The following is an 893,968-nucleotide window of genomic DNA, read 5'->3' on the forward strand; positions in this document are numbered from 1 at the left end:
GTCGACGTGGGGTTCCGGGAGCAGTAGTCCCCTCGCGGTCTACGCGGTCGCGTCCGTCTCGGCCGTGGTGTCGGCGTCCACGTCGTAGCCCGCGGTGTGGAACGAGCCGAGGCAGTTGTAGAGGCCGCGCTCGTAGATGTCGGGCACCTTGCTGATGCCGATGTGGGACCCGATCTTCGCGTCCGCCCAGTAGGCGCTGTGCGGTCCCTCGAACAGCCGGCGCAGCAGGCGGGGGTCGACGTCCATCTTCACCCAGCCGTCGTAGTCGTCCGTGTCGACGTCGTGGACGACCCTGTAGCCCTCGCCGTCCATCGACAGTTCGAGGCAGGCGTCGTCGACGAGCGGCAGGAGCACGGTCGTGTCGCTGCTGAAGCCGATCTTCTCGCGTTTGGACTCCAGGCTCTCGTAGGCGTGGGGGAGGTAGGCTTTCAGTTCGTCGAGGGTGGGCATCGGGTCCGCCTCGTAGTCGAAGCTGCGCTCGGCGAGCACCTCGTCGATGTACTCCTGTTTGGCCTCCTTGTCGAGGGGTTCGAACGGCGCGGACACCTCCCTCGCGTCGAGGTCGACGTACTCGCCGGTGTTCAGGAAGACACACTCGTGGTCGTCGCTCGTGTGCTCGTCGAAGAACGCCTTCGCCTGCTCGCGTGGCGGGTTCGCGGTGTACTGGTTCAGGTCCGCGAGGTCGCCCGCGAGGACGTACTCGCCCGCGAACGGCATGTAGTAGTCCGGTTCGAAGAGGTCGACGAAGTTGAGCGCGAGTTCGTGTTTCTCCTGGATGACGCGGTCGCGCTCGGAGATCATCTCCTCGTGGGTGTAGTTCGTCACCGCCTGTGGGTAGAACTGCGCGGCGCTGTACTGGTGGCACAGCAGGTCGACACTCCCGTAGTCCTCCTTCACCTGCTCGCAGGTCGGCTCCACGAGCGGGTACGGGCAGTCGTTCGTGTTCACGACGACGTGGTCGCCGTCGTCGATGACCGCCATCGAGTCGACCTGTGTCGACCCCGTCTTGTCGGCCTCCGTGTCGTACCAGGTGCAGCCGAAGAAGTTCCCGCAGAGTTCGGGGTCGCAGCCGTCCGCCGCGAGCACGTTGATGTGAACGTCGCCTTTCAGCTGCGTGCGGTCGTCGTGGGCGAGCTCGATGACCTCGAAGCCGAGGTCCTCGATTGCGTCCCGGAGGTAGTCCCAGCGGTAGTCGTGGATGAGCACGGGGATGTCCGTGTCCATCCGCCGGAGCGTCGCGGGGTCGAAGTGGTCCGGGTGGATGTGCGAGATGTAGATGTAGTCGAGGTCGTCGAAGTCCTCCGGCCCCTTCGCCGGTTCCGGGTAGTGGCACCACGATCCGTAGTACGCGCCGTCGACGAGCCACGGGTCACACAGGATGTCCGCGTCCTCGGCCTCGATGTGGATGGCGGCTGACGACAGGTACGTTACTTGCATACGTCCCGCTGAGGTGGTGTCGGGGCTTTGTTATCACTCGAGTACCGCCCGGAAGGCGGAGGCAGAACAGCCGTTACCGTGGGGCTTCAGCCGGGTAACGCCCCGCTACGAGCGCGCTCCCAGTAGGCGCTCCTTACCGCGAGCTATCGGGAGTACGGGCCGGCTCAGACGAACTCGACGTCCGTCCGCTGCGCGCCCTCGCCGAACAGCCAGGTGGCGTGCTCGACGGCGTACTCGTGGTGTTCGTCCTCGATGTAGCCGATCGCGTCCTCGACGACGACGGGACGGTAGTCGCGGAGGCCGGCGGAGCTAGCGGTGTGGAGCACGCAGACGTTCGCCAGCGTGCCACAGAGCAGCAGGTCGTCGATCGCGTGGGCGTCGAGGTACCCCTCGAGTTCGGTCTGGTAGAACGCGTCGTACGTGTGCTTCTCGACGACGTGGTCGTCCTCGCGGACGTCGAGGTCCTCGTGGAGTTCGGCGTCCCACGTCCCCTCGACGACGTGCTCGCCCCAGCGCTCGAACTCGTCGTAGTAGTGGTTCCCCTCGAACTGCTCGGGCGGGTGGACGTCACGCGTGTAGACGACGCTCGCACCGGCGTCCCGCACACGCGAGACGAGGTCGGTGACCGGGTCGAGGGCGTCCTCGCTGGCGGGCGCGTAGAGGCTGCCGTCCGGGTGACAGAAGCCGTTCTGCATGTCCACGACGACGACTGCAGTGGTGTCTGGGTCGAGGTTCATGTTCGAGCCTACGTCGTGCCCGCCAAAAAACGGTGTGCGAGTGGCCCACGTGGGAACCCAGTGGTCACGAGTCCGGTTACGTGACGTACTCCTTGACGCTCCACGCGCCACCGCTGGCCATCGCCGCGGCGAGCACGCCGAACACCACGCTGTTGATCAGCGCCTGCCCCGTGTCCAGCGAGAAGCCACTCTGGTTCTCGAAGGTCGGCATCTGCTGGGCGGCGAGGAACTCCGCGAAGAAGACGAGTGCGACGGTCCCGACGAGTGCGCCGGCGCCCGCCGCGACCATCGCCTTCCGGGACCCGCCGCCGATGCGTGCGCCGACGAGCAGTCCCGCGACGGCCGCGATACCGAACGCGACGAACGGCGCGTTCTGGAACACGGAGTTCACGAGGTTCGCCGTGTACTGCTTGTCCTGGTAGGCCCGTTCCTCGGCAGAGAGGTCCTGCTGGAAGCCGTCCTGCGTGAGTTCCATCCCGCCGACCGACCCCATCAGGAACACCAGCAGTCCGAGTGCGACGCCGACGACGGCCATCGTGACGGCGATGGCCTTGACGTGTTCTTTCGTCTCCGGTTCCTCGAGCAGGTCGGTCACCGACTTCGAGCCGTGCCGTGGCTGCTGCGGTTCGTTCGGCGACGATCGAACGCCCCCTTCGTTGCCATTCCCTGACATACAGGCCACGATTCGAGTGGGGGTACTTAATCCCTCGCGTCATCTCGGCTCTGCGTCTCACACCGACTGCGACCGTGCGCAGCCTTTTACCCCCCGAGACCCACAGTTTTGGTAATGGCACGCCGCACTCTGGCCGTCGGACTGGTTCTCCTCGTGGTACTCGCGGGCTGTCAGTCGGTGTCGTTCTCCGGCGACACCACGGAACCGGAGACCACCCAGCCGACCACCACCGCGACCAACACGACCAGCGAGTCGGAGTTCGACTTCGCGGACCCCGACTCGGACGTACTGGGGTGGGAGAACGGCTACTGGTACAACGAATCGATACCGGTCGACGTTGGTGACGGGCTGAACGAGACCGAGCGCAACGCGACCGTCGACCGCGCGATGGCGCGCGTCGAGCAGATCCGGGGCATTGAGTTCGAGGAGCGAGTGCAGGTCGAGGTCATCTCCCGGGACACGTACCGCCAGGAGTACGCGGACTCCACCAACGCGACCGAGGCGCTGCGGACGTTCGACGACACGAAGTTCGAGGCGCTGTTCCTCGTCGGTGAGGACGAGAACTCCATCGACGTTCAGGAGTCCAACCGCGGCGAGAACGTCCTCGGGTTCTACACCCCGAAGGACGACCGCATCGTGATCATCTCCGAGTCGGAGACGCCGACCATCGAGGAGACCACGCTCGGCCACGAACTGGTCCACGCCCTCCAGTTCCGGAACTTCGACGCCAACTTCTCCTCGCAGACCCGTGACGCGTCGAACGCCCGTAACGGCCTCATCGAGGGCGAAGCGCGCTTCGTCGACAGACAGTACGGCGACAACTGCGGGACGAACTGGAGCTGTGTCTCCCCCGAGGCGGGTGGTGGTGGCGGCGGTGACCTCCACCTCGGCATCTACATCATGAAGTACTTCCCGTACAGCGACGGGCCGGGCTTCGTCGAGCACTTCTACGCCGAGGACGGCTGGTCGGGCGTCGCGGACCTCTACGAGGACCCCGCGGAGTCCTCCGAGCAGGTCGCCCTGCCCGAGAAGTACGGCTCCGACCGCCCCGGGAACCCCACGCTGCGGGACCGCTCGTCGGCCGACTGGGAGCGGGTCACCGTCGACGGCCGGGCGCCGTACGGCGAAGTCGGGGTCGGTGGACTCACGGCGATGTTCGCCTACCCCGCCTACCACGAGGACCGCCAGGGGTTCGTGCTCAGCCCCCAGGAGTTCCTGAACACCGACGGCGGGGCGGTCGACCGGAACGACCCGTTCAACTACACCACCACGCCCGTCGAGGGCTGGGACGGTGAGCGGATGTGGGTCTACGAGAACGGCGACGGCGAGACGGCGTACACGTGGCGCATCGCGTGGGACTCCGAGGCCGACGCCCGGGAGTTCGCCGAGACGTACCGCAGCCTCCTCGAGTACTGGGGCGCCGAACAGCGCGACGACGGCGTCTGGCGCATCCCCGAGGGCGAGAGCGAGTTCGCCGACGCGTTCCGCGTCACCGTCTCCGGCGATCGGGTCACCATCGTGAACGCGCCGACCGTCGACCAGCTGGGCGACGTCCACGCGAGACAGTAGGCGAGCCTTTTTCGCCCGGGGCGCAGTACCCCCAGCTATGTACACGCACAGGGAGGTCGCGTCGTGACCTTCGACATCGTCGGCGCCGACGCCATCGCCGACGGCCGCGCGACCGACGCCTACTTCGAACGGACGGAGGCCACCCTCGACCACGCCGGGAAGAACCCTCGCGTGGTCGCGGAGGTGACCGCAGACCAGTTCCCGACCGGCGAGTTCGAACTGTTCGCCGGCGCGAAGGACGCCGCCCACCTCCTCGAGGGACTCCCGGTGGACGTCGAGGCGCTCCCCGAGGGGACGCTGTTCGACGGCGGACCAGTGATGCGAATCGAGGGCCAGTACCGCGACTTCGCGCGCTACGAGACGTCGCTGCTGGGGTTCCTCTCGCACGCCTCCGGCGTCGCCACCGCCGCTCTCGAAGTCCGGCGCGCCGCTCCGGACTCGCAGGTGTTGAGCTTCGGCGCGCGCCACGTCCACCCCGCTATCGCCGCGATGGTCGAGCGCTCCGCGCTCGTCGGCGGCCTCGACGGCTTCTCGCACGTCGCTGCCGGGGACGTCCTCGGCCGGGAGGCCGGCGGCACGATGCCCCACTCGCTGCTCATCTGCTTCGGGCGCGGCAACCAGGAGGCGGCGTGGCGGGCCTTCGACGAGGCCGTCTCCCCGGATGTCCCGCGCGTCGCGCTCTGTGACACGTACTCCGACGAGAAGGACGAGGTGTTGCGGGCCGTCGACGAACTCGGCGAGAATCTCGACGCCGTCCGCCTCGATACCACCTCGTCGCGACGCGGGAACTTCCGGCACATCGTCCGGGAGATACAGTGGGAACTCGACGTCCGCGGCCGCGGCGACGTCGACGTCTTCCTCAGCGGTGGCCTCGGCCCGGAGGAACTCCGGGACCTGCGGGACGTCGCGGACGGCTTCGGCGTCGGCGGCCACGTGTCGAACGCCGACCCCGTGGACTTCGCACTCGACATCGTCGAACTCGACGGCGAACCCGCCGCCAAGCGGGGGAAGCTCTCCGGGAAGAAGGACGTCTACCGGACGCGGGACGGCGGCCACCACATCGCGCTCGCGGGTCGCCCCGGTCCGACGGACGGCTCGACGCTGATGGAACCGCTCGTCCGCGACGGCGAGATCGTCCAGGCGTTCGACGTGGACGCCGCTGCGGCGCGCGCGGTCGACGACGCAGAAACTGTCGACTTCTAGGCGGTCAGCTCTTCGACCGGCTCCTCGCTGTCCTCGTCGGTCTCCCGGAACACCTGGCCCTCGAACAGCGTCACCATCACGTCGTCGTCCTCCCACGCGCCGTTCGGCAGCCCGGCCTTCCGGCAGGTGCGGTCGAGGTACTCGAAGACGCTCCAGTCGTTCTCGACGGGGAGCGTCGGATACATCCAGCCGTGCTGGCCGTCGCCGTCGATGGCGACGCCGTGGACGCCGAGTTCGATGTCCTCGACCGGGTCGTCCGTCAGCACGAGGTTCGACACCGTGCAGACGGAGACGCGGAGGTTCGGGAGTTCGGCGGCCTCTACTTCTGAGCCACACGACGCCTCGCTGGCGGCCTTGATGGACGCCTCGACGATGGCGTGGCCGAGCTGCTGGGAGCCGTTCCCGAGTTCGCGCGCCGAGTCCTGGGCCCCGGCGCAGCCACGGAGGCGGCCACGACCCTGCGTCGACTCGAGGCGGACGAACGCACTCGTGCGGTTGTAGAACGCGTCCCGCATGCTGCCTGGCTGCTCTCGCTGTCCGTTCCGGACGAACGCCTCGACCGATTCTCGTGCTAGTTCGACGGTCCGAGCGCCATCCTCGAAGGAGAGTGTTACTGACTGGGCCTCGGCCATTATGCAACGTATTACGGTAAGGATTAACTTGAACTCTTCCCTTGTCAGTGACCCACGCGGACGGGTACGATTGTGCTACCCGGCGGTCCCTGCGCCGAAAGAGAACGCAGTACGGGGTGGCGAAAGTCCAGCTTACCGACCGCCCGGCGGGATGATTTCGGGTTAATTGACGTGAACGTTTCCCCGGGGCGTCGAACGGCACCTTCGACAGACCACGAACTCCCGGCGACCGAACCGCTTAACGCCGTCCCGCAGCTAGAGACAGTGGGCAGAGGGAGCCCGGCTCCCGTGCCGCGAGGCATGAGGAAAGTCCCCCCACCAGTCGGGCGGGCGGCCGGACGCAAGTCCGGGACGGGAGACCGTCGGCACTGGAACAGAGACGACACGTCCCTCCCCGACCGATGAGGCGTGCGACCCGACCCGGAAGGGAAGGAAGCTAACCCGCCTAGGGCGCGTGGTCGGCTGACGCCGACCACGTTAGGGGTTAACGGCGTAGCCGTGAACCCGAAGGGAGGGGACCGATGGAACGGCCAATCCCCGCCGGTGCAAGTCCGTGCGTGCGAGGTAGCCCGACCGACCCGAGAGGGGCCGCGCGGACGCTGAGCCGAATGCCGGGCCGAACAGAAGGGGGCTTACTCCCCTCAGCCACACTTCCACCGCCGAGCGACGCTCACCGACAGTATTCTGCGAAAAGACCGCCAGCGACCGCTATCGCGCCGTCGTTCCCGCGGTGTCCGCGGTCGCGATGGCCGACAGCGGCGACGCGCCGCCGACGATGGCGCCGGCGGTCAGCACCGCCGCCGACAGCGTCACGAAGTCCGAGCCCGGGTCGAGGCCAGCGAGCGCCGCGCCCGCGTCCACAATGAAGATGGTGATGAAGAAACTCACCACCGCGAGCACGAGCAGGAGTACGACCGCGATGATGCTACTTGCGAGCTGACCGAACGAATCGAGAAATCCCATTGTATCTACCCTCGAACGTTGCAAGCCACGCCACCCGGATAAAACGACGTGTGGTCGACACGAGAAATCGCTGCCCTCGCTCCGGACTGCGCGGGTCCCCACTCCGTTCGCTGGAGTTACGCGTCGGCGTCGAACCCGTCCTCCCACCGGAACGTCCCGTCGCGCTGCACCACTTCGCCGTCTACCTCCAGGAACGAGTCCTCGCTCACGTCCGTGATCATGTCCACGTGGACCGCGGAGTCGTTGGCCTCGTCCTCGTGGCCCTCCGGAAAGTTCGACCCGTACGCGCGGCCGAGCGCGAGGTGGATGGTGTCGCCCATCTTCTCGTCGAAGAGGATGGAGTCCGTGAACTGGTCGATGCCGCGGTTCATCCCGATGCCGAGTTCGCCGAGTCGCTTCGCGCCGTCGTCGGTGTCCAGGATGTCGCCGATCACGCTCTCGTTCTCGGCCGCCGAGTAGTCGACGACCTCGCCGTCCTCGAACGTCAGGTGGACGTCCTGGACGCGCTCGCCGCGGATGGTCATCGGCACGTCGAAGAACACCTCGCCCTCCGTGGCCGCAGGCGCGGTGAACACCTCACCGGAGGGGAGGTTGTGGGAGTCGTAGGCGACCGAGGCCGCGGAGTTCACCGCGACGCGGTTCTCGATGCTCATCGTGAGGTCGGTGTCCTCCTTGACGATGCGAACCTCGCTGCCCGCGTCGAGGACGTCCTTCATCTTCGCCATCTCGTCGGCGAGGGACTCCCAATCGCGGAGGATGGCGTCGTAAGCGAACTCCCGGTACTCCTCGTAGGACATGTTCGCCTGCTGGGCGAGCGACCGCGTCGGGTGGACGGTGCCCACCCAGTCGGTGTCCATGTACGCCTCCCGGATGCCCTGACGGGCCTTCGACTGGGCCTGCTGGACCTCCGGCGGGACGTCCGACCCCTCGCTCGCGTTCCGGCCGCCGCCGATGGAGAGCACGACGTCGGCGTTCTCCATGAGCGCGAGCACGTGGTCGGGGTCCTCCTCGAAGTCGCCGTCGTGGGCCAGCGCGTACGCGCGACCCACCTCGCCCGACGAGTAGGCGGTGTGGAGGTTCGCGCCGCGCTCGCCGACCTTCTCGGCTACGGCGACGGCGAGCTCGTGGGCGTCCGGGCCGACGTTCAGGACGACGTTGTCGCCCTCCTCGACGCGCGCGCTCCACTCTACCAGTACCTCGGCGTGTTCCTCGACGCGGGGGTCCATGTCTCACCGGTCGCACCTGCCCGGTCAAAAGGTGTCGGATGCCGGTCGGTTACGGGGGTTACTCGCCGCCGGTCACTCGTAGACGAGGACGGTGCCGAACGACGTCTCGACGACGGCGACCTCCTCGCCGGAGGCCGCGCGGTACTCCTCGTCGACGGTGAGCCACTCGCTGTCCAGGTCGAACGCCTGGCCGTCGGACTCGACGGTGACGGTGTCACCGGAGTGGATCTGGGCCTGTATCTCCGCGGGGTCGGCGGCGTCGAGGGCCGCCATCACGGCGCCCGCGTCGCTCCGGAACTCGGGGCCGATCTTCGAGTCGTCGCCGTCGACGTCGACGGGGACGAGTTCGATGTCCGGTCGGCCGGAGGCGAGTTTGATGGGGGCGTTGACCGTCTCGCTGAGGTCGTACGTGTCGAGGTGGTTGTCGTCGCCGTCGAAGTACAGTTCGACGCGGTCGAGGTCGGCGTTCAGCGGCATCCCCTGCTCGGACTTCCAGGCGCGGATCTCGCTGGCGGTCTCCGCGATGCGGCGACCCGCGACCTCCGCGTCCTCGTCGAGCAGGTCGACGTCCGGCCAGTCGGCCTGGTGGACGCTCCCCTCGGTCCCGGGGAGGGACCGCCAGATCTCCTCGGTGGCGTGGGGGCTGAACGGCGAGAGCAGCCGCACGACTGCGGTGACGGCTGTGTAGAGGGTCTTTTCGGCGGCGTCGCGCTCGCCCGGCCGGCCGTTGTACAGCCGCCCCTTCACGAGTTCGACGTAGTCGTCGGCGAGGTCCTCCCAGACGAACTCCCGGAGGCGGCGGAGCGCGGCGTCGAAGCGGTAGTTCTCCATCTCGCGCTCCACGTCGTCGCTCACGCGCGTCAGCTCCGAGAGCAGCCAGCGGTCGGCGTCGCGGTAGGCGGGGTCCGCGATGTCGGGGGTGCCCTCGTCGAAGTGGCTCTCGGCGAACTTCACGATGTTCCACAGTTTGGTGAGGAACCGGGAGGCGGACTTGGCCTCCTTCCACTGGAACTGGACGTCGCTGCCGGGCTGGCCGCCCAGCGCCATCGCCTGGCGGAACGCGTCCGCGGAGTGCTCCTCGACGACCTCGCTGGGCGCGACGACGTTCCCGCGGGACTTGCTCATCTTGTTCCCGTCGGCGCCGAACACCATGCCGTTGATGAGCGCGTCCTCCCAGGGCTTCTCGTCGGTGAGCGCGCCCGTCCGGAGGAGCGTGTAGAACGCCCACGTCCGGATGATGTCGTGGCCCTGCGGGCGCAGTGAGACCGGTTCGAACTCGTCGAGGTCGATCTCCTCGGGCCACCCGGAGATGTGCAGTGGCGTGATCGAGGAGTCCATCCACGTGTCCATCACGTCGCGCTCGCCGGTCCACTCTGTCCCACCACACTCGGGACAGGCGCCGACGGCTGGCCCCTCCTCGGTCGGGTCGACGGGGGTCTTCTCCGGGCTGGCGATGTGCCAGTGGCCGCAGTCCGCACACTCCCACGCCGGGATCGGCGTGGCGAACACGCGTTGCCGGGAGACGACCCAGTCCCACTCCATGCCCTCCGTCCAGTCGACGAGGCGGTCGTGCATGTGGTCGGGGATCCAGTCGACCTCCGCGGCCTTCTCCAGGACGAGGTCCTGGTCGACCTCCACGAACCACTGCTCCTTCGAGAGGATCTCGATGGGCGTGTCGCAGCGCCAGCACGCGCCGACGCTCTGCTCGGTGGGTTCGGAGTCGCCGAGGTACCCCTCGTCGTCGAGGGCGTCGGCGATCTCGTCTTTCGCCTCGTCGATGCCGAGGCCCGCGAACTCGCCGGCCTGGTCGTTCAGGTGGCCGTCCTCGGTGAACACCGAGCGCAGGTCGAGGTCGTACTCCGCCCACCAGTCGACGTCCTGCTTGTCGCCGAACGTACAGATCATCACGGCGCCCGTCCCGAACTCGGGGTCGACGTCGGCGTCCGCAACGAGTTCGACCTCCTGGCCGAACAGCGGCACCTCGAAGGTGTCACCGACCCGGTCGGTGTAGCGTTCGTCGTCCGGACTGACGGCCATGCCGACACAGGCCGCGAGTAGTTCCGGGCGCGTGGTCGCGATTTCGATGTCGTCGTTGCCGACGCCGTCGAAGGTGACGTAGTACAGCGTCCCCTCGCGGTCGACGTTCTCGACCTCCGCGTCCGCGATGGCGGTCTCGCAGCGCGGACACCAGTTGACCGGGTGTTCGTCCCGGTAGACCATCTCCTGGTCTGCCATCCGGACGAACGACTCCTGGGTCTTCCCCCAGTACTCGGGGTCCATCGTCCGGAACTCGGCGTCCCAGTCCTGGGAGTAGCCGAGTTCGCGCATCGTCTCCTTCATCGCGGCGATCTGCTCGTCGGTGTGCTCGATGCACATCTCGCGGAACTCCTGTCTGGAGACGTCCGTGCGGTGGATGTCGTGGTTCTCCTCGACTTTCACCTCGGTCGGGAGGCCGTGGCAGTCCCACCCCTGCGGGAAGAGGACGGCGTCGCCCTGGAGGCGGTGGAACCGCGCGACGAAGTCCATGTAACACCAGCCGAGCGCGTTCCCGATGTGGAGGTTCCCCGTCGGGTACGGCGGCGGCGTGTCGACGATGTAGCTGGTGTCGGCGTCAGCGGGGTCGTACTCGTAGACGTTGCTGTCCTGCCACTCGTCCTGCCACTTCGGTTCGATACGGTCGGGGTCGTAGCTGTCCGGGAGTTCTGTCATAGCTGTCTGGGTCGTCGGTCGCCTGGCTGCGTGTGAGAGCCACGTCGCTCGCGAGAAAGGAGGTTACACACGTACTACGGCGGTACCGACGCTCATACTAGCCGAGAGCGGCGGGCCGCTGATAAAGGTTCCCGTCCCGGGGCGCGTCGCCCGCCCGAGACTGCCGCTACGCCGGGGGTGTGCTACCCATCCACGTTTTAGGCCTGCCGAAAAATCGACGCACTTTTGTTCTTTAGGTTGGCCTAAACGAGTATGCGACGACGCAGGTTCATCAAGACGACCGGTGCTGCGACGGTCGCCGGACTGCTCGCGGGTTGTGCCAGCCCCGTGGAGGGCGGCGACGGGAACAACTCCGAATCTGACTCCTACACCGTCTCCATGACGCCCGTCGGCGAAGTCACGTTCGACGGCGTCCCGGAGACGGCCGCCGTCTACATGCCCGGCTACGCCGACATGGCTGTCGCGCTCGGCCACGGCGACGCCGTCGCGTCCGTCGGCCAGAAGGGCCGGTTCAACACCAACTACTACGACGAACTCGACGGCGTCGACGTCGACGAGTCTGGGATGGTCGACCTCGTCGAGAGCGGCGTCACCCGCGAGACGCTGCTCTCCCTCGACGCCGACGTCCACCTGATCGACCCGAACTGGCTGCTCAACGTCTTCGACAGCGTCGACCAGGACGACGTCGACGTCCTCGAGGAGCGCAACGGCCCGTTCTTCGGCAACACCATCTTCCGGCGCACCGACGAGTGGCACGACTACGACTACTACACCCTCTACGGCGCCTTCGAGAAGGTCTCCGAGGTCTTCCGAGAGACCGAGCGCTTCGAGGCGTTCCAGTCGTTCCACGACGACTTCGTCGCCGGTCTCGACGCCGACCTCCCGAGCGAGGGGCCCCGCGCCGCGCTCGTCTGGGGCGGGGAGGACGAACCGTCGTCGTTCTCGCCGTACCACCTCAGCGGCCAGGGGTCGAACAAGAAACCGTTCCACGACCTCGGCGTCCGGGACGCCCTGAAGGAGGCCGGCGTGGGCGCGCTCTCGACGGGCAACCGCTCGAAGGTCGACTACGAGACGCTGCTCGACGTCGACCCCGAGGTGCTGTTCGTGCGCGGGCACGAGGACAAGACCAGCGACGAGTTCGAGGACACCGTCGTCTCGTTCATGCAGGACCACGACACCGCCAGCCGCATCACCGCCGTCGAGAACGGCGACGTGTTCCGTGGCGGCCCCATCTACCTCGGCCCCATCGAACACCTCTTCGTCACCGAACGCTTCGCTACCGACCTCTACCCCGACAGCTTCGAGGGCGACCTCTTCGACCGCGATGAACTCGCCAGTATCGTCACCTCGTAACCCGGCCACCCACATGTCACGACGCCACCGCCTCCGAGACACCCTCGTCCCAGAGTTCGACGCCACGCTCGCCTCGATCGTCGTCGGGAGCGTCCTGCTCGTGGCCGTCGCCAGCGTCCTCCAGGTGCGCTACGGCACCTACGAGATGCCACTCGAGACGGCCGTCCGCGCGCTGCTCGACCGGGCCGTCTGGACGGACCTCCACGTCCTCGCGACGCTGGTGCTCGGCGAGGACGCCGCGCGCACGGTCGGCCTCTACAGCGACCTCCGCCACCTCACCGACCCCACCATCGTCGTCTGGACGGTCCGCCTGCCCCGTGTCGTCGTCGCCGCGTTCGTCGGCCTCAACCTCGCCGTCTCCGGCGCCGTCTTCCAGGCCATCACGCGCAACGAACTCGCCAGCCCGTACATCCTCGGCGTCTCCTCGGGGGCCGGCCTCGCCGTCGTCTTCACGCTCGTCTTCTCCGTCGGCGCGTACCTGCTCCCGCTGGCCGCCGTCGCCGGCGGCACCGCCGCGTTCCTGCTCGTCTACGCCGTCGCGTGGCGCGGCGGCACCACCCCCGTGCGCCTCGTCCTCGCGGGCGTGGTCGTCGGCACCATCTTCAACAGCCTCCAGACCGGGCTGTTCTACTTCATCGACAGCAACGGCGTGATGCGCCTCGCGGTCGCGTGGCTCGCGGGGTCGCTGACCGGGGTCGACTGGACGGAGGTCCGCACCGTCGCCGTCCCCACCCTCGTCGTCGTGCCCGCCGCGCTCGTGAGCGCGCGGCAACTGGACGTCCTCCTGCTCGGCGAGCGCACCGCGCGCTCGCTTGGGATGCCCGTCGAACGGATGCGCTTCCTGCTGTCGGCGCTCGCTATCGTCGCGGCGTCTGCGGCCGTCGCCGTCGCGGGCCTCGTCGGCTTCGTGGGGCTCGTCGTCCCCCACGCCGTGCGCACGCTCGTCGGCAGCGACTACCGGCGGCTGATGGTCGGCTGTCTGTTCGCCGGCCCGGCGCTCGTGGTCGTCGCCGACGTCGTCGGCCGCCTGGCGCTCGGCGGGACGCAGGTCCCGGTCGGCGTCGTCACCGGCCTCATCGGCGGCCCGTACTTCCTGCTGTTGCTGCGGCGCACCGACTCGTTCACGGAGTTCTGACCAATGCCAGACATCCCACTCGTCTCGACCGGCGCGGAATCGACGACCGAATTCGACCGCGAGGAGCCGGTCGACGACGCCGCGCTGCTCGCCTCCGAGATCGAATTCGGCTACGGCGACGGCACCGTCGTCGACTGCGAGGACCTCGTCGTCCCCGCCGGCGAGGTCACCGCGCTCGTCGGACCGAATGGCTCCGGGAAGTCGACGCTGCTGAAGGGGCTCTCCGCGGAACTCGACCCCGCGGCGGGCATCGTCCTGCTGAACGGTCGCGCCGTCCAGGAGCGCTCCCCGAAGGAACTCGCTCGCGAACTCGGCCTCCTCGACCAGGAGAACGACGCGCCCGGCGGTCTCACGGTCGCCGACCTCGTCACGCACGGCCGCTACCCACACCGCGGCTTCCTCGATCCGATCACCGACGCGGACCGGGCGGCAATCGACCGCGCCATCGACCTGGCGGGCGTCGACCACCTCCGCGACACGCCGCTCTCGCGGCTCTCCGGCGGGCAGAAGCAGCTCGCGTTCGTCGCGATGACGCTCGCCCAGGACACCGACGTCCTGCTGCTGGACGAACCCACGACGTACCTCGACCTCCACCACCAGCTCCGCGTGATGGAGGTCGTCCGCACGCTCAACGAGGAACGCGACGTCACGGTCTGTGTGGTCCTCCACGACCTCCAGCAGGCGGCGCGGTTCGCCGACTACCTGGTCGCGCTCCACAACGGCAGCGTCTACGACTGGGGGCCGCCCCAGGACGTCGTCACCGAACGGCTGCTCGCGGACGTCTTCGACGTCGACGCCGCCGTCAGCTACGACGACGAACCGCGCATCGTGCCGCGGCGCGCCATCGACTGACCGTCGCCTCGGGTAGCCGCGACCGTAACCGACTTCGGCGACGCCCCTGTTTCGAATCGTAATGGGAGCGACGGAGGACAGCGTCTTCGACCAGTACAGGGACCGCGTCGAGCGCCCGCTCGGCAGGCTGTTCCGCGAGTACGGCGTCCCCGAGTGGGAGTACTTCGCGCTCGGGATGGTGGCGAACGTGATCGCGCGGGTCGCCAGCCTCCTGCCGCCGGTCGTGCTCGGCGCCGCCATCGACAGCGTGTTCACCGGGGACTCCCCGTACGACCTGCCGCTCGCGCCCGCGGGCTGGTTCCCGACGACGGACGCCGCGCAGTTCGAACTGTCGGCGTTGCTCATCGCGGGGTCGTTCGTCGTCACCGCCGTCTTCACCTACGCCTACGGCGTCGCCGCGAACCTCTTCGCCCACCGCGTGATGCACGAGGTGCGCACCGACTCCTTCGAGAAGATGCAGAACCTCGACATGACGTTCTTCGACGACAAGCAGACCGGCGAGGTGATGTCGGTGTTGAACAACGACGCCTCCAACCTCGAGGTGTTCCTCGACAACGCGCTCCAGAACTCCGCGCGCCTCGTCGTGATGCTCGCTGGCATCACCGCCATCCTGCTGTACGAGAACGCACAGCTGGCGGTCGTCACGCTCACCGCCATCCCGCTGATGGTCGTGCTCACGTCGTGGTTCATGAAGCGCGCCGAACCCCGGTACGAGCGCCAGCGCGCCGCCGTCGGCAACCTCAACACGCGCCTGGAGAACAGCCTCGCGGGCGTCGAACTCGTGAAGACCAGCGCCGCCGAGGAGTACGAGACAGAGCGCGTCACGGACGCCTCCTACCGGTTCTTCCAGGACACGATGGACGTCCTCCGGTTGAGCTACGTCTACCGCCCGGGGATGGAACTCCTGGCCGGTATCTCCTTCGCGGTGACGTTCGGCGTCGGCGGTTACTGGCTGCTGTACGGCGCGCCCGCCCCGCTCACCGGGACGCTCTCGCCGGGCGCGTTCGTCACGTTCATCTTCCTCACGCAGCGGTTCGTCACGCCGCTCGCGGAGGTGTCGAACATCGTCGACCAGTACGAGAACGCGAAGGCCTCCTCGGCCCGCGTCTTCGGCCTGATGGACGTGCCCGCGAGCGTCACCACCGCACCCGACGCCACCGAACTCGCGGACGTCGCGGGCCGCGTCGAGTACGACCACGTCACCTTCGGCTACGGGGACGACGAGGACGTGATCCGGGACGTCTCCTTCGACGCCGACCCCGGGGACACCGTCGCGCTCGTCGGCCCGACGGGTGCCGGGAAGTCGACGCTCTGCAAACTCCTGCTCCGGATGTACGACGTGGACGACGGCGCGATTCGCGTCGACGGCCACGACGTCCGCGACGTCACGCTCGACAGCCTCCGCGAGCACATCGGCTACGTCAGCCAGGACACGTTCCTCTTCGACGGCACCATCGCGGAGAACGTGAAGTACGGCCGCTTCGACGCCGACCGGGACGCGGTCGTCGCGGCCGCGGAGGCCGCCGACGCCCACGAGTTCATCGAGGACCTCCCGGACGGCTACGACACCGAGGTGGGTGAACGCGGCGTCAAACTCTCGGGCGGCCAGCGCCAGCGAATCTCCATCGCCCGCGCGGTGCTCCAGGACCCCGAGATCCTGGTCTTCGACGAGGCCACCAGCGACGTCGACACGGAGACCGAACTGCGCATCCAGGAGAGCCTCGACGAACTCGCCGCCGACCGCACCGCCGTCGTCATCGCCCACCGACTCTCCACGGTCCGGGACGCCGACCGCATCCTCGTCGTCGAAGGTGGGGAAGTCGTCGAACGGGGCACCCACGACGAACTGCTCGATTCGGGCGGTCGCTACGCCGACCTGTGGGGCGTGCAGGCAGGCACACTCGACCGCTGACGGGTGTTCCGGGTCGTATCGGGTTTGCGACGGGTCGTGGTACCGCGACCCTCGGAAGCGTTATCCCTGGAACGGCCCTACGATAGGTTGTAATGGCAGAAGGCAAGGTTGACTTCTTCAACGACACTGGCGGCTACGGTTTCATTTCGACTGACGACGACGACGTCGACGACGACGAAGACGTGTTCTTCCACATGGAGGACGTTGGCGGTCCGGACCTCGAAGAGGGTCAGGAGGTCGAGTTCGACATCGAATCGTCCCCGAAGGGACCGCGCGCGACGAACCTCGTTCGTAACTAATCGGATTTCCCCCGTCGCCTAGCGACGGACATATCTCCGTTCTTTCACAGTAACAGCCCCGTAGCACTCGCTACAGCTGTTCACTGCACCCACGACTGCTCCGAGCGACAGCACCGCAGGATTCGCCCGGCGGACAGCACTCGTTGGCGGGTCACTCCGCTCACGGCTGGCGCCGTTCGCCTCTCGTGGCCTCCCGTCGGTCGGCCACGCGCTCCGAACCACACAACCGCAACCACTACCTACTGCGCCCGGCAGTTCACGGTATGGAACTGGGAGTCGTCGGCCTCGGCCGCATGGGACGCATCGTCGTCGACCGGTGTCTCGACGCCGGCCACGACGTGGTCGCCTTCGACATCGACGCGGACGCCCGCGCGGACGCCGCGAGCGCCGGCGCGACAACCGTGGACTCGCTGGCCGGGCTCGCCGACGAACTCGGCGACGAGAAGCGCATCTGGCTGATGGTCCCGGCGGGCGACCCCGTCGACGCCGCGCTGGAGGAACTCGCGCCGGAACTCGAGAGCGACGACGTCGTCGTCGACGGCGGGAACAGCCACTTCGAGGACTCCACGCGTCGCGCCGCATCCCACGAGTTCGCCTACCTCGACTGTGGCACCTCCGGCGGCCCGGCGGGCGCGGACCTCGGGTTCTCGCTGATGGTCGGCGGCCCCGAGTGGGCCTACGACGAACTCGTCCCCGTCTTCGACGCCGTCGCCACCGGCCCCGAGGGCCACGACCGCATGGGGCCGGCCGGCTCTGGCCACTACGTGAAGATGGTCCACAACGGCGTCGAGTACGCGCTCATGCAGACGTACGGCGAAGGGTTCGAACTGCTCCACGAGGGCCGTTACGACCTCGACCTCGAGGCCGTCGCGCGGACCTGGAACAACGGCGCCGTCATCCGGTCGTGGCTCCTCGAACTCTGTGAGGAGGCGTTCCGCGAGGAGGGCGGTGACCTCGGCGACGTCGCCGACCACGTCGCCGGCGGGTCGACGGGCACGTGGACGGTCCAGGAGGGCCTCGAACAGGAGGTCCCGCTCCCGCTCATCTACCAGGCGCTGTCTGAGCGCTTCGGGTCGCGTGCGCCCGAGGAGGGCCGGTTCTCGCGGCGGCTCGCGAACCGGCTGCGGTACGGGTTCGGGAGGCACGAAGTGGAACGCCGAGACTGACGATAGACAAGGCGGCTACCGCTCGTACTCGATTTCCTCGGCGACCTTCTCCGCGACGTCCTCGCCGCACTCCTCGCTCACGACGTGGAGCGCGAGGTCGATGCCCGACGTGACGCCGCCGGCGGTGAGCACGTCGCCGTCGTCGACGAACCGTTCGTCCCGGACCGTCACGTCGTACGTCGCGAGATCGTCCTTTGCCGACTCGTGAGTGGTCGCGGGCCGCCCCTCTAGCAGTCCCGCCTCGGCGGCGAGCATCGCACCCGTACAGACGGTGGCGATTCGAGCGCCCGCGTCGTGGAGCGTGCCGAGTCGCTCCGGGAACGTGCCGTCCTGGACCTCGGCCCACGCCCCGTGCTCTCCTCGATCGTTCCACCCGCCGCCAGGGACGAGCACGAGGTCGGGCGTGCCCAGCAGCACGTCGTCGGGTTCCACGCGGAGGCCGTGGCTGGCAGTCACCTGCTCGCTCGGCACGAGCGTCCGTAGCGACGCGTCGACGTCGCCGCCGAACTCGGCGGCGGTCCGGAACACCTCGTAGGGAGCGACGGCGTCGAGTTCGTCGAAGCCCTCGTACAGCAGGATCGCGACGTCCATGCGAACGCGTTCGACACGCCCCCACAAAACTCGCCCGAAGGCGCCGTAGCGCAATCACAATACTGTTAAACACCGCTTCCGTACCGCCGAACATGGTTGACACACTGGGGCTGGCCCTCGGGCTGGGGACGGCGCTCACGCTCGTCGTGCTCCACTTCTTCAAGGGCACGTCGAAGCCCATCCCGGAGGACATCGCACAGGAGGTCCTCGAACGGCGCGCCTCCACCGTCCCGGAGACCGACTTCCCGGAGCCGTACAACCGCTCCATCGGCGGCGGTGGCGGTGCGGGCGCGGTCGCTGGCGCCGGCGCGGAGGGCGAACTCGAGGAGACCGAGGAGGAAGACGCGGGCTTCGACCCGGCGTCCATCGCCGAGGACGAAGTCGAGTACTACGAGATCGAGTTCGCCAAGGAGGGCGAGACCATCGAGGTCGCGAACAACGAGAACCTCCTCGAGGCCGGCGAGGACGAGGGCTGGGACCTCCCGTACGCCTGCCGGGAGGGCCAGTGTCTCTCCTGTGGTGGCCGCGTCGCCAGCGGCGAGGACGCCAGCGAGTACATCCGCCACTCCAACAACGAGACGCTCGGCGACGACGAGATCGAGAAGGGGTACATGCTCACCTGCACCGCGTACCCGACCGCCGCGTTCTCACTCGAGACCGACGAGACGCCGTAACCGGCAACCCACGCAGTTTGCCGCCTAACTCGAAGTCGGAGTTTTCAAATCCTCCCGCCGTCTGAGCGCCTCTAGTGACCGACTCCCGCTCGAAATCCTCCATCACCGACGGTGACCTCCTCGGGCCCATGGTCCGGCTCGCGTGGCCCATCGTCGTGATCCAGCTCCTCCAGGTTGCGTACAACCTCGCGGACACGTTCTGGCTCGGCCAGCTCTCGGGCAACGCCGTCGCCGCCATCAGCATCGCGTTCCCGCTCGTCTTCTTCCTCATCTCCGTCGGCGGCGGGTTCACCACCTCCGGGTCCATCCTCGTCGCACAGTACACGGGCGCCGACAGCGAGACCTCCGCCGGGAAGGTCGCCGCCCAGACGCTCGGCTTCGTCGTCACCATCTCGACGCTGCTCGGCCTCGTCGGCCACTTCGTCACCGGCGACATGCTCGCGCTCCTCCCCGCGGACGAGGAGACCGCACGCGTCGTCATCCCGATGGCGGCCGACTACATGCGCGTGTTCTTCCTCGGGATGCCCGCGCTGTTCGGCTTCTTCGTCTTCTCCTCGCTGATGCGCGGCTACGGCAACACGCGCACGCCGATGATCGTCATGCTCGTCAGCGTCGTCGTGAACGTGGTCCTCGACCCCATCCTCATCTTCGGGTTCGCGGACAACCCGCTGTTCTCGATGCTCGGCGCCGGCGGCCTCGAGTCCTCGCTGTACGCAGCGAGTGGCTTCGGCGGCATGGGTATCGAGGGCGCCGCCATCGCGACCATCTTCTCGCGCTCGGTCGCCGCCGTCCTCGGCATCTACGTCCTCTTCTTCACGACCGCCGGCCCCGTCATCGAACTCGCTCACTTCGTCCCTGACCTCTCGATGGTGTCGAAGATCGTTCGCGTCGGCACGCCCAGCGCCGCCGAGCAGTCCACCACGGCGCTCGCGATGATCACGCTCACCGCGATGGTCGCCTCGTTCCCGCCGGCTGTCGTCGGCGCATTCGGCCTCGGTAACCGCCTCATCTCGCTCGTGTTCCTGCCCGCGATGGGGCTCGGCCGCGCCACCAACACGATGGTGGGCCAGAACCTCGGCGCCGAACAGACCGAGCGCGCCGAACGCGCCGTCTGGCTCGCCGCGAAGTTCGCCGCCGCGGTCCTCTTCGGCATCGCCGTCGTCGCCGCCATCTTCCCCCGGCCGATCGTCGCGGTGTTCCTCGGCCCGAACACGGAACACGCCGCCGCGATCATCGAGTACGGCAGCACCTACGTGCGGATCCGTGCCGTCGAGTTCGTCTTCATCGGCGTCCTCCAGGTATTGCTCGGCGCGTTCCGCGGTGCCGGCAACACCAAGATCGCGATGGCCATCTCGATGGTGACGCTGTGGCTCGGCCGCGTCCCCACCGTCTACTTCTTCGCGTTCACCCTCGGCTGGGGCGCCACGGGAATCTGGGTCGGGATGGCCCTCGGGAACATCGTCGGCGCCGCCGTCGCCGCGCTCTGGTTCACCCGCGGCACATGGAAGAAGTCTCTCGTCGACACCTCGCCCGACCCGGTCTGACCACCCCGACTCACAATCGTTATACGGTCGCTCGCACTACGTGGCCCCGAGGGCGCGTAGCTCAGCGGACAGAGCACTTGGTTCCGGACCAAGATGTCGAGGGTTCAAATCCCTTCGCGCCCGCTTCTGCGACGAACGCACGAACAGAGACGCCCTCGTTCACGTCAGAGAACGGCCGAAACAGAAGCCTGAAGTACAGTCGCCGATTGGAATCGTGTGCGGGCTCGTAGATCAGCGGTAGATCGCTTCCTTCGCAAGGAAGAGGCCCTGGGTTCAAATCCCAGCGAGTCCATGGTTCTCCGAATCCTACGCGGCGAGCGGCGGCTACGGCGTCGTGAACGTGAACGTGTCGCGGGCGCCCGTGGGGTTGACGACGACGCGGGTGTGCGCGCCGTCGGCGAGCGTGACGTTCACGCGGACGCGCAGGAGCCCCCCGGGCCGCCACTGGTCGTCGTCGAGGACGGTCGTCCGGACGTCGGACTCGTGGTGGCCGTTCACGAGGACGGTGACGCCACTGGGGGTTCCGGGGAGGGTGCTGGCGCCGACGTTCTTCACGTAGAGCGTGAGCGTGTCGGTGTCGTTGTCGTACACCGCGGCCGGGCTGTCGGGGTCGCTGACGATGACGATCTCGGCGTCGGTCTGGGCGCTCTCGACGTCGCTGCGCTCCTCGATGGCGTTGCCGAGACGGCTCGCGCTCTCGGTCATGGTGCCCGCGAGCACCGCGGCGACGAGGATGGCAGCGATGAACAGCACGAGGTGTGCGGACGACACCGAGGCCATCAGGCCCACCTCGTGGTCGGAGCGCGCGCCATTGTCGTACGCTTCCGCGGGAGACGTTTCAATGTTCGTTCCGTCGGTCGGGACACGAGGCCCCTCGATAGCACGTGTCAAGATTTATGGTGGTGGGGCGAAACGTGATTGCAAGCAGTCATGCGAGGGGAGGGAATCGAGGGGGAGTCGACGCACGTTCTCGTCGCGGGGACCGGGGATTCGGTCGCGACACCGGCCGTTACGGACGAGTGTAGCGTGCTCGGCGTGACGTACGAGACGGACGCGGAGACGTGGCTCGGGCGCTGGGCCGGGGACGTCGAACGGGCGGCGGTCGTGAGCGTCGGGGAGCGCTCGCGGTCCGCGGCGAGTACGAGCGCCAGTGGGCGCCCGCTCACCGCGGTGACGGGTATCGTCGAGACAGTCCCCGACGAGACCGACGTGGGGACCGTCGGGTCGCTCGTCCACGACTACCTGTCGGCGTGGGCGGACGACGGCGAGACAACGGTGTTCGTGGACGACCTGGCGGCCGTCATCGACCGCACGTCCACGGAGACGGCGTTCCGGTTCGTCCACGCCGTCCTGTCGTGTGCGGACGCGACGGGTGCGCGGGTGGTCGTGACCCTCGACCCCGACGCGTACCCGCCACACGTCGTCGGGACGTTCGCCGAACTGTTCGACGACGTGCGACGCTAGAGCCAGTTCTCCCGGCGGAAGTAGCCGACGAGTATCGCCGCCATCAGCGCCATGCCGAGCATCACCGCTGGGTAGCCGAACTCCCAGCCGAGTTCGGGCATGCTCGTCGGGGTCCCCTCGAAGTTCATCCCGTAGATGCCGGCGACGAACGTCAACGGCAGGATGATGGTCGCGACGACGGTGAGCGTCTTCATCACCTCGTTGGTGGACATCGACAGCGCGTTCAGGTAGATGTCCCGCGCGCCGTTCGTGAGGTCGCGGTACGTCTCCGCGAGGTCGACGAGCTGGACCAGGTGGTCGTAGACGTCCCGGTAGAACTTCTCGGTGTTCTCCTCGATCTGTTCGGGGTCGCCACGGGCGAGCGCACCGACCGCGTCCCGGGTTGGCCACAGCAGGCGCCGCACCGACAGCAGGTCCCGTCGGAGGCTGTTGATGCGTTCGAGGACGTCGTCGCCGGTGGCGTCCATCACGTCGTTCTCGACGGCCTCGATGTCGTCCTCGATCTCGTCGAGGATCTCGTAGTAGTCGTCGACGATGCGGTCGATGCCGCGGTAGGCGGTGAAGTCCGGGCCGAAGGACAGCAGCCGGGGGTCGTCGCGGTCGACGCGCTCCCAGACGGCGTCGAGGGCGGGCAGGCGCTCGGGTTCGATGGTCACCAGCCAGTCGTCGCCGAGGAAGAAGGCGATCTGCTGGTCGCGGAGTTCGTCGGCGAACGCGACGTCGCCGCGGCGCAGCGTCGCGGCCTTCAGGAGGACGAACGTGTGGCCGTCGAACTCCTCGACCTTCGGCCGGACGTCCCCGAAGACGTCCTCTATCTCGAGGTGGTGGAGCCCGTAGCCGTCGGTGACGTCCCGGAGTTCCTCCTCCGCCGGGTCGACGACCCGGACCCACGTCGTGCCGGCCTCGTCCCGCGCCGCCGCCGCGTCGTCGTACTCGGCGTGGATCCCGTCCGCGTAGACGACGGTGTGGACGGTCACGTCGCTACCTCCGAGTTCCCGCCGATGCTCGCGAGCGTGACGCCGACGATGACGGCGGTCACGCTGAACGCGCGCCCGGGGTACGGAGTGGCGATTCCCAGGAGGTAGCCCGCGACACCCACTCCTGTGAGCCCCAGGCCGAACGCCCGCAGTCGATCCATACCCCTCCCTCTTCGCGGACCGTCAAAAAAGGCGACCCCGTGCTACTCGAGCCGTTCTTCCTGGTAGCTCCCGTCGTAGGCTCCCTCGTGTGCCGCCTCGGAGAGCACTAGCTGGGCGACGCGGGCGCCTCGCTCCAGTTCGACGTCGTGGTGGACCTCCAGCAGGCCCTCTCCCTTCCCCGTGTAGCCGGCGTCCCAGACGGCCGTGTTCAGCATGCAGGAGTTCCGCATGAGCGACGACCGCGGGTAGAGGAAGCCGACGTGGCCCTCGGGGATGGAGATGGTCTCGGCGTACTGGAGGATGTAGCCGCCCGGCGGGAGGTCGAAGGTGTCGTCGTCTCCCTCTGGCTGTCTGGCCTCCCGGTCGCCGATGGACTTCCCGTCCCGGCCGATGCGTCCGGCTTCGACCTGTTCGAGGACGGCCTCGACGGTCAGGTCCACGCCGTTGGGCTGTATCTGCGCCTCGTCGACAGGGTCGACGTGCTCGGCGACGAACGCTCCGCTCTTGAACATACGCTCACTGTACGTGCTGCCCGGTTAGCGGTTGCGTTGTGGGCCGAACGTGTGTCTCGTCCACACGCCTCAATTAAGGAATGAGGGGCTGTATTAGGCGAATCCCCGAATCCTGAAACACGCGGGATTTATAATCGTAGAAGGTCCATCTTCGCACGCTATGGGACAGACGCTCACGGAAAAAATTCTCGATGACCATCTCGTCGAGGGCGAACTGACGCCCGGCGAAGAAATCGGCATCGAGATCGATCAGACGCTCTCCCAGGACACCACTGGGACGATGGTCTGGCTGCAGTTCGAGGCGCTGGAGATGGACGAGGTCCAGACGGAGCTCGCGGCGCAGTACTGCGACCACCAGACGTACCAGTTCGACTTCAAGAACACCGACGACCACCGATTCCTGCGGTCTGCGGCCGGCACGTACGGCGCGTACTTCTCCCGACCGGGCAACGGCATCTGCCACAACGTCCACAAGGAGAACTTCGCGGCGCCCGGCAAGACCCTGCTCGGCTCGGACAGCCACACGCCGACGCCCGGCGGCCTCGGCCAGCTGGCGATCGGCGCGGGCGGCATCGACATCGCGGTCGCCATGGGTGGCGGCCCCTACTACGTCGAGATGCCCGATGTCGTCAACGTCCGTCTGGAGGGTGAGCTCCCCGAGTGGGCCACCGCGAAGGACGTCATCCTCGAGATGCTCCGTCGCCTCTCGGTGAAAGGCGGCGTCGGCAAGGTGCTGGAGTACACGGGGCCGGGCGTGGAGACGCTCTCGGTGCCCGAGCGCACCACCATCACGAACATGGGGACGGAACTCGGTGCGACCTCCTCCATCTTCCCGACCGACGAGACCACGAAGGAGTGGATGGCGAACTTCGACCGCGAGGACGAGTTCGTCGAGCTCACGCCGGACGAGGACGCCGAGTACGCCGACGAGATCGTCGTCGACCTCTCGGACCTCGAACCCCTCATCTCGACGCCGTCGATGCCCGACAACGTCGTTCCCGTCCGCGAGGTCGCGGGCGAGAAGGTCGAGCAGGTCGTCGTCGGCTCCTGTACGAACGGCGGCTACGAGGACATCCTCCCGGCCGCGAAGATGCTCGAGGGCCGGCAGATCAACCCCGGCACCGAGATGATCGTCGCGCCCGGCTCCAAGCAGGCCTCCGAGATGCTCGCCCGCCAGGGCTGGACCGCGGAGATGATGGCGGCCGGCGTCAACTTCTCCGAGGCGACGTGTGGCGCGTGTATCGGTATCGGTCACGTGCCCGCCTCCGACTCCGTCTCGCTGCGGACGTTCAACCGCAACTTCGAGGGTCGCTCCGGCATCGAGGACGACTCCGTCTACCTCTGCTCGCCGGAAGTCGCCGCCGCGGCCGCCCTCAAGGGCGAAATCGTCGACCCGCGTGACCTCGCCGACGAACTCGGCGACCTCGAGGACCCCGGCTTCGAGATGGGGACCACGTACACCGCGGGCTACGGCGAAGGCGACGCCGACATCATCACGCCCGAGGAGGCCATCGACGACGACCTCATCAAGGGCCCGAACATCTCCAGTGTGCCCGTGAAGGACCCCATCGACGCGGACGTCTCCGGTGAGACGCTCCTGAAGATGGGCGACAACATCACCACGGACCACATCATCCCGGCGACCTCCGACATCCTCAAGTTCCGCTCGAACATCGAGCGGCTCTCGGAGTTCACGCTCTCGCGCATCGACGACACGTTCGCCGAGCGCGCGAAGGCCACCGACAGCGGCGTCATCGTCGCCGGCGAGAACTACGGCCAGGGGTCGTCCCGCGAACACGCGGCGATGTGCCCGATGTTCCTCGGCGTCGAGGCGGTGCTCGCACAGAGCTTCGCCCGCATCCACAAGGCCAACCTGTTCAACTTCGGTCTCATCCCCCTCGCCATCGACGAGGAGACCTACGACCGCATCGAGCAGGGCGACGACATCGAGATCGTCGACGACGCCCGTGCGGGCGTCGAGTCCGGCCAGGAGGAGTTCACCATCCGCGTGAACGACGACTGGGAGGCGACCGCCCACCTCGACGCCTCCGAGCGCGAGCGGCGCACGCTCGCCGCCGGTGGCAAGCTCTCGCTGACGAAGCAGCGCCACGGCGAGGACAGCGGCGCGGCGCCCGCCGACGACTAACGCTCCGTTCTTTCTTTCTTTCGCCGCGACTCCCAGCCGCTGCCACAGACACTTTATCCGCGGTCCGCTTAGCGGGGAGCGTGACGACAGCTGAGTCCGCGGACGCCACGTCGTCGATCCGACAGGCGACCCGCGCGGACCTGCTGGAGGTGTTCCGCATCGAGCAGTCCGTGTTCCCCCAGCCGTGGCCGTACTCCGGGTTCGAGCGCCAGCTACAGACGCCGGGGTTCCTCGTCAGCGAAGCGAGCGGCGACGGGGAGCCACCAACCATCGTCGGCTACGTGGTCGCGGACACCGTCTCGAACCACGGCCGGCCGCTCGGCCATGTGAAGAACCTCGCCGTCCACCCCGAGCGACGCGGCGAGGGCATGGGGCAGGCGCTGCTGGAACGGGGGCTCGCGGTGCTCTCGTCGCTCGGCGTGGAGCGCGTGAAACTCGAGGTCCGGGAGAGCAACGAGGCGGCCCGCGGCCTCTACGAAAAGTACGGGTTCGAGTACCTGCGGACCATCTCGGCGTACTACGCCGACGGTGAGGACGCCCACGTGCTGGTGGCGGACGTCGGCGACCGTGACGCGTTTTAGGAGGTAGCCCCACGCTGTGGGTATGGGCTACGAGTGTCCGGTCTGTACCACCGAGGAGGCCGACGGCGAGCACCTGGCGAACCACCTGGCGTTCACGGCGCTCGTCCGCGGCGGCGAGCACGAGGCGTGGCTCGACGACCACGTTGCGGACTGGGCGGACCGCGACCCCGAATCGCTGGCGCCCGAGGTGACCCCGCACGCGACGGAGACGGAGACCGAGCCGTCGAGTGAACCACACGGCCACGACCACGAGATGCCGGCCGTCGAACGGACCGGGAACGCGAACGTGTCGGGGGATGCCGCGGAGATTCTCGAGGAGGCACAGCGGCTGACAGAGGAGATGCGTGGCGAGGACAGCGAGGACGAGCGAAGCGAGTCCTCGGAGTGAGTGAACGGTGAGCGAAGCGAACCGTGAGCCGTACGGACAACGATGCGGCTTGACCCGTCAGCGTCCGAAAGTGAGTAGGGCGTGGCGGACGCCTCCAGAACTATGACCGAGACACGCGGCCTGCTCGCGCCAGAGACGGCGGCCGAGGTCCGCGAGCGCTTCGAGGCGGTCGGGACGCCGGCACAGACGGTCACCCGCGAGATTGCACGCGCGATGGAGTTCCCGAAGGAGGAGTACGACGAGCGCGTCACCGGCGAGGTGGTGGCGACGGCCCGCGACGCGCTGTTCGCGTCGCTGCTCCGGGTCGAGGTGGGCGACCGCGAGGAGTTCGCGGACGCCAAACGCGACTACCCTGACGCGGAGGTCCTCGAGAACGGGAGCCCGGACGTCGACGGCGTCGCCTGGCACTACGTCCCGTTCGCGGACGTGCTGGTGGCGACGACGTTCCAGAACGAACCGGACGCCGCGGTGGCGACGCTGCGGCGCATCGCGTTCGGGAAGTTCTACCGCGACGTGCTGTAGTCCGCACAGCACTCCTCGAAGTCGGCGTCCGGCGCGCGGCACTCGCCCGTGCAGGGGTGGTCGATGTATTGTTTGAGCGCCATCGCCGTCTCCTCGGTGAGCGCCTGGCCGATCTGTTCGGCGTCGGCATCCGGGAGCTGGAGGTCGTCGGTCGCGAAGTTCTCCACGAGACAGCGCTTCCACATCAGTTCGCGGGTGACCGACTCGCCCGCTTCGGTGAGGGTCGCGCCCTCGTAGCGCTCGTAGTCGACGAGACCCTCCTTGGCGAGCATGCCGAGGCGTTCGGTGACGGTCGCGGGGTTGACGTCGAGGCGGTCGGCGACCTCGCCGGTCTTCGCCGGTCGGCCGGACGTCGCGCTGGCGAGCAGGATGGCACTCAGGTACCGTCCAGCGCTCTCCGTGACCTCTGCGCCACTCATCGCCTGAGTCTCCGCCACTCGGAGGGATAAGGCTGTTCCCCGCCGAGCCGTGGGACGTTTTGCGCCAGGTGCCCAACGGGACCCATGGACGACCACGAGTGGCCCGTGCTCGCCTCGGAGACGGAGTACGAGACCTGCTGGTACGACGGCGGTTACGACCGCGTCGAACAGCCCGACGGCACCGAGAAGACCTACTACTGGGCGTCGCTCCCGCCGGCCGTCGTGGTGGTGGCCGTCCACGACGGCGACGTGCTGTTCGTCGACCAGTACCGGCCGACCATCCGCGAGCAGTGCATCGAGTTGGTGGCAGGTGTAGTCGAAGAGTCCGAGGAGGAGACAGACGAGGCGTCACCCGAGGAGGGCCGGGAGTCCTACGTCGCGGCGGCCGCCCGCGAACTCCGGGAGGAGACCGGCTACGTGGCCGACGACGTCCACTTCCTCCAGGAGTTCTACGCGGCGACCGGCGTGCTCCGGCACAAGCGCGGCATCGTCTACGCGGAGGGGTTGACGGAGGTGGGCCAGGAACTGGACGACAACGAGTTCCTCACCGTCGAGCGCATCCCCGTCGAGGACGCGTTGCACGCGGCCCGCGAGCTACCGGCTAACGACGCGACCATCGAGGGGCTGTTGCTCGCGAAGGCGGACGGCTACCTGTAGCCCAGCGCGGCCGCGAGCATCGGGTCGCGGTGGTCGGGGTCGACGTCCGCCGCTTCGTCGTCTTCGAGGAGGTAGGTCGGTACGTAGCGCGTCTCCCGTTCCATGGTACTCTGTACCACGCCGACTGCCTTCGGTGTTACGGCGACCGAAAGCCGTAACGCCGCGGGCCACCACACTCGGGGCATGGACGGCGAGCTCTCCGTGGACGAACTCGAGGCACTCCTCGAAGACGGCGACGTTCGCGTCGTCGACATCCGCCGCCGCGCGGCGTTCGAGCGCGGTCACATCCCCGGCAGCGAGTGCATCCCGTTCCACGAACTCCCGCAGTCGGTGGACCGACTGGACGGCGCCGAACGCGTCGTCACCGTCTGCCCGCACGGCGAGTCCAGCGTGCAGGCCGCCCGCCTCGTCGCGTCCTACGAGGGGCTGGCCGACGACGCGCGCGTCGAGAGCCTGGCCGAGGGACTGGTCGGCTGGTCGGGCGACCTGGAGACGGCCGACGCCGACGGAGAGTCGACTCCCGACGCGCCCTTCTGAGAACGACGGTCCGACCGCTCGGCCGCGACGTACCGACGCGATTCCACAGAGAAGTGTGCCGCCGACGTGCGATTCAGGCGACGTTGAAGCCCTTGTCGCGGAGGAAGTCCTCCACGCGTCCCGAGTGGTTGCCCTGGAGTTCGATCTCGCCCTCCTCGACGGTGCCCCCGCAAGCGAACTTGCTCTTCAAGTCCGAGGACAGGCTGTCGAGGTCGACGTCCTTCGGATCGAATCCTTCGATCACGGTAACCTCCTTCCCGTAGCGGCGCTCGTCGATGCGGATTTTGATTTGCTGGGACTCTTTGGCGACGTCCTCGCAGACGCAGAGTTCCTCGGGCAACCCGCACGTCGAGCAGACTTCCGACATTACACGTGGGCGTACGAAATCCGTCTATTAAACACTATCGCCAGGGTGCGGGGAGGCGGCTGTATTCGGCTGCCAGCGACCGCGCGAGGCGTTTCGCCTCCGCGGCGTCCTCGCCGTCGACCCGGCCCGCGTAGCGAGCGCGTTCCCGCAGGTTCGCGACGCGTTCGGCGCGCTCGCCGGCGCGGACGTCGACGACGTACTCCCGGACCGTCTCCCCGGCGTTGCGCGGCCGGTAGCGCTTCCCGAGCACGTACTCCACGCGCTCGAAGGCAGCCTCGACCTCCTCGGCGGGGTCACCCGTGTCCGGGAGCCACCGCAGCCACAGCGCGCGGTACACCCGGTCGGCCAGCCCCGTGAACTGGAGGACCGCGGCCGCACCGAGGAGGAGGACGGCCCAGATGGCTAGCGTCGTCAGCGGCGGCAGCGTGGGACCGTCGTCGCCGCTCCCCGCTCCGCTACCGCCGTCCAGCGCCGGCGGCGCCGTGACGTTCGACACGTTCGAGCCGTTCCCCTGGGTGGCGCCGGACTGGAACGCCTGTGGGCCGTCTGGCGCCTGCAGGGGTTCGTCCGCCGACAGGTCGCTGCCGTTGTCCGTCGGCGTCTGTGTCGTGGTCGGCGTCCACGTGCCGTTCTCGCTCCCGGCGGCGTCGACGCCGTCGACGCCACTCTCGCGGGCCTCCTCGACGCGCTCGTCCTCCGCGGACGTGCGCTCGCTGGCGGGCGTCGGGTCGAACTGGATCCAGCCGCGGTCGGGGACGTACACCTCGACCCACGCGTGGGAGTCCACGCCGCGGACGACCCACTCGTCCTCGCCGACGCGCTGGCCCTCCGTGTAGCCGGTGACGAACCGGGCGGGGACGCCCTGGGAGCGCAACATCACGACCATCGAACTCGCGTAGTACGTGCAGTAGCCGACCTCCCGATCCAACACGAAGTCGTTGACGAGGTTCCCCCTGGAGCCCCGGGCGTCCAGGGAGTACTCCTTGTTCGCCTCCAGCCACTGCTCGATGGCCTCCGCCTGCCGGTAGTTCGACGCCTCGTCGCCCGTGATGCGGTCCGCGAGGTCGACGACGCGGTCGCTCGTGCTGTCCGGCAACTGGAGGTAGGTGTTCCGGACCCCCTCGGGCGCCTCGCCGGTCGCGTCCGCGAGTTCGGACTGGTCCGGGACGGGCGCCCGACTCGACACCCGGTAGCTGTCGCCCGGACCGAGCGTCGGCCCGGAGAGCAGCAGTCCGGACTCGGTGATCGTCGCGTCGACCCCGCTGACCGACTGGGGGACCGGTGCGGACGGCAGCAGGTCGAGCGTCCGCTCTGCCGTGATTCGCTGCTCGATGCGCTCCCCGGTCGGCGGGGGTGTCCCCTTGTCGGTACCGACGTCGCCGGTCTGCACCCAGCCGTTGCCCGTGAACCGGTCGTAGACGGCGGCGCGGTAGTACGATGGTTTCTCGGACTCGACGACGAACTGCACCTTCGGGTCGAGGCGGAGGCTCCCGCCGACGCCGACGTAGCCGTCCGCGCTCACGAGACTCCCCGCGGTCGCCGTCGTCGACGACGGGACGAGCGGCGTCCGGCCGCCCGGCACCGCCGTCACCGTCGCGGAGCCGACGATCATCAGCGCGAGCACTGCGGCCAGCACCTGCGTCTGCCGGGCGCTCGCGCCGTGTGCGGCGAGCGTACCGAAGCCGACCGCACCGGCCGCCGCGAGCACGCCGACGAGCGTGATCGTCGTGGTGCTGTCGCCGGTCAGCACGAAGAACCCGAGCGCGAGCGACGCGACGCCGGCCGCCCGGGCGTACTCGGTGCGGGCCGCGAAGTACGTCGCCAGGAACGTCGGTGCGGGAGCGACCGCGACGGCCCACACGCCCGCGGCGGGCATCCGCATCACGGAGTAGCCCGTGAGCAGCGCGACGGTGTCCTGGACCACCCGCGCCGGCGAGAGCACCGCGAAGTACGCCGGCGGCACCGCGAGCAGGTAGAACGCCAGGCCGCCGACGAGCAGCGTCGACGCGAGGGCGAAGGCGTACTTCGACGGGAGCGCACGCAGGACGCCGGCGAGCAGCACCGAGGCGGCGACCACGGCGAGGAACGTCGACGCGTCGCCGACCACCGTGACCACGTCGTACAGCACGGAGAGGTAGGCGCCCACGGTGATAGCGACGCACGCCGTCGCCGCGGCGCTGCGGACGGAGACGTCCGAGAGGTCCGGGTCGAACCCCCGGAGCCAAGCGGTGCTCACGCGGACACCTCCGGGGCCGCCGAGGTGCGGCCGCCGACGAACTCCTCGTAGCGGTGGTCGTCGTCGCCGACGGTGACCGAGACGTGTTCGCCGCTCTCAGGCGCGTGGACGACGATCTCGGCCTCGGTCTTGTGTCGCTGGCGGAGTTTCCCCCGTCCGAACGCCGCGAGGACGCCGAGCACGCGGCGGCGGTGCGGGTCGCCGTTCGCGGGGTCGAGGTTCCCGGTCGACGTGACGATGCCGACGCTGATGCCGGCGTCGAGCAGGTGGGCGGCGATGCTCGCGGCGGCCTCGGCGACGGAGTCCTCGCGGGGGCCGAGGGCCTCTGCCGCGATGGTGACGCGGTCGGTCGCCCCCTCCCCGGCGTACTCCGTGACCGCGAGACTGGTGGGGTGTTTCGCGCTCACCTTCCAGTTGACGTCCCGGAGCGGGTCGCCGCGCTCGTACTCGCGGACGCCCGCGAACTCCTCGCGCTCGTCGGTCATGCCGACGTAGCCGGTGAGCAGCGTCGCGGTGTCCGAGAGCGCGTGGACCCGCGGGAACACCGTGACGAGCTGTGCGTCCCCACCCCTGAACTCGACGGTCCAGAGACCGAACGGGTCGGTCGCCTCGACGAAACACGGCCCGACGGCGTGGACGCCGCGGGACGCGAGTTCGATCTCGTAGGTGAGCCGTCGGCCGTCGGTCTCCGTGGTGAGTCTGCTGTCGCCCCGGAGGCCGTCGCCGAGCGCGTCGGTGACGGTGGCCGGGTACGACCGGCCGGCGTCGACGGACAGCTCGACGCGACGGCGGTCGCCCTGGTGGCCTTCTCTGGGTGTGACGCGTTCGATCTCGGGTTCCTGGAACGACCACACGTACAGCCGCGTCGCGAGGAGGAGCGCGGCGGCCGGGACGACGACGGCGTTCAGGCTGCGACCGCCGAACGCGTAGCCGAAGGCGGCGCCGAGGAGGACTGCCGCGAGCACGGCCTGCCCGCGGCGGGTGAGTGCGGTCGCCATCTCACTCCGGATCGATGGTGTCCAGCGCTCGCTGGACGAGCGTGCGCGCGGGCTCTCCGCCGAGCGTGCTGCCCGACTCCGCGCGGATGCGGTGGGAGAGCACCGACGGCGCCTCGGACTGTACGTCGTCGGGCACCACGTAGTCGCGGTCGTCGAGGATAGCCCGTCCCTGCGCGGCCTGCAGCAGAGCGATGGAGCCGCGGGGGCTGACGCCGAGTGCGGCGTGGTCCCGGGTGTACCGGGCGAGTTCTGTGACGTACTCCTTGACTGGGCGACTCACCGCCACGGTGGCGGTGACGGCCCGGGCCTGCTGGAGGTCCTCGACGGTCGCGACGGCCTCGATGTCGTCGATCGGGTGGCCGCCGACGACGCGGTCGAGCACCTCGACCTCGTTGTCGCGGTCCGGGTAGCCCAGTCGCAGTTTCTTCATGAACCGGTCGAGTTCCGCGACCGGCAGTTCGTACGTCCGGTCGCGCTCGACGGAGTTCTGCGTCGCGATGACGAGGAAGGGGTCGGGGAGGGCGCGAGTGTCGCCGTCGGCGGTCACCTGCTCTTCCTCCATCGCCTCGAGGAGCGCCGACTGCGTCTTCGGTGGGGCGCGGTTGATCTCGTCGGCGAGGAGGACGTTCGTGAAGACGGGGCCGGCCTGGAACTCGAACTCCCGGCTCTTCTCGTTGAAGACGTTGACGCCGGTGACGTCCGTCGGGAGGAGGTCCGGCGTGAACTGGACGCGACGGAACTCGCCGTCGAAGGACCGAGCGACCGAGCGCGCGAGCATCGTCTTCCCGACGCCGGGGACGTCCTCGAGGAGGACGTGACCGCCGCCGAGGACGGCGGTCAGTACCTGTTCGACGGCGTCGTGTTTGTCGACGATGACGGTCTCGATGTTCTCGACGACGCGATGGGCGAGGTCGCTCGCCTCCGAGACCGACATCGACGCGGCCGCGTCGGACTGGGTCCGTGGGTCCGCGACAGCGTGGGTATCGTGTGCATCTGTCATAGTGTGTGGGAACCTACCGCAACTGGTCGGCTGTGAAACGGTAGGGGATGAGATACTTGTATGTCTATTGGTCGCGCGTGCCACTGCCGCTTGTCCACGGCTTGCAGGCCGCACAGACGCGCTCGTCGCCGTTCTGCCAGAGACGTGTGGCCGACTCGCCACATGCCGAACAGTGGCCGTCCCCGGACCAGGAACTCGTCACGGTGACCGGGTCGACGGCGGTGTCCTGTTCGCCGGCGAACGAATTGAGGGTCGAATCCTCCGACACGACCACGTGTACGACCGCCACGGCCATAACGCTCCCGGAGCATCTAAGGCGTCGGCCCGACGAGTTCGCCGTATGGTCTGGGTCATCGACAACGTCGTCTCGCTCGCCGAGAACTTCGCGACTGCCGCCGGCGTCGACCCGCTGTCGACGGTACTCATCCTGGTCGGCGTCCTCCTGATACTCGCCAGTTCCGCCGTCTTCGGCGGGCTCGCGACCGCGGGACTCCTCGAGGGGTTCGTCCCCGACACCGCCTTCGAGCGTCAGCGTCGCGAGCGCGACCGGACGTAATCCCGCTTCTCAGACGCCGGCCTCGTCGAACGCGTCTGCCAGCAACCCGACCGCAGTCTCGCGGTCGGGGCCGAGTGGCGACCCGGCGACGACGCTGTCGACGTGCTCGGTGACGGCCCCCAGCTGGTCGGCGACGTCCCCGGGGTCGCCAGCCAGACTGAACGCCGCGAGCATCTCCTCGGTCACCAGTTCGAACGCCTCGGAGAACGCGCCCGCTTCTATCTTCTCGCCGATCTCCGCAGCGCGCTCGCTGTCGATGCCGTGCCGGTCGAGCACGGGCGGCGCCGCACCCGCAGCGATGAACGCCACGGGCGGGCGAGCCGCCGCCAGCGCTTCGTCGGCGTCCTCGGCGATCGACACCGAGGCGAACGCCGCCACGTCCACGTCGCCCGAGACGACGCGGTCGGCCGCGCCCTCCGCGACCCGGTCGGCGGACCACGCCAGGTCCGCGGGGTGGCTCGCGTTCACCAGCACGCCGTCGGCGTGCTTCCCCGCCATCCGTAGCATGTGCGGGCCCTGTGCGCCGACGTAGACGGGAATCTCGCCGACCTCGTAGTTCAGGCCGGCGTCCCGCGCGAGGAACGTCCCGTCGTGGTCGACGCGTTCGCCCGCCCACAGCGACTGGGCGACCTTGAACGTCTCCAGCACCCGACGGAGCGGTCGGTCGCGCTCGACGCCCAGGTTCGACATCGTGGAGGCGTCGCCCGCGCCGACGCCCAGCACCGCGCGGCCGTCGCTGACCTCGTCGAGGGTCGCCACCTGCGAGGCGAGTTTCACGGGGTGGGTGTCGTATGGGTTCGCCACGCCCGGCCCGACGAGCACGTCCTCGGTCGCCGCCGCCACCCGGTCCAGCGCGACGAACGGGTCGCGGTTGTTGTAGTGACACGACGCGAACACGGCGTCGAAGCCCGCTCGCTCCGCGCGCTCCCCCAGTTCTGCGACGTCGGCGACGGGAACCTCGGGCGTGAGTTCAATCCCGCGCATACTCCCACCCCCGGAGCGCCTGCCGCACGAAGTCCCCCTCGACCTCGCGGAAGAGCGCCTCGCTCCCGTCGTGGTCGCCGAACTCGAACTCCCGAACGACGACCACGGGCGTGCCACCGTCGCCCTCGCCTGAGACGAGGTTCGCGGTCGCCGCGAGTTCGTCCACGACGCTCTCGACGGTCACGGCCAACTTGTGGCCGTCACGGTCGGTCTCCCCCCGCCAGTCCCGGGAGGCGGGCATCCCCGCCCACCCGAGTGCGACGCCGCGCTGTCCGTGGCGGAACGGCCGCCCGGAGGTGTCCGTCACGACGACCGCGACGTCCGCGTCCAGTCCCGACCGGATGCGCTCGGCGCTCTCCGACGGCCGCATCGGGAGGAGGAGCAGGTCGGCGTCGCCCGTGTTCGAACGGTCGATACCGGCGTTCACGCCGACGTGGCCGAACCGCGTCTCCGTCAGTAGGAACGGCGCCTCCATCAGCACCTCCGTCGACTCCTCGAGGACGGCCTGCGCGAACCGGGGGTCTTTCTCCTCGCCCGTGACGTCGGCGAGGCGGTCGGCGATCTCCCGGGCGCGAGGTCCCGGGGGGAACGCCGACAGCGAGGCGGTCCGCCCCTCGGCCTTCGAGACGACGGTGCTGGCGACGCAGACGACGTCGCCGTCGCTCAGTTCCGCTCGCTCGGTGATCAGCGAGGCGAGGTCGTCGCCCGGCCGCACCTCCGGCAGTCCCGGCACCGCGAACGCGTGCATACTCCGGCTTCGACGCCCCTCACAAAAGTCCCGACGGTACCGGAGCCACCTCAGTCCCAGCGCGCCGTCGCGTCGACCGAGTCCCCGTCGACGTCCACGAGTAGCAGCGACGGCTGGTCGGCGGGGTCTACGCCGGTCGCGCTCCCGGGGTTCAACAGCCGAACGTCGTCGGTCGTCCAGTCGCGCAGTTCGTGGGTGTGCCCGGAGATGCCGACGGCGTTCGGGTCGTCGCGCTCCTCGCGCACGATATCACGGACGCGCTCCTCGTAGTCGTCCAGTGGACCGGTGCCGTGGACGACGACGAACTGGACGTCCTCGACCCACAGCGTCTCCGTCTTGGGGAGGCCGAGGCTGCGCGGGTCCATGTTCCCGCGGACCGCCACGAGGTCGTCCGCGAGGTCGCGGATCTCGTCGTAGGCTTCCTCGCTGTCGAAGTCCCCGGCGTGGACCACGAGGTTCGCGTCCTCGATCTCGTTGGCGACGAAGTCCGGCAGTTCGTCCGCGCGGGACGGGATGTGGGTGTCGCTCACGACGACTACTTGTCTCATGGTAGACCGTTCGGCGTCCACGGGCAAATAGATTCAAGCGACTCGCGACCCACACTCCGGACGTGGGAACCCACGTCGTCACGGTGTTCCTCCGCCACGGTCCCGACGTCCTCCTCCTCCAGCGCAGCGACGCCGTCGACTCCTACCCCGGACGGTGGGGTGCGGTCTCCGGCCACGCCGAGGGCGACCCCGACGCGCTCGCTCGCCGGGAAATCGCGGAGGAGACGGGGCTCGCCAACGAGGCGACGCTGGTCCGGCGTGGTGACGCCTTCGCGGTCGAGGACCCCGACCACGGCACGTGGGTCGTCCACCCGTTCCTCTTCGACGCGGCGTCCCGCGACGTCGACCCGAACTGGGAGACCGCACAGTTCGAGTGGGTGCCGCCGACGGAGCTACGGCGTCGCGACACCGTCCCCGGCCTCTGGCAGTCCTACGACGCCGTCAGGCCGACCGTGGAGTCGGTCGCAGCCGACGACGAGCACGGCTCGTCATACCTCTCGTTGCGCGCGCTCGACGTGCTGCGCGACGAGGCCGCGCTCGCCGACGACTGGGACGCCGTCGCGGCGGTGGCGCGTTCACTCCGCGACGCGAAGGCGGAGATGGCGGCAGTCCGCAACCGCGTGAACCACGCGATGGACGACGCAGACCGGACGCCAGGGAGCGTCGAGGCGAGCGCGCGAGCGGTCGCCCGGACCGCCGCGGACGCAGACGGCGAGGCTGCCAGCGCGGCCGCCGCCGAACTCGTCGACGTGGCCACCGTGTTCACGCTCTCGCGGTCGGGGACAGTCACCGCGGCGCTCCGCGAAGCGACCCCGGACCGCGTGGTCGTCGCCGAATCCCGGCCCGGCGGCGAGGGCGTCGGCGTCGCGGAGTCCCTCGCCGACGAACTCGCGGTGACGCTCACCACGGACGCGAACGCTCCCGCCGCCGTCGAGGAGTGCGACGCAGTGCTGGTCGGCGCGGACGCGGTGTTCCCGGACGGTCGCGTCGTCAACAAGGTCGGGACGCGAGCGGCCGCGCTCGCCGCGAGAGACGTGGCCGTCCCCGTGTTCGTCGTGTGCGCTGCGGACAAGGTCGCGCCCGAACCGCTTCCCGTGGCGGACGGCGACCCGGGGGAACTCTACGACGGTGACGCGCCAGTCGACGTCCGGAACCCGGTGTTCGAGGTGGTGCCCGCGCGACTCGTCGACCGCGTACTCACGGAGCACGGCGTCCTCGACGACGAGGGGGTCGCGACCGCTGCGGACGAACGCCGAGCGTGGGCGGACTGGGAGTGAAAGGCTCTTTTCGGGAGGCCCCCTACGGACTCGCGGGCGACGGTGACGAGGAGTTACCCCCTCCGAGCCCCTTGTGACGAGGCCTTTCTCCCGAGTCGCCCGCTCTCACGTCTCCCAGCGGCGCGTTCAGCCGTCTACTCCGCACGCGGCCGGGTCGCCGGCGCGCGCGAGGAACCACAGCAACACGGCGACCCCGGCGAGCCGGACCAGGTTCCCGTGGAACGGCAGCGCCGCCAGCACGCCCGCGAACCCGAGCGCACCGAGGAGTCCCGCACCACAGCTCGCACACCCCGACACCACCACCCCCGGGACGACGCCGGCGATGCTCCCCACGCCCGACCGGTCGGTCACCCGGAGCCGGCCCACCACGGTCACTGCGACGACGCCCGTGACCAGCGCGTACAGGACGACGAGCGCGAGGCCGAGCGCGCCCGCCGTCGACACCGTGTTCTCGGTGAGCGCCAGCAGCGCGTCGTCGGCGTACCCGACGCCCGCACCGAGCATCTGTGCGGTGTACGACGGGAACGCACTCAACACGAGCACCACGTACGTCACGGCCGCCACCACGCCGACGCCGAGAACCCGCCAGCCGGTCGCGAACGCGTAGCCGAACGCCGCGAACAGGTCGGTCACCGTCGCCCGCGTCATTCGTCTCGAACCCGCTCGATTCCCTCCTGGAACCGCGAGTACGGCTGGGCGCCGACGATCCGTCCCGCCCGCTCCGTACCGCGTCTGGCCACGACGAACGACGGCGACGCTCTCACGCCGAACTCCGCGCCCTCCGCCACGTCGTCGCCGACCTCGTCGCGGAGTTCGTCGGCGTGGTCGTCCGCGTACGACTCGACGGCGTTCGCATCGACGCCGTCGACGTCCTCGGCGACGGCGAGCAGGTTCTCCCGGGAGGCCCACCCCGAGTTCGGCTCCCCCTGCTCGTCGAACAGCGTCTCGTGCCACCGCCACCACGCCTGTGGGTCCGACTCCCTGACCTGTCGCCACACGGCGCGGTCCAGCACCGCCGCCATCGTCGACGCCTGACCGATGTAGGGGTACTGGACGAACACCAGTCGCACGTCTCCCGACTGGACGTCGTTCGACACCAGTTTCGGGAGCGTGTTCTGCTCGAACTGACCGCAGAACGGACACTGGTAGTCCGAGTAGTAGTAGATGTCCACGGGGGCGTCCATCGACCCCATGATCGGGTGGTCGGTCAGGTCGAGGCCGATGCTGGTCGTCTCGGTGCTGCTGTGGAGGGCGGCACTCGCACTGTCGCTCGACCCAGGCGAGTGCGTCGTCGCGGCGTAGGCCACGCCACCGGTGATGGCGATGACGCCACCCGCGGCGACGAACCCGCGCCGCGTCGTCTCGTCGAACCGACTCATGTCACTCCACCAGTTGTCGGACTATCGTGGTAAACACACTGGCTCCGGTGGGACGGGTCTCAGGAGAAGAACTGCTTCAGGTCGTCCCGATTGGCCGCTTCCAGGTGGGTGTTCACCGCCGTCTCGAGGGCGCTTATCTGCCCCTTCTTCGCGGTGATGGGGGCGATGGTGTCCTGCCACTGCTTCCACGGCGGGAGGAGGCCGAGGCGGTCGGCGATGTCGTCGAGTCGCTCGTCGCGGTCGTCGACCTTGTCCATCTTGTTGACCGCGACCACGGGGTGGATGCCGAGTTCCTCGAGCAGGTAGAACAGCTCGACGACGTGGGGAATCTCGTCCTCGCCGGAGTGGCGGTCGATGATGTCGACGGCGGCCTTCCCGTCGAGGACGAGCACGCCGACCAGGATGTCGTCGGCGTGGGCCTCGAGGTAGCGGACGATGTCGGTCTTGATCTGCTCGCGGTGGTCGTCCTCGACGCCGGACATGAACCCGAAGCCGGGGAGGTCGGTGACCATGAAGTCCTCGCTCGCCCAGTCGAAGTGGTTCGGCTGGCGGGTGACGCCGGGTTTCTGCCCCGTCGGTACCTTGTGCCCCGTGATCTCGCGCATCAGCGTCGACTTCCCGACGTTCGACCGGCCGACGAGCACGACCTCGTCGCTCCGGTCCGGTCGATTCTCGAACATACCCAGGGTAGCCAGCGGGCGGGGTTAAACCTCGCGTCCGAGCGCGCTCTGCTCGCTCGGGCCGGGACGCTTCACTGCGTTCAGCGTCTCGCGGCTCACGGGTCGTTTCACTACCCCGTTCGCCCGTTCCGAGGACTCCCTGCAGTCGTCCTCGTGGACGCTCAAACGCTGCTTTGAGTCCGGGGGAGCTTAAAGAAGTAAGCTGTCGTAGGGGTTCGTGTATGCGACAGAAAACACTCCTGCTAGCCGTCCTCGGCTCCGCGCTGCTCGTCAGCGCCGGTGTCGCGGGTGCGCTCATGCTCGGTAGTGGTTCAGCCTCCGCCAGTCAGCCAGACCGGTCCCAGAAGTCGATCAGCGTCTCCGCCGACGGAGAGATCGAGGCGACGCCCGACCAGGCGGTCGTGCGAGTCGCCATCCTCGCGACTGGCGAGGACTCGACGACGGTCCGCGAGGAACTCGCGACCGACGCCGAGTCGATGCGGACCGCCCTCGAAGAGTACGGCCTCGACAGCGAGGACGTTCGCACGGCCCACTACGACATCCGACAGGAACGCGAGCGGACGCCCGAGGGCACCGAGATGGGTGACTACCGCGGCGTCCACGCCTTCGAGATCACCCTCGACGACACCGACGCCGCCGGCGAAGTCGTCGACGTCGCGGTCGAGAACGGCGCCGATCAGGTGAACGGCGTCTCCTTCACCCTCTCCGACGACACCCGCGAGGAACTCCACAACGAGGCGCTCACCGAGGCGATGAGCAACGCCCGCGACCGCGCCGACACGCTCGCGGCCGCCGGCGACCTCTCCGTGACCGAGGTCCACACCATCGTCTCCACCGAGACGCGCTACCACGACTACCGCGTCGAGACGGCGTACGCGAGCGCTGCCGGCGACAGTACGTCCATCGAGGCCGGTGCAGTGACCGTCACCGCGAACGTCCGCGTGACGTACAACGCGACCACCGCGTAACGGACTCCGGACCGCCGCGGTCCACACCGGGGCTGGAACACGCTCCCTGAACGCTTTTCCCCCGTCCCGCTCAATCGACTGTCGTGCGACTCGTACAGGTGACGATTCCGACGGGCAAGCGGGACGCCGTCCTCGATACGCTCGAAGACGAGGGTATCGACTACGTCGTGACAGAGGAGACCAGCGGCCGCGAGTACACCGCGGTCGCCCACTTCCCGCTCCCGACGGAGGCCGTCGAGGACGTCCTCGAGTCGCTCCACGAGGTGGGGCTCTCCGAGGACGCCTACACGGTCGTGCTCAACGCCGAGACCGTCGTCTCCCGGCAGTTCGACGCACTCTCCAAGCGCTACGAGGAGAGCGGGGAGAACGGCGGCACCATCGCCAGACAGGAACTGGTCGCTCGCGCCCAGGACCTCGCGCCGAAGTGGCGGACGTACGTCGTGTTGACGCTCGTCAGCACCATCATCGCGACGGCCGGCCTCCTACTGAACTCGCCGGCGACCGTCGTCGGCTCGATGGTCATCGCGCCACTGCTCGGCCCCGCGATGTCCGCGAGCGTCGGCACCGTCGTCGACGACGACGAACTGTTCCGGCGCGGCGTCCGCCTCCAGCTACTCGGCGTCCTGTTGTCGGTCGGCGGCGCGGCGCTGTTCGCCATCTTCGTCAAGGAGTCCCACGTCGTCCCACCCGGCCTCGACGTCGTCGAACTGTCCGAGGTCCGCGAGCGCCTGCGGCCGGACTTCCTCTCGCTGGTGGTCGCGCTCGGTGCCGGCGTCGCTGGCGTGGTTAGTCTGATGACGGGCGTCTCCTCGGCGCTCGTCGGCGTCGCGATCGCCGTGGCGCTCATCCCGCCGGCAGCCGCCGTCGGCATCGGCATCGCGTGGGGGATCCCGGCGCTCGCGATCGGGTCCTCCATCCTGGTGCTGGTGAACGTACTCTCCATCAACCTCGCCGCGCTCGTGGTGCTGTGGTACTCCGGCTACCGCCCCGAGCGCTTCTTCCGGGTGGGGCAGGCCCGTTCGGCGCTCGTCAAGCGCGCGGCGGTGCTCGTCCTCGCCATCGCGGTGCTGTCGGCGTTCCTCGGCGGGGTCACCTACGCCTCCTTCCAGTCCGCCTCGACGGAGCAGGCGGTCAAGGCCGGCGTCGAAGACCTCACACAGACGCCACAGTACGAGGACGTCACGCTGCTGAACATGCGCTACGAGTACGAGACGGGGCTGGTGGGCCAGCAACCGAAGGAGGTGGTGGTCACACTCGGGGTGCCGCCCGGCAGCGACTACCCCGGACTCCCGGCGACGCTGAACGAGCGCATCGACGACCGCGCCGGCCGCAACCTCACCGTCGAGGTCCGCTACGTGCAGGTCGCGCGCGTCGAGTGACGTAGGGGTCGTCCGCGTTCACTCCTCGAAGGGGAGTCTGGGCTCGTACCCGACCGCCTCGACGGCCGCCTCGAGCGCCTCCGCGACGCCTTCGCCGGTTTCCACGCTCATGTAGCAGTCGGCCTCCACCTCGTCGGAGAGGTCGATCTTGTTGCAGACGGTGACCAGCGGCACGTCCGGGAACTGCGCGGCGACCTCCGCGCGGAGCGCGCGCTGGTCCTCGAGGGGGTAGCCACACGTCCCGCTCGGGTCGAGGAAGAAGAGGATGACGTCGCCGGCGTGCGCGAGCGCGGAGACCGCCTGGTTCTCGATCTCGTTGCGTTCGTCGGCCGGGCGGTCGAGCAGCCCCGGGGTGTCGACGAGCTGCCAGCGCACGCGGTCGTGCTCGAAGTGGCCCACGCGGATGCCCTTCGTCGTGAACGGGTACTCCGCGGTCTCGATCTTCGCGCTGGACACCTCGTTGGCGAACGACGACTTCCCGACGTTCGGGTAGCCCGCGACGACGACGGTCGGGTCGTCGGGTTCGATGGTGGGGAGGTTCTTCAGCGCGTCCCGCGCTCGCCCGACCGCCTCGAGGTCGTCGGCGATCTGGTTCATCACCGACCCCATGCGTGCGAACGCCTGCTTGCGGATCTTCCGGGCGCCGTCCGTGTCGTGGGGGAGTTTCCCCATGTACTCGCGGCCGAGGTCGTGGGTCTTCGAGGCCGCCCACGAAATCTCCGAGAGGTGCTGGCGGAGTCGGTCGACACCCGAGTCGCTGTCAAACTCCTTGCGGAGGATGGCGTCGGCGAGTTCGTAGTAGAACGGGTCCACCTGGTCGAAGTCCGGCCACTCCGTCACCACGTTGTGGAGGTTGTCCCCGAGGATGTTCGAGGACGTCTGCAGCATCGACTCCTGGGCCTCCCGGCCCCCCTTGGCCCGCCCCGAACGCGCCGCCCGGGAGAACGCCTTGTCGAGGAGTTCCTCCGACGTGGGCGTCGTCGGCAGGTTCTCGAAAATCATGGTCGCGAGTAGGCAGGCGACACGTAAAAGGTCACGTATCGGCGGCTGTGGGGTCTGTTCGGAGTTCCTGCAGGGTCGTCTCGTAAAACCAAGTCGTCGAAAGCCCCGGTGGGCTCGCGTCCGCTCGCTCGCTGCGCTCCCTGGCCACTTCGTGGCCTGCGGTGCTTACGTCCCGAGCGAACAGACACGCGCGAGCCCACCGCCCCGTTCAGTCCACCCGGTACCGGTCGTCGAACGGACTGAGCGTGGTGGAAGACCAGACGGCTCGTACACGGCGCTTTTGAGCCTAGAGCTCCTCTACTCGGGTATGACAAACTGGCGTGCGGTGCTCGTCGGCTTCGCCGTCGAGTTCGTGTTCGGCGTGTTCGCGTTCGCACTCCCCGGCGTCGGTCACGCCGCAGCGGGCCTCGTGGGCGGGTTCGTCGCCGGCTGGATGGCGGGCGGCGGCCTCGGACGTGGGGCGTGGCACGGCCTGCTCGCCGGCGCGCTCGGCGGCGTCGTCGTGGCCGTCCTCATAGTGTTGTTCGGCCTCGTGCTCGGCGCGACGGGGCTCATTCCCGCGGGCTTCCTGGGCCTCGGCATCGGCGTCATCGCGCTGATCGTCGGCCTCCTGCTCGCCATCGACAGCGCCATCGCGGGCGCAGTCGGCGGGTGGCTCGCGGCGCGCTAGTCGACGAACTGCCGGGCCTCGTCTTCGAGACGCCCGGGCGCCGTCTCCAGTCCGTGGTGGCCGGTGTCCGGGAGCGTAGTCACCTCGGCGTCCAGTCGCTCGGCAACCGCGTCGACCGCGCGGTGGACGTGGTTGGCACTGGTCTCGCCGACGAGCACCCGCGCCGGCGCGTCCACGGCGGCGTCGAACTCGCCGACGCCGCACTCGACGACCACGTCGTGCTCGCGGACGACGGTGTCCGCGATGGACGCAATCTGTTCGATGGGCATCCGGTCGACCAGCTCCTGCCCGCCGTACCCACGGAACAGCAACTCGACGGCGCCCTCGCGGTCCCCCGCGTCGAGCAGGTCCCGCATCCGGGCCGCGCGCTGCACGCCGCCCGGGTGATCGCCCGCGACGACGGCTGGCTCGTACACGAGCAGGCCCGCGAGGTCCTCGCCGGCGGCCGCCGCGAGCGCGACCAGGCCGCCGTAAGAGTGCCCGAACAGGACGGGGTCGCCGGCGTCCGCGTCCGCTTCGGCCGCGTCCAGGACCGCGTGGACGTCCTCGACCTCGCGTTCGAGCGCGTACGATTCGCCGTCCCCACTGTCGCCGCGACCCCGCCGGTCCATCGCGACGACGCGGTAGTCGTCGGCAAGGCGGCTGGGGACCGTCCGCCAACTCCTCTTGCTACCCGCGATTCCGTGTACGAGCACGACCGGCCGGCCGTCGCCCCGAGCCTCGTACGCGATTTCCGTGCCGTCGGCGGAGACGACTGATTCCATCGACTGTATCGGTCTCGCGCCACCACGTGAAAAGCAATCGGTTCGGTATCGGTGCGCCGCGCTACCGCCGCGCCCGGAGTTCGTCCAGCAGGTCCTCGACGTCCATCTCGTGTTCGGCGAGCACGACCAGCATGTGGTAGACGACGTCCGCGCCCTCGTGGGCGAGTTCGTCGGTGTCGCCGTCCTTCGCGGCGAGCAGGAACTCCGTGGTCTCCTCGCCGAGTTTCTCCAGAGCGGCGTTCTCGCCCTTCTCGTGGGTGAAGAGGCTCGCCGTGTAGGAGTCCTCCGGGAGCGTCTCCTTGCGGTCCTCGACGACCGCGAACAGTTCGCGGAGCACGTCGTCGGCGTCCTCGCCGCTCACCGCTCCAGCACCTCGCGGATGTCGTCGAGTTCGTCGAACGTCTCGGGGTCCCGGCGCCCCTCCTCGAAGACGTCCTCGGCGACCTCGATGGGGGCGTCGGTGCGCGCGACCAGCGCCAGCGAGTCGCTCGGGCGCGCGTCCACGACCTCGTCGCCCCGAGGCGTCTGGACGTGGAGGTCCGCGTAGTAGGTGCCGTCCTCGACGTGCGTGACGACGACGCGGTCGATGCGACCGCCGAGTTCCTCCACGAGGTCGAGCGTGAGGTCGTGGGTGAGTGGACGCCCGATGTCCCGCGCGTCGAGGCCGCGGGCGATGCTCGTCGCCTCGTCGAACCCGATGAAGATGGGGAGGACGTCGTCGGTGTCCTCGACGCCGACGAGCACGACCGGGAGCGCGCCGTCCGGCGTGCCCGCAACGCGGACGCCCTCGATGTGTGCGTTCATGACGGGACCACCACGAGCAGCGTCAAAAGACTGCCTCCTCCGCCTCCTGCTGTTCCTCCGGGAAGAATGCGAGGTCGTGGATTCGCGAGTCGTCGGTCAACTCGGGGTGGAAGGAGGTGCCGACGACGGGGCCGTCCCGGACCGCGACCGGGTCGCCGTCCCAGGACGCGAGCACCTCGACGCCGTCGCCGACCTCGGCGATGAGGGGCGCGCGGATGAACACCGCGGGGAACGGGTCGTCGAGGCCGTCCACGTCGAGGGGCGCCTCGAAGGAGTCGACCTGCCGGCCGAACGCGTTCCGGTCGACCGTGGCGTCGATCAGGTCGAGGGTGTCTACGCGGTCGTCGTTCGCGTCCGCGGAGGCGACGATGAGGCCCGCGCAGGTCGCCAGCACGGGCTTGCCGGCGGCGACGTGGTCGCGTATCTCCTCGTCGATCCCCTCGCGGGCGAGCAGCCGGGAGATGGCCGTCGACTCGCCGCCCGGGAGCAGGAGGATGTCGCAGTCGGGTACTACTCCGCTCGTCCGGATCTCCACGACCTCGGCGTCCTCGCCGTGGGCTCTGGCCGCACGGCGGATGGCGTCTGCGTGCTCGGAGACGTCGCCCTGTACGGCGACGACGCCAGCGCTGACAGTCATGACTACCGGTAGGAGTCTGCGGGGAAAAAGCCTCTCGCTACACGAAGAACTGAAGGAGCAACACGAAGACGCCGAAGAACGCGCCCGTGGCCACCACGGAGCGCGGGTCGATCTGGATGGCGTTGGGGTCCTCGGAGTCGAAGTAGCGGACGAGGCCCGCACTGGACATCAGTCCGCCGGAGTTCTGGCCACTGCTCATACAGTCGTATGCTCACCGCGACGGCCTAAACCTTTCGTGTCGTCGTACTCGCGGCAAGGGGCGAGCCGTGAGTAACCCTTATGCGCGGGGCGCGGCAAGCCCCACTAGACCGATGACAGTCACACTCAAGGACTTCTACGCGGACTGGTGTGGACCCTGCAAGACCCAGGACCCGATCCTGGACGACCTCGAGGAGGACTACGACAGCGTCACCTTCGAGAAGATCGACGTCGACGAGGCCGAGGACGTCGCCAACGAGTACCAGGTACGTTCGATCCCGACCATCGTCGTGGAGAACGACGACGGCGTCGTCGAGCGGTTCGTCGGCGTCACGCAGCGCGAACAGCTCGAGGACGCCCTCGAAGACGCGGGCGCCTGACCGGCGCGTCCCTCCTCCGGTAGCCGCGAGCGTCGCCCAGCGGCCGCGCTCACACTGCGGCTGACGACTCGCCGAGTGACTGCCACGAACCGGTGCGGTCGTCGGGTTCCGGTAGGCTATTGTACGGTACGCGTCTCCGCGAGGATATGTCGTGGCTGCCCCTCGCGGCCACCGGAGCGACCCAGGCGTTGACGCCCCAGATGCTGGTCGTCTTCGCCGTCGTGCTCGGGGCCCTCGTGCTGTTCGTCACCGAGTGGCTCCCCATCGACGTCACCGCCATCCTCGTGATGGTCGTGCTCATCGTCCTGGGCCCGTGGACGCAGGTGTCCACCCAGGAGGGTATCTCCGGGTTCTCGAACAAGGCGACGGTCGCCGTGCTGGCGATGCTCATCCTGAGCGCCGGCGTGAGCAGGACCGGCCTCGTCCAGATCCTCGGCCGGCGAATGGCCTCGTTCGCGGGGACGAGCAAGCGCCGCCAGCTGCTCGCGACCATCGGCGCGGGTGGCCCCGTCTCCGGGTTCATCAACAACACGCCGGTCGTCGCCATCCTCGTCCCGGTCGTCTCGGACCTCGCGCACAAGGGGAAGACGAGTCCGTCGAAGTTGCTCATCCCGCTGTCGTTCGCCTCGATGCTTGGCGGGATGTTGACGCTCATCGGCACGTCGACGAACCTGCTCGCCAGCGAGACGGCCGCGCGACTCGGCGAGTCCCAGGGTATCGAGGCGCTCCACGCGTTCTCGATGTTCGAGTTCACGCAGCTCGGCGTCGTCGTCCTGGCCGTCGGCTCGCTCTACCTGTTCACGGTCGGCTACCGGCTGCTCCCCGAGCGCGTCCCGCCCGAGGACGACTACCTCACGGAGTACGAGATGAGCGACTACCTCTCGGAGGTCGTCGTCGGGGAGTCCTCGCCGCTCGTCGGGAAGACCGTTAGCGAGGCCATCGACGTGGACCGCTTCGACGCCGACGTCCTCCAGCTCGTCCGCGGCGACGAACGGTTCATCAGGCCCATCGGCCAGAAGGTCATCCGCCCGGGCGACGTCCTCGCCATCCGCACGGACCGGGACACCCTGGGCGCCATCTCCGCTGTCGACGACCTCTCGTTGACGGGCACGCCGGAGACGGAGGACGAACTCGAACCGACGACCCAGGAGGAACAGGCGCTCGTGGAGGTCGTCATCCAGTCCGGGTCGTCGCTCGTCGGTGAGACGCTGGCCTCGGCGTCGTTCCGCAACCGCTACGACGCGAACGTGCTGGCGTTCCGTTCGCGCGGCGAGACGTTCCACGAGCGCATGGAACGCGTCGAGATGCGCGTCGGGGACACGCTGCTCGTGCAGGCACCCCGGGACAGCATCGACCGTCTCTCGACGAGCCAGGACTTCATCGTCGCCCACGAACCCGCCGAGCCCGACTACCGCAGCGAGAAGATCCCCCACGCCGTCGCCGTCATCGTCGGCGTCGTCCTCGCGGCGACGGTGACGCCGCTACACATCGTCACGACCGCGCTCGGCGGCGTCGTGGCGATGGTAGCCCTCGGCGTCCTCCGCCCTTCGGAGGTGTACGAGTCCGTCGACTGGAACGTTATCTTCCTGCTGGCGGGCGTCATCCCGCTGGGCATCGCGCTCGAACAGACCGGCGCCGCCGCCCTGCTCGGGTCGCTGGTCGCGGCCACGGGCACCGTGCTCCCCGCGGTCGGCGTCCTGTGGGTGTTCTACGTGTTCACCGGCCTCATCACGGGCGTCATCAGCAACAACGCGAGCGTCGTGTTGATGATCCCGGTGGCCGTGGAGGCGGCCGTCGACATCGGCGCGAACCCGTTCGCGTTCGTGCTCGCGGTGACGTTCGCGGCGTCGACGTCGTTCATGACGCCCGTCGGCTACCAGACGAACCTCTTCGTCTACGGCCCCGGCGACTACCAGTTCAGGGACTTCTTCCGGGTCGGCTTCCCGCTCCAGTTGCTGCTGTCGTTCGTCACCGTCGCGGGCATCGTCGCCTTCTGGGGGCTCTGACCGGGACGTCCGCCGTTAGAACTGTCTGCAGGCCTACTCGAACGTGACGCCGACGTCGTGCATGCCGTCGTTGTGGATGGCGATGTTGATGAGCAGCGGCGTCAGCGACTCGACCTCAGCGGCGTTCGCCAGCGGCCCCGCGTCGAGCGCCCGCAGGCCCTCGATGCCCGCCGCGAGGTCGGACACGTTCCGCTTCGCGTCGCCGTCGTCCCCGACCACGAGCGTGTCGAGGTCGAGTTCCACGTCGAGGTTCGCGATGCGGTCCGCCGAGAGGTTGTGGAACGCGCCGACGACGGCCACCTCGTTGGGTGCGGCGTCCGCGACCAGTCGGGTGACACTGCCCGCGTCCGGGGGGTTGTACTGGAAGCCGCCCTCGCCCTTCCGCATCCCGACCGCGGGCGAGACGAGCAGCGTGTCGTCGTCGAGTCTGTCCGCGATCTCGTGGACGAGGTCGGCGGCGTGGTAGGCCGGCACCGCCAGCACCACCACGTCCGCGCGGTCGGCGGCCATCGCGTTCTCGAACCCCGTGATCTTCACGTCGAGCCCGCGGCTGTCGAGTTCCGTCTCGTACTCCTCGGCCTTCGTGCGGGCCTTTTCCGGGTCTCGCGAGCCGATGACGACCTCGTGGTCGGTGTGGTACGCCCACCGGAGCGCCAGCCCTTCGCCGATGTCGCCGGTTCCGCCGAGTAACGCGATTCGCATACTCGTGAGTCGCCCGGCATGCGAATAAGGGTTGGTGGTACCGGCGGCTGTCGACCACCGGGCCGACGCGCCAGTCAGTCCGAGAGAATCGCGGGCAGGTCGTTCACGGAGTCGAGCACGCGGTCCGCGCCCGTCGCCTCGTACTTCTCCCGGCCCGCCTCGCCGGTGAGTCCACCCGTCAGCACGCCGACCCCGTAGTACGCCCGCTCGGGGTTGGCATCGCGGGCGTTCAGCGCCGTCTGCACGTCGTCCAGGGTGTCCCCGACGAACACCACGCTGTCGGCGTCCGTGCGTTCGGCCAACTCGACGAGCGCCCGGGGGTCGGGTTTCCCCTCGTCCCAGTCGTCCATCGTGAATCGGCGGTTCTCGGGGACGTCGAGGCCGACGCGGTCGAGCGCGATGGTCGCCTCGTCGGCCGGCCGCCCGGTCAGCACGCAGACCGGGTAGCGCTCGGTCAACGCCGCCACAGTCTCGGGCGCGACCAGCACCGACTCGTCGTTGATGTAGCCCCCGGCGTCCAGTTCGGCCTCGCCGCCCTCCAGGCGCTCGTACAGCGACGACCCGAGGTACAGTTGCTGGAACACATCGCGCAGTCGCTTGGGGTCCCACGCCTCGAAGACGCGCTCGGCGGCGTCCGGGTCCAGGCTCGAGCGAACGACGTCCTTCGCGCCGTCGAGGCCGCCGCCGCGCTTGGCTACCTCGTCCGTGAACGCGGCGACGTCGCCGTCGTACGCTTCCCGACCGGCAAGCATGAACAACGCCGCCGCGTCCGTCAGCGTCCAGTCGTTGTTGAACCCGCCCGCGTCCTTGAACTGCTGGACGGCGGCCTTCTCGATGGTGTCCCCGTAGACGTGCTCGACGGACTCGACGATGGCGCGGCGGTAGGAGTCCGCCACGTCGACGAGCACGCCGTCGATGTCGAGGACGACTGCATCGACTTGCATGCCCCCACCGAGGCCGCCCGCCGAGAAGTCAGTTACGCGTCCGGGCGACGAACAGCGTTCCCGTCTCGACGGTCCGGCGCTCGACGGGCACCTCCGGCTGGTCGCCGCCCAGCGTCGTGAACAGGCACGCCGCGTCCGCGTCCTCGGCGACGGCGAGGAGTGCGCGGTGGAGTTCGGGTGGACAGTTCAGCGCGTACACGGCGTCGGCGTCCGCGTACACTGCCGGGTCCGGGTTGGTCACGTCGTCGACGACGAACCGAACTCTCTCGGGCACCTCGCGCTCGTGGACGTCCGTCGCCGTCACCGCCCGCCCGCTCGCCGCGAGCGCCGCCGCCACGTCGGTGTGCCGACCGACGCCGACCTCGACCAGTCGGTCGAAGGCGGCGAGGACGTCGGCGACGTTGGGTGGTTTCCCCACGCCGGGATGTTTATGTCTCGCGGCGTTTAACGTCACCTCATGCGCGTAGACATCGTCCCCGTCGGCGACGTGCCCGCGCAGGTCAAGCGCGAGGCCTCCTCGAGCCTCCGCTCGGTCTACGACTGCGACGTGGTCGTCGCCAGCGAACAGGACGTTCCACAGGGGGCGTACGACGACGCGCGAAGCCAGTACCGCGCCGCCGAACTCATCGACCTCGCGACCCGCGTCAGCGACGGCGACAAGACCCTCGCCATCACGCCCGAGGACCTCTTCTACCGCCGCCGCAACTACGTCTTCGGGCTCGCGTACCTCGACGGCCGCGGCTGCGTCGTCTCCACCTACCGACTCCAGACGTCCAGCGACGGCGGGTTCTCCGAACGCCCCGCCTCCGACGTCTTCGACGACCGCGTCCGCAAGGAGGTGGTCCACGAACTCGGCCACACGCTCGGCCTCGAACACTGCGACAACAACCGCTGTGCGATGAACTTCTCCCCCACGGTCCGGGAAGTCGACCGCAAGGAGGAGAACCTCTGCGGGAGCTGTCAGCGCACGGTCTTCTGAGGGACCTTTTGCTGCACTCGTTCGAGCGCTTCGCGCTCTCACTCGCTGGCAAAAGCTACGCTAAAAGCCTCCTCGCTCCTGTGCGCCTTCGGCGCGTAGTCGCTCGTCGGCCTCCGCTCACTGCGTTCGCGGAGTGAACTGCTCGCCTCGGGCTCTTCGAGCCGCTCACGGGTCGCGAATGCTCGCAGTTGGTTCGTCAGTTCTGACTCAGCTTCTCGGCCCGTCCTTCGGCTTTCGCGGTGACCTCCGGACGCGCCTCGAAGTCGAACTCGACGGAGTCGCCGTAGGCGACATCGTGGACGGCGCCGTGGTCGTGGCACCACGAGACGAACGCGTTGCCGTCGTCGGAGTTCGGGACGGCGAGCGAGACGCGTTTGCGGTCGGGGAGCGCGTCGAGGAGCGAGTCCCGGAGGTCGTCGATGCCGTCGTCTTCCGTGGCGCTCGTGACCACAGGGTCGTCCACGAGGTTCGCGACGAGGCGGCGCTTCGCGTCGAGATCGTCCGCGACGTCGCGTTTGTTCAACACCGGAACGAGCGTGCCGTCCCGATCCTCGAGTTCGTCCAGGCTCGTCTCGACCTTCTCTCGAACTGTCTCGGGTGGGTCGCTGGCGTCGACGACGAGCAGGACCGCGTCGGCCTCGCGTGCCGCGGCGAGCGTCGTGCGGAACGACGAGACGAGCCAGTGCGGGAGGTCGCTGACGAACCCCACGGTGTCCGTGAGGAGGACGCGCCGGTCGACGAGCGTGGCGCGCCGCGTCGTCGTGTCCAGCGTCTCGAACAGGCGGTCGCGGGCTGCCGCCGTCTCGCCCAGGTCGTCGTGGGCGTCCTCGTCGACGGAGAGGTCGTCGGCGAGCCGCTGCAGGAGCGTGGACTTCCCGGCGTTCGTGTAGCCAGCCAGCGCCACGAGGTCGAAGCCTGACTCGTGGCGGGCCCCGCGGACCTCGTCGTCCGCGTCGTCCAGCTTGTCGAGTCGCTCCCGAAGGTGTTTGATGCGCTGCTTGTAGTCCGCGCGCATCTGGGCTGCCTGGGGCTCCTCGCCGCCGCTCTTGAACCCGCGACGGCCGGAACTCTCGCCGCGGCTGGCCTTCGCCTGCGCCCGCGGGAGTTCGTACCGGAGTTCCGCTAGCTGGACCTCCAGGCGGGCGCGCTTGGTCTCCGCGCGCTCCGCGAAGATGTCGAGGACGAGGCGCGTCCGGTCGACGACTTCGGCGCCGACCTCGTCCTCGAGGTTGTACGCTCGGCCGGGGTCGAGTTCGTCGTCCACGACCACCACGTCGATGTCGTCGCGTTCGACGCGCCCGGCGACGTCCGCCACGGCGCCCTCCCCGAGGTCGTACGTCGGGTCGGGTGGGCGGACCTGCGTGCGCTCGCCGACCACCTCGAGGCCGGCGGAGTCGCAGAGGGCGCGGATTTCGGTCGTGTCTATCGGGTGCGATGCTGCGCGTTTCGCTACGAGTGCTGTGTTGCCGCGTCGTGACATGCGTGCGTGTGAGGGGGAGTCGAACGTCGGTGCACGTCGTGACGTCCGCGCGGGCGAGTCGTGCCAGCCCGCGGAACGAGCGAGCGGCACAGCCGCGAGCCGCACGCGGCGAATCCGAGAACGGCCGGAACTCCGGCCCGCCGGGACGGACGCCCGGCTAGTAGTCGAGGAGCATCGTCTGTGCCGACCGACGAGGACACGCGACAAAACAGTACTGGGGCCGTGCTACAGAGTCACGAAGTACGATTCGGCGAGCGAATCCAGGTACGTGCCGTCGAGCGGGCCGTTGCCGGGACTGCCGGTTCCGTTCCCGGGCACGCCCGTGCCGTTGCCGGGCGGCGTCACCGCGGGCCCGTCACCGAGCCCGTCACTCGCGTTTCCCGTCGTCACCGTCGTGTTGTCGTCGGTCGTGTTCGTGGCCGGACCGTCGGCCGTCGGGCCGTTCCCCGCTCCCGGGGTGCCGGTCGACGGTCCGCCACCGTTCCCCGGTCGGCCGGTCGACCGGTTCGCCGGCGGGCCGGCGATGTCGCGAGCGATCGCAGCCATCTCCGGGCCGGTGAGCTTCCCGGCGTCCTCCTGGAGGCGGCCGAGGGCCGCCGTGTCGACGTTCTTCGACGCCAGCGCGTCGGCGGGGAGGCCGCGGGCCGTCTCGGCTGTCCGGTTCGAGAGCCGCTCTACCGTCGAGATCTCGGTGGCGAGCTGCGCCATCTCACCGCGGAACCGCGACTGGGAGATGTCGCCGTCCTGTCTCGCGTCGAGGAGGTCCTGCTTGCGCTCACGCAGTTCGGCGAGCCGGGTCTCCAGGGCCTCGCTCTCCTCGGCGACTACCGACGCCTTCGAGGCGTTCGACTTCGCCGCGGCGACGCGGAGGCCGAACGACCGCTCGGCCACCTCGCCGGCGACTTCGGCGCCCTGCACGTTGACGACGCCGGCCAGCCGGGCGCCGGGCGCCGTCTCGTTCTCGCTCTCGTTGTTGTCGTCCTCCTGGACGTCGAACGTCGTTGCCGTGGTCGACGCCGCCGACGACTCGGCGGGTGACCCGGCGGCCAGCGGTGCGCCGGCCCCGACGACGACGAGTACAGCCACCAGCAGTACGGTCGCTCTCATCTTGTCCGTCCGTTGTGGCCTCCGGCCCTTATACCCGGGCGACCGTGCGCACGACTTGTGTGGGATTAACGCCGATTAACTCGGGTTAAGGAGTGGGAGTAGAGCGCGTCAGTCGGCCACTAACGCCGAATTCGCGCTGGGGTGTCAGTTCGTGTAGTAGTACTCGCCGTCGCGCTTCTGCTGTTTGTCCAGCTGGCTGCCGGGCTTGTTGATGCGCGGGCGACCGAGGTTCTCGTCGCGGCGGAACGTCACGTCGAGGTTCGCGAGGAACTCGTTCATCCCCGAGCGCATCGCCTGTGGCGTCGAGGCGCGGCCGTGCTGGGCGGGTTCGCCGTCGAACACCATCAGGCGGTCGGCGGCGAGGTCGACCATGTAGATGTCGTGGTCGATGACCATCACGGTGGTCTCGCGGTTCTCAGCGAACCGCCGGATGGCGCGCGTGGCGAGCACGCGCTGCTCGACGTCGAGGTGCGCCGATGGCTCGTCGAGGAGGTAGAGGTCGGCGTCCTTCGACAGCGTCGCGGCGATGGCGACGCGCTGGCGCTCCCCGCCCGAGAGGTCCGTGAGGTTCTGTTCCAGGATGCGCTCCAGCTGGAGCGGGTCGCCGATCTCCGTGTTCCAGTACGACGTGCCGAAGTCGTCGGTGATCGAGGAGAGGAACGCGTCGACGCGGATGTGCTGGTCGGCCTCCACGTACTGCGGTTTGTACGCGATGTCGAGGCCGACGTCGAGGCTGTCGGCGGCCTCCCCGCCGACGGTGGTGGGGTCGATGTCGCCGGCGAGCAGTTTCGCGAACGTCGACTTCCCGATGCCGTTCGGCCCGACGACGCCGAGCACCTCGTTGCGGTGGATGTCGCCGCCGTCGACGGTGAGCGTGAACTCGCCCTCGCCGTAGGACTTCTCCATGTCCGGGTAGGAGATGAGCGTCTCCTCGCGGGAGGCCGCCCGCGGCGCGTGCTCCTCGAACGTGATCGCCTCCGGGCGGATGCGCATGTTCTCGTTGTCGAGGTAGCCCCGGAGGTACTCGTTGATGCCGTTGCGCACGCTCTTCGGCGTCGTGACGACGCCGTAGACGGAGGGTTCACCGTAGGCGACGTGGATGGAGTCCGCGAGCATGTCGAGGACGGCGAGGTCGTGTTCGACGACGAGCACCGCGCGGTCCTCCTCCTCGGCGAGTTCGCGGACGATGCGCGCCGCGGTGACGCGCTGGCCGATGTCGAGGTACGGCGTGAGTTCGTCCACGAAGTAGAAGTCCGCGTCGCGGGCGAGCGCCGCCGCGAGCGCGACCCGCTGGAGTTCGCCGCCGGACAGCGAGTCGATGGACTGGTCCATCACCGGGCGGATGGAGAGGCGGTCGACGAGGTCGTCGAGGACGCCGCGCTCGTCCGTGCGTTCGAGCAGTTCGCGAGTCGTCCCGCCGAACTGCTCGGGGATCTGGTCGACGTACTGTGGCTTCTTCGCGACGCTGATCTCGTCGTCGCGGACCGCCACGAGGTAGTCCTGGAGTTCGGTGCCGCGGTAGGCGTCGATGACCTCCTCCCAGTCGGGCGCGTCCTCGTGGCGTCCGAGGTTCGGGGTGATCTCGCCGGCGAGCACGTTCACCGCAGTCGACTTCCCGATGCCGTTCGGCCCGAGCAGGCCGGTCACCTTCCCGGACTCGGGGACGGGGAGGCCGTACAGCGAGAAGGCGTTCTCGCCGTAGCGGTGGGTCGGGTCGTCCTCGAGTTCCTGCGGGAGGTTGATGATCTCGATGGCGTCGAACGGGCACTTCTCGACGCAGATGCCACACGTCTCCCCGAGGCAGATCTCCTCGGAGATGCGTATCTGGTCGGGGTCGCCCTCGTCGGCGTCGTCGCCGCGGAGTGTGATGCACTCCTTGCCCGTCCGGTTCGGGGGGCAGTAGTTCGCACACTCGTAGTTGCAGCGGTCGGGCTGACACCTGTCGAGGTCCACGACCGCGATGCTGTCCTCAGCCATCGCTACAGGCTGACGCCCTCGGAGAGGAGCACGCCCCACGTGATGAACCAGAGCGCGAAGGTCATGAAGAGGACGTAGACGTGGTCTTTCGTGGAGAAGTCCGCGATGTCGACGCCGAACAGCCGCATCAGGCCGAGTTCGACGGCGACCACGCCGAACATGACGAGCAGCCCCGTCCTGCTCGAGGGGTCGGTGACGACGGCCTCCGAGAGGAAGGCCGCCGCGACACCGCCCAGCGTGGCGATGGTGGTCACCTTCAGGCTCCGCCGGTGGGAGGCCTTCGGGTCCACAGTCTCTGTCATACAGGTTCCTCCGGGAGCCTCTGTCAAAAGGCGTTCGCTTGCCGTACGCGAGGGTCCGGACGTCGCTCTCACCGTGGGAGAGACTCCCGCAGTTTTAAGCGCCTGGGGTGTTTCGATTCGTAACGATGGCTGGAGACGATAGCGTCCTCGAGGACCTCCCGCCGAGCGCGAAGCTCGTCTTCAAGGTACTCGAATACGACGGCCCCCTCACCCAGAAACGAATCGTCGAAGAAACCATGCTCTCGGCGCGCACCGTCCGCTACGCGCTCGAGCGACTGGAGGACCGCGGCGTCGTCGACGAGGACATCTACTTCGCCGACGCCCGACAGAGCCTCTACCAGCTCACCTGCGAGACCGACGAGACCGGCGCGGAAGCCGACGCCGAAGCCGCCTAACTCTCGACTGCGACCGTCTGTTCTTCGCTACTGCTCCCCCAGTCGACAGTGACACGCTCCTCGTCCTCGCCGTAGACGGGCACCGAAATATCGACTGCCTCCCGTTCGCCGGGCGCGACGGCGACCGACCCGACGCCGAAGGCGCTGATCGATTCGGAGGTCGCTGCCGCGCGGAACGTCCCGCTGGCCCCACCGCTGTTCTCCACGGTCACGCTGACGGTCGCTTCGCTCCCCGTCTGGACGGTGTCGGATACCGAGACGTCCGTCACCGCGAACTCGGCCGGGTCGGCGAGGAACGCTAGCTGAGACTCGTCGAGTTCGACGTCTCCGACGGCACCACTCGGGGCGTCCACAGGGCCCGGCAACGAGTACGAAAGGACTCGCCGGTCCTCGGTGTCCCGGCGGTAGAAGACGGCGTTCGCACCCGTGCTCCCGGGGAGTTCGTCGGCGGGCCGGTGCGTCTCGCCGGCGAGCGAGAGCGCCGGCCGTTCGCCGTCGGCGACGAGCGCGAACACGAACTGCGGACCACTCCCCGTGACCGTGTACGCGTTGACGTGGGCGCCGGCGTAGAGGTAGGTGAACGACCGGCCGACCCAGACGTCGCCGACGACTGGATTCGGCGTGGTCGTCGTTCGCGTCGTCGACTCGTCTATTGTCGTGGAGGGTTCTGTCGTCGTCTGGTCCGTCGACGGGGTCGCCGAGTTGCCCGCGCTCGTACACCCCGCGAGCGCCCCGGTGGAGAGCCCGACGGCGGCAGCGAGGAACCTTCGTCGTCGCATTGTTCCAGTCGACTCGGCCGTCCGGTAAGTGCTTTCGGCCCCGCCGGACCGTCTCGTGGACTCTCTACTCGTTGGGGACGACGGAGACCATCTCCTCGCGGTCGATGGCGCGTTCGAGTTCCTCCGCGATGGCCGAGCCGCGGGACACCTTGATGTCGCCGCCGCGGCCGACCGTCGCCGTGAACAGGTAGTCGCCGTCGGCCTGCACTTCCACCGTCTCGCCGGAGCGACCGCCGTCCAGCGGGAGGATGATGTGCCGCGAGGTGATCTCGGGCGTGACGATCTGGCCCGCGGGCTCGGGGTTGTCACCGCCGCCGCCGCTGCCGCCGGCCACCTGGCCGGGGCGCTCGTCGAGGGTCCGCACGTCGATGTTGATGCCGAGGCGGTTCTCGATGTCCGAGATGCGGCCGCCGCCCTTCCCGATGACGTGGCTGATCTCGTCGTCGGAGACGTACACCACGGCGTCGTTCGGGCCGCGGATGTCGACCTCGACGGGGCCGCGGGTGGCGGCCTGGATCTCCCGCTCGACCTCCTGTTTCGCGAGGCGGTCGACGCCGGAGTCAGACCCGCTGCCGCCGTTCTCGTCGAGGGGCACCGTGACGACCTGGCGGTTGAACGTGTAGATCTCGTAGGCGGGGGTCTGCGTGGCGAAGTCCCGGACCTGGATGACCGGGCGCGCGAGGTCCTCCTCCATCAGGCCCTCGGGCACCTTCACCTCCGTCGTCACGTCGTAGACGGTCTCCACGTCGCCCTCCTCTATGTAGACGACGGTGTCGACGATCTGGGGGATCATCCCGAGTTCGACGCGGCCGACGAGACGCTGGAGCGCGTCGATCGGGCGGGTGGCGTGGACGACCCCGACCATCCCGACGCCCGCCAGTCGCATGTCCGCGAACACCTCGAAGTCGTCGGTCTTGCGGACCTCGTCGTAGATGGTGTAGTCCGGGCGCACCATCAGCAGCGAGTCGGCGGTCTTCGCCATGTCACCGCCGAGTTCCGTGTACTGGGTCACCTCGTTGCCGACCTGGAGGTCCCGCGGTTTCTCCATGGTCTTCACGACGTTGCCGGCGTCGGAGAGGAACTCCGCGACGGCCGTCGCGAACGTCGACTTCCCGGCGCCCGGCGCGCCCGCGATGAGCACGCCGCGGTCCCGTTCGAGCAGGCGCTCGCGGAGGTCGTCGGCGTGCTCGTAGTCGTCCATCGTCGTCTTCACGATGGGGCGGACGGCAGTGATCTCGATGCGCTCGGAGAACGGCGGTTCGGAGACGGCGATGCGCATGTCCCGCACCTGTGCGATGGTCATGCCCTCCTCGGACAGTTCGACGAACGCGTCGTCGGCGCGCTTGGCGGTGCTGATGATCTCGTTGGCGTGCTCTTTCAGCGTGTCCGTGTCCAGCACCTCGTCGGCGACCTCCTGGTAGGTGATCTCGCCGACCTCGCCCCGCTTGGCCATCGGCACCAGGCCGTCCTTCAGGTGGACGCTCATCGTGAGGTCGTCGAAGTACTGCTCGATGGCGAGTTCCCCGAGGTCGTACTCGAGCGGTTCGAGGTACTCCACCTCGATGCCCTTCCCCTTCGCGACCTCGGCCTGCACGATGTCGCTGGTGACGAAGACCGCGTCGTACTCGGCGGCGACGTCCCGGATGATGGCGTCGATGGCACCCGCGGAAGCGCGCTTGATGTCCTCCTCGGTGGCCCGTTCGCCGACGTACACGACCTCGACGTCGCCGTCCTCTGCCAGTTCGACGAGTCGCTGGAGCTCCTCCAGTCCGTCCCAGCCGGTCTGCCGGCCACTGTTCGCCTGCGCTTCGATCTCGCCGACGACCGCCTCCGGTACGTACACCGTGGCGCCCGCGTAGTCCCCGTCGACGACCCGCTCTGAGATGCGGCCGTCGACGACGACGCTCGTGTCGGGAACGACGTTCATTGGCTGGTGGTAGTCCCGGCGCACAGATAAGGGTGTGTGACATCCTCCCCGCCGTGAGCGGCAGGGCTTCCCGTACCGCGTTGGGATATTTACGGTTTGCAGATGCTCGCTTGTTCAGCGAACGTCCCCTGTCCACTACTCGGGTCGTGTTCTCCACGACGGAACAGGTTGACCACAGGGCGTGCCACACGCCCGCTACTCCTATCCACAGAGGGATTCAGAGTTACCTTTTCTGCTTGGTCTAACCGACGGCGAATGTTCTCTGCGCCATTCGAGTCGGCGTTCATCACGGCGTCACACCCACGACAGATGTACAACCCACGCTCGACGCGATTCGCCTCGCGTTTCTGCCCGCAACACGAACACGTCTTCGACGTGTCTCGCTCGCTCACCGTGACCACGGCGATGCCTTCGGCTTTCGCCTTGTACGTGAGCAGGTTCGTGAAGCGGTCGAACGCCCACCCGTGCAGGCCTTCGTTGCCACGGTCGCCCCAGTTCCGAGCCTCGCCAGTCTCGTCGTCTTCACGGATGCCCTCGAGGTTGCCGACGGCAATCGTTCCGACACCTCGTTCGACGCACTCTGTGAGGATGTGTCTGGTGACGGCGTGCAGGTAGTGCGACCGGCGCTCCGAACGCTTCCGGCGAAGCCGGAGTGCTTTGTTCGACCGAGGTGAGTTGCACTTCGCTATCTCCTTGGCGAAGTACCGTTCGTCGGTCTTGAGAGCGTTCCCCGGATACAACTCGTGGTCGTCCGTGGAATACGAGACGGCGGCAAAGTTCTTGATACCGAGGTCAATACCAGCGGTTTCGTCGCCGGGAGACCGGGCCTCGATTTCGTGTTTACACACGATGTGGAGTTCCCATTCGTCACCATTCCAAACGGCTCGAACTTGGGGGATGTTCTCAACGACCACGTCTGGTCGGGTTTCGATGTCGCAGAGGATGAAGTCCGACCAGTGGTCTTTCAGGTTCCGGCCTTTGGAGAGTCGAATTCGGTTGTTCTTCGCGTCGTGTTTGAAGCCGTCTTCTTTGAACGTGACCGTAGAGCGCGGGTGGTCGTCGCCGTTCTTTCTGTACTTTGGTGGGTTTGCGCGGTCGTCCCCGTTTCGGCGCTTGGCGTACCAACCACGGAATGCTTCAGCGAGTTCTTCGATGACTCGCTGACTCGACTGAGAATTGAGGTCGGCGTAGCGTTCGTGGGTCTTCAGGTATGCCTTGAGCGGGCCATCATCGGGGATTGTCCCTGTTTCGTTCCAGATACGGTCGCACGTCCAGCGAGCGATGTTCCAGAGTTTCGAGGCGGCAAACCCGAGCGAGTCCAAGTCACCCTTGACCAGTTGCTGGTTCTGTATGGAAGCAACATAGGTGCGAGCGACATGAATCGCCATACATAGTCCGTGTAATTAATCTTACTTAATGCTGTGGATTGTGTAGGCAGTGTCGGATTCACTCCCGCCGTGAACGGCAGGATTCTCTCCTCGAATCAAGATAGACGGGGGCGGCCCCCCGCCGGACGACGCCGGGGGCTAAGTTCCTCCGTCCCGTCGCTCCGGTGTGAACGTCCGCACGCTGACCGAACGTCTGGTCTCGATTCCGAGCCACGAGGACGAGACGGCCGCCGGCGACGCCGTCGAGTCGTGGCTCCGCGAGCAGACGGACGCCGACGTGACCCGGGACGGCGCGGGCAACGTCCTGGCGTGGCGCGAACGGGACGCCGACGGCCCGTCGCTCGCGCTCGTCGGCCACCACGACGTCGTGCCGCCGGACGAGAGCCAGACCACTGACGGTGGCTACGTGTTCGAGGGGCGCGACGGCCGCCTCTACGGCCGCGGCACCGCGGACATGAAGGGCGCCGTCGCCGCGATGCTGCTCGCGTTCCGGGACGCCGACCCGGAGTGCCCGCTCGCGTTCGCGTCGTTCGTCGGCGAGGAGACCGGCGGCGAGGGCGCGCGGTACGCCATCGACGACGGCTTCGCGCCCGACCGGGCGCTCGTCGCCGAGGGGTCGACGGGCTACTCCGCGCCGGGCGTCCTCGACGTCGCGGTGGCGCACAAGGGGCGGCGCGCGAGCACCGTCACCGCGGAGGGCGCGGCCGCTCACGCCAGCGAACCCGAGGCGGGAGAGAACGCCATCTACCGGGCCTGCGACGCCGTCGACGTGATCCGCGACCTCGACGCCCCGAGCGCCGAGGTGTTCGGGGAGACGCTGTCGGGGAGCGTCGCCGTCACCGAGATCGAGGGCGGGTCGGCGTGGAACGTGATTCCCGAGGCCTGCGAGGTGACCGTCGACGAGCGCACTGTCCCCGGCGAGCGCGCGGCACTCGACGAGGTGGAGGGCGTCGAGGGCGTGACCTGGAGCGTCGACCAGGACCTCCCGCCGATGGCCTGCGACGACGAGGCGTTCGTGGAGCGCGCGCTCGACGCCGTCCGCGAGGTTCAGGACGGTGCCGGCGAGCGCGTGAGCAAGCCCCACGCGACGGACGCGGGGTGGCTCGCCGACGCCGGCGTGTCGTGTCTCGTCTGCGGGCCTGCCGAACCCGGGGAGGCCCACACCGCCACGGAGAGCGTCTCTCTCGACGTGCTCGACCGGTGTCGTCGCGTCTACCGGCGACTCGCGAGCGCGTGAGCCGGGTAACTCGTGGTCCGGCGGTAGCGACGGACGGCAACCCTCTTGGGGCCACGGGGTGACGTGGGCATATGGCGACAGAGGTTACGACGGAAGCCCCGGAAGCGTACGACGCCCTCCTCGACCACTACGAGCAGTTGTCGAACGTCAACAGCGCGAACATGCTGCTCTCCTGGGACCAGGAGGTCATGATGCCCGAGGGCGGGACGCCCGCCCGCTCCCAGCAGAAGTCCGCGCTCTCCTCGCTCTCCCACGACCTCCTCACCGAGGACCAGGTCGGCGAGTGGCTCGACGAACTCGACGACGCCGACCTGACCGGCGAGCAGGAGGCGGTCGTCCGAGAGATCCGCCGCGAGTACGAGCGCGCCGACCGCGTCCCCAGCGACCTGGTGGCCGAGATATCCGAGACGACCTCCGAGGCGCTCCCGAAGTGGAAGGAGGCCAAAGAGGAGGACGACTTCTCCATCTTCGCGCCCGTCCTCGAGGAGCTCGTCGAACTGAAGCGGGAGTACGCCGCGCACATCGACGACGAGGCCGACCCCTACGAGGTGCTGTTCGCGGACTACGAGCCGTACCTCGACCTGGAGACGGCCGAGCGCGTGCTCGAACGCCTCCGCGAGGAGCTCGTCCCGCTCGTCGAGGACATCCGCGACAGTGACGTCGAACTCGCCGACCCCTTCACCGGGGAGTTCGACGTGGACACCCAGGAGGAACTCGCGCGGGACACCCTGGACACGCTCGGCTACGACTGGGACCACGGCCGCCTCGACACGGCACCCCACCCGTTCTCGACGGGGAACCAGTTCGACGCCCGTGTCACCACGCGGTTCGCCGCGGACGACCCCCTCGGCGCGCTCACTTCGACCATCCACGAGTTCGGCCACGCGCGCTACACGCTCGGCCTCCCTCGCGAGCAGTACGGCAACCCGCTGGGCGAGTCACGTGACCTCACCGTCCACGAGTCCCAGAGCCGCCTCTGGGAGAACCACGTCGGGCGCTCCCGGGTCTTCTGGGAGAAGTTCCTGCCCGCGATGCAGGAGCGCTTCCCGCAGGTCGCCGAGGCCACGCCGGAGGACGCCTACGAGGCCGCCAACGAGGTGTACGAGGACAACCTCATCCGCGTCGAGGCGGACGAACTCACCTACCACATGCACATCGTCGTCCGCTTCGAGATCGAGCGCGAACTCATCGAGGGCGACCTCGACGTCGCGGACGTCCCCGAGCGCTGGAACGACAAGTACGAGGAGTACCTCGGCATCCGCCCCGACACCGACAGTGAGGGCTGTCTCCAGGACATCCACTGGAGCCACGGCTCGTTCGGCTACTTCCCGACGTACTCGCTGGGCAGCGTGCTCGCCGCCCAGATCTACGACGCCCTCGAAGCCGACGTCGGCGACGTCGAGGCGAAGGTCCGTGAGGGTGACTTCGACGTCATCGCGGAGTGGCTCGAGGAGCACGTCCACCGCCACGGCGCCCGCTACACCACGCCCGAACTCGTCGAGGAGGCGACTGGCGAGGCGTACAACGCCGACCACTTCGTCGACTACGTCACCGAGAAGTACACGGAACTGTACGACCTGTAACTCGACCTCGTAGTAGCTCTCTCACGCGCTTCCTTCTCGTCTGACGACGCCTGAAAGCCCTCGGCTGGGTACGCTCCCGCCGCTCGCTGCGCCCTTCGCTCGCGGTGCTCGCTTCGGTACTTGCGTCGCGGGGGTTCGCGTACCCAGCCTCGCCCTTTCAATCCGTCAGGAGGCTGACTGTGTCACCGGCCGCGTCACTTCCTCGCACGGTCACCGAAAACTTATGCCCGACTCGGCGGCGAGTGCTCGTATGCCTGGACCAGTCTTCCTCTCCGGCGACGAGGTAACTCTCCGACCGCCCGAGCGCGAAGACCTCGACGCGATTCACGAGTGGATGAACGACCCGCGCGTCTGGCGGCCGGCGCTCGACTCGAAGCCGATGAACGCAGAACTCGGCGAGGAGTTCTTCAAGAACGTGCTCACCACCGAGGACGGCGTGCAACTGCTCGCGTGCGTGGACGAGGACCCCATCGGCCACGTCTCGCTGACGGGCACTCAGTACGGCCCGACGGCGACCGACCGCGCTCGCGGCAGGGAACTGGCCTACCACCTCGACCCCGAGTTCCACGGTCGGGGATACGGGACGGACGCGACGAGCACCCTGCTCCAGTACGCCTTCGAGGACCTGAACCTCCGGCGCGTCGAGGCGAACGTCGGCGCGTTCAACGACGCCTCCATCGCCCTCCTCGAATCGCTGGGCTTCGAGCGCGAGGGCGCCCGGCGCGAGGCCGCGTACTACCGCGGCGACTACTACGACATGCTCACGTACGGCCTGCTCCGCGAGGAGTGGGACGGTAGCGACTGACCGCCCACCTGAGAACCACCGGTGTCGGACGTCTTTTCCTGCTGCCGGACCCACACGTGAGTATGCGCGCAGCCATCTACCAGGGGCCGGGCGAGATAACCGTCGAGGAGGTACCGAAACCGGAGGTCGAGGCGCCGACGGACGCCGTCGTGCGCGTCACGCACACCGCCGTCTGTGGCTCCGACCTCTGGTTCTACCGCGGGGACAGCGACCGCGAAGCCGGGTCGCCGGTCGGGCACGAACCGATGGGCATCGTCGAGGACGTCGGCGACGACGTCACCTCCGTCGAACCCGGCGACCGCGTGCTCGCGCCGTTCGCCATCAGCTGCGGGGAGTGCGAGTTCTGCCGGAAGGGCCTGTACACCTCCTGCGTGGAGGACGAGTCCTGGGGCGGGGACAACGGCGGCGCGCAGGGCGAGTACGTGCGCTGTCCGTTCGCCGACGGCACGCTCGTCCGGGTGCCCGACCGGCACGCCGACGACGAGGACACGCTCGAGGCGCTCCTGCCGCTGACGGACGTGATGGCGACCGGCCACCACGCCGCCGTGAGCGCGGGCGTCAGCGAGGGTGACACCGCGGTCGTCGTTGGCGACGGAGCGGTAGGGCTCTGTGGCGTGCTCGCCGCCCAGCGCCTCGGCGCGGAGCGCGTCGTCGCGATGGGTCACCACGAGGACCGCCTCGAACTCGCCGAGGAGTTCGGCGCGACGGAGACCGTCGCCGCCCGGGGCGACGAGGCTGTCGAGCGAGCGCTGGAACTCACGTACGGCGGTGCGAACCACGTGATGGAGTGCGTCGGCGCGGCCACCGCGATGGACACCGCCATCTCCGTCGCGCGGCCAGGCGGCACCGTCGGCTACGTCGGCGTCCCCCACGGCGTCCAGGCGGGCGGCGGACTCGACGTGTTCTCGCTGTTCACCGACAACATCGCGCTGAACGGCGGCGTCGCTCCCGTTCGGGCGTACGTCGAGGACCTGCTGGCCGACGTGCTCCAGGGCACACTCGACCCCTCGCCCATCTTCACGAAGACGGTGGACCTCGAGGGCGTCCCGGAGGGCTACCGCGCGATGGACGAACGCGACGCCATCAAGGTCATGGTGAAGCTCTGAGCGGTCGGTCGGTGCCGCGCAGTCCCAGTTTTCCGGTGGGCGAGCTTTGACGTACTGACAGGACACAGTGGGGGCGTATGGCGACAGAACCCCCCGAGGCGTCCGAAACGGACGCCTACGAGGCCCTCGAAGAGCGGACGAAACGACTCTCCTACCTCGGCGACGCTCGCGGCGTCCTCGCGTGGGACCAGCGCGTGATGATGCCGGAGGGTGGCGCGCCCGCCCGCGGCAAACAGCTGTCGGCGCTGTCGACGGTGAGCCACGACCTGCTCACGGACGACGAGGTCGGCGAGTGGCTGGACGAACTCTACGGCCGCGACCTCGACGCCGACCAGCAGGTGCTCGTCCGGGAACTGCGCCGGCGCTACGATCGCTCGGACCGCGTGCCCAGCGACCTCGTCGCTGAGTTGACCGAGACGCAGTCCGACGCCCAGCAGGTGTGGGAGGACGCGAAGGCCGACGCCGACTTCTCGCAGTTCGCGCCGACGCTCGACGACCTCCGCGAACTCCACGTCGAGCGCGCCCGCCACATCGACGACACCGCCGACCCCTACGCGGTCATGTTCGAGGACGGCGAACCGTACCTCCCCCTGGAGCGCGTCGAGGAGATCTTCGACACGCTCCGCGCGGAACTCGTCCCGCTCATCGCGGGCATCAAAGATAGCGACGCCGAGTTCACGTCCCCCTTCGCAGGTGACTACGACGACGACACCCAGATGGAACTCTGCCGCGAGATCGTCGACCGACTGGGCTACGACTGGGACCGGGGCCGCCTCGACACGGCGCCCCACCCGTTCATGGTCGGCCCGCAGTTCGACGCCCGCATCACGACCCGGTTCAAGTCCGACGACCCCGTGGACGCGATGCTCTCGACCATCCACGAGTTCGGCCACGCGAGCTACCAGCACGGCCTCCGCGACGACGCCTACGGCCTGCCGCTCGGGCAGTCCCGCTCCTCGGGCGTCCACGAGTCCCAGTCGCGGTTCTGGGAGAACCACGTCGGGCGCACGGAGGCGTTCTGGGAGTACGCCGCGCCGTTCGTCAACGAGCACCTCGGGACGGACGCCGCCCCCCGGGAGGCCTACGAGGCGGTCAACCGCATCTACCCGGACAACTGCATCCGGGTGGAGGCGGACGAACTCACCTACCACATGCACATCATCCTCCGGTCGGACGTCGAGAAGGCATTCGTCGGCGGCGACCTGGCTGTCGAGGACGTCCCCGAGCGGTGGAACGACCTGATGGAGGAGTACCTGGGTGTCCGCCCCGCGGACGACGCGGCGGGCTGCCTGCAGGACATCCACTGGACTGGTGGCTTCGCGTCGTTCCAGAACTACACGGTCGGCAGCGTGCTCGCCGCCCAGCTCGACGCGACGATGCGCGAGGACCTCGACGTCGACGGCCTCGTCTGCGAGGGCGAGTTCGCGCCCATCCGCGAGTGGCTCACCGAGCACGTCCACAGCCACGGCCAGCGGTACACGACCGACGAACTGATCGAGGTGGCCACGGGCGAACCGCTGACTGCGGACTACTTCGTCGACTACGCACGCGAGAAGTTCGGGGACATCTACGACCTCTAGGTCCCCGGCCAGCCCGGCCCGCATCTGTCACCCCGGTAGTTTCAAGTAGTGGTGTGGCATAGCATACCACGTATGTCGAGCGCATCGACTCCGGACGACGACTCCCTTCTGGACGACTTCCTCGAACAGCGCGGTCACGAGACGGCGACCTGGGAGCGAAACTACAACAAGAAGCAGTGTCCGGAGTGCAGTGGTCTCCACGACGTAGACGCGACAGACTGTGGCGTCTGTGGGTGGTCGCCGTAACGCGGCACACCCCGACTCGCTCTCCGAACGCACCGACACCGACCGCTTTTCGCGTCCGTCGACGCCCGCCAGCGCCTGCTATGGCGGTCAGTCCGTCTCCCCCTCGCCGACCTGCTCGCAGCGTGCGAGCCAGACCTCCTCGAACGTCCCGGGTTCGACGACGCGGCCCGCGAGGTCCCCGATCTCCCGGACGCCTTCCTCCTCGCACCACTCGATAGCGGCCTCGTAGACGTCGAAGTCGTACGCCTCGCGGACTGCATCGTCCCGCTCGACGCGGAGTTCGTCGACCCCGGCGAGGTGCGCGAGGAACGCTCGCGGCATTGCCGCTCGCGCGAAACGTGACCTCGCTGTGCTCGGTCACGCGGCCCTCGTGTGGCCGTCGGAGAGGTACCACTCGCCGTCGTACTCGAAGGCGGGGAGCGTGCCGTAGTTCGGCTCGTCGAAGTCGAACCACGTCGCGACGTCCGCGAGTTTCTCGCTCGAGAGGTAGAGCTACGTCGGGTGGAGGCCCGAAACCGGAACACTTCGCGTCATCCCAGGCTGGCGGTACTCAGTGGCGCGTGTAGACTCTTCGGGAGGTGTGCGATGGTTCCTCACGAGGCCGACTACGCGGCGCTCGCGCCGCTGCCGAGGACGACGACGGCGGCGCCTACGACGACGAGGAGCGCCCCCACCACCACACCACGCGTGACGCGCTCGAGGTCCCGCAGGAGCACCGCCGCGAACACCGTCGTGAACAGCGGCGCCGTCGCCGCCAGCGGGTCGACGACGGCGACCCGGCCGAGTTCCAGCGCCCCGAACAGTGCCAGCAGCGCCACCGCCGTCAGCGTCCCGCTGCCCGCGAAGTAGGCGTACGTCCGCCGCGGTGCCGAGAAGACGTCGCCACGCGCCGCGTACACCCCGTAGCCGACGAGGGCCACGAGCGCACCCACCTCGTTGAGTGCGACAGCCTCCAGCAGCGTCACGTCACCGAACGTCCTGAGGCCGTAGGCGCGAGCGACGTTCCCCACGCCGAAGAAGAACGCCGCCGCCAGCGGGAAGACGAGGTCCCGCGGGTCCCACCCCGAGAGGTCGCCGCCCTTTGACAGTGCGAGCACGACCAGTCCCGCGACCAGCACGAGGATGCCGACGCCGACGACTGGCTCGACGGCCTGCCCGAGGAAGGCGGCGGCGAGGACGGTGGCGAACAGCGGCCGCGAACTGATCCCCGCGGAGTTGATGCTGGCGCCGACCCGGTCGACGCCCGTGAACGTCGCGAGCCGACCCAGTGCGGTGCCGACGAGGCCCGCGCCGAGGAACACGGCAGCAGCCTCGGGCGTGACGGCGGCGAACGCATTCGTGCCCTGCAGGGCGAGCAGGGCGCCGGCGAAGAGGCTCGTGTCGACGACCACGACGGTCAGTGACGCCTGCAGGCTGGATCCGCCGGCCGCCATCCCTCGCTTCGACAGGACGGGGCTGAACCCCCACAGCACCGCCGGCACGAGTGCGAGTGCGACCACCGCCGTTTCGACCATCTGTCTCGGACCATGTGACTGCCGCCAAGAACGCTTGTGGTCGCGGCAGGGCCCCGCAGACCGCTGCCACGGCCAGCACGCATAAGTTCCGCGACGAGTAACGTGAGGCGGATCCATGCCGGAGTGCCAGAACTGCGATTCCTTCGTGACAGACGCCTACGCGCGAGTGTTCACGCCGACCGGCCAGGGCGAACCTCGCGTCTGCCCGAACTGCGAGGACAAGATCCGGGACGGTGCGGACGTCCGCGAGGCGCGGTCGACGCGCCGGACCTGACGAGCGCGACGAACAACCGGCGACTTCCTCCGTTCTCCGCGTCGATACTGCGGGCTAGTCAGTGGTTACGTCGGTCCTGGTGGGTGGACGACGCGGCGACGCGTTCCCGGGAGAAACCGCGGTCTACGGCCGACGCTGCCGCGTAGGGTCGGCCTGTTCGGGAGTTACCGAGCGGCGAACTCGTCCGGCCCTGCCGCCGACCTGTCGCCCGAATTTAGTTTCCTCGGACAGTATCAGGCCAGTAGAATTTCAAGCGGTTTATACCAGTTCGGCTCCTTTAGAACAACAATGACGGACTCGGAGCCGGAAGTCACGCGGCTGTTCGGTGGTCCGGGGAGCGGGAAGACGACCGCGCTCCTCGACCACGTCGAGGAACTTCTTGAGGAGGACGACGTAACGGTCCGGGACATCCTCGTCGTGTCGTACACACGTGCCGCCGCGGCAGAGGTCCGCGACCGACTCGCGGAGCGACTCGACGTGAACCCGCGGTCGCTGCGGGGCAACGTCGCCACGATGCACGCGAAGGCCTACGAACTGCTCGGGCTCTCGCGTGGCGACGTCGTCGGCGAGGACGACAAGGAGGACTTCTGCGAGGAGTACGGGATCCCCTTCGAGGACGAGTACGCGTCGGGCTCCCGGCGGACCGCTCGTTCGACGACGCTCGGCAACAAGGTCATCGCCACGTCCCAGTGGCTCCAGCGAACCCGACGCGACGTCTCGGACTGGTACGACGTGCCGTTCCGCTGGAACGACGAGGAGGTCCGCCTCCCGCCGGAGATCGACGACAACGCACAGACCGGCAACAAGTACACGCCGACGTGGCCCTCCACGGACGAGCGCTACGACATCCCGGAGGCCATCCGGGCGTGGCGCGCGTACAAGGGCGAGAACGAACTCGTCGGCTTCGCGGACATGCTCGAACGCGTCAAGCAGCGCTCGCTACTCCCGGACGTCGACTACCTCGTCATCGACGAGTTTCAGGACATCACGAGCCTGCAGTACGACGTCTACGAGGAGTGGCGTCCGCACATGGAGAAGGTGCTCATCGCGGGCGACGACGACCAGGTCGTCTACGCGTGGCAGGGTGCGGACCCGGAACTCCTGCTCAACACCCACGTCACCGACGACGTGGTGCTGCCGAACTCCTACCGCCTGCCGTCCCAGGTGCTCCAGGTCGTCCAGCAGGAGATCAGCCACATCGAGACGCGCCAGGAGAAGGACCTCAAACCCCGCAAGGAGGGCGGGAGCGTCGAGGCAATCGACAGCCCGTCGATGCTCGACCTCGTGCGGAACGTCCGCTCGACCGTCCAGCAGTCCGACGACGAGACGGTGATGGTGCTGTTCCGCGCTCGCTACCAGCTGTTCGACTTCGTCGACGAGTTCATCGGCGAGGGCATCCCGTTCAAGGCGCTCACCGACCAGCGCATGTGGACCGACCGGCTCCAGCAGTACATCTCCGCCGTGGAGGCCCTGGAGAACGACGACCCCATCGACGGCCTGCAGGCCCGCCGCCTGATGGACATGCTCCAGGACTCGGCGTTCGGCACCCGCGAGCGCAACGACCTCCGGGAGGCCATCGACGAGGCCCAGGGCGAGGACACTGACCTCACCGACCTCACGTTCACCGCGGAGTTCATCCGCGACTACGTCCCGTTCGTCCCCGGCCCGTCGGCCGCCGCGGACATGCTCCGGAAGGTCACGCGCTACCAGCGCCGCAGCATCGACGCCTACTTCCAGGGCGAGTACCGCGGCATGGACCCCGAGCGCGTACGCGTCGGCACCATCCACTCCGCGAAGGGTCGCGAGGCCGACCACGTCTTCCTCTCGACGGACCTCACGGAGAAGGTCGTCGAGCAGATGGCGGCGACCGCCGACCCCGAGGACATCCCGGAGGGCGTGGAGTTCACGAGCAAGACCAGCCCGGTCCCGATCCTGACGGACAACGAGCGCCGCGTCTTCTACGTCGGCATGAGCCGTGCCCGCGAGCGCCTCGTCATCCTCCAGAACCTCATCGGCGGCGCGCCGACGCTGCCCATCGACGTGCTGCTCTACGGCGAGCAGACCGGCCAGACTCTCGAGGACGCCCTCGAAGCCGACACCCCGGTCCAGCTCCCGTGAATGCGGACGGCGCCCCTCGACGACGCGCTCGCCGACGCGGGCGCTGACGCCTTCGTCTTCGTCGGTCCACCCGGCGACCCGCTCGTCCACTACCTGAGCGGCGCCTCCCTCCCGTGTCGCGCGGCGGTCGTCTACGCGGGCCGCGTCGCCGTAGTTCCCGAGCAACTGCTCCCCGACCACGTCTCCGTCAGCGCGGACGCGACCGTCCTCGACGCCGAACCGACGCCCGCCACGCGTCTCCCCGGCCTCGTCGGCGACTCCGTACTCGCACCGCGGACGCTCCCCCACGACGCCGCGCTCTACCTGGAGGGGGACGGCGTCGACGTGGCGTCGACCACCGCCCACCGGCGCGCGAGAGCCCGGAAGACGGACGCCGAACTGACCGCTATTCGAGACGCGCAGGCCGCCGCCGAGACGGGGATGGCTGCCGTCGCGGCGCTACTCGCCGGCGCGGACGGCGACCCGCTGGTCGATGAGGAGGGCGAGGTGACTGCCGAGCGCGTGCGCCGCACCGCCAACGCCGCGATGGCCCGGGACGGTGCGGCGCCGGAGACGGTCGTCGGCGGAGACGGCGCGCTCTCGGCGACGGAACCGGTCCCGGTTCGCGTGACGCCGCGCTCCGGCGGCTACCACGGTCTGCTCGCGCGGACGTTCGTCGCGGACAGCGACGGCGGGTGGGAGCGCCGCGCAACGCTCGCCTGCGAGTACGCCGTCGACGCGGGAATCGACATCGTCGAACCGGGCGAGACGACCGTCGCGGCCGCGGAGAGCGAGGTGCTCGCGGAACTCGGGTCGTACGGCTTCCCGCCGGAAGCCGGGAGCGCGAGCGTCCACGGCGTCGGCCTCGACGCGCACGAGGCGCCGACCGGCGACGCCACGCTCGAAGCGGGGGCGGTGCTCGGAGTCGCGGCAGAACTCGACGACGAGGGAGCGGTGTGGATCGCTGACCTCGGCGTCGTCACCGAGTCGGGCGTCGAGCGCGTTGGCGAGTTCCCGCGGTCGGTGGTGCCGCGAGCGGACTACTGACCGTCGTCCTCGGGGTCCTCGGCGACGGCGTCGACGGTCTTCTGGACGGCGAGAATCGGGACGTCCGTCGGTGTCGTGACGTACCGCTCGAAGAGGAGGATGCCGGCGGCGAACCCGAGGAACACCAGGCCGGTGAGGTCGCCCGCGAGCAGCGTCTCGACGCCGAACAGCGCGGCCGGGGCGGCGAACGCCAGCGCGACGGCGAGGGTCACCATGTCGAGGATGCGCACGTCAGACAGTGGGCGCTCGGGACGGATAAGCGTCTCTCACCACGTGCGAACGGGAAGCAGGTCCGCAGCGCGTGCGACGCCGACGTCGCCCGCCTCCGTCCGGACCACGACGCGGATGTCGTCGCCGTAGTCCGCGAGCAGTTCCCGGCAGACGCCGCAGGGCGGGACGACGCGGAACGACTCGTCGACACCGCGGGGGTGTTCGACGGCGACGACGCGCTCGAACGAGTGGGCGCCGTCCGCGACGGCGCTCCCGAGCGCGCCCGGTTCCGCACACGTCGACGCGCGCCCGACGCTCGCGGGGAGGCTGGCGGCCGTGTAGACGTCGCCGTCGCTGGCTTCCACGGCGGCCGAGACGATGTGCGCGGGGCCGTCGAACCGACCCGCTCCGTCGGGAGAGAAGGCGGCTTCCGCGGCGGCGACGGCGTGGTCGACGAGTCGGTCGTCGGCGTCGGTGAGGGGAGCGAGGTCCATGTCTGCCGCTCTGTTCGCGACGGCAAGTACTTTCGGCAGAAACCGGTACGTTTTCGTTACGCGTCTCGAATCTGGAGGCGTGTTCACCGGAATTGTCGAAGAGGCGGGCACCGTCGAGGAGATCGTCGACAGCGAGGGCGGCCGCCGCCTGCGTATCCGCACCGACGGTCTCTCCGACTTCGCGCACGGCGAGAGCATCAGCGTCGGCGGCGTCTGTCTCACGGTCGAGGAATTCGGCTCTGACTGGTTCACCGCGTTCACCGCCACCGAGACCCTCGAGAAGACCACGCTCGACGAAGTGCGGGAGGGCGACCGCGTGAACCTCGAACGCGCGCTCCCGGCGGACGGCCGCCTCGACGGCCACATCGTGCAGGGCCACGTCGACACCACCACCGAAGTCCGGGACGTGGAGGCCGTCGGCGAGGACTGGACGTACACGTTCGCGCTCCCCGAGGACCACGAGCAGTATGTCGCCCAGAAGGGGTCGATCACCCTCGACGGCGTCAGTCTCACCGTCGCGGCCGTCGACGACTCGGCGGGCGAGTTCTCCGTCGCCGTCGTCCCGACGACCTACGACCTCACGACGCTCGGCGAGCGCGAACCCGGCGACAGCGTCAACGTCGAGGTGGACGTGCTGGCGAAGTACGTCGAGCGACTGAACGACTACTGACCGTCACCGGACCTGTCGGTGGCCGTCGACTTCTCGCCGGGGTGTTCCCCGTCCGGGTCGTCGGCTCGGGCGTCGCTGGCCCCGGTGCGGACGTAGGCGGCCTGGTACGCCGACAGCTTCCGGTAGAGGAAGTAGAACAGCGCCCCGTCGTAGAGGACGACGAACGCGATGAACCCGAGTCCCGCCGAGACGTCGAGGGTGCCCGTGATGTCCGCGAGATTCGTCACCGTCGTGTTGTAGATGGCGTGGACGACGGCGGCGATGAGCAACCCCTTCACCACGATGGGCCCGCGGTTCTCCTGGTTGAACTTCGCCAGTCCGAGGTAGTAGCCCGCGATCGCCGAGTAGATGACGTGGCCCGGGCCCGCGAGCGTCCGCACGGCCGCCGTCTCGATGGCGACGCTCTCGAGGACGACGCCGCTGGCGGCCTGCGACGTCGTGAGCACCTCGCGGCCGATGTACAGTGCGTTCTCGACGGTGGCGAACCCGAGGCCCGCCATCGCCCCGTACACTGCGCCGTCGACGACTGCGTCGAAGCGGGGGCTCCGGTAGGCGTACAGGCGGATCGCGAGCCACTTCACCGTCTCCTCGACGGGTCCGACGACGAGGAAGAAGAACAGCGCGGGTGCGAGCACGACCAGCCACCCCGGCGACCCCTCGCCCGCGAGTCCGAAGAAGAACCCCGAGCCGATGGTGTTCACCACGGCGGCGAAGCCGGCGAATAGGAACCCCAGCGCGAACGTGACGACGAGCAGTTCGAGTGGCTCGCGTCTCGTCACGTCGGCCCTCCAGATGAACGCGGCCAGCCCCAGCGCGGGCACCACCGACAGCAAGACGTAGAGGGCGACGACGGGGCGGTCGACGAACACGAGACCGACGGCGGCCGCGAACTGTGCGATGATGATGAGCGCGCTCAGGGCGACCACGATCGCCCGCGCCGTCGTCGCGAGCGCGCCGTACAGCCACGCCGACGCGCGGTCCAGCGTCGTCCGCTGTTCCCACGTCGCCACGTCGTAGAGGTCCTCCCCGTCGGTCCCCGCGCGCTGGACGGGGTCCTTCTCGTCTGCCATGCTCGACTGTTCGGCCTCCCGACCCTTCTGTGTTCCCGCACCACGTCCTTATATGCCATTGATTACCTATAGGGCCAACCTTATGCGTGTCTTCGAGTCCCCTCCGTGCATGGCATTCAGTCCCAGCCGCGGTCTGCTGTACTCCGGGCCGCCCGAACCGAACCGACGAGACGACCGCACCGCCGCCGACGACGAACGAACCGAAGCGTCGACCGACGCCCCCGCGCCTGCCGACGACTGAGGCGGCAACGCTGAAACCCCCACGTCCCGAAGCAGGCGTATGCTCTTCGACCAGCGAACCCGGGCGAAGCTCCGGGTCGCCGGCCTCTCGCGGGACGACGTCAGCGACATCGAGCGGGCGGTCGCCGACGAGGCCGCCGCCGAAGCCGACCGCGTGGAGGCCTTCTTCGACGGTCTCGACACCGTCTACTCCGACATGGACCAGACGCACTCCACGGCCGAGTTCCCCGAACACGACCTCGACTACGTCGACCTGTTCACGCACAGCCAGGACATCAGGGGGTTCGTCCGGTTCGACACGTGGGGCGCCTACGTGGAGGGCGCACGCGTGCTGACCGAGGCGGACGGCGACCCCGCGGTCGTCGAACTCACGCTCGGGCCGACCGTCCACGGCCGGGTACGATTCGCCCGCGACCGGGCGGCGCTCGAATGACCCGCGTCCGCGTCCGTGGCATCTACGCGACGGCGCTCACACATCTGTTCCGCGAGGCGGGCCTCGACGTGGTGGCGGCGTCGCCACCCATCCGCGAGCGCTTCGACGCGGACTTCGAGACGGCCGAACACGACGCCGTCGTCTGGATGACGTCTGACCGGCAGGGCGTCGGCGTCGCCGCCACTCCCGACGCCGCCGAGGCCGTGCTCGCCGTCCTCCGTGACGTGGGTCTCGACACGTTCGTCTGGGCGGACCGCGCGGCCCGCGGCGCGGTGTTCGACGCCGTCGTCGAGCGGACGGTCGGCGGCGGCGCGGTCGTCGACCTAGGAGAGGGCCGGGAGGCGTACCTGCCCTTCGACGCCGCCGACAGCCACGTCGAGGAGGGCGACACGGTCCGCGTGCAGGTCCATGAACCGAACCCCCCGTGGGGCCGCGACCGGCCCGTCGTCGGCACCCGGATCGACGCACCCGGCGGGGTGGCGACGCTCGAACGCGGCGTCGACGCGCTCGTCGCGGGGACGCCCGGGGGTGGCGCGGACCACGAACTCGCGCGGACCACGGAACTACTCGACCCCGACCTCCCGGAGAACTGGGGCGTCCGCTGGGAGTGCGACGCCGAGGATGCGGACATGACCGCGCTCGGCGACGCCCTCGACACCGTGGCAGCGGTCGCCGGCGACCTGGAGGCCGCACTCGAGGCGGCCACTGACCCCGGGGACGACGCGCCCCGTCTGGTGGTCGCCTCCGAGGAGACAGCGTGGGCGTGGTTCGGGCGCGACTCGCGGTTCGCCCTCGACGACGTCCGCCGCGAGGTGACCGCGACGATGGACGGCCACCACCGCGTCAAGGCCGGCAGCGAGACGGCCAGCGGCGCCGTCGACTTCGCGGAGGCGCTCGGCGTCGACACCGGGGCGTTCCCGTTCGACGCGGTGACCGACCAGTTCGGGCCGCGAGAGGGCGACACGGTGGCGCTCCGGCACGGCAAACCCGACGGCCGACGCATCACACTCGGCCGGGGTGAGGTCACCGACCGCGACGTCGAGAACGGGCGACTCACGGTGGAGCGAGCGATGACGGCGGGCGGCGTCTACGACGAACTCGACGTCGAACGCGAGGCGGGCGACGTCGCCACCACCCGGTTCACGGAGGGGAACTGGTGGTACCCGACCGTCTACCGCGCCGACGACGGCACCGTCAAGGGGACCTACCTGAACGTCTCGACGCCCGTCGAGGTGTTCCCGGACGCCGTGCGGTACGTCGACCTCCACGTGGACGTGGTGAAACACGCCGACGGCACGGTCGAGGTCGTCGACGAGGACGAACTGCAGGACTGCGTCGACGCCGGCACGGTCTCCCCGGACCTCGCGGAGCGCGCGCTGGACGTCGCCGAGCGCGTGCGACGCGCCGTCGAGAACTAGAAGTGGTTGTCGGAGTTCGGACTGCCCTCGCCGCGGCCGCCGCGGCCGCCATCGTTGCGGTCGACGCCCATGAAGCTCTCCGGCTGGTCGCCGCCCCACCCGCCGCCGTCACCGTCCGTGAACCGCACGACGACGTCGTCGACCTCGTCGAACTCCGCGGCGAGGTCCATCTTGATCCGCTGGGCGGTGCGGGGGCTGATACCGCACCCCGAGCAGGCGCCGCCGAGTTCGACGATCACCTCGCCGTCCTCGGGGTCGGCCTTCCGCACCGCGCTGGTCCCGCCGTGGCTCCGGATGATCGGCATCTGGGCCGTGAGCCACGTCTCGACGCGCTCGTGGAGGTCCCCCGCACCCGCTGTCTCGCTCATGAGCGAGGTTACGCGCCCGAGGTGTGGTATACCTTCGGTTAGTCGAGACGCCGCCACGCCGCCAGCGCGGCCGCCGACGCCGCCGACAGCCCGGCGACTACACCGAATCCGGGTACGTCGGCGCCGGACTCGCCAGTGCTGTCGGGTTCGGCGGTGAGTTCGGTCGTCGTGGTGCCGCTGGTCGTCGTCGTGCTCTGGGTGGTGGTGGTGGTCGTAGTCCCCTCGTTCGTCGTCGTTGTGGTCGTCTGCGGGGCCAGCGACGGCGGGTTCGCCTGCTCGCCCGCGCGGTTCGGGAACGTGTAGACGCCCGAGGGGTAGTCGCCGCTGCCGGCCCGGTTGCTCGCGACGAACGCCTCCTCGGAGAGGTACTGGGCGGCCCAGAAACTCGCCTGCTCGGGCTGGCGCCACCACGTCATCTCCTCGGGGTTAGCGGGGTCGCTGACGTCGAACAGCTTCACGCCGCCCCGGTACCACGACGTGTAGAGGCGGTCGCCGCGGAGTTCGAAGTTGTGACTCGTCGTCCACGTCCCCTGCTGGGTCGGGTCCGGCGTCGCCGGTGCCTCGATGAACGCCACCTTCTCGGGGTTCTGGGGGTCCGAGATGTCCCAGAGGTTGATGCCGCCCGGGCCGCCCGTGGTCTCCGTCTCGGGGACGTCCCAGGCCTCCGCGCCGGAGCCCAGCAGCGTCGCGTCGTCGTTGACCGTGACGTAGTGGGAGTTCCCCGGCGTCTCGACGCCCTCGACGTACGGCTGTTCGAGCGTCTGGAGCTCCGAGAGCTCGTAGTGACCGAAGTGGTTGACGTACTCCGGGTTCGCGGGGTCGCTGACGTCGACGAGCCACGTGCCGGCGTCCCAGTGGGCGATGTACAGCGTGCCGTCCTGGACGTAGAGGTCGTGGTTCGACCGCACAAACCAGTTGACGGTCCGCCACGCCTCGTCGTGGTCGACGATGGACCAGCGCCCGATCTCCGCGGGGTCCCCGCTCACGTCGACCATCACGACCGGGTTGTCACGCTGGTCGTTGGCGGTGAGGTACGCCACGCCGTCCTCGAGGTAGGCGTTGTGGATGGGGTAGTCGGTCTCGTGGAACCCCATGCGCTCCGGACTGGCTGGGTCGCCGACGTCGTACACCGCCACCCCCTGCAGGGTCTCCTCGACGGTCCCGTTCGCCGGGCCGACGACGATCAACGTGTCGCCGTCGACTTTCACGTCGTAGATCTGGGTGAGGGGGCCGTTCTCCCGGTCGGAGAGCAGGAACGACGCCTCCGAGAGCACCTCGGGGTTCGCGGGGTCGCCGACGTCCACAGTCGCGAAGCCGTCGGTCGTGGCGACGTACGCCGTCTCGTCGTCGACCACGACCTCCTTCGTCGCCTCGATGGCGACGTGGCCAAGGGGTTCGTAGGACTCCTGGCTGTCGGCGGTCACCGCGCTACTCACCAGCGGGAGGGCTGCTGCGCCCAGGGCGCCGCGCAGCACGTCGCGTCGTCGCATGGCACTCCCTCTGGGTGGGCCGGGCAAAAGTCCTGCGACGAGTCACGCGCCCTGCGAGCCACTCCTACCGGGGCCTGCGCCGGGTTCCCACCCAGACGGTGCCCGGCCCGCCGATGCGGCAGGTGGCCGTCGCGTCCTCGAGCGCGCTGATTCGCTCCACGCTCACGTCCGCACGGCTGTCGAACGCGACGACGTGGTCGGCCGAGACGACGCGGCCCTCGCCGTCCGCGACGTCGACGCGCTCGACGCGCCCGCGGCTCGCGAGGAACACTGTGCCCGCACCCGACAACGTCGTCAGGAACAGCCCGTGACCGCGGTCCGGCGCGTTGCCCACCCGGTCGGCGCCGACGCGCACGCCGTCGGTCGCCGCCAGGAACGCGGTGCGGGCCGCCGCCACGCGCCGCTCGCCGACCTCGCAGGCGACCAGTTCGCCGTGGTGTTCCGGTGCGAAGCGGGCGGTCGTCTCCCGCTCGGCCGTGACGCGGACCGGCGTCTGCTCCCGCTTGCGGGCCGCGTTCGCCACCGTCCGGAGGACGCCCTCCCTGGCGCGCTCGACCCGGAGGCCGCCGGTGTGGTCGACGAGCGCCCCGGCGGCCGCGAGCAGCGACTCTCCCGCGTCGAGGGTCGCGATCAGCACGCCGTCCACGCCATCCTCGACAGCCGTCTCCATCAGTGGTCTTCGCGGACGAACATCACCGGACACGGCGCCGACAGCAACACCGTCTGCGCGGTACTCCCGAAGACGGCCTTCCCGGTCGGCGAGCGCCTCCGGCCGCCGACGATGACGAGGTCCGCGTTCACGTCATCGGCGAGAGTGACGATGGACTCGCCGTGTGGTCCCACGCGGCCCCGAACATCGACGTGGATGCTTTCATCGGTCAGTCGGTCAGTGAGGCCGCGAACCGTCGCATGCTGACGTGCGACGGTGTCGACAGTCACGTCGTCGCCAGAGTCTATGTCGAGGTCCGACCGTGCTTGGTCGTACTCTTCCTCAGTGAACACGTGTGCGAATGTCACTGTTGCTCCAGCAGGTCCCGCAATGTCGATTGTCGTCCTCGCGAGCGCATCGATACGTTCCGCGTCGCCCGGGCCGACTGCTAGCAGTACGTTTTTCAGTGTCATACAACGGCGGTGTTCGGGAAAGCCCATAAGCATATGCCCGTGTCAGAAGTGTATTCGGACGTGCTCGAACCCGACCTCGACGGTCATACCGCACTCGTCACCGGGAGCTCGCGGGGTCTCGGCAGCGCGCTCGCGCGCTCGCTCGCCGCCTGCGGCGCCAGCGTCGCCGTCCACTACCACAGCAGCGCCGAGGCCGCCCGCGAGACGGCCGACGCCGCCCGGGACGCCGGCGCACCCGCGGTCGCTACTGTGCAGGGCGACGTCACCGACCCCGACGGCGTCGACGCCCTGTTCGCGGCCGCCGAGGACGAACTCGGCACCGTCGACGTGCTCGTGAACAACGTCGGCGACTTCGCGCCCGACCACTGGGCGGACATCGCCTTCGCGGACTGGAACCGCGTCCTCGACACGAACCTCACCGGCACCTACCTCTGTTCGAAGCGCGCGCTCGACGGGATGCGCGACCAGGGGTGGGGCCGCATCGTCAACGTCGGCTACGCGTCCTCCGAGAAGGGGCTGGTCTCCCCGAAGAACTTCCCGTACTTCGTCGCCAAACAGGGCGTCCTGATGTTCACGCGGATGCTCGCCGCCGACACCCAGGACGACGGCGTCACCGTCAACGCCGTCTCTCCGTACGTCCTCGAGAACTCCGACGAGTTCCCCGAGGACGCTCCTCGCGGCCGCTGGGCCTCCTTCGGCGACGTCGCGCAGGCAGTGCGGTTCTTCTGCGACGAGGACTCGGCGTACATCTCCGGGGAGAACGTCGAGGTGGACGGCGGGTGGCTACCCGAGTCCGTCTGAGCAGCGCTTTTTGGTGCAGATTTTTACGGCCGAGCAGTGCGAGCGGCGAGCGCCGCGAGCGATGTGAGGCCGGGAAAAGGTGCGTGCAGAACGTCGAGGTCGACGGCGGTTGGCTGCCCGAGTCCGTCTGATTCTCTCTTCGGTCGCGCTTCACTCGGCCTTGTCGGGCGCCCACGGGCCGATTCCCGCGACGTTCCCGAGCAGCCACCCGCCGACGAACGGGACGAGGATCGCCAGACAGCCGAGGCCGACCCACCGGGCCGGCGGCGGCTGCGTTGCGAGCCAGACGAGGTAGGCGGTCCCGGCCACCGGGAGCAAGCGGGCGAGCACCGACCCTGACTCCGAACTCATGCCCGGGCTTGCACCCCGGGACGGAAGTATTCACCTCTGTTCGTCGGACGTGCGGCGATCCGCGGGCGCCGGAGTTCGACCGCGTGACCTCCCGGATTACGCCGAACGACACACCTTTTTCGCCGGGCCGTGTGACCGACGAGCATGCACGAGCGCGCCGCCGAGTTCGCCGAGCTGGCTCGCGAGGAGCACGGTCTCGACGTGGACGTCCACGAGTTCGACGAGGGGACGAAGACCGCCGCCGACGCCGCCGACGCCATCGGCTGCGACGTCGCACAGATCGCCTCCAGCATCGTCGTAGTGGCCGACGACGACGACCCAGTAGTGGTCGTGACCAGCGGCGCCAACCGCGTCGACCTCGACAAAGTAGCCGTCTACCAGGACGCCAGCGACGCGCGGATGGCAGAGGCCGACGAGGTGAAGGAGGCGACCGGCTGGAGCATCGGCGGCGTGCCGCCCATCTGCCACGAGAACGGCGTCCCCGTCCTGCTCGACGACACGCTGCTCGCCCACGACGAGGTGTGGGCGGCCGCCGGGACGCCGACCGCCGTGTGGCCGATAGCGCCCGAGCGACTGCAGGAACTCTCGGGTGCGGAAGCGGCCGACGTCGCGGAGTAGGACGACTGCCGCTGGGGGACGCGGTGGCGCCCGATAGTTCTCGGCGACTGGGAACCGCGTCGGCGGTATAAGCCGCCGCGGAACCGACTCCCACGTGAGGATGTACGACACCGTGTTGCTGCCGACGGACGGAGCGTCGTCCACGAACGCCGTCGTCGAGCACGCGCTCGACGTGGCCGCCAGACGGGACGCGTCGGTGCACGTGCTCTACGTCGTCGACGACCGGCCGTTCACGCTGCTCCCCGACGACCGCGTCGAGTCGGTCGCCGACGGACTCCGCCGGGAGGGCGAGGACGCGCTCGCCGACGCTGCGTCCGCGCTCGCCGAGGAGGGGGTCGACGTGACGACCGGGATGCGGACGGGGACGCCCACCCAGGAGATCCTGGCCGCCGTCGAGGACCGCGGCGCGGACCTCGTGGTCATGGGAACGCGAGGCGACGACCCGACGCAGAACCTGCTCGGCAGCACCGCCCAGAAGGTGGTCACGCTGTCTCCGGTCCCCGTGCTCACGGTCGGCATCGAGGACGCCGCCGACGCCACGACTGCAGCGGGTGCGGCCGCGCCGAACACCGACTGAGACCGACACACCACTCGCCATGACTCCGACGCCACCGTCGAACGACGACGCGCTGCCGGACGGCGGCCGCGGGCCGGAAGGGCGCCCGCGGGGCGTCATCGCGGTCGTCGAGGAGCACGACGACGCCCCCGACGAGTGCACCATCTACCCGGACAGCGACAGCCGACGACTCCTCACGGAGTGGGTCTCCGCCGAGGCGGGGTCGTTCGTCTCGCTCGACGAGATGCGCTGACCACCGACGGTATCCGGCTATCCACCGGCCAGAGAGCACCGCGAACCGCCGGGCAGTGGCCGTGCCGGGACCGACAAACCTTCACCCCCGCACGCGGTAAGAGACTCCTAATGAGAGACGAGTACATCGAGGTCCGCGGGGCCGAGGAGCACAACCTCAAGGACCTCGACGTGAAGCTGCCACGCGAGTCGTTCAACGTGGTGACCGGCCTCTCCGGGTCGGGGAAATCGTCGCTCGCGTTCCAGACCATCTACGCCGAGGGCCAGCGCCGCTACATCGAGAGCCTGTCGGCGTACGCCCGGAACTTCCTCGGGCAGATGGACAAGCCCCAGGTGGAGTCCGTCGAGGGACTCTCCCCCGCCATCTCCATCGACCAGAAGAACGCCGCGAACAACCCTCGCTCGACGGTCGGCACCGTCACCGAACTCCACGACTACCTCCGCCTGCTGTACGCCCGCGTCGGCGTCCCGCACTGCCCGGAGTGTGGCCGCGAGGTCGGCGAGCAGTCCGCCCAGCAGATGGTGCGACGCATCCTCGAACTACCCGAGGGGACGAAGCTGAAGGTGCTCGCACCGGTCGTGCGCGACCAGAAGGGCGCCTTCGAGGACCGCTTCGACGAACTCGTCAGCGAGGGGTACTCCCGCGTCGAGGTCGACGGCGAGGAGTTCGACCTCGCCTACGACCGCCCGGAGCTCGACGAGAACTACGACCACACCATCGACGTCGTCGTCGACCGCGTGAAGGTCAGCGACGACGCCCGTTCGCGCATCACGGACAGCGTCGAGACCGCCCTCGAGGAGGCCGACGGCGTGTTGAAGGTCGTCGTCCCCGACCCGGACGACGACCTCGAACTCGGCGGCGCGACCGCCCGGTCGACGGGCGACCTCGCGGACGACGAGGTCGACGACCGGCTGGTCGTCGAGTTCTCCGAGGCACTGGCGTGCACGCACTGCGGCATCGACATCAGCGAGATCGAGACCCGGAGCTTCTCGTTCAACAGCCCGCACGGCGCCTGCCCCGAGTGCGAGGGTATCGGGAACACGAAGGAGGTCAGCGAGGACCTCGTCGTCGTCGACCGCTCGAAGCCGCTGAAGGACGTCTTCGAGGCGTGGAGCTACAACCGGTCGTACTACCGGACGCGCCTGGACGCCGTCGCCGACCACTTCGGCGTCTCCGTCCGCACGCCGTTCGAGGACCTCGACGAGGACGTCCAGGACGCGTTCCTCTACGGCACGACCGAGCAGGTCGTCTTCGAGCGGAACACGAAGAACGGCACCCGCCGGAAGCGCAAGCGCTTCGAGGGCGTCATCCCGAACCTCGAGCGCCGCTACGTGGAGACCGACTCCGAGTCCACCCGGGACCACATCGAGAAGTACATGAGCGTCACCACCTGCCCGGCGTGTGACGGCACGCGCCTGAAGCCCGCGTCTCGCGCGGTGCTCGTCCAGGGGACCTCGATCACCGAGGTCAACCGGATGAGCATCGGTGACGCCCTCGACCACTTCGAGGGGATGGAGGACGGGATGGACGAGCGGGACACGAAGATCGCCGAGGAGATCCTCAAGGAGATCCGCGCCCGCCTCGGGTTCATGCAGGAGGTCGGCCTGGAGTACCTCACGCTCGACCGCGAGGCCTCGACGCTGTCGGGCGGGGAGAGCCAGCGCATCCGCCTCGCGACGCAGATCGGTGCCGGCCTCGTGGGCGTGCTGTACGTCCTCGACGAGCCGAGCATCGGTCTCCACCAGCGCGACAACGACCGCCTGCTGAACACCCTCGAGGAGCTCCGGGACCTCGGCAACACGCTCGTCGTCGTCGAGCACGACGAGGAGACGATGCGGCGCGCGGACAACGTCGTCGACATGGGGCCGGGGCCGGGCCGCCACGGCGGCGAGGTCGTGGCCAACGGCACCGTCGCGGACCTGATGGACGCCGAGGAGTCCGTCACGGGCGACTACCTCGCGGGCCGCGAGCAGATCCCCGTCCCCGAGGAGCGCCGCGACTGGGAGGAGAGCCTCACCATCACCGGCGCCCGCCAGCACAACCTCCGCGACGTCGACGTGGACGTTCCCGTGGGTGCGTTCACCGCCATCACGGGCGTCTCCGGGTCCGGGAAGTCGACGCTGATGCACGACATCCTCTACAAGGGCCTCGCCCGCGAGATGAACGACAACACGAGCGTCGACCCCGGCGAGCACGACACCATCGAGGGCATCGAGAACGTCGAGAAGGTGCGGCTCATCGACCAGTCGCCCATCGGCCGCACGCCGCGGTCGAACCCCGCGACGTACACCGGCGTCTTCGACTACATCCGAGAGAAGTTCGCCCAGACGAAACTCGCCAAACAGCGCGGCTACGAGAAGGGCCGGTTCTCCTTCAACGTGAAGGGCGGGCGCTGTGAGGCCTGCGGCGGGCAGGGCACCCAGAAGATCGAGATGAACTTCCTCTCGGACGTCCACGTCCCCTGCGAGGAGTGTGGGGGCGACCGCTACAACGACGAGACCCTCGAGGTGACGTTCAAGGACAAGACCATCGCCGACGTCCTCCAGATGTCCGTCGAGGAGGCCCACGAGTTCTTCGAGGCGGACTCCCGGCTCGGCCGCCGGCTGAAGCTGCTGATGGACGTCGGTCTCGACTACATGCGCCTCGGCCAGCCCTCGACCACCCTCAGCGGCGGGGAGGCCCAGCGCGTCAAACTCGCCGAGGAACTCGGGAAGAAGGACTCCGGCGACACGCTCTACCTGCTCGACGAACCGACGACGGGCCTCCACAGCGCGGACGAACGCAAACTCATCGAGGTGCTCCAGCGCCTCACCGACCGCGGCAACAGCGTCGTCGTCATCGAGCACGAACTCGACCTCGTGAAGAACGCCGACCACATCGTCGACCTTGGTCCCGAGGGTGGCGAACACGGTGGCGACGTCGTCGCGACCGGGACGCCCGAGGAGGTCGCACGCGACGACGACAGCCACACGGGTCGCTACCTCCGGGACAAACTCCCAGACGTCGACCTCGAGGGGCCGCGCTCCGACCGCGAGAAACCCGCCCAAGACGAGGGGAAGGCCGCGCCGACGATGGACGACGACTAGCCGTTCACGTCGAGTGGGCTGGTGGTGCCCGTTCCCTCCGGTACAGTTCGAGAGTCCGAATGGTTTTTCGCAGTGCGCTCGGACCTGGGCGTATGCCCTCCCCTGGACCGGTCCTCCGCTACTTCAACGACACCGAGCGTGCGTACGACGACCCGTCGCGGATTGGGTGGCTCGCGGCCGCTCTCCGCGAGGGGACTCGCTCCGACTGCCTCGTGATCGACGGCGGCGACTCGACCGCCCTCGGTGCACTGTCTCTGGAGGCGACTGCAGAGACGGACCACGCCCTCCCCTTCTTCGAGGCAGTGTCGCCGGCGGTCCACGTTCCGGGAAACCACGACTTCGACGACGGTGACGACCAGCTTGCCGCCGTCCAGGCCCAGACGGCCGGTCGCTGGCTCGCTGCCAACGTTCGCGGGGGCGGGGCGACCTTCGAGTCCCACGCGGTCTTCGAACGTGCGGGCCGCCGTATCGGAGTCGTCGGTGTCGCGCATCCGGACACCGTCCAGATGGCGAGGCTGGTCTCCAGGTTCACCGCGGCGTCTGCCGACCTGTCCGCGGACCTGGCGGTCGGCGACCCGGTTGCTGCCGCGCGACGCGGACTCGCACGGCTGCGGGACTGCGGCGTCGACCACACCGTGGTCGCCTCCCACTGTGGGCCGACGAGCGAGACGATAGCAGCGGAGACGGACGCGGACGTCGTCCTCGGCGGCCACGACCACCGCCGCGTGGTTCGCACCGTCGACGGGACGGTTGTGGCGCGGACCGAGGGGCACGGGCGGGCCATCCTGGACGTCCACCTCGACGACCGGTCGGTTACAGTTCGAGACGCCAGCACGACGAACAACGACGTTGCAGCGCACTACCGGGAGCGCCTGGCCGATGCCGGGCTGGACGGCACCGTGACGACGTTCGAGGACGAACTCGGGTCGACTGACGTTCGCGAACTGGCCGCGCGTGCGCTACGTGAGACGACCGGCGCCGACGTCGCGGCAGTGCCGTACGCCTCGATACGTGGCGAGCTAACTGGCGAATCTACTGCTGGCGATGTCGCCGGGGTCGTGCCGTTCCGGCTGCCGACGGTGACTTTTCGCGTTCCGGGAGCCACACTCCACTCGCTGCTCGCTGCCGCCGACGAGGCAACCGACCTCTTCGAGCGGACCGTGTGGTCTGGCGCCGACCCCAACACTGGTGGAATTGATGCCAAACCTGCTGACGCCACCGAATACCGGCTCGCAACGGTACGCGGGTTGCTACGGTCGCGGCTGTTCCCCGAGGGTCCCGCGACAGCGGTCGAGTCGGAACATTCACTGCTCCACAGGGTACTCGTCGAATACCTCCAGCAGTCTACCGCCGGGTGACGTCCAGGTTCGCTGGTCGACGCGGCCCGGTTCACGCTTCGAACGGCCGTGCCACCGGAGGGCCTACTATCGCGGGGAGACGTAACAGTCCGAGACGACGTTCCGCGACGGGTCGTACTCCAGTGCGCCCCGCTCCTCCAGAACTGGGAGGTGGACGTGGTGGAGCCGCACCCGGAGGGTGTCGGCGTCGGAGTCGGCCGACTGGTCGGCGACCGCTTCGGCGAGTTCGGTCAGCGACAGCGGCAGTTCCCGGTTCTCGACGGTGGTCAGGACCAGTTCACGGCGGCGTCCAAGGCGAAGTTCTCGGTTCGACCCGAGGTGGGCGGGCTCGGGGTTCTCCTCCATCTTCATTTTCTATTCGTTAGTACGAGACCCACACAAAAAGGGTTGTGGCCGCTGCCGTCGCTGGAGGGGTGTCGGAGGGGGGCTGTGCTCCCGGCCCGGACGGCCACCGAAGGCTTTAGATCGGGCGATCCGAAGCGCGGCTATGTCGCGCTGGCGCCGCGTCGTCCGCCGGGAACTCGCTCGCTACCGCGAGGAGGCCGGCACCGACGTACTCGAACGACAGGAGTTCTTGGCGTTCGCGCTCCCGGTGTTCCGCGAGGAGTTCCCGGACGCGAACACGCCCGGTCAGACGTTCAGCCGGGAGATGCAACAGCTCCGCGACGCCGAGGAGGTAGAGTTTCTCGGGAACGGCACCTACCGACTCGTCGCCCTCGACACCGAGCACGGAGACACCACTGACGCGGTGGACGCCGCACGAGAGTGGCCCTACGAGGCCAGCGAGTACGAGACGACCGTCGGCGCCCGTTCGCTGCCGGCGGCGTTCCGCGAGGCGGTGCTGGCGCGCTACGATAGCCAGTGTCCGGTGTCGGGCGTCGACCACCCCCGACTGCTCGACGTCGCACACGTGCTGTCCTGGAGCGACCACGAGTCGCTGCGCACCGACCCCGGGAACGTCGTCGCGCTCGACAGGACCCACCACGCGGCGTTCGACGCGGGACTGTACACGCTCGACGGGGACTTCCGCCTCCACGTCTCCCCGGCCTTCGAGACGGAGAGCGCGCTGCTCCGGCGGACGCTACTGGACCGGGACGGCGAGCGCGTCGACGTTCCGGAGGGTGCGCTCGACCCGGCGAACCTCCGCCGACGCAACCAGTCTCTGGACTGGTGGTGAGTGCGTCGGCACACCGCCCCGAGGGGAAGACATTTGCTCGCGGCCGGGCAAGTCGTACACAATGTACGACTTCGCGGTCGTCGGCGTCGGTCCCGCCGGGGCGCGGTTCGCGCGGCGGGCCGCCGAGCGAGGGTACGACGTGGTGGCCTTCGAGTCGGGCGAACTCGGCAAACCCCTGGCCTGCTCGGGCCACGTCAGCCTCGACGTCTGGGAGTACGTCCCGGAGGATGCCCGCGAGGACCTGTTCCAGAACGCCATCCGCGGTGCGCGCTTCCACCTCGGCGGCGCGGACTCCGCGGCCTACCCGTTCTACAAGGACAGCGCCATCTCGAACGCGGTCGACCGCGTGCAACTGGACGGCGTGCTCGCCGACGCGGCGCGGGACGCGGGCGCCGACGTCCGCGAACACCACACCGTCACCGACGTCACCGAGGGTCGCGAGTCGGTCGAACTCACCGTCCGCGGCCCCGAGGAGACGTTCGACGTCGAAGCCAGGATGGTCGCGGGCAGCGACGGTCCGCGCTCGCGGGTGCGGGACGCACTCGACCTCCCGGAGCCCAGTGAGTTCCTCCACGGCGCGCTCGCGTTCGACCCCGAACCGGACCACGAGGACTTCGTGGACGTCCACCTCACGGTCCCCGAGTTCTTCGCGTGGCGTATTCCCCGGGGGGAGGGCGGCGTCGAGTACGGCCTCGCGGCCGCACCCGGCGCGGACGTTCCGGCCCTCTTCGACGAACTCGTCGCGGACTACGGCGTCGACGTCGAGCACCGCTGCTCGGGGCTGATCCCCATCGGCCCGCCGGACACCGTCACCAGCCACCGCGGGTTCCTGCTCGGCGACGCCGCCGGCCAGACGAAACCGTTCACGGGCGGCGGCATCCTCTACGGAATGACCGCCGCGGACTGCGCGGCCCGCGAAATCGACCCCAACCGGCCGTCGACGCTGGCGGGCTACGAGCGAGCGTGGCGCGACGAACTCGAACGCGACATCGCACTCGGCCACCTCGTCCGCCGGGGCTACTCCGCACCCGAACCGCTCCAGCGCGCCGGGATGGGACTGTTCGAGGGCGAGATCGGCGTCCACATGGACCGGCCGACGAGCCTGTTCTCGGCGGCACAGATACGCGCACTGCTGCGCTAGCGAGGAGCGCGCTCCGTCAGTCGTCGTACACGGGGAGGCGAGCGGAACGCTGCCCTCCCTCGACGAACGGAAGGTCCGCGAGCGCCGCGTCCACCGTTCCCTCCGCGGTGTCCACCGTCAGGCCGCCGCTCACGTCGTAGTCGACGACGGCGAGCGCGATTGGCTCCTCGCGCATCGGGCTGACCGCGGCCCGGGTCACCGCGCCGACCTCGCTCCCGTCGGCGTGGACGGCGGCGCCCGCATCGGGGAGCGCGTCGGGTTCGAGGCCGACCAGCCGGGAACTCGGGCGGCCACGGTTCTCGACCTTCGAGACGACCTCCTGGCCGACGAAACACCCCTTCTCGAAGTCGACGGCGTTCCGGAGGCCGAGCACGTTCGGTACTCTGTCCCTGAGTTCGGTCTCGAACAGTGGCGTGCCGGCCTCCAGAGTGAGCGTCTCCCAGGTCCGCCGGCCGAACGGCGTCGCGTTCAACCCCCGGACGAGCAGCGTCTCGAAGACGTCGCTGGCGCCGTCGGCGTCGCAGACGACGAGGTAGCCCTCCTCGCCCGCGAGGTCGTCGTCGCGGACGACGGTGACGCCGGCCTCCATCTCGCCGCGGACGAACCGGAGGTGTTCCTCGGGCGGGCTAGCGTGGTGGAGCACGCTCGCGACCTTCTCGGTCGCGTTCGGTCCGTGGACGCCGAAGGTGCCGAAGTCGTCGGTCGCGAGCGCCACGTCGACGTCCTGGACGAACGTCCGTTCGCTCCACTCCTCGGCGACCGTCTCGCCCTCGCCGACCGGGAGGAACAGCAGGAGGCTTTCCCCCGTGGCGAACACGTAGCAGTCGACGCGGATCCTGCCCTGCGGGTCGAGCAGGAGCGCGTAACAGCCCTCGCCGTCGCTCGTGGGCACGCGGTTCGTGACGGTGTCGTCGACGAACGCGTGGCGGTCCTCGCCGGAGACGACGAGCACGTCGAAGGCGTGCTCGGTGACGCCGACGACGTTCCGCACCGCGCGGTGCGTGCGCTCGGGACGGCCGTACTCCTCGGGGACCGCCGTACCGCCCACGTCGCGGAACGTCGCACCGTGGGCCTCGTGGCTCTCCCTGACGACAGTCATTGCCCGAACGTGGGGCGCTCGGCGGGGTAAAGCCACCGCATCGACGCCCGCTTTCAGAGTCCGATCTTGCGGCGAATCTCGTCCAGCCACGACGGTTCGTCCTGGGGTTCGTCGCGCTCGGGGACGACGCGCTCGTCGACGGTGATGACGGTGCGGTCGCCGTCGTCCTCGGCGGCGATGAGGCCGTCATCCTTCAGCGATCCGAGGGCCTCCTCGAGGTCGTCGATGCCGGCCTCGACGTGCGAGCGCAGCTCGAAGACGGTCATCCCGCCGTTCGTGCGGTCGACGAGCGCGTCGAGCACCGCCACCTCCGTCTCGTCGCGGTCGCGATACTCGCGCTTGGCCTGCATACGTCCACGAACACGCGCCGGCGTCTTATCGGTATCCCCGAACGGTAGTCTTTTGCCGTTGGCCCGGATACGACCCTGCCAATGGGTCTCAGGTGCTCCCTGCTCGGACACGATTACGGCGAGTCGTTCGTCGAGCGGGACCGCGAGGAGCGGGGCAACGAGGTGGTCGTCACGGAGCGCGAACTGCGTGAGTGCGCGCGCTGCGGCGCGGAGAACGTCACGACCGAGAACACCGAGGTACGGACCCTCCAACCCGAACGCTCCACCGACGCGGACACCAGCCAGTCGAGCGACCCCGACCCGACACCGTCCGAACAGACGCCGCCGGAACCGACCGAACCGACGACGGACGCGCCGGGCGAGGAGTTCACGTCGCCGACCGACGCCATCGAGCAGGCCGAGACGGGCCCCGTGACCACCCCCGACGAAGTCGAGGGCGACGACGCAGTCATCCTGGAAGCGGATGCCGACGACACCGACCCGCGCAGCGAGCAGTGGGACGAACCGGCCGACCCCGCTGACGCCGACGCGGTCCCGGAGCCGAGCCCCGACCCCGCCGACGAGGACGTGGAGTTCGTCGAGTCCAGCCCCAGCGAGGTCGACGACGACCCGGCCACCCAGCCCGACCCCGAACCGGACCACCAGCCCGCGACGGACGCGGGTGCGGGAACGGCTGCCGCCGACGCGGGCACGACGAGCCAGTCCGCGGGACCGGCCGAGCGTGCCCGCGGCGAGTGGCCCGAACCGGAGGGCGAGGACGTGGGGTTCGACGCCGGGACGGCCGCCGAGACGGAGCAGACGGCGGAGTTCCAGTTCGGCGACGAGGACGACGAGGAGGAGTTCGTGGCGACCGACACCGGGTTCACGAGCGCGGGCCCCATCGACCAGTCGGACGCCGACGACCTGGACTTCGCGCTGTTCTGCCCGGAGTGTGGTTTCGAGCGGTACGCGGCGGGGTCGAGCCTGCGCGCCGGGGACATTTGCCCGGAGTGCAAGCGCGGCTATCTCGCCGAGGAGCGCTGACGAAGGGATTAAACCCCTCGCTGTCTTTTTCGCGTCCATGAAGGAGTACAAGATGCGGAGAGGGGAGTACCTCGAAGAGCGAATGCCCGACCTCGAAGCCGAAATCGAGGAGTTCTTCGGTCCGATCACGACCACCGAGGAGTACAAGGGCAGCGACCTCTACGTCGTCGAGGACCCCAAGAACCCCGTCTTCGAGCGCGTCGTCGCCGGCGCGGTCGAGTACTCCGGGAAGAAGGACAAACTCGGCGTGGACTTCGAGGAGCGTCCCGCCGAGGACGTCATCGCCGAGGGGAACGCCGACGCCGCCGCGGACGCCGTCGACGCGAAGAACGACTTCCTCTACGACGCGACCGGCCGCGACGCGAAGTCCCGCCGCGACTCAATGAAGCGCTCCGTCGAGGACGAGGCGGAGAAGCCCGACAACGTCTCGTAGCCGGTCGACACGAGAGCGTACTGCTTCTGTGAACGTCCGCGGAGAACTGTGCAGCGACGGCCGGGTGGAGCGGTCAGTGGCGGTTGAGCTTCGACCGGCTGATGGCGATGCCGTTCGGCGTGACGATGAGCTGGTCGTCGCCCTTCTGGACGATGTCGCCGCCGACCTCCTGGGCGACCTGCCGGAGTTCGTCGACGACGTGTTCGACGGTGCGGTCCTCCGTGCGCAGTCGCGTGATGTCCGCGATGACCATGTCGCCGTCGTAGACGGCGTCCTTGATGGCGATGACGTCCTCCTGGCCGTCGATCTCCGCGACGTGTACTTTCACACCGACTTCGCTCGCGTCCGTGTCGAAGTCGTCGATGTCCAGTTCGACGTAATCCTCGGTGGAACTCCCGCTCCCGCCGAGAATCTTCTCCATGAAGCCCATAGACGTATGACCCGCCCGCCGCCCGCATAGTTCTTGCGTCAGACGCGCCCGAGTCGTGGCGGGTCGGGCTAGTCCGCTCCGCCGAGCGAGTCGTCGTCCACCCAGGCTTCGTAGCCGCCCTCCATGCTGGCGACCGTCTCCGCGTCCCCGTACTCGGCGACGAACCGGGCGGCCTGCACGGACGTCTCGCCGACGTAACAGTAGACGACGACCTTGTCGTTCCAGTCCCGCTCGACGACCACGTCCTCCAGCTCCTCGATGGTGAGGTGGTCGGCGCCGGGGAGGTGGTCGTCGACGTACGCGTCCGTGTCCCGGATGTCGACGAGGTCGAAGTCGTCCCCGGCAGCGATGCGCTCGCGTACCGTCTCTGGGGGGACGGTGTCGACGTCCTCGGTCATTGTTTCCGGAGGTAGATGCGGTACGTCCCGTCATCGCTCCGCCAGACGCGGGCGGTGGCGTCGTCGCCGACGGCTCTCGGCACGTTCTCCGTGCAGGGGACGTGGTCGGTCTCCTGGACGAGCAGTTCGCCCGCGTCCAGCGACTGGAGCCCCTTCTGGGCCTCGACCTGCGGGTACGGACAGACCTCGCCCATCATGTCCTGCACTTCGTCGGCTTCCGACAGCAGGCTGTCGGCTTCTTCGTCGGACAGTTCCTCGGGTGCGTCGGTGACGTCGTCGATTGATGGCATGGTGAGTGTGTGGAGTCGGTTCGTTCGCGATTCAGATGGCGCAGCCGACGTCGCGGTATATCCAGTGGGTCATCACGTAGACGCCGGCGACGATGCCGACGGCCGCGACGAACGAGTGGACCGAGAGCTCGGCGATGCCCGAGTAGATGTTCCCGATGTTGCAGCCGGGGGCGAGCCGCGAGCCCGCCCCCATCATGAGCCCGCCGACGACGGCGTTCGGGAGTCGCCGGCGCTTAGGCACGCGCAACGAGAAGTCCCCGCTCCAGAGCGCGGCGAGTCCGGCGCCGACGATGACGAATCCGATCATCAGCATGTCGACGGTGACGCCGACGCCCTCGCCGCGGAACAGGATGGCTCCCCAGTACTCGTATCCTCCGGCGTCGACGCCGACCTGTTCGAGCAGGTAGCCCGTCCAGCGCGCCTCCGGACCGGTGACGCCGACGATGGACACCTGCGTGAACCAGAGGACGGCGACTGCGGTGATGCCGAGTGCGGCGGTCCGCGGGTCCCACGGCCGCTTGCTGGACGCGACGGGCGTCCGCCACGCACGCACCAGTCCGCGGGCGTACGAACGGGTGCCGCGGCCGAACTGTCGGAGACCGACGACCGGTGCGAGCAGGCCCGATAGCTCGACCGACGCGACAGTCGCCCGCTCGCCCGGGTCGCTGCTCGTCTTCGCCCGGCCGATGACCGTAGCGTAGACGAGCGTGACGCCGGCAGCGACCAGCAGCGCCAGCAGTCCGGCCGGCACCGGCGAGACGCTGAAGAGACTCACGCCCTCGCCGAACGTCAGCGGCTGGAAGTACGTCGACTGGAGCGTCGGGAACGCGACCGTGAACACGGCGTAGCCGACGCCCATGAACAACAGCGTGAGCCAGAACTGGAGGTATCCCTCTCCGGCCCGGTAGAGCGTACCGCTCGCACAGCCGCCGGCGTACGTCATCCCGATACCGAAGACGAATCCACCGAGGAGCCCGGTCAGTCCCCAGCCGGGAGTCCAGAACCCCTGGTAGTAGCCCAGTTGGTAGGCAGTGCCCCAGAACACCATTGTGAGCAGCGTCGCCGCGATGACCCCCTTCGTCACCCGGGAGTCCTTGTACGCGAAGAGGTCCCGGAAGGCGTTCACGAAGCAGAACCGCCCCTTCTGCAGGAACACCCCGAGTCCGAGTCCGACGGCCGCTGCGATCAGTAGACTGTTCACTGTAGTACCGTCAACACTCTCGTGACGGTTAACCGGTCTCGAAGGGGGAAGCACTGCCCACGTGTGTGACGCCACGAATCCCCTCGTTACCCGCTAGACGGGCGACGCTCCCGTTCTCCGGGCGAGTACCAGCTCCGCAACGGTATCTCGAACACCGGCAAGAATGGCGGCGTTCCGGTGTTCCACTCCTCGTAGCGGGGTGCCCCAGCGCGCCTCTGCGGCACCGCGACCCTCGATATCCATGCTCCGGAGCAGTGGTCCTTATCTCCCCGGAGCGGCTCGGTTTGGCCGTGACCTTCAGCATCTGCGTCCGCGAACCGTACGAGGACGAGGCGGGCGACCAGCAGTACCGCTTCGGTGTCGCGGTGACCACCCGCCTCCCTGGCGTCGGCGTCCCGTGCCCGCACGTCAACGAGTACGGCGCCGTGTCGACACAGAGCCTCACGAACGTCGACCTCGGTCGCAGAGGCGTCGCGTACCTCGCCGACGGTCTCGCTATCGAGGACGCGCTCCAGGCGCTGTTGAACGCCGACGACGGGAGCGCGGACCGACAGCTCCACGGCGTCTCCCGCGAGGGGTCGTTCACGTTCTCCGGCGAGGGGTGCAACGACTGGTACGGCGAGACGAGCGGCGAGAACTACACCGTCGCGGGCAACCTCCTCACGGGCGAGGCCGTCGTCGAGCGCACCGCCGAGCAGTACGAGGACGCCGCGTTCGGGGACGCGCCGCTCGCGAAGCGACTCATCGACGCGCTCGGCGCGGGGCAGGCCGCCGGCGGCGACAAGCGCGAGGACCTCACCGTCCAGAGCGCCGCCGTGAAGGTCGTCGACACCGCTGACGACGACCGCCCGTACTACGACGACCTGCGCGTCGACGCGACCGAGGACCCCATCGTCGACCTGCGCGAGACGTTCCGGCTGGCCAAGCAGGGCTACGAGGACGCGCTCGAACGCTACGAGGACGAGATGGACGACGAGAACGAGGCGGGCGAGGAGGCGGTGAGCGAGGACGGCGAGTAACTAGACGGAGAACTCGTACAGTTCGTCGCCGACGTGGTGGAGACTCTCGACGACCTTCCCCGACGAGCCGACCATGTCGTCGCCGCTCGTGAGTGCGCGCCCGATGGCGAGCGCCTTCCCGTGGGACTCCTCCTGGATCACGACGAGGTCGCCGGACTCGATGTCGTCGTCGGCCTCGGTGATGCCGGGTCGCATCACGTCCGCGCCGTCGCTCACGAACGAGATGGCGCCCGCGTCGACGGTGACCACGCCCGTCGTCGGCGCCGTCGCGTTCGCGCCGCGGACGGTGACGAACGGTTCGCCCTCCGGGTACCAGACGAGCGGGTCGCCGTCGACGAGCACGACGTCGAACGGTTCGTCGGTGAGTTCGACGAGTTCGAAGGAGTCTGCGTCGAGTTCGACGTCTAGTCCCTCCCGGAGCGCGTCGGCGATGGCGCCGATTTCGTCGCTCCGCAGGTGGTGTCGAGAGGACACGTTCATACCGTCAGTGCGTCGCCTCGACGCTTAAAACACCCGCTCCGACCCAACCGCTAAGTGAACCGACGGCGAAGCTCTAGGCGATGTGGGGGTCCGAGAACGACCCGGTGACCTGTATCTCGTGTGGCGTCTCCGTCGAGCGCAGCAACGCCCGAGAGTACGACAAGCACGGGGACCGCTGGGACCGCGAGGGCAAGGAGTTCGAGTACCTCTGCAAGCCGTGCTTCCGCGGCCTCACGAAACACGCGCGGATCGGACTCGAGGACGCTCTCGAGGACGCGGGGGCGGGCCGGGTCACCGACGAGGAGTTCGTCGCGCGGTTCCTCGCCGACTGCGAGGAACACCCCGGCAGAGAGTGACGGCGATACGACTAACTAGGGGAGTCGGTTACTGGGAGGTATGTCGAACGACGCAGAGGCGGCGCCGGGAACCGCCGAAGCCCAGGGTCCCGTCGAAATCTCGCCCGAACTCGACCGCCAGATAGCGAACAAACGCGAGGACCTCTTCGAGAAGTTCGAGCTCCACGACGAGTTCCCGCCCGAGGTCCTCGAGGAGGCCGAGGCCCGCACCGAGGGCGTCCAGGAGGAGATCCAGGACGAGATCGAGGACCGTGCGGACATGCGTCGTCTCCCCACGTGGACGACCGACCCCGTGGACGCCCAGGACTTCGACGACGCGGTCAGCGTAATGGAACGCGACCACGAGTACGTCGTCTGGGTCCACATCGCGGACGTCACCCACTACGTCCACCCCGAGTCGGCGATGTGGGACGCGGCCGTCGACCGCGGGAACACCATCTACCTCCCCGCCTACACCGTCCACATGCTCCCGCCGGTGCTCGCGGAGACGGTCTGCTCGCTGGTCCCCCAGGAGGACCGCCTCGCCCACACCGTCGAGATGCACCTCGACAAGGACGACCTCTCCTACCGGAACATCGAGATCTACAAGTCCGTCATCCACTCGAACGAACGGCTCACGTACACGCAGACCGAGGACCGCCTCGACGAACCGGACGCGCCGCTGCACGAGGAGATATCGCTGCTGTACGAACTCGCCGACCAGATGCACGAACAGCGCAAGGAGGAGGGGAGCCTCGTCCTCAATCCCCGCCGTGACCGCGCGCACACCATCATCGAGGAGTGCATGCTGAAGGCGAACAAGGCAGTCACGCACGAACTCATGTGGGACCGGGGCGTCGAGGCCGTCTACCGCGTCCACCCCCAGCCGTCGCCCAACGAGTGGGACGACGCGCTCCGCGAGATCCAGGAGCTCGACGGCGTCTCCATCCCCGGGGACTCCTGGGACGACCCCCGGAAGGCGGTCAACGCCACCCTCGAGCAGGCGCCCGAACGCCAGCTCGGGAAGATCCAGTGGGCGGTGATGAAGGTGATGCCCCGCGCGAAGTACATGAACGACCCGTTCGGCGGCCACCACGCGCTCAACTTCGAGATCTACGGCCACTTCACCAGCCCCATCCGCCGGATGAGCGACCTCGTCAACCACTGGATCGTCTACCAGAACGACGTCCCCGAGAACCTCGTCGAACTGTGCGACCACGCCAGCGACAAGCAGAAGGCCGCCGAGTCCGCCGAACGCGAGTACCGGAACTTCCTCCAGGAGGTCGGTCTCGACCCCGACGCGGTCAACAACCGCGGCCTCAGCGTGGTCGAGGACGAAGAGGCAGCGGACGCGGCGTAACCGTCTCGGTCACCACGTGGTCGCGGGCGGTCGTTCGTCCGTCTGGAACGGCTTCGGGACGCCGTTCGTCCACAGCGAGTCACCGAGCCAGTAGCCGACGTGCCAGCCCGGTCGCTGGCGTGCCTCGCCACTCACCACGATGTGCACCTGCGTGTAGTACTCGGGGTCGGGGTCCTCGTCGACGTCCGGGCCGTCCCAGTACGCACACGACTCCTCGGGCCCGGTAGTCGGACAGTCCTCGACCGACTCGCGCAGCGAGACGACGACGTGGGCCTCCGCCGGGTCCTCGACCAGCTCGAACGACGGCGGCGGCGCCACTGTCCCCTTCGCGCCGCGCTCGTAGTACTCGAAGGCGTTCTGGAGGCGCGCCCCCTGGCTCGCGGAGAGGTCGCGGTCGGACTCGACGGCGACCCGGAGCGTCTCCGACGACCACGGGTACGTGCGGTCCTCGGCGTCGGTGACGTTCGCGGGCGCTCTCGCCGTCAGGTTCTTGGCCATCGCATCGCTCGGTCCCTCGCCGTGCCGGTAGCCCAGCGTGTGACCGAACTCGTGTTTCAGGATGGCGAGTGTCGTCTCCGGGGTGTGGCCCGCCCGCACCCGCACCGTCACCGTCTCGTTCGCCGTCTCGTTCCTGGAGAGGACCGGTGCACAGCCGAGCGCGACGCTGTCCTCGTGGACGCCACAGCCGTCGACGGTCCGGACGACTTGCACCCGAATCTCGGGGGAGTCGGTCTGGCTGACGAGCCGGAACTCGGGGTTGTACGGACTCCCCTGTCCGGTCTTGTCCTCCCAGTAGGAGAGTGTCTTCATCACCTCCGGGTGGATGTTCCGCTCCATCCCCGCCGGGTTCTCGACGACCACCTCCACCCGCTCGGTTCCCCACGGGTTGTCGTACTGGTTCCACGTCGGCTTGGCGGGGCTCTGGTTGTCGTACTGGTTCCACGTCGGCTTGGCGGGGCTCTGGTCGTCGTAGGGGACCTTCGGGGTCGGCGTGTCGACCGGTTCTGGCGACGCTGGCTCCGCCGTCAGACAGCCCGACGCGACGACGATCGCGACGAGGCTCAGAGCCAGCACGGGCCGTGACATCGTTCCACAAATCGACCGTGTCTCGTATTAACGTGTTGCTTGATAGACGTACTGCGGTCTCACAGGAACTGTACCCCGAGTCAGACGGACCGCTCGCTACGCTCGCGGTTGCGACTTCCAGGGCTTCAAATCCACGCGCTCGCTGCGCGAGCGCTCAGCTCGCCATTTCTTCACTGCGTTCAGAAATGGACTCGCTGGGATTTGAACCCAGGGCCTCTTCCTTGCGAAGGAAGCGATCTACCGCTGATCTACGAGCCCGATAAGTGGGGGAACGCGTGTGACGCGCCGTCGGTTCGAGGAACGGCGTCAGTCTTCGAGGACGATCTCGATGCTAACGTCGTTGGGAACCTGAATCCGCATCAGCTGGCGGAGCGCGCGTTCGTCGGCGTCGATGTCGATGAGACGCTTGTGGACGCGCATTTCCCAGTGCTCCCACGTGGCAGTCCCTTCGCCGTCGGGGGACTTCCGCGAGGGGACTTCCAGCGTCTTCGTCGGGAGCGGGACCGGACCGCTGAGCTTCACACCGGTCTTGTCCGCAATCTCCCGCACGTCGTCGCAGATGTTGTCGAGGTCGTCGGGATCGACGCCGGCGAGACGAACGCGTGCCTGCTGCATGGATTAGGCTTGCTCGACCTCGAGGACCTTGCCGGCCGCGATGGTCTGACCCATGTCGCGCACGGCGAAGGAGCCGAGCTCCGGGATCTCGGAGGACGGCTCGATGCTGAGGGGCTTCTGCGGTCGCACGGTGACGACCGCGGCGTCGCCGGACTGGATGAAGTCCGGGTTCTCCTCCTCGGTCTCGCCCGACGAGGGGTCCATCTTCCGGTCGATGGACTCGATGGTACACGCGACCTGCGCCGTGTGGGCGTGGAAGACCGGCGTGTAGCCAGCCGTGATGACCGACGGGTGCTGCATCACGACGATCTGCGCGGTGAAGGTCTCGGCGACCTTCGGCGGGTCGTCGGCCGGACCACAGACGTCGCCGCGACGGATGTCGTCCTTGCCGATGCCGCGGACGTTGAAGCCGACGTTGTCACCGGGCTCGGCCTTCGGCACCTCTTCGTGGTGCATCTCGATGGTCTTGACCTCGCCACCGACGTCCGAGGGCTGGAAGCTGACGTTGTCGCCCGTGTTCATGATGCCGGTCTCGATACGTCCGACGGGGACGGTACCGATGCCGGAGATGGTGTAGACGTCCTGGATCGGGAGGCGCAGCGGCGCGTCCGTCGGCGGCTGCGGCTCCGGCAGGCTGTTGAGGGCCTCGAGGAGCGTCTCGCCATCGTACCACGGGGTGTTCTCCGAGGTCTCGGAGACGTTGTCGCCCTCGAAGGCGGACGTCGGGATGAACGACGCGTTGTCCGTGTTGAAGCCGACCTGACCGAACAGGTTCTTCACGTCCTCGACGACGCCGTCGTACTTGTCCTGGTCGTAGTCGACCAGGTCCATCTTGTTGACGGCGACGATGAGTTCGTCGATACCGAGGGTGCGCGAGAGGAACACGTGCTCGCGGGTCTGGGGCGCCACACCGTCGTCTGCGGCGACGACGAGGACGGCGTTGTCCGCCTGGGACGCGCCCGTGATCATGTTCTTCACGAAGTCACGGTGACCCGGACAGTCGACGATCGTGAAGTAGTAGGCGTCCGTGTCGAACTCCTGGTGGGCGATGTCGATGGTGACACCACGCTCTCGCTCCTCGGCGAGGTTGTCCATGACGTAGGCGAACTCGAAGCCACCCTTGCCCTTCTCCTCGGCTTCTTCCTTGTGCTGTTCGATGACGTGCTCGGGTACGCTCCCCGTCTCGTAGAGGAGGCGCCCGACCATCGTGCTCTTCCCGTGGTCGACGTGGCCGATGACGGCCAGGTTCTGGTGCGGTTTGTCGCTCATGGTCTAATATCGCGCGAACGGCGCGCTCTGTGGGATTTATTCGCCACTTCGCATTAAAACCATTTCGGTACGGCCTCAGCTCCATCGGCCCGCCTTCGGGTGGTTTGTGGGAACCAACCACACGGTCCGGCCTCAGTCGAGGCGACCGACGTCCGCGAGCACGGCGGTCGCCGTCTCGGGCCCGCCGGCCCCCCGCCCGGAGATGTTCAACCGACCCGCGTGTTCGGTCTCCAGCTGGACGATGTTCATCGTCCCCGACACCGCCAGCGCGTCGTTCTCCGGGACGAGTCGCGGCCCGACGCGGGCGCCGTCGGCGGTCACCTCGCCGATGAGCCGCACCGTCCGGCCGTCCTCGGCGGCGAGTTCCAGCGCCGACGGCGGCACGTTGGTGATGCCCTCGACGTCGACGTCCGCCAGGGTGTAGCCGCCGCCGTGGATGACGTTCGCGAGGATGGCGCACTTCAGCGCGGCGTCGGTGCCCTCGACGTCGAACGTGGGGTCGGCCTCCGCGACGCCGAGGTCCTGTGCCTCCGCGAGCACGTGCTCGTAGGAGGGGCCCTCGGCGGCCATCCGCGTGAGGATGAAGTTCGCCGTCCCGTTGAGCACGCCGCGGGCCGCGCTCACGCGCTCCGCGCCGACGCCCTCGATGGTGGAGAGCGCCGGGATGGCGCCGGCCACCGTCGCCTCGAAGCGCACTTCGCCGTCGCTGGCGCGTTCGAGTTCGCGCACGTCGTCGTAACGCTCGGCGACTGGCCCCTTGTTCGCGAGCACGACGTGGCGGTCGGCTTCGAGCGCCGCCCGGACGTGACCGAACCCGGGCTCCGCGTCCCCGAGCGTCGTCGGCGTCGCCTCCACGAGCACGTCGTAGTCGGCGACCAGCGCGTCCTCGGGGGCGGCGTCACCGACGGTCCCCGTCTCGTCCTTCCGTTCGAGTGCGGCCGCGACGTCGATTCCCGCCGCGTCGACCACGGCGCTCGTCGAGTCCGCCAGCGCCACGACCGAGTGACCGTACTCTCCCGCCAGTTCCGCCACGGAGCGACCGACGTCGCCCACACCGACGATGGCGAGTCTCACAGTTCACCCACGAGCGGTTCGACGACCGAGAGGTCCTTCTCCGCGGCGATGCCCCGAACCGTCTCCAGGGTCTGTTCGGCGCTCCCGGACTGGACGGCCAGACGGAGTCGCGCGCTCGAGACCCCGTCTGTCCCCTCCTCGTCGGTGAGCGAGAAGTCCGCGACCGACGCGCTCGAACAGGACTCCAGTCGCGAGAGCGTGTCCGAGAGGTCGGTGTCCACGAGGTCGCCGACCAGGATGACGGTGATGGCCTCGCCGTACCGCTCGGAGTCGGCGGCGATGACCGCCACGCCGGCGTCCCGTAGTGCTTCTACGATCTGCTCGAAGCGGTGGGGCGCACACTCCAGGTCGACCTCTACGGGGATGTGCCCGCGGGGCGTAAGCGACCCGCGCTCGTGGAATATCGACAGCAGGTTGCCGCCGTTGTTCGCGATGGGTTCGAGCGCCCGTAACAGCTCGCCGGGCTCGTCGACGAGTTCGAGGCGGAGCGTGTGGGCGCGGTTGGCCGTCTCGCTCACGGCGACCACCCGGGTGCAGGCGACGCGCGGATTGTTGTCGGCTGCGAGCGGAAACGCCGTCGCTCCGTGCCGATTCCACGCGTGACGCGTCTGCCTGCGTGCATGCTACTTCGTGGGGCGTCTCGCCGGTATAAGCCTTCGGCCCGGACAATTCCTACCGCTGTTCGACCGACAGACGCGCCTGTACGACCGAAACACAAACGAGCATCCTCGCGCGGAGCGCGAGGTTCGCCGCGAACGTTCCGCGTTCGCGGGAGCGTTTTTAGCGTAGCTTTTTGCGAGGCGGGTTCCCGCAGCGAACGTAGTGAGCGAGGAAACCCGTCGAAGTAAAAAGGTCCGACTTTAGAAGTAGTCGATGCTCGGGGGCAGCTCCGTCTTCATCCCCTTGCGGACGCGGATCTCGTCGATGATCTCCGGCTGGAGGTTGTCGGCCATGACGCGGAAGCCGGCGTTCTCCGTGTTCCAGGAGGCACGGCCCTCGGTGGCCGAGCGGATGTCACTGGAGAAGCCGATCATCTCTTCGACGGGCGCGATGCCCTCGACGACCATGAGGTCACCCTCCTGGTACATGTCGTCGACGCGGCCGCGGCGTCCCTGGATCTCGCCGGACGCGGCGCCCATGTGCTCGGAGGGGACGTCGATGCGGACGTCCTGGATCGGTTCGAGCAGACGGATCTCGGCGTCGATGAGCGCGCGGTGGGCGGCGTCGCGGACCGCCGGGATGATCTGGGCGGGACCGCGGTGGATGGCGTCCTCGTGGAGGCGCGCGTCGTGGAGACGGACGAGCGCACCCTCGACGGGTTCGGCGGCGAGCGGGCCGTCCTCGAGGGAGTCCTCGAGACCCTCGACGACGAGTTCCATCGTCTCGTTGAGGTGCTGGATACCCTTCGTGTCGTCGATGAAGATGTTGCGGCCGATGATGTTCTCGACGTTCTGGGAGGTGTCCTTGTCCATGCCGGCGTCCTGCAGGACCTCGCGGCGCTCCTGCTCGGGCATGTCCATCGACACTTCGCCGAGGCGGAGCTGCTCGAGCACCTCGTCGCTGAGCGGCGTGACCGTGATGTAGAACTTGTTGTGGCGGTTCGGGGAGACGCCCTCGACCTCGCGGGACTCCTGGGTGGGCATCTCGCGGTAGACGACGATGGGCTCACCCGTGGTGACGGGGATGCCCTGGTTGCGCTCGATGCGCTGGGTCTGGACTTCGAGGTGGAGTTCGCCCTGCCCGGAGATGAGGTGCTCGCCCGTGTCCTCGTTGATCTCGATGGAGATGGTGGGGTCCTCCTTGGAGACTTGTCGGAGCGTCTCGATGAGCTTCGGCAGGTCGTCCATGTTCTGTGCCTCGATGGACTTCGTGATGACCGGCTCCGAAATGTGCTCGATGGACTCGAACGGCGTCATCTCGATGCTGGAGACGGTGGAGCCGGCGATGGCGTCCTTCAGGCCGGTGACGGCGGCGATGTTCCCTGCGGGGACGTGTTCGACCTCCTCGCGCTCGCCACCCATGTAGATGCCGACGCTCTGTACGCGGTTCTTCCCCGCGGTGCCGGAGACGTACAGCTCCTGGCCCTTCTCGATGGTGCCGGAGAACACGCGGCCCGCGGCGATCTCGCCGGCGTGCGGGTCGATGCCGATGTCGGTGACCATCAGGACAACCTCGCCGTCCTCGTCGACGAGACGCATCGTGTCGGCGAGTTCGGAGTCCGCGTCGCCGCGCCAGATGCGCGGGATACGGCGGGGCTGGGCGTCGATGGGGTTCGGGAAGTGCTCACAGACCATGTCGAGGACGACGTCCGACAGTGGCGTGCGCTCGTGGAGTTCCTGGCGCTTGTCGTTGCGCTCGAGGTCCATGATGTCGCCGAAGTCCATGCCCGTGCGCTGCATCGACGGCATCGAGACGCCCCACTTGTAGAGCGCGGAGCCGAACCCGACGGTGCCGTCCTCGACGGAGACCGTCCAGTCGTCGATGTCGTCCATCTCCTCGGTCATGCCGCGGATGAGCTCGTTGACCTCGTTGATGACCGACAGGAGTCGCTCCTGCATCTCCTCGGGCCCCTCCTGGAGCTCGGAGATGAGGCGGTCGACCTTGTTGATGAACAGCGCGGGCTTGACGCCCTCGCGGAGCGCCTGCCGCACGACCGTCTCCGTCTGGGGCATCGCGCCCTCGACGGCGTCCACGACGACGAGCGCGCCGTCGACGGCGCGCATCGCACGGGTCACGTCGCCGCCGAAGTCGACGTGGCCCGGCGTGTCGATGAGGTTGATGAGGTGGTCGTCGTCCTGGTACTCGTGGGTCATCGAGACGTTCGCGGCGTCGATGGTGATGCCGCGTTCCTGCTCGTCCTCCTCGGTGTCCATGGCGAGCTGCTCGCCGGCGGTGTCCTCGGAGATCATGCCGGCACCGGCCAGCAGGTTGTCCGTGAGCGTCGTCTTGCCGTGGTCGACGTGCGCGGCGATGGCGATGTTCCGAATCTGCTCGGGTTCGTCCATCAGCCGTTCGCACTGTTCGACAATCTTCTTGCGTCGGCCCATTGGGAATTCTTACTGCCAGCGGGTTCAAAAGGGTAGTGTTTTGCTCGGACCACGGTACGGCGGGACACGGCCCGTAGCCGGTGATTCGTCGGGTTCGAACTGTCCGCTCTGGTCGTCGGTTCGGCGTCGTCTCGCTCCGCTCGGCGCGCAGACGGGCGTAAGAGTCTTTGCCGCGAGCGACCTGCCAGATAGTATCATGGAGTTGCGAGTCACCGGTAGCGGCCCGGCCGCGCCCTTTCTCGGCGCCCGGGACGTCTTCGAGACCGCCCACGACCTCGAGAAGCCGGTCACCGTTCGCGTGCGCGAGAACCCCGACGAGCGGACGTGGGCGGGCCACTACGACGACCACCACGTCCTGAACATCTCCCGGCAGGCGGCGACCAGCGCGATGGCTCGCGAACTCGCCCTCCACGAGTTCGCCCACATGCACTGTTACGAGCACGAACACCCGAGCCACGTGCTCTCGATGGACGAGGTGCTGTTCCTCGCGCTCACGGGTCGGGAGGTCGAACGGCGGGTGCTCACCCACTGCTACCAGATCGCCAACCACGTGAAGGACATCTACGCCGACGACATCACCCTCTCGGTCGGGCCGACGGACAAACTCGTCTCGTTCCTCGAGTCCGAACTCGCGGCCGCCGTCGCGGACCGCCCCGTCGCCGGCCCCCAGATGGGACAGCGGCTCACCGCGGGCGCAGACCCCTCGATGACGGCGGTGAACGCGGCGTTCGCGCTCGCGCTCCTCGAACGCAACGGCGCCGTCGACGACGGCCACCGCATCTACGACCTCGCGCACGCGGCCGCCGAGGACGCGCCCGAGATCGAGTTCGACGCGTTCCGCGAGCGCTTCGCGGCGCTCGGTGACGACCCCGACGAGAGCGAGTGCCGTCGCGGCCTCGTGGACACGATCCGAACCTACGTCGACGCACAGGAGACGACCGCCGGCCCCGCGGCCGACTAGGCGACGATGCGGACGAGCCTGTCGTCGCCCTCCTTCGGGTACCCCTCCTTCGCGCGGCCGTCCCGGTTCGACGTCGTCGCGTAGAGCGCGCCGTCCGGCCCTTCGACGACGCAGCGCACCCGACCGAGCGAGCCGAGCGTCTGCCACGCCGTCGCGCCGTAGTCGTCGTCCAGCCAGTCGCCCTCGAAGCGCTGTCCGTCCCCGGTCGGCGGTCGCGGCGCCCCTTCCGGCGTGAGCGAGACGACGCCGACTCGCTGGGCGATGAGCTGGCCGAAGACGAGGCAGTGCTGCCAGGCGGGGATCGCGTCGCCGGTGTAGAGGGTGCCGCCGGTCGGCGCCCAGGAGTTGTCGACCCCGGTGTTCAGCGCTGGCCTGCTCACCTCGGGGTTCGCGCGGTACTCCTCGGGGTGGCGTACGTCCGGCCAGCCGTAGTTCTCGCCCGCGTCGAGGACGGTCACCTCGTCGAGGCCGCTCGGCCCGTGTTCGGTGACGACCGGCGTGGCGTCGGGGAGCCACGTGATACACTGCGGGTTGCGGTGGCCGAGCGTGTAGACGCGGTCGTCCCAGCCGTCGTGGCGCGGATTGTCGGCGGCCGGGGCGCCCGTCGCCTGCACGCGGAGGACCTTCCCTGCGAGCGACTTCGGGTCCTGTGCGTCCGCCTTCGTCCCCGCGTCCCCGGTCGTGACCCAGAGGTGGTTGTCCGGCCCGAACGCGATGCGGCCGCCGTTGTGGACCTCGTCCGCGGGGATGCCGCCGACGACGACCTCCCGCGTGCTTGCCGGGTCCTCGGCGGTGGCGTCGAAGCGTACCACCTGGTTCTCCCAGTCACCCTCCTCGCCGGCGGTGTAGTAGACGTACAGCCACCCCGGGTCGGGGTAGTTCGGGTGGACGGCGACGCCGAGCGTGCCGCCCTCGCCGCCCGCGACCCACCACGTCTCCCAGTACGGTTTGTCGTCGGGTTCGTCGTCGACGGCCGTGACGTCGATGGCGTCCTCGGGCGCCGCGACCGTCGAGAGTGTGTCGCCGTCGAAACGCCGGACGCGCCCGACGCGCTCCGTGACGAACAGCGTGCCGTCGGGTGCGAACGAGACGTCCCAGGGCACTTCCAGGCCCGTGAGCACGTCCTCGGTGCGGACGTTCGTCTCGGGGGTATTGGTCGGCGTCGCCCAGTCGAGGTCGTAGTTCGCCCACGCGGTGGCGTCGTGAGTCAGGTCGTCGTCGGGGCGGCTCCCGCCGGCGATACAGCCGGCGAGTCCGGTCGCGGCGATGGCGGCGGTGGTGGCGAGGAACCGCCGGCGCGAATCGTCCATGCGGCCAAGATTTTAGGCAGGCCTAAAATCTCTATCGGAACGGTGCCAGCGCTCCCGCTGGTCACCCGGAGAACGACAGAGAGTAGAAACCGGATTAGCGCGCTGCCGCGGCGACGCGTTCCTTCTCCTCTTTCTGACCCACTGCGTACGTCTGCACGTCGTAGTCGGCCGCGCCGATGAGCTGCTGGGCGAGCGCCTCGGCGGCGTCCGTCGGCGTCTTGAACGCCGAGGAGTGCGCGCCGTCGGTGATGAACTTCAGCGCCTGGTCGACGCGGCGCTGGGGCGCGACGTCGACGGCCTGGGGGACCGAGATGCCGCCGTACTTCAGGCGGACGGTCTCCTCGCGGGGCGCCGCGTTCTCCACCGCGCGCACGAGCACCTGCACCGGGTTCTCGTCGGTACGCTCGTGGACGATGTCGAAAGCGTCGCGGACGATCTGCAGGGCCTGCTGCTTCTTGCCCGCGTTCTGTCCGGTCTTCATCAGGCGGTTCGCGAGCCGCTCGACGACGCTGATCTCGCTCTTCTTGAACTGCTTTGAGGAGTGTCGGCCCATCGTGTGGGCGACCGGCGTCGCGGCGAGGTACCGTCGCGTGCTCGGGTCCTCGTAGGTGATGCCCGTCACGTCCCACTTGCCGAAGAGCTTCGCGTCGACGTCTTCGTCGTCGGTGCCGGCGGGTGCGTCGGGTTCTGGGGCTGCGTCCTCGCTCATGTTATCGGACCGGTTTCTCCGCGTTCCCGCGGACGAGTTCGATCATGCTCACGCCGTTGACCTTCTCGACTTTGTAGTTCACGCCCGAGATGTCGCCCATCGCACGACCCTTCGCACCGCCGATGCCGGCGATGGTGACTTCGTCGTGCTCGTCGATGAACGAGATGGCGCCGTCACCGGGACAGAACGCCGTGACCTGCTTCCCGTTCTTGATGAGCTGGACCCGGACGCACTTCCGGATCGCGGAGTTGGGCTGTTTCGCTTCGATGCCAATCTTCTCGAGGACGATGCCGCGACCCTGCGGCGCACCCTCGAGGGGGTCGGACTTCTTGCCGAGACCCCGCTCTCGCCGCGCGTACTCGGAGTCGGACCACCGGTGCTTCTGGCGGTCCTTCTTGAGTTTCCGAGCGGCGTACTTGCCGTTCGACATACAGCCGATTACCCAGTGGAGGTACTTAAGCCCGACCTTTTGCGCTGCGGCGCGGCTGCGCCGCGCCTCGGCAAAAGCTCGACCAAAAGCACTCCTCCCTCACTCCGCGCCTCCGGCGCTCCGTTCGGTCGTCGGCCCGCGCTCCCGTTAGTCGCGCGGTGAACGGCTTCGCTCGGGTTCTTCGAACCGCTCGCTCGCCGATGCTCGACAGTCGGTTTCACAACCTATCGGCTACGTTCGCGACCCGAGCGGCTCGAAGAGCCCGGAAGGGTCGCGATTCACCGAGCGCGAACGAAGTGAGCGCTCGGACCGACGACTGAGGGACGCGAAGCGGACCGAAGGAGGAGTGCTTTTTCCGCAAGTTTTTGCCGAGCGGGGGTCGCCGCAGGCGACCCCCCGCAGCGCAAAAAGTGCGCTTACGTGAGCTGGATATCGTCGACGTCGTAGTGGCGGGCGGCGAGTTCCTTGGCGGCCTCGATGTTCTGGCCGTCTGCGCCGATTGCGACGCCCTTGTCGTCGTGGGCGACCTCGGCGTACGCCACCGTCGTGTCGTTCTCGCTGATGGTGACGTTGTACACCGCCGCGGGGGAGAGCGCGTTGGCGACGAACCCCTCCGGCGTCGGCGCGTCCTCGACCAGCATCACGTCCCGGCCGAGTTTCTCTTCGAGGGCTTCGACGCGGCTCCCGCCGGGGCCGATGGCCGACCCCATCTCGCCCGCGGTCACCACGAAGATGACGCGGTCGCGGTCGTCGTCGACGACGCAGTCGACGGCTGTCGCCTCCGTCTCGTCCTCGAAGGCCGCCAGCAGGCGGCGCGCCTCGTCCGAGAGCCGGACTGTCATCAGTCCGACTTGCCGGCGCCCATGCGCAGGTTGACGTCGCCCGTGCCGAGGCGGACCGGCTTCCCGACGATGACGTTCTCGATGACGCCGTCGAGGTCGTCCGCCTCGCCGTAGATGGCGGCGTCGAGGAGGTGGTTGACCGTCACCTCGAACGCCGCCCGCGCGAGCACCGAGTCCTTGTTGCCGGAGATGCCGTGCCGGCCGATGGACTGGATGGTGCCGTCGTTGGTCATGATGTCCGCGACCAGCATCAGGTGGCGGATGTTCACGTCGCCCAGCCCCTGCTCTTCGAGGGTGGACATCGTCTCGTCGATTATGGCCTCGCGGGCCGCCTCGATGCCGAGGGTCTTGTGGACCTCGTGGATGTTGTTACACTTCGTCCGGGAGGCGTCGACGCCCTCGATTTTGAGCGCCTTCTTGAACGCCGAGCCCTCCGTGTAGAGGACGAACTCCTCGCCGCGGTCGGTCTCCTCGCGGCGGATGACGACGCGGCTGACGTCCTCGATGCCCTTGAACACGATGTCCCGGAGCTGTTCGACGAGCTGGAGCAGCTCGCGGTACGAGGGTTCGCTCGGACCGAACTCGAGGACGGTACCCTGCTGGGTCACGTCCACGCCGAGGCTCCCCTCGATGGTCTCGGCGATCTCGGCGGCGACCTCGGTCGTGTCGTCCTCGAGCGGCCAGCGCTCCAGGAGCGTGTCCTCGTTGAGGTCGATGCGGACGACCATGTCGGCGACGTTCGTCGAGATGTCGCCGAGCGCGAGGATCTTCGTCGCCTCGATCTTCCAGACGACCTCGTGGGCGCGTTCGCGCTCCGCGGCGTACTCGTCCTCGAGGAACACGTTCATCACCGGCGTGTCCGGTGTCTTCCGGGCGTCCACCAGCTCGATGAGCCGGGGGAGGCCCTGCGTGACGTCCATCTCCGCGACGCCCGCGTAGTGGAACGTGTTCATCGTCATCTGCGTCCCCGGCTCCCCGATTGACTGCGCGGAGACGGTCCCCACCGGGTCGAGGGGGTCGATGCGGGTCTCGAGGTAGCTGGACTCGACGGCGGTCGCGATCTCCTCGACCTGCTCGTCGGTGACGCCGTCGCGGTCCTCGATGGTGTCGTAGACGCGCTCCTTCAGCCGTCGGGGAAGCTCCGTGGCCTCGACAGTGTCGCGCACGCTCTCGGTGACTTCAGTCATCGGATTCCACCTCCCAGGACGCACCGTGTTCGGAGAGATTCGTCGGTGGCTCCTGGACGCCCAGGAACTCCGCCTTCTCCTCGTCGCTGGCGAACTCGGAGTCGATGACACGGTCCGCGATGTTCTCGACCTCGATGTCGACCTCCTGGTTGGAGGCGACCTCGACCGGCGAGGTGCCGTCCTCGCCGAACTCGAACTGGACGATGGTGTCGCTGGTGTCCCGGACGGTGCCGTCGTACTGCGTCTCCAGTTCGGAGAGCGCGTTGATGAGCCGACGCTGGAGGTAGCCGGACTTCGAGGTGCGGACTGCCGTGTCCACCAGCCCCTCGCGGCCACCCATCGCGTGGAAGAAGAACTCCTTGGGCGTCAGCCCGCTCGTGTAGGAGTTCTCCACGAAGCCGTGGGCCTCACTGGAGAGGTCGTTCGGCGCGAAGTGGCTCAGCGTGCGGTCCTCGTAGCCGCGGTTGATGCGCTCGCCCCGGACTGCCTGCTGGCCGACGCAGCCGGCCATCTGCGTGAGGTTCAGCATCGACCCACGCGCGCCGGAGTTGGCCATCACGACTGCCGGGTTGTCCGCCGCGAAGTTCTCCTCGGCGACGTCGCCCGCGGAGTCGCGGGCCTTCCCGAGGGTCTGCATGATCTTCATCTCGAGGGTCTCGTCGACAGTGCGGCCGGGGAGGCTCTCGAGGTCGCCGTTCTCGTACGTCTCGATGAGTTCCTGGACGCGCTCGTAGGCGGAGCCGATGGCCTCGTCGATGCGTTCGCGGGCCTCCTCGGAGACGGTCTCGTCGTCGATGCCGATGGAGAACCCGAAGTGCATGATCGACCGCATCGCCAGCGAGGCGACCTCGTTGATGAAGATGCGGGCGCGGGTCTTCCCGTGGACCTTCGCGATGGTGTCGACGATCTCGCCGCCGAACCCACCGACCTCGTCCTCGGCGATGGTGCCCTCCTCGAGGTAGCCGTCCTCGATGACGACGGGTTCGCCGACGGTGCCGAGGAACTCGAGGTCGAGGTCCTCGGGCAGCAGTTCGGAGAAGATCTGGCGACCCTCCCAGTACGGTTCGCCGGCCTCGGTGCCCGCGGGCTCCGGCAGTTCGTCGATGCGGGTCTGCCGGAGCAGGTCGGAGGCCTGCGTCTCGTTGAACCGCGGGTTGGTGTGGGTCAGCAGGTACGTCCCGCTGATGTGGTCCTGGATGGCGCCGATGATGTTCTCACCGAACCGCGGGGAGAGGATCTGCTCCTGGACCCGCATCAGCACGCGGGCCTCCGCACGGGCCTCCTCGTTCTGGAGGGCGTGCATGTTCATCTCGTCGCCGTCGAAGTCGGCGTTGTACGGCGGACAGACGACCGTGTTCAGGCGGAACGTCTTGTACGGCATCACCACGACCTCGTGGGCCATGATGGACATGCGGTGGAGCGACGGCTGGCGGTTGAAGATGATGATGTCGCCGTCGATGAGGTGTCGCTGGACCTCCCAGCCGGGCTCGACGCGCTCGGCGAGTTCCTCGCAGACCTTCTCCGTGACGCGCACGCGTCGCCCGTCGGGTCGGGTGACGTAGTTCGCGCCCGGGTGGCCCTCGGGGCCGTTGCGCACGTAGCGCTTCGCCCGCTCGAGGTTCTGGTCGTTGACGACCATCGTCTGGGTCATCTCGGTCGCCACGCGGTCGGGGACGCCGACCTCGTTCAGCGACAGCGTCGGGTCCGGCGAGATGACGGTCCGCGCCGAGAAGTTCACGCGCTTCCCGGACAGCGAGCCGCGGAACCGGCCCTCCTTGCCCTTGAGGCGCTGGGAGAGCGTCTTCAGCGGTCGGCCGGAGCGGTGGCGCGCCGGTGGCGTCCCGCTGATCTCGTTGTCCATGAACGTCGTGACGTGGTACTGCAGCAGCTCCCAGAGGTCCTCGATGATGAGCTGGGGTGCACCGGCCTCGCGGTTCTCCATGAACCGCTGGTTGATGCGGATGATGTCGACGAGCTTGTGGGTGAGGTCGTCCTCGCTGCGCTGGCCGTTGTCCAGCGTGATGGAGGGACGGGCCGTCACCGGCGGCACCGGCAGCACGGTCAGGATCATCCACTCGGGTCGCGAGCGTTCGGCGTCGATGCCGAGCGCCTCGAGGTCCTCGCCGGGGATGTCCTCGAACCAGTCGCGGATGTCCGAGGGCATCAGCTTGTTCATGTCCTCGGTGGTGAGGTCGGCGCCGAGCGCGGCCTCGATGGCCTCGCGGTCGTCGCGTCGGGGGCGGAACTCGCCCGAGAGGATCTCGTTGATGCGGCTGATCTCGATGTCCGTCTGCTCGGCGAGTTCCTGGGGGCTGATCCCCTGGTCCTCGTCGTCGTCGCGGTCGGGCTGCATCGACGCCGCGATGCGCTCGCTGTAGTCCGACGCGAGCACCTGCTGGACCTCGTAGTACGTCGTCGGCTTCTCGTGTTTGACGTCGTACTGGCCCTCGCCGCAGTGCGGGCAGTGGTCCTTCTTCCGGGCCTCCCGGATGGCCGCCGTCATCACGTCGGAGACGTCCTGGCGGAGGCTCCGCGTGCGGTCGAGGTCGGCACGGTACTCGTCTTTCTCCTCCTCGGTGAGCAGGAGTCGCGAGCACTCCCGGCACGTGCCGCGGAGCAGCCGACGGATGAGCTTCGAGAAGCCGACGTGGATGACCGGCGCCGCGAGCTCGATGTGGCCGAAGTGGCCGTTACAGCTCCCGGAGCGCTGGCCGCACGTCTTGCACTCCAGTCCGGGGTCGATGACGCCCAGCCGCGGGTCCATCAGCCCCATGTCGATGGGGAAGCCGTCGTCGTCGTACGTGTCCGCGGTGATGACCTTCGTCGCGGACATGTCCCGGTACTCCTCCGGGTCCATCAGCCCGAAGCTGATCTCCCCGATTTCCATTGGTGATTGTCCTGCACTCATACTGCGTCCTCCAGTTCCAGTCGCGGCGCGATACCGAGCGCCTTCATCTCGTCGAGCAGTAGCTTGAACGCGTAACTCATCTCGATGCTGTGGACGTCCGTCTCCTCCCCGCAGTTCGGACAGTAGACGCGTCGTTGCTCGTAGTTCTCGACGGCGGTCATGCCGCAGTTGCCACAGACGTGGACCTCCTCGCGGTCTGAGGAGTCCAGTAGTCGCTCTTTGAGCACCATCGCGGCCCCGTGGCCGATGACGGTGTCACGCTCCATCTCCCCGACACGGAGGCCACCCTCGCGGGCGCGCCCCTCGGTCGGCTGCCGCGTCAGGACCTGGACCGGTCCCTTCGAGCGGGCGTGGAGCTTGTTCGACACCATGTGGTAGAGCTTGTGGTAGAAGATGGTGCCGACGAAGATCTCGGCCTCGATCTTCTCGCCGGAGACGCCGGAGTACAGCACCTCCTTCCCGGAGGACTTGAACCCGCGGTCCTGTAGCGTGCCGCGGATCTCCTCTTCGTCCTCGCCGGTGAACGCCGTCCCGTCGACGGAGCGCCCGTCCATCGAGCCGGCTTTCCCACCGAGCATCTCCAGCACGTGGCCGACCGTCATCCGCGACGGCAGCGCGTGGGGGTTCAGCACGAGGTCAGGCACGACGCCCTCGCCCGTGAACGGCATGTCCTCGTGGGGCGCCAGGTGACCGACGACGCCCTTCTGGCCGTGACGGGACGCGAACTTGTCGCCGAGTTCGGGGATGCGCTCGTCGCGCACGCTCACCTTCGCGAGCTTCGAGCCGTCCTCGCCCTCCATCAGCGTCACCGTGTCGACGACGCCGTCCTCGCCGGAGCGCATCGTGACGGACGTCTCGCGGCGCTTCTGCGGGCTGAGCCCGCCCATGTCCTCGGGTTCCTCTAGGAACCGCGGCGGACTCGTCTTCCCGAGCAGGACCGAGGACTCGTCGACCTGGGTCTCGGGGTTGACGAGGCCGTCCTCGTCGAGGTGGCGGTAGGCGTCCTCGCCGCGAGCCCCGCGCACGTCGTCGCCGGGGATCTCGAAGCGGTCCTCCTGGCCGCCGGGGTAGCGTCGCTCTTCGCCCTCGTAGGTGCGGAAGAAGTGCGAGCGGGCGAGCGCGCGCTCGACCGACCCCTTGTTCATGACGAGCGCGTCCTCGATGTTGAACCCCTCGTAGGACATCACGGCGACGACGAAGTTCTGGCCCGCGGGCCGGTCGTCGTAGCCGATCTGCTCGGTGGTCTGGGTGTTCACCATCGCCTTCTGCGGGTAGTGCAGGAGGTGCTGGCGGGTGTCTGGCCGGATGCGGTAGTTCGCCGCCGGCAGGCCCAGACTCTGTTTCATCATCCCTGCCCCCATCGTGATACGGGGGCTGGCGTTGTGCTCGGGGTACGGGATCATCCCGGAGCCGATGCCGAAGATGAGCTGCGGGTCGATCTCGAGGTGGGTGTGGTCCTCGGTGAGGTCGTCCTCCTCGACCCCGACGAGGATGTCCTCTTCCTCCTCGGCGTCGATGAACTCCACCTTCCCCGCGCGCACGAGGTCCTCGAAGTCGATGTCGCCCGTCTGGATGGCCTCCATCTCCTCGTCGGAGACGAGGGTCTCCCCGCCCTCGACGACGAGCAGCGGACGGCGGGCGCGTCCCGCGTCCGCGTTGACGATGACCTCGTTGGTGCGGTCTTTCACGGAGACGTTCACCATCTCGGAGACCTCTCCCCGGCGACGCGCCTCCCGAATCTGTGCTGCCAGCTCCTCGGGACTCTCGTGGGTCCCGACGAGGCTGCCGTTGACGTAGACTTTGGCTTCTCGTTCCGTGCTCATGTTAGTCGTCCGCTGATGTCGCTTCCGTGTTGATTCCGGGGATGCCCTCGACGCCCATCGACGAGAGCTCTCGTTTGAGCTCCCGTTCGTCGTCGACGTTCTGGGAGAGCTCCATCGACTGCGCGAAGTTCTTCACCAGGCCACAGTTCGGTCCTTCGGGGGTCTCGGAGGGACAGATCCGCCCCCACTGGGTCGCGTGCAGGTCGCGCGCCTCGAAGTGGGGCTGCGAGCGGGACAGCGGACTCCGCAGGCGGCGTAGGTGCGAGAGCACGCCCATGAAGTCCGTGCGGTCGACGAGCTGACTGACGCCGGAGCGTCCGCCCACCCAGTTCCCCGTCGCGATAGGGTGTTCGAGGCGCTCGGTCAGCACGTCGGAGCGAACCACCGTGTTCACGGTGAGCTGTCGGTTCCGCATGTTCGCGCGCTCGAGCTGGTACTTCACGTCGCGTGCCAGCTTGTTCAGCGCGGTCCGGAACAGGTCCTTCATCAGGTCACCGGAGACCTTCAGGCGCTTGTTCGCGTAGTGGTCCTTGTCGTCGGCCTCGCGGCGCCCGAGCGCGAGTTCGAAACACGCCTCGGCCATCCGGCAGAGGTAGTAGGACTTGTTGATGCGCGTCTCCTCGTCCTCGATGCCCTCCTCGTGGAGGTGCGGGAGGAGGTAGCGGTCGATGACGTAGTTCGCGCGCTTCAGCTGGTAGTTCTTCCCCTGCCCGGAGGCGACTCGCTGGCCGAGCTTCTCGATGGCCTCCTCCTGGGTCTGGACGTCGGCCTCCTCCAGGTTCTCCAGCATGAACTTCACGATCTCGGGGTCCTCGCTGACGCGGTGGACGATCTCCTCGTCGGACTCGAGGCCGAGCGCCCGAACCAGCGTCACGAAGTCGATGGAGCCCGAGACCGAGGGGAACGACACCTCGAGCAGTCCCTCGCGGTTCCGCTCGACGAGCACCAGCGCGCGGTAACCCCGGCGCTGGCTGAACGTCTTCGCGACCTGGATCTCGTCGCCGTACTTCGAGTCGTACTCGGCGAGGATCTTGTTCGGTGCGAGGTCCTCGCTGGTCATCAGCACGCGCTCGCTGCCGTTGATGATGAAGTAGCCGCCGGGGTCGGCGGGGTCCTCGCCGATCTCGATGAGTTCCTCCTCGGAGAAGCCCGCGATGTTGCACTTCTCGGAGCCGACCATGATTGGCATCCGGCCGACCTTCGTCTCGGTGGTGTCGAGGACGCGCTCCTCCTCCTCTTCGCCGCCGCGCACGATGCTCATCTCCATGAACACCGGGGCGGAGTACGTGATGTTGCGGAGGCGCGCCTCCTGGGGGTACAGCAGTTCCTCGGAGCCGTCCGCTTCGCGCACGCGTGGCGTGACGATGCGGACGTCACCGAGTTCGACCCACACCGGTTCTTCCTCCTCCTTGTCGCCGATGTCGGTCTCGATGCGTTCCTTCTCGGTCACGACGTCCTGCATGCCGCGCTCGAGGAAGGCGTTGAACGAGCGGTAGTGGTGTTCGGCGAGTCGTTCCTTCGAGAAGTACGACCTCGACAGTTCGCGTCGGTCTTCCTGTTGCATTTATTCTATCACCAGTCGGTATACGACGGCTTTGTCTGTGGTTCGGGAGTCGCGGACGATCTGGACGACGTCGCCGAGCTCGGCGTCGTCGGGCAGCGCCGGGTCCTTGCGTCTGATCTTGGGCAACTCCGTGCGCTCGATGTCGTAGTCCTCGAGCACCTCCTCGACGTCCGCTTCGTCGAGGACGGTGTGCTCCGGGACGAGTTCGTGTTGGCTTACGTCTACCATGGGTGCACCTGCATGGGGGGAGAATCAACTCTCACGAGATACTACAGGCCAATTACCGGCCGTGGAATTTAAGTCTTGCTAACTACAATTCATCGGGTTGCGCACGCCAGCACGGCCCACACGCCACCCGATTGGAAAGCCTTAAGAATGAATGCCGGCTACGAACGAGTGCAGCGTGCCCGGGTGGTGTAGTGGCCCATCATACGACCCTGTCACGGTCGTGACGCGGGTTCAAATCCCGCCTCGGGCGCTTTCTCTCTGACGCAACGTTTCGAGAGCACTCGCTGTGCTCCGTCCTCGCCAACAGCAGCGGTTTTTAGACCTTCGCCGCCAACCACGAGGTATGCTCGGACTGGCCGTCGCCAACGACACGGAGACGTTCGAGCGGATGCGCGGCCCGCTCGCCGACCGCGGCATCCGCGCGGAACACGTCTCCGTCCGGGAGTCGGTGACGCCGCTGTCGGACCCGCCGTTCGACCCAGAGGCGTTCGACGTGGGGTTCGTCTTCCCGGGGCGACTGATGGAGGGCGGCGTGGTGGACGCGCTGCTCGACGTGCCGTGGGTGAACGACCGCGCGGCAATCCTGCGCTCGCGGAACAAGGCGGGGGCGCTCGCGACGCTCGCGGACGCCGGCGTCCCCGTCCCAGACACCGTCTACGTCTCGAACCCCGCCGACGAGGACGCGGTCCGTGGGGCGTTCGAACGCTTCGACGCGCCCGTGGTGGTGAAACCGAACTCCACGACGCGCGGCGTCGGCGTCGCGAAGGTCCACGACGCGGACTCGCTGGCCGGCGTGACCGACTACCTCGAACTCGTCCACGACTACCGCGCGACCGGTGACAAGTCCTACCTCGTCCAGGAGTTCCTCCCGGACGCCGCGGACTACCGCGCGATGGTGCTCGACGGCGAGGTGGTGGGCGCGGTCCAGCGGGAGGCTCCCGACGGCTGGAAGCACAACGTCCACCGCGGCGCGTCCGCGGAGGGCGTCGAACTCCCCCCCGAACTCCGGGAACTCGCGCTCGACGCGGCCGCGGCGCTGGACGTCGCGTTCCTCGGCGTCGACCTGCTCGTCACCGACGAGCGCGCAGTCGTCAACGAGACGAACGCGCGCCCGACCATCGACGACGAGTCGAAGTACGAGTCGGGGTTCTACGACCGGCTCGCGGCGCTCGTCGAGCGGACGGCCGACTCGTAACTGGCGGGGCTGGGACTACTCATTCGGGGCTGGCGCGTACGAAGCAGACCGCAGAACGGGGTGACGACTGGGGTCGGGGGTTACTGGACGTCGATGTTCGTCGAGTCGCTGGTGCGCTCGAAGGCGATCTCGAGGACGCCGTTGTTGTAAGTGGCGTCACCCGAGCGCGCGTCGACGCGGCCGGGGAGGCTGACGCGTTCGTCGTACTCCCGGGAGTCCGTGTGGGCGCTGATGGTGACCTGTTTGCCGTCGCACTGGATGGAGATGTCGTCCTTCTCGACGCCCGGGAGGTCGGCGATGACCCGGATGGTGTCGTCGCTCTCGTGGACGTCGACGTGCGTGCCAGTGGAGAAGCCGGACTGGTCGCCACGGAGTCCCTGTGCACCGCCGATCATCTCGTCCATCATCCGCTCTATCTCCCGAAAAATGTCGTCGAAGGGGTCGTCCCGGTCGTCCCGTCTCATGTGCCGGCGTAGGCAGGCACCGTGGAAAAGCGTTCGGGCTGCGACAGTCAGATGCCGAGCGCGTCGTTCGTCGTCGCGACGGACTCCTCGGCGGTCGCGGCGTCCGTGATGGCGCGGACGGCGTCGACGTTCTCGGGCACCACGTCGGACTCCTGGTGGATGGCCTGGAAGCAGTAGAAGTCGCTTCCCTCGGTGGTGACGGACTCGCCCCAGAGGCAGTTCTCCCAGAGGTCACCGCGCGGGCGACCCATGTCGAGGGCGTACTCCTTGAGGTCGCCGGAGCCGCCGATGTCGAGGGCGGGGTCGACGACGAAGATGCGGGACTGCTCAGCGAGCAGGTCACGAACCTCGTCGGCGTCGGGTTCGGCCTCGAGGGTGACGTTGACGCTGTGCATGTGCATCAGCGTCGCGGGCACCTTCATGCCGAGCGTGTCGATGTCGAGGTCCGGGAAGATGGTCTCGACGTCCGGCCCGTGGTGGCTCGGAATCGAGATTGGGTCGGGGAGGATGTCGTTGATGGGGCCCCGGTCGGACTGGGAGGGGTCGCCGCCGCGCCGGACGAGCGTGGCGCGCACCTTCTCGACGCCGTAGGCCTCCCGGAGCGGCGCGACGAGCCGGGAGAGCCCGGTCGTGTTGCAGGAGACGACGCGCACGTGGTCGGCGCCGACGGACTCCTCGAAGTTCGAGCGCGCGTTGAACGAGACGTCCGCCACGTCGGCGTCCTCGCCGCCCTGGTAGATGGCGGGCGTGTTCTCTGCCTCGTAGAGCTCGCGGTTCTGCGCGCCGATCCCGGAGGGCGTCGCGTCGACGACGACGTCGCTCTCCGCGACGAGTTCGTCGACCATTCCCGCCGTCTCGATGCCGGCCTCGTCGAACTGGCCGGCACGGTCCTCGACGGCGGCGTAGAGGTCGTAGCCGAGCCGTCGGGCCTGTTCGGCCTCGAAGTTCGGGCGGGTCTTGGCGACGCCGACGACCTCCATGTCGGGCTGGGCCCGGACCGCGTCCGCGACGCGTTTCCCGATGGTGCCGTAGCCGTTGATACCGACGCGAATCATGAGAGAACGTCGGCCGAGAAGGGGGAAAACAGTTTCGGGGTTACCCGGGCGCTACAGGACCAGAGCCAGGATGTCGACCAGGACCCCCGGGACGATGTCGGCCAGGTCGAGGCGGACGCCGCGGGCGAGTCGGTCGATGCGGTCGGCGGTGACCACGGGGAGGAACCGCGGGAAGTGGACGACGAGCGCGGCTACGGCCAGGTCGAACGCCGTGACGACGAGCGTGACCGGCGTCGCCCACCTGCTGCTCACGGTGACGCCGAACGGGACGTCGTACTCCTTCGGGTGCGGGTAGAGGAACGCCAGGCCGCGGACGTTCCCGAGCAGGTCCAGGGTGTAGTGCGTGTAGACGCCGAGCCACACCCAGTGGAGGTTGTCGAGGAACAGCGGGAACGCCGCGACGACGCCCAGCGTCAGGAAGTTGTGCAGCGTCTTGCGGTGCGTGCCGAAGGAGGTGTCCAGGTCGGGCAGGAGCGCGCCGAGTACGACCGGGCCCGTGACGACGACGACCGATACGAGGGTCCCGAAGGTCATGCTCGGGTCGAGGATGACGCCGACGCCGACGCCGAGCAGCACCGCGTTGATGACGTGGTCTCGCTCGTTCATCTACCTCGAACTCCCACCCCGGGCGGTTAACTCCACGTCAGACGCGAACCGGCGGAATACCCGACCGAAGCGCGGCGATCGGTCGGGCAGCACACGTTTTTCCGGCTCCCAGCCCTCAATGTCCCGTATGAGCGACCAGCCAGGGACGTGGTTCGGCCTCCAGCGACGGGCGAAGCCACTCGTCCAGGCCGGGGTGGTCCTCGGCGTGGGCCTGGGCGGCTTCTTCGACGGCATCGTCCTCCACCAGTTGCTCCAGTGGCACCACATGCTCTCCGCGTCCGTCGCCCCGACCACCGTAGCCAACCTGCGCACGAACGTGGTGGCCGACGGCCTGTTCCACGCCGCGACGTACGTCTTCACGGTCGCTGGAACCGTACTACTCCTCCGAGCATGGCGCGACCCCGCGGTCCCGCCGTCGGGTCAGACGCTGCTCGGGTCGACGGTGCTCGGCTGGGGGCTGTTCAACGTCGTCGAGGGCACCGTGAACCACCAGTTGCTCGGCATCCACCACGTCTGGCCGGACGGTCCCGGGTCCGTCCTCCTCTGGGACGTCGCCTTCCTCGTCTGGGGTGTGCTGTTCGTCCTCGGCGGCTACGCCGTCGTCCGCGGCGACGGTGCCGCTGCACCCCCAGAGTGACGAATCGGCTCGACGCCCCCGTCGTCTCCGTATCGGTAACACCTTTCTCCCGGCGACTGAACACGGAGGTATGACAGACCTGCGAACGGCGGCGGAGACCGCGGTCGAACAGTGTCTCGCCCTCGGCGCCGACGAGTCCTGTGTGGTAGTCACAGACGACAAGCGCCAGCCCATCGGCGAAGCACTCTACGAGGTGGCCAGCGAGGTCAGCGAGGACACCACGATTCTCCGCTACCCGCCCCTCGACCAGCACGGCGAGGAGCCGCCGGCACCGGTCGCAGCGGCGATGGAGGCCGCGGACGTCTTCCTCGCGCCGACCACGAAGAGTCTGAGTCACACGCGCGCTCGCGGCGCGGCCTGCGACGCGGGCGCCCGCGGCGCGACGCTCCCGGGCATCACCGAGGACGTGTTCACGACGGGCCTGGACGCCGACTACGAGACCATCCGCCAGCACTGCGAGGACGTGCTCGCGCAGGTCGCGGGCGCCGACGAGGTCCGCGTCACCACGGACGCCGGCACGGACATCACGTTCGAACCGGGCGCCCGCGAGTGGCACGACGACACGGGCATCGTCCACGACGCCGGCGACTTCTCGAACCTCCCCGCGGGCGAGGTGTTCGTCTCCCCCGAGGACGCCAACGGGACCTACGTCGTCGATGGCACGATGCGCCCCCACGGCCGCCTCGACGGAGAGGAGCTCCGTTTCGAGGTCGAGGACGGCTTCGTCACCCACATCTCCGACGACGAGATCCGCGGGCAGGTCGAGACCGCGAGCGAAGAGGTCGGCCGGGACGCCTACAACCTCGCGGAGCTCGGCATCGGGACGAACGTCGCGGTCACGGAACTCGTCGGCAGCGTCCTCCTCGACGAGAAGGCCGCGGGCACCGTCCACATCGCCATCGGCGACGACGCCGGCATCGGCGGCGACACCGACGCCCCGCTCCACCTCGACGGCATCCTCAAGGACCCGACTGTGTTCGCCGACGGCGAGGAAATCGACCTCCCGACTGCGTAACGCCCTACTGGTCAACCACCGACGAGAACCCCTGCGGAACAGTTCGAGGACGAGCAAATCGGGACTCCGCGCGCTTTTACGTTCGGGGCGGCTACACGCCAGTATGAGCGAGAACGCCGGGGAGCACGTCCCCTTCGAGTGTCCGTCCTGTTCGCCGGACCTCGAGACCGTCCACGAAGTCCTGACGACCGGTGGGGGCAACGCCACCGTGCAGTGTACCGAGTGCGGGCACGTCCACAAGGAACCGACCACCGAAGACCGGACCGTCGAGCGCGAGGTCGTCGTCTCCCAGGACGGCGAGTCCTTCACGGGGAGCGCGGAGTTCGACCCCGGGGAGACCGTCTACGAGGGCGACGAGTTCATCGTGGAGACCGAGGAGACCATCGCGCAGGTGCGCGTGACGAGCATCGAGGTCGGGCCGGAGGACCGCACCACCCGGGCGGACGCCGCGGACATCGATACGGTGTGGACGCGCGCGGTGGACAACGTCTCCGTCGACGTGACCGTCCACCCGAAGGACGGCGACGAGGGGAGTCGGAGCCTGACGGTCCACGTGCCCGGCGACTACGAGTTCGTCGTCGGGGAGACCCAGGAGTTCGGCGACGAGACGGTGTCGGTGACGGGTATCCACGTCCGGGAGAGCGCCATCGAGTCGTACAAGTTCCCGAAACTCGGCGAGGACGGCGACACGGTGTTCGCCAAGGACGTCAAGCGAGTGTACGGGGACGACGAGTCGAGCACCGCGTGGTCGGCCTGGTAGGATGACGAGGGAGCGCGAGCGGGAGCGACTCGCGGACGCGCTCGCCTCGCGGCCGAACGTCAGCGACAGCGCCGCCGCCGCGATCCGCGCGGTGCCTCGCCACGAGTTCATCCCGGAGGGGCGACGCGAGCACGCCTACGACGACCGCCCGCTCCCCATCGGCGAGGGCCAGACCATCAGCGCGCCACACATGGTCGCGATCATGGCGACGGAACTCGACCTCCAGTCCGGCGAGCGCGTCCTGGAGGTCGGGACGGGGTGTGGCTACCACGCCGCGGTGACCGCGGAACTCGTCGGTCCTGCGAACGTCTACTCCGTCGAGTTCGTCGCGGACCTCGCCGACCGAGCGACAGAGACGCTCGCGGACGCGGGCTACAGCGACGTCTCCGTGCGCGTGGGCGACGGCCGCGAGGGCTGGCCCGAGCACGCACCCTACGACGCCGCGTACCTGACGTGTGCGGCCCCGGAGTTCCCGCCGGCGGTCGTCGAGCAAGTCCGGGCGGGAGGTCGGCTGGTCGCGCCCATCGGGGACGCCCGCCAGCGCCTCGTCCACGCGGTGAAACGCGAGGACGGCAGCCTCGACCGCACCGACAGGGGTGGGGTGCGGTTCGTGCGGATGCAGGGCGACTGACGGACTCGCGTCCAGTCGGCGACTGATTTTATCCGCCCGGCGACACACCGGTGGGGTATGGACTATCGGGAACTGCTGTTGCTGCGCGCCGCCCGTGAGACCGGCGTGCTCGACGCGCTCGTCTCCACAGCGGACACGCCCGCGGAGGTCGCGGAGACGGCCGGGGTCACGGAGCGGGCCGCGGAACTGACCGTCGACGCGCTGCTGGAGATGGGGCTGCTGGAGCAGGTCGGAGACGCGGTGGAGCCGACCAACCGGATGCTTGGGTTCATCACCAAGACGGACGTGCGCTCGGTCGGGACGCTCCCCCACGAACTCGACCGCGTGGAGGCCCTGGTGGCGCTCCCGGAGACGATGCGCACGGGCGACCCGCCGGTTCCCCGGGGAAACGCCCTCCGGAACCGGCTGGGGGCGCGCGCCGCGGAGGACGACGCGAGCGTCCGCGCCGCGGTCACCGCCGCCGTCCGCGAGCAGCCTGACGCCGAGTCCGTGCTCGTGGTCGACGACGGGCCCGGGCGGCACGCCGTGGAGTTCGCGCGCCGGGGGTTCGACGTGACGATGCTCGCCGAGCAGCGCGTCGTCGACGCCGTTCGCCCGTTGCTGGGCACCGAGCGCGTCGACCTTCTGGCTGGCGACCCGCTGGCGGGCGCGGACGGGAGCTTCGACGTCGTCTTCCACGCGCGAGTCGCCCACGGCTACGGGCCCGAGGAGAACCGCCAGTTGCTCGCGGCTGCACGGGAGGCGCTCGTCGACGGTGGTCTCGCCGTCCACGTCGACGTGCTCCGTGACGGCACGCCGGACGCCGGGCTGACGGCGGAGCTGCTGGCGGGTACCGGGGCGGGGGAGTGTCACGCCGCCGAGACGGTCGGGGAGTGGTTCACCGACGCGGGCTTCGAGGCGGTTCGAGAGGGGGACGTTCCGGGGACGGAGTACGGATTCGTGGCGGGTCGCAGGCGCGCAGTTGAATAGGGTCCACGCGAAAACCGTCACATGGAGTTCGCGGCGCTGCGGGACGAGATGGTCGACAGCCTCGAACACGACACGAAGGCTGTCGTCGAGGCCCACCCGACGGGCCGCGCGATGCGGGCGGTGCCCCGCCACGAGTTCGTCGACGAGGAGCACCGCGCGTACACCGACCAGTCGTTCCGGCACCGGGACACGGCGATTCTCTCGCCGTCGATGGCCGGTCGGCTGCTGAGCGCGCTCGCCCCGGAGGCGGGCGACGACGTGCTCGTCGTGGGCGTCGGCGTCGGCTACACGGCGGCGGTGCTCGCGGAGATCGTCGGCGGCGAGCACGTCCACGCGGTGGACATCGACCGGCGACTCGTGTACGACGCGCGGGCGAACCTCGCGAGCGCCGGCTACGGCGACGTGCTGGTCGACTGCCGGGACGGCGCGGAAGGGTTGCCGGAGTACGCGCCGTTCGACCGCATCGTCGTCGAGGCCGCGGCCGTAGACGCGCCCGCCGCGCTGCTCGAGCAGCTCGCACCCGGCGGCCGACTTGTGTTCCCCCGGGGGAGTGGCGACCAGACGCTGGTCGCGGTGGAGGACGGGGAGACCGTGGGCGTCCACGGCCCCGTCGCGTTCGCGCCGCTGCTGGTCGACGGCGAGCAGGGGAGCGCCGTCGAACGCAACCGGACCGTGCGGGAGGACCACGAGCGCGCGGTGCGCGCGGCGGAGTCCCGCGGCGGCTGGGAGCACGAGTGGATCGACTGGGAGAACCGCTAGTCGCGGACGACGAGGACGGCGGTGTTCTCGCGGCGGTCGACGTAGTCGGAGCCGGCGGGCGGCTTCAGCGAGATCTCCAGGGATCCCTCCGCCTGGTTCGGGCCGAGCCGGGGGTCGACGCGAAGCGTAGCCGTCCCGGCGTCGGCGGTGGTCGCCGTCGCGACGCTGTCGAGGTCCGCGGTGCCAGCCTTCACGACGACCGTCGCGCCGGAAACGGGGTTGCCTTCGGCGTCGACGGCGGTGACCGACAGTGTCTGTTCGCCGGGCGTCACGACGTCCGGGCTGGGTTTCGCGTCGAGTTCACTGACGGCGAGCGTGTTCACCCCCGAGACCATGCTGAGCAGCACGCTGAGCGTGGCGACGCCGACGACGGTGGCGACACGGGCGGTGACACCGGCGGTGACGACGGTGGCGACGACGGCGGCTCGGACGGCGGGATCCCCGGCTTCGGCATGGGTATCGCGCTGGTCGCCATCCTCGGCGCTGCGCTCCTCGCACTGCGCGAGTAACGCACGCTGAGACAACTGAATAACACCATTTTCTTTCGCGCGCTACAATCCGACAGCGACAGCGTTCTCTCGTGCGCCACGCCCGACAGCGGCGTCGTCGTCTCCCGGCGAGCGCGTGGTCGACCGACACGCATATTGTCGCGTCGTTCGTCTACCCGGCAACGATGACCGCCCTGACCGATACGCTCGCGTGGTTCGTCGTCGCGACCTTCGGTGCGAGCGCGATCCTCCAGGGGGAGTCACGACGGACGAGTCGCTACGCGGCCGTTCTCGCGTGGGTACTGTTCGCCGCGTTCTGGGGACTGCTCACGCCGCACTTCGCGTTCGTCCAGCGCAGCATCGTCGAGGGCGTGCTGAGCGCGGCCGCGGTCCCGGCGTGTCTGTACACCGCCTACCTCGTCGGTAGCGGTCGGAAGGACCTCGAGACGCTGACGCGCGCGGTCGCCATCATGGGGCTGCTCTACCTCCCGTTCCAGACGATCGAGCCGCTGCGGCAGTTCGCCATCGAGTCCGTCGCCCAGCAGGCCAAGTGGGTGATGGCCCAGCTCGGCTACCACCCGCCCATCGTGGACGGCGACCACGGCTACCACTCGCGGTTCGTATTCACCGGGGAGAACCGCATGACGGGTGAGGCCGGCCACCGGTTCACGACGACGGTGCTGCTGGCGTGTACGGGCGTCGGGAGCATGTCCATCGTCGGCGGCCTCGCGCTCGCGGTGAAGGCGCCGCTGCGCCGCCGCCTGCTCGCGCTCGCCATCACGCTCCCCGTCATCTACGGGCTGAACATCGTGCGCGTCGTCTTCATCGCCATCGCGCACGGCGAACAGTGGTTCGCCGGCCAGACCGTCCAGAACCTCGTGTTCACGATGTTCGCCACCGGCGACGCAAACATGGTGTCGTACCTCTTCGCCGACCGCGTGCTCGCCCAGTCGCTGTCCGTCGTCGTGCTCGTGGCGCTGACGCTCGCCCTCCTCCGCGTCGTCCCGGAACTCGGCGGCGTCGTCGAGGACGTCGCGTACATCGCCACCGGTAACGAGTACGACGTCACCGAGCGGTTCGCGCAGTAGGCTCCGCAGTTCTCACGGCCACTCGTCGAACGTCACACAGCGACGACTACGCATCCAGTAGTACGGAACGAGAGTCACGGCGCCGCGGCTACGCGCGAGAAATCCGGAGAAGTGGTGTGGGAAGCCGGCCTACCGGACGAGCAGTTCCTCGCCGCGCTCGACGACGATTTTGCACGGCGGCGTAATCTTGTTGTACGCGCGGCGGAACGCCTCCTTGACGGTCTCGGCCTGGTCGACCTCGCACCACGCAGTGAACAGGCGCTCGCCGGGGTAGATGCGGGCGGCGGTGCCGACCGGGACGCCGAACGCCTGGCGCATCCCGTCGGAGACACGGTCCGCACCCGCGCCGGTCGCCTGCTTGTTCTCGCGGATGATCTGGTGGGGGAACTTGCGGAGGCTCATCTTGTAGTTGCCCTCGCCGAGTTCCTTGATGAGGTGGCGGTTCGCAGAGAGGCGGGAGGCCTCGAGGCTCCCGTGGCGGAGCTGGCACTCCTCCTCGGGGACGAGGCTGATCTGGACGGGGTAGTCGTCCTTGTCTGCCTGCAGGTCGCCCATCTGGTGCTGTGCGATCTTCGAGCCCGGAATCCCCGTGACGTAGTCGCGACGGGTGTACGACGGCTTGTCGATCTTCCGGTACATGGAGGCCGGCTTCTCGGACATAGTTACTACTGTTGGCTCAGGGTCAGCGCGCGAATAAAGGCTTCGAACCCGTTTCGTCGGCTCGGCGCCCGCTACCCCCGCGAGCGCGGCGTGTCATCCTCCTCCCTCCGGCCACCCCGTCACGCGCTCCACGTTCCCGTCACTCCGGTCCGTCACGGGTAGCGGCGGAACACGTCCAGAACCCGGTCGCTTTACCCCCGCGGACGGCAACACGCTCGCATGACCTTCCGGGACTTCGACGCGCTCCGCGACGCGCTCGCGGGCGCCGACTTCGACCGCCCGCCCGCGTTCGTCGCCAACGCCCACGTTACGGGACTCTCGGTGGCTCGCGCGCTCGCCGCCCACGACGTCCCCGTGGTCGCGCTCGACCGCTCCGGGGACGGCGCCGCACCGCCCTCGAACGCCGTCGACTACGCGGGCCAGGTGACCTACCCGCTCGACGACCAGGCCGGCTTCCGCGAGGACGTCGAGGCGCTCGCCGCCGAACTCGCCCACGACCCCGTCGCCTTCGGCTGCATGGACGAGTGGGCGCTCGCGTTCGCGGAGGCCGACCCCGACGGCGTCCGCCTGCCGTTCGCGGACATCGACACGCTCGACTCCGTGCTCGACAAGACCGCGCTGTACGACCGCTGCGAGGAACTCGGCGTCCCCTACCCCGAGACCTACCAGCTCTCCGAGACCGACCCCGAGGAGGCCGCCGACGAACTCGGCTTCCCGCTCGTCGTCAAACCCGCTCGCAAGCGCGAGTTCGAGGAGGCCGTCGGCACGAACGTCATCGAGGTGGCCGACCGCGAGGAGTACCGCGACGTCGTGGAGATGGCACGGGAGACCGGTATCGAGGTCATGGCCCAGGAGAAGGTCCCGGTCGCGCGCGGCGAGGACCACTCGCTGGCCTCCTACGTCCCCGAAGACGGCGACCCGCTCGCCGTCGTGGGCAACGCCCGCGTCCGCGCACCGCTCGGCTACGGCACGTCTTGCGTCGTCGAGCGCGTGGAACGGCCCGAGATCGAGGAACGCGCGCTCGCCGTCGTCGAGGACGCTGGCTACCACGGCATCAGCGAGGCGGAGTTCGTCTACGACAGCGCGCGCGAGGACTTCGTGCTCCTCGACGTGAACACGCGCCCGTGGAAGTGGATCAGCATGCCCGTCGCCGCCGGCGCGAACCTCCCGGTGGCGGCCTACGCCGACGCCACCGGCACCGACTACGACCCCGGCCCACTCACCGACGCTCGCTGGGTCTCCCTCGAGGACTACCTCCCGCTGGTCGCCGGCGGCGAATTCGCGGACGTCCTCTCGCCTGCAGACTGGCAGGCCCTCGTCTCGGGCGAGTTCGAGACCACTGGCGACCTGACGACGGCAGTGTACCGGCCCAGCGACCCCGCGCCCGTCGCCCACCGCCTCGAAGTAGAGTTCGGCGGCCGCGACTACTACTGCTCCTGCTAACGTTCAAGTGCGAAGCCGGGACCAGCCCGGCCCGTGACCTGACCGTCGACCGGCGCGGCTCCGCGGGAGTGCGACACACCGCGCCGGACCAGCTGTCGCCTGCAAGCCCCTTCCAGGCGAGCGTTGCCGTCGTCGGTGACAACGCCACGCCCCCGCCGGTGTCGCCCCGGCTAAACCCCGGCCGCGCGAACGCCGGGTAATGAGCGACCGGCTCCACCTCAACCTCTTCACGATGAACGCCGTGGAGCACGTCTCCGTCGGGTCCTGGCGACTCCCTGGCGACCAGTCTCACCGCTACAGCGACCTGGAGTACTGGACCGACGTGGCACGGACCGCCGAACGCGGCGGCTTCGACGCCGTGTTCTTCGCGGACGTCCGCGGCATCTACGACGTCTACGGCGACGACAGGGACACCGCCGTCGAGAAGGCCGTGCAGACGCCCTCGAACGACCCCGCGTACCTCGTGCCCGCGATGGCCGAGGTCACCGACGACCTCGGGTTCGCCATCACGAAGTCCACCTCCTACAACCACCCCTACCAGCTCGCCCGCGAGTTCTCCACGCTCGACCACCTCACGGACGGCCGCGTCGCGTTCAACGTCGTCACCTCCTACCTGGAGTCCGCGGCGGCGAACCTCGGCTTCGAGGAGCGCATGGACCACGACGAGCGCTACGACCGCGCCGACGAGTTCATGGACGTCGCGTACGCGCTCTGGGAGCACTCCTGGGACGACGACGCCGTCCGCAGAGACCGGGAGAACGCAACCTACGCGGACCCCGAGAGGGTCCACGCTGTCGACCACGAGGGCGAGCACTTCGACGTGCCCGGCCCCCACGGGGCCGAGCCGTCGCCCCAGCGCACGCCCGTCCTCTACCAGGCTGGCTCCTCCGACCGCGGCCGCGAGTTCGCCGCGAAGCACGCCGAGGCGGTGTTCGTCAGCCAGCCCTCCGCGGACGCCGTCCGCGACTACGTCGACGACCTCCGCGAACGCGCGACTGCCCACGGTCGCGACCCCGAGGACCTCGCGTTCTTCCCCGGCATCGTCCCCATCGTCGGCGAGACGGCGGCGATCGCCGAGGCGAAACACGACGCCTACCGCGACGCAATCGACACGGAGGGCGTGCTCGCGCTCCTGTCCGGGTTCGTCGACGTGGACCTCTCGGCACTCGACGCTGACCAGAAGCTTGAGCACATCGAGACGGAGGCCATCCAGGGCGTCGTCAACGCGTTCACCGCGAACGACGACCGCGACTGGACCGTCCGCGAGGTCGCGGAGTTCGCCGGCCTCGGTACGACGTCGCCGGTCGTCGTCGGGACGCCCGAGCAGGTCGCCGACGAGTTCGAGCAGTGGTTCGACGAGGTGGGAGTCGACGGCTTCAACGTCAAGGAGGTCGCCCGCCCGGGCAGCCTCCGGGACTTCGTCGACCTCGTCGTCCCCGAGTTGCGCGAACGCGACCTGCTGGCCGACTCGCCCGCGGGGGAGACGCTGCGGGAGCGGACGTTCGGTCGGCGCGGCCTCCCCGGGGGCCACCCCGGGCGCGAGTAGTTCCACCGGCGGTCAGTCCGGCGAGGGCAACGGTTTTCCCCCCTGATTGCGTGGCCGCAAGCGATGGCAGACACCGCAGCGGACGGCGACCAGCGGATTCACGTGGGTGAAACGGCCGACGGCGAGCGCCTGGCGTTCCCCATCGTGGAGATGCTCACCGGCCGCGGGTTCGTCACGGGCAAGTCCGGGTCCGGGAAGTCGAACACCACCAGCGTCGTGGTCGAGGAACTGCTGGAGGCCGGCTACCCGGTGCTCATCGTGGACACGGACGGCGAGTACTACGGCCTGAAAGAGGAGTACGAACTCCTGCACGCGGGCGCCGACGAGGAGTGCGACATCCAGGTGAACGTCGAGCACGCCCAGAAGCTCGCGAACCTCGCCCTGGAGGAGAACGTCCCCATCATCCTCGACGTCTCCGGCTACCTCGACGACGACGAGGCCGACGAACTCCTTCGGGAGACGGTCAGACACCTCTTCGCGAAGGAGAAGAAACTGAAGAAGCCGTTCCTGCTCGTCGTCGAGGAGTGCCACGAGTACATCCCCGAGGGCGGCGGCGTCGGCGAGACGGGCAACCTCCTCATCAAGGTGGGCAAGCGCGGCCGCAAGCACGGCCTCGGCGTCGTCGGCATCAGCCAGCGCCCCGCGGACGTGAAGAAGGACTTCATCACGCAGGCGAACTGGCTGGTCTGGCACCGTCTCACCTGGGAGAACGACACGAAGGTCGTCGGCCGCATCGTCGGCACCGAGTACGCCGATGACGTCGTCGACCTGGGCGACGGCGAGGCGTTCATCCAGACGGACTGGAGCGACGAGATGGTGCGTCGCGTCCAGTTCAAACGCAAGCGCACGTTCGACGCGGGTGCGACCCCCGGTCTCGACGACTTCGAGCGCCCGGACCTGAAGTCCGTCAGCGGGTCGCTGATGGACGAACTCGGCGACATCACCGACCGGCGGGAGCAGGAGCGCGACCGGGTCGCCGAACTGGAGTCGAAAGTGGAGAACCGCGAGGAGCGCATCGCGGAACTCGAATCCGAACTGGAGACCGCACGCGACGTCTCGGCGGCCGCCCGGAAGATGGCGAACGCGCTCGCTCACGGCGACGGCGCGCCACCCGACAGCTACCAGTCGACGCTCCAGACGAAGAACGAGCAGATCGACCGCCTGGAGTCACGCCTCGCGGAACTCGAGGCGAAAGTCGGGGACGCCGAGGCGACGGCTGGGGAGAGCGACGCCGAGGTCACGGACGGTTCGACGGACGCCGACGGGTCCGCCGTCGACGCTACTGAGTCGGTGACCGACTCCCCGGCGGAGTCCACGGCGGACGAGGACGGCGCGTTCGTCTTCGAGGAGACGGACTCGGAGGGGGGCCGGGACGCGCTCGTCGAGGCTGTCCAGGACCGTCTCCGTCGTCGCGGCGAGCGCCTGCAGTTACAGGAGGGGATCGGTGACGACCAGCCGGCACCCGAGGCCGTCGTCGACCTCCTCCAGGCGCCGCCGGTCGTCACCCGCGTGAACGCCTCCCGCCGGGAGTCGAAGTGCAACGACGACGCCGCGTGGGACGTCGTCTCCGACCTCGCGACGAACCCGGGCGCGACCGCCCACGACCTCGCCGACGCCGCAGACGTCGACATCGAGGCGGTGCACACGCTGCTCACCGAACTCCGCGCCCGCGACCTCGTCGTCCGCGACGACCGCGAGTACGCGTTCAACGCTGAGCGCATGCGGACGCTCGTGGAGCGCGACGACCCGACGAAACCCCGCACGGAACTGCGCGACCAGTGGAAGCCGTAGGGTTCCGCTGCACCAACACCTATCCTGATCGCGGCCGGACGTCCCGTATGGCGATGGACAACGACAGCGACACGTTCGATGTCGGCGGCGACCTGACGGTCCACCGACTCGGGTTCGGCGCGATGCGCGTCACCGGCGAGAACATCATCGGGCGGCCCGACGACGAGGACGCGGCGCACGACGTCCTCCGGCGTGCGGTCGAACTGGGCGTCGACTTCGTGGACACTGCGGACTCCTACGGACCGGGCGTCAGCGAGCGCCTCATCCGGGAGGCAGGCATCACCGACGACGCCGTCGTCGCGACGAAGGCCGGCCTCCTGCGGAACCACTCGGGGGACTGGCTCCCCCACGGGGACCCGGACTACATCCGGAACCAGGCGCTGGCCTCCATCGACCGCCTTGGAGTGGACTCTATCGACCTCTACCAGTTCCACCGCCCGGACCCGGAGACGCCGTTCGAGGACTCCGTCCACGCGTTCGCCGAACTGAGAGACGAGGGGCTGGTCGACCACGTCGGCCTCAGCAACGTCTCCGTCGACCAGCTGGAGACCGCCCGCGACGTCGTCGACGTGGCGACCGTCCAGAACTCCTACAACGTCGCGGACCGCGAACACGAGGACGTGCTCTCGGCCTGCGAGGAGTACGGCATCGGGTTCGTCCCGTACTTCCCGATGGGTGGCGGCGACCTCGGTGGGAAGCGCGAGGCCCTCGAGGCCGTCGCCGACGACCACGACGCGACGGTCCGGAAGGTCGCGCTCGCGTGGCTACTCGACCACTCGGACGTGACGCTCCCGATTCCCGGCACCTCCAGCGTCGACCACCTCGAGGCGAACGTCGCCGCGAGCCACCTCGAACTCACCGACGAGGACCGCGCGCGCCTGGAGTAACGAAGCGACCGTTACTGGAACTGGCACTCTCGCAGAACTGTCGGACCCGTCGCTGGTGGGTCGTGAACGTTCGAAAATCGATGCCTCCTGGCCAGCGTCAGAGACGCCGGCGGGTTCCCGAGTTACAGGCGGGTGACGTTCGTTGCGCGCGGGCCCTTGTCGGCCTGCTCGATGTCGAACTCCACTTCCTGTCCCTCCTCGAGGTCCGGACCGCCGACGTCTTCCATGTGGAAGAAAACGTCCTCGTCCGCGTCGTCAGTCTCGATGAAACCGTAGCCGCCCGTGTCGTTGAAGAAGTCAACCGTGCCTTCTGCCATTGCAAACTATGGTGAGGCGTTTCTCACTCATAATACTTGTGGGGGCCGGCGCAGGTACAGAGAACGGACTACAGGCGGTATAACTGCCGCTCGCCCGTCAGAATGCGGAAACCGACCGGTCCGGGACCGTGTCGACTCAGCCCTCGCAGATGTCGTGGAGGTCGTCGAGACAGTCGATGTCCCAGGTCGGCCAGACGTTCAGGTCCCAGCTCCGCCGGTGGGGGCGCCGGATGAACGCCGAGTCGATGCCGGCGTTCTCCGCGGCGCGCACGTCGGACTCGTTGTCGCCGACGAACAGCGCCGAGTCGGCGTCGAGGTCGGCGAGTGCGAGGTCGATGTAGTGGGAGTTCGGCTTCCGGTGGCGCAGGCTCTCGACGGTCGGCGCGCGCCCGTACGCGGTGCCGAACATGTCCCGGACGTCGAAGTGGTCGAGGACGAAGTCGACGGTCGCCTGCTGGTTCGAACTGACGATTCCCATCGAGACGTCGAGGTCGTCGAGGGTGTCGAGGTCGTCGTAGAGCGTCTTCCGGCCCGCGCGGACCTCCTCGTACTGCGCCTCGGCGGTCGTTCGGTCTCGCGTGCGCCAGAACTCGTCTGGGTCGATGTCGTACTCCTCGCAGACGTCGCTGACAGTCTCTGGCGTCGCTCCGATCGTCATCTGCTCCACGTCCTCGGGGTCGGGGTCGGTAACGTCGAACTGCTCGAAGGTCGCTTCCGCAGCCTCCTGCAAGACGTCGTACCGGGTACGGCCGACGAGGACGCCGTCGTTGTCGAACACGACGGTGTCGTATGTCATGGAGCCCCCTACGTCGGTCGCACTGATAAGCGTTTCATCGGTTCCGCGCACGCGAGCGCCCGCGGTACGCACAGGCTAGCACCGCCGCCACCCCACGAGAACTGCTAGCACCGCCACAATTGGGTGCGAATGGTTCGCCTACCTCACCCACGGGCCTCGAAAGACCCCGTTACCGCCTCACATGCAACTACCGTGTCCGAATTGGGTCGCCACGCTCGCGGAACCAAACGTGGAGATCGCCGGAGCGCTTCGTTCGACCGTTCTCCTCGAAAACCGGCGTTAATGGGTCTCAGACTACAATAACCGAGCCATACTTACCCGTCAGGACCAACCTAGAGCTATGAACCAGACAACCTACCGAACCTCGACCGAGCGCGGTGAGCAGCGATGATGTGGCAGGACCTCGTCTTCCTCGTCGGCAGTCTGACGTCGGTAATGTTCCTCTACCCGACGCTCCGGGACACCGCCTCGCGGGTGCCCCGCGCCACGAGTGTCCCGTCGATGCTCATCGGCGCCGTCTACTCGATGACGTTCTTCACGCTCGGCATGACGTTCTCCGCCGTCGGCTCGTTCGCCGCCTGCACCATGTGGTCGCTCATCGCCGCCTTCCGCGCCCCCGACGACGGAGCGATCACTGACGGCACGCCGGTCCCGCGCGTCTCCGAGTGGCGCCCGCGACTCACCGCACAGGTCCAGCGAGTCGTCGAAGCCGCCCTCCCGCACACGACCGGCGACGAGGAGTTCGACGTCGCCCCCAACTCCGACTAGAAGCGCCGACGAGGCGCGCTGTTCTGCGAGCGAATTTCGTCGCCACGCCACCCAGCTCTCGCTCCCGTAGACAGCGGAGCAACGGCCGGTAGGACGCCCTTACTGGAGGTAGCCGAGCTGTTCCAGGCGGTCCTTCCGGTCCTCGGAGATGGTGACCGACTCGTCGACGTCCGCGTGCTCGAAGGACGCGAGCCACTCGTCGAGTGTCGCCTCCAGGTCCTCGGCCACTGCCGATTCGGCGTCCGCCACGTCCGTCGTCTCCCCGGCGTCGGCGTCGAGGTCGTACAGTTCCCGCAGGCCGTCGGAGCCGCGGACGAACTTGTACTCCCGCGTCCGGATCGCCTGCAGCGACCGGTCGTACTGGTAGAGGTGCTCGGGCAGGTCCTCGACGTTGCGTTCGAGCGCGTCCATCGAGGGCTGGGGTTCCACGTACTCGCTGACGACGAACTCGCGGGGCTCGGCGTCGGCGTCCGGGTGGAAGGAGACGCCCTGGAACGACTCGCGTGCGTCGGGCGCGTCGATGCCCGCCTCATCGAGCAGCGTCGGCGCGAGGTCCACGTGACTGACCAGGTCCGTCAGCTCACCCTCTCCGCTGAAGGCGCCGCCGTCGAGCACGAGCGGCACGTTGACCAGCGTGTCGTAGAGACAGTACTGGTGGTCCATCATGCCGTGGTCGCCGATGTTCTCCCCGTGGTCTGACGTCACGACGAAGATGGTGTCCTCCAGCTCCCCGGCCTCCTCGAGTGCGGTTCTGAGCGCCGCGAGCTGTTCGTCGACGTACGCGACCTCCGCGCGGTAGAGCCCGCGGAGCAACTGGAGCTCGGAGTCCGAGAGCGTCAGGTTGCCCGCGAGGTACTCCCAGGGCTCCTGGGGGACGTCCATCGCCTCCTCGTAGGTCGCGTTCGCGGGGAGGTACTGCTCGGCGAGCCGTCGCGGCGGCCGGTACTCGAGGTGGGGTTCGAGGTAGTTCACGAACAGGAAGAACGGGTCGGTCGCGTCGCGGTCGCCGAGCCAGTTCTCGATCCACTCCGTGCTGCGGGCCGCACCGTCGTCCGCCCGGTCGCGGACGAGGTAGCGGTAGAGGACGTTCGCGACGTTCGCGAACGGGTTCCCGTCGAACAGCTCCCGGGCGACCGCGCGGAGTCGACTCTCCTCGGTCTCCTCGACGAGTCCGCCCAGCGCGTTCCCGGACTGGACGACCTGCCACGTCTGCTGGAAGGAGTCGAACCCGCGGTCGAAGCCGGATTCGGCGCTCAACCACGTGTTGCTCGAGACGCAGACCGTCTCGTAGCCGGCGTCCCGGAAACACTCCGACAGCATCGGGAGTCGGTCGTCGAGCTGTTCGTGCCCGGCGTGCGCACCGTGTTTCGACGTGTGCGTTCCGGTGAGCATCGACGCGTGGGACGGGAGCGTCCACGGCGCCGTGGAGAACGCCCGCGTCGCCCGCGTCCCGGCGTCGGCGAGGTCGGCGAGCGTCGGCGCGACCTGTGCGTCGTAGGCGTCGTCGACACGCGTCGTGTCCGCCACTACGACCACGACGTTTGGCTGTGCGGCCATCGTCTCTGCTCCTTGGGGTTCGATACCGATAGTAAGTCCCCGCTTGTCGGCGTCGACCGGCGGCGAAACGTCGCGCTGTGGCTACACAGTCGGTGTTTTCCGTAGAACGCCCGGCCAAATCGGGGCCGGGCGAGCCGTTCGCGGTCGAGGGCGCCGTCGAAGAGCGAGCGCGCCCGGTTACTGCTCTTTGACCATCCGCTGGACGCGACTCACGATGTCGCTGGAGTCCCGTTCCATCAGCTCGTTCATCCGGATCTGTCGGAAGTGGCTCCCGAGGGCGAGGAACGTCGGTGCCCAGAGACCCACGAAGATCCCGCGTTCCTGGTCCTGCTTCATGAAGAAGTAGTACCACGACATCGGGATCGACAGTATCGCGGCGAGGAAGAATGGGTCTCTCCCCGTTCGTTCGGCCGCCTGTTTCGATCGTTGCTGCTGCATTCTGTCGGCCATGCAGGAGAGTGTACCTGCCCAGCGGTGTTTGTTAATTGGACCCGTGTCCGGCGAAACGAGAGCCATCTCTGGGTAAGACGACCGTACTACGTCGGAGAGCCCTCCTGCTTCCCGCGTCGTCTGGCGTCGGCACCGTCGAGACCCGGGAGACGGGGCTGCATTGGACGGAGGCGTCCATCGACGACGCTGCTCGCACATTGGTGGGCCACCGGCGGCGGCCGTTGGGGCCCCGAACGAGACGCGAGTAGTATTGTTGTGATGATTCGGGTGAAAAACGCCACGGGTTTCACCCGCCCGCTCCTACCAGTGGCGTGGAATACAACATCGGGGTGGACGAGTCGGTGAGTACGGCCGTAGTGCGTGCAGTGAGCGCCGTCAACGGCCGTCGACCCGGTTCGCTTCGATCCCTGGACCACGTCCTCGACCCGGAGGCCCTCGACGCGCTGTTCGTCCCGGCAGCGGACGGCAAGACGCGAATCGGCGGCCGGCTCTCCTTCGTCTTCGGTAACTGTCGGGTCACCGTCGACAACGGCGAGTACCTGACGGTCAGGCCGCTCACGATTCCGTCGCGGGTGCCCGACTTCCAGGAGAACCGCTAGCGCGAATCGCCTTCGTAGCGGTCGACGAACGACACGCGCTCGCTCACTGCCCGGGGTCGCGAGCAGTTATCAGTCCCTGGGCCATGAGACGGCGCGCTACCACGACCAGGCCGTTCCCGAACCCCTCGCCGAATATCGCCTGCTCCTCCTTTGTGTCGGGCATGATCGAACTCACGAGGATTGTCGACCGGTCGACCAGCAGCAGTCGACCGATCGCGGTGTCGTCCTCCGTGTCCATCGAACCGTGCAACCACTCCAGGCCGGAGATGAACGTCGTGGCACCGGGGACTGCCTCCTGGATCTGGTCTTCGAGTGAGGCAGTCAACGCGCCGACGACCAGCTCGACGCCGTTCTCGACGTCGTTGAGTGTGTCGACGAGGTCGTCGGTGAGCAGCGTCTCGTCGCCGAGCACTAACACGATCTCTTCGGACGCGTTCCGAACGAGCTCGTTCGTCCGGTTCTCGATGCCGTCCCGCCCCTGCATCGCCCACACCTCCTGGACGGTCGACTCGTCGTCGTCCGCGACGACGTCGATGGTCGCGAGGGCGTCGTGGAGTCGGTCGACGCGGGACTCGTACTGGTCCCTGAGCGTCTCCTCGGCCTCGTCGAGCGGGACAGCCCGGAACTGCTGGGGGCTCGAGTGTTGCACCTCGACGAGACCCTGTGCCTCGAGCACTCGGACTGCGTCGTACACCCGCGTTCGCGGCACCTCTGTCATCTCGCTGAGTTGCTTCGCTGTTCCCGCGTGGATGCGGGACAGTCCGACGAAACATCGCGCCTCGTACTCCTTCAGGCCGAGTTGCTGGAGAACCTCGACGGCCTCTCCAACGCTTTCAGATTTGTCCATGTGTCCCAACCTCCCGGTTACGCCGGGATTCCCCGGTTTTTGGCACCCACCACGGATAGGCATTGCCACTCTACTGACGACGCCGAGCGAGCCGAACAGCCAGGAAATGGCGGCTACGTCCGCCCGAGGCCGCTTGCACGGACTGGCGGCTGTTGTGACTACGTCTGTCACAACCGAATTGAATCGAGGTACACGGTGTACAGCACTCGCTCGTAACTGGTAGCAACTGTCACCCGGTTGCTCACAAAAGGGATATACACGCGGGGGCGCAAGCGGTTACCGGCACGCAGCTCAGTACTGTGTCCCAACCACCTTACTACTGCGTGCCATCCCGTTCACTGGAGGCGCCCTGGAAAACCCACGACTGCCCAGTGGTAGCTCCGAACGGACCAGGAGAAATGACGGCTACGGACCGACTCGGGAGTCCCGCTCGTTCAGAGTTCCGCGTGCGCGAGTTGCGTCGGGAGCGCGTCCAGCACCGCCTCGACCTGTTCGTGGGACAGGTAGCTGAGCGTCCCGCTCTCCTGGTCGTAGTCGACCACGCCGTGGCTGGCGAGCTTCGGCAGGTGCGTGTGGCGTAACTGGATGGAAAGTTCGCTCCGTTCCATGGCGCCGCCGTCGGCCTGAATCGGCTCGGTGCTGTGCAGTTCGTCGACGAGGCTGTCGACCGTCGTCTCGTCGTCCGCCGTCTCACGCAATCGTCGGATGACTCTACGTCGCTGTCTGTCGGAGACGAGCCTGATGTGCGCGTCGAGGCGGTTGTCGGTCACGATACGTGTCTAGAACGGCCCAGGCTGTTTCAATGAGTGGCATTTTCACACTCGCGGGATTATTAATTAAGTGAGTCACAGGGCCGTCGATGCGGTAACGCCCCGCTCCCCACCGCTCGACTCCGGCCCCAGTAGGGCTCCCCTCCGCGGGACGACGTTCGGGAACGGCACTCCGGGAGGCACCGCGTTCGACTCCAGTGACGGCTCCCGGGACGAACGCCCGGTCAAGCGTCGAGTGGCTCACTCGTTTCTCTCGAGGTCACCGCGGTCGATCTTGTCGTCCGTCTCCGAGACGGCCTGCATCCCCGGCCAGAACGCCAGGACGAACAGGAAGAGGTAGACTGCGCCGACGAGACCGAGAACGAACCAGCCGGGCGCCGTGGACATTCCCGCAGCCGCCACCAGTGGTTCGTCCGCGCCGGTCAGGCGGAACAGCCACACGAACAGGAGTCCGACCAGCAGTGGCAGATACACCCGCCGGAGCCGGTGGGCGAGTGCCTGTCGGAGCGGCATCTTCGTCTTCGGTCGCCTGTAGTCCTCGCTCAACTGACGACGCCAGTCCCGTTGCTCGACGCCCTGGGAGGGATCGAGCGCGTTCGCGAAGAGGTTCTCCTGCATCGAACGCACCCGCGATCGCCAGACGTCGTACTGCTGGAACCGGCGGGCCTCGATCAGCAGAAACACGACGCCGACGCCCATCCCGACGAGCAGGATCGAGTGGGAGACGTCGTCACTGGAGAACGCGTACGCGAGGATGCCCGCGATGACTGTCACCGCCCAGTTGGTCGTCGCGTCTAGCCGCTCCCGCCACGAGACCTCGCGCGCGACCTCACCGCGGTAGAAGTGCGCGACGACCGACCCGAGGCCGGTGCTCTGGTCGACCATCTCTCGACCGATCTCTGCCTCTTCTGGTTCTTCCGGGTCGAACTCGTCTTCGGTCATCGTCTCTAGTCTAGAGAACGGAAACGCGAGGGTTAGGTCTGACGTGGCCGAGGAAGGTGACGGCCGGCGCGGCGTCGGTTCTCCGAGCGCTCGCTTTGCTCGCGGGGAGGTGGACAGCTTGATCTTCAGTCGTCGCTGTCGAATGTGATTCGCGTGGAAAAGGTATGCCGCCTCCCCGATTTGAACGGGGGACAGCTCGATCTTCAGTCGAGTGCTCTCCCAGTCTGAGCTAAGGCGGCTCGCAGTCGATGGGACGGCAGTCGGGGGAAAAAGGGTTTCGAATCCCCACGGCAGCCCGGCGCCGTCGTGGAACTCGCCCTCGACGCCTCCTCGGGACGTCTCGGCCGTCCGACCGGTCGAGTGCTGGGACGACGACGAGACGACCGGCGCGCAGTGGAGACCGAGCGCTCACGCCTCGCTCGACTCCCGTGAGTAGGGCCACGAATCTACCCGCCGTCTGACGGAACGATGACGCTGGGGCTGGTAGGTCCGCGCTACCTCGAGGGGAAACTTAAGTGCACGCGGTCGGAACGCGGCTGTGAGCACGACGCGGAATCGTAACCGGAGGGGTGAGCTCCGCCGCGAGTCGAGGGGGCAGCGCCGACAGTTCCGCAGCAGTGCACGACCACTACCATGAAGGAAATCAGCTTGTTCGACGTTCCGGACGCGGACGAACGCGGCGTATCGCCGGTCATCGGGGTCATCCTGATGGTCGCCATCACGGTCATCCTGGCCGCCGTCATCGCGACGTTCGTCCTCGGGTTCCCCGACCAGGTGAGCGAGAGCGTCAACGCCGGCGCCGACATCAGCAAGAGCAGCGACGGAAACGCGACTGTGACGTGGATCAGTCAGGGGAACGCGGAGTACCTGAACGTCACTGCGAAAAACACCGACGCCTCGAATCCAGTCCAACTAAAGCAAGTTGGTGAATCAGTGAAGGTTACTGGGAATACGGCTGGCGTGTCGACGAACATCGTCGTCACGGCGTACGGCGAGAGTGGGACCGGGACCGTCGTCGCACAGAAGGAACTGGTCCTCAACGAATCGTCGTAGACCCGCCGCTCCGATCCCGTTTCTCGTATTTCGTACCGCTGTCAGGGCGGATGTTGTTCTCGCCTGTAGTCCCCGATCGGCCAACTCTGGAGTGGCGAGACGTAGACTCTGAGGCGGTCCGCGAGCCCCCATCTCCGCCTCGACCACGGACCGGCCCTATACTGATAGCCTCTCTGTCTGACGCCAGCCTATCTAGGTAGCCGCCGAAGAGATGCCCTATGCACTGTTAGGAACTGGTGATGCAAACCGCAACGAGTGAAATAGGTATTATCGACGACGAAATCACGAGCCAGGCCGTCGTCACTGCAGTCGCCGAAGAGACTGGCGCCGACCCGATGGAACTCGACCCGCTGTACAACGTCGTCGACTCCGACGCCCTGAACACGCTGCTCCGATCCCACGACCCGGGAGCCGACGGTACACTCCTCGAAGTCGAATTCGTCTACGCGGGGTGTGAAGTCCGCGTGGCCAGCGACGGGACGGCACAGGCGACCGCCCTCTCGGAGTAACCCTTGTGCCAGCCAGCACTCACGGAATGAACAACACCCAGGGCACGGAGAACACATCGAACGGGACCGAGAGAACGTACAAGCTCGACTGCACGGCCTGCTCGTTCGAGACAGTCGTCGAGGGCGACCTGGACGACGCGTACGACCTCATCGAGGAACACGAAGAGAAGTACGAGACGACCAAGCGGAATCACTTCGTGGACCTGGTGACGAAGGAGTACGACGCGTAACACCGCACGAGGTTCTGTTCTACTACTCGGCGTCGCGACGACCGAACTGGGTCACCGAGTCAATGCTTCGAGTCTCGACGCTCGCGGCTCGACGCGGTTGGTCTCCGGGTCGTAGTCGAGGACGCCGGCGTCCGCCAGCATCGGCAGGTGGACGTGGTGAAGTCGGACTTCGAGCACTCGCTGCCGCTCGCTCCCGAGGTCGTTCTCCCGGGCGTCGACCGCTGTCGCCAGCTCTCCGAGTGTCAACGGGGACGACTGGTCGGCGAGGACGTCGACGGTGACGCGACGCCGCTCGTTAGCGAGCAGTCGGTACTGGTCGTGTTCGGAGAGCTCTGCGGCTGCCGGTGGTTTCTCAGGGTCGCCCGCTGTTGTGTTGGTCATGGTGGGTGTAGCAGCCCTCGCGCCCTGCTATCTACCCGGACGTCATTGTTCCCCATAAGACCAAGCTGTAAGTAATTAGGTCCGGCCTGGTTCGCGGCCCCGCCGGACGTCCCCGGCTGGTTCTTCTGGGCCCGGAACGAACCGCGCTCGCGTCCTCAGCTACTCAGGCACACCTCGACAGTCCGGTCCTCGTGCACGACGACAGTCTGGCCGGCGTACTCGAACTGGACGTTCGCCGTGTTCTGTGTGTGCCGACAGATGGCGTTCAGACTGTCCGGGTCGATGGCCTCCGAGAGCGGCGGGAGCTCCAGAACTGGCACCCCGGAGTTGAGGCTGACTGCTTCGAGTACGGCAGTGGTCGCTGCCTCGTCGTCTGCGGGCGTGTACGACCGAACTATCGTATCGCGGGGTGGCTCGCTACGGGACATCGTACAATACACACACGGGGCGATGGATGATAAAGGGGTGTCAGACGGCGGTATGACGGGTTCTCGCGGGAATCGCGACACGTGGGTCCCCACGGGTGTCTGACGCGAGTATGACGAACTCCGGCGGGCACTCCCGAAAGGTCTACTACCTCCTCGTCGACCGCCTCGGCGCCGCTCGCGCCCGATGCTTGCCGTCGCAAGCAGATAGCGTTAGGCGTCGGAGTCCGACAACACAGTTGATGCAGTCCGTCATCCACCTCGTCTCCGGCGACGAAACCGAACAGCGAACCGCACTCAACATCGCCCGGAACCTCCTGGACGACGAGAGCGGGAGCATCGACGACATCGCGATCGTCGCACAGGCCGGCGGCATCCACGCGGTGACGACCGACGGGGAGCACGCGGAGGACGTCCAGTCGCTGCTCGACGACGGCGTCCCGTTCAAGGGGTGTTCCAACACGCTCGCGGCGTTCGACCTCGAGGAGTCGGACCTCCTCGACGGCGTCGAGACGGTCCCCGAGGGCGCCGTCGAGGTGACCCGCCTGCAGGACGAGGGGTACGCCTACCTGCGGCCGTAACCCGACATCGACGGGGGCGACGACTATCACTGTGGCCGTCCTCGTGCTAGCCATGACGTTCGACGCAGCGCGCGTGAGCACGGTCACGTTCGACTCCTACAGCACGCTCGTCGACGTGGACGCGGCCGAGGCCGCGCTCGCGGACAGCGTTCCCGACCCCGAACCAGTCTCCGAACGCTGGCGAGCGCGGTCGCTGGAGTACACGTTCGTCGCGAACCAGATCGACGCCTACCAGTCGTTCTACGAGATGAACCGGGACGCACTCCAGTCCGCCCTCGACGCCTACGACGTGGCGCTCTCGACGGACGAACGCGACGAGATACTCGCCGTCTACCACGAACTCGACGTCTTCGACGACGTCCGCGGCGCCGTCGAACGACTCCGTGACGGCGGCTACGACTGCTACGTCGTCTCCAACGGGAACCCCGAGATGCTGGCGTCGATGGTCGAGCACGCCGACATCGCCGACCTCGTCGAGGACACTGTCAGCGCCGACGAGGTTCGCACGTTCAAACCCGCTCGGGAGCTGTACCGCCACGCCGCCGCCCGGACGGGGACGCCCATCGACGAGATAGCGCACGCGACCGCCGGCTGGTTCGACGTCGTGGGCGCCAGCCACGCCGGCATGCAGAGCGTCTGGGTGAACCGGAGCGGGGCGCCGTGGGAGCCCTTCGACGGCGAACCGGACCTGACCGTCGAGGGCCTCGAGGAACTGGCCGACGCGCTGGGTGTCTGACAGCCCACTCTGCTCGCGAGCGTCGCTCCCAGCGCTACATCATCTCCTTTCGCTGGGTCATGATGACGCCGCTGGCGAGCATCAGCACCGCGATCGCCACCATCCCGGCGTCGGCGCCCATCGCGGCGTCCATGCCGCTGCGCATCGAGCCGTCGTTCATCGTCCCGCCGCCCGTCATGCCGCCACCCCAGGCGGTCGCCAGCCACGCCTGGTTGACCAGCATAAGTACTGCGTAGACGACCATCAGCGGGCCACTGGCTCGCCCGAGGGACGATGCGGCCGGCGTGAGTAACACGGCGCCGTGAACGAGCACGACGACGCCGAGCGCGGCCATGAACCACGCACTCCCCGTCATCCCCGTGCCCATCATCCCTGTGCCCGACGTCGCCATCCCCGTCGTCGCCTGGTACAGGGAGTACCCGCCCGAGACGAGGGCGACGCTCGCGCCGTACAGCCGCATCGTCGAGACGCGTCTCGCGTTCCCCATCTGGTCGTTCATCGACACGACGTACGCGGCGCACCGACTTGAAACCGGGTTTCGGCCTCGCTTGCGCCGCTACTGCAGCAGTATCTGGGCGTCACCGATACCCCGCCGCCCTGCCGACCGTCGCTCACGCTCGGTGAGGGAGGAGCAGCCACCCGGACGAGTAGTTATTTCGGGTGTCGAAATCGAGAGCAGAGGGCGATTCGGGGGTCGCGTGTGACGATTCGACCGATAACTACACCTCCCCGGGGAGCGAACCCGTTGCCATATGGCTCCCCAGGCGACCACCAGCGACGAGTGGGTCGACAACGAGAAGGTCAAGCGAATTCTCAAAGAGCACCTCGACGAGACCGACTACCGCATCTACAAGGCGCTCAACGAGGACGGCCGGATGTCCGACACCGAAATCGGTGAACGCGTCGGGTTGTCGCGGACGGCCGCGCGACGGCGCCGGAAGAAACTGCAGGACGAGGGACTCGTCGACATCATCGGCGTCCTCGTCATGCAGGAGGCCGAACTCGCGTACGCCGACGTCTTCGTCACACTCGACTCGAGCGTCGTCGTCGAGGAACTGGACGCGTTCGTCGAGGAGGTCAAAGACGAGGAACTCATCTACGAGATCGAGGAGTACATGGGGAAGTACGACCTGCTCCTGCGGGTGTGGCACGCGTCGCTCTCGGACGTGAAGACGTACCTCCGGTCGAAGCTCCAGGACCACGAGGCGGTCGACAGCTACGAGACGATTCCGGTGACGAAGACCCACAAGGCCTGGCACAAGACGTTCTCGAACGGCACTGACTGACTGCCCCGTAGACGGCCGAGGCCCCGCGTGGGCCTACAACCCGCCGATGGCGGTGTAGACGAGCCTCGTAGGCGTCTCCGTCTCGTTGACGCTGTAGTGCTCGACGCCCGCCGGTATGACCGACAGCGTGCCGGCGGAGACGGTGTACTCGTTGTCCGGCGTGACGAGCGTCACCTCGCCGTCGAGGATCACCGAGAGTTCGTCGCCCTCGTGGCTCGTCCACCCCTCCTCCGGCACGCGTTCTCCCGGCTGGATGACGTACGAACCGGCTTCGGACTCGGGGTCTTCGGACTCGAACAGCGTGAGTGGACTCCCAGTGCTCTCCGCCCAGACGTCGTCCAGAACGGTGAGCTCGACACCCTCGTCGCTCACTGGCCTCCACCTCCGCTCTGGCTACCGTCGTCAGCGTGAGCGTCGTCGCCCCCGGTCGCCCGATGTTCCGCGGTCGCGGCTTCGTCCACTTCGCCGTCCTCGGTGAGCACCACACCGTAGACCGCTCGTGCAGTCTCCCGCGTGACGTAGTCGTCGTGGTAGTCCTCGCGGACGCGCTCCGGGTCGCGGTCGTGGGGGTCTCCCCAGCCGCCGCCCGAACTGGTCACGAGCCGTGCCACGTCGCCGGGGTCCAGTTCGTGGTTCGTGAGGTTGCTGTGCCGTTCGACGCTGCCGTCCCCGTCTCGGACGATCTCGATGTGGTTCCCGTCGCCGTCCTGGCCGCCCTCGACGCCCCACGGTGGGAACTTCGACCGACCGAACCCGGCAGTGATGAAGCCGCCCGAGTCGTTGTACATCCGGTAGTCCTGGACGAGTCCGGTGCCGCCGCGGTACTCACCGTGGCCGGCCTCCTGTGGCGTGTCGAGTTCGAAGGCGTCGAACAGCAGGGGGAACCGCGTCTCCATCACCTCCACGGGCATCTCGAGGGTGTCGCCGTCGCCCGAGCAGACGAGGACGTCCGCGCCGTCCTTCCCGGGACTCCCACCCCACCCGCCGGGCTGCGGTTCGACGACGAGGAAGTCCTCGTCGTTGCGGTCGTCGTAGCCGCCGACGATTGTCGCACAGACGCTGAGGAAGTGGCCCGCCGACAGTCGCTCCGGGAGGTGTGGCGCCAGCGCCTTCCACGGGAGGTCGGCGGCCATCGCCGACCCCTCCCAGTCGGTGCCGATGGGTGCGGGTTTCGTCGCGTTCAGCACCGTCCCTTCTGGGATGGTGACCTCGAGCGGCCGGAAGAACCCCTCGTTGGTGTCCGCGTGGGGGAGTGTGATGGCCTGGAAGAACGCCCGGATGTCGGAGACGGAGGCAGCGTACGGCGCGTTGATGGGGCCCTCGGTCTCTGGGTCGGTCCCCGTGTAGTCGAGTTCGACGGACTCCTCGCGGATGGTGACCTCCACCTCCACGTGGACCGGGTCGTCCGTGATGCCGTCGTCGTCGAGGTAGTCCTCGGCGGTGTACGTCCCGTTCGGCAGGTCCCGTATCTCCTCCCGGACGAGGCGCTCGCCGGCGTCGAAGTCGTCGGCGACGGCCTGCTCGACGGTGTCGACGCCGTAGCGCTCGAACACTTCGACGACGCGCTCGGCACCGACCTCCATGGAGGACTTCTGTGCCTGCATGTCGCCGCGAGTGACCGCCGGCATGCGCGTGTTCGCGATGACGATGTCGAAGACGGCGTCGTTGCGCTCGCCGCCCTCGTACAGTTTCACCATCGGGTACTGGATGCCCTCCTGGAACACGCTGGTCGCGTCGGTCGTCCACGACCCCGGGTCCTTCCCGCCGACGTCGGTCCAGTGGGCCTTCGACGCGGTGAACCCGACGAGTTCGTCGTCGACGAAGATGGGTGCGACCATCGCGACGTCGTTGAGGTGGGTGCCGCCGTGGTAGTCGTTGAGCACGACGACGTCGCCGGGTTCGAACGTCTCTCTCCCGAACTTCTCGACCACGTCGGCGACGCAGAACTTCAGCGTGCCGAGGAAGCCGGGGACGCCGTTGGCCTGCGCGATGACGTTCGCCTCGGCGTCCGTGACGCCGCAGGCGTAGTCGAGTGTCTCGTAGATGACGCTCGACTTGGCGGTGCGGCCGAGGTTGAGGAACATCTCCTCGGCGGCGCTCTGCAGTGCGTTCGTGACGACTTCCCGCGTGAACGGGTCGACGCCGTCGGTCTCGTCGTCGGTGTGTGCGTTCGCTCTCATTGGTCAGGAGATGTGGAGGTTGCCGAGCACGTCGACGTCCACCGTCTGTCCGGGGTGGACGAGCGTCGTGCAGGCCGGTTCCTCGACGACCGCGGGCCCCTCGATGGGTTCGGTCGTCGGGAGTGCGCCGCGTTCGTAGACGCGGGTGTCGTGGACGCCCTCGGCGCCGAAGTCGACCTCGCGGGTCTCCTTCACGGCGGCCGCGACGTCGCCGTCCCGCTCGACGACGTCCAAGTCGGGTTCCGGCATCGGCGCCGACGCCGTCAGGCGGAGGTTCACGACCTCCACGGGGTCGTCCATGCGGAAGTTGTACGCCCGCTCGTGGCGCTCGTGGAAGCGCTCGATGGTCGCCGCGACGGCGGCGCCGTCGACGTCGCCGTGCGGGCCGGGCGTGTTCACGGTGTGCTCCTGGCCCGCGTACCGGAGGTCGACGCTGCGTTCGAGGACGATGTCCTCGTCGGCGACGTCCTCGCCAGCGTAGGCGTCGTACGCCTCTCGCTCCATCTCCGCGAAGATGGCCGCGACGTCGGGGGCGGCCGTCCCGTCGAAGTCGGTGACGTGCGTCCGCGCGAAGTCCTTCCGGAGGTCGGTGAGCAACATTCCCCACGCGGAGAACTGGCCCGGCGCCCGCGGGACCACCGTCTCCTTCACGCCGAGTTCCCGCCCTAGCGTCGCCGCGTGCAGCGGTCCCGCGCCGCCACTGGCCACCATCACGAAGTCCCGGGGGTCGTGGCCGCGCCGGATGCTCACCTGCTTGAGCGCGTTCGCCATGTTCGAGTTCACAACCTGGAGGACGCCGTGGGCGGCCTCGCGTACGCTCGTGCCGAACTCGTCGGCCAGTGGTTCGAGCGCGCTGCGGGCCGCCTCGGTGTCGAGCCTCATCTCACCGCCGAGGAAGTAGTCGGGGTTGAGTCGGCCGGTGAGCAGGTCGGCGTCAGTGACCGTCGGTTCGGTGCCGCCCCGCCCGTAGCACGCCGGTCCCGGTGCGGCACCGGCGCTCTTCGGGCCGACGTTAATGGAGCCACCCTTGTCGACCCACGCGATGGAGCCCCCGCCGGCGCCGATTTCGACGATGTCGACGACGGGGATCTTCAGGGGGTACCCCTCCTCGTTGGCCGAGGACTCGAGCCAGTAGTCCGTGTCGATGGTGACCTCCCCGTCCTGGACGAGGGAGGTCTTCGCAGTGGTGCCGCCCATGTCGAAACTGACGACGTCCGGTTCGTCGATCCGTTCGCCGACGCGGGCCGCGCCGTAGACGCCGCCGACCGGCCCGCTCTCCACCATCTCGACGGGTCTGCGCCGCGCCTGTGCGAAACTCGCAGTTCCGGCGTTGGACTTCATCGCGTACGTGTTCCCCACGAAGGACTGGTCGGTGAGGCGTCCCTCCAGGGTGTCGAGGTACTCGTCGGCGATGGGGCGGACGTAGGAGTTCAGGACCGCGGTGTTGGTGCGTTCGTACTCGCGGTACTCCTTGGTGAGTTCGTGGGAGAGCGTGACGTACGCGTCCGGGTGGACGTCCGCGATGAGCTCACGGGTCCGGCGCTCGTGCTCGGGGTTCTGGTAGCTGTGGAGGTAGCTCACCGCGATGGTGTCGAGGCCCTCCTCCCGCAGTTCCCTGGCGGCTGCTCGCACAGCTTCCTCGTCGAGCGGGTCGAGGACCGCGCCGGTCTGGTCTACTCGTTCGGGTATCTCCCGGCGGTGTCGCCGGGGGACGAACGGTTCGGGTTTCTGGTACTGGTAGTTGTACATGTCCGGGCGGTTCGCACGCGTGATGTCCAGGACGTCACGGAACCCCTCCGTGGTGAGCAGTGCGGTGTCCTCGCCCTCTCGCTCCGTGATGGCGTTGATGACGACGGTGGTTCCGTGGACGAACTGGTCCAGTGTCCCGGGGGCAAGTTCGCTCTTCGCGAGCGCGTCGACGACGCCGTCCGCGAAGTTCGAGGGCGTCGTCGACGCCTTCTCGAGAGAGAGCGCCCCGTCCTCGACGGCGACGAGGTCTGTGAACGTCCCCCCGATGTCGACCGCGACCCGGGTGGTATTCTCTGCCATAGATGGTACCAAAACGCCACTCCTAATAAACTTATTGTGGTGGAATTCTCACTATAGTCGAACGAAACGCACGGCTATTGAAACATTTTGTTCAAACAGTCCGAGTTCGGTGCGAATGGAGGTCGGTGGGCGGGGCGCGGACGACTGGCGTGGCGGCGGGGATGACAGACACTGGTGCCACCACGCGATCCCTCGAGTGACTTACTTCCCGCTCCCGCGCCGTTCGGCGAAGGAGACGCCGTCGGGCAACGCTGCGATCACCTCCTCGCGCTTCTCCCCCGGGTCGTGGAGACACCGCGTCAGGTGGCCGGGCTCCACCTCGACCAGCTCGGGCTCCACGACGTCACAGGCCTCGAACCGCCGATGACACCGCGGATTGAACGGACAGCCACTCGGCGGATTCTGCGGGTCCGGCGTCTCCCCCTGGACCTCCACGGCCGTCGGCTTCAGCTCCCGTTCGTGGCTCTCGACGACCGGAATCGCGGAGAGCAACTGCTCCGTGTACGGGTTCAATGGGTTCTCGAACAGCACCTCGCTGTCGGCCACCTCCATGAAGTTCCCGAGGTACATCACGCCGATGCGGTCCGCGACGTTCTTTACGAGGCTGAGGTCGTGGCTGATGAGCAGGTACGTCAGCCCCAGTTCGTCCTGCAGGTCGTCGAGCAGCGAGATGACCTTCGCCTGCACGCTCACGTCGAGCGCGCTCGTCGGCTCGTCGAGCACGACGAACTTCGGTTCGACAGCGAGCGCGCGAGCGATGGCGACCCGCTGCTTCTGGCCGCCCGAGAGCGCGCTCGGGTAGCGGTGCCGGAACTCCACCGGGAGGTCGACCTTCCGGAGGAGTTCCGCGACCCGGTCGCGGCGCTCGGCCTTCGTGCCGACCCCGTGGACGTCCAGCGGCTCTTTCACGATGTTCCCGATGCGCCGTCGGGGGTTCAGCGACGACGACGGGTCCTGGTAGACCACCTGGACGTCCCGCCGGAGGCGCCGTAGCGCCTTGCCCTCCAGGTCGGTCACGTCCCGGCCGTCGAAGGTCACCGTCCCGCTCGTCGCGCCGTACAGGCGCGCGACGGTCTTCCCGAGCGTCGTCTTCCCGCAGCCGGACTCCCCGACGACGGCGAACGTCTCGCCCGGGAAGACGTCGAAGCTCACGCCGTCGACGGCCTTCACGTGCGACGTCGACCGCCTGAGAACCCCCTCGCTGACGGGGTAGTACTTCCGCAGGTCCCGGACCGAGACGAGCGGGTCGGCCGCCGATTCGTCGGCACGGTGGACCGCGCCACGGGCGGCCGTCGTCGCGTCGCTGTCCCCCTCGGTCTTGTCTGGCGTTTCGGCGCTCATTGGTTCCCTCCCGGGCCGGCCTCCGCCGGCACCGTATCGTCGTCACCGCCGTCGTCGTGGTACGTCGCCTCGTCGGACGCGATCGCCGCGGCCGTCTCGAAGTCCATCCCGTCCTCGTAGAGGTGGCAGGCGACCGTCCGGCCGTCGCCGATCTCGTAGTCCTCGACCGGCTCGACGTCACAGGTCCCTGCCATCGCCGCCGGACACCGGGGGTGGAACCGACAGCCCGAGGGCGGGTCCGTGTAGTCCGGAATCTGGCCGTCGATGCCGGTGCCGTCGAAGCCAGTGAGCTTCGGGATGCTGTCGAGCAGTCCGCGCGTGTACGGGTGGAGCGGCGCGTCGAAGATCTCCTCCGTGCGGCCGACCTCCACGATCTCGCCGGCGTACATGATGCAGATGCGGTCGGCAATCTCCCGGGCGACCCCGAGGTTGTGCGTGATGTACAGCATCGAGAGGTTCCGCTCCTCGACGCGCTCGCGGAGCAGGTCCAGGATCTGGTTCTGGACGGTGACGTCGAGGGCCGTCGTCGGTTCGTCCGCGATGAGGAACTTGGGGTCGTTGATGAGCGCCATCGCGACGATGACGCGCTGGCGCATCCCGCCCGACAGCTCCACGGGATAGCGGTCGAGGGTCCCCTCGGGGTCGGGGATCCGCATGCGCTCGAGCAGCTCGGCGCTCCGCTCGCGGATCTCCCCGCGGTTGTCGCGGCGGCCCAGCAGGTTCTTCAGAACGTCCCACCAGGACGCCTCCTTCCCGCCGCTGTACGTGGCCACGTCGGCCATCATCGAGCCGACGGGGTACACCGGGGAGAGGTACGTCATCGGGTCCTGGAAGATCATGCTCATCTCCTCGCCCTTCACGCGCTCGTGAGCCTCGGCGTCCGCGAGCAGGTCGGTCCCCCTGTAGCGTATCTCCCCGGCCGTGATGTCGCCGGGTGGCCGGGGGAGCGTCCCCATGATGGAGCGGGCGGTCACCGACTTCCCACACCCCGTCTCGCCGACGAGTGCGACCGTCTCGCCCTCGCCGACCGTGAGGTCGACGCCGTTCAGGACGTGGTGGCGTCCCTCGTACGTGTCGAAGGACACCGTGAGGTCGTCGACGTCGAGGATGGGCCCCGACATCACTGCACCTCCACGTCGAACATGTCCCGGAGGCCGTCACCGAGGAAGTTGAACCCGAGCACGATGAGGAAGATGGCGAGCCCCGGGAACGTCGAGTACCACCACTGGCCGGGCATGTAGTCCCGTCCCTGGCTGACCATCGTCCCCCACTCTGGCGTCGGTGGCTGTGCCCCCAGACCGAGGAACCCGAGCGCGGACGCCACGAGGATGGCGTACCCCATGTCGAGGCTCATCTTCACCGTGATGGGGGCGAGCACGTTCGGGAGGATGTCCCGGAAGATGGTGCGCGCCGACGTCGCCCCGATGCCGCGGCTGGCCTCCACGTACGTCTCCTTCTTCACCGACAGCACCTCGCCGTACGTGAGGCGGGCGTACCACGGCCACCAGACGGCGGCGATGGCGAGCATCGAGTTCGTCAGACTGGCCTCCAGGGCGACGCTTACCGAGAGGGCGAGCACGAGTGGTGGCACCGACAGGAACACGTCGGTCACCCGCATCAGCGTCATACCGATGCCCCCGCCGAGGTAGCCGGCGACGAGTCCCACTGGGACGCCGATGGAGACGGCTGCTGCGAGCACGACCACCCCGATCTTCAGCGACAGTCGGGCGCCGAAGAGGACGCGGCTGAAGATGTCCCGGCCGGCCTGGTCAGTGCCGAAGAGGTGTTCGGCACTCGGGGACTCGAACTTCTGGTCGAAGTGGACCGCAGGCTCGCCGCCGTAGCCGGCGTCGTACGGGAACGGCGCTATCCAGGGCGCGAACACGGCGATGAAGACGAACGCCAGGATGAGGCCGAGTCCGAGGACGGACATCGGGTTCTGGCGGAAGCGGTACACGATCCGGTCGAGGTCGCCCAACCGGCGCTCGAACGTACTCTGGGTCGCCTCGCTGGACGTGGTTTCTGTATCACTCATTCTGCATCACCTTCGTGCCACACCCGCGGGTCGAAGAACCCGTAGAGGATGTCCACCGCGAAGTTCACGATCAGGAACGCCGCCCCGACGACGAGCGTCACACCGACCATGGCGTTGATGTCCTTCTGGAGGATGGCCTCGACGCCGTACGACGCCATCCCCGGCCACGAGAACACGATCTCGACGACGAACGCGGAGCCCAGCAGGAAGCCGTAGTCCAGTCCGATGATGGTGAGCGTCGACGCGAACGACTTCCGGAGCACGTACTTGTACGCGATGAGCCGGTTCGGGATGCCGTGCGTGCGGAGTCCCTCGACGTAGTCCTTGTCGTACTCCTCGATGAAGCTCGAGCGGGTCATCCGTGCGATGTCCGCTATCGGTGCGAGCGACAGGGTGATCGCGGGCAGCAGCAGGTGCTGGGCGGCACTCACGAACGCCGCACCGTTCGCCGCGAGCAGGCTGTCGACGAGCAGCAGTCCCGTCGTCTCGACGGGCATCGGACTGACGTCGCCGATGCGACCCGTCGCCGGCAGCAGCCCGAGCTGGAACGCGATGAGCAGCTGCAGCAGGATGCCTGCCCAGAACGGTGGCAGGGAGACGTTGAAGAACGAGAACAGCCGGCTGGCGTTGTCCGGCCACTTGTCCTTGTGCTGGCCCGCGACGACGCCCAGCGGCACGCCGACGCCGATCGCGATGAGCATGGCTAGCGTCGTCAGCTCGAAGGTCGCCGGGAAGTAGTCGAGCAGGTCGGTGGCGACGTTCCGCTCGGAGATGAGGGACTGACCGAGGTCGCCCTGCACGAGCCCGGCCATGTAGTCGAAGTACTGGACCCACAGCGGGTCGTTCAGCCCCATCTGCTCGCGGAGCCGCTGGACGGCCTCGTCGGTCGCACGCGGGCCGAGTGCGAGCCTGGCTGGCCGCCCCGGAATCACGCGGGCGAGTGTGAAGATGAGCACCGACAGCCCGACGAACATCGGGATGGTCGACAGCCCGCGTTTGATCAGGTAGTCTCTGTAGCCCATACGGCGGTTCAGCCCTGGTGGTAGCGGTGGAAGGTCTGGCGGTAGCCCGTGATGCCGTTGTCCTTGAACCCCTGGACGTCGGTGCCGATCGCGTTACGGGTCGCCTGGTTCATCACGAACAGCGCGGGGGCGTCCTCGGCGATGAGTCGCTGGGCCTCCTCGTAGATGGGGATGCGTTCCTCCTGGGTGACCGTCTGGCGACCCTGGGTGAGGAGTTGGTCGACCTCGTCGTTCTGGTACCACGCGGCGCTGGTCCAGGAGCCGTGGGAGTCACTGTGCCACGCGGGGTAGAGGAACGTGTCCGGGTCAGCGTAGCTGAAGGACAGGTAGATCGCGAGCATGTCCGGCGTGGACTCCTGGCTCGAGGCCATCTCGGTGATCTTCGACCACGGAGCCTTCTCGACGGTCAGCGACCCGCCGAGTTCCTGGAGGTTCGACTGGAGCAACAGTCCCATGTTCTGCTCGACGGTGAGCCCGGAGACGTACGTGTAGTTCAGGTCCAGGTCGCTCGCCGAGTAGTCGGACTGGTCGAGTTCGGCCTGGGCCGCCTCGAGGTCCTTGCCGTACGTCGGGAGGTCCTCGGTGTGGCTCCACATCGCGTCCGGGAGCGGTCCCCTGAGGTGGTCGGAGTCGCCCGCCATGACGTCGTTGAGCGCGGCCTCGTAGTCGAAGGCGTACGAGATGGCGCGCCGGACGTGGACGTCGTCGAGTGGCTCCCGCTGGGTGTGCATGTAGACGTAGAACGGGTTGAACGTCGCCTTCGCGTGCACCCGGACGCCGTCGGAGCCCGCGAGGTCGTTGTACGTCTGGAGCGGGAGCCACTGGTCGGACATCTGGGCGCCCTCGCGCATGCGGCCCGCCGCGGTCGCGGCCTCCTGGACCATCTCCGTCGTGACGACCTCGTAGCCGTCGCCGTCGTGGGGGAACGTTCCCCACCAGTCGTCGTTGCTCTCGATGACGATCTCCCGCTTGCGGTCGCGCTTCGTCAGCTCGTAGGGGCCACTCCCGGCGTCGTTGTCCTCGAGCCACGCGGTGCCGTAGTCGCCGTTGTCGCCGTACTGGCCGTCGCTGTTGGTGTTGGCCTCGATCTGGTCCTGGTTGACGATGTAGAGGAACGGCAGCGTGTAGAGGAACGGTGCGAACACGTCGTTCGTGGTCATCTTCACCGTGGTTTCGTCGACGACTTCGACGTTCTCCGGGGAGAGGACGCCCGACCACATCCACGAGAAGCCGTTGCCCATGTCCATCATGCGCTGGACGGAGTACTTCACGTCCGACGCGGTGACCTGGTCGCCGTTGTGGAACGTCGCGTCGCCGTTGAGCTGGAACGTGTACGTCCGACCGTCCTCGGAGACGGAGTACTCCTCGGCGAGCCAGCTCTGGAGTTCGGGCGGGGTCGTGTCCGTGTAGTACAGCAGCGGGTCGTAGACGTTGTGGAGCAGGATGGTCTCCAGGTTGTCCGACCCCTTCATCGGGTCGAGCGAACTCGGGGTGACCGTGGTGACGTAGTCGAACTCGGTCCCCGGCTGGTTCCCGGTGTCGGTCTGGTCGCCGGCTGTCGTTTCGGTCGTATTATCGCCTGAATCGTTCGTCGTCGTGTCTGTCTCTTGGTTCCCGGTGCAACCCGCGAATATTGCACTCACACTGGCTGCACTGCCATATTTCAGGAATGTGCGCCGGCTGAATCCGTCTTTGTTACTGCTACCCATGCTACCCACCTCCAACCTACCGTGACTTAGTTCTATTGCATAGATGTACCTATTCGCGGTCTAAAAATTACTTTATGCGCCTGTGTCTGTCGATTCGCACCCGAATCGGTTGCTTAGACAAACGATTTAGAGCCAACCGGGGAAAGCAATTTATACAATTACACGAAACGAGTAGTCGTGACACGAGATACCAACACACAGCGCGTCGCGGTCGACATCGGTGGCACGTTCGTCGACGCCATCACGTTCGACCGCGAGACCGGCGCTGTCGAACTCGAGAAAGCCGCGACGACACCCAGCCAACCGTCGAACGGCGTCCTCGACTCCGTCGACAAAGTCGGGGCAGACCTCCCTGCGACGGAGGCATTCGTCCACGGTACCACGCTCGGCCTCAACGCCGTTCTCGAACGAGACGGCGCGCGCACGGGCGTCATCACGAACGAGGGGTTCACCGACGTCCACGAGATCGGGCGCACGAACCTCGAACGCGACGCGATGTACGACATCAACTACCAGAAACCGGAGTCGATGGTGCCGCGGCGACGACGCCTCGGCGTCCCCGGTCGCCTCGACGCCGACGGGGCCGTCGTCGAGGAACTCGACGAGGACGCAGTACGGGACGCCGCCGCGGAACTCGTCGAGGAACACGACGTCGACGCTATCGCCATCTGCTTTCTCCACTCCTACCAGAACGGTCAGCACGAACGAGCGGCCGCCGACATCGTGCGGGACGCCCACCCCGACGTCAGCGTCTCCGTCTCCAGTGACATCACCGGCGAGTACCGCGAGTACGAGCGCACGAGTACCGCGGTGCTCGACAGCTACATCAAACCCATCTTCGAGAACTACGTCGACACGCTCGGCGGTGCGCTCGCCGACGCCGGCTTCGAGGAGTCGTTCTTCATCACGCGCTCGGGCGGCGGCACGCTCACCGCCGAGAGCGCGAAGACCGCACCGGTCCACACCATCCTCTCCGGGCCCGCGGGCGGACTCATCGGCGCCTCCCAGGTCGGCTCCATCACCAACCGCGACAACCTCATCACGGTCGACATGGGAGGGACGAGCCTCGACGCGGCGGTCGTCGAGGATGGGTCGCCGGTCGTCAAGTACGACTCCACGCTCGAACACCAGCCGATGCTCATCCCCGTCTACGACATCCGCACCATCGGCGCGGGTGGTGGCTCCATCGCGTGGCTGGACGGCGACCTGCTCAAGGTCGGCCCGGAGAGCGCCGGCGCCGACCCCGGCCCCATCTGCTACGACAACGGCGGCACCGACCCCACGGTCACCGACGCGGCGCTCGCGCTCGGCTTCCTCGACCCCGGCGACTTCCTCGGCGGCGAGATGGACACCGCGGCCGAGGCCGCCATCGACGGCATCCAGGAGACGCTCGCCGACCCACTCGACACGACCGTCGAGGACGCGAGCCGGGGCGTCTTCGACGTCGCACTCGCGACCACGGTCGGCGCCATCCGGGAGATAACCGTCGAGAAGGGCCTCGACCCGCGGGACTTCTCGATGATGGCCTACGGCGGCGCCGGCCCGATGTTCGTCCCGCTCGTCGCACGGGAACTCGGTGTCAAGGAGGTCGTCGTGCCGCAGGCACCCTCCGTGTTCTCCGCGTGGGGGATGCTGATGGCGGACGTCGTCTACGACTTCTCCCAGACGCAGATCGCGGTCCTCGACGACGTCTACCTCGACACCCTCGAGGCGGCGTTCGACGACCTGGAGGCGGAGGGCAGCGAGACGCTCAGTGAGGAAGGTATCGGCGAGGCCCGCCAGCGCCTCGAACGCACCATCGAGATGCGCTACCTCGGGCAGGAGCACACCGTCGAGGTGGACGCCGACGGCGTCGCGGACCTCGACGAACTCGCGGACCGGTTCGAGGCCCAGCACGAGACGCGGTACGGCCACACGATGAACGACCCCGTCCAGGTCGTCCACCTGCGGGTGCGCGCCATCGGCGAGAACGACAAACCGACGCTCGACCCGCAGCCACCCCGGGACGGTGCTCTCGAGGCGGCCGGGAGCCGGGACGCGTACTGTTTCGCCGCGGGCGAGTTCCGCGACTTCGACGTCTACGAACGCGGGGACCTCACGCCCGGCGACGAACTCGACGGCCCCGCGGTCGTCACGGAACCCACGACGTCGCTGGTCTTCCACTCCGACCAGTCGGCGACCGTCGACGACTACGGACACATCGTCGTCACCACGGAGGACGAACAATGAGCACACAGGACATCGACGCGGCCACCGTCGAGGTCGTCCGGAACTACCTCACGTCGGCCGCCACCGAGATGCAGCGCACGCTGATCAGGACCGCCTACAACACCATCATCTACGAGATCCTCGACTTCGGGATCTCCGTCTTCGACAGGGACCTGAACCTCATCGCCGACTCGCCCGGTCTCGCGCTGTTCCTCGGCGCGAACGACTACGGCATCGAGAAGGCCGTCGACCACGTCGGCGAGGAGAACATGGACCCCGGGGACGTGTTCATCATGAACTACCCGTACTGGAGCGGCACGCACACCCTCGACGTGCTGCTGTTCGCGCCGGTGTTCCACGACGAGGAACTCATCGGGTACACGACGTGTCGCGCCCACTGGCTCGACCTCGGCGCGAAGGACTCCGGCTACGTCCTCGACTCCACGGACGTCCACCAGGAGGGCGTCCTCTTCCCCGGCACGAAGGTGTACAAGGGCGGCGAACCGGACCCGGAGATCATGGACATCATCCGGTTCAACTCCCGGATGCCCGAGAAGGTCGTCGGCGACCTGAACGCGCAGGTCGCGGCCGTCCGCACGGGCGAACAGCGCCTCCAGGAACTGTACGAGAAGTACGGCGCCGACACCGTCGAGACCGCCGTCGAGCGGATTCTCGACCACGGCGAGCGCACGGCACGGGCGGCCGTCGAGGAACTGCCCGACGGGACGTGGTCCGCGACTGGGTACGCCGACGGCGTCTACCGCGACGACGACGACCTCATCAAACTCAGCGCCGAGGTCACCATCGACGGCGACGAGTTCGCCGTCGACTTCTCGGGGTCCTCGGGCGAAGTGGACGAACCCCTGAACATCCCGCCCGGGATGAGCGAGACCATCTGCAAGCTCTGCTTCAAGACGCTCACCACGCCCGAAGAGGACTCCAACGGCGGCCAGTACGCGCCGCTGACGATGCACGTCCCCGAGGACAACATCTTCAACGCGAGCTACCCCGCGCCGACGTTCACCGTCTGGACGGGCATCGTCGGCATCGACGTCGTCTACAAGGCGCTCGCGAAGGGGATGCCAGACCGCGTGCCCGCGAGTTCGGGCGGCGACCTCGCGGACATCATGCTGTACGGTGAGAACCCGGAGACCGGCCGCCCGTTCGTGGAGGCGAACAACGAGGGCGTGGGCTGGGGTGCGGGCGTCGGCCACGACGGCGCGAACGCGCTCATGCACATCAGCGAGACGATGGTCCGCAACATCCCCATCGAGGTGTTCGAGAACAAGGCGCCCATCCGCTTCGACCAGCTGTCGCTGCGCGAGGACTCCGGCGGCCCCGGCAAACACCGCGGCGGCCTCGGCATCCGTCGGGACTTCCGCGTGCTCGAACCCGTCGGCGCGCTCTCGATCATCCAGAAGACCCGCACCGACAACTGGGGGATGGACGGCGGGCAGCCTGGCAAAAAGAACGTGGTCGTCCTGGACTCCGAGGCGGAGGACTTCGACGAGCGCGTCGAGGTGCTCGTCGACAACGACCACCTCCACGAGGGCGAGGGGCGACACGTCGGGATGTTCCGCGGGAACTTCACGCCCGGCGAGGTCATCTCCAACCGCACCGCCGGCGGCGGTGGGTACGGCGAACCGTACGACCGCGACCCCGAGCGCGTGCTCGAGGACTACCGCGACGACTACGTCTCGCGTGAGGCCGCACGCGAACAGTACGGCGTCGCCATCACCGAGGACGGGGAGATCGACGACGAGACGACGGCCGAACTCCGGGGGAGCCGATGACCGACGTCCTCTGGATCGACCCGGTCGGCCACGACGACTTCTCGGGCGACATCGGGGCGATTCTCGATGCGGCCAGTCGCCCCGACACGACCGTCGACGTGACGTCCCTCGACCGCGGCCCCCACCACGTCGAGTACCACTACTTCGAGGCGCTCGTGACGCCGGACGTCCTCCACCTGGTGAAACGCGCGGAGAACGACGGCTACGACGCCGTCGTCATCGGCTGCTTCTACGACCTCGCCCTGGAGGAAGCCCGCGAGGTGAGCGACACGATGCCGGTCGCCGCGCCCGCGGAGGCCACGACCCACCTCGCGACCACACTCGGAGACTCGTTCTCCGTCGTCGTCGGCCGCCAGAAGTGGGTGCCCCAGATGCGCGACCGCGTCCGCAAGTACGGCTTCGGCGACCACCTCGCCTCGTTCCGCCCCGCCGACCTGGGCGTCCTCGACTTCCAGGCGGACCCGGAGACGACCCAGCGCCGCCTCCGCGAGGCCGCGACGGCAGCCGTCGAGGAGGACGACGCGGAGGTCGTTATCCTCGGCTGCACCGCGGAGTACGGCTTCTTCGAGGACCTCCAGGCCGACCTCGGCGTGCCCGTCCTCGACGCGGTGACGGCGCCGTTCAAGTACGCCGAACTGCTCGCCGAACTCGCCGACTTCGGGTGGACGCACAGCAAGGTCGGCGGCTACGAGTCGCCGCCCGTCTCGGAGATCGCCGAGTGGGGCATCGAGGACGACTACGAGAACGCCGACGTGTGGACGCGAGGTGACGGAGAGTGACCGACCGGGAGCGCGTCGCGGCCTGCCAGGACCGCCTCGACAGCGTCGACGCCGACGCCGTCGTGCTGTTCCCGAGCACCGACATGCAGTACCTCTCGGGGTTCACGGACGAACCGATGGAGCGCCACCTGTTCCTCTTCGTCGGTCGGACCGACGGCCCCCTGTTCGTCGCGCCCGAGATGTACGACAACCACATTCGCCACGACTCGTGGGTTGAGGACGTCCGGACGTACGCTGACGGCGAGGACCCGCTCGTCCTGCTGGAGCACGCCGCCGACGAACTCGGCTTCAGGGGTGGCCGCGTCCTCCTTGACGACCGCATGTGGGCGCGGTTCACGCAGGACTTCCGCGACCTGTTCCCGACCACCGAGTTCGGCCTCGCCAGCGAGGTGCTCGAACCCCTCCGTCTGCGCAAGGACAACGCGGAACTCGACGCGCTCCGTCGCGCAGGGGAGGCAGCGGACGCCGCGATGGACGACGTCCGTGACCTCGGCGAGGACGCGGTCGGAATGACGGAGGCGGAACTCGCTCAGTTCGTCGAGGAGCGTCTCGCCGCTCACGGCGGAGACGCCCCGTCGTTCGCTATCATCGCGGGCAGCGGGCCGAACGGCGCGAAACCCCACCACCGCCACGGCGACCGCGAAGTCCAGAGTGGTGACCCCGTCGTCTTCGACTTCGGGACGCGCGTCGACGGCTACCCCAGCGACCAGACCCGGACGGTCGTGTTCGACGGTGATCCCCCGGAGGAGTTCGAGACGGTCCACGACGTCGTCCGCGAGGCACAGCAGGCCGCCGTCGAGGCTGTCGAACCCGGAGTACCGGCGGAAGCGGTGGACGCCGCCGCTCGCGACGTCATCGCGGACGCGGGCTACGGCGACGAGTTCGTCCACCGGACCGGCCACGGCGTCGGCCTCGACGTCCACGAGGAACCCTACATCGTCGAGGGCAACGACCAGCCGCTGGAACCCGGGATGGTGTTCTCTGTAGAGCCAGGCGTCTACCTCGAAGGCGAGTTCGGCGTGCGCATCGAGGACCTTGTCGTGGTGACGGAGGACGGTTGCGAGCGGCTGAACCACACCGACCGCGGCTGGAGAGCGTAAGAGAGGGCGTCAGTCCGGTTCTCGCCGGTGTTTCTTCAGAGTCAGGACGCTCGCTGGGAGCAGGGAACGCTGCCCGGAGACGACCAGCGTTCAGTAGTTGTAGAGGGAGACGACGAACGGGAGCCGGTCGTACATCCAGACGGCGAGCGGGAGTCCGACGATGGTGATGGAGGCCACCCACGCGAAGAACATCCAGACGCCACTCGCCCACCAGCCGACGAGGAGGAAGTACGCCGCTCGCAGGGGCAGCGAGTACTGCTCGCTGGTGCCCTGCGTGATGGTCACGTTGCCGTCCTCGTCCACAGTGCGCTCCGTCTCGATCGTCCGGTCTTTCAGTGAGACGATCTTCGGGACGAAGTTGATCATCTTGATCCCGAGGGGCATCCCGATTATCGTGAGATTGAGGAACCAAGCGATACTTAGCCAGACACCGCTCGCCCACCAACCGACTAGCAGGAAATAGACCCCCCGAACGACGATTGAAGGACTCGTATCTTCCTGCTCGATAGACACGTTCACGTTCTGCGTGACGGACTGCCCGCTCGACTCGTCCGGTCCAGTGTCAGTTGTGTTTCCCATTAGCAGCCTGGAAACAGCACGGGGCTCTCGACTGATTAAACCTTTCTCTGACCGCCACAGTCGAGAGGAGTACTGGGGGTAGCTGTGATGCCTCCGCGTTCTGCCGACGAGGTCACTCTGGGTTCGGGCGGATTCTCACCGATGGAAGACTCGCTGATGCTCGTCTTCCAGAATTCGAATCCTTCCTCGCCCCATTTACGACGCCACGACGCGCTCAGCGACTGCTGTGTCGCTGAGGGGCGTCGGTTTGCTGAAAATGGGTTCGGGCGGATTCGAACCACCGACCTCGGCCTTGTAAAGGCCGCGTCATAACCAACTAGACCACGAACCCGTACCCGAGAGGAACTGTCGCGCGGCAAAAACGGTTTCCCTTCGTCGGAACGACCAAACCGTCGGAAACCGTACGTGTGGACATGGCTCGGCGCTTGTTTGCTGTGCTCGTCCTCGCACTCCTCGCGGCGGTCGCCCTCGTCTACGTCGGATTCTCGCCGGACACGCAGGCGGAGGTGACCGTCAGGGACGGCGGCAACCAGACGACCCACGACGGGACCACCACCCAGAACGCCAGCGACGAGGGGAACGCCTCGGTGCAGGTGGCCGACGACGGCGGGCAGACCCTCGGTAACGTCTCCGTCCGGATCGCCGACGACCCACAGGAGCGCTACACCGGACTGAGCGAGACGGAGTCACTCGGCCCGAACGAGGGGATGCTGTTCGTCTACGCCCAGGCGGGCGAGCGCACGTACGTGATGCGGTCGATGGACTTCCCCATCGACATCGTGTTCGTCGACGCGAACGGCACTATCACCGAGATCTACCACGCGCCCGTCGAGGCGGACAACCAGAACCTCACGGAGTACACCGGCTACGGGAAGTGGGTGCTGGAGGTGCCGTACAACTGGACGGTCGAGCACAACGTGACGGTCGGCGACCGGATCGCCGTCGAGCGCTGACGGTGTTTCGGTTCGTAGGAAAGTCTTTTTGCAGACGGTTACTTCTCCTCAGAGGATGAGTACCGCCACAGAAGACGACGACCCCTTCGAAGACCAGCGGGAGAAGGTCGACAACGCGATGTACCGCCTGTTCGACGAGTACGGGCGGGACAACTGGTTCGCGGCGCTCGTCGGCGTCCTGGCCAGCATCCTCGCTCGCGTGCTCGACCTCGTCCCCGCGATCATGCTGGGGTACGCCGTCGACGCCCTGACCGGGGGCCAGACGTTCCTCCCGTTCCTCCCGGAATCTATCCGTCCCCCGACGCGCGAGATGGAGCTCTACTGGACCGTCGCCATCATCTCCGGTGCGTTCCTCGTCGGTGCGGGCTTCCACTGGCTGCGCAACTGGGGCTGGAACTCCTTCTCCCAGCACATCCAGCACGCCGTCCGGACGGACACGTACAACAAGATGCAGCGCCTGAACATGGACTTCTTCGCCACGAAGCAGACCGGCGAGATGATGTCCATCCTCTCGAACGACGTCAACCGCCTCGAGCGCTTCCTCAACGACGGGATGAACTCCGTCTTCCGGCTCTCCGTGATGGTGGTGGCCATCGGTGTCGTACTGTTCTACTACAACTGGCAGCTCGCACTGATCACGATGCTGCCGGTGCCGGTCATCGCGTGGTTCACGTACAAGTTCGTGAAGGCCATCCAGCCGCAGTACGCCGACGTCCGCTCCTCCGTGGGTCGCCTGAACTCCCGCCTGGAGAACAACCTCGGCGGCATCCAGGTCATCAAGACCTCGAACACGGAGTCCTACGAGACCGACCGCGTCGACGACGTCTCCCAGGGCTACTTCGACGCGAACTGGGGCGCCATCACCATCCGCATCAAGTTCTTCCCGGCGCTGCGCATCATCTCCGGCGTCGGCTTCGTCCTCACCTTCCTAGCCGGCGGCTACTGGGTGCTCGTCGGCCCGCCGCCGTTCATGTCCGGGTCGCTGTCGGCAGGTGAGTTCGTCGTGTTCATCCAGTTGAGCCAGCAGTTCGTCTGGCCGATGGCGCAGTTTGGCCAGATCATCAACATGTACCAGCGAGCGCGCGCCTCCAGCGAGCGCATCTTCGGGCTGATGAACGAGCCCTCGCGCATCGAGGAGAACCCGGGCGCCGACGAACTCACCGTCACCGACGGCGACGTGGTGTACGACGACGTCACCTTCGGCTACGACGAGGAGGCCATCGTCGAGGACGTCGACTTCGCCGTCGAGGGTGGCGAGACGCTCGCGCTCGTCGGGCCGACGGGCGCCGGGAAGTCCACGGTGCTCAAACTCCTGCTCCGGATGTACGACGTCGACGAGGGGGAGATCCGCATCGACGGCGAGGACATCTCCGACGTGACGCTGCCGAGTCTCCGCCAGCACATCGGCTACGTCAGCCAGGACACGTTCCTGTTCTACGGCACCGTCATGGAGAACATCAAGTACGGCACGTTCGACGCCGACGACGAGGACGTCGTCGCGGCCGCGAAGGCCGCCGAGGCCCACGAGTTCATCCAGAACCTCCCGGAGGGCTACGACACGAAGGTCGGCGAGCGCGGCGTGAAACTCTCGGGCGGCCAACGCCAGCGCATCGACATCGCGCGAGCCATCCTCAAGGACCCCGAGATCCTCATCCTCGACGAGGCCACCAGCGACGTCGACACGGAGACGGAGATGCTCATCCAGCGCTCTCTCGACCGCCTCACCGAGGACCGCACGACGTTCGCCATCGCCCACCGCCTCTCGACCATCAAGGACGCCGAACAGATCGTCGTCCTCGAGGACGGCCGAGTCGTCGAGCGCGGCACCCACGAGGACCTCCTCGCCGAGCAGGGCCTCTACGCGAACCTCTGGGGCGTGCAGGCCGGCGAGATCGAGGAACTCCCCGACGAGTTCATCGAGCGCGCCGCCGAACGCCAGGCCCACGTCGAGGAAGAAGTCGACGACTGACGCGGTCTACTTTTACCGTTCCTCTCGCGTTCGCGCATGACAGCCTACTTGCCGGTGGCCTGCGTACGCCGACGCATGCGACTCGCGGACGCGACGTGGACTGACGCCGACGCGGCGGCGACGGACCTCGCGGTCCTCCCGGTCGGCAGCACCGAACAGCACGGCCCGCACGCACCCCTGGGTACCGACGCGATCACCGCCGAGACCGTCGCCGAGGCTGCCGCAGACGCCTACGACGGCGAGGTCGTGGTCGCGCCCGCTCTTCCAGTGGGCGTCTCCGAGGAGCACCGCCAGTTCACGGGCACGCTGTGGCTCCAGCCTGACACCTTCCGCGCGAACGTCCGCGAGGTCGTCGCCAGCCTCGCGAGCCACGGCTGGGACCGCGTCGTCGTCGTCAACGGCCACGGCGGGAACGTCCCGGCGCTCGGCGAGGTCACGTCGACCATCACGCGCCACGACGACGCGTACGCGGTGCCGTTCACGTGGTTCGACGCAGTCGGCGACCACGCCGCGGACATGGGGCACGCCGGCCCCCTCGAGACGGCGTTCCTCCGGCACACCGACCCCGAACTCGTGCGCGAGGGCCGCGTCGAGGCGGCCCGCGAGGGCGCCAGCGACGGCTGGGGGGACTGGGTATCGTACGCGAACCTCGCTCACGACGTCGCGGAGTTCACGGAGAACGGCGTGGTCGGCGACCCCGCCGGGGGCGACGCTGCTCGCGGCGAGGAACTGCTCTCGCTGGCGACCGCAGCGCTCTGTGAACTACTCGCCGCGGTCGCGGACCGGGACGTCACGCGGCCACCCCACAGATAGCGGTTAGTTCGGCTCGACGATCGCGTCCTCGCGCAGCGCCTCGTCTAGGTTCGCCAGGCCTTCCCCGGCGAACCAGTTCAGCAGGTCTGTCACCTCCCTGGGCCCGCTCACGACGTACGGCGCGGCCGTGGCGTCCCGGTCGGACCCGACGGCGACCGCGACGCCGTCACCGCCGAGCACCTCGAAGGCGGCCTCGTCGGTCGTGTCGTCACCGATGTACACCGTCAGCCACTGCTCGTCCTCGGGGGTGTACCGCTCGCGCAGCAGTTCGACGGTGGCACCCTTCCCCCAGTCGACGTCCGGGCGGAGTTCCACGATCTGCTTGCCCTCCGTGACTCGAAGCGCGTCGTCGGGGTCGTGGTCCGCGAGCGCGGTCTCGACGACCTCCCGGACCGCCTCGCCGTCGCAGTCGGCCTGCCGGTAGTGTACCGTCGCGGTCACCTCCTTGTCCTCGACGAAGACGCCGTCGTCGTCGCCGAACGCCTCCTCGACGGCCTCGCAGACCGCCGGGAGCACCTCCTGGACCTGGTGTGCGACGGAGTGCACGGACCGCTCGTCGCCGTCGTGGAGTTCGAGGCCGTGGTTGCCCGCGTAGTAGGCGTCCTCGACGGCCGCCCGCTCGCGGACGTCCTCGACCGCGCGCCCGCTGACCACCGCCACCGCCGCACGCGGGTGGGCCGCGAGCGACTCCAGTGCCTCCTGCGCCCGGTCGCGGATCGCCGCGGCGTCCGGGTCGTCGACGATGTCGGCGACCGTCCCGTCGAAGTCCGTCATCACGAACAGGCCGTCCGCTAGCCGGAGATTGTCCGCCAGCCACTGCTTGCGGCCCCAGACGGACACCGGCGAGGACTGCCAACTCGGCGTCCCCTCCTCGGGCTGCTCGTCGCGGTCGACCGGGATGCCCGTGAACTGGTCGTCCACCCAGGCGTCGTTGTCCTCGCTGTGGACGCGCCGGCGGAGCGCCCGCATCCGCCGCTTCCGCGTCCGCTCGGGCATCGAGAGCGCGGCCTCGATGGTCGTCGCGAACTCCTCGGTGTCGTTGGGGTTGACGACGAGCGCGGCGTCGCCCAGCGACTCGACGGCGCCCGCGAACTCCGAGAGCACGAGCACGCCGTCGTCGTCCAGCTGGGAGGCGACGTACTCCTTGGCGACGAGGTTCATCCCGTCGCGGAGCGGGCTCACGAGCGCGACGTCAGCGTGGCGGTACAGCGCCGTCAGCCCCGCCCGCGAGTAGTGGTCCTTGGTGTACACCACGGGCGTCCACGACTCTGTAGCGAAGCGGTCGTTGATCTCGCGGACGCGGCGCTCGACCTCGTCCTGGAGCTGCTGGTACTCGTCGATCTGCGTCCGGGACTCGCTGCCCTTCTGGACGTACGTGAGTTCGCCGCGGCGGTCCGGACGGTGCTCCCAGAGCCACTCCAGAGCGTCGAGGCGCTGGAGGATGCCCTTCGTGTAGTCGAGGCGGTCGACGCCGACGGCGACCTGCTCGCCGAGGTCGTACTCCGCGGAGAACCTCTCCCAGAGCTCCTCGATCTCCTCGGCGCCCGCGCGCTCGGCGTGCACGTCCGCGTCGACGCCCAGCGGGTGGCTCTGCACCCGCGTCGTGTGGCCCTCGTACGTGACCAGCCCGGCGTCCACGTCGACGGTCGCGTCGTCGAACACCTCGGCGACGCACTCGCAGAACGACTCGCAGTACGTCTCGCTGTGGAAGCCGAGCAGGTCGTTCGCGAGCAGTCCCTCGAGTATCTCGCGGTGCTCGGGACACGAACGGAACGTCTCCCACGCTGGCCACGGGATGTGCCAGAACTGCGTGAGGAACGCGTTCGGGAGCTGTTCGCGAACCAGACGGGGCGCCAGCGCGAGGTGGTAGTCCTGGAACCAGACGACCGGGTCGTCGTCCTCGGCGCACGTGACGATGGCGTCCGCGAACGTCTCGTTGACCTGCCGGTAGTAGTCCCAGAACTCGTTGTCGAAGGACGCCCGCGTCGGCATGCCGTGACAGAGCGGCCACAGCACCTGGTTGCTGTAGCCGTAGTAGTAGCCGTCGAGCTCCCGGTCGCTGAGGTGGAGACGCTGGATCGTGTACGACGGGTCCTCGGGCGGGACCCGGACGCGGCCGCGGTCGTCGGCCACGTCGAAGTCGGCGTCACCGCTCCCCCACGCGACCCACGTGCCCGAGAGTTCCTGCATGATGGGGTCGAGCGCCGCGGTGAGGCCGCCCGCCGGCTGGGACACCGTCACCTCGTCGCCGTCGTAGCTGTGCGTGTACGGCTCGCGATTCGACGCGACAAGTAGTTCTCGGCCCTCGAGTGCGTCCACGACGGGGCTCTCGCTGTCCGACTCCTGGCGTTCGGTCACAGTGCATCGACCCCGTTAGGGGCCCGCTCGAGTACGGTTCCGCTGCAGTCGATTCCCTGCCAATCGACGGGGCTCCACGCCCGTATGTTGCCTGCCATGGGCTTCGGCGATGTAGACGGGCGTGAGCCGGATAAGATGACGAGTCCATTTCACCGAATTCACTGCCGTAAGCCCCTGATATCGGCGTTTAAGCTCAGGCTACGTCGCGTAGTTTAGCCGCCGACTACCGCTCGACACGCATCCCCCGGAGCGCTCGGACCCGGACGGTCGTTCGTCGCGCTCGGGACGGGTGTCGACGCGCTACCCGCTCGACGGCGGAGCGAAAGGAGAGCCTAGGTCAGTCGTCGCCGTCCTCCTCGGCGCCCGCGTGGGCCTCGTCGAGTGCGGAGCGGAGTTCGGGCACCGTCGCTGCGAGTTCGCCAACCTGGTCGCGGGCCGTCTCCAGGTCCGCGAGCACGTCCTCGACGGCCGCCAGGTCGGCCTCCAGGTCGTCGGCGTCCTCGAACGCGTCGGCGCGCTCGCCGACGACGAACGCCTTCTTCGCGTCCCGCAAGTGGCCCTCGACGTCGTCGACGGCGAGCGCCGAGCGGAGCGCGTTCAGCACGCCGAGGGTGTTGTCCGCCTCCACGTCCCAGATGTCGTCCCCGGCGGGCAGTTCCGCGCGGGCGGCATCGAGGTGTTCCTCCACGTCGGCCCGCATCTCCTCGGCCGCCTCCCCGAACAGTTCGTCGTCGTCGAGTGATGACTGGCTCATGGCTTCGAGTTCGCCTGCACGGAATTTAAAGGCCCGCCCCAGACTGAAGGTGAAATCCGCCTACGAGACGCTCGCGAGTTCCATCAGCGGGTAGCCGTCGACCATCGCCATCTCCGCGACCACCTCGCGGCCCTCGTAGGCGACGACGATCTCGACCTCCATGTACTCGCCCGTCAGTTCCGTGTAGCCGTGTTCGGTGTCGAGTCGCTCCGCTACGATGTCGACGGTGACGGACTCGCAGAACGGCTGGTTCTCGATGGACTCCTCGATGGCCGTCTCGAGACTCGAGGCGCTCGCCGGACTCACCGGCGTCCCCGCGAACTGATGGTAGAGCGTCCCGAACTTGATGCCCGCCTCGAAACACGCCTGCTCCGCGTCGGTTGCCATACCGACTCCTGCGTGCGGCCGGGGCTAAGAACTGTCGTCTGCCGCGGTGTCGGTGACGGGTGGGAGCCGGCGAGCCAGCGAATCGCGCACGCTGGCGTCGGTTCGCTGGCCGTGGACCCGCCGGTCGAGTCGTGTGGCACTAGTGAGTGCGTAGACAGGTGTACGCGGCGAACCGCACGATTCATTGCCCGGTGGCCGCGACCCTCAAACGAATGGACGACCCGGTCCTCCTCACTGGCGCCTCGGGCCGCGTCGGGCAGGCCATCCTCGGCGGCATCGGCGACGACTACGACTGGCGGCTGCTCGACCGGGAGCCGCCGACGGGCGACCCCGGACACGACTACGTCGTCGCCGACGTCACCGACGAGGACGCCGTTCGCGACGCCGTCGAGGGCGTCGGCGCCGTAGTTCACCTCGCGGGCGACCCCCGACCGGAGGCGCCCTGGGAGAGCGTGCTCCGGAACAACATCGACGGCACGAAGACCATCCTCGACGCGGCCGTCGACGCCGGCGTCGAGAAGTTCGTGTTCGCGTCCTCGAACCACGCCGTCGGCCACTACGAGACCGCCCGGAAGCCCGACCTCTACCGTCGCGACGACGACTTCCGCCTCGACGGCACCGAACTCCCGCGTCCGAGCAACCTCTACGGCGTCTCGAAGGCGACCGGCGAGACGCTGGGCCGGTTCTACTTCGACGAGTACGACCTCTCGTTCGTCGCGGTCCGCATCGGCAACCTCACCGAGGGCCACCCGCCGATCAACTACGAGCGCGGGCAGGCGATGTGGCTCTCCTACCGGGACTGCGCGCACCTCTTCGAGTGCTGTATCACCGCGGACTACGACTACGAGGTGGTGTACGGCATCTCGGACAACGACCGCAAGTACTACAGCCTGGAGCGCGCTCGCGAGGTGCTGGACTACGACCCCCAGGACAACTCCGCGGAGTGGAACGACGACGAGCTGGTCTCCGAAGACGACTGAGGCCGCTCCCGAACCAGGAGGTGACTGGTTCCAACGGGACGCGACGTATCGCCGAGACGAACTATTTTTGTCTCTGCTCTCGACTCCTGGACTGTATGGACGACGCTGCCCTCCAGCACCGACTCTCCGGCATCGAGCGGCGCCAGCGCCTGATACTCGTCCTGCTCGTCGTCCCCTACCTCGTCGGTTTCGCCTACCTCGTCGGCGTCTGGGTCGCGGGCGCGCTCTACACCGTGGTTGGTCTCCTCCTGTTCGCAGCGGCCGTCGTCCTTCGCAGACGGCGGCCGGACACGACGGCCCAGTAGGTGGACCTCGGTAGTCGTCCTCCACGGACTTGCCTCCGTCTCGCATCCCCAGAGGCCACCGACAAACTGTCCGGGAGGAAACACGTGTCTCTCGGTCGTCCCCACTGGGTGCGACGCAGTCGCGGAATCCGTGACGCGAGCGCGAATAGACTGCGCGAGACGCGATACCACGGAGATGGATTTATAAGACCGAGACCGTAACCCTCACCCATGAAACATCCCGGATTGAAGCTACGGATGGTACTCGTCGGTTCCATCCTCTTCGCGTTCTACTCGCTGGCGATCGCGGTGGCGTGGGCCATGTTCGGCCAGAACAACACCATCCTCGCCATCGCCATCCTCGGCAGCGTCGTGCTCGTCGGCTTCCAGTACAAGGTCGGCAAGTGGGCCGCGTTACGGAGCGTCGGCGCCGAAGACATGCCCGAACAGCAGTACGCCCAGATCCACCAGTTCGTCGAGGGCGTCTCCCGCGACATGGGCATGGAGAAGCCGCGGCTGATGATCGCCAACATGGGCGTGCCGAACGCGTTCGCGGTCGGCCGCCGCGGTAACGGCACCGTCGTCGTCTCCCGCGAACTCATCCAGATTCTCGACCGCGAGGAACTCAATGGCGTGCTCGCCCACGAACTCGCGCACATCGACAACCGCGACGTCGTCATGATGGTGCTCGGCCAGGGTATCGCGTCCGTCGTCGGTATCATCGCTCAGTACGTCGTGCTGTTCACGGGCGACAACGACCTGGCGGACTTCTTCCTCGCCATCGTCGTCGGTAACCTCGTGCAGTTCTTCGTGATGCTGTTCGTGCTCGCCATCTCCCGCTACCGCGAGTACGTCGCCGACTCCGACGCCAAGGGCGTCATCGGCCGTGGCGACCCGCTCGCCCGCGCCCTCGAGAAGATCCAGCAGGGCAACCAGCGCTCCCAGAACGACCGCCTCGACGAGAACGTGAGCGCACTCTGCATCTTCGGCAGCAGCAAGGGCGTGCTCGCGAAACTCGTCTCCACGCACCCGCCCGTCGAGGAGCGCATCCGCCGCCTCCGCTCGTAGATGGCGGGCGTCCGCGAACTCCTCGCGGTCGCGCTGGGGGTCGTCCTCGGGGTCGGCCTACTCGCCGCCCCCAAGGCAGCGATTCGACTCTCCGTGTTCATGGGTCCGCACCGACGGCGCCGCCACGGCGAGTACGGCGGCGAAGACGACATCCCCACGACGTGGGTGTACGTCGTCCGCGCGCTCGGCGTCGCCTGCATCGCCATCGCCGGCGTCATCGCCTACCAGACGTTCGCGTAGTCCGCGAAGAACTCAGTCGAACAGTCCCGAGACGTCTGCTTCTCGACGCCGCCTGCGCTGGACGTGCTGGCCAAGTCGCGTCGCGATCAGCGCGCGCTGGGCGTCCTCGGTGAGGAAGTCACAGAGCAGCACGCCGAACTCGTTCAACTCGCCGTCTGCGAGTCCGCGCTCGGCGTACCGCGCGGCGTCCTCGAACGTCGCCTCGTCGTAACCCAGTTCCTCGCCGAGTACGGCCGCTGCGGCGACCGCGGACGGCGCGCCGAGGGAATCGAGTTCGAGCGCGGCGCCGTCGAGTTCGAGGCGCTGGACGGGCGCGCGTTCGACGAGTTCCGGGTCCGCTCCGAGCGCGTCGAGGTACTCCCGAACGGCGTCGACGTTGACGCCGCGGTAGTCCCCCGGCAGGTCCGCGAGGTAGCCCGCGCTGCTCTCACAGAGACCGACGGCGCCCGCCCAGTTCCGCTCGCGAGCGTGGTGGACGGCCGCCGTGAACTGGATGAGGCCGTGGAGCAGTCGCTCGTCCGGGCCGTCCTCGAGTTCCAGCCACTCGTCCTCCCAGGCGTCGTGGGCGGCGTGGTAGTAGCCCGCGTTGTGAATCGCGATTCCCGCGCGGAGCGCCGCGTCCATGGGCAGGGTTGCGCGTCGACCCGCAAAAGCGTCCCGTCCGACAACTCGTCAGTACCGGACGCTCGGGAGGAAGCTCCCGGTCTCCCGGTGGACGCCCGCGACGAGGATCAGCGCCGCGACGACCGGGAGCGCGGCACAGGCGAGGTAGACGGGCCAGAAGCCGATTGCGTCGACGAGGGGGAGTGAGACGACCGGGCCGAACCCGCCGCCGATGTCGCCGAACGCGTTGTTCGTGCCGACGGCGCGCCCCATCTGCTCGTCCGGGACGAGGTCGGCCAGCAGCGCCATCAGCGGGCCACTGGTCCCGCCCTGGCCGGTGCCGACGAGCGCGCAGGCGAGTGCGAGACTCGCCACCGAGTCCGCGAGCGCCATCAGGACGAACCCGAGGGAGGTGGCGCCGAGGAAGAACAGCAGGGTGGGAACGCGGGACTGCAGGCGGTCGCTCGCGTAGCCGCCGAGGAACATGAACGTCCCCGCGGCGACGACGGTGATGGCCATGAAGATGCCCGAGGAGCCCTGGGGGCCCAGGCCGAAGACGCCGAGGTCCTTCTGGTTCAGGAAGAGGACGAGCGTGGCGAACAGCGCGCCGATGTAGACGAACAGCACGGCGAAGTTCACCAGTCCCACCGTCACCGCCGGGAGACCGGTGTTGACGTCCCACGGCTTCACCGACTTGCTCGAGGACCCCTCGACGTGCGTCTCCGGGACCGTCGCGTACGCGATGCCGCTGGCGACGAACGCGAAGACGGTCGCGACGACGAACGCTGTGATGGTCCCCGCGACTTCGCTGACGATGCCGCCGACGACGACGCCCGTCGGGAAGCCGAACAGGACGCCGCCGCGGATGAGCCCCATGTTCGCGCCGCGGGACCCGCCGTCGCTGACGTCCGCGGCGATGGTGTACGCCGTCGCGAAGACGAGCGCGCTCCCGACGCCCCAGAGGATGCGGGCGCCCATGAACCAGCCCTCGGGGAACGGCGCGATCATCGCGACGACGTAGCCGAACGTCGCGAACCCCTGGACGAACATCCCGACGACGAACGGTGTCCGGGTTCCGACGCGGTCGACGAGCACGCCCGCCGGCGCGTTCGCGAACAGTCGCGAGAACCGGTTCGCGCTCAGGATGACGCCGACGAGGAACGGCGAGATGCCTAGGACTGCGCCGAGGTTCGGGAGGATCGGGAAGATGACGCCGCCGCCGAAGCCGATGAAGAACGTGGAGACGATGACCGCGCCGATGACCAGGTAGTCGTCGGTGAGGTTGCGGACGCGCCCGACGAGTCGACTGACGGCGCTCACGGCTGTCTGGCCTCGCTCGGTCTCCGCCGAAGCGGGCGTCCCACGGCCCCGTCGTTGGCGTCCATCTACGCTCTGGTAGGCGAAAATTTCCCAAAAGGGTTGGGAAACCCTCCGGGATTGCAGCATACTTCGAGTGCAGGAGGGCGATACAGCGGTCGCCCGCGGGCTCGGTACGGCGATAATGTAGCGTCCGGACGGAGTCCGCGCGAGCGGCGTAGCCGTGAGCGGTAAGCGACCGCGGGCACGTCCGGTCGTTTCGGAGCGAGCGCTAGCGAGTGTAGAAACGTCCGGACGGAGATTTGAACTCCGGTCCCTGGCTCCGCAAGCCAAGAGGATAGTCCACTACCCTACCCGGACTCACTCACCAGTACCCCGGGATTACGTAAAGCGGTTACGATTGGGGTTCGCAGTGGTGGCGCCTCGCACGACCTGTCTGCGGACGGGACACCCCGCTGGGCGAACACGAAGCAAATCGGTTATATCCCGGGCTGCCGTCGGTCGGTCGCACATGAGGGCAGGCGTACTCGCTGTCGTCGATGGAACGTTCAAGATGGTGGACTCGTTCACCGAGACCGTCACCGAGGACGAGCAGGAACTGACGCGGCGCCTGGAGATCGACCGCGTGTTCTCCCTGCCGGACAACAGCATGGCGTTCGCGGGTCGCGCGGCCGCCGAGCGACTGGCGAACCAGCGTGACGCGGCCATCGAGGACGACGAAATCCGCGTCACCGAGGGGACCGAGGTCGTCACGGACTACACGGAGTTCGTCGGCGTCACCGGCGAGTTCGTCGTGGCGAGCAGCGGGAGCGGCGCGTTCGCGTTCGACCTGATCGGCGCGGAGACGAACACGGACCTCGAGCGCGCGACCCTCGACCTCGACGGCTTCTTCGCGAACCACGGGTCGGCGACGCCGTGGCGCGCGGGGTTCTCGGGGAACGACGAGTCGGGGATGAACGGCGTCTTCCACGGCGTCGACCTCCGCCAGAGCCACGACTTCGATAGCCTGCTCGCGGACTCCAGTCTGAACCAGCTCGGGCTCTCCTACGGTTACGACGGCGACGAGGTGAAGATGACCGCCTCTCGGAGCGGCTACGTGGAGGTCTACCAGCCGTCGTCGTACGACGCTGCGGCGTTCCTGACGTACCTGCGCGAGGAGATGCTCGACCACGTCGTCTGAGCACTCCGAGAGTTCATATCGGAGGGCGACACACCCTTCCGCGTGCGACCGAAAACCGCCGGACGGAACCGACCTTATTGCCCAAGGACAACGCTTATGCGCGGTGTCTCCCTGTGGTGAACTACGATTATGGGCGACACTGAGGACATCTACGAGGACCTCGACACCGACGTCAGCCTGGAGGAGTTCCGGGAGGCCGTCGAGTCGAAGGTCGAGCAGATGGGCGGGCTCGCCGACGAGGAGACGGCGGCCATGCTCATCGCCCACGAACTCGACGACGGCGAGGTCAACGGCATCGCCGACATCGAGGTGGAGATGGACGAGGTGAAGTTCCTCGCGAAGGTGACGAGCGTCGGCGACGTGCGGACCTTCGAGCGCGACGACGAGGACAACCCCGAGGGCCGCGTGGTGAACGTCGAGGTGGCGGACGAGACGGGGAGCGTCCGCATCTCGCTGTGGGACGAGCAGGCCGTCGCCGCCGAGGACGAACTCGACGTCGGGCAGGTCCTCCGCATCAAGGGCCGACCGAAGGACGGCTACAACGGCGTCGAGGTGAGTGTCGACCAGATGGAGGTCGACGACGACGAGGAGATCGACGTCCAGGTGCAGGACGAGTACGCCGTCGCGGACCTCTCGCTGGGTATCTCGGACGTGAACCTGACGGGCGAGATTCTCGCGACCGAGAGCGTGCGGACGTTCGACCGCGACGACGGCAGCGAGGGGAAGGTGTCGAACCTCGTGGTAGGCGACGAGACCGGCCGCGTCCGCGTCACGCTGTGGGACGACCAGGCCGACCGCGCGACCGAACTCGACGCGGGCGAGGTCGTGGAGGTCGTCGACGGCTACGTGCGGGAACGCGACGGCAGCCTCGAACTCCACGTCGGCGACCGAGGCGCCGTCGAAGTAGTCGAGGCGGACGTCGCCTACGAACCTGACTCGACGCCCATCGACGCGCTCGAACTCGACGACTCCGCGGACATCGCGGGCGTCGTCCGCTCGGCGGACCCGAAGCGGACGTTCGACCGCGACGACGGCAGCGAGGGCCAGGTCCGGAACGTCCGCCTGCAGGACGACTCTGGGGACATTCGGGTCGCGCTGTGGGGCGAGAAGGCGGACCTCGACATCGGTCCCGGCGACGAGGTGGCGTTCGTCGACGTCGACGTCCAGGACGGCTGGCAGGACGACCTCGAGGCGTCCGCTGGCTGGGGGTCGACCGTCATCCCGCTCGCCGACGGCGCCGCCACGTCCACCGACGACGGTGACGACGAGGCTACCGGGCTGTCGGCGTTCGGCAGCGACGACTCAGGCAGAAGTAGTGGCGACGAAGAACCCAGTTCGACGGCGAGCGCGGCGAGCGACGGCGGTGCGGTCGCCGAGGGCGAGGAAGTGGAGTTCACGGGCGTCGTCGTGCAGGCCCAGGACCCGGTGATCCTGGACGACGGCGAGGAGACGATGAGCGTGGAGACCGACGCCGACGTGACCCTCGGCCAGGAACTGACGGTCCGCGGGTCGCTGCAGGACGGCCGCCTCCGCGCCGAAGAACTGCGGTAGCCCGGGACCTGCAGAAGTCCGGACCTCTTGCGGCAGCCCGGGCCTCTAGTTGTGGGCTTCGCTGTCCGGGTTCCCGGTCTCGGCGGCGTCCTGACGGCGCTTCTCGTCCTGTTTGTCAATCTCTCCGCGTTCCTCGGCTTCTTCCTCTCGGGCCTCCTCGATGTTCTCCTCGGCGTCCTCCTCGTTCGCGTCGACCTCCTGTTCGGCGGCCTCGCTGGCGTCGGTCTGGTGGTCGTCGGACATAGCGTCCGAATCTTCGTGCCTGACGTCGAAATGTGTGTTGGCCCCCCTACACCCGCCTGGCCTAACGGAAACAGTTAAGCGTGCGACAGCCACGCATTGACGCATGAGCGTCGAACTCCCGTTCGCGCCCGTCGACAGTATCATCCGGGAGCACGCTGGCGACTTGCGGGTAAGCGCGGACGCGGCGGAGGAACTCGCGCGCCGCATCCAGCGCCGGGGGGCGACACTGGCAGCGGACGCCGCCGAACGCGCGGCCGCGGACGGCCGGAAGACACTGATGGCGGCCGACTTCGGCGCCGAATCGGTGGCCGACGGCGACGACCTGACGCTCCCGGTCGCGCCGGTCGACCGCATCGCGCGCCTCGACATCGACGACAGGTTCCGCGTGGCCAAGGACGCGCGCGTCGCACTCGCCGAACTACTCGAAGTATACGCGACGGACGCCGCGCGCGGCGCCGTCGTCCTCGCCGAACACGCCGGTCGACGCACCGTACAGGCCGAGGACGTCGAGACGTACTTCGCGCTCGTGGAATGAGATTCGGGTTCGACGATACGTGTCTCGAACACGACCCAGGGGCGCGCCACCCCGAGAGCCCGGACCGCCTGGTCGCGATCAAGCGCGGTCTCTCGAAGCGCCACGGCGTCACCTACGAGGGCGCGACCCCCGCGACCGAGGCCAACGCGACAGCCGTCCACGACGCCGGCTACATCGAGGAGATCCAGTCGTTCTGTGAGTCCGGCGGTGGCAACTGGGACCCCGACACCATCGCGTGCCCAGAGACGTGGCCCGCCGCGCTCGCGAGCGCCGGGCTCTCGATGGACGCCGTGCGCGCCGCGCTGAACGGTGCGGACGGCCGCAACACGCCGTTCGCGCTCGGGCGGCCGCCCGGCCACCACGCCGTCGAGGCCGACGCGATGGGGTTCTGTTTCCTGAACAACGCCGCCATCGCCGCCCAGTACGCCCTCGACGACCTCGACGCGGAACGGGTCGCCATCTTCGACTGGGACGTCCACCACGGCAACGGCACGCAGGACATCTTCTACGACCGCGGTGACGTCTTCTACGCCTCCATCCACGAGGACGGTCTCTACCCGGGAACTGGCGACCTCGACGAGACGGGGGAAGGCGACGGCGTGGGCACGACGCTGAACGTGCCGTTCCCCCGCGGGTTCGGTGACGCGGAGTACTGCGCGGCCGTCGAGGAACTGCTCGCGCCCGCGCTCGCCGAGTTCGACCCGGACCTGTTCGTCGTGAGCGCGGGCTTCGACGCCCACCGCCACGACCCGATCTCCCGGATGCACGTCTCCGACGAGGGGTACGCCCTGCTCACCGACCGCGTCCGCGACATCGCCGTGGAGACGGACGCCGCGCTCGCGTTCGTCCTCGAGGGCGGCTACAGTCTGGACGCGCTCGCCGACGGCATCGGCATGGTCCACGAGACGTTCGACGGCCGCGAACCGTTCGAACCAGCGGAGGACGTCGACGACGACGCCCGCGTGCTACTCGAGGAGATCCGCGACGTCAATCAGGCGCTCGGGTCGAAGTAGCCCGCCAGTTCCGCGCCGAACTCCGCCGCGAGTGAGGCGACGTCGGTACCCGTGAGTACTTCGTAGTCGCCACGCTCGACGATGGATTCGACGTGCGCGCCGAGAGCGACGTCCGTCAGGTGGTCTTCGGCGAACTCGCGGGCGGTCCGCACGTCGCGTTTGCGCTCGACGACGTACCGGTCGCCGTCGACGAACGGCCCGTAGGCGTCAGTGTTGGCGTACTTCTCGTAGAACCCCGCCGCGTGCCCGGAGACGTACACCGGTGGTCCCTCGTGGCGTTCGACCGCCGAGAGTTCCGCGACTTCGAGCTCCGCGAACAGTACCGCGCGCTCGTCTGCCCACGTCGCCGCACGCAGCACCTCGAACCCGCGTTTCTCCAGGCCGCGCACGAGGCCGTTACGCGAGCGGTAGAGCTGGGGGTAGAGCTGGTCGTCGACGAGGTCCGGCGCGTCGAAGACCACCGCGAGCGGCGTCGTCCCGCGTCGCTCGACGTGCCCGCGGACGCCCGCGGCGTCGAGTGGGTCCGGTGAGTCCGGCTCGAACACTGCCTCGCTGGGGTCGGCGAGGAACGCCCGGGCGTGGTGGATGACCCGCGCGACGTTCGTCGCGGAGACGACGGCCGCGACGTTCCGCTCGGGGTCCGTCGGGTCCACGACCACGAGCGCGTCGTCGAACGTCGCCGCAGCGTGGTCCTCGGGGTCGACGTGAACCTGGGGCCGCCACTCCCGGATGCCCTCCAGCATCTCCCGGAAGCCCCCGTACTCCACGACCAGGAGCTCCGTGAGGTAGCCCGAAAACCCTCGCGTCCGCAGGTCGCTGCCGTACGCGCCGACGCCCTTCAGGAACTGCTTGAACAGTCGCACGTCGCCCGCCAGGTCGTCGTCCAGCCGTTCTTCGAGGTAGGCGTTGTGGAACGGCGTCCGGTCGACCGCCGACTGAATCTCCGTCGCCGAATCCGTGCGGTAGCACGGCACGAGGTCGACGTCGTACCCCTCGAAGACACCCTTCACGTAGGGGTGTTCGGCGTACTCCTCGCGGCCCCCCGGCAGCACCGCGTTCCCCACCTGGAGCCCGTACGCCTCGAGGTCCTCCCGTGAGAGGTCGGGTGGGAATCGGACGAACAGGTCGATGTCGCGGTCGCCAGCGACCCACGTCCCGCGGGCCGTGCTCCCGACCTGCAGGACGTCAGCGTCGACGTCCAGTTCGGCGACGGCCTCGCGCGCCCGGTCTGCGAGCCGCTCTGCGGTCGCCGCGAGCGCGGCCTGCTCGTCGGGCGTCGGGTCCACGCGCTCGCGGACGACGTCGAGGACCGCCTCGAACTCGCTCATACCGCGGTTTCACACGGCGGCGCCTAAGCCGTGTCGATGGTCTGCCTGCTGGCGAAACGAAAGCCATATCAAATCCCGCCGGATAGCAACGGTTGCAAGCCGCCGTAGCTCAGTTGGTAGAGCACCTGGTTGTTACCCAGGTTGTCCCAGGTTCGAGCCCTGGCGGCGGCGTGGTTCTTCCCGCGACAACGTACGAAGCGACGGCTGTTCGACGTCAGTACTCCCAGTGTTTTACGTTGTCCACGTCGATGCGGACGGGCGTGTTCTCCGACCACGCGTCCTCGTCGACGCCGTACTTCCGATTGATCCGGTGTAAGGCCTCCCGTCCCTCCTCGTCGTCCTCGATGACCTCCGCGGTCCCCTGGAGGGTCACGCCCCACTGCGGCCGTCCGTCCTCGTCCTTCTGGACGGAGAGCGCGACCCGTGGGTTCCGCTGGATGTTCTCCAGTTTGCGGCCCGTCGTCACGATCTCGATGCTGCCGTCGCGGTAGGTGTACCAGAGCGGCGCGACGTGCGGCCGGTTCTCGTGGCTCGTTCCCAGGTGCGCGACCAGCGGCTCACTGGTGAGCAGTGCTTCGACCTCCTCGGGGACGGGCTGGCTCATACGAGACGATTCGGGAGCCAGTCCCCTCAACCTGGCTCCGCTCGGAGGGTTCGAACCCCGCGCCCGCACCTGCGCCCTCCTCCACAGTCCCAGGGGCACTCCAACTCGGACCCCGGGTTCGAGGACGCGGTCTAGACGGGGTCCAGTTCGTAGGTCTCGATGATGGCCTGACGGTCGATCTTCCCGAGCGCCGTCATCGGTAGCTCGGATTCGACGGTGAACGCGACGGGCTGCTTGTAGTCCGCGAGCTCCTCGTCGGCGTACGCCTCGAGCGTGGCTTCGTCGAGGTCGCTCCCCGGGCGCCCAAGGACGAATGCGTGGCCGGCCTCGCCCCACGAGTCGTCTTCGACGCCGATGACCATCGCCTGCTCGACGTCGGGGTGGTCAGCCAGAGTCTCCTCGATTTCGGGGGGATAGACGTTGTACCCCCCGGAGATGTACATGTTCTTCTTCCGGCCGCGCAGGCGAACGTCGCCGTCACTGTCGACGAATCCGAGGTCGCCCGTGTGGACCCACTCGTCGTCGACGAACGCGCCCTCGTTGTGCTCGGGGCTGAGGAACTCCCGCATGACGCCGTCGCCCCGCACGACGAGTTCGCCCGTCTCGCCCGCCGGGAGGAACGCGTCGTCCTCGTCGACCGTGCGCACCTCGAAGCCCGGGAACGCCCGCCCGACGGTATCGAGAAGCTCCGAGACTGGCGCCTCCGGGTCGGTGAGCGTCACGAACCCCCCGGTTTCGGTGAGCCCCCAGCCGGTGACCGCGTGCGTCGCGGCCTGCGCCATACCCGCGAGAACGTCCTCGGAGGGCGCCTGCCCAGCGACGACCGCGACCTCCAGGGAGGAGAGGTCGGTGTCGGCGTAGTCGTCGTGGTTGAACAGCATCCCCCACATCGCGGGGACGTTCCCGACCATCGAGACCTCCTGGGACTCGATCAACTGGAGGGCGACTCCGGGGTCGAAGGCGTCGAGGAACACGACGTCCGCGCCCCCGACGACCGCGCTCCCCATGAGTTCGGTCGCGCCCCCGACGTGGTCGGTCGGCAGGTGGACCAGGACCGTGTCGTCCGCGTCGATCCCCCAGCTCGCGGAGATTGCGGTGCCCTGGAAGACGACGTTGCGGTGCGTGAGAACTGCGCCCTTCGGGTCGCCAGTCGTCCCGCTCGTGAACACGACCAGCAAACCAGCGTCCGGGTCCGTGCATCCGGGAGTGTCCCCCGTGTTCGGTGTGCCGTCGGGGTTCGCGACCGTCCACTCGTACTCCCCTGCTTCGGGGAGGTCGTCCGCGTACCCCTCGCTCAACCAGTGCGTGGACTGGATGTCACCGAACGCGGGGACTTCCTCGAGGATCGCCTGGAAGTCGGTGTCGCGGTACTGGCTGGCGCCCACGAACGCGACCGGATTCGTCGCCTCGAGGACGTGCTGGTGGTCGCTCGGCGTCCCCCTAAGGTCGAGAGGTACGAGCGTCGCGCCGAGTTTCGCGGCCGCGAAGTAGACGCCTGCGAACTGCGGTGACGGTGGGAACAGCGTCGCCACGAACTCACCCGGCTCGACGCCCTCCTCGGCGAGCAGTGCGGCGAGTCGACTCGCTTCCTCGTTCAGTTCACTCCACGTCACGGCCGCTTCACTCGCGTTCACGAGTCCGAGCGGCGAGTACGTGTACGCCCGCTCGTCGGGTCTACTCGCCGCACGACGCTCGAGATACCACTGGAAGACGCCCGTATGTGGTTCCTCGCGGTCGTACTCGTAGTCCTCTGTAGCTATGCCCCCGGGTCCGGTCGCTGTTTCTGCGTCAGTCATCGTTCTCGAATGCCCCAGTAGTGATCATCAGGAGGTTCGTCCGGTACTCCACTACCGTCTCCCCGCGCTGGTTCTTCCCCTCCACGCCGAGCGTGACGACCCCGCTCTCCTCGTCGCGCGGCGTCTTCTCTAGGACCTCCACCTCGAAGTGCACGGTGTCGTCGATGTACACCGGCCGCCTGAACTCGACGTCGTTCATCCCCGCGTTCGCCCGGATCCCAGTCGGCTCGTTCGAGTATAGCAAGCCCTCCGCGAGCCCGAGCAGGAACGTCCCCTGGACGACTCGCTCCCCGAAGTCCGTCTCCGCGGCGAACTCGCGGTCAGTGTGAATCGGCAACCAGCACCCCGTCGTGTTCGCGTACTCGACGACGTCACTCTCCGTGATCGTCCGCCCAATCGTCTCCACCGCCTCGCCGACCACCACCTCGTCGTAGAAACCCCCGAGCATTCCACCCCCAGATTCGACACCCACCGATTTCACTCTAGGGAATGCGCATGTATCCGCGGCCACGAGTACTCCGGGGACCCTCGACGCCCCGGACCGGTCCGGGGGGTTCCCATCTGCCTCTGACCGAGGTTATGAACAGTTAATGCCTCCTCTGGTGTTACTCGACGTGACATGGTCCTCGGTGACCTCCTCCCGGACACGCCGCTCGTGAACGTCCTCGTCATCGTTAGTGCCACAGCCCTCACCTGGCTCGGGAGCGGCTGGCTCGAGGAGTCGGCCGATGTCGATAACTGGCGCCGAGGCGCACACGCTACTACTCGCGTACGGACTGTTCGTCGCGTGGATCATTGGGGATGCCCTTGGTCTCACACACCTCATCAAGGCCGCCTAACGGAACGGCCGCGATTCCCCCTTCAGCTCTAAGGGGGATGCCTCGAACCCGTTGAGCACAGGCAGTTTATTGTCGGAACGCTGATGTGGGTCCCGCGACCAGGCTCGGTAATGGTGGTGACCGTTAGTGAGGGAGTCTGGTGTATCGATTGCCAGACGCTCGACCAGCCAAACGCCTTCATAGTTGAGGACGACGAACTCACGCTCGTCGATGCGGGGTGGCCCGGCGATGTAGCAACGGTCGAACGCGGGCTCCAGGCCGCGGGGTTCGAACCCGCTGACATCGACAGAGTCCTCCTTACGCACTACGACGCCGACCACGTCGGCACACTGTCGAAGCTAGCAGGATTGGATGCTCCACTCCACATCCACGGAGCAGAAGCCCCGATTCTCGCTGGCGAGGAACTCCCACCGTGGCGTGCACGACACGGCATCGAGGTCCTCCACCGACTCTACTACCGGCGCCTTACACTTCCAGACCTCCCTATCCGCGCCCTCGATGATGGGGACACGATAGGGGGATTCACCGCAATCCACACACCCGGACACACCCCTGGGCATACGGCGTACATCCACGAGGGCCTCTCGGCGGTCTTCCTCGGCGATCTCGCATACGGACTCAACGATGACCTCCACGCCTCGGGCTGGCTCACGAGCTTTAACACACGGGAAGTTCAGGAAAGCATCCACGCACTCCTCGAGCACACACTGCCACATTACGTACGCGTGCCCAGGCCACGGTCCGGTTCTCAAGGACGCACACGCTCGCCTCCAGGCACTCCTCGCAGACTGAACCGATAAAAGCGAGAATAATCCACGCACCATGTCCTCGATCGATGAAGCACAAAACTACCCTGTAGCGACTCCTGAATCGAGAAGCAAGTCCTAGTCAACGAGACGCAGCATCCCATACCGATAACGAACCTGCTCAATCAAGCGAAAGACACTCTCGAAACTCCTAGAGCGCTCTTTTCGAACTCATACTCCATTATTTCGGCCGCAAGAGTTCGCGTGGGTTGGTGTTTGGTGGGGTGTATGGGGGTTATTTTGGGGTGGTTGGTGGGGTTCTGTGTTTGGTAGTGTGAGGTCCGGGGCCCTGTGTTCTGGGTGTCTGTGCGTGTGAGGTAGGGGGTTGGGGGAGTCTGGGTGTAGGGTCTTGATTCTGGGTTCTGTGTTGTTTCGGGGGTGGGTTCGTCTTCTGGGGGTTCTCCGGGGGTTCTAGAGGGGGTTTTGTTGGGTGGTTGTGTTTGCTGGGGGTCGTTGGTGTCTTGGGCGGTCTGCTCTGTGTTAGTTTGGTCGGGGGAGTGAGCCGAGTGTGTTCCTCTTCGTGTTCAGTGGGTTCGATTAGAATGGGTTTGTGTTCATAATGGGCTTCCGTCTGGTGGTTTCACTCCCTCACCGGGGTGGTGTTCGACTACTATTCCGGGGCTTCTCGGGGTGATTTCATGGTTTTCTGGGCATCCCCGGGGGGTTTCTGGTGGGTTCTGTGATACGACGGGGTGTATTCTGGGTGTGTTTCTCTGTATTGTGGTGTGTTTGCGGGGGTTTGGGGTGATTATGAGGATGGTGTGGGTATTGGTGGTTCCTAGAGGGGTGCTCTACTGGTTTCTCCGTGGGTTTCACCGAGTATGGTAGTGGGGTGAGTAGCGGCTAGTTGGCATGGTTGGTATGGCTAGCCGTGTGGGGTTTGAGTCCCTGGGGGACTCCCTCGATTGGGTGTTCTCTTGGGGTGGTTCTCAGTATAGGGGAGACGCTGATTCTTTGGCTTCACTAGCGTGGCTGTGTGAACATTTATCGTCCGAGGGTTCAATGTGGATACATATGGTCCTCAGCGTTTGGGAGGTGTTTCTCGCCCTGTTCGGACGGGGCGAGGATCCCGAAGATGAAGGTGGTGAGGAGGATGATGAGGGTCGTTTCGTTCCTTCCCCGTTGGATTTGTCTGTTCGCATCGGTCATGGGGGGTCGGACAGCCAGAGAGTCCGTGAACTCGCCAAATTAAGCGAACAAGCAGGAGAAATCGAAGAAGAACAGCGCGGTGACTGAGCAGATTGCTTAGTCAATACCGTTTACCAATTGCGCTGTCGAATAATCGGTGTTCTCCGACATCCCGCTGGATTGCTAAGTACAATAGATGTTGTTAGCGATTATCCGATTTACAGCCTCCGAGTAAGACGAGCAGCGGGGTTTCTGGCCAGTCACCAGTGACAACAGTGACGCTATAGCATTCGTTTTTTGAACCAATGGCAGCGTCAATTGTGGCGTCTCTCCACTTGCTTTTGGGTATCTTGGCCCGAACAGTCCAGTGGCGTGCATCTGGCTTCTCTTTCCACTCGTTAATGGTGTACTGTGGCAGTTCTTGTTCTGACCCCGGGGCGAGTTGATACGATGCCTGGTGAACTAGAGTGCCGTTACGGAGGACTTCGAGCGAGACTTCGAAAGGGTCTGCAACACTGTTCGCGAGTGTAACTGCTCCTAGTGTATCGGCTCGCATCCCAAGTTCGGCTTTGAGAGTCGCACAGCCTGTTACCGACGTGAGGGCTGTAGAACCGAGGACTGTGAGGGCCTGACGGCGATTCATGCTGTTACTAAGCCAAAATAGCGGTAAGTGCCTTATGCAAAACTGATTCATCCGCAATTCTGCTACTGGCGGTTTCGGGAAATGCTCAGTCGAATAATCGGTGGTTCTCCAATACTGAGGGGGGAGGACTAGCTCAGTATAGTAGTTTAGTTGGTTCACACATTCCGTGTGACTCGAATTCTTCGCCCGTCTTGCTGGTGGGGTAGTCTTCAGTGTCGGCGGTCCGCTTTTAGGTTTGGGGGCCAATGTGTGGGCATGATTAGCGAGGGGGATACTGTCACGGATTTTTCGCTCCCGGGGACTGCTGGTGAAGAGATTAATGAGTACGAATTATCCGAGTACACGGACAGTGGCGCGGTGATTTTGGTGCTTTATCCGTTTGATTTCAGTCCGGTCTGTACGACGGAACTCTGTGAATTCCGGGACGCCAACTGGCTCTCCTTCACGGAGAACGTGGACGTATTCGGCATCTCTCATGACGCTTGCTACGCCCACAAGCGATTCATCCAGGAGTACGACCTCCCCTTCCCCCTGCTTAGTGACACCCGTGGACGCCTCACCGATCGGCTAGGACTCTCATACGATGAGTGGGAACACCACGAAGGCGTCCCCAAGCGCGCTCTTGTCACCATTGATGACACAAATACTGTTCGCTATACCTGGGTAACCGAATCCGCCTACGAATCCCCAAGCCTTGACGAGCTCCACGAGACTGTTAAAGTCATTGTCAACTGAGGGATTCGTAATCCTGCTTAGCAGCTATTTCTCGAAGTGAGCCTGTCGAATTAGCCAGTGTTCTTTCCTCCTAATTTGGGGGGATTTCGCTCAGAACAGCAGAGCGACTCACTAAATGATTCACCAAGTACGTCTATGGAGGGTGGTGTTTCAACAGGGCAAAGTGTGCTCAATTAGAGGAGCGAATGCATGGGTCGTGACCTCTCTCTCAAGAACTTCCTAAAGGACTTAGGAATGCGGATTGGGGCTGCAGCCGTTGTTGTCGGTATATTCTTTAGTCTCGGATATGCTAACCGAACCGATTTCTTCGGTCTTTCCAGCCTCCTTGGCAACCAGCTCGTTTTCTTTGCTGTAGCTTTCCTACTGGTCGGAATTGCTTCCATATGCTGGATCGTGTTCCAGCGGCACGGGAGTTAGCTGCCTAAACCCACGTAGCACTCTAGTGTTTCAATTCCGATCTTCAAAACCAAACTCGAGAACGATTTCCCGCTAGCAACTACTGCCAGGTTGGCCATTAGAACTGAGGATCACTCCTCGTGGAACGCTTCCGCTTGACGCTGTTTCTTGTTTTGTTTGTGCAGCCATTCTGCGGGATAGACCGCGGTGAGGCCTGGCTCGTTGATACGGAATTGGTGTGGTGGCGTCGTCGGAGCATACGTTTTTTCGACCCGGGGTTCGCCCTCGAGAGGATCATTGAGGGCTTGGAGGACATCATGGCCTGCGGATTGACTCATGACCACCCAGATAGCCTCCTCGGGGTTGCAGGCGGCCATCTTATCGTAATCACTGGGCACGGCGCGCGCTACGTCGTGATTGATGCGTTCGACTTCGCCGGTGACTACAATGTTTCCGTCGGCATCGAGGCCGACGACATCGAGGCGGCGTTGGTCGTATTCCGTGCTGGCTTCACGCGGGGTTTCCTCGCTAGTACTCATGAAGGCCTCGACGGGGAACGCAGGCTCGTCCCTTTCGTCGAGTTCATAATACCGAAGCACCTCCACAACTGTGGAGTCGGGGTTGTTCTTGAATTCGAGGACGATGTGTTCCCAGAGGATTTCAACGCCGAGGACGTGTTCAGTGGACTCATCGAGGTCGCCCTTTGTGTGGCCGAAATCGATGCCCTGGCGGTACTGCTCACCGATGGCGTGGCGACCACTCGCGGGCACAGAATACAATCGATGCGGGTGGTCCCTATCATGTCTTAGTACGTCCGCGTCGAGAAGGCCCTGAATCTCCTCACTACTGATGCCCGTGTATTCTTGGAGGCGTAACATGGAGTCCTCTTTCAGATCGTACTCCGGGGGTTCATACCGGAGTTGCTGAGCATTATATACGGCTTGAAGGAATGCGAGCTGGCGCGCACTCCACTTACTCTCCTCGAATTCTTTCGGGGTGAGTTTGAGGTGGAGGCTCGTAATCGGAATATCATCCTCATCAACGTCATCGAGCCTAGAGCAACACTCGATCGCGCGCTCCATACCCTCCATGCTCGGGTTGTATCGCGAGTCGCACTCCCGGCACGTGAGGGCGTGAGTTTCCCCATGGTACTCCACAGTACGTGGAAGGCGTTTTGTGAGCGCGAGCGGACTCAACACACCACCCACACCCATTCCTAATTCCTCCTCACCCTCTTCTTCTTCCTTGGCGTCCGTGTGGGCGTTCTCTGGGATAGTACTGGGTTCGCGAACCACCACGCCCGATTCTTTCTCCGTGCGTTCCTGAGTCGATCTGAGCGCGCTCACAAAGCCCTCGCCCTCCCCCTCAGTCAGTGGCTGGGGGCCATCCCGAATACCAGGAGGTTGCGGGAGTGATTGAACGAGGAATGGCCGGGGCTCGACTGAATTGAATCCCGAAGGAAGCCGGACCATCCACTCCCCACGCCTGAGCGCACGCAACCGATTCCCAACCTCCCTCCTCGAAGTATCCTCGGTACTGAGGCGCTCAGATAGGCGACGATCCAATGCGACATTCCCCGTCACAATCGTCGAGACATTATTCAAGACCTCACTATACGCCCGAGGGCTCGCATCCTCGAGTTGCTGGGGGAACTGCATCGCAAGCGTCACCGAACACCCAAACCCACGCGACTGCGCAAGAAACTCCGAAAGCAACCCAGAAACTGCAACACTCGCAGCCTCCTCAACATACACATTCACCAACCCCCCAGAACTACCGCTAGTCTTACTACTACCGCGACTACCACTCATCGCAGTACTAGGAATAGAACTAGCACCCCCCGGATCAGAAGAATCCCCGATTCCAAGGCTTGCACCCTCATCTTCAGGACTCCTCCCCAGAGAACTCCCCTCCTCGTGTGCCCGATTGGGTTCCATTTCTATTCCGGAGTCAACTCTGGGTTGGGTTGCTTGTTCGTGTTGGCTGCGGCGTTTGAGTGCACTCCAGAGATTCGACAGTACAACCAGCGTAAGCACACGCTGGAACTCTGAGCGTAGTCCACCCGTATCGAAGATGATGACTTCGTCCTCACTGATGTGCTCGAACAAATCAAAATACGCATCTACGCTCCCAGAACCCTCCTCATCAGTACTTGAGGATAATCCCCCACCACTCAACTCGCCTTCCTCATCATCACCAACTCCTCCTGTATCTGAGTCCTCCTGTTCGGGGTCTCCACCGGTACTGGATTCTACACCCACTCCGAGTGATTGTGCATCCTGTGTTCTCGTCTCGTGCCCCGCGATGGTGGTCTCATCCGGGACGTGATTGAAGATGCGTGCGAGGCGTCGATCAACGGGGATCTTCTCTACGCGAGTAGCCACCCCGCCCATGAGTTCGTTAAACGAGCGTGCTTGATTCGCGGTGACGCCAGCCAGCATCCCCTCGAGGTCCGGGTCCGAGACTGCGGGCGGGGTCTGGTCTTCATGCATCTTCTGAATAGTAGTAAGAAATTCGCGGTGCGTGAATGCGTCCTGGCCATGCACGGGATCAAACATCGCCTTCAACACATACCGAATAATATCTGGGGAGCGTACGGCGCGCTCGAAGCGCTCCGGGCCCATGATCTGGGTTAGAATCTCGATGTAGTGCTCGACCTTGTCCTCGACCGCGCTTGTCCGCGCAATACCCATCCTGAGTTCTGGCCGGATATCGAAGAACGAGAACGCGGGAAGCACGCGAGCGCAATCAAAGTACGTCACGCCCTCGAGATCCCCGTGCTTCGCGTAATGAGCCCTGAGGTACTCGGTGGCCATCCCATCACCCTTCGGATCAATCAAAATATCCGCGCCTCCTGTGGATTCCTGGTTCTCGAGGATTCCATTGATCAGGCTCGTGGATTTCCCTGAGCCAGTCCGCCCAAACCACGCCACATGCAACGACTGAAGGCTCGGAGGAAGCACAATAGATTCCGACTCGGTGCTCCCGTCCTCGGTGAGCGCACGACCCAGAGGGAGACCACTACCTCGATAGGTTTCGAGCTCACTCGGTGGTGGCCGCTTGAGGCGAGTTCGCTCACCCGGTGTTGGGGCGACTCCGCGCACGCCTTGATTCGTGAGCGCACTCCCATCGAGAACGAAGAAACTCGGGGCTTCCCTGGCATCCACCACAAACCCCCGACTACCCCTCCGAGTGAAACGCGACCGAAGCCCCCCGAAGGACGCCCCCTCGAACTCCCTAGTACTAATCCTATCCCGGAGTCTTCTCGCGTTCTTCCCTCTCTGTAGGCGGCCCTGAATCTCGTATTTCGGACCCGCGAGTCCTCCAAACAACCCCTCTAATCCACTCCCACTGAATGCATGCTTGGTCGCTTTATCGGTCTTCGCGGCGGCCGTATCCTCGTATTCGCCCTGGTCATCGCTGTCTTGGTATTCTTCACCTTGGGGGTCGGTGGTGAGGAGGCGTGCGTTCATCAGGAATGACCGATGCGTCTCTCTCGCCCGGATGCTCTCGATGCGCTCACGATCACTGTGAGGGATTGGCGTGCCCTCGGGCGCACTCCCGAAAATCGTGCTCGTGAGTTGTGCACCTATGCCGTCCTGGTAGGATTCGATATCCCCAATTCGGGCGTCGGCCTCACTCGACCAATCCGGCTTCGGACGCAGAAGTACCTGATATACTCCCGGGCGCCCATGGCTCGTGAGGAACTCGAGTACTCCAGAGAGTGGGGTTCGAGAGTGTTCGCTAGCTCGGAATGACTCGAAGTCCTGGAGGCGAGTCTGCCAATCCTTCGAGCGCCCAACCACGCCCTCAAAGACAACCCCAACCAACTCTCCTGTACCCTGCCCGCCAACAGTACTCAGGCTCTCCTCAGTACCCCGCCCCTCGAGAACCTCTTCAGTGTTCTCGCCTGGAGTTTCCTGGTTGAGTCGAGAAACCAGGATCTCCCGGGGGTAGGGTTCTGGTTTCGTAATCCTCTCGAGCTCGTAGGAGTCCGGGAACAACCCCTGAAGCACTCGCTCAAGCCCACCAAGGAGCTCCGGGGGATTCACACCGAAGAGGTACTCAGTGGATCCGTCCCCCGGTGAAACAATGAGGCACTCGAACACCGGTCGCCTCATAGACTCTCGGCCTAGTTCTTCTAGAAGTTTCCTGAGGGGGTTTCGACCCAGAGTGGTGTTCGCCTTGCTTGTGAGCTGGTGGAGGCGACGAACATGCGAAAGCACAGTTTCGACCTCCACGTCATCACGAGATGGACGCACCCGCAGAAACACCCGCCCATCTTCATCCCCAGCGGATTCTCCACTATGTGTCTCAGAGTTCTCTTGCTCTACGCCCGGAGCACTCCTATTGGTATAGGAAGTGTCTCCTGCGTTCTTTGTTCCCTGTGTTGATTCTACATATCCGCCTGGATTCCTCCTATTGGGCTTGCTCGGATTCGACATAGACGCAACCCACCCCACTCACCCAATGGGGGTGTGGGGATTGAGTACCCGACTCCAGCGGCCCAGAGCGCATAAACTAGATTTCTCCCCCACTGATACCTCCCAAGAAGTGACCAATCCCGGCCTCAATCTAGGAAGCAGCTCATTGGATAGCGCTTTGAGTACCAACCTTGGAGTCGTAATTACTGCTAACAATGATTCTAGTGCGGTTGCTCTATTCGGTTTGACGTCTAAGTTCGAGCCACTAGGTTACTACGTGATGTGCGAAGGGAGAATTCTACTCTTCTGAGAATACAGCGGCGAGTTCAGCTAGTAGTGGCGCGGCGTCTTTGGCTCCGTGATAGTGTATCACGCCCTCTCGAGCGTCATAGTCGAGCCAACCCCATTCTTCGAGCTTCGGGAGATGTCTGTGGTGCAGAGCCATTTCTAGTTCAGGAGGGCTCGTTGACGGCAGCCGATCATTGATGTGGGAGACGACTGCGTCAACCGACTCCGTGTCGGCCCGAGCACTCGTCTCGAAGTACTGAATTAGTCCCCGGCGGTGGGGGTGTGCTAACGTCTTCAGAAGCCGGTTTAGCTTTGGTATCTTATCCGGGTTGAACTCGCCGTCAGCCATTCGTCATACATTATTCCTCCACACGGATAATTCTTCCAGTGCTACCCCTACATCTGGCAGAATAATCCACCTGAGTACTGAATATTCCCTCTGCTCGACTCACGCGCTTCTGTGCCCGGAATCACCTACACTACTTCCTTTTGTGTCCACAGGAAACCTCCGTACTTCGCCAGAATATACACTAGTGGAATAGGTGGCCTGCATAGGGTCAAGGGCATTCGTACGCTGACCTTCTGTAGGAGGGGAGGGACTCAGTGCCGTCGGAAAACGCTTTGACTTCCTGCTCACTGACGGCCGGAGAGAACGTGGGAAGAACTCGCAAGGTTAGCAATTTCTCACTTTGTGGGCGTATACGTTTCTAGTAGTTTATTTTTCCCTGCATCAGTTATCCACCAGGCTCTTGCCCGCCCGATCTTCTTTGTATCTAACAGTCCTTCTTCTGCCATTGATTGTAACCGAGAGTGCATACCTTGGTAGGTCAAATTAAACGCCCTCACAATCTCCGTAGTTGACACTACGGGGCCTGATGAAATCACCACTCTATATAATATGTCCTCGTCGTCTATTGTGGGTTTCCGGCCGGCCATGTACAAATAATGGGCAAACAATCCTAAAAATCATAGGTATAGACACGGCTTCTATGGAGGATTCAATTTCACTAGACAGTTACGAGGTAGCCGGTATATGATTGCCGAGCAGGCTCAAGGTGAGCGCGAGAGAGGCGATCTGTGGCTTATTGGGGTCCTGGGCGAGACTCATGGGGCCCGTGAAGTCGCACGTGTGGAGGTAGGTGGCCACCCTGAATGATGGAATCGCGATCAATGTATACGCGAGTAAGCGAATACCTCAAATCCAGCTACTATTCTTCGTGAGGGCGGCGATGAAGCCAAAAACAACCCCAGGGAGGCAGGCAATGGCGATGCCTGGAAGGACGTACTCCATGGTCGTGGTGATGCGGCCGTCGAGGACACGACAGAGTGGGGCCTAGAATGCCGTTGAGTACCCTCAATCAAGCGTGAGGAGATTAATCCAGTGTGCCAGGAATCGCTCTATTAGTGTTGGATCAAGGTTGTGGGGGTCAGTGATTCGCGCCTGCATCTCTGGCGGCGGCGGCAGATTACTTCTCGGGCACGGATGGTTGAGACAGTATCTGGGGAACGCGACCCGCGCGTAGAGTTTCCGATACGCCATCACCGTTGTGAGACCGAATAAGATGGTGACACCCAGGACCACCTCACCGACCGATAGGGCGATTCGGCGTGCGAGATACCGTGGATAACTCTTCGCCATCGTAAGTCCGAAAAACACTGAGTTAGTCTGTTAGGAACCTTGGCTACCTGCCGATACCGGCCGAACCACTATTACTGATTTCCCTGGCAGTTGCTCGACGGGGACTGACATTTATTGCCGCGTACACGTCTTATATCCTATAAAATTCCCTCCGACGATATGCAGCCCAGTCTTCGAGTCCCTTACTGGGGAATACGTAGCTTAGTCGGACTGAATTCTCGGATCAAGGTACCCGTAGAGAATGTCCTGAATCAGATTCCCAGCAATCCCAATGAAGACGAGGACCATGGTCGTCCAGATTGCGAGCCTGATATCCGGCAACCGGACAGCCCGGAGGCTAGCCTCTGCCAACCCAGATATCCCAAGGACCGATTCGACGATGTAAATATTCAGCATCAACACTCCAAGGATTTCGGCTACGGACAGAGATACAATGGGTATCGCTGCGTTCCGTAGCAAGTGCCGGGCCATATTCAGTCGCGGCGAACCCTTCGCGCGGAGTAATTTGACGAAGTCTTTCCCAACTTCGTCAAGAACTGCACTCCGAGCAAATCGTACTTGCCCGGCAAGCAAGCCAAACGCCACAGCGAGCGTCGCGATAGTCTGAGTGTCCAGTACAGGAAACACGATTATCACCCCTTCGACAGCGACGAGTGTTGTTCCAGCTAAAAACTCTAGGTAATAGATGGTCATGAATGCGGGAATGCCGAGCAACACGTAGGATCCAACGCGACTCGACCAATCCAGGGGGCGGTCCCTAGAGAGCGCTGCAATCAATCCAAGAGTAACCCCTAGAAGGATTGCGATTGCGACACCGGGAATAACGTACTCGAGGGTGGTTTGTACTCGCCCATTCAGGACATCGATGACGGGCTTCTCGTACGCGCGCGAGTACCCCCAGTCGAGCGTCGTGACATCCACAATCCAGTTGATATACCGTTCGTGAAGCGGGTTGTCGAGGCCCCGGGCCTCGACGAAGCCCTGTCGGATTCGAGCGATTTCCTCTGGCCCAGCCCCGCCATAGCGTGCACTGGCAAGGATTCCATCTAGTCGCTTATACACCATGAGATTAACCAGAAAGAACGTGGCAGAGACTACGAGGTACGCGGAGACGAGCGATAGGCCTACGCGACGGATGATTAATCGGGGGTAGCTCATCGTTGGAGGCTCCCAGGATTGGCCTCGTTCGTGATGGCTGTCGGGACTTTTCTGGAGGGCATCTCTGCCGGAGGATTGTCTCAGACGAACTAATAAATCTATCCCGGAGTGAACTACGCAGTGAGGCCAAGAACGCAGAACTTGGATGACTCGCAGGAACGCTTATAGTAATGTGCTATTGATGAGTAAAGCGATGCGAGATGCCCTCCAATGAGCCATCGCCGCCCGAGTTCACAAAAATATCGTGGGAGGACGTCGATCAATCACGGTATCGCTTAAACGCAAAAACCATCGGGCTACTTCTCGCACTTAGCACGCTCGCAGCACTGTTCATCTACGATTACGTCGTCACTCCGGACGAACTATTCTGGTTCCTGCACTGGGACGTCGGCCGAATGGACTGGCTCTTCCTCATCTCCCTCGTACTGTTCACCCGATACGCCCTCGTTCCACTCGCGGAAAACAGACACCATACCCTCCGGTATCTTCGGAAGTTCCGGTCCAAGCCGGCCGGTATTCTGAGCCTCGCGTTCCTCATTCTCTTCGGCGTGCTTGGCCTCCTCGGCCCCGAAATTGTCCTCAATAAGTCGTATCCACGACTAGCGCACAAGCTGCAGCCACCAGTGTTCACCTCCGTCTATGTCGGCGACGTCTACTACTACAACTGCGTTGGTGAGCTCACGAATGGCTACTGCCATGGGACATGGGAGTACCCACTCGGGGCAACCCAGTACGGGGAAAACATCGCGGGCCTCCTCATAGAAGGCATGCACGTCGGCTTGAAACTCGGACTCTCCACGGCGATGATTATGGCGGTCATCGCCACCGCCGTCGGGACCACTGCAGGCTACTTCGGTGGCTTGATCGATGACATCCTCATGCGTTACGTGGATTTCCAGCAGACGATTCCCGCAATCGTCGTGTATATCGTCCTCGCGACGATGTTCTTCGGGCACCACGAAGGCGTTTCAGACGGCGGCCTCTTCTCGCTCGCGCTCGTCTTCGGGCTTCTCGACTGGGGCGGCATGGCACGACTTATCCGAGGGGAAGTCCTCAAACGCCGCTCAAAGCCATACATTCGGGCTGCAGAAGTCGCCGGCGCTAGTCACCTGCAGATTATTCGCCGACACGTCATCCCGAACTCCACGGCAACGATTGTTACGTCGCTTACAAGGCTGATACCCGTACTCATCCTAGTGCAGGCCGCGCTCGCATTCTTAGAGCTCAACCGAGTCGGCTCAGACTCGCTGGGGCGAGTCCTCCGAATCGGGCTCTCTGCGGATGCCATGACCTGGACGCAAAAATGGTGGGTGAGTACATCCGCAGTCGTCCTCCTCATCGTCGTCATGGTCGCGTTCAACGTGTTCGGTGACACCGTCCGGGATTTCCTCGACACAAACGAAACAGGATAACCGGTAAGCCAGCAACACACCAGCGCACTCGCATTCGAACGCCATTAACCGTGAGTGGCTTGGAGTGCCACAGAACACGTACTATAGAACGCCTGGACTTCAATCTACCCAGATGTCCCTACTGTGATACTACCCACTACACAGGCCAAGAACCAGCCCACGACTCACTCAGATGTGCATTTCGTAGTGGTCTTGTTGGGGGGACTAGCAATCGCGTGCGAACATCTATCATGAGGGCGGGTTAGACAATAGTAGACAGCGAAGATGCCGGACTCATTCTATAAACAGGTCTTCGAGACGGCCTCAGCTAGCATCGCGATTCATGAACCGGGTACAGCGCGGTTTGAAGCAGTGAATCAAGCGTATGCGAGCGCGCTCAATTATACTCAATCAGCGCTTGAGGGGCGATCACTTTGCGACCTTGCCGGGCAGGAAGCGTCGTCACTCGGTGTTGCGATCGAACGGGCGCTTGACGGCGACTCCCATACATTCGAGACCGCGCTGACAGATGGTGATGGCGTTAAACGGTGGGTGGCGCTTGATCTGGATACAATCACCGTCGACGACCAGCTACAGCTGGTTTCGACGCTTCGGTCTGATCCGGTAGACGACGGGGAAGCGACTGATAGTCTCTCGGAGCGTCGCCTTGAGATGGCGCTCACGGGGACGAACACTGGTGTCTGGGAATGGGATGTTGGAACGGATGAGGTGATTTGGACGGAGAGTATGGAACGATTATTCGGTCTCGCCCCTAGTACGTTCGATGGTACGTTCGAGGCCTTCTCTAAACGCGTTCATCCTGAGGACCGGTCTACGGTCGAATCGGCGATTGAGGCTGCACTCGAGGATGGCGAAATGTTCGAATCAGAGTACCGGATTACTCGTGAGGATGGAGAGCAGCGCTGGGTGCATGCACGCGCTGAACTGCAAGACACTGTGAGTGGACCGGGTCGGATGATTGGCATGGTAACAGATATCACTGGGAGAAAGCAAAACGAGCAGGCGCTTCGCCAGCAGGAGCAACATTACGGAGAACTCGTTGAGCGGTTGCCGGATGCACACTACACGATCGATAGCCAGTGGAGAGTCACCTTCTGTAACGAGGCGCTGGCGGAGCGCCTTGAACAGCCTGTCAGTGAAATCCAGGGCGAACTCCTCTGGGACTTATTCCCAGAGTCAAAGGGTGGTATTCTGGAACAGAAGTTCAACCAGGTCATGGAGACTGGTGAGCCGGTGGATTTCGAGTTCCACTACCCATTCGGGGACAAGTTGGTTAGTATACAAGCGTACCCGTATAACGACGGGATTGCCGCGGTCTCCACGGATGTCTCGGACCAGCAAGAGGCGTTATTGAGCATTCTCGACGCAACGCCAGTCATCCTCTACCGATTCGACAGTGATGGCGTGTTCCAGGAAGTACGGGGTGAGATGCTGTCGAAAGTCGGTATTGACCCCGACGATCTTATCGGTGAACGCATATTCGAGGCCTATGCTGGCAACGAGGAAGTCATTACCGCGGCCGAACGCGCACTCGAGGGGGAGTCCTTCCGGTACAATCTCACACTAGGCGATATCACGCTCGAAACGCATTATAAGCCGGTCTACACGGATGGCAAGGTGACGAGTGTGATCGGCGTCTCGATGGACGTCACGGAACTTCAGCGCCAGCGTGAGCGGATGGAGTTCTTCAATTCGATTCTCCGCCATGACGTCCTCAATGGGATGACCGTTATCAAGATGCGTGCGGAACTATTAGCTGATGAACTTGAGGACGATCATGCGCAGTACGCACAGACGATTGTAGACTGGTGTGACACGACGACTGAAGTCACAAAGCGCGTCCGTCGAGTCGTCGAGACGCTCGCAACACCTAGTAAAGAACATCAACTCGAGCCGATTGATGTCTCGGCGATTCTCCACCGAAAGCTCCGAGAACTGGGAACGGCTTTTCCCGAGGTAGCATTTGAAACAGCAGTACCCGACGGTACTCGGGTACAAGCCGACGAGTTACTCGCTGACGTCCTCGGCAACGTCCTGTCTAACAGTATTGAACATAACGAAACAACTGGCCTCAGGGTCGAGACAGCTCTCGAGATAACCGGGGATACTGTCCAGATACGAATCGCTGACAACGGTTCCGGAGTCCCCGATGAGCGGAAGGAATCGGTTTTCCGTCGCGGTGAAACCTCACACGCTAAGGAAACGGGCTCGGGATTCGGCCTCTTTTTCGTTGATGTGATGATCGAGAAATACGGTGGCAACGTACGGGTTGAGGACAGCGATACTGGTGGTGCTTGTTTCGTTATCGAATTGGTCAATGAAGGTGGATACTGATGATGCGAACTATATTCAATCGAGAGGTCGAAGAAGGGTGGAACGAATGACGGATCACGACCGCCCGGTCATTCTCATCGCCGAGGACGAACCGTCTGTTGCAGAGGGATATGGACTATGGCTCGGCGACCAGTACGAAATCAGGCTAGCAACTAATGGACAGGAGGCTCTGGAAATCGTTGATGAGACGGTCGATGTCGTGTTACTGGATCGAATGATGCCTCATCGGTCTGGAGTCCAGGTGTTAGCGGGAATCCGTGAGCGAGGAATCGACTGTCGTGTTGCGATGGTGACGGCGGTTGAACCTGACTTCGATGTGATTGAGATGGGGTTCGACGCTTACATCACCAAACCGCCGGACCGCCAGGAGTTACTCGATACCATCGAGCAGCTGCTCGATCGGGCGACACTCAATAGCGCGCTACAGGAGTATCATTCGTTGATGGCGCGTAAAGGCGCCCTTCAGGCTCAGAAAACCGAAGAAGAACTCCATGAGAGTGCAGAGTACCAGGAACTGCTCGAACGGATTGAGGTGAAACGCGCGGAAGTCGACGAGGACCTCGGGGATATGGGCGCGGACATCGATTTCGTCAGTTCAGTCCGTGAGATCGAAGGCGCGAATGATAGCGTCGATGATATTGGACTAGGTGATAGTGACGCGTTTGAGACGACGGGTGAAGATCAATGAATGAACCGTACGATGCGAGTGGATTCCTACCGGGTAATACTCTAGATGAGCTTCCCGCAGGGACGAACATCGCCATCGTGGGCCCGTCCATGACTGGGAAACGAGAGTTAGCGCTACAGCTGCTAGCAACCGGGTACGAGAGTGGAGAAGGCGTCCTCTGTATCACGACGGACAGCGCAGCGACCGTTAACAGTGATCTCGAACGCTACGTTGGCTCACTAGATGAGGGTCGCGTCGGCATTATAGATACCTCTGGCAGTGAAGGCCAGGAGTTACTCAATGTGACCACGGAGAGCGTTTCGTCGCCTAGTGACCTCACGGGGATTAGTATCGGGACGGCAAAATTATTCCAACAATTCGAGAACAACGGGATTACCGATATTCGATACGGCCTGATCTCAGTGTCCACGCTCTTGCAGTACTTGGATAATCAGACGGTCTTCAAATTCATTCATATCTACACGAAACGAATCGGGGCAACTGGTGGCCTCGGAATCTACACCCTCGACAGCGATGCTCATGAGCCACAGCTAGTTAATACAATCACTGGACAATTCGACGGCGTGATTGAACTCCGGGAACCCGCTAATGGCGACCTCGAGTTCCGCATCCGCGGATTCGGAAAGCGACCCACCCCCTGGGGAAGCCTCCAGGAAGAGGAGTAAGAAAATGGTCAATGATTGCTGCGTGCAGTAGCACTGATTTGCCACCCGTCCTCGCGCTCCATCGAGCGCCTACTATTTGAGGCCTGCAATGGCAACCAGGAACAGTACCCGATTGAATCGAAGCAATGAGCGCTCAACTACTGATTCAGTGCCCGAGTATCCGGGAATCCCTGGCGTCGGTGACCGCTCGATACGTCCTTCCCCGTGTTTCGCCCGCTGAGACGACTTGATTATAGGACTCTAACTTACTCAGGTAGTCACCAACACGGCGTGGCGTCCGCGCCTCCTCCTCGCCGACCCGTTGTTCGTATTCCTCGTAGATCCTACTCTTCGCCGACTCACCAAGCTCCTCGAGGACCTCAAGGACGATGCGTTCATGCCGCTGTAATCGACTCCGTGCCTTCTGGCGGATACGATTTATCGCAGTCTCCCGGCCAGCCTCGATTACGCCTGACGTCAATTCCTCTTGGTCGCTCGCGCGAGCTGCATCCACGGCCGCCCGTAGGGTTTGAATCGCCTCCCGTGCATTCCCATTGGCGAGCGCTGCGACCTCCTCGAGATCCCTGGTGGTGTACGCCCAGGATTCGAGGCCACGGACAGCGCGTGGCTGGAGAATCCCTACGAGGGCATCCTGGGAATATGGTCCGTATGGGATATTCTCCGTCCACTCGATACTGACTGATTCGCGTCGAAGTCGGTCCCGGAAGCGGTCCTCGTCGTTCACGATGGTGACGACGCCAACCCCGTCCATGGCGTTAAGGTCGGCAATGAGGTGTGGGTCGTCGAGTTGGTCGGCTTCGTCGAGTACGATCACGCACCCGGAGTCTGGAAGTGCCGATCGGACTCGTGAGCGGAGGGCGGTCTGTGGCGTCTTCGGTTGCACGACGCCCGGGCGGCCGAGGCCCTGGAGGATGGCAGTGTACGCCTGATAGGGCCGATGGTTCGTCCAGCAATCCACTAGAGCTGTTCTGACTGCGGTCTCCTCATCGAGTTCCTGGAGCACCCAGCGCGAGGTCGCCGTCTTCCCCGCACCTGGTGGCCCTGAGAGGAGGACTGGATTGGGGGCTTCACCGTTCGTGATTGGGGAGAATGCGGAGGCGAGCGCGGTGGTTTCACCGTCTCGCGCATGAAGGTCCTCGGGCACCCAGCCCTCGTCGAAGACGTGTGGATGGGTGATCATATCCAGGGAGTGCGTCGACAGGCCGGATAAGGATATAGGGCATATTTCCGAATACAATACGGTAACTACTGGGATGGCAGCGTCCCGAATTCGCTAATCGGACGCAGAAAACTCGTCCAGGCCACTCTGCTCCCCAATGTCGATTTGCTCGTACAAGTCTGGCGTCTCCGTATCCGGATTATTCACCTGCTTCGACACGGGGTACGCCTCAAGGACGTCCTCGGGATAGGTGTCAAGGACACCCATCGCGTCCGTGGTGTCACCCGTCAACCACGCGGTTTCCTCGGTGGGTTCGAGCATCACTGGCATTCGGTCATGGATCGGTTCCAGAACCGCATTCGGCTCCGTCGTCAGAATCGTCACCGTCTCTCTAAGACTGTTCCCGGACGCGGGTTCCCACTGGCTCCAGAGTCCAGCGAACGCGAACGGTTCTCGGTCCTCGCGGACGATCCGGTAGGGTTGTTTCCTCCCACGAGCGCCCTGCCACTCGTAGAATCCGTCGGCGATGACGAGACATCGCTTGTTCTTGAGTGCACTCCGGAACATTCCGGAGTCCTGGACGCCCTCCGCTCGTGCATTGATCGGGTTCGGGACGTCATCAGGGTCGTCGGCCCACTCAGGAACGAATCCCCACTCCAAGACGTCGGCGGTGTCGGGGTTCTCGTTGGTGATGGTGACTAGGCCGTCACTGGGGTCGATGTTGTACTTCGGGACGTACGCCTCGACTGCGTCCGTGGTGGCAACGTCAAAGCGTTGCCGGAGGACGCTGATGTCGACGGCAAGGCTGGTCCGACCACACATATACTCCTCTACACCGCCAAGAGAGGTTAACCCCCCGGGCCAAGTGCTCGGCATAGAGATTGTTTGTGATTGAGGGGGTCCTAACTCGGTATACTGGGTTAGCCTGTGGGTGGTCATGCCCGGTATGCTTGAGACGCCTTCCGCATCAGCTAGAGCCTCCCGAAGAAGTATGTATTAGAAATGTTACCTGAAGATATGGATCTTGAAGCGGACAGTCCGATCGAGGCAGGCGAGGGGGAGGTCAACCTCTCGGTTATCCAGTTGGTAGAAACATCCCCCGACTTCAGGCAATGGTTCGTTTCACAGGCAGTGCCTCATCTGGAGATTGAAGAATACATTGGCGGCATCATACAGGAGCACTACGCTGGTTTAGGCGAGTCAGACATCGAATTCGGCTTCCGCACTACCTCAGGCGCACGCCACCTCGTGCTGGTCGAGAACAAGATCGACGCCTCCTTCCAACCAAATCAGATCGAGCGCTACTACAACCGCGGTCAGTTTCGCGTCGATCGAGAGAACTGGGATTCGTTTACAATTTGTTTGTTGGCCCCGGAACGCTACGTCTCGCAGGAAACGAGGGCCGAATTTGATTCGGTCATTCATTATGAGGCCGTCCTCAACTACCTAGACGATCTACCTCACGATAGTGTAGAGTTCTTCCAAGCACTGATAAAGTCGACAGAGCAGAAATCAAGTACAACTGACGCCTCCAGTGTCCTGCGGTCAATTGGAGATACGTTTCAACGCAGAACTGACCTAACGAACCTCCATCAATCGGTTAGTTACAAAAAACGGATTGCGTTCCGCTCGAGCCACCCAGAACATCCAGCCGCTGTTCAATACGATGTGGACATCAGAGATACCGGCGACGACGGCCGGACACAGGTCAGATTACAGCTGTTGAACGAAGAGGACTTGACCGGGGAAAAACGCGAGAAGCTCGAGTCGGTCGTCTCCCAGCACATCGATTCACTCCCAGATTACAAACCCAAGTTGGGGGACGAAAAGAAGAACATTGCAGTCAAGCAGATTCACCATGACGAAGTCGTACAGGATTCACCGTACGATTCCTATATCGTTGCTATCGCCGACGAATTACGGAATTTGAGTGAGACTTTCCACCCGGTGTTCGTCAGAAGCCCCGTTTGCTAACATCCACCAATGTACTAGCTATCCAATCATACCGTCTTCGGCTGTACTGAAATATCACGTGCGGGTAACGACTACTGGAAACTAGGTGCTGATTACGAGCCGTACTCGCCGAGTGTAGCGTCACGGGTGTCGTCAAGGAACGCTCGGATATCTTCCTCGCGGTACTCCATTGGCGCCAACACTGACTCTGCAGCCCGAATGAGTTCGTCGACGTAGAACCCACCATCGTACGTCTTAGGGTCCTCTGCGAGGAGTTGCACGCGGTCGCGACCCCGCTTAGAATTGTCGACGACGACGTACTCGACGTTCTCCCCAGCGTGCTTCTCAAGGCCGACATCTGTGGCGCGCTCGAGGGCAGCGACGTTCCGCGTTGATTGAGAGTACTCCGCGAGGGGCTTCGACACCCGGTTCGTAATCGCCAACGCAGACGCCTCGACCTCCTGAGCCTGTAGTCGAGAAATCTCGGCTTGAACCTCTTGACATACAGCCTCCGGGTCCCGCGTCCGTGAGTACGTCTGAATGAACGACTTCTGGACGTCCTTGATGTACGGGGGCGTGGAGTGCTGGCGGGCCTCGATGCCCCTGTGCTTGTACGCCTCTGAGTTACTGGGATTGCTGTCGGCTTCGAAGCCGAAATACCGCGTGAGGGCGCCCGCGTCATCGTTCCGCCTGGGGCAGAACGCAATCCACTCATACTCAGCCTCATGCTCGAGACGAATCCCCGTCTCGTCGGTGATCTCCCTGGCGACCTCCTTGATCGGGGTTTGCTCGCGGTCAGGCATCGCTTGGACCCAGACGGAGTCGACGATGCCGTGGACGACGCGCCAGCCGTGTCGTTCGAAGTACTGCTTCGCGTCAAGGAGGATCTCACGGGCGTACGCGTTGATAGCTTCGTGGCACTCGATGCGCCCGAACTTGGCGTTCGCGAACCCCTGGTAGCCGAAACAGGAGACGAGAATCCACTTCAACGCCGCAGAAGCCCCCTCCAGAGCCTCGACCTCCCCAGGGTCGTCGGTCTCACGGATTTGGCGCTTGATGTCATCGCGGTCATCGATAATCGGGCCCAGGACCTCCGGGAGATACCCATCCTCAGGGCAGACTGCGTAGTTCAGGCCAGGGACGTCTTTGCGGTCGGGGTGACAGTCGCAGCGAACGGTCTCCGGACTGAGGTTGTGCTCGCGAATGATATTCGGATACAGAGAGCTAAAATCGAGCTCGTGTACGTCCTCGTGGACGCCGACGTCGGGCGCAAACGTGTAGCCACCACGGTCAGCAGTGTCGAGTGTTCGCGCGGTCTTGAAGCGTTCGTGCCTCCAGGAGCGCCACGGCACCAGTACACCCCGGTTGTCGGCGTACCGGATCTGGATGGCCGTCAAGATGTTCCCGATGGATGCCCACGCAGTCTCCTGGAGTGGCTTCCAACTCCGACGAACCAGGTCGAGCATCCCCTCGACGTTCGCTTCCTTCAGCCAGAACGTATTGCTCTCGTCGACAATGACGCGTCCCGGGAGATTATGCCTCGGAGGAGAGTGCCCGACCTGGCCGTAGGACTCGTACGTCGACGCCCCAGCGAGTTGCTGGTAACCCGGCTCCCGGCCTAACTGGTAGTCGTTCTCTTGGGCGGCATCGAAGAGCAGTGGAATCACGCGACTACTCGATACTTGCAGAATATCCGGGTCTACAGCTTGAACGCGAGCTCCAACCTCGCCAGCAACCTCCCGGGGAGTGCCAGTGATTGTGTCCTCACCTATGGTCGCTTCCTCGAGGCCGGTTTCGTAACTCGTCGGCGGAACCGTGAGCCGTACCACCGACGGTGTCCGAGTCGGTTCTGGGTTGGTTCCAGTTTCGAGGCAGTAGCGGAACTCCCGGGAGAGATCTACATTGTAGAGGCGGATCGCGCCCGGGCGTCCGAGTTGACTCGCAGTACGCGCCAGCTCGTCGACGGCGTCCAGCCTCACCGCATCTACTCGAAGGACCTCAGTGGGGTTTTGACGCCACCCTGGACGCCGCGTAACCACCTCCAGATGGTGGACGCGGGGATGGCCGTCGAAGACGCTCACGACCTCACTCCGGAGGTCCTCGCTGTTGGTCTCCACGTACAGCGTCGGATGGTAGGTATGGGTCTCACGTTCAATCCCATTCTTGGTGAGCGTCCATGTGACGGCTGTCCCAGGCTCAGGGTGGTCGACCTTGTAGACCATCCTATTCGTTGAGGCGGGCTTCGAGCTCGGTGATACGGCGCTCCTGAGCGACCAGGATCGAGAGGTAGATTGAGTCGAGATCGCGGGGGAGATTCGCGTATCCCGCGGCATCGGCGTACCCGCGGGCGTGCTCCCAGAGGCGGTCGTAGTGCGCCTGATCGCGGTATCGAAGCGCTCGCCGAAAATCACCCAAGTCGCTGTGTGTGGACTCGAGGCGGTCACGGTAGGTGCGGTTCGTTCGCCCCATCTATACGCCACCCCAGGCTTCGCGGGCGGCCCGCCCCTCATAGAGACTCTTGCGCTCCTGGAGGACTTCCTGCCAGAACGCCCACGTGGTCTGCACCCAGCCATCACTGAGGTCGTACATCAACGTCTCCATGCCCTCGCCCTCGAAGCGCGGCCCGAACTTCGTCCGCCGATACTCCAATGAATGCTCAGCGATAGCCGCAATGGGTTCACTAAACTCGTCGGCACCATGGCGAGTAAGGAGGACGGGGATATCGTGGTCGCGAGCGATTCGCGCGAGTTCAGCTAAACCCCGGGTCAGCATCGCCTGGGGGTCGTACCCGCGGACGTCGTCGTCGCGGTAGTGGTAATCGACGACGGGCACAATGAGCATGGACACCTCGTCTTGGAGGCTGGTGCGCAGGCGCCTGATGAGGCTGGTATGCTGATAGGGAGTGAACCCGCGAGCGACCTGCACGCGGTCGAGGACACGATCACTCGGCGCAAGCTCGCGGAGGCGACTCGTGACGGCGTGATGCCCGGAGTCCACCCAGTACGCGGGCCCGGAGTTGAGGAGAACGTGATCAATCACCAGGGTATGGATGGCGTCGATTCCATGGGAGTCCGGCGTTTCGAGGAGAGTCAACCCCGACTCAAGACTCGGAAGATCGGGCATATCGTGGTCCGGTGTTGGCATACCCAGTAGTGGCTTCGAGACGCCAGATAAGCCAGCCGGCATATTTCGAGAACTCCCCGTCTACCCGCCCCGGACTCAGTGAACTCAAGCTTAGACCACTCCTGAATACCACATTGCCCTCACTCCCAAGCCTAGTTCGCCCACAATACCTATCATCGCCTGTGGAGTGCATACGACCATCCCAGTGCTTTCCAGGGTACTCTCATGATTCGGAAACGCTCCTTCGGCGTCCTTGCTGTGGTTCTTCTCGTCATGCTCGCTGGGTGCACAGGCGTACTCAGTGACCAAACAACACCACAGAACACACCCGGCATAACGTCTGAACCCACTACGACAGAACTGACGGGGACATCAACATCACCAACTGGACCCGATGGGGAGCTTTCGATTCACTTTATCAACGTCGGGCAAGGATCGAGCACCCTCATCATTGGGCCGAGTAATGAGACGATGCTCATCGACTCCGGGGACTGGTCCGATGACGGCGAAGACGTCCTCAAGTACCTCCAAGAACGCAATATCGAGCGCATTGATTATCTCGTCAGTACGCATGCTGATGCTGATCACATCGGGGGCCATGAAGCCGTTATCAACTACTTCGAAACTCAGGGTGAGGGAGTTGGTGCGGTGTATGATTCGGGGATTGCATCGAGTTCCCAGACCTACCAGGGGTACCTCGACACCATTGAGGAGCACGATGTGACGCTCTATGAGACGCGGGCCGGCGACACCATCCCCTTCGAGGGTGTCGATACTCGCGTGCTCGCACCACCAGAGGGGTATCTCGCGGATGGCGACCGAAACGAGAACAGTATCGTTCTTAGACTCGGCTACGGGCAATCGAGCTTTCTACTTCCTGGTGATGGTGAGACCGCGTGCGAAGAATATCTTGTTGAGGAGTATGGTTCGGGGCTGAACGTGACCGCGATGAGTGCCGGCCATCACGGCAGTCAGTCGAGTTCCAGTAGTGAATTCCTCGATGCAACAACACCCCGGGTCGCCGTTATCTCCAGTGCCTACGACTCCCAGTACGGCCACCCACACGAATCCGTTCTCGAACGATTCCATGAACAATCAATCCGGGCCTATTGGACGGCTACACACGGGAATATTCGAATACGGAGTACAGGCTCCACAATAACGGTTGCAACGCAGCGCCAAGCGCCAACCAGTCCCCTCGAAATCCGTGACAGCGACCCAGTCGAACCCGGCCTCGAGGATGAGCTGGTCGTCCGAACTACCATCCAAGTCAGTGGTTCAGTGACAGAGGAGACGACCACAACATCGGGAACGAAGACGACGGAGGAGACACTAGATCAGGATGGGGAGCTGTCTATTGCTGGGTTTCACGCGGACGCAGAGGGGGATGATGCTGAGAATCTGAATGATGAGTACGTCGTTTTCGAGAACACTGGGAGCGAATCACTCGAGTTGGGGGGTTGGACGGTCAGTGATTCCGCGGACCACACCTACACATTCCCATCCGGATTCACACTCGATCCTGGTGCCCAGGTAACTCTGCATACAGGTAGTGGAACAGACTCGACGAGCGACCTGTACTGGGGTGCTGGAAGTGCTATCTGGAACAACGCCGGCGACACCATTATCGTAGAGAGTGATGAGGGTAGTCTCGTGCTCGAGGAGGATTACGAGTGATTCCTGATGGGACGTACACGGGTGTCGTGGACCGATTCGAGGACAACCACGCAGTAGTCCTGCTCGACGGCGATGTAGAGACGGTCGGCGAAATCATCCTCGAGAAAGACCAGTTGCCTGAGGACGCCCAGCACGTCGACGCCGTCCTCCATATCGAACTCAAGAACGAGGACCTACTCAATATCGAGTACGGAGAAGAGGAGACAAGGGTCCGTCGAGAGCACGCTCAGAAGCGATTTGATGACCTGGCTAAACGCCCGCCGTCCAGAGATTGAGAAGATGAACCGGACTAGGTACTTCTCTGACGACTGGCTCGGAATCGAGTGGAGTGATTGGGTGAACCTCGATCCTTCTGCCGGCTATATCTCTGAACTTCCAACCGGTGAGGGGCTCTACCGCGTTCGTCACCTCGACCGGGACGGGCTCACCTACATTGGGGAGACAGGGCGAAGCGTTCGCGGCCGCGTTCGCTCACTCGCTCGCGGGACCTACAACGATGAGATGCCTTACCGGGACCCACACACTGCTGCTCCGTGCATGTGGGCCATCCGTGACCAGGACGGTCCAGCACTCGAGGTCTCTGTTGCCGTCCCGGACGAGGCGACAGGCAAGCAGCAGCGGAAGGCGATAGAGGACGCGCTCATCGCTCTTTACCGGCGAGGGGCGGGCGAGAGCCCCACCGCCAACTTCGGGCGCATCATTCCAGGCTACCGCCAGTCGAGCTACCGAAGTGACGGTCTGACTGGCGGCCCCCTGCCGGAGGGCGAGACGGAAGCGAACGCGGCCCCGGGTGTCGGTCCGCTTCCCTGGACCGATGCGGACTCCCCAACCACGGAGGACTGGATGGGAGTGGATTGGACATCGCCGTGTCCACTGACCGAAGCCGATAGCTCGATTCCCGATAGCGACGGCCTCTATCGGATCTGGCACCGGGGAGAGGAGGCGCCACTCGAGTACGTCGGGCAAAGTTCAAACCTCCGCTCCCGGCTGTACCGTCACCGCCGAAACCGTGGTGAGAGCCTGCTATTCTCCTACTCAACTCTCCTCGAGCACGACGCGCTCCACATGCGTGAGGAGGTCGAGACGGACCTCCTCGGCGCCCACTGGCTAGCCTGTCGGGAGTCCCCGAGAGACCAGTATTGAGTGTTCGACTGTTCGGGGGGAGACTAACTCTAGTCGAGAGCGTCGAGAGAAGGACCTGTGAGTCCGCCATCCCACCAGAGCACGGCGATTCCGTACTCGGTCTCGAGGTGTGAGAGGTAATCCATCATTGGTTGAGGGGGTTCACTACTCAGGAACAGCCCAGGGGTGGATTCTCCAGCGAATTCTTCTCGCTGGATTACGTCCGAGTACCTGTACTCTACTACCTGTCCTACGGCCTTGCGAATACGCCCCCACAGGTCGCCCGTGCTGGTTGATTTCACCTCGAATACGAACACTGGACCACCCGTTTTGTAGGCGATGAGGTCACTGTGTCTCGTCTTCTTACAGGTGAATCCACGCTCCTCAAAGATCGACCGAAGCCGGCCGACTGCCTGCTCATGCTCCGTAGTCGCTGCTCGCTGGCTCTCCTTGTTCGACTCATAGAAGATAGTCTCCTCTTCGGTCACTTCCCCAGTTGTCTCGGGGACAGGATTGTCAGCAATATCCTGTAAGGGCGACGTAGCGAGTTCGCTCGTCTCCTCCTCGGATTCGATGGGCGTGATGAGCCCATCCTCGTAGGCCTCCCACAGTTCGTACCCCGCTTCGGTTAGCCCCGTTCTGGTTGGCCCTCCTCCCTGACTGTCACGCTCCGCGTATCCGAGCGCCTGCAGCCATTCTCGGTGCCGGATTGCGACTCCCGCCCCCTCCATGTCGTGGCCGTAGGGGCCGCTATTGAGGATTAATCGAAGTTCCTCGTCGGAGAGCGGCCCCATCGACGCGAGGGCATCCAGCAAGAGATCAAAGCCAGCCACCGCCCCGTCGAGAAGCGCGAACAGGGTTTCAGAGTCCGGGTCGGCAAGGTAGCGTTTGCCGGCAGGGCCCAAACGATACTCACCATTGGTCGAGTCAACCAGGTTGAGGCTCCGGAGAAAGTTCAGATATTGGCTTCTGGTCGTCTCGCTGTCCGCATCGAATTCTTCTCGGAGCCACTCGTTTGCGGCGTCCTCTGTCGGGGACTCCGCTTCTACGTACTGAATGAACGTGTGAAGGTTCTCGATTCGGTTGCTGACGCCCCCAAAGAACCGATCGCAGGTCAGGCGTTTGTCTGTGGACTGTGTCATCGACTCCCCTCCGTTCCCTCTGTGAGCCTCCCAGCTTCCGATACCCAACTCACGCATGTGGAACCGGTAGACCATCCGGGTTCCATCGGTCACGTATTCGTGGTCCTCAACGTTCGCGAGGCCGCGGTACTCGTACTCATCAACGCCATCCTCACTGGTAAACAGATAGATGGGGATTGGCTCATCAGCGGCATCAATGAGCGCCTTGTTCGCGGGCGTCTCAATCTGATCTCCCTTCTCCTCAACGTCCTCCCCGGTGTAGGTGAACTCGCTCCCGCTCCCGAACTCGTCCGCGTAGATGGCGCCCTCGTTCGCAAGGAGAATGACGTATTTCCCTTCGTCAGGGTGGCGGTAGGTGATTCCCTTGAACTGATATCCGAAATCGGTCCCAAATACCTCCTCCACCTCGTTCTGTGAAAGCGTCTCGCCGATACTGAGGTTTCGAGTGAGAGGGAAATCAGCCATGCCTCTCCATCCAAGGTGACACTAATCAATTCACGGGGTTACTTCCCTTCAGACTTCGGGAAACTTGCTCAGGGGTCTACCCAACATCTGAATTCTCTATACCGATCGCTATCGTGTGTCGGAGAATGTTGGATTGTTTGACACTCGATTCAACGAGACTGCTGGACCCCCGGTAGAAGTTCAGTTATTTCTGGCAGGCTGACCCGGGAAGCCACCACCACAGCCGGTTTCTTGTCAGCATATATCTGACCGTCCGTTTGACGTACCCCATCATGGACGCAGCAGCTGCGCGGGAGAGACAACAGGTGGGAGACTGGACGTACTCCCCCTCCCGAGCATGTGTGATCGGTACATCCCCTGTTGCCAAGAAAATCTCCTCGAGCGATTTCTCCGGTGAGTCTCAACGAGGCCTCCAGTTTCAGTTTCACCATGTTTGGCGAAGGTAAAGGCATCACCTTGCCATCATGGCGGACATGGCCGAGTTCGATTGCGCAGACTGGACTGACGGTGTGGTGATTCATGAACCCTGGTTTGAGGAGGGGCTCGACCGGACGTGCGAGAACGAGCTGCCAGGGCTCTGGGTAGGGAACATGGATGGCTTGGAGGAGATCGACACCCTCGAACTCGTCAACTTCCATGACCGCGATGATCTCCACTCAGCGGTTGTCATGGAGCGCGACCACGTGCCTACACTCGTTGAGGCCCTAGAAGCGTGGTATGAGTCTAGCGAGTGATGTCGGCCACGTATTTCTTAATCGCACTCGGCGAAGATCGAGTTTATCGCCCTTCCCCAGATTCAAAATGGCTGTGAGAGCGTGTTTTTATATAAATAAGTTACTCGAATAACACTATAAGGGTTGAAAATATAGCATCATTGGCCAAGCATGCGTCTGCCAAGAAGGAGGAGGGGGGTACGGAGAGCGATTGAAGAAGACGTAGTTCCCCAAGTCCCCCGGAATTCGTATCACGACCTTCCTGATGAGGCCCTCCCTCTAAAGTTCGATATTAGTCCCTGGACAATCGCCTTATCTTGTCTCCCACATGCGACTGGGTCTCCTCGGACGGATGCAGTATATGTCCTTGAATGCATGTGGACGTCGCAGTACAGGGAGAGGGTAGCCATCCATTCTGGGAACCCAAGCCCAAGCTGGGCTGGAGAGGTTGATGGCGCAAACCGCATTTTGTACGTTGGAGTTACCGTGAATCTGCTCAAGAGACTCGATGAGCACCTCAATAATAGTGGTAGTGGCCCAGCAGACTTCACTAAGGTTTTCCCACCGATAAGGATCCTCAACGTGAACTGGTATCCATCCTACCAAATCGCGTGTCAGGCAGAACGGATCACAGCTGACCTCTTAGCGGAGGAGTTTCCTGAAGACTTTGTTGCCCAGCCTGGGTAATGATTCAGTCATGATTACGGGAAAGAGTAAAATCGGTTGAGTGTGAGTGGGTAGACAGAATGGTTCGTCGCCAGTGGAGGTTTATCCAGGAGATTGACTCTGCTCTCTCTACCGATTCAGAGTCACTGACGACGAAAGAGGCTACCCCTGAGATTCTTCAGTTTCTGAAGAGAAATGCTGTGGGTGAATTATCCCCTCTGGATGTTCAGGCATTACGCTGTAACGCCTTTATATATGCAGATATGCTCAAAAACAATCGGAATGTTATAACTCCCTTCGACGTTGCAAACTCCATTGAGTTCGCTCTTCGGCATGCTGACGGTGTCCAGAAAGTCCAACTAAAAAATAGGATCCCTGATTGGTTCGGAACCGGGAATCTTCGAAAGACGCCTGGCTCATATTGTCGGTCGGACTATGGTCGACATGATTTACTGCGAGTTGCACCGGTCATCAAGGATACCGAGGCAATCCTCAATTCACTCAATAATCCACCGTGCCTCTCAAGCAAACGAATCGACCATCTCCTGTATCAAGAGATCCTCCTAGAGGAGAAATACATCGACCTTGGCAAACGAACTGGGTTCCGGGAGATCCAGCGTCACGAAATTGACGTGCTAGCTGCCAGGATCAAATTCCAGCTCGAAGAAATGGGATGGAAGTTAGTGCATACTACTAACCCCGAAATCGATGTCTGGGCGGATCCTGGCCGTCTTGTAGATCTAATCGCTGGTAATGGGGACGTGTTATCTGGACGGGAAATTGAACAGTTGATAGTCGGCTCTTTGCTTCGGTACCTCCCAGAAGTCTCTCCTTCAACAGAATTCGTCATTGATGGGATCTATGACGTCCTGGAAGCACAGTTGGAGAGAAGGCATGGCTGGCGTCCGATCACTACCGCTGACAGGACGACGTGGTTTAATGACATAGACCGTCACCTAGTGATGCTCTGTAATCAGTTCAACCATCACTACGAGGTAATCCAATCCGCGGGAGAAATGTCGAATGAGGAATTAGAGCAAACTAAAAGCTTCCTCGGAGAGAATGAGGAATGGATTGCGAAGCTCATCCGGGTAAAACGGGCAGATCTCAAGGACCTCCAAGTCTGGTTGGGGGCCAAGATTGACGCTAACGGTACTTGGGATGCACTTTCACAGGCAACGAACGTAACGGCAGATGAGGATATCCCAACCGGAATAGAGTCTAAAGGCGGGGCAACGACGTATGATATTGTTCGGGAGCTAGAAGAGAAGCTTGAGGAAGCGAGGAAAGAAGACGAGGAGGAAGAGGAAGATAGTGGCCTAGGCGGGCTACGATTTTAGCAATGTACACGGTCGTCGTTTGCTCTAACTGTAAGCACGTCTGGATCGCAAAAGACCGTCCAAAAACAAGTGAATGTAGAAAATGTGGTCGGACTCGGAAGTTCTCCAAGCTGAAAAAGTATTACCAGGATGAGGATCTTGCGGCTGCGAAACTTGCCCGAGCGCAAGTTCAAGCGAGAGTGCATGGCCAAGAAGATAGATTCGAGGAGGCCCTTGAGAGGGGAGTTCTTCACGAGGAAATTGACTCTGTCTTCACCCAAGACCAGTATATCTCTGGTCAAGGTGTCGATGCTGAAGAGGTACGAAAAGCTGTAGGCCGAATGCTCTCCTCCCCTGACGCATCAAAGCCACGGCGGGAGATTGTTCGAAAGGGGATTCGGAACCAGGAGAAACCCACACTAGAGGGTTTCATAGAGTACGCTGAATCGAATGGGTTGGACGCAAGTGATGCTGTTCTCCGGCTGGAAAAATTGGCGCGTTCAGGCCGGATTTCACTCCCCGCAGGAATTTCACTTTCTGAGGTGGAGGCGACAAGCCAAGAGCTGTTAGAGTCAGAGATCGACGATACTCGGGGTGATTTGGAGAGCGAGTCTGATTCGGGCTCTACGAGCTATAAGAGCAAGCAAAAAGCGATTTTGATGAATGCGATTGGGGAGGTCGGCTCCAACCCAGAAGCCGTAGTTGAGTACGCAGTGAATCAGGGGATGTCGCGGGAAAACGCTGCGTTACGTTTAGAGAAGTTCGTTCGAACGGGGGAGTCCGTAGAGATTGAGCTATCCGATGTTGAAGGAGTAGTTGCTGGTATCCTCGGGGAAGAACCCCATGAAACGTCTGGACAGAAGGAGGATTCTGATCCCGCCGAGGGTACGAAGGAGAGCAATTCTAACCCCACCCGGGGCCGTCGAAACCAGCGCGAAATAATGATTGACGCCATCCGAGAGACTAACAACCCTAATCGCACTGATGTTATCAACTATGCTTCTGAGAACGGAATCTCCCGTAAGAAGGCCGAACGATTCCTAGAGAAAATGCTACAAGTCGGAGATGTTACCGAAAGTACGAGCGGTGAACTCCGATTATTGTAAATCGAGGCAGGTCTATGTTGGCAATTCATTGTGGTGTTTCAGAAGCTTAGCGAAGAATTTGCCGTCGATGATTTTTATGGGGAGGTCAAGGCGGCTGCGGAGGATTTTGACGGTTTCATTTACTGGGGCAGTATGGCCAGCGATAATCACTGGGAAAACAGCACACTTTTCGAACCGAAGGAACGGACGCAAAATCTGGTTAAGATGTTGCTCACTCATCTTCTCTACGCTTTTTCCACCTGCTTCGACAGCGGATTTGATTGGGAGTGAAACAAAGACTGCATTCTTGTTTCCTCGATCCAGTTCGATGTCGAAGTCTGATATCTCCCACGGACCGTGTGACTTTCTAGTTTCCTGTGAGAGAGTCCTCCGGCTCGTCGGAGCTATAGCAGAATTATCTGCAAAAATGGCTTTGAGTCTTTCTTGGATTTCGCCATCATCCATCGAATTAACTGCTTCTTCCTCCGTAGAGGTGAGATGTATTGCCTCGAGCTTCGATTCCCTCACACTCCAAATCTCCTGAAAGACGGAATCAGTGTTAACACGGAGGAAAAATGGGATGACTCCAGTCGGCTCCTTCTCGATAGCCCTGATCCAAGCGCGTGCGAGTGCCCACAAGTGAGGTTTCTTCGAAGGCATAGAACCTGGGAGGCTACTCTTGTTCACTGCATTCCCTCGGTTCAGACCCCCTAAGGCATGAAAGACCTTTGATCGGTCCGGGAGATTGCCAACATCAATGTCCGGTGCGTCGATTGACAAAAGACCCCTCTTTGAAAGATCGTAGGCGTACACCTGGAGACCCGAAGAAGACTCCATCGCCTCATTCAGGTGGGTTTCTAATCCCTCAACCATATTATTGAATCTCTCTCTCAATTCATCTGAGGTAGGAGCAGAGTGCTCACTCTCTGAATCTGCGTCATGGCCTTCCCCCTCTATAACTGAATTTAGAACTTCTATCGCATTGAGTACTAGGAACCAGGTGAAACCATGGTGGTCATCTAAACTGTCATCAGTAAGAACATAGGAAGCCCCATCCGCTAACCCGTCCAGTGACTCCAACGTTTCACGCCATAAAGAACTTCCCCGGCCGATTTTCGCTTCTCCAGCCTCAATCCCACCAAGAGACAGTATGAGGGCCATTGCCCTTTTCGTCGCTCGCCACGGATTCTCCCGTAGATTGCTACCGTACTTTCTCAGAGCAAGCGTCTCGTTAATGGTAAAGGAGCGCTGGAGTACGTGTTTCCCACGATCAATCCAGGTTTGAAGGTGGTTGACTTCAATATCTGAAAACGCTTGACTTCGTTTCGCTCTTGCACAAAAACGAACTAGTTCACCGATTATTTGCTTCTCGTCGTAGTTCGGGTCGATCTTCCCCAGAGCGGTTCGAGCATCCTCCATTCCCTCACCGAATTCCTTACGCTGATCGTGCATTACTAATCCTCAATGAATCGATGTAAATCAAGTTTTGTTTCCTCGAATTCCTCTCGAAAACGAGAACCCTCTGGATATAGTTCCTCGAATTCCTCTTGGGTGTACAACCAAGTATCCACGTACGGTTCCTCAGGGAGTGCAAGTAGAGAACGTCGTAAATCAAACCGAACCCCGTTAAACGCCTCGGCCAACACGAAGAGATCGACATCGTCAGCCTCGATACCCTGTTCAACGGCCGAACCAAAGAGGAATAGTCTGTCTGGTTGAATTGGAAGGATACCTTCAATGAGTTCCCTCAACAATTGCCTCGGAAGTGGAGACTGCAGACTACCATCGTCGCAAAGTTTCACAGTATCTTCGTTGGTTGGGTCCATAATTTAACAGCTCCCCAATAATGTATGGCCACTATCTCCTTGAAGGAGACACGGTAAATTCGGTACAGTCATTCGAAGCTGATTTTCACGGCTGCGTTATTACGTATGGTTGGGTTTTCCGAAGGAATGGTAGCTAAGCCAAGAGCGTATTCTGTATCGATGTCATCGTATGAGCCATACGCACAGTAGAGAGGGTGTTCTGGAAGTTCTCTATTTAGATCAAGGGTCCTCGCCGGCAGCCAGTTCGATTGATCTAACGGAAGACGGGTGCATTGGTTCATATGAATCCTGTCACTACAAATGGCGTAGCACGCTTTCTCAGCGCCATTCCGGTCATTGGCGTGCAATGAGACACATTCGAGGTTGTCAAAGGCGGATACGGCGGTATTAATCGCTTCTCGTGCTTCTACGCTAAGGAATGGGTCTGACTGGGGAATGTAGATGTGGGTTGGATTGAAGACTTCGGATAATCCCTCCAAGAGGTTGTTGTGAGTGACCTTTGAGAACTGCAAATCCGGGACCTTTTCTGATGAGTCGAGTTGCTCAAGTAGGAACCATCGCTCTGCTTGGTGGAAACCAGCAATAACCGAAGATAAGTTGATTCTTGAGATGGCAGGGATTGAATCCCCCCTCAACCACTCGGAGGGAATAGGCACTCGTTGGTGGAGCACCTTGAATGATTCTTGACCACGTTTTTCCGTACTCTCTCCTCGGACTTCTTCTCCGATTACCGCACCTTCCTCGTACTCATCACGCAATTCTCGAAGAAGTTCCAGAGCGAGGTCATTATTCATGGATATTTACCCGCAGCTTGGGCACTTTACTATATCCCCTACGCCAGTGTTCATAGACAAGAGATTGGTTGATGCCATTGCTCCTCAATCATCCCCAACTTCTCTGTACTGGCCCAGCCTCAGGCCGTTGTTGGAGAAGGTTGGAACATTCGATGTTTCATTGGTGGTGAAGTTCATTCTATGGGGTTCCTCCATTTGAGGACACGCCAGAACCGGCAGAAACTATGGCCGCATACGTACGGGGACCCAGTGTGTGAGTAGGATTTCCGGGAACGACCTGGACATAATCTACAGGCGAGGAGATGGAGAATCACAGGCCAGTGATCTCCCCGATCTCCACCTCATCTAAGTACTGACAGTCTCCCTTGTAGATCGGCTTTCCCTCGTAGACCACCAGTGCATGCTGGAGTTCATCGATAGCAGTGGCGGCATCCTCTAAGACACGAGCTGCCTCTTTAGCAATATCAGCCAGGAGTCAAACGGGTAACTCTCGTCGACGACGCTCTCATTCTACGGCTGGAACCCGTTTCCGTCCTCCTGTGGAGGACGTCGTCCCGCAGATGCGAGAGATGGCACTCTAAGTTGCCTTCCTATCTGTGTGGGTAGGCCCTTGATTCAGGAAGGTCTGGTCACAGAGGACACGATGACCTGCGGTGAGAGAGCCTGTCTTGAAAACTGAGAGGCGATGACTCGTCGCGGGGTGGGTGCACCCGTGATTGTGCCACGATCCCCCAGAAGCCGAGCGAGAAACCCTCGTGGTTGACGTTTCTGGCGTATTTGGATCGTAACCCGTTCACATCCTCCTGTGGAGGATATCGTTCCGTCTCGGGACGTGGGATATCACTCCGGGCATGCGGCCCCTCCTCGACTAGATGGAGTTCGGACGGCACGCACCGCTCGCCGCATTCCGCCCTCCGCGTCGCTCGCGACCGACCATTCCGGGCTGTCGCGGTCTCGTTCCTTCGTCACTCGACCGCGTTCCGGGCTAAAATGTATGTGCCCTCGACGCCAGCGGGTATCCCCGTCGGTTGCGCCCCTTGCGGGCTTTCGCGTTCCAGCGCTTTGAGCCGCCTGCGCTGTCGCGCGCCACACGGCGGCGCGCGTTCTCGACGACAGTCGCTCTGGACACGGTCCCGCACATCGGGCCGAACGCGAACGGGCATATCCCGCTGGCCGCTCGCTCCGGGCGGGTCGACGCGCGCCACTGGCTGCGTATTTCCTCCTTGGGTGTGCGCCACTCGCGCCCCCGTGGGGCGCTCGTGAAGGCGCGAGCGGCGCACACACTAATTGATGTAATGGTTGGACTCGGTGTCGTCGAAGAAACCACGAGTGATAGTCGTGGTTGTCGGGCGTCGCGATAACGCCTTCAGGTCCAGTAGACCAATGAGTAGTAAGAATCCACGTGGTAGTAACGGTGTTGGACAGGCAGTTGAAACAACCAAACTCGGAGAAACAAGCGAGCGAGAAGCAGACTCGGAGTCGGACATAGCGGAGATTGAGGCTGTCGACGAGGTTCGGGTGCGTGAGGAGCGTCTGCGGGCGACGGTGGACATGGAGATTCGAGCGAGAATAGATTCAAACCACCCTGAAGCGATGGGGGCTGGGTTGACGCTTGCGGAGGAGGAGCGGGCGTTAGCGCGGGAGTGGGAGATTAAGCGCACACACCACCGGTTTGACCGCCGAGAAAGTTCTGACAGAGAGGCTCGTACTCGGGAGTACGTGAGTAAGCGGACGCCGAGTGAACTCTACGAAGCCCGGCCGGTTGACCCTCGGGAGGAGCTTGGGTGTGAGATGTTGGGTGAGGTGAATCGGGAAGCGATGCGCTTGGAATCGAAGTGCCGTGGATTCTCACGGGCAGCAACATCGAGAGTGCTTGCTGGGCGCGTCCAGCAGAATGGGGATGTGACGACGGGCGTGCTTGAGACTCTCGAGAAACTCGCATTAGGGCCCGGGCAGATCATTCCATTCGGTGACCTCGAGCGGGTTGAACGTGATGAGGTGACGGTGGAGGGTTGGGTTGAGCGGTTGTTCGAGCCTTCGCATCCAGCGATCGCTCAAGTGGGTTTGCTGGAAGATGAGAGCGGTCGTTGCAAAGTGACGATTTGGAAACGGAGTAATCAGTCACTGGTTCGTGAGGGTGAACGAGTTCGTGTGAGTGGTGCGGCATTGAGCTTCTATGAGGGGCGACCGAGCCTGGCAGTCACGGGCTGGAGCACTCTCAGGTTCACTGAGCGAGAACGGTACTGGGAGGCCTAGGGTCTCTCCTCGGCTTTTTCTTTCTGCCAGCTTCCTCCCCAGCCGTCGTCCTCACGCTGGGTTCGGACGCCCCTCGCGCGTTCTCACTCCGTGATTCATCGCACGCCATGGCCAAGGTGTCCTTCTCAACTTCTACACCAATATTCAGCCTGTGTCTTGTTGGTTGTCTGTCCTTGTCGGGGATTTCATTAACCCCCGCCCCACACAGGTAGGTATCATTGGAGTGGTGTTTCTTTAATGGATCAACAAACCCGTCTCACTGAAGACGATCTGAGCGAGGGTGAGCCCCAGGTCTTCATGATGCCTGTCAACCGGAGTCGATGGCTCGATGAATTCAAGCGTACCGTCGACAATCGGATAACTTTCAACGACAGCCGTGACCTCCCTCGTGCTCTCGAGGAATTGGATTCAACGAGGATCTGGGGGACGCAGAGTGGGGAACGCAACGAATCGATGTGGGGGAAACTCACGCCGGGGGATATCATGTTGTTCTACTCTGAGGGCTGGTTTTTCGCTGCCGGCCGAATCAAGGATACCATCCGAAGCCCGGAAGCAGGCGACTATATCTGGGATAACGAGGATAGCGAATTCATCTATACGCTCACGGATTACACGCATCTCGCAATTACAAAGCCAACTGTCTGGGACTGGTTTGGTTACAAGGAAAACTTCACTCGCCGCGGCCTCGCACGGGTTTCCTCAGATCGCGTGGAATCCCTCCGGAGAGAAGTCGGTGATATTTGGGAACACATTCTGGGATTCGAGGTCGATGAGCCAATAGAGTCGATCCTCTCTGCAGAACCCGGTTCCGCTACGTCGAATGGAGGGACGGATTCGTATTTCATCCTAAGAACTGGTGGTGGCGAGTACGAAGACAAACCTAGTGAAGAATACCACTTCAAGGAAGGTATCCCCGGTTCAAGACAGCTCCGTGAGGCTGTAGGGTCCGCGAAATTCGTCTGCCTCGAGGATGAGGAATTCTACGCAAAAGGTGCGATCACGGACATCGCCTCAGAAACCCGCGACGGTACCACACACTACTTCGCCACCATTTCGGGTCACAACGAGATCAACCCCGTTTCCTTCGATGCAGTTCGGGACGACCTTGAACCCAACTTCCCCATCCAGTATGGCATCATCAAAATCCCAGAATCGGACTACAATCGAATCGTCTCCCCAGAGGTTCCCCCATCAGTCACGTCGTATGACTCTGTGAGTGAGGCGACAGAAGATATTACGACTCGACTCACCCAGGTAAGTGAAAACCGAACTCAGTGGTTCACTGAGCAACTAGCCCGCTCGATTATTGAGGACTGGACAACGGCCTTCCGGAACTTCGGTCCTAATACCACTGTTGGGCCAGCTCAGGAAGCCGCCTTCGAACAAATTCGCGACCTCTTCGAGGAGTGCAAAACTGACCTGGAGGCCATTTCGGATGAGATCGGGAACGGCCGCCTTGACTCGCTCTCACCAGCTCAAACCCTCTTCATGGTGCTCTTGCGTCACCTTCAAACCCAGCATGGACTCCGAGCGAACGCAAATCACGTTAAACTCTCCTTGCTCTTCGAGCACAACTACGACCTCCGAACCGAATCTGGTCGAACCGCGTCTGTGGATCACGCGCTCTTCACGCATCTGAGTAAGCACGAGCACGCTGGTGTGTACCGGTTTTCTGCGCCGCCTGAGTACTGGCTCACCAGCATTGCTAGTGGCGCGATCTCCTTCGAAGCAGAGGACGAAGACGACTGGAGTCGCCTCAACCCCGATGACGTTGTACTCTTCTACTGCCAGCAAACCGACCTCGATACGACCGGGGAATACGCGAGCGGATTCATCGGTGCCGGTGTCGTTGGCAATCTAACTCGGAAGCCCTCGACTGATCCGTGGTGGTGGGATGAACACCACAATAACGAGTCTTTCCCCCTTATCGCTAGCTTCAACGCGGTCTATCTCACGGGGAATGATGACGCTTTGCCCGATTCGAATCCAATAACGGAGTCGACGACGCCTAAGTCCCTGGAGTCTGCTTTCGAGGCGCTCACTGCGAACCTGCTTCAATACGATACTGCTGTTGACCTTTGTGAATCCAGGACTGGGCGTGGTCTGGCGGTCTCAGGGCGATTCTCACCGTTTCTCGACGAACAAAGCGAGCCTGATCATGAGCGGCCCCGTATTCTACTCGAAGCGATGGCCAAGAGCGGAACACTCACTCCTGTTCCCCCGATAGACCTGGTTCGAGATTTCGAAGGGGCCTTAGATCAGGCGACAATTCTCGATGGCCTGCATTTTGAGGGAGACCGGGGCCAAGAGTTAGTTTCACAAGTTGGTCAAGCCCTTCGGGCTGGAAAACACGTGATCTTTACTGGTCCACCTGGGACTGGGAAGACAGAGGTAGCTCGTCGAGTTGCGTCCTATCTTGTGGATTCAAGCCCGGATCTGTACACGGATTCACAGCTGACAACGGCAACGGCGGATTGGTCGACGTTCGATACCGTCGGAGGATACATGCCGGACGGCTCAGACTCGGATTCGGATGAACTAGAGTTCTCACCGGGCGTCGTTCTGAACCGATTCAAGGGTCGTCGTCCGGAGATGCAGCGCAACGAGCCGCTCATTATTGACGAGCTGAATCGCGCAGATATCGACAAAGCATTCGGGCAACTCTTCACTGTTCTCTCGGGTCAGTCTGTCCAGCTTCCATACCTGAAGGATGGGCAGGAAGTTGAATTACAGAACGCGACTGGCCTCTCAGGGAAGCCAGCGTCCCATCAGTATGTGGTCCCGGAGTCCTGGCGGATCTTCGCGACGATGAACACGTACGATAAGACATCATTGTACGAGATGAGTTACGCCTTCATGCGGCGCTTCGCGTTCATCCGCGTCGAAGTCCCTGACCTCCCCGCCGACCCCGAGGAGTTAGATGCTCTGATTGCGCGGTACACGTCCGTTTGGGATGACCTGGACCCGGACGAGAATGAGCGGACTGCGGTCGGGCAAGTCTGGCGTGCAACCAACACAGCAGTCGAGAACCGCTCGATAGGGCCCGCAATCATTGAAGATATGCTCCGGTACGTGGCCCAAGGGAACGATCGCCTCACAACCCATCTAACGCAGGCCGTCATCAGCTTCGTGTTCCCCCAGCTAGAGGGCGTCCCTGAGCGCCGGGATATCCTCAACGCGATTGCTCAAGTGAACACCATTGATGGGAGTGAGATTGAGCGTGCGGCCCAGGATATGCTGCAGGTCGACTCCCTCGAGCATGCATAAAGACGACCTTCTCGATAGCCTCACCGAGGACATCCTTGCGTACGCGATGCAGGGCGCATTTCCAGAGCGAGAAATTGCGGCTACACTCAAGCCAGATGAGTTAGATGACCGCTTTAAGGAATACGAATTGCTCCTGGATCTGCATTTCATCCTGCAGGACGATGTGACGTCATTCGTTCGTGAACTCCCGAAACACGTGCGCTCAATTCGGACGGAAACCCAGAATGTCTCACACACTACACGAGGTGCTGTGAATGGTCGAATCGACTGGTCGGCCACGACGAAAAAGCGGTATTCGGAGTACCCGAATGACCGCAGCATCTTCGTATGCGAGAACCGCTCTAAGAACTATGATATCCCTGAGAATCTTGTTCTGAAGCGTTTGCTTGCGGTAATTTATGAGACGCTTTCAGCGGCTGAGTCCTACCTCCGGTCCGACTATACATGGGTGGAGGAAACTTGGCGCGGTGACGAGGAACTCATTGATGAGCTCACGAACCTCGTCGAGCGGAACGTCCACGTGCGCCGTATTCGCGAGCCAGCCTCATATGAGCCAACCGAGCGAATGCTCACGCAGGCTGAAAGCTCACGGCAACCGGTCTATCGCCAGGCTGCACGCCTTCTTCGGAAGCGTCAACGCCTATTCGATGGCGATGAAGCACTACTCCGGGAGTTGCTAGCTGAGACAGCGGTAACACCGGATGACGAGGACGTGCTGTTCGAGCTATTCGTTCTCTTCCGGTTCATCTCAACGATCGATGCAATGCGGGAGGGTTCATTCACGCTCGAAACTATTGCGTCAGATCACCAGGAGGTCGCGCACTTTACCGGGGAAACGGAAGCAGAAACAGAAATCGCCATCTATCACGATAACTCTGCGCGAGACAGAGACCTCTCGTTTCGGGCTGGCGTTGACCGCGACTCAGATTCACTGTCTCGAACTGACCGCGTCCAACTTGTAGCTCAGGAGGTTGCCGATTCGTACTTTACGGACAGAGAGTTCCAGAATCATACTGGTCGTCCGGACATCATTGTGCTTGAGATCATCTCCGGGAATGGAACGTATGAGTACCTGATTACGGAGGTGAAGAACAGTACTCGCACGAAGACGATCAGGCAGGGGATCAAAGAGACGCTCGAATACGTCGCGTTCCTCCGATTAGACGATGAATTCGTGTTCACCGACGAATCTGAAGATGTATTCGGAGACGGCTGGAACGGCCTGCTCGTCATTCAGGACCTAGACTCTGAGACGGCTTCCTTTGAAGCACAAAAAGACAATGAGATCACGATCCTCCAAGCCTCAGAAATCGATGAACAACTCCAGCACGTCCTCGAGAACATTCTTTGATCTCTCGGCCTTGAACCACTTCTAGGGGACCAAACGGATGCTCACTGGCTCCCGAGGCCATACTTCTTTATGCGTGCTGGGTAACCCAATCCGTGCCAATTTTTCTTGGAGGGATTGGCTTTCTGGCGTGACGACTGATGGTGGACTTCACCTATTGTTGAGGAATAGGATGGAACCTATGTCAGGTATTAAGGCGGTCTCCCTCCTGTTCTTCGAGTATCTATGGCTGATATTGGCCTCGTCAGTTGTGTGAAGACGAAACGAAGTGAGCCGGCCATACCTAAGGACCTCTATACCTCCGATTACTTCCGTAAAATGCGAGCGTATGCCGAAAGATTCCACGATGACTGGTGGATACTTTCGGCGGAACACGGCCTTCTGAATCCGGATGGGGCACAAATAGAGCCCTATGAAGAGACACTCACGGGCGCATCAGTGGCAAAGAAACGTGAGTGGAGCAACCGTGTAGCCGAGCAATTAACCGAAGCTGGATTACTATCCGAAGATACTACTCTTGTCCTTCACGCCGGGAAGAATTACTACGAAGAGTTGCTACCTCTCATCAAGGACTCAGGAGTCGCAGTTGAGATCCCTACAGAGGGACTATACATTGGGGAGAAGAAAGCCTGGTACAAGGAGCGACTCTGACGGGGCTCGAAAATGTGTAGAACGGGGAATCACCCTACACCACTCAATCGAAGTAAGGCACCTGCATCCCGATCTACCCTGCTCTAATTGAGGGGTGTCCTCTGTTCCTGGTACACTTGCCGTATCTAGTAAAGTTTCGAGTGCAGCATTGTCGGAACTGAACTCCTCCTCAATCTCATCAGTCGTTCCTGAAGATGAGAGTGAGCCCCAGTCGAGTGGGTAGAAGCACACGAAGTCAAAGGTACTCTAGAGGGATCAACCACAATAGCATCCTCTCAACGATATGTAAATATCGTCTGAAACCTAAGTGGCTGGTTTTATCTAACATACGACCAACTGGTCACGATGATGACCGGGTCTTACTTCATTCATACTAATCGACAACATGGCCATATAATTGATTTCGGTCGATTATTCGAGGATGTCAGCGTGGCCGCAACGTTTGACGATAGGTCGGACTACGGTGAACAGCTTCAGCCCTTGAGCGAGGGTGATCGGGTCCTGATGTACGATCAACCATCAGGCACCTACATTGGCGTTGGGACTATTTCGAAGCCGTGGAGTGGAGACGGTGTCACCGATCCTGAAAAGAAGGTGGCCCCAGAGGACGATGTTGAAGAGTTCCACGTTGGCGTCGATTGGGAGCATTGGCGTCACCCCAACAATGGCTACAATCGGGCGAAAGTCAACCGCATCCTAGAATATCCCGAGGCGCATGCACCTCGACAGTCAGTAATGCCGATTAGTAACCCCGACGAACAGGCGATTAACCGGGTGTACGGCATTATTAGCGATGGTAGTGAGTTACCCACGGTGTTGACTAACGAACAGCAGGAGGTTCTCGAAGAGTGGCGGGAAGTCGCGGTTAACCACACCGCTGGCGAGGAGTTTGATTTCGAGAAGCACGACCGGACGAAAGATATTCGAGAGCGAGCAAGCACTTTCATCGACGACCCCACACCGGAACGATTCAAGTTGATGTGGGACCGGATGCATGCCGCCATCCAACGTGGTAATGCCGAGAACATACTGTCCAAGTGGGACAGTTCGATTGATGATCTTGCAGACCTCATCAAAGAAATTCGCGATACTGACCACTACGACGATCGGTGGGAGTCCAAACTGGGTGGGAAGACGACGGTTCGGGAGCTCTTCGGAAACTTTCACATCGAGGAGTATCCGATTATCAACGCCGCGACCGAGAGCGGACTAGCCTTCTTTGGCTACGAACAACCAGGTTCCTACGCAGAAGGCGTCGAGGAGTTCGAAGATTTCCTTCAAACGTACGAGCAAGTAGTTGGTCATGCGACAGCCAAAGCCGATCATGAACTGAAAGTGCCGATCCATCTCGAGGTAGACCAACTCTTCAACGTCATCGACAAGGTTGACGAGTCGAGTATCAGGAACGAATCGTCTGATGCTGCAATCCGCCTCTACCGGACAGTCCTCGACGCCAAGACCGACACCGGTACTGATGGTGGCGAATCAGCAACGACGTTAAAGGAACTCGCTGGAACGGATGCCAACCCGTTCTGGGTCAATCAAGGCAACCAAGATGAAATCCGAGATGAATATCTGCGAGCCAAGGTCGACAACACCTGGCACCATGACCTCGAGCGAGTAGTAGAAGGAGATGTCATCTTCCATAATTTCGATGATGAACTACTCGGCTACTCAATCGCTACGGGAGCTCACGAAACCTACTCATTCCACAACCAAGAGTACCAACGAAGCGACGTTGACTTCCACTGGTTCGACGAGCCACTGCCGGTCGACACCGAGCTGAAGGAAATGCTCGGCCAAGAAAAGTACCGAACAGAGGAATACTACCCGATAAATTCGAACGACCACCTCGCACAAGCATATCTTGCAGATCTATCGGAGTCAGCCGCGAACTTCCTCCTCAGCAGAGTCGATGTCGATCCAGGTCAGGATACATCGACCGATACCGTTGAACTCCCGGCCAAACCGGATAGTTCTGCAGAGATTGAACGCCAACTCATCCAGAACAAACAGGTGGTGTTCTATGGGCCTCCCGGAACCGGGAAGACCTTCGATGCGACGCGCTTCGCGAAACGGTGGGTTCACGAGAAAACTAAAGGTAAGCCCGAAGCGAACCAGATCAGGTCGGTCACGTTCCATCCCTCCTTCTCCTACGAGGACTTCATCGAGGGACTGACCGCCAACGCGACGACGTCAGGAAATGTTACATACGACATCGAAGACGGCGTGTTGAAAGAAATCGTCGAGGACGCGACCGATGCTTTGGAGGCAACGCCAACGGGTGAGCGTCCACCACCGTTCATTCTAATTATCGACGAGATCAACCGTGGGAATCTCGCCCAGATCCTCGGGGAAATCATCACCCTCCTCGAGGCGGACAAACGAGGGAGCTACAAGGTCGATCTTGCTCATTCTGGCGATCCGTTCACACTTCCCTCGAACCTATACATTATCGGAACGATGAATACTGCCGACCAGTCGATCTCGCTGGTCGATACCGCCCTCCGCCGCCGATTCCGGTTCATTGACTTTTCACCGAACCTCGACGTCGTCTTCGAACAATCCGACACTATCGACGCCAGTGCCGATCCTGAAGAATTGCTCAAAGCACCGCAGGGAACTATCTCTGACCGGGACCGCCTCCTTGCAGCGAGTGTGCTGGCGGTGGACGAGCTAAACGAGCGTATTCTGGATGCACCACAGCTCGGGAAGGGCAAACAGCTCGGCCACACATATCTCCTTGAACACGAGTCGCGGGCCGCAGTCGTCGACGCGTGGCGCTTCGACATTCTTCCCCAACTGGAGGAATACTACTTCGGGCAGTTCAATCGGCTGCGAGAGAACCTCCTCCACGGAACTGGCGAGACACTAGTCGAGTGGGATACTGAGCGTATTCAGCCATTCACTGCTGACGACCTCTATAGAGCGCTTTGTACGCTCAGTGGCATCGAGAACCCGGTTGGACTCTCCGGGTACGAGCATGAATTAACTGGAGGGCCGAGTGCTGACTCCGACGACGACGCATGGGGGAAGGGGGAACGAACACCTGAGGCGTTTCGTGAGCGGATTTTGTCAACACTTGATCCGGCGAACGCTGAAAAACTCGGTCAACTCATCGATGTCGGTGACGAGATCGCCCGGCTTGATCCCGGCGATGGTGACTACGCGAGTCTGATGGTGAAAGCGGAGGAAGTGAATCCTTCCGTCGGGATAGTCCAGATTGAGCAAGACGGAACGATTGGCTTCCGGTGGGACTGGCTCCTCTCGAACGACGACAGCGAGGTCTCGCCGGCGTTCGTCGACGAGGCTGCACCGGTCTTCGAGTCGGTTACTGGCTATCAACACGAGAGGAACCCAGCGGATGGGGAAGATGGTGACTTCGAAAGTCCTGAACTCGTTGTCCAAGATCTTTCCCAAGCAGATGTCGACGACCTCATCGAGGGTCTTCGTGAGTTCGTTGATCGGGCACGCGAACACCAGCATGACTGAGCTCCTCCCACTCGGTGGGCTTGGTCCACGTATCGACGAGGCCGCAGGCACCGAGACTGAGCCTCCATCCGAGCCAATCTCGCTTGGGGAACATGAGACGACAGAGTCTTTCCCGGTCTCAGAGGCCGACGCCGAGTTTCTGGAGAGCATGGAGCAGCGGTTCGGGGCCGCGCCACTCGGGGTGTCCTTCGGGAGCGACGGACAGGTAACTCTATCTAGTGACTCGTTCGTGGGGGTGCTCACGCTCCCGAGTGGGGTTCGCGTTGAAGTCACCCCGAAACGGACGGTTACCCGATTACTGTGGGCGCTCCAGTATGCGTTCGACACGCCGGTTGATTCGACTGACCTGGAGACTGACTTCACGAGCGCATCGTCGTTTTTCGACGCGATTGGCATCCTATTTCGGACTGAACTCCGCTCGGTGTTGTCCCAGGGCCTCCACCGGGATTATGTCCCCACGAGCAGTGTTGAGGAACGCGTAAAGGGTCGCATCGACGTCCAGCGACAACTCCAGCGCCCCTCACCCGTCACGACCGACTTCGCAGTCAATTACGAGGCGTTTACGGAAGATAACGACCTGAATCAGGCAGTATTAGCGGCACTTCGAGTGCTCATCAAGCTCGTGGGCGATGATGGCCTTACAAGCCAACTCCGGGCACAGGAGCGACAACTCCGGGAGTTCGTTAGCGTGGCGTCAGTCCAGCCCGCGGCCGTTCGTCGTATTGAACTCTCGCGGCTGAACAACCACTATGCGGCACTCCTCGAACTGGTGACGCTGGTGTTAGAGCGTGAGTTCTTCGAGGATATTCGTGCTGGAAACCAGCGCTCTCTGGCGTTGTTCGTGAATATGAACACTGTCTTTGAACGGATTATTGAACGAGCCTTTCGATCGGTCGCACGAGACCGAAGGGATCTTCGTGTCTACGGTCAGGCCGCGATTCCAGATCTTGTCGACGGGCCACATGCTGTTTCGATGCAGCCGGACGTGCTCGTCCGAACAACGGACGAGCGGCCGGTATTCGTCGCTGATGCGAAGTGGAAAACGAACCCGCACTCGCCGTCGTCCAGAGACGTGTACCAACTGACGTCCTACATTCTCTCCCTCGAAGTTCCTGGCGTACTCGTCTACCCCGGTGGACGAGTGGGAATACCCCCCTCCACAGTCGGAGGGTATTCGCTGCACTCCTTCGCAGTGGCGACTGACTCGGATGCCAGTTCCTACGACGACTACGTTCAGGCTCTCGAAGGAAGTGTGGAAGAGCTGTTCGAGCAATTCCTTGTAGGGGGTTCCGGAACCGCTCTACGATAGTTGAAGCTCCTGCAGGATGCTACGTTACCGCTCCTCGCGGCTCTTGGATACGATTCCTTCACCGTCGTCGTTGAGCACAATGAGGCCGTTCTCATTTCGCTCGAAATACTCGAGCAGGGACTGGCGGAGATAGCTGTAGAGATCTGATCCAGAACTGTATCCCCAGAGTGAGCATAGTTCTGCGTTTTTCGTCGGCTGGACCTCATGAATGTCGTGGAGGCGCTGGAGGTCTTGCATCGATAGATCGTACTCTGCCCGGAGCTCGGCGTTTGGACGTTCCACCGCTGTCTCAGCAGTATCCTCCTCTTCGTCTGTATCATCATCTCTACTCAGCGCCCCGCCTGTCGTGTACTTCGCACCTGAGTCCGGGTCTTTCGAGATCGGGCCGTTGTCGTCAGTATCCGTTGAATCTGTGCTTGGCGAGGTAGATGATTCTAAACCGGTCGTCTGTGAGGTGGTTATTTCGATCTCCTCTAAATCCGTCTGTTTCTCTCGAGCCGCTGTGAGAAGACGTTTCAGAGTTATCGGCTCGTCTTGGTAGATCGGATAGAGCCACCAGAGCTGTTGGAGGTCACTAGGTGAGAGAACCGACTGCTCGCGGACATACTGCATTGCTGTCTCCCACTGGCGTTCCGAGAGCCCACCGTCTTCGAAGTCGATGTACTCGAGGAATGCGTTGGCAACCGGGACCGTTACGGTATCGATGATCTCTTGGAGGTTAAGTGGCCCGTCGATTGTTTCGACGGATTCCTCGTCGACGAGTTCCTCGGCCCAGAGTTCATTCCCTCGCCGCTTTGCACGAGCAACGACGGCCGGGTCGATTGCTGCCGACTCGAAATCGGGCTGCTGGCCGATTCGTTCCCCGAGCTCTCGGACCCAGTGAAGTTCCTGAGCGAATGCCTTCCCGTCGACGCCATCAAGATGCTGCTCGTCAGGAACGGCGACGTAGTGATGGAAGTGCGGTCGTTGATCGCCGTGTCGCCGGAGAATCCGCCCCATCCGTTGGATGAGTTGGAGCTCCGTTTTCGTTCCGGCGACGTTGATTCCGACTTCCGCATCCGGAACGTCGATACCCTCATCGAGTAGCTTCGGTGCGACCAACACGCCGTTATCGGCATCTTTGAAGCGGTCGATGCGATTCCGGACGATCTGGTCTTTCTTCTTGGTAGACGATGCGACCTGACTGTGGACTGCGTACACGTCGTCACAGACACTGGAGAGTTGATCTTCGATCTCGTCCACCATCGCGATGTTCATTGTGAACATTACGATTTTGATGCCCTCTCCCTCCGCAGTAAGGTAGTTCTCCGCAAGCCTGATTGCGGCGTCAAGTTTAGGGCGGGAGCGATGTCGAATCATGTTTCTGTCCATGATTGCGGCGTGGAGATTCTGCCACGAGTCCGGGACGGTGGCTTGCTCGATGTTCGCAGCCTTGTGTGCGCGGATGAAATCCCCCATGTCCTGGAACTCATTGAACGGTACATCGAGACGGCGCACGAGCGCCGTTGACTTATCGGAGTAGCGAACGGTCTTGAAGAGGTTCGTGATGCGGTTGGTCTTCTGTTCCCACTCATCGGCTTCAGAGGTTTCGAGGGCGGTTGGATGAACAGTCCACTCAAAGTCCGGAATGACGCCATCCTGCTGGGCATCTTCGACAGAGTACGTGTAGACGACCTCGCCGAGAAGAGATTCAAGCTCAGATCGCTTCTTCCCTCCTTCACGACCGAGCGTCGCTGAGAGCCCCAGCATCGCCTCGGTATCGACGTCGTCAAGGGCAGCTCCGAACCCACCCTCACCCGTGTTCGAGTAGTGATGGGCCTCGTCACAGATGACGAGGTCATACGTCCTCTCGGGTGCGCCACCGTATCGAGGCTGTATTGAATGGATTGTATGGAAATCGACGGACCCAGTCGAGAATTCTAACGTCTCGGGTTGGCCACTGCGATCCGCACCGGAAATGTTCAGACCTAGGAGATCCCGGATTTCTCGCTCCCACTGGCTCAGAATCGCGTTCGAGTGCGCGATGACGGCGATGGACGCGTCTTCTGTCCGTTCGGCTTGTTCCCAAACGTCGAAATTGTGGTTCGGGAGAACGCCACAGAGCTGCGCGATTGCCCCGATACCGGCGACCGTTTTTCCTGTAGCCGTCGCCATCTCCAAAACGCCGTGTCGGCCTGTAGACAGCCATGCTTCAAGGCCTTCGCGCTGGTTCTTCCAGAGTGAGACCATCAACACCGGGTACCGGAGGGAATCGACAAGCTCCTCGTGGTCTAACTCGTTGTACTTGTCGACCGCGCTCTGGAGTTTGGTTAGGAGATCCGCATCGCCGTGTACCTCCTGTTGGAGTGCCGTCGCATAGAGCTCTAACAGATAGAGCGTTCCATCCCGGTTCATGTGGTCGAGCTCCATCTGGCTCGGGTCGAGGCCATTCCGTCGGAGATACTTGGTTAGGAGTCGCTCTGCCGATTCCGCAAGAACATCGAGCTCTCCGCTGTGATGGGTTCTCAGGGTCCGATTCAGGTCCGCGATTCCTTCTCTGAACTCGGCGAATCCCGCCCCATCGTCGGCTGCTTGCTCTCCTGTACCGAGTCGTTCACCGATGAACTCAGAGAAGAGTTCGTCGTACGCGTCCCGCATGAACTGTAGATCCGCCGGGTGTAATGGGCCAATATACCGGTCGAGATGAGCGTAGTTCGCGAGCTCACTATCCATCAGCAGCAGCTGTTCTAACGTATCTTTCCCCGAGAGACGGTCTTCCTCGTACTCCTCGAAGTCCCGGTACTCCGAGCCCCTTGGTGCCATCTCTCAAGAACGAATACATACAACCAGATAACACTTTTTACGCACTATACCATTACCTGGATGCTACGAGCATGAGAACCGTCCCGGTCTTAATTCATTTAAGACAATACTGATAGGATGGCTGCATTTCACTTTGGGCGGCTTCTGGAATGTCTCGGTGGCGACGAGTACTCTCGTGCATGACGTTACTTGCGACTAATATACCCCTTTTACAACCGGGCGTCTAGATGGCTCTCTCCTGATTCGGAAGCACGCAAGGAACGTGTGTCGTCCGTCCCTAGAGGGCGATTGGGGTGTCTACGATGCATGTTCCCTCCGGTGCCAGCGGTTCTCCTCTTTGGTCCCGGATTCCATAGACGCTCCCCTGTCTCCGCCCCGAGAGACAGCTTACCTCACCACTATACGAACGTTGGATAGCTTCGTCCGCCTTGCCGGGAGTAGGCCTCCTCAACGATGTCGTCGATTTCCGTTGTGGTGAAGACGTCTTGCATTGCGGTCTGCTTGAACAGCCGTCGAACCTGGCTGAACCGATAGTCGGCGTAGAAGCTCAGGTCGAAGACGAGCGCCCGGGCTGCGTCTTCAGATGTCTTGTACGAGCGGGTTGATGACTCCCAGTCTCCCTCCACGATCGGCATGATTCGGGCGCTGTTTGCGGCCGTCTGGAGCATCGTCCAGATCTGGTTGTCACTGAGTGGTTGTTCAAACCGGGGCGTCGGGCCGGTCGTCTGTTCATCGGTCGTGTCCGTCGTGTGGACGTTGCGTTGCGATCTCATTGTCGGTGGCCGCGCGCCCCGTCGCAACCTCGCGACGGGCGCGCTCCACCTTCGGTGAGGCGCGCCCCCGCGCCGGCCCGCCTCGCGATAGTCCGATGACCCCGGGAAATTCACCGACGGAATAGATATCGATTACAACGATGGAAGCCCAAGTGCCGTTTAGAAAGGGACAGGGAGAAGTCATAGTGAATCGTTTAGAGACTAGTTCTGCTGGAAAAGAGGGGGAAAGTAAGGGAGTCTGAGGTAGGACGTATAGAGTTCTATACGGAGTGGCTCAGTTTGGAGGAGGGGAACCAGCGCTGTCCGGACGTAGAGGGGTAGGTTCAGCGTTTGAGATGGGAAATACGGATAGTGTGAAACAGACGCGAGGCGGGCCGTCGCGAGCTGCTCGTGAATCCACGGAAAACCAACCGGTAGCAGACTGGGGGATTGATAAGAATTTCGCCCACTATTCGGATTCAAGAAGGCGTACGCAGGCCGTATGCGGAGCGTCGGCCAGACCGTCGGGACCCCAGGTGTATGGTTGTGAATCATCACGGGAAACATATCCTTCGGACTGGAGTCGCTTCAGCCAATCCCGGGTTTGCTTCTCACCGATTGAAACCTCCTCTCGATTCGCGATCTCGGCAGCTGTCCCCGGACCATCATCTAGGAGCGCTCGAATTACGCCGCGCTGTCCCTCGGAGCGTTCTTCGATCACGGCCGTCTCCGGTCCGTCCGTGACCATCTCGGCTAACCACTCCGGAAGGACGCTTGTGTGGATGTAGACCGTTGCAGCCGTCGTTCGACCGAACCGGAGGATGGCTTGGGCAATCTTGTGTTCGCGATAGTGCCGGAGAAACGGTCGCTCAGGAATCCCGTAGTCGAGGTCTGTCCCTTTCCTCTCGTCGTCTCTTACTGCCGTATAGCCTTCTAGTGCGGCAGTGATCTGGAGTGGTCTGTCGCCTGGATGTGGGGAGCCGAGTACGATCCCAACCTCTGTTCCCGTGAAGTCGTTGCTACTCCGGAGCGCGCCGTAATGTTTGACTTCCCGGATTCGGTCAGTCACTCGCTCGATGTTGATGAACGGCTCACTCGGTGGTTCCTCGAAGAGGCGTTTAGCTGCACTCTTGGTTGTGATGACGCCTGGTGTTGTCCCGTGCCGATTTGCAACCGCCTCGATCACCCCGAAGTCAGCCCGCCGATTGACGTATTCACCACTACTGTATGGCTTGACGTGCGAGGTCGTCTGTACGAATTTGTAGCCGATGACGTCGCGGAGATACTTGGCCCGGCAATCGTCGCAGAGAATTCGCCAACTCTCGATTTTGTCGACGCCGAGCCGTCCGCGCCAGAGCTCTTCGACGGGCGTTCCGTCGAGTCCAACTACCGCGTGGGCATCGTCAAGAGCTGGCGGTCGTCGTATGACGACCCGTGATTCGGCGTGATCGTAGACTACCTGTGATCCGTCTGGAAGGTCGACATAATCAAGTCCTGCTTCTTCCCGAAGCTGATCGTCCCAATCATACTCCGCTGGTGTTGTGTCGCCAATAATCGGTCCGCCGAGTTCGAGCATCGCGAGTGCCGCAGTCGGCGCCTCGGCATGGCCATCAGTATCGTCGACTGCCTCCGTTGGGCGTGCAATAGAGGTGTTATCTGAGAGTCCGTCACGAATCCTGTCTCTTATCGCTTCCATCCCCTCATTTGTTGCAGCTGCGATCAACCCGAAGTGGTTGTCAATGGGTAAGTCGTCGTTCTTGTTGAGGAATGTTGAAACCGCTGCTGAGAGCTCATTCGCGTCGAATTCTGTACGGTAGGCATCCCCTGGATCTTCATCGAAAATGACAACGCGATCCTCGATCACACGTTCCAGGGCGGCGTGGGCTGGACCGCCGACGATGACGTCGGCCGCCTCGACCGCGTCCCAGCGTCTGAGGTACGGACAGTCCCCGTCCTGCATACACGGCAGCGTATCCTGCAGATAGTAGTGAAGGTACGTCGGTGAGGCACCTCGCGACCTATAGTCGTTGATTCGCTCGGCCCACTCAGATCCGTGCTCTCCTTTTCGGGTTGGACAGCTTCGGTCGAGCGTCGGGACCTCAACAACCACTTTATCATGCTCGGCAGCGAGATCAAGGTGTTCGTCCCTCGTCTCGTACCGGTGAGTGAGGATTGCAGCCGGGACGTCTAGATCGAACGCGATCTCTGTCGCGTGTCGTGTTTTCCCAATCGTGGGCAGGCCGTCGATGATTACTGGCGGTGCCTGCTCGTCGTCGAGTTGTGCCTTGATTGCATCGTGAATTCCGTCTCGGCATGCCTCCCAGACAGTCGATTGAGCGAATTCGCCCTGTTGAGCTGCTACGCGGGAGCCCCGACAGCATTCATCTATATCAGCACCAACCATCTATTCAATTGTAGAGTGATGGGAAGTTAATCATCACGCTTATTCGACCCGTAAGCAACGAAGCACCTCATTCAAGGGATTGGCCGGGTTTGGCGTTCCACGAAAGCAGTCAGGCGACAATGCCCACTATCACGTTGTTCAGGATTCATCGAACCGTACTGCAGTAGCTTGTGACCCGCTATTCGAAGATTACCTCACCAGATAGTACGACTCACCCTCGCTGGAACTCCGTAGGGATGCCCAACAACTTGGGATGCCTATCGGAGGTAGCGATTCGAACGTGACCACACTCCTTCAACTAGTGCCCCGTCATTCTCATTCTCATTCTCGTTCTCGGAGCTCCTCCATTCGCTCGTATACGTCTTTCTCGAGCTCAACGAGCCACTTCTCGAAAGGGGTGTCCTCCTCTCCAGTGCTGAAGAACCGTTCAAAGAATCCCTCATCAGTATCTGTCGACGCCAGGTTAACGGTCCGAACCGAGATATTTTGGCCCTCTGGCTGTTTGCCTGCCTTCAGAAGTTCGAATGCCCTGTCGACGATGGCTGGATCGTAGTCTAGTCTGAGTCGAGCAAGGTTGCTGGTCCACATCCCAAGGCGACCGTCCTCGAGCTGGTCGACACGGTAAGCAAGCTGAATCGTCGTAATGCAGCATAGGGTTGCCAGATCATCGATTCCACTGTTGGCAGCACGCTTTGCAAACTGTCGCCAGCCATCATCGATCGAGCCTTCAACAAACGGGTACTCCTCTTCTGAGACGCGATACCGCAGAACTGTTTCTGTGAAGCTGGCATATTCCCGCCAGAAGTGTCTGAGGGGCTTCGCCTCATCAGGAAGAGTCCACTTTCGCTCTTTGGTAGGGGAAATCCAATTGATTTCCTGGTCTCGCACAGCAGGCCCGTACCGGTCGACGAGAACCTCGAATATCTCGACTATTTCTCGGCTATAATAGTCTCCGACGAGACTGTGCGTGACGTTTGTATCTGGTCTGCGTCGCAAGAGAACCGTCATTTGCATATCCAACGGATGGAAGACGTCTCGAAACGCCGGGTAGTTGGCATCTCTCGCTGCGGCTTTTGTTAGCTCAAGTAGCGACTCTTTGACCGGGTCTCGAAGCCGATTCCCCTCCCACGTCAAGGGCGCCGTATCAAATGCATCTCCGAGCCCCTCAGCAGCATCCTTAGTGACGTTAGTGAAGCCGCGGTCAAGCCCGTCGAGAGCGACCGCCTCCACATTGCCGACTGCGCCTGAAACCAGGTCGTATTGTTCGTGGGTGTATGACTGCTCCAAGATCGGCGGGATATACTCCGTGAGGACCTCGGTCGAAACGACCGTAGCATACTGGGCAGCCTCCTCCTTTGAGCACTCGCTCTCGAGGTACCCGTAGGTCCGAAGGAGTACCGCCTGAAGCCCGTCGATTCCCTGTTCTGCGGTTTGATATTCCCCTAGCTCAATTGCCCGAGTAATAGTTCGGTGCAGGGGGCGGATCGGATGTACCTCGATTTCGTGGAACTCCGCAACGGTCTCTGGGAGGTATTCATGGGGTGCAAGCTCTCGTTCAACTAATACGGAAATGAGGTCATCTGGCGAGCTGCGCTGGATCATCAACAGGATGAATCGGTAGAGTGCAAACGTCGAAACGGCAGCCAGCGCAAAGGCGATCCCAACGGACGCGTTCACTAGGCGGCTATTCTGTATCGGGAGTAGATAGACAGCGAGCAGGTTGAACGCTATTGCGCCAACGAAGAGCGCGAATGTTGTGCGGAACAGAGGCTCCTTGACGAAGAGTGAGGTGAGACGGGCGGAATACCGCGTCACAACAAGTTGCAGGGCGACGACGGTCACGGAGAATACGATCGCCAGAACCGAGGCTTCTGCCGTAGCCAAGGTTGTCAGCAACGCTGTGATATTCTCGTTCTCGACAGCTGGATTTAGAAGAACGGTTAGCGTCGCGAAGACCATAGCCGTGGAAATGGATAGGGCAACATATCGGACGATTAGAGGTTCGAATCGCCCCCGAAGTAGTCGCCGCCAGTTTAGTTCACTCATGCACAGTCCTCATATGGACTTCTTCACCACCACCACATAATTGTATGATATGAAGATAACCGCGGAACTCCCTATTACTGCGTGAAAATTCATAAATCAAATACTGGTGGTAACGTTCCCAACCGCCTTGGTGATCTGGCGGGGCAAATGGCGGCGTTCTCGCCCACTTACTAGAGTCGATTAGACCGGGAGAGCAAAGCAAACGTTCTCTACCTCTGGCGCAAGTGAGATGACCTGAGCCTTCCGCTGCAGTTCTTGGCGACGGTCTTCGATACGCTGCTCAAGTTTGTTGAGCCGTTCTTGTTGACCCCGGATCGCGATGTCCATATTCGACCCAGCCTCTGCTTTCCGCTCATAGTTCTCGATGAACTCCTCGATCCGCTGTCGTTCAGCCTCCGCATACTCCTCAAGGTCATCCAGTTCTTGCTGGGTCTCCTCTCGGCGGCGTTCGTGTAGTTCCTCTCTTAAGGAAGTGACCTGCTGGCTGATGTACCGGTCCGCGGCTTCTCGTAGCTGGTCCTGGCTCTGTATCAGCGATCGCACACGGTCCGCATCGGGCGACCCTTTGATACTGTCACCCTGAACAACACGCTGACCCATCCGCTGCCGGGGGTCTTGATGGCGGGCATCGACATACACAGGGATCATATCTTCCCGGATGACCTCGCCCGTCCCGTCCTCGAACGTCACGCGGTAGTTGTATGCAATCCCCGGTTCGTCGACGAACGGGAGGAGCTTTAGCCCAACATCTCCGTGCTCACTATCCAGGATTTGCTGCATTAGCCGCTGGACCAGATCATCATCGGGTGAGACGTAGTCGATACCATCGTGGTCCATCGCGAAGTCTCGGCTGAACGTGAACGGCCCGTACTCCTCGTCCGTTCCTTGCCGTAGAGAGCGTGGCAGCTGGGCCCTGTAGAGATTGCTCCCGGCTTTCTCGACGTCGCCACCGAGCGCCTCGACGCCGCGTTCGACGAACTCGTGGATGTCGGCCTCCGTCCCGTAGACATCCTCAGACTCGTCCATCACCTCCTGGATCTTCTCCCGGCTCTCCTGGTCAAACGTGCTCGTGTCGATGAGGCTGCGTTCGTACCACTCCTGGAGCGTGCGTTGACGCTCGTCGATGAGCTCCTCGAGTTCCTCCTTGGTTGCACTCGCCGGTTCGTCGTTCTGGATGGACTCCATGATGAGCGAGTCGACGTTGATGTCGTCGAGCATCCCCAACACGTCAGCCGTGTTGCCGAGTTTGCCGCGGATGTTCTCGACCTTGTTCTGGAGCATGTCGAAGATCTCGCCCTCGCGCGTATCCTCGAACGTGAAGTTCCAGACTTTGACCTCCTTGTCCTGGCCGTAGCGGTGGAGCCGGCCGATGCGCTGCTCGAGGCGGTTCGGGTTCCACGGCAGCTCGTAGTTCACCATGATGTGGCAGCTGTGCTGGAGGTCGATGCCCTCGCTGGCTGCGTCGGTCGCAAACAGCAATCGGGACTGGCCGTGGTTGAACTCCTCCTCGATGCGGGCACGTTCCTCCTTGTCGACGTTACCGTGGATGACGAGGATCTCGTCGGCCCAGGGTTCGTCCTTGACGAGGTCGAGGAGGTAGTCCAGTGTGTCGCGATACTCGGTGAACAGCAGGAGTTTCTCGTCGGGTTGCTCCTCTAGCAGCTGCTGGATGTACCGACGCACCTTCTGGGCCTTCGAGTCGACGGAGATGCCCTCAGCGAGCGAGACGAGGTCGCGGAGCGTTTCAATCTCTTCTTCGAGTTGCGCATCGCTCTCGGTGACGGTCAGCGCGGAGAGTTCTTCCTCAGCTCGTTGTTTGTCCTCTTCGTCGAGGTCCTCGCCGTCGAGATACGCGGACGCCTCCTCCGAGAGGCTCGTGGAGGTCGACTGCTCATCGACGAGGTCGCCCAAGCGACGCCTCAGCGTCGCTTGGATGGCGCCGATGCTGCTGACAAGGCGTTTCTGCATCAGTGCCATAGCGAACCCGACCGCTGGCTCATTCAGCTTCTCGGAGCGGTTGTAGACGTTCTGGACGTAGTCAGTAACCGCGCGGTAGAACTGTCGCTCGTCGTGAGTCATCTCCACGGAAACGGTGTTGACCTCACGGTCGGGGAAAATGCGTTCGCCGTCATCGTCGTACAGCGCTTGCTTCCCGCGACGAATCATTACGCGGTCGACGGCCTCCTTCGAGAGACCCTGGTCCTCGGAGACGAGGAACGGGTCGATGTACTCGACGAGCGAACGGAACGCCTCACCCTTGCCGTCGTGTGGCGTCGCGCTGAGGAGCAGCAGGGAGTCAGAGTTACCAGTTACCCGTTCGACCATCTTCGACGTCTCGCTTGGCGACTCACCACGCTTGGCGGCCTTGTGGGCCTCGTCGACTATTACGACGTCCCAGAACGCTTCCTCGAGGGCAGGCTGGAACTCGTCCTGTCGGAGGAAGGCCTGACTCGTGACCATCTGCTGGTGGTCTTGGTCCCAGATGTTGGCCTCGTCGCCGAGTCGGCGGCGTTCGCCTTCAACCCACTGTCGGTCGGCCGGCGTGAGGTCGATGTCGAAGAAGCGGTCCATATCACGAATCCACTTCTTCTGGAGATGGGCAGGGACGACGAACATGACGCGGTCGGCACGATTCCGGGCGGTGAGCTCTTTGAGGATGAGCCCCGCCTCGATGGTCTTCCCAAGGCCGACGTCGTCGGCGATGAGCGCACGTTGGCGCAGCTTCTGCATCACCCAGTTGACTGCGGCGAGCTGATACGGTTCGAGGCGGACCAGCGAATTCGAGATACTCAGCAGCTGCCCCTGCTCGTGGGCGATTTGAAGTTGGAGCGCCTGCGAACGTAGGTCGAACCACTCGGCCGAGACCGACTCGTGGTCGGGATGTAGCTGTTCGGCTGACGCCGAGCGCAGTTCCCCAAGCTGACCGCGTTTGGGTTCGACCTTGACGTCGTCGATACAGACGGTTTTCACGCCGGCGTCTTCGACGTAGGCCCGGAGATAGTCGAGATCGCCGACGGAGTAGGTCTTAATGACCTCGGCGGCACTATCGTTGAGGAGGATCGTGTCGCCAGGGGCGAGGTCAATAGACATTAATGCTTTAGTCTTGATAGGGATAGTTACAAATGCTTCGCGGTCAGCGGATCGAATCCTTGGATTCTGCACTGAATAGGGTCCTCCCTTATCATTTATATGTCATCGTTTAAAGTAAACGAACAGGAGCTGTCGTCGGCTGGAATCGAGATTACGAATATAGTGGCAAAGCTGGATCTTGATATAGAATTTGACTTGTCCTATTTATCGACACAAATACCTAATTCAACGTATGAACCTGAACAATACCCTAGTCTAATATTCCGGCCAGAAAAACTCCCAACTGTATTAGTCACCCGTTCAGGAATACTCCTGTTTACTGGTGGAAATTCAATTGATGGCCTGAAAGATTCATATCAGTGTATTTCGGATGAGTTGGAGGAGATTGGCGTGAGTGATGTTGGGGAAACAGAAAACATCGAGATTGTGAATATTGTCTCATCCTTCGAACTAAGTTCAGAGGTCGACTTGAACTATCTCTCAGTCAGTCTTGGACTGGAAAATATAGAGTATGAGCCTGAACAATTCCCAGGATTAGTTTATAGAATCGAGAAAGGACCAGTCGTACTTATTTTCGCCTCTGGTAAGATAGTGATTACTGGTGCAGAAACCACAGCAGAAATTTTGAACGCAGCCGATACAATACGCGAGCTAATCCCGAACTGACCTCTACTCTCGGGTTACTGTCACAAAGTTCAATATGAACTCCTGAGGTAGGACACCACCATGGTAGAAGCGTGCGTCCGGTAGTCCTTGGTTGCGGAAGCGTTGAATCGGATCCGCGAGGACACTGATTTTCGTGTCGTCGTCGAGATAGCCGAGATGAGTGTTCTCGTCGAGGAGGACGCCAGGTGCATCCTCGTCGATGTCTGTTCCGGCTACCCAACGGCGCGTCACTTGCTTCGCCTCGTCCGGTGGATAGATGCCATCAAGGTCGATGTTCTGGGGAAGGGAGACAAAGCCGTGGTCGGCGAGTATGTATGCGCGGTCCCACTCCCCTTGGTCGAGCTTCTCACAGATGATGTCCGAGATTTTCTCGATGCGGTCGCTGAATAGCGCCTCGAAGTCGGTCAGTTCTTCTTCACCAGCTTTGTCGAGGTCGTTCCAGTAGTACGCGACGCGGGTGTTGCTCCACCCCGACTCGTCGTCCTCGCTCTGCATGATGTAACTCCAGCCATCGTCCTTCAGCATCTTCTCGCGCTGGTAGTTAGTGATCACGCGGCCGTTGCGTTCCGGAACGAGTTCCCCGTCGTCGAGTTCGATGTTGAAGCTGAACTTACTGCCGGGCGTGAGCGCTGCTTTTCCGAACTCGGTGTCCGAGGGAAGTGTTCCGACCCAAGCAGTCTCGTCAACTTCGAGGCTGGGAAGTTCACGACGGACGGACTCCGCAAGTTCATGGGCAAGGTCGAAGCGCAGCGCGTCGATGATGAACAACGCGACGCTCTGGCCACTCTGGAGGTGTTCTTGCTCTTGGTCGAAGAACTGGTGGGCGTAGTTTTCGCCGACAAACGGTGAGCCTGCCTCGATCTGGTCGACGACCAGGTTGCCGAGATCGCAGAGGTAGTCGAGGTAGCGTGACTCAGTCAGCGACGTGCGCAGGTCGTCGAGACTCGCCGTCGCGGGATGCTCCTCGGGGAGCACGCGCTCGGGCTCGCCCGAGATGATGAGGTTGAAGACGGCGTTGTCGATCTGCCAGGTCCCATTGTCGACGTCACCGTAGAGGTCGACGACATCGGTCGTATCGCCACGCTCCTCCCACGTTTCGAGTTCGTGTGCGAGTTTGGCAACCTCGACGGCCTGGTTCCAGACGCTCGTCCACGGGACATCGCCGTAGGTCGTTTCGAGACGCTGGTAGCGTGTGGCCGCTCGGGTTGTACACGTCTCGTACTCGCCGTCGTGAAATGCTTGTAGCCACTCGTTCCAGAGCTCGTGTTCGAGCGAGGCGTCGACAGGACAGTCGGCCAATTCCCACGGTTCGTCGTAGGACCGAAGGATGTCGTGCCAGAACTGGGCGTCCGGATCGAGGTACACGTGCGCCAGCTCTTCGGCACGTTCTGGGTCGACTTTGCTCAGTAGCGACTGGAGTTCAGGTCGGGAGATCCCGAGTCCCGAACTGGACTCGGGTCGGTATTCGGCGTCGAGCAGCGACGTATCGAGCCCCGCCTCGACGAGCCACTCGGCGACCGCCCAACGCCGTGTACGCGTCACGAGCACGTCCTCGTCGGTGACGCCGTCGACAGCTGCGACGCCGTTGTCGACCAACAGATCGCGAATCTGTAGCAGATCGCCGGTCTCGTCGGGAAGATTCTCGGCGCCGTGTTCGAGAACGAACTGAACCGGGTCCTCGTGGCCATCGAGGACGATCTTCGTCTGGAGGCCCTGGAGCGTCGGGAGGCCACCCTCGCCGTTGAGCTCCTGGAAGAGCGTCTTGGCGACCTGTTCGCGGTCACTTTCGCCGACGTCCTCGTAGGCCGTGCGGATCGAAGCCGCCTGGATACGGTCGTTCTCGAAGCAGCGTGCGGCGAGCTTACCGATATGCGCTTCAACGACGCCACCGGTGTTCTCGACATCCTTGAACCAGTCCACGTCGTCGCTGTGGGCCTGTGGTACGTACCAGACGGTTCGGTCGCGGGGTGCGTCGGCACGCAACTCGAGTGGTGTCTGCTCGGCCGCGTGGAATTCACAGCCCAGAGAGTGACTCACACTTTCGATAATATCGTAAAGGTAACCACCGTCGTCCCACCAGAGTACGACCGGATCGTCATCGGCCGCCTCATCGGTGGCAGTCTCGATGGCGTCTTCAGCGCATCGTGGAAGGGTTTTCGTGGCGGGCATGGTTATTGTGAACCTTTCCGTTTCACGGCTTCAAGTAGTTCCTCACGTGTGTCAGAACCAATCCGCGCGACACCAACACGCTGATAGGTGAGGACAGTACAGCCCTTCGCCTCCAACTCTTCAAAGTCAAGTCCATCGAGCGAACTTCGAGCGGCGCCGAGACACCAGATTGATTCCGGCTTGGCTGCCTCAACGAGTTCATCCCATACCTCTTCAACTGTCTTTTGAAAAACGCCAGCTGACAGGAGAATCACCATTACATCTGCATCGGGCGTGGCATCAAGAAGTTCGGCTCTCGCTTGCTCGGCCATACCGTCACTCCCAACAAGCCCTTGCTCACCTGTATACACAACAGACATTCTTTCTTCGCCTCTGGCCACACCATATTCTTCCGACAGAACGTGTAGGCGGGCATCTGTCATCTCTACAAGCTCGTCGTACAGGCCTGCGACCATGCCGAAGAGCCCTTCATAGTACTCCTTGACCGGCTGGTCGCGATCCTCGCCTGTCGTATTTGATCCTTCTGCGAAGATGTGTGCCTGCATTAGATCACCTTGTTATCAACTGTTTCTGGGACAATCTCAGCTTCGACGAGTGGGGTGATGTTGATTACTACACCGTGTTTTCGATTCGGTTGATAACCGACGGTCGTGATTTCCGAAAGCGCACGGTCGGACCAGTTCGAGGATGTGCGTTTATCGAGCTCTTGGCAGCGGTCATCGATCTCCTTAGCCAGCGCCTTGAATTCGGCTAGAGGCGGGAGGTCTTCAATCTCTTCGACCCCCTCGTCCTCAGCTATCTCTCCTAGGTATTTCTCGTCGACAATTGAGGAGTCATCGATCCCTGTCGCGAGCGAGGCAAGGAGGCGTTCATCTTCGGCCAGATTTTTGAACGGGCGGCCGTCATCATTGAGTAGGTCGGCACCTTCGCGTTCAAAGTAGTAGGTCATGAACAGAATTCCCGTACTAGAGTAGTGGTCTGATCCTTTGAGCCGCCGTGTAAAGTACCCAAACAAATCAGCTAGGTGAGCATCGACGGGTTCGTCCACTGGCTTGGCGTACTCCTCGCAGGCGTGTTCGAGTTCTTCGAGCGTTTCGATCCACTCATTGTGCCACTCCTCGATGGTGTTCCAGAAGTTGTCCGAGAAGGTGTCTTGGAACCACTCCTCGCTGTTGCGGTCGCGCAGCTTTGCCAGCGTCTCGACGCGCTGACGGGTCTCCTTACGGAAAGCTGTAACCTTCGGAGCTAATACCTCGACGCGCTCGCGTCCCTCATCGCTGAAGTCTCTCGTATCGGTGCTTCCAAGGTCCTGAAGTATGTCCTCGAAAATACTGATTTGGTCGAGCCCGTTCGCGCAACGCTCGTACTCTTCGGCGGCCTCAGCCTGCTCGCTAGCGGAGAGTGAATCCTCATTCCGGCGACGGTTTGCAGCACTACGGTTCTCTCGCAATTCGGCTTTTCGGGGTTCGAGATATTGGTTTGCGAGCCGGTCAAACAGACCTGCGTCCAGGCTTTGGTAATCGACAAAGCATGCGAAGCCCTCACCTTTCGAATCAGCGATCAGGCGATCCGTGGTGAACCGCCAGATGATTGGCGTGTTCTCCATCGTGTCAACATGATAGTCAAATAGATCCTCCTCTATGAACGACCGGAGATTGGGATATGCCTCCTCCGATGCAGATTTGGAGCCTAGGATGTCGTTGATTTCGATCAGCCGTTCTTTGGCGTACTCTCCGTAAGTATCCTCAAAGCGCTCAATGATGCGGTCGAGCATCGTGGCCTGGTTGGCGCCCCCGTGTAGGGGTATAATCCCATCTGATTCCTCGCGGACAGCCATCATCGCAAAATGGTGAACAAGGTCTAAACAGTGGTCACGTATCTCGTTTTTCGGGAACAAGTCGCCCGACGATTTAGAGCCCCGCACCTGGATCTCTGTCTCAATTGCGTTCTTAGTTTCTTCAGAGACATCGAACAGATCGTAAACGAGCTCGTCGGATGCCTCGGCGGACGAACTAATTTCGGTCTCCCGGGATCTGGTTCGCTCGTTGGTTATATCGACAGCCTGTGAGATTGAAGTTTCGGGTGAGATATTCCCTTCACCGATGTTCGCCTTTCCAGTCGGCGCCTGAGATATGTGTGGATGCTGACCATACACGAACGAATCAGTTTGTTCGTCTGGGAGGATGCGTGGTCCTACGTAGTAGGGGCTGGTGGGATCTCCCTGCCTTTGAGATACAAATATTTCATACTGGGATTTCGCTTGCTCTTCCAATTGCTTGGTCTCGATTTTCGATGGGTCGTACGGAATCCGACCGACATCTCCCGGATTCCACTCCCGATCTGGAGTCAAGGAGAGAAACAGTCCATGATAGAGTTCGGAATTGAGCACAATTTGCATTGCCCAAGCCGAATGTGTATGGGGAAATACCATCGGGCCTTTCTGATCGAAAATGCCGCCTTCGGGATAGTAGCCGAATCGGCGCCCGGTTTCTTTGATATAAGTCCAAGTCAGCCCCTCACGAAAGTAGTAGTCGGTGTTCTGTGGTCGGGATGAGGAGAGCCGCTTAATTTCGGCCCCGTCGTTGTCCCACCAGACCGTCTTGACGGTCTTTGGAAGCGTCCAGGCGTCGGTACCCCCTTTCGCGAAGGGATAGAACGGCTCATCGAACGAGACTTCCCAATGGTCCCGAACGAATCGTGGGTTGTTCCCTGTTTGAAGGCCTGTTTTCACGTCAGCGACCGAATCACCGTCGATCTGTGCGACATCCGCATCGACGAATGGCGAACCTTCGAACAGCGCCCTCGCTTCGTCCATCGTCCAGTAACTCATCGGCGACTTCGGGAGACGACTGAATTCCGAGAGTTCGACGCGATAGAGCCGCCGGACATCTCCCGATGTGCCGCCTAACACCTCAGTCGTGAACACGCTCTCCTTCAAATCCGCACTCGGATCTTCGAGGCGAATAAAGGTCCCATGCTCCTGCGTGTGTTCTCCGGATCGGAGCACTGTCCCAACTGTTCGAACGGTAGCGTTATCGAGTATCCCCAGCCCGAACTCTGCGAGAAAGTCGAACGAACCAATCTTCCCTAGGAAGTCCTTCCTGAAGTCTTCAAAACTCCGCTTGAACATAAAGGAACGTGGGATAAGCATCCCGATTCTTCCGTTTGAAGTGCAGAGGTTGTTACAGACCTCCACAAAATTGACGTAGAATTCTGGATAGTACGTGTATGTTTTCTCAACGTATTCCTGCACGGGATTCGGCATTCGACCTTTGGCACCGTATGGTGGATTCATCAACGCCACATCGTAATCCTGCGCCAGAATATCCAGCAGCCGAACGAAGCTTCGCAGGTCCTGTGCGAGAAACGAATCCGTTTCTCGGTGTTCCTCCACGGCCTCGCGCAGACTGTGGAGGACTTGTCCGAGCGTGTGGCTTTCTCGGGGGTCATCACCTAAGGTGATCTGCACACCCCCAACTTCGCTATCATCCTCGAACAGGTCGCCGAGTGTCCCGCGTACGTCGAGTAGGCTCCCGAGGCCATGGACTTCCTCGAAGGCGTCCAGAATTTGCCGCAATGCATTCTCGACCTCTTCGTCGTCGCCAGCGACCTCTTCGAACACAGCCTCAACGCCATCGACCTCAGCGATTGTCGCGTCAGCACAGACGATGCCGACTTCTGGCATATCGAAACCATCGGCGCCCTCGGCCTCGGCTCGAGTTCGGCCTTTCAGGTAGAGATTAAACGTAGCGAGCTGACAGGCCCGCATATCCAGATCGACACCGTAGAGGTTGTACTGGAGGATCTTCTGTGGGATCTCTTCATAAGGCAGGTCTGTCTCGGCGCGCCAGATACGCTCCAACACGTCGAAGGCATATAGAAGGAAGTGGCCGCTTCCACAAGCGGGGTCGATGACCCGAAGCTCTTCAGGGTGATCGAAGTCGGTGGGTTCACCCTCGTCTTCCGAAGGGACCAGATAGGTACAGAAGTCAGCAATATTGGGAGTCTCGTCGGGTGAAAGGGGTCGGTTTTTCCTTTCATCGGGGGAGAACTCCTCCTGCGCTTCGACAACATCCTCTAACTCCCCGGTATGTTCGAGATAGAGTTTTCCGAGCGAGTTGTCAGTGAGCATCCTGACGACCCAGTGGGGGGTGTAGAACTGGTTTGCCGGGGGGACGTCCTCGGGTTCGAGCCCTTCGCGGTCTCCTTTGCGACGCAGATCGTCGAGTAGTTTGACGTTGTAGTATTCATAGACCCACCCAAGGACATCATCGGCGCGCCAGACTTCGTCGTCGACGCTGTCGAGCATCCGGCAGAGTTCCTCTAAGGTGTCGTCGTCGGGATCGATGAGGCTGTACGCCGAGGAGCGATCGAATAGGATCTCGATTTCTTCGGCGAGATCGTCACAGGCGTTGTGATACGCCTCTAGAATGGCTTCGTCCTCCAGCAGGAACTCTTCACGGACGAGGGTCTCGGCGGCGGGCGTCAGGCCGTTATCCTTGAAGACGGTGACCTCCTCGTCGATGAACCCTCGCACTTCCATGCAGCGCAGCGCGGCCAGACGATTGACGATCGTATAGCCCACGCCAGTCACATACTGATCGACGGCTTCCGACCAAGTTTCGCCGTCGACAGCTTCGAGTTCGATCGCCTCTACGAGCTGTTGGGTATCCTCGTCCAGCGAGTCGATGTCCTCAGGCTCGTCGTCGAGCCCTCTTTGCGTAAGCTGGAATTCGACGTTGTCCTCGACGCGATCCCGCATCTCGGTGACGATGTCTTCGAGGTGTTCACGTTCTTTTTTGTCCAATTGAGCCTTCCGCTGGGAGAGAGAATCGGTTTCCATAGGAGGTAATGTGTATGCTATGTCCGAATCACACGACCACCTTTAATGTTGCTGGGATGGTTGCTCAGTCCGCTCCATTCGGACATCACTCACTTTCGATCTTGTAGAAGGCGTAAAGAGCCTCGTCTAGCAATTTCGTTGGGGCATCTTTTTCTCCTGAACTACAGGGCACGGCCTGATGTCTTCCAACATCTGTTTGCAGTATCTGGGGAAAATAACGTAGTCTTCGGCATTCTTTCCGTAGTCTATACTATTACTACTCAATGAGTACCCAGACTCTTTCAAGTAGAAGTAGACGCCACGATCCGGACGTTTAGTCCCCTTTGGGTTATCCTGCTTTCGCCGCTGCCGGGTGCGAATATCTTCGTCCCACATGACGAAGAGGTCGGGGTTCAGCAGACTGAGAACCTTCGATGCACCCGTTTGTCCGAAATGGTCCTTCAGGTCTCCCCAGACCTCCTGAATGACCTGTCGAGTGTCACCGGTCTCGGATATATCCACGTCGTCTAAGGATCGGTCCTGAACGCTTTCGATAGTTTCGTGATACCTTTCGAGAATACGTTTTACCTCTTCGCCGTCCATCGATTTGGTTTCTCGAGCTGCGAAATTCCAAGTGTACATCAGGAGCATCAAACCTCCAAAGACGAGATCGTCAGAATGGTACCAATCAGGGCGTTCAGATTCTCTTTCTACCGTCTCCAGCGCTTCGTGATAGTAGTAATTACGCTGCTCTTCGTCCTCGAACAACTCAATTAGTTCTCGGAACCGATCACAGTCTTCGATTCCACCAGGATACGTTGACGACACAGATGAACCACTGACAGCAGTTAGTTAGGTGGGATAGATTAAACCCCGGCCACTATCGGAGGCAGGGAGGGCACCCAGTGCTCAGTTCAGTCCTCGAGTAGTACGATACTCCCTTCCTCCAACCCGTCAAGTCGCTCTTTCACAGCTTGGATACGCTCCAGCACCTTCTTCGACTCTGAAAGTAGCTCGTTCACACGTTCTTCACTCGGCCGACTTTCGGCATCAACAGCTGACGTAACTTCATCGGTCACGTCGGCGTTCGGAAGCTCCTGGCGCAACTCTTCAGCGACCATCTGAAGTTCGCCCCACGCATCGTCGTCCGCACTTGGCGGCCTCGGGTCCTTTGCACGCTCGATGAGCTGGCGCACACGTCGCTTCGAGGATGGACGTGAAGCGGCGAGCGTAGTCTCGACGGACTCTGTCGTCGGTGAACCTGGGTGCTCCTCACGCAGGTCTTCGCCTACTGCCCGTAGCTGCGACCAAAGAGCCGAACCGTCAGTGTCGTCGAGGAGGTCACGAACCTGCTCGTACGTTTCGGCCTGCTGGACCACGGTGGAGTCAACGATATCAGTCTCCGATAGTTCTCCACCGCTCCAGGCAGTCTCGAACACGTCCTCCAGGTCGCCGAGTACGACATCGTCGAACTCATCAGTAGCACTATCGACAATTCCTCGAACGTCGTCCTCGTTCGACCGTAGCCACGCGCTCAGATCGGCACAGATGGCTTCCGGGCCAGAGTCAGCGGCGGTCTCCCCTGTGATCCGCCGGTACTGAGCCGACGTTTCGTCGACGCGATGTCCTTTCGCGTCCTCGAGCCGTGACTTGACCGTCGAAACGCTGGGGACAGTATCGCCTTCCGCTGTCGCTCGCATACTGGCAGTGATCGACGCGTTCGGATAGAGCGAGGTCATCGTGTCGAGCTCGTCGCTGAAGCGTTCCCAGAGTGTCGTTTCGTCTTCTCTGGCGCCGAAGAGTTCACGAGCGTTCGTGAAGGTTTTCGCCTCCTCAAGTACTGTTTCGAGGTCATCCTCACTTCCGAGGTCGGACGTGGAAAGCTCGCCCCCGCCGAGGGCTGGGTCGACCGTTGCCTCGAAGGCGCTGAGCGGCACATCGAATTCACGGCTGGCGCCTTTCAGCGTCCGCTTGACAGTCGCACTGTTCTCGTTGACCCATTGGCCGAGCTCGCCCAGCCATTCGTCTGGTCCGTCACCAGACGGCTGTTCGCCGAGGACCGTCGTAACGAGCTCTCGTACTGTCTTCGGGTCGATAATCTCGACGCCGAAGCGGACCTGGAGTGAGGTCAGTCCCCCTTTAGTCCGCACTTGTCGGCCGATAGCGACGGGATCAGACACGTACTCCGTATTCTGCTTGAGCGCGACCGACTCGTTGGAGGTCGCAAGTGTGATGAGCAGCGCCGCAATCGACTCCTGTGGCGTCCCGCGGTAGTCCCCGTTGGCAGTCTGTGTTTGTTGCAGCAGTGTCTCGACGTCGACGGATTTCTGTGCCTCGTACGTATCGATAAACTCGCGACACCAGCCCGTCTCGGCGACTTCCGAGGTGGCGGTGTCGACGCCAAGCATTGCGGCGTCCGCGTCCGAAAGGGGCCAGTCACCGCTCCCGCGGAAGAACTTCGCTATCGCCTTTGCGTCGTCGACCTCGACGAGCGGCCGTGAGAGCGTCTTTCGAGACGAGCCGAAGACAGCGTTGACCTGGTCTTCGACGACGCTGTCAAGCACGCTCGAGCGCGCACCACGGTGTTCGTGTACCGTGTACACCGACGCATCTTCGAGTATCTCCGTCACCGATGATTCGAGGCGGCGTTTGTCGGCACGGTGTTCGCGTTCGAGTTCCTCGTGAGATTCTGTCTCTTCGTCCAACACCTGTCCCATCCCGATGACGTTCCGAATCCGCTCCAGCATCGTCTCCGGAACGTCGACAGTGATCAGGATGTGCTCGCCACCATCCCGGCCGTTGTTCACGTCCTGCCACATCTCGATCTGCTCCGAGACAGTATTGTGATCATCGGCCAGCACACGAACGCGAAGCGCGTCATACTCGGGCGACGGCGCTCGGTCGACCGGTTCGAGGATGGAGTACTCGTACCGCAGTGGGACGAGGCGCACGTCGCCGACATCGACCTCGTGGCGGCTGCCGTCACTCCTGAAGAACGCGTCGTTCTCCCGCAGCCGCGTTTCCACCCACGCCGACAGCTGATGCGGCGAGATCTTCGCGGCCTTGTCCTGGGCGCGACTGAGGATGCTCTCCTGTTCCTCGGAGACGAGCGTGTAGACCTCGTCGCCTTGGTCGTTCGTCTCGGTGAGTGCCTTCTGCTTGTCGACGAGCGTCTCCAGTCCCGATTCGGTTCGCTCGACGACGTCGTCGACGGACGCCGTGACGTCGTCGACCATCAACCGCCCGAGGTTCTCTGGCGTCGACGGGACAGCGGGCGTCTGGTTCAGAAGGTAGAGTCCTTTCGCGAGGCGGACTTCCCACGCATCCTCGTCACCGTCGAACGTCGGGACGAGCGTGTTGTCGATCATCTCCTGGACCCACAGCGGGAGGTACGTGGTCTCCTCGACCAACAGGTCGAACAGAACGTCCCACGTGACGAGCGAGCCCTCCTCCTTCGACGCCCACCCGAACTTCGTGAACAGGGACCGAACGAGGACGAGCAGTGCTCGACCCTGAATGTAGTCGCGATCGGTCGACCGACCCTGCGTGATGAGCTCCTGCATCACTGCCCGCAGGAGCGACAGGTCGTACTCGCGGAACGGATAGGACTCGACTGGGTCCGGATCCGCGCTCGTCACCGACGAGTACGTGTCGAGTGAGAGACCGGGCATCGACGCCACTAGCGACTCGACACGTTCGCGTCCCTCGGGGTCCGACTTCTGGAGCCACCGCTTCCGGACGATGATCTCGGTGTCCGCTCCTTCAAGCCGTACCTGTTGATGCGTCCAGTGATCTTCGGGCGGCTCACCGATGAGACTCTCCCGTGTATCCGGGAGGGAGTACTGCCCGGTGGTGACCACGACCGGGTTCGGCCCACGCTGCAGTGCCTCCATCGTCTCCTCGAACTCACGATAGCGATGGCGACTGTCGCCGACGAAGAGCGCCACCTCGTCTAAGCCGAGCAGCAATTCGGTCCGTTTGCTGCCGTCGTTGAGAGCCTCCGTTGCAGTCTCGACCCGTGAGACGAGGTCCTCGGGATCGAATTCTTCTGGATCGACATCCGCTTCTGCGGTCTCGATGGAGGCTTTCACGCCCGAACGACTGTTGAGTTCCGTACCGGATGTCTCTTCCATCGCCGGTAACACCTCGTAGAGCCAGCTGCGGAGGGACGCCCGTTCAGCGAGTACGTCATCGAATGTCTTCCCGTCATGCTCGAACGCTTGGAGGGCTTCCCAGACCCCATCGTACTCCATGTCTAGCGTCCAAGCCCACTCGAGCAGCCAATTCGGGTCGGTCGGATATCCGAGATCCCGACCAATCGCCTCGAAGATGAGGAACGGCAGCGGCGGCTCTTTCGACGCATCGCGGTCAAGCAGGTTGAGGAAAACTGGCTTGAGGCGGTTGACGTGAGAGTCCGTGATTGACTGTTGGAGTTCATCGAACCCCGGCCACTGCTCGGCCAGCCGGTCACCCAGGTAGGCGAACTCGGATTCGTCGTCGGCGAGGAGACCGACCAGCTTCAGGAGGTGGGTCTTCCCCGACCCGAACGTCGCGTGGATGTAGAGGAACCGCGCGGCTTCATCGGGATAGGTCTGGATAGCTTCGCCGAGCGTTTCGAGGACCTGCTCGGCACTGTCGGTTTCGTAGAACTCTCTCACGTCGGTCTCGGCTCGTTCGCGAGCGTTGACTTTCTGTACTTCTTCGAGCTGTCGCGTCGGATCGCTGTGGAAGAGTTCGTCGATAGTCATTGGAGATGCACCCCCTGGATCTGCCCGTCAATCTGGTGGGCGGGGTAGTAATGTCGCGATTCCCCCCCGAAGAAGCTCAGCTTCCCGCCGACGACGTCCCCCGGGAACGGGATTCCGATCGTGGACTTCATGTTCCGACGGTCAAGCTCGTCCAGTAGTTCCGATGCACGTGTGAACGGATACAGACTGCCGAGATTGAGCAGGAGGACCACATGGCTCTGTGTCTCCAGCTGGGCTTCGCTGAGCTCGTGTTCGATCATTTGCTGAACGAGTTCTTCGGCGAGCCGGTCCTGCATCGTCTCCTCGATACGCTCACCTGGCGACGTATCGCCCTCGAGTTCAGCCAGGGGTTCGCCCAGGTCAACGAGGAGTTTGTACACATCGGTCCGTGGAAGGAGTTCGTCAAGCCAGATCGGCTGTACGGTTACGTTGTCTGGGATCGCTGGGGCTTCCTTTCGTCCATCGGTCCAGGTTGCAAGCCTATCTGCGACCCGATGCTCGACTGCTGGGTCGACAGCAGCGATGACAAACGGGTTACGAATCCCGTGTTGCCCCTGCGCGAACATCCGTAATTTTTCCTTGAATTCACGATACGGCGACGAACTCGTCTGGCTCATCGAATAATCACCCCTTCGTCAGTCTCCTCGATCTCAAGATCGTGCTGTTCCACGAGACGCTCCAACCGGCGATTCAGTTTCTGCCGATCGTCAGGAACGATGCCGATTTGATCGACGTCGTCCGGTGTTCGATCGCCAACGATTGACGACAGTTCATCGAGCTGGCTATCCAGTTCACTCGGGCTGTACTCGATGGCATCGGCTAGTGGCTCTAACTGCGCTAGGTCGTCCGTTACCTCGACGATCTCATCTGTATCCACATCACTCGATAGCGTTGTGATCGCGTTCTCGATCGTTTCGTACCACTGCTGGAGCTGACGCATCGGCGTGATGTATCTGCGCTCGAAGGCGGCGTGGAGAACGCCTGTCGGGAGGTCAGTTGCGGAGCGTACCCATAGATGCTCCTCAATCTGAGTGACCAGTTCAGGTAGGCCACGCTCTTCAACGAACGCGTTCCACGATCTCTCAAGTTCGGGTGTGAGGTTGGGAACTAATTCTCCGGAGAGTGTACTCCACCCGTCGGTCGTCCACCACTCGCCGTCAAACGCTGAGGCCGCAGATGAGCGGGACTCGATGGAAGCTTGAGCGTCCTTGTCAACCCAGTCGAACTGGCGGTTTCGAACCGTTAGTACCGCGTCGAGCTGTTGTAGTGTCGAAAGACGCCGGTTCCAGACGTCGGTTACCTCTTCGACCCACTCTTGGGCCTCGTTGGTCTCGTCGATGACATCCTCGATGCCGTCATCTTGTGACTTGACGGTTGAGATGCGATTTTTGGTAGTATTGATTCGTTCCGCCAGCTCATCAGTAAACGCATTGAGTAAGCCAGCGACTTCGTCGGTTCGCACGTCGGTGTCGACGACTAGCGTAACGTCTTCGCGAAGTCCGGTCAGCTTCGAGCGAATCTGCTGGTTCGCTTCTTGGAGATGGATGAGACCATCCGCGACCGTTTCAGTCGTCTCCTTGAATCCACCCTCTCCCAGCAGCTTGCTCAAGTTTGTGCGTGGAAGGAGTTTCAACCTCGTCGTCGAGAAGCTGTCGAGGTCGAGGACAGCTTCATCCTCCAGCGTGTTCCCGTCTTCGTCGATTGGCAGTAGTCTTCCCTCCCGACAGAATCCCCAGATGATCGCACAGAGAGCAGGCCGGGCGTCGTCGTAGAATGGCTTCTCCTCGACGATCCCGTCGAGAACGGTGTTCATATTGAGTCCCTCGTCGCGGCCTTTTAGCTGCCGGCCGGTGAGGGACATTACGTTTCGTTGAATCGTCTGTTTACCCTGCCCACTATTCTGGTTCGACGAGGGGACTTGGATTGTTCGTGCCCACGGCGGGAGCGGTGCATCGCTGTCGAGTTCGCGTAGTTCTCGCAGTCGACTTTCGTCGACCTGGAGCATCATCGGGTGGAAGTCGTCGGGATAGGCGACATCGACAGTGGCTTGGATCGCCTTCGAGAGACCGCCGATGTCCGTCCGATCTTTCACGGTATAGGCGCCACTCATCATTGCGCTCGTCAGCTTACTTCGGACGGCGTTGGCACGCTGTTCGAGGTCACGCTCGACGGCTGGTGGGGCGTCACGCGTCGCAATTGCGTCGCGAAGCGCCCACCACTCAATCATTCGTTTGCGAAGATCTTGGAGGCCATCTGTGTCGATCTCCCAGTAGAGCGTGTCCTCGTCGGTTTGCTCTGGTTCTATGTCTGGGCGGACGCCCTGCACATCGACGTCGATGTTCAGCCCACCTTCGGCTTCAATACTGCTCTCGAATGTTGTCCCGTCGAGTCCGAAGTGATACGAAACAGGGTACTCGTCACTAGATTCTCCGTACGGGACTGACTCTGGTAGTGACAGGTCCTGGGTGATGCGATTCCAGAGATGTTCATCCAAGGTGTCAACGACATCGTCCCAGTCGGGGTTGGCTTCATTCTCTTCGGTCTCGTCGTAGATGAGGCGTTCTTCCTGTGTCGCAAACCGGTAGCGAGGCCCACTTTCGTCCTGCGTCGGTCGAATGAACTTCTGTAGTCGATCCAGTGATTCCTCGACGCGATTGGTCGTGCTAATCCACGATTGGCCGTTCAGGTCGTCCATGACGGCGACCGCGATGTTCCCTTCGTTCAGGGGAACGATTTCGTGGACGTGCTGGAGCAGGAGTACGGCCTTCGCAACGTCGAGGTCGAACTCTTGAAGCTCACTTTCGTCGTCGGCTACCTCGTCAGCGATGCCGGTCGTCTCTTCGGCGCCCTCGACGACCCGCATATCCTGCGGTAAGATCTCACGGAGTTCAGGCTCAATCAACTCGAAGAAGTCGACCAGCGAGACGATATGGTCTTCCTTGCCCTCGTCGACCCAGTCGTCGAGCAACCCGTGCATTAATGCGAGGATGGCACGGGCAGTCCCCGAGAAGATCGATTTGGCCGGGTCGTTCGCCTCCCGACGGAGGTTGAACAGGATTTCGAGGAACAGCGGCGCGTGATACGGCAAGAAGGGGTAGAACTCCACGAGTTCCTCATCATCAATCGCATCGAGTGGCGGCTTCGTGTTCTGTTTGATTTCGTTGTACACAAGCGACTCAGCCGGTTTCACGTCGGCGTCGTCAAGGACTCGCCGAACCGCGTCATCGCCCGTCTCCGACTTCTGGAAGAGCCGGCGTTTGGCGATGTCCCCGACGTGCTTGCTCGGGAGCTGATACCGGTGCGGGAACCGGTCTTTGACGATACTGAAATCGGCCCCGTGGGCCGCGAATTTGGGTTGGACGTCTTCGATTTTTGCCTGCGCCGTCGCGACGAGCTGAATATCGCCGTCTCCGATGTCGTCGACGTTTTCCGCGAGTGTCTGCAGTTCGGTGAGCCGCTCGAAGTCGGTCCCGATGAAGAGGCTCACCTCGTCGAGCAGGAGGACGAGCTTGACTGGTTGCTCAAGCTCCGCTTCACGTTCCTGGCGCAGTGATTCCAGTCGACTGACAACCTCTTCCGGGTCAATATCCGAGGGTTGGAGGTCGGTGTAGCCATCGCGTGTCCCCGTGACGCCCTCGAACAGCTTCGGAAGCACAACATCAGACAGCGCACTATACTCTTGGACGTCGGTCCAGAGGCCGTCAGTTCCCCACTCGTATCGCGGTTGGTCCGGTGTCACCCCCTCGACGACTGATGCAGCTCGATCCTCTCGTTCTGGCCAGGCGTCGGTCGTTTGATACCAGTCTTCGAAGTATGCGACGTCAAGCTGGGAGGACAATCCAGTCGAGACCCCGTTATTGACGCCCGTGAGAATCGGATTCTGGTGGGCGTGCCGGAGAACGATTTCACTAAAGCTGCGTTGCTTCTGACCCTGATACTTCAGCAGGTTCACTGAGACAGGGATAACGTGATATTCGGAATGAACGGATTCCCACTGGGTCCGGAGCGTATCGAGGTCCCCGCTCGCTGACGCATCCGGGACGAGGTTTCTCCAAACCTCGTCGGAGCGGTCTTGGAGCCACTGAGTATCCATCAGCCCATCCAGAACTGTTAGGAGGTGGCTCTTTCCGCTCCCGTAGTAACCGTAGAGCCAGTAGTTCGACCCAGTACGCATATCCTCTGCTTCGCCGAGCAGTCGTTTGACGAAGTCTTCGAGGAACCGCTGGGAGTCAGCTGTAACGTGATATGACTCGATCGCTTGTTTCCGGTGGCGTTTCTCGTCTGCAGATTGGTCCTCGCGGTCGATGCGTACCGATTCCTCGAAGTCCTCCGGTAGGTCCTCAAACCACGTTGTGTCAACCATTATTCGGCTCCCTCACTCGTAATCGATGAGTACGGCTCGTCGGTCGGCCGCAGTTGAAGACTTCCATGGAGTTCGACAAACTCCCACGCCTCCGTCTCTGCTGCTCGATTGTAGAGTTCCTCCCAACGCGTACCCGGCTGGAATAGGTACTGGAGCCCAGTTGGTGATTCGAACCACTCTTCGTCGCCTTCCTCATACGAGTAGCCCATTGCGGCGAGGAGTGGCGTATCTCCTAGTGATGGTGGATCACCGACGACCGTTTGCTGATTCTCCAGGACGCCGATTTCGCGCATAACCGAACGCAGCCCTTCGCACCATCTCTCTGTCGTTGAGTCCGCATAGTCGAACGGTGTCTCGTCAGTGTATTCGAACTGATTCAGGACAGATGTGAGTGTCTCGTTAGAGAAGTCAAGGGGTTCGGGAACGTCCTCAGCAAGGCGCCGGGCATATTCATGGACGGCATATCGAACGAGTGCGTCATCGGTGACCAGATAGAGGTAGAGCACTTGGGCTTTGTCTCGCGATGACGAACAGGCATCTAAAACGGCGGGAAGATCACTTGGATTAGGGAGAGTTGCAGGTGCGTTTTTGAATCGAGATGAGAGAACGCGGTATATCTTCTGGGAACTCCCTTTCGTACTGCGGTTCGCACGTCGTTCCTCAAACCAGATATCCTTGACCTGGTTCCAGTTCCCGTGTTCACGGTACAACCGAGCGACCTCTTCTGCTCGATCAGGTAAGAGGCCGCACATGGTCAAATCCATGTTGACCTCGTCGGGAGAGAATGTACGGGAAAGAGACGGCGGTCCGTTATCGCCGTCCGGTAGAGTATTCATACGATGGTGGAGTCAACCAACCCACTTTACTATTTGTCATTGCTGGATATCTATCCCGTCGAGGTCAGAAAAGCCGAAAGAACCGATAATATCGTCCTTCAGGCCGCTGTTCAACAGTGTCGCGAGTGGAAAACCGGGACGTCACACCACGTTTCACATCGATTGCGTGGTCGAGTATGTCGATTATCATGAGTATGGGGAATAGTGTACTTCCTTCTCAAGCTCTGAAATATTATATCGGCTCCTTCTTCATTCACCTACGAAGGCTGGCCAGCTTCCGCAACAACATTCTCGAGTATTGCTATCGATAGCGGTTCGATCGACTGTCGCTTCCCCTCCTCGGTGTAGAAGATACTAGTCGTGACCTGGCGGTCCGAATACACCGCTTTGACAACGTGATAGTAGACACTCAGTTGCTTGCGGTATTCGGGTTCCCCATGGCGGCCGCGGTCGGTCTTGTAGTCGACAATCTCCACAGCATCCGGCGTGACGTGAATGAGGTCCACGATACCCGAGACCGTCACCTGCGTGCCGTCGACAGTCAGTGGAAGCGAAGCGTCCTCCTCGACCAATAGCTCCCCATCCAGACTATCCAGGAATGTCGCGACTCGGCGTTCGTCGTCGTTCGACGGCATTACCTCCTCGCCAAGTGCGTATGCTTCGGCGAAGTCGTGGACCTGATTGCCGAATTCGGTTCCACGGCCACCGTCGACGCCTTCGAAGACATCGTCACGCATCAGCGTGTGCGGCGTGTGGCCTACTGGGCCGTCGGGCGTCGGGACAGTGACGTCGAGGGTCGTCTGCTCCGTCTCGGTCGCCGTAATCTCGCCGAGATCAGGCGTGACCGAGTCGATGTCCACGGGAAGCCCCTCTAGGAACGTATTCGGGTCTTCGCCGGCGGTGAAGACAACGTGGCTCTCGGCGCGCGTGATAGCAACGTACAGCAGGCGGCGTTCCTCGTGGTAGTTCCGGGGGAGACACGCTTGGAGGACATCCGTTCGCCAGTTGTCGTAGATGTGGGGGTGGCCGTGGGCGTCCGCAGAGTACACCTCGTGTTGGCGCAGTCCAACCGGATCGTCGTACGTGATGGTACTCCCGCCACCGCTAGATGGCGGGAAGCGACCACTGTTCATGTTCGCGAGAACCACGATAGGATACTCAAGCCCCTTCGTGGCGTGGATGGTCTGGACGGTCACCGAATTCGTCCCTGTCCCAGTATGAACCTCGTGGGTGCTCCCGGCCTCGATACTCCGTTCGATGAACCGGATTAGGTCGCCCCGCGTCAGGGTAGTCGTATCGTGGATGGATTGGATGGTGTGGAGGACGACGTCGGCGGTCGCACCGTCGTAGCCGTACCGCTGGAAGACACACCGGGCAACACCACCGAGCGTCTCCATCCCCCGGAGGCTCTCGCGGAACGAACGCATGCTCCCGGGACAGTCGCCGGTCTCGAGGATGTCGTTGACCTCGTCATAGGTGTAGCCGGCGTCTTCGAGGACGACCGCCCAGCCACGATCGGCATCGTCCTCGAGGATACGGAGCCACGCCAGGAGGAGTTTCGCCTGGTCGGTACGGAACAACTCGATACCGCCCTCGTACGCCATCGGGAGGCCGTACTCCTCGGCGGTCTGGAGGAGATCACGACCAAAGTCACGCGTCCGAGTGACGACCGCGATATCCTCATAACGGGGCGCCCGGAGCCCACCACCCTCAGCATCATCGTCTGCTCCGGCCTCGATCTGGTAGTCGTCGTTGCCGGCGATCTCTTCGATCTTCGCGAGAACTGCCTCGTGCTCGTCCTCGCTCTGAAGCGCCTCAATCCTCGTGTTCTCGTGGGCCGCGTTCGAATCCAGTGAGACGACCCGGTCCTGGACCTCGCCCTTATCAACGGTGTCACTGCTCGCCGCGGGCGTTACAAGAGCTTGCTCGGAGAAGTCGAGAATCGCTTGCGTGGACCGGTAGTTCTCGGTCAACTCGATAGGCGTGACCGAGTCGGTCGAGAAGCCAACTCGCTCGTGGTCTGTGTTGAGCTCCTGGGCGAACTGTTTGAGGCGTTCGTTGAAGTGTACGATGTTGTCGACGTCGGCGTACTGGAAGCTGTAGATGCTCTGTTTCCAGTCGCCAACGACGCAGATGTTGTCGGTGTCGGCGAGCAGGAGCGCGAGCTTGAATTGGATCTCACTGGAGTCCTGGAACTCATCAATCATCACGTACTCGAACGCCACCTCGTCCCTGAGACGGTGGTTCTCGCACAGCAGGACGTACGCGAACAACTGGAGGAATCCGAAATTCAGGTAGTTACGCTGCAGAGCAAACACCAAGTACTCGTAGTAGACGTCGTGGACGAACGCTTTGAGCCCTGATCGGTCTTCCTCGAAGACGGAGTGCGCGAGCACCTCAGGAACCTGTTTACCTTCCCCACGGATTTCGTGCTTCTCAGGGGCCTCGGGGAGATAGCACGCGTTCCGCCCGTACCGATTAAGCTTCGACCGGAGCTTGGACTGCTTGCGACCATCGTTCCTTGGCTCGTTCTCCTCCTCGAACAGCGCCTCAAACACTTCGAAATCGCCGTCAAGGTGGCGCTCACCATCCCGGTACCACCCCTCCGCATCCGGGAAGACGCCCTTTGCTGCCAGTTGTTTCACGAGGCCCAGTAACTCGACGGGGCCCGAAACTGCACGGAGAATGTCGTCGTACTCCGGGTGGTTGTCGCTGAACCGGTTGATGAACTGCTGGAACAACGCCTCCTCGACGAGCTCGTCCTCAACCAGTCTCGTCGACCCTGTGATGCGGTCGTCGATACCGAGATGGGTTGGCGCAGCGTGGCCGTGCTCTTCGAGGAGGTCATGGCACAGCGAATGGAACGTCTGAATGGGGGCGTCCCCGAGTTCGCGCATCCCGTAGTGGCAGTGCTCGACGATGCGCTCACGCATCTCCGCAGCGGCGTTGTTAGTGAACGTCACCAATAACACGTCCTCAGGGGTGACATCGTCTTGCTGGACGATGTTGGCGTACCGCCGTGTGACCGTGAACGTCTTGCCTGTGCCTGCGCCGGCGTCGACGCGGTAGATGCCGTCCGTGCTGTCGATGAGTTCCTGCTGTCGCGGGTTCGGTTCGTGGTCAGTCATGGCGGCCCTCCAGGAGGAGGTCGCGGTTGTCCACGTAGCGGTAGTTCGGCTCTCCACCGAGGCCGTCGACGGGGAAGCGTTCCTCGCCAGCGCGGCGCCGGTTCATCTCCGAGATGCGCTCGTTAACGAACTCCTCGAAGGCGTCGACTTCGTCCTTGAAGAAGTTCCGTCCTGCAGTGCGTGCGAGTTGCCGGAGCGCTTGCTCGCATCCAGAGGTGACGTACTTGTACTCGCCGACTACCGACTGCATCTCGTTGATGAGACAGTCGGCGAACACGGAGTCCAATAGCGCGCTTTTGTCTGTCGTATCCGGGAATGGTGCTGATTCGAAGACCCCGCGGTAGTCTTCATAGGTGGCCTTCGAGAAGGTCTTCTGGCAGTTGTTCGCGCCCTCCTCAATGAGTCGGTCGTACGCCTGCCTGGACTGCGCGAACGTCGCGAATGACTTGGGGTAGTAGGTAACGGTCGTCAGGGCGTCCTCGATGGCGGCTTCACTGGTGACGGCGTCATCCAACGGTTCGAGGAAGTGGAAGAACGTGAATGTCAATTCCTCACCAGGGTTGGTCGAGCGCCAGTGTGCGAGGTACGCAAGCGCCTGGAAGTTCGGGCGGTCGCTCGGCGGATCAATAGCCGCTCCATTCACTACTTGGGCGGCACGCTTGCGGCTACTGCTCTTGTGGTCGACGAGCGAGGTCGGCCCACTTACAAGGTCGATTTTCCCTTTTAGGCCGAGGTCGTGGTTTTCGAACCACCGCTCGGTGAATGAAGAGTCGACTGGTCGACCGAAATGCTCGGCGACCGTGTTCGTCCCCCACCCACTGGTCGCTGTCAGGAACGAGTCGTTCTCAGGAAGCGCCTCATCGAGGTACTCGGTGATGGTTTCAAGTCCGAAGCGATATCTCGTACGCCTCGTTGGTTCGTCGACAGACCGAGTGAACGGCCGTGTTTCTTCGATCATCAGGTCGACCGTTGCTTCGATCGTGTCCTCGTTGACGGCGTCGGGGTGGTTGACGTAGTATTCGGCGAAGTCGTGGAAGAGATTGCCCTGCCGGAAGTACTCCTTATCGGGCGAGTCCACGAGTCGGGAGAAGAAGTGGTCCCGGGGACTGTTGACGTACGTGCTCAGGCTAGACTGACTGACCGTCCGGACGGTCGTTGGCTCAACATCCCGAGTTTCTCTATTGAAACCGTTCTCACTCTGACTCCGTGAGGTCGTGTGGTGGACGGCATCTAAATCGCTGAACTGGTCGAAATTCTCCTCGAGGAGTTCTTCGAAGTACAGACATGGCGTGACCGGGGAACCCCCCTTTGCGTCCTGGACGAGGTAGTACTGGGTAGCGCCACTCTGCAGGAGGAGTTGGAATTGCTGGATATTCCGCGTGTACTGCGCGTCTTCGTCCACCCACGGGCGCTGTGGCGCGCTGTGAGTCCAGCCCTCATCGAGACCAAGGTGGAAGACAAGTGGCCGGTCGACGTACGCGGCGGACTTCGCGTCTGCGAGGAGTACGCCCTCGTTCTCGCGGTCGACCGGCACCTCATAGGTCTGTAAGTAGAACTCCAAGCGGTCAACGCCAGCCTCAGTAACCTGGTCCTCAGCGATGCCGAGCGCGTCCAGTTCGTCTTGGAAGGATTCCAGTTCACAGTCCGCTTCCGTCTCGAAGGCACCCAGCGCTTCCGCAAACGTGTAGTCGGTGATACTGGTGCAGAACTCGACTACCCACGAGACCGCGTCATGGTCGAGGTCGTGAAGGCGCTTCTCGTCGTGTTCGATACCCGGTGCACAATCGAGGCGGGTAAGCACTGACCGAACTTCTTCGACACAGGTGTCGGTTCCCGCGTGAGCAGTGCGGAGCAGGCGGAGGAAGGCGCGGTGGTCGGGGTGGTCTGCGAATCCGGGGCCGCCGTAGAAGGGGATATCAGCGGCTTCCAGACCGGATTCGATAAGGGGGGAGTACTCGCTGGCGCTGTCCAGAACTATCGCGATGTCATCGGCGTTCTCAGCTGTGACCGTATCGAGGACAGTATTGATGATCTCGTTAGCAGACTCGAAGATGTGGAAGTCGGGGTGGTCGAATGCGTCGGTAGTGAACGGACTGTAGGTATCGTAGTCGGCGGGGAGAATCGACCGTTCCAGGGCGGTTAATTGGTCGTATCCAACTACCGCGACGTCCTGGTCAGTGTTGATCTCAAAGTCAGTAATTGCTCTTGAGGTGATGTCCAGTTCGCGGATGGTCTGGACAGCCTGCTGGGTGGTTTTGCCGGCGTAATCGTCGTAGTCGAGTATGCTGTCGGCGCTGGCTTGGTGCTCCCAACACTGCAGGATGTTCCCGATAGCGTAGGCAGCTGCCTTCCAGTCTAACTCGGTGTGTTTTACGAGTTCTAGGAAGGCGAGTCGGTCCTCGGCTTCCTCGCGGCGCCCGGCCGCGAGTCGCCGGGGCGTCATGGCGAATGAACCGAGATGAGGCCGGTGGAGTCGGCGGTTCAGGGCGCTGGCGAGTGGTGCGTCGGGGACGACGACAAGGTCGTAGTCGGCGACGTCCTCGTAGAGGGTATCGATTGGCTTTGCCAGCTGGAATGACACGTCTCCCCCAATTGGAAGTCGTCACCAAAAGCTCGGGGGTAACCGAGTAGGGAATCGCGTTGGTTTTTTCGCCCCCTTCTGGGGTGCGGGGGCATCCAAGAACGGTGTTCCCGTACTCTAGTATGGGACATCGAGCACTCATCGCCTACGAGCGACCAGACGAGTTGTACAACCTCCACTACACGCACTGGGGTGGGTTGAAACTCCGCCTCAAAACCACACTCTCCCCACAAACATCCTACGGTGAGACTGAACCAATCACGGGGAATCGACAAGTCTTCGGACGATTCCTCGAAGAATCGAACCCGGAGTCAGTCCCCCTTGAGGAGACGGACTCTCAGTATACTGACGTGGATATCACGCCACTCGATACCCGAGTAACCCTAGAGGTAATCCTCAGTGAGCATCTCGACTATGAGGTGCATGAAGCCCTCTACGTAGTCAACCTCGACTTCGAGGTGGAAGCATACCGGACGTTCGCGCTGGGATTCGGAGATTTCGCCACGAGCGTAGACAGTAGTTCCCGGCGTGGACATGGGGTTGTGAGTACGGTGCGGTGGTATGATGGTGAGCCAGTCGGGGACGCGTACATTCGGGGGTGGTTCGCTGGCGCCCGCGAACTCACTGGCGTAATGATCGATCGCGACGTCTTCACTGAGCGGCAAGCCACGACGTTCCTGGTTCAACGACTACTCTCGAAACTCCGGGATCAGACCACACACGTGCGTCGGGCGGACCAACCCACCCACGCCTAACCCAGTCCTCCACTCCGAGCGCCAGCTCAAGCGTGTAACTAGACAGTCTCGCTGAGAATACTGTAAGTACCCGCAGACTATTGTAGTCTACTGGATTGGAGGGTACTGTATGAAGTTCCGGTACTACGTGACGCGCCGACTGCTGTTAACGGTAGTCGTCCTCTGGGGAGTCTCTATCATTACCTTCCTACTGACACACGCGGTGCCGAGCGACCCAGCCGCGCTCTGGGCGGGATCGCACGCGACTGCGGAACAAATCGAACAGGCCCGCCAGACACTCGGACTCAACAGGCCACTGCACATTCAGTACGTCGACTTCCTGACGGGCCTGTTCCGGGGCGACCTCGGTATGAGCATTCGGACGGAGCAGCCGGTGATGCGGGACCTCGTGGCGTTTTTCCCAGCAACCGTCGAGCTGGTCTTCGCCAGTATGTTCTTCGCGATCGGGTTCGGCATCCCACTCGGCATCATCTCCGCGAAGTACCACAACACCGCGCCCGACCACGCCTCACGCGTCATCTCCATGAGCGGCGTGAGCCTCCCGGTGTTCTGGCTCGGGATGCTCCTCCAGCTACTACTGTACGGGTGGCTCGGTGTCCTCCCACTCGAGGGCCGGGTCGCGACGGAGGTCGTTCAGGCGAATCCGCTGAGCGAAATCTCCGGGATGTTACTGTTCGACTCGCTGGTCCAGTTGAACGTCCCGGTGTTTCTCAGCGCGGTCGAACATATCGTCCTGCCGGCCTTCACGCTCTCGTTCGCGTCGATGGCCATCATCACTCGAATGACGCGCTCGTCGATGCTCGAAACCATGCAAGAGGAGTACGTCGACGTCCACGAGGGCTTCGGATTGAGCGAGCGGACCATCGTCTACAAGTACGCGCTGAAGAACTCGATGAACAGCGTCCTCACGGTCATCGGCCTGTCGTTCGGCTACCTCCTGGGCGGTAGCATCCTGGTCGAGAGTATCTTCTCGTGGCCTGGCCTCGGCAGGTACATCGTCAACTCCATCTACGCCACCGACTACCCCGCCGTGATGGGGGTCACGCTCCTGTTCGCGACGTCATACATCCTCATCAACCTCCTCGTTGACCTCACCTACGCCTACCTGAATCCGAAGCTGCGGGCCTCCGGGGGTGGGAGCTGATGGCCGAACGCCAGGAGTCAATCGGGACCAGTCTCCGCGAAACGTACGATGGTTGGCGGACCGAACACGCCGCCCAGATTAGTGAGGTGAAGCTTCGTGCCTCCCAGATTCGAAGTAATCCGGTGAGTCTGGCGGGATTGGGCATCATCTGTCTGTTCTTGCTGGTCGCCGCGCTCGCGCCATATATCGCGCCCTACAGTCCAATGGCGACGGACATCGCAAACACGTACGCGCAGCCGTCCCTCGAACACCCCTTTGGCACCGACAGCCTCGGACGCGACGTGTTTTCCCGAGTCATCTTCGGGACTCAATCGTCGCTCCGGGTCGCAGCGATTGTCCTTGCGGTGTCCTTCTCGATCGGCGTCCCGACGGGGCTCGTCGCTGGGTACCTCGGCGGCAAGGTCGAAGAGGCCATCATGCGCATCACCGACATGTTCCTCGGATTCCCACCACTTCTGTTACCCCTCGCAGTGAGCCTCTCGCTCGGAGGCGGACTCGACATGGCGGCGATCGCCATCGGCCTCACGTGGTGGCCGTGGTACGCTCGCATCGGGCGAAGCCAGGCGATCAACGTGCGCGAGGAGGAGTACGTCACGGCCGCCGAGAGTATCGGCGTCACCTCGCCGCGAATCGTGGCTCGCCACGTATTCCCGAACAGTCTCTCGCCGATTCTCGTGCAGGCGAGCATGGACGTGGGGTACGCCATCCTGATGACGAGCTCGCTGTCATTCATCGGGGCCGGCGCGAACCCGCCGGCCGCCGAGTGGGGTCTGATGATCGCAACCGCCCGAGAGGGCTTCATCACCTACTGGTGGACCGTCACGTTCCCCGGGATCGCCATCTTCGTCACCGTCATCGGGTTCAACCTGTTCGGCGACGGGCTGCGCGACATTCTCGACCCGAAGCTCTCACGGAGGTAATCATGACTGGAACTCACTCTTCGACCGGCGAACCGACCCCGACCGACGACGACGTCCTGCTTTCGATGCGGGACCTGCACGTCGAGTTCGAGACCTACGATGGGACGGTGTACGCTCTCGACGGCGTCGACCTCGACGTCAAGCGCGGACGCACGACCGGCCTCGTAGGCGAGACCGGGTGCGGGAAGACCGTGACCGCACGGAGCATACTCCAGCTCGTCGACGACCCCGGCCGGATCTCGGCCGGAGAGATACTCTACAAGGGACGGAACCTGCTCGACCTCTCGCCGGAGGAGATGCGGAACGTCCGCGGGAACGAGATCGCGATGATCTTCCAGGAGCCGATGAAGTCGCTCAACCCGAGCTTCACGATACGCGACCAGCTGACGACGGTCATCCAGCATCACACCGACCGCGACTCCAAGGCGGCCGCCGACCGCGCGCTATCGATACTGGAGGAACTCGAGTTCCCGGACCCCGAGGCAGTGCTGTCGTCGTACCCCCACGAACTCTCTGGGGGTATGGCTCAGCGAGTGCTCATCGCCCTCGCGCTCTCATGCGAGCCGGACCTGCTGCTCGCGGACGAACCGACCACGGCACTGGACGTGACCATCCAGGCACAGATCCTCGAACTGCTCGACCGAATCCAGGAGGAGTTCGGAACGAGTATCCTCCTTATCACCCACAATCTGGGCGTCGTGGACCGGGTTGCAGACGACGTAAACGTGATGTACGCCGGGAAGGTTGTCGAGACGGGACCGACTGACCGAGTGTTCGAAGACCCGAAGCACCCCTACACGCTCGGACTATTGCGGTCGCTCCCCGAACGGGACGTCGAGGAGATGTACGCGATGGAGGGCGACGTGCCGGACCTGCGGAACCCGCCCGAAGGCTGCCGGTTCGCCCCACGCTGTCCAGTGGCAAAACCAGAGTGCGAGACGTACGACCCACCGGAGACATCCGTCGGGTCGGAGCGGACGGTCCGGTGTCTCCACTACGAACCGGACGCGCCGGGCTCGCCCGAAGAGGTGCACGATGGCGTCTAAGGAGACCCTCGACGCGATGGGAGAGAGCAACGAGGAACCCCTGCTGTCAGTCCGGAACCTCAAGACGTACTACCCGGTCACCGGCGGACTGCTAAACCGGAAACAGGACGACGTGAAGGCCGTCGACGGCGTCTCCTTCGACATCAACCGTGGAGAAACCGTCGGGCTGGCCGGCGAGTCCGGGTGCGGGAAGACCACGGTCGCGAAGACGATACTGGGGCTCGTCGAGGAGACGGCAGGCGAGGTAGTCTACGACGGACAGGACCTGACGGAACTCAATGACGGCGAACTCCGGGAGGTCAGGGAGGACATCGGCGTCGTGTTCCAGGACCCATTCAGTAGCCTCAATCCCCGAATGACTGTCCGAAAGCTCGTCGCCGAGCCGCTCGTCACACACCGGGACATGACCGACAGGGAACGCAACGAGAGGGTCGCCCACCTGCTCGAACGCGTCGGACTGAGTGAAGAGCACATGCGTCGGTACCCTCACGAGTTCTCGGGCGGCCAGCGTCAGCGCATCGCTATCGCGCGGGCACTGGCGCTGGAGCCGTCGTTCGTCATCCTCGACGAACCGACCAGCGCACTCGACGTCTCCGTGCAGGCCCGCACCCTCAAACTACTGGACGAACTTCAGGAGGAACTCGACCTGACGTACCTGCTCATCACTCACGACCTGAACGTGATGCGTCGCATCGCGGACCGGCTACTCGTCATGTACCTCGGACGCGTCATGGAGCACGGGCCCGCGAATACGCTGTTCGAGGCCCCCCACCACCCCTACACGGAGGCGCTGCTGTCGGCGGTACCCCGCGTCGGGATTGAGAGCGACCCGATCCTACTAGAGGGCGATGTGCCGTCCCCTCGTAACCCGCCCACCGGGTGTCGGTTCCACACGAGGTGTCCCTACGCGACCGAGGACTGCGAGGGAGAGGAACCCGCGCTCAACGCCGTCAGGGAAGCGGGACGAGCGGCGGCGGGACTGGGCGAGCAGGGGTGGAACAGTGACGTCGTCGATGCAGTGCAGGAGTCGCGCTGTCGGTACCGCGACCCCCGGTCTGATCCTCCAGAGGATTTCGACCAGTAGGCCGGGGTGAGCTACCCAATATTGCCAGTTAGACGAATGTTTTGTAGGGCATACTCCTTGCATACGAAAGAATCCAAATGGCTGAAGAAAGGCGGCTAAAATCGGGCAGGCGGCGGTTCCTGTACGCACTCGGATCGGGTGCGGCGGTCACAGGACTAGCGGGATGTACCGACGGTGGCGGCGACGGTGGTGACGGCTACGGCGGTGACGACGACGACAATGGCAGCGACGACAGCGGCAACGACGACAGCGGTAGTGACGACGATAACAGTGGTGATGGTTCAAACGATCTCGGGACAGTCATCTACACGGTCAACGCGGAACTGACCGAGTACGACCCGAGCACCAACTTCGACGTGACCAGCCTCGCGCTCTCGAACGTGTACGAACCGCTCGTCTGGCACAACCTCGACGGGAACCAGGAGACCCACCCCGGTCTGGCGAAGGACTGGTCCGTCTCCGAGGACGGCCTGGACTGGACGTTCGACCTGCGCGAGGGCGTTACATTCCACAACGGCGGCGAGATGACCGCAGAGGACGTGAAGTTCTCCCTCGAGCGCACGATGGAGATGGGGCAGGGCCCAGCGTTCATCTGGGGGCCGGTCGACAAGATTGAAGTCGACGACGACTACACGGTCTCGATCTCCCTCTCCTCGAAGGCACCACTCGACCTGATCGCCTCCAGCCAGTACGGCGCATGGATCTTCTCCAAAGAGGAGGTCGAATCTCACGGCGACACCCCCGAGGCGCAGGCTGAGTGGTTCCAGCAGGGTAACGAGGCTGGAACCGGACCCTACACTATTGGAAACTGGGAACGCTCCTCGCAGCTCGAACTCTCGAAGTTCGACGACTACTGGGGCGGCTGGGAGGGCGACCACTACTCGGGAGCCCAGCTGAAGATCGTCAACGAGGCCAGCACCAACATCCAGTTGCTGCAAAACGGTGACGTCGACATTCTCCGCAATGCGCCCTACTCGCAGCTGTCGTCGCTGGAGAACGACGACGCCATCGATATCACCCAGGACACGTCGTTCATGCAGCTGTACGGGCTGATGCACGTCGAGAAGGAGCCGACGGACGACATCCACGTCCGGAAGGCGATTCGTCACGCGTTCCCCTACGAGCAGGGCGTCGAGAACATCCTCGCGGGGTACGGCGAGACCAACGGCTCGGTCATCCCGAACAACATGTGGGGGGACAACACCGATCTGGAGGTTCCGGAATTCGACCTCGACGTGGCGCGGGACCACCTCGAACAGTCGAAGTACGACCCGAGCGAGATGTCGCTCCAGTTCAACTTCTCGTCCGGCCACAACACGTGGCGGCGCGCCCTCCTGTTCCTCCAGGAGAACCTCAAGGAGATCGGCGTGGGCGAAGTCAACGTCGACAGCCTCCCGTCGAGCACCTACTTCGAGCAGGCGCGGAACATCGACACGGCTCCGAACATGACGCTGTTCTGGTGGTGGCCGACGTACGTCACCCCCTACGACTACCTCTACAGCATGTTCCACTGTGCCGGCGAGAACCCGATCTACTCCCTCTCGTACTGGTGTAACGAGGACTTCGACGCGAAGATCAACGAGGGACGGCAGCTCTCCGCGACCGACCGGGACCAGGCGATCGAGCTGTTCCAGGAGGCACAGGCGACGATCGAGGAGGAGGCCCTCGCGGTCAACTTCTGGCAGCTCCAGACGGTCAAGCCCCACCTCGCGGACCTCTCGGGGTACGACCCGAACCCGTCGTACACTGACGTCGTGTTCTTCCGGGACCTCGACGCTTAGGGCTCGACGACCACTTTTCCGACAACCGCTCGCTCCTCTAGGAGTCGGTGTCCCTCGGCGACGTCCTCGAGCGGGAGCGTCGCGTGGATGAGGGGCTCGACGGCACCCTCGAACACCAGACGTCCGACGGCACGGAAGTCACTCTTTGAACCCATGGGGGCCCCGACGATCCGTCTGTGGGACTGATAGACCGAGCGGACGTCTACCTCCGCGTCGCTGCCGCTGGTCGCGCCGCAGATCGTCATTCTGCCGCCGGGCGCGAGGCTGTCGACGCTCGACTGCCAGGTCTCCTTGCCCACGTGGTCGACCACCAAGTCGACACCGCGGCCGTCGGTGTGGTCCCGGACTGCTTCGGCGAAGTCCACTTCGGTGTAGTCGATGACGTGGTCGGCCCACGGGTCCAATTGGCGCGCCTTCTCGTCGCTGGAGGTCGCCGCGAAGGTGGTTGCCCCTACGTGGTCGGCGAGCTGGAGCGCGGCGTTGCCCACGCCGCCTGAGGCTCCTAGAACGAGTGCTCGTTCCCCGGGGCCGAGGTCGCCGGCGCTGACCACCAGTCGCCACGCCGTTGTGAACGCGATGGGCCAGGCGGCCGCCCGCGTCGCCGGGAATCCCTCGGGGACGGGTAGGCAGTTCTTCGCGGGGACCACGACCGCCTCGGCGAGGCCACCCGGTCGTCCTTCGCCGATGGCGTCTGCTCGCGGACACATCGTTGCCTCCCCTCGGTCGCACCACTCGCATTCGTCGCAGCCGATCTCGGGGTAGACGACGACCCGTTGGCCGACTTCGATGGTCGCGTCTGGCCCGACGGCCTCGACTCGGCCAGCGACGTCGCCTCCGGTGATCACTGGGTAGTCGGGCGTCCAGTCGCCCTCGGGGCGCCTGGCGAATACGTCGAAGTGGTTGAGGGCGCAGGCCTCGACGGCTAATCGGACCTCGCCGCGACCCGGGACGGGGCGGTCTACGTCAGTCAGTTCGATGACCTCGTCGGGTGGCCCCGGCCGGGTGATTCGTGCAGCACGCATACCGACCTCTGGAGGTGGGGTTCCGTAACTGTCTCGGTGAGGCAATGAGGGGGTTGTCGGGGTGGACTGCGAGTGGCGCGCTGCGATTCTGGGGTTTGGGAGTACAAAAAAGAGCTCGCCGTGAGCTTGGAATTCCAAGGCGGTCGCGGGCGAAAGTGACCTGCTACCAAAGCCTTTTGCGCGTACTCGCTGAGGGAAGAGCCATGTCGATGAGTGACTATCCTCTCTACGAGTTCGATCGAAGCGACCCTAATCTCGACGGCGTTGAGCGCGGCCTCTACGACGAGATATCGGCTGAGGAACCCTGGGACCTCGTCGAGGAGTTCTCCCGTCTCGAACGTGTCTCCGGCTCCGAGGACGAGAAACGAGCGGCGGAGTACCTCGTCGAGCGACTGGACGCGCTCGGCGTCTCCCACGAGCGCTACGACCCCGAACTCTGGATCAGCATCCCGAACGACGCATCGCTGCGGACCGTCGCCCCCGAGGGCGAGTCCTTCGAGTCGGCCAAGACTGTCTCTTTCTCCGCCGACGAGACGATCACGGGCGAAGTCGTTCACGTCGAGGGCGATGGCCCCCAGGACGTCGACGAGGTGCTCCAAGGTGCACTGGACAGCGTGGACGTCGACGTCGAGGGGAAGATCGTCGCGATGGAGGGATTGCTCCCCATCGAGGCGGTGTCCCAACTCGAGGACGAGGGCGCAATCGGCTTCGTCGGCGTCCACCCCCACGAGACCGAACCCCACGAGGGCATCGCGACCCCCGTGTGGGGCGGCATCCCGGCCCCCGGCGAGGAGGACCGTGTCCCCGACGTCCCGATAGTCAATCTCTCGAAGCGTGACGGCGAGCGATTGCTGGGACTGCTCGAGGATGGGTCCGTAGAGGTGGAACTGACCGCCGACGTGACCACCGACTGGTTCGAGTGTCCCGTCGTCGTCGCTGACGTCCCTGGTAAGGCTGACCCTGAGGACGACGACTTCGTGCTGTTGCACGGCCACTACGACTCCTGGCACTTCGGCGTCACCGACAACGCGACCGGTGACGCGGGACTACTCGAGTGTGCACGAGTATTCAATGAGTTCAGTGAGGACCTGTCCCGGGACCTCCGGGTCGCGTGGTGGCCGGCTCACTCGACCGGCCGGTACGGCGGGAGTACGTGGTTCGCCGACGAATTCGCGAACGAGTTGGCTGAGAACTGCGTCGCACAGGTCGACATGGACTCGCCGGGCACCGAGGACGCCACCGAGTTCGAGTACATGGTAGAGTGGATGCCGGAGGCGAACGACCTCGCGAAGGGCGCCATCGCCGACGTCTGCGGTAAGGAGGCGACCGAAACCCGGCCGGCGCGGGCCGGCGACTACTCGTTCAACAACCTCGGCGTCACCGGCGTGTACATGCTCTCCTCGAACATCCCGCGAGCGGTCCAGGAAGAGCGCGGCTACCACCCCGTCGGGGGATGCGGGGGTAACTCGAACGCCTGGCACCTGACGACCGACACGCTCGACACGGCCGATCCAGACGTGCTGGTGCGAGACATCCGCGTGTACGCCATCACGGTCGCACGACTGCTGCGGGAGACGGTCGTCCCCCTTGACCACGAACGGAACGTCCGTCGTCACCGAGAAATCATCGACGAATACGACGCGGCTGCTGGTGACCACTTCGACCTCGAGCCGGTTGATGAGGAACTCGCGGCGCTCGAGGAACGAGTGGCAGCGTTCTACAACGCCGTTGACCAGGGCGACGTCGACCCCGCGACGGCCAACGACGTCGTATTGCGTCTCTCGCGCCGACTCACCCGCCTAAACTTCTGTACGGAAGGACAGTTCGAGCACGACCCGGCGACCGACCGTCCACCGTACCCGGGGCTCGAACCGGCGGCCGACCTGCCCGAGCGCTCCGGCGACGCCTACGGCTTCCTGAAGACCGACCTCCGACGGAAGCGCAGCGCCGCAATCAACGAACTCCGCAGGGCGAGGGCCACCGTCGAGCAGGCACTGGACTGACTAATGGAGATCACGGACGTCGACGTCGTCGGACGACGCATCCCGTTCAGTCGGTCGTTCCCCGTCAGCTACGAGGCCCACACTCACACCGAACACGCGTTCGTCCGAGTTCAGGGCGATAACGGAACCGAAGGGTTCGGCGAGGGAACTGCCCTCCCCTGGTTCACCGGCGAGACCACCGCCGGGATGGTAGAGACCCTGCGCGAACGCATCGCGCCAACGCTCGTCGGCGCGTCGCTCCCTGACGCGGCGGCGGCCCTCGACGAGTTCGCGAACGCGTTCACCGGGAGCCCCGGTGCGACCTCGGCCGCGGAGACGGCGTTACTGGACCTCCGAGCGAAGGAGGCCGGAGTCTCGGTCCGGGAGTTACTCGGGCCAACGTTCCGGACTGAGGCCGCCGAAGTGTATCCAATCCCAGGGCTCGCACCGGAGGAGGCGGCGACCGTCGCCGGCGAGGCAGCGAACGAGGGATATCGACGGTTCAAGGTGAAAGCGACCGGCGACGTCAACGCCGACGTCAACCGTATCAACGCCGTCCTGGACGCCATTCCGGGCGATGCCACCGCTCGCGTAGACCCCAACACCTCCTGGGAAACGGCTGCCACAGCCGTCGACGCCGTCGGACGCCTCGACGACCCGGATCGCATCGAGTACCTCGAACAACCGGTCGCTCCGGACCGCGAGGACGGACTTCGCCGAGTCTGGGAGGAGACGGGAATCCCCACCTTCGCGGACGAGGCGGTCCACACCCCTGACGACGTCGAACGCCTGGGCCGGAAGGGGACCGTCGCAGGGGTGTGCCTGAAGCTCGCGAAGCTCGGCACCCCGTCACGCCTCTATCGAGCGGGCCGGCGCGCTGCCGACCACGGACTCGACGTCACCGTCGTCAGCGCGTTCGGAACGTCACTCGAGGCCGCAGTAAACCTCCACTTGCTCGCGGCGCTCCCATCGCTGTCGTCCGGCTGTGAGGTCGCGCCGATGTTCCTCGAATCAGACCCCGTCGCGGAGTCGCTGCCGCCCGCACCAACAATGACCGTCCCCGATGGGCCAGGGCTCGGCGTCTCGCTCGCTGCCGAACTCTTCGAGTGAGGGTGCCGGCGCAATTTCGTGCAACCCGCGGGTTTTAGATAGCACGTGCGGTATCGACTCACATGGTTTCCATAGCCTACCTCGTTCCGGGGACGGGACTCCCCGACGAGGAGAAGCAACGCCGTGAGACGGTCGCGAACGACCTCGTTCCAGCGGACGTCTCCGTCATCGCGGCCGAGGACGGACCGAAATCAATCGAGAGCACAATCGAAGAGGAGTGGGCGGTCACCGGTCTCGCTCGCCTCGTCGACCGCCATGAGGACGAATTCGACGGGTTCGTCATCGGGTGTTTCGGCGACCCGGGTCTGGCCTCGCTTCGAGAACTGACTCGGACGCCAGTCGTCGGCCCGGCCGAGACGGCGTTCCATACAGCCGCCCAGGTCGCAGACACGTTCGCCTGCCTAGACATCCTCGATGCGACCGAACCCCAGACCCACAGGATGCTCCGCGAGTACGGCCTGAGCGACCGCGCCAGCGTCCGAGTCGTCGACGCGCCCGTCGGCGACATCGATCACGACTCCTCGGATCTCATCGACCGCATGATTCGCATCGGGCGGGTCGCCGTCGAAGAGGACGGTGCCGACGCTCTCGTCCCGGGGTGCATGAGTCTCGCGTTCATGCAGGCAGGCGACGAGATCGGTGAGGAACTTGGCGTGCCGTTCGTGGACCCGGTCGCCATCTCGCTAGAGACGGCAACCACGTGGGCCAGACACGGCCTGACTCACAGTCCGACGACCTACCACCCGGCCCCGCGGGAGAAGTTGGGCGGGTTACTGGACCGGTCGCCCCCCGTCGACGCCGACGACTGATGAGCGACCCTGGCGCAGGCCTCGTGGACGAGTTATCGGCCCTCGCAGCACAATTCGGGTTCACCCTCGACGACCCCAAGGGTGCCGCACGGGCGGCGCAGGACAGCGAGTCATTACTGGAGCGTCTCGACGACGTCGACGACCCGGACCCGCCCGAGCGCGACCACTGGGACCCAGAATCGGACCCGCTCGGTGCGTGGCTCACGAGATGCGAGGTGAGGCGGTCGTCGGAGGGCCGCCTCGCGGGCTGTGACGTTGGGATCAAGGACAACATCGCGGTCGCTGGCGTCCCGCTGACCTGTGGGTCGAGGCTGCTGGAGACGCACGTCGCACACCGGGACGCGACCGTCGTCGAGCGGTTGCTCGACGCGGGTGCGACCGTCACTGGGAAGACGAACATGGACGAGTTCGCGGTAGGCGAGGACGAACGCGCGATGCGATTCACGCTCGCGCGGAATCCGCACGACCCCGACCGCCAGCCGGGCGGGTCCTCGTCGGGGAGCGGGGTCGCGGTCGCGACCGGCGCTGTCGACGCCGCACTCGGGAGCGATACCGCAGGATCGGTCCGGTATCCAGCGTCGTGGTCCGGCGTCGTCGGGTTGAAACCGACGCGTGGACTGGTCCCGACTAGTGGATTCGTCCACTTCGCGCCGACGCTGGACACTATCGGAGTGCTGGCCGACAATATCGAGACGGTTGCCGATGTCCTCGTGAGTATCGCCAACGACGAATGGGGAACAGCGGACGTCAGTCCGGATGACGTAATCGCTGCTGCCGACGGTGCGACGACCCCTGACCCATCGGCATTGACCGTTGGAGTCCCTGACGCCCTGTTCGGGCGCGGTGGCGAGGTCGACGACGTCGTTCGTGCGGCCCTCGAGGAACTGGCGGACGCGGGCGCGGTCGTCCAATCGGTGTCGATTCCCGACTTCGACCTCGCGATTCCAGCCTGGCACGCTATCGGGACGGTCGAGTTCGGCGCGTACATCGGCGGAGCTGCCACGGGGTGCGGCCTCGATGTCGACCCGATGCCGGCGCTCTGGGACGCGCTGGCGACGGCGCTCGATGAGCGACCGAATGACCTCGGACCGGTCGTCCGCGAGCAACTGATGGGGGCAGCGTACCATCGGAGCGAGCACCGCGGTCGGTACTACGCGAAGGCACAGCTGGCGCGCCGACGCGTCGCCGAGGGCGTGGCGGCGACGCTGTCCGACGTGGACGTACTGGCAGGTCCAACCGTTCCGAACCTGCCTCCCAAGTGGGGCGAGGACGTGGCACCACTGACCGAGGCGGTGGTCAACACTGCCCCGTTCAATCTCACCGGACACCCCGCAGTCAGCGTCCCGTGTGGTGCGGTCGATGGTCTCCCCGTCGGACTCCAGTTCATCGCCCCGCGATTCCGGGAAGACGTCGCACTCACCGCGGCCGGCGCGTGGACCAGCGTCCGAGACACGTAATAAGGCGCCCGCGACCGCCTGCTCCACTCGCCGCCCACCGCATCGTCCTCGACGTGGCGTCGCTACCGGTCTCCCAATAACAGCGAGGATACCTGCTGACGCCTGGAGCGCATGCATTTCCCGGCAGCCTGCTCGCTACTGCAGGCAGGCAGACCGGAATGATTGGTCGCGAGCGCCGCGGAGGAAGCATACGAGGAACGTGGTGTCCAGCGAGTCCTTGAGACCGATGATGGGTGCCGTATCGCTGTCTTCAATCAGCAAGTGATCGATGACTGGTTCTCTCTGAGGGGATTCGCCAGCGGAGCGAATGGTATCTCGATTCGGGGAATCCTGTGGTCGAACTCGTGAGCCCAGAAGATATCTTCCTGTTCTGAGCGGTTGCCGAACTAGACCGTATCTGATTGTCGGGGGTTCCTAGGATTCCGGGAGTTCGCCTCTGCGTCCACGGTGGGTTTTTCTCGCCCCTACGGGGTGCGGGGCGCACTGTTGTGTGTCGCGTTGAATGAAATGACTATAGGAGACGAACTCCAGAGGCTTGGAATCACTGCATCGAATCGCGTGCTGAAGCGGGCTCAATACGAGGCCTTCGAATTCTCCCTCTTCGAAGGCGATATCATCGTTCGGAATGCGAGCCACGCGAACCCGAGCGAGCACGAATACCGCATCACCATCCAGGATGGCCGTCCGATTCGGTGTTCATGCCCAGCTGATGCGCACTACAAGGGCGCGTGCAAGCACCGAGTAGGAGTGGCGCTCCGGCGTCCAATCCTTGAGGCTGCGAGCGAAATGCGCGTACTCACGGATGGCGGACAACCCCCAGTCTCTCAATTCGATGCACCCGAACTCGATAATGAAGAGTGTGCGTGCGCTGACCTCCACGAGGACATCCCGTGCTGGGAGTGCGTGCGCACTGGCAAGCGCAGCCTCCCCGAGTGACACCGAAACTGGGTAGGACTGTCCTGCTTCGTGCGATTTGTCGTCGCGGGATTGAGTAGCAAGTGGTCCACAGGTGGTTCGTATCGCCTCACATCTGGTAGCTACATTTAATCTGGACTGCCGGAAGGTGGACGTGATAATCTGGCCGGTCTCGCCCTCAGTGGTCTATCTGGCAGGGGCCGAGAACCAGCAGCCAGCAAGCACTACCGATCACATGGATTCCGCCAACAACACACCAACCACTCAGGACGACTCAAACCCAGTCCCGCTCTCGAATCAACTACTGCTCTCGAATCAACTCACGCGCTCACTCGGCTTCACCGCCCTCGGAATCATCGTATTCTCTCAGCCGGTGCTCGCCCAGGATGTCGGGGCGGCGTTCTGTCAGACGAGTCTCGCTCAAACCATCAAGAACGTCTTCACACTCATCCAGTTCGGCGGCCCACTCGTCGGCGGCGTCGTCGCACTCGGCGCAGCCGTCCTGACACCAGTCGTGAGTCGGGTTGACCTGAAGAAGGAACTCAAGGAAACGCGTAACCAAGCTCTCGTCTGGGGTGTTCTAGTTGCACCACTGGGCACGGCACTCCTGCAATTCCTCCTGAATAACGTCGTCGCGGGTGGCGCAAGTTGCACCTTCTAACCCATCGCATAGTCATACTCCTCGTCCTCGCCCTCACCGTCATCTCGACGACAGCCAGCGCTACAACCATCCGAGTAAGTCCTCACAACCCGGAGGCAACCAACGCGGACGCCTCTGGGTTGGATACTTTCGGTCAGTCCCCTACTCCGCGAGAACTGGATTCACTAGGACCTCCGGTTCCGGATCCGGAGTACGGGATCGAGAACGAGACGTTCTACGCGCTCTGGTCAGGGGACACCGACAACACTGAGAATGAGGATGTGAGTGGACTGGGTTTTGATTTCGAGGAGAACATGCGGGAGCTCGCGTCACGGACGGACATTCCATTCGATGCGCCACCCCCTGCTGTCGAGGTCTGGAATACTGGTGAACACCAAGCCTTCGATGGCCGGGACCCCACGCAGTCACTGTACCCCCGGGGAGTCGAACGCGAGCACGGCCAGTACGTTCGCGACGCCTACGTCGAACTCTTCACGATTACGCCATCGACACGCGTCATCGAAGGTACCGAACAAACACTCCTCGTCCCTCTATCGGGGAGTGTTCGGGGAATCATCGATTACCGAGTTCGCTTACCTTCACGAGTTTCGACGAACACGACCAGACGGAGGGCACGCCTCCTCGGCCACGAAATCAACTCGACACAACTGCTCGTCGACGGCACCCCAGTCGCGAATACAACGAGAACACATCGACCCAGCTTCTCCTACACAGGCCTCGACGACCCAACCAGACAATCAAATCGGCATGTCATCGGGCTGAGCGCGCGTATCTCGGCGCTCGTTGAAGTCCGTGAGTCGACATGCATAGCGTCGAATTCGAGTGGAGCCTGTACTAGCTGGGCGACGAATACGAGCACGAAACGCGAATCCATCATCGTCAGCACTAGCAAGGAGGTCGAAGTTTCAACACCCCGTGTAGTCGGTGAGCGTGCTCGCTTCCCGGACGACACGCAGGGTTTCAGTCTCGAAATCAGTGAGCCGTGGGCGGCGATCGAATCACCAACGGGCGTGATTCGGAGTCGCTGGAAATTCTTCACCATGCGTCCACCCAACTGGACGTCGTTCACGCAAGCAACCACGAGTGGACGCGAGCACATTGACGCACCCGTCCAGCCACTCAACACGTACGCGTACCCGAGTACACGAGGCGCACGCTCAACAGAGGAATGGAGTGGGCCAAGCCTCGAAGCGATTAGTGGCCCAGAACTCAACTCACCGAGTCTCCCTGTGAATGCCGCGTTTGGAGTGCCAACAGAGGCCTATACGCGCGCCGACCACGTCGTACTCAACTCGGAGTCACCCAGAGAATTCGAGGGCAGTATCCGGACGCTCATCGCGAACGAATCACTCCCCATTCACACCGAGGACCTCCCAGTACGCGAGATCCAGGAGACGACCCTCCAAATACATGTAGTGGAGCACACGGCCACAGAGACAATCCTTGACGTCACACTCACTGAGACACTCACCGGGGAGCCTCTTCCAAGCCGTGCGGGGACGCTCACAATCGAGGACACTCCCGTAGGGATTCCACGGTCGGGAGACGCCCGAGTGCGGATTCCCCGTGAGGACGGCGTGATAACCGCGCGCTTCGAACCAACTGAGTGGTGGGACACCACAGCCACCACAGACCGCAAAGAGACCACAGAGAGAACCGAGGATCCTCCAGCATTTGGCGCGAGTGCGGACCGCGTCTACGCTGAGGCAACCAGCCTCGACGTCCTCGGTGTCGCTTCTGGCGTGGTCCTCCCAGTGAGCGTGTTCCTCCTGGGCGTGTTCGTCATTGATCGAATCACGGGATGGCGTATCTGGCCGCCCTGGCGAGGCCTCTAATGCGCACCCAACACCACGCAGTAAGCGAGAACGAGATTCCCGATCTAGGCCTGGCGTTCTGGGTGTCCCATTGGAGTCCCGTGACGGGATTCGGTCTGGGGGTGCTCTGATTGCCGTCGATTCGTGACGCGATTGTTGGCGCGCTCACGGAATTACTGCGCGTGCTCTTCGAGCCGATCACGGGCATCATCGAGGAGTACGCCAATGACCTCCTGGACGTCGTTGTATCGACGCCGCGTCCAGACACTGTTCTTGGGGCACCGGGGAACGAGCCGTGGCCTGAACTCCACGCGTACTACTGGGATGCGATCATTCCGATTTCACTGTTGGTATGGGCGCTCTCCGTCGGACTCGTGATCATGTTGGAGGCGACGGGCCACCTCTTCAGTGGATACCATCAGACGCGATTGAAGAAGCGCGTCTTCGCCGGCCTTTTGGGGATTCTATCGTGGTGGTGGCTCGCCGCGTTCTCCCTACGATTCGTCAGCGCACTCACTGGGATTCTCCTCCCGGACCTCTCCTCGGTCACACTCTTCGAGACACTATCGTTCTCGGGGATGGGCGTACTCGGCCTCGCCATCTCCCTGACGGTGGATTTCGTGTTGTTCGCGCTGATCGCGGTCATCTACTTCGTGCGCCGAGTCACCCTCTACCTCTTCGTGTTGATGATGCCACTCCTCATCGCCCTCTGGGTACCAGGCGTCGGACCATTCGCGCTCGTCTCCCGATTCATGACCCGGCTCGCAGGATTCTACATCCCGTTCTTATTCATGACCCTCCCAATCGCCCTCCTGTTCCGACTCGGCGGTATCCTTGGAGGGAGTTTCTCACTCTCAATGGGCGGTATTGGAGCGTGGCTGACCGCGCTCGTCATTCCACTGGTTGCGGTGCTCTCACCGTTCGTGTTGGTGTGGCAGGCGAGCGCGCTCTTCTTCGTCGGTGGCCGCATGGCCCAGCACACCTCACGCCAGACCGCCGGTCGACGCGTCGATGGTGCGCGAACCCTTGGCGCAACCACTCACCGGGGCGTTCGGAATGCTCGGGCCGGGGTTCGCGGTGAGCCCGCAGTCGGCGGGAGTGGCCAATACTTGCTGGATTCGAGTCAGTCACGCGCGCACTCATTCGGCTCTGCGGTAAGCGAATCGAGTTCTAGCCTCAGAGACTCGCTTCGAGGCAGTGCTTCGAGAGCCCGTGGTGGGAGCTCGGGGAGTTCGAGTGGGGATGGTCAGGCTGAGATTTCGTTTCCAGCGATGGATGCGCGCCGAGACCCAGCTCAAACGAGACGGAGTAGGGCAGAGAGCGAATCGGGTTCTGAGCATGATGCGGGCGGGCGGAATACCTAGGTGATTGAGATTATGACACCAACTACTGACCCGGGCAAGCGCATTCCGAAGTCACTGAACACCGAAGCAAACCTGATCGGGTCCTACACACTCACGGACGCCGCAGTAGCACTCACACCCGGCGTTATTGTCGTGCTCGGCTTCCAATGGCTAATCCCACCAGGCCTAGGATTCTCACTCGCAGGCTACTCGTTCACGCTGAGTATGCTCACACTCCCCCTCGCGGCTGTCGGAGTTCTCCTCGGTGGTGTGTTCGTGCTTTTGACGCCGTCGTATACGTCGAGTCTCGGGTGGCTACAGGCCGCACTCGGATTCCACCGCGGAGAGCGCGAACTCGACTTCGAGATGGCATGCGGGGAGACGCGCTTCGAACGCGCGCACCTGCACCGGAACGCCATAGAACGCCAGGACGGCGCCCTCATCGGGCTCGTCGAGGTGAGTGCGCCATTGCTCGCGTTGGCAACCCCGAGCGAGTGGGCGGCCCACACGAGGGCGTTCGCGGACTTCTGCAACACCACCCTCGAATATCCCATCCAAATCTACTCCACGACACGCGCATTCGATGTAGATTCGTATCTTTCGACGTACGAGGATAGACTCAGTGACCCTGACGTACTCGCGAATCCACGCCTGAGTTCGCTCATTGAGGGGTATATCGAGTGGTATGAGACCGAGCTCGCTTCCCGTGAGATGACGATACGCGAGCACTACGTCATCGTATCCGTTCACCCGGACTCACTCACGTTCGAATCGAATTCCATCCTACAGAAAGCGATCACACTCCCCCTCATTGGGGTGTTCGCTCGCGTACTCACCGGGGCGCGCGAACGAAACCGGAGTAAGGAGACCGCATTCGACGTGCTCGACGAACGCTGCCGAACCATTGCGTCCGGATTACGAGGAATCGAGGGTACGCACACTAAGCGAGTCGACGCCGAAACCGCAGTCGGCCTCCTCAGCGAATTCTGGGGAACCCACAACCACCCACGCACAGAGGATGGCGTTCTCCGAGAAACGCCACTAGTAACGCCACGAGGTCGTCAATGAGCCTTCGAGACAAGCTCGCAAACTGGCGTACCACCACCGCGAACACAACCACTCCAGAAGCAACCGATACCGAGACAGACGACCCCCGGGGAGACTCTACTCCAAGTCACTCCCCCACCAGCGAAGACTCCACGCGAATCCCGGAATGTGACGAGGATAGTTCAAGCTCAGAATCGGACTCAGAAGGCCTCGAGTATACGGTTGAACCGAGTCTCTCTAAGGAGTCTCTGGATTTCAGTGGCAGTCGCCACCAGCGGACGATCGTGCCGGGTGGCATCGAGGTCAACCCAACGAGTGTCCGAGTGGGGGAGTCTTGGGCGCGAACGCTCTGGATAGGAGAGTTCCCGGATGAACCACAGGACGGCCTCTTCGAAGCGCTGTACGCGAGCCCAGAATCGCGAACAACAGACATCTCACTCCACATCCAACCGCGTGAAACCGAGGCGACACTGAGCGCGCTCGAAAACCAACTCGAGGACCTCGAAGCCGATCTCGAATATCTCGATGAGAAGCGCCGTGCGAGCGCACGGGGTGTCCAGGCTGACTTCGAGGACTACCGCGAGCTCTACGACGTCCTCCGGAACACGCCAACCCGCGCCTTCGGCGTCTCGATGTACCTGGGCGTCCGCGAAGCTGACTCCGCGCATCTTCGGGGTGTGACGGACGCTGTCTCGAGTACAGCGCGGCGTGCCCCAACGAACCTTCTACCAATTATGCCGCGCTGGCAGCAACTCCCCGCGCTCCAGTCAGTGAGCCCGCTCGGCGTCGATGCACTCGCTGAGTCCATGGATACGACGACGCCGATGCTCGGTGGCGCCTTCGGCGCGATGTACCCCTTCGTTTCTGGTGCGTTCTCCGAGCCCGGAATCGAATACGGCACCTATGCATTGAATGAGAGTCCTCTGGTTGTGGATCGCATCGAGCGCGAAACCGGGTATTGCATGCTCGTCATCGGGCAACTCGGCGCGGGGAAATCCTTCTCGACGAAACTCCAACTCGTACGCCGAGCCATGTACGACTCTGATACGATTCTCGTGATGCTCGACCCCCTCGAGGGATTCGCGAGCGTCAATGAGGCGCTCGGTGGCGAACGAATCACTGTCGGGGGAACACGCGGATTCAATCCACTCGAAATCAAGGCTACACCCCCGCACATCATTCAGGATGTTCCAGACCTCGACCCCTGGGCTGAACAGGTCGCGTGGGTCCTCGGATTCTTCGAGACATTCTTCCGAGACGTCGCAATGAACCCACTGAATGGTCGCACCCAAACTCTGCGGCGGGCTATCCAGGAGACTTACGAGGCTGCTGGCATCACTCGCGACCCTAGTACGCACGACGGAGCATCCCCGACAATCCGCGACCTCATCAACGTCCTCGAGGACTTACTTGAGGACCCTCGTCGATTCGGGTACGTAACCGAAGGAGAACAAGAAAACGTCCTGGAGGACGCCCAATCCTTACTGACTGACCTACGGCCGTCCTTCCGCGAAGGCGGGGACCTCAGTCATCTCGCACAACCAACGGAGTTCGACCTCGATGCACCCGTTTTGTACCTGGATTTGCATCAAGAAGAAGGCGCGCGAAGCCGTGGGGAGACGAGTCTCTTGATGCAGGTGTTGTTCAACGCGGTGTATGAGCGCGCGAAACAGACGAGTAAACGCGTCGTGTTTGTCATCGACGAAGCCCACTACCTCCTCAGCGAGGACGGCGCACGCTCATTCCTCGAAACAGCCGTAAGACACAGTCGCCACTACGACCTCTCCCTACAATTCCTCACACAAACCGGCGGAGAATTCGCACTCACCCCCGAGGCGAAGACGATCGGGCGGTTGTGTTCGATGACGCTCATTCACCGCGTCAACGAGGAAGCCAGCGAACTCGCCGAGTGGTTCGACCTGAATACTCGTGAAATCGAATGGGTCCAATCGGCGAAAGCCGGGAACGACGAAGACGGCTACTCCGAAGCACTCCTCGGTATCGACGGCGAAGGCTGGTTCCCACTCCGAGTCCGTGCAAGCGAGTATGAAACAACCGTTATCTCGAACCCGGATGCCCTCAAAGAGCACTCTGATTAACCCCCTTACCAGCCAGGGGGGATTCTCGCCCCGTTTGGGGATGGACTTGGTTTCAAGGCCTTGTTGAAACCCTCAAGGCGTGATATGTTTCTACATTCGCGTTAAATACGCAGCGCATATTCAGCAAACGGAGCTAGTTTACCGTTCCTCGATCAGTCCTCCCTCTCGGTCCACTTTTGGACGGCGTATACGAGAGCGGTGAGGGTGCCGATGAGGGTGGAGGTGATTCCGAATCCGGGCGTTGTTGTGCTGGTCGTCTGTGTGGCCGTCGACCCAGTGGATTTGGTCGCGGTGGGTGATGTCGTCTCTGTGTCGGCGTTGCTACCAGTGGGTGTTGTGGTCGTTTTCGGGGATATGAGGTCGGCAGCGCGGGGAGTTGTCTTTGTGTTGCCGATGAATCTGAGGATGTTCCGGGCTTGGACTTCGAAGTTGAACCGGAGTTCGGTGAGAAGCTTCTCACTGGTGTGAACGACCACCGCGCCGTCTCCGCGTCGACTGACCGCGGAGACCGGGTAGGCGTTCGGGTCTTCGTCGGCGTCGCGCACCGTGTTCGGTTTGGACTGGATCTGGACGGTGACGTCGTCCCCGAGATTCGTGAGCGTGCAAGCGTGGGACATCCAGCCCTCGTCGAGAATCTGGTAGGTGATGGGGGTCCGGTAGGCGGCGGGTTCGGTTCGGATCGAGTTGTCGTCCCACATATCGAGCGTGTAGATCTTCCGTGGATCGACGGTGATTTCGAAGCGCTCCGTGACACGATTGATGGACTCGTCCACCGATTCACTCACCACGACACCGAGACGACCCCCGGCTTCGACGAACCGCTCCAAGGTCGCCAGCTCACCCTCGGTAAACGTATAGTACTGGTCTTTATACGGGAATGCCGGACCGATGAGAACGCCGTCCAGCCCGTCGAGTTGCTCGGGTGTGAAGGCGGTGATTTCGGCGAAGGACAGCTCGTATTTGGCGCCGTACTTCTCCCGGAACTCACGTAACCCATCGTAGGTTCCCACCGGGTCCTGACCGTTACCACTATAAATTCCGATATGTAGTGTCTTTTGGGCCGGGGTGATCTGAGATTCGGCGCGCTCGGCGTTCTCGATTGCGCGATCGAACTGGCCAGCGCCATGGGCGAGGTTTGCTTCGTATATCGCCGCCTCCCCGATGGCGAGGGGGATAGATCGGCCATTCGCCGAGACGTCCTCCAGGGCGTCCGAGGCACGATCAATCGCCGTCTGCGCCTCCGACTCCGTGGCGTCCGTCGTCCGTGTCGCGGTTTTGAACCGGACGACCCCCCAGACATCGACCTCCGGGACGGTCACCGAGACGTACTCGCCATCGCGGTGGCTTGTTAACGGTACAGGGTCGGCGGTCGGTGCTATCAGGTCGACAGCATGGACTGCACCCTCCGTGTCGTGGAGTGAGAGATCGATATCGGTGACCGGGTCGATGGCGTCGGTGTCCGAGTCGTAGTCGTAGTTCACCAGATGGACGTTCAGCCACCCATCGTCGGTCTCGATTACTTCACAGCTCAATGTCGGCGGCCCATCAACCGTGACGAGTGGTGATTCCAGGGAGGTTTCGAGGGCGTCCCCTGCTGTCGCGGTCTCTCCGTCCGCTGCCCGGCTGCCCGCCTCGGTCAAGTCTCGTACGCCGTCCAAACCTGCGAGGTCGTCGTCCCGGGGCCGGTAGTACTCGTCGTGTGTCCCCAGATTGCCCTCAATGAGCGCGGTTCCACCCTGTTCCACGAACGTCCGAACCGCGTCGATCTGCGCGTCTGTCAACGCATCGGCAAATGGGAGGACCAGCGTCTGATATGAGGAAAGCCGTTCGAGGGTGTCTGTGTCGTCCCAGAGCTCAGGGTGACCGAAGATTACCATGTCAGTCGGAATCTGGCGTTCACGTGCAGCGCGAACCCACCCATCTACACGTTTTGCCTCCTGGTCGCCGCGGCACCCGATGAATGGCCGCAGTTGACCTAATAAGGTTGGAATACTATACACGACCGCGACGTCACTGTTGGGGGCCCCACGGAGATCTTGTCTGTGAAGCCAGAGGAAATCCGCGAGAGGGCGGAGGGCTGTCGGGACCGATCCGGAGTCAGGATTCATCCACATGAGCGCAACACTGTCCGGGGGGAGGCCATTCCAGCCGTCGAGGTCGAGTTGACGCGTGGAGCCATTGGCATATACTTCGGCGAAGTTGAGCGTCTGCAGGGTCGGATACTGTTTCCCGGGGTCAAGTGTCCCGGTCCATCCGCCGGTGCCGTAGAATCCGTGTTCAACGGCGGGTTTCTCGACTGTCTGCGCCATCGCTGCGACCAGCTTGTGCGTGGCCGTTCGAATGGAGGCGAGATACGCGTTGCCGGTGGCTGGAGTACGCCCGGGAATCGTAATTGGATTCTCTACTTCAATTAGGTCGTAGACCTGACTCAGGAGTATGGCTGCGTTCGATTTTGTGGAGATGACGCGAGTTTGTTGATTGCCGAGAGTGGTTAGTGGCGATTCGACCTGGTCGGCGGATTTGTGACCCCGCGCGCGGTAGGATTTGTAGTACTCCAAGATACGGCGGTTCTCCATGAGTCGGAACTCGTATAGAACCGGGTCGTGAACGACGTCTTCCTCTGTTTTCGTGCCGGTTTCAACGTCCCGTTGGATGGCTTGGGTATAGGTCTGGATGTCGAATTGATCGATGTTATCGACGTCTAGACGTGCCAGTCTAGCGGGTGGTAATTTTCGTAGATATTCCCGGAATGCGCGTTGTGCCCAGACTGAAAAGTCGCCGGTCATGAGGTTGCTGGCATCAGATGCTAGATCCATTTCGGTGGCGTTCGCCCCGTATAGGGGTGCGTGTTCGTGATTTGTGAGGTGGTATGTGGTTGGGCCCGGGGCATAGAGTGAGACGGAGTACGCGGCGGTATTCCCGATTTGCATGTACCGTCTGGTATTGTTGGTGAAATCTCGAGCTGTAGATACATGGAGGGGGTGTTCGGCGGGTGAGCCATCTGGAGCCGGCCATTGTTTGGTTGCGGGGAGATCGTAGAGGTAGCCAGACATTTGATTGTCTGCTGGCCGCTGGTCGAGTGGCACGTCGTAGGGCATCCAACCGAATCCAAGGGAGGCAGGAAGTGCGAGGGACGCAGCGATATCCATACCATCTCTGGCGGTTTGGGGGACACTCGTTTCAAAGAAAAACGGGTCACCGCTCATCGCGGTCGTGTATCGCTGATTCCAGAAATCGGGATGGAGCTTCAGGATTTCAGTCGCCAACTCCGTGCGACTAAGGTCTGGGACGCCCGCGTCTGTCCCGTATGTATAGCTCATTCCATGGCCGATGGTGATATGCGGGTCATCGACGGCCACCCGCGTCGAACCGGTTGGGACAGGTTCTTCCCGCCAATGTTCGGTGGGGTCTGTCGCAGCCACCGAGCCCGACGAGAGTGTAGTTAGTGATACGCCAGGTAGAACCCCCAGTGTGCGAAGAATATCGCGTCGTGAGAACTTCACACCCCGACCACGAAATCCAATTATATATACATTATCCCACAGTCACTATCCGAGTCGTAGAAACCATCACGGCACGGGCTGGGTCCAGTCGATACGCTCACTTTCGAAGGGATTGGCAAATACCGATGGTGGGCCCCACTGCCCGGTTGAAGGTTATATCCGACAATCCAATATAGCCGGTTTTCAGATGTTCCCATCGAGGTTGCTGAATACACGCTCTATACTCAGCAGCTCGTTTCTCGCGGATCTTTGACGGTGCGTTTCCGAGAGTGGACCACTCTCGGAAGCCACCTCGAGAGACTGCTTCCAGACTGTTCGAGGACTGTCTGCTGAATACATCGCGCGTATCTAGCACCGGGATCACACAGAACCCTGCTGAGCAAATGGGTCAAGTAGTGTGTCGATTAATCCCGCGCGAAACGGCCTCCTTCCATCCAGAATAGGTTCTCATCACTCACCTGAATACTGCAGTCAATGCTCGCTGCTCTCCCTCTAAAGGAAACAGCGAGAGTTCAACGGGTCACCTGACCCGTGGGTGAATCGCGTACGCTCGCCTAATGTTCATTCTGTTGCACGAATGATTCGTGTGAGGTTCAGCAAGACCACGCTGACCGGAACGCGAGTGTGAACGTGGCGTGGCGAGCGTGGGCAAAACACGCTGGTGTAGATGTTGAATCGGTTAATTACCGGACTCGCAAAACCCAACCATTTGTTCGGAAGGTGAGCCTGTCTGGGTCGGGGCGCTCTGTAAACCGCCCATCCTCATCCCGCGAAGTCGCTTCGCGTGGAGTGCTATCGACGTAGGCTGAGGGAACTACAAAAGCCACGTGTCACCCTACCCGTGGTTGTTTACCCGGTCTATTACTTTGCCCGTCAGCACAAACATCGAACAGATATGGACGGGAGTAACGGAGACGAAGGCGAATCGGAACCGCCCAACGACCACGACGAGACGACGAGAACAACGACGAAAGTTCTCACGGCGCCAACAGCCGAAGATGCAAGTGGATTCGGCTTATCGATGGTACTCCTCACGGGAGTATTGCTCGCACTCGCATACTACGGAACCCAAGCGGTGGCCGACGAGGGGTTAGGGCAGGCGATTCCTCCACCGTTTTATCTACTCGCGCTTGCGCTCGTATTCGTGCTCGAACTGTCGCGGAGCCGGTCCACGAACGCGCAAGGGCTAGCTCGCGCAGTCGGAACGACTGCGGTTTACGGAACGCTGGTCATCCTCGCGCTCGAAGGTGGCGCGTATCTCTGGGAGAACCCTGAGGTCGCACTAGACGAATGGGCTGGAATAGCCGTACTGGCTGTTTCGCTAGTCGTGGTCGCGCTTGTATACGTCGTCTACTTGTCCGCTCTTCAGACGGAGTAATGGTGCACAGGAGGGGCGCGTATACGCCGTACCCCTTCCACTGGCGACCTTCCTAGATACTTCCCGCACTGGGAACTCTAAGTAGAGTCCCTCAGACCCGCGCTCGTCTCCCTAATTGATTCCGCCCGGATTTTATCGCGCCCAGAATGGCCTGGCGGCGCGCTCACAACACCACGAATGAGCCACGCCAGAACTAGAATAATGACCAACAATCGACCATCGCACTCGAAATACACCTACCAAGGACTCCTCGAAGCAGCACGAGAACTCGGAGACGAACTCGGTCGCTCTCCAACCACCCAGGAAGCGGCCAACGACGACCGGTTTCCGAGTATCGCGACAATCTACAAAATTGCAGACAATGGCTGGCTCGCCATCCTCGAAGATGCTGGCCTCAAACCAACCCAAGTCCGAGAATACGGCAGCGAGGAAGCCCCTCGGATCTGTGCTGACCTCCACCGTGTTCTCGAACGCGTGGACACGCCGTACCTTACGCATCGACAATACGACGACCACGGAACATACCCCACGAGCGTCGTCAAGGAATACTTCGGCTCCTGGCGGAACGCCTGCAACGAAGCAGGCATCTCACCCGGCGAAAAACACGGCACGCACTGTGAAGGCCCCAATGGAGAGATACTCGAAAGTCGGCACGAATTCGGAGTTGCAAGTCTTCTCACTAACGTCGGAGTGGATTACCGAGCACACCCCAAGGTCGAGGACACTCCCTGGACTGCAGACTTCTACCTCCCCGCATCTGATGTCTGGATCGAAGTCGATGGCTACCACGAGGACTCCCGGCCAAACAAAGCCGGATTCGCTGAGAAACTCGACTACCTCAAACAACACAACAACACGGTCCTAATCGTCAAGAACGCGAACGAACTCCGCATCGCTCTCAAAGAGTACGGTATCACTCGCTAGGATACCGACCACCTCTATTTGGACTATAGTAACCCGACACGCTAAAGGCCATCCCGCGGAAAACTCCATTTACAGGGCCCTTAGCTTAGTCTGGTTGAAAGCCCCCGGCTCATAACATGTCATCGCCCTGTCGTGTGGCGGGACTGTGGGTCACCGGGTGAGCGGTGGTTCAAATCCGCCAGGGCCCATCCACCCCCTCGGCGGTTCTTACTTATGCCGAAACACGGGAAGAGAAAACTCTAACTGCCGAGAACGCCACTCACGGGATTCTCGGAAACACGCCTCTGAGCGGTACTTCAACTATCGACTGGTCGGGGGTCGCCGCAGTCTTGCGAATACCCCAATCGAAACTACGGGGTGGGCCGCGTGACGCTCGACGTCCGCGAGGTTCCGAGTCAGGACTTCACCACCCTGACTGCGTGCCCGGCCTGCGCTCTACGCGCTATGGCGGGAGGCGGGAGTCACGTACGACATCCGGAAGGAGGACTCGCACGCCTCCCGGTTCCTAAGTCGTATTCATGACGTCGAGGGACAGGTTCTCGCCATCATCGACGAAGTGCACGTCCTAGAGGACTACGACACCCTGCAAGCTCTCTGAGTGGCGTCAAACGTAACGTTGGTCCTGGTGTGCCTGGACGAGGAACGGCTTTTTGCCGGGTCCGACCAACAGCTTCAGAGTCGATTCGGTCCCGCGCCGAAAGTCCATCTCAGTCGGTTCAACACGGACGAGATGATGTCGATTCTCCACGGCCGCGTCGACGTAGGGCTCCGTCCAGACCTCGTCGAAGACGACGTTTTAGCGCATATCGCGGACCTCGCTGCCGGCGACGCCCGGGCAGGCATCGCGTTGCTCCGGAATGCAGCCGAACGGGCCAGCGCGAGAGCCTCGGGACTATCACGACTCGGATTGTCGACGAGGTAGAGACCGAGGCCTACGACGACATGCACGCGAACCGCATCCAGGAACTTTCAGACTCGGGTGAATCGCACGCCAGAGTTAGTCTAAATATTCTTCTTGTCTGGATTTCTTGAGGAGTGCTTGAGTAGCCCTCACTTCGTACTCCCTCAGCATCGAATCGACTTTGTTTCCTGTGAACACCCCGCCCTTTCTTAGTGAGTAAACTTCCGCATCATCGTCGTATCCGTCAGGATCTGAAACTTGACGGATTACGCCGATGTAGTCCCACCAACCGATTAGCTCACCGGCACGCTCTGATGCATTGTTTCGGTTGATGCTACCTTGACGCCCTTTGAGGAACTGGAGTAACTCCTCGTTACTGAAATGGAACGTCTTCTTGTCACCATCCTCGTCACGCTGATTGTGCAGATAGGGCGGTAAATACTGGTAGATTCGCTGGTGGTGGGAATCGTAGAACAGATCGATTCCGAGATGTTTGGTGTCGGCTAGCTCAACGCCCTCAGAGAGGAGTGTGGTTAAATCCCCATCTGGACTGTGACCAGTCCAATCGACCCCCTGAAAATCACTCACGAGCGAAACCGTTTCACGGTCGCCACTCACCAGCTCCCAAATAGAAACCGGCCAGTGGTTGCTACTTTCATCAAATTCTTCGACTAGATTCTCCGGAGTGACCTTCGAAATTGCCACCGCACCTTCGATTTCGTCCTGATTGATTACTATTGAGAACTCTCGTTCGATGCTTCTCAACTCGGATTCGACGTAATCACAGAGGTTCTGGATTCGCTCGTAGGTCCTACTGGCGTTCTCGTGCTGGACGACCGCCAGTACGACTTTAGTACCGTCAGACTGGCTGTGGGCTATGAATAGGTCTGCGGGGCCGTCTTCATGCTGATCGAACGAGAGAGAGCCCGCCAGGTCCCACTGAGACTCCAAGCTCAGAGCTCCTCTGACTTGGAATGCTGATGTTAGAGTTGCTCGGAGAACGAAACGACGATTGTGTAATTCAACCTCGTTACGATAATCGGTTATCGCAGATTCAAACTCCTCGTCGTCTTCGCCCAGTTCTTTGATGCCGTCGAGTACTTGTTCTTGTTCCGCATCGGTTGCCTCCTCTTCAAACTCGTCTCGCCGATTCTTCCAATCCCTCGCCTTACCACGTAGTGTCATTGTTCACCCTCCACGTCAGAAACAGATGCTACCATCGCTGCACTGTTGGCGTTTTCATGTACTGCGGTGAGTACGCCGAAGAAGGTCTCTAGTTCCTCTTGTTCTGCCCGTGGAAAAATGCGTAACGCGTCAGCATCACCCCTTATATCGAAATAGAGCTGTTCTTGTTGGTGATACGCAGTTGCTGAGTAGTAAAGTGGGTCAGCTTCAAGGTACGTGTCAACCGGAATGTAGCCTTGCCGTGTGAACGCATCGAAGGCTGCCCTAATCTCTTCGATAGTGAACTCACTGTCGCCCTCGTTCTCTTCACCTCCCGGTATAATCAGCGCCGGTGTCGATTGCGAAACCCTCGTGTCACTGTGTCCAACGGTGACTAAGGTGGCCTCAGTTTCATCGTATGCCCGTTTAACGTCTAGCGTTTCTTCGATAATCGGCTGGACTACATCTAGCATCTTGGTTAGTTTTCCCTTCTTGAGCTTCAGAACCCCATTCCGGTCGATTTTAAATGCTAAAACGTTCCCATCACCAGAACGATACGGATACTTGACTCTGACCGAACTGATTAGAACGCCAAATTCGTCTCTCAGATCGGAGAGTGCGGATGCCGCATCACGTCCCCAATATGAGATTGTGCGTTTGTTGTCTGACTCCCTATTCGACCCGACCCTTGAACCACTCGTCCGCTTGAGAATTAATTCGTCAACATAAGGCGCCCCCGAATTTGTGAGTGTACTGTCTGAACTTCCGTCGGTGATATTATTGACCAGGTTTTCAATCCGGTAGGGCGAGACGTGCAGCCTATTCGTTTGAGGAGTCCGTCGCAAACCCTTCATTATCACATCGTCAACATACTTGCTCTTAGCCTCATCAGTATAGAAAATGAAGTAACCGGATTCGTCATCAGAATCCTCCTTTGACAAATATGCCCCAGAAGGGTCTTTGGGGCCTTCCGTTTCGTGATTCAGTTTTAATATCTCACCATACTCTTGTTCTATATACCAATCCGTCTCCCGACCAGATAGATTCTCAATAAGCTCAGAACGAGTTAGGTCGGTTACTCCTGGTATGATATGTAGGTCTCCGTGACAGATTTTGGGAAAATAGGAATTCAGGTATTGGTTAAAGTCATCCATACCCTCAAACGATGTCCTAATCGCCCCATCGGGGAATTCATTGTCATCATCTGGCTGTTCTCGGGGGACCTCAAAAACCGCCATACCACCAATCAGCAAGTATCCTATATTAAACTTGTTAGTAAAGACTTTGAATCATCTTATGAGGACAAGGTTTTGTAGATGGGGTCTCTTGATTCGGTAACATATGTCCTCCCCGGCTCAGTGTGCTTTTGATCCGGCTGATGAGGACACACCACGGGGGTATAGTCTGGACTGCCAGCTGGATGCATGGGCAGGTTCGTCTGAGGGCCTTTGTATCCTCCACGCGCATGAAAACCCTAAACCCCATGATATACTCCAGCAGGCGATTTCCGAGCAAACTCAGCCGGTAGTGAACGCCTCACTGAACGATATCAAGGACGGGTCCGACTTGGATTTCTCCGGGGCAGAGTTACCCGGCGCAGATTTCTCTAATTCCTCTCTTCGGGGTGTGAGCTTTGAAGATGCATTCTTGAAGAGCGCGAATTTTGTCAATTCAGATTTAAGCAGCGCTAAATTTATTGAAGATGCGGATTTGACCGGGGCAGATTTTACCGATGCATATTGTATTCAAACCAAGTTCTCTAAGAGTACTATTTCGTATGCCAATTTTGTAGACTCGACAATCATCGGCGGCCACCTGTCGTACACCAAGGCAAGACGAGCGGACTTTACTGATGCTGAAATAACGGATACCAGTCTTTTCCAGAGTGATTTACGGAATGTCGATTTTATAGACGCTGAGATTGGTGATTGTGCGTTTCAAGCCTCAAATTTAAGCAAGGCAGATTTCTCCGGTGCGACTGTAAGCCAGTGTAGTTTGGTAGATGCCAAGCTGACTGAAACTCGGTTAGCCAACGCTACACTCGATCAACGGAACGAGTACGGACGCCGCTTGTTATCTGAATATCAAGCAGACAGGCTGGCAGAGCCCAACTTCCTCGTAGATCTCTTCGAGCTACCACGAGTAGATGAACTCGGCTTTGGAGTAGAATCTAAACGACCACCGGGGGAGAATCAATCAGATCGGGGTATCACAGATTCCCCTCCTGATTCGCCATTTGAGCGGGTTAGTGAGCAAGACTACTGGTGGTGGAAAAGTAAGTCACTCGCCATCTCACGTTTCTTCCCTAGGCTTTTTGGGCAATTCAAGAGTTATGCATCTATTGTACGCAGTGGCTCCCGTCTGGATTCTTCTGACCAGCAGGATTTGCTTTCTGCGGCTGAAAATACCTACTCAGAAATTAAATCAGCTTATCGAGGGAGTGCATGGTCAAACCTCGCGCGGAATTTTAATATTAGGGAGAAAGAGGCAAGGAAAAAGAAGCTCTCCCCTCTTCGATCTTGGTTCCAGGACGCTCTGCTCTATCGAAGTATGCGACATGGAGAAAGTCCCGGCCAAGTCTTTAAGATTGGTTTGCTACTCTGGATTTTAGCGACATTCCTATTCCTCCATCTTGGAATCAGTACGGGAACCCAGACTACAATCCATCTGAGTCTTTCGTGGGACCTCAATATCGGCTTATTGGGTCGCTCTTTGCTATTCTCTCTGAGGAGATTATTTACTTTCTCAAACGGAGGATACGAACTCCTTCGGGGTCAATACTGGGCAACGGCGCTCTCAATTGTCGGTGCCTTGTTGGAAGCCGCGCTTGTGTTCACTCTTGGCCGACGTGCGGTGGCGTGAGACGGACTCGAAACCACCTTCGACGTATTTAGCGGCCGTTTGAATGATGATTTCGATTTCGTCGTCGGACAGCCCATAAGTCCGTAGATGATTTCTGACAGGGACGCGCGTTGATTACAAAACTAGCAAGCTCCTCTTCCGTTATCTCGTAGGTGTTCGCTCCGCCCGACTCCGCATTATTGTAAGAACATAGTTAGATATTTGCCCGTCCGCTTGACGTGGCCTATCATGGACGCAGCTGCTGCTCGAGAGAGCACAGGGGAAATTCTAGAGACGGTTCGAGCGGCGGTGATCGCGGAGGACCGGTTCCTAGAGGACGTGATGACCGCGTTGCTCGCCGACGGTCACGCACTCCTAGAGGACGTCCCGGGGACGGGGAAAACGTTGACCGCGCAGAGCTTCGCGACCGCACTCGGCCTTGAGTTCTCTCGAATTCAGTTCACGCCGGACCTGCTGCCAGCGGATATCACCGGGTCGAACATCTATAATGAAGCCGAGGGGACCTTCGAGTTCCAGCGCGGCCCGATTTTCTCGAACGTGGTGCTCGCCGACGAGATCAATCGCGCGCCGCCGAAGACGCAAGCTGCGCTCCTGGAAGCGATGGGTGAGGGCCAGGTAAGTGTGAACGGGACGACCCACCAGCTCCCGGAGCCGTTTTTCGTGATTGCGACGCAGAACCCCGTCGAACAGGAAGGCACGTTCGGGCTGCCCGAGGCCCAACGCGACCGCTTCATGGTCAAGACCAGTATGGGTTATCCGGAAATGGACGGTGAGCTGGAGCTCATCGACCGGCGCGCGAACCGCTTCGAACACGTCCCGAGCGTCGACCCCGTGTTATCTGGCGCAGGAACGGTTGCGGACCTGCAGCACGTCCCGGAGACCGTTGACGTCGAGGACCGCTTGCGCGAGTACCTGGTGCGGGTTGGGCGGTTGACCCGGAAGGATGGTCGCGTGGATGTGGGCGTCAGTCCACGCGGCATCCAGAAGCTCTTCGAATGCACGCGCGCCCGGGCCGCCTTCAGAGGCCGCGACTACGCGGTTCCCGATGACGTGAAGGAGGTCGCGGTGCCGGCGCTCCAGCACCGGTTGGTGCTCAGCGCCGAGGCGCAGGCCCAGGGTGTCGAATCCCGCCAGGTCGTCGTGGACGTCCTCGACGAACTCGAGGTGCCAGCCGTCGGCGAGGCACAGTGACCACACGCGCGAAATTCCCGGAACGAGAACGAGGTGTCCGTGAATGATGTACGTCACGCAGGCCAGTAGGATACAGTCAGCGAGGGTTGGTGGATACCATGGCTGACTCGGAAGGCACGGCACTCACCGAGAGTTCGGGCTCCCGGCAATGGGGGCGGACAGTCCTCGTTGTGCTGATTGCCGTTGCAGTGGTGTTCGCTACCGGCTTGACGCCCGCCCTGGGCTCACTGACCGGTGGAACGCCGGCCAGCCAGTTCGTGCCCGTCCCGGAAAACCCCCAATCACAGGCACAGGCTGGAGGAGGCCAAGGGTCCGGCGCGTATAATTTGTCTGGGCAGCCCGGATCGACGCCAGAATCATCGAGCCAACAGTCTGGCGACCCGGCCAAGATGGGCGCGCTGTCGGCTGGAAAGCAGGCCTCCGTTGGGGGGAGCCTCGCTGCCGGGAACGACACTTACTTCCGGTCGTTGAACGACGAGGTGCACTTCGTCGCGACCAGCGAGAAACCGAGGTACTGGCGAACCAACGCCTACGACCAGTACACTGGGGGTGGCTGGGAACAATCCGGTTCTCCGGAGCCGTACTCACCACCGATACAGGAGTCGCCCCGTGGTGACCGGATCAGTTACGCGATTGAGTTACAGCAGGCAGCGACGTCACTTCCGACGGTCTGGACGCCCCAGTACGTCGAATCGGGCGCGGAACTCTTCGTGACGCCAACGACGTCGATTGTCACCGGGAATGCCGTCCCGGCCGGCACGCGCTATCAGGGCGTGAGCTATCGGCCACCACGTGACCCAGACATTCTGAAGACCGCAGACGGGTCGACCCCGTCGCAGATCGAGCGCCAGTACACGCAACTCCCGAACGAATCGCGAGCGGCGCTCCAGCCGCTCGCGTCGAATCTGACAGCGAACACGACGTCGCGTTACGAGGCAGCGAAGCGCATCGAGACGTGGCTGGAATCCTCGAAATCGTATTCGCTGTCCGTGTCCGCGCCACCATCTGACGGGGTTGCTCGCCAGTTCGTCTACGAGATGGACGAAGGCTACTGCGAGTACTTCGCGACCAGCATGACCACCATGCTGCGGTCGGAAGGCATCCCCGCTCGCTACGTTGTCGGGTACGCGCCTGGCGAACGAACGGGCCAGGACGAGTACACCGTCCGTGCGATGCACGCTCACGCCTGGGTGGAGGTGTACTTCGACGGTGTCGGGTGGGTGCGATTCGACCCGACGCCAGCGAGTGAGCGCCAGTCACAGGAAGCCCAGGCCGCGATGAACCAGGGCAGCAGCAGTTACCAGGCGGCATCCACCGACGGCTCACCAACGAACTCCTCCTCTTCGTCAGAGACGAGCAAGCCCGGCGAGAATGACTCCCAGTCCGGGGAACAGACTACCTCGGGGTCGACGACCACGACGGCCCCGACCGCGACAACCACCACGACCACCACTGAGACGACTGGGACGACCTCGACGACAGCAACCACGACGACCACTACAACGACGACGACGACGTCGTCGGATGAGACGGAGCAATCGGAGTCGTCACAGAACGAGACGAAGACGGAATCGGAGGGTCCGGCTCCGCTGAATGTGAGCCTGAATCGGGAGCCAGTTCCGGGAGCACGCGTGGTTGTCACGGTGACGCGTAACAACTCGGCGGTGGCAGATGCCAGCGTCTTGTTCAACGGTGAGCCAGTTGGGCGGACCGGAGAAAATGGGACTGTCGAGGGAATCGTCCCGTACACCGAGCAGCTCGACATCTCCGTCCGGACGCTAGAGAATCCCCCGGAGCTGATCGGCGGGATGGGAACCAATCCGGGATTCGCCTCGGTACAGCCAGCGCGGAACAATTCCTCGGAGAGCTACTCGCTCGATACTGATGCCACGGTTGCGGTGCTTGGGCGAACAGTGACCGCCAACGAGGTCCGCCTGCTGGCCACGATCGATGGCGTGCCAGTCAGGAACGCGACGGTTACTATGGACGGTGAGGCCGTGGCGAGGACCAACGCGTCGGGCGCAACCCGCGTTACACTGCCATCGGAACCTGGCGAAGCGATGATTCGCGTGCAGCGAGGCGCGGTCAACGGAACTCACACCGTCGACTTGCCGAGGTTGAATATCTCGGCGAACAGTACGGCGCCACTCGCGCTGCCGTTCACCGAAGTCACGATCAGAGCCGACATGAACGGGAGTGGCGTGACTGGGGTGCCTATCCGGGTCAACGGAGAAAAGGTTGGCACCACCGGCCCCGACGGGACGCTCACGACGCGCCTCCCACTCGCCGCCACGGCCGTCTTCGAACTCCAGCAGTTCGGCCAACAGCGGAGCACTCGCATCACTGGCCTCTACAAGAACACAGGACTCGTCGGCGGAGCACTCGCTCTCGTTGGGATACTCGTGTTATATGGGCGCCGACGCACCGGGGTGACGGGTAAATCCCTACTCGAGACTATCGTTAGTGCTGCCGTCAGGACTCTGCGGTGGCTCGTCGATACCATTCTGGTCGTCGCTGTCGGCCTCGCCGGCTGGGTCTCCCGGAGTCTCGTCCGCCTCAAGGACGCGCTGCTCGCACTGGTGGCGACACTACAGGGGAAGCTCTCCCCGCGCGTCTTGGCCGCTCGCTTCGTCGCCTGGCTCCGAGGTGTTCGCCGTCAGATAGTCACGGCGACGGAATCGGTCAAATCGAGCTTCCAGAACGTCCAGCACTCACTGCAGACGGATAGTGATGGGACCAGGCAGTCTGATTACCGGACGTTCCGAGATGCCTGGGCGACCTTCCTGGCGTATCTCTCGGTGCGCACCCCGGACCGCTACACGCCGGGTGAGTTGGCCGAGTATGCTGTCCGGGAGGATGGGTTGCCGGCCGATGCCGTGGAGACGCTCCGGGACGAGTTCCGGGCGGTAGAGTACGGGCGCCGCGAGCCGTCAGCCCGACTCGAACGCGTCGAAGCCGCGAGCCAGGCGATCGAGGCAGCCAAACGGCCCGATGACGAGGTCGACGCCGACGAGGGGGGTGAGGACTGATGCGGTTCCGAACGTTCGTCGGTATCCTGGGTGTCGCCTCGCTCGGGACGGGACTCCTGTTCATGTACGAGCCCGCGCTCGCCGCAGAGCTCCCACCCCTGGAGCAAGCCAAGGCGACATTCCAGGGGATACCCCCGAGCAAGCTGCTCGTCGGCCTCGGCGGCGCGCTCTCACTGTATGCCGGAGTGGCCGCCTGGACCGCAGGTGGCCACCCAGACGAATCGCCACTGGACGCGGACACCACGCGATTCGGCGCCGCACATCAGGCACCCCCAGAGATGGTAGTCGACGACGACCGAGTGCCGGTTAACGCACTATCTGGGAAGGCCTTCGAGCAGGTCGGGGAGAGCCGGTCCAACGTGGCGACCGTCCAGCACCAGTTACGGGCCACGGTTCGCACAGCCCTCGTCCTCGACGGTCGTGATCCAGAACCCGTCATCGAGGAGGGAACCTGGACGGACAGCCGACTCGCAGCAGCATACCTCTCTGAGTCCGAGGACCTCCGGCCGTCCGTCTGGAGTCGGCTCCGAATGTGGCTCGATCTCGAGCAAGAGCGTGAACGCCGATTCCGCGTGACGCTGCACGAAGTTGAGCAATTCGTCGGGAAGCAGACTGGAGGTGACCAATGAGCGAGACCTATCAACGGATTTCGCGGTGGCAGGCCACAGGCATCGCAGCGTTACTCCTGGTCGCTGTGGGATTCCTCTACGCGTCCCCAGTCGTTGTCGCTGCCGCGGCGATACCCGTCGCGTTCACGGCCTACGAGTCGTTGTCGACTGTGTCCGCGAGCGCAGAGCTGCAGGCTGAACGAGAAATTAGTGCAACTGGCGCTCGCCCCGGCGAACACGTCGAAGTGAAGGTTTCTTTGACGAATACCGGCTCTGCGGCCATCCCCGACCTCCGCGTCATCGACGACGTCCCCGACGAACTGGCTGTCGTGTCGGGCTCCCCCCGACTGGGAGCGACACTCCGATCGGGGGACACGGAATCACTGACCTACGAAGTTGTAGCGAAGCGCGGCAGCTACGAGTTCGCCGACCCGGTCGTTCGGGGACGATCGTTCGCTGCGAGTGAGCACAGTACTGTCTCAGTCGCAACGACGGGCGATTCGACTCTGGAGGGCTTACGGGCGATCGACGCGCCACCAGTGGATAACACGGCCATCCTGCGGGCGGGCACGCAGACGACCGACCAGGGTGGGCCAGGCGTCGAGTTCTACCGGACTCGCGAGTACCAGCCTGGTGACCCGTTGAATCGCTTGAACTGGCGGCAGTACGCGAAGACCGGGGAGTTGTCCACCGTCGAATTCCGCGAAGAGCACGCCACGCGGACGGCCCTCATCGTCGACGCTCGCCAGCCGACTCGCGTGACGCCACAGCCCGGACACCCGACTGCGACGGAACTCTCCGCGTACGTGAGTGCGCGGCTGTACAGCGCGCTCACGAATGCGGACGTCGAGACGATCGTTACGGCTATTGGATTACCAGACGATGTGGATGTTCGACTTGGCCCCCATGGACTTCCGTGGTCGACCGAGGAGTCCGCGACGACCGCGGAAGCAGTGCTGGACGCCGTCGACCAAGTCGCTACGCGGGGGCCAACCCGAACTACGGCTGGCTTATCGACGCCACCTGCGGGCGACGAACTGAGCGGTAGCAAGCCAGCTGTTGCGAACGGGTTACTCGCGCGATTGCCACCACGCGCGACAGTCGTTATTGCGACACCCCTCGTTGATAACTGGCCGCTCAAATTGGCTGGCGCATTGCGCCCCCATGGTTATCCGGTCACGATTGTCAGTCCAGATGTAACGACACACGGAGAGGCGCTGGAGGCTCCGGTTGGCCTTCACCGTGATCTCCGCCAGCAAACTCTCTCGCAGGCCGGCTTCACCGTCGTGGATTGGCAACTGGATACCCCACTCGATACCACCCTCGAGAGCGCCCTCGCGCACATCATCCAATGAGTTCCTCGATAACACCTGAAACGACCACGGTTGACAACGCGACGTGGCGACCGACGAGAGCTGGGACTACCGTCACCGTCCTGCTTACCGCGGTTCTCACCGCGCTCGTGGCGGTCTCGCTCGACCTGACGCTCGCGCTCGGCTCCGCGTGGGTGACGGCGCTGTCGCTTGGCGGCGCGATCTGGTTCGCCACGACGCTTCGCTGGAAACTGGTGGGGCGGTTCATCGCAGGCCTGCTCGTCGGCCTGTTCGGCCTTGGCACGACTGTCGCGCTCATCTACACCGGGGTCACGCTGGCGGGGAGCCTGTTCCCGCAGCCGACCGCGGCGCAGAGTGCGACTGCTATTCTCGCCATGGCCGCCCAACTGTTCGTCGTCTTCGGTGTGACCATCGCAGTCGTCGGAGCCGTCTCTACTGTAGGCGGACTGATCGACCGCTCTGCACTCCAGTTCCTGTGGGGAGTCACACTCCAGAGCGCTGTGCCATCCTCGGTGGGTGCAGCCGTACTCACCGCTGTCGCTATCGTCGGAAAGGTACAGCTCCAGAGCCTGAACCAGACGGTCGAATCCACGGTCCGCACAGGCATTCACGAGGCCGTGTCGATGCTCCTTTCGCCAGCGACCAGCCATCCGAATCTCACTTCGTTAGCGGGGCTCGTGCTCGTCACGATGTGGCTGCTAAACCGCGTGATTCGAACGCTCCCGCTCGCCGAACTCCTCGGCCCGCACCGAGTGGAGCCACTCCAGACGGCCCAACAGTCGATCAGCTACGTCTTGTTCGCGAGTGCTGTCGGAATCCTGGTCGGCCTCTGTACCGACTATCTCATTCCCGGAGCCACAATCCGTCAAGAGCTGAGTCCGTCCGCGTACCGCCTGCTGGTCGACGTGACGGCCTTCGAAGCAATCCGCGTCGTCCTCCTCGGGCTGTCCGTGCTCGGTTTGCTCCTGATTATCGTGACCACGACGGTCAAGTGGGTGGCGACGACGTCCCCGGGGAACGCGACGACGCGGTTCGCGCCCCTCGGTAGCGGGGTCGCAATCGGTGGTATCGCCCTCGTTCTCCACGGCCAGCTGGTCTGGAGTGCCCAGGACTTCGTCGCGCGGAATCTGCCACGGACCGTCTCAGGCACGTACCAGCGCCTCTCGGAGGGCGTCATCCAGTACTACGGGACGCTGACGCTGACGCTGGCGGTCTTCGCGCTCCTCTTGGTCGTCGCCGCGAGCGTGGTTCTCCTGCTCCGGGTCAGTATCTGGACACGGATTATTCCGAACACGACCACCGGGCCGGCCCTGGCTGGGTCGGGGCTGTTCTTGGCGACCGCCTTCGGGGGGACGCAGTCACTCCCGCCGACTTTCGTCTTCGTGGGGATTCTCGGTAGCTTCGTGGTCTGGGATGCTGGGCGGTTCGCGTGGACGCTCGGCAGGGAGATCGGGAGACAGGCACCAACGCACAAGGTCGAGGCAGTGCACGTGAGTGGCACGCTCCTCGTCGGCGGTATCGCGGCCGTCCTGGCGACGACGACGCTCACGTACGCGACCGAGGTGACCATCATCAATCCCTCCACGGTCCAGGTAGCGGCCGTCGGCGTCGCTGGCTCCCTCTTCCTGCTGGTATTCGCATCCCGGTAGCTGGGGCGTGTGAGCGACCCAACTCACGTATCACGACTCCCGGATTTAGATACCGTCAACGACGTCGGTGAAACACCAAACAATCACCGTGCGACTTGCTGAATCCCTATGGCGCCGTCCTGTAGCGGTATCTACGACTCATTTTCGTGGCCTGGTGGGTATCGGCGATGTTGCTCGAGCTTCTCTCGCTTCTCGTACTTCCGATCGAGGGCGGTCTGTCCGACATCCGTCCGGTCACTCACCACCTGGGCAGGCGAGTTCTCTTAGACACGTACCATCGGCTGAATCCGACTCTCACTGCTTATTGACGACCCAGGAGTTTCTCGGGGACGACTCGCCAGGCCCCATCCACTCACTCTGCGATTCTCACTTCAACTCAGAGTCCGGGTAGAGACAACTCTACCACTCGAATACTGGGTTTCGAAACTAGCTTCAACGACGTCGAGTCACTCGGATAGCCAATCATCTGGATTGTAGCGCTAACTCATTCTTTATCAACGGGGCCACTCAACAACTGACAGTACCAGTCGCAAATATGCGAGGCGAGATCAGCGTCTTCCGACCGGTCGAAGCGTACGCGGAGGCCGCCTCCTCTAGAACTCACGGTGTCGTCGCGTTCATCTCGTTCTGTGTGTTCGTCGGAACCATCGTCTTCGGCTTCGTGCCGGTCACGAGGGAGATCGAGACGTCCGGATATTCGACCGCAGAGCTACAGGAGGCAACAACTCGGAGTGAAGTGGACACCATCCTCCAGGCTTTCGAGCCGGTCATGGATTCGGTTGTACTCCTCTCTGTCCTGGATTACGTCTTCATCGTCGCTGGGTTCTTCCTCTTCTTCTCGCTTCACTCGCTGGCGATGAAGCGACTGGCGTTCGACGCCCGCCTGGTGGTGGTTCCGAAGCTCGGGATGGTGCTGACCGTCTGTTCACGGCTCCTCGATGCACTGGAGAATCTCTGGGTTATCCTGATCTACTCGAACCCCGATAGCTATCCCAGCGCTCTCATCAGCTTGATGAACACGACTCAATCGGCGAAATGGCTGGTGGTCGCCGTCGAATATCCCGTCCTCGGAGTGGCGATCGTTCTGGTCCTTCTGGCCCGATTCACCGCTCTCTTCGATAGCAAGACGCCCCGGTTGTAATCTACTGTCCATAATCGCCCACGGACGGCTCTATTGAGGCCTGTTCTTCAATATTCTATTGTCGGGAACAGTTGGTTGCTGAACGCTGCAAATCGAGGGTCGTAGGGTCTACCAGTTCGAAGGGGTGTTCGAATACTCGTGCGGGATACGCGTCGAGTAGTGATGCGTATTAGCGGACGACGGTAACCGGTGCAGGTGACCGTCTGGCAACGAATTCTGCGACACTTCCGAGGAGAATCCTCGACGTGCCGGACCGACCGTGACTACCCATGATCACGTGGTCGACGTTCCCGTCGTCGACGTACTCGAGAATCGCGTTCACTGGCCGATTCGGTTTCTGTCCGGCAAACACCGTCGTCGATACGTCGACGTCGTACTCGCGAGCGAGGTCTTCTGCGTCTGCCAGTAGTTGCTCTGCTTCCGCTTCGATCTGCTCGTACTGTGCTGGGGTGTGAACAAATTGTCCCTCACCGTAGTGGGTTTCCAGCGGATCGATTGCATGGAGTACTGTTGCTTCGACGTCTGGGAAGACCGTGAACGCGTATTCGAGGGCTTTTCTCGACTGTTCTGAGCCGTCGATTGGAACGAGATGATGCTTCTCACCCGTTCGTTGATTGGGGCGAACAATCGTGACGGGGACGGGCGCTCGCCGCAGTACGCGCTCGGCGACGCTCCCCATCAGGATCCGTGAGGCTCTCTCTCTCTGCCGTGGCTCCCCATCACGATCTCGTCGATGTCGTTTTCCTCGCTGTAGGTGACGATTTCACGACTCGGGCGGCCGGCTCGAATCTCGGTCTCTACCTCGATATCGTGGCGTTCTGCAAGGTCTACTAACTCGGTGAGTTTCTCCTCGGGGTTCAGGTTGTCGTCGTTCAGTACGATATATCGGAGGCCAGTGACGTGAATGAGCGTGAAGTGTCCGTCCGGGAACGTATCTATGGCGTGCTCGAACGCTTCTTTCGAGAGTGGCGACCCGTCTGTCGGTACCAGTACGTTCCGGGGCATGGTAGATTATACGGCTCCAACTGTGTTAGATGTTCTCGGCCGGGGGACATTGGCGGGACTCTGAGCAAGACTGGGGAAATTTCGAGAAATGATTCGATTTCTGCTGTCGTCTGCTTCTGCTCGCATGGAGGAGATCTACGGGGGTACGAGGTAGTTCACGCGCCCGCCTCTGCTCAGACTTCGAACTTTCGAGTACCCGCCGAACGCGGGCGAGGGCTCGCGATCCTGCCCGGCTGTTCGTGAGCTCATGGCCTGAAATTCGATTCCCTCTCCCACAGTCCTTGAGGCAAATGGCTGCTCATCTCGTACAAGATCTGATGGAGCAGGGACGTCCGGCTCGACGATGGTTGGATCCTTGCCCTTTCGATCGACCGCTGATCGGAGTGCTGCGAGGTCGACCACGGCAGGTACACCGGTGAGGTCCTGCAGGACGACTCGGGAGGGCGTGAATGGGAGTTCGACGTTTGGTACCTCGGGTTCCCACGAGGCAGCATTGCGAACGTCTTCGGCGGTTACCGTCTCTCCGTCGACGTTGCGGAGAACGGACTCGAGGAGCACGCGGATACTGACGGGGACCCGATCGAGTTCACAGAGACCCTCGTCTCCGAGGACTGTGAGGTCGGCCATCTTCTATGGGGTGCCGTCGAACTCGAATTCGCGAATTGCGTCGAATGGAGACGGTTCGTTCATACCTATTCCTACGGTGACGTGGCCCTTGAATCGTCTCCCCATGGACGGGATGACGATGTGGACGGTCACTTCTATCGGGTGGAATGAGAATGGCAGTGTACATGATTCGGTTTAGGACTGATTCTGCTACGAACTCGTCCCCGGTGGCTTCGGTTTCTCAGGTGCCGCCGATTCGATGCGGTCCTTGAAGAAGACGAGTTCCTTGTTCGTGTGGTCGTAGAGTTTCGCCTTCCCATTGAGAGCGGTCGTGAACACCCATTTCAGCGCCCGTCCCCGTCGGTTGTTCGGGAAGTCCATCCAGACGGCGTGTGACATCCGAGTCCCGTCTGCAGTCTCTTCGAGTCGAATGGTCCCTCCTTCGGGAATCCGAACAGTGACGAGTCCGCGAAGGAGCGGATAGTACGCCGTCCCCGTCCAGACCGCCACGTTGGGATGGTCGATATACTGGAATCGGCCATGCAGGTCGGCGTACATCCCGGCGACCTCTTCGGCCTGGTGGAACGTTGCGCCCTCTCGGGGACGGTTATCGGGCGTGTCGTATTCGAGCCCATAGTGTTCCTCGGGGTTCGACGCCGTCCAGTGGACGGGGTCGGTCACGTACTTCCAGATTTCCTCGGGAGTGGCCTCGATGGTGATTTCGGCTTTATCGGTGACGTACATATGTGTCTCTGTCTCCCCCTACCTCGCGAAGACGTTGTACAGCCACGCGAAGGGATACACGAGCACGAAGCTGATCACCGCTGCTTCGATCATGCCCGCCACGGTTCCGATAACGGTCGGTTCGAAGAACAGGTGCCACTGTTCCATCATCGCGACCGCACCCTCGTAGATGCCGATCGCGCCGAACACGCCGAGCAGGAGCATCCCGACCGCAGAGACGACTGCTGCTGCACCCGCGAGTGCCAGTGCATCGAGGTGCATCACCTCATAAGCGGCTTCTGTCTGGTACTCCCCACGATCTGTGGTAGTGGTGCCCATACGTGAAGATACGGCGTGTGCGTTCAAGCAGATTCCTCCTTATAATCGAAGGTGTACTCGATCTTATCGCTCACTTGCTACCATCCTTTCACGGAGGATTGTGTCTCGAATTCTGACTCCGTCGAAGCCCCCCACTGCGTGGAACAGGGAGTAGCCACTATTGTATGGCTCGTTGCGTGGCCGATATTGGAAGCCCAGTTGTTGATGCCAAATCCTCTCCAGCTTACGTCGAGAGATAGTGAAAGAAGAAGTAACCAAGGATGAGAAGACTGCCGACGATGACGCTCACAAGCACGTAGTTCGCCCACCGCCGGTCGTCGAATTGACGCTGTGGCGTGACCGCCACGATGAGGCCGAACACGACGAGCGTCAGGATGCTCTTTCCGAGCCAATGATGTGCGAATACGCTCGCAATGAGGTCCTTGAGGCCAGGGGAGAGTTCCGTCGCGATTGAGACGGCAGTGACGAACCAGATGGATCCGACCGTCGCGACGTAGTACCGGAACTGGGAGCCGGCCGCCATCTCAAAAGCCACCCCCGAGGAGTGTTGTCGGGCCCGTCGCCGCCCTGAATCCACTCGAAATCAGGTAACCCATCCCCGCCATAAGGAATACGAGGATGACGAGAAGTCCCGTGATTACGAGTAACGCGTACCGCGAATCACCGGTGATCTCGTCTTGGGCTTGTAACGTCATCGTTTGGAGAACGGCGAGGATTGGGAGAAAGAGAAAGATGTGTTCTTTGGCTTCCATGAAGACGAGATGACTCCACGGTTGCGGGCCTTGAACGATCGTGTCCTTGATCTGCTGGTAGCCGGTTAAGTAGTAGTTCCCGCCGACGATCCACGCCAACGCGAGCGAGAGTAGCGCCACGAGAGAGATGCGTCTGACTCGAACCACGTTCGTCCGGTCAACGCCCCGATACAACTCGACGAACGTCCAGAGGAACAGAATCGCCGATACCTCGCCAAACAGGGCGTGAACCCCAATTCCTGGGTGTGGCATGTGAAGATATTCGATGAGCTACCACATAGCATTGACCTCCCTGAACTGTTGACAGAGAGGGAGTGGGCCTCGATCTTCCCAGGAATCACTGCTAATACCGATGACTTCGATAGCCTTTACTCTCCAGTTACTATCGTCGATGCCTTCAGCAAGTACGAACCTGGACCAATGGCGCCACCTGGTTCGTCGATACGCTAACGATGGACGAACGCGAAGTAGTACTTCGGATGCGAAACCATGGTCCAAGCTATTCGTCCAGAGAAACGGACGTTCGCCAGAAGGTATGAAGAGAGTGCAGTAATCGACGCGAGTGCTGCAGACATCTTTGCCGTTGTTGACGATCACGCCGCACTTTCCGCGCACATGAGCCAGTCGTCTTGGATGATGGGTGGTGGGCGCATGGAAACGACAGTTGACGAGGGGCACGGCCAGAAAGTCGGCTCCCACATCCGTATGAGCGGCAACGCGTTCGGAATTCCACTGTCTTTAGACGAAGTCATCACCGAGTACGAGCCGCCGTACAGAAAGGTGTGGGAGACCGTTGGAGACGTGAAGCTCGTCGTCATCGGTCATTACCGATGGAGCAACATCATAGAGTCGGAAGATGATCGTTCGCTGCTTCGCGTATCACTCGAGTACGATTTACCCTCCAGGAACGTTTGGCTGGGCCGTTTGTTAGGCAGAATGTACGCAAAATGGTGTGTACACCAGATGATCGAAAGCGTGCGCGATGCGTTCGAGAGATAATGCGGAGGAACTGTTCAACACTCTCGGCATCGTCCTGAACCTCACCGGTGGGCGGACGGCGTTCGAACAGATGTACTTCGAACTTAACTACACGTTCTACCTCAATATCATCGCCTTCGCGCTCACGGGATTCCTCTACTACGTCTACCGCCGAGGACTCGGCGCGCCTGGCCAGTACCGCGACCCCGTCTGTGGGATGCGAACCGACGACAGCGGGCCGACCCTCACCCACGCTGGCGAGACGTACTACTTCTGCTCGAAGCGATGCAAGCAATCGTTCGAGAAGCACCCCTCCGAATTCGCACATCAGCACCCCCAAGTCTCAGAAGTGGGGGTTCCCAGAGCCATGAGCATCACTGAACGCCACGGCGTGATATTAACGGTCGTGGCCAGGCAGTCCCGAGTCTTGTCTCGACCAATCAAGACTGGTGCACGGATGTCTCGCCAACTCTCAGGCATGAATGGAGATACTGGCAGATCGAGGTGGGATGGATGAATCGACGGAGAGGCGATACAGGAGTCGGTGGCTTGCTCGTTGCTATCCTCATTGCGGACGCACTGCTCGGCGACTCGCGATACTCTCTGTCCCGCTGCTGGTCGCGGCGACTGGAACGGCTGCTGCCCACGGTGACGGGAGCTACGGCGGCGGCATGATGGGCGAGAGCAGCTGGGGCCTTTTCGGCGGAGCGATGGGGCTCTGGGGGCTCCTCTGGATGGGTCTCCTCATCGCCGTCCCGCTATACCTCGTCTATGCGCTACTCAACCGAGGGTCCGGCGGGAACAATGAGAAGCCGCTGTCGGTTCTCCGCGAGCGCTACGCCCGCGGTGAGCTCTCGGACGATGAATTCGATCGACGGCGAGAACAACTCTAACGCACCGGATGACTGGAACAGTTGCTGTTCCAGCCGATACATCACACTCCCAACGCCCGCCGTTGCGGCACCCAACCGTTAACCCCGTGGACGGGGTATAATATTACATGGAATACACAATACAGACTTCAGTCACTGGCGATTTCGACGACGTCGTCGACACGACGATCGCAGCGCTCGAAGACGAAGAATTCGGCGTCCTCTGTGACATCGACATCCAGGCGACGCTCAAGGAGAAACTCGGCGAAGAATTCCGCCAGTACCGCATTCTCGGTGCATGCAATCCACCTCTGGCATACGAAGGACTGACCGAAGAAATCGAACTCGGCGCACTCCTCCCGTGTAACGTCATCGTCTACGAAACCGATAACGGCGAGGTCATGGTGAGTGCAGTCGATCCGCAACAGCTGGTTGGCATCGCGGACAACGCCGCGCTCGATTCCATCGGCACTGAAGTCCACGACAGATTCGAGCGAGTCCTCGACGCTGTCTCCCAGGAACTTGAAACTACTTCGGGGGCTGAGAACCGATGAGTTCGTCGAACCAACTCGACACCACGACTATCATCCTCCTGATTCTGGGGGCGATCATCGTCCTCCCGTTGCTCACGATGGGGATGGGTTTCGGCGGAATGATGGGGTACGGCGGTATGATGGGTGAGTCCGGGCCGACGAGCGGCTGGTGGCCATTCGTCGGAATGCTTGTTCCCCTCGGATTCCTCCTCGTTTTGCTCGGTGGTGGATACCTCGTCTTCCGCCGCGTAGCGGAATCAGAGTCATCCCGGGATCCTGCAATAGAGGAGTTGCGCACGGCGTACGCTCGTGGTGACATTACCGACGAAGAGTTCGAGGCTCGTCGAGATAAACTCGAACGCTCGGAGTAGAGCAATCACAGCCCGGATATCTACGATTTCAGAATAACCGACGCGAACATCTACCCCGGGGATCGGTTCTATCGGTCCCCTTCGAATCTGGATTCTAGAACTCCACCGGCTTTTGGATGTTAATAGGAATGTGCAAAAGGCACAAGACCATAGTGGGGGTGTGACCGAAGTAATCCTCTTCACCCAGGAAACGTGCGGGGCGTGCACAACACAACGAGAGAAAAACGAGGGCATCGAGGACGCGAATCCGGACGTCGAATTCCGGGAGGTCGACATTCAGAACGACCTGGAGACGGCAGAAGAGTACGGAGTCCGAAAGACACCCACGACACTCGTCTACGCGAACGGGGAACGGACTGACGAGTTCATCGGAATCGTCGAGCGCGACGAGACGGAGGCGGCTATCGAACGGGCAGCCCAGCAATCGACCGGACTCGCAGAACGCCTCGCGAGCATCGTACGAGGATACCGGAAACCGACTAATTCAGACAATGAACTACAGTAGACGCCAGTTTCTAGGAGCGCTCGGGACTAGCACGGCCGTGATGGCGGGACTCACCCAGTCAGTTAGTGCACAGGAGACGCCCGTCGTCAGGATGGGGAACAACTACTTCGACCCGGTCGGGCTACACGTCGAACCCGGCACGACCGTTCGCTTCGAGATCGCTGCCGGGGCGCACTCGGCGACCGCCTACGAAAACCGGATTCCAGCTAACGCCACCGCATTCGATAGTGGGGTCATCTCCTCAGGAGGGTTCGAGCATACATTCGAGGAACCGGGCACATACGACTACTACTGCATCCCGCACAAGTCGGTCGGGATGGTCGGTCGCATCGTCGTCGGCAGCCCCGGCGGGCCAGCCGAAGAGCGCCCGATTCCGGACGGCAACGTGCCAGAGAGCGATACGATCGTCGAACAGGGCGCAATAGCGTACGGATCTAACACCGGAGGTGCCGGGAACTCTGGTGGGGGGCGGAGAGGGCCTGGGATGGGGTCTGGGCCAGGAATGATGAACGACCGGAACGGCGGGTTGCCGTTCGTCGGTGGGATACTCGGAATGCTCGGGCTGGCCGGCGGACTACTCTACTGGGTACTAGGCCGCGGTGACGTTCCTTCTCGGAGTGACAATTCCGCGCTGGAAATCCTCGAACGCCGATACGATCGAGGCGAGATCGACGAAGCGGAGTTCCAGCGACGCCGTGAGCAGTTGGAGACAATTGGTGAGAACGAGTCTCAGTGAGGTGCAGTGTCGCCGGCCATCGCTACACGTGTGACGTCACTCGCTCGGGAGTCCGTTGAGGATCTGCGTCTACGCCGAGGTACTCCCCTACGGTCAGTAAGTCCGACGGCTCCAGTCCGAACGCGTCGATGTCGTTGTGGTCCGTGACGTTCGACATCTCCAGTGCCCTCGCCTGGTCGATGCCGAATGGAATTGCAGGGATGGGGTCGAGCGCGTACAGGCCAATCTCCGCGAGTTGCATCGGGACGGGGAGTATCTTGACCGACTTCCCCTCTGCACGATAGAGCATCCGGGTGACCTCACCGAACGTCAGGACCTCCGGGCCACCGAGATCGTAGGTTTGGCCGACATGCTCGTCGTCCTCGAGCGCGTCTGCGGTGATCTGAGCCATGTCCTCGACCCAGATCGGCTGGAACGCCGGGTACCGACCGCCGTCAGGGAGGACCGTCACGTACGGGGTCGTGTAGTTCTTGATGAACGCGAACGTCTCGCTGCCCTCACCGAAGATGAACGATGGCCGGAGGACGACCCAGTCGAGGTCGGAGTACTGGACGACCATGTCGCCGATCCCCTGCGTGCGCCAGTAAGCAACCGGGCTGTCCATGCCAGCGCCCAGCGAACTCATCTCGACGTACTGACCGACGTCGTGTTCGCTCGCGGCGTGCGCGGCGTTCATCGCCCCGCCGATACAGACGGTGTCGTGGAACGTCCCTGAACGCGGTTGGTGAAGCGGCGGTAGCGCCGTGAGGTTGACGGCGGCGTCTTTCCCGTCGAACGCCCCCGCAATCGAGTCGTAGTCGGTCACGTCGCCGCTCAGCGTGTCGACCTCGCTGGGCAACACCTCGGGGTCGGGGGAGCGTGAAAGCGACGTTACTTCGTGACCTCGCTCGACGAGCTCTGCACACAGGTAGCGCCCGACGAACCCGTCACCGCCGACGACCAGTGTTTCCATACGATAGACTACGCCGCGAGCGTCCGTAAACCCTCAGTACCATTCGGATTCCTGCGACCAGTAGGAGCCGTAGCGTCAGATGATCGAGTACTCGGCGATGGTGTCCCAGGTGCCGTACCGATCACGTATCGACCCGCGGGGGATGCTGACGATGATGAGGAGGACTCCGACAGCGACGCTGTTCCAGGTTGCTACCGTCGAAGCGCCGGTGAGTATCCACGGTGCGACGACGATCCATACCCCCAGTGGGACGTTGACGAAGCGGACGACGCGCGCGGGTTCCCCCATGGCAATCACGGAGAACGTCACGACGAGTGCACCGACGAGCTGACTGCTGTCCGCGGCCCCACCGGTGGTCCCGAAAACCGCAGGGGACGCCATCAACCAGAGCCCGAGCCCCGTGGCGACGATGAGATACCTCGGAATCGACATCCCCCAGAACATCGACCAGAACGAGGCGGCGTCGGACCGCGTGTCCCCTTCTACGCCCGCTTCGGTCTCGGGGAACGTCCCGCCCATCCAGAACGCGTGCCACAGCGACTCGCCCTCCTGGGTCCGCCGGTAGAGGAACTGCCCCATCGCCAGGACCTCGTCGACGGTCAGCGCGATCATGAACAGCATGGCCAGCGCCGAGAGTAGACAGAGCGTACACCACGAGCCGACGGCCAGCGGCTGGAGGATGATGAGCATGATACTGACGAACCCGAGGGGGATGACGACGATGCCGAAGAACGTGACCATCCACGGCATCGTCCGCCACCGGCGCTTGTCGCCCATGAATCCCATCAGAACTTCAACGGCGTACGCAACGGCGCCGAGCCCGGCGTCCGAGATCGGGAACATCTCCGAGACATCGGAGGTGAGCACGTTCACCGTTCCCTGCCCGAAGAACGGCTCGAAGACGAATTCGGTGTAGCCGAGCTGGAATGCGGCCATATGCGTCGAGAAGAAGAACCCGATGAGCCCGGCGACGATGATCGGCGCCCGCTGGGCCGCGCTCGAAGGATTGTACGTCCACCCGCGCGGGACGCCTGGACCCGACATCTCCATGCGCATCACGACGAGTACCGAGAACGAGATGACGAATACACCGACGAGCGTGTCGTTCAGGAAGGCGGCACTCGTCGGTGCCCAGAACACGAGGGGCGCGAGCAGCAACCAGAGTCCGACGAATCCGTTCGCGTAGTTCGCCCACCCGTTCCGCCGAACGAGCACGGTCGCGGCGAGGACAACCAGGAGTGACCCGCTGACGATGTCGCTGGCTGTCATCGCGACGCTCTCGTACCCGAAGGTGAACGGGCTCGCGATGAGCCAGAGGCCGAGGATAACGATGGGATACTGCGGCCATAGCTCCATCGTCGGGTGCTCGAGCATCATACTCCCCGGCTCTTGGGACTCGTGCTCGTGGCTGGCCATCCCGTCGGACGTGGCGCTGTGGCGCTCACTCATGGCGTATTCAGCCGACAATCGAACTACGGGTGCACGAGTGAAAGTATCTCCGGCGGACGCAGGACTAGTGAGGAGGGAATTGGGTAGTCCGGTCGGACGGTGGCGTTCATCGACGAGGCCGGGCTAACTTGGTCTATACACTTTTCGAGTTCGCTGTCGTACTCGTAGTGTGATGTCCGACGAGCGCTCTGATGTCAACCTCCGAGTGGGGCGAATTGCGCGAACGGACGTGGTGAGCGTATCCACCGACACGACAGTCGGTGAGGCTGCACAGACGATGGCCGACGAGAACGTGGGTGACGTCATTGTCATGGAAGACGACGAGCTCGCCGGGATCGTCACGGATCGCGATCTCGCGATGCACCTCCTGACGGACGACCACGGCACGAACGTCCTCGGGGGAGGGTCAGGGGCGGACCTCACTGTTAATGACGTGATGACCGCCGACCCCCTGACAATCGAATCGCAGGCACGCGTCCCGCGGTTACTCCACCACATGAATCAGGCGGAAATCCGCCGAGTGCCAGTGGTGGACGATGGGGACGTGGTCGGGGTCATCACGTTTGACGATCTCGTCGTTCACTTGGCGGGCGAGAGTGCACACGTGGCCGCGCAACTCGAAAGTCTCGCCGACGTCGTCCACGCTGGGTCACCCCAGAGGAGCTGAACAAGACTGTAGACCCGTTACAGGGGCGTTTACAGTCGGGATAGTGCCGAAGACGAACTGGTAGCCGTGGCAACGATTTGAACCGAAGAGGGCCTGCTTCGCAGCATCCTCATCGTACTGGGTGTCACCGTGTTCATTCCAGTACTGATGGTGGTGTTTGCGATGCCGATGATTGGGGGAATGAGCTAATGGTGGGGCGGCGGTATGGTCGGAAATCCCATCTCATCACTGTGGGGTGTAGGGATGATGCTCGTTTGACTCGTCGTCTTCGTCTCGATGACGCAACGCTTGGAGAACGTTTGGAGTGGGTATCGTAAACCCCTCGGGGTCTCCCTTTGAACGCTTAGCAGAAGGGCCACCTAAACGCTCGAATCAAAAGGAGTATCGGCGTAGTGCTTTAGTAATTCGCCCGCATTGGTCAACCATGCGCGACCTCGACGAAACTGACCTCGAGATCCTCCAGCTACTGGTCTCAGACGCTCGTCGGCCGTACAGTGACATCGCGGACGTAGTCGGTCTCTCGGCACCGGCCGTGTCGGACCGAGTAGCGAGATTACAGGAGATGGGAGTCATCAACCGTTTCACGCTCGATGTCGATCGCTCACAACTCTGGGGCGGAATTCCAGTGTTGATCACACTCGACGTCTCCTCAACGGGTTCCTCTGTTGGGTCGATCAAAGAGCAACTCTTGGACGACGGCGCAGTCGAGCACGTGTTCACAACGGCCGAAGCCGACCTCGTCATCTACGCCAGAGTCCAGGACAACGACATCGCAGGCTGGCTTACAGATACCCTCGACGAAGGCGCGTTCGACGACTTCGAGGTGAAGCTCCTGGCAGGGGTGGACTGGTCGCCTAACTTGGGCGGAACGGAGTTTGCCCTCACCTGTGCACAGTGCGGGAATACGGTCGACAGCGAGGGAACATCGACCCGTATCGACGGAGAGTTGTACCAGTTCTGTTGTCCATCGTGCGAGAGTCGATTCACAGAGAAGTACAATCGACTTCAGCAGGAAGCTGAGTGAGTGGCGTCCGGCACACCACACTTTGTATTCGAAACTCTGGCCTCACGATAGCTGAATGTCTGAAAGCGAAACTACACTGTATAGGGAGCCCGTATGTATAGATAATGAGTCAGCGAACCAGCCACATCAATATCCAGGGGATGAGTTGTGCGAACTGCTCACAATCCATCTCCGAGGCCGTCACCTCACTCGACGGAGTCTCGGAGGCGAACATCAACTTCGCCACTGACGAGGGGTCGGTTACGTACGACCCCGAGGAGGTCTCACTCGGGGAGCTATTCGACGCGATAGAAGACGCCGGGTATTCGCCAGTGACCGACTCGGTCACGATCGCGGTCACCGACATGTCGTGTGCGAACTGTTCGGAGACGATCCAGGACGCACTCGAAAAGACGCCGGGCGTCGTCGCCGCTGACGCCAACTTCGCGACCGACGAGGCACAGATCACGTACAATCCGGCCGAGGCGGACCTGGGAGGCTTCTACGAAGCCATCGAGAACGCCGGCTACTCGCCCGTTCGAGAGGACGCCAAAGCCGACGACGGCTCGGGAGGCGATGCCCGAGAGGCCGCCCGACAAGAAGAAATCCGTCGGCAACTCCAGCTGACGCTGTTCGGCGCAGCACTGTCCCTCCCCCTGCTGGTGTTCATGGCCGACCACCTCCTGGGACTCGGACTCGTGGGAGACGAGCTCTTCGGCCTTCCGGCCGGATGGGTCGCGTTCGCGCTGGCGACGCCTGTCCAGGTGGTGCTCGGTAAGCCGTTCTACGAGAACTCCTACAAGGCACTCGTCACGAACGGCCGCGCCAACATGGACGTGCTGATCGCGCTGGGCTCGACGACCGCCTACGTCTACTCCGTGGCAGTCCTGCTCGGAGTGATCTCTGGCGGGCTGTACTTCGACACGGCAGCGTTCATCCTCGTATTCATCACGCTCGGCAACTACCTCGAGGCCCGCTCGAAGGGCCAGGCCGGCGAAGCGCTCCGGAAACTCCTCGAGATGGAGGCCGACACCGCCACCGTCATCGACGAGGATGGAACCGAGGCGGAGATCCCCCTCGACGAGGTCGACGTCGGCGACCGGATGAAGGTCAAGCCCGGCGAGCAGATTCCCACCGACGGCGTCGTCGTCGACGGCCAGTCGGCAGTCGACGAGTCGATGGTGACCGGCGAGTCCGTCCCCGTCGAGAAATCCAAGGGCGACGAAGTGGTCGGCTCCACCATCAACGAGAACGGCGTCCTCGTCGTCGAAGCGACGAAGGTCGGCGAAGACACGGCGCTCCAGCAGATCGTGCAAACGGTGAAGGAAGCGCAGTCCCGCCAGCCCGACATCCAGAACCTCGCGGACCGCATCTCCGCGTACTTCGTCCCCGCAGTCATCGCGAACGCCGTCCTCTGGGGCGTCGTCTGGTCCCTGTTCCCCGAGGCCCTCGCAGGCTTCGTCGCCGCGCTCCCGCTGTGGGGCCTCGTTGCAGGTGGTCCCGTCGCCGCTGGAGGCGTCTCGGTCTTCGAGTTCGCAACAATCGTATTCGCATCGTCGGTGCTCATCGCCTGCCCCTGCGCGCTGGGCCTGGCAACGCCCGCCGCCACGATGGTCGGGACGACCCTCGGTGCACAGAACGGCGTCCTGTTCAAAGGCGGCGACGTCCTCGAACGGGCGAAGGACGTCGATACCGTCGTCTTCGACAAGACCGGGACGCTCACGAAAGGCGAGATGGAACTGACCGACATCGTCGTCTTCGACAGCGACGGCCAGCCTGTCGCAGACGGTGGGAATCCCGCTACTGACGGCGGGCAATTCGCTGCTGCTGAGGGGCTTAGCGAGGACGACGTACTTCGGTTCGCGGCGATCGCCGAGAGTGCGAGCGAACACCCGCTCGCCCGGGCAATCGTCGATGGAGCCAGAGACCGCGGTATCGATGTGGCCGACCCCGATGACTTCGAGAACGTCCCCGGCCACGGCATCAAAGCAACCGTGAACAACAGTGAGGTCCTGGTCGGCAACCGGAAGCTCCTCCGGGACCACGGTATCGACCCCGCGCCTGCTCAAGAGACGATGGAGCGCCTCGAGAACGAGGGCAAGACGGCGATGTTGGTCGCCTACGAGGGTGAACTCGTGGGCGTCGTCGCGGACGCCGACACAGTCAAGGAGAGTGCAAAAGACGCCGTGAGCCAGCTCGAAGCGCGCGGCGTCGACGTGATGATGATCACCGGCGACAACGAGCGCACCGCTCGCGCTGTCGCCAAGCAGGTCGGAATCGACCCCGAGAACGTCCGCGCGGAGGTCCTCCCCGAGGACAAGTCGGACGCCGTGGAATCCATCCAGGACGGCGGTCGAAAAGCGATGATGGTCGGCGACGGCGTCAACGACGCGCCCGCACTCGCGGTCGCGTACGTCGGCACGGCCATCGGGTCGGGGACGGACGTCGCCATCGAGGCTGCGGACGTGACGCTGATGCGCGACGATCCGGTCGACGTCGTGAAGGCGATCCGCATTTCGGACGCGACGCTGGCGAAGATCAAGCAGAACCTCGTGTGGGCACTGGGCTACAACACGGCGATGATTCCGCTGGCCTCGCTCGGCCTGCTCCAGCCCGTGCTTGCCGCTGTCGCGATGGCGTTCTCGAGCGTATCCGTACTGTCGAATAGCCTGCTGTTCCGCCGGTACACCCCCGATCACGACTACAAGCTGCTCGGCCGTTTCCGCTGAACGTCTGGCCTTTCGAGGGTGTCCACTCTTTTCCGCTGAACGACACATACGTATCTCGTTGAGACGGTGAGCGCTGAGGACGGAGGTTCACGCGACCGAGAGTCTGTGGAAGGACCAGGAGGGAGAAATTCCCGCGCTACAGAAGTACTGTCTACACCGTGTGAACTACCCCGCCCTACTCGCCGCCTTCGGCGGCTCCTTGAGGAAGGGAGCTTAGCGCCCTCTCTTTAAGCTAATTGCCCTTTATTGTCTAGTCATCTGCATATGAGGGGGGCGAATCGATTGACGTCTACGGACTCTGCGTCTCCCCAGTTTGGTGTCGAGGACGGCCGGCTTCCTAGCCTGCGCTGGAGTACACTGAACGGGGAGTAATGGGTCGCCGCGAAGGAAGATACTGACGTAGTGGTCCCCTCCGTCAGGCGGTAGTGGACCACACCTGGCTGCCTGCGCTGGATGAGGGCGCGTTACGCCGACGCGTCGTAGCCCGCGTCGTCGACGGCAGCGACGAGGGCGTCGGTGTCCGACGTACCCTCTACGGTCACGGAGTCGGATTCGCGGTCTGCGTCCGCACTCGTCACGCCATCTACGTCACTGAGCGCCTCTTCGACGGTCTGCTCACAGTGTCCACACGTCATTCCCTCGACAGTGATTGTTTCCGACATACAGTCTACGTGTAGGACGCGACGGTCTTTATCAGTTGCTGCTTCGAATCCATTGTAACTCGCGCCGGTGAGATTAGATTCTTAGAACAGGCCGGGGTTCGTGGTAGGTTCGAAAACCGTTGGGCTGTCATCGAGCCAGTTCGCCGTCTTCGGAGTTGGCAACGACCTCACTGAAAGGACAGTCCACAACCACACTGCTGGTCGGCGTTTGGGTTGTCGATGCTGAGTCCGGTCCCGTGGGCAGTGTCCTCGATGGCGACCTCAGACCCGTTGAGGTACTGCTGGCTCGGACGGTCGACGAACACGGTGATGTGATTCGTCTCGCAGACGACGTCGTCCACTGCCGGGTCGTCTGTCAGATCGAACTGGTAGGAGAGTCCTGCACAGCCGCCTCGTTCAACGGCCACGCGGAGTCCGGCGGTTTCGGAGTCGAACCCCTGGATGTGGAGCATGGACTCGATCTGCTCCGCAGCGTCGCTGGTGAGCGTGATTACTCCGCTGGGGTTGTCGTCCTTAGGCATGCTTATCAATGGCGTTATCCTCCCTTGGTAGTAAGGGTGACGCTGTCAGGGGGGTGGCCGTGTCGGTGAACGAGCGAGGCGCGAGTAGGCCTGTCTTCCCGGGAGTCTGGCCACCTGCGTCCACGGTTCACCTTGGCGCCGACTGGCAGGGGCGCGCACCGGGGATTTATTCCGCGGCGATAACTTGTATATAAGACTATTGGCTTACTACTTATAAATGAGCCGCCATATGATGGCGTAACATTGTTCTATGTGAGCCTCTTGCACACGAGTGGAATGAAAGAGAAACTGTCACGGAGACAACTACTATCCGGCGTTGCCGCCGGAACCACCGTCACTCTCGCAGGGTGTACGGGGGGTGATTCCGACGACGACACTACGTCGGCGGACGGTACTTCGACGGACGGAGAGACGACGACCAAGACGTACGACGAGAACCAGCTCGAGGACCAATTGACGGTCGCGCTGCCGACCGACCCCACTGCCGGCGTGTGGTCAGTGTACGGTGGCGTCATGCCGTACTACACGAACACACTCGAGCCCCTCATCTGGGTCACCGACGACATGGAACTACAACCGTGGCTGGCGAGCGACTGGGAATCCACGGGCGAGAAGTCCTGGGAGTTCACCATCCGCGACGGCGTCAAGTTCCACAACGGCGAGACACTGACCGCCGAACACGTCGTCTGGTCGTTCGAAACCGTCCTCAACGAGTGGTCGTACGCGCCAGGCTGGCTCCACATCAAACCGGAGAACGTCACCGCACTCGACGACCGGACCGTCGAGTTCGTGACGACGGACGTCTTCCCGACGTTCCCGGGCACCATTGCGCACAACATGGTGGCCATCCAGCACCCCGACCGGAGCCGCGAGAACAAAGATGTCATCGGCACGGGCCCGTACCAGGTGGCCAACCGCAAGAAGGGCCAGCGCGTGGAGACAGAGGCATTCGACGACTACTGGAACGGCGATGTCCAGATGCAGAACCTCGACTTCCGCGTCATCACCGACCCGACCACCCGTTCGCTCGCACTCGAGAACAACGAGGTGGACGTCGCCTACGCGCCGCCCAGTTCGAAGATCGATTCGCTGTCGCAGAACAGCAACACGCAGGTCACCAAGCAGACCTCGCCGGGGGCGATGTACGTGGGCCTCCACAACTACAAGGAGCCGACGAACGACGTCAAACTCCGCAAGGCGCTCAACCTGGCGACGTCCCAGAAGACCCTCGTGGACACCATCCTCAACAACGTCGGCCTGCCCGCTCGCGGACCGGTCGCCAAGTCCATCTACTGGTCTGGCCACGAGAAGCTGCCAGAGTACAAGCGGGACGTCGAGAAGGCGACGTCGCTGGTCGAGGAGTCCGCCTACGACGGACAGACGCTGCAGTTCCTCGTCAGCACCGAGACGCCCAGCGGCAGGACCATTGCGTCCGCGCTCCAGGAGTGGTACAGCGAGATCGGTGTGGACGTCGCAATCAACCAGGTCGAGGAGTCGGCGTTCGAGGACACCGTCCGGAACGGTGAGGGCCACCTGGTGCTCGAGGGTTCGGGTTCCAACAGCGGCGCTGCCGACTACCTCATCTACGAGACGTTCCACTCCGAGGGGGACGTCAACGAGCGCCTGTACGGGGAGAACGGCACCGGCGTGTACAACCCCGGCGAGGAGGTCGACACACTCATCGAGGAAGGGTTCCAGACCGGGGACAAGGAGCTCAAAGAAGAGAAGTACGAAGAGGCGCTCCGGATCATCATGGAGGATGAAGCCAGCGTCGTGCCGCTGACGTACCAGCAGTACGTCGTCGGGTCGTACAAGGACGTCGAGAACCTTGACCTCCGTCCGATCAACGAGATGGTCCGCTGGCCCGGCGCGAAGCACCTCAAATAACCACGCATCCAGCGTCCCTCTAAATGTTACAGTTCCTCATCCGTCGCTCTGCAACCGTGTTACTGGTCCTGTTCGGCGTCTCAGTCATCACGTTCGGTCTGATGTTCGTGACGCCGGGTGACCCCGCGGAGACGATCATGCGCCAACAGATGGGCGGTCGTGCACCCTCAGAGGAGGCCATCGACCAGTTCCGAGAAGAGCACGGCCTCGACAAACCGATCCCGGTGCAGTACGTCGACTGGGCGGCGGACGTCGTCCAGGGCGATTTCAGACAGTCGTACTTCCAGGAGACGAAGGTGAGTAAGATGATACTCAACAGGGTGGTGCCGACGACGGAACTCGCGCTCGCCGCGATAGCCATCGCGGTGGCAATCGCCATCCCTGCTGGCATCATCAGTGCCATCCACCAGGGGCAGCCACCCGACTACCTCAGTCAGTTCGGTGCGTTGCTCGGCATCTCGATGCCGAATTTTTGGCTCGGTTACCTACTCATCATCGTGTTCTCCGTTCAACTCGACATATTCCCCATCGCCGGTGTCGGCGGACTGGACCATCTCGTACTCCCCGCGATTACGCTGGGGACGGGAATGGCGGCCATCATCACGCGGCTCGTCCGCTCGTCGATGCTAGAGGTGCTCGACGAGGGGTACATCCAGACGGCCCACTCGAAGGGGCTGAAGGAGAAGATTGTCGTCTACAAGCACGCGCTGCGCAACGCGCTCATCCCGGTGGTCACCATCATCGGGTTGCAGTTCGGGTACGTGCTTAACGGCGCCGTCGTGGTCGAGATCGTCTTCCAGCGCCCTGGCCTCGGGAATCTGCTCATCCAGTCCATATTCAGCCGTGATTACCCCGTCGTGCAGGGCCTGGTGCTGGTCATCGGCGCCATCTTCGTGTTGACGAACTTCGCGGTCGACATCGCGTACAGGCTCATCGACCCACGGATCTCCTTCCAGGGTGGTGACCAATGAGCAATCGACGCAAACGGTCCCGGTGGAGTCCGAGCGGGATCTCGAGAGCGGTGAAGTCGTTCTGGAACTCCCGGAAGACCCAGCAGTTCGTCTCCAACAGACTGAACCTCGTCGGACTGTTCTTCGTCTCGCTGGTGGTCTTCGCCGCGGTGTTCGCCGCGCCGATCAAGATATTCGGTATCCCGGTCCAGCCGTTCTCGATAGCACCGTACTCGCCGACCGATCAGAATCTGTTCAACCGACTCGCAGCCCCGTCGCTACAACACCCGATGGGGACAGACCAGCTCGGGCGAGACATCTTCAGCCGCATCCTGCACGGCGCACGGATCTCGATGCGGATCGCCCTGACGGTGGTCAGTATCACGCTCGTCATCGGGACGACTATCGGCGTCATCGCTGGCTACGTCGGCGGCTGGGTCGACGAGGCACTGATGCGCCTCGTCGACATCCTCCTCGCGTTCCCGGGGCTGCTACTCGCACTGGTCGTCGCAGGCATCCTCGGACCGAGCCTCACCAACATCATGATCGCGCTCGCCGTGGTCGGCTGGACGCAGTACGCACGCGTCATCCGCGGAGAGACGCTCTCAGTGAAACAGAAGGAATACATGAAATCCGCAGAGCTAATGGGCGTCTCGACACCACGACTACTGATGCGCCACGCCCTGCCGAACGTCATCACTCCGGTCATTGTGCTCGCGACGATGGACCTCGCGTACGTCATCCTCGGCACAGCCGGGCTCTCGTTCCTCGGCCTCGGTGCACAGCCACCGACGCCCGAGTGGGGAACGATGCTGGCAAGCGGCCGCGACTTCGTCACGACCGCGTGGTGGATCGTCAACTTCCCCGGGCTAGCGATCATGATACTCGTACTCGGGTTCAACCTGCTCGGTGACGGGCTTCGAGACGTACTCGACCCGCGCGACGTTGGCAACGTGGAGGGCAAGGGCCTATGACGGGTGACGAACCCCTGCTCGAGGTCGAGAACCTCCACACGCAGTTCGACACCCGCGAGGGAACGGTCCACGCCGTCGACGGCGTCTCGTTCACGGTGGAAGAAGAGGAGATCGTCGGCATCGTCGGGGAGAGCGGTAGCGGCAAGTCCGTCAACGCGCTCTCACTCGTTCGCTTGGAGGACCCCGGTAGAATCACGGAGGGGTCCATCCGGTTCAAGGGAATCGAGATGACGGATGCCGACGACAGGACCATCCGGAGAGTCCGCGGCGACGGGATGGCGATGGTGTTCCAGGACCCGATGGAGACGCTCAACCCCGTCTTCCCCGTGGGCGAACAGATCGAGGAGTCGCTGAAGGTCCACGAGGAACCGGACGACCAGCGACTGCTCGACTACCTCAACGTCCCGCTGTTCAGCAACCGGTCGGAGCGCAAACAACGCCGCGGCCGCGTCGTCGAGTTGATGGAACAGGTCGGAATCCCGCACCCCGCCGAGCGCCTGGACGACTATCCACACGAGTTCTCAGGCGGGATGCGCCAGCGCGCGATGCTCGCCATCGCGCTCGCCAGGGAGCCGGACCTGCTCATCGCCGACGAACCCACCACGGCGCTGGACGTAACCATCCAGGCAGCCATCCTCGACCGCCTCGAGGAACTCAACGAGGAACGTGGGATGTCGATCGTGCTCATCTCCCACGACTTCGGCACCATCGCCGAGATCTGTGACAAGGTGATCGTTATGTACGGCGGCGAGATCATGGAAGCCGGCCGCACCGAGCAAGTGATGACCAACCCCCAGCACCCGTACACTCGCGCGCTCCTGGACTGCATGCCTCAGAACACACCCCGGAAAGAACCGCTCCGCATCATCGACGGCCAGGTCCCGAACCTGCTCGACCCCGAACCGGGGTGCATGTTCGCGGACCGGTGCTCGTACGCCACCGACGAATGCCGCGGGCACGACATCGATCACGCCGAGTGCGGTGACGAACACTCCGCCGCGTGCTGTCACCTCGACGAGATCGAGGGCGACGCGGGCGTCGTGATGGAGCCTGATAACCAATGAGTTCGGAACGACCACTCGTCGAGGTGGACGGTATCTCGAAGGAGTTCGTGACAGACGACTCCCTGCTCGCCGGCATCCTGGGCACGCGGAAGTACCTGAAGGCCGTCCGGGACGTCTCGTTGTCCATCGAGAAGGGCGAGACGCTGGCACTGGTCGGCGAGTCGGGGAGTGGGAAGTCCACGCTCGCGAACCTCGTGACGGGGCTGCACGCCCCGACAGCTGGCGAGGTCCGGTTCGAGGGCGAACCCGTGGGGACGACTACGAGCCGTGACCAGGAGACCCTCGCCGACATCGGCATGGTGTTCCAGAACCCGCGGGGGAGTCTCGACCCGCGGCTGACTATCCGGAAGGCGATTAAGGAGCCGATGCACGCCGCCGGCTGGGGCAAGCAGCGGCGCGAGGAGCGCGCCGACGAACTGATGGATATCGTCGACCTGCAGCCGGCCTTCGGGAGCCGGTACCCCTACGAACTGTCCGGCGGTCAGGCCCAGCGCGTCGCTATCGCGCGCGCCGTCGCACTCGACCCCAAACTGCTCGTGCTCGACGAACCGGTGTCCGCCCTGGACGTGAGCGTTCAGGCGAAGATCCTGAACCTCCTGATGGACCTCCAGGAGGAACTGGACCTGACGTACATGTTCATCGCGCACGACCTGAACGTCGTAGAGCACATCGCTGACCGGGTGGCCGTAATGTACCTCGGCGAGATCATGGAACGGGCACCGACCGACCAGCTCTTCGAGACGCCGAGTCACCCCTACACCGAGTCACTGCTCTCCGCGATTCCGAGCGTGGTACCGGGCGGCCACAGCGACCGCATCGTCCTCAAGGAGGACCCACCGAGCCCAGTGAATCCGCCCTCCGGGTGCGTCTTCCACACGCGCTGTCCAGCCGCAGAGGACCGCTGCGGCGAGGAGGTCCCGGACGTACAGAAGGTCGGTGAGAGCCACTCGCGGTGCCACTTCGCGGAAGAGGTGTACTCGCGTGAGTGATGACGACTGCTGTGGGGGCGACGACACACCGGTCGCCGGTGACGACGACATCGCAGAAGGCGACGACCCCGGTCACGCGCTTCCCGAGGCCGACCTCAACTACCCGACGCTCTCGTTCGACGAGGGAGCCGTCGCGGAAGACGGCTCGTTCGACCTCTCCAGGGAGGTGGACTACGACGAGATGATCGCGTGGGCCGAGGACCTCGCGGGTGCACTCGCGAGCCACGACCTCGCCGTCTCTGCTCCCGAAGGCTACGTCTCGTTCGGCGTCGGGCCGAAGGAGGTCGACGTTTCCTTCGACGCCGACGAGAACCACCGGGGGGAACTGGAACTGACGTTCCGCCTCTCCGCGAAGGCGATGCTCGTCGACGACGAGGACAGCGAGCTGGTCGGTTCCCGGGGTGACCGGGGTTTCGTCCCACTCTCGATGCTCGAGGGCGACCGGGAACACTACCGGTGTTACAACTGGATCGACGACCCGGAGAACCCCGACTGACGACCGACGCACGGACACCTCCTCTTCCTCGATGCGGCAGCGGTTCTACGGGGTCAGCGCGGGTGCTCTGGCTCGCACGTGTCACGTAGTAGCGCAGGTTGGTGCAGTGGTCGCTGTGCGATTCGACAGACGGGCCCCGTCCGTCAACGAGTAACGTGAGAGCGAGTGCCCGCGCCAAGCGGGTGGCGGAACGGCAGCGGACCGTGCCTCAGAAGACGCCCAGGATGAAGCCGAACCCCATGACGACGAGGACCACCGCGGAGAAGAGCGGGAGGTAGGGCGTGTACTCCTCCACGCGTTCCTCGTGGTGCGTGTAGCCGGCGATGAGCAGCATCGTGAACCCGACGATGGCGACGACGACGGTCAGTGCGTAGACCAGCATCAACTCCAGGCAGTACTGGGACCCCGTGCAGAGCGCGATGATTTCGAACTCCTCCTCGTGGGCGAACCCGAGGACGAACGCGAACCCCGCGATGCCGAGTAGCCCGCGGTCGGTCGCCGACTCTAGCTCCTCCGTGTCGTGGTCGTGGGTGTGCCCGCCGACGAACGGGACGTAGTTCTTGACGGTGGCCCAGACGCCGTCGTCAGCGTGGTCGTGGTCGTGGCCGTGATTGTGCTCGTGGTTGTGGCCGTGCTCGTGGTCATGGTCGTGGCCATGGCCGTGGTCGTGGCTGGCGTGAGCGTCGTGGTGGCCGTCCCCGTCTCCGTTGCCGTGGTCGTGACCGTGTCCACCGTGGCTCCTGCCGTGGTAGTACTCGCGGATGCCCAGTGCGATGAGCAACACGCCGGCGACGTAGTTCATCCAGCCGATCTGTGTCAGGTTGAAGTATGACTTCGCCCAGAAGAACACCAGCACCATCGCGATAGAGCTGACGAGGTGCCCCACGCCGAGCAGCGTCGAGGCCGCGAGGCCGTGGAACACCGTGCGTTTCTGGTCAATGGCGTAGCTGGCGGCGACGGGCCAGCCGTGCCCGGGTTCGATGCCGTGAACGAACCCGATGGCGATGGCGGCCACGAAGACGCCCCACTCCGTCGAGACCAGGGTCGTCAGTGGGTCGAACATAGTTGCCGTTCGGCGGCTGTGCTGTATAGAGATTGTTATTATCCCAACCCGGATCGTGTAATACTCGTCCGGCCCGACCGCAGTACGAGGGTCCGACAACCCCGCCGCGGCGCCTCGGCGTCGCCCGTCGCCTCACTCGAAGTCGTAGGGCCAGTCACCGACCAGTTTCATCCCCTCGACGCGCCCCTCTTCGCGGAAGGACTCGGCGACCTCGCGCTCGGAGCGGTGGGGAATCTCCGTCTCCTCACGCGCGAGGTCAACGGCCAGTTCCGTGAGCAGGATTGCCTGCTCGTTGACGTTGCGGCGGTCTAGTTTGTCCAGGGTGTCGGCAGCCGTGTGGCCGTACCCACGGCCTTCGGCCTCGCGCACGCCCGAGACGAAGTACCCTGGGACGCCCCAGCGCACGAGCGGCCACTGGTCCCCGCGGTACCCCTCCTTCGGGATGACCCTCGCGGGGTGGTTGAAGTGGCCAGTCGCACGCTCGACGGCCGCCTCGAGTTCGTCGAAGGTGTGCGTGAAGAACTGGAGCGTGCGACCCTGGACGACCCCGTCGAGGTTGACGATGGCTCGCACCGCGGATTCGTCCGTCTGGGCAGCGTGGTAGTCTGACCCGCAGAGGCCGACCTCTTCGGCGCCGTACGCCACGAACTCCACTCGCGAGTCGAGGTCGTCCGCGCGACGCGAGAGGGCTTCAGCGACGGCGACGAGCATCGCCGTGCCGCTGGCGTTGTCGGCCGCCCCCTCGCTCACGTCGTGACCGTCGACGTGGCTCGTGACCAGCACGCGCTCGTCGGTGTCCGGGCCGACCGATGCGTGGACGTTCTGGCTCGTCGCCGGACCGATATCAGCCGACACGGAGACGGTCACCTGCTCGCCGCAGTGACGCCGACCAAGACGGTGGCCGACCTCCTTCGAGACGCCGACCGCCGGAATCTCACCGATGGGTTGGTCGGTTCGACCGACGCTCCCCGTAGGCGGGAGACAGCCATCGACGTGGTTCCGGAAGACGAACCCCGCGGCCCCACCTTCGACGGCGAGGTAGTACTTCTCTGTGCGGTGTAGCAACCGGTCGGCGTGACTGGGCATGTTCGACGCGACCTGCACCACCTTCCCGTCGACGTCGGTCGTCTCGAAGTCCTCCGGCGTCCCATACCCGAGGTCCACGAGTTCCCCCGCGGCGGTCGCCGCCGGACTCCGCGGGAGCGCGATGCAGTCCAGGTCCTCGTCCGATGTGGTGAGCGTGCTGTCGCCGCGCTCCCACCCCTGCAAGTCGAACTCGTCGAGGCGGACGTTCCGGACGCCGACTCGCTCGAAGGCGTCACGGGTCGCCTCCGCACCCACTCGCTCCCCCTCGGATCCGGCCATGCGACTACCGATGTCCGTCAGCCGGACGAGGTGGTCCCACCCCGCGTCGCTCGCGAACGTCTCGCCGATCCACTGAGCCATACGCCGGTGATGCACTCACCCGGCAAGAATGTCGTTATTACGCTCACCCCGATTCAGTCCTAACAAGCTATTTCACTGCGCTGCAGCGTCGAGTACGCATGGCAGAGAACACCGACCGGCTACTCCCGGACGTGACGAACCTGACCGACGGCGTCGACGTCGTCCACGACGTCTACGACCAACCCGGCGTCGACACGGCGGAAGGGAGGGTGGGGATGTTGTTGCAGGGCGAGGACGTTCAGAGCCAGTTCATCGAGATGCCGGGCGGAATGTACATGGACGAGCACGCCCACGAGACCGAATCGATCATCGTCACGCTGCGCGGCGAGTGGGTGCTCTGTGCACGCGGGGAGCGCGAGCATATGACCGCCGGCGACGTGTTCTGGTTCGGCCCCGGCGTCCCCACGGGGTACGAGGTTCCCTTCGACGACGACGCGTTCATCCTCATCTTCAAGGGGACGAAGACGGACGACAGCCCCGAGGAGTTCGTCTCCTACCTCCAGAACGAGGTTCCAGACCTCCTCGACGAGGAACGGGAAGACGGTGCGGTGTTCAGCTTCGACGAACTCGACGACGACCACGCCGCCGTCGAGTTCGCCCGCAGGTTAGACGGCGCCACGTACCCGGAATGAGCGGAACGTTCGCCGACTTCTAGCGCCGCAGCGAGAGCACCTTCACCCGGCCTACGGCGTCGAAGTCCCGGAGCCCGTAGACCAACTGCCGCACTCGCTCCGCGTCCCCGTGGCAGAACACCATCTCGAGACACCACTCCCCTTGGTGCGTGTGGCTCGTCGTCTCGACGACGTCCTGGAAGTCGTGCTGGACGTCGTGGAGGTCGCGGATGACCTCGTGGTGTTCGTAGTCGAACGCGACGATGGCGCTCACAGTCCCCTCTGTCTCTTCCAGCGTCGCGTGTGCCTCGACGTACTCGAGCATCGCCTCCCTGATTGCGCGCGACCGCGAATCGATTCCCTCCGCCTGCCACGTCTCGTCGAACGCCTCGAGGATGTCGTCTGGAACGTTAAGGCTCGTTCGCATGCGTGGTAGGTGACACAGTAGGAGTAAAAACCGCGCGGTCGGGGCCACCTATACGGCGTCCGGATGATCTCTGGAGATGGCAGTACGGCAGGAGTTCCGGCCCGGATTATTATGATTCGCCGAACGCGAAATAACGGAACGCAGATAACGACCCCTCCTCGAAGCAGAGCCAATGGAGGCACGTTCCGGGACCCGTCAGGAAGATTCGGCTGGCGGCCTCGTACTGAAGTACTACCTCTACAAGGCCACCAAGGCGGTCGAGTTCTACCGGCCGATCATGTACCTCTTCTTCCTCGCACAGGGACTCGACTTCACCCAGATTGCCATCCTCGAGGTGGTGTACAACCTGACCACGCTGGTCGGTGAGATCCCGACGGGGTACGTCGGCGACCGAATCGGCCGCAGGAACAGCCTGCTCATCGGGACCGCCCTGATAGCCGCCTCACTGCTCGGCATCGGCCTCGCGGAGTCGTTCCCCGCGCTGGCAGTCCTCTACGTCCTCTGGTCTGCGGGGTACAACTTCCGGTCGGGGAGCGAGGACGCGTGGCTCTACGACACGCTCACCGACGACCTCTCGGAGAACGAGTTCGCCCACGTCCGCGGCCGGGGGGAGTCCACCGCCCTCGCGGTCGGCGCCGGCGCAGCCATCGTCGGCGGCTACCTCGGCAGCATCGACCTCTCGTACCCGTGGTTTGTGGCGTCGGCCGTCACCGGACTCGGCGTCGTGGTGTTGCTCACGTTGGACGAGCCAGAGACGTACAAGAACACGGACGCCGACGAGTTGAGCTTCCAGAAGACCGTCGGAATCGTCAAAGACGCGCTCTCGCGTCGAAACATTCGGGCTTTCATCCTCTACTACTACGTGCTGTACGCTGCCGCCACCTACCTCGTGTTCGTGTTCCTCCAGCCAATATTCCAAACCGTCGTCACCGACCTTGGCGTCGCTACGGCGCAGGTAGAGTCCCTACTCGGCTGGTTCTACGCGGCGTACAGCATCGTCGGCGCCGTACTCAGCTACTACACGGGCGCCATCAAGGACCAATTCGGCATCCGGACGTGGTTCCTCGCGCTGCCGTTCATCGTCGGCGCGGCGCTAGTCGGGATGTACTTCGTTCCGATTCTCGCGCTCCCCACGTTTCTGGTTGCCCGGGGGCTCTCTGACGTCACGCGGTCGTTCGCCGGGCAGTACATCAACGACCGCATCGGCACGCTCGGCCGTGCCACCGTCCTGAGTTCGATGGCGATGGTCAGCGGCCTGGCCGTTATCCCGTTCCAGCTCGGCAGCGGCATCATCTCCGACCTCGTCTCACCGTTGTTCGCACTGGCTGTCGTCGGCGTAGTCCTCGTTGTCGGTTCGTACGCGATTATCTTCTGGGAAGCACCGATTGCCGAGTGACCTCACGAACGCCCCTCACTCCTCTCGGTCATACGTTGGGAGAATCCGTTTCCGAGGTCTGCAATCGAAACCGCGAACACCGTGTACAGATTCCGCCGGCCACCGGGCTCCGATGGTGGTTGCCAGCTGGGGAGCGCGGTGTTCGAGGCGAATCTCCCCGTCGAGTGAGCCCAATTCAACGGGTTAAGCGGGGTCGTGTGTACGAGGCGAGTGTACGAATCCGCACCGACGGCGACGACTCTCACGGGAAGGACACGACCGAGAGTGCGATGGCTCCCTCGACGGCAGTTTCCTGGCGCTCTCGCGTCGCCGGCAGCCGAGTCCGGTTCTCTACCGTGTCACTCGACGTATTCGACGACGCGCGCCATCCCGGCGTCGAGGTGGTAGAGGTTGTGACAGTGGAATAGCCAGCGACCGGGGTTGTCCGCGTGGAAGTCCAGTGTCACCTGTCCCCGGTGACCGGGGACGATGACGGTGTCTTTGATCGCGTTGCCGACCTGGAAGAAGTGGCCGTGGAGGTGCATCGGGTGGACGACTGGGCTCAGATTGGTCATCCGAATCCGGACGTGTTCGTCGGGCCGAATCTGGAGCGGGTCGGCGTCCGGGTAGGCCTGTCCGTCTATCGTCCACGTGTAGGACTGGCCCCTGCTGCGGGAGAGCGTCAGGTCGAACGTTCGATCCGGCTCTCCACTCACCCCGTCGAGCGAGGAGACCGCCCGCAAGTCTTCGTACTGCAACTGGTTACTCGCGGACGACGGTGGCTGTGGACTTCGTCCGTCCGCTGACTCGTACTCGACGACGGCTCTGGCTGGTGGTTCGTCTCCATCGAGTGCGTTCGCTTGCACGAACCAGCTCCCCGGATTCGTCGCTTCGACGACCACGTCGTAGCGTTCGCCGGCTCCGAAGGCGAAAGAGTCAGTGTCGACGGGTTCGACGGGTCGTCCGTCGGCGTGGGTCACGGTCATCTCGTGGCCGGCGATCTGTACTCCGAAGACTGTCGCGCTGGCGGCGTTCACGAACCGGAAGCGAATCCGCTCGCCCTCTGTGACGTCGAACCTCTCTGGATCCTCGGGGAGTCGACCGTTGACGAGGAGGCCTTCGTATGGCGGTCGAGTGTCCCCCATCATCCCGCCACCCCTGCCGCCGCCGGAAGGGAGTTCGGGCTCACGGGGGAGGTAGTCGTCGAGGACGACGACGTACTCGCGGTCGTACTCGACGTGCGGGTCGCGTTCTTCGACAATCAATGGGCCGAACAATCCACAGTCGAGCTGGAGTCCGACGTGACTGTGATAGAAGTACGTCCCCGGGGGTTCGGCACGGAACGTGTACGTGAACGTATCGCCGGACGCGACCGGGTCCTGGGTCACGTTCGGGACGCCGTCGACCGGGTTCGGGACGGGAATCCCGTGCCAGTGAATCGTCGTCTCCTCCTGGAGGTCGTTGGTCACTTCGACGCTGAGCACGTCGTCCTCCTGTACGCGTAGCTCCGGTCCCGGGAACTGGCCCTCGTACAGCCAGTTGGTCGTCGACGCATCGGGGCCTGGTTGAATAGTCCCGGACGCCGCGGTGAGGCTGAGGGACGTATCTGGCTCGGCCGTGACTGTCGAGCGGGGCGTCACCTCACGACCCCCACCATCATCGTCGGTGTCCGGTTGCTGACCGGCACAGCCCGCGAGCGCGCCGAGAGTGGTCGCTCCCGTCAGCTGGAGGAGTCTGCGACGGGAGAACCAGTGCTGTTTACGCGGCACAGTTGTTCGGCCCCAGTTCGAGTTCCGTCGCCTCGGCTTCGTCCTCGACGGTCTCTCTGCCGGTGTTGATCGCGATCACTGTCTCGTAGTTCGGTGGCTTCTCCGGGGCCTCCTCGGTCAATCGCTCGACGAACGCGTCGCGGTCGAGTTCGAGGAAGTCGAGTTCCTCGCGGAGGTCCCCGAGTCGGGCCTCGAGGGGTTCGCCGGGCGAGCCGTTCTCGTAGCGTCCGTCGCTCGTGACGGTGAGGTGGCCCGGCAGAATCGTCGTGTCGTCAGAGAGCTCGAGGATCGTCTCGTGGAGGGAGTCGTACAGCAGGTCTGCTCCACGCGAGGCGTCGTCCTCGCCGAACTGGAGTTCCGTCCGTCCGACGGAGTCGACGAACAGCGTATCGCCCGTCAACAGGAGTTCGCCGTCGACGAGGTAGTTCATCATCTCGGAGGTGTGACCTGGCGTGTGGAGCGCCTCGATCTCGACGTCGCCGACTTCGAGTACGTCTCCATCACCTAGCGGTTCGTACTTGTACTCGACACCGCGTTCGCTGGCTGCGTCGCCGAGGTGGTAGGGCACGCCGACCTCCTCGGCGAGTTCTGAGCTGCCCGAGATGTGGTCGGCGTGGACGTGCGTATCCAGGACGCGCGTGATGGAGAACCCAGCGTCCTGGGCTGCAACCTTGAACTGGTCGGTCTGTCTGGTCGCATCGACCACGACGGCCTCTTCCGTCGCTTTCGAGCCGACGATGTAGCCGAGACAGCCCTTCGCTCGGCGCTGGACCTGTCGAACGACCAGGTCGTCGCTGGACGTCTCGATAGGGGCGACCTCGTAGTGTTTGCTCCACTCCTCCATACCGCCGGTGACGACCGAGACGTCGTCGTAGCCGTGCTCGTCGAGGTCGAACGCGAACGGCGTCGACGTCAGACCCTTCCCGCAGATAGCGACGACCGGCCGGGCGTCGGCCAGTGCGTTCACCTCGTCGAGTTGGTCCTCGCTCAACCCCTCGTCGGGGTCGTATGGAACGTTCGCTGCGTCGCGCACGTGCCAGGCCTCGAAGCTGTCTTCGGGACGCGTGTCGATGAGCGTGAACTGTTCGTCGGCGTCGATCTTCTCCGCGAGTTGTGCTGCAGTGATGGTCTTGACCATGGTATCTCACCTGTGTCGTGCCGAGTCTGCCGTTCGCCGGATCTGTCGCGTGCGCCGCCGCCGTCTAGCGTGTTAGTTTACGTCCTGCTTGGGGGAAAGCGTTCCCGCGCGGAATCGTGGACACCTCGCAGCACGCTTCGCCGACCTGGTAGTCGACGCCGGGCTGGATAAACGAATACGGGCCGTCTGCGGGCATGTCCTGGGCTCGACCGCCATCGTCGGCGGTCTGCATCGCGTCGAACACCTCACGCGGCGTCCCGCTCCCGGCGACGTTGCCCTCGGTCAATACACAGACGCGGTCGACGACCTCGGCGGCGAACTCGAGGTCGTGCGTCGAGAGGACGACGCTGATGCCCTCCTCGTGGATCCCCTGGATGCGGTCGGCGACCAGCCGGGACCGCTCGGGGTCGAGCCCTGCGAGCGGTGGGCGCGACTCAGACCGAGTCCATGGTTCGGCGGCGTTCCGCGGCGAGCAACTCGACGATGTCTTTCGACAGCCCGAGCAGTACGGGGCCGACGAAGAGGCCGATGAACCCGAACAGAGAGACACCACCGAAGATGCCGAGGACGAGGAGCCCGGAGTTGAGTTTCGCGCCCCGCTGCATCGCGAGCGGCCGGATGAAGTTGTCCGACCCGCTGATGACGACCGAGCCGTAGACGAACAACCCCACCGCCGCCGGAATCGACCCCACGAGGGCGAGATAGGCGACCGCCGGAATCCAGACGATGGACGCACCGATCAACGGGAGCAGCGACAGCACGAACGTGGTCATGGCCCAGAAGACGAGGTCGTCGAAACCCAGGACGGCGAAGGCGAGGACCGTCAGTGCCGCCTGTATCGCAGCGACGATGACGTTCCCGACCACGGCGGCCCACAGGAGGTCGTCGGTGCGCTCGAGCAGTTCGTCCATCGTCGCCGGGTCGAGCGGGGCGACCGAGCGAAGCCAGCCGACGAGTCGGTCGCCGTCTCGGAGGAGGGCGAAGAGCGTGAACAGGAACACCACGGCGCTGATGACCAGCGACGTGAGCCCGCCGAGAATCCCGACGCTGCGTCCGAGGACGCCCCGAACACCAGTCTCGACCGCACCGGTGAGCGGCTCTGCCAGACTCGCCATGTCGACGTCCATGCCGATGTAGGCCTCGAGGACTGATTCGGCGGTCACGCCCTGGGGTATCTCGACGCCGCGGACGAGCGATATCGCCTGGTCCGCCGCGACGCCGACGAGTATCACGACCGGGACGAGGACGACGAGCACGGTGACTACCATCGTGGTGAGCGCGCCGAGGTTGCCCCCCAGTCTCTCCGAGAGCCGGTCGCTCAGTGGGACGGCCAGGTAGGCGGCCAGGCCAGCCGCGAGGATGGCCTGGAGGTACGGTAACACGAGGAGGACCGACAGCCCCCCGACGAAGATCAACAGGAGGCGGAGGAAGGTGATCGAGAACTCGTCTTCGTCGCGACTCATGGCGAGTGAGTGCGTGCTGGCCCCGACGATTCACAGCCAAGACGTCGCTGCGCCCGTTCCGGCTGGGAGTGCGACCGAGCTAGCGCTGGCTGGCCGAGTGGCCCCGAGCACTGTCGCTCGTGTCCCTCCGAGGTCAGAACCTGGAGTCGTCCCATGGTGTGTGCGGAACTGTGTGGTCGCTCGCTGTGGCGTCCTCGAGTGGTCTGGCGGTCGGTGGGCCGAAGCAGTCTCGACCCGCGTCGACCGGCGGTGAGGCGATCACGTGACTCAGCCTGCAACTTCCTCGGCGGCGAACGTCTCCCGGAGTTTCGTCTCGTCGTCCGGCGAGAGGTTCGTCTGGATGATCGAGAACGACAGCTCCTCGGTCTCCTGCTGGATGCGCTCGACCTGCGCGTCGCGTGCGAGGAGGAACAGCGCCGACTGTCCGGGTTCGATGGTCTCGCCGACCTCCTTGATGAACTCGTCGTCGACGCCGATGTCCCCCAGTTTCCCCGATAGTGCACCGCCGGCAGCGCCAGCGACCAGCCCGAGCCACGGCGCCAGAAACAGGAGGCCGACGAGCATCCCCCAGAACGCTCCGCCGAGTGCGCCCGCACCGACTAGGCTGTGGGCCTGCTTGACCTTCGCCCGGCCGTTCTCCTTGCGGACGACGACGGCGGCGTCCTCGAGGGTGATTAGCTCTCGTTTCTGGAAGTCGTACATCAGCTCCCGCATCTTCTCGGCGCCGTCCATGTCGTCGAACGCGAGTACCACGAGTGAACTCATTACGACCCGACAGTTCGGCGAACTCGGGTTTTGTTATAGACACCTCGGTCACGAACAACCTGGCGTTACCCCAGTAAAGCCGACCTTGCTCGGAACTCCGACCTCGACGACCTCGTGTCGGTCCTCCCGAGGAGTACGTACGCTAGCAGGAGTCGGGGCGACGCTATCCTGTCGACCGTGTACAGTTCCGTACTGGCACTGTGGCGTAGTGTGTCTCGCTGCGGTACTCGAGAGGCGGATAGGTCCACAGAGCCACCCTCCCCCGCTGCGGTAGTTACTACCTATCACGGTGCCGCGTGTAGCACTCATCTCTTGCGTGGTAGCGGCGCCCCTCGACAGCTCGGAGACCCGTTTCGTCGACCCGTGACCGCCGTCGAGGCGTGAGGCCAGGCTAACTGGGCAGCACTCCCGTCTCGCACGGAGTGCGCGCTGGCGACGATCAGCTCGCCCAGCTGTAGCGAACGACCACCGAGGGCCACTAGTCAGTCGTCGTACGTGTGGAACGAGACGGCCTGTTCGAGGAGTTCGTCCGGGATTCCCGGGACCTCCTCACAGCGGACTGGCCCGGCCTCCTCGATGGCTTCGGGCTCACGCGGGAAATCCCGGAGCGCGTAGTGGATGTCGATGCCGGCCTTCGCGCCTTCGGCGAGCGCGACCGGCACCTGCTTGTGGCCCGGCGTGAGGTCGCCCACCGCGTAGACGCCGTCGACGGACGTCTGGCCGTGGTCGCCGACGTCGACTGTGCCGTCGTCGTTGACGCCACAGCCGAGTTCGCGGGCGAGACTGTTGTTGTACTCGGCGCCGTACATCGCGAAGCCACCTCTGTACTCGCGGACGGTGTCGTCCTCGAACTCAAGGCTCTTCAGCCAGCCGTTCTCGCCGTTGTTCACGCCCGTGACGTCCTCGTGGACGACGTCGATTGGGTGGTTCACTAGCATCGTGGCTGTCTCCTCGCTCCACTCGGGGTCGTCGCCGCGCGTGAGCAGGTCGACCTGGTCGGTGAAGTTCAGCATGATGGCGGCGACGTGCGCGGCGCTCTCCGAGTGCCCCATCACGTAGACGGACTCGTCGACGAACATGTGCGCGTCGCAGTGCAGACAGTAGTGGAGGCCGCGGCCCGTCCGCGGGAGCGGCGGCTCCGGGCGCACGTCGTTCATCCCGGTCGCGAGCACGACGCGCTCCGCGCGGTAGGTCGCGTCGCCGCCCGACAGTTCGAAGCGGCCGTCCTCGGTGCGCGAACACGACGTGAGGGCGTCCCGGTGGAGGTCACAGCCGTACTCCTCGAGTTGCTCTCTGCCGACGCCGAGGTACTCGTTGCCGCTGGTCTCCTCGCGTACGCCGAGGACGTTGTGGACGTTCCGCATCATCGCCGCGCGTCCGCCGCCGCGGTCGACGAGTGCGGTGTCGTGACTGAGTCGCGTGCTGTACAGCGCGGCGCTCTGGCCAGCGGGGCCGCCACCGACGACGACCACCTCGTACTCCTCGACGGGGAGTTCGTCTGCCATGTGCTAGCAGACTACAGCTCGCACAAAAAGCGTGACTCTGACGGGGGTTTGGGCCGGCTCCTCGACGGCGACGTGGTCGACGGCCCGCATCTCGTCGGCGGTCACCGACGGGACGCGCTCACCGGACGGCGTATGGAACGCTGGCTGCGTTCCGTCCTCGTCTGGTGTTCCGGCTGTCACAGTTCTACGTTCGTCGTCCGGGCTGTATAAAACGGTCTCACGCGAGCAGTTCGACGGCGAGGACGAGCATGCCGAATTCCGTTCGGTTCACTCACCGGTTCTAGGGTCGCTCTCGGCTGTTCGCGCTTCGATGATGCGCTGGGAGCTCTCCTGGACTCTCACGAGGTGACAGAGCGGATTCCCCGGATAGACGACCGGGTTCTCGAGGACGCCGACGAGGACGCCCGTGAAGGGCGCTGTCACCTCGGTGGCCTCGGTCTTGAACGGGTTCGTGATGCGGCAGATCACCCCTCCCTCGTGGACGAGGTCGCCGTGTCCGCAATGCATGTCGACGATGCCGCCCTCGTCGGCCCGCAGCCAAGTCTTCTCGTCTCGCCCCGAGATGACGGTCCGCCAGCCCGGCCAGCGAACGGTCTGCTGTGGGTGGACGCCGTACTCGGCGAAGACGCTCCGCACGCCAGCGAGCGCCTCGTCGATGAGCGACCGCTGGAAGCGGTGGGCCTCCCCCATCTCGACGGTGATCGTCGGGATACCAGCCCTCGTGGCCTCGGTGCGCAACATCCCCGACGAGCCCTCGCTGTCCATGATGACGCTCGCGCCGAACGCGCGAGCCAGTCGGTCGACCTCGCCGTCGTCCATGTCTGCGCGGACGTGGAACATGTTGGTGCGCCCGCGGGTGGACGTGTGGAAGTCGATGCCGAGGTCACAGGGCTCGACGAAGTTCTCGAAGATGGTCGCGGCGACCCGCCGGGCGCTCGTCGACCCCTCTTCTCCGGGGAATGCGCGGTTGAGGTCGCGGTCGTACACCGGGAAGTACCGCTGCTGGGTGAGGAATCCCAGGACGTTGAGCACGGGCAGGCAGACGAGTGTCCCGTGGATGTGCTCGTGCTCCCACTCCTGGGCGACCTCGCGGACGACCTCGATGCCGTTGAGTTCGTCGCCGTGGCTCGCCGCAGAGAGCAGGACTGTCGGCCCACCGTGGTTGCTATTGATGATCGTGACCGGGATTCGGACCGGGTCACCGAGGTACGTCTCGCTCACGGGGTGTCGGAACTGTCGCGTCTCGCCCGGCGCTACCTCTCCACCGTCGTACGTGAATGGCTCGGCGGTGTTGTCGTTCATCGGTGTGTACATCAACGCTCTGACTCGTATTAAGCCGACAACAGGGTCGGGACTGACCCCCGGAGCGTGGTAAATCGGCGCCCGGGGAGTTACACCTCACCGAACCGTCAGACTAGTAGAACGCGTCGTCGCGACGGAATCCGTTCGAGGGTTCGGCCGTCCGCATTCTCTCCGGTGGCGCCGTCCCACTTGACGCCGTCCGCCTCGATTCCGTCGGCGGTCGCTGCGAACTCGTAGCCAGGGTTCTCGAACGCGTGCATACCGTCGTCCGCCGGGGAGAACTGTGGGTCGTCGATCGCCGGGATGCCATCCTTCACGACGCCGCCAGTGACGACGTTGTCGCGGAGCGTCTCGGGGTCGTACGGGACGTGTCGAGCCTCGCTCGCGGTAGGTGGTGGCACCGGCTCGCTGTCGGTCGACGCGCTCGCCGTCGTACCCGGCGTCGACGGCACCGGTCTACCAGCGCCGCCCCCACCGAGACAGCCGGCGAGCACTGCTGCACCGCCAGCAGCGAAACCCCGGAGGACGTGGCGGCGAGTGTGGTTCATGGTAACAGGTTACGCCTCTACACTGATGAGTTGAGCAGTGAGCCGCAGGTAACCCGCGACTCGGTGGGAGACGGTGGTAGTTCCAGGCTGTAGACAGTACGAGCTCCCCGTGGAGGCTCCACCAGGGGTGCTGGCGTCACCGAGCGTAGCTCTGCGCGTGCCGGGGATAGACGCGAGGGTAGAACCTGGCTGAGCGTCGATTACGAGTTCAGCGGTGCTCACTCTCGGCCTACGGCTTATCCACGCGGACGCCGAACACCGAGTATGGCTACGATCGCAGAGTTCACCATCCCCGCGACGTCGTTCCCGCTCGGGAGTCTCACCGAAGATTATCCCGAAGCGACGGTCGAACTCGAGCGGGTCATCCCGACGAACCAGGCCATCATCCCCTACTTCTGGGTGCGTGGACTCGGAGACGCCAGGGAGGAAGAACTCGAAGCCTCGTTCCGGGACCACCCGGACGTCCACCGCGTCGAACTCGTCGACGATCTCGACGGCGAGTACCTGTTACGCGTCGAGTGGCGCCTCGACTACCAGGGGGTGATGCAGGCGATCACGGAGACGGACGTCGTGTTGCTCTCCGGGTTCGGCACCTCGGAGAAGTGGACGTTCGAACTCCGAGCGGACGAACGCCACGCGATCGCCGACTTCCAGCAACGCTGCAGTGAGTACGGTATCCCCGCCGAACTGACGGCGCTCCACAACCTCTCGGAGATGCAAGCGGGGGCGCAGTACGACCTCACCGGGCCGCAGCGAGAGGCACTCCTCCTCGCCTACGAACGGGGGTACTATCAGACGCCACGCGAGGCCACGCTGGAGGAGCTGGCGGGGGAGGTCGGTATCACCGGTCAGTCACTGGGGTCACGGCTCCGCAGAGGGACGAATCGTCTCATCGGGAGCACGCTCTCCGAGTCGCCCGACACCCCCTCATAAGCAGGCTTCACACGAAGAGGGAACCGTGAATTACTGTCGTGTTGTCAGTACACTCATCGATGACCCGTGACCGCGTCCTATCGGACCCAGACTCCTCGCCCGACCCCGGCCTCTCCGGTATCGAGTGCCACCCAGAGAACGAATCGGTGCGGTGTACCGTGGATACGTCGATCCACTCTGTGAGCGAGGGAATCGTCGTCGCAGTAGCGAGCGCGACCGAACGCGACCCGTTAGCGCTACCGCCGCTCTACTCGGTGGTCGACCCCGACGCGCTCGACGCGCTCCTGGCCACGACGTCCGCCCGGAATGCCACCAGAGGAATCACCGCGACCTTCGAGTACGCCGGCTGTACGGTGACCGTCGAGGACCCCGGACGTATCCACGTCGAACGATTCGCAGAGACGTAGCACGCGATGCCGGAGAACATCCGCTGTACGGGTTGTGACCTGAGCCGCTACGGACTCGTACTCGGGGGCGACGAACCGAGTCCGATCGGTAACGCGGAGTGCCCCCGTTGTGACGGGACGGAGTTCGAGCGGATACTGTAGGAGTCTCGGGTAGTCCGACCGGGCCCTGTCGTCTGTGAGACTGCCGTCAATTCCATCGAGACCGAGGTAGCGGGCTCCCCGGGTGAGTGGTAGGTTAGTGCCGATTTTATGGTCCGACGACTCGACGTCTACACCATGTCCACGTTCGTCGTCGTCGGCGGTGATGCTGCCGGCATGTCCGCGGCCAGTAAAGCGAAACGCGACAATCCCGACGTCGACGTCGTCGTCTTCGAGAAGGGGGAGTGGGTGTCCTACGGCGCCTGTGGGCTGCCCTACTACATCAAGGGCGAGATCCAGTCCCTCGACGACCTCGTGTCGGTCACCCCCGAGGAGTTCCGCCAGGAGCGGGACATCGACCTCCGAACCGGCCACGAGGTCGTCGACATCGACCCCGCGAATCGGGTCGTCACGGCGCGCAGCGCCGACGGTGAAGTGACCCAGGCGTACGACCACCTGCTCGTCGCGACAGGCGCGGAAGCGGTCCTGCCACCGATCGTGGGGTTGGAACGGGAGGGTGTCTACACGCTCGGGTCGATGTCGGAGGGCAAAGACCTCCGGGAGTACGTCGGCCGAGCGCGGTCCGAACGAGAGCTCCAGCAACCCGACCGGGGGCCTGCGTGCCAGTTCCTCGAGACGTGTCACGGACCCGTCGGCATCGTCGGGGGTGGGTACATTGGTGTGGAGATGGCGGAGGCGCTCGCGGCCAACGGCTTCGAGGTCCACCTCTTCCAGCGCGGCGACCGCATCCTGAAACAGTTCAGCGAGGAGACGAGCGAATCCATCCTCGACCACCTCGGCGACCAGAACGTCGAGGTATACCTCGGCGCAGCGGTCGAAGAACTCGCGGGCGGTGACCGGGTGGAAGCGGTCGTCACGGACGACCTCCGGGTTCCGGTCGAGATGGTGCTCGTCGGGACGGGCGTCCGTCCACGGACGGCTCTCGCCGCGGACGCCGGTATCGAAGTCGGCGAGACGGGCGCGATCGCGACCGACGCGTACCGGGAGACGAACGTCCCGGACGTGTACGCGGCGGGTGACTGTGCGGAGGCCGAGCACGTCGTCACCGGCGAGCCAGCGTACGTGCCCCTGGCGCTGACGGCGAACCGCCACGGGCGGGCGATCGGACAGACCGTCGCGGGCACACCGACGAAGGGCGGCGGTATCGCGGGGACGGCGGCCGTCAAGGCCTTCGAGATGGAGGCCGCCCGCACGGGAGTACTCGACGACGCGCTCGCTCGCGAGGTCGGGTTCGACCCGATGACCGCGACTATCGAGGCGAAGTCCCGCGCCGGCTACTATCCTGGCGGCGGCACCGTACAGGTGACGCTCACTGTCGACCGGCCGACCGGTCGCGTGCTGGGTGGCAGTCTCGCCTCAGAGTTCGGGGAAGGCGCCGTCCACCGGAGTCACGCGCTCGTCGGGGCGGTGACCGAGGGCATCACCGTCGAGGAGCTCTCGAACTACGATCTCGCGTACGCACCGCCGTTCAACACGACGTGGGACCCCGTGCTGACCGCCGCGAAAGTCGTCGAAGGCAAGCGCTGAGTCGTTCGGAGTGCGCTGTGACGTCGACGACCCGCGGACCGACTGTTCTCCTCCTGCGGTGGCTCACTGGGACCGACGTCCACGTCGGACTGGACCTCGCTCAGTCGGCGACCTCGGTCTTCACGACGGTCGCCGGCCGTGTCGTCAACCGCAGGACGCGGTCGGTTACACTGCCGAGGAGCGCCCGGTACTCCTCCGGTCGTCGTTTCGTCCCGAGCACGAGCAGGTCGACGCCCTGCTCGTCGGCGTAGTCGACGATCGTCTCCGCGGGTTCCCCCTGTCGGATGGTCTCGACGACGTCCACCCCGGCCTCAGTCGCCGCTTCCCGGACCTCGGCGAGCGTGTGCTGCCCGTGTTCCTCGAGGCCGTGTTCCGGTCCTTCGGCCTCGTCGACGTACTCGTCGCCACTGTAGGCGGACACGACGTCCGCGTCGACGACGAACAGTACGTGGAGCGCGGCGTCGTGCGCCGCTGCGAGCGCGACTGCGTGTGCCTCGGCCTCCCTGGACGCGACGGTACCGTCCGTCGACAGCAAGATTCGGTCGTACATATACCTCGAATTCGAAGAAGCGTGGGATAAACCCGGCCTCTCGTTCCCACCGAACGGGAGGCGACTCGTCCCGTCTGCTCATTCTGTGGCGGGCGCACCGTCGGTCGGGACGACGCCGAGGCGCCCCTCGACGAACGCGGCGACGTCGTTCGCGAAGTCGGCGACCGCCTGCCAGTCCGTGAACTCGGCGTCAGCCGAGCGGTCCACGTCGGGGAACTCCTTCTTCGCGACCTGTTTCACCAGGAATCGCTTGAGGAAGCCGTACTCCGAGAAGCGCAGCGCGCCGCCGAACGTCGCGATGCGGTCCGGGTGCCAGTCGGTCGCTTCGAGGAACGACTCGACGTAGCCCGCGGCCTGCTCGCGGCCCTGCTCGGTGGCCGAGGACATCGACACCTGGAAGAACGCCGTCGGTGTCCCGGCCAGCGCCTCGTGGTTGGCCTCCACGAACTCCGTGACTGCCGCCTGGTGTTTGCCGGCGTGGATCGACGCGCCCACGACGACCGCGTCGAAGTCCGCGAGCGAGCGGTCTCCGAGCCCGTGGGCGGCGTCGACCGCCGTCGCGTCGTGGCCCCGTTCGATGAGGGTCTCGACGATGCGGTCGGCGACCTTCGCGGTCTGTCCCTCTCCGGTCCCGTAGTAGACGAGGAAGGAAGCCATGCAGACGAGTTGGGCTCGCGACTCAATAAATGGCGGCTGGCGGCCGAACGGCGGGCGTCAACCGTCGGCATGTTCGACGCGCTGGAGTCGCCGTGGCCCCCACCACCCGATGACCGCGAGGGCGAAGCCCACCGTCAGGATGGTCTGGAAGGACTCCGCCCGTGGGGAGAGTTCGAGGAGCTGTCCGGTCGCGTTCTGGAGGAAGTGGAACAGGACGACGGCGAGCACGCTGCGGCGGGCGTTGTTGTACACCCACGTGTAGAGGACGGCGGCGACGACGATGTTGAACGCGAACGGCAGCGGCGCCGGCGAGAACTCCCAGCTACTGAAGTATCCGACCATCACGAACAGCGGCGCGTGCCAGACCGCCCACGCGACGCCGAGCACGAGGCTGGCGGTGAGCGCGCTCCAGCGGCGCTGGAGGCGGTCGAGCCAGTAGCCGCGCCACCCGATCTCCTCGGGGAGTGGCCCGAGCAGGAAGATGCCGAGCAGCGTCGCGAACAGCGCGAGCGGGTCCACCGATAGTTCGACCAGCGGCTCGACGGAGAGTGCTCGCGTTTCCCCCGTGACGTTGGCGAGGAGTGCGCCGCCAACCGCGAGCGCCGGCCACACGAACAGGACTGCGAGGTACCACCGCGACGGCACGAGTCCGGGGTCGACGAGGCGACGCCACAACTCCCGGAGTCCCCGTCGCCCGCCGACCAGCCAGGTCATGCCGACGCCGCCGAGCGTGACGCCGAGGCCGCCGACGACGAGGAAGACGACGCCGGGGAACCGGAACGCGTGCCAGCCAGCGAGGACCGGGACGCTCCACCAGAGCCACGTCCAGCCGTGAGAGAACAGGAGGAACGCCCAGACGTCGAACCAGCCGTCGGTGGTCGCGGTTGCGTCGGGCACGGCTCTCGTCGACTGTTCGGTCGCCACGAGCAAATAGGACGGGGCGTCGGCGTAACGCCAGCCTACGGTCGTCGGTGCCGTCCCTGTCAGGCGGCGTAGCGCGCGCATACTTTTCCGGGGTCGCGTCGACCCTCCCAGCACACCGATGCGCCAGGACGAACCGGACGCCACCACCGCCAGAGGCGCTTCTCGTGACGCCGAGGCCGCCGCGGGCGCGCTGCTGTTCCTCGTCGGCGGCGTCGCGCTGCTCGGCATCATCACCGCCGAGGTGCTCTACCCGGGCTACACGACACTCCAGGAGATCAGCGACCTCGGAGCGTCGCGCCCACCGAACAGCGTGATCTACCAGCCCTCGGCGTCCATCTTCAACGCGACCATGCTCGTCTCCGGCGCGCTCGTCCTCGCCGGCACGTTCTTCGCCCACCGGTCGCTCGAGCGACGTGCGGTCACCGTGCCGCTCGCACTGTTCGGCGCGGGCATCTTCGGCGTCGGCTTCTTCCCCGGGAACGTGGTGCCCTGGCACGGCCTGTTCGCGTTGCTCACGTTCGTCAGCGGCGGGTTCTCCGCCGTGCTCTCGGCGCGCGTCGTCGAGGGTCCGTTCCAGTACCTCTGCGTCGCGTTCGGCGCGTTCTCCCTCGCTGTGCTGGCCAGCGTCTTCGTCCTGGGGGAGTCGAACCCGCTGCTCGTACTCGGCCTGGGCGGCGTCGAACGCCTGGTCGTCTACCCGATCCTAGTGTGGGTGACGGGGTTCGGCGGCTACCTGCTCGGCCAGGCCAGCGCACCCGCACAGCCCTAGACGTCTCACAATAGACGCCAGAGGTCGTCGTTCGCCGACTACCTCACCTCGGAGGCTGGTACTGTTCGTCGTCCTCGCTGCGCTACCGCGGTGCGACGGGCGGACGGTGGCTGGACGTCAGCCGACAACCGGCCAGACGACGGTGAACAGCCCGTAGGCCAGCAGGGCGGTGACGACGGCCATCGCGACGTCGAGGACGAGGCCCGGGCGCAGCATGTCGTCTTTCGTCATCTCGCCCGTCCCGAACGCGATGGCGTTCGGCGGCGTCGCCACCGGGAGCGCGAACCCGAAACTCGCCGCGAGGCCGCCGGTGACCGCCAGGAAGATGCTGGCCGTGGCCGGGTCCGAGCCGAGCGTCCCCGCGTACTGCGGTCCCATGGCGATGAGCACCGGAATCGAGATGGCCGCCATCGCGGTGTTCGAGGCGATCTCCGAGACGGCGATGGTCGCGGCGGCGACGGCGAGTGCGACCACCAGGAGCGGTGCACCGGCGACCGAGCCGACGGCGCCCTCGGCGAGCCACCGTGTCGCGTTCGTCGCCGCCAGGGCGTTCGCCAGCGTGATGCCGCCGCCGAGCAGGACGATGGTCCCCCAGTCGATCCGCTGGACGTCCTCCCACTCGAGCACGTCGGCGATGGAGAGTGCGGGAATCGCCGCGAGTCCGACGACCACGTAGTAGAGCGCGCCCTGGTGGCCACCACTCCCGAACAGGTGGCCCCCGGAGCCGCCGAACAGCGTCGCGTGCCACTCTGCCGGGAGCACGCCCTCGAAGAGGAAGGCGAGGCCGCCGAGCAGCCACAGGCCGGCTGTCGCAGCGGTCACCAGGATGACGCGGCGCTCGGCGGTCGACGGCGCGCCGGTCTCGCGCAGGTACCGTCGCGCCTCCACCCGTGCGGAACTCGCGTCGGTGACCTCGGGCGGGTAGACGGTGACGAGGACGTACCACGTCACCGGGAGTCCGACGACGACGAACGGCACGCCGATTACCAGCCACTCGACGAACGTGATGGTGTACGCGAGCTGTTCGGCCAGCTGCGAGACGAGGATGGCGTTCGGCGGCGTACCGATGAGCGTGCCGACGCCGCCGATGGTGGCCGCGTAGGGCACGCCCAGCACCAGCGCGAGCCGGAAGTTCGAGCGCGAAGCGGTGGTCGGCTCGCCAGCCTCGACGTCGGCGACGACGCGGTCGGCGATGCTGACGGCGACGGGTACCATCATCGCCGTCGTCGCCGAGTTGGAGACGACCATCGACAGGACGGCCGTCGCGAGCATCACGGCGAAGACGATGCGGTGTGGCGAGGTCCCGACGGCGGCGAGGACGTGGTAGGCGATGCGCCGGTCCGTGCCGTGTTTCTGGAGCGCTTCGGCGAGGACGAACCCCGCAAGCAGGAGGAACAGGATGGGGTCCGCGAAGCCGGCGACGGCGGCGTCGACGGTCGGGAAGACGCCGAACGCCGTCAGCAACACGGGGATCGTCAGCGCAGTGACCGGCAGCGGGAGTCCGCCGGTCACCCAGAGGGTGCCCGCGAACGCGGCCGTCGCGAGCGCGTACTGGCCGGCCGTCGCGAGCCCGGAGAGCGGGGCCGTGGCGACGGCGACGAACGCGACGGCGGCCGCCAGTAGCGAGCGTCGGTCGGTCATCCGTTCCGGCTCTCGAAGCCCGGTCGCTTAAGGGTACCTGGGTGAGGACGCCGGCTCACGCCTGGTACCACAGGAGGTTCCAGTAGGCGAGCACGAGCGCGGTGGCGACCCCCGCGAGCGCGATCAGCGAGTAGTGGAGGCGGCGCCAGCGCCCCCAGTAGCCGTTCCACCACGCGAGGACGGCGACCCCCGCGCTCGCGACGCTCGCGACGGCGCCCAGGAGCGCGACCAGCAGGAGCACCCGGAACGTGAACGGGTCGCCGGCGAACAGCACCAGCGGGTCCGTCACGAGGAGCGCACCGAACACCACGACGAAGCCCACGTAACTCCCGGCGGCCGTACCGGCCACCCAGCGACCCCACCGGGCGAGCGACGCCGACGGCGGACCGGAACGCCCGTGGGCGCGTCGCCAGACTGCGGCCGTGGGCCAGCCGACCAGCGCGGAGAGAAACACCAGCAGCGAGACGGCCAGTACGGTAGCGTGGAACAGCGGCTCCTCCCACCTCGCGATGCGGCTGTACGCCGTGGGTGGGCGACTGTCGAAGAACAGGTGAGTCACCTCGCCGTCGGTCTCGCCGAACGCCAGCGCGTCTGGACCACCGACCTCCTCGAAGTACAGCGGCCCCTGCTGCACCCACTGCTGCGTGCCGGTCCGCGTCGACACGGTGCGGAGTCGGCCGCGGTCGTCGACGGAGACCAGGACGGTGTCGGTCGCGCCGATGAGCTTCTCGGAGGTCGTGTACGGCATCCGTAGCGAGCGGTAGGTGCCCGTCAGTTCCGAGGCACGCTCCGGGCGCCCGTCGGGGACCAGCGGTGGCTGGTCGTCGCCGGAGTAGTACTGCTCCACGAACGCGTCAAGGAAGTCGCGTCTCGCCTCGACGCCGCCGGGGCTGTTGTAGGAGACGAACAGGCCGACGTCGTGTTCGGGGAGGAGCACGAGGAGGCTGTGGAACAGCTCCGTGTCGCCCTCGTGGCCGACGATCCGAACGCCGTCGCGACTCAGCTCGTAGAAGCCGAAGCACATCCCGTTCAGCCGCTCGTCGGTGCCGAAGCGGCGTCGGTGCATCGCCGCGACGGACTCGGGGTCGAGGATGCGGCCGTCGTCGGTCGCGCCGCCCTGGAGGTGGGCGCGCACGAACTTCGCCATGTCCGTCGCCGTCGCGGCCATCGAACCGGTCGGTGGCAGCCCGACGTACTCGAAGTCGCCCACGCGGAAGCCGTCGCCGGCCGGGACGAACCCCTCGGAGAGGCCGTCCTGGAGTCGCTCGGGGACCGGCTGGGCGAACGTACTCCGGGTCATGTCCAGCGGTTCGAGGACGGACTGCTCGATGCAGGACTCGAAGGTCGTGCCGTCGGCTGTCGCGGCGAGGTGGCCCGCGAGCGCGGCGCCGTAGTTCGAGTACGCGGGGAGTCGGCCCGGCGGGCGGACGCGCGCCGGCTGTTCCTCGCGCAACACCGTCTCCAGGGGCGCTATCGCGCCCGGGCCGGCCGCGAACGTCCCCCGGGCGCGGTCTTCGAAGCCGGCCGTGTGAGTGGCGAGATGGTCGAGCGTGACCGGCTCCGGGTACGTCTCGGGGATCGGTATCGCGTCGAGGTACTGGTTCACGTCGACGTCGACGTCGAGGTCTCCGCGCTCGACTGCCTGCATCGCCGCGGTCCACGTGAACAGCTTCGAGACGGAGCCGATGCGGAACAGCGTCTCCTCGGCGTCGACGGGTTCACTGGCGGCCACGTCGCGGTAGCCGTACCCCTTCGCGAACGACGTCTCGCCGTCCACCACCGAGACGGTCGCTCCCGCGATGTCGTGGGTCGACAGTTGCGCCTGCACCACGTCGTCCAGGAACGACTCGAACGCCACGGGGTCGGACAGGGGGCCGTCCTCAGCCTGGGCTCCCCGGTTCGGCTGGCGAGCGGCGGCGCCGACTGGTGTCGCCGTCGCGAGGCCGGCACCAGCGAGACCGCCGAGCACCGCGCGTCGCGAACAGGTCCGCAGCCCAGACGCGGCCGACGGCCCACCGGAGTTCGTTCCGTGTGGGGGACTCACGAAGAACGTACGCGTCGTTGTCAGATAAGGTGTCGGTGGGTAGGAGAACTACAACGGCAGTGGCCAGCGCAGTTCCGCACTCGGAGGGGCGAGTGGAACGGACGTTCCTGCCGGGAGATACGTTCAGTACGCCAGCGTCGTTCCCGACCCGTCGGCGCCTCCCCGATTGTCGCTCGGTGTGGACTGTCGCTATCAGCTAGTGGGTGGGAGCCAGTCGGTGACGGCAGCCCACAGCACGACGAGGTCGAGGACCATCGGTAGCAGCTTCGTCGCTCCGAAGAACCCTATCATCAGGACGAGCGACAGGACGGCTCCGCCTCCAGCCAGCACCCGCCACCAGCCGACGGGCACCCAGATATCGACGACCGCCAGGGCTGCGAGGAAGAACAGCGTCCCCGCGATTATCGCGAGGAAGATCCCCGAGAGCGGTACGCCCGACGATACGGTGACCTGACCCAGCAGCCCACTGTCGCCACCGCTCCAGGGCCAGGCCCACCGCAACAGGCCACCGAACTCTCCCTGCGCCTCCTCGTCCAGAGGAACGAGGTACGAAGCCGCGAAGTGGGCCTGTAACACCAGGAGCGCCGTGAAGAGCCACCGAGTCACCGCCATACGATCGTATTGGGCGCCTGAACTATTAAGTGCTGTAGCCACTCGCCGAGCGGCACCGACTCGTGACCGACCCGCTGGCCACGACTGGTCGCGGGCGGACTTCAGTTCCTCACCGAGGAGGGAGCAGCGCGCTCACTGCAGCCACGTGCCGTCCGCTACGCGAACCCGCCCAGTGCGGCGCCAGTGCTGTAGGCGACGCCGGCGGCGAGCATGCCGACGACGAACATCTCGCCGCCCGCGACGTACCAGCGGCGGTTCGTCACGAGACTCCGGCTGGCGCCGACCGCGAAGAACGCCGCGCCCGTGACGAACACGGAGAGCCGGAATGTCGCCTCGATGCCCACCGCGTACGGTAGCAGCGGTGCCCAGCCGGCGACGACGAACGCGAGGAACGTCACGCCGGCCGTGTACACCGCCGGCCGGCCGTTCCCACCAGCTTCGCCGCGTGCGGCCCGATAGTCCTGCTCGGAGCGCTGGCTGAGGTAGTTGCTCATCCCCATTGAGAAGCCGTCGGCGAGCAGGTTGGCGACGCCGAGGACGAGGACGATCCCGGGGTCGAGTGCCGCGCCTGCGACCCCCGCGACGACCGCGAACGTCGTGACGATGCCGTCGTTCGCGCCGTAGATGACCTCGGCGATGTACCCGCCCGCGTCGTCGACTTCGTCCCCGAGTAGCCGTTCGAGCATCGCCTAGACGGTCGGGCCGGGCGACCAAAACCGTAGGTCACGCGGGCTGGTCGGTCAGTCGGCTGCGGTCTGCGGGGTGACCGTCACCTCGCGGTAGTAGCCGGCAGCGGTCGCCAGGCCGAGGACGGCACCGAGGCCGAGTGCGGCGACCACACCGAGGCCGAACACCGCAGCGGCGAGGACGAGGACGCCGAGGAAGACGACGCCGAACCCGGCGACGGCAAGGGCTACCCGCCGTCGCTTCGCGGGCGCACCGTCGGCGAAACCGAGGTAGACGACGCTGGCCGCGAGCGCTCCGGCGACCACGCCCGCGGGGAGGCCGACGAACAGCGAGAACTCGATCCACGGGGCGACGAGTTCGGTCGTCGCTGCCCCGACGGCGACGAACGCGGCGACGCCAGCGACCACAGATAGCACGACGGGCTTCGAACGCATAGCAGGCCCTACGACCGTGGCTGGTAAAGATACACGTGGTCCGAGCGCCGTGTTCGCGCTCCTCGCACTACGAGCGCGTTCGGGCGACGCACACTGCCGGGGACGGCCTCCAGCACTCCGGAGAACCGTCCAGTGGGCCACGTCGTCGACACCCCATATACGTCCGCTGAGGAGGCTTCAGCGGGGCTGGTGACGGTGAAGCGGAAGAACGGTACTATTTCATCGGCCCGTCTGTAACACTGCGTCGAATGTACATCGTCATCGTCGGTGCCGGTGACATCGGAACCCCGCTCATCGAGATCGCCACGAAGTCTGGCAACGAGGTCGTCGTCATCGAGCGCGACGACGAACGCGCCGAACGAGCGTCGGCCCAGTACGACTGCCTCGTCCTCAACGACGACGCGACGTCGAAGGAGACGCTGCGAGACGCCGGTGTCGACCGTGCCGACGCCCTCATCTCGACGACGGACCAGGACGCGACCAACATCATGGTCTGTCTGCTGGCACAGGAACTGGAAGTGCCAGCGGTCGTCTCGGTCGTCCACAACCCCGAACACATGGGGCTGTTCCGGCAGATCGGCGTGAACACGATCGAGAACCCCCAGCGGCTCATCGCCGAGTACCTCTACCGGGCCGTCAAGCGCCCCTCGATCATCGACTTCATGCGCATCGGCGACGAGGCGGAGGTCTTCGAGATCACGGTCAACCCGAACGCAGCCATCGCCGGGAAGACGTTACAGGAGGCCAACGAGTCGGGCCTGCTGAAGGGGGAGACGCTCATCGTCGCCATCGAGCGCGACACCGAGAGCGAACCGATCACCCCACGCGGGGACACCCTCGTCCGGGAGGGCGACCTGCTCACGGTCTACTCGGCGAAGGGCGCGACACCCAGCGTGACCGACATCTTCGGCCACGCAGAGGACCAGCACTGACATGTCTCGACGGCACGACGGCCGGGTCCCGACCGACCTGGCGATCATCGCCCGGGACATCGGTTCGCTCCTGTCGATGGAGGCCGGGCTGATGGTCGTCACCGCGGCCGTCGCCGTCGGGTTCCAGGAGTTCTACGCCGTACTGGCGTTCCTGCTCGCTGGAGGAGTTACGGCCGTCGTCGGTGGACTGGCCCGAACCACGTTCGCCGACGCGCCGAACCCCAGGATGAAACACGGCATGGTGATCGCCGCAGGCGGCTGGCTGATGGTGGCCGCCTTCGGCGCACTCCCCTTCCTGCTGACCGCGTGGGTGACACCGCCAGCAGTCATGGACACGTTCGTTCCGGCGGGCATGGACACGGGCGCCTGGGAGCCGATCGGAGTCAGCGGCACCACGACGCTCTCCAGTCTCGCGTACTTCCGGAACCCACTGCACGCCTTCTTCGAGAGTATGAGCGGCTGGACGGGGAGCGGCCTGACGATGGCGATCCACGAGCCCTCCCTCCCCCGTGCGATCCAGTGGTGGCGGTCGTTCATCCAGTGGGTCGGCGGCGTCGGCGTCATCGTCCTCACCGTCTCCATCCTCTCCCGACCGGGAAGTGGGAGTTACGCGCTCTACCGGAGCGAGGCCCGCGAGGAGAAGATCCACCCGAGCGTCGTCTCCACCGTCCGGACGGTGTGGAAGCTCGTCGTCGGCTACACGCTCCTCTCGTTCGTGCTGCTGTTCGCGGCGATCCGCGCCAGCGAGTTCGGCAGCACCCTCCCGCTGTGGGAGGTCGCCTGGCAGGCGCTCAACCACGCGATGACCGGCCTCACGACCGGGGGGTTCTCCGTCACCGACAACTCCATCGCGACGTACGACTCGCCACTCGTCGAGGTCGTCCTCCTGCCGATCATGATCCTGGGCGCTATCGCGTTCCCCGTCCACTACGTCGTCCTGCGGGACCGGACGCTGGGTGAACTCGTCTCGGACCTCCAGACGCGCTGGCTGTTCGTCCTGCTCACACTGGGCGTCGTCGTGCTCTCGATACAGAACGTCCTGTCCGTCCCGGCAGCGGCCGACGCGTTCGCCACGCAGTCGTTCCTGCCGTTCTCGGTCCCGACCCTCGACGGGGCGGCACTCGACGCGATCCGGGACTCGACGTTCCAGTGGGTGAGCGCGATGAGTGCGACGGGCTTCCAGTCGGCGCCGATCGGACGCTGGTTCGCCGGCGGCAAGGTGTTGCTCGTCGGAGCGATGATACTGGGTGGCGCTGCAGGGTCGACCGTCGGCGGCATCAAGATCATCCGCGGGTACACCGTCGCCCGCGGCATCGTCTGGCAGTTCTCCCGCGTCTTCCTCCCGGAGAGCGCCGTCATCACCGCGAACATCGGTGACCGCACGCTCGACCGCGAGGCGATGGAGCGGGAGTTCAGCGAAGCGGCGATCGTCACGCTCCTCTGGGTGCTCGTCCTCGTCGCCAGCAGCCTCGTACTCGTTAACGTCGCCGGCCCGACGTTCACCTACGTCGACGCGCTATTCGAGGTCGCCAGTGCACAGGGCAACGTCGGCCTCTCCTCGGGCATCACTGGCCCGACGATGCACCCGCTCGCCGAGGGGATGTTCGTCCTCAACATGTGGGTGGGCCGCCTCGAGATCATCCCCGTGCTCGTGTTCGTCCGGGCCGCACTGTACGGACTGGACCCGTGACGCGCTCCGGGTGACTCGCGGACCATCGTGCCGGCTGGAGCGGTCGGGTCGCCACAGGGTCCAACAGTTATGGTCACAGGCGCAAACTCCAGCGTATGGACGACCGAGACGACAACTCCTCGGAGTCACTGTTGGGGAATCTCGTGGTGCCGGTCGCGGACGAAGACGACGCGGCGGCCACGGCACGAGCCCTGGACGCGTTCGACCCGGACCGGGTGACTGCCATCTACGTCGTCGAGAAGGGCGAGGGCGTCCCGGACAAGACGCCCGTCGAGCAGTCAGAGCACGCCGCCCGCGCCGCGTTCGCGAGCTTCCAGGAGTGGTTCCCGGAGGCAGACAGTGAAATCCGGTACGACCGAGACGTCGTCGAGGCGGTCGTCGAGTTCGCTGGCGACGTCGACGCCACCGCCATCGCGTTCCGGCCGCGCGGCGGCAGTCGAATCACGCAGTTCCTCGCTGGCGACAGGGCCCTCCGGTTGATAACCGAGGCCGACCGCCCGGTCATCTCGCTCCCGCTCGCGGACGAGTGACCCGGCCGACGACCCTACTGCTGGAGGCGCCTGACGAGCGCTTCACGGATCGACATCGGGGCGTTCTCGGAGCCCCGGACCATCGCGACCGTCCCGTCGGTACGCTCGCCGATGGTCTCGGGGATCGACCCGAACAGCGCCTGTGAGACGGCACTGGAGCGAGTCGCACCGACGCAGACCGTATCGAAGTCGTCGGCGACTGCCAGGATCGCGTCTTCGACGTCGCCGTCGACGACCACCCGCGAGGCGTACTCCACGTCGTCGAGTGCCGCCCGTTCGACGAGTGAGTCGATGACCTCCTGCCCTCGTTCCTCCGGGTCGGACTCCTCGTCGTCGGACTGCTGGACGTTCAGGAACGTCAGGGAACTGTCGGGGGACATCGACGCGAACTCGGCTGCACGCTGTGCAGCGACCGGCGCGTGCGGTCCCTCACCGGCGAGGGCGAGGATGTCGCCTTCGCCGCGCGTTCCCTCGGGGCCCAGTTTGACGAGGGTCACCTCGCAGGGCGCTCTCACGACGACCGGGTCGATGGTCGACCCCAGGATGTGCTCGCGCCTGCTCCGCGCGCCCTTCCAGCCGAGGAGGACGTGGTCGGCGTTCTCCTCCGCGACGACGTCGAGGATCACCTCGCCGGCGTCGCGACCGACGATGGCACGCGTCCGCAGTCCGATGTCCAGTTCCTCGGCGATGGTTCTGGCCTCGTCCAGCAGTTCCTGCTGTCGCTTCACACGCGTCTCCTCGAACTCCACGTCCTGGGAGAGCGAGGTCTGCTGGGGGACCTCGATGACGTTCACCGCGACGACCTCCGCGTTCTCGTCCTCGTGGACGTGCGCGTTCGCCGCGGCCATCCGGAGCAGGTCGCGCTCGGTCGTGGGGTTCGCGACCGGGACGACGACCCGGTAGCGGCCCTCCCCGTCGGTGACAGCACTGGGTTCGGGCGCGATCGCCTCCCCGACGAACCCCTCGCCGGGGGCGCGGTCGCGGGCGTAGCCGACGTACCAGAGCACGCCGACGACGACGATGACGCCGCCGATAGCCTGCACGATAGTGTCCATCTGGACGAGGATCGCGATGCAGGCGAGGAACCCGAGGATCGGAACGACCGGGTAGAGCAGCGACGGAATCCGGAACGACGGCTCGTAGTCGGCCGGCTCCGCACGACGCAGGACCACGACCGCGACGTGAACCAGGGCGTACGTGATGAGGTACATGAAACTCGCGACCTCCGCGAGCGTCCCGACGCCGACGCCGACTGCGATGAGGACCAGCGTGATGATGCCCGTCGCCGTGATCGACCGGTAGGGCGTCCGGAAGCGGTCGTGGACCTCGTTGAGCCAGTTGACGAAGATGCGGTCACGGCCCATGGCGAAGTTGACCCGGGCGGCCGACAGGATGCTCGCGTTCGCGCTGGAGACGGTCGCCAGCACCGCACCGATGATCATGAGGAGTGCGCCGAGCGGCCCGAAGAACGCCTCCGCGACGTCCGCGACCGGTATCTTCGAATCCGCGAGCGCGTCGATCGACAGCGTCCCGGTGGAGACGAACATCACGCCGACGTACATCAGGGTCGGCGTCACGACAGCGGCGATCATCGACAGCGGGAGGTTCCGACTCGGGTTCTTGATCTCCTCCGCGCTCGTCGCGATGACTTCGAACCCGATGAACGTCACGTACACCGTCCCGATGGTGGCGGCGACACTCGCCCACCCGAAGGGGTTGAACTCCCCGATGGTCGGGTCGCTGAGGAACCCGAGGCCGAGGAACGCGATGATGAGGCCGACGAGCGTGAGGACGATGACGTTCTGCAGCGCGCCGGTCTCCTTGACGCCGTAGTAGTTGACGCCCGTGAGGATCGCGGCCATCACCAGCGCCGCGACAGTGATGCCCAGCTGGCCCCAGCCGGCGAGGAACCCGACGTACTGGCCGAGACCGGGGAGGAGGTACTGGCCGAAGCCGATCATGTAGAACGCCGAGGCGAAGGTCAGTCCCGCCCACATCCCCCAGCCGACGATGCTCCCGAAGAAGGGGCCGAGCGCACGGTTGACGTAGTAGTAACTGCCGCCGGCTTTCGGCATCCCCGTGGCGAGCTCGGACAGCGAGAGTGCGGCCAGCAGGGAGATCAGGCCGCCTGCGAAGAAGGAGACCATGCTCGCGGGGCCGGCGTTCTCCGCGGCGATGCTCGGCAGGACGAAGATACCCGCTCCGATCATGGTCCCGAGACCGATCGTGTAGGCCTCGAGGAGGCCCAGATCCCGGGCTAACTCCTGGTCTTCCTCACTCATTATTCGTCCACCCGGTCGAATGCATCCCTGATGAGGGTGGCGAAATTCCCGTAGCGGCTGGCTCTGTCGGTACTCGGCTTTGTGCTTCCGCTCGCGACAGAACGCCACTCGTTGTCGAGTGGGTGAACGGCGGGCGTCCCCCAGAGTTCGGGCAGGACTCGCGTAGCGTCGGCGTCGACATACCGGGCCAGATGGAGCCGAGTGGCTTAATCAGTTCGGCGGTCTCGGAGCAGTACGACCCCGAACGCTCCCCACCTCACCGGTGGCTCCCTAAATCCAGCGGGAGAGGACGGAGTCGTTCGTGTTGCGGTGGGCCGTCAGTATCGGCCCCGCCTCGGGGTTCTCCTTGACCTCGTCGGTCGTGTACCCGAAGAGGAACCGTCGGAGTTTCCCCTTCTCCGGCGCTCCGAGGATCGTCGTATCGTGGTACTGGGAGTGTTCGATGATCTTCTCAGCGGGGTCTGGCGCCCGGGTGACGTGGTGGTCGACCCTGACGTCGTCGGCCATCCGGTACTCGTAGGCGTCGAGCAGTCTGTCGGCGTCGGCCGCCTCGCGTTCGGGAGCGTCCTCGGCGATGACGTGGAAGAGCTCGACCCAGCAGTCGTAGGACCTCGCGATCGCCTCGGCGACTCTCGTCGCGAGTCCCGAGTGTGGCCCTTTCGCGACTGGTACGAGGATGCTCGACGGCGAGTCGAACCTGTCCATCCTCGTCCCGACGACGGTGTGGCAGTCCTTCGCGACCGTCTTCTCGTCGCGACCCAGGGAGAAGAAACTCGTCTCTTCGCGGTCGACGACCGTCGCCGTGATCGAGCGGGAGGCGACGAACGAGTCGAGGAGCCTCGACGAGTACGGTTTCTCGGCCTGGACGACCGGGACGGGGAACTCGTCGCGGATCTCCATCTTCAGCTCCGCGTCGTGGCGAATCGCACTGGAGTCCGCGGTCTCGCCGGGGTCGACGGCGTGCAGGAGGTAGAGGTCGCCGTCCGACCCGAACGCGATACTCGCCCCGAGCATACTCGTCTCGGCTTGGTTCACGGCCTCGCGGAACGGAACGAGGACCCGTTGGTCCTCCGACGGCCACTCCAGGTCTTCGTGGCCGAGCGCCTGTGGCCACGGCCGGTCGTCCGAATTGATGCTCATAACCATCAGTTCGGTACACAGTGGTATAAAGAACCACCCGAACCGGAGCAGCCCCGGCTCCCGGCTCCAGTCGTGCCCACGAGCTGATATCCGTCGGAGCCCGAGTAGACGTATGAGCGAGCGGGAGGCGGACCCCGGGTCGCGGTCCGGCAACGTCGTCTGGCAGCTGTACACCGACTACGCCGACGGCAGCCGTCGCTACGCCGTGATCGGGACGGTCGCGACCCTGGTCGGCAGGGCGATGGGGCTGGTGCCGGCGCTCGTGATCGGGCTCGCCGTCGACGCCATCTTCCTGGCCGAGCGGCCGTACGCGCTCCCGTTCGTCCCGGCCGGGCTGGTTCCCGAGGACCCCACCGGGCAGCTCTACTTCTCCATCGTGGTGTTGCTGGTCGCGACCGGGAGCGGCGCGGTGGCGACCTGGGTCGAGGACTGGGGGTGGGGCGTGTTCGCCCAGCGCGTCCAGCGGTCCCTCCGGGTCGACGCCTACGACAGCCTCCAGGGCCAGGAGCTTGCGTACTTCACGCGCCGGCGGACGGGCGATCTGATGAGCGTGCTGAACAACGACGTCAACGCCCTCGAGACGTTCCTCGAGGACGGCCTCAGCGCGACGATCTGGATCCTCGCGACCGTCGTCGGTATCGGCGCGATCCTCGTCGGACTCAATCCCTTGCTGACGGCAGTCGCGCTGCTCCCGGTCCCGGTGCTGGCGGCGTTCACGCTCGTGTTCACACGCATCGTCGAGCCACGCTACCTGGGCGTCCGCGAGCAGATCGGCGACCTCAACGCCCGCCTGGAGAACAGCGTCAGCGGCATCGAGGTGGTCAAGACCCAGGGCGCCGAGACCTTCGAGACCGACCGGGTCCGGGCGGCCTCCGACAGCTACCTGCGAGCCAGCCTCGCGGCCATCCGCGTCCGCATCACGTACTTCCCGGGCCTGAGCGTCATCTCAGGGGTCGGCTTCGCGGTGACCTTCCTCGTCGGCGGGCTGTGGGTGCTCGGCGCGGCGCCGCTGGGCGTCGGCGGGACGCTCACGCCCGGGTCGTTCGTCACGTTCGTCATCTACGCACAGCAGTTCATCTGGCCGATCATCCGGCTGGGGAACGTCGTCGACAGCTACGAGCGCGCGAAGGTCGCCGGGATCCGCGTCGACGAACTGCTCGCTCGCCAGCCAGTCGTCGACGACCGGCCCGACGCCACGGACCTGTCCGTCACCGACGGGGCCGTCGCGTACGAGGACGTCACCTTCGCGTACGGCGACGACGCCGTCCTCAGGGATATCGACTTCGCCGTCGAGGGCGGGACGACCGTCGGGGTCGTCGGGCCGACGGGCGCCGGGAAGTCGACGCTGCTGAAACTCCTCCCCCGGCTGTACGACGTCGACGAGGGCGCAGTCAGCGTCGACGGCCAGGACGTCCGCGACGTCACCACGAGGAGTCTGCGGCGCTCGATTGGCTACGTCAGTCAGGACCCGTTCCTCTTCTACGGCACCGTCAGGGAGAACATCAAGTACGGCAGCTTCGACGCGACGGACGCCGAGGTCGAACGGGCCGCCGAGCGCGCGCAGGCGGCCGAGTTCGTCCGGAACCTCCCGGAGGGCTACGACACGAAGGTCGGCGAGCGCGGCGTGAAACTCTCCGGGGGGCAGCGCCAGCGGCTGGCCATCGCGCGGACGATGCTGAAAGACCCCGAGATCCTGATCCTCGACGAGGCGACGTCGGCGGTCGACACCGAGACCGAGGCGCTGATCCAGGCGAGCCTCCAGGAGTTCGCCGCCGACCGGACCACGTTCGTCATCGCACACCGGCTGTCGACGATCCGTAACGCCGCTCGGATTCTCGTCCTCGACGAGGGCCGGATCGTCGAGGACGGCACCCACGAGGAGCTGCTCCGGGCGGACGAGCTGTACGCCAACCTCTGGCGCGTCCAGGTCGGGGACATCCAGTCGCTCCCGCCCGGATTCCTCGAGCGCGCGCTACAGCGCCAGTCGACGGTCGTCAGCGACGAGGACGACGGACGCAGTCGCTGACCACCCCGGAACGGATTCGACCCCGAGTGAGCCACGGCTACTGCTCGACTACTTGCCCTAGGGAGGTGCTGTCCCGCCCGGTTCAGAGCGTGCTGAACCGTTCTTCGGCCCACGGGTTCGCGGTGTTCGAGTAGCCGCGTTTCTCCCAGTAGCCGCGCCGGGGTTCGGTGAGGAACTCGACGCTGGTCACCCACTTCGCGCCCTTGTAGGCGTACTTGTGGGGCGTGACGACCCGGAGGGGGCCGCCGTGTTCGGAGGGCAGTGGCTGGCCGTCGAACTCGACGACGAACAGCACCTCGTCGCGTAGACACTCCTCGAGCGGGAGGTTCGTCGTGTAGCCGTCGAGCGAGCCGAAGACGACGTGTTCGGCGTCGTCGTCGACGCCCGCCTGCTCAGCGATGGTCGGGAACGTGACGCCCGTGAACTCGTTGTCGAAGCGGCTCCAGCCGGTGACACAGTGGAAGTCCTGTCGCTGGGTCTCCTGGGGGAGGTCGGTGAACTCCGCCCACGAGTACGAGCGTTCGTCCTCGACGGCACCGGTCACCGTGAACTCCCAGGTCTCCATGTCCCAGGTCGGCGTACCGCTCTTCGACAGGACGGGGAAGCGTTCTGTTCGTCGCTGTCCGGGCGGGAGTCGGTCACCCCCGAACTCCTCGTGGATCGACGTGGGGCTGTCGTCCACCATACGACACGTAACGGGAATCAGCACCAAGAATGTCCGGTGTCGTCGACTTCGTGGGTGTGACAGCGGTGCTGACGTTTATTCTTCTGGCGACCGTAGGCTGGTGGTGGTGACGCTCGTGCCACTCATCCACTTCGAGATGGCGGACTCGGCCGAACGGACCCAGATCGGGGAGGGCCTCGTCCGGTTCGCGGTGCAGGCGGGCCGCCTGGAGACCGGCCGGGATGACGGGAAGTACTTCCTCGAACACGTCGACGGCTGTGGTGCCGGCGGGGAGCCGATCAGGCCGGGCGACGCGTTCTGCTTCGACACGGAGACGGGCGACGTCCTCTGTCTCGAGCACTGCGAGGAGCGACGCGAACAGGCGTGACGGCCGTGGACTGTCCCTGTACGGTGGGAGTCGGTGGCTCGGTGGGTGTGAGCTTCCGAAACGGCCATCTGTGTCCCGCGAGACAGTTGTAGACAGTCGATGGCCTGGATGCCGAGAACGTACGTCGATGCCAGGGTGAGCGTGGCCCTCACGGGCACCGTTCTGCGGTACATCGGCATCACGCCGCTGTTCCCGCTCGTGCTGGCGCTGTACTACGGCGAGGACCCCCTCCCGTTCGTCGCGGCGAGTGTCGTGATGGTCGGCGGCGGCGCGCTCCTCGAGCGGATGCGTGGCGACGACGGCGAACTGGGCAACCGGGAGGCGTTCCTCCTTGTGAGCCTGGCCTGGCTGCTCGTCCCGCTGGCCGGAACGGTGCCGTACCTCGTCGCGGGGACGGGCACCGTCGGCCACCCGGTCAACGCCATGTTCGAGAGCATGAGCGGGTTCACGACCACGGGGGCGACGGTCCTCGGACAGATCTCGATCGACCGACACGGCCACGCGATGTTGATGTGGCGCCAGCTCACCCAGTGGCTCGGCGGCATGGGTATCCTCGTGTTGATGGTGGCCATCCTGCCGCAGCTGTCGGTCGGCGGGGCCCAGGTGATGAACCAGGAGGCGCCGGGGATCTCCCTGGAGAAGTTGACGCCGCGCATCCAGGAGACCGCACGTGCGCTGTGGCGGATCTACGCTGGCTTCACGGTGCTCGCCGTCGCCGTCTACTACGCGCTGCACCTCGTCGACGTCGCGCCGAACATGGGTCTCTACAACGCGGTCGCACACGCGCTCACGACGCTCCCTACTGGCGGCTTCTCGCCGGAAGCCCGGAGTATCGAGGCGTTCTCGCCCGCCGTTCAGTGGACGGTGATGCCGTTCATGCTCGTCGCCGGGACGAACTTCGCGCTGTTCTGGTACGTCTTCCGCGGGGAGCCACGTCGACTCGTCGACAACACCGAGTTCCGTTCGTACCTGCTCGCGGTCGCCGGCTTCGGGGCCGTCGTCTCCGCGTTGCTGTTCCTCGGCGTCGGCCTGGCCGAGACGCCGCTGAACGTCGACGTCATCCCGGGCAACGTCGAGGACGCCCTCCGGCAGGGCCTCTTCCAGGTGATCGCCATCGTGACGACCACCGGGTACGCGAGCATGGACGTCAACGCCTGGGACCCCTCCGCGCAGACGATACTGTTGTTCGCGTACTTCCTCGGCGGCTCCGCGGGGTCGGCCGCGGGCTCGATCAAGATCGTGCGCTGGGTGGTCGCGAAGCGGGCCATCACTCGGTCGCTGTTCACGTCCGTCCACCCCGACGCGATTGTGCCGATACGGCTGGAGGGAAAGCCCGTCGACGAGGGGACGATCCGGGACGTCCTGGTGTTCGTTCTCATCTTCCTGGGGCTGTTCGCGCTGTCGACGATGCTCCTCTACCTCGATAGCCTCCGGACGCCCGACGTCTCGCTGTCCGGGCTGGAGGCGATGAGTGTCGCCATCGCCACACTCGGGAACATCGGTCCGGGTTTCGGTATCGTCGGCCCGATGAACAGCTTCCGGCTGTTCTCGGACGCGGGGAAACTCTACATGGTGTTCCTGATGTGGATCGGTCGCCTGGAGGTGCTGTCGGTGCTGGTCATCCTCACGCCGTCGTTCTGGCAGCGCTGACCGTCGACGCCACGTCCGGCGTGGGTCGTTCAGCTGGCACCAGTGGGCGTTCCGCTGGCGCTGCGGGGTGCTGTCTGGCGGTTTCGGACCCGCCGGGGTGATACCAATGCTTAATAATTTTCGGGGCTTCGGTTGCTACATGAGTGTCGTCAGCGTCTCGATGCCCGAGGAGTTGCTCGAACGGATAGACCAGTTCTCGGAGGACCACGGCTACACCGGGCGAAGCGAGGTGATCCGGGAGGCGAGTCGGAACCTCCTCGGCGAGTTCGAGGACAAGAAACTCGAGGACCGCGAGTTGATGGGCGTCGTCACGGTCGTCTTCGACTACGAGACGACGAGCGTCGAGGAGAAGATGATGCACCTCCGGCACGAACACGAGGAGATCGTCGCCTCGAACTTCCACAGCCACGTCGGCGGCCACCACTGCATGGAACTGTTCGTCCTGGAGGGCTCCCTTGAGGAGATCTCGACGTTCGTCGGGAAGATCCGGGCGACCAAGGACACGCTCACAATCGACTACTCCGTGCTGCCCGTCGACGACTTCGGCCCGCTCGCCGACATGAACTGAGCCCCGGTCGTCACCGGCACTGCGTCGTCGCCCCGGTGGTGCTTCCACCGCACCTAAGGACTCGGGGTGACAGCAGACAGTATGCGGAGTTTCACTATCACGGACGTCTGGGACATCCCTATCAGGATCAACACGTCGCTGTTGATCTTCCTCCCCATCCTCGCGTGGCTCATCGGGAGCGGCCAGCAGATCGAACTGTACGCCGGATTCATCGAGGGGTTCACGGGCACCGGCTTCGACCTGGCCCGCCTCCAGGCCGGGTCGATTCCGTGGGTCATCGGCATCACGGCGGCGGTCGGGCTGTTCGTGAGCGTCACGCTCCACGAGCTCGGTCACTCGTGGGTAGCGCTGCGCTACGGCATCGAGATCGAGTCGATCACGCTCTGGATCCTCGGCGGCATCGCGTCCCTGAAGACGCTGCCGAAGGAGTGGAACCGGGAGTTCTGGATCGCCATCGCGGGCCCCCTCACGAGTATCCTGGTCGGCGCGGTCTGTTACGTCGGCGTCCTCGCCGCCCCGGAGAGCCTCCCCGTCGTCCGGTTCGTCCTCGGCTACCTGGCGTTGACGAACCTGGTGCTGGCTGGGTTCAACCTCCTCCCCGCGTTCCCGATGGACGGCGGACGCATCTTCCGGGCGATCCTCGCCCGCAACCGGCCGTACGGCAGCGCGACGCGGATCGCGGCCCGGGTCGGCGTCGGGTTCGCGTTCCTGTTCGCCATCGTCGGCGTCCTCAACTTCAACGTCATCCTCCTCCTGCTGGCGTTCTTCATCTACGGCGCGGCGACGACGGAGTCGCGGACGGTCCTCATCGACGAACTGCTCGAGGGCATCACCGTCGGCGACATCATGACCCGGGACCCCGCGACCGTCTCGGCGGACACGACCATCACGGAGTTCGGCGACCAGTTGCTCCGTGACCGCCAGCCAGTCCACCTCGTGGTCGACGAGGCCGGCGACCCGCTCGGCGTCGTGACCCTCGACGACCTCAAGTCGGTCCGCGGCAAGGACCGCGCGACGACGCGTCTCGGTGACGTCGTGCGAACGGTCACTCGCGTCGAACCGACGGCCGACGCCTTCGACGTGCTGGCGCTGCTGAACCAGTCCGACAGCTCGAACGCGCTGGTCGAGGAGCGCGGGGAACTCGTCGGCGTGCTCTCGAACTCGGACTACGCACACGCGATGACGGTGCGCCGCGGCGTCCAGGGCGGCCGCGACTGACGCCCGGGCCGCCGCGCGTGTCGGTAGCGACCGAGGCAACTCTCGCGTCAACCACCTCACTCAGTGGGTCAAAACTTATTGGGGTAGCCAGGTTCGGGGACTACGAGACGAGAACGCGACCCGGCCCGGGCGGGCTCCGCGGCCACCGTCGACGGCTGTCGCTAGACCGCCCGGGGGGTCCAGGGGCGCACCAGAACGACCGACCATGGAACCACCGGACATGAACTACGACTGGCAGCAAGAAACGGGCGTCTCGATGGACGACGTCGGCGGGATGGACGACCTGAAGAGGGAACTCGACCAGCAGGTGGTCCGCCCGCTGAAGACGGACCGCCAGAAGGCCGCAGCGCTGGACATCAGCGCGCCGAACGTCCTGTTCTACGGGCCGCCGGGGACCGGCAAGACGTACATTGCGAAGGCGCTCGCGACGGAACTCGGTCTCCCGTTCGTGAAGATCAGCGGGGCGGACGTCCAGTCGAAGTGGATCAACCAGAGCGCCGGCGAGGTGAAACAGCTGTTCGAGGAGGCGGAGACGCAGGCCAAGCGCGAGGGGGGCGCACTCATCTTCCTCGACGAACTGGACTCGGTCCTCAAGAGCCGCAGCGAGGGCGAGGCCCACGAGGAGGACCGGAAGGTCGTCAACGAGTTCCTGAACCACCTCGAGGAGACCAAAGAGCACGACGTCGTCTTCATCGGCGCGACCAACCGGTTCGAGAACCTCGACGAGGCAGCGATACGGCGGGGTCGCATCGACAAGAAGATCGAGATCGGTCTCCCCGACGAGGACGCACGCGCACAGATTCTGGAGGCCCGTCTCACTCGCCGCCGGTACCGGATCGCCGAGGAGAACATCCGGCGAATCGCCCAGAACACCGAGGAGTACTCCGCCGCGGACCTGGAGGGGATCGTCGAGGAGGCGGCACGGAACGCGGCGTTCGAACGCGACGACGACACGATCGTCCTCGAGGACTTCGAGGCCGTCGACGCGTCGCTCGTCGACGGGACCGACCCCGACCGGGCTCCCTCGGAAGTCCTCGGCGATCCGCCGGCCGAGCAGGGGACCGACGCCGACGACGGGAGGGGCGGTGCACAGACCTTCAGCAGCGACTACCGCGTCGTCAACTTCGGTGACGAGGCTCGACGGATGCTGCTGTACGACATCCCCCGCGACGACACTGTCTGGGTGAACACGGTGGGCTACGACGACGAGGTCAGGTCCGTCCTGGCGTCCGTCGAGAGCGGCAACGTAGTCGAAGCGACCGTGACCGACGGCCGCGACGACAACGAGTACTGGGACCTCCTGGACGTGAGCATCGTCGACGACGCGGTGCTCTACTTCGTCTCGACGGACGGCTACGCGCCGGGCCCGACGGACGGCATCTGGGCGGAACGGGCGGCCGGCAGCGACGTCGTCACGGCCGGCCGTCGGGCGGAGGACGGCACCGTCCGCTACGAACTCCAGCTCCAGGCGAAGCGGATCGACGTCGGGGACGGCGAGGTCGTCGACACGTACGCGAACATTAAGCGCGGCGAGTTGCTCACCGGGCCGTTCTTCCGCGGGCACGGCTGTGACTACCTCCCGGACGGAGCGGACGCGGTCGTCGTCGTGAACCCGGCCGACAAGCCGTACCTCGCCACGTACCTCTTCCCCGGGGAGAACGAGAAGTTCGAGGAGATCTGGGGAGCCCTCTACGACTACGTCGAGGCGTAGCGCACTGACTCTCCACTCCGACGCCAATACTCGAAGCCGTATCCACCACCGCCTCTCGTCTGGAGGTAGTTATTTACACCCACGCTCCACTCTGGAGATTGTATGTCAACAGAAGAGGTCCGACTCGATAGCACGATCGGTGGGTTCACCGCCTCGGGGCAACTCCACACCCTGAGCGTCTGGTTCATCCTCGCGCTCAGGCTGATGATGGGGCTGGCGTTCTTCCAGAGCGGCGTCGAGAAGGTGCTCTCAGGGAGCTTCAGCGCGGCGGGCTACCTCCAGAACGCGCCGCCCGCGAACGGCAGTCCGGTCGCGGACCTGTTCGTCTCGATGGGGAATACGCCGTGGTTCGTCGACTTCGTCAACGTCGCGGTGCCGTGGGGCGAGGTGCTCATCGGCCTGGGCCTCATCTTCGGCGCGTTCACGCGACTCGCGGCGTTCTTCGGCGCGTTCATGATGCTCATGTTCTACCTCGGGAACTGGAGCGTCGAGCACGGCTACATCAACGGCGACTTCGCGTACATGCTCGTCTTCCTCTCCGTGGCCGCGTTCGGCGCCGGGCGCATCCTCGGCCTCGACGCCTACATCGAGCAGTACGACGTCGGCGGGCGACCGCTCGTCGAGCGCTACCCCTGGACGCGCTACCTCCTCGGGTAGGCGCCACGGGGCGCGGCTGTACGTGTTCGGGCGCAGTGTTTTCCGTCGAGCGACCGTACGCTCGTCCATGCTGTCCACTGGCGACACAGCCCCGACGTTCTCCGCGACGCTCGGCACGAGTGACCACGAGGACTTCGACCTGGCCGACCACCTCGGTGACGGACCGGTCGTGCTCGCGTTCTTCCCGGGCGCGTTCACGCCGCCGTGCACGAACGAGATGGTCGAGCTCCAGAAGCACTACGAGGCGTTCCAGGATGCCGACGCGACCATCCTCGGCGTGAGCGCGGACTCGCCGTTCTCGCAGGGCGCGTTCCGCGAGGAGCACGGCCTCGAGTTCGACCTCGTCAGCGACACGAGCGGGGACGCCATCCGACAGTTCGACCTCGAGATCGACATCCCCGACCTCGGACTGTTCGGCGTCGCCAACCGGGCAGTGGTCGTCGTCGACGAGGACGGCACTGTCGTCCACACCTGGGTCGCGGACGACCCGACGAACGAACCGGACTACGAGGAGTTGCTCGACGCGGTCCACGCTGCGTAGTCCGCGACCCCTCGACGCGGCCGACGGTCCGTGTACGATCGCGGTGGCGCGAGCTACTCCGCGTCGCCGGACCAGTGTGGGGCACTCGAGATCCCTTGGTCGGAGTACGTGTGTAGAATGTTGAGCACGTCGTAGATGAACTCCGTGAGCCCGGGGGCCGTCGCGGGGTTGAGGGAGACGAGGGTGCCGCGGGCGTCGCCCTGGATGAAGTGGAGGATGAGCGCGTCGTCGAAGGCTCGGAGCGTGCAGTAGAGTGCGCCGACGTTGTAGAGGTCCTCCTGTCTCGTCCGGCCGACGTCCTGCAGGCGGAGGTCGTCGATGATCTCCTCGACGCGGTCCTCGCTGAGCTGGTCTTCGAGGTCGTCGTTCGTCTCGATGACCGCGGAGTCGCGGTTGTAGTGGGCGACGGATCGGAGGTTCCCACCAATCGACTGATTCAAATACTCCAGTAGTTCTTCGGGGATCGGATCAGATACGTTACTCGGGTCGACCCCTGTGTCGTCTCGTGGTTCTGTCGAACTATCCTCGGTCATTGCGGGTGGTTCGTGGACCGGGGTTAAATCGTTATTTGAAAACAGAGTGACACGGAATCGGCTCTCGCTCGGGCCGTTCTCGGTTCCGTCACGCCTCACCGGCGAGGCCGACGCCGAGCGCCATGAGGATGGAGCCGACGACCACGAGGCCGCCGCTCCACAGCACGAGCAGGCGGGTCGTCTCGGGGAACTGCTCGGCGAGCGGAACGAACAGCCGGAGGTCGAGGGTGACGACGAGCAGTGCCCCCACGACGTCGAACACGAGGTCGAGAGCGGTGTCGAGGCGGCCGTAGTGAACGAGCACGGGTTCGACGTCGAAGCGCTCGCCGACTTCCCGGGCGACGAGTTCGACGAGCTCCCAGAACACGCCCACGGCGAACGTGAACAGGACGGTCAGGCCGGCGATGGTCTGCGAGGAGAGCGCCACTTCGGGCGTCTGGGCGACGCCGACGACGAGCCCGGCGTACAGCAGCGCCGCGACGAGCGCGCCCGAGAGCGTGTGTGTGAGGTGGTCCCACCACCACGTTTCGCCGTGTTCGTAGAGCCCCAGCATGCCGAGCGAGTGGAGGAAACCCGCTGCCGCCAGCCACAGCGCGATCGCCTGGTCGACGGTGACCGAGCCGTCGGACGCGAACTCGACGACCGGCGGCAGGAACGCGAGGACGAGGACGACGAGCGCGTTCACCGCCGCGGAGACGTCGCGCTGGCGGAACGCTTCGAGGAGCGTTCCGACGATGGCGACCTGGAGTGCGAGGACTGCGACGTCGAGTAGTTCGGTCATCGCCGCTGAGGGCCTCTACGTGCTACTCGGCCACCCATCGACATGACGTTTGTGTGGCCCGACTGGGCTGCCACGGGCTGGAGTTGCCGACCGCGACTACCGCTCCTCGAGGCGGATCGACTGGCCGGTCCGGGATGCGACGTAGCGTTCGGGCAGGTGGGGGTGGACGTCGGTCGGGAGCACCGAGACCAGACGGACGACGAGCGAGGGGAGGGCCCGCCGGACCGCTACGTAGGAGACGGCGACGACGAGCGTGGCGACGACGACCAGCTGGAGCAGTCCGGTCTGGGTGGCCAGCAGGGGGACGGCCAGCGCGACGGAGAGCGCCAGATCCGCTGGCGAGCCGTCGTAGCCCACCCAGCGCCGCGGAGCGACCCACCGGCCCCGGAAGTGGTCGTAGACGGCTCGCTCGGAGGTCTCCTCCCACGGCCGGAGTTCGAGCCCGCCGCCGAAGACGTCGCTCACGCTGTGGACCGCCGCGGCCACGAGGAAGACGGCGACGGCGACCGTCAACGGTGTCGGGGCGAGGACGCCAGCGACGACCGCCGTGGCGCCGCCGACCGAGTAGTACACCGGGTAGTGCAGCGTCTTCCGGTGGGCGACGTAGAGGTCGAGGTCGGGCAGAATGCCACCGAGGAGTCCGGCGAGCAGTGCGACGCCGGCGTACTCGGGTGCGGCGAGCGCGACGGGGAGAGCAAGCACCATTCCGGCGAGTGCGTGCGTCGGCAGCATCATAGAGACGGAGAGAGGCACCGCTCGCGTTTGAACGTATCGCCGAACGACGGTGTCAGTAACCCGGTCCTACTCGACAGTAGTTACGCACGACGGCTCGGCGACGCGACGGTCTCGACGCCGGGACTGTAGAAGTGGACGGGTTCGGTCTCCGGGTCGGCGAACCAGTTCGCGCGGAACAGCGTGTTCGTCTCGATCGCGACGTCGGCCTCGGACAGCGGCCACGGTTCGTGATCGACGGCCGCGTACCTGATCGTCCCTCCGGGGGACTCCGTGTAGTACCGGTACCGCTCGACGAGGAAGTGGGCCAGCGAGCCGGGTTCGACGGACACGCCGTCGCCAGCCGGACCGTACGTCCCCCGGAAGCGGGCCGGGCGAGCACCCGGGTGGAGCCTGTCGCTCTCGAAGCGCACGCGCTCGCCGTCGGTCTGGAAGTCGATGCGGGCGTAGTAGTACGGGAGGGAGTGGAGCACTCGCGCACCGAGGACGCCGAGGACGCCCTCCGCGTCGAGGCTGAAGAAGTAGACGCCCGGGTCGCCGTCGTGGGTGACGTACGTCCGGAGGTTGAGTTCGGGCAGGCGGAACCCGAGGGTCTTGGGCGCCCACGTCGGCCGCACGTCGACGTTCGTGTACGGGACGACGGAGAGCCACGCCCGTCCGTCGTGCGTGTCGAGGTCGAGCGCCTCCGGGAGGTGTGGGCCGACCACCGACGGGTCGACCGGCCAGTTGGCGAACAGGACGTGCCGCCAGCCCATGTGCAGGGAGAACACCATCAGTGCCCACCACCGTGCTGGCGGTCCATCAGTCCACCTCCCCAGGGATGGTCACCGGTTCGAAGCGCTGGAGGCCGAAGTAGCTGTTCAGGACGGCGCCGAGTCCGACCACGACCAGCGCGAACTGGACGACGGCGCCGAGGACCGGGACGTACCCGAGCAGTTCCATCGCGAGCAGGAACGCGCCGACGCCGACCACCGTCGCTCGCCCGGCGTCCGCCACGGGTAGCCGCCGGCCGACGAGGTAGCCGAGGACGACCTGGCTGTAGAGGACGACCAGCAACTCGGCGAGCAGGCCGAGGATGCTGACCGGGAGCAGGACGAGCGTGAACGCCATGTAGACGAAGAGGACGAGCAGCGTCGTGCCCGCGAGCGAACCGATCACGCCGCTGACGAGCGGGTGGTCGGTGACCGAGTGGCCGACGTTCTCCAGCAGTGCCGGGTGGCGCCGCGCGAGCCACCACCCCACGGCGCCGAGCAGGAGGAACTGCACCAGGAACGTCGCGACCTGCCTCGCCGGGGAGTCGGCGGGCGCCGGCGGGCCGAACGTCGACACCCGGCCGACGCTCGCGCTCTCGGCGATCGCCGGGTCGCCCGCGATCGTCTCCACGCTGCCAGTCACCGTCGCGCCCTCGCCGACCGAGAGGTTCCCCGCGAGCAGCGTCACGTCGCCGTCGACGGGGCCGTCGATCTGCACGGTGCCGCCAGTGACGTAGACGTCCCCCGAGAGGGCTGCGTCGGCGGGAACGGTGGTCGTCCCGCCGGCGACGACGAGCACGTCGTCTATCGACTCGACCGCGTGGTCGCCGTCGAAGGTGACGTCCATCTCCTCGACGGTCGCGCCGCTCGCGGAGACGAGGAGGACCACGACGACGAGCAGCGGGAGGGCCTCGGTAGGGCTCACGCGACGCTCCCCTCCCGTGCGACGGTCACCATCCCGCGGACGTAGAGGCCGACCGCGAGTCCGAACAGGAGCAGCAGCGAGAGCGCCTGCACCACGTTCAGGTGCGAGAGCAGCGCCAGGTCGGTCGCCTGGAAGTACAGCGCGAGCGCAGTGCTGAGGAACGTGGCGAGCCACCCGGCGACTCCGACGCCGATGGCGGAGTGTGTCCCGACGGTGTCGGCGGTCGAGAGGTCGGGCCACAGCGCGAAGTTCAGCGTCGTGTAGAAGCTCACCGCGACGGCGTACAGCCCGGGGTTGAGCGGCGAGGACCCCTCGCTGGCGAGCGCCGGGAACAGCGCCGCCACCCGCAGGTCGGAGGTGTACGCCACGTGGGTCAGCGCGAACAGCGCGAACGTCCAGAGGAACAGCCGATTCAGGTCGAAGTTCGTGTAGATGACGCCGGCCATCACCGCGCCGACGACGTGCGCGACGGCGATGAACAGCCGCGTCGAGAGGTCGGGTGACTGCCAGGAGCTGAGCAACAGCGCCGGCGTGTCGATGATGCGCAGGAAGCCGAGGCTGTCGACGAAGAACACGCCGAACATCAGGATGAGGGGGACGGCGAACGCGAAACTCCGGGTGCCGATGGGGTCGGGTTGACAGAATCTGCCGGTGCCGAACTCGCGGTGCTGGACCGCCAGGTCGTCGAGCAGCGCCTCGACGCGGTCGACGCGCCCGGAGACGAGAACAGCGAGGACGACGATGCCGGGCAGCATCACGGCGACGAGTAGCCGGCTGAAGACGTCGACCGACCACGCGAGGGGGTAGGCGTTCGCGGCGAAGTAGGCGATGGCCGTGATGGCGGCCGCGACGTAGCCACGGTCGGGTACCGGGACGAGGTCGACGGCGAGCGAGAACGACACCGGGAAGCCGACGCCGAGGCCGACCGACGCGGCGAGGATCCACGCGCCGAAGCCGGGGACGGTCCGGATCTCGGGCGCGACGAGCGTGAGGGCGAACTGCACGAGGACGACGCCGAGCAGCAGGCGGAGTTTCGTCCGGAGGTCGGTGCTCCACCCGCGGCGGTCCATCGTCACGCCGGTGACGACGGCGACGACCAGCGTGCAGAGCGCGAGGTCGGCCATCCACGTGGAGACGGCGGTCTCGGACATGCCGACCAGGCGCGTTCCGAGGTCGATGAGTCCGAGCTGGACGAACGTGATGTTGTAGTAGTAGCCGGCTACCATCAGTGCGACGAACAGCACGTAGCCCAGGATCGTCGCCCAGCGGCGTTCACGGAGGGTCGCGAAGAGTTCCATGTCGACGTTGCCACCCCGTACGAGGTGGGGGGTGTTAAAGCCGGAGACGTCGGCGGGCGGTCCGCGTCACTCCCCGTACTTGCTGGTCTTGTTCACCCAGACGGTCCGTTCGTCGAAGTAGGGTGCGACTTTCACGACCAGGTTCTCGATGTCCGGGGAGGCCGGCGTCCCGACGCTGACCGTCGCGCGGTTCTGCTGGCTCTGGTCGTAGAACACTGCGTTCTCCAGTTCGGCGGCCACCCGGTACTGCTGCTCTTGCTCGGTCAGCACCGACTCCCACTCCGTCTCCTCGTCGGGTTCGATCTCGGTCGTCTCCGAGAAGATTGGCTCGTCCGCGAACAGTTCCCGCACCTCGACGGTGACGGTGTGCGTTCGCTCCGTCTCGTTCAGGAGGAGGATGCCGTACGAGTCGGTGCCTTCGTCGGGTTCGCCGCCGTCACTGCCGCTGCCGAAGAGGTTCGAGCAGCCGCTCAGGGCGGTCGTCGCGAGCAGAGCGCTCCCGTGGAGGAATCGTCGTCGTCGTGTCGGATTGGAGGGCATTCCACACCGCAGTTCCGTGACACGCCACTTATTCCTTTGCTACTGACACCTCTTCGCGACTGCGGGAATCCGCAGCGTCGGCGGAGTCTCCGTACGCACCCCGCAGTTCAGCGCTGCCGCGCCCGACCTTGTTCACTGTTAGCTGTTATCAATGTATTAAAGTGGTCTCCACTCGAGGGGTTACGTGACGATATCATGGCGACAGGATCCACGACAGACGGCACGCTTGACCGGTGGTACCGCAACCGAATCGGCACCGCGACGACGGGCGACGAGGTACGGGGCTACTGGCTGTTCGCGCTCGGGGTCGTACTCGGCGTCGCCGGCATCCTCCTGTTCGTCCCCAGCGAGTCGGCCGGCGCGCTCCGCCAGTGGGCCGTCGTCGCCGCGGCGACGGGGCTCGTCTGCGTGTTCGCGGGGCCGATAATCCGTCTCCCGCTGCAGCGCCCGGCGACCCTGCTCGTCTACACCGGGGCCGCGATCTGTCTCGTGGCGATCGCCTGGTTCGCCGTGGCGTACCCCTACGACTGGAGCCCGCAGACCGGCCAGCCGACCATCGTCGTCCTCTACTCCATCGGGTTGCTCGCGATGGGGCTCGGCGGTGTGTTCGTGCCACTCCTGACGACCGGCATCGTGGGCGAGGAGGAACACGAGGCACTCGAGTCCGAAGCCGAGGCGCTCCGCAGCTCCGTCGCCGACACCGAAGCCGACGAGTCCGACCTCGCGGCCCAGCTCCGCGCGCTCCGCCGGAGCCAGGCACGCTTCGAACTGTACGAGGACAGGGGTGGCCAGTACCGCTGGCGGCTCCGCCACCGCAACGGGAACGTCATCGCCGACGGCGGCGAGGGGTACACCCAGAAGCACAACGCCCAGAAGGGGCTCCAGAGCGTGCGACGCAACGCCCTCGGCGCGACCGTCCTGCACGTCGAGAGCGAGGCCGACCTCCCCGAGGCCGAAGAGACGTTCGAGCCGGTCGAGGAGGCCGACAGTCAGGCGTCGTTCGAACTGTACGAGGACAACGCGGGCGAGTTCCGGTTCCGACTCCGCCACGACAACGGGAACGTCATCGCCGACGGCGGCGAGGGGTACACGTCCCGCAGCGGCGCCCGCACCGCTATCGACCGCATCCGGGAGTACGTCGGGCCAGCGGACTACCTCCAGTTCGACCCGACGGGCTTCGAGATCTACCGCGACAGCGCCAGCGAGTGGCGCTGGCGACTCGTCCACCGCAACGGGAACGTGCTCGCGGACTCCGGCGAGGGCTACTCCCGTCGTCGCGACGCGCGCCGCGCGGTCGACCGTATCCAGGCCGACCACGACGAGATGACGATCGAGGTGTTCGAGGACGCCGGCGAGGAGTACCGCTGGCACCTCCAGAGCGCGAACGGCCGCATCGTCGCCGACTCCGGCGAGGGGTACGCCGACCGGGGCGGCGCCGAGGACGCCGTCGAGCGGTTCCGCGAGTACGTCTCCGAGGCTTCCGTGCTCGACCTCGGGCGTGCCGCGTTCGAACTGTACGAGGACCGCGCCGGGGACACCCGCTGGCGACTCCGCCACCGGAACGGCAACATCCTCGCCGACTCCGGTGAGGGGTACGCCGACCGTACCCGCGCCCGGGGCGGCATCGAGAGCGTGAAGCGACACGCGCCGAACGCCGAAACCGAGGAGTAACGCCTCTCGCTGTCCGTTCGGTGCCGTCGTCGCTATGGGCAGCCCGGTCCCGCACCGATTACGACGAGGTCCGCCTCCGCCGGAGCAGTCTCTGTACTCATTGTATGGCTCTTCGCTCACCGGCGCTCGAGTCTCGATAACGGTCCAGATATGCCCGGAATCGTCGGAGTTTGCGTCCTCCGGTCGTCCGGTCGGTCGGCCGTCACACCCGACAAGACATTTACCAGCCGAAGGCCCACCATCCATCGCCGGGTAGGGGTACCCGAGATCTTTTCGAGGGCCGTGGTGACCGTGGCGAGCGACAGCGTCGACCGCCGGGGTTGCTGACGAAAACGCTTACCCACGTCCACACCAACGAGAGGGTATGTCCGGGCTGAATCTCGACCCGGTGCAACTCGACCGGTACTCGCGGCACATCATCATGGACGACGTGGGGCCGACGGGCCAGCAGCGCCTGCTGGACGCCGACGTGCTCGTCGTGGGCGCGGGCGGCCTCGGCGCGCCGGTCGTCCAGTATCTCGCCGCGGCGGGCGTGGGGACGCTGCGCATCGTCGACGACGACGACGTGGAGCGCTCGAACCTCCAGCGGCAGATCATCCACGCGGACGCCGACGTGGGGACGCCGAAGGCCGAGAGTGCACGAGCGTACGTCGAGCGCCTGAACCCCGACGTCGACGTTCGCGCACACGTCGCGCACCTCGACCAGTCGAACGTCGACGCACTCCTCGACGGCGTGGACTTCGTGGTGGACTGCTCGGACAACTTCTCGACGCGCTTCCTCGTCAACGACGCCTGCGTGCTCCGCGAGATCCCGTTCAGCCACGCCGCCATCTACCGCTTCGAGGGGCAGGCCATCACGGTCACGCCCGACAGCGCCTGCTACCGCTGTCTGTTCCCGGAGGCCCCACCCGCGGGGACGATTCCGGACTGCGCGGAGGCCGGCGTGCTCGGCGTCCTGCCGGGGACGATGGGCTGCGTGCAGGCGACCGAGTGCGTGAAGGCGCTCCTCGGCGTCGGCGACCTGCTCGCCGGCCGCCTGCTGTTCTACGACGCCGCGGCGATGTCCTTCGAGGAGGTGCCGGTCGAGGCGAACCCCGGCTGTCCGGTCTGCGGGGACGACCCGGCCATCGACTCGGTGGCGGACGTCGACTACGCCGAGCGCTGTGCAGTACAGTCCTGACCGACTCGAACGTCCCGCGCAGCGACTCAGTCGTCGGCAGCGCCCCGCTTCCGCGTGCGTCTCCCACCGTCCTCGTCGACGCCCGCCGCCCACCCGTAGACGTCCCCGGCGTGTTCGACGGCCGGTCGGACGTGCCCTTCGCCCCCGTAGACGACCAGTTCTGCGCCCGGGACGTGGCTCGCGACGTGCTCGCCCGCCGCGAGCGGGACGGTCTCGTCGGCGTCGCCGTGGAACACCCGGGTCGGCGCGTCGACGTCGAGCAGTTCGAAGTCCCACGGCCGGGCGAGGACGCCGTAGTCGGCCGCCAGCGGGAGCGGTCCCTGCCTGACGGCTTCCCGGCGGTCAGACAGCAGGATACGGCCCGTCTCCCCGAACCGGGGGTCCGAGAGGTCGCCGTCTCTCGGGTCGCCGACGACGTCCGTGAACCGGTCCGCGTCGCGGATCCGCCGGCACAGCAGCCAGGCGAGGGGTCGCCCGAGGTGGGGCGACCACTTCGCTAGCGAGAACAGCGTTCGGTCGAGGCGCCCCAGTTCGCCGCTGGCGACCCCGGGCGGTGCGAACCCCGAGACCACCGCACACCGGGTGACGCGCTCGGGTGTGTGGGCGGCGCAGGCGAGCGCGTACGGACCGCCACCGGCGACGCCGACGACACCGTACTCGTCGATGCCGAGCGCGTCGGTCAGCGCCGCCACGTCGTCGGCCCAGTCCGCGAACGTGCGGTCGGAGGTGAACTCCGAGCGACCGAACCCAGGTCGTTCGGGGGCGACCAGACGGACCCCGGCCCTGGTCATCGCCTCGCGGGCGACGCTGGCGGACACCCGCGAACCGGGCGTTCCGTGGAAGAACAGGACGGGCGACCCCTCGGCGTCGCCGTACTCGGCGTACGCGAGCGTACGGCCGTCCGGGAGCGTCACCTCGCTCGCGAACTCACGCCGTGGCGGGCCCATGCTGTTGGGCTGATTCGTCTCCGGTGGGATAAGCGTTACTCGCGTTCTCGCCCCGTCGCGTTCCGTTCGTCGCACAGTATTACGTGGTTCGCAGTGCTACAGGTACGCATGGAGCCGGAACCAGCGTACACGCCCGAGGAACTCGCATCGGAACTCCTGTCGGCGTCCCGGACGTCGGTCGGGGACAGTCTGCGCAGCATCACCTACTTCGACGAGGACAACGAGGAGCAGCTCTACCTCCGGAGCGACCTCGAACCGGGGGCGGACCTCGTCGGCTTCGCGGACAACGAACGCCTCGGGTTCCACTCCCAGGTCGCCTACCAGGACACCGAACTCGGCAACTACCAGTTCACCATCCGCGTGTTCGAGCGCGGCTTCCTCACCCGGGTCATCGTCGGCGACCACGGCTGCTTCGTCACCACCGACGAGATGCCGACCGAGGAGTTCGAGGAGCTCGCGAGCGCCGTCGGAACCGTCCTCGGCTCTCACGACCCGCCCTGACCACAGCTCGGCCGCCGTGACGGCGACCTAGACTGTCGAGCATCTCCGGCGTCGTCGGGTGGGACACCCGGTCGGGAAGCCACCGGACGCCGAGGTTGGCTTCGACGACGTGCGGTCTGTCCATCTCTCGAGTAGCTGCCCGCCAGCAGGAGCGACGTTCGGGCCGGCGGCGGCACTCGCTGCTACACCGCGGGCTGTCCGTCGCGACTTCGAAGAAGCGTGTTCGCCGGTGGTTCGCGCTACGCGGGCGGGAGCCGTCGGCGCTACTGCCGGACGGCGAACAGTGCTGCGCCGACGAGCGCGACCAGCGCGACGCCGACGCCGAACCCGGGCACGTCGCCGCCCGTCTCGCCGCCGTCACCGCTGTCGGCGGTGTCGGCCGCAGTGGTCGACCCGCCGTCGGTCGTCTCGGTCCCACCGTCGCTGCCCTGCATCTCGACGTTGCGCTGCGAGAAGTGGTTGAGCGCGACGTACACCTTCGCCGACGCCTCGGCCGACGACGACTGTTTCACCATGTACTTCGAGGCGTCGCCACCGATGGCGCTCTCGAGTTCGCCGTACGTGGACGCCTCCGCGGCGGCCTCACCGTCGACGGTCACGTCGAGGTCCGAGACGGCGCCGACGGCTGCCTCGCTCACGCTCGTGACGACGATCTTGCCCTCCTCGCGGGCGCGCTCGACGGTCACCGAGACGGTGTCCTCGGCGGACTGCTCGGCCTCGATGGCCGTCTCCTGGCTGTAGGCGACCGTGTCGGTCACCAGTTCGCCGTCCTGCTGATCGACGTACACCTCGCCGGTGGCTTTCCCGGAGGCGATGTACGACTCGGTCTGCTCGGACTGCTCGGACTTGCCGTCCGGATACGCGCGGAAGACGAGCCGCGAGTCTCCCTCGAGTTGCGCGGAGACGTCGCCGTCGTCGTTCACCGCCACCGAGCCGTTCCCGACGACGATGAACGCGCCCTGCGTCCCGTTGGCCGTCGTCACTTCGACCTGCTGGTCGGACTCGGCCTCGGCGTCCGCGCCACTGGAGACGTTCGCCACGACCACCTGGTCGTCACCGGCGGCCTCGACGACGAGGATCCCGTGGCTGTTGTCGTGGGCGGTCATCGACGCGGAGCCCTCGGTCGATACCTCGGCGTTCGCGTTCGCGGACGCGCTCAGCGAGAGCGCGCTCCCGCTGATGCTCGTCACCGCCGAGAGGTCCACCGAGCCGTCGAAGACGCCGTCGCTCTCCGACCCGGACTGGACTTTCACGCTGTCGAGTGCGGTCTCACCGCCGACCGAGTAGTTCGCCACGGCGTTCTCCGCGACGTCGAACGTCACGTGCGTCCCGGCGTACGCCGACCCGTCCTGTGCCTCTGACGCTGCGACACTGCTACCGGTCGCCGTCGCTGCGGCCGCCGTCGACACGGCGCTGGCGGCGAGCAGTACGGCCAGCAGTACAGCAGTCGCTTTCTTTGTCATCGCGTCGAAGTTCGAGGAAAGCCGTCGGAAAACCCTTTGTGGCCACGTGTTGGATAGCCTACCCGACGATTCGTGGGTCGTTACCGTGGAGGTCACTGCGCCGGCTCGCGGCCGCCTCGACGGCCACCCTGCACGTCACCCCTTGCGCGTTACGCGTTCAGTCCTCGCGCCGTCGACCGCCGTGGCCCGGGTAGTCCCGCTCGAAGCGTGACGCCAGTTCGTCGGCGTCCACGCGGATCAGCGTCGGCCGGCCGTGCGGGCACGCGAACGGGTTCTCGCAGTCGTCCAGCGCGTCCAGCAGCGCGACGACCCGTCCCTCCGCGAGCGACGTGTTCCCGGTGACTGCAGGCCGACACGCCAGGTCCGCGAGCAACGCGTCGGCCGCGGCGCCCGCCGGGTCGTCGTCGGCGTCCGCGACGAACGCCGCGAGTACGTCCCGCGCCAGTTCGGGGTCGAGGGCGTCCGCGAGCACCGCCGGCACCGCCTCGACGCTCGCCACGCGGCCGTCGAGCGTCGCCTCGAAGCCGAGCGCCCGGAGCTCCGCGAGCGCCGCGTCGAACACCGCCGCCTCGCCGGCTGTCAGTTCCAGTTCCGCGGGCTCGACGAGCGCCTGGGCCGTCCCGTCGAGTCGCTCGCGGAGGCGTTCGTAGTGGACGCGCTCGTCCGCCGCGTGCTGGTCGACCAGCAGGAGGCCGTCGTCGGTCTCCGCGACGACGTACGTCCCCGCCAGCTGTCCGAGCACGCGCATCTCGGGGAGGCGCTCGAAGCCGTCGTCCTGGTCGTCCGGCGCCAGCCGCGCGTTCTCCGTCGGCGGGTCGAACGACCGGTCGGCGGTGTTCGTCCGGGGTGGTTCGCTGGTCGACGCCTCCCGTTCGCCCGTCTCGTCCACTGACTCGGGCGGCGATTCCCCGAACTCCGACTGCCGACTCGCGCCGGCGGTCGACTCGCTCGCACTCGCCCGGTCGCGGCGGCCGCTGTCGCCCGGGCGTCCCGTCGATTCGTCGTCCGTGGGACGCGACCGCTCCGTTCGCCCACCCGCATCACTCGTGGACTCCGGTGCGATCTCGGTGTCGCCGGGCTTCGACCGGCCGCGGGGTGCCCGCGAGCGCACGAGTCCGGAGTCCAGCAGCGCGTCCCGGACGGCTTCCCGGACCGCGCGCTTCACGCCGTCCTCGTCCTCGAACCTGACCTCCATCTTCCGGGGGTGGACGTTGGCGTCCACGCCGTCCACGTCTACGAACAGCACCGTGAACGGGTAGCGGTCGTTGGCCAGCTGGCCGCCGTAGGCGTCGAGGACCGCCTCCCGGAGCACGGCGTCGCGCACCGAGCGCCCGTTCACGAACGTCGCGAGGTACTCCCGGGTCGCGCGCGTGGCCTCCGGGTCCGAGACGTACCCGTGGACACGCTCGACGGGACCGTCGGGTGCGGCGTCGACCTCGCGCAGCGACTGGGCGACCTCCCGGCCGTAGACGGCGAGCGCGGCGTCACGCACGTCCCCGGTGCCCGTCGTGGCGAACACCTCCCGGCCGTCGTGGGTCAGCGACACCGATACCCCGGGGTTGGCGAGCGCGTACCGCGTCACCGCCCGGTTGACGTGGGCGAACTCCGTCGCCGGGCGCTTGAGGTACTTCCGGCGCGCCGGCGTCTCCGCGAACAGTTCGGCGACGTCGACGGTGGTGCCGGCGGGTCGCCCCGCGGGTCGCAGGTCGCCGACGTCGCCGTGTTCGACGACGAGTTCCGAACCCGCGTCGCCCGCGTCGCGCGGACGGGTCGAGATGGTCATCCGGGAGACCGAGCCGACGGTGTACAGCGCCTCCCCGCGGAAGCCCAGCGTCGCCACGCCGTCGAGGTCGCTGGCGTCCCCGAGTTTGCTCGTGGTGTGCTGGCGCACCGCCGCGCGGAGGTCCTCGCCGGTCATCCCGTGGCCGTCGTCGGCGACCACGACGCGGTCGGTGCCGCCGTTCTCGACGGTCACGTCGATGCTCGAGGCGCCCGCGTCGAGGCTGTTCTCGACGAGTTCCTTCACGACGCTCGCGGGGCGCTCGACCACCTCGCCGGCGGCGATCTGGGCGACCGTCGCGTCGTCGAGTCGCCGGATGCGCTCGCTCACCGCCGCGTCCGGGTCGCCCTCGTCGCTCATTGCGTGGGACCAGACGGGGGGCGCGTATGAATCTCCCGCTACTCGGCGTCGGCGCGACCGGGACACGCCGCAGACGCCAGGTCCCGGCGCTGCGTGGCGTCCGGACCGTCGAGGCGGACCGTCCGTTCGACTGTCGCGATCTCCACCCGGACGAGGTCGCTCGCGTGCGTCCGGTCCCACTCCGAGCAGAGGTAGCGAGCGAAGTCGTCGCGCACCGGCGCGTACTCGGCCAGACGCAGGTCGTAGCCGTACGTCCGCCACCGCACGTCACCCCGCCGAGTGGGTGGTGGCAGGTGGCCCACCGAGTCGCCGAACAGCACGACCCGCTCGCCGGACGCGAGTTCGCCGGTCGCCACGTAGTCGACGGTCGTCTGCCGGGGCTCGGGGGCGAACATGTCCCAGCGGTGCTCCGCCGGTTCGACGACGGCCCGGACGTCCTCGGGGGCATCCGCGTACCCCAGCGCCGCCGCGTTCCAGGCGAGGACGCCGACGAGCGCGAGGGCGGCGACGACTGTGGCTGCGGTGTGGGCGGCCGACGCGACACCTGGCGGGACCCCTGGTTGGGGTAGCCGTGGCAGCACGTCGTCGAGAACCGCCGTCGGCGACCACGCCAGCGCCGGGAGGCGGTCCCAGACGGGTCCGGGGAGGAACGGCAGGAGCGCGACCACGGAGACCGCGGGGAAGAGGCCGAGGCGCATCGTCGCCGCCATCCCGAGGTGGGCGACGACGAACGCGGCCACGAGGCGGCTCCGGGCTCGGCCAGTGAGCGCGACGAGGAGCGGCGACGCGACGAGCAGTGCGAGCCAGGCGTGCGAGAGGACCCCGAGGAGTTCCGGGGCGCCAGCGAGCAGATCGCCGAGCGGGAGCGTGTAGGCGTCGAGCGCGAACACGTACCGGGTCGCGTCGCCGGCCGGCCACGCGTCGCCGCGGAACTTCAGCGCAGCGTTCACCGCGTACACGACGACGACCTGCAGGAGGAGCGCCGCCGTCGCGACGCCGACGACGCGATTCGGCGCCGTGACCTCGCTCCGACGCGCGTCGACCGACCACCGGGCGCCCAGCGGCAGGAACAGCCCCCAGAACAGGAGGCGGCGGAGGACCGAGTCGCCGGCGCTCAACACGACGGGGTTGCGGGCGTGCAGCGACACGAGCAGCAGCCAGGAGACGACGGCAGCCGCGCGCGTCCGGTAGCCGACGAGCAGCGCGAGCGCGGCGACGCCGGCCACCACGAACAGCGCCACCTGGACCCACGCCACACCCGAGATGGCGTGCAGCGAGAGCCCCGACAGCGCCGGGTACTGGGCCTGCAACGCCGCCCGTGGCAGTACGCCTGCGTCCGTGTAGAACGTCCGGAGGTGGCGAGCGCGCAACGCGAGGTCCGCCAGCAGGAGCGCGGCGACTGCGATACGGAACGCCGCGAGCGACCGGGCGTCGACGCCGAACCGTCGGGCGAGCGCGGCGGCCGCGCGCCCACCTGGTGACCGGTTACTCCGCACGCTGTCTCGTGTGGTGGCGGGGAGTGGCGGGCGGGCGGCCGAACGGGGAGTCGGACACCGTCGATGTCATGGAAGTTACGTTTCGAGCGCGAAGAATAAGTCTTCTGTGTGGACATGTCGCGTTCGGGCCACAGGACAGTTCTCTACCGCCGGGACCGTCGACTACAACTCGACTGACGCTAACTCGTCGACGTTCGTCGCGGAGACCCCACCGCAGTCGCGGCGCGAACTCGGCGGGGTGCCGTGGTCGGCCGCGCTACCGGATTGCCTGGTACAGCCCCGTGGCGGTCTTCAGCCCGGGCGGCCACTTCTTCACGCTGAAGTACTGGACGAGGGTCGGCGCGAACTTCGCCTTGTACGAGTAGATGCGTTCGTGGTTCGCGCCCATGAGGTCGAAGGCGGTCCGTCCCCGGTCCATCGCGTCCAGACACACCTGCCACTCGAGGAGGTCGTTCACGGGGATCGGCGCGTCGGTCTTCCCGTTGGCGATCCACGCACCTGCGGTGTGTTCGGACTCGAGGTCGATGAGCCCGCCGGCGATCTCGCCGTCGATGCGGCAGACGTACGGCCGGATCGTCCCCTCGGGGAGCCGGTCGGCGAGTTCGCGAACGTACGCTGCCGTCACCGGGAAATCTTCGTTCTGCTCCCGGTGGCGCTCGCGAGTCAGCTCCACGATGTCGTCGATAGCCTGTGGCCCCTCCTCGGCGATCTCGTAGTCGACGTCGTACTCCTTGCTGAGGTTCCGCCGGAGGTCGGAGCTGAACCGCCCCAGCAACTCGTCGGGCGACGTGTCCAGGTCCACGAGGTAGGTGTACCGGGGCTCGACCTCGTAGCCGTTCCAGTCGAACGGGCGGGAGTCCTCGTAGTCGAACGTCGTCCGGAAGTTCCAGTACCGGGGCGACTCCTCGCGCTCGACCCACTCGATGACCCCCTCGATGAACCGCCGGTGGCGGCGGTCTCGCTTCCGGCGTTTCAGCTTCCCGACGTTCAGCTGCACGGGGCCGAGGTTGTACACCTTCAACCCCGGCGGCGGCGAGTACGCGGCCGTCATCGGCCCCTTCGAGACGGTGAACACGGGGAACAGTCCCACGGGTTCCTGACCCTTGAACCCCGCCAGTGGGTAGAGGGTGGCGTCACCGTGCTTCTCGAGCGTGTCCAGCGCCTCGGCTCTGTGGAACGGCGTGCTATCCGGCGCCTTTTCGATCAGTTCGTTCCACCGTTCGTCGTCGTCGAGGGGCCGGATGTCAATGCTCATTGTCGTCGAGGTAGCCGAGCGCGGCGAGGCGTCGTTCGACGCCCTCGTCCGCGGTATTCGTCGTCGTCGATGCGTCGAAGGTCGGGTACTCGTCTGGTGGGCAGGAGTCCACGACTCGGAGTGGCTCGCCGTCCATCGTGTCGCTCGGGGGGACGCCGAGCGACGAGAGGACCGTCGGTGCCACGTCGAAGAGGTGCGCCCCGTCGAGAGTCGCTCTCTGGTCGACAGTCGGTCCGTGCGCGACGAACAGTCCGTCGCGCTTGTGGTTCCACGGCTGGGGAACGGGGCCGAACTGCCCCCCGCTCAGTAGCGAGGAGAGGTGGTGGTCGAAGCCCGCAGGGACGGTGACGATGTCGACGGCGTCCTCGACGCACGGTCCCTGGAAGTACTCCTCTCGGGGACCGACCGCCTCGAAGACGGGGTCGCCCTCCGGCGTCTGGGCGGCCGCGAGTTCGTCGATCAGCTCCTCGCGGACCGCCTCGTACTGGTCGGGAGGGACGACCCCCGCCGGCTCCCGCCCCTCGAGGTTGATTCGGACGCCGAGTTCCGTCCGCGAGCGCACGTAGGCCGTGGACTGTTCGAAGTCGACGCTCTCGGTCGCGGCGCGCACCGCGTCGGACGAAACGTGGTCGAGGACGAGGTCGGTGAGACCGAGTCGGTCGACGACGGCACCGATGCGCTGGCTCGTCAGCCCGAACCCCGCCGCCGTCCTGAGGAGGCGCTCGGAGAGTGTCGACTCGTCGCCGTGGTCGCTCCCGATGGTCGCCGGGTCGACGTTCCCCCAGGTGGGCATCCCGCCCCGACCGCCCTCTGTCTCGACGTAGCCGCGTTCGCGGAGGAACTCGTTGACGCGGAACTCGTAGCCAGTGTACTCGCCGATACCGTGGTCGCTGGCGACGATGACGGTCTCGGGGTCGTGTGCGTCGAGGATCTGTCCGATCTGCTCGTCGACGGCCTCGTACACGGCCCGGACGGCCTCCGGGTCGCCGTCCTGTTCGTGGAAGACGCTGTCAGTCTGCTGGAACTGGACGAACCCGAACTCGGGGTCGAACTCCTCGACCAGATACCGGAACGCCTCGCCGCGCATCCGGGTCAGTCGCCGGTACCACTCGATCTCGTCGTCGCCACTGGCGTCCGACGGTGCGTACACCCGGTACTCGCCGAGTTCGGCGTCGAGCTCTTCGAGCAACCCCTCCGGGTGACACGACGGCGACTCCGGGGCGACGTAGCCGGGGACGAGGGCACCGTCGAACTCCCGCGGCGGCGACGTCACCGGGACGTTGACCACCACGCTGCTGCGACCGCGCTCGGAGAGCAGTTCCCAGAGCGCGTGTTCTCGGACGTGTGTCCGGTTGACCACGTCCCAGTCGTACCCGTCGAACGTGAGGAAGTCGAACACGCCGTGTTTACCCGGATTGACGCCGGTGTACAGCGACGGCCACGCGCTCGGGGTCCACGGCGGCACCTGGGACTCGAGCGGTCCAGCTACACCCCCTTCCAGGAGGTCTCCGAGTACTGGGAGCCTTCCCTCGGCGACCATCGGCTCGACGACAGGGAGACAGGCGCCGTCGAGCCCCACCAGTAGTGTCTGCAGTTCATCTTTGTCGTAACGACTCACACGTGTCGCCTTCACCGACACTGTTCATAGTTATACAGTGGGTTCCCGGGCCACCCCGAAGGCCTTCGCCGAAACCCACAGACAGCGTCGGTCTACTCGCCCCGTCGGACGGCACCGAATCGTGCCGCCCGAGAGTCGAGTATCTCGGCGAAGCTGCCCGGTAACGGGCCGTTACGCACCGCTTACTCCGACGGTCGAGCCCGGGGGCAGGCCGGCGACGCTGACCTGCCTCCTCACTCCCCGTCCGGACTGCCCCCTCACTCCTCGTCGAGGCGGTGCTGCCACTCCTGCAGGCGCCCAGCCAGTTCGAGCGGCGCCACGCTGTCGACGTCCACCTCCCGGAGTTCGGCGATCACCGCACGTTCCGCCTCGCTGAGTCCGTCTCGCGGAGCCGTCTCCGACCCGGTCGGTTCCGACCCGTCGGTCGAGGCGTCACGCTGGCGCTCCCCGGTCGACCCAGTTCGCATCTCGCCCGTCTCCACGTCGAAGACGACCTGCCGTGAGTCCCCGTCCCCGCTCCGGACGCTGACGGCCTGCTCCCGCTGGAGTCGGTCGAGGATCTCGTCGGCGCGCTCCACGACGGGCTCGGGGACGCCAGCCAGTTCGGCGACGTTGACGCCGTAGGAGCGGTCGGCCGCCCCCTCCTCGACCGTCCGGAGGAACGTCACGTCGCCGTCCCGTTCGTCGGCGCTCACGTGGACGTTCTCCACCCTGTCGAGGTGGTCCGCGAGCGAGGTGAGTTCGTGGTAGTGGGTCGCGAACAGCACCTTCGGCCCGCGAGCGTCGCCCGCCGCGAGCAGGCCGTCGCCGCGGTGGAGGTACTCGGTGGCCGCCCACGCGATACTGATGCCGTCGTAGGTCGCGGTGCCGCGGCCAACCTCGTCGAGGACGACGAGAGAGCGCTCGGTCGCGGCGTGGAGGATGCGGCTCAGTTCCTGCATCTCCACCATGAACGTCGAGCGGCCCTGCGCGAGTTCGTCGAGCGCGCCGACGCGGGTGTAGATGCCGTCGACGAGGCCGACGCGTGCCGACTCCGCGGGGACGAAGCTCCCGGCCTGCGCGAGCAGGACGATCAGCGCGACCTGGCGCATGTACGTCGACTTCCCGCTCATGTTCGGGCCGGTGACGACGAGGAAGCGCCGATCCGGGCCGAACTCCACGTCGTTCGGTACGAACTCCGTGCTCTGCTCGACGACAGGGTGGCGCCCACCCCGGACGTCGAGGTCGTCGCCGTCGACGAGGTCGGGGCGCGTCCAGCGGTTCGCGGCGGCGTGCTCCGCGAGGCTCGCCAGCGCGTCCAGTTCCGCGAGCGCCCGGCCCGCGTCCTGGAGGAGTTCGGCGTGCTCGGCGACGCGCTCCCGGAGGTCACAGAAGAGGCGGTACTCCAGGTCCGCGCGCTCCTCCTCGACGCGCAGGATGCGGCGCTCCCGGCGTTCCAGTTCCTCGGTCGTGTACCGCTTGGAGTTCTTCAGTGTCTTCAGTTCGCGGTACTCCTCGGGGACGGCGTCGGTCTCCGAGCGCCCGACCTGGAGGTAGTAGCCGTCGGTCTTGTTCCGGTCGACCTGGAGGTGGGTGACCCCCAGGCTGTCTTTCTCGCGGTCCGCGAGGCCGTCGAGGAACTGCTCGTGTTCGCGGTGCTCGGCGAGCAGTTCGTCGAGGGTGTCGTCGTAGCCCTCGCGGAGCAGGCCGCCCTGCCGCAGCGTCTTCGGCGGGTCCGCGGCGAGCGCGTCGTCGAGTTCGTCGCGGAGGCCCGCGGCCGCCTCGCGGTCGACGCGCGCCAGCACGTCGGCGGCGGGCGACTCGGCGAGGGCGGGGTCGGTCGTCAGCGCGTCCGCGAGCTCCGGGAGCAGCGCCAGCGTGCGCCGGATCCGCAGGAGGTCGGTGGCGTCCGCACGACCACCCGCCGTCCGACTGGCGAGGCGTTCGAGGTCGTACGTCTCCCCGAGCGAGTCCCGGAGCGCGTCGCGCGCGAGCGGCGCGTCGGCCAGCGCAGCCACCGCGGCCTGCCGGCGGTCGAGTTCCGCGCGGTCCTGCAGCGGGCGTACCAGCCACGACTCGAGGTGGCGGCCGCCCGCCGCCGACACCGTGTGGTCGAGAGTGTCGAACAGTGACCCCTCGCCGTCCCCGGCCATCGTCGCCGTCAGTTCGAGGTTGCGCTGCGTGGTCGCGTCCAGTTCCACGTGGTCGTCCGCGCGGTACGGCTGGAGTCGCGTGAGTGAGGCCAGCACGCCCGCGTCTGTGTCCCCGACGTAGCCGATGGCCGCGCCCGCCGCCCGGACTGCCGCGCTCTCGCGGTCGACGCCGAGGCTGTCGATGGCGCCGTCGCCGAACTGTTCGCGCACCCGGTGGGTCGCCTTCCCGGGGGCGAACGCGCTCGCCTCGTGGAGCGTCAGCGTCGCGTCCGTGCGCTCCCGGAGCGCCGAGAGGACGGCGTCGTCGCCGCGCAGGTCGGGGCCGGGGAGCACCTCCTCGGGCGCGAACCGGTGGAGTTCGGTGAACGCGTCGGCCTCGCTGGCCGCGTCAGTGACGTGGAACTGGCCCGTGGTGACGTCGACGAACGCCAGCCCCCAGTCGTCGTCTCGCACGACGACGGCGAGGTAGCGAGCCTCGGCGCCCGTCGATTCGAGCATCGTGCCGGGCGTGACGACGCGCGTGATCTCCCGCTCGATGCTGTCGGCGTCGTCGTCGCGCTGGTCGGCGACGGCGACCCGGTTCCCCCGCTCGACCAGCGCCGCGAGGTACGGCGTCAGGTCGTCGACCGGGACGCCCGCCATCGGGTAGGAGGCGCCGTGGCTCGACTTCTCGGAGACCTTCAGGTCGAGGGCGTCGCCGACCGCCCGGGCGTCGTCGGCGAAGAACTCGTAGAAGTCCCCCACCTGCATCGCGAGCAGGTCGGCGTCCGTCTCCGCCTTCAGGTCGAGGAACTCCTCGACTACGCCCATGGGGTCCTCCGCGTACTCATCACCCCGTGGTCGTGCGGGAGCGGACAAGAAGCCTCCGGGTCGGTAGTCCACGCTTCGGGGGGGCGAGCGAACGCCGAACGGGAGAGGGCGCGCCGACACCGGCAACGAGCTATCGTAACGAATCTAGTAGGAATGCGCCCGTTGGGTCGCAGTCAGGGAGTTTGGAACGAGCTATCTGTGATAGGTCAGTACCGTTGAATAACCTTCATTGGTGGCGACTGAGTTGGGACTAACCCAACGTAGGGAACAGCACCGAGAAAGGGCAGCTGGTAGGACACCTGTCCTTCTCACTCCGGTACCAAAAACGTTGCCCAGGCGTAGTGGCGACGCTGGCGCCGAGAAGACTCGGTGGGCCCACGAGGGAGCACAATGGGAACGGTCACGATACAGGACGACGACAGCACCAGACGGTACGAACTGCGACGCCTCGACGGCGACCACAGCGTCGAGGTGGCGTGGCCGTCGGGAGCGACCGCCACCCCGGTCAGGGCTGTGCCCGACGGCGGGCGGACGACGGCCGCGACGGAGGTCGGGCGCACCGACCGCGAGTACGGACGTGACCCGGGTGCGAGTAGCGACACGCTCGACGAGTTCGCGTGGCTGGCGTTCGCCCCGTTCGCGCTCACCCTCGTCGGCCTCGCGGCCGGCCTGCTGTTCGGGTTCGAGCTGTTCGACACCGGTACCGCGGGAGCACCGACCCTCCTGCCGTACGTCGTTCTCGTCCCGTACTTCCTCGTCGGCCTCGCGGGCACCCTCTGGCTGTTCCGGGACGCCAGGCGACTCGCCGCCACCGGTGCCGACTGGCAGCCGAACTCATGGCTGTACGTACTGGGGGGCGCCTGCGTCCTGGAACTGTACTACCTCGTGCCCGTGATCCGTGGCGAGGTCGAACCGCCGGTCGTCCCCTACCTGGCGGGCGGCTTCGTCCTCGCGGTCCTGCTCTCGGCAGTCGTCGCCGGACCAGTGTACCTGCTCGTGCGGCGGCGCGCGCTCGACTAGTTCTCTCTTAGACGACGACGATCGCGAGGTAGGCCAGCGCAGACGCAGCGACCAGCGCCGCGAGCCCGACCAGCCGGTCCGCGACGGGACGCTCGCTGTGCCGCAGCCACTCGCTCTCGGGCTCGACGGACTGCACCGTCGGCACCGCGGGCTGGCGGTCGCCACCGTCGACGGCGTCGAGCGCCCGGCCGCCGAACTCCCGGAGCTCCCGGCCGAGCCAGCGGACGCCCCGGTCGGCGGCCCTCCCGCCCTCGCGAGCGAGCACCGACAGCCCACTGGCCGTCCGGCGGACCCCGACCAACCCGACGTGAGCGACCAGTTGCCCGAACTCCAGGAGGGCGCTCCGCGGGTCGTCGGCGGACACCGGCTGCGTCGGACCGGCGGTCTGCGCCGGCACGGCAGGCCCCGGGTCCCGATTGGGGCCACCCTCGGTGACCTCGTGCGCTTCGATGATCTCGGTCTCGTCGTAGTCCTCGGTCTCGTCAGCCTCGTCGTCCTCCACGCTCTCGATAGTCTCGCTGTCCGCGTCGGCGGTGGACGGACTGTCGGCGACGTCGACGGTGGGTAACGGCTCGACGTCCGAGGCGGTCGTCCCGAAGTGCTCCAGCCACGCCTCGTCGACGGGCTTCAGGTCCGGCGTGTCGGCCTCCCCGAACCCCGGCGTCGCGCCAGCGTCGAACGTGCGCTTGCGGCGGAACTGCACGCGCTGGACGCCCTCCTCCCAGTCCGCCATCAGGAACGCCTCGCCGTCGTCCAGCATCTCGACGTCCGTCGAGTACGACCCGCCGAGGATGCGGTCGACGACCTTCGTGTCGTTCGCCCAGGTGAGGCGGTGCCAGACCAGCCAGTCGCACTGCGTGATGAAGTCCTTGTCCACGGACGCGGGGCGCTGGGACATCCCGCAGAGCCCGATGCCGCGCTTCCGCCCGCGCTTGGCGACCCTGACGATCATCTCGCCCACGTCGTCGAGGCCGCCCTTCTCGGGCACGAACTCGTGGACCTCCTCGACGAGCAGGAGGAACGGCTGTCTGACGTCCCGCGCCCGCGAGAACAGGTGCTTCGTCACCTCGTACACCAGTCGGTCGGCCACGTCGCCCTCCAGGAAGCCGGAGACGTCGAGGACGACCGGCACACCATCCGACAGTGCGATGTCCGCTATCTTCTCCGCGTCGCCCGCGCCGACGACGGCGTCACAGCGGTCGCTGGCCCCCAGGTGCAACACCTCGTACTGCTCCTTGAGCCCGTAGTACTCGCCGTCCGTGTCGACGATGAGGAGGCGTGCTTCGTGGTCGAGGAGCTCCTCGACGAGCACGCTCGCCGTGTTCGACTTCCCGGAGCCGGACTTGCCAGTGACGAACCCCCTGCCGGTGAGCACGTCGGTCGCCGGCAGCGTCACGTCGCCCTCGGTCACCTCCAGTTCGTCGCCGCGCTGTACCATGCTGGGAGCTTTGTTACACCCCCGGGGATATAGGCTTCCTGTCCGTTCGGACCCGCTCGACCGACCGTCGGAACTGTGGACTCGCCCGGTCCGCGGTCGCACGACGCGCATCGTGCAGTCCCCACCAGACTTAACTCGCGCCTCGGCGAGTCAGAGACGAGATGGACCGTACGTACCTGCGGCAGGCCGTCGGGCTAGTCGCGCTCTCGACGGTGGTGCTGACGGCGGCGTTCGTCGGGGTAGTCGCACTCGCCCAGGGGCTGGCCAGCGGCGCGGCGGGACGCGTCCCGTTCTACGCGCTCGGCGGGGCCGTCGTCTTCGTCGCGACGCTCGTCACGCTCGAGGACCCCGAGGAGGGCGGCGTCCCGATTCTCACCTCGACCGTCGCGGTCACCGTACTCGGGTTCGCGTTGCTCGCACTCGGCGGCGAGGGTGTCATCTACGGCGCCCGGGACCCGGGGCGTCTCGGCACGAGCCTCGTCCTCTACTTCGTCGCGGCCGCGCTCGTCTGCACCGGCACCGTCTACTGGGGACTCAACCACTGGCGGGAGTTCACGGCCTGACTCCCGGCAGGTGACGCGAACGACCACAACCAGTTAGTGACTGCTCCCCGAACCGGACGGTATGACTGCCGGGCGTCTCCGCGTCGTGTTCGCGTGTGCCCTCCTCCTGTTCGCCGGTTGTACCGCGCCGACTGCCGACAGCCCGGTTCTGGAAGCGACCGACGAACCGTCGGTCGACGAGACGACGACCACCGACGAACGGCCGGAACAGAGCGTCCAGGTAGTCGAGGGTGACCTCGACGTCGACGCGAACCAGACGTTCGAGCGCGTCGAGACGCTCGTCGAGGGCGACTACCCGGGGACGCGGGTCGTCGTCCGCGACCTCACGAGCTACAAGACCGCGGACTACGGCCAGGTGCCGTTCTTCCGCGTGTTCGGCGTCTCGAACCCGGACCTCGACACCGACGACCCGGCGGGGCTGACGACCCTCGACGCGCGGGTCTACCTCTCGCCAGCCGAGGCCGGGCCCGCCCGCCTCGAACAGGTGCTCGCCCACGAGTTCGTCCACGTCGCGCAGGTCCGCGAGGAGATGGTGCCGTGGTTCGGCGGCCTCTCGCTGGGTCGGGTCTCCCTCGACGAGCGGTTCGCGCGCCGCGCGCTCGTCGAGGGCGGCGCCGTCTACGTCACCGACGACTACACCCGCGAGCACCTCCCGAACCTCACGCTGCAGTCCGAACACATCGCCCAGCGGTACGCCGCGGGGTCCTCGGGCGACCGTGTGGTCTACGGCCAGTACCGCTTCGGCTTCGAGTACGTGAACGCCACCATCGACGACCCCGCGGACCTCGCGGCGGTGTACGACGACGCGCCCCGGACGACCGAGAACGTCCTCCACCCCGGGGACACCGACGACCCCGCGCCCCTCGACGTGACGACCGAGTCCGAGGAGTTCGAGCGCGTGCAGTCGCCGACCGGTCGCGTGGGCGAACTCGTCACGCGGATCACGCTCCGGGACGCCACCGGGGAGGACCGCGCCGTGAACGCCAGCGAGGGGTGGGGTAACGACCGCGTCGTCGTCTTCGAGGAGGACTGGGAGCGCTCGATCGCGTGGGTGACTCGCTGGGACACGTCCGCCGACGCCGACGAGTTCGCCGCGGCGGCACGCACCCTCGGCAACGAGACGGACACCGAGGCGTTCCGGACGACTCGCCTCGACGACGAGACTGTCGTCGTCTTCGCGGGGAGCGAGTCGTTCGTGGAGACGGCGTCGGCATCCGGTAACGTCACGATCTCGGCGTAGCTACCCCCGGAACCGCTCGCGGGCGGCCTGGTACGCCGGCCACAGTGGGTCGGAGTCGGGTTCCGCCAGCGGGTCGCCGTCGGCCGTGACGCCCGCGCCCGCCTCGACGGCGCCGACGTCCGCGGCGCGGATTCCCTCCGAATCGAGTGCGCCGAGCACGGTGTCTACGTCGTCGGGCGCGACGGTGAGTACGACGGTCCCCTCGCTGGAGGCCGTCCACGGGTCCATCCCGAAGTACTCGCAGACCTCCCGCACGCCCGCGCCGACCGGCACGCGCTCCCGTTCGACGGCCAGCGAGACGCCGCTGGCCGCGGCGAGTTCGTGGAGGCCGTTGGCGAGGCCGCGCTCCGTGGCGTCGTGCATCGCGGTGACGTTCCCGGCGGCGGCCGCCGTGAGCGCGTCCCGGACGGGACTCGCCTCGTCGAATCGCGCTCTCGCGGCCGCGACGACGTCGTCGTCCAGCGGGAGGTCGTCGCCGAACAGCACGCCCAGGATGCCGACGGATTCGATAGCCGGTCCCTTCGTGACGACCACGCGGTCGCCGGGCCGGGCGCCGGTCGGCACCACGAGGTCTGCCGGGTCCCCGACCGCGAGCGCCGTCGCGCCGCCCACGGTGGGGAACGCACAGCCCTCGTAGGTGCCGGTGTGGCCGGTCGTGATGCTCGCGCCGAGTTCGCGGGCCTCCCGGTCGAACACCGCCCAGATGGCGTCGAACGTCTCCGTACTCGTCCCCGGCGGGAGGTTGAGAGCCACGGAGAGGTGGGCCGGCGGCAGCCCCGACAGCGCCACGTCACTGACGCAGATGTGGAACGCGAACCACGCCGCCCGCTCGACACCGAGTTCGCGCAGCACGAACACGGGGTCGGTGGCCAGCGCCAGCACCCGGTCGCCGACGTCCACGACGCCGAAGTCCGCGCCGTACGTCGGCCCGAGGCGGACGTCCGCGCGGTCGGCGCCCGTCCGGCCCGCGACGTGGTCCGCGAAGAACTCCCGGCTTGCTTTCCCGTCGTCCATACCGGGCGTTCGAACCGCCGCCTCAAGTAGCCCCGCGAATCGCCGCGAGCGGCCGGTCGGTCCCGAGCGGGGGGAATCCAGGCAACAGTTTTCGTCTCGGCTGGCGAACGTGTTGGCATGCCACTCAGTTCGACGCCCGCCGTCTCTGCACAGTCCGTCCGACCGGCGGTGTTCGTCGGCCCACTCGGCGTCTGGGTGCTGATGGCCGTGCTCGCCGTGGCGAACGGCGTGTTCCGGGAGACCGTGATCATCCCACGGATCGGGGAGTACCCCGGCCACGTCCTCAGCACGCTCGTGCTCGTCACCGCCATCCTCGCGGTCGCCGGCGCGTACTTCACGACGACCGGGACCACGTACACGGACACGGAACTCCTGCTCGTCGGCGTCGGCTGGACGCTGCTCACCGTCGGCTTCGAGTTCCTCGTCGGTGCCGCCGAAGGGACACCGGTCTCCGTGACGCTCGGCCAGTACGACGTGTTCGCCGGGCAGGTGTGGATACTCGTGCCGCTGACGCTGCTGGTCGCGCCGTACCTCTTCGGGAGCGTGCTGGCGAAGTAGTGGGGTGGCGGGGTCAGCCGCCGAGGTAGAGCTGGCCGACCTCCGGGTTCTCCAGGAGGGCGGCGGCGTCGTCCTCGAAGCGCACCTGGCCCTGGTCGAGGACGTAACCGCGGTCGGAGATGCCCAGCCCCTCCGTGGCGTTCTGCTCGACCATCAGGATCGCCGTCCCGAGTTCGTTCACCGTCTGGACGTTCTCGAAGACGTCCCTGACGATGTTCGGCGCGAGCCCCGCCGACGGCTCGTCGATGAGCAACACGTCGGGTTCGGTGACGAGCGCGCGAGCGAACGCCAGCACCTGCCGCTGGCCGCCCGAGAGCGTACTCGCCTTCTTGTCGCGTTTCTCCTCGATGATGTCGAAGCGGTCGTACAGGCGGTCGATGGCCTCGTCGAGGCCGCTCTCGCGGGAGACGCCGCCCATGCGGAGGTTCTCGTCGATGGTCATCGAGGAGAACACGTTGTCCACCTGGGGGACGTAGCCCATCCCACGGCGCACGAGGTCTGCCGGCTCCGTGCCGGTGATGTCCTCGCCGCGGAACGTCACCGACCCCGACCAGACGTCCAGCAGGCCGAACACCGTCTTCAGCACGGTCGACTTGCCGGCGCCGTTCGGGCCGATGAGGCAGACGATCTCGTCCTGGTCGAGGTGCAGGGAGAGGTCGTCGAGCACCTGCACGTCGCCGTAGCCCGAGTCGACGCTGTCGACGTCGAGGACGGGCTCACTCACTGGTCCCACCTCCGAGGTACGCGTCGATGACCCGGTCGTCGCCGCGCACCTCGGTCGGCGTCCCCTCCATGAGGACGGCGCCCTGGTTGAGGACGATGATCGGGTCCGCGAGGTCCATGATGAATCCCATGTCGTGTTCGATGATGAGGAACGTGATGCCCTCGTCGTTGAGTTCTTCGATGAGGTCCGCGAGCTTGTTCGCCAGCGTCGGGTTGACGCCCGCGACGGGTTCGTCGAGCAACAGCAGGTCGGGTTCCGCGAGCATCGCCCGCGCGAGCTCCACGAGTTTCAGCTGGCCGCCGGAGATGTCGGTGGCCGGCTGGCGCGCGAGGTGGTCGATCTCGAAGCGTTCGAGCATCTCCTCGGCGCGCTCGAGGTTCGCGCGTTCCTCGTCGTGGACCGCGCCCGGGTTCGTGAACAGCTGGACGACGGACTCGCCGAGCTGGTGTTGCGGGCCGACGAGCATCGCCTCCCGGACGGTCATCCCCTCGAGCTTCTTCGGGGTCTGGAACGTCCGCACGAGGCCGGCGTCGGTGATCTCGTGGGGCGCGGCGTCGGTCACGTCGGTGTCGTTGACGTAGACGGCGCCGCTGTCCGGCTCGTAGAACCCCGAGATGAGGTTGAACAGCGTCGACTTCCCGGCGCCGTTCGGACCGATCATCCCGGTGATGGTGCCGCGTTCGACCTCGATGGAGACGTCGTCGGTCGCGGTGAGGCCGCCGAAGGTCTTCCGCAGGTTCTCCGTGCGGAGGACGGGGTCACTCACTGCGCTCACCTCCCTCGTGGGCGCTCGGCCAGATGAGCTCCTTCTTCGGTGGGAGCGCACCCTGTGGCCGGAACCGCATGATGAGGATGATGAGCAGGCCGACCGAGAACAGCCGGAACGACGCGCCGAGTCCGAGGAACCGCGTCCCCTCGGTGATGAACACGATCACGGCGCCGCCGAACAGCGCGCCACGGTTCGACCCGCTGCCGCCGAGGATGACCGCGATCCACGCGTAGAACGTGTAGATCGGGTTGAAGATGCCCGGCGTGAGGTAGTAGTTCGAGTAGGCGTAGAAGACGCCCGCGAACATCATCGCGACGCTCCCGATGACGAACGCCTGCATCCGGAACGAGAACGTGTTCTTCCCGAGGGCCTCGGCGAGTTCCTCGTCCGAGCGGATGGTCCGCAGGATGCGACCCCACGGCGAGCGGTGGACGCGCCGGAGCACGAGGTAGACGCCGACGGCGAACGCGGCGACCAGCAGGAAGTTCAGCAGACTGTTCCAGAACTGGAAGCCGAGCGTGTAGATGCCCAGGTCGACGGTCGGCATCTCCTGGGCGAACGTCCCGAGGAACGGCACGCCCTCGAAGAACGTCGGGATGCCGCCGAGTCCGGACGTCCCCATCGTCCAGTTCTGTTGGTTGCGGAAGAACAGCCGCACGACCTCTGCGAGGCCGAGGCTGGCGATGGCGAGGTAGTCCTCGCGCAGGCTCAGCGTCGGGATGCCGATGGCGAGCGCCAGCAGCACCACGACGACAATCGCGGCGAACAGTCCCAGGATGGGCGAGACGTCCCAGGGGAGCGGCGACCCGCTCGCGGACAGCAGCGCCGGGATGTACGCGCCGATGCCGAAGAACGCGGCGACGCTGAAGTTGATGAGTCCGGTGTACCCCCACTGGACGTTGAGCCCCAGCGAGAGCAGTCCGAACATCGCCGCCAGCGAGACGAGGTACAGCAGGTACGCCGGCGAGACGAGGCCGACGGCGAGGCCGAGGAGCAGCGCCGCTACGACGAGACCGATGAACCACGTGACGACGCGTTCGGCGAGTGCGTCGGTGTCGCGGTCGTCGGCCTCGAAGGCCGTGGCTTGCGTCTCGTCGGCCACGTCAGCCACCCCCCTCGCCCGCGATTCCCTGCGGGCGCACGAGCAGCACGAGCACCATGATGATGAACGCGATGGCGTTCGCGTAGTCGGTCTCGATGGGGATGCCGTAGTCCGTGAACAGCGGCGTCAGCTGGTTCACCATGCCGATGACGAACGCGCCGAGCATCGCGCCGTAGACGCTGCCGATGCCGCCGAGGATGACCGCGGCGAACACCACGAGCAGGAGGTTGAACCCCATCCGCGGGCTGAGCTGGTTGTACAGCCCGAGGAACACGCCGCCCGCGCCGGCGAGACCCGCGCCGATGACCCACATCGACGTGATGACGCGGTCGGTGCGGATGCCCGATATCTTCGCGAGTTCCTCGTTGTCGGCGGTGGCGCGCATCTTCCGGCCGAGCGTCGTGTACTGGAGGACGACGTGGAGCGCGACCACGAGCACCGCGGCGACGATGACGATGGCGAGTTCGTGGAGGGTGATCGTCACCCCGATCGCGTCCTCGATGAAGCCGACCGGCCGGAGGATGGTGATGTCGAACTCCCTGAAGTCGGTGCCGAACTGCGTCTGGACGCCCGCCCGGTAGACGAATGCCACCCCGATGCTCGTGATGAGCATCCCGATGGAGTCCGTGTCGAGTGGCTTGTAGATCACGTAGTGCGTGGCGACGGCGACGACGGCAGCGACGACCATGCCCGCCAGCAGCGCGAGGTAGAACCCCATCGGGAGCGCGAGCAGTTCGGGGCCCGCGGCACCGATGGCGCCCAGTGTGACGAGGCCGGTGTACGCGCCGATGGTCATCGTGTCCCCGTGGGCGAAGTTCGCGAAGTTCGCGATGCTGTACACGAGCGAGAGACCGATGGCTCCCAGCACGATGATGCTGCTGAAGACCAGCCCGTTCGCCAGGTAGTTGAGAAGTTGAGACATGTGGTCGAGTCGAGTTACTCCGCGGAGACGAAGTTCGTGGACTCGTACTCGTGGTCCGTGACGGTGAACACCTGGAGGTACGCGACGGGGTCACCGTTCTCGTCGAAGTCGATGGGGCCGCTCACGCCCTGGTAGTCGACGTCGCTCGCGTCGCCGTCGGAGAGGACGTCGCTGGCCTCCTCGAAGGTGAACACCTCCTGGCCGGACGGCCGCGTGACCTCCCGGACCGTGTCGGTGAGCGCACTCCCGGTGAACTCGTCGGCAGCCTGGATCGCCAGCGCGGCGTTGACGACGCAGTCGTACGTGTACGCCGACCACGCCGTCGGGGCTTCCCCGTACTCGTCCTCGAACTGGGAGGCGAACGCCTGGTAGTTCTCCTGGTCGACGGCCGCGCTCGGTGCGACGATCTTCATCCCTTCGAGGCTCCCTTCGGGCGTGTTGTTGAGCACGTCGGTCCCCTTCACCGAGTCCGCACCGTAGAACGCCGCCTGCTCGTTGACGCCGCTGCTGTACGCCTCCTGGGCCATCGTGGTGAACTCCGGCTGGTAGGTGATGAACAGCCACGCGCCGGCGTCCTCGTTGGACATCTGGTCGATGACGCTGCTGTACGACGACTCGCCCTGGTTGTGCGAGGAGTTGTAGACGATCTCGCCGTCGTAGGCCTCGACGAAGGCGTCGGCGATACCGGAGCCGTAGTCGTTGTTGATCCACGTGACGGCGACCGAGTCGTGGCCGTCCTCGCTGATGATGTCCGCGAGCGCGCTGGACTGCGTCCGACCGGTCGGCGACATCCGGAGCAGTCCCGGGTAGTCGGTGAGCTGCGGGCTCGTGGAGTTCTGCGAGAGCTGGACGACGTCCGTGTTCTGGATGACGCTCTGGTAGATGGCGAGCGTGACCCCGGAGCCGACGGCCCCGATGAGGAACGGCACCTCGTCCTGGTTGACGAGCTTCTGGGCGGCGCTCACGCCCGCCTGCTGCTCGCTCTGGGAGTCCTCGACGGTGATCTCGAGGTCTCGTCCGTCGATGCCGACGTCGTTGACGTCGGTGAGTGCGAGGTTCATCCCCCGCTCGTTGCGCTGGCCGAACGCGGACAGCGACCCCGTCCGCGAGTCGACCATCCCGATGGTGTACGGGCCGCTGGACCCGCCACCGCCGAGGTCGATGCAGCCCGCAGTCGCGACGAGGCCGGCGCCCCCGACCCCCTTCAGAACGTCTCGACGATTGAGTCCCCGCCATTTCTCTGCCATGGTGTACTCTATCTTGGGGTTTGCTACCATATACGATTTACCCCTCTGGCGCGGAATTTTCTGCGGACTTCACGCTTCGGAGAGAGGTCCGGGAGGCACGAAGAGGCGACTGTCAGCCTCCCTGCTCCGGGATACCTGACAGGTGTATCGGACTCGTGACCACCGGGGTTCGCCCCCCGCTGCGGGCCGTGCCGAAAGTCAAAGCCCTTTACGTCGGGGTGCCCTACGTCTGCCCAACGAAACCATGCAGGGTCAGAACCAGCAGCAGGCCTACGACCGAGGAATCACGATCTTCTCCCCGGACGGCCGGCTCTACCAGGTCGAGTACGCGCGGGAGGCTGTCAAGCGCGGCACCGCGAGCATCGGCGTCCGCACGAACGACGGCGTCGTCCTCCTCGTGGACAAGCGCACGCGCTCCCCACTCCTCGAGGGGTCCAGCGTCGAGAAGCTCCACAAGGTTGACGACCACGTCGGCGCGGCGAGCGCGGGCCACGTCGCCGACGCCCGCCAGCTCATCGACTTCGCGCGCCAGCAGTCCCAGGTCGAGCGCGTCCGCTACGACGAACCCATCGGCGTGCGCACGCTGACCAAGGAGGTCACCGACCACATCCAGCAGTACACGCAGGTCGGCGGCGCGCGTCCGTTCGGCGTCGCGCTCCTCATCGCGGGCGTCTCCGACGGCGAACCCCGCCTCTTCGAGACTGACCCCTCCGGCACCTCCAACGAGTGGAAGGCCGTCGCCATCGGTTCGGACCGGTCGGCCATCCAGGAGTACCTCGAGGACGAGTACGACGCCGACCTCACCGTCGACGACGGCATCGACCTTGCGCTGCGCGCGCTCAACGAGGGCCGCGAGGGTGCACTCGAGGGCGAGGGCGTCGGCATCGCGGTCGTGGACGCCGAGACCGCGACCTACCGCGAACTCGACGCCGAGGAAGCCGAAGCCCACATCGAGGAACTCGACATCGAGTAACCCGCCGACCAGTTCTCCGTTCGTTCGCAACCGCTTCTCCGCAGGTAGCCTGGAGAGACGACCGACGGTTTCGTCTCTGGACGCCGACGACGGCTGCGCGTACAGGCGTCCGATGACCGCACACTCCGGCGTCGGGTTCGCTGGTAGTAGTGCTTATCCGAGTGCATCACGTACAATTCTGTATGAGTTCATCCACAGAGAAGCGAAAACCGATCCGTGCCGCCGACGGCGCGGAACTCCGAGAGGTACTCGAAGCCCACGACCGCGTGCTCGTCGAGTTCTACACGAAGGGCTGTGCGATGTGCCAGGCCATCGAGCCGGTGCTCGGCAACGTCGCCCGGCAGACTGGAATCACGGTCGTGATGGTCAACCCCGGCGACGACGTCGAACTCGTCGACGAGTGGTCGATCCGGAGCGCGCCGACGCTCGTCCTCGTTGAGGACGGCGAGGAGGTCGCCCGACTCGCGGAGGGGTTCCAGGGCGGCGACGCCATCGAGGCGTTCCTCGACGAACACGCGAACTGACCGTCCTGCTGTCTGTTCTCTTCAGTCCGCGCCAGCGTCCGCCTCGGGCACGTCGCGGTCGGTGAACCCGGGGAGGTGTGGGTCGCGCTCGGGGTTGCGGCCGAACGCCGGCAGGCCGCCCGCGAGCTGGTCGGTGAGGACGCGGCGGAGCCGGTTCAGACTCGTCTTGTCGAGGTCGTAGCGGTCGGCGAGACGCTGGAACGCCGGCTCCTCGGTCACGTCGTGGCGCTTGTACTGCTCGAAGAGGTCCTCGAGGCGCTCGGAGGAGACGCTGCCCGCGTCCAGGTCGTCGAGCCCGAAGTAGCGCCGCCGGTCGACGTCCACGACGTGGCGGATGACCACGAGCGCCACCTTCTCGATGGCGCGCTGGCTCCCGAACTCCGTGAGGTCGATCTCGCCCATCACGCCGAGGGCGACGTCGCGCTGCCACGGCGTCACGTCCACCGCGTTGCACAGCGCCTGCGTCGTCCGCAGGCGGTCGAGGTAGTGCGCCCGCCGGCTGTGGCCCTCGGTAGCCGTGTGGCGCTCGTCGTGGAGGCGACGGACGCTCTCCGAGAGGTCGGCCTCTGGCGACTCGGCGCGCCCGATTACCGTCGCGCTCGGTGAGACGACGCCCCACTTCCGGACGGTCGTGTCGCGCTGTGCCTCCGTGCGGGACAGCGCGCCCGCTCCGGGCCGGTGTTCGACGCGTCGGTCGCCGTCGCTGGCCGACTCCCACCGGACTGACGTCCCGGAGCCTGCTCGCATGTCGTCATCGTCCGGGCTGCCTACTGTTAAACTCTCGGTCGGAGCCGTCGTTTGTGGATCAGAGCCGCCGCTCGTCGGTCGGAGCAGCGCCCGCAGAAGTCCTTCGTATCTACTCCTTGTCGCCAGAAGCACTTAAAGGAGGGTCGGGGCGGCCGACACTCTCGGCGGGAGTGGGACGGAAAATCCTCAACGACCGGCGACAGGGCCGTCGCTGGGACGTCGAAACACCCCGAGAAGCTCTTCGTATCTACATCTTGTCGCCAGAAGCACTTAAAGCGACGAGCGGGGCGTCGTCGCCACCCCCACGAGGAGTCACAGCGCAGTGGCTATCGAACGCGCGTAGCACTCGCAGAAGTCCTTCGTATCTACACCTTGTCGCCAGAGGCACTTAAAGAACGGACGGGGATACGGCTCCCCCTACTCCGTGCCTTCGACCAGCCGCCGGAGCTGTGCCGGCGGGACGGCGCCGCGGGCGGCGTAGCCGTCGTACGCGAACGTCGGTACGCCAGTGACGCCGGCTTCTCTCGCCTCGGCGAACTGCGCCTCAAGGCGTTCACGCCACTCCTCGTCGGCCACGACGGAACGAATCCTCTCGGGGTCGAGGCCGACGTCCTCGGCGACGTCTGCGAGCACGTCCACGTCGCCGATGTCGCGGGCGTCCTCCCAGAGCGCCTCGAGGAGCGCGACGTCGAAGTCGAGCCACTGGTCGGGGTGCTCCTGTTTCACGTAGAACGACGCCACCTGCGCGTCCAGGGAGTCGACGTCCCGCGAGAGGTCGAGGCTCATCTCGTCGGCGCCGTACTGCTCCTTCAGACGCTGGACGTTCTGTTTCGCCTGCTCGAAGTACGCCTCGTCCTTCCCGTCGTCGGCGTCGTGGTCGATTTCGCCGTCCGGCCCGCGCTTGCCCGCGCGCAGGTCGAAGGGGCGCCAGTCGATCTCGAGGCGGTCCTCGCGGTTCTCCTGGTACTCCGCGAGGGACTGCCGCCCGAGGTAACAGAACGGGCAGACGTAGTCCGAGTAGACGGTGATCTCGTTGGTTTCGCTCATGGACGCCCCTTGTCGCTCCGACGCGAAAAGCGACAGGCTAGCGGGGAATCGCTCCGGTGGTAGCCGACGTCGGCGAGCGCGTCCGCGTCGTCGATACTGACCGGCAAATATGTCGTTGGTGGCTGGAAGGGTAGCAAGATGGCATTCGGGGGCTGGTTTAGCTGCCGGCGGCAAGGTGCGCCTACACGGTCACTCCCTCACCGAACGGAATCCGGTAATACCCAACACTTTTCTCTCGTCGTACTCATGCACATCGCATGCACGAACAGGACACTTTCCGGGTGAAGTCAACGGTGACGACTGTCCAGGTTATCGACGCACTGATCGTGCTCGATCGCCCCAGAGTTGCCGACATCGCGGTCCATCTCGACATCCCGAAGAGCACTGCGCACGACCACCTGAGCACGCTCATCGGCTTAGGACTCGTCGTCAAGGAGCCTGACGGGTACCGACTGGGTGCCCGCTTCCTCGAGTACGGCGGCTACGTACGCGACCAGATGGCGGTGTACCGTGCCGCCCGTCCGGTCGTCGACCGACTCGCCGAGGACACCGGTGAACGCGCGAACCTGCTGATCGAGGAGCGGGGGCTCGGTGTCTATCTCTACGAAGCGGAGGGCAGGTATCCGATTGAGCTCGATACTCGCCCTGGGAAGCGAGTACCCCTTCAGACTACCGCGTCCGGGAAGGCTATCATCGCACACCTTCCCCGGAGCCGTACCACCGAGATAATCGACGAGCATGGCCTCCCGGAGGTTACTGGGAAGACTATCACAGAGCGGGACGAACTGTTCACAGAACTTGAACAGATCCAGGATCAGGGGTACGCCATCGACGATGGAGAGCGCGTCAAAGGGGTCCGGTGTGTCGCCGCACCGATTCTCGACCACGACGACAAGGTCGCCGGTGCTGTCAGCGTCTCTCTACCAGAAACCAGAGCGTCCGAGCACCCCGTCGCGAACGAGATTGTGCGTCGCGTCCTCGGTGCCGCAGAAGGTATCAAGGCGACTATGGCGCGTTCGTAGTGTCGCTGTCCCAACGGTAACACCTCCCTCGTTGACGGGGGAGAATGGTTCCGGCTATACCGGATAGAAATGTGGTGGATATATGATGTGCGTAATCTAGTCGTGAAAATGCAATCGGGCTCCAGTAACGGCATACATGGTGGCCTCCAGCTCACCTCCAAAATAGTGCTTGGATGGAATTGACGGATAAGATGGATGCCCGAATACAGTGGCTAGCCATAAGTCAGTTTACGATCGCTTCACGGGTCTGCTTGTCTCGTTGGGATGGGGGTTCGTGTTATATTGGTGGCTCTGGGGAATCGATCTATTGAATCCGATATTGTCGGATTCTGGCCGTCCCCTATCTGCTGGCTGTGATAGCGCGGTCTCGGCAAACACCGTAACCAATCGTCATCAGCAGTACCGTTCACGGCCCGGCTATCGTCGACTCCTGCGCCGCCCGTTACTGGTCGTCTGGACCATCGTACAGTGCCCCCATTTCGGCGGCGGTTCGTAGCTCGATTACTGCGACCGACTGTCGTCGAGAGCGCGCAAATCTGGGCGCGACACTGTGGTATCACCACTAAGATAACAGGGGTACTTCTGTTATTCTCGGTGGGGCCGGTATCGATTTCACCGGCTGGAATGTTCCACTAGCAGTCCGAACAGGGGGACGGAGGCTGACCAGACATTGTTTCTCTGGTCCTGGCACGGTACTGCTGGGAGTTGGTCCTATTTGACCTTCATCCCCGAGGTGAGCTGTTGAATACAACAGCAACAACTTTCAACACCTTCTCCCTATGCTACGCTATGCCAAACTCGGGCGAGAACAGCTCGACACGAACGGTCGATGCGGTCGGACGGACGATCGACATATTCGAAGCCCTCCACGAACTCGAGGGAGGGACGGTGACGGAACTGGCCGACCATCTCGGCTACTCGAAAAGCTCCGTACATGCGTATCTGACCAGTCTCGAGGAGCGTGAGTTCGTCACCAAGGAGGGCTACTTCTACCGGCCGAGTTACCGGTTCATCACGATAGCCGAACGCCTCCGTCGATCGCACTACGACATCTACAGGTTCGGGCGGGAGGCGGCCAAGCGACTCGCGGAAGAGACCGGCGAGTTCGTCCAGATAATGGTCGAGGAGTACGAGATGGGCATCCACATCTTCACGGCGTCGGGGAAGAAGGGCGTGTACGCAGACAAGTACCCGGTCGGGCGGCCATGTCCGCTTCACTGCAACGCTGCAGGGAAGGCGATCCTCGCCACCCTTCCGGAGCGGAAACTGCAGCGCATCGTATTCCAGAACAACCTGCCTGCGATCACCGAGAACACCATCACTGACCCTGACGAACTGCTGCGGGAACTGGAGGCGATCCAGGAGACTGGTGTCGCGTTCAGCACGGAGGAAGCTGTCATCGGGATGCGTGGCATCGCGTCACCCGTCGTCGGACCATCCGGGGAGCCTCTCGGGTCGGTCAACATTTCTGGGCCGGTCAGCCAGTTCGACAAGGAACGGTTCCGGGAGACCCTCCCCGAGAAGGTGGTCGAGTGCTCGAACTTCATCGAGGTTGAGGTAATGAACGAACGCGGATACGATGACTGACCAGGGTCGACAGCAGCTCTCTACCACCGAGTTGGCAGCCTTGCTTCCACCTTCTCTCCGATAGAGTATACGTCCGTAGAGGAACGTCTACGCGGTACTCGTCCGAGTGGTTCTGATTCGCCCCTGCCGGTGGAACGCTGTTCTATTCCCGTGACGTACACGGCCCCGACTACTGTCACTCTGGGACTTCTGTGATCTCCTCAAACTGATTCACCGCCTGGGATTACAGCACTATGTCTGTAAGGCTTTGGTGGCGAGGGCTCGGGCTCGCAATACGCCAATAGGCCGTTCTCCTCTCACGAACGGAGCTCTGCGGCCCGCGACCTCTCGACCGGAGCTTCAGCACTGTTCGCGGGGTATACGGGGGAATAGGGGGTATTCGACTATTCTCCTCGACCATCGGTGTTCGCCCCATGCGAACGGAGGGCACACGTCTCGGAGGCGATGAGTTCTCCTCGAATCTTCCCTGTGCCAGGATTTCCTCGAACTTGCAGGGACTCACTTTTGAACCCCTGAGCGGTGATTTTTCGGCTCTCGCGAACGCCCCAGTCGATGGGGTGGTGGTCTCCTCGACGCGGAACTCAGGTTAAGCATAGCCTTCTCGTGGCGGGATTTCGACTCCAGGTCACGCTACTCAGTATCACTCCAGAACAGTTGACAATATTACAAAAATAGTTAACTGTGCTTGATACGGTTTAACGTGTGATGACTGCTCAAAACGAGGAGATTCCAGATTCTCGTGGCAGTGACGCCACGGAAGTCGAAACCTCGACCGAAGACGTCGCTGTTCGACTCCAGAACATCCGGAAGACGTTCAACGACGGCCAGATTGTCGCGTGTGAAGACTTCAATCTCGACATCGCGGAGGACGAACTCGTCGTCTTCCTCGGCCCGTCCGGCTGTGGGAAGACGACGACGTTGCGGATGATCTCTGGCCTCGAACAGCCCGACTCCGGGTCGATATTCATCGAGGGCCAGAACGTCATCGGGAAGGCCCCGAAGGACCGGAACCTTGCGTTCGTCTTCCAGAGCATCGCACTCTACCCCCACATGTCCGTCCGAAAGAACATGCGGTTCGGACTGGACATGAAGAGCGACCTCTCGAAGGCAGAGAAGAACGAACGCGTCGAGGAGGCCGCCGAGTTGCTCGGCCTAGAGGGCATGTTAGACCGGAAACCGTCCGAACTGTCCGGGGGGCAGCAACAGCGCGTGAGTCTCGGCCGCGCAATGGTCATCGAACCTGCCGCGTTCCTGCTCGACGAACCGTTCTCAGCGCTAGACGCCAACCTCCGGGACCAGATGCGCGTCGAGGTCAAGAAACTTCAGCGACGCCTCAGCACTGCGATGGTGTTCGTCACACACGATCAGGAGGAGGCGATGACGCTGGGGGACAAGATCGTTATATTGAACTCCGGCCGCATCCAGCAGGTCGGCTCCGCCCACGACATCTACAACGACCCCGCCAACCAGTTCGTCGCCCAGTTCATCGGCTCCCCCTCGACGAACGTGTTCGAGGCGACAGTCGTGGCCGACGGCGACGGGTTCGCCGTGGAGACCGATTTCTTCACCATCTCCCTCCCCGACGAGCGGGTGGCCGGCGCCGACCTCACTGACGGACAGGCGGTCACCATCGGTGTGCGCCCGGAGTACATGGAACTCAACAGCAGCGCCTCGAAGTTCTCCGCGGAAGTCTCCGTCGTCGAACCCCGTGGGGACACCGACGCGGTCTACCTGATGGTCGACGACGAGGAGATCCGGGCCATCACGTCGCAGGGCGAAATCGACGAGGACGTCGAATCGGTCTCGGTGGACGTGCAATCCGAGAACGTCTGGGTGTTCGACTCGGTTTCCGGGGACCGCCTGCTGTAGTGACACCTCGAGACAGGCTGCTGCAGAGGGACTGCTGCCCGCCGTGAGCGTCTCCGTCGCGAAGAGCCATCCGCAGTCACCACTCTACGCTAGGGCCGAGCAGACGTCTGAGCACTGGCTCCTCGAACGCGGTGGCGTCGACCGGAACGAGCGACCGTGCTGGACAGGAACCGTCAGCCAACCACCCTGCAAGACAGCCCGAAGAGCAGTTCGATGCGCTCTCCGGCCACCGGAGACGGCTGTGTCGTCTCCCCCACCGGAGTATTTTTGATGGTCGATTTCGTGGGTAACGATGATGTCAGCCAGATTTGACCGCGCCAAACAGTACACGAAGGTATCGATCTCGGTCGTCGGTTACGGGTTGCTGACTCTGTTCATGCTGCTTCTCACCTACTTGACCTACAGGTACGGTGGCGGGTTCGCGGACTGGAAGTCGGTCGTCACCATCCTGTCGCTGGCGATGATCGCCTTCATCACCGGGTGGTTCGCCGTGACCAGCTGGCGCGACCGGTAGCTCCTCGACTGCGAACAGGGCGCGGTCAATCGCTGAGCGTCTTCGCCCACTGCACTCGTGGGGGCGGTCACGAACGCGGTGAACCAGACAGCCAGTCCGGACGAATGGCGAAGTTCGTTCTGGTGCGGAGCGGTCGACGCTAGCGAACAGAGATTCGGCCTCGACGACTGGCGCATTTCTCGGGGCGGTAGCTAGACGCACAGGGAGACCCCTCCTTGTTGCTGGTGGGGTTCCTCTAGCGGTCGTCGGTGCTGTCCAGGACTCGGATCCAGAGAAGAACAGAACGTGCCCGGCCGTTCGGTGCCTACTCGGAGACCTCGAACGACTCGGAGAGGGACTTGCGCGCCAGGAGGTACAGCACGGTCGGCGGAGTCCCGATGATGAGCGTCTCGCCCATGATCAGTCCCCACGGGACTGACGCCGAGGTTCCGTGGATCGTCAGGTAGAGGCCAACCACGGCGGGCCGCGGGCCGGTGCCGTCGGTCAGCATGCTGCCCATGAGGAAGTCGTTCCACGCGACCAGGAACGACAGGAACGCGACGGCGATGATCGCGGGCATGGCTAGCGGCAGGATGACACGTCGGAACGCGCTGAACTGCGTGCAGCCGTAGATGCGCGCCGACTCCTCCAGGTTGAGGGGGAGCTTTGCGAAGTAGTCCCTGAGCACCCAGATGGCGAACGGGGCGACGAAGATCTGGTACGCGATCCACATGCCGGGGACGGTGTTGTACAGCCCCAGGGTGAACCAGCTCTCCGCGATCGGGATGATTAGCAGGACGAAGGGGAACATGATGATCAGCAACACGAGGTAGAACATCGTGGACTTCCCCTTGAAGTCCAGCCGCCCGAAGACGTAGGCGCTGGGGATGACGATGATCAGGGAGACGAGCATCGTTCCCGAGGAGATTAGCACGCTGTTCCACAGGAGGTCCCCGACACGACTGAAGGACGTCTCCAGCGTCGTAAGCGTCAGCGACGACGGGATGAGCTGGACGGTCCAGAGCTGGTCCGACGGTCGGAAGACCACCGACAGCATGTAGAGGAACGGCAGCACGCACAGCACCGCGATGCCTATCCCGAGCCCGTAGGTGAGGAACGTGAGCGCCTGGTCGGTGAACGACCGCTGGGAGTTGCTGGTGCCGAAGTTCATAGCTGGTCACCCTCCGACTTCTCGAAGTACCTGATGAACAGGACGATGAACGCGAGCACCAGCAGCAGGAAGATGATACCCACGGCGAACGCCTCGCCGAGGTTACCGTCGCTGAACGCCGACCGGTAGAGGAGCAACGAGAGCGGGGAGGTCTGGTAGCCGGGCCCCCCACCAGTCATCTGCAGTGGCTGGGAAACCTTCGTCAGGTTCCAGACCAGACGGAGCGTGACCACCACGAAGATGGACGTCTTCAGCTGCGGGAGAGTCACGTGCCGGAAGGTCTGCCACCTGCTCGCGCCGTAGACGCGAGCACTCTCGTAGTACTCGTCCGGGATGCTCACCAGCGTCGCGAACAGGATGAGGAACATGAACGGCCAGAACGTCCACGCGTTGACGAGCGTGACGACCAGCAGCGCCATGTCCCCCTTCGTGCTCCAGTAGATGGGGTTCTGCAGAATCCCCCAGTCGGTGAGGAGGGTGAAGACCGGGCCGAGATTCGGCTTCAGCAGGAACACCCACAACGTCCCCGTTGCGACCGGTGGCATCGTGTACGGGAGCAGGTACATCCCGCTGAACAGGCTCTTGAACTTGATCTTGTTGACGATCAGCGCCGCAGTCAGCGCCAGTCCCAGCTGAATCACTGTCGCGAAGCCGTAGATGACTGTCGCCTTCAACGAAACGTAGAATCGCTCCGACGTCAACAGGTTAGAGTAGTTCTCTAGCCCGACGAAGGTGGGTGCGGTGAACCCGAGCGGCCAGTTGTGCAGACTCATCCAGATCCCCTGCAGGAACGGGACCCAGACGATGAAGATCAGGAACACCATCAGCGGTGCTAGGAAGATGTACGCCAGGCGGTCTTCGACCGAGTCGGGTACGAAGCCGAGATCTGGTAGTCGTTTCCTGTAATCTATTGAGCTCATTGGGGGTGGTGGGACTTGGGGAATCGATTGATTGCTGGATTACGTTCTCGCGGACCAGTAGTCGTCGAGCACGGAGTTACCGGCCTCGGCGCCCCTCGTACAGACCTCTTCGGGGGTCAACTCGCCGTTGTACCCCTGCCCCATGAGCGAACCCATGTCAGAGGACGCGGAGAGGTACGTCGGGTGCGAGGTGTGGACACCCCGGGATTCCTCGCCGACCATTCTGGTGAGCGTCTCGAAGGCCTTCGACGCGTCGTTGTACGGGAGCTGTTCGGCGTTCTGGTCCCAGAGGTCGCGGCGCACTGGGACGAACCCGGTGTCCTGGAACAGCGACGTCTGGACCTGCTCCTCGAACCACATCTCTGCGAGCTTCACGGCCAGCTCCTGTTTCGTCTGCCACTTCTCTTCGCTGACGCCGTCGGGCTTCGAGGTGATCGCGAGCCCGTACGTGAGCATCGCGTTGTTCACGCCGGAGGGCTCGCTCCACAGCGAGCCGTACCGGATGTCGCCGGCCTCCATGAGCTCCGGGGCGGTGTCGTGGTAGGTCGGGTAGTTCATCGGCTCGATGGGGCTCATGCTCACCTGCCCCTGGGTCAGAAGCGGGACCGTGTCCTCGTCGGGGATCGACGGCGTCTGTGGCCCGGAAACCTCGTGTTCCCGGTACAGCGCGATGGTGTCGGCCACGACCTGCTTCCAGGTCTCCGTGTCGTAGTTCACCGAGCGGTAGTCCTCTGCAAAGTAGCCGGCCTCGCCCTTGTCCGCACCCAGCGCGTTGGTGTACGGCTCGATGAAGGTGTACCAGTCGAACGGGTGGCCGTGGAGTTGGAACCCGTAGTCGCCGGGACCGTCCTCCTGGAGCGTCGTCGCGATCTCCACGAGGTGGTCGTAGTCCTTCGGCGGGAAGTCCGAGTCGGGGTCGAGTCCGGCTTCCCGCATGTGGTCGGCGCGGACCTGGACGGGGTCCTGTGGGACGAGGCCGACCGGGAACGTGTACGTGTTCCGTTCGATGTTCGGGTGGTTGGACATCCATGCGGTCGCCTCGTTGACGGGCCCGTCGAGCATCCACTGGAGTCCGTTCTGGACGTTACTGCTCATCTGGTCGCTCCAGTTCTCGAAGGGCTCGATGTAGCCGCCCTCCTCGAAGCGACCGGCGACGATCTGGTCGCCGGTGAAGATGACCGGGTACTCGCCCTCCTCGAACCGCGTGATCCACTCCGAACCGGCCATCTGGCCGAACCCGGAGAGGTTCAGTTCGACGTTGACGTCGTGTTCGTCCTCGAACCGCGAGACGAGGTTCTCCACCGTCTCCCTGGCGGACTGTGACTGGACGTTGAACGTGTCCCAGTACTTGATGGTGGTCTTGCCCGAGCCGCCACCACCCAGACCGAAACAGCCCGCGAGTCCAGTTGCGGCGATTGTTCCACCAGCAGCTTTCAGGTAGTCCCGTCTCTTCGGGTGGCGCTTGCTGTCTTCCAGCATGGTATGCGAGAAGAAATCAGTGCGTATATAATTTTGGGTGATTCTACACGTCCTGCCGTACTCGCGTCGTTTCGTAGGGGAACTGAAATGACCGAGAACGAGGGTATCGGGTGTTCGTCGCTCTCCACGTCCCTCACCCCTGGCCACATGGCATCTCCTCGTTCGGTTCGCCTCCGTCGTTGCCGAGTTCGCCGGACGTAGCTCAGTCCAACTCCAGATCCGTCCCGGGACCGACGCGCGTTCCACCCTCGACGGCCACTACCCTGAACGAAACGGACGTCTGGGAGCCACAGCCGTCGTTCACGAACTCCGTCCACGTGTCGCCGACGACCACCGACCCCTCGTGGACGCGCTGGAGGTACCGGCTGAACGTGGGGTCGGTCACGGCGTCTCTGACGTGTTCGGTGTCCGGGTCGACGGCGACCCGTACGGCGTCCGCGTCGCCGCTGTCGGGGGCCTGGCGATCAGTCATCTCTGGTGTCCTCCGGGAGGGTTCCCAGGCGGTCCTCGGCTCGCGCCTGGAGTCTCGCGCGAGCTACCTTCTCCGTTCCCGTCAGCGGGTACTCCTCGACGAAGAAGACGTGCCGCGGGTGGGCCGCCGCCGGTCCATGTTCGATGGCGAACTGCTTCAGCTCCGCCTCGGTCACCTCACCGTCGGGGACGACGAACGCTACCGGCACCTCGCCCTTCACACGGTGGGGGACCGGAACGACGACCGCTTCGGAGACTGCCTCGTGGCGCTCCAGCCGTTCCTCTACGGTCACCGGGTAGATGTTCTCGCCGCCGACGATGAGCATGTCGTCCAGGCGGCCGACGACGTAGTGGTAGTCGTCCTCGTCGCGCCACATCACGTCGCCAGTGTGGAGGAACCGCTTCCCGTCGCGCTCCTCGAAGCGTTCGGCGCTCACCTCCGGGAGGTCGTGGTATCGGGCCACCCCGGGGCTCGCGACGAGCAACTCGCCAGACTCGCCGGGCGGCAGCTCCTCGCCGGTCTCGGGGTCGACGACCCTGGCGTCGACCTCCGGGAGCGGGATGCCCGCGCTCCCGTGTCTCTTCGGCCCCCACCGAGGGGTCATCGTTATCATGGGGCCGCCCTCGGTCAACCCGTACCCCTCGGTGAGGGGTGCACCGAACACCGACTCGAACTCGTCGTAGAGGCTGCCCGAAACGGCATCACTCCCTGTGCTGCCGACCTCGACGGAGGACACGTCGTGTACCTCGAGCGCGTCCTCCGCCTCGACGAGGTAGTGGTAGATTGCGGGGACGCCCGTGAGGTACGTGACGTCGTGCGCGTCGATGGCCGCTATGGCCGCCGCGGCGTCGAACGACCGCATCACGACGACGGTGCCGCCGCCGAGCAGCGTGGTCTTCAGGTTCAGCATCGCGTTCTTGTGGTACAGCGGCGTCGCGGTGAGCGTGACGTCCTGCTCGTCCATGAGGTTCACCTGCGCGAACCGCCTGGCGTTCCAGTACGCGCCGCCGTGCGAGAGCACGATCCCCTTCGGGACGCCGGTCGAACCGCTCGAGTACGGCTGGAGGGCCGGGTCGTCGAACGCCACCTCCACGGGGTCGAGCGTCGGTGACACCTCGTCCACGCGCGCCTCGAAATCGACGGTTCGGACGCCGTCGACGCCCTCGCTCCCGCCGTACGTCCCCAACACCGCCACGCTCTCACACTCGCTCGCAGCGTCGGCAGCGACCGACCGGGCGTTGTCGTCCCTGCCCGCCACCACAACCCGCGACCCGCTATCGGCGACGACGTGGCGGACGGTCTCCACGGACGATCGCACGTTGACGGGGACCGGCACGAAGCCGGCCCGCATCGCCCCGAAGAACACCGCGACGAGTTCCGGCCCGTTCTCGAAGCAGAGCGCGACGCGGTCACCCCGCTCGACGCCGAGTTCGCGGACCGCGTTCCCAGCACGAGCGATGGCGTCGGCGAGTTCGCCGTACGTCACCGTCTCCTCGGACTCGGGAACGACGAGTGCCGTACTATCGGGTGCGATAGCGGCGCGGTCGTCGTGTAACGTTCCGAGGTTGCGGGCCCACGCTGACTCGTCGTGCATCTTGCTCCCCACTCCTCGTTCGAGTGGCAAAAAGTCCCCGGGTGGGTCGGGATTTAGGTGGGACGACTGCGAGGTAGTAGCCGTCATGCGCGGAATCACGACAGATCGAACTGACGACGGTGTGCGCACCATCGCGCTCGACCGACCTGAGAAACTGAACGCGCTCGACGCCGCGACGCTGCGGAATCTCGCGTCCGCGGTCGCGGACGCCGACGAACAGGTGGTCGTCGTGGAAGGCCGTGGTCGCGCGTTTTGCGCGGGGGCTGACCTCGAGGAGGCGGGTGAAGAGGGCGAGGACATCGATGCCTACCAGGATGTGACGCGGGCCGTGCGGCGTCATTCGGGCGTCGTCGTCGGGAAACTCCACGGCCACGTCATCGGCGGCGGCCTCGAACTGGCGCTCGCGTTCGACCTCCGGTACGCCGCCGCGGACACGACGTTCCAGTTCCCGGAGGTCACCCTCGGCGCAGTGGTGTCGAACGGCGCGACGCGGCTCCTCCCGCTCGTCGTCGGCGACGGGTTCGCCCGCGAGATGGTGCTCACTGGCCGGCCGGTCGACGCCGAGGAGGCCCTCGACCACGGACTCGTGGCCGCAGTCCACTCTGCGGAAGACTTGGACGAGGCCGTCGCGGACGTCGCTCGGCGGATCGCCGACAACCCCGCCGTGGGCGTGGCGTTGAACAAGCGCGGCCTGAACCGGGCGTTCCCGGTCGAGAACGCGCTGGCGGTAGAGCGTGACCTCCACCGCGAGCACGAGGCGCGGGGCGCTAGCGTGGACACCAGCCTCGACTGACGGGGTGGGGGATGCCAACCTATATCACGATTGCGGGCGACGAAGCAGACACCACACATGAGCACGCACACCCAGCGTAGCGGCGACCGCTACTTCGAAGACGTCGAACTGGGGGAGGAGCGGACCGTTGCGGACGCGCGGACCATCACTGAGACGGACATCGTGAACTACGCCGGCGTCAGTGGGGACTTCGGCGACATCCACGTCAGCGAGGAAGCGGCGAAGGAGACGGGGTTCGGGCAGCGGATTGCCCCCGGCAACATGGTCCACGCCATCGCGGAGACCATCGGCATCGACTGGGCGGTGGAGGCGTTCAGCTACGGGCACGACAACATCCGGTTCGTGAACCCGGTGTTCATCGGCGACACCATCACCGTTCACACCGAGGTCGTGGCGGTCGAGGACTACGACGACGAGTTCGGCCGGGTCGTGAACAAGTACACAGTGACGAACCAGCGCGACGAGACCGTACTCGTAGACGAGCACATCCTGCTCGTGAAGCGACGGAACGCGGGTGAGTAGCGATGGAGTACACGACGCTGGGCGACACCGGCATGACAGTCAGCCGCATCTGCCTGGGCTGCATGAGCTTCGGCACGGGCCGGGAGTGGACGCTCGACGAGGCGGAGTCCCGGGAGATCATCGAGCGCGCCATCGACCTCGGCGTGAACTTCTTCGACACCGCGAACGTCTACTCGAACGGCGAGTCCGAGCGCATTCTCGGGAACGTGCTCGCGGACTACGACCGCGACGAGCAGGTCGTCGCGACGAAGGTGTTCGGCGACATGAACCCCGACGACCCGAACGCGAGCGGGGTGTCCCGGAAGGCTATCGAGCAGGAGCTCGACGCTTCGCTGGAGCGTCTCGGGATGGAGGCGGTCGACCTCTATCAGACCCACCGCTGGGACTACGACACGCCGATCGAGCAGACGCTCGCGGCGCTCGACGACGCCGTCCGCCGGGGAAAGGTGCGCTACATCGGGACGTCCTCGCAGTGGGCCCGCCAGTTCGCCGAAGCGCTGCACACCAGTGACCTGCTGGGTTACGAGCGCTTCGTCACGATGCAGAACCACTACAACCTCGTCTACCGCGAGGAAGAGCGAGAGATGCTGCCGCTGTGTGAGCGCGAGGGAATCGGCGTGATGCCGTGGTCGCCGCTCGCCCGCGGCTACCTCACCCGCCCCGACGAGGACGTCGAGGCCACCAAACGCGGAGACACCGACGACTACCGCCGCGAGCAATCGTACCAGGAGGGCGGCGGCGCCGAGGTCAACGAGCGGGTCCAGGAACTCGCTGCGGAGAAGGACGTGGAGATGGCCCAGATCTCTCTGGCGTGGCTGTTCCACAAGGAGTGGGTCGACGCGCCCATCGTCGGCACCACGAGCGTCAAACACCTCGAGGACGCCGTCGAAGCGCTGGACATCGACCTCTCGGACGCCGACATCGACTATCTCGAAGAACCCTACCAGCCCGTGCGCGTCTCCGGGCACGAGTAGGCTGTCGGGGTGAACTCACGCGTCCCAGCCGAGGACGCGATTCAGGGTCAACAACGCGGCGAGCGCCGCGAAGATAACTGCGAGCGCGCCATACGCCACCTGCCAGCCGAAGAACGTCGCGAGCGCGCCCGTGACGACACTCCCGAGCGCCGCGAGCAGCATGTACACCGTGCGGACCAGCCCGAAGCCGACGCCCTGCTCGTCGTCGCGGAGCGCGTCCATGAACCGTGCCTGGATGGCTGGCGGCCAACTGAATCCCAGTGAGAGCAGGGGGACGGCGACGATGTGGATCGTCGTGTCGCCGGTCAGGAAGAGTGCGAGTCCGGCCGTCCCGAGCACGTAGCACGCCCGGACAGTGCGATCGCGGCCAAAGCGGTCTGACGCGCGGCCCACCAGCGGGAGCGTGATTCCCTGGAGCGCGAACAGCACTGCGAACGCGACGCTGGCGTACGCCTGCGTAGTGCCTGCGTACTCCACGAGGAACGTGGGAAAGAAGGACTGGATCGCCTGGATGACGAACACGCCGAGGAACGCCAGCGTCGTCGTGAACCCGACGCTCGGCCGGACGAGGAGCGCGACGTTCGACCGCACGTTGAACTGGTCGGCGATGTCCAGGTTGGGATGTTCCGGATCAGACGACTGGATGCGTGACGCGTACAGGGCTGCCACCGGGAACGCAACGACTGCGCCGAGCGTGATGGCCGCCCGCCAGCCGAACTGTGCCGCGACGAACACTGCGGCGACTGGTGCGAGGAGGCCTGCGAGGGGCGCGCCCATGTTGTGGAACCCGAGCGCTTGTCCGACGTTCTCGAAGCGGTTGGTGAGCAGGGTGGCGGCAGCCGGGAAGTAGAGGCCCGCACCGACGCCGATGAAAACGCCGAACAGCGCGAACGCGAGGAACGAGGGCGCGGCCGCCAGCAGTAGGCTCCCGACGCCTGTCAGCAGTAACGAGGCGACGATTATCGTGCGCTCGCCGTACTTCTCGCCGAGGATGCCGCTCGGGAACTGCATGACTGCGTACGCCGCCCACATCCCCGTGAGCACGGAACCGACGGCGCTCTTCGAGACGTCGAAGGCGACCATGATGTCGGGGATGAGCGGACTGATGACGATGCGTGCTACGTACGTCCCGAAGAACGCGGTCATCGTCAGCCCGAGCAGCGTACGCTGGTAGGACCAGGTCACGCGCGCCCGAGCCACCTCCAGGTCCAGGCCCCCTCCGCGCCGTCGCTCATTACAGGTCGAGGAACTGGTCGGCGATGGTGACCTTCTGGATCTCGTCGGTGCCGTCGTAAATGCGCGTGACCCGGGCGTTCCGGTACTCGGCTTCGAAGGGCAGCGAGCGCACGTAGCCCGCGCCGCCGTGGATCTGGACCGCCCTGTCGGCGGCGTCGTTCCAGAGTTGCGCGCCGCGGAGTTTCGCGGCGCTCTGTTCCCAGCGCTCGCCCTCGCCGCGGTCGTACTGCCAGGCGGCGTGGCGGTAGAGCCACCGGACCTGCTCGATGTCCGCCCGCATCTCCGCGAGCATGCCCTTCACGAACTGGCGGGTGCCGATGGGTTTCCCGAACGTCTCGCGGCTCTCCGCGTAGTCGACGCACTCCTCGAACATCCACTGCGCGTGCCCGACTGCTCGCGCCGGGACGCTCAGGCGGAAGTAGCCGACTGATCCCATCGCGACGTCTACGAGGCCGCGCCCACGCTCGCCGACCATGCGCTCCTCGGGGACCCGACACCCCTCGAAGTGGTTGAAGGCGATGCGGCCGGCGTCCTCGTCGCCCATGGGGCGCTGGGCTTTTCCCCGCTCCCAGCCGGGGTTGTCCTCGTCGACGACGAACGCGGAGATGCCGTGGGCGTCGCCGTCCTCGCCGTCAGTGCGCGCGAACACGATGATGGCGTCCGCGAACGTGGAGTTCGTGATCCAGCACTTCGTGCCGTCGACGACCCACTCGTCGCCGTCCTTCTCGGCGGTCGTGTCGAGGTACGTGATGTCGCTGCCGTGGTCGGGTTCGGACATCCCGATGGTGACGGTGATGTCGGCGTTCATCATCGGCTCGAAGTAGCGCTCCCGGAGGTGGTCGTCCTCGTGCATCGGGAGGAGGGCGGGCGTCAGGAGCGTCTCCAGCAGCATCTCGTGGAACCCCTCCGGGTGGTAGCTGTTGACGTGCTCGAGCACCATCAGGTACTCCAGGAGGCTCAACCCGCCGCCACCGACGGACTCGGGCATGTGCATCGTGAGGAACCCGGCTTCCGCGGACCGTCGGCGTATCTGGTCCCGGACGTCGAGGTAGTCGTCGACGAGGTACCCCTTCTCGTTCAGTCGGTTCTCCACACCGCGTTCGCCGAGGAACTGGTCGTACTCGGACTCGAGCGGTCGGACCTCTCTTTCGATGAACCGGTCGATCTGGCTCTTCACGAGGCCGAGTTCCGAGGACTCGGAGAAGTCCATGCCGCCCGGGGTCGCTGAGGATGTCGTATCGGTCATTGTGCGAGGCGTTCTGCGTGGTACCCGCCAGGTGGCGGTTCGCGGTGCTACTCTTCGCGGTCGGTCCAGTAGTCGAACCCGCGGCCCGGCGCGAACACGTCGAGGCCGACCGCGCGCTCGTCGCTCTGGTTCTCGACGCGGTGGGGTTCGTCGGACGCCAGCCAGACGGAGTCGTACTCGCCGAGGGTGACGGAGTCGTCCTCGGTGTGGACGACCATCTCGCCCTCGAGGACGACGCACACCTGTTCGTTCTCGTGGTGGTGCATCGGCGAGGAGTGTCCGGCCGGTTTCTCGAACCACTCGAAGGTGAACTCGTCGCTGCCCGCCAGCGAGACGCGCTGCCAGCCCGCTTCCGGTTCGTACGTTTCTGCTTCTGTGAAGTCTACGAATTCCATGGTTTAGCTAGGTGCCCGGGATGGTCGTCTCGACGGTGTGCTCCGGGCCGTGACAATCACCGTCACACTGCGCACTCTTGGATTCCGAGTCGTTCCACATAAACCTTCGCCAGACCCGTCGAGCGGGTGCGCTCCCGCAGTGCGTGCTCCATTCGTCTCCGGACACCGCCGCGGTCTCTCACTCCTCCAGCAGTTCGACGAGGTTCCCGTCGGGGTCCTCCATGAACGCGAGTTTCACGCCGTTGTCCAGTTCCTGTGGCGCGCTCAGGAATCGGACGTCCTCCCGCAGGCGTTCGTAGGTCGCGTCGGCGTCGTCCACCGCGAGACAGAAGTGTGCCGCGCCCACGTCGTTGCTCTCGACGTCCGCGTTCGCGTCGTCCCCTGACGGGCGCTGGTAGTCGATGAGTTCGACCACGTAGCCGTCGGCGTCGAGGAACGCGAGCTCGACGCGCGCGTCCGCTACCCCGACCGCGCGGTCGAACGCCTCACTCTCCTGTTCGAACCGATCGACGAGTTCCATCCCGAGCGTGTCGCGGTAGAACGCCAGCGACGCGTCCATGTCGCCGACGACGACGCCATAGTGATCTCCTGATCCAACCATGCCAACGTGTTCCATGGCCGACGGCTTAAGTTCTCGTCCCCCAGGTCGAACTATCCGATACGTTTATGCGGGATTCGCCGCTCGTTCAGAGTGCGTGTGAGAATGAGTCACGAGTTACCAGAGCTCGTTGAGCGTGTCGCGGAGCACGCGCTCGACGACCAGACGTTCAACATGGAACAGCACGACTGGGAGAAGGGGTGTGCCATCAACGGCCTCCACGCTGTCGGCCTCCACGAAGAAGAGACGCGATACCTCGTCGACCGGTCCATCGAAACCCAGACGACGGAAGGCCAGCTCACGTACGGCAGTCTCGGCCTCACGCCGTACGGCTGGGAGCCCGACTGGGCGGGCGACAAGAACGACTACAAGTCCTACGCCGACCCGGTCGTGCCGGGCCACGGCGTCCTCGAGCTGTACGACCGGACGGGCGACGACTACTACCTCGACGCCGCCCAGAAGCAGTACGAACAGCTCCAGAGCATCGAGAAGACCGAGGGCGGCGGCATCCCCATCTCGCGCGGCGAGAAGGAACTGTTGCTCGACTCACTGTACCACATCAGCCCGTTCATGGCGCGCTACGGGGAACTCGCGGACGACCCCGAGGCCATCGACGAGGCGGTCCATCAGATAGAGGTCCACGCCGAGCGCTGTTACGACCCCCACACGGGGCTCTACCGGCAGGGCTGGCAGGAGACCCCGAACTCCTTCGCCCAGGACACGTTCTGGTCCCGCGGCGTCGCCTGGCTCACCACGGCCATCGTCGCCACGTTGCCGTACGTTCCGGAGGACCACGAGGGCTACGACGACCTCGTGGAGATGCTCCAGGACGTCAGCGAGGTCGTCCTCGACTACCAGGACGACAGCGGGTTCTGGCACAACACCCTCGACGACCGGACCTCCCCGCTAGAGGCATCCGGCACGATGATGTTCGTCTACACCTTCGAGGAGGGCATGGAACAGGGCGTCCTCGACCAGTCTACGTTCGAGGAGCCATCCCAGCGGGCGATGGACGTCTGCAAGGGACTCGTCGACAGCCAGGGCGGCGTTCGCCGCGTCGCAGTCGTCCCCGGAGGCCCCGATGCCCCGCTCGGTGTCGCGCTCCACGGCCAGGGGTTCTTCCTGCTCGCTGCGAGTTACTTCCTCTAGTCGCCCGTTCGCGTCTGTCCCAGGCCGCGAGCAATTTCTTCTACACGGTCGCCGAGTGCGGAGCGCAACGCGTCGACGTCGCTCCCAACGACGAGCAACTGGTAGCCCGCTTCGACTTTCTCGGTGGCGTCCTCGCCGTCGCCGACGAACCCCATCACGGGCACGCCGGCGTCGGCGCAGGCGTCCTCGATGTCCGTGATAGCGCCCTGTACGCTGTCGTGCCCTTCCTCTAACGGGTGGCCGAGAGAGTGTGAGAGGTCCCACGGCCCGATGAACGCGAACCCGAGTTCGTCGACGGCGAGTATCTCCTCGATGTTCGAAACCGCGCGCTCGTTCTCTATCATCACGCCGACCCGGACGTGGCGGTCCGACCGGGACGTGTAGCTGTCCATGTCCGCCCCCCAGCGATTCGCGCGGACGCCCGCGAGCCCCCGATCGCCGACCGCGCCGTCGTAGCTGAAGTGCGCTGAAGCGACGCTCTGGCGGACCTCAGCGGCCGTCTCGACGCGCGGTATCAGTACGTTCCGGACGCCCGTGTCGAGGGTCTTCCGGACGAGCGACGGGTCGTTCGTCGGGAGCCGGAGCACGACTTCGACTCCCGCGAGGTCCGCGGCGCGTGCGAGGTCCTCGAGGCGTTCGGCGTCGTAGGGTGACGGGCCGGCGTGCTCCAGGTCGAGCCACACGAAGTCCAGCCCGAGGCTCCCGTACACCTCGACGAGGTTCGGGTGTACGATCGTCGAGAGCACGCCGATCGTCGCGTCCCCCTGGTCGAGGCGCTCTGCGAGGGTGGGTGAGTCGTGCATCGGTTGATTCGAGGGTCGCCGTCACGCTGTATCAATGTTTGGGGCTCGGTGACATAGGACGAAGATTTAAGGCGCTCGTTACCCCACTTTTCGGCGTGCAACCAGAGGACTTCGAGACGATAGACTGGCGTTTCGACGAGGAAACGGGCGTCGGGCGTATTGTACTCGACCGCCCGGACAAACTCAACGCACTCTCCAAGCAGTGCTGTGACGAGATAATCGAGGGGCTGGAGGCGTTCGAGGCCCTCGACCGGCAGGGACTCTACGAGGAGGACGACGGCGTCAAGACCCGCATCGTCGTCCTCGAGGGCGCTGGCGACGACGCGTTCTGCGTGGGGTCGGACGTCGACGAGTTCCACGACGTGAAACCGGGCGTGTTCAACTTCAACCCGATGTTCACGCGCGTCGAGGAGTTCCCCGCCCCCATCGTCGCGAAGATCGACGGCTACTGTCTCGGGGGCGGTCTCGAACTCGCGTTGACCTGTGACTTCCGCATCGCCAGCGAGGACAGCCAGTTCGGGTTCCCCGAGATCCAGCTGGGCATCATGCCCGGCGACGGCGGCACCCAGCGCCTCCCGGAGATTGTCGGTCCAAGTCGCACCAAGGAACTCGCCATGACGGCCGAGCACATCGACGCGGCGGAGGCGCTGGACGACGGTATCGTGGACTACGTGCACCAGTCGGCGGACCTCGAGGCGGAGGTCGTCGAGTTCGCCGAGCGCATCGCCGAGCAGCCACCGCTCGCCGTGCGATCGATCAAGGACGCTGTGAACATCTCCCAGGAGACGAACCTCCGCACCGGGCGGTACTACGAGCGCCGCGCGGGCAACTGGCTCACGGCCACCGAGGACCACGAGGAAGGCGTCGAGGCGTTCGAGGAGAAACGCGATCCCGAGTGGAAGGGGCAGTGAGCGTCACCGGTCGACCCGCGTAGACGCGGATCCGTGGCGGTCCGACGCCGAACGCTCCACCCGACTCCCTGGGCAGTTCCCCGGACGGAACGGCGACTGTCTCCGGGAAACACTTATCTAATCGCCAGTGAATGACGTTAACGAACTGATGACAGCATCACTGTCAGAGCTTACTAGCCGCGTCGCAGAGCATACCGTAGACTGGGACATGGAGATGGGCATCGACTGGGAGAAGGCGTGCCTCATCGACGGCCTCCTCGCGACAGGGGAGCAGCCCGAACGAACGCGGGAGATCGTCGACCGCTGCATCGAGACCCAGACCAGCGAGGGCCAGTTCTCCTACGGCTCGCTGGACCCGCTCCACCTCGACTGGGCGGCGGAGTGGACCATCGGCGAGTACCAGTCCGTCCCCGACCCTGCGGCAATCGGCCACGGCGTCCTCGAGCTGTACGACCGGACGGGCGACGACTACTACCTCGACGCTGCACGGAAACAGATCGAGTACCTCCGCGACGTAGAACGCACCAGTGAGGGCGGAATCCCCCAGCAGCGCGGCGAGCTCTCACTCGCCGTCGACGGCCTGTGGATGGTCTGTCCGTTCCTCGCGCGCTACGGCGTGCTCGCGGACGACCCCGACGCCATCGACGACGCGATCAAACAGTTCGAGGTCCAGCGCAAGCACCTCCAGGACCCCCACACGGGGCTGTTCCGGCACACGTGGATGGAGCAACCGAACTCCTACGTCCAGAGCAGCTTCTGGTCGCGCGGCATCGGGTGGGCGATATGCGCACTGGTGGACACCATTGAGTACGTGCCGGACGACCACGAGGGGCACGAAGTTATGGCGGAGATGCTCCAGGAGGCCTGTTCGGCGATGGTCGACCTTCAGGACGACACTGGCTTCTGGCACAACATCGTCGACGACCACGAGGAGCCCCTGGAGACGTCCGGCACGCTGATGGCAGCGTACGCGTTCAAACGCGGGCTCGAACTCGGTGTGCTCGAAGGAGAAGAGTACGCGGCGGCCGCCGAGCGCGCCATGACGGTCTGCAAGGGCGTCGTGGACGAGGACGGCGAGGTCCGCCGCGTCGCACTGGTTCCCGGCGGTCCCGAGGCCCCTATTGGCGTCACGCTCCACGGGCAGGGGCTGTTCCTCATGGCCGCGAGCTGCTTCGAATGAGTGTTCACACCACTGTAGCCTGATTCTGGGAGTCCGCGGCCAGACAGTCCTCGGGAACGCTCCGCTCCTCCTCACGGCAACCCTCGCCCTCAGCCGAGGGCGATCAGTACGACGCCGACCACGGCAGTGCCGGCGGCCACAAGCCGCAACAGGAGGTCTTCCTCGCCGAGGATGATTCCGCCGAGGACGACGGCGACGACCGCCTGCATGCTGATGATGGGGGATGCCAGGCTCGCGGGTATCGTGGAGAACGCGAGTGCGGTCACCCACTCGCCGAGCCCGACAAACGCGCCGGCGACGGCGAACTTCCCGAGGTCGCCCCAGACGCGCGGCGTCCTGCCCCGCCACGCAACGGGGCCGAGGACGATCGGGACGCCGGCGAGCTTGATGAGCGTCCAGACGGCGGGCTGGACGCCTCCCTCCTGGAGCAGGACGCGCTGGCTCACGGCGACGACACCGAGCAACATCGCGCTCAGTAACGCGAGACGTGCGGGACGGGAGGTCACGGCAGTCTGGAACGGTGTGTGGATGCCGCCGCCCTGGTAGTTCGCGACGTAGACCGCCACCGTGGCGATGAGGACACCGGCGACTTGGATGGGTCCGAGATGCTGGTCGAGCACGACAACTTCGAGCGGAAGGACGAACGCTGGAGAGAGCTTGCTGAGCGGTGCGACGTACGAGACGTCCCCGACGGCCAGCGCGTGGTACAGCAACAGCAACCCGCTGGCGAACACGACTACAACGCCGGCGGCAGCAAGCCAGTCGTCCGCGGGCAGCGCCACCACTTCTCTGACGACAGTCCGGCCGGGGTCGAGACTCACCGCGGTTAGAAACCACCCCACTGAGAAAATGTTCGTCACGACGATGACGAGTGCGGGCGGGTAGTCACTGAAGTGCCGCTTCAGATAGAACAGGAAGACGCCCCAGAGGACCGCCACGCTGGCGGCGTAGGCGAGTCCCTGGGCGTGTGGAACGAACGTCATCAGTGACTGGATGGGGTGCGTGTCCTTACCAGTTCTGCCGAGAATGCGTCTCGGGGGTGCGAGGCAGACACGGCTTCGAGAGTAAACAATATACGAGCGCGCTCGAATTATGTTAGCGCATGTCGAGCCAGCACCGCAATTTCATCGACGGGGATTGGGTAGAATCCAACTCCGGCGAGACGTTCGAGAACAGGAACCCGGCGGACACCAAGGAAGTCATCGGCGAATACCAGCAGTCGACAGCCGAGGACGCGGAGGCGGCCATCGAAGCCGCGAACGAAGCCGCAGACGAGTGGGCAGCGATGCCCGGGCCGGAGCGCGGGCGCATCCTCCGGAAGGCGGGCGAGATCCTCGCAGACCGGAAGGAGGAACTCACGCAGACGCTCTCCCACGAGGTCGGTAAGACCACGTCGGAGGCGGGAGGTGAGGTCCAGCGCTCGATCGACATCTACGCGTACTATGCAGCCAAGGCGAGTGACTTCGGGGGGACCGTCAAGGAGTCCTCGAGCCCGACGACCCACCTCTACTCCCAGAGCGAGCCGGTGGGCGTCGCCGGCCTCATCACGCCGTGGAACTTCCCGATCGCCATCGCGTCGTGGAAGATGGCGCCGGCGCTCGCGGCGGGGAACACCGTCGTCCTCAAACCCGCGTCGCTCGCACCGGGAATCATCCGCGAGCTCGTGGAGGCACTGGAGGACGCGGGAATCCCTGACGGAGTCGTGAACTTCGTCACCGGGCCCGGGCGGAGCGTCGGGGCCACCGTCTCCTCCAGTCCGGACGTGGACGCGGTCTCGTTCACGGGTAGCCACTCGGTCGGTGAAAAGGTCCGCAAGCAGGCGGTCGACGACGGGAAGCGTGTGCAACTGGAGATGGGCGGGAAGAATCCGACCGTCGTGATGCCTAGCGCTGACGTGGACGAAGCCGTGGACATCGTCGCAGGCGGCTGCTTCGGCGTCACCGGCGAGGCGTGTACGGCGACCTCCAAGGCGATCGTCCACGAGGACGTCTACGAGGAGTTCGTCGAGAAGATGGTCGACCACGTCGAGAGTATCGAGGTCGGTCCGGGGCTCGAGGACTACGACATGGGCCCGCACATCAGCGAGTCAGAGCTCGACTCGACCCTCGACTACGTCGAGATCGGTCAACAAGAGGGTGCGACGCTCGAGACCGGCGGGAACCGCGTCACAGGCGACGGTTACGACGACGGGTACTTCGTCGAACCGGCCGTCTTCTCCGACGTCACGAACGATATGCGCATCGCGCAGGAGGAGATCTTCGGGCCGGTGCTCGCCATCATCCCGGTGTCGGGCTTCGAGGACGCGCTGAGGCAGGCCAACGACGTCCGGTACGGACTCGCGGCGGGGCTCGTCACCCAGGACCTCACGGAGGCCCACGAGTTCGCGAACCGCGCCGAGGCCGGCATCGTGAAGGTCAACGAGAAGACGACCGGGCTGGAACTCCACGTCCCGTTCGGGGGGTTCAAGGACTCCTCGAGCGAGACCTACCGGGAGCAGGGTGACGCCGGCCTGGACTTCTACTCGATCAGCCGCACGGTCTACATGAACTACTGAACGGACTCGCACGCCGCGGAGCACTGCACCCGGTCACTGCCGGTACGTCGGTCGGGCGGCGAACGGATACGGTCGGCCCAACCTGACTCGACCGCTCGCCGTGGAACGCATTTTCTCGACCCTCGTCAGGCGAGCGTGACGACGACTGCCCCGAGGACCACGACGACTGCTCCGGCCACCAGGCCGAGCGTGACCCGCTCGAGCTTGTCGAGGAACGCGTAGGAGAGCGCCATCACGATCAGGGGGCTGAGCTGGAGGATGGGAACGACCAGGGAGACCGGCGCGAGCGACAGCGCGGCGTAGTACGACAGCAGGAACAGGGAGTTCGAGAGGCCGGCGAGCAGGTACCACCGGCGGTTCGGGCTACGGGCAAGGTCGCCGGGGGCCGGGAGTGCGTTGCGCCACCGGAGGTACGCCCACATCCCGGCCGCCGCTACCACCGTCTTCACCGCGAGTCCGGACATGACCGAGGTTCCGTCGCCGAAGCCGACCTTCACTATCACCGGTTCGAGCGCGAACACGAGCGCCGTGGCGAACGGCAGCGTGAGCGCCCGGGCCGGGGCGTCGGCGAGCGTGGCGTCTCCATCGACGGTCTGTTTTGACAGCCACGCCACGCCCGCGACGATGAGCACGACGCCCACGAACTGGCCGTTCGTGACCGGGTCGCCGAGCAGGAGGACGGCGAGTACCACCGCGAACAGGGGGTTGGAGGCCTTGATGGGTTCCGTGATGCTCGCGCCCAGGCGGTCGATGCTCGTGTAGTAGAGCGCCCGCCCCAGCAGCGTCCCGAGCAGGCCCGCGGCGACGAAGGAGAGGAGCGCGCTCGTGGACATGCGGTACGCCGGGAACTCCAGGACGGCGGCGAGCGGGACGAAGATGGCCAGGTTCACGAGCAGCACGACTGTCAACGCGTCCGTTGTCGACCCCTCGTGGGTGCCGACGCGAACAGCCATCACCTGTCCCGCGATGCCGACCGCCCCGAGCACCGCGAGCGCCGCGCCCGCAATTTCGTTCACCGAGCGTTACCCCTCGAGGTGGACGTCCCGGTAGCTCTGGACGTACTTGCTGGGGAGTAAGTCGATAGCCGCCGACTTGGTCAACTCGCCGTCGTCACCGGGGTAGATGACCGCCATCTGCGGGTTGACGTCCGAGATGATCTCCCGGCAGACGCCACACGGGGAGACGACTTTGATCTCGTCCTCGTCCTCCGCCGGACCTGGGTGGCGGACCGAGACGATGGTGTCGATGTCCTCCCCCTTGACGCCGTTCGCGACGGCCGTCCCGAGGGTGACCGGCTCCGCGCAGACGGACGCGCGGCCGACGTTCGCTTCCACGTGGACGCCCGTGTGGACGTCGCCGCTCGTCGTTCGGAGTGCCGACCCGACGTAGTGGGTGCCGTGGACGAACGCGTCCCGGATTACGTCACGCGCTGCTTCGATGAGCTGCTCGTCGTCGCTGGTGAGTGTGTCTGTCATGTTACTGGGTTCGCGTACCGCCTTCGCTCGCGGTGACGCCGTTCTCCTCGAGGTTCGCGATCTCGTCGTCGTCGTAACCGAGTTCCGCGAGAACTTCCTCGGTCTGCTCGCCGGGCACCGGGGGGTCGCTGAACTCCACGTCGGCGTTCGACATCGAGACGGGGACGCCGGTCGTCTCGAACGTCCCGACGCCGGGGTACTCCAGTTCGATAATCATGTCGTTGTGCCGGACCTGGGGGTGGTCGGCGGCGTCCTGGTAGTCGTTCACCTCTGCTATCCACGCCCCGGCGTCGAGCAGACGGTCCATGAGGTCGTCGGTCGGCACCGACCGCGTCTCTGCTTCGAGCTGTTCTTTGATCTCGTCGCGGTGCTCGTACACCTCCCGGCCGTCGCTGTAGTCACAGAGCGGCTCGACGCCGAGTTCGTCCGCGATGCTCGGCAGGTTCGCGAACGAGAGCGCCACGTGGCCATCTGCGGTCTCGTAGACGCCGTAGGGTGCGCCCGAGTAGACGTGGCCGATGCCCGACTCGCTACGCTCGGCCTCGACGTCCATGTTGACGGCGCTCGTGATCTCCTGGGTCTGGAAGTCGATGCCGGCGTTGAGGAGGTTCGTCTCTATCTTCTGCCCCTCACCGGTCATCTCCCGCTGGAACAACGCGACCACGGTGTGGAGCGCGATGGTGTTCGCGGAGTGGGCGTCGCAGATGAACGAGCCGGCGGGCGTCGGCGGGTCCTGCTTCCGGCCCGTGTTCTGGACGAGTCCGCTCATCGCCTGCGCGAGGATGTCCTGACCGGGCCGTTCCGCGTACGGGCCGTCCGCCCCGAATCCGGATGCCGACACGTAGACGATGTTCTCGTTGACGTCGTGGACGTCCTCGTACCCGAGGCCGAACTTCTCCATGACGCCCGGGCGGAAGTTCTCGACGAGCGCGTCCGCCTCCTCGATGATGTCCTCGGCGACCTGCCTGCCCTCGTCGGACTTGAGGTCGAGGGTGATCGAGCGCTTGTTGCGGTTCATCGCGAGGAAGTACGGGCTGACGTCCTCGAGGAGCTCCCCCTCGATGGGCGCAGTCCGGACGAGTTCCCCACCCGCTGGCTCGATCTTGATCACGTCGGCGCCCATGTCCCCGAGCTTCTGGGTGGCCCACCCACCCTGTTGCATCTGGCTGAAGTCGGCGATAGTCACGTCTTCGAGTGGTGCTGGCATACACCACGGAAAATGCTGACCGAGGGTTTAGTTCCACCGATGAATCCAGTGGACGCCGGGCCTCGAACACATCTGGTGGGCGTCCGGATTGGCGAGTGGAGGCGCCGGTCGGGATGGCCAGAGGGCACAACCCTCTCGGTGGCGCGACCGGCCAGTCAGGGGGTCGCCGATGCGGCCAGCAGGAACCACCCCTGCCCGTGGAGCGTGACACCGGCGGGCGCCTTCGGCCCACCGGGGACTTTCGCTACCCGACGGACCCGGCCCCGGCTGTCCACGACGCCCTCACACACCTCCATCGCCTGCCGCGCCGGTGGGACGTACGTCTCCGGGTCGAGGACACCCAAATCGACTCCCCGCCCGAAGGCGTAGGCGGCCATCAGCGTGCCAGACGTCTCCAGCCACGACGTCCGGTCGTCGACGATGTTGTGCCAGAAGCCGCTGGCGTCCTGGTAGGGAAGCATCGCGGCCGCGAGGGTTTCGAACTGCTCGACGAGGTCCTCGCGGGCGGCGTGGTCAGCCGGGAGCACTGCGAGAACGTCCGCGAGTGCGGCCAGCACCCAGCCGTTTCCGCGAGCCCAGAACGTGCTCTGCACGAAGCTGTTGGGCTCTGCCGCCCAGTTGTGCCGGTAGAGTCCGGTCTCTGGGTCACGGAGGCGGTTCCGGCACACGTGGAACTGCGCGACCGCGTCATCGACGGCGTCGGGGTCGTCCGCGAGCACGCCGTAGCGCGCGAGGAACGGGGCGGCCATGTACAGCATGTCCACCCACAGCTCCTGAGCTTCCCGGCGCTGCGGGATGCCGACCCCATCTACGCGTTCGACCCGCTGGAGGAACTCGTACTGCTTCTGGGCGGCGTCGAGGTAGTAGTCGTCGCCCGTCCGGTCGTACAGCTCGAGGACGCCGTGGCCCGGAATCAGTGGGTCCGCGATGGAGGTGTACCCGACGCGGTCCTGTTCACCCCAGTCGACGTCCCAGTCGAGGTGTTTCGTGTGGAGCGACCCGTACGCGAACTGTCCCTCGCCCGTCTGGGTCTCGATGGACCGCTCGACGTGGTGTTTCGCATCCGCAACGCGTACCCCACACGCGAGCAGGCCGTTCACGAGCACCCCCTTCTCCCAGTCGTGGTCCGCTACGTCCATGCCGAGGAACGGCTGGTCGTCGTGGTGGGCGAGCGAGTAGTCGGCGACGCGGTCGACCAGTTCGGGCAGCGGTGCGCGAGCCATTCCGTCACTCCGGCGGCGGCCCCTCCAGCCGCTCGATGAGTTCGATGGCGTGGCCGTCCGGGTCCTCGACGAACGTGATGACGTTCCGGTGTGTCTCGAACGGCGTCGTCTTTGGGGGCAGAATCACGTGACAGTCGGTCCGTTCGACGAGTTCCTCGAAGACACCGTGCAGGTCTTCCTCGACCAGCAAGCAGACCGAGTGGTCGGTGTGGATGGTGTCACTGCCGCCGCCTGTCACGGGTTCGTCGTTCGAGGGGTCCTCGAAGATGTGGATGTCGGAGCCAGTCTCGGGCCCGAGGTAGACGTGCTCCACGCCGTCCTCCTCGAACCCCCACTTCTCCTCGAACCCGAGTCCGTCCAGGTAGAACTCCTTCGAACGTTCCAGATCCGTCACTCTGAACGCCGTGTGGATCAACTCCATGCTCCCGAATCGGAGCAAAGATGCATAAGCGTACTCCCGGAGTACAACCCGGATGTGGTGGTCAGCTGCTGGAGCCGCCGCGTGCCGACGGGGGTCCCGACCACTGGTCGTGCCGCCAGACTCGGTTTACAGGTTCGACGCTCCGAGGCCGCCGTCGACGGGTATCGCGACGCCGTTGATAAAACTCGAGCGCTCCGAGGAGAGGTACGCGACGGCGTCCCCGAGCTCCATCGGGTCGCCGATGCGTCCGAGCGGGATGGGTGCGCCTCGCTCCTCGAGGCCCTGTTCGTAGGACTCGTACTCGCCGCGCTCGACGCCCTGCTCGATGAGTTCGACCGTCCGGTCGGTCTCGTGGGGCGCCGGGAGGACAGCGTTGGCGCGGATCTCGGGCGCCAGTTCCTTCGAGAGCGTCTTCTCCAGCCCCACGACACCCATGCGGACGGCGTTCGAAAGCACGAGCGACGGGATCGCCTCCTTGACGCTGCGCGATGCGATGGTGACGATGGTACCGCCGTCGCCCTCCTGAAGGTGCTCGGCGGACTCGCGGACGAGTCGAACGACGCTCATGACGAGCAGGTCGTAGGCGTCGTACCACTCCTCGTCGGTCGTCTCCAGGAACGGCCCGCTCGGCGGCCCACCCGCGTTCGTCACGAGGTGGTCGAGGCCGCCGAACTCCTCGACGGTCCGGTCCACGAGCGTGGTTATGGCGTCCGCGTCCGTCAGGTCGGCGGCGTGCCCGACGACCTCGCCCTCGGCGACCTCCTGGACCTCCTCGACCGCGTCCTGAAGGCGGTCTTCGTCACGGCCGTTGAGTACGACGTTCGCCCCCTCCTCGGCGAGGCGGGTCGCCGCCGCCTTCCCGAGTCCGCTACTGGACGCCGTTACGAGTGCACTATCGCCCTCGATTTCCAAATCCATGGCTGCTTACTACCTCTCCGAGCGGATTCTTAAGGGTACCGCATACGCGATACACGGACGGGGCGGAGAGACGAAAGACACGATCCTCGTACTAGTTACGAACTGCTGACGTGTTCCGGCGGACTTGCAGCAGGCCGTCGACGACTACGACGCTGGGCCGAGGGAGGTGTCGGTTTCAGGGTCGACAATCAGCGCCTTGTGATGGTATATTACCAATGCTGCATAATACTAAGGATATTGTTTATTTTTGCGATTACGGTTTGCCAGGCCGTTCGGATCATTTGAACTTGCGTCGCAGCTGGGTAGGCTCGACCTGGACAGATTTCTGGTACAGTCGCACTCCGTTACGACCTCTGGTCTGGACAGAAAAGACCGACAAACAGGCGGCATTGGGGGAATTTAATGGATTATCGGGGGTCAAATTGGGGAATAATTAACAAAACGAAACAACCTGTCTCCGGTGACCATCGTAACCGACGGGTGCGGTCGGCTACTGTGTGGCAAAGTAGATACCACTCTAAATCGACTCCCAGAAGTGTAGAATAGTCTACGAAGGCCACTAGAAATACATCGGAATACTTACCATCGTCACTTACTGTCTGATATTTTACTATCATGGACTCGATCCTGGCCCACCGACGGCGAGCGGCGGCGTCTCCACAGGTGAGCAACCAGCCGATGTGCTGAACACTCGCCAACCCCCGAGAAACGTAGTTGGTCGAGGCTGTTCACTGATGACCCTGAACGAGAACGGGAGTAGTGTCAGTCAAATCGGTTGAAGAGAGGGCATGCTGCCGAGCACGATTCAGTCGGCCCCATCCGACCCGCGATGCACCATTCCGGGGTAGGCTCGTGGGAAGATGTTCGGGAGAAGAATCTCCGTCCGTGGCTGCCTCGTACTACTCGCGTTGCCGGCACGCTCCCCGACCGCCGCGGACGCCGTGGTGTCACCCGTCCGCCGGCAAGACGCCCCACGCGACCGTCGCCGGCCCAGACACGACGTGGCCAACGTTCGTCTCGTCGCCGACGGTCACCGGGGCACCGCCGGCTAGCGCAGTCGCTCGCGGTCGTGCTCGAACGCCTGCCCCGAACAGACGCCGCGACCCGGCGACCATCCCTGCGTTTTTGCCGCCGTCCCACCTACGCCGTAGCGTGCGAACCGTCACCGACCCCGACCCGGAGACCGCCGCGGCGTTCGTCGCCGACGCCAGCAGCGACGGCCTCGCAGTCTCGCTGGTCGGGCGCTGTGCGACGACGTTCGAGGGGCGTGCGGAGCGGGCGCTACCGGCCGGCGTCAGGCAACTGCTGTACAAGCCCGACGACACGGTGCTGGTCCACGGCGCGTCGGGCCGCGACCCCGTCGCGTGGTCGTCGGGCGGCGGCGTGACCGCGAGCGTCGTCGACGACGCCCTCGAACTCCACTGCGGCGAGGCCGACGGCGCGGACACGCTGACAGTGCGCTTCCAGTCCGTCCAGCACGCCACGGCGTTCGCCCCGACGAGCGAAGCGGGCGACGTCTCCGGCACGGAGACCGACCTCAAGGAGCGCGTGCTGTCGAACCCGGACCTCGTCGAGGCGGGGTTCCGCCCGCTCGCCACGGAGCGCGAGACGCCCGCGGGCCCCGTCGACGTCTACGGCCGCGACGAGAACGGCGCGGTGGTCGCCGTCGAACTGAAGGCGCGTCGGGCCGGCCCGTCGGCGGCCTCCCAGCTGGAACGGTACGTGACCGCGCTCCGCCGGGACCTCCACGCCGACGCCGAAGTACGAGGAATCCTGGTCGCGCCCGAAATCACGGAGAAGACCCGCCGCCTGCTCGCAGAGAGCGGGCTCGACTTCTCGCCCGTCGAGTAGTCACTCCAGGTCGCGCCGGAGTTCGTTGAGCACGTTCAGCGCCTCGATCGGCGTCAGTTCCGCGACGTTCACGTCCCGGAGTTTCGCCGCCAGGTCGGCGTCCACGCCGGTGCTCTCGTCCGCTTTCTCGTCCGCGCTCCCGTCGCGTGTCCGTTCGCCAGTGTCCGCCGCGACGACGGACTCGTCAAGGAACTCGCGGGCGCGGTCCACCACCTCGTCGGGGACGCCCGCGGTCCGCGCGACTTCGACGCCGTAGGAGGCGGTGGCCGCGCCATCCCGGACTTCGTGCTGGAACGTGACCCCTTCGTCCGTGCGCGTCGCGCCGAAGTGGAGGTTGACCGCATTCGGCAAGCGCTCGGCGTCAGCGGTGAGTTCGTGGTGGTGGGTGGCGAACAGCGTGGTCGCGCCGAGTTCGTCGTGGACGTACTCCGTGACGGCGCGCGCGATAGCGAGACCGTCGGTGGTCGACGTCCCCCGCCCGACCTCGTCGAGCAGGACGAGGGAGTCCTCGGTGGCCGCGCGCAGGATGGCGGCGAGTTCGGTCATCTCCACCATGAACGTCGAGCGGCCGCCCGCGATGTCGTCGCTCGCGCCGACACGCGTGAAGATGCGGTCGACGACCCGCAGTCGGGCGTTCGCGGCGGGGACGAAGCTCCCGGCCTGCGCGAGCAGGACGACGAGTGCGACCTGGCGCATGTACGTCGACTTCCCGCTCATGTTCGGCCCGGTGACGACGGCGACCCGCTCGTCGGGTGTGAGGCGGGTGTCGTTCGGGACGAAGCCCGACTCCGTGCGCTCGACGACCGGGTGGCGCCCGCCCTCGACGCGGATGCCGTCGCCGCCCATCGTGGGCCGTGCGTAGTCGTGGGCCGCGGCGACGGACGCGAACGAGGCGAGCGCGTCCAGCGCGGCGAGTGCCGCCGCCACCGCCTGCATCCGCTCGGCTTCGCGGGCGACCCGGTCGCGGACTTCGGTGAACAGTTCGTACTCGAGGTCCTGGGCGCGCTGCTCGGCGCGCACGATGTCGTCCTCGCGTTCCTTCAGTTCGGGCGTGACGTACCGCTCGGCGTTCTTCAGCGTCTGGCGGCGCTGGTAGTTGTCGGGTACTGCCTCGCTGTTCGCGTGGGTCACCTCGATGTAGTAGCCGTGGACGGCGTTGTGCCCGACCTTCAGCGAGTCGACGCCGGTGCGCTCGCGCTCCGCGGCTTCGAGGTCGTCGATCCACTGTTTGCCCGAGCGCTCGGTCTCCCGGAGGTCGTCGAGTGTCTCGTCGTAGCCGTCCCGGACGACGCCGCCCTCGGTGAGTTCCTGTGGTGGGTCCGGGACGATGGCGCGGTCGAGCAGGTTCCGGATCTCCGGCAGGTCGTCGAGTTCCGCGCGCAACTCCCGGAGTTTCTCACAGTCCGCGTCGGCGAGCAGCGAGCGCACCTCCGGCACCACGTCGAGGGTCGCCTTCAGCGAGCGCAGGTCCCGTGCGTTCGCGCGGCCTCTGGAGACCCGCGAGACGAGGCGCTCGATGTCGTAGACGTCCCGGAGGTGCTCGTGGAGTTCCTCGCGGGTCATCGGGTCGGCGACGAGTTCACCGACCGCGTCGTGGCGCGCCTCGATGGCCTCCCGGTCGGTGAGCGGGCGGCGCAGCCAGTCGGTCAGTGCGCGCCGCCCGAGCGCGCACGCCGTCTCGTCGAGCACGTCCACGAGCGCGGTGCCCGCCGCGCCGTGGACGCTGCGCTGCTCGAACACCTCCAGGCTGCGCAGCGCCACGGCGTCCATCTGGAGGTACTCCCGCGGGTCGTACCGCGTGAGGTGGTTGAGGTAGTCGAGCCGCTGGTGGCCCTCCCCACCCCGTGTGTACTCGGCGTACGCGAGCAGCGCGCCGCAGGCCCGGACTTCCGCGTCGACCGCGAGCGCGTCCGCGCTCCCGAAGTACGACGCCACGCGCTCGGTCGCCACCTCGAGGTCGAACACCCCGTCGTCGTACTCCGCGACGAACGTGTCGCCGTCGAAGCGGCCCGGGTCGACGTCGGGTCCAGCGACGAGTTCCGCTGGCGCGAACCGCCCGAGTTCGTCCCTGATCCTGGCCGCCTCGGGGAGACTCGTCGCGTAGAAGTCGCCCGTGGAGACGTCGAGCAGCGCGAGTCCGTATCGGCCGTCGTCGTCGGTGGCCAGCGCCGCGACGAAGTTGTTGTCGTCGCCCGCGAGCAGTTCGTCCTCCGTGAGTGTCCCCGGGGTCACGATGCGCGTGACGGCGCGCTCGACGACGCCCGACACTTCGTCGGGGTCCTCCACCTGGTCGGCGACCGCGACGCGGTAGCCCGCGTCCAGCAGGTCGTCGATGTACGGCTCGGCGTTGTCGATGGGGACGCCCGCCATCGGGTAGCGGCCCGTCGAATCCTCGCGGGCGGTCAGCGTGATCTCGCAGATGCGGGCGGCCGCCTCGGCGGCGTCGCAGAACAGTTCGTAGAAGTCGCCCACCTGGAACAGCACGAGGGCGTCCTCGTAGCGCCGCGTGAGCTCGAAGTACTGGCTCATCATCGGCGTGAGGTCGGCCTCGCTCTCGGCCATCTGGTCGGGTGGCCCCAGCGCCGCGTCCATGCAGGAGGGCAACGGGGTGGCTACTGTTATGCTCGTCGGTTGATTCGGAGTCGAGGGCCGCCGACGGTGTCCAGCGGAGTCGTCTCTCACCGGGGATTTTTGCGTTCGCAGACGCTACGTCACCCACGAATGGCGGGCGTCGTCGAGAGCGTCGAACGTCGCGCCGAGAACGTCTTCCGGCTGCTCGGGCTCGACCGAATCGCCGCCCCGGCGCGGGCGGTCCGGGCGGTCGAGTTCGGCGTCGTCGGTACCACCGGCGCCGTCGTGAACGCCGTCGTCTTCGTCCTCGCGCCGGTGGCGTACCTCCTGGCCGGCGCGCTGGCGTTCGTGAGCGGCACCGCCTGGACGTTCGTCCTCAACTGGACGGTCACGTACGACCGGCCGAGCCACGACCCCCGCCGCGCGCTCGCCCGGTACGCGTCGGTGTACGGCCTCGGGTTCGTCGTCTACTCGGTCGCGCTCGCGGTCGGCGTCGAGGGTCTCCACCTGGCCGCGCTCTCCGCGAACGTCGGGGCCATCGCCGTCGCCGGCACCGTGAACTTCGCCGGCAGCGAACTGTTCGCGCTCGGCGAGTGACCTCGCCGGCCACCGCCCGGCCCGGTAGCGCGGACCGCGGCACCCTTTACCCCCGGGTGTCACAGTCCGAGGTATGCGACTGGAGGAGTACTGGGGGGTCGGCCCGAAGACGGCCGACCGCCTCGAAACGGAACTCGGGGTTCCCGACGCTATCGACGCCATCGAGAGCGCGGACGTGCGGGCGCTCGTCGAGGCCGGCATCTCGCGGGGCCGCGCCACCCGCATCCTGCGGCGCGCGAACGGCGGGGAGGGGATGGACAAACTCGCCACCGAGGACGCCCGCGCCGTCTACAAGGAACTCGTCTCGCTGGCCGCGGAGTACGCGGTCACCCGTCACGCTGGCGACCGCATCCGCGTGCTCACGCCGCTCGTCGACCGTGAGGCGATGCGCGAGCGACTCGACAGCGTGGAGGCCGCTCTGGAGACGTGGCGTGGCCTCGACGGGGAGACGCGCCGGGCCGTCCTCGACGTGTTCGAATCGCACGACGGCGACAGCCGACGGGCGGCCGTCGAGACCGCACTCGCGCTCGACGACGTCGGCGTCTCCGGGGGCGTGTTCGCGTCCGTCGTGGACCTCGACAGGGACCGCCTGGAGGCGGCCGCCGCGGCGCTCCGCCACCTCACCGACGACGGGGTCGCGGCGGGCGCGGACGCCAAACTCGACCGTCTCCGCGAGCGCGCGGACGCGCTCGACAGCCTCGAACGCGACACGTTCGACGTCCTCGAGGCCGTGCGCTCGGAGGGCGTCGAGGGCACCGACGAGTTCCGCGAGGCGTTCGTCCAGTACGTCGCCACGGAGGCCGACGTCGAACCGCGGCAGGTCCGGAACGCGATGGTCGCGGACGCCGCCGACGCGCCGGACTTCGTCAGCACGACCCTCCGGGAACTCTCCGGGACCGTCCGCGACCGCGTCGACGAGCGCGAGGCGGAGGTGGCCGCGGACCTCCGTGGCTCCATCTCGGGCGCTCGCGAGGACGTGGACGCCGCCGTCGACGCGGTCAGCGACCTCGCTTTCCACCTCTCCCTGGCGCGGTTCGCGGACGCCCACGACCTGGTGCGCCCCGAGTTCGTCGACCACGACGCGCTCGCGGTCCAGACCGCCCGCAACCTCACGCTCGCCGCGGAGGACGGGGACGTCCAGCCGGTGACCTACGCGGTCGGCGACCACGACCTCACGGACGTGCCGTCGGGCGACCGGGTCACCGTCCTCACCGGGGCGAACTCCGGCGGGAAGACGACGCTGCTGGAGACGCTCTGCCAGGTCGCGCTGCTCGCCGCGATGGGGCTCCCGGTGCCCGCCGAGCGCGCGACGGTCGGGCCGGTGGACTCGGTCGTCTTCCACCGCCGCCACGCGTCGTTCAACGCGGGCGTCCTGGAGGCGACGCTGAACTCCGTCGTGCCGCCGCTGGCGACCGGCGAGCGCACTCTGATGCTGGTCGACGAGTTCGAGGCGATCACCGAACCCGGGAGCGCCGCCGACCTGCTCCACGGCCTCGTCACGCTGACCGTCGACGAGGACGCACTCGGCGTGTTCGTCACGCACCTCGCGGACGACCTGGAACCGCTGCCGGACGTCGCGCGCACGGACGGCATCTTCGCGGAGGGGCTGAGCCCGAACCTCGAACTGCTCGTCGACTACCAGCCCCGCTTCGACACCGTCGGGAAGTCGACGCCGGAGTTCATCGTCTCCCGCCTCGTCGCGGACGCCGCCGACCGCTCGGAGCGCGCCGGCTACGAGACGCTCGCGCGCGCCGTCGGCGAGGAGGCCGTCCAGCGCACCCTCGCGGACGCCAAGTGGACCGAGAGCTGAGATGCCGATTGCGCCAACGACTTAGGGGCCGCCGCGCCTGGTCGACGTATGCCAGTCGAGTTCTCCGTCGTCGCCTCGCTCGCCGCCGTCGCCGTTCTGCTCGGGGTGTCGGCGTTCTTCTCCAGCACCGAGATCGCGCTGTTCTCGCTGACGACCGAACGTCTGGACGCGCTCGCCGCCAGCGACGACCGCGGGCCGGGGTTGCAGCGTCTGCGGGAGGACCCTCACCGACTGCTCGTGACGATCCTCGTCGGGAACAACGTGGTGAACATCGCGACAACGAGCATCCTCACCGTGTTGCTGGTGGCGTACCTCCCACCGGAACTCGCCGTCCTCGGGACGACGCTCGTGGCGACGACGCTCGTGCTCGTCTGCGGGGAGATCCTCCCGAAGTCGTGGGGGCTCGCGAACGCCGAATCCTGGGCGCTCACGGCCGCGCGGCCCGTGAAGTACGTCGGGCTGCTGCTGTGGCCGCTCGTCGCGTTCTTCGACGCGGTGACTCGCGGGCTCGCTGGCGCCACCGGCGGCAGCCCGGACATCGAACGGGAACTCCTCGAAGAAGAGTGACTACGGCCACTCGGCGTCGGCGTCCTCGATGGGAGCGGCGACGACGCCCTCGCGCTGGCTCAGGCTCCGGGCGTGGGGCAGGCAGACGTCGCGGTCCGGGCCGCGCGGGTCGTGGACGCGGACGGCCGCGGGACGGGAACAGCCGTCCTCGGCGCAGGGCATCGCCTCAGATCCAGACCGCCATCATCACTTCGTCGACGTACTCGTCGTCCAGTTTGTAGTGGTCCTCGCGGACGGCCTCGATCTCCCAGCCGTTGGCCTTCAGGAACTCCACGGCGTCCTCGTTCGACGACGGGACGCTGTTGTACATCTTCTCGTACCCCCGGCTGCCGGCCCACTCGAGGCCGCGTTCGAGGAGGTGGCTGCCGATGCCGTGGCCGCGGTACGTCTCGATGACTCCTACCGTCAGCTCCGCTGTGTGTTCGAGTTTGTCGAGTTCCGAGCCGGCGACGTGTACCCACCCCACCACGTCGTTGCCGACGGTGGCGACGAAGAACATCCGCTCCTCGAGTTCGTTGTGCCGGAGGATGACCTCCTCGTGGTCGATGACGTCCGCGACGGACTCGGCCTCGATGTACGTGCGCTCGCTGGCGACCTGCCGGATGGCGCCGACGAGTCCCGTGAGGTCCGACTGGTGGGCCGGCCGGACGACGAACTCAACATCGCCGTCGCGGTGCTCCTCGGCGGCGACGTCGTCGAAGGCGACCGCGATGCGGCCGTCCTCGACGGTGACGTAGCCGTCGCGTCGCAGGATGGCGACGTGGTGGCGGATGCCCCGCGGGTCGAGGCGCAGGTCGCCTTCGATGTCGTCGAACCCGCACTCGCCGTGGCGCTCGACGTAGTTGTAGATACGTTCGCGGTCGTCGTGTCCGAACTCCAGGCTGTGCTCGACGTTCATGATTGTTCGTACTGAACCTGACTATTTAGTCCTTTGTCACCCGTTAGCACGTGGCTATTCGGGGCGGCGCTTCGCCCGTTCCGGCACGTGCGTGAGCACCTGGGCCGTGTCGACGACGTTCCGCGTGTCGACGAGCACGGTCGCCGCCTCGCGGATGGAGAAGTCGGCGTCGAGTTGCACGCCGTAACACTGCGCGTACAGCGACAGCCAGCTGTTCAACGACTGTTCGAGCAGGGAGAGTTCGACGTCCGTGAACGGCGCGCGCTCGCCGCCCGTCCGCCCCTCGACGTAGACGGAGATCGCCGGCCCGACGCCCTCGCGGAGGTACTCGAGGGCCTCCTCCTCGTTCGGCGGCTCCTCGGGCGGCTCGAAGCACTCGCTGTCCCGCTGGGCGCGGTTCGCCAGCGGCTTGATGCGCTCCCAGTACGGCGAGCGGTCGCTCATCCCTGTTCGAACTCGACGCCCTTCCCGCCGCGGGGATGCTCCCACTCGGTGTCCGCGACCACCGCACAGGTTCCGCACTCGACGCACGGCTGGGTGTCGAGGCTCACGACGCGCTCCTCGTCGCCGTTTCGTTGGACGGTCTCCGAGCGGTAGCAGCCACCGCCGAAGTCCTCGGCGCTCACCGGGCAGGCCGTCACGGCTGCCCCACTTGCCTCGTAGGACGCGTCGCGCAGTTCGATGTGCGGGTTGCCGATGTCCGTGTCGTAGGTGAGGTCGCCGATGCGGTCGGCGAGACTCGGCGGTTCGACGCTGGACTCGCTCGTGACGTGGGCGCCGAGTTCCTCCGCGATGACGGTGGGGAGCGTCACGTACGGCGTCCGCGTGTCCGGGACGATCGAGGCGAGGTACGGCGACCCGTACAGCGCCTCGAGGCGGCCACCGAGCGCGCGCACCGCCGCCCGGCCCGCGAACGATGTCAGCACGCCGTCGACGAGCCCGGTGACCGCGTCGTGCTCGCCGAGGGCGCTCGTCACGCGGTAGCCACTCGGCCGGAGTTTGTCCATCACGCCCTCGTCGCACAGGCGGCGCTCGTAGCGCTTCCCCGCGCTCTTCGGGTTGCCCCGGCCCTTCGCCTCGACGTACGCCTCGGCGGCCAGCGCGCCCGCGCTGACGGCGTGGTTCATCCCCTTGATGATGGGGCCCTGGGCCTGCATCTGGCCAGCGGCGTCTCCCACCAGCAGGAGCCGCCCCTCGTGGGGCGAGGGGTGGGCGGCCTTCTTCGAGTCCGGCACGAGCTTCGCGCCGTACTCCAGTTCCTCGTAGTCATCGCCCAGCCAGTCCGCCAGCAGCGGGTGGGTGAGCAGCGCGTCGAGCAGTTCGTGGGGTTCGGCCTCCTCGGCGACGAGGCTGTCGAGGTGGAACACCGTCCCGATGGACAGCGACCCCTCGTTCGTGTAGCAGAAGCCGCCACCGCGGACGTCCTCGAAGAGGTCGCCCGAGAACAGGTGGGCGACGCCCTCGTCGGGGTCGAGGTCGAAGCGCTCGTTCACGACGTCGGGGTCCATGTCCACGACGGCCTTCACGCCCTGGAACCACTCCTCGGGTTCCTCCCAGTCCATCAGACCCGCGTCCCGCGCGAGTTCACTGTTCACGCCGTCGGCGGCCACCACGACGTCCGCCCGGATGGGGTCGAGTTCGTCGCAGGTGACGCCCACTATCTCGCCGTTCTCCTCGAGCAGACCGTTGACGCGGACGTCCGTCAGCAGGCCGCCGCCCGTCTCGCGGGTGCGCTCGTGGACGCGCTCGGCGAGCCACGAGTCCATGTGGCGCCGGAGCACCGCGTCCGACCACTCGGTGTCGTGCTCGTGGAGGTCCGTGATGTCGAACGTCTCGACCTGCCGGCCGGCGACGTTGTGGAGGTAGTACTCCGTCACGGGGCGCTCGGTCGCCGCCTCCCGGACGTCCGGGAAGAGGTCGTCGAGCGTGTAGGGGGCGGACTCCTCACCGTACAGCAGGCCGCCGCTCACGTTCTTCGACCCGGCCTCGACGCCGCGTTCGAGGACGAGTGTCTCTACGCCGTGGTCCGCCAGTGCCGCTGCCGCCGCCGCCCCGCCTGGGCCGGCGCCGACGACGACCGCCTCGTAGTGTTCGTAGTCGTCAGTTTCAGTCATCGGATGCACCGCCTGTAGCCGCGAGTTCTTCGACGTCCAGTTCGCCGTTCTCCAGGGCCTCGGTCAGCACCGGCAGCACCTCGAAGAGGTCGCCCTCCACGAAGTAGTCCGAGAAGTCCCGGATGTCCGCCTCCGGGTTGGTGTTGATGGAGACGATTGTGTCGGACTCGTCCATCCCGACCTTGTGCTGGACGGCGCCGCTGATGCCCGCCGCCACGTACAGTTTCGGCTCCACGACCTGGCCGGTCTCGCCGATCTGTCGCTCCTCGCTGGCGTACTGTTCGACGTGGCCGTCGAAGTCGTACGACGAGGTGACGATGCCGCGGGTGATGCCCATCGCGGCGTCCTCGAAGGCGTTCGTCAGTTCGAGGCCGAGTTCCATCCCCTCGGTGGGGTCGTCGCCGATGCCGCGGCCGAGCGCCACGACGACGTCGTGGCCCGTCAGGTCGACGCCGCTGTCGAGTTCGTCGTACTCGGTGACCTCGACCTGGAACCACTCCTCGGGGAGGTCGAAGTCGTACTCGTACACCTCGCCCTCCCGGTCGTAGTCGGGGTCGGGCACCTCGAAGCTCCCCGGGATGACCGAGGCGCCCTGTGGGTGGAACTCCCGCGTCGGGTTGTCCAGACAGAGGATGGTGGAGTACTCGAAGCCCGAGAAGTCCGGGCGCTTCATGTGGAGCACGCGCTCGAACTGTTTCTTCTCGCCCTCTCGCCCGGTCTTCGCGGGGTTCGAGATGACGGTGTCGTCGATGTACAGCCCCGAGCAGTCGCTCGCCAGACCGCTGTCGAGTTCGCCCTGCACCTGCGCGGAGAGGTCCCGGCCGTTGTTCGTCGCCGGGAACAGCACGTACCGCGGTTCGTCGTAGTCGCGCCACGACGAGTCCCCGGCGTCCGGTTCCACGTCGAGTTCCCCGCCGGCGCGTGCCATCGCGGAGAACAGTTCCGCGTACGGCCTGTGACGGAACCGCTGTAGTTCCGGGTCGTCCTGGTAGACGACCACGTCGGCGCCGCACGCGATGGACTCGTCGGCCAGGTCGCCGACCTCGTCCTCGAGCAGCACGGCGACGACGCGCTCGTCGCTGTCGTACTCCTCGTTGTAGCCGTCCATCAGGCGGCGGGCCTTCCCGAGCATCTCCCGGGAGACGTCGAGGAGGTCGCCGTCCTTCGTCTCGCAGAACACCCACATGTCCTCGTAGGTGCCGCCCTCGAGGGTCTCGACGTACTGCTTGTCCGCGGTCGGGTGGTCGAGTTCGGGGTACTTCTCCTCGGGCGGCACGCGCTCGATCTCCTCGTCGCGTTCGCCGCTGCCCTGAATGGAGTCGATGCGCTTCTGGACGAGGCGCTTGACGCTGTCGCGGTCCTCGCCGGCCTCCTCGCGCTCGATCAGTTCCTCCAGTCGCTCGACGCTGTCGATGTTCTGGAGTTCGTTGGCGAGGTCCGCGGGGCTCATCTCCGTCGGGTCGAGGTCCTCGCGGTCCTCGGCCTCGTCCTCGCGGAACTTCTCGATGCGGGACTGGATGAGCTGTTTCGCGCCCGCCCGGTCCTTCCCGGCCTTCTCCGTCTCGAGGATGTCCTCCAGTTCGTCGACGTCCTCGACGTCCTGGATCTCGGGGCCGAGTTCGGAGATGTCGTAGTCGTTCGGGTCAAGTGCCACGGTCAGTCACCCCCCGCAAACTGCTGGAGTTCGTCGACGACGCTGCCCATCTCCTCCTCGTCGCCCGGGTCGACCATCGTCGCGTCCCGTTCGGCGGGCGCCTTCGGGATCGGGTCGACCCCGGAGACGATGGTCGGCGACCCGTCCAGCCCGATGAAGTCCGGGTCGAGGTTGAGATCCTCGTGATCCCACACCTTCAGGTGGTCCTCGTGGTCCTCGGCCCGCTGCTGGGTCTCCTCCCGGCGGTCCTTGTGCTCGAGGCGGTGGGCCGCCTTCCGGTAGGAGGGTTCGAACTCGGGATCGGTGACGACGAACGCCGGCAGCGACGCCTCGACGGTCTCGATCTCGTCGACGTCGCCCGCGACCAGGCGCTTGGCCCGAACGCGGCCCTCCTCGGGTTCGACGTCGAGCGCGACGACGTGCGTCAGAATCGGCCAGTCGAGACACCACGCGGTCTGCGGGCCGGTGTGACCGGTCTCGCCGTCCGCGGTCTTGAACCCCGCGAACACGAGGTCGGGTTCGAGGCGTTCGAGGCCGGTCGCGAGCGTCATCGCCGTCGCCCACGTGTCGGCGGCCGCCATCTCGCGGTCCGACAGCAGGTAGAGGTCGTCGGCGTAGACGGACGCCATCGCCTCGCGGAGCACGTCGCCGTAGCCCGGCGGCCCCATGCTCATCACGCTCGTGGTGCCGCCCTGCCGGATCTTCGTCTGGAGCGCCGCCCGCAGCGCGTGGTCGTCGTTCGGGTTCATGACTGTGGGCGTGTCGCCGCGTTCGAGGTGGCCGTCCTCGTCGAAGGACACCTGTCCCTCGCGGAAGTCCGGCACGCCCTTCGTCAGGGTGACGGTGTGCATCGTCAGGTTCGCCCCGCTCGGCCGGCGTCGACGTCGATGGCGTCGACGGGGCAGACGTCGACGCAGAGCATGCAGTCGATGCACTGACTCTCGTTGGTCGGGTCGGCTTTCAACTCGGACTCGGGGTGGTCGGGGGAGTCGACCCATTCGAAGACGTCGACAGGGCAGTCCTCGACGCAGGCGCCGTCGGCGATGCAGATGTCGAAGTCCACTGCGACGTGGGTGCCGTGGATGCCGAGTTTCTCTGGTTCCTCGACGGGACCCCACACGTCGTGGCCCTCGTGGGTGTCTACCTTCTCGCGGTTCTGTTCGAAGTTCGCGTCTATAGCCATTGGTACACAGTAGCAGGCAGCCCGCATACACTTAAATCTACCAGGGAGATTCGTGATACTCCGCGAGGTCGCGGCGCTCGCGCTACGGGACGAGGAGAACTGCAGGAGAGAGACCGCCGCCCGCTACGACTTCCGGCGCTTGCCGGCGTTCGTGCTCGGGCGCACGTGCTCGGCACCCTTGCCACGGTTCTGGAGGCCGCGAGCGCGACGGCCCGCGCTCGTCTTCCCGCGGAAGACGCGGTTCTTCTGGGCGTCCTCGCAGATCCAGTTGAGGTCGTCGTCGTTCTGGATGGCGCCGTGCTCGGGGTCGAGGAGGATCACTTCGAACCACTTCTGGGAGCCGTCCTCGCCCACCCAGTAGGAGTTCAGCACGCGGAGGTTGATGAACTTCCGCGAGGCGCGCTCCTCGGCGATGCGCTGGAGGTTCTTCGCGCGGCCGATGCGGTTGACGCCCTGGCGCTTCGTCCGGCGGCCCGCCTTGAAGCGGGACTTCCGGGCGGTGCCCTTCCGGACGCTGACGCGCGCGACGACGACGCCCTGCTTGGCCTTGTAGCCGAGTTCGCGGGCCTTGTCGAGGCGCGTCGGTCGGTCGATTCGTTCGATGGCGCCCTGGTTGCGCCACTCCTGTTTGCGCTGCCACTGGAGCTCGGCGAGTTTCCCGTCGCTGGGGTCCCGCCAGGCTTCCTTGATGTGGGAGTAGAGGCTTCGTGTCATGTGTTGTCCGCGGGCGTTGCGTGGTTCAATCCCCGAGGCGCGTAGCCTCGGGGATCACATCCCGTCCCGACTGTGGTCAGGAGCCCGCTGGAGCCCGCTCGCCAGCGAGTTACCGTCCGTTCGAAGTGGCCGGGGTTAAGAACTTCGGAACTACTCGACGTCGAAGGTGAGCTCCGCGCGCTCGAACCGGACCCCCGGGCCGTCGTACGTCTCGACGAGCGTCGCCCCGTCGAAGTCCTCCGGCACGGAGAACACGACGGCCGCACTGGACGTCTCCCCGGGCGCGATCCGCGTCGGCAGTAGTTTGGCCTTGAACGCGTTGGTCGTGTTCTGGAACGTCTGGGGCGCCCGGTTCCTGCCGTCGACGTGCAACACGAAGTTCCCTGGTCGCAGCGTCGTGATCTCGTCGCCAGCCGTCGCGTTGAACTGGACGACGACGAACGTCTCGTTCGGCCGCGCGCTGTAGTTCCCGACGGTGTCCTGGACGCGGGCGTCCCACTGCACCGTCGTCACGTTCGCCGTGCCGTTGGCCGTCGCGTTCCCCGAGTTCGCCAGCGACATTGCCGTGAACGGCGGGCCGGCGTCCGCCGCGCCACCGCCGCCCCCGCCGCCGACGAACGGGACGAAGCCGAGCAGCGTCGGCCCGGCGAACACCGCCGCGAGTACGACGACGACGGCGGCCGCGATGGGGACCACCGGAACCCCGCTCGGCAACCCGCTGGGCACCGGGAACGGGAGGCTGTCGAACAGCGACCCGCCACCGCCACCCCCGCCCGTGAACTTGCCGACGAGTTCCTCGACGCCCTCGTCGCGGACGGCCGAGGCCAGTTCGTTCGGGTCCAGCAGGTGGACGTTCCCGGCGTCGGCGGCGCTGCGCGCGCCGGTCGTGAAGCGTCCGCGGGTCGCCATCACGCGCACGTCCACTCCTTTCTTGTCGCAGAACGCCGCGAAGTCCTCGACCTCCGAGGCACCGATCTCCGTCTCGGCGCTCGGCCGCACGCCGATGAGCCCGCGGCTACCACTGTCCTTGTCGCCGGCGACGAGGTACGTGCCGTCGTTGTTGGCGGTAACCGACGTGTTCCACCCCTTCTCCGCCCAGAACGCGGCGAGGAACTTGGGGAACGCCGGTTCGTCCATCTCTTCGAACATCACCACCCCCTCCGTCCCGGCCGACTGATTGTGCCCGTCATACAGACTGAATTAACACCTGTATCAGCACCCCGCCACCCCATAAACGGTCGGGTCACCGTCGCCCCGCGAGCAGTGCCGCCGCAGCCAGCGCCACGACCGCCGTGAGCGGCGATAGCGGCACGAACCCACCCGACGACCCGCTGCCGTCGCCCGCGTCGGGGTCCGGGGTCAGCGGGTCGCTCTCGTCGACGTCGAGGTTCGACGTCGTCTCGGTCCGGTTCGCCGCGGTCGTCGTCTGGTCGTCGGTCGAATCGTCGGGGTCGGGGAGCACCGTCGCGTTGTCCGCGACGGGCGCTCCGTCGAACTCGTACGGCGTGTCACTGGCGTCGAGCGAGCCGTTGCGGTTCCTGTCCGCGACGACCGTCGCCGTCACCACCGTCGCGTTCTCCAGGGAGTCGTTTAGCGGGACGCGGACCGACTCGTAGGAACCCGACGAGACGTACTCCGTAGCGCCGATGGTCGTGTTGTTCGCCGTGAGGCGGACGAACCCGCCGTGGGAGACGGTCACGTTCTGAGCGGCCACCGTGCCGTTGTCGACCTGCTGGGACTCGAAGGTCACCGTCGCCTCCGCCGTCGTCAACTCGACGGTCTGCTCGCTCAGATCCCGGTACTCGCGCACCCACAGCGGGAACGACGTCGGTGGCGTCGCCGCCGAGAAGTCGAAGTTCGCGGTGAACGTGCCGTTCTCCGAGACGTCGACGACGTTCTTCCAGAGGTAGGAGTTCGGCGTCTCCTGGAGCGCGCGGACGTCGAGGGTCGTGGTCGGCGCGACGTTCGTCTGTCCGTCCACCCGCATCGTCGCGTCGTCCCACGGGGTGAGCGTGAACGACGGCTCCGCGGTCAGCGTCATCGTGGGCTCGACCACTCTCGTCCGTCGCTCGACGAGTCGCTCGTCCTCCTCGACGAGGTTGCTGTGCTCCTCGAGTGTGAGCCGGAACTCGTAGGTGTTGTTCGAACTGCGGTGACGTTCGACCTGGTCGGTGTCCCACAGCACCAGGAACCGGTCGTGGTCCTCGACCTGGGAGACGACCCGGAGGTCGCCGCCCGAGAACTCGTCGGCGACCGTGTTCGTCTCGGGGTCGAGTTCGACAATCTCCGCGGTCAGCTCGTCCGCGAGGCTCCCGTCGTCCTCGACTGCCCACCCCAGTCCACTCTCGTTGACGACGAACGCCGCGTAGTCGCCGTGGGCGACGTTCTCTCGCAGCGAGACGCGGCCGTGGACGTCGCCCGCGCTCGCCTCCTCGAAGTCGACGTCCGCGGGGAGGACGCCCGACGTCCCGACGGTCTCGCCGCGGGGCGTCACCTCGAGGTTGCCGACAGCCTGCGTGACGCCGTCGATGGTGACCTCCAGCTGGTACTTGCCGGGTTCGATGGCGTCCTCGAGCGGCCGCGACACCAGGGTCGCGCCGTTCACCGAGAGGAAGTCGTCGGGGTTGCTCGACGTGGTGCGGTACGTGTCGAACTCGACGGTGTCGGTGCCCGACCCGCCCAGGGGGACGACGACCTCGAAGCCGTCGGTCTCACCGCCGATGGTGAGGTTGGCCGCCGCGGAGTGGCTGACCTTGATCGACGCGGTCTCCCCGCGCTCGACCGTGACGTAGCCCTCACCGAACGACGCAGACTCGTCGGTCGCCGTGGCCGTCGTGGGGACGACGGCGACTCCGGACGCGACGACGAGCAGCGCGACGACGACGGCGGTGGCGGTACGTGTCATGTGGCGTCGGTTCGTTCACCAATCGTTTCCCACGTGACTGTATAAATAGTCGTGGGTCCGTCGCGTCGCGCGAAACGAACCGGGGGTACGTCGCCACTCGCGGGCGAACCGTACGGCTAATCCGGGGGTCACTCGTAGCCGCTCACGATGGAAGCGACGCCGCAGACGCTGTTCGTCCTCGTCGCCGGGTCGACCCGGACGGCGAGCATCGACGGCATCAGCGCCGCCGGAGCCGACCCGGCGCTGATGGCGCACACGCCGAGCGCGGACGCCGAGATCCTGACCTACGGCCGGCCGGTCCGCGCGCCGGTCGTTCCCGTCAGCCCCACGGGCTGCCCGACGCCGGCGGTCGTCACGCGTGCCGTCCGCGAACGCGTCGGCTTCGACGTCGTGGTCGTGGACGGCGGGCTCTCGGAACCGGTCGGCGCGCCGACCGTGGACGCGGGTGCGTCGCCCGGACGCGACGTCCGGAGTGAGGTGGCCGTCCCCGACGCCGAGGACGCGTTCTCGAGCGCTCGACGGCTTGGGCGGGACCTGCCAGCCGACCGCCTCGTCGTCGCCGAGACGATACCGGGCGGCACGACGACGGCGATGGGCGTGCTCGCCGCGCTGGGCGAGCGCCGCGCGGTCTCCTCCTCGCTGCCGGAGAACCCGGTGGCACAGAAGCGAGCGGTCGTCGAAGACGGGTTGGCAGCGAGCGGCCTCGCGGCTGGCGACCTCGCCGGCTGCCCGGTCGAGGCAGTCCGCCAGATGGGCGACCCCGTCCTCGGCGTGGTCGCGGGCATAGCGGCGGGCGCACTCGACGCCGGGACGGAGACGCTCCTCGCGGGCGGGACGCAGCTGGCCGCCGCCGGCGCACTGGTCCGTCACAGCGGCCGCGACGCCCCGCTCGCGCTGGCCACGACGTCGTTCGTCGCCGCCGACGACTCCGCCGCCGTGCGCGGAATCGCCGCGGACAACGACCTCGACGTCACGGTCACCGACCCCGGCTTCGAGGCGCGCGCCGACCACCCCGCGATGGCCGCCTACCTCGCCGGGGAAGCCAAGGAGGGCGTCGGGATGGGTGGCGCGCTCGCGTTGGCGGCGGAGGCCGGCGCCGACGGTGACGCGGTCCGTGAGTCTGTCGTCGACGTCTACGACCGCGTGACCGCTGCGGAGTGACGCAGTCGGACCGGAGGGTTCGATAGCCTCGCCGACGGAGGTCGACCCATGAGCGACGACGCCGACCCCGCGATCGGTCCACAGCCCATCGAAGCCGCCGTGCCCGAGGCGTTCGGACTAGTGCAGGTGTGGTGGGGCGACGGGAAGGGGAAGACGACGGCCGCGATGGGGATGGGGCTCCGGGCGGCCGGCCACGGCTACCGCGTCCACATGCTCCAGTTCATGAAGGGCGGCACCGCGAGCGTCGAGGATGTCCGCGGCGAGTACAACGCCATCGCGGCGCTCCCGGGGTTCACCTACGAGAACTCCGGGCACTACGGCTGGCACGGCTTCCTCGACGAATCCGCCGACGAGGAACACGAGGCACGCGCGAGGGGCGGCCTCGCCCGCGCCCGCGAACTCCTCGACGCGTCCCGCGACGTGGACGGCCCTCTCCCCCTCGAGGGTCCCGCAGACGACGGCGTCCACCTGCTCGTCCTCGACGAGATCCTGTACGCCGCGAACCGCGACCTCGTCGACCCCGCGGACGTCGTCGACCTCGCCGAGCGCAAGCCCCCGAACCTCGAACTCGTGCTCACGGGCGGCCACGAGGAACCCGCCTACCTCCTCGACAGCGCGGACCTCGTGACCGAGGTGCGGAAACAGAAACACCCCATCGAGGCGGGGCAGGGCGCGCGGAAGGGCACGGAGTTCTGAGCGGGGCGACCGAGTAGTTCAAGTTCACTTGCAGTAATGCAACGGACAGTGACGACATCGTTCGACCTGTTCGGGACGCTCGTGTCGGCCGACCGGCCGGCCGACCCGGCGACGGCGGTCGCGGACGCCCTCCGCGAGCGCGACGTCAGCGTCCCCGCGGACTGGGCGACCGCCTACCGCGAGCCACAGACAGACGTGCCGGCGGGCGCCGAGCGCTCGCTCGCTTCACACGTCGCCGCCGTCCTCGACAGCCGGGGAGTCGACGCTCCCGGTTCAGTGGTCGAAGCAGCGACGCTGGCCGCCTTCGACCGCCCCGTCGCGGTCCGTGACGGCGCGCGCGACGCCGTCGACGCGGCCAGCAGTACCGGCCCCGTCGCCGTCCTCTCGAACTGTAGCGTGCCGGGACTCGTCGAGCGGACGCTCGACCGGACGGACCTCGCCGACAAGCTGGACGCCGTCGTGACGAGCGTGGACTGTGGCTGGCGGAAGCCCGACCCGCGGGCGTTCGAAGCCGTCGCGGACGCACTCGGCGTTCCGACGGGCGAACTCGTCCACGTCGGCGACGACCGGGAAGCGGACGGCGGCGTCGAAGCGGTCGGCGGTCGTGCGCTCCTGCTCGACGACGTCGACCTGACCGAGATAGCCGACCGACTGGAGGCGGGAGCGTGGGACTGACGGCCGCCGCGGCTATCGCGCTCGCGGTCGTCCTCGACGCCGCCGTCGGCGAGCCGCCGACGCGCGTCCACCCGGTCGCCTGGTTCGGCAACCTGGTCGCGCCGTTCGACCGCGAGTGGGCTCACCCGCTGGTCGTCGGCGCTAGTGTCGCGTTCCTCCTCCCGCTCGTGGCGGCAGTGGCGGTCGGCGGACTGGTCGCGCTCGCGGGCAGCGTTGCCCCCGAACTCGCCGCCGGGGTCGCCGGTCTCGCACTGTTCGTGTCGTCGAGCCGCCGGATGCTACTGGGGGAGGCGCGCGCCGTCGTCGGGCAGACGGAGACGGACCTCGACGCCGCCCGAGAGCGCCTGCGGTCGCTCGCCGGCCGCGACGCCGCCGAGCTCTCCCCGGGGCAAGTGCGGAGCGCGGCGGTCGAGAGCGCCGCGGAGAATCTCGCCGACGGCCTGATCGCGCCGCTGCTCGCGTTCGCTCTCGGTGCGCTCGTCTCGCTCTCCGTGGCCGCCGCCGCAGCGACGTGGGTGAAGGGCGTGAACACGCTCGACTCGATGCTGGGCTACCGCGAGAAGCGCGTCGGCACTCCCAGCGCCCGTCTCGACGACGCCGTGATGTGGCTGCCCGCGCGCCTGAGCGCACTGCTGCTCGCAGCGAGTGCACTCGACCCGGCGGCCGTCCGCTGCGCTCGCTCGCACGCCGACGCCCCGCCGTCCCCCAACTCCGGGTGGCCGATGGCGACGCTCGCGGCCGTGCTCGGCGTCCACCTACAGAAGCCCGGCGTCTACGACCTCCCGCTCGGAGACGCGTTCCCGACCGTCGAGGAGAGCCGGCGAGGCGTCCGCGTCGTCGGAACTGCGGGCCTGCTCGCGACCGTGCTCGCGGCGGGGGTGGTCGCGTGGTCCTGACCGCCCTCCGGGGCGCGCTCGGCTTCCTGACTCGTCTCCCGGTCGGCCACGGAGGGGAGTCGTGGCAGGCGTTCCGGGGGTCGCCGTGGGCGTTCCCACTCGCGGGCTACGCCGTCGGCGCGCTCCTCGCCGTCCCACTCCTCGCCCTGCGGACTCCGGCACCCGGCACGACGGTGGCCTTCGCCTACGTCGCGTGGGTCGTCGCCGTCACCGGCATCAACCACCTCGACGGCGTCGCGGACGTCGGTGACGCCGCCGTCGTCCACGGCGACAGAGCGGACCGCCACGCAGTGCTGAAGGACTCGGCGGTCGGCGTCGGCGCCGCCGCCGCCATCGCGCTCGTGTTCCTCGGACTCGCGTTCGGCGCACTCGGCGTCGTCTCGTTCCCCCTCGAAATCGCCCTCGCTGTCGTCGTCGCCGCGGAGGTCGGTGCGAAACTCGGGATGGCCGCGGTCGCCTGTCTCGGAACGGCCACCCACGAGGGGCTGGGCTCGCAGTTCACCGAGCGCGCGAGCGAGGCCGACCTCCTCCCCGCCGCCGTCGTCGCGGTCCCCGCCGTCGCGCTCTCGTGGCCGTCGCCGGTCGCCAGTGGGGCGCTCGCCGGCGCCGTCGCGGTGAGTCTGCTCGCGCTCTGGTGGGTCCGCCGCCTCCTCGGGGGCGTGAGCGGGGACGCGTTCGGCCTCGTCAACGAGGTCGGTCGCGTCGCCGGCCTCCACGCGGGGGTGATCGTGTGGACGCTCTCCTGATGTGCGGCGGGCGGGGCACCCGCCTCGACGCCGGCGTCGAGAAGCCGCTGTTCGACGTCGGCGGCCGGCCGATGGTCGACCGGGTGCGCGACGCGCTCGACGCGAGCCGCGTCGACACCACCTACGCTGTCGTCTCCCCGCACGCGCCCGCGACCCGGGACCACGTCGCCGCCGACCTGCCGGTCGTCGAGACGCCCGGCGAGGGCTACGTCGCGGACCTCTCCAGCGCGCTCGAACGCGTCGAGACGCCGGTGCTCACCGTCGCAGCGGACCTCCCGCTGCTGGAGGGCGACGTGGTGGACGCGGTTCTGGACCACGCCGACGGGTCGACGAGCGTCCGCGTCCCCCGGGCGCTGAAGGAGGCCCTCGGCGCGAGTTGTAACGGCGACGCCGCGTGGGTACCGACCGGGCTAAACGTCGTCGGCGACGACGAGGACAGCGTGTACCGGAGCTACGACGCTCGCCTCGCGGTCAACGTGAACCGGCGTGCGGACGCCGAACTCGCCGAGCGACTGCTCGCCGCGTGGGAGGTGAGCGATGGACCCTGACTCGGTCCGGGACGCAGACCGGGTCCCCCACGGTGGCAGCGACGACCCGGACGTCCTGGACTTCAGCGCGAACGTCAACCCCCGCGTTCCGGACGGCGTGCGCGAGGTGTACGACGCGGCGCTCGACGACGCGACGCGTTACCCGAACGACGCCTACCCGGACTACCGCGCGGCCGCAGCAGAGTACGTCGACTGTGCCCCCGAGCAGGTGGTGCCGACCCCGGGCGGTCTCGCTGGCATCCGCCTCGCAGTCGGGACGCGCGTCGGACCCGGCGACAGCGTCCTCCTCCCCTACCCGAGTTTCGGGGAGTACGCCCGCGAGGTCCAACTCCAGGGCGCCGACCCGGTGTTCGTCCCGCACGACGAACTGCTCGACGCCGACCCCTGGGACCACGCGGTGGCCGTCGTCTGCAACCCGAACAACCCGACCGGCGACGCCTGCGACCCCGGCGCCCTCCGCGAATTCGCCGCGCGCTGCCGGGACGCCGACACGGAACTGCTCGCGGACGAGGCGTTCCTCGGATTCACCGACCACCCCTCGATCGCTGGCACCGAGGGCGTCGTCGTCGCGCGCTCGCTCACCAAACTGTTCGGCCTCCCGGGCCTCCGCGCGGGGTTCCTCGTCGCCACCGGCGACCGACTGGGCGACCTCCAGACCGCGAGACGAGCGTGGAACCTCGGCACGCCCGCCGCCGCGGTCGGCGCGCACTCGATGACTGACGACTCGTTCGTCGAATCGACCCGCGAGCGCGTCGCCAGCGAACGAGCACGCATGCGTGAGGCTCTCGACGAGCGATTCGACGTCCACGAATCGGACGCGCCGTTCCTCCTGCTCGACGTCGGCGACCGGGACGTCGCCGAACTCGTCGACGCGGCCCGCGAGCGCGGCGTCGCCGTTCGCGACGCGACGACGTTCCGGGGGCTGGACGCTCACGTCCGCGTCGCGGTCCGCACGCCCGCGGAGAACGACGAGTTGCTGGCGGTGTTAGGGGATGTTTGAGACCGTCGTCGCGGACGACGTCCTCCGCCTCCGGCGACCCGCGACGCGCTGGCTCTCGACGGGGTGGGATGGCGGCTTCGTCGAGGCGGACGCCGCGTACAACGTTACTGTCCCCGAGGGCTGGCACTGTGAGGACATCGGTGCGTACGTCGCGGAGCGCCTCGCCGCGGCGGGATTCGACGACGAAGCCACGGGACCAGTGTTGCTGACTGGCGTCGCCCAGCGACACGCCCGCGGCGCGGCCTGTGGACCGGTCACGGCAGTCGTGACGGCGGGACTCTCGAACCCCGCGTCGCTCCCGCTGGACCCCGCCGGTGGGGAGTTGCCGGCCGACACCGAACCCGGTGCTGGGACGGTCAACGTCTTCGTCGGTACGGACCGCGCGCTCGACGACGCCGCACTCGCCAACCTCGTCTCCGTGGCCACGGAGGCGAAGACGGCGACGCTGCTCGGCGAGATGGGGTTCACCGGCACCACGACGGACGCCGTCGTCGCCGCCTGCGACCCGGCGGGCGAGCCGGCGCCGTTCTCCGGAAGCGCCACCCGAGTCGGTGCGGCGGCACGAGCAGCGGTGCGGGAGGCGGTCTCCGCGAGCGTCGAGTCGCGGTACGCCGAGGAAGGGGTGGCCGACTCGGTCGCCGACGCGGAACACGGCGTGCGCACGGACGTGCGAGCGGACGTCTTCGTGCCTGGAGAGCGGTAGCTTGCCGTCGCGCCGACTACGGTGGAGACGAGTGGGACGGCGGTATGAACCAGATACGGGTTTAGCGAATCCGTTCAGGAACGGGTTCAGTAATCCTCGACTGAACGGAACTCGTCGGCGGCGATCGCGTCTCTGACCGCCTCGAGGTCCGCCTCCGGCACGTCGCTGGGGTACTTCCGCTGGAAGTAGCCGACGATGTTCTCGACGTCGCGGTCGAGCAGTTCGCGGGCGTTCTCGTGGTCGGTCGGCGTCGCCTGCGGCCAGTCGAACAGCACGATGCCGTCCTCGCTCACGAAGACGTTGTACTCGCTGACGTCCGCGTGCACGTAGCCTGCGCCGTAGGCGGCCGCGACCTCCCGGAGGATCAGGTCGAGGACGCCGCTCGCCTGCGCGGGGTCGAGTTTCGCCTTCGACAGCTCCGTCCCCGTCATCTTCTCCATCACGATGGCGTGGCGGTTCTGGTCGACCGGTCGCGGGACGTTGACGTCCGGGTACAGCGTCTCCAGGGCGTCGTACTCTCGTTCTGCGGCTTTCCGCGCGGTGTACTGCCAGGAGACGTGTTCCTTTTCGCTGGTGTAGTCCCGGCCGCGGTGGACCTCCCGGAACTGGGTGTACCCCTCGCGGTGGAACTTCAGGGCCATCGGGCGGTAGGACTGCACCTCGTAGACGTCGCTCTCCTTGCCGACGCCGAGTGGGGCGCCGAACCCGTCGACGGTCTCCCGTTCGGCGAACGTGTGCAACGCGAGCGCGTCGTAGCCCGCGAACGTCAACTGGACGCCCTCGTACTGGATGGTCTTCCGCTCGAGGAACTCCAGGTCGAGCATCCGGTCGAGGCGGTAGTCGACCTCTTCGGCGGTGAGACGGGAGAACTCCGGGAGCTTCTCCCGGTTCACCCACCGCGAGAACCGCATGCCGTGTTCGACGCCCGAGAGGAGGTGGAAGTCCTCGGGGTCCAGGTCCGCCATCTCGGCGGCGACGTTCCGAACCATTCGTCGGCGAGTAGTCGCGGCCCGGGTATAAGCCCCGCGGAGCCGAACCCTGTTCCGGAACACGCGACCCGATATAAATAACTCCGCTATCGCAGAGAATCGACTTCCTCGGGCGTTCTCTCAAGCCATGGATTTCGGCGGCGTTTCGGCAATAAACTCCATTCCACGATATAGAAATTTTGGTGGGCGCCGATTTCGCCACTCCAACCGAAGACGCTCTACTGGGCTGACAGCGTCTGTCCGGCCCGCTACGGCGAACTCGTCGACGAGAAGGCGCTCTGCTCGGATCACTGACGAACGACCCTCTGGCCGCCACAGTGGGTCCGTAGCCGGGTGCACAAGCGTTAATTCCCTGGTACAGTAAGATTCGAGTTGATGGGGTTATCCGTACCTACAGCCGCCGCTGAGGCCTGTATCGCCCTGTTCACCCTGCCAGTTGTCGGCGTCGAACTGGGCCAGATGGAGGTCACCGCGCTCGGTGTCCTCCTGATCCTGCTACTCCTCGTCGGGTCGGGATTCTTCTCGTCCTCAGAGATCGCGCTGTTCTCCCTGCCGACCCATCAGGTCGACGCGATGGTCGAGGAGGGCAAGCGTGGTGCGCGGGCGGTCAAGTCCCTCAAAGAGGACCCCCACCGGTTGCTCGTGACCATCCTCGTGGGGAACAACATGGTCAACATCACGATGTCCTCTGTCTCGACGACCCTCGTTGGCTTGTACTTCGACGCGGGCACGGCAGTAGTCGTCTCGTCGCTCGGTATCACGTCGATGGTCCTGATCTTCGGGGAGAGCGCACCCAAGTCCTACGCCGTCGAGCACACGGAACTGCACGCGCGGCGGGTCGCCCGGGGGCTGAAGGTCGTCGAGAAAGTGCTGTGGCCGCTCATCACCCTGTTCTACTACCTGACGACAATCGTGAACAAGGTCACCGGCGGCAGTGCGTCCATCGAGTCTACGTACGTCACTCGCGACGAGATCCGGAACATGATCAAGACCGGCGAGCGCGAGGGCGTCCTTGACGAGGAGGAGCGGCAGATGCTCCAGCGAACGCTCCGCTTCACCGACGCCACCGCCAAGGAGGTGATGACCCCCCGCCTCGACGTGATGGCCGTCTCCACGGACGCGACCGTCGAGGAAGCCATCCGGAACTGCATCCAGTCGGGGCACGCCCGCCTGCCGGCCTACGAGGGCTCGCTGGACAACGTGACCGGTATCTTCGACATCCGCGACCTGGAGGACTCCGACTACGACGCCTTCTCCGACCTCGAGGTCGGGGACGTGGTCACGCCGACGCTCCACGTCCCGGAGTCGAAGAACGTCGACGAACTCCTCTCGGAGATGCGCGAGAACCGGATGCACATGGTCATCGTCATCGACGAGTTCGGCGCCACCGAGGGCCTCATCACGATGGAGGACCTCCTCGAGGAGATCGTCGGCGAGATCCTCGTGGGCGACGAGGAAGACCCCATGGAGTTGGTCGACGACGACACGATTCTGGTGGACGGCTCGGTCAACATCGAGGAGGTGAACGAGGCCCTCGACATCGTGCTGCCGGAGGGCGAGGAGTTCGAGACCATCTCGGGGTTCATCTTCAACCGCGCCGGCCGCCTCGTCGAGGAGGGCGAGGCGTTCGAATACGAGAACGTGACGCTGCGCGCCGAACAGGTGGAGAACACCCGCATTAAGAAAGTCCGTGTGACCGTCGACCGCGACAGCGTCGACCCGGTCGAGTAGGTGTCGCCGGACGGCGAGCGCGAATTCGATGGGAGTCCTGCTCTCTGGACGGTGGTGAAAACCATTAGGGGTCCGCCTTGCGTACCCAACCGCATCGAGGCATGTACGAGAACATTCTCCTCCCGTACGACGGAAGCGAGGGCGCCGCCGCGGTGCTCCACCACGCCGCCGAGATCGCCCACTGGGCGGACGCGACCATCCAGGTGCTCTACGTCGCCGACACGACCCGCGACAGCGTCACCGTCGTCGAGGGCCACACCGTCGACGTCCTCGAACAGGAGGGCGAGGACACCCTCGAGGAGGCCGCGAAGACCCTCGACACACTCGGGGTGTCCTACGACACCGACGTCGTCCAGGGGAATCCGGCCCCGACCATCGTCGAGTACGCCGAGCGATACGACCAGGACTTGGTCGTGATGCCGACGCACGGCCGGGAGGGGGTCTCCCGGTACCTCATCGGGAGCGTCTCGGAGAAGGTCGTCCGCCTTTCCTCGGTCCCCGTGCTCACCGTCCGCATGAAGCCCGACGAGACGCTGGAGTTCCCCTACGAGAACATCCTCGTTCCGACCGACGGGAGCACCGCTGCGACGCACGCGGCCGGCCATCTCGTCGACCTCGCGGCGGCGCTCGACGCGACCGTCCACGTCCTCTCCGTCGTGGACGACGCGACACTCGGGCTGGACGTCCGGTCGGCGAGTGCTGGGAAGGAGAGCGAACAGGCCGCGACCGACGCCGTGGAGACCGTCGTCTCGGAGGCCGAAGCGCGAGGAGTGACCGACACTGTCCGCCACGTCGAACACGGAGACCCCGTCGCAACGATCCTCGACTGCATCGAGTCCAACGACATTCACGCCGTCGGGATGGCGACGACTGGGCGCCGTGGCACGGACCGGATCCTGCTCGGGAGCGTCGCCGAGAAGACTGTGCGCTCCGCACCGGTCCCAGTCTTGACCGTCGCGGAGCCGGAGTGAACCCCGTCGGGGCGCGGTTCATCGCTGCTGCGTCCGGACTCCGGCGGGTTCGACGGCGACAGCTAGACGAACTGCTTTTGGCGCTCCCAGCGAACTCCCTGCTATGACGATGGCCGGCGAGTGGCGGCTGATCCGCGAGGAGGCACGCGACGGGCCGATGCAGATGGCCCTCGAGGAGGTCGCCGCGGAGACGGCGGCCGACGGTGGGCCCCGCACCGTGCGCGCCTACCAGTGGTCGCCCTCGACGCTGTCGATGGGCTACCGCCAGGAAGCCGAGTCGGTGGACTGGGGCTTCTGCGAGCGCGAGGGGATCGGTGTCACCCGCCGCCAGACCGGGGGCGGCGGCATCTACCACGACGAGTTCGGCGACATCTCCTACAGCATCGTCGCGCCCGCCGCGGAGCTGCCGGGCGACCTGATGGACTGCTACGAGGTGCTCTGCGAGCCGATCCTGGACGCGTTCCACGAGATGGGTGTCGAAGCCGATTTCGTCCCCGAGAAACACCCCGTGCTCCACGAGCCCGCCTGCTACCTGCGCGCGCTCCACCCGGCCCACGACATGGTCGCGAGCGGCCGCAAGATAGCCGGGAACGCCCAGTACCGCACCCGCGACGCGGTCATCCAGCACGGCTCGCTGTCGTACGCGCTGGCGCCGGAGCGCCACCTCGGGGTGTTCGCGGCGCCGGGCGTCGACGAGGCGGGGTTCCGGGAGCGCGTGACGAGCATCCGCGAGGAGGCGGGAATCGACAGAGAGGAGGCGGTCGCCGCGGTCGAAGACGCGCTCGCGACGTGGTGTGACGCCAGCGAGGGGGCGTGGACCGAGGCGGAACTCGGGGCGGCTCGCGAGCTGGCCGACGAGAAGTACGCGACCGAGGAGTGGACCCGCGAGCGGATCAGCTGAAACCGAAGGACTCCGGCTCGTCGCCGGAGAGCTCCTCGACGGCGGCTCGAATCTCGTCGAGTGGCGGCTGGTCGCGGGTCGGGTCGAGGGGGTGTTCGCCGACCCAGCGGTACTGCACGACGCCGTCGGAGTCTACGAGGAACACCGACCGCTTCGAGCGCGGGAACACGCGGAACGCCCGGTAGGTCACGCCGAACGCGTCCGACAGCTCGAGGTCGCGGTCGGAGTACAGCGGGAACTCGAGGTCGAGGTAGTCGATGAACCGGTGGTGCGTGCTCTCCCTCGACTTGCTGGCGCCGACGACGCGGAGGGCGTCGTTCGACGCGAACCAGCCATAGTCGCGGAACGAACACCACTCGTTCACGCAGTCCGGGCTGAAGTCGTTCGTGTAGAAGACCACGAGCAGTGGGCGGTCGTCGTACAGGTCGCCCAGCGGCGTCACCTCGACGTCCCCGTCCACGGCAACCAGCGGCACCTCGACCTCCGGCACGCGCTCCCCCTCGGCCAACGCTCCGTCTTCACTCATGGCCGATTCAGGGGACTGGGAGTCAAAAGGTGTTGTGCCGCGTTCGAAGCCTCTTTGACGGTCCGGGCGAACGGCAGCGTATGCGAGTAGGTGCACACGTCTCTATCGCGGGCGGCGTCGACAACGCCGTCGACAACGAACTGGACGTCGGAGGCAACTGCGGACAGATCTTCACGCACTCCCCCCAGGTGTGGCAGGACCCGAACGTCGGCGACGACGAGGCCGAAGCGTTCCGCGACGGCACCGCGGCGAACCTCGACGGGCCGTGGGTCATCCACTCCTCGTACCTCGTGAACCTCTGCACGCCGAAGGACGACCTGCGTGAGAAGTCCGTCGACAGCATGCAGAAGGAGGTCGACGCGGCCGCGAAACTCGACATCGACTACGTGAACGTCCACCTCGGCGCCCACACCGGCGCCGGCGTCGAGCAGGGTCTGGACAACGCCGTGAGCGCACTCGACGAACTCGACGTCCCGGACGGCGTCACCGTGCTCGTCGAGAGCGACGCCGGATCGGGGACGAAACTCGGCGGCGACTTCGAGCACCTCGCGTACGTCCTCGAGGAGTCCGCCCAGGACCTCGAGATCTGTCTGGACACCGCCCACGCGTTCGCCGCGGGCTACGACCTCTCGACGCCCGCCGGGGTCGAGGAGACGTTCGCGGAACTGGACGAGACGGTCGGCGTCGAGAACCTCGCCTGCGTCCACCTCAACGACTCGAAACACGAGTGTGGCACCAACAAGGACGAGCACGCCCACATCGGCGAGGGCCTCATCGGCGAGGACGGCATGTCCGCGTTCGTCAACCACGACGTCGTCGTGGACAACGACGTCCCGCTCGTCCTCGAGACGCCCAACGAGGACGGCAAGGGGTTCGCGTGGAACATCGACCGCGTGCGGGACCTCCGCGAGAGCAGTCTCGCCGAGACCTGAACAGGGTCGTCCTTCCGTCGGTCAAACAGCCGTTTCACTCTCGAACGGAACTAAGTCGGTGTGCGCGCTACTACCACCTGCGCCCGCCGCGCCATCCCCCTGCCCCCCAACTGCCTGAACCCGACACCATGGGGCGCGAGGCGGGCCAGTTGCCGAACCCGTCAGCTTTTGCCCCTCCCCCGTTTTCCTCCGTCCGTGCGCCGCTTCAGCGCCGACTACCTCGAGGAGACCCGTCGCGGCATGTGGAGCGAGCGCGACGCGCTCGACGCGCTACAGCTCCCCTCCCGCGAACGCGTCCTCGACGTCGGCTGTGGGACCGGTGAACTCGCTGCCGTGTTCGCCGAGGAGTCCGACGCCGAGGTGCTCGCACTCGACGCCGACCGTACACTGCTCTCCCACGTCGAGGCGGACGGCCGACTCCTCGGTGACGCCACGCAGCTCCCGCTCCACGGGGACACCTGCGACCTCGTCGCCTGCCAGGCCTTGCTCATCAACCTCCCGGACCCGCTCGCCGCCGTCGAGGAGTTCGCCCGCGTCTCGACGGACCTCGTCGCCGCCGTCGAACCGGACAACGCCGCGGTCAGCGTCGACTCGACGGTCGCGGCCGAGTCCGCGCTGACCCGACGCGCCCGGGAGGCGTACGCGGCCGGCGTCCCCACGGACGTGAGCCTCGGCGCCGACGCCGCCGACATCTTCGAGCGCGCCGGTCTCGCGGACGTGACGACGACGCGGTACGACCACGTGCGCGCCGTCGAACCGCCGTACAGCGAGGACGACCTGGAGGCGGCGGCGCGGAAGGCGACCGGCGAGCGACTCGCCGAGCAGCGACCGACGCTCGCGGCGGGCGGGATGGGCGACGACGCGTACGACGAACTGCGCGCGGAGTGGCGGGAGATGGGGCGCGCGGTCGTCGACCAGATGCGCGAGGACGCCTACGAGCGCGAGGAGCGCGTCCCCTTCTTCGTCACGGTCGGTCGCGTCCCCTGAGCGCGCTCTCACCCCGCCGCGGACGTGACACCGAGTGAACAGAACGACGGTTCTGGGAACCCTTTTCGGACCACTCTGTGTCGTCGGGAGCATGGACCCCCGTATCGAGGACCACGCGGAACTGCTAGTCGACCACTGTACTGACGTCCAGCGAGGCGACATGGTGGCGGTGATGGCGCCGCCGGCGGCCGCCGACCTCGAGGTCGCCATCTACGAGGCGCTCGGCGAGCGCGGTGCGATGCCCATCGGCCTCAGCCTGCCGAGACGAGCGATGCGCGCGTACGCCGCCGCCATCGACGCCGACGACGTCCAGATGATGGACCACGCGCTGGCGTTCGTCGAGGAGACGGACGTGATGATCGGTATCCGGGGAGCGGCGAACGTCTCGGAGATGAACGGCCTCGACCCGGAGGAGATGCAGGCGTTCGCGAAGGTCCAGAAGCCGATCCAGGACGCCCAGATGCAGTGCCGGTGGGTCGGCACCCAGTTCCCGGCGCCGGGGAACGCACAGAAGGCCGAGATGAACACCGACGACTACCGGGACTTCGTCTGGAACGCGGTGAACAAGGACTGGGACGAACAGCGGGAGTTCCAGGCCCAGATGGTGGAGATCCTCGACGACGCCGAGGAGGTACGCATCGTCTCCGGGGAGGAGACGGACCTCACGATGAGTGTCGCCGGGAACCCCACGAAGAACGACGACGCGGAGCACAACCTCCCGGGCGGCGAGGTGTTCACGGCGCCCGTCCCGGACAGCGTCGAGGGGACCGTCTGCTTCGACAAGCCCGTGATGGGGATGGGCCGCGAAATTCGGAACGCCTCCCTCGAGTTCGAGGGCGGCGAGGTCGTCCACCACGACGCCGAGCAGAATGCCGACGTGCTGGCCGGTATCGTCGGGACCGACGAGGGAGCCAAGCGCCTCGGCGAGCTGGGCATCGGGATGAACCGGGACATCGACCGCTTCACGTACAACATGCTGTTCGACGAGAAGATGGGTGACACCGTCCACCTCGCCATCGGTCGCGCGTACGCCGAGACGGTCGGCGAGGGGAACGAGCAGAACGAGTCTGCAGTCCACAAGGACATGATCGTGGACATGAGCGAGGACTCGTTCATCGAGGTTGACGGCGAGGTCGTCCAGCGCGACGGCACGTTCGTGTTCGAGGACGGGTTCGAGGGGTAGCACGGTTCGGAGCGAGCGAGAACCGCGGGAACGCCGACCCACTCTCGTCAGATCGGGAACAGAAAGGCCGTTCGGCGAGCTTTTATTCTGGCGGGGGACCGTCTCCGCGTATGGACGAGAGAGTCCGCCGACACGCGGAGATCCTGGTCGAGTTCTCCGCCGAGGTGGAGCGAGGAGACATGGTCCAGATTCACGCACCGAAGGAAGCCGAGGACCTCGTCGTGGCGCTGTACGAGCAACTTGGCGAGGTGGGCGCACGCCCCACGACCCACTGGCGCCTCGGCCCCGCGTCACGGGCGTACAGCCTTGCGATGGACGCCGAGGATTACGTGACCAAGGAGCACGCGCTCGCCGAGATGGAGGAGACTGACGTGGTGTTCCTGATCATCGGGGGCGGGAACCCCTACGAGACGACCGACGTGCCGCCGTCGAAGAGCCAGGCGGCGGGCCGCGCGAACAAGCCCATCTTGGAGGAGCGCCTCGACAAGCGCTGGGTAATCACGACCCACCCGACGGCCGCCGGCGCACAGGAGGCCGAGATGAGCACCGCCGCCTACGAGACGCTCGTCTACGACGCGATGGACAAGGACTGGCAGGCCCAGTACGAACACCAGGCCCAGATGGTCGAGATTCTCGACGACGCCGAGGAGGTACGCATCGTCTCCGGGGAGGAGACGGACCTCACGATGAGTGTCGCGGGGATGCGGGGCGCCAACGACTACGGGAAACAGAACATGCCGGCCGGCGAGGCGTTCACCAGTCCGGTGCCGGACAGCGTCGAGGGGACTGTACGCTTCGACAAGCCACTGCTGCGACAGGGCAACGAGATAGTAGACGCCTACCTCGAGTTCGAGGGCGGCGAGGTCGTCGACTTCGAGGCGGCGAAGAACGAGGACGTCCTCGAGGGAATCCTCGACACGGACGAGGGTGCGAGGCGTCTCGGCGAGCTGGGCATCGGGATGAACCGGGACATCGACCGGTTCACGTACAACATGCTGTTCGACGAGAAGATGGGTGACACCGTCCACCTCGCGGTAGGTGCCGCCATCGAGGAGTGCGTCCCCGGGGGCATGGAGTTCAACGACTCCGCGGTGCACGTCGACATGATCGTCGACATGAGCGAGGACTCGTACATCGAGGTCGACGGCGACGTGGTGCAGCGCGACGGCGCGTTCAGATTCGAGGAGTAGCGTGGTTCGCAGCGAGTGAGCGAAGCGAACGGGTGAGAGCTACGGAAACATCGAACGGTGGACGCAGTGAGCCGTGAGGACGGGTTCGAGGGGGAGCTGTTCTCACCGCAGGCTCCCGCGACGCGAACCGGGCAGCGGCCCGGGAAAGGAGGGCCTAGTCGTCCAGGTTCGAGTCGTCTCTGTCGGGGCCGCCCGATCCGGAGTCACCGAAGTCCGAGCCGCCGGTCCCCGAGTCACTGAAGTCGGTGTCGTCGGTCTCCGAGCTGCCGAAGTCGGAGCCGCCGGTTCCGGAACTACCGCTGCTGGAACTGCTCCCGCCGTCCGACTTCGCCGCGTCGCGGGCGGAGGACATCCAGTCGTCGATGTTCTCCTGGACGTAGTCCTGTCCGCCGAGGCCGAGGGCGACGCCGGCGCCGATGGCCAGCGCGATGGCGGCTGCGCCGAAGAACGCGGCGATGAACGCCGTGAACAGGCTCGCGAGGATGAACGTCTCGAAGCCGATGGCGGTCAGCGCTATCGTGATCGTGATGTAGTAGATGAGCAGTTTCACCGCGAGGCCGGCGTACCGCGTCGCTGCACCGTCGTCGCTGTGGGCGATCATGTCGCCGACGCGTTCGGCGACCCAGATGCCGACGATGAGCGCGGCGAGCCCGCCGACGAGCGCCGGCAGGTAGCTCGCGAACGTGTCGAGGAGTTCCGTCAGCGCGTCGATCTCGACGATGTCGGCGACCGCGAGCAGGGTGAGCAGGTAGATGTAGTAGGTGACGAGCAGGCCGATGATGCGCCCGAACTCGCCCTCCTGGTCGCCGAACTGCTCGAGGGGCGTGTTGCGGAGGCGGGGGCCGATGTTGAACCCGCTGACCACGTCAGCGACGATGTCGCCGACGACCCGGCCCACGATGAACCCTACGATGAGCAGGGCGACTGCGCCGAAGATGACCGGGATGTAGGAGCTGAGGTTCGCGAGCAGCTCCGAGAGCTGTGGGATGTCGAGGACGTTGGCCGCCGCGACCAGCGCGATGAAGTAGATGTAGTAGGCGACGAGTTTGCCCAGCGCGCGGGCGATTCCGTCCCCTTCACCTCTTTCCGACATCCCCTCGACGGCCGTTCCACGAGTGTACTTCCCGATGCCAATACGGTCGATGACCCGGGTGACGAGCGCCCCGACGATGCGCCCGATGATGTAGCCGATGACGAGGATGACGATCGCGCTGAGGATCGTCGGCAGGTACGCGATCACCTCGGCGATCGTCTCCTCGATCGCCTGCGGTATCGATTCTTGTAGCGGCGTTATCGCCGTCCCAGTGGGTCTCATAATGCTTTGAATACTAAATCTCGCTGAGGCATTGTTACACGCAGTCTGTGCGGATTACAGTCCCATTACTCGGACCCCCGGTCATCCAGGAGTCGTGTCAAAAAAAAAGACGTAGGGCGCCGTTCGCCGTCCCCTCTTTCTACACCACGTCGCCGCGTACCGTCATCCCTTCCGAGCGCGCCCGCCGCTCCTTGACGGCCTCGGCGGCAGTCTCGGCCTCCGCCTCGTCCATGCCGAGCATCTCCAGGGCGCCCGTCAGAGTCGGGAAGACGAGTTCGCCGCTCCGGAGTTTGGCGAACGCGTCCTCGCTGCGCTGGCCGTCCACCCAGAGGCAGACGCCGCGTGGGTCCAGCACCTGCTCGTAGTTCCCCGTCGCCCGCGCGCCCTCCAGTCGCTGGGTGACGTTGTCCTCGAAGCCCGCGTTGCACACCTCGACGTGGATGGGTTCGTCCTCGTCGACGAGGTGGGCGGCGAGACACTGCTCGGGCGCCACGTGTCCGTTCTCGTTCGCCCGGAGGTGCTCGGGGTTGGCGTCGGCCCACGACGCGCGCACCGTCTTCCCGACGCCCCTGACGCCGTACTCGCGTTCGAACTCCGCGGCGCGGTCGGCGTCGTCGCCGCGCAGCAGGATGTCCTTCGTGAGGTAGACGTCGAGGCGTTCGACGGGGTCCAGCCCCAGCGCCACGTCGCCGTACACCCACACCTGCCGCACGGGCACGGGCTGCTCCTCGTCAACGACAGTGTCGACGAGTTCCTCGACACGGTCGACGGCGGCTTCGCGGTCCATTGCTCGGACGTTACCCGCGCAGGCCGAAGAGCGTTGCGTACTTCCGGGAACCCGAACAATTTCGACCCCGCGGAGCCACTCCTCGCACATGGCAGCGGAGTCCGAGGAGTCCGTGGACGCCTTCGACTCCTACCGGCAGTTCTTCGCGCTCGAACCCGACGTGCTCGTGCTCTCGGTGGCGATGCTCGTGTTCAGCCTCGCCTTCCAGATGACGACGCGCTACGTCCCCGAGTACATGTACACGCTCGGTGCCGGCGCGGGCATTGTCGGTCTCTACGGCAGTCTCGGCAACCTGATCTCGGCAGTGTATCCCTACCCTGGTGGCGCTGTCTCCGACCGCGTCGGCTCCCGGGTCGCGCTCACCGCGTTCGCCGTCGTCACCACCATCGGGTTCGTCGTGTGGGCGCTCGCGCCCTCGCTCCCCGGCTTCGACCTCCCCGTCGTGTCGCTCGCTGGCGTCGAAGTCGGCGGTTCTGTCGGGCCGTGGGTGTGGGTGTTCGTCGGTCTGCTGTTGACGCAGGCTTGGAAGTCCTTCGGTCTCGGCGCGACGTTCGCCATCGTCAAGCAGAGCGTCGCCCCGAACCGCCTCGCGATGGGGTTCGCGAGCACCGAGATCTTCCGCCGCGTCGGCTTCCTGCTCGGTCCCGCCATCGCCGCCGTCGTGCTCGCGGTCTACGAGTTCCAGGTCGGCTTCCAGTACGTCCTCCTGCTCGCCGCCGGCTTCGCCGCGGTCGCCACCGTCGCCCAGCACGTGCTGTACGACGCTAGCGAGGACACCGTCGGCGACTCCTTCGAGGGCCTCGACACGATCCGCCGCGACCTCCGGACCCTCCCCGAGACGCTGCGCCCGCTGCTCGTCGCGGACACCCTGATACGGTTCGCGAACGGCATGGTGTACGTGTTCTTCGTCGTCGTCGTCACGCGCTACCTCGGGGTCGGCTTCACGGGGTTCGGCGTCTCCATCGGCCCCGCGTCGTTCTTCGGCGTGCTCCTCTCCGTCGAGATGGCCGTCGCCATCCTCACGAAGGTCCCCGTCTCGAAACTCGCCGAGCGAACGGGCCTCAAACCGGTCGTCGGCCTCGGCTTCCTCGTCTACGCGACCTTCCCCGCCATGCTCATCTTCGCGCCCGCCGACCAGTGGGCGCTCGTCGCGTTGTTCGCGTACTCCGGGCTCCGGTTCGCCGGCCTGCCCGCGCACAAGGCGCTCATCGTTGGTCCGGCCGAACGCGACGCTGGCGGCCGCGTCACGGGGACGTACTACCTCGTTCGGAACACCGTCGTCATTCCGAGCGCGGCGCTCGGCGGCGTGCTCTACGGGGGCGACTGGACGCTCCGGGTCGCCGGCGTCGCGGTCACCGCTGGCCCACAGCTCGCGTTCGGTCTCGCTACTGCGATCGGCTTCGTCGGTGTGGCGTACTTCGCCGCGTTCGGTCGGGAGTTCGAGGCCTACGCGCGGTCCTGACAGAGCGCTGCCAGCCCCGTCGGGTACAGTGGTTCCTCGGCCGCCACGAGCGCGTCGAGCGCGCGCCACTCCGCCGTGATGCGTTCGTCCGCGTCCGCCTCGTAGCCGCGGAGTTCGTCGCGTTCGTACAGCGCGTCGTCGGCGAACGCGCCGTCGAACACCACCACGAACTCGTGGCCACGCTGGTCGCCGTACGTGAAGCGGTTCTCGAGGATGCCGAGGCGCTCGACGGCCACGAGGTCGGCACCCAGTTCCTCCCGGAACTCGCGTCGCACGGCGTCGTCGCTCGACTCCCAGAACTCGATTCCGCCGCCGAGCGGCCGGAAGAACGCCTCACCGCCCGGCGCGACGTCCCGACTCACCAGTATCTCCTCGCCGTCCGACACCACGCAGAGGGCCACCGGTCGGATTCGCTCGCGCATGGACTGCGACCGGAAGCGGGCGGCCGAGTTGACAGTTTCGGTTCCACGTCCGGCCGTCACGTCACCGAACCGAAAGACCGACGCTCCTGGACTGCCTCTCTCCCACAATCCCGGCCCGGTCCCCACGGACAGGGCCACCCCACCATGCCGACCACGCAGATCAAGGACCCGGTCCACGGGTACGTCGAACTCGAACAGCCCCTCGTCGACAGCATCCTCGACACCCGGCCGTTCCAGCGGCTCCGCCACGTCCGCCAGCTGTCGGCGACGAACCTCGTCTACCCGGGCGCCAACCACACGCGCTTCGAGCACTCCCTCGGCGTCTACCACCTCGCACGCACCGTCTTCGAGAACCTCCGCGAGCAGCAGTACTTCTACCAGGACGCCACCAGCGCGGAACTCGACGACATCCAGCGCACCCTGGAGTGCGCGGCGCTCCTCCACGACGTCGGCCACCCGCCGTTCTCCCACCTCGGCGAGCGCTTCCTCGACGTCGACGACCTGCGGGCACGCCTCGCGGAGTACGGCGTCCAGGAGACGTTCCTCGACGCCGGCGTCGGCGACGCACCCGTCCGCGAAGCGAGCGCCCACGAACTCCTCGGCTGCCTGCTCGTCTGCCGGGAGTACGGCGACCCGCTCCGCGATATCGGCGTCGACCCCCACGACGTCTGCGCGCACATCCTCGGGTACAGCCTCGAGTACGAGCGCGGCGGCCGCTGGCAGCACGGCGTCGCCGCGCAGGTGCTGCACTCGCCCATCGATGTCGACCGCCTGGACTACATCACCCGGGACAACCAGATGACGGGCGCGGACGTCCTCAGCTTCGACACCGCCCGCATGGTCGAGTCCTACACCGCCCACCCCGAGGAGGGGCTGGCGCTCTCTGACAAGGCGCTCTCCGCCATCGGCAACTACCTCGAGGGCCGCATCGCGCTGTACATGTGGGTCACCCAGCACCACAAGTCGGTGTACGCCCACGCGCTGCTCGACGACCTGCTGGACGAACTCGCGGCGGTCGCCGACGAACCGCCGGTGACCACCGACGCCATCCTCCGGGAGGGCGTCGACGACAACACCATCATGGAGCGCCTGCGCGTCGCCGCCCGCGACAACCCGGACTCAACGCTCGCAGCGCTCTACGACCGGTTCCGCGGCCGGCGGTTCCCGGAGACCTGCTGGAAACACCGCATCGCGTACGCCGACCGCGTGGACGCCCCGCTCGACGCGTTCAGCGACTGGCTGGCCGGCAACGCCGACCGCCTCGAACGCGCGCTCGCCGACGAACTCGGCGTCCCCGACCACGAGGTGTGGATCGAGCAGTCCTACGTCCCCGAGTACGAGCCACAGGAACTGAAGGACATCCCCATCGCGTACGGCGGTACGACGCGCTCGGTCGGTGACTGGGGGCTGTACGGCGACCGCGCGTTCGACAGTCCCATCCCGTTCGTCTTCGTCCCCTACGGCGTCGAGAAGCGAGCGACCGCGACGCTCGTCGAGTGGTTCCACCACGAGAGCGCCTGAATCGGCTGATTCTCTCGGCTCTCCCGTTCTTCACTGCCCAGCGGCCGCGCTGGTCTGTCGTCGGTTCTGTGGCCGAGGGTCGCCACGTCCGGCGCAGTAGTTCCGAAAGTCAAAATCTGTGCAGGAGATGAATGACGATATTCCGGCGATGAAATAAAGATGGATATTTTACACTCAACTGTAATTGAGGCACATGAACATTCCGTCATCGGTGATCAATCTCGGTCGGGAACTGGCCACCCAGGTTGGGAGTGCGTTCATTGCAACCATTCCAATTATCTTGGGTGGTTACTATCTCTATGAACATCGGCAGAAAGTTCGTGCGCGCCGTCTACGCCATGCGTTATTGACGGAAATAGAGGCGATACAGCCGGAACTCATGTCGGTGATGGAAGAAGGAGATGCATATTTAGATGATCCAGTTTTTCAGGGCAACTTGGATAAAATCGATCTGCTGACGAACGAGGAGATTAATGCAGTGATTCGGTTTTATAGCCGTTTATCTCCACTCAGGCAAAGGGTTAGCCGTGAAGGCCCGGCCATTGAACCTGAGAATATTCCTTCTCATCTCACCAATAACGCCATGAGCTGTAAGGAGGACGCGATCGAGGAACTTGAGAAACAGATATCGAGTCAACCTACTGTTCGGAAGCCCAGATCGGATTCTTACTCTTCATCCGATCCTAGAGATTAGGTAATATTCTGGGTGTATGCCATTACAAATAAATTGTAAGAGATCTCGGCCTAAATGCTACAGGTGCTCATCAAACCAATCACCAAGACCACCTGAGACATTACGATACGCCCACCTTCCTCCGCCACTCTCTGGGATTTGAGTTATGACGATTGAGTCATTCGTGTCGGTGACACCAGTCAGCTCATCGGCGATATCACCAGCGCCTTTGTTTGAAACGCCAACCAACCAGGTAGACTCAAGAGCATCAAATGTCGGACCTAGGGACTCGATTGCCTCGTGGATATCTTCGTAGTCCTGTCCTGGCTCGTGTAAATCGTAACTGATCTCGTAAACCGTCATTTATCAAGAACTCAAGCTGCTAACGGTTGTACCTGCAATTCCGACAGCGGCCAGGGTGTACTTCGGTGCATCATAGACCGCGTGGGCGATCGCATTACCGGTCTCTGGGTTGTGGCGGTCTAACTCGATTGTCCATTCGTCCTCGTACTCCCGGATTTGGAAACTATCCGTCTCTTGCTGATCTCGGTACACTGCCTCTGCACCAGCTTCGATTGACCAATACGAACGCTCGAATCCCGGCGGGAGCGTGAATTCGGCAGTCTTCGGAACGGTGATTTTCTCTCCGTACCCTTGCTCCCGTGCTAACCGCTTTGCCTCTGCCCAAGAATAGGCGTAACCTCTGTCCTCAGATGGTGAACTGACCATATCTGGTCCTAGCAACCAAGTAACATAAAGGCTGAGTAAGCGGGGTGAAAGTGAAGCACATCCCTCATTATTCTTCCGTTGGCCAGGTTGCTTTGGCTCGACGAAACCTACGCCGAGCTCCACGCCATTTCCTATCTTGTAACCGACCGATATGCCGAGATCTGCTCCCAAGTCCAAGAAAATCGAGACCCACGCTCCTATGTTCTAACCGGCCGTAGGGTGGCTCCAAATCTGGTTCTCGCTTGCACAGTTCCTCGAGCGGTTCCTCCATCAGATCTCGATGATTGAAGTCGGCTTGCCCAATAGCTTCGAATCGTTCTGCGGCCGTCGTCCACCCCTAATGCTCCTCTATACTCACCTCGTCATCCTGGAACTAGGTATAGTTCAAACAACAGCTATTCGCCGTTCAAGACCTCATGCGCCTCACTATCCGAGTAACCGTGTTCCTCGCGGAGATGGTCGAGGAACGCGTGCGGTGACGTCGAGAGCCCCGTCGCGTACCAGTCACAGTCATCTTCGGGACAATCGTACTCGGGTTCGAGACCCTGCTCGACCTCCTTCGGTCGCTGCTTTTCCTGGTCGGGTGCTTCCTCGCCGATCATCATCTGGACGTCGCCCGAAAGTCGTTCCTCTTCGTAGACCTCTAACACCCATTCGCCCACGGTCTCGTCGAGCGCGTGGATGTCCTCCTCGGTCGTGTCCGGGGTGGCGGGCGCATCCCCGATTTTCTCCCAGCCGCCAGCCTCCTCGTCGTACCCGAGTGCGTGCGCGGTGTCGCTACTGAAAACGACGAGCGCAAGAATCTCGCGTGTCTCTTCCCGGATGGCGTAGCCGAGGAAGTCGTCGGAATCCCGGACGGTGTGGTACTTCAGCGGTCGGCCGGGCATTGAGGCCACGGTGTCGGTCATTTCCCCAGGATACCAGAGGCCCCAGCAAAAGTATGCCGACGGACGACACAGTTGGCGTCCCCCTCGCTCTCGACTACGCGGACGACCGCTCGGTGACGGTGTGCTCTTCAGCCGCCTCGTGCTCTGCAGCAAACTCGTCAAGCCGGGAGTGGAACGGTGACTCGCACGACCAGTCGCAGTCGCGGCAGTCCACGCTCTGCATCTCCCCCGGCTCCTCAGCAACGTCAGCGGGGTAAATGAGTCGCCAGAAGTTCCAGCCTGTCGCGTTGTCGTGTTCTTTCTCAATGAACCGCTCGCCGAGTTGACGGTGGTTCTGGAGGTAGCGACCGACATCGCGAGGCATCGGTGCGGAGTACTCGCATTCGACACCCCCGGTGTGAATATACATCGCAGCGAGACGTGCGCGGAACCGGCCATCTTCCCGGGCGACCTCATCGGCCGCTCGGCGAATGGCATCGATCTGCTCGTCGAGCATGACAGAAGATTGCAGCAGGAATAATTAAAGAACTACCTTACAGACCATTCCATCAGACCTGAATCTCCATGTCACGAGCAGAGCGTTTCGTCGAGGGAGCGGTCGCAATCATTGTGCTTTCCGTATTCGTCGCGGTCAGCCTTGCGCTTATGTCCATCTTCTTCCCCGAGACGGCTCTGGCTGTTACTCTCGGTCTGGTTGCGCTTGGGTTATTCGCTCTCGTCGTCCTCGTGTTTCTCCTTTATCGTCTGCTGTTCGGCGACGGATGCAGAGGTGGGGCCTTCCCAGGACGGTAAGTGCCTGGGCTGGCACTGGTTCCGAAACCTGTGCACGAGACTCCCTCTAATCCCAATTCCAGGATTTCGAACGGGGGCTTCTTAGAGGAGGCCTGCGATGCAGGGATGGCTAGTGTTTGCCACGACCCAGAGCGCGGCTGCAGTCCCAACGAACACCATGCCAAAGCCGAGCAGGTACAGTCCAAGATTTCGATTGGACCCACCTCTGGCATATCTACTCCGAATCCCTGACTTGCGCCTCGATGCGAAGTAGGTTCCGGAGATGATGATGAGCCCGAGTGCTGCAACTCCCTCCATGACGATCTTGAATCCTTCCGCCAGAGCTGGCTCGGGATCGTTCACGAACAAGGTGTGGAATCCTGTCACCAAGGCTCCGCCATTGTGAGCCGGTGTACAGTTACCGAAGGTTGTTGCGACCCCACTCAGCGCCCCGTAGAACACTCCCACTGCTCCAGTAGCTACGAGGATAATCAGGCCCGCAACCCAGAAGACCAGTTCGCTATCTCTTGAGGTCATTGTCGAGAAGGTCGGCCGCGTTGTCTGATACTCGGGTCTCCGGCATCGGGATATCGTCGCGTTCGTACCGCATCCCCCAGTCAGTCCCCGTCGGGAGTTCCTCGCAATCACCGACGCCGACTGACGGCGCACCACAGTCAGGGTCACAGCCCCACTGGGACTGCCAGTTCGTCTCCACGTCACGGACCTGCAGCCGGAGCGTGCCCTCGACGCCCTCGGCAGACCCGAGGACGATAGCCAGCAGGCGGCGCTGCATCAGCCCTGCGACCAGTGAATTCACCCCGATGACCGACGGGTCGCGTGTCGCCTCCTCGTCTTCCTCGGGGTCGACACCTCCCGGCACGTAGCCGCGTTCACCGCGGAACTCGGGGTGGTCAGCCTCGTAGTCGACGTCCTCCTGGGTCCACACGCGCTGACAGTTGAAGCACGCCCAGCCGGGCCCTGCAACCGCGGTCTCGACTTTCGCCTCCGGCTGGAGTACACCGTTGTCGTCGGCGTGCAGGAGGCTCCCCCCGTCGATGACCGGGATACAGTGTGCACGCGCTACCGCGTCTAGGACCTGCCGAGGGCGGGCGGCGTCGACGCCGGACAGAATAACGTCACAGTCCAGCAGCGCCGGCACGGCCGCGTACTCGGGATCGTCGTCCACAACGCTGCCGTCGACGATTTGCGTCTCGAAGCCCTGTGCGGTCGCGCTCCTACGGGCGACGCGTTCGGCCACCTCCGTCTTCAGCCGCTCGTGGCGGACATCGATACGGCGTGCGCCTTGCGCGCGGTTGAAGTTGGCCTCCTCGAGGCGGTCGAAGTCGACGAACACCAGTCCCCCGACACCGAGTCGGGCGAGGTGTTCCGCCAGGATCGAGCCGACGCCGCCACAGCCGACGACACCGACGCGGAGGTCCGCGAGCGTGGCCTGATCGGCCTCTCCCCACAGTTGGATGGTGGAGTCCTGCTCGTGGTCATCCACACCCGGCCCCGCACCCCGATTGGCGGACCGGCGCGTTGGCTGGATGTTGAGCGCGCAGTCATCTAGTGCCGGCCCGACGATTCGGACGCGGTCGGCGTGTGTAACTACGGGCTCGTCGCCGACTCTGGCGTCCTCGTAGACGCGCATCGACCACTCGCCGGCCTCGTTGGTGATCGCTGCACCCCACGGTGCGCCGACGGGCAGCCGGTCGCGGTCCGCCTTGTAGACGCGTGCCGCAGACTCGACATCAGTGGTGCTCGCACGGACCCCACCGGGTTGCGTGTGAATGCGGATAAGGCCGCCCTCGCGGGCTTTCGCGCGTTCGACGGCGCGCTCGTGGTAGTCCTCGCTGAACTGGTAACCGAGCTCCGAGTCGTAGTTCGTGTTCGTTGATTCAGAGTTACCCCCGAACCACGACCCGAAGCGCCCAGTTCCGTCATCGTCGCGGTCACTTCCGTCGTTCCCGGAGAGCGTCCCGGTGAGTTCGAGGTCCTCACTGGACTCCGGGTGGACGACCTCCTCGACGATGTAGGTGACGCGCCGATTCCCGGTGCTCTTCGAGAGGACGGCGAACGCACCCCGTTCGCCCATTCCGTGGAACGGGTGGCCTTCGCTCGGGAAGAGGACTTCCATCAGGTCCTCGTGGACCTCACGGGGGAACGCGAAGTGGATTTCATCGGCGTCGGCCGCCGACAGCCAGTCCGCGGGTGTTCCTTTGGGCATTGATCAGTCCTCCTTCTCGAAGCGGGACCGGACGATCTCGGGAGCCTTCCGCAGGTCCTCGGGGTCCGTCCAGGAGATGTTCTGCCATTTGTACGACCAGAACCCGGTGTCGTCGACACCGAATGCCTCTGCGACCGGCTCGGCGTGGTTGTGGTTCCTATGTTCCCTATGAGTCTCTTGGCCGTCGTTCTTCGTGACGTACGGAATCGTCACGATGCCGTAGGGGTCCGCGCCCGTCGGGAACGTGGTCGGGATTCTGATGACCGCGTGAGCGCGGTCCTCGTCGAACACGTCGTTGACGTGGGCTGGCTGGACCTCGCCGATGCTGACGTAGGCCCAGTCGCCGTGGACAGCGACTAGTTCCGCTTGAGGGCGTTCGTCCTGCAGTTCCTCGATGGCGGTCCGGCAGGACTCGGACACCTCTCGCATGAGCTGGTTGCCCTCACTCATACGCGATCTTGCCTCCGTCACTGGTCGACTCGAAGAACTCGCGGTTCTCCTCGCGGAGGTCCAGTTCGCGGTCAGAGGGGAACGCCTGGTCTTCCTGGCGGTCGCCGTAGAGGCTGTCCAGCGGGAAGAGGCCCAGCTCCCCGGGGTCCTCCTTGCCGGCGGCCTTGAGGATGGTGGCGACGTCGACGGTGTCCTCGTCGTAGCGGCCGACGTACTGCTTGTTCACGTACACGACGTGCGCGGTCGCAGTGAACTCTAGGTCGCCGACAGTGTCCGCGAGGTCCGCAAGGCGGTCCTCGATGTTCTGGAACTTCTGGTCGACGCTCTGCCGACCGCTCGGGATGTCCGAACGGAGTGCGTCGACCCGGTCCTGCTCAGCGTCGACGATGGTCTTCACGCCGGCGATGGCGTTGACGTCGTGGGGTTCGGCCTCGTCCGCCCAGCCCTTGGCTGCTTCGAGGGCGTCCACGAGGTAGCCGAGGCGACGGAGGATCTCGGTCGGGACGTCGTCCTCCAGAGCGTCGACGGCGTTCTGCGCCGGCCGAATCTTGCCGGCGACTTCCTTGGTTGTGGTACTCTGCTCCTGGTCGCTCGAATCGTGAGTGTTGTGTTCACTCATGTTTGTTTCTCCAGTCGCCTTTGGACCCGGCAACTGTGGGGCCGACCGGGTGAGGCAGCCGCCGCTCTGACGGTCCCTTCCTCGAAAGCCGAGTGACAGCGTTGTCACTCGAACCCAAGTGTAGAGGGTCCGATCGAGGGGCGGCCACGTACCGGTCATTGCCGTGGGGCTCGCGGTCCAGTCGTGGTCGTTCCCGTCATCCCCCTCCCGCGGTCGACTTGCGGTGGTCGGGGGACGCCTGAGGGACGGTGGGCAACCAGCCCGACTCCTGATAGGTAGTGATGGCTTAAATATTTTCCGCCCCGGTGAAAATGCTGAGCGACCCGGTGCTGTTCCACCAGTATAAGAACCGTGGGGGGATAGGTTACGGATTTACATCGTTTCACTTTCACCTCGCACTACCCCTAGTCTTTTTAAGTACGGGCGGTGCTGAATTCCGGAGAATACTGCCAGTTCGCGATAACGGAGAATTAGCTACTGAGTGTCGCGGTTTGGTGGGAAGCAAAAATCCTCCCACCGCCCCTCAGGCGACCATACCTAGTTTCCGGGTGGTAATAAGATTACCGGTGCCCCCGCCGCCTTCTTGCGATTTGCACCTGCAACAATGGGGGGTTAGCATGGTATAAAAGGCTCTGGGGTCGCGTGTTGAAACTGTAATCTCCTCCTAACCAGAAGGTGTTGACACCGAGTACGATTATATGTCTGTTCTCGCTACACCCATCTATGAACGACGGTAAGACCCTACTCAAGGGGATTGGGCGACATACTGGAACTGTAGTCGCCGGAGTCTTCACCGTCCTACTAATGGGTGCGATCGTACTTCTCTATTTCATCTCGACGGGGATGCTTTCAGGGGCGGAAGCAACTGCCGTGGCCACAGTATTGCTCGTCCTCCTGACTGGGGTATACGCGACCGCCACATACCTGATGGTCCAAGAAACCCAAAAAGCCCGCGAGCAGGAAATTCAACCCGTTCTCGACTTTCAGGCCCGAGAAGCCGCATCAACAATCGTTAATAGTGGCAACGGGCCAGCGCGCAGCCTCGATATCACGCTCACCCTTGAGCCAGCGGGTGAGTCCCGTACGATCCAGCGCCAGAGTCTCCCGGCGGGCGGAGCGGTCGCAATTCCTAGCGAACCGTACTCCAGTCTCGGGGACCAGTGCTACCAGGACCTCCAACTGCAAGCTGCAGATGTCGATTGGGAGAACGTTGACGAAGACGACCCCGACTTCTGGGAGAACCTTGACGAACCGTATCAATACCTGAAACTTGAGGGCACCTGTGAGGATGTCTGGGGTAACACCCACCGTATCAACGAGGAATACCAAGTGTACGACCTCACGGAGGGTACTGTTGGGGCTATTGAGCCTTCGATGGACGAAGAAGCGTCGCTTGAGCTAATTGCAGTCGAGCTCAGCCGCCTTAGGGGAACTATTGATCAACTCACTAAAGACGACAGATGAGGAAGGCCGTGACAGGTAAGAAGCCGAACTTGCGTTCAAAGGTACTCAGTTGGCTTACCTGGCAGTATGGACGTGCGCGGGGTGGAATCGTAGACAAATCTGAATACTCTTCCCATGGTGTCACTCGAACTGTCTTTTGGTACGACCAAGAGACTCGCCGGGCAGGCGATTTCTCGCCGTTTGGGACGATTTTGATGAACCGCCACCTCCCAGAGGGAATACCCGAGGAGTTCCGGGACTACGTATTTCTCCACGAGGTCGGCCACGGCGAAGTGAACCCCGTTCTTCGACTCCTCTATCTTCCCTGTATCCTCGGCGCATCCGCGATTGCATTTGCTGGCGTCGTTGCACTCCCATTGAACTTGATTAATGGCGTCCAGTGGGCATCGGGTCCGATATCGGGAATTCTCTTTCTCGCAATTGCAGTGGGGATATCAGCCCTTGCCATTCTCCCCCTAGTCGGTTTGCTGTGGCTTGACGAGACCTACGCCGAACTCCATGCAATCTCCTATCTTGGAACCCACCGATATTCCGAGATCCGCTCCCAAGTTCGAGAAAATCGAGACCCTACGTTCCTACGGAAAGTCAGGTACCATCTCCAGTACCCACCGACTTGCTTGGTCCTCAAAATCGCCCGATTGAAAGGCGTTGGACTGCCAGAAAGTGGCTAGTCACTCTGGTGGTGTCATCAATATCTGAACTAAGGTATGTTGATGAGTACGCTCTATTCGATAGCGGTTAGAGAGGCTCATTTCTTGGGGAGAAATTATTTAATGAATACTAACCATTTCGGAAGTATGGGATCATGGACTTCTGAAGCCCAGCGTAGTCTTGCAGATATTCGTGACCACTTCAACGACGGTACGTTTGATGACGGCCATCGGTTCCTATATGAAACGAAGTCGGTCATAGAAGCTCTTAGCTATCTCCAGATGGGTGCTGGACATTACCCATCTGTGAAAGACGAGATCGACGAGATGGCCCAGGAAGCGGTTGAAATCATGTCGCGACTCTCATCGTGGGAAACAATGGAAGAAAGAGAAGCCCCACCAGAAGAGGCAGTCTCTGACTTAGAAGACCTGGTCCGACGCGCTCTAGATACGTCAATGGAGTACAGGGACTCTGATTTCAACTTGGAATCAATTCGTCGTTAACGAGCCACTCAAAACATAACTCCCCCTCCTATCTCTTCCACTCTTGATTCTTGGGTTTGCAAGAATTCCGCGACGGTGAAGACTCAGAGTCGCTTGAACTCTGGACTAGAAGTCACCTTCTCTAACGCGCTTTCCCAATCTTCTAGGAACCCATCATCAAGCTCGTCAGTGAATTTATCGATATTTGTTTTGAGTTTTCGGTTGAGTGCCTTTGCTTTCCTAATTTTCTTACTAGCATGATCGACACGGGCCTCTTTGCCAAGTCCCCGATACTGTTCTGCGATTTTCCCACAGCTGAATGTGTAGTGGTCCCAGCCACCCTCGCTTTCTGGCCATCCTGCGTTAATCGAACCGGAGTCAAAGAGATTGTCTTCCCACGTCGATGTAGACGCACTTTGTAGAATAGAGACGTCAATCTCTGTGTTTTCAGCGACCTCCGTCATCAGGTGGTCTGGGCGTACGTCAGTAAGTAGTTCGTCAGAGTAATAGCGGGTAACCCGTTGTCTCGGTGCTGGGTCATCGGGAACAACCCACCTATCTGTGTCGAAACTTCTGAGGTTATTGAAGTGACCCGAGCAAAATGCGTCAACTCCCACTGCAAATAATAGGTGGGCTATTTGGTGAGTGCTTCCAGCAATGACCTCATATCTGTTCAGCTTGAGCACTAGAAGTGTTTTTAAATAGGATTCGACATTCCGTTCACCTGTCAATGGAAGACTGGAATCCGCATCCTCGTACATCACAGAAACATAGAAACCATCGACATCGAGTGAAGTTGCTATATTTAGGAGATAATCGCGTAACGAGTCATCAGTGAGATGCTTACCACTGACTGCAATGGTTGCAAAGATTGGTATCTCTTCCCCATAATCTCGAGCTTTTTCAACAAAGAACTCGGTTCTCTGCTTCCAGTCATCTACTTCATCAGCCGATAGTGAGGATATGTGTCGGGAAGGGGATACGTATGCATCACAACTGAGGTTATCCTGAAGATCAATCAAATCCTCAAAGAAGCTCTCTCGATCCTCTTCATTATAGAATAGGCCGTTGTAGAAATCGTCTCCACCGTAGTTATCATGGTAATCGTACCGATTCAGTTTATCTCGGTCACCCTGAGAGGGAAGATAGAATTGGGGGTCAAAGAGAGTATGGAGCTCAGCTTCGGATAGCTGGTCGGAGGTATCCTCAAGAGAATCATCGATATAATCTGACGGGCTCAATACCGCTCCATCTATGTATTCCTGGTCAGCTCCGAACTGAATTCGGTTTTTCCCTTGCCAGCCCATCTGGACCAGGTAGGAAGGCTTGTCGAACATCTACACCAACTCCTTGATTTCGTCAAATTTCTCCTTAGCGAACTCTGGGCTCCGATATCGTGCGTACGGCTTTGGCTGCGTCATGACGTTGAACAACTCATCAAGCTCTTCCGCTATTTCGTCGTCCTCCAGAATGTCCTTCATCTTGGCTTTCTCGCCGTCCATAATCGCTTCCGAGACCGATTTACTACTGTTAGAATAGGGATGTTGCCCAGTTATCGATTCAAACATCACAATACCCGTGGAAAATATGTCTGTACGGATGCTTTGCAGACTCTTATTATAATCCAGCTGTTCCGGCGCGCCGTAATTTGGAGTACCAAGTCTGTCTGCGTGGTCCGGGGTTACACTCTCTCTTTCTTCAAACCGGACAATCCCAACATCAAGGAGAATGACTTCGCCCTCTCCGTCAATCATTATATTGTTGGGTTTGATGTCTCTATGGATTATATTGAGATCATCAAATTGGATGAGCAGATCCAAAAGGGCCTCTGTGACTTGGAATCCGAAATCTAAACCATACCTTCCCTGGCCGATTTTCTCACTTAAAGTAGGACCATCAATGTACTCTTCCTCAATCAGAAACGTGGGTTTTCCCTCTATTTGAAGCTCGAAATAGTCAAGTAGTTCAACAAAATTCGGAGAGCTGATCTTCGTCATTGCCTCTGCCTCCCTCTTTGCTCGCCGTCTTTTGCTTGAGCGCTCAATTGGGAGAAGTTTAACTACCACCATCTCTGAGCCTCGTTCAGCGAGGAATACATCCTTGAACCCTCCTGAGTCGATATGCTCGTGTATGGTGTACTCTTCCAAGGAGTTTCTCACACTGTCTAACTCATAGTATTTCGGCATCTTAGTGGCAAGAAATACCCCAGAGCCAAAAGCCTTGGCTAGATTTACATTCAGTCCAGGAAGGATGTCCCCGGCCACTGAGAGTGGCTGGGAAACAATGGAAGAACAAACGCGCCGATCAAGGGTTGGTACTTCGGTTAAGTGGAGACTTCGCTGACTGACTTTTCGTTTATTTTCCACTGATAAAGGTTCGAATACGGATCTCCACGTTCTGGACTCCAGTGAATCGTCGTCTCCCCTGAATCATTAATAGAAAGCAGTCCTACGTTGTTCGACTTGAACTCGTCCAAGTTCGCATATGCTGGATCGATATGATCCTCATCTATAGCTACATAACGGTATTCGGCAAACGATCTTCCCATAGATGCCTGACGAAGCGCAGTTTTCCATTTCTCCAGCTTCAGCTCGATGGCTAACGTAGTAGTAACGTGTCTTCTGAGGTTCCGAGCCGTCCTTATCTTTCCAGAATCTAACTCAGTGATGAAACCGTTGTTTCGAAGCCATTTGAGGGACTCTCTCTTTTTGCGCTTCGGCTGAGCTCCACAGGCAATGAAGAAGTCCTCTGTGACAGGCCCCCTCCCATGTATCTGTAGGAATGAAATGAGATGTTGCTCGTCTATAATCGGTTGAGATAGATTCAGTTGATCACTACGGTGGCTCCAGTAATCATTTGAGATGTTCACTAAAACCAGGTCTGTCCGCCCCTTTCCGTAGTCAAACTCCGGGATGATGTTCTCCTCACGGACCCCGAAACACTTGGGGAGGAATTCCTTTGCAACCTGTTTCATTTCGTTCTCTGAAGCAAATGCCATGATTGAGTTCCAGAATTAACATGAGATTCTAGGGCCACCTAGAAACTACTTTTGGTTTATTCCGTGACTGAATCCACGAATTCAATGGGCCACTATGTGTGTCTTAGATTCCTTCATAGAAAACCTTGCTACTGAGGAATCAAATATTGGTGACACGTATGGTCAATCAGGGGTGCTTGGTAGAGAAGGGGGATCACCGAAGTAGTTATTATCCAGATTGGTAAATGCGAATTGCAGGCGCCCGCAGCCGGCCGCCATGTTGTGGTCACCTTGCGCGTCTATCGCGCTCTCCGCAACCTTGGCCGTAGCGGGGTGCCTGCTCACTCCAACTATTGACTCATAGCCTCGCTCATGGGTTGCGGTGAATGTTTTTAAGGGATGATTGCATACCCGGCTCTTGGAACGTAGGAAACCGCACAGAAAACGGAAGCGGGCTGAACACTTGCTTCCTTGGACTGCAACGACATAGTTGTTGCGGCGTAATCAGCAACAGCTATCTTGGCAGTCTCGGTGAGCACCGGACTCGCTGGTGTCAAAATCCGCAGCACCCCTGAATTGGCTGGTCTTAGTCGACTCAGCCGACTCCGGCCGGTAATGCCAAACCGCAACAACGACACGAAATCCCACTCCAACATCGAGAAGCAAGCAATTGAACTAATCGAGGCCGACGCAGACATCGTCGAGCTCGTCACTGGAATCGACTTCAAGCAGTATCGATCCAGGGGCGACACGTACGACGATTGGCACGCTTCGTACCCCTTCGAGGCGATGCTTCGTGCTCTCTACCTCAAGGATTTGATGGGGTACTCGAACACTGACCTCCATCGGTGGCTTACCGAGAATCCCGAGAAGGCCGAAGCACTTGGCTTCGACGAGCTGCCGTCTCGAACGACCTTCGGACGCGCCTGGCGGAACCGCCTCAGCGATGAGCTCCGCACGCAAATCCAACACACCACCCATCGTATCCTTGAGTACGCCCACGAGCAGGGCAATCCACTCGGTCTCAAGTCACTTGAACCAGACGAGAAAGAGGATGTCTCGGAACGAACGGAGGATCGAGTCATCCGCGAGAAAACCCTGGAAGTTCTCGAGGCGTTCCGTGACCTGCTTTACGGGTCTATCGACCTCGACCGCCCAGAAGCAGGAACACAGTACGATACGGGCGAACTCCTAGGGTTGGAGAGTTTCCTGAGTAGTGAGGCGTGTGCCGCCCATGGTGGCAGCAAAGTATACGCAGATAATGCCCCAAAGGGCGTCGACGTCCCTGAGGGTGAGACACTGCTGCACTACATCAAACAACTCGATCCAGCTGATATCCACGATATCCTGGACGAGGCAATCGAGGTGCAGCTAAAGAGCGCGAAACGCCACCTCGAGTTCACTCGCCCAGTCGAAATTGCTATCGACATGACTTACGTCGCCTACTATGGTGAACACGGTCCAGAGGTAAACTATGGACCAGACGACGAGCATGTTGTGGTGATGGGGGCTCCCCCCTCGAAGGGGTACGACTGGTGCTATAAGTTCGCGACCGTCTCTATCGTCGGCGACAACGTTCGCTTTATGCTCGCCGTTCGGCCGCACACCAAGGGCCAATCAATCGGCGAGCTGGTCCGTGAGATTTACTGGGCGGCCGCTGAGCACGTCAGCATCCGGATGGTCTATGCTGACGCCGAGTTCTATTCAGCGGAAGTCATCCAGACACTCGAAGAATCCGGGTCGAACTACGCGATTCGTGTACCCAAGAACGATCGTGTGAAACGGCAAATCGCACGAGCGAACCACGATGTCTGGGTCGAAGAGGATGTCGGCATCTATGGCCCAACTGTCGGCGGCAGTACGAGCGACCGTGTCGAGACTACGCACGTCGGAGTGCCGAAAAACCAGAACCCCGACGAGACTGTGGTCTTCGCCACCAACATGGACGTCGACGACGAGATAGAGATGGACCGTCGGGAAACGGAGAATCTCATGAATCGCTATCGGCGTCGATGGGGGATTGAGACGAACTACCGGGCTCTCGAGGATTTCCTGCCGGAGACGACCTCGAAGGACTACTCAGTCCGGTTGTTCCACTTCGGCTTTGGCGTCCTGATGTTCAACATGTGGCGGTTGATCGATTTCCTCGTTCAACTGAGTCTCGACAGTACCGTGCGAAGCAAACCGCGATTGATAGCTGACCGCTTCCGCGATCTCGCAAAGTCCATCCTCAGCATGTACGGCTAATACGCTAACCGGCGGCTGGTTCGCCCTGCGGCCAGTTACAACTAAATCCTCTTCTACCAGTATTAGCCGACTCTGGGCTTCCGGACGGTGTCTCGCTGATTTTAGCCGGGTAGAAAGACTCCAGAAATCCGGGGGGTGGGCAGCCGATCCAGAAACCAGCCAGATTTTCACCACTTGCCATGCACATTCGCAACCACTGTCCGGCGGATTTGCTATCGCAGAATGCGATTTACGAGTCGTGGAATGCGTCGAGACGAAACGGTGAAACAGCGGGACTCACAACGTGTAGCCAATGGATTGCACCAAGTGCGACCGCGAGGCGGTGATGCACGCGGCGTACTCCGGCACCTACCTCTGTGACCGCCACCTCTTCGAGAGCGTGGAACGACGGGTTCGGCGCCGCGTCCGCGAGGACGACATGCTGCCCGCCGACGCGACGCCCGAGGACCCGGAGACGTGGGTGATCGGGCTCTCCGGCGGGAAGGACAGCGTCGTGCTCACGGACATCCTCCACGAGACGTTCGCGGAGGACCCCCGGGTCGAGCTGGTCGCGCTCACCATCCACGAGGGCATCGAGGGCTACCGGGACGCGAGCCTCGACGCCTGCGTGGAACTCGCCGACCAACGGGGCATCCGCCACGAAGTCGTCACGTACGCCGAGGAGTTCGACGTCGAGATGGACGACGTCGTCGAGGACGACCCCCTCGACATGGCGCCCTGCGCGTACTGCGGGGTCTTCCGCCGGGACCTGCTCGCGACGTACGCCGAGGAACTCGGCGCGGACAAACTGCTCACCGGCCACAACCTCGACGACGAGGCGGAGACGGCGCTGATGAACGTCTTCGAGGGGAACGTCGAGCAGGTCGCCAAACACTTCGACGCCAGCCTCGGCCCGTTCGACGAGCGCCGCGAGAAAGCGGGGATGATCCCGCGCGCGAAACCGCTCCGGGACGTCCCCGAGAAGGAGGTGGCGCTGTACGCTCAGCTCCGCGAGCTCCCGGTCCACATGGCGGAGTGCCCCCACTCCAGCGAGGCGTTCCGCGGCGAGATCCAGGACCTCCTCCTGGCACTCGAGGAGAACCACCCCGGGACGCGACACTCCATCATGGCGGGCTACGAGGAGCTCGCGAGCCTCGCGGCCGACGAGTACGGCGACGAGGACCGGGACGTCGGCGAGTGCGAGGCGTGTGGCGCGCCGACGACGCGAGAGAAGTGCCGGAAGTGCGCGCTCGTCGACGCCGTAAACGCGGTGTAGCGAACGTCTCCCCGCGAAAATCACACTCGTTTTACCGTGATGACGGCACTCGTTTTACGGAAGTAGGAGGAAGCCCCGTCCCTCGGAGCAGAGTTGAATCAGTCACTACCAAATATACTCCACCGCTCGATGGTCCGGCTGGGTGCGCCATGCCCGAATACATACGTTCAAATAATCTTACCAACATAGGTTACGTATGGCGAAACAGGTCGTCACCCGCACCTACACTGCCTCCATCAGGAACCAGGGACAGGTGTCCGACGACCTCGATTCGCTCGGGTTCGCAGCCTCGAAACTCTGGAACGTCGGACGGTGGGTCTGCGACCGCGTATGGTCAGAGATTGGCCACATCCCCGGTCACAACGAACTCACCACCTACCTCAAGAGCCACGAACGCTACGCTGACCTGCATTCTCAGTCAAGTCAGCGAGTCCTTCAAGAACTCGCTGAAGCGTTCACCGGCTGGTACGGAAAACGACGCAACGGAGACAAACGAGCGAACCCGCCGACGTACCGCAAACACGGCGACGACCACCCGCGTTCGACAGTCACGTTCAAAGCCGCTGGCTTCAAAGTCGACACAAAGTACCAGCGAGTCCGCCTCTCTAAGGGGTCAAATCTCAAGGAGTATTGGTCGGATTTCATCCTCTGCGAGTACCAGACCCGGCCCGAAATTGACCTCTCCACCGTGAAAAGCGTCCAACAGGTGCGAGCGGTTTGGACAGGAGACGAGTGGGAGCTGCACTTCGTGTGCAACGTCGAGATAGAGGTGTCCGAGTCTCCCGGTGAGAAGACCGTGGGTGTTGACCTTGGTATTACCAACTTCGCCGCGCTCGCCTACGAAGATGGGCACGGTGAGTTGTATCCGTTGAGCTGCTTGAAGCAGGATGACTACTACTTCAGTAAGCGAATCGCTCGCTGCGAAGACTCGGACTCCGAGCAAGCCACGCGGTTGAATCAGAAGAAGGCGGCTCGCCGAACCCACTACTTCCACACGCTCTCGAAGCACATCGTCCAGCGATGTGTGGAAGAGGGAGTGGGGACAATTGTGGTTGGCGATCTTTCCGGCATCCGTGAAGACGAACATAATGATAAGTCAAAGAACTGGGGGATGCATGGCAATCTAGACTTGCATTCGTGGGCGTTCAACCGCTTCACCAACCTGCTGACCTACAAGGCCGAGATGAAAGGTGTCACAGTTGAGCAGGTCTCTGAACGCGATACGTCGAAATCGTGCTCGTGCTGTGGTCGCAAGCGCCAAGCAAACCGTGTCGAACGCGGATTGTACGTCTGTGATGAGTGCGATACGGTGGCGAACGCGGACATGAACGGTGCTGAGAACATTCGACAACAAGTATCTCCGAGTTCACCGAATCTTTCGGTGAATAGGAGTAACGGCTGGTTGGCACAGCCATCGACGTACCTGTTCGATTCAGAGAGCGGATGCTTCGCACCGCGAGAACAGGTCACATCGTAGACCATAATATCCCAACGTGGGAATCCTCGGCTGCCAGGGCGAGGGGGATGTCAAACGTCGTGTAACGCTGGCGCTAGGAGGTGTTCCGAGTGAGCCCACGGGTGGGTGGGAGGCGCAGCTAAAGAGTCGCTACCGGATGACGTCGAGGCCGTTGTTCTGCTCGACCTTGTCCGTACCGCCGTCCGAGTGCGCACCGAACTTGCCGCTGGCTTCTTCGGTCGCTCGCTGCTTGGAGTCGACCTCCTTGAGCTCCTGTCGGGACTTGTCCGCCTGCTTCTGCGTCGACGGCCCGAGGACCTGCGCGGACTGCACGCCGGTCATGATGGCCATCACGCGGACCTTGCCCTTGTAGTTCTCCTGGATGCGCGCGCCCCAGATGACGTTCGCGCTCGCGTCCAGGCGCTCGGTGATGTTGTCTGCGATGCCCTCGGCCTCTTTCAGCGTGAGGTCCGGGCCGCCCGTAATGTGGACGAGACCGCCGCTCGCGCCGCGGTAGTCGACGTCCAGCAGCGGGTGGTTCATCGCGTCCTTCACCACTTCGTTGGTCTTGTTCTTGTCCTGGGTCTCGCCGACGAGCATCACGGCGACGCCGCCCTGGTTCATGATGGCGGTCATGTCGGCGTAGTCGAGGTTGATGAGACTCGGCTGGGTGATCGTCTCGCTGATGCCCTTGACGGTCTCGGCGATGATCTGGTCCATCACCGAGAACGCCTTCCCGATCGGGAGGTTGGGCACGTAGTCGAGCAGGCGGTTGTTGTCGAGGACGATGATGGAGTCCGCTTCCTCGCGGAGTTTCTCCAGGCCCTCTTCGGCTTTCACCGTGCGGGCGCGCTCGACGTTGAACGGTGTCGAGACCATGCCCACGACGATGGCGCCCTGCTCTTTGGCGATCTTCGAGACGACGGGGGCCGCACCGGTGCCGGTGCCGCCGCCCATGCCGGCGGTCACGAACACGAGGTCCGCGTCGCCGAGCACTTCCTTGACCGTGCCCTGTGCCATCTCGGTCGCGCGCTCGCCCATCGAGGGGTCGCCGCCCGCGCCGAGGCCGTTGGTCAGGGACTTGCCGACGAGGATCTTCGTGTCGGCCTCGATCATCTTCAGGTGCTGTTTGTCGGTGTTGATCGCGACGGTGTCGGCACCTTCGACGCCGATGTTGTACAGGCGGTTGACGGTGTTGTTGCCGGCGCCACCGCAACCGACGATGACGATGCGCGGGTCGCCGAACTCGCTACCGTCGGAGTCGGCGTCCATCTCGCGCTGTTCGGCTTCTGCGTTGTCGAGTGCGTCCTGGACGATGTCTTGCATCGATTACACCTTCGCCCAGCTGTTCGGACTGGCCTGGTCAGTCTGTTCGTCGATCATCTCTCGGACGGCGGACCGAATCGCTTCGCTGCGATTCGGGAACTTCCCCCGTTCGACCATCTGTTCCACTTCGTCGATCTGCTGTTCCGGAATGCGGAGTGTCACACGCTCCATGATTGATTTCCCCTTGTTGAGTAAGACGGGTTGCGTCGTTCGCACCTCGTGTCTTACAGAAGGGGCGATACACGGTATGACCGCGCTGTCGCCCGTTTCTCTGTAAGACGGCCGTCTTACGTACCACTACCCACAGCGTCATACATTAAATAACTAACGGCAGTTGTAAACAGACGTCTTACCGCTCGAGTGCGTCCGCCGACGCCGTCCGACGGCCGCAGTGCGGGCAGAACGCCCAGTCCGCCCGGACTTCGTCGCCGCACTCGCAGAACACGCGACGCGACGCTTTCTCCCCACAGTTCGGGCAGTAAACGTGGTCCGCCGACACCGTCTCTCCGCACTGAGCGCACGAACTCCCCTCGCCCGTGCGGTCACCGCCGCGACCGGCTGTCCGCCGCGGCTCGGCCTCCGAGGCCGGCTGGCGCGCCCGTTCTCGCTCGCGTTCGGCCCGCAGCCCCTCCGCGGGCTCGACCGTTATTCGGACGTTTACGTCCTGTGCAGGCTGTCGCACGCCCAGGCGCTGCTCGACGAGTTCGTCGACGCGATCGGCGACGACGTCGTCGAGGCTGTCTGCCGACGTGTCGGACGGACCGTGCTCGTCGAGGTAGGTGCGGAGCGCGTCCCGCATCACCTCGCTCTTCGACGCGTCGAGGTCCTCGACGGCGTCCACGAGGTCGTTGTCGGCCCGGAACGTTATCTTCGACATGCCCGTTCGAGACCACATACCACGCCCAGGCATATGAAGCCTGCCCCCGCGTATGACGATTGTCTGTCGCACCGAATGACAACCCTTAAATTTCGACGACGGCGTAGAAATTGATGCGACCGCCCTTAGCTCAGACTGGTAGAGCAGTCGACTGTAGATCGACTTGTCCCCCGTTCAAATCGGGGAGGGCGGACTGTTCCTTCCAGCGAACGACGTTCGATAGATAGCGTCGCGTTTTCGACGCAGACGCCGCACAATCCGCCTGTGAGTCGACCGGGAAACCCGGTAAACTCTCCGCGGCTGGTCACACGTACACCTTGGCAGGCCAGCTAGTCAGTCATTGTCACCATCCGCCAGAGGCGTCCTGCGGCAGTGCCGGCGTGACGTGGGAGTACATCCAGCAGTGTGGCTGTAGCGGTCACGTCGAGTAACACCGCACCGTCTCGATTCTCGAATCACCTGGTATAGATCCAGTAAATACGCTCTTTTGAAAGTCACCTGAACTGACGTGTATGCGCACCACAACGACATTCAGGGCCGTCTTCGCCTCGATCATCCTCGTGTCTTCGGCCCTCCTCGTTGCCTCCGCGGTTCCCACCGCCGCCGAGAACACGGACGCACAGGCCCAATCCGACTGGAACCTCACCGTTGCCGAGGGGTACAACACGAGCAACCCCGGCGAGCGGACCACCGTCGTCACCGCACACGTCACCGGCGGCGACATCTGGCAGTACTCCCTGAACGGCACACTGCTGTACCACGACGACACCCACGACGCCTACTGGGACGTCGACCCGGTCCCCAACGAGACGAACTCGGTCGTGTACGTCGCCACCGACGAAGTCCGCAACGAGTCACTCTGCAACCCCGTCAGCGATGACGAGTACTGCATCCGCCAGATCATCGAACGCGCGAACCTTACGACCGGCGAGACCGAGGTGCTGTACTCGCGCGTGGACGCGACGGACTACCGCCAGTGGCACGACGCCGACCGCGTCGGCGACTCGCAGTACATCGTCGCGGACATGTTCTCCGACGAGGTGTTCGTCGTAAACACCACCACCGGCATCGTCACGTGGGAGTGGAACATGCAGAACAGCTTCTCGCTCGAGTCGGGCTGGGACTACCCCGACGACTGGGCACACATCAACGACGTCGAGAAACTCGAAGACGGGCGCGTCATTTTGAGTCCCCGCAACCACGACCAGGTGCTGTTCGTCGACCCGGAGACCGGCCTCCAGGAGAACTGGACGATCGGTGCCGACGACCGCTTCAGCGTGCTCAACGGCCAGCACAACCCGGACTACTTCAACGAATCCGCGGGCGGGCCCGCCGTGTTGATCGCGGATTCGAACAACAATCGCACCATCGAGTACGCGCGAACCGAAGACGGTGGCTGGGAGCAGTCCTGGGTGTGGCAAGACGAGCAACTCATGTGGCCTCGCGACGCGGACCGACTGCCGAACGGACACACGCTCATCACCGACACCAAAGGTGGGCGGGTCGTCGAGATAGACGAACAGGGGGAGGTCGTGTGGAACCTGGCCCGTGAGGGCCACAGCCGAGGCGAGTTCGCAGCGTACGAGGCCGAACGCCTGAACACAGGCGACGAGAGCGCCGGCGGCGAGAGCGCTGCCTCCCTCGGTCTGCCCTCGCGAACCGCCCCGGACGACCAGGCCAGCGCCGCGAGAGACGAGAGCGCCTCGGACGCCGGACTCGTCCCTGCGAGCGTCGCGAACACCGCCAGTGACACCGTGCAGGCGCTGCTCGGCATCCCCGCCTGGATTCTGCTCGTGACCATCGCCTGCACCGCGCTAGCGTGGTTCGGCGTCGAACTCTGGCACGACGACGGCGCCATCCAGGTAGCCACAGGACGATAGAACGACCACACACCACCGGAAATCGGGAGTGAAAGAGAGCAGTGCTCCGTCAGGAATATCTCCTCACGTTGCTCGCCGTCGTTCGAGCGGGCCGGCAGCAGAATCTTCTCGTGGAGGTCCCGGGGGGGACGGCGTCGATGGTCTCGCAGAACTCGATGAACACTCGGAGCGTCTCCAACTGGGTCCGCAGAGAAACAGCGTCGAGGTCACCGTCGTCGTTTCGCCAGAGGCGATGGTGTGTCACTCCCGGGTGGAGGGGTCGAGTCGCCGCGAGATCGCGTCCGCGTTCTGGATGAGGACGGTGCCGAGGATACTCATCAGGAGGACGTAGCCGACGGCGAAGGCGGGGATCACCGACTGGAGCGCGCCGGTTCCGACGCTCGTCGCGAGCGCCGCGATGACGAGCGAGAACTCTCCACGGGGGACCATCCCGAAGCCGACGCGAGCGGACCGCAGTCGGTCTAGCTGGTACATCCGGCCGGAGAGGTTCCCGCTCACCAGCTTCCCGAGGGTCGTGACGACGGCCGCCGCGAGGAGTAACCAGACGACGCCGGGGAGGAGCGTGACGTCCGTCGTGAGTCCGATCGCGAAGAAGAAGACGGCCGCGAAGAAGTCGCGGGCCGGGGCGACCACGGTCTCGATGCGTTCGATGTGGTCGGTGGCGCTGAACGCGGTTCCGACGAAGAACGCGGCGACTGCCTCGCTGAGGCCGGCCGCGAGCGCGGCCCCGGCGACGAGTGTGGTGATACCGAGGACGCGCAGCAGGAACAGTTCGTCCGTGTCGGCGTCGAAGGCCCGCTCGACGTACGCCGACCCGTACCACGCGACGGCCGTGAGGACGCCGAGGAAGGCGAACGCGGAGCCGACGGCGAGCGCTACGTCGAGTGGTGTGCCTCCACCCAGGGCGACCGCCGACAGCAGCGCCAGGTAGATGGCGATGAGGATGTCCTCGAAGACGAGCGTCCCGAGGATGGGGCCGCTCTCGGGGTTGGCGACCCAGCCGTTGTCGATGAGCGACTTCGTGATGACTGCACTCGAGGAGATGTAGACGATGCCCGCGATGAAGAACGTCTCCAGGAGCGAGTAGCCGAACGCGACGCCGAGGCCCACGCCGAGGCCGAAGTTGATCAGGAAGTCGACGCTCCCGACTTTCGCGATGCGGACCCGGTCGTCGAGGAGCTGGGTGACGCTGAACTCGAGGCCAAGGAAGAACAGGAGGAAGACGATACCGAGTTCCGCGAGCACGTCGATGAACTCGCGGTGCTCGACGAGCGTGAGCGAGACGCCGGCGATCGACGAGGGCTCGTTCGGGCCGATGAGGATGCCGACGAGGATGTACGCGGGGATCACCGAGAACCCGATCCTGTCGGCGACGGCGCCCGCGAGTGCGATACCCGTCAGCGCGATGCCGATCTCGACGAGCAGCAACTCCGCCATCTCAAACCTGTGATGTGTCGGTGTCGCCCGGTTCGACGAGTTCGGTGAACGCCCGCTGGTTGTCGCGTGTGCCGAGGGTCACGAGGATGTCCCCGTCCTCGATGGCAGTGTCCGGCGGCGGGTTCGCGATGGTCTCCTCGCCGCGCTGGATCGCGATGATGGAGACGCCGGTCTGCTCGCGGACGTCCGCGTTCCGCAGCGTCTGGCCGACCAGCGACGACGACGGTTCGACGTCGTTCCACTCGATGATGGCTTCGCCCAGTGGGACCTGCACGTCGTCCATGTCGACCGGCTGGAAGTACGCCCCCTCGAGGATCGAGCCGAGCTGGCGAGCCATTTTCCCGCTGAGGCTGAACAGCTTCTCGCTGTCCTGGTTCTCGCCCGGCCGGAGGTAGATCTCGCGTTTCCCGTCGTGGTGGATGAGCACGACGAGCCGTTCGTCCCCGTCGAGGGTGAGCTCGAACTTGTGGCCGACGCCGGGAACCTCGGTCTCGTAGATGGTCATACTGGCCCATTTGCAGTTCTGCGAGTTAAACCCACGTTACCGGGGCACACGGTCGCTCGTCGTCGTATCACCGGCACGTAGCGTAAGTGGCTCCGTCGTCTACGTGACGTATGGACGACATCGAACTCGGACAGGCGACCATCGTGTACGAGGACGAGGACGGCGTGGTCGAGGAGACCGTCGACAACGAACAGCTGGTGTACGCTCGCGACCACTGGATGATCAAGTCGGGGACCGACGACGAGGGCAACGACCTCATGCAGCAGATTCCGGCCACCCGCGTCTACCGCGTCAGCCGGAACGTCGAGCGTTTCGAGGAGGAGACCCAGACGATGCGCCACCGCGTCGAGACGTTCGCGAGCGACCTCCGCGAGCGACTCCCGATGGACATCGGCGAGGGCGACCGCCGCTCGCGACGGTCCCGGAGCGACGAGCGCGACGAGGAGCCGACGACGGTCCCCATCGAAGAGGCCGACAGTACCGACCGAGCCTGATTCTCCCCGGGGCACCCCTGGCTCTCAGACGTCCCCGAACCCCGTGACCTCGAAGCGCGTGCCGGCCGTCCAGCCGCCCGTAGCCACGTCGCCGTCCCCGGTGGCCTCGGGGTCGAGGTGGCTGTCGGTCACCGTGATCTCGCCGCGGTGGGCTTCCACGATCTCCTCGACGATGGCGAGGCCGAAGCCCGTGCCGTCCGTCGCGGTGGTGTACCCGGGGTCGAAGACGGAGTCCCGCTCCGCGGACGGTATCCCCGGGCCGTCGTCCTCGACGTAGAACCCGTCACCGTCCGCCAGTGCGCCGATGCGAACCGTCACGCCGCCGGTAGCGACAACACCACGGTCGGTCCTGTCGTCGTCGGCCGTCGAACTGTGTTCGACGGCGTTCCGGAAGAGGTTCTCCAGGAGGTGCTGGACGCGCTCGGGGTCGGCCTCGACAGTGACGTCGTCCGCGACGCGGAGTTCAGCGTCACCGGTCTCGACGACCTGCCAGGACTGCTCGGCGACGTCCCCGAGGTGAACGGTCTCCGTCTCGCCGACGGTCCGTCCCTCGCGCGCGAGTTCGAGCGTCCGCTCGACGATCTGGTCCATCCGATCGAGTGCGTCCCTGGCGATCTGGAGGTCGTCGCCGTCGGTGGACTCCCGCGCGAGGTCGACGCGGCCACTGGCCACGTTCAGTGGGCCGCGGAGGTCGTGGCTGACGACGCTCGCGAACTCCTCGAGGCGTTCGTTCTGGCGTTCCAGTTCGGTCGCGTACGCGCGCAGGTCGCGCTCGCGTTCGAGTCGAGTGAGCGTCTCGCGGGCGTGTTTCACGAGCAACTCCGTCAGTTCGAGGTCGGTCTCGTCGAAGACGTTCGTCTCCCGGGCGACCGCCTGGAACACCCCGTAGTCGTCGACCGGGACGGTTATCGCCGACCGGTAGGCCGGGTCCGCTGGCGTGACCTCCCAGTCGGCGAGGTCGTCGACGACGCTGGACTCGTTCGCCCGGTAGACTTCTGCGGCGAGGCTGTCCTCCGCGTCGACCGGGATCGCCTCGTGGTACTCCGCCTCCGGGATGCCCTCTGAGACCGCCCGTGGGACGAGCACGTCGCCCTCCACGACGTCCACGATACCGCGGTCGAAGTCGAGGATGTCCTCTGCGGCCTCCAGGAGGTGGTCGTAGACGGCGTCCGCCGACGTGCAGGCCTCGATGGCGACGGCGACGTCGTGGAGGGCCTCAACCTTCTCCTTTTGCTCCTGGAGGCGGTGCTCGCGCTCGACCTGCTCGGTGACGTCCTGCGTGAACGCCAGCCCCGCGAACACGTCGCCGTCGGCGTCGCGCAACGGCGCCGCCCACACCTGCCAGTGGCGGCCACCGAACTCGGTCGTCGTGTCCCCGATCGCGTCGTCCTCGACGGCGGTGCGGAACAGCGGCTCGATGTCGGCGACGGTGTGCTCCGGGAAGACGTCGGTGACACTGTTGCCCTCCATTTCGTCCGCAGTGGGGAGCGTGTCGCCGATGGCGACGCCCTCCACCAGTGTGAACCGGAGTTCCCGGTCGAAGACGCAGACGGCGCCGTTCGGGAAGTGCTCGGCGAGCGTCCGATAGCGCTGCTCGCTCTCGACGAGTCTGCGCTCGCCCTGCTTGCGCTCGCTGACGTCCCGGGTCATCGCGAGCACCTGCGTCTGGCCGTTGATGACGGTTCGTTTGAGGTGGACCTCCACCCAGAACTCCGCGTCGTCCTTCGGGTCGAAGCGCCACTCGAAGGTCTGTGGCCCCTCGTTCATCGCCCGGCGCACCCGTTCTCTCGCCTCCGCCTGCGAGAACTCCGGTTCGTCCGCACTGAACTCCGTGACGTCCATCTCGAGGAGCGTCGACCGGTCGTAGCCGAGCATCTCGCTGGCCCGCGAGTTCACGTCGTTGACCGCGCCCGTCCCGGGGTCGTGGAGGAAGATGGCGTCGGCGGCCTTCTCGAAGATCTCCCGGTAGTTCGTACGGGACTCCTGCTGTTCGACGGCGTTCACGAGCCGGTTCGCCAGCAGCGCGTACTGGTCGGTGCCGCCCTCCTTCTGGAGGTAGTCAGTCGCACCCGCGGAGATGGCGTCGCTGGCTACCTCCTCGCTTCCCTTCCCGGTGAACAGCACGAACGGGAGGTCCGGGTGGCGCTCCCGTAACGCGTCGAGGAACTCCAGGCCGTCCATCCCTGGCATCTCGTAGTCGCTGACGACGCAGTCGATGCGTTCCTCGCAGATCCGCTTGAGGGCGACGTCGGGGCTCGTCGCCGTCTGGACGTCGAGGCGATCGTCTGCACGTTCGAGGAACTCCGCCGCCAGCCCGACGAACTCCGGTTCGTCGTCGACGTGGAGGACACGAATGACGGATGCCATCGCAGATGTGCTGAACTGTCTACAGGACAGTATATGGCTTCCGGTTCCGGGGATTCGACCGGGAGCATCCCCGCCGTACTGTCGGCCAGACAGAATCATCAGCGCCGACAGCTGCAAGTATTACGTCCCCGAGTCCCGAAAATATTTTGCCGGGGCGCGTCAATCGCACTCCGTGACACTCCTGGTCGCAGACGACGACCGGCAATCCCTGTCGGCGGTACTCGCCGCCGACGTGGTGCCGGTCAGGACGGACGCGGTCGCTGCCGCCGTCGCCCGCGACGACCCCGACGTGGTCGTCATCGACGGCGACTCCGTAGCCGACCCGCAGGCCGCCGTCGCAGACGTGCGAGCGAACGCCCCGGACGCCACCATCGTGGTCGTCGGGACAACCGACTTGGACGCCGACGTGACGACAGCGACCAGCGACGAGCGCTCGGTCCGTGCCGCCGTCGAGCGCGCACGCCGAGTGACCAACTACCGCGAATCAGTCTCCGACCTCTTCGACGCGTGCCGCGACCGCGCACTCGGTCGACCAGACGACGAAATCCGAGAACGCCGCCGCGAAGCCGACGACCGATTCGACCAGCTCCCCGAGGACCACGAGACCTTCGCCGCCGCACTCCGCACCGACGATGGTTGAAGCGTTCGCTGTCGCCAGCGGGAAAGGCGGCACCGGGAAGACGACGAGCACGCTCGCACTCGGAATGGCACTCGCCGAAGACCACGACGTCACCGTCGTCGACGCCGACCCCGGAATAGCGAACCTCCTCTTCCACGCCGGCCTCGCAGACGCCGACGTCACCCTCCACGACCTCCTGCTCGCCGACAACGACGCCACCGTCTCCGACGCCGTCCACGAGCGCTTAGGCCTGAAGGTAGTCCCCTGCGGAACCAGCCTCGCCGACTTCCGAGCGGCAGACCCCGACCGCCTCCGCGACGTCGTTGCGGACCTCGCCGCCGACACGGACGTCCTCCTCCTGGACTCACCAGCGACACTGTCCAGTCGAAGCGGTGTCCTCCCCGTCGTGCTCGCCGACCGGGCGGTGGTCGTCGTCCATCCGACGATCCCAGCGCTCTCGGACGGCCTGAAGGTCCAGGAGTACGCGACGTCGTACGGCACGGGAGTCGCCGGCGTCATCTTCAACAAAGTCCAGGACCCGGCCGCCGTCGAGCGCGTCGCCGACCAGTCCGAGCGCTACTTCGAGGGACCGACCCTCGGCACCGTCCCCGAAGCCGACGCGGTGCGCGCAGCGCGCCGCGCGGGCGAGCCCCTCCTCGCGCACGCCCCGGAGAGCGACGCCGCGGCCGCCTACCGCCGCATCGCTGACGCCATCGACGTCCAGGACGCCACACCCGACGCGGTCGCCGACCGCTTCCGGAGCGCCGTCGTCCCAGAGCAGCCATGAGCGACCTCACGTTCTCCCGGGTCGTCGAGGACGCGAGGGCCTGATGGAGCGAAGGTCGTGTGTCCCGAGACCGACATTAGCATCTGTAATGACTGGCGTGTACCCGAACTAGCGGTAGGTCGTACCGACCAACGTCAGAGCAGGCACGATTCACTGGGCCTCGAACGACACCACCCCTGTACTAACTCTGGCTCGTGAGAGACCTTCGCCATAACTGGTGTACTGATCCAGAACGAGTCGTCGACTGCACCAGTGTCTGAGAACCCTCCAGAAGTGGTCTCCCGGATACTCCTGATTTTCAGCATCGGCTGAAACCCCCGCAAATACTCGTTCTGGGTGCTTGGGGTGGGTGTGTCTGGGTTGGGTTTTGGTGTGTGTTGTTTTTGGGGGTTTGGGTTGTGTGGGGGTTTCTGTGGGTTCCTGATGGGTGTGTGTTCTGGGTTTGGGGGGTTGTGGGTGGGGTGTTTTTCTTCAGAGGTGGTTCTCGTCTGGTGGTTCTTGGGGTGCTGGGATTGTGGTGGTTGTTGGATTAAGGGGGAATGTGCTTCCCTGATTCTAGTGGTTCTCTTCGTGGGGTTTTGGGCTGGATTCCCAGGGGTTCGCCCGTCTCCCTGGATCATCCTGATTGCTGGTTCCCGTGGTTTTGCTTCCAGTTCTCTCTTGTTGGGGTGTTGTTGCGGTGGGTGTGGGTGGTGCTGAACGTGTTGGGTGGTCCTCAGGGGTTGTTTGAGGTTGTTTGGGGGTGTTCTTTGTGTTTTGTTGGTTCTGGGTTTGGTGGGGAACGAGCGTTGTGTATTTAGTTTGGAATGATGGGGGTGAACTGCATTAGGGGGCTGCTCGTTGGTAGGCTTATTAGTAGTTGCTTGCGCGATTTCTTTATTCAGTTCGGCGTTTGAAATCCGGGACACTAGATTGCGACGTAGATATGCGTATCTGTCATCGTCTGCGGAATGGAGTGAATCGTCTGTTTGACCTTAAAGAAGAAATTTTACCTACCACTTCGATTAGAAGGTATGGAGCGTCGATACTGGGTTGGCCTTGGTGCTGTCTTGTTCCTTGTAATTGGTGTTGGGGGTGTGTTCATCACTGGGTTTGGGGTAGACGGCCACGGAAGTGCATCAGATCTTGATGTAAGTCGAGTTAATAGTGATACTCCGGCTAATCAAACAATCGCGTTCAGTACTCTCACTTCTGATCAGCAACAAGTGTTCGAGTTGGCACTCGCGGACGAAGATGGCGTGGTTAAGATTCCAACCAATGTTGATGAACAGGTATGGATTGAGAACGAATACGTCACGTATCAAAACCAGACCTACCATGTTGCTGTTGCAGTTTCAAGCTGACCTGAATCCGAACTAGTAGGGAGTGATAAATCCACCACCTGCATCCAGCACGCTCTAATTGAGCCTCCGGTCATTCTTCAATGGATATCCCGATGGGTGGTGTCTGTGCCATTCGGCATGAAACGAAGGGGGTAGTTCTGGTGGCGCTTATGAGAGTCGCTCTTGCCTAATTGGGCTCATTTGAGACGATAGAATTGTCGGGGCTGATGCAGTGGGGGCTTAAATGGCCGATGGCGTATTGTTTATCGAGTATGTCGAGTGTTCTAAGTGTCCCACGTGTCCCCCCTGTGTACCCTTCCGAGTTTAGGGAGTGCCCTGGGATTTATGTAGCGAAGTTGTCTGACGGTGACTGATGGCCAGTCAACTATCCATGGGTCAGGTGCTATCGAAGTCTCGTAGTTTGCATACTGATCGGCGATTCAAGGTTTTTGTATGGGGTGGGTTTCTAATGGGCATTGGCCTCATGTATGAGGCGATATTCCATGGTGCCATTCCATTTGCCGGGATAGTAGGTTGGCTTGTGGCTGCATGGTCGTTAGTGCTCTACGTTCAGGTTGAGTTTCAGGCGGCACTCGGAACACTACGACTTCACCCACACTATAGCGAAATCAGTGTCTCAAAGAAGATTCAACTTTGGGGCCACCTTATGCAGACTCATCATTGGCTCATGGGGATCGTGTCATTCGGATTGATCTGGGTCGGTCTGAGTGGCTTCCTTTTCATCCATCCATACGTGTTCATCTCCGTCATCGTATATGGGAGTCTCTTCACGGTTCTCGGGGTCGGGAAATACTTCATGCTGACTGAAGAGGAGTTTAACGAAGAGATGGGTGGCCCCGTATACGAGGCGAAGTAACGACTGTTCTGGACATCCCAGTTATTTGACTGTCTTCACTACAGGAGAGTATGGGGAATAAGCGTCCTGTACTGAACGATTTGATTCATGCACACTTGAACATGAGCCAGTAACCGATACGCGCCCCTTTATTCATCACGCTGGTTCTATCAGCTTCCCTGGATTCCAACAGAGCAACGTGACCTCAGTCATCACTCTTGAGGAGAGTGTCCCGAACGTATTTTAGTGAATACGCGTGCGTGAACCCTGGCTCGGTGATCCGGTATTGGCGGGGCGGAGTCTTCTGGTTGTATTCTTTGTGTACTCGTGGCTCACCCTGGTTGGGTTCGCGGAGGGCATCAACGAGTTTGTGGCCGTCGCGCTGAGTCATCACCACCCAGATCGAGGCTTCTGGGTCACAACCAGCCATCTTATCGTAGTCCGTGAGCACGGCCTCACGGTAATCATGATTCAGACGCTCGACCTCCCCACACACCACGACCTCCCCTTCCTCATTTATCGCGGCGACGTCGAGGCGGTGGCCATCATCAAGTTCGTAGTATGGGGTGGCTTGGTAGTATGGGGGGGCTTGGGTGGCACTGGAGTCGGGGTTCTCGACGAATTCCTGGGTGATCCATTCATCGAGGACGTGCACGCCGACGATGTGCTGGCTCGTCTCATCCAAATCACCCTGGCCATGCCCATAATCGAGGCCCTCCCGGTAGGGCTCACTGATGGTTTCTCGGCCGCTGGGGGTGATGCTGTAGAGCTGCTGGGGGTGCGCCCCATCATCCCTGAGGAGGCCAGCCCGGACGAGTTCCTGCGTCTGGGTTTTGGTGAGGCCGACGTATTCTTGGAGGCGGAGCATGCTGTCCTCGACGATGTTGTACTCGAGGGGGTCCGTCCGGAACTGCATCGCGTCATGCACCACCTGAAGAAACAATAACTCGCGAAGACTCCATTCCGTGGCCTGAATCTCCTCGGGGCTGAGTTTCAAGTTCACCCCGCAAACCGGGATGTCACTTGGGTTGATGTCTTGGAGGCTGTGACAGCACTGGATCGCGCGCTTCATCCCCCGACTCGTGGGATTGTACCGGCTCTCACACGCCCCACACACGAGAGCGTGCCGCGACTCATCATACCCAACGCACCCCGGCAAGCGCTTCGTATACGGTAGAAGGGAATCCACGCGTAAGGCCTCCCCACTAGGGTCTTCGTCCTTGGTGGGTGGCGTGGGTTCGTGCTGAGTGAGCCCAAACTCCTCTCTCGTAACGCGCTTGCGCTCGATGAGCGCGGCCGCGAAACCCACTTGATCAGTGAGGGGTTGGGTGCTTGCGGGGTGACCGGGCGGCGCGGGCAGGGATTCCCCGAGGAAGGGTCGGGGGGTTTCTTCGGCGTAGGCGGCGCCGAGGCGCAGGAGCCATTCGCCGGCTCCGAGGGCGCGGAGTCGCGCGCCAACCTCACTGGGTGGCATCCTGGGGGTTGCAAGGGCTTTCTCGAGGTCGCGGTCGATGCGGACGTTCCCAACGACGAACGTCGCCGTCTCATTCAACACTTCGTGATACGTGTTCGTGTTCTCTGATTGGAGTTGGCCCGGGAACTGGACGCCCAGCGCCATTCCGAGCCCGAAGGACCGGCCCTGTGAAAGCAACGTATCCATCAAGGTCGTGTTCGCGACGCCCGCGGACTCATCGAGGTACACGTTCACCGTCGACAACCCACCCCCACCACCGTCCACTTCGTCCTCCACAACCCCAGTGTCCTCAACAGCCCTAGTGTCCTGCACAGTCTCCGAGTCCTCTACAGTCTCCGAGTCCTCAACAGCCCCAGTGTCCTCTTCATCCCCTGAGTTCTCCCCTTCAGGATTCGCGTCTGTGAGCTCTGGGGATTCCTCGCCCACCATCCGAGTTTGTTCTCGCCGTATTTTGAGTGCGCTCCAGAGCTCGGAGAGAATCACCATCGTGAGCGTGCGCTTCGCCCCCGAATCCATACTCCCAAAATCAAACACCACCACCGCATCCTCATCATCCAGTACCTCAGTCAAGTCAAAACCTACTCCGTCTTCTTTTTGGGTGTGGTTGAAGACGGGTGCGAGTCGGCCGTCGGTTGCGATGTGCTCGACGCGGCCCGCGGCGCCCTGCATGATCTGGGAGAACACCCGGGGTTCGTTACTCGTGAGGCGCTCAAAGTACTCCTGGAGAGCGTCATCCGTCGTGGGTGGCCCCGCCTGCTGAGCCTGCGTATGACCAAGCGCGCCCTGTAAGTCCCTGTGACTGAAGGCATCACTACCATGAATGGGGTCGAAGAGCGCGCGAACGTGATTCGTGATCACAAGCGGCGCAACCGTCGCTTGGCCGTAGCGGTCCGCGCCCATGATTCCCTCGAGGATCTCCTCGTAGTGACCCGCCTTCCGCGAACGCGCCTCCTCCCTGGGCACCCCCGCCTCGAAGAGGCCGCGAATATCGAAAAACGAGAACGCCGGCAAAACCCGAGTGAGATCAAAGTAATAGACGTCCTCGAGGCTACCCGTCGCCTCGTAGTGAGTCATGCAGTACTCCCGGGCGAACCCGTCGCCCTTGTGGTCAAGAATGATTCCGGGCCCGCTTGTCCCCAGGGTGTTCGCGAGCGCGCCGCTCGCCATGAGCGTGGACTTCCCCGACCCACTCGACCCAACATAAACGACGTGGCGGCGCTGTAATCCTGAATCAACATAGAGTGCTTGATTATGGGGTTGGCGGTCGTGCGTAAGCGGTATACTCACCGGGAGGCCGGGTGGTCCGTACTGGGTGAGTTGCTGGGGTGGGGGAAGGCGTAGGCCCGTGCGCTCGCTTCGCTGAACCGTGAGCGCGCGCTGCCCCGCTGGCGTAAGCCCACCCCCATCAAGAAGACACAACTCAGGGAGCTCCCGGGGGGACACAATGAGACCCCGACTCTCATTAGGGGTAGTGGGGAGGCGTGATCTTAGGGTTGTGTAGGTTGGCCCGTAACACACTAGATTCAAGAGGTCATCGAGGACCCTCGAGCCAGGTGGGAGTCGACCGGTGTGGAGTTCGTTGTCGGTCCTGGTGCGGCCGTGGATGGTGTGGTGGCGGCCACCCAGCCCTCCGAATGCGCGGGCGAGCCGCTGGGCGACCCGGTCCGCGCGCTCTGGTTGATCCTTCGTGAGGGCGACCGCGCGCGCCGACACCACCAACCCGCGCTTCGCATCCCGCCCCCGAATCCCATCAATCCGTGCCTGATCCCCCAACGAGGGTTCGTACGCCCGACGATCCTCCCGGGACCTCGGTGAAATGACTTCCAGGAGTCGTGACCCAAACGAACCCACGCCCTCCTCAAGTTCTCTCGCATAGACCTCAGCACTACTTGAGTAGTCCTGGCCGGCTTGACACACCACCTGATAGAGCACGGGGAGCCTTGCGTCCCGCATCGCCTCAACCACCGACACCAACCCCACCCGCCCACTAGACTCGATCCGTGTTTTCTCGTCGAGGAATCTCCCTGTTTCTGTGATTGGAGTCATCCAGTCATCCCGGCGAGTTGTTCTCCCGAGGTACTCGACGCCCGCAACATACGGACTCCCAGGCGCACCACCAGAATACTCTAGACCTGGGGTGAGTTGGGTGGGGTGAAACAACACGGGCTCGAGTTCGTAGGAGTCCGGGAAACACACCCGCAGAACGCCCTCAAGATCCCCACTAAACTCTGGCATCGATGCCCGCACGAGGTACCGGATTCGCGCGTCAGCGCCACCATCAGAGACGAGTAACCACTCCACGATGGGAACACGAGATTGTCCTCGGAGTCTCGATACTAGTCCTCTCTGAGTCGTCTCACGCAACAATGACGAGAGGAGGTCCATCGCCTGCCCGACCGCCCCCGGGTGTAGTTCTGTCCCTGAGGGCCGAATCTCAACGTACTCCCGAACACCACTCAGTTCATCCTGGCCCAGACTCACGTCACCACCCACTCCATACAAGGATTCCCGAGTCCTCGGAGCGTCACTGCCGGGGTCGTCAGTCGCCACGCCACCCAACCAAACCACTCACGATGCACGGCCTCCCAACCCACGTACACACGCGAACCACGCCCACCGGACGCGAGTCCCTGGGTGTGCGACCCGGAGTCATCTCAGGCCCCCTCTGCGGGGGTCCCCTCGCTCATACATGACGAGGCTCTCGCCCGGGTAGCGCTGAGTAATCCACTCCAGTAACGCATCCAAACACTCCCCAAACTCAGCCAGCTCCGAGTCCCGGACTGATTCAATGACGCTCACGGACTCCCACTCACCCAAACCCGGGTCAAACCCAGAAAGATGCGCGCCACCACCAAACCCGAGATATATTCCGATCACTTCCATCCGCCCACTCCCCTGCCCCCCACTCTCCGCCTTGAGACCAATAAGTGGGGCTGTATGAACAAACGTCTCCACCTGATTCCGTAACTCCAGAACCTCCTGTACCGAGAGTGGCCGCGAAGGAAACTCGGGCCCCGACTCCGAGGACATACCCCCTCCAGAGAAGCCACCCAGCATAACCATACCCACCACATACATACCAACTCAAGCACTCCTACTCACCACACTCCCGGGGCCTTCCAGAACAGTCACCTTGGGCGACCTCCTGTATTGGGTCCCCATCCATGAAACAGGATCCTGGGGACTAGCGTGCGGTTCTGTGTATTAATCGCAGTGACTCTGTAGTATCTCGATCGCGCCGCCACTAGTCACTGTAACGTGGAGCTCAATTGCACCGCAACTCCCGACATTGAGATCGTCATTCCGAGATTCTTCACCGTCAACGTTGACGGTCACACCGTAGGTACCGCCACCAAAGGCGTCCGAATACTCCACTGACTCCGAGGCATTCAACTCGACTTCTCGCTCAAACTCCGTCTCCGAATCGTCGGTGAGTTTCACCGTAATCTGGTGACTGGTATCGTCATCATTGCGAACGAGAATACTCCCACCGGGATTCGATGAAATCCCCCCGAAACAACCCGCTGAAAGGCCAAGTGAGGCGAAGGCAACCGATCGCACCACCGTCCGTCGTTTCATAGCCGAAAGTTCCTGGCTATCGGTAAGTGCCTTGTCTGTCTCACCCCCCAAACTGAATCAAGAAACACACCTGTACTACCGATAGGAGTAGTTGCTAACGCGGTTTCTTTATTCAGAATTGGTCCTAAACTGGAGCGGCTAAATCAGTAAGTAGGGATGCGAGTTAGGCGGTGAATCAGTCGTTTTTCCGTGCCGAAAACATATATTTTGGCCAATCGTTGATGAGGGTATGAATCGACGTAGATTCCTCACTCTTGTCGGGACGAGTGCGGTATCTGGGTCAGTAGTGGGTATTTCCGGCTGCCTGGGGCAAGCCCAAACAGACCCCCCTGAAACGACGACCGACAACTTGAATTCGTCAACACCGAGCCCCAAACCGACTGCAGACCTACCTTCAATCACGAACTACCCATTTCGTTTCGGCCAATCGATAACGTTCCCCGAAGGTGGCGTATACGGATGGTTTTTCGACGGGTCATTCACGAAATCAGTAGACACTTCGGGTTCAGTTACGGGCAGTGGAAGCGTGTCTGCATATGTCACAGAGGAGAATCTGCAAGAGGCGAAGATCCCCTCCTCAGCTGTGAAGAAGGTGGAAGACGTAACGTCATTCAATTTTGAAAGCATCGAGGTCACCGATGGGAACGGGACTGTGCTGATGAGCGTCGATAGTACTGCAACTATGAACCTGTCGGTAGAAGTAACTGAGATATAGCCAATCTATGCTGACCCGCTGTTCCACTTCTCACTCTGAATAAAGAACCCGTATTGGCAACTACTGATAGTACTACCCCACGAACCCTACAAAGCCCTGAGTGAGATACTAACCTACTGCTTCGAAAGCCCTCAACCGCTCGCGGCCGCTCGCGGACATCTCTCACATTCGTTCGAGAGTGGCCCACGAGCAACCACGAACCGGTCTCGCCCTTTCGGAGTCCACCAGGACACCGTTGCGCAAGCTCCCGATGCGTGTGGTTGTATGGGTCGTAGTGTCGGTTCGGTGCGCTCGCCCGACCAGCGTAGTCCGCATCACGAACAGCGACCACTACTGTTCGTTCCTCGCTCGCCCGCTTCGGGACGCCAGCATCAAGTGCAGTATCGGTCCCATGGACCGAGTACTGACTTGAAGCTGGACGCTCGGGCGGACTACCCAGGACGCGCGCACCTGGCTGCGTAATCCCTCCCTTGGGTGTGCGCCACTCGCGCCCCCGTGGGGCGCTCGTGAAGGCGCGAGCGGCGCACACACTAACTGATAGAGTAAGTTGGACTCGGTGTCATCGAAGAAACCACGAGTGGAGTCGTGGTTGTCGGGCGTCACAAGAACGCCTTCGGAACCAGTGAGTTCCAATGTCAAGTAAGCAAGCGCGTAGCAAGGTCGTTTCGGTCGAAGAACAAACGTTTGAGCAAACAGGCGAGCAGGCGGTCGATGAGGACGGGTTCGAACTCGTCGATGAGACTCCAGAGTTCCGGGCGACGGTGGAGCTGGAGATCCAGGCAAAAGTGGCCGCAAACCACTCAGATGGGCTGATTAGTACTCGTGGGGAGCGGATTCGTGGCGCAACCCTCGAAGAAGAAGAACGCATCAGGGGCCGGGAGGCTGAGTTAGAGCGCATTCGAGCGCGAGCTCTCCTGGGAAGTAAGGATGGGCGAGCAGAGCGGACACGAACGGTTGTCGCGAAGCAGAGCGTCGGGCGGCGTCGGGACTTCGAGGAGCGTGCTGGGAGTGTGGATCCGTGGGCGGACCCGAATCGCGGAGATCCCCGGGAAGCACTTACTCGAGAACAGTTGGCAGCGGTGAACGCAGAATCAGTGCGGTTAGCCAGGGCGCTAGATGGGTGGTCGCGAGCAGCAATCAGCCGACGACTCGCAGAACCCGTAGCCGATGGGGTGGACGTTACGAGTGCAGTCCTCAGTGTGTTCGAACAATTACAGACCGCGCCCGGGCACGTGATTCCAATCGGGAAGCTCGAGGACGTCAACCGCAAGGAGGTGAGTATCGAGGGCCGAATCGAGGTATTGTGGAATCCTTCGCATCCGAGCATCGCGCAGGTCGGGCTAATCGAGGACGAGAGTGGGCGCGTGAAGTTCACGGTCTGGGAGCGCTCAAATCAACCAATAGTGCGGGAAGGCGAAGTAGTGCGGTTCCGGGGGGCTGCGAAGAACTGGTATGAGGGCCGGTGCTCACTCGCGTTGACGGGGTGGTCGCGAATTCACTTCCCAGAGCGCGACGCGTGGTGGGGCGAATAGCCGGAGCGGACTCCCTTTTTTGCGGTGTGCCGGACCAGTCCCGGCCCCGCCTCCCCACCCACCGCTCCGTGCTCGCTACGCTGCGCGCGCAGCCACAACCTCAATCATGGGTGAAAGGGGGGCGCGGTAAGGCGGCTGCACTGGTGTTGAGAGCCGGGCCGTGTTTGTCTGCCCCCACAGGGGCGGAGGGCACAACAGCATGCCCTCGAACAACGATGACTAACAAAAGAACACTCACAGCCCGTGAACGACTCCGAATACACCTCCGCGAAGCCCACCAAACAACCCGTTCCCCACTCGTCAAAGCACACCTCAACGCCGCACTAGAAGCCTGGAACGACCTGTCGCCGACACCCCTCCAAGAGTGCCCGGTCTGTGGGAAATTGGATTACCTGAGCGGATACAGCACCACGAATGTAGAGCCGAACGATAGCCCACGGCGGATTCACTAAGGGGTTCGTTCTTCTATGGCTTCTCGGTCAGTCAGTCTGTGTCGAAGGCAGCTTCGATTGCGTTCGACCACGAACCGAAGTGCCGGACGTACGTCGTATGACTATGTGAGCCATGATTATTCATATCCCGCTGAGATGGCTGTTTCCCGAGCTCACCAGCGAGCTCCACGAGATCCCTCAGTAACGTATCCTCGGTAAGGTCTGTTGGTGGTTCGAAGCCTGCTGCTTCGAGCGCCTCCTTCCAGGACCCATACTCGCGGATGTACGTCGTCGGATCATACTTTCCTTGGTCTTCCATTTCGCGGAACGTCGGTCGCTTCTCGAGGGTCTCACCGAGCTCAATGAGTGCGGCCCGTAGTCTGGGTCGACCGATTGGTAAGTCGGCTCTAGTGGAGTCGAGGCCAGCCGCCTCGAGAGCGTTCGCCCATGAGTCGAAGTGGTTCTTGTACGTCGAAGCCCAGTACACACCCTCGACGTTCATTTCCGAGACTGAGGGTGGGTGCCCAATCTCGTTGGCAAGGCGCTGGAGTTCCTCGAGTAGCTCCTGCTTTGTGGCGGCGGTTTGTGGTGGGCGTGGTTCGTAGCCGGCGGCCTCAAGGGCGTCCTGCCAGGACCCGAAGTAGGTGTAGTACGTGGAGGCACCGTACTCGCCGTGGTCGCGGAGTTCCTGGAGGGTTGGCGGGCGACCATACTCGGCTGCGAGGCGGTCGATTTCTTCGAGGAGGTCGTCCTCGCTAAGGCTGGCCATAGGTAGTGTTGGGGAACCCTCGGCGAATATCCCACTTAAAGCTTCGGGGTGAGGGGTGTTTCCACGGGGAGCGCAGACGGGGGTTTCAGGCCGCGTATCCCTAGACATCGTGTGAACGCGTCGCACGGATTCATGGCGTGAATGGGTGGAAATAACACAAAGTATTTACCAATACCGTCTGTTTTCTCGTACACCCCTACCCATGGTGCCCGTCTAGTACCGCCCTACCCTGGGCGCGAGGGACGTAGGTGCCGATGCAGACAACGATTCAAACCATGACAGAAACTACAGACAAGCTCCGCGCGGTCTTCCTGACAGCGCTGATGATCGGCAGCGTCTTCGCTGCTGGCATCGCGTTCTCCGGAGGCGCCGCTGCGGCAGCAGACAGCATCACGCTGGATTCCGACGTTGTTGAATCTGGCAATGCTATTACCGGTACAGCTACTAATGACAGTGTCAGTGACGACACAATTTATGTCGTCGTTGACGAAGACGGAGACGGCGAGTTCGACAGCACCGAACCGACCGACAGTTTCACTGCCGACTCCACTGGTAGTGGGACTTTCAGCGTAACTAGCTCCACTGTGGGCACTCACACTGTCTACGCTCTCAACGGGTCGTCCGCACCGACCGATGGCGATTCCATTGACAGTGAAGCTAGCACAACTGTGACCGTCACTGACGGCGATGACGGCACGACCTTCAACGACGGCGGCATCGTCTTCCAGGGCCAGTCGGCCGCTTACGATGCCTTCGACGCTGACGGTAACTACGCTGACAACTACACGCTCTACGAGCGTATCGACGGCTCCACGGGTTCGCCCGTTCGTGAGCTGGACGCCGAGGGTGGCTGGGTGAACGCGTCTACTTCCGGTCTCGACACCGGCACGACGTACTTCATCAGCAACGACGGTCAGAACCCGACCAATGCTGACGCGACGTTCACGATTCGTCAGCAGGACTTCAGCACCAGCTTCGCTACGAGTTCGGTCGCGAACAACGCTGAGGTTGACCTGACGATCGAGTCCACGAACCGTCAGAACAACGCCTACGACGTCTACGTGACGTCCAGTGGTCTCGACGACAGCGAACTCGTCGATGTCTTCGCCAACTTCGGTTCGACAAACGTTGACGTCAACGGCGACGACGACGTCGACGGCGACGGTATCCAGATTACCGTTGACGCTGGCGGCGATGTCACCGAAGGTGCGGACTTCACTGGCATCGACGCTGGTGAGTACTCCTTCGACTTCGACGTGACGGACACGACCGCTTCCGACAGCGGCTCTGTCAACGTCACGGACGCAGCCGAAGCGAACAGCCAGTTCGAGTCGATCACGCAGACGGCCCGTGGTGACATCGCCACGGTCAACGTCTCGCTGACCAGCGCGACCCAGGCGACCGTCAAGCTCGGGTCCGAGAGCTCTGGCTACCTCGCGAACGTCACGGTCACGGACTCCAACGAGGACGGCTACGCGACGTTCAACATCAACACGTACACGATGGGGAACAACACGGCCGCGAACGCCTCCGAGCCTGGTGTTGCGTTCTACACCGGCGCTGAGGGCGACACCGTGGACTCCGTCGACATCGGTACGGAAGACCTTGAGAACCCGATTGCGGACGGTAACTACCGCGCGACGGTTCGCACCGGTGCGGACTCGACCGCGACCGCGAACGACGTGAGCCGTCTCTCGATCGTGCCGGCTGACGGTGTGACCGGCCAGACAGTCTGGACGGCACCCGGCGGCAGCGTCGACGACATCGCTGACGTGCTGAGCGACGCGCCGCTCTCCGAGGATGACTCCATCGCCGAGGGCGACTACGTCATCCACGAGGTTACCGCGAACGGTGTCTTCGGCGTTCTCCAGAACGCCTCCACTGTGAACGACACTGAGGCGCTGCTGAACGCGTCCGCGAATGGCGAACTCTCGCTTTCGGTCGAGCAGACCGAAGCGAGCACGCGCCAGAACCGCAACGCGAAGACGCTCAACTACACGGAAGCGCTCGACAACGGCAACGCAGTTGCAGTCACTGACTCTGCGAACAGCACGGTGTACATCGTTGCTGACCTCGCAAGCGTCAACACGGAAAGCGCCACCGGCATCCAGTGGGACCAGGACGTCTACAACGCGTCGGTCACGCTGAACGCCGCCTCGAACCTCGTCAGCGCGAACTCCACGGCGGCCGCCGAATTCTCGGCCGACTCCCTGGAGACCTCGCTCTCGATGAACGAGTACGAGGTCGAATCCGCGAGCAACCAGACCATCACGGCCGAGACGACGGCCGCTGACGGGACTGCGTTCAACGTGCTCATCGAGTCGATCGAGACACCCGGCGACGGCTTCATCAAGCCGGACAACGGGGCAACCGCCGAGAACGGCGAGATTAACGCTCAGGTCGACTTCAGCGACGTCGAAGTCGACTCCACGTTCTCCATCGACCTTGAGGACGCGGACGGCAGCCCGGTTGACGACGCGACTGGTACGGTTGTCGAGTCCACTGGTGGCACGACGACGACCACCGCGGACGACACGACGACCACCACGACCGCGGACGACACGACCACCACGACCACCGAAGAGCCGGACGACACCACCACGACCACCGCGGGCACTGGCGGTGACACCGGCGGTGACGACGGTGGCGACGACGGCGGCTCGGACGGCGGGATCCCCGGCTTCGGCATGGGTATCGCGCTGGTCGCCATCCTCGGCGCTGCGCTCCTCGCACTGCGCGAGTAACGCACGCTGAGACAACTGAGTAACACCATTTTTCGCGCGCTACGCCCGACAGCGGCTGCGCTATTCTATCTGCCAGGGGAGAGAAGCGACCTACTCCCACCAGAGAACTCTAATTGGTGCGTTCGTCGATGACGAGTTCGGCCCCTGTGCGGATGGTGTTGGGATCAGCCATCGTCATCGTCACTCTCCTCGCGTGGGTCTTGTTTGAGTCTCCAGAAGTCGGTTGGTTCGTGGACGTACTCGATGCAATCGGCGGCGTGGAGTCGGTCGAGGTGTTTCGTGACCGTTGGCCGTGTGGAGTCGGCTTCGTCGACGAGGTAGCCGGTTGTCGCGTACCCGTCGGTGTCTCCATCTGGTGGGTGGAACCCGACGGCAGCGGCGGCTACAGCGTGGAGTGGACGCAGCTCGGCCCGCACCCGACGGAGATCTCCACGGAAGCCCTGGACAACTCGTACTCCGAGGACACGAGCGACCGCGTTCAGAAGGCGCGGGTGTTCGGGTTGAGCCGGGAGTTCTCGGCGACGACCACCGCCTAGCACGACACGGAGGTCGCGCTCTCGCACAGCCCGCTGGTGAACGCGAGCGAGCGCGTCGAGGACCCGGGGACGGGCGAGGTGTTCAGTACGGCGCCGACTACGTCCCGCGGGGGAACGCAGGCACCATCGAGACATTATCGACGGGCGACATCACGGACGGCCAGGACCTCCGCGTGACCTACGAGTACAGCCTTCACTCGAGCTACACGGCGGCCGGCGCTGGCGCCGACCCGCAGAGCTGGCGGTTCGACTTCAACATCCCTAACCGAATGTGGATGCGGACAGGCAGCACTGTACCTCGTCCAGCGCCTCAAGGGTCCGGTCGTTGAGGCGGAGCTCGTAATGCAGAAAGCGCCCGTGGGGTGGAGCGTGGGGACGCTATCGACCCGGGCGTGATTCCGGGCGACCCGAATCAGATCCGGAGCCTCGAGCAGCCGACAGAGCGGGTGCGTGTGCAGTTGGAGAATTGGAAGTCGGTCCAGGATGTCGTCGCGGATCTTCGCTCCCAGATCACTGGTAACACGCGGCAGGTTTGAGTGGCCAGGTCGGACACTCTCTGGGTCGTAAGTACGATTCAGGCCTGCGTCAGCGCGTTTGACTGGTTCGTGTTCGAGTAGCGTTTCATCTTCCCGACTGTCATGACAATCGAAGGACTTTTATTATTCTACTTGTCTTGCCTTCGACATGGATTGGTCTCCATTCAGCCTGACGCACCTCCGCGGTAAACAGAGCCCAGAGCAGCCCTGTTACCGCCGAATAGACAAATGACGACTGCGTTCGAGCGACTAAAAGCCCGACCGCGGACAGATGTCTCTCGCGGTGACTTCTCCCTCACTGAGCGGGCTAATGTCCGGAAACTCGACGTTACTGGTAGTGCAGGCCGCTCAAGCAAAGGCGACTACATCGGATCATTCAGCCCCGTCTACTACATCGAAGGTGACACAGAGCGCGCTGCTCGCGTCTTCGCCGAGGTCAATGCAGATGAACTGTCACGGGTTGACTTCTCAAAACGGAATGTTGTGTCCTCAAGCGTCTCTCAGGAACAGTATGATCTAATCCTCCACCACGCCGGCGAGCGTGTACGCGAGGTATACCCAACGGTAGTCCGAGAGGACCGTCGTAGTGGGGTGACGTGGATGCTCGATCGGGGGCACTACGAGGAGAACCCTGAAAAGCGGTATACGACAGGTACGCGGATGGTTGCAAAGGTCCCTCCTGAGGTGTCTCTCCGAGATGTTTTCGAGGAGAGTTCAACACCGATCACATCTAGTGATGTATCTGAAGCAGGCATCCTTGGTGGTGTGGGCCAAGTACTCGACTATTTCCGGGTTGCGAGTGACTTCGCGTGTTCACCGGTAAGTATTGACGGTGAAATCGCGGTCACGAAGGCCTGAACCCGTCGCTTTCTCCTGGTATGCCGATAGGATTCTGGCAGCATGGTATACCTTCTCCCCCACTGATGTTATCAGAAAGCATTTAACTTCCCGTTGAGCATATACACCTACCCCTACCCATGGTGCCCGTTTAGTACCGCCCGGCATAGGGCGCGAAGAACGTAGGTGCCGACGCAGTGCAGACAACAATCCAAACCATGACAAGCAATTCAGACAAACTCCGCGCGGTCTTCCTGACAGCGCTGATGATCGGCAGCGTCTTCGCTGCTGGCATCGCGTTCACAGGAGGCGCCGCCGCGATTACGAGTACATCCGCTGACAACGTCAATGTCGCGGACGGTACTCAAGACCAGACTGTATCGTTCACCGCTGAGGCAGGAACAGACTTCGACGGTACTGCCACAGGCACTGCCAGTATCACCTTTGACGAGGTCCAGAACCTCGCATTCCAGGGTGTGACCCTTACGAGCGCCGACCAGGGGGGCAGTGACGTAAGTAGTGCTGTCACTGTTTCTCAGAGCGGCGGGACGGTCACCGTCGATATCAGTGAAGCAGACGTTAGCAGTGGCACGAATATCGCCATCGTGCTAACGGTAAGCGTTGACGCGTCCAGTTCGAGCGCCACGACTGGTGCAGCCTACTCGATCGCGTCCGACGGTGGCTCGCTCGGCTCTGGTAGCACGGCCACTGACGCTACGTTCGACATCACCAACAACCCAGGTGACGGTACTGACGATACGACCTTCAACGACGGCGGCATCGTCTTCCAGGGTCAGACCGCAGCCTTCGATGCTGCTGACGGTGACACCAACGGCGACTCCTACTCTGCCGGTGGTTACACGCTTTACGAGCAGACGAGCTCCGACACGGGCTCGCCCGTTCGTGAACTCGACACCAACAACGGCTGGGTGAACGCGTCGACGTCCGGTCTCGATACCGGCACGACGTACTTCATCAGCAACGACGGCTCGAACCCGAGTTCCGACGCTGACGTGACGTTCACGATTCGGGAGCAGAACTTCGATGCGTCCTTCGACGGTGACTCGGTCACCAACGAGGGCGACATCGACCTGACCTTCGAATCCACGAACCGTCAGAACGAGGAGTACACGGTCGTCGTGATGTCTGAGGGCCTCGACGACGAGGACCTCGTCGACATCTTCGACGACAACTACAACGGCGTGAGCAATATCGACGTCAACGATGACGACGATATCGACGGTGACGGTATCGTCATCACCGTGCCCGCTGGTGGCGACGAGACCGCCGCTGCGGACTTCACGGAGATTGACACTGGCTCGTACGACTTCGACTTCGTGGTTGCTGACACGACCGCGTCCGACAGCGCGAGCGTCAACGTCACTGACGCCGCTGACTCGAACACCGAGTTCGTCGAGGTCAGCACCACAGCCCGTGGTGACATCGCCACGTTCAACATCTCGCTGACGAACGCCGAGCAGGCAACTGTCCAGATCGGTTCGGATGGTGTTGGTTACCTCGCGAACGTGACGGTGACTGACGATGATGGCGACGGCTACGCTGCCTTCAACGTCAACACGTACACGATGGGTAACAACACAGCCGCTAACGCGTCCGATCCCGGTGTTGCGTTCTACGGAGTTGCTGACTCCGAGACGATCGTCAACTCCGTCGATTTCGGCACGCCTGACCTCGACGAACCCATCGCCGACGGTACTTACCGCACGTCCGTGCGCTACGGCGACGATGTGACCGACACGGCCAACGACGTCAGCCGCCTCGCCATCAACCCGGCGGACGGCGTGACCGGCCAGAACATCTGGACTGCACCTGGCGGCAGCGTCACTTCCCTCGCTGACGTGCTCGCGGACGCGCCGCTCTCCCAGGACGACTCCATTGCCGAGGGCGACTACCTCATCCACGAGGTCGAAGCCAGCGGTGTCTTCGGCATCCTCCAGAACGCCTCCGCGGACGACCCGCGACAGGCGCTGCTGAACGCGACCGAGAGCGGTGAGCTCGCCCTGACGGTCGAGCAGACTGACGCGAGCACGCGCCAGAACCGTGACTCGAAGACGCTGAACTACACGGAAGCGCTCAACGACTCCGAGGCCATCGTGTCCACGGACGCTGCGAACAGCACGTTCTACATCGTGACTGATCTCACCGAGATCAACACGACCGAGGACGACCGCAGCATCCGGTGGGACAACGACGTCTACAACGCGTCCGTCTCACTGCAGGAAAGCAGCCTGCTCGTGAGCGAGAACGCTTCGGCGTCCGCTGAATTCTCGGCTGACACGTGGGAGGCTTCGCTCTCGATGGACGAGTACGAAGTCGAATCCGCGTCCAACCAGACGATCGAAGGCACGTCGACTGCTGCTGACGGCACGTCGCTGAACGTGCTCGTCGAGTCGACGGAGACGCCCGGTGAAGGCTTCATCTTCCCGGAGAACGAAGCAGTCGTCCAGGATGGCGAGTTCAACGCCTCTGTCAACTTCAGCGGCGTTGAGGTCGACTCCGAGTTCGCCATCAGCCTCGAAGACAGTGATGGTGAGGTCGACGACGCGACTGGTACGGTTGTCGAGTCCGTTGACGATGGTACGACGACGACCACCGACGACGGTACGACGACCACGACCGCGGACGACACGACGACGACCGCGGACGACACGACCACCACCACCGCTGACGACACCACGACCACGGAGGGTCCGGGTGGCGACACGGGCGGTGACGACGGTGGCGACGACGGCTCGGACGGCGGGATCCCCGGCTTCGGCATGGGTATCGCGCTGGTCGCCATCCTCGGCGCTGCGCTCCTCGCACTGCGCGAGTAACGCACGCTGAGACAACTGAGTAACACCATTTTCTTTCGCGCGCTACACCCGATAGCGACAGCGCTACCGCCAACTAGTATACTAGGGAGGCTGGCCACCGACTGGATACAGCACCCTCAAAGCCCGGGTTCACCCCAAGAACTCAGCTCTATCAAACTAGTACTCGCGCCGCACTCAAGCATGCGTGTGTGGGGGAGTACTGGTCTATCTCATTGCCCACCATCGGCGCGTTAGCATACCAACCCAGGCGAGTACACTGGTCCGAGTGCTATCACTCAATGCTCCCACCCTGAGTTTTCGCCCCCATAGGGGGTGGCGGGGCGCTCAACCAAACCGAGCGTCCCTCCAAATTACAATGTCACAAACGAGTGATCCCGGAGTCTGCTTCGAGGATTTTGGGACGCGGCGAGACGAGATGCATCAAACCATCAACGAGTGGATCGAGGACCTCGCGGGGAGTGTTGGTGAGGCGCGAGCGAGCGCAGAGTTCCAAGACTGGCTCAACGTTCAGAGCCAGTTCCACGACTACTCCTATCGGAATACGCTCTTGATTAGGACGCAATGCCTAGGCGCCTCGAGGGTTGCGGGCTATCACACCTGGCAGAACGAGTTCGAGCGTCATGTGAAGGTGGGTGAGTCAGCAATCTGGATTTGGGCACCCATCATCACCAAGCAATGCCCCAACTGCGGGAAATCCCCCACCCACCACGAGCGCGGTGACTGCGAGTACAATGACCTCCCAACGGATGAGTGGCCGAGGGGGTTGGTTGGGTTCCGGCCAACTGCGGTGTTTGACGTCTCCCAGACCGAGGGCGAACCCCTTCCCGAGCTTGACACGGAAGCCCGGGGGGACGCCCTCGGACTCGTGACCGCCCTCATAGACGCTGGTGAGACTCTCAATATCGACGTTTGTCTTGTGGAGGCGGGTGAGTGGGAGTACGGCGACGCACTGGGCGTCTGTACGCCGGGGAGTTCGGGGGATTCTCGGGCATTCGTGGAGGTGAAGGCGTGCTCGAATCAGGCTAGTATGGCGGGGACGCTCATCCACGAGTACGCGCACGCACTCCTCCACACCGACATCGATGAGACCGAGCGGTCGAAGCGTGAGGTTGAGGCTGAGGCCGTAGCGCACGTCGTCGGGCGCTACTACAACCTCGACACATCGGGCTCTGCGTTCTACCTCGCCGCGTGGGAACCAGACAACCCCGAGATTGTTCGCGAGCGCCTTGAGCGAATTACTCGAACCGCAACTAGAATCATCGACGCCCTCTAACCTTGCATGGCGTTTAGGAGAATGGTGTTTCAGTCGGCCGAACAACTACATGCGCCGGTGCACCCACAGCGCTTCGCTCCGAGGAAGCCCGGACACCTAACGTACATGACGGCACCCACGGCCACCCCTATGCCTGCTAGGAGGACACCGGGGAGTGTTCCGAGGGCGTTGATTGCTGCTGGGTCCGGGGGAAGCACTGCACCAATACTGAAACCAATAACCATGGCCGCGAGGATGCGCACCAGTTTCGGCGTAACGAGATTACTCTGGCGAACGTTCATGGCCTATCCACTGAAGGACCGATAGTAGAATACTTAACAGTTACTCCTGGCTGGAATGGGGTGATTCGTTGTATCCAGGTGAGCAACTGATTAGAACGAGCCGCCAATACCGACGTATGCAAAGATTCCAACCACGGTTGCAATCACACTAGGGGAGGCGTGGAAGCCACAGTTCTCAGGCCACGGTTCAATCTAGCCACGTCGGTAGAGATGGCTGCCCGTCCTGCCAGTGAATCGATCCCAGTGCTGCAGGCAGTTGTTGGAGTCGGTCATCGAGGACGGCGAGTGGATGCGCATCGAGAAACGTCGCGCTATGTCGACCGACGGGCGTGTCGTCGTGATTGAGCTAGATGTGGCAGGGCCCAAGGTCCGGATGGTCGGCGTCCTGGTGGAAACCGAGCATCAGGTTTCGGTCCAGTTCGACCCAGTTGATGCGGTAGTATCCGTAGTCGACACCGGCGGGATACCAGAAGCGAATCTCCAGTCGTGCGGTCGCCGAGTCGTAAGAGTTACTCAGGAACGTCGTCGGATCGACATCCGCGATGACGTACCGGGGCCGGCGTCGAGACGGGCGATAGCGCACGTCCACACACCCCGGTTGATTCGTCAATCAGATAGTTCGCGCACTTATCGAGAAGTTATTTCACTCCGAATTAGTTGGGAGAACCCGCCTCAATAGGGCAAGTACCTTCTGTAGGGACAGTCCCTCTATGAAGAACTAGGTGGGCTGGATACATTGACCAGTGTGGTGGTGAGTTAGGGGATATCGATGGATTCGCCCACATCGTTGAGATTGACCCAGAGATCGCCGGTATGTTTTACGACGACCTCAAACTGTAGCTTGGTGTCGGCCGATCGCGTTCGTGAGTTGAACGAGATAACCTCGTGGTTTGCGTGCTGTTTTGAAGCCGCAGTCAGGCTGTAAATTCCAGCGCCCGTCTCCAGAGACTGGCCAACGGTGATCGGTTCACCATCAGCGGGGGCTTCAAATGTCGTCCAAATCGGGCGTTCAGTATACTCTTCCGGAGGACCATAGACCAGTGTTAGCCGCACGCGTTCCTCCTCGCCAGTATCACTCCTGATGAGAATTTGCTCGATCGGCGATTCACGAGACGACGAGACAGGAGACTCTTGATCGGCGGTGATGGTTGAACAGCCCGCAATCCCGCTCAGGGCCGCTGCGCTCCCAGTAAGGAAGGCTCTCCGAGAGACGGCCGAGGACCAGGTGACCATAGCGCAACTCGTTACTCTTCGGGCAAATTCCTTGTGTGTCGAAGCGGCTGGGCTCACAGTTGGGAAATCAGCATGCTGGTCACTTCAGGTGAAGCACTAATCGCTCAGTACAGGTGACGTAGTTACCGTAGTACCTGTCAGTACTCGCCTGCACTGTCGTGGGCGTCCTGCCGGGTCATGCAATCGTATCCGCACGAACCAGAGTGCATAGAGAAGCGCGATACTATCAGTAGAGCGGTTACTACTCGTTCATCGCCCTGTCGAGAATGTCCCGAATGAAATCCGCCTTCGCAGCGGTGTATTTCTCTCTGTTCTCCGGATATCTCTCTGCTAACCGCTTTTTCAAGGAGGCGTATCGTTCGGCGACATCGGAGTGTTCTCGGAGATACTCTCTGAAGGCGATTTTCTCGTTGTAGAAGCTGCTCCCGTGCTCGGCGATGGAGAGGTAGATGGTGCGATTCGTCCGGGGCCCCTTGGCGAAGAAGAGTCGTCCATCGACATCTCCGGGACGGTATTCGTATCCGTGTTCTTCGAGTACGGGGATGAAGGCTTCTGCGTCGTCAAGATCGTCAACGACCGCCATGACGTCTATTATCGGTTTCGCAGGGATTCCCTCGATAGCAGTGCTCCCGATGTGTTCGAAATCGACGAATCGATCGCCCGCGATGTTTTGCAGTCGATCTACTTCTTCGCTGTAGCGGTCCTTCCACTCCGCTCGATACGGCTCCAGCTCGACAGTTCCTCGTTCTAATCCGACCATTAGTTCGAGAAATCAGCGTAAGAATATAGGCCTTAGGTAGCAGCACCATCGTTGGGCGCGCTCTCTTCGGAGAATGATATGTCTGCTACGATTCTCCGCGATAGATACGCAACCCAACTTAGCGGTCATTCCAGCAACCGCGTGTCGAAAGCAGTCCGAAATCCTTCGAGTGGATTCTCAGTCCACGGGTGTCGAACGAACGGACGAACACTACGTTCATTACCTCGATAACCCCGCCGCTTTCCGGCGATTAAGCCACCGAAAATCGGCTACGGGCGCGAAGGGCACCAGTAATACAATGTGACGAAACCCAGATACGAACAGCCCCAGCAGGTGGAAGGAGGGTTTCTACCCCCTGGTTGGGAAGTAGTCGCTAGCAGTAACATGACGCCACCAGTCGTGGTAAATCGATACTTATTTCAATAACTGGATGAGTCCTTCGGACAGTTCGTTCTATGACCCGCCGGTCCGCGGTCCGCCCGGTGTACGATCCCCGCTCGCCCCCCGCCGCGCGACGGGCCCGATAGCCGCAGCACTCGGGTTCGTCTCGCTACCACTCGGTAGCCGCACTTCCTCTCGACACCACACACGCACATGCCGACATCCACCGAGCCAGCGGCTCCTCGCCGCGGCTCGTCCGACCCTAGCACGATCGCCAACCCACAGCCGCACCGCCCATTAGAACCACGCGGCGACGCTCACAGCTCCATCGGGGGTAGACCCCGATGACCCTCACCGAGCGCGCGCTCTGGCAGAACCGCGACTTCCGACGGTTCTTCGCCGGCCAGTTCGTGACGAACGCCGGCGACAGCCTCTACACCGTCGCCATCCTCTGGCTCGCCTTCGACCTGAGCGGCTCCACCGCCATCACCGGAGCACTAAACGCGATTCTATTGCTCCCGTGGCTGCTACAGGTGTTCGCCGGCCCACTCGTTGATCGCCTCCCGCTTGAATCCATCCTCGTCGGCTCACAAGTCGCCCAGGGCGTCGTCGTCCTCGCCCTCCCACTCGCCGCGACCACAGGCCATCTGAGCGTCACCGTCCTGTTCACCGTCGCCCCCGTCCTGATGCTCGCAACGCTCCTGATGGCCCCGATGGAGACCGCCCTCCTCCCCCGAATCGTCGATGACGAACGGCTCTCCGGGGCCAACTCCGCGCTCTCGACGGTGACACTCGGATTCGATATGGTGTTCGATGCCATCGGCGGCGGCCTCATCGCTGTCGCCGGCGCGATGACGCTGTTCCTCACGGACTCGCTGACGTTCGCCGTCGCCGCGCTCTGCTTCGCCGGCATCACACTGCAACCATCCAACGAACAAGCGGCGAACGATCCGGACGAGAACGCCGACGCGACCATCAGATCAACCCTCAAGTCGTATAGCTCGGACCTGCGCGCAGGCGTCGAGATCCTCCGTGGCACCGTCTTCGTCGAACTCCTGCTGATGACCGCCGTGGCGAACTTCACCACCGGGGTGACGCTGGCGATTCTGCCGGCAGTCGGCGATAGCCTCGGCGGCCCCTTCGCCTACGGATTGCTACTGGGGGCGCTCGGCATTGGCCGCCTCGTCGGCTCCGTCATCGCACCGTACGTCGAGGGAATCCCCTACGGCACCGTACTCCTCTCCCAGGGGCTTGGTGCAGTATGCTGGATCGCGGCGGCGGTCTCGCCAACACCGGCACTTTCGATTGCCCTGTTCGGCCTCGCGTGGATTCCAGCTGGCATCTCTGGCGTACTCACCGCGACCCTGAATCAGCGCGTGTTCCCGGCTGAGCTCCTCGGGCGGGTCTCCGCGACGAAGGGGACCGCCTCGGGAGCGACGCTTCCGCTTGGCTCACTCGTCGGCGGGACCGTGGCCGAAGCGTTAGGAACCACGACGACGATGGCGCTGGCCGCGAGCGGCTTCGGCTTCACTGCCGTCTACGTCCTCCTTCGACCACGCCTCCGCCGACTCCCCGCCATCGAAACGGCAACTCCCGACGACTTCGACCTAGAGACCGAGACACACCAATCGGCTAAGTAGCGGGGTCGCCCCCCGTTTCGACCAGAGAAACGCCTATTTTAGATGCAAGGGCAACAGAGGTCGTCATACCCCGTGGCAGCCCCATATTCAGTCTCACGAAGCGCGTTCGTTCGACCAATGAACGAATCCTCCGTTCGGGCGTGAGACAGCCGAGTTTGAACGACTCAGGGTAGTGTTTCGAGGAGGCTGAGTCGCAGGGTATGCGCCTGCGTACTTCGCATATTTTCCCAGAAAACCATCAAACCGATCAAGGCCAATCTCTTTTCGGAACCTGTTGCCGAAGTCGGCGTTGTTGATGGTCCCCATCAAATTACTAATGGATAGCTCGTATCAAGTATCGCCCATCCTCGTTAAACCACAGTCACAAGAGCGGTTCTTTTGATATTACTGAGCCCCATCCACAGTTAGAGTACATTGTGGAGTTGACACAACGATGCTACTTCGTATGTGGGCACAACATCAATCTCTTCGTATGTAGGCACAACATCAATCTCACTCTCGGCCGTGCGCTCACGTCGCAGCAGTGCAGAGTCAATACCAGCGTTATCAGCCGCCTTGACGTCGATCTGCTTATCACCGACGTACAAGGCGCTCTCGGCACCCAACGTCTCCATCGCGGCTTGGACGTTATGCGGGTTGGGTTTCAGGAAGTCCAGCTCAGACGGCGTGAACCGACAGCCTCGCACCGTCTCGAAGTAGCTGGTCAGGTCGAACCGTTTCAGGAGGAACGAGAGCACGCGCGGGTGATTGTCGCTAACCACACCCATTTGATAGTTCAACTTCCGAATGGCGGCAACGTCATCATACACTGAGCGGAGCCCCGACCGAATCTCGTTGAGTTGAGCTCGAACTCCTTCGCGGGCGGCCTCAGTGCAGAAGGTATCGCGCTTAATTCCGGCCGAACGACAGTGCTCAGTGATAATCCATAAGTATCGGTGATGTAGGTAGTCATGACGGGTTTTCTCAGGAGCAGCTGAAATGCGCATTTGACCAATCATTGGGTTTATTCTTACAAGTATAGTATAAACTCATATGGTTGATGCATACCGAGAGTTGGGGTTCGATGTGCTCCTTGCTACAGCAAGTGGATTCGCGCTCACGGCATACATGTTGGGAGTTCTCTTAGACCCATTGCCAGCAGCCGCTGTCAGTTTCATTCTCGTGATTGGAGGAGTGATGACACTGGTACCCCCTCAGGCCCGTGCAACGGCAGTAGCCATCGGCTGCGTCGCTGTTGGGTTAGCAGGAGTCGTTATTCCACGGACGGTTAACTCGTTTCTACCAGTTCCCGTCGGCAATGAACTCCTGATCACGCTTACCGGGAGTGGCCTGGTTTTGCTTCTCACTTTCGCGCTCCTGCGGTTGACAGTATTTGACAACACAGACAGAACCCCTGCGTAAGCCGTCGAATCGACAGAGATCTGTTACGGAAACAGTCTACACCTCTCTGTCCCTGATTGAATAGAATGCTGTATCCGAAAACTTGCTTAGCGGCCGTTCCAACAACCAGGAAGCAAAACCAATCCAAAATCGCGCCGGGGCTTCTCAGCCTTCGGTTCTCGAACGAAAGGACAGACACTGCGTTCACCGTCCGAATATCCCGCCGCCTGCTCGTGTTCCCATCCGGAAATCGACTGCGGGCGAAGGGCACACGTAATACCCTGTGACGAAACCCGGATAATCTGTTCCGAAGGAACCAGGAGGGACCACGCAGCGCGACGTAGATGAAAATCCCCCCACTGTTGACCGGCTTTCCAGTAGAAGTTTCCTTAAAAGTGTTTGGCTATCAGGTTCAAAATCTGTGAGTGAAACCTCGTATCTCTCTAGGGTCTGCCGAAAGAGTGCCAGCACTAGTCTGCTAAGTATGGAGGAAGTCCAACGAGGCTCGATAACAGGATGGCGCTGTTATTCGATATCACTTCACTTCAGCATTGGAGGCGTGGTTCAGTAGGGATACTGCGACGGAGCCGAGAACAAGAAAAAATGCGAGCAACACGGCAAGAGCTGGAACGAGCGTGTTCCAGAGCCCCCCGAAAGTCGTCACGTTGAACACCGACAGAACATCTTGACCAAGCACGAGCGCTCGAATGGCATCAACGCCGTATGTTATCGGATTTACCATCGCGACAGTCTGAATCCAGTTCGGTAACACGTTCAGGGGTACAAAGGCGCTGGAGACGAACAGCAGAGGGAATGTCAGGAGGTTCGCAATCATGATAGTGGCTTCCCGGTCACGTGTCACGAGCGCGACGATGTTCGAGTACGCCATGAAGACCCCACCGAATATGACGGTGATGGCGACAATCCCGATGATGCCACCCAGCCCAGTCTGGATGTAATTCTCAGGAGACGCGCCAGTCTTCAACCACAGGAATCCAAAGCCGAGTGCAAGGATGATTAACGTCTGTACGGTGATGCGGACGAGCTCTGATAGAACCTTCCCGACGAACATCGCCCCTCGCCCCATCGGCGAGATGAGCGTCTTGTCGAACATTCCCGTCTCCATGTCGTCAACGAGCCCAATCCCTGAAACAGCGGCTGCAGCGAGCGCGGACTGAATCATGATTGCGGGCGTGAGGAAGGTTACGTAGTGAACGCCTTCGCCGAGGGCCTGCGTCAGTGCATCACCAGCGACTGCGCCTAGTACCTCTGCCATCAGGACAAAGAAGATGACAGGCTGTATCAGCGACGAGAACGTGACGTAGGGATTACGCGAGGATTTGACTAGCCATCGCTTGAAGCTGATACGTACGTCGGCCAGGGCGCTGTTCCCCGACGCCTTCTGCGTGACCGCGGAATTCTCGCTGTCAGCTGTGTTGTTCATCGAGTCACCTCCTGAGTAGACGCAAATCCGTTGTCTCTCTCACTCCCAACGACTGCCTCTTCTTCGTCACCAGTCAGCGAAAGGAACACGTCATCAAGCGTCGGCGAATCGATGTCGAAGCCACTGACGGCGATGCCTGCCTCAATGAGCGTCTCGAAGACGGTCGGTGTCGCCGGCCGGGCGTCATTAGCGTGGACAGCGAGGCCAGACGTAGTGGATTCGATAGTTGCGCCATCGAGTGCCTCGACAGCACGAAGAGCCTCGATAGCACGGCTTTTCTTGTGGTCGGTGGGTTGCTCTAAGGCGATGGTGAGTGTATCAGTCCCGACGGTAGCCTTCAGCGAGTCGGGTGTTCCCTCCGCGATGATATGGCCGTCTTCGAGCACGGCCAGCCGATCACAGAGCCGGTCAGCTTCTTCAAGGTACTGCGTTGTCAGGAAGACAGTGGTGCCGCGGTTGTTGATTTTCTCGAAGTAGTCCCAGACGCGGAGACGCGCCTCGGGATCGAGGCCGGTTGTCGGTTCGTCGAGAAAGACGACGGGCGGGCGGTGCACGAGTACGGTCGCTGTGTCAAGACGCTTTTGCATCCCACCAGAGAAGGTCTCCGCCCGTTTGTCTGCTACGTCGTGCAGGTCCACGAGGTCAAGCAGGGTTTCAATGCGTTCGTCTCGCTCCTTGCTTGGAACACTGTACATTTCACACGCAATACGGAGATTCTCGTAGGGCGTAAGTTCGAGGTCGATACTGGTTTCCTGAGCCATGTAACCGACAGACTCGCGGACCGCCCGGGGCTCAGTCGTCGTGTCGTAGCCGTTGATTCGGATTCCCCCCTCGGTGGGGTTCAGCAGCGTCACGAGCGTCCGAATCATAGTCGTCTTGCCAGCACCGTTGGGACCGAGGAAGCCGAAGAACTCGCCCTCGGCGACGTTGAGGCTGACACCGCGGACGGCTTCAGTCCCGTCGTCGTAGGTGACGTGGATGTTCTCTGCATCGATAGCGAGTCCGGCCTCTTGTTGCGGAACAGTACGATTAGCTGGGGGCAGTGAGTGGTGTGATGTCATCTACACGTTCACGGTCAGATCGGATTCCTGATAGGCCGTTCTCGAATTCGTGAGGGTGTTTAAATACCGTGGTGGGCGGGCTCATCCGGGCAACGGCGGCCACGTCGTCGCCACGGTCTCCTCAATGAGCTGGGTCTGAGCACGGCGTAACCGTTCGGACACCGACGACGCGGAAATGTCCAGCTGTGTGGCAACGTCCTCCAGCGACGCTCTCCGCGGAATCTCGAAATACCCCAATTCATAGGCCGTCCGAAGGGCCTCCCGCTGGCGGTCTGTCAGACCGTCTCCAGGCGGCTCGGCGTCACCTTCTTGAGTGAGCCGGTGCAGGCGGAATCCACCATTACATTGCCAGAACTCCCGGAACTCGTGGAAAGCGTCACGGTGAGCGAACCAGCCCGACTGCCGCCACCCCGTCGGCAGCACCTCAATGCGTTCGATGATTGCCTCTGTCGTTGCCAGTGCCTCCAGTCCAGACAGGTTGTCGATGTGTGGGCCGAGATGGTCTTCCAACGTTTGTCTGGGGAGAATCTGATAGCGGCGAGTCTCGCCCGCTTCACCAAGGACGGTACACTTGCCGACGACAGGAAGGTCATCCATTGTCTTCTCAACTGTCGTTCGATCAGCGCCGGTCACGGAGAGGACGAACAGGGGGAGTTCTTCGTGATTGAACTGAAGGTCAAGTACTATCGTCGTGTCCGGAAGCACCCTGGCAAGGGGAACGAAGGGGAGGTGTTCGCAGTCGATGTCGAACTCAGCGACGAGGGGCATAGCTGTTCGATTACCGATAACCATCAAAGGTGTACTGCTTCAATTGAGATAGTAGCTGGCGCTACTGAGCAGAATAATAGAGGTAGGGTTTGGAACGCATCCAACGGAAGTTCCTCTGTGTCTGGGAGAGCCATACAGATCTTCAACTGACAAAACCCGGCTATACAAGTAGCAATTCCGTTGCTCAGTATAAGATGGACATCTTGCCTGCCGGGGAAGCGTCGTTCAGAATGGTCTATGCTGATGAGAATAAATGGCTCAACTTCAAGGGGCTATCAGAGGAATAGGGAGAATTCCTATACATAAATTAATAAAGTAATATTATCGGATTATAATTATTTCTTTCCACTACCCGGAACCAAATTCCAACGGTTTCTTTTCCTTCGTTGCGTCCCCATACTCACTCCGTACAATAGTGAACCGGTGCTGGTCGGTCACCTCACCATTCGGACATGGTGAATGCTGGCATGACAGTCCTTCGTGGCGACCACCGTAATTCTCGTCGCATTTCTCAATCATACGCGGGGAGGGCTTGTTACTGGCGGCACAGGTCGTATAATCCGTTCAGAAACTTCATGGGCGATGCAGAACAGTCTCGGCTGCAACAAACAGTCCAGAGCTCGCCTCTAGAGAGAAGCAACACCAGCAACGAATCGTAGACCGTAATCTCGTAACGAGTCGACCTAGGCGCGTTCGCCACACTGCATGACCAAACTCAGATACGGCCAAGTTCACTAAGATACGGAGAGCTGCCGTATCCGACAATTCTTACCCGGTGAAAGTCAGCGGGCGCGAAGGGCGTTCGTTCGACCCACGAACGAATCGTCCTTAGGGACGTGAGACGGCTAAATCTGGGCGACTCAGATTCGTCTTCTCACCGGACGACGAGTCGCTACGTACAGACCACCCACTCACCAAACGGTACCGAAAAAGATAATGATATCAAAGTGAGCAAGCATGCAGAAGATGATGCCCTCCACTCGGCGGACGTTTCTTGGCCTTCTCGGAGCGAGTTCGATCGGTGGTCTCACTGGCTGTAGCAGATTCGTCGAGACGTCGCCGCCACCGGTCACCATCGAGGTCGGTGGACAGTTCGAGAACCAACACCCGGTTGAATTGGAGGTTCTTCCTGAAACGGTTGAGTCCGGGCTCTCAGAGAACATTCTCTACAGGGGAACGTTCGATGTTGGCCCGTCCGGCCCCGAAGAGGCGTTCACCGAAATCGAGGACGCGTTCGAGTCTCAGCGTGCTACTATCCGTGTATCACTAATGGGTGTCGGCGTCGTCGAGGAGTATACCTTCCTTCCAGATTGTCCACGAGATGCGACCTACGATGAGGTCCTTTACGTCACCTTCCATTCGCCGTTTACCGTAGCGTTCCTACAGAACCGGTGCCAGTAAGATAGGTGTCGGCATCATGGAGCGGCGACTTTGAGCCAGGACGGCCGAGCAGTGTGCAATTCTGCTTACCGGCAATTTCGGGAGATAGCCCTGTCGAATAATCCAGTCTTCTACGACACTCACTGTTGCTAGGTACAGGTGATAAAGCGAGCGTGGCAACCAATCAGGAGAGCTAAACAGTTTGCTGTTAGCACGTGTTATATGTCCCTGTCAAGAGACGTCCTCCTGTTCAGTATCGTGTTGATGCTGTGGGCAGTTCAAATTGAAGCCAGCGGATACGGTAGCTCGGGTGATATCGTTCTCGCCGCATTTGGGGTTGGGGTGGTTGGCCTTATTGGGAGTTTCCTCTCTTCGCTGTACGCTGTGAGTCAGAGTCCTGAACCCGACTCCTCTGAGTGATACGCATTCCTGTTTAGCAGCTATTTCCCGAAATATCCCTGTCGAATAATCCGGTGTTCTACGACATGGCCGCGGTTCATGCGGCAATCCCCCAGAATTAGGAGTGCGGGGAAGAGAAATTCCGTTAGCCTCTTCTTGGTGTTCTTGGATTTCCCACCATGGCTTCCGAGTTACCTAGGACTATCGCCAGCCTGGGTTTTATTGGTCTCATCTTTGGAGTCGCCTTTCTCAAAAGCCCAATCCGCGACGATTACCTCTGGCAGTTCCTTCTCCAGGTCTTCCTGTTCGGTGTGGTCGTCTTTGTTGCCGGTGTGCACTACGGAATGTCTCGTGGACAGCAATAGAGGGAAGTGAGCAACGTTCTTCGACTCGGCCGCTGTGTCGTTCCAAGCGACTTCGTGAAGCGGTTGAACCCACCCACGAGCGGATGGTTGACCACCAACAGGGCGCCACCGAGGAGGATGAAGAACCCGAAGAAGTTGCCGGACAGATCGACCATACGACGGGTCGTTGTCACGTCCACATAATTCCCCGGTGGGTGTCGCCTCCCACCGGAGTCGAGCGCGACCGCCTCTGTCGACCAGACAAGATATTTCCAGTCACGGCCACACCATCGACGCACGAGGTCCCCGTCGCTATGACTGGCCACACCATCCTCCCGATGGACGTCTAGCGTCCCTGGCTCTGGGTCGCCGGTATCGACGCCTGAGGCTTCGACCGAAGCCACGCCTCGAACCACTACACGAAGCGGGCGAAGCTCACGATTCAGCAGTTGAAAGTCACATTGTTGGTCGATACGAGAGCGAACGCAATTCTTGATCTGTACATAATGACGACCAGAAAACACGATACACAGATTGCACCAGCACTCATCAATCGGAACACCGACGATGTTGCGATTCTCCTCGGAGACAAGGGCTACGACGACCGGGAGATCCGCACGTTAGCCCGTGAAAAGGAGGTGCGTCCGCTCATCAAACACCGCGAGTTCTCGTCGCTCCACAAGGCGTGGAACGCGCGACTAGATGCTGATCTGTACGGCCAACGAAGCCAGAACGAGACAGTAAACTCCCGGCTCAAGCGCAAGTACGGTGCGTTCGTCCGCTCACGGCACTGGTGGAAACAATTTCGAGAACTCACTATCACCTGCCTCATTCACAACCTTGACCGATCACTCTAATCGGTATATACAGGAGATAGATGAGTCAGCTTGGTGGGAAACTCACTTCGTTTCCCTCCTCACGGGGGTCAACGGCTTCGGTTGCCTCTGCTCGAAAGATGGTCTGATCGGTGATGAGATAGTTCGCGGCGTAGACCGGTGGGTCCGCGTGGCGCGTCTCGGTCGAATTCGGGTCGGGGTAATACCGGTACGCAGGCCCCTGGACCGTGAACCGAACTAGCCAACCGTCGTCCATCTGGGTCGCGGACTTCTCGACCAGTCCCTCGACGACGCCTACGTTGAGGGAGATGACGCGCTCGTACGTCTGGAGTACCCCCCGTTTGACGTAGGCTTTCTCGAACGCGATGGCGAATGCGAGCGCGGACTCGCTGGTGAACGACTTCGGTCGCTCGGGGCACGGTGGCTTCTCGACGTACGTTTCGGTTTCAGGTGGTGTGGTGGTCGCCGAAGGATGGGTGGTGGTCGACTGGTTGAGTGTGGGTGTCTGCCCGAGACAGCCTGCGAGCGTGAGAGTGGAGACGCTGAAGGCGAGGAACCGGCGGCGATTCATATAAGCACATATTCGACCAATTGATAAATATGCGGTGTAGAGAAAAAGCGCCGTTTTGCCTTTGCGCAGCGATTCCATCGTTCGGGGAGTAGTGGTCTGAACGAGCCAACCGCTGTCGAGATGTCGGCGTACGAACAGCACTTGGAGGCGAACGGTGATGACTGTTCACAAGGGGCCGCTCATTGGCGAGAGGGCGCTTGCGGGCATTAAATGTATCAGCTATGATTCACTGGAGAAGGCCAGCCCGTACGAGGGGCTGCTCGTGGATTCGTATGGCTCCACCGTCGAGTACGTTGACGCGACCGGTATGGACTCCGTCGACCCGGCAATCCCCGACGAGACGGTCTAAGGGTGGATGGAGTAGCCGACGAACCCTTGTTCTGGCTACTTGGCCTCGCTGCCATGGCCGAGGTATCTCTGCTGACCGGGTGTTTTGAATGACTTGAAGCTAACTTGAAGGAACGACGGTGACAGTATCAGAGACCGACTAGTATCGGGTGTCGGGGTTGGTGCTTAGCTCGTGGGTTTTTCGCCCCCTCAGGGGGTGCGGGGGACCTAGATAGGGGTTCTCCCGAGATTTCGTTATGTCAAAATGTGCGCTAGCCCAGTTAGAAGCGTCGAGTCGCGTGATCAAGCGAGCCCAGTACGAAGCCTTCGAATTCGAACTCCAAAATACTGGAGTACTAGTTCGGAATCACAGTCACGAGAACCCGAGTGAGCACGAGTATCTGGTGACGCTCAGGGATGGGATTCCCTCGAGTTGTGAGTGTCCGGCGAACGCGTGCTTCGAGGGCGCGTGCAAGCACCGTGTGGCGGTTGCAATCCGCAAACCCATCCTTGAGGCTGCAACCAGTCAGGAGCTCGTGGCTGACGGCGGCCCAACCACGGAGAGCAGTACTGCGAGCAACCCCGGATTCTCGGAGGCGTCCGAGGACGAATCCAAAACCGATTCTAGTCGGGTTGATTGTGATTGTTCGGGTCTCTCCGGGGAGTTTCCGTGCTGGGAGTGCTATCGGAATGGACGAAAAGAGCTGCCCTAATAACTCTCGTCTTGGAAGGTATCGTGGGCCCTGGTTGCTGTTCGGGAACACATACTACGTGCGCGTAGGAGGCTATCCTACTCCTTTTCGGGTGATTCGGGCGTGTCCCCGCACCTGAGTTTATCTGCCCCCGGGGGGTGCGGGGCGCTCTCCATCGTGTGTCCCGAGACGACTAATGTCTCTGAGTAACACCTACGAGTGTGGCTTCGACGAAGAGAACGGTAAAACAATCAGTAAGGACACCTGCCCGGAGTGCACGGGGAATCTTGGGGCTGATGGTGGCGAAATCAGTTGCATGAAGTGTGGGCTCATCATCGACGAAGAGCGCTTTGCGCGTGGTTGGGGCTGGGTGTCCTTTGAGGACGAGGCGAACCACCCGTTCGCGTAGTTGGGATACTCGTCCCGGAAGGAGGCTTATCTGGGTTCTGACTCGGAGAGAGCCTGTTAGCACGCTAATCTAGTGTCCAGTGTTGTCGTTGTGGCTTTGGTGAGCCGTAGCGTTATGCTTCCGTGACGCGTATCATTGTAGGATAGGACCGATGTCAGACCAGCCTAGGGGACAGTTCATCGTGTGGTTCGATGATCAGGAGGCGGAGGACCTCGGGGTCACTGGTGGGAAGGGGGCGAACCTGGCGGTGTTGGCGGGGGCGGGCCTGCCTGTGCCGCCGGGGTTTGTCATTACCACTGCCGCGTACCATGACCTTGTGACCGCACCGGGTATTCAGGCTGCTGTCGAGCGACTAGACGCGGTTGAGGCGAGTGACTCTGAAGGGCTCGCGGCAGGCGCGGCTGAGGTTCGCTCGCTTATTAGGGCCCGGACTTTTGACGCGGCTGTTGAGACGGCGGAGGCGGTGGCGTCGCTCGACGCAGACCGCTTTGCGGTTCGGTCGAGTGCAACTGCGGAGGACCTGCCGGGCGCGTCATTTGCCGGCCAGCACGAGACCTTCCTGGGAGTGCGAAGCGGCGACGTTCCGAACCGAGTTCGGGAGTGTATGGCCAGCCTGTTTACTGATCGGGCGGTGGCTTACCGGGCGCGTAATGGCGTTGAACACGCTAGCGTGGAGATGGCTGTCGTGGTTCAGCCGATGGTTGACGCGGCGGCCGCGGGCGTGCTTTTCACTGCTGATCCCGCGAGTGGGAATCGGCGGGTGGCTGCGGTCGATGCGAGCTATGGCTTAGGCGAGAGCGTGGTTAGTGGCGAGGTCACGCCGGACCACGCGCTCGTACACAGGGAGACTGGTGAGGTACAGGAGTATCGGGTCGGCACGAAGACGTTCGCGGTCGAGGTGGATAGGTCCGAGACCGGGGACGGAGTTTCGGGGGCGGACGGTGACGTCGAAGGGGCTGGCGATGTAGGTGAGTCCGAGAATGCTGGCCGGGACGCTGCGGAGAGCGGGACCAGGCGCGTCGAGGTCTCACCGGAGCGGCGGGACTCCCGCGTGCTCACCGACGAACAGTTGCGCACCCTGGTTGGCTTGGGCGAGCGGGCCGAGACGCTGCTGGAGGCGCCCCAGGACGTCGAGTGGGCGCTGGTGGACGGCAGGTTCGTCCTCCTGCAGTCTCGTCCAATCACGTCATTGTTCCCGGTCCCGTCGCCTGCACCCGAGGATGACCGCCTCCACGTCTACGTCAGTATGGGTCACATGCAGGCGATGCCGGAGGCGATGCCGCCACTGGTTCGGGATGTCTGGCGGACCTACACCGCTAACGCGTTCTCGACATTCGGGGTGGACGCGAACCTGACGGTCGAGGCCGGGGGTCGGGTTTACATCGACGTCACGCCGTTCTTGCGCCGGCCGGGCCTGCGGTCCTGGTTGGTTGGGCGAATTGCCGCGATTAACGACCCTATTTCGGCGGGTCTCGAGGACGTTGTCTCTAGGCGGCCGGAGGAGTTTGGGCCGGGCGACGTCACCCTGGGGTCACTCCCGGGGTACGCCGCGACGACCGGGCGACTGGCCGCGCTGCTCGGTCCTGCGCTGCCGCGTATCGCCTGGCACCTCTTGGGCGCGCTGGGCGGCCGGGAGCCACCTGTCGACGAGGAGACTTGGGCTCTGATTGGTGACATGTTCGTTGGCAGCGCTCAGGAAGCTCAGACTACCGAGGAGCGGGCCCGGGCCGTGTTTGAGCCCCTGGATTTCGGGGAGTTCTTCCGGGAGGTCTATCCCCGGCTCAGCCCGCTGTTTCTCGCATTCGGGCTTGGTGGCTGGCTCATGCGGACGTTCCCGGACAATCCCGAGGACGTGAATGCGGTCGGTCGTGGGTTCGAACGCGATGTGGTGACTCGCATCAACCTCGGCCTGGGTGACTTGGCTGACGTCGCCAGGGCGCACCCGTCGGTTGCGACGGCCCTCCGGGAGGGCGTCTCGCTCGCGGATTTGATGGGTGTGGAGGGCGGTGAGGCGTTTTGTGCGGCGTTCGAGGACTTCCTGGATGAGTTCGGCCACCGGGCCACGGGCGAGATCGATCTCAGTCGGCCGCGCTGGCGGGAGGATCCGTCTGTGGTCCTCGCGGTGGTCCGGGCGAATCTGGCGGTGGAGAGGCGGGGCGAGCATCGCGATAGAATCCGGGGGCTCGTTGAGGAGGCAGAGGCGGCCGCGTCGCGTTTGGAGGCGCGGGCCGACTATGGACTGTTTGGCCCGCTTCGTCGCCGGTACGTCCGTTGGCTGATCCGGACGTACCGCGAGACGGTCTACCTCCGGGAGTACCCCAAGCAGGAGGCTGCTCGGGCATTCACGGCCTGGCGGGATGCGCTACTGGACGCCGGTGACCAACTTGTAGATGAAGGCTCCCTGGACCGTCGGGAGGATGTCTGGTTCCTACGCCGGGACGAACTCGTCGAGGCGTTGGACGGCGCGGATGCGGGGGAGGGTGACGGTGTGGCCGTGGACGTTGCGGGTCGTAGGCGGGAGCATGATCGAAATGCAAGTTTGGTCGCTCCGCCCGTGTTGACGAGTGAGGGCGAGACCGTTCGTGGGGGGCGGAAGCGAGAGGTGGCCTCCGAGTCGACTCTGGTCGGAACTGGTGTCTCGGACGGCGTGGTCGAGGGGGTGGCGAGGGTTGTCCGAGATCCGGCGGTTGAGACGGTTGAGCGGGGTGAAATACTCGTGGCGCCCTCAACTGACCCGGGGTGGACGCCGCTGTTTTTGAACGCTGCGGGCCTGGTATCGGAGGTCGGCGGGCACGTCAGTCACGGCGCACTGGTTGCCAGGGAGTACGGCCTCCCTGCGGTTGTCTCTGTGGCCGACGCTACGACGCGGATTCAAACTGGCGACCGGCTCCGAATTGACGGGGGCCGCGGAACGGTCGAACTCCTGGATGTGTCGGAGGGGTCTGAGAACGCGGGGTAGACTGGCGCGCTCACGAATAGTGGGAGTAACCTCGATCTCCCGCGCTGGTGACGTGCATGCCGGACTCCAACAACCCACTCCGTTTAGCGCTATTGGTTGACACGATAGCTGTTTGTAGAACCGAAACCACTAAATCCGAACACGGCGACGTTTTGCATGAGCCGAGGTAGCCTAGCCTGGCCAAGGCGGTTGCCTCGAAAGCAACTGTCCACACGGACTCAGGAGTTCAAATCTCCTCCTCGGCGCTTTTCAGGAACCAAACCGACCAGCGACGGCTGTGTCGCTGGTCGTGCGGGTAGGTAAACGCCGTGAGGAGTTTGAACCCTGCAAGACGCAGCGCGAACGCGAGTGAGTGACCGTCTTGCTCCGGTTCAACTCTCCATCTCCTCCTCGGCGCTTCATTACTGCCTCACCGCAGAGCGACGCGTGTGTTGCTCTGCATGCGGTGAAACGAACGCCGTGGGGTGTTCGAACGCAGTCGCCGTCAGTCCGCGACGGCCTCCGTTGCTCTCTCCGGCAGCAGTCGGTTGAGCGCGTCCACGACGGCGGTGACGCTGGCGCTGGTGATGTCGCTGTCGCTGGCGTCGACGGATACCGAGCGGTCGCCGCGCGTGACGGTGACGTGGACGGTGACGACGGCGTCGGTGCCGCCCGTGATGGCGTCGACGTGGTAGTCCTCGAGGTGGAAGGTGACGTCGCCGAGTGCCTCGCGGACGGCGGCTATCGCGGCGTCGACGGGGCCGCTTCCGGTGCCGGCGGCGGTGTGCTCTTCGCCGTCGACGCGGAGGCGGACGGACGCGGTGGGGGTGCCGCCGCCGCTCGCTGCGGTGAGGTCACACACTTCCACGCGGCGCTCCCGGTCGCCGGTGCGGCCGGTGACGTCGTCGGCGATGGCGAGCAGGTCGGCGTCCGTGACGCGCTTCCCGCGCTCGCCGAGTTCGTTCACGCGCTCCACGATGGTCGCGAGGTCGTCGGCAGCGACGTCGACGTCGTGTTCGCCTAAGGCGGCTTTCACACCGGCGCGGCCGGCGTGTTTCCCGAGGACGAGGCGGCGCTCGCGGCCGACCCGCTCGGGCGGGTACGGCTCGTACATGCGGTCGTCCTTGAGCGTGCCGTCGGTGTGGATGCCGGACTCGTGGGCGAACGCGTTCTCACCGCAGACAGCCTTGTTCGGTGGGAGCGGGACGCCTGTCGCCTCGCTGACGGTCGCGGCGAGGTCGTAGAGCCGTTCGGTGTCCACGGTGTCGACGTCGTAGCAGTGGTCGAACGCGATGGCGACCTCCTCGAGCGCGACGTTGCCCGCGCGCTCTCCGATGCCGTTGACGGTGGCGTGGACGAGGTCCGCGCCGGCACCGACACCCGCGAGCGCGTTCGTCATTGCGAGCCCGAGGTCGTCGTGGGTGTGCACGCTCACCGGGCCGTGCTGTGCGGCGCGGGCGACGCCCTCGCGGACTGCCTCGGGGCTGGCGTGGCCGACGGTGTCTGCGAAGCAGAACCGGTCGGCGCCGGCCTCGTTGGCGGTCTCGGCGAGTCGTTCGAGGAACCCGAAGTCGGCACGTGAGCCGTCCTCGCCGATGACCTCGACCCAGAGGCCGTGGTCGGTCGCGTACTCTACGAGTTCCCGGGTCGTGGTGAGCACGTCCTCGCGGGTTGTGCCGACCTTCCCTTCGACGTGGCGGTCGCTGGCGGGGACGACGAGGTTGACGCCGTCGACGTCGCAGTCGAGGGCGAGTTCGACGTCACGCCGGACGCCGCGGCAGAAGCTGGTGATCGTCGCGTCCAGGTCGAGCTCGGTGACTCGTCGGATGGTCTCGCGTTCGCCGGCGCTCGTGCAGGCGCTGCCCGCTTCGACGACGGCGATGCCGGCCGCGTCGAGTTTGCGGGCGACGGTGGCCTTCTGGTCGCCAGTCAACGACACGCCGGGGGCTTGCTCGCCGTCCCGGAGCGTGGTGTCGAGAAGTGATACGTCTGCGTCGGCTGGTTCAGTGGTGCCGGAGAATTTCGCGTCCAGCCGCCGTGAGGCGACTTCGTCTATCCTCCGTGCCGGTGTGGTCCGACATGGTGTACGCTACCTTCGACTCGCGGCCACGTCAACCTGTGGGGCGTGGTAGGTATTGCCAGCGCGGTTCAGTCAGCGACGAAGAGGCGGTCGCCGACTGCGACGTCGGCGGCGGCGCCGGCGGGCAGTTCGACGAGCGTGTCACAGCGCGCTTCGCCGCGGCCGGTCCACGCCGAGAGCCGTTTCACCTGCTGGACTTCGCCGTTCTCGACCCACACTGCGTCGATGTCGAAGGGGACGAACACCATGTGGGCGTCGCGAGAGGCGGCGGCGTCGAACGGGAAGACGAGCGCGTAGTCCTGGGGGATCGACGTGTGGAACATCAGACCGAGGGTCTGGGAGAGCAGCGAGTCGGCGGTGTCCACGTTGTGGGCGAGGGTTCTGGACTCGCCGTTGCGTTCGTGGCAGAGATGCACAGGACCGTGTTCGCCGCTGGTGCGTTAAGCGTTGCGCCGCCGCGCGTTTGTTTCGTGATATCCGCGCGATACGAGCCAATTATTCAATCTTTACTAGAAAAATATTAAGAAGATTCACGGCGATTACTGCCGTGGGGATTCGCGTGAGAGCCCTACTCATGACAGCCGTACTCGTAGTCGCATCGCTCGCGGCCGGAGTCGGGACCGCCGCAGCGGCCCCGGCCCCGGACGCGAACCAAGGCACGGCCCCGGCGGTGGCGCCGGAGCCGACGGCGGAGAACAACTCGACCGACGGCTACCGTGCGGTCGAACCGTCGCAGAACTGGACGGACAAACCGGTCCTGGAGACGGAGATCTCGGCGGACGGCGAGTCGGCGTCCGACTCCGGGTCGGGTGGGGCGCAGTCCACGGACGGGATGACCCGACAGTTCCTCACCTCCGGGCCCGAGGGGTACACGCTGACGACCTTCGAACTCCGCGAGGTCGGAGACAACGTCGAGGTGTGGGTCGCGACCGATCTCTCGTGGGGTGTCCCGGGCGACCGTGAGACGCCCTCGATCAGCGACCGGCAGGCCGAGCACATCGCCGAGGAGTTCGACGAGAACATCTACCCGACGGAGTCCGAGGTGTTCGGAACGCCGGACGCGCGGGACGGTGAGGACGCCCTGCTCGGTCCGTCGGGCTACTACAACACCACGGCTGACGCGGGTAACAAGACGGTGCTGCTCGTGCAGAACATCCGGGACGAGAACTTCTACAACCCGGACTACCCGCTGTACATCGCGGGGTACTACTCGCCGACCGTCCAGCAGTATTCCGACCGGAACGTCATCAACGTCGACGCCTACGGCTGGTCGAACGTGACCGAGGAGTCCCCGAACGTCGGGTACGAGGGGACGCTCGCTCACGAGTACCAGCACCTCATCCATGCCGACCTCGACAGTGACGAGACGACGTGGGTGAACGAGGGGATGTCGGACTACGCCGAGGTCGTCACCGGTTACGGAACGCCCGAGGGCCACCTCTCGGCGTACGAGTCGATGCCCTCGAACTCCTTGACGAACTGGGAGGACCAGGGTGCGATCAACGTCCTCGCGGACTACGGGGTCGCGTACGCGTGGACGCAGTACGTCGCCGACCGCTACGGTCAGTCGTTCGTCAGTAACCTCGCGAAAGAGGAGAAGAACGGTATCGAGGGCGTCGAGGCGACGCTCGATGAGGTCGGCGCTGATACCGACTTCGACGGTCTCTACCAGGACTTCTCGACGGCCGTCGTGACCGACCGCCTCGGGAACCCGCTGAAAGACCAGTTCAAGTTCGACAGCCTCGACGTCGGCGTGAACACGTCGACGGACGTGGGGACGGCGGGCGTCTGGGGCACGAACTACCGGACGATAGACACCGCGGAGACGGGCCCGATCACGGACGTCACCGTCTCGGGAACTGACTTCACGGAGACCGAGTGGTCGACGGCGACCGACCCGGTCACCGGTGAGGGCGAGGTGCTGTACAGTGGGTCAGGTAACCTGCTGAATCGCCACGCCATCGTCGAGACGAACCTCTCCGGGACGGAGAATCCGACTCTGTCGTTCGACTCCTTCCAGCGCATCGAGTCGAATTGGGACTACGGCTTCGTCCAGGTGTCGACCGACGGCGGCGAGACGTGGGAGAGCCTCGCCAACGAGCACACGGACGACTCGGCGGCCGACGGCGCCCACCCTCGGGTGCAGGCGAACCTCCCCGGGCTGACAGGGGACACCGACGGCTGGGAGTCCCAGTCGTTCGACCTCTCGGCCTACGAGGGTAACGAGAGCGTGCTGGTCTCCTTCCGGTACGTTACGGACTGGGCGGTCACGCAGCCCGGCTGGTGGGTGAAGGACGTCACCGTGGCCGGCGAGTCCGTCGAGACGGACTCCGTCGAGCCCTACCAGAGCCTCCGGGAGGCGACCGGTGACAACGTTGAGTACCAGTTCACGTTCGTCGGCGTGAAGCACAACGGCAACTACCAGGTCAAACAGCTCGACACGCGGACCTTCGACGACTCTGGCGAGGAGGAACTGAAGCAGTTCCTCCACAACGGCAACTTCGAGCGAGTCGTCGTCGCGAGCACGTGGGCGGGTGACTCCGGCGAGTCGGGCCGCGTGCCCGTCGGCGTCGAGTTCGAGTTCGCCAGCGAGAACGGGAACGACGGTGACGGGAACGGCCAGGGCTGACGCCTCGCGCCCTCCCGTTTCGACGTTCGCCGACACAGAACCTCCTTTTTCGCGTCGACGCCAGGAGCGACCGCCGTGGCGGGGGCGCTTCCGTGGCTGGACGGTAACGTTCAACCGGGTCGAGTGCGTTCACGTCGACGATGAAGAAGACGCCGACCGGCACCGCCGTTGGGGTGGAGGACCCCTACGACCACGCCGGCGTCTGCGACCACGTCACTGGCGACGGGAAGTGCCGGTACGCCTTCGAGCACGGCGAGCACGACCCGGAGTTCGCGGCCGAGCGCCGCGCCGGGGAGTTCGCCTGTCCGGTCGCCGAGGACGAGTGGGAGTGGGCGGACTGCCCGCACTACCGCTGTCGCCAGCACGACCGGGAGTGCGCGCGCTGTGGCCTCGAGGAGCGCCGGCAGGCCCACGCCGACGAGCGCCCGCTGCTCGAGGAGCACCACCTCGCGTACGACGACGCCGAGGACGTTGGCCACGAGATTACGGTGTTCCTCTGTCGGTGGTGTCACGCGAAGGTCCACGGCTCGTGGGCGCGCATCGACGACGACGTCAACCCGGACCCGGAGGCCATCGCGGCCGCGGAGGGCAGGCGTAGCGCCGAGCAGTCCGAACTCTCCTTCGAGTCGGCGGCCGAGCGCTTCGACGGAGAGGACTGACTGGGAGGTGAGGACTGATCGATGGGTGCGGGCGCGGGTCGCTGCCACCCGGAGAGCTAACTGTCGAAGCGTTCTACGTGACGTATGAACGAGGACACGCCGTACCACCTCGGTCACGTCCACCTGAAGGTCCGCGATCTCGGCCGTGCCGTCGCGTTCTACCGCGCGGTCTTCGAACTCGACGTGAACGAGTCGGAGGGCCGGTTCGCGTTCCTCACGTGGGGCGACCACCACCACGACGTCGCCCTGCAGGCGGTCGGTGAGGACGCCCCGGACTCGGGCCGGGGCGTCGGTCTCTACCACGCCGCTATCGAGGTGGACTCCGAGGACGCGCTGGGCGACGTCTACGATCGCCTCGCCGAGCGGGACGTCCCCGTGACGCCCGTCGACCACGGCATCAGCAAGGCGCTGTACTTCTCGGACCCCGCGGGGAACGGCCTGGAGGCGTACGTGGACACCCGCGACGAGCGCGACCGGTCGGCGTGGGGCGGGGAGAATCGGCGCTTCGACCCGACGGCGCTGTAGCCGGCCGACCGCTGGCCAACCGACCGGTGGCCGCCGAGACTACCCGCCGAGGAATCGCTGGCGGACCTCCTGATTGTCGAGCAACTCCCGCCCGGGGCCGTCGTAGGCGTTCTCGCCGTTGACGAGCACGTAGCCGCGGTCGCAGCGCCGAAGTGCTTCTTTGGCGTTCTGCTCGACCATCAGGACGGCCGTGCCGCCGTCGTTGATCTCGTCGATGCGGTCGAAGAGGTCGTCGACGAGGTCCGGTGCGAGGCCCGCGGAGGGTTCGTCGAGCAGCAGCAGGTCGGGGTCGCTCATCAGCGCCGCACCCATCGCGAGCATCTGGCGCTGCCCGCCGGACATTGTGCCGGCGCGTTGCTGCTGGCGCTCCTCGAGGATGGGGAAGTAGTCGAACACCATCTCGAGGGTCTCCTGTGGGAACTCGTCCTCGGTGAACACGCCCATCTCGAGGTTCTCGCGGACCGTGAGGCTCGTGAAGATGTTCCCCGACTGGGGGACGTAGGTGATGCCGTGGTCGATGATCTCCGAGGATTCGGCGTCGTGGATGGGGTCCCCGCGGAACGCGATGGTCCCGTCCATGTACGTCGTCAGCCCGAAGACGGACTTCATCGCGGTGGACTTCCCCGCGCCGTTCGGCCCGACGATGGTGACGTACTCGCCGTCGTCGACCCGGAGGTCGACGTCGGTGAGGATCTGGAGGTCGCCGTAGCCGGCGTCCAGGGAGGCGAGTTCGAGCAGTGGCGTGCGGTCGCTCACTGCGCCTCACCCCCGAGGTACGCCTCGACGACGCGTTCGTCCGACCGCACCGCCTCGGGGTCGCCCGAGGTGAGTACGGCGCCCTGATGCATCACGATGACCTCCTGGCAGTACTCCATGATGACGTCGATGTCGTGTTCGATGAAGAGGAACGAGTAGCCCTCGGCCTCCAGCTGCTGGATGTGCTCGAGGATCTTGTTCTCCAGCGTCGGGTTGACGCCGGCGAGCGGTTCGTCGAGCAACACGAGGTCGGGTTCGGTGAGCAGCGCCCGCGCGAGTTCGAGGAGTTTGCGCTGGCCGCCCGAGAGCTCGCCGGCGGCCGCGTCGAGCAGGTGGTCGATCTCGAGGCGTTCGGCCATCTCGACCGCGCGCCGCTGGGCCTCCCGTTCGTCGGCGTAGTAGTCGCCGCCGCGGGTCCACGTTGTGACGAGGTGCTCGCCGCTCTGGTGTTTCGGCGCGAGCGCGAGGTTCTCCCGGACGGTCATCTCGGGGAGTTCGCGGGGAATCTGGAACGTCCGCACGAGTCCGCGCTCGGCGACGGCCGGCGGGCGTTCGTCGGTGATGTCCTCGCCGCGGAAGCGGACGGTGCCGCCGTGCGGTTCGAGGAAGCCGGTGATGCAGTCGAACATCGTCGACTTCCCGGCGCCGTTCGGTCCGATGAGGCCCGTGATGCCGGGCTCCACGTCGAAGGTCGCGCCGTCGAGGGCGGTGATGCCGCCGAAGTACCGCTCGACGTCCCGCACTTCGAGGATGGGGTCAGTCACTGCGACCACCCCCGGGCGCGACGCCGGTGTCGTAGGTCTGCCGGCCGAGCAGTCCCTCCGAGCGGTAGTAGAGGATGACGATGAGCAGCGCGCCGATGACCATCAGGCGGATCGCCGCGAGCTGCGTCGCGTACTCCGCGGGGAAGAAGTCGTTGAGGAACCGCGTGCCCGTGTACAGCGTCCAGAACACGAGCGTCCCCAGGACGACCCCGAGGTTGTTGGCGGTGCCACCGATGATGACCGCGGTGAACGCGAAGAACGTGATCTCGGCGGTGAACTGCGAGGGGTCGATGAAGCCGATCTGGGTCGCCCAGAGGCCGCCGGCCGCACCGGCCAGCGCCGACCCGAACATCATGCTCTGGACCTTGTACCGGAACGTCCGCTTGCCAAGCGCCTCCGGGACGCTCTCGTCCTCGCGGATGGACCGGAGGACGCGCCCGTAGGGGCTGTTGACGGTGCGTTCGCACCACCAGTACGCGAGGCCGAGGAAGCCGACGCTCACGAGGAGGACGAACCGGCCGTAGGTGAACCCCCCGGCGTCGCCGACAGTCGGGTCGAACAGCCAGACCAGGCTGGCGAGCATGCCGGAGGGGCCGACGGTGAGCAGGGGCGTGAGGAAGTACCAGACGCCGAACAGCACGGCCGCGAACAGCGCGAGCGGCCGGCCGAAACTGTCGCCCGCGCGGATGCCCCGGGCGAGCACCCAGATGCCTACCGCGGCGACGAGCGGGCCGACGAGTACGAGTGCGCCGCCGAGCGTGGCGATGCCGAGGCCCGCCGCGACCAGCACCACTGCGCCGACCGCGTACAGCGCTGCGCGGCGGTTGACGGGCCGGACGTACCGGACCACCCGGTAGCCGAGGTAGCCGAGGACGACCACCGACAGCAGCCCGAACACCGCGAAGTTGACGAGGAAGCTCCCCAGGGAGACCGGGAACACCCCCTCCATCGGGGCGTAGACGTCGCGGACGCCGAACGGGCCGTTGAACAGCCAGCGTTCGTCGTTGACGACGGCGTGGAAGATGGTGGCGACGCCGAGGGCGGTGATGGCGAGGTAGTCCTCGCGCAACCGCAGCGTCGGCACGCCGACGACCAGCGAGACGAGCGCCGCGGCGACCATCGCGGCGGCGAGTGCGAGCAGCCAGCCGAGCAGTCCCCCGAGCGGGAGCGCGGACAGCAGTTCGGGGAGGCCGAATCCGCCGATGCCCTGGTAGCCCGAGGTGCCAGGGGGGATGGTGAGCACGACGGTGACGTAGGCGCCCACCAGGAAGTAGAGGACGTGGCCGAAGTCGACCAGCCCCGTGAAGCCGAACTTGATGTTCAGCCCGAGGCCGAACAGCGTGTAGATGCTGACGACCGTCAGGAGGCTGACGAGGAAGTCCGCGAGCGCCATCAGGCGTCACCCCACAGGCCCTCGGGCTTGACGAGCAGGACGGCCACGAGGATGACGAACGCGATGGCGGTGCGGTAGGTGGCGAACCCGGCCGGCAGCAGGTAGACGCCGACGTCCATGCTGATGCCGATGAGGAGGCCGCCGAGTGCGGCCCCGTAGGGTGAGTCGATGCCGCCGACGATGACCGCGGCGAACACGGGTAACAGGAGGTTGAACCCCATGTTCGGGTTGAGGTTCGAGGCGTACCAGCCCAGGAGGATGCCCGCGATGGCCGCGAGCACGGCTGCGAGCACCCAGACGACGAGCTGGACGCGGTCGATGTCGACGCCGCGGACCCGCGCGAGCGCCTGGTCGTCGGCGGTCGCCCGCATCGCGCGGCCGGTCTTCGTTCGCTTGAGCACGTAGTTCATGCAGAGCATAGTCGCGATCATCACGACGATGATGATGCCGTACTTCCGACTGAAGCCGATCCGCGTGCTGGCGATGGCATCGGAGACGGCCATCGGTGCGCCGCGGGCGAGCAGTGCGGTCGCCGCGAGTGCGACGCCGGCGCTGGCGACGCCCCAGATCCACGGGCTGACGAAGTGCACCTTCTCGAAGCCCTCGTCGGTCGTGCGCCAGCGGTAGACGGCGACGCCGACGGCGACGGCGACGAGGAGGATGGCGACGACGACGGGCCAGCCGTACGCCCACGCGTCGAGGGTCTCGAGTGCGCCGGCGGCGCGCTGGTTGACCTCGACGGCGACCCCCTGGCCGGTGAGGTAGAGGTCGGCGTTGAAGTCGACCCGGGTGACGGTGTCGTAGGTGACGTTCTTCGAGCCGACGAGGAACAACACGAGGTTCCGGAGCACGAGTGCGAGCCCCAGCGAGACGATGACCATCGTGATGAGGTCGGCGTCCTTCCCCCGGAACTGCTTGAAGACGGCCTTCTCGTAGACGCCGCCGAGGACGCCAGCGAGCACGACGGCGCCGACTGCGGCGGCGGCGAACGGGAGCACGACCGCACTCGGTACGAGCGCGAGTTCGCCCGGGTTGTTCATCGCCAGCGCGAGGTAGGCGCCGACGGTGAGCATGTCGCCGTGCGCGAAGTTCGGCACTTCGGCGATGCTGTAGACGAGCGAGAGGCCGAGCGCGCCGGCAGCGATGATGCCGCCGGTCACGATGCCCTGCAACAGCGCGTTGACGATGCCTGTCTCTACCATGGTGTCCCCCCGGCCGTGTGGCGGTTCGACCGGTGTCTACTCGGGGGTGTGTGCTGTGTTGTCATATCGTTTTGGTCGGGCTGGACGTGGCGGTCGCGCTCACGGCGAGCGCCGCGAGGCCGAGCAGGACGGCGAGCAGGACGAAGACGGCGCCGTAGCCACCCGTCGTCGTGCGGACGACCCCGGTCAGCGTCGGGAGCACGACTGCGGCGACGTTGCCGGCGGCGACGACCACCGCCAGCGCCGCGCCCTGGTGTGGCGTGGCGGTCGCGGCGAGGTTGAACACCGCGCCGAACGGCAGCGAGACGGCGACCATCGCGACGAGCGGGAACGCGAGTGCGACGAGGCGCACGTCCACCGTCAACGCGAGGAACGACGCGGCGCCGACGACGGTGGTCGCGCGGACGACGCGCTCGTCTGACAGCGACCAGCGCCCGGCGACGGTGCCGCCCGCCGCCCGGCCGAACGTCGCCATCGCGAGGACGGCCGCGTTCAGTGGTCCCGTCACGCCGAAGTCCCCGAAGTACGCCGTGACGAACGTCGAGAGCGTGATGTACCCCGCGATGATGGCGACGTAGCAGAACGCGGCGACGAGCACCGTGCGGTTCCCGAGCACGGTCCGCAGCGGCGGTCCGCCGCCGTGCTCGCCCGCGGTCCAGGTCGCGTGCCGGTACGGCCAGAGGGCGACGACCGCGGGCACGGCCAGCAGCGCGCCGAGCGCGTGGATGCCGAAGCCGCCGGTCGTCGCGACGATGGGTTCCGCGAGCAGGAAGCCGACGGCTGCGCCCAGCGTGAGCATGCCGCCGTAGACGCCCTGCTGGCGGGTCGCCTCGGCGCCGTCGTAGAGCCGCGCGATGTGCGTCGCGCCGACGCTCAACACGAGGCCGCCCGCGAGGCCCCAGACGGTCCGCATCACGAGCGCTCCCGCGAGCGTGGTCGTGAGGTCGAGGACGACGGCGGCCGCGGCGTGGGCGGCGAGCAGACCGAGTAAGACCTGCGTGGTCGTCCACCGGGAGACGAGGCGGTCGGCGACGCCCTGCGCGAAGACGAACGAGACGAGCGCCGCGCTCATCAGCAGACCGACGGCGGTCAGCCCGGCGTCGTAGCGCGCGGCGACGTAGCCGGGCACCGCCGAGTAGGTGAACGTCACGTAGCCGACGGTGAACACCGCGAGGTGCGGCGCGAACCGGAGCCGACGGGGCTCGCTCGACATCGTCAGTCACCGTCCGTCTCCTCCTCGACTGGGTCGACGTCGTGGTGGTCGCGGGCGTACGCCCGGGTGATCTTCCCGAGCCGGTAGTCCCGCAGGACGGCCGCGGGGTCGCGGTCGGTCGGGTCGCCGAAGCCGCCCGCGCCCGGCGTCCGGACGCTCACGACGGAACCGGGGTCGAGGTCGTGGACGGACTTCTGAGCGAGTCGCTCGCCCTCGTCGCCGTCGTCGTACGCCTCGCTATCAAAGTGGTAGGCGGCGCCCCGGCCGCCCGACTCGCCGCCGGCCAGACCGTACGGGGCGTGCTGGTGGCGCTCGGCGAGCAGGCTGAAGCGCGCGGTGTGCTCGCGCACCTCGATGTCCCGCTGGAGGCCGAGGCCGCCGCGGAACTCGCCGGCACCCCCGGAGTCGGGGCGGTAGGCGTAGCGGCGCACCCGCAGCGGGTAGGCCGTCTCCAGCACCTCGGCGGGCGTGTTCATCGTGTTGGACATGTGGACGTGGACGCCGTCCATGCCGTCCTTGCCCGTGCGACCGCCGAAACCGCCGCCCTGGGTCTCGTAGAACGCGTACGGCGTGTCGTCCCGGGGGTCGGTGCCGCCGAACGTGATGTTGTTCATCGTCCCCTGCCCGGCGGCGGTGACGCGCTCGGGCGCCTCCGTGCCGAACGCGCCGAGCACCACGTCGGTCACGCGCTGTGACGTCTCGAGATTGCCGCCGACGACGGCGGCCGGCGGGTTCGGGTCGACGATGCTCCCGTCGGGCGTGTCGATGTCGATGGGGCGGTAGCAGCCGTGGTTCGGCGGGATGTCCGGGTCCGTCACGCAGCGGATGGCGTAGTACGTCGCGGAGGACGTCACCGCCAGCACGGCGTTGATGGGGCCCTCGGTCTGGTCGGCGGTGCCCGCGAAGTCGACGTGGACGCTGTCGCCCTCGACGGTGACGGCGACCTTCACGGGGAGGTCGGTGTTCCCGCGGCCGTCGTCGTCAAGGACGTCCTCGAACGTGTACGTGCCGTCGGGGAACGCCTCCAGTTCCGCGCGCATCCGGCGCTCGGAGTAGTCCTTGATCTCGTCGAACGCCGCGTCGAGTTCGTCGACGCCGTACTTCGCGACGAGTTCGTGGACGCGCTCGCGGGCCGTCTCGTTGGCGGCCTCCTGGGCGCGCAGGTCCCCGCGGCGCTCGTCGGGCGTGCGGACGTTCAGGAGGATCATCTCCATCACGTCGTCGACCACCTCGCCGCCCGCGAACAGCTTCACGGGCGGGATGCGCAGCCCCTCCTGGTAGATTTCGGTGGAGTCCGCGGCCACGGAGCCGGCGGTCGACCCGCCGATGTCGGCGTGGTGCGCGCGGTTCGCAGCGTACGCGACGAGCGTCGGGTCCTCGGCTTCGGGGTCCGCGTAGATGGGCGAGACGAGTGTGAGGTCCGGGAGGTGCGCGCCCCCGCGGAACGGGTCGTTGAGGAGGACGGCGTCGCCGGGTTCGAGGTCGCCGGCGAACTCCTTGACGGCGGCCGCGACGGAGAACGGCATCGCGCCCAGGTGGACGGGCATGTTCTCGGCCTGCGAGATCATCTCGCCGTCGGCGTCGAACAGCGCACACGAGCAGTCCCGTCGCTCCTTGATGTTCGGCGAGTAGCCGGTGCGGATGAGGTTCGCGTTCATCTCCTCGGCGATGGCGACACAGCCGTTGCGGATGACCTCCAGGGTGACCGAGTCGACCATCAGCGACCACCCCCGGTCTCGACGACGAGGTTCCCGTAGTCGTCGACCTCGGCGGTCTGGCCGGGGTGGACGACGACGGTGCTCTCCTTGCCCTCGACGACAGCCGGCCCGTCGAAGGTCGCGTCCGCGGGCAGCGTCTCGCGGTCGTATATCTCCGTGTCGTGGGGCTCTCCGTCGTAGGTCACGGTGCGGACCTCGCGGATGGCGTCCGCGACGGATCCCTCGGTGGTCGGCGGTGCGAGTTCCGGCGTGTCGACGAGGCCGCGGGCGCGCAGGCGCAGGGTGACGAGTTCGACCGGTTCGTCGGGGTCGGCGTGGCCGTAGCGGCGCTCGTGGCGCTCGTGGAACCGCTCGACGACGGTGTCGAGGGTGGCATCGTCGACTTCGCCGTCGGGAACTGGCACCGAGATCTCGAAGGACTGGCCGACGTAGCGGAGGTCGGCGGTGCGGTCGAAGCGGCGGTCGGCGGGCGCGACGTCCTCCTCGGCGAGGCGCTGTTCGCCCTGCTCGTGGAGGTCCGCGAACGTCTCGGTGAGCGTCGCGGGCGACAGTTCGCTCCACTGGCGGACGCGGGAGACGCTGTAGTCGTACAGTACGTCGCTGATGAGCAGGCCGAGCGCGGAGAGCACGCCCGCGGTCTGCGGGACGATGACCTTCGGGATGTCGAGGTCGGCGGCGAGCCGGCAGGCGTGCAGCGGGCCGGCGCCGCCGAACGCGACGAGCGCGAAGTCACGCGGGTCGTAGCCGCGTTCGACGGAGACGACGCGGAGCGCTCGCTGCATGTTCGCGTTCGCCACGTCGAGGACGCCCTGTGCGGCCTCCTGTGGGTCCATGCCGAGTTCGTCGCCGAGTCGCTCGTCGAAGGCGTCCCGGACGTCGCCGACCTCGACGTCGAGTTCCCCCGAGAGGAAGCGGTCGGGGTCGAGGCGCCCGAGGAGCAGGTGGGCGTCCGTCGTCGTGGGTTCGGTGCCGCCGCGGCCGTAGGAGATGGGGCCGGGGTCGGCGCCCGCCGAGCGCGGGCCGACGCGGAGCGCGCCGCCCTCGTCCACCCACGCGATGGAGCCGCCGCCGGCGCCGACCGTGTGGATGTCGATCATCGGGACGCCGACGGCGTAGTCGCCGACGGTGACGTCCGTCGAGACGAGCGGTTCGCCGCCCTGCACGAGCGAGACGTCGCAGGACGTGCCGCCCATGTCCATCGTGATGATGTCCTCGACGCCGCAGCGCTCGGCGACGTAGGTAGCGCCCTGGACGCCGCCGGCGGGCCCGGAGAGGAGGGTGTTGACCGGGCGCCCGCGTGCGGCGTCGGCGGTGATGAGGCCGCCGTTGGACTGCATGATCTTCAGCTCCGCGCCCACGTCGTAGTCGCGGACGTGCGATTCGAGGTTGCCGATGTAGCTGTCCATGACGGGTTTGAGTGCGGCGTTCAGCGCCGTCGTCAGCGTGCGCTCGTACTCGCGGATCTCCGGGAGTACGTCACTGGACAGCGAGTAGGAGACGTTGAGGCCGGCCTCGCGGAGTAGTTCGGCGACGCGGACCTCGTGGTCGTCGTTCTCGAAGGCGAACAAGAGGGAGATGGCGACGCTGTCGACGCCGCTGTCGGCGATGGTGTCGGCGAGGTCGCTCGCGCGGTCCTCGTCGAGGTCACGCAGTACGTTCCCGCGCTCGTCGAGGCGACCCGGGACCTCGAAGCGGCGGTCGCGGGGGACGATGGGTGCCGGTTTTTCGGCGTCGAAGTCGTAGATGTCTGGGCGGTTCTGGCGCGCGATCTCGAGGACGTCGCGGAACCCCTCGGTGGTGACGAGCGCGGTGTCCGCCCACGTCCCCTCGAGGACGGCGTTCGTCGCCACCGTGGTGCCGTGGCTGAGGAAGCCGACGTCGTCGAAGGCGAACGAGGCTTCCCCGCGGCTCTTCTCCAGGCCGTTGACGACGCCCTCTTCGGGCGCGCCCGGCGTCGACGGCGTCTTGGTCACGTGGACGTCGCCGTCGCGGACGGTGACGATGTCCGTGAACGTGCCGCCGATGTCGACGCCGATTCGCACGTCGTCCGTGCTCACGGCTCGTGCCTCCGTGGTGGTCTGTCCTGCGACGCGACTACTGACTGGTGTGGGGTTGCAAACATGAATGCGGGGTGTACGGCGCTCAGACGAGTTCGCTGGCCGGAATCGTCTCCTGGTCCTCGAACTCGCCGTCGACGACCTGGGCGACGACCATGTCGCTGGCCACGTCGCCGTTTTCGTCGTAGTTGACGTTCCCGCTCGGGCCGGAGTAGTCGACGTCCGAGTCGTCGTCGAGGAGGTCGACGCCGGACTCGAACTCGCCGTAGCCGACCGCCTCGCCTGGCGGGTTCGTCACCGGCCGCATCTGTTCTTTGACGTCCGCGGACTCGACGCTGCCCGCGCTGTGGGCGGCCAGCGCCCACGACACCAGCGCGTCGTAGGAGTTCCACGAGTACGGCGAGAACAGCTGTGCGTCCGGGTACGCGGACTCGTAGTCGTCGACGAAGTTCTGGGTGTCGTCGCCGCTCGGCGGCATCGTGCGGACGCCGTACATGCCGTCCATCACGTCCGCGCCGACGTTCTGGATGACGTCGTCGGACAGCAGGCTCGTGTGGAGCACCCAGTTGCCGCCGTAGCCGCCCTCGTACCACTGCGAGAGGATGGTCGTGCCGCTCTCGGGGTAGCCCGCGAGCGCGACGTAGTCGGGGCTGTCGGCGAACAGCGTCTCGAGGGACTGCTGGTAGGAGGAGGCGCCGGATTCGTAGCCGACCTTCGCGGTCACCTCGCCCTCGAAGGACTCCTCGAAGACGTCCGCGAGCGCGGAGCCGAAGTCGTTGTTGACGTAGAGGACGGCCGCGGAACTCGCGTCGTTGTTCTCGGCGATTCGGGACATCACTCGCGCGACGAACCGGTCGTTGGTGCGGGTCCGCCAGACGTAGTCGTCGTCGTCGAGCGTGCTGATGACCGGCGAGGACGACGCCGGCGTCACGTGCAGTACCTCGTTGGGCACGGTCACGGACTCCGCGATGCTGATGGTGACTCCCGAGGAGACAGCGCCGAACAGCGCGTCGACGCCGGTCGTGTCGACGAGCTTGTTCGCGGCGTTGACGCCCTGCGTGGACTGGGAGTTCGAGTCCTCGAAGTGGAGTTCGACGTTCATCCCGTTGGGGCCGCCGGCGTCGTTGATGTCCTCCCGCGCGAGTTCGAAGCCGTTCTGCATCGGTCCCCCGAAGTCGCTGAGGTCGCCGCTGTACGGGACGACGACGCCGACGTCGACGGTGCCGCCGCCGCCATCGCCGCCGCCCTGCAGGTCCTCGAGGCAGCCGGCCATCCCGGCGGCACCGAGCGCGCCGGCGGTCCGCAGGAACCGTCTCCGTTTCAACCGTTCACCGAACGAACTGTCCTGTGACATAGTGTACCAATATCACGCGGGGTATATATTCGTGGTTGTGAGGAGTGTGCACGCTTGCTGTGGTTCTTGTGAACGAGTAGGAGGTCGTGTGAACGACGGGCGGAGGACGGAGTCGCCGTCGGCTGGGAGGCGCGCTCGGGACGCAGTTCAGGGCTTCTCGGTCAGCAGTACCTTCGAGACGCCGGCTTCCATCTCCACGTCGAACGGGAGGTGGACGACGCTCCGCTCGATGAACCGCGTCATGAACCAGCGGATATCCGCCGACGGGAAGACGATGTGGTAGGTGTTCTCCGTCGTCCGTCGGACCGTGAGGAACCCGCAGAGCGCGAGCCACTCCAGCAGCTCCTCGAGGGAGTCGAAGCGGTCCCGGTACTCCTCGGCGTGGTAGTCAGACACCTGGTCGGTGGCGTCGACGAACGCCTGCCTGGGTTCGCCGTCCTCCTGGACGTGTTCGAGAAAGCAGTGCAGGAAGTCGATGTCGAGGAGGACGTGTTCCCCGCCGGCGAGCATTTTGTAGTACTCCTCGAGGGTCTCGGAGCTGTCCGTACTGGCGGCCTCGTAGTTCGCCGCGTAGAACGTCAGCGCCCGTCGTACCAGTTCGCTCTGGGAGCGGTCGGTCTTCTTCGCCAGGTCGTCGAGGGCCTCCCGCGCCTCCCCGTCGAGGGAGACTGTCAGGCGGTCTGAACTCATTGGCGTGGTGTAGCATGCCGAGGGGGTAAAACCCCGTCGCCTCTCCGAGTCGCGTTTTCGTCGAAATCTGCACCGCTCGGTGGAGAAACTGGAACTTCTCACAGTTGTTCGGTGTGCCCCGGCCACTTCTCGGCCGTAGACGCGGTCAGTTGCCGGTAGCGTTCCGGAGGCACTGGCTAACTGGTAGCACGACCGAACGGTTGGGTTTTTAGGCACCTACCGTCTACCCCGCTATCATGACCCGCATCCTCGTCGTCGACAACCACGGGCAGTTCACCCACCTGGAGCACAGATTACTCCGGGATATGGACGGGGTGGACGCCGACCTCGTGGCGAACACGACTCCGCCCGAGGAGATCGACGCCGACGGCCTCGTGCTCTCGGGCGGCCCGGACATGGACGACGTCGGTCGCTGTCCGGACTACCTCGACCTCGACGTCCCGGTTTTCGGCATCTGCCTCGGCATGCAGTTCATCGCGGCCGAACTCGGCGGCCGCGTCGAGTCCGGCGAGTATGGCGGCTACGCCGACGTCGACGTCCGAATCCTCGACGACGAGGACCCGCTCGTCGGGTCGCTCGCGCCCGAGACACGCGTGTGGGCGAGTCACGCCGACGAGGTCGTCGAACTACCCGACGGATTCACCCGCACCGCGGAGAGCGACATCTGCGGTGTCGAAGCGATGTCCGACACCGACCGCGACCTCTACGGCGTCCAGTGGCACCCCGAGGTCGCACACACGGAGGAGGGGCAGGCGGTCTTCGAGAACTTCCTCCGGATCTGCGAGTAGGCCATGACGGAGACCCAGGGCGAACTGGCCAGCCTCTCGAAGTATATCTTCCGCGCGCCGCGGTGGTACACGAGCGTCGCGCTCTCCGTGGTCGTCGCGGCGCTCGCCGGTATCGCGGCCTTCGACAGCCAGTACGTCCTGGAGGACGCCTGGCAGGGCGTGTTCTTCATCGCCGTGCCCACCATCGTCGCCAGCATCGCGACGACCCCCGTCGACCGGTACTTCGGCGGGCAACTCACCTACAACCGCTCCTCGCTGCTCGCGGTCGCCTGCGAGGTGCTCGTGGTTGTCGTGCTCGTGACCGCTGGCGTCGTCGCCATCTTCAGCCCGCGACTCAGCCAGAACTTCGTTTTCGACGCGCTCATCGCGGCGCTGGCGCTCGTCTTCGCCGTCCGGTTCCTCGTCGTGCTCGCCGTATCTCGGAACTCGCCGTTCGTCGCCGCCATCCCCGCGAGCATCCAGACGGCGACCGGCGGCGTCCTCCTGTTCGTCTACAGCGGGACGATGAACTTCCTCACCGAGGGCGGCCCCATCGTGGGCGCGTACCTCTCCCGGCCGAGTCGCGCCCCGCCCGAGATCCAGTACGCGTTCGCCCCCCGGGACTTCCTGTTGCTCGTGTTGATGACGACGCTGTACGGCCTGACCGCGTACGGGTTCGTCGTCATCGTCGACCGGCCGTGGAAACGCAGCCTCGGCGTCAGCGTCCTCGACTTCATTCGGGGGTTCATCGGTCACATCGCGGAGGGCACCCGCGAACTCGAGGACTTCTTCGAGCAGATCGGCGAGGAGGCGGTGGTGCCCGTCACCGTCCTCTCGTTCCGGCGGACGAGCGACGAGACGGAGAAGGCCCGCTTCGTCCTGCCGATGATCCACCCCGGGCCGATGGGCGAGATCGGCGGCGGCAACCTCCCCCAGCGGGTCGCGGAGACGTCGAGAGGGTTGGCGTTCCCGCCGCACGCGACCGCCGGCCACGACTTCAACCTCGTCACCGAGCGGGAGGTGGACACGCTCATCGAGACCGCCGAGCGCGCCTACGAGAACATCGAGTACACGGAGTGGGCGACCGCCTCCGTCCGCGTCCAGGAGGGCGACGCGAAACTCCTCGGGCAGGCCTTCGACGACCGGGTACTGCTCGTCTCGACGTACGCTCCGGAGTTCGCGGACGACGTCGAGTACTCCGTCGGTCTGTCGGCGTCCGCGGAGGCCCGCGTCGAGGGGATGGACGACGTGCTGCTCGTGGACGCGCACAACTGCAACAACGGCCTCGATGGCGACGACCTCGGGCACGTCTACCCGGGGAGCAAGCGCTCGTTCGACATGATCCGGGCCGCCGGCAGGACCGCGCGTCGCCTCCGCGACGCCCCCGAGCACGCCATGCAACTGGGCACCGCGTGGGACCGCACGACGTGGCGTCCCTCCGATGGCATCGGTCCACTCGGCGTGCGCGTCACCGTCGTCCAGACGGGCGACCAGCGCACCGCCTATGTGCTCGTCGACGGCAACAACATGGAACCGGGGCTCCGCGAACACCTGATCGACGCTCTCGGTGGCGTCGACCACGCCGAGGTGATGACGACCGACACCCACATCGTGAACACCGTCGAGTCCTCGAACCAGGTGGGCGCCGCCATCGACTGGGACGACCTCGCGGACCTCGTCGTCGAACTCACCGAGGAGGCCGTCGACGACCTCGAACCCGTCGAGGGCGGGATGGCCAGCGAGCGCGCGGAGGTCACGGTGTTCGGCAACGACCGCACCGAGACGCTCGCCAGCCACGCCAACGCCGTCATCGCTATGGGCGGTGCCGTCGCCGCACTCGCGGTGCTCGCGACCGTGATGATCAGCGTCCTCATCTTCTTCCTGACGTGAGACCGCGGATTCCGAGTCTCGTCACTCCGTCGTCGTGTTCGGAGTGACTCCCGGCACTCGTGACACCACCTCGAACGCCCCGAGCGTGTGAACTCGGTGCGCACGCTGCGCTTCTCACTACGTTGTCGGTCGAAAGAGCGCGTCGCGCTCTTTCGTGATGACGAGAGAGCTTCGCTCTCTCGAACCACGGTGCTTGCGTCGTCCCCTCCGTTGAGACGACCGCTCCTTCCAGTCCACCCGCTACCGGCTGGACAACCTCCATCGGGTGGTGCGTTCACGCACTCAGAACACTCGACCCACAGAGGCCACTAGGAACACTCGGCCCACAGAAGCCACTAGGAACACTCGGCCCACAGAAGCCACTAGGAGACGTAGCGAACGGGAGAAGTCCTCAGTTCTCGTTCGCGAACAGGTCGTCGACCGCGCCCTGTGCGGCGAGCGCGGCATCGTCGGCGACCTGTTCGAGGTCGGCCTCGGCGTCGGACGCGTCGAGGTAGACGTCCACCTCGAGGACGCCGTCCTCGAACGTCACGGTGATGTCGAGGTCGTCCACGTCGGTCGTCTTCAGTCGGTCGAAGACGAGTCCTTCGGCGGCCTCGGCGGCCGTCTCGACGACCTCCTCGTCGGTCGGCTCCGCGTCGGTCGGCTCCGCGTCGGTCCGCTCTTCGTCGGTCGCCATACCTTACGCGCTCGGGCCGCCCATGGCGCCACCGCCGCCGAGCATGTTCTGGAGTTCCTCCTGGAGGCTCTCGAACTGCTCCTGGACGCGCTCCTCCTGCTTCTGGAGGGTCTCGACGCGAATCTCGAGGTCGTCGACCTTCTCCTCGAGGTCCTCGCTGGCGTCGTCGTAGTCCGTCTCCACGAGGAGTTCGCCGACCTCGCGGTACATCGTGGTGCCGCTGTCGATGTCGTCGAGGGCGTCCAGTGCGGTCTGGGCCTCCGAGAGCTGGCTCTCGGCCTGCTGTTTCTGGGCCGCGACGGTCTGGGCCTTCTCCTGAAGGTCCTGTAGCTGTTCGAGCTTCTCCTGTGCCTCGGGCGGGAGATTACCCTGCATACGCGAAGAGAGACGGGCCCCACGGAAAAACCCCCGCTTTGTGGTCTCCCGTCGAGCGGCCCGCAGGACGCTCGGGGGACCCGACGACGTTATCGACTCTGGCGCCCGGCGGACGCCGCCCGTTCCGCGACTTCCACCAGCGTCAGCCACGTGTTGTTGCCCGCCCGAAGCGCGGTCAGGTCCGTCGCGTCCACCGTCACGGTGACCGTCTCGCCGTCGCGGACGACGGTCGCGTCGCTGCGGTCGCCCTCGATGTCTCCAGCCTCGACCGCGACGCTGCGCTCGACAGTGCGAGCGAACGCGGTCGAGTCGTAGTCGAAAACCAGCTCCGTGGAGTGCACCGTTACTCGACGTGGACTTCCTTCACGTCGCGACTCCGCTCCTTCAGCAGGACGCGGTGGCCGCAGTAGGGGCAGCGCACGCCGCCGTACTCGTCGAGTTCGACGTCTCGCTTACAGCGGGAGCACTTGTACGCCATCTTACTCCTCGGTCGCCTCGACCTCGTCCGGGACGTCGATGTCCACGGACTCGTCGCTCTCGCCGAGCGCCGCGCGGATCGAGCGCGAGACGGTCCTGCCACCCGGCGTCTGCGGGCGGTACGCGCCGCCGGCGTACTTGTAGTTGCACTTGCCGCACTGCCAGATGCCCGTACCCTGCCGCGAGACGTTCGCAGCGCCGCAGTCGGGGCAGACGTGGTCCTCGTTCATGTCGCTCTCGATCTCGGAAACCCGGCGGCGAGAGACGCGGCCGTAGCGCGCGCCGAATCGGCCGGCACTCCCGGTGGAGCCCTTCTTAGCCATAGTGACCGACACTATCATCGTCGCGCACATAAACGCTACGAGTCGCGTGTCCGACGGAGGGAGGACACGGACTGAACGAGCGGGGAGCCAAGCGACCCGCGAGGAGCGTGACCAACCTCTTCCGCACTACTCCCGCAGGTCCGCTTCGTCGAGGGCGTCGTTGAGGTCCGTGCGCACCCGCTCGCCGGTGTCGCGGTCCATCGCCGTCGTGACGACGCGGTTCTCCTGAACGCTGGAGCCGTCGCGGACGAGCAGCCGGAGGTTACCGTTGTCGTCGGCGCGCGTGACCTTCGCTCGGACGCCGGTCCGGGAGCCCGAGCCGCCGGCGTCGATGGGGCCCGGAATCACCTTCTTCACGTTCGGGTGGCCGGCGACGGTGCGGATGGCGCGTTGGCCGTCGCGGTTCCCGATGACCGTCGAGTGGCGGCCACCGATCTTCTCCCCCGCGGGCGCGTCCACGACGTCCAGGGACCGCTCGCCGCGGCGGTCGAGGACGCTCTCGACTGGGTTCTCGCTGGGGACGCGGAACACCTCGTAGCGGAGGTCCGCGCGCACTGCGGAGATGACGTCGTGGTCGCCCGCGACGAACACGTCCTCGGGGCGCTTGCGGCGGATCTCGTCGGCGACGCGCCCCGCGAAGTTCCGGAGTTCGACGACGCCCGCCTCGCCGCCGTCCTCGGGGACCGTCGCGACGTCCGTGCGCCCGACCTTCTCCTCGCCGTCGAGGAAGGTCAGCGTGGCGTGGTCGCGGTCGCAGGCCGCGACGACCGTGTCGCAGTTGGCGGTGTCACAGACCAGGCAGTAGTCGCCCGGTTTCTCCAGTGGCGTTCCACACCGCCGACACTTCATTGGTTCGGAGGTGGTCGCCCGTCTGCAAAAGGGCGGTGTTTCGAGCCGCTCGGGTGTTCGGTCGCCCCGATGGCGCGGGGTCGTCGCTCGCTCGGCGGGTGTATGCGTCGGGCGAGTACACCGTCGGGGTCGACTGAGGGTTCTTGCCCGTGGGACGCCTACGTCGACCTGTCCGTGATTGCAAACGACCAGGGGCCGGCATCGGCGGTGACCCGGTGGCTGCGTGGGTTGTGGGAGTACTACCGGGAGTACACCGACACCGCTATCCACGCCGTCGCGACCGCGGCACTGACCGCGTTCGGATTGCTCATCTTCGTCGACCCCCTCTTCGCGATACTGGCGATCGCCTCGTACCTCCTCCCTCCAGTCGTTCTCTACGTCCTCGACGCCGACGCTGGGAAGCCCTCGAAGTCACCGGAGACGGCCACTGCCCGAGCGACGCCCGAGCCAAAACCGAACGGTGATTCCGACACCGACTCGGACAGCGACGATGGCGACACCGACTCGGATAGCGACGATGGCGACACCGACTCGGATAGCGACGACGGTGATACCGACTCGGATAGCGACGACGGTGACACTGATTCGGACAACTGACCGTGCGTACTCTGCTCTCGGCTGTACTCGACTGGAGGCGTTACGTGTGCGTTCGTCGACGCCTCACAGCTCCAGCGGGCTCGTCTTCAGGTACTCCCGGAGCACGACCGTCGCGTAGCTCCCGGAGGGGAGCGCGAACTCGAAGGTGAGCGGGTCGTGCTCGACGGTCAGGTCCGGGCGGAGCAGCACGGCGCGCCTCGTCCCCTGCGAGTCGAACTCGCCGGGGAGGTCGAAGTCCGACGGTTCGAGGTCGAGTTCGTCGAGCACGGAGCGCTCGATCTCGCCGGGTTCCCCCTCGGCGAATTCGGTCTCGGTGCCGACGAGCGGCGCGGTGACGAACGCCCGGCCGCGCTCGCAGTGCCGCGCCATCACGTCTACCCGCGACTCGGTGACGCGCTGCTCGCGGCCCGGGTCCGGGCGCGCGACGCCCTCGGGCGCGTCGGACTCGGCGAACCACACCACGTCGCCCGCGACGGGTTCGTCGAACGGGAGGCCGCGCTCCACGCGTTCGGAGAGCATCCGGTTGAACGCATAGGACTGGGCGGCGTTGACGAACAGGCGCTGGAGGTTCGACGGGAACGTCTCGACGGCGTCCCGGAAGCTCCCGCCGTCGGCGAGTTCGTGGAGCATCGTGCGCTCGTAGCGCAGGCGCCCGGGGAACTCGTCGAGCGCGCCCGTCCAGTCGCGGGTGTCCTCGACGTACGCCCGCGCCCGCTGGGAGTCCTCTGGTTCGTACTCGGTGGGGTGGCCGAGGTACGCCATCGCCGCGTCCTCCCAGTCGTCGCGCAGGATGGCCAGGCCGACCTCGTGGGTGATGGGGCGCTTGCTGCCGAAGCGCTGCTGGCCGAAGTAGTTCGGCGTCGCGACGTCTCCGTTCCCGAACTCGCGGAGGTCGTCGCTCACGGCGTCGGCCTGCCCGGGTGCCTCGGGGTCGCGCACGACGACGCGGAACTCGTTGCCGGCGAGGTCGCCGAACTGGAGGCCGCGGCCCGCTCGCCCGACGACGTCGACGGCCGCGTTCCGCACGTCGGGGACGTCCGCGGCGTCGAGGTCCCGGATGGCGAACAGCTGGGTCGTGACGGCGTGGCGGTCCTTCGTCCCCGCCCAGGTCAGGCGCTCGCGGCTCATCCCGACGGCGTTCGCGAACGACCGGGCGAAGTCGTTCGTGTCCCAGCCGGTGAGCGTCGCACGGACCACCAGCCACGGGTAGTCGCTCGTGTCGGCGTCCGCGGGCTGGACGTCGAAGTCCTCGATTTCCGTGACCCGGAAGTCCCCGGGGGCGTCGCGGAGGCGGCCGCCGGTGCCGTCGGCGTCGCTCGCGTAGTACTCCATGCCGACGGCGCGTTCGAGTTCGTGGGCCTCGCGCATTCCTCATCTACTCCGGGGGCCGGCGGCTTAACGCGGACGGTTCGCCGCCACGACTATGCGACGGCCGGCCGTAGGTGACGGGAATGGCCGACTATCGGATCGGCTTCGAGTCCTGCGAGACGGAGTACGCGGGCGTCGACCTCCCCGTCGAGGGGTCGATTCCGGCGTGGCTCGACGGCGCGCTGCTGCGGAACGGGCCGGGGAAGTTCGGTCCGGGTGAGCCGCGCGGCGGGTCACCGAACGAGCGAGCGACGACCGCCGGGAACCGCGAGCAGGACGGTGAGCGCTTCGCCCACTGGTTCGACGGCCTCGCGCTCCTCCGGAAGTTCGCGGTCCACGACGGGTCAGTGACGTACACGAACCGGTTCCTCCGGACCGCGGAGTACCGCTCGGTCGTCGAGGACGGCGGCCTCGGCGCGGGCCAGTTCGGCACGAACGCGACCCCTGGCTTCCGCTCCCGGCTGAAGTCGGCCGTCCTCCCGGAGTCGACGGACAACGCGAACGTGAACGTGATGCGCGCCGGCGACGCGTTCCTCGCGCTCACGGAGGTCCCCGAGCGTGTCGCCTTCGACCCGCGGACGCTCGAGACCGAGGGGTCCTGGCGCTTCGACGACGACCACGACGGCCACATGGCGTGCGCGCACCCCGTCGTCGACCCCGAGACGGGCGCGACGTTCGACTTCTCTGTGCGCTTCGGTCGACACACCGACTACGTCGTCACGCGCCTCCCCGCGGGCGAGACCACCCGCGACGTCGTCGGCACCGTCTCGCTCTCCGACGCCGTCTACGTCCACAGCTTCGCGCTGACGCCCGACCACGTCGTGCTCGTGGCGTGCCCGCTCGTCGTCGACGTGCTCGGTCTACTCAGGCCGGGCGGCCACGACACGTTCCTCGACGCGCTCGACTGGCGCCCCGACCGGGCCGCGCGGTTCGTCGTCCTCTCCCGGGAGACTGGCGACATAGTCAGCGCACCCACTGCGCCCCCGTTCTTCACGTTCCACCACGCCAACGCGTTCCGGCGCGGTGACGACCTGGTCGTGGACCTCGTCGCGTTCTCGGACGCGAGCGTCGTCACCGAACTCTCGCTGTCGGACCTCGACGCGGGGTCGGTAACTGAACTCGACGGCGACCTGCGGCGCTACCGCGTCCCCCTCGACGGCGAGCGGACGACCCAAGAGACGCTCGCGTCCGGCGGACTCTCGCTCCCGAGATTCGACGAGCGGCACCGCGGCCGACCCTACCGCTACGCCTACGCGACCCGGTCCGGTGGTCGCGACGCGCCGAACCACCTCGTCCGCGTGGACTGCTGGACCGGGGAGACGCGGGTCTGGGAGCAGGCCGACGCGTTCTGCGGCGAACCCGTGGTCGTCCCCAGACCCGGTGGCGAGGAGGGCGACGGCGTCGTGCTCTCGGTCGTTCTCGACGCGGCCCGCGAGCAGTCGTTCCTGCTGGTCCTCGACGCCGGCAGTTTCGAGGAGGTGGCGCGAGCGTGGACGCCCCACGTGCTCCCGTTCGACTTCCACGGACAGTTCTATCCGGGCCTTGCCTAGAACAGCGAGAGGTCGCCGGTCACCTGGTCGACGTCCGCGTCCGGCGCGGGGCCGACGGCGACGGCGGTCGGCGTCCCGGGTTCGAGTTGCGTCCGCCCGGCGTCCTCGATGACTGCCGACGGGAGACCGTGGTGTTTGGCCTCCTCCGCGACGGCGTACAGTTCGCGCTCGCCGCTCACCTTCACGACGGCCTTCATCTGGCCCTCCGCCTTCCAGCGGCGCTTGACGTTCTCGTCGGCGTACTCGTAGGCCTTCAGCGAGGCGTGGGCGACCTGAGCGGCGAGTTTCCCCTGCCCCATCCCGATGTCCGTGCGGGCGGCGATGACCTGCTTCATGGTCGGCGTGACGGGGGCGCCGGACTAAGACCTGCCCATCCGCGCGGGAGTCTCAAACCTTTAGGCGGGCGGGGACCCAGGAGTCGGTATGATACTCTCCGACCGCGACATCCTCTCCCGCCTGGCAGACGGGAGCCTCGTCGTCGAACCGCTCGACGACGTCGACCTGCAGGTCCAGCCCGCGAGCGTCGACGTCCGCCTCGGGCGGCGGTTCCTCGAGTTCGAGCGCGCGAACGTCCCCTGCATCCACCCGAACCGCGAGGAGGAGGTCGAGGACTACGTCCACGAGACGGTCGTCGACGACGGCGAGGAGTTCATCCTCCACCCCGGCGACTTCGTGCTCGGCACCACCAAGGAGCGCGTCGAGGTGCCGCCGGACCTCGTCGCGCAGGTCGAGGGCCGGTCGTCGCTCGGGCGCCTCGCCGTGGTCGTCCACGCGACGGCGGGCTTCATCGACCCCGGGTTCAAGGGGAAGGTGACCCTCGAACTCTCGAACCTCGGGAAGGTTCCGGTCGCGCTCACGCCGGACATGCGCATCAGCCAGCTCGTGTTCACGGAGCTGTCGAGCACCGCCGACCGACCGTACGGTGCGGGCCGCGGGTCGAAGTACCAGGACCAGGACGGCCCGCAGGCCTCCCGCATCCGGGGAGACCGGGAGTTCGGTGGCGACCAATGAAGTTCGTCGAGGAGGTGGTCGTCGAGGAGTTCCTCCCGACGTTCCGGTCGCTGCTCGCTGCGGACCTCCGCGAGCGCGGGCTCACCCAGCACGAAGTCGCCGAGCTACTCGGCGTCAGCCAGTCGGCGGTGTCGAAGTACGCCCACGGCGAGGTCGGGGTCAACGACGCCGTCGCCGCCGACGAGCGGGTACAGAACACCGTCGAGCGCGTGGGCGAGGGCCTCGCCAGCGGCGACGTCTCGCAGGTGCAGGCGCTCGTCGAGGCGGAGGTCCTCGTCAGGGAACTGTCGACCCGCGGCGACGTGCTCGCGGACCTCCACGAGGTGGCGATGCCCGCGCTCGCGGACTACGACGGCGACTTCCGCGTCCACGACCCCGACAGCGAGGTCCGAGTGCGCGAGCGCGTGCTCTCATCGGTCCGTCGGGGCATCCGCACGCTCGAACACACGAGTGGGTTCACGACGCTCATCCCCGCCGTCGGGTCGAACCTCGTCGAGTGCACGCCGGACGCCGGGGGCGTCGAGGACGTCGCGGGCGTCCCCGGCCGTATCCTGGACGTCATGGGGCGCACGGAGATCCCCGCCGACCCCGAGTTCGGCGTCAGCGTCCACGTCGCGTCCGTGCTGCTGGCGGCCCGCGCCGCTGGCAGCGACGCCACTGCGTGCCTGAACGTGAGGTACGACGAGGCGATCGTCGACGCGCTCGAGGACGTCGGCTACACCACCGTCAGGTTCGACCCGGAGCGCGATTCCTCGACGGACGCGATACGCGACGCCGTCGCGGCGAACCCGGGCGTCGACGTGTGCTACCAGACCGGCGGTTTCGGCGTCGAACCCATCGTCTACCTGCTCGCCGACGGTGCGCCAGCGGCCGCGAAGATGGCGCGAGAACTACTGTAGGTCGCCGTCTCGAATCGCTGCCTCGGCAGCATCCAGCGCCGCTTCTCGGGCGAACGAGTCGACGATCTCCTCCAGTTCCTCCGTCGAGGCCCCTGCTAACTCGCGGGCGTGCCGCGTGATGTTCGGCACCGCGCGGACGACGTTGTCGACGATCGGTACCGCGGCACTCTGCGCCGACCGGGAGAGTGGATTGAGGTCGATCACGAGTTCGGTCTTCCCCATTGTCGCGAGCGCCTCCGCGCGGTCGCCGTCTTCCAGGGGGACGAGCACCACGTCGGCGTCGTAGATGCCGTCGGCGTCGACCTTCGCGCGCTCGTGTTCGAGGCCGGGGATGCGGGCGTCCGCTTTCAGTCCCTTCACATCCTCGGCGCCGTGCTCGCGGAGGTACGCCGCGATGGCCTCCATCCGCGCCTCGGTGCGGTTGAACAGGTTGACCTCTAGGTCCGCACCGGTCGCCTCGGCGAGTTCGACGATCTCCCCGGGCACGAGTGCGGCGACGTTCCCGTTGACGGAGAGCACGGGGTGGTCGGCGAGCAGGAGGTGGGCGGCCGCCACGCGCTCGGCCTCGTCAGCCGAGGGGATGGTCTCCTCGCCGAGCAGGTAGTCGTAGGCCTCCCCGCGGCCCTGCGCGATGAGCCCCTGCTTGCTCGTGATGCCGCGCTCGACTCCGTCCTCGATGCGGTGGCGGGTCACCAGCGAGTCGTGGCGCGGGTGGTCCGCCGGAATCTCGGTCATACTCCGAGGTCACGGTCGGCCAGCAAAAATCGCCCGTTCCCGGCGCGACCCCTCACCGTTCGAGTCTCGCCCCTGCGGGGTGGATCCGGCAGGACTCGGCGTCGTAGCCGGCGTCGGTGAGTCCCGTGTCGAGGGCGAACACCGTCCGTCCGAGCATCGCCATCGTCGCCTCCGCACCGGCGTCGGTGACCGCGTCGACGGCCGCCGCGACCTCGCCGTCGAGCAGGTCCGCCTCGCGGGCGAACCGCCGGGACGCCGCGAAGAATTCGGGGATCGTCGGCCGTTCGTGGAGGGCGACGAGCGCTCGCTCGCCCGCCTCGTCGAGGACGTCCGTCTCGTCGCCGATGACGTCGCTCGTCGACAGTTCGCCGAAGGAGACGTACTCGACGCGGCCCGTCGTCGGAACGCCGTCGAGCGCGCCGAACTCGGGCGCGCCGGGTTCGACGCGGATCGGGATGCCGCCCCGGGCCTGCGCGACCACGTCGCCGAGACCCGTGCCGGCCGCCACCTCGGCCGCGTGTGCGACGCCGACGAGGTCGTTCTCCGAGCGACCCCGGCCGAAGGCGTGGTTCGCGGCGAGCGCCGTTCCGAGTGCCATCGCGCCGGAGACGCCGAACCCCGCGCCCAGCGGGAGGTCGGTCTCGGCGGCTACCGTCGCCGAGGCGTCCAGCGCGTCCAGCACCCTGGTGACACTCTCCATCTCGAGGGCCCGGCCGTTCAGCCGGACTGTAGTCTCGTCGGCCGGTTCTACGCGCGTCGTCACGCCGTCCGAGAGCGTCACGCCGGCGCCCCGCGACCCGGCACGCCGCGGGTCCGCGGCCCGGTGGACGCTGAAGAACCCCGTGACGTGTCCCGGCACGAACGCCGCCGCCCCGTCGTCGCTCATCGTCTCCCACTCGGGAGCGGGGTGAATTAAGGGTTGTACTATTCGCTCGACCGGTCGTCGGGGTCCGGTCTGTCCCAGTCGTCCTTCTCGAAGTCCGTCTCGTCGGCGAGCGTCACGCCCGCTCGCGGGTGCTGGTCGGCGTCCGCGACCAGCGTTCCGTCCGCGCGCAGGTCCTTCAGTTCCTCCCGGGCGTCCTCGCGGCTCCGGTCGCCGAGGACGGCGGCCGTCTCCAGCAGGTCGTCCTTGGCGACGCCCGAGGACGCCCCGCTGTTCGGCGGGTGCTCCGTCTCGTTGATCACCTGGACGTACTTCGCCAGGGAGTCGTCCGGGTCGAGTCGTTCGTGCCACACTTCGGGGTAGCCGCTCACGCGTCCCTCACCGACCTCGTACACAGACGCCTCGCCCGCGCCCTCGCGGTCATCCGCGAGGTGGTCGTCGAGTTCCCGGCGCATCTGCTCGCCGTCCACGGTACCTTCGGCGTTGAGTTCCTCGATGTACTCCTCGACGAGCGAGCGCGGGACACCCGGCCCAGTGTCGTCGTGTTTCTCGACGAGCCTGACGAGTTTGCCGACGAGCAACTGGTCGCCCCGGTTGGCCGCCTCCTCGATGACTGGGTCGTCGTGTTCCATAGTGAGGGGTAGGCCGCGCTCACGGAAAAGCCGCTAGTCGCCTGTCAGTACGTGGTCGCCACCGCGTCAGATTCCGGTCGGTGCGACGTCGCAGGCGTCCCGGAACGCCCCCTGGACGACCTCCGAGAGCGCCGGGTGGACGTGGATGGTCTCCGCGATTCGCTCGGCGTCCGCGCCGGCGGCGACGGCCGTGCTCACCTCGTGGATGAGCGTCGCGGCGTCGGGGCCGACGACGTGGACGCCCAGAACCTCGCTGTCCGCGCCGACGAGGACCTTCGCGAACCCGTCGGCCTGCATCGCGGAGCCTAGCGGCGTGTCGTCGTACTCGCGCGTCCCGACCTCGTAGGCCGTCCCGTCGTCGATCTCCGATTCGGGCTTCCCGAGACTCGCGAGCTGTGGGGAGCCGAAGATGGCGTGTGCCATCCCCGGGTACTCGACGGGCTCGCGCTCGCCGCGGACGGCGTTCTCGACGACGTACTCGCCCTCCTTGTCCCCGGAGTGTTTGAACATGTAGTTGCCAGCGACGTCGCCGATGGCCCAGACGCCGTCGACGGACGTCTCGAGGTAGTCGTCCGTCTCCACGAACCCCCTCTCGTCGGTTTCGATACCCGCGGCGTCGACGCTCCACAGGTCGGAGTTCGGCTGTCGCCCGGTCGCGACGAGTACCTCGTCGCCGCGCACGCTGATTTCGTCGCCGTCCTCGGTCTCCGCGGTGACGACCACCTCCTCGCCCTCCTCCGCGAGTTCGGTGGCGCTGTGGCCGAGGTGGAGGTCGTGTCGCTCCCGGTAGGCCGCGGTCAGGCGCTCGGCGGCGTCGCGGTCCTCGCGGTGGACCAGCAGGTCGCCGTGCCCGACGATGGTGACGTCGGTCCCCATCTGCCCGAAGAAGTGTGCCAGTTCGACGGCGATGTAGCCGCCGCCGACCACCACGAGTCGGTCCGGGCGGTCCTCCAGGCGGAGCGCCTCGTCGCTCGTGAGAAACTCCACGTCGTCCGTGCCATCGATGCCCTCCGGAACCAGGGGCCGGGAGCCGCCCGCGAGCACGATGCGGTCGCTCGTGAGTCGCTCGGGGCCGTCCCCGGTGTCGACTTCGACGACGTGCTCGTCGACGAACCGGCCCTCCGTCTGGTAGAACGTCATCCGGTCGTGCTCGCGCGCCTGCTCGGCCTTCTCCTCGGCCTCGGCCGTGACCGTCTCGTTGACTGCCCGGACGATGTCCGCGAACGCGACGTCGTTCAGTGTCGCGTCCACGTCGAAGGCCTCGGCCTCACGAACCGTCTGGACGACGTCCGCGTGGTGGATGAGCCGTTTCGAGGGGTTGCAGCCCCGGTTCAGACACGTCCCCCCGAGTTTGTCGCGCTCGACGACCGCCACGTCGAGTCCTTCGCCCGCGGCCGCCGACGCGACGACGTTCCCGGTGCCGCCGCCGAGCACGATGAGGTCGAACTCCGGCATACCTAGAGCGTCGGGACAGCGGCGAAAAAGCGTAGTGGCGCGGTGGTTCGCGCTGGAGCGTACCAGGGAACGTTCTTGGGAGTACAGCACCTCGTTCGCGGTATGACGAAACTAGCGTTCGTCTGCGTCGGCAACGCCGGTCGGAGCCAGATGGCGACCGCACTCGCCGAACGGGAACGTGACGAGCGAGGGCTGGACGTCGACGTCGTCACCGGCGGCGTCGACCCAGCCGACAGCGTCCACGACGAGGTCGTCGAGGCGATGCGGGAGATTGACGTCGACATCAGTGATCGCGAGCCCCGTCGGATCACGCCCGAGGATATCGAGGACGTCGATCACGTCGTGACGATGGGCTGTTCGGTCGAGCAGTTCCGCCCGGACGGCTGGCACGGCGAGAGCTCGGTCTGGGAGTTGTCGTCCTCGGACACCCGCGACCAGCGGGACGAACTCGCGGGCCGCGTCGAGCAGTTCTTCGACGAGCTAGAGAACGAGGGCCGCGTGTAGGGTCTGCCGGTCTACGCTACGGCGACAGACGCTCCCGGTCCTGCGAGACGCTGGCGCGGTTCGCTGGCTCCCAGAGATTTCGCCTACGGACTCAGGCGCTGTCTGTCTCGCGGGAAGAGAACTGCTTCCCGGATGTTGTCGAGGTCGAGCATCGTCATCACGAGGCGCTCGACGCCGTACGCCCAGCCGGCGTGGGGCGGCATCCCGTACTTGAACATCTTCGTGTAGTAGTCGAACTGCTCGGGGTCGAGGCCCTGGTGCTCGAAGCCGGCGACGAGTTCGGGGTAGCGGTGTTCGCGCTGCCCGCCGGAGACGAGTTCCATCCGCGGGTGCATCAGGTCGAACCCCTTCGAGAGGTCGGGGTCGTCGTCGTAGTTCTGGATGTAGAACGGCTTGATCTCCGCGGGCCAGTCGGTGACGAAGTAGTGGCCGCCGACGTCGTCGCCGAGCGCCTTCTCGCCCTCGGTGGGGAGGTCGTCGCCCCAGACGAGCTGCTCGTCGAGTTCGCCGGTCGCGTTGATGCGCTCGATGGCCTCTTCGTAGGTGAGTCGCGGGAAGTCCTCGCTGGGGGCTTCGAACTCTTCGGCCATCCCGAGCACTTCGAGCTGTTCCTGGCAGTTCTCCTCGACGGCCTCGTAGGCCGCCTGGAGCGTGCCTTCGCAGACGTCCATCGCCTCCTCGTGGTCGATGAACGCGGACTCGAAGTCGATCATCGTCGCTTCGTTGAGGTGCCGCGGCGTGTTGTGCTCCTCCGCGCGGAAGATGGGACCGATCTCGAAGACGCGCTCGAGGCCGGAGCCGACCATCAGCTGCTTGAACAGCTGGGGGCTCTGGTTCATGAACGCCTCGCGACCGAAGTACGTGATGGGGAACAGCTCCGTGCCGCCCTCGGTGCCTGTGGCGACGATCTTCGGCGTGTTGATCTCGGTGGAGCCGACCGATCGGAAGTACTCGCGGACCGCCCGGAGGACTTCGGCGCGGATCTCGAAGACGGCCTTCGTCTCGTCGGTCCGGACGTCGAGCGTCCGGTTGTCGAGGCGCGTCGAGAGGTCGGCGTCGACCTTCCCGGAGGGGTCGAGGGGAAGCTGGGGGTCGGCCTCGGCGAGCACCTCGATGCTCTCGGGGACGACCTCGACGCCCGTCGGCGCGCGGCCCTCCTCCTCGACGTCGCCGGTGACCGTGACGACGGACTCGCGGTGGACGTTCAGCCCGGTCTCCACGAGGTCTTCGTCCATCTCGTCCTTCTCGAACTTGACCTGGATCTTCCCGGACTTGTCCCGGAGGATGAGGAACGCGATGCCACCGAGGTCCCGGACTTCGTGGACCCAGCCGGCGACCGTCGCGTGGTCGCCCGGCTCGGCGTCCGCCGTGTACGTACGGTTTTCCATGCCTCTCGGTTCACGAGGACCGGCCTTAAACGACTTCATTTCCGGCGTGGGACGGGCGCTCCGTCCCGGGACGGCGCTCAGCCGTGGGACTGCGTCAGCTCCGGTGCGGCGTCCTCGCTGTCGGCGTCGTGGAGGTGGCAGGCAGCCGGGTGGCCCGCGTCGGTCGCCTCCAGTTCGGGTTGCTCCTGCTCGCAGATGGTCGCGAACGCGTCGCCGAGCCGGTCTGCGGCCGCGTCCACGTCGCCAGCCACCACGTCGTCGACGGCGTTCGAGAGGACCGCCTCGGCGTCGGGGTCCGGGAGCTTCCGGGGGAGGTCGAACGCCGCGCGGACGTCGCTCCCGTCGTCGAGTTCATCTGCACTCACGTCGCCGTGCTCGGCGGCGAGGCGGAAGTCAAGCACCTGCCGGAACGACCCCTCGGGGAAGTCGTAGGCCGCCGGCGGGACGACGTGTGGGCAGCGCGTGTTGAACGAACAGCCGGACGGCGGGTTCGACGGGTCGGGCACGTCGCCGGTGAGCTCTACGGCGTCCCCGCGGTTCCGGGGGTTCGGGTCGGGGATCGACGCCAGTAGCGCCTCCGTGTACGGGTGCTGGGGGTTCTCGAACAGCTCTTCGGTCGGCCCGATTTCGACCATCTCGCCGAGGTACATCACGCCGACGCGGTCGCAGACCTGCCGCACGACGCCGAGGTCGTGGCTGATGAGCAGCATCGACAGGTCCAGTTCTGCCTGGAGGTCGTCGAGCAGCGAGAGGATTTCGGCCTGCACGCTCACGTCGAGGGCGCTCACCGGTTCGTCCGCGACCAGCAGGTCGGGGTTGAGGATGAGCGCGCGAGCGAGCGCGATGCGTTGTTTCTGCCCGCCGGAGAACTCGTGGGGGTAGCGGTCGGCGTCGCTCGCCGAGAGGCCCACGCGCTCCAGCAGGTCGGTGACGATCTCCTGCTGGCGCTCCTCGTCCCGGAGACCGTGGATGCCGAGGGGTTCGGCGACGGACTCGCCGACGGTCATCCGCGGGTCGAACGCGGAGTTCGGGTCCTGGAACACCATCTGGGCGCGCCGCCGGAACTCTGTCTGCTCGTCGTCGTCGTACTCCGTGATGTCCTCGCCCTCGAAGTACACCTCGCCGCCGGTCGGCTCCTCGAGGCGCAGCAGGCTGGTCGCCGTCGTCGACTTCCCGCAGCCCGATTCGCCGACGAGGCCGACGGTCTCGCCCTCGCTGACGTCGAAGCTGACGCCGTCGACGGCCTTCACGTGGCCGGTGACGCGGCGCAGCAGTCCCGAGCGCACGGGGTAGTGTTTCTCCAGGTCCCGCACCGAGAGGACGACGTCGTCAGTCATCATCCACCTCCATGGCACGGGGCACCTCGTGGTCCGTCCCGTACAGGACACAGGAGACGTCGTGGGTGCCGCCGACGTCCTCGAAGTCGGGCTGGCCACCCTGCTCGCAGGCCGGCACTGCGTGCGGGCAGCGCGGGTGGAATCGGCAGCCTTCGGGTGGGTCCGTCGGGTCCGGCAGCGTCCCGCCGATGGTCTCCAGCGTCCGCCCGCGGCCGGGCAGACAGTTTAGCAGCGCCTTCGTGTACGGGTGCGAGGGGTTCTCGAACACCTGGTAGACGTCGCCGGTCTCCATCACCTTCCCCGCGTACATCACGACGACGCGGTCGGCGATCTCGGCGACGACGCCGAGGTCGTGGGTGACGAACACCATCGCCATCCCGCGTTCCGCCTGGAGGTCGTCGAGCAGGCGGAGGACCTGTGCCTGGATGGTGACGTCCAGCGCGGTGGTCGGTTCGTCCGCGATGAGCAGGTCCGGGTCGCAGGCGAGCGCCATCGCGATGACGACGCGCTGTTTCATCCCGCCGGAGAACTGGTGGGGGTAGTCGTCGATGCGCTCCTCGACGTCGCCGATGCCGACGCGGTCGAGCAGTTCGACCGCGCGCTCCCGGGCGACGTTCTTCGGCACGTCGCGGTGGAGTCGGATGGCCTCGACGAGCTGGTCGCCGACGGTGTAGACCGGGTCGAGGGCGCCCTGCGGGTTCTGGAAGACGTGGCCGATGCGGCCGCCGCGGTACGCCTCGAGTTCCTTCGAGGAGAGCTCCGCGAGGTTCTCGCCGTCGAAGTTCACCTCGCCGCTCGTGATCTTTCCGGGCGGCGTCGGGATGAGTTTCGTGATGGACTCGCAGGCGACTGTCTTCCCGGAGCCCGACTCGCCGACGAGACAGATCGTCTCGCCGGGCTGGACGTCGAAGCTGACGCCGTCGACGGCGCGCACGGTCCCTTCCTGGGTGTCGAACTGGGTGTGGAGGTCGCGGACGGAGAGCAGTGGGTCGCTCATCTACGCCACCTCCTCGTGTGGGTCGAGCACGTCGCGGACCACGTCACCGAAGACGTTGAGCGAGACCACCGTGAGCACTAGGAACGCGGTGACGCTGGCGGCGACCCAGGCTGCGCTCGCGACCCCGGCGGGCCGCCGGAGGAACGCCTTGACCTGGCCGCTGGACTGGTCGGCGCTGGTGGCCAGTGGGACGATGGCGTAGCGGGCGAAGAGGACAAACGTGGGGAAGAACAGCCAGTACATCCGGTTCAGGATCCACGTCTCGACGATGGCGCCCGACACCATTATGTAGTTGAAGATGGCCGCGAGGGTGGCGAGCGCCGCGAGGAAGCCGACAGTCCGTGGCCTGACGTCGAGGGTGTTCCTCTGTCGATTACTCCATTCGATACTGGTGAACAGCAATGCCTCGTACTGCTTGGAGGGCATGTGTGGGCTCGTTCAGTCGGTTTGAAACAGGCCTTTATAAACCTTTGCGGATGATGCGCATACAAGGCATGCCGCCCGCCCTCCACCCCCGAACTGCACCGCTCCCCAGATCGAGCCCTCCGATGACCACCAGGTCGTCCCGTTCGGGGAGGGCAACACCTGGCGGGCCGCGAGCAACATTGGCTTCGGCAGGGCAGCCCGACTCGGCGAGTACCTGCTAATGTGGCTGTCGGCCTTCTGGGTCGTCCAGTTCCTCTATACGAAGCACATCTGACTGACGCTCGTGCTATCCATCGGGCTCGCCGCCGGCCTCCTACAGTACTCGCTGTACGGCTACCTTGACCTGACGGTCCATGAGGACTAGACTAGACCAGGGCCACTACCAGTCGGCGTGGGCGTCTCGGACGCCCTCGACGGTCTGGCGAACCGCGTCGACGCCCTCGTCGTGGAGGAGGTCGCCGACGACGACGGTGTCGGCGTGTTTGCCCATCTCGTAGGCCGCTTCGTAGTCCCCGATACCACCGCCGTAGAACAGCGTCGCGTCGTCGAGCGCCTCGGCGGCCGCCTCGACCACGTCGGTGTCGCCGAGTGTCCCCGAGTACTCGACGTAGACGATCTCCTGGCCGAACATCCGCTCGGCGACCTCGGCGTAGGCGGCGACGTCGTCGGCGCCGAGGTCGCAGTCCGCCTCCGTGTACTCCGCGACGCTCGCCTCCGGGTTCAACACGACGTACGCCTCCGTCGTGGTGCGTTCCCAGTCGAGGTCGGCGATGCGCACCCACTCCTTGTGGGCGCCCGTAATCCAGAAGGGGTCGCCGGCGTTCAACACGACCGGGACGAGGTAGCCGTCCAGCGCGTCGTCGTCGACCACGACGGCCGGGTTCGACGGTTCCTGGTAGAGCGGCACGTCGTGTTTTCGGCAGGCGTCGATGACCCGCTGCATCTTCTCGGTGGTCACGTCCAGCGTGCCGCCGACCTCGATGGCGTCCGTGCCCGTCTCGCAGACGTCGTCGAACGTCTCGCCGTCGACGAGCGACTTGTCCGGGTCCACCTTCAGCACGTGGTCCCAGTCCTCCCACGGGGTAGTCATGCTCCCCGCTTCCGAACGTGCGGTCAAAACCTCTTCGATGCGGTGAGTGGCGGCCCGCGGCGGGCAGCGCCGCCGCTGGGACGGCGTGGCCGGCGGAGAAAGGAGGCGAGACCTAGCCGTGGATGCCCATCGCCTCGATCTGCTCCTGGTACCGGTTCCGGATGGTGACTTCCGTCACTTGCGCGACGTCTGCGACCTCGCGCTGGGTCTTCTTCTCGTTGCAGAGCAGGGACGCGGCGTAGATCGCTGCTGCCGCGTAGCCGGTCGGGGACTTTCCGGAGAGCAGTCCCTTCTCGGCAGTAGTCTCGATGATCTCGTTGGCCTTCGACTGCACTTCCTCGGAGAGTTCGAGCTCCGAGCAGAACCGCGGTACGTACTTCTTGGGGTCGACGGGCTTCATCTCGAGCCCGAGCTCCTGGGAGATGTAGCGGTAGGTGCGACCGATCTCCTTGCGCTCGACGCGGCTCACCTCCGAGATCTCTTCGAGGCTCCGCGGGATGCCCTCCTTGCGGCACGCTGCGTACAGCGCGCTGGTGGCGACGCCCTCGATGGAGCGCCCGCGGATGAGGTCTTCTTTCAGTGCGCGGCGGTAGATGACGGACGCGACCTCGCGGACGGACCGCGGCACGCCGAGCGCCGAGGCCATCCGGTCGATCTCGGAGAGCGCGAACTGGAGGTTGCGCTCGCCGGCGTCCTTCGTGCGGATGCGCTCCTGCCACTTCCGCAGGCGGTGCATCTGCGACCGTTTCTTCGAGGAGATAGACCGGCCGTAGGCGTCCTTGTCCTTCCAGTCGATGGTGGTGGTCAGACCCTTGTCGTGCATCGTCTGGGTGGTCGGGGCGCCGACCCGGGATTTCTCCTGTCGTTCCTGGTGGTTGAACGCTCGCCACTCTGGACCGGGGTCGATCTGCTCCTCCTCGACGACGAGGCCGCAGTCTTCGCAGACCAGTTCCGCGCGGTCCGAACTCTTCACGAGGTTGTCAGAGCTGCACTCCGGGCACTCCCGTACCCCCTCCTCGGACTCCTCCTGCTCTGTCGCTGTTTCTCGCTCCCGCTGGCGAGTGGACCGTGTCATCGCACTTTTATATTAGCGGTGCGCAAACATTTAAATCCGTTGCCCGCATTGGTCCGGAACTCGAACGACAGAATCCGAGTTAGAGACCGATTATCTCCCGAATACGGCCTCTAGAGGGTGCGTATCAGCAAATCCCGAATAGTAACCCATATACGGGGCGCGAGGTGACGTCGAATCAATGCCGGTGGTGGAATGCGACGTCGAGACCGCGCGCGAGCGACTGGCCGACGCGGGCGCGACGTTCAGCGAGGGGAACTCCGAGTACGAGCAGTGGCACGCCGACCTCGGGGACGCACACGCAGTCGCCTACGAGGACAAACTCGTTGTCCAGGGGGCGAATCCGACGGACATCACTGCCGTCGTCGAACCCGAGCGCGGCGGCCGCGTCCACGTCTACTTCGACGGCGCGTGCCGCGGCAACCCGGGTCCGTCGGCGGTCGGGTGGGTGCTCGTCTCCGGTGACGGCATCGTCGCCGAGAACGGCGAGACCATCGGGCGCGCTACCAACAACCAGGCCGAGTACGAGGCGCTGCTCGCCGGCCTGCGCGCGGCCGACCAGTTCGGCTTCGACGAGGTGGAGATCCGGGGGGACTCACAGCTCATCGTCAAGCAGGTGAAGGGTGCGTGGGACACAAACGACCCCGACCTCCGGGAGAAACGCGTGGCGGTCCGGGAACTACTCGAGCGCTTCGACGACTGGTCGCTGACCCACGTACCGCGAGAGGTAAACGACCGGGCGGACGAACTCGCGAACGAGGCGCTCGACAATGACTGACAATGACTGAACTCCCTGCGGACGTGGTCGACGAGGCAGAACGGCTCACCCGACTGGCCCGGAACGCCGTCGACGACAACGCCGCGGCGGCGTACCGCGAGCGCCGTGACGACCTGCTCGAGGAGCACGGGTTCGTCGCGCGCGTCCGCGACGACGACCACACGCTCGTCTGCTACCCCGCGGACTGGCTGGACGACGAGGGCGCGGTCCAGCTCGCGGACGTCGAGGACACCGACCGGGCGGCGGAGGTGTCGATCGCGGGGCCGGGCGAACAGGGCGACTACGACGCCGCCGCCGAGCGCAACGCGGAACTCGTTGAGCGCGTCCGCGAGGCACACGGCGAGGTCCACGGCGAGAACGCGGCGGCGTTCGCGACGTTCATGAGCAACCACTACGCCCGACCGATGGACACGGCCTCGGCGCGCGAGCGCGAGGAGTTCCTCGCGGAGTTCTTCCCGCGGAACACCTGGCCCACCGAGGAGCAGCGCCAGGTCGTCGAGGACTCCCTATCGTACGTCTTCGACGCCGCAGAAGACGGCAGTCGCTGAGGGGACGTCGGAACCGGAGAAACCGCGGGTGTGCCTCAGTTGTCCGCGACGATGCCGCTGACGCGCTCCTTGCGCTCCTCGTCGACGAGGAACTTCGAGAGCGCCCACTCCAGGTCGTCGACGACTGCCTCGAAGCCGTCGTCCGTGAGTGCGTACTCGTTGGTGCGCTTGTCGAGTTCGGACTTCTCGACGAGCCCCTTGTTGACGAGGTCGTCGAGGTTCGGGTAGAGTCGTCCGTGGTTGACCTCCTGCCCGTAGTACTCCTCGAGCTCTCGTTTGATGGCGAGCCCGTAGCGGGCTTCCTCGGCGAGAACGGTCAGGATGTTCTTCTGGAACGCAGTCAGGTCCCGCACGTCTGTGCGCGTGGCGGGTTGTGCCTCTGACATACCAACGCAAATGTCACCCATCTATTTAAACACTTCTCAATCAGTAGCGGGTTCTCCGTTTCGGACCGCAATACGAAAGCTCTTTTTCCGCCGGGGGTGCACCTGCGAACGCTATGACGAACCTCTGGGAAGACCTCGAGACGGGGCCCGACGCACCCGACGTCATCTACGCGGTCGTCGAGTGTCTGAAAGGCGAGCGCAACAAGTACGAGTACGACAAGGACGTCCCCGGCGTGGTGCTGGACCGCGTCCTCCACAGCAACGTCCACTACCCCTCGGACTACGGGTTCATCCCGCAGTCATACTACGACGACGAGGACCCCTTCGACGTGCTCGTGCTCGTCGAGGACCAGACGTTCCCGGGCTGTGTCATCGAGGCCCGTCCGGTCGCACTGATGAAGATGGACGACGACGGCGAGCAGGACGACAAGGTCATCGCGGTGCCCGAGGAGGACCCCCGCTACGACCACATCCAGGACCTCGCGGACATCCCCCAGCAGACCCTCGACGAGATCGAGGAGTTCTTCGAGACGTACAAGAATCTCGAACCGGGCAAGCAGGTCGAGACCCAGGGGTTCGAGGACGCGGCGGCCGCCAAGGACGCCATCGAACACGCCCAGGACCTCTACTCCGAGCACTTCGGGTAACCCGGCAGTCGGACGCCCGATTACCGCGGCGAATGGTCCGGAGCGGCCCCATGTGTTATGCGCATGGGTAATTACTTCCGGGTGTCTCCCCTACCTCCTCCCGTGATGGCTGCCAACCGGTCCGAACCCACCCGCGCCGACTTCGGCATGCACCACGTCACCGTCGTCCCGACGAACTTCGACTCCGACGACGAGGACGAACTCCCTCGACGGTCCTCCCGATAGGCACACGCCCGCCACTCGTTACTCCGTAGTCCCGACACGCTCGGTAGCCAGGGGCTGCCGATTCACTTCGTTCACCGCTCGCTCGTTCCGAGACACTTCGCTGTGCTCAGCGTCTCGTGCGGGACAAGGTTCTTAACCGTCCGCAGTGACTCTCGGTCACATGCTCTCCGAGGTCGGCTCGGCTCCGCTACCCACCATCGCGTTCGTCGCCATCACCCTGATCGCCGGGGGTGCGGGGGTGTACGCCGTCAGCTCCGTCCTTCGCCGCCGTCGCGCAGACGCCCGAAGCGAGGACTTCGAACAGCTCCGGGACACCATCGCGGGACTCGAATCGGTTGCCCTCGTTGTCCCCGAGAATCCGAGTGTAGACGCGCTCGCTGCCGCTATCGGCCTCCGCGAGCTCTGCAAGGAGTGGGGCGTCTCGGCGCGCGTCTTCGCCGAGGGACGGGTGACTAGCGACGACGCGAAGGCCTTCTGTAACCTGTTCAACCTCACACTCGACGTCGCCGACGACCCGCTCGACGACTACGACGGCGCAGTCGCGGTCGGCGGCGGCGGCACCGTCCCCTCGTTCGCCAATCGGCCGCCGGTCGTCGCGGTGGTGCGCCACCGCCCCGCGGCCGTCGACCACCCGCTCGTCATCGCCGGCAACGACGCCGGCGCCACCTCCACGATCGTCGCGCGGTTCATCGAGCGCGCCGACCGCACGCCCGAACAGGACGTCGCGACCGCGCTCCTCTACGGCATCCGCGCGGGTACCCGGGAGTTCCGCCGGGTCCGCTCCCGCGAGGACTTCCAGGCAGCTAGCTTCCTCCAGGAGTTCGCCGACCAGGGGACCATCGACGCGCTCCGTGCGCCCGGCATGAGCGGCGAGACGTTCGACGTCATCGGCGAGGCGATCGCCAACCGCGAGCGCCGCGCGAGTTTCGCCGTCACGAACGTCGGCAGCGTGCCCGCCGTCAGCTCCCTCGAGGAAGCCGCAGACACGCTGCTCCGTCTCGACGGGGTCTCCTCGGCGGCGGCGTTCGGCGTCCACGAGGACACCGTCGTCACCGCCTGCCGCGCGGAGGACGTCCGCACCAGCGCGCTCGACGTGCTCTCGACGGCGTTCGACCAGACGGAGGCGCTGGGCGGCGACGCCGATGCCGCGACCGCTCGCGTGCCGCTGGGACTGTTCAGTCGCGTGAGCGCCGAACAGCAGCCCACCCTCGACGAACTCATCGACGCGAGCACCCGGAAGGCGCTGTTCGCGTCCTTCGAGCAGGCCTGACCGGGTAGCGACCTATCTGGCCGCCAAGACCAACGCTTTAGTGCGACAACGGCGAGTCGGGAGGTATGGGTCTGTTCGACCGACTCCGCGGGAGTGACGACGCGCGGGTCGCCTTCGTCGGTATCGACGGCGTCCCGTACAGCCTCGTCCGCGCCGAACCCGAGACGTTCCCGAACCTCCACGACGTGCTCGACGAGGGGTCCGGCGGTGCCATCGACAGCATCGTGCCCCCCGAGTCCAGCGCGTGCTGGCCGTCGCTGACCACCGGCGTCAACCCCGGTGAGACGGGCGTATACGGGTTCCAGGACCGCGAAGTCGGCAGCTACGAGACGTACGTGCCGATGGGCCGCGACGTGCAGGCGACCCGACTCTGGGACCGCGTCACCGACGCCGGCCGGGACGCCACCGTCCTGAACGTCCCCGTGACGTTCCCGCCCCAGCGCGACATCCAGCGCATGGTCTCCGGGTTCCTCTCCCCGGACATCGAGAAGGCCTCCCACCCCGAGGACGTCGCGACCTACCTGGAGTCCATCGACTACCGCATCGACACGAACGCGAAACTCGGCCACGACGACGACAAGACGGAGTTCCTCGAGAACGCCCACGAGACCATCGACGCCCGCCAGGAGGCGTTCCTGCACTACGTCGAGGAGGACGACTGGGACCTCTTCTTCGGCGTGTTCATGACGACGGACCGCGTCAACCACTTCCTCTTCGACGACTACGAGCGCGACGGCGAGTACTACGAGGAGTTCCTCGAGTTCTACGCGAAGGTCGACCGTTACATCGGCGAACTCCGCGATGCGCTTCCCGAGGACGTCACCCTCGTCGTCGCCTCCGACCACGGGTTCACTAGCGAGGACTACGAAGTCCACCTGAACGCGTGGCTCGAGGAGGAGGGGTGGCTCTCCTACGAGGACGACGACCACGAGAGCCTCGACGACATCGACGACGATACGAAGGCGTACTCGTTCATCCCCGGCCGGTTCTACATCAACCTCGAGGACCGCGAACCCCGCGGGAGCGTCGCCCCCGAGGAGTACGAGTCGGTCCGCGCGGAACTGAAGGAGAAACTCGAATCCCTAGAGGGCCCGGACGGCGAGCAGGTCGTCGACCGCGTCGTCGAGGGCGAGGACGTCTTCGACGGGGCGCACGACGAGATCGCGCCGGACCTCGTCGCCATCCCGAACCACGGCTTCGACCTGAAGGCCGGCTTCAAGGGCAGCGAGGACGTGTTCAGCGTCGGCCCGCGGACGGGCATGCACTCCTTCGAGAACGCGACGCTCGTCGCCGACGACCCGGACGTCGAGGTGCCTGAGGGGACGGACCTCTACGACATCGCGCCGACTCTCCTCGACCTGCTCGACGTGCAGTACGACAAGCGCGAGTTCGACGGCGCGAGTCTCGTGCAGGCCGACGACTGACGACGGCTTGCGGCCGCTGTTTTGCGGTTTGCTGTGGCATTCGCCGAGCGTAGCGAGGCGATTCACCGCGAGCCTCCGGCTCGCGGGACGTTTTTAGTGTAGCTTTTTGCGAGGAGCGGTGCGCGAGCGCACCCGCCGGAGTAAAAAGCTCCGTTTAGAAGAGCCCGTCCAGTTCTTCGTTCTGGAAGTCCTCCGTGACCTGCTCGCGCTCGACCTCCTCGCTGGCGGCCTTCGCGCGCTCCATGAACTGCTGGATGCGCTCGGAGCGGGCGATGCCCGAGAGGAGCACGAGGACGGCGACGTTGTCGGAGTCGATGGGGAAGTCGCCGCCGCGGACCTGCATGCTTCGGGTCTCCTCTTCGACCCACGAGCGCGCCTTCTCCACGCCTTTCCGTGGGATGCGGTCGCTCTCGCCGGCCGCGATGACGAGTGCGGCGCCGGCCTCCGTCGTCTCGGGGACGCTCATGCCCGAGAGGAGAGCTTTCCGAGTGGTGGAGGTGACGACGTTGATGTTCTCGCCGGCGTCCGGTGCGGCCTCGGCGGTGGCGAACCCGAGAGCGGACATGTTGCCGGACTTGAGCGTGTTGATGACCTCGCTGGAGTCGACGACGCTCTCGCCGACGCCCTCGATACCCTCACCGGCGGCGAGGAGGATACCGATGCGGCGCGCCATGCGCTCGTTGATGGCGTCGTACGCCTCGGTGACGCTCTGGCCGGTCTGGCGCCAGGCGTCGTTGTCGACGAGGAGCGTGGAGTCGGCCTCGCGGACGAGCGTCTTCAGGGAGCGACCCGCGTTGGCCTGGTAGATGCCGCCCTCGTCGCGCCCGGGGAGGATGCCGAGTGCGTAGACGGGAACGTCGTAGACGCGCTTGAGCTCCTTCACCAGGACGGGCGCGCCGCCGGAGCCGGTGCCACCGCCGAGTCCCGCGATCACGAAGATGGCTTCTGTATGGGGGTCGACGACGCCGTCGAGGCCACCCATCACCTCGCGGATGTCGTTCTGCATGACCTCCGCGCCGAGTTCGTTGTCGGCGCCGACGCCATGGCCTTTCACGCGGTCCTGTCCGATCAACATCGTGTCGATCTCCAGTCCTTCGAGGTCCGTCTCCGCCGTGTTGATGGCGAACGCCGAACGAATCGAGTCGTAGCCCGCTCGTCGGTCTTCCGCGAGGAGGGCCTCCGTCACCTTCCCGCCGGCTTGGCCGACACCGATGAGGGCGGCTTTCATACGACATGCCTCACAGCGCTCCTGCATCAACGTTGCGCCCCGAGCATTAAGTACCAGAACGGGACCACCCCCGGTCATGTCGGATGACGAACTCGCGGCCAGAGTGCGGACGGGCGAACGTGCACTGACGGACGACGACGTGAGCGTCGCCGACCTGTCGGACACGGCCGCGGTCCACCAGCGACTCGGTGACGTCGAGACCCGCCTGGAGGCGCTCGCTCGCTGGACGGGCCTCGACGCCCGCGCGAAAGCGGTCGCCAACGGCTCGGCTGCCCGGGCCGTCGCCGCCGAAGCCGCCCGAATCGCGGACGCCTCCGAGGTCCAGCGCGATCGACTGGCGGCGAGACTCCGCGCGGAAGCGCCGAAAATCGCCCAGCGAGGCGCGGTCCGCGTCGCGGCCGGAACGGTCTCGGACACGGTCGCGTCGACGCGGCACGTCGGTCGCATCGTCGCCGAGAACGCGCTCTCGGAGGCCGGCACCGTGACCGCCGAGCGCGCGGCGAAACGACTCGGCGCCGCCGACGTCGGGTCGGTGCCGGCCGGCCTGCCGCTGGCGCCCGTCCCCGGGTTCTGGTACGCGACGACGAACGCGTGGTCCGTCTCGATTCGCGGGGAGTGGGCACGGTTCGTCGTGCACGCGTCGGGTGGCTCGCCGGTCGGCCCCGGCAACGGTACGGCGTACGTCCGCGAGACCGAACCCGTCGCGTTCGACGTGAACGGGGACGGTAGACCGGACCGCGTCGGGCGGAACGAGCGGCTCTCCTTCGACGTCGAGGCGACCGTGGCGGTGGTCGTGCCGGCCGGGCCACGGGGGGTCGGCGACGTCGACGGTGACGCCGACGAGCAGTCCTCGGGCTGGTGAGTCGTAGCCTCCTTGAACACGGGGTGCCTACGTGGGGGCGTGCTAACCGACGAAATCGCGGACCCGGACGCGGTGACCCCCGAAGAGCTGCGTGCGGAGTACCTGTCGACGCTTCGGGACGCCGTCGAGTCAGTCGGCGTGGACGCCGTCGCAGAGCAGTCCGATATCGCGACCGAGCGACTCGACGCGCTGGTCGCGGGGGAGTCGCTGACGTTCACCCTCGAGGAGGCTGCGGCCATCCTCGGGACGAGCGACGACTGGCCGGGCGCCGAGGGCATCCTCCTCGAGGTCCGAGACCACGTGATGCTCCAGATGAGCTCCGCCGTGATGGACGTGGACGCCCTCGCGGCCGGCCTCGACGGCGACCTCGATCCCAAGGAGATACAGCAGAAGATCGAGGGGCGACAGCCGATGACGCTCGCGGAGTACGCCCGCATCTACCGGTACATCGCCAGCGAGAACCCGTACTGATGGACGTCGCCGTGCTCGGCTGTGGCTACGTCGGTCTCGAACTCGGCCGTCAGCTGACGGCGGCGGGTCACGAACCCGTCGGCGTCCGGCGCTCCGCAGACGGCATCGATTCGATTCTGGCGGCTGGCTTCGAGGCCGTCCGCGCGGACGTCACGGACGCCGACTCGCTGGCTTCGGTTCCGGACGTCGACGCCGTCGTCTTCGCGGCGAGTTCCGGGGGTCGGGGTGCCGAGGCGGCCCGCGAGGTGTACGTCGACGGACTCCGGACTGCGATCGAGCAGTTCGGATCGCGGGACGACCCGCCCGACCAGTTCGTCTACACGTCGAGTACGGGCGTCTACGGCGACTACGGCGGTGATTGGGTGGACGAGGAGACGCCACTCGACCCGACGACGGAGAAGACGGAGGTGCTCGCGGAAGCAGAGCGGGTCGCCCTCGAGGAAGGAACCGAGGCGGGGATTGACCCGACCGTCGTGCGGTTCGCGGGGCTGTACGGCCCGGACCGCTACCGACTGACGCGCTACCTCGACGGCCCGGTCACCGAGGGCTACCTGAACATGATCCACCGCGCGGACGCCGCCGGCGTCGTGCGGTTCGCGCTCATCGACGCGGACGAGGACGTGCTGCTCGCGGTGGACGACGAACCGGTGTCGAAGTGGGCGTTCGCGGACTGGCTCGCCGACGAGTGCGGCGTAGCGTGGCCCGAGAAACAGACCGTCGAGGAGCGCCTCGCGGCGGGCGACCTCTCGACGCCCGCAGAGCGGCGCCTGCGGACGAGCAAGCGCTGCTCGAACGCGTTGCTCCGTGAGCTGGGATACGAGTTCTCCTACCCGACGTTCCGGGAGGGCTACCGGCCGGCCGTCGAGGCGTTCCGTCGCGGGGAGTACAAGTAAGCGGCCGGGCAACGTCCGGTATGGCCACCGCAGACGCGACGTTCCGGTACAAGGAGCGGTTCGGCGAGGGGATGGCGCGGACGTACTTCCGGCGCGTCGGCGACCGCGCGGTCTCCAGCGTCGGCCTCGGTACCTACCTCGGCGACCCGACCGACGACGTGGACGACGCCTACTACGAGACCGTCCGGGCGGCCGTCGAGTCCGGTTGCAATGTCGTCGACACCGCCATCAACTACCGCAACCAGCGCAGCGAGCGCGTCGTCGGGCGGGCGCTCGCGGACGCCGACGTGGACCGGGACGCCGTCTTCCTCTCCACGAAGGGTGGCTTCGTCCCCTTCGACGGCGAGCGACCCGAGAACCCCGGCGAGTACGTCCGCTCGGAGTACGTCGACGCGGGCATCGTCGACCCCGAGGACCTCGCCCACGGCAGCCACGCGGTCGCATCGGGGTACGTCGAGGACCAGCTCGACCGGTCGCTGCGCAACCTCGACGTCGACACCATCGACCTCTACTACGTCCACAACCCCGAGACGCAACTCGACGAGCGGCCCGCGAGCGAGCTGTACGACCAGCTCGAAGCCACCTTCGAGCGCCTGGAGCGGCGAGCGGCCGCGGGCGACATCAACCACTACGGCGTGGCGACGTGGGACGCGTTCCGCGTCCCCCGCGACCACGAGCGCTACCTCGACCTGGGCGAACTCATCTCCCGGGCGCGGGCGGCGGCGAAGGAGGTTGGGAACACGGCGACGCACCTCCGCGCGGTACAATTACCGTTCAACGTCTACATGGCCGACGCGTTCACCTGCGAGTCGCAGTCGGGACCGGAGGGTGACCAGAGCGTGCTGTGGTTCGCACACGAGGCGGGACTCAACGTGTTCACGTCCGCGAGTCTCGCGCAGGGCGAGGTGCTCCGGGGCATCCCCAACGCCGTCGACGCAGAGCTGTCCGGGGAGACGGCGGCCCAGCGCGGCCTGAACTTCGCGCGGAGCGCGCCGGGCGTCACGTCGGCGCTCGCGGGCACGACGAGCCCAGCGCACGTCCGCGAGAACGTCGCCGCGGGCTCCTTCGAGCCGCTGGGTGCGGACGCCTTCGACGCCGTCTTCGAGTAGTTAGCGGAGCTGCTTCCACTCGCGGCCGCAGTCGGGACAGACCCGCCGCCAGCCGACACCGCCCCGGTCGCGGGTGGTCAACTGCCTGTTACAGTCGTCGCACACCAGCCGCTCGTAGGTGTCCTTCCGCACTGTCCCGGAGCGAAGCGCCTTGGTCACCGAACTCATGGACCATCGTTGCACACTCCGTACCTTCAGTAAACACCGGCTAACGCCCGTGGTACGGTCGCCACCGGAACCACAACTGTTGACAGGCCGGCCCGTGAAGTGCGGTCGTGTCCAGTCCGTCTGCCGGGAGCGACGCGGGACGCGTCCGCCTGTTCGGGTCGCTGTGCGCGCTCGTGTTCCTCGTGAACTTCGGGCGCGTCGTCTTCGCGCCGCTCGTCGCGCCACTCGAGTCGCACTTCGTGGCGAGCGAAGCCGCCGTCGGACTCGTCGCGACGCTCGTGTGGCTCGGCAGCGCGCTCCCGCGCCTGCCGACGGGCTACCTGTTGACGCGCGTCGAGCGCCACCGCGTGGTCCTCGGGACGGGCGTCCTGCTCGCCGTCTCCTCGCTCGGGATGACGTTCGCGCCGACCATCGAGTTCGTGATGCTCGGCGCGCTGCTCGTCGGCCTCGCCTCCGGAGCGTACTTCGTCGCGGCGAACCCCCTCATCAGCGAGCTGTTCCCCCAGCGCGTCGGCCGCGTCGTCGGCGTCCACGGCACGGCCTCGCAGCTCGCGGCCGCCATCGCGCCCGTCTTCGTCGGCCTGTTGCTCGTCCGCTACGACTGGCGGGCGCCGTTCTGGCTGCTGTCGGCCGCCGCGCTCGCCGTCACTGCGGTCATCTACGTGTTCGCGGGCCGTGCGGACCTGCCCGACGCGGGCGCCGCCGACCGCGAACTCCTCGGTGCCATCCGGCGCCAGTACCGCATCGTCCTGCTGGGTGTCGTCGTGGTCGGTGTCGCCGGCTTCGTCTGGAACGGCTTCTTCAACTTCTACATCAAGTACCTCATCGCCACGAAGGACGTCTCCGCGTCGACGGCGCAGACGCTGCTTACCGTCGTGTTCGCGGCCGGCGTCCCCGCGTTCTGGTACACGGGCCGACTCGCCGACCGCTTCCGCCACGTCCCGCTGATGCTGGCGGTGCTCGGCGGGTTCGTTCTCTCCCTGCTGGCGATGACCGTCGTGGAGAGTGTGATCGGGGTGGCGCTCGTCTCCGCCGTGCTCGGCTACGCCGTCCACAGCCTCGTCCCCGCAATCGACACGTTCCTCCTCGACAGCCTCCCGGACGCCGACCGCGCAAGCGCGTACGCCGGCTACAGCGGCGCAATGATGGTCGTCCAGGCGTTCGGCAGCGTCGCCGTCGGGACGCTGCTCGGCATGGAGTACGGCTACGACCTCGTCTTCCGCGTCGGCGGCCTCGGCGTCGGGGCGCTGCTCGTCGCGCTCGTGGTCCTCTACCGCGCCGGCCGCCTGCCCGCTGGCGCAAGCTAGTTGGGACGGGCGTCCGCAGACGGGGTATGGACTACACGCAGGAGCGCGTGGCGACGCTCCACGACTACGGGGCCGCGGACCCGGACGCGCCGACCGACCGCACCGCCGTGGTGGTGCCGATGACCGACCGGGAGTACGCCGGCCTCGCCCCCGAACGCGTCTTCTCCGAGCTGGAGACCGTCGACCCCGCGGCGGTCGTCGTGCCGCTGCGCGCGCCCGCCGAGCGCGTTCCCGAGTTCTGTGCGTGGCTCGACGAGTTCGACGTCGACCTCACCGTCCTCTGGTGTGACGGGCCGCGCGTCGAGTCGCTGCTCGCCGAGGCGGACCTCGACGGCGCGCGCGGGAAGGGCCGGGACGTCTGGCTAGCGCTAGGGGTCGCGGCCGCCAACAACGACTTCGTCGTGGTTCACGACGCGGACACGACGACCTACGAGGCCCGCGACGTCCGGAAACTCCTCTTCCCGCTCGCGCAGGGCTTCGACTTCTCGAAGGGGTACTACGCTCGCGTGGAGAACGACCGCCTCTACGGCCGGCTGTTCCGCCTGTTCTACGAGCCGCTGGTCGCCGCCCTGAACGACGCCCACGACCACGAGGTCCTGTCGTTCCTCGGCGCCTTCCGGTACGCGCTCGCCGGGGAGTGCGCGATGACGAGCGAGGTTGCTCGCGGCCTCCGCGTACAGCGAACGTGGGGACTCGAGGTCGGCACGCTCGGCGAGGCGTTCCGGCTCGCGGGGACCGCTGGCGCGGCGCAGGTCGACCTCGGCCGGTACGAACACGACCACCGCGCCGTCTCCGGGCCGACCGGGCTCTCGGAGATGAGCGAGGGCGTCGGGAGCGCGCTGTTCCGTGCGCTGGCGGACGCCGGGGTCGACGTGGAGTACGACACGCTCGCGGAGCGCTACCTCGACCGCGCCGGCGAGTTCGTGCGGGCCTACGGCGCCGACGCCGCGTTCAACGACCTTGACTACGACGCCGCCGACGAGCGCGCCCAGACGGAGATGTATGCGGAGGCGATCGCACCGCCGGGTCCGGACACCCGCCTGCCCGCCTGGACGGACGCCCCGCTCGACCCCGGGGAGGTGGCGGCGGCCGCCGCGGCGGACGCGGAGGATTGAAGCCCACGCGGTCGACACCCCAGTTCATGGACGGGGACGAACTCGCGGGCATCGCGGACCTCTTCGGCGGCCTGACGCGCGAGGAACTCGACGACGCACTCGCCGAACTGGCCTTCAAGCGCGGCGAGGAGTTCGAGAACAGCGACGCGGCCGTCGAGGCGGCGCTCCGCGACTACTACCTCGTGGCGGTCGAGTCGGGCGACGAGACGCTACTCGTACCCGGTCCCGTCGCGTTCCCGGACCTCCCCGAGAACGCGGGGGACCTCCCGCACATCATGGACGTCGAGCGCCGGAGCGTCGACCGCGACGCGCTCGCCGACGCGGTCCGGGAGCGACTGGAGGCCGACGCCGCAGGGGCCGACGACGAGCGCGCCCGCGCCCTCGTCGACGTGACCTACGACGCCGAGGCGTGGGCGCCGGTCGAACTCGGGGGAGTGCGGCAACGATTGGCCGACGACGCGTGAGTTAAGGGCGTCGCGTCCGTCCCGCCCACCATGGACCTCTCGCGGGTGGCCGCCCACCGTCCGCAGCGAATCACGGACGAGGACCGGGACGCGGCGGTGCTCGTCCCCGTCGTCGAGCGCGAGGAGACCGCGTTGCTGTTCACAATGCGCGCCGACCACCTCGGCGAGCACCCCGGACAGATGAGTTTCCCCGGCGGCAGCCGCGAGCCCAGCGACGCGGACCTCTGGGATACGGCGGCCCGCGAGGCCCACGAGGAGATCGGTCTGCGACACGAGGAACTCTCCTTCGTCGGTCAACTGGACGACATCAGCACGGTCACCAGCTACTCGGTGACGCCGTTCGTCGGGCGCGTCCCGGACCGCGAGTACGAACCCGACGAGCGCGAGGTCGACGAGGTGGTCGTGCTCCCGCTCTCGGGGCTCACCGACCCGACGAACTACGAACTCGAGAAGCGCAGCCACCCGTCGTACGGCGAGGCGCTCGTCCACTTCTTCCACGTGAACGACTACACCGTCTGGGGGGCGACCGGCCGCATCCTGGTGCAGTTCCTCGAACTCGCCTGCGGCTGGACGCCACCGGACCGCGACCCAGACGTCGTCGAGATGGACCCCGACGGGTAGGAAACACGCTGAAGGTGTCACGGCTCCAAGGGTCACCGATGTCCGACTCGCCGACCGTCGCGGTGCTGGGGGGAGGAATCGGCGGCCTGACCGCGGCCCACGAACTCGCCGAGCGCGGGTTCGACGTGACCGTCTACGAGGCCAACGACCGCGTCGGCGGGAAGGCCCGGAGCATCCCGGCCTCCGACGACGACGAGCCACTGCTCGGGGAGCACGGCTTCCGGTTCTTCCCGGCGTACTACCGGAACGTCGTGGACACGATGGAGCGCATCCCGGACGCCGACGGGAGCGTCGCCGACCACCTCGTGGCGACCAGCGAGACGCTCGTCTCGGGAATCGGTGACCTCGCCGTCCGTGCGTCCACGGAGCGCCCGTCGACGCCCCGCGAGTGGCTGGACGCGTTCCGGCCACAGATCGCGGGCGGGTCGGTGCCGCGCCACGAGATCGCACACTTCCTCTCGCGGCTCGCGGTGTTGCTGACGAGCTGCCAGGAGCGCCGCGAGGACGAGTTCGAGCGCACGTCGTGGTGGGAGTTCATCGACGCCGCGGAGATGTCCCCGGCGTACCAGAAACACCTCGCGGCGTCCACGCAGGCGCTGGTCGCGCTCCGCCCGGAGGTGGGGAGCGCGCGCACCGTAGGGTCGATCTACCTTCAGTTGCTGTTCGGTCAGTTCTACCCCGACAGGCCCGCAGAACGGGTGCTCGACGGACCGACGAGCGAGGTGTGGTTCGACCCGTGGGTCGGCTACCTCCACGAACGGGGCGTCACCATCGAACTCGACGCCCCCGTCACGGCCATCGAGAGCGACGGCCGACGGGTGACTGGCGCCGTCGTCGATGGCGAGCGCGTCACCGCAGACTACTACGTCGCCGCGCTCCCCGTGGATGTGATGCGGCGTCTCGTCACACCGGAACTGCGGCGCGCAGCCCCGTCGCTGGCCGGCGTCGAACACGTCGAGACGGCGTGGATGAACGGCGTCCAGTTCTACCTCGACCGCGACGTCCCCATCGTCGGCGGGCACGCCGTCTACGTCGACTCGCCGTGGGCGCTCACGTCCATCAGCCAGCGGCAGTTCTGGGTCGACCACGACCCCGTCGCGCGTTCGGGCGGGGAGGTCGAGGGTGTGCTGTCAGTCATCGCCTCCGACTGGGAGACGCCCGGCGTGCTGTACGGCAAGCCAGCCAGGGAGTGCACGCGCGAGGAGGTCGTCGAGGAGATTTGGGCGCAGGTGCAGGCCCACCTCGGCCCCGAGGAACTGCCGGACGAGGCCCGCGTCTCGCACTTCCTCGACCCGGCGCTCGGGGAGGGTGAGGGTGGACTGACGAACGACGCGCCGCTGGTCATCAACACGGTGGGGAGCCTCCGACACCGGCCCGAGGCGGGGACGGAGGCGGAGAACCTCGTGCTCGCGGCCGACTACGTGCGCGTGGACACCGACCTGGCGACGATGGAGGCCGCCAGCGAGGCCGGGCGCCGGGCCGCCAACGCCGTCCTCTCTCGCTCCCGCGTCCACGCGCGGCCGTGCGAGGTGTGGGGCCTCGAGGAGCCGCGAGTGTTCGACCCGCTGAAGCGACAGGACGAACTCCGGTACAGACTCGGCCTCCCACACCCCGGCGAGGCCGGCCACGACGCCTGGGAGGTCCTCCACTCCCTGCGGCCGTAATTCGCGGGGGCGACACCCTTTTCCCGACTCGTGCGGTAGCCGGGGTATGGTCGCAGAGACGATTGGTCGAGTTCCGCTACTGTACTGAGAGTCAATTCCGTCTCGTGGCCCGGGGTGACCTGTCGTGTTGAGAAGCGACAGCCACGCCGCGGTCGCGGGCGTCGACGCCGTCGCGCTGAAACCCGCCGAACACGACTGGACGAAGATCCCAGACCTCCACGACGCGTTCGAGACGGTCACGATAGACTACGAGGGCCGCGAGCACCTCCCCGACTTCGACGCGCTCGCCGACCTCGCGGACGCCGACCGCGAGGTCCGACTCACGACGCCCGTCCGCGCGGACGGGTTCGATCCCGTCGGTGACGACTCGCTGTCGGCCGACCTGCCCGAGCACGTCGGCCGCGTCGTCGTCGCCGGGCACAGCGCCTACCTCTCGGAGACGGAGGCCGAGCGCGCAATCGCCCCCCGGTTCGGCGCCGCCGTCGCGGCCGACGGGGACGCCTGGGTCGGCACCGAGGGCGTCGAGCGCGCGGCGCTCGCGACGGGTGCGACGCAGTTCGAGTTGCTCGCCAGGAGCACCGAACGGACCGTGCGCTCGCTGCGAGCGGCTGGCTTCGACGGCGAGATAGCGGTGTACGCGCCCACCGTGCTGAGCGACGACGAAGACGAGATACTGGACGCCGTCGGCGCGTACGCGGCCCGGCGCAGGCCCGTAGCCCGCGCGCTCCCCGAGGACGCGGCGACGGACGGGACCGCCGACGGACGCGCCCGCGAGGTGCTGTCGAAAGCCGTCAGAGACTACGCACTGGTTGGCGACGCAGAAACAGTCGGCGAGCGCGTCGACGCGCTGCGTGCGGCGGGCGTCGACCACGTGGTCGCCTACCCTGCGGCGGGTCTCGACGCCTTCCTCGACTGACTACTCGACGGTGACGAGGAACGTCTTGCCACCGCGGCGCTCGAGGAACGCGTCGTCCGAGTGGCTGTCCGCGTAGGCGGCGACGCCAGCGGCGGTCATCTCCGACACCTCGATGCGCCGCTCCGAACTGTCGGTCGTGCGCGGCGTGCGGCGGCGTCTTCCCTGGAGTGACATATCTGGAAATTAGACGGTACCCGCTTTAACGTCACCCGTGCAGAGTGAAAGTGAAACTAACGGCAGGCGGCCGGACGCCGCGTCCGCGGCAGTTATGCGGGTGCCACCGCACGCTCCGGTATGGACGACTCTCTCAGCGGCACCGACAGGCGCGTGGCGGTCGTCGGTGGCGGCGCCGTGGGTCTCACTGCCGCCCACGACCTCGCGCAGCGCGACGCCCACGTGACCCTGTACGACGCCGGCGAGGTCGGCGGCGAGAGCACCGGTCGAGCGGCCGGCATCCTCTACGACGCGTTCGCAGAGGACGTCGACGCGCACGTCGCGGCCCGCGCCCTCGATCGGTTCCGCGAGTTCTCGGGCGACGGCGAATTCGCCGTCCGCGAGACGCCGTACCTGTGGTTCGTCACCGAACCCGGCGCGAAGGCCGAGGCCATCCGCGAGCAGGTCGCGGGGATGCAGCGCCAGGGCCGTCACGTCGAGCGCATCGACGCCGACACAGTCGCCGAGCGCTTCCCGGCTCTCCGGACCGACGACGTCGTCGAGGCCGCCATCGCTTACGACGCCGGCGTGGTCGACACGAGCGCGTACGCCGACCTGCTCGCCTCGAAAGCCGCGGAGCGGGGCGTCGAGATCCGAGAGCAGACGCCCGCGTCCGTCGCGACGGACCCGACGCGCGTGAACGGCGAGCGCTACGACGCCGTGCTCGTCGCGGCCGGCGCGCACACGAAGCGAGTGCTCGCCGACGCCGGATTCTCGGTGGCACTCAAGCCCTACCGCGTCCAGGCTCTGACGGCGAACGATCCCGGGGAGATGCCGACGTTCTACGACGCCACCGCGGGCTACTACGCCCGCCCGCACCCCACTGGCCTGCTCGCCGGCGACGGCACCGAACCCGTCGAGGCCGACCCTGGGACGTACGACCGCGCGGGCGACGACTGGTTCGTCGACGCGACGCGCGAGCGCCTCGCCGACCGCCTCCCCGGCTACGACCCGGACATCGAGCGCGCGTGGGCAGGCCTCTGCACGGCCACGCCGGATCGCGACCCGCTGCTCGGCGAACTCGCCGACGGACTCTTCGTCGCCGCCGGCTGGCAGGGCCACGGCTTCATGCGCGCGCCGGCCACCGGCGAAGCGATCGCAGAACAGATCCTCGGTGACGACGGGATCGCCGCCTTCGACCCGACGCGGTTCACGGGCGAGGAGTCCTTCGACATCGTCGAGGGGATGACCGTCGAGTAGCTACTCGATTGGGACGTCGTCCCTGTCCGACTCGTCCTCGACCTCTCCGCCGCGGTCCACCTGTTCGACGGCGTCCGGGTCCGTCTCAGTGGTCTCCGTCCGAGTGTCGTCGGCCTGGCTTCCCTGAGTGACGTCGATGCGCGTGCCGTCGTCGGCGCCTTTCGGCAGGAAGACGTATAGCGTGCCGTCGTCGTTCAGTTCGGCGTGCGCGCTGTCGGCCTCCACGACGGCATCCCCGGGGAGTGTAGCCTCGCCGTCCAGGGCCAGGCCCCGGCCGGGGAACAGCATGTCGAACCCCTCGCGGTACTCGCGGAAGCGGTCGACGCGTACCGACACCGTGTTCTCCGCGTAGTTCACCTGGACGTCGCTGGTCAGTGCGCCGGGCACGTCGAAGACGACGAGGTACTCCTCGTCGCTCTCGAGGACGTCGACCGGGAGCGGCGACTCCTCCTGGAACTGCGAGGCCGCCTGCCCCATCCGTCGCAGCACCGCGCCGCCGACCGCCTCGGCGAGTTCGCGACCCCTCATAGCTCGATCGCCTCCAGCGGGTCGGTCTCCCGGCAGTACGGACACGCGAAGTCGGACACCCCGACGCTGTCCGGCATGTCGTACGTGTAGTGCATCTCGAACATGTCCATCTCGCAGTCGTCGTTCGTACAGCGGACCTCGAGCGTGGCGGGCATACCTCGACGTTGGGACGCCGCGGGCATAAAGCGGCCGGCCGCGGAGGGAACGGCCCTGCCACCGGAAGACGCAAGTGGTCCGCGGTGCCCCCTTCTCCCGTGCCCTCGACTCGTGGGCTCCGGTCCCTCCCCCTCCGCACCAGGCGGTTCGCAGCGACGCACGCCCCTCGCCTCGTCCTCTCGGCGGCCGTCCTCTCGGGACTGGTCACCGCCGTCGTCTTCCCCGCCGCGAACCCCGGGCAGGTCGCGCTCGCGAGCGACGTCTACTACGCCGCCGGTCGCGCGGTCCTCGCCGGTCAGCCGCTTTACGACGTCGGCTTCCTCTACCCCCCGCCGATCGCCGTCGCGTTCGTCCCGAACGCGCTGCTGGGCAGCACCACCCTGGCGTACGCCTTCCAGATTCTGGTCGGGGTGGTGTCGCTCGGCGCAGTCGCCGTGGTCGGTGTCCGTCTCGCGGAGCGTGTGGGTGCCGACCTCGGGCGAACCGACCGCTGGCTCGTCGGCGCCGCCGTCGTCGCCAGTTCGCCGTCGGTCGTGAACCTCGTGAACGGCCAGGTCAACCCGGTGCTCGCGGCGGCCGTCGCCGCCGGAGTTCTGGCGTTCGAATCCGACCGCGAGTGGGCGAGCGGTGTGGCGTTCGCGCTCGCCGCGCTCGTCAAACTGTTCCCCGCGCTCGTCGGCGCGTGGCTCCTCCGCCAGCGCGCCTGGCGCGCGGTCGCCGCCGCCACCGCCACCGGCCTCGGCCTCCTGCTCGCCGGGCTCGTCCTCTTCGGTCCCGCCCCCTACGAGACGTTCGTCACCACCGTCCTCACCGGCGAGGCGAACGTCGCCACCTTCCCGGACGGCCCGGACGCGTCGGAGCCCTACACCACCATCCGGCGCCAGTTGACCGCGGTCGCCCCGGGACTCTCCGGTGGAGCCCTGCTCGCCGCCAGCGTCGCCGTCCTCGCGCCCATCGTCGCCGCAGCGAACCGGGTCACCGCCACGCTCACCGACCGGCTGGTCGGCCTCCACGCCCTCCTCACGGCCACCCTCGTCGCGTTCCCGCTGGAGCCGTTCTACGCCGTGCTCGCCTACCCGACGCTCGTCCCGCTGCTGTACGCACTCGACGGCACTCCCCGCAGGCTATTCCTCGTCGGATCGCTGCTCACCGTCGTCCCCATCGCACTCGCCGACGTCGCGCTCGTCGCCACGCTGCCCGTGTTCCCGCAGGCCGTCACCGACACGTTGCTCGGTGGTGCCGAGACCACGTTCACCTACGTCCACCCGCCGACGATCGGCGCCGCGCTCACGCTCGCCGCGTGCGTCCTCCAGCAGCACGGCAGGGCCGTCGAGCCGTCCTCGGGAGCCGCCTGAGGGGCAAGGACTGTCGCCCCGTGTAGTCACGTTCTTACGCGTCGACCCCCAATCCCCGCCAATGAACGACCCCGCGGAACTGGACGTGACGCTCGTGGACGGCTACGTCGACGAGCCGGCGCACTTCGGCGTGCCGCCGTACATCTCCACGTACCCGCGGTACGCCGCCGGCGCGATGGTGGACGCCGGCGTCGACCCCGCGAACGTCACCTACCACACCATCGACGAACTGCGCGACGACCGCTCGAAGTGGGCCGACGTGGCGGACGCTGACCTCTTCGTCTACGTCGGTGGGATGACCGTCCCCGGCAAGTACGTCGGCGGGACGCCAGCCGAACCAGACGAAGTCCGGGAACTCGCGTGGGTCGCCGAGGGGACGAGCGTGATGGGCGGCCCCGTCCGATTCGGCGTCGGCGAGGAGAACGCGGGCGCCCAGGAGATGGAGCGCTCGGACCTCGACTTCGACTTCCTCGCGATGGCGGACGTCGAGGCGGCGGCCTACGACCTCGTGAGCAACGGCCTGGAGGGGTTCGAGGACCGCTACCGCGACAACGACGAGATCGACCGCTGGGGGGCGAAGGGCGCGTTCGTCGTCGAGCAACACCCCAACTTCCCGGAGTACCTCATCTGCGAGATGGAGACCTCGCGTGGCTGCGCGTACCGCTGTTCGTTCTGCACGGAACCGATGTACGGCGACCCCGGGTTCCGGAGCGCGGAGTCAGTCGTGCGTGAGGTCGGGAACCTCTACAACGCCGGCGCGCGACACTTCCGCCTCGGCCGGCAGGCCGACATCCTCGCGTTCGGCGGCGACGGCGAAGCCCCGAATCCCGAGGCGCTGCGCCGCCTCTACGAAGGCATCCGAGAGGTGGCGCCCGACCTCGGGACGCTGCACCTCGACAACATGAACCCCGTGACCATCGTGGACTACCCCGAGAAGTCTCGGGAGGCCATCCGCATCATCGCCGAGCACAACACCGCGGGCGACACCGCGGCGTTCGGCCTGGAGTCGGCGGACCCAGTGGTCGCCGAGGAGAACCACCTCCTCGTCTCCGCTGACGAGTGTCTCGAGGCCGTCCGCGTCGTCAACGAGGTAGGCGGCTGGCGCCCCGGCGAGTCTCCCGAGGACGCACCGACGTTCGGAGAGGAGGCCACGAACCGCCTGCCGAAACTGCTCCCCGGCATCAACCTCGTCCACGGACTCGCGGGCGAGAGCGCGGAGACGTTCGAGCACAACAAACGGTTCCTCCAGCGCGTGCTCGACGAGGGGCTGATGCTCCGGCGCATCAACATCCGCCAGGTGATGACCTTCGAGGGGACGGAGATGGCGGAGACGGGCGTCGAACTCGCCGAGAACCACAAACAGCTGTTCAAGCAGTACAAGACGGAGGTCCGCGAGGAGATAGACAACCCGATGCTGAACCGCGTGGTGCCCCCGGGTACCGTCCTCGAGGACGTCCACCTGGAGTACCACCAGGACGGCAAGACGTTCGGTCGCCAGCTCGGTACGTACTCGCTGCTCGTCGCCGTCCCGGGCGAGCGCGAACTCGGCCAGACCATCGACGTCGCGGTCACCGACCACGGCTACCGCTCGGTCACCGGCGTCCCCTACCCGCTGGACCTCGACAGCGCGTCGATGGCAGAACTCACGGCCATCCCCGGCATCGGCGACCGGACGGCCGGCGACATCCTCGTCGACCGCCCCCACGACACCACACCGACCGTCGACGACGCCGACATCGCGAAGTTCGTCCGTTGACGACCCGGGACGCGAGCGGGCCGCTCGCGGGAGCGTTTCGCTCGCGGAGGAGACGGTCGGCCCGGCGGCGGGCCCTCGCTGGTGACGCTCACCGCCGGGGGTTCAGTACGTCTCGTCGATGATCTCGCCGACCGCGAAGTTCGACTTCACTTCCGTCACCTCGACTTTCACGCGCTCGCCGATCTCGGCGTCGGGGACGATGATGACGTAGCCGCGCTCGACGCGCGCGATGCCGTCGCCCTGCTTGCCGATGTCCTCGATCTCCACGTAGCGAACCTCGCCCTGCTCGACCGGGGGCTGTGGCTCCGTGGACGTCGTGTCGGCGCCGGACGAGGAAGACGAGGAGGACGAGGACGAAGCGGTCGAGGTGGAGTCCTCGCTCTCGGTCCGCGAGATGAGTGCGACGCGATACACCTCACCCGGGTCCACGGACCCGGCCTCGATCTCGCTGCGTGGCACCTCGACGACGTACTCGTCGTCTTTCACAGTCACTTCCGCGTTGAACAGACAGAGTAGCTGGTCAGAGATTTCCATGTCGAAGCCTCTACTGAAGCGTGTTGGGCCCGTGACTTAATCGTTGTCACGAGTTAGCTCGTTCCTCGACCCCGCGCCGTCCCGCTACGAGCCCCCCTGGCCGCCGTACTCGGTGCCGTCGGGTCGCTTCGCGCCCTCGGAGTCGTGGATCACCGCCTCGCCGGGCACAGGGTTGGCGGGTTCGAAGTTGTCCCGGACCGCGATGGCCTCCTCCAGTTCCCGTACGGCGCGCTCCTTCAGCGCGGCGGCCAGTGACTCCGCGTCCGCCCGCGAGATGTCCCGCCCCAGCCCTTCGCACTCGTGGGCACGGACCATCCCTGCTTCGTCGACTGCCTCGCCCATCGGCTGGCTGGTGCCGCCGAGCGCGACGCTGAACGGGTACGTCTCGCAGATGAGCGGTCGGCTGTCGTGGACCGTACACGCCCCCCTCCCGTCGTCGTCCTCTTCGTAGAAGGTGCAGTCTCCACACGAGTTGGTCTGGAGCGCCCACTCGAACGTCTCCCCGCTCCCGTCCTCGTCGAGGCCGTACGGCATCGGGCGCGCGACGTCTCGCCAATCGCGTTCGTCATCGCCCTCGCTCGAACTCTGCAGTTCCCGGACCTCGTCCGGGAAGACGGTCGCCGTGTGCGGGTCGTCTTCCTCACTCTTGCAGCAAGCGCCACAGCGAGTACACTCGAAGCCGATGGTCTCGATGGCGTCCGCGAGCTCGTCGACCGCGAGGTCGCTGGCGCGGTCCAGTTCGGCTTCGAGGTCGTTCACACTCCGGGTGACGGGACGGATACGCAAAAGCGACGCGTTGTGGGTGGTCGATTGAACACTCGGAAGCCCCTCCCGCTGGCGGTCGGCCCCTTCCAAAGTCCCGCCCGTCTACCGGAAAGTCGAGTGAGTGAAGCCCGGCAGTTGGTCAGTCTTCGACTGGACCGGCGTGCGCACCGTCCCACTCGACACGCCCCTCGACGGCGAGTTTGTCGAGGTGTGCGCGGACGGTCTGGCCAGCGAGGTCACGGACTCCCGAGAGGTCCTTGTCGTAGGCTGCGTCGAGGATTGCTTCGACCGTCTCGGCGCCCACCTCGACGGCCGCGAGGACGCGGCGCTCGCGCTCGCGGCGGTGGTCGTAGAGCGCTGCGAGGCGCTCGCGTGGTGACTCGACGACGGGTCCGTGACCGGGGTGGAGGCGGTCGAAGTTCCGGGCGTACGCACAGCGGAGCGAGGCGAGGTAGGCGCGCATGTCGCCGTCGGTGGCGCCGACGAACACGCTCCCGTCGGCGAACACGAGGTCGCCCGTGACCGCCTCGCGGCCCTCGACGAACGCCACGTGGTCGGGCGCGTGGCCGGGCGTGTCGAACACCGTGACCCCGGTGTCGCCGAGTTCGTCGCCGGGCCGGAACACGCGGTCGGCGGCGACGCCGGTCGCGCGCTCGAAGCGGTCGGCGAAGGCGGCGTGGGCCCACACCGTCGCGTCGGTCTCGGCGGCGTACTCCGCGACGGCACCGACGTGGTCCGGGTGCGCGTGCGTGACCGCGACGTGGTCGACGTCCGCTACGGCGGCGTCGAGGGCGGGCGTGCGTCTCGCGGGGTCGACGAGGAGTCGTCGCGGACTACCGAGGAGGTAGGCGTTCGTCTCCCCCTGGGGCGCACGCGTCTCTACTCGGACGGGGTACTGCTCGGGCACGGGTCTGCAGAGGGACGGCGGCGGGAAAAGTGTCGCGTCAGTCCGCTAGCGAGTAGACCTGCTTGCGGGCGTCCTGGAAGCTGTAGCGGGAGTCGACCAGGTCCTCGTCGTCGAGGCGGTTGAGTGCGTAGCGGACGGTGCGGTCGGGCAGCAGCGACTCGTCGGCGAGCTGACCCTGGGAGAGGGGGGCGTCGATCTCGAGGACCTTCGCGACGAGCTTGGCGCTCGGGGGGAGGTCGCGGAGGCGCTCGCGGAACTCGTCGTCGTCCTCTGGTGGCTGGCTGTTCTTGGTGGACGTGCTCATGGAACTCCATCACATACTGGTGAAGGTAAAGGTTGTCTACCCCTGCGACTAAATACCTAATATAGTATTAGGGCGCAGGTGCCGCGCAGCGGCGACGTACGGCGACCCTACGTTTTAGACCTATTCGGCCTAACGTCTCGGTATGGCGTCGATTCCAGCGGAGTACCACGACCTCTTCGAGAAGCGCTCGTTCCTCAGCTTCGGCACGCTCTCCCCGGACGGCAAACCCCACGTCACGCCCGTCTGGGTGGACTACGACGGCGAGCACGTGCTGGTGAACACCGCCAGGGGCCGCCGGAAGGAACAGAACCTCCAGCAGGACGAGCGCGTCGGGGGTTGCATCCTCGACCCCGACGACCCCTACCGGTACGTCGGCTTCCAGGGGGAGGTCGCGGAGATCACGACCGAGGGCGCCGTCGACCACATCGACGAACTCGCCGCACGCTACTTCGACGTCGACGAGTACCCACACCACGGCGAGGAGGACGGCGAGCGGGTGCTCGTGTACATCGAACCCACGCGCGTCCTCGACTGAGAGCCAGGCAGCCGCCTCACGAGCGGCGCCAGGCGCTCACCGTGTGTGCTCGTTGTAGGTGCCGAAGTGGTGCCCGCAGTCCGGGCAGTGGACGTGGTGGACGCCCTCGCGGTTGTGTCGGGTCAGGTCCTCGAGGTCGAACTCCCCGTCACAGTGGGGGCAGGTCGGCATACGTCACGGTACGCCGCCACCGGGCAAAGTCGTTCCGCGGTTTCCAGTACGGTTTTAACGGCCCCCGCACGATGTGGGCGTGAGAAGCGTGAAGGGACAGGAGTGGTACCAGGCCACCGAGGTCGCCGAGGAGTACGACGAGAAACGGTTCTCTCGCGGTGGCCGGCTCATCGACCGCCGCGAGAAGCAAGCAGTGCTCGACGCGCTCGGGCCCGTCGAGGACAAACGTGTCCTCGAGATCGCCTGCGGCACCGGACGGTTCACCGTGATGCTCGCCGAGCGCGGCGCCGACATCACGGGACTCGACATCTCGGGGCCGATGCTCCAGGAGGGCCGCCAGAAGGCAAAGCAGTCGGGAGTCGACGACCACCTCGAGTTCATGCGGGGGGACGCCGCCCGCCTGCCGTTCCCGGACGACCACTTCGACGCCGTCTTCGCCATGCGATTCTTCCACCTGGCGGACACGCCGGCGAAGTTCCTGACGGAGATGGCGAGAGTCGCGAAAGACCAGGTGTTCTTCGACACGTTCAACCGGTTCAGCACGCGCTCGCTGTACAACTGGCTGCTCCCGATGGGGTCGCGACTCTACGGGAGCAGCGAGGTCGACGGACTCGTCGAGGGTGCGGGCCTCCACCTCGCGGACTCCGAGCACGACTTCGTCGTGCCGTACGGCTTCTACCGGGCGGTCCCCGACTGGGTCGCGGGTCCGTTCCGGAAGGGCGACACCGCCATCGGCCGGACGCCACTGGGTCGACCGCTCGCCTCGGTCTCCTACTGGGACGCCCGAGTGTAGCCGGGACGCGGCCTCGATATCGGGGCTATCGGAACCCGGGACGTTTTTACCACCGCCGAGAGTGAACGGAACTATGGATATCTCGGTAGTGGTGCCCACACTCAACGGGCGCGACGCGCTCACTGCGTCTCTCGACGCGCTCGCGACCCACGCACCCGACGCCGAGGTCGTCGTCGTCAACGGGCCGTCCGTGGACGGTACGTCGGGGATGGCCCGTGCTCACGAGGCAGTCGACGTGCTCCTGGAGCTCTCCGAGCGGAACCTCAACGCCTCACGGAACGCGGGCATCGCGGCGGTCAGCGGCGACGTGGTCGCGTTCGTCGGCCAGGACACCCGGATCCGGGACGGCTGGGTGGGGGCCGTACTGGACGCGATCGCCGACGGCGCGGACGCGGTCACCGGTCCCGTCCACCGCAGTGTGGAGGGCGGCGTGACGACGGAGTCCGTCGAGCGCCGGACCGTCTGCGGCCGCGAGGTGACGTACTTCGACGGCGCGAACGTCGCGTTCACGCGCGCGGCGATCGAGGCCCTCGACGGCTTCGACGAGTACCTCCAGACCGGTGCTGCACGGGACGCTGCCCACCGCCTCGCGGGGATGGAACGGGACGTCGCCTGGGCGCGGGACACCGTCGTGCTCCGCGAGGAGAAAGACGACATCGTCCACCGACTCCCGGAGGACCCCGAGGAGTCCGCGTGGGGGCTGAAGTACCGCGCGCTCGCCTACCGACTCGTGAAGAACTACGGGATGGGCGTCCGCATCGCGGCCCGGGTCGTCCGGCACGCCGTCGGCGACGCGCTCTCTGTCGGCGCCGACGTGGCCCGCGGGAACGCCAAACTGACCGAGTGGGCCGCCGCGGGCGCCGCCGTCGTTCCGAACATCTGGCGGGGCAGCCAGGACGGCCTCTCCGCACGGATGGCCGACCGGAGCCCGCGGCGGAACCCGAACGGCGTCTCCGCGCGGATGGACCGCGCGGTGGCGCGCTACGACAGGTAGAACAGACGCACTCCGTCGACCGGTCTCACTCCCGGTCGAGGCCGGGGATCACCCGGACCGGGTTCTTCCCGAACACCTTCGTCATCGCGTCCTCCGTCACGTCGAGCGTGAGCACCTCCATCACCGCGACGTTCGGGTGGACGGCGGGCGCGCCGCTCCCGAACAGCACGCGGTCGGGGTGTTCGACGATGGCGCGTTCGAGCAGTTCGCGGTACCGTACGGCCGCCGTGTCGAGGTACAGTTCCTCGTGGGTCTCCAGCATCGCGACGGCCTCGTGCATGAGCGAGCGGTCGAGTGGGTGGCCGCCGAAGTGCGCGAGGACGACGGGGAACTCCCGGCCGAGCAGCGTCTCCTCGAGCGCGCTCGGTGGGAACCCGCGGCCACCGTGGACGAGCACGGGCAGGCCCACGTCGTCCATCACGTCGAGCACGTCGTCGTCCGGGAGGCCGTCCTGGATCGGGTCGAGTTTGAAGCCGTGGAAGCGGTCGTCGTAGGCGTACTGCTCGATGTCCTCGGGCGATGTCTGCCACTCGTGGCGCGACGACCGGAGGTTCCGCAGTTTCGAGGTGGCGCCGTCGCCGGGGTCGCGGGGGCCGTCGATGCGGGCGAACGCGATAAACGGGCGCTGGGCGGCCTGGCGCGCGACGGCGTTGTTCGCCCGGAGGTACCCCTGTTCGCCCTTCTGTGGGCCGGGGAACACGACGGCGCGGACGATACCGGACTGGTGCATCTCCCGTTCCAGGTCCTCCGCGTCGATGGTGTTGCCGCGCACGGGCCGCCCCGGTCCGGCGTGGAGTCGCACGTGGGCGTCCACGACGCGGAACCCGTGCTCCAGTTCGAGCATGGGCCTACGTTGCCGGCCGGGTATTTCGATTTGACGGTGGGAGGGAAACGCTTATGAGAATTTGATTGAGTACTCAATCAACATGAGCGACGAACGCACCGACACGGAGCGCGAACTGATGGCCGCGACCGGCGCCGCGCTCGCCGAACACGGCGTCGCGGGCGTCACGACCCAGAAGATCGCCGACGAGTGGGGGCGCGCACAGTCCCTCGTCCACTACTACTACGACACCAAGGAGGACCTCATCGTCGCGTACGTCGAGGCGCTGCACGAACGGATGGCCGACGAGTACGCCGAGATGGCCGACGACCCGCCGCTCGACCGCCTGGAGTGGTCTCTGGTCGGCGGCATCGACTACCACCCCGATGGCTCCGAGCAGGTGAATGCGCTGTACGACCTCCACGGCGAGGCCCCGCACAACGAGCGCTACCGCGCCGCACTGGACGACTTCGAGGACGCCGGACGCAGGTTCCTCGAGACCGCTATCCGGGACGGCGTCGAAGAGGGCACGTTCCGCGGCGTCGACCCGGAGGCTGCGGCGACGTTCCTCCTCTCTGCGAGCGACGGCGTGCTCCTCCGCACCGTCTCCCTCCGCCGAGCCGACGACGCACCACTGTTCCGCGCCGGCGCCGAACGTTACGTCGACGAGGTGCTGCTCACCGACGAGGCGCGAGAGGCCTGGGACGGCTTCGCGGAGGGCGACTGATGGCGCTCCGACGCACCCTCTCCCACCGCCCCTTCCGCCGGCTTTGGTTCGGCCAGCTCGCCTCCCGCATCGGCGACAGCGTCCACGAGATCGCGCTCATCTGGGTGGTCTACGAGGTGACCGGCGACCCGACGCTGCTGTCGCTGACGTTCGCCGCGAGTTTCGTCCCGACAGTCCTGCTGTCGCTGCCCGCGGGCGCCGTCGTGGACCGCGTCAACCGGAAGTACGTGCTCGTCGGCTCCGACCTCCTGCGGGCGGCCACGGTGCTCGTCATCCCGTTCGTCGGCCGCGGCCCGCTGCTGGTGCCGACCGTGCTCTCCGTCGCGTTCGTCACCGGCGTCGCGGACGCCGTCGACGGCCCCGCGCGCGGCGCGTTCGTCCCCCGACTCGTCCCGGAGGCGGACCTCGACGGAGCGAACTCGCTGATCGGCATGACCTCCTCGCTCTCCCAGGTCCTGTTCGCCGCGGGCGGCGTCGTCGTCGCCGCGTTCGGTTCGTTCGCGGCGTTCTACGTGGACGCCGGGACGTTCCTCGTCTCCGCACTGTTCGTCGCCACCATCTCGAGCGAGCACGGCGTCCCCGACCGCGAGGGGGACGCCGAGGGCCTCGGCGCGGTCGCCCGGAACGGCGCCTCGCGGATGGCGCGGGACGTGCGGTCGGTCCTCGGGTTCGTCCGGGAGCGCCCCGTCCTCCGGAACGTGCTCGCGCTGGGCGTCGTGCTCCAGTTCGCCGTCGCGCCGGTGAACGTCGCACTCCCCGTCTACGCGCCCCGACTCCCCATCTCCGACAGCGTCGCGCTCGGCGTCCTCTACTCGGCGTTCTTCACGGGGATGACCGCGGGGATGGTCGGCATCGGTCGCTTCGACGACGCCGTCGACGCCGTCCGCGGCCGCGTCATCGTCGCCGGCATGCTCGCGTTCGGCGTCTGCCTCGCGGCTGGTGTCGTCGTCGCGCCCGACTCGCTGCTCGTCGTCGCTGCCGTCGTCGGGCTGTTCGCGGTCGCGGGCCTCGGGTTCGCGGCTGCCACCGCTCCTCGGGTGACTCTCGCCCAGCTCCTCGTCCCCGACCAGCGTCGCGGCCGCTACACTGCCGTCGCGAACACGCTCGGGTCCGGCGCGTTCGTCGTCGGCCTCCTCGTCACGGGCCCGCTGGTCGGCCTCGTCGGGGCCCGGGTGACGCTGGTCGGCGTCGGGGTCGCGGCCGTGGCCAGCGGCGTCGTGGTCGCCTTCCTGCCGCTCGGTCACGTCCAGGACGCCGTCGGAACGAACGAGACTGCCGACGAGTCGGCCCCCGGCTCCGCAGCGGACTCCGGCGACTGACGCCCGTCCTCAGGACTCGGCGCTGAGCCGCACCGTCGGCAGACGCCAGTTCCCGCGGATGGCGAGCAGGCGGAGGCCGAGGGTCGAACCCGCGCACGCGGCCGCGGCGACCGCAGTGCTCTGGTCGGCGGCGACGACCACCCAGAACGCGACACTCCCGGCGACCGCACAGGTCGCGTAGAAGTCGTCCGCGAGTACGAAGGGCACGCGCTGGAGCAGGAGGTCCGAGACGAGGCCACCACCGACGCCGGTGACGGTCGCGAGGACGACCACGCCGAACGGGGAGACGCCGGCCTCGTGGCCGACGAGCGCCCCGGTCGTGGCGAACGCCGCGAGGCCGATGGCGTCCGGCACGACGACGGCGGGGTGGTCGAGGAGCGTGGTGCCGACGCGGCGAGCGAGCAACACGGCGAGCGCGACCCCGAGCAGCGCGAACGACACGTCCGCCGTGGACTGGAGCATCGCGGGGACGCGGCCGACCAGCACGTCGCGGGTCGCACCACCGCCGAGCGCCGTCAGCACGCCGAGTACGCCGACGCCGAGCACGTCGAACTCCGCCTCGACGGCCTTCAGCGAGCCGACGATAGCGAACGCGACGAGGCCCACGGCGTTCATCGCCTCGAACGCCGTCACCATGCGAGTGCCACCGTGCTCCCGGGTTCGACGCCGAACGCGTTGTCGCCCCGGCCGCGGTTCACCGCGAGTTCGACGTTGCCGTGGCTGCCGACCGTGAGGAGGCGCTCGCCGCGCTCGACAGCCGCGTACGTCCGTTCGACGGCGACGCGCTCGTCGTTCACGCTCGCGGTGTCGCCGAACCGGTCCGCGACGACGCGACCCGGGACGTTCGTGATGGCGTTCCCGAAGCCGTCGACGACCAGCACCTCGCCGCGGAGTACGTCGCCTGCGAGGTCCGGGTCGGGGAACGCGAGCGTCTCGTAGTCGTCCGTGGGCTCGTAGTCGCCGTACTCGTGGAACGTGTCGACGCCGCGCTCGTGGACGTCGGCCGCCGCGGGCGCGAAGACGTCCCGGCCGTGGAACGTCGAACTCGCGGGGTCCTCGACGGCGACCTCGAACACCTCGACGTCCTCGGCTATCTCTCGTGCCGCGGGTATCGCCACCCCGTTGTCGGGCGCGACGACCGCGTGGCGACCCGCCCGGACCACCACCGCCGCACGGTCGGTGCCGACCCCCGGGTCCACGACGACCAGGTGGACCGCCCGCGGGAAGTACGGCAGCACCTCGCGGAGCCAGAACGCCGCCGCGCGCACGTCCTGTCGCGGGAAGTCGTGGGCCACGTCCACGAGACGAGCGTCCGTCGACTGGAGGAGGACGCCCTTCATCGCCGCCGGATACGGCGACCCGAAGTCGGAACTCAGCGTTATCACGGTGCCGCGTTAGTCGCCCAGGTGTGAAAACTGCTCGCTCCGGCTAACCGACCAGCCGGCCAGTAGCACCGACGGTGCCAGAGCAGCACCGACGGGGTCAGTTCGGTTTCCGTGCGTACAGAATCTCCGCCGCGTGCTGGTGGGTCTCGCCGCCAGACTCGTCGTCGAAGACGATCGCTGTCTCCTCGATGACGTCCCAATCTTCGTAGTACGCAGCCAGTTCACCCTGCGCGTAGGCGTGTTCGTTCTCCGTCCAGTCGGGCGCCGTCGGAACCTCGGGGTGGTCGACGAACGCGAAGATCGCGTGAACCCCACCGGCCGTCGTCTGCTCCTTGAAGCGGCCGAACTGTCGCTCCCGATTCCCGGGGCGGATGTACTGAACCGCGCCGGCCGAGTAGACCACGTCGACGGCTTCCGGGAGCGTGGCGTCGTTCGCGTCCGCTTCGACCGTCTGGAGTGTCACTCCCCGGCGGTCCGCGAGCCGTCGGGCCTTCGCCAGGCCGCTGGGAGACACCTCCATCGCGTAGACGTTCCACCCCTGTTCGGCGAAGAACACCGCGTCCCGGCCCTCGCCCGCTCCGACGTCGACTGCCGTGACGGTGTCACTCGTCTCCGGAGCGAGCGCTACCGTCTGTTCGGCCATCTCGTTCGGTTCCGTCCCCCAGTAGTACGCCTCCCGTCCGTAGACCTGCTCTCGTTCCTCGAACTCCATACGTCGGCTGTCCGTGCGAGTGGGCTAAGCACTTCGATTGGTCCACAGTCGAACTCACGTGTTCGAATCTCCGCAGGAGTCGAGCGGTGGGCCGTTCGGGTGTCACGCCGTCGCCTGTGCGTTGCTACGCTGGGTACGGGTCCTCGCCGTTCGAGTCCGAGTCGCTGACCTTCTGGATGCGTTCGATGCCGTCGATCTCCTTGATGACGTTCGCGACCGTCCCCGGAACCAGGCTCTCCCAGTCGTCGTCCTCGGCCATCCGGCGGCGTATCTCCGTGCCTTCGAGGACCCCTCTGTCGAACATCGGCGACTGACGGACCTCGATGCCGGCCTCGTTGAACAGGCGGATGACCAGCGGGTTGTTCGAGTACGCCACGTCGAAGCGCGGACTCATCGACTGGACGTGGCTCACCCACACCGCGTTCCGGTCCAGGTCCTCGATGGGGACGGCGTACGTCACGAGGTCGAAGTCGACGAGGGACTTCGTGATCATCATGATGCGTTCGCCCGCGGTGAACGGGTTCCGGACGGTGTGGGAGTCGCCCGCGCTGCCGATGCCGACGACGAGTTCGTCGACCTCCGTTGCGATCTGCTCGACGACGCGGTGGTGGCCGTTGTGGTACGGCTGGAAACGTCCGATGTAGAACCCGCGAGTCATTCCTCGAGTTGACACACCACCGCTGCGACCATAAGAATGGCGAGTCCGACAGGGTTCGAGACGCGACACCCCTCTTCGCTCCAGAATCCGGAACCGCGTTATAGGGGCTGAAAGCGGAGAATACGGCCGACTCGCGGCTTCGCCGAGGGAGAAAGTATATCAGTCGCCCTCCCGTGTTTTCGACTGTCGAGATCACTTCAATGAGTAACGAATCGAGCAAGGACACGCCGCTCCACGACGACGGCCACTCCGAGGAGCCTTCGACGCCAGAGCCCGACGAGGCCCCTGGCGAACTCGAAGACCTCGGGAGCGACGTCGGCGTCGAGGGCGACCTGTCCATCAACGAGGACATCGCCGAGGACGACCTGCTCGGCGGCCTCGAAATCGACGACACGTCGAACATCGAGGTTCCCGACCGACTGGTCGATCAGGTCATCGGCCAGGAGGAGGCACGTGACATCATCCTGCGTGCCGCCAGGCAACACAGGCACGTGATGATGATCGGCTCTCCCGGGACCGGCAAGTCGCTGCTCGCGAAGGCGATGAGCCACCTCCTCCCGAAGGAGAGCCTGCAGGACGTTCTCGTCTACCACAACCCGGACGACTCCAACGAACCGAAGGTCCGGACGGTTCCCGCCGGAAAAGGCGACCAGATCGTCGACGCGCACAAGGAGGAAGCGCGCAAGCGCAACCAGATGCGGTCGTTCCTGATGTGGATCATCATCCTCATCGTCGTGGGCTACGCACTGCTGATGGTCCACCAGCCGCTGCTGGGCATCCTCGCGGCCGGCGTCATCTACCTCGTCTTCCGGTACTCCAACCGTGGCAGCGACGCCATGGTGCCGAAGCTCCTCATCAACAACGCCGACCGCAAGGTCGCGCCGTTCGAGGACGCCACCGGCGCCCACGCCGGTGCGCTGCTGGGCGACGTCCGCCACGACCCGTTCCAGTCCGGCGGCATGGAGACGCCGAGCCACGACCGCGTCGAGGCCGGCGCCATCCAGAAGGCGCACAAGGGCGTGCTGTTCATCGACGAGATCAACACGCTCGACGTCCGCAGTCAGCAGAAACTGATGACGGCCATCCAGGAGGGCGAGTTCTCCATCACCGGCCAGTCCGAGCGCTCCTCGGGCGCGATGGTGCAGACCGAACCCGTCCCCTGTGACTTCATCATGGTCGCGTCCGGCAACATGGACGCGATGGAGAACATGCACCCCGCGCTGCGCTCCCGGATTCGGGGGTACGGTTACGAGGTGTACATGGAGGACACCATCGAGGACACGCCCGCGATGCGGCGCAAGTACGCGCGCTTCGTCGCCCAGGAGGTCGAGAAGGACGGGCAGCTCCCGCCGTTCTCCCCCGAGGCCGTCCGCGAGGTCATCCTCGAGGCGAAGCGCCGCTCCGGTCGGAAGGACCACCTCACGCTGAAGCTGCGTGACCTCGGTGGTCTCGTCCGGGTCGCCGGCGACATCGCGCGTTCGCGGGACCACGAGCTCACCACGCGGGACGACGTCCTGCAGGCGAAGAAGCGCTCGCGGTCCATCGAACAGCAGGTCGCCGACGACTACATCGAGCGCCGCAGGGAGTACGAGCTGAAGGTCTCCGACGGCGAGGCGGTCGGCCGCGTCAACGGCCTCGCAGTCATGGGCGGGGACTCCGGCATCATGCTCCCTGTCATGGCCGAGATCACGCCCAAGCAGGGCGAGGGTGGCGAGGTCATCGCCACCGGTCAGCTGAAGGAGATGGCCGAGGAGGCAGTCGACAACGTCTCCGCCATCATCAAGAAGTACAGCGACCAGGACATCTCCCAGAAGGACATCCACATCCAGTTCGTCCAGACGGGCCAGGGCGGCGTCGACGGCGACTCCGCGTCCATCACGGTCGCGACCGCCGTCATCAGCGCCCTGGAGGACATCCCAGTCGCCCAGGACCTCGCGATGACGGGCAGCCTCTCCGTCCGGGGCGACGTGCTCCCGGTCGGCGGCGTCACGCACAAGATCGAGGCCGCCGCGAAGTCCGGCTGCAAGCGGGTCATCATCCCGAAGGCCAACGAGCAGGACGTGATGATCGAGGACGAGTACGAGGAGATGATCGAGGTCATCCCCGTCTCGCACATCAGCGAGGTCCTCGACGTCGCACTCGTCGGCGAACCCGAGAAGGACTCGCTGGTCGACCGCCTGAAGTCCCTCACCGGGAAGGCCCTCGAGGGCAAGGTCGACTCCGGCGCGACCGGCAACCCGAGTCCGCAGTAGTACCTTTTTCCAGCGCTCGGCGGCCTTCGGCCGCCTCGCTCGCAAAAAGCTACGCTAAAAAGTCCTCCTCCTTCCTGCCGTCAGAGCGAACTCTGACGACGTCACGTCCGCTTCGCTCACGTGACTGCCGCCCGCTTCGCTCGCGTTAGTCAGTCGCCGGCCCGCTCGCTCACTTCGGTCGCTCGCGGTGAGAGTGCTCGGACTCTCAGCACCGCTCCCGTCAGCCGGACCGTCACTTCTGCTAACGTGACGTATTGTCTACTAAAACTGGTTCTCGGGAACGGCTTTTAGCGACACCTTCGTAGCCGTACTCGATGCCGGAGTCTCGCCGCGTCGTCTGGCGCTACTACACTTACCTCGCGACGACGGCGTACGGGTTCTACCTCCCCGTGGGGCTGCTCTACCTCCAGCGGGAGTTCGGTTACGCGGTCGTCGGCCTCACGCAGGGCGTCTTCGCGTTCGCGCTACTGGCTGCCGAGATTCCCACCGGCTACCTCGGCGACCGCATCGGTCGGCGCGCGAGCCTCGCGGTGGGGAACGCGCTGTCGGCGGGCGCACTCGGCGTCTTCGTCTTCCTCGACACGCCCGCCGAGTACGTCATCCTCTACGTCGTCTGGGCCGTGGGCTGGGCGTTCCGCTCCGGGACTGAGCAGGCCTGGCTGTACGAACTCCTCCAGTCGCGCGGCGAGGACGAGGCGTACGCGCGGGTCAGCGGGCGCGGGAGCACCGTCGTGCTGCTCGTCTCGGCAGTGACGGCCGCCGCAGCGGGCGTGCTCGTCACGTACGGCTGGGAGGTGCCGCTGCTCGCGAACGCCGCGCTCTCGGCCCTCGGGGTCCCGCTCGTACTGTCGCTACCGGCGGTGTCGGGCGACGGCGACGCCCCCGCCGACGCGGACGTGTTCCGGGTCCGGGACGCGCTTCACACGCTCCGCGTGCAGGTCGGGCGACCGGAGGTTCGCTGGGTGGTCGCGTACGTCGCGCTGTTCCACGTGCTGTTCGCGGTGACACGGCCCTACGAGTCGCCCATCGCCGAGCAGGTCGGCGTCCCGGTGGCGGCGCTCGGACTGTTGTTCGCGGGGTTCAAACTCGTCTCCGCGGGCGCCGCCTCGACCGCGGGCTGGTTCCGGGACACCCTGGGAACCCGGCGCGTCTTCGCCCTGCTGATCCCCGTCTACGGGCTCGCCTACGCGACCGTCGCCCTCCTGCCGGTGCTCGTCCTGCCGGTGTTCTTCCTCAACCGGAGCGTGCAGAAGGTCGTGCGCCCGCTTCGCGACCAGTACCTCAACGACCGCCTCACCGACGTCGGCCGGGCGACAGTGCTGTCGGGGGCGTCGATGGTGCTGTCGCTCGCGTCGGGGACGGCGAATCTCGTGAGCGGGCCGCTGGTCGAACTGCTCGGTCCGTTCCGGTTCCTCGCGGCCGCTGGCGTCGTGATCGCCGGACTCGGCGGCCTGCTGTGGCTCGCCGTCTCGCCAGTTCGGACGAGTGACGGTGCGGGCGCGACCTCGCCTGCCGGCGCGGCCGAGGTGGACTGACCGCCAGTTTTCTGTCGGTGTCCCGCGTGGGTGGTCTCGATGGCGACCTACTGGGTCCCGTTCGCCGTGGTCGCGCTCGCGCTGACCGCGGTGCTCGTGGTACTCACGCGACTGTCCGCGGCGCTGTTCGACGAGGACGCGACCGACCTCACGTCGACGGAACTGCTCGTGAACACGACTGCCTCGCAGGTGACGCTAGCAGCGATGCTCCTCGTCGTGGGCTGGCTGACCGGGGTTCCAGCGGACTCGCTCGGGCTGGCGTGGTCGATCGAACTCCTGGCAGTCGGCGTTGGGACTGGTCTCGCGTTCGCCGTCGCGAACGAGGCGCTGATGCGGGTCTTCGACGCGGTCGGACTGGGCTACGACGACTCCCTGCGCGAGGCGCTCACGCCGACGACGCTCGCGGGCTGGCTGCTGTTGTTGTTCGTCGCGCTCCCCGTCGTCGCTGGCTTCGAGGAGCTACTGTTCCGCGGCGTACTGATTGGCGCGCTCTCGACTGGATTCGGCCTGTCGCCGTGGCTGCTGGGCGTTCTGTCCAGCGTCGCGTTCGGCGCGGCCCACACCGCGCAGGGCTGGGTGGGCGTCTTCGTCACGACCCTGCTGGGGCTGGTTCTCGCCGCCGTCTACGTGACGACGGGGAGTCTACTCGTCGTGTTCGTCGCCCACTACGTCATGAACGCCGTGGAGTTCGTCGTCCACGCGGACTGACTCAGGACTCGAGGTCGCGTAGTCGGCGGAGCACCCGGTCGGGTGCGCCGCTGGGGGCGTTCCGGACGCGGTGGTCGGGGACGAACAGCGGCACCGGGTTCTCCGCGAGTGCAGTGCGTGCGAGCTGGCGGTCCTCCTCGCTGTCCGGGTCGCGACCCGGCACCATCGTCAACAGCGTGTCGACGGTGATGCGGTCGCCGTACGGGACGCTCCGAACCGCTTCGAGGACGCCACGCTGGTCGGTGGGGACGGTGAGTCCGACCGCGACGTCGTCGAAGTCGTCCGCTGCGCCGTCGAGGTAGGCGTCGACGCGGTCGAACAGCGGGTGGTCGTCGCGCGCGTCCTCCGGGGGTTCCTCGGGGAAGGAGACGCTGACGACGCGGTCGCCCGCGACGCCGAGCTGTACGTAGCAGTCGAGGAACGCCGATTCGTGGGCGTAGATGCCGGCCGCGGCCATAGTCCACTCCTGGGCCCTCGCGTCCTTGTACGTTCGCCACGCGACACAAGTCTTATGTACAGACTAGGCCATCAATGAACAACAATGAACGAGACAGCGGAGTTGGCGCCCGCGGTGCGCTCCATCCTCGACGCCGCCCGGGAGCGCGACTTGCCCAGCGGCCGGGTGTCCGTCGCGCCGCGGTCGCTGCCGGACGCGTTCGCCGCGGCGGAGGCGGACGGGCGCGTCCCGACGATCGCCGAGGTGAAGCCGACGAGTCCGACGACCGAGGGCGAGCGGAGCGGCGACCCCGCCGCGCTCGCTCGCGAGATGGTCGCCGGCGGCGCGGCCGCCATCTCGGTGCTCACCGAACCCGAACACTTCGGCGGGACCACGGACGACCTGGCGGCCGTCCGAGCGGCCGTCGACGTGCCCGTCCTCCGGAAGGACTTCCTGCTTCGCGAGTCGCAACTCGACGCCGTCGAAGCCGACGTCGTACTGCTCATCGCGCGGTTCCTCGACGACGACCTCTCCACGATGCTGGACGCGGCCCGCGAGCGCGGCTTCCAGGTGCTCGTGGAGGTCCACGACCTCGCGGAACTCGAACGCGCCGTCGACGCGGGCGCGACGCTGGTCGGCGTCAACAACCGCGACCTCGCGGAACTCACCGTCGACCTCGGGACGTTCGAGCGAGTCGCACCGCGCGCGCCCGAGGCAGTCACGCTACTCGCCGAGAGCGGCGTCTCGACGCCCGCGGACGTCCGGCGGATGCGCGAGGCAGGAGCGGACGGACTGCTCGTCGGAAGCGCCATCATGGACGGCGCCGAAGACGGGACCGTGACCGAGCAGACGCGACGGATCGTGAACGCATGAGCCGAGAACAGCCAGCAGACGACGGGACAGAGGGGAAGTTCGGCGACTACGGCGGTCAGTACGTCCCGGAGGTGCTGATGCCCGCCGTCGAAGAACTCACGGACGCCTACGAGCGCTACGTGCTCGACAACGAGGACGGCTTCGTCGACGACCTCCGGAGTCGTCTCCGGGAGTTCGGCGGCCGGCCGACGCCGCTGTCGTACGCGGCGAACCTCTCGGAGCGCTACGGGTTCGACGTCTACCTCAAGCGCGAGGACCTGCTCCACGGCGGCGCGCACAAACTGAACAACGCGCTAGGGCAGGTGCTGCTCGCGAAGTACATGGGCAAAGAGCGCATCGTCGCGGAGACGGGCGCCGGCCAGCACGGCACCGCGACCGCGATGGCCTGCGCGTACCTCGACGTGCCCTGCGAGATATACATGGGCCGGACGGACGTGAACCGCCAGCGGCCGAACGTCTTCCGGATGCGCATCCACGACGCCGAGGTCAATCCGGTGGACGTCGGGTCGGGGACGCTCAAAGAGGCCATCAACGAGACGATGCGCGACTGGGCGACGAACGTCGAGGACACCCACTACGTCATCGGGAGCGTCGTCGGCCCCCACCCGTTCCCCGCGATGGTCCGGGACTTCCAGTCGGTCGTCGGCGAGGAACTGCGCGCCCAGAGCCGCGACCAGCTCGGCGAACTCCCGGAGGCCGTGATCGCGTGCGCGGGCGGCGGGTCGAACACGATGGGCGCGTTCGCCTCGTTCGTCGGGAGCGCCGAACTCGCGGGGGCGCCGGAGGGAGCCCAGGAGCCCGCACCCGACGTCGACTTGCTCGCCGTGGAGGCGGGCGGCTCCAGCCTCGACGTGGACGCCGACGCGGGCTACGCGCCGAACTCGGCGAGCCTCTCGACGGGGACCGAGGGCGTGCTCCACGGCGCCCGCACCAAACTCCTCCAGACCGGTGAGGGTCAGATCGTCGAGTCCCACTCTATCTCGGCTGGTCTGGACTACGCGGGCGTCGGCCCGGAACTCGCCCACCTCGTGGACACGGGACGCGTGACGCCGGTGAACGTCGACGACGACGCGGCGCTCGAAGCGTTCCACCGACTCTCCCGGGAGGAGGGCATTATCCCCGCGCTCGAATCCAGTCACGCCGTGGCCTACCTGGAAGCGTACGAGGGCGACGGCCCCGTCGTCGTCAACGTCTCCGGGCGTGGTGACAAGGACCTCGACACGGTAATCGAGGAGTCGACGGCCCGCGACCTCGACACCGCGCCGACGATGGAGGTGTTCGAGGAGTGACTCGCAGCGACCTCCGGGCGGCGTTCGAGGACGGCCCCGCGCTCGTCTCCTACGTCGCGGCGGGCGACCCGAGCGCGGCGGCGAGCAAGGCGTACGTCGAGGCGCTCGTCGAGGGCGGCAGCGACGTAATCGAACTCGGCCTCCCGTTCTCCGAACCGGTCGCGGAGGGCCGGACCATCCAGCAGGCCATCAAGCGCGCGCTCGACGCCGGGATGACGCCGGAGGCGTATCTCGACCTGGTACGCGACCTGGACATCGACGTGCCGGTCGTCTGCATGACGTACTACAACCTCATCTACCAGTTCGGTCCCGAACCCGGACCGGAAGCGTTCGTCGAAGCCGCTGCGGAGGCGGGCATCTCGGGGTTCGTGGTGCCGGACCTCCCGGTCGACGAGTCCGGCCCGCTTTACGAGGCCTGTCGCGAGCACGGCCTCGACCTGGTGTTCATCGTCGCACCGACGACGACGCCCGAGCGCCTGGAGCGACTGCTCGACCGGACGACGGGGTTCGTCTACGTGCAGGGGCGCCTCGGTACGACGGGCGCCCGCGACGAGGTCAGCGACGACACGCCCGCGTCGCTCGAACGCCTCCGGGACGCCGACCTCCCGAAGGCCGTCGGGTTCGGCATCTCGTCGGGCGAGCAGGCCCGCGAGATAGTCGCGAGTGGCGCCGACGGCGTCGTCGTCGGGAGCGCCTACGTGGACATCGTCGCGGAGGGTGTAGCGGATGACCGACCGACGGCCGAGGTGGCCGACCGCATCGAGGCGCTGGCGCGCGAACTGAAGCAGGGTGCACTCGATGCAGTGCCGGAACCGGAACGCAAATAGCGGACCGTTTGCTACTCACTACCAATGACAGCAGCTGGGAACACAGCGAGGCTAGACCGGATCGGTCGTGACGGCCGCTTCGTCACGATCCCGATGGACCACGGGCTCACACTCGGCGCAGTAGACGGGCTCGTCGACATCGAATCGACCATCGACGCGGTGACGAAGGGCGGCGCCGACGCCGTCCTCACACAGAAGGGAATCGCGCCGCGCGTCCACCCCAACAAGAACGACGCGGGCTACATCGTCCACCTGAACGGCTCGACGACCATCGGCCCGGACGCCAACGACAAGCGCCTCACGGGCACCGTCGAGGAGGCCGTGCGCGCTGGCGCCGACGCCGTCTCCTTCCACATCAACGTCGGCAGCGAGCACGAACCCGACCAGATCACGCAACTCGCGGAGGTCTGCGACGACGCCGAACGACTCGGAATGCCCGTGCTGGCGATGGCGTACGCGCGCGGCCCGGGCGTCGACGAGCACGACGCCGAGAACCTCGGGCACGCCGTCCGCCTCGCCGAGGAGGTCGGCGCGGACGTCGTGAAGACCGCCTACTCCGGAGACAGCGAGAGCTTCGAGCGCGTGGTGGAGTCCACCAGCAAGCCGGTCATCATCGCGGGCGGCAGCCCGAAGGGGGACCGTGCGACGCTCCGGAACATCCGGGGGGCGATGGACGCGGGCGGCGCCGGCGTCTCGATGGGTCGCACCGTCTTCCAGCACGAGGACCCGGGCGCGATGGCGAGTGCCGTCGCGGCCGTCGTCCACGACGACGCCACCCCCGAGGAGGCGCTCCGCGTCGCTGGCCTCCCGGTCGAAGCCTGATTCACTCCGGTCTCTTCTCAGAGCCGACGGTCGAGGAAGTCCGTCAGTAGCGCGAGCGGCGACTCCTCGTCGGCGTTCGCGCCGAAGTGGCCGCTCCCGTCGAGTTCGCGGTACTCGAAGGCCGCGCCCTCGCCCTGGTCGTACCCCCGTTCCAGTAGAGCGTCGCGGAAGTTGCGAGCCTGCGAGACGGGGACTCTCGGGTCGTTCGTACCGTGGACTAGCAGTAGCGGCGCGTTGAGGTTGCCGGCGTGGGTGACGGGACTGCGCTCGCGGTAGAGATCGGGGTTCTCGTCGGGCGTGCCGAGGTGTGTCTGGAGGAACCCCGAGCGGAACTGCGGCACCGTGTTCTCGTACATGTCCGGGAGGTCGGTCATGGCGACGACGCCGGCGCCCGCGGCGTACAGGTCGGGGTACTGCAGTAGCTGCCAGAGCGCCGAGAACCCGCCGAAGGAGCCACCGTAGACGGCGACACGGTCCTCGTCCAGCCAGTCGTACTCGGCGAGGACGTGCTCGACGGCGGTGGCGACGTCGCCCTGCTCGGCGCCGCCCCAGTCACCGTGCAGCGCCCGGGAGAACGCACGACCCCGGCCACTGGAGCCGCGGTAGTTCACCTGGAGCACCGCGTACCCGCACTGGCAGAGGTACTGGGCGCGCGAGTCGAACGCCCGGCGGTTCGAGAGGTGCGGGCCGCCGTGCGGGAAGACGACCAGCGGTGAGGGCCGCGCGCCGGCGTCGTAGAACAGCGTCCCGACGTCGAACGTCTCGTACGGGTCGTGTTCGACCGCCCTGGCGGGCGTCTCCGGAGTCCCGTCCGAGGCGACCGTCTCGTAGACGGGTTCGACGAAGTCGGCTGGCTCGTAGGGCCCGTAGTCGCGCTCGAACACCGGCTCGTACTCGTCGGTCGCGAGGTCGTAGACGAGCAGTTCCGGCCGCCGGGTCGGCGTCGTGTACACGACGAGGATGCGGTCGTCGTCGACGACGCGGGTCGCGCGACGACCGAAGCGAGCGACGCCGTCGGGCAGGTCGAGTTCGCGCCCCTCGCCGCTCTCGACGTCGTAGACGACTGGCGTGGTGGTGGCGGCCCGTTTCCGCGTAGCGACGAACCGCTCGCCGTCGGGCAGGAAGAACTGGGGCTCCTCGACGTAGTCGGCGTTGCCGAACCACTGCACGTCGTCGGCCGCGAGGTCGTAGACGCCGCAGCGCGTGACGCCCGTCGCGTCGTCCGAGACGAGCAGTTGCTGGTCGTCCGGTCCCCAGTCTTTCGGGGACGACGTGGACCCGCGCTCGCCGAGTTCGACGACGCGCTCTACCTCACCGTCGGTGTTGCAGACATGCACGTCGCGGTTGTCGGGGTCGCCCGTGTCGTTGCCAGGGTAGGCGACCCGCGTGGCGTCGGTGGAGAGGATCGGCCGCCAGACCGGGTAGCCGGCGTCGGTCAACCGCGTGCGGTCGCCGGACGCCAGGTCGTGGAGGTAGGCGTCCATGTCGCCCTCGTGGTTCGACCTGACGAGCAGCGTCTCGCCGTCAGGCCCGACTGCGCGGATGGTCGTGGTGCCGTCCGTCTCGACGACTGGCTCCGTCTCGCCGGTCGCGTCGACGGTGTACACGTCGCGGCGCTCGCCGCCGTCGCTGTCGTCGTGGTGGTAGAGGACGCGCTCGCCGTCGGCCGTCCACGCGAGGGGCCAGAGGTTGCTCGCCGGCGCCTCGCCGTCGGTGTACTGCTCGCAGTCGCCGGTCTCCAGGTCGAGGACGTGGACCTCGTTCCGGCCGGTGGCGTCGTAGTAGAACGCCACTCGGCGGCCGTCGGGGGAGACGGTCGCCTGCGTCAGTTCAGGGAGCAATTCGAGGGTCTCCGGGGAGGGATTCGTGTCGGTCATCGTCAGTTGCCGAGATCCAGCGAGTCGGCGTTCTCGACGAGCCACCTCGCCTGGCCGACCTGCTGGTTGAACTTCTGGAGGTGTTTCGAGACGTCGCCGCGGTAGTTCGGGCCGCGGTCGCCGGTCGCCTCGACGATCTCGCTGTAGCTGAGTCCCTGCTCGCGGAGCGCGACGACCTCCGCGCGGCGCTCCGGGATTCTGTGGTCGGCGAGTTCCATCGCGCGCTCGTCGGGCGTCTGGTCGCGGACGAGCAGCGAGTGGCCGTCGTCGTCGACGTCGTGGACGTGGAGGACGGTGTAGCCGTCGAAGAACCAACGGTTGACGTAGACGCCCGCGTCGGGGTCGTGGCGCTCGTGGTCGGCGCCGTAATCCTCGATGGGGTACACCTCGAAGTCGAGGCGGCCCTCCGGTGTGTCGAGGTCAACTCCGTTGGACTCGGCGTGGCCGTCGCTTGGGTCGACCGGCACCTCGCCGTGGTCGGCGAGCGCGGCGAGCAGGTCCGTCGCTGGTCGCTTTCGGTCTGGATTCGGCATCGCGCTGGTGTTGGCTAGACGAACCCAACACCAAAAGTGTTGGCTCGTGTAGTCAAACAGCAGGGCGTCTCGCAAGACCGGTCCCCTCCGGTACGTTGAAGGCCGCGTGCCGTCTCCTTCCGCCAATGACACGGTCCGTCTGGCTGAAGGCCGACGACGCGGTCGGCGACTGGGAGACCCGGAAGCGACGCATCACCGCCGGTCTGGAGTCCGGCGTGGACTGGGTGCTGGTCGACGAGGACGACGTCGAGCGGGTCCGCGAACTCGGCGCCGTTAACGTGGCGGCGTTCCGGGCGGACGACGTGGACGTCATCGACGAGGCCGACCCGAACGAGGACGCCGAACCCGACGCGTGGGTCGTCGGGAAGGGTGGCGAGGGCGACGGCACCGTCGACCTCCCCACCGACTTCTCCGGGAGCGCGGACCTCTCGGCGCTCCGCCGCGGGAACGCCGACGCGGGCTACGTCCACATCCTCGGCGAGGAGTACGAGTCGTTCGCGGAGGCCGCCGCCGAGGACGCCGAGTACACGCTCGTCGTGGGGAAGGACTGGACGATCATCCCGCTGGAGAACCTCATCGCGCGCATCGGCGAGGAGACGACGCTCGTCGCGGGCGTCGAGTCCGCCGAGGAGGCCGAGACGGCCTTCGAGACGCTGGACATCGGCGCGGACGCCGTCCTCCTCGACAGCGACGACCCGGACGCCATCCGGCGCACCGTCGCCGCTCGCGACGCCGCCGAACGCGAGCAACTCGACATGTCGTGGGCGACGGTCACGGCCGTCGAGGAGGCGGGGAGTGCGGACCGCGTCTGCGTCGACACCGGGAGCCTGATGGAGGACGACGAGGGGATGCTCGTCGGGTCGATGTCACGCGGTCTGTTCTTCGTCCACGCGGAGACGGCGGAGTCGCCGTACGTCGCCTCGCGGCCGTTCCGCGTCAACGCGGGCGCCGTCCACGCCTACGTCCGCACGCCCGACGGCGGCACGAAGTACCTCGCGGAACTCACCAGCGGCGACGAGGTACAGGTCGTCGACCGCGACGGCCGTACCCGGGCCGCGGTCGTCGGTCGTGCGAAGATCGAGAAGCGCCCGATGTTCCGCGTGGAGGTCGAGACGGAGGCCGGCGACCGCATCGAGACGCTGCTCCAGAACGCCGAGACCATCAAGGTCTCCACACGTGAGGGCCGGACGGCCGTCACCGACCTCGAAGCCGGCGACGAAGTTCTGGTCTACCTGGAGGAGGGCGGGCGGCACTTCGGGGAGGCCATAGAGGAGCGCATCATCGAGCAGTAACAGTAGTTGCCACTGCGGTTTCTATGTTCAGAGTCGAGGATGAAACAGACGCTCGATACTAATTCGGAGCGAGCAGTAGTTCATTGATCCTCAAGAAGGAGGACACTGTAAATGTCGCCCTCGAATCGGACATAATAGCCGATAGGACCGTCGGAACCGTTGTATAGCTCACGACCCCCAAATTGGTCTGCCAACGTCGACACTTCGTCTGACGACAGGACTCGGCCAGTCCGCTCTCCTGATTCAGATGCATTCCGCAGTTCTGACTGGAGAATACCTGCATCTGTGTCCTGCACCTCAGAAGACGGGATAACAGTCGCGTTTTCCGGTGCGTCAGAGACGGGCACCACCCGGAGGGCTCCTCCTCTGTCTACTGGCTCGGTGGTTCGATTTGTATCCCCAGGCATCGAACAACCGGCCGTCACCGAGACGAGGAACAAACAGCCGATCAGTACCAGGCCCCTATATCGATAACCCATACTATACTGTCACATCAGCTTCATTCTCAATGTACTCCATAGTGTTTCCGGCGGAATAATCACGGGGAGCGTCTGCCACACCCTTTGCGTGTATCACTCCCTCATCCAACCCCTCAGTCAGATTGTTCGCACAATCACGTCGCAATCTGGTGTTTCAATTTCAGACGGCCAACCAAACAAAGAAATCGCGCTAGCAACTACCGGTACCTACTCGACAGTCGCGTCCTCGGGACTCTCCCGTTCGAAGCGCATCGTACACCACGGACAGAAGTCGAGTTCCGCGTCGAGTTCGCCGCCGCAGTTCGGACAGTTCTCGGCCGCCGCCTCGCCCGCCATCGCCTCGGCGGCCGCCTTCGCGGCGGCGTCCCGGACGGCGACGAGGTAGGCGTCGGCGACGTTCAGCGCGCGCACCGCGAGCAGGCTCAGCGTCACTTCGAGCCCGAAGCTCTCGCTGGCCTCGAGGAGGCCCTCGACGCCGTTGGCGTCGAACGCCTCGAAGGCCGAGGGTGGGACGACGAGCGCGGCGGTAGCGGCGGCGAGCACGAACCACGCCAGCGCTCGCAGCCACCGCCGGAGGTAGACGTGTCCTAACCCGGGGTAGACGAGGCCGAGCACGGCCGCGAGGACGCCACGTCGGTTGACCACAGTTACCTCACCTCGGCACCCCGTACTCCTAAACCCACCGAACTACTGGAGGTCTGCGACGAGTTCGCGGAGCGTCGCGGCGTCGTACTGTCCGGGCGCCGTCGCGTCCGCGGCGTCGACCGGCGCGTAGCCGATTCTCGACCCGTACAGCGGCGCGACGGCGCGCGTGTGACGCCCCGCCTCCCCCATCGCCATCGTCGCGACGGTCATGCCAGCCGCGCTGTACTCGTGAGTCACTCGCAGCAGGTCGAGTGCGTCACCCCGGTCCTCGGCGGTGACCGCGAGTTTCCCGACGTCGCCGAGCGAGCACGCCTCGCCGAGCGTCTCCGCGAGGTCCGAGAGCTCCGGCGTCCCCTCGAAGTCATGGGCGGAGACGATCGTCGTGGTCTCCGTCGAACGGGCGGCGGCGAGCGCCTCCGCGCCGTCGTCGGTGAGCGCGGCGAGTTCGATGTCGACGGCGTCCACGCAGTCCATGCGTGCGGCCTCGGAGAGTGCGTCGATGCGGCCCGAGTCCTCGGCCTCGCCGCCCTCCCACTCGGGTCGGTTGGTGGCGATGAGCGGGAGTTCGCCGTCGTAGTCGTCGAGCGCCTCAAGCGGGTCGCTCGCCAGGTCCATGCGGAACTCGACGGCGTCCGCCTGCTCGCGGGCCGCCGCCTCGTCGGCGAGGTCCGAGACGCTCGCCGCGAGCACGAAGTCACTGAAGTCCATACCGCCCACACTCGTGGCCAGCGGGAAAAACCTCTCTAGACCGGAATCGTCTCTTCGGCCTCGAGGAGTTCGTGGTAGCGGTTGCGGATGGTGACCTCGGAGATGTCCGCGACCTCCGAGACCTTCGCCTGCGTCGTCTTCTCGTTGGTGAGCAGCGCGGCGGCGTAGACGGCGGCCGCGGCGAGGCCGACCGGCGACTTGCCGGAGTGGACGCCCTTGTCCTTGGCCGTCTTCAGGAGTTCGCGGGCGCGGTGGGAGGCCTCGTCGGAGAGCTCCAGCGAGGACGCGAACCGCGGCACGTAGCTCTCGGGGTCCGCGGGCGCGACCTCCAGGCCGAGTTCGCGGATGACGTAGCGGTAGGTGCGCGCGATCTCGGCCTTCTCGACGCGGCTCACGTCCGCGATCTCGTCGAGGCTGCGGGGCACGCCGGCCTGGCGCGCGGCGGCGTAGACACAGGAGGTGGCGACGCCCTCGATGGAACGACCCGGCAGCAGGTCCTCTTCGAGCGCGCGGCGGTAGATGACCGACGCCGTCTCGCGGACGCTGTCCGGGAGGCCCTGGGCGGACGCCATGCGGTCGATCTCGCCGAGTGCCTGCTTGAGGTTGCGCTCCTTGGCGTCGCGGGTGCGGAAGCGCTCGTTCCACTTGCGCAGGCGCTGCATCTTCTGGCGCTGGTTGCTCGACAGGGAGTTGCCGTACGCGTCCTTGTCGCGCCAGTCGATGTTCGTGGACAGTCCCTTGTCGTGCATCGTGTTCGTCGTCGGCGCGCCGACGCGGGACTTCTGGTCTTTCTCCTTGGAGTCGAACGCGCGCCACTCCGGCCCGCGGTCGATGCCGTCCTCCTCGACCACGAGGCCGCAGTCCGCGCAGACCGACTCGCCGTGCTCCTCGTCCTCGACGACCAGCCCGTCGCACTCTGGGCAGCCGTCCGTCGTCTCCGTCTCGTCTGTGCGCTCCCGCTCTCGGGAACGCAGGCGTGTGTCTGTCATGTGGCGTACATCCCCCGGAAAACCGGATGAGTCGTGGACAACTCGTTAGCCCAAAGCTCACTTAATGGTTCCGGAGACGTGGCGTCCGAAATCGCCAGAACACGTCAACTTTTACCACGCAACCCGAACGGTCGTTCATGCACGTCGTCTCGCTCGCGCCGAGCGCCACCGCAACGGTCGCCGCACTCGACGGCGCCGACAGATTGGTCGGCGTCACGACATATTGCCGTGTGGAGGCGCCGGTGGTCGGTGGGTGGCTCAACCCGGACTACGACCGCGTCGCCGACTACGACCCCGACGTCGTCCTGACGAGCGACGACCTCCAGCGCGATATCCGGGACGAACTCTGCGACCGCGGCTTCGACGTTGCCCACGTCGAACCGTCGACGCTCGACGAGGTACTCGCGTCGTTCACCGAGATCGGGGCGGCCGTCGGACTCCCCGACGCCGGCGAGCGACTCGAGGCCGAGAGCCGCGAGCGCGTCGCGGCAGTCCGTCGCGACGCTCCCGACGACGGGCCCGTGGTCTACTGCGAGGAGTGGTCGGACCCGCCGATGGCGGCGGGCAACTGGGTGCCCGACGTGGTCGAGGCTGCCGGCGGCCGCTACCCGTTCGTCGACGCCGGCGAGCGCTCCCGAGAGATCGACGGGGACACCGTCGAACACGCCGACCCCGGCCACGCCGTCGTCCACGTCTGCGGGAAGGGAGAGCGGGTGGACGCGGACCCCGCCGCCCGCTGGGGCCTGGACGCCGACGTCCACGTCGTCGACGACAGCCTGCTCAACCAGCCGAGTCCCCGACTGCTCGACGGCCTCGAGACGCTCGCGGCGACGCTCCGGGACGACTAAGGGCCACCGTCCCCCTCCACTCTCCATGCGAGTAGCAGTCGGTTCGGGGAACCCGGTGAAGCGTGCAGCCGTCGCGGCGGCGCTGCCGGACGCGACGGTCGAGGCCGTCCCGGTCGACAGCGGCGTCCCCGAGCAACCGTGGGGCGACGACGAGACGGTCGAGGGGGCACGCAACCGCGCGCAGCGAGCGCTGGGCGAGGGATACGACCTCGGGGTCGGACTGGAAGGGGGAGTGCACCAGCGGGGCGGGTCGCTCTTCCTCGTCATGTGGGCGGCGGCGACGGACGGCGAGCGCATCGAGGTCGGCGGCGGGCCGCGACTCCGACTCCCCGACGACGTGGCCGGACGGCTCCGCGACGGCGACGAACTGGGTCCCGTGATGGACGATCTCCTCGACACGTCGGGCGTCGCGGAGAATCAGGGCGCGGCGGGCGTCCTCACTGCCGGGACGACCGACAGAACAGAAGCGCTCCGGACGGCGGTGGCGGGCGCGCTCGGACCGTTCCTCACCGAGTACTACTAGTCCTCGGCCGACGGCGTCTCGGCGTCGAGGTCGCGCTCGGTGCCGTCGACGGCCTCGGTCAGGGAGACGTTCAGCGACATCATCGACGCCGCACCGCCGGCGACGGTGACGAGGTTCTTCACGATGTGGTCGACGATGGCGACGCCGACCGCCGTCCCGAAGGCGACGGGGAGCAGCGTGGAGACGATCGCCGCGAACGCCGCCTCGTAGATGCCGATACCGCCCGGCGGACCGGGGATCACCTTCGCGAGGTTGCCGACGCTGACGGCGAAGAACCCCACCGCGAGCAGGCTCACCAGCGAGAGGTCGAGGCCGAACGCGAGGAAGACGAGGAGCGCGGTCGCCACGTCGATGGTCCAGATGAGAACGCTCGACGCGCCGATACGGGCGAACGCGGGGCCGTCGCCGGCGACCTGCTGGATGTCCCCGACGAAGGACTCGAAGACGCTCGCGACGAGTTCCGTGTACGAGTCGTCGCTCGCCCAGTTGACGACACGGCGCACGTAGTTCGAGTCCGAGCGCGCGGACCAGACGATGGCGACGACGGACGCGATGGCGAGCGCGCCGACGACGGAGGCGACGACGACCGCCTGCTGGACCGCCCGTGACTCCTGGCCGGCCAGCCCCTGGCCCGACGCGGTCGCCGCGAGTTCGGCGAGCGTCGACGGCGAGAACGCCGCGAGCGCGACGAGCACGCTGCCCGCGAGCACCGTGATGGTGAGCAGGTCGAAGACGCGCTCGACGGCCAGCGACGCGAACCCGGTCGTGTAGGGGACGCTGCGCCGGGCCTTCACGACGTACGCGCGGATGGCGTCGCCGGCCCGCGCGGGGATGACCAGGTTCCCGGTCTGACTGATGAACACCGCGCCCGTCAGGAAGCCGACACCCTCCCGGTAGCCGAGTTCGGAGAGGATGTCGCGGTAGCGGAGGCCGCGGAGCGGCCAGGAGAGCAGGTAGACGGCGGCGCCCGCGCCGACGAGTGCTGGGTCGGCGTTCGAGACGGCGTCGACGAACGCGTCCACGTCGATGTAGACGAACATCAGCGCGAACGCCGCGATCGAGAGCAGCGTGCCGACGACCATCCCCGTGCGGCGGTTGGCGTACGGGCTGACGGAGAACTCCCAGAAGCAGCGCAGGATCTGGCTCCCCATCCCGAAGACGTCCCGCACGAGGTCGACCTTCGAGTCGCCCTTCGGCTCCCAGTCTACGGCGAACTCCTTCACGCGGAAGCCCCGGCGCTGGGCCCGCACGAGCATCTCCGTGTCCCAGAACCAATGTTCGTCCTCGACGTCGTCGACCAGCGACTCGAAGGCCTCGCGGCTGAACGCCTTGAACCCACACTGGTGGTCGCGGAGGCCCGAACGCAGCAGCGTGCGCACTGAGAGGTTGAACCCCCGCGAGGGAACGCCGCGCTTCGCCGGGCGGTCTGCGGTGTTGTCGGGCATCCACCGCGACCCGGTCGCCACGTCGTACTCGCCCGAGCGCACGCTCTCGACGAGTTCCTCCAGGTGGCGCATGTCCGTCGCCATGTCCGTGTCGAAGTAGACCAGCGTGTCGCCGCGGGCGTCCGCGAACGCGGCGTTCAGCGCGCCGCCGCGCCCGAGTCGTTCGTCGCTGTGGAAGTGTTGGACGCGGTCGTCCGCGGCCGCCAGGCGGTCCGCGATGGCCGGCGTCTCGTCCTCGCAGCCGTCCTCCGCGACGACCACTTCGTAGCTACCCTCCGGGAGGAACCCGCCGAGGGTGTCGAGTGTCGTCCGCACCGTCGTCTCGATCGTGGCCGCCTCGTTGTAGGCGGGGAGGACGACACTCACCTCGACGGCGGAATCGCTCATTGGTCAAGCAGTCGGCTCGAAGCCTGTAAGTACCTTCTGTCTCAGTTCGGCCGCTGCCGACCGAGGACGGGCGGTAGCGGGCTGTACGTCGAGTGAGCCACCACTACCAGCGACGTAGTTACCAGCTACCGGCGAGTAGGCGTCTCGAACTGCGTAACCGGTTGTTAACCGCACCTACCAACCGGGGTGGTCCCCGGGCCAAACGCCCACCCCTCGAACGACGAAAAACGCAAGACAGAAGCGAGTTTTACCGCCCGTACCAAATCCCTCTTGGGTGGACAGTACGACCCTACGAGTATGAGCGCGACTGCCGCGGCGACGGCGTCACTCACCCCCAAACAGCACCGCATCCTCGACTACCTGCGGGACCACGCCGACGAACGGACCTACTTCAAGTCACGGCTCATCGGCGACGAACTCGAACTCTCCGCGAAGGAGGTCGGCGCGAACATGCCCGCCATCGAGAACGGCGAGTTCGACGTGGACGTCGAACGCTGGGGCTACTCCTCGAGCACCACGTGGAAGGTCGAGGCCTGACCCGGCCGTCCCACCCCACCACCTCGTTCCGTCCCGGTTCCGGGCCCGTCATCCACCCGGAGCCACCCTGGATGCTCGCAGCGTCACGCTCTCGGCGGTCACCCGCCACAGTATCTGTCACTCGCGGTCCACCCGGACCGCGGTCGTTCTTCACCGTCCAGCGCCGCTGCTGTGCGACCGTGTCACGGGAGAACTGCCGACCGCTCAGGGGTCGTAGGAGAGCAGGTCGGCCGCTTCGCCGGCGAACTCCGCGGCGTTCGCGTCGAAGGAGTCGGCGTACCGCACGAGCAGCGTGACCAGGGTCTCGGGCTCCTCGATGGCGTAGCCGTCCGCTCGCGAGAGGAGGCCCGCGTCCTCTAGCTGGGCGGCGTACTTGCTGACTGTCGCTCGCGAGACGTCGAGAGCTGCGGCGATATCGCCGCCAGTCGCGTCGGGGTCCCGGAGCAACTCGACGACCATCCCGCGCGGGGTGTCCCGGCGGAGGTAGCCCAGCGCGCGGCGCTCGAACGGCGAGAACCGGCCCGCGGGGTACAGCCGGCGGTAGTCGCCGTCGCGCTCGCTCTCGACGACGCCGTCGTCGAGCAGGCGCTTGAGGTGGTGCTGGGTCTCCCCGGTGCCGAGTTTGAGGTCGTCCCGGAGCTTCGAGAAGTGCGCACCCGGCGTCGTCGTGAGGTAGCCGGTGATGGCGTCACGGACGTCGCTGTCGTCGCTGGCCTGCGCGTCGTCGCCAGCGAACCGGGTCAGCGGGCTCGCTGCGCCGACGGCGGCGAACCGACGGAGCGTCGAGCGCTTGTCCTCGTCGATGCCCATTCGACTCCGGGTAGGTGGTCCGCAGAGAAAAGGGTTCGGTACGCTTGGACTACCGGGCCAGTACGGGACTGGCGGGAGGAGGGACCCGTCAGGTGCTCGACTCGTCGCTGTCCTCGGCGTCCGTTCCGCCCTCGAGTTCGGCGTCCATCTCGTCGATGACTGCGTCGGCGTCCTTCAGGCCGGCGTCCTCGCCGCGCTGGACGGCCTGGGCCTGCTCCTCTAGTTTCGCGGGGTCGACGTCCGCCTCCTCGCTGATCTGGTTGAGGATCTCGTCGATGTCGTCGAGACCGATGAGCTCCCGGGTCTCCGCGTCGAACTCGAGGCTGCCGAGTTCGGTGCCGTCGCCGGTGACGTCGCTGCCGGCGAGGTGCTTGCCGTAGCGGCCGACGAGGCTGGACAGTTCCTGGGGGATGACGAACGTGTTGGATTCGCCGTCGCCGATGCCCTCCAGGGTCTCCATGCCCTTCTCGATGATGGCGCGCTCGCCCATCGATTCGGCGGACTTCGCGCGGAGCACCGTGGAGATGGCGTCACCCTGCGCCTCGAGGATCTGGGACTGCTTCTCACCCTGTGCGCGGATGATGTTGGACTGCTTGTCACCCTGGGCGTTCTCGATGGCGGACTGGCGTTCACCCTGGGCCTCCAGGATCATGGCGCGGCGGCGGCGCTCGGCGCTGGTCTGTTGCTCCATCGCCTTCTGGACCTCCTGGGAGGGGTTGACCTCACGGACCTCCACGCTCTCGACGCGGATGCCCCACTCGTCCGTGGGTTCGTCGAGTTCCGTGCGGATGCGGGCGTTGATCTCCTGGCGCTTGTTCAGCGTGTCGTCGAGCTCCATGTCGCCGAGCACCGCGCGCAGCGTCGTCTGCGCGAGGTTCGAGACGGCGGTCTTGTAGTTGTCGACCTCCAGGAACGCGCGCTTGGCGTCCCGCACGCGGATGTAAACGACGGCGTCGGCGGTCACCGGCGAGTTGTCGCGGGTGATTGCCTCCTGCCGGGGCACGTCGATGGTCTGCGTGCGCATGTCGAAGGTGTACGTGCGCGAGACGAACGGCGGCACGATGTTGATACCCGGTTCGAGCAGACCGCGGTACTCCCCGAACACCGTTAGCGCCTTCTTCTCGTAGGCGTCGACGATTCGGACCGTCTGGTAGACGACGACCGCGAGGAGCAGCAACAACAGTAGTCCGACGGCGGTTACCACCGCGCCGCCGGTCTGGAGTGGCGTGAACATCGACTAGACCGTTCGGCGAACGGACAATAAGGCTGCCGCCTACGCGGCGTCGCTCTCCTCGCGCTCCCGGTCGAGTTCGCGGTCGATGCCGTCCTCGCCGTCGACGGATTCGACGGTGACGATGTTGCCGCCGCCCGGGTCGACGACGACGATGTTCTCGTCCACCGGGATGACCCCCGAGATGGAGCGCGCGCCGTACGACGAGTCGAACCCGCCCGACTCGAGTTTCACGCGGCCGGACCGCGTGGTCACCTCCTCGACGACGTACCCCCGTTTCCCGCGGAGGTCACTGGAGTCCTGTGTCTGCCCGCGTCCCGTCCCCTCGTACAGTTCGTAGTAGCGGTAGACGTACAGCGCTCCCAGGCCGACGCCGAGCACGATGAACGCCAGGACGAACGGCGTCGCCGCCGCCGGGACGAACAGCCCCACCAGTCCGGCCACTAGCAGCGCCACACCGATGACGATGAAGTGTGCGCCCGGGGCGAACGCCTCGAAGATGCAGAGCCCCACCCCGACGACGAGGAGCACGAACGACAACGACTGTCCGAAGATCGTAACGCCGGTCATACGGGGAGGTTAGGACGGCACTGGGAAAACCGTTACCCGAAGACGAGCAGTCCGATGACGCCGAGCATGAACGCGACGCCCAGCAGGAAGAAGACGACGTTCTCGACGCTGGGCGACCCCGGTTCTATCCTGTCGACCTGGGGCTCCGCGTCCGGGCCTACCTCGTCGAGGTCGTACCGCCACGACCCGTCGTTGTCCGCCATACAGACGCTTGACCGCGGACGCTGAAAAACTCGTGGGTCCCCCGTCGGTCAGCGGTCGGCGGCGTACACCACGCCGCGCTCGCCGTCTACCGTCACCGGAGTGTCCGTGGGAACTGCCGCGACGTCCACGTCGCCGACCATCGGGACGTCGAGTTCCCGCGCGACCATCGCCGGGTAGCCGGTCAGCCCGGACTGCCCGCTCACGATGGCCGCGACCTTCGAGAGGTCGCCCCCGAACTCGTCGTCGAACGCCGAATCCAGCACGAGGACCGCGCCCTCCGGCACGTCGGAGAGGTCGCCGTCGTCGAGGTGCGTCGCGACCCCGGTCGCCCGGCCGTCGACGACCGAACGGCCCGACGCCAGCGTCTCCGCGGCGACGTGGACCTTCAGCGTGTTCGTCGTGTTCGCGCCCTCCAGTTCGGTCATCATCCCCACGAGCACGACGACCGTGTCGCCGCTCGCGACCAGTCCGGAGTCGACGGCCGCCTGCACCGCGTGCTCGACGACGGTGGTTGCGTCGCTGTCGACGACCTCCGCGTACTCCGCGTGGACGCCCCAGTTGAGGCCGAGCTGGCGCCTGACGCGGTTCGAGGGGGTCGCACAGACGACTGGCACCCGCGGCCGGAACTTCGCGGCCTTCCGCGCGGTGTACCCCGACTCGGAGGCGACGACGACGGCGCTCGCGTCGATGTCCCGTGCGAGGTACCGCGCCGACCGTGCGAGCGCGTCGGTCTTGGCCGCGCCGTCGGCGACCGGCACGCGCTGCTCCTGGAGTTCCGCGTACTCGTCGCTGGCCTCGATCTGGCGCACGATGCGGTCCATCGTCTCCACCACGCGCGTCGGGTTGTCGCCGACCGCCGTCTCCGCGGAGAGCATCACGGCGTCGGTGCCGTCGAGCACGGCGTTCGCGACGTCGGAGGCCTCCGCACGGGTCGGCCGCCGCGCGTGCACCATCGAGTCGAGCATCTCCGTCGCTGTGATGACCGGGACGCCCGCCTCGTGACACCGCCGGATGATGCGCTTCTGGATCATCGGCACGTCCTCCATCGGGCACTCCACGCCGAGGTCCCCGCGCGCGACCATCACGCCGCTGGCGGCCTCGACGATGCCGTCGAGGTTCTCCACCGCGCCCCGTCGCTCTATCTTCGCCACGATGGGGATGTCTGCACCGAACGACTCGACGACCCGGCCCACCTCCAGGACGTCCTCGGCGTCCCGGACGAAACTCGCGGCGAGGTAGTCGACGTTCTTCTCGGCGGCGAACTCGATGTCGCGGCGGTCCTTCTCGGTCACCACGTCGAGGCCGAGTTCCGCGCCCGGCACGTTCACCCCCTTCTGGCTGCCGAGGTCGCCGCCCGACTGGACGCGCGCGAAGACGGCCTCTCCCTCGACCCGCTCGACGACCGTCTCGATCCGCCCGTCGTCGAGCAGCACGCGGGTCCCCGGCTCGACCGCCGCGACGCTCGTCGAGAGCCCCACGGTCGCGCCAGTCGTCTCCCCGTTCGGTACGAACTCGACGACGCTCCCCGTTTCGAGGTGGACCGGCGACTCGGTCGCCGCGGTCCGTACCTCCGGCCCCTGCGTGTCCAGCATCACCGCCAGCGGCTTCTCGGTCACGTCGTCGACGCGGCGCGCGGTGTCGACGAGCGCCGCCCGGTCCTCCAGCGTCCCGTGACTTGCGTTCACCCGGGCGACGGTCATCCCGGCGTCTGCGAGCGCCCGCACCGACGCCTCGTCGTCGGTCGCGGGCCCCAGCGTACAGACGATCTTGGCGTTCCTCATTGCCGGGCGTACGCCGCCCCCCGGGAAAAACCCACGTGAGTGGGAGGAATCGACGCTTCCCCCGCCACAGCGGTTTTCACGCCGGCGAGCGAACAACGAGGTATGCAGACGTACGCCGCCATCGCCACCGTCGAAACCGGCGAATTCCAGAACGCGCAGGAGCTCGCGTCCATCTGGGGCGACCTCCGCCAGGACCTCGAGACCCAGGAGTGCGAACTCCGGGACGCCTACATCCTCCTGGGCGAGAGCGACGTCCTCATGATCTTCGACGGGCCTGACCGACAGGCGGTCCTCGAGGCCTCTATCGCGGCCCAGCGCTACGGTATCAACATGAAGACGATGGAGGCCATCGACGTCGAGGACCTCGGGGAAGTCGTCGAGGACGTCTAGGACGCACGGCTTCCAGCACTCGCGGATGCCAGCGCGCGCTACGTAGGTTCAAGTATGAAGCCGGGACCATCCCGGCGCGTGACCTGAGAATCGCCCGGTGCGCTCGGATTCGGTAGCGCGGCGTCGCGCACCGGTGCCGTCCGCCGCCTGTTCGCCCTACCTGACCTTCGTGCCGGGGACGCTGTCGCCGTGGGTCGTGAGGAGGTCGGCGTCCTCGCCCGCGGCGAGCACCATCCCGTTGGACTCCACGCCGAACAGCTCCGCCTTCTCGAGGTTGGCGACCACCACGACCCTCGTGCCGGGGAGAGCGTCGAGGTCGTGGAGCTGTTTGATGCCGGCGACGATCTGGCGGACCTCGTGGCCGATGTCGACCTCGAGGCGTGCGAGGTCGTCCGCGCCATCGATGCCCTCGGCGGACTGGATTTCGCCGACGCGCAGGTCGAGGCTCTGGAACTCCTCGAAGCCGATGCGGTCGTCGGCGAGCGCTTCGAGTTCGACGTCTGGGTCGTCGTTCACGTCCTCGTCGTCGGACTCATCGCTACTGGCAGCTTCGATCTTCTCCTGGAGCGTCTCGTCTAGCTCCGCGACGCGCTCGTCCTCGACCTTGGTGAACAGCTCCGCGGGCTCGCCGAACTCCGCGGGCGGTTCCTGCAGGCAGTCGGCGACAGTGGCGTCTGCTGCGGCGCCGTCCTCCCCGAGCTGGGTCCAGATCTCCTCTGCCTTCTCCGGCGTGAACGGATGGAGTAACACGGCCACTGCCTTCACGAGCTGCACGCAGTCGCGGATGACCGGCGCGGCCGCCTCGTCGTCGAGCTTCCAGGGCTCGTTGCGCTGGATGTACTCGTTGCCGAACCGGGCGAGTGCGACCGTTCGTTCGCCGGCCGTCCGGAGGTCGTAGTCGTTCAGCGCGTCCTCGTAGTCGTCCATCGCCTGCGCGATCTCGGTCTCCACCTCGTCGGAGAGGCTGGCCTCCGGCGTCCCGCCGAAGTTCCGGTTCGCGAACAGCAGCGCGCGGTAGACGAAGTTGCCGACGACGTCCGCGAGCTCGCTGTTCACGCGTTCGGCGAAGCGGTCCCACGAGAAGTTCACGTCGCGTTCGAACCCGCTGGCGGTCGTCATGTAGTACCGCAGCAGGTCCGGGTGGAACCCTTCGTCGAGGTACTCCTCGGCCCAGATGGCGCGGTTCTTCGACGTCGAGAGTCCCTTCCCGTCGATGTTCACGAAGCCGGTCGCGCAGACTGCCCGTGGTTCCGTGTAGTCCGCGGCCTCCAGCATCGCCGGCCAGTACACCGTGTGGTGCTGGATGATGTCGCGGCCGATGACGTGGACGATCTCGCCGTCGCCGTCCTTCCAGACGGACTCCCAGTCGACGTCGTCCGTGCGCTCGCTGTACTGCTTCGTCGCGGAGACGTACTCGATGGGGGCGTCCACCCAGACGTACAGTACGAGGTCCTCGGCGCCCTCGCCGGGGTAGTCGATACCCCAGTCCATGTCCCGCGTGATACAGAGGTCCTGCAGTTCGCCCTCGATCCACTCGCGGGGCTGGTTCTGGGCGTTGCTCGTCCCCTCCACGCGGTTTATGAACCCCTGGAGGTGCTCCTGGAGCGCCGAGAGACGCAGGAACTTGTGCTCGCGGCGGCGGTACTCCGCGGGGTTCCCGGTGATGGTCGAGACGGGGTCCTCGATCTCGCCGGGTTCGAGGTGGCGCTGGCAGCCCTCGTCGCACTCGTCGCCGCGCGCGTGCTCGCCGCAGTACGGACACGATCCCTCGACGAAGCGGTCGGGCAGCCACTGGTCGGCCTCCGGGTCGTAGGCGACGTCGATCTCCTTTTCGTGGACGTAGCCGTTGTCCTCCCACGCGCGGACGAACTCCTTCGTGAGCTCCGTGTTCGTCTCGTCGTGGGTGTGACCGTACTGGTCGAAGTCGACGTTGAACCGCGGGAACGTCTCCAGGTACTGCTCGTGGTGCCGGAGCGCGAACTCCTCGGGACTGACCCCCTCCTTCTCCGCCTCGACCGCGATGGGGGTGCCGTGCATGTCGCTGCCGCAGACGTAGACGGCCTGCTGGCCGAGTTTGCGGAGCGCTCGCGTGAACGCGTCTGCACTCACGTAGCCGCGCAGGTGGCCGATGTGGAGGTCGCCGTTGGCGTACGGCAACCCACAGGTGACCACCGCCGGGTCGTCCGTTGGGTAGTCCTCGTAGCTCATACTCCCTCGTTCTGCCGGCGCGGGCCTAAAGCCCGCTGATTGTGTCGTGACATTCCTGTTTCCGGTGGCGTGGCTGGCGGACGGTGCTGACGGAGAGAACGGGGTTCACGCCCGTCCGGCGGCCACATGAGGGCCCGGAGACGGGCGGTCCACCCGTGGACGGCACTATCGCTGCATGCGCATCGAACACGTCGGCGGATGGACCGTCCCGGTCACGACCGGGGGTTCGCACCGCCGGGCGAAAAGCGTTACTCAGCGTTCGACGGTGACGCCGCCGAACAGCGCCAGCCCCGTCACGACGAGGTCGACCCCTTCCCCACTGCGGCTCGGTGGACGCGTGTCCTCGCTGCCGCCGAACAGCCCCAGCACGTCCATGTCGACGGTCCAGTCGTCGGGGACGTGGATCTCCGCGCCACCGAACAGGACGATGCACTCGACGGACGCCGGCGGGTCCGCGACGTCGGCGTCCCGGAGGTCCAGCTCCGCGCCGCCGAACGCCACCACGACGTCGCCACCGCGGAACCCCGGGCCGGAGATGCGGCGCTCGGTCCCGCCGAAGAGGGTGACCGAGGAGACGGTGCCGGCGTCCGTCTCGCCGACGTCGACGCCGTGAGATCGGCGCGACCGACCGATCAGGAACAGCACGCCGAACAGGACGACGAACAGCGGCCACCACGTGCCGAGCTGCTGGTCAGTGACGAATCCGAGGTTCTTCGCCAGGTAGGTCCCCGCGACGGCGATAACCATCACCGGGCCGGTGAGGTTGCGGAACCGGCTGCGGAGCAGTGCCCACACGCCGAGCAGCACGAACAGGCCGGGGAAGAAGTCCCACAGCGAGTCCGTGGGGACGGCGTCCGTCGTCGTCAACAGCAACAGCACACCGACGAGGATGATGAGGGCACCCGTCGTCGTCCGGTCCGAACTCAGACGTGACATGGCCCAGGAGTGAACGCCACTCGACATAACCGTTGTCCAACAGTCCAGGGGTCGCTCAGACGACGAACAGCGCGCCTTCGAGGAACAGGATGGTGACGACGAGGCGGCCGACGCTGCCGGTGAACGTGGCCGCGGCGAACTTCCCGTACTCCTTCTCGATGACGGAGAAGGCGTAGATGGAGAGCGTGTCCGGGAAGCCGGGGACGGAGAGTCCGAGTGCCATCCCGGTGTAGCCGTACCGACGGACGAGTTCGACCATGCGAGCCTTCGACCACGCGACCGGGTCGAAGCCGAGTCGTCGCACCGCTCGCACGACGAGGCCGGAGTGGCTAGCGCCGTAGCCGACGTACAGCGCGACGACGCTACCGAGTGCCTTCCCGGCGCCGCTGACGATGACGACGACGGCGACGAGCAGGGGCCCCGGGACGCCGAGTCCGAGCGTCGCACCTTCGGCGCAGACGTACCCGGCGGGACAGAGCACGACCTCGCTGGGGAGCGGGAGGACGAACGCGATGAGGAACGAGTAGACGAAGATGACGGCCAGGCCGCCCGGACCCGACGCGGCGCGGACGGCGCTCTCGAACGTCTGGAAGTCGATGCCGAACAGGAGGGCGTTCACTGTCAGATACTCACCCGCGAGTGTGAAAATCCTACTGGACGGTCGCGAGATCTGCGAGGAACCGTTCGAGCATCTCGCGAGTGACGTGGGGCATGCAGACGACGCGGAGTTCGCCGCCGGCCATGCGCGAGATCCGCCAGCCGCGCTCACGGAGCGCCTCGAACTCGCTGTCGGGGAGGTCGGCGGCGACCAGCGGGAGCACCGGGTCGACGACGTCGTAGCCGCGAACCTCGAGTTCCTCCGCGAGGAACTCGGCGTTCGCCCACGAGCGCTCGTACTGCTCGCGGTAGCCCGCGGGCCAGAGCGCGTCGAGGGCAGCGTGGGCGCCCGCGACGCCCGCTCCGGAGCGCGTGCCACCGAGCGTCGGTTGCGTGTCGGATTCGAGGTACGGCGTCCGGATGGACAGGGCGTCCAGCGTCTCCGGGTCCCTGGCGAGGAAGCCACCGGAGGGGATGGGCGCCTGCCCCATCTTGTGAGGGTCGATGGTCATCGTGTCCACGGGGGCGTCCGCGAAGTCCCAGTCGTGGTCCGTGAACGGGAGGACGAAGCCGCCCCACGCGGCGTCGACGTGGAGGTTCGCGCCGACGTCCTCGGCGACGTCGCCGAGCGCGGGGATGGGGTCCACGCGGCCGAACTCCGTGGTGCCGGCGACGCCGACGACGAGCGCCGTGTCGTCGTCCGCGAGGTCCGCGACGGCGTCCACGTCCGCGCGGTGGTCGTCGTCCAGTGCGGCGAGTCGGAGTTCGACGTCGAGCACCTCCGCGGCCTTCTGGAAGCTGAAGTGCGCGCTCTCGGGCGCGACGACGTTCACGTCGCCGTCGGCGCGGTTGCGGGCGGCTCGCACCGCCTGCAGGTTCGCCTCGGTGCCGCCGGAGCCGACGTAGCCGTGCGGGTCGTCGAGGCCGACCACGTCGCCGAGCAGTTCGACGGCCTCCGCCTCGAGTTCGGCGACGGCGGGGTAGGTAGCGGGGTCGCCGGGGTTGTCCGCGAGGAACGAGACGGCGGCCTCGCGGGCGGCGGGGTGGGGCTCCGTACACATCGAGGAGAGCACGCGGTCGAAGTTCTGTGGGGCGGGTCTGGACTCCGCGCGCGTCATACCTCCGAGAACTGGGAGGAGTGGTTTAGCGGTTCCGCTCTCGGGTCAGGCCGCTGTGGTCCCCGCACCCGCCGTCTCCACGGCGAAGGCGGCGTTCAGTATCGACGCGCCGTCCGGGCCGGTGACGCTGACCTCGTACGAGCCTTCGATGCGCTCGAAGTTCCCCGACGGCTCCTCGAGGGAGAGGACGGGTGCGCTTCCGTCCGCCGGGTACGCGACGTAGGCTCGCTCGCCGACGTCGAGGGACTCCTCGAACGTGAGTGTGTGCGTCTCGCCGTCGTGCGTGAGTTCGACGGTCGTCCCCGCGGGGAGTGGTTCGCCGGCCTGGTGTTCGAGTTCGATCAGTTCGTCGGTCGAGTCGAGTTCGACCGAGGCGTCCAGTGTGGCGGCCGCGCTGTCCCCCCACTCGGGTCGCTCGACTGAGTCGACGCCCACGGTGGTCAGTTCGAAGTCGAGCGCGCGCGTCCACGAACCGGACTCTGACTCGGCCTCGGTCGTCGTGTTCAGCTCGTGGACGCGCCCGTCGAGGTCGACGACGGCGTGCGCGCGGTACGACTGGTACGCGCCGTCGTGCGTCGGGCGGGTCCGGTTCGCGTCGAGGGCGAGGACCGTCCGGCCGTCCTCGACGTACCGGTCGGTCACCTCGAAGTCGCCGGCCGCGAGGACGCGCTCGAGTTGCGCGGTCCACGGCTCGGCAGCCCCGTCGTGGCGTTCGCGCTGGTCGAATTGCGTCTCGTCGCCGTGGGCGACGCGCGTCAGGACGACGGAGTCGTTCGCCCACGTATCGACGGCGAGTGTTCCGTCGTCGCGCCCGAACTCCGCGTTCAGGCGGAACTCGTCGCCCTTCGTCCGACCGGTGTACGAGCCGTTCTCGGTCCTGTCTGATGCCACCGCGACGCGGAACGTGTAGCCCGGGTCCGCGAGCACGCTGCTGTGGGCGTCCAGCAGCGCGGTGGCGTTCTCGACCCCGTCGGCCGTGACGCCAGGCGGGAAGCCGTCGGCGGGCGTCTGTTCGGGGCTGTCGGTGGCAGGGGCGCCGGCACCGAGACAGCCAGCGGTCACGAGGAGGGCGACTACCGCGAGGACCGTTCGCATACACGTACCGACACGATAAGTCGTAATCAAAACCCGGGTTCGCGACCGAACTCGGGCACCGTTCGGGCGACTCTCAGACGGTAACGTTCTCGTCTTCCGGGAGCTGTTCGTTCTCGGTCTCGCTCTCGGTCAGGTACCGGATGCGCTCGGGGACCGGCGGGTGCTGGTAGTGGAACGTCTCGTAGAGCGGGTGCGGGAAGGGGTTGCCGAGGTTCTCGCTGGTGAGGTCGGCAAGGGCGTCAGCGAGCGGAGCGCCGCTCCCCATCACGTCGACGGCGAACGCGTCGGCCTCGCGCTCGTTGGCGAGCCAGAGCCGGTTCTGGACGGGCGAGGTGAGTTCGTCGAGTGGCTGGAGCCACAGCGCCGCGAGCAGCAGGCCGGCGGCCGGCTGCTGGGGAACGGCGAACATCTCGTAGAGCCACGCCGACTCGACGAGGAACTGCGCGACGAACAGCAGCACGGCGACCTGGACGGCGCTCGCGGCGAGGTTCTGCCAGATGTGCCCCTTCTTCCAGTGGGCGAGTTCGTGGGCGAGCACGCTCTGGACCGCCGTCTCGTCCATCTGTTCGACGAGCGTGTCGAAGAGGACGACGCGCTTGGTGCGCCCGAACCCGGTGAAGAACGCGTTCGAGTGTCCCGACCGGGAGCTGGCGTTCATCACGTACACCTGGTCGCAGGTGAACCCGGCGCGTTCGAAGACGTCCTCGACGGCGTCGCGCAACTCGCCGTCCTCGACGGGGTCGAAGTCGTAGAACAGTGGCATCACGACTCGCGGGACGAGTACCTGCGTCGCCAGCAGGAAGGCCACGACGACGCCCGTCGCGGCCAGCCACCAGAACACCGGGAACCACTCGACGGCGAGCAGCACGCCGCCACCCAGGATGGCCGCGAAGACGGCGGCGACGGCGGTGCCGACGACTCTGTCGCGAGCGAACAGCCGTGGCGACTGCTCGTTGAAGTCGAACGCCTCCTCGACGCCGAACGTGTCGAAGACGTCGAACGGCAGCGACACCACCTGGAGGGCGACGACCGAACCGACGAACAGCAGGACGCCAGCGAGCAGGTCGTTGCCAACGACGTCGAACGTCCACTCGACCGCTCCGCCGAACAGCCCCGAGTACAGCACGAGCAGGACGACGGCGAGCACGACGACGCTCTGTAGCTGTGACGCCGCGGTCCCGAGCCGGTGGTAGTCGAGCAGGCGGTCGGGGTTCTCGACGCCGACAGTCTCCGCGAGCCAGTCTGCGCGCTCGCGGACCGTCCGTTCGGCGTACTGGACGTTCAGCGCGGCGAGCACCGCGAAGAACGCCGTCGTGCCGACGACGAGCGCGAGGAAGATAGCGTGGTAGACGAGCATACCGCGTGGCTATGGCGAGATTCGTCAAACGTCTGTCGGTGACTGCCGAGAACGATGCGAGCGATTCACTCCGCGAACGAAGTGAGCGGAGGCCGACGAACGACCACCGCGCCCGGAGGGCGCGGCGGGGGTGAGGAGTGCTTTTCCCCCAAGTTTTTGCCGAGTTGAGCGGGACCTCTGGTCCCGCTAACCATGCGAACGGCGCGAAGCGCCGTGAGCAGACGGGGGCCGCCTCCGGCGACCCCCCGCAGAGCAAAAAGTGGGTTCCCTAGTCCCTGACGCTGTCGAGGATGAGCCGCTGTTCCTCGCGTTTGACTTCGTGCTGGACGTCGCGGACGGCGTCGATGTTCGCGGAGATCGAGGAGATGCCGGTGTCCACGAGGAACGTCACCATCTCCGGCTTGGAGCCGGCCTGCCCGCAGATGCTGGTGGCGACGTCGTGCTCGCGGCAGGACTCGATGGTCGTCCCGATGAGCTTCAGAACCGAGGGGTGGAGTTCGTCGAAGCGGTCGGCGACGTTGCCGTTGTTCCGGTCGACGGCGAGCGTGTACTGGGTCAGGTCGTTCGTGCCGAAGGAGGCGAAGTCGATGCCCTCGGCGGCGAGTTCGTCGATGGAGAGCGCGGCGGCGGGCGTCTCGATCATCACGCCCCACGTGCGCTTCTCGGTGTCGATGCCGGTGTCGACCATGAGCTCCCGGGCCTGGCGCACGTCGTCGGCGTCGTTGATGAGCGGGAACATGATCTCGACGTTGTCGTAGCCCATCTCGAACAGCTCCGCGAACGCCTCGAGTTCGTGCCGGAAGACGTCCGGGCGGTCGAGGCTACGGCGGATGCCGCGGTAGCCGAGCATCGGGTTGTGTTCGTGGGGTTCGTCGTTACCGCCCTCGAGCTGTCGGAACTCGTCGGTCGGCGCGTCGAGGGTACGAACGCGCACGGGCCGCGGGTAGAACTCCTCGGCGACGCGCTGGATGCCGTCGACGAGCTCTTGGATGTACGCCGTCTCCCCGTGGTTCTCGATGTAGCGCGCCGGGGTCTGGTTCGTCGAGAGGATCATGTGCTCCATGCGGAGCAGGCCGACGCCGTCGGCGCCCGTCGCGGCGGCGCGTTCGGCGGCCTCCGGGATGGAGACGTTGACCTTGACCTCGGTCGCGGTCATCGGCTTCACGGGCGTCTTCGGGCGCGCCTCCTCGATGGGGTCGCGCTCGGCGTCCTGCTCGACGCGGCCCTCGGTGACGACGCCGCGGTCGCCGTCGAGGGTGACGATCTGGTCGTCCTCGAGCACCTCGGTGGCGTCCGTCGCACCGACGACCGCGGGACAGCCGAGTTCGCGGGAGACGATGGCAGCGTGGCTCGTCATGCCGCCCTCGTCGGTGACGATGCCGGCCGCGCGCTTCATCGCGGGCACCATGTCCGGGGTGGTCATCTCGGTGACGATGATGTCGCCCTCGCCGACCTTGTCGAGCTGGTCGAGCTTAGTGACGATGCGGACCGCCCCGGACGCGACACCCGGGCTCGCGCCGAGTCCGTTCACGAGCGCTTCGCCGCCGTCGTCGTTGTTCTCCGTCATGGCTTCGTTGGATTCGTCGATGGTGGTGATGGGACGGGACTGCAGCATGTAGATGTCGCCGTCGACCATCGCCCACTCCACGTCCTGGGGTTCGCCGTAGTGGTCCTCGACGCGCTCGCCAATCGCGACGAGCGCCTGGATCTCGTCGTCGGAGAGCACGCGCGCCTCGCGCTTCTCGTCGGGCACCTCGCGCTCGACGGTCTCGCCGGTCTCGGCGTCCTTGACGTGCATCAGCTTCTTGTCGGCGACGGTGACCTCCTCGACCTCGCCGCTGTCGCGGTCCACGTGGTAGTTGTCCGGGGAGACAGAGCCCGAGACGACGGCCTCGCCGAGCCCCCAGGCGGCTTCGATGATGGCCTCGTGGGCGCCCGTCGAGGGGTGACTCGTGAACATCACGCCGGACTTCTCGGCGTCGACCATGCGCTGGACGACGACGGCGATGTCCACGATGTCGTGTTCGAAGCCCTGTTCTTCGCGGTAGTAGATGGCGCGCTGGGTGAACAGCGACGCCCAGCAGCGCTTCACGCGGTCGAGGAGGTCCTCGCGGGTGACGTTGAGGAACGTCTCCTGCTGGCCCGCGAAGCTCGCGTCCGGGAGGTCCTCGGCGGTCGCCGACGACCGGACGGCGACGAACGCCTGCCCGTCGTCGAGGTCGTCGTACGACGAGAGGATGTTCTCGCGGAGCGCCTCGGGGAGCTCCGTGTTCATGATGATCTCCTCGGCCGCCGCCTCCGCGGTGGCGAGCGCTTCGGAGTCGTCCGGGTCGACGTCGACTGCCTCGAACAGTTCGTCGTCGATGCCGGCTTCCTCGATGAACCTGCGGTACGTTCCGGCGGTCACGACGAACCCCGGAGGCACGGGTAGCCCGGCGTCCGTGAGCTCGCCGAGCGACGCGCCCTTCCCGCCGACACTGTCGATGTCGTCGGCCCGTATATCCTCCAGCCAGCGTACAGCCATGTGGCACGTAATTAGACCGGAAAGACGCATAAGTAGATTGCGAACAGCGCAGGCCTGTACGAACGTATCGGCGAGTCGACCGATTCCGGCTGGCGGTGGATTTTAACCCTCGTGCTGCCTTCGACGCCACATGGACACCAAACGGTCAGCAGTACACGCGGGCAAGTACTTCCTCGTCACGTCGCTGTTCGCCGCCGTCGCCCTCGCGTTCGTCGCCGCCGGCGCCTACGTGAGCCAGGGGGCTCTCGAAGCCGGGACGATCAGCGAACTCGTCTCGGAGGGAGCACCGGGCATCGCTCTCGCCGTCGTCGGCATCCTCGTCTACCGCTTCGGCAAGGCGTGGGCGCTGTACAAGACGCTCACGGCCGCCCACGAGGAGGCGCTGGCGGACACGTTCGACACCCAGCACGTCAAGAGCGACATCGTCAGCGTGCTCGACGAACGCCTCGCGGACATGCAGACGGACCTCCAGTCGGTGAACCGCGAGATCCGGAAGCTCAAGGACGACGACCAGTTCGACTTCGGCGAGCCGAAGAGCTAGGCTTCCAGAATCTCGTCGGCCTCCGTGGCCGGCACCCGCAGCGTCCCGTCGAGGGTCTCGAGGGCCGTCCCGCCGACCTGCGGCGCGCCCCCGTCCGCCGCACGTACCCGGACCGTGCCCGGTCGGTCGACGAAGTGTCCCTGTTCGAACGTCATCTCCGCCGTCATGTCCCCGCCGAACGCCTCGTAGTGGTGTAGATACGCGCCAGCGGCACCGCTCGCGGTGCCGGTGACCGGGTCCTCCTCGACGCCGAGCCCGGGCACCCACGCCCGCCCGTGGAGCGTCGAGTCGCCGTCGAGCGCGTCGAACGTGAACGCGTAGACGCCAGCCGCGTCAACGTCGTCGGCGAGCGCCGCGACCGCGTCGAAGTCCGGGTCGGCGCTCCCGAGGTCCGAGAGGTACGTGATGGGGACGACGAGGAACGGGAGGCCGGTGTCCGCGACGGCCAGCGGCAGGTCGTCGCTGGCGCCACGCAGCGCCTCCACGTCCAGCCCCGTGGCATCCGCGACGCGCTCGTAGCTCAGGTCGACGTCCCGAACCTCGGGCGGGTTCTGCGTCATCCACACCGTGCCGTCCGCGGCGACCTCGACGTCGAGGACGCCGACGTTCGTCTCCAGGCTGTACTCGCCCGCGTCGACGACGCCGTCGGCGAACAGGTGGGCGTGGCTCGCGACGGTCGCGTGCCCGCAGAGGTCCACCTCGGCCGTCGGCGAGAAGTAGCGGATGCGGCGGTCGGCGTCCCCGCTCGGCCGGAGGAACGCCGTCTCGCTCGCGCCGAGTTCCGCCGCGATGGCCTGCATCTGGTCGTCGGTCAGGTCCCCGGCGTCGGGCACCACGCCCGCCGCGTTCCCCGCGCAGGGCTCGTCGGTGAACGCGTCCACCAGCAGCGCCCGCGTCTCTGTCATGGCCCGGGGTTCGCGCTCCTCCGTGTTGCGTGTTTTCCTCCCGGCACCCGCGCGGGTGTCACCGCTCGTCGGTCGGCCGTCGGACCGTCAACACCGGCACCGGCGACGTGCGCACGAGCTGTTCGGTGACGCTCCCGAGGACGTACCGGTCGAACCCGGTGCGACCGTGCGTACCCGCGACGACCAGGTCGACGTCGTTGTCCTTCACGTAGGACCGGATCTCGCGCTGTATCGACGTGCCGACCTCCACCGACTCGAACACTGTTTCGACGCCCGCGTCCCTCGCGACCGTGGCCGCGTCGGCGACGACGTCGCGCGCGTTCTGTTCGAGCGCGTCCTCGACCATCTCGATGCGGGCGTCCACGCCGAGGCCCGTGATGTCGATGACCGACAGCAGGTGGACCGCGGCGTCGTCCTCGGTGGCGACGCCGGCACCCACTTCCAGGGCGGCCCGCGCGGTGTCGCTGCCGTCGGTCGGCACGAGCACGTTCTCGAAGGGGTAGCGGTGGGCGTCCTCGTTTGGCTTGATGGTGAGCACGGGGACGTCCGACCGCCGGAGGACGCGCTCGGTCGTGCTCCCGAGCAGGAAGCGCTCGAGGCCTCGGCGCCCGCGGGTCGGCATCGCGATCACGTCGACGCCGGTCTCCTCCGCGTAGTCGAGGATGGTCCGGTACGGCTCGCCGCGTCGTACCTCGGTGGTGGTGTCGACGCCGCGTTCGTCCGCGCGCTCGGCGACGTCACGGACGAGCTGTTCGCCGCGCTCTTCGAGCGTCTCGACCAGGCCAGTCTGGCGCTCTACGTTGCTCCGCGTCGTGTCCGCGACGTTGAGGACGTGGACCGTCGCGTCGTGGCCGGCTGCTATCTCGAGCACGTAGTCGAACGCTGCCTCCGCACAGTCGCTCCCGTCGGCCGGGAAGAGAATCTGGTCGAACATACCTGTAGTATTGTGTCCAGTACACAAAACTGTGCCCGTCGTTCCCTGCCTACCGGGACAGTCAGTCAGCGTGTATCGACCGGGACGGTGCGGCGAGCAGGAGCGCCGTCTCGCTCGCGCCGAGTTCTGCCGCGATGGCCTGCATCTGGTCGTCGGTCAGGTCCCTGGCGTCACTCGTCGTCCGTCGGCTCCCGGACGGTCAACACGGGAACCGACGACGTGCGGACCAGAGACTCCGCGACGCTCCCGAGGACGTACCGGTCGAACCCGGTGCGACCGTGCGTCCCGACCACGACGAGGTCGACGTCGTGGGCCCGGACGTAGGACCGGACCACACCGCTGACGGACGACCCGAACTCGACGCTCTCGGACACGGTGTCGACGCCGGCGTCCGTCGCGAACGCCGCCGACTCCGCCACGATGCGGTTCGCGCTCTCCTCGAAGACCTCCATGGCGATCCTGGCGTCCACGCCGAGACTCGTGACGTCGACGACGGACAGGAGGTGGAGCGCCGCGCCGGCTTCGTCGGCGACCCCCACGCCCGCCTCGAGCGCGGCGCGCGCGCAGTCGCTCCCGTCGGTCGCCACCAGCACGTTCTCGAAGGGGTAGTCGAAGTCGGAGGCGCCGTCCGGTTTGAGCGTGAGCACGGGGACGTCAGACCGGCGGACCACGCGCTCGGTCGTGCTCCCGAGCAGGAAGCGGGCGAGGCCACGGCGCCCGCGGGTCGGCATCACGATCACGTCGACGTCCGCGGACGCTGCGTAGTCGCTGACGACGCGGTACGGGTCGCCTCGCAGCACGTCGGTGTGAGTGGCGACACCTCGTTCTCGGGCGCGCTCGGCCGCCTCGTCGACGATCTGCTGGCCCCGTCGTTCGAGGGCACCGACGACGTCCTCCTGCCCGCCGACGGCGCTGCGCGTCGTGTCCGCGACGTGCAGGAGGTGGACCGTCGCGTCGTGGGTGGCGGCAACGTCCAGCACGTAGTCGAAGGCGGCCGTCGCCCCGGCGCTTCCGTCGGTCGGGAACAGTATCTCCTCGAACATGCTAGTGGTGTCGCGTCCCGCACACAAAGCTGTGCGCGCCGCTCCCGGCCCGTGAGGTCCGAGCAGTCCGCGAAGTCGGTCGGGTGGAGGACGTCGGGAGGCGTCTGCGACGCCGGACCGCCTGTAAACGGTTAAGTGGCGACGCACGCGACTTCCTACACGCAATGAGCGACCTCCCGGACGACTTCAAATGCACTATCACCAACTGGGAGTACATCTACGGACTCTGCCGGGACGTGAGCGACGAGGTCAAAGCCGCCGACTTCGAACCGGACGTCGTCGTAGCACTCGCCCGCGGCGGCTGGTTCGCGGGCCGGTGTCTCTGTGACTTCCTCGGCCTGAACGACCTGACGAGCCTCAAGATGGAACACTACGTCGGGACCGCCCAGAAGTCCGGCGAACCCGAGGTCCGCTACCCGATGCCGGAGGGCTCCGTCGAGGACAAGGACGTCCTCATCATCGACGACATCGCGGACACCGGCGGCTCCATCGAGCACGCCTTCGAGTACGTCCAGGACCGCGACGCCAACGAGATCCGGACGGCCACGCTGCAGTTGCTCCAGACCAGCGAGTTCGAACCCGACTACGTCGGCGAGCGACTCGAACAGTGGGCGTGGGTCGTCTACCCGTGGAACTTCATCGAGGACATGGTGGACATCGTCTCCGGCGTGATGGAGACGGACGGCGACGGCCCGTACTCGGCGGCCGAGGTCCGCCACCTGCTCGCGGCGTACCACGACGTCGAGCGCATCGAGATGGAGATCGCACAGCCCGACCGCCTCGACGAGGTGCTCGAGGAGATGGTCCGCCGCGACGTACTCGTCGAAGCGGGCGACGGCGAGTGGGCGCTCGCGGACGACGACGCGCAGCCGTAGCGCATCGTTTAGGTGGGTCCGCCGTGACCGTCGTTGTATGATCGGCTTCATCGGCGGGTCCGGCATCTACGAGGCGCTCCCACTGGAGAACGTCCGCGAAGTGGAGACGACCACGCCGTACGGCGACCCGAGCGCGCCAGTGACGGTCGGCGAGTTCGGGAGTACGGGCACGGAAGTCGCCTTCCTCCCGCGCCACGGCCCCGACCACCAGCGCGACCCGACGAACCTCCCGTACAAGGCGAACATCTACGCGCTCAAACAGCTCGGCGTCGAGCGCGTGCTCGCGTCGAACGCCGTCGGCAGCCTGAAGGAAGAGCTCCCGCCCCAGACGCTCGTCGTCCCGGACCAGATCTTCGACCGCACGAAGAACCGCGACCTGACGTTCTTCGGCGACGGCGTCGTCGTCCACCAGCCGTTCGCGGACCCGTACTGCCCGCACATGGTCGAGCACCTCCACGACGCCGCGACCGACGCCACGGACGCGGAGACCCAGGCGGGTGGTACCTACGTCTGCATCGAGGGGCCGCAGTACTCGACGCGCGCCGAGTCGGAGTTCTACAAGAGCCAGGGCTGGGACCTCGTCGGCATGACCGCCATCCCGGAGGCGAAGCTCGCGCGGGAAGCCGAGATGTGTTACGCCACTGTCGCCGGTGTCACGGACTACGACGTCTGGAAGCAGGACAGCGAGGTCACCCTCGAGGAGGTCCTGGAGAACGCCGCGGAGAACGAGACGGCCATCAAGCAGACCGTCGAGCGTGCCATCGAGACGATGCCCAACGAGCGCGACTGCGACTGCGGCCACAGCCTCGAGGGGACGGTGAACACACCGACGGAGGCCATCCCGGAGGACACCCGCGACCGCGTCGACGCGCTGCTAGGCGACTACCTCTGAGCCTTCTGTTCGCGCCGCTCCGCGTAAGATACGCGGCGTCGTACCCAAAATGTAAATACGACTCCCCCGTTGGTTACGACAAGCAATGGGGGACCACGTGGACGCGGAGGCATTCTCGAACGAACTCGCTGCACTGAAGCGAGACGGCTGCAACGTGCTGGTCGTCAGCGACGCGCCGGGTCGGGGGCCGGCCTGCGAGCGACTGCTCGGTGCACCGGAACTCGACCGCAGTCACGTCTTCGTCACCACGTCCTCGGACGTGTCCACGGTCCTCGACCGTCACCGGCCTCGCCGCACGGACGCTGGCTCCTTCGGCGTCGTCGACGCGACGCCGGCCACCGGCACGCGTTCGGCCGCGGCGTCGACGCCCGCTACGGACGCACCGACGCTCGGTACCGCCGGCACCGCGGACGTCGAGGACTGGTACGACCGCGTCGACGACCTCACGGACTTCGACGCGCTGTTCGCCGCGACGAAACGCACGCTCGACCGCGTCGCCGTCGACGCCGACGGCCCCGGCGGCCTCCGCTTCTGCCTCGACGGCCTCGACCCCCTCTTCGGCGCCGTCGAGGGGGCAGACGGCGTGGACGAAGAGGCGCTGTTCCGGTTCCTCCACCTGCTGTCGAGTGCGGTCCGCCAGGTCGACGGGATGGGACACTTCCACGCCTCCGCGAGCGTCGACGACGACCACCTCGCCACCGTCGAGCCGCTGTTCGACGCCACGCTGTCCATCGAGACCACGGCGTCGGGCACCGTCCAGCAGCGCTGGCGGCTCCACGAGTCCGGTCGTGTCACCGACTGGTTCGAGTTCTAGTCGGCCGTCCAGGTACCCCAGCCGTCAGTCTGCGGCCGCCGCCGTCTCCGCTCCTGCCATCGTCTCGTCACAGACCCAGAGGTCGCCGAACAGCTCGTCCTGTTCGAGCGTCACGGCGCCCCGGTGGGCCAGAAAGAGCAACGCGAGGAACGTCTCCACGCGCGAGCCGCCGGTATCCGCGATCTCCTCGTACAGCACTTCCGTGCGCCCGGAGCCGTACTGCTCGGTGAGCGCGGCCTCGACGTCCTCGATTGTCGCCTCGATGTCCTCCTCGTGGGCGTTGCCGAGGGCCTCGGCCTGCGTCGGCTCGTCGTCCATCCGGAAGTCGTCGCCCGAGTGGTAGTCCAGCTCCTGGACGCCGCGGCGGAACCCCTGGGGCGAGTCGGAGGTGTCGTACTCGCGGGACTCCTTCCACCACGTCCCGCGCTCGGCCTGCCTGAGGTCCCGGACTAGCTCCTCCAGCGTCTCCGGGTTGCCGCGGGCGTGCTTGCGCTCCAGGCGGCGGTCCATCTCCGCCTCGAGGGCGTTCACGGGGTCGTAGGACGGCGCGCCCTCGGCCTCCTCGGGTGGCGCCTCCCAGGGCGCGCGCTCCGGCAGGTCGTCCTCGGGCTCGTCGTCCTGGCCGATGTCGAGCATCGCGTCGCTCTTCATCCGCAGCAGGACGCTCGCGTAGAACAGCGCGCGGCCTGAGGTCCGCAGGTCGGCCTCGTCGAGCGCCGCGAGAAACTTGTCCGTGACCGCGACGATGTCGATGTCCCACGGCTCGATCTCGCCGTTCTTCGCCAGCTGGACGAGCAGTTCGACCGGCTCGACCTCGTCGTCCTCGGGGTTCGGCTCCGGACTCGCGGGCGACTCCGCGATCAGCTCCTCGGCGCTGTCCGGCGTGTCGCTACCCGCTGTATCGCCCTCCTCACTGTCGCTGTCTTCGTCGGCCTCGCGCTCCCGCTTGCGCTCCTCGTGGCCGGTGATGTCGAGTGGAATCTCTCCATCAGTCATTCGCTATCGCCCCCTGCGCGGAGAGGTCGATGCCGGTGACCACGCTGCGGTTGTCCGACTGCATCGTCACCCCGATGGCGCGCTCCGAGCGGTCGAGCATCGCCGACCGGTGGCTCACCACGACGAACTGCGCGTCGCCAGCGAGCTCGTCGACGAGCTCGCCGACGCGGTCGGCGTTCACCGCGTCGAGGAACGCGTCCACCTCGTCGAGCGCGTAGAACGGCGCCGGGTTGTGTCGCTGGATGGCGAAGATGAAGGATAGGGCAGTCAGTGACTTCTCGCCGCCGCTCATCGCGTCGAGGCGCTGGACAGGCTTGTCCGCTGGCTGGGCCTTCATCGTCAGGCCGCCCTCGAAGGGGTCCTCGGGGTCCTCCAGTTCGAGTTCGCCAGTCCCGGCGGAGAGCCGCGAGAAGATGCGCTGGAACTGCTCGTTGATTGCGTCGAAGGAGTCCATGAACGTCGACTTCTTCTGCTCGTCGAAGCGAGCGATGCGGTCCTGGATGCCGTCGCGCTCCTCGACGAGCGTCTCGCGCTTGCCCTCCAGGTCATCGAGGTCCGCCTCGACCTCGTCGTACTCCTCGATGGCGAGCATGTTGACGGGTTCGAGGGCGTCCATCCGGCGTTCGAGGCGCTGGACGTTCTCCTCGACCTCGTCGAGGTCCGGGATCTCCTCGGGGTCGTAGTCGCCGACCGCATCATCCAGTTCCTCGATCTCCTCCTCGAGGCGGGCCTCCGCCCGGCGCAGGCTCTCGAGGCGGTTCTGTACCTTCTCGACCTCGTTGGCCTGCTCGTCGCGGGCCGACTTCGCCTCGCGGAGGTCCGCTTTCAGGTCCTCGCGCTCGCCCTTGAGCTCCGTCAGCTCCTCCTCGAGTTCGGCGACTGCCTCCTCTTTGTCCTCGAGGACGTCCTCCTTGGCCTCGATCTGTTCCTCGAGTTCGCCGATGCGCTCCTGCTGTTCGGCCTTCCGGTTCTGGGCGTCCTCGATGTCGTCGTGGAGGTCCTCGACGGCGTCCTCGGCGTACTCCTTCTCCAGCTGGAGGCTGTTCAGCTCGCCGTCGAGTTCGTCGATACGGGACTCCAGGTCGTCGATGTCCCCCTGGATCTCCTCCTTCTGGGCGGTGAGGTCGGGGATGCGGGAGTCCGTGAGTTCGGCCTCCAGCTCCTCGATGTCGGCCTCCACGTCCGCGATGACCGACTTCTGCTCGTCGATGTCGGCCTCGATGGACTGCATCTTCTCGTCGACCTCCTCTCGCTCGCCCCGCAACTCCTCGATGCGTTCCTCCAGCCGATCGATGTCCGACTCGGCCTCGGCGCGCTCGTTCTCGGCCTGCTCGATGTCGTTCTGGATGGAGCGCACCTGGTCGGTGGCGTCCTGGCGCCTGTCGCGGGCGTCGTCGAGGCGCTGGTCGATGTCCCGGACGTCCTCGCGGACGCTCTCGCGCTCGTCCTGGAGGCGCTGGATGCGCTCGGCGACCCGCTCCAGTTGCCCCTTCCCGGACTTCGAGAAGGAGTACCGCGAGCCCGACCGACTGCCGCCTGTCATCGCGCCGGACTTCTCGACGAGGTCGCCGTCCAGCGTGACGAGGCGGTAGTCGCCCATCAGGTCCCGCGCCGTCTCCATGTCCTCGACGACGAGCGTGTCGCCCAGGACGTACGAGAAGACGGCCGCGTACTGGCTGTCGAAGTCGACGAGGTTGTACGCGAAGTCCACGACGCCCGGCATACCGGGCGCGCTCGGCAGCGAGCGGTTCTGCATCTTCGTGATGGGGAGGAAGGTGGCGCGGCCCGCGTTGCGCTGCTTGAGGTACTCGATGCAGCGTTGCCCGACGCCGTCGTCGTCCACCACCACGTTCGCCAGCCGTCCGCCCGCGGCCGTCTCACACGCCGTCGCGTACTGCTCGCTGACGCCGCCAAGCTGGCCGACCGTGCCGTGGACGCCGTCCTGCTCGCTGTTCAGAATCGTCGTCACGGCCTTCCCGTAGGAGCTGTCCCCGGACTGGTCGGCCTGCGCCTCGAGGCGCGCGTACTCCTCCTGGGCAGCCGAGAGGTCGTCCTCGACGTCCGCGAGGTCGTCCTGCCGCCGGGACTTCTCGTCCTTGAGGTCCTCGACGACGTCGACGATCTGCTCGCGGTTGCGCTTGGCCTTCGTCAACTCGTTCTCCAGGTCGTCGAGGGTCGCGTCGAGTTCCGGGAGTTTCTCGCGGGCCGCCTCGAGTTCCTCCTCGGCCTCGCTGACCTCGTTCGAGCGGCGCCGTGCCTCGTCGAGCAGGCGGTCCTGCTCGCGCTGGAGTTCGTTGCGCTCGCTCCTGGCGTCTTCCAGTCGCTCCTTGCTCTCCGCGAGGTCGGCCTTCAGCTCGTCGAACTCCGTGTCGACGGACTCGATCTCCGCCTCGACGTCCGCGAGTTCCGCCTCCTTCTCCTGGACGTCGGCCTTCAGCGACGCCTTCTCGACCTTGTGCTCGCGGATGTCGTCGTCGAGGTCGTCGATCTGCTCCTGCTTGCGGTCGATCTCGACGAACGACTGGCGGCGCTCGTTCTCGGCGTCCTGGATGCGCTCCTCGCAGGTCTCGACCTTGTCCTCCAGCCGCGAGATGTCGCCCTTGATCTCCTCCATCTCGCGTTTGATCTCGAGCTGTTCGTCCTCGCCCTTCCGCTCGATCTCGGCGTTCAGGTCCTCGAGGTCCTCCTCTAGGCGCACGACCTTCCCGCGGCGCTCGTCGAGTTCCTCCTGGAGCTCGTCGAGTTCGTCCTCGCGGTCGGCGGCGTCGGCACGCGTCGCCTCGAGGTCGCTGCGCTTCTCCTCGAGTTCCGCGGCCTTCGCGTAGCTCTCGTACTCCTGTTTCTCGTCGCGCAGCCCCTTGTACTCGAGCGCCGTCTCCCGCTCGTCGGCGAGCTGGTCGAGGCGCTCGTGTTTCTCCTCGATGCGGAGGTCGGCCTCGTTGATGCGCTCCTCGACGACCTCCATCTCCTCGAAGGCGTCGGCCTTCTTCGCGTCGAACTCCGCGACGCCCGCAATCTCGTCGACGATCTCGCGGCGCTCGCCCGCGGTCATGTTGATGATGCCGGTGACGTCGCCCTGCATCACGACGTTGTACCCCTCCGGGGCGACCCCGGCCTGCGCGAGCAGGTCCCGGATGTCCGAGAGGTTCACCGACCGCTCGTTGAGGTAGTAGTAGGAGTAGTAGTTGTCCTCGGTGCGCTTCACGCGGCGCTTCACGGTCACCGTCTCGACGTCGCCGATGTTCTCGGACCCGGCGGCCGTCTCGACCTGTGAGCGCGTCAGCGTGTCGTCCTCGTTGTTCAACACGACCTCGACGCTGGCCTCCTTCGGGCCGGCGGTCTCGCCCTCACCTTCGTGGGCCGGGTTGTAGATGAGGTCCGTCAGCTTCTCCGCGCGCATCCCCGACGTGCGGGCCAGCCCCAGCGAGAAGAGCACGGCGTCGATGATGTTGGACTTCCCGGAGCCGTTCGGCCCGCTGATGGTGGTGAAGTCCTCGTAGAAGGGGATCCTCGTCGTGCCGCCGAAGCTCTTGAAGTTCTGGAGGACGATTTCGTCGATGTACATTGAAGCGGGTCGGCCTCAGGCGACGATGATGCCGTCGAGTTCCGACTCCTCGTTGTCCCCAGACTGACTCTGGCCACTCTTAGTCGCTTCGCCTCCGTCGGCGTCCTCGGAGTCGACGATGGTCTCCTCGCGGGCCTCGCGGAGCTCCTCTGTGCTCGGCGTCTGGTCGAGTTCCGCCTCAAGCTGGCGGATGCGCTCGCTGGCGTCGACCAGCTCCTCGGTGAGTCCGCGCACCGTCGCCTCCAGTTCTCCGACCCGCTCTTCGAGTTCGTCCACTCGCTCGCTGTCCTCAGTCATGGACGTTCAAGCGCACTCTAGACGTAAAAGGGTAGGTCGGACGCGCGTCAGACAACTGTCGGGCCCGGCACTGGTGGTCGAGCCCGAGACCGGTGTTCCCGGTACGCCCGGTCACTCGCGGACGTACAGCGACCCGACGAGGGCGGCGACACCACAGAGCCGCACGCCGCCTTCGAGGAGGCCGAGAACGCCGAACGCGATCGCTGCCGACCCCTCTCGAGCCGGACCGCTCTCGACGAAAACGCCCCCGGCCACGGCGACGACCTCGGCGACGACCAGCAGGAGGAACAGTCCCACCGCGAGCAGCAGCATCGACCGACTGCCGGACTGACGGTACGCGACTGTCGCCTTCCAGGTGACGAGGAGGGCGCCAACGAGGACGAGCAAGTCGACGCCCGCCGCCGCCCACAGCAGGCCGCCGCCGACGTTCATCTGACATCCCTCCAGAGCGCACGCAGGCGTTCGGCTGCCTCGTCGCGGTCTGCGTAGGCAGCGTCGAGTTCCAGGCCGTCCGCGGTCACCCGGACGGACAACTGTTCGAGGCGGGCGCTGTACTCCGCGTAGTGGTTGCCGTGGTCGTCCGTGCGGGTGACCTCAGTGAGGAAGCCCGCGCGTTCCAGGTCGCCGATTCGTTCGTAGACGGTCGAGGGCGCGGCGTCGATCGTGTCCGCGAGAGTCGAAGCTGTCATGGGTTCGGTGCGCGTGGCGACGAGGATGCGCCTGGCGTACTCGTCCCCGAGCAACACGAGGGCGTCCTCGGGCGGCAGTACGTCGCTCACACGCCTCCTTCAGAGCGGTGGATAATAAGGTCCACCCGCAGTGCGCGAGCCGCGGAACGCCGGGAGCGAGGCCCAGACGTAACGCTTTCGGCGGCGCGTCCCGAACCCCGGAGCAATGAGCCAGCAACTCCGGGAGGAAGCGGACCTCACCGCCGTCATCGGCCTGGAGGTCCACGTGCAACTCGAAACGGACACCAAGATCTTCTGTGGGTGTTCGACGGACACCGCCGACGCGGAGCCGAACACGCACACGTGTCCCGTCTGTCTCGGACTCCCGGGTGCGCTACCCGTGCTGAACGAGGGGGCCGTCGAGGCCGCCGTGAAACTCGGGAAGGCGATCGACGCGGAGATCCCCGAGCGCACGCGGTTCCACCGGAAGAACTACTTCTACCCCGACCTCCCGAAGGGGTTCCAGATCACGCAGTACGACGCCCCCATCTGCCAGGACGGCGAACTCGCCGTACCAGTCGCGGACGAACGCCGGACCATCGGCATCGAGCGCGCCCACCTCGAGGAGGACCCGGGGAGCATGCAGCACGCGGGCGGCAGCATCGACACCGCCGACTACACGCTCGTGGACTACAACCGCGCGGGGACGCCGCTCATGGAGATCGTCACCCGACCGGACTTCCGGAGCGCCGACGAGGCCCGGTCGTTCCTCGCGAAGCTCACGGAGGTCCTGGAGTACCTCGGCATCTTCGACGCCGAGCGGGACGGTAGCCTGCGCGTGGACGCGAACATCTCGATGATAGACGCCGCCGAAATCGACGGCGAGGAGCCCAGCGACGAGACGCTGGCCGCCGCCAACCGCACCGAGGTGAAGAACATCTCCAGCCACAAGGGCGCCCAGAAGGCGCTGTCCTACGAGATCACGCGCCAGCGCAACCAGATCCAGCGCGGCCGCGAGGTCGAACAGGAGACCCGCCACTGGGACGAGGCCCGCGGCATCACGGTGTCCATCCGCTCGAAGGCCGAGGAGAAGGACTACCGGTACTTCCGGGAGGCCGACATCCCGCCCCTGGAGGTCTCGGACTGGAAGGCGGAGATCCCCATTCCGGAACTCCCGGACGCGCGCCGCGAGCGCTTCCGCGACGACTACGACCTCGGTGAGGAGGCCGCGGCGAAGCTCACCTCCCGGAAGGCCGTCGCGGACCTCTTCGAGGAGCTCGCCGACGAGTACGACCCCGACCTCGCCGCGACCTGGGTCGCGGACACCATCCTGGGGGAACTCAACTACCGCGACCTCGACGTGAACGACGTCGACGACCGCATCGACGAGTTCGCGCGCCTCGTGGAACTCGTCGCCGAGGACGAGATCACCGCGAAGAACGCCGAGGAGGTCGTGCTCCGCGGGATGCTCGACGACGGCGACCACCCCGACGACATCGTCGAGCGCGAGGACCTGGGGAAGACGACGGGCGGCGAGGTCGAGGCCGCCGTCGCGGACGCCATCGACGCCAACCCGGACGCCGTCGAGGATTACTACGCGGGCGAGGACGGCGCGCTGAACTTCCTCGTCGGGCAGGTGATGGCCCAGACCGGCGGCAGCGCCGACCCCGGCCAGGTGAACGAACTGCTGCGCGAGCAACTGGAGTAGCGCTCGACACCACCCGCGTCTCCGTTTCCGACACCGCTTTCTGCTCCGTCCGTCCATCGCACCCCATGAGCTACGAGGTCCGCGAGGAACTCCCCACGCCGGAACGCTTCGTGGAACTCCGTGAGGCGGCGGACATGGCGCCGCGCTCCCGCGAGGGCGTCGAGCGCGGCCTCCCGAACTCGGTGTACGGCGTCACCGTCGTCGACACCGACACAGACGAGGTGGTCGGGATGGCGCGCGTCGTCGGTGACGGCGCGACGGTGTTCCACGTCTGCGACATGGCCGTCCACCCGGACCACCAGCGACGGGGCCTGGGCTCCCGGATGATGGACGCGATAATGGGGTACGTCGACGAGCACGCGCCGGAGAACGCGTACGTGAACCTGATGGCGGACGTCGACGGCTTCTACGAGCAGTGGGGGTTCGAGGAGACCCGCCCCGTCTCGAAGGGGATGTTCTACCGCGCGTAGCTACGGCGTGTCGAGGGACTCGTGGTCGAGGACGTACAGTACGCCGATGGCCACGAGCGACACGCCGCCGAGGAGGACGGCCACGGTGTACAGCAGTTCGGTGCCCTCCCAGGCAGCGTCGGTGACGCCGCCGACGACGAGCGACCCGCCGAGTGCGACGTCCCCGACGCCGACGAGCAGTCCCCACCGCAGGCGGTCGGTGACCCCGGCGACGAAGAACAGCGCCCCGGCCACGGCGAGCAACACCATCTGGACGGCGAGCACCGGCCCCGGGGGGAACGTCGCGGCGAGTGCGCCCACCCCGACGACGACCAGCCCGAAGCCGAGCCACTGGAACAGCGTTCGCTGGTTCACTGTCGTCACTCTGGTGCGAGAGCGGTTAGTTCACGGGGTCGTTCTCGCCCGCTGCGAGCGTCGGCCACTCGTCACCGAACGAGGTGGTCCTCACGCACACGCACGCGCTACGAGCGCGCCTTGAGGCGGCGCCTGCTTGCGGTTTTCGGCAGCGAAATCTTTACCCCGTCCTGTAGCCTACCGCCACCAACGACCGCCCGAACGGGCGGAGGTACACCGTGGAACTCATCGTCACAGAGAAGAACAACGCCGCGCGACGCATCGCCGACATCCTCTCCGAGGGAGGGGCGTCGACGGACACGTACGCCGGCGTCAACGTCTACGAGTGGGGCGGCCGCCGCTGCATCGGCCTCTCCGGTCACGTCGTCGGCGTGGACTTCCCGCCGGAGTACTCGGACTGGCGGGACGTCGAGCCAGCCGAACTCGTCCACGCGGACGTCGTGAAGGAACCGACCCAGGAGGACATCGTGAACGCGCTCCAGCGCCTCGCCCGCGAGGCCGACAGCGTCATCATCGCGACCGACTACGACCGCGAGGGCGAACTCATCGGCAAGGAGGCGTACGAACTCGTCCGGCAGGTCAACGAGGAGGCGCCGGTCAAGCGCGTGCGCTTCTCCTCGATCACGGACAACGAGGTCCGCTCGGCGTTCGCGGAACCCGACGAGATCGACTTCGACCTCGCGGCCGCCGGCGAGGCCCGCCAGACCATCGACCTGATGTGGGGCGCCGCGCTCACGCGGTTCCTCTCGCTGTCGGCGAAACAGATGGGTAGCGACTTCATCTCCGTCGGCCGCGTGCAGACGCCGACGCTGAAGCTCATCGTCGACAAGGAACGCGAGATCGAGGCGTTCGAACCCGACGACTACTGGGAGCTGTTCGCCGACCTCACTAAGGACGAGACGGAGTTCGAGGCGCAGTACTTCTACGCCGACGACGACGGCAACGAGGCCGAGCGCGTCTGGGACGAGGCCGACGCCGAGGCCGCGTTCGCGACGCTCCGCGAGGCCAGCGAGGCCATCGTCCAGTCCGTCTCCCGGCGCACCCGGACGGACGACCCGCCGGCGCCGTTCAACACCACGCAGTTCATCCGCGCCGCCGGTTCGCTGGGTTACTCCGCGGGCCGCGGGATGAGCATCGCGGAGGACCTCTACACGGCTGGCTACATCACGTACCCGCGGACGGACAACACGGTGTACCCCGACGACCTCGACGAGCGCGAACTGCTCGCGGCGTTCGAGAACACGGTGTTCGGCGACAGCGCGACGTCGCTGCTGGAACGCGACGACCTCACGCCGACGGAGGGCGACGAGGAGACGACCGACCACCCGCCGATCCACCCGACGTCGGACTTCCCGGACCGCAACCAGCTCTCCGAGGACGAGTGGGAGGTGTACGCGCTCGTTGTGCGGCGGTTCTTCGCGACGCTCGCACCGTCTGCCGTCTGGGAGCACCTCCGCGTCGTCGCCGACGCCGACGGCGAGCGCCTGAAGTCCAACGGGAAGCGCCTCGTCGAGGAGGGCTACCACGCGGTGTACCCGTACTTCAACACGAGTGAGAACCACGTCCCGGACGTCGAGGAGGGCGAGACGCTCGCGCTCGCTGACGCCCGCATCGAGGCCAAGGAGACCCAGCCGCCGCGGCGGTACGGCCAGAGCCGCCTCATCGAGACGATGGAGGACCTCGGGGTGGGCACGAAGAGCACCCGCCACAACACCATCGAGAAGCTGTACGACCGGGGGTACATCGAGAACGACCCGCCGCGTCCGACGACGCTCGCGAAGGCCGTCGTGGAGGCCGCCGAGGAGTACGCCGACCTCGTCGTCAGCGAGGAGATGACGAGCGAACTCGAGGCCGACATGACCGCCATCGCGGACGGCGAGAAGACCCTCGACGACGTGACTGACGAGTCACGGGAGATCCTCGACCGCGTGTTCGACGAACTCGCGGCCTCTCGCGAGGAGATCGGCGAACACCTCCGGACGTCGCTGAAGGCGGACAAGACCCTCGGCGAGTGCCCAGAGTGCGGGGAGACGCTGCTCGTCCGGAGTTCCCGGACGGGGTCGTACTTCGTGGGCTGTGACGGCTACCCGGAGTGCCGGTTCACGCTCCCGCTCCCGTCGACGGGCGAACCGCTCGTGCTCGACGAGACCTGCGAGGAGCACGGACTCCACGAGGTGAAGATGCTCGCGGGCCGCAACACGTTCGTCCACGGCTGTCCGCTCTGTGCGGCCGAGGAGGCCAACGAGTCCGAGGACCGCGTCATCGGCGCGTGTCCGGACTGCGGTGAGGAGCACGGTGGCGAACTCGCCATCAAGCAGCTACAGACCGGCAGCCGGCTGGTCGGCTGTACGCGCTACCCCGACTGCGAGTACTCGCTCCCGCTGCCCCGCCGCGGGGACATCGAGGTGACCGAGACGTACTGCGAGGAGCACGACCTCCCGGAGCTCGTCGTCTACGACGGCGAGGACGACGACGACCCCTGGGAGCTCGGCTGCCCCATCTGCAACTACGAGGAGTACCAGGAGCGCCAGCGCAAGAAGGGGCTGGAAGTGCTGGACGGCATCGGCCCGAAGACCGCGGAGAAACTGGAGGACGCGGGCATCGAGGACGTCGGCGACCTCTCGGAGGCCGAACCGGAGACCGTCGCCGACGAGGTGGCGGGCGTGAGCGCGGACAGCGTCCGCGAGTGGCAGGCGAAGGCGGACTAGCGCTCTCGTATCTCCGTGCTCCCGCAGGCCGGGCAGTTCGGCGGCCGGTAGTCGAAGCTCGCGGTGCAGAGACCGCACTCGAACTTCGAGGGGGTGCCGGCTGCAATCCGGCGACGGAGTGACTCGACGAGTTCCATGTCACCAACTACCGCACCGCCCGACAAAGAGGTTTGGTAGACGACACTAGTATCAGTATTATCAGAGCGGTCCGTCTCTAGTCACGCGAGTAGACGGCCACCCGTGCCGTGTGTCCTCGAGCCGTCCGCGGCGAAGCGGGTAAGTGGACGCCCGGGTAAGGGGGAGTCGTGCGACTCGACGACTACATCGAGGGGCTCCAGCCGGACGAGGAAGCCGAGCGACGGCGCCTTGCCGACGAGAAGTCCTACGAGATCCTGGACTACGTCGAGGAGGTGGCCTCCGGGGTGGAGTCGGCTATCCAGGGGGACACCCTCTACGGCGCCACGGCGCCCTCGGTGTTCGTCGGCCGGTCCTCCTACCCGGACGTCTCCGCGGGCATCCTCTCGCCGGTCGGCGGGGACGCCGACCCCTCGGAGTTCGCCGCGAGCGGGGAGTGGTACCAGCGCGGCCTGGGCATCGACAACGTCCTCCAGTACCGCACCGGCCTGCTGAACTCCCGGCGGGCGGCGAACGTCAACGTCCACGACGTCTGGGACGGCTTCGTCGGCACCCAGCGCGAGGTGGCGATGGCAGACCGCCCCGTGGACGTCGAGATCGGTCTCTCGGACACCCCCGAGTTCGACCCAGAGGAGTACACGAACCCGGCGGCGAACGCGCCCTCCGGGCCGAACGCGACCGCGGACTCCGCGGACCTCGCGGAGAACCCCCACGTCCCCCGCTACGTCGAGAAGACCCTCGAGGACGACGACTGGGCGGCCCAGGGCGCGATGACCTACCTCTACCGGCGCGGCCTCGACGTCTACGACGTCAACCGCGTGCTCTCCGTGGGCGCGCTCGGCCAGGGCGAACACCGACGACTGGTGCCCACGCGGTGGTCCATCACGGCGGTCGACGACACTATCGGCCAGTACCTCCGGGGGACCATCCGTGACGCCCCGAGTGTCGACCGCGTCACCGTTCACGTCAACGAGTACATGGGGAACCGCTACTGGGTGGTGCTCGCGCCCGGGAACTGGGAGTACGAACTCGTGGAGATGAAGGCCCCCGGCAGCATCTGGAACCCCGACCCACACGGCGACATCTGGATGGGGAGCGCCAGCGAGGGCTTCGAGGGGCGCTCGGGCTACGTCGACGAGACGGCGGGCGCCTACTACGCCGCGCGTCTCGGCGTCCTCGAACACCTCTCGGAGACGGGTCGGCAGGCCAAGGCGCTGGTCCTACGGGAGGTCAGCGACGACTACTGGGCGCCGGTGGGCGTCTGGCAGGTCCGGGAGAGCGTGCGCAACGCGTTCGACACCGAACCCGGCGAAGCTGAGACGTTCCACGGCGCCGTCCGCGACATCGCCGACCACCTCCCGGTCTCGCTGGCCGACCTGCGCCGGAAGTCGAGTATGGTCGCGGGCGTCCAGAGCGACCTGTCATCGTTCACGTAGCTTTTTCAGCGGCCCCGACGTATCGTCGAGGCACATGGTCCCTGCAGCGTTCGGCGGTTTCCCTGGTGGTATCGAACTGGTAGTGATCTTCCTCATCCTCGCGCTCCTCACGGCCGTAGTCGTCGTCCTCCTCGTCGGTGGCAAGCGGTTTCTCGGCGGGGGCGCCACGCCCGAACCACGCCGCGGCGACCTCGAGGCCCGCGTCGCGGAACTCGAGGACGAGGTCGCGGAGCTACGTCGGGCCGTCCGCGACCGTCGGGACGACCGCTAACCCCGTCTTTTTTCGCCACTCGACACGAACAACGTGCTATGGATTCGGCGACCACCGACTCGAAGCGGACCTCCCCATCTCCCTCCGACTCCGGTTCGGACTCGAAGCTGAAGGCGGTCGCCGTCGCGTTCGGTATCGCGCTCCTCGGGTTCGTGCTCGCGATTCCGGCCACTCTCGTCGTCGCGAACGCCTACGTCCTGCTGACGGGCAACGAAATCGACGCCGTGGCGGGACTGGGCATCTCGATGGTCTCCCTGCAGGGCATCGCGTTCCCGGCCACGGCGTGGCTCTACATCCGGTACAGCGACCGCTCGTGGTCGTTCATCCCCGCGTCGTTCCCCTCGCTGCGGGACCTGAAGTACGTCGCCGCGTCGTACATCGGGGTCTTCGCTTCCGTCTACGCCGTCGCCATCCTGCTCGCGGTCACGTCGACAGAGACGGCCTCGAACACGGCGGCCACCACCGCCCTCGAACATCCCGAGATCATCCCCTACCTCATCGTGCTCCAGTTGCTGCTCATCGGCCCGGGCGAGGAACTCCTCTTCCGCGGCGTCATCCAGGGGTCGCTCCGGGAGCGCTTCAGCGCGCCGGCGGCCATCCTGCTCGCGTCGCTGACGTTCGCGCCGCTGCACATCACCGCGCTGGTCGGTGGTCTCCAGGCGGTCGCCGTCTCCATCGCCATCCTCTTCGTCCCGAGCATCTTCTTCGGCTACCTCTACGAGAAGACGGAGAACATCGTCGCACCGGCGGTCGCCCACGGACTGTACAACGGGACGCTGTTCGCGCTCATGTTCGCCGCCATCGAAGCCGGCGTCGAACCGGAACTGCTCGTCCTGTAGCGCTCAGGCCGCGTCCAGGTTCCCGAACGCCTCCTCGACGTAGGTCCCGGTCTCCGCGACGACGTCCGCCCACTCCTCGTCGTCCGGCGCCATCCCGAGCAGTCGCGCGATGCGCATGATGGAGACGTGGTAGACGCGCTGGACGCCGGGTTCTTCCTCCCAGACGACGACGTTGCACGGGAACAGCGCGCCGATACGGTTCTCCGAGGCGTCGAGCGCGCGGTCGGCCATCCCCGGGTTGCACGCGCCGAGCACGTAGTAGGGGTCGCGGTCCGCGTCCACCTTCTCGTTGAGCAGGTCCGACGGCGAGAACTCCACGGGGAACCCGAACCCCGCAGCGGCGAACGCCTCGCGGACGTGCTCGACGGCTTCCTCGTGGTCCATGTGGAGGACCGCCTCCTCCTCGCCGTACGCCGCCGGGTCGAGTTCCTCCGGGTCGAACGGTAGCATACCCGGTTCTCGGGTGGCCACAGAAATAAACCTCTGCCCGGCGCCCCACTCCGCCGAGTCGCAACGCCCGGTGTGGAACGCGCGTTACTCCGTCTGGACCGGCCCGGTGCCGACCGCGTCCTCGAGGGCCTGCACGAACTCCCGGCGCGTCTCGAAGTACGTGATGTCGACGTCCGCCAGTACGCTCTCAACGGTCTGCGGGCCGTCGGGCGTTCGAATCGTCGTGTCGCCCTCTCTGCGCACGATCTCGCTCTTCTGGAGCGCCCACGTCAGCCGGGACGCGACTCGCGCGATCGGGGCGCCCTCGACGGACTCGCCGTCGCCCAGTTCGACGGCGGGTGCGTCCTCCTCCTCGTCGTTCTCGTCAGCCATGCCAGCGGCTTCGAGCGGCCGTGGATTCAACCTTTCGAAGCACTCCTCGTCGCCGCGAGTCGTTCCGCGGAACGGGTTTCTGGTATCGATCGGTACCCGCTCCGCCGCGTCTGCTGTTCCCACGATGCCGCGTTCGAAGCCGCTATTCGACGATGAACTGCGAGGCGGCCTCGAGGACGGCCGACTTGGGGAGGGGGTCGTCGAACGGCTCCGGGAACGGCACCTGCTGGTCGAGCACGCGGAGGAACGAGGCGTGACGCGCCTCGACGCTATGGATGCTCAGCGCCGGGGCCACCAGGTCCGCGTTCTCGATGAAGGGTGCCGCCCCCGCGTAGGCGGCGACGCCGGTATCCTCGAGTACGACCGCCGTCGCAATGAACTCGGCAGGCTCCGTCACCGTGGAGCCGAAGTCGAACTCGGGCTCCGAGACGGGCTCCCCGCCGAGGTCTTCGACGACGGCGCCGAGCGTCTCGAAGTGGGTTTCCTCGTCCTGCCTGTCGCAGGTTGGCCAACCGTCGCCAGTGGCACCCAGTTGCCAGCCAGTTCCACATCGGAAACTCCCAGGTGTCTGACGTAGTGTTTTTACCCTGGCCGCACAATGACCGCCCATGACTAGCCTGGGGGAAACCTACGACCACCGCGCGGGCGAGGCGAGCCAGCGCCACGTCTACCTGGGTACCGGCCTCTTCGCCGCGGGGGCGCTCCTCGTCGTCGGAGGGATTCTCGCGGGCGCGACCGGTCTGCTCATCGAGAACGGCTTCGGGCAGTACCAGAGCCGCGAGATAGCCGGCATCCTCGCCGGCCTCGGCGTGCCGGCGGTGTTCGTCGGCATCTTCACGGTGCTGCCGGCGAACCGCGTCCAGCGCGCCGCAGCGGCCGTCGGCGCGGGACTGGCCGTCCTGGGCGTGATGTTGTTCCGCGCGACCTACCCGTACCTCTACGCCCCCGGGTCCGGGGGCGTCCCGACGACGGGGACGCTGGCGTTCATCCTCGTGTACGCGGCCGGCATCATCACGACGTTCTGGTGTCTGTTCACCGCCGTCGCGACGTTCAAGACGCGCAACGACCCCGGCGGGACGGTCACACTCACCGTCACGAAGGACGGCGAGACCCACACCGTCGAGGTCCCCGCGGACAACGTCGAGAGCGCCCGCAAGGCGCTGTCCTCCGGGAGCTTCGGCGGCGTCGGCGTCTTCGGCGGCGTGGAGGACCCCGAGGAGCAGACCCGCGCCAACGCCTCCGAACCGGAACCGGAGCCGACCACGACCCAGCAGCCGCCGTCCACGAAGCCCGACCCGACGCCGGGGCCCGCCGCCTCGGTCTCGGACGGCGGCGCGGCGAGCCAGGAACTCTCCTCGCCGCTCGACGAACCGGGCGCGGACGAGGGGCCCGGGCCGGACAGGTACTGCGGCAACTGCGCGCACTTCGACTACGAGAACACCGGCAACGGCATGCAGCCGTACTGCGGTCTCTACGAGGAGGAGATGGACGACATGGAGGCCTGCAACTGGTGGGAGCGCAACGGCTGACCGTCCGGGCGAACACGACTCAAAGCTCTTCTAGCCGCCGTTCGACGTCCGTCCAGTGGCTACCGCGCCAGAAGAACTGACCGCAGTCCCGACACCGCCAGACGGGGTCGGCGTCGTCGGCCACGTACTCTGGGAGGTCGGCACCGGCCGGGACGTCTTCGAGTTCGCCATTGCAAGCGCCACAGCGTTCGCCCGCCGCAGGTTCGAGGGTGACGCCGACGGCGGCGAGTTCGCGCAACTGCTCGTCGGTGTCCTTCGCGACGACGAGCACGCTCTCCGGCGTCCGCGCCGCGAGGTCGCGGTCCCGCGTGACGAGCGTCCGGTCCTCGTCGACTGCGAGGCGCCTGACTTCGTCGTCGTCCTCGATTCCGCGGTCGAGCACGTAGACGGCGTCGTGACCACACATCCGGAGGAGACGCGCCAGGTCGCCGCACATCGCGTCGACGAGGAAGGCCATCAGCCGAGGAACTCGCGCACGCCGTCGGCGTCCCGCGCGTTCAGTACGTCGGCGGTCTCGGCCCACCCGCGACGGGCGGTGTGCACGCCGTACTCGATGTACGCGAACTCGCCGACGGAGTGGGCGTCGGTGTCGATGGCGATGGTCGCGCCCGCCTCGACGGCGCTCTTGACGGCGCTCCCCCAGAGGTCGAGGCGGTGGGGGTTGCTGTTGACTTCGAGTGCGGTGCCCGCGTCGGCGGCCGCTTCGCCGAGCGCGCCGGCGTCGAACTCCATCGCCGGGCGGTCGTTGATGAGGCGCCCCGAGGGGTGGCCCAGCACGTCCACCTCGGGGTGTTCGACCGCGCGGATCAGCCGGTCGGTCTGGTCGTCGCCGTCCCCGAGGCCAGAGTGCGGACTGGCGATCACGAGGTCGAGGTCCGCGAGCACGTCGTCGCTCACACTCCCGACGTTCCCGTCGGTGTCGATGTTCGCCTCAGTGCCGTGGAACACCTCGATCTCGGCCTCCGCGCGCACGGACTCGACCTCCGCGGCCTGCTCGCGGAGTTCCGCGTCGGAGAGGCCGCTGTCGGCGACGACACCCGGTCCCTCTGCGTGGTCGGAGATGCAGACGTAGTCGTGGCCGAACTCGGCGGCGCCCGCCACCAGGTCCTCGGCCGGGAGCGCGCCGTCGGACCACCCGGTGTGGGTGTGGAGGTCGCCGCGGACGTCCTCGAGTTCGACGAGGTCCGGGAGGTCGCCGTTCGCCGCGGCCTCGATTTCACCGCGGTCCTCGCGCAGTTCGGGGGGCATCCACGGCAGGCCGACGGCCTCGTAGACGTCCTCCTCGGTCTCGCTGGCGAGCAGTTCACCGACGCGCTGGCCCTCCTCGTCCTCGACCCTGGAGACGTCGAAGACGCCGTACTCGTTGACCTTCAGGTCGCGGTCGATGGCGCGGTTGCGCAGCGTCAGGTTGTGGCCCTTGTTGCCCGTGAAGTACTGGAGCGCGGCGCCGTACTCCTCGTCGGCGACGACGCGGAGGTCGACGCGCACGCCGTCCATCCAGACGCTCGTCTTCGTCGGCCCGAAGTCGATGGTCTCGCCGACGCGCTCCCACTCGGTGAGCGCGCGGCCCACGGCCTCGCCGTCGTCGCTCGCCGCGAGCACGTCCACGTCGCCGATGGTGGGCTTCCAGCGGCGCAGCGACCCGCCGACGTCCGCACGCTCGACGGCGTCGTGGCTCCGGACGAACTCCCTGACCGCCTCACCGACGGGCCGCGCGTCCCCCAGCAGTTCGCGCTTCTGGGCCTCGCGAGCGAAGGCGACCCCCGAGAGGATGTTCTGCTCGGTCGTCTCGCCGAACCCCGAGACGGTCTGTATCTCGCCGGCCTCCGCGGCCGCTTCGAGGTCGTCGAGGGTCTGGACGCCCAGCGCCTCGTACAGTTTCCCGACGGTCTTCGGGCCGACACCCTCGACGGCGGTCAGTTCCCCGATGTCGACGGGGAGTCTCTCGCGTTCCTCTTCGAGTTCCTCTATCGCGCTGGTCTCGACGTACTCCACGATCTTCGACGCGATGGCCTCGCCCACGCCCTGTATCCGCTCGACGGCGTCGACGCCCTCCGCCGCGAGGTTCTCGACGGGCTCGGGGTGGTCCCGGACGTTGTCGGCCGCGCGGCGGTAGGTGCTGGGCTTGTACTCGACGTCCCGGGCCTCTAGGCGAGCGGCGTACTCCTCCAGCAGCGCCGCCACCTCGGCGTTCCGGCTCACCGCCGGATCCCCTCGTTGTCGTCGCGGCCGAGCGCCTCCTTCAGGAACGAGTACCAGCGCTTCTGGTCGGCACGTTCGCTGGCCTTCGCCTCGGCCTCGATGCTCGTCCGCCCCAGCGACTCCAGGGCGTTCAGCGCGCGGTCGATACCAACCAGCACGGCCACGATCTCCTCGCCATCCTCCCGCGTGATGTCGGCCTCCTCGAGGCGCTCGCGGCGCTGGACGCGCTCTCGGCGCAGGAGCTTCTTGGTCTCCTCGACCTCCTCGCGGAGCGCTGCCGGCACGCTGTCGTGTTTCTTCACCTCGAAGACGAACGGCTGGAGCGCGAACGACTCCCCCTGCAGGTCTATCTCCTCGGGAATCGACGCGCCGATGGTCGCCCCCTCGCGGTCGACCCGTTCGAGGAGTTGCTTGCGCTCGTACTCGCGCATACGTGCCTCTACCAGTGGACACAGCAAAAGCCCCGTGGCTGCTAGTTGCTTCCGGAATGTGTTGATGGGGTTCCGTCGATTCGAACAGCTGAAAGCCCTCGATTCGCTCGACTCCCGGGGCTTGCTGCGCTCCTCGCCTTCGGCTGCGGTGCTTGCTTCGCCCGGGTTCGCCGGAAGACTCGCGTTGCTCGTCTTCCGAGCCATCCGCTCGCTTCGCTCGCGGAGACGCCGAGCGAACCTCGCCCTTTCAATCCGCCAGGAACCGGTTGACCAACTGGCCAACGGGAGGACTGAAAGGGGCGGGCGTGTCGACGACGGCGGACGATGCAAGCACGCGAGCGAAGCGAGCGCGCACAGCGAGTCCCCCGAGTCGACACGTCCGGGGCTTTCTGGGTAGTCTGCTAACCGATACCGAGTCGAGCAGCATAGTCAGATGCCACTAGGGTACGACGACCCAAAACAATATCCACAGGCCTCCCTAATCCCCGTCAATGGCGACGTGTGACCGGTGTGGCGCCCAGGAATCGATGCCATACCAGTGTCGGCTCTGCGGCGGCACCTACTGCTCGGCGCATCGACTCCCCGAGAACCACGACTGTCCCGGACTGGACAGCTGGGGCGACCCGGACGGCGTCTTCGACAGCGGCTTCGACGACAGCGTCGACAACCCCGGCGGGAGCCAGGGGAGTTTCGCCGACCGAATCTCCATCGACACGGGACGCGGCGGCGTGCTCGCGTACTTCCGCGGGAACTTCACCTACCTCTTCCTCGGCCTGATGTGGGTGACGTTCCTCCTCCAGTTCGTCGTCGCGCCGGCTCTCGGCGTCGGGGCGTTCACCCGCGACTGGTACGCGCTGTTCACGGTCACCACCTCGAACCCGCTGTACGTGTGGACGTGGCTCACGTCCGTGTTCTCCCACGGCGGGTTCACTCACATCCTGTTGAACAGCATCGTGCTGTACTTCTTCGGCCCCGTGGTCGAGCAGCGCATCGGGTCGAAGAAGTTCGCCGCGCTGTTCGTCGCGGCGGGCGTGCTCGCCGGTCTCGCGCAGGTCGGCGCCTCGCTGTTGATGAACCCCTCGTGGTGGGGCCAGCCGCTGAACCCCGCGCTCAACGTCGGCTCCGCGGTGCTCGGCGCGAGCGGCGCCATCGCGTCGCTGCTCGGCGTGCTCACCGTGTTGAACCCGAACCTCCGGATCTACCTCTACTTCATCATCCCGATGCCGCTGTGGATCGCGACCGCGCTGTTCGCGGGCTACTCCATCCTGGTCTCCAGCGCCGGCGGCATCGGCGCCGGCGGCGTCGCACAGATCGCACACCTCGCCGGTCTGGGTCTCGGCCTGGCCTACGGCGCGAAGCTCAAGCGGGAGGGCGAGCGTGCACCCCGGCAGCTCCAGTTCGGCGGCGGGCGCGGGCCCGGTGGACCGGGCGGTCCGGGCCGCCGCCGCTGAGATGCGCGTCGTCCACCCCGAGTACCTCCCCGACGCCGCGCTCTCCCGCGCGGAGATGGAGCGCCTGCAGCGCGAACTCGCGGCCGACGCTATCTTCGAGGACGGTATCGATTTCGACCCGGTGGACGCGGCGCTCTCGGCGACGCCCGACGAGCAGACGGCTCTGACTGTCAGCGACGCCCCAGTCGTCGTCGGCGTCGACCAGGCGTTCCTCGACGCGGAGTCCGTGAGTGCCGCGGTCGCGATCCGGGCCGGCGCCGTCGTCGAGCGTGCCGCGGGCCGTGCACCACTCGAGATTCCCTACATCCCGGGCCTGCTCTCGTTCCGGGAGGGCGCCGCCATCGTAGACGCCCTGGAGTCGCTGACCGTCGACCCGGACGTGCTCGTCCTCGACGGCAGCGGCCGCATCCACTTCCGGCAGGCCGGAATCGCCACGCACGTCGGCGTCCTCTTCGACGTCCCCGCAGTCGGCGTGGCGAAGAACCTGCTCTGTGGATCGCCCCGCACCGCACTCGACGACCCGCTCCCCGAGGGCGCCCGCGTCGCCATCGAGGCCGACGACTCGATGGACGCACCAGCGGGGACGGTGGTCGGCTACGCCTACCAGTCCCGGCAGTACCCGAACCCCGGGACGCGGTACGTCAACCCCCTCATCGTCAGCCCCGGCCACCGCGTGAACGCGGAGACTGCGGTGGACGTCGTCGAGGCGACCTGCACGGGCTACAAACTCCCCGAACCCACACGGTTGGCGGACGCGTACGCGGACGAACTGAAGTCCGAGTGACCAACTGCCCGACGGGAGGACTGAAAGGGGCGGCGTGCTCGCGTTCACCTGTTCGCTCGCGACGCAAGCACCGAACGAAGTGAGGCGCACAGCGAGCGAGCGGACGCGAGCACGCCGGGACTTTCTGAGTAGTCCGGTCGGTAGCGGGTCGGGACACGGTCGCGGACCTCCAGCCACCAGAACCAAACACAGCGCGTCCAGAGAGGTGAAGCGTTAACTTCGGGGCGCCCGACAGGTCCGACATGGAGAAGGTCGCGCTCATCACTGGTTGTTCGTCGGGTATCGGCGACGCGACGGCGCGCTCGCTGCTCGACGAGGAGTGGACGGTCGTCGCCACCGCACGCGACACCGACGACGTCGCGGCGCTCGCGGAAGCCGGCTGTGACACGGCCGAACTCGACGTGACGAAGCCGGCGCAGTGTGAGAACGTCGTCGAGGACATCGTCGACCGCCACGGCCGACTTGACTGCCTCGTCAACAACGCGGGGTACGCACAGCTGGGGCCGCTGGAGGACGTACCGACGCGGGCGCTCCACCGCCAGTTCGACGTGAACGTCTACGGGCCACACCGCCTCGTCCGGGCGGCGCTGCCACACATGCGGAACCGCGGTGACGGGACCATCGTGAACGTCTCCAGCGTCGCCGGCCGCGTCGCCACGCCCGGGATGGGTGCGTACAACGGCTCGAAGTTCGCGCTCGAGGGGATGAGCGACGCGCTCCGCGGTGAGGTCTCGCAGTTCGGCGTCGACGTCGCACTCGTCGAACCCGGGCCCGTGGAGACGTCGTTCACCGAGCGCGCGGAGCGCCAGGTCGACGACCTCGATCCGAGTGGCGTCTACGAGACCATCTATCGGTTCTTCGAGGACGCGAGCGCCGTCAACGGCGTCGGCGCCGTTCCACCCGAGCGCGTCGCCGAGGTCATCACCGAGGCGGCGGTCAGCACGGACCCGAAGGCCCGCTACCCGGTCGCGCGCGCCGGCAAGTACGGCGTCGCCGCACGCTTCCTCCCGAGTAGCTGGCTCGACTCCGTCTACGGCCTCGCGCTGAAGTACCTCCACTGACCGCGCGGACCGCGCTCCGCTCGTGGGCAGCGTGTTGGTAACTGGCTACCGAACCGTACATCCCTGCAATAACCGTTAATGAACCGGATTCCGTCCGACTGAGCATGCAACGAAGACGACTGCTCGCCGCGACTGGAACCGTCGTGACCGCGCTGATCGCGGGCTGTGGGTCGCCCGACGCCGAGGGCGAAGACGGTGGTGGCGGCGGTGCCGGCACCGGCGGTACGGGTGGCGGGACTGGTGGCACCGGTGGAACCGGTGGCGGCACCGGAGGCACGGGCGGTGGCGACCGCGCCGAACCGGACCAGTTCGGGCCACGGGACGCCTGAGAAGCGAGCACGTCCGCACTCGCGTTCGTCTGTTCTCGACGACGTTCGAAAAAATTCGGCAACGGCGGACAGCGCCGCGTTCTCCTCGACGGAGCGGTCTCCACTGAGTCGCCCCTCAGTGGAGTCTCGGGTCTGGAGGTCTACAGTCGCTGCTGCGTCGGCGGCTCCTGGAACGCACTACTCGCGGATTCGAAGCTGGATGCGCCGCCGTAGACGCCCGACGACTGACTCATCGGCTGCTGGGACGTCTGCTGTGGTGGGAACTGCTGCTGTGGCGGGAGCTGGCTCTGTTGCTGGGGCGTCTGCTGTGGTGGGAGCTGGCTCTGCTGCTGCGACCCGAAGGGCGGCTGCTGCTGGGACGGAACCGGGCGCTGCTGCTGTGGCGGGGCCTGGCTCTGCTGCTGGGGTCCCTGCTGCTGGGGCGTCTGCTGCTGGGGCGTCTGCTGTGGTGGGAGCTGGCTCTGCTGCTGTGACTGGAGCGGCCGCTGCTGGGGCGGTTGCTGGGGCGGGCGCTGTCGCTGCTGGGACTGGAACGAGCCCTGCTGCTGACCGACTCCCCTCGAGCCACCCTGGAGCGAGCCCTGGGAGGCCTCGATCGGCTGGGCGACGTCCTGCGGCATGCTCTGGGGTGCGCTGATCGGTGCCGAAATGTCCTGTGGCACACCCTGCGCTGGCGCCATCGCCTGGGGAGGACCCGTCTGGATCTCTATCTGCGAGGTAGGGCTCCCGGAGCCGGAGACCGACCGGCTGGCGGCCTCCTCGCCGCCGAGACTCTGCCCAGTGCTGCCCTTCGCCGAGGTTCCCTGGGCCTGGCCCATCGTCGCCGGCACCTGGCTCCGGACCTCCATCTGGAGGTGGGATTCGAGCACGTAGAGCTGCTTGTCCACCTCGCGGGAGATCTCGGTGAGCAGGTCGGCGGTGTCCTCGTCACCGAGCCCGGCCGCCTGATCGATCGCCTCCCGGAGGAAGCTCGCGTGGCGGCCGACGTGGTCGGCCAGCCACTCGATGTACTCGACTTCGTCGACCGCTTCGACCGGCGGCTCCGGGATGCGGCTGGTGCTGGCCGCGATGCGGGTCGTCCCAACTGCCTGGCCCCCGAGGGCGGTGGCGCGTTCGGCGAGCAGGTCGACGTGCTCGGAGAGCTCTTCCGCGATCTCGTCGAACAGCAGGTGGAGCTGGAAGAAGTCCGGGCCCTTGACGTTCCAGTGGGCGAACTTGGCCTGGGACCGCAGGTCGGTGGTGTCGGCGAGTACCTGATTCAGCGTCTGGATCACCGGAACACGGCTCTCCTCCGGGAGATTGACGGCTGTACTGTAGAGGTTCGTCTGCGGGTTGCTCGTACTCGACGCTCGTTGTTGTTTCTGTGACATGTGGAGTAGACCTCCACCGTTCACTGACGGCGATTGCATGGAAAACTGTACTCCGCATGTTGTTCCCAACTACTCTCCACTCCGGGACTTCGCCTCGGTATCAGATACGAATTCTTACACGACTGGGGAATGCACGTCGATGGCGTGCCGTGAGCGAAGCGTACCTCGGGGGCTCTTCGGCGTTTTCCGACGCTCGTCCCAGGAGACACCGCATACTTTATCTGTCGTTGCTATCACTCGGGTAGCATGTCTGACGACCGCTCTGCCTCGCGTCGGCGGTTCCTGGCTGGCGTTCTCGGAACCAGCGCACTCGCTGGGTGTAACAGCTCGCCGTCCGAGACGACGCCCTCGGAAACGACGACCGACCCCGAACCCACGACCGACCCCGAACCCACGACCGACGGGACCACGACGAACTCGGAACCGTCGGTCGAGCGCCAGCTGGCCGTCTCCCTCGAGACAGTCGACTCGGAGGGGACTACGCACGTCGAAGTCACGGGCCAGGGGTCCCATCCCGACGGCATCGACAGAGTCGACGTCTCGTTCGGAACCGGTGAGACGGTCGTACGGGACCGCGAGGGACCGACGGAGACCGAGATCGAGGTGAGACGCCCCGTCCCCGGTGGGCAGCGCTACGGCGTCGAGGTGTCGCTCGTTCCGACGGACGGGGAGGCCATCTCCCGACGCGGGTTGAGCGAGTACGTGACCCGACCCCGGATGCGGGAGGAGTCGGGTTCGACGGTCGTCGCGAACTACTACCCGTGGTACGGCCCGGACCGCCACCGGGCCTTCGTCGACGAACCCGTCGTCTCAGACTACGACTCGCGCGACGAAGCGGTCGTCGAACAGCACGTCGACTGGGCGACGGAGTACGGCGTCGACGCGTTCTGCGCGAGCTGGTGGGGCCAGGGTAGCTGGGAGGACGAGACGCTGCAGAACCACTACCTCCCGAACGAGGCGACCGACGACCTGGAGTTCTGCATCCTCTACGAGTCCCTCGAGATGCTCGGGGAGGACCTCCCGCGGTCCTTCGACGACGACCAGACCAGGCAACAGTTCGTCGACGACGTGGCGTACCTCTCGGAGCACTACTTCGGCGAGGACAACTACCTCCGCGTGGACGGGAGGCCAGTGCTCTACTTCTACGCCGCGGACCAGCTCCAGGGCGACGTCGAAGCCGCGCTCGCGGCCGCCGAGGAGGCTGCCGGCGAGGAGCTGTTCGTCGTCCTCGAGATCGTCGACTGGCGGTTCCCCACGACGCACGACCGGAAGCTGATGCGTGCCGCCGACGGCGTCACCGCCTACGAGATGTTCCGCTCGATACCGGACATCGACGAGAACTTCGCCGAGCGGATGGCGTCGTTCTACCCCGAGTGGCTGCTCGCTGCCAAGGACACCGACTGCGTGTTCATGCCGGTGATGATGCCGGGGTTCAGCAACCGGATGATCAACGACGACTACGACCGACCGGAACTCACGCGCAGCGAGGAGCGGACGCGCCGCGTCTGCGAGTACACCCAGGCGTACCTCGACCCGACGGTCGACCTGTCGTTCGTCACGTCGTGGAACGAGTGGCACGAACACACGCAGGTCGAACCGTCCGAGGAGCACGGGACGAGCGACCTCGAGATCATCCGCGACACGATATCGGAAGACGAGTTCGACCACTGGATCGACGACACGGTCGCCCTCACTCTCTCCTTCGAGGAGACGGTCAAAGAGTCCGTGATAACGGGCGACGACATCCCGCCCGCAGACGACCGCGACCTCGCGTTCGCCCTCGAGACGATCACCTTCGAAAAAGACCACGAAGCGGTCGTCGAACCCTACAACATCGGTCCCGAGGGACCGGAACCACACTACAGCGGCGGCGTCTACGCGCAGGCTTCCAGTGAGGCCAAGTCGTGGCGGTGGCTCGGCGGCGAGGACGGGTCGGTGACGTTCGTGTTCGACGAGCAGATACTCGAGGCGGAGACAGTCGAACTACGGGGCTTCCCGGTCACTGGCGGCCTCTCCGGGACGCTCTCGCTAGGTGGACTGGAACTGGGCTCCGTCGACTTCGGCGAACGGCGGAGTCAGTCCTACTGGTTCGAGTTGTTGTAGGGCGGAAGTCCACTGCTCGCTGCCCTCCCTGTCCTACTCAGTCCAGGCAAGCAGCGACCACGCGTAGCGGCCGCTCACCGCGCACCTCCTCGGCGAGCAGCGGGACGCGTTTCACGTCGGGGCCGCGGAACAGCTCCTGGGCCCGGGCGAGCGCCCCCTGCTGGACCTCCCAGCGGCGTGCACAGAACGCGCAGTCCTCGTGGTTCGGGGCGACGAACGCGTCCGCCGGGACGTCCGCGACGTCCGCCAGCGGCTCCATCACGCGGTTCACGACGACGGTGCCGACCGGGACGCCGTACTCGTCGAGGCGGGCGACGAGGCGCTCGGACTCCATGACGCTCATCTCCTCGGGCACCAGCACCACGCGGAAGTCCGTGCGCGCGGGGTCGGTCAACACCGCACGGAGGCGCTCGACGCGCTCCTTGACTGCGTCCAGGTCGCCGAAGCCCTGCTCGGCGTCCTCGTCGCCCTGGCCGAACATCCCCTTCAGGCCGTCCATCATGCCGCCGAGTCGCTCCCGGAGCTGCATCATCCGGCCGACCATCGAGTCCAGGACCTCGGGGAGTTCCAGCAGGCGGAGCGTGTGGCCAGTGGGTGCGGTGTCGACGACGACGCGGTCGAAGCGCTCGTCGTCCATGTACTCTAGCAGCAGTTGCATCGCGGCGGCCTCGTCGGCACCCGGCATCATCGCCGCGTCGTCGGCGCTATCGCCCGCCGTCCCGCCGAGCAACGCGTCCATCCCGCCCGCGAAGCCGCCGTCCTGCCCGAACATCCCGGCCTGCGAGAGCGCGTCGTCCGGGTCGATCTCGACCGCCCACAGCGGCCGGTCGTCGAACACCTGTGCGGGTCGAGCCGGCACGTCGACGCCGAGCGTGTCCGACAGCGAGTGTGCGGGGTCCGTGGAGACGACGAGCGTCGCGGTGCCCTCGTTCGCGCTGGCGAGCGCCGTCGCCGCCGCCATCGTCGTCTTGCCGACGCCGCCCTTCCCGCCGTACAGCACGTACTCCGCGGTTCCCGTCGTCACGCCGGGGTCGAGCGAGTCGACTGCCTCGACCTCGAGTTCGTCCATGCTCCGGGATGAGCGACCCAGCGGGGTGAATCCGTCGGTCGCGGGACTCCGCCCGGTCCACGTCGACGGCGCGCCGCGTTCAGCCGAAGTAGGCCGCCAGTCGGTCGGCGGCCTCATCGACGCGCGGGGAGACGAGCGCGAACCGGAGCCAGTCGTCGTGTGTGGTTCCGAAACCGGAGCCGGGCATCCCCGCGACGCCAGCTTCGTCGATGAGTTCGAACGTGTTCTCCAGGCTCCCCGGGAAGTCCGGGAACCGCGCGAGCACGTAGAACGCGCCGTCGGGTTCCGTGTACTCCGCGCCCGCGTCGTCGAGAGCGTCGGTGAACGTCGCCACGCGCTCGCGCAGCAACTCGCGGCTCTCCCGGTAGTAGTCGGGGTCGGTCTCCCGGAGGGCGTGCAGCACTGCGGCCTGTGGGGGGCGACTCGACGTCACGTTCGTCAGCATGTGCCGGGACTTCATCGGCTCCGTGTGTGCCTCCTCGGCGATCGTGTAGCCGACGCGGAACCCCGTGATGGCGAGGGACTTCGAGAAGGAGTTCGTGACGATGCGGTGTTCGGAGTCGAACTCGAGGGCGCTCGTGAACGTCCCGGAGAAGTCGAAGTGGTCGTACACCTCGTCGCTGACCAGGATGGCGTCGTTCTCCTCGGCGATGGCGACGAGTTCCGCCATCGTGGCCTCGTCGTAGACGGCGCCCGTCGGGTTGTTGGGCGTGTTGACGATGATGCAGGCGGTGTCCTCGCTCGCGACGTCGCGGACCGCCGCGGGGTCGAGGCTGCCGTCGGCCTCGGTCTCGACGAACCGCTGGGTGCCGCCGAGCATCGTCGTCTTCCCCGGATAGTAGGGGTAGACCGGGTCGGTCATCACCACTTCGTCGCCGGCGCCGCGCTCCAGTGCGCGCCCCATCGCGAGGTAGTTCGCCTCGCCGCCGCCGTTCGTGACGACCACCTGCTCGACCGGCACCTGCCTGCGCGCCGCGATCTCCTCGCGGAGTTCCCGCAGGCCGACGCTGGGCGGGTACTGGAACGCCATCCCTCCCTGGTCGGCGTACTGGTGGAGGCCCTCGGCGACCGCTGGCGGCGACCCCCAGTCCGGGTTGCCCGAGACCATGTCGATGACGTCACCGTCGGCGTGGGTCGCGTACTCCATCACGCGGAAGAACAGCGGCTCCTCGTACTCCATACGGGAGAGTCCGTACCGGAGTACGTGTGTCTTTCGCCCGGTAGCGGGTGCTCCGGGCGTCCGTACCTTCTTGTCGCATCCCGCAGTAGCGGAAGGTATGCGAGAGTTCGCTGTCGACCCGCCGGTCGAGGAGACGCTCGGCGACGCCCTCCGCGAGGCAGGCCACACCCTCGCCACCGCGGAGTCCTGCACGGGCGGCCTGGTCGGGTCGCTGCTCACCGATGTCGCCGGGTCGAGCGACTACTTCGACCGCGGCCTCGTCACGTACTCGTACGACGCCAAACTCGACCTCGGCGTCGCCCGAGAGGCGCTCGACGAGCACGGCGCCGTCAGCGAACGGGTCGCCCGGCAGATGGCGCGGGCAGTCCGCGACAGCGCGGGCACGACGTGGGGTGTCTCGACTACCGGTATCGCGGGGCCCGCTGGCGGAACCGACGACAAACCCGTCGGCACGGTGTACGTCGGCGTCGCGTACGCGGGCGACTGGGGGACCCAGTCCTCCTACGCGACCGTCGAACACCACGTATTCGACGGCGACCGGCGTGAAATCAAGGAGCAAATCGCCCGCCGGGCGCTTGGTGCGGTCGCGGACGAACTCGAAACGGTGACGTAGCCCCGGCATCAGATTCCGCTGTGAACAAGGGAGACCACGTCCTCAACGGTGCGTTGCTGGCCGTCGGCCTCGGTTACGTTCTCTACCCGTCGGGGGGCGTCGAGACGCTCCGGACCATCGCGGCCGTACTCATCCCGGTGGTGCTCGGCGCGCTGTTCCCGGACGTGGACACGGACTTCGGGAAACACCGCAAGACGCTGCACAACCTCCCGGTGCTGGCGCTGCTGTACCTCTTCCCCGCCTACTTCGGCAACCTCCAGTACGTCTGGCTGGGCGTCCTCACCCACTACGTGCTCGACGTGGTCGGGAGCAAGCGCGGCATCGCGCTGTTCTACCCGTTCTCCCCGCAGGAGTACGGGCTCCCGGTCGGCGTTACCACCGTCTCGAACTACGCCACGGTCGTCACCGTTCTCATCACTGCGATCGAACTCGCGGTCGTCGCCATCGTCGTCCACGTCGCTCCGGAGTACCTCCCGAGTGAGGCTGCGAACGTGCTGACGCGGCTCACCAGGCTCTCTTGAGAGGACAGTCCGCCCGTCTCTCCTCAGGAATCACCGTCCTCGTCGTCGGCGCGACGCATCCGCAGCTGCGCCACGAGGTTGAGGTGCATGACGTGGAGGTGCATCCCGATGCCGTAGAGGAGCAACCCCATCCCGACGAAGATGGTCGGCATGAGCACGGCGTCGACGGCGCTCGCGACGCTGTCGAGGTTGTACGGGAGTCGCCCGACGACGGCGAGCAGGAAGGCGAACAGGATAACCCCGAGGCCCGCCCTGACGAACCGGGAGAACCGGCCCAGTTGCTTGATTCGATCCTCGATCTCCTCGGTGCTGAGTCGTGTCTGGTTCTCTGGCACTGTCGGTCTCCAGGCGGTCGTTACTCGTCGGCGGCCGAGGCGCACTCGGCGACGCCAGCTCCGGAGACGACCCGCTTCGGTGCGGTGAACTCGACCTCCGCAGGCCCCCGCGGAGTGAGGAAGATACCCACCGTCGCTCCGTCGAGGTCATGCTGGTGTGTCTCGCTCATCGGTTCCAATTCAGTCCGGGGAACGGACAAGGCGCGGGCTTGCGACGGCAAGCGTACCACGACGGCGCCAGCGTCCGGTCAGTACACCGCGACGTCGTCGAACTCGCCGCCGTAGGCGATGTGGCGCGGGTGGGTGGGCTCCATCCCGGAGAGCAGCAGTCTGTCGACTTTCTCCCACGTGTTCTCGTAGACGAGGTGGAGTTTCTCCGCGAGACAACGGCCGCGGTGGCCCAGGCCCGTGCGGTGTCCCGTCCGGCATTCCACGCCGGACTTGAGCGCGTCGACGAGGCTCTCCTCGTCGTTGATGTCGGTGTCGAACTCCGTCCACACCTCGCCGACCGTCTCCGAGCGGTGGGCGTACGACGAGGCGAAGGCGGGGATGGCGTGCGCGTCGGCGAGCGTCGCCGCGCGGCGGTTGTGGTGCGGGAGGTGTTTCGGGTTGTACGTCTCCGCGGCGTCGATGCGGTCGCGCAGCTCGCAGACGTCGGTGGCACTGAGGCTCACGTTGAGGAACTCCGGGTGCGGGGCGAGCACGGCGGCGCCCTGCCACTGGCACTCCGCGAGCGCGCCGTCGAGGGTCACGAAGTCCGGAATCCCCTCGGAGAGACCGACCGCGAGCACGTGCTTGCGGTCGCGGTACGACCCCGTGAACAGCTCCCGGCCCGGCACCACCAGCAGGTCGTCGTCGGAGAACTCTCGCGCGCGGTCACGGATGTCGGGTAGTCGCGTGAAGTGCGGGGCGTACACGAGGACCTCGATGCCCGCCGCTTTCGCTCGACGCACCACCTCGTCGTCGAGCACCTTCACGTGGAGGTCGACCCGTGTCGTCGGCACACGAGCCAGTTCGAGCGCCCGTGATTAGCGATTTACGGTTCCCGCGTGAACCCTGGCCCCGTTGTCGCCGGTTCCGAGTCGATTTATCCGGCTGGCGACCCACCGATTCGTATGGGCCTGAATCTGCTCTCCGAGGACATCGTTCCCGAGCACGCGCGGGACGTGAAACGCGACGCCCGCGAGTTCGCGGCCGAGCACATCGCGCCGAACGCCGAGGAGTACTACCGCACCGGCGACTACCCCTGGGAGGTCCTGGAGGCCGGGATGGACGCTGGCCTCGTCGCCCAGGACATCGCCGAGGAGTACGGCGGTCGCGGCCTCGACCTGACCCAGGTACTCGCCATCGCCGAGGAGTTCTACCGCGCGGACGCCGGCATCGCGCTGACGCTCCAGCTAGCCAGTTTCGGCGCGGAGATGCTCGGCGAGTACGGCACCGATGAGCAGAAGGAGAAGTTCCTCCGGCCGGTCGCGGAGAACGACCAGATAACCGGCCTCGCGGTCTCCGAACCCGACGTCGGGTCGGACCTCGCGGGGATGCAGACGACCGCCGACAGCGACGACGACGAGTACGTCCTGAACGGCGAGAAGTACTGGATCGGCAACGGCGTCGAGGCGGACTGGCTGACGGTGTACGCGAAGACCGCCGACACCGACGACCGCTACATGAACTACTCGCTGTTCGCCGTGCCGACGGACACCGACGGCTACGAGGCCGAGCACATCCCCGAGAAGATGGGGATGCGCGCGTCCAAGCAGGCCCACGTCGTATTCGACGACTGCCGGGTCCCCGCGGAGAACCTAATCGGCAGCGAGGGAGCCGGGTTCATGATGCTCGCGGACTTCTTCAACCACGGCCGCGTCGTCGTCGGCGGACACGGCCTCGGCCTCGCCGCCGCGGCCCTGGAGGAAGCCTGGGACTTCGTCCACGACCGCGAGCAGTTCGGCCGCCACATCGCCGACTTCCAGTCCGTCCAGCACGGCCTCGCGGACATGCGAACGGAGTTCGAGGCTGCGCGTGCGCTGAACTACCGCGCCGCAGAGAAGGTCGAGGCCTACGAGAACCCGGGACTGTGGGCTGCGATGGCGAAGACGAAGTCCACGGAGGTCGCCACGCAGAACGCCGAACAGGGGATGCAGTTCCACGGCGGTCGCTCGAACCTCACCGACCGCCGCATCGCCCGGGTCTACCGCGACGTCCGCATCCCCGTCATCTACGAGGGCGCCAACGAGATCCAGCGCAACCTGATCTACAGGCAGAGCGGGGAGTAGAACGACCCACTCGCCGAGAGACTGCGTCTCTCGGAAGTCTGGCGAGCAGTAGCGAGCCAGACGCCGGGAATCGAAGATTCCGGGAAGTGCGGGGAGTAGAACGACGTGCTACTCGGGCGACGCACTCCGGTCCGGATTCGTGCCGCGAGAACGAGCGAAATAGCTATCCAACTACTGGACCCGCCTCCTGGTATGAACCCGTACGCACTGCTCGGCGCGGCAATCGTCTCGGAACTCCTGGGGACGACGGCGCTGAAACTCTCCGAGGGGTTCTCGCGACCGTTACCGAGCGTCGGGGTGGTGGTCGGCTACGGGGTGGCGTTCTACCTCGTCTCGCTCACCCTGGAGGACCTACCTATCGGCGTGGTGTACGGGACGTGGGCCGCACTCGGTGTGGTCGGCGTCGCGGCTATTGGTGTCCTCGCGTTCGACGAACCCCTCGACCTGGCGGGCGTCGTCGGGCTGACACTTATCGTCGCGGGGGTCTACTGCGTCAACGTCGTCTCCGAGATGGCCGCTCACTGAGCCGCGAGCGCCGCCAGCAGAACGTCGAGCCCGATTTAGGAGCCCGTTACCTCGTTCTCTCCAGTGATAGTTCGTCAGACACTCGGCAGACGAATGGCGGACGGCTCGGGTTTCGTGGCCCCCACGTCGACACAAAGTTTATCTGCGCGCTAGGGGTAGACGGAGGCATGTCCGGGTGGGAGTGTGCGATAACCGGTTGTGGGTCGGCGTTCGACACCATCGAGGCGCTCCTCGCGCACCAGGTGACCGACCACGCGTCCCACGACTGCGAGATCTGCGGCGAGACGGTGCCCGAGGGCTACTTCGCCGTCAAGCACGGGCTGGAAGAACACACGCGCGCGGAGTACGTCCGCTACTACGACGGCGACGCCTCCGCCATCCGCGAACGCGAAGCCGTCCTCGAGGACGTCGCCGCCGCCCTCGACGTCGACCTGCTGGAGGACCTGTTGAGCGACGAGACGGCCGACAGCCTCGACACCTCCGACCCCGCGACCGCGACGACTAGCTGACTGCGTCCCGCACTCCACCCACTCCGTTTCTATCCGTCCCAGCGGCAGTACTGGCAGAACACGTCGCACTCGAACGGAGAGACGGCAGAAACGTCGGTCGGTGACTTCCCGGAGTTCAGCGCTCGTCGGAGTCCAGCACGCGGATCTGGTCGCCGCGGACCGTCACCGGAATCGGCACGGTCGCCTCGTACAGTTCGACCGTGACCTGGTCTTTGCCCTCGTCGATACGCTGGACCTGGGCCTTCTCGCCCTTGAACGGGCCGGCGATGAGTTCGACGATGTCGTTCTCCGCGATGCCCTCGACGTCCGGTTTCGGGGAGAGGAAGTGCTCGACCTCCGTGATGGAGGACTTCCCGGGGACGAGGCTGCGCGCGTGGGGAATCTCGTCCATCACGCGCTGGATGATACTGGAGTCGTCGGCCTCCACCATCACGTAGCTCGTGAGCGCGTCGGGCGCGAGCACCGCGTGGATCGCCTCCTCCTCGCGGTTGGCGATCATGCTCGCGACGGTCTGCTCCTGGCTCGCGGTCGTCTTGACGGCGAACACCGGCATCTCAGATCACCGACGTGACGCCGCTCATCAGCAGGAAGATGAGGAAGCCGAGCAGGCCGATGAGGAAGATGCCCGCTCCGGCGATTTTGGCGATCTGGGAGAACTCCTCCCACGACGGCGTGCTGGCGAGGCGGAGCACGCGGGTGTACGCGGAAAGCTCTAGGGGAACGTCCATGGTAGGAGGATTGTGGCGCTCGCTTTTCTATCTATTGGAATGCTGGCCGGGGAGTAATGCGAGCATCAGCGCGCGCAGCGCGCTGTTCGCCGCGAGCCTCCGGCTCGCGGGAGGTTTTAGCGTAGCTTTTTGCGAGGAGTGGTCGCCGAAGGCGACCCGACGAGTAAAAAGGTACTATTCGACGTAGTCGATGTCCTCGATGTCGCTGGCGCCGCCGTCGGGTTCCGGTTCGGGTTCCGGGGTGTCGTTGCGGCCGTAGATCTGCGGGGAGTCGACGCCGGTGACGACGACCATCGTGCGCATCTCGCCGTCGAGGTCCTCGTCGATGCTGGTCCCCCAGATGATGCGGGCGTCCGGGTCGATGCGGTCGTAGAGCTGTTCGACGACGCCCTCGGCCTCCTCGATGCTCATGTCGGGGCCGCCCGTGACGTTGACGAGCGCGGAGTTCGCCGAGGAGATGTCGACGTCGAGCAGCGGGGAGCGCAGGGCGGACTTCACGGAGTCGGCGGCCTTCGCGTCGGAGTCGGCCTCGCCGAGACCGATCATGGCCACGCCGCCCTTCTCCATGACGGTGCGCACGTCGGCGAAGTCGAGGTTGACCAGGCCGGGCTTCGTGATGAGTTCGGTGATGCCCTTCACCGAGCGCATGAGGACCTCGTCGGAGACCTTGAACGCCTCGCGGACGGGGAGTTTGCCGACGGAGTCGAGCAGGCGGTCGTTCGGCACGACGATGACGGTGTCGGCGACGTCGCGGAGGCGTTCGAGGCCGGCTTCGGCGTTCGTGCGCCGGACCTCGCCCTCCGCGGTGAACGGCGTGGTGACGATGGCGATGGTGAGCGCACCCTGTTCGCGTGCGGCCTTGGCCACGACGGGCGCGGAGCCGGTGCCGGTGCCGCCGCCGAGGCCGGCGGTGACGAACACCATGTCCGAGCCCTCGATGGAGTCCCGGATCTCGTCCTGGGACTCCAGGGCGGCCTCCTCGCCGACCTGGGGGAGCGAACCGGCGCCCCGACCCTGGGTCTTCTGCTGGCCCATGAGGATCTTCGTGTCCGCCTCGATCTCGACGAGGTGCTGGACGTCGGTGTTCGCGGCGACGAGGTCGGCGCCGTGGATGCCTTCCGTGGCCATCCGGTCGACCGTGTTCGAGCCGGCGCCGCCACAGCCGACCACCGTGATACTCGTCTGGAGTTCCTGGAGGACGTCCTCGAGTTCGTCGTCGGTCATCTCCCCGGTAGGGACGGTGGAGGACGCCCCCTCCGACTGGACGTCACCGGAGTCCGAGGCCGGTTCCTCGCCGTCCTCGGCCTCGTCGATGGCGTCCTGCACAATCGAGTCCATTGTTGGCTAACGGGTAGCGTGTGAGGCTTAATTACCTTTCCCCTCCGCGTCGGACGGGCGTCGCACGCGCTCACGCGCACGGTAGCCGAAGCCTACCGAAACCGACAGCGACTCGGTTCGGGAGACGTCCGCCGGGCGGATCTCCCGGCCGTCGACCGTCACCGTCTCGCCGCTCGCTAGCCGACCGAACGCCGGTCCCTCGGGGACGCCCTGTTCGCTGGCGGCCGCCGGGTCGAACGTCTCGCGACTCGCCGTCAGGGTCCCGTCGCCAACGGTCACGTCGTCGTAGTCCGATTCGAGGACCGCGACGACCCGTTCGAGGAACGTCGCGTAGGCGTCCTCGTCGGCGAACGCCGCGGCGCCGGTCAGGCGGTTCCCGTTCTCCTCGGTCGCGACGGCCAGCGCGGTCGAGCGTCCCGCGTCGACGGTCGCCTCGGCGTCAGTGGCGTGGGCAGCGTCGAGCAGTTCCGGCGGGAGGTCGACGAGCACGTAGTCCCCCCGGTGGGCCGCGGCGGGGTCGCCGAAACGCAGCCCGTCGTCGACGGACTGGAGGTCGGTCTCCAGGGACTCGGCCAGGTCCAGCAGAACGCCGTCCACTTCCCGGACCCACGTCTCGCTGACGACGCGGTAGCCGAGGTCCGCGACGACCGACTCGACGGCCCGCTTCTCGCCGTCGACGACCGCCCGCGTCGCACCGCTCGCCTCGAACATCTGGTCGATCACGTCGGCGTGTTCGCGTGGGTCGCCGAGGTCGGCGAGACCCCAGTCCGCGGCGACGTGGCCGACCGACCACGACGTCTCGCGGACGATGCGCTCGGGGCGTGGGACGTAGTGACCGCCGCCGAACGCGACCAGCGAGCGGTCCGTCCGGGGAGGGACGCCGCGCAGGTCGAGGACGGCCTTCGCCACCGCTCGCGCGCCGTCGGGGTCGTTCCACTCGTCCTCCCCGCTGCCGAGTTCCACGAACATCGACGGTGCGCCGACGTCCGTGGGTCCGTGGTGCGTACACTCCATGCCCACGTCGTAGCCGTCGGGAGCGTGGGCGTCGAGTGCCGCGACGACTCGCCGGTGGGCGTTCGGGCACGCCGGGGGGAGCGACCGGTCTGAACCGCCGTACTCCGCGGCGCCGAAGTTGCCGGTGAAGTGGGCGGTGAGCAGCGGTCCCGTGTCGCCGGCGTGCCGCGAGACGAACACGACGAACTCGGGGTCGTCGAAGGCGGCGGCGACGCCGTCGAGGTCGAGGTGGAGGTCGTCGAACTCCCGGAGTTCGAAGCCGTCGGCGTGGTAGACGTCCTCGTCGGTGCGCTCGAAGTCGCCCAGGTCGAGCAGGTGGTCCCCGATGTGCGCTGACGCGCTGTCGGCCCTGCTCACGACGATGCCAATCACGCCCGGCGGTAGGACGCGAGCGGTAAAACGGCTGGCGTTAGTCGTCCGTCTCCGCGGCAGACGTCCGCCCCATGGCGTCGCTGGCGTCTCTCGCGGTCTTCCGGAAGAGGTAGAGGACCTCCTCGCGCCGGGCGGCGAAGAGGTACAGCGCCAGCGCGAGGTAGACGACGGTGTATGCGTCGAGCAGGAGGATGCTGAGTTCCGTCGCTCGCGCCTCGCTGGCGACCGTCCGGATGATGGCGAACTCGGTGACGACCTGCGAGGCGAACAGGACCAGCAGCGTGAGCGCCTCCCGGAGGCTGATCGTGAAGTTCGTGAGGATGGCGATGGCGAACAGGCTCTGGGCGGCCGTGATCCAGATCTCGGCCTGCTGCTTCTCGTCGAAGGGGAGCGTGCCGATCTGTCCGGCGGCGATGCTGTAGACGACGGCGAGCGTCCCGATGAGCAGCGTCCACTGGTTGAGCTTCGAGGAGATGAGCGCGTTGAACCCCGCGGTCGAACGCGCCTTGTTGACGAGGTAGGCGACGACGATGAGCTCAGGGCTCTCGGAGGCCAGCGGCGCGATCCACTGGATCATGAAGAACGGTGGGATGCCGGCGGCCTCGCCGATGGACTCGAGGCCGTGGGCGAACGGGTGGACCGCCGTCGCGATCATCAGCCCCGAGTACGCGAACAACACGATGACGATGGGGATCCGGTACCGTCGGACGAACCCCTGGAGGTAGGCGGGGACGCCGACCTGGTCGTCGTGGGCAACCACGTCGCCGCGGATGATGATCCCGATGTACGCGACGTAGAGCCCGACGAGGACGACGGTGTCGAGGATGCCGATACCGCCACTGAACGGCACGAAGAAGGCGTACGCGGTCGCCGCCAGCAGGAACGCGATCTCCGTGCTGATGTTGCGGTCGAGCTGGACGCGGCTCGCGAGGAAGCCCTCGCGGCGTTCGACGGCGACGTCGCGGGAGGTGGTCGCCCGGTAGACCGTGAACATGGCGATGCCGGACCAGCCGAGGCCGATGAGGATGCGGTTGGCACCGGTCATGTTCGCGACGGCGAGGTTGGCGGCCTCCATGCCGCGCGGCGTGCCGACGTTCGCGCCGGCGGTCCACGCGTACAGCGCGTCGACGGCGTACTCGGGGGCGACGGCGAGGACGGCGAGGACGGCGATGGCGAACGCCCGTGGGACGTCTTTCTCGGCGGTCTCGGCGCCCCACGCGAGCAGGAACGACGCGCCGAGCACCGCCACCCCGCTGACGGTGACCGTGAGGACGTCCGAGAAGTTGTTGGCTCCGGGGCCGCCGGTCAGCTCGACGGTGACCCACGGGAGGGTGAGCAGCGCCGCGAGTACGAGCGCTGCTCCGGGGTGTTTGAGCCGGTCGACGAGCATGTACGTACACAGTCCGCCTCGGCGAAAGTAACGCTTTGCGGTTCAGGGGAGGAGGAAGTAGATGAAGCCGGCGTAGCCGGCGATGAGGCCGACGCCCTCGACGCGGGTGACGCGTTCGCCGACGCCCATGATGCCGAGCGCGACGAACGTGAACCCGAGCATCACGGGGAGTTCGTAGGCCATCGTGCTCGCGTCGACGGTGATGGGGACGAGGAGCGCGACGATTCCGATGACTGCGAGGACGTTGTAGATGTTCGACCCGACGACGTTGCCGATGGAGAAGTCGGCCTCGTCGCGGAGCGCGCTCACCACCGAGGTGGCGAGTTCGGGGACGGAGGTGCCGAACGCGATGATAGTGAGTCCGATGACGAGGTCGCTGAACCCCCAGGCGGTGAGCACCCCGCGACCGCCCAGGATGAGGCTCCGGGAGCCGACGAGCAACAGGAGGATGCCGCCGAGGAGGGTGAGGTACTCCCGGGCGCCGGCGGTCGTGTTCTCCGCTTCTAACTCGACGTCCTCGGGGAGTTTCACCGACCCGTTTCTCGACTGGTAGTAGAGGTAGCCGGTGAACGCCGCCAGCAGCGAGAGGAGGAGCGCGCCGTCGAGCGTGGTGAGCGCGCCGTCAAGGGAGAGTACGACGAGGGCGACTGCGGCGGCGAGCATGAACGGCCCGTGCTGGTAGAGGATGTCGTCGTCGACGGCCATCGGGCGGAGGAACGCCGCCGTCCCGAGGACGAGGCCGATGTTCGCGATGTTCGACCCGACGATGTTGCCGAGGGCGATGCTGTCCGAGGCGGTGAGGCCGCCGATTGAACTGACGAACAGTTCGGGGGCGGTGGTGGCGAACGCGACGACGGTGACGCCGACCGTCGCGGCCCGGAGGCCGTGGGAGAGCGCGAGGGCGGAGGCCGCAGCCACGAGGAGTTCGGCACCGAGATAGAGGAGCACGATACCCACGAGGAGTATCGCGCCGTCGACGAGTAGCGGTTCGACCATACCCGCCGGGATTCGGTTCGCAGCAAAAAGCGGTTCGGTGTGGGTACCAGTTATGAGAACGCCGGTACTCGGTGGGGGTATGCAGGTATTCGGTCTCGTCGGGTCGCCGGTCGAACACTCGCTGTCGCCGCCGATGCACGAGGCGGCCTACGAGGAACTCGGGCTGGACGCCCGGTACGTCACCTTCGAGCCGGCTCGCGCGGACCTCGAGGCGGCGCTGCTCGGCGCCGACGCGCTCGGCATCGACGGCCTGAACGTCACGATTCCGTTCAAGCAGGCGGTCCGCGACCTCGTCGACGTCGACGACCTCGCGGCGCGCGTCGGGGCAGTGAACACCGTGGACTTCTCCGGGTCGGAACCGACCGGCCACAACACCGACGTGGCCGGCGTGCAGCGTGCGTTCGCCCACCACGACGTCGCGCTCGCGGAGCGGCGGGCGGTCGTCGTCGGCGCTGGCGGTGCGGGTCGCGCCGCGGCGTTCGCGCTCGCCGACGCCGGCGCGGACGTCCAGGTCGCCAACCGGACGGTCGAAACCGCGGCGGAACTCGCCGAGGACGTCGGCGGCACCGGTCACGCCCTCGACGACGTGCCGTCGCTGCTAGCGGACGCTGACGTCCTGGTGAACGCGACCAGCGTCGGCATGGAGACGGACGAATCGCCGGTCCCGGCCGACGCGCTCCACGCCGACCTCGCCGTGCTCGACGCCGTCTACACGCCGCTCCGGACGCGCCTACTCCGGGACGCCGAGGCCGCAGGCGCGACGACGGTCGACGGCGCGTGGATGTTGCTGTTCCAGGGCGTCGCGGCGTTCGAACTGTGGACGGGCCGGGACGCACCGGTCGACGCGATGAACCGGGTGCTCCGGGCACGGCTTTAAGTGCGGGCAGTTGAAATGGGGTCCTAATGGGACTACTCTCGAAACTGAAGTCGCTGCTCGGTGCGGGCGACGGCGACCGCTCCGCTGGCAGCGGCGTCGACGTGACCGTAGAGCGCGACCCGTCCACGGACGCCGAGCAGGCGGACGAACCGACGACCACGGACGACGAGCCGACAGACACCGACGCGGGCGCGGCCACCGAGGCTGAGCACCCGGCCGACCCGAGCGAGGCCGACGAGGAGCCCGCGGTCGAGGAGGCCGAACCGGAGACGGAGGACGAATCGGAGACGGAGGACGAACCGGAGGCCGACGTCGAAGAGGCCGAACCCGACGTCGAGGAGGCCGAAGCGGAGACGGAAGCCGACGCAGCGGAGGAAGACGCCGAACCGGCCGACGACGGCGAACCAGTCACCGACCTCGACGGCATCGGGCCGGCGTACGCCGAACGCCTCGAGAACGCGGGCGTCTCGACGGTCGCGGAGCTCGCGGCCGCCGACCCCGAGGAACTCGCTGAGCAGATCGACCTCTCCGCGAAGCGCGTCGGGCGCTGGGTCGACAGCGCGAACGACCGCAGCTGATGCGGTCGCCGAGGAATGCGTGACGGGCGGGTAGCGGTTGTCTCCGACCGCTACGCCCTCCGTGCGGCCGTCGCCGACGCGCCAGCCGACAGTCGCGTCGTCGTCGAAGCCACCACCTCGGTCGACGACCCGTTCGCGGCCTACCGCCGCGCCCACGGCGATGAACCGGGGTTCTACTACGAGACGACCGGCGGCAGCGACGGCTGGGGCTACTTCGGCGTCTCGCCCGAGGCGTTCCTGACCGTAGGCCCCGACGAGGACGGCGCGTTGGACGCACTCCGCGACCAGATCGGCGACACAGTTGTACGGGGTGACTGCGAGATACCGCACCCCGGCGGGCTGTTCGGCTGGCTCTCCTACGACGTCGCTCGCGAACTGGAGGCCATCCCCGCGAACGCGACCGACGACCGTCGACTCCCCCGGCTCCAGTTCGGCGTCTACCCGGTCGTCGCGGCGTGGCGCGAACCGTTCGAGGCCGGGGACCCGCTCCGCCTCGTCGCGAACGTGCCCGTCGAGGAGTTCGACGACGCCTTCGATAGGGGGCGCGAGCAGGTCCTCGCACTCGCCGACCGCGTCCACGAGGGCGACCCGGGCGTGGGGCCGCCGCCGACCGAGGAGCGCGCGCCGTTCGAGAGCGCCTGCGGCCAGGCGGCCTTCGAGGACCGCGTACGGACCATCAAGGAGTACGTCCGGGACGGCGACACGTTCCAGACGAACGTGAGCCAGCGCCTCGAAGCGCCCGCGAGCGTCCACCCCGTGGCGGTGTTCGCCGCGCTCCGCGAGGCCAACCCCGCACCGTACTCCGCGCTCGTGGAGTTCCCGGGGGTCGACCTCGTCTCGGCCAGTCCGGAACTATTGCTCGAACGCCGCGGTCGCGACCTCGTCACCGAACCCATCGCGGGCACTCGGCCCCGCGGGGACACAGAGGCCGAGGACGAGGCGCTCGAAGCCGACCTGACGAGCGACGATAAGGAGCGCGCCGAGCACGCGATGCTCGTCGACCTCGAACGCAACGACCTCGGGAAGGTCGCCGAGTACGGTAGCGTCGAAGTGAGCGAGTACCGCCGCGTCGACCGCTACAGCGAGGTGATGCACCTCGTCAGCGAGGTCCGGGGACGTCTGCGGGCGGACTGCGACTTGGCGGACGCCGTCGCCGCGGTCTTTCCCGGTGGAACTATCACGGGGGCGCCCAAGCCCCGGACGATGGCGCTCGTCGACGAGGTGGAGGCGACTCGCCGCGGGCCCTACACCGGCAGCGTGGGCGCCGTCGGCTTCGACGGCGACGCCACGCTGAACATCGTCATCCGGACGCTCGTCCGGTACGCCGAGTCGTACCACCTCCGCGTCGGCGCGGGAATCGTCCACGACTCCGAGCCCGGCGCGGAGTACGAGGAGACCCTCGACAAGGCCCGGGCGCTCGTGGACGCCATCGACGCGGCCCTCGACGAGCGGGAGGCCGAGGCGTTCGCGCTCCGCGAGGGTGGTGCGCCGTGACCCGCGTCCTCGTCGTGGACAACTACGACTCCTTCGCGTACAACCTCGTGCAGTACCTCGGCGAGCACGCCGACGAGGTCGTCGTCCGGCGCAACGACGAGGTCGACGTCGCGGGGATCAGAACCCTCGACCCGGACGGCGTCGTCGTCTCTCCCGGCCCCGGGGCGCCCGAGGACGCGGGCGTTTCGGTGCCGGTCTTCCGGGACCTCGACTACCCTACGCTCGGGGTCTGTCTCGGCCACCAGGCGCTGTGCGCGGCCAACGGTGCGACGGTCGGGCACGCGCCGTCGGTCGTCCACGGCAAGCCGTCGACGGTGCACCACGACGGCCGCGGCGTCTTCTCGGGCCTCCCCGAGCGCGTCCAGACCGGGCGCTACCACTCGCTGTCGGTCCCCGAGACCGACCTCCCGGACGCGCTCGAACCGACGGCGTGGACGGACGCCCCGGACGGAGCGGGCGTCGTGATGGCGGTCCGCCATCGCGAACGACCGCACGCCGGCGTCCAGTTCCACCCGGAGAGTATCCTCACGCCACACGGCAAGCAGATGACTCGTAGCTTCCTCGACGCATGCAATACCACGTAAACGGTGAACTCGTCGACGCCGCGGACGCCACGGTGAGCGTCCGCGACCGCGGGTTCCAGTACGGCGACGCCGCCTTCGAGACGATTCGCGCGTACGGCGGGCAGACGTTCGCGTGGGCCGCCCACGAGAAGCGTCTGAACGCCACCTGCGACGCGCTCGGCATCGACCACGGACTCTCCGGTCGCGACCTCCGGAGCCGCGTCCACGAGACGCTCGCCGCCAACGACCTCGCGGACGCCTACGTCCGCCTCTCCATCTCCAGGGGGGTCCAGTCCGGCCGTCTCGCGCCCGACGACGACGTGGACCCGACCGTGGTCGTAGTCGTCGAACCGCTCCCGCGTGGCGGGGCGAACGGCGAGCGCGTCTGGAACGCGCCGGCGACGGCGAGGACGGTCGACGTCCAGCGCGTCCCCGACGAGTGCATCCCCGCGGTCGCGAAGACGCACAACTACCTGAACGGCGTGCTCGCCCGCATCGACGCGGGTGACGCCGACGAGGCGCTGCTGGTCGACGCGGAGGGCCGGGTCACCGAGGGCGCCTCGAGCAACGTCTTCTTCGTCTCAGACGGCGTGCTCCGGACGCCGAGTCTCGACCTCCCGGTGCTCCCCGGCATCACCCGCTGGGCCGTCGTCCAGCTCGCCGAGGACGTCGGTATCCCCGTCGAGGAGGGCCACTACACCCCGGAGGACCTCCACGACGCCGACGAGGTGTTCTTCACGAACACTACCTGGGAGGTCCGTCCGGTCGCTCGTCTCGACGACGCCTCCTACTCGACGTGCAAGGTCGGCGCCGGCCTGGCGCGCGCGTTCGCAGAGGAGGTCGAACGCCGCCACTACTGACCGACAGCCACGTCAGCGAGCGCTCTTCAGAGCTGCGGGACGTCCTCGGGCGTGTCGAAGTCGTGGAAGTGTTCGCCCTCCTCCTTCGAGAGCACGTTCAGGGCCGCCGCGCCGCCGTCGCCCGCGGAGATGATGGCCTCGTACTCGCCGTCGCGGACCATCGCACCGGTCGCGTAGGCGTCCTCGACGCTCGTCTCCATCGTCACGTCCACGTCGACGACGTCGCCGTCGAACGCGCAGCCCAGTTGCTCCGCGAACGTCGTGTCGTCGCCCGTCGCCAGCACGACGTAGTCGGCGTCGTACTCGTCGTCCTCGGTCACCACGTGGAACCCGTCGTCAGTCGATTCGACGGACTCGACGGCCTCGCCCTGGTTGAGGGTGACGCCACGGTCACGCACCTGCCCGCGGGCGATCTCCACGAACTCCTCGCCCGAGATGCTCCGGATGCCGAGGTAGTTGAACAGGTGGGCGTGGTGCATCCACGTCTCGTCCGTGTCGAAGACGACGGTGTCGAGGCCGTTCTTCTCCGTGAACAGTGCCGCACTCAGGCCGGCGGGACCGCCACCGACGACTGCTACGTCTGTCATGTGGGCGCTCCTTGTGGACAGTCCGTGAAAAGCGGTCCCGAAAACCAGTTCACGTTGGTGAACCGACACTCCTGCCGCGGATCGCAACTGTCGATAGTTCCGGTGCGTTCAAGCCCCGAGAGTGGAAACGCCGACCCGATGGACGCGGAGCGCATCGCCGGCGTCGACGAGGTGCCCACCGACGGCAGCCTGCTGTTCACTGTCGCCGAAGACGGCGAGGAGAAGGAGGCGTTCCTCGTGAGACTCTCGGACGGCACGGTCGTCGGCTGGCGGAACTACTGCATGCACTGGACGGACGTGAAACTGGACACCGGCGACGGCGCCGTCCGCGACGGCGAGGTGATCTGCCGGAAGCACGCGGCCACCTTCGAGAAGGACTCGGGCGTCTGCACGCACGGTCCCTGCGAGGGTGCGGAACTCGACCCCGTCGAGGTAGCCGTCGAGGACGGGGACGTCTACCTCGCCGACCCCGACTACGAGTTCGTACAGACCGGCGTCGAGGACGACGACCCCGCCGACCTCTCGACGTCGCCCGGCGCTCGCCTGGGCTTCTAGGGCGACTCGACGACGAACGCCGGCTCCTCGATGGCCTCGCTCTTGCATTCGGGGCACCGCGAGGGGACGTTCACCGGGTCGTCGAAGCCGTCGAACCCGCAGTCCCGGCACGCGGGCGGCCGCACGAGCAGTTCCTCGTCGGTCCCGTCGAGGCTCTCGGAGATGTGCCGGACGTGGGTCAGTGCGGTGCCGCGGGCGATGGTGAACTCCTCGGCGAGTCCGCTCGGCGTGCGTGGCTTCTCGCGGAGCGCGTCCAGTATCCGTTCGCGGGTCGTTCTGTCGTCCATACGTACACGTCGGAACCCGGATGAAAAAGGACTTATCGGACGCCGTGGACGGGTACACCATGAAGGCAGTCGTTCTAGCCGGCGGTTACGCGACCCGGTTGTGGCCGATCACGAAGCATCGGCCGAAGATGTTCCTGCCGGTCGGCGACTCGACGGTCATCGACCGCATCTTCGCGGAACTGGAGTCCGACGACCGCATCGACGAGGTGTTCGTCTCCACCAACGAGCGCTTCGCCGACGACTTCGACGCCTACCTCGCGGACAGCGAGTTCGAGAAGCCGACGCTGACGGTCGAGGACACGACCGAGGAGGACGAGAAGTTCGGCGTCGTCGGCGCGCTCGCACAGCTCGTCGACCGCGAGAACGTGGACGACGACCTCCTCGTCATCGCGGGGGACAACCTCATCAGCTTCGACATCTCCGACTTCGTCGACTTCTTCGAGGAGAAGGAGACGCCGACGCTGGCCGCCTACGACGTCGGGAGTCTCGACCGCGCGCAGTCCTACGGCGTCGTGGACCTCGACGGCGACGAGGTCGTCGATCTCCAGGAGAAACCCGCGGAACCGAAGAGCACGCTCGTCTCCATCGCCTGCTACGCGTTCACTCGCGAGACCGTCCCGATGCTCCAGACGTACCTCGACGAGGGCGAGAACCCCGACGAACCCGGCTGGTTCGTCCAGTGGCTCCAGGACCGTCGCACCGTCCACGCGTTCAGCTTCGAGGACGCGTGGTTCGACATCGGCACGCCGGAGTCCTACCTAGACGCCGTCGCCTGGACTCTCGACGGCGACACCCTCGTCAGCGACGACGCCACCGTCGAGAACTCCACGCTCGGCGAGAACGTCCACGTGATGGCGGACGCCGAGGTCGTCAACTCCAGTCTGGACAACTCCATCGTCTTCCCGAACGCCTCCATCTACGACTGCGACGTGCGTAACTCCATCATCGACGAGGAGACCCACCTCGAACAGATCGACTTCTCCGGCGCGCTCATCGGCGCCCACACCACCATCTCCAGTCAGGACTGACGAAGGTTCAAGTACGAAGCCGAGACCAAGCCGGTCCGTGACCTGAAACGCTGCCGCGGGGTGTGGGGTGCCGTGCACCCATCGGGACGAGCGGTGGAAACCGCGAGCCGAGTAGTCGCGTGTCGCCCGCCTCGCGGAGTAAGTTGTTGCGACACCTGTTAGCCCCCAACGCGCGGCCGCCACCCGGTCGCCGTCTACCGTCTACGCCTCGCCCAGCCAGGCGTCCGTGATCTCGACGTGTCCACGGTCCCCCTCCCACACCGTCTCGTAGTCGAGTTCGATGCGCCGGTCCATGTGCGGGCCGTCGGTGACGAGCGTCTCGAACTCGCCGCCCTCGCCGAGCACGTGGACACCGTACTCCTCGTTGAGTTCCGCCAGTTCGTCGAAGGCGGTGGCGTCGAGGGTGCGGCCGAGCCACGACTCGTCGAGACCGTAGGCCGCCACCTGGACGACGCGGATCTCGAAGCCCGCGTCGAGCATCTCCTCGGCGAGTTCGCGCGCGTCGCGCCGCCACAGCGGCGCGAACAGGTCGCAGTCGAGGCGCTCGCACATCGCCTCGATGCGACTCGTCTGGAACTCGCTCTCGACGGCGCCCGCAGTGACGCCCGCGAGCCCACCGTCCAGATCTGCGGCGAGTTCGCCGAGCGCCGCTTCCAGTGGTTCGAGTTCGGTGTCCCCTTGCGCGCCGGCGTCGGTAGCGTCGCCCGCCGCGAAGTCCGCGGGCTCCACGTCCACGAGCGGGATGCCGACGCTCTCGGCAGCGAGGTCCGCCAGTCGCGTCGCCGGCACGTGGTACATGTAGGAGTCGCCGTCCGGGTGGACCGTCACGAGTCGGGCCACGTCTAGCTCCTCCTCCAGCGCGCGGTACAGCGCCCACGAGGAGTCCTTCCCGCCGGAGAACAGGCTCACCCACTGACCGTTGCTCATACCCCGGATTGCGCGTCGGCGTTGAAATGTCTCGCCTTTCTACTGCCGCTCGGCCGCCTCCTCGACGTCCTCGAAGTCCACGCCGCTGAAGTGCGTCGCGATGCGGATGCCGGCGACGCTGACGAGGACGCCGAACACGACGAACACGGCGAGCCGTTGCTCAGGGGTGAGCGCGAACTCGCGGACCGCCAGCGGGCCGAAGCGCATCGACGGCACCTCGATGGGGCCGAGACGACCCGCACGCTCCATGAAGTACGCCGAGAACCCACGCACGACGAGGCCCACCGCGAGCACGCCGAACGGGAGGTTGAGAAACGACGTCCGGACGCCGCCCTGCCGGATGAGTTCGTCGAACAGGCGACCCGCGCTCGCCGTGAGTGCACCCAGAGCCACCCACGGGATGCTGTAGTAGGTGAACGCCATCGCGGACAGCAACAGCGCCGTCTCGGCGGGGAGGTCGGAGACGCCGAGTGCGCCCGCGAAGACGCCGACCAGGGCGAGTCCCGCCGCCACGACGTACGTGACGATGGAGACGCGACCGGAGTACAGCGCGTCTCGCGCCTGTCCGGGAATCGCCGCGATGTAGTCGTCGACGCTCAGGCCCTTGTACAGCAGGAACAGTCCGATGACGGCGGTGATGCTGGCCGCGGCGACCGCGAGACTCCCGGTCGCGAGCATCAGCGCCGGGAAGACGAGCATCACGATGCCCAGCGGCACGAGGACGGTCTGTCGCAGCTCCTCGTCGGCGAGGAACTGCTTCAGCAGGTAGTACGTGGATTCGAGGTCGCGGGCCTGGCGGACGACGACGCGGTCGACGGCGTCGACCTGGAGTCGACTCTCGATGATGGGGACGAGCCGTTCGTCCTCGGCGCTGTCGATGACGACCACGGCCGAGTCCGGGTGGTAGCGCTCGATGAGGTCGTCCAGTTGCTCGGCGACCGAGCGGTCGGCGCTGACGCCGTCACCGTCGCCCGAGACGGCCGCGACGACGGCGTCGTCGTCGTCGTCGCGGAGGTCGCGGGTGACCCGGAGGGCCTCGAGGAGGCAGTTGACGCCGGAGTCCTCGGGGTCGGCGACGCCCATATCGGTGACGAGGGACTGTACCGCCTCCCAGCCGGCGACTGGCGTGCGTAGCCCGGTCTTGCGGGGGATGTCACCCGTCCGGTCGACGGAGACGACCAGCGTTCGCATCAGTCAGTCGAACGGTCACGCCGCCGGGATAAAAACCCCGCGCTGACGGCGCTACTGGCGGAGAGATTCGCCGTGGACGCCCCGGTCGAGACGCTGGACAGAAGAGACAGCGCAGCCGCTACGCGGTGTGAAATACGGAGAATCGGGTCGCGTCGATAGGGCGTCTACAGGTGGCCGGACTTCTGGAGCTTCCGGAGGTCCTCGGTGTCGAGGGTCTCGCCCTCCTTGAACCGCTCGTAGATCTCCTCGGCTTCCTCGCGTGCCTCCTCCTGTTCGGCGGCGCGCTCGTCCTTGCGGGACTCCTCCTCCTGCTTGTCGAGTTCGCGGAGGCGCTTCTGGACGCGCACGAACGCCTCGTGGTGGGCGTCGGCGGCTTCCTGGGCCTCGACGAACTTCTCGTGCATCTCGTCGGCCTCGTCCCGGATGTCGTCGGCCTCGCGGTAGGCCTCGATCATCTGGTTGTGGTGTTCCTGGGCCTTGTCCGCGAGCTCCGTCACCTTCTCGTGGTGCTCGGAGGCTTCCGCGCGGACTTCCTCGGCTTCGTCGACGAGCTCCTCGAGGTTGCCGGACTCGTCGAGTTTCTCCTTGCGGTCCTGGTACTCCTCGCGTTTGTCCTCGATCTTCTCGATGAGTTCGCGCTCGTCGTCCGTGGAGAGGACCTCAGTCTGCTGCTTGAACTCGAGTTGCTCGATCTCCTCTTTGAGCTCCTCGAGGTCCTTGCCCTCGTCGAGTTCGAGGTCCTGCTTGCGCTGCTCGACTTCGTCGAACAGTTCGTTCGCTTCCGCGTTCAGTTCGTTGCGGACCTCCTTGTGCTCCTGGACGCGCTCGTTGAGCTCGTCGCGCTGCTCGCGGTGTTCCTGGGCCTCGTCGACCTTCTCGCGGGTCGCGGCGTTGAGTTCGTCGCGCTCGGAGGCACGGGAGCTCGCGAGCTGGTTCAGTTCGTTCCGTCGGTCGCGGAACTGACCAGCGTTCTTGATGAGCTGTCCCTTGGATTTCTCCTGGAGTTCTTCGTCAGTAATGAGTTCTTCTGCGGTCGATACGTCGATAGTTTGTTCTTCCTCAGCCATTGTTCAAACCTCTATGCCATACTGCTGGAGCCCATCGCACAGCAGCCGCTCGGAGTGCGGTACTGTCCGGTCGGAAGGAGAACGTCCTGTCATTCTCTCTGAGCTGTGCGGTGAACGCTCGCAGCGTTCTGGTGACAGATAGTAGACTACCGCACTACTTAAAATTTGCGTGTGGTACGTGCCCGCAAACAGCTAGCAGACCGCCTCAGACGCGTGGCAACGGCTGACAGGGGTGGGTAGGGGTGTGATAAACCCCGCCTGCGGAACGCCGAGCACAAGTGGGCCGACGGCGTCGGTGCGCGTATGGAAGAAGTGGTGCGTGCCCACGGGCACGAGCACGTCGCCGGCGAGCACGCGAGCACCCTCGAACTGACGGCCGACGACTACCTGACTCCGGCGGGGGACTGCATCCTCGGCATCGAGGCCGACCGGACGCCGGCGGACTTCGATAGCGAGTTCGTCGCGGCCTGCTGCGACGAGGACGCCGAGATCACGCTCGTCCTCGAGGCCGGAGGCCACCGCGACACCGTCACGGGGCGCGGACACCCGGACCTCGAGTACACGAATGAGCGCAGTTTCGTCGCCCGCACGAGCACGTACGTGGACGACCGCACGGTCCTCGTGGACGCCGACAAAGCCGCGGAGGACGTCGACCGCGACCTCGTCGCCGCACTCGAAGAGGGCGCAGACCTCACGGCGACGTTCCGCGTCGCGTAGTCCCCGCCACACGTTCGGAGCCACCTTTTTCGCGCCCGCGCCCCGACCGACAGACATGGACGACGAACCCGCGGAGAACATCTCGGGCGGCGACGCCGGTGGTGGCCGCTTCACGGCGTTCGATCCGGGCGAGCACGCGACCCGCGCGGCGGCCGTCGTCGCGGAACTCGGCGACATCTACTGGGAGAAGACGTACGGGGGCAGGGACGCCTTCGAGTGTCTCGTCCGCACAGTCCTCAGCCAGAACACCAGCGACGTGGCGAGCCAGCCGGCTCACGACGCGCTGATGGAACGGTACGCAGCAAAGGAGGACGAGGATGCCGACCTCGCGCGCTCGCTCGCCGACGCCCATCAGGACGAACTCGCGGAGACGATCTCGTCGGCGGGGCTGTACAACCAGAAGTCCGGGACGCTGATTCGACTCGCGGCGCGGATCTGCGAGGAGTACGGGGGCGAAGCGGGTTTCGACGAGTTCGTCCGGTCGGAGGGCCCGGCCGTCGTGCGCGACGCGCTCCTCGACATGAAGGGCGTCGGCCCGAAGACGGCGGACTGCGTCCTCCTCTTCGCCGGGGGTCGCCAGGGCGTCTTCCCCGTCGACACGCACGTCCACCGCATCACGCGCCGGATGGGACTGGCGCCCGCCGCCGCCGACCACGAGGGCGTCCGCGAGGCGCTGGAGGCGTCGGTGCCGGCGGAGGCGTGCGGGTTCGGACACACGGCGATGGTCCAGTTCGGCCGGGAGTACTGCACGGCCCGCGAGCCCGCGTGTCTCGACGGTCCCGAGGCGTGTCCGCTGTACGACTACTGCGACCGTGTCGGCGTCGACGAACTCACGGGGGCGGTCGTCGACCCGGCGGTCGCCGAGGACTGACCCGCGCCAGCGGACTCGCGGTCAGCGGTGCTGCCAGCAGGTGTCCGTGAACGTCTTCAGCGAGAGGTCCGCCTCGGAGTCGATGCTGACGAACAGGCCGCGGTACTCCGCCTCCGAGAAGTGGAACGCCGTCACGGTCTCGAAGCGGTGCATCGAACAGCGGAGGTCGCCCGCACCGAACATGTCCTCGAGGTGGTCGCGGCTGATTCCCTCGAGGACGAGGTTCCTGTGGATGGCGTCTGCGCGCTCGCGGACGCGGGAGTCCACGTCGTCGCGGACGTACTGGACGTCGTAGCCGTCGCGGTCGTACTCGGCGACGACGCGGAGCGCGCCACCGGCTTCCGACTCGAGCGCCTCGACGAGCGCGTTCTCCCCGGACATGGTGACTGTTTGCGAACGGTACGTGTTGAAAGCTTGGGCAGACTCGGCAGATTCGTCGACGAACGCTCGGCGGTCGAGAGGCGGTCTCCGCCGGCGCTACCGGGAACTCCCGTCGATCGTCCGGTTGTCCTCGTAGTTGAAGTCCTCGCCGGCGGCCGGCCCGGTCGCGAGGAACGGGAGGTTGAGCTCCCACTCCGCGGTGATGGAGAACTGCGACAGCGGGTCCGAGAGGAACCCGCCCAGCGGGCCTACGCCGTCGAACTGCAACTGGACGTCGACGACGACGACGCGGATGTCCATCGCCGTGCCGACCGCGCTGAACCCGAAGTCGCCGGCGGCGCCGAGGTTCGTCAGCAGGTCGAAGTGCAGCCAGAACGTGATGTGTGGGCTCTCGCCACCGAGGTCGAAGCGGTGGCCACCGTCCCCCTCGACCGGGGGACCGGCCGCCGCGCCACCGACGAACGTCGACAGCACCACCATCGCCGCGAGGACCACGCCGACGCTACGCGTGCGACTCACGCACCGTGCTACTCCGAGAACGAACATAGTACTACCGCCTGAGGCGACCGGGTGAGCCGGTCAGATGAAGCGGAACGTCTCGAGGTTCTTCGGCGCGAACGTCCGCATGTTGAACTCGTGGTAGAGCGCACTGGAGAGGTCCTGGGTCGAACTCTCGTCGCCGTGGACGCAGAGCACCTTCTCCGGGCGGGGGTTCATCGTGCGGACGAAGTCCTCGAGGCCCTGCCGGTCGGCGTGGCCGGAGAAGCCGTCGACGGTCTCGACCTCCATGTTCAGGGAGAGCCGTTCCGTGCGCCCGCCGTCGCGGCTGTCCGGCATCGGAATCTCGTCCCAGCCGGACTGGATGCGGCGGCCGAGCGTCCCCTGGGCCTGGTAGCCGACGAACGTCATCGTGGAGTTCGGGTCCGGACCGATGTGCTGGATCCAGGACATGATGGGGCCGCCGGTCACCATCCCGGAGGTCGAGATGATGATGCACTCGTCGCCGTCGGCCACGTCCTGGCGTTCCTCCTCGCCGCCGTCGATGTGGTTGAACTGGGGCGCGAGGAACGGGTTCTCGTCCTCGTGGAAGATGCGGTCGCGGAGGTCGTCGCGGAGGTACTCGGGGTACGTCGTGTGGATGGCCGTCGCCTCCCAGATCATCCCGTCGAGGTGGATGGGCATCTCGGGGATGTCGCCCTTCCGCATCGCCTCCTCGAGGACGAGCATCATCTCCTGGGAGCGCCCGACGGCGAACGCCGGGATCAGGACCTTGCCGCCGCGCTCGTACGTCTCGTTGATGACGCGCTTGAGCTTCCGTTCGGAGTCCTCCTGGTCGGTCTGGTAGTCGTTGCGGCCGCCGTACGTGGACTCGAGGACGAGCGTCTCGACGCGCGGGAAGTCGTTGACGGCGCCGTTGAACAGGCGCGTGTCGTCGTAGTGGATGTCACCGGAGAACGCGACGTTGTAGAGGCCGTCGCCGATGTGGAAGTGCGTCACCGCGCTCCCGAGGATGTGGCCGGCGTTGTGGAAAGTGAGCTTCACGTCCGGCGCGATGTCAGTCACGTCGCCGTACTCCAGCGGGATGGTGTGCTTGATCGCCTCGCGGACCATCTCGGACTCGTACGGCGGCGATCGGCCCTCCTTGGCGGCGACGTCGAGGTAGTCGAGCGTGAGCAGTCCCATCAGGTCGCGGGTCGGCTCAGTGGTGTAGATGGGGCCGTCGTAGCCGTACTTGAAGAGGAGGGGGATGAGCGCGGAGTGGTCGAGGTGGGCGTGGGTCAGCACGACCGCGTCGATGGTGGCCGCGCCCGCGCCCAGTGCCTCCTGTACCTGGAGGTAGGGGACCTCGTCCTGGCTACCGGGTTTGTCGCCGCAGTCGATGAGGATGCGCGTCTCGGGCGTCGAGAGGATGAAGGCCGCGCGCCCGACCTCACGACAGCAGCCCAGCGTGGTGATGCGGACGTACTCGTCGTCGGACATCTGCTCGCGGTGGATCTGGCGGCCCACCCGTTCGAGGATGTCCCGGCGGTCGTCCCGCTCCTGTTTGAGGAAGTTCCGGACGTTCGACACCGTCGAGGACTCGATGGGCGGCGTCCGGACGACCTCGGGCGTCCAGCCCGCTGCTTCCGTGATCTCCCGGAGCGTCGAGCCGTGACGGCCGATGACCATCCCCGGCTTCTGGGCCTCGACGACGACTTCGCCGGTGTCCTCGTGGAAGTCGAGGTTGGTGACGCCCGCGTCCTCGGGGATGACGTCGAGAATCTTCTCCCGGGCGCGCTCCGGGTTCGAGAGGACCTCCGGGTCCGGGCGCACGGTGATACGCTTGCGCAGCTGGCTCGCCAGCTGGCGGATGAGGTTGCCGTCCTGGGCGAACTGCTTGGGGTCCCGGGTGTAGACGACGAGCTCGGGGCCCTCGTACTTCACGTCGGTGACAGAGATGTCCGGCGGAATCTCGTTGGCAATCTGCTCCTGTAACTCCTCTAACTGCTGGTCTACAGTGCTCATAGTCGATAGGTGTGCGTTCGGGAGTCCGCGAACCCCGGGCTACTGCCGTCTCTCCCTGGCCGGCACGCGCCGGCGGGCGAGTGGTCCGAAAAACGTGGTGTTCGAGCCCACAGTGTCGGCATATCAGTAGTGAGTGCGGCAGTCCCGGCCGAACGTCGGCCGGACCGCGGGGATCAGGTCACGAAAACCCGCTTACTCGGGGGTATACGTCCGGGATTATAAAAGCCTTCGCAAAGTTGGTAGGTGTCCAGACACCATCGAGGAGTATGGAACTCACGCCAGCGCGCGTCGTCAGGGAGTGCGAGTGGGTACACGACCGCGCCGACGTCGTCGTCCCGCTCGTTAACGACGTGCGGGCGTCACTCGGCGAGGCGTTCGAGACGGACGTGGCCAGCGTCACGGACGAACAGTACCACGAGGCCGTCGACGACGTGTTCGCCGACGGCGAGCGCGGTGTGAACGCCGCCGCGCTGGTCGCCATCCTCCGCGACCTCGACGTGGAGGGTGACTACCCCGGCTTCGTCGTGGACGAACTCCTCGGGCGGGAACTCGCCGCGATACTGGCTGGCGGACAGCCGCGCAGACTGCTCGCCGAGGCGACGTTCCACTTCGCGGACGTGACGACCGACGCCCCGGGCGAGGCGGGCCGCGACGACCTCGACGCGGCGCTCGCGGCGGGGTTCCAGACCCGGCTCCCGGGGTGGGCGTGGACCGAGTCCGAGAGCCCGTTCTCCGTCCCACGGGAGTAGACCTTTGGTCACGGCGCCTCCGTTCCCGACATGGAGCGAATCTCCGTCGACGAAGTCGAGAACCGACCGAACCCGCTCGGCGTGCACGGCGTCCGCCGCCCGGTGTCCCAGGCGCTCGACACCGATGACGTCGCGCTCGTGGTGTACGAACTGAAACCCGGCGAGCAGTTCTCCGGTGGCCTCCACACCCACCACGACCAGGAGGAGATATTCTACGTGCTCTCGGGGACCGCCACCTTTGAGGTCGGCACGGACCGCGAGGAAGTCACCGTCGAGGCTGGCGAGGTGGTCCGGTTCCCGCCGGGCGAGTTCCAGAGCGGACACAACCACTCCGACGAGCCGGTTCGCGCGCTCGTCGTCGGCGCGCCCGGCGCTCGCCACGACTGGGACGCGCTCGAGTCGATGGCGCCCTGTGCGGACTGCGGCGAGGAGACGAGCCACGCCGTCCGCCCGCCGGACGAGGACGGCGTGATGCAACTGGTCTGCAACGACTGCGGGACGGAGATGTTCTGAGGCTGGCGCTGGGGGTCGCGTCCTTCGAAGAAATGTGGACCGTGGTCGGAGGGGTTATTCGCCGAACTCGAGCTCCTCGTCGGGGAGTTCAGGGGCGTCTGCAGGTTCGTCTGTGGCCTCGAGGGTGCGCTCTACTTCCCGCTCGCGCAGTTGTTCGCGTTTCTTCTGGCCTTTCCGCTCGCGGCCACGCTTCGTGTCACCCATACCGTGGGCCATGTTCCCACGCCACTTAGTTCTCCCGCCGGCATCGTTATGTGAACGCCCGCAGAATGGGTCGGGAGTGCGCGAGGCCACGCTCTGTTATCCCGTGGACGGCGACCGGGTCCTCCTCATCGAGAAGAAACGCGGCGTCGGCGACGGACTGGTCAACGGCCCCGGCGGCAAACTGGAACCCGGTGAGACGCCACGCGAGTGCGTCGTCCGCGAGGTCCGGGAGGAGGTCGGTGTCGCGGTGGCCCCCGAGAAGGTCGGCGAACTCTCCTTCACGTTCGGCGACGACCCGTTCATGTTCGTCCACGTGTACCGCGCCGACGACCCCACCGGTGACCCGGTGGAGACCGAGGAGGCCCGCCCGATGTGGGTGCCCCTCGACGAGATTCCCTACAACCGGATGTGGGCGGACGACCGCTACTGGGTCCCCCACCTCCTCGACCGGACCACGTTCCGGGGACACGCCTACTTCGACGCGGACGGCGAGGAACTCCTCGACTGGGAGCTACGGACCGACGTCGCTCTCGACGAGTCGCGGCGCTACGCGCCCAGCCAGGAGTCGTCCCGGATCTCGTAGCCGTTGTTCCGGCAGAACTTCGTCGCGCGCTGGCGGGTGTTCCGCGAACTCGGCAGTCGCTCCCGATCGCGCATCTCCTCGACGATCCACGCCGTGATGAACGCGATCCCCTCGTCCTCGTCGTCGGCGTCGACGTTCTCCAGCGACCGGAACGTCTTCTTGTAGACGTCCCGGCGCTGCCGGAACTCCTCGCGGAGTCCCGTCTCCTCGCTGACCGCGTCGAGTCGGCGCAGCGACGCGGCGACGGACGGCCGCCGGAGCTTCTGGCGTGCGTCCTCGGGGGACTCGTACTCGTCGCGAACGGACTCCTCGACGACTTCCGCGACGGGGATAGCGTCGTCCTCGGTCTGTACATCGTACTCCCCGGCGGCCTCGACCACGCGGTCGGCCGGAGCGGGGTACTCTAGTTCCTCGAGTGCGTCGTCGAGTTCACGTGGCGGTTCTGTCTCGTGGAATCGAGCGAGTTCCTCGCGGGTGGCTCGTTCGATGTCGCGTCTGACCTCGTCGCGGGCCTGCTTGTCTCGTCCGTCTTTCGTGTCTCCCATGAGGTCACATTGGGCCGGGACGCGGATAACCCTGCGGCCGGTTCGCACGTTCGGCCCGGGAGACGCTTCACGGGATTTAAGAGCGCATCGGGCCGTTGTACACCTAATGAGCGACGAACAGGAACTCGGCATCACCGAGTCCAAGGAGCACAACCCCGGCGACTGGTACGCCGAGGTTGTGCAGAAGGCGGAGCTCGCGGACTACGCGCCGATGGGCGGTTTCATCGTCACGCGCCCGCGCGGGTACGCCATCTGGGAGGCGATCCAGGACAACCTCGACAGCTGGTTCAAGCAGACGGGCGTCGACAACGCGTACTTCCCGCTGTTCATCCCAGAGTCGTACCTCGAACGCGAGAAGGACATCGTCGAGGGGTTCGACCCCGAGGTGGCGTGGGTCACCCAGGGCGGCCACGAGGAACTGGAGGAGCGCCTCGCCGTGCGCCCCACTTCCGAGTCCATCATCGCGCCGTACATGGCCCAGTGGGTGCGCTCGCACCGCGACCTCCCGCTCCGACTCAACCAGTGGAACTCAGTGGTGCGCTGGGAGGCGACCGACACGAAGCCGTTCTTCCGCACGAAGGAGTTCCTCTGGCAGGAGGGCCACACCGCCCACGCCACCGACGAGGGCGCGTGGGCAGAGACGACGATGCGCCTCGACCAGTACCAGCGCCTCTACGAGGACGTCCTCGGCATCCCGGTGTTGCGCGGCCAGAAGCCCGACCACGACAAGTTCCCCGGCGCGGACACGACCACGACGGTCGAGGCGCTGATGCCCGACGGGAAGTCCGTCCAGGGCGGCACCAGCCACCACCTCGGACAGTCCTTCGCCGAGGCGTTCGACATCACGTACTCCGACGAGGACGAGGAGGACCGCACCGCCTACACCACGTCGTGGGGGCTCTCGTGGCGCGCCATCGGCGCGCTCGTCATGTCCCACAGCGACGACCAGGGCCTCGTGCTGCCGCCGACTGTCGCCCCCAAACAGGTCGTCATCGTCCCCATCTGGCAGGAGGACACCCAGGACGAGGTGCTGCAGTACGCCACCGAACTCGCGGCGGAACTGGAGGCCGCAGGCGTGCGCGTCCACCTCGACGACCGCGACGAACGCAACCCCGGCTTCAAGTACAACGAGTGGGAGCTGAAGGGCGTCCCGGTGCGCTTCGAGGTCGGTCCTCACGAGGTCGAGGACGGCGAAGTCACGGTGGTCCACCGTCCCGACGGCGAGGACAGCGTCGAGGACCGCGCGGACATCACGGCCTCGGTGTTCGAACACCTCGATGCGGTCTACGGGAAGCTCTACGACGCGGCCGCCGAGCGTCTCGACGAGAACGTTCGGGAGGCCAGCGACCGCAACGAGATCCTCGGCACCATCGGCCAGCACGGCGGCTACGTGAAGGCGCCGTGGTGTGGCGACGTCGACTGCGAGGCGGAGATCAAAGACCAGATCCACGCGGAGATCGTGATGGTCCCGCTCGGCGAGGAGTCCGCGGCCCGCGCGGCCTCCGAGTTCGACGGCGAGCGCGTCCCCGAACCCGACCACGAGGGCGAGGACTGTGCGGTCTGCGGTGAGGACGCCGAGCAGACGGCGTACTTCGCGAAGTCCTACTGAGGTCCCTCGGGGTTCTCCCTCGCTTCCGGTCTGTGTTACAGTCACAGAGTGACGTCACTGTCCGCCGGGGCTACCTTATGCGACCTTAGTTGTGTACATATTACCCTTAGCCATTCAGGGTCAGTGTTATGCGCCACGGAGCGTCCCGTGGGAACATGCACCAAGGCACGAACGGCAGTTCTCTTCTCGCGGACCCCGACGACGCCAGGTCGAACTGCGGCGTCGGCGTCGTCGTCGACCTCGACGGCGACCGCTCCCACCGCGTACTGGCAGACGCACTCACCGTACTCGAGAACCTCGACCACCGCGGCACGACGGGGGCCGAAGAGAACACCGGTGACGGCGCCGGCGCGCTCGTCCAGACGCCCCACGAGTTCCTCGCCGACGAGTTCGACGGTCTCCCGGAGACGTACGCCGTCGGCTCCCTGTTCCTCCCGCGGGACGCCGACGAGCGCGCCGCCGTCCAAGAGGCCATCGAGTCCGTACTCGCTGGCCGCGGCCTCACCGTCGAGGACTGGCGTGCCGTCCCGACCGACAACAGCGACCTCGGGCAGACCGCACTGGACGCCGAACCGCACGTCGCGCAGTGTCTCGTCCGGCCCGACGGCTGTACGGACTTCGAGAAGGCGCTGTACGTCGGCCGGAACGACGTCGAGGCCACCGTCGACCACGACCAGTGTTACGTCTGCTCGCTGGACGCCGACACACTCGTCTACAAGGGCCTGCTGAAGGGCGACCAGGTCGGCGACTACTACCCGGACCTCCGCGACGAGCGCGTCGAGACCGGGTTCGCGCTCGTCCACGCGCGGTTCTCGACGAACACGCTCGGCGCTTGGCACCTCGCCCACCCGTACCGGACCATCGTCCACAACGGCGAGTTCAACACCATCCAGGGGAACGTGAACTGGATGCGCGCACGCGAGGCGGACCTCGACAGCGCGGGCTTCTCCGAGGACGAACTCGCAGCCGTCCTCCCGGTCGTCGACGACCCCGAGCAGTCCGACACCGCGAGCGTCGACAACGCCCTCGAACTCCTCATGCAGACCGGCCGCTCGCTCCCGCACGCGCTCCGGATGCTCGTCCCCGAGGCGTGGCAGCGCGACGACCGGATGAGCGAGGCGCGCCGCGAGTTCTACGACTACCACGCGAGCCTCGTCGAACCGTGGGACGGCCCCGCGCTCGTCATCGGCACGGACGGCGACCGCGTCGGCGGCGTCCTCGACCGCAACGGCCTCCGCCCCTGCCGCTACGAGGTTCGGGCGGACGGCACGCTCGTGATGGCCTCCGAGCAGGGCGCACTCGACGGCGACGCCAGCGAGGTGACCGAGCGCGGCCGCCTCGCACCCGGGCAGCTGTTCCTCGCGGAACCCGGTCGCGGCGTCGTCGACGACGCCGACGTCTTCGACGAACTCACCGACGAGCGCTACGGCGAGTGGGTCGACGACCACCAGATCCTCCCGGAGACGGGCGGGGACGTCCTGCCGAGCGACCCGACCGACGACCTGCGCGCCACCCAGGCGCTGTTCGGCTACACCGAGGACGAACTGAACGAACTCGTCGCGCCGATGGTCGCCGACGGCAAGGACCCCGTGGGCTCGATGGGCGACGACGCGCCGCTACCGGGGCTCTCGACGTTCAACCACCCGCTGGCTTCGTACTTCCGCCAGCTGTTCGCGCAGGTGACGAATCCGCCGATCGACTACATCCGCGAGGACCTCGTGACGAGCGTGGAGACGCGACTCGGCCGCCAGCGCAACCTCCTCGCGGAGTCCCCGGAACACGCTCGGCAAGCCGTCCTCGACAGCCCCGTGCTCGCGGACGCCGACCTCGCGGCACTCCGGGACACGGACCTCCGGAGCGCAACCATCGACCTCGCGTTTGACGCCGAGGCGGACCTCGAGACTGGCGTCGAGGCCGTCCAGCGGGCCGCCGCGGACGCCGTCGAGGACGGTGCGGAACTGCTGGTGCTCTCGGACCGCGCCGCGGGCGAAGGATCACTCCCGATTCCGTCGCTGCTCGCGACGGGCGCGGTCCACCACCACCTGGTCCGCGAGGGACTGCGTGCCCGGGTCGGACTCGTCGTCGAAGCGGGCGACGTGCGCACCGTCCACCAGCTATGTGCCACGGTCGGCTACGGCGCGGGCGCGGTCAACCCCTACCTCGCCGTCGAGTCTGCCTGCGACCTCGTCGCGGGGCCGGACGGGGCGGCCCCCGAGGACGCCGTCTCGTCGTACCTCGGCGCGCTCGAAGACGGCCTGCTGAAGGTAATGTCGAAGATGGGCATCTCCACGGTCGCCTCCTACCAGGGCGCACAGATCTTCGAGGTCGTCGGCCTCGACAGCTCCGTCGTCGACCGGTTCTTCGAGGGGACCGCGAACCGGACGGAGGGCATCGACCTCGACGGGCTGGAGGCCCACCTCCGGGAGCGCCACGCGGCGGCGTCCGAGGACGAGGACGCATCCCTCGACCGCATCGGCGAGTTCGAGAACCGCACGTCCGGCCGGTTCCACCAGTGGAACCCGAAGACCGTCCACAGCCTCCAGCAGGCCGTCGAGCACGGCGACTACGGCGCGTTCGAGGAGTACGCGGCGCAGGTGAACGACCAGACCGAACAGCTCCAGACGCTGCGGGGTCTCCTCGACGTCGAGACGGGTGACCGCGAATCTATCCCCGTCGACGAGGTAGAGCCACTCTCCGCCATCGTCGAGCGGTTCTCGACGGCGGCGATGAGCCTCGGCAGCCTCAGTCCGGAGGCCCACGAGACGAACGCGGAGGCCGCGAACTCGCTCGGCGCGAAGGCGAACACGGGCGAGGGCGGCGAGCCACCGGAGCGCTTCGGCACCGACCGCGAGTGCAAGATCAAACAGGTGGCCTCGGGGCGCTTCGGCGTCACCTCGGAGTACCTCGCGGCCGCCGAGGACCTCCAGATCAAGATGGCCCAGGGGTCGAAGCCCGGCGAGGGCGGCCACCTCCCCGGGAAGAAGGTCAACGAGATGATCGCGGACGTGCGCTGCTCGACGCCGGGTGTCGGCCTCATCAGCCCGCCACCCCAGCACGACATCTACAGCATCGAGGACCTCAAACAGCTGATTCACGACCTGCGCGCGGCCAACCCCGACGCGCGCGTCCACGTCAAACTCGTCTCCGAGGCGGGCATCGGCACCGTCGCCGCTGGCTGTGCGAAGGCCGGCGCCGACTGCATCCACATCTCCGGGCACTCCGGCGGGACCGGCGCGTCCCCGAAGACGAGCATCAAGCACGCGGGGCTGCCGTGGGAGCTCGGCCTCGCGGAGGCGAACCAGCTGCTCCGCGAGACGGGGCTGCGCTCCCGGGTGACCCTCCGCGTCGACGGCGGCCTCAAGACCGGCCGCGACGTCGCCGTCGGCGCGCTGCTGGGTGCCGAGGAGTTCGCGTTCGGCACCGCGTCGCTCGTGAGCGCGGGCTGTGTGATGGCGCGCATCTGCGAGACCAACAACTGCCCCACCGGCGTCGCCACGCAGGACCCCGAACTCCGCGACCGGTTCCGCGGCACCCCCGAGAAGGTGGCCAACTACCTCACGTTCGTCGCGCGCGAACTCCGCGAACTCGCTGCCGAACTCGGCTACGAGACCATCGACGAGCTGGTCGGGCGGGTCGAGCACCTCTCCCAGCCGGAGTCCGACCACCCGGCCGGCCGCCACATCGACCTCTCCCGCGTCCTCGCGGCGCCGTCGGGCGACTCCCGGACGCGCACGCGGACGCAGGACAAGCCGGACGTGAGCCTCGACGAGGGCCTCCTCGACGCCGCAGCGCCGGCGCTCGAGGACGGCAGCGAGGTCGAACTCTCCAGGGAGATCGCCACCAGCGACCGCTCGGTGGGCGCGCGCCTCTCCCACGCGGTCAGCAGCGAACACGGCGGACGGGGTCTCCCCGAGGACAGCGTCCACGTCTCCCTCGACGGGAGCGCCGGGCAGTCCTTCGGTGCGTTCCTCGCGCCCGGCGTCACGCTCTCGCTGACCGGCGCCGCCAACGACTACGTCGGGAAGGGGCTCTCCGGAGGCACCGTCGCGGTCCGGACGCCACCGGAGGCGGGCTTCGACCCTGCGGCGAACACGCTCGTCGGGAACGTCGCGCTGTACGGCGCGACCGACGGCGAGTGCTACGTCAACGGCGTCGCCGGCGAGCGGTTCGCGGTCCGGAACTCGGGGGCGAACGCGGTCGTCGAGGGCGTCGGCGACCACGGCTGCGAGTACATGACCGGCGGCATCGTCGTCGTGCTCGGGGCCGTCGGCCGGAACTTCGCGGCTGGGATGTCCGGCGGCGTGGCCTACGTCTACGACCCCGGTGGCACGTTCGAGGAGCGCTGCAACACGGAGATGGTCGCCGTCTCACGCGACCTCTCGGAGGCCGACGAGGCTGCCGTCCGCCGCCTCGTGGAGAACCACGCCGCGCGCACGGGCAGCGACCGTGCGACCGCGCTCCTCGAGGACTGGGACGCCGCCGTCGAGCAGTTCGCGGCGGTGATGCCGGACGCCTACCGTGACGCCATCGCCGAGCGGCCGGAGGCAGACGCCCGCCGCTCGCTGCCCGAGCGTGCGGGATGTGGTCACTCGCTCGCCGGGAGCGCGGACTGAGGTCCGCACTCAAACCGGAGTTTTAGTCTCCCCAACACCTTTCGCCCGCCCGAACGACGGTCCACCGTGTCTCGAACGTACAGCCGCCGCGCAGTGCTCGGCGTCTTCGGCGTGGGCCTCGCGGCGCTCACCGGCGCGACCTCCAAACCCTCGTGTGCACCGATCACGGGGTCCGCGCAGGTGGCGTGTCGCGGTCCGCTGTCGCTGTCCGGGCCGTCGTCGGTCGAGCCGGCCGGCTCGAACCCGCGGTTCGTCTGCCGCAACGAGGGGGCAGCCGCGGTCCAGGTCGCGGCCGGCGAGTGGGAACTGTACCGGTACGGCGACGGCTGGCGACGGCACGCGGTGGGGCAGACGGGTGAGACCGAGACGCTCGGGGCGGGCGAGGAGACGGCGTGGGTCCTCCTCCTCCTCGACGACGGACGCGGACAGTCTCTGAGCACGGCGTCGACAACGACGCGGTACGTCGGTCCCGTCTCGGTCCGACCGGGCCGGTACGCGTTCGCCGTGCGCGGCGCGCACAGCGGCGCGCAGTTCGAAGCGACCGCCAGGTTCACCGTCGAATAGCCACCGCTTTTGTGGCGCCGACCCGACTCTGTGGTATGGATTCCGCACTCGTCGTCGGCGGTACGCGGTTCGTCGGCCGCCACCTCGTCGAGGAACTGCTCGCACACGACTACCACGTCACGACGTTCAACCGCGGCAACCACGACGACCCGTTCGCCGAGAACGACCGCGTGGACCGCGTCGAGGGCGACCGCAACGAGCGCAGGGACCTGCTGACGGCGAAACGCGAAGCCGACCCGGACGCCGTCTTCGACTGTATCGCGTACAAGCCCCGGGACGTGGAGTCCGCGACCGACATCTTCGCCGACGTCGACGCCTACGTCTACGTCTCCAGCGGGGCGGCGTACGCCGACGAGGAGGTCCCCAAATGCGAGGACGAGACGGCCCTGGAGAGTTGCACGGCCGAGCAGGCGACCGACGACTCGTGGGCGACCTACGGCCCGCGGAAGGCCGCGGGCGACCGAATCGTCTCCGAGGCGGCCGAACGTGGCGTGAACGCGATGGCAGTCCGTCCGCCGGTCATCTACGGGCCCCACGACTACACCGAACGCCTCGCCTACTGGGTCCACCGCGTCGCCGAGTACGACGAGGTGGTGGTGCCGGGGGACGGCACGAACCTCTGGCAGCGCGCCTACGTCGAGGACGTGGCACAGGGGCTCCGGCTCGTCGCCGAGGAAGGCGACCCGGGCGAGGCGTACAACGTCGGCGACCGGAACGCGGTCACGCTCGACCGGATGCTCGACCTGATCGCGGACGCGCTCGAGACGGATGTGGAGCGAGCGTACACCAGTCCCCGCGAACTGTCCATCGTGGACCTCTCGCCGGACGAGTTCCCGCTGTACCGCGACTACCCACACCTGCTGAGCACCTCGAAGATCGCCGAACTCGGCTACGAGTCGACCCCGCTCGACGAGGCGATGGCGCGCACCGTCGAGGCCCACCGCGAGAACGGGCTGACCGGCGAGGACGAGGGTCCAGAGCGCGAGACGGAGGAGCGACTGCTCGACGTGCTCGGCACGGTCTGAGCCGCCGTCCCACGCCCCCCAAACTGTTTTGACAGCCGTCCGCGAACGAACGGTAGAGCTGACCGATGACCTGGCTTCTCTCTCACTGACGGCGCCGTCCACCCGCCGTCGCTCGTCCGTACCGCGTTCGACTACCAGCAGCTACACCGACAATGGAGATACGAGAAGCCACACCGGATGACGCACAGACCGTGAACGCAGAACTGCTCGAACCCGGGTTCCGCGAGACGACCGCGGTCGACCCCGAGTTCTCGGAACTCGACGAGGCGGGCGTCGCGGACGCCGGCCTCGACCGCTGGCTGGACACCGAAGACCGTGTCGCATTCCTCGCCGAGCACGACGGCACGTTCGCCGGCTACATCGCCGGCATTCGTAACGACAGCCCACCGATTTACACGCGGGGTGATCGGACCCACGTCGACGGGCTCTACGTGAAACCCGCGTTCCGCCGCGAGGGCGTCGCCTCGGCGCTGTTCGACCGCATCGAGGCGTGGGCCCGCGAACGGGACTGCGAGTACCTCGGCGTATCCGCGCACGTCGACAACGAGGCGGCGGTCGAGATGTACGACGACGCCTTCGAGCGGAAGTACGTGAGCTACCGCCGCCGTATCCGGGACGAGTAGACTTTTACTCGCGCCCCGGCGACGTACTCCCATGTTCGAGAAGTCGAAGTGGATCAGCCTCCCGCGGAACGTCGTGGTCGGGCACGACGTGCTCGACCAGACCCGGGAGGTCGTCGCCGACACCCACCTGACGGGGCGACCGCTCGTGGTGACGAGCCCCTCCCCGAAGGAGGTGGGCGCCGACCGCATCGTCTCGCAGTTCGCGGACGCCGGCGACGACCCCGAACTCGTCGTCGTCGACGAGGCGACCTTCGACGCCGTCGAGGACGTCCTCGCGGTCGCCCGGGAGGTCGACGCCGGCTACCTCGTCGGCGTCGGTGGCGGCAAACCCATCGACATCGCGAAGATGGCCAGTGACCACCTCGGCACCGCGTTCGTGAGCGTGCCGACGGCCGCGAGCCACGACGGCATCGTCTCCGGGCGCGGCTCCGTCCCGGAGGGCGACACCCGCCACTCCGTCGCCGCCGCGCCGCCGGTCGCCGTCGTCGCCGACACGGGTATCATCGCAGACGCGCCGTGGGCGCTCACCACCGCGGGCTGCGCTGACATCATCTCAAACTACACCGCGGTGAAGGACTGGCGACTCGCGAACCGCCTCCAGAACGTCCCGTACAGCGAGTACGCGGGATCGCTCAGCCAGATGACCGCGGAGATGCTCGTCGACAACGCCGACGTCATCAAGCCCGAACTGGAGGAGTCCGCGTGGGTGGTCGTGAAGGCGCTGGTCTCCTCGGGCGTCGCGATGTCCATCGCTGGCTCCTCGCGGCCCGCCTCGGGGAGCGAACACCTGTTCAGCCACCAGCTCGACCGCATCGCGCCGGGGAAGGCCCTCCACGGCCACCAGGTCGGCGTCGGCTCCATCCTCGCGGAGTACCTCCACTCCGGCGAGCAGGGCGAGTGGCGGGCGGTCCGGGACGCGCTCGCCAGTCTCGACGCGCCGACGACCGCCGACGAACTCGGGGTCAGCGAGGGTGAGGTCCTGGAGGCGCTCACCTCGGCCCACGAGATCCGGGACCGCTACACGATCCTCGGCGGCGGCATCAGCGAGCCGGCCGCCCGCGAGGTCGCCCGGAAGACCGGCGTCATCTGACCGTCTCGTCGAGGGTGGTCAGTGCGAGCCCACCGATGGCGACGTGCGGACCGAACGTGGCCACGCGGAAGAGGACGAGCGCCGAGGCCAGTGCACCCAGCGGGTAGCCCGCGAACAGCGCCAGCAGCCCCCCGAGCGCCGCGTCGAGCGGTCCGACGCCGCCGGGAATCGGGAGCGCGAGCGCGAACCCCGCCACCGGCATCACCACCATCACCACGTACAGCGACACCGGGAGGCCGACGGCGTGCAGCGAGAAGAACAGCGGGAACACGTTGAGCAGCCAGCCGAGGGTGGCGGCGCCGACCGCGAGCGCGAGGCGCCGCCGGTCGTTGAGCAGCGCCTCGACACTCTCGAAGAAGCTGTCGAGGACGCCGTGAACCTGGGGCCGCGAGAGCCGGTCGTTCAACCGGGGGACGACGCGCCCGAACGTCCTGCGAACGACAGAGGACAGCCACAGCAGGACGTCGACGACGCGTCCCCGGCGGTGGGCGACGGCGACCAGCAGACCGACGGCGACGCCGAGCATCGCGACGAACGCCACGACCACGACGACCAGATTGCTCGTGTCTCCACCGCCCGCGGCGACGCCGGCGACGCCCGCGGTGGCGACGACGGCCGACGCCACTATCGTGAGGAACTCCCAGCTCGCGGCCGCGGCGACGCCCGAACTGACGGTGGTGGTGGCGTCCTTGCTGACGCTGTACGCGACGAACGCACTCCCGCCGACGGTGCCGGCGGGAATCAGACTCCGGACGAACGTCGCCGCTAGCCACGTACGACGGACGAGCGACGCGTCCGCCCCCCGGGCCGGGACGTCGAGGACGATGCGCAGTCCCTCGGCGTTGACGACCATGCCGAGCACCGACACGGCGACCGCGACCGCGAAGATACCGAGGTCCGCGGTCTGGAGGTTCTGCACGACGCGCTCCCAGCCCACGCCGACGAGCAGGGCGACGACGATGGCGACGCCGACGAGAAGCCGGAACGCGACGTCGCGACGGTCGTAGTCCACACCCCCTCCCACTCCCGACCGGTCAAAAACGGTTGGGGTCACGGAGCCGGTCGAGGCGGCGGGAGACCGAGGGGTGCAGCGACAGCAGGCCGACCAGCGGCGGGCGTTCGGTCGGCACGAGGCCGCGGTCCGCGAGCGTGGCGAGTGCGGCGTCCATCGCCCTGGCACCGACGCGTCTCGCGGCGTACGCGTCGGCGTCGAACTCCGTCCAGCGCACGACCGGTCCGGCGGCCAGCAGTAGCCCGACCGAGGCCACCACGGCGGGCGCGAACTGGACGACGACGCCGCTGGCCGCGAGGAACAGCGGGACGAGGGCGAGGCTGGTGGCGAGGAACCGGGCGAGCACGTGTCCGCGGCGGTGGTGGCCGGCCTCGTGAGCGACCACGGCGGCGGCCGATTGCGCGTCGAGCGTCCGGAGCAGCGCGTCCGTCACGAAGACGTACCGGAACCCGGGGAGGAGGCCGGCGGCGACGGCGTTCGCCACGGGGCTGCGGTCCGTGACGACGACGCGGACGCGGAGGCCACGCGCGCAGTTCGGCAGGACGGCGCGCTCCCCGTCCGTGAGGTCGCGTACGGGGCCGAAGTGGGCGGCCGCGATGGGAAGTCCGGCGACGACGGCGAGCGCGGCGCCCCCGACGTACAGGACGCCGACGAGCCCGGGTGGTGCCACCAGCCACGCCGCGACGACGACGAACGCGGGGACCGTGAGCAGCCCCGCGATGGCGAGATACCGCCGGACGGTCGCGGGGTAGTCTGGCGACTGGCCGGCGACCGACGCCCACGCGGGCCGCGACCCGAGGTGGACTGCGAGCGCGGGCAGAACGCCCCCGACGACGACCGTACTCGCCAGCCCGGCGAGCAGGCCGAGCGTGAGGGGGCCGGGGACGGCGCTCGCGACGACGTCGTCGAGCGGCGATGCGGTCGCCAGGACGACGCCGCCGATGCCCACGCCGACCTGCAGGAGGCGGTTCGCGCGCCGGAGTCGGGCGGCTGCCGCCACGGGGTCTGTGGGTCGAACCGCGGCCGTCGCGACGAGCCAGCTCGCAGCGTACGCGCCGACGGGGAGTGCGAGGAGGGCGGCCGCGTGCATACACACCTCGTACGGATCCGTGCCACTAAGCCGCGACGGTCACAGCCGCGACGGTCACGGACCTCGTTCCGAATCGACCACAGACTCCGTTCAGACGTGTTCGTCGAGGAACTCGACGACCGTCCGGTAGGCCGTGATCTTGTTCTCCAGTTTCGCGAAGCCGTGGCCCTCGTCCTCGAAGACGAGTTTCTCGACCGGGACGCGTTCGCTCGCCACCTCGACGATCCGTTCGGCCTCGCCGACCGGCACCCGCGGGTCGTTGGCACCGTGGAGGACGAGCAGCGGCGACCGGATCTTCTCGGCGTTGTTCGTCGGGCTGATGGACTCGAGGAACTCGTGGTCATCGGCGAGGCTGCCGTACTCTGCCTCGCGGTGTTCGCGGCGCCAGTCGCCCGTGTTCTCGAGGAACGTGACGAAGTTCGCGATGCCAACGATGTCGACGCCCGCGGCGAACGCCTCGGGGTACTCCGTGAGCGACGCGAGCACCATGAACCCGCCGTAGGAGCCGCCGTAGGCGACAATGCGGTCGTCGTCGACGTCGTCCCGGGCGGTGAGCCAGTCGACGCCGGCCTTCCCGTCCTTCACGGAGTCCATCCGGTTGCGGACGTTGTCGAGGTTCATGTACGTCTTTCCGTACCCCGACGAGCCGCGGACGTTCGGTTCGAAGACGGCGTACCCGTTGTCGACGAAGTACTGCCGGAGGGACGTGAAGAACGGGCGGCGCTGGGCCTCCGGGCCGCCGTGGTAGTCGACGACGACGGGGTGGGGTCCCTCGCCGTCCGGGAGCGTGAGGAACGCCGGAATCTCCAGGCCGTCGAAGCTCTCGTAGTGGACGAGTTCGACGTCGCGGAACGTCTCGCGGGGGATGCCGGCCGTCGACGCGTTCGTCCACCGCCGACACGCACCGGTCTCGACGTCGACGACGTGGACGTTCGTGTTGTCCGTCGGCGAGGACAGCGAGACGGCCACGCGGTCGGCGTTCGGGCCGAAACTCAGGCCGAACACGACGCCGTCGGGGAGTTCCGGCACGGGGTACTCGTCGAGTGTCGTCCCGTCGGCCTCGGCGAGCGTGAGTTCGCTGTAGCCGTCGACGTTCCGGACGTACGCCAGTCGCCCCGAGTCGTGGTCTGTCGAGACGGCCTCTATCGGCCAGTCGCCGCCGTCCACTACGCGCTCGACGTCGCCCGTCTCCGGGTCGAGCAGACCGAGGTAGCGCACGTCCGAGTCGTGGTCGGTCGCGACGTAGAGCCCCTCGCCGTCGGGCGTCCACGCGACCGACGAGAAGCGCGTGTCCGCCTCGAACGGCGTGACGTGGGTGACCTCGCCGCTGTCGAGGTCGAGGACGTGGAGGTCGTGGCTGAAGTTCGAGTGGCCGTCGTGGAGCACCAGGCGGTCGTCCTCGGGGCTCCACCCCGCAGCCGAGATTCGGCTGAACTGGTCGCCCGCCGCGACCAGTTCGGCGTCCTCGCCCGTCTCGTCGCGGCCCTGCACGTAGACGTCGAAGACGGCCTGGTCCCGGCGGTTCGCCGCGTACGCGAACCGGTCGCCGTCGTGGCTCCAGCCGCCCCAGTTGTGTTTCGCGTCGGGGGCGTCGGTGAGTGCGACGTCCTCGCTGCCGTCCGCCGAGAGTCGGTGGAACTGGACGAACTCGTCGCCGCCCTCGTCCATCCCGTAGACGAGTTCCTGTCGCGTCGGCGAGAACGACGCGTACACCACGCGTTCGTCGTGGAAGGTCAACTGCTCGGGCCACGACTCGGGTTCGTCCAGCCGCCACACCTGGTTCGAACCGGTCGTGTCGAGCATGAACGCCAGTTCGCCGGACGGCCCCATCGACGGGCCGCCAGCCCCGCGGACGTTGAGGTACCGCTCGATGTCGTACGCCATTGCCCTACGTCTGGGTCGGGACCGCCGTTAGCCCTTCGGGTGCCGGAACCGGGGCCGGTCGCATGGGGTAGGCGACACCGTCGTCACTCGAGCAGTACCCCGCGGGCCGTCTTCCCCAGGTAGGTGACGACAGGGTGCCCACGGGGGAGCGTGTACAGGTCGCCGAGTTCCGCCTCGGAGAGCGTCTCCGGTTCGAAGGACTCACACTCCAGTCGCCGCACGCCCTCGGCGAGCATGTCCTGGGACGCGTCGAACAGGCGACACCGGACCACGCTCCACGTCGGCGCGTCGGCGATGTGGACCCGCTTGGAGTACACTACTTCGCCGCCGTCGAGCGTCTCGTTGATGCGCTGGAGGGTGACGCCGGCCGTCTCCCGGCCGTGGACGTACTCCCAGAACCCCATCGGCTGCCCCCTGTACTCCCGGAAGTCGCCGTGGTGGAAGCTCAACACGCCCATCTCGGGTGCGCTCAGTGCGTCGCCGACGAGGAAGCCGAAGCCGAAGCGGACGGCGACGTCCGTCTCTGCCATGCGCTCGACGGCGTGCTCCGGGAGCGCGTTCTTCCAGCCGTCGACCGACTCCGGAACGCAGTCGACCCACTCGGCGTCCGCGACGCCGTCTATCGCTCGAATCGGCACCGACTCCAGGGGTTCGAGGTCGTCGCCGAACAACTCCATCGCGGCCGCGACGACGCCCCACTCGCGGAGTTCGACGAGGCGACGGACGGCGTCGGCGGTCGAGCGCTCGTTGTCCGAGGCGTCCGCCACGACGAGGCCGATCTCGGCGTCCGTCTCCTCGACCATCCGCTGGACGGCTGCCGCCTCCCACGCGGGAAGGCTGTCGCTGTGCGCGAGCAGACAGACCCGGGTGGTGTCGCTCTCAGCCACGTGTTCTCACCGCCTGCTGGTCGCCGCGGACCTGCTCGTTCAACTCCGCCATCGTCCGGACCTCGAGTTCGCCCCGGTCGCGTCTGGCCGCGAGTTCGTCGAGGAACGTCCGGACCACCGGCCACTGGTACTCGTTCGAGAGGTCGTAGAGGTGACACCAGAGGTGGCAGTCGCCCTCGCGTTCGGCGGCCTCGTCGAGCGCGCGACGGAGGTACTGTCGCTGGAGGCGCTGTCTGAGTCGGACCGGGAGCGCGCGGAACGGCGCGGGCACCGACCGCCGTCCCGACGGCAGCGCCGAGGACGTCAGCGAGGGGTAGGAGGTGCAGTACGTCTCGACGACGCCGTCGACCAGCTCCGGTTCGTACACCGGGTGGGGGCCGTACAGCAGTTCCTTCAGACGAGCGGCGGTGCTGCGGTCGCTCGTGTCCCGGCTCATCCGCATGCACTCGATGCCCGCCTCGCGGAGCTGTTCCGCGGGCGGTCTGCTGTGTCTCGGGGGCACGATGGAGTCCGTCCCCGATCCGGTCGCTGCGCGGATCAGCGACTGGGCCTCCTCCAGCTCCCACGCGACCGTCTCCGGCGTGGCTTCCCCGCAGATGACGTGGGAGTACGTGTGCGTACACAGTTCGTGGTCGGTCGTGTGGTCCCTGATCTGTCGCACCATCTCTGGCGCGTAGAACAGCGGGTCGCGGGCCTCATCCGTCCCCGGGTCGTTGTCGAACCACCCCTCCCTGTGTGGGCCGTCGTGGTCCCCCGCACAGTCCGACTCGAAGAGGTGGCCGACGACGTCGAAGGAGATAGGGACGTCGACCGAGTCGCAGTGTTCCAGCAGGCGCCCGAGACACGCCCGCTCCGCCGAGCCGTCGTCGCTCAGGTGCGGGTACTCGCCGACGTCGTGGACCCCCCAGCCGAGCTCTATCTCGATGCTGATCGTGACCGCCATCTCGTTGGGCTTCGCCGACGACCGGGATTAGTAGCCACTCGTTTACGGTGCCCGTTCCGCAGTAGGGTCGGCGTTCGTCGCGGGGCCCTGCCCGGAACGTGGAACGGAACGGTTTTTACCCGCGTGTTGCGTGCCGACGTGTATGCGAGTGGCGTTCGTCTCCGAGACGACCGCCCACCACGCCGACGGCGACGATCTCGACCGGCTCGACCTGCTCGCGGGGTTGCTCACTGAGCACGGCCACGAGGTCCACGTCTGCTGTGCACAGTGGTGGGAGGGCCGGCCGGACACCTTCGACTACGAGGACGTGACGTACCACGCCGTCACCGCCGAACCCGGCCGCCGTTGGTTCTCCCCGGGCGTCGCCGCCACCCTCCGCGGGATCGACCCGGACGTCGTCCACGCGACGTCCCGGACGCCCGGCCACGTCTACGGCGCGCGGTGGGGCGGCCTGCTCGCCGGCGCCCCGCTCGTCTGCGAGTGGTACGACCCCCACGACACCCGGGCCGGCCTCCGCGGCCGCGCCTACCGCTACGCCGCACGCCGTCCGAGTGCAGTGGTGACGCCCTCGCGGACCGTGAAGACGAGCGTCCGTGAGTGTGGCGGCGACGGCGAGGACGTGCGCGTCGTCCCGACGGGCATCGACATGGACCAGATCCGCCGCGCGGTCCCCGGCGACGGCGGCGACATCGTCTTCAGTCGGCGGCTGGACGAGAACGCCAACCTCGAGTCGCTGTTCCTCGCGCTCGCGGAGTTCCGCGAGTACGACTGGAACTGCACCGTCGTCGGCGACGGGCCGGCGCGCCGCGGCTACGAGCGGCAGGCCCGGGACCTCCGCATCGCCGACCGCGTCGACTTCGTCGGCGACTGCACCGTCGAGGAGCGCGTCGAACTGTTCAAGAACGCCCACGTCTACGTCCACACCGCCGAGTCCACGTCGTTCGCGCGCGACCTGCTGTGGGCGCTCGCCTGTGGCTGCGTCGGCATCGTCGAGTACCACGCCCAGTCCAGCGCCCACGAACTCGTCGAAACGTACGACCGCGGGTTCCGCGCGACCAGCGACGAGGAGATCGTCGAGTGCCTGGTCGCGGCCGGCGACCTCGAACGCAAGGCCGTCGACGAGGAGTTCGCCGACTACGACTACGACGCGTTCGCCGACACCTACCTCGACGTCTACCGGGACGCCCAGGAGGACGCGGGCCTGCTCTGAGCCGCGCTCCGGTAACAAGCAACCTGCCCAGTCGTCTCCCACTGGAAACTGCGTGGTATGTTAACGGGATATAGCGTTTTCTCCCAGTTCGTCGTATTACTGCCCACGATGATGTTCCACGTTCGATTGACCCACAGCCCCGAGAACTGCTGGGCGCGCGACGAACACGAGCAGAAGGCGACCGAGTTCGTCGAGCGCATCGAGAACAACGAGGAAGGGCCAGGTGTGGGCGTCCGGAGCGCGTTCGCCGCGCCGAACGAACACACGTTCTACCTGCTGGTCGAGTCGGACTCGTTCGAGGACCTGACTGGGTTCCTCGGGCCGCCGCTCCTGCACGACCACGACGCCGACGTGGTCCCCGTGACGACGTTCGGCGGAGCGCTGGACACGCTGGACCTGGAGTGAACGCGAGACCAGTCGGGTTCGCACCACTACTCACTGATTCGACTACAGCCGGCCCAGACCCTGTATCGAGAACTCTCTCCGACTACGCTCGGTCGTCTCCGTCGCGCATCTCTTCGGCGACCCGAACGGCGGCGACGTTCTCCTCGACGTCGTGGACGCGCACGATGTCGGCCCCACGGTCGGTCGCCAGTGCCGTCGCGGCCGTCGTCGCGTAGCCACCCTCGTCGGGGTAGCGGTCGACCGCGCCGAACATCGACTTCTGGGAGTGCCCGACCAGGACGGGACAGCCCAGCGCGTGGAACTCGTCGGTGCGGTCGAGAATCTCGAAGCTCTCCGTCGCCGATTTCCCGAAGCCGACGCCGGGGTCGACGATGATCTTCTCCCGCGGGAGGCCGGCCTTCTCCGCGAGCAGCACGCGTTCGGCGAGTTCGCCGACGACGTCCTCGACGACGTCGTCGTAGTGGACGTCCTCGCCGGGTTCGACGGGCGCGTTGATGGAGTGCATCACGACCAGCGGCGCGTCGTACTCGGCGGCGACGAACCGCATCTCGGGGTCCTCGAGGCCCGTCACGTCGTTCAGGATGTCGGCCCCGGCTTCCAGGGCTCGTCGGCCGACCTCCGCCTTCCGGGTGTCGACGGAGACGAGCACGTCGAGGTCCGCGAGCCGTTCGACCACCGGGAGCACGCGGTCGAGTTCCGTCTCGAGGGAGACAGGGTCGGCGCCAGGTCGGGTGGACTCGCCACCGACGTCGATGACGTCCACACCTGCCGCGACCATCTCCTCGGCGCGCGCGACGGCGTCCTCGACGCGCTCGTACTCGCCGCCGTCGTGGAAGCTGTCCGGCGTGACGTTGAGGATGCCCATCACGGCGGTGCCGTCCTCCCACGGGTAGCCGTGGGTCTCGGGGCTCGTCTGGATGCCGAGGTCCTCGCGGAGTTCGCTGGCGAACACGGACAGGCCGTAGGGCTGCCCGTCGAGTTTCTCGCAGAGGCGCTTGAACTGCGCGAGCGTCCCCATCAGCACCGCGTCGAAGGTGCCCCGTGGCTGCTCGTTCAGCCCCGACAGCGAGCACTCCGCGCCGAGGCTCAACATCTCCTCCTTGAGGTACTGGGCCTGCCGCTTCTGCACCCGCGTCTTCACGACGCGGTGGACGCCCTTCGCGCGCATCCGCCAGACGCCCGGCGGGGTGACGTGCGCTCCCTCCAGCGTCTCGCGGGCCTCCGCGAGGTCCCGCACCTGCTTCGGGAGGTTCGTGCGCGTCCACCGCGTGCGCGCCTCCGCGACGGTGAACAGCGACCCCGTGACGAGCACCAGGTCGTCCTCGTTCGCCTCGTCCAGTGCGGCGTCGACGGCCGACTCTACAGAGCGTTTGACGGTCGTCTCGCCGGCCCCCGCCTCCGCGAACACGGTCGCGAGCACGTCGGCGTCCTCCGCGCGGTCGGTGTCCGGTTCGCAGACCCACGCGTGGTCCGGCGTCGGGAGCGCCGCGGCCATCCCGCGGTGGTCCTTGTCGTGCATCGCGCCGAAGACGTAGAGCAGGCGGTCGTAGTCGAACTCCGCGACGGTGTCCGCGAGCGCCTCGCAGGCGCCGGTGTTGTGCGCGCCGTCGAGCGCGACGACGGGGTCGGCGCCCATCACCTCGAAGCGGCCCGGCCAGTACGCCTTCCGGAAGCCGCGCGCGACGGTGTCCGGGTCCACGTCCGCGACCTGCCGGGCGAGCACCGCGGCGACGCCCGCGTTCCTAGCCTGGTAGGCGCCGAGCAGCGGAATCCGTGCGTCGACCGACCAGTCGGCTCCTGCCAGCGAGACCGCGGCCTCCGTGTGGTTCGTGCGTCCCTCGTAGCGGACTACCACGTCGACGCCCACCCCCTCCTCCCCGACGGCGACGACGTCGCCCGCCTGCTCGCGGACCGCCTCGAGTGCGCTCCCCGTGGTCGCCGTCACGAGCGGGTTGTCGGCGGGCGCGACGTGGGCCTTGTCGCGGGCGATCTCCTCGACCGTGTCTCCGAGCACGCCAGTGTGTTCGAGCGTCACCGAGGTGACCGCGCTCGCCTCGGGGTCGACGACGCTCGTCGCGTCGTAGCGGCCGCCGATGCCCACTTCCAGCACCGCGACGTCGACGTCCTGTCGGCCGAACTCCCAGAGCGCCATCGCCGTCACGACCTCGAAGAACGTGGGGGCGTCCCCGTCTGCCGCACGCTCGTTCACGCGCGGCCGGATCGCGTCGACGAACTCGGTGAGCGCCAACTTCGACATCCGGCGGCCGTTCACCGTCACGCGCTCACGCACGTCGTCGAAGTGCGGGGACGTGTACAGCCCGACGTCGAGGCCCGCCTCCCGGAGCGTGGACTCCACGAGTCGGGCGGTGCTGCCCTTCCCGTTCGACCCCGCGACCTGCACGTACCGCGTTCCCTCGTGGGGGTCGCCGAGCGCCGACAGCAGGTCCGCCGTCGAGTCCGTGCCAGGCTTCGGCCGGTAGCGGCGGAGGTCGAGGAGGAAGTTCGCCGCCTCGTCGTATCGCATAGTCGAATCGAGCGTACCGGCCCGCATTAGACTGTCGGACCCGGTTGCGCTCCGGGCCGCGCCGTCCCACCGCTGGCGGCGAACTCGCTCGCTGTGGCGCGTGACAACGGGATACGTCAAACGGCCGTTTGTGTATTCAGAATACATTTTCCACCCCCCGACGATGGACGGGTATGGAACGACGTAGGTTCCTCGCTGGCCTGACCGCCACAGTTCCGCTCGCCCTCGCGGGCTGTATAGGTGGCCAGGACGACGAAGACGACACCTCCACGACTGCACCGACAGACGACACGACTACGCAGACCCCCGACGACACGACGACCACGACGACCGACTCCGGGCCGCTGTCGGTCGGCGACGCCGTCAGCCTCGGAGACGGCCGCGAACTCGCCGTCGTAGACGCCGGCGCGTCGGCGTTCGCCGTCACGCGCGGCACCGGCGCCGAGCAGGTCCACGCGAGCGACGACGAACGGTTCGTCACCGTGAAGTTCGCGCCGACCGGCATCGACGACTACCAGTCGTTCGTCGCGGAGAACGTCACCCTCACCATCAACGACGAGGAGACGTTCGCCGACCCGGTGTTCCCGCTGGGCGGCGGCTCGAACCGGTTCGACGCCGCCTACGCCATCCCGAGGGACCTCACCCCCTACACTGCGACGGTCTCCGTCGAGACTGGGAGCGAAGCCGCGAGCTGGGAGTTCGACTCCCGCGACATCGAATCTGTCACCCAGAACGTCGATTTCTCGGTCGGGGAGCTCTCCGTCCCGGATTCGGTTCCCGCCGGCGAAGGGTTCACGGCCGAACTCCCGGTCGACAACGGCGGGGGAGCACTCACGTTCTACGCCGTCGTCCAGGGCACTGCGAACGCCCCGACGCGCATCTCCGAAGACCTGCCTGCCAGCGAGGAGACGGTCGTCGAGATCCAGCCGACGGCGCCCGACACCGACGGCGAGTTCGACCTGACCGTCGACTGGAGTGCGGGCAGCGCCACGAAGACCGTCCAGCTGGAGTAACGGGTACGTCAAACGGCTGTTTGTGCTTACCCAGTTTCTTTGATACTACCCCGGCTCGATGCGAGTGGAGCGCGTTCGGCCCTCCAGAGCATCGCAGCATCCCCCGCTGCTTGCCACGACAGTCGACTACTGTCATCCCCCCCTGGCGCTCCACTCCCCCCGTTCTTTCGAGTTGTTAGCGACGTGACTCGGCGAGTTGCGCTTCGCTGACGACCAGTGGCGTCGTCGACTCCGCTCGTGACGAGCTTTCGGCACTCCGTCACTGCGTTCAGTCGTGCCGAAAGCGCCGATAGACTCGATTCGCTCGGCTATCGAACTTCCGTCACTAATCGTGACGGAAACGCCGGGGCGCTCGTCCCTCGCGCTCCGAGCTTCAGACACGACTGAGCGCCGGCGAAGGCGTGTCTGAAACGCCGATAGACTCGCTTCGCTCGTCTATCGAGCTTCCGTCACTAATCGTGACGGAAGCACCTGTGTCCGGTGAACACCATCGCCATGCCGTGCTCGTCGGCGGCTTCGACGACGTCCTCGTCGTTGACCGATCCGCCGGGCTGGACGACGGCTTCGACGCCCGCCTCGGCCGCCACCTCGACGGCGTCCGGGAACGGGAAGAACGCGTCCGAGGCCATCACTGCACCGTCTGCGCTCTTCCCTTCGGCGTCCCGGTCGGCCTTCTTCGCCGCGATCTCGACGGCGTCCACGCGGCTCACCTGACCGACGCCGAGGCCGACGGTCTCGGTGCCGTCCGCGAACAGGATGCCGTTGGACTTCACGTGCTTGAGCACGCGCCACGCGAACAGCATCGTCTCCAGTTCGTCGTCGGTGGGTTCGCGCTCGGTGACGACCTCCAGGTCGTCGCGGTCGGGCGCCCATCGGTCGCGCTCCTGGACGAGGCGACCCCCGACGAGCGGTTTCTCCGCGAACCGCTCGGTGTCGTCCCCGAACGGCCCGGTGTCGAGGACGCGGAGGTTGTCCTTCTCCCGGAGGACGGCGAGCGCGTCGTCGGTGTAGCCGGGTGCGACGACGACCTCCTTGAACGACTCCGTGACGAGTTCTGCCGTCTCGGCATCGCAGGTGCGGTTCAGCGCGACGATGCCGCCGAACGCGCTCTTCGCGTCCGTCGCGAGCGCGTCCTCGTACGCCTCCGCGAGCGTGTCGGCGGTCGCACAGCCCGCGGGGTTGGTGTGCTTGATGACCGCGGCCGCGGGGTCCTCGAACTCCGTGATGAGGTTGAGTGCGCCGTCGGCGTCGTTGTAATTGTTGTACGACAGCGCCTTCGCGCCCTCGTTGCGCTGGTCGGCGTGGACGACGCTCGCCGCCTCGCAGGTGTCGTCGCGGTACACCGCGGCGTCCTGGTGGGGGTTCTCGCCGTACCGGAGGTCGGCGACGCGGGTGCCGCCCGCAAGCCGACGCGTGGGGAACTCACCCCCGGCGTCGGCGTCGACGGTCACGCCGTCCTCGGTGACTTCGAGGGCTCCCTCGGCGACCCAGCGGACCGCCCGTGGGTACGCCTCGAACTCGGCGTCGTAGAGCACGCGCTCCTTCAGGGAGGAGAGGTTGTCGTCGCCGAACACCGGCACCGGTTCCTGGGTGACGATGGGGCCCGCGTCGACGTCGTCCTCGCGGACGCTGCCGTCGTCTGCGACGGCGTTCGTCACGACGTGGACGGTACAGCCCGTCACCGAGACCTGGGCGTCGAGCACCTGTTCGTGGGCGTCCGCGCCCGGGAACGACGGCAGCAGGCTCGGGTGGACGTTGAGGGTGAGCGGGACCGAATCGAGGAACGTCTCCGAGAGCACGCGCATGTAGCCGTCGAGGCAGACGAGGTCGACGTCGTACGCCGAGAGCGCCTCGACGACGCGCTGTTCGTGGTCGCGGCGGCTCTCCTCGTCGCCCTGCTCGACGACCTCCGTGGGAATCCCCCGGTCCTCGGCGGCGTCGAGGACGGGCGCGTCCGCGTGGTTCGAGAGCACGAACGCGAGTTCGGCGTCGCCGGGCGCCACGTCGTCGATGTGCAGGAGGTTCCGGCCGCGGTTGCTGGCGAGGCCAGCGATGCTGGTCATGTCTACACGAGCGGCCGCGACCCGCAAAGTGGTTGCGGTTCACTCGCCGAAGATGTGCACGAACTAGTACAGAAAGAAGGATCGAACCTCCTCGAAACCACTTGGGTACACACGTCCGTGCCTTCCGGGGACCGGCAGGCTTTTGGAGCGAGCGCGGCGACTCGCGAGTATGACCGACGACAGCGCTCTGTACGCGGTGACGCCGCTGGACGGCCGGTACGCCGGCCGCACCGCGCCGCTCGCGGAGTACGCCAGCGAGGCCGCGCTGATGCGCGCTCGCGTCCGCGTCGAGGTCGAGTACCTGCTCGCGCTCGCGGACCTCGACGCAGTGTCCCTGGACCTCACCGACGACGAGCGGACCGACCTCCGGGCCGCCTACGAGGCGTTCGACGCCGAGGACGCCCGCCTCGTCAAGCAGATCGAGACCGAGGGCGCGCTGGGCTACGACGCGACCAACCACGACGTGAAGGCCGTCGAGTACTTCGTCCGGGAGTCCGCGCCCGAGCGCGCTCACCCCTGGATCCACTTCGCGCTCACCAGCGAGGACGTGAACAACCTCGCGCACCGCCTGCTCGCGAAACCCGCCGTCGAGGACGTCCTCGTCCCGGAACTCCGCGAGGTCCGCGATGCACTCGTCGCGTTCGCCCACGACTACGCCGACCTCCCGATGCTCGCACGCACCCACGGTCAGCCGGCGACCCCGACGACGTTCGGCAAGGAGATGGCCGTCTACGCCGCCCGCCTCGGCCGTGCGGTCGCCCGCGTCGAGGCCGCCAGCGACGATCTCGCCGGGAAACTCGCGGGCGCCTCGGGCACGTGGGCCGCCCACCACGCCGCGTTCCCGGACGTCGACTGGCGGGCGTTCTCCCGCGAGTTCGTCGAGGGCCTCGGCCTGGACTACGTCGAACCGACGACGCAGGTCAACCCCTGCGACGACCTCGCGGTGCTGTTCGACGCGCTCCGGGGTGCGAACAACGTCCTGCTGGACCTCTCGCGGGACGTCTGGCTCTACGTCTCCCAGCGCTACCTCGGTCAGGACGCCGCCAAGAGCGAGACCGGGTCCTCGACGATGCCCCACAAGGTCAACCCCATCGACTTCGAGAACGCGGAGGGGAACCTCTCGAAGGCGAACGCGGACCTCACCTTCCTCGCGGACTACCTCACCACCAGCCGCCTCCAGCGTGACCTCTCGGACTCTACGGTGAAGCGCAACCTCGGGTCGGCGTTCGCCTACTGCCTGCTCGCGTACTCGAAACTCGGCGACGGCCTCGAGAAGGTCGCCCCCAACGAGGCCGTGATGCGCGAGGACCTGCGCGCCAACCCCGAGGTGATCGGGGAGGCCGTCCAGACCATCCTCCGCCGCGAGGGTCACGGCGATGCTTACGAGCGCGTGAAGGACCTCACGCGCGGCGAACGCGTCACACTCGAGGACTTCCATGACCTGTTCGCGACCCTGGACGTCGACGACGAGGTCCGCGACGAGTTGCTCGCGCTGACGCCGGAGTCGTACACGGGCGTCGGCGCAGACGTCGCCAGAGACGCCTGAGGCGAGAAGGTTTTTACCGGAACGCGCCGCAGTTGCGGCCATGTCCCCGGACGAGAACGGCTGCCCGAAGTGCGGTCACGACGAGGTCGACGTCGGCAACATCTCCACGACCGGCTCGGGCCTCTCGAAGATGTTCGACATCCAGACGAACAAGTTCCAGACGGTCACCTGTACGAGCTGCGGCTACACGGAGCTGTACAAGGACGTCGGCTCCAGCGGTGCCGACCTCGCCGACGTCTTCTTCGGCTGACTACACCAGCGAGTCGACCGCGTCGGTGAGAATCTCCGCCGCGCGCTGGACGTCCGGACGGCGGACGTACTCGCGCTGTGCGTGAGCCACGGGTCCCTCATCGTCGGCGAGGACGCCCGGGCCGAAGACGACAGTCGGCGCGTCCGCGGCGAAGTAGGAGGCCTCCGTGGCCGCACCGAACGAGCACGGGTCGCCGGCGCCCGCCGCCAGGAGCGCACGGACCACGTCGGCGTCGTCTGGAGTGTCGAACGCCTCGAGGAACGGCGTCTCTCGGTCGACCGGCAGGACCTCGACGCCGACCGACTCGTCGACGGCGGCGCGGACGTGCGCCTCGAAGTTCGCGAAGAACTCGTCCTGACTCTCCGGCGGGACGGTCCGACGGTCGACCACGAGTTCGCTGTGGTCCGGGATGCGGTTGGCCGCGTCGCCGCCAGAGACGACGGTTGGCGTGAGCGTCGGCGGGCCGAGTTCGGGGTGTTCGTCCGGGCCACGTTCGGCGTCGAACGTTCGAACCGCTGCGAGGACGTGCTCGAGAGCAGCGACGGTGTTGACCCCCTCTCCGGGGCTCGCAGCGTGCGCGCCCACGCCGGTGAGTTCGACCGTCCCCTGGAACCGGCCGCGGGCGCTCGTGCACGCCGCGAGGTCCGTCGGCTCCCCGACGACGTAGGCGTCTGCATCGACGTCCAGTGCGTGCGCGCCGTTCGAGTCCGTCTCCTCGTCGGGCGTGATCGCGAGCGTCACCCGTCCCTCTCCGGGTTCGACGGCGAGGAACGCGGCGAGCAGCGCGGCCAGCGGCCCCTTCGCGTCGCAGGACCCACGCCCGTGGACGACGTCTCCCTCCCGCGCGAACTCGACGTGCGGCGGGACGGTGTCGATGTGGGTGTTCAGGACGACGTGGGGGTGACCGCTCCCGCGCGACGCGAGCACGTTCCCGGCGTCGTCCACCGCTGGCTCCTGGCCGTGCTCGCGAAGCGTCTCGCAGAGCAGGTTCCGCATCTCCGTCACGTCCTCGTGGGAGGGCGTCTGTACCGCCGCCTCGTGGAACGCGAGCGGGTCGAACTCAGGCATCGAGCGAGCGCGCGGGGACGGCCTCTACCTCGCCGCCCGCCTCCTGTTCGGTCGCGCCACGCAGCGTCGCGCGGCCCCCCGAGAGGTCGACGTGGAGTACGCCACCCGGGGGTCGGACGCGCACCTGTTCGCCACAGCGGTCGTCGCGGTGGGCGACGGCCGCGATGGCCACCGCACCCGTCCCGCAGGACCGCGTCTCGCCCTCGACGCCGCGCTCGAACGTGCGCTGGCGGAACTCACCGTCGCCATCGGGGGACGCGAACGTGACGTTCGCGCCGTCCGGGAACGCCTCGTGGTGGCGGATGGCGGGCGCGTTCGTCTCGACGTCTACGTCGTCTACGTCGTCGACGAACACGACGGCGTGCGGGACGCCCGTGTCCACGGCGGTCACCTCGTAGCCCGCCAGTGGCTCCTCGACCATCGCCTCGTCCCGACGCACCGGGACTTCGGTCGGCTCGAACCGCGGTGTCCCCATCTCCACGGTGACCGTCTCGCCGTCGACGTCCGCGCGCCGGGTGCCGGCCTGGGTGTCGAGCATGACCGCGTCCGCGTCCGTGCGCTCGGCGACCCAGCGGGCCGCACAGCGCGCGCCGTTCCCGCACATGTCCGCCGTCGAGCCGTCTGGCTGGAACAGCGTCATCACCGCGCGTGGCGGTGTGTACGCGTCTTCGAGTGCTAGAAACAGGACGCCGTCGACGCCCTGGCTGTCACAGAGTGCCTGGGCGAACGCCCCCCGGTCGGGGACGTACTCGGTCGCGTCGACGATTACGAAGTCGTTGCCGGTGCCGTGGTATCGGTCGTAGGGAATCATCGTTCTGGGGCGGTGAGGGTGGACAGTTCGTCGCGTTCGCGGACGAGTCGGTCGTCGCCACCCTCGACGGCGACGACCGCTGGTCGTGGTCGGGAGTTGTACTGTGAGACCATCTCGATGCCGTAGGCGCCCGCGTTGCCGACCGCGAGCAGGTCGCCGCGCTCCGGGTGCGGGAGCCGACGGTCCTCGGCGAGCACGTCCGTGCTCTCGCAGATGGGGCCGACGACGCTCACCAGGTCCTCGTCGCGGTCGGCCGCGTCGGCGTCGAGCGACCGGACCTCGTGGTGGGCGCCGTAGAGCGCGGGGCGCAGCAGCGTCGTCATCCCGGCGTCGACGCCGGCGAGCGTCGCGCCGTCGGTTGGCTTGACGGTGTTCACCTCGGTCAGCAGGACGCCCGCGTCGGCGACGAGGTAGCGTCCCGGTTCGACGACGATGGCCGCGTCGACGTCCGCGAGCACGTCACGGGTCGTCGCCGCCACGGACTCGAGGTCGAGCGGTTCCTCCTGGGGGTGGTACGGGACGCCGAAGCCGCCGCCGACGTCCACGAACGAGAGGTCGACCGGCGACTCACGGGCTACTTCGACGAGACGCTCGACGACCTCGCGGTGGGACGCGACGTCGCTCTCGTCGAGCATGCCGCTGCCGACGTGGGCGTGGATGCCGACGACGTCGAACCCTCGTTCGGCCGCCTCTCCGAGGACGCTGGCGGCCTCGTCGTGGGGGACGCCGAACTTCGCGTCCGCACCGGTCGCCACGTCGGCGCTGTGGCCCGCGCCGACCCCCGGGTGGACACGGAGTGCGAGACGGCCGGCGAAGCCGCGTTCGGCGAGTCTGTCGATGGTGTCCCGGGCGCCGACGACGAACGTCGCCTCGGGTGCCGCGTCGAGCACGTAGTCGAGGTCCGCGTCCGGCGGGTTGACCGCGGTGTAGTGTACCTCCCGGGGGTCGTAGCCCGCCTCGATAGCGCGGAACACCTCGCCGGCGGCGGCGCACTCCGCGCTCGCGCCGGCCTCGCGGAGCGCCCGGAGGACCGCGCGGCCCGCGTTCGCCTTGACCGCGTAGTGGACGTCGGCGTCCGGGAACGCGGCGGCGACGCGGTCGAAGTTCTGGCGGGTGCGGTCGAGGTCCTGCACGTACAGCGGCGTGCCGTACTCGTCGGCCAGCGCCCGTAGCTCCGCGGCCGACCAGTCGGCGAGCCGTCGTACGGCAGGATTCGACGTCACGACCTGAGTACCTCCTCGCGCTGCGTGGCGTCCAGCGTCTCCGCTTCGAGGTCCAGCGCCACCACCGCGGGCTTGTACGCGCCGCCATCGAAGAGGTCGTGTTCGCCGACGCTCGACTCGACGAACCGCGTGAACGCCCGGCGCTCGGGCGGCAGTTCGCCGTACAGTACCTCCTCCTCGACGAGGTCGTAGACGGGGATGCGCGGGGTCAGCAGCGTGTTCTCGCCGACGACGGAGTCGTGGCCGACGACGAACCCGGAGGTGACCCGGCAGCCAGCGCCCAGCGAGACGTTGTCCTCGACGACGACGGGCGCGTCCTCGACGGGTTCGAGCACGCCGCCGATGAGCGTGTTCGCGCCGAGCTTCACGTCCTCGCCGATCTGCGCGCAGGAGCCGACCGTGTCACAGGAGTCGACGAGCGTGCCGTCGCCGACGTGCGCGCCGACGTTGACGAACGCCGGGGACATCACGATGCAGTCCGCGCCGACGTGCGCGCCGCGCCGGAGGACGGTGCCGTCGGGCGTGTTCCGGGTGCCGCGTTCGAAGAGGTCGTCCGTGCGGCGCAGCGGGAGCACGTCGTGGTAGGTCACGTCGCCGTACTCACGCGGCTGCGTCTCGCGGAGCGCGAAGTTCAGTAGCACGCCGCGCTTCACCCACTCGACGGCCTCCCACTCTCCGTTCTCCTTCCGTGCGGCGCGCACCTCGCCGGCTTCCAGGGCGTCGAGGAAGGCGTCGAGCGTGTCCGCGTCGTCGGCCGTCGCGGTGTCCGCACTCACGTCGCCCGCGTCGTGTCGCCGCCAGAGGTCGCGTACGTCGTCTTCGAGACTCATAGGTCCGCAGCCACCTCCTCGAAGCGGTAGAAGCCGGCTGGCTGGTCGGCCAGCCACGCGGCGGCGTCGAGCGCGCCCGCGGCGAACACCCGCCGACTCCCGGCGCGGTGCGTGAGTTCGAGTGACTCCTCGTTGCCGGCGAGCAGCGCCTCGTGCTCCCCGGTCACGTCGCCCGCTCGCCGCGCGTGGACGCCGATTTCGCCGTCTTCACGGGGCTGGTCCCCGACCCGGCCGTGGACGCGTTCGCTCTTCCCGCGAGTCTGGTCGATACGCTCCAGCAGCACGTTCGCCGTGCCACTCGGAGCGTCCCGCTTCCCGCTGTGGTGGGTCTCGGTGACCTCCACGTCGTACTCGGGGAGCGCTGACACCGCGGCCTCCACGGCGTCCAGCAGCGCCTGCACGCCGCGGGAGAAGTTCGCGCCGTGGAGGACGGGGATGTCCTCGCCGGCGTCTCGGAGCGCCGCTCGCTGGTCTTCGTCGAAGCCGGTCGTCCCGACGACGATCGGGACGCCGGCGTCTGCTGCTGCACTCACGTGCGCCACGCTCGCGTCCGGCACAGTAAAGTCTACGACCGCGTCAGGATTTCGCGAGACCAGCAACTCGGCGACGTCGTCTGCCGCGTCTAGGTCGCCGGCAGGGTCGCGGGACGCCGTGAACGCCACCTCGTCGCCGCGCTCCGCTGCGACCTCGCGGACGGTTCGTCCCATCCGGCCGGTCGCGCCTGTGACGCCCACTCTCATACGGAGAGCTCTCGTTCGGCGAGGTCGTTCAGCGCCTCCCGGAGCGGGGCCCAGTGGTCCTCGGAGAGCGGTGTGAGTGGCGAGCGGTAGTTCGCCGGGCCGTGACCGCGGAGCTCTTGGGCGGCCTTCACCGGGATCGGGTTCGACTCGGCGAACAGCGCGCGATTGAGCGGTTCGAGCTCCTGGTGGCGCCGTCGGGCGGTCTCGAAGTCGCCGTCGAGGGCCGAGTGGACGAGGTCGCCGACGCGCTCGGGTTCGACGTTCGCGGTCACGCTGACGGTGCCGCGCCCGCCGACCGAGATGATCGGGAGCGTCAGGCCGTCGTCGCCGGAGAGCACCGAGAACTCCTCGTCGGCGGTGCGCTCAACGATTTCGCTGACGCGACCCACGTCGCCGCTGGCGGCCTTGTAGCCGATTATGTTCTCGTGGCGCGCCAGTTCGACGGCGGAGTCCACCTCGATGGTGCGGCCCGTCCGGGACGGGACGTTGTAGAGGACCTGCGGGACGTCGACGCGGTCCGCGATCTCGCGGTAGTGAGCGACCATCCCGGCGGGTTCGGGGCGGTTGTAGTACGGCGAGATGAGGAGGAGCGCGTCCGCGCCGGCGTCCACGGAGCGGCCCGCGAGGCCGACCGCCTCGTGGGTGGAGTTGCTGCCCGCGCCGGCGATCACTGGGACGTCGCCGTCGGCCGCGTCGACCACAGCCTCGACCACTTCGACGTGTTCGTCGTGGGTGAGGGTGGCGCTCTCGCCGGTAGTGCCGACGGGGACGAGGCCGTCGACGCCACCGTCGACGAGGCGGCGGGTGTGGTCGTGGAGTCGGTCGAAGTCGATGCTTCCGTCGTCGGTCAACGGCGTCGTCATCGCGGGGTAGACGCCGTCGAGGGGTGTCGTGAGTTCCATGTTGAGTGCTGTGGGGTGTCTGGTAGGCGGGCCGTACTGCCAACGGCGGCCCGACACGGGAGCGCTACGCCCGCGTCGAACCTAGTGGTCGGCTGTGCGGCGTTTACCCGAGAAGGAGACGGCGCTCCCCGAGGCGGCGAACTGAGCGTCGGGAGCGCCAATCATACCTCTCACTGGGGACCACAGGGGTAAAATCCTGTCGTCACGGTCATCCTCTGCCGACGCCACCGCCGACCGCTCGCCATCGGGGGTTTTTTGCCCCGTCTGGACCGAGTAGTTGTGGATGCTCGTCCTCGGCGACGCTCACGCGGACACGCACGACAGACGGCGCTCGCTGTTCGCCGCCTACCGCGCGGCAGACGCGGCCGTCGCACTCCAGGCCGGGGACCTGATGTACTACGACCTCCCGATTCCGACTTACTTCATCGGCGGCAACAACGAGGACTTCGACGTCGTCGAGTCGCTCCGCCACGGCCGCGTCGAGAGCGACGACGTGTCGAACGCCGTGCTCCTCCACAGCACCGCCGAGACCGTCGAGGGACTCCGGGTAGCCGGCCTCTCGGGCAACTACGCGCCGACGCAGTTCGAGAAGGAGCGGACGATGCTGCGCGGGGACCGGCGCCGCCACTTCGTCCGCGAGGACGTCGAACGCGCGAAGGAACTCGACGACGTGGACGTGTTCCTCGCCCACGAGGCGCCCCACGGCCTCCCGGTCACCGAGGAGTACGACGTCGGTTGCAAGTACATCGACGAACTGCTGGACGTTCTCGAACCCGACCTCTGTCTCGTCGGCCACCACCACGAGCACGTCGAGTCGACGTACGGCGAGACGCGCGTCCTCTCGCTCGCGCCAGCGTGGGAGTCCTACTACCGCCTCGACCCCGACACCCTCGCCGTCTCCCGACACGACACGCCGTCGGCGTGACTGTCGCGTACTTTCATTACGGGTCGAACCCGAGGAGGAGTATGGCTCCGATTCAGGACGCCCAGCGCGTCGCGGTTCTCGCAGACTCCCAGAACCTCTACCACTCCGCACAGAGCGTCTACTCCCGGAACATCGACTACGGCTCGCTACTCGAGAAGGCAGTGCAGGGCCGCCAGCTCACTCGCGCCATCGCCTACGTCATCCGGGCGCAGGCCGAGGACGAGGACCGGTTCTTCGAGGCGCTCCTCGACATCGGCTTCGAGACGAAGATCAAGGACATCAAGACGTTCGGCGACGGCTCGAAGAAGGCCGACTGGGACGTCGGGATGAGCCTCGACGCCGTCTCGCTGGCCGACCACGTCGACACGGTCGTCCTCTGTACGGGCGACGGCGACTTCTCGCGGCTCTGCAGTCACCTCCGCCACGAGGGCGTCCGCGTCGAGGTCATGGCGTTCGGGGAGTCGGCGGCCGACGAACTCGTCGAAGTCGCGGACTCGTTCATCGACCTCAGCGAACGAGAAGAGACGTTCCTGCTCTAGACCATCCGGCCGTCCGAGCCGGTGCTCCCCATCAGCAGGGACCCGGCCGCCAGACCGCTCGTCGCCAGTCCGGAGACGGCGAGTAGGGTCGCCGTCGCGTTCGGGTTGAGTCCGGAGTAGAACAGTAGTGCGGCACTAACCAGCAGTAGGACGCCCGCAATCCCGATCTTCATCGTGTCGCTCATGGAGTGCCGTTGCAGCCGACGGTACATAAGCTCATCCAAACCGTCGACCCGAAGCGGCTTTACGCACGGATGGCCGACCGGAACCTATGCAGGACGCGGACGTCGAGTCGCTCCGCACGGTCGCGGACTACCAGTTCGCCGCGGGAGCCGGTACCGCGCTGTTCCCCGAGGACGGCCACCTCGAAGTACGGCGCTCGAGCACCGGCCGTCCACAGCAGGTCGCTCGCGGTGACGGCGGGCGACTCGTCTCGGTCGGCCTCGACGGCCGGTTCACGCTCGGTACCGCCGGCGGCCAGCGCCTCGTCGACGCACTCCCTCACCCGGTCGCTCGCGTCGTCGTCGGCGACGACAGCGAGCCGTTCGTCCGGGAGGGGAAGAACGTGTTCGCGAAGTTCGTCCAGGCGGTCGACCCGGCGGTTCGGGCCGACGACGAGGTCGCGGTCGTCCACGAGTCGGGCGCCCTCCTGGCGGTCGGTCGGGCAGAACTCGACGCGCAGTCGATGCTGGACTTTGAGACGGGGATGGCCGTGATGGTGCGCTCCGGAGTCGACCCGGAGCAGTGAACAGCTGGCCGTAGCAGGTTGGGCCCGGCGAGACGACGCCAGACCGGCGAGCGGTTCGCCATTCTTTTCTTCCCGCGACGCGACCGTCCGCGTATGTTTGGTGGAGGCGGCATGAACCCACGGAAGATGAAACAGATGATGGAACAGATGGGCATCGACGTCGACGAGATCGACGCCACCGAGGTGGTCATCAAGCGTGCGGACGGCAACGAGATCGTGTTCTCGGACCCCGACGTGACGAAGATGGACGCCCGCGGTCAGGAGACCTACCAGATCATCGGCGAACCCAGCGAGCGGGAGGGTGCGGCCGAGGTCGAGTCCGGTGACGACGGCGGGGCGGCCGACGAAGCGATCCCGCAGGGCGACGTCGACATCGTCGCCCAGCGCACGGGCGCCAGCGAGGACGAGGCCCGGGAGGCACTGGAGGCCACCGACGGCGACCTCGCGGCGGCCATCGACCAGCTGGAGTGATTCTGCTCGTCCGCGGCGACCGGGAGTTCCTCGTGGCGCCGGGCGAAGAGCTGCACACCGACCTCGGCGTCGTCGAGGTGCCAGCCGACCCGACGTCCGGCGACACCGTCGAGTCCCACCTGGGCGAGCCGTTCACGGTCCGGAAGCTGCGCGGCCCGGACCTGTTCAACCACCTGGAGCGAACGGGTGCGCCGATGATGCCCAAGGACATCGGGCTGGTCGTCGGCCACACCGGCGCCGCCGCCGGGGACCGCGTGCTCGACGCCGGCACGGGAACGGGTGTGCTCGCTGCGTACCTCGGCCGCCTCGGCGCGGACGTCCTGACCTTCGAGCGGGACGCCGAGTTCGCCGACGTCGCTCGCGAGAACATGGAGCTCGCGGAGGTCGCGGACACGGTCGAGGTACGGACCGGTGACGTCACCGAACACCTCGAGGACCTCTCCGGGTTCGACCTCCTCACCCTCGACACGCAGAACGCGCCCGAGGTCGTGGCGAACGCTCCCGACATGCTCGTCTCGGGCGGCTACGTCGCCGTCTACTCGCCGTTCGTCGAGAACGCCCGCGAGACGGAACTGACTGCGCGGGAGGTCGGCCTTGCGGACGTCGAGACGGTCGAGACGATCCAGCGCCGGCTGGACATCGACGACCGCGGCTCCCGGCCCTCGACGGCCGGCGTGGGCCACACCGGCTACCTGCTGTTCGCGCGCAAGCCCTGAGCTGTCCGGCGACTCTCCTCCGGGGCGGCTCGCCGCCTCGCCGCATCCACCGCCCCCACTCCTCCTCAGTACATGGCCGTCGCTGGTCGCGTTCTGGTAGATAAAGATTCGCGGGCGGCCTAGTTGTCGTCCTCGCGCCAGCGGTGCTCGCACTCCGTACAGATGAAGAATCGCGTCTCGGACTCGTCCGCCGAGCGGATCTGCTGCATGTACCAGTGTGCCTCGTCGTTCTCGCAGTTCGGGCAGACGACCGTCGTCTTCGGCAGGCCCTTGTCCTGGGCGTCGCTGACGTCGACGATCTCGGTCTCCTCCTGCCCCTCGGTGACGACGTAGGACGCGTCCGGGTCCTTCGGCTGCTTGCTCCCACAGCTCCCACAGACCCAGAGCCCGTCCTCGGCTTTCATCATCGAGCCGCACTCGTCGCAGAATTCCATGCCCGTCGTTTCTCGTCGCCGCAGTTAAGCGCCGTGTTTCACCCTTCGCCCTCCGACTGCCCGGGTTCGCCGACGGCTTCCGTCGGGAGGTTGTTGTAGATCTCGGACTCGAGGTCGTCGCGACTCACGAACACGTCCTCCTGGGACCGCTCGAGGACGTCGACGAACGGTTCCTCGCCGTCCGCGTAGCGTAACACGACGTCCTCGAACGTGGCCTGGGCGTCCTCGTGGGACGCGGGGTACGAGAGCGCCTCGAGCTCGGCGGACAGGTGGTTGAGTTTGACCTCGCGTGCCATGTCGTGTGGTACCACTCCGACACCCCTAACTGTTTCCCGGCCAACGTGGCCGAACCCCGAACGGTAAACCGGGGTGGCGACGTAGGCCCTGCCGATGGCGCTGTTCGACACGGACCGACGCGTGCTGGTACTGGCGCTGGCGCGGATGGCCGACGCCGTGGGCAACTCCTTCCTCATCGTCGTGCTCCCCGCGTACATCGGCGCACACGGCCGCGTCGCGGTCGACCAGTACACCGGACAGCTCGCCGTCCTCGGCGTCGACCTGCTGGTCGTCACGCCGTCCCTGCTCGTCGGTGTCGTGCTCTCGGCGTTCGGCTTCCTCAACAGCTTCCTCCAGCCGTTCACGGGGCGCGCGTCGGACCGCGCGGGCAAACGCAAGGTGTTCATCCTCGCCGGTCTGGCGCTCCTCGGTGTCGCCTCCGGGAGCTACGCACTGGTCTCGGACTACCGGCTCGTGATCGTGTTGCGCGCGCTGCAGGGCATCGGTGCCGCACTCACCATCCCCGCCACGGTCGCGCTCGTGAACGAACTCGCGACGACCGACACCCGGGGCAACAACTTCGGCGTGTTCAACACGTTCCGCCTCATCGGCTTCGGCTTCGGTCCCGTGGTCGCCGGGTTCGTGCTCACGCGGTACGGCTTCGACGCCGCGTTCGGGGTCGCCGTCGTCGGCGCGTTCCTCAGCTTCCTGCTCGTCAGCTTCCTCGTCTCCGACGTCGAGGAGACCCGGGCGAAGGCGGGCGAGGACCTCTCGATAGCGGTCCGCGGCGACAGCGGCCTGCTCGACCCCGTGTTCGCGCTCGGCGTCGCCACCGTCTGCATGGGGATCACCATCTCGCTGTTCGCCACGCTCGAACCGATCATCAACGAGCGACTCGGCCAGGACAACGTGCTGTTCGGCCTGGAGTTCGGGACGGTCGTCATCGCCAACGTCCTGTTCCAGGTGCCGATCGGCCGCGCGAGCGACCGGTACGGTCGCCGCCCGTTCCTCGTCGGTGGGTTCCTCCTCCTCATTCCCGCGACGCTCGCCCAGGGGTACGCGCTCACGCCCGCGACGATGATCGTCTCGCGGTTCCTGCAGGGCGTCGCGGTCGCAGCGGTGTTCGCGCCGTCGCTCGCGGTCGCCGGTGACCTCGCGAGGGAGGGCGAGTCCGGGACGACGCTGTCCATCCTCACGATGGGGTTCGGCCTCGGCACCGCGATCGGGCCGCTGGCGTCGGGCTACCTGGTGCGCTTCGGCTTCGTCACGCCGTTCGCGGTCGGCGCCGTACTCGCGGCCGCCGCGCTGGTCGTCGTCTACTCGCAGGTCCAGGAGACCCTCGTCGACCCGCAGCCGATCCGCGCGGTTCCCGGCGACTGAACTGTCCTACTCGAACTTTGGGTCGCGGTCCTCGAGGAACGCCGCCATCCCCTCGCGCTGGTCGTGGCTGCCGAACAGCCCCGCCCAGGTGCGACGCTCGAAGTCGAGACCCGCTTCCAGCGTCGTCTCGTGGCTCTGGTTGATCGCCTCTTTGGCGGCCTGGAGCGCGGTCGCGGGCTGTGCGGCGAGTTCGGCCGCGAGTTCGTCGACGTACTCGCGGAGTTCGTCGTGGGCGAGTACCTCGCCGACGAGTCCCTCCTCGTGTGCGTCCGTGGCGTCGAGGCGGTCGCCGAAGTAGACGAGTCGACGCGCCGTCTCGTCGTCGACGAGTCGCGGGAGCCGCTGGGTGGCGCCCCAGCCCGGGATGATGCCGAGGTCGATCTCGGTCTGGCCGAGCACCGCGCGCTCGGAGGCCACGCGGAGGTCGCAGGCGAGCGCGAGTTCCATCCCGCCGCCGAACGCGTAGCCGTTGATGCAGGCGATGGCGGGCGCCGGGAACGACTCGATGGCGTTCGCCACTGAGTGACCGAGGTCGGCGTACTCCTCGGCCTCCTGGACGTCCATCTCGGCCATGTAGGAGATGTCCGCGCCCGCGACGAACGCCTTCTCGCCGGCGCCGGTGAGCACGAGCGCTCGGGCGTCGGCGTCTTCGGCTTCCTCGATGGCGTCGTCGAGTGCCTCCAGCGTCTCCACGTTCAGCGCGTTGAGGCTGTCCGGTCGGTCCACGGTGACGGTCGCGACGTCGTCTTCGACGTCCAGTTGGACGGTGTCTGCCATGTTCACAGCGACGGCGAGAACCGACATAATCTCCGGGGGTACGGAGCGGCGGCTGTTCGGATATCGACCGTTGGTTGCCGGTAGCGAGTGGGGCAGGCGACACCCTGGTGGATTGAAAGGGCGAGGTGCTGTCGGCGACGTCCGACGAAGCAAGCACCGCAGCGAACGAAGTGAGCGAGGAGCACAGCAAGGCGCACGAGCCGACAGCGCCGAGGGCTTTCAGTTGGTGCCGTCACTCGATACTACTGCGCGACGTCCGTCTCTACGTACTCCCCGCCTCTTCGCAAGCCCGAAATACCACGCGGGTGAACTGACTCCCATGACCCTCTCCGAGGAGGACCGCGAGCGGCTGGCGGACATCGTGGAACTCCAGCCCACGAAGAACGGGGACCTGCAGGACCGCTGGGGGATGGAGAGCGGCAGCGACGTCCACCAGTACCTCGAAGGCGAACTGCGAGACTACTACTACCGCGACGAGAACAGCCTGATCCGAGCGACCGCGGAGGCCGCCACGCTCGTCGGCGCGGAACCGGAGGACGGCGAGGCGCCGGCCGTCCACATGTCCGAGAACGAGCGTCGCGTGTTCGCGGTCATCGCGGGGCCCGACGAGCGCGCGGAGAGCGTCGTCTCCGTGCTCCACTCGGTCCGCGACGAGTTCGACGCGCCGGAGACCGAGGCCGCCGACGTCCGCCGTGCGCTCCAGACGCTCAAGCGCAAGGGTATCGTCGAAGTCGAGCACCGGACGGTCCCGACGTACAAGCTCGCCGTCCCCCGCGACGAAGTCAACGTCGAGGACGACGAGGACGACTGACGCCGGAGCAGAGTAGAGCGCCGAAACGACTACCGCCGACGCTGCTCACCGCTGGCGCTGTCTCCGTTCTTCGAGCACGTCACGGATTCCCGAGCCGGGGCCGCCCTTCAGCGGCCACCCCTGCTGTCGCCACGCGGGCGGTTCGGGCTCGTACTCCCGGCACGACCCGGAGCACTCCGCGGCGGTCTGCTCGCGGTCCTTCGCGCCGCAGTACGGGACGTAACCGTGCTCGGCGCGTTTCACGGCGAAGTGCCGGCAGTCCGGGCGCATTGTGTCGAGGTACGACCGCCAGCCGCGCTCGTAGGCCCGCTCGGCGATCTCGAGGCGTTTCTCGGCCTTCCACTCGGCGTCGACGTACTCGAAGGTCGCCGCGGACTGGTCGAACTCGCCGCCACTCGGGCGCTCGGTGATGCGGGTGCCCGCGCCGTCCGTGTCGAGCGAGCGCGGGTGCCACTCGACTGACGCCTCGCCGCCGTCGAAGACGAGGATGCCCGCCTCGACGGGCATCTCCTGGAGGAGCGCGCGCTCGACGCGCTCTCCGTCGCTCTGCGTCGCCAGCCACACCTCGTCGGCCAGCGACAGCGCCACGTCGCGCTCCAGTTGGTCGGCCAGGGCGTCCGCCGCCGACGCGTCTAGGTCGGGTTTGTTCTCCACGGCGACGATGCGCTCCACCCAGTCGGGGTAGGCCCACTTCCGCCGGAGCTCTATCCTGTTCCCGTTCTTCCTGGTCTCGACGACGCCGCGGTCGCCCGCCCGGTGGACGGCCTCGCGGACGTACCGCCACGGGTAGCCCGGGTAGGGGAGCACGTCCCGGTAGAACTGCCAGTCTGCGGGCGCGTTCCGGACGACGTGGAGGAGGTCGGAGTCGAGTCGCTTCGTCCCGAAGTTCGCGCGTGCAGCCAGCGCCTCGGGGGCTACCTCGACGACGACGGTGTCCCAGCGGCGGTCGCGGGTGCCCAGCTGGCGCGCGACGAGCGACGGCCGCCCCGCTCCCTCGGGGTGCCAGTGCCGTTCCGCCCACGCACAGACGCGGAGCTCGAACGCGAACTCGGAGTCGGCCACGAACGGAGGAGCGCGAGCGAGCAACCTACCTCTTTCGCCGTCCACCGGCAGTGCTTCGACAGCGCGACCGCTCGACACACGCGAACCTGTCGGGGTGGGAACCCCCGGTCAGGCCTCGACTTTCTCGTCGAGGAAGTCGTGTGCGTCCCGGAGGATGTCCCGGGGGCCGTCCTGTGTAATTGTGTTGATGGCCTGGTCGTAGTCGCGCCACTGCAGGTCCGAGTGTTCGCTCGACAGTTCCGCGTTCGCCTCGAAGGACTTCGCGATGAACAGGTGGACCGTCTTGTGGATGCGTTTGCCGTTGGCCTCGAACACATAGTCGTAGTCGTCACGGAACCCGTCGACGAGGCGGAAATCCTCGATGCCGGCTTCCTCCTGTACCTCTCGTATCGCCGTCTGCTGGAGCTCTTCGTCCCCCTCCACGCCGCCCTTCGGGAACTCCCAGTCCCCGGGCCGGCTCTTCAGGAGGAGGTATTCGCGCCGGTCCCGCGTGTCGCGGAACAGGATCGCTCCGGCGCTGGTCGCTTCGACCGTCATTGAGAGGACATATACAGCCGCCGGTTAAGAGAATGTCGGACCGTCCGGCCCAGAAACAGCCCGGGCGGCCAAACGCACGCTTTTTCACGGTGGACCGTCTCACTCTGTAGCAGTACCCAGCCATGACCTTCGTCACGAAACTATCCCTGAAGAGCGGGGACCGTGCGGCCCTCGACGGCGTCGTCTCCGACATCAAGGAGACCTGCCGTCGGAAGGGCGCCCAGATGAAAGGCCCGCACTCCGACGCGCCGGGCAAACTCACCGTCCCGCTGTACGCCCGACTCGACGGTGACGGCGACGAGTCGGCTGGTCGCTGGACGTACACCGTCTACCGCCGACGCATCGAACTGTACGGCCACGACGACCTGGCGCGGTCCATCATGGAACGGTCGTTCCCGGACAGCGTCCACGTGGAAGCGGAACTCGAACAGCAGAAGCCGATGGGATCCGCGTAACGCCGCTCTCGTACGCTCTCGAAGCTATCCTCCGACTCGCGCGCTCGAACGCCGAGCGGCGGGTGCGCTCAGAAGGCGCTCTCCCCGACCGTCTCGAGGTACTCCGCCTCGCCGACGTGCCTGTTCTCGTCGAACTCGGTCACGCGGAGCAGCACCCGCTTGTCCACCAGACTCACCGACTCGTCGGGCAGGTGGAGGACCGTGTCGCCGATGCGCGCGACGGGCGTCCCGTCCTTGTCGCCGGTGACGAACACCGACAGTTCCTCACCGACGTCGAACGACGGTCGGTTCGTCCGGAACGTCAGGCCCTCCGTGAACTTCTTGAAGCGACTCATAGGCGATCGACCTCCTCGGACTCGCGGTCGCTAGTGTACTCCAGCCCGAACCCTGTGAGCGCGGCGAGCAGGAACACCGCGACCAGGACCCAGCCGTGGAACACGTACGGCACGACGTCCGCCGGGTTCACGACCATCGACTGGGTGAACCACTCGTACTCGTCGGGGAGCCCCTGTAGCTGGGTGTAGCCGACGAGCACGCCGCCCGACCACGGGAAGATGTAGCCGAGCGCGGACGTGTTCGCGTCGAGGATGTTCGCGCGCCGGTAGCCGTTGATGTTGAACCGCTCGCCGACCCGGGCGATGTACGGCCCGATGGCGATCTCTGCGGCCGTGTTGATCGTGATCATTGCGTTGACGATTGCGGTCCCCAGCACCATCGAGGTTTCCGCGCGACGCACGCTGGTCGCGACCGACTCGAGCAGCCAGTCCTGGAGCGCCTCGAAGCCACCGCCGCGGATCATGACCTGTGCGGCCGCGACGATGAGCAACACCAGCACGATGAGCGGGAAGAAACCCGACGCACCGCTGTAGAGGCTCCCGCCGACCGCGGCACTGACGCCCTCCTGGGTGGTGTCGACGAGTTCGACGAACGGGAGCCAGGAGAGCGACTGGGCGATCTCGAGTCCCTCCGGCGCCTGGAAGACGACCATGTCGGCGACCGACGCCAGCCCGAAGACGACGTTGAAGACGAACGCCACGATGATGCCCCAGGAGATGGCCTCGATGATGTGCCGTCCCGCGACGGCAGTCCCGATGACGACGAGCATCGAGACCAGGTGGAGGAGCCCCGCGGGCTCGCTCTCACCGACGAAGATCTGCTGGGCTTCGGCGGCGATGTCGATACCGGACATCAGACCACCCGCGACCACGTAGCCAGCGAAGGCGATGACGGCCGCCACGAGGGCGTACTTGAACCGCGAGGCGACGACACCCCCGATGTCGGAGTCCTGGGTGACCGCGCTCACGATGGTCGTGTCGCTGACCGGCGCGAGGTTGTCCCCGAAGACGGCCCCCGAGAGGATGGCGCCGAACAGCAACACCGGACTGGCGCCCAGCAGGACGCCGGCCGGGAAGAACAGCGTCGTGAACGCGACAGTCGTCCCGTAGCCGGTGCCGATGCCGGTCGCCAGCAACGCCGCGAGGATGAACGACGCTGCCGGGAACAGCGCGGCGCCGATGCCCGCTGCGTCGGCCGCCCAGACGAGTCCACCGACGAACCCACCGACCTGGATCGTCTCGGCGAACATCCCCGCCCAGAGCCACGCCACGACTGCGGTGGCCGCGACCCGACGGGTCATCCCCTCGAAGATTGTGTTCGCGTAGCCTTTCCACGACCCCTTGACGAAGAGCAGGCCGACGATGAGGCCCACGAGCATCCCCGCGACGAGACCGGTGGTGTCACCGATGCGGAGGATGCCGCTCTGGAAGATGGCCCACACCACGAAGAAGGCGAGTGGGAACGCACTCATCCACTTCCCGCCGTAGAAGTCGATGCGAGTACCCCTGTCCTCGCCCGTGGCCATCGCCTCGGCCTCTCCTACCTCTTCGTCGTACTCATCACCATTACTCATGCTAACACGATACAAAATCGAAAGGGTGTAATAAATAACTTGCCACCACAGACCACCCCTGACAGCTTTATAGTGGCTGGCGCTCCCTCTCCTGGTATGGCCAGTACGGAACTCGACCCGCTTCTCGCACTTCGACGTGACCTCCACAGACACCCCGAGCCGGCGTGGTGCGAGTTCTACACGACCGCGCGCGTCGTAGAGGAGTGCGACCGGATCGGCGTCGACGAACTGTACGTCGGTCCCGACGCGATCGACCCCACCGGCAGGATGGCCGTCCCGGACGAGGAGACGCTGGCCACCTGGCTGGACCAGGCGCGGGAGGACGGCGCCAGCGAGGCGGTCCTCGCTCAGCTAGCTGGCGGCTACACGGGCGCCGTCGCGGTGCTGGAACGCGGTGACGGGCCGACGGTGGGCCTGCGCGTGGACATCGACGCGCTGCACATCACGGAGTCCAGCGACGCGGACCACTACCCCGCGGGCGAGGAGTTCCGGTCGGAGCACGAGGGGTACATGCACGCCTGCGGGCACGACGGGCACGTCACGCTCGGCATCGGAGTGCTCGAGGCCGTCGCCGACAGCGACTTCTCGGGCACGCTGAAGCTGTTCTTCCAGCCGGCCGAGGAGCGCGTCGGCGGCGGGAGAGCGATGGCCGAGAGCGGCCACCTCGACGACGTCGACTACCTCTACGCCGTCCACCTCGGACTCGACCACCCTACCGGCGAGGTGGTTGCGGGCGTCGACGGCTTCCTCGCGGTGAGCCACCTCCTCGCGGAGTTCGAGGGCGAGTCCGCGCACGCGGGCGCCCACCCCGAGGAGGGTCGGAACGCGGTGCAGGCGATGGCGACAGCGATACAGAACCTCTACGCGATTCCCCGCCACGACGGCGGTGCGACCCGGGTGAACGCCGGTCGTGCGGGCGGCGGCACCGCGACGAACATCGTCCCGGAGGAGGCGTTCGTCGAGGGCGAGGTGCGCGGCGAGACGACCGAGTTGATGCACTACATGAAGGAGAAGGCCGAGCGCGTCCTCGAGTCCTCGGCGGACATGCACGAGTGCGAGGTCACGATCAACACCGAGGGCGAGGCGCCGAGTGCGACGAGCGACCAGGCGCTCGTGGACGTGTTCGCGGACGAGGCGAGCGCGCTCGACGACGTCGAGAACGTGCTGGAACGCGACGACCTCGGCGGGAGCGAGGACGCGACCTACCTGATGAAGCGGGTACAGGAACACGGCGGGCTGGCGTGTTACGTCTGCGTGGGGACCGACCACCCGGGCGGCCACCACACCTCGACGTTCGACGTGGACGAGGCGTCGCTCCCGCTCGGCATCGAGGCGCTCACGAACGCGATTCTGCGCGCTGCGACCGAGGAACCGCGTTCCTGAGTCACCCCTTTGTGGCTGGCTGCCGAACACGTCACCATGGACTCACAGGTCACACGGCGCGGGTTCCTCGCTGGCCTCGCTGGGGGCGCTGGTGTCGTCGGCGCCGGGTCTGTGACGGCACAGGAACAGACCGAGACCGTCGACATGACGGACTCGCTCGTGTTCGAGTCGGACTCCATCACGGTCGCTCCAGGCACGACCGTCGTCTGGGAGAACGTCGGGTCGATCGGTCACTCCGTCACCGCCTACGAGGACGAGATCCCCGAGGAAGCCGACTACTTCGCCTCGGGCGGGTTCGAGGCCGAGCAGACGGCTCGCCAGTCCTACCCCAGCGAGGGGGACGTCCCCGGCGGCGAGAGCTACGAACACACCGTCGAAGTCGAGGGGACCTACGAGTACTTCTGCATCCCGCACGAGTCGGTCGACATGGTGGCGACGATGGAGGTCACGAGCGACCCCGACCAGGGCGGCCCGACATCCATCCTCCCGAACAGCGCGCGCGACCTCGCCGTCGCGGGGCTCGCGGCGCTGGTCGCCGTCGTCGGACTCGGGTGGGCGATCCTCAAGTACGGCGGCGACTACGGTGAGGAGTAGCCGTCAGTACTTCGGGTCGGCGCCGGTGACCGCGTAGACGTCCTCCATGATGTCGTCTCGACGGGCCTGCCAGGTCGGCATCCGGTCGGGACTGGAGGGGTAGTCCTCGTAGTGGTCGATGAGGCGGTCGGCCTGCTGTTTCGTCCGGTAGAACTCCCAGATGTTCGACCAGTAGCCGAAGGACTTCAGCGCGGTGACGACCTTCAGGCGGAGACTGAACTCCGTGCTGCCGGCGTACAGCGCCTCCGCGAGTTTCTCCCCGGGGAGCGCGGCCAGCAGCCCCATCAGATCGTCGACGTCGACGGCCGTCGAGAGCACGTTGTACACGTCGAGGCCGGCGTAGCGCGCGCCGAAGTGGTCCATCACGCGCTCGTTGTACTCCCACAGCGCGGCCTCCGAGACGTCGCCGGATTCGAGCGCCTCGATGGCCTGCTCGCCGGCGTACTTCCCGGCGTACGCGGCGCCCGCGATGCCGCCGCCCGTGGTCGGGTTGACGTGGCCCGCGGCGTCGCCGACGGCCATGAACCCGGGCGCCGTCGCGGAGTCGTACGGTCGGCGCGTCGGGAGCGCGGCGCCGAGTTTGTCCTTCACCGTGGCGCCCTGGAACTCGGGACGACCGCGCAGGTCGCGTTTGAGGTCGTCGACGAGCTTCATCGGCTCCTCGTTCATCTGGAAGCCGAGGCCGGCGTTGATCTCGGTGTCTGTCCGCGGGAAGTACCAGAGGTAGCCAGCGGCGCGCTCGGTCGGCTTGAAGACGAGTGCGTCGTCCCACTCGACGGGTTCGGGGACCTCGACGATCTCGCGGTACGCCGAGCAGAACTGCGAGTAGGAGACGTTCGTGTCGAAGGTGGCGTCGTCGACGTCGACCTTGTCCTGCAGGACCGAGAGCGCGCCCGCGGCGTCGACGACGATGTCCGCCTCGAAGTCGACGACGTCACCGCGGTGTTTGCCCTTCACGCCGGTCACGCGGCCCGAGTCGTCCTGCACGACGTCTTGGACGACGACGTCGTAGTGGAAGTCGGCGCCCGCGTCGCTGGCGCCCTCGATGACGCAGCGACCGTACTCCCAGCGGTCGATGACCGCGAGTTCGCCGGGGACGGGGATGTCGAGGACGGTGTCCTCCTGGGGGATCTCGAAGCGGCCGTGGTCGACGCCCGTGTTCGTGAACGCGGGTTCGAGGCGCTCCTTCGGGATGGCCTCGGGGAACGCGTTCGCACCCTTCAGCGCGTCGCCGCAGGCGATGTGTCCCGCCTCCTCCTCGGTCTTCCGCTCCACGACGGCGACGTCGTAGCCTTCCCTGGCGAGGGTCGCGGCCGTGTAGCAGCCCGACGTGCCGGCCCCGACGACGGCGACGTCGTACTCGTAGGTAGTCATACTCGCGAGTTGACGCCCCCGAGGAAAACTCTTTATGCACTAATCCGTCGGCTGGGGGAGGACACGGACGAATAAAGAGTTTTACCCGGCGTCGTGCAACCCGAAGCTATGACCGACTACACCGTGGAGTTCGTCGGGACCGGCGAGGAGATTCAGGTCTCCGACACTGAGACCGTCCTGAAGGCGTGCCTCCGGGAGGGTATCGCCCAGGAGTACTCCTGCCGCGTCGGCATGTGTCTCGCCTGTTCCGCCAAGATCGAGGAGGGCGAGGTCACCCAGCCGGCGGCCCGCGGCCTCACCGACGAGGAGGCCGAGGCGTACGCGCTCACCTGCATGGCGCGCCCCCAGTCCGACCTGAAACTCGACCGCGGGAAGTACCCGCCGAGCATCGAACAGGACGCCGCCGAGGCCGACGCTGCGGCAGCGGACGACGACTGATTCTGTACTCGTACCCGGGAGCTACGCGGAGGACACCGCGCAGTTGTTCGGCCCCCGCTCCAGTTCCAGCGTCTCCGCGCTGATTTCCCGTTCCCCCAGGTTCACCGCGACGATGTCCGCGTAGTTCGCGGGCCGCGGCGGGAGGTCCGTCGTGAGTCGCTCGACGAACGCGTCCTCGTCGAGTTCCGCGAGTCCGAGGCGCTCTCGGACCGCTCCCAGGGGTCGCGTGAACCCTCGCTCCCCCGGGCGCGTGGTCGCCTCGACGTGTCCCGGGAGCACGCGCGTCTCGTCGCCGTAGGCGAACACGACGTCCCGGAGCGTCTGGTACTGCCGGCTGGCGAGCTCGCGAGCGCGGTCCTCGTCCTCCAGGTCGGGCCGGCCGACGCCGTCGAGGAACAGACAGTCCGCGGTCAGCAGGTCCTCGCCCCACTCGAGGACGACGAGTTCGGTCGTGTGGCCGGGTGCGTGCTCGACGACCAGTTCCCGGTCGCCCACCGCGAGCACGTCGCCGTCGCCGACGAGCGTCGCGTCGTAGTCGAGACCGCGGTCGGTCGCTCCCTCGGGGAGCACGCGCTCGGCGCCGGTCTCCTCGGCCACCGCGCGGACACCCGAGACGTGGTCGGCGTGGACGTGGGTGTCCACCGCGTACCGGAGGTCGAGGTCGCGTTCGCGAGCGTCGGCGGCGTACCGCCCGGCGGCCGCAGCGAGCGGGTCCACGACCGCGGCCTCCTCGCCGTCCGCCAGGAGGTAGGAGAGACAGCCACTCGACGGGCGCTCGTACTGGACGACGCCGTCCCCGAGGTCGTGGCTCACGACGAGGTCGGCCCACGCCTCCATCCCACCCTCGAGGTTCGCCGCGTCGACGCCCGACTCCCGGAGCGAGTCGGCGACCTCGTCGCTGGACTCCCCGACGGCGCAGACGGCGACGACGGGTTCCGAGAGCGTCTCGGGGAGGAGGTCCGCGGGGTCACCGGTGACCTGCGCGGAGACGAACTCCATGTACGGGACGTGTGCGGCGGTCACGTCCGGGCCGTCGACGTGCCAGGCCTCGAACTCGTCGCGGTTGCGCACGTCGAGGACGCTCGCGTCGCCGCGTCGGATGCGGTCGTACAGTTCTCGCGGCGAGACGGACGTCGTGGTCATACCGGGAGTACACGCTCGCGTGCCAAAAACTCACGTTCGCCGCTCGCGTACGTCGCGGTATGGACGCCGACAACTTCCGCGACAGCGTCGAGGCAGCCAACGCGACGCAACTCGACCGCCTCGGTTCCTCGAAGCGCCTGGTCGCCATCACGGGCGCGGACCTCTCCGAGGAGACGGTGCTCCGCGCGGCCGCCGCCAGCGAGGCCGCGGCCACCGAGGTGTTCGAGGCGTGGGCCGCCGACAGCGACGGCGACGCGGCGGAGACGTTCGAGTCGTTCGCGGCGCACGAGCGCGACCACTACGACCGCGTCACGGCGGAACTCGGCGACGAAGTCGCAGCCGAGTCGGGCGCCGTCCACGACTACCTCCGCGAGCAGGACGACGCCGTCTCGCGTGCCGGCGCCACCGTCGGCCGCGGCCTCGTCGCCACTCGCACGCTCACGCAGTTCGTCGGCTACTTCGTCAACGCGGCCGACGAGGCCCGCGCGGACCTGTTCCGCGAGTTGAAGCGCGAGACGAGCGAGGACACCGACGCAGCGGTCGAACTGCTGGCAGCGACCTGCGAGAGCGACGAGGACTGGGAGCGCGCGGAAGCCGCCGCCACTGGCGCCGTCGACGCCGCCTACGAGGAGTACGTAGCCGCGCTGGAGGGGATGGGCGTGAACGCGAAGTCGGTCTGTTAGCACCGGGACTTTTGCTGGTCCGCCTCGGGGGTGTACTGTGCGTCTCGTACTCCGCCTGGTCGACCGGACGCTCGCGCTGAGCCTCGCGTTCGCCCCGCTCGTCCAACTGCTCTCCCGGTCGACGCTCGGGCCCTCGGTCGCTGTCCTCGCCGGTGGGTTACTCTCGTTGCTCGTCGCCGCCCTCGTCGTCCACTACTCGCCAGACTGCCGCAGTGGCGACGCGTGGCGGTTCGGCGGGTACACGTTCGTCGGCCTCCTCGCCGTCTCGCTGGTGGCACGCCACGGCGCGTCGTTCGAACTGGGTGACGCGCTGGCGCTCGGAGTGCTCGCGTGGCTGGTCGTCGCTGCCGGGGCACGCTGGCTCGTCGGGCGTCGCCGCGCCGGGACTTCGGCGTGACCACCGACGCCACGAGGCACCACCGGCGACGCAAGGCCTTTCTCCGCGCTCGCGCTACGTGGGGGTATGGCCTTCAACCCGATGGACTCCTCGATGGACCAGGAGGCGGTCGACGACATCGTCGACGCCGCGATCGCGAACAACGAGGTCGTCCTCTTCATGAAAGGGGACGCGAGGATGCCCCAGTGTGGCTTCTCGGACCGCGCCGTCGAACTGATCTCCCAGTACCGCCCGGACGTCCACACGGTGGACACGCTCCAGAGCCTCGACGAGTTCCGCGTCGCTCTCGAGGAGCACAGCGGCTGGGAGACCATCCCCCAGACGTTCGTCGACGGCGAGTTCGTCGGCGGCAGCGACATCCTGGCCGAACTGGAGGAGCGCGGCGAACTCGGCGACGAACTCAAAGCGGAGAACGCAGCACCGGTCGAGGACGACGGCCTCGACGACGAGATCCAGTCGCCGTTCTAGCTGCTGTAGCGGTGCAGTACTGGTAGCATTCGCGCCGGAGGCGCGATTCACTGCGCGAACGAGCGTAGCGAGTGAGCGCAGGACGTTTTTAGCGTAGCTTTTTGCAAGCCGAGCGGGACCGGAGGTCCCGCTGGCCGTGCGAACGGCGCGAAGCGCCGTGAGCAGACGGGGGTCGCCGCAGGCGACCCCCCGCAGTAAAAAGGTACGTTAGTAGATCAGTTCGTCGTCCTTCTCGACCATGTAGACGGTGCGGGCGCAGATGTTCACCGCGTGGTCGCCGACGCGTTCGAGGTCGCGGATGGTGAGCAGGAGGCGGGAGACGTCCTGCATGAGCGCCTCGACTTCTGCTTCCTCGGTCTCGTCGTCGATCTCGGTCTCGATGAGGTCCCGCATCACGGTGTTGGAGGCGGCCCGACAGCGGTCGTCGAGGTCGTCGTCGCTGGCCGCGATGGCGTAGCACGCGTCGATGTCCTCGGCCGCGTAGGCGTCCATCGCGTCCTCGACCATCTGGACGGTCGTGTCGCCGATGGACTGGATGTCGACCTCGGGGAACATGTCGCGGCGGGCGTCGAGGGTGTGTTCGGCGAGGTTCACAGCGAGGTCGCCGATGCGTTCGAGGTCGGTGATGATCTTGAACGAGGACGCGATGAGTCGGAGGTCGCCCGCGACCGGCTGCTGGAGTGCGAGCAGGTCGATACAGTCCTCCTCGAGGTCGAGGTAGAGTTGGTTGACCTCGTCGTCGCCGTCGATGACGTCCCACGCAGTGTCGCTGTCCTTCTGTTCCATCGATTCGAGTGCGAGCCGGAGGCGGTCCGTGACGACCTCGCTCATGTATAGGACGTCGCTCTGAAGGGCCTCCAGTTTGTCCTGATAGCTCTGTCTTGCCATGTGTATTTATCCGAACTTGCCGGTAATGTAATCTTCGACGCGCTGGCTCTCCGGGTTCTCGAAGATCTGGTCGGTGTCCCCGAACTCGACGAGTTCGCCGCCGGTGAGGAAGACGGCGGTCTTGTCGGAGATGCGGGCGGCCTGCTGCATGTTGTGGGTGACGATGACGACCGTGTAGTCCTCGGCGAGTTCCTCGATGAGGTCCTCGACCTGGCTCGTCGCGACGGGGTCGAGTGCGCTCGCTGGCTCGTCCATGAGGATGACCTCGGGGTCGACGGCGATGGCGCGAGCGATGCAGAGGCGCTGCTGTTGCCCGCCGGAGAGGTCGAGACCGGACTCGTCGAGGCGGTCCTCGACCTCGTCCCAGAGCGCCGCTCGCTTGAGGGATTGCTCGACGATCTCGTCGTAGTCGCCCTCGACGTTCTGGATCTCCAGGCCGTAGGCGACGTTGTCGTAGATGCTCTTCGGGAACGGGTTCGGCTCCTGGAACACCATGCCGACGCGGCGGCGGAGCGCGACGGGGTCGACGTCGGCGTCGTAGACGTTCTTCCCGCGGAGCGTCAGCTCGCCCTCGACGCGCGCCGAGGGGATGCGGTCGTTCATCCGGTTGATACACCGGAGGAATGTCGACTTCCCGCAGCCCGAGGGGCCGATGATGGCGGTCACCCGTTGCTCCGGGATGTCCATGTCGATGCTGTCGAGTGCGAGTTCGTCGCCGTAGTAGACGTTCAGGTCCCGGGAGCGGATGATGGGGTCGGGCGTCACCGCCGGCTGGTCGCGGGAGCTTGTCGCGCCCGCGACGTCGGTCTCGACGAGCATGTCGTCGTTCGTCGGGTCGGCGGTCGATGCGTCGGTGTCGGTGTCAGCGTTGTCGGTCATGCGTAATCACTCTCCGGTCTGGAACTTGTTCCGCAGCACGATCGCGATGGAGTTCATCGCCAGCAGGACGGCGACGAGCACCACGACGCCGGCCGGAACCACCTTCTCGTAGAACTCCGGTCCGGCGTAGAGGCTCGACCACGCGTACACCTGCAGGGGCATCGCGCTGGCCGCCTCCGAGATGCCGGTCGGGACCGAGAACTTGGTGTTGGGTGCGCCGATCATGATGAGCGGCGCCGTCTCGCCGATGGCGCGGCCGAGCGCGAGAATCGTCCCGGTGAGGATGCCTGAGAACGACCGCGGCAACACGACGGTCCTGACGGTCTGCCAGCGCGTCGCGCCCATGCCGAAGGACGCGGCGCGCATCTCCTCGGGCACCGCCCGGATGGCCTCCCGCGCGGAGATGATGACGATCGGGAGGATGAGCAGCCCCAGCGTCGCGCCGCCGATGAGCACCGTCCCGGGCGACTGGCCGAGGTAGGTGACGAACAGCGCGAGGCCGAGCAGCCCGTAGACGACCGACGGGACGCCCGCGAGGTTCGAGATGTTGACGTCGATGACGCGCGTGAACTTGTTGTCGGGCGCGTACTCTTCGAGGTAGACCGCGGCGCCGACGCCGACCGGGAACGAGAACACGGCGACGGTCAGCATCAGGAGGATGGAGCCGGCGATGGAGGGGTAGAAACCGGCCTCCTCGGCGGAGGAACTGTGCGGGCTGGTGAGGAACGCCCAGTCGATCCACGACTGGGGACCCGCGAACCCGAGCGCGTCGACGGCGATCGCGCCGACGAGCGCACCGACGACGACGGCCGCGGGCAGCAGCAGTCCGGCGCGCTCCGCCGGGCGGTTCACGGCGACGTTCACGGCGTACGCCAGCGGCAGGACGAGACCGACCGTGGCGACGACGGTGCCCGGAACCGGGTCGACGCCGACGAACGGTGCCACGACCCCGCCCGCGGCCGCCACCGCGAGGAAGGCGAGGGTGAGCAGGACGGTGGTACGTCGGCCGCGGTCGTGGGCGACGATTCGACCGCTGACGAAGGCGATGGGGAGGCCGAGGGTCCCAACGAGCATCAGCCACGGTGCAGGCGCGAAGGGGACGCCGGAGATGAGACCGAACAGGCCCGGAACGACCTGGATGTCGGTTACCGGGCCGGGGATACCGAACAGCGAGAGGTAGAACGCCGCCACGGTGACGACGAACTGCGCGGTGAAGGGGACACGGTGGTCGTACCTGACCACGGCGGCGGTGACCGCGGCGGGCACGGCGAGCGCGACGACGAACGCCAGCCACGTCAGCGGCGTGACGATGTCCACGAATATCATCGCGGCCCCGCCGCTGAACAGCAGCGAGACGACCACCAGTCCGATCGAGAGCGCGCCCGTGTTCAGGACGTCCTCGGGCTGGCGGTAGAGGTAGCCCGCGACTGCGAGCGTCGGCACGACCAGCGTCAGGAAGAACGTGAGGTGCCAGCCGGGGTCCGCCGTCAGCGGCTGGATGGCGTCGTTCGCGACGTAGGCGAGCAGGACGGTGACGAAGACGAGGCCGAACAGCGTCGCGCCCAGCAGGAGGTAGCGGAACACCACGCCCGTGGACCGGCTGACCCGGCCGAACCCCTCGGACTCCGTCTCTGTGTTCGTGGCCATCTCAGTACTCCTCCCGGTAGCGTTGTGCCACCACGTCGCTGACGATGTTCATCGCGAGCGTGATCACGAACAGCGTGATACCGATAGCGAACACGCTCTGCTGTGCGAGGCCGCCCCCGGTGACGTCGCCACCGATGAGTTTCACCATCGCCGCGGTCATCGGGAGCGCGCGTTCCGTGTAGGCCGCGGGGTTGATGAAGTTGAGCAACTGCGCGGTCGACCCGGACGCGATGGTGACGGCCATCGTCTCGCCGATGGCTCGCGAGAGCGCGAGGATGAACGAGGAGAAGATGCCCGAGAGCGCCGCCGGGACGACGACGCCGGTCGACACCTCGAACTTCGTCGCGCCCATCCCGTAGCCGGCCTGCCGGAGGTCCTCCGGGACCGCGGACATCGCGTCCTCGCTGATGGACGCGACCATTGGGATGATCATGATGCCGACGACGATGGCTGCCGACAGCATGTTGAACGTCCCGAGTCCGGGGACGTACGGCTGGAGCGCTGGCGTGATGTAGATGACGGCGAAGAAGCCGTAGACGACCGTCGGGATGCCCGCGAGAATCTCCAGACCCGGCTTCAGCAGCGACCGGACCCTGGGGCTGGCGTACTCGCTGAGGTAGATGGCGGTCCCGACGCCGAGAGGCAACGCGATGAGTGAGGACCCGATCATCACCATCAGCGTCGCCGTCACCAGCGGCAGCACGCCGAACTGCCCAGCGGTCGGTTGCCAGTTTGTCTTCGTCAGGAACTTCACGACGGACACCGTCTCTCCCTGGGCGCCGACCAGCGGGGCCGAGAACGAGAAGAACTTCGCGGCTTCCGTCGTGAGCAGCACCACGAGGCCGATCGTGGTGACGATCGACAGTGCTGCACAGAGGAAGAAGAACGTCCGCGAGAGCAACTCCGGGGGCGCGTTCTGGGTTCGACGTGTGAGGTCTTCCTCCAGGCTGTCGCCGCTCATTGCATTGAATCGGTCATGGTGTACGTATAACGTCTTCGTTAGCTGTCTCGCGGCTAGTTCCCTGCGTCCTCGATGGCGGTCTCTAGGGTGTCCATCTGGGCCTGCTGGTCCTCCTCACTCAGCGGGACGTAGCCGACGTCCTCGGCGACGATCTGCTCGCTCGTGGAGTTCTCCAGCCAGAAGCGCGCGAACTCCGCGACGTGCTCCTCGGAGAGCGAGGACTTCGAGGCGTACGTGAACAGCGGCCGGGAGAGCGGCTGGTACTCGCCGCTCCGTGCGGTCTCGAGGCTGGGTTCGACGGGTTCGCCGTCGCCGTCGTCGATGGCGAGCGCCTTCACGCGGTCCGTGTTCGTCGAGTAGTACGCGAACCCGAGGTACCCCATCGCGGACTGGGAGCCCTCGACGCCCTGGATGATGGTGCGGTCCTGCTCGGTGGCGGAGTAGTCCTGGCGGTGGCCGACCTCCGAGTCGCCGCTGTGGAGGATTGCCTCAATGAAGTAGTCGTACGTGCCGGAGGCGTCCGACGGGCCGTACAGTTCGAGGGGCTCGTCGGGCCACTCGGAGTTGACGTCGGCCCACGTCTCCGGCTGTTCCTCGGCCGACCAGATGGTCGCGAGGTCCTCGACGGTGATGCTGTCGATGTCGAGGTCGTTGTTGACGATGACCGTGAGGGCGTCGGTCGCGACGGTGAGCTCGACCGGCTCGACGTCGTTGCTCGCGCACTGCTCCTGTTCCGGTTCGCGGATGGCCCGGGAGGCGTTGTTGAAGTCGGTGTTGCCCGGGCAGAAGTGGTTCGCGAAGCCACCGCCGCTGCCGGTGGACTGGAGGTTGAAGCCGACCTCACCGTGGTCCGCCCGGAACTCCTCGGACATCGCCGTCGCGAGCGGGAAGACGGTGGAGCTCCCCGCGATGTCGATTGTGCCCGAGAGCCCGTCGCCCGAGCCGCCGCCCTCGGTGCTCTGGCAGCCGGCGATGGTTGCCGCCCCGACGGCTCCGAGCCCCGCGAGAACCTGACGGCGCGTGCGAACAGTCCGCTCCGGGTCGTTTCCTGTCATCACCAGAATCTCGGCACGACTCGAATAAGTACCCTACTATGATGGCTATATAGCCGTACCCATACAGACGTTCCCACCGTCATTTCGCCTGGAATACTGGGCTGGTATGGATGGCGTAAAACAAGTGCAGGGGGCCAGTGGGTGGGTTTATTGGCACCTATCCGTACTACCTGGCCAGTCTATATACAAGGGGAAGTGTTTATATTGTGCTGCCCGAAACGCCGAGACATGGAACGCAGGAAGGTCCAGGTCACGGGCGGATCGACGTTCACAGTGTCCATCCCCAAAGACTGGGCCCGAGAGCACGACGTCGAGGCGGGTGACGAGGTCGGCTTCCACCCCGACAGCGGGTCGCTACTGTTGACGCCCGTCACGGCAGGAGACGCGGACGAAGGGACCCTCGATATCTCGGGCATGGAGGGCGACGAACTCATGCGCGCCGTGATGACGATGTACGTCAGCGGCTTCGACGTGCTCGCGCTCGAAGCCGACCGCATCGACGCCGACCAGCGCCGCGTCATCCGGAACGCCACACAGGGGCTCGTCGGCCTCGAAGTGCTCGAGGAGACGAGCAACCGCGTCGTCATCCAGGACCTCCTGGACTCCTCGGAGCTCTCCATCCACAACGCGGTCAGGCGGATGCACCTCATCTCCGTCTCTATGCTCGGTGACGCGTTGCAGGCTCTCGGCGAGCGGGACCCCGACATCGCACAGGACGTCATGGAGCGCGACGACGACGTCGACCGCCTCTGGTACGTCGTCTCCCGCATCTACCGCGGCGCGCTGCGCTCCCCGAAGGTCGCACAGGAGATCGGCGTCTCCCGGGAGACGGCCTTCGACTACCACTCCAGTGCGCGACAGCTCGAACGCGTCGCCGACCACGCCGCGAAGATCGGCAGCGTCACCCAGGACCTCGACGCCGAGGTCCCGTCGGCGGTGATGGACGCGCTCCGCGACCTCGAGGCGGACGCCACCGAGATCATCCAGACCGCGATGGACGCGCTGTTCGCCGACGACCCGGAGGAAGCCACTCGACTCGCGAACAAGGCGCGAGCGGACGTCCGCGAGATCGACGAACACGCCCGGACTGTCGACGACCTCCTCCACGACCTCGACGCACGTCAGGCCCAGCACCTCGGCCTCGTCGTCGACTCGCTGTCCCGGAGCGCGGACTACGGCGGCAACATCGCCGAGACCGCACTCCAGAAGGCGGCACCTACCCCCGGCCCGTAGGGACGGTAGACGCGCCGAGAACCAAGGGCATATACGGAACGCCGTCGACACCGCACGTATGGGCGAGGCATTCCCAGACTACCTCGACGTCGACTACAGCGACGGTGAAGGGGAGTCCCCTGAGGACTACCCGACGTTGCAGGACAAGATCGAGAAGGCAATCGAGGTCACCCGACGGGGCCTCGAGGAGTACGAGAACCCCGCCATCATGTGGACCGGCGGGAAGGACTCGACGCTCACGCTGTACTTCGTGAAGGAAGTCGCCGAGCAGTTCGACCTCGAAGTGCCGCCGGCCATCTTCATCGACCACTTCCAGCACTTCGACGAACTCCACGACTTCGTCGACAAGTGGGCCGAGGAGTGGGACCTCGACGTCGTCTACGCGCAGAACACCGACATCGGCGACTACGTCGACGCCAACGGGCTCACCCCAGGCGACGACATCCCGATCGACGACCTCAACGAGCAGAACCAGCACCACGTCCGCGACCTCCTCGAGTACGAGGAGGACACGTTCCCGTTCCTGCTGGACACCTACGTCGGTAACCACCTCCTCAAGACCGTCGCGCTCAACAACGCCCTCGAGGAGTACGACGTCGACGGCATCCTCAGTGGTATCCGCTGGGACGAACAGGAGGCCCGCGCCGACGAGACGTTCTTCAGTCCGCGCCACGACCCCGACGTCTACCCGCCCCACGACCGCATCCAGCCGATCATCCAGTTCGACGAGGCCGCCGTGTGGGACGCCTTCTGGTACTACGTCGTCCCCGAGACGGTCGAAGACTACCCGGACGACGGCTACGTCCCCCAGAGCTACGACGACCTGCCGGAGGGCATCACCCACGAGGACATCCCCGTCTCCCCGAAGTACTTCAAGGGCTTCCGCTCGCTCGGCAGCGAAGTGTCGACGGACAAGTCCGCCGAGGAACCCGCCTGGCTGCAGGACCTCGACAACACCACCGAGCGCGCCGGCCGCGCCCAGGACAAGGAGGACCTGATGGAGCGCCTGCGCGACCTCGGCTACATGTAGTCCCTCTTTCCTGCGCTCTCTCGGGCGCTGACGCGCCCTCGTTCGCTGGGGAAAAGCTACGCTAAAACGCGCTCCTCCTTCCTTCCGCTCGATTCGCTCGCCTCGATCAGTCGTCGGCCCGTGCTCTCTCGCTTCGCTCACGCAGTGTCCTCACGAACGGAGTGAGCGAGGGCTCGGCAAGCTGTGCTTGCCGGTGAACAGCACGCTCCCTGCCATGCTGCTCCGCCGTCAGCGTTCCAGGCGACACCGTATTCAAAACTGCTATAAGCCGCAGGCGGTCAGTTGGATGCAGAGATGATAGCGGCGACGCGCCCACTTCGGTCGACGTCTCACTCGCAGTGGCGTCGCCGGTCGACCGGCCGCAGTGTCGCCGTCGTCACGAATAATGCGCCTGCGTGAGCAGGTGCAAAACAACTTCTATCGTCCGTTTCGACTGTCCGCCCCTCCTCAGGGGGCAGTATCGCGTCCGACTGCTCGCAGACACTCACACCAGCATGCTCGAACGAACCTACATCCACGACGTATCGCCCGACGACGACGGCAGCGAGACCACTATCGCCGGCCACGTGCACGAACTCCGCGACCTCGGCGGCATCCTCTTCGTGGTCGTCCGCGACCGCACCGGCCGCCTGCAGGTAGTGGTCAAGGAGGACGACACCCCGGAGGTCTTCGAGCGCGCCGAAGCGCTCTCCAGCGAGGACGTCGTGCAGGTGGTCGGCACGCTCGAAGCGACCGACCAGGCACCCGGCGGCGTCGAACTCGCGCCCGCGGAACTGACCGTGATCAACGAGGCCACCGGCGACCCGTCCATCGAGATCTCGAAAGACGTCGACGCCGACCTCTCGACGCGCCTCGACGAGCGACACCTCGACGTCCGGAAACCCGAGAGCCGCGCCGTCTTCTCGCTGCGCTCGAAAGCGATGCACGCGATGCAGTCGTGGTTCTACGACAACGAGTTCGAGGAGGTCGACACGCCGGAGCTGTCGACCGCCGGCGCGGAGGGCGGCGCGGACCTCTTCCCCGTCGTCTACTACGACGAGGAAGCGTACCTCTCCCAGAGCCCGCAGCTGTACAAGCAAATTCTCGTCGCGTCAGGCTTCGACCGACTCTTCGAGGTCGGACACGCGTTCCGCGCGGAGGACTTCGGCACCTCCCGGCACGTCTCCGAGATCGCGATGTTCGACGTGGAACTCGGCTACGTCGAGGACCACCACGACGTGATGGACGTCCAGGAGGAGTCCCTGCGACACACCATCGAGACCGTCGTCGAGGACGCGAGCCGGGAACTCGACGTCCTCGGCGTCGACCTCGCGGTCCCCGACGAGGACTTCCCGCGAGTCACCTTCGAGGAGGCTCGCGAGATCCTCCGCGAGGAGTACGACCACGTCCCCGAGGACGACACCGACCTCGACACGAAGGGCGAGCGCCTGCTCGGTGAGTACTTCGAGGAGCGCGGCCACCCCGCCGTCTTCGTCGTCGGCTACCCCGACGAGAAGTTCTACTACATGCAGGCGGTCCCCGGCGACGACGTCGCCTCCCGGAAGTTCGACCTCCTGTACCGCGGCCAGGAACTCTCCTCCGGCGGCCAGCGCGAACACGACGTCGAGCGCCTCCGGGAGACGATGACCGCACAGGGCGTCGACCCCCAGAACTTCGAGTTCTACCTCGAGGCGTTCCAGTACGGTGTCCCGCCCCACGGCGGCTACGGCCTGGGTATCGACCGCCTCGTCCAGCAACTCGCCGGCGTCGACAACGTCAAGGAGGCCATCCTGTTCCCGCGGGACCCCGACCGCCTCGAACCCTGAGGACGGCCGTCGTGGGCGGGAACCCACTCCGGTTCCGGCACGTTCAGCGACGCCGGAGGCCGACGAAGTGTGCGGGGTTCGAACTCCACCGGCGCTCGAACACCGCCTCGTAGGAGAAGACGACCGTCCAGCCGTCACCGAACCGGCGCCGGAGTTCGGCGGGCGTGAGCCCGTATACGGCGTCCGAGTTCCGGCGCACGTCGCCGAGCACGCAGTAGAGCCCGCCCCGTTCGACCACCGTCTCGAGTGCGCGAACGAACCTGTCGCGCTCCTCGTCCCCGAGCACGTGGAACATCGCGGAGTCCAGCACGGTCCGGAAGGAGAAGCCACGGTCTGCGAGGGCAGCGAGGTCGAGGGCGTCGAGCACGACGAACTGCGCGGGGATCCGCCGCCAGTGGGCCTTCTCGCGGGCTTGCGAGACGGCCAGCGACGAGAGGTCGACTCCGAGCACGTCGTACCCCTGGCGGGCGAGGTACAGCGTCAGTTCGCCGGTGCCACAGCCGACGTCGAGGACCGGACTCCGGACCAGTCCGGCGTCGGCCAGCTGGACGAACGCACTCTGGGGCCGTCCGATGTCCCAGTTGGGGACGCCGCTGTACGCCGCGTCGTAGACGTTCGAGATGGGGCGGCGGGGCCACGGGAGGACGCTGCTCACTGGGACCCCTCGGAGTCCGAGTCCGACATACGCCACTGTTCGGCCGGCCTGACAGTAACTGTTGACACCGCTCCGAACGGGTCGCGGGGGCTGTTCGAGGCGAGCCCCGGGGCAGTCTGCTACGCCGAAGAGAGAACGGGAGTTCCTGGAGCGCTCAGTTCCAGGGACCGAAGTCCGGGTCGACCTGCCGGTCGCGTCGGCCGACGCTGTCGATCTGCTCGACGTCCTCGTCGTCGAGTTCGACGTCGAGGCTGGCGAAGTTGTCCTCGATGTGGTCTGCGCCCGTGGCCTTCGGGATGGCCGTGGCGCCTTTCTCGCGGACCCACGCGAGGCTGACCTGTGCCTCGCTGACGCCGTGCTTCTCGGCGACGTTCTGGATCTCGGGGACGTCGAACACCTCGCCGCGAGCGAGCGGCGAGTACGCGACGAGTTCGACGTCGTTGCTCTGGGTGTACGCCTGGATGTCCTCCTGGGGGAGCAGCGGGTGGAACTCTACCTGATTCGCGAACGGGTGTTCGCCGAGGACGTCCCGGGCCTCGTCGAGGTGGCGGGGTTCGAAGTTGCTCACGCCGATGCGCTCGATCGCCCCCTCGTCGCGGAGCTCCGCGAACGCCGAGAGCGTCTCCTCGGGGTCGTACTGGTTGGCCGGCCAGTGGACGTACAGCAGGTCGAGGTAGTCCGTGCGGAGGCGGTCGAGGCTCTCCTCGGTCGTCTCGAGAACGTCGTCGTGTGCGAGGTTGCTCGTCCACACCTTCGTCGCGAGGAAGACGTCCTCCCGGTCGACGTCCGACTCGGCGATGCCGCGGCCGACCGCCTCCTCGTTGCGGTAGGCCTGGGCGGTGTCGACGTGCCGGTAGCCGTGGTCCAGGGCGGTGCGCACGCTCTCCGCGCACTGGCCGTGGTCCTCGTTCTGCCAGGTGCCGATGCCGAGTACGGGCATCCCGTTCGATAGCGGTGCGCGTCGCTCCGTGTCCTGTGCCATGGTCGTTGAAACGAGGGGCGTGCGGTTAGGGATTTGGGCTCCGGCGAGACCCTACCACGGTGCGAACTCGGGGTCGCCGAGGCGGCGGCGTTCCTCGATGCCGTCGATGCGCGCGAGGTCCGCGCCGTCGAGTTCGAGGTCGAGGCTCGCGTAGTTGTCACGGACGTGTTCGGGCGAGGACGCCTTCGGAACCGGCGTCACGCCAGCGGCCTGGTGCCACGCCAGCAGCGCCCGCGCCGGGCTGACGTCGTGGCGCGCTGCGACAGCCTCCACTTCCGGTCGGTCGAGCGCGAACCCGTGCATCAGGGGGTTGTACGCGAGCACGTCGAGGTCGCGGCCCGCGCAGTGCGCACAGAGGCCTGTCTGCGGCAGCAGTGGGTGACGCTCTAACTGGACCGCCTCGACGGGTGCGTCGCAGACGTCGAGCGCCTCGTCGACGAGTTCGGCCGTGAAGTTGCTGAGGCCGACGGCGTCGAGCAGGCCGTCGTCGTAGCACTCCGAGAGTGCGCCGAGCGTCTCCTCGGGGTCGTACGTGTTCGCCGGCCAGTGGACGTAGACGAGGTCGATGGTGTCGACGCCGAGGCGCTCGCGGCTCTCGCGTACCCCCTCGTGGACGGACTCGCTGTCCAGGCTGTCGTGCCAGAGCTTCGTCGCCACGGATACCTCCTCGCGGGGGACGTCGCTGCGTTCGAGGCCGTCGCCAACTGCGGCTTCGTTCTCGTAGAACTGCGCGGTGTCGACGTGTCGGTAGCCGACGTCGAGCGCGTTCTCGACGGCCCGTGTGCACTCCTCGCCGTGCAGTTTGAACGTGCCGAACCCGAGCGGTGGGAGGGCTGCCATCGCGCTACGGGTCAGCGCTCGACAGAAAAGGCCTTGTGGTCTACTCCGCGAGGCGTTGCTTCGCGAACCGCGCGAGCAACGGGAGGTCACTGACGTGGAACAGCTTCGCGAGCGAGCGCCACCCGCCCTCGTTGGCCTGGCTGAGCGTCTCCATGTCCGTGGCGTTGAGGTCCCGCATCAGCGTGTCGTAGCGCTCGTTCGGCGCGAGGTACAGCAGCTGGGTCATCGTCAGCCGGGTGCGCATGTCGGGTGCGACGCGGCTGTGCCACAGTTCGTCGTAGACGGCCATCGCGTCCGCGGACGTGTCCTGTTCGTTGCCCATCAGACAGCGGTCGGCGGTGATTGCGGCGGCGCGAGCGGACTCCATCCCCTTGTGGATGCCCTCGCCCCACAGCGGGTCGATGGTCGGCACGGTGTCGCCGATTGCCATGAAGTTGTCCGTGCTGAGACTGGCGGGCATCTGGATGTGGGCGGACCCGCGGTGTTGCTTGCCCTCGAGTTTCTCGGCGTTCTCGAAGCGCGGGTCGGAGTCGAGCCAGTAGTCTAGGTAGTCGTCGATGCCCATCCCCGAGTTCCCGAAGCGCTGGTAGCTCTCGTTCTGGATGTAGCAGAGGCCGACCTTCGCGGTGTCCTCGCCCGTGTGGAAGATCCAGGAGTAGCCGCCGGGCGCCAGGTCGTGGTCGAGGCGCAGCATCATCGCGTCGCTGAGGTCTGCGTAGTCCTCGTGGTCGACGTCGACACCCTCCATCTCCCACTCGACGCCGATGGCCTGGTGCTTGCGCTTGAGGTCGCAGACGCTGAGTTTCTTCGCCAGCGGCGCCGCCGGCCCCGTGGCGTCGACGACGATGTCCGCGTACAGTTCCTCGGAGCCGGCGTACTTGACGCCGACAATCTCCCCGTCCTCCAGGATGGGGTTGTTCACGCGGGCGTCGAAGCGGTACTCTGCGCCCTCGTCGCGGCCGTCGGCCACGAGGTAGCGCTTGAAGTCCGCGAACTCCAGGACGGCACCGGGCTGGTGCTGGACGAAGTGCTCGTTCGGGGACTCGAGGACGACCTCGTCGGTGTAGTGCATCACCACGTCGTCGGGAATCCCGAACGCGCCCGTCATCGACGCGAACGTGCCCGCCGTCGACTTGTTCGACTGCCGCGGGAACTCGTCCTCGGACTCGGTCTCGAGGACGACCACGTCGTAGTCCCGTCGGGCGAGATCTCGCGCGCACTGTGCTCCTGCCGGACCGGCGCCGGCGACGACGACGTCGTAATGCTCAGACATAGGAGAACTCCTCGGAGGGGTCGCTCGTGTGTGGGCCACGTCCTTCTCGGTCGGCTCGACGAACCGTCGGGTAGGCGGCCGCACCGGGGGTTGCGGGCCGACGGAGGCGGTGGATGGCTGCGCCCGTGGCCATAGTTACTCAATCTAAATCAGGTCAGAGATAAAAAACACGCGGGAACGTTCCTGACGCCCGCGAGAGGGCGTAATTGGGGGTCGCGGTGGCAGAACTGTCACCCGACCCCGGTCACTCGGCGTCCTCCCCATCACCCATCCACCGGAGGCCGAGGGAGCGGTAGCCGTCGAACTCGCCGCGCTCGATCTCCGCCTCGATCTCGGCGTGGGTCTCCGCGTCGATGCGCGCGAGGTGACAGAGCGGGTGGCCCGGCAGCGCCACCGGGTTCTCGAGGACGCCGACGAGAATCCCAGTGAACGGCGCCGTGACGACGTGCTCCTCGCTGCTGAAGTGGTCGCTGATAGTGCAGATGGTCTCGCCCTCGTGGACGAGCGGCGCCGGTCCCCACTCCATCTCCACGAGACCACCCGTGTCCGCCCGGAGCCACCGCTTCTCCTGGTCGCCTCCGAGGATCTTCTGCCAGTGAGGGTTCGCCCGCTCACCGTCAGGCCGCACACCGTACTCCGCGAGCACGCTCTCGACCCCGGCCTTCGCCTTCTCGATGAGCGGCCGCTGGAACCGGTGGGCCTTCCCCATCTCGACTGTGATCGTCGGGATGCCGTCGCCCGTCGCGACCGCGCGCAGCGACCCCCCGTCGCCCGCGCCGTTCAGAATCACGTTCGCGCCGAAGGACTCGGCCAGGCGCTCGACCTCGGAGTTCGACATGTCCGCGCGGACGTGGTACATGGTCGTCCGGTTCCGCGTGGACGTGTGGAGGTCGATTCCGAGGTCGGCCTGGCTGACGAACCGGCGGTACACCTCGTGAGCCATCCGCTCGGCAGTGTTCGAGCGCTCCCGGCCCGGGAACGACCGGTTGAGGTCCTGATCGTAGATGGGGATGTCACGCTGCTGGGCGAGGTAGCCCGGGACGTTGACGACGTGCAGGAAGACGAGCGTCCCGTGGAGGTCGCGCGGTTCGTAGCGGTCGGCGACCTCCTGGAGCACCTTCACGCCGTTCAGTTCGTCGCCGTGGACGCCAGCCGAGAGGAACACCGTCGGGCCGCCCGTGTCCCCGTTCACGACGGTCACCGGCATCTCCACGGGGTCGCCGAGGTACGTCTCCCCGATCTCGTAGCGGATGTGGCGTTTCTCCCCGGGGTCGACCTCGGCGTCGTACCGGAACGGTTCCGGCGCGGTGTCCGTCATGGCGCTCACCTCTCGAGCAGCGACGAAAAGTCCGGTGTTCCCCGCGCCCCTCGGGTCAGTCGGCCAGCGGGTACCGCGCCACCGTCTCGAAGTCGGGGAACCGCTCGTCGAGGTCGACCGCCACCAGTTCGACGTCCGTCACCCGAACCGACGGTACGTCCAGCGTCCGGTTCCCCTCCAGCCACGCGAGGAGGTCCTCGTACCCCTTCTGGGACCGGAACTGCGCGAGCGTGAGGTGGGGGACGTACCCCTCGTCGCGGTCGTGGACCTCGATGCCCTCGATACCACAGGCTCGCTCGTTCAGCCCCCTCAACGAACCACCGTCGTCCACCGCCGCGAACACCACGGACGGGAAGAGGTCCAGTCGCGGGAAGGTCACCTCGAACGCCGGCGCGTCCGCGAACGCCTCCCGCCCTGCCGCAGCGATGTCCGCCTCGTCACCCGCCGACAGTCGCTGGTCTGGGCCGACGTTCCCCGCCACCGTCACCGTCACGTGGAGGTAGCTCTGGGGGACCACGGCGAGACAGTCGAACTCCGCGAGCGCGTCCAGCGTCGGGCGCAACGCGTCGCGGACGGACTCGTCGTCGACGCGCGCGAGGAAGACGAGGTGGCGACCGCCGTTCTGGTCGTCCACGTCCATCTCGGTCGTCGGCTCAGGCGTCAGCTCGTGACGCTCGTCCCAGTAGCCTGTCACGTGCGGGACGACGGGGGACAGCGTAGTAAGGATGGGGGTCGGGGTTCAGCGGTCGCGGCCTTCGAGACGCACTGCGAGTACGAGCAGGACGTAGACGACCGCGAGGGTGACCGGTAACAGTGCGAGCGCCTGGTAGAAGTCGCCGAACGGGAGGCGTTCGGCGATTTCGCGGGAGAGCACGACGCTGGTCGCGCCCACGAACAGGGCGCTCCACGCCGACACCGAGTCCATCAGCCGATCGAGTCGCGCGTCTATCGGGTTCTGCTGGCGGTCACTGGGTGTGCACTCGGTGGTCATGTGTGGGCTGGGTCGTCGCTGGCTGGCGGTTCGGCGTGTCGGTTCTGGCTGTGTCGGGTTCGGGTCATGGCTTGCACGAGACGCGAGGTGTAAAGCGAGCTTTACAGTAAAGTATGCTTTACACGTCCACCTAAATCTATCGGTGAGGACGAATTCGGCAGTGTACGTTCCTTTCAGTCGCTGTCATCGTCGAGTTCCGGGTCGAACAGCTCCTCGATGCGACAGTCGAACTGCCGCGCGAGCTTGAACGCGAGTTCGATCGAGGGGTCGTAGCGGTCGCGCTCGATGGCGTTGATGGTCTGGCGCGTGACGCCGACGGCGGCCGCGAGGTCAGCCTGACTCAGCCCCGCTTCCTCCCTGTGGGCGCGGACGTCGTTCTTCATCGGCGGTACCGGACGACGGTGTACACGATTCCGTACAGTACGAACAGCGCGGATAGCGCGACGAACCCGCCCCAGACGCGGTCCGGGACGTCGACGGCTGCGGTGTTCTCCGCGACGACGAGTGTCGTCATCGTGAGCAACCCGACGACGGCCGCAATCTGGAGCGTCAGATAGCTCGCGCGGCGCTCTAACGCGGCGTCACGCTCGTCGAACAGGTCTACGGACGTCCCCTTCCAGACGCCGACGAACCCGAGGATGCCGACCCAGTAGACGGCAAGGCCGACCAGGGGGTAGCCGAACTCGCCCGCCGCGACGAACCCGCCGACGCCGACCAGTATCGACCCGTACATCAGCCGCCGGTAGCGGCGGATTCGCGCCAGTTTGTTCCGGCCACTCGCGTTCGCTCTGCTCATACACGGGGCTCTCTCGCGCACCACTGTAAAACGTACTTTCCACCGAGGTTGGCGGGAGAGACCAGCATCGGCGCGCGGACCGCGCCGTGAGCAGAGAGCGGTGCGCGCTTTGCGCGCACCCGACGAAATAAGAAGGTCCGTTAGTAGAACTCGCGGACGAGGTCCGTCGCGCCGTCGGGGGCGCCGTCCGGAATCTCGGCCATGTTCTCCGTGACGCCGTGGGCCTCGTGGTACGGGACGGAGTCCTCGTTCTGGTAGAGGATGCCCATGTATTCCTTGTCGGCCTCGAGGATGGCGTCCTTGGCCTGGTTGTAGTCCGTCGGGTCGTAGTCGTCCTCCTCGGAGAGGTCGACGAGGCTGTCCCGGAAGTAGTCGTACGTGTCCACGTCGTTGAACGTGACACACGGACTGAAGCAGTTCACGAGACTGAAGCCGTCGTGCTCGATGGCCTCCTGGACGATCTCCGTGTGACGCATCGCGTCCGAGGAGAAGCTCTGGGCGATGAACGATCCGCCGGCCGCCATCGCGAGCGCGAGCGGGTTGACCGGGGGCTGCTTCGGCCCCTCTGGGGTCGTCGCCGTCTCGAAGTCCGGTCGGCTGGTCGGGGACGCCTGGCCCTTGGTGAGGCCGTAGATGCGGTTGTCCATCACGACGTACGTGATGTCGACGTTCCGGCGAACGGCGTGGACGAAGTGGCCCGCGCCGATGGAGTAGCCGTCGCCGTCGCCGCCCGCGACCATCACTTCGAGGTCCGGGTTGGCGAGTTTGACGCCGGTGCCCACCGGGAGCGCGCGGCCGTGGACGCCGTGGAGGGCGTACGACCGCATGTACGTCCCGATCTTGCCGGAACAACCGATACCCGCGACGACGAACGTGTCGTCGGGCGAGTTACCGGTCTCGGCGAGTGCTTTCATCATCCCGTTCATGGTGCCGAAGTCGCCACAGCCGGGACACCACGTGGGCTGCTTGTCGGACTTGAAGTCGGTGAATCGGACGTTCTCTGAGCTCATGCTAGGGTCTCCTTGATCTCGGCGGCGAGTTCGTCTGCCTTGAAGTCGACGCCGTCGTACTTGTTGATGCGCTCGACGCGCTCGAGGACGTCGTGTTCGACGACGTCTGCGAACTGGCCGGTCGCGTTGGCTTCGACGACTACGACGTCCTCTGCGGCCTTGACCTCGTCGCTGAGGTCGGGGCGCGGGAAGATGTACGGCACCGAGATGACGCGGACGTTCACGCCGTCCTCGTCGAGGTAGTCGAGCGCCTCGACGAGCGTCCCCTCGTTCGACCCCCACGAGATGACGAGGCTGTCGGCCTCGCTGTCGCCGAACTCGCGGTAGTCGAAGTTCTCCTGCTCGATGGCAGTGTCGACCTTGCGGTAGCGCTTGTCGACCTGCTCGACGCGGACGTCCGTGTCCTCGGTCCGGCGCCCGAGCTCGTCGTGCTCGAGGCCCGTGGACATGTGGACGCCGCCCTTCGTGCCGGGGAGCGCGCGCGGACTGACACCGTCGGCCGTGACGGCGTGTGGCTGGAACTGTTCTTTCTCGTTCTGCCAGGCCGAGATGTCGCCCTCGTCGACGAGCTTCCCGCGGTCGACTTCGACCTCGTCCATGTCGAACTCGTCCGGTTCGTAGGTGCGCTCGGTGACCGCCATCGAGAGGTCGGCGGTGAGGTACACCGGCACCTGGTACTTCTCCGCGAGGTTGAACGCCTCGACGGTCTTGTGGAAACACTCCGCGACGGAGGTGGGCGCGACGACGAAGCGCGGAATCTCGCCGTGGCCGCCCTTCAGCATCATGTTCAGGTCGCCCTGCTCCTGCTTGGTCGGCATCCCCGTGGAGGGACCCGAGCGCATCACGTTCGTGATGACCAGCGGCGTCTCGCTGGTGGCGACGAGCCCGAACGTCTCGGCCATCAGGTCGATACCCGGGCCGGACGTCGCGGTCATCGAGCGAGCCCCGGCGCGGGCGGCGCCGAGCGCGAGGTTGATGGCCGCGAGTTCGTCCTCTGCCTGGACGACGTGGCCGCCGAACTGCTCGATGCGGCCGGTGAGGTACTCCATCACGTCGGTCGCGGGCGTGATGGGGTAGCCGGCGTAGAACCGGCAGCCAGCGGCGATGGCGCCCATGCCGATGGCCTCGTCGCCGTTCAGCAGGACGTAGTCGTTGTCGGTCGTGTCCAGCGAGTAGCGGGGGCCCTCCTCTGCGAAGTGCTCCTCGACGTACTCGGAGCCGAGGCGGGCGGCCTGTTTGTTGTTCTCGACGATGCTCTCCCCCTTGTTGCCGAAGCGCTTCTCGAGGGACTCGTCGAGGTTCTCGATGGGGAAGTCGGCGACGGCGCAGACGGCGCCGAGCGCGACCACGTTGCGCATGATGGCGCCGCCGGCGTCCTCCGCCAGCGACTTCAGCGGGACGTCGAGACCGGTCACGTCTTCGGGCGCCTCGAAGTCCGAGAACTCCGTGCGTTCCCCGTCGTAGATGATGACGGAGTCCTCGTGGAGTTCGTCGAGATTCTCGTCGACGGTGCGCTCTGTGAGCGCGATGAGGATGTCGAGGCGGTCGACCACGCTCTGTACCTGGTCGACCGACGTTCGGACCTTGTACGCCGTGTAGCCACCCCGGATGCGAGAGGCGAAGTCCTTCGAGGTGAACACGTGCCGGCCGGCGCGCGAGAGCGCCTGTGCGAAGATCTTGCCGGTCGAAGCGATTCCATCGCCGGCCTCGCCGCCGATGGCCCAGTTCAGGTCGTCGTGCATGTACTAGCGGCTTGCCGCGCCGCGAGCAAAAAGGCTTCTGAAGCCGCATTCGGCGTCCAAACCGGGGAAGCACACCTGCTCTCCCCGAGAACTGGACGTTCGTCCAGTACTGCTGGTTCGAGTAGCTCTATCGGCGCCACGAGCCTCCAGTTCCGCCTGTCTGTCTACCACGAGTTCCGAACGGCGAACGGGGTCGCGTGACGGAGTGGGCGAGCGTGCGTGCACGGATCGGAAGCCAATCCATTTGAACCGCGAACGCGAACGCTGAGCATGGACGAGACTGCAGTCGCCGTGCGCGAAGTCCGCGAGGTGGGGCCGGACACGGTCGCACTGACCTTCGCGGCGCCGGCGGAGTTCGCGGCGGAACCGGGACAGTTCGTGCGGATGCTCGCGGAGTTCGACGGCGAGGAGGAGGGGCGCTACTACACGCTGTCCTCGCCGACCGTCGAGGGGACGTTCGAGGTCACCGTCGGCGTCGACCCCGAGGGAGCACTCGGACCGTGGCTCGCCGACCGCGAACCCGGCGACGAGGTCCGCATCGAGGGCCCGTACGGCGACGACTACTACGAGGGCGAGGAGTCGATCGTCCTGCTCGCGGGCGGTCCCGGCGTCGGCCCCGCCATCGGCATTGCGGAACGAGCGATCAGCGAGGGCGCTGAGGTCACGCTCGTCTACCGGGACGACGAACCGGTCCACGAGGAGCGCCTCTCCGCGCTCTCCGTCGGTGGTGCGCGAGTCGTGTTCGTCACTGGCGACCTCTCGGATGCCGTCCAGTCCGTCGCGGACCGTCCGGACGCAGCGGCGTTCGTCTACGGCTTCGCGGGCTTCTGCGAGGAGGCGGTCGACGCGCTCGACGACGCGGGCTTCGACACCGAGGGCGCGAAGGTCGAGAGCTTCGGCCCCGCGCCGTAACCGAGTCGCGCCGAAAGTCTCACTCCTCAGTGTTCGACGAACTCCACGAGCGCGCCGCCCGTCGACTTCGGGTGCAGGAACGCGACGTCGTGGCCCCAGGCGCCCGGCCGCGGTTTCTCGTCGATGAGGTCGACCCCAGCCTCGCGAGCGGTTTCGAGGGCGGCGGCGATGTCGTCGGTCGCGAGCGCGACGTGGTGGATGCCCCCGCCGCGGTTCTCCAGGTACCGGCCGATGGTCGTCCCCTCTTCGACGGGTTCGAGCAGTTCGAAGTAGCCCTCGCCGTCGAGTTCGAGGAAGACGACGCGGAGGCCGTCGAACGTCTCCTCGTGGACGAGTGGCGCGTCGAACAACTCGGTGTACAGGTCGGCGAGGCCGCTGGCGTCGTCGGTGGCGACGCCGACGTGGTCTACGTGCATACCCGTCCGGAGACGGCGGCCGGCCATCAAGGCTGCGGCGAGCGGCCGCGGACGCCTAGTGGGTCGCAGTGGGGGTCGGCAGGTCGAACTGCACGCCGGTGAGGTCCTCGGAGACGTCCCAGAGTGGCCGTGCGACGTCGCGGTCGTACGACCGGTCGCTGGAGGACTGCTCGGTCGGGTGGCCGCGCATGTTCAGCAGGCCGCCGGGACCGACGTACTCGCCGCCGTCGACGTCGGGGTGGGTGGCGGCGTACAGCATCGGCCACGCGCCGCGTTCGGCGCTCTGGGCGAAGACGGCGTTCGCGACCTGCATCCCGAACAGGCGGAGGCGCGAGCCGGCCTGCTCCGGGCCCCGGCGCTGGAGGTTCGTGTCGGCGTACCCCGGGTGGCAGGCGACGCTCGCCACGCTCGCGTTCGCGGCGCGGAGTCGCCGGTCGAGTTCGTACGCGAACAGCACGTTCGCGAGTTTCGACTGCGCGTACGCCGCCCACTTGTCGTAGTCCGCCTCGCTCTGGAGGTCCTCGAAGTCGATGCGGCCGCGTTCGTGGACGCCACTCGACTGCGTGACGACGCGGGTCTGCCCGTTCGTCCGCCGGAGTGTATCGAGCAGGCCCGCGGTGAGCGCGACGTGCCCGAGGTGGTTCACGCCGAACTGCGTCTCGAAGTCGTCGGCGGTCTCCGAGCGCGGAATCGCCATGACGCCGGCGTTGTTGCAGAGCACGTGGATCGCGTCGAACTCGGTCCGGTACCACTCCGCGAACGCCCGCACCGAGTCGAGATCCGCGAGGTCGAGTTCGGCGACGGTGAGCGACGCACCCGCGTACTCGTCCGCGACGGCTCGTTTGGCTTCCTGCCCGCGCTCTGTGCTCCGGACGGCCAGTACGACGTGCGCGCCGGCGGCGGCGAACGCCCGCGTCGCCTCGAAGCCGACGCCGCTGTTCGCGCCAGTCACGACGACCTGCCGGCCGGCCTGCGAGGGCATCTGTTCGGGGGTCCAGTCGGTACTCATGGTTCTCCGTTCGTGACCGAGTGACAAAGTTCCGGGGCGTTCCGGTGTGTGTCGCCGCGACCGCGGCGGGACTGGCTCGGACCGCCGCTCAGGGACGGTGTTCGCCGAAGACGTCGCGGAGCGTGTTGCAGATCTCGCCGACGCTGGCGTACGCCTTCACGGCGTCCACGATGTAGGGCATCAGGTTCTCGTCGCTCTCTGCGGCGTCCCGGAGCGCCGCAAGCGCGTCCTCCACGGCCGCCTCGTCGCGGTCGTCCTTGACGGCCTCCAGGCCGTTCACCTTGCGCTGTTCGTCCTCCTCGGTGACCTCCTCGATGTCGACTTCGGCCTCCTCGTCGACCTGGAACTCGTTGACCCCGACGATGACGCGGTCCTTCTCCTCGACCTCCTCCTGGCGCTCGAAGGCGACGTCCTGGATCTGGCGCTGGACCCACTGGTCCTCGACGGCCTGGCGCATCCCGCCCTGCTGTTCGACCTCGTCGATGAGGTCCAGTGCCTTTGCCTCGACGTCGTCGGTCAGCGATTCGACGTAGTAGGAGCCCGCGAGCGGGTCGATGGTGTCGGCCGCGCCGGACTCGTGGGCGAGGATCTGCTGGGTGCGCAGCGCGGTCCGCACGGAGTCCTCCGTGGGAATCGAGAGCGCCTCGTCCTTCCCGTTCGTGTGGAGGCTCTGCGTCCCGCCGAGGACGGCCGCGAGCGCCTGGTAGGCCACGCGGACGATGTTGTTGTCGATCTGCTGAGCGGTGAGCGTCGACCCCGCGGTCTGCGTGTGGAACTTCAGCTGCTTGCTCTTCGGGCTCTCGGCGCCGAAGCGCTCCTCCATGATCGTCGCCCACATGCGACGGGCGGCGCGGAACTTCGCGACCTCCTCGAGGATGTTGTTGTGGGCGTTGAAGAAGAAGGAGAGCTGTGGCGCGAACTCGTCGACGTCGAGGCCGGCGTCGAGGGCGGTCTCGACGTACTCGATGCCGTCGGCGAGCGTGAACGCGATCTCCTGGGCGGCGGTCGCACCAGCCTCGCGGATGTGGTAGCCGGAGATGGAGATGGTGTTGAACTTCGGCGTCTCGTCGGCGCAGAACTCGAAGATGTCCGTGATGACGCGCATCGAGGGCTCCGGCGGGAAGATGTAGGTGTTGCGCGCGACGTACTCCTTGAGGATGTCGTTCTGGATGGTACCCCGGAGCTCCTCGCGGTCGACGCCCTGCTTGTCCCCCACGGCGATGTACATCGCGAGCAGCACGCTGGCGGGGGCGTTGATGGTCATCGACGTCGACACCTCGTCCAGCGGGATCCCCTTAAACACCCGCTCGAAGTCCGCGAGCGTGTCGATGGCGACCCCCGACTTGCCGACCTCACCCTGGGCCATCGTGGCGTCTGAGTCGTAGCCCATCTGGGTCGGCAGGTCGAACGCCATCGACAGCCCGGTCTGGCCCTGGTCGAGCAGGTAGTGGAACCGCTCGTTGGTTTCGTCGGGCGTCCCGAAGCCGGCGTACTGCCGCATCGTCCACAGCCGACCCCGATACATCGTGGGGTAGGGACCCCGTGTGTAGGGCTCCTCGCCCGGGAACCCGAGGTCCTCCTCGTAGTCGAGTTCCGAGACGTCCTCGGGCGTGTAGAGGCGGTCGACCGGCTGGCCGCCGGTGTCCGTCGTGAACTGTTCCTGGCGCTCGCCGAACCGGTCGAGCGTGGGTCCGAGCGTGTCGGCCTCCCACTCCTCCCGGGACTCGCGGATGCGCTCGAGGTCCTCGGAATCGTACATTACCTAGGCGAACGGGGAGCGTCGTCTTAATGCTTGTACGTTCGTCGGAATATCACCGGACGACGACTCGCTCCGTCTCGGGGTCGATCTCGACCTCCCGGCCGATCGGCATCGGGGCGACCGGGTTCGTGTGCCCCCAATCGAGGCCACACACCACGGGCGCGTCAGGGTTGTAGCGCCCGACCCACTCGACGACGGCGTCGTAGACCTCTTCGCGGTAGCGTTCGCGGTCGCCGCCCGGCGGGCCGGCTGCGTAGCTCCGGGTCGGCGGGCGCCCGACGAGTACGCCGTCGAAGCGCTCCAGTAGCCCGCGTTCGCCCATCGCCATCAGGCTCCCGCCGACCATCGTCGGCGACGGGAGGTCCTGGGCCGTCTCGACGCAGAGCACGGCACCGTCGAGGCGTTCGAGGTCGGGGAGGTGGCGCTCGCTGGCGAGGTGCCAGTCGATGATGGCGCGGCAACCGCCCCAGAGCCGACCGGTCACGACCTCGTCGCCGCCAGCCCACCGCCACCCGGGGTTGGGTTCGTACTCCGGGCGTTCGCCGAGCAGACACGGGTCCGACCACCAGTGGCTCGGCTCGTCCGTCCACTCGTCGCTGGCTTCCAGTTCGCCCCCGGGGTCCTCGAAGAACACCCGCCGGCAGTAGTGTTCGGTGTACTCGGGGACGCCGCCGGGAGTCGCGATCTCGTTCAGGAGCTGACCGCCGTTGAACGACACGACGCCGTGCTTCCAGAGGTAGAGCCCGAGGTTCGTGTTGTCGCTCATCCCGTAGAACCGCGTCGCCTGCTCGCGGAGCACGTCCGCGTCGAGGTGCTTCAGCACCCGTAACTGGTCGGCGCCGCCGATGGTCGCGAATATTCCCTCGATCTCCGGGTCGCGGAACGCGGCGTGGAGGTCGGCGGCGCGCGCTCGCGGATTGTCGGCGAGGAACTCGTCGCCCTGCCGGGCCGTCGGGTACACCACGGGCTCGAGGTCGAAGACGTCCCGGAGGCGGTCGAGGGCGAGTTCGAGCAGGTGCGGTGCGTTCCGAGCACCACCGGAGGACGGTGCGACGACGGCGACGCTGTCGCCGGGTTCCATCGGTGGCGGCGTGACGAACTCCGTCATACCACGCCGGTCACCCGCCGCGCTCAAAAGCCTTCGCGGGCCGTGTCACTTGCTCCCGGTGTCGTACTTGTACGTCGCCGAGTCCGGGTCGATCCCGAAGTCCTCGGGGGTCTCCGGGTCGTCGGTGCCCTCCTCGTCGGAGAACCGTCGCCGGAGTCGGAGCGGAATCGCGAACTCCTCGAAGTCGAGGTGGAACGGCTCCGCGTTCGGCCGGTAGTCGCGGACGGCGTCGAGTCGCGCGGGGAGCGGCTCGGGGAGGTCCTCGGCGTCCACGCGCTCGAAGCCGAACTGCGAGAGGTAGTCGCCCTCGTCGGAGAGCGCGTACGCCCCCTCGAAGCCCTGTTCGCGGGCTTCGTCCATGAGGAACTCCAGGAGCCGTGCACCGACGCCCTGGCCGCGGTACTCCTCCAGGACGCCGATGTTCGTGAACTCGCAGACCGGTTCCCCGGCGTCGTGGGCGCGGAGTCGAGCGAACCCGGCGCGCTCCCGGGTGTCGTCCTCGATCGCGAGCACGTAGTCTCGCGAGCGGAACGCCGGGTCCTCGAACCCGTACTCGTCGAGGCGGTCGAGCAGCCACACCTCCTCGTGTTTCTTGGCGTCCCGTGCTTGCATCACACCTGGTTGTTGGACCGGGGTGGGGAAAAGGGTTTGCGGACCGGTATATCTCGGGAGCGCCAGGAGGAGTGTCGTCACCAGGCCCGCCGTCAGTGCCTACGACTGACCACGGTACCCACTGCGACTGCGAGCAGCGCCACGAGGAGGCCGAACCCGGGGACGTCGGCGGCCGACGTGTCGCTGTCGGCGAGGTCCGTCGTCGTCTCGCCGGACTCCACTGTCGTCTCCGTCGACTCCGGCGTCTCCGACGTCCGGGTCGTCTCCGGGGGCGTCCAGCCGAACGCTCGCGCGGCGCGTTCCGCCGTCGTCTCGTTCTGTGTCACGAAGACGAACTGCGGGTTCGCCTCGAACGACCCCGACTCGATGGCGTCGGCGAGGCCCGCGCCGAGGCTGTAGGCGCTGACCACCTCGCCGTCGACGACGGTGAGCAGGCAGTACCCCTGGTCGTTGCGTTCCGCGTCGGCCCGACACGACTGGACGCCCTCGTCGGTGAACCCGGCGTCGACGAGCGTGTCGGTGAACGACGCGGCGCCAGAGTCGGTGAGCGTCACCGGGACCTGCCAGCCGGTCTCCCCTCTCTCGGGTGCGCCGGCGCGCTCGACGTCCGACGGCGTGACCACTGGCTCTTCGACCATCTCGCCATCGCTGGGGTACCGCGCGACGACTTCCGCGCTCGGGTCGGCTGCCGGGGTGCCAGCGACGCTGGCGGCGGCGAGCAGGAGGACGACGACTGCGAGGGGGACGCGTCTCATGTCGAGTTGTGGCGTCGACGGATACCAAAAGTTCCCGGGTCGATTCTCTCGCGGGGCAACTGTTTACTCGCCGCGTCTGAAACTGGCCGGCGATGACGAGTGACGAGGACCCCGCGCCAGACGCGGCGTACGCTCCCGGCGAGCAGATCCTCCCGGGGTGGCCGAGCGGCCCGGAGGTGGACGCAGACGTCGAGGGCGACGAGTCCGCGTTCGCGCTGGTCGGCAACGAGATCCGCGCCGCCATTATCCGGACGCTCGGCGACGAGCGCGGCCAGGAGGGACCGCGTCCCATCCTCTCGTTCTCGGAGCTCCACGACGCCGTCGACGTGGACGTGGTCTCCAGCCAGTTCAACTACCACCTCCAGCGACTCGTCGGCAGCTTCGTCGACCAGACCGAGGACGGCTACCGCCTCAAACCGGTCGGGTCCACGCTGTACCGAACGATTCGGGCAGGGACGTTCACCGGCGACGCGTCGTTCGGTCCGGTGGACGTCGGCTTCGACTGTCACCACTGCGGTGCCCCCGCGGAGGGCGTCTACGGCGACGGCATGTTCACCGTGCAGTGCCGGGGCTGTGAGACGCTGTTCGACCTGGTGCTCGCGCCGCCGGAGACCCTCGACCCCGGCGACGAACCGGAGCTACTGGACCGCCTGAACCAGTACACGCGCCACCGGCGCCTGGCGTTCCAGCGCGGGGTTTGTCCCACCTGCGTGAACCGCCTGGACACCAGACTCATCGACGGCGAGGCGTCGCCGTTCACCGACTACGAGCACCGCACGGTCTCCGTCCACCAGTCCTGCGGGCACTGTGGCGCCCAGATGTACGTCGGCGTCGGCGAAGCACTCCTCTACGACCCGGCCGTCGTCTCGTTCTGCTATGAGCGCGGCCGCGACGTCACCAGCGAACCCGTCTGGCACCTCGAGTTCGCGATGACCGACCGCTTCGTCACGGTGCGCTCGCGGGACCCCTGGGAGGTGGCACTCGCCGTCGAGTTCGACGGCGACACGCTCGAACTCGTCGTGGACGGCGACTTGAACGTCGTCGAACGCAACTACTCGTAGCGAACCGGGGAGTCCCAGACGTCCTCGTGCCGTTTCACTCGCACTGCACCGACCGCGCCACGTCGACGAGCAGCGCCACCGGGACGCCCTCACCCCGAACCGTGTAGCGGTACTCGTCGCAGTTCCAGGAGACCGACGTCGTCGGGCCGACCGAGACCTCGGCCGTCCGGTCGCCGACAGTCACCTGCTGGTCGCCGTCGCGCACCGGCAACGTCCGGTCGTACGTCGCGACCGTGACCCGCGCCGTCGCGTTCGCGTACGCCAGTCCGACGCCGCGGATCTGGCCGCTCGTCCGCGACGCGTACGTCAGTCCGAACGACGGCGGTAGCTCCGGCGTCGGGACGCCGATCGCTGCATCCGCGCGGAGCGCCCGCACGCTGTCGTAGGTGGTCGTCTCCGGGACGTCGAGCGTCTCGACGGTGGCGTTCGCGGGCGGGTCGAAGCTGAACGTCGAGTTCGCCAGCCCCGGGTCGAACGTCACGTTCGTGTACGTCGTGGTCGTCGACACCGTCTCTCCGTCCTCGGTCCACTCCGTCCGCTGTTTCAGCGGGAAGAAGTACTCCGCGTCCACCCACAGCGTCTGTCGGTACCCCGCTGTGTCGGCGTCGTCGGCCGGTTCGACCCGCAGCACGTAGGCTGTCCGGCCGTCCACGGTCGTGGTCCCGTTGTAGCTGACGCCGTGAGCGGCAGCCGTTGGGGTGCTCGCACCAGGGGGTGTACTCCCCGTCGAGGCGACGACGGGGAGCGGCGAGATTGCGGGGCTCGCGGGTGCGGTGGCAGACTCCGACGGGTCGGACACGTTCAGTCGGGTGAACAGGCGCTCCAGTCGCTGGCCCTGGGAGGGCTCCTCGTCGCCGGAGAGCGAGAACTGGTCGACGACGTTCGCGTCACGGTCGTACAGCCACATCGTCGACCCGTTCGACACCACGAGTTCGTGCAGCCGGTCGGCGTCACCCACGACCAGCTCTCGGTGGGCGTCGGTCGACGGTCGACGCTGGACCTCGGTGACGGTGCGACTCGTGGCCTCCCCCCGCTCGACGACCGTCACCTTCGTCGCCGCGACTCCCTCGATGGACGCGTACCGCTCCGAAGCGTCCACCCCGAGCCGTTCACCGCCTCCCGCGCCGGCCGACGGTGGCGTCAGCAGCCCACCGGCGGCGACCACGCTGGCGAGGACGACGACCACGGCGAGGAGGACGATCTTCGTCGGGTGGCTCGGCCCACTCCTGCGCATACACGCTGACAAACTACCTGTCGTCGGCATAATCGTTTTGGAACGGCTACACGTCGGTCCGCGGAATCCTCGCGTCTCGCGCTCCTGGCCGAGTTTCACTGCGAAACAACTTTGACGCGAAGGGAAGAGGTGGAACACATGGATTCGCTCGACGAAGTGGACGAAGTCGTCCACCGGCCGACCCGGGAGTTCGTCGAGTCCACGAACGTCTGGGCGTTCATGCAGGCCCACGACATCGCGGACTACGACGAACTCATCGAGCGCACGACGACCGACCTCGACTGGTTCTGGGGCGAACTCCCCGACTACCTCGGCCTCGACTTCCACGAGGAGTTCGACCAGGTGCGCGACGAGACCGACGGCCCACAGTTCACGGAGTGGTACCCTGGCGCGGAACTGAACGTCGCGCACAACACCGTCGACCGGCACGCCGCGACCGACTCACCGGACCGCAACCGGGTCGCCTGCATCTGGGAGGGCGAACCCGGCGAGGTGCGGGAGGTCACGTACCACGAACTCCACCGCCAGGCGAACAAGGTCGCCAACGCCCTGACCGAGCGCGGCATCGGCGAGGGCGACACCGTCGGCCTCTACATGCCGATGGTCCCGGAGGTGCAGAGCATCCTCTACGGCGTCTTCAAGGTTGGTGCCATCGCCGTCCCCATCTTCTCCGGGTTCGGCGTCGACGCCACGGCCACCCGCATCGCGGACAGCGAGTGCTCGGTGCTGTTCACGGGCGACGGCTTCTACCGCCGCGGCGACCCCATCACGCTGAAGCAGACCGCCGACGAGGCCATCGAGCAGGCCGGTCACGTCGAACACACCATCGTCTACGACCGGTTGGGATCCAGTGACCCCGAGGCCGACCTCGACATCCCGTGGGACGACGGTCGCGACGAGTGGTGGGCCGACGCCGTCGAGACGCAGGACGACGAGTTCGAGACGCGCGTGATGGACGCCAGCGACCCCTGCATGCTCCTCTACTCGTCGGGCACGACGGGGAAGCCGAAGGGCATCGTCCACACGCACGCCGGCGCACTCGTCCAGCCGGCCAAGGAGATCCACTTCGGCTTCGACCAGAAGCCAGCCGACCGCTTCTTCTGGGTGAGCGACATCGGCTGGATGATGGGTCCGTGGACGCTCATCGGCAACCACGCGTTCGGCGGTACCGTCGTGATGTACGAGGGGGCGCCCGACCACCCCGAACCCGACCGATTCTGGGAGCTGATCGACCGCCACGGCGTCACCCAGTTCGGCATCTCGCCGACCGCCATCCGTGCGCTCCGCAAGTACGGCGACGAGTGGCTCGACGGCCACGACCTCTCCTCGCTGCGCCTGCTCGGCTCCACGGGCGAGCCGTGGGACCCCGAGAGCTGGCAGTGGTTCTACGAGCACGTCGGCGGGAGCGAGGCGCCCATCGTCAACATTTCCGGCGGGACTGAGGTGTTCGGCTGCTTCCTGATGCCGATGCCCATCCAGGAGCTCAAACCCTGCACGCTCGGCGGGCCGGGCCTGGGCATGGACATCGACATCGTCGACGAGGGCGGAGACTCCATCAAGGACGAACACGAACGCGGCTACCTCGTCGCTCGCTCCTCGAACCCGGCGATGACGAAGTCGCTGTGGAGCGGCGACGAGCGCTACCTCAGGGAGTACTGGTCGCACTTCGAGGGCGTCTGGAACCACGGCGACTGGGCGCAGCAGGACGACGACGGCTTCTGGTTCCTCCACGGCCGCGCCGACGACGCCATCAACGTCGCAGGCCGGAAGGTCGGCCCCGCGGAGGTCGAGGGCGCGCTCATCGACCACGAGGCCGTCAACCAGGCCGCTGCGGTGGGCGTCCCCGACGACACCACCGGCGAGGCGGTCGTCGCCTACGTCATCCTCGAGGACCGCGAGTCACCCAGTGACGCGCTCGCCGAGGAACTGCGCGCCCACGTCGGCGAGGAACTCGGCAAACCGTTCCGGCCACGCGAGGTGCTGTTCGTCGACGCGTTCCCGAAGACGCAGTCTGGGAAGATCATTAGGCGCGCCATCGAGGGCGCCTACACGGGCGAGAACATCGGCGACCTCTCCAGCATCGAGAACCCGGACGCCCTCGAAGCCCTGCGAGACGCCTCCTAGAGCGCGTCGAGCAGCCCCTCCGGGGCCAGCGTCTCGCCGTACTTCCGGAAGTCGTCGACGTGGAGCCAGCAGACCCGCGTCGTCTCGCCCACGTCGGGGTCGTACACCGTGAACCCCGACTCGGCGTACGGCCAGGCCTCCCGGATGCTCCCCTCCAGCACCCGCACGCCGTCGAACGTTCCGAGCGCCGAGGCCGCCACCAGCTCGACGCCCAGCACCGACGAGAACTCCGCTTCGAGTGCGGACTCGGCAGCGTCATCGCCGACGTGCCGACCGAGCGGCCGGAAGACGCGCTCGCCGGCGTCGGGGTCGACGCGCTCCTCGACCAGCAACTCACCGTCGCGACGGACGACACAGCAGGCGCGGGGCTCCGACATCGGCCCGACCGAACCGTCACGCACGAAAAAGCGTTATTCTTCGGCCCACTCGCGGCGGAGCAACCCGTAGTTCACGAAGTCGCGGTACTCGCCGTCCACGTACGTCGCCTCCCGGTGTCGGAGCTCCTGCGTGAACCCGAGTGACTCCAGGAGGCCGCGGGACGCCTCGTTGTGAGCGAACGCCCCCGCGCCGACGCTGTGGACGCTCGTCGTCCGGAACACGAGGTCGACGAGCAGTTCCGCGGCCTCCGTCCCGTAGCCCTCGCCGTGGCGCTCGGGGAGCAGCCAGTAGGCCAGGTGTGCGCGCTCACCGTCGACCCGGTGGGCGTGGACCATCCCGATAGGTGTCGTCTCCTCGTCGTGCGGGTGGCCGTCGGGGGCGTCTTCGTCGTCCAGACAGACGACGAAACTCAGGTTGCTGTCGCTTTCGCTCCGGTCCTCGACGAGGTCCTCGGCCTCCTCCAGGTTCTTTTGCTCGGCCATCCCGAGGAGGTACCGGACGCGGGGGTCGGTAGTAGCGCGCTGCTGGAACGCCGCGTCCGAGCGCTCCACCGTGCGGAACGTCACGCGCTCGCCGCGCTCGACGACCGGCCCGGGCATCAGTCGTCCTCCCACTCCCGTCGCAGCACGTCGTACTGGATCTCGTCGTAGTAGTCGCCGTCGATGTAGCGGGATTCGCGGCGACGCGCCACCTGCGTGAACCCCATCGCCTCGAGGAGACCGCGGGACGCGTCGTTGAACTCGTAGGCGCCCGCGCTGATCCCGTGGACGTCGTAGTTGCTGAACAGGTAGTCGATGCCGAGTTCCGCCATCTCGCGGCCGTACCCCTCGCCGTGGTGCTCGGGGACGAGCCAGTACGCCAGCCACGCGCGGTCGCCGTCGACGTGCCGGGCACTGAAGCTCCCGACGGGCGTTGTCTCGTCCTCGTCGGGGTGGCCCGCTGGAGCGTCGTCGTCGTCCACGCAGGCGACGAACACGGCGTTCCCGTCGTCCTCCACCCAGTGCTCGATGCCCTCCTCCTGCTGGGCGCGCGAGCGGTGGTGGATGGACCCCAACGAGTACCTGATTCGGGGGTCCGTACACGAGCGCTGGAGGAACGCCGCGTCCTCGTGTTCGACCGTCCGGAGGACGACGTCGTCGCCTGCGACGACGATTGGTCCGGGCATCAGTCGTCCTCCCACTCCTCGCGGAGCAGTCCGAACTGGAGCAGGTCGCGGTACTCGCCGTCGACGAACACCAGCTCGCGGCCGCGGCCCTCGTCGGTGAACCCGACGGCGTCGAACGCCTCACGAGTCGTATCGTCACCCTCTAGCACCGACGCACCGACGCTGTGCGCGTCGTAGGTCCGGAACAGCCCCTCAAGCGAGAGTTCGAGGGCGGCTTTCGCGTGCCCGTCACCGCGATGCTCGGGGGGCACCCAGAGTACGAGGTTTGGCCGATCACGGTCGACGTGGCCTGCGTATACGAACGCTACCGGCGTCGTGTCGTCCTCCTCGGGGTGCTCCCAGGGGGCGTCCGCCTCGTCGACACACGCGACGTAGGCGGCGTTGCTGTCGTCCTCGATCTGCTCCTCGATCAGCTCCTCGACCTCGTTCTCGTTCTTGTGGCTCCGTTCGTGGAACCCGAGTCTCGCGTGGGGGTCAGTGAACAGTCGCTGGAGGAACGCCGCGTCCTCGCGTTCGACTGTTCGCAGGACGAGGTCGTCGCCGACCTCGAGAATCGGTCCGGGCATCAGTCGTCCTCCCACTCCTCGCGGAGCAGTCCGTACCACACCACGTCGACGTACTCGCCGTCGCGGAAGCGCGCGTCCCGGAGGGTGCCCTCGTGGGTGAACCCGACGTTCTCCAGTACACCGACGGACCCCTGGTTCGGGGCGAACGCCTGCGCCTGCAGGCCGCGGATCTCGTGCGCGCTGAACGCGTAGTCTACGAGCACCTCGACGGCTTCGGTCCCGTAGCCGTTCCCCTGGTGCTCTGGAACGATCCAGTAGGAGAGCTCGGGGCGCGTGTGGTGGAGGTTCTGCAGGGACACCTTCCCGATGGGCGTCGGTTCCTCGTCGTCCTCCAGGCAAACGAGGAGGCCGACGTTCAGCGGGTCGTCCTCGTTGCCCTCGATGCTCGACTCCGCCTCCGACTCGTTCTCGGGCCGATTCAGACCCAGCGAGACGGCCACGTCCGGGTGGTTGTGGCCGCGCTGGATGAACTCGGCGTCCTCGCGTTCGACCGGACGGAGGGTCACCCGGTCGCCGCGCCGAAACACTGCACCTGGCATGTGTCGGGCATCTCAGTCCCGGCCTAAATCGGTTCCGAGAGAATGGTTCGCATTCACTCGGGGGCGGCGTCGTCGGGAGCTATCTGGCGCGGTTCCGGCGCGTCACCGTCGGTGACTGCGACCGTCGCGTCGGTGGTCGCGCTCGGCAGCGAGACTGAGGCTCCGGCGAGCAGTGGTGCGACGACGCCGGCGACCACAGTGCCGGGGTGTGAGAGCGGCGCTCGGAGCGCGACGACGTCGTCCTCCTCGAGGTCGGTGGCGACGGACTCCGCCGCGGCCACCGCCTCGCCGTGAGTCACGCCTGGGAGTAGTTCAGTCTCGGCCGTCACCGAGGGCTGCGGAAACGCCGGATTCTCGCTCCAGACGTCCCGCTCGAAGTACATCCAAGACGGGTCCGCGGGTGGTGCGCCCCAGCCGACGCGTTGCCCGCCTGTCGGCAGGTCGTACTCCCCGAGTTGACCGGTCGGCCCGGCGAGCACGCGCGCGTCGACGACGAACCCTGGTCCGAACGTGACCGTCGCGCCGAGCAGGGCGGCTCCCAGAAACGTGTGCAGCGCCGCCGGTTCCGGGACGTCGAGGACGGCGACCCCCGCGTCCTCCCGGACGCCGCGGTGCCGCAGCGCGTTCCCGGTCTTGTACACCTTCGAGCGAGTCTCCCGGGCGTCGTGGACGCGCTCCGCACGAATCGCCGGTCGGTCGGGGTCGTCCAGCGCCGCCACGACGTCGGCGAGCGTCTCCATGCTCGGCTGTCGGTGCGTCTGCGGCAAACACCTTCCGGGTCGGGCTGACAGACGGCACTCTCGCTCGCGGGACGGCGTGCCGTGCTCCGTGGACGGCGCTCGCGGTTGGCCGCTCGTCGGATGCGCCTCACGCCCCGCGCCAGTGGTCAGTTCACGGTCCGGGGTGGTCCCGTTCTGGTACTTGAACCTACGCGAGCACCGACCAAGCATCCGCGACACTTCCGGGTCCTCGACCCGCTCGGGTCGCGGTTCACCGCGCGAACGAACTGAGCGCGGGCCAAAGAGCGACCGTAGGGAGTGACGCAGTGTTTTTGTCCGAGCTCTTACCGAACGAGGCGGCCGAAGGCCGCCGAGTGCAGCGTAAACGGTCGCTTAGAAGGAGCTTTTGAGCTTCTCGAAGAACCCCTGCTCGACGTCGATCTCCTCGCCGCCGGCCTCCGCGAACGCTTCGAGAGCCTCGCGCTGCTCCTCGTTGAGCGAATCCGGGGTGACGACCTGGACGGTGACGTAGAGGTCACCCTGGCCGCGGCGGCGGAGTCGGGGCATCCCCTTCCCCTTGAGGCGGAACGTCTCGCCGCTCTGCGTGCCCGCCTCGAGGTCGAAGGAGGCGGCGCCGTCGAGGGTCGGGACCTCGATGTCGTCGCCGAAGACGGCCTGGGGGAACGAGACGGCGTGACGGTGGTGGAGGTCGTCACCCTCGCGCTCGAAGTCGGGGTGGGGCTCGACCTCGACTTCGACGAGGAGGTCGCCGTTCGGGGCTCCCTTGTCGCCGGGCGCACCCTCGCGCTCCATGCGGAGCGTCTGCCCGGAGCGGATGCCCGCGGGGACGTCGACGGTGAGCGTGGCCTCCTCGCGTACCTGGCCCTGGCCGCTGCAGGTCGAACACGTCTCGGAGTGGAGTTCTCCCTCGCCGCCGCAGCGCGAACACTCCTGGGTCTGCTGGACCCGACCGAGGGGCGTCTGGCGGACCTGCGTGACCTGGCCGCGGCCGTCGCACTGCGGACACGTGCGGACGTCTGCGTCCTCGGGGTAGCCTGCGCCGTCACAGTCCGGACATCGTTCGGGTCGTCGGACGGTCACCTGCTTCTGGACGCCCTCGTAGGCCTCCTCGAGGTCGATGGTGAGGTGCGTGCGGAGGTCCCGGCCCTGCTGGGGTCGCTGCTGGCCGCGGCCAGCACCACCGCCGAAGAACTGCTCGAAGATGTCGCCCATGCCGCCCGCGCCACCGGCACCGCCGAACGGGTTGCCACGGCCGGCACCCGCGCCACCGCCGGCGCCGCCGCGCTTCTCGGCCTCCTCGTACCGGTCGTGGCCGAGCTGGTCGTACTGCTGGCGCTTCTCCTCGTCGGTCAGCACGTCCTTGGCCTTCTGTATCTTCCTGAACTTCTCCTCTGCGTCCGGGTCGTCGTTCACGTCGGGGTGGTACTCCGAGACCTTCTGGCGGTAGGCCTGCTGTATCTCCGCCTCGTCGGCGTCCCGCCCAACGCCGAGCACGTCGTAGAAGTCCTCGCTCATTCGTTGTGCGTCCCTACTCCGCTGAGACACTTGAAAAGAACGGGTTGGATGCGCGGGTGTCCCAGCGCGGGTACTGAAACTCGTTTCAGGGAACCTCCAAGTGCGTGTGTGACTAGCTCACAGACATGGCCGCAGAACCCGACGATATGCGTCCCGTCGCGTCGCGCGCGGAACTGGACGAGGAGGGGCGGCTGGTCGTCACCGAGGACGGTCAGGCGATCGCGCTCTTCTACCACGAAGGCGAGGTGTACGCCGTCGACAACCGCTGTCCGCACATGGGGTTCCCGCTCACGCGTGGCACCCTCGACGACGGCGTGCTCACCTGCCACTGGCACCACGCCCGCTTCGAACTGGAGGCGGGGGACACCTTCGACCCGTGGGCCGACGACGTGCAGACGTTCCCTGTCGAGATACGGGACGACGAGGTGTACCTCGACCCGGACCCGCCCCGGAAACTCCCCCCGAACGTCCACTGGCGGAATCGACTCGCCGATGGCCTCCACGAGAACCTCTCCCTCGTGATGGCGAAAGCCGTCGTCGGCCTCGACGACGCCGGCGAGGGGTTCCACACGCCGATCGAGACAGCCGTCGACTTCGGGACGAAGTACCGGTCGGCGGGCTGGGGGCGCGGGCTCACCACACTCGGCTGCACGGCGAACCTCTACTCGCAGGTCGGCGGCCGCGACAGGCGTCGCGCGATGTTCGCGGGCGTCCGCGAGGTCGCCGACGACTGCGCGGGCGAGCCTCCGCGGTTCCAGCAGTACGCCTTCGACAACCGCGACCTCTCGAAGGACCGGCTCAAGTCCTGGTTCCGCGAGAGCGTCGAGGTCCGGGACGACGACGGCGCCGAACGGTGCCTGCTCACTGCAGTCGCGTGCCTCGACCCCGAGGCGGTCGCCGAGATCGTCTTCACCGCCGCGACCGACTCCCTCTACCTGAACGGGGGCCACACGGTCGACTTCCTGAACAAGGCGTTCACGACGCTGGACCACGTCGGCTGGCACGGCGACGGGGAGGAGTCGAACGCGGCGAAGGTCCTCGCCGCCACGGTCGACCAGTTGACCGACGCCACCCGCTCGGAGGAGCTGTCGTCCTGGCGCACCCCTATCGACGTCGCCGAACTGGTGTTCGACGTCCACGAGCGCCTGCCGGACCTCGTCGCGGCAGGCGACGGGAAGGAGTGGAGCGAACCGGAGGAGTTCGTCGACGAACTACTCGTCGACGACCCGGAGCACGTCGTCGACGCGCTCACCGGAGCCATCCGCGAGGGGGCGAGCCAGACGGAACTCGCGGACGCCGTCGCCCGCGCCGCGACCCGCCGGGTCGCCTGGTTCGCCACCAACAACGAGTTCGCCGACTGGAACACGGTCCACCACACGTTCTCGTACGCGAACGCCGTCTTCGAAGCGACCCAGCGGACCGACGCGACGGCGCTCTACCGCGGCTGTTTCGACGCCGCGATCTCCGTCTACCTCGACCGCTTCCTCAACAGTCCACGCGCACCACTCCCGACGCCCGGCGACTCCGACCGCGACCCCGCCGACGTCCGCGAAGACGTCCTCGCGTGCTTCGACGAGCAGGGACAGGTGAACCGCGCGGCGGCGTTCGTCTCCGAGCACTTCGACGCCGGTGGCGACGTCGACGACCTGAAGCGCGTGCTCGGGCGTGGGCTCCTCCGGGAGGACGCGGGCTTCCACACCATCCAGAACGTCGAGGGGCACTTCGCGCGCCACGACGCCGCCGACGACGAGTGGGAGCAGCGTCTGGCGCTGATGGCGGCCGCCCGCTACATGGCGGCGCACTTCCCGACGCGTCGCTCGAACGAGCAGACGTTCTCCATCGCCACGCGGCTCCACCGTGGCGAGAAGCTACACGAAGCAGAGTAGTCGCGAGAATTTGTGAGCAGAGGAGAAGGACTCGCTACTGCTCGTCCTTGTCGTCTAATTCAGAAACCTCGCTCCGCTCGATTTCTGAAACTACGGAAGACTCGCGGTGCTCGCCTTCCGAGTTCAGGAAGACGCCCGTACTCGTTACTGCTCGTCCTCGTCGTCTTCCTGGACGTCCTCGAAGTCGGCGTCGACGAACTCCTCGCCGTCGGCGCCCTCACCGGGGCCGCCCATGCCGCCCGCACCGGCACCGGCCGCACCCGCACCGCCGGCGCCCGCCGCGCCGGCCTGGGCCTGCTGCTGGTAGGCCTGCTTGCCGATCTCCTGGAGCGTCTTGCTCAGGCTCTCGGTCGCGGTCTCGAGTTCGTCGGCGTCGGCGTCCTCGTCGTCGAGGACCTCCTGGACGCTCTCGATCTCGTCGCGGACGTCGGACTCGAGGTCGTCGTCGACCATCTCCTCGTTCTCCTCGAGGAGGTTCTCGGCGCGCTGGATGGCGGTCTCGGCCTCGTTACGGGCCTCGATGCGCTGTCGGCGCTGCTCGTCCTCCTCGGCGTGCTCCTCGGCCTCCTCCTGCATCTGCTCGATCTGGTCGTCGGAGAGACCGGCGCCGCCCTCGATGGTGATGGACTCGGCGTTGCCCGAACCCTTGTCCTCGGCCTCGACGTTGACGATGCCGTCGGCGTCGATCTCGAAGGAGACCTCGATTTCGGGGACGCCCGCGGGGGACGGCGGGATGCCGGAGAGGTGGAAGTCGCCGAGGAACTCGTTCTCGTCGGCGATCTCGCGCTCGCCCTGGAAGACGCGGATCTGGACGTTCGTCTGGTTGGCGGCGGCGGTGGTGAAGACCTTCGAGGCGGTCGTCGGGATGGCGGTGTTCTTCTCGATGAGGCGCTCGAAGAGGCCACCCTTCACCTCGATACCGAGGCTGAGTGGGGTGACGTCGACGAGCACGATGTCGTCGACCTCGCCGGAGAGCACGCCGCCCTGGACGGCCGCGCCGAGCGCGACGGCCTCGTCGGGGTTGACGTTCTTCTTGGGCTCCTGGCCGACGAGTTCGGTGACCTTCTCCTGGACCTGGGGCATCCGCGTGGAGCCACCGACGAGGATGACCTCGTCGATGTCGTCCTTCGAGAACCCGGCGTCCTCGAGGGCCTGCTCCGTCGGGCCGACGGTGCGCTCGATGAGGTCCTCGGTGAGGTTCTCGAACGTCGCGCGCGTGAGGTCCTGTTCGAGGTGGACGGGGCCGGAGTCCGTCGCCGTGACGAACGGGAGGTTAACCGTCGTCTCCTTCCGGGAGGAGAGTTCGATCTTCGCCTCCTCGGCGGCGTCCTTCAGGCGCTGGAGGGCCTGGCGGTCCTCGCGGAGGTCGATGCCGTGGTTGTTCTCGAACTCCTCGGCGAGGTGGTCGATGATGGCCTCGTCCCAGTCGTCGCCGCCGAGGTCGTTGTCACCGTTAGTGGCGACGACCTCGTAAACGCCCCCGCCCAGGTCGAGGATGGAGACGTCGAACGTGCCGCCCCCGAGGTCGTAGACGAGGACGGTCTGGTCGGACTCGTCGTCGAGGCCGTACGCCATCGACGCGGCGGTCGGTTCGTTGATGATGCGCTCGACCTCGAAGCCGGCGATCTCGCCGGCGTCCTTCGTCGCCTGGCGCTGGCGGTCGTTGAAGTACGCGGGGACCGTGATGACGGCCTTCTCGACGTCCTGGCCGAGGTACTCCTCGGCGTCGTGCTTGATCTTCTGGAGGATCATCGCCGAGACCTGCTCGGGCGTGTACTCCTCGCCGTCGAGTTCGACGGTGTAGTCCTCCTCGCCCATGTGCCGCTTGATGGACGCGACGGTCTCGTCGGGGTTCTGAACCGCCTGGTTCTTCGCGGGTTTGCCGATGAGGCGCTCGCCGTCGTCGAACGCGACGACCGACGGCGTGGTCCGGTCGCCCTCTCCGTTGACGATGATCTCGGGGTCGCCGCCCTCCATCACCGCGAACGCGCTGTTCGTGGTGCCGAGGTCGATGCCCAGGATCTTCTCGCTTGCCATGTTACCCGGATGTAAGCCGCGTTTTCCCTTTAAACCTTGCTAGTGTCACGGAGTACCACGACCGCCCTACGCGTCCTCATCGTGCGGTTTCCGGGATATCTCGGCGACCTAGCCGGCGGATTTATGATGAACCAGTGGGCCACCGCCACGCCGTCCTGCGGTCGGTGGTCCTCACTCGTCGCCGCTGCCGTCGCTGACCGTGACCTGCGCAGTACGCAACACTTTCCCGCCCATCTCGTAGCCCGGACGGTAGAGATCCGCGACGGTCCCCTCCGGCGGCTCCGCGTCGACGCGCATCATCACTTCGTGGCGCGCGGCGTCCACGTCGTCGCCCGGTTCCGGCGCGATCTCACTGACGCCCTCCGAGTCCAGCACGCGGTCGAACTCGTTGCGGGTCAGCTCCACACCCTCGCGGAGACCGTCGGCGTCGCCGCTGTCCTCGTCGAGGGCCCGGTCGAGGTTGTCGCGCACGTCCAGCAGGCGTTCGACGAGGTCCTCCGTGGCGCGCTCGCGGATCTCGTCCTGGCGGCGCTTCGCGCGCTGCTTGTAGTTCTGGAAGTCCGCCTGCTTGGTCTGGAGGCGCTCGGTGAGGTCCTCGACCTCCGCCTCGGCGTCCGCCAGCTCCGCCTCGAGGTCCGCGACACGGGACTCCAGTTGTGCCACCTCGTCGCCGAGGTCGTCGTCGTGCTCGCGGACGCGGGCAGCCAGCGTCGGTCCCGCCTCGCCGTCCTCGTCGTCCGCCCCCTCGGCGGCCTGCTCGGCGTCGTTGCTCATACCCGGGGAAAGCGGACGCGCGGATTTACGGATTTCGGGACGGCGCCGACGGCCAGAACAGCTATCGGTCAGAACCGCGTCCGTGGCCGCGTGGCAGACGAATTCGAACTCACGCAGACCGGGGTCGTCTCTGGGCTCGTCCTCGGACTCGGGGTCGCCGTCGCGATGTTCGTCGCCGCGGAGAGTGTCGCGCTCGCGCTGGCGGTCGGACTCGGACTGGGCGTCGTGTTCGCCGTCGCACTGAGCGCCGCCCAGTCCGACGACTAATTACGCCTCGCTCCGTACGGCCGGCCGTGACAGTGCGGCTGGCGTTCGAGGACGGGACGCTCCGTGTCGAGAGCAACGGCGTTCACCAGACGCCACAAGCGTCCGATGCACCCCATCAGAAGCCGGAGGCTTCCGAGGACGACGACCTCCCGGACGTCGAAGCCCTCCCGGGGGTCGAGTACGACGAACGCACGGGGACGGGTCGCGCGCCGGCCTTCCGCTACGCCGACGTCCGCGACTACCTCGACCACCGCGACATCCCGTTCGAGGACGACGCGCTCGCCGCGGACCCGCTCGACGTCGCGTCAGCCTACGAACTCCGGGACTACCAGCGCGACGCGCTCGACGCCTGGCAGGCCAACGGTCGGCGCGGGGTGCTGGAACTCCCCACCGGCTCGGGGAAGACGGTCATCGGCCTGAAGGCCATCGAGGCGGTCGGCCGGAGTGCGCTCGTCGTCGTCCCGACCATCGACCTGCTCGTCCAGTGGAAGCGCGAACTCGCCGGCGAGTTCGACTGCGACATCGGCCAGCTCGGCGGCGGCGAGCAGACCGTCGGCCCGGTGACGGTCGCCACGTACGACTCGGCGTACCTCCGCGCGGACGACCTGGGCGACCGGTTCGCGCTCGTCGTCTTCGACGAGGTCCACCACCTCGGCGGGGAGGGGTTCCGCGACATCGCCCGCATGCTAGTCGCACCCGCCCGCATGGGGCTCACCGCGACGTTCGAGCGCCCCGACAACGCCCACGTCGTCATCGCGGACCTCGTCGGCGACGCCGTCTACCGCATCTCCGTGGACGATCTTGCGGGCGACCACCTCGCGGCCTACGACGTGAAGCGCATCGAGGTGCCGCTCACCGACTCGGAGCGCGAGCGCTACGAGGACGCCCAGGGCACGTTCACAGACTACCTCCAGCGGTCGAGCGTCCAGTTGCGCTCGGGCAGCGACTACCAGGAACTCGTCAAGCGCTCGGGCACCGACCCCCGGGCGCGGGAGGCGCTGCTCGCGAAGCAGCGCGCCCGCCGCATCGTCCGGGAGAGCGACGCCAAGGTCGCGGAACTCCAGGACATCCTCGACCGGCACCGCCGCGACCGGGTCATCGTGTTCACGGCGTCGACGGACCTCGTCTACCGGCTCTCCGAGCAGTTCCTCCTCCCCGCTATCACCCACGAGACGAGCGCGCCCGAACGCCGGGAGATCCTCGAGAAGTTCAGAGACGGGACGTACTCGCGTGTCGTGACCGCGAACGTCCTCGACGAGGGCGTCGACGTGCCCGACGCGAACGTCGCGGTGGTGTTCGCGGGCAGCGGGAGCGAACGGGAGTTCACCCAGCGTCTCGGGCGCGTGCTCCGGCCGAAAGACGACGGCGGCCGTGCGCTGCTGTACGAACTCGTGAGCGCGGACACCGCCGAGGAGCGCGTCGCCGACCGCCGCCGCTAGTCCTCCTCGATGCTCACGCTCGGGTTGAAGTTCGAGACGTCCGAGAACTGGACGTCGTACGTGATGCGGAACACCTGCGAGGAGTTGGCGTCGAGGGACACCTGCCGCACCATCGTCGACGCGTCGCCGTTCAGGTCGCTGTTGATGTACACCGTGCCCGACGCGTCACGGCTACTCGGGTTCGAGACCGTGACCACGTAGACGAGCGAGCCGTCCTCGCCCTCCTCGAAGTTCGAGTCCGAGACTACGAGGACGTTCTCGTCGCGGCCCCGGCGCAGACAGCCCGCGACCGCGAGGGTGACGCCGGCGGCTGCCGTGCGTCCGAGCAGAGTCCGCCGCTTCATACCCCTCGGTTCCGGCGTGTCGGCAAGTATCTTCTGCATCCTTTTGTGGGCGGCGAGCGTAGCCGGCGCCGTGCTCACGAAAGACCTCCTCCGCGTGTCCCGCGCGGGCGGCGGCTACCAGCCGCAGTTCGCGAGTGCCGACAGCGAGGCGCTCGCGGCCCGCGTCCTCGGGACGTTCCAGGGACACGTCGGGGAGGAGCGGGGCGTCCTCCGCGAGGCGCTCGCGGCCCTCGAGGCCGACGCCGAGGACTTCAAACTCGTGCGGGGCTTGGCCCACCTCGTCGAGCGCGACGCCACGTTCGCGGTCGAGGCTCCCGTCGACCCCGAGAGCGCGCGCCGCGCCGCCTTCACCGCCGCCGAGGACATCGGGGTCGTCACCGCCGACGAGCGCGAGACCGCGCTCGCCGCGGCCGCAGAGCGCTTCCCGGGCGACGTCACGACCGCCGACCTCGCCGACTCGCTGTACGCCGACCGGGAGACCCGCGAGGTGCTCGTGGAGGTCGCGCCGCGCTGGTCGCCCGCGGAACTCCTCGCCCAGTACAACCTCTCCCTGGCACAGACCGCGCTGTTCGACGCGACCGAAGTGCGTGTCGAGTCGACGGACCCGCGCTCGCTCGTCTCGGCGGTCAAACGCCTCGGCCTGCTGTACGAGATAATCCCGACTGAGGACGGCCGAGAGGTCGTCCTCACCGGCCCGGACGCGCTGTTCCGCAACACCCGGCGGTACGGCACGCGGTTCGCCCGCGTCCTCCGCGCCGTCGCGACGGCCGATGAGTGGCGCGTCGAGGCCACCGTCGACGACCGCGGCACCGAGCGCCTGCTCGTGCTCACCGACGCGGACCTCTCGGTGCCGGACGCCGACCCCGTCGCGGAGGTGTCCTTCGACAGCGGCGTCGAGCGCGAGTTCGCGACGCGCTTCGACTCACTGGACCTCGACTGGACGCTCGTCCGCGAACCGGACGTGCTCGCGGCGGGCGACCGCCTGATGGTGCCGGACTTCGCCTTCGAGTACGACTACGGCGACGCTCGCGTCTACTTCGAGATCATGGGGTTCTGGACGCCGGAGTACGTCGAGAAGAAGCTCTCGCAACTCGAGGAGACCGACGAGACGCTGCTGGTCGCCGTCGACGCGAGCCTCGGCGTCGGCGAGGAGGTCGCGGCCAGCGACCACCGGGTCGTCGAGTACACCGGCTCCGTCCGCGTCAAGGACGTCGTTGACGCACTCCGGGACCTCGAAGCCGACCTCGTGGCCGCGAACGCCGACGACATCCCGGACGAACTCGCTCCCGACGGCGACGTCGTGACGCTCGCGGACCTCGCCGCCACCCACGGCGTCAGCGAGGCAGCGGTCGAGGCGAAGTCGTTCCCGGAGCACGAGCGCGTCGGTCGGACGCTCGTCCGGCCCGAGGTACTGGACGCCGTCGCCGCCGAACTGGCGGCCGGGCTCTCCCGCGAGGACGCCGAAGCCACCCTCGACGAGTACGGCATCGAGGACGCGAGCGCGGTGCTCTCCCGTTTGGGTTACCGCGTCGAGTGGGAGGGACTCGGCGGCGGCACGCTCCGCGAGAAGTGAGTCGCTCGCCAGGGCGTGTTACAGCTCGCGCTGCTTGCCCTTCGGCACCATCGACTTCAGTTCGCCGTGCGTGAACAGGCCGACGCCGATGGGTTCGACGCCGCCCGCGAGTTCGTGGGCGACGACGAGGTAGCCCCAGTCACCGTCCCACTCGATTTCGAGGTCCTCGCCCGCGGCGAACCGCTTCGCGCGCTCCTCGTCGAGTTCGAGGACGTTCTTCGTGGCGTGGCGGCCGAAGCGCTGGACGGCGTCCGTCGTCGGCTTCCAGTGCTCCTGGCGCGTCCGGAGCAGCTTCAGGCCGAGTGCTTCCACGGGCACAGGGCCGTCCAGGTCGTAGGGCAGCCCCCACACCTTCCCCTTGCCCTTCTCCCAGAGCGTGTACCCCTCGAACGTGTCCTCGGGGACGCCGAAGCGCTGCACCCACCAGTCCACGACGGCCTGCCGGGTCGGCCGCCCCTCGACGTCGCGGTCCTCGCCCGTCTCGGGCAGTCGGTCGAACTGCCGGCCGTTGTTCGACCTCATGCGGTCACCTCCAGTTTCGCGGCGAAGAACCCGCCCGTGTCGTTGTGGTGCGGGTAGTAGCGCCGCGTCTTCGTCAGCGACTCGTCGTAGGACTCGCCGTCCCACACGGTGAGTCCCGGCACCGACTCGAGGCCGGTGTCGAAGTCGACGAGTCGGCAGTCGGTCGCGTCGAGGACGGCGTCCACGACGGCCTCGTTCTCCTCGGGCGCGAACGTACACGTCGAGTAGACGACGCTGCCGCCCGCGCGGGTGAGTTCGACGGCGCGTTCGAGGATGTCCGACTGGAGCCGCCCGAGGTTCCGGCTGGCCGACGCGCCCGCGCTCTCCAGGGCGTCCGCGTTCTTCCGGATCGTCCCCTCGCAGGTACAGGGCGCGTCCACGAGCGCGGCGTCGAAAGCGTCCACGTTCGGGAACGCGTCGAGTGTCGTTCGCCGGGCGTCCCCGTTCGTCACCGCCGCGGACGTGACGCCGAGGCGGTCGCAGTTCCCGCGGAGCGCGGAGAGGCGTCCGAGGTTGTCGTCGTTGGCCACCACGAGCCCCCGGTCGTCGATCTCGGAGGCGAGCTGGGCGGTCTTGCCGCCTGGCGCCGCACACGAGTCCCAGACCACGTCGCCTGGCTGGGGGTCGAGGACCGCCGGTGGGACCGAGGACACCTCCTCCTGGCCGTGCATCCAGCCGTGGACGTACGGCCACGTGTTCCCGGGTTTGTCGGTGTCCAGTTCGAGGACCCCGGGGTGCCAGTCGCGGCGCTCTACGCCGACGCCTGCCGCGGCGAGCGCCTCCACCACGCGGTCGGTCGTCGCCTTGATGGGGTTCACGCGGACCGTCGTCGGCAGCGGGCGCTCGCAGGCGTCGAGGAACGCGTCGAAGTCGTCGATGATCGGCTCGTACCGGGAGAGCGCGTCCATTGCTCCCCGGTAGGCAGGACGGTGGTTAGTGGTTTGCGCTCCCGGCGTCCGTCCACGAGCGGGACCTGTCGCCACGCGCGTCTGCCTCGGCTTTATGCGACGGCCGCGCTAACTGACGACCATGGCTCGAGTCCGCGTCAAGTCCGAACTGGACCTCGACTCCCCGACGCTCGTGGAGGGCCTCCCCGGCGTCGGCCTCGTCGGCAAGATCGCAACCGACCACCTCGTCGACACCCTCGACATGACCTACGTCGCCAGCGTCGACTGCGGCAGCGTTCCGCAGGTCACCATCTACGACGAAGACGCCCGGGACGTCCTCCCGCCGGTCCGCATCTACGCGAACGAGTCCCAGGACGTCCTCGCGCTCCAGAGCGACGTCCCCATCTCCCGCGGCGGCGACGACTTCGCGGAGTGCATCACGACGTGGCTGCAGGACAACGACGTCACGCCCCTCTACCTCAGCGGCCTCCCCGTCAAGAACCACGAGATGGGCGACGTCCCCGAGGTCTTCGGCATCGCCACCGGCGACGCCGCCGCCCGCCTCGACGACCTCGACATCGGGACGCCCCCCGAGCGCGGCATCGTCGGCGGTCCCACGGGCGCGCTCGTCAACCGCGCCGGCGAGTACGACCTTGACGCCGTCTGCCTCGTCGTCGAATCCGACCCGCGGTTCCCCGACCCCGCCGCCGCCAAACACCTCATCCAGGACGCCATCGAACCGCTCGCCGACGTAGACGTCTCCACCGACGACCTCGTCGAGCACGCCGAGGAGATCCGCGAGCAGAAAGAGCAGTTCGCCCAGCGCATGCAGGAAGCCAGCGAGGAGGAGTCCACGCAGGCCCAGCCGATGCGGATGTTCCAATAGTACCTTTTTACTCGTCGGGTCGCCGGAGGCGACCGCTCCTCGCAAAAAGCTACGCTAAAAACGTCCCGCGCTCGTTCGCTCCGCTCACTCGCGCGGTGAACCGCGACCCTTCCGGGTCCTTCGGACCGCTCGGGTCGCGGATGCTCGTCCTTTCTAACTCGTTCTGCTCGGCCCGGTTCGCCAAGAGTTATCAGGACCCGCGTTGCCCGTTCTGGTATGTCAGAGTTCTCGGCGCGGGTAGAGCAGGTCTCCATCAGTGGCATCCGTGAAGTGTTCGAGGCGGCCGGCGAGGACGCAATCAACCTCGGTCTGGGACAACCGGACTTCCCGACGCCCGAGCACGCGCGGCAGGCGGCCGTAGACGCAATCGAGTCCGGGAAGGCCGACGGCTACACGTCGAACCGCGGGACGCCCGAACTCGTCGACGCCATCGTCGAGAAGCACGCGCGGGACCAGGGTGTCGACGTCGCGCCGGAGGGCGTCATCGCCACCGCGGGCGGGAGCGAAGCGCTCCACATCGCGCTCGAAGCCCACGTCGACCCGGGGGAGGAAGTACTGTTCCCGGACCCCGGCTTCGTCTCCTACGACGCGCTCACCCGCATCGCGGGCGGCGAACCGGTGGGCCTCCCGCTCCGCGACGACCTGACGCTCGACCCCGAGACGGTCGAGGAGCGCATCACCGACGACACGGCGGCGTTCGTCGTGAACAGCCCCTCGAACCCGACTGGCGCGGTCCAGACGCCCGACGACATGCGGGAGTTCGCGCGCATCGCGGACGAACACGACGTGCTCTGCATCAGCGACGAGGTGTACGAGCACATCGTCTTCGAGGGCGAACACCGCTCGCCGATGGAGTTCGCGGAGACCGACAACGTCGTCGTCGTCAACGCCTGCTCGAAGACGTACTCGATGACGGGGTGGCGACTCGGCTGGATCGCCGCCAGCGAGCGCCGTGCCGAGCGGATGCTGCGCGTCCACCAGTACGTCCAGGCCTGCGCCAGCGCGCCGGCCCAGTACGCCGCCGAAGCCGCGCTCTCCGGTCCGCAGGGCGTCGTCGACGAGATGGTCGCGTCGTTCCAGGAGCGCCGCGACGTCCTTCTGGAGGGTCTGGAGGAGATGGGCCTGGAGGTGCCGACGCCTCACGGTGCGTTCTACGCGATGCCGAAGGTTCCAGAGGGGTGGGTCGACGAGGTGCTCGACCGCGGCGTCGTCGTCGTCCCCGGCAGTGCGTTCGGCGAGGAGGGCGAGGGGTCCGTCCGCATCTCCTACGCGACGGACATGGCCGAGATCCGTGACGCCCTCGACGCGATGCGCGAGGCGACGGCGGCAGTCCAGTAACCCGACGACGAACGAACTGCCACCGCCGCAGACGGCGAATTCGAGGGTTAGGGCGATACTTCTCTACTGACGCAATTTCGGGAGACGGAGTCGTCGGTCCAGGCGAGGCGGCGCCCACACCGGGACCGGACGCGCCCCTGACAGTTATCTGGTCGCCAGCCCAATGCTACACGTATGCACCTCGCACGGCACGGCGGGGGGTGGCGCGACGACGCCGCCGCGCTCGCCTCCCAGGTCCACCCCGTGTTCATGCTCCCACCGCTCGCGGCGTCGGCGTTCGGTGCGGTGCTCGCCGGCGAGTTCTCCCTCGACCTGGCGTCCGTCCACCTCGCCGCGATGTTCTTCGCGGTGTACACGGCCCACGTCAAGGACGGCCTGGTGGACTTCCACGTGCGCGGCGAGGACGACGACCACCCGCTCACGGAACACGGCTGTCTCACCGCCATCCGCGCGGCCAGCGCGGCCTTCTTCGCGTGCGCGGCGGCGCTGTGGTGGCTCGTCGGCCCGGGCGCTCTCGCTCTGGTCCTGCCACCCTGGCTCATCGCCTACCACCACGCCCCCCAGCTAGACACCAACCCGGTCACGACAACGACGGGCTACCCGCTGGGCATCGCGCTCTCGCTGCTCGGAGGCTACTACGTCCAGACCGGAGCGCTCGCGCTCCGACCGGTCGCGTTCGCGTCGGTCCTGCTCGTCCTGCTGGCTGGCGTGAAGGTCGTCGACGACTCCCAGGACTACGACTACGACCGCTCCATCGAGAAGCGGACGGTCGCGGTGGTGCTCGGGAAGGCCCCCGCTCGCCGGGTCGCGTTCGGACTGATGGGTGTCGCGATGGTCGGCGTCGTCGCGTTCGTCGCGCTTGCCGTCTTCCCGCCGAGCGCCGTCGCCGCCGTGGGGGCGTTCGGTGCCGTCGCCGCGTTCGCCGCCCGGGCCGACCCCGAGATCGCCACGATGCTGCTCGTCCGCGGCTGTTACGTCTTCCTCGCGGTGCTCGTCGCGGCCGTCTGGTTCCGGCCGCTCGCCTGAGTGCTCGCGCCGACGACCCGTAGACGGTGCGCTCAAGGGAGTGTGGTTCCACGCTCCCGTCATGACCGACTGGCTGGACGACGGCGTCCTCGACGAGCAGTACGAGGACGGGTCGAACCTCGCCGCCCGACAGGTGTTACACGCCCGCTTCTCGACGGCCGACCGGTCCCTCCACGAGTGGCTGTTCGACCAGTTCGACCTCCCCGAGACGGCCGACGTGCTCTCGCTGGGTGCCGGGCAGGGCGTCCTCTGGGCGACGAACGCCGACCGCATCCCGGCGGGCTGGGACGTCACCGTCACCGACGCCTCCCAGGGGATGATGTTCGACGCGATGGAGGCCCTGGAGGACGTCGACCGGGAGTTCCACTTCGATATCGTGGACGCCCGCGACGTCCCCTACCCCGACGACTCCTTCGACGCCGTCACCGCCCACCACGTCCTCTACCACCTCGACGACGCGGACAGGGAGACCGCCCTCGCGGAGATCCGCCGCGTCCTGCGACCCGGCGGCGTCTGCTACGCCTCGACGAACGGCGAGGCGAACCTCGCGGAACTGTTCGACGTCGCGAGCGAGTACGGGGACCTGCCGGGACCGCTGGGGTTCTCCCTGGAGAACGGCGGCGACCAGTTGCGCGCAGTCTTCGACGACGTGGAACGGCGGCGCTTCGACGACGAACTCGCGGTCACCGCGCCCGAACCGCTGATCGCCTACGTGCTCTCGCTGCCGGGATTCGACCCGTCGGACGCCCACGAACTGGCGCGGGTGTTCCGCGAGCGAATCGGCGACGACGCGCTCCGCGTGACGAAGGACGTCGGCGTCTTCGTGGCCCGCTGACCGGCGAAGGCTTTTCGGCACACGTCGGCAACCTCACCCATGCGCAAGATTCTGCTCGGTCCCGGCGCCGGCACCGTCGACTCCGAGGAACTCGACCACGCCGTCCACTCCGTCGGCGTCGCCACCGAGCACGCCGACTACACCCGCGTCAGCCTCTCTGGGGTCACGTCCGAGGCGTCCGGACTGGAGGCACAGGCCAGGGAGGTACTGGACTTCGTGGGGCGCGTACTCTCGGACGTCGGCGGCACGTTCGACGACGTGGTGACGACGCGCTGGTACGTGGAGGCCGACAGCCTCGACGGAGCCGCCCAGGGGACGATCCACGAGGTGCGCGCGGAGTTCTTCGAGGCGCCACACTACCCCGCGAGCACGATGGTCGGCGTCGCGAGCGTCCTTGGCGAGAGGTCGGTGCTGGAACTCGAAGTCGAGGCGGAAGTGCCGGACGACGACTGGCAGGTCGACGCGTTCGTCGGCGAGGACCGCGAGGAGATGTCCGAGGACGCCGCCCGCGACCTGCTCACCAGCGAGTCCGGGACGGAACCGGACGCGGAGGAGTAGCAGAACCACCAACACGGTTCCGCTGTGCAGAGACGGGGGGTGAACCAGCCGGTCGATGCAGGTGAGCGTCGCACGACTTCGAGTGGAAATCCACCCGAGGGATGTGAGGAGCGCGTGCTGATCACGGAGAGTGGGGTCAGCACGGAAGAAGTATCGAGTCTGACTGGAGACGATGTCACGGTGAGTATCGCCGTCGCGGAACCGGTACTGTTCAGTTGACCGCTTTCGACAGCTTCGCCCCTGCTTTGAACTTCACGTCGTTCGAGGCGCTGGCAGCCCCCGCGAGGTGGAGGACTGGCGCATCGAGCGCCGTCACGACCGACCACGCGGGGGCGTCGCGCTCGTCGTTACGCGGACAGTTGCCAGTGTCGTGCCTGGCGAGCGCCTCCCGGGACTGGACGCCCCAGCACCAGAGCTCCCCGTCGTCCCGACACACCGAATGTGCACCGGGAGGCAGGTAGTCCGCATTCGGGTCGTACGGCGCGCTGAGTGTTATGTTCGCGTACGTCGTCCGTCCGGGCTTCTTCCGCCCGGCGACGCGGGACTGGAGGTCGACACCGCTCTCCTCGACGTCAGAGCGCGTAACCCCGGCGACGACGTTCGGGCCGTCGGCTGTGAGGAGCGTCGCGCTGTCCGCGTAGAGGGCACCGTCGTCGATCTGCCAGCCGCCGACGTAGAGCAGCTGGTCGTCGTGGCGGATCCGCCCGACGTAGAACAGCGCAGGCACCGGGAGCGGACTGTCCGACGGCGTCGCCGCCACGGGGACGACGAACGTCTCGGACACGGCGGCCTCCCCGGAGGTGGTCTCCTCGCCCCAGGATTCGAGGAAGTCACAGCAGAGCGTCGGCGTCGTGCAGCACTGGCTCGAGACGCGCAGCATCGGCGCCGCGACCTCGGCCGCTGGCGTCGCGCCCGTGACGACGACACCGCCCGAGGTTCCGAAGGGGGCGACGCTGCGAGGGGACATGCCCCGCCGGATGTCCTTCTTGTCGATGCCACGGAGGAGTGACCCGACGGCGTAACCGACTTCGAGCGTCGCAGTCAGGAGATTCCGGCACGCGAGGTCCCGGTGGATCGCGACGTCCCGGTCGCTCTCGCCACAGCGTTCGGCGTCCCGTTCGCCGATGAAGTACGTGAGCACGCGCTCGGGCGTGAGTTCCTCGGCCAGCGCGGGTCCGCCGCCCCGCACGCGAGCGTCGGGGAGGCTGACGACGAATCGTTCGCCAATCGTCGGCTCCCCGTCGAGGTAGCCGTAGAGCGATTCCGTGCCATCCAGGATTCCGTCGTCGTCGCTGTCGAGGTCGTCGTGGATACGCTCGATGTCGCCCTGGACGATGCGGCGGGCCTCCTGGAGCGAGCGCCTCGCGCTGTCCCACTCGCCCGCGTCGACGGCGTCGCTAGCGTCCCCGGCGAGTCCCGCCCGTTTGTCGGCGTTCTCGTAGACGGTGGTGCAGGTGTCCGAGGGACAGCCTTCGAGTTCGCTCCGGACCTTCGTCGTCGCGTTGATGAACGCGTCGAGGGGCGCCTTCGCGTCGTCGGGCGACCGGTCGTCCACCGCCCCGATGGCGGCGTCGGCGTAGACCAACAGCGACCGCTCGACGTCGAGAACCGTCACGAGAGTGCCGATACCGTCGTCGTCGGAATCCTCGTCGTCGGGGCCTGGCCACCAGAGAGAACTCGGTTTGTTCGATCGCGAGGAGTTGTAGTCCTGGGCCTTCGTGGGCGCGCTGGTGCTCCAGCCGTCGATTTCGATCTCTCGCGAGGCGGCCCGGAGGGTCGGCGGTACGTAGCGGACGTCCACTGGGTCACTCCGGTGGAGCGCAATCCTCCCGCCTCCGCCACCGACGGAATCGGAACCCGCAGACCCGTCGTAGAAGGCGGCTGGCGATGCCTCCGTGGTCCCGACGGCCTCGCTGCCGGCGCGGTCCAACAGTCCATCGAGCGCCGTACAGCCGGCGAGGCTCCCGAGTGCGACGGCGCCACCGGCTGCGAGTACCGCTCGGCGCGTCGCCCGAGGAGGACTGCTGGGGATACCAACAGATTTGATATCTGTTCCACTTTTATTATCCATATATACGCTCCTTAGGCAGCGCGTGTATATAACCTTGTTAACACTCCCCGGGGTTCGGCGGTTCCAGTTTCTCACGCTTCGCTGAATACAGCAATCGCGCCCGGAACCACGGGGCGGTTCGCCTACTTCGCCGTCGAGACGATCTTCACCACGTCGCCCTCCTCGAGTTCGTAGCTCTCGCCGACCTCCCGCTTCGTCTTCGCGTTCACCGCGTGGAGGTAGCCGTCGCCGATGTCCGTGTGGACCGCGTACGCGAGGTCCACTGGCGTCGACCCGGACTCGAGGAGGAACGCGTCCGGCAGGACGTTCCCCTTCCCGTCGGTCCACTTCGACTGGTCCTGGACGGGGTACGCGGTCACCATCCCGAGCAGGTCGTACACCGCGTAGTCGAGACCCTGCTGGACGCCGGTTCCGCCGTACTCGACCATCGTGTCGCGGAGCGTCTCCAGGGTCTCGCGCTGCTCGTCGCTCACGTCACCAGTGATCTCGAAGCTCTCGTCGCCGGGGTCGTAGTCGACGACGCCCGCGTCGGCGCCACGGCGCAGCGCGAGTTCGCCCTGCGCGGTCGCCGGAATCACGGGCTTGTCGAGGTTCAGCAACTTCTCGACGTGCTCCGGGGGTGCGATGTCTATCTTGTTCGCCACGACGACGATGGGTTTCGTGCGCTCGCGGACGCCGCGGGCCAGCGTCTCGCGGTCCTCGTCCGTCCACTGCATCGGGTCGTCGGGGTAGTCGAACTCTCGCAGGACGGCCGCCACCTCGTGCTCGCTCGCGCCGAACCCCGTCATCAGCTCCGTGACGGCCTCCTCGATGTCGAAGCCGGGTGAGCGCGACTGGCGCTCGACGGACTCCCAGTTGTCCTCGACGATGCCCGCCAGCCAGAGGTCCATCTCCGTCTCCACGAAGTCGATGTCCTCGACCGGGTCGTGGCTGCCCGGTTCGACGGGTTCGCCCTCCGCGTTCGTCGCGCCCGCGGCGTCCACGACGTTCACGATGACGTCCGCGTTCGTGAGTTCGTCGAGGAACTGGTTGCCGAGGCCACGGCCCTCGTGGGCACCCGGCACGAGCCCCGCCACGTCCAGCAGTTCGACGGGCACGTAGCGTTTCCCGTCGTGGCAGTGTTCGTGCCCGCAGCGCTCCTCGCGAGTGAGACACGGACACTCCGTGCGGACGTGGGTGACGCCGCGGTTCGGGTCGATGGTGGTGAACGGGTAGTTCGCGACGTCCACCTCCGAGCGCGTCGCCGCGGTGTAGAACGTGGACTTGCCGGCGTTGGGTTTCCCGGCGAGCGCGATCGAGAGCATACCGAAGGGTAGCGCCACCGCGGAAGAATGGCTTTCGGTTGGACGGCTCTCGCCTGCCCGGAATCGCCAAAAGAAGTTTCCAGCCACTGTGTCAACGTACAGACGATGAACACCATCGAGGTAGCCGCGCGGCTGCTCGCAGGTGTCGGCCTCATCCTGGCGAACGGGTTCTTCGTCGCCATCGAGTTCGCGTTGACGCGCGCCAGGCAGTTCACCGAGTCGGATTTCGTCGGTGGGAACCCGGCGCTGGAGCGCGCCTGGGAGATGACCAACAACCTCGAGATCTACCTGACGACGTGCCAGGTCGGCATCACGGCGTCGAGCATCGCGGTCGGCATCGTCGCGGAACCCGCGCTGGCCGCGCTGTTCGAACCGTTCTTCGCGGAGACGTGGCTCGCGTCGGTCGGCGCCGGTGCGCTCGTCGCCTTCTTCATCATCAACCTCGTCCACCTGACGCACGGCGAGCAGACGCCGACGTACCTCGGCGTCGAGCGGTCGCGGCTGGTCTGCAGGTACGGCGCGACGCCGCTGTACTGGTTCAACGTGGCCATCTCGCCGCTCATCACGCTCGGCGACTACGTCGCGAAGGGGACCCTGGCGCTGTTCGGCGTCGAGATGACGGGCGCGTGGCTGGAGACCGAGGAGGACGTCATCGAGACGCGCGCCCAGCTCCGCAGCCGCGTTGAGGACGTCCTCGAGGAGGGCGAACTCAGCCAGGAGCGCCTCAACGAGGTCCTCGGCGCGCTGGAGGCGGGCACCACGACCGTCGACGAGGTGATGGTCGACGTCGACAACGTCGTCTTCCTCTCGACGGCCGCCTCCATAGAGGAGAACGTGGACGTCCTCGAGTCGACACACCACACCCGCTACCCGCTGGTCGGCGAGGACCCCGAGGAGCTGGAGGGCGTCGTCTACGTTCCGTCCGTTATCGAGCACCTCGACGACATCCGCGCCGGCGAGATGGACCTCGAAGCACTCGCGGCGCCACCGATGACGGTCACCGCCGACGCGACGGTCAGCGACGCCGTCGACCAGTTCCAGGTCGAACACCAGGAGCTCGCGCTCGTCTTCTCGGCGGGGAACGTGGTCGGGCTGTTGACCGCGACGGACGCCTTCGAGGCGGTGATGGGGGAACTGGAGGACCCGCTCGACGAGGCGGTCGACGACGAGGACGTGGACAGCAGCCGACTGGACGACGGCCTGGGTGACGCCACGGGCGTCGACGACTGACGCCGCGGTTCTCAGGCGCGAGCGAGTCGCCGGGCCGCACTACCTGCGGCCCCCACGAGCAGGTAGACGCCGAGGACGACCCACCCGAGGTCGAGGAGGAGGTTCAGGGGCGTGTACCCCCAGCCACTCAGCGCGCCGCCGAGGACGGTCGTCCAGCCGTGGGCGCCAGTGAGTAGCGAGAGGAGGCCGACGGCGGCGACGACACTCTCCCGCCACAGCGTCAGTCCGACGAACAGCGGCGTCTCCGGGGTCGTCGGCCTGGTCTCTGTGCCGTGCACGTCGCTGGAGGGCGAGTCGGACATGGCCGGAACTGCGTGCAGAACGAACTAAACTATTCGGGGTCGCGGTCGGCGCCGCTGCCGAGTCGCATCTCGCCGGTCGCGCGGATGACGCCGTCCACTTCGGCGTCCTCGTGGATCTCGACGTCGCGGCCGGAGACGTCGCCGAGGACGACGGCGTCGTCCTCGACGGTGACGTCGCCGTCGCGGGTGGTCACGTCGCCGTGGATCTTCGTCCCGGGGCCGACGACCACCTCGTCCTGGGCGCGCAGGCTGCCGAAGATGTTGTTGTCGCGGCCGACGTCGATGGCGGTGGCGCGGATGTTGCCGTGGAGCCGGCAGTCGTCGCCGATGGTGGCGGGCGTCGAGACGCGCCAGGCGTCGTCGGAGACGCTCGCCGAGCGGGGGATGCGCAGTGGGTCGAGGTCGCCGTCCGTGGCGAGTTCGTCGACCAGCTCTTGGGCCTGCTCCTCCTCGCCGAGTCGGAGCAGGTGGGTGAGGTACATCACGAAGAACGTGATCGTCGGCATCGGGTTGCGGATGACGATCCAGCCCGAGGCCTCGAACCCCTCCTCGATGTCCACGTCGTCGCCGATGTCCAGGTCGCCGCCGACGACGAGGCGGCCCGTGATGTGGGCTCGCTCGCCGAGGTAGGCGTCCTGGCCCGCGAGGACGTTGCCGTCGACCTCGCACCACATGTCGAGTCGGCAGTCGGCCTCCGCCTCGATGTCGCCGTCGACGGAGACGCGTTCGCCCGCGACGACGTTCCGGCCGCGAACCCCGAGTTCCACCGCCGACTGACCGCCGACGAGTACGTCGCCGTCGGTGACCAGGTCGTGTTCCTCGACGGTGGTACCGTCGGGGACGACGAGTTCGTCGATCGGGTTCGTGCCGAGCACACGCGCCCCGAGTTTCCGCACGGCAATAAACCCCGCGAGAACGCAAGCCGGCCGTCAGACGCCGGCCCGCCCCGCGGACGGCGGACTTTTGTCCACCCGCCCGATAGCGTACGGCATGACGACCCTCTCGTTCGAGGACGACGGCGTCGACGTCGTCTACGACGGAACGGAGTTCCACATGGAGAAGGAACTCATCGAGGACGCGACCCAGAAGAACTACCACGACGTCACCGACCACGAGGTGCTCAAACTGGTCGAGAAGAACCCGTCGCTGTCGGGCGAACCGCGCCGTATCGGCGACATCGTGGACTGACCGCGACCCACACGATGACAACGTTTACGTCCGTCGCCCGGAACGTTCCACCATGAGCGCTGCCCGCGACGAGTTCGACCACCCGTCCTGGTCGACGGCACTCGCCACGTTCCTCAGCTACGGCCTCATCCTGCTGGTGATGACAGTCCTGCTGTTCCTCGTGCCCTACGGCATCTTCCGGTTCCTGTAACCGCAGCTCCTCCGCGTTCGATGGGCTGGACTCGTTGGACAGTACGTCTGTGAGTACACGCCGTCGGAGCCTGAAGACATATACCGCTCCTGCAGGCATACTGACGTGAATGTCGCGGCAGGCCCTCCAAGTGCTCGCTGTCACGGCCCTCCTCGCCCTCGCAGGGTGTACGACCGGCGGCCAGACGGCGACGACCACCACGACCCCATCGAGTACAACCACGGCGACGCCGACGACGGTCCAGACGACGGTTCCGCAGGCGGACCGCGTCCCGTTCTCGCTGGAGAACGAGGACGACGAGAGCCATACCGTACACCTCGTCGTCAGTAACGGGTCAGAGGCGGTCTACAACGACACCGTCACGATAGCCCCCGGAACCCAACGACCCGTCACGAACCTCACTGGACAGGGGACGACCTACCACGTCGTGGCGACGATGGACGGCGCCGCCTTCGAGCGGAACGTCACCCTCAAGCCGGGACTCCTGGAGAGCGGTGTCGCAGTCAACGAGTCCGGGGCGTTCGAGTACACTTACCTGGTCAACTAGCTCCCGTGTCGACCGACCGTTCTACACCGCCTACCAATTCCCGAAACTCGACTCCACCGCTACGTACCGCCAGACGCCCCTCCCCACTCCTGGTTTGGCAGACATTAACAATCAGGAGCGCGTAGCACAACAGGTTGTGGCCACGGACGACACCGACCTCAGCGACTACGGGGCGTTCCGGGACGCTCGCGGGCACGCCCACCCGGACGCGGCGGCGTACGCGGACCTCGCCGCGGAACTCCGGCGCGCCGTGGACGGCGAGGTACGATTCGACGAGTACGCCCAGGTGCTGTACGCGACGGACGGCAGCATCTACAGCGCGCGGCCCGCGGGCGTCGTGCTCCCGAGGCACGCCGCGGACGTCCAGCGAGCAGTCCGCGTCGCCGCCGATCACGACGTGCCGGTGCTCCCGCGGGGGGCCGGGTCGTCGCTCGCCGGGCAGGCCGTCGGCGAAGGCTGCGTGGTAGTGGACACGAGCAAGTACATGGACGACGTCGTCGACGTGGACCCCGAATCGCAGCGGGCGACCGTCCAGCCCGGGGTCGTACAGGACCACCTGGACGCCCGCCTCGCCGACCACGGCCTCAAGTTCGCGCCCGACCCGGCGTCGTCGAACCGCGCGACCATCGGCGGCGGCATCGGGAACAACTCCACGGGCGCCCACTCCGTCCGCTACGGCATCACGGACGCCTACGTCGAGGAACTCGACGTGGTGCTCGCCGACGGCTCGCGCCTCCACGCCCGAGAGGTCGTCCTCGACTCGCCGGAGTGGGACGCCATCGTCGCGAAGGACGACCGCGAGGCCGACGTCTACCGGACGGTCCGCCGCCTCGTCGAGGAGAACGCCGCGGAGATAGCCGAGCGCTACCCCGAACTGAAACGCTGCGTCTCCGGGTACAACCTCCAGAAAGTCGTCTACGAGACCGACGACGGCGAGCGGGCGATCAACCTCGCGAAACTAGTCGTCGGCGCCGAGGGGACCCTCGGAGTCGTCGTGGAAGCCACCCTCGACCTCGTCACCGTCCCGGAGGAGACGGCGGTGGCGCTGTACTGCTTCCCCGACCTCGTGAGCGCGATGGAGGCCGTCCCGGTCGCTCTCGACCACGACCCGAGCGCGGTCGAACTGATGGACGAGGAGGTGTTCCGCCTCGCGGCCGACTCCGCGGAGTACGCCGCCTACGTAGAGCCGATACCCGAGGACTGCGCCGCCGCACTGATGGTCGAGTTCGACTCGGAAGTGCAGGCCGACCTCCGGGTCGCCGTCGACGCGACCACCCGCGAATTCGTCGACGGCGGCGCCGCCTTCGACGCGCTGGAGGCGTTCGACCCGGACGCACAGGCCGACCTGTGGAAACTCAGGAAGGCCGCCATCCCCCTGTTGATGAGCCTCGAGGGCGACCCGAAGCCGTACCCGTTCATCGAGGACGCCTCCGTCCCGCCCGCGGAACTCGCCGACTACGTCCGGGAGTTCCAGGCGGTGCTCGACGACCACGGCACGTCGGCGGCGTACTTCGCGCACGCCGGCGCCGGGACCCTCCACGTCCGCCCGATTCTGAACCTCAAGGATGGCGACGGCGTCGAGACGATGCGCGCCATCACCGAGGACGTCACCGACCTCGTGCTCGACCACGGCGGCGCGTTCTCCGGCGAGCACGGTGACGGCCTCGCGCGCACCGAGTTCAACCCGAAGATGTACGGCCCTGACCTCTGGGCGGCGTTCAAGGACCTCAAGACGGCGTTCGACCCGGACTGGCTGTTGAACCCGGGGAAGGTCGTCTACCGCGACGAGGGCGACGTGCCCGACCCCGGGCACCTCCGCGACGGCGAACCAGCGGACGTCCGCGAACGACTCCGCTACGGGCCCGACTACCAGTCCGTCGAGCCGCAGACGACGCTCGACTTCTCCGAGGACGGCGGGTTCGGCCACCTCGTCGAACTGTGCAACGGCTGCGGGACGTGCCGGCAGACCGACTCGGACGTGATGTGTCCGACCTACCGCGCGTCCCGCGACGAGATCGAGACGACGCGGGGGCGCGCGAACCTCCTGCGGGCCGCCATCTCGGGGGACCTCCCCGAGGACGAACTGTACACCGAGCGCTTCCAGGAGGAGGTGCTCGACCTCTGTGTCGGCTGCAAGGGCTGTGCGAGCGACTGTCCGACGGGCGTCGACCTCGCGAAGCTGAAGGCCGAGGCGAAACACCAGTACCACGAGCGCGAGGGTTCCGGCCTGCGCGAGCGCCTGTTCGCGGACGTCCACCGGCTCTCCGCGTGGGGGAGTCGACTCGCGCCGCTCTCGAACTGGGCGACCGACCTCCCCGGAGCGGACTGGCTCGCCGACCGGACGCTCGGCATCGCCCCAGAGCGCGACCTCCCGACGTTCCGGGCCACGACGTTCACCGACTGGTTCGACGCCCGGGCGAGCCAGCCACCTACGGACCCCGTGGACCGCGTCCTCCTCGTCCCCGACACGTTCACCGAGTTCACCAACCCCGAGGTCGGGAAGGCGGCGGTGCGCGTGCTGGAGGCCGCGAACGTCCACGTCGACGTGGCCGAGTCCCGACCGTCGGGCCGCCCGGCGTACTCGCTGGGCTTCCTCGACCGTGCCCGCGAGCGCGCCGGGGCCACCGTCGACGTGCTCGCTCCCGCCGTCGAATCCGGCTGGACACCCGTGTTCGTGGAACCGGCAGATGCCGTGATGGTCCAGGACGAGTACCGGGATCTGCTCGGCGAGGCGCCAGGCGCCTCGGAATCAGCGAGCGGTGAGCGAAGCGACTCGCGAGCCGACGGGCAGACGGTCGACCGCGTCGCCGACGCCACACTCGGCGTCATGGAGTACCTCGACCGCGAACGTGTAGGCGAGCGCCTCGAGTTCGCCGCGGGCGAGGAGTCCCTCGCCTACCACGGCCACTGCAACCAGAAGGCCGTCGGGACGGACCACCACGCGGTCGGCGTGTTGCGTCGGGCGGGGTACGCCGTCGACCCCGTGGACGCGACGTGCTGCGGGATGGCCGGGAGCTTCGGCTACGAGGCCGAACACTACGACCTCTCGCAGGCCATCGCCGACGACCTCGTCGAGAAGCTCGGAGCGAGCGACAGCGACACCGTCGTCGCACCGGGCACGTCCTGCCGGACGCAACTGGGGGATCGCGCGGACGCGGGCCGGCCGCACCACCCCATCGAGAAGGTAGCCGCGGCGCTGGAAGGCCGAAAGAGACCGTAGAGGTGCGGGGATTACGCGAACGTCCGGGACGGCTCGGCGGTCGTCGCCTCGGAGTCCTGTTCGAGTTTGTCGCGGGCGTTCCGGAAGTCCGCCATCGTGATCTGCTTGCGGTCGTCGCGGATGGCGAACATGCCGGCCTCCGTGCAGATGGCCTTCACGTCCGCGCCCGAGAGGTCGTCGGTGTCCGCCGCGAGTTCGGCGAAGTCGACGTCGTCGGCGACGTTCATCTCGCGGGTGTGGATGCGGAAGATCTTCTCGCGGCCCTCGACGTTCGGGTTCGGCACCTCGATGAGGCGGTCGAAGCGGCCCGGGCGGAGGATGGCGCGGTCGAGCATGTCGAAGCGGTTGGTGGCGGCGATGATGCGGATGTCGCCGCGCTCGTCGAAGCCGTCCATCTCGGAGAGGAGCTGCATCATCGTGCGCTGGACCTCGGCGTCACCGCTGGTCTTCGAGTCCGTGCGCTTGGACGCGATGGCGTCGATTTCGTCGATGAAGACGACGGCCGGCTCGTGGTCGCGGGCGACCTGGAACATGTCGCGGACGAGTTTCGCGCCCTCGCCGATGAACTTGTGGACGAGTTCGCTACCGGCCATCTTGATGAACGTCGCGTCGGTCTGGGCGGCGACGGCCTTCGCCATCAGCGTCTTCCCGGTACCCGGTGGGCCGTGGAGCAGCACGCCGCTCGGCGGGTTGATACCGACAGTCTCGAACAGTTCGGGGTCGCGCATCGGGAGTTCGACCGTCTCGCGGACCTCACGGAGCTGCTCGTCGAGGCCGCCGACGTCCTCGTAGCCGACGTCGGGGGACTCCTCGACCTCCATCACGCGAGCGCGGACGTCGGCCTCGTCGTCGAGGCGTTCGACGACGGACAGCGAGTTGTTGACCGCGACGCGGGCGCCCGGCTCGAGGTCCTCCCGGAGCGAATCGGTGACCTCGGTGAGGGCTTCCTGGTTGTTGCCGTGCTGCTTGATGACGACGCCGTCGTCGTTGAGTTCCTGGACCGTGGCGACGAACAGCGGCGACTGCTTGAGCTTCTTGTTCTCGTGGGTGAGCCGTTCCAGCTTCTGCTGGTACTTGTTGTTCTCGGCGTTGGCGTCGAGGAGCCGGTCCCGCATCTCCTCGTTCTCGTCTTCGAGGTCCGAGAGCCGCTCCTCGAGCGCCTCGATCTTCTCCTGCTGCGAGGCGCTCTCCTCGTAGGGCAACTCGGCGTCCTCAACGGTCTCGGTCATCACGATTCGGTAAGGCGCTGGTTCATAAGAGGCTTCGGGTGGTCGAACTCTCCCACCACTCGAATTACTGCAATGCATTTTCGATAGCGAAACCATTATCTAAGTGCATTCAGTAGGGGTGGGTATGAGCGCCACCGCAATCGACGCCGACACGGTCGAAGCTCTCGAAGACCTGCCACCGAGCGCGAAGCTCGTCGCCAAGGTCCTGGAGTACAACGACACCCTCACCCAGAGCCAACTCGCCGAGGAGACGCTGCTGCCGGCCCGCACCGTCCGCTACGCGCTCACCCGTCTCGAAGAGCAGGACGTCGTCGAGTCCCGCTTCTCCTTCTCGGACGCCCGCAAGCGCATCTACACGCTCGCCTGACGACGACGCCGCTCGCCTGACGACGACGCACCCGCCACGCCCGTCCCGTCTCGCTGTGTCTGTCGCCGTCCGGTGGCTCCCGCGCGTACTGTCCTCCGCCTCGACTCCTCGGAGCCGGTCTGCGGTCGCCCGAAGCGCCGAAGCTTTATCCGACGTACCGCTACATCTTCACAGCAAATGGTTCGCGTCATCCACACGGGGGACACACATCTCGGGTACCGCCAGTACCACTCCCCCGAGCGCCGCGAGGACTTCCTCGAGGCCTTCCGGTCGGTCGTCGACGACGCCGTCGAAGCTGACGTCGACGCCGTCGTCCACGCGGGCGACCTTTACCACGACCGGCGGCCAGGCCTCCGGGACATCCTCGGTACCATCTCCGTCCTCCGACCGCTCCGCGAGAACGACATCCCGTTCCTCGCCATCGTCGGCAACCACGAGGGGACCCGCGACGCCCAGTGGCTCGACCTCTTCGAGACGCTGGGGCTGGCCGAACGCCTCGACGAGACCGGCCGACGGGTCGGCGACACCGTCTTCTACGGCCTCGACTACGTCCCCGAGTCCAGACGTCCGGACCTCGACTACGAGTTCGAGGAACCGGACGCCGACAACACCGCGCTCGTCTCCCACGGCCTCTTCACGCCGTTCGCACACGCCAACTGGGACCTCGACGAGGTGCTCGACGAGTCGAACGTCGACTTCGACGCGGTGCTCCTCGGCGACAACCACGCCGCCGACACCGCGCAGGTCGAGGACACCTGGGTCACCTACTGCGGGTCCACCGAGCGCGCCAGCGCGAGCGAGCGCGACCCCCGCGGCTACAACCTCATCGAGTTCGACAGAGAGGTGACCATCTCCCGGAAGGGCCTGGACACCCGCGACTTCGTCTTCGTGGACGTCGACCTCGGCTCCGAGGACGGCACGGCCTACGTGCGCGAACGAGTGAGAGAGCACGACGTCGAGGACGCCGTCGTCGTAGTCACCGTGGAGGGCGACGGCGAGACGGTGACACCCGCTGAGGTCGAGCGCTTCGGCGACGAGCAGGGCGCACTGATCACGCGCGTCAACGACCGCCGGGAGGTCGAGACGGAGACCGACGTGGAGGTGTCGTTCGCCGACCCCGACAACGCCGTCAGGGAGCGCGTCCGCGAGATGGGGCTCAGCGAGGCGGGTCTCGACGTCGACGACGCGGTCCGCGACCTCGAACTGGCTGACTCGAACGTCCGCGACCGCGTGCGAGAGCGCGTCGAAGCGGTCCTGGACGGTGACGAGGAGGCGGCAGGGACGACCACAGACGCCGAGGAACCGGAAGTGCCCGAAGAGCCGGGCGAACAGGCGCAGGCGACGACCATGGAGGAGTTCCAGTGAGGTTCACCCGCGTCTCCCTCCGGAACTTCAAGTGCTACGAGGACGCGGACGTCCACCTCGACCCCGGCGTAACTGTCATCCACGGGCTCAACGGCAGCGGGAAGTCGAGCCTGCTGGAGGCCTGCTTCTTCGCGCTGTACGGCGCGACGGCCCTCGACAAGACCCTCGAGGAGATCGTCACCATCGGCGCCGAGGAGGCGGAGATCGACCTCTGGTTCACGCACGCGGGCGACGACTTCCACATCTACCGGCGCGTCCGGAACACCGGCGAGCGCGCGTCGACGCCCGACTGTACGCTCGAGACGCCGTCGGGGAGCATCGACGGCGTGACGGACGTGGAGGCGTACGTCACCGACCTCCTGCGGATGGACGCGGAGGCGTTCGTCAACTGCGCGTACGTCCGCCAGGGCGAGGTGAACAAGCTCATCAACGCCTCCGCGAGCACCCGCCAGGCGATGCTCGACGACCTCCTCCAGCTCGGGAAACTCGAGGACTACCGCCAGCGCGCCGGCGACGCCAGACTCGGCGTCGAGGACGTCAAGAGCACCGTCGAGGGGAGACTCCAGGGCCTGGACGAGCAGATCGAGACCAAGGAGGCCGAGGACCCCCACGAGACGCTCGCCAGCCTGAAGTCCGAACTGGCGGACGTCACCGACGACGTCGAGCGCTACGAGGACCAGCGCGACAGCGCCCGGGAGACCCTCGAAGACGCCGAGGACGTCCTCGAACGCTTCGAGGAGAAACGCGAGGAACTCGACGACGTCACGGGGACCATCTCGGACCTCCGTGAGTCCATCGCGGAGACCGAGTCCGACCGCGAGGACCTCGCCGAGCAGACGGCCGAGCACCGCGAGCGCGCCGCCGAACTGGACGACGAGGCCACCGAACTCCTCGCCGAGACGGACCTCGCGGACGCCGACGTCGAGGCGGTCGAAGCGAGACGCGACGACCTCGTCGACGAGCGCGAGGCCGTCACCGAGCAGATATCCGAGGTGGCGCCCGCGGTGTCGAAGCTCCAGACCGAGGCGGACAACGCCGCGGACCGCGCTGACGACCTCGAGGAGCGCGCGGAATCGGCCCGCGAGGACGCCGCGGAATTGGACGAGGAGGCGGAGGCGGCCGAGGAAGCGCGCGAGGACGCCGAGGAACGAATCGCGGAACTGAACGAGTCCATCGAGGACGCGAAAGCCGCCTTCGAGGACGCGCCCGTGGCCTTCGGTGAAGCCGAGCGCCACCTCGAGTCGCTCGAAGCGGACCTCGAGGACCTGCGGGAGCGCCGCGAGGACGTCGGCGGCGACCTGCAGTCCGCGCGGGACCGCGTCGCGGAGGCCGAGGAGCTACTGGACGCGGGGAAGTGTCCGGAGTGCGGTCAGCCGGTCGACGGGTCGCCGCACGTCGACGGCGTCGAGGAGTACCGCGAGCGCGTCGCCGACCTCGAGGCCGAACTCGACGCCGTCGACGAGGACGTCGAGGACGTCCAGGCTCGCATCGAGCGCGCCGAGGCGCTCGTCGAGCGCGAACGCGACGTCGGCGACCACGAGCAGAACCGCGAACTCGCCGTCGAACGCCGCGAGGACCGCGCCGAGGCCGTCGACGAGGCGCGCTCGGCGGCCGAGTCCAAGCGCGAGCAGGCCGACGAACTCGCCGACGAGGCGGCGACGGCCCGGGAAGAGGCCGAGGCGAAACGCGAAGCGGCCGACGACAGACGCGAGGAACTCGCGGACCTGAACGCGCGCCAGAGCGACCTGAAGGAGCGCGTCGAGCGCCTCGGCGACCTGGCGGACGTGCTCGCGGACGCCGCGGACCACCGCACGGAGGCCGAGCGCCTCGCAGAGAAGCGTACGGACCTCGCCGACCGCAACGAGGAGCGCCGCGAGCGCCTCGACGACCTCCGGGAGCGCAAGCGCACCCTCGAGAGCGAGTTCGACGAGGACCGAATCGAGCAGGCGAGAGCCGACAAGGACCGCGCCGCGGACTACCTCGAGAAGGTCGAGCCCCGGCTGGAGAAACTGTACGAGGACCGCGACGAGCTACAGGGACAGATCGGCGCCGCGGAGAACGCCATCGAGGAACTGGAGGCGCTCCGCGAGCAGCGCGAGGCCGTCGCCGAGCGCCACACGGAACTCAAGGACCTCCACGACGAGGTGTCCGACCTGGAGGCGATGTACGGCGACCTGCGCGCGGAACTCCGCCAGCAGAACGTCACGAAGCTCGAACGCCTCCTCAACGAGACGTTCGAACTCGTCTACCAGAACGACTCCTACGCGCGCATCGAACTCTCCGGGGACTACGAGCTGACGGTGTACCAGAAGGACGGCGAGGCGCTCGAACCCGACCAGCTCTCCGGCGGGGAGCGCGCGCTGTTCAACCTCAGCCTGCGGTGTGCCATCTACCGGCTGCTCGCGGAGGGTATCGAGGGGGAGGCGCCGCTGCCGTCGCTCATCCTCGACGAACCCACCGTCTTCCTCGACTCCGGCCACGTCTCCCAGCTCGTGGAACTCGTCGAGTCGATGCGTCGGCTCGGCGTCGAACAGATCGTCGTGGTGAGCCACGACGACGAACTCGTGGACGCCGCCGACGACGTGGTCCGCGTCGAGAAGGACGCCACGTCGAACCGCTCGCGCGTGGTGCGCGACGAAGCGGGGCTGCTCGCGGACTGACAGGTCCGATCGGGACAGTCAGTCACTACCCGCGTCGGTTCGTGTTGGGTACCAGATTGGTAACAGAAGTTTTCTCTACCCCGACTACAGAGGAGGTGCTATGTCAGCGGTGTCAGAGCTGCACACATTCGCCGGAGGACTGGGCGTTGTTGGCGCGTCGCTGCTCGTAGCCGGGGCAGTGACGTCCGCGTCCCCCGTGTGGGGGCTCGGGGTTGGCTCGTCAGCGGTCGCACTCGCCGTCTTCGCCGGGTCGCGTGGGTTCGTCCCCGCCTAGTCCTCGCGGAGTACATCGACGCCGCGCTCGCCGGCGTCGGTGAGTGCGTAGCCGCGTTCGCCGCCGACGGTCGCCTCCTCGACGAGGCCGGCGGCCCGGAACTCCGTGAGGGAGCCGACCATGTCGCTCTCGCAGACGTCGTAGGCGGCGAGCATCTCGCGGGCGGCCAGCGGGCCGCGGTCCGCCAGGTCGACGAGCAGACCGAGGTGCCAGTCGGCGTGGCAGGCGCGGACTACCTGCCGGGCCTCTGCCGAGACGGCGGTGGCGAGGGCGTCCAGGGGGGACTCGCCGCTCGCCGGTTCGAGGTCGTCGTTCGGGAGGTGGCGGCGCTCGCCGGTCGCCGGGTCGCGGACGAGGCTGCTGTCGCCGCTCTCCTTGAGCAGGACGTAGATCGCTCCCTCGTCGTCGCGGACCGTGCGCATGCCTCGAAGCAGTAACTCCGCGGCGTTAGGAGTTGCGTTCGCTCGCGCTCTCCCGCCCGGTCACTCCTCGCGGGTGTAGACACGGTACTTGTAGTAGCCGTAGAGACCGAGAATGACGCCCGCGGCGAGGAGGCTCCCACCGGTGTCCCACTGGTTGCGGAAGACCGCGAGCATCGCGCCGACACTGCCCGCCATCAGCGCGACGTTGAAGACGAGGACGAGCAGCCAGAACTGCCGCTGGAGGCGCGGGTCGGCGTCGGACTCGTCCGGGACGTCGACGGAGGGCGCGAGCTCTCGCTCGGCCTCGGACTCCTCGTTCCCGAACAGGTCGTCTAACACGCGAGAAAATCCGGGATGGCGGTGGAAAAGCGTTGCCTCTCAGAGTGCGTCGCCTAGCGACACCACGTCCGTCGCTTTGAGCCACGCGAGCGGATTCTGCGCGTCGTAGAATACGACGCCGTCCTCTGTGTCGTAGGACTCCACGTCGTCTCGGGCGTCGGTGCCCTCGGGCAGCTGTGGGACTTCGTTCTGGCGATTCGCGTCGCCCGCTGCGTGGTCAGTCACGTCTGTCACCTCGCACTTTGGTAAGGTGTAACATGGTATAAGCCTTCCCCCGGTGACGCATTTCGCCGGTCGGAAGGGCGAGTTTTTAGGGTGGACGGTCGAATGACCCAGCAATGAGCAACACGGACCTCTCCCAGTTCATGCACGAGGGCGGGGAGTCGGACGAGCAATCGCCCGACGAGGACGTCGTGCACGCGGAAGCGGAGGTCGTGGCCGGCGACGCCGACCCGGTCGTGACCGAGATCGTGAACGCGGAGGCGGACGCGCTCCCGGACGCCGACGGCGACGTCGAACTGATGGTGACCCAGGTCGACTACACCGTCGAGGGGAGCGGCGACCGGCAGCGCCCGGTCGTCCACGTCTTCGGCCGCACCGACGACGACGAGGCCGAGCACGTCCGCGTCCACGGCTTCCGCCCGTACTTCTACGCGCCGACGGCGAATCTCACGGCGGACGACCTGACCGACGACGTCATCACCGGCTCCGAGGACGGCTACGAGTCCATCCGTGGCGAGGAACTGACGAAGATCTACGGCCGTACCCCGCGGGACGTCGGGAACGTCCGCGACCGCTTCGACCACTACGAGGCGGACATCCTCTTCCCGAACCGCCTGCTCATCGACAAGGACATCACGAGCGGCGTCCGCGTGCCCGAGCGCCGCGCCGACGACGGCGCCCTCTATGTCCACCACGACGAGATCGTGGCCTGCGACGTGGACGCCAGCCTCCGCGTCAACACCTTCGACATCGAGGTCGACGACCGCTCTGGGTTCCCGGAGGACGGCGAGGAACCGGTCGTCTGCCTCGCGAGCCACGACTCCTTCCGTGACGAGTACATCGTCTGGCTGTTCGAGGCACCCGACGCCACCACCGACTCGCCCGACGACCTCGCCGACCACGACCTCCTCGACGAGGACGCGGCGGCGGACGTGCGCGTCTTCGACACCGAGGAGGCGATGCACGAGGCGTTCATCGGTTACATCGTCGAGACCGACCCGGACGTGCTCACGGGGTGGAACTTCGACGACTTCGACATGCCGTACCTCGTCGACCGCCTCGACGTGCTCGGCATCGAGTCCGACCGCCTCTCGCGCGTCGAGGAGGTGTGGACTTCCGGCTGGGGTGGCCCGAACGTGAAGGGTCGCGTCGTCTTCGACCTGCTGTACGCCTACCAGCGCACGAAGCGCTCCGAACTCGACTCCTACCGCCTCGACGCGGTCGGCGAGCAGGAACTCGACGTCGGGAAGGAGCGCTACGCCGGCGACATCGGGGACCTCTGGGAGAACGACCCCGAGCGCCTGCTGGAGTACAACCTCCGGGACGTCGAACTCTGCGTGGAGATCGACCGCAAGCAGTCTATCGTGGCGTTCTGGGACGAGGCCCGGAAGCTGGTGGGCTGCAAACTCGAGGACGCGACGACGCCCGGCGACGCGGTGGACATGTACGTCCTGCACAAGGCGTACGGCGAGTTCGTGCTGCCGTCGAAGGGCCAGCAGGAGGCCGAGGAGTTCGAGGGCGGCGCGGTGTTCGACCCCATCACGGGCGTCAAGGAGAACGTCTCCGTGCTCGACCTGAAGAGCCTCTACCCGATGTCGATGGTGACCATCAACGCGTCGCCGGAGACGAAGGTCGACCCCGAGGAGTTCGACGGCGAGACGTACAAGACGCCGACTGGCGTCCACTTCCGGAAGGAACCCGACGGCATCATCCGGGAGATGGTCGACGAACTGCTCACCGAGCGCGACGACAAGAAGGAACTCCGCGACCAGCACGACCCGGACTCGGAGCCGTACGCCCGCTTCGACCGCCAGCAGGCAGCCGTGAAGGTCATCATGAACAGTCTGTACGGCGTGTTCGGCTGGGACCGCTTCCGGCTGTACGACCGGGAGATGAGCGCGGGCGTGACGTCGACGAACCGGGAGGTCATCTCGTTCACCGAGGACGCCGCCAACGACTTCGGCTACGAGGTGGCCTACGGCGACACCGACAGCGTGATGCTCGAACTCGGCAGCGAACTCTCGAAGGAGGAGGCCATCGAGACGTCCTTCGACATCGAGGACCACATCAACGCGTCCTACGACGAGTTCGCCCGGGAGCGACTCAACGCCGAGGAGCACCGCTTCCAGATCGAGTTCGAGAAGCTCTACCGCCGGTTCTTCCAGGCGGGGACGAAGAAGCGCTACGCCGGCCACATCGTCTGGAAGGAGGGCAAGGACGTCGACGACATCGACATCACTGGCTTCGAGTACAAGCGCTCGGACATCGCGCCCATCACGAAGGAGGTCCAGAAGCGCGTCATCGAACTGGTCGTCGTGGAGGGCGACGTCGACGGCGTCGAGGAGTACGTCCACGACGTTATCGAGGACTTCCGCGAGGGGAACGTCGACCTCGACGACATCGGCATCCCGGGCGGCATCGGGAAGCGCCTCGACAACTACGACACGGACACTGCGCAGGTCCGGGGCGCGAAGTACGCCAACCTCCTGCTGGGGACGAACTTCGACCGGGGCTCGAAACCCAAGCGCCTCTACCTGGCGAAGGTCCACCCCGAGTTCTTCCGCCGCGTGGAGGACGAGCGACCGAGTATCAACGAGGACCCCCTGTACGTCGAGTTCAAGACCGACCACGACGTCATCTGCTACGAGTACGCCGACCAGATTCCCGACGAGTTCGAGGTGGACTACGACGTGATGCTCGACAAGACGCTGAAGGGCCCCATCGAGCGCATTCTGGAGGCGTTAGACGTCTCCTGGGAGGAGGTCAAGACGGGCCAGACCCAGACCGGTCTCGGCAGTTTCACGTGAGTCGCCGTGCGGCGATAACTGCCCGAACTGTGTGAATTCTTCACGAATCGCGAACTCCTGTTTTCGTTTCCAAAAGGAGTTGCCGAAAATGCGTAACCGTTATGGGGCGCTCGCACCTTGTCTAGGATGACCTAATCGATGGCTACGCTAGAACTCAAAAACGTACACGCGGAAGTGGCAGAGGACGGTGGAGAGACGATTCTCAACGGGGTCGACCTCGAAGTTCCGTCGGGCGAGATCCACGCCCTGATGGGCCCGAACGGCTCCGGAAAGTCGACCACGTCGAAGATCGTCGCCGGGCACCCGGCCTACGAGGTGACCGAGGGCGAAGTGCTGCTCCACCTCGAGGACAGCGACTTCGGCGACGTCGAGATCCCCGACGACAAGCGGACGTGGAACCTCCTCGAACTGGAGCCGAACGAGCGCGCCGCGCTCGGCATCTACCTCGGCTTCCAGTACCCCGCCGAGATCGAGGGCGTCACGCTCGTCAACTTCCTCCGCACCGCGCTCAACGCGAAACTCGAGGAGCGCGACGAACTCCTCTTCGGCGAGGACGAGGACGAAGACGACGAGGACGCGGGCTACGAGACCTCCCCGATGGAGGGGCCCGCCGACGAAGGCGAGGTCAGCGTCGCCGACTTCCAGGCGCTGCTCTCCGAGAAGATGGAGCTGCTCGACATGGACGAGTCGTTCGCCACGCGCTACCTCAACGCCGGCTTCTCCGGCGGCGAGAAGAAGCAGAACGAGGTCCTCCAGGCCGCAGTCCTCGAGCCCTCGATCGCGGTGCTCGACGAGATCGACTCCGGCCTCGACATCGACCGCCTCCAGGACGTCGCCGACGGCATCAACGCCCTGCGCGACGAACAGGACGCCGGCATCCTCCAGATCACCCACTACCAGCGCATCCTCGACTACGTCGAGCCCGACCGCATCCACATCATGCTGGACGGCGAGATCGCCATGGAGGGCGACGCGGAGCTCGCCAAGAAGCTAGAGGACGAGGGCTACGACTGGGTCCGCGACCAGGTCTACGGTACGGCCTAACACAATCATGAGTTCAGACCAAGACCACCTCGAAGAGACAGACACCGAGGCCCGATTCGAGTTCAAGAAGGAGGAGAGTTCCGCCTTCAAGTCCGAGAAGGGCCTCAACGAGGAGACCATCCGGCTCATCTCCGACGACAAGGACGAGCCGGACTGGATGCTCGAGCGCCGTCTGCGCGCGCTCAAACAGTACCAGAAGATGCCGATGCCGACGGACTGGCCGGGACAGCCCGACCTCTCCGAACTCGACGTCGGGGAGATCGTCCCGTACATCCGCCCCGACGTCGACAAGCGCGCCGGCGTGGACGACTGGGAGGAACTCCCCGAGGAGATCCGGGACACCTTCGAACAGCTGGGCATCCCCGAGGCCGAGCGCGAGGCGCTCTCCGGCGTCGGCGCCCAGTACGAGTCCGAAGTCGTCTACCAGAACATGCAGGAGCGCTGGGAGGAGAAGGGCGTCATCTTCTGCAACATGGACGAGGCCGTCCGGGAGTACCCGGAACTCGTCAAGGAGCACTTCATGACGAAGTGCGTGCCACCGAGTGACAACAAGTTCGCCGCGCTCCACGGGGCCGTCTGGTCCGGCGGGAGCTTCGTCTACGTCCCCGAGGACGTGACGGTGAACATGCCCGTGCAGGCGTACTTCCGGATGAACTCGGAGGGCATGGGCCAGTTCGAGCACACGCTCATCATCGCCGAACCCGGCAGCGAAGTCCACTACATCGAGGGCTGTTCCGCACCGAAGTACGGCACCCACAACCTCCACTCCGGCGGCGTCGAGGTGTTCGTCAAGGAGGACGCCCACGTGCAGTACTCGACCGTGCAGAACTGGTCGAAGAACACGTTCAACCTCAACACCAAGCGCGCCATCGTCGAGGAGAACGCCACGATGGAGTGGGTCTCCGGCAGCATGGGGTCGAAGGCCACCATGCTCTACCCCTCCTCCATCCTGAAGGGCCGCGGCGCGACGGACAACCACATCACCATCGCGTTCGCGGGCGAGGGCCAGGACATCGACACCGGCGCGAAGGTCTACCACAACGCGCCGGACACGAAGTCCACCATCGAGTCGAAGTCCATCGCGAAAGACGGCGGCCGCACGAACTACCGCGGCCTCGTCCACATCGCGGACGGCGCGGAGAACTCCTCAACGTCCGTCGAGTGTGACGCGCTGATGTTCGACAACGAGTCCACCAGCGACACCATGCCGTACATGGAGATCAACGAGTCGAAGGTGGACGTCGCCCACGAGGCGACCGTCGGCAAGATCGGGGACGAGGACGTCTTCTACCTCCAGTCCCGCGGTCTCGACGACGACGACGCCAAGCAGATGATCGTCGCGGGCTTCATCGAGCCCATCACGGAGGAACTGCCCATCGAGTACGCAGTCGAGCTCAACCGCCTCATCGAACTCGAGATGGAGGGGAGCCTCGGATAACATGAGTACGCAGATCCACAAGGACATCTCCGAAGAGACGGTACGCCAGCTCGCCGCCGAGCGCGACGAGCCCGAGTGGCTCCTCCAGACCCGCCTGGAGGCCCTCAACGCGCTCGACGACCTCGACTACCCGAACGTCATCCAGACGCCCGGTCGGAAGTGGACGAACCTCGAGGACCTCGACTTCGAGGCCCTCGTCGACCCGCTCACCCAGACCGAGAACAAGGACCAGGTCGGTCCCGAGGACGTCCGCGTCGAGTCGTTCCACGCGGCGCTCCAGGACGACGACCTCGCCGAACTCGTCGAGGAGACGTTCGGTAGCGTCGTCGACCCGCAGCAGAACCGCCTGAACGCGCTCTCCACGGCGCTGTTCACGACGGGCACCGTCGTTCACGTGCCCGAGGGCGTCGACGCCGAGGACGTGAAGATCCGGACGTCGATGAACTCCCGCTCGCTGTTCAACTACACGCTCGTCGTCACCGAGAAGAACTCCTCGGTGACCATCCTGGAGCGCCAGGACACCGGCGACGACGTCGACGGCGAACGCTACTACAGCGGCATCGTCGAGGTCGACGCGGGCGAGAACTCCTACGTCCAGTACGGCAGCCTGCAGGACTTCGACCAGCAGACGTACAACTACACCGCCAAGCGCGGCGACGCCGACACCTACAGCACGGTGAACTGGATCGAGGGCAACCTCGGCTCCCGGCTCACAAAGACGAGCGTCTCCACGGAGCTCAACGGCGACTCCAGCGAGACGAAGATCGTCGGCGCGTTCTTCGGCCACGACGACCAGCACTTCGACCTCGACGCGAAGGTCTGGCATCGCGCCGAGCACACGACCGCCGACCTCGTCACCCGCGGCGTCATCGACGACCACGCGCGCTCCGTCTACGAGGGCGTCCAGGACGTCGGCCGTGACGCGTGGGACACGAGCTCCTACCAGCGCGAGAACACCCTGATGCTGAGCGACGAGAGCGAGGCCGACGCCTCCCCGAAGCTCATCATCAACAACCACGACACGGAGGCCTCCCACTCCGCGACGGTCGGCCAGATCGACCAGGAGGACCTCTTCTACATGCAGAACCGCGGCGTCCCCGTGCAGGCCGCGACGAACATGCTCGTCGAGGGCTTCTTCGTCCCCGTCCTAGAGGAGATCGAGGTCGACGAACTCCGCGAGGACCTCGAAGCGCGCATCCACGAACTGCTCCGGTAACCCTCCCCCGGAGGGAACCGCTTAAGTCCGCCTCTCCCCGACTACCGAACGACATGAGAGGTATCGCCCGCGAGGTGTCCCGCGCGAGGCCACCCGCAGCCGTACACCGGACCCACAACGCGTTCACGGAGGCGTTCGCGTGAGTTCAGTCGCCGCACGCGTCGACACCGACGCCCAGCTCGCGCGCCTCCTCCAGATCGGCGTCGTCCTCGAGGAGGTCGTGGAGGCCCGCGCACACCGCCACTACCAGTCGCTGCCCGCCGAGGAGCGCGACGAGGACATCGAGGCGCTTCTCTCGGACGCCAGCGAAGAGTCCGCCGAACACCGCCAGCAGCTCGAAGCGCTCATCGAGGACCTCGACGCGGAGAGCATCCCGTTCGAGGACGTCAAGGACCTCGTCGCCCAGAGCTACGGGAAGACCGGCCCGGAGGACTTCGACGGCGTGCTGTACGACCAGTTGCACGGGGAGGAGACGGCGTACAAGTTCTACGACGACCTGCTCGATGCCGTGGAGGCGAGCGACGCCGAGTTCGGTGTCGACCGCGCGGCGCTACTCGACACGCTCCGCGAGATACGCGAAGCCGAGGCCGGCGGCGTCGAGGAGGTAGCGAAACTGATGGAGGACCGCGCATGAATACGGCTGACCAGTACCTCAAGACGATCTTCCTCGTCGAACAGCTCCACGACGGGCCGGCGGCGACCGGCGAACTCGCCGACCGCCTCGGCGTCAGCCCCGCGAGCGTCAACGAGATGATCGGCAAGCTGGAGGACCGCGGGCTCGTCACCCACGAGAAGTACAAGGGTGCGGCTGTCACGGACGACGGCGAGGCGCTCGCCCGCGAGGCCCTCCAGACGTACTGCATCCTCGAGCGGTTCCTCGCGAACGTCCTCGACGTCGAGGACTTCCGGGCGGAAGCCCGCCAGCTCGAACCCGTCATCGACGAGACGGTCGCCGACCGCCTCGACATGATCATCGACCGCGAACCGCAGTGTCCGGACTGCTTCGACGCCGACGAGGACGCCTGCACGCTGCTCGTCGAGGAGCGCGTCGAGGCCGACGACTGACGCATCCGGTTTGAATTTTCGCGGAAACACCGACAACGGCGCTACCCGACGCTCAAGTATGGACTGTCCGACATGTGGCAAGGCGCTCGCCACTGAGCAAGGCACGCGCCAGCACCACACGAAAGTTCACGGTAACCCTCTTCCAAACCGGACGTGTGAGGACTGTGGCGTTGAGTTTTACGACCCGAAGTCACGCCGGACGTACTGTGAGAAGTGCTATTCGGAGGCCGGCGACAAGAACGGAAACTACTCCGGTGCGAAGGAGACGACGGAGTGCGACCGATGTGGTGACCGCTTCGAGTACTATCCGTCAGACAAAGACGGCATCTATTGCTCCAAATGCGTGGCCAACGCGGATGGCCTGTTCCCCAACGATGGCTCCCCGGAGACGAAGGTTGAGGTGGCCTGTGAACACTGTGGTTCGACGCTAAAGCGACATCCGTCTCGGATCGAGTCCGCGTCGTACGGCGTGTTCTGCGACCTCGATTGTTACGGGACGTGGTTATCGAACAACGTCGTCGGGGAGGACCACCATCAGTGGCGGGGCGGAACGGTTCCCTACGGCCCCACGTGGTGGGCGGTTCGCCGGACCGCGTTGGAACGTGACAATTACGAGTGTCAGAAGTGTGGTGCTGGAGTCGCGGAGCTGGGCCGCAACCCGGATGTCCACCATATCGAACCCGTCCGAGAGTTCGAAAATCCGGAAGCGGCTCATCAGTTAGACAACGTAATCTGCCTGTGTCGGCCCTGTCATCGCTGCATCGAGGATGGTGACATGGTTCTCCCCGCCTGCACGCCCTGAAAAGCAATCTTATTGTGTGCCAGTCCGCTACCGACTGATGGAGTCCCGTGGTGGTGAGTAAACGCGAAGCGGTTACGAGCCTCACGGGAGGACGAGTGTAACGAGCAGTCCCGTGGTGTAGTGGCCAATCATATGGGCCTTTGGACCGGTGCGGATTCGCGTACCGGGAAGTCAGCCCATGACGGCGGTTCGAATCCGCCCGGGACTATACTCGAGACGGTAGGAATCCTCTAGGCGGATATTGTATGCTTAGCCACAATCGCTTTGAGAGTTGATGCCGTAGATTGTTTCCTTAAGTATGACAGCCATCCCTGAGCCCGAACGGTGAAATAGTACCGACTGGCCAGACACCACAGCACGACGTACGAGCTTGACTGATAACTCACGTGAGACAATGAGAAAGAACACAGAGACACGGACCGTCATCCGCTTCGCGATCGTCATCGCAGTCGCAACGATGCTCACTTCGGGTATGGGTGGAGCCGTAGCAGGCCCAGAGCATCAGAGCGGGGATGCAGAGAGCATCGAGGTGTGTCACGTTCCTTCGGGGAACCCCAGTAATGCGCAGTTGATTACAGTTTCCGAGCAGGGATGGGAGAACGGCCACTCGAAACACCCGAATGATATCCGCATGGACGAGCACTCCCCGCACCATCCCGAGCACGAGCACAGCACGGAAACGATGTGTGAACACCACGGTGAGCACGTAGCATAGTCCTCAACAGAAATCGAACACGGGCGTGACGTCTGTTCCCTGACTGCGATTTTCTATTGCGTTGGAGTCTGGATTGATAACTACGGACTGACCGCCTCAGAGTGCTCGTGCTTCCTGAGGATACCTGCAGTAACTCATGGCGCTCGACTATTGAGCACGGCAACGACCTAGTCCAGAGACGGCTTACTTCGCCAGTACTGCAGGACCTGCCGGTCTTCCCGGGATGTCTGACTGATTCCCTAGTGCGTCTCACGCAGGACTGAGGGAATGCTGAACTTTTATCATATCTCCGAGAACAACAGTCACGTTTCCATCTCTTCGGGGGGTTCTCCGCGCCACGAGGCGTTCCAGCTGCGTTCCCCGTTCCAGGGCGCGGTGTACGATGACGGTATTTTGTGGAAGCCAATCTGCTTTCGCTCACCACTTTTGACCGCGTAGACTGTGACCGTCTCGTTACGCTGTAAGAGAGATAGTGCACCCGGAGAGGAGGTATCACCAGTCTCGGCGCCGACTACTCCCTCGTGTGTCGAGTTACCCTGAACGACGTTAACGCCCTCGTAGACGTAGATGATCTCGTCCGCACCATCTAGCGACGTCACCTCGATCGAGACGTTCCACCCGTTGAACACAGTGTTCCCAGCCGCCAGCGAGGTTTTCTCTGGACGGATGTCCACAGTCGCGTTCCACTCGTGGCCCTTCGCAGACTCGGTAGTAGTTGTCGTCTCCGGGGTACTGGTGACTGTCTCCGTAGCTGTCGGTTCCGTAGTCTGTGTCGGTGTGAGTTCCGTCGTCGTGGGTGCCTCCGAGTTGCTCTGGGAGAACGTCGTACATCCTGTCGTGACCAGCAGAAGTGCGACAGCGATCGTGGCCACTGTCCGACGTCGTTTAGCACGAAGGTGGAACGTCATAGCGCCTAATTTAGGGTGCTGGTAATGAACATTGCGTTGTCTGCAGTCGTCACAGCGACATGCCGTGTTCGGAGTGGAAGACGTCGAGGGCTGCCTTCAGCGACCCGATGACGATGGGGCCGAAGAAGATGCCCATGAACCCGATGACGTAGATGCCGCCGAGGACGCCGATGATGATGATACTGGGGTTGAGCTGTGCGTAGTGGTCCACGACGATGGGCCGGAGGTAGTCGTCGGAGATGCCGACGACGATAGTGCCGTAGACGAACAGGCCGAGCGCGGCGATTGGGTCGTTGACGAGGAAGAGGTAGACCGACGCTGGGCCCCAGACGAGGAACGAGCCGACGATGGGCAACAGCGAGAGGACGATCATCACGGCCGTCCAGAAGAACGCGTTCGGGATGCCGGTGACGACGAGGCCGATTCCGGCGATACCACCCTGGACGGCGGCGACGAAGACGTGCCCGAGGAGTACCGCCCAGAGGATGTTCCGGAACTCCGAGTGGAGTTCGTCCTGGACGTGCTCGGGGAGTGGGAGTCGGGCCCTGAGCCACCGCTCGAACGTGTCGGCGTCCCTGAGGAAGTAGTAGAGGAGGAACAGCGCCAGTCCGACGCCGATGACCGTGTGCGTGACGGTGCCGAGGAGACCGAGGATGCTGTCGAACGCGCCGGGGCCGACGTCGGAGGCGGCCGAACGCAGCCCTCCCGCGATGTCGACCGGTTCGCCCGTCAGTCGCTGGATCGATCGCTCCACGCCGGCGATGTCCAGTTCTCCCGCCTGGATGCGCTCCAGCAGGGTCGTCCCCTCGACGAGGACGATTCTGAGCACGTACAGCAGGGGAAGGATGATGACCACGCTGGTCAGGAGGACGATAGTGCCCGCCGCGACACTCGGTTTCGTCACCGTCTCCAGACGCGTCTGGAGCGGCATCAGGACGAACCCGAGGAACACCGACAGCAGGAAGTAGTTGAGGAAGGGGAGCACGAGGAACACCGACGCTACCAGCAACACCAGAACCACGGCCAACAGGAATCCACGCGTCCAGTCCATGACAGTTCGTTCGCCCTCCCGACCAAAAAGTCCATTGTCACTTGCGGTCCGGGTTCGCTTCCCGGTTTTCTCCCGTCTCTGCTGCGCTCGACGTCGGTACGTCCAGTGTAAGTGGTATCTATCGCGTAAGAAACGCACAAACACTGATAGTCCGTCGCCTCGATTCCGCGACAATGGACGATTCGATCCGCGTCCTCCACGTCGACGACGAACCCGGGTTCGCGGAGGTGGCGGCCGAGTTCCTCGAGCGGCAGGACGACCGCATCGAGGTGGTCACTGCCACGGCGGCGAACGAGGGGATGGACCGTCTGGCCGCCGGCGGCGTCGACTGCGTCGTCTCGGACTTCGACATGCCGGGGACGAACGGCCTGGAGTTCCTCGAGGACGTCCGGGCGGACGACCCCGACCTGCCGTTCATCCTGTTCACCGGGAAGGGCTCGGAGGCGGTCGCGAGCGAGGCGTTCTCGGCGGGAGCGACGGACTACCTCCAGAAACAGGCGGGGACGGACCAGTACACGGTGCTGGCCAACCGCGTGCTGAACTACGTCGAGACGGCACAGGTGGAGACCCAGCGCAAGCGACAGCTGAACGCGATGGAGGCCGCCGAGGAGGGGATCAGCATCCTGAACGACGACGAGCAGTTCGTCTACGTGAACGAGGCGTACGCCAACCTCTACGGCTACGAACCGGCGGAGATCGTGGGCGAACACTGGTCGTTCGTCTACCCCGACGAGGAGGTCGCGATAGTCCGCGAGGAGGTACTGCCGGAACTGTACGAGGAGGGGAACTGGCACGGGAAGACGACGGGCCTCCGCGCGGACGGCACGACGTTCGTCGAGGACCACACGCTGGCGACGACCGACCGTGGCTCGCTCGTCTGTACGGTGCGGGACGCCACCGAACGCAAGGAGCACGGTCGCGCGCTGGCGGCGCTCCACGAGGCGGCCAGCGACCTCGAGGCGGCCGAGAGCGAGGCCGCGGTGTACGAGGTACTCGTCGACGCCGCGGAGGGCATCCTCGACTTCGACCTGGTGGCCGTGGACGTCGTCGAAGACGGCGCGCTCGTCCAGCGGGCGTGGACGCTCGACCTCGACACGGAGGGGTACTTCGAGCGGACTCCCCTCGACGAGGACACGTTCGCGACCCGCTCGCACCACCGCCAGGAGACGATCGTCGTCGACGACCTCCGCGAGAACGACATCACGCCGGCCGACCCCGAGTACCGCTCGGCGCTGACGGTGCCGATCGCCGAACACGGGACGTTCCAGGCGGTCTCCCGGGACACCGCCGCCTTTGACGAGGCCGACCGCGAACTCACGGAGTTGCTCGTCGGACACGCACGGGAGGCACTGACGCGCCTCGAACGGCAGCGAGAGCTCCGCGAGCGCACGGAGGCCCTGAAGCGGCAGAACGACCGCCTAGAGGAGTTCGCCACCATCGTCAGCCACGACCTCCGGACGCCACTCAACGTCGCGGAGGGGCGACTCCAACTCCTCAGGGAGCAGACCGACAGCGACCACCTCGACGAGATCGAGGACGCCCTCGACCGGATGGCGACGCTCATCAACGACACGCTGACGCTCGCCCGGCAGGGCCAGCTGGTCACCGAGCGGGAGACGGTCGACGTCACCGACCTCGTCACCCAGTGCTGGGGTCTGGTCGCGACGCCGGAGGCGACCCTCGACGTCGTCGACGAGCGGTCGGTTCGGGCCGACGGAGCGCGGCTCCAACAGGTGTTCGAGAACCTGTTCCGCAACGCCATCGAGCACGCCGGCGAGTCGGTGACGGTCCGCGTCGGCGTGCTCGACGACGACCGCGGGTTCTACGTCGAGGACGACGGCCCCGGTATCCCCGTGGAGGAACGCGAGTCAGTGTTCGAACGCGGACACACGACCAGCGAGGAGGGCACCGGCTTCGGACTCGCCATCGTCGCGGAAATCGTCGACGCGCACGGGTGGGCAGTCGACCTCACCGAGAGCGAAGTGGGTGGCGCGCGCTTCGAGATCTCGGGCGTCGACGTGCAATCGTCTCGGGCAGCTACGGTCGATCAGTAGTCACACGGCGACGAGGCGAAGTGCCGAGAACTGCCGGTAGCGGCCGTGAAATCCCCGTCTATCTGCGTACGAGGTGGTCGTCGCCAGAGCAACTAAGTGCGCCGGGACCAACTCTCTGGTTGGAGTTTCCGACAATGGCAACCGGCACGGTCGACTTCTTCAACGAGCAGAAGGGGTACGGCTTCATCGAGACCGACGAGGCAGACGACGACGTGTTCTTCCACATGGAGGACGTCGGTGGCCCGGACCTCGAGGAGGGTCAGGAAGTCGAGTTCGACATCGAAGACGCGGAGAAGGGGCCCAGGGCGACGAACGTCACGCGCCTGTAGGCGCGAGTTCTGTTTCTTTGGCGTTACGAGCGGGTGGCGCGAGCCTCGCGGACGTCGCTACCGTCGCGCACCATGTCGGGGCAGTCGGGGCAGACGCGAGGTCGTTCTATGCCCGTCGGGGTGAACACCCGGGCGTAGGCCTCCGTCACGAACGACCCGCAGTTCTTGCACTCGAGCATCTCGTTCAGAGGACTAGCGGTGCAGTATATATGCTTTGTGTGTATTATTGTGGTGTGAATAAAACGAAGGGTGTACTCGCGCGGAACGAACGACATAACAGTCCTGACGCGCTGTACGTGGTATGGACGGGACAGTCGACTCGCTCCCGGACCGGCCGCTCCGACAGGCGGAGGTCGCGGGGCTCAACCACGCCGACGCGTTCTCGCTGGTCGTACCAGTGAACCGCGAGGAGGCAGTGGAGGCGGACACCCGCGAACCGGTCGTCATCACCGAGAAGCTGATCCTCGGCACCGACGACTGGGTGAAGGGGCTGGTGTACGACGACGGCTGGCTGGCGGTCGAATCGGTGGCGATCGACGAACCCGACGAGGAGCGCTTCGAGGCGATGCGTGAGTGCGAAGCCGCGGTCGCAGAGTACTAGACGGGCGGCTCGGTCACAGGTCTACCACGTCCGACCGCGGCGAGCGTGCGAACGCAGGCCGCTCACAGCGGACGGTCTGTTCGCTCCAGACCACCTGGCCTGCAAAAGGCCTAAGAGCGAAACAAGCGTTCGTTCAGGTAATGACAGAGACAGAACGCCACGAACCGGGGGTGAGACTGTGGGCGTCGAGATAAAGGAGTCACCGGTCTCGGACTCGCAGTTCGACGAGATGGCCGCGTTCGTCCGCGACTACCTGCAAGCGAGCGTCGAGAACGAGGACGACGGCGGTCGGATGCGCTGGTACCCGTGGCACTCCGCGGAGTACCGGTTCAACCACATCCTGAACGTCGTCGAGATCGGCGAGCAAATCGCCGCCGAGGAGGGAGCGGACGTGGACGTCGTGCGGGTGGCCGGACTGTTCCACGACATCGCGAAACTCGAAGCCGACCAGGAAGAACACGCTACGGAGGGCGCCCGCATCGCCCGCAAGTACCTGGAGACACACGGCGAGTTCGCCCCGTCGTTCGTCGACCAGGTGTGCAGCGCCGTCGAACAACACTCCCACCAGGGCGACCTGACGGACCTGACGCGCGAGGCGCAGTGTCTCGTGGAGGCTGACATGCTCGACAAGGCCGGCGCCAACGGCGCCGCGCTGATGCTGTTGCGGATGGGTTACGAGGCCCGCACGCACGTCGACGCCGCCGAGATGGTCGGCCGGGTCCTCGAACGGAGCGAGGAGGCAGCCGAACGCGTTGAGAGCGACACCGCCGAGTCCATCGCCTACCAGCGCCGCAAGCGCGTGCGCTGGCTCAAGGAGTGGCTGGAGGCCGAAGTCCCCGAGATGGGCGACTAGAGGCCCACGGCGGTCCGCAGGAAGGAGAGGCCGAACAGCGCCAGCACCGCGGCGCTCCCGTAGGCGACGACCGTGCCGAGTGCGTCCACTCGTTCGCCAGCGGCGCGCAGCGACGCCGGGAAGACGGTGATCCACAGGAGGATGCCCGCGAAGAAGCCGGCGATGGTGAGCGCGCCGTTCGCCGCCGACAGTTCGAGGCCGAACGCGGAAATCTCGCCGGGGTTCAGCAGCCCGACTCCCGCGGTCAGCCACCACGTCACCTGGTAGGGGTTGGCGAGCGCGAGCGCGAACGCCTTCCGGAAGCCGCGGCCGTCGGCGGCCTCGGCCTGCGAGAACGAGCCGGCGTCGCGGACCGCGCCGTAGGCGTAGTACAGCATCAGGACACCGCCGATGCCGACCATCACCGCGCGCACGGTCGGGGCGTTCTCGACGAACGCGACGACGCCGACGAGCGCGAGCACGAAGAAGCAGGCGTCGGCCGTCATCGCACCCAGCCCCGCGGCGAACCCGGACCGCCAGCCCCGGGCGACGCTCTCCTCGGCGATGACGGCGTTCATCGGGCCGGGTGGCGCGGCCAGCGAGAGGCCCAGCGCCACGCCCGCGAACAGGGAGACGGCGGCGTCGAACACGCGCGAATCTCGCCGGTGAGTGGACTAAAATCCGCCGGTCACGGCAGAGTGGACGCGACGGCGACGGCCTCGACGCCCCACGCGGCGGCCGCGACGACGCGCTCCCAGATGGAGACGTCGAAGAGGACGGCGAGGAACGTGTCGAACGCGAAGAAGAAGAACAGTGCGGCGGAGAAGCCGTGGGCGCGCCGTGCGTCGAACGCGCCGGCGAAGCGGTGGAAGAACGTCGCGTTCAGGATGCTGACCGGAACGATGGCGAGCATCTCGCCGACCCAGATGGCCGGCGTCGCGCCGTAGTCGGCGGCGAGCCCGATGGTGACGAGCTGGGTCTTGTCGCCGAACTCGCCGAGGAACAGCATCGCGAAGATGGGGAGGAAGCCGCCGAGGTAGCGGGGGAGTTGCCGGCCGAGCACGGAGGCGTTCTGGAACCGACCGCCGGTGGTGACCAGCCCACCGTCGCTAGAGAGCGGCCCGTCGGCGCCCTCTTCGGGCATCGACCGGAGTAGCAGGACGCCGAACAGGACGAACAGCACGCCCGTAGCGGCGTCGAGGAGGGCGCCGGGGAGCGCGCTCTGGAGGGCGCCGCCGACGGCCACCTCGATGGCCGTCCAGATGGCGAACGCGCTCGCCGCGGCCGCGACGACGATCTTCGGGTCGTACTCGGTGCTGAGCCCGGCGATGATGAACTGCACCTTCTCGCCGGGTAACACCGCGAGCTGTGCGGCGAACGCGACGCTCGCGATCTCGAGGAACGTACTCACACCTCGCTCACCTCGGAGTCGGTTGGGCGCACGCGCAGCGACCTGGCGACCTGCTCGGGGAGGTGGACGAGGTCACCGTCGATGCGCACGACGAACATCCCGATGGGCGTGCACTCGACGAGTTCGAGTTCGATTCCGGGTTCGACGCCGGCGTCCGCGAGGTAGCGGAGTTCCTCGTCGTCGCGGTCGCTGACGCGCGCGACGACCAGTCGGTCGCCCTCTTCGTGGTCCGCGAGCACCTCCGTGTCCGTCTCCGCGGGTGGTTCGAGGTCCTCGCCGGGGATGGGGTCGCCGTGGGGGTCGACGGTAGGGTCGCCGAGTTTCTGGGCGAGGCGCGCCTCGAACTCCTCGGAGATGTGGTGTTCGAGGGCGTCGGCCTCGTCGTGGACCTCGTCCCACTCGTAGTCGAGGTGGTCCGCGAGGAACGCCTCCAGCAGGCGGTGGTGGCGGAGCACCTCGATGGCGACAGTCTCCCCCTCGGCGGTGAGTTCGACACCCTTGTACTTCTCGCGGGAGAGGAGGCCGCGCTCGGTGAGTTTCTCGACCATGCTGGTCACCGTCGGCGGCGTCACGTCGAGGTGGTCGGCGATGGCGGAGGTGCGAACGGGCGGTCCCTGGTCGCGCTGGAGCGTGTAGATCGCCTTCAGGTAGTCCTCCATCACGTCCGAGAGCATCTTCGTACCTCGTGTTTGAGGCGTCTAATCCTTAGGTTTGGCGGGTGACGGGTCCTCGGTAGCGTCCGCCCGACGCACCAGGAACGTCCCGACGACCACGCCGACGGCGATGGTGCCTGCGCGGAGCGCCGCCTCGTCGATGGGGTCACCGAACCCGACTGTCCCCACGGCGAAGGCCGTGACGAGCGCGACGGCTCCCGCTGCGAGTGCGAACGCGAGCGGCGTAGACAGGTCGAACCTCGTCATCGACGGAGCGTCTCGCGGAGTCGAGATAAAACCGGGTCCCGTCTCTCGCTGGTCGCGAACTCAGATGCCCTTGCTCATCAGGTGCGAGCGGACGACGTCGGCGTCCTTGTTACCGGTGCCGGTGTTCATGATGACGACGGTGTCGTCGGGGCCGAACGCGCCGTCGTCGGCGAGCGCAGACGCGCCGGAGGCGGCCGCCGCGCAGGTCGCGCCCATCTCGAGGCCCTCGTGCTGGGCGACGAGCACTGCGGCGTCCAGGATCGCGCTGTCGCTGGTCGCCACGGCGCCACCGTCGCTCTCGCGGAGCGCGTCCAGGATCCACGGGCTTGCACCCGGGTCCGGAATCTCGATGCCGCCACAGATGGTGTCGGGGGTGTCCCACGGCTCGTGGACGTCGCGGCCCTCCTGGAACGCCCGGACGACGGGCGCACAGCCCTCGGCCTGCGCGGCGTACATCGCGGGCAGGTTGTCGGTCAGACCGAGGTCGCGGAACTCCTCGGCGGCCTTGTGCATGCCGACGAGGCCGACGCCGCCGCCGGTCGGGTAGACGACGTGGTCGGGGACCTCCCAGTCCAGTTGCTCGACGACCTCGTACAGCATCGTCTTCTTCCCCTCGTGGCGGTACGGCGTGACGAACGTCTTCACGGAGTACCAGTCGTCGTTGTCGTCCATCGCGTCGGCGTACGCCGCGCCCGCGTCGCCGATGCGCCCCTCGACGATGGTCATGTCGCCGCCGTGGACGTTCACCATCGCCTTGTTCGTGAACCCCGCCCGCGAGGGGAGGAACACGTGGGAGTCGATGCCCGCGCGTCCGGCGTAGGCGGCGGCCGACTGCCCCGCGTTCCCCGCCGAAGCGAGCGCCACGTCGCTGGCGCCGTGCTGGGCGGCCGCCGTCATCGCGACCGTCTGCCCGCGGTCCTTGAACGTCCCCGTGGGGTTCCGGCCCTCGTCCTTGATTAGTACGCGCCCGACGCCCATCTCGTCGGCGAGTTTTGGGCAGTCGACGAGTGCCGTCGCGCCCTCGTCCATCGAGACGGCGGACTCGCGGGTGAACGGGAGCAGTTCCTCGTAGCGCCACATCGAGTCGAAGCGCCGCGACTCGAAGTCCTCCCGAGTGACGTCGATCGCGGCGTAGTCGTACGTCGGGTCGAGGATGCCACCGCAGTCCGGACAGCGGTGGGTGGCCGTCTCCGGGTCGAACGTCTCCTCGCAGTCCACGCAGGTGAGCCCCTCGAACGCCGGCGTCGTCTCCATGGGTGGGCCTTCGCAGTCGGGGAGAAAAGGCCTGTCCCTTCGGTCGTCGCCGGCGTGCGCGGCCGCGAAGCCCCAGGTTCATGGCGTCGGCCGCGGAAGGGTCCACTATGAAGGATTCGCGGGTCGTGGTCGTCGGCGGCGGCCTCGCCGGCCTGGTCGCGGGCCGACACCTGGCCGAGGCGGGCTTCGACGTGACGCTGTTCGAGCGCGACTCCGACGTGGGTGGGCGCGTGCGCTCGACGCACGCCGACGGGTTCACGTTCGACCGCGGCTTCCAGGTGCTGTTCACGGCGTACCCCGCGGCGAGACGAGAGCTCGACTACGGCGCCCTCGACCTCCGGGCGTTCTCGCCTGGGGCGGTGATCTGCCGGGACGACGAGCGCTCGGTGCTCGCGGACCCGCTCCGGGACCCCGGCGCGCTCACGGAGTCGCTGTTCAACCACGAGGTGACGGCGATGGACAAACTCCGGACGCTGGGCCTCGCCGTGGAACTCCGCCGGACGTCCGTGGCTGACGTCTTCGAGAGGCCGGACGCCACCATCGAGCAGTCCCTCTACGGCCGTGGCTTCTCCCAGCAGTTCGTCGAGCACTTCGTCCGCCCGTTCTACGGCGGCATCACGCTCGACCGGACGCTGTCGACGTCCAAGCGCGTCTTCGAGTTCACGTTCAAGATGCTCGCGGAGGGGAAGACCGTCGTCCCCGCCGAGGGGATGGGCGCCATCTCGGCGCAACTGGCGGAGCGGGCGGCGGACGCCGGCGTGGACGTTGTCACTGGCACGCCAGTCGAGCGCGTCGAACCCGCGGCTGACTCCGCGGCGGTCCGCGTGCCCGGCGAGTCGATCGACGCCGACGCCGTGGTGGTCGCCGCCGACCCTCGGTCCAGCAGCGACCTGACCGGCGTGGAATCCATCCCGACGGAGGCGCGGGGCTGTGTCACCCAGCAGTTCGCCGTCCCCGCGGGCCACCCCCTCGGAACCAGCGACCGCATCCACCTCAACGCGGCCGACGAGGTGCCGAACACTGTCGCCCCGATGTCCGGCGTCGCGCCCGAGTACGCGCCCGACGACCGGGAACTCGTCGCCGTCACGACCGTCGGTCGCCGCGAGGAGACGGATTCGGCTCTCGAGGTGCGGTCCCGTGAGACGCTCGCGAACTGGTACCCGGCGGCGTCGGTCGGGGAGTTCGAATTGCTCCGCACGGACCGCGTCGACTTCGCGCAGTTCGTCCAGCCGCCGGGCGTCCACGAGCGCCTGCCGGACACCCGCGACCCCGAGGGACCGGTCTACCTCGCCGGCGACTACACGCACGGCTCCTCCATCCACGGCGCGCTGGAGAGCGCGCGGGCCGCGGCCCGCGCGGTTACCGCGGACCTACAGTAACCCGCGGAGGTCCGCGAGCGCGGGGAACCCGAGCGCTTCGCCCTCGCTCACGACGACTGGTCGGAAGCCGTCCGGCTCGTCGAGCAGTGGCGAGTCGGCCGCGCCGTCCGTGAGCCCGTTGACGAGCGTCCCGGGCGCCAGGCGCGTGAACGCCGGCAACACCAGCACGTCCCGGCCCTCGTACTGTTCCGGGCCGTAGAGGAAGCAGGGGCGTCGATGCCCCTCGATCTTCACCGCCGGGTGCTGGTGACCGGCCACGTACCGCGTGGCGTCCACAGACGGCAGTTCGTGGCCGTGACAGACAACGGTGCCGTCGTCGAGTTCCACGAACGACTCGCTGTCGACCCCGACCGCGTCCAGCATCGTGTCGTGGTTCCCCTTCACGACTCGCAGGTCCGCGTCTGCTGACGCGACGGCGGCCAGGAGGTCCTCGACGGTGTCGTGGACGCCGCCGGGGACCGTCCCGTGGACGTGCAGCAGGTCGCCCGCGAACACGACCGTCTCCGGGGAGAACGTCGCGAGCAGGGCGGCCAGGCGCTCACGGAGGTCGACGCCCTCGCTGAGCGGGAGGGAGACGTCCGAGGCGGCGTCCCGGCCGACGTGGAGGTCCGCGAGCACGAGCGCGTCCGGGCCGGGGAGGTGGACGGCCCGCTCGCCGAACGTCGCCCACGGCGGAGTGTCGCTCACGGCCGACCCTGGGGGCTCCGGGGAGTTAGCTGCGACGGTCACCGATGCGGTTTTGGCACCGCGGTGAGACGGACCCGTATGGTCGACGTCCTCGCCGACAAGCGCACGGCCACGCGCTTTCGCATCCTCGTCGAGATCGCGGACCGACAGCCGGCCGTGAGCCAGGGGGAGATCGCGGACGCCGTCGGCGTCACCAGCCAGGCGGTCTCCGAGTACATCCGGGAACTCGTCGAGGACGACCTCGTCACGAAGGAGGGGCGCTCGCGGTACAGCGTCACGAAGGAGGGCGTAGACTGGCTGCTCCGCACCTCCGCGGACGTCCGCCGCTACGCCGACCGCGTCTCCGAGGACGTCCTCGGCGCGGTCCAGGAGGACGCCGCCGTCGCCACCGCCGCCGTCGACTCCGGCGAGACGGTCAGCCTCGACATGCGGGACGGCCTGCTCCACGCCACCCCGGGCGGCGACGGGCCCGCGACCGGCGTCGCCACGACCGACGCAGACGCCGACGAGGAGGTCGGCGTCACCGGCTTTGAGGGTATCATCGACCTCGACCCGGGCGAGGTCACCGTCTACCAGGTGCCCTCCGTTCGCTCAGGCGGCAGCGACGTCATGGACACGGACCGGCTCCGCGACGCCGTCGCCGACGCCGACCTCGTGGCCGCGGCAGGCGTCGAGGCCGTCGTCGCGCTCCGCCGTGCGGACGCCGAACCCGCCGTCACCTTCGCCGCTGGCGACGTCGCCGCCGAGGCCGCGAGCCGCGGCCAGCGCGTCGTCGTCGTCGCCGTCGCGGACCAGCTCGGCCGCGTCACGGACCCGCTCCGGGACGCGCCCGCGAACTACCGCGTGACCGACCTCACCTAGCGGTCGCCTGGCGCGCCGCCGCGTACGCCTCTCGGACCGCCTCGAACGTCTCCCGGTCGCCGCCGTGGTCCGGGTGGACCTCCTTGATCCGCTCCCTGTACGCCGCCTTCACCTCGTCCTCGCTCGCCGACGGGGACAGTCCGAGCGTGGCGAACGCCGCTCGCACGCTGTCCGCGTCGGCGGCCTCCGTCTCCGGGTCGCCGAACAGTTCCTCGCGGTCCGGCGTCTCGAAGGGGAGGCGGCCGCCGAGGTGGCTGCCCGGCATCTCGTGTTCCGCGAGTACGGTGTACGTCCCGGAGTTACGGAGTCGGAAGTAGTCCGGCGCGTCGAACGTGATGGCGACGTTCCGCCGCGGCAGGTAGAAGGCGACGGTGGTCCCCGCGACGACGTGCTCCTCGGCGAACGGTTCGTCGATGGCCCGGAGGTACTCCCGGATCTCCCGACGGCGCTTCCACTCGCCGGAGCGCTCGCGGGCCGGGTTCACGGGCTCGGTCGGGTACAGCCGCTCCCCGACGACGAACAGCACCGCGGCCACCACCGAGGCCGCGCCCGCGATGAGCAGGCCAAGCGCCAGCCACTCGGGCAGCACAGTCGCTACTGGGTGGTCTGGCCCAAAGAATCGTTCGTCGGACGTCGACCTCGCGCCTGCGGGTCCCTCAGCGGAGTCCTCAGCCGATGTACCGCAGGTCCTCGTCGCCGGGGCTCGGCCCCTCCTCCATCTCGCGGAGGCGGCTGACGACCTCCTCCATCTCGTCGGCGCGGTCGTCGAGAGCCTCCTCGTCGACGTCGAAGCCGAGCATCCCCTCGAGCACCGCGAGCACGGCCTTCGCCGCCTTCGGGTCGACGAGGTAGCCCGAGGTCTCGCCCATCAGGCAGGCGGCCTCGAGCCCACGACGGCCGCCGAGGCCGAGCAGCAGCCCGCTGGACCCGACGATGCCGCCCGCGGGCTCCTCGCTGCGGAACTCCACGCCCTCCTCCTCGAGGCGCTCCTTCTGGGACTCGTCGGAGACGGCGCCGATGACGTCGTGTTCCTCGACGAGTTCGCCCGTCGGCACGCCGCCGAGCGCGTACAGTTCCTCCGCGCCGAACTGTTCGGCGACGTCGAGGAACGCCTCCGTGAGGCGGTAGTGGCCGACGTTGTCCTGGGCCTGGTGGTCGCCGGTCAGCACCAGCAGGTCCCGGCCCTCCGTGTCGACGGCGTGGATCTCCGCGGCCGCGAGCTCCGCGACGCTGTCGTCGTCGACGGTCACCTGCGGCGGGAAGTGTTCGGTGTGGATGCGACAGACGAGTTCGCTGTCCGCCTGCTCGACGACGTGTTCGGAGACGAGCTTGCCGACGTGCCCGACGCCGGGCAGCCCCTCGACGAACACCGGGTCGTCCAGTTCGGGCTCTGCCGCCCACGCGATGTCGATTTCGTCCATGTCCTTACGGGCGGTTGCGCACCTTAAGAGCGCGTCGGTAGCGTCCGTAGGGGTCCTCGGGGTCGAACGGCGCCGGCGCGCTGTTCTCGGCGTCGGCGCCACACTCCGGACAACTCGCAGAAAGCGTGTACACCGGGCGGTCGTGGCGGTCGCGCCACGACGAACACACCCGGATGTCGGATCTCATTCCTCGTCGAGCTGGCGCTCCCGGTGGAAGTTCCCGGAGCCACCGAGTTCGCCGATCTTCGCGACGGCGCGGTCGGCGGCCGTCTCGAGTTGCGTCTCCGCGGTCTTGTAGTTCGGCGCCTGCACGCGGAGGCGGTACTCCGGCGCGCCGACGTACGTCACCTCGAGGTCGGCCTCGTCGGGCACCTCGCCGTTGCCCTCGGCGGCCTGCAGCGCGGCCTTCACGTCGTCGACGCCGTCCGAGTCGGGGGACGTGAGCGTCACGTACCCCGTCACCGTGACGTACGGGACGGAGACGTTCTCGCGGGCCGTCTCCACGACGGCGTCCTTCTCGTCCTCGGAGAGGTCGGCGTCCTCGAGGGCCTCGTAGCCGTGGATGGCGGCCTGCTCGAACCCCTCGTAGAGGCTCCCGAAGCCCCCGAGCAGTCCGTTGGCGATGCGGCGGAACTGGTCGTCGTCCATGTCCTCGCCGAACGCCAGCGTGAGCCACTTGTCGGCCTTCTGCTCGTTCTTCCACTCCTGTATCTTGTCGGAGTGCTGGTGGTCGTTGACGTCCTTCAGCGAGAGGTCGATCTGCTGGGCGGACTCGTCGACGCCGAGCACCTTCGCGACGACGGTCTGGTCCTCGTTGACGTGGTCCCGGACGTTCTTGATCCAGCCGCTGGCCACCTCGCTGACGTGTACGAGGCCGCGTTTCCCCTCGTACTCCTCGAGGTCGACGAACACGCCGAAGTCTTCGATGTCGTCGACTTTCCCGACGACGAGTTCACCCTCCTCGGGCCAGCCGACGTACTTCATCTCGCCTCGACGGTGTCGACGACCTCACCGGCGAGGTCGGCCTCGCCGCCGGTCGGACGCGCGAGCGTCGTTCCGCAAACGGCACAGGCGACCTCCGTGGAGGCCTTCCCGAAGACGATCTGTTCGTTCTCGCAGTCCGGACAGACGACGGTGTAGAAGCGTCCCGCCATTGTCAGTCCTGGAGTACGAGGCGGCCGGTGCGCCATCCCTCGCGGAGGTGGGCCTTGCCACACTCGCTGCAGCGGTATTTGAGGTCGGTCTTCTTCGTCGGCTTGTTGCCGACCGGCACCTTCGAGAACCGGCCGTGGTTCCCGATGGAGCGGTTCGCGCGCTTGGTGCGGCGAGCGTCCCACTTCATGCCCGAGGAGCGTCCTGTGCGGACCTTCTCGACCTCGAGCTGTTCGTGTGCGTCACAGTGCGGGCAGTAGCTGTTGAATCGGCGTGGCATCTCCATAGGCTAAGATCAGCTCTGTTGGTGCCTGCTAAGACGTGCCCGTTTAAAATCCGTTTGGTTCGAGGGCGCCGACGGCCGGTCGCCGTCGGGCAAAGAATTTGGGACTGGCCAGCACTGGGTCGTGTGTGTCCCCCCGCCTGTCCTCCACCTCCCTCACAGTCGTCCTCGCGACGCTACTCGTTCTGGCTCTGCTCGCGCCGCTCGGTGCCACAGCGGGTGCTGCGCCACCGCCAGAAGACGTCTGTGGCGCGTGCGAGGCGCACTTCGAGACGGCCGTCGAGGACGCTGGTGGTCCCTCCGTCACCGTCGGGGAGTCCAGACTCGACGTACACCTCGCCGAGAACGGGAGTGCGAAGTTCGTCGCGCAGAACACTCTCCAGCCAGCGGACGCGGCCTGGGTAGCGAACAACACCGACGCCGTCGCGCACGCACTCGCCACGACCGACGCCGGCCTCGACGAGTCGAAGCACGCGCTCTCGGTCCGCCTCGTCGGCGACACGGCCGTCGTCGAGTACGTCGACGACTCCTTCGGCTACCAGACGATCGCCGGCGTCGTGGTCGCGGACGCCTTCACGCGCACGCAGACCGGGTGGGAGGTGAACACCGGTCGGTTCGTGGTTCACGCGCCCGGCACGTACGTGGTCGCGAGCCACGACCGCGGCGATACGACGGTAGGGTGGGACGACTCCGTGGACGCCGAACCAGTCGCGTTCGCGCCGACCCACGGTCCCGTCTCGGCGGCCGCCACGCGGTTCGCGCTCGTCGCCGAGACGGGGCCGGCGTTCCTGCGCGGCGCGGCATTCGTCCTCGTCCCGTTCGTCGTCGTCCTCTCGCTGCTGTTCCGGGGGGTCGACACCGCCGTCGAGGTGACGCCCAGCGTGGACGCCCGTACTGCTGGCGGCGCCGCGGTTGCCGCCGGTGGTGCCGTCGCACTCGCACTCGTGGCGACCGGGGCGGTGTCGCTGTACTTCATGCTCCCCGGCGCAGTCCTGCTGTTCACCGCGGTCACCGCGGTCGCCGTCGGCGCCGCGGCGCTCAGGGAGCCCCCGACCACGCTCTCGCTCGGGCTTGCCGCGGTCGGCGTCCCACTCAGCGTCGGCGTCGTCGCGGCGTTCGTCGGGGCGCTCGCGTACCCGGGCGTCTTCGGCTGGACCGTCGGGCGCGCGCTCTCCGCTGGCTGTCTCGCGGCGCAGGTTGGCGTGTTCGCCGTGCTCGGCGCGACCCGGAACCGGGACGGAGGGCGGCGCTGGCGCCGGTTCACCGCGGCCGTCGCCCCCGTAGTCGGCGTGGTCGCGTTGCTCGGCCCCACGGTGGTCCTGCTCGCGTGGGTGCCGCTGCTCGCGGTGCTCGCGCCACTGGCGTACCTCCTCGGCGCGTCGGTCGGTCGGAGCGGGCTTCGAAGCGTTTAATCGGTCGTGTTCCGAAGCCGCGGGTATGAGACGGCTCATCATCCACGGCGACCCCGGCGTCCGCCGTGACGCCATCATCGAGTACGAGGGCGAGGAGAAGGTCCTCTTCCAGGTGACGCGTAACGGCGACTGGCACGGTCCCGAGGAGGTCCAGCTCTGGTGTGTCATGGGGGACGCCGACGAGCAGGAGGACTACGACAAGCGCAACTACATCCCGCACTGGCTCGAAGTCGACACCGCCGACGCCGAGGACATCACGGTCATCAAGCGCGCCGGCGACCTCGCGGTCTAGTTCTGCGTCTCGACGAGTTCCGTCCGGTTCACGGCGTAGACGGTCACTGATGACGTTACCGTCGCTATCGAGATGCCGGGCTCGTCCGCCACGTTCGCGACGTCGTAGCGCTCCCGCTCAACGGGGCCGACCCAGATGTAGTCGACATCGTGTTTCCGCAGCAGCACCGCCCGTGAGACGGGGTCCTCCGTCTCGTAGACGATGTCCACGTCGCTGACTCGCGTGTAGTAGGCGTCGTCGCCCCGGTATATCGTCTCCTGTATCCACCCGGCCACGGTCGGTATCCCCGTCAGGCTGGCCTCCGGGTTCTGCCACGAGTAGGGTTCGAGTCCCGGTGCCGAGACGAGGTGTGGCTGGCCCGGTTTCTCCAGGAGCCACTCGATGGCCGCGGCCTCCCCGGGTCGCTCGTCGTGGACGTACTCCATGGCGTCGATGGTCGGGTCGTCCATCTGGCCGAAGTGGTTCGTCAGCGCCAGGCCGCCGTAGACGGACGCCGAGACGACCAGCACGGTGACGAGAGCCGTTCCCCCAGCCGACCTGAGTCGTGCGTTCGAGCCAACCCGGCGGCGTGCGAGCGAGGCCAGTGCCACGCCGGCCGCCACCGACCAGAGCGCCCACGCCTGCGCGTACACCTTGAACACCGTGTTGAACCGCTCCGGGGAGGCGTTGTCCGCGAGGTAGACGTACTCCACGAGGACGACGAGGCCCGCGCCCGCGACCACCAGCACGCCCTCGAAGCCGACTCGCGAACGCCGCCGCAGCAGCCACGCGCCGGCTACCAGCGGCCCGCCCAGCGCGAGACCGACGAAGTCCAGGGGGACGCCCGCCACGACCAGGTCGAACGTCGCGGCCAGCGTGACGAGGAAGACGGCGGCGACCCCCACGAGCGCCCAGTCCCAGCGGTCCCGCGAGCCACGAGCGACGAGGTACGCGCCCAGCGAGGCGAGGAAGAGGCCGTGGACCAGGACGAACGAGCCGAGTCGGCTCGGCTCCGGCAGGAACGCGGGGCTCCGTTCGCTCGCGCCGACCAGGAGGACGTTCCAGACGAACGGCCACACGAGCGCCAGCGACACCACCGCGACGACGGCCGCGACGGCCACGCCGAACGCGACGCGCTGGAGTTCCGCGCCGACGCGTCCGTTGCGCTCGAAGGCCCGCCGGAATCTCCCGGGGACGAGCGTGTGCGGGGCGGCGTCGGCGAGCGCGACAGAGAGCGCCGTCACGCCGAGCACCGTCGGGAAACTCCACGTGTTCGTCGCCAGTATCGTCGCCGCCAGCAGTGGCATCGCGCCGAAGAGGAGCGCGGCCCGGCGCCGCCTGCGCTCCGCTGCCGTCTGGTAGTACGCGAGGGCCACGCCCGCGACGAGGAACAGCACGGCGACGTCCATCATGTGGCCGTGCAGGTCGCCGTTCAGGTACGCGAACAGCGGGAACTCGTTGATGCCCGTCTCGACGATACGGCTCGCGTGCCAGCTGTCGAACGTGCCGGGCGTGATCGAGGGCGCGAGGTCCTCACGCATCCCCGCGGCCGCCACGACGTCCTCGACCAGCCCCACCTTCGCCGCGAGCAGTCGCACCGGCGTCAGGAGGTTGCTCGCGAACCCGAAGACGAACGCCGCGAGCACGCCCGCGCGGACCCGCCGCGAACGCGTGACTGCGGCCGCAGCGAGCGCCGCCGGGAACACGAGCAGGTGCCAGGACACGCCGGTCGCGACGAGCACGAGCGCGAACACCACGCCCGCGACGCCGAGTGCCGTCGACCCGCGAACCGGCTCCGTCTCCTCCTCGTCGCTCGCACTCGCCGCTATCGTGCCGGCGAGTCCGTACGCGCCGGTGACCGCCATCGCGTAGAACCCCGCGAGCGCGGGACTGTACGCGAACCGCCCCTCCGTCCCCGTCAGCAGCGACATCGCCGCGGCCATCAGGTGGCCGCCGTAGTAGTAGATGACGCGCTCGCCCGCGAACCACATGTCCTGTGGCGGCAACCGGTCCGCTCGCAGCAGGCTCTGCAGGATGCCGAAGTCGAGGAACTTCTCGCCCGCGAACGGGTGGACGCCGTCGCTCGCCGCCCGAATCGCGAGCAGGAAGAGGAACGCGACCGTGAACACCGCGACGACCTCCGCGTACGCACGGGCGTCGACTTCGATGCCGCCCCGCGCCAACCACGCCGACAACGCGAGCAACAGGAGGGCGACGGCGACCACCACCCACAGGCCGAACGCGAGTTGCCCGACCCACAACAGTGGCAGCGTCAACAACACGAGCGCGGTCGGCATCGCCAGCGACGCCCCGCGGTCCGGCGCGTCCGGCAGCACGCGCGCGGCGAACGGGAGGCCGACGACCAGCAACACCTGGAACAGGAGCCACCAGCGAACGACGACACCGTACTCCATCGACCGGAACGAGTCGACGCGACGGCAAACGCTTTCGGGTTCGCAGTCACAGAGACGGTGGACGCGCCGGTACTCCCCACTCCTTGCCGGGATTCCGTGCATCGAACCACTTAATGGCGGGAGCGGACACCCGGCGGATAGCAACCGATGGAACGTGGGCAGGACGACGTGGTAACGGACGACGAGCGCCAGGCACTACTGACGATCGCGCACGGCGCCGTCGTGACCTCCGGAGGGGTCTCCGCGCAACGAGTACTGATCACCGCCGCAGAGTTCGTGCTCGCGCGCGGCCTCGGCCCCGTGGCGTACGGCGTGTACGCGCTCGGCTGGCGGATCGCACAGCTACTGTCCCGACTCGTCACGTTCGGCAGCGTCCCGACGCTCCAGCGGTACCTCCCCGCCGCCGAGGACGACCCGGCGCGGCAGTCGCGACTGGCGGGACTGGCGTACGCGACCACGCTCGGTGTCGGCCTACTCATCGCCGCTGGGGTCTGGGTGCTGGCCCCGTGGATCAACGACGTCACGGTCCAGCAGCCGTCGTTCCCGGCCGCGATGCGGCTGTTCGGGGCGCTGGTCCTGCTGCTCGGCCTGGTGATGCTCTACGCGGCGACCTTCCGCGCGGCCGGGTCGGCCCGCGGCGAAGTCCTGTTCAACAAACTCCTCCGTCCAGGCGTCCGACTCGTCGGTGCGATCGCGGCGCTCGCACTCGGCTACTCCGTGGTCGGCATCGCGGGCGCGTTCGTCGTCTGCACGCTGCTGCTGGTCGTCCTCGGATATCCGGCCACCGCGAACGTCACGGGCGTTAGACCCACGCTCCGGGGCGGACGGACCGAACTGCGCCAGTTCTACGACCACGCGGCACCCGTCGCGATGAGCAGCCTCGGCAAGGTGTTCCAGAACCGCGTCGACCTCCTCCTGGTCGGCGCGATGCTCACGGCCGTCTCGGCGGGCATCTACAACGTCGTCCTCGTGTTGATATCCATCGCGTGGATTCCCCTGCTGTCGTTCAACCAGTTACTGCCGCCGGTCGCCTCCCGGCTCTACTCCAGCGGCCGGATCGAGACGCTCAACGCGGTGTACTCCTCGGTGACGCGGCTCATCGTCACCACTGTGGTGCCGATTCTCGCCGTCCAGCTTGTGTTCGGTCGGGAGCTGCTGGCGGTGTTCGGCCCGACGTACGCCCGCGGCTACGTCCCCCTCGTCGTCTATCTCGGCGGCGTCTTCGTCGGGAGCGCGGTCGGTGCGACCGGCTGGCTGCTCATGATGACCGACCACCAGTACGCCCGGATGGGTCTCGACTGGCTGCTCGCCGTGCTGAACGTCGCCCTGACGTACGCGTTCGTCCGCGAGTTCGGCCTCGTCGGCGCGGCGCTCGGCACGTCTATCGCCATCGCCGTCCAGAACGGCCTCCAGGTCCTGTTGCTCCGCCGCTTCGAGGGACTCTGGCCGTTCGACACGTCGTTCCTCAGGCCGCTCGCCGCCGGCGTCGCCATGACGACGGTGATGCTGGGCGTCCGAACGTCGGTCGACGGACCGCTCGCAATCGGCCTCGGCGCGGCCGCCGGAATCGTCACCTACGTCGCGACACTGCGGCTGCTCGGCATCGACCCACGGGACCAGCTCGTCGTCCGGGAGCTCTCGGGCCGCTACAGACAGGACGTCGCCGACGCCGTCCCCTTCTGACCGCTGGCCGACAGTCGAACGACGCCAACCTCGCTGTCGCTCGGTTCTACTCTCGAGACGGATGGAAACGAACGCGGAGACGAGACTCCGCGTTCGGTTACGCGCCAGAAGTAGCGGGAGGTAGATTTGAACCGGAGAGTGACGGTCCTCGCTGCGCTCGGCTGCGTCACTCAGGGTTCGAATCTACACCGACTACTACACGGATGGAAAAACTGCGCAGACGAGACTGCGCAGTTGGTTTCGCAGGAGAAGTAGCGGGAGGTAGATTTGAACTACCGATCTCCGGGTTATGAGCCCGGCGGAATCTCCTGGCTATCCCATCCCGCTACCTCTCCGTAACCCGGTCTTTCAGTTAAGGGTTCTGTTTCGGCCGCCGTGTGGGGATTCTCTCCCCGGCTACGCGTCGAGTTCCTCGAGGAGCGTCTGCGCCGCCGCTGCCGACGACTCGGGGCCGCGACCGGTGAGGAGGTCGCCGTCGACGGTGACGCTCGTGTCGCTGTCGAGTTCCGCGTCCCAGTCGCCGCCGGCCGCGACTACCTCCTCTTCGACCCAGTAGGGGAGTTTCCGGCCGTCGGGCATCCGGCCGTCGTCGTCGACGATGTCGGCCTCCCAGGCGTTCGGGAAGCCGGTCACCTCGCGGCCGTCGACAACGAAGTCGGCGTCCTCGTCGTGTGCCTTCGCCTCGCGGACCCACGCGAGGATGCCCACCGCGTGGCAGACGACCAGGGCCTTCTCGCTGTCGCCAGCGAGCGCGTTCCGCAGGACGCGTCGCGCGTCGCGGTCCTGGTTCACGTCCCACACGGTCCCGTGGCCGCCGGGGAACACGACCGCGTCGTAGTCCGCAGCTTCGACGCGGGCAGTGGGCTTCGGGTTGTTCAGTCGCTCGTCGGTCTCGTGGACCTCGCGCACCCACTCGGCAGTCTCCTCACCGACCTCCTCGGGGTCTGCCGAGCGTTCGTCGAGGACCGGCGGGTCGCCGCTCGGCGTCGCGACGGTGAGGTCGAACCCCTCGTCGTCGAGCGTGGTCAGCGGTTCGATACACTCCTCGCCCCAGTAGCCGTGCTCGCTCACGACGAACAGTGCTGATGGCATGGCTGTTCGCTAGTAGTTCCGGCAGACGGAAAAGTAGCCGACCACCCGCGAGTCCGTCCGACTGTGTGGGGGTTATCCGTCGCCGTGCTCGTCGACGATGACGACGTCGCCGTCGTCGACGTCCACGTTGATGAGCGTCTTCACGTCGATGCCGCCCTCCTCGAGTTCGTTCGGGCCAGCCTTCTTGATGACCGCGACGACGTCCGCGACGTCAGCGCCGATGTGGTCGAGGGCGTCCGTGATGGCGCGCAGCGTGCCGCCCGTCGAGAGCACGTCGTCGAGGACGAGTACGCGGTCGCCCTCGGTGACGTCGTTGATGTACATCTCGTTCTCCGAGTAGCCCGTCTGCTGGCTCAGCGCGACCTCGCCCGGGAGGCCGTACTCGCGCTTGCGGATGACGACCAGCGGGATGTCTGTCATTAGCGAGACGGCCGTGGAGATGTGGATACCCATCGCTGCGGGCGTCACGATCTTGTCGACGTCCTCCAGTTCCGCCTTCCGGATGATGCGGATGACGATCTCCCGGAGGAGACTGGGTTCCAGCATCGGCACCCCGTCGCTGATGGGGTGGACGAAGTAGTGATAGCCGTCTTTCTCGATGATAGGGGCGTCCAGCAGGGACTGCTTGAGCCTATCCATGCCGGGAATACTCTTGCCGGGAATAAAAGGTGACGGAACGAGTCGGCCGGGTCCGGCACGAACGCTCGCTGGCCGCGGTGCGAGCTGTCGGCGGACCCCGATACCGCCGCAGGTTCCGGCGAGGATTGCGGGCAGTACGCGCACGCACGACGAAGATTGAGAACTGTTAAGCGCCGCCCTCCGAAGGGTAACCTGTGACACCGAACCCGGACCCTGCGGCAGTGGTGACGCTCGTCGCCTTGCCGTTCGTCGCCGCCGCGTTCACGCCGGCGGTGTTCCGGTGGCTCGGCGAGCGCACGGCCTACTACGCCGCCGCCGTGGCGCTCGCGTGCTTCGGACTCGCGGCCAGCCAGTACGGTGCCCAGGGCACCGTGACCTTCGCGTGGATCCCCGCACTGGACGTCTCACTACGGTTCTACGTCGACGGTCTCGCGCTCTTGGTTGGCTTCCTGGCGAGCGGAATCGGCGTCCTGATCTTCACCTACTCGGCGGGCTACATGCACGGCGAACCGGGCCAGGCGAAGTACTACACCGCGCTCCTCGCGTTCATGGGGTCGATGCTCGGCGTCGCGTTCGCCGCCGACCTCCTCGTGCTGTTCGTGTTCTGGGAGCTGACGAGCATCGCCTCGTTCGTCCTCATCGGCCACTACACGGGCGAACGGGCCTCGCGCTACGGCGCCCGGAAGTCGATGCTCATCACCGTGGGCGGCGGACTGTTCATGCTCGCGGGGTTCCTCCTCGTCTGGTCGGCGACCGGCACGTTCGACCTCGCGGCGCTCGTCACCGACCCCGAACCGTACCGCACGATGCTCAGGGACGCCGGCCTGCTCGTGCCCGCCGTCGCGCTGATCGGTATCGGCGCGGCCGCGAAGTCCGCACAGGTGCCCCTGCACATCTGGCTGCCGAACGCGATGGAGGCGCCGACGCCCGTCTCCGCGTTCCTCCACTCCGCGACGATGGTGAAAGCCGGCGTCTACCTCGTCGGCCGGTTCCGCCCGTACCTCCTCACCGACGAGTGGACGCTGCTGTTCACCGTCATGGGTCTGCTCACGATGACCGTCGCCGCGATGCTCGCCGTCACCGCGACGGACATCAAGGAACTGCTCGCGTACTCGACGGCGAGCCACCTCGGTCTCATCGTCGCCGGCTTCGGCTTCGCCTCCATCTACGGCGCGGAGACCGGCGCCTTCCACATCCTCAACCACGCGCTGTTCAAGGCGCCGCTGTTCCTCGTCGCGGGCATCGTCGCCCACGAAGCCGGCACGAGACGCATTGGCGACCTCTCCGGACTCGCCGACGACCTCCCCATCACGGCCGCCGTCGCGGTCGTCGCCAGCCTCGGGATGGCGGGCGTCCCGCCGTTCAACGGCTTCTACTCCAAGGAACTCCTCTTCGAGGCGGCATACTACGCGGCCGAAGCGTCCGGCGGTCTCGCGTGGCTCTACCCCGTCGTCGCGGTGTTCGGGAGTATCTTCACGTTCCTCTACTCCATCCGCTTCATGTCGCTGTTCTTCGGGGACCGGCCCGAGGCGCTCGGCCACATCCACCGGCCGCCGGCCACGATGTGGGTGCCCGCCGCGCTCCTCGGGACGCTCGCCGCCCTCGTCGGCCTCGGCGGCGTGCTCTCGACGGTCGGCGTCGCGCCGGTGCCCGTCGACAACTTCGTCGGGAGTGTGGTCGGGAGCGTCGCCGCCGAGGAGGCCCACGGCTTCCACTACTACCTGCCGACGGAACTCACCCCCTACGCCGCGATGAGTGCGGTGACCATCCTCGTCGGGGCCGCGACGTACCCATTCTACGACCGCATCCACGACGGCCTGAACGCGCTCATGGCCGCGGTCCCGCCGCTGCGCGCCAACTGGTGGTACGACGGCACGGTCTTCGGTCTGAACCGCGTCAGCGTGCAGGCCGCCAACACCGTCCAGAACGGCCTCCTGCGCACGTACGCGACGTGGACGTTAGCCGTCTCGGTACTGCTCGTGCTCGGCGGCTACCTGCTCGCCGAAGTCTCGGTCCCCACGAGCACGACGACGCTCGTCTCGCCGGCCATGGTGCTCGTGTTGCTGGTGGCCATTGTCGCCGCGGTCGCCGTCGGCATCGCGCCCTCCCACATCGCGGGCGTGCTCACCCTCTCCATCCTGGGGTTCATGGTCGCCATCTTCTACATCCTCGCGAGCGCGCCCGACCTCGCGCTCACCCAGCTCACCGTCGAGACGCTCACGCTGGTCATCTTCGTGCTCGTCCTCGACAAGCTCCCGGCGTACTACGGCGAGGTCAAACGCTCCCGGGCGCTCCGCGACGCCGCGCTGTCGCTGCTCGTCGGCGCGACGGTGACCGTCACCGTCCTCGTCACCACCGTCGCCACTCCCACCAAGTCCATCAAGGAGTACTTCGTCGGGCAGGCGATCCCGAAGGGCGGGGGTGGCAACATCGTGAACGTCATCCTCGTCGACTTCCGGGGCCTCGACACGCTCGGGGAGATCGCGGTCATCGCGATGTCCGCCCTCTCCGTGCTGACTCTGGTCGCCATGCGCGAACGGGGTGAGGCGTCGTGACGACGGTCATCGTGAAGACGGTCACGCGCGTGGTCGTCCCCATCATCCTCGTCGTCTCGTTCGCCCTGTTCCTGCAGGGCCACAACCAGCCCGGTGGCGGGTTCATCGCGGGCGTCCTGACGTCGAGTGCGTTCGCGCTCATCTACATCGCGTACAGCCTCGACTTCCTCGAGGACGACGTGCTCGGCCGCGACGTCGAGACCACTATCGAGCACATCCGCCACGGCGTCGTCGCGGACTACCGCTGGCTGTTCGGGTTCGGGCTGTTCGTCGCCGTGCTCAGCGGCCTCGCAGCCATCGGCTACGGCTACCTCTACACCGACAGTGGACTCGCGTTCATGACTCAGAACTACACCTACCTGCACGTCCCGCTGTACGGCGAGATAGAAGTGGCGAGCGCAGTCGCCTTCGACTTCGGCGTCTACGCCGTCGTCGTCGGCGCACTGCTGACCATCCTCTCGGTGGTGGGTGCAGAATGAGCGCCGAATCGACCGCCGCGACGGCCGGCCCGGAACTCGTCCTCGCGATTGGACTGGGGCTGCTGTTCGCGCTCGGGACGTTCCTCGTCCTCCGGCGCGACGTCGTACGCGTCGTCTGGGGCGTCGTCGTCATCAGCCAGTCCGCGAACGTCTACCTCATCACGATGGGCGGCATCCGCACCGGCGTCCCCGTCCTCGACAAGATCGGCCACGAGGCCGCGCCGCACGGACCGGTCGCGGACCCGCTCCCGCAGGCGCTGGTGTTGACGGCCATCGTCATCGGCTTCGCGACGACGGCGTTCGCGCTCGTGTTGACCTACCGCGTCTACGAGGAGCACGGCACCATCGACGCCGAGGAGCTGAGTAGCATCGACGAGGTGGTTCGGTGACCGAACAGCTCGTCGTCGCGCCCGTGCTCGTCGCGCTGGCGACCGCCGTTCTGTGTCTGGTCGCGCGCCGCAGTCTGCGCGTCCAGCGCGCCCTGAGCGTCCTCGGCGTGTTCGCCTACTCGGGCGTCGTCGCCGCGCTCGCCGCCAGGGTACTGGGCGGTGGCATCGTCGCCTACAACCTCGGTAGCTGGCCCGCGCCCGCGGCCATCGTCTTCGTCGCGGACGCGCTGTCGGTGTTCATGCTGTCGCTGGCCGCGGTCCTCGCCGTGCCGGCGCTGCTGTTCAGCGTGCTGTTCATGGACGAACTGGGCGAGAAGCTGACGTTCCACCCGCTGTTCCACTTCATGCTGGCGGGCGTCACCGGTGCGTTCCTCACGGGCGACATCTTCAACCTCTTCGTCTGGTTCGAGGTGATGCTGATGGCGAGCTACGTCCTCGTCGTCTTCTACGGCGGCAGCGAGCACACCCGCGCCGGCCTCAACTACCTCGTGCTCAACCTCGTCGCGAGCGCCATCATGCTGCTCGCCATCGGCGGCATCTACGCCACCACGGGCACGCTCAACATGGCCGACATCGCGATGCGCGTCGCCAGCCCCGCGGAGTACGGCGTCTCGCTGGCGCCCGTGCTCGGCCTCTCGATGCTGCTGTTCACGGTGTTCGCGGTGAAGGCGGGCGTCGTCCCGTTCCAGTGGTGGGTACCCGCCGCGTACGACGCCGCTCCGGCCCCCGTGGCCGCGATGCTTGCGGGCGTCGTGAAGAAAGTCGGGATGTACGCGCTCGTCCGGCTCTACTTCACGGTGTTCGCGGCCGCGCAGTTCGACGCGCTCGCCGGCCTCCCGTGGGGTGACGGGAGCGCACTCGCGTACTTCGCGCCAGTCGTCCTCGTGATGGCGGCACTGTCCATCTTCTTCGGTGGGCTGTCCGCGATCGGCGCCGACCACGTCGAGGAACTGCTCGCGTACTCCTCGATCGGGCAGGTCGGGTTCATCGTGTTGCCGCTGTCGGTGGCCGCCTTCGCGCCCGCCGACGCGACCGCGGTCCGGCGACTCGGTATCGTCGCCGCGCTCGTCTACGCGCTCAACCACACGCTCTCGAAGGGGCTGCTGTTCCTCGTCGCCGGGACGATCAAGGACGCGTTCGGGACGACCCGGTTCCACGACCTCGACGGCATCGCGCGGAACCAACCGGTCGTCGCGGGCGCGTTCCTGATCGGCGGCCTCGGCCTCGTCGGCCTGCCGCCGCTAACCGGCTTCTTCGGGAAGCTGCTCGTCTTCCAGAGCGCGGTGGTCGCGGAGTCGTGGCTCGCGCTCGCCGTCGCGCTCGGCGGCGCGCTGTTCACCATCGCGTACGTCTCCCGGGCGTGGAACCGCGGCTTCTGGGGCGTCCCGTCGCCGGCCGTCGAGGGCGCGACTGCTGACCGCCGTCAGGTCGCCCTGCTCGTGGCCGTCGCGTCGGCCGTCGTGCTCCTCGGCGTCGGCTTCCAGCCGGTGTACGAGTTCGCCGGCCACGCGGCGGACGCCGCACTCGACCGCACGCAGTACGTCGACACCGTGCTGCCGGACGGTGGAGCACTCGAGACGGAGGGGGGTGGTCACTGATGAAGGTTCGTCGCTGGATACTCGCCGGGTTCACGCTCGCCGTGCTGTGGCTGTTCGTGCGCGGTGTCCACTTCACGCCGGTCCACGTCGTCCAGGAACTGCTCGTCGGCCTCGTGTTCGGGTTCGGTGTCGCCGGCGTCTTCCGGCGGCTCTACCCCGGTCGGACGGACCTGGTGCGGGTCGCGAAAGCGACGCCGTACACACTGCTGTACTCCGCGGCGTTCCTCTACGACCTGCTGACCGCGAACGTGGACGTCGCCCGCCGCGTGCTCGCGCCGAGTATGCCGATCGAACCGCGGGTCATCAAGGTGCCGCTGCGAGTCGAGACGCCGTTCGCCATCACCACCATCGCCAACAGCATCACGCTGACGCCAGGCACGCTATCCATGGACTACGACGACGAGACCAACACCCTGTACGTACACGCTATCGACGGCCGCGAGCCCGACGCCGTGGTCGACCCGATCCGGCGCTGGGAGGACTACGCGCTCGTCATTTTCGACGAGGAACGCAAACCGGGCGACCCGGTGCCCCGGCCCGGGAAGTCCGATTCGGGCTACGGGGGTGAGGGTGATGAGTAGCGTGCTCGACCTCGTCGTCGGAGGCGCGCTCGTGCTCGTGAGCCTCCTCACGCTGCTCTGTGGCTACCGAGTCATCCGCGGTCCGACCGTACCAGACCGCGTGGTCGCACTGGACACTATCGCCACGAACGTCGTCGCCATCGCGGTGCTGTTCGCCATCCAGACCGGGCGCGGGCTGTTCGTCACGGTCGCACTCGTGCTCGCGATCATCGGATTCATCAGCACGGTCACCGTCGCCAAGTACGTCGACGAGGGGGACATCATCCAATGACGCCGACAGAACTACTCACCGCGGCGCTCGTCGTCGTCGGGTCGTTCTTCCTGCTGGTCGGGACAGTCGGTCTGCTCCGCCTGCCGGACGTGTACAACCGCATGCACGCCACCTCGAAGGCGGCCACGCTGGGCGCGGCCTCCATCCTGCTGGCGGGCTACGCCTGGTTCGGCCCGGACTCCATCGGCCTCCCGTCGCTGGTCGCCATCCTCTTCCTGTTCCTGACGGCGCCGACGGGGTCGCACATGATCTCGCGGTCCGCCCAGAAGATGGGCGTCCCCTTCTGGGGGAAAGCCGAGTGGCCGGACGACGAGGAGCAGCCCGAGGGCGAGCGGTAACCAGGCTGCCCGCGGTCCTTCTCCGACTCTCTCAGTACAGAATCTCGGCGAGTTCGTCCGCCACGCGCAGGCCGAGGCCACGCTTGTCGCCCGCGTACTCGGTGGTGTCGTCCGCCGTGACGAACAGCGCGCGCGTCTCCTCGTCGCCCATCACGTTCGCGTCGTTCGCGACGACGAACGAGAGGTCCACGCGTTCGATGATCTCGCGAGCAGCGTCGACCATCGCGTCGTCGTTCCCCGACGTCTCGGCCTTGAACCCGACGATCGAGAGGTCGGAGTGAGCGTCGCGCACCTCGTCGATGAGTTTCGGCGTCTGCTCGAACTCGAGCGTGAGGTCCTGGCCGGAGCGGATCTTCTCCTCGCTCGGTTCGACCGTGTAGTCGCTGACCGCGGCCGCCGAGACGAGGGCGTCGGCGTCCGCGCAGGCTTCGAGCGTGGCGTCGAGCATCTCCGCGGCCGTCTCCACCGCGACGGTGTCGGCGTACGGCACCGCGTCACCGTCGTGGACGAGCGTGACGTCGGCGCCCCGGACGTAGCAGGCGGCGGCGACCGCCCGCCCCGTTCGTCCGGACGCCCGGTTGGTCAGCACTCGCACGGGGTCGATGGGCTCGCTTGTCGCGCCACTCGTGACGACGACGTGCCGATCTTCGAGGGGCGTCTCGCCGGCCGCGCGCGCCGCCGCCAGGACAATCGCCTCCTCGGTGGCGATCTTCGCCTTCCCCTCCTCGACCCGCGGGTCGACGAAGTCCACGCTCCAGGATTCGACGCGCTCGATGGCGTCGAGCACGCCAGGGTGGTCGTACATCGGTTCGTGCATCGCGGGCGCGACGACGACGGGGACGCCCGCACCGAGCGCCGTCGTCGCACAGGTCGTCACGGGCGTGTCGTCGACGGCGGCTGCCACCTTCCCCACCGTGTTCGCGGTCGCCGGTGCGAGCAACAGCACGTCCGCCCAGCCGTCGGTCCCGCATAGTTCGACGTGCTCGACGCTCCCCGTGATCTCGGTGACGACGGGGGCGTCGGTGGCGAACTCGACGGCCCACGGGTGGACGATACCCTGCGCGCTGTCGGTCATCACGGCCCGCACGCTCGCACCGCGTCGGCGCAGTTCGTGGGCGAGTTCCACGACCTTCACCGCCGCGATGCTCCCCGAGACGCCGAGCGCGACGTTCACTCCTCCGAGCATTCGTTGGGCATTCGCACCCCTGCCTATAAAAATAGTCGTCAGCGTGCTCGCTGCTGGGAGCGCACGTCGAGGCGACCGGGGTTCTCCGTGCAGCGCGCGCCTCAGTCCTCGTCGTCGACGCTCGGGTGCATCGTCGGCGGGTCGGCAGCCGCGAACGCCGACAGCGCCCGCAGGCTCTCGGCCTCTCGCTCCTCCCGTTCCGCCTCGTCGATCTCCACACAGCCCGGCGGGACGTCGCGGTCGCGGCCCGTGAAGTAGCCCTCGGGGGCGACCCAGTCGTGGTAGATGGGTTCGTCGCTGTCCTCGACGACGGCCAAGCCGGCGGTCGCACCGTGGCCGGCGGCGACGACCGCCTGGTGGTACTGTCTAGCGACGCGACCCGCGGCGTAGAGCCCCTCGACCTCGGTGCGGGCGAATTCGTCGACGGAGAGCATCGTCTTCGACCCGCGTTCGATGCGCTCCAGTTCGAAGTCGTCGAGGTAGGAGACGTCGGGCCACGAGGCGGCGACGACGAAGTCGGCCTCGTGGGCCTCCTCGGCGTCCAGACGGAAGCCACCGTCCGCTCGAGTGACGCGTTCGACGCGCTCGTCCACGAACTCCACGCCGGCTCTGCGAGCCTGCTCGCGGGTCGCCTCGAGGAACGTCCGCGCGTTCACGCCGGCCGGGAAGCCGGGCACGTTCTCGAGGTGGGCGTTCCTGGCGAGAATCGGCTCCCCGGCGTCGAAGACGGTCGTCTCGAGGCCGGCGCGTGCGGTGTAGATAGCCGCGGTCAGTCCCGCCGGACCGCCGCCGACGACTGCGACTCGTTGGCTCATGAGCGCTCGTTGGCGGCGGTGCGTTACAAGCGTCGCGGTACGCCTTTGGCCCCGCGGGCCGAACCCCCAACGTGGACACACTCGAGGTCAGCACCGACGTCCGGGTGCCCCCCGAGGAGGCGTACGCGTTCCTCCTCGACTTCCGGGGGTACGCCCAGTACTCCGAGCACATCGCGTCGGTCCGCCAGCACGGCGACGGCACGCCCGGGACCGAGTACGACATCGAGTTCTCGTGGTGGCGGCTCTCGCACACCGTGCAGTCGCGCGTCACGGGGGTCGACGAACCCCACGAGATACGCTGGGAGGTCGTCGACGGCCTCCGGGCGAACGGGCGGTGGGAGATCGAGGAGACGGCGGCCGGGTCGCGGGTAACGCTGGTCGTCACCTACGACCCGGACAGCGCCAGCGGCGTGGTCGACCTGCCGGCCCTCGTCTCGCTGGACTGGGTCGTCGACAGAGTCGTAGACGTCGTCGAGAAGGAGGGAGAGCGGGTCGTCGAACGCGTCGTCGCCGACCTCGAGGGCGAACCCCGTCCGGTCGAACTGGTCGTCGAGACGCGGTAGTCGTCGCTACTGTTCGTTGTCGCCGTAGTCGCCGCCGTACTTCATGAAGAAGTACGCCATGCCGAGCACGGAGACGAGCGACCCCATGGCGGCGACGCCGAGGGTCTTCGCGCTGTCCGGGAGGATGGACTGGTAGCCAGTCTCCTCCGGCGGGTCGGTGGTGACCTCGACGACACCCTCCATGCCGAGGCTCGCGTGGGGCGTACAGACGTACTCGTAGGTCCCCTCCGTCTCGAACGTGTGCTCGTACTCGAACCCGGAGTCCTCGATGGGTTCGTGTCCCGACCAGTCGCTGCCGTCCGGCTGCGACTCGGGGACGACGTTGTGACCGCCCGACTCCCAAACCCACGTGACGGTGCCGCCGGGCTGGACGTACGCCGTCTCGGGGTCGAAGACGTTGTTGCCGCCCGGGCCGACCGCGACTTCCGTCCCGCCGCCGCCCTCGCCCTCCTCCTGGGCGGCAGCAGTCCCGGTGACTGCCGCTCCGGCGGCCGCTGCGCCGAGGCCAGTTCGGAGGAAACTGCGGCGAGACATCCCCTCGTCTGCTTCCGAGTTCATGGGCGAGCCTAGGGAGCGACGGGTACTGAATACTTTGGTTTGGGCGTCCACCGCGGTGTCGCGACGGAGCGGAGTCTCAGAGCGTGTACGTCTCGGTTCCGTCGAGATCCGCCAGGAACGCCGACGCGAGGTCGACGACCGCGTCGACGTCGTCGGTGTGGACGGCCTCGGTGGGCGAGTGGAGGTACCGCGTCGGCGTGGAGATGGCGCCGACGGGTGTCGCGCCGTGGGTCCGCTGGAACGGTCCCGTGTCCGTGCCACCTGCGGTCAGCACCTCGCGCTGGTGGGGGATGCCCCGCCGCTGTGCCACGTCGAGGAGGTGGTCGACGACCTTCGGGTTGGGGAGGACGACGCCGTCCTTGAACTTGACCGCGGCGCCCTCACCGACTTCGGTGATGTAGTCCTCCTCGTAGATGAACTGCGGGATGTCGTTGGCGGCCGTGGTGTCGAGGTTCAACACCAGGTCCGGGGCGACGTCGAAGCCGACGGCCTCCGCGCCGCGCAACCCGACCTCCTCCTGGGTCGTCGCGACGTAGTGGACCGTCACGTCGGGGTCGACCCGTTCCATCGCCTTCAGCATCGCGTAGACGCTCACGCGGTTGTCGAGGGCCTTCCCGGTGACGAGACTGCCGACGGGTTCGAGGCGCTGGGTGAGTGTCACGCGGTCGCCGACGTGCACGCGCTCGCTGGCCGCCTCCCCGGAGAGGCCGAGGTCGATGAACACGTCCTTCACGGCGTCCGTGTCCCGCATGTGTGGATTCTCGTCCGTGTGGGGCGGTGGCGCCCCGATGACGCCCGCGAGGTCGCCGTCCTCGCCGTGGACGGTCGCGCGCTCCGCGCGGAGGACGCGCGGGTCCCACCCGCCGAGGGAGTCGACCTGCACGAAGCCGTCCTCGCGGACGTGGCGTACGATGAAGCCGATCTCGTCCATGTGGGCGGCCACGAGCACCTCGACGTCCGGGTTCGCGTCGCCCTCCACCGTGGCGACCATGTTGCCCATCGCGTCGGTGTCCACGTTGTCGACGCGGTCCGGGAGGTGGCTGCGGACGACGTCGCGGACTCGCTCCTCGTGGCCGGGTGCGCCGTCCGTCTCCGTCAGTTCTCGGAGCAGGTCGAGGTCGACTGCCATACCCCCTGCGTCGCCTCACAGTACTTAAACCCACGCTTCCCAGTGGCCGACCCGGGTCCGTCGCCGGTCTGGAAGAAACTCTCGTCGTCGGGTCGCGGGTTCCAGAACCCTTTTGCCCGAAGCAGAACCATGCACACCCATGTCAGACGTCGAAGCCGAACTCCGCGAGGAACTCACCGAAGCGTTCTCGGGCGCCGACTTCCCGGTCAAGAACCAGATGGGTCTCGTCCCCGCGCTCCCCAACGGCCCGGCCACCACCTTCGAGGCCGGCGACAAGTCCTTCACTGCGATGGAGCTCGCCACGAAGCTCTCCAGCCGCGCCGAGTTCCCCTACGACAACGTCGACTCGCTCGTCGACGACGTCATCGCGGGGCTGAAGGACGAAGGCGACCTCTGAACCGACTGCGAGACCGAACCCCCGGCGGGCTGCTCCTTCCGTAACGACTTACCGCTCCGTGAGCGTGGCTCAGGTATGACCGAGTGGATCGGCGACACGTTCACGAGCGACACGGGCTGGAACCACCTGGAGACCCTCGTGGACGTCCGCGACCGCATGGCTGGCTCGCCCGGCGAACGCGAGGCCGCCGAGGTGACTCGCGAGGCTCTCGACGACTACTGCGAGGACAGCTGGCTCGACGAGTTCGACGTCCAGGGCTGGACGCGGGGCGACAGCGCCGTCGGGACGCCCCACGGCGAGGCGGACTGCATCGCGCTCCCGCGGAGCCCCAGCGGAGACGCGACGGGGGAACTCGTCGACCTCGGCTACGGGCTCCCCTCGGACTTCGAGGAGACCGACGTCGCGGGGAAGGTCGTGCTCGTCTCCTCGGACGTCCCCGACTGGTACGACCGCTACCTCCACCGCCGCGAGAAGTACTACCACGCCGTCGAGGCCGGCGCAGCGGCCTTCGTCTACGCGAACCACGTCGAGGGCTGTCTGCCGCCCACGGGGAGCGTCGGCACGCCCGAGAACCCGCTCGGCGAGATCCCCGCGGTCGGCGTCTCCAGCGAGGTCGGCGCACGACTCGCCCGCCGCTCCGACGGCGAGTCGGTCACCGTCTCCGTCACCGCCGACGTCCACGACGCCACCAGCCAGAACGTCCACGCCGTCCTCGGCCCCGACACCGACGAGGAACTGCTGGTCACCAGCCACGTCGACGCCCACGACATCGCGGAGGGCGCGATGGACAACGGGGCGGGCACCGCGATGGTCGTCGAGGTCGCTCGCGCGCTCGCCGACCGCGAGGCCGACCTCGACACGCGCGTCCACTTCGTCTGCTTCGGCGCGGAGGAGGTCGGCCTCGTGGGGTCCGCCTACGACGCCGAGCAACGGACCCGCGAGGACGTCCGCGCGGTGCTGAACTTCGACGGCGTCGCCCGCGGACGCACGCTGAAGTTCTACGCCCACGGCTTCGACGCACTCGCCGACGCCGCCCACGGGGTCGCCGACCGCTTCGGCCACCCCGTCTCCGTCACCCCGAAACTCGGCCCGCACTCCGACCACTGGGAGTACGTCAAGTACGGCGTCCCAGGTTACCACGTCGCCAGCGAGACCGGCGGGTCGGGACGTGGCTGGGGCCACACGTTCGCGGACACGCTCGACAAACTCGCGGTCCGGGACTTCCGCGAGCAGGCCATCCTGCTGACCGCACTCGCCGTCGAACTCGCCGACGACGGCTTCACCGTCGCCCACGCCAGCGAGGCGGACATCGCCGCCGCCCTCGAGGACGAGGACCTCGCGGAGGGCATGAAGGTCACCGGTGACTGGCCGTACTGACTGTCGCGTCGCCGACCCGAAGCCCGTAGCTTTTTGCGACTGCCATCCCCCAGTTCCCACGATGAGCGAGACGCCTCTGTGGTCGTGGCCATGACCCGCGTCGGCCTGCTCGGCCCCGACGCCGCCTCGGCCGCCGAACGCATCCGCGACGCGGGCGGCGACGCAGTGGTCGGTCCCGACGCCGACGACGCGAGCGTGGACGTCCTCGTCGCACTCGACGAGGACGCTCTACTCGACGCGCTCGCCGCCGCCCGCGACGTCCCAGTGTTGCCGGTCGACACGGGCCGGGAGTACGGCGGCGTCCCGGCGCCGGGACGGACGCGTGCGCTCGACGCGCTCGCCGCGGGCGACTTCGACGTAGAGACGCGCCAGACCCTCTCGGTCACCGTGGGCGACACCACGCTGCGCGCGCTCGCGGACGTCACGCTCGTGACCACTGAGGCCGCCCAGATATCGGAGTTCGCCATCCGCGCGGACGGTCGCGACGTGGACACCGTGCGCGCGGACGGCGTCGTCGCCGCCACCCCCGCCGGAAGCCACGGCTACGCTGCCGACGCGGGCGGCCCGCTGCTCGCCAGTGACGCGGACGTCGTCGCCGTCGTCCCCATCGCCCCGTTCCGCATCTCGCGGGACCGCTGGGTGCTCGCCCCGCCGACGTCGTTCACGGTGGTGCGCGACGGGCCGGCGGTCGACCTGTACGTCGACGGTCGCGAACTGGGCCCCGTCGCGGCCCACGACGACGTGGAACTCGACTGGGGGGAGCCGTTCCCGGTCGCCACGGTGGCCGGATCCCGCCCGGAACCGACGTTCGACTGAGCGCATTGGAAAAGACATAATACCGCCACACGACGACCAACGACTATGGCAGACCCATCGGTCACGCTCTTCGGGCCGCTCGACACGCTGCTCGCCCCCTACATCGAGTGGGCGCTCCTGGCGATGATCCTTCTGAACTTCCTCAGTCGGCGCGTCGCGCACAGCGCCCACAGACGACGGGCCGACGACGGTGCCGACGCCATCTCGTGGCACCCGTTCCACGCGTTCACGTCGTGGGGGCTGGTGCTGTTGAGCTTCTACTTCCTCACGCTCCACGCCCACGCCGGTATGGTGCTGTCCGCGCTCGTCCTCGGGACGTTCGTCGCGGACTTCTTCGAGGTCGAGGCTCGGAAGGTCGAGGTCCGCGAAGGGCTGGACCTCGAGATGCCGAAGGGGGCGACGGTGGCCGCGACGCTCACGTTCCTCTACATCGGCTACCTCAGTCTCTTCTTCGTCATCGAGCCCTACTGGTCGCAGGTCATCTGAGGCGGCGACCCCAGTAGCGGTCCGTCGCTGTACGCCGGTCGAACACCCCGTGGAGCAGCCAGTTCGTGGCCGCCCGTTCCACTGTGGCCGGGGTCGTCTGAACTCGCCGTCTCGTGTGTTCTGTACTACCACAAGCTACGTCGTCGCACCGGATTGCTCTCTGAGACTCCTCGACGGACACGTGGGCGTAGAGCACGCCCACTCGGCACGTCCCACGAGCCTCACAGTGCTGGCTCAGCCCCGTTAGTTCGATAGCTCCCTGTCCAGCATTCGACGCCCCGTGGAGCGTTTCGACGGCCGGGAGGTCGGCCGAGGTCGCCACTCGACGCGCCGCAGTCGCTGCTCACTGGATAGTCGTCCGGAGGCCGTCCCACCACGTTCGGGAGCCACTCTCCCGTGGCGGCCCGGCCGAGAAGCAGTCGGTTACTCGCCGTTCGCTCGCGCGTACAGCTCGCGACCGATCGGGACGCCGACCCAGAACAGCACCGCCCCGAAGATCGCCAGCCAGAACATCGCCTCGAGCAGCACGACGCCGAGCTGGTCGTACATCGTCAGCCCGTCGGGGATGCTGCCGGTGAGCTGTGCGCCCTCGAAACTCGGCGTCCGATACCAGCCTGCGAGCACCATCCAGATGAGGCCCGCGCCCGTCAGCAGGCCGAGGCCCTTTGCGAACTCGTCAGCCATTGTCGGAGGTTTCGTCGTCGCTGTCTTTATCCTTTGCCATTCCGTCAGCGCGGAACCGCGACGCGAACGCGTACACCAGTCCGCCCGCGGCGATGAGCGCGACGCCTACGACTGCCAGCGGGACGCTCACTTCGCTCGCCGACGCCCGCCCCGCGTTGGTCGCGACGTCCAGCGAGACGAACCCTAGGACGACGCTCACGATGGCGAACAGCGTCGAGAACACCGTCACGGACTTGTAGAGCCGTTCGGGCACGACAACGTCGCGGCCGCGCGTGTCGTCTCCCATCGGGTGAGAAGAGGTGGGGACGGTACTTTACTTCGGCGGACGGAGCTTGTAGTACCGGCGGTTGAGGTCGTACATGTACCCCTCCCGCATCGTCTTCAGGGCGGCGTACGCCATCCCGCCCGCGAGCGGTGGGATGAGGAACGTCATGTCGAACAGCAGGTGGGGGTCCATCGGGATGAGGTTCTTGATCGACAGCGCGCTGATGAACAACGCGAACACGATTCCCATCACGCCGACGGCCGCCCAGAACGGCTGCTCGACGGGCCGCCGTGCGCTCCCCTTGTTGAGGAACGGGACGATGGCGATGAAGCCGACGATGACGACGTTCGCCATCACGCCGTACGTGCGGTCGGCGAGCAGCTTGTCGCCGCCGATGATGGCGAGGTCGGGGTTCAGCGGGCCGAGCTTGAGCAGGCCGAACGACCAGTAGAGGTACCAGTCCGGCAGGATGATTGGCGGCGTCTGGCTCGGGTTGGCGGGCGCGCCCAGGTGGGGTGGCAGCGTCGCCGAGAGGAAGAAGATCATCCCGACGAAGAAGCTCGTGAGCGCGAGGTTCCGGATGAGCTCGTGGGGCCACACCGGGAACGCGAGCACGTCGCGCTCGACGTAGTCGGACTCCTCGCGGAGGTCCTGGTCCTCGCGTCGGGAGCGCTCGAAGTACTCGTAGGTCAGCCGGGAGAGCCCGACGGTGCGCTCCTTGCGTTCGCGCCACGTCGGGGTCTCGTCGTCCGGCGGGACGATACCCGTGCCGTCGGTGCGAGCCGCGTCGTCGTTGGTGTCTTCGGACATTGTTCTAGTGGGGTTCCGCGATTCCCTGCATCCACACCAGCCCGAGGTGGACGCCGATGACGGCCGTCACCACGAACGGGAGGAGGAACACGTGCAGGATGTACATTCTCTGGAGCGTCGCCTGTCCGAGCGAGAAGCCGCCGAACATCAGCTGTGCCACCCACTCGCCGATGAGCGGGATGGAGAGGCTCATCTCGACGCCGATCTGTCCGGCCCAGAACGCCAGCTGGTCCCACGGGAGCAGGTAGCCCGTGTAGCCGAACACCATCGTCAGGCTGAGCAGGATGATGCCGATGAGCCAGTTGACCTCGCGGGGCTCCTTGTACGCGCCCGTGAAGTAGACGCGGAGCATGTGGAGGAACACCGCGGCGGTCATCACCTGTGCGGACCACCGGTGGAGGCTCCGGAGCATGAACCCGAAGTTCAGGTCAGTCATGATGCCGGCGACGGTACAGTACGCGACCGTCCCGCTCTCGATGTTACACGCGCCCGCTGCCGCGGACGGCGAGTAGTAGAACCCGAGTAGCGCGCCGGAGATGGCGGCGACGACGTACGCGAGCGTCGAGAAGAACCCGAGGGAGTACAGCGGATACCAGTACCAGAACTTGTTGTCGAGGTTGTACTGCTCCGTGTGGCTCTTGGGCATCTGGAGGTTGACCCGGTAGTACAGCGTCTCCAGGAGCTCCAGGTAGTCCACGATGCGGAGTCGCTTGTCCAGCCAGACCAGCACCGTGAGGAACGTCGTCTCTATCGGCGTCAGGTCCTTCTCCTCGATCCAGGCTTCGTGGTCGTGGTCGTCCTTGCGTTCGATGCTCATAATATCATTCCTCCGGGCGCGGGAACGCGATAAAGCGCTCCATCACGATGCTGAACGGGTCGTAGATCGACTGGTGGCACGGACAGTAGATGTTGTTGTCCGCGCTCTGGTACGTCGACGAGCGGAAGCCCGGCACGCAGCAGAAGTGCGTACACTTGTTCAGGATGGCGATGAAGCCGTCCTGTGTCGCGGCCTCGAGGAAGTCGATGGCCTCCCCGCTCTCGCTCTGGATCTTCTCCTCGATGCGACTGCTCCGGATGATCTGGATGGGGATGGTGTTGTCGACGTTCTCCGAGCGCCAGGACGCGAGCGCGGGCTTCCCGATGCCCTCGTCGCCGATGTCGTTCGTCCACGTCTCGTAGTCCTGGAAGTCCTCGACGTTCACCTGCCCCGACGTCGGCTGCCAGTCGTAGGAACTCGGGCCACCGGAGTACCGGAAGTAGTTGTCGCCCTCGTAGCCCGGCTGGAGACCCTGGTACTCCTGGACGCCACAGTACTGGAACCAGTCCACCTCGTATGTGATGCCGCCGAGTTCCATGCGGGCGACCTCCACGGTCTGTCCCTGCTGTTCGACCTCCTGGATGTCCGGGTAGACTCCCCGGAGGTTCCCCTCGTCGTCGATCTCGAGGGGGACGATCGGCATCGAGCGTGGGGCCGGACCCGCCGTGTTCTCGACGCCGAAGTAGGTCGTCTGTCCACCGCCTGCGCCTGTCGGGTTCGTGATGGCGTTCAACGTCGCGACGCCGCCGGCGCCGACGCCGGCCATCCCGGCGCTGCCGACGACGCCTTTGACGAACCGGCGACGCCCCGAACTCTCTGGATATTTGTCGTCTTCAGCCATTGGTTATTTCTTGTAGAACGGGTAGACTGCCTGCTTGAACTGTTCGACGGTGCTGCCGACCGTGTCGACGCCGTCGACCTGGTCTTCGCGCACGTAGAGGTCTTCCCACTTCCGGCGGCGCTTCTTCACGATCATCACGTCCGGGAGGAACTCCTTGCGGTACAGCAGGAGGACGAACGAGAGGTCAATGAAGATGGCCGCGAGCAGGAACCCGAGGTACATGTTCCCGACCGGGTCGTACCCCCAGCCCGCGACGAGGCCGTACGTGAACAGCGCGACGAACACGATCTCGATGAGCGTCAGCAGGACGATGGTGATCGTGGCTGCCGTGCTCTCGCGGGCGGGCTCGTAGCGGTGGATGTCGCCGTAGTTGCTTCCTTTCGAGGACATGTTATTCCTTGTTGGGTGCGCTCGCGTGCTGTGATTCGCCGTACTTCAGGACGAAGAACGTGTAGACGAGCGATACGATCATCATCAGGACGGTGGCGATGCCGACGAAGTGCGCCTGGAACGGAACGCCCATTTCTTCGGGGTGGAGTTCCGTCTCGCCTTCCTCGCCCCCGCCGGGTGCCTCCCCGGACTCGTTGACGATGACGACCCCCTCCATGCCGAGGTTGACGTGGGGGTCACAGACGTAGTTGTACTCGCCGGTTGGACCCTCGAACGTGTGCTCGTACTCGAACGGCGGGTCGGCGATCTCCGTCTGGACGTCCCAGCTGGCCTCCTCGGGCACGTCCGTCGCGTGGACGTTGTGACCGGGGCCCTCCCAGACCCACTTGACGGTGTCGCCAGGTTTGACGTACACCTCCGCGGGCTCGAACACGTTCTGGCCGTTGGGACCGACGGCGACCTCCTTCGTCTGGGGTTCTCCGCCGCCGCCCTCCTGGGATTCCGTCCCGTTCCCGGCCGTGTCGTTGCCGGCCGTCCCGTTGTCGGCCGTACCGTTGCCGGAGGTGGTGTTGTTCCCCTCCTCCTGCATGGCGACCGACGTGGGTGACGACCGCGCACCGGCCGCTCCGATGGCCGCCACACCGCCGGCCGAACCGGTCGCGATCTTCAGAAAGTCCCGCCTCTTCATACAGTTTGGAATCAGGAAGGCATCTGCATAAACCCACCGATGGTAGTCCGACGGTGGACCTAACGTATTCGGGTTCTGCGGCCGGGATTCGGGGTTCTCGCGGTCACTCCTCCCGGTCCGTCTCCGGCACGAACGCCGGCCGCTCGCCGTCTCCGAGACCCGCCGAACGCAGTCGGTTGCGGAACTCCTCGGAGCGGAACCTGTCGGAGAGTCGCGCGTTCGCGACGACCAGTAGCATCAGTCCGCCGAACAGCAGGAAGCCGATGCCCGCGATGACGGCGACGATCGCGGAGTCCCCCAGCGGGTGGAGTTCCAGCGTCGTCCCGGCGACGGTGCAGTTGCGTGCGCTCGACCCCACGACCTGCGGGCACGTCCGCACGAGCGGGTCGTACGTGAACGGCGACACGAACAGCAGCAGTCCGGCGACGACCTGCGCGAGACCGACGTACTGCAGCAGCGACGTGCCGATGCCGCTGCTCCCCTCGGGCACGTCCTGTGGGTCCGGCAGCCCCGCGTGTTCGGGCGGGTTCGGCACGTCGTAGTCGTCCATCGAGCAGAGCGCGACGGTCGGCTTCACGTCCCGGAGCACCGTCCCGCGGCCCTCGACGGTGCCGTCCCCGTAGACGATCGCGTACCCCTCGTCGGAGTACGCGAGTACGATCGGATCACCGTCGATGCTGTCCCGCTCGACGACGGCGAACACGTCCCGCGTGGCGACCCGGTGACGGAGGTCGTCCTCGACGCGGTCGAGCAACCGCTCGCCCGTGATCCACGTCTCCGGGTCGAAGGCTGCCTCCCACTCGTCGACGGACATCTCCGCCATCTCGCGCGGGCCGAACTCCTCGAAGTCGTACTCCTCGTCGACCCGCTCGGCGAGGTCCGCAGGGGGCTCCTCGTCCCGCGGGGACGGATCGCCCCCGCCGGCGCTGGAGTCAGTCATCGGCCGAGAGTTGCGGGCGGAGCGGGTAAATCCTTCCGACCTACACGACGGTCTCGGTCACTCGCGTGTCGTTGGCCTCGACAGTGACGTCGTAGGACTGGTATCCCTGGATTCTGGCCTCGAAGACGACCTCCATCCCGCGCTCGACGACGACCCACACCCCGTGGTCTCGGTCGTGGATCTCCCGCGTGAGGTCGAGTTGTTCGCCCGCTTCGAGGTTGTACGTCTGTTCGCCGTCCCTGCCGGGCGCGAGCGTGACTGTCACGTTGTCGACACCGTGGACCGCGAGGACGCTGAAGTGGTCGTTGATGTGGGACGTCCCTACGGCTGTGTGCGGTTCCGTCGAATCGGTGGTGGTCGTCGTTCCCGTCGTCGGTACTGTGGTCGGGTCAGTCGTAGACGCGGTCGTCGAGTCCTCCCCGACCGTCCCGGCACCCGTACAGCCAGCCAGCGCCACGAGGAGAGCGAGCGCGAGTACTCGGCTCGGAGACATGTGCCGAGGGTCACGGCGACCCAGTAAGTGTCTTCTGCCGGTACCGGATCCGGCCATCGGGTGCGTACCCGGGGCGAACCGCTCTCACTCCTCGAACGCGAGACCGATGCGCTCCAGGTCGTTGTCCCGGATCTGGTCGGGGTTGGCCCGCAGGTCCGCCAGCGGGTGGAACCTGGCTTCGAACCCCTCGGCCTCCGGCGTCAGTTCGCCGTCCACGTCCTCGCGCTCGAGCGCGTACGTGAGGAAGTAGAATGCGACGTCCTCCAGTTCCGCGTGTACGACAGTCAGGAACCGCAGGTCGTCGGGGTCTGCCTGGAGGCCGGTCTCCTCCTCGAGTTCACGGACGGCCACCTCCGTGGGGTGTTCGTGGTAGCCCGCGTAGCCGCCGGGCAAACTCAGAACACCCTCGTGTTGCGGTATCGGTTCGTCCAGCACGAGGACGTTCTCGTCGTCGTGCACGACGACGTGTGCGCCCGGTACCGGACAGCGTGAGATGGCGGCCTCGCAGTGCGAACACCACTGCGCCTCGAACTCGTCGAACTCGCGGAACGACAGCTTCTCGCCACAGCGCTGGCAGTAGTCCGGTTCCACCGCGACGGTCTGGAAGTCGATGAACTCCTCGGAACTCATGTGGGAGGCTACCACGCTTCGTGTAGAAAATTTTACTACATCACGAACGTTCCGGACAGTCGGCGTCCGCTGCCGGTTCACCGGGTTCTCGGTGGGCGGGACGAAGCCGAACCCGTTTAGTCACGCGCTCCGAACGACCCGCCATGGTCGAGGACGTGACGATCGCGAGCGTCGCCGCGTTGCTGGTGACGGTGAGTTTCCCCTTCTACATCTACGGTGCGTGGATCATCATCGACTCCGAGACCGTCACCTGGGGCGTCCTCAGACACCACCTCTCGTACATCTTCGTCGGCCTCACGCTCAACACCGTCCCCGTGGTGTTCTGGATGATCCCGAAGCTGTTCGAACAGCTCGGGGGGTTCGCCGCGGTCCACGCGTTCTTCGGCCTCCAGGCGTACGCGTTCCTCGCGTTCGCGCTGACGGGTATCGTGCCCATCCTGCGCGCGAAACGCCAGTACAACCTCTACCACGAACCCGATCAGTCGATCGACATCGGCGAGATACACGAAAACATGGACGCGTGGCGGCTCCGCCTGCGGGCGGGCGTCATCGGCTACGTCGTCTGCTGGCTCGTCGCGTGGGTGCTCGGTGTCATCCGGTTCGGCGTCCGCTACGGGTTCGTCTAACGCCGTCGGTACCAGACGTACCCGAGGACGAGCGTCAGTGCGAGGAGGCCGCCCGCGAAGAACAGCACCCCCGGTGGGAGGCCCTGCGTCGCCGCATCTGCGGCCGCTGTCGTCGTTTCCGCACCGCCGCTCATTACGTCCATCGTCTCCTCGGTCGTCGTCGCTGCGACGTCCACGGCGGCGTCGTCGCCCCCGTTCGTGCCGTAGGTCGACGCCTCCTGTCCGCCCGACTGTTGGCCGAACAGCTGCTGGACGACGAGACTCGACACGCCGAGGACGCCGACGGCACCGAGAATCCGGAGTAGTCTGTCCTTCAGCGACGGTTCGGAGGCCGCATCGGATGCGAACAGGACGAGTGACTCGCTCGCGGGCGCGTACACTTTCATCTCTCGGCCCTGCTCGGAGTACCAAGTGTCTGCGACCTCCACCAGGTCGGCGGCGACGAGCTTCTCGATGTGGTAGCTGGCGTTCTGCAACGACGTGTCGATCTTCTCGGCGACGCTGGAGGCGGTGTCCGGCTCCTCGTAGAGGGTGGAGAGAATCTCCCGGGCGGTCCGCGAGGACAGGGCCTCGAACACCTCGTCGGCCGCGTCCTCGCGGATGCCGACGACGTTCGACCCCTCCCCGCGCTCGACGGACGACCGCCCCGGTAGTAGACGGTTCGCTGGCATCTATGGCGCTGTACACCGGCCACCCTCAAAGCCTCTCTCAAAGCTAAAAGGGGCATTTGACTCCCCGGTAGACGGGGACAAACGCTGGCTTACTGTCGGCCTACGACTGCCTACCACTCGCTGCCGTCGGCCAGATCGACGTCGTGGTCGAGCTTCGAGGACGGACAGATGTCCTCGACGATGCAGTCCTCGCAGTCCGGGTTCCGCGCGGTGCAGGTGGCGCGGCCGTGCGCGATGAGCCAGTGCGTGTAGTTCTTCCAGTGCTCGCGGGGGACGACGGGCATCAGGTCCTGCTCGATGGCCTCCGGGCGCTCCTCCTCCGTGATACCGAGCCGTCGGGAAAGTCGCTGGACGTGCGTGTCAACAACGATCCCCTCCGTGATGTCGTGTGCGTGCTGGAGGACGACGTTCGCGGTCTTTCGGCCGACACCAGAGAGGTCGGTCAGTTCGGCCATCGTGTCCGGCACCTCGCCGTCGTGCTCCTCGAGGATCGTCGCCGCGGCGCTCTTGATGTAGCCCGCCTTGCTGTTGAAGTAGGTGATGGAGTTCAGGTCCTCGGCGAGTTCCGCCTCGTCGGCGTTCGCGTAGTCCTCCGCAGTCTGGTACTTCTCGAAGAGGTGTGCCGTCTCCTTGTTGACTCGTTCGTCCGTACACTGCGCGGAGAGGACGACCGCGACGAGCAGTTCGAGACGGTTCGAGAAGTTCAGCGAGATCTCTGGGTCGGGGTACTCCTCGCTCAGCCGGTCGATGACCTCCGTCGCCTGCTCCGTCGGCGTTCCGAGCGGCGTTCCCATACTCCCTCCTCGCTGCTTTCCCCCTTCGCTGTAACGGAACCGGACGAACGTTCAAGTACGAGAACGGGACCAGCCAGTCGCGTGATCTGACCTCTACGGCGGGGTGTTCGCGGGAGCGCGGCACGCCACCCCGTCGTCGTCTCACTGTGCCGCCTGTCAGCCCACTTCCGGGACGTTTAAGCGCGCGACAGTTCCGCTTCGTGGTATGAAGGCGACCGCGCGAGCCCACCCCATCCAGGGGCTCGTCAAGTACCACGGGATGCGTGACGAGGAACTCCGTCTCCCGTACCACGACTCCATCAGCGTCTGCACCGCCCCGAGCAACACCACGACCACGGCCGAGTTCGACCCCGACCTCGACGAGGACGTCTACCGCATCGGTGGCGAGGTCGAGACCGGTCGCGGCGCCGAGCGCATCCGGACGGTCGTCGACGAGGTGCGTCGTCGCGCGGGCTTCGACCACCGCGTCCGTCTCGAGAGCGAGAACAACTTCGCGTCGAACATCGGTCTCGGGTCCTCTTCATCGGGATTCGCGGCGGCGGCCCTCGCGTGCGTCGAAGCCGCCGGCCTCGACCTCACGCTCCCCGAGGTCTCGACCATCGCCCGCCGGGGCTCCTCCTCGGCCGCGCGCGCCGTCACCGGCGGCTTCTCGGACCTCTACGCCGGCCTGAACGACGAGGACTGCCGCAGCGAGCGGCTGCCCGTTGCAGACGAGATCGCCGACGATCTCCGCATCGTCATCGGCGAGGTCCCCTCGTACAAGGAGACCGAGCAAGCCCACGCGGAGGCCGCGGACAGCCACATGTTCGAGGCGCGACTCGCCCACATCCACGACCAGCTCGCGGAGATGAAGGACGCGCTCCGCGAGGGCGACTTCCACCGTGCCTTCGAGACGGCCGAGCACGACTCGCTGTCGCTGGCCGCCACGACGATGACTGGGCCCGCGGGCTGGGTGTACTGGCAGCCCGACACGCTCGAGATCTTCAACGCGGTTCGCGCGCTCCGCGACAACGGCGTCCCCGCGTACTTCTCGACCGACACCGGGGCGACCGTCTACGTGAACACGCGCGTCGACCACGTCGACGACGTGGAGGCGGCTATCGCCGACTGTGGCATCGACACCCATGTCTGGGAGGTCGGTGGCCCCGCTCACGTCGTCGACGAACCTCTGTTCTAGCCCGCCGGGACGCGTACGGTTTTGGCGTTCGCTCCCCAACGCCCAGTCATGCGTGTCGTCGTTCTCGGCGCGGGGTACGCTGGCGTGGTACTGGGCAACCGACTGGAGCGCCGCCTCCCGTCCGGCGTGGAACTCGTCGTCGTCGACGACACTGGCGACCACCTCGTCCAGCACGAACTCCACCGGGCTATCCGTCGCCCCGAGTTCGCCGACGACATCACGGTGCCCCTCCGGGACATCTTCGACCGCGCGCGAGTCGAAGTCGCGACCGTCGAACGCGTCGACACCGACGACCGGGCCGTCCACCTCGCAGACGGCACCAGCATCGACTACGACGTGGCCGCGGTGTGTCTCGGCGCGCAGACGGCGTACTACGGACTGCCGGGAGTCGAAACGCACTCGGTTCCGCTGAAGCGTCTCGCGGACGCCGACCGGATCCGGCGCGAGTTCCGCGACGTCGTCGGCGCTGGTGGGGGAACTGTCGTCGTCGGGGGCGCTGGCCTCTCGGGCGTCCAGACCGCAGGTGAACTCGCCGCCTTCGCCCGGGAGCAGGGCGTCGCAGACGCCGTGGACGTCCTCCTCGTCGAACAGTACGAGGACGTCGCGCCGACGTTCCCCGCGTCGTTCCAGCGTGCGGTTCGCGAGGAACTCGACCGGGAGGGCGTCGAGGTTCGGACGGACGTCACCGTCGAACAGGCGACCGAGAGCGCGGTCGAGACCGAGGACTTCGTGGTTCCGTACGACCTGTTCGTCTGGACCGGTGGCATCCGCGGTGTCGACGCAGTCGGTGGCGAGCGCGTAGACGTGCGTGCGGACCTCGCGACCGACGAGCAGACGCTCGTCGTGGGAGACGCGGCGAGAGTGGTCGACTCGGAGGGGCGGGCGGTGCCGGCGAGCGCGCAGGCTGCGGTCCGGGAGGCGAGGGTCGCGGCGCGGAACGTCCAGCGGCTAGTCGCCGACCGGCGGGATGCCTCCGAGGGGTTCCGGCCCCGACTGGAGCGGTACACGTTCGAGTCGCCGGGCTGGCTGGTGAGCGTCGGCGACGGCGCCGTCGCCCAGGTCGGCCCCAGCGTGTTCCGCGGGAGGGCCGCGAAAGCCCTCAAGACCGGAGTGGGTGCGGGCTACCTCGCGTCGGCGAGCGGGGTTCGGAGCGCCGTCGAAATTGTCCGCGAGGAGTTCTCGGGAGAGCGGCCCAGACGGTCGTAAAGTGGGAGCCAGCCCGGCGCTCATAACCGGAAGAAATGCTGGATGTCCGTTCTGTGCGGCTTTCGACCCCTGAGAGAGCTGTCATAGTCGGAACGCATTTATATGATTCGAGTATATGCGTTGGTATGTCACAACGAATCAATAGGCGTGACGTCATTCGGGGCGTAGGGGCAGCAGGTATCGTCGGTCTCGCAGGCTGTACCGGCGGTGATGGTGATGGTGACGGGGATGGTGAGGACACTACGACGACCGAATCGGACGACGGTGGCGACACCACGACGACCCAGTCCGGTGGCGGGAACACGGACCGCACCATCAGCCAGGGAGTGCTCCTCCCGACGACCGGTGGGCTCGCGGACCTCGGCGAACCGATCAAGAACGCGGCAGTGCTGCCGCAGGTCGTCCTCGAGGGGGAGACGGACTTCGAACTCGACTTCAACGTCCAGGACACCCAGACCGACCCGAACGCCGCACAGTCCGCCGCACAGACGCTGCGGAACGGCGGCTACCCGGCGGTCACGGGGGCGGCGTCCTCCGAGGTGAGCATCGCCGTCTACGAGAACGTCTTCATCCCGTCGGGGATGGTCGGCTGTTCGCCGGCGAGCACGTCGCCGGACATCACGGACATAAACGACAACGGGCTCGTCTACCGGACGGCGCCGACTGACGCGCTGCAGGGACGTGTGCTCGCAGAGGTCGCCACGGAACGCCACGAGGCGTCCACCGCGGCGACGATGTACGTGAACAACTCCTACGGCCAGCTGCTGTCGGACAGCTTCGTCTCCGCGTTCGAGGAGCGCGGCGGCCAGATGACCGACCAGGTGTCCTTCCAGAAGGGACAGTCGTCGTACTCCTCGCGTCTCTCGCAGGCGCTCAACGGCGACCCGGACACCCTCGTCGTCATCGGCTACCCGGAGAGCGGCATCCAGCTGTTCCGTGACTTCTACGCGGACTTCGACTCGGACGTCCCGATCATGGTCACGGACGGCCTCCGCTCGGCGAGCCTCCCGGCGGACGTCGGCAACTCCCTCGACAACGTCACGGGGACGGCGCCGCTCGCTGCGGGTCCAGGCCGTGACTACTACGAGCAGCAGTACCGCGAGGAGTACGGCCTCGCGGAGGACGAGGACCCCGGCGTGTTCACCGCGCAGGCGTTCGACGCGACGGCGGTCTGTCTGCTGGCCAACGCCGCGGCCGGCGAGAACGACGGCGCGGCGATCGCCGAACAGATGCAGGCGGTCGCCAACCCCGAGGGCCAGGAGGTCACGCCGGAGAACCTCGCCGAGGGTCTCGAGATGGCCGCGGCAGGTGAGGACGTCAACTACAACGGTGCGTCGAGCGCCATCGCGTTCGACGAGAACGGCGACCTGACCGCTGCGACCTACGAGTACTTCGGCTTCCAGGAGGGCGGCGGTATCGAGAGCATCGACACCATCGAGTTCTCCGCGTAACGCTCGCCACGACCACCCGATTCTTTCGCGTACGAACTCCGAGTAGCGGCCGGTCCGTCTTGATAAACGCTGTCGTCGTTCTACCCGCCTGCAATCGCAGGACGGCAGTAGAATTCCAGCGCGTCTACGCCGGCGGCGACGGCGGCGTTCTGACGGAGGACGCCGCCACCGACGGCGACAACGACGTGCTCGTGAGCAACGTCGCGGCGTTCCTCGTCACCGGCGAGAAGGGCGCCGGCGAACCGCCGAGCGGCGGGAGCAGCGGCCAGCAGCCGTCCGGGTTCGAGAGCCGCTCGTACGCGGCGCACCTGGCAGCCTGACCGGGCGACGACCCTGGCACGCTCCGGGACCGTCGACTCGAACTACTCTCGCCGTTGCTGTCCGTGTCGTGATAGGAGAACTGATTTGTCGGCGCGGTGGGAGCAACGGACGTGAGCAGTGAACACACCGACGCTGTCGACTGGGTTACGTTGATCGGACCGGCGCTCGGCTTCGCCGTCGGCGGCCTCGTCGCCGGGTTCGCGACGTTGTCCGCGTGGTCGAACGCGTACATGAACGCGAACCCGGCGACGGGAACCGTCTCCGGCGGGTCGCCGCTGGTCGTCGCTGGGCTGTTCGTCCTGGGAGTGGCCGTGATGTTCCTCGCGGCGAGCGTCGGCCTCGACAGAATCCTTCGAGTGGCCGAGTGAACGCGGGCCGGGCTACCCGCCCAGGAACTCCTGGCGGACCTCGTCGTCCTCCAGGAGCGCCGTGCCCTCGTCCATGTAGCTGTTCTGCCCGTTGACGAGCACGTAGCCGCGGTCGCAGCGCCGGAGTGCCTCCTTGGCGTTCTGCTCGACCATCAGCACCGAGGTACCGTCGGCGTTGATGCGGTCGATGCGGTCGAACATCTCCACGACGAGGTCCGGGGCCAGACCCGCAGAGGGTTCGTCGAGCATCAGCAGGTCGGGGTCGAGCATCAGCGCCCGCCCCATCGCGAGCATCTGCTGCTGGCCGCCCGACAGCGACCCGGCCTTCTGGCTCGCGCGTTCCTCGAGGATCGGGAACCGGTCGTAGACGTCCTGGATGCGCTCCTCGGGCAGATCGTCGAGGATGTACGCGCCCATCTCGAGGTTCTCGCGGACGGAGAGCCCCGCGAAGACGTTCTCGTTCTGGGGAACGTAGCCGATGCCCTCGTGGATGATGCTCTCCGGTTCGCGGTTCTGGATCTCCGTGTCGTCGAACGTGACGGTGCCGCCCATGTACGTCGTCAGCCCGAAGACGGACTTCATCACGGTCGACTTCCCCGCGCCGTTCGGCCCGACGATGGTGACGTACTCGCCGTCCCGGACGTCGAGGTCCACGTCGGTGAGCACCTGGAGGTCGCCGTAGCCGGCGTCGAGGTCCCGCACTGCGAGGATGCCCGCCTCCCCCTCGGGGAGCGTCGCGTCCCGCGACGCTTGCTCGCTCATACCTCACCTCCGAGGTAGGCCTCGATGACTTCCTCGTTGTTCTTGATCTGTTCCGGCGGGCCCTCGTCGAGGACTCGGCCCTGGTGCATGACGATGACGTGTTCGCAGTTCTCCATGATGAGGTCCATGTCGTGTTCCACCAGCAGGAAGGTCAACCCCTGCTCGCGGAGGTCGTGGATGCGGTCGAGCAGTTTCTCCTCGAGCGTCGGGTTGACGCCGGCGAACGGCTCGTCGAGCAACAGCATCTCGGGGTCGGTCATCAGCGCCCGCGCGAGTTCGAGGAGTTTGCGCTGACCGCCCGAGAGGTTGCCCGCGTACTCCGTCGCGAGGTGGTCGAGTTCGAAGAACTCCAGGGTCTCCCACGCCTGCTCGCGGAGTTCGCGCTCCTGGTCGACGACGCTGCCCCGCGTCCCCGGGAGCACCGACCGCGTGATAGACTCGCCGCGCTGACCGCCCGGCGCGACCATCACGTTCTCCAGGACGGTCATCTCGTCGAGTTCGCGCGCGATCTGGAACGTGCGCACGAGGCCGCGGTGGACGATGTCGTGTGGCTGCTCGCCGCTGATCTCCTCGCCGCGGAAGTAGACGTTCCCGTTGTCCGCCTCGTGGACGCCCGTGATGCAGTTGAACGTCGTCGACTTCCCCGCGCCGTTCGGTCCGATGAGACCAGTGAGTGACCCCTCCTCGACGGAGAACGTCGCCCCGTCGACGGCCGTGATGCCGCCGAACTGCTTGCGCAGTCCCTCGACGCGAAGCGGGAGTCCACGGGGGACCTCCTTGGCGCCCTCCTCGACGTCGGAGTCCATCGTCTCCGGCTCGACGTCTTCGGGGACGTCGGCGTCGTCCGGCAGGTCGGCGTCGGCGACGTCGTCAGTCATCGGTCTCACCTCCGTCTGCGGCGGCGGTGGCGTCGCCTCTCGTGGAACTCGGACGCGTGTCCGCGTCGAGGGAGACGCTCGCGGCGGTCTCCTTGCGCGCTCCGAGCAGTCCGTCCGGTTTCCGCTGGATGAGCACCACGAGCAGGATCCCCATCCCGATGAACCGGAGCGTGTCGATGTTGCCGAGCATGAATCCGGCGAGCGGCGCGAGGTTGCCGCTGGCGATCGGGACCAGCGCCTCGATGAGGTTCGCTGGACTCGCCGCCACGTCGAAGGACTCCCGGATGATCGAGCGGATGATCGGTGGCGCCTCGAACAGCAGGCTGGCGAACAGCGCGGCGCCGAGCACGCTGCCCGTGTTCGAGCCGGCACCGCCGATGATGAGCGCGATGAAGATGTAGAACGTGATGTTCGGGCGGAACGTCACCGGGGTCACGGACGCCCGGGGCCCCATCGCGAACCAGAGGATGCCCGCCAGCCCCATCAGCCCGCAGCCGAGCGCGAACGCGCGAACTTTGAAGTTCTGGGTGTCCTTCCCGAGGGACTGCGCGGCCGTCTCGTCCTCGCGGATGGCCTTCAGCACGCGCCCGAACGGGGACTTCCCGGTACGCTCGAGCAGCAGGTAGACGAGCAACAGCACGACGAGCACGCCGATGGTGTACAGCGTGTTGACGACGGCGAACTGTCTGATGCCGTACTCCGCGCCGAACGAGAACAGCGCCTCACCGAACGCGTTCGGCTCCGAGAACGGGTCGCTCGGGTCGCTCAGGAGCAGGTGGTTGACCGGGCTTATCGGGAGGTTGCCGAACCCTCTGGCGCCGCCGGTGACGTCCGCGAACGCCGGTGAGTTGTACGTGATGCGGATGATCTCGGAGATGGCGACGGTGACGATGGCGAGGTAGTCGGCTTTCAGCCTGAGTGCTGGCAGCGCGGCCACCAGGCCGACGATCGTCGCCGCCAGGATGCCGCCGAGGATGCCGACGGGGAGCGGGAGTCCGAGGCCCGGTGGTGTCCCCGCGGGCGAACTCGACAGCATCGACACGGTGTACGCGCCGACGGCCATGAACCCCGCGACGCCGATGTTGAACAGGCCAGCGTACCCCCACTGGATGTTCAGCGCGAGCACGACGATACCGTACACCGCCGCGAGGAACGTCACGCGACGGACGAGCGCCAGCATGCCGGAGTTCCCGTAGCCGAGGTGGTTGCCGAACGCGTAGAACACCGCCCAGATGGTGATGAACATCGCCGCCACTTTCGCGGCGTCGTTGGCGAACACGCGCCGGAGCGGGTCGAGTGCGTCCTGGGTGGTGGAGTCGCTCATGCGGTCTTCACCCCGCTGAAGATGCCGGACGGACGGAACAGGAGGACCAGGATCATCAGTGCGAACGCGGTGGGCCGCGCGAACGACGCGAAGTCGCCCTGCAGCCAGATGAGCGAGACGCGGCTCGCGAGGCCGATGAGGAGGCCGCCGGCGATGGCGCCGTAGATGGAGCCGATGCCGCCCATGATGACCGCGGCGAAGATGAGCAGGAGCAGCAGCCAGCCCGTCTGGAAGCCGAGGCCGCCCTGCGAGAGGACGAGCAGGAAGCCGGCGGCACCCGTCATCCCGGCGCCGATGATCCACGTCGACTTGATGACGCGTTCAGTCGGGATGCCGGTGACCTGGGCGAGCGCGCGGTTGTCCGCCATCGCGCGCATCGCCTTCCCGAGTTTCGTCCGCTGGAGGAGGATATGCAGCGCGACCATGAGGACGCCCGCGACAACGACCAGCGTCACCTCGTGGGCGTCCACGATGACGCCCGCGAGGTTCACCGACGGGAGACTCTCGCTGGACGTGACGATGCGGCGGTTGTTCCCGAAGACGAGCGCGACGAGGTAGCGCACCGCGAACGCCACACCGATGGAGGCGATGAGCAGGGAGATGCCGTCCGCGTTCCGCATCGGCCGGTATACGAGGCGGTCGAGGACGAGCGAGAGCACGATGGTCATGGCCGCCGCGAAGACCAGTCCGACGACGATGGCGGCTGGCGACAGCCAGATGTTCGCGCCGGCCTGCAGTGGCGGGGTCTGGAGCAACACGAGGCGCACGAGGTTGACGTCCGCCATGCTGTTCGTCCCGAATCCGGTGACGAGGCTGACGACGCTCTCGCTGAACGCGAAGAGGCCGCCGACGCCGGCGATGATGTAGGCGACCGCCCACCCGGAGAACGCGCCGGCTGTGAGGTAGTCACCGTGTGCGAAGTTCGCGAAGTTCAGGATGCTGTACGTCAGCGACAGGCCGATACTCGCGAGGCCGATGACGGCGCCGATGACGATGCCGTCCCAGATGTAGCCCGCGACCTGGCCGGCGGCGATGGTCCCTCCGAAGGGACCGAGCGACACCCACGGCAGGTCGAGTGGGCCGATGGAGATGCCGGCGAGTTTGGCGAGTAAGTCGAGGAGGAGGAACGCGCCGAAGAGAACGACGACGGCGGCGCCAGGGTTCCCCCTGGAGAACTCGACTCCCCGTTCGACTGCGGTTTCTGTGTCCATGTGTGTTTTTCTCGTGGTAGCCTGAGACACGGAGGAATAAATAAACCCCGTTCGTCGGGCAGTCTCGAGGGGGTCGAACCCGGCCCAGGCGGAATCGCCCCGGGGCCCAGAGAGCTGTAGCTACCCGAGTGACACATCGGAACTGAACCTCCGCCCCCTGCAGGTACCGTCGCCAGTCGATCCGCGTGTCGACGGCGCTCCCCGGACCGCCGACGAGAACTACGCGTCGTCCGCGAGGAGTCGGTCGAGCAGAGCGCCGACGAACGCGAACTCGTCGTCCGTGACGGCGTGGCCGACGCCCTCGTAGACGCGTTCGGTGACGTCGCCGTCGAGCGCGCGGAACGCGGCCGCCGTCTCGTGGACTCGCTCGACGGCCACGTGCCCGTCGCTGTCGCCGCAGCCGAGGAAGACGGGCGCCCCGTCGAGCGTCCCCTCGTACGCCCGCTGCGCGTCCGCGGGGCCGAGCAGTCCGCCGCTCAGCGCGACGACGCCGCCGTACCGCCGCGGGTTCCGGGCCGCGTACTCGCTGGCGAGACAGGCCCCCTGCGAGAACCCGAACAGCACGACGCGCTCGACCGGAACGTCCCAGGCCGCGACGTCGTCGAGTACGTCCCCGACTGCTGCGAGCGCCGACGAGACGTGGGGCTCGTTGCGTTCTACCGGGCCGTACGCGTCGTGTGGGAACCACCGGCTACGCGCGGCCTGTGGCGCAACGAACGTCACGCCGTGACGGTAGAGTGGCTCCGCGAGATTGACGATGCCCTGGGCCGTCGCGCCGCGTCCGTGGAGCGCGACCACCACGACCTCGGCAGCCGACGCGGGTGCGCCCGCCGTGACTACGGGCTGGTCGACGTGCGGATCCGTGCCCTCGCCGTCAGCCACCGGTTCCCTCCCGCGGGAGTTCGAGGGGTGGCAACTGGCGCTCGATCAGTTCGCGGTCCGCGGCGAACTGGTCGGGGAGGGTGAGCGACTCACCCAGCGCTGCGACCTCCTCGTCGACGGTGAGCCCCGGCGACTCAGTCGCCAACTCGAAGAGGATGCCCCCGCCCTCCCGGACGTACAGCGAGTGGAAGAAGTACCGGTCGCGTACGCGGGAGACGTCGTACTCCCGCTCCCTGAAGAGGTCGTGCCACTCGTACAGTTCGTCGACGCTCGCCACGCGGACCGCGACGTGCTGGATGGACCCCCTTCCCTCCCGACCGAACCCAGCCGGTTCGTCGAGGACGTCCACGACCGTCGCGTAGTCGCCGCTCGCCTCGTAGCGAACCCGCGTGCCGGCATCGGTCGCCTCCTCACCGACGAGGTCGAACCCTAGCGTGTCGAGGAGCGCGCCGGTGGTGTACGGGTTCGTCGGGAGCGCGGTGACGCTGTGGACGCAGCGAATCGCGTACTCCTCCGGGACCGCGCCCTGGCGCCACGGTTCGACGGGGGCGTCGCCCTCGACGAGTTCGACGTTCGTGCCGTCCGGGTCCGCGAATCGGAGCACCCGGTCACCGAACCGGCGCTCGGGCTCTCCGGCGTCGACGCCGTGCTCCGCGAGGCGGTCCCGCCAGTACGACAGCGACCCGTGGGGGACGACCAACGCCACCGCTGCAATCTGGGGCTTGCCGACGCGGCCCGGCACCTCGTTCGGGTACGGGAAGCAAGTCAGCACCGTCCCGGGGTCGGCGGTGCCGTTGCCGTAGAACAGGTGGTAGCGGAGCATGTCCTCCTGGTTGACCGTGCGCTTGACGAGGCGGAGGCCGAGCACGCCCACGTAGAAGTCGACGTTCCGCTGGGCCTGTTCGACGAGACCGGTGACGTGGTGGATGCCGGGCGTGTCGGTGAGCATCGAGGACTGGACTCGCCTCCCTCAGAAGCCGACGCCCGTCGAGGCGTCCGGGAGGTCGTTCGGTTCGGCGTCGAGGCCGAGTTCCTCCAGGGCCGCCTTCATGTGCTCGTCCTCCGCGAAGTCGAAGCCGTCCTCCTCGCGGATACGCTGGGCTGTCGCCAGCACCTCGCCGCGGCGGTCGTCGGGGATGTCGTACTTGTCCGCGGACAGCTCGATGATCAGGCCGTTGTTGTCCTGGGTGTACAGCGAGAAGAAGATACCCCGGTCGAAGACGTTGTAGCCGTGGCCGGCGTCGTCGAGGGCCGCCATGACGTCCTCGAAGTCCTCGGCCGCGATGGAGAACGAGAGGTGGTGGACGCCGCCGACCTGCGTGCGGAGGCGGCCCCGGTTCGAGTCCCGGTCGTCGCTGACGAAGACGGTGAGGATGCGCCCGTCGCCGGTGTCGAAGAACAGGTGGGTCTGGGTGGGGTCGTCGAGGTTCGGCTGGCGGAGCACGAGGGGCATCCCGAGCAGGTCGCGGTAGAACGCGATGGTGTCCTCGGCGTTGCTCCCCCAGACGGTGATGTGGTCGGTCCCCGTCGTCCGGAACGGGCTGTCTGGCGCGTCGGCGCTGACGGGAATCTCGTCTGACATACCAGGAGGTAGGCCCCTCGTTCGGATAAGCGCTTGCGGGTGTCCGTGTCCCCCGGTGACGTCGGTGTTATCGCCCCCAAGCGCCACCGCTTTATCGGGGTGGGGCGTAGCCGCAGGCGTGCAAATCGTCGGGTACGAGACGACCCCGGGCGACCGCCCGGCCGCCCTCCGCGTCGCCGTCGACGGTCACGTCGAAGGCGTCCCTCTCGTCGCTGGCACTGAACTCGCGTACACCCTCGGCGAGCGCCACTGCGCGGGCGCGTCGAGCGACGGCAGCCACGAGTCCTGTGACGACCCCGACGCTCCCTACTGCTACGACCACACCTATCGGTGGCCGTGTGCTCGCTGTATCGGGAACTGCGCGATGCCGGTCGACGCCTGCCACGAGGAACACGCCGTCTACCTCGCGGCGTTCGCGCCGGACACGTTCAAGGTGGGGGTGACGCGCACGTGGCGCCTCGACGAACGCCTCCGCGAGCAGGGCGCCGACCGCGCTGCCCACATCCGGACCGTCGAGGACGGCAGGCGCGCGCGGCAGATCGAGTACGGCATCGCGGACGAGATTCCCGACCGCGTGCGCGTCCCGACCAAGATCGGCGGTCTCGACGAGCGCGTCGACGACGCCGCGTGGCGCGCGCTGGTCGAGCAGTACGACCCTATCGAGGAGTTCGACTTCGACTACGGGCTCACCCTCGACAGCCGTCCCGTCGCCGAGACGATGGCCACCGGCACCGTCGTCGGGACGAAGGGTCGCGTCCTCCTGCTCGACCGCGGTGGCACGACGTACGCCGTGGACATGCGCGACCTCGTGGGCTACGACGTCCGCGAGGAGGCCAGCGACCGCGAGGTGCAGTCGAGTCTCGGCGCGTTCTGAGCGACTCCCTACGGCGCGAGCCAGGAAGCCGGCTTTTTTCAGTACGGGTAGCGAACTCGGGGGTATGGCAGACGACGAACCCGACAACGAGGAGGCAGCGGAGCCCCAGGAGACCGAGAGCCAGGAGACCGACGGCGAGGAGAAGTCCTTCCGAGAGCGCGTGAAGGAGATCCGCGAGGAGCGCGCCCAGGAACGCGAGGAGGGCGAGGGCGGCGAGGACCCCCGCGAGCGCATGGAGGAGGCCATGGGCGGTGGCGGCCCCGGCGGCATGGGCGGCGGCGGCAACCCGTTCGCGCAGATGATGGGCGGCATGATGGGCGGCGGTGGCCCCGGTGGCCCCGGCGGCATGGGTGGTCCCGGCCGCGAGGAGAGTGGCGGCGGCACCAGCGAGAAGGCCGAGCGCGAACTCGAGATGCTCCGCAAGGAACTTGAGCGCACGAACAACAAACTCGACCGCATCGCGAACGCCCTCGAAGAGCGATAGTAGCGAGGTAGCCGTTCGATTCTCGTTCGTGGGTTGACTGACTGCTCTCAGCGCCGAGACTCACCAGAAAGCCCGCCACCCCTTTCAGGCTGTTGTCCACCGGGCTACTAGACTCGACGCCGCGAACGAATATAGACGGAAACTACCAGACGGGAACTCACCACAGCGACCGGTAGTGCTCCTCCAGGTCGTCGATGGCGCGTTCGACGCTGACGTCGTCGCGACTGGCCAGGCAGTTCTCCGAGAGGCGGTCGCTCTCGTCGAGCGTGCGCCGGATCGCCGTCCGGAATCCGTCGACGTCGCCGGGTTCGTAGTGGTAGCCGGTCTCGCCGTCGACGATCGTCTCGGAGAGTGCGCCGGCGTTCACGCCCGCGACCGGCGTCCCGCAGGCGTTGGCCTCCAGGGCGACCAGCCCCTCCGTCTCGACGGGGCTCGGGAACGCGAACGCGTCGAGTACGGAGTAGAACGCGGGCAGTTCATCGCGGTCAAGGAAGCCGAGGAAGCGGGCGTCGACGTCGCGCTCGGCGGCCTCGCGTTCGAGTTCCTCGCGGGCAGGGCCGTCGCCGCCGAACACGAGGGTAGCGTCGATGCCCTCGGCGGCCGCGAGCAGGTCGGAGAGTCGCTTCTCGTAGCCGTGGCGGCCGGTGTAGCCGACGAGCGGGCCGTCAGGCAGGTCGTGGCGCGCGCGGAAGTCGTCGCCGTCGGTCGGCCGGAACCACTCGGTGTCGACCCCGTTCTGGAGCGACTCGATCCTGGTAGCGACGCCGAGGTCGCGGACGTGGTCGCGGGTGCGGTCGCTCGGCGTCAGCACGAGGTCCGCACGGTCGAGGAACCACCGCTCCCAGCGTTCGCTCGCGTCGCGAACGAAGCCAGTGACGGCGTCGGGCCCGACGTACTCGGCGTACTCCGCCGTCGGGGTGTGGTACGTGGCGACGAGCGGGACGTCGCACTTCTCGGCGAGGCGCCACGCCGCAACGCCGAGGCCGAACGGCGTGTGCGCGTGGACGACGTCGACGTTCCGGACGCTCGCCGGTGCGCGCGGGACCGCGATACGGTAGCCGTCGTAGAACGGGAACGGGAGGCTGGACACCGGGTACTCGCCGTTCTCGGGGACGTGAGTGGAGCGGGGGTAGACGATGGGCATCTCGCCGCCGCGGGCGTGCCAGCGGTCGCGCCACGTCGAGACGGTGTACGTCACGCCGTTGACCGTCGGCAGGAACGAGTCGGTGAACGCCGCGACGGCGGGGAGGTCGCTCGCCACGCTACCCCTCCACCAGTTCGCGGTAGGTCGTTTCGAGCGCGTCGCCGACTCGTTCGAGGCTGTGTTCCTCGGCCGTCTCCCGGGCGTTCTCGCCGAGGCGCTCGCGCAGTTCCGGGTCGTCGGCGAGGCGTTCGAGGGCCTCGCGGAACTCGGCGAACGTCGAGCACATGAGACAGTCCTCGCCGTCGGTGTAGAACTCCCGGAAGACGTCGATGTCCCGGAGGACCACGGGCTTCCCGCAGGCCATCGCCTCCAGCACCGCGATGCCCTGGTTCTCGACCTTCGCGGGGAACAGGTAGACGTCGCCCGCGCCGAACGCCGAGCGCTTGTCCTCCATGAACCCCGTGAACGTCACGTTCTCCGGCGGGTCGTTCACCCACTTCCTCGTGGCCTTCCCAGCCTGTGGCCCCTCGTCGTACGGGCCGAACCACGCGAAGTCGAAGTCGGTCGTCTGGGCAAGTTCGCAGAACGTCGTCAACCCCTTCCGCTCGAACACCTCGCCGACGGCGTACACGACCATCCCGTCGAGGTCGAAGCGCTCGCGGGTCTCCTCGCGGAACTGCTCGTAGCCGGCCATGCTGTCGACGTCGACGCCGTTGGACATCGGGCGAATGGGCGCCTCGACGGGGTAGGACTCGAGGACGCCCTTCGTGTACTCGCTCGGGCAGAGCACGAGGTCGGCCTGCGAGTAGAACCACCGGAGGTACGGTTCGAGCAGCGGGGCGACAGTCGTCGACCCGCGGAACGACTCCGCGAAGTCCTCCTTGGTCACGTGGGCGTGGAGGACCAGCGGGATGTCGTTTCGCTTCGCGTGGCGGGCGACGGCGACGCTCCCGGGCCCCACGAGGTTGCAGTGGGCGACGTCGTAGTCCGCGAAGTAGCCCTCGCCCGCGAACGCGGTCCCCAGGGACTGCACGGGGTTGCCGGCGCGCCACGGCGACTCCACTACCTCGACGTCCGTCGTCGCGAGGGCCGTCCGCTGCTGGCGGGTCGCAGTGACCATCCCGCCGCGGACGCGGTCCTCGAACTCGAGGTAGTTCAACGCACGCATTACCGGAGCCAATCCAAGCGGGTCCGATAATCCTACCGGAACCGTCTTGTGGGCGACGCGCCCAGCGCGAATATGGGAATCGCGGCGGACCGAATCGACCGACTCGGCGTGCTCGCCCGGGAAGCGGCCCGGGAGGGGGACGCCGAACGCGCTCGCGAGTACGTCCGACTCGCTCGCCGTCTCGCGGAGCGCAACCGTCTCACCCTCCCCCGCGAATTCCGCCGGTTCACCTGCGACGCCTGCGACGCCTACCTGATCCCCGGCCGGAACGCCCGCGTCCGCACCCGCTCGGGCCACGTGGTCGTGACCTGCGACTGCGGCCACCAGGCCAGGTACCCCTACGAGTAGGGGCCCGAACTGCCACGATGTCTAGGTAACAACTTTCAATGCCTCTGCGCCGCAAGAGCGGGTAGGAATGTCCGAGGACCTAGCCAAAAAAGCACACGAGGCCGACGTCACCGTCTGGGTGGGGAAGGCGGGCGTCGACTCCGTCACCGAGGAACTCGCCGACCAGTTGCAGGACCGCGACGTGGTGAAGGTGAAGTTCCTGCGGTCGGCCCGCGGCAGCGAGGAGACGGCGGACCTGGCCGACAAGCTCGCCGAACAGACCGGCAGCGAGATCGTCGACGTCCGCGGTAACACGGCGGTCTACAGGTAATGCCAGTGGACCCGTTGCCGTTCGTCGAAGACGTCGTCCCGCAGTACGCCGTCGGGATCACCCAGCTGGTGTACTTCGTGGTGTCGTTCGCCGCGGTCTACCTGCTCGGGCGCGCCGTCGTGAGACCGCTGTTCGACCGCGTGCTCGAACGCCGCGACCTCGACACGCACGCGCGCCGACCGCTCCAGAAGGTCGTCAACATCGCCGTCGTCTTCGCCGCCATCTCGGTGGCGTTCGGCTTCGCGGACTACGGCGACTTCCTGACGAGTCTCGCGACCATCGCGGCGGCCGCGACGCTCGCCATCGGGTTCGCGATGCAGGACGTCATCGCGAACTTCGTCGCCGGCGTGTTCATTTACACCGACGAGCCGTTCCGCATCGACGACTGGATCGAGTGGGACGACCACTCGGGCGTCGTCGAGGACATCAGCCTCCGCGTCACTCGCGTCCGCACGTTCGACAACGAACTACTGACGGTGCCGAACTCGCAGCTCACCGACGGCGTCATCAAGAACCCGGTGGCCAAAGAGCAGTTGCGCCAGCAGTTCCTCTTCGGCATCGGCTACGACGACGATATCGACGAGGCCACCGAGATCATCGTCGAGGAGGCCGAGAACCACGACGAGATCCTCGACGACCCGCCAGTCTCCGTTCGTCTGACCGAACTCGGTGACTCCTACGTCGGCCTGAAGAGTCGGTTCTGGATCGACAACCCCTCCCGCTCGGACTTCGTGAAGACCCGGAGCACGTACGTCCAGCGGGTCAAGGAGCGCTTCGACGAGGCGGGCATCGACATCCCGTACCCGATCCGGACGCTCGACGGCGAGGTCGAACTCTCCCAGTCGCCGAGCGCGGGGCAACTCGGCGGTTCCGCCGGCGTCGAACAGCTCGACGGGTAGTACGGTTCGGCGCGTCCGCGCGGCCGGTCAGTCTATCGATTTCTCCATGCACGTCGCCGAACGCGGACAGTGGTCGGCGAACAGCGTCGTCTCCTGGATGCGCGGGGGGACAGTGTCCCGGTCGGTCACGTCGAACCCGCGCGCCCGGAAGAACGCCGGCGCAGTCGTCGTCAGCAGGTAGAGCGCGTTCGCGCCGTTCTCCACGGCGACCGTCTCCAGTTCGTCGCACAGCGCCGTCCCGTATCCCTCCGAGCGGTGTGCTTCCGCGATCACGAGCGACCGGAGGAGGGCCGCCGTGCCGTACAGTTCGATGCCGCCGGCAGCGACGACGGTCTCGTCGACGCAACCGACGAAGAACTGCCCGGGACTCTCCCCGAGGTCGTCGTGCGGGAGGTCGTTGTCCGCCAGCAGGGTCGCGACGCGGTTGAGGTCCGACGCGTCGGCCTCCCGGACGGTAAGCGAGGCGTCAGCAGGCATCGCAGGTCGGCGTCCAGGCGACGGTGACGCGGACGGTGCCGGGGAGGTCGAACGCGAGGCCCTTACAGTTCCTGACGCAGCGAGCCAGGCGGTGAGCGCGTCGCGTACCGACGGCGACGACCGAGGCTGCGGCGAAGACCACGGCCGCGGTCAGCGGGGCGCTCGCCGCCCAGAGCAACAGCGGTATCGCTGCCGCCATCGCGTAGCTCACGGCGATTCCGTACCAGGTTACTCGTCCGTACGTCGTCCGTTCTTCGGGGTCGGGTGATTGGTGCATCGTAGGTAGCTCCGTTCTCTGTGTTCGTGGGGTGGTCGTCCGTTCGTGCGGTCGCTACGCTGTCGGTTTCTCGGCTTCGATGGTCGCGGAGACGACGTAGTCGCTGGGTTCCCGGTCGGCGTCGAACTCGCGGTCGACGTCGTCGCCGTCCGCGTCGAGTTCGACGGAGACGTCGGAGAACCCCGCGTCCGCGAGCATCGCCTCGAGCGCCGGTGGCGTGGTCGCGCCGCCGACGCACCCGGCGATCGTGTCCAGGTCGGTCTGGTACTCCGCCGGGAGGTCGGCCGTCAACACCAGGTCCGAGATGGCGAGGCGGCCGCCCGGACGGAGGACGCGGTAGGCCTCCCGGAACACCTGTGGTTTCTCCGGCGAGAGGTTGACGACGCAGTTCGAGAGGACGACGTCGACGGACTCGTCGGCGACCGGCAGGTGTTCGATCTCGCCGAGTCGGAACTCGACGTTCCCCGCGTCGTTGTTCGCGGCGTTCTCCCGCGCCCGCTCGACCATCTCCGGGGTCATGTCGACGCCGACGACGCTGCCAGCGGAGCCGACCTGTCGGGCCGCCAGGAAGCAGTCGAAGCCGCCGCCGGACCCGAGGTCGAGGACGCGTTCGCCCTCCTCGAGGCTCGCGATGGCGGTCGGGTTCCCACAGCCCAGTCCGAGATTCGCTCCCGGTTCGACGGCCGACAGGTCGTCCTCTGAGTAGCCGATATCCCGGGCCGTTCGCTCCGGCTCGTCGGTCGACGCGTCGCCACAGCAGCCACACGAGTCGGTCGCGGCATCGGCGTACCGCTGCCGAACCGCGGTCCGCTGTGTCGCGGCGTCGACGCCGTCGCTGGTCTGCGCGTCGTCAGTCATGCTCCCCTCCTCTCGTCTCGTCGAGGACGCCGAGGATGCGTTCGGCTCGGGGCGTCGCGGTGTAGTACCGCCAGCGCCCCTCCTTCCGTCTGTCGACCAGCCCGGCGCCGAACAGTCGCGAGAGCGCCTGGCTCACCGCGCTCTGGCTCACGCCGAGCGCCGGCTCCAGTTCGCAGACGCAGACTGCGTGCTCCGCGTCGGCGATGAGCCGGAGGGTCTCGTAGCGCGTGTCGTTGCCGAGCGCTGCCAGCGTGTCGACGTCGGCCGCGACCGCTCGCTCCGGGAGCTGGTGGCCGACCGAACAACAGCCGGGCGCCGGTCGGTCCGTCTCGTCAGCCGCGTCGGGGGTGGGTTCCTGCTGCGCCATTTTAGCGTATTCTAATATTAAGGTACCGTAATATAATAGTTCGGGTCGACTGCTCGGGGTGGACGTGAGTGGAACTCCCGACTAGCCCTTCTGGAAGAAGTGGTCGACGGGTCGCTTCGAGGGCGAGCCCGGGGCTCGCGTACAGTACGGCGGCAGTATGAGTGTGGACAGCCGGGGTCGCCCGGTGTTCCCGCCCGGGTAGTCCCGGTCGCCTTCTCCACCCCGCGACCCTTCGAGCGACGGACGTTCGGTGCTCCGCTGCTCACTTCCGTGCCTGACGGAGTGGCACCGACGAACCGCGACGACGACGCCCTTGCAGGCGCGCGCCGCGGACCGCCGTCCCCGAAGGACGAGGCTTCCACGTTGGCTCCCGGGGCCCGGACGCGTCTACCGGACTCCCCTGGTGTTCGGCCCCCGCTGATGACTATCTCGCGGGTTGCGGGCGGGGCCAAACCGCCCGGCCTAGTCCAGTTCGTCATTACTCACACCCTCATAAGGACCTTTCGGGTCGCGAAGACGTTCATTGGTAACGTGTAGCGAGTTAACACTTTACTCGTGCGGCGGAAACCGCCAGATATGGCCGGGCTACCCGACCACTACGCGACGACGCGCGAGGAGTTCGACTACGACCGACCTGACGTCGACGTCGGTTCGCTACCGGCGTCGCTCGTCGAGCGCGCGTTCGCGGCGACGACGGACGTGACGGCCCTCCAGCGCGCGGACGAGCGGGAGACGCTGTTCGTGGCGAGTGCGGGCCTGACGGGGACGCCACACGTCGGCACCGTCGCACAGATGTTCGCCGTCAAACGCCTGCACGAGGCCGGCTTCGACACCGAGTTCCTCGTCGCGGACTACGAGAAGTACGCCGACAGCGGCCGCGACCTCGAGGTCCTCCGGGACCTCGCCGAGGACTACACGACGTTCCTCGACCGCATCGGCTACGAGGGGCACGTGCGGACGCAGTACGACGCGGTCGACGTGATGCACACGGCGTTCCGGCTGGCGCCGTGGTTCGAGTTCGAGTCGGACCTCAGCTTCGACGTGGAACCGACCGAGTGGGTCGAAGCCGTCCGGGAGGCCTACGAGGCCGACCAGGTCGACCACGCCGACGCCACCGGCAGCACCGCGTTCGCCAGCCGACTCACCGGCCTGCTCTGTCTCGCGGACTTCGTGCACCCGACGCTCGCAGACGGCTACGACCAGACCGTCTTCGTGCTCGGCGTCGACGAGCACGCGCTGGTGCTCGCCAACGAGTACTACCTCGAGGACACGCCGTTCGAGCCGGCGTTCGAGGGACTATTCACGCGGATGGTCCCCGGCCTGGACGGCTACCCGAAGATGGCGAAGACGATTCCGGGGTCGGCCATCACGATGGACATGGCGCCCGAGCGCGTCGACGACCTCGTCCACGAGGCCGCCGAAGGCGGGGCCAGTCCCGGGGAGTCGACGGTGTTCCAGATGATGTGTCTCGTCTCGGCGTACGACGCCGACCGCCTCACCGACCTGGAGGCCGCCTGCCGCGACGGCGGCGAGGCGTGGGACGCCGCCGTCGACGAGTACGCGAGCTACCTCGCCGACGTGGCCGGGAAGTGGCCCGAGCGATAGGGAAACTGTCATCCCGTCAGCCGCGCTAGGCTCCCCCATGGGATTCGGTTCGACCGCGAAGAAACTCCAGCGAGTCACCGACGTCGCGGACAAACTGTACGAACGGTTCGAGAAACTCCGCGAGCAGGTCAACGAACTCACCGGCACCGTCGAGGAGACCAACGACCGGGTGGCCGTCCTCGAGACGGAACTCGCCGAGCAGCGCGCGCTCCTCGAAGCACTCGCCGCGGAGTACGACGTCGACGTCGAGGACGTTACTGCTGACGCCGCGGTCGCGGGAGCCGCCGGCGGTGCCACGGACGCGACGGTCGAGGCGAGCGACGACGGCACCACGGATGGCAACGACTAAAGAACGCCGGCAAGAATTACGGCGGTAATGACCACCCACGGGAGGCCGCTGGACTCGGTGCTCGACACAATCGGGGAAACGCCGCTCGTGCGGGTGCAGGCCGCCCCCAACGACGTGCCGGTGTACGCGAAACTGGAGTCGTTCAACCCCGGCGCGAGCGTGAAAGACCGCATCGGACTGTACATGCTCGAAGCGATGCTCGAATCCGGCGAACTCCCGGCGGGCGGCACCGTCATCGAGCCGACCGCCGGCAACACCGGCATCGGGTTCGCCGTCGCCGCCGGCCAGCTCGGCGTCGACGCCGTCTTCGTCGTGCCCGAGCGCTTCAGCGTCGAGAAGCAGACGCTGATGGACGCGCTCGGCGCCGAGGTCATCAACACGCCCACAGAGGACGGGATGGGTGGCGCAATCCAGCGCGCCCACGAACTCGCCGAGGAACTCGACGACGCCGTCGTCCCCCAGCAGTTCTCGAACCCACTGAACGTGGAGGCCCACTACGAACTCACCGGCCCGGAGATCCACGACGCCCTCGACGGCGAGGTCGGTGCTGTCGTCGCCGGCTGTGGCACCGCGGGGACGCTCATGGGAACCGGGCGGTACCTCCGCGAACACGCCCCCGACCTCCACGTCACGGCAGTCGAGCCGTCCGGGTCGCTGTACTCCCGGATGCTCGGCCGGGACGTCGAGGAAGGGTCGTACAAGACCGAGGGGATCGGCACCCACGACCCCGCGACGAACGAACTGTTCGACCCCGAGTTCGTCGACGACGTCGTCCAGATTCCCGACCGCGACACCCACGCCGAGATGCAGCGCCTCGCCCGGGAGGAGGGCCAGCTCGTCGCGTCGAGCTCCGCCGCGAACAGCCTCGCCGCCCTCGACGTCGCCGAACGCGCGGCAGCGGGAGAGATCGACCTCCCACACGACTGCGTGGTGACGGTGTTCCCGGACTCCAGCGAGCGCTACCTCTCGAAGGGCGTCTACGGCGACTACGAGGAGTGGGAGGGCTGAGTCAGGCCTTCAGCCGTCGGTGCTCGACCTTCATACATTTGTCCTGGACGACGCGTATCCCAGCGTCCTCCGCCCGCTTCGCCGCATCGTCGTCGCCGATGCCGAGTTGCGTCCAGACCACGTCGACGTCGTCGCGTTCGATCGCCTCGTCGACGATGCCGGCGACCTCCTCGCTCGGACGGAACACGTCCACGATGTCGACCTCGTCCTCGACGTCCGCCAGCGAGTCGTACGCCTTCCGGTCGAATATCTCGTCGGCGAACGGGTTGACGGGGATCATGTCGTAGCCGTGGTCGCGGAGGTACGCCGGGATCTCGTGGGCGTCCTTCCCGGGTGTGTTCGAACAGCCGACTACGGCGACGTGTTCGTAGTCGAGTATCTCGGTCAGTTCGTCGTCTGAGTCGACGGGCATACGACGGCTACGTGGCGAACGGCGAAAAAAGTAGAGGACGACCTACAGGCTGCGCCAGTCCGTACCGCCGTCGACGCCCATCAGGCGGCCCTCGAAGTCGCCGCCGTCGTCCTCCCGGACCGTGACGATGCCGTCGAACAACTGCTTGAGCGTGCTGACGGTCTGCTCGTCGTGTGCGCTGGAGTCGATGACGAAGACGCCGAGAGCGTCCGCGCTCTGGACGCGGCCCGTGAACACGTGGAGGAACCGGAACACCGTCTGGAGGTCCGAGTACATCAGCAGCGTCGACAGCGAGTGCAGCAGGATGCGGTTGCGCGTGAGCCCCCGCTTCTGGTAGAGTGCGCGCAGCAGCTCCGAGAGCTCGATACCGATGCCGGTGAGGTCGACGGGCGAGGAGGCGTACCGGACGAGTTCGGACTCCGTCGTGCTCCCCATCCCCTGCTGTTTCGTGACGCAGTCGACGATGCCGACCGTCGGGTCGATGTCGCCCGCGAGTTCGGCGAAGTCCTCGGCGACGCGGTCGGCGTTGTCCTTCGTCGTGACGAAGATCGACCCTTCGCCGTTGCGCGCGCCGGCCTCCAGGATGCGGAAGCCCAGCGCACGCTTGCCGCTCATCGGGGGCCCCTCGATCAGGACGTTGGTCCCCGCATCGACCTCGACGTCGGAGAAGGCCGCACCGAGTTCGTACATGTCGCTACCCCTCGCCTCCGGACTGCAACAGGGGGTGGCGGACTCCAGAGTGTTGCTCCCCCGCGCTCATCTGCCATGAAGATACGCCGATTCGCTTATATTCCTTTTGATTGCCTGGGTTACGCCGCCGCGACCCGCCCCACGACGAAGGCGACCGCCGCCACGAACGTCCCCGCCTTCAGCAGTTTCTGGCCGCGTTCGGGGTCCGCGAAGCTCCGGTAGGCGGCTAGCAGCATCACCGCGTCCGCGGGCGCGACGGCGACGAGATACCAGATTCCGAAGGTACCCAGCAGGTACGGGAGCGGGCTGGCGGCGACGGCGAGGACGAGCAACACCGCGCCGAGGACGAGCGCCCGCCGCTCGCCGATGGCGATGGGGAGCGTGTTCAGTCCTTCCTCGCGGTCTCCTTCGAGGTCCTCGACGTCCTTGATGACCTCGCGAGTGAACGTCGAGAGCGCGGCGAGCACCGCGAGCACGCCCCCGGCGAGCGGTTCGCCGACGGCGGCGGCGCCGAACAGGAACGTGCTCCCGACGAGGTAGGCGACGAGCGCGTTCCCCGCACCTGGCAGGCCCTTGAAGTACTCCGTATACGTGACGAGGCCGGCGAGGTTGACCGCGGCGATGCCGAGAGCGAGCGGCGGCAGCAGCACGGCGAGGGCGATGGCGCCGACGAACAGCACGACGCTGAACGCGAGCGCGCCGCGAGGCGAGACGGCGCCCCGCGGGATCGCCCGTTCGGGGTCGTTGATGCGGTCGATGTCCCGGTCGTAGTAGTCGTTGATGGCCATCCCGGCGGCCGTCGCGAACCACGTCGCCCCGACGGCGGCCGCCGTCGCCGTCGGCTGGTCGAACGCGCCGCCCGCGACGAACGCGCCGATGAACGTGAGCGCACCCGCCGCGACGGTGTTCGTCGGCCGCGTGAGTTCGAGGAGGCCGCGCGCCGTGGCCGCGACTGTCATGAACTCGCCTTGGTCGACCACCCGGCATAAAGGAGACGATACGCGAGAACGAGCGAAACCGACTTCCCGGTCCGCGTCAACGTGCGGACGATACCCTCCGGCCCGCGCAGCGCCGCTCTCGCCGTCCTCGCCGCCGTTGCACTCCTCACGAGTGCGGCCCTCGGTGGTGTGGGTATCGCCGGCGCCGCCGACGCCTCCGGGGATTCAACCACCCCCACGAGTCCCGGCGACGAGCCTAGCGCGGCCACCCACCTCGGTTCGGCCGCGACCCAACAGGACAACGAGTCCGTCTGCTCGTTCGACCACCCGTCGTGGCGCGCGCCACAGCTGCTCGCCGGCGTCCGCATCCAGGGCGAGCAGGCGTGTCGGCCCGACGACCCGAACGTCGTCGCCGCGGCCGTCGCCGCGCTGCTCGCCACCCGCCGGTGACGGTGCCGAATCACGAGGTTTAAAACTGCCCTCCGTGTACGAACGGATGCCGGGCGCTTAGCTCAGCTTGGACAGAGTACCTGGCTTCGGACCAGGCTGTCGCGGGTTCAAATCCTGCAGCGCCCATACTTCTGACGACGAGCGGGGCGAGGAGTCGAATCTGAGCCGAGGGATACAGACCACGAGAACCCGCTCGGCGAGCGTGAACGTGCGAAGCAGTGGCAGGAATCGGCCTCCACTGGTGGCGGCATGACCCAGCGCAGGCGATTCCGTGGTGGTTATTTCACACGAGCAGATTCCGGAGCGTCAGGACGAGGAAGATCGCGATCACCGCCTCGGAGATGACCCACGAGTTGTCGTTCATCCAGTCGCGGACTTCCGGGAGCGCGGCCTCGGCTCGCTTCCCGAGCAGGAACACCCCGAGCGACGGAAGCGCCAGGAGGAAGAGCGTGAGCAGGACGAATCCCGCCGCGTCCGTAACCGGGGCACCGTCGGCCGCGAGGTAGGTTCCGACGCTAATCGAGGTGACGATGTTGGTCGGGAAAACCCCCAGGAGGAGGAGCCCGAGTCGGAACGAGAACGGCGGCGCCGCGCTGGTCAACTCACCCATCCACTCCGGGGGCTCCGACACCGCTCGTTTCCGGTAGGTCGATACCGCAGCGTAGAGGAGAAAGACGAGGACGGCGACGTAGAGGAGCTGTCGTGCACTCGCACCTAGCAGGCTGCCGCCACCACCACCGAAACTGTTCCCGAGGAGGTACGCGACGCTGACGACGAGGCTGATAGAGATGGCCGCACCGAGGACGTAGGCCGTGGAGTTCGCCCGCCACCGCTCGCTCGTAGAGAGGAAGATCGAGGAGAGAATCTGTGGGCCTGCGATCATCACGATGGCCAGCGGGAGAACTTCGACGAAGCTCATCGTTCGTACTCACCGTGGGTCGATCCGTCCAGCCGTTCGAGACCTCCGTCTCGGTAGGCGATGTACGGCATTATTGTGGTGGTCTGCACTAGAGTTGTAGGTCGCCCAAGGCAATTAATGATGTACCCCCGGAGAACGTGTGCGATTACCAGCGACTCGTAATCAGCAGTCGAGTTCGACCCACTCTCGATAGTTGACTAACTGTTCTCGACAGACAACGAGACAACCCGGGAGCACTGTGGTACCCGCTCCTCCTGTTCTGAACGTCCGTCCCTTTCGCAGCGCAGTTGGAACTCACGCCGAATCTGCACGCTGTGTCTCGCACGAGGAGCACACGGAGGCGTATTTGTTGTCAAAACACCCGTGGAATCGACTCTCGAACGTGTGCTCTGAGGAGCGACGTCGCCAGCGACCCCGTGATGTGCCCCTTCTCGATCACGGTCAGCGGGTGCCCGCCGTAACAGTCTCGTTCCACGTCGAACTCGATGATCCGGTCGTACCGTGCGAGCAGCGGCGAACAGTCGTCCGTTCCGCTCTCGGTGAAGGCCCGTTCAAAGTCCAGCGTCTCCCGGAGTCGGTCCGGGTTGGCTCGGGCCTGCGGTCCGGTCATCTTCCGGTATACCGACGTAGCGAACATCTCCCCGAAGGACGCACCCGAAAATATCGGGGCGTACCTGGTCGCTGTTCCGGCGAACGCGCGATGGAGGTTCGTGACCCACCCGCCGAGACTGATTCCGGAGACGACCACGCCGGGACTGCCACGCTCACGTAGTGTCTCGGTGAGCGCGTCGACCAGGGCCGTCGACGATGCACACATCCCGACGAAATCTGCGAGGTCCCGCATCGAGCGAGCGTACTCCGCGCTGGAGCGGTCGTGGAACGGTGCGCGAACGACGATCAAATTCACAGGGACGTCCCACGCTTCCGTCGCGAACAATCGTCGGAACGTGTTCGAACTGAACTGGCCGAAGTCGAACGGGTTCTCCCCGCTCCCGTGGTGGAAGAGCAGCGTCGGGACGTCGTCGCCGTACCAGCGCCACGTGAGATAGCCGCACTCGAATCGGCCAGCGGGCGTCTCGACGGTGACGACCTGGGTCCCGTCCGTTTCCAGGGTACCGAGCGTTACCTGTGCCTCGGATACGGCGTCTCCGATGCGGGGGCTGTCGATGCTCCCCGAGAAGAACTTGTCCCCACGGAGAGCGACCGAACTCGCCCACACGGTGGCAGTATCGAGGAACTCGTGGTAGTTCATCTGTGAGCGCACCGAGTGGAGCGTCCAGCCAGACGGTGGGTGGGGAGCATATCGGTCTTCACGATGCCTGCCTGCTCGCGTCGAAACGGCGCACGAGCACGCCGACCCACCAGAGCTTCAGCCCGCTCGCCAGGACAGTGGCGAGGGCAGTCTGGCCGGGTCGCCGTCGCCAGGCGGCGACGAGCGCCCAGACGAACGCGAGCGCGCTTCCCGTGTTGCAGACGTTCGGGTAGGTGACCCCCACGGTGCCGTTGTCCTCCTCACGTACCCACCACCGTTCGGCGAGAACGGCCCGGGTCATCAAGGCGTCGTCAGTCTCCGGCGGCGGGAAGAGGAACGGATTGACAGCTGCCCAGAGGAGGGCCGCGAGGAGGAGCCGCCAGTCACGCCGGTAGACGGCGTAGACGAGGACGGCCCCCGTCGGGAGCCGGGTCCACCCACTCCTCGGGTTCGCATGCCGGGACCAGAGGACCTCCTCGACGTCGTCGGGCGTGTGTCGCATGTTCTCACGTAGGGGCTCGAGTCATCTATACCTTGAGAGCGCGTCTCCTGGCCGACTCGACGCGAGGTCCCCCGCCGACGTCGAGGCAGGCTCCGTCGGTGTCGACTGGAACTCCTCACTAAGTAGCTGCCAGACCTCTGTTGGACCATGGGAGACGACCAAGCGGAGCTCTCCGAACGAAGCAGCGCCGAGCCGTCTGACCCAGCTCCGAGTCGAACGGTGGCTGTCCTGCGCCGCATTCGTCCGGTCGTGGGCGCCGTTCTCCTGGGCGTGGTGTACTGGGTGGTCGTTCGGCCGCGGATGTTGAACTGGGGTGCGACTCCCGGGGACGTGAGGAGGACGCTCCCCGGCGACGAATTACTCGCAGAGCCCGACGGCGAGTCGACGATGGGCGTCCGCATCGACGCACCGCCGGAGGCGATCTGGCCGTGGCTCCGGCAACTCGGGCAGGAACAGGGTGGATTCTACAGCTACCAGTGGGCCGAGAATCTGGTCGGGCTCGACATCCACAACGCCGAGGAGATCGTCCCCGAGTACCAGGAACTCTCGGTGGGAGATACGGTACGGCTCGCGCGTGCCGACCGGTTCCCCGAGACTAAACTCGAGGTCGCCTCGTTCACCCCCGAGCGGTCGCTCGTCCTCCAGAGCCCGGAGCAACCACCCTGGTGGGTGTGGGCGTTCGTGCTCGAACCCGTAGACGAGACCACCACGCGGCTCCTCGTGCGTTCCCGAATCAGTTTACTCCAGAACCCCCTGGTCGAACTCGCCAGCAAGACGGTGCTCGACCCGATCACGTTCGTGATGACTCGTGGGATGCTCCTCGGAATCAAGTCGCGCGTAGAGGCGCGTGCCGACGCTGATAGCCCGGTAGAACCACGGGCCGACGACCGTGAGGGTGAGCGACCCGGGTCGGGAACCGAGGACGAGTAGGGGTGTAGCCGCCGGGTTCCCCGGGGCTCGTGCGCTCGCCCACCCGTGATACGTGTCGAGCCGTGGACGCGCCAACGGAGACGAACGGCCGGGCTGGACGGGGGCGAACTCACCGCGAGACCGTGTGTACAGTTAACGTGGCTGCACGCGTACTCAGCAGAGTGGAGAGCAGGCATCATGACCCTAGCAACGGTTTCGCGGTACGACGGTAATCAGGTGGGAGACAGGCGTGGGAACGCAGTCGTGTGTGGAGCGAGTATGGCCGGTCTGCTCGCGGCTCGCGTGTTAGCGGACCGATTCGCCGACGTGACGATCATCGAACGAGATCAACTGCCGACCGAGCCAGCTGTGCGTCGAGGGGTGCCCCAGGGCGCGCATCCCCACGCGCTGCTCGAAGCCGGACGGGCGACGCTGGAGGATCTGTTCCCGGGGTACGGAGAGGAACTCGTCTCAGCTGGCGGAGTCGTCGTCGATTTCGCCAGCGACGTGCAGTTCTACGTCGAGGGGGACTTCCTCGCCCACGGGCCAACTCCGATGGAGACGTACTCCGCAACTCGACCGCTGATCGAGCAGACCGTCCGACAGTACGTATCCGCTCTCGATGGCGTCCACATCCGCTCGGGCTGCCAGGTCACCGACTACCTCCTCGACGACACAGAGACGGTCGTGGAAGGAGTGGCCGTCCGAGAGGGTGCCGACCAGACGGAGATCGCCGCCGACCTGGTCGTGGACGCCACCGGGCGAACGAGTCGAACGCCGACGTGGCTCGAAACCCATGGCTACACGCCGCCGGACGTCGACGAGGTGCGCATCGACGTGGCCTACAGCACCACCTACATCGAGCGACCTGCCGACGACCTGCGCACGTTCCTCGTCCCACCGTCCCCACCGCACACCCGTGGTGGGATGGCTGCGCCCGTCGAAGGAGACCGCTGGGTAGTGAGCGTACACGGCGTCCACGGTGACCATCCCCCGACAGAGTACACGGGATTCCGGGAGTTCGCGGCGAGCCTGCTGACCCCCGAGGTGGAACAGCTCCTCGACGACCACCGTCAGGTCTCTGCCGACGTCGAGCAGTACCCGTTCCCGGCCAATAGACGGTACCGCTACGCGGACCTCGATAGATTCCCCGACGGACTGGTGGTCGTCGGCGACGCCATCGCGAGCTTCAACCCGATCTACGGCCAGGGGATGTCTGTGGCGGCTCTGGAAGCACTCGTGCTCCACCAGACCCTGGCTGCGGGCGGCCGTGAGAACCTCGCGCTTCGCTTCTTCGACCGTGCCGAAGCGGTGATCGACGCGGCGTGGACGTTGGCGGCGGGTAACGACTTCGCGTTCCCGCAGACGACCGGTCCCAGACCCCGGGGCACTGCCCTCACTGGCTGGTATCTCTCCCGGTTGGCTCGCAGAGCTCACACCGACAGCACACTGTCCAGCGAGTTCTTCCGGGTGCTGACGATGGAACGCCCACCAACCACACTGCTGCGTCCGGGGAACGTGTGGCGCGTGTTCAAACCGACCGGCTGAACGCTGTCGCTGTCGGTCAGTGAACGGTTAGTGCCTGTTCGTCGGCGAAGCACCAACTTCGAGCAGCCGAAGCTGCTGCTTTACTTCGGACTTGGAAGTATAATTACTTCGGGAATAGATGTGTGGGTGCATGTCGGACCAAGACTGCAACTGTGGCGACCCGACGGTCGATCACGTACCTGAACAGCCCCGAGAATCGGTCAACTGGATCGAGGAGCGGCCAGTGAGGACCGCAGAACTCCCGGACGCCGTGGCAGACAACGTGAGTCGGTTCTTCGGCAGACCAGTCGAAGCGTTCGACGACGTGGTTGCGGCGATCCGTACTGTGGTCGAGGGCGACGGGATCGCTATCGACGAACTCTGCCACGTCGAGGCGGAGACCCCTCACCAAGCGAAGACGGACGCCGAGACCTACTACTTCCGGTGTTTCTACGACGGCATCGCACTGGCCCACCTCGTGGACGAACCCGTCGAGATCCGGACCGAAACCCCCACGAACGAACCTATCGAGATACGGGCGTCACCCGAGAGTGAGGTCGACGTGACGCCGTCAGGTGCGGTCATGTCGTTCGGCGTGGCGACTGAGAGCGACGTTCCTGTCGACGAACCACCCACTGCCCAGGACGTCTACGGTGCCGTCTGTCCGTACGTGAAGGCGTTCTACACCCGCGAGGACTACGGGAACTGGGCGAAGGACGTGGCTGCCACCACGGTTGGAATCCCCCTCGACTCCGGCGTTCCCATCGCCGCTGCGCTGACGGCGACTCCGTCGGAGGTTGCAGAATGAACCTCTCCACCGTCGCTATCCTCGGCTCGCAAGCCGTACTCGGACTCGTCGGCGTGGGCGTCGGAGGAGCGAAGGTCACCCACCGAGAGGACCAGGTGGAAGCCTTCCAGCGATTCGGCTATCCACAGTGGGCCCGAATCGGTACTGGCGTCGTCGAGATCGGGGCCGGAGCGGGTTTGCTCGCAGGCCTCCTGTGGTCGCCCGGACTCACACTGGTCGGTGGCGTGCTCCTGAGTACTGTTTTGGCTGGTGCGGTAGTCACCCACCTTCGCACTGGTGACTCGCCGTCGAAAACTGCCGTTCCAGCGACGCTACTCGTCCTCACTGCAGGTCTGCTCGCAGTCCGCTTCCTCTCGATTCCGGGGTAGCGTCAGAACGCTACGTTTGGCCAACCGACAGCTCCTCCTCGTCGATCGCTTCGGCCCACTCGAGGAGCGGTTCGAGATGCTCGCCCAGCTCTTCACCGATCTCCGTGAGGTCGTATTCGACCCGTGGTGGAATCTCGGCGTACTGCTCCCGGGAGAGGATCCCAGCCTCGACGAGTTCCTCGAGCCGCGTCGAGAGCGTCGAACTACTCACGCCATCGAACGTCTCCTCGATGTCGCCGTACCGTGCTGGACCGATTGCGCCCACCACGCAGATGAGCTGCATCGCGTACCGACGGCTGAGAAGATCCATCACCCCGCCCAGGGGACAGAGACACTCCTGGTCGACAACTGCTGGGTCGGGCGTATCAGTCTCCGTGTCAGTGGTATCTGCCATAGCTTTCGGTCACCACACCTGGTTCTCTACTTCGGACTCCACAGCATAAATAGTTCGGCATTCAAAGTAATACTACGCTATGAGCCAGAACGACTCGGAACGAGCGGTTGCGTGTACACTGACCG

At 66.0% G+C, this 893,968-nt stretch carries 886 protein-coding genes, 14 tRNA genes, 2 other RNA genes and 12 pseudogenes (1 of these 914 running past the window's edge); 428 read left to right on the forward strand and 486 right to left on the reverse strand.

Annotation, left to right across the window (positions count from 1 at the left end):
* A protein-coding gene (locus LT965_RS08555) for a DUF8155 domain-containing protein (protein WP_232700334.1) crosses the window boundary here: on the forward strand, nucleotides 1-27 show its end. 789 nt of this gene lie to the left of the window's left edge; 27 of the gene's 816 nt are visible here — the last part of the coding sequence; the start codon falls outside the window, past its left edge; it ends in the stop codon at nucleotides 25-27.
* Between the two features lie 12 nt (nucleotides 28-39).
* Here LT965_RS08555 and LT965_RS08560 read toward each other — a convergent pair whose 3' ends face one another.
* The 3 genes from LT965_RS08560 to LT965_RS08570 all read right to left on the reverse strand — a co-directional run bounded on the left by LT965_RS08560 (nucleotide 40) and on the right by LT965_RS08570 (nucleotide 2,847).
* Nucleotides 40-1,437 carry an MBL fold metallo-hydrolase gene (locus LT965_RS08560; RefSeq protein WP_232700336.1) on the reverse strand — a complete coding sequence of 466 codons (1,398 nt, stop codon included), beginning with the start codon at nucleotides 1,435-1,437 and terminating at the stop codon, nucleotides 40-42.
* Nucleotides 1,438-1,601: 164 nt separating this feature from the next.
* The gene (locus tag LT965_RS08565; RefSeq protein WP_232700338.1) at nucleotides 1,602-2,174 is read right to left on the reverse strand and encodes a cysteine hydrolase family protein; all 573 of its coding nucleotides are present in this window, start codon (nucleotides 2,172-2,174) and stop codon (nucleotides 1,602-1,604) included.
* Nucleotides 2,175-2,250: 76 nt separating this feature from the next.
* Nucleotides 2,251-2,847 (reverse strand): hypothetical protein, encoded by a 597-nt coding sequence (locus LT965_RS08570; protein WP_232700340.1) that lies wholly within the window; start codon nucleotides 2,845-2,847, stop codon nucleotides 2,251-2,253.
* Between the two features lie 114 nt (nucleotides 2,848-2,961).
* Between LT965_RS08570 and LT965_RS08575 the strand changes: the two genes are divergently transcribed.
* Together LT965_RS08575 and LT965_RS08580 are read left to right on the forward strand one after the other, a co-directional pair.
* Entirely contained in the window at nucleotides 2,962-4,416 is a 1,455-nt protein-coding gene (locus LT965_RS08575; protein WP_232700342.1) for an Hvo_1808 family surface protein, read from the forward strand.
* A 63-nt stretch (nucleotides 4,417-4,479) separates the two neighbouring features.
* On the forward strand, nucleotides 4,480-5,619 hold the full coding sequence (locus LT965_RS08580) for a nicotinate phosphoribosyltransferase (protein ID WP_232700344.1): 1,140 nt from the start codon (nucleotides 4,480-4,482) through the stop codon (nucleotides 5,617-5,619).
* On the opposite strand, the gene LT965_RS08585 is transcribed toward LT965_RS08580, so the two are convergent.
* Nucleotides 5,616-6,251: a TIGR00296 family protein gene (locus LT965_RS08585; protein WP_232700346.1), complete on the reverse strand. Its 636-nt coding sequence runs from the start codon at nucleotides 6,249-6,251 to the stop codon at nucleotides 5,616-5,618. The two genes, LT965_RS08580 and LT965_RS08585, sit on opposite strands and share 4 nt — an antisense overlap.
* Nucleotides 6,252-6,518: 267 nt before the next feature.
* Here LT965_RS08585 and rnpB point away from each other — a divergent pair.
* Nucleotides 6,519-6,898, forward strand: an RNA gene (gene rnpB, locus LT965_RS08590) — RNase P RNA component.
* Nucleotides 6,899-6,959: 61 nt separating this feature from the next.
* On the opposite strand, the gene LT965_RS08595 is transcribed toward rnpB, so the two are convergent.
* From LT965_RS08595 to LT965_RS08605, 3 genes are all read right to left on the reverse strand, one after another.
* Nucleotides 6,960-7,214 carry a hypothetical protein gene (locus tag LT965_RS08595; protein ID WP_232700348.1) on the reverse strand — a complete coding sequence of 85 codons (255 nt, stop codon included), beginning with the start codon at nucleotides 7,212-7,214 and terminating at the stop codon, nucleotides 6,960-6,962.
* Between the two features lie 116 nt (nucleotides 7,215-7,330).
* Nucleotides 7,331-8,440, reverse strand: coding sequence for an aminopeptidase (locus tag LT965_RS08600; protein WP_232700350.1), 1,110 nt, complete (start codon nucleotides 8,438-8,440; stop codon nucleotides 7,331-7,333).
* A 72-nt stretch (nucleotides 8,441-8,512) separates the two neighbouring features.
* The gene (locus LT965_RS08605; RefSeq protein ID WP_232700352.1) at nucleotides 8,513-11,149 is read right to left on the reverse strand and encodes a valine--tRNA ligase; all 2,637 of its coding nucleotides are present in this window, start codon (nucleotides 11,147-11,149) and stop codon (nucleotides 8,513-8,515) included.
* 252 nt (nucleotides 11,150-11,401) lie between these two features.
* On the opposite strand from LT965_RS08605, the gene LT965_RS08610 reads away from it, so the two are divergent.
* The 6 genes from LT965_RS08610 (at nucleotide 11,402) to LT965_RS08635 (ending at nucleotide 17,866) form a co-directional block, all read left to right on the forward strand.
* Nucleotides 11,402-12,502, forward strand: a complete 1,101-nt coding sequence (locus LT965_RS08610) for an ABC transporter substrate-binding protein (RefSeq protein ID WP_232700360.1) — start codon at nucleotides 11,402-11,404, stop codon at nucleotides 12,500-12,502.
* Nucleotides 12,503-12,515: 13 nt separating this feature from the next.
* The gene (locus LT965_RS08615; protein ID WP_232700361.1) at nucleotides 12,516-13,637 is read left to right on the forward strand and encodes a FecCD family ABC transporter permease; all 1,122 of its coding nucleotides are present in this window, start codon (nucleotides 12,516-12,518) and stop codon (nucleotides 13,635-13,637) included.
* Nucleotides 13,638-13,640: 3 nt separating this feature from the next.
* Nucleotides 13,641-14,489: an ABC transporter ATP-binding protein gene (locus tag LT965_RS08620; protein ID WP_232700362.1), complete on the forward strand. Its 849-nt coding sequence runs from the start codon at nucleotides 13,641-13,643 to the stop codon at nucleotides 14,487-14,489.
* Nucleotides 14,490-14,550: 61 nt separating this feature from the next.
* Nucleotides 14,551-16,401 (forward strand): ABC transporter ATP-binding protein, encoded by a 1,851-nt coding sequence (locus LT965_RS08625; RefSeq protein ID WP_232700363.1) that lies wholly within the window; start codon nucleotides 14,551-14,553, stop codon nucleotides 16,399-16,401.
* 92 nt (nucleotides 16,402-16,493) lie between these two features.
* Nucleotides 16,494-16,700 (forward strand): cold-shock protein, encoded by a 207-nt coding sequence (locus LT965_RS08630; RefSeq protein WP_009486793.1) that lies wholly within the window; start codon nucleotides 16,494-16,496, stop codon nucleotides 16,698-16,700.
* Nucleotides 16,701-16,885: 185 nt separating this feature from the next.
* Entirely contained in the window at nucleotides 16,886-17,866 is a 981-nt protein-coding gene (locus tag LT965_RS08635; RefSeq protein ID WP_349292021.1) for a decarboxylating 6-phosphogluconate dehydrogenase, read from the forward strand.
* Nucleotides 17,867-17,881: 15 nt separating this feature from the next.
* On the opposite strand, the gene LT965_RS08640 is transcribed toward LT965_RS08635, so the two are convergent.
* Nucleotides 17,882-18,457, reverse strand: a complete 576-nt coding sequence (locus LT965_RS08640; RefSeq protein ID WP_232700365.1) for a DJ-1/PfpI family protein — start codon at nucleotides 18,455-18,457, stop codon at nucleotides 17,882-17,884.
* Between the two features lie 92 nt (nucleotides 18,458-18,549).
* On the opposite strand from LT965_RS08640, the gene LT965_RS08645 reads away from it, so the two are divergent.
* From LT965_RS08645 to LT965_RS08660, 4 genes are all read left to right on the forward strand, one after another.
* Nucleotides 18,550-19,131: a 2Fe-2S iron-sulfur cluster-binding protein gene (locus LT965_RS08645; protein WP_232700366.1), complete on the forward strand. Its 582-nt coding sequence runs from the start codon at nucleotides 18,550-18,552 to the stop codon at nucleotides 19,129-19,131.
* A 128-nt stretch (nucleotides 19,132-19,259) separates the two neighbouring features.
* On the forward strand, nucleotides 19,260-20,675 hold the full coding sequence (locus tag LT965_RS08650; protein ID WP_349292065.1) for an MATE family efflux transporter: 1,416 nt from the start codon (nucleotides 19,260-19,262) through the stop codon (nucleotides 20,673-20,675).
* 50 nt (nucleotides 20,676-20,725) lie between these two features.
* A tRNA-Arg gene (locus tag LT965_RS08655) sits at nucleotides 20,726-20,798 on the forward strand.
* A gap of 97 nt (nucleotides 20,799-20,895) precedes the next feature.
* A tRNA-Ala gene (locus tag LT965_RS08660) sits at nucleotides 20,896-20,967 on the forward strand.
* Between the two features lie 32 nt (nucleotides 20,968-20,999).
* Here the strand turns inward: LT965_RS08660 and arlG are convergent.
* Nucleotides 21,000-21,455 (reverse strand): archaellum stator protein ArlG, encoded by a 456-nt coding sequence (gene arlG, locus LT965_RS08665; RefSeq protein ID WP_232700368.1) that lies wholly within the window; start codon nucleotides 21,453-21,455, stop codon nucleotides 21,000-21,002.
* Between the two features lie 150 nt (nucleotides 21,456-21,605).
* On the opposite strand from arlG, the gene LT965_RS08670 reads away from it, so the two are divergent.
* On the forward strand, nucleotides 21,606-22,139 hold the full coding sequence (locus tag LT965_RS08670) for a DUF7504 family protein (RefSeq protein WP_232700369.1): 534 nt from the start codon (nucleotides 21,606-21,608) through the stop codon (nucleotides 22,137-22,139).
* On the opposite strand, the gene corA is transcribed toward LT965_RS08670, so the two are convergent.
* The 3 genes from corA to LT965_RS08685 are packed head-to-tail and all read right to left on the reverse strand — an operon-like array spanning nucleotide 22,136 to nucleotide 23,790.
* The gene (gene corA, locus LT965_RS08675; protein WP_232700370.1) at nucleotides 22,136-23,116 is read right to left on the reverse strand and encodes a magnesium/cobalt transporter CorA; all 981 of its coding nucleotides are present in this window, start codon (nucleotides 23,114-23,116) and stop codon (nucleotides 22,136-22,138) included. The two genes, LT965_RS08670 and corA, sit on opposite strands and share 4 nt — an antisense overlap.
* Nucleotides 23,113-23,277 carry a hypothetical protein gene (locus tag LT965_RS08680; protein WP_232700371.1) on the reverse strand — a complete coding sequence of 55 codons (165 nt, stop codon included), beginning with the start codon at nucleotides 23,275-23,277 and terminating at the stop codon, nucleotides 23,113-23,115. Before LT965_RS08680 ends, corA begins: the two co-directional genes overlap by 4 nt.
* Nucleotides 23,278-23,319: 42 nt before the next feature.
* Nucleotides 23,320-23,790 carry a deoxyuridine 5'-triphosphate nucleotidohydrolase gene (locus LT965_RS08685; RefSeq protein WP_232700372.1) on the reverse strand — a complete coding sequence of 157 codons (471 nt, stop codon included), beginning with the start codon at nucleotides 23,788-23,790 and terminating at the stop codon, nucleotides 23,320-23,322.
* A gap of 160 nt (nucleotides 23,791-23,950) precedes the next feature.
* On the opposite strand from LT965_RS08685, the gene LT965_RS08690 reads away from it, so the two are divergent.
* The 4 genes and pseudogenes from LT965_RS08690 to LT965_RS08705 all read left to right on the forward strand — a co-directional run bounded on the left by LT965_RS08690 (nucleotide 23,951) and on the right by LT965_RS08705 (nucleotide 27,427).
* Nucleotides 23,951-25,936, forward strand: coding sequence for an aconitate hydratase (locus tag LT965_RS08690; protein ID WP_232700373.1), 1,986 nt, complete (start codon nucleotides 23,951-23,953; stop codon nucleotides 25,934-25,936).
* An 80-nt stretch (nucleotides 25,937-26,016) separates the two neighbouring features.
* Nucleotides 26,017-26,517, forward strand: a complete 501-nt coding sequence (rimI, locus tag LT965_RS08695; protein WP_232700374.1) for a ribosomal protein S18-alanine N-acetyltransferase — start codon at nucleotides 26,017-26,019, stop codon at nucleotides 26,515-26,517.
* Between the two features lie 22 nt (nucleotides 26,518-26,539).
* A pseudogene (locus LT965_RS16710) lies at nucleotides 26,540-26,677 on the forward strand (DUF5810 domain-containing protein); the annotation flags it as partial.
* Between the two features lie 330 nt (nucleotides 26,678-27,007).
* On the forward strand, nucleotides 27,008-27,427 hold the full coding sequence (locus tag LT965_RS08705; RefSeq protein ID WP_232700376.1) for a DUF5809 family protein: 420 nt from the start codon (nucleotides 27,008-27,010) through the stop codon (nucleotides 27,425-27,427).
* On the opposite strand, the gene LT965_RS08710 is transcribed toward LT965_RS08705, so the two are convergent.
* On the reverse strand, nucleotides 27,409-27,846 hold the full coding sequence (locus LT965_RS08710) for a metal-dependent transcriptional regulator (RefSeq protein ID WP_232700377.1): 438 nt from the start codon (nucleotides 27,844-27,846) through the stop codon (nucleotides 27,409-27,411). The genes LT965_RS08705 and LT965_RS08710 overlap by 19 nt on opposite strands.
* Nucleotides 27,847-27,930: 84 nt before the next feature.
* Here LT965_RS08710 and LT965_RS08715 point away from each other — a divergent pair, with 84 nt between their 5' ends.
* Complete coding sequence (locus tag LT965_RS08715; RefSeq protein ID WP_232700378.1) at nucleotides 27,931-28,503, forward strand: NUDIX hydrolase; 573 nt, start codon at nucleotides 27,931-27,933, stop codon at nucleotides 28,501-28,503.
* A 183-nt stretch (nucleotides 28,504-28,686) separates the two neighbouring features.
* Nucleotides 28,687-29,040: a rhodanese-like domain-containing protein gene (locus LT965_RS08720; protein ID WP_232700379.1), complete on the forward strand. Its 354-nt coding sequence runs from the start codon at nucleotides 28,687-28,689 to the stop codon at nucleotides 29,038-29,040.
* Between the two features lie 73 nt (nucleotides 29,041-29,113).
* Here the strand turns inward: LT965_RS08720 and yciH are convergent, their stop codons facing one another.
* The 5 genes from yciH to LT965_RS16715 form a co-directional block, all read right to left on the reverse strand.
* A complete protein-coding gene (yciH, locus tag LT965_RS08725; RefSeq protein WP_232700380.1) occupies nucleotides 29,114-29,407 on the reverse strand; it encodes a stress response translation initiation inhibitor YciH in 294 nt (97 codons plus the stop codon).
* Nucleotides 29,408-29,441: 34 nt separating this feature from the next.
* Nucleotides 29,442-31,643, reverse strand: coding sequence for a transglutaminase TgpA family protein (locus LT965_RS08730; RefSeq protein ID WP_232700381.1), 2,202 nt, complete (start codon nucleotides 31,641-31,643; stop codon nucleotides 29,442-29,444).
* The gene (locus tag LT965_RS08735) at nucleotides 31,640-32,641 is read right to left on the reverse strand and encodes a DUF58 domain-containing protein (RefSeq protein WP_232700382.1); all 1,002 of its coding nucleotides are present in this window, start codon (nucleotides 32,639-32,641) and stop codon (nucleotides 31,640-31,642) included. Before LT965_RS08735 ends, LT965_RS08730 begins: the two co-directional genes overlap by 4 nt.
* Before the next feature lies 1 nt (nucleotide 32,642).
* Complete coding sequence (locus LT965_RS08740) at nucleotides 32,643-33,641, reverse strand: AAA family ATPase (protein WP_349292022.1); 999 nt, start codon at nucleotides 33,639-33,641, stop codon at nucleotides 32,643-32,645.
* A 64-nt stretch (nucleotides 33,642-33,705) separates the two neighbouring features.
* The gene (locus tag LT965_RS16715; RefSeq protein WP_432419296.1) at nucleotides 33,706-33,936 is read right to left on the reverse strand and encodes a DUF7573 domain-containing protein; all 231 of its coding nucleotides are present in this window, start codon (nucleotides 33,934-33,936) and stop codon (nucleotides 33,706-33,708) included.
* 45 nt (nucleotides 33,937-33,981) lie between these two features.
* On the opposite strand from LT965_RS16715, the gene LT965_RS08745 reads away from it, so the two are divergent.
* Nucleotides 33,982-34,197, forward strand: a complete 216-nt coding sequence (locus LT965_RS08745; RefSeq protein ID WP_232700383.1) for a DUF8024 family protein — start codon at nucleotides 33,982-33,984, stop codon at nucleotides 34,195-34,197.
* Between the two features lie 9 nt (nucleotides 34,198-34,206).
* Here the strand turns inward: LT965_RS08745 and LT965_RS08750 are convergent, their stop codons facing one another.
* From LT965_RS08750 to LT965_RS08760, 3 genes are read right to left on the reverse strand one after another with little or no spacing between them, the layout of a single operon-like run.
* The gene (locus tag LT965_RS08750) at nucleotides 34,207-35,181 is read right to left on the reverse strand and encodes a 5,10-methylenetetrahydromethanopterin reductase (RefSeq protein WP_232700384.1); all 975 of its coding nucleotides are present in this window, start codon (nucleotides 35,179-35,181) and stop codon (nucleotides 34,207-34,209) included.
* A complete protein-coding gene (locus LT965_RS08755; protein WP_232700385.1) occupies nucleotides 35,168-35,929 on the reverse strand; it encodes a coenzyme F420-0:L-glutamate ligase in 762 nt (253 codons plus the stop codon). The genes LT965_RS08750 and LT965_RS08755 overlap by 14 nt, the downstream gene beginning before the upstream one ends.
* A 50-nt stretch (nucleotides 35,930-35,979) precedes the next feature.
* Nucleotides 35,980-36,477, reverse strand: a complete 498-nt coding sequence (locus LT965_RS08760; RefSeq protein ID WP_232700386.1) for a YfcE family phosphodiesterase — start codon at nucleotides 36,475-36,477, stop codon at nucleotides 35,980-35,982.
* A 62-nt stretch (nucleotides 36,478-36,539) separates the two neighbouring features.
* On the opposite strand from LT965_RS08760, the gene LT965_RS08765 reads away from it, so the two are divergent.
* Nucleotides 36,540-37,754: an eIF2B alpha/beta/delta subunit family protein gene (locus LT965_RS08765; protein WP_232700387.1), complete on the forward strand. Its 1,215-nt coding sequence runs from the start codon at nucleotides 36,540-36,542 to the stop codon at nucleotides 37,752-37,754.
* 126 nt (nucleotides 37,755-37,880) lie between these two features.
* Here LT965_RS08765 and LT965_RS08770 read toward each other — a convergent pair whose 3' ends face one another.
* The 3 genes from LT965_RS08770 to engB are packed head-to-tail and all read right to left on the reverse strand — an operon-like array spanning nucleotide 37,881 to nucleotide 39,813.
* Nucleotides 37,881-38,402 (reverse strand): hypothetical protein, encoded by a 522-nt coding sequence (locus LT965_RS08770; RefSeq protein ID WP_232700388.1) that lies wholly within the window; start codon nucleotides 38,400-38,402, stop codon nucleotides 37,881-37,883.
* Nucleotides 38,399-39,133, reverse strand: a complete 735-nt coding sequence (locus LT965_RS08775) for a DsbA family protein (RefSeq protein ID WP_232700389.1) — start codon at nucleotides 39,131-39,133, stop codon at nucleotides 38,399-38,401. Before LT965_RS08775 ends, LT965_RS08770 begins: the two co-directional genes overlap by 4 nt.
* A 59-nt stretch (nucleotides 39,134-39,192) precedes the next feature.
* Entirely contained in the window at nucleotides 39,193-39,813 is a 621-nt protein-coding gene (gene engB / locus LT965_RS08780) for a GTP-binding protein EngB (RefSeq protein ID WP_232700390.1), read from the reverse strand.
* 221 nt (nucleotides 39,814-40,034) lie between these two features.
* On the opposite strand from engB, the gene LT965_RS08785 reads away from it, so the two are divergent.
* Together LT965_RS08785 and LT965_RS08790 are read left to right on the forward strand one after the other, a co-directional pair.
* On the forward strand, nucleotides 40,035-40,781 hold the full coding sequence (locus tag LT965_RS08785) for an SIMPL domain-containing protein (RefSeq protein ID WP_232700391.1): 747 nt from the start codon (nucleotides 40,035-40,037) through the stop codon (nucleotides 40,779-40,781).
* Between the two features lie 83 nt (nucleotides 40,782-40,864).
* Nucleotides 40,865-42,160 carry a TIGR00341 family protein gene (locus LT965_RS08790; RefSeq protein ID WP_232700392.1) on the forward strand — a complete coding sequence of 432 codons (1,296 nt, stop codon included), beginning with the start codon at nucleotides 40,865-40,867 and terminating at the stop codon, nucleotides 42,158-42,160.
* An 18-nt stretch (nucleotides 42,161-42,178) separates the two neighbouring features.
* Here the strand turns inward: LT965_RS08790 and LT965_RS08795 are convergent, their stop codons facing one another.
* Nucleotides 42,179-43,162, reverse strand: coding sequence for an NOG1 family protein (locus LT965_RS08795; protein ID WP_232700393.1), 984 nt, complete (start codon nucleotides 43,160-43,162; stop codon nucleotides 42,179-42,181).
* A 307-nt stretch (nucleotides 43,163-43,469) separates the two neighbouring features.
* Between LT965_RS08795 and LT965_RS08800 the strand changes: the two genes are divergently transcribed.
* Complete coding sequence (locus tag LT965_RS08800) at nucleotides 43,470-43,832, forward strand: DUF5518 domain-containing protein (RefSeq protein ID WP_232700394.1); 363 nt, start codon at nucleotides 43,470-43,472, stop codon at nucleotides 43,830-43,832.
* On the opposite strand, the gene LT965_RS08805 is transcribed toward LT965_RS08800, so the two are convergent.
* The 5 genes from LT965_RS08805 to LT965_RS08825 form a co-directional block, all read right to left on the reverse strand.
* Nucleotides 43,829-44,596 (reverse strand): alpha/beta fold hydrolase, encoded by a 768-nt coding sequence (locus tag LT965_RS08805; protein ID WP_232700395.1) that lies wholly within the window; start codon nucleotides 44,594-44,596, stop codon nucleotides 43,829-43,831. The two genes, LT965_RS08800 and LT965_RS08805, sit on opposite strands and share 4 nt — an antisense overlap.
* Before the next feature lie 61 nt (nucleotides 44,597-44,657).
* Entirely contained in the window at nucleotides 44,658-44,957 is a 300-nt protein-coding gene (hisE, locus tag LT965_RS08810) for a phosphoribosyl-ATP diphosphatase (protein WP_232700396.1), read from the reverse strand.
* Nucleotides 44,954-45,400, reverse strand: a complete 447-nt coding sequence (locus tag LT965_RS08815) for a bifunctional nuclease family protein (RefSeq protein ID WP_232700397.1) — start codon at nucleotides 45,398-45,400, stop codon at nucleotides 44,954-44,956. The genes hisE and LT965_RS08815 overlap by 4 nt, the downstream gene beginning before the upstream one ends.
* A gap of 22 nt (nucleotides 45,401-45,422) precedes the next feature.
* The gene (pdxT, locus tag LT965_RS08820) at nucleotides 45,423-46,037 is read right to left on the reverse strand and encodes a pyridoxal 5'-phosphate synthase glutaminase subunit PdxT (RefSeq protein ID WP_232700398.1); all 615 of its coding nucleotides are present in this window, start codon (nucleotides 46,035-46,037) and stop codon (nucleotides 45,423-45,425) included.
* Nucleotides 46,038-46,074: 37 nt separating this feature from the next.
* On the reverse strand, nucleotides 46,075-46,236 hold the full coding sequence (locus LT965_RS08825; protein ID WP_232700399.1) for a preprotein translocase subunit Sec61beta: 162 nt from the start codon (nucleotides 46,234-46,236) through the stop codon (nucleotides 46,075-46,077).
* 112 nt (nucleotides 46,237-46,348) lie between these two features.
* Here LT965_RS08825 and LT965_RS08830 point away from each other — a divergent pair, with 112 nt between their 5' ends.
* The gene (locus tag LT965_RS08830; protein WP_232700400.1) at nucleotides 46,349-46,615 is read left to right on the forward strand and encodes a thioredoxin family protein; all 267 of its coding nucleotides are present in this window, start codon (nucleotides 46,349-46,351) and stop codon (nucleotides 46,613-46,615) included.
* A gap of 146 nt (nucleotides 46,616-46,761) precedes the next feature.
* A complete protein-coding gene (locus LT965_RS08835) occupies nucleotides 46,762-48,621 on the forward strand; it encodes an SLC13 family permease (RefSeq protein ID WP_269782549.1) in 1,860 nt (619 codons plus the stop codon).
* A 33-nt stretch (nucleotides 48,622-48,654) separates the two neighbouring features.
* On the opposite strand, the gene npdG is transcribed toward LT965_RS08835, so the two are convergent.
* From npdG to LT965_RS08850, 3 genes are all read right to left on the reverse strand, one after another.
* Entirely contained in the window at nucleotides 48,655-49,323 is a 669-nt protein-coding gene (gene npdG / locus LT965_RS08840; protein WP_232700401.1) for an NADPH-dependent F420 reductase, read from the reverse strand.
* A 74-nt stretch (nucleotides 49,324-49,397) separates the two neighbouring features.
* Nucleotides 49,398-50,267 (reverse strand): TIGR01548 family HAD-type hydrolase, encoded by an 870-nt coding sequence (locus LT965_RS08845; RefSeq protein ID WP_232700402.1) that lies wholly within the window; start codon nucleotides 50,265-50,267, stop codon nucleotides 49,398-49,400.
* A 28-nt stretch (nucleotides 50,268-50,295) separates the two neighbouring features.
* The gene (locus LT965_RS08850; RefSeq protein WP_232700403.1) at nucleotides 50,296-50,685 is read right to left on the reverse strand and encodes a UPF0146 family protein; all 390 of its coding nucleotides are present in this window, start codon (nucleotides 50,683-50,685) and stop codon (nucleotides 50,296-50,298) included.
* A gap of 39 nt (nucleotides 50,686-50,724) precedes the next feature.
* Here LT965_RS08850 and LT965_RS08855 point away from each other — a divergent pair, with 39 nt between their 5' ends.
* Nucleotides 50,725-51,246 carry an archaemetzincin family Zn-dependent metalloprotease gene (locus LT965_RS08855; protein WP_232700404.1) on the forward strand — a complete coding sequence of 174 codons (522 nt, stop codon included), beginning with the start codon at nucleotides 50,725-50,727 and terminating at the stop codon, nucleotides 51,244-51,246.
* 196 nt (nucleotides 51,247-51,442) lie between these two features.
* Here LT965_RS08855 and hflX read toward each other — a convergent pair whose 3' ends face one another.
* From hflX to LT965_RS08875, 4 genes are all read right to left on the reverse strand, one after another.
* Complete coding sequence (gene hflX / locus LT965_RS08860) at nucleotides 51,443-52,726, reverse strand: GTPase HflX (RefSeq protein WP_232700405.1); 1,284 nt, start codon at nucleotides 52,724-52,726, stop codon at nucleotides 51,443-51,445.
* 225 nt (nucleotides 52,727-52,951) lie between these two features.
* On the reverse strand, nucleotides 52,952-53,833 hold the full coding sequence (locus LT965_RS08865) for a hypothetical protein (RefSeq protein ID WP_232700406.1): 882 nt from the start codon (nucleotides 53,831-53,833) through the stop codon (nucleotides 52,952-52,954).
* Between the two features lie 144 nt (nucleotides 53,834-53,977).
* Nucleotides 53,978-55,810: a ribosome biogenesis/translation initiation ATPase RLI gene (locus LT965_RS08870; RefSeq protein ID WP_232700407.1), complete on the reverse strand. Its 1,833-nt coding sequence runs from the start codon at nucleotides 55,808-55,810 to the stop codon at nucleotides 53,978-53,980.
* Between the two features lie 2 nt (nucleotides 55,811-55,812).
* The gene (locus tag LT965_RS08875; RefSeq protein ID WP_232700408.1) at nucleotides 55,813-56,112 is read right to left on the reverse strand and encodes an EMC6-like membrane protein; all 300 of its coding nucleotides are present in this window, start codon (nucleotides 56,110-56,112) and stop codon (nucleotides 55,813-55,815) included.
* A gap of 125 nt (nucleotides 56,113-56,237) precedes the next feature.
* Here LT965_RS08875 and LT965_RS08880 point away from each other — a divergent pair, with 125 nt between their 5' ends.
* A complete protein-coding gene (locus tag LT965_RS08880) occupies nucleotides 56,238-56,507 on the forward strand; it encodes a helix-turn-helix transcriptional regulator (protein WP_232700409.1) in 270 nt (89 codons plus the stop codon).
* On the opposite strand, the gene LT965_RS08885 is transcribed toward LT965_RS08880, so the two are convergent.
* From LT965_RS08885 to LT965_RS08895, 3 genes are all read right to left on the reverse strand, one after another.
* Nucleotides 56,504-57,286: a hypothetical protein gene (locus tag LT965_RS08885; protein WP_232700410.1), complete on the reverse strand. Its 783-nt coding sequence runs from the start codon at nucleotides 57,284-57,286 to the stop codon at nucleotides 56,504-56,506. The two genes, LT965_RS08880 and LT965_RS08885, sit on opposite strands and share 4 nt — an antisense overlap.
* A 64-nt stretch (nucleotides 57,287-57,350) precedes the next feature.
* Nucleotides 57,351-59,213 (reverse strand): PINc/VapC family ATPase, encoded by a 1,863-nt coding sequence (locus LT965_RS08890; RefSeq protein ID WP_232700411.1) that lies wholly within the window; start codon nucleotides 59,211-59,213, stop codon nucleotides 57,351-57,353.
* An 89-nt stretch (nucleotides 59,214-59,302) separates the two neighbouring features.
* On the reverse strand, nucleotides 59,303-60,601 hold the full coding sequence (locus LT965_RS08895; RefSeq protein ID WP_232700412.1) for an RNA-guided endonuclease InsQ/TnpB family protein: 1,299 nt from the start codon (nucleotides 60,599-60,601) through the stop codon (nucleotides 59,303-59,305).
* 166 nt (nucleotides 60,602-60,767) lie between these two features.
* Between LT965_RS08895 and LT965_RS08900 the strand changes: the two genes are divergently transcribed.
* The 6 genes from LT965_RS08900 (at nucleotide 60,768) to LT965_RS08925 (ending at nucleotide 67,158) form a co-directional block, all read left to right on the forward strand.
* Nucleotides 60,768-61,838: a M20 family metallopeptidase gene (locus LT965_RS08900; RefSeq protein ID WP_232700413.1), complete on the forward strand. Its 1,071-nt coding sequence runs from the start codon at nucleotides 60,768-60,770 to the stop codon at nucleotides 61,836-61,838.
* A 71-nt stretch (nucleotides 61,839-61,909) separates the two neighbouring features.
* Nucleotides 61,910-63,421 (forward strand): carboxypeptidase M32, encoded by a 1,512-nt coding sequence (locus LT965_RS08905; RefSeq protein WP_232700414.1) that lies wholly within the window; start codon nucleotides 61,910-61,912, stop codon nucleotides 63,419-63,421.
* 250 nt (nucleotides 63,422-63,671) lie between these two features.
* Nucleotides 63,672-64,226, forward strand: coding sequence for a GNAT family N-acetyltransferase (locus LT965_RS08910; RefSeq protein WP_232700415.1), 555 nt, complete (start codon nucleotides 63,672-63,674; stop codon nucleotides 64,224-64,226).
* 62 nt (nucleotides 64,227-64,288) lie between these two features.
* Nucleotides 64,289-65,332, forward strand: coding sequence for a zinc-dependent alcohol dehydrogenase family protein (locus LT965_RS08915; RefSeq protein WP_232700416.1), 1,044 nt, complete (start codon nucleotides 64,289-64,291; stop codon nucleotides 65,330-65,332).
* 77 nt (nucleotides 65,333-65,409) lie between these two features.
* Nucleotides 65,410-66,912, forward strand: a complete 1,503-nt coding sequence (locus tag LT965_RS08920) for a carboxypeptidase M32 (protein ID WP_232700417.1) — start codon at nucleotides 65,410-65,412, stop codon at nucleotides 66,910-66,912.
* A 72-nt stretch (nucleotides 66,913-66,984) separates the two neighbouring features.
* Entirely contained in the window at nucleotides 66,985-67,158 is a 174-nt protein-coding gene (locus LT965_RS08925; protein WP_232700418.1) for an HVO_0416 family zinc finger protein, read from the forward strand.
* An 87-nt stretch (nucleotides 67,159-67,245) separates the two neighbouring features.
* On the opposite strand, the gene LT965_RS08930 is transcribed toward LT965_RS08925, so the two are convergent.
* Nucleotides 67,246-67,479 carry a hypothetical protein gene (locus tag LT965_RS08930; protein WP_232700419.1) on the reverse strand — a complete coding sequence of 78 codons (234 nt, stop codon included), beginning with the start codon at nucleotides 67,477-67,479 and terminating at the stop codon, nucleotides 67,246-67,248.
* A gap of 284 nt (nucleotides 67,480-67,763) precedes the next feature.
* The gene (locus LT965_RS08935) at nucleotides 67,764-68,672 is read right to left on the reverse strand and encodes a DMT family transporter (protein ID WP_232700420.1); all 909 of its coding nucleotides are present in this window, start codon (nucleotides 68,670-68,672) and stop codon (nucleotides 67,764-67,766) included.
* Nucleotides 68,673-68,787: 115 nt separating this feature from the next.
* Between LT965_RS08935 and LT965_RS08940 the strand changes: the two genes are divergently transcribed.
* From LT965_RS08940 to LT965_RS08950, 3 genes are all read left to right on the forward strand, one after another.
* The gene (locus tag LT965_RS08940; protein WP_232700421.1) at nucleotides 68,788-68,946 is read left to right on the forward strand and encodes a DUF7563 family protein; all 159 of its coding nucleotides are present in this window, start codon (nucleotides 68,788-68,790) and stop codon (nucleotides 68,944-68,946) included.
* Nucleotides 68,947-69,234: 288 nt separating this feature from the next.
* The gene (locus tag LT965_RS08945; protein WP_232700422.1) at nucleotides 69,235-71,064 is read left to right on the forward strand and encodes a UvrD-helicase domain-containing protein; all 1,830 of its coding nucleotides are present in this window, start codon (nucleotides 69,235-69,237) and stop codon (nucleotides 71,062-71,064) included.
* The gene (locus LT965_RS08950; RefSeq protein WP_232700423.1) at nucleotides 71,065-72,090 is read left to right on the forward strand and encodes a M24 family metallopeptidase; all 1,026 of its coding nucleotides are present in this window, start codon (nucleotides 71,065-71,067) and stop codon (nucleotides 72,088-72,090) included.
* Here the strand turns inward: LT965_RS08950 and LT965_RS08955 are convergent.
* The gene (locus LT965_RS08955; RefSeq protein WP_232700424.1) at nucleotides 72,084-72,320 is read right to left on the reverse strand and encodes a DUF7533 family protein; all 237 of its coding nucleotides are present in this window, start codon (nucleotides 72,318-72,320) and stop codon (nucleotides 72,084-72,086) included. The genes LT965_RS08950 and LT965_RS08955 overlap by 7 nt on opposite strands.
* A gap of 36 nt (nucleotides 72,321-72,356) precedes the next feature.
* On the reverse strand, nucleotides 72,357-72,794 hold the full coding sequence (locus LT965_RS08960) for a cytidine/deoxycytidylate deaminase family protein (RefSeq protein ID WP_232700425.1): 438 nt from the start codon (nucleotides 72,792-72,794) through the stop codon (nucleotides 72,357-72,359).
* A 79-nt stretch (nucleotides 72,795-72,873) separates the two neighbouring features.
* Here LT965_RS08960 and LT965_RS08965 point away from each other — a divergent pair, with 79 nt between their 5' ends.
* A complete protein-coding gene (locus LT965_RS08965) occupies nucleotides 72,874-73,464 on the forward strand; it encodes a riboflavin synthase (RefSeq protein ID WP_232700426.1) in 591 nt (196 codons plus the stop codon).
* Here LT965_RS08965 and LT965_RS08970 read toward each other — a convergent pair.
* Nucleotides 73,458-74,534 (reverse strand): PrsW family intramembrane metalloprotease, encoded by a 1,077-nt coding sequence (locus LT965_RS08970; RefSeq protein WP_232700427.1) that lies wholly within the window; start codon nucleotides 74,532-74,534, stop codon nucleotides 73,458-73,460. The genes LT965_RS08965 and LT965_RS08970 overlap by 7 nt on opposite strands.
* Before the next feature lie 109 nt (nucleotides 74,535-74,643).
* Between LT965_RS08970 and LT965_RS16580 the strand changes: the two genes are divergently transcribed.
* The 3 genes from LT965_RS16580 to LT965_RS08980 are packed head-to-tail and all read left to right on the forward strand — an operon-like array spanning nucleotide 74,644 to nucleotide 76,625.
* On the forward strand, nucleotides 74,644-74,775 hold the full coding sequence (locus tag LT965_RS16580; RefSeq protein WP_269782552.1) for a hypothetical protein: 132 nt from the start codon (nucleotides 74,644-74,646) through the stop codon (nucleotides 74,773-74,775).
* 39 nt (nucleotides 74,776-74,814) lie between these two features.
* Nucleotides 74,815-75,207: a DUF7532 family protein gene (locus tag LT965_RS08975; protein WP_232700428.1), complete on the forward strand. Its 393-nt coding sequence runs from the start codon at nucleotides 74,815-74,817 to the stop codon at nucleotides 75,205-75,207.
* On the forward strand, nucleotides 75,204-76,625 hold the full coding sequence (locus tag LT965_RS08980; protein ID WP_232700429.1) for a ribonuclease FAU-1 family protein: 1,422 nt from the start codon (nucleotides 75,204-75,206) through the stop codon (nucleotides 76,623-76,625). The genes LT965_RS08975 and LT965_RS08980 overlap by 4 nt, the downstream gene beginning before the upstream one ends.
* On the opposite strand, the gene LT965_RS08985 is transcribed toward LT965_RS08980, so the two are convergent.
* The 4 genes from LT965_RS08985 to LT965_RS09000 form a co-directional block, all read right to left on the reverse strand.
* The gene (locus LT965_RS08985) at nucleotides 76,622-76,993 is read right to left on the reverse strand and encodes a NifU family protein (RefSeq protein ID WP_232700430.1); all 372 of its coding nucleotides are present in this window, start codon (nucleotides 76,991-76,993) and stop codon (nucleotides 76,622-76,624) included. The genes LT965_RS08980 and LT965_RS08985 overlap by 4 nt on opposite strands.
* 38 nt (nucleotides 76,994-77,031) lie before the next feature.
* Nucleotides 77,032-78,483, reverse strand: coding sequence for an LVIVD repeat-containing protein (locus LT965_RS08990; protein ID WP_232700431.1), 1,452 nt, complete (start codon nucleotides 78,481-78,483; stop codon nucleotides 77,032-77,034).
* A gap of 64 nt (nucleotides 78,484-78,547) precedes the next feature.
* On the reverse strand, nucleotides 78,548-79,153 hold the full coding sequence (locus LT965_RS08995; protein WP_232700432.1) for an AIM24 family protein: 606 nt from the start codon (nucleotides 79,151-79,153) through the stop codon (nucleotides 78,548-78,550).
* Nucleotides 79,153-79,605 carry a universal stress protein gene (locus tag LT965_RS09000; protein WP_232700433.1) on the reverse strand — a complete coding sequence of 151 codons (453 nt, stop codon included), beginning with the start codon at nucleotides 79,603-79,605 and terminating at the stop codon, nucleotides 79,153-79,155. Before LT965_RS09000 ends, LT965_RS08995 begins: the two co-directional genes overlap by 1 nt.
* Nucleotides 79,606-79,665: 60 nt before the next feature.
* Between LT965_RS09000 and LT965_RS09005 the strand changes: the two genes are divergently transcribed.
* The gene (locus LT965_RS09005; protein ID WP_232700434.1) at nucleotides 79,666-80,406 is read left to right on the forward strand and encodes an SDR family NAD(P)-dependent oxidoreductase; all 741 of its coding nucleotides are present in this window, start codon (nucleotides 79,666-79,668) and stop codon (nucleotides 80,404-80,406) included.
* 150 nt (nucleotides 80,407-80,556) lie between these two features.
* On the opposite strand, the gene LT965_RS09010 is transcribed toward LT965_RS09005, so the two are convergent.
* Complete coding sequence (locus LT965_RS09010) at nucleotides 80,557-80,757, reverse strand: hypothetical protein (protein ID WP_232700435.1); 201 nt, start codon at nucleotides 80,755-80,757, stop codon at nucleotides 80,557-80,559.
* 144 nt (nucleotides 80,758-80,901) lie between these two features.
* Between LT965_RS09010 and LT965_RS09015 the strand changes: the two genes are divergently transcribed.
* The 5 genes from LT965_RS09015 (at nucleotide 80,902) to LT965_RS09035 (ending at nucleotide 86,628) form a co-directional block, all read left to right on the forward strand.
* Entirely contained in the window at nucleotides 80,902-81,375 is a 474-nt protein-coding gene (locus LT965_RS09015) for a YbaK/EbsC family protein (RefSeq protein ID WP_232700436.1), read from the forward strand.
* 100 nt (nucleotides 81,376-81,475) lie between these two features.
* Nucleotides 81,476-81,952, forward strand: coding sequence for a universal stress protein (locus LT965_RS09020; RefSeq protein WP_232700437.1), 477 nt, complete (start codon nucleotides 81,476-81,478; stop codon nucleotides 81,950-81,952).
* 19 nt (nucleotides 81,953-81,971) lie between these two features.
* Nucleotides 81,972-82,184: a DUF7511 domain-containing protein gene (locus LT965_RS09025; RefSeq protein ID WP_232700438.1), complete on the forward strand. Its 213-nt coding sequence runs from the start codon at nucleotides 81,972-81,974 to the stop codon at nucleotides 82,182-82,184.
* Nucleotides 82,185-82,294: 110 nt separating this feature from the next.
* The gene (gene uvrA, locus LT965_RS09030; RefSeq protein WP_232700439.1) at nucleotides 82,295-85,270 is read left to right on the forward strand and encodes an excinuclease ABC subunit UvrA; all 2,976 of its coding nucleotides are present in this window, start codon (nucleotides 82,295-82,297) and stop codon (nucleotides 85,268-85,270) included.
* A gap of 92 nt (nucleotides 85,271-85,362) precedes the next feature.
* Nucleotides 85,363-86,628, forward strand: coding sequence for a 5'-nucleotidase C-terminal domain-containing protein (locus LT965_RS09035; RefSeq protein WP_232700440.1), 1,266 nt, complete (start codon nucleotides 85,363-85,365; stop codon nucleotides 86,626-86,628).
* Between the two features lie 66 nt (nucleotides 86,629-86,694).
* Here the strand turns inward: LT965_RS09035 and LT965_RS09040 are convergent, their stop codons facing one another.
* Entirely contained in the window at nucleotides 86,695-86,979 is a 285-nt protein-coding gene (locus LT965_RS09040; protein ID WP_232700441.1) for a DUF7344 domain-containing protein, read from the reverse strand.
* 136 nt (nucleotides 86,980-87,115) lie between these two features.
* On the opposite strand from LT965_RS09040, the gene LT965_RS09045 reads away from it, so the two are divergent.
* Complete coding sequence (locus tag LT965_RS09045; protein ID WP_232700442.1) at nucleotides 87,116-87,805, forward strand: HNH endonuclease; 690 nt, start codon at nucleotides 87,116-87,118, stop codon at nucleotides 87,803-87,805.
* Nucleotides 87,806-87,866: 61 nt separating this feature from the next.
* Nucleotides 87,867-88,946, forward strand: a complete 1,080-nt coding sequence (locus LT965_RS09050; protein ID WP_232700443.1) for a geranylgeranyl reductase family protein — start codon at nucleotides 87,867-87,869, stop codon at nucleotides 88,944-88,946.
* Nucleotides 88,947-88,962: 16 nt separating this feature from the next.
* Here LT965_RS09050 and ygfZ read toward each other — a convergent pair whose 3' ends face one another.
* Nucleotides 88,963-90,045 carry a CAF17-like 4Fe-4S cluster assembly/insertion protein YgfZ gene (ygfZ, locus tag LT965_RS09055; protein WP_232700444.1) on the reverse strand — a complete coding sequence of 361 codons (1,083 nt, stop codon included), beginning with the start codon at nucleotides 90,043-90,045 and terminating at the stop codon, nucleotides 88,963-88,965.
* A gap of 53 nt (nucleotides 90,046-90,098) precedes the next feature.
* Nucleotides 90,099-90,395, reverse strand: a complete 297-nt coding sequence (locus LT965_RS09060; RefSeq protein WP_232700445.1) for a DUF6432 family protein — start codon at nucleotides 90,393-90,395, stop codon at nucleotides 90,099-90,101.
* Between the two features lie 81 nt (nucleotides 90,396-90,476).
* Here LT965_RS09060 and LT965_RS09065 point away from each other — a divergent pair, with 81 nt between their 5' ends.
* Both LT965_RS09065 and LT965_RS09070 read left to right on the forward strand, forming a co-directional pair.
* Complete coding sequence (locus LT965_RS09065; protein ID WP_232700446.1) at nucleotides 90,477-91,418, forward strand: DUF7093 family protein; 942 nt, start codon at nucleotides 90,477-90,479, stop codon at nucleotides 91,416-91,418.
* A 37-nt stretch (nucleotides 91,419-91,455) separates the two neighbouring features.
* Nucleotides 91,456-91,851, forward strand: coding sequence for a DUF5611 family protein (locus LT965_RS09070; protein ID WP_232700447.1), 396 nt, complete (start codon nucleotides 91,456-91,458; stop codon nucleotides 91,849-91,851).
* Between the two features lie 73 nt (nucleotides 91,852-91,924).
* Here LT965_RS09070 and LT965_RS09075 read toward each other — a convergent pair whose 3' ends face one another.
* The 4 genes from LT965_RS09075 to LT965_RS09090 all read right to left on the reverse strand — a co-directional run bounded on the left by LT965_RS09075 (nucleotide 91,925) and on the right by LT965_RS09090 (nucleotide 94,170).
* Nucleotides 91,925-92,281, reverse strand: a complete 357-nt coding sequence (locus tag LT965_RS09075) for a cell division protein SepF (RefSeq protein WP_232700448.1) — start codon at nucleotides 92,279-92,281, stop codon at nucleotides 91,925-91,927.
* 68 nt (nucleotides 92,282-92,349) lie between these two features.
* Nucleotides 92,350-92,679: a rhodanese-like domain-containing protein gene (locus LT965_RS09080; RefSeq protein WP_232700449.1), complete on the reverse strand. Its 330-nt coding sequence runs from the start codon at nucleotides 92,677-92,679 to the stop codon at nucleotides 92,350-92,352.
* Complete coding sequence (locus LT965_RS09085) at nucleotides 92,676-92,969, reverse strand: sulfurtransferase TusA family protein (RefSeq protein ID WP_232700450.1); 294 nt, start codon at nucleotides 92,967-92,969, stop codon at nucleotides 92,676-92,678. The genes LT965_RS09080 and LT965_RS09085 overlap by 4 nt, the downstream gene beginning before the upstream one ends.
* A 31-nt stretch (nucleotides 92,970-93,000) precedes the next feature.
* Nucleotides 93,001-94,170, reverse strand: a complete 1,170-nt coding sequence (locus tag LT965_RS09090; protein WP_232700451.1) for a YeeE/YedE family protein — start codon at nucleotides 94,168-94,170, stop codon at nucleotides 93,001-93,003.
* A 290-nt stretch (nucleotides 94,171-94,460) separates the two neighbouring features.
* Between LT965_RS09090 and LT965_RS09095 the strand changes: the two genes are divergently transcribed.
* Nucleotides 94,461-95,189 carry a DUF1028 domain-containing protein gene (locus LT965_RS09095; RefSeq protein ID WP_232700452.1) on the forward strand — a complete coding sequence of 243 codons (729 nt, stop codon included), beginning with the start codon at nucleotides 94,461-94,463 and terminating at the stop codon, nucleotides 95,187-95,189.
* On the opposite strand, the gene LT965_RS09100 is transcribed toward LT965_RS09095, so the two are convergent.
* Nucleotides 95,190-95,669, reverse strand: coding sequence for an RNA-binding protein (locus LT965_RS09100; RefSeq protein ID WP_232700453.1), 480 nt, complete (start codon nucleotides 95,667-95,669; stop codon nucleotides 95,190-95,192).
* A gap of 80 nt (nucleotides 95,670-95,749) precedes the next feature.
* On the opposite strand from LT965_RS09100, the gene LT965_RS09105 reads away from it, so the two are divergent.
* Together LT965_RS09105 and LT965_RS09110 are read left to right on the forward strand one after the other, a co-directional pair.
* A complete protein-coding gene (locus tag LT965_RS09105; RefSeq protein WP_232700454.1) occupies nucleotides 95,750-96,025 on the forward strand; it encodes a DUF7562 family protein in 276 nt (91 codons plus the stop codon).
* Nucleotides 96,026-96,065: 40 nt separating this feature from the next.
* On the forward strand, nucleotides 96,066-97,364 hold the full coding sequence (locus LT965_RS09110) for an RNB domain-containing ribonuclease (protein ID WP_232700455.1): 1,299 nt from the start codon (nucleotides 96,066-96,068) through the stop codon (nucleotides 97,362-97,364).
* Between the two features lie 9 nt (nucleotides 97,365-97,373).
* Here LT965_RS09110 and LT965_RS09115 read toward each other — a convergent pair whose 3' ends face one another.
* The 7 genes from LT965_RS09115 to LT965_RS09145 all read right to left on the reverse strand — a co-directional run bounded on the left by LT965_RS09115 (nucleotide 97,374) and on the right by LT965_RS09145 (nucleotide 104,455).
* Complete coding sequence (locus LT965_RS09115; RefSeq protein WP_232700456.1) at nucleotides 97,374-98,450, reverse strand: hypothetical protein; 1,077 nt, start codon at nucleotides 98,448-98,450, stop codon at nucleotides 97,374-97,376.
* A gap of 186 nt (nucleotides 98,451-98,636) precedes the next feature.
* Nucleotides 98,637-98,708 (reverse strand) — tRNA-Ala (locus LT965_RS09120).
* A 48-nt stretch (nucleotides 98,709-98,756) separates the two neighbouring features.
* Nucleotides 98,757-99,065, reverse strand: a complete 309-nt coding sequence (gene rpsJ, locus LT965_RS09125) for a 30S ribosomal protein S10 (protein WP_009486703.1) — start codon at nucleotides 99,063-99,065, stop codon at nucleotides 98,757-98,759.
* Nucleotides 99,066-99,068: 3 nt separating this feature from the next.
* A complete protein-coding gene (gene tuf, locus LT965_RS09130) occupies nucleotides 99,069-100,334 on the reverse strand; it encodes a translation elongation factor EF-1 subunit alpha (protein ID WP_232700457.1) in 1,266 nt (421 codons plus the stop codon).
* A 132-nt stretch (nucleotides 100,335-100,466) separates the two neighbouring features.
* On the reverse strand, nucleotides 100,467-101,408 hold the full coding sequence (locus LT965_RS09135) for a homoserine dehydrogenase (RefSeq protein WP_232700458.1): 942 nt from the start codon (nucleotides 101,406-101,408) through the stop codon (nucleotides 100,467-100,469).
* The gene (locus tag LT965_RS09140) at nucleotides 101,405-101,935 is read right to left on the reverse strand and encodes an amino acid-binding protein (protein ID WP_232700459.1); all 531 of its coding nucleotides are present in this window, start codon (nucleotides 101,933-101,935) and stop codon (nucleotides 101,405-101,407) included. The genes LT965_RS09135 and LT965_RS09140 overlap by 4 nt, the downstream gene beginning before the upstream one ends.
* A 333-nt stretch (nucleotides 101,936-102,268) precedes the next feature.
* On the reverse strand, nucleotides 102,269-104,455 hold the full coding sequence (locus LT965_RS09145) for an elongation factor EF-2 (protein WP_232700460.1): 2,187 nt from the start codon (nucleotides 104,453-104,455) through the stop codon (nucleotides 102,269-102,271).
* Between the two features lie 196 nt (nucleotides 104,456-104,651).
* Here LT965_RS09145 and LT965_RS09150 point away from each other — a divergent pair, with 196 nt between their 5' ends.
* The gene (locus LT965_RS09150) at nucleotides 104,652-105,416 is read left to right on the forward strand and encodes a DUF5781 family protein (protein ID WP_232700461.1); all 765 of its coding nucleotides are present in this window, start codon (nucleotides 104,652-104,654) and stop codon (nucleotides 105,414-105,416) included.
* Here the strand turns inward: LT965_RS09150 and LT965_RS09155 are convergent.
* From LT965_RS09155 to LT965_RS09195, 9 genes are all read right to left on the reverse strand, one after another.
* Nucleotides 105,413-106,726: a PQQ-dependent sugar dehydrogenase gene (locus LT965_RS09155; RefSeq protein ID WP_232700462.1), complete on the reverse strand. Its 1,314-nt coding sequence runs from the start codon at nucleotides 106,724-106,726 to the stop codon at nucleotides 105,413-105,415. The two genes, LT965_RS09150 and LT965_RS09155, sit on opposite strands and share 4 nt — an antisense overlap.
* A gap of 94 nt (nucleotides 106,727-106,820) precedes the next feature.
* Nucleotides 106,821-107,435, reverse strand: a complete 615-nt coding sequence (locus LT965_RS09160; protein ID WP_232700463.1) for a 30S ribosomal protein S7 — start codon at nucleotides 107,433-107,435, stop codon at nucleotides 106,821-106,823.
* A gap of 1 nt (nucleotide 107,436) precedes the next feature.
* The gene (locus tag LT965_RS09165) at nucleotides 107,437-107,865 is read right to left on the reverse strand and encodes a 30S ribosomal protein S12 (RefSeq protein ID WP_232700464.1); all 429 of its coding nucleotides are present in this window, start codon (nucleotides 107,863-107,865) and stop codon (nucleotides 107,437-107,439) included.
* 416 nt (nucleotides 107,866-108,281) lie between these two features.
* A complete protein-coding gene (locus LT965_RS09170) occupies nucleotides 108,282-108,707 on the reverse strand; it encodes a NusA-like transcription termination signal-binding factor (protein ID WP_232700465.1) in 426 nt (141 codons plus the stop codon).
* Nucleotides 108,707-109,894, reverse strand: a complete 1,188-nt coding sequence (gene rpoA2, locus LT965_RS09175) for a DNA-directed RNA polymerase subunit A'' (protein ID WP_232700466.1) — start codon at nucleotides 109,892-109,894, stop codon at nucleotides 108,707-108,709. The genes LT965_RS09170 and rpoA2 overlap by 1 nt, the downstream gene beginning before the upstream one ends.
* Nucleotides 109,887-112,802, reverse strand: coding sequence for a DNA-directed RNA polymerase subunit A' (locus tag LT965_RS09180; protein WP_232700467.1), 2,916 nt, complete (start codon nucleotides 112,800-112,802; stop codon nucleotides 109,887-109,889). Before LT965_RS09180 ends, rpoA2 begins: the two co-directional genes overlap by 8 nt.
* Nucleotides 112,799-114,625 (reverse strand): DNA-directed RNA polymerase subunit B, encoded by a 1,827-nt coding sequence (rpoB, locus tag LT965_RS09185; RefSeq protein WP_232700468.1) that lies wholly within the window; start codon nucleotides 114,623-114,625, stop codon nucleotides 112,799-112,801. The genes LT965_RS09180 and rpoB overlap by 4 nt, the downstream gene beginning before the upstream one ends.
* A 1-nt stretch (nucleotide 114,626) precedes the next feature.
* Nucleotides 114,627-116,189: a DNA-directed RNA polymerase subunit B'' gene (locus LT965_RS09190; protein ID WP_232700469.1), complete on the reverse strand. Its 1,563-nt coding sequence runs from the start codon at nucleotides 116,187-116,189 to the stop codon at nucleotides 114,627-114,629.
* Nucleotides 116,190-116,417, reverse strand: coding sequence for a DNA-directed RNA polymerase subunit H (locus LT965_RS09195; RefSeq protein ID WP_232700470.1), 228 nt, complete (start codon nucleotides 116,415-116,417; stop codon nucleotides 116,190-116,192). It abuts the gene before it with no gap.
* Nucleotides 116,418-116,594: 177 nt separating this feature from the next.
* On the opposite strand from LT965_RS09195, the gene LT965_RS09200 reads away from it, so the two are divergent.
* Nucleotides 116,595-116,667 (forward strand) — tRNA-Asp (locus tag LT965_RS09200).
* 93 nt (nucleotides 116,668-116,760) lie between these two features.
* A complete protein-coding gene (locus tag LT965_RS09205; RefSeq protein WP_232700471.1) occupies nucleotides 116,761-117,612 on the forward strand; it encodes an ATP-grasp domain-containing protein in 852 nt (283 codons plus the stop codon).
* 80 nt (nucleotides 117,613-117,692) lie between these two features.
* On the opposite strand, the gene LT965_RS09210 is transcribed toward LT965_RS09205, so the two are convergent.
* Genes LT965_RS09210 through LT965_RS09220 form a run of 3 tightly spaced genes read right to left on the reverse strand, consistent with a single transcriptional unit; the run spans nucleotide 117,693 to nucleotide 119,737 of the window.
* Nucleotides 117,693-118,076, reverse strand: coding sequence for an Hsp20/alpha crystallin family protein (locus tag LT965_RS09210; RefSeq protein ID WP_232700472.1), 384 nt, complete (start codon nucleotides 118,074-118,076; stop codon nucleotides 117,693-117,695).
* Between the two features lie 47 nt (nucleotides 118,077-118,123).
* The gene (locus LT965_RS09215; protein ID WP_232700473.1) at nucleotides 118,124-119,131 is read right to left on the reverse strand and encodes a type II glyceraldehyde-3-phosphate dehydrogenase; all 1,008 of its coding nucleotides are present in this window, start codon (nucleotides 119,129-119,131) and stop codon (nucleotides 118,124-118,126) included.
* Nucleotides 119,132-119,182: 51 nt separating this feature from the next.
* Nucleotides 119,183-119,737 (reverse strand): metal-dependent hydrolase, encoded by a 555-nt coding sequence (locus tag LT965_RS09220; protein WP_232700474.1) that lies wholly within the window; start codon nucleotides 119,735-119,737, stop codon nucleotides 119,183-119,185.
* 127 nt (nucleotides 119,738-119,864) lie between these two features.
* Between LT965_RS09220 and LT965_RS09225 the strand changes: the two genes are divergently transcribed.
* From LT965_RS09225 to LT965_RS09250, 6 genes are all read left to right on the forward strand, one after another.
* The gene (locus tag LT965_RS09225) at nucleotides 119,865-120,374 is read left to right on the forward strand and encodes a DUF2243 domain-containing protein (protein WP_232700475.1); all 510 of its coding nucleotides are present in this window, start codon (nucleotides 119,865-119,867) and stop codon (nucleotides 120,372-120,374) included.
* 70 nt (nucleotides 120,375-120,444) lie between these two features.
* Nucleotides 120,445-121,389: an aminopeptidase gene (locus LT965_RS09230; RefSeq protein WP_232700476.1), complete on the forward strand. Its 945-nt coding sequence runs from the start codon at nucleotides 120,445-120,447 to the stop codon at nucleotides 121,387-121,389.
* Nucleotides 121,390-121,492: 103 nt separating this feature from the next.
* Complete coding sequence (locus LT965_RS09235) at nucleotides 121,493-122,149, forward strand: HVO_0476 family zinc finger protein (protein ID WP_232700477.1); 657 nt, start codon at nucleotides 121,493-121,495, stop codon at nucleotides 122,147-122,149.
* Between the two features lies 1 nt (nucleotide 122,150).
* A complete protein-coding gene (locus tag LT965_RS09240) occupies nucleotides 122,151-122,780 on the forward strand; it encodes a protein-L-isoaspartate(D-aspartate) O-methyltransferase (protein ID WP_232700478.1) in 630 nt (209 codons plus the stop codon).
* Nucleotides 122,781-122,837: 57 nt separating this feature from the next.
* Nucleotides 122,838-123,749, forward strand: coding sequence for a class I SAM-dependent methyltransferase (locus LT965_RS09245; protein WP_232700479.1), 912 nt, complete (start codon nucleotides 122,838-122,840; stop codon nucleotides 123,747-123,749).
* A 21-nt stretch (nucleotides 123,750-123,770) separates the two neighbouring features.
* Nucleotides 123,771-124,508, forward strand: a complete 738-nt coding sequence (locus LT965_RS09250; protein WP_232700480.1) for a protein-L-isoaspartate O-methyltransferase family protein — start codon at nucleotides 123,771-123,773, stop codon at nucleotides 124,506-124,508.
* Here the strand turns inward: LT965_RS09250 and LT965_RS09255 are convergent.
* Nucleotides 124,505-124,888: pseudogene (locus LT965_RS09255) on the reverse strand (DUF7382 domain-containing protein); the annotation flags it as partial. The gene LT965_RS09250 and the pseudogene LT965_RS09255 overlap by 4 nt on opposite strands.
* 72 nt (nucleotides 124,889-124,960) lie before the next feature.
* Here LT965_RS09255 and LT965_RS16720 point away from each other — a divergent pair.
* Together LT965_RS16720 and artA are read left to right on the forward strand one after the other, a co-directional pair.
* Complete coding sequence (locus tag LT965_RS16720) at nucleotides 124,961-125,017, forward strand: hypothetical protein (protein ID WP_432419317.1); 57 nt, start codon at nucleotides 124,961-124,963, stop codon at nucleotides 125,015-125,017.
* A 164-nt stretch (nucleotides 125,018-125,181) separates the two neighbouring features.
* The gene (gene artA / locus LT965_RS09260; protein WP_232700482.1) at nucleotides 125,182-126,084 is read left to right on the forward strand and encodes an archaeosortase A; all 903 of its coding nucleotides are present in this window, start codon (nucleotides 125,182-125,184) and stop codon (nucleotides 126,082-126,084) included.
* A 129-nt stretch (nucleotides 126,085-126,213) separates the two neighbouring features.
* On the opposite strand, the gene LT965_RS09265 is transcribed toward artA, so the two are convergent.
* Nucleotides 126,214-126,744, reverse strand: coding sequence for a 50S ribosomal protein L16 (locus tag LT965_RS09265; protein ID WP_232700483.1), 531 nt, complete (start codon nucleotides 126,742-126,744; stop codon nucleotides 126,214-126,216).
* A 219-nt stretch (nucleotides 126,745-126,963) separates the two neighbouring features.
* Here LT965_RS09265 and LT965_RS09270 point away from each other — a divergent pair, with 219 nt between their 5' ends.
* The 4 genes from LT965_RS09270 to LT965_RS09285 all read left to right on the forward strand — a co-directional run bounded on the left by LT965_RS09270 (nucleotide 126,964) and on the right by LT965_RS09285 (nucleotide 132,411).
* A complete protein-coding gene (locus LT965_RS09270; protein ID WP_232700484.1) occupies nucleotides 126,964-128,187 on the forward strand; it encodes a carboxylate--amine ligase in 1,224 nt (407 codons plus the stop codon).
* A 199-nt stretch (nucleotides 128,188-128,386) separates the two neighbouring features.
* Nucleotides 128,387-129,733 (forward strand): LLM class flavin-dependent oxidoreductase, encoded by a 1,347-nt coding sequence (locus LT965_RS09275; protein ID WP_232700485.1) that lies wholly within the window; start codon nucleotides 128,387-128,389, stop codon nucleotides 129,731-129,733.
* 63 nt (nucleotides 129,734-129,796) lie between these two features.
* Nucleotides 129,797-131,524 carry a helicase HerA domain-containing protein gene (locus LT965_RS09280; protein ID WP_232700486.1) on the forward strand — a complete coding sequence of 576 codons (1,728 nt, stop codon included), beginning with the start codon at nucleotides 129,797-129,799 and terminating at the stop codon, nucleotides 131,522-131,524.
* A 47-nt stretch (nucleotides 131,525-131,571) separates the two neighbouring features.
* Nucleotides 131,572-132,411 carry an aldo/keto reductase gene (locus LT965_RS09285; protein ID WP_232700487.1) on the forward strand — a complete coding sequence of 280 codons (840 nt, stop codon included), beginning with the start codon at nucleotides 131,572-131,574 and terminating at the stop codon, nucleotides 132,409-132,411.
* 122 nt (nucleotides 132,412-132,533) lie between these two features.
* On the opposite strand, the gene LT965_RS09290 is transcribed toward LT965_RS09285, so the two are convergent.
* Together LT965_RS09290 and LT965_RS09295 are read right to left on the reverse strand one after the other, a co-directional pair.
* Nucleotides 132,534-132,728 (reverse strand): cold-shock protein, encoded by a 195-nt coding sequence (locus LT965_RS09290; protein ID WP_009486668.1) that lies wholly within the window; start codon nucleotides 132,726-132,728, stop codon nucleotides 132,534-132,536.
* Nucleotides 132,729-132,864: 136 nt separating this feature from the next.
* On the reverse strand, nucleotides 132,865-133,524 hold the full coding sequence (locus tag LT965_RS09295) for an HAD family hydrolase (RefSeq protein ID WP_232700488.1): 660 nt from the start codon (nucleotides 133,522-133,524) through the stop codon (nucleotides 132,865-132,867).
* 387 nt (nucleotides 133,525-133,911) lie between these two features.
* On the opposite strand from LT965_RS09295, the gene LT965_RS09300 reads away from it, so the two are divergent.
* Nucleotides 133,912-134,292, forward strand: coding sequence for a hypothetical protein (locus tag LT965_RS09300; protein ID WP_232700489.1), 381 nt, complete (start codon nucleotides 133,912-133,914; stop codon nucleotides 134,290-134,292).
* Nucleotides 134,293-134,391: 99 nt separating this feature from the next.
* On the opposite strand, the gene LT965_RS09305 is transcribed toward LT965_RS09300, so the two are convergent.
* Together LT965_RS09305 and LT965_RS09310 are read right to left on the reverse strand one after the other, a co-directional pair.
* Nucleotides 134,392-135,849, reverse strand: a complete 1,458-nt coding sequence (locus LT965_RS09305; protein ID WP_232700490.1) for a sulfatase — start codon at nucleotides 135,847-135,849, stop codon at nucleotides 134,392-134,394.
* A gap of 177 nt (nucleotides 135,850-136,026) precedes the next feature.
* Nucleotides 136,027-136,299: a hypothetical protein gene (locus LT965_RS09310; protein ID WP_232700491.1), complete on the reverse strand. Its 273-nt coding sequence runs from the start codon at nucleotides 136,297-136,299 to the stop codon at nucleotides 136,027-136,029.
* Nucleotides 136,300-136,610: 311 nt separating this feature from the next.
* Between LT965_RS09310 and LT965_RS09315 the strand changes: the two genes are divergently transcribed.
* Entirely contained in the window at nucleotides 136,611-136,898 is a 288-nt protein-coding gene (locus LT965_RS09315) for a HalOD1 output domain-containing protein (RefSeq protein WP_232700492.1), read from the forward strand.
* A 43-nt stretch (nucleotides 136,899-136,941) separates the two neighbouring features.
* Here the strand turns inward: LT965_RS09315 and LT965_RS09320 are convergent, their stop codons facing one another.
* The 4 genes from LT965_RS09320 to LT965_RS09335 form a co-directional block, all read right to left on the reverse strand.
* Complete coding sequence (locus LT965_RS09320; RefSeq protein WP_232700493.1) at nucleotides 136,942-137,745, reverse strand: TrmB family transcriptional regulator; 804 nt, start codon at nucleotides 137,743-137,745, stop codon at nucleotides 136,942-136,944.
* Between the two features lie 434 nt (nucleotides 137,746-138,179).
* Nucleotides 138,180-138,515, reverse strand: coding sequence for a DUF7344 domain-containing protein (locus LT965_RS09325; protein WP_232700494.1), 336 nt, complete (start codon nucleotides 138,513-138,515; stop codon nucleotides 138,180-138,182).
* Nucleotides 138,516-138,755: 240 nt separating this feature from the next.
* The gene (locus LT965_RS09330; RefSeq protein ID WP_232700495.1) at nucleotides 138,756-139,457 is read right to left on the reverse strand and encodes a DUF2270 domain-containing protein; all 702 of its coding nucleotides are present in this window, start codon (nucleotides 139,455-139,457) and stop codon (nucleotides 138,756-138,758) included.
* A gap of 165 nt (nucleotides 139,458-139,622) precedes the next feature.
* Nucleotides 139,623-139,696 (reverse strand) — tRNA-Phe (locus LT965_RS09335).
* A 394-nt stretch (nucleotides 139,697-140,090) separates the two neighbouring features.
* On the opposite strand from LT965_RS09335, the gene LT965_RS09340 reads away from it, so the two are divergent.
* From LT965_RS09340 to LT965_RS09350, 3 genes are all read left to right on the forward strand, one after another.
* Nucleotides 140,091-140,510 (forward strand): type IV pilin domain-containing protein, encoded by a 420-nt coding sequence (locus tag LT965_RS09340; RefSeq protein WP_232700496.1) that lies wholly within the window; start codon nucleotides 140,091-140,093, stop codon nucleotides 140,508-140,510.
* Between the two features lie 239 nt (nucleotides 140,511-140,749).
* On the forward strand, nucleotides 140,750-141,019 hold the full coding sequence (ddfA, locus tag LT965_RS09345) for a DdfA family disk-determining factor (protein ID WP_232700497.1): 270 nt from the start codon (nucleotides 140,750-140,752) through the stop codon (nucleotides 141,017-141,019).
* A gap of 26 nt (nucleotides 141,020-141,045) precedes the next feature.
* Nucleotides 141,046-141,249, forward strand: a complete 204-nt coding sequence (locus LT965_RS09350) for a hypothetical protein (protein WP_232700498.1) — start codon at nucleotides 141,046-141,048, stop codon at nucleotides 141,247-141,249.
* A gap of 51 nt (nucleotides 141,250-141,300) precedes the next feature.
* Here the strand turns inward: LT965_RS09350 and LT965_RS09355 are convergent, their stop codons facing one another.
* A complete protein-coding gene (locus LT965_RS09355) occupies nucleotides 141,301-141,630 on the reverse strand; it encodes a DUF7344 domain-containing protein (protein ID WP_232700499.1) in 330 nt (109 codons plus the stop codon).
* A 155-nt stretch (nucleotides 141,631-141,785) separates the two neighbouring features.
* Nucleotides 141,786-142,058 carry a HalOD1 output domain-containing protein gene (locus LT965_RS09360; protein WP_232700500.1) on the reverse strand — a complete coding sequence of 91 codons (273 nt, stop codon included), beginning with the start codon at nucleotides 142,056-142,058 and terminating at the stop codon, nucleotides 141,786-141,788.
* Between the two features lie 239 nt (nucleotides 142,059-142,297).
* Here LT965_RS09360 and LT965_RS09365 point away from each other — a divergent pair, with 239 nt between their 5' ends.
* Both LT965_RS09365 and LT965_RS09370 read left to right on the forward strand, forming a co-directional pair.
* A complete protein-coding gene (locus LT965_RS09365) occupies nucleotides 142,298-142,636 on the forward strand; it encodes a DsrE family protein (RefSeq protein ID WP_232700501.1) in 339 nt (112 codons plus the stop codon).
* A 52-nt stretch (nucleotides 142,637-142,688) separates the two neighbouring features.
* Nucleotides 142,689-143,372 carry a haloacid dehalogenase type II gene (locus LT965_RS09370; RefSeq protein WP_232700502.1) on the forward strand — a complete coding sequence of 228 codons (684 nt, stop codon included), beginning with the start codon at nucleotides 142,689-142,691 and terminating at the stop codon, nucleotides 143,370-143,372.
* A 34-nt stretch (nucleotides 143,373-143,406) separates the two neighbouring features.
* On the opposite strand, the gene LT965_RS09375 is transcribed toward LT965_RS09370, so the two are convergent.
* Nucleotides 143,407-143,871 (reverse strand): hypothetical protein, encoded by a 465-nt coding sequence (locus LT965_RS09375; protein WP_232700503.1) that lies wholly within the window; start codon nucleotides 143,869-143,871, stop codon nucleotides 143,407-143,409.
* 253 nt (nucleotides 143,872-144,124) lie between these two features.
* On the opposite strand from LT965_RS09375, the gene LT965_RS09380 reads away from it, so the two are divergent.
* On the forward strand, nucleotides 144,125-144,658 hold the full coding sequence (locus tag LT965_RS09380; protein WP_232700504.1) for an Lrp/AsnC family transcriptional regulator: 534 nt from the start codon (nucleotides 144,125-144,127) through the stop codon (nucleotides 144,656-144,658).
* A gap of 33 nt (nucleotides 144,659-144,691) precedes the next feature.
* Here the strand turns inward: LT965_RS09380 and LT965_RS09385 are convergent, their stop codons facing one another.
* The 8 genes from LT965_RS09385 to LT965_RS09420 form a co-directional block, all read right to left on the reverse strand.
* Entirely contained in the window at nucleotides 144,692-145,030 is a 339-nt protein-coding gene (locus tag LT965_RS09385) for a cupin domain-containing protein (protein WP_232700505.1), read from the reverse strand.
* A complete protein-coding gene (locus LT965_RS09390) occupies nucleotides 145,027-146,838 on the reverse strand; it encodes a hydantoinase B/oxoprolinase family protein (protein ID WP_232700506.1) in 1,812 nt (603 codons plus the stop codon). The genes LT965_RS09385 and LT965_RS09390 overlap by 4 nt, the downstream gene beginning before the upstream one ends.
* 3 nt (nucleotides 146,839-146,841) lie before the next feature.
* Nucleotides 146,842-148,887: a hydantoinase/oxoprolinase family protein gene (locus LT965_RS09395; protein WP_232700507.1), complete on the reverse strand. Its 2,046-nt coding sequence runs from the start codon at nucleotides 148,885-148,887 to the stop codon at nucleotides 146,842-146,844.
* 201 nt (nucleotides 148,888-149,088) lie between these two features.
* Nucleotides 149,089-150,228, reverse strand: a complete 1,140-nt coding sequence (locus tag LT965_RS09400; RefSeq protein ID WP_232700508.1) for an ABC transporter ATP-binding protein — start codon at nucleotides 150,226-150,228, stop codon at nucleotides 149,089-149,091.
* Nucleotides 150,225-151,349, reverse strand: coding sequence for an ABC transporter ATP-binding protein (locus LT965_RS09405; protein WP_232700509.1), 1,125 nt, complete (start codon nucleotides 151,347-151,349; stop codon nucleotides 150,225-150,227). Before LT965_RS09405 ends, LT965_RS09400 begins: the two co-directional genes overlap by 4 nt.
* Nucleotides 151,349-152,263 (reverse strand): ABC transporter permease, encoded by a 915-nt coding sequence (locus LT965_RS09410; RefSeq protein WP_232700510.1) that lies wholly within the window; start codon nucleotides 152,261-152,263, stop codon nucleotides 151,349-151,351. Before LT965_RS09410 ends, LT965_RS09405 begins: the two co-directional genes overlap by 1 nt.
* Nucleotides 152,260-153,285, reverse strand: a complete 1,026-nt coding sequence (locus LT965_RS09415) for an ABC transporter permease (protein ID WP_232700511.1) — start codon at nucleotides 153,283-153,285, stop codon at nucleotides 152,260-152,262. Before LT965_RS09415 ends, LT965_RS09410 begins: the two co-directional genes overlap by 4 nt.
* 8 nt (nucleotides 153,286-153,293) lie before the next feature.
* Nucleotides 153,294-154,928: an ABC transporter substrate-binding protein gene (locus LT965_RS09420; RefSeq protein WP_232700512.1), complete on the reverse strand. Its 1,635-nt coding sequence runs from the start codon at nucleotides 154,926-154,928 to the stop codon at nucleotides 153,294-153,296.
* A 243-nt stretch (nucleotides 154,929-155,171) separates the two neighbouring features.
* Between LT965_RS09420 and LT965_RS09425 the strand changes: the two genes are divergently transcribed.
* The 4 genes from LT965_RS09425 to LT965_RS09440 are packed head-to-tail and all read left to right on the forward strand — an operon-like array spanning nucleotide 155,172 to nucleotide 160,874.
* Complete coding sequence (locus LT965_RS09425) at nucleotides 155,172-157,223, forward strand: hydantoinase/oxoprolinase family protein (protein WP_232700513.1); 2,052 nt, start codon at nucleotides 155,172-155,174, stop codon at nucleotides 157,221-157,223.
* Nucleotides 157,220-158,995, forward strand: coding sequence for a hydantoinase B/oxoprolinase family protein (locus LT965_RS09430; protein ID WP_232700514.1), 1,776 nt, complete (start codon nucleotides 157,220-157,222; stop codon nucleotides 158,993-158,995). The genes LT965_RS09425 and LT965_RS09430 overlap by 4 nt, the downstream gene beginning before the upstream one ends.
* A complete protein-coding gene (locus LT965_RS09435) occupies nucleotides 158,992-159,774 on the forward strand; it encodes an aspartate/glutamate racemase family protein (protein ID WP_232700515.1) in 783 nt (260 codons plus the stop codon). Before LT965_RS09430 ends, LT965_RS09435 begins: the two co-directional genes overlap by 4 nt.
* Nucleotides 159,771-160,874, forward strand: a complete 1,104-nt coding sequence (locus LT965_RS09440) for a M24 family metallopeptidase (RefSeq protein WP_232700516.1) — start codon at nucleotides 159,771-159,773, stop codon at nucleotides 160,872-160,874. The genes LT965_RS09435 and LT965_RS09440 overlap by 4 nt, the downstream gene beginning before the upstream one ends.
* A 90-nt stretch (nucleotides 160,875-160,964) precedes the next feature.
* On the opposite strand, the gene LT965_RS09445 is transcribed toward LT965_RS09440, so the two are convergent.
* Nucleotides 160,965-161,258 (reverse strand): YccF domain-containing protein, encoded by a 294-nt coding sequence (locus LT965_RS09445; protein ID WP_232700517.1) that lies wholly within the window; start codon nucleotides 161,256-161,258, stop codon nucleotides 160,965-160,967.
* Nucleotides 161,259-161,710: 452 nt separating this feature from the next.
* Nucleotides 161,711-161,784, reverse strand: a tRNA-Val gene (locus LT965_RS09450).
* 82 nt (nucleotides 161,785-161,866) lie between these two features.
* Between LT965_RS09450 and LT965_RS09455 the strand changes: the two genes are divergently transcribed.
* From LT965_RS09455 to LT965_RS09465, 3 genes are all read left to right on the forward strand, one after another.
* On the forward strand, nucleotides 161,867-162,406 hold the full coding sequence (locus LT965_RS09455) for a DUF192 domain-containing protein (RefSeq protein WP_232700518.1): 540 nt from the start codon (nucleotides 161,867-161,869) through the stop codon (nucleotides 162,404-162,406).
* A gap of 55 nt (nucleotides 162,407-162,461) precedes the next feature.
* Nucleotides 162,462-164,375, forward strand: coding sequence for an ABC transporter ATP-binding protein (locus LT965_RS09460; protein ID WP_232700519.1), 1,914 nt, complete (start codon nucleotides 162,462-162,464; stop codon nucleotides 164,373-164,375).
* Nucleotides 164,376-164,450: 75 nt separating this feature from the next.
* Nucleotides 164,451-165,188, forward strand: coding sequence for a creatininase family protein (locus tag LT965_RS09465; RefSeq protein ID WP_232700520.1), 738 nt, complete (start codon nucleotides 164,451-164,453; stop codon nucleotides 165,186-165,188).
* Between the two features lie 3 nt (nucleotides 165,189-165,191).
* On the opposite strand, the gene LT965_RS09470 is transcribed toward LT965_RS09465, so the two are convergent.
* From LT965_RS09470 to LT965_RS09480, 3 genes are all read right to left on the reverse strand, one after another.
* Entirely contained in the window at nucleotides 165,192-167,546 is a 2,355-nt protein-coding gene (locus LT965_RS09470) for a bifunctional alpha,alpha-trehalose-phosphate synthase (UDP-forming)/trehalose-phosphatase (RefSeq protein WP_232700521.1), read from the reverse strand.
* Nucleotides 167,547-167,883: 337 nt separating this feature from the next.
* Nucleotides 167,884-168,300, reverse strand: coding sequence for a DUF5790 family protein (locus tag LT965_RS09475; protein WP_232700522.1), 417 nt, complete (start codon nucleotides 168,298-168,300; stop codon nucleotides 167,884-167,886).
* A gap of 60 nt (nucleotides 168,301-168,360) precedes the next feature.
* On the reverse strand, nucleotides 168,361-168,687 hold the full coding sequence (locus tag LT965_RS09480; protein ID WP_232700523.1) for a dihydroneopterin aldolase family protein: 327 nt from the start codon (nucleotides 168,685-168,687) through the stop codon (nucleotides 168,361-168,363).
* A gap of 212 nt (nucleotides 168,688-168,899) precedes the next feature.
* On the opposite strand from LT965_RS09480, the gene azf reads away from it, so the two are divergent.
* The 4 genes from azf (at nucleotide 168,900) to LT965_RS09500 (ending at nucleotide 171,259) form a co-directional block, all read left to right on the forward strand.
* Nucleotides 168,900-169,667, forward strand: coding sequence for an NAD-dependent glucose-6-phosphate dehydrogenase Azf (gene azf / locus LT965_RS09485; protein ID WP_232700524.1), 768 nt, complete (start codon nucleotides 168,900-168,902; stop codon nucleotides 169,665-169,667).
* 95 nt (nucleotides 169,668-169,762) lie between these two features.
* Nucleotides 169,763-169,972 carry a hypothetical protein gene (locus LT965_RS09490; RefSeq protein ID WP_232700525.1) on the forward strand — a complete coding sequence of 70 codons (210 nt, stop codon included), beginning with the start codon at nucleotides 169,763-169,765 and terminating at the stop codon, nucleotides 169,970-169,972.
* A gap of 237 nt (nucleotides 169,973-170,209) precedes the next feature.
* Nucleotides 170,210-171,019 (forward strand): M48 family metallopeptidase, encoded by an 810-nt coding sequence (locus LT965_RS09495; RefSeq protein WP_349292067.1) that lies wholly within the window; start codon nucleotides 170,210-170,212, stop codon nucleotides 171,017-171,019.
* Nucleotides 171,020-171,259 (forward strand): hypothetical protein, encoded by a 240-nt coding sequence (locus LT965_RS09500; RefSeq protein WP_232700527.1) that lies wholly within the window; start codon nucleotides 171,020-171,022, stop codon nucleotides 171,257-171,259.
* Nucleotides 171,260-171,271: 12 nt separating this feature from the next.
* On the opposite strand, the gene LT965_RS09505 is transcribed toward LT965_RS09500, so the two are convergent.
* From LT965_RS09505 to LT965_RS09515, 3 genes are all read right to left on the reverse strand, one after another.
* Complete coding sequence (locus LT965_RS09505) at nucleotides 171,272-171,883, reverse strand: DUF309 domain-containing protein (protein WP_232700529.1); 612 nt, start codon at nucleotides 171,881-171,883, stop codon at nucleotides 171,272-171,274.
* 48 nt (nucleotides 171,884-171,931) lie between these two features.
* Nucleotides 171,932-173,182: an MFS transporter gene (locus LT965_RS09510; protein WP_232700530.1), complete on the reverse strand. Its 1,251-nt coding sequence runs from the start codon at nucleotides 173,180-173,182 to the stop codon at nucleotides 171,932-171,934.
* 284 nt (nucleotides 173,183-173,466) lie between these two features.
* A tRNA-Arg gene (locus LT965_RS09515) sits at nucleotides 173,467-173,539 on the reverse strand.
* Between the two features lie 151 nt (nucleotides 173,540-173,690).
* On the opposite strand from LT965_RS09515, the gene LT965_RS09520 reads away from it, so the two are divergent.
* The gene (locus LT965_RS09520) at nucleotides 173,691-174,359 is read left to right on the forward strand and encodes a hypothetical protein (protein WP_232700531.1); all 669 of its coding nucleotides are present in this window, start codon (nucleotides 173,691-173,693) and stop codon (nucleotides 174,357-174,359) included.
* Nucleotides 174,360-174,488: 129 nt separating this feature from the next.
* Entirely contained in the window at nucleotides 174,489-175,910 is a 1,422-nt protein-coding gene (locus LT965_RS09525) for a single-stranded DNA binding protein (RefSeq protein ID WP_232700532.1), read from the forward strand.
* 45 nt (nucleotides 175,911-175,955) lie between these two features.
* Here the strand turns inward: LT965_RS09525 and LT965_RS09530 are convergent, their stop codons facing one another.
* Entirely contained in the window at nucleotides 175,956-176,153 is a 198-nt protein-coding gene (locus tag LT965_RS09530; protein ID WP_232700534.1) for a hypothetical protein, read from the reverse strand.
* 103 nt (nucleotides 176,154-176,256) lie between these two features.
* Here LT965_RS09530 and LT965_RS09535 point away from each other — a divergent pair, with 103 nt between their 5' ends.
* Entirely contained in the window at nucleotides 176,257-176,688 is a 432-nt protein-coding gene (locus LT965_RS09535) for a histone family protein (protein WP_232700536.1), read from the forward strand.
* Nucleotides 176,685-177,701, forward strand: a complete 1,017-nt coding sequence (locus tag LT965_RS09540) for a histone deacetylase family protein (protein ID WP_232700538.1) — start codon at nucleotides 176,685-176,687, stop codon at nucleotides 177,699-177,701. Before LT965_RS09535 ends, LT965_RS09540 begins: the two co-directional genes overlap by 4 nt.
* Here LT965_RS09540 and cca read toward each other — a convergent pair.
* Nucleotides 177,680-179,029, reverse strand: coding sequence for a CCA tRNA nucleotidyltransferase (gene cca / locus LT965_RS09545; protein WP_232700539.1), 1,350 nt, complete (start codon nucleotides 179,027-179,029; stop codon nucleotides 177,680-177,682). The genes LT965_RS09540 and cca overlap by 22 nt on opposite strands.
* A 98-nt stretch (nucleotides 179,030-179,127) precedes the next feature.
* On the opposite strand from cca, the gene LT965_RS09550 reads away from it, so the two are divergent.
* Nucleotides 179,128-179,200, forward strand: a tRNA-Asn gene (locus LT965_RS09550).
* 43 nt (nucleotides 179,201-179,243) lie between these two features.
* On the opposite strand, the gene LT965_RS09555 is transcribed toward LT965_RS09550, so the two are convergent.
* The 3 genes from LT965_RS09555 to LT965_RS09565 form a co-directional block, all read right to left on the reverse strand.
* Complete coding sequence (locus LT965_RS09555; RefSeq protein WP_232700540.1) at nucleotides 179,244-179,633, reverse strand: pyridoxamine 5'-phosphate oxidase family protein; 390 nt, start codon at nucleotides 179,631-179,633, stop codon at nucleotides 179,244-179,246.
* A 131-nt stretch (nucleotides 179,634-179,764) separates the two neighbouring features.
* Complete coding sequence (locus LT965_RS09560; protein WP_232700542.1) at nucleotides 179,765-181,429, reverse strand: class I adenylate-forming enzyme family protein; 1,665 nt, start codon at nucleotides 181,427-181,429, stop codon at nucleotides 179,765-179,767.
* Nucleotides 181,422-181,877, reverse strand: coding sequence for a MaoC family dehydratase (locus LT965_RS09565; protein ID WP_232700544.1), 456 nt, complete (start codon nucleotides 181,875-181,877; stop codon nucleotides 181,422-181,424). The genes LT965_RS09560 and LT965_RS09565 overlap by 8 nt, the downstream gene beginning before the upstream one ends.
* Before the next feature lie 171 nt (nucleotides 181,878-182,048).
* Here LT965_RS09565 and LT965_RS16635 point away from each other — a divergent pair.
* The 4 genes and pseudogenes from LT965_RS16635 to LT965_RS09580 all read left to right on the forward strand — a co-directional run.
* A pseudogene (locus LT965_RS16635) lies at nucleotides 182,049-182,159 on the forward strand (sodium:calcium antiporter); the annotation flags it as partial.
* A gap of 219 nt (nucleotides 182,160-182,378) precedes the next feature.
* Nucleotides 182,379-183,068 (forward strand): MBL fold metallo-hydrolase, encoded by a 690-nt coding sequence (locus tag LT965_RS09570; protein WP_232700546.1) that lies wholly within the window; start codon nucleotides 182,379-182,381, stop codon nucleotides 183,066-183,068.
* A gap of 1,020 nt (nucleotides 183,069-184,088) precedes the next feature.
* Entirely contained in the window at nucleotides 184,089-184,310 is a 222-nt protein-coding gene (locus tag LT965_RS09575) for a hypothetical protein (RefSeq protein WP_232700548.1), read from the forward strand.
* A 790-nt stretch (nucleotides 184,311-185,100) separates the two neighbouring features.
* Nucleotides 185,101-185,580: a redoxin domain-containing protein gene (locus LT965_RS09580; protein ID WP_232700552.1), complete on the forward strand. Its 480-nt coding sequence runs from the start codon at nucleotides 185,101-185,103 to the stop codon at nucleotides 185,578-185,580.
* Between the two features lie 527 nt (nucleotides 185,581-186,107).
* Here LT965_RS09580 and LT965_RS09585 read toward each other — a convergent pair.
* The 4 genes from LT965_RS09585 to LT965_RS09600 form a co-directional block, all read right to left on the reverse strand.
* Nucleotides 186,108-190,217, reverse strand: coding sequence for an ATP-binding protein (locus LT965_RS09585; protein ID WP_232700553.1), 4,110 nt, complete (start codon nucleotides 190,215-190,217; stop codon nucleotides 186,108-186,110).
* A gap of 481 nt (nucleotides 190,218-190,698) precedes the next feature.
* Nucleotides 190,699-191,037, reverse strand: coding sequence for a DUF7344 domain-containing protein (locus LT965_RS09590; RefSeq protein WP_232700554.1), 339 nt, complete (start codon nucleotides 191,035-191,037; stop codon nucleotides 190,699-190,701).
* Between the two features lie 335 nt (nucleotides 191,038-191,372).
* The gene (locus tag LT965_RS09595; RefSeq protein ID WP_232700555.1) at nucleotides 191,373-191,624 is read right to left on the reverse strand and encodes a hypothetical protein; all 252 of its coding nucleotides are present in this window, start codon (nucleotides 191,622-191,624) and stop codon (nucleotides 191,373-191,375) included.
* A 904-nt stretch (nucleotides 191,625-192,528) separates the two neighbouring features.
* A complete protein-coding gene (locus tag LT965_RS09600; RefSeq protein WP_232700556.1) occupies nucleotides 192,529-193,485 on the reverse strand; it encodes an ABC transporter permease in 957 nt (318 codons plus the stop codon).
* Nucleotides 193,486-193,685: 200 nt separating this feature from the next.
* Here LT965_RS09600 and LT965_RS09605 point away from each other — a divergent pair, with 200 nt between their 5' ends.
* The 4 genes from LT965_RS09605 to LT965_RS09620 all read left to right on the forward strand — a co-directional run bounded on the left by LT965_RS09605 (nucleotide 193,686) and on the right by LT965_RS09620 (nucleotide 198,584).
* Nucleotides 193,686-194,897: an ABC transporter permease gene (locus LT965_RS09605; protein WP_232700559.1), complete on the forward strand. Its 1,212-nt coding sequence runs from the start codon at nucleotides 193,686-193,688 to the stop codon at nucleotides 194,895-194,897.
* A gap of 264 nt (nucleotides 194,898-195,161) precedes the next feature.
* Nucleotides 195,162-197,231: a PAS domain-containing protein gene (locus LT965_RS09610; protein WP_232700562.1), complete on the forward strand. Its 2,070-nt coding sequence runs from the start codon at nucleotides 195,162-195,164 to the stop codon at nucleotides 197,229-197,231.
* A gap of 46 nt (nucleotides 197,232-197,277) precedes the next feature.
* Complete coding sequence (locus LT965_RS09615; protein WP_232700563.1) at nucleotides 197,278-197,919, forward strand: response regulator; 642 nt, start codon at nucleotides 197,278-197,280, stop codon at nucleotides 197,917-197,919.
* Nucleotides 197,916-198,584 carry an RAD55 family ATPase gene (locus LT965_RS09620; protein ID WP_232700565.1) on the forward strand — a complete coding sequence of 223 codons (669 nt, stop codon included), beginning with the start codon at nucleotides 197,916-197,918 and terminating at the stop codon, nucleotides 198,582-198,584. The genes LT965_RS09615 and LT965_RS09620 overlap by 4 nt, the downstream gene beginning before the upstream one ends.
* A gap of 145 nt (nucleotides 198,585-198,729) precedes the next feature.
* On the opposite strand, the gene LT965_RS09625 is transcribed toward LT965_RS09620, so the two are convergent.
* Together LT965_RS09625 and LT965_RS09630 are read right to left on the reverse strand one after the other, a co-directional pair.
* Nucleotides 198,730-199,764, reverse strand: coding sequence for a Cdc6/Cdc18 family protein (locus LT965_RS09625; protein ID WP_232700566.1), 1,035 nt, complete (start codon nucleotides 199,762-199,764; stop codon nucleotides 198,730-198,732).
* A 93-nt stretch (nucleotides 199,765-199,857) separates the two neighbouring features.
* Complete coding sequence (locus LT965_RS09630) at nucleotides 199,858-200,565, reverse strand: SOS response-associated peptidase (RefSeq protein ID WP_232700567.1); 708 nt, start codon at nucleotides 200,563-200,565, stop codon at nucleotides 199,858-199,860.
* A gap of 195 nt (nucleotides 200,566-200,760) precedes the next feature.
* Here LT965_RS09630 and LT965_RS09635 point away from each other — a divergent pair, with 195 nt between their 5' ends.
* Nucleotides 200,761-201,717, forward strand: a complete 957-nt coding sequence (locus LT965_RS09635) for a PD-(D/E)XK nuclease family protein (protein ID WP_232700568.1) — start codon at nucleotides 200,761-200,763, stop codon at nucleotides 201,715-201,717.
* A gap of 92 nt (nucleotides 201,718-201,809) precedes the next feature.
* Here the strand turns inward: LT965_RS09635 and LT965_RS09640 are convergent, their stop codons facing one another.
* The 3 genes from LT965_RS09640 to LT965_RS09650 are packed head-to-tail and all read right to left on the reverse strand — an operon-like array spanning nucleotide 201,810 to nucleotide 204,840.
* Nucleotides 201,810-203,918, reverse strand: a complete 2,109-nt coding sequence (locus tag LT965_RS09640; protein ID WP_232700569.1) for a type B DNA-directed DNA polymerase — start codon at nucleotides 203,916-203,918, stop codon at nucleotides 201,810-201,812.
* Nucleotide 203,919: 1 nt separating this feature from the next.
* Nucleotides 203,920-204,165, reverse strand: coding sequence for a DUF8156 family protein (locus LT965_RS09645; RefSeq protein WP_232700571.1), 246 nt, complete (start codon nucleotides 204,163-204,165; stop codon nucleotides 203,920-203,922).
* Nucleotides 204,166-204,840 carry a hypothetical protein gene (locus LT965_RS09650; RefSeq protein ID WP_232700573.1) on the reverse strand — a complete coding sequence of 225 codons (675 nt, stop codon included), beginning with the start codon at nucleotides 204,838-204,840 and terminating at the stop codon, nucleotides 204,166-204,168. It abuts the gene before it with no gap.
* Nucleotides 204,841-205,044: 204 nt separating this feature from the next.
* On the opposite strand from LT965_RS09650, the gene LT965_RS09655 reads away from it, so the two are divergent.
* The 3 genes from LT965_RS09655 to LT965_RS09665 are packed head-to-tail and all read left to right on the forward strand — an operon-like array spanning nucleotide 205,045 to nucleotide 207,639.
* On the forward strand, nucleotides 205,045-206,496 hold the full coding sequence (locus tag LT965_RS09655; RefSeq protein WP_232700579.1) for a lamin tail domain-containing protein: 1,452 nt from the start codon (nucleotides 205,045-205,047) through the stop codon (nucleotides 206,494-206,496).
* Between the two features lie 26 nt (nucleotides 206,497-206,522).
* On the forward strand, nucleotides 206,523-206,771 hold the full coding sequence (locus LT965_RS09660; protein ID WP_232700580.1) for a DUF3006 domain-containing protein: 249 nt from the start codon (nucleotides 206,523-206,525) through the stop codon (nucleotides 206,769-206,771).
* The gene (locus LT965_RS09665; protein ID WP_232700581.1) at nucleotides 206,737-207,639 is read left to right on the forward strand and encodes a GIY-YIG nuclease family protein; all 903 of its coding nucleotides are present in this window, start codon (nucleotides 206,737-206,739) and stop codon (nucleotides 207,637-207,639) included. Before LT965_RS09660 ends, LT965_RS09665 begins: the two co-directional genes overlap by 35 nt.
* 29 nt (nucleotides 207,640-207,668) lie before the next feature.
* On the opposite strand, the gene LT965_RS09670 is transcribed toward LT965_RS09665, so the two are convergent.
* On the reverse strand, nucleotides 207,669-209,225 hold the full coding sequence (locus LT965_RS09670) for a hypothetical protein (protein WP_232700583.1): 1,557 nt from the start codon (nucleotides 209,223-209,225) through the stop codon (nucleotides 207,669-207,671).
* A gap of 473 nt (nucleotides 209,226-209,698) precedes the next feature.
* On the opposite strand from LT965_RS09670, the gene LT965_RS09675 reads away from it, so the two are divergent.
* The 4 genes from LT965_RS09675 to LT965_RS09690 all read left to right on the forward strand — a co-directional run bounded on the left by LT965_RS09675 (nucleotide 209,699) and on the right by LT965_RS09690 (nucleotide 213,029).
* Nucleotides 209,699-209,959, forward strand: a complete 261-nt coding sequence (locus tag LT965_RS09675; protein WP_232700585.1) for a hypothetical protein — start codon at nucleotides 209,699-209,701, stop codon at nucleotides 209,957-209,959.
* A gap of 354 nt (nucleotides 209,960-210,313) precedes the next feature.
* Nucleotides 210,314-210,625, forward strand: coding sequence for a GIY-YIG nuclease family protein (locus LT965_RS16585; RefSeq protein WP_269782719.1), 312 nt, complete (start codon nucleotides 210,314-210,316; stop codon nucleotides 210,623-210,625).
* A gap of 59 nt (nucleotides 210,626-210,684) precedes the next feature.
* On the forward strand, nucleotides 210,685-211,944 hold the full coding sequence (locus tag LT965_RS09685) for a hypothetical protein (protein ID WP_232700588.1): 1,260 nt from the start codon (nucleotides 210,685-210,687) through the stop codon (nucleotides 211,942-211,944).
* A 2-nt stretch (nucleotides 211,945-211,946) separates the two neighbouring features.
* Complete coding sequence (locus LT965_RS09690) at nucleotides 211,947-213,029, forward strand: DUF5817 family protein (protein ID WP_232700590.1); 1,083 nt, start codon at nucleotides 211,947-211,949, stop codon at nucleotides 213,027-213,029.
* A gap of 12 nt (nucleotides 213,030-213,041) precedes the next feature.
* Here LT965_RS09690 and LT965_RS09695 read toward each other — a convergent pair whose 3' ends face one another.
* The 3 genes from LT965_RS09695 to LT965_RS09705 form a co-directional block, all read right to left on the reverse strand.
* A complete protein-coding gene (locus LT965_RS09695; protein ID WP_232700591.1) occupies nucleotides 213,042-214,460 on the reverse strand; it encodes a hypothetical protein in 1,419 nt (472 codons plus the stop codon).
* A 2-nt stretch (nucleotides 214,461-214,462) separates the two neighbouring features.
* Nucleotides 214,463-214,834, reverse strand: coding sequence for a hypothetical protein (locus LT965_RS09700; RefSeq protein WP_232700592.1), 372 nt, complete (start codon nucleotides 214,832-214,834; stop codon nucleotides 214,463-214,465).
* A 68-nt stretch (nucleotides 214,835-214,902) separates the two neighbouring features.
* Nucleotides 214,903-215,628 carry a hypothetical protein gene (locus LT965_RS09705; RefSeq protein ID WP_232700593.1) on the reverse strand — a complete coding sequence of 242 codons (726 nt, stop codon included), beginning with the start codon at nucleotides 215,626-215,628 and terminating at the stop codon, nucleotides 214,903-214,905.
* 1,383 nt (nucleotides 215,629-217,011) lie between these two features.
* Here LT965_RS09705 and LT965_RS09710 point away from each other — a divergent pair.
* From LT965_RS09710 to LT965_RS09735, 6 genes are all read left to right on the forward strand, one after another.
* Complete coding sequence (locus tag LT965_RS09710; protein ID WP_232700598.1) at nucleotides 217,012-217,884, forward strand: OB-fold nucleic acid binding domain-containing protein; 873 nt, start codon at nucleotides 217,012-217,014, stop codon at nucleotides 217,882-217,884.
* A 237-nt stretch (nucleotides 217,885-218,121) separates the two neighbouring features.
* Nucleotides 218,122-221,151 (forward strand): AAA family ATPase, encoded by a 3,030-nt coding sequence (locus tag LT965_RS09715; protein WP_232700600.1) that lies wholly within the window; start codon nucleotides 218,122-218,124, stop codon nucleotides 221,149-221,151.
* Nucleotides 221,144-222,502 carry a hypothetical protein gene (locus LT965_RS09720; protein WP_232700602.1) on the forward strand — a complete coding sequence of 453 codons (1,359 nt, stop codon included), beginning with the start codon at nucleotides 221,144-221,146 and terminating at the stop codon, nucleotides 222,500-222,502. Before LT965_RS09715 ends, LT965_RS09720 begins: the two co-directional genes overlap by 8 nt.
* Nucleotides 222,503-222,724: 222 nt before the next feature.
* Nucleotides 222,725-223,150 carry a DUF6884 domain-containing protein gene (locus tag LT965_RS09725; RefSeq protein WP_349292023.1) on the forward strand — a complete coding sequence of 142 codons (426 nt, stop codon included), beginning with the start codon at nucleotides 222,725-222,727 and terminating at the stop codon, nucleotides 223,148-223,150.
* A gap of 345 nt (nucleotides 223,151-223,495) precedes the next feature.
* Complete coding sequence (locus LT965_RS09730; protein WP_232700605.1) at nucleotides 223,496-226,642, forward strand: McrB family protein; 3,147 nt, start codon at nucleotides 223,496-223,498, stop codon at nucleotides 226,640-226,642.
* Entirely contained in the window at nucleotides 226,635-227,951 is a 1,317-nt protein-coding gene (locus LT965_RS09735; protein WP_232700606.1) for an McrC family protein, read from the forward strand. The genes LT965_RS09730 and LT965_RS09735 overlap by 8 nt, the downstream gene beginning before the upstream one ends.
* 24 nt (nucleotides 227,952-227,975) lie before the next feature.
* Here LT965_RS09735 and LT965_RS09740 read toward each other — a convergent pair whose 3' ends face one another.
* From LT965_RS09740 to LT965_RS09760, 5 genes are all read right to left on the reverse strand, one after another.
* Nucleotides 227,976-230,753: a DUF5797 family protein gene (locus tag LT965_RS09740; RefSeq protein WP_232700607.1), complete on the reverse strand. Its 2,778-nt coding sequence runs from the start codon at nucleotides 230,751-230,753 to the stop codon at nucleotides 227,976-227,978.
* Between the two features lie 398 nt (nucleotides 230,754-231,151).
* Nucleotides 231,152-231,526, reverse strand: a complete 375-nt coding sequence (locus LT965_RS09745; protein WP_232700608.1) for a hypothetical protein — start codon at nucleotides 231,524-231,526, stop codon at nucleotides 231,152-231,154.
* 448 nt (nucleotides 231,527-231,974) lie between these two features.
* On the reverse strand, nucleotides 231,975-233,909 hold the full coding sequence (locus LT965_RS09750; RefSeq protein ID WP_232700609.1) for a hypothetical protein: 1,935 nt from the start codon (nucleotides 233,907-233,909) through the stop codon (nucleotides 231,975-231,977).
* Between the two features lie 321 nt (nucleotides 233,910-234,230).
* Entirely contained in the window at nucleotides 234,231-235,955 is a 1,725-nt protein-coding gene (locus tag LT965_RS09755) for a DUF2254 family protein (RefSeq protein WP_269782580.1), read from the reverse strand.
* Between the two features lie 180 nt (nucleotides 235,956-236,135).
* Nucleotides 236,136-239,045 carry a helicase-related protein gene (locus tag LT965_RS09760; RefSeq protein ID WP_232700611.1) on the reverse strand — a complete coding sequence of 970 codons (2,910 nt, stop codon included), beginning with the start codon at nucleotides 239,043-239,045 and terminating at the stop codon, nucleotides 236,136-236,138.
* Between the two features lie 99 nt (nucleotides 239,046-239,144).
* Between LT965_RS09760 and LT965_RS09765 the strand changes: the two genes are divergently transcribed.
* Nucleotides 239,145-239,711, forward strand: coding sequence for a TATA-box-binding protein (locus LT965_RS09765; RefSeq protein WP_269782581.1), 567 nt, complete (start codon nucleotides 239,145-239,147; stop codon nucleotides 239,709-239,711).
* Nucleotides 239,712-239,714: 3 nt separating this feature from the next.
* Here LT965_RS09765 and pglZ read toward each other — a convergent pair whose 3' ends face one another.
* From pglZ to LT965_RS09815, 10 genes are all read right to left on the reverse strand, one after another.
* Complete coding sequence (pglZ, locus tag LT965_RS09770) at nucleotides 239,715-241,880, reverse strand: BREX-5 system phosphatase PglZ (RefSeq protein ID WP_232700613.1); 2,166 nt, start codon at nucleotides 241,878-241,880, stop codon at nucleotides 239,715-239,717.
* 2 nt (nucleotides 241,881-241,882) lie between these two features.
* Nucleotides 241,883-242,425: a hypothetical protein gene (locus LT965_RS09775; RefSeq protein ID WP_232700614.1), complete on the reverse strand. Its 543-nt coding sequence runs from the start codon at nucleotides 242,423-242,425 to the stop codon at nucleotides 241,883-241,885.
* Complete coding sequence (gene pglX / locus LT965_RS09780) at nucleotides 242,425-246,723, reverse strand: BREX-5 system adenine-specific DNA-methyltransferase PglX (RefSeq protein WP_232700615.1); 4,299 nt, start codon at nucleotides 246,721-246,723, stop codon at nucleotides 242,425-242,427. Before pglX ends, LT965_RS09775 begins: the two co-directional genes overlap by 1 nt.
* 126 nt (nucleotides 246,724-246,849) lie before the next feature.
* Nucleotides 246,850-247,470, reverse strand: coding sequence for a hypothetical protein (locus tag LT965_RS09785; protein ID WP_232700616.1), 621 nt, complete (start codon nucleotides 247,468-247,470; stop codon nucleotides 246,850-246,852).
* 146 nt (nucleotides 247,471-247,616) lie between these two features.
* Nucleotides 247,617-251,450 (reverse strand): hypothetical protein, encoded by a 3,834-nt coding sequence (locus LT965_RS09790; RefSeq protein WP_232700617.1) that lies wholly within the window; start codon nucleotides 251,448-251,450, stop codon nucleotides 247,617-247,619.
* Complete coding sequence (locus tag LT965_RS09795) at nucleotides 251,447-252,067, reverse strand: BREX protein BrxB domain-containing protein (RefSeq protein WP_232700618.1); 621 nt, start codon at nucleotides 252,065-252,067, stop codon at nucleotides 251,447-251,449. The genes LT965_RS09790 and LT965_RS09795 overlap by 4 nt, the downstream gene beginning before the upstream one ends.
* A complete protein-coding gene (locus LT965_RS09800) occupies nucleotides 252,064-255,813 on the reverse strand; it encodes a hypothetical protein (RefSeq protein ID WP_232700619.1) in 3,750 nt (1,249 codons plus the stop codon). The genes LT965_RS09795 and LT965_RS09800 overlap by 4 nt, the downstream gene beginning before the upstream one ends.
* A complete protein-coding gene (locus tag LT965_RS09805; RefSeq protein ID WP_349292024.1) occupies nucleotides 255,813-256,649 on the reverse strand; it encodes a BrxA family protein in 837 nt (278 codons plus the stop codon). Before LT965_RS09805 ends, LT965_RS09800 begins: the two co-directional genes overlap by 1 nt.
* Before the next feature lie 257 nt (nucleotides 256,650-256,906).
* A complete protein-coding gene (locus tag LT965_RS09810; protein ID WP_232700620.1) occupies nucleotides 256,907-259,777 on the reverse strand; it encodes a UvrD-helicase domain-containing protein in 2,871 nt (956 codons plus the stop codon).
* Nucleotides 259,770-262,358: a PD-(D/E)XK nuclease family protein gene (locus tag LT965_RS09815; protein ID WP_232700621.1), complete on the reverse strand. Its 2,589-nt coding sequence runs from the start codon at nucleotides 262,356-262,358 to the stop codon at nucleotides 259,770-259,772. Before LT965_RS09815 ends, LT965_RS09810 begins: the two co-directional genes overlap by 8 nt.
* Before the next feature lie 122 nt (nucleotides 262,359-262,480).
* Between LT965_RS09815 and LT965_RS09820 the strand changes: the two genes are divergently transcribed.
* The 6 genes from LT965_RS09820 (at nucleotide 262,481) to LT965_RS09845 (ending at nucleotide 269,088) form a co-directional block, all read left to right on the forward strand.
* The gene (locus tag LT965_RS09820; RefSeq protein WP_232700622.1) at nucleotides 262,481-263,113 is read left to right on the forward strand and encodes a DUF6735 family protein; all 633 of its coding nucleotides are present in this window, start codon (nucleotides 262,481-262,483) and stop codon (nucleotides 263,111-263,113) included.
* 109 nt (nucleotides 263,114-263,222) lie between these two features.
* Nucleotides 263,223-264,257 carry an ABC transporter permease gene (locus LT965_RS09825; RefSeq protein WP_232700623.1) on the forward strand — a complete coding sequence of 345 codons (1,035 nt, stop codon included), beginning with the start codon at nucleotides 263,223-263,225 and terminating at the stop codon, nucleotides 264,255-264,257.
* Nucleotides 264,257-265,177, forward strand: a complete 921-nt coding sequence (locus LT965_RS09830) for an ABC transporter permease (protein ID WP_232700624.1) — start codon at nucleotides 264,257-264,259, stop codon at nucleotides 265,175-265,177. Before LT965_RS09825 ends, LT965_RS09830 begins: the two co-directional genes overlap by 1 nt.
* Nucleotides 265,178-265,179: 2 nt before the next feature.
* The gene (locus tag LT965_RS09835; RefSeq protein WP_232700625.1) at nucleotides 265,180-266,223 is read left to right on the forward strand and encodes an ABC transporter ATP-binding protein; all 1,044 of its coding nucleotides are present in this window, start codon (nucleotides 265,180-265,182) and stop codon (nucleotides 266,221-266,223) included.
* Nucleotides 266,213-267,307: an ABC transporter ATP-binding protein gene (locus LT965_RS09840; protein WP_232700626.1), complete on the forward strand. Its 1,095-nt coding sequence runs from the start codon at nucleotides 266,213-266,215 to the stop codon at nucleotides 267,305-267,307. Before LT965_RS09835 ends, LT965_RS09840 begins: the two co-directional genes overlap by 11 nt.
* 77 nt (nucleotides 267,308-267,384) lie before the next feature.
* Nucleotides 267,385-269,088, forward strand: a complete 1,704-nt coding sequence (locus LT965_RS09845; RefSeq protein ID WP_232700627.1) for an ABC transporter substrate-binding protein — start codon at nucleotides 267,385-267,387, stop codon at nucleotides 269,086-269,088.
* On the opposite strand, the gene LT965_RS09850 is transcribed toward LT965_RS09845, so the two are convergent.
* Complete coding sequence (locus tag LT965_RS09850) at nucleotides 269,085-270,110, reverse strand: zinc-binding dehydrogenase (protein ID WP_232700628.1); 1,026 nt, start codon at nucleotides 270,108-270,110, stop codon at nucleotides 269,085-269,087. The two genes, LT965_RS09845 and LT965_RS09850, sit on opposite strands and share 4 nt — an antisense overlap.
* A gap of 203 nt (nucleotides 270,111-270,313) precedes the next feature.
* Here LT965_RS09850 and LT965_RS09855 point away from each other — a divergent pair, with 203 nt between their 5' ends.
* From LT965_RS09855 to LT965_RS09900, 11 genes and pseudogenes are all read left to right on the forward strand, one after another.
* Nucleotides 270,314-272,113, forward strand: a complete 1,800-nt coding sequence (locus LT965_RS09855) for a M28 family peptidase (protein ID WP_232700629.1) — start codon at nucleotides 270,314-270,316, stop codon at nucleotides 272,111-272,113.
* Between the two features lie 3 nt (nucleotides 272,114-272,116).
* A complete protein-coding gene (locus tag LT965_RS09860; RefSeq protein ID WP_232700630.1) occupies nucleotides 272,117-273,202 on the forward strand; it encodes a mandelate racemase/muconate lactonizing enzyme family protein in 1,086 nt (361 codons plus the stop codon).
* 62 nt (nucleotides 273,203-273,264) lie between these two features.
* Nucleotides 273,265-274,011, forward strand: coding sequence for an aspartate/glutamate racemase family protein (locus tag LT965_RS09865; protein WP_232700631.1), 747 nt, complete (start codon nucleotides 273,265-273,267; stop codon nucleotides 274,009-274,011).
* A complete protein-coding gene (locus LT965_RS09870) occupies nucleotides 274,011-275,468 on the forward strand; it encodes an amidase family protein (protein ID WP_232700632.1) in 1,458 nt (485 codons plus the stop codon). The genes LT965_RS09865 and LT965_RS09870 overlap by 1 nt, the downstream gene beginning before the upstream one ends.
* A gap of 180 nt (nucleotides 275,469-275,648) precedes the next feature.
* A pseudogene (locus LT965_RS16640) lies at nucleotides 275,649-275,839 on the forward strand (hypothetical protein); the annotation flags it as partial.
* Between the two features lie 136 nt (nucleotides 275,840-275,975).
* The gene (locus LT965_RS09875) at nucleotides 275,976-276,404 is read left to right on the forward strand and encodes an SWIM zinc finger family protein (protein WP_232700633.1); all 429 of its coding nucleotides are present in this window, start codon (nucleotides 275,976-275,978) and stop codon (nucleotides 276,402-276,404) included.
* 214 nt (nucleotides 276,405-276,618) lie between these two features.
* A complete protein-coding gene (locus tag LT965_RS09880; protein ID WP_232700634.1) occupies nucleotides 276,619-277,044 on the forward strand; it encodes a hypothetical protein in 426 nt (141 codons plus the stop codon).
* A complete protein-coding gene (locus LT965_RS09885; protein ID WP_232700635.1) occupies nucleotides 277,032-278,879 on the forward strand; it encodes a DUF8186 domain-containing protein in 1,848 nt (615 codons plus the stop codon). Before LT965_RS09880 ends, LT965_RS09885 begins: the two co-directional genes overlap by 13 nt.
* A gap of 110 nt (nucleotides 278,880-278,989) precedes the next feature.
* Complete coding sequence (locus LT965_RS09890; RefSeq protein WP_489886064.1) at nucleotides 278,990-280,222, forward strand: TrbL/VirB6 family protein; 1,233 nt, start codon at nucleotides 278,990-278,992, stop codon at nucleotides 280,220-280,222.
* Nucleotides 280,223-281,269 carry a TraC-like domain-containing protein gene (locus LT965_RS09895; RefSeq protein ID WP_232700637.1) on the forward strand — a complete coding sequence of 349 codons (1,047 nt, stop codon included), beginning with the start codon at nucleotides 280,223-280,225 and terminating at the stop codon, nucleotides 281,267-281,269.
* On the forward strand, nucleotides 281,266-283,347 hold the full coding sequence (locus LT965_RS09900; RefSeq protein WP_232700638.1) for a VirB4 family type IV secretion system protein: 2,082 nt from the start codon (nucleotides 281,266-281,268) through the stop codon (nucleotides 283,345-283,347). Before LT965_RS09895 ends, LT965_RS09900 begins: the two co-directional genes overlap by 4 nt.
* A gap of 152 nt (nucleotides 283,348-283,499) precedes the next feature.
* Here LT965_RS09900 and LT965_RS09905 read toward each other — a convergent pair whose 3' ends face one another.
* Complete coding sequence (locus LT965_RS09905) at nucleotides 283,500-286,769, reverse strand: type 1 glutamine amidotransferase family protein (RefSeq protein WP_232700639.1); 3,270 nt, start codon at nucleotides 286,767-286,769, stop codon at nucleotides 283,500-283,502.
* Nucleotides 286,770-287,414: 645 nt separating this feature from the next.
* Here LT965_RS09905 and LT965_RS16645 point away from each other — a divergent pair.
* The 5 genes and pseudogenes from LT965_RS16645 to LT965_RS09925 form a co-directional block, all read left to right on the forward strand.
* Nucleotides 287,415-287,654 (forward strand): annotated as a pseudogene (locus LT965_RS16645) (RNA-guided endonuclease TnpB family protein); the annotation flags it as partial.
* Between the two features lie 91 nt (nucleotides 287,655-287,745).
* Nucleotides 287,746-288,228: a hypothetical protein gene (locus tag LT965_RS09910; protein WP_232700640.1), complete on the forward strand. Its 483-nt coding sequence runs from the start codon at nucleotides 287,746-287,748 to the stop codon at nucleotides 288,226-288,228.
* Between the two features lie 201 nt (nucleotides 288,229-288,429).
* Entirely contained in the window at nucleotides 288,430-289,152 is a 723-nt protein-coding gene (locus LT965_RS09915) for a homing endonuclease associated repeat-containing protein (RefSeq protein ID WP_232700641.1), read from the forward strand.
* Nucleotides 289,153-289,226: 74 nt separating this feature from the next.
* Nucleotides 289,227-289,340, forward strand: a tRNA-Ile gene (locus LT965_RS09920).
* 542 nt (nucleotides 289,341-289,882) lie between these two features.
* Complete coding sequence (locus LT965_RS09925) at nucleotides 289,883-290,074, forward strand: hypothetical protein (RefSeq protein ID WP_232700642.1); 192 nt, start codon at nucleotides 289,883-289,885, stop codon at nucleotides 290,072-290,074.
* A gap of 75 nt (nucleotides 290,075-290,149) precedes the next feature.
* Here LT965_RS09925 and LT965_RS09930 read toward each other — a convergent pair whose 3' ends face one another.
* Together LT965_RS09930 and LT965_RS09935 are read right to left on the reverse strand one after the other, a co-directional pair.
* The gene (locus tag LT965_RS09930; RefSeq protein ID WP_232700643.1) at nucleotides 290,150-291,238 is read right to left on the reverse strand and encodes a hypothetical protein; all 1,089 of its coding nucleotides are present in this window, start codon (nucleotides 291,236-291,238) and stop codon (nucleotides 290,150-290,152) included.
* Complete coding sequence (locus LT965_RS09935; RefSeq protein ID WP_232700644.1) at nucleotides 291,235-292,455, reverse strand: hypothetical protein; 1,221 nt, start codon at nucleotides 292,453-292,455, stop codon at nucleotides 291,235-291,237. The genes LT965_RS09930 and LT965_RS09935 overlap by 4 nt, the downstream gene beginning before the upstream one ends.
* A gap of 103 nt (nucleotides 292,456-292,558) precedes the next feature.
* Between LT965_RS09935 and LT965_RS09940 the strand changes: the two genes are divergently transcribed.
* The 7 genes from LT965_RS09940 (at nucleotide 292,559) to LT965_RS09970 (ending at nucleotide 303,031) form a co-directional block, all read left to right on the forward strand.
* Nucleotides 292,559-294,079, forward strand: a complete 1,521-nt coding sequence (locus tag LT965_RS09940; RefSeq protein ID WP_232700645.1) for a pentapeptide repeat-containing protein — start codon at nucleotides 292,559-292,561, stop codon at nucleotides 294,077-294,079.
* A gap of 228 nt (nucleotides 294,080-294,307) precedes the next feature.
* Complete coding sequence (locus tag LT965_RS09945; RefSeq protein WP_232700646.1) at nucleotides 294,308-295,270, forward strand: AAA family ATPase; 963 nt, start codon at nucleotides 294,308-294,310, stop codon at nucleotides 295,268-295,270.
* Between the two features lie 98 nt (nucleotides 295,271-295,368).
* The gene (locus tag LT965_RS09950; RefSeq protein WP_232700647.1) at nucleotides 295,369-298,299 is read left to right on the forward strand and encodes a transglutaminase TgpA family protein; all 2,931 of its coding nucleotides are present in this window, start codon (nucleotides 295,369-295,371) and stop codon (nucleotides 298,297-298,299) included.
* Entirely contained in the window at nucleotides 298,299-298,928 is a 630-nt protein-coding gene (locus LT965_RS09955) for a DUF7269 family protein (protein ID WP_232700648.1), read from the forward strand. The genes LT965_RS09950 and LT965_RS09955 overlap by 1 nt, the downstream gene beginning before the upstream one ends.
* Nucleotides 298,925-300,262: a DUF58 domain-containing protein gene (locus tag LT965_RS09960; RefSeq protein ID WP_232700649.1), complete on the forward strand. Its 1,338-nt coding sequence runs from the start codon at nucleotides 298,925-298,927 to the stop codon at nucleotides 300,260-300,262. The genes LT965_RS09955 and LT965_RS09960 overlap by 4 nt, the downstream gene beginning before the upstream one ends.
* 107 nt (nucleotides 300,263-300,369) lie before the next feature.
* Nucleotides 300,370-301,890: a DUF7519 family protein gene (locus tag LT965_RS09965; RefSeq protein ID WP_232700650.1), complete on the forward strand. Its 1,521-nt coding sequence runs from the start codon at nucleotides 300,370-300,372 to the stop codon at nucleotides 301,888-301,890.
* A gap of 535 nt (nucleotides 301,891-302,425) precedes the next feature.
* Nucleotides 302,426-303,031 carry a hypothetical protein gene (locus LT965_RS09970; protein ID WP_232700651.1) on the forward strand — a complete coding sequence of 202 codons (606 nt, stop codon included), beginning with the start codon at nucleotides 302,426-302,428 and terminating at the stop codon, nucleotides 303,029-303,031.
* A 169-nt stretch (nucleotides 303,032-303,200) separates the two neighbouring features.
* Here the strand turns inward: LT965_RS09970 and LT965_RS09975 are convergent, their stop codons facing one another.
* The 7 genes and pseudogenes from LT965_RS09975 to LT965_RS10005 form a co-directional block, all read right to left on the reverse strand.
* On the reverse strand, nucleotides 303,201-303,710 hold the full coding sequence (locus LT965_RS09975; protein ID WP_232700652.1) for a universal stress protein: 510 nt from the start codon (nucleotides 303,708-303,710) through the stop codon (nucleotides 303,201-303,203).
* Entirely contained in the window at nucleotides 303,710-304,036 is a 327-nt protein-coding gene (locus tag LT965_RS09980) for a universal stress protein (protein ID WP_232700653.1), read from the reverse strand. Before LT965_RS09980 ends, LT965_RS09975 begins: the two co-directional genes overlap by 1 nt.
* 300 nt (nucleotides 304,037-304,336) lie before the next feature.
* Nucleotides 304,337-304,726: pseudogene (locus LT965_RS09985) on the reverse strand (aconitase family protein); the annotation flags it as partial.
* Between the two features lie 126 nt (nucleotides 304,727-304,852).
* On the reverse strand, nucleotides 304,853-305,386 hold the full coding sequence (locus LT965_RS09990) for an SRPBCC family protein (RefSeq protein WP_232700655.1): 534 nt from the start codon (nucleotides 305,384-305,386) through the stop codon (nucleotides 304,853-304,855).
* Between the two features lie 18 nt (nucleotides 305,387-305,404).
* Nucleotides 305,405-305,647 (reverse strand): hypothetical protein, encoded by a 243-nt coding sequence (locus tag LT965_RS09995; RefSeq protein WP_232700656.1) that lies wholly within the window; start codon nucleotides 305,645-305,647, stop codon nucleotides 305,405-305,407.
* 280 nt (nucleotides 305,648-305,927) lie between these two features.
* Nucleotides 305,928-306,227, reverse strand: coding sequence for a hypothetical protein (locus LT965_RS10000; protein ID WP_232700657.1), 300 nt, complete (start codon nucleotides 306,225-306,227; stop codon nucleotides 305,928-305,930).
* A 1-nt stretch (nucleotide 306,228) separates the two neighbouring features.
* Entirely contained in the window at nucleotides 306,229-306,708 is a 480-nt protein-coding gene (locus LT965_RS10005; protein WP_232700658.1) for a hypothetical protein, read from the reverse strand.
* A gap of 237 nt (nucleotides 306,709-306,945) precedes the next feature.
* Between LT965_RS10005 and LT965_RS10010 the strand changes: the two genes are divergently transcribed.
* The 7 genes and pseudogenes from LT965_RS10010 to LT965_RS10040 all read left to right on the forward strand — a co-directional run bounded on the left by LT965_RS10010 (nucleotide 306,946) and on the right by LT965_RS10040 (nucleotide 310,451).
* The gene (locus tag LT965_RS10010) at nucleotides 306,946-307,455 is read left to right on the forward strand and encodes an SRPBCC family protein (RefSeq protein WP_232700659.1); all 510 of its coding nucleotides are present in this window, start codon (nucleotides 306,946-306,948) and stop codon (nucleotides 307,453-307,455) included.
* A gap of 4 nt (nucleotides 307,456-307,459) precedes the next feature.
* A pseudogene (locus tag LT965_RS10015) lies at nucleotides 307,460-307,815 on the forward strand (YHS domain-containing protein); the annotation flags it as partial.
* A gap of 128 nt (nucleotides 307,816-307,943) precedes the next feature.
* Nucleotides 307,944-308,327 (forward strand): SHOCT domain-containing protein, encoded by a 384-nt coding sequence (locus LT965_RS16650; RefSeq protein WP_349292025.1) that lies wholly within the window; start codon nucleotides 307,944-307,946, stop codon nucleotides 308,325-308,327.
* Nucleotides 308,328-308,434: 107 nt separating this feature from the next.
* On the forward strand, nucleotides 308,435-308,860 hold the full coding sequence (locus tag LT965_RS10025; protein WP_232700662.1) for a DUF302 domain-containing protein: 426 nt from the start codon (nucleotides 308,435-308,437) through the stop codon (nucleotides 308,858-308,860).
* Complete coding sequence (locus LT965_RS10030; protein WP_232700663.1) at nucleotides 308,857-309,210, forward strand: SHOCT domain-containing protein; 354 nt, start codon at nucleotides 308,857-308,859, stop codon at nucleotides 309,208-309,210. The genes LT965_RS10025 and LT965_RS10030 overlap by 4 nt, the downstream gene beginning before the upstream one ends.
* A 160-nt stretch (nucleotides 309,211-309,370) precedes the next feature.
* On the forward strand, nucleotides 309,371-309,715 hold the full coding sequence (locus LT965_RS10035; RefSeq protein WP_232700664.1) for a thioredoxin family protein: 345 nt from the start codon (nucleotides 309,371-309,373) through the stop codon (nucleotides 309,713-309,715).
* Nucleotides 309,702-310,451, forward strand: coding sequence for a plastocyanin/azurin family copper-binding protein (locus LT965_RS10040; RefSeq protein WP_232700665.1), 750 nt, complete (start codon nucleotides 309,702-309,704; stop codon nucleotides 310,449-310,451). Before LT965_RS10035 ends, LT965_RS10040 begins: the two co-directional genes overlap by 14 nt.
* Before the next feature lie 22 nt (nucleotides 310,452-310,473).
* Here LT965_RS10040 and LT965_RS10045 read toward each other — a convergent pair whose 3' ends face one another.
* Nucleotides 310,474-311,403: a complex I NDUFA9 subunit family protein gene (locus tag LT965_RS10045; RefSeq protein ID WP_232700666.1), complete on the reverse strand. Its 930-nt coding sequence runs from the start codon at nucleotides 311,401-311,403 to the stop codon at nucleotides 310,474-310,476.
* A 75-nt stretch (nucleotides 311,404-311,478) separates the two neighbouring features.
* Complete coding sequence (locus tag LT965_RS10050) at nucleotides 311,479-312,852, reverse strand: vitamin K epoxide reductase family protein (RefSeq protein ID WP_232700667.1); 1,374 nt, start codon at nucleotides 312,850-312,852, stop codon at nucleotides 311,479-311,481.
* Nucleotides 312,853-313,024: 172 nt separating this feature from the next.
* Between LT965_RS10050 and LT965_RS10055 the strand changes: the two genes are divergently transcribed.
* The 3 genes from LT965_RS10055 (at nucleotide 313,025) to LT965_RS10065 (ending at nucleotide 317,251) form a co-directional block, all read left to right on the forward strand.
* Nucleotides 313,025-313,519, forward strand: coding sequence for a CBS domain-containing protein (locus LT965_RS10055; protein ID WP_232700668.1), 495 nt, complete (start codon nucleotides 313,025-313,027; stop codon nucleotides 313,517-313,519).
* A 424-nt stretch (nucleotides 313,520-313,943) separates the two neighbouring features.
* Nucleotides 313,944-314,543, forward strand: coding sequence for an AsnC family transcriptional regulator (locus tag LT965_RS10060; protein WP_232700669.1), 600 nt, complete (start codon nucleotides 313,944-313,946; stop codon nucleotides 314,541-314,543).
* 104 nt (nucleotides 314,544-314,647) lie between these two features.
* Nucleotides 314,648-317,251, forward strand: coding sequence for a heavy metal translocating P-type ATPase (locus LT965_RS10065; protein ID WP_232700670.1), 2,604 nt, complete (start codon nucleotides 314,648-314,650; stop codon nucleotides 317,249-317,251).
* 464 nt (nucleotides 317,252-317,715) lie between these two features.
* On the opposite strand, the gene LT965_RS10070 is transcribed toward LT965_RS10065, so the two are convergent.
* Entirely contained in the window at nucleotides 317,716-317,913 is a 198-nt protein-coding gene (locus LT965_RS10070; protein WP_232700671.1) for a heavy-metal-associated domain-containing protein, read from the reverse strand.
* A gap of 167 nt (nucleotides 317,914-318,080) precedes the next feature.
* The gene (locus LT965_RS10075) at nucleotides 318,081-318,434 is read right to left on the reverse strand and encodes a HesB/IscA family protein (RefSeq protein WP_232700672.1); all 354 of its coding nucleotides are present in this window, start codon (nucleotides 318,432-318,434) and stop codon (nucleotides 318,081-318,083) included.
* A 276-nt stretch (nucleotides 318,435-318,710) separates the two neighbouring features.
* Here LT965_RS10075 and LT965_RS10080 point away from each other — a divergent pair, with 276 nt between their 5' ends.
* Genes LT965_RS10080 through LT965_RS10105 form a run of 6 tightly spaced genes read left to right on the forward strand, consistent with a single transcriptional unit; the run spans nucleotide 318,711 to nucleotide 324,794 of the window.
* The gene (locus tag LT965_RS10080) at nucleotides 318,711-320,321 is read left to right on the forward strand and encodes an ABC transporter substrate-binding protein (RefSeq protein WP_232700673.1); all 1,611 of its coding nucleotides are present in this window, start codon (nucleotides 318,711-318,713) and stop codon (nucleotides 320,319-320,321) included.
* A gap of 23 nt (nucleotides 320,322-320,344) precedes the next feature.
* The gene (gene nikB, locus LT965_RS10085) at nucleotides 320,345-321,292 is read left to right on the forward strand and encodes a nickel ABC transporter permease (protein ID WP_232700674.1); all 948 of its coding nucleotides are present in this window, start codon (nucleotides 320,345-320,347) and stop codon (nucleotides 321,290-321,292) included.
* Nucleotides 321,289-322,245 carry a nickel transporter permease gene (nikC, locus tag LT965_RS10090; RefSeq protein WP_232700675.1) on the forward strand — a complete coding sequence of 319 codons (957 nt, stop codon included), beginning with the start codon at nucleotides 321,289-321,291 and terminating at the stop codon, nucleotides 322,243-322,245. The genes nikB and nikC overlap by 4 nt, the downstream gene beginning before the upstream one ends.
* Nucleotides 322,242-323,309 carry an ABC transporter ATP-binding protein gene (locus LT965_RS10095; RefSeq protein WP_232700676.1) on the forward strand — a complete coding sequence of 356 codons (1,068 nt, stop codon included), beginning with the start codon at nucleotides 322,242-322,244 and terminating at the stop codon, nucleotides 323,307-323,309. Before nikC ends, LT965_RS10095 begins: the two co-directional genes overlap by 4 nt.
* On the forward strand, nucleotides 323,306-324,298 hold the full coding sequence (locus tag LT965_RS10100) for an ABC transporter ATP-binding protein (RefSeq protein WP_232700677.1): 993 nt from the start codon (nucleotides 323,306-323,308) through the stop codon (nucleotides 324,296-324,298). Before LT965_RS10095 ends, LT965_RS10100 begins: the two co-directional genes overlap by 4 nt.
* Nucleotides 324,291-324,794: a hypothetical protein gene (locus LT965_RS10105; protein WP_232700678.1), complete on the forward strand. Its 504-nt coding sequence runs from the start codon at nucleotides 324,291-324,293 to the stop codon at nucleotides 324,792-324,794. Before LT965_RS10100 ends, LT965_RS10105 begins: the two co-directional genes overlap by 8 nt.
* Nucleotides 324,795-325,002: 208 nt before the next feature.
* On the opposite strand, the gene LT965_RS10110 is transcribed toward LT965_RS10105, so the two are convergent.
* Nucleotides 325,003-325,857, reverse strand: coding sequence for a hypothetical protein (locus tag LT965_RS10110; protein WP_232700679.1), 855 nt, complete (start codon nucleotides 325,855-325,857; stop codon nucleotides 325,003-325,005).
* A gap of 132 nt (nucleotides 325,858-325,989) precedes the next feature.
* Nucleotides 325,990-327,303 (reverse strand): M28 family peptidase, encoded by a 1,314-nt coding sequence (locus LT965_RS10115; RefSeq protein ID WP_232700680.1) that lies wholly within the window; start codon nucleotides 327,301-327,303, stop codon nucleotides 325,990-325,992.
* A gap of 98 nt (nucleotides 327,304-327,401) precedes the next feature.
* Here LT965_RS10115 and LT965_RS10120 point away from each other — a divergent pair, with 98 nt between their 5' ends.
* A complete protein-coding gene (locus LT965_RS10120; protein WP_232700681.1) occupies nucleotides 327,402-327,935 on the forward strand; it encodes a cupin domain-containing protein in 534 nt (177 codons plus the stop codon).
* 19 nt (nucleotides 327,936-327,954) lie between these two features.
* Here the strand turns inward: LT965_RS10120 and LT965_RS10125 are convergent, their stop codons facing one another.
* Nucleotides 327,955-328,341, reverse strand: coding sequence for a CopG family ribbon-helix-helix protein (locus tag LT965_RS10125; RefSeq protein WP_009762148.1), 387 nt, complete (start codon nucleotides 328,339-328,341; stop codon nucleotides 327,955-327,957).
* A gap of 172 nt (nucleotides 328,342-328,513) precedes the next feature.
* Between LT965_RS10125 and LT965_RS10130 the strand changes: the two genes are divergently transcribed.
* Nucleotides 328,514-329,737: an MFS transporter gene (locus tag LT965_RS10130; protein ID WP_232700682.1), complete on the forward strand. Its 1,224-nt coding sequence runs from the start codon at nucleotides 328,514-328,516 to the stop codon at nucleotides 329,735-329,737.
* Between the two features lie 338 nt (nucleotides 329,738-330,075).
* On the opposite strand, the gene LT965_RS10135 is transcribed toward LT965_RS10130, so the two are convergent.
* The 8 genes and pseudogenes from LT965_RS10135 to LT965_RS10165 all read right to left on the reverse strand — a co-directional run bounded on the left by LT965_RS10135 (nucleotide 330,076) and on the right by LT965_RS10165 (nucleotide 338,206).
* Entirely contained in the window at nucleotides 330,076-331,485 is a 1,410-nt protein-coding gene (locus tag LT965_RS10135; RefSeq protein WP_232700683.1) for a multicopper oxidase family protein, read from the reverse strand.
* Nucleotides 331,475-332,623, reverse strand: a complete 1,149-nt coding sequence (locus LT965_RS10140) for an MBL fold metallo-hydrolase (protein WP_232700684.1) — start codon at nucleotides 332,621-332,623, stop codon at nucleotides 331,475-331,477. The genes LT965_RS10135 and LT965_RS10140 overlap by 11 nt, the downstream gene beginning before the upstream one ends.
* Nucleotides 332,624-332,861: 238 nt before the next feature.
* Nucleotides 332,862-333,047: pseudogene (locus LT965_RS16655) on the reverse strand (energy-coupling factor ABC transporter ATP-binding protein); the annotation flags it as partial.
* 10 nt (nucleotides 333,048-333,057) lie between these two features.
* Entirely contained in the window at nucleotides 333,058-334,086 is a 1,029-nt protein-coding gene (locus LT965_RS10145) for an AI-2E family transporter (protein ID WP_232700685.1), read from the reverse strand.
* A 267-nt stretch (nucleotides 334,087-334,353) separates the two neighbouring features.
* Nucleotides 334,354-334,818: a DUF1269 domain-containing protein gene (locus tag LT965_RS10150; protein WP_349292069.1), complete on the reverse strand. Its 465-nt coding sequence runs from the start codon at nucleotides 334,816-334,818 to the stop codon at nucleotides 334,354-334,356.
* Between the two features lie 515 nt (nucleotides 334,819-335,333).
* A complete protein-coding gene (locus tag LT965_RS10155) occupies nucleotides 335,334-336,356 on the reverse strand; it encodes an NAD(P)/FAD-dependent oxidoreductase (protein WP_232700687.1) in 1,023 nt (340 codons plus the stop codon).
* 267 nt (nucleotides 336,357-336,623) lie between these two features.
* Nucleotides 336,624-337,658: a succinylglutamate desuccinylase/aspartoacylase family protein gene (locus tag LT965_RS10160; RefSeq protein ID WP_232700688.1), complete on the reverse strand. Its 1,035-nt coding sequence runs from the start codon at nucleotides 337,656-337,658 to the stop codon at nucleotides 336,624-336,626.
* A gap of 107 nt (nucleotides 337,659-337,765) precedes the next feature.
* Complete coding sequence (locus LT965_RS10165; protein WP_232700689.1) at nucleotides 337,766-338,206, reverse strand: DOMON domain-containing protein; 441 nt, start codon at nucleotides 338,204-338,206, stop codon at nucleotides 337,766-337,768.
* 264 nt (nucleotides 338,207-338,470) lie between these two features.
* Between LT965_RS10165 and LT965_RS10170 the strand changes: the two genes are divergently transcribed.
* The 3 genes from LT965_RS10170 to LT965_RS10180 all read left to right on the forward strand — a co-directional run bounded on the left by LT965_RS10170 (nucleotide 338,471) and on the right by LT965_RS10180 (nucleotide 341,232).
* Complete coding sequence (locus tag LT965_RS10170; RefSeq protein ID WP_232700690.1) at nucleotides 338,471-339,139, forward strand: helix-turn-helix domain-containing protein; 669 nt, start codon at nucleotides 338,471-338,473, stop codon at nucleotides 339,137-339,139.
* A 179-nt stretch (nucleotides 339,140-339,318) separates the two neighbouring features.
* Nucleotides 339,319-339,546 carry a DdfA family disk-determining factor gene (gene ddfA / locus LT965_RS10175; RefSeq protein WP_232700691.1) on the forward strand — a complete coding sequence of 76 codons (228 nt, stop codon included), beginning with the start codon at nucleotides 339,319-339,321 and terminating at the stop codon, nucleotides 339,544-339,546.
* Between the two features lie 276 nt (nucleotides 339,547-339,822).
* Nucleotides 339,823-341,232, forward strand: a complete 1,410-nt coding sequence (locus LT965_RS10180; RefSeq protein WP_232700692.1) for an FAD-dependent oxidoreductase — start codon at nucleotides 339,823-339,825, stop codon at nucleotides 341,230-341,232.
* Between the two features lie 100 nt (nucleotides 341,233-341,332).
* Here the strand turns inward: LT965_RS10180 and LT965_RS10185 are convergent, their stop codons facing one another.
* From LT965_RS10185 to LT965_RS10195, 3 genes are all read right to left on the reverse strand, one after another.
* The gene (locus LT965_RS10185) at nucleotides 341,333-341,782 is read right to left on the reverse strand and encodes a universal stress protein (RefSeq protein ID WP_232700693.1); all 450 of its coding nucleotides are present in this window, start codon (nucleotides 341,780-341,782) and stop codon (nucleotides 341,333-341,335) included.
* A gap of 78 nt (nucleotides 341,783-341,860) precedes the next feature.
* Complete coding sequence (locus tag LT965_RS10190) at nucleotides 341,861-342,439, reverse strand: flavodoxin domain-containing protein (RefSeq protein WP_232700694.1); 579 nt, start codon at nucleotides 342,437-342,439, stop codon at nucleotides 341,861-341,863.
* 57 nt (nucleotides 342,440-342,496) lie between these two features.
* Nucleotides 342,497-343,336 carry a CPBP family intramembrane glutamic endopeptidase gene (locus tag LT965_RS10195; protein ID WP_232700695.1) on the reverse strand — a complete coding sequence of 280 codons (840 nt, stop codon included), beginning with the start codon at nucleotides 343,334-343,336 and terminating at the stop codon, nucleotides 342,497-342,499.
* A gap of 145 nt (nucleotides 343,337-343,481) precedes the next feature.
* Between LT965_RS10195 and LT965_RS10200 the strand changes: the two genes are divergently transcribed.
* Complete coding sequence (locus tag LT965_RS10200; protein WP_232700696.1) at nucleotides 343,482-344,132, forward strand: DUF998 domain-containing protein; 651 nt, start codon at nucleotides 343,482-343,484, stop codon at nucleotides 344,130-344,132.
* A gap of 117 nt (nucleotides 344,133-344,249) precedes the next feature.
* On the opposite strand, the gene LT965_RS10205 is transcribed toward LT965_RS10200, so the two are convergent.
* From LT965_RS10205 to LT965_RS10225, 5 genes are all read right to left on the reverse strand, one after another.
* A complete protein-coding gene (locus LT965_RS10205) occupies nucleotides 344,250-345,773 on the reverse strand; it encodes an SLC13 family permease (protein WP_232700697.1) in 1,524 nt (507 codons plus the stop codon).
* A 55-nt stretch (nucleotides 345,774-345,828) separates the two neighbouring features.
* On the reverse strand, nucleotides 345,829-347,817 hold the full coding sequence (locus tag LT965_RS10210; RefSeq protein ID WP_232700698.1) for a serine hydrolase domain-containing protein: 1,989 nt from the start codon (nucleotides 347,815-347,817) through the stop codon (nucleotides 345,829-345,831).
* 192 nt (nucleotides 347,818-348,009) lie between these two features.
* Entirely contained in the window at nucleotides 348,010-348,429 is a 420-nt protein-coding gene (locus LT965_RS10215) for a hypothetical protein (RefSeq protein WP_232700699.1), read from the reverse strand.
* A 155-nt stretch (nucleotides 348,430-348,584) separates the two neighbouring features.
* Nucleotides 348,585-349,115 (reverse strand): VIT1/CCC1 transporter family protein, encoded by a 531-nt coding sequence (locus LT965_RS10220; RefSeq protein ID WP_232700700.1) that lies wholly within the window; start codon nucleotides 349,113-349,115, stop codon nucleotides 348,585-348,587.
* Nucleotides 349,116-349,169: 54 nt separating this feature from the next.
* On the reverse strand, nucleotides 349,170-349,550 hold the full coding sequence (locus tag LT965_RS10225) for a DUF8147 domain-containing protein (protein WP_232700701.1): 381 nt from the start codon (nucleotides 349,548-349,550) through the stop codon (nucleotides 349,170-349,172).
* Between the two features lie 248 nt (nucleotides 349,551-349,798).
* On the opposite strand from LT965_RS10225, the gene LT965_RS10230 reads away from it, so the two are divergent.
* The 3 genes from LT965_RS10230 to LT965_RS10240 all read left to right on the forward strand — a co-directional run bounded on the left by LT965_RS10230 (nucleotide 349,799) and on the right by LT965_RS10240 (nucleotide 352,702).
* The gene (locus tag LT965_RS10230; protein ID WP_232700702.1) at nucleotides 349,799-350,482 is read left to right on the forward strand and encodes a potassium channel family protein; all 684 of its coding nucleotides are present in this window, start codon (nucleotides 349,799-349,801) and stop codon (nucleotides 350,480-350,482) included.
* Nucleotide 350,483: 1 nt separating this feature from the next.
* Nucleotides 350,484-352,172 carry a potassium transporter TrkG gene (locus LT965_RS10235; RefSeq protein WP_232700703.1) on the forward strand — a complete coding sequence of 563 codons (1,689 nt, stop codon included), beginning with the start codon at nucleotides 350,484-350,486 and terminating at the stop codon, nucleotides 352,170-352,172.
* A 95-nt stretch (nucleotides 352,173-352,267) separates the two neighbouring features.
* Nucleotides 352,268-352,702, forward strand: coding sequence for a universal stress protein (locus LT965_RS10240; protein WP_232700704.1), 435 nt, complete (start codon nucleotides 352,268-352,270; stop codon nucleotides 352,700-352,702).
* Between the two features lie 14 nt (nucleotides 352,703-352,716).
* On the opposite strand, the gene LT965_RS10245 is transcribed toward LT965_RS10240, so the two are convergent.
* The gene (locus tag LT965_RS10245; protein WP_232700705.1) at nucleotides 352,717-354,984 is read right to left on the reverse strand and encodes an amino acid permease; all 2,268 of its coding nucleotides are present in this window, start codon (nucleotides 354,982-354,984) and stop codon (nucleotides 352,717-352,719) included.
* Nucleotides 354,985-355,254: 270 nt separating this feature from the next.
* Complete coding sequence (locus LT965_RS10250; RefSeq protein WP_232700706.1) at nucleotides 355,255-356,124, reverse strand: universal stress protein; 870 nt, start codon at nucleotides 356,122-356,124, stop codon at nucleotides 355,255-355,257.
* A gap of 112 nt (nucleotides 356,125-356,236) precedes the next feature.
* On the opposite strand from LT965_RS10250, the gene LT965_RS10255 reads away from it, so the two are divergent.
* Nucleotides 356,237-358,150 carry an ABC transporter ATP-binding protein gene (locus tag LT965_RS10255; RefSeq protein WP_232700707.1) on the forward strand — a complete coding sequence of 638 codons (1,914 nt, stop codon included), beginning with the start codon at nucleotides 356,237-356,239 and terminating at the stop codon, nucleotides 358,148-358,150.
* 82 nt (nucleotides 358,151-358,232) lie between these two features.
* On the opposite strand, the gene LT965_RS10260 is transcribed toward LT965_RS10255, so the two are convergent.
* Nucleotides 358,233-358,835 (reverse strand): sulfite oxidase-like oxidoreductase, encoded by a 603-nt coding sequence (locus LT965_RS10260; RefSeq protein WP_232700708.1) that lies wholly within the window; start codon nucleotides 358,833-358,835, stop codon nucleotides 358,233-358,235.
* Nucleotides 358,836-358,950: 115 nt separating this feature from the next.
* On the opposite strand from LT965_RS10260, the gene LT965_RS10265 reads away from it, so the two are divergent.
* From LT965_RS10265 to LT965_RS10295, 7 genes are all read left to right on the forward strand, one after another.
* The gene (locus LT965_RS10265) at nucleotides 358,951-359,202 is read left to right on the forward strand and encodes a DUF8075 family protein (protein WP_349292070.1); all 252 of its coding nucleotides are present in this window, start codon (nucleotides 358,951-358,953) and stop codon (nucleotides 359,200-359,202) included.
* A gap of 99 nt (nucleotides 359,203-359,301) precedes the next feature.
* Entirely contained in the window at nucleotides 359,302-360,852 is a 1,551-nt protein-coding gene (locus LT965_RS10270) for a TrkH family potassium uptake protein (protein WP_232700710.1), read from the forward strand.
* A gap of 139 nt (nucleotides 360,853-360,991) precedes the next feature.
* Nucleotides 360,992-361,420, forward strand: coding sequence for a nickel-responsive transcriptional regulator NikR (gene nikR / locus LT965_RS10275; RefSeq protein WP_232700711.1), 429 nt, complete (start codon nucleotides 360,992-360,994; stop codon nucleotides 361,418-361,420).
* Nucleotides 361,421-361,501: 81 nt separating this feature from the next.
* A complete protein-coding gene (locus LT965_RS10280; protein ID WP_232700712.1) occupies nucleotides 361,502-362,638 on the forward strand; it encodes a site-2 protease family protein in 1,137 nt (378 codons plus the stop codon).
* A gap of 205 nt (nucleotides 362,639-362,843) precedes the next feature.
* Nucleotides 362,844-364,349 carry an ATP-binding protein gene (locus LT965_RS10285; protein WP_232700713.1) on the forward strand — a complete coding sequence of 502 codons (1,506 nt, stop codon included), beginning with the start codon at nucleotides 362,844-362,846 and terminating at the stop codon, nucleotides 364,347-364,349.
* Nucleotides 364,350-364,451: 102 nt separating this feature from the next.
* Entirely contained in the window at nucleotides 364,452-365,006 is a 555-nt protein-coding gene (locus tag LT965_RS10290; protein ID WP_232700714.1) for a DoxX family protein, read from the forward strand.
* Between the two features lie 67 nt (nucleotides 365,007-365,073).
* The gene (locus LT965_RS10295; RefSeq protein WP_232700715.1) at nucleotides 365,074-365,547 is read left to right on the forward strand and encodes a redoxin domain-containing protein; all 474 of its coding nucleotides are present in this window, start codon (nucleotides 365,074-365,076) and stop codon (nucleotides 365,545-365,547) included.
* 53 nt (nucleotides 365,548-365,600) lie between these two features.
* Here LT965_RS10295 and LT965_RS10300 read toward each other — a convergent pair whose 3' ends face one another.
* The 7 genes from LT965_RS10300 to LT965_RS10330 form a co-directional block, all read right to left on the reverse strand.
* Entirely contained in the window at nucleotides 365,601-366,080 is a 480-nt protein-coding gene (locus tag LT965_RS10300; protein ID WP_232700716.1) for a DUF7522 family protein, read from the reverse strand.
* 88 nt (nucleotides 366,081-366,168) lie between these two features.
* Complete coding sequence (locus LT965_RS10305) at nucleotides 366,169-366,861, reverse strand: DUF2238 domain-containing protein (RefSeq protein WP_232700717.1); 693 nt, start codon at nucleotides 366,859-366,861, stop codon at nucleotides 366,169-366,171.
* Nucleotides 366,862-366,957: 96 nt separating this feature from the next.
* Nucleotides 366,958-367,596 (reverse strand): metal-dependent hydrolase, encoded by a 639-nt coding sequence (locus tag LT965_RS10310; protein ID WP_232700718.1) that lies wholly within the window; start codon nucleotides 367,594-367,596, stop codon nucleotides 366,958-366,960.
* Nucleotides 367,597-367,676: 80 nt separating this feature from the next.
* Nucleotides 367,677-368,411 (reverse strand): YqjF family protein, encoded by a 735-nt coding sequence (locus tag LT965_RS10315; RefSeq protein ID WP_349292071.1) that lies wholly within the window; start codon nucleotides 368,409-368,411, stop codon nucleotides 367,677-367,679.
* Nucleotides 368,395-369,270 (reverse strand): polymer-forming cytoskeletal protein, encoded by an 876-nt coding sequence (locus LT965_RS10320; RefSeq protein WP_232700720.1) that lies wholly within the window; start codon nucleotides 369,268-369,270, stop codon nucleotides 368,395-368,397. Before LT965_RS10320 ends, LT965_RS10315 begins: the two co-directional genes overlap by 17 nt.
* Nucleotides 369,267-370,568: an MFS transporter gene (locus LT965_RS10325; protein ID WP_232700721.1), complete on the reverse strand. Its 1,302-nt coding sequence runs from the start codon at nucleotides 370,566-370,568 to the stop codon at nucleotides 369,267-369,269. Before LT965_RS10325 ends, LT965_RS10320 begins: the two co-directional genes overlap by 4 nt.
* A gap of 66 nt (nucleotides 370,569-370,634) precedes the next feature.
* Nucleotides 370,635-371,108, reverse strand: a complete 474-nt coding sequence (locus LT965_RS10330; RefSeq protein ID WP_232700722.1) for a hypothetical protein — start codon at nucleotides 371,106-371,108, stop codon at nucleotides 370,635-370,637.
* Between the two features lie 195 nt (nucleotides 371,109-371,303).
* On the opposite strand from LT965_RS10330, the gene LT965_RS10335 reads away from it, so the two are divergent.
* Together LT965_RS10335 and ubaA are read left to right on the forward strand one after the other, a co-directional pair.
* Nucleotides 371,304-372,779 (forward strand): HVO_2922 family protein, encoded by a 1,476-nt coding sequence (locus tag LT965_RS10335; protein ID WP_232700723.1) that lies wholly within the window; start codon nucleotides 371,304-371,306, stop codon nucleotides 372,777-372,779.
* Between the two features lie 364 nt (nucleotides 372,780-373,143).
* Entirely contained in the window at nucleotides 373,144-373,959 is an 816-nt protein-coding gene (gene ubaA / locus LT965_RS10340) for an SAMP-activating enzyme E1 (RefSeq protein WP_232700724.1), read from the forward strand.
* 26 nt (nucleotides 373,960-373,985) lie between these two features.
* Here the strand turns inward: ubaA and LT965_RS10345 are convergent, their stop codons facing one another.
* A complete protein-coding gene (locus LT965_RS10345) occupies nucleotides 373,986-374,906 on the reverse strand; it encodes an alpha/beta fold hydrolase (protein ID WP_232700725.1) in 921 nt (306 codons plus the stop codon).
* Between the two features lie 108 nt (nucleotides 374,907-375,014).
* Between LT965_RS10345 and LT965_RS10350 the strand changes: the two genes are divergently transcribed.
* Nucleotides 375,015-375,407 carry a DUF7522 family protein gene (locus LT965_RS10350; protein ID WP_232700726.1) on the forward strand — a complete coding sequence of 131 codons (393 nt, stop codon included), beginning with the start codon at nucleotides 375,015-375,017 and terminating at the stop codon, nucleotides 375,405-375,407.
* A 263-nt stretch (nucleotides 375,408-375,670) separates the two neighbouring features.
* Here the strand turns inward: LT965_RS10350 and LT965_RS10355 are convergent, their stop codons facing one another.
* The 6 genes from LT965_RS10355 to mutS (LT965_RS10380) form a co-directional block, all read right to left on the reverse strand.
* A complete protein-coding gene (locus LT965_RS10355) occupies nucleotides 375,671-376,870 on the reverse strand; it encodes a PGF-CTERM sorting domain-containing protein (protein WP_232700727.1) in 1,200 nt (399 codons plus the stop codon).
* A gap of 157 nt (nucleotides 376,871-377,027) precedes the next feature.
* Complete coding sequence (mutL, locus tag LT965_RS10360) at nucleotides 377,028-378,980, reverse strand: DNA mismatch repair endonuclease MutL (RefSeq protein ID WP_232703576.1); 1,953 nt, start codon at nucleotides 378,978-378,980, stop codon at nucleotides 377,028-377,030.
* A gap of 68 nt (nucleotides 378,981-379,048) precedes the next feature.
* Nucleotides 379,049-380,506, reverse strand: coding sequence for an HTTM domain-containing protein (locus tag LT965_RS10365; protein WP_232700728.1), 1,458 nt, complete (start codon nucleotides 380,504-380,506; stop codon nucleotides 379,049-379,051).
* 256 nt (nucleotides 380,507-380,762) lie between these two features.
* Nucleotides 380,763-381,761 carry a GNAT family N-acetyltransferase gene (locus LT965_RS10370; RefSeq protein WP_232700729.1) on the reverse strand — a complete coding sequence of 333 codons (999 nt, stop codon included), beginning with the start codon at nucleotides 381,759-381,761 and terminating at the stop codon, nucleotides 380,763-380,765.
* Nucleotides 381,751-383,301, reverse strand: a complete 1,551-nt coding sequence (locus tag LT965_RS10375; protein WP_232703577.1) for an alkaline phosphatase family protein — start codon at nucleotides 383,299-383,301, stop codon at nucleotides 381,751-381,753. The genes LT965_RS10370 and LT965_RS10375 overlap by 11 nt, the downstream gene beginning before the upstream one ends.
* A 335-nt stretch (nucleotides 383,302-383,636) precedes the next feature.
* Complete coding sequence (gene mutS / locus LT965_RS10380) at nucleotides 383,637-386,321, reverse strand: DNA mismatch repair protein MutS (RefSeq protein WP_232700730.1); 2,685 nt, start codon at nucleotides 386,319-386,321, stop codon at nucleotides 383,637-383,639.
* Nucleotides 386,322-386,711: 390 nt separating this feature from the next.
* Between mutS (LT965_RS10380) and LT965_RS10385 the strand changes: the two genes are divergently transcribed.
* The gene (locus tag LT965_RS10385; RefSeq protein ID WP_232700731.1) at nucleotides 386,712-387,341 is read left to right on the forward strand and encodes a hypothetical protein; all 630 of its coding nucleotides are present in this window, start codon (nucleotides 386,712-386,714) and stop codon (nucleotides 387,339-387,341) included.
* Nucleotides 387,342-387,348: 7 nt separating this feature from the next.
* Here LT965_RS10385 and LT965_RS16725 read toward each other — a convergent pair whose 3' ends face one another.
* Complete coding sequence (locus LT965_RS16725; protein ID WP_432419297.1) at nucleotides 387,349-388,779, reverse strand: ATP-binding protein; 1,431 nt, start codon at nucleotides 388,777-388,779, stop codon at nucleotides 387,349-387,351.
* 161 nt (nucleotides 388,780-388,940) lie between these two features.
* On the opposite strand from LT965_RS16725, the gene LT965_RS10395 reads away from it, so the two are divergent.
* A complete protein-coding gene (locus LT965_RS10395; RefSeq protein ID WP_232700732.1) occupies nucleotides 388,941-389,342 on the forward strand; it encodes a hypothetical protein in 402 nt (133 codons plus the stop codon).
* Between the two features lie 61 nt (nucleotides 389,343-389,403).
* Nucleotides 389,404-390,582 (forward strand): hypothetical protein, encoded by a 1,179-nt coding sequence (locus tag LT965_RS10400; RefSeq protein ID WP_232700733.1) that lies wholly within the window; start codon nucleotides 389,404-389,406, stop codon nucleotides 390,580-390,582.
* Here the strand turns inward: LT965_RS10400 and LT965_RS10405 are convergent, their stop codons facing one another.
* The gene (locus tag LT965_RS10405; RefSeq protein WP_232700734.1) at nucleotides 390,583-391,596 is read right to left on the reverse strand and encodes an AIR synthase family protein; all 1,014 of its coding nucleotides are present in this window, start codon (nucleotides 391,594-391,596) and stop codon (nucleotides 390,583-390,585) included.
* Between the two features lie 117 nt (nucleotides 391,597-391,713).
* On the opposite strand from LT965_RS10405, the gene LT965_RS10410 reads away from it, so the two are divergent.
* Nucleotides 391,714-392,154 (forward strand): hypothetical protein, encoded by a 441-nt coding sequence (locus tag LT965_RS10410; RefSeq protein ID WP_232700735.1) that lies wholly within the window; start codon nucleotides 391,714-391,716, stop codon nucleotides 392,152-392,154.
* A gap of 13 nt (nucleotides 392,155-392,167) precedes the next feature.
* Here LT965_RS10410 and LT965_RS10415 read toward each other — a convergent pair whose 3' ends face one another.
* From LT965_RS10415 to LT965_RS10435, 5 genes are read right to left on the reverse strand one after another with little or no spacing between them, the layout of a single operon-like run.
* Nucleotides 392,168-392,878 carry an ABC transporter ATP-binding protein gene (locus LT965_RS10415; RefSeq protein ID WP_232700736.1) on the reverse strand — a complete coding sequence of 237 codons (711 nt, stop codon included), beginning with the start codon at nucleotides 392,876-392,878 and terminating at the stop codon, nucleotides 392,168-392,170.
* The gene (locus tag LT965_RS10420; RefSeq protein WP_349292026.1) at nucleotides 392,871-393,653 is read right to left on the reverse strand and encodes an ABC transporter ATP-binding protein; all 783 of its coding nucleotides are present in this window, start codon (nucleotides 393,651-393,653) and stop codon (nucleotides 392,871-392,873) included. The genes LT965_RS10415 and LT965_RS10420 overlap by 8 nt, the downstream gene beginning before the upstream one ends.
* Nucleotides 393,637-394,749 (reverse strand): branched-chain amino acid ABC transporter permease, encoded by a 1,113-nt coding sequence (locus tag LT965_RS10425; RefSeq protein WP_232700738.1) that lies wholly within the window; start codon nucleotides 394,747-394,749, stop codon nucleotides 393,637-393,639. The genes LT965_RS10420 and LT965_RS10425 overlap by 17 nt, the downstream gene beginning before the upstream one ends.
* A 1-nt stretch (nucleotide 394,750) precedes the next feature.
* Nucleotides 394,751-395,671 (reverse strand): branched-chain amino acid ABC transporter permease, encoded by a 921-nt coding sequence (locus LT965_RS10430; RefSeq protein WP_232700739.1) that lies wholly within the window; start codon nucleotides 395,669-395,671, stop codon nucleotides 394,751-394,753.
* 14 nt (nucleotides 395,672-395,685) lie between these two features.
* Nucleotides 395,686-396,918, reverse strand: coding sequence for an ABC transporter substrate-binding protein (locus tag LT965_RS10435; RefSeq protein WP_232700740.1), 1,233 nt, complete (start codon nucleotides 396,916-396,918; stop codon nucleotides 395,686-395,688).
* A 244-nt stretch (nucleotides 396,919-397,162) separates the two neighbouring features.
* On the opposite strand from LT965_RS10435, the gene psmA reads away from it, so the two are divergent.
* The gene (gene psmA, locus LT965_RS10440; protein ID WP_232700741.1) at nucleotides 397,163-397,891 is read left to right on the forward strand and encodes an archaeal proteasome endopeptidase complex subunit alpha; all 729 of its coding nucleotides are present in this window, start codon (nucleotides 397,163-397,165) and stop codon (nucleotides 397,889-397,891) included.
* 182 nt (nucleotides 397,892-398,073) lie between these two features.
* Nucleotides 398,074-398,415: a thioredoxin family protein gene (locus tag LT965_RS10445; protein ID WP_232700742.1), complete on the forward strand. Its 342-nt coding sequence runs from the start codon at nucleotides 398,074-398,076 to the stop codon at nucleotides 398,413-398,415.
* A 21-nt stretch (nucleotides 398,416-398,436) separates the two neighbouring features.
* Here the strand turns inward: LT965_RS10445 and LT965_RS10450 are convergent, their stop codons facing one another.
* Together LT965_RS10450 and LT965_RS10455 are read right to left on the reverse strand one after the other, a co-directional pair.
* Entirely contained in the window at nucleotides 398,437-399,162 is a 726-nt protein-coding gene (locus LT965_RS10450; protein WP_232700743.1) for a DNA-directed RNA polymerase subunit epsilon, read from the reverse strand.
* A 417-nt stretch (nucleotides 399,163-399,579) separates the two neighbouring features.
* A complete protein-coding gene (locus tag LT965_RS10455; protein ID WP_232700744.1) occupies nucleotides 399,580-400,209 on the reverse strand; it encodes a DsbA family oxidoreductase in 630 nt (209 codons plus the stop codon).
* Nucleotides 400,210-400,466: 257 nt separating this feature from the next.
* On the opposite strand from LT965_RS10455, the gene LT965_RS10460 reads away from it, so the two are divergent.
* From LT965_RS10460 to LT965_RS10475, 4 genes are all read left to right on the forward strand, one after another.
* Nucleotides 400,467-401,231 carry an IclR family transcriptional regulator gene (locus LT965_RS10460; protein ID WP_232700745.1) on the forward strand — a complete coding sequence of 255 codons (765 nt, stop codon included), beginning with the start codon at nucleotides 400,467-400,469 and terminating at the stop codon, nucleotides 401,229-401,231.
* A gap of 789 nt (nucleotides 401,232-402,020) precedes the next feature.
* On the forward strand, nucleotides 402,021-402,818 hold the full coding sequence (locus tag LT965_RS10465; protein ID WP_232700746.1) for an IclR family transcriptional regulator: 798 nt from the start codon (nucleotides 402,021-402,023) through the stop codon (nucleotides 402,816-402,818).
* 705 nt (nucleotides 402,819-403,523) lie between these two features.
* Nucleotides 403,524-404,687: an ABC transporter ATP-binding protein gene (locus LT965_RS10470; protein ID WP_232700747.1), complete on the forward strand. Its 1,164-nt coding sequence runs from the start codon at nucleotides 403,524-403,526 to the stop codon at nucleotides 404,685-404,687.
* A 295-nt stretch (nucleotides 404,688-404,982) separates the two neighbouring features.
* The gene (locus tag LT965_RS10475) at nucleotides 404,983-405,201 is read left to right on the forward strand and encodes a hypothetical protein (RefSeq protein ID WP_232700748.1); all 219 of its coding nucleotides are present in this window, start codon (nucleotides 404,983-404,985) and stop codon (nucleotides 405,199-405,201) included.
* Nucleotides 405,202-405,505: 304 nt separating this feature from the next.
* On the opposite strand, the gene LT965_RS10480 is transcribed toward LT965_RS10475, so the two are convergent.
* From LT965_RS10480 to LT965_RS10500, 5 genes are all read right to left on the reverse strand, one after another.
* Nucleotides 405,506-406,351 carry a carbohydrate ABC transporter permease gene (locus LT965_RS10480; protein WP_232700749.1) on the reverse strand — a complete coding sequence of 282 codons (846 nt, stop codon included), beginning with the start codon at nucleotides 406,349-406,351 and terminating at the stop codon, nucleotides 405,506-405,508.
* Nucleotides 406,348-407,271, reverse strand: coding sequence for a carbohydrate ABC transporter permease (locus LT965_RS10485; protein ID WP_232700750.1), 924 nt, complete (start codon nucleotides 407,269-407,271; stop codon nucleotides 406,348-406,350). Before LT965_RS10485 ends, LT965_RS10480 begins: the two co-directional genes overlap by 4 nt.
* A gap of 39 nt (nucleotides 407,272-407,310) precedes the next feature.
* Complete coding sequence (locus LT965_RS10490; protein WP_232700751.1) at nucleotides 407,311-408,750, reverse strand: ABC transporter substrate-binding protein; 1,440 nt, start codon at nucleotides 408,748-408,750, stop codon at nucleotides 407,311-407,313.
* A gap of 202 nt (nucleotides 408,751-408,952) precedes the next feature.
* Nucleotides 408,953-409,222, reverse strand: a complete 270-nt coding sequence (locus tag LT965_RS10495; RefSeq protein WP_232700752.1) for a DUF7968 family protein — start codon at nucleotides 409,220-409,222, stop codon at nucleotides 408,953-408,955.
* The gene (locus tag LT965_RS10500; RefSeq protein ID WP_232700753.1) at nucleotides 409,215-410,816 is read right to left on the reverse strand and encodes a class I adenylate-forming enzyme family protein; all 1,602 of its coding nucleotides are present in this window, start codon (nucleotides 410,814-410,816) and stop codon (nucleotides 409,215-409,217) included. Before LT965_RS10500 ends, LT965_RS10495 begins: the two co-directional genes overlap by 8 nt.
* An 85-nt stretch (nucleotides 410,817-410,901) precedes the next feature.
* Between LT965_RS10500 and LT965_RS10505 the strand changes: the two genes are divergently transcribed.
* From LT965_RS10505 to LT965_RS10515, 3 genes are read left to right on the forward strand one after another with little or no spacing between them, the layout of a single operon-like run.
* A complete protein-coding gene (locus LT965_RS10505) occupies nucleotides 410,902-411,609 on the forward strand; it encodes an enoyl-CoA hydratase/isomerase family protein (protein ID WP_232700754.1) in 708 nt (235 codons plus the stop codon).
* Between the two features lie 57 nt (nucleotides 411,610-411,666).
* The gene (locus LT965_RS10510) at nucleotides 411,667-412,131 is read left to right on the forward strand and encodes a MaoC family dehydratase (protein WP_232700755.1); all 465 of its coding nucleotides are present in this window, start codon (nucleotides 411,667-411,669) and stop codon (nucleotides 412,129-412,131) included.
* A 2-nt stretch (nucleotides 412,132-412,133) separates the two neighbouring features.
* Nucleotides 412,134-413,105: an aldo/keto reductase gene (locus tag LT965_RS10515; protein WP_232700756.1), complete on the forward strand. Its 972-nt coding sequence runs from the start codon at nucleotides 412,134-412,136 to the stop codon at nucleotides 413,103-413,105.
* A gap of 15 nt (nucleotides 413,106-413,120) precedes the next feature.
* Here the strand turns inward: LT965_RS10515 and LT965_RS10520 are convergent, their stop codons facing one another.
* The 4 genes from LT965_RS10520 to LT965_RS10535 all read right to left on the reverse strand — a co-directional run bounded on the left by LT965_RS10520 (nucleotide 413,121) and on the right by LT965_RS10535 (nucleotide 416,583).
* Nucleotides 413,121-414,290: an MFS transporter gene (locus LT965_RS10520; RefSeq protein ID WP_232700757.1), complete on the reverse strand. Its 1,170-nt coding sequence runs from the start codon at nucleotides 414,288-414,290 to the stop codon at nucleotides 413,121-413,123.
* A 49-nt stretch (nucleotides 414,291-414,339) separates the two neighbouring features.
* Entirely contained in the window at nucleotides 414,340-415,587 is a 1,248-nt protein-coding gene (locus tag LT965_RS10525; protein ID WP_232700758.1) for an acyl-CoA dehydrogenase family protein, read from the reverse strand.
* Nucleotides 415,588-415,634: 47 nt separating this feature from the next.
* Nucleotides 415,635-415,982 carry a cupin domain-containing protein gene (locus LT965_RS10530; RefSeq protein WP_232700759.1) on the reverse strand — a complete coding sequence of 116 codons (348 nt, stop codon included), beginning with the start codon at nucleotides 415,980-415,982 and terminating at the stop codon, nucleotides 415,635-415,637.
* A gap of 178 nt (nucleotides 415,983-416,160) precedes the next feature.
* On the reverse strand, nucleotides 416,161-416,583 hold the full coding sequence (locus tag LT965_RS10535; protein ID WP_232700760.1) for a VOC family protein: 423 nt from the start codon (nucleotides 416,581-416,583) through the stop codon (nucleotides 416,161-416,163).
* 102 nt (nucleotides 416,584-416,685) lie between these two features.
* Between LT965_RS10535 and LT965_RS10540 the strand changes: the two genes are divergently transcribed.
* Nucleotides 416,686-417,729, forward strand: a complete 1,044-nt coding sequence (locus tag LT965_RS10540; RefSeq protein ID WP_232703578.1) for a glycoside hydrolase family 88 protein — start codon at nucleotides 416,686-416,688, stop codon at nucleotides 417,727-417,729.
* On the opposite strand, the gene LT965_RS10545 is transcribed toward LT965_RS10540, so the two are convergent.
* On the reverse strand, nucleotides 417,726-418,532 hold the full coding sequence (locus LT965_RS10545; protein ID WP_232700761.1) for an HpcH/HpaI aldolase family protein: 807 nt from the start codon (nucleotides 418,530-418,532) through the stop codon (nucleotides 417,726-417,728). The two genes, LT965_RS10540 and LT965_RS10545, sit on opposite strands and share 4 nt — an antisense overlap.
* 95 nt (nucleotides 418,533-418,627) lie before the next feature.
* Here LT965_RS10545 and LT965_RS10550 point away from each other — a divergent pair, with 95 nt between their 5' ends.
* Together LT965_RS10550 and LT965_RS10555 are read left to right on the forward strand one after the other, a co-directional pair.
* On the forward strand, nucleotides 418,628-419,443 hold the full coding sequence (locus LT965_RS10550) for an enoyl-CoA hydratase/isomerase family protein (RefSeq protein ID WP_232700762.1): 816 nt from the start codon (nucleotides 418,628-418,630) through the stop codon (nucleotides 419,441-419,443).
* 148 nt (nucleotides 419,444-419,591) lie between these two features.
* Complete coding sequence (locus tag LT965_RS10555; RefSeq protein ID WP_232700763.1) at nucleotides 419,592-420,623, forward strand: glycoside hydrolase family 88 protein; 1,032 nt, start codon at nucleotides 419,592-419,594, stop codon at nucleotides 420,621-420,623.
* 89 nt (nucleotides 420,624-420,712) lie between these two features.
* Here LT965_RS10555 and LT965_RS10560 read toward each other — a convergent pair whose 3' ends face one another.
* Nucleotides 420,713-421,606, reverse strand: coding sequence for a DMT family transporter (locus tag LT965_RS10560; RefSeq protein ID WP_232700764.1), 894 nt, complete (start codon nucleotides 421,604-421,606; stop codon nucleotides 420,713-420,715).
* A 119-nt stretch (nucleotides 421,607-421,725) separates the two neighbouring features.
* Between LT965_RS10560 and xacF the strand changes: the two genes are divergently transcribed.
* Nucleotides 421,726-423,177, forward strand: coding sequence for a 2,5-dioxovalerate dehydrogenase (gene xacF / locus LT965_RS10565; protein WP_232700765.1), 1,452 nt, complete (start codon nucleotides 421,726-421,728; stop codon nucleotides 423,175-423,177).
* 125 nt (nucleotides 423,178-423,302) lie between these two features.
* Here the strand turns inward: xacF and LT965_RS10570 are convergent, their stop codons facing one another.
* From LT965_RS10570 to LT965_RS10595, 6 genes are all read right to left on the reverse strand, one after another.
* The gene (locus LT965_RS10570; RefSeq protein WP_232700766.1) at nucleotides 423,303-424,193 is read right to left on the reverse strand and encodes a DMT family transporter; all 891 of its coding nucleotides are present in this window, start codon (nucleotides 424,191-424,193) and stop codon (nucleotides 423,303-423,305) included.
* Nucleotides 424,194-424,199: 6 nt separating this feature from the next.
* The gene (locus LT965_RS10575; RefSeq protein WP_232700767.1) at nucleotides 424,200-424,652 is read right to left on the reverse strand and encodes a cytidine deaminase; all 453 of its coding nucleotides are present in this window, start codon (nucleotides 424,650-424,652) and stop codon (nucleotides 424,200-424,202) included.
* Between the two features lies 1 nt (nucleotide 424,653).
* Nucleotides 424,654-425,859: a CaiB/BaiF CoA transferase family protein gene (locus tag LT965_RS10580; protein ID WP_232700768.1), complete on the reverse strand. Its 1,206-nt coding sequence runs from the start codon at nucleotides 425,857-425,859 to the stop codon at nucleotides 424,654-424,656.
* 155 nt (nucleotides 425,860-426,014) lie between these two features.
* On the reverse strand, nucleotides 426,015-427,082 hold the full coding sequence (locus tag LT965_RS10585; protein WP_232700769.1) for a glycoside hydrolase family 88 protein: 1,068 nt from the start codon (nucleotides 427,080-427,082) through the stop codon (nucleotides 426,015-426,017).
* A 4-nt stretch (nucleotides 427,083-427,086) separates the two neighbouring features.
* Nucleotides 427,087-427,503: a VOC family protein gene (locus LT965_RS10590; protein ID WP_232700770.1), complete on the reverse strand. Its 417-nt coding sequence runs from the start codon at nucleotides 427,501-427,503 to the stop codon at nucleotides 427,087-427,089.
* A gap of 126 nt (nucleotides 427,504-427,629) precedes the next feature.
* Entirely contained in the window at nucleotides 427,630-428,421 is a 792-nt protein-coding gene (locus tag LT965_RS10595) for an SDR family oxidoreductase (RefSeq protein ID WP_232700771.1), read from the reverse strand.
* Nucleotides 428,422-429,573: 1,152 nt separating this feature from the next.
* Here LT965_RS10595 and nucS point away from each other — a divergent pair.
* The gene (gene nucS / locus LT965_RS10600; protein WP_232700772.1) at nucleotides 429,574-430,272 is read left to right on the forward strand and encodes an endonuclease NucS; all 699 of its coding nucleotides are present in this window, start codon (nucleotides 429,574-429,576) and stop codon (nucleotides 430,270-430,272) included.
* Here the strand turns inward: nucS and mutS (LT965_RS10605) are convergent, their stop codons facing one another.
* Nucleotides 430,273-432,864, reverse strand: coding sequence for a DNA mismatch repair protein MutS (gene mutS / locus LT965_RS10605; protein ID WP_232700773.1), 2,592 nt, complete (start codon nucleotides 432,862-432,864; stop codon nucleotides 430,273-430,275). It lies immediately after the preceding gene.
* A gap of 129 nt (nucleotides 432,865-432,993) precedes the next feature.
* Between mutS (LT965_RS10605) and LT965_RS10610 the strand changes: the two genes are divergently transcribed.
* From LT965_RS10610 to LT965_RS10620, 3 genes are all read left to right on the forward strand, one after another.
* Entirely contained in the window at nucleotides 432,994-433,440 is a 447-nt protein-coding gene (locus tag LT965_RS10610; RefSeq protein WP_232700774.1) for a GtrA family protein, read from the forward strand.
* A 73-nt stretch (nucleotides 433,441-433,513) separates the two neighbouring features.
* On the forward strand, nucleotides 433,514-435,250 hold the full coding sequence (locus tag LT965_RS10615) for a MutS-related protein (protein WP_232700775.1): 1,737 nt from the start codon (nucleotides 433,514-433,516) through the stop codon (nucleotides 435,248-435,250).
* 48 nt (nucleotides 435,251-435,298) lie between these two features.
* Nucleotides 435,299-435,817 (forward strand): CNNM domain-containing protein, encoded by a 519-nt coding sequence (locus tag LT965_RS10620; RefSeq protein WP_232700776.1) that lies wholly within the window; start codon nucleotides 435,299-435,301, stop codon nucleotides 435,815-435,817.
* On the opposite strand, the gene LT965_RS10625 is transcribed toward LT965_RS10620, so the two are convergent.
* The 10 genes from LT965_RS10625 to LT965_RS10670 all read right to left on the reverse strand — a co-directional run bounded on the left by LT965_RS10625 (nucleotide 435,818) and on the right by LT965_RS10670 (nucleotide 445,285).
* A complete protein-coding gene (locus LT965_RS10625; protein ID WP_232700777.1) occupies nucleotides 435,818-435,979 on the reverse strand; it encodes a DUF8014 family protein in 162 nt (53 codons plus the stop codon).
* Nucleotides 435,980-435,983: 4 nt separating this feature from the next.
* Nucleotides 435,984-436,715 (reverse strand): bifunctional helix-turn-helix transcriptional regulator/GNAT family N-acetyltransferase, encoded by a 732-nt coding sequence (locus tag LT965_RS10630; RefSeq protein ID WP_232700778.1) that lies wholly within the window; start codon nucleotides 436,713-436,715, stop codon nucleotides 435,984-435,986.
* Between the two features lie 54 nt (nucleotides 436,716-436,769).
* Complete coding sequence (locus tag LT965_RS10635; RefSeq protein WP_232700779.1) at nucleotides 436,770-437,159, reverse strand: DUF8055 family protein; 390 nt, start codon at nucleotides 437,157-437,159, stop codon at nucleotides 436,770-436,772.
* Entirely contained in the window at nucleotides 437,156-438,829 is a 1,674-nt protein-coding gene (locus LT965_RS10640) for an FAD-dependent oxidoreductase (RefSeq protein WP_232700780.1), read from the reverse strand. The genes LT965_RS10635 and LT965_RS10640 overlap by 4 nt, the downstream gene beginning before the upstream one ends.
* On the reverse strand, nucleotides 438,822-440,483 hold the full coding sequence (locus tag LT965_RS10645) for an electron transfer flavoprotein subunit alpha/FixB family protein (RefSeq protein WP_232700781.1): 1,662 nt from the start codon (nucleotides 440,481-440,483) through the stop codon (nucleotides 438,822-438,824). The genes LT965_RS10640 and LT965_RS10645 overlap by 8 nt, the downstream gene beginning before the upstream one ends.
* Before the next feature lie 2 nt (nucleotides 440,484-440,485).
* Nucleotides 440,486-441,334 (reverse strand): electron transfer flavoprotein subunit beta/FixA family protein, encoded by an 849-nt coding sequence (locus tag LT965_RS10650; RefSeq protein WP_232700782.1) that lies wholly within the window; start codon nucleotides 441,332-441,334, stop codon nucleotides 440,486-440,488.
* A 2-nt stretch (nucleotides 441,335-441,336) separates the two neighbouring features.
* On the reverse strand, nucleotides 441,337-441,666 hold the full coding sequence (locus LT965_RS10655) for a 4Fe-4S dicluster domain-containing protein (RefSeq protein WP_232700783.1): 330 nt from the start codon (nucleotides 441,664-441,666) through the stop codon (nucleotides 441,337-441,339).
* 123 nt (nucleotides 441,667-441,789) lie between these two features.
* On the reverse strand, nucleotides 441,790-442,380 hold the full coding sequence (locus tag LT965_RS10660; protein ID WP_232700784.1) for a 50S ribosomal protein L15e: 591 nt from the start codon (nucleotides 442,378-442,380) through the stop codon (nucleotides 441,790-441,792).
* A 150-nt stretch (nucleotides 442,381-442,530) separates the two neighbouring features.
* Nucleotides 442,531-443,529: a restriction endonuclease gene (locus LT965_RS10665; protein ID WP_232700785.1), complete on the reverse strand. Its 999-nt coding sequence runs from the start codon at nucleotides 443,527-443,529 to the stop codon at nucleotides 442,531-442,533.
* A gap of 94 nt (nucleotides 443,530-443,623) precedes the next feature.
* Complete coding sequence (locus LT965_RS10670; RefSeq protein ID WP_232700786.1) at nucleotides 443,624-445,285, reverse strand: DUF7282 domain-containing protein; 1,662 nt, start codon at nucleotides 445,283-445,285, stop codon at nucleotides 443,624-443,626.
* Between the two features lie 147 nt (nucleotides 445,286-445,432).
* On the opposite strand from LT965_RS10670, the gene LT965_RS10675 reads away from it, so the two are divergent.
* The 8 genes from LT965_RS10675 to LT965_RS10710 are packed head-to-tail and all read left to right on the forward strand — an operon-like array spanning nucleotide 445,433 to nucleotide 451,710.
* Nucleotides 445,433-446,446: a nicotinate-nucleotide--dimethylbenzimidazole phosphoribosyltransferase gene (locus LT965_RS10675; protein ID WP_232700787.1), complete on the forward strand. Its 1,014-nt coding sequence runs from the start codon at nucleotides 445,433-445,435 to the stop codon at nucleotides 446,444-446,446.
* A gap of 48 nt (nucleotides 446,447-446,494) precedes the next feature.
* Nucleotides 446,495-447,142 (forward strand): cob(I)yrinic acid a,c-diamide adenosyltransferase, encoded by a 648-nt coding sequence (locus LT965_RS10680; protein WP_232700788.1) that lies wholly within the window; start codon nucleotides 446,495-446,497, stop codon nucleotides 447,140-447,142.
* Between the two features lie 36 nt (nucleotides 447,143-447,178).
* Nucleotides 447,179-447,817: an HAD family hydrolase gene (locus tag LT965_RS10685; protein ID WP_232700789.1), complete on the forward strand. Its 639-nt coding sequence runs from the start codon at nucleotides 447,179-447,181 to the stop codon at nucleotides 447,815-447,817.
* Nucleotides 447,814-448,713 carry an adenosylcobinamide-phosphate synthase CbiB gene (cbiB, locus tag LT965_RS10690; protein WP_232703579.1) on the forward strand — a complete coding sequence of 300 codons (900 nt, stop codon included), beginning with the start codon at nucleotides 447,814-447,816 and terminating at the stop codon, nucleotides 448,711-448,713. The genes LT965_RS10685 and cbiB overlap by 4 nt, the downstream gene beginning before the upstream one ends.
* Nucleotides 448,704-449,459 (forward strand): adenosylcobinamide-GDP ribazoletransferase, encoded by a 756-nt coding sequence (cobS, locus tag LT965_RS10695; RefSeq protein WP_232700790.1) that lies wholly within the window; start codon nucleotides 448,704-448,706, stop codon nucleotides 449,457-449,459. The genes cbiB and cobS overlap by 10 nt, the downstream gene beginning before the upstream one ends.
* Nucleotides 449,459-450,007, forward strand: a complete 549-nt coding sequence (locus tag LT965_RS10700) for an NTP transferase domain-containing protein (protein WP_232703580.1) — start codon at nucleotides 449,459-449,461, stop codon at nucleotides 450,005-450,007. Before cobS ends, LT965_RS10700 begins: the two co-directional genes overlap by 1 nt.
* A complete protein-coding gene (locus LT965_RS10705; RefSeq protein WP_232700791.1) occupies nucleotides 449,997-451,007 on the forward strand; it encodes a threonine-phosphate decarboxylase in 1,011 nt (336 codons plus the stop codon). The genes LT965_RS10700 and LT965_RS10705 overlap by 11 nt, the downstream gene beginning before the upstream one ends.
* Complete coding sequence (locus LT965_RS10710; RefSeq protein ID WP_232700792.1) at nucleotides 451,000-451,710, forward strand: adenosylcobinamide amidohydrolase; 711 nt, start codon at nucleotides 451,000-451,002, stop codon at nucleotides 451,708-451,710. Before LT965_RS10705 ends, LT965_RS10710 begins: the two co-directional genes overlap by 8 nt.
* Before the next feature lie 86 nt (nucleotides 451,711-451,796).
* On the opposite strand, the gene LT965_RS10715 is transcribed toward LT965_RS10710, so the two are convergent.
* A complete protein-coding gene (locus tag LT965_RS10715) occupies nucleotides 451,797-452,699 on the reverse strand; it encodes a serine/threonine-protein kinase RIO2 (protein ID WP_232700793.1) in 903 nt (300 codons plus the stop codon).
* 375 nt (nucleotides 452,700-453,074) lie between these two features.
* Here LT965_RS10715 and LT965_RS10720 point away from each other — a divergent pair, with 375 nt between their 5' ends.
* The 3 genes from LT965_RS10720 to LT965_RS10730 all read left to right on the forward strand — a co-directional run bounded on the left by LT965_RS10720 (nucleotide 453,075) and on the right by LT965_RS10730 (nucleotide 456,302).
* Nucleotides 453,075-454,430, forward strand: coding sequence for a hemolysin family protein (locus LT965_RS10720; RefSeq protein WP_349292027.1), 1,356 nt, complete (start codon nucleotides 453,075-453,077; stop codon nucleotides 454,428-454,430).
* 101 nt (nucleotides 454,431-454,531) lie between these two features.
* Nucleotides 454,532-455,401 (forward strand): universal stress protein, encoded by an 870-nt coding sequence (locus tag LT965_RS10725; protein ID WP_232700794.1) that lies wholly within the window; start codon nucleotides 454,532-454,534, stop codon nucleotides 455,399-455,401.
* A 103-nt stretch (nucleotides 455,402-455,504) separates the two neighbouring features.
* A complete protein-coding gene (locus LT965_RS10730; RefSeq protein ID WP_232700795.1) occupies nucleotides 455,505-456,302 on the forward strand; it encodes a lipoate--protein ligase family protein in 798 nt (265 codons plus the stop codon).
* Here the strand turns inward: LT965_RS10730 and LT965_RS10735 are convergent.
* Nucleotides 456,295-456,828 (reverse strand): redoxin domain-containing protein, encoded by a 534-nt coding sequence (locus tag LT965_RS10735; protein ID WP_232700796.1) that lies wholly within the window; start codon nucleotides 456,826-456,828, stop codon nucleotides 456,295-456,297. The genes LT965_RS10730 and LT965_RS10735 overlap by 8 nt on opposite strands.
* A gap of 80 nt (nucleotides 456,829-456,908) precedes the next feature.
* Between LT965_RS10735 and LT965_RS10740 the strand changes: the two genes are divergently transcribed.
* The 4 genes from LT965_RS10740 (at nucleotide 456,909) to LT965_RS10755 (ending at nucleotide 461,120) form a co-directional block, all read left to right on the forward strand.
* Nucleotides 456,909-457,760, forward strand: coding sequence for a deoxyribonuclease IV (locus tag LT965_RS10740; protein WP_232700797.1), 852 nt, complete (start codon nucleotides 456,909-456,911; stop codon nucleotides 457,758-457,760).
* 195 nt (nucleotides 457,761-457,955) lie between these two features.
* Nucleotides 457,956-458,747: a class I SAM-dependent methyltransferase gene (locus LT965_RS10745; RefSeq protein ID WP_232700798.1), complete on the forward strand. Its 792-nt coding sequence runs from the start codon at nucleotides 457,956-457,958 to the stop codon at nucleotides 458,745-458,747.
* Between the two features lie 91 nt (nucleotides 458,748-458,838).
* Nucleotides 458,839-459,930, forward strand: a complete 1,092-nt coding sequence (locus LT965_RS10750; protein WP_232700799.1) for an aminopeptidase — start codon at nucleotides 458,839-458,841, stop codon at nucleotides 459,928-459,930.
* 110 nt (nucleotides 459,931-460,040) lie between these two features.
* On the forward strand, nucleotides 460,041-461,120 hold the full coding sequence (locus LT965_RS10755; protein WP_232700800.1) for an aminopeptidase: 1,080 nt from the start codon (nucleotides 460,041-460,043) through the stop codon (nucleotides 461,118-461,120).
* 154 nt (nucleotides 461,121-461,274) lie between these two features.
* Here the strand turns inward: LT965_RS10755 and LT965_RS10760 are convergent, their stop codons facing one another.
* On the reverse strand, nucleotides 461,275-462,435 hold the full coding sequence (locus tag LT965_RS10760; RefSeq protein WP_232700801.1) for a mechanosensitive ion channel family protein: 1,161 nt from the start codon (nucleotides 462,433-462,435) through the stop codon (nucleotides 461,275-461,277).
* A gap of 139 nt (nucleotides 462,436-462,574) precedes the next feature.
* Nucleotides 462,575-463,222: a DUF7095 family protein gene (locus tag LT965_RS10765; RefSeq protein WP_232700802.1), complete on the reverse strand. Its 648-nt coding sequence runs from the start codon at nucleotides 463,220-463,222 to the stop codon at nucleotides 462,575-462,577.
* 88 nt (nucleotides 463,223-463,310) lie between these two features.
* Here LT965_RS10765 and LT965_RS10770 point away from each other — a divergent pair, with 88 nt between their 5' ends.
* Nucleotides 463,311-464,684, forward strand: a complete 1,374-nt coding sequence (locus LT965_RS10770) for an MFS transporter (RefSeq protein ID WP_232700803.1) — start codon at nucleotides 463,311-463,313, stop codon at nucleotides 464,682-464,684.
* Here LT965_RS10770 and LT965_RS10775 read toward each other — a convergent pair.
* Nucleotides 464,669-465,106 carry an NUDIX hydrolase gene (locus LT965_RS10775; protein ID WP_232700804.1) on the reverse strand — a complete coding sequence of 146 codons (438 nt, stop codon included), beginning with the start codon at nucleotides 465,104-465,106 and terminating at the stop codon, nucleotides 464,669-464,671. The genes LT965_RS10770 and LT965_RS10775 overlap by 16 nt on opposite strands.
* Nucleotides 465,107-465,250: 144 nt before the next feature.
* Here LT965_RS10775 and LT965_RS10780 point away from each other — a divergent pair, with 144 nt between their 5' ends.
* Together LT965_RS10780 and LT965_RS10785 are read left to right on the forward strand one after the other, a co-directional pair.
* A complete protein-coding gene (locus tag LT965_RS10780) occupies nucleotides 465,251-466,627 on the forward strand; it encodes an HD domain-containing protein (RefSeq protein ID WP_232700805.1) in 1,377 nt (458 codons plus the stop codon).
* A gap of 193 nt (nucleotides 466,628-466,820) precedes the next feature.
* A complete protein-coding gene (locus tag LT965_RS10785; RefSeq protein WP_232700806.1) occupies nucleotides 466,821-467,321 on the forward strand; it encodes a hypothetical protein in 501 nt (166 codons plus the stop codon).
* Between the two features lie 57 nt (nucleotides 467,322-467,378).
* Here the strand turns inward: LT965_RS10785 and LT965_RS10790 are convergent, their stop codons facing one another.
* The 4 genes from LT965_RS10790 to LT965_RS10805 all read right to left on the reverse strand — a co-directional run bounded on the left by LT965_RS10790 (nucleotide 467,379) and on the right by LT965_RS10805 (nucleotide 469,412).
* Nucleotides 467,379-467,663, reverse strand: a complete 285-nt coding sequence (locus LT965_RS10790; protein ID WP_232700807.1) for a hypothetical protein — start codon at nucleotides 467,661-467,663, stop codon at nucleotides 467,379-467,381.
* Nucleotides 467,664-467,666: 3 nt separating this feature from the next.
* A complete protein-coding gene (locus LT965_RS10795; RefSeq protein WP_232700808.1) occupies nucleotides 467,667-468,029 on the reverse strand; it encodes a hypothetical protein in 363 nt (120 codons plus the stop codon).
* A 395-nt stretch (nucleotides 468,030-468,424) separates the two neighbouring features.
* On the reverse strand, nucleotides 468,425-468,937 hold the full coding sequence (locus LT965_RS10800; RefSeq protein ID WP_232700809.1) for a DUF7964 domain-containing protein: 513 nt from the start codon (nucleotides 468,935-468,937) through the stop codon (nucleotides 468,425-468,427).
* A gap of 73 nt (nucleotides 468,938-469,010) precedes the next feature.
* Nucleotides 469,011-469,412 (reverse strand): hypothetical protein, encoded by a 402-nt coding sequence (locus tag LT965_RS10805; protein ID WP_232700810.1) that lies wholly within the window; start codon nucleotides 469,410-469,412, stop codon nucleotides 469,011-469,013.
* Nucleotides 469,413-469,480: 68 nt separating this feature from the next.
* Between LT965_RS10805 and LT965_RS10810 the strand changes: the two genes are divergently transcribed.
* The gene (locus LT965_RS10810) at nucleotides 469,481-469,708 is read left to right on the forward strand and encodes a hypothetical protein (RefSeq protein ID WP_232700811.1); all 228 of its coding nucleotides are present in this window, start codon (nucleotides 469,481-469,483) and stop codon (nucleotides 469,706-469,708) included.
* Nucleotides 469,709-469,789: 81 nt separating this feature from the next.
* Here LT965_RS10810 and LT965_RS10815 read toward each other — a convergent pair whose 3' ends face one another.
* From LT965_RS10815 to LT965_RS10830, 4 genes are read right to left on the reverse strand one after another with little or no spacing between them, the layout of a single operon-like run.
* Nucleotides 469,790-470,224, reverse strand: a complete 435-nt coding sequence (locus LT965_RS10815; RefSeq protein ID WP_232700812.1) for a hypothetical protein — start codon at nucleotides 470,222-470,224, stop codon at nucleotides 469,790-469,792.
* Complete coding sequence (locus LT965_RS10820) at nucleotides 470,208-471,914, reverse strand: ThiF family adenylyltransferase (protein WP_232700813.1); 1,707 nt, start codon at nucleotides 471,912-471,914, stop codon at nucleotides 470,208-470,210. The genes LT965_RS10815 and LT965_RS10820 overlap by 17 nt, the downstream gene beginning before the upstream one ends.
* A 3-nt stretch (nucleotides 471,915-471,917) precedes the next feature.
* Nucleotides 471,918-472,364 (reverse strand): hypothetical protein, encoded by a 447-nt coding sequence (locus LT965_RS10825; RefSeq protein WP_232700814.1) that lies wholly within the window; start codon nucleotides 472,362-472,364, stop codon nucleotides 471,918-471,920.
* A complete protein-coding gene (locus tag LT965_RS10830) occupies nucleotides 472,357-472,983 on the reverse strand; it encodes a hypothetical protein (protein ID WP_232700815.1) in 627 nt (208 codons plus the stop codon). Before LT965_RS10830 ends, LT965_RS10825 begins: the two co-directional genes overlap by 8 nt.
* A 723-nt stretch (nucleotides 472,984-473,706) precedes the next feature.
* Between LT965_RS10830 and LT965_RS10835 the strand changes: the two genes are divergently transcribed.
* The 3 genes from LT965_RS10835 (at nucleotide 473,707) to LT965_RS10845 (ending at nucleotide 475,601) form a co-directional block, all read left to right on the forward strand.
* Nucleotides 473,707-474,447 carry a hypothetical protein gene (locus LT965_RS10835; protein WP_232700816.1) on the forward strand — a complete coding sequence of 247 codons (741 nt, stop codon included), beginning with the start codon at nucleotides 473,707-473,709 and terminating at the stop codon, nucleotides 474,445-474,447.
* A gap of 194 nt (nucleotides 474,448-474,641) precedes the next feature.
* Nucleotides 474,642-475,118: a hypothetical protein gene (locus LT965_RS10840; RefSeq protein ID WP_232700817.1), complete on the forward strand. Its 477-nt coding sequence runs from the start codon at nucleotides 474,642-474,644 to the stop codon at nucleotides 475,116-475,118.
* 42 nt (nucleotides 475,119-475,160) lie between these two features.
* Nucleotides 475,161-475,601: a hypothetical protein gene (locus tag LT965_RS10845; protein ID WP_232700818.1), complete on the forward strand. Its 441-nt coding sequence runs from the start codon at nucleotides 475,161-475,163 to the stop codon at nucleotides 475,599-475,601.
* A gap of 83 nt (nucleotides 475,602-475,684) precedes the next feature.
* Here the strand turns inward: LT965_RS10845 and LT965_RS10850 are convergent, their stop codons facing one another.
* From LT965_RS10850 to LT965_RS10860, 3 genes are read right to left on the reverse strand one after another with little or no spacing between them, the layout of a single operon-like run.
* On the reverse strand, nucleotides 475,685-476,917 hold the full coding sequence (locus LT965_RS10850) for a hypothetical protein (RefSeq protein ID WP_232700819.1): 1,233 nt from the start codon (nucleotides 476,915-476,917) through the stop codon (nucleotides 475,685-475,687).
* On the reverse strand, nucleotides 476,918-477,844 hold the full coding sequence (locus LT965_RS10855) for a serine/threonine protein kinase (RefSeq protein ID WP_232700820.1): 927 nt from the start codon (nucleotides 477,842-477,844) through the stop codon (nucleotides 476,918-476,920).
* Nucleotides 477,845-477,903: 59 nt separating this feature from the next.
* A complete protein-coding gene (locus LT965_RS10860; protein WP_232700821.1) occupies nucleotides 477,904-478,554 on the reverse strand; it encodes a hypothetical protein in 651 nt (216 codons plus the stop codon).
* 618 nt (nucleotides 478,555-479,172) lie between these two features.
* Here LT965_RS10860 and LT965_RS10865 point away from each other — a divergent pair.
* The 3 genes from LT965_RS10865 to LT965_RS10875 all read left to right on the forward strand — a co-directional run bounded on the left by LT965_RS10865 (nucleotide 479,173) and on the right by LT965_RS10875 (nucleotide 483,536).
* On the forward strand, nucleotides 479,173-480,804 hold the full coding sequence (locus tag LT965_RS10865; protein WP_232700822.1) for a transposase: 1,632 nt from the start codon (nucleotides 479,173-479,175) through the stop codon (nucleotides 480,802-480,804).
* A gap of 292 nt (nucleotides 480,805-481,096) precedes the next feature.
* Nucleotides 481,097-482,059, forward strand: coding sequence for a tRNA 2-thiolation protein NcsA (gene ncsA, locus LT965_RS10870; RefSeq protein ID WP_232700823.1), 963 nt, complete (start codon nucleotides 481,097-481,099; stop codon nucleotides 482,057-482,059).
* 196 nt (nucleotides 482,060-482,255) lie between these two features.
* Nucleotides 482,256-483,536, forward strand: coding sequence for an RNA-guided endonuclease InsQ/TnpB family protein (locus LT965_RS10875; RefSeq protein WP_232700824.1), 1,281 nt, complete (start codon nucleotides 482,256-482,258; stop codon nucleotides 483,534-483,536).
* 129 nt (nucleotides 483,537-483,665) lie between these two features.
* On the opposite strand, the gene ftsZ (LT965_RS10880) is transcribed toward LT965_RS10875, so the two are convergent.
* From ftsZ (LT965_RS10880) to LT965_RS10890, 3 genes are all read right to left on the reverse strand, one after another.
* Nucleotides 483,666-484,841: a cell division protein FtsZ gene (gene ftsZ, locus LT965_RS10880; RefSeq protein WP_232700825.1), complete on the reverse strand. Its 1,176-nt coding sequence runs from the start codon at nucleotides 484,839-484,841 to the stop codon at nucleotides 483,666-483,668.
* Nucleotides 484,842-484,844: 3 nt separating this feature from the next.
* A complete protein-coding gene (gene cdrS / locus LT965_RS10885) occupies nucleotides 484,845-485,012 on the reverse strand; it encodes a transcriptional regulator CdrS (RefSeq protein ID WP_049938312.1) in 168 nt (55 codons plus the stop codon).
* Between the two features lie 178 nt (nucleotides 485,013-485,190).
* Nucleotides 485,191-485,718 (reverse strand): double zinc ribbon domain-containing protein, encoded by a 528-nt coding sequence (locus tag LT965_RS10890; RefSeq protein WP_232700826.1) that lies wholly within the window; start codon nucleotides 485,716-485,718, stop codon nucleotides 485,191-485,193.
* A gap of 119 nt (nucleotides 485,719-485,837) precedes the next feature.
* Here LT965_RS10890 and LT965_RS10895 point away from each other — a divergent pair.
* Together LT965_RS10895 and LT965_RS10900 are read left to right on the forward strand one after the other, a co-directional pair.
* A tRNA-Tyr gene (locus LT965_RS10895) sits at nucleotides 485,838-485,911 on the forward strand.
* Nucleotides 485,912-486,230: 319 nt separating this feature from the next.
* On the forward strand, nucleotides 486,231-487,598 hold the full coding sequence (locus LT965_RS10900; protein WP_232700827.1) for an arylsulfotransferase family protein: 1,368 nt from the start codon (nucleotides 486,231-486,233) through the stop codon (nucleotides 487,596-487,598).
* A gap of 240 nt (nucleotides 487,599-487,838) precedes the next feature.
* Here the strand turns inward: LT965_RS10900 and LT965_RS10905 are convergent, their stop codons facing one another.
* Both LT965_RS10905 and LT965_RS10910 read right to left on the reverse strand, forming a co-directional pair.
* On the reverse strand, nucleotides 487,839-489,035 hold the full coding sequence (locus LT965_RS10905) for a cation:proton antiporter (protein WP_232700828.1): 1,197 nt from the start codon (nucleotides 489,033-489,035) through the stop codon (nucleotides 487,839-487,841).
* Between the two features lies 1 nt (nucleotide 489,036).
* Nucleotides 489,037-489,540 carry a cation:proton antiporter regulatory subunit gene (locus LT965_RS10910; protein ID WP_232700829.1) on the reverse strand — a complete coding sequence of 168 codons (504 nt, stop codon included), beginning with the start codon at nucleotides 489,538-489,540 and terminating at the stop codon, nucleotides 489,037-489,039.
* Between the two features lie 110 nt (nucleotides 489,541-489,650).
* Between LT965_RS10910 and LT965_RS10915 the strand changes: the two genes are divergently transcribed.
* Complete coding sequence (locus LT965_RS10915) at nucleotides 489,651-490,034, forward strand: hypothetical protein (RefSeq protein ID WP_232700830.1); 384 nt, start codon at nucleotides 489,651-489,653, stop codon at nucleotides 490,032-490,034.
* 24 nt (nucleotides 490,035-490,058) lie between these two features.
* Here the strand turns inward: LT965_RS10915 and LT965_RS10920 are convergent, their stop codons facing one another.
* Nucleotides 490,059-492,401 (reverse strand): hybrid sensor histidine kinase/response regulator, encoded by a 2,343-nt coding sequence (locus tag LT965_RS10920; RefSeq protein ID WP_232700831.1) that lies wholly within the window; start codon nucleotides 492,399-492,401, stop codon nucleotides 490,059-490,061.
* A gap of 172 nt (nucleotides 492,402-492,573) precedes the next feature.
* Here LT965_RS10920 and LT965_RS10925 point away from each other — a divergent pair, with 172 nt between their 5' ends.
* The 4 genes from LT965_RS10925 to LT965_RS10940 all read left to right on the forward strand — a co-directional run bounded on the left by LT965_RS10925 (nucleotide 492,574) and on the right by LT965_RS10940 (nucleotide 496,006).
* Nucleotides 492,574-493,041 (forward strand): hypothetical protein, encoded by a 468-nt coding sequence (locus tag LT965_RS10925; protein ID WP_232700832.1) that lies wholly within the window; start codon nucleotides 492,574-492,576, stop codon nucleotides 493,039-493,041.
* Complete coding sequence (locus tag LT965_RS10930) at nucleotides 493,034-493,807, forward strand: nucleotide-binding protein (protein WP_232700833.1); 774 nt, start codon at nucleotides 493,034-493,036, stop codon at nucleotides 493,805-493,807. The genes LT965_RS10925 and LT965_RS10930 overlap by 8 nt, the downstream gene beginning before the upstream one ends.
* A gap of 1,013 nt (nucleotides 493,808-494,820) precedes the next feature.
* Nucleotides 494,821-495,150: a DUF7979 domain-containing protein gene (locus tag LT965_RS10935; RefSeq protein WP_232700834.1), complete on the forward strand. Its 330-nt coding sequence runs from the start codon at nucleotides 494,821-494,823 to the stop codon at nucleotides 495,148-495,150.
* 448 nt (nucleotides 495,151-495,598) lie between these two features.
* Nucleotides 495,599-496,006: a hypothetical protein gene (locus tag LT965_RS10940; protein ID WP_232700835.1), complete on the forward strand. Its 408-nt coding sequence runs from the start codon at nucleotides 495,599-495,601 to the stop codon at nucleotides 496,004-496,006.
* Between the two features lie 184 nt (nucleotides 496,007-496,190).
* Here LT965_RS10940 and LT965_RS10945 read toward each other — a convergent pair whose 3' ends face one another.
* From LT965_RS10945 to LT965_RS10950, 3 genes are all read right to left on the reverse strand, one after another.
* A complete protein-coding gene (locus LT965_RS10945; protein ID WP_232700836.1) occupies nucleotides 496,191-499,940 on the reverse strand; it encodes an ATP-binding protein in 3,750 nt (1,249 codons plus the stop codon).
* Between the two features lie 168 nt (nucleotides 499,941-500,108).
* The gene (locus LT965_RS16765; protein WP_489886065.1) at nucleotides 500,109-500,537 is read right to left on the reverse strand and encodes a DUF7964 domain-containing protein; all 429 of its coding nucleotides are present in this window, start codon (nucleotides 500,535-500,537) and stop codon (nucleotides 500,109-500,111) included.
* 126 nt (nucleotides 500,538-500,663) lie between these two features.
* A complete protein-coding gene (locus LT965_RS10950; protein WP_232700837.1) occupies nucleotides 500,664-501,038 on the reverse strand; it encodes an Ig-like domain-containing protein in 375 nt (124 codons plus the stop codon).
* A 229-nt stretch (nucleotides 501,039-501,267) separates the two neighbouring features.
* On the opposite strand from LT965_RS10950, the gene LT965_RS10955 reads away from it, so the two are divergent.
* Together LT965_RS10955 and LT965_RS10960 are read left to right on the forward strand one after the other, a co-directional pair.
* Nucleotides 501,268-501,753, forward strand: coding sequence for a hypothetical protein (locus tag LT965_RS10955; RefSeq protein ID WP_232700838.1), 486 nt, complete (start codon nucleotides 501,268-501,270; stop codon nucleotides 501,751-501,753).
* Nucleotides 501,754-502,385: 632 nt separating this feature from the next.
* The gene (locus LT965_RS10960) at nucleotides 502,386-503,285 is read left to right on the forward strand and encodes a DNA-binding protein (protein ID WP_232700839.1); all 900 of its coding nucleotides are present in this window, start codon (nucleotides 502,386-502,388) and stop codon (nucleotides 503,283-503,285) included.
* Between the two features lie 483 nt (nucleotides 503,286-503,768).
* On the opposite strand, the gene LT965_RS10965 is transcribed toward LT965_RS10960, so the two are convergent.
* Complete coding sequence (locus tag LT965_RS10965) at nucleotides 503,769-504,485, reverse strand: homing endonuclease associated repeat-containing protein (protein WP_232700840.1); 717 nt, start codon at nucleotides 504,483-504,485, stop codon at nucleotides 503,769-503,771.
* A gap of 275 nt (nucleotides 504,486-504,760) precedes the next feature.
* Here LT965_RS10965 and LT965_RS16730 point away from each other — a divergent pair.
* The 6 genes and pseudogenes from LT965_RS16730 to LT965_RS10990 all read left to right on the forward strand — a co-directional run.
* Nucleotides 504,761-504,856 (forward strand): annotated as a pseudogene (locus tag LT965_RS16730) (surface glycoprotein); the annotation flags it as partial.
* Between the two features lie 297 nt (nucleotides 504,857-505,153).
* Nucleotides 505,154-507,229 (forward strand): DUF7827 domain-containing protein, encoded by a 2,076-nt coding sequence (locus LT965_RS10970; RefSeq protein ID WP_232700841.1) that lies wholly within the window; start codon nucleotides 505,154-505,156, stop codon nucleotides 507,227-507,229.
* 230 nt (nucleotides 507,230-507,459) lie between these two features.
* The gene (locus LT965_RS10975; protein ID WP_232700842.1) at nucleotides 507,460-507,765 is read left to right on the forward strand and encodes a hypothetical protein; all 306 of its coding nucleotides are present in this window, start codon (nucleotides 507,460-507,462) and stop codon (nucleotides 507,763-507,765) included.
* A 764-nt stretch (nucleotides 507,766-508,529) separates the two neighbouring features.
* Nucleotides 508,530-509,159 (forward strand): hypothetical protein, encoded by a 630-nt coding sequence (locus LT965_RS10980; protein WP_232700843.1) that lies wholly within the window; start codon nucleotides 508,530-508,532, stop codon nucleotides 509,157-509,159.
* Between the two features lie 197 nt (nucleotides 509,160-509,356).
* Nucleotides 509,357-511,975, forward strand: a complete 2,619-nt coding sequence (locus tag LT965_RS10985) for a DUF7827 domain-containing protein (protein WP_232700844.1) — start codon at nucleotides 509,357-509,359, stop codon at nucleotides 511,973-511,975.
* Nucleotides 511,976-512,330: 355 nt separating this feature from the next.
* Nucleotides 512,331-513,248, forward strand: a complete 918-nt coding sequence (locus LT965_RS10990) for an ImmA/IrrE family metallo-endopeptidase (protein ID WP_232700845.1) — start codon at nucleotides 512,331-512,333, stop codon at nucleotides 513,246-513,248.
* A 468-nt stretch (nucleotides 513,249-513,716) separates the two neighbouring features.
* Here the strand turns inward: LT965_RS10990 and LT965_RS16660 are convergent.
* From LT965_RS16660 to LT965_RS11005, 3 genes and pseudogenes are all read right to left on the reverse strand, one after another.
* A pseudogene (locus LT965_RS16660) lies at nucleotides 513,717-514,139 on the reverse strand (hypothetical protein); the annotation flags it as partial.
* Nucleotides 514,140-514,285: 146 nt separating this feature from the next.
* Entirely contained in the window at nucleotides 514,286-514,762 is a 477-nt protein-coding gene (locus LT965_RS11000; protein ID WP_232700847.1) for a hypothetical protein, read from the reverse strand.
* 241 nt (nucleotides 514,763-515,003) lie between these two features.
* The gene (locus tag LT965_RS11005) at nucleotides 515,004-515,522 is read right to left on the reverse strand and encodes a GrpB family protein (RefSeq protein WP_232700848.1); all 519 of its coding nucleotides are present in this window, start codon (nucleotides 515,520-515,522) and stop codon (nucleotides 515,004-515,006) included.
* 725 nt (nucleotides 515,523-516,247) lie between these two features.
* Here LT965_RS11005 and LT965_RS11010 point away from each other — a divergent pair.
* A complete protein-coding gene (locus LT965_RS11010; protein WP_232700849.1) occupies nucleotides 516,248-517,543 on the forward strand; it encodes an MFS transporter in 1,296 nt (431 codons plus the stop codon).
* Nucleotides 517,544-517,947: 404 nt separating this feature from the next.
* Here LT965_RS11010 and LT965_RS11015 read toward each other — a convergent pair whose 3' ends face one another.
* Complete coding sequence (locus tag LT965_RS11015) at nucleotides 517,948-518,541, reverse strand: HAD family hydrolase (RefSeq protein WP_232700850.1); 594 nt, start codon at nucleotides 518,539-518,541, stop codon at nucleotides 517,948-517,950.
* 34 nt (nucleotides 518,542-518,575) lie between these two features.
* Here LT965_RS11015 and LT965_RS11020 point away from each other — a divergent pair, with 34 nt between their 5' ends.
* Nucleotides 518,576-518,944, forward strand: a complete 369-nt coding sequence (locus tag LT965_RS11020) for a hypothetical protein (RefSeq protein WP_232700851.1) — start codon at nucleotides 518,576-518,578, stop codon at nucleotides 518,942-518,944.
* A gap of 514 nt (nucleotides 518,945-519,458) precedes the next feature.
* On the opposite strand, the gene LT965_RS11025 is transcribed toward LT965_RS11020, so the two are convergent.
* The 3 genes from LT965_RS11025 to LT965_RS11035 form a co-directional block, all read right to left on the reverse strand.
* The gene (locus tag LT965_RS11025; protein ID WP_232700852.1) at nucleotides 519,459-520,367 is read right to left on the reverse strand and encodes an ABC transporter permease; all 909 of its coding nucleotides are present in this window, start codon (nucleotides 520,365-520,367) and stop codon (nucleotides 519,459-519,461) included.
* The gene (locus tag LT965_RS11030; RefSeq protein ID WP_232700853.1) at nucleotides 520,364-521,428 is read right to left on the reverse strand and encodes an ATP-binding cassette domain-containing protein; all 1,065 of its coding nucleotides are present in this window, start codon (nucleotides 521,426-521,428) and stop codon (nucleotides 520,364-520,366) included. The genes LT965_RS11025 and LT965_RS11030 overlap by 4 nt, the downstream gene beginning before the upstream one ends.
* Nucleotides 521,429-521,509: 81 nt before the next feature.
* Entirely contained in the window at nucleotides 521,510-522,196 is a 687-nt protein-coding gene (locus LT965_RS11035) for a helix-turn-helix domain-containing protein (protein WP_232700854.1), read from the reverse strand.
* A 957-nt stretch (nucleotides 522,197-523,153) separates the two neighbouring features.
* Here LT965_RS11035 and LT965_RS11040 point away from each other — a divergent pair.
* On the forward strand, nucleotides 523,154-523,597 hold the full coding sequence (locus LT965_RS11040) for a hypothetical protein (protein ID WP_232700855.1): 444 nt from the start codon (nucleotides 523,154-523,156) through the stop codon (nucleotides 523,595-523,597).
* Between the two features lie 569 nt (nucleotides 523,598-524,166).
* On the opposite strand, the gene LT965_RS11045 is transcribed toward LT965_RS11040, so the two are convergent.
* On the reverse strand, nucleotides 524,167-524,313 hold the full coding sequence (locus LT965_RS11045) for a hypothetical protein (RefSeq protein WP_232700856.1): 147 nt from the start codon (nucleotides 524,311-524,313) through the stop codon (nucleotides 524,167-524,169).
* A gap of 371 nt (nucleotides 524,314-524,684) precedes the next feature.
* Here LT965_RS11045 and LT965_RS11050 point away from each other — a divergent pair.
* Nucleotides 524,685-525,176, forward strand: a pseudogene (locus tag LT965_RS11050) (IS5 family transposase); the annotation flags it as partial.
* A gap of 25 nt (nucleotides 525,177-525,201) precedes the next feature.
* On the opposite strand, the gene LT965_RS11055 reads toward LT965_RS11050, so the two are convergent.
* Nucleotides 525,202-525,726: a hypothetical protein gene (locus LT965_RS11055; protein WP_232700857.1), complete on the reverse strand. Its 525-nt coding sequence runs from the start codon at nucleotides 525,724-525,726 to the stop codon at nucleotides 525,202-525,204.
* 157 nt (nucleotides 525,727-525,883) lie between these two features.
* On the opposite strand from LT965_RS11055, the gene LT965_RS11060 reads away from it, so the two are divergent.
* The 5 genes from LT965_RS11060 to LT965_RS11075 all read left to right on the forward strand — a co-directional run bounded on the left by LT965_RS11060 (nucleotide 525,884) and on the right by LT965_RS11075 (nucleotide 530,358).
* Nucleotides 525,884-526,075: a hypothetical protein gene (locus LT965_RS11060; RefSeq protein ID WP_232700858.1), complete on the forward strand. Its 192-nt coding sequence runs from the start codon at nucleotides 525,884-525,886 to the stop codon at nucleotides 526,073-526,075.
* Nucleotides 526,076-526,310: 235 nt separating this feature from the next.
* The gene (locus LT965_RS16665) at nucleotides 526,311-526,766 is read left to right on the forward strand and encodes an SWIM zinc finger family protein (RefSeq protein ID WP_349292028.1); all 456 of its coding nucleotides are present in this window, start codon (nucleotides 526,311-526,313) and stop codon (nucleotides 526,764-526,766) included.
* A gap of 175 nt (nucleotides 526,767-526,941) precedes the next feature.
* Nucleotides 526,942-527,154 (forward strand): hypothetical protein, encoded by a 213-nt coding sequence (locus LT965_RS11065; protein WP_232700859.1) that lies wholly within the window; start codon nucleotides 526,942-526,944, stop codon nucleotides 527,152-527,154.
* Between the two features lie 151 nt (nucleotides 527,155-527,305).
* Entirely contained in the window at nucleotides 527,306-530,113 is a 2,808-nt protein-coding gene (locus LT965_RS11070; RefSeq protein ID WP_232700860.1) for a PEP/pyruvate-binding domain-containing protein, read from the forward strand.
* A gap of 160 nt (nucleotides 530,114-530,273) precedes the next feature.
* A tRNA-Ser gene (locus tag LT965_RS11075) sits at nucleotides 530,274-530,358 on the forward strand.
* Nucleotides 530,359-530,597: 239 nt separating this feature from the next.
* Here LT965_RS11075 and LT965_RS11080 read toward each other — a convergent pair.
* On the reverse strand, nucleotides 530,598-532,124 hold the full coding sequence (locus LT965_RS11080) for a 2-isopropylmalate synthase (protein ID WP_232703582.1): 1,527 nt from the start codon (nucleotides 532,122-532,124) through the stop codon (nucleotides 530,598-530,600).
* 116 nt (nucleotides 532,125-532,240) lie between these two features.
* Nucleotides 532,241-532,588, reverse strand: coding sequence for a DUF192 domain-containing protein (locus LT965_RS11085; protein WP_232700861.1), 348 nt, complete (start codon nucleotides 532,586-532,588; stop codon nucleotides 532,241-532,243).
* Nucleotides 532,589-532,746: 158 nt separating this feature from the next.
* On the opposite strand from LT965_RS11085, the gene LT965_RS11090 reads away from it, so the two are divergent.
* The 3 genes from LT965_RS11090 (at nucleotide 532,747) to LT965_RS11100 (ending at nucleotide 535,985) form a co-directional block, all read left to right on the forward strand.
* Entirely contained in the window at nucleotides 532,747-534,801 is a 2,055-nt protein-coding gene (locus LT965_RS11090) for an immune inhibitor A domain-containing protein (RefSeq protein WP_232700862.1), read from the forward strand.
* Between the two features lie 140 nt (nucleotides 534,802-534,941).
* Nucleotides 534,942-535,460, forward strand: a complete 519-nt coding sequence (locus LT965_RS11095) for a DUF7097 family protein (protein WP_232700863.1) — start codon at nucleotides 534,942-534,944, stop codon at nucleotides 535,458-535,460.
* An 84-nt stretch (nucleotides 535,461-535,544) separates the two neighbouring features.
* Nucleotides 535,545-535,985, forward strand: a complete 441-nt coding sequence (locus LT965_RS11100; protein WP_232700864.1) for a VOC family protein — start codon at nucleotides 535,545-535,547, stop codon at nucleotides 535,983-535,985.
* 39 nt (nucleotides 535,986-536,024) lie between these two features.
* Here LT965_RS11100 and LT965_RS11105 read toward each other — a convergent pair whose 3' ends face one another.
* The 9 genes from LT965_RS11105 to LT965_RS11145 all read right to left on the reverse strand — a co-directional run bounded on the left by LT965_RS11105 (nucleotide 536,025) and on the right by LT965_RS11145 (nucleotide 547,132).
* Nucleotides 536,025-536,741 (reverse strand): ABC transporter ATP-binding protein, encoded by a 717-nt coding sequence (locus LT965_RS11105; protein WP_232700865.1) that lies wholly within the window; start codon nucleotides 536,739-536,741, stop codon nucleotides 536,025-536,027.
* Nucleotides 536,738-537,514 carry an ABC transporter ATP-binding protein gene (locus tag LT965_RS11110; protein ID WP_349292029.1) on the reverse strand — a complete coding sequence of 259 codons (777 nt, stop codon included), beginning with the start codon at nucleotides 537,512-537,514 and terminating at the stop codon, nucleotides 536,738-536,740. Before LT965_RS11110 ends, LT965_RS11105 begins: the two co-directional genes overlap by 4 nt.
* Nucleotides 537,498-538,898, reverse strand: a complete 1,401-nt coding sequence (locus LT965_RS11115) for a branched-chain amino acid ABC transporter permease (protein ID WP_232700867.1) — start codon at nucleotides 538,896-538,898, stop codon at nucleotides 537,498-537,500. Before LT965_RS11115 ends, LT965_RS11110 begins: the two co-directional genes overlap by 17 nt.
* Nucleotides 538,898-540,100 (reverse strand): branched-chain amino acid ABC transporter permease, encoded by a 1,203-nt coding sequence (locus LT965_RS11120; protein WP_232700868.1) that lies wholly within the window; start codon nucleotides 540,098-540,100, stop codon nucleotides 538,898-538,900. Before LT965_RS11120 ends, LT965_RS11115 begins: the two co-directional genes overlap by 1 nt.
* Nucleotides 540,101-540,161: 61 nt before the next feature.
* On the reverse strand, nucleotides 540,162-541,313 hold the full coding sequence (locus LT965_RS11125; RefSeq protein ID WP_232700869.1) for an MFS transporter: 1,152 nt from the start codon (nucleotides 541,311-541,313) through the stop codon (nucleotides 540,162-540,164).
* 2 nt (nucleotides 541,314-541,315) lie between these two features.
* Nucleotides 541,316-543,031 (reverse strand): hydantoinase B/oxoprolinase family protein, encoded by a 1,716-nt coding sequence (locus LT965_RS11130; protein WP_232700870.1) that lies wholly within the window; start codon nucleotides 543,029-543,031, stop codon nucleotides 541,316-541,318.
* The gene (locus LT965_RS11135; protein ID WP_232700871.1) at nucleotides 543,031-545,088 is read right to left on the reverse strand and encodes a hydantoinase/oxoprolinase family protein; all 2,058 of its coding nucleotides are present in this window, start codon (nucleotides 545,086-545,088) and stop codon (nucleotides 543,031-543,033) included. The genes LT965_RS11130 and LT965_RS11135 overlap by 1 nt, the downstream gene beginning before the upstream one ends.
* Nucleotides 545,089-545,173: 85 nt before the next feature.
* Nucleotides 545,174-546,442 (reverse strand): ABC transporter substrate-binding protein, encoded by a 1,269-nt coding sequence (locus LT965_RS11140; protein ID WP_232700872.1) that lies wholly within the window; start codon nucleotides 546,440-546,442, stop codon nucleotides 545,174-545,176.
* Between the two features lie 147 nt (nucleotides 546,443-546,589).
* A complete protein-coding gene (locus tag LT965_RS11145) occupies nucleotides 546,590-547,132 on the reverse strand; it encodes a ribbon-helix-helix protein, CopG family (protein ID WP_232700873.1) in 543 nt (180 codons plus the stop codon).
* Nucleotides 547,133-547,368: 236 nt separating this feature from the next.
* Here LT965_RS11145 and LT965_RS11150 point away from each other — a divergent pair, with 236 nt between their 5' ends.
* Nucleotides 547,369-547,920 (forward strand): GMP synthase subunit A, encoded by a 552-nt coding sequence (locus LT965_RS11150; protein ID WP_232700874.1) that lies wholly within the window; start codon nucleotides 547,369-547,371, stop codon nucleotides 547,918-547,920.
* Between the two features lie 3 nt (nucleotides 547,921-547,923).
* Nucleotides 547,924-549,789, forward strand: coding sequence for a DUF2070 family protein (locus LT965_RS11155; protein ID WP_232700875.1), 1,866 nt, complete (start codon nucleotides 547,924-547,926; stop codon nucleotides 549,787-549,789).
* A gap of 391 nt (nucleotides 549,790-550,180) precedes the next feature.
* Here the strand turns inward: LT965_RS11155 and LT965_RS11160 are convergent, their stop codons facing one another.
* The 6 genes from LT965_RS11160 to LT965_RS11185 form a co-directional block, all read right to left on the reverse strand.
* Nucleotides 550,181-550,468, reverse strand: a complete 288-nt coding sequence (locus tag LT965_RS11160; RefSeq protein ID WP_232700876.1) for a DUF3194 domain-containing protein — start codon at nucleotides 550,466-550,468, stop codon at nucleotides 550,181-550,183.
* A gap of 3 nt (nucleotides 550,469-550,471) precedes the next feature.
* Nucleotides 550,472-550,843 carry a prefoldin subunit beta gene (locus LT965_RS11165; protein WP_232700877.1) on the reverse strand — a complete coding sequence of 124 codons (372 nt, stop codon included), beginning with the start codon at nucleotides 550,841-550,843 and terminating at the stop codon, nucleotides 550,472-550,474.
* Nucleotides 550,844-550,932: 89 nt separating this feature from the next.
* Nucleotides 550,933-551,184: a KEOPS complex subunit Pcc1 gene (locus LT965_RS11170; RefSeq protein ID WP_232700878.1), complete on the reverse strand. Its 252-nt coding sequence runs from the start codon at nucleotides 551,182-551,184 to the stop codon at nucleotides 550,933-550,935.
* 2 nt (nucleotides 551,185-551,186) lie between these two features.
* The gene (locus LT965_RS11175; protein WP_009487940.1) at nucleotides 551,187-551,321 is read right to left on the reverse strand and encodes a DNA-directed RNA polymerase subunit P; all 135 of its coding nucleotides are present in this window, start codon (nucleotides 551,319-551,321) and stop codon (nucleotides 551,187-551,189) included.
* A gap of 1 nt (nucleotide 551,322) precedes the next feature.
* On the reverse strand, nucleotides 551,323-551,643 hold the full coding sequence (locus tag LT965_RS11180; protein ID WP_232700879.1) for a 50S ribosomal protein L37ae: 321 nt from the start codon (nucleotides 551,641-551,643) through the stop codon (nucleotides 551,323-551,325).
* Nucleotides 551,644-551,769: 126 nt separating this feature from the next.
* Nucleotides 551,770-552,492 (reverse strand): DUF2103 domain-containing protein, encoded by a 723-nt coding sequence (locus LT965_RS11185; protein ID WP_232700880.1) that lies wholly within the window; start codon nucleotides 552,490-552,492, stop codon nucleotides 551,770-551,772.
* Between the two features lie 174 nt (nucleotides 552,493-552,666).
* Between LT965_RS11185 and LT965_RS11190 the strand changes: the two genes are divergently transcribed.
* Complete coding sequence (locus LT965_RS11190) at nucleotides 552,667-553,089, forward strand: hypothetical protein (protein WP_232700881.1); 423 nt, start codon at nucleotides 552,667-552,669, stop codon at nucleotides 553,087-553,089.
* Nucleotides 553,090-553,152: 63 nt separating this feature from the next.
* Here LT965_RS11190 and truD read toward each other — a convergent pair whose 3' ends face one another.
* A complete protein-coding gene (gene truD, locus LT965_RS11195; RefSeq protein WP_232700882.1) occupies nucleotides 553,153-554,457 on the reverse strand; it encodes a tRNA pseudouridine(13) synthase TruD in 1,305 nt (434 codons plus the stop codon).
* A gap of 83 nt (nucleotides 554,458-554,540) precedes the next feature.
* Here truD and LT965_RS11200 point away from each other — a divergent pair, with 83 nt between their 5' ends.
* Complete coding sequence (locus tag LT965_RS11200) at nucleotides 554,541-556,007, forward strand: carotenoid oxygenase family protein (RefSeq protein ID WP_232700883.1); 1,467 nt, start codon at nucleotides 554,541-554,543, stop codon at nucleotides 556,005-556,007.
* Here the strand turns inward: LT965_RS11200 and pth2 are convergent.
* Nucleotides 556,004-556,342, reverse strand: a complete 339-nt coding sequence (gene pth2 / locus LT965_RS11205; protein ID WP_232700884.1) for a peptidyl-tRNA hydrolase Pth2 — start codon at nucleotides 556,340-556,342, stop codon at nucleotides 556,004-556,006. The two genes, LT965_RS11200 and pth2, sit on opposite strands and share 4 nt — an antisense overlap.
* Nucleotides 556,343-556,430: 88 nt before the next feature.
* Between pth2 and dcd the strand changes: the two genes are divergently transcribed.
* Both dcd and LT965_RS11215 read left to right on the forward strand, forming a co-directional pair.
* Nucleotides 556,431-557,018, forward strand: a complete 588-nt coding sequence (gene dcd, locus LT965_RS11210) for a dCTP deaminase (RefSeq protein ID WP_232700885.1) — start codon at nucleotides 556,431-556,433, stop codon at nucleotides 557,016-557,018.
* A complete protein-coding gene (locus tag LT965_RS11215) occupies nucleotides 557,015-557,917 on the forward strand; it encodes a thiamine-phosphate synthase family protein (RefSeq protein ID WP_232700886.1) in 903 nt (300 codons plus the stop codon). Before dcd ends, LT965_RS11215 begins: the two co-directional genes overlap by 4 nt.
* Here LT965_RS11215 and LT965_RS11220 read toward each other — a convergent pair.
* The 4 genes from LT965_RS11220 to LT965_RS11235 form a co-directional block, all read right to left on the reverse strand.
* Nucleotides 557,909-558,652, reverse strand: a complete 744-nt coding sequence (locus LT965_RS11220; RefSeq protein ID WP_232700887.1) for a 4-phosphopantoate--beta-alanine ligase — start codon at nucleotides 558,650-558,652, stop codon at nucleotides 557,909-557,911. The two genes, LT965_RS11215 and LT965_RS11220, sit on opposite strands and share 9 nt — an antisense overlap.
* A 52-nt stretch (nucleotides 558,653-558,704) precedes the next feature.
* On the reverse strand, nucleotides 558,705-559,538 hold the full coding sequence (locus LT965_RS11225) for a pantoate kinase (RefSeq protein ID WP_232700888.1): 834 nt from the start codon (nucleotides 559,536-559,538) through the stop codon (nucleotides 558,705-558,707).
* Between the two features lie 38 nt (nucleotides 559,539-559,576).
* Nucleotides 559,577-560,167, reverse strand: coding sequence for a hypothetical protein (locus tag LT965_RS11230; RefSeq protein WP_232700889.1), 591 nt, complete (start codon nucleotides 560,165-560,167; stop codon nucleotides 559,577-559,579).
* A gap of 66 nt (nucleotides 560,168-560,233) precedes the next feature.
* The gene (locus LT965_RS11235) at nucleotides 560,234-561,622 is read right to left on the reverse strand and encodes a dihydrolipoyl dehydrogenase family protein (protein WP_232700890.1); all 1,389 of its coding nucleotides are present in this window, start codon (nucleotides 561,620-561,622) and stop codon (nucleotides 560,234-560,236) included.
* A gap of 102 nt (nucleotides 561,623-561,724) precedes the next feature.
* Here LT965_RS11235 and LT965_RS11240 point away from each other — a divergent pair, with 102 nt between their 5' ends.
* Nucleotides 561,725-562,126 carry an arsenate-mycothiol transferase ArsC gene (locus tag LT965_RS11240; RefSeq protein ID WP_232700891.1) on the forward strand — a complete coding sequence of 134 codons (402 nt, stop codon included), beginning with the start codon at nucleotides 561,725-561,727 and terminating at the stop codon, nucleotides 562,124-562,126.
* A gap of 83 nt (nucleotides 562,127-562,209) precedes the next feature.
* Here the strand turns inward: LT965_RS11240 and aspS (LT965_RS11245) are convergent, their stop codons facing one another.
* The 6 genes from aspS (LT965_RS11245) to LT965_RS11270 all read right to left on the reverse strand — a co-directional run bounded on the left by aspS (LT965_RS11245) (nucleotide 562,210) and on the right by LT965_RS11270 (nucleotide 568,439).
* The gene (gene aspS / locus LT965_RS11245; protein WP_232700892.1) at nucleotides 562,210-563,514 is read right to left on the reverse strand and encodes an aspartate--tRNA(Asn) ligase; all 1,305 of its coding nucleotides are present in this window, start codon (nucleotides 563,512-563,514) and stop codon (nucleotides 562,210-562,212) included.
* Between the two features lie 77 nt (nucleotides 563,515-563,591).
* Entirely contained in the window at nucleotides 563,592-564,851 is a 1,260-nt protein-coding gene (locus LT965_RS11250; protein WP_232700893.1) for an ABC transporter ATP-binding protein, read from the reverse strand.
* Entirely contained in the window at nucleotides 564,844-565,848 is a 1,005-nt protein-coding gene (locus tag LT965_RS11255; RefSeq protein WP_232700894.1) for an ABC transporter ATP-binding protein, read from the reverse strand. Before LT965_RS11255 ends, LT965_RS11250 begins: the two co-directional genes overlap by 8 nt.
* A complete protein-coding gene (locus LT965_RS11260; protein WP_232700895.1) occupies nucleotides 565,849-566,274 on the reverse strand; it encodes a hypothetical protein in 426 nt (141 codons plus the stop codon).
* Nucleotides 566,275-566,653: 379 nt separating this feature from the next.
* Entirely contained in the window at nucleotides 566,654-567,364 is a 711-nt protein-coding gene (locus LT965_RS11265) for a phosphoglycerol geranylgeranyltransferase (protein ID WP_232700896.1), read from the reverse strand.
* 112 nt (nucleotides 567,365-567,476) lie between these two features.
* Complete coding sequence (locus tag LT965_RS11270; RefSeq protein WP_232700897.1) at nucleotides 567,477-568,439, reverse strand: transcription initiation factor IIB; 963 nt, start codon at nucleotides 568,437-568,439, stop codon at nucleotides 567,477-567,479.
* Nucleotides 568,440-568,617: 178 nt separating this feature from the next.
* On the opposite strand from LT965_RS11270, the gene rnhA reads away from it, so the two are divergent.
* Both rnhA and LT965_RS11280 read left to right on the forward strand, forming a co-directional pair.
* Nucleotides 568,618-569,214, forward strand: a complete 597-nt coding sequence (rnhA, locus tag LT965_RS11275) for a ribonuclease HI (RefSeq protein ID WP_232700898.1) — start codon at nucleotides 568,618-568,620, stop codon at nucleotides 569,212-569,214.
* A gap of 2 nt (nucleotides 569,215-569,216) precedes the next feature.
* The gene (locus LT965_RS11280) at nucleotides 569,217-569,762 is read left to right on the forward strand and encodes a DUF7108 family protein (protein ID WP_232700899.1); all 546 of its coding nucleotides are present in this window, start codon (nucleotides 569,217-569,219) and stop codon (nucleotides 569,760-569,762) included.
* A 35-nt stretch (nucleotides 569,763-569,797) separates the two neighbouring features.
* Here LT965_RS11280 and LT965_RS11285 read toward each other — a convergent pair whose 3' ends face one another.
* Nucleotides 569,798-570,148 (reverse strand): PadR family transcriptional regulator, encoded by a 351-nt coding sequence (locus tag LT965_RS11285; RefSeq protein WP_232700900.1) that lies wholly within the window; start codon nucleotides 570,146-570,148, stop codon nucleotides 569,798-569,800.
* A gap of 113 nt (nucleotides 570,149-570,261) precedes the next feature.
* On the opposite strand from LT965_RS11285, the gene LT965_RS11290 reads away from it, so the two are divergent.
* From LT965_RS11290 to LT965_RS11300, 3 genes are all read left to right on the forward strand, one after another.
* The gene (locus LT965_RS11290; protein WP_232700901.1) at nucleotides 570,262-570,795 is read left to right on the forward strand and encodes an inorganic diphosphatase; all 534 of its coding nucleotides are present in this window, start codon (nucleotides 570,262-570,264) and stop codon (nucleotides 570,793-570,795) included.
* 385 nt (nucleotides 570,796-571,180) lie between these two features.
* The gene (locus LT965_RS11295) at nucleotides 571,181-572,290 is read left to right on the forward strand and encodes a DHH family phosphoesterase (RefSeq protein ID WP_232700902.1); all 1,110 of its coding nucleotides are present in this window, start codon (nucleotides 571,181-571,183) and stop codon (nucleotides 572,288-572,290) included.
* A gap of 65 nt (nucleotides 572,291-572,355) precedes the next feature.
* Nucleotides 572,356-573,714 (forward strand): alkaline phosphatase family protein, encoded by a 1,359-nt coding sequence (locus LT965_RS11300; protein ID WP_232700903.1) that lies wholly within the window; start codon nucleotides 572,356-572,358, stop codon nucleotides 573,712-573,714.
* Nucleotides 573,715-573,868: 154 nt separating this feature from the next.
* Here LT965_RS11300 and LT965_RS11305 read toward each other — a convergent pair whose 3' ends face one another.
* Complete coding sequence (locus LT965_RS11305; RefSeq protein WP_232700904.1) at nucleotides 573,869-574,942, reverse strand: tubulin/FtsZ family protein; 1,074 nt, start codon at nucleotides 574,940-574,942, stop codon at nucleotides 573,869-573,871.
* Nucleotides 574,943-575,018: 76 nt separating this feature from the next.
* On the opposite strand from LT965_RS11305, the gene LT965_RS11310 reads away from it, so the two are divergent.
* Genes LT965_RS11310 through LT965_RS11325 form a run of 4 tightly spaced genes read left to right on the forward strand, consistent with a single transcriptional unit; the run spans nucleotide 575,019 to nucleotide 578,277 of the window.
* A complete protein-coding gene (locus LT965_RS11310; RefSeq protein ID WP_232700905.1) occupies nucleotides 575,019-575,804 on the forward strand; it encodes a DUF7286 family protein in 786 nt (261 codons plus the stop codon).
* A 39-nt stretch (nucleotides 575,805-575,843) separates the two neighbouring features.
* Entirely contained in the window at nucleotides 575,844-576,275 is a 432-nt protein-coding gene (locus LT965_RS11315; protein ID WP_232700906.1) for a DUF5791 family protein, read from the forward strand.
* Nucleotides 576,275-577,168: an SDR family oxidoreductase gene (locus LT965_RS11320; RefSeq protein WP_232700907.1), complete on the forward strand. Its 894-nt coding sequence runs from the start codon at nucleotides 576,275-576,277 to the stop codon at nucleotides 577,166-577,168. The genes LT965_RS11315 and LT965_RS11320 overlap by 1 nt, the downstream gene beginning before the upstream one ends.
* A gap of 20 nt (nucleotides 577,169-577,188) precedes the next feature.
* Entirely contained in the window at nucleotides 577,189-578,277 is a 1,089-nt protein-coding gene (locus LT965_RS11325) for an aldo/keto reductase (protein WP_232700908.1), read from the forward strand.
* Here the strand turns inward: LT965_RS11325 and LT965_RS11330 are convergent, their stop codons facing one another.
* A complete protein-coding gene (locus tag LT965_RS11330; RefSeq protein WP_232700909.1) occupies nucleotides 578,278-578,445 on the reverse strand; it encodes an HVO_0758 family zinc finger protein in 168 nt (55 codons plus the stop codon).
* Nucleotides 578,446-578,552: 107 nt separating this feature from the next.
* On the opposite strand from LT965_RS11330, the gene LT965_RS11335 reads away from it, so the two are divergent.
* The 6 genes from LT965_RS11335 to LT965_RS11360 all read left to right on the forward strand — a co-directional run bounded on the left by LT965_RS11335 (nucleotide 578,553) and on the right by LT965_RS11360 (nucleotide 584,532).
* Complete coding sequence (locus tag LT965_RS11335) at nucleotides 578,553-579,752, forward strand: MFS transporter (protein WP_232700910.1); 1,200 nt, start codon at nucleotides 578,553-578,555, stop codon at nucleotides 579,750-579,752.
* Nucleotides 579,753-579,778: 26 nt separating this feature from the next.
* The gene (locus LT965_RS11340; RefSeq protein WP_232700911.1) at nucleotides 579,779-580,867 is read left to right on the forward strand and encodes a glycosyltransferase family protein; all 1,089 of its coding nucleotides are present in this window, start codon (nucleotides 579,779-579,781) and stop codon (nucleotides 580,865-580,867) included.
* Between the two features lie 26 nt (nucleotides 580,868-580,893).
* Nucleotides 580,894-581,331, forward strand: a complete 438-nt coding sequence (locus tag LT965_RS11345; protein WP_232700912.1) for a DUF7109 family protein — start codon at nucleotides 580,894-580,896, stop codon at nucleotides 581,329-581,331.
* Nucleotides 581,332-581,361: 30 nt separating this feature from the next.
* Nucleotides 581,362-581,952 (forward strand): NUDIX hydrolase, encoded by a 591-nt coding sequence (locus LT965_RS11350; protein WP_232700913.1) that lies wholly within the window; start codon nucleotides 581,362-581,364, stop codon nucleotides 581,950-581,952.
* 38 nt (nucleotides 581,953-581,990) lie between these two features.
* Nucleotides 581,991-583,616, forward strand: a complete 1,626-nt coding sequence (locus tag LT965_RS11355; RefSeq protein WP_232700914.1) for a hydroxysqualene dehydroxylase — start codon at nucleotides 581,991-581,993, stop codon at nucleotides 583,614-583,616.
* Between the two features lie 124 nt (nucleotides 583,617-583,740).
* Nucleotides 583,741-584,532, forward strand: coding sequence for a DUF7388 family protein (locus LT965_RS11360; RefSeq protein ID WP_232700915.1), 792 nt, complete (start codon nucleotides 583,741-583,743; stop codon nucleotides 584,530-584,532).
* Here LT965_RS11360 and LT965_RS11365 read toward each other — a convergent pair whose 3' ends face one another.
* Nucleotides 584,533-584,706, reverse strand: a complete 174-nt coding sequence (locus LT965_RS11365) for a hypothetical protein (protein WP_232700916.1) — start codon at nucleotides 584,704-584,706, stop codon at nucleotides 584,533-584,535. It abuts the gene before it with no gap.
* A gap of 120 nt (nucleotides 584,707-584,826) precedes the next feature.
* Here LT965_RS11365 and LT965_RS11370 point away from each other — a divergent pair, with 120 nt between their 5' ends.
* Nucleotides 584,827-585,945, forward strand: coding sequence for an NAD(P)/FAD-dependent oxidoreductase (locus LT965_RS11370; protein ID WP_232700917.1), 1,119 nt, complete (start codon nucleotides 584,827-584,829; stop codon nucleotides 585,943-585,945).
* On the opposite strand, the gene LT965_RS11375 is transcribed toward LT965_RS11370, so the two are convergent.
* Nucleotides 585,946-586,473 carry an Hsp20/alpha crystallin family protein gene (locus LT965_RS11375; RefSeq protein ID WP_232700918.1) on the reverse strand — a complete coding sequence of 176 codons (528 nt, stop codon included), beginning with the start codon at nucleotides 586,471-586,473 and terminating at the stop codon, nucleotides 585,946-585,948.
* A complete protein-coding gene (locus LT965_RS11380; RefSeq protein ID WP_232700919.1) occupies nucleotides 586,470-586,628 on the reverse strand; it encodes a DUF7559 family protein in 159 nt (52 codons plus the stop codon). Before LT965_RS11380 ends, LT965_RS11375 begins: the two co-directional genes overlap by 4 nt.
* A gap of 99 nt (nucleotides 586,629-586,727) precedes the next feature.
* Here LT965_RS11380 and LT965_RS11385 point away from each other — a divergent pair, with 99 nt between their 5' ends.
* Both LT965_RS11385 and LT965_RS11390 read left to right on the forward strand, forming a co-directional pair.
* Nucleotides 586,728-587,984 carry a glycosyltransferase family 87 protein gene (locus LT965_RS11385; protein WP_232700920.1) on the forward strand — a complete coding sequence of 419 codons (1,257 nt, stop codon included), beginning with the start codon at nucleotides 586,728-586,730 and terminating at the stop codon, nucleotides 587,982-587,984.
* Between the two features lie 61 nt (nucleotides 587,985-588,045).
* On the forward strand, nucleotides 588,046-589,740 hold the full coding sequence (locus tag LT965_RS11390) for a radical SAM protein (protein ID WP_232700921.1): 1,695 nt from the start codon (nucleotides 588,046-588,048) through the stop codon (nucleotides 589,738-589,740).
* Nucleotides 589,741-589,842: 102 nt separating this feature from the next.
* On the opposite strand, the gene LT965_RS11395 is transcribed toward LT965_RS11390, so the two are convergent.
* From LT965_RS11395 to LT965_RS11410, 4 genes are all read right to left on the reverse strand, one after another.
* Complete coding sequence (locus LT965_RS11395; RefSeq protein WP_232700922.1) at nucleotides 589,843-590,274, reverse strand: TRAM domain-containing protein; 432 nt, start codon at nucleotides 590,272-590,274, stop codon at nucleotides 589,843-589,845.
* Nucleotides 590,275-590,358: 84 nt separating this feature from the next.
* The gene (locus LT965_RS11400) at nucleotides 590,359-591,033 is read right to left on the reverse strand and encodes a YkgJ family cysteine cluster protein (protein WP_232700923.1); all 675 of its coding nucleotides are present in this window, start codon (nucleotides 591,031-591,033) and stop codon (nucleotides 590,359-590,361) included.
* Nucleotides 591,034-591,178: 145 nt separating this feature from the next.
* Complete coding sequence (locus LT965_RS11405) at nucleotides 591,179-591,946, reverse strand: MBL fold metallo-hydrolase (protein ID WP_232700924.1); 768 nt, start codon at nucleotides 591,944-591,946, stop codon at nucleotides 591,179-591,181.
* Between the two features lie 37 nt (nucleotides 591,947-591,983).
* Nucleotides 591,984-592,250 carry a MarR family transcriptional regulator gene (locus LT965_RS11410; protein WP_232700925.1) on the reverse strand — a complete coding sequence of 89 codons (267 nt, stop codon included), beginning with the start codon at nucleotides 592,248-592,250 and terminating at the stop codon, nucleotides 591,984-591,986.
* A gap of 142 nt (nucleotides 592,251-592,392) precedes the next feature.
* Between LT965_RS11410 and LT965_RS11415 the strand changes: the two genes are divergently transcribed.
* Nucleotides 592,393-592,785 (forward strand): PPOX class F420-dependent oxidoreductase, encoded by a 393-nt coding sequence (locus LT965_RS11415; protein ID WP_232700926.1) that lies wholly within the window; start codon nucleotides 592,393-592,395, stop codon nucleotides 592,783-592,785.
* A 36-nt stretch (nucleotides 592,786-592,821) separates the two neighbouring features.
* Here LT965_RS11415 and LT965_RS16590 read toward each other — a convergent pair whose 3' ends face one another.
* Entirely contained in the window at nucleotides 592,822-592,956 is a 135-nt protein-coding gene (locus tag LT965_RS16590; RefSeq protein WP_269782635.1) for a hypothetical protein, read from the reverse strand.
* A gap of 88 nt (nucleotides 592,957-593,044) precedes the next feature.
* Between LT965_RS16590 and LT965_RS11420 the strand changes: the two genes are divergently transcribed.
* Together LT965_RS11420 and LT965_RS11425 are read left to right on the forward strand one after the other, a co-directional pair.
* Nucleotides 593,045-593,749: a class I SAM-dependent methyltransferase gene (locus LT965_RS11420; RefSeq protein WP_232700927.1), complete on the forward strand. Its 705-nt coding sequence runs from the start codon at nucleotides 593,045-593,047 to the stop codon at nucleotides 593,747-593,749.
* A 73-nt stretch (nucleotides 593,750-593,822) separates the two neighbouring features.
* Complete coding sequence (locus LT965_RS11425; protein WP_232700928.1) at nucleotides 593,823-594,743, forward strand: glycosyltransferase family 2 protein; 921 nt, start codon at nucleotides 593,823-593,825, stop codon at nucleotides 594,741-594,743.
* A 25-nt stretch (nucleotides 594,744-594,768) separates the two neighbouring features.
* Here the strand turns inward: LT965_RS11425 and LT965_RS11430 are convergent, their stop codons facing one another.
* Complete coding sequence (locus LT965_RS11430; RefSeq protein ID WP_232700929.1) at nucleotides 594,769-595,587, reverse strand: amidohydrolase family protein; 819 nt, start codon at nucleotides 595,585-595,587, stop codon at nucleotides 594,769-594,771.
* 82 nt (nucleotides 595,588-595,669) lie between these two features.
* Between LT965_RS11430 and LT965_RS11435 the strand changes: the two genes are divergently transcribed.
* Both LT965_RS11435 and LT965_RS11440 read left to right on the forward strand, forming a co-directional pair.
* Nucleotides 595,670-596,293 carry a TetR/AcrR family transcriptional regulator gene (locus LT965_RS11435; RefSeq protein WP_232700930.1) on the forward strand — a complete coding sequence of 208 codons (624 nt, stop codon included), beginning with the start codon at nucleotides 595,670-595,672 and terminating at the stop codon, nucleotides 596,291-596,293.
* Nucleotides 596,293-597,612 carry an MFS transporter gene (locus LT965_RS11440; protein WP_232700931.1) on the forward strand — a complete coding sequence of 440 codons (1,320 nt, stop codon included), beginning with the start codon at nucleotides 596,293-596,295 and terminating at the stop codon, nucleotides 597,610-597,612. Before LT965_RS11435 ends, LT965_RS11440 begins: the two co-directional genes overlap by 1 nt.
* A gap of 9 nt (nucleotides 597,613-597,621) precedes the next feature.
* Here LT965_RS11440 and LT965_RS11445 read toward each other — a convergent pair whose 3' ends face one another.
* The 4 genes from LT965_RS11445 to LT965_RS11460 form a co-directional block, all read right to left on the reverse strand.
* The gene (locus LT965_RS11445; RefSeq protein ID WP_232700932.1) at nucleotides 597,622-598,248 is read right to left on the reverse strand and encodes a trimeric intracellular cation channel family protein; all 627 of its coding nucleotides are present in this window, start codon (nucleotides 598,246-598,248) and stop codon (nucleotides 597,622-597,624) included.
* On the reverse strand, nucleotides 598,242-598,997 hold the full coding sequence (locus LT965_RS11450; protein ID WP_232700933.1) for an SAM hydrolase/SAM-dependent halogenase family protein: 756 nt from the start codon (nucleotides 598,995-598,997) through the stop codon (nucleotides 598,242-598,244). Before LT965_RS11450 ends, LT965_RS11445 begins: the two co-directional genes overlap by 7 nt.
* A 97-nt stretch (nucleotides 598,998-599,094) precedes the next feature.
* Nucleotides 599,095-599,709, reverse strand: a complete 615-nt coding sequence (locus LT965_RS11455) for a methyltransferase domain-containing protein (RefSeq protein WP_232700934.1) — start codon at nucleotides 599,707-599,709, stop codon at nucleotides 599,095-599,097.
* 124 nt (nucleotides 599,710-599,833) lie between these two features.
* Nucleotides 599,834-600,367 carry a nicotinamide-nucleotide adenylyltransferase gene (locus tag LT965_RS11460; RefSeq protein WP_232700935.1) on the reverse strand — a complete coding sequence of 178 codons (534 nt, stop codon included), beginning with the start codon at nucleotides 600,365-600,367 and terminating at the stop codon, nucleotides 599,834-599,836.
* A gap of 200 nt (nucleotides 600,368-600,567) precedes the next feature.
* Between LT965_RS11460 and lonB the strand changes: the two genes are divergently transcribed.
* The 3 genes from lonB (at nucleotide 600,568) to LT965_RS11475 (ending at nucleotide 604,862) form a co-directional block, all read left to right on the forward strand.
* Entirely contained in the window at nucleotides 600,568-602,619 is a 2,052-nt protein-coding gene (gene lonB, locus LT965_RS11465; RefSeq protein ID WP_232700936.1) for an ATP-dependent protease LonB, read from the forward strand.
* A 314-nt stretch (nucleotides 602,620-602,933) separates the two neighbouring features.
* Nucleotides 602,934-604,154, forward strand: coding sequence for an MFS transporter (locus LT965_RS11470; RefSeq protein WP_232700937.1), 1,221 nt, complete (start codon nucleotides 602,934-602,936; stop codon nucleotides 604,152-604,154).
* Between the two features lie 39 nt (nucleotides 604,155-604,193).
* Nucleotides 604,194-604,862, forward strand: a complete 669-nt coding sequence (locus LT965_RS11475; protein ID WP_232700938.1) for a CPBP family intramembrane glutamic endopeptidase — start codon at nucleotides 604,194-604,196, stop codon at nucleotides 604,860-604,862.
* Between the two features lies 1 nt (nucleotide 604,863).
* Here LT965_RS11475 and LT965_RS11480 read toward each other — a convergent pair whose 3' ends face one another.
* Nucleotides 604,864-605,319, reverse strand: a complete 456-nt coding sequence (locus LT965_RS11480) for an MGMT family protein (RefSeq protein WP_232700939.1) — start codon at nucleotides 605,317-605,319, stop codon at nucleotides 604,864-604,866.
* Nucleotides 605,320-605,403: 84 nt separating this feature from the next.
* Here LT965_RS11480 and trpC point away from each other — a divergent pair, with 84 nt between their 5' ends.
* Genes trpC through LT965_RS11500 form a run of 4 tightly spaced genes read left to right on the forward strand, consistent with a single transcriptional unit; the run spans nucleotide 605,404 to nucleotide 609,109 of the window.
* Entirely contained in the window at nucleotides 605,404-606,171 is a 768-nt protein-coding gene (trpC, locus tag LT965_RS11485) for an indole-3-glycerol phosphate synthase (protein ID WP_232700940.1), read from the forward strand.
* Nucleotides 606,168-607,460 carry a tryptophan synthase subunit beta gene (gene trpB, locus LT965_RS11490; protein ID WP_232700941.1) on the forward strand — a complete coding sequence of 431 codons (1,293 nt, stop codon included), beginning with the start codon at nucleotides 606,168-606,170 and terminating at the stop codon, nucleotides 607,458-607,460. The genes trpC and trpB overlap by 4 nt, the downstream gene beginning before the upstream one ends.
* Nucleotides 607,457-608,287 carry a tryptophan synthase subunit alpha gene (gene trpA / locus LT965_RS11495; protein WP_232700942.1) on the forward strand — a complete coding sequence of 277 codons (831 nt, stop codon included), beginning with the start codon at nucleotides 607,457-607,459 and terminating at the stop codon, nucleotides 608,285-608,287. The genes trpB and trpA overlap by 4 nt, the downstream gene beginning before the upstream one ends.
* Nucleotides 608,288-608,311: 24 nt before the next feature.
* Nucleotides 608,312-609,109, forward strand: a complete 798-nt coding sequence (locus LT965_RS11500) for a 2-amino-3,7-dideoxy-D-threo-hept-6-ulosonate synthase (RefSeq protein ID WP_232700943.1) — start codon at nucleotides 608,312-608,314, stop codon at nucleotides 609,107-609,109.
* Nucleotides 609,110-609,126: 17 nt separating this feature from the next.
* Here LT965_RS11500 and LT965_RS11505 read toward each other — a convergent pair whose 3' ends face one another.
* Both LT965_RS11505 and LT965_RS11510 read right to left on the reverse strand, forming a co-directional pair.
* Nucleotides 609,127-610,986, reverse strand: a complete 1,860-nt coding sequence (locus tag LT965_RS11505) for a S9 family peptidase (RefSeq protein WP_232700944.1) — start codon at nucleotides 610,984-610,986, stop codon at nucleotides 609,127-609,129.
* 2 nt (nucleotides 610,987-610,988) lie between these two features.
* Nucleotides 610,989-611,519, reverse strand: coding sequence for a hypothetical protein (locus LT965_RS11510; protein ID WP_232700945.1), 531 nt, complete (start codon nucleotides 611,517-611,519; stop codon nucleotides 610,989-610,991).
* Nucleotides 611,520-611,644: 125 nt separating this feature from the next.
* Between LT965_RS11510 and LT965_RS11515 the strand changes: the two genes are divergently transcribed.
* Nucleotides 611,645-612,811, forward strand: a complete 1,167-nt coding sequence (locus LT965_RS11515) for a 3-dehydroquinate synthase II (RefSeq protein WP_232700946.1) — start codon at nucleotides 611,645-611,647, stop codon at nucleotides 612,809-612,811.
* A 686-nt stretch (nucleotides 612,812-613,497) separates the two neighbouring features.
* Here the strand turns inward: LT965_RS11515 and LT965_RS11520 are convergent.
* From LT965_RS11520 to LT965_RS11530, 3 genes are read right to left on the reverse strand one after another with little or no spacing between them, the layout of a single operon-like run.
* Nucleotides 613,498-613,935, reverse strand: a complete 438-nt coding sequence (locus LT965_RS11520) for a DUF7575 domain-containing protein (RefSeq protein ID WP_232700947.1) — start codon at nucleotides 613,933-613,935, stop codon at nucleotides 613,498-613,500.
* Nucleotides 613,936-613,977: 42 nt separating this feature from the next.
* On the reverse strand, nucleotides 613,978-614,643 hold the full coding sequence (locus tag LT965_RS11525) for a type I 3-dehydroquinate dehydratase (RefSeq protein WP_232700948.1): 666 nt from the start codon (nucleotides 614,641-614,643) through the stop codon (nucleotides 613,978-613,980).
* A 35-nt stretch (nucleotides 614,644-614,678) separates the two neighbouring features.
* Nucleotides 614,679-615,632: a transcription initiation factor IIB gene (locus LT965_RS11530; RefSeq protein ID WP_232700949.1), complete on the reverse strand. Its 954-nt coding sequence runs from the start codon at nucleotides 615,630-615,632 to the stop codon at nucleotides 614,679-614,681.
* A 137-nt stretch (nucleotides 615,633-615,769) separates the two neighbouring features.
* Between LT965_RS11530 and LT965_RS11535 the strand changes: the two genes are divergently transcribed.
* Together LT965_RS11535 and LT965_RS11540 are read left to right on the forward strand one after the other, a co-directional pair.
* Nucleotides 615,770-616,480 (forward strand): cobalamin-binding protein, encoded by a 711-nt coding sequence (locus LT965_RS11535; RefSeq protein WP_232700950.1) that lies wholly within the window; start codon nucleotides 615,770-615,772, stop codon nucleotides 616,478-616,480.
* A 25-nt stretch (nucleotides 616,481-616,505) separates the two neighbouring features.
* A complete protein-coding gene (locus LT965_RS11540; RefSeq protein ID WP_232700951.1) occupies nucleotides 616,506-617,003 on the forward strand; it encodes a DUF84 family protein in 498 nt (165 codons plus the stop codon).
* On the opposite strand, the gene LT965_RS11545 is transcribed toward LT965_RS11540, so the two are convergent.
* The gene (locus tag LT965_RS11545; RefSeq protein WP_232700952.1) at nucleotides 617,000-618,835 is read right to left on the reverse strand and encodes a flippase-like domain-containing protein; all 1,836 of its coding nucleotides are present in this window, start codon (nucleotides 618,833-618,835) and stop codon (nucleotides 617,000-617,002) included. The two genes, LT965_RS11540 and LT965_RS11545, sit on opposite strands and share 4 nt — an antisense overlap.
* A 297-nt stretch (nucleotides 618,836-619,132) precedes the next feature.
* Between LT965_RS11545 and LT965_RS11550 the strand changes: the two genes are divergently transcribed.
* Nucleotides 619,133-619,372 carry a DUF7123 family protein gene (locus tag LT965_RS11550; RefSeq protein ID WP_232700953.1) on the forward strand — a complete coding sequence of 80 codons (240 nt, stop codon included), beginning with the start codon at nucleotides 619,133-619,135 and terminating at the stop codon, nucleotides 619,370-619,372.
* Between the two features lie 204 nt (nucleotides 619,373-619,576).
* Here LT965_RS11550 and LT965_RS11555 read toward each other — a convergent pair whose 3' ends face one another.
* The 5 genes from LT965_RS11555 to pyk all read right to left on the reverse strand — a co-directional run bounded on the left by LT965_RS11555 (nucleotide 619,577) and on the right by pyk (nucleotide 623,968).
* A complete protein-coding gene (locus tag LT965_RS11555) occupies nucleotides 619,577-620,182 on the reverse strand; it encodes a winged helix-turn-helix transcriptional regulator (RefSeq protein WP_232700954.1) in 606 nt (201 codons plus the stop codon).
* A gap of 88 nt (nucleotides 620,183-620,270) precedes the next feature.
* Complete coding sequence (locus LT965_RS11560; protein ID WP_232700955.1) at nucleotides 620,271-621,416, reverse strand: SPFH domain-containing protein; 1,146 nt, start codon at nucleotides 621,414-621,416, stop codon at nucleotides 620,271-620,273.
* Nucleotides 621,417-621,455: 39 nt separating this feature from the next.
* The gene (locus LT965_RS11565) at nucleotides 621,456-621,983 is read right to left on the reverse strand and encodes an NfeD family protein (RefSeq protein ID WP_232700956.1); all 528 of its coding nucleotides are present in this window, start codon (nucleotides 621,981-621,983) and stop codon (nucleotides 621,456-621,458) included.
* A gap of 32 nt (nucleotides 621,984-622,015) precedes the next feature.
* On the reverse strand, nucleotides 622,016-622,186 hold the full coding sequence (locus LT965_RS11570) for a DUF7312 domain-containing protein (protein WP_232700957.1): 171 nt from the start codon (nucleotides 622,184-622,186) through the stop codon (nucleotides 622,016-622,018).
* 48 nt (nucleotides 622,187-622,234) lie between these two features.
* Nucleotides 622,235-623,968 carry a pyruvate kinase gene (gene pyk / locus LT965_RS11575; protein WP_232700958.1) on the reverse strand — a complete coding sequence of 578 codons (1,734 nt, stop codon included), beginning with the start codon at nucleotides 623,966-623,968 and terminating at the stop codon, nucleotides 622,235-622,237.
* 102 nt (nucleotides 623,969-624,070) lie between these two features.
* Between pyk and LT965_RS11580 the strand changes: the two genes are divergently transcribed.
* Nucleotides 624,071-624,358 carry a GYD domain-containing protein gene (locus LT965_RS11580; protein ID WP_232700959.1) on the forward strand — a complete coding sequence of 96 codons (288 nt, stop codon included), beginning with the start codon at nucleotides 624,071-624,073 and terminating at the stop codon, nucleotides 624,356-624,358.
* A gap of 156 nt (nucleotides 624,359-624,514) precedes the next feature.
* Here LT965_RS11580 and metG read toward each other — a convergent pair whose 3' ends face one another.
* From metG to ppsA, 7 genes are all read right to left on the reverse strand, one after another.
* Nucleotides 624,515-626,566 (reverse strand): methionine--tRNA ligase, encoded by a 2,052-nt coding sequence (gene metG, locus LT965_RS11585; protein WP_232700960.1) that lies wholly within the window; start codon nucleotides 626,564-626,566, stop codon nucleotides 624,515-624,517.
* A 252-nt stretch (nucleotides 626,567-626,818) separates the two neighbouring features.
* Complete coding sequence (locus LT965_RS11590; RefSeq protein ID WP_232700961.1) at nucleotides 626,819-627,502, reverse strand: LiaF transmembrane domain-containing protein; 684 nt, start codon at nucleotides 627,500-627,502, stop codon at nucleotides 626,819-626,821.
* A 55-nt stretch (nucleotides 627,503-627,557) separates the two neighbouring features.
* Nucleotides 627,558-628,121 carry a YqaA family protein gene (locus tag LT965_RS11595; RefSeq protein ID WP_232700962.1) on the reverse strand — a complete coding sequence of 188 codons (564 nt, stop codon included), beginning with the start codon at nucleotides 628,119-628,121 and terminating at the stop codon, nucleotides 627,558-627,560.
* 31 nt (nucleotides 628,122-628,152) lie between these two features.
* Nucleotides 628,153-629,217 carry a tyrosine decarboxylase MfnA gene (gene mfnA, locus LT965_RS11600; RefSeq protein WP_232700963.1) on the reverse strand — a complete coding sequence of 355 codons (1,065 nt, stop codon included), beginning with the start codon at nucleotides 629,215-629,217 and terminating at the stop codon, nucleotides 628,153-628,155.
* A 45-nt stretch (nucleotides 629,218-629,262) separates the two neighbouring features.
* Nucleotides 629,263-630,312 carry a DUF7537 family lipoprotein gene (locus tag LT965_RS11605; RefSeq protein ID WP_232700964.1) on the reverse strand — a complete coding sequence of 350 codons (1,050 nt, stop codon included), beginning with the start codon at nucleotides 630,310-630,312 and terminating at the stop codon, nucleotides 629,263-629,265.
* Between the two features lie 73 nt (nucleotides 630,313-630,385).
* The gene (locus tag LT965_RS11610) at nucleotides 630,386-631,669 is read right to left on the reverse strand and encodes a M48 family metallopeptidase (RefSeq protein WP_232700965.1); all 1,284 of its coding nucleotides are present in this window, start codon (nucleotides 631,667-631,669) and stop codon (nucleotides 630,386-630,388) included.
* Nucleotides 631,670-631,937: 268 nt separating this feature from the next.
* Nucleotides 631,938-634,193: a pyruvate, water dikinase gene (gene ppsA / locus LT965_RS11615; protein WP_232700966.1), complete on the reverse strand. Its 2,256-nt coding sequence runs from the start codon at nucleotides 634,191-634,193 to the stop codon at nucleotides 631,938-631,940.
* 130 nt (nucleotides 634,194-634,323) lie between these two features.
* Between ppsA and LT965_RS11620 the strand changes: the two genes are divergently transcribed.
* Complete coding sequence (locus tag LT965_RS11620) at nucleotides 634,324-634,734, forward strand: hypothetical protein (protein WP_232700967.1); 411 nt, start codon at nucleotides 634,324-634,326, stop codon at nucleotides 634,732-634,734.
* Here LT965_RS11620 and LT965_RS11625 read toward each other — a convergent pair.
* From LT965_RS11625 to LT965_RS11640, 3 genes are all read right to left on the reverse strand, one after another.
* Nucleotides 634,731-635,639, reverse strand: coding sequence for a PhzF family phenazine biosynthesis protein (locus tag LT965_RS11625; protein WP_232700968.1), 909 nt, complete (start codon nucleotides 635,637-635,639; stop codon nucleotides 634,731-634,733). The genes LT965_RS11620 and LT965_RS11625 overlap by 4 nt on opposite strands.
* A 58-nt stretch (nucleotides 635,640-635,697) precedes the next feature.
* Nucleotides 635,698-636,573, reverse strand: coding sequence for a universal stress protein (locus LT965_RS11630; protein ID WP_232700969.1), 876 nt, complete (start codon nucleotides 636,571-636,573; stop codon nucleotides 635,698-635,700).
* Nucleotides 636,574-636,743: 170 nt separating this feature from the next.
* Nucleotides 636,744-637,616 carry a universal stress protein gene (locus LT965_RS11640; RefSeq protein ID WP_232700970.1) on the reverse strand — a complete coding sequence of 291 codons (873 nt, stop codon included), beginning with the start codon at nucleotides 637,614-637,616 and terminating at the stop codon, nucleotides 636,744-636,746.
* A gap of 164 nt (nucleotides 637,617-637,780) precedes the next feature.
* Between LT965_RS11640 and LT965_RS11645 the strand changes: the two genes are divergently transcribed.
* The 3 genes from LT965_RS11645 (at nucleotide 637,781) to LT965_RS11655 (ending at nucleotide 640,197) form a co-directional block, all read left to right on the forward strand.
* The gene (locus LT965_RS11645; protein WP_232700971.1) at nucleotides 637,781-638,491 is read left to right on the forward strand and encodes a phosphoribosyltransferase; all 711 of its coding nucleotides are present in this window, start codon (nucleotides 637,781-637,783) and stop codon (nucleotides 638,489-638,491) included.
* Nucleotides 638,492-638,528: 37 nt separating this feature from the next.
* Complete coding sequence (gene mtnP / locus LT965_RS11650) at nucleotides 638,529-639,383, forward strand: S-methyl-5'-thioadenosine phosphorylase (protein WP_232700972.1); 855 nt, start codon at nucleotides 638,529-638,531, stop codon at nucleotides 639,381-639,383.
* An 85-nt stretch (nucleotides 639,384-639,468) separates the two neighbouring features.
* On the forward strand, nucleotides 639,469-640,197 hold the full coding sequence (locus LT965_RS11655; RefSeq protein WP_232700973.1) for a DUF7504 family protein: 729 nt from the start codon (nucleotides 639,469-639,471) through the stop codon (nucleotides 640,195-640,197).
* A gap of 24 nt (nucleotides 640,198-640,221) precedes the next feature.
* Here the strand turns inward: LT965_RS11655 and LT965_RS11660 are convergent, their stop codons facing one another.
* The 5 genes from LT965_RS11660 to LT965_RS11680 form a co-directional block, all read right to left on the reverse strand.
* Entirely contained in the window at nucleotides 640,222-641,193 is a 972-nt protein-coding gene (locus LT965_RS11660) for a segregation/condensation protein A (RefSeq protein ID WP_232700974.1), read from the reverse strand.
* Nucleotides 641,186-644,758 carry a chromosome segregation protein SMC gene (gene smc / locus LT965_RS11665; RefSeq protein ID WP_232700975.1) on the reverse strand — a complete coding sequence of 1,191 codons (3,573 nt, stop codon included), beginning with the start codon at nucleotides 644,756-644,758 and terminating at the stop codon, nucleotides 641,186-641,188. The genes LT965_RS11660 and smc overlap by 8 nt, the downstream gene beginning before the upstream one ends.
* A gap of 15 nt (nucleotides 644,759-644,773) precedes the next feature.
* Complete coding sequence (locus LT965_RS11670) at nucleotides 644,774-645,055, reverse strand: DUF7518 family protein (protein WP_232700976.1); 282 nt, start codon at nucleotides 645,053-645,055, stop codon at nucleotides 644,774-644,776.
* Between the two features lie 111 nt (nucleotides 645,056-645,166).
* A complete protein-coding gene (locus tag LT965_RS11675; protein WP_232700977.1) occupies nucleotides 645,167-645,487 on the reverse strand; it encodes a hypothetical protein in 321 nt (106 codons plus the stop codon).
* Nucleotides 645,484-645,834: an ArsR/SmtB family transcription factor gene (locus tag LT965_RS11680; RefSeq protein ID WP_232700978.1), complete on the reverse strand. Its 351-nt coding sequence runs from the start codon at nucleotides 645,832-645,834 to the stop codon at nucleotides 645,484-645,486. The genes LT965_RS11675 and LT965_RS11680 overlap by 4 nt, the downstream gene beginning before the upstream one ends.
* A gap of 115 nt (nucleotides 645,835-645,949) precedes the next feature.
* On the opposite strand from LT965_RS11680, the gene gatB reads away from it, so the two are divergent.
* Both gatB and LT965_RS11690 read left to right on the forward strand, forming a co-directional pair.
* The gene (gene gatB / locus LT965_RS11685; RefSeq protein WP_232700979.1) at nucleotides 645,950-647,431 is read left to right on the forward strand and encodes an Asp-tRNA(Asn)/Glu-tRNA(Gln) amidotransferase subunit GatB; all 1,482 of its coding nucleotides are present in this window, start codon (nucleotides 645,950-645,952) and stop codon (nucleotides 647,429-647,431) included.
* Nucleotides 647,432-647,496: 65 nt separating this feature from the next.
* A complete protein-coding gene (locus LT965_RS11690; RefSeq protein WP_232700980.1) occupies nucleotides 647,497-647,901 on the forward strand; it encodes a GNAT family N-acetyltransferase in 405 nt (134 codons plus the stop codon).
* On the opposite strand, the gene LT965_RS11695 is transcribed toward LT965_RS11690, so the two are convergent.
* A complete protein-coding gene (locus LT965_RS11695) occupies nucleotides 647,902-648,255 on the reverse strand; it encodes a DUF7994 family protein (protein ID WP_232700981.1) in 354 nt (117 codons plus the stop codon).
* Nucleotides 648,256-648,473: 218 nt separating this feature from the next.
* On the opposite strand from LT965_RS11695, the gene LT965_RS11700 reads away from it, so the two are divergent.
* Nucleotides 648,474-650,963 carry a DNA topoisomerase I gene (locus LT965_RS11700; RefSeq protein ID WP_232700982.1) on the forward strand — a complete coding sequence of 830 codons (2,490 nt, stop codon included), beginning with the start codon at nucleotides 648,474-648,476 and terminating at the stop codon, nucleotides 650,961-650,963.
* On the opposite strand, the gene LT965_RS11705 is transcribed toward LT965_RS11700, so the two are convergent.
* Nucleotides 650,960-651,100, reverse strand: coding sequence for a hypothetical protein (locus LT965_RS11705; protein ID WP_232700983.1), 141 nt, complete (start codon nucleotides 651,098-651,100; stop codon nucleotides 650,960-650,962). The genes LT965_RS11700 and LT965_RS11705 overlap by 4 nt on opposite strands.
* A gap of 168 nt (nucleotides 651,101-651,268) precedes the next feature.
* Between LT965_RS11705 and nreA the strand changes: the two genes are divergently transcribed.
* The 3 genes from nreA to LT965_RS11720 are packed head-to-tail and all read left to right on the forward strand — an operon-like array spanning nucleotide 651,269 to nucleotide 653,644.
* Nucleotides 651,269-652,534, forward strand: coding sequence for a DNA repair protein NreA (gene nreA / locus LT965_RS11710; protein WP_232700984.1), 1,266 nt, complete (start codon nucleotides 651,269-651,271; stop codon nucleotides 652,532-652,534).
* A 34-nt stretch (nucleotides 652,535-652,568) separates the two neighbouring features.
* The gene (locus LT965_RS11715) at nucleotides 652,569-652,805 is read left to right on the forward strand and encodes a hypothetical protein (protein ID WP_232700985.1); all 237 of its coding nucleotides are present in this window, start codon (nucleotides 652,569-652,571) and stop codon (nucleotides 652,803-652,805) included.
* A gap of 38 nt (nucleotides 652,806-652,843) precedes the next feature.
* Nucleotides 652,844-653,644: a CPBP family intramembrane glutamic endopeptidase gene (locus tag LT965_RS11720; protein WP_232700986.1), complete on the forward strand. Its 801-nt coding sequence runs from the start codon at nucleotides 652,844-652,846 to the stop codon at nucleotides 653,642-653,644.
* A gap of 3 nt (nucleotides 653,645-653,647) precedes the next feature.
* Here the strand turns inward: LT965_RS11720 and LT965_RS11725 are convergent, their stop codons facing one another.
* The 3 genes and pseudogenes from LT965_RS11725 to LT965_RS11735 all read right to left on the reverse strand — a co-directional run.
* Nucleotides 653,648-654,094 carry a DUF302 domain-containing protein gene (locus LT965_RS11725; RefSeq protein WP_232700987.1) on the reverse strand — a complete coding sequence of 149 codons (447 nt, stop codon included), beginning with the start codon at nucleotides 654,092-654,094 and terminating at the stop codon, nucleotides 653,648-653,650.
* 84 nt (nucleotides 654,095-654,178) lie between these two features.
* On the reverse strand, nucleotides 654,179-654,466 hold the full coding sequence (locus LT965_RS11730; protein WP_232700988.1) for a DUF5789 family protein: 288 nt from the start codon (nucleotides 654,464-654,466) through the stop codon (nucleotides 654,179-654,181).
* A 142-nt stretch (nucleotides 654,467-654,608) separates the two neighbouring features.
* A pseudogene (locus LT965_RS11735) lies at nucleotides 654,609-654,962 on the reverse strand (ferritin-like domain-containing protein); the annotation flags it as partial.
* Nucleotides 654,963-655,074: 112 nt separating this feature from the next.
* Here LT965_RS11735 and LT965_RS11740 point away from each other — a divergent pair.
* Complete coding sequence (locus LT965_RS11740) at nucleotides 655,075-655,995, forward strand: cell division protein CdpA domain-containing protein (protein WP_232700990.1); 921 nt, start codon at nucleotides 655,075-655,077, stop codon at nucleotides 655,993-655,995.
* 19 nt (nucleotides 655,996-656,014) lie between these two features.
* On the opposite strand, the gene LT965_RS11745 is transcribed toward LT965_RS11740, so the two are convergent.
* From LT965_RS11745 to LT965_RS11755, 3 genes are read right to left on the reverse strand one after another with little or no spacing between them, the layout of a single operon-like run.
* A complete protein-coding gene (locus LT965_RS11745; RefSeq protein ID WP_232700991.1) occupies nucleotides 656,015-656,452 on the reverse strand; it encodes a DUF5615 family PIN-like protein in 438 nt (145 codons plus the stop codon).
* Nucleotides 656,452-658,197 (reverse strand): DNA polymerase/3'-5' exonuclease PolX, encoded by a 1,746-nt coding sequence (gene polX, locus LT965_RS11750; RefSeq protein ID WP_232700992.1) that lies wholly within the window; start codon nucleotides 658,195-658,197, stop codon nucleotides 656,452-656,454. The genes LT965_RS11745 and polX overlap by 1 nt, the downstream gene beginning before the upstream one ends.
* Complete coding sequence (locus tag LT965_RS11755; RefSeq protein WP_232700993.1) at nucleotides 658,194-658,628, reverse strand: DUF5788 family protein; 435 nt, start codon at nucleotides 658,626-658,628, stop codon at nucleotides 658,194-658,196. Before LT965_RS11755 ends, polX begins: the two co-directional genes overlap by 4 nt.
* Before the next feature lie 491 nt (nucleotides 658,629-659,119).
* On the opposite strand from LT965_RS11755, the gene LT965_RS11760 reads away from it, so the two are divergent.
* The 4 genes from LT965_RS11760 to LT965_RS11775 all read left to right on the forward strand — a co-directional run bounded on the left by LT965_RS11760 (nucleotide 659,120) and on the right by LT965_RS11775 (nucleotide 662,253).
* Nucleotides 659,120-660,079, forward strand: coding sequence for a rhomboid family intramembrane serine protease (locus LT965_RS11760; protein WP_232700994.1), 960 nt, complete (start codon nucleotides 659,120-659,122; stop codon nucleotides 660,077-660,079).
* Between the two features lies 1 nt (nucleotide 660,080).
* Nucleotides 660,081-660,863: an endonuclease V gene (locus LT965_RS11765; RefSeq protein WP_232703584.1), complete on the forward strand. Its 783-nt coding sequence runs from the start codon at nucleotides 660,081-660,083 to the stop codon at nucleotides 660,861-660,863.
* 242 nt (nucleotides 660,864-661,105) lie between these two features.
* Nucleotides 661,106-661,924, forward strand: a complete 819-nt coding sequence (locus LT965_RS11770) for an SDR family oxidoreductase (protein ID WP_232700995.1) — start codon at nucleotides 661,106-661,108, stop codon at nucleotides 661,922-661,924.
* A gap of 104 nt (nucleotides 661,925-662,028) precedes the next feature.
* Nucleotides 662,029-662,253: a hypothetical protein gene (locus LT965_RS11775; RefSeq protein WP_232700996.1), complete on the forward strand. Its 225-nt coding sequence runs from the start codon at nucleotides 662,029-662,031 to the stop codon at nucleotides 662,251-662,253.
* Between the two features lie 140 nt (nucleotides 662,254-662,393).
* Here the strand turns inward: LT965_RS11775 and dps are convergent, their stop codons facing one another.
* On the reverse strand, nucleotides 662,394-663,623 hold the full coding sequence (gene dps, locus LT965_RS11780) for a DNA starvation/stationary phase protection protein Dps (RefSeq protein WP_232700997.1): 1,230 nt from the start codon (nucleotides 663,621-663,623) through the stop codon (nucleotides 662,394-662,396).
* A gap of 246 nt (nucleotides 663,624-663,869) precedes the next feature.
* Between dps and LT965_RS11785 the strand changes: the two genes are divergently transcribed.
* Complete coding sequence (locus LT965_RS11785) at nucleotides 663,870-665,726, forward strand: glycoside hydrolase family 99-like domain-containing protein (protein ID WP_232700998.1); 1,857 nt, start codon at nucleotides 663,870-663,872, stop codon at nucleotides 665,724-665,726.
* A 37-nt stretch (nucleotides 665,727-665,763) separates the two neighbouring features.
* Here LT965_RS11785 and LT965_RS11790 read toward each other — a convergent pair whose 3' ends face one another.
* Together LT965_RS11790 and LT965_RS11795 are read right to left on the reverse strand one after the other, a co-directional pair.
* Nucleotides 665,764-666,795 carry an ArsA family ATPase gene (locus LT965_RS11790; RefSeq protein ID WP_232700999.1) on the reverse strand — a complete coding sequence of 344 codons (1,032 nt, stop codon included), beginning with the start codon at nucleotides 666,793-666,795 and terminating at the stop codon, nucleotides 665,764-665,766.
* Nucleotides 666,796-666,874: 79 nt separating this feature from the next.
* On the reverse strand, nucleotides 666,875-667,975 hold the full coding sequence (locus tag LT965_RS11795; protein ID WP_232701000.1) for a pyridoxal phosphate-dependent aminotransferase: 1,101 nt from the start codon (nucleotides 667,973-667,975) through the stop codon (nucleotides 666,875-666,877).
* Between the two features lie 97 nt (nucleotides 667,976-668,072).
* Between LT965_RS11795 and LT965_RS11800 the strand changes: the two genes are divergently transcribed.
* Both LT965_RS11800 and LT965_RS11805 read left to right on the forward strand, forming a co-directional pair.
* On the forward strand, nucleotides 668,073-668,588 hold the full coding sequence (locus LT965_RS11800; protein WP_232701001.1) for a CinA family protein: 516 nt from the start codon (nucleotides 668,073-668,075) through the stop codon (nucleotides 668,586-668,588).
* A gap of 20 nt (nucleotides 668,589-668,608) precedes the next feature.
* On the forward strand, nucleotides 668,609-669,109 hold the full coding sequence (locus LT965_RS11805; protein ID WP_232701002.1) for a metal-dependent hydrolase: 501 nt from the start codon (nucleotides 668,609-668,611) through the stop codon (nucleotides 669,107-669,109).
* 23 nt (nucleotides 669,110-669,132) lie between these two features.
* On the opposite strand, the gene LT965_RS11810 is transcribed toward LT965_RS11805, so the two are convergent.
* The 3 genes from LT965_RS11810 to LT965_RS11820 all read right to left on the reverse strand — a co-directional run bounded on the left by LT965_RS11810 (nucleotide 669,133) and on the right by LT965_RS11820 (nucleotide 670,448).
* Nucleotides 669,133-669,444: a hypothetical protein gene (locus LT965_RS11810; protein ID WP_232701003.1), complete on the reverse strand. Its 312-nt coding sequence runs from the start codon at nucleotides 669,442-669,444 to the stop codon at nucleotides 669,133-669,135.
* Between the two features lie 20 nt (nucleotides 669,445-669,464).
* On the reverse strand, nucleotides 669,465-669,614 hold the full coding sequence (locus LT965_RS11815; protein ID WP_232701004.1) for a hypothetical protein: 150 nt from the start codon (nucleotides 669,612-669,614) through the stop codon (nucleotides 669,465-669,467).
* 78 nt (nucleotides 669,615-669,692) lie between these two features.
* Complete coding sequence (locus tag LT965_RS11820) at nucleotides 669,693-670,448, reverse strand: PHP-associated domain-containing protein (protein ID WP_232701005.1); 756 nt, start codon at nucleotides 670,446-670,448, stop codon at nucleotides 669,693-669,695.
* Nucleotides 670,449-670,559: 111 nt separating this feature from the next.
* Here LT965_RS11820 and LT965_RS11825 point away from each other — a divergent pair, with 111 nt between their 5' ends.
* From LT965_RS11825 to LT965_RS11835, 3 genes are all read left to right on the forward strand, one after another.
* Nucleotides 670,560-671,717, forward strand: a complete 1,158-nt coding sequence (locus LT965_RS11825) for an acyl-CoA dehydrogenase family protein (protein WP_432419298.1) — start codon at nucleotides 670,560-670,562, stop codon at nucleotides 671,715-671,717.
* Between the two features lie 192 nt (nucleotides 671,718-671,909).
* Entirely contained in the window at nucleotides 671,910-672,242 is a 333-nt protein-coding gene (locus tag LT965_RS11830) for a DMT family transporter (protein WP_232701006.1), read from the forward strand.
* A gap of 167 nt (nucleotides 672,243-672,409) precedes the next feature.
* Entirely contained in the window at nucleotides 672,410-672,751 is a 342-nt protein-coding gene (locus tag LT965_RS11835) for a DUF7565 family protein (RefSeq protein ID WP_232701007.1), read from the forward strand.
* 115 nt (nucleotides 672,752-672,866) lie between these two features.
* On the opposite strand, the gene LT965_RS11840 is transcribed toward LT965_RS11835, so the two are convergent.
* The 6 genes from LT965_RS11840 to LT965_RS11865 all read right to left on the reverse strand — a co-directional run bounded on the left by LT965_RS11840 (nucleotide 672,867) and on the right by LT965_RS11865 (nucleotide 678,589).
* A complete protein-coding gene (locus LT965_RS11840) occupies nucleotides 672,867-673,304 on the reverse strand; it encodes a transcription elongation factor Spt5 (protein WP_232701008.1) in 438 nt (145 codons plus the stop codon).
* Between the two features lies 1 nt (nucleotide 673,305).
* A complete protein-coding gene (locus tag LT965_RS11845; RefSeq protein WP_232701009.1) occupies nucleotides 673,306-673,479 on the reverse strand; it encodes a protein translocase SEC61 complex subunit gamma in 174 nt (57 codons plus the stop codon).
* Between the two features lie 174 nt (nucleotides 673,480-673,653).
* Nucleotides 673,654-674,817 (reverse strand): cell division protein FtsZ, encoded by a 1,164-nt coding sequence (ftsZ, locus tag LT965_RS11850; RefSeq protein ID WP_232701010.1) that lies wholly within the window; start codon nucleotides 674,815-674,817, stop codon nucleotides 673,654-673,656.
* Nucleotides 674,818-674,844: 27 nt separating this feature from the next.
* Nucleotides 674,845-676,203: a D-aminoacyl-tRNA deacylase gene (locus tag LT965_RS11855; RefSeq protein ID WP_232701011.1), complete on the reverse strand. Its 1,359-nt coding sequence runs from the start codon at nucleotides 676,201-676,203 to the stop codon at nucleotides 674,845-674,847.
* A 37-nt stretch (nucleotides 676,204-676,240) separates the two neighbouring features.
* Nucleotides 676,241-677,593 carry a sodium:calcium antiporter gene (locus tag LT965_RS11860; RefSeq protein WP_232701012.1) on the reverse strand — a complete coding sequence of 451 codons (1,353 nt, stop codon included), beginning with the start codon at nucleotides 677,591-677,593 and terminating at the stop codon, nucleotides 676,241-676,243.
* A 42-nt stretch (nucleotides 677,594-677,635) separates the two neighbouring features.
* Nucleotides 677,636-678,589: a calcium/sodium antiporter gene (locus LT965_RS11865; RefSeq protein ID WP_232701013.1), complete on the reverse strand. Its 954-nt coding sequence runs from the start codon at nucleotides 678,587-678,589 to the stop codon at nucleotides 677,636-677,638.
* Between the two features lie 79 nt (nucleotides 678,590-678,668).
* On the opposite strand from LT965_RS11865, the gene LT965_RS11870 reads away from it, so the two are divergent.
* Genes LT965_RS11870 through LT965_RS11890 form a run of 5 tightly spaced genes read left to right on the forward strand, consistent with a single transcriptional unit; the run spans nucleotide 678,669 to nucleotide 682,961 of the window.
* Complete coding sequence (locus tag LT965_RS11870; RefSeq protein WP_232701014.1) at nucleotides 678,669-679,466, forward strand: shikimate dehydrogenase; 798 nt, start codon at nucleotides 678,669-678,671, stop codon at nucleotides 679,464-679,466.
* A gap of 26 nt (nucleotides 679,467-679,492) precedes the next feature.
* Complete coding sequence (locus LT965_RS11875) at nucleotides 679,493-680,044, forward strand: helix-hairpin-helix domain-containing protein (protein WP_232701015.1); 552 nt, start codon at nucleotides 679,493-679,495, stop codon at nucleotides 680,042-680,044.
* A gap of 15 nt (nucleotides 680,045-680,059) precedes the next feature.
* The gene (gene pabB, locus LT965_RS11880; RefSeq protein ID WP_232701016.1) at nucleotides 680,060-681,538 is read left to right on the forward strand and encodes an aminodeoxychorismate synthase, component I; all 1,479 of its coding nucleotides are present in this window, start codon (nucleotides 680,060-680,062) and stop codon (nucleotides 681,536-681,538) included.
* Nucleotides 681,535-682,122 carry an anthranilate synthase component II gene (locus LT965_RS11885; RefSeq protein ID WP_232701017.1) on the forward strand — a complete coding sequence of 196 codons (588 nt, stop codon included), beginning with the start codon at nucleotides 681,535-681,537 and terminating at the stop codon, nucleotides 682,120-682,122. The genes pabB and LT965_RS11885 overlap by 4 nt, the downstream gene beginning before the upstream one ends.
* Entirely contained in the window at nucleotides 682,107-682,961 is an 855-nt protein-coding gene (locus tag LT965_RS11890) for an aminotransferase class IV (protein WP_232701018.1), read from the forward strand. Before LT965_RS11885 ends, LT965_RS11890 begins: the two co-directional genes overlap by 16 nt.
* A gap of 26 nt (nucleotides 682,962-682,987) precedes the next feature.
* Here LT965_RS11890 and LT965_RS11895 read toward each other — a convergent pair whose 3' ends face one another.
* Nucleotides 682,988-683,548: an NAD(P)/FAD-dependent oxidoreductase gene (locus LT965_RS11895; RefSeq protein ID WP_232701019.1), complete on the reverse strand. Its 561-nt coding sequence runs from the start codon at nucleotides 683,546-683,548 to the stop codon at nucleotides 682,988-682,990.
* Nucleotides 683,549-683,686: 138 nt separating this feature from the next.
* Here LT965_RS11895 and LT965_RS11900 point away from each other — a divergent pair, with 138 nt between their 5' ends.
* Nucleotides 683,687-684,103 carry a Rieske (2Fe-2S) protein gene (locus LT965_RS11900; RefSeq protein ID WP_232701020.1) on the forward strand — a complete coding sequence of 139 codons (417 nt, stop codon included), beginning with the start codon at nucleotides 683,687-683,689 and terminating at the stop codon, nucleotides 684,101-684,103.
* On the opposite strand, the gene LT965_RS11905 is transcribed toward LT965_RS11900, so the two are convergent.
* Nucleotides 684,100-684,390, reverse strand: a complete 291-nt coding sequence (locus LT965_RS11905; protein ID WP_232701021.1) for a transcriptional regulator — start codon at nucleotides 684,388-684,390, stop codon at nucleotides 684,100-684,102. The two genes, LT965_RS11900 and LT965_RS11905, sit on opposite strands and share 4 nt — an antisense overlap.
* A 59-nt stretch (nucleotides 684,391-684,449) precedes the next feature.
* Here LT965_RS11905 and LT965_RS11910 point away from each other — a divergent pair, with 59 nt between their 5' ends.
* Nucleotides 684,450-685,418: a nucleotidyltransferase family protein gene (locus tag LT965_RS11910; protein ID WP_232701022.1), complete on the forward strand. Its 969-nt coding sequence runs from the start codon at nucleotides 684,450-684,452 to the stop codon at nucleotides 685,416-685,418.
* A gap of 201 nt (nucleotides 685,419-685,619) precedes the next feature.
* Here LT965_RS11910 and LT965_RS11915 read toward each other — a convergent pair whose 3' ends face one another.
* The 3 genes from LT965_RS11915 to LT965_RS11925 form a co-directional block, all read right to left on the reverse strand.
* On the reverse strand, nucleotides 685,620-686,345 hold the full coding sequence (locus LT965_RS11915) for a diphthine--ammonia ligase (protein WP_232701023.1): 726 nt from the start codon (nucleotides 686,343-686,345) through the stop codon (nucleotides 685,620-685,622).
* 39 nt (nucleotides 686,346-686,384) lie between these two features.
* Nucleotides 686,385-687,536, reverse strand: coding sequence for a DUF373 family protein (locus LT965_RS11920; RefSeq protein ID WP_232701024.1), 1,152 nt, complete (start codon nucleotides 687,534-687,536; stop codon nucleotides 686,385-686,387).
* 164 nt (nucleotides 687,537-687,700) lie between these two features.
* A complete protein-coding gene (locus LT965_RS11925) occupies nucleotides 687,701-688,603 on the reverse strand; it encodes a coiled-coil protein (RefSeq protein ID WP_232701025.1) in 903 nt (300 codons plus the stop codon).
* A gap of 303 nt (nucleotides 688,604-688,906) precedes the next feature.
* Here LT965_RS11925 and LT965_RS11930 point away from each other — a divergent pair, with 303 nt between their 5' ends.
* Nucleotides 688,907-689,320, forward strand: a complete 414-nt coding sequence (locus LT965_RS11930) for a DUF371 domain-containing protein (protein WP_232701026.1) — start codon at nucleotides 688,907-688,909, stop codon at nucleotides 689,318-689,320.
* A gap of 55 nt (nucleotides 689,321-689,375) precedes the next feature.
* Nucleotides 689,376-690,191: an endonuclease III domain-containing protein gene (locus LT965_RS11935; RefSeq protein WP_232701027.1), complete on the forward strand. Its 816-nt coding sequence runs from the start codon at nucleotides 689,376-689,378 to the stop codon at nucleotides 690,189-690,191.
* Between the two features lie 21 nt (nucleotides 690,192-690,212).
* Here the strand turns inward: LT965_RS11935 and LT965_RS11940 are convergent, their stop codons facing one another.
* The 3 genes from LT965_RS11940 to LT965_RS11950 form a co-directional block, all read right to left on the reverse strand.
* Nucleotides 690,213-690,572, reverse strand: a complete 360-nt coding sequence (locus LT965_RS11940; RefSeq protein ID WP_232701028.1) for a DUF7522 family protein — start codon at nucleotides 690,570-690,572, stop codon at nucleotides 690,213-690,215.
* Between the two features lie 96 nt (nucleotides 690,573-690,668).
* Nucleotides 690,669-691,091 carry a DUF7332 family protein gene (locus LT965_RS11945; protein WP_232701029.1) on the reverse strand — a complete coding sequence of 141 codons (423 nt, stop codon included), beginning with the start codon at nucleotides 691,089-691,091 and terminating at the stop codon, nucleotides 690,669-690,671.
* A 60-nt stretch (nucleotides 691,092-691,151) separates the two neighbouring features.
* Entirely contained in the window at nucleotides 691,152-693,077 is a 1,926-nt protein-coding gene (locus LT965_RS11950) for a beta-CASP ribonuclease aCPSF1 (protein ID WP_232701030.1), read from the reverse strand.
* 266 nt (nucleotides 693,078-693,343) lie between these two features.
* Between LT965_RS11950 and LT965_RS11955 the strand changes: the two genes are divergently transcribed.
* The gene (locus LT965_RS11955; protein WP_232701031.1) at nucleotides 693,344-693,826 is read left to right on the forward strand and encodes a DUF7984 family protein; all 483 of its coding nucleotides are present in this window, start codon (nucleotides 693,344-693,346) and stop codon (nucleotides 693,824-693,826) included.
* Nucleotides 693,827-693,856: 30 nt separating this feature from the next.
* Complete coding sequence (locus LT965_RS11960; RefSeq protein ID WP_232701032.1) at nucleotides 693,857-694,339, forward strand: cupin domain-containing protein; 483 nt, start codon at nucleotides 693,857-693,859, stop codon at nucleotides 694,337-694,339.
* Nucleotides 694,340-694,393: 54 nt separating this feature from the next.
* Here LT965_RS11960 and LT965_RS11965 read toward each other — a convergent pair whose 3' ends face one another.
* Nucleotides 694,394-694,543 (reverse strand): hypothetical protein, encoded by a 150-nt coding sequence (locus LT965_RS11965; RefSeq protein WP_232701033.1) that lies wholly within the window; start codon nucleotides 694,541-694,543, stop codon nucleotides 694,394-694,396.
* A 76-nt stretch (nucleotides 694,544-694,619) separates the two neighbouring features.
* Here LT965_RS11965 and LT965_RS11970 point away from each other — a divergent pair, with 76 nt between their 5' ends.
* Nucleotides 694,620-695,126 carry an 8-oxo-dGTP diphosphatase gene (locus tag LT965_RS11970; protein ID WP_232701034.1) on the forward strand — a complete coding sequence of 169 codons (507 nt, stop codon included), beginning with the start codon at nucleotides 694,620-694,622 and terminating at the stop codon, nucleotides 695,124-695,126.
* Here LT965_RS11970 and LT965_RS11975 read toward each other — a convergent pair.
* Nucleotides 695,090-695,671, reverse strand: coding sequence for a DUF5789 family protein (locus LT965_RS11975; protein WP_232701035.1), 582 nt, complete (start codon nucleotides 695,669-695,671; stop codon nucleotides 695,090-695,092). The genes LT965_RS11970 and LT965_RS11975 overlap by 37 nt on opposite strands.
* A 106-nt stretch (nucleotides 695,672-695,777) precedes the next feature.
* On the opposite strand from LT965_RS11975, the gene proS reads away from it, so the two are divergent.
* The 6 genes from proS (at nucleotide 695,778) to LT965_RS12005 (ending at nucleotide 705,195) form a co-directional block, all read left to right on the forward strand.
* On the forward strand, nucleotides 695,778-697,280 hold the full coding sequence (gene proS / locus LT965_RS11980) for a proline--tRNA ligase (RefSeq protein ID WP_232701036.1): 1,503 nt from the start codon (nucleotides 695,778-695,780) through the stop codon (nucleotides 697,278-697,280).
* A 155-nt stretch (nucleotides 697,281-697,435) separates the two neighbouring features.
* Entirely contained in the window at nucleotides 697,436-701,893 is a 4,458-nt protein-coding gene (gene gltB, locus LT965_RS11985) for a glutamate synthase large subunit (protein WP_232701037.1), read from the forward strand.
* Nucleotides 701,894-701,959: 66 nt separating this feature from the next.
* On the forward strand, nucleotides 701,960-702,457 hold the full coding sequence (locus tag LT965_RS11990) for a hypothetical protein (RefSeq protein WP_232701038.1): 498 nt from the start codon (nucleotides 701,960-701,962) through the stop codon (nucleotides 702,455-702,457).
* A gap of 35 nt (nucleotides 702,458-702,492) precedes the next feature.
* Nucleotides 702,493-703,482, forward strand: coding sequence for an SDR family oxidoreductase (locus tag LT965_RS11995; RefSeq protein WP_232701039.1), 990 nt, complete (start codon nucleotides 702,493-702,495; stop codon nucleotides 703,480-703,482).
* Between the two features lie 152 nt (nucleotides 703,483-703,634).
* Entirely contained in the window at nucleotides 703,635-704,105 is a 471-nt protein-coding gene (locus LT965_RS12000) for a GNAT family N-acetyltransferase (protein WP_232701040.1), read from the forward strand.
* A gap of 31 nt (nucleotides 704,106-704,136) precedes the next feature.
* Nucleotides 704,137-705,195, forward strand: a complete 1,059-nt coding sequence (locus LT965_RS12005; RefSeq protein WP_232701041.1) for an NAD(P)-dependent glycerol-1-phosphate dehydrogenase — start codon at nucleotides 704,137-704,139, stop codon at nucleotides 705,193-705,195.
* On the opposite strand, the gene LT965_RS12010 is transcribed toward LT965_RS12005, so the two are convergent.
* From LT965_RS12010 to LT965_RS12030, 5 genes are all read right to left on the reverse strand, one after another.
* Complete coding sequence (locus LT965_RS12010) at nucleotides 705,188-706,207, reverse strand: lysylphosphatidylglycerol synthase transmembrane domain-containing protein (protein ID WP_232701042.1); 1,020 nt, start codon at nucleotides 706,205-706,207, stop codon at nucleotides 705,188-705,190. The genes LT965_RS12005 and LT965_RS12010 overlap by 8 nt on opposite strands.
* A 22-nt stretch (nucleotides 706,208-706,229) precedes the next feature.
* A complete protein-coding gene (locus LT965_RS12015; protein WP_232701043.1) occupies nucleotides 706,230-707,297 on the reverse strand; it encodes a M48 family metalloprotease in 1,068 nt (355 codons plus the stop codon).
* 90 nt (nucleotides 707,298-707,387) lie between these two features.
* Nucleotides 707,388-709,181, reverse strand: a complete 1,794-nt coding sequence (locus LT965_RS12020) for a S9 family peptidase (RefSeq protein WP_232701044.1) — start codon at nucleotides 709,179-709,181, stop codon at nucleotides 707,388-707,390.
* An 83-nt stretch (nucleotides 709,182-709,264) separates the two neighbouring features.
* Nucleotides 709,265-710,068 (reverse strand): formyltransferase family protein, encoded by an 804-nt coding sequence (locus tag LT965_RS12025; protein WP_232701045.1) that lies wholly within the window; start codon nucleotides 710,066-710,068, stop codon nucleotides 709,265-709,267.
* Complete coding sequence (locus LT965_RS12030) at nucleotides 710,061-711,011, reverse strand: polysaccharide deacetylase family protein (protein ID WP_232701046.1); 951 nt, start codon at nucleotides 711,009-711,011, stop codon at nucleotides 710,061-710,063. The genes LT965_RS12025 and LT965_RS12030 overlap by 8 nt, the downstream gene beginning before the upstream one ends.
* Before the next feature lie 142 nt (nucleotides 711,012-711,153).
* Here LT965_RS12030 and LT965_RS12035 point away from each other — a divergent pair, with 142 nt between their 5' ends.
* Both LT965_RS12035 and LT965_RS12040 read left to right on the forward strand, forming a co-directional pair.
* Nucleotides 711,154-712,221 (forward strand): glycosyltransferase, encoded by a 1,068-nt coding sequence (locus LT965_RS12035; RefSeq protein WP_232701047.1) that lies wholly within the window; start codon nucleotides 711,154-711,156, stop codon nucleotides 712,219-712,221.
* A gap of 108 nt (nucleotides 712,222-712,329) precedes the next feature.
* Nucleotides 712,330-712,626 (forward strand): DUF3303 family protein, encoded by a 297-nt coding sequence (locus LT965_RS12040; RefSeq protein WP_232701048.1) that lies wholly within the window; start codon nucleotides 712,330-712,332, stop codon nucleotides 712,624-712,626.
* 82 nt (nucleotides 712,627-712,708) lie between these two features.
* Here LT965_RS12040 and folP read toward each other — a convergent pair whose 3' ends face one another.
* On the reverse strand, nucleotides 712,709-715,150 hold the full coding sequence (gene folP / locus LT965_RS12045; protein WP_232701049.1) for a dihydropteroate synthase: 2,442 nt from the start codon (nucleotides 715,148-715,150) through the stop codon (nucleotides 712,709-712,711).
* A 173-nt stretch (nucleotides 715,151-715,323) separates the two neighbouring features.
* On the opposite strand from folP, the gene LT965_RS12050 reads away from it, so the two are divergent.
* The gene (locus LT965_RS12050) at nucleotides 715,324-716,163 is read left to right on the forward strand and encodes a hypothetical protein (RefSeq protein ID WP_232701050.1); all 840 of its coding nucleotides are present in this window, start codon (nucleotides 715,324-715,326) and stop codon (nucleotides 716,161-716,163) included.
* Between the two features lie 452 nt (nucleotides 716,164-716,615).
* Here LT965_RS12050 and LT965_RS12055 read toward each other — a convergent pair whose 3' ends face one another.
* Nucleotides 716,616-718,226: a formyltransferase family protein gene (locus LT965_RS12055; RefSeq protein ID WP_232701051.1), complete on the reverse strand. Its 1,611-nt coding sequence runs from the start codon at nucleotides 718,224-718,226 to the stop codon at nucleotides 716,616-716,618.
* A 169-nt stretch (nucleotides 718,227-718,395) separates the two neighbouring features.
* Here LT965_RS12055 and purB point away from each other — a divergent pair, with 169 nt between their 5' ends.
* Complete coding sequence (purB, locus tag LT965_RS12060; RefSeq protein ID WP_232701052.1) at nucleotides 718,396-719,772, forward strand: adenylosuccinate lyase; 1,377 nt, start codon at nucleotides 718,396-718,398, stop codon at nucleotides 719,770-719,772.
* Between the two features lie 40 nt (nucleotides 719,773-719,812).
* A complete protein-coding gene (locus LT965_RS12065; RefSeq protein WP_232701053.1) occupies nucleotides 719,813-720,022 on the forward strand; it encodes a zinc ribbon domain-containing protein in 210 nt (69 codons plus the stop codon).
* Here the strand turns inward: LT965_RS12065 and LT965_RS12070 are convergent, their stop codons facing one another.
* The 6 genes from LT965_RS12070 to dapA are packed head-to-tail and all read right to left on the reverse strand — an operon-like array spanning nucleotide 720,023 to nucleotide 725,596.
* Nucleotides 720,023-721,090 carry a M20/M25/M40 family metallo-hydrolase gene (locus tag LT965_RS12070; protein WP_232701054.1) on the reverse strand — a complete coding sequence of 356 codons (1,068 nt, stop codon included), beginning with the start codon at nucleotides 721,088-721,090 and terminating at the stop codon, nucleotides 720,023-720,025. It abuts the gene before it with no gap.
* The gene (gene dapF, locus LT965_RS12075; protein WP_232701055.1) at nucleotides 721,083-721,901 is read right to left on the reverse strand and encodes a diaminopimelate epimerase; all 819 of its coding nucleotides are present in this window, start codon (nucleotides 721,899-721,901) and stop codon (nucleotides 721,083-721,085) included. Before dapF ends, LT965_RS12070 begins: the two co-directional genes overlap by 8 nt.
* Nucleotides 721,898-723,124 (reverse strand): diaminopimelate decarboxylase, encoded by a 1,227-nt coding sequence (gene lysA, locus LT965_RS12080; RefSeq protein ID WP_232701056.1) that lies wholly within the window; start codon nucleotides 723,122-723,124, stop codon nucleotides 721,898-721,900. Before lysA ends, dapF begins: the two co-directional genes overlap by 4 nt.
* Entirely contained in the window at nucleotides 723,121-723,954 is an 834-nt protein-coding gene (locus tag LT965_RS12085) for a 2,3,4,5-tetrahydropyridine-2,6-dicarboxylate N-succinyltransferase (RefSeq protein WP_232701057.1), read from the reverse strand. The genes lysA and LT965_RS12085 overlap by 4 nt, the downstream gene beginning before the upstream one ends.
* A complete protein-coding gene (gene dapB, locus LT965_RS12090; RefSeq protein ID WP_232701058.1) occupies nucleotides 723,951-724,694 on the reverse strand; it encodes a 4-hydroxy-tetrahydrodipicolinate reductase in 744 nt (247 codons plus the stop codon). The genes LT965_RS12085 and dapB overlap by 4 nt, the downstream gene beginning before the upstream one ends.
* Entirely contained in the window at nucleotides 724,691-725,596 is a 906-nt protein-coding gene (gene dapA, locus LT965_RS12095) for a 4-hydroxy-tetrahydrodipicolinate synthase (protein ID WP_232701059.1), read from the reverse strand. The genes dapB and dapA overlap by 4 nt, the downstream gene beginning before the upstream one ends.
* A gap of 283 nt (nucleotides 725,597-725,879) precedes the next feature.
* On the opposite strand from dapA, the gene LT965_RS12100 reads away from it, so the two are divergent.
* Together LT965_RS12100 and LT965_RS12105 are read left to right on the forward strand one after the other, a co-directional pair.
* Nucleotides 725,880-726,521 carry a metallophosphoesterase family protein gene (locus LT965_RS12100; protein WP_232701060.1) on the forward strand — a complete coding sequence of 214 codons (642 nt, stop codon included), beginning with the start codon at nucleotides 725,880-725,882 and terminating at the stop codon, nucleotides 726,519-726,521.
* A 41-nt stretch (nucleotides 726,522-726,562) separates the two neighbouring features.
* The gene (locus tag LT965_RS12105; RefSeq protein ID WP_232701061.1) at nucleotides 726,563-727,060 is read left to right on the forward strand and encodes a LabA-like NYN domain-containing protein; all 498 of its coding nucleotides are present in this window, start codon (nucleotides 726,563-726,565) and stop codon (nucleotides 727,058-727,060) included.
* Here the strand turns inward: LT965_RS12105 and LT965_RS12110 are convergent.
* Entirely contained in the window at nucleotides 727,057-727,245 is a 189-nt protein-coding gene (locus tag LT965_RS12110; RefSeq protein WP_232701062.1) for a hypothetical protein, read from the reverse strand. The two genes, LT965_RS12105 and LT965_RS12110, sit on opposite strands and share 4 nt — an antisense overlap.
* An 86-nt stretch (nucleotides 727,246-727,331) precedes the next feature.
* Here LT965_RS12110 and LT965_RS12115 point away from each other — a divergent pair, with 86 nt between their 5' ends.
* The 3 genes from LT965_RS12115 to LT965_RS12125 all read left to right on the forward strand — a co-directional run bounded on the left by LT965_RS12115 (nucleotide 727,332) and on the right by LT965_RS12125 (nucleotide 728,995).
* The gene (locus LT965_RS12115; protein WP_232701063.1) at nucleotides 727,332-727,808 is read left to right on the forward strand and encodes a PUA domain-containing protein; all 477 of its coding nucleotides are present in this window, start codon (nucleotides 727,332-727,334) and stop codon (nucleotides 727,806-727,808) included.
* Nucleotides 727,809-727,901: 93 nt separating this feature from the next.
* A complete protein-coding gene (locus tag LT965_RS12120) occupies nucleotides 727,902-728,279 on the forward strand; it encodes a nascent polypeptide-associated complex protein (protein WP_232701064.1) in 378 nt (125 codons plus the stop codon).
* The gene (locus tag LT965_RS12125) at nucleotides 728,276-728,995 is read left to right on the forward strand and encodes a tRNA (adenine-N1)-methyltransferase (RefSeq protein WP_232701065.1); all 720 of its coding nucleotides are present in this window, start codon (nucleotides 728,276-728,278) and stop codon (nucleotides 728,993-728,995) included. The genes LT965_RS12120 and LT965_RS12125 overlap by 4 nt, the downstream gene beginning before the upstream one ends.
* Before the next feature lie 119 nt (nucleotides 728,996-729,114).
* Here the strand turns inward: LT965_RS12125 and LT965_RS12130 are convergent, their stop codons facing one another.
* Complete coding sequence (locus LT965_RS12130; protein ID WP_232701066.1) at nucleotides 729,115-729,429, reverse strand: transcription factor S; 315 nt, start codon at nucleotides 729,427-729,429, stop codon at nucleotides 729,115-729,117.
* 38 nt (nucleotides 729,430-729,467) lie between these two features.
* On the reverse strand, nucleotides 729,468-729,725 hold the full coding sequence (locus LT965_RS12135; RefSeq protein ID WP_232701067.1) for a DUF5789 family protein: 258 nt from the start codon (nucleotides 729,723-729,725) through the stop codon (nucleotides 729,468-729,470).
* Between the two features lie 94 nt (nucleotides 729,726-729,819).
* Between LT965_RS12135 and LT965_RS12140 the strand changes: the two genes are divergently transcribed.
* Nucleotides 729,820-731,085, forward strand: a complete 1,266-nt coding sequence (locus LT965_RS12140; protein WP_232701068.1) for an MFS transporter — start codon at nucleotides 729,820-729,822, stop codon at nucleotides 731,083-731,085.
* 6 nt (nucleotides 731,086-731,091) lie between these two features.
* Here LT965_RS12140 and LT965_RS12145 read toward each other — a convergent pair whose 3' ends face one another.
* Nucleotides 731,092-731,862: an enoyl-CoA hydratase/isomerase family protein gene (locus tag LT965_RS12145; RefSeq protein ID WP_232701069.1), complete on the reverse strand. Its 771-nt coding sequence runs from the start codon at nucleotides 731,860-731,862 to the stop codon at nucleotides 731,092-731,094.
* A 319-nt stretch (nucleotides 731,863-732,181) separates the two neighbouring features.
* Here LT965_RS12145 and LT965_RS12150 point away from each other — a divergent pair, with 319 nt between their 5' ends.
* Nucleotides 732,182-732,673, forward strand: a complete 492-nt coding sequence (locus tag LT965_RS12150) for a DUF5797 family protein (RefSeq protein ID WP_232701070.1) — start codon at nucleotides 732,182-732,184, stop codon at nucleotides 732,671-732,673.
* 45 nt (nucleotides 732,674-732,718) lie between these two features.
* Here LT965_RS12150 and LT965_RS12155 read toward each other — a convergent pair whose 3' ends face one another.
* Together LT965_RS12155 and LT965_RS12160 are read right to left on the reverse strand one after the other, a co-directional pair.
* Nucleotides 732,719-733,735: a DUF5787 family protein gene (locus tag LT965_RS12155; protein WP_232701071.1), complete on the reverse strand. Its 1,017-nt coding sequence runs from the start codon at nucleotides 733,733-733,735 to the stop codon at nucleotides 732,719-732,721.
* 108 nt (nucleotides 733,736-733,843) lie between these two features.
* The gene (locus LT965_RS12160) at nucleotides 733,844-734,272 is read right to left on the reverse strand and encodes a bis(5'-nucleosyl)-tetraphosphatase (protein ID WP_232701072.1); all 429 of its coding nucleotides are present in this window, start codon (nucleotides 734,270-734,272) and stop codon (nucleotides 733,844-733,846) included.
* A gap of 122 nt (nucleotides 734,273-734,394) precedes the next feature.
* Here LT965_RS12160 and LT965_RS12165 point away from each other — a divergent pair, with 122 nt between their 5' ends.
* Nucleotides 734,395-734,727: an uS10/mL48 family ribosomal protein gene (locus tag LT965_RS12165; protein WP_232701073.1), complete on the forward strand. Its 333-nt coding sequence runs from the start codon at nucleotides 734,395-734,397 to the stop codon at nucleotides 734,725-734,727.
* 68 nt (nucleotides 734,728-734,795) lie between these two features.
* Here LT965_RS12165 and LT965_RS12170 read toward each other — a convergent pair whose 3' ends face one another.
* Nucleotides 734,796-735,062: a DUF7513 family protein gene (locus LT965_RS12170; RefSeq protein ID WP_232701074.1), complete on the reverse strand. Its 267-nt coding sequence runs from the start codon at nucleotides 735,060-735,062 to the stop codon at nucleotides 734,796-734,798.
* A complete protein-coding gene (locus tag LT965_RS12175) occupies nucleotides 735,059-736,588 on the reverse strand; it encodes a Na+/H+ antiporter NhaC family protein (protein WP_232703586.1) in 1,530 nt (509 codons plus the stop codon). The genes LT965_RS12170 and LT965_RS12175 overlap by 4 nt, the downstream gene beginning before the upstream one ends.
* Nucleotides 736,589-736,732: 144 nt before the next feature.
* Here LT965_RS12175 and LT965_RS12180 point away from each other — a divergent pair, with 144 nt between their 5' ends.
* Complete coding sequence (locus LT965_RS12180) at nucleotides 736,733-738,019, forward strand: amidohydrolase (protein ID WP_232701075.1); 1,287 nt, start codon at nucleotides 736,733-736,735, stop codon at nucleotides 738,017-738,019.
* A 36-nt stretch (nucleotides 738,020-738,055) separates the two neighbouring features.
* Nucleotides 738,056-738,613 carry a plastocyanin/azurin family copper-binding protein gene (locus LT965_RS12185; RefSeq protein WP_349292030.1) on the forward strand — a complete coding sequence of 186 codons (558 nt, stop codon included), beginning with the start codon at nucleotides 738,056-738,058 and terminating at the stop codon, nucleotides 738,611-738,613.
* Nucleotides 738,614-738,616: 3 nt separating this feature from the next.
* On the opposite strand, the gene LT965_RS12190 is transcribed toward LT965_RS12185, so the two are convergent.
* A complete protein-coding gene (locus LT965_RS12190) occupies nucleotides 738,617-739,987 on the reverse strand; it encodes a geranylgeranyl reductase family protein (protein ID WP_232701076.1) in 1,371 nt (456 codons plus the stop codon).
* A gap of 108 nt (nucleotides 739,988-740,095) precedes the next feature.
* Here LT965_RS12190 and LT965_RS12195 point away from each other — a divergent pair, with 108 nt between their 5' ends.
* Nucleotides 740,096-740,425 (forward strand): 2Fe-2S iron-sulfur cluster-binding protein, encoded by a 330-nt coding sequence (locus tag LT965_RS12195; RefSeq protein ID WP_232701077.1) that lies wholly within the window; start codon nucleotides 740,096-740,098, stop codon nucleotides 740,423-740,425.
* A 21-nt stretch (nucleotides 740,426-740,446) separates the two neighbouring features.
* On the opposite strand, the gene LT965_RS12200 is transcribed toward LT965_RS12195, so the two are convergent.
* Nucleotides 740,447-741,568, reverse strand: coding sequence for an MBL fold metallo-hydrolase (locus LT965_RS12200; protein WP_232701078.1), 1,122 nt, complete (start codon nucleotides 741,566-741,568; stop codon nucleotides 740,447-740,449).
* A gap of 59 nt (nucleotides 741,569-741,627) precedes the next feature.
* Here LT965_RS12200 and LT965_RS12205 point away from each other — a divergent pair, with 59 nt between their 5' ends.
* From LT965_RS12205 to LT965_RS12215, 3 genes are all read left to right on the forward strand, one after another.
* Nucleotides 741,628-742,251 (forward strand): rubrerythrin family protein, encoded by a 624-nt coding sequence (locus LT965_RS12205; RefSeq protein ID WP_232701079.1) that lies wholly within the window; start codon nucleotides 741,628-741,630, stop codon nucleotides 742,249-742,251.
* 37 nt (nucleotides 742,252-742,288) lie between these two features.
* Nucleotides 742,289-742,648 carry a hypothetical protein gene (locus tag LT965_RS12210; protein ID WP_232701080.1) on the forward strand — a complete coding sequence of 120 codons (360 nt, stop codon included), beginning with the start codon at nucleotides 742,289-742,291 and terminating at the stop codon, nucleotides 742,646-742,648.
* Nucleotides 742,649-742,714: 66 nt separating this feature from the next.
* Nucleotides 742,715-743,116: a glutaredoxin family protein gene (locus LT965_RS12215; protein WP_232701081.1), complete on the forward strand. Its 402-nt coding sequence runs from the start codon at nucleotides 742,715-742,717 to the stop codon at nucleotides 743,114-743,116.
* A gap of 207 nt (nucleotides 743,117-743,323) precedes the next feature.
* Here the strand turns inward: LT965_RS12215 and phoU are convergent, their stop codons facing one another.
* From phoU to LT965_RS12240, 5 genes are all read right to left on the reverse strand, one after another.
* The gene (gene phoU / locus LT965_RS12220) at nucleotides 743,324-744,004 is read right to left on the reverse strand and encodes a phosphate signaling complex protein PhoU (protein WP_232701082.1); all 681 of its coding nucleotides are present in this window, start codon (nucleotides 744,002-744,004) and stop codon (nucleotides 743,324-743,326) included.
* A gap of 6 nt (nucleotides 744,005-744,010) precedes the next feature.
* Entirely contained in the window at nucleotides 744,011-744,823 is an 813-nt protein-coding gene (pstB, locus tag LT965_RS12225; RefSeq protein ID WP_232703587.1) for a phosphate ABC transporter ATP-binding protein PstB, read from the reverse strand.
* Between the two features lie 66 nt (nucleotides 744,824-744,889).
* On the reverse strand, nucleotides 744,890-746,530 hold the full coding sequence (gene pstA, locus LT965_RS12230) for a phosphate ABC transporter permease PstA (RefSeq protein WP_232701083.1): 1,641 nt from the start codon (nucleotides 746,528-746,530) through the stop codon (nucleotides 744,890-744,892).
* Nucleotide 746,531: 1 nt separating this feature from the next.
* Nucleotides 746,532-747,491, reverse strand: coding sequence for a phosphate ABC transporter permease subunit PstC (gene pstC, locus LT965_RS12235; protein ID WP_232701084.1), 960 nt, complete (start codon nucleotides 747,489-747,491; stop codon nucleotides 746,532-746,534).
* A 53-nt stretch (nucleotides 747,492-747,544) separates the two neighbouring features.
* Nucleotides 747,545-748,546: a PstS family phosphate ABC transporter substrate-binding protein gene (locus LT965_RS12240; RefSeq protein WP_232701085.1), complete on the reverse strand. Its 1,002-nt coding sequence runs from the start codon at nucleotides 748,544-748,546 to the stop codon at nucleotides 747,545-747,547.
* Between the two features lie 228 nt (nucleotides 748,547-748,774).
* Here LT965_RS12240 and LT965_RS12245 point away from each other — a divergent pair, with 228 nt between their 5' ends.
* The 3 genes from LT965_RS12245 to aspS (LT965_RS12255) all read left to right on the forward strand — a co-directional run bounded on the left by LT965_RS12245 (nucleotide 748,775) and on the right by aspS (LT965_RS12255) (nucleotide 752,614).
* Complete coding sequence (locus LT965_RS12245; RefSeq protein WP_232701086.1) at nucleotides 748,775-749,779, forward strand: phosphate signaling complex PhoU family protein; 1,005 nt, start codon at nucleotides 748,775-748,777, stop codon at nucleotides 749,777-749,779.
* Nucleotides 749,780-749,837: 58 nt separating this feature from the next.
* Complete coding sequence (locus LT965_RS12250) at nucleotides 749,838-750,809, forward strand: phosphoadenosine phosphosulfate reductase family protein (RefSeq protein WP_232701087.1); 972 nt, start codon at nucleotides 749,838-749,840, stop codon at nucleotides 750,807-750,809.
* A gap of 494 nt (nucleotides 750,810-751,303) precedes the next feature.
* Complete coding sequence (aspS, locus tag LT965_RS12255; protein WP_232701088.1) at nucleotides 751,304-752,614, forward strand: aspartate--tRNA(Asn) ligase; 1,311 nt, start codon at nucleotides 751,304-751,306, stop codon at nucleotides 752,612-752,614.
* A gap of 43 nt (nucleotides 752,615-752,657) precedes the next feature.
* Here the strand turns inward: aspS (LT965_RS12255) and LT965_RS12260 are convergent, their stop codons facing one another.
* The 11 genes from LT965_RS12260 to LT965_RS12310 form a co-directional block, all read right to left on the reverse strand.
* The gene (locus LT965_RS12260; RefSeq protein ID WP_232701089.1) at nucleotides 752,658-753,269 is read right to left on the reverse strand and encodes a class I SAM-dependent methyltransferase; all 612 of its coding nucleotides are present in this window, start codon (nucleotides 753,267-753,269) and stop codon (nucleotides 752,658-752,660) included.
* A gap of 154 nt (nucleotides 753,270-753,423) precedes the next feature.
* Nucleotides 753,424-754,251 (reverse strand): aldo/keto reductase, encoded by an 828-nt coding sequence (locus LT965_RS12265; protein ID WP_232701090.1) that lies wholly within the window; start codon nucleotides 754,249-754,251, stop codon nucleotides 753,424-753,426.
* A gap of 51 nt (nucleotides 754,252-754,302) precedes the next feature.
* Nucleotides 754,303-755,091 (reverse strand): aldo/keto reductase, encoded by a 789-nt coding sequence (locus LT965_RS12270; protein WP_232701091.1) that lies wholly within the window; start codon nucleotides 755,089-755,091, stop codon nucleotides 754,303-754,305.
* Nucleotides 755,092-755,131: 40 nt separating this feature from the next.
* Nucleotides 755,132-756,364 (reverse strand): digeranylgeranylglycerophospholipid reductase, encoded by a 1,233-nt coding sequence (locus LT965_RS12275; RefSeq protein ID WP_232701092.1) that lies wholly within the window; start codon nucleotides 756,362-756,364, stop codon nucleotides 755,132-755,134.
* 244 nt (nucleotides 756,365-756,608) lie between these two features.
* A complete protein-coding gene (locus LT965_RS12280; protein WP_232701093.1) occupies nucleotides 756,609-757,682 on the reverse strand; it encodes a succinylglutamate desuccinylase/aspartoacylase family protein in 1,074 nt (357 codons plus the stop codon).
* A gap of 55 nt (nucleotides 757,683-757,737) precedes the next feature.
* The gene (locus LT965_RS12285; protein WP_232701094.1) at nucleotides 757,738-758,376 is read right to left on the reverse strand and encodes a 2'-5' RNA ligase family protein; all 639 of its coding nucleotides are present in this window, start codon (nucleotides 758,374-758,376) and stop codon (nucleotides 757,738-757,740) included.
* 45 nt (nucleotides 758,377-758,421) lie between these two features.
* Nucleotides 758,422-758,673: a hypothetical protein gene (locus LT965_RS12290; RefSeq protein WP_232701095.1), complete on the reverse strand. Its 252-nt coding sequence runs from the start codon at nucleotides 758,671-758,673 to the stop codon at nucleotides 758,422-758,424.
* 173 nt (nucleotides 758,674-758,846) lie between these two features.
* The gene (locus tag LT965_RS12295; protein WP_232701096.1) at nucleotides 758,847-759,056 is read right to left on the reverse strand and encodes a helix-turn-helix transcriptional regulator; all 210 of its coding nucleotides are present in this window, start codon (nucleotides 759,054-759,056) and stop codon (nucleotides 758,847-758,849) included.
* A complete protein-coding gene (locus LT965_RS12300) occupies nucleotides 759,053-759,469 on the reverse strand; it encodes a DUF2178 domain-containing protein (protein ID WP_232701097.1) in 417 nt (138 codons plus the stop codon). Before LT965_RS12300 ends, LT965_RS12295 begins: the two co-directional genes overlap by 4 nt.
* Before the next feature lie 140 nt (nucleotides 759,470-759,609).
* A complete protein-coding gene (locus LT965_RS12305) occupies nucleotides 759,610-760,479 on the reverse strand; it encodes a 2-oxoacid:ferredoxin oxidoreductase subunit beta (protein WP_232701098.1) in 870 nt (289 codons plus the stop codon).
* On the reverse strand, nucleotides 760,476-762,221 hold the full coding sequence (locus LT965_RS12310; protein WP_232701099.1) for a 2-oxoacid:acceptor oxidoreductase subunit alpha: 1,746 nt from the start codon (nucleotides 762,219-762,221) through the stop codon (nucleotides 760,476-760,478). Before LT965_RS12310 ends, LT965_RS12305 begins: the two co-directional genes overlap by 4 nt.
* A 270-nt stretch (nucleotides 762,222-762,491) precedes the next feature.
* Between LT965_RS12310 and LT965_RS12315 the strand changes: the two genes are divergently transcribed.
* The gene (locus LT965_RS12315; protein ID WP_232701100.1) at nucleotides 762,492-763,133 is read left to right on the forward strand and encodes an FAD-dependent oxidoreductase; all 642 of its coding nucleotides are present in this window, start codon (nucleotides 762,492-762,494) and stop codon (nucleotides 763,131-763,133) included.
* A gap of 26 nt (nucleotides 763,134-763,159) precedes the next feature.
* On the opposite strand, the gene mce is transcribed toward LT965_RS12315, so the two are convergent.
* The 6 genes from mce to LT965_RS12345 form a co-directional block, all read right to left on the reverse strand.
* Nucleotides 763,160-763,549: a methylmalonyl-CoA epimerase gene (gene mce, locus LT965_RS12320; protein WP_232701101.1), complete on the reverse strand. Its 390-nt coding sequence runs from the start codon at nucleotides 763,547-763,549 to the stop codon at nucleotides 763,160-763,162.
* Nucleotides 763,550-763,604: 55 nt separating this feature from the next.
* Entirely contained in the window at nucleotides 763,605-764,558 is a 954-nt protein-coding gene (locus LT965_RS12325) for an oxidoreductase (protein ID WP_232701102.1), read from the reverse strand.
* Nucleotides 764,559-764,646: 88 nt separating this feature from the next.
* Nucleotides 764,647-766,317, reverse strand: coding sequence for an acyl-CoA mutase large subunit family protein (locus tag LT965_RS12330; RefSeq protein ID WP_232701103.1), 1,671 nt, complete (start codon nucleotides 766,315-766,317; stop codon nucleotides 764,647-764,649).
* 52 nt (nucleotides 766,318-766,369) lie between these two features.
* Nucleotides 766,370-767,425 carry a S66 family peptidase gene (locus tag LT965_RS12335; RefSeq protein ID WP_232701104.1) on the reverse strand — a complete coding sequence of 352 codons (1,056 nt, stop codon included), beginning with the start codon at nucleotides 767,423-767,425 and terminating at the stop codon, nucleotides 766,370-766,372.
* Between the two features lie 45 nt (nucleotides 767,426-767,470).
* Nucleotides 767,471-768,037: a GNAT family N-acetyltransferase gene (locus LT965_RS12340; RefSeq protein WP_232701105.1), complete on the reverse strand. Its 567-nt coding sequence runs from the start codon at nucleotides 768,035-768,037 to the stop codon at nucleotides 767,471-767,473.
* A gap of 92 nt (nucleotides 768,038-768,129) precedes the next feature.
* The gene (locus tag LT965_RS12345) at nucleotides 768,130-768,792 is read right to left on the reverse strand and encodes a preprotein translocase subunit SecD family protein (protein WP_232701106.1); all 663 of its coding nucleotides are present in this window, start codon (nucleotides 768,790-768,792) and stop codon (nucleotides 768,130-768,132) included.
* 92 nt (nucleotides 768,793-768,884) lie between these two features.
* Here LT965_RS12345 and LT965_RS12350 point away from each other — a divergent pair, with 92 nt between their 5' ends.
* Entirely contained in the window at nucleotides 768,885-769,853 is a 969-nt protein-coding gene (locus LT965_RS12350) for a DUF7351 domain-containing protein (protein WP_232701107.1), read from the forward strand.
* A gap of 34 nt (nucleotides 769,854-769,887) precedes the next feature.
* Here the strand turns inward: LT965_RS12350 and LT965_RS12355 are convergent, their stop codons facing one another.
* Complete coding sequence (locus tag LT965_RS12355) at nucleotides 769,888-771,087, reverse strand: LolA family protein (RefSeq protein ID WP_232701108.1); 1,200 nt, start codon at nucleotides 771,085-771,087, stop codon at nucleotides 769,888-769,890.
* A gap of 138 nt (nucleotides 771,088-771,225) precedes the next feature.
* Here LT965_RS12355 and LT965_RS12360 point away from each other — a divergent pair, with 138 nt between their 5' ends.
* On the forward strand, nucleotides 771,226-773,211 hold the full coding sequence (locus tag LT965_RS12360) for an AMP-binding protein (RefSeq protein ID WP_232701109.1): 1,986 nt from the start codon (nucleotides 771,226-771,228) through the stop codon (nucleotides 773,209-773,211).
* Here the strand turns inward: LT965_RS12360 and LT965_RS12365 are convergent.
* From LT965_RS12365 to dnaJ, 7 genes are all read right to left on the reverse strand, one after another.
* Nucleotides 773,208-773,588, reverse strand: coding sequence for an NUDIX hydrolase (locus tag LT965_RS12365; protein WP_232701110.1), 381 nt, complete (start codon nucleotides 773,586-773,588; stop codon nucleotides 773,208-773,210). The two genes, LT965_RS12360 and LT965_RS12365, sit on opposite strands and share 4 nt — an antisense overlap.
* A gap of 33 nt (nucleotides 773,589-773,621) precedes the next feature.
* Nucleotides 773,622-774,188 carry a GNAT family N-acetyltransferase gene (locus tag LT965_RS12370; RefSeq protein ID WP_232701111.1) on the reverse strand — a complete coding sequence of 189 codons (567 nt, stop codon included), beginning with the start codon at nucleotides 774,186-774,188 and terminating at the stop codon, nucleotides 773,622-773,624.
* Nucleotides 774,188-774,754 carry a GNAT family N-acetyltransferase gene (locus LT965_RS12375; protein ID WP_232701112.1) on the reverse strand — a complete coding sequence of 189 codons (567 nt, stop codon included), beginning with the start codon at nucleotides 774,752-774,754 and terminating at the stop codon, nucleotides 774,188-774,190. Before LT965_RS12375 ends, LT965_RS12370 begins: the two co-directional genes overlap by 1 nt.
* Nucleotides 774,754-775,320: a GNAT family N-acetyltransferase gene (locus tag LT965_RS12380; RefSeq protein ID WP_232701113.1), complete on the reverse strand. Its 567-nt coding sequence runs from the start codon at nucleotides 775,318-775,320 to the stop codon at nucleotides 774,754-774,756. Before LT965_RS12380 ends, LT965_RS12375 begins: the two co-directional genes overlap by 1 nt.
* The gene (locus LT965_RS12385) at nucleotides 775,320-775,859 is read right to left on the reverse strand and encodes a GNAT family N-acetyltransferase (RefSeq protein ID WP_232701114.1); all 540 of its coding nucleotides are present in this window, start codon (nucleotides 775,857-775,859) and stop codon (nucleotides 775,320-775,322) included. Before LT965_RS12385 ends, LT965_RS12380 begins: the two co-directional genes overlap by 1 nt.
* A 53-nt stretch (nucleotides 775,860-775,912) precedes the next feature.
* Complete coding sequence (locus LT965_RS12390; RefSeq protein WP_232701115.1) at nucleotides 775,913-776,599, reverse strand: class I adenylate-forming enzyme family protein; 687 nt, start codon at nucleotides 776,597-776,599, stop codon at nucleotides 775,913-775,915.
* A 372-nt stretch (nucleotides 776,600-776,971) separates the two neighbouring features.
* Nucleotides 776,972-778,114, reverse strand: coding sequence for a molecular chaperone DnaJ (dnaJ, locus tag LT965_RS12395; RefSeq protein ID WP_232701116.1), 1,143 nt, complete (start codon nucleotides 778,112-778,114; stop codon nucleotides 776,972-776,974).
* Nucleotides 778,115-778,239: 125 nt separating this feature from the next.
* Between dnaJ and LT965_RS12400 the strand changes: the two genes are divergently transcribed.
* Complete coding sequence (locus LT965_RS12400; protein ID WP_232701117.1) at nucleotides 778,240-780,000, forward strand: Rieske (2Fe-2S) protein; 1,761 nt, start codon at nucleotides 778,240-778,242, stop codon at nucleotides 779,998-780,000.
* 144 nt (nucleotides 780,001-780,144) lie between these two features.
* On the opposite strand, the gene dnaK is transcribed toward LT965_RS12400, so the two are convergent.
* Nucleotides 780,145-782,037, reverse strand: coding sequence for a molecular chaperone DnaK (gene dnaK, locus LT965_RS12405; RefSeq protein WP_232701118.1), 1,893 nt, complete (start codon nucleotides 782,035-782,037; stop codon nucleotides 780,145-780,147).
* Between the two features lie 171 nt (nucleotides 782,038-782,208).
* Nucleotides 782,209-782,811 (reverse strand): nucleotide exchange factor GrpE, encoded by a 603-nt coding sequence (locus tag LT965_RS12410; protein ID WP_232701119.1) that lies wholly within the window; start codon nucleotides 782,809-782,811, stop codon nucleotides 782,209-782,211.
* A 90-nt stretch (nucleotides 782,812-782,901) separates the two neighbouring features.
* Here LT965_RS12410 and LT965_RS12415 point away from each other — a divergent pair, with 90 nt between their 5' ends.
* Nucleotides 782,902-783,078: a hypothetical protein gene (locus LT965_RS12415; RefSeq protein WP_232701120.1), complete on the forward strand. Its 177-nt coding sequence runs from the start codon at nucleotides 782,902-782,904 to the stop codon at nucleotides 783,076-783,078.
* Between the two features lie 26 nt (nucleotides 783,079-783,104).
* Entirely contained in the window at nucleotides 783,105-784,517 is a 1,413-nt protein-coding gene (locus LT965_RS12420; protein WP_232701121.1) for a DEAD/DEAH box helicase, read from the forward strand.
* Here the strand turns inward: LT965_RS12420 and LT965_RS12425 are convergent.
* On the reverse strand, nucleotides 784,514-784,861 hold the full coding sequence (locus tag LT965_RS12425) for a hypothetical protein (RefSeq protein ID WP_232701122.1): 348 nt from the start codon (nucleotides 784,859-784,861) through the stop codon (nucleotides 784,514-784,516). The two genes, LT965_RS12420 and LT965_RS12425, sit on opposite strands and share 4 nt — an antisense overlap.
* 70 nt (nucleotides 784,862-784,931) lie before the next feature.
* On the opposite strand from LT965_RS12425, the gene LT965_RS12430 reads away from it, so the two are divergent.
* Nucleotides 784,932-786,434, forward strand: coding sequence for a DUF790 family protein (locus LT965_RS12430; protein ID WP_232701123.1), 1,503 nt, complete (start codon nucleotides 784,932-784,934; stop codon nucleotides 786,432-786,434).
* An 18-nt stretch (nucleotides 786,435-786,452) separates the two neighbouring features.
* Here the strand turns inward: LT965_RS12430 and LT965_RS12435 are convergent, their stop codons facing one another.
* Both LT965_RS12435 and LT965_RS12440 read right to left on the reverse strand, forming a co-directional pair.
* Complete coding sequence (locus tag LT965_RS12435) at nucleotides 786,453-786,956, reverse strand: DUF7122 family protein (RefSeq protein WP_232701124.1); 504 nt, start codon at nucleotides 786,954-786,956, stop codon at nucleotides 786,453-786,455.
* Nucleotides 786,953-787,864: an RsmB/NOP family class I SAM-dependent RNA methyltransferase gene (locus tag LT965_RS12440; protein WP_232701125.1), complete on the reverse strand. Its 912-nt coding sequence runs from the start codon at nucleotides 787,862-787,864 to the stop codon at nucleotides 786,953-786,955. The genes LT965_RS12435 and LT965_RS12440 overlap by 4 nt, the downstream gene beginning before the upstream one ends.
* Nucleotides 787,865-787,985: 121 nt before the next feature.
* On the opposite strand from LT965_RS12440, the gene LT965_RS12445 reads away from it, so the two are divergent.
* The 5 genes from LT965_RS12445 to LT965_RS12465 all read left to right on the forward strand — a co-directional run bounded on the left by LT965_RS12445 (nucleotide 787,986) and on the right by LT965_RS12465 (nucleotide 792,486).
* Entirely contained in the window at nucleotides 787,986-788,729 is a 744-nt protein-coding gene (locus tag LT965_RS12445; RefSeq protein WP_232701126.1) for a proteasome assembly chaperone family protein, read from the forward strand.
* 216 nt (nucleotides 788,730-788,945) lie between these two features.
* Complete coding sequence (locus LT965_RS12450; protein ID WP_232701127.1) at nucleotides 788,946-790,067, forward strand: pyridoxal phosphate-dependent aminotransferase; 1,122 nt, start codon at nucleotides 788,946-788,948, stop codon at nucleotides 790,065-790,067.
* Between the two features lie 174 nt (nucleotides 790,068-790,241).
* Nucleotides 790,242-791,093 carry a UbiA family prenyltransferase gene (locus LT965_RS12455; RefSeq protein WP_232701128.1) on the forward strand — a complete coding sequence of 284 codons (852 nt, stop codon included), beginning with the start codon at nucleotides 790,242-790,244 and terminating at the stop codon, nucleotides 791,091-791,093.
* A gap of 61 nt (nucleotides 791,094-791,154) precedes the next feature.
* A complete protein-coding gene (locus tag LT965_RS12460) occupies nucleotides 791,155-791,928 on the forward strand; it encodes a class I SAM-dependent methyltransferase (RefSeq protein ID WP_232701129.1) in 774 nt (257 codons plus the stop codon).
* Between the two features lie 39 nt (nucleotides 791,929-791,967).
* Nucleotides 791,968-792,486, forward strand: a complete 519-nt coding sequence (locus LT965_RS12465; protein WP_232701130.1) for a RidA family protein — start codon at nucleotides 791,968-791,970, stop codon at nucleotides 792,484-792,486.
* 211 nt (nucleotides 792,487-792,697) lie between these two features.
* Here the strand turns inward: LT965_RS12465 and LT965_RS12470 are convergent, their stop codons facing one another.
* Nucleotides 792,698-794,287 (reverse strand): hypothetical protein, encoded by a 1,590-nt coding sequence (locus tag LT965_RS12470; RefSeq protein ID WP_232701131.1) that lies wholly within the window; start codon nucleotides 794,285-794,287, stop codon nucleotides 792,698-792,700.
* Nucleotides 794,288-794,679: 392 nt separating this feature from the next.
* On the reverse strand, nucleotides 794,680-795,861 hold the full coding sequence (locus tag LT965_RS12475) for a redox-regulated ATPase YchF (RefSeq protein WP_232701132.1): 1,182 nt from the start codon (nucleotides 795,859-795,861) through the stop codon (nucleotides 794,680-794,682).
* A gap of 105 nt (nucleotides 795,862-795,966) precedes the next feature.
* On the opposite strand from LT965_RS12475, the gene LT965_RS12480 reads away from it, so the two are divergent.
* Nucleotides 795,967-797,091, forward strand: coding sequence for a CNNM domain-containing protein (locus LT965_RS12480; RefSeq protein ID WP_232701133.1), 1,125 nt, complete (start codon nucleotides 795,967-795,969; stop codon nucleotides 797,089-797,091).
* 11 nt (nucleotides 797,092-797,102) lie between these two features.
* On the opposite strand, the gene LT965_RS12485 is transcribed toward LT965_RS12480, so the two are convergent.
* Nucleotides 797,103-797,393, reverse strand: coding sequence for a hypothetical protein (locus LT965_RS12485; RefSeq protein ID WP_232701134.1), 291 nt, complete (start codon nucleotides 797,391-797,393; stop codon nucleotides 797,103-797,105).
* A 29-nt stretch (nucleotides 797,394-797,422) separates the two neighbouring features.
* A complete protein-coding gene (locus tag LT965_RS12490) occupies nucleotides 797,423-798,268 on the reverse strand; it encodes a polymer-forming cytoskeletal protein (RefSeq protein ID WP_232701135.1) in 846 nt (281 codons plus the stop codon).
* 115 nt (nucleotides 798,269-798,383) lie between these two features.
* Between LT965_RS12490 and LT965_RS12495 the strand changes: the two genes are divergently transcribed.
* From LT965_RS12495 to LT965_RS12510, 4 genes are all read left to right on the forward strand, one after another.
* Nucleotides 798,384-798,581, forward strand: a complete 198-nt coding sequence (locus LT965_RS12495) for a DUF5800 family protein (protein ID WP_009761985.1) — start codon at nucleotides 798,384-798,386, stop codon at nucleotides 798,579-798,581.
* A 52-nt stretch (nucleotides 798,582-798,633) separates the two neighbouring features.
* Complete coding sequence (locus LT965_RS12500) at nucleotides 798,634-798,771, forward strand: hypothetical protein (RefSeq protein ID WP_232701136.1); 138 nt, start codon at nucleotides 798,634-798,636, stop codon at nucleotides 798,769-798,771.
* Nucleotides 798,772-798,880: 109 nt separating this feature from the next.
* Nucleotides 798,881-799,318 (forward strand): Ig-like domain-containing protein, encoded by a 438-nt coding sequence (locus LT965_RS12505; protein WP_232701137.1) that lies wholly within the window; start codon nucleotides 798,881-798,883, stop codon nucleotides 799,316-799,318.
* A 136-nt stretch (nucleotides 799,319-799,454) separates the two neighbouring features.
* Nucleotides 799,455-802,538: an FAD-binding and (Fe-S)-binding domain-containing protein gene (locus tag LT965_RS12510; RefSeq protein ID WP_232701138.1), complete on the forward strand. Its 3,084-nt coding sequence runs from the start codon at nucleotides 799,455-799,457 to the stop codon at nucleotides 802,536-802,538.
* Nucleotides 802,539-802,549: 11 nt separating this feature from the next.
* Here the strand turns inward: LT965_RS12510 and pan1 are convergent, their stop codons facing one another.
* Nucleotides 802,550-803,767 (reverse strand): proteasome-activating nucleotidase Pan1, encoded by a 1,218-nt coding sequence (pan1, locus tag LT965_RS12515; RefSeq protein ID WP_232701139.1) that lies wholly within the window; start codon nucleotides 803,765-803,767, stop codon nucleotides 802,550-802,552.
* 124 nt (nucleotides 803,768-803,891) lie between these two features.
* Between pan1 and LT965_RS12520 the strand changes: the two genes are divergently transcribed.
* The 3 genes from LT965_RS12520 (at nucleotide 803,892) to rad50 (ending at nucleotide 808,159) form a co-directional block, all read left to right on the forward strand.
* On the forward strand, nucleotides 803,892-804,134 hold the full coding sequence (locus LT965_RS12520) for a MarR family transcriptional regulator (RefSeq protein WP_232701140.1): 243 nt from the start codon (nucleotides 803,892-803,894) through the stop codon (nucleotides 804,132-804,134).
* A 177-nt stretch (nucleotides 804,135-804,311) separates the two neighbouring features.
* Nucleotides 804,312-805,499 (forward strand): DNA double-strand break repair protein Mre11, encoded by a 1,188-nt coding sequence (gene mre11 / locus LT965_RS12525; RefSeq protein ID WP_232701141.1) that lies wholly within the window; start codon nucleotides 804,312-804,314, stop codon nucleotides 805,497-805,499.
* Nucleotides 805,496-808,159, forward strand: a complete 2,664-nt coding sequence (gene rad50, locus LT965_RS12530) for a DNA double-strand break repair ATPase Rad50 (protein ID WP_232701142.1) — start codon at nucleotides 805,496-805,498, stop codon at nucleotides 808,157-808,159. The genes mre11 and rad50 overlap by 4 nt, the downstream gene beginning before the upstream one ends.
* A 270-nt stretch (nucleotides 808,160-808,429) precedes the next feature.
* Here rad50 and LT965_RS12535 read toward each other — a convergent pair whose 3' ends face one another.
* Genes LT965_RS12535 through LT965_RS12545 form a run of 3 tightly spaced genes read right to left on the reverse strand, consistent with a single transcriptional unit; the run spans nucleotide 808,430 to nucleotide 809,428 of the window.
* On the reverse strand, nucleotides 808,430-808,855 hold the full coding sequence (locus LT965_RS12535; RefSeq protein ID WP_232701143.1) for a DUF7346 family protein: 426 nt from the start codon (nucleotides 808,853-808,855) through the stop codon (nucleotides 808,430-808,432).
* A 60-nt stretch (nucleotides 808,856-808,915) separates the two neighbouring features.
* Complete coding sequence (locus LT965_RS12540) at nucleotides 808,916-809,194, reverse strand: DUF7322 domain-containing protein (protein ID WP_232701144.1); 279 nt, start codon at nucleotides 809,192-809,194, stop codon at nucleotides 808,916-808,918.
* Nucleotides 809,195-809,233: 39 nt separating this feature from the next.
* A complete protein-coding gene (locus tag LT965_RS12545; protein ID WP_232701145.1) occupies nucleotides 809,234-809,428 on the reverse strand; it encodes a DUF7331 family protein in 195 nt (64 codons plus the stop codon).
* A 104-nt stretch (nucleotides 809,429-809,532) separates the two neighbouring features.
* Here LT965_RS12545 and LT965_RS12550 point away from each other — a divergent pair, with 104 nt between their 5' ends.
* The 8 genes from LT965_RS12550 to LT965_RS12585 all read left to right on the forward strand — a co-directional run bounded on the left by LT965_RS12550 (nucleotide 809,533) and on the right by LT965_RS12585 (nucleotide 817,996).
* Nucleotides 809,533-812,223, forward strand: a complete 2,691-nt coding sequence (locus LT965_RS12550) for a DNA-directed DNA polymerase (RefSeq protein WP_232701146.1) — start codon at nucleotides 809,533-809,535, stop codon at nucleotides 812,221-812,223.
* 138 nt (nucleotides 812,224-812,361) lie between these two features.
* On the forward strand, nucleotides 812,362-813,267 hold the full coding sequence (locus tag LT965_RS12555) for an ABC transporter ATP-binding protein (protein ID WP_232701147.1): 906 nt from the start codon (nucleotides 812,362-812,364) through the stop codon (nucleotides 813,265-813,267).
* 7 nt (nucleotides 813,268-813,274) lie between these two features.
* Complete coding sequence (sufB, locus tag LT965_RS12560; RefSeq protein ID WP_232701148.1) at nucleotides 813,275-814,705, forward strand: Fe-S cluster assembly protein SufB; 1,431 nt, start codon at nucleotides 813,275-813,277, stop codon at nucleotides 814,703-814,705.
* 1 nt (nucleotide 814,706) lies between these two features.
* A complete protein-coding gene (sufD, locus tag LT965_RS12565) occupies nucleotides 814,707-815,921 on the forward strand; it encodes a Fe-S cluster assembly protein SufD (RefSeq protein ID WP_232701149.1) in 1,215 nt (404 codons plus the stop codon).
* Between the two features lie 139 nt (nucleotides 815,922-816,060).
* Nucleotides 816,061-816,555: a ferritin-like domain-containing protein gene (locus tag LT965_RS12570; protein WP_232701150.1), complete on the forward strand. Its 495-nt coding sequence runs from the start codon at nucleotides 816,061-816,063 to the stop codon at nucleotides 816,553-816,555.
* Nucleotides 816,552-816,986 (forward strand): metal-dependent transcriptional regulator, encoded by a 435-nt coding sequence (locus tag LT965_RS12575; protein ID WP_232701151.1) that lies wholly within the window; start codon nucleotides 816,552-816,554, stop codon nucleotides 816,984-816,986. Before LT965_RS12570 ends, LT965_RS12575 begins: the two co-directional genes overlap by 4 nt.
* 58 nt (nucleotides 816,987-817,044) lie before the next feature.
* The gene (locus LT965_RS12580; protein WP_232701152.1) at nucleotides 817,045-817,788 is read left to right on the forward strand and encodes an HNH endonuclease; all 744 of its coding nucleotides are present in this window, start codon (nucleotides 817,045-817,047) and stop codon (nucleotides 817,786-817,788) included.
* Nucleotides 817,789-817,894: 106 nt separating this feature from the next.
* A tRNA-Gln gene (locus tag LT965_RS12585) sits at nucleotides 817,895-817,996 on the forward strand.
* Nucleotides 817,997-818,805: 809 nt separating this feature from the next.
* Here LT965_RS12585 and LT965_RS12590 read toward each other — a convergent pair.
* Nucleotides 818,806-819,375, reverse strand: a complete 570-nt coding sequence (locus LT965_RS12590; RefSeq protein ID WP_232701153.1) for a hypothetical protein — start codon at nucleotides 819,373-819,375, stop codon at nucleotides 818,806-818,808.
* A gap of 85 nt (nucleotides 819,376-819,460) precedes the next feature.
* Entirely contained in the window at nucleotides 819,461-820,462 is a 1,002-nt protein-coding gene (locus LT965_RS12595; RefSeq protein WP_232701154.1) for an AI-2E family transporter, read from the reverse strand.
* Between the two features lie 173 nt (nucleotides 820,463-820,635).
* On the opposite strand from LT965_RS12595, the gene LT965_RS12600 reads away from it, so the two are divergent.
* Both LT965_RS12600 and LT965_RS12605 read left to right on the forward strand, forming a co-directional pair.
* Complete coding sequence (locus LT965_RS12600) at nucleotides 820,636-822,516, forward strand: hybrid sensor histidine kinase/response regulator (protein WP_232701155.1); 1,881 nt, start codon at nucleotides 820,636-820,638, stop codon at nucleotides 822,514-822,516.
* Between the two features lie 134 nt (nucleotides 822,517-822,650).
* Complete coding sequence (locus LT965_RS12605; RefSeq protein ID WP_232701156.1) at nucleotides 822,651-822,845, forward strand: cold-shock protein; 195 nt, start codon at nucleotides 822,651-822,653, stop codon at nucleotides 822,843-822,845.
* Nucleotides 822,846-822,868: 23 nt separating this feature from the next.
* On the opposite strand, the gene LT965_RS12610 is transcribed toward LT965_RS12605, so the two are convergent.
* Nucleotides 822,869-823,024: a DUF7563 family protein gene (locus LT965_RS12610; protein ID WP_232701157.1), complete on the reverse strand. Its 156-nt coding sequence runs from the start codon at nucleotides 823,022-823,024 to the stop codon at nucleotides 822,869-822,871.
* A 122-nt stretch (nucleotides 823,025-823,146) separates the two neighbouring features.
* Here LT965_RS12610 and LT965_RS12615 point away from each other — a divergent pair, with 122 nt between their 5' ends.
* Complete coding sequence (locus tag LT965_RS12615; protein ID WP_232701158.1) at nucleotides 823,147-823,446, forward strand: DUF7964 domain-containing protein; 300 nt, start codon at nucleotides 823,147-823,149, stop codon at nucleotides 823,444-823,446.
* A gap of 178 nt (nucleotides 823,447-823,624) precedes the next feature.
* Nucleotides 823,625-824,299 (forward strand): HD domain-containing protein, encoded by a 675-nt coding sequence (locus LT965_RS12620; RefSeq protein ID WP_232701159.1) that lies wholly within the window; start codon nucleotides 823,625-823,627, stop codon nucleotides 824,297-824,299.
* Here LT965_RS12620 and LT965_RS12625 read toward each other — a convergent pair.
* The 5 genes from LT965_RS12625 to LT965_RS12645 are packed head-to-tail and all read right to left on the reverse strand — an operon-like array spanning nucleotide 824,296 to nucleotide 827,863.
* Nucleotides 824,296-824,928, reverse strand: a complete 633-nt coding sequence (locus LT965_RS12625; RefSeq protein WP_232701160.1) for a LysE family translocator — start codon at nucleotides 824,926-824,928, stop codon at nucleotides 824,296-824,298. The two genes, LT965_RS12620 and LT965_RS12625, sit on opposite strands and share 4 nt — an antisense overlap.
* Nucleotides 824,929-824,966: 38 nt before the next feature.
* Nucleotides 824,967-825,689 (reverse strand): TMEM165/GDT1 family protein, encoded by a 723-nt coding sequence (locus LT965_RS12630; protein WP_232701161.1) that lies wholly within the window; start codon nucleotides 825,687-825,689, stop codon nucleotides 824,967-824,969.
* A complete protein-coding gene (locus tag LT965_RS12635; RefSeq protein ID WP_232701162.1) occupies nucleotides 825,686-826,363 on the reverse strand; it encodes a metal-dependent transcriptional regulator in 678 nt (225 codons plus the stop codon). The genes LT965_RS12630 and LT965_RS12635 overlap by 4 nt, the downstream gene beginning before the upstream one ends.
* A 24-nt stretch (nucleotides 826,364-826,387) precedes the next feature.
* A complete protein-coding gene (locus tag LT965_RS12640) occupies nucleotides 826,388-826,609 on the reverse strand; it encodes a hypothetical protein (protein ID WP_232701163.1) in 222 nt (73 codons plus the stop codon).
* A gap of 60 nt (nucleotides 826,610-826,669) precedes the next feature.
* Nucleotides 826,670-827,863 (reverse strand): threonine synthase, encoded by a 1,194-nt coding sequence (locus tag LT965_RS12645; RefSeq protein ID WP_232701164.1) that lies wholly within the window; start codon nucleotides 827,861-827,863, stop codon nucleotides 826,670-826,672.
* A 107-nt stretch (nucleotides 827,864-827,970) separates the two neighbouring features.
* Between LT965_RS12645 and LT965_RS12650 the strand changes: the two genes are divergently transcribed.
* Entirely contained in the window at nucleotides 827,971-829,242 is a 1,272-nt protein-coding gene (locus tag LT965_RS12650; RefSeq protein ID WP_232701165.1) for an NAD(P)/FAD-dependent oxidoreductase, read from the forward strand.
* On the opposite strand, the gene LT965_RS12655 is transcribed toward LT965_RS12650, so the two are convergent.
* Nucleotides 829,234-829,929 carry a metallophosphoesterase gene (locus LT965_RS12655; protein ID WP_232701166.1) on the reverse strand — a complete coding sequence of 232 codons (696 nt, stop codon included), beginning with the start codon at nucleotides 829,927-829,929 and terminating at the stop codon, nucleotides 829,234-829,236. The genes LT965_RS12650 and LT965_RS12655 overlap by 9 nt on opposite strands.
* 78 nt (nucleotides 829,930-830,007) lie before the next feature.
* Between LT965_RS12655 and LT965_RS12660 the strand changes: the two genes are divergently transcribed.
* A complete protein-coding gene (locus LT965_RS12660; protein ID WP_232701167.1) occupies nucleotides 830,008-830,790 on the forward strand; it encodes a DUF7839 domain-containing protein in 783 nt (260 codons plus the stop codon).
* On the opposite strand, the gene LT965_RS12665 is transcribed toward LT965_RS12660, so the two are convergent.
* From LT965_RS12665 to LT965_RS12690, 6 genes are all read right to left on the reverse strand, one after another.
* Nucleotides 830,783-831,379, reverse strand: a complete 597-nt coding sequence (locus LT965_RS12665) for a J domain-containing protein (RefSeq protein WP_232701168.1) — start codon at nucleotides 831,377-831,379, stop codon at nucleotides 830,783-830,785. The genes LT965_RS12660 and LT965_RS12665 overlap by 8 nt on opposite strands.
* Nucleotides 831,380-831,458: 79 nt before the next feature.
* Complete coding sequence (locus LT965_RS12670) at nucleotides 831,459-832,211, reverse strand: proteasome assembly chaperone family protein (protein WP_232701169.1); 753 nt, start codon at nucleotides 832,209-832,211, stop codon at nucleotides 831,459-831,461.
* Nucleotides 832,212-832,215: 4 nt separating this feature from the next.
* Entirely contained in the window at nucleotides 832,216-832,398 is a 183-nt protein-coding gene (locus LT965_RS12675) for an RNA-protein complex protein Nop10 (RefSeq protein WP_232701170.1), read from the reverse strand.
* Entirely contained in the window at nucleotides 832,395-833,195 is an 801-nt protein-coding gene (locus LT965_RS12680; protein WP_232701171.1) for a translation initiation factor IF-2 subunit alpha, read from the reverse strand. Before LT965_RS12680 ends, LT965_RS12675 begins: the two co-directional genes overlap by 4 nt.
* Nucleotides 833,192-833,365 carry a 30S ribosomal protein S27e gene (locus LT965_RS12685; protein WP_232701172.1) on the reverse strand — a complete coding sequence of 58 codons (174 nt, stop codon included), beginning with the start codon at nucleotides 833,363-833,365 and terminating at the stop codon, nucleotides 833,192-833,194. Before LT965_RS12685 ends, LT965_RS12680 begins: the two co-directional genes overlap by 4 nt.
* A gap of 2 nt (nucleotides 833,366-833,367) precedes the next feature.
* Nucleotides 833,368-833,649 carry a 50S ribosomal protein L44e gene (locus tag LT965_RS12690; RefSeq protein WP_232701173.1) on the reverse strand — a complete coding sequence of 94 codons (282 nt, stop codon included), beginning with the start codon at nucleotides 833,647-833,649 and terminating at the stop codon, nucleotides 833,368-833,370.
* A 125-nt stretch (nucleotides 833,650-833,774) separates the two neighbouring features.
* Between LT965_RS12690 and LT965_RS12695 the strand changes: the two genes are divergently transcribed.
* Together LT965_RS12695 and LT965_RS12700 are read left to right on the forward strand one after the other, a co-directional pair.
* Nucleotides 833,775-835,058, forward strand: a complete 1,284-nt coding sequence (locus LT965_RS12695; RefSeq protein ID WP_232701174.1) for a hypothetical protein — start codon at nucleotides 833,775-833,777, stop codon at nucleotides 835,056-835,058.
* 25 nt (nucleotides 835,059-835,083) lie between these two features.
* A complete protein-coding gene (locus LT965_RS12700; protein ID WP_232701175.1) occupies nucleotides 835,084-835,350 on the forward strand; it encodes an HAH_0734 family protein in 267 nt (88 codons plus the stop codon).
* Here LT965_RS12700 and LT965_RS12705 read toward each other — a convergent pair.
* Nucleotides 835,347-837,743, reverse strand: a complete 2,397-nt coding sequence (locus tag LT965_RS12705) for a DUF2298 domain-containing protein (protein WP_232701176.1) — start codon at nucleotides 837,741-837,743, stop codon at nucleotides 835,347-835,349. The two genes, LT965_RS12700 and LT965_RS12705, sit on opposite strands and share 4 nt — an antisense overlap.
* Before the next feature lie 147 nt (nucleotides 837,744-837,890).
* Between LT965_RS12705 and LT965_RS12710 the strand changes: the two genes are divergently transcribed.
* Nucleotides 837,891-839,426 (forward strand): lipopolysaccharide biosynthesis protein, encoded by a 1,536-nt coding sequence (locus tag LT965_RS12710; protein ID WP_232701177.1) that lies wholly within the window; start codon nucleotides 837,891-837,893, stop codon nucleotides 839,424-839,426.
* Nucleotides 839,427-839,678: 252 nt separating this feature from the next.
* Here the strand turns inward: LT965_RS12710 and LT965_RS12715 are convergent.
* The 3 genes from LT965_RS12715 to hpt all read right to left on the reverse strand — a co-directional run bounded on the left by LT965_RS12715 (nucleotide 839,679) and on the right by hpt (nucleotide 841,157).
* Nucleotides 839,679-839,753 (reverse strand) — tRNA-Met (locus LT965_RS12715).
* 69 nt (nucleotides 839,754-839,822) lie between these two features.
* Complete coding sequence (locus LT965_RS12720; RefSeq protein WP_232701178.1) at nucleotides 839,823-840,518, reverse strand: type 1 glutamine amidotransferase domain-containing protein; 696 nt, start codon at nucleotides 840,516-840,518, stop codon at nucleotides 839,823-839,825.
* Nucleotides 840,519-840,590: 72 nt separating this feature from the next.
* Nucleotides 840,591-841,157 (reverse strand): hypoxanthine/guanine phosphoribosyltransferase, encoded by a 567-nt coding sequence (hpt, locus tag LT965_RS12725; RefSeq protein WP_232701179.1) that lies wholly within the window; start codon nucleotides 841,155-841,157, stop codon nucleotides 840,591-840,593.
* A 194-nt stretch (nucleotides 841,158-841,351) separates the two neighbouring features.
* On the opposite strand from hpt, the gene mbhE reads away from it, so the two are divergent.
* Genes mbhE through mnhG form a run of 7 tightly spaced genes read left to right on the forward strand, consistent with a single transcriptional unit; the run spans nucleotide 841,352 to nucleotide 847,368 of the window.
* Nucleotides 841,352-843,712, forward strand: coding sequence for a hydrogen gas-evolving membrane-bound hydrogenase subunit E (mbhE, locus tag LT965_RS12730; RefSeq protein WP_232701180.1), 2,361 nt, complete (start codon nucleotides 841,352-841,354; stop codon nucleotides 843,710-843,712).
* Complete coding sequence (locus LT965_RS12735) at nucleotides 843,709-844,191, forward strand: MnhB domain-containing protein (protein ID WP_232701181.1); 483 nt, start codon at nucleotides 843,709-843,711, stop codon at nucleotides 844,189-844,191. The genes mbhE and LT965_RS12735 overlap by 4 nt, the downstream gene beginning before the upstream one ends.
* The gene (locus LT965_RS12740; protein WP_232701182.1) at nucleotides 844,188-844,580 is read left to right on the forward strand and encodes a sodium:proton antiporter; all 393 of its coding nucleotides are present in this window, start codon (nucleotides 844,188-844,190) and stop codon (nucleotides 844,578-844,580) included. Before LT965_RS12735 ends, LT965_RS12740 begins: the two co-directional genes overlap by 4 nt.
* Nucleotides 844,577-846,178: a complex I subunit 5 family protein gene (locus LT965_RS12745; RefSeq protein ID WP_232701183.1), complete on the forward strand. Its 1,602-nt coding sequence runs from the start codon at nucleotides 844,577-844,579 to the stop codon at nucleotides 846,176-846,178. The genes LT965_RS12740 and LT965_RS12745 overlap by 4 nt, the downstream gene beginning before the upstream one ends.
* The gene (locus LT965_RS12750; RefSeq protein ID WP_232701184.1) at nucleotides 846,178-846,759 is read left to right on the forward strand and encodes a Na+/H+ antiporter subunit E; all 582 of its coding nucleotides are present in this window, start codon (nucleotides 846,178-846,180) and stop codon (nucleotides 846,757-846,759) included. Before LT965_RS12745 ends, LT965_RS12750 begins: the two co-directional genes overlap by 1 nt.
* Entirely contained in the window at nucleotides 846,752-847,030 is a 279-nt protein-coding gene (locus LT965_RS12755) for an MrpF/PhaF family protein (protein WP_232701185.1), read from the forward strand. Before LT965_RS12750 ends, LT965_RS12755 begins: the two co-directional genes overlap by 8 nt.
* Nucleotides 847,027-847,368: a monovalent cation/H(+) antiporter subunit G gene (gene mnhG / locus LT965_RS12760; RefSeq protein WP_232701186.1), complete on the forward strand. Its 342-nt coding sequence runs from the start codon at nucleotides 847,027-847,029 to the stop codon at nucleotides 847,366-847,368. Before LT965_RS12755 ends, mnhG begins: the two co-directional genes overlap by 4 nt.
* Nucleotides 847,369-847,399: 31 nt before the next feature.
* Here mnhG and coaBC read toward each other — a convergent pair whose 3' ends face one another.
* Both coaBC and LT965_RS12770 read right to left on the reverse strand, forming a co-directional pair.
* Nucleotides 847,400-848,554: a bifunctional phosphopantothenoylcysteine decarboxylase/phosphopantothenate--cysteine ligase CoaBC gene (coaBC, locus tag LT965_RS12765; RefSeq protein WP_232701187.1), complete on the reverse strand. Its 1,155-nt coding sequence runs from the start codon at nucleotides 848,552-848,554 to the stop codon at nucleotides 847,400-847,402.
* 101 nt (nucleotides 848,555-848,655) lie between these two features.
* The gene (locus tag LT965_RS12770) at nucleotides 848,656-849,369 is read right to left on the reverse strand and encodes an NAD(P)/FAD-dependent oxidoreductase (protein ID WP_232701188.1); all 714 of its coding nucleotides are present in this window, start codon (nucleotides 849,367-849,369) and stop codon (nucleotides 848,656-848,658) included.
* A 71-nt stretch (nucleotides 849,370-849,440) separates the two neighbouring features.
* On the opposite strand from LT965_RS12770, the gene LT965_RS12775 reads away from it, so the two are divergent.
* Nucleotides 849,441-849,932, forward strand: a complete 492-nt coding sequence (locus LT965_RS12775) for a type II toxin-antitoxin system RatA family toxin (RefSeq protein ID WP_232701189.1) — start codon at nucleotides 849,441-849,443, stop codon at nucleotides 849,930-849,932.
* Between the two features lie 6 nt (nucleotides 849,933-849,938).
* Here the strand turns inward: LT965_RS12775 and LT965_RS12780 are convergent, their stop codons facing one another.
* Both LT965_RS12780 and LT965_RS12785 read right to left on the reverse strand, forming a co-directional pair.
* A complete protein-coding gene (locus LT965_RS12780; protein ID WP_232701190.1) occupies nucleotides 849,939-850,490 on the reverse strand; it encodes a plastocyanin/azurin family copper-binding protein in 552 nt (183 codons plus the stop codon).
* A gap of 76 nt (nucleotides 850,491-850,566) precedes the next feature.
* Complete coding sequence (locus tag LT965_RS12785) at nucleotides 850,567-851,619, reverse strand: M42 family metallopeptidase (protein ID WP_232701191.1); 1,053 nt, start codon at nucleotides 851,617-851,619, stop codon at nucleotides 850,567-850,569.
* Between the two features lie 139 nt (nucleotides 851,620-851,758).
* Between LT965_RS12785 and LT965_RS12790 the strand changes: the two genes are divergently transcribed.
* The 4 genes from LT965_RS12790 (at nucleotide 851,759) to LT965_RS12805 (ending at nucleotide 854,695) form a co-directional block, all read left to right on the forward strand.
* Entirely contained in the window at nucleotides 851,759-852,016 is a 258-nt protein-coding gene (locus LT965_RS12790) for an MTH865 family protein (RefSeq protein WP_232701192.1), read from the forward strand.
* 75 nt (nucleotides 852,017-852,091) lie between these two features.
* Entirely contained in the window at nucleotides 852,092-853,393 is a 1,302-nt protein-coding gene (locus LT965_RS12795) for a M28 family peptidase (protein WP_232701193.1), read from the forward strand.
* Nucleotides 853,394-853,483: 90 nt separating this feature from the next.
* Entirely contained in the window at nucleotides 853,484-854,209 is a 726-nt protein-coding gene (locus LT965_RS12800; RefSeq protein ID WP_232701194.1) for an NAD(+)/NADH kinase, read from the forward strand.
* Nucleotides 854,210-854,254: 45 nt separating this feature from the next.
* Nucleotides 854,255-854,695, forward strand: a complete 441-nt coding sequence (locus LT965_RS12805; RefSeq protein WP_232701195.1) for a DUF7313 family protein — start codon at nucleotides 854,255-854,257, stop codon at nucleotides 854,693-854,695.
* A gap of 423 nt (nucleotides 854,696-855,118) precedes the next feature.
* Here LT965_RS12805 and LT965_RS12810 read toward each other — a convergent pair whose 3' ends face one another.
* From LT965_RS12810 to LT965_RS12855, 10 genes are all read right to left on the reverse strand, one after another.
* Complete coding sequence (locus tag LT965_RS12810; protein WP_232701196.1) at nucleotides 855,119-855,379, reverse strand: DUF7314 family protein; 261 nt, start codon at nucleotides 855,377-855,379, stop codon at nucleotides 855,119-855,121.
* On the reverse strand, nucleotides 855,372-855,665 hold the full coding sequence (locus LT965_RS12815) for a DUF7315 family membrane protein (RefSeq protein WP_232701197.1): 294 nt from the start codon (nucleotides 855,663-855,665) through the stop codon (nucleotides 855,372-855,374). Before LT965_RS12815 ends, LT965_RS12810 begins: the two co-directional genes overlap by 8 nt.
* 27 nt (nucleotides 855,666-855,692) lie before the next feature.
* A complete protein-coding gene (locus LT965_RS12820; RefSeq protein WP_232701198.1) occupies nucleotides 855,693-856,454 on the reverse strand; it encodes a cytochrome b family protein in 762 nt (253 codons plus the stop codon).
* A 4-nt stretch (nucleotides 856,455-856,458) separates the two neighbouring features.
* Nucleotides 856,459-857,271: a cytochrome b gene (locus LT965_RS12825; protein WP_232701199.1), complete on the reverse strand. Its 813-nt coding sequence runs from the start codon at nucleotides 857,269-857,271 to the stop codon at nucleotides 856,459-856,461.
* A gap of 4 nt (nucleotides 857,272-857,275) precedes the next feature.
* Complete coding sequence (locus LT965_RS12830) at nucleotides 857,276-858,112, reverse strand: QcrA and Rieske domain-containing protein (RefSeq protein ID WP_232701200.1); 837 nt, start codon at nucleotides 858,110-858,112, stop codon at nucleotides 857,276-857,278.
* A gap of 3 nt (nucleotides 858,113-858,115) precedes the next feature.
* Entirely contained in the window at nucleotides 858,116-858,502 is a 387-nt protein-coding gene (locus tag LT965_RS12835) for a DUF7318 family protein (RefSeq protein WP_232701201.1), read from the reverse strand.
* Between the two features lies 1 nt (nucleotide 858,503).
* The gene (locus LT965_RS12840) at nucleotides 858,504-859,190 is read right to left on the reverse strand and encodes a plastocyanin/azurin family copper-binding protein (RefSeq protein ID WP_232701202.1); all 687 of its coding nucleotides are present in this window, start codon (nucleotides 859,188-859,190) and stop codon (nucleotides 858,504-858,506) included.
* 103 nt (nucleotides 859,191-859,293) lie between these two features.
* A complete protein-coding gene (locus tag LT965_RS12845) occupies nucleotides 859,294-860,130 on the reverse strand; it encodes a DUF7319 domain-containing protein (RefSeq protein WP_232701203.1) in 837 nt (278 codons plus the stop codon).
* Between the two features lie 40 nt (nucleotides 860,131-860,170).
* Nucleotides 860,171-860,623: a hypothetical protein gene (locus tag LT965_RS12850; RefSeq protein ID WP_232701204.1), complete on the reverse strand. Its 453-nt coding sequence runs from the start codon at nucleotides 860,621-860,623 to the stop codon at nucleotides 860,171-860,173.
* A gap of 84 nt (nucleotides 860,624-860,707) precedes the next feature.
* A complete protein-coding gene (locus tag LT965_RS12855) occupies nucleotides 860,708-861,253 on the reverse strand; it encodes an NUDIX hydrolase (RefSeq protein WP_232701205.1) in 546 nt (181 codons plus the stop codon).
* A gap of 143 nt (nucleotides 861,254-861,396) precedes the next feature.
* Between LT965_RS12855 and LT965_RS12860 the strand changes: the two genes are divergently transcribed.
* Nucleotides 861,397-861,879, forward strand: a complete 483-nt coding sequence (locus LT965_RS12860; protein ID WP_232701206.1) for a DUF7321 family protein — start codon at nucleotides 861,397-861,399, stop codon at nucleotides 861,877-861,879.
* On the opposite strand, the gene LT965_RS12865 is transcribed toward LT965_RS12860, so the two are convergent.
* Nucleotides 861,876-862,550, reverse strand: a complete 675-nt coding sequence (locus LT965_RS12865; protein ID WP_232701207.1) for an ArsR/SmtB family transcription factor — start codon at nucleotides 862,548-862,550, stop codon at nucleotides 861,876-861,878. The two genes, LT965_RS12860 and LT965_RS12865, sit on opposite strands and share 4 nt — an antisense overlap.
* Before the next feature lie 110 nt (nucleotides 862,551-862,660).
* Complete coding sequence (gene nth / locus LT965_RS12870; protein WP_232701208.1) at nucleotides 862,661-863,344, reverse strand: endonuclease III; 684 nt, start codon at nucleotides 863,342-863,344, stop codon at nucleotides 862,661-862,663.
* 205 nt (nucleotides 863,345-863,549) lie between these two features.
* On the opposite strand from nth, the gene mvaD reads away from it, so the two are divergent.
* The 5 genes from mvaD to LT965_RS12895 all read left to right on the forward strand — a co-directional run bounded on the left by mvaD (nucleotide 863,550) and on the right by LT965_RS12895 (nucleotide 867,867).
* Nucleotides 863,550-864,521, forward strand: a complete 972-nt coding sequence (gene mvaD / locus LT965_RS12875) for a phosphomevalonate decarboxylase MvaD (protein ID WP_232701209.1) — start codon at nucleotides 863,550-863,552, stop codon at nucleotides 864,519-864,521.
* 48 nt (nucleotides 864,522-864,569) lie between these two features.
* Complete coding sequence (locus LT965_RS12880) at nucleotides 864,570-865,727, forward strand: NAD(P)/FAD-dependent oxidoreductase (RefSeq protein ID WP_232701210.1); 1,158 nt, start codon at nucleotides 864,570-864,572, stop codon at nucleotides 865,725-865,727.
* Nucleotides 865,728-865,852: 125 nt separating this feature from the next.
* Nucleotides 865,853-867,178 carry an ABC transporter substrate-binding protein gene (locus LT965_RS12885; protein WP_232701211.1) on the forward strand — a complete coding sequence of 442 codons (1,326 nt, stop codon included), beginning with the start codon at nucleotides 865,853-865,855 and terminating at the stop codon, nucleotides 867,176-867,178.
* Nucleotides 867,179-867,237: 59 nt separating this feature from the next.
* On the forward strand, nucleotides 867,238-867,498 hold the full coding sequence (locus LT965_RS12890; RefSeq protein ID WP_232701212.1) for a hypothetical protein: 261 nt from the start codon (nucleotides 867,238-867,240) through the stop codon (nucleotides 867,496-867,498).
* Nucleotides 867,499-867,609: 111 nt separating this feature from the next.
* Nucleotides 867,610-867,867: a hypothetical protein gene (locus LT965_RS12895; protein WP_232701213.1), complete on the forward strand. Its 258-nt coding sequence runs from the start codon at nucleotides 867,610-867,612 to the stop codon at nucleotides 867,865-867,867.
* Nucleotides 867,868-867,879: 12 nt separating this feature from the next.
* Here the strand turns inward: LT965_RS12895 and LT965_RS12900 are convergent, their stop codons facing one another.
* The 7 genes from LT965_RS12900 to LT965_RS12930 all read right to left on the reverse strand — a co-directional run bounded on the left by LT965_RS12900 (nucleotide 867,880) and on the right by LT965_RS12930 (nucleotide 874,506).
* The gene (locus tag LT965_RS12900) at nucleotides 867,880-868,629 is read right to left on the reverse strand and encodes an ABC transporter ATP-binding protein (protein WP_232701214.1); all 750 of its coding nucleotides are present in this window, start codon (nucleotides 868,627-868,629) and stop codon (nucleotides 867,880-867,882) included.
* Nucleotides 868,626-869,507 carry an ABC transporter ATP-binding protein gene (locus tag LT965_RS12905; protein WP_232701215.1) on the reverse strand — a complete coding sequence of 294 codons (882 nt, stop codon included), beginning with the start codon at nucleotides 869,505-869,507 and terminating at the stop codon, nucleotides 868,626-868,628. Before LT965_RS12905 ends, LT965_RS12900 begins: the two co-directional genes overlap by 4 nt.
* Nucleotides 869,500-870,831, reverse strand: a complete 1,332-nt coding sequence (locus LT965_RS12910; RefSeq protein WP_232701216.1) for a branched-chain amino acid ABC transporter permease — start codon at nucleotides 870,829-870,831, stop codon at nucleotides 869,500-869,502. The genes LT965_RS12905 and LT965_RS12910 overlap by 8 nt, the downstream gene beginning before the upstream one ends.
* Nucleotides 870,828-872,042 carry a branched-chain amino acid ABC transporter permease gene (locus tag LT965_RS12915; protein ID WP_232701217.1) on the reverse strand — a complete coding sequence of 405 codons (1,215 nt, stop codon included), beginning with the start codon at nucleotides 872,040-872,042 and terminating at the stop codon, nucleotides 870,828-870,830. Before LT965_RS12915 ends, LT965_RS12910 begins: the two co-directional genes overlap by 4 nt.
* A gap of 219 nt (nucleotides 872,043-872,261) precedes the next feature.
* Nucleotides 872,262-872,924, reverse strand: coding sequence for an alpha/beta hydrolase (locus tag LT965_RS12920; RefSeq protein ID WP_232701218.1), 663 nt, complete (start codon nucleotides 872,922-872,924; stop codon nucleotides 872,262-872,264).
* Complete coding sequence (locus LT965_RS12925) at nucleotides 872,917-873,873, reverse strand: VOC family protein (RefSeq protein ID WP_232701219.1); 957 nt, start codon at nucleotides 873,871-873,873, stop codon at nucleotides 872,917-872,919. Before LT965_RS12925 ends, LT965_RS12920 begins: the two co-directional genes overlap by 8 nt.
* A 21-nt stretch (nucleotides 873,874-873,894) precedes the next feature.
* The gene (locus LT965_RS12930) at nucleotides 873,895-874,506 is read right to left on the reverse strand and encodes a VOC family protein (protein WP_232701220.1); all 612 of its coding nucleotides are present in this window, start codon (nucleotides 874,504-874,506) and stop codon (nucleotides 873,895-873,897) included.
* Between the two features lie 118 nt (nucleotides 874,507-874,624).
* On the opposite strand from LT965_RS12930, the gene LT965_RS12935 reads away from it, so the two are divergent.
* Complete coding sequence (locus tag LT965_RS12935; protein WP_232701221.1) at nucleotides 874,625-875,380, forward strand: DUF2797 domain-containing protein; 756 nt, start codon at nucleotides 874,625-874,627, stop codon at nucleotides 875,378-875,380.
* Nucleotides 875,381-875,444: 64 nt separating this feature from the next.
* Nucleotides 875,445-875,864, forward strand: a complete 420-nt coding sequence (locus tag LT965_RS12940) for a hypothetical protein (protein ID WP_232701222.1) — start codon at nucleotides 875,445-875,447, stop codon at nucleotides 875,862-875,864.
* 157 nt (nucleotides 875,865-876,021) lie between these two features.
* Here the strand turns inward: LT965_RS12940 and LT965_RS12945 are convergent, their stop codons facing one another.
* Together LT965_RS12945 and LT965_RS12950 are read right to left on the reverse strand one after the other, a co-directional pair.
* Nucleotides 876,022-877,125, reverse strand: a complete 1,104-nt coding sequence (locus tag LT965_RS12945) for a glycosyltransferase (RefSeq protein WP_232701223.1) — start codon at nucleotides 877,123-877,125, stop codon at nucleotides 876,022-876,024.
* Nucleotide 877,126: 1 nt separating this feature from the next.
* A complete protein-coding gene (locus LT965_RS12950; protein ID WP_232701224.1) occupies nucleotides 877,127-878,176 on the reverse strand; it encodes a glycosyltransferase family 4 protein in 1,050 nt (349 codons plus the stop codon).
* 72 nt (nucleotides 878,177-878,248) lie between these two features.
* On the opposite strand from LT965_RS12950, the gene LT965_RS12955 reads away from it, so the two are divergent.
* The 3 genes from LT965_RS12955 (at nucleotide 878,249) to LT965_RS12965 (ending at nucleotide 879,733) form a co-directional block, all read left to right on the forward strand.
* A complete protein-coding gene (locus tag LT965_RS12955; RefSeq protein WP_232701225.1) occupies nucleotides 878,249-878,524 on the forward strand; it encodes a ribonuclease P protein component 4 in 276 nt (91 codons plus the stop codon).
* A gap of 67 nt (nucleotides 878,525-878,591) precedes the next feature.
* Nucleotides 878,592-878,834 carry a YhbY family RNA-binding protein gene (locus LT965_RS12960; RefSeq protein WP_232701226.1) on the forward strand — a complete coding sequence of 81 codons (243 nt, stop codon included), beginning with the start codon at nucleotides 878,592-878,594 and terminating at the stop codon, nucleotides 878,832-878,834.
* Nucleotides 878,834-879,733 carry a mechanosensitive ion channel family protein gene (locus LT965_RS12965; RefSeq protein WP_232701227.1) on the forward strand — a complete coding sequence of 300 codons (900 nt, stop codon included), beginning with the start codon at nucleotides 878,834-878,836 and terminating at the stop codon, nucleotides 879,731-879,733. The genes LT965_RS12960 and LT965_RS12965 overlap by 1 nt, the downstream gene beginning before the upstream one ends.
* 27 nt (nucleotides 879,734-879,760) lie before the next feature.
* On the opposite strand, the gene arsN2 is transcribed toward LT965_RS12965, so the two are convergent.
* From arsN2 to ffs, 5 genes are all read right to left on the reverse strand, one after another.
* Nucleotides 879,761-880,210: an arsenic resistance N-acetyltransferase ArsN2 gene (gene arsN2 / locus LT965_RS12970; RefSeq protein ID WP_232701228.1), complete on the reverse strand. Its 450-nt coding sequence runs from the start codon at nucleotides 880,208-880,210 to the stop codon at nucleotides 879,761-879,763.
* A complete protein-coding gene (locus LT965_RS12975; RefSeq protein ID WP_232701229.1) occupies nucleotides 880,200-880,487 on the reverse strand; it encodes a hypothetical protein in 288 nt (95 codons plus the stop codon). The genes arsN2 and LT965_RS12975 overlap by 11 nt, the downstream gene beginning before the upstream one ends.
* Nucleotides 880,488-880,541: 54 nt before the next feature.
* Nucleotides 880,542-881,345, reverse strand: coding sequence for an arsenite methyltransferase (arsM, locus tag LT965_RS12980; protein WP_232701230.1), 804 nt, complete (start codon nucleotides 881,343-881,345; stop codon nucleotides 880,542-880,544).
* Nucleotides 881,338-881,712 carry an ArsR/SmtB family transcription factor gene (locus LT965_RS12985; RefSeq protein WP_232701231.1) on the reverse strand — a complete coding sequence of 125 codons (375 nt, stop codon included), beginning with the start codon at nucleotides 881,710-881,712 and terminating at the stop codon, nucleotides 881,338-881,340. The genes arsM and LT965_RS12985 overlap by 8 nt, the downstream gene beginning before the upstream one ends.
* A gap of 161 nt (nucleotides 881,713-881,873) precedes the next feature.
* Nucleotides 881,874-882,185: signal recognition particle sRNA (ffs, locus tag LT965_RS12990), an RNA gene on the reverse strand.
* A gap of 103 nt (nucleotides 882,186-882,288) precedes the next feature.
* On the opposite strand from ffs, the gene LT965_RS12995 reads away from it, so the two are divergent.
* Genes LT965_RS12995 through LT965_RS13005 form a run of 3 tightly spaced genes read left to right on the forward strand, consistent with a single transcriptional unit; the run spans nucleotide 882,289 to nucleotide 884,674 of the window.
* A complete protein-coding gene (locus LT965_RS12995; protein ID WP_232701232.1) occupies nucleotides 882,289-883,317 on the forward strand; it encodes a nucleotidyl transferase family protein in 1,029 nt (342 codons plus the stop codon).
* 37 nt (nucleotides 883,318-883,354) lie between these two features.
* Nucleotides 883,355-883,666 carry a DUF5798 family protein gene (locus tag LT965_RS13000; RefSeq protein ID WP_232701233.1) on the forward strand — a complete coding sequence of 104 codons (312 nt, stop codon included), beginning with the start codon at nucleotides 883,355-883,357 and terminating at the stop codon, nucleotides 883,664-883,666.
* Nucleotides 883,667-883,693: 27 nt separating this feature from the next.
* On the forward strand, nucleotides 883,694-884,674 hold the full coding sequence (locus LT965_RS13005) for a PLP-dependent cysteine synthase family protein (RefSeq protein WP_232701234.1): 981 nt from the start codon (nucleotides 883,694-883,696) through the stop codon (nucleotides 884,672-884,674).
* Between the two features lies 1 nt (nucleotide 884,675).
* Here LT965_RS13005 and LT965_RS13010 read toward each other — a convergent pair whose 3' ends face one another.
* From LT965_RS13010 to LT965_RS13020, 3 genes are all read right to left on the reverse strand, one after another.
* Complete coding sequence (locus tag LT965_RS13010; protein WP_232701235.1) at nucleotides 884,676-885,086, reverse strand: CoA-binding protein; 411 nt, start codon at nucleotides 885,084-885,086, stop codon at nucleotides 884,676-884,678.
* A 42-nt stretch (nucleotides 885,087-885,128) separates the two neighbouring features.
* On the reverse strand, nucleotides 885,129-885,776 hold the full coding sequence (locus tag LT965_RS13015) for an RAD55 family ATPase (protein ID WP_232701236.1): 648 nt from the start codon (nucleotides 885,774-885,776) through the stop codon (nucleotides 885,129-885,131).
* 119 nt (nucleotides 885,777-885,895) lie between these two features.
* A complete protein-coding gene (locus LT965_RS13020; protein WP_232701237.1) occupies nucleotides 885,896-886,735 on the reverse strand; it encodes a geranylgeranylglycerol-phosphate geranylgeranyltransferase in 840 nt (279 codons plus the stop codon).
* Between the two features lie 81 nt (nucleotides 886,736-886,816).
* Here LT965_RS13020 and LT965_RS13025 point away from each other — a divergent pair, with 81 nt between their 5' ends.
* Complete coding sequence (locus tag LT965_RS13025) at nucleotides 886,817-887,164, forward strand: hypothetical protein (protein ID WP_232701238.1); 348 nt, start codon at nucleotides 886,817-886,819, stop codon at nucleotides 887,162-887,164.
* A 51-nt stretch (nucleotides 887,165-887,215) separates the two neighbouring features.
* Nucleotides 887,216-887,290, forward strand: a tRNA-Arg gene (locus LT965_RS13030).
* A 157-nt stretch (nucleotides 887,291-887,447) separates the two neighbouring features.
* Here LT965_RS13030 and LT965_RS13035 read toward each other — a convergent pair.
* The 3 genes from LT965_RS13035 to LT965_RS13045 form a co-directional block, all read right to left on the reverse strand.
* Nucleotides 887,448-888,083: a GAP family protein gene (locus LT965_RS13035; protein ID WP_232701239.1), complete on the reverse strand. Its 636-nt coding sequence runs from the start codon at nucleotides 888,081-888,083 to the stop codon at nucleotides 887,448-887,450.
* A gap of 352 nt (nucleotides 888,084-888,435) precedes the next feature.
* The gene (locus tag LT965_RS13040) at nucleotides 888,436-889,347 is read right to left on the reverse strand and encodes an alpha/beta fold hydrolase (RefSeq protein WP_232701240.1); all 912 of its coding nucleotides are present in this window, start codon (nucleotides 889,345-889,347) and stop codon (nucleotides 888,436-888,438) included.
* Between the two features lie 46 nt (nucleotides 889,348-889,393).
* Nucleotides 889,394-889,837, reverse strand: coding sequence for a DUF6653 family protein (locus LT965_RS13045; protein ID WP_232701241.1), 444 nt, complete (start codon nucleotides 889,835-889,837; stop codon nucleotides 889,394-889,396).
* Between the two features lie 219 nt (nucleotides 889,838-890,056).
* On the opposite strand from LT965_RS13045, the gene LT965_RS13050 reads away from it, so the two are divergent.
* The 4 genes from LT965_RS13050 to LT965_RS13065 all read left to right on the forward strand — a co-directional run bounded on the left by LT965_RS13050 (nucleotide 890,057) and on the right by LT965_RS13065 (nucleotide 893,449).
* Nucleotides 890,057-890,767 carry a hypothetical protein gene (locus LT965_RS13050; RefSeq protein WP_232701242.1) on the forward strand — a complete coding sequence of 237 codons (711 nt, stop codon included), beginning with the start codon at nucleotides 890,057-890,059 and terminating at the stop codon, nucleotides 890,765-890,767.
* A gap of 177 nt (nucleotides 890,768-890,944) precedes the next feature.
* Nucleotides 890,945-892,294: an FAD-dependent oxidoreductase gene (locus LT965_RS13055; protein ID WP_269782681.1), complete on the forward strand. Its 1,350-nt coding sequence runs from the start codon at nucleotides 890,945-890,947 to the stop codon at nucleotides 892,292-892,294.
* A gap of 223 nt (nucleotides 892,295-892,517) precedes the next feature.
* Nucleotides 892,518-893,081: an organomercurial lyase gene (gene merB, locus LT965_RS13060; protein WP_232701244.1), complete on the forward strand. Its 564-nt coding sequence runs from the start codon at nucleotides 892,518-892,520 to the stop codon at nucleotides 893,079-893,081.
* Nucleotides 893,078-893,449, forward strand: a complete 372-nt coding sequence (locus tag LT965_RS13065; protein ID WP_232701245.1) for a DoxX family protein — start codon at nucleotides 893,078-893,080, stop codon at nucleotides 893,447-893,449. Before merB ends, LT965_RS13065 begins: the two co-directional genes overlap by 4 nt.
* A gap of 10 nt (nucleotides 893,450-893,459) precedes the next feature.
* Here the strand turns inward: LT965_RS13065 and LT965_RS13070 are convergent, their stop codons facing one another.
* Entirely contained in the window at nucleotides 893,460-893,843 is a 384-nt protein-coding gene (locus LT965_RS13070) for a winged helix-turn-helix transcriptional regulator (RefSeq protein WP_232701246.1), read from the reverse strand.
* Nucleotides 893,844-893,968: the final 125 nt, after the last annotated feature.

Origin of the sequence: Halobacterium wangiae (assembly GCF_021249345.1) — an archaeon.
GTDB lineage: Archaea > Halobacteriota > Halobacteria > Halobacteriales > Halobacteriaceae > Halobacterium > Halobacterium wangiae.

Coding starts and splice junctions, on each gene's coding strand:
- LT965_RS08560 (WP_232700336.1), bottom strand. CDS start 1,437: ATGCAAGTAACGTACCTGTCGTCAGCCGCCATCCACATCGAGGCCGAG.
- LT965_RS08565 (WP_232700338.1), bottom strand. CDS start 2,174: ATGAACCTCGACCCAGACACCACTGCAGTCGTCGTCGTGGACATGCAG.
- LT965_RS08570 (WP_232700340.1), bottom strand. CDS start 2,847: ATGTCAGGGAATGGCAACGAAGGGGGCGTTCGATCGTCGCCGAACGAA.
- LT965_RS08575 (WP_232700342.1), top strand. CDS start 2,962: ATGGCACGCCGCACTCTGGCCGTCGGACTGGTTCTCCTCGTGGTACTC.
- LT965_RS08585 (WP_232700346.1), bottom strand. CDS start 6,251: ATGGCCGAGGCCCAGTCAGTAACACTCTCCTTCGAGGATGGCGCTCGG.
- LT965_RS08595 (WP_232700348.1), bottom strand. CDS start 7,214: ATGGGATTTCTCGATTCGTTCGGTCAGCTCGCAAGTAGCATCATCGCG.
- LT965_RS08600 (WP_232700350.1), bottom strand. CDS start 8,440: ATGGACCCCCGCGTCGAGGAACACGCCGAGGTACTGGTAGAGTGGAGC.
- LT965_RS08605 (WP_232700352.1), bottom strand. CDS start 11,149: ATGACAGAACTCCCGGACAGCTACGACCCCGACCGTATCGAACCGAAG.
- LT965_RS08610 (WP_232700360.1), top strand. CDS start 11,402: ATGCGACGACGCAGGTTCATCAAGACGACCGGTGCTGCGACGGTCGCC.
- LT965_RS08615 (WP_232700361.1), top strand. CDS start 12,516: ATGTCACGACGCCACCGCCTCCGAGACACCCTCGTCCCAGAGTTCGAC.
- LT965_RS08620 (WP_232700362.1), top strand. CDS start 13,641: ATGCCAGACATCCCACTCGTCTCGACCGGCGCGGAATCGACGACCGAA.
- LT965_RS08625 (WP_232700363.1), top strand. CDS start 14,551: ATGGGAGCGACGGAGGACAGCGTCTTCGACCAGTACAGGGACCGCGTC.
- LT965_RS08630 (WP_009486793.1), top strand. CDS start 16,494: ATGGCAGAAGGCAAGGTTGACTTCTTCAACGACACTGGCGGCTACGGT.
- LT965_RS08640 (WP_232700365.1), bottom strand. CDS start 18,457: ATGGACGTCGCGATCCTGCTGTACGAGGGCTTCGACGAACTCGACGCC.
- LT965_RS08645 (WP_232700366.1), top strand. CDS start 18,550: ATGGTTGACACACTGGGGCTGGCCCTCGGGCTGGGGACGGCGCTCACG.
- LT965_RS08650 (WP_349292065.1), top strand. CDS start 19,260: ATGGTCCGGCTCGCGTGGCCCATCGTCGTGATCCAGCTCCTCCAGGTT.
- arlG (WP_232700368.1), bottom strand. CDS start 21,455: ATGGCCTCGGTGTCGTCCGCACACCTCGTGCTGTTCATCGCTGCCATC.
- LT965_RS08670 (WP_232700369.1), top strand. CDS start 21,606: ATGCGAGGGGAGGGAATCGAGGGGGAGTCGACGCACGTTCTCGTCGCG.
- LT965_RS08680 (WP_232700371.1), bottom strand. CDS start 23,277: ATGGATCGACTGCGGGCGTTCGGCCTGGGGCTCACAGGAGTGGGTGTC.
- LT965_RS08685 (WP_232700372.1), bottom strand. CDS start 23,790: ATGTTCAAGAGCGGAGCGTTCGTCGCCGAGCACGTCGACCCTGTCGAC.
- LT965_RS08690 (WP_232700373.1), top strand. CDS start 23,951: ATGGGACAGACGCTCACGGAAAAAATTCTCGATGACCATCTCGTCGAG.
- LT965_RS08705 (WP_232700376.1), top strand. CDS start 27,008: ATGACCGAGACACGCGGCCTGCTCGCGCCAGAGACGGCGGCCGAGGTC.
- LT965_RS08710 (WP_232700377.1), bottom strand. CDS start 27,846: ATGAGTGGCGCAGAGGTCACGGAGAGCGCTGGACGGTACCTGAGTGCC.
- LT965_RS08715 (WP_232700378.1), top strand. CDS start 27,931: ATGGACGACCACGAGTGGCCCGTGCTCGCCTCGGAGACGGAGTACGAG.
- LT965_RS08720 (WP_232700379.1), top strand. CDS start 28,687: ATGGACGGCGAGCTCTCCGTGGACGAACTCGAGGCACTCCTCGAAGAC.
- yciH (WP_232700380.1), bottom strand. CDS start 29,407: ATGTCGGAAGTCTGCTCGACGTGCGGGTTGCCCGAGGAACTCTGCGTC.
- LT965_RS08735 (WP_232700382.1), bottom strand. CDS start 32,641: ATGGCGACCGCACTCACCCGCCGCGGGCAGGCCGTGCTCGCGGCAGTC.
- LT965_RS08740 (WP_349292022.1), bottom strand. CDS start 33,641: ATGACAGATGCACACGATACCCACGCTGTCGCGGACCCACGGACCCAG.
- LT965_RS16715 (WP_432419296.1), bottom strand. CDS start 33,936: ATGGCCGTGGCGGTCGTACACGTGGTCGTGTCGGAGGATTCGACCCTC.
- LT965_RS08745 (WP_232700383.1), top strand. CDS start 33,982: ATGGTCTGGGTCATCGACAACGTCGTCTCGCTCGCCGAGAACTTCGCG.
- LT965_RS08750 (WP_232700384.1), bottom strand. CDS start 35,181: ATGCGCGGGATTGAACTCACGCCCGAGGTTCCCGTCGCCGACGTCGCA.
- LT965_RS08755 (WP_232700385.1), bottom strand. CDS start 35,929: ATGCACGCGTTCGCGGTGCCGGGACTGCCGGAGGTGCGGCCGGGCGAC.
- LT965_RS08760 (WP_232700386.1), bottom strand. CDS start 36,477: ATGAGACAAGTAGTCGTCGTGAGCGACACCCACATCCCGTCCCGCGCG.
- LT965_RS08770 (WP_232700388.1), bottom strand. CDS start 38,402: ATGACGCGGGCGACGGTGACCGACCTGTTCGCGGCGTTCGGCTACGCG.
- LT965_RS08775 (WP_232700389.1), bottom strand. CDS start 39,133: ATGAGTCGGTTCGACGAGACGACGCGGCGCGGGTTCGTCGCCGCGGGT.
- engB (WP_232700390.1), bottom strand. CDS start 39,813: ATGTTCGAGAATCGACCGGACCGGAGCGACGAGGTCGTGCTCGTCGGC.
- LT965_RS08785 (WP_232700391.1), top strand. CDS start 40,035: ATGCGACAGAAAACACTCCTGCTAGCCGTCCTCGGCTCCGCGCTGCTC.
- LT965_RS08795 (WP_232700393.1), bottom strand. CDS start 43,162: ATGATTTTCGAGAACCTGCCGACGACGCCCACGTCGGAGGAACTCCTC.
- LT965_RS08800 (WP_232700394.1), top strand. CDS start 43,470: ATGACAAACTGGCGTGCGGTGCTCGTCGGCTTCGCCGTCGAGTTCGTG.
- LT965_RS08805 (WP_232700395.1), bottom strand. CDS start 44,596: ATGGAATCAGTCGTCTCCGCCGACGGCACGGAAATCGCGTACGAGGCT.
- LT965_RS08815 (WP_232700397.1), bottom strand. CDS start 45,400: ATGAACGCACACATCGAGGGCGTCCGCGTTGCGGGCACGCCGGACGGC.
- pdxT (WP_232700398.1), bottom strand. CDS start 46,037: ATGACTGTCAGCGCTGGCGTCGTCGCCGTACAGGGCGACGTCTCCGAG.
- LT965_RS08825 (WP_232700399.1), bottom strand. CDS start 46,236: ATGAGCAGTGGCCAGAACTCCGGCGGACTGATGTCCAGTGCGGGCCTC.
- LT965_RS08830 (WP_232700400.1), top strand. CDS start 46,349: ATGACAGTCACACTCAAGGACTTCTACGCGGACTGGTGTGGACCCTGC.
- LT965_RS08835 (WP_269782549.1), top strand. CDS start 46,762: ATGTCGTGGCTGCCCCTCGCGGCCACCGGAGCGACCCAGGCGTTGACG.
- npdG (WP_232700401.1), bottom strand. CDS start 49,323: ATGCGAATCGCGTTACTCGGCGGAACCGGCGACATCGGCGAAGGGCTG.
- LT965_RS08845 (WP_232700402.1), bottom strand. CDS start 50,267: ATGCAAGTCGATGCAGTCGTCCTCGACATCGACGGCGTGCTCGTCGAC.
- LT965_RS08855 (WP_232700404.1), top strand. CDS start 50,725: ATGCGCGTAGACATCGTCCCCGTCGGCGACGTGCCCGCGCAGGTCAAG.
- hflX (WP_232700405.1), bottom strand. CDS start 52,726: ATGTCACGACGCGGCAACACAGCACTCGTAGCGAAACGCGCAGCATCG.
- LT965_RS08865 (WP_232700406.1), bottom strand. CDS start 53,833: ATGAGAGCGACCGTACTGCTGGTGGCTGTACTCGTCGTCGTCGGGGCC.
- LT965_RS08870 (WP_232700407.1), bottom strand. CDS start 55,810: ATGGCTGAGGACAGCATCGCGGTCGTGGACCTCGACAGGTGTCAGCCC.
- LT965_RS08875 (WP_232700408.1), bottom strand. CDS start 56,112: ATGACAGAGACTGTGGACCCGAAGGCCTCCCACCGGCGGAGCCTGAAG.
- LT965_RS08880 (WP_232700409.1), top strand. CDS start 56,238: ATGGCTGGAGACGATAGCGTCCTCGAGGACCTCCCGCCGAGCGCGAAG.
- LT965_RS08885 (WP_232700410.1), bottom strand. CDS start 57,286: ATGCGACGACGAAGGTTCCTCGCTGCCGCCGTCGGGCTCTCCACCGGG.
- LT965_RS08890 (WP_232700411.1), bottom strand. CDS start 59,213: ATGAACGTCGTTCCCGACACGAGCGTCGTCGTCGACGGCCGCATCTCA.
- LT965_RS08895 (WP_232700412.1), bottom strand. CDS start 60,601: ATGGCGATTCATGTCGCTCGCACCTATGTTGCTTCCATACAGAACCAG.
- LT965_RS08905 (WP_232700414.1), top strand. CDS start 61,910: ATGGCGACAGAGGTTACGACGGAAGCCCCGGAAGCGTACGACGCCCTC.
- LT965_RS08910 (WP_232700415.1), top strand. CDS start 63,672: ATGCCTGGACCAGTCTTCCTCTCCGGCGACGAGGTAACTCTCCGACCG.
- LT965_RS08915 (WP_232700416.1), top strand. CDS start 64,289: ATGCGCGCAGCCATCTACCAGGGGCCGGGCGAGATAACCGTCGAGGAG.
- LT965_RS08920 (WP_232700417.1), top strand. CDS start 65,410: ATGGCGACAGAACCCCCCGAGGCGTCCGAAACGGACGCCTACGAGGCC.
- LT965_RS08925 (WP_232700418.1), top strand. CDS start 66,985: ATGTCGAGCGCATCGACTCCGGACGACGACTCCCTTCTGGACGACTTC.
- LT965_RS08930 (WP_232700419.1), bottom strand. CDS start 67,479: ATGCCGCGAGCGTTCCTCGCGCACCTCGCCGGGGTCGACGAACTCCGC.
- LT965_RS08935 (WP_232700420.1), bottom strand. CDS start 68,672: ATGGTCGAAACGGCGGTGGTCGCACTCGCACTCGTGCCGGCGGTGCTG.
- LT965_RS08940 (WP_232700421.1), top strand. CDS start 68,788: ATGCCGGAGTGCCAGAACTGCGATTCCTTCGTGACAGACGCCTACGCG.
- LT965_RS08945 (WP_232700422.1), top strand. CDS start 69,235: ATGACGGACTCGGAGCCGGAAGTCACGCGGCTGTTCGGTGGTCCGGGG.
- LT965_RS08950 (WP_232700423.1), top strand. CDS start 71,065: ATGCGGACGGCGCCCCTCGACGACGCGCTCGCCGACGCGGGCGCTGAC.
- LT965_RS08960 (WP_232700425.1), bottom strand. CDS start 72,794: ATGGACCTCGCTCCCCTCACCGACGCCGACGACCGACTCGTCGACCAC.
- LT965_RS08970 (WP_232700427.1), bottom strand. CDS start 74,534: ATGGCAGACGAGAAGGACCCCGTCCAGCGCGCGGGGACCGACGGGGAG.
- LT965_RS16580 (WP_269782552.1), top strand. CDS start 74,644: ATGGCATTCAGTCCCAGCCGCGGTCTGCTGTACTCCGGGCCGCCCGAA.
- LT965_RS08975 (WP_232700428.1), top strand. CDS start 74,815: ATGCTCTTCGACCAGCGAACCCGGGCGAAGCTCCGGGTCGCCGGCCTC.
- LT965_RS08980 (WP_232700429.1), top strand. CDS start 75,204: ATGACCCGCGTCCGCGTCCGTGGCATCTACGCGACGGCGCTCACACAT.
- LT965_RS08985 (WP_232700430.1), bottom strand. CDS start 76,993: ATGAGCGAGACAGCGGGTGCGGGGGACCTCCACGAGCGCGTCGAGACG.
- LT965_RS08990 (WP_232700431.1), bottom strand. CDS start 78,483: ATGCGACGACGCGACGTGCTGCGCGGCGCCCTGGGCGCAGCAGCCCTC.
- LT965_RS08995 (WP_232700432.1), bottom strand. CDS start 79,153: ATGGAGACGGCTGTCGAGGATGGCGTGGACGGCGTGCTGATCGCGACC.
- LT965_RS09000 (WP_232700433.1), bottom strand. CDS start 79,605: ATGACACTGAAAAACGTACTGCTAGCAGTCGGCCCGGGCGACGCGGAA.
- LT965_RS09010 (WP_232700435.1), bottom strand. CDS start 80,757: ATGAGTTCGGAGTCAGGGTCGGTGCTCGCCCGCTTGCTCCCGGTGGCC.
- LT965_RS09015 (WP_232700436.1), top strand. CDS start 80,902: ATGCACGAGCGCGCCGCCGAGTTCGCCGAGCTGGCTCGCGAGGAGCAC.
- LT965_RS09020 (WP_232700437.1), top strand. CDS start 81,476: ATGTACGACACCGTGTTGCTGCCGACGGACGGAGCGTCGTCCACGAAC.
- LT965_RS09025 (WP_232700438.1), top strand. CDS start 81,972: ATGACTCCGACGCCACCGTCGAACGACGACGCGCTGCCGGACGGCGGC.
- uvrA (WP_232700439.1), top strand. CDS start 82,295: ATGAGAGACGAGTACATCGAGGTCCGCGGGGCCGAGGAGCACAACCTC.
- LT965_RS09035 (WP_232700440.1), top strand. CDS start 85,363: ATGCCCTCCCCTGGACCGGTCCTCCGCTACTTCAACGACACCGAGCGT.
- LT965_RS09040 (WP_232700441.1), bottom strand. CDS start 86,979: ATGAAGATGGAGGAGAACCCCGAGCCCGCCCACCTCGGGTCGAACCGA.
- LT965_RS09045 (WP_232700442.1), top strand. CDS start 87,116: ATGTCGCGCTGGCGCCGCGTCGTCCGCCGGGAACTCGCTCGCTACCGC.
- LT965_RS09050 (WP_232700443.1), top strand. CDS start 87,867: ATGTACGACTTCGCGGTCGTCGGCGTCGGTCCCGCCGGGGCGCGGTTC.
- ygfZ (WP_232700444.1), bottom strand. CDS start 90,045: ATGACTGTCGTCAGGGAGAGCCACGAGGCCCACGGTGCGACGTTCCGC.
- LT965_RS09060 (WP_232700445.1), bottom strand. CDS start 90,395: ATGCAGGCCAAGCGCGAGTATCGCGACCGCGACGAGACGGAGGTGGCG.
- LT965_RS09065 (WP_232700446.1), top strand. CDS start 90,477: ATGGGTCTCAGGTGCTCCCTGCTCGGACACGATTACGGCGAGTCGTTC.
- LT965_RS09070 (WP_232700447.1), top strand. CDS start 91,456: ATGAAGGAGTACAAGATGCGGAGAGGGGAGTACCTCGAAGAGCGAATG.
- LT965_RS09075 (WP_232700448.1), bottom strand. CDS start 92,281: ATGGGCTTCATGGAGAAGATTCTCGGCGGGAGCGGGAGTTCCACCGAG.
- LT965_RS09080 (WP_232700449.1), bottom strand. CDS start 92,679: ATGACCGAGGACGTCGACACCGTCCCCCCAGAGACGGTACGCGAGCGC.
- LT965_RS09085 (WP_232700450.1), bottom strand. CDS start 92,969: ATGCCATCAATCGACGACGTCACCGACGCACCCGAGGAACTGTCCGAC.
- LT965_RS09100 (WP_232700453.1), bottom strand. CDS start 95,669: ATGAACGTGTCCTCTCGACACCACCTGCGGAGCGACGAAATCGGCGCC.
- LT965_RS09105 (WP_232700454.1), top strand. CDS start 95,750: ATGTGGGGGTCCGAGAACGACCCGGTGACCTGTATCTCGTGTGGCGTC.
- LT965_RS09110 (WP_232700455.1), top strand. CDS start 96,066: ATGTCGAACGACGCAGAGGCGGCGCCGGGAACCGCCGAAGCCCAGGGT.
- LT965_RS09115 (WP_232700456.1), bottom strand. CDS start 98,450: ATGTCACGGCCCGTGCTGGCTCTGAGCCTCGTCGCGATCGTCGTCGCG.
- rpsJ (WP_009486703.1), bottom strand. CDS start 99,065: ATGCAGCAGGCACGCGTTCGTCTCGCCGGCGTCGATCCCGACGACCTC.
- tuf (WP_232700457.1), bottom strand. CDS start 100,334: ATGAGCGACAAACCGCACCAGAACCTGGCCGTCATCGGCCACGTCGAC.
- LT965_RS09145 (WP_232700460.1), bottom strand. CDS start 104,455: ATGGGCCGACGCAAGAAGATTGTCGAACAGTGCGAACGGCTGATGGAC.
- LT965_RS09150 (WP_232700461.1), top strand. CDS start 104,652: ATGGAGTTGCGAGTCACCGGTAGCGGCCCGGCCGCGCCCTTTCTCGGC.
- LT965_RS09155 (WP_232700462.1), bottom strand. CDS start 106,726: ATGGACGATTCGCGCCGGCGGTTCCTCGCCACCACCGCCGCCATCGCC.
- LT965_RS09160 (WP_232700463.1), bottom strand. CDS start 107,435: ATGAGCGAGGACGCAGCCCCAGAACCCGACGCACCCGCCGGCACCGAC.
- LT965_RS09165 (WP_232700464.1), bottom strand. CDS start 107,865: ATGTCGAACGGCAAGTACGCCGCTCGGAAACTCAAGAAGGACCGCCAG.
- LT965_RS09170 (WP_232700465.1), bottom strand. CDS start 108,707: ATGACAGTCCGGCTCTCGGACGAGGCGCGCCGCCTGCTGGCGGCCTTC.
- rpoA2 (WP_232700466.1), bottom strand. CDS start 109,894: ATGACTGAAGTCACCGAGAGCGTGCGCGACACTGTCGAGGCCACGGAG.
- LT965_RS09180 (WP_232700467.1), bottom strand. CDS start 112,802: ATGAGTGCAGGACAATCACCAATGGAAATCGGGGAGATCAGCTTCGGG.
- rpoB (WP_232700468.1), bottom strand. CDS start 114,625: ATGAGCACGGAACGAGAAGCCAAAGTCTACGTCAACGGCAGCCTCGTC.
- LT965_RS09190 (WP_232700469.1), bottom strand. CDS start 116,189: ATGCAACAGGAAGACCGACGCGAACTGTCGAGGTCGTACTTCTCGAAG.
- LT965_RS09195 (WP_232700470.1), bottom strand. CDS start 116,417: ATGGTAGACGTAAGCCAACACGAACTCGTCCCGGAGCACACCGTCCTC.
- LT965_RS09205 (WP_232700471.1), top strand. CDS start 116,761: ATGCTCGGACTGGCCGTCGCCAACGACACGGAGACGTTCGAGCGGATG.
- LT965_RS09210 (WP_232700472.1), bottom strand. CDS start 118,076: ATGAGACGGGACGACCGGGACGACCCCTTCGACGACATTTTTCGGGAG.
- LT965_RS09215 (WP_232700473.1), bottom strand. CDS start 119,131: ATGATTCGCGTCGGTATCAACGGCTACGGCACCATCGGGAAACGCGTC.
- LT965_RS09220 (WP_232700474.1), bottom strand. CDS start 119,737: ATGAACGAGCGAGACCACGTCATCAACGCGGTGCTGCTCGGCGTCGGC.
- LT965_RS09225 (WP_232700475.1), top strand. CDS start 119,865: ATGAGCGACCAGCCAGGGACGTGGTTCGGCCTCCAGCGACGGGCGAAG.
- LT965_RS09230 (WP_232700476.1), top strand. CDS start 120,445: ATGACAGACCTGCGAACGGCGGCGGAGACCGCGGTCGAACAGTGTCTC.
- LT965_RS09235 (WP_232700477.1), top strand. CDS start 121,493: ATGAGCGAGAACGCCGGGGAGCACGTCCCCTTCGAGTGTCCGTCCTGT.
- LT965_RS09240 (WP_232700478.1), top strand. CDS start 122,151: ATGACGAGGGAGCGCGAGCGGGAGCGACTCGCGGACGCGCTCGCCTCG.
- LT965_RS09245 (WP_232700479.1), top strand. CDS start 122,838: ATGGACTATCGGGAACTGCTGTTGCTGCGCGCCGCCCGTGAGACCGGC.
- LT965_RS09250 (WP_232700480.1), top strand. CDS start 123,771: ATGGAGTTCGCGGCGCTGCGGGACGAGATGGTCGACAGCCTCGAACAC.
- artA (WP_232700482.1), top strand. CDS start 125,182: ATGACCGCCCTGACCGATACGCTCGCGTGGTTCGTCGTCGCGACCTTC.
- LT965_RS09265 (WP_232700483.1), bottom strand. CDS start 126,744: ATGTCCGAGAAGCCGGCCTCCATGTACCGGAAGATCGACAAGCCGTCG.
- LT965_RS09270 (WP_232700484.1), top strand. CDS start 126,964: ATGACCTTCCGGGACTTCGACGCGCTCCGCGACGCGCTCGCGGGCGCC.
- LT965_RS09275 (WP_232700485.1), top strand. CDS start 128,387: ATGAGCGACCGGCTCCACCTCAACCTCTTCACGATGAACGCCGTGGAG.
- LT965_RS09280 (WP_232700486.1), top strand. CDS start 129,797: ATGGCAGACACCGCAGCGGACGGCGACCAGCGGATTCACGTGGGTGAA.
- LT965_RS09285 (WP_232700487.1), top strand. CDS start 131,572: ATGGCGATGGACAACGACAGCGACACGTTCGATGTCGGCGGCGACCTG.
- LT965_RS09290 (WP_009486668.1), bottom strand. CDS start 132,728: ATGGCAGAAGGCACGGTTGACTTCTTCAACGACACGGGCGGCTACGGT.
- LT965_RS09295 (WP_232700488.1), bottom strand. CDS start 133,524: ATGACATACGACACCGTCGTGTTCGACAACGACGGCGTCCTCGTCGGC.
- LT965_RS09300 (WP_232700489.1), top strand. CDS start 133,912: ATGATGTGGCAGGACCTCGTCTTCCTCGTCGGCAGTCTGACGTCGGTA.
- LT965_RS09305 (WP_232700490.1), bottom strand. CDS start 135,849: ATGGCCGCACAGCCAAACGTCGTGGTCGTAGTGGCGGACACGACGCGT.
- LT965_RS09310 (WP_232700491.1), bottom strand. CDS start 136,299: ATGGCCGACAGAATGCAGCAGCAACGATCGAAACAGGCGGCCGAACGA.
- LT965_RS09320 (WP_232700493.1), bottom strand. CDS start 137,745: ATGGACAAATCTGAAAGCGTTGGAGAGGCCGTCGAGGTTCTCCAGCAA.
- LT965_RS09330 (WP_232700495.1), bottom strand. CDS start 139,457: ATGACCGAAGACGAGTTCGACCCGGAAGAACCAGAAGAGGCAGAGATC.
- LT965_RS09340 (WP_232700496.1), top strand. CDS start 140,091: ATGAAGGAAATCAGCTTGTTCGACGTTCCGGACGCGGACGAACGCGGC.
- ddfA (WP_232700497.1), top strand. CDS start 140,750: ATGCAAACCGCAACGAGTGAAATAGGTATTATCGACGACGAAATCACG.
- LT965_RS09350 (WP_232700498.1), top strand. CDS start 141,046: ATGAACAACACCCAGGGCACGGAGAACACATCGAACGGGACCGAGAGA.
- LT965_RS09355 (WP_232700499.1), bottom strand. CDS start 141,630: ATGACCAACACAACAGCGGGCGACCCTGAGAAACCACCGGCAGCCGCA.
- LT965_RS09360 (WP_232700500.1), bottom strand. CDS start 142,058: ATGTCCCGTAGCGAGCCACCCCGCGATACGATAGTTCGGTCGTACACG.
- LT965_RS09365 (WP_232700501.1), top strand. CDS start 142,298: ATGCAGTCCGTCATCCACCTCGTCTCCGGCGACGAAACCGAACAGCGA.
- LT965_RS09370 (WP_232700502.1), top strand. CDS start 142,689: ATGACGTTCGACGCAGCGCGCGTGAGCACGGTCACGTTCGACTCCTAC.
- LT965_RS09375 (WP_232700503.1), bottom strand. CDS start 143,871: ATGAACGACCAGATGGGGAACGCGAGACGCGTCTCGACGATGCGGCTG.
- LT965_RS09380 (WP_232700504.1), top strand. CDS start 144,125: ATGGCTCCCCAGGCGACCACCAGCGACGAGTGGGTCGACAACGAGAAG.
- LT965_RS09390 (WP_232700506.1), bottom strand. CDS start 146,838: ATGAGAGCGAACGCACACACCGACGACGAGACCGACGGCGTCGACCCG.
- LT965_RS09395 (WP_232700507.1), bottom strand. CDS start 148,887: ATGGCAGAGAATACCACCCGGGTCGCGGTCGACATCGGGGGGACGTTC.
- LT965_RS09400 (WP_232700508.1), bottom strand. CDS start 150,228: ATGAGCGCCGAAACGCCAGACAAGACCGAGGGGGACAGCGACGCGACG.
- LT965_RS09405 (WP_232700509.1), bottom strand. CDS start 151,349: ATGTCGGGGCCCATCCTCGACGTCGACGACCTCACGGTGTCCTTCGAC.
- LT965_RS09410 (WP_232700510.1), bottom strand. CDS start 152,263: ATGAGTGATACAGAAACCACGTCCAGCGAGGCGACCCAGAGTACGTTC.
- LT965_RS09415 (WP_232700511.1), bottom strand. CDS start 153,285: ATGGGCTACAGAGACTACCTGATCAAACGCGGGCTGTCGACCATCCCG.
- LT965_RS09430 (WP_232700514.1), top strand. CDS start 157,220: ATGAGCACACAGGACATCGACGCGGCCACCGTCGAGGTCGTCCGGAAC.
- LT965_RS09435 (WP_232700515.1), top strand. CDS start 158,992: ATGACCGACGTCCTCTGGATCGACCCGGTCGGCCACGACGACTTCTCG.
- LT965_RS09445 (WP_232700517.1), bottom strand. CDS start 161,258: ATGCCCCTCGGGATCAAGATGATCAACTTCGTCCCGAAGATCGTCTCA.
- LT965_RS09455 (WP_232700518.1), top strand. CDS start 161,867: ATGGCTCGGCGCTTGTTTGCTGTGCTCGTCCTCGCACTCCTCGCGGCG.
- LT965_RS09460 (WP_232700519.1), top strand. CDS start 162,462: ATGAGTACCGCCACAGAAGACGACGACCCCTTCGAAGACCAGCGGGAG.
- LT965_RS09465 (WP_232700520.1), top strand. CDS start 164,451: ATGCGACTCGCGGACGCGACGTGGACTGACGCCGACGCGGCGGCGACG.
- LT965_RS09475 (WP_232700522.1), bottom strand. CDS start 168,300: ATGAGCCAGTCATCACTCGACGACGACGAACTGTTCGGGGAGGCGGCC.
- LT965_RS09480 (WP_232700523.1), bottom strand. CDS start 168,687: ATGGCAACCGACGCGGAGCAGGCGTGTTTCGAGGCGGGCATCAAGTTC.
- azf (WP_232700524.1), top strand. CDS start 168,900: ATGGACGACCCGGTCCTCCTCACTGGCGCCTCGGGCCGCGTCGGGCAG.
- LT965_RS09490 (WP_232700525.1), top strand. CDS start 169,763: ATGGACGACGCTGCCCTCCAGCACCGACTCTCCGGCATCGAGCGGCGC.
- LT965_RS09495 (WP_349292067.1), top strand. CDS start 170,210: ATGGTACTCGTCGGTTCCATCCTCTTCGCGTTCTACTCGCTGGCGATC.
- LT965_RS09500 (WP_232700527.1), top strand. CDS start 171,020: ATGGCGGGCGTCCGCGAACTCCTCGCGGTCGCGCTGGGGGTCGTCCTC.
- LT965_RS09505 (WP_232700529.1), bottom strand. CDS start 171,883: ATGGACGCGGCGCTCCGCGCGGGAATCGCGATTCACAACGCGGGCTAC.
- LT965_RS09520 (WP_232700531.1), top strand. CDS start 173,691: ATGAGGGCAGGCGTACTCGCTGTCGTCGATGGAACGTTCAAGATGGTG.
- LT965_RS09525 (WP_232700532.1), top strand. CDS start 174,489: ATGGGCGACACTGAGGACATCTACGAGGACCTCGACACCGACGTCAGC.
- LT965_RS09530 (WP_232700534.1), bottom strand. CDS start 176,153: ATGTCCGACGACCACCAGACCGACGCCAGCGAGGCCGCCGAACAGGAG.
- LT965_RS09535 (WP_232700536.1), top strand. CDS start 176,257: ATGAGCGTCGAACTCCCGTTCGCGCCCGTCGACAGTATCATCCGGGAG.
- LT965_RS09540 (WP_232700538.1), top strand. CDS start 176,685: ATGAGATTCGGGTTCGACGATACGTGTCTCGAACACGACCCAGGGGCG.
- cca (WP_232700539.1), bottom strand. CDS start 179,029: ATGAGCGAGTTCGAGGCGGTCCTCGACGTCGTCCGCGAGCGCGTGGAC.
- LT965_RS09555 (WP_232700540.1), bottom strand. CDS start 179,633: ATGAGCCAGCCCGTCCCCGAGGAGGTCGAAGCACTGCTCACCAGTGAG.
- LT965_RS09560 (WP_232700542.1), bottom strand. CDS start 181,429: ATGACTGACGCAGAAACAGCGACCGGACCCGGGGGCATAGCTACAGAG.
- LT965_RS09565 (WP_232700544.1), bottom strand. CDS start 181,877: ATGCTCGGGGGTTTCTACGACGAGGTGGTGGTCGGCGAGGCGGTGGAG.
- LT965_RS09570 (WP_232700546.1), top strand. CDS start 182,379: ATGGTGGTGACCGTTAGTGAGGGAGTCTGGTGTATCGATTGCCAGACG.
- LT965_RS09575 (WP_232700548.1), top strand. CDS start 184,089: ATGGTCCTCAGCGTTTGGGAGGTGTTTCTCGCCCTGTTCGGACGGGGC.
- LT965_RS09580 (WP_232700552.1), top strand. CDS start 185,101: ATGATTAGCGAGGGGGATACTGTCACGGATTTTTCGCTCCCGGGGACT.
- LT965_RS09590 (WP_232700554.1), bottom strand. CDS start 191,037: ATGGCTGACGGCGAGTTCAACCCGGATAAGATACCAAAGCTAAACCGG.
- LT965_RS09595 (WP_232700555.1), bottom strand. CDS start 191,624: ATGGCCGGCCGGAAACCCACAATAGACGACGAGGACATATTATATAGA.
- LT965_RS09600 (WP_232700556.1), bottom strand. CDS start 193,485: ATGAGCTACCCCCGATTAATCATCCGTCGCGTAGGCCTATCGCTCGTC.
- LT965_RS09605 (WP_232700559.1), top strand. CDS start 193,686: ATGCCCTCCAATGAGCCATCGCCGCCCGAGTTCACAAAAATATCGTGG.
- LT965_RS09610 (WP_232700562.1), top strand. CDS start 195,162: ATGCCGGACTCATTCTATAAACAGGTCTTCGAGACGGCCTCAGCTAGC.
- LT965_RS09615 (WP_232700563.1), top strand. CDS start 197,278: ATGACGGATCACGACCGCCCGGTCATTCTCATCGCCGAGGACGAACCG.
- LT965_RS09620 (WP_232700565.1), top strand. CDS start 197,916: ATGAATGAACCGTACGATGCGAGTGGATTCCTACCGGGTAATACTCTA.
- LT965_RS09625 (WP_232700566.1), bottom strand. CDS start 199,764: ATGATCACCCATCCACACGTCTTCGACGAGGGCTGGGTGCCCGAGGAC.
- LT965_RS09630 (WP_232700567.1), bottom strand. CDS start 200,565: ATGTGTGGTCGGACCAGCCTTGCCGTCGACATCAGCGTCCTCCGGCAA.
- LT965_RS09635 (WP_232700568.1), top strand. CDS start 200,761: ATGGATCTTGAAGCGGACAGTCCGATCGAGGCAGGCGAGGGGGAGGTC.
- LT965_RS09640 (WP_232700569.1), bottom strand. CDS start 203,918: ATGGTCTACAAGGTCGACCACCCTGAGCCTGGGACAGCCGTCACATGG.
- LT965_RS09645 (WP_232700571.1), bottom strand. CDS start 204,165: ATGGGGCGAACGAACCGCACCTACCGTGACCGCCTCGAGTCCACACAC.
- LT965_RS09650 (WP_232700573.1), bottom strand. CDS start 204,840: ATGCCAACACCGGACCACGATATGCCCGATCTTCCGAGTCTTGAGTCG.
- LT965_RS09655 (WP_232700579.1), top strand. CDS start 205,045: ATGATTCGGAAACGCTCCTTCGGCGTCCTTGCTGTGGTTCTTCTCGTC.
- LT965_RS09665 (WP_232700581.1), top strand. CDS start 206,737: ATGACCTGGCTAAACGCCCGCCGTCCAGAGATTGAGAAGATGAACCGG.
- LT965_RS09670 (WP_232700583.1), bottom strand. CDS start 209,225: ATGGCTGATTTCCCTCTCACTCGAAACCTCAGTATCGGCGAGACGCTT.
- LT965_RS09675 (WP_232700585.1), top strand. CDS start 209,699: ATGGCCGAGTTCGATTGCGCAGACTGGACTGACGGTGTGGTGATTCAT.
- LT965_RS16585 (WP_269782719.1), top strand. CDS start 210,314: ATGTGGACGTCGCAGTACAGGGAGAGGGTAGCCATCCATTCTGGGAAC.
- LT965_RS09685 (WP_232700588.1), top strand. CDS start 210,685: ATGGTTCGTCGCCAGTGGAGGTTTATCCAGGAGATTGACTCTGCTCTC.
- LT965_RS09690 (WP_232700590.1), top strand. CDS start 211,947: ATGTACACGGTCGTCGTTTGCTCTAACTGTAAGCACGTCTGGATCGCA.
- LT965_RS09695 (WP_232700591.1), bottom strand. CDS start 214,460: ATGCACGATCAGCGTAAGGAATTCGGTGAGGGAATGGAGGATGCTCGA.
- LT965_RS09700 (WP_232700592.1), bottom strand. CDS start 214,834: ATGGACCCAACCAACGAAGATACTGTGAAACTTTGCGACGATGGTAGT.
- LT965_RS09705 (WP_232700593.1), bottom strand. CDS start 215,628: ATGAATAATGACCTCGCTCTGGAACTTCTTCGAGAATTGCGTGATGAG.
- LT965_RS09710 (WP_232700598.1), top strand. CDS start 217,012: ATGAGTAGTAAGAATCCACGTGGTAGTAACGGTGTTGGACAGGCAGTT.
- LT965_RS09715 (WP_232700600.1), top strand. CDS start 218,122: ATGGATCAACAAACCCGTCTCACTGAAGACGATCTGAGCGAGGGTGAG.
- LT965_RS09720 (WP_232700602.1), top strand. CDS start 221,144: ATGCATAAAGACGACCTTCTCGATAGCCTCACCGAGGACATCCTTGCG.
- LT965_RS09725 (WP_349292023.1), top strand. CDS start 222,725: ATGGCTGATATTGGCCTCGTCAGTTGTGTGAAGACGAAACGAAGTGAG.
- LT965_RS09730 (WP_232700605.1), top strand. CDS start 223,496: ATGATGACCGGGTCTTACTTCATTCATACTAATCGACAACATGGCCAT.
- LT965_RS09735 (WP_232700606.1), top strand. CDS start 226,635: ATGACTGAGCTCCTCCCACTCGGTGGGCTTGGTCCACGTATCGACGAG.
- LT965_RS09740 (WP_232700607.1), bottom strand. CDS start 230,753: ATGGCACCAAGGGGCTCGGAGTACCGGGACTTCGAGGAGTACGAGGAA.
- LT965_RS09745 (WP_232700608.1), bottom strand. CDS start 231,526: ATGAGATCGCAACGCAACGTCCACACGACGGACACGACCGATGAACAG.
- LT965_RS09750 (WP_232700609.1), bottom strand. CDS start 233,909: ATGGTTGGTGCTGATATAGATGAATGCTGTCGGGGCTCCCGCGTAGCA.
- LT965_RS09755 (WP_269782580.1), bottom strand. CDS start 235,955: ATGAGTGAACTAAACTGGCGGCGACTACTTCGGGGGCGATTCGAACCT.
- LT965_RS09760 (WP_232700611.1), bottom strand. CDS start 239,045: ATGTCTATTGACCTCGCCCCTGGCGACACGATCCTCCTCAACGATAGT.
- LT965_RS09765 (WP_269782581.1), top strand. CDS start 239,145: ATGTCATCGTTTAAAGTAAACGAACAGGAGCTGTCGTCGGCTGGAATC.
- pglZ (WP_232700613.1), bottom strand. CDS start 241,880: ATGCCCGCCACGAAAACCCTTCCACGATGCGCTGAAGACGCCATCGAG.
- LT965_RS09775 (WP_232700614.1), bottom strand. CDS start 242,425: ATGCAGGCACACATCTTCGCAGAAGGATCAAATACGACAGGCGAGGAT.
- pglX (WP_232700615.1), bottom strand. CDS start 246,723: ATGGAAACCGATTCTCTCTCCCAGCGGAAGGCTCAATTGGACAAAAAA.
- LT965_RS09790 (WP_232700617.1), bottom strand. CDS start 251,450: ATGACTATCGACGAACTCTTCCACAGCGATCCGACGCGACAGCTCGAA.
- LT965_RS09795 (WP_232700618.1), bottom strand. CDS start 252,067: ATGAGCCAGACGAGTTCGTCGCCGTATCGTGAATTCAAGGAAAAATTA.
- LT965_RS09800 (WP_232700619.1), bottom strand. CDS start 255,813: ATGGTTGACACAACGTGGTTTGAGGACCTACCGGAGGACTTCGAGGAA.
- LT965_RS09805 (WP_349292024.1), bottom strand. CDS start 256,649: ATGAATACTCTACCGGACGGCGATAACGGACCGCCGTCTCTTTCCCGT.
- LT965_RS09810 (WP_232700620.1), bottom strand. CDS start 259,777: ATGACTGACCACGAACCGAACCCGCGACAGCAGGAACTCATCGACAGC.
- LT965_RS09820 (WP_232700622.1), top strand. CDS start 262,481: ATGGGACATCGAGCACTCATCGCCTACGAGCGACCAGACGAGTTGTAC.
- LT965_RS09825 (WP_232700623.1), top strand. CDS start 263,223: ATGAAGTTCCGGTACTACGTGACGCGCCGACTGCTGTTAACGGTAGTC.
- LT965_RS09830 (WP_232700624.1), top strand. CDS start 264,257: ATGGCCGAACGCCAGGAGTCAATCGGGACCAGTCTCCGCGAAACGTAC.
- LT965_RS09835 (WP_232700625.1), top strand. CDS start 265,180: ATGACTGGAACTCACTCTTCGACCGGCGAACCGACCCCGACCGACGAC.
- LT965_RS09840 (WP_232700626.1), top strand. CDS start 266,213: ATGGCGTCTAAGGAGACCCTCGACGCGATGGGAGAGAGCAACGAGGAA.
- LT965_RS09845 (WP_232700627.1), top strand. CDS start 267,385: ATGGCTGAAGAAAGGCGGCTAAAATCGGGCAGGCGGCGGTTCCTGTAC.
- LT965_RS09850 (WP_232700628.1), bottom strand. CDS start 270,110: ATGCGTGCTGCACGAATCACCCGGCCGGGGCCACCCGACGAGGTCATC.
- LT965_RS09855 (WP_232700629.1), top strand. CDS start 270,314: ATGTCGATGAGTGACTATCCTCTCTACGAGTTCGATCGAAGCGACCCT.
- LT965_RS09860 (WP_232700630.1), top strand. CDS start 272,117: ATGGAGATCACGGACGTCGACGTCGTCGGACGACGCATCCCGTTCAGT.
- LT965_RS09865 (WP_232700631.1), top strand. CDS start 273,265: ATGGTTTCCATAGCCTACCTCGTTCCGGGGACGGGACTCCCCGACGAG.
- LT965_RS09870 (WP_232700632.1), top strand. CDS start 274,011: ATGAGCGACCCTGGCGCAGGCCTCGTGGACGAGTTATCGGCCCTCGCA.
- LT965_RS09875 (WP_232700633.1), top strand. CDS start 275,976: ATGACTATAGGAGACGAACTCCAGAGGCTTGGAATCACTGCATCGAAT.
- LT965_RS09880 (WP_232700634.1), top strand. CDS start 276,619: ATGGATTCCGCCAACAACACACCAACCACTCAGGACGACTCAAACCCA.
- LT965_RS09900 (WP_232700638.1), top strand. CDS start 281,266: ATGAGCCTTCGAGACAAGCTCGCAAACTGGCGTACCACCACCGCGAAC.
- LT965_RS09910 (WP_232700640.1), top strand. CDS start 287,746: ATGGACGGGAGTAACGGAGACGAAGGCGAATCGGAACCGCCCAACGAC.
- LT965_RS09915 (WP_232700641.1), top strand. CDS start 288,430: ATGACCAACAATCGACCATCGCACTCGAAATACACCTACCAAGGACTC.
- LT965_RS09925 (WP_232700642.1), top strand. CDS start 289,883: ATGATGTCGATTCTCCACGGCCGCGTCGACGTAGGGCTCCGTCCAGAC.
- LT965_RS09930 (WP_232700643.1), bottom strand. CDS start 291,238: ATGACACTACGTGGTAAGGCGAGGGATTGGAAGAATCGGCGAGACGAG.
- LT965_RS09935 (WP_232700644.1), bottom strand. CDS start 292,455: ATGGCGGTTTTTGAGGTCCCCCGAGAACAGCCAGATGATGACAATGAA.
- LT965_RS09940 (WP_232700645.1), top strand. CDS start 292,559: ATGTCCTCCCCGGCTCAGTGTGCTTTTGATCCGGCTGATGAGGACACA.
- LT965_RS09945 (WP_232700646.1), top strand. CDS start 294,308: ATGGACGCAGCTGCTGCTCGAGAGAGCACAGGGGAAATTCTAGAGACG.
- LT965_RS09950 (WP_232700647.1), top strand. CDS start 295,369: ATGGCTGACTCGGAAGGCACGGCACTCACCGAGAGTTCGGGCTCCCGG.
- LT965_RS09955 (WP_232700648.1), top strand. CDS start 298,299: ATGCGGTTCCGAACGTTCGTCGGTATCCTGGGTGTCGCCTCGCTCGGG.
- LT965_RS09960 (WP_232700649.1), top strand. CDS start 298,925: ATGAGCGAGACCTATCAACGGATTTCGCGGTGGCAGGCCACAGGCATC.
- LT965_RS09970 (WP_232700651.1), top strand. CDS start 302,426: ATGCGAGGCGAGATCAGCGTCTTCCGACCGGTCGAAGCGTACGCGGAG.
- LT965_RS09975 (WP_232700652.1), bottom strand. CDS start 303,710: ATGGGGAGCGTCGCCGAGCGCGTACTGCGGCGAGCGCCCGTCCCCGTC.
- LT965_RS09980 (WP_232700653.1), bottom strand. CDS start 304,036: ATGCCCCGGAACGTACTGGTACCGACAGACGGGTCGCCACTCTCGAAA.
- LT965_RS09990 (WP_232700655.1), bottom strand. CDS start 305,386: ATGTACGTCACCGATAAAGCCGAAATCACCATCGAGGCCACTCCCGAG.
- LT965_RS09995 (WP_232700656.1), bottom strand. CDS start 305,647: ATGCACCTCGATGCACTGGCACTCGCGGGTGCAGCAGCAGTCGTCTCT.
- LT965_RS10000 (WP_232700657.1), bottom strand. CDS start 306,227: ATGGCGGCCGGCTCCCAGTTCCGGTACTACGTCGCGACGGTCGGATCC.
- LT965_RS10005 (WP_232700658.1), bottom strand. CDS start 306,708: ATGCCACACCCAGGAATTGGGGTTCACGCCCTGTTTGGCGAGGTATCG.
- LT965_RS10010 (WP_232700659.1), top strand. CDS start 306,946: ATGGTCCAAGCTATTCGTCCAGAGAAACGGACGTTCGCCAGAAGGTAT.
- LT965_RS16650 (WP_349292025.1), top strand. CDS start 307,944: ATGGATGAATCGACGGAGAGGCGATACAGGAGTCGGTGGCTTGCTCGT.
- LT965_RS10025 (WP_232700662.1), top strand. CDS start 308,435: ATGGAATACACAATACAGACTTCAGTCACTGGCGATTTCGACGACGTC.
- LT965_RS10030 (WP_232700663.1), top strand. CDS start 308,857: ATGAGTTCGTCGAACCAACTCGACACCACGACTATCATCCTCCTGATT.
- LT965_RS10040 (WP_232700665.1), top strand. CDS start 309,702: ATGAACTACAGTAGACGCCAGTTTCTAGGAGCGCTCGGGACTAGCACG.
- LT965_RS10045 (WP_232700666.1), bottom strand. CDS start 311,403: ATGGAAACACTGGTCGTCGGCGGTGACGGGTTCGTCGGGCGCTACCTG.
- LT965_RS10050 (WP_232700667.1), bottom strand. CDS start 312,852: ATGAGTGAGCGCCACAGCGCCACGTCCGACGGGATGGCCAGCCACGAG.
- LT965_RS10055 (WP_232700668.1), top strand. CDS start 313,025: ATGTCCGACGAGCGCTCTGATGTCAACCTCCGAGTGGGGCGAATTGCG.
- LT965_RS10060 (WP_232700669.1), top strand. CDS start 313,944: ATGCGCGACCTCGACGAAACTGACCTCGAGATCCTCCAGCTACTGGTC.
- LT965_RS10065 (WP_232700670.1), top strand. CDS start 314,648: ATGAGTCAGCGAACCAGCCACATCAATATCCAGGGGATGAGTTGTGCG.
- LT965_RS10070 (WP_232700671.1), bottom strand. CDS start 317,913: ATGTCGGAAACAATCACTGTCGAGGGAATGACGTGTGGACACTGTGAG.
- LT965_RS10075 (WP_232700672.1), bottom strand. CDS start 318,434: ATGCCTAAGGACGACAACCCCAGCGGAGTAATCACGCTCACCAGCGAC.
- LT965_RS10080 (WP_232700673.1), top strand. CDS start 318,711: ATGAAAGAGAAACTGTCACGGAGACAACTACTATCCGGCGTTGCCGCC.
- nikB (WP_232700674.1), top strand. CDS start 320,345: ATGTTACAGTTCCTCATCCGTCGCTCTGCAACCGTGTTACTGGTCCTG.
- nikC (WP_232700675.1), top strand. CDS start 321,289: ATGAGCAATCGACGCAAACGGTCCCGGTGGAGTCCGAGCGGGATCTCG.
- LT965_RS10095 (WP_232700676.1), top strand. CDS start 322,242: ATGACGGGTGACGAACCCCTGCTCGAGGTCGAGAACCTCCACACGCAG.
- LT965_RS10100 (WP_232700677.1), top strand. CDS start 323,306: ATGAGTTCGGAACGACCACTCGTCGAGGTGGACGGTATCTCGAAGGAG.
- LT965_RS10110 (WP_232700679.1), bottom strand. CDS start 325,857: ATGTTCGACCCACTGACGACCCTGGTCTCGACGGAGTGGGGCGTCTTC.
- LT965_RS10115 (WP_232700680.1), bottom strand. CDS start 327,303: ATGGCTCAGTGGATCGGCGAGACGTTCGCGAGCGACGCGGGGTGGGAC.
- LT965_RS10120 (WP_232700681.1), top strand. CDS start 327,402: ATGGCAGAGAACACCGACCGGCTACTCCCGGACGTGACGAACCTGACC.
- LT965_RS10125 (WP_009762148.1), bottom strand. CDS start 328,341: ATGCGAACGAGCCTTAACGTTCCAGACGACATCCTCGAGGCGTTCGAC.
- LT965_RS10130 (WP_232700682.1), top strand. CDS start 328,514: ATGGAGGCACGTTCCGGGACCCGTCAGGAAGATTCGGCTGGCGGCCTC.
- LT965_RS10140 (WP_232700684.1), bottom strand. CDS start 332,623: ATGGTCAAGACCATCACTGCAGCACAACTCGCGGAGAAGATCGACGCC.
- LT965_RS10145 (WP_232700685.1), bottom strand. CDS start 334,086: ATGAGTCGCGACGAAGACGAGTTCTCGATCACCTTCCTCCGCCTCCTG.
- LT965_RS10150 (WP_349292069.1), bottom strand. CDS start 334,818: ATGGACGGCGCCGAGAAGATGCGGGAGCTGATGTACGACTTCCAGAAA.
- LT965_RS10155 (WP_232700687.1), bottom strand. CDS start 336,356: ATGGCAGACGAACTCCCCGTCGAGGAGTACGAGGTGGTCGTCGTCGGT.
- LT965_RS10160 (WP_232700688.1), bottom strand. CDS start 337,658: ATGAACGACAACACCGCCGAGCCATTCACGTACGACGGTGGAGAGGTA.
- LT965_RS10165 (WP_232700689.1), bottom strand. CDS start 338,206: ATGAACCACACTCGCCGCCACGTCCTCCGGGGTTTCGCTGCTGGCGGT.
- LT965_RS10170 (WP_232700690.1), top strand. CDS start 338,471: ATGGCTACGATCGCAGAGTTCACCATCCCCGCGACGTCGTTCCCGCTC.
- LT965_RS10180 (WP_232700692.1), top strand. CDS start 339,823: ATGTCCACGTTCGTCGTCGTCGGCGGTGATGCTGCCGGCATGTCCGCG.
- LT965_RS10185 (WP_232700693.1), bottom strand. CDS start 341,782: ATGTACGACCGAATCTTGCTGTCGACGGACGGTACCGTCGCGTCCAGG.
- LT965_RS10190 (WP_232700694.1), bottom strand. CDS start 342,439: ATGGCTTCCTTCCTCGTCTACTACGGGACCGGAGAGGGACAGACCGCG.
- LT965_RS10200 (WP_232700696.1), top strand. CDS start 343,482: ATGCGCCAGGACGAACCGGACGCCACCACCGCCAGAGGCGCTTCTCGT.
- LT965_RS10205 (WP_232700697.1), bottom strand. CDS start 345,773: ATGACCGACCGACGCTCGCTACTGGCGGCCGCCGTCGCGTTCGTCGCC.
- LT965_RS10215 (WP_232700699.1), bottom strand. CDS start 348,429: ATGGCGGTGACTCGGTGGCTCTTCACGGCGCTCCTGGTGTTACAGGCC.
- LT965_RS10220 (WP_232700700.1), bottom strand. CDS start 349,115: ATGCTCGAACGGCTACTCGGGGACGAAGTCGACGACGCGGGCGGGTAC.
- LT965_RS10225 (WP_232700701.1), bottom strand. CDS start 349,550: ATGCGTTCGAAGCCCGTCGTGCTATCTGTGGTCGCTGGCGTCGCCGCG.
- LT965_RS10230 (WP_232700702.1), top strand. CDS start 349,799: ATGTACATCGTCATCGTCGGTGCCGGTGACATCGGAACCCCGCTCATC.
- LT965_RS10235 (WP_232700703.1), top strand. CDS start 350,484: ATGTCTCGACGGCACGACGGCCGGGTCCCGACCGACCTGGCGATCATC.
- LT965_RS10240 (WP_232700704.1), top strand. CDS start 352,268: ATGGACGACCGAGACGACAACTCCTCGGAGTCACTGTTGGGGAATCTC.
- LT965_RS10245 (WP_232700705.1), bottom strand. CDS start 354,984: ATGAGTGAGGAAGACCAGGAGTTAGCCCGGGATCTGGGCCTCCTCGAG.
- LT965_RS10250 (WP_232700706.1), bottom strand. CDS start 356,124: ATGAGCATCAATTCGGACGACCGGCCGTGGCCACAGGCGCTCGGCCAC.
- LT965_RS10255 (WP_232700707.1), top strand. CDS start 356,237: ATGAGCGAGCGGGAGGCGGACCCCGGGTCGCGGTCCGGCAACGTCGTC.
- LT965_RS10260 (WP_232700708.1), bottom strand. CDS start 358,835: ATGGTGGACGACAGCCCCACGTCGATCCACGAGGAGTTCGGGGGTGAC.
- LT965_RS10270 (WP_232700710.1), top strand. CDS start 359,302: ATGGCCTGGATGCCGAGAACGTACGTCGATGCCAGGGTGAGCGTGGCC.
- nikR (WP_232700711.1), top strand. CDS start 360,992: ATGAGTGTCGTCAGCGTCTCGATGCCCGAGGAGTTGCTCGAACGGATA.
- LT965_RS10280 (WP_232700712.1), top strand. CDS start 361,502: ATGCGGAGTTTCACTATCACGGACGTCTGGGACATCCCTATCAGGATC.
- LT965_RS10285 (WP_232700713.1), top strand. CDS start 362,844: ATGGAACCACCGGACATGAACTACGACTGGCAGCAAGAAACGGGCGTC.
- LT965_RS10290 (WP_232700714.1), top strand. CDS start 364,452: ATGTCAACAGAAGAGGTCCGACTCGATAGCACGATCGGTGGGTTCACC.
- LT965_RS10295 (WP_232700715.1), top strand. CDS start 365,074: ATGCTGTCCACTGGCGACACAGCCCCGACGTTCTCCGCGACGCTCGGC.
- LT965_RS10300 (WP_232700716.1), bottom strand. CDS start 366,080: ATGACCGAGGATAGTTCGACAGAACCACGAGACGACACAGGGGTCGAC.
- LT965_RS10305 (WP_232700717.1), bottom strand. CDS start 366,861: ATGACCGAACTACTCGACGTCGCAGTCCTCGCACTCCAGGTCGCCATC.
- LT965_RS10310 (WP_232700718.1), bottom strand. CDS start 367,596: ATGATGCTGCCGACGCACGCACTCGCCGGAATGGTGCTTGCTCTCCCC.
- LT965_RS10325 (WP_232700721.1), bottom strand. CDS start 370,568: ATGGAACTCTTCGCGACCCTCCGTGAACGCCGCTGGGCGACGATCCTG.
- LT965_RS10330 (WP_232700722.1), bottom strand. CDS start 371,108: ATGCCCTCCAATCCGACACGACGACGACGATTCCTCCACGGGAGCGCT.
- LT965_RS10335 (WP_232700723.1), top strand. CDS start 371,304: ATGGCGACAGGATCCACGACAGACGGCACGCTTGACCGGTGGTACCGC.
- ubaA (WP_232700724.1), top strand. CDS start 373,144: ATGTCCGGGCTGAATCTCGACCCGGTGCAACTCGACCGGTACTCGCGG.
- LT965_RS10345 (WP_232700725.1), bottom strand. CDS start 374,906: ATGGGCCCGCCACGGCGTGAGTTCGCGAGCGAGGTGACGCTCCCGGAC.
- LT965_RS10350 (WP_232700726.1), top strand. CDS start 375,015: ATGGAGCCGGAACCAGCGTACACGCCCGAGGAACTCGCATCGGAACTC.
- LT965_RS10355 (WP_232700727.1), bottom strand. CDS start 376,870: ATGACAAAGAAAGCGACTGCTGTACTGCTGGCCGTACTGCTCGCCGCC.
- LT965_RS10370 (WP_232700729.1), bottom strand. CDS start 381,761: ATGAGCATTGACATCCGGCCCCTCGACGACGACGAACGGTGGAACGAA.
- LT965_RS10375 (WP_232703577.1), bottom strand. CDS start 383,301: ATGGTCGCCGAGGGAAGGCTCCCAGTACTCGGAGACCTCCTGGAAGGG.
- mutS (WP_232700730.1), bottom strand. CDS start 386,321: ATGGGCGTAGTCGAGGAGTTCCTCGACCTGAAGGCGGAGACGGACGCC.
- LT965_RS10385 (WP_232700731.1), top strand. CDS start 386,712: ATGGGAACGGTCACGATACAGGACGACGACAGCACCAGACGGTACGAA.
- LT965_RS16725 (WP_432419297.1), bottom strand. CDS start 388,779: ATGGTACAGCGCGGCGACGAACTGGAGGTGACCGAGGGCGACGTGACG.
- LT965_RS10395 (WP_232700732.1), top strand. CDS start 388,941: ATGGACCGTACGTACCTGCGGCAGGCCGTCGGGCTAGTCGCGCTCTCG.
- LT965_RS10400 (WP_232700733.1), top strand. CDS start 389,404: ATGACTGCCGGGCGTCTCCGCGTCGTGTTCGCGTGTGCCCTCCTCCTG.
- LT965_RS10405 (WP_232700734.1), bottom strand. CDS start 391,596: ATGGACGACGGGAAAGCAAGCCGGGAGTTCTTCGCGGACCACGTCGCG.
- LT965_RS10410 (WP_232700735.1), top strand. CDS start 391,714: ATGCCACTCAGTTCGACGCCCGCCGTCTCTGCACAGTCCGTCCGACCG.
- LT965_RS10430 (WP_232700739.1), bottom strand. CDS start 395,671: ATGTCTCAACTTCTCAACTACCTGGCGAACGGGCTGGTCTTCAGCAGC.
- LT965_RS10435 (WP_232700740.1), bottom strand. CDS start 396,918: ATGGCAGAGAAATGGCGGGGACTCAATCGTCGAGACGTTCTGAAGGGG.
- psmA (WP_232700741.1), top strand. CDS start 397,163: ATGCAGGGTCAGAACCAGCAGCAGGCCTACGACCGAGGAATCACGATC.
- LT965_RS10445 (WP_232700742.1), top strand. CDS start 398,074: ATGAGTTCATCCACAGAGAAGCGAAAACCGATCCGTGCCGCCGACGGC.
- LT965_RS10450 (WP_232700743.1), bottom strand. CDS start 399,162: ATGCGAGCAGGCTCCGGGACGTCAGTCCGGTGGGAGTCGGCCAGCGAC.
- LT965_RS10455 (WP_232700744.1), bottom strand. CDS start 400,209: ATGAGCGAAACCAACGAGATCACCGTCTACTCGGACTACGTCTGCCCG.
- LT965_RS10460 (WP_232700745.1), top strand. CDS start 400,467: ATGCACGAACAGGACACTTTCCGGGTGAAGTCAACGGTGACGACTGTC.
- LT965_RS10465 (WP_232700746.1), top strand. CDS start 402,021: ATGCCAAACTCGGGCGAGAACAGCTCGACACGAACGGTCGATGCGGTC.
- LT965_RS10470 (WP_232700747.1), top strand. CDS start 403,524: ATGACTGCTCAAAACGAGGAGATTCCAGATTCTCGTGGCAGTGACGCC.
- LT965_RS10475 (WP_232700748.1), top strand. CDS start 404,983: ATGTCAGCCAGATTTGACCGCGCCAAACAGTACACGAAGGTATCGATC.
- LT965_RS10480 (WP_232700749.1), bottom strand. CDS start 406,351: ATGAACTTCGGCACCAGCAACTCCCAGCGGTCGTTCACCGACCAGGCG.
- LT965_RS10485 (WP_232700750.1), bottom strand. CDS start 407,271: ATGAGCTCAATAGATTACAGGAAACGACTACCAGATCTCGGCTTCGTA.
- LT965_RS10490 (WP_232700751.1), bottom strand. CDS start 408,750: ATGCTGGAAGACAGCAAGCGCCACCCGAAGAGACGGGACTACCTGAAA.
- LT965_RS10495 (WP_232700752.1), bottom strand. CDS start 409,222: ATGACTGATCGCCAGGCCCCCGACAGCGGCGACGCGGACGCCGTACGG.
- LT965_RS10500 (WP_232700753.1), bottom strand. CDS start 410,816: ATGCACGACGAGTCAGCGTGGGCCCGCAACCTCGGAACGTTACACGAC.
- LT965_RS10505 (WP_232700754.1), top strand. CDS start 410,902: ATGCGCGGAATCACGACAGATCGAACTGACGACGGTGTGCGCACCATC.
- LT965_RS10510 (WP_232700755.1), top strand. CDS start 411,667: ATGAGCACGCACACCCAGCGTAGCGGCGACCGCTACTTCGAAGACGTC.
- LT965_RS10515 (WP_232700756.1), top strand. CDS start 412,134: ATGGAGTACACGACGCTGGGCGACACCGGCATGACAGTCAGCCGCATC.
- LT965_RS10525 (WP_232700758.1), bottom strand. CDS start 415,587: ATGACCGATACGACATCCTCAGCGACCCCGGGCGGCATGGACTTCTCC.
- LT965_RS10530 (WP_232700759.1), bottom strand. CDS start 415,982: ATGGAATTCGTAGACTTCACAGAAGCAGAAACGTACGAACCGGAAGCG.
- LT965_RS10535 (WP_232700760.1), bottom strand. CDS start 416,583: ATGGTTGGATCAGGAGATCACTATGGCGTCGTCGTCGGCGACATGGAC.
- LT965_RS10540 (WP_232703578.1), top strand. CDS start 416,686: ATGAGTCACGAGTTACCAGAGCTCGTTGAGCGTGTCGCGGAGCACGCG.
- LT965_RS10545 (WP_232700761.1), bottom strand. CDS start 418,532: ATGCACGACTCACCCACCCTCGCAGAGCGCCTCGACCAGGGGGACGCG.
- LT965_RS10555 (WP_232700763.1), top strand. CDS start 419,592: ATGACAGCATCACTGTCAGAGCTTACTAGCCGCGTCGCAGAGCATACC.
- LT965_RS10560 (WP_232700764.1), bottom strand. CDS start 421,606: ATGACGTTCGTTCCACACGCCCAGGGACTCGCCTACGCCGCCAGCGTG.
- xacF (WP_232700765.1), top strand. CDS start 421,726: ATGTCGAGCCAGCACCGCAATTTCATCGACGGGGATTGGGTAGAATCC.
- LT965_RS10575 (WP_232700767.1), bottom strand. CDS start 424,652: ATGACAGACACACTCACCAGCGACGACGAGCAGCTCATCGAAGCAGCG.
- LT965_RS10580 (WP_232700768.1), bottom strand. CDS start 425,859: ATGCCAGCACCACTCGAAGACGTGACTATCGCCGACTTCAGCCAGATG.
- LT965_RS10585 (WP_232700769.1), bottom strand. CDS start 427,082: ATGGCTCGCGCACCGCTGCCCGAACTGGTCGACCGCGTCGCCGACTAC.
- LT965_RS10590 (WP_232700770.1), bottom strand. CDS start 427,503: ATGGAGTTGATCCACACGGCGTTCAGAGTGACGGATCTGGAACGTTCG.
- LT965_RS10595 (WP_232700771.1), bottom strand. CDS start 428,421: ATGGATTTGGAAATCGAGGGCGATAGTGCACTCGTAACGGCGTCCAGT.
- mutS (WP_232700773.1), bottom strand. CDS start 432,864: ATGGACGCGGCGCTGGGGCCACCCGACCAGATGGCCGAGAGCGAGGCC.
- LT965_RS10610 (WP_232700774.1), top strand. CDS start 432,994: ATGGCGGGCGTCGTCGAGAGCGTCGAACGTCGCGCCGAGAACGTCTTC.
- LT965_RS10615 (WP_232700775.1), top strand. CDS start 433,514: ATGCGACTGGAGGAGTACTGGGGGGTCGGCCCGAAGACGGCCGACCGC.
- LT965_RS10620 (WP_232700776.1), top strand. CDS start 435,299: ATGCCAGTCGAGTTCTCCGTCGTCGCCTCGCTCGCCGCCGTCGCCGTT.
- LT965_RS10625 (WP_232700777.1), bottom strand. CDS start 435,979: ATGCCCTGCGCCGAGGACGGCTGTTCCCGTCCCGCGGCCGTCCGCGTC.
- LT965_RS10630 (WP_232700778.1), bottom strand. CDS start 436,715: ATGAACGTCGAGCACAGCCTGGAGTTCGGACACGACGACCGCGAACGT.
- LT965_RS10635 (WP_232700779.1), bottom strand. CDS start 437,159: ATGAGCGACCGCTCGCCGTACTGGGAGCGCATCAAGCCGCTGGCGAAC.
- LT965_RS10640 (WP_232700780.1), bottom strand. CDS start 438,829: ATGACTGAAACTGACGACTACGAACACTACGAGGCGGTCGTCGTCGGC.
- LT965_RS10650 (WP_232700782.1), bottom strand. CDS start 441,334: ATGCACACCGTCACCCTGACGAAGGGCGTGCCGGACTTCCGCGAGGGA.
- LT965_RS10655 (WP_232700783.1), bottom strand. CDS start 441,666: ATGGCTATAGACGCGAACTTCGAACAGAACCGCGAGAAGGTAGACACC.
- LT965_RS10660 (WP_232700784.1), bottom strand. CDS start 442,380: ATGACACGAAGCCTCTACTCCCACATCAAGGAAGCCTGGCGGGACCCC.
- LT965_RS10665 (WP_232700785.1), bottom strand. CDS start 443,529: ATGTTCGAAGAGATGGACGAACCGGCGTTCCCCAAGTTCCTCGCCGCG.
- LT965_RS10670 (WP_232700786.1), bottom strand. CDS start 445,285: ATGACACGTACCGCCACCGCCGTCGTCGTCGCGCTGCTCGTCGTCGCG.
- LT965_RS10675 (WP_232700787.1), top strand. CDS start 445,433: ATGGAAGCGACGCCGCAGACGCTGTTCGTCCTCGTCGCCGGGTCGACC.
- LT965_RS10680 (WP_232700788.1), top strand. CDS start 446,495: ATGAGCGACGACGCCGACCCCGCGATCGGTCCACAGCCCATCGAAGCC.
- LT965_RS10685 (WP_232700789.1), top strand. CDS start 447,179: ATGCAACGGACAGTGACGACATCGTTCGACCTGTTCGGGACGCTCGTG.
- LT965_RS10700 (WP_232703580.1), top strand. CDS start 449,459: ATGTGCGGCGGGCGGGGCACCCGCCTCGACGCCGGCGTCGAGAAGCCG.
- LT965_RS10705 (WP_232700791.1), top strand. CDS start 449,997: ATGGACCCTGACTCGGTCCGGGACGCAGACCGGGTCCCCCACGGTGGC.
- LT965_RS10710 (WP_232700792.1), top strand. CDS start 451,000: ATGTTTGAGACCGTCGTCGCGGACGACGTCCTCCGCCTCCGGCGACCC.
- LT965_RS10715 (WP_232700793.1), bottom strand. CDS start 452,699: ATGGTTCGGAACGTCGCCGCCGAGATGGCGGACCTGGACCCCGAGGAC.
- LT965_RS10720 (WP_349292027.1), top strand. CDS start 453,075: ATGGGGTTATCCGTACCTACAGCCGCCGCTGAGGCCTGTATCGCCCTG.
- LT965_RS10725 (WP_232700794.1), top strand. CDS start 454,532: ATGTACGAGAACATTCTCCTCCCGTACGACGGAAGCGAGGGCGCCGCC.
- LT965_RS10730 (WP_232700795.1), top strand. CDS start 455,505: ATGACGATGGCCGGCGAGTGGCGGCTGATCCGCGAGGAGGCACGCGAC.
- LT965_RS10735 (WP_232700796.1), bottom strand. CDS start 456,828: ATGAGTGAAGACGGAGCGTTGGCCGAGGGGGAGCGCGTGCCGGAGGTC.
- LT965_RS10740 (WP_232700797.1), top strand. CDS start 456,909: ATGCGAGTAGGTGCACACGTCTCTATCGCGGGCGGCGTCGACAACGCC.
- LT965_RS10750 (WP_232700799.1), top strand. CDS start 458,839: ATGGACCCCCGTATCGAGGACCACGCGGAACTGCTAGTCGACCACTGT.
- LT965_RS10755 (WP_232700800.1), top strand. CDS start 460,041: ATGGACGAGAGAGTCCGCCGACACGCGGAGATCCTGGTCGAGTTCTCC.
- LT965_RS10760 (WP_232700801.1), bottom strand. CDS start 462,435: ATGAGACCCACTGGGACGGCGATAACGCCGCTACAAGAATCGATACCG.
- LT965_RS10765 (WP_232700802.1), bottom strand. CDS start 463,222: ATGGACCGCGAAGCCGCCGTCGACCGTGTCGAGGAACTCGTCGACACT.
- LT965_RS10770 (WP_232700803.1), top strand. CDS start 463,311: ATGGCAGCGGAGTCCGAGGAGTCCGTGGACGCCTTCGACTCCTACCGG.
- LT965_RS10775 (WP_232700804.1), bottom strand. CDS start 465,106: ATGCGCGAGCGAATCCGACCGGTGGCCCTCTGCGTGGTGTCGGACGGC.
- LT965_RS10780 (WP_232700805.1), top strand. CDS start 465,251: ATGCCGACCACGCAGATCAAGGACCCGGTCCACGGGTACGTCGAACTC.
- LT965_RS10785 (WP_232700806.1), top strand. CDS start 466,821: ATGAACATTCCGTCATCGGTGATCAATCTCGGTCGGGAACTGGCCACC.
- LT965_RS10790 (WP_232700807.1), bottom strand. CDS start 467,663: ATGACGGTTTACGAGATCAGTTACGATTTACACGAGCCAGGACAGGAC.
- LT965_RS10795 (WP_232700808.1), bottom strand. CDS start 468,029: ATGGTCAGTTCACCATCTGAGGACAGAGGTTACGCCTATTCTTGGGCA.
- LT965_RS10800 (WP_232700809.1), bottom strand. CDS start 468,937: ATGACCGACACCGTGGCCTCAATGCCCGGCCGACCGCTGAAGTACCAC.
- LT965_RS10805 (WP_232700810.1), bottom strand. CDS start 469,412: ATGCTCGACGAGCAGATCGATGCCATTCGCCGAGCGGCCGATGAGGTC.
- LT965_RS10810 (WP_232700811.1), top strand. CDS start 469,481: ATGTCACGAGCAGAGCGTTTCGTCGAGGGAGCGGTCGCAATCATTGTG.
- LT965_RS10815 (WP_232700812.1), bottom strand. CDS start 470,224: ATGACCTCAAGAGATAGCGAACTGGTCTTCTGGGTTGCGGGCCTGATT.
- LT965_RS10820 (WP_232700813.1), bottom strand. CDS start 471,914: ATGCCCAAAGGAACACCCGCGGACTGGCTGTCGGCGGCCGACGCCGAT.
- LT965_RS10825 (WP_232700814.1), bottom strand. CDS start 472,364: ATGAGTGAGGGCAACCAGCTCATGCGAGAGGTGTCCGAGTCCTGCCGG.
- LT965_RS10830 (WP_232700815.1), bottom strand. CDS start 472,983: ATGAGTGAACACAACACTCACGATTCGAGCGACCAGGAGCAGAGTACC.
- LT965_RS10835 (WP_232700816.1), top strand. CDS start 473,707: ATGAACGACGGTAAGACCCTACTCAAGGGGATTGGGCGACATACTGGA.
- LT965_RS10840 (WP_232700817.1), top strand. CDS start 474,642: ATGAACCGCCACCTCCCAGAGGGAATACCCGAGGAGTTCCGGGACTAC.
- LT965_RS10845 (WP_232700818.1), top strand. CDS start 475,161: ATGAGTACGCTCTATTCGATAGCGGTTAGAGAGGCTCATTTCTTGGGG.
- LT965_RS10850 (WP_232700819.1), bottom strand. CDS start 476,917: ATGTTCGACAAGCCTTCCTACCTGGTCCAGATGGGCTGGCAAGGGAAA.
- LT965_RS10860 (WP_232700821.1), bottom strand. CDS start 478,554: ATGAAACAGGTTGCAAAGGAATTCCTCCCCAAGTGTTTCGGGGTCCGT.
- LT965_RS10865 (WP_232700822.1), top strand. CDS start 479,173: ATGCCAAACCGCAACAACGACACGAAATCCCACTCCAACATCGAGAAG.
- ncsA (WP_232700823.1), top strand. CDS start 481,097: ATGGATTGCACCAAGTGCGACCGCGAGGCGGTGATGCACGCGGCGTAC.
- LT965_RS10875 (WP_232700824.1), top strand. CDS start 482,256: ATGGCGAAACAGGTCGTCACCCGCACCTACACTGCCTCCATCAGGAAC.
- ftsZ (WP_232700825.1), bottom strand. CDS start 484,841: ATGCAAGACATCGTCCAGGACGCACTCGACAACGCAGAAGCCGAACAG.
- cdrS (WP_049938312.1), bottom strand. CDS start 485,012: ATGGAGCGTGTGACACTCCGCATTCCGGAACAGCAGATCGACGAAGTG.
- LT965_RS10890 (WP_232700826.1), bottom strand. CDS start 485,718: ATGTCGAAGATAACGTTCCGGGCCGACAACGACCTCGTGGACGCCGTC.
- LT965_RS10900 (WP_232700827.1), top strand. CDS start 486,231: ATGCGCACCACAACGACATTCAGGGCCGTCTTCGCCTCGATCATCCTC.
- LT965_RS10905 (WP_232700828.1), bottom strand. CDS start 489,035: ATGGCGGAGTTGCTGCTCGTCGAGATCGGCATCGCGCTGACGGGTATC.
- LT965_RS10910 (WP_232700829.1), bottom strand. CDS start 489,540: ATGACCATCTACGAGACCGAGGTTCCCGGCGTCGGCCACAAGTTCGAG.
- LT965_RS10915 (WP_232700830.1), top strand. CDS start 489,651: ATGGACGACATCGAACTCGGACAGGCGACCATCGTGTACGAGGACGAG.
- LT965_RS10920 (WP_232700831.1), bottom strand. CDS start 492,401: ATGGCATCCGTCATTCGTGTCCTCCACGTCGACGACGAACCGGAGTTC.
- LT965_RS10930 (WP_232700833.1), top strand. CDS start 493,034: ATGGTTGAAGCGTTCGCTGTCGCCAGCGGGAAAGGCGGCACCGGGAAG.
- LT965_RS10935 (WP_232700834.1), top strand. CDS start 494,821: ATGGAGCGTCGATACTGGGTTGGCCTTGGTGCTGTCTTGTTCCTTGTA.
- LT965_RS10940 (WP_232700835.1), top strand. CDS start 495,599: ATGGGCATTGGCCTCATGTATGAGGCGATATTCCATGGTGCCATTCCA.
- LT965_RS16765 (WP_489886065.1), bottom strand. CDS start 500,537: ATGTATGTGGTGGGTATGGTTATGCTGGGTGGCTTCTCTGGAGGGGGT.
- LT965_RS10950 (WP_232700837.1), bottom strand. CDS start 501,038: ATGAAACGACGGACGGTGGTGCGATCGGTTGCCTTCGCCTCACTTGGC.
- LT965_RS10955 (WP_232700838.1), top strand. CDS start 501,268: ATGAATCGACGTAGATTCCTCACTCTTGTCGGGACGAGTGCGGTATCT.
- LT965_RS10960 (WP_232700839.1), top strand. CDS start 502,386: ATGTCAAGTAAGCAAGCGCGTAGCAAGGTCGTTTCGGTCGAAGAACAA.
- LT965_RS10965 (WP_232700840.1), bottom strand. CDS start 504,485: ATGGCCAGCCTTAGCGAGGACGACCTCCTCGAAGAAATCGACCGCCTC.
- LT965_RS10980 (WP_232700843.1), top strand. CDS start 508,530: ATGACGACTGCGTTCGAGCGACTAAAAGCCCGACCGCGGACAGATGTC.
- LT965_RS10985 (WP_232700844.1), top strand. CDS start 509,357: ATGACAAGCAATTCAGACAAACTCCGCGCGGTCTTCCTGACAGCGCTG.
- LT965_RS10990 (WP_232700845.1), top strand. CDS start 512,331: ATGTCACAAACGAGTGATCCCGGAGTCTGCTTCGAGGATTTTGGGACG.
- LT965_RS11000 (WP_232700847.1), bottom strand. CDS start 514,762: ATGGTCACCTGGTCCTCGGCCGTCTCTCGGAGAGCCTTCCTTACTGGG.
- LT965_RS11005 (WP_232700848.1), bottom strand. CDS start 515,522: ATGGTCGGATTAGAACGAGGAACTGTCGAGCTGGAGCCGTATCGAGCG.
- LT965_RS11010 (WP_232700849.1), top strand. CDS start 516,248: ATGACCCTCACCGAGCGCGCGCTCTGGCAGAACCGCGACTTCCGACGG.
- LT965_RS11015 (WP_232700850.1), bottom strand. CDS start 518,541: ATGATTGGTCAAATGCGCATTTCAGCTGCTCCTGAGAAAACCCGTCAT.
- LT965_RS11020 (WP_232700851.1), top strand. CDS start 518,576: ATGGTTGATGCATACCGAGAGTTGGGGTTCGATGTGCTCCTTGCTACA.
- LT965_RS11025 (WP_232700852.1), bottom strand. CDS start 520,367: ATGAACAACACAGCTGACAGCGAGAATTCCGCGGTCACGCAGAAGGCG.
- LT965_RS11030 (WP_232700853.1), bottom strand. CDS start 521,428: ATGACATCACACCACTCACTGCCCCCAGCTAATCGTACTGTTCCGCAA.
- LT965_RS11035 (WP_232700854.1), bottom strand. CDS start 522,196: ATGCCCCTCGTCGCTGAGTTCGACATCGACTGCGAACACCTCCCCTTC.
- LT965_RS11040 (WP_232700855.1), top strand. CDS start 523,154: ATGCAGAAGATGATGCCCTCCACTCGGCGGACGTTTCTTGGCCTTCTC.
- LT965_RS11055 (WP_232700857.1), bottom strand. CDS start 525,726: ATGAATCGCCGCCGGTTCCTCGCCTTCAGCGTCTCCACTCTCACGCTC.
- LT965_RS11060 (WP_232700858.1), top strand. CDS start 525,884: ATGACTGTTCACAAGGGGCCGCTCATTGGCGAGAGGGCGCTTGCGGGC.
- LT965_RS16665 (WP_349292028.1), top strand. CDS start 526,311: ATGTCAAAATGTGCGCTAGCCCAGTTAGAAGCGTCGAGTCGCGTGATC.
- LT965_RS11065 (WP_232700859.1), top strand. CDS start 526,942: ATGTCTCTGAGTAACACCTACGAGTGTGGCTTCGACGAAGAGAACGGT.
- LT965_RS11070 (WP_232700860.1), top strand. CDS start 527,306: ATGTCAGACCAGCCTAGGGGACAGTTCATCGTGTGGTTCGATGATCAG.
- LT965_RS11090 (WP_232700862.1), top strand. CDS start 532,747: ATGACAGCCGTACTCGTAGTCGCATCGCTCGCGGCCGGAGTCGGGACC.
- LT965_RS11095 (WP_232700863.1), top strand. CDS start 534,942: ATGAAGAAGACGCCGACCGGCACCGCCGTTGGGGTGGAGGACCCCTAC.
- LT965_RS11100 (WP_232700864.1), top strand. CDS start 535,545: ATGAACGAGGACACGCCGTACCACCTCGGTCACGTCCACCTGAAGGTC.
- LT965_RS11115 (WP_232700867.1), bottom strand. CDS start 538,898: ATGGCGCTCGCGGACTTCCTCGTCAGCCTCCTGACGGTCGTCAGCATC.
- LT965_RS11120 (WP_232700868.1), bottom strand. CDS start 540,100: ATGGTAGAGACAGGCATCGTCAACGCGCTGTTGCAGGGCATCGTGACC.
- LT965_RS11125 (WP_232700869.1), bottom strand. CDS start 541,313: ATGTCGAGCGAGCCCCGTCGGCTCCGGTTCGCGCCGCACCTCGCGGTG.
- LT965_RS11130 (WP_232700870.1), bottom strand. CDS start 543,031: ATGGTCGACTCGGTCACCCTGGAGGTCATCCGCAACGGCTGTGTCGCC.
- LT965_RS11140 (WP_232700872.1), bottom strand. CDS start 546,442: ATGTCACAGGACAGTTCGTTCGGTGAACGGTTGAAACGGAGACGGTTC.
- LT965_RS11145 (WP_232700873.1), bottom strand. CDS start 547,132: ATGAGTTCAGACCGCCTGACAGTCTCCCTCGACGGGGAGGCGCGGGAG.
- LT965_RS11150 (WP_232700874.1), top strand. CDS start 547,369: ATGACCCGCATCCTCGTCGTCGACAACCACGGGCAGTTCACCCACCTG.
- LT965_RS11155 (WP_232700875.1), top strand. CDS start 547,924: ATGACGGAGACCCAGGGCGAACTGGCCAGCCTCTCGAAGTATATCTTC.
- LT965_RS11160 (WP_232700876.1), bottom strand. CDS start 550,468: ATGGCGACCGACGAAGAGCGGACCGACGCGGAGCCGACCGACGCGGAG.
- LT965_RS11165 (WP_232700877.1), bottom strand. CDS start 550,843: ATGCAGGGTAATCTCCCGCCCGAGGCACAGGAGAAGCTCGAACAGCTA.
- LT965_RS11175 (WP_009487940.1), bottom strand. CDS start 551,321: ATGGCGTACAAGTGCTCCCGCTGTAAGCGAGACGTCGAACTCGACGAG.
- LT965_RS11180 (WP_232700879.1), bottom strand. CDS start 551,643: ATGGCTAAGAAGGGCTCCACCGGGAGTGCCGGCCGATTCGGCGCGCGC.
- LT965_RS11185 (WP_232700880.1), bottom strand. CDS start 552,492: ATGAAGTGTCGGCGGTGTGGAACGCCACTGGAGAAACCGGGCGACTAC.
- truD (WP_232700882.1), bottom strand. CDS start 554,457: ATGCGCGAGGCCCACGAACTCGAACGCGCCGTCGGCATGGAGTACTAC.
- LT965_RS11200 (WP_232700883.1), top strand. CDS start 554,541: ATGGCCGACTATCGGATCGGCTTCGAGTCCTGCGAGACGGAGTACGCG.
- pth2 (WP_232700884.1), bottom strand. CDS start 556,342: ATGAAGCAGGTCATCGCCGCCCGCACGGACATCGGGATGGGGCAGGGG.
- dcd (WP_232700885.1), top strand. CDS start 556,431: ATGATACTCTCCGACCGCGACATCCTCTCCCGCCTGGCAGACGGGAGC.
- LT965_RS11215 (WP_232700886.1), top strand. CDS start 557,015: ATGAAGTTCGTCGAGGAGGTGGTCGTCGAGGAGTTCCTCCCGACGTTC.
- LT965_RS11220 (WP_232700887.1), bottom strand. CDS start 558,652: ATGACCGAGATTCCGGCGGACCACCCGCGCCACGACTCGCTGGTGACC.
- LT965_RS11225 (WP_232700888.1), bottom strand. CDS start 559,538: ATGAGCGACGACGGGGCGGCGGCGTTCGTGCCGGGACACGTCACGGGG.
- LT965_RS11230 (WP_232700889.1), bottom strand. CDS start 560,167: ATGGAACACGACGACCCAGTCATCGAGGAGGCGGCCAACCGGGGCGAC.
- LT965_RS11235 (WP_232700890.1), bottom strand. CDS start 561,622: ATGCCGGAGTTCGACCTCATCGTGCTCGGCGGCGGCACCGGGAACGTC.
- LT965_RS11240 (WP_232700891.1), top strand. CDS start 561,725: ATGACGAAACTAGCGTTCGTCTGCGTCGGCAACGCCGGTCGGAGCCAG.
- aspS (WP_232700892.1), bottom strand. CDS start 563,514: ATGGAAAACCGTACGTACACGGCGGACGCCGAGCCGGGCGACCACGCG.
- LT965_RS11250 (WP_232700893.1), bottom strand. CDS start 564,851: ATGACTGACGACGTCGTCCTCTCGGTGCGGGACCTGGAGAAACACTAC.
- LT965_RS11255 (WP_232700894.1), bottom strand. CDS start 565,848: ATGAGCGACCCACTGCTCTCCGTCCGCGACCTCCACACCCAGTTCGAC.
- LT965_RS11260 (WP_232700895.1), bottom strand. CDS start 566,274: ATGCCCTCCAAGCAGTACGAGGCATTGCTGTTCACCAGTATCGAATGG.
- LT965_RS11265 (WP_232700896.1), bottom strand. CDS start 567,364: ATGACTACCCCGTGGGAGGACTGGGACCACGTGCTGAAGGTGGACCCG.
- LT965_RS11270 (WP_232700897.1), bottom strand. CDS start 568,439: ATGACACGGTCCACTCGCCAGCGGGAGCGAGAAACAGCGACAGAGCAG.
- rnhA (WP_232700898.1), top strand. CDS start 568,618: ATGCCGGTGGTGGAATGCGACGTCGAGACCGCGCGCGAGCGACTGGCC.
- LT965_RS11280 (WP_232700899.1), top strand. CDS start 569,217: ATGACTGAACTCCCTGCGGACGTGGTCGACGAGGCAGAACGGCTCACC.
- LT965_RS11285 (WP_232700900.1), bottom strand. CDS start 570,148: ATGTCAGAGGCACAACCCGCCACGCGCACAGACGTGCGGGACCTGACT.
- LT965_RS11290 (WP_232700901.1), top strand. CDS start 570,262: ATGACGAACCTCTGGGAAGACCTCGAGACGGGGCCCGACGCACCCGAC.
- LT965_RS11295 (WP_232700902.1), top strand. CDS start 571,181: ATGCTCTCCGAGGTCGGCTCGGCTCCGCTACCCACCATCGCGTTCGTC.
- LT965_RS11300 (WP_232700903.1), top strand. CDS start 572,356: ATGGGTCTGTTCGACCGACTCCGCGGGAGTGACGACGCGCGGGTCGCC.
- LT965_RS11305 (WP_232700904.1), bottom strand. CDS start 574,942: ATGAAAGCCGCCCTCATCGGTGTCGGCCAAGCCGGCGGGAAGGTGACG.
- LT965_RS11310 (WP_232700905.1), top strand. CDS start 575,019: ATGTCGGATGACGAACTCGCGGCCAGAGTGCGGACGGGCGAACGTGCA.
- LT965_RS11320 (WP_232700907.1), top strand. CDS start 576,275: ATGGACGTCGCCGTGCTCGGCTGTGGCTACGTCGGTCTCGAACTCGGC.
- LT965_RS11325 (WP_232700908.1), top strand. CDS start 577,189: ATGGCCACCGCAGACGCGACGTTCCGGTACAAGGAGCGGTTCGGCGAG.
- LT965_RS11330 (WP_232700909.1), bottom strand. CDS start 578,445: ATGAGTTCGGTGACCAAGGCGCTTCGCTCCGGGACAGTGCGGAAGGAC.
- LT965_RS11340 (WP_232700911.1), top strand. CDS start 579,779: ATGGACTACACGCAGGAGCGCGTGGCGACGCTCCACGACTACGGGGCC.
- LT965_RS11345 (WP_232700912.1), top strand. CDS start 580,894: ATGGACGGGGACGAACTCGCGGGCATCGCGGACCTCTTCGGCGGCCTG.
- LT965_RS11350 (WP_232700913.1), top strand. CDS start 581,362: ATGGACCTCTCGCGGGTGGCCGCCCACCGTCCGCAGCGAATCACGGAC.
- LT965_RS11355 (WP_232700914.1), top strand. CDS start 581,991: ATGTCCGACTCGCCGACCGTCGCGGTGCTGGGGGGAGGAATCGGCGGC.
- LT965_RS11365 (WP_232700916.1), bottom strand. CDS start 584,706: ATGTCACTCCAGGGAAGACGCCGCCGCACGCCGCGCACGACCGACAGT.
- LT965_RS11370 (WP_232700917.1), top strand. CDS start 584,827: ATGGACGACTCTCTCAGCGGCACCGACAGGCGCGTGGCGGTCGTCGGT.
- LT965_RS11375 (WP_232700918.1), bottom strand. CDS start 586,473: ATGAGGGGTCGCGAACTCGCCGAGGCGGTCGGCGGCGCGGTGCTGCGA.
- LT965_RS11380 (WP_232700919.1), bottom strand. CDS start 586,628: ATGCCCGCCACGCTCGAGGTCCGCTGTACGAACGACGACTGCGAGATG.
- LT965_RS11390 (WP_232700921.1), top strand. CDS start 588,046: ATGAACGACCCCGCGGAACTGGACGTGACGCTCGTGGACGGCTACGTC.
- LT965_RS11395 (WP_232700922.1), bottom strand. CDS start 590,274: ATGGAAATCTCTGACCAGCTACTCTGTCTGTTCAACGCGGAAGTGACT.
- LT965_RS11410 (WP_232700925.1), bottom strand. CDS start 592,250: ATGAGCACGTCCACCAAGAACAGCCAGCCACCAGAGGACGACGACGAG.
- LT965_RS11415 (WP_232700926.1), top strand. CDS start 592,393: ATGGCGTCGATTCCAGCGGAGTACCACGACCTCTTCGAGAAGCGCTCG.
- LT965_RS16590 (WP_269782635.1), bottom strand. CDS start 592,956: ATGCCGACCTGCCCCCACTGTGACGGGGAGTTCGACCTCGAGGACCTG.
- LT965_RS11425 (WP_232700928.1), top strand. CDS start 593,823: ATGGATATCTCGGTAGTGGTGCCCACACTCAACGGGCGCGACGCGCTC.
- LT965_RS11430 (WP_232700929.1), bottom strand. CDS start 595,587: ATGCTCGAACTGGAGCACGGGTTCCGCGTCGTGGACGCCCACGTGCGA.
- LT965_RS11435 (WP_232700930.1), top strand. CDS start 595,670: ATGAGCGACGAACGCACCGACACGGAGCGCGAACTGATGGCCGCGACC.
- LT965_RS11440 (WP_232700931.1), top strand. CDS start 596,293: ATGGCGCTCCGACGCACCCTCTCCCACCGCCCCTTCCGCCGGCTTTGG.
- LT965_RS11445 (WP_232700932.1), bottom strand. CDS start 598,248: ATGGTGACGGCGTTCGAGGCGATGAACGCCGTGGGCCTCGTCGCGTTC.
- LT965_RS11455 (WP_232700934.1), bottom strand. CDS start 599,709: ATGGAGTTCGAGGAACGAGAGCAGGTCTACGGACGGGAGGCGTACTAC.
- LT965_RS11460 (WP_232700935.1), bottom strand. CDS start 600,367: ATGACTCGCGGGTTCTACATCGGACGTTTCCAGCCGTACCACAACGGC.
- lonB (WP_232700936.1), top strand. CDS start 600,568: ATGAGTAACGAATCGAGCAAGGACACGCCGCTCCACGACGACGGCCAC.
- LT965_RS11470 (WP_232700937.1), top strand. CDS start 602,934: ATGCCGGAGTCTCGCCGCGTCGTCTGGCGCTACTACACTTACCTCGCG.
- LT965_RS11475 (WP_232700938.1), top strand. CDS start 604,194: ATGGCGACCTACTGGGTCCCGTTCGCCGTGGTCGCGCTCGCGCTGACC.
- LT965_RS11480 (WP_232700939.1), bottom strand. CDS start 605,319: ATGGCCGCGGCCGGCATCTACGCCCACGAATCGGCGTTCCTCGACTGC.
- trpC (WP_232700940.1), top strand. CDS start 605,404: ATGAACGAGACAGCGGAGTTGGCGCCCGCGGTGCGCTCCATCCTCGAC.
- trpB (WP_232700941.1), top strand. CDS start 606,168: ATGAGCCGAGAACAGCCAGCAGACGACGGGACAGAGGGGAAGTTCGGC.
- LT965_RS11500 (WP_232700943.1), top strand. CDS start 608,312: ATGACAGCAGCTGGGAACACAGCGAGGCTAGACCGGATCGGTCGTGAC.
- LT965_RS11505 (WP_232700944.1), bottom strand. CDS start 610,986: ATGACCGACACGAATCCCTCCCCGGAGACCCTCGAATTGCTCCCTGAA.
- LT965_RS11510 (WP_232700945.1), bottom strand. CDS start 611,519: ATGCCGAATCCAGACCGAAAGCGACCAGCGACGGACCTGCTCGCCGCG.
- LT965_RS11515 (WP_232700946.1), top strand. CDS start 611,645: ATGACACGGTCCGTCTGGCTGAAGGCCGACGACGCGGTCGGCGACTGG.
- LT965_RS11525 (WP_232700948.1), bottom strand. CDS start 614,643: ATGGACTTCAGTGACTTCGTGCTCGCGGCGAGCGTCTCGGACCTCGCC.
- LT965_RS11530 (WP_232700949.1), bottom strand. CDS start 615,632: ATGACAGACACACGCCTGCGTTCCCGAGAGCGGGAGCGCACAGACGAG.
- LT965_RS11535 (WP_232700950.1), top strand. CDS start 615,770: ATGCACGTCGTCTCGCTCGCGCCGAGCGCCACCGCAACGGTCGCCGCA.
- LT965_RS11540 (WP_232700951.1), top strand. CDS start 616,506: ATGCGAGTAGCAGTCGGTTCGGGGAACCCGGTGAAGCGTGCAGCCGTC.
- LT965_RS11545 (WP_232700952.1), bottom strand. CDS start 618,835: ATGAGCGATTCCGCCGTCGAGGTGAGTGTCGTCCTCCCCGCCTACAAC.
- LT965_RS11550 (WP_232700953.1), top strand. CDS start 619,133: ATGAGCGCGACTGCCGCGGCGACGGCGTCACTCACCCCCAAACAGCAC.
- LT965_RS11555 (WP_232700954.1), bottom strand. CDS start 620,182: ATGGGCATCGACGAGGACAAGCGCTCGACGCTCCGTCGGTTCGCCGCC.
- LT965_RS11560 (WP_232700955.1), bottom strand. CDS start 621,416: ATGTTCACGCCACTCCAGACCGGCGGCGCGGTGGTAACCGCCGTCGGA.
- LT965_RS11565 (WP_232700956.1), bottom strand. CDS start 621,983: ATGACCGGCGTTACGATCTTCGGACAGTCGTTGTCGTTCGTGCTCCTC.
- LT965_RS11570 (WP_232700957.1), bottom strand. CDS start 622,186: ATGGCGGACAACGACGGGTCGTGGCGGTACGACCTCGACGAGGTAGGC.
- pyk (WP_232700958.1), bottom strand. CDS start 623,968: ATGAGGAACGCCAAGATCGTCTGTACGCTGGGGCCCGCGACCGACGAC.
- LT965_RS11580 (WP_232700959.1), top strand. CDS start 624,071: ATGCAGACGTACGCCGCCATCGCCACCGTCGAAACCGGCGAATTCCAG.
- metG (WP_232700960.1), bottom strand. CDS start 626,566: ATGAGCTACGAGGACTACCCAACGGACGACCCGGCGGTGGTCACCTGT.
- LT965_RS11590 (WP_232700961.1), bottom strand. CDS start 627,502: ATGTCACGTCTGAGTTCGGACCGGACGACGACGGGTGCCCTCATCATC.
- mfnA (WP_232700963.1), bottom strand. CDS start 629,217: ATGACGCGCGCGGAGTCCAGACCCGCCCCACAGAACTTCGACCGCGTG.
- LT965_RS11605 (WP_232700964.1), bottom strand. CDS start 630,312: ATGCGAACGGTCCTCGCGGTAGTCGCCCTCCTCGTGACCGCTGGCTGT.
- LT965_RS11610 (WP_232700965.1), bottom strand. CDS start 631,669: ATGCTCGTCTACCACGCTATCTTCCTCGCGCTCGTCGTCGGCACGACG.
- ppsA (WP_232700966.1), bottom strand. CDS start 634,193: ATGGCTGTACGCTGGCTGGAGGATATACGGGCCGACGACATCGACAGT.
- LT965_RS11620 (WP_232700967.1), top strand. CDS start 634,324: ATGGACACCAAACGGTCAGCAGTACACGCGGGCAAGTACTTCCTCGTC.
- LT965_RS11625 (WP_232700968.1), bottom strand. CDS start 635,639: ATGACAGAGACGCGGGCGCTGCTGGTGGACGCGTTCACCGACGAGCCC.
- LT965_RS11630 (WP_232700969.1), bottom strand. CDS start 636,573: ATGTTCGACCAGATTCTCTTCCCGGCCGACGGGAGCGACTGTGCGGAG.
- LT965_RS11640 (WP_232700970.1), bottom strand. CDS start 637,616: ATGTTCGAGGAGATACTGTTCCCGACCGACGGAAGCGCCGGGGCGACG.
- LT965_RS11645 (WP_232700971.1), top strand. CDS start 637,781: ATGAGCGACCTCCCGGACGACTTCAAATGCACTATCACCAACTGGGAG.
- mtnP (WP_232700972.1), top strand. CDS start 638,529: ATGATCGGCTTCATCGGCGGGTCCGGCATCTACGAGGCGCTCCCACTG.
- LT965_RS11655 (WP_232700973.1), top strand. CDS start 639,469: ATGGGGGACCACGTGGACGCGGAGGCATTCTCGAACGAACTCGCTGCA.
- LT965_RS11660 (WP_232700974.1), bottom strand. CDS start 641,193: ATGACTGATGGAGAGATTCCACTCGACATCACCGGCCACGAGGAGCGC.
- smc (WP_232700975.1), bottom strand. CDS start 644,758: ATGTACATCGACGAAATCGTCCTCCAGAACTTCAAGAGCTTCGGCGGC.
- LT965_RS11670 (WP_232700976.1), bottom strand. CDS start 645,055: ATGACTGAGGACAGCGAGCGAGTGGACGAACTCGAAGAGCGGGTCGGA.
- LT965_RS11675 (WP_232700977.1), bottom strand. CDS start 645,487: ATGAACGTCGGCGGCGGCCTGCTGTGGGCGGCGGCGGGCGTCGACTTG.
- gatB (WP_232700979.1), top strand. CDS start 645,950: ATGAGCCAGCAACTCCGGGAGGAAGCGGACCTCACCGCCGTCATCGGC.
- LT965_RS11690 (WP_232700980.1), top strand. CDS start 647,497: ATGAGCTACGAGGTCCGCGAGGAACTCCCCACGCCGGAACGCTTCGTG.
- LT965_RS11705 (WP_232700983.1), bottom strand. CDS start 651,100: ATGGAACTCGTCGAGTCACTCCGTCGCCGGATTGCAGCCGGCACCCCC.
- LT965_RS11715 (WP_232700985.1), top strand. CDS start 652,569: ATGGTCCCTGCAGCGTTCGGCGGTTTCCCTGGTGGTATCGAACTGGTA.
- LT965_RS11720 (WP_232700986.1), top strand. CDS start 652,844: ATGGATTCGGCGACCACCGACTCGAAGCGGACCTCCCCATCTCCCTCC.
- LT965_RS11725 (WP_232700987.1), bottom strand. CDS start 654,094: ATGCTACCGTTCGACCCGGAGGAACTCGACCCGGCGGCGTACGGCGAG.
- LT965_RS11730 (WP_232700988.1), bottom strand. CDS start 654,466: ATGGCTGACGAGAACGACGAGGAGGAGGACGCACCCGCCGTCGAACTG.
- LT965_RS11740 (WP_232700990.1), top strand. CDS start 655,075: ATGACTAGCCTGGGGGAAACCTACGACCACCGCGCGGGCGAGGCGAGC.
- LT965_RS11745 (WP_232700991.1), bottom strand. CDS start 656,452: ATGGCCTTCCTCGTCGACGCGATGTGCGGCGACCTGGCGCGTCTCCTC.
- LT965_RS11755 (WP_232700993.1), bottom strand. CDS start 658,628: ATGCGCGAGTACGAGCGCAAGCAACTCCTCGAACGGGTCGACCGCGAG.
- LT965_RS11760 (WP_232700994.1), top strand. CDS start 659,120: ATGGCGACGTGTGACCGGTGTGGCGCCCAGGAATCGATGCCATACCAG.
- LT965_RS11765 (WP_232703584.1), top strand. CDS start 660,081: ATGCGCGTCGTCCACCCCGAGTACCTCCCCGACGCCGCGCTCTCCCGC.
- LT965_RS11770 (WP_232700995.1), top strand. CDS start 661,106: ATGGAGAAGGTCGCGCTCATCACTGGTTGTTCGTCGGGTATCGGCGAC.
- LT965_RS11775 (WP_232700996.1), top strand. CDS start 662,029: ATGCAACGAAGACGACTGCTCGCCGCGACTGGAACCGTCGTGACCGCG.
- dps (WP_232700997.1), bottom strand. CDS start 663,623: ATGTCACAGAAACAACAACGAGCGTCGAGTACGAGCAACCCGCAGACG.
- LT965_RS11785 (WP_232700998.1), top strand. CDS start 663,870: ATGTCTGACGACCGCTCTGCCTCGCGTCGGCGGTTCCTGGCTGGCGTT.
- LT965_RS11790 (WP_232700999.1), bottom strand. CDS start 666,795: ATGGACGAACTCGAGGTCGAGGCAGTCGACTCGCTCGACCCCGGCGTG.
- LT965_RS11795 (WP_232701000.1), bottom strand. CDS start 667,975: ATGGAGTACGAGGAGCCGCTGTTCTTCCGCGTGATGGAGTACGCGACC.
- LT965_RS11800 (WP_232701001.1), top strand. CDS start 668,073: ATGCGAGAGTTCGCTGTCGACCCGCCGGTCGAGGAGACGCTCGGCGAC.
- LT965_RS11815 (WP_232701004.1), bottom strand. CDS start 669,614: ATGAGCGAGACACACCAGCATGACCTCGACGGAGCGACGGTGGGTATC.
- LT965_RS11825 (WP_432419298.1), top strand. CDS start 670,560: ATGGGCCTGAATCTGCTCTCCGAGGACATCGTTCCCGAGCACGCGCGG.
- LT965_RS11830 (WP_232701006.1), top strand. CDS start 671,910: ATGAACCCGTACGCACTGCTCGGCGCGGCAATCGTCTCGGAACTCCTG.
- LT965_RS11835 (WP_232701007.1), top strand. CDS start 672,410: ATGTCCGGGTGGGAGTGTGCGATAACCGGTTGTGGGTCGGCGTTCGAC.
- LT965_RS11840 (WP_232701008.1), bottom strand. CDS start 673,304: ATGCCGGTGTTCGCCGTCAAGACGACCGCGAGCCAGGAGCAGACCGTC.
- LT965_RS11845 (WP_232701009.1), bottom strand. CDS start 673,479: ATGGACGTTCCCCTAGAGCTTTCCGCGTACACCCGCGTGCTCCGCCTC.
- ftsZ (WP_232701010.1), bottom strand. CDS start 674,817: ATGGACTCGATTGTGCAGGACGCCATCGACGAGGCCGAGGACGGCGAG.
- LT965_RS11860 (WP_232701012.1), bottom strand. CDS start 677,593: ATGCTCGTCGACCGGCTCAAACACCCCGGAGCAGCGCTCGTACTCGCG.
- LT965_RS11865 (WP_232701013.1), bottom strand. CDS start 678,589: ATGGTCGAACCGCTACTCGTCGACGGCGCGATACTCCTCGTGGGTATC.
- LT965_RS11870 (WP_232701014.1), top strand. CDS start 678,669: ATGCAGGTATTCGGTCTCGTCGGGTCGCCGGTCGAACACTCGCTGTCG.
- LT965_RS11875 (WP_232701015.1), top strand. CDS start 679,493: ATGGGACTACTCTCGAAACTGAAGTCGCTGCTCGGTGCGGGCGACGGC.
- pabB (WP_232701016.1), top strand. CDS start 680,060: ATGCGTGACGGGCGGGTAGCGGTTGTCTCCGACCGCTACGCCCTCCGT.
- LT965_RS11890 (WP_232701018.1), top strand. CDS start 682,107: ATGCAATACCACGTAAACGGTGAACTCGTCGACGCCGCGGACGCCACG.
- LT965_RS11895 (WP_232701019.1), bottom strand. CDS start 683,548: ATGACAGACGTAGCAGTCGTCGGTGGCGGTCCCGCCGGCCTGAGTGCG.
- LT965_RS11900 (WP_232701020.1), top strand. CDS start 683,687: ATGGACGCGGAGCGCATCGCCGGCGTCGACGAGGTGCCCACCGACGGC.
- LT965_RS11905 (WP_232701021.1), bottom strand. CDS start 684,390: ATGGACGACAGAACGACCCGCGAACGGATACTGGACGCGCTCCGCGAG.
- LT965_RS11910 (WP_232701022.1), top strand. CDS start 684,450: ATGAAGGCAGTCGTTCTAGCCGGCGGTTACGCGACCCGGTTGTGGCCG.
- LT965_RS11915 (WP_232701023.1), bottom strand. CDS start 686,345: ATGAGCAACGGTCAGTGGGTGAGCCTGTTCTCCGGCGGGAAGGACTCC.
- LT965_RS11920 (WP_232701024.1), bottom strand. CDS start 687,536: ATGCGAACGCTGGTCGTCTCCGTCGACCGGACGGGTGACATCCCCCGC.
- LT965_RS11925 (WP_232701025.1), bottom strand. CDS start 688,603: ATGGCTGAGGAAGAACAAACTATCGACGTATCGACCGCAGAAGAACTC.
- LT965_RS11930 (WP_232701026.1), top strand. CDS start 688,907: ATGGAAGAAGTGGTGCGTGCCCACGGGCACGAGCACGTCGCCGGCGAG.
- LT965_RS11935 (WP_232701027.1), top strand. CDS start 689,376: ATGGACGACGAACCCGCGGAGAACATCTCGGGCGGCGACGCCGGTGGT.
- LT965_RS11940 (WP_232701028.1), bottom strand. CDS start 690,572: ATGTCCGGGGAGAACGCGCTCGTCGAGGCGCTCGAGTCGGAAGCCGGT.
- LT965_RS11950 (WP_232701030.1), bottom strand. CDS start 693,077: ATGAGCACTGTAGACCAGCAGTTAGAGGAGTTACAGGAGCAGATTGCC.
- LT965_RS11955 (WP_232701031.1), top strand. CDS start 693,344: ATGGAACTCACGCCAGCGCGCGTCGTCAGGGAGTGCGAGTGGGTACAC.
- LT965_RS11960 (WP_232701032.1), top strand. CDS start 693,857: ATGGAGCGAATCTCCGTCGACGAAGTCGAGAACCGACCGAACCCGCTC.
- LT965_RS11965 (WP_232701033.1), bottom strand. CDS start 694,543: ATGGGTGACACGAAGCGTGGCCGCGAGCGGAAAGGCCAGAAGAAACGC.
- LT965_RS11975 (WP_232701035.1), bottom strand. CDS start 695,671: ATGGGAGACACGAAAGACGGACGAGACAAGCAGGCCCGCGACGAGGTC.
- proS (WP_232701036.1), top strand. CDS start 695,778: ATGAGCGACGAACAGGAACTCGGCATCACCGAGTCCAAGGAGCACAAC.
- gltB (WP_232701037.1), top strand. CDS start 697,436: ATGCACCAAGGCACGAACGGCAGTTCTCTTCTCGCGGACCCCGACGAC.
- LT965_RS11995 (WP_232701039.1), top strand. CDS start 702,493: ATGGATTCCGCACTCGTCGTCGGCGGTACGCGGTTCGTCGGCCGCCAC.
- LT965_RS12000 (WP_232701040.1), top strand. CDS start 703,635: ATGGAGATACGAGAAGCCACACCGGATGACGCACAGACCGTGAACGCA.
- LT965_RS12005 (WP_232701041.1), top strand. CDS start 704,137: ATGTTCGAGAAGTCGAAGTGGATCAGCCTCCCGCGGAACGTCGTGGTC.
- LT965_RS12015 (WP_232701043.1), bottom strand. CDS start 707,297: ATGCACGCGGCCGCCCTCCTCGCACTCCCCGTCGGCGCGTACGCTGCG.
- LT965_RS12020 (WP_232701044.1), bottom strand. CDS start 709,181: ATGGCGTACGACATCGAGCGGTACCTCAACGTCCGCGGGGCTGGCGGC.
- LT965_RS12030 (WP_232701046.1), bottom strand. CDS start 711,011: ATGGCGGTCACGATCAGCATCGAGATAGAGCTCGGCTGGGGGGTCCAC.
- LT965_RS12035 (WP_232701047.1), top strand. CDS start 711,154: ATGCGAGTGGCGTTCGTCTCCGAGACGACCGCCCACCACGCCGACGGC.
- LT965_RS12040 (WP_232701048.1), top strand. CDS start 712,330: ATGATGTTCCACGTTCGATTGACCCACAGCCCCGAGAACTGCTGGGCG.
- folP (WP_232701049.1), bottom strand. CDS start 715,150: ATGCGATACGACGAGGCGGCGAACTTCCTCCTCGACCTCCGCCGCTAC.
- LT965_RS12050 (WP_232701050.1), top strand. CDS start 715,324: ATGGAACGACGTAGGTTCCTCGCTGGCCTGACCGCCACAGTTCCGCTC.
- LT965_RS12055 (WP_232701051.1), bottom strand. CDS start 718,226: ATGACCAGCATCGCTGGCCTCGCCAGCAACCGCGGCCGGAACCTCCTG.
- purB (WP_232701052.1), top strand. CDS start 718,396: ATGACCGACGACAGCGCTCTGTACGCGGTGACGCCGCTGGACGGCCGG.
- LT965_RS12065 (WP_232701053.1), top strand. CDS start 719,813: ATGTCCCCGGACGAGAACGGCTGCCCGAAGTGCGGTCACGACGAGGTC.
- LT965_RS12070 (WP_232701054.1), bottom strand. CDS start 721,090: ATGCCTGAGTTCGACCCGCTCGCGTTCCACGAGGCGGCGGTACAGACG.
- dapF (WP_232701055.1), bottom strand. CDS start 721,901: ATGATTCCCTACGACCGATACCACGGCACCGGCAACGACTTCGTAATC.
- LT965_RS12085 (WP_232701057.1), bottom strand. CDS start 723,954: ATGAGTCTCGAAGACGACGTACGCGACCTCTGGCGGCGACACGACGCG.
- dapB (WP_232701058.1), bottom strand. CDS start 724,694: ATGAGAGTGGGCGTCACAGGCGCGACCGGCCGGATGGGACGAACCGTC.
- dapA (WP_232701059.1), bottom strand. CDS start 725,596: ATGGAACTCACGACACCCCTCGACGGCGTCTACCCCGCGATGACGACG.
- LT965_RS12100 (WP_232701060.1), top strand. CDS start 725,880: ATGCTCGTCCTCGGCGACGCTCACGCGGACACGCACGACAGACGGCGC.
- LT965_RS12105 (WP_232701061.1), top strand. CDS start 726,563: ATGGCTCCGATTCAGGACGCCCAGCGCGTCGCGGTTCTCGCAGACTCC.
- LT965_RS12110 (WP_232701062.1), bottom strand. CDS start 727,245: ATGAGCGACACGATGAAGATCGGGATTGCGGGCGTCCTACTGCTGGTT.
- LT965_RS12115 (WP_232701063.1), top strand. CDS start 727,332: ATGCAGGACGCGGACGTCGAGTCGCTCCGCACGGTCGCGGACTACCAG.
- LT965_RS12120 (WP_232701064.1), top strand. CDS start 727,902: ATGTTTGGTGGAGGCGGCATGAACCCACGGAAGATGAAACAGATGATG.
- LT965_RS12130 (WP_232701066.1), bottom strand. CDS start 729,429: ATGGAATTCTGCGACGAGTGCGGCTCGATGATGAAAGCCGAGGACGGG.
- LT965_RS12135 (WP_232701067.1), bottom strand. CDS start 729,725: ATGGCACGCGAGGTCAAACTCAACCACCTGTCCGCCGAGCTCGAGGCG.
- LT965_RS12140 (WP_232701068.1), top strand. CDS start 729,820: ATGGCGCTGTTCGACACGGACCGACGCGTGCTGGTACTGGCGCTGGCG.
- LT965_RS12145 (WP_232701069.1), bottom strand. CDS start 731,862: ATGGCAGACACCGTCCAACTGGACGTCGAAGACGACGTCGCGACCGTC.
- LT965_RS12150 (WP_232701070.1), top strand. CDS start 732,182: ATGACCCTCTCCGAGGAGGACCGCGAGCGGCTGGCGGACATCGTGGAA.
- LT965_RS12160 (WP_232701072.1), bottom strand. CDS start 734,272: ATGACGGTCGAAGCGACCAGCGCCGGAGCGATCCTGTTCCGCGACACG.
- LT965_RS12165 (WP_232701073.1), top strand. CDS start 734,395: ATGACCTTCGTCACGAAACTATCCCTGAAGAGCGGGGACCGTGCGGCC.
- LT965_RS12170 (WP_232701074.1), bottom strand. CDS start 735,062: ATGAGTCGCTTCAAGAAGTTCACGGAGGGCCTGACGTTCCGGACGAAC.
- LT965_RS12175 (WP_232703586.1), bottom strand. CDS start 736,588: ATGGCCACGGGCGAGGACAGGGGTACTCGCATCGACTTCTACGGCGGG.
- LT965_RS12180 (WP_232701075.1), top strand. CDS start 736,733: ATGGCCAGTACGGAACTCGACCCGCTTCTCGCACTTCGACGTGACCTC.
- LT965_RS12185 (WP_349292030.1), top strand. CDS start 738,056: ATGGACTCACAGGTCACACGGCGCGGGTTCCTCGCTGGCCTCGCTGGG.
- LT965_RS12190 (WP_232701076.1), bottom strand. CDS start 739,987: ATGACTACCTACGAGTACGACGTCGCCGTCGTCGGGGCCGGCACGTCG.
- LT965_RS12195 (WP_232701077.1), top strand. CDS start 740,096: ATGACCGACTACACCGTGGAGTTCGTCGGGACCGGCGAGGAGATTCAG.
- LT965_RS12200 (WP_232701078.1), bottom strand. CDS start 741,568: ATGACCACGACGTCCGTCTCGCCGCGAGAACTGTACGACCGCATCCGA.
- LT965_RS12205 (WP_232701079.1), top strand. CDS start 741,628: ATGGACGCCGACAACTTCCGCGACAGCGTCGAGGCAGCCAACGCGACG.
- LT965_RS12215 (WP_232701081.1), top strand. CDS start 742,715: ATGGCCTTCAACCCGATGGACTCCTCGATGGACCAGGAGGCGGTCGAC.
- phoU (WP_232701082.1), bottom strand. CDS start 744,004: ATGGCAAGACAGAGCTATCAGGACAAACTGGAGGCCCTTCAGAGCGAC.
- pstB (WP_232703587.1), bottom strand. CDS start 744,823: ATGCTCGTCGAGACCGACGTCGCGGGCGCGACAAGCTCCCGCGACCAG.
- pstA (WP_232701083.1), bottom strand. CDS start 746,530: ATGGCCACGAACACAGAGACGGAGTCCGAGGGGTTCGGCCGGGTCAGC.
- pstC (WP_232701084.1), bottom strand. CDS start 747,491: ATGAGCGGCGACAGCCTGGAGGAAGACCTCACACGTCGAACCCAGAAC.
- LT965_RS12240 (WP_232701085.1), bottom strand. CDS start 748,546: ATGACAGGAAACGACCCGGAGCGGACTGTTCGCACGCGCCGTCAGGTT.
- LT965_RS12245 (WP_232701086.1), top strand. CDS start 748,775: ATGGAACGCAGGAAGGTCCAGGTCACGGGCGGATCGACGTTCACAGTG.
- LT965_RS12250 (WP_232701087.1), top strand. CDS start 749,838: ATGGGCGAGGCATTCCCAGACTACCTCGACGTCGACTACAGCGACGGT.
- aspS (WP_232701088.1), top strand. CDS start 751,304: ATGCTCGAACGAACCTACATCCACGACGTATCGCCCGACGACGACGGC.
- LT965_RS12265 (WP_232701090.1), bottom strand. CDS start 754,251: ATGGCACAGGACACGGAGCGACGCGCACCGCTATCGAACGGGATGCCC.
- LT965_RS12270 (WP_232701091.1), bottom strand. CDS start 755,091: ATGGCAGCCCTCCCACCGCTCGGGTTCGGCACGTTCAAACTGCACGGC.
- LT965_RS12275 (WP_232701092.1), bottom strand. CDS start 756,364: ATGTCTGAGCATTACGACGTCGTCGTCGCCGGCGCCGGTCCGGCAGGA.
- LT965_RS12280 (WP_232701093.1), bottom strand. CDS start 757,682: ATGACGGACACCGCGCCGGAACCGTTCCGGTACGACGCCGAGGTCGAC.
- LT965_RS12290 (WP_232701095.1), bottom strand. CDS start 758,673: ATGACCACCGAGTGCACACCCAGTGACCGCCAGCAGAACCCGATAGAC.
- LT965_RS12295 (WP_232701096.1), bottom strand. CDS start 759,056: ATGAAGAACGACGTCCGCGCCCACAGGGAGGAAGCGGGGCTGAGTCAG.
- LT965_RS12300 (WP_232701097.1), bottom strand. CDS start 759,469: ATGAGCAGAGCGAACGCGAGTGGCCGGAACAAACTGGCGCGAATCCGC.
- LT965_RS12305 (WP_232701098.1), bottom strand. CDS start 760,479: ATGAGCTCAGAGAACGTCCGATTCACCGACTTCAAGTCCGACAAGCAG.
- LT965_RS12310 (WP_232701099.1), bottom strand. CDS start 762,221: ATGCACGACGACCTGAACTGGGCCATCGGCGGCGAGGCCGGCGATGGA.
- LT965_RS12315 (WP_232701100.1), top strand. CDS start 762,492: ATGGACGAGACTGCAGTCGCCGTGCGCGAAGTCCGCGAGGTGGGGCCG.
- mce (WP_232701101.1), bottom strand. CDS start 763,549: ATGCACGTAGACCACGTCGGCGTCGCCACCGACGACGCCAGCGGCCTC.
- LT965_RS12325 (WP_232701102.1), bottom strand. CDS start 764,558: ATGAGTACCGACTGGACCCCCGAACAGATGCCCTCGCAGGCCGGCCGG.
- LT965_RS12330 (WP_232701103.1), bottom strand. CDS start 766,317: ATGTACGATTCCGAGGACCTCGAGCGCATCCGCGAGTCCCGGGAGGAG.
- LT965_RS12335 (WP_232701104.1), bottom strand. CDS start 767,425: ATGACGGAGTTCGTCACGCCGCCACCGATGGAACCCGGCGACAGCGTC.
- LT965_RS12340 (WP_232701105.1), bottom strand. CDS start 768,037: ATGCAAGCACGGGACGCCAAGAAACACGAGGAGGTGTGGCTGCTCGAC.
- LT965_RS12345 (WP_232701106.1), bottom strand. CDS start 768,792: ATGAGACGCGTCCCCCTCGCAGTCGTCGTCCTCCTGCTCGCCGCCGCC.
- LT965_RS12350 (WP_232701107.1), top strand. CDS start 768,885: ATGACGAGTGACGAGGACCCCGCGCCAGACGCGGCGTACGCTCCCGGC.
- LT965_RS12355 (WP_232701108.1), bottom strand. CDS start 771,087: ATGCGCAGGAGTGGGCCGAGCCACCCGACGAAGATCGTCCTCCTCGCC.
- LT965_RS12360 (WP_232701109.1), top strand. CDS start 771,226: ATGGATTCGCTCGACGAAGTGGACGAAGTCGTCCACCGGCCGACCCGG.
- LT965_RS12365 (WP_232701110.1), bottom strand. CDS start 773,588: ATGTCGGAGCCCCGCGCCTGCTGTGTCGTCCGTCGCGACGGTGAGTTG.
- LT965_RS12370 (WP_232701111.1), bottom strand. CDS start 774,188: ATGCCCGGGCCGGTCGTCGAGCGCGGCGAGCGCGTGACGTTCCGCACG.
- LT965_RS12375 (WP_232701112.1), bottom strand. CDS start 774,754: ATGCCCGGACCAATCGTCGTCGCAGGCGACGACGTCGTCCTCCGGACG.
- LT965_RS12380 (WP_232701113.1), bottom strand. CDS start 775,320: ATGCCCGGACCGATTCTCGAGGTCGGCGACGACCTCGTCCTGCGAACA.
- LT965_RS12385 (WP_232701114.1), bottom strand. CDS start 775,859: ATGCCAGGTGCAGTGTTTCGGCGCGGCGACCGGGTGACCCTCCGTCCG.
- LT965_RS12390 (WP_232701115.1), bottom strand. CDS start 776,599: ATGGAGACGCTCGCCGACGTCGTGGCGGCGCTGGACGACCCCGACCGA.
- dnaJ (WP_232701116.1), bottom strand. CDS start 778,114: ATGAGCGAGGACTTCTACGACGTGCTCGGCGTTGGGCGGGACGCCGAC.
- LT965_RS12400 (WP_232701117.1), top strand. CDS start 778,240: ATGGCCGCAGAACCCGACGATATGCGTCCCGTCGCGTCGCGCGCGGAA.
- dnaK (WP_232701118.1), bottom strand. CDS start 782,037: ATGGCAAGCGAGAAGATCCTGGGCATCGACCTCGGCACCACGAACAGC.
- LT965_RS12410 (WP_232701119.1), bottom strand. CDS start 782,811: ATGAGCAACGACGCCGAGCAGGCCGCCGAGGGGGCGGACGACGAGGAC.
- LT965_RS12425 (WP_232701122.1), bottom strand. CDS start 784,861: ATGAAGCGGCGGACTCTGCTCGGACGCACGGCAGCCGCCGGCGTCACC.
- LT965_RS12435 (WP_232701124.1), bottom strand. CDS start 786,956: ATGAGGTCGAACAACGGCCGGCAGTTCGACCGACTGCCCGAGACGGGC.
- LT965_RS12440 (WP_232701125.1), bottom strand. CDS start 787,864: ATGGACGCGCTCTCCCGGTACGAGCCGATCATCGACGACTTCGACGCG.
- LT965_RS12445 (WP_232701126.1), top strand. CDS start 787,986: ATGGCTCGAGTCCGCGTCAAGTCCGAACTGGACCTCGACTCCCCGACG.
- LT965_RS12450 (WP_232701127.1), top strand. CDS start 788,946: ATGTCAGAGTTCTCGGCGCGGGTAGAGCAGGTCTCCATCAGTGGCATC.
- LT965_RS12455 (WP_232701128.1), top strand. CDS start 790,242: ATGCACCTCGCACGGCACGGCGGGGGGTGGCGCGACGACGCCGCCGCG.
- LT965_RS12460 (WP_232701129.1), top strand. CDS start 791,155: ATGACCGACTGGCTGGACGACGGCGTCCTCGACGAGCAGTACGAGGAC.
- LT965_RS12465 (WP_232701130.1), top strand. CDS start 791,968: ATGCGCAAGATTCTGCTCGGTCCCGGCGCCGGCACCGTCGACTCCGAG.
- LT965_RS12475 (WP_232701132.1), bottom strand. CDS start 795,861: ATGCTCTCGATCGCGCTCGCCGGGAAACCCAACGCCGGCAAGTCCACG.
- LT965_RS12480 (WP_232701133.1), top strand. CDS start 795,967: ATGAACACCATCGAGGTAGCCGCGCGGCTGCTCGCAGGTGTCGGCCTC.
- LT965_RS12485 (WP_232701134.1), bottom strand. CDS start 797,393: ATGTCCGACTCGCCCTCCAGCGACGTGCACGGCACAGAGACCAGGCCG.
- LT965_RS12495 (WP_009761985.1), top strand. CDS start 798,384: ATGACGACCCTCTCGTTCGAGGACGACGGCGTCGACGTCGTCTACGAC.
- LT965_RS12500 (WP_232701136.1), top strand. CDS start 798,634: ATGAGCGCTGCCCGCGACGAGTTCGACCACCCGTCCTGGTCGACGGCA.
- LT965_RS12505 (WP_232701137.1), top strand. CDS start 798,881: ATGTCGCGGCAGGCCCTCCAAGTGCTCGCTGTCACGGCCCTCCTCGCC.
- pan1 (WP_232701139.1), bottom strand. CDS start 803,767: ATGACCGAGACCGTTGAGGACGCCGAGTTGCCCTACGAGGAGAGCGCC.
- LT965_RS12520 (WP_232701140.1), top strand. CDS start 803,892: ATGAGCGCCACCGCAATCGACGCCGACACGGTCGAAGCTCTCGAAGAC.
- mre11 (WP_232701141.1), top strand. CDS start 804,312: ATGGTTCGCGTCATCCACACGGGGGACACACATCTCGGGTACCGCCAG.
- LT965_RS12535 (WP_232701143.1), bottom strand. CDS start 808,855: ATGCGCACGGTCCGCGACGACGAGGGAGCGATCTACGTCCTGCTCAAG.
- LT965_RS12550 (WP_232701146.1), top strand. CDS start 809,533: ATGAGCAACACGGACCTCTCCCAGTTCATGCACGAGGGCGGGGAGTCG.
- LT965_RS12555 (WP_232701147.1), top strand. CDS start 812,362: ATGGCTACGCTAGAACTCAAAAACGTACACGCGGAAGTGGCAGAGGAC.
- sufB (WP_232701148.1), top strand. CDS start 813,275: ATGAGTTCAGACCAAGACCACCTCGAAGAGACAGACACCGAGGCCCGA.
- sufD (WP_232701149.1), top strand. CDS start 814,707: ATGAGTACGCAGATCCACAAGGACATCTCCGAAGAGACGGTACGCCAG.
- LT965_RS12575 (WP_232701151.1), top strand. CDS start 816,552: ATGAATACGGCTGACCAGTACCTCAAGACGATCTTCCTCGTCGAACAG.
- LT965_RS12580 (WP_232701152.1), top strand. CDS start 817,045: ATGGACTGTCCGACATGTGGCAAGGCGCTCGCCACTGAGCAAGGCACG.
- LT965_RS12595 (WP_232701154.1), bottom strand. CDS start 820,462: ATGGACTGGACGCGTGGATTCCTGTTGGCCGTGGTTCTGGTGTTGCTG.
- LT965_RS12600 (WP_232701155.1), top strand. CDS start 820,636: ATGGACGATTCGATCCGCGTCCTCCACGTCGACGACGAACCCGGGTTC.
- LT965_RS12605 (WP_232701156.1), top strand. CDS start 822,651: ATGGCAACCGGCACGGTCGACTTCTTCAACGAGCAGAAGGGGTACGGC.
- LT965_RS12610 (WP_232701157.1), bottom strand. CDS start 823,024: ATGCTCGAGTGCAAGAACTGCGGGTCGTTCGTGACGGAGGCCTACGCC.
- LT965_RS12615 (WP_232701158.1), top strand. CDS start 823,147: ATGGACGGGACAGTCGACTCGCTCCCGGACCGGCCGCTCCGACAGGCG.
- LT965_RS12635 (WP_232701162.1), bottom strand. CDS start 826,363: ATGCTCTCGGACGTGATGGAGGACTACCTGAAGGCGATCTACACGCTC.
- LT965_RS12640 (WP_232701163.1), bottom strand. CDS start 826,609: ATGACGAGGTTCGACCTGTCTACGCCGCTCGCGTTCGCACTCGCAGCG.
- LT965_RS12645 (WP_232701164.1), bottom strand. CDS start 827,863: ATGGAGACGACGCCGGCGTTCGAGGGGCTCACCTGCGTGGACTGCGAG.
- LT965_RS12650 (WP_232701165.1), top strand. CDS start 827,971: ATGAAGGATTCGCGGGTCGTGGTCGTCGGCGGCGGCCTCGCCGGCCTG.
- LT965_RS12660 (WP_232701167.1), top strand. CDS start 830,008: ATGGTCGACGTCCTCGCCGACAAGCGCACGGCCACGCGCTTTCGCATC.
- LT965_RS12670 (WP_232701169.1), bottom strand. CDS start 832,211: ATGGACGAAATCGACATCGCGTGGGCGGCAGAGCCCGAACTGGACGAC.
- LT965_RS12675 (WP_232701170.1), bottom strand. CDS start 832,398: ATGAGATCCGACATCCGGGTGTGTTCGTCGTGGCGCGACCGCCACGAC.
- LT965_RS12680 (WP_232701171.1), bottom strand. CDS start 833,195: ATGAAGTACGTCGGCTGGCCCGAGGAGGGTGAACTCGTCGTCGGGAAA.
- LT965_RS12685 (WP_232701172.1), bottom strand. CDS start 833,365: ATGGCGGGACGCTTCTACACCGTCGTCTGTCCGGACTGCGAGAACGAA.
- LT965_RS12690 (WP_232701173.1), bottom strand. CDS start 833,649: ATGGAGATGCCACGCCGATTCAACAGCTACTGCCCGCACTGTGACGCA.
- LT965_RS12700 (WP_232701175.1), top strand. CDS start 835,084: ATGAGACGGCTCATCATCCACGGCGACCCCGGCGTCCGCCGTGACGCC.
- LT965_RS12705 (WP_232701176.1), bottom strand. CDS start 837,743: ATGGAGTACGGTGTCGTCGTTCGCTGGTGGCTCCTGTTCCAGGTGTTG.
- LT965_RS12710 (WP_232701177.1), top strand. CDS start 837,891: ATGGAACGTGGGCAGGACGACGTGGTAACGGACGACGAGCGCCAGGCA.
- LT965_RS12720 (WP_232701178.1), bottom strand. CDS start 840,518: ATGCCATCAGCACTGTTCGTCGTGAGCGAGCACGGCTACTGGGGCGAG.
- hpt (WP_232701179.1), bottom strand. CDS start 841,157: ATGGATAGGCTCAAGCAGTCCCTGCTGGACGCCCCTATCATCGAGAAA.
- LT965_RS12740 (WP_232701182.1), top strand. CDS start 844,188: ATGAGCGCCGAATCGACCGCCGCGACGGCCGGCCCGGAACTCGTCCTC.
- LT965_RS12750 (WP_232701184.1), top strand. CDS start 846,178: ATGAAGGTTCGTCGCTGGATACTCGCCGGGTTCACGCTCGCCGTGCTG.
- LT965_RS12755 (WP_232701185.1), top strand. CDS start 846,752: ATGAGTAGCGTGCTCGACCTCGTCGTCGGAGGCGCGCTCGTGCTCGTG.
- mnhG (WP_232701186.1), top strand. CDS start 847,027: ATGACGCCGACAGAACTACTCACCGCGGCGCTCGTCGTCGTCGGGTCG.
- coaBC (WP_232701187.1), bottom strand. CDS start 848,554: ATGCTCGGAGGAGTGAACGTCGCGCTCGGCGTCTCGGGGAGCATCGCG.
- LT965_RS12770 (WP_232701188.1), bottom strand. CDS start 849,369: ATGAGCCAACGAGTCGCAGTCGTCGGCGGCGGTCCGGCGGGACTGACC.
- LT965_RS12780 (WP_232701190.1), bottom strand. CDS start 850,490: ATGAACTCGGAAGCAGACGAGGGGATGTCTCGCCGCAGTTTCCTCCGA.
- LT965_RS12785 (WP_232701191.1), bottom strand. CDS start 851,619: ATGGCAGTCGACCTCGACCTGCTCCGAGAACTGACGGAGACGGACGGC.
- LT965_RS12790 (WP_232701192.1), top strand. CDS start 851,759: ATGTCAGACGTCGAAGCCGAACTCCGCGAGGAACTCACCGAAGCGTTC.
- LT965_RS12795 (WP_232701193.1), top strand. CDS start 852,092: ATGACCGAGTGGATCGGCGACACGTTCACGAGCGACACGGGCTGGAAC.
- LT965_RS12800 (WP_232701194.1), top strand. CDS start 853,484: ATGACCCGCGTCGGCCTGCTCGGCCCCGACGCCGCCTCGGCCGCCGAA.
- LT965_RS12805 (WP_232701195.1), top strand. CDS start 854,255: ATGGCAGACCCATCGGTCACGCTCTTCGGGCCGCTCGACACGCTGCTC.
- LT965_RS12810 (WP_232701196.1), bottom strand. CDS start 855,379: ATGGCTGACGAGTTCGCAAAGGGCCTCGGCCTGCTGACGGGCGCGGGC.
- LT965_RS12815 (WP_232701197.1), bottom strand. CDS start 855,665: ATGGGAGACGACACGCGCGGCCGCGACGTTGTCGTGCCCGAACGGCTC.
- LT965_RS12820 (WP_232701198.1), bottom strand. CDS start 856,454: ATGTCCGAAGACACCAACGACGACGCGGCTCGCACCGACGGCACGGGT.
- LT965_RS12825 (WP_232701199.1), bottom strand. CDS start 857,271: ATGAGCATCGAACGCAAGGACGACCACGACCACGAAGCCTGGATCGAG.
- LT965_RS12830 (WP_232701200.1), bottom strand. CDS start 858,112: ATGGCTGAAGACGACAAATATCCAGAGAGTTCGGGGCGTCGCCGGTTC.
- LT965_RS12835 (WP_232701201.1), bottom strand. CDS start 858,502: ATGTCCTCGAAAGGAAGCAACTACGGCGACATCCACCGCTACGAGCCC.
- LT965_RS12840 (WP_232701202.1), bottom strand. CDS start 859,190: ATGAAGAGGCGGGACTTTCTGAAGATCGCGACCGGTTCGGCCGGCGGT.
- LT965_RS12845 (WP_232701203.1), bottom strand. CDS start 860,130: ATGACTGACTCCAGCGCCGGCGGGGGCGATCCGTCCCCGCGGGACGAG.
- LT965_RS12850 (WP_232701204.1), bottom strand. CDS start 860,623: ATGTCTCCGAGCCGAGTACTCGCGCTCGCTCTCCTCGTGGCGCTGGCT.
- LT965_RS12855 (WP_232701205.1), bottom strand. CDS start 861,253: ATGAGTTCCGAGGAGTTCATCGACTTCCAGACCGTCGCGGTGGAACCG.
- LT965_RS12860 (WP_232701206.1), top strand. CDS start 861,397: ATGGTCGAGGACGTGACGATCGCGAGCGTCGCCGCGTTGCTGGTGACG.
- LT965_RS12865 (WP_232701207.1), bottom strand. CDS start 862,550: ATGCCAGCGAACCGTCTACTACCGGGGCGGTCGTCCGTCGAGCGCGGG.
- nth (WP_232701208.1), bottom strand. CDS start 863,344: ATGGGAACGCCGCTCGGAACGCCGACGGAGCAGGCGACGGAGGTCATC.
- mvaD (WP_232701209.1), top strand. CDS start 863,550: ATGAAGGCGACCGCGCGAGCCCACCCCATCCAGGGGCTCGTCAAGTAC.
- LT965_RS12880 (WP_232701210.1), top strand. CDS start 864,570: ATGCGTGTCGTCGTTCTCGGCGCGGGGTACGCTGGCGTGGTACTGGGC.
- LT965_RS12885 (WP_232701211.1), top strand. CDS start 865,853: ATGTCACAACGAATCAATAGGCGTGACGTCATTCGGGGCGTAGGGGCA.
- LT965_RS12900 (WP_232701214.1), bottom strand. CDS start 868,629: ATGAGCGAGCAAGCGTCGCGGGACGCGACGCTCCCCGAGGGGGAGGCG.
- LT965_RS12905 (WP_232701215.1), bottom strand. CDS start 869,507: ATGACTGACGACGTCGCCGACGCCGACCTGCCGGACGACGCCGACGTC.
- LT965_RS12910 (WP_232701216.1), bottom strand. CDS start 870,831: ATGAGCGACTCCACCACCCAGGACGCACTCGACCCGCTCCGGCGCGTG.
- LT965_RS12915 (WP_232701217.1), bottom strand. CDS start 872,042: ATGGACACAGAAACCGCAGTCGAACGGGGAGTCGAGTTCTCCAGGGGG.
- LT965_RS12925 (WP_232701219.1), bottom strand. CDS start 873,873: ATGCTCACCGACACGCCCGGCATCCACCACGTCACCGGTCTCGTCGAA.
- LT965_RS12930 (WP_232701220.1), bottom strand. CDS start 874,506: ATGTCAGACGAGATTCCCGTCAGCGCCGACGCGCCAGACAGCCCGTTC.
- LT965_RS12940 (WP_232701222.1), top strand. CDS start 875,445: ATGGCAGACGACGAACCCGACAACGAGGAGGCAGCGGAGCCCCAGGAG.
- LT965_RS12950 (WP_232701224.1), bottom strand. CDS start 878,176: ATGCGTGCGTTGAACTACCTCGAGTTCGAGGACCGCGTCCGCGGCGGG.
- LT965_RS12955 (WP_232701225.1), top strand. CDS start 878,249: ATGGGAATCGCGGCGGACCGAATCGACCGACTCGGCGTGCTCGCCCGG.
- LT965_RS12960 (WP_232701226.1), top strand. CDS start 878,592: ATGTCCGAGGACCTAGCCAAAAAAGCACACGAGGCCGACGTCACCGTC.
- LT965_RS12965 (WP_232701227.1), top strand. CDS start 878,834: ATGCCAGTGGACCCGTTGCCGTTCGTCGAAGACGTCGTCCCGCAGTAC.
- arsN2 (WP_232701228.1), bottom strand. CDS start 880,210: ATGCCTGCTGACGCCTCGCTTACCGTCCGGGAGGCCGACGCGTCGGAC.
- LT965_RS12975 (WP_232701229.1), bottom strand. CDS start 880,487: ATGCACCAATCACCCGACCCCGAAGAACGGACGACGTACGGACGAGTA.
- arsM (WP_232701230.1), bottom strand. CDS start 881,345: ATGACTGACGACGCGCAGACCAGCGACGGCGTCGACGCCGCGACACAG.
- LT965_RS12985 (WP_232701231.1), bottom strand. CDS start 881,712: ATGGCGCAGCAGGAACCCACCCCCGACGCGGCTGACGAGACGGACCGA.
- LT965_RS12995 (WP_232701232.1), top strand. CDS start 882,289: ATGGCCGGGCTACCCGACCACTACGCGACGACGCGCGAGGAGTTCGAC.
- LT965_RS13000 (WP_232701233.1), top strand. CDS start 883,355: ATGGGATTCGGTTCGACCGCGAAGAAACTCCAGCGAGTCACCGACGTC.
- LT965_RS13005 (WP_232701234.1), top strand. CDS start 883,694: ATGACCACCCACGGGAGGCCGCTGGACTCGGTGCTCGACACAATCGGG.
- LT965_RS13010 (WP_232701235.1), bottom strand. CDS start 885,086: ATGCCCGTCGACTCAGACGACGAACTGACCGAGATACTCGACTACGAA.
- LT965_RS13015 (WP_232701236.1), bottom strand. CDS start 885,776: ATGTACGAACTCGGTGCGGCCTTCTCCGACGTCGAGGTCGATGCGGGG.
- LT965_RS13020 (WP_232701237.1), bottom strand. CDS start 886,735: ATGACAGTCGCGGCCACGGCGCGCGGCCTCCTCGAACTCACGCGGCCG.
- LT965_RS13035 (WP_232701239.1), bottom strand. CDS start 888,083: ATGAGCTTCGTCGAAGTTCTCCCGCTGGCCATCGTGATGATCGCAGGC.
- LT965_RS13045 (WP_232701241.1), bottom strand. CDS start 889,837: ATGCGACACACGCCCGACGACGTCGAGGAGGTCCTCTGGTCCCGGCAT.
- LT965_RS13055 (WP_269782681.1), top strand. CDS start 890,945: ATGACCCTAGCAACGGTTTCGCGGTACGACGGTAATCAGGTGGGAGAC.
- LT965_RS13065 (WP_232701245.1), top strand. CDS start 893,078: ATGAACCTCTCCACCGTCGCTATCCTCGGCTCGCAAGCCGTACTCGGA.
- LT965_RS13070 (WP_232701246.1), bottom strand. CDS start 893,843: ATGGCAGATACCACTGACACGGAGACTGATACGCCCGACCCAGCAGTT.